Source organism: Halobacteriovorax marinus SJ (genome assembly GCF_000210915.2).
GTDB classification, from domain to species: domain Bacteria; phylum Bdellovibrionota; class Bacteriovoracia; order Bacteriovoracales; family Bacteriovoracaceae; genus Halobacteriovorax; species Halobacteriovorax marinus.
Genome location: NC_016620.1, coordinates 1,321,498 through 2,244,243 on the forward strand (window position 1 = coordinate 1,321,498; position 922,746 = coordinate 2,244,243).

General features: G+C 37.3%; 813 protein-coding genes, 3 tRNA genes, 3 rRNA genes, 1 pseudogene and 1 riboswitch (2 of these 821 cut by a window edge). Of the genes and pseudogenes, 381 read left to right on the forward strand and 439 right to left on the reverse strand.

The window, feature by feature from the left end; translation table 11 throughout:
* On the forward strand, positions 1–1,650 hold the 3' portion of the coding sequence (locus tag BMS_RS06470) for an ABC transporter permease (RefSeq protein ID WP_014244004.1). 855 nt of this gene lie to the left of the window's left edge; only the last 1,650 of its 2,505 coding nucleotides appear in the window; its start codon lies off the left edge, out of view; it ends in the stop codon at positions 1,648–1,650.
* On the opposite strand, the gene BMS_RS06475 is transcribed toward BMS_RS06470, so the two are convergent.
* From BMS_RS06475 to BMS_RS06485, 3 genes are all read right to left on the reverse strand, one after another.
* Positions 1,647–2,510 carry a vWA domain-containing protein gene (locus tag BMS_RS06475; RefSeq protein ID WP_014244005.1) on the reverse strand — a complete coding sequence of 288 codons (864 nt, stop codon included), beginning with the start codon at positions 2,508–2,510 and terminating at the stop codon, positions 1,647–1,649. The two genes, BMS_RS06470 and BMS_RS06475, sit on opposite strands and share 4 nt — an antisense overlap.
* Complete coding sequence (locus BMS_RS16845) at positions 2,510–3,256, reverse strand: MotA/TolQ/ExbB proton channel family protein (protein WP_014244006.1); 747 nt, start codon at positions 3,254–3,256, stop codon at positions 2,510–2,512. Before BMS_RS16845 ends, BMS_RS06475 begins: the two co-directional genes overlap by 1 nt.
* A 66-nt stretch (positions 3,257–3,322) precedes the next feature.
* The gene (locus BMS_RS06485) at positions 3,323–6,397 is read right to left on the reverse strand and encodes a DEAD/DEAH box helicase (protein WP_162137846.1); all 3,075 of its coding nucleotides are present in this window, start codon (positions 6,395–6,397) and stop codon (positions 3,323–3,325) included.
* Positions 6,398–6,533: 136 nt separating this feature from the next.
* On the opposite strand from BMS_RS06485, the gene BMS_RS06490 reads away from it, so the two are divergent.
* From BMS_RS06490 to BMS_RS06500, 3 genes are read left to right on the forward strand one after another with little or no spacing between them, the layout of a single operon-like run.
* Positions 6,534–6,926 (forward strand): acyl-CoA thioesterase, encoded by a 393-nt coding sequence (locus tag BMS_RS06490; RefSeq protein ID WP_014244008.1) that lies wholly within the window; start codon positions 6,534–6,536, stop codon positions 6,924–6,926.
* Positions 6,923–7,633, forward strand: coding sequence for an ABC transporter ATP-binding protein (locus BMS_RS06495; RefSeq protein ID WP_014244009.1), 711 nt, complete (start codon positions 6,923–6,925; stop codon positions 7,631–7,633). The genes BMS_RS06490 and BMS_RS06495 overlap by 4 nt, the downstream gene beginning before the upstream one ends.
* Positions 7,630–8,439, forward strand: a complete 810-nt coding sequence (locus tag BMS_RS06500; protein WP_014244010.1) for a hypothetical protein — start codon at positions 7,630–7,632, stop codon at positions 8,437–8,439. Before BMS_RS06495 ends, BMS_RS06500 begins: the two co-directional genes overlap by 4 nt.
* A gap of 1 nt (position 8,440) precedes the next feature.
* Here the strand turns inward: BMS_RS06500 and BMS_RS06505 are convergent, their stop codons facing one another.
* Together BMS_RS06505 and BMS_RS06510 are read right to left on the reverse strand one after the other, a co-directional pair.
* Entirely contained in the window at positions 8,441–8,812 is a 372-nt protein-coding gene (locus BMS_RS06505; RefSeq protein WP_044557362.1) for a hypothetical protein, read from the reverse strand.
* Between the two features lie 125 nt (positions 8,813–8,937).
* On the reverse strand, positions 8,938–9,987 hold the full coding sequence (locus BMS_RS06510) for a DUF2914 domain-containing protein (RefSeq protein WP_014244012.1): 1,050 nt from the start codon (positions 9,985–9,987) through the stop codon (positions 8,938–8,940).
* Positions 9,988–10,059: 72 nt separating this feature from the next.
* On the opposite strand from BMS_RS06510, the gene BMS_RS06515 reads away from it, so the two are divergent.
* The gene (locus BMS_RS06515) at positions 10,060–11,418 is read left to right on the forward strand and encodes a response regulator (protein ID WP_014244013.1); all 1,359 of its coding nucleotides are present in this window, start codon (positions 10,060–10,062) and stop codon (positions 11,416–11,418) included.
* Here BMS_RS06515 and BMS_RS06520 read toward each other — a convergent pair.
* On the reverse strand, positions 11,415–12,146 hold the full coding sequence (locus BMS_RS06520; protein ID WP_014244014.1) for a MipA/OmpV family protein: 732 nt from the start codon (positions 12,144–12,146) through the stop codon (positions 11,415–11,417). The two genes, BMS_RS06515 and BMS_RS06520, sit on opposite strands and share 4 nt — an antisense overlap.
* Positions 12,147–12,247: 101 nt before the next feature.
* Between BMS_RS06520 and BMS_RS06525 the strand changes: the two genes are divergently transcribed.
* On the forward strand, positions 12,248–12,931 hold the full coding sequence (locus BMS_RS06525) for a glycerophosphodiester phosphodiesterase (RefSeq protein ID WP_052590602.1): 684 nt from the start codon (positions 12,248–12,250) through the stop codon (positions 12,929–12,931).
* On the opposite strand, the gene BMS_RS17600 is transcribed toward BMS_RS06525, so the two are convergent.
* Both BMS_RS17600 and BMS_RS06530 read right to left on the reverse strand, forming a co-directional pair.
* Positions 12,921–13,067 carry a hypothetical protein gene (locus tag BMS_RS17600; RefSeq protein WP_157868252.1) on the reverse strand — a complete coding sequence of 49 codons (147 nt, stop codon included), beginning with the start codon at positions 13,065–13,067 and terminating at the stop codon, positions 12,921–12,923. The two genes, BMS_RS06525 and BMS_RS17600, sit on opposite strands and share 11 nt — an antisense overlap.
* Before the next feature lie 72 nt (positions 13,068–13,139).
* Positions 13,140–14,393, reverse strand: a complete 1,254-nt coding sequence (locus BMS_RS06530) for a sensor histidine kinase (protein WP_014244016.1) — start codon at positions 14,391–14,393, stop codon at positions 13,140–13,142.
* A 66-nt stretch (positions 14,394–14,459) separates the two neighbouring features.
* On the opposite strand from BMS_RS06530, the gene BMS_RS06535 reads away from it, so the two are divergent.
* From BMS_RS06535 to BMS_RS06555, 5 genes are read left to right on the forward strand one after another with little or no spacing between them, the layout of a single operon-like run.
* A complete protein-coding gene (locus BMS_RS06535; RefSeq protein WP_014244017.1) occupies positions 14,460–15,734 on the forward strand; it encodes an acetyl-CoA C-acetyltransferase in 1,275 nt (424 codons plus the stop codon).
* 1 nt (position 15,735) lies between these two features.
* Positions 15,736–16,668 (forward strand): CBS domain-containing protein, encoded by a 933-nt coding sequence (locus BMS_RS06540; RefSeq protein ID WP_014244018.1) that lies wholly within the window; start codon positions 15,736–15,738, stop codon positions 16,666–16,668.
* A 21-nt stretch (positions 16,669–16,689) separates the two neighbouring features.
* Positions 16,690–17,238, forward strand: coding sequence for a hypothetical protein (locus BMS_RS06545; protein WP_014244019.1), 549 nt, complete (start codon positions 16,690–16,692; stop codon positions 17,236–17,238).
* A gap of 50 nt (positions 17,239–17,288) precedes the next feature.
* Positions 17,289–19,202 carry a DNA helicase RecQ gene (recQ, locus tag BMS_RS06550; RefSeq protein ID WP_014244020.1) on the forward strand — a complete coding sequence of 638 codons (1,914 nt, stop codon included), beginning with the start codon at positions 17,289–17,291 and terminating at the stop codon, positions 19,200–19,202.
* 5 nt (positions 19,203–19,207) lie between these two features.
* On the forward strand, positions 19,208–19,807 hold the full coding sequence (locus BMS_RS06555; protein WP_014244021.1) for a hypothetical protein: 600 nt from the start codon (positions 19,208–19,210) through the stop codon (positions 19,805–19,807).
* Here BMS_RS06555 and BMS_RS06560 read toward each other — a convergent pair.
* Together BMS_RS06560 and BMS_RS17605 are read right to left on the reverse strand one after the other, a co-directional pair.
* The gene (locus tag BMS_RS06560; RefSeq protein ID WP_014244022.1) at positions 19,800–20,516 is read right to left on the reverse strand and encodes an NAD-dependent deacylase; all 717 of its coding nucleotides are present in this window, start codon (positions 20,514–20,516) and stop codon (positions 19,800–19,802) included. The genes BMS_RS06555 and BMS_RS06560 overlap by 8 nt on opposite strands.
* Positions 20,517–20,849: 333 nt before the next feature.
* Entirely contained in the window at positions 20,850–20,990 is a 141-nt protein-coding gene (locus BMS_RS17605; RefSeq protein ID WP_014244024.1) for a hypothetical protein, read from the reverse strand.
* A gap of 220 nt (positions 20,991–21,210) precedes the next feature.
* On the opposite strand from BMS_RS17605, the gene BMS_RS06570 reads away from it, so the two are divergent.
* A complete protein-coding gene (locus tag BMS_RS06570; protein WP_044557363.1) occupies positions 21,211–22,383 on the forward strand; it encodes a DnaA/Hda family protein in 1,173 nt (390 codons plus the stop codon).
* Between the two features lie 40 nt (positions 22,384–22,423).
* On the opposite strand, the gene BMS_RS06575 is transcribed toward BMS_RS06570, so the two are convergent.
* From BMS_RS06575 to BMS_RS06625, 11 genes are all read right to left on the reverse strand, one after another.
* Complete coding sequence (locus BMS_RS06575) at positions 22,424–24,298, reverse strand: FHA domain-containing protein (protein WP_014244026.1); 1,875 nt, start codon at positions 24,296–24,298, stop codon at positions 22,424–22,426.
* Entirely contained in the window at positions 24,279–25,163 is an 885-nt protein-coding gene (locus BMS_RS06580; protein WP_014244027.1) for a tetratricopeptide repeat protein, read from the reverse strand. The genes BMS_RS06575 and BMS_RS06580 overlap by 20 nt, the downstream gene beginning before the upstream one ends.
* Positions 25,163–28,027 carry a tetratricopeptide repeat protein gene (locus BMS_RS06585; RefSeq protein WP_044557364.1) on the reverse strand — a complete coding sequence of 955 codons (2,865 nt, stop codon included), beginning with the start codon at positions 28,025–28,027 and terminating at the stop codon, positions 25,163–25,165. The genes BMS_RS06580 and BMS_RS06585 overlap by 1 nt, the downstream gene beginning before the upstream one ends.
* Positions 28,028–28,031: 4 nt before the next feature.
* Complete coding sequence (locus BMS_RS06590) at positions 28,032–28,559, reverse strand: biopolymer transporter ExbD (RefSeq protein ID WP_014244029.1); 528 nt, start codon at positions 28,557–28,559, stop codon at positions 28,032–28,034.
* Between the two features lie 9 nt (positions 28,560–28,568).
* Entirely contained in the window at positions 28,569–29,081 is a 513-nt protein-coding gene (locus BMS_RS06595; RefSeq protein ID WP_014244030.1) for an ExbD/TolR family protein, read from the reverse strand.
* A gap of 22 nt (positions 29,082–29,103) precedes the next feature.
* Positions 29,104–29,805 (reverse strand): MotA/TolQ/ExbB proton channel family protein, encoded by a 702-nt coding sequence (locus BMS_RS06600; protein ID WP_014244031.1) that lies wholly within the window; start codon positions 29,803–29,805, stop codon positions 29,104–29,106.
* Between the two features lie 10 nt (positions 29,806–29,815).
* Entirely contained in the window at positions 29,816–30,055 is a 240-nt protein-coding gene (locus tag BMS_RS06605; RefSeq protein WP_014244032.1) for a hypothetical protein, read from the reverse strand.
* A 2-nt stretch (positions 30,056–30,057) separates the two neighbouring features.
* Positions 30,058–31,494 carry a tetratricopeptide repeat protein gene (locus BMS_RS06610; RefSeq protein ID WP_014244033.1) on the reverse strand — a complete coding sequence of 479 codons (1,437 nt, stop codon included), beginning with the start codon at positions 31,492–31,494 and terminating at the stop codon, positions 30,058–30,060.
* A gap of 9 nt (positions 31,495–31,503) precedes the next feature.
* Positions 31,504–32,229 (reverse strand): outer membrane beta-barrel domain-containing protein, encoded by a 726-nt coding sequence (locus BMS_RS06615; protein ID WP_014244034.1) that lies wholly within the window; start codon positions 32,227–32,229, stop codon positions 31,504–31,506.
* Entirely contained in the window at positions 32,229–33,479 is a 1,251-nt protein-coding gene (locus tag BMS_RS17730) for a vWA domain-containing protein (protein WP_044557365.1), read from the reverse strand. The genes BMS_RS06615 and BMS_RS17730 overlap by 1 nt, the downstream gene beginning before the upstream one ends.
* Positions 33,480–33,810: 331 nt before the next feature.
* A complete protein-coding gene (locus tag BMS_RS06625) occupies positions 33,811–34,449 on the reverse strand; it encodes an alpha/beta hydrolase (protein WP_044557366.1) in 639 nt (212 codons plus the stop codon).
* A gap of 44 nt (positions 34,450–34,493) precedes the next feature.
* On the opposite strand from BMS_RS06625, the gene BMS_RS06630 reads away from it, so the two are divergent.
* Complete coding sequence (locus BMS_RS06630) at positions 34,494–34,748, forward strand: hypothetical protein (RefSeq protein ID WP_044557367.1); 255 nt, start codon at positions 34,494–34,496, stop codon at positions 34,746–34,748.
* On the opposite strand, the gene BMS_RS06635 is transcribed toward BMS_RS06630, so the two are convergent.
* Together BMS_RS06635 and BMS_RS06640 are read right to left on the reverse strand one after the other, a co-directional pair.
* A complete protein-coding gene (locus tag BMS_RS06635; protein WP_014244038.1) occupies positions 34,723–35,412 on the reverse strand; it encodes a diacylglycerol/polyprenol kinase family protein in 690 nt (229 codons plus the stop codon). The two genes, BMS_RS06630 and BMS_RS06635, sit on opposite strands and share 26 nt — an antisense overlap.
* A 55-nt stretch (positions 35,413–35,467) precedes the next feature.
* Complete coding sequence (locus tag BMS_RS06640; RefSeq protein WP_014244039.1) at positions 35,468–37,210, reverse strand: cation:proton antiporter domain-containing protein; 1,743 nt, start codon at positions 37,208–37,210, stop codon at positions 35,468–35,470.
* Between the two features lie 200 nt (positions 37,211–37,410).
* Here BMS_RS06640 and BMS_RS06645 point away from each other — a divergent pair, with 200 nt between their 5' ends.
* Both BMS_RS06645 and BMS_RS06650 read left to right on the forward strand, forming a co-directional pair.
* The gene (locus BMS_RS06645; protein WP_014244040.1) at positions 37,411–37,878 is read left to right on the forward strand and encodes a hypothetical protein; all 468 of its coding nucleotides are present in this window, start codon (positions 37,411–37,413) and stop codon (positions 37,876–37,878) included.
* 121 nt (positions 37,879–37,999) lie between these two features.
* A complete protein-coding gene (locus tag BMS_RS06650) occupies positions 38,000–38,641 on the forward strand; it encodes a hypothetical protein (protein WP_014244041.1) in 642 nt (213 codons plus the stop codon).
* Here the strand turns inward: BMS_RS06650 and BMS_RS06655 are convergent, their stop codons facing one another.
* From BMS_RS06655 to BMS_RS06715, 13 genes are all read right to left on the reverse strand, one after another.
* Complete coding sequence (locus BMS_RS06655) at positions 38,642–39,256, reverse strand: NAD(P)H-binding protein (protein ID WP_014244042.1); 615 nt, start codon at positions 39,254–39,256, stop codon at positions 38,642–38,644. It lies immediately after the preceding gene.
* Complete coding sequence (locus BMS_RS16850; RefSeq protein WP_014244043.1) at positions 39,253–39,675, reverse strand: thioredoxin family protein; 423 nt, start codon at positions 39,673–39,675, stop codon at positions 39,253–39,255. The genes BMS_RS06655 and BMS_RS16850 overlap by 4 nt, the downstream gene beginning before the upstream one ends.
* A 2-nt stretch (positions 39,676–39,677) precedes the next feature.
* On the reverse strand, positions 39,678–40,676 hold the full coding sequence (locus tag BMS_RS06665; protein ID WP_044557957.1) for a potassium channel beta subunit family protein: 999 nt from the start codon (positions 40,674–40,676) through the stop codon (positions 39,678–39,680).
* 176 nt (positions 40,677–40,852) lie between these two features.
* Positions 40,853–41,557 (reverse strand): sulfite exporter TauE/SafE family protein, encoded by a 705-nt coding sequence (locus BMS_RS06670; protein ID WP_014244045.1) that lies wholly within the window; start codon positions 41,555–41,557, stop codon positions 40,853–40,855.
* A complete protein-coding gene (ccoG, locus tag BMS_RS06675; protein ID WP_014244046.1) occupies positions 41,538–42,941 on the reverse strand; it encodes a cytochrome c oxidase accessory protein CcoG in 1,404 nt (467 codons plus the stop codon). Before ccoG ends, BMS_RS06670 begins: the two co-directional genes overlap by 20 nt.
* 9 nt (positions 42,942–42,950) lie before the next feature.
* Positions 42,951–43,556, reverse strand: coding sequence for a cbb3-type cytochrome c oxidase N-terminal domain-containing protein (locus tag BMS_RS06680; RefSeq protein ID WP_014244047.1), 606 nt, complete (start codon positions 43,554–43,556; stop codon positions 42,951–42,953).
* A complete protein-coding gene (locus BMS_RS06685) occupies positions 43,543–43,722 on the reverse strand; it encodes a cbb3-type cytochrome c oxidase subunit 3 (protein ID WP_044557369.1) in 180 nt (59 codons plus the stop codon). Before BMS_RS06685 ends, BMS_RS06680 begins: the two co-directional genes overlap by 14 nt.
* A complete protein-coding gene (gene ccoN / locus BMS_RS06690) occupies positions 43,715–45,883 on the reverse strand; it encodes a cytochrome-c oxidase, cbb3-type subunit I (protein WP_014244048.1) in 2,169 nt (722 codons plus the stop codon). Before ccoN ends, BMS_RS06685 begins: the two co-directional genes overlap by 8 nt.
* Positions 45,880–46,065, reverse strand: a complete 186-nt coding sequence (gene ccoS, locus BMS_RS06695; protein WP_014244049.1) for a cbb3-type cytochrome oxidase assembly protein CcoS — start codon at positions 46,063–46,065, stop codon at positions 45,880–45,882. Before ccoS ends, ccoN begins: the two co-directional genes overlap by 4 nt.
* Entirely contained in the window at positions 46,062–48,452 is a 2,391-nt protein-coding gene (locus BMS_RS06700) for a heavy metal translocating P-type ATPase (protein WP_014244050.1), read from the reverse strand. The genes ccoS and BMS_RS06700 overlap by 4 nt, the downstream gene beginning before the upstream one ends.
* A 4-nt stretch (positions 48,453–48,456) precedes the next feature.
* Positions 48,457–48,906, reverse strand: coding sequence for a universal stress protein (locus BMS_RS06705; RefSeq protein ID WP_014244051.1), 450 nt, complete (start codon positions 48,904–48,906; stop codon positions 48,457–48,459).
* 79 nt (positions 48,907–48,985) lie between these two features.
* Positions 48,986–49,375: a cyclic nucleotide-binding domain-containing protein gene (locus BMS_RS06710; protein WP_014244052.1), complete on the reverse strand. Its 390-nt coding sequence runs from the start codon at positions 49,373–49,375 to the stop codon at positions 48,986–48,988.
* A 62-nt stretch (positions 49,376–49,437) separates the two neighbouring features.
* Complete coding sequence (locus tag BMS_RS06715) at positions 49,438–50,145, reverse strand: Crp/Fnr family transcriptional regulator (protein ID WP_014244053.1); 708 nt, start codon at positions 50,143–50,145, stop codon at positions 49,438–49,440.
* Between the two features lie 217 nt (positions 50,146–50,362).
* On the opposite strand from BMS_RS06715, the gene BMS_RS06720 reads away from it, so the two are divergent.
* The 5 genes from BMS_RS06720 to BMS_RS16855 all read left to right on the forward strand — a co-directional run bounded on the left by BMS_RS06720 (position 50,363) and on the right by BMS_RS16855 (position 60,569).
* Entirely contained in the window at positions 50,363–51,586 is a 1,224-nt protein-coding gene (locus tag BMS_RS06720) for a molybdopterin molybdotransferase MoeA (protein ID WP_014244054.1), read from the forward strand.
* Positions 51,587–51,664: 78 nt separating this feature from the next.
* Positions 51,665–53,371 carry a DUF6178 family protein gene (locus tag BMS_RS06725; RefSeq protein WP_014244055.1) on the forward strand — a complete coding sequence of 569 codons (1,707 nt, stop codon included), beginning with the start codon at positions 51,665–51,667 and terminating at the stop codon, positions 53,369–53,371.
* Between the two features lie 248 nt (positions 53,372–53,619).
* Positions 53,620–54,510 (forward strand): hypothetical protein, encoded by an 891-nt coding sequence (locus tag BMS_RS06730; RefSeq protein ID WP_014244056.1) that lies wholly within the window; start codon positions 53,620–53,622, stop codon positions 54,508–54,510.
* A gap of 150 nt (positions 54,511–54,660) precedes the next feature.
* Positions 54,661–57,744, forward strand: coding sequence for a hypothetical protein (locus BMS_RS06735; RefSeq protein WP_014244057.1), 3,084 nt, complete (start codon positions 54,661–54,663; stop codon positions 57,742–57,744).
* Positions 57,744–60,569, forward strand: a complete 2,826-nt coding sequence (locus tag BMS_RS16855; protein ID WP_052590605.1) for a S8 family peptidase — start codon at positions 57,744–57,746, stop codon at positions 60,567–60,569. Before BMS_RS06735 ends, BMS_RS16855 begins: the two co-directional genes overlap by 1 nt.
* On the opposite strand, the gene BMS_RS06745 is transcribed toward BMS_RS16855, so the two are convergent.
* The gene (locus BMS_RS06745) at positions 60,549–60,917 is read right to left on the reverse strand and encodes a hypothetical protein (protein WP_014244059.1); all 369 of its coding nucleotides are present in this window, start codon (positions 60,915–60,917) and stop codon (positions 60,549–60,551) included. The two genes, BMS_RS16855 and BMS_RS06745, sit on opposite strands and share 21 nt — an antisense overlap.
* Positions 60,917–61,414, reverse strand: a complete 498-nt coding sequence (locus tag BMS_RS06750) for a hypothetical protein (protein WP_014244060.1) — start codon at positions 61,412–61,414, stop codon at positions 60,917–60,919. The genes BMS_RS06745 and BMS_RS06750 overlap by 1 nt, the downstream gene beginning before the upstream one ends.
* Positions 61,415–61,522: 108 nt before the next feature.
* Here BMS_RS06750 and BMS_RS06755 point away from each other — a divergent pair, with 108 nt between their 5' ends.
* Positions 61,523–62,209 (forward strand): hypothetical protein, encoded by a 687-nt coding sequence (locus tag BMS_RS06755; RefSeq protein ID WP_014244061.1) that lies wholly within the window; start codon positions 61,523–61,525, stop codon positions 62,207–62,209.
* A 2-nt stretch (positions 62,210–62,211) separates the two neighbouring features.
* Positions 62,212–63,243: a CpaF family protein gene (locus BMS_RS06760; RefSeq protein WP_014244062.1), complete on the forward strand. Its 1,032-nt coding sequence runs from the start codon at positions 62,212–62,214 to the stop codon at positions 63,241–63,243.
* Between the two features lies 1 nt (position 63,244).
* On the opposite strand, the gene BMS_RS06765 is transcribed toward BMS_RS06760, so the two are convergent.
* The 5 genes from BMS_RS06765 to BMS_RS06780 form a co-directional block, all read right to left on the reverse strand.
* Positions 63,245–64,015: a Nif3-like dinuclear metal center hexameric protein gene (locus BMS_RS06765; protein WP_014244063.1), complete on the reverse strand. Its 771-nt coding sequence runs from the start codon at positions 64,013–64,015 to the stop codon at positions 63,245–63,247.
* Positions 64,016–64,056: 41 nt separating this feature from the next.
* On the reverse strand, positions 64,057–65,370 hold the full coding sequence (locus BMS_RS06770) for a tetratricopeptide repeat protein (protein ID WP_014244064.1): 1,314 nt from the start codon (positions 65,368–65,370) through the stop codon (positions 64,057–64,059).
* Between the two features lie 63 nt (positions 65,371–65,433).
* Positions 65,434–65,568, reverse strand: coding sequence for a hypothetical protein (locus BMS_RS17910; protein WP_014244065.1), 135 nt, complete (start codon positions 65,566–65,568; stop codon positions 65,434–65,436).
* Positions 65,569–65,710: 142 nt separating this feature from the next.
* Positions 65,711–66,652, reverse strand: coding sequence for a hypothetical protein (locus BMS_RS06775; protein WP_014244066.1), 942 nt, complete (start codon positions 66,650–66,652; stop codon positions 65,711–65,713).
* Positions 66,653–66,742: 90 nt separating this feature from the next.
* A complete protein-coding gene (locus BMS_RS06780; protein ID WP_157868253.1) occupies positions 66,743–68,800 on the reverse strand; it encodes a hypothetical protein in 2,058 nt (685 codons plus the stop codon).
* 257 nt (positions 68,801–69,057) lie between these two features.
* Here BMS_RS06780 and BMS_RS06785 point away from each other — a divergent pair, with 257 nt between their 5' ends.
* Positions 69,058–69,465, forward strand: coding sequence for an acyl-CoA thioesterase (locus tag BMS_RS06785; protein WP_014244069.1), 408 nt, complete (start codon positions 69,058–69,060; stop codon positions 69,463–69,465).
* A 98-nt stretch (positions 69,466–69,563) separates the two neighbouring features.
* Positions 69,564–69,839 (forward strand): hypothetical protein, encoded by a 276-nt coding sequence (locus BMS_RS06790; protein ID WP_014244070.1) that lies wholly within the window; start codon positions 69,564–69,566, stop codon positions 69,837–69,839.
* Here BMS_RS06790 and BMS_RS06795 read toward each other — a convergent pair.
* Together BMS_RS06795 and BMS_RS06800 are read right to left on the reverse strand one after the other, a co-directional pair.
* On the reverse strand, positions 69,836–70,660 hold the full coding sequence (locus BMS_RS06795) for a hypothetical protein (RefSeq protein WP_044557370.1): 825 nt from the start codon (positions 70,658–70,660) through the stop codon (positions 69,836–69,838). The genes BMS_RS06790 and BMS_RS06795 overlap by 4 nt on opposite strands.
* On the reverse strand, positions 70,626–74,222 hold the full coding sequence (locus tag BMS_RS06800; protein WP_014244072.1) for a coiled-coil domain-containing protein: 3,597 nt from the start codon (positions 74,220–74,222) through the stop codon (positions 70,626–70,628). Before BMS_RS06800 ends, BMS_RS06795 begins: the two co-directional genes overlap by 35 nt.
* A 228-nt stretch (positions 74,223–74,450) precedes the next feature.
* Here BMS_RS06800 and BMS_RS06805 point away from each other — a divergent pair, with 228 nt between their 5' ends.
* The 8 genes from BMS_RS06805 (at position 74,451) to BMS_RS06840 (ending at position 83,744) form a co-directional block, all read left to right on the forward strand.
* Positions 74,451–75,116, forward strand: a complete 666-nt coding sequence (locus tag BMS_RS06805) for a class I SAM-dependent methyltransferase (protein ID WP_014244073.1) — start codon at positions 74,451–74,453, stop codon at positions 75,114–75,116.
* 2 nt (positions 75,117–75,118) lie between these two features.
* Positions 75,119–75,961, forward strand: a complete 843-nt coding sequence (locus BMS_RS06810; RefSeq protein WP_044557371.1) for a mechanosensitive ion channel family protein — start codon at positions 75,119–75,121, stop codon at positions 75,959–75,961.
* Positions 75,962–79,081 carry an efflux RND transporter permease subunit gene (locus BMS_RS06815; protein WP_014244075.1) on the forward strand — a complete coding sequence of 1,040 codons (3,120 nt, stop codon included), beginning with the start codon at positions 75,962–75,964 and terminating at the stop codon, positions 79,079–79,081.
* Positions 79,078–80,241, forward strand: coding sequence for a hypothetical protein (locus BMS_RS06820; protein ID WP_014244076.1), 1,164 nt, complete (start codon positions 79,078–79,080; stop codon positions 80,239–80,241). The genes BMS_RS06815 and BMS_RS06820 overlap by 4 nt, the downstream gene beginning before the upstream one ends.
* Before the next feature lie 113 nt (positions 80,242–80,354).
* Positions 80,355–81,770 (forward strand): phytoene desaturase family protein, encoded by a 1,416-nt coding sequence (locus BMS_RS06825; RefSeq protein WP_014244077.1) that lies wholly within the window; start codon positions 80,355–80,357, stop codon positions 81,768–81,770.
* 7 nt (positions 81,771–81,777) lie between these two features.
* Entirely contained in the window at positions 81,778–82,524 is a 747-nt protein-coding gene (locus BMS_RS06830; RefSeq protein WP_014244078.1) for an SDR family oxidoreductase, read from the forward strand.
* On the forward strand, positions 82,524–82,946 hold the full coding sequence (locus BMS_RS06835; protein WP_014244079.1) for a 3-hydroxyacyl-ACP dehydratase FabZ family protein: 423 nt from the start codon (positions 82,524–82,526) through the stop codon (positions 82,944–82,946). The genes BMS_RS06830 and BMS_RS06835 overlap by 1 nt, the downstream gene beginning before the upstream one ends.
* 3 nt (positions 82,947–82,949) lie before the next feature.
* Positions 82,950–83,744: an enoyl-ACP reductase FabI gene (locus tag BMS_RS06840; protein WP_014244080.1), complete on the forward strand. Its 795-nt coding sequence runs from the start codon at positions 82,950–82,952 to the stop codon at positions 83,742–83,744.
* 34 nt (positions 83,745–83,778) lie between these two features.
* Here the strand turns inward: BMS_RS06840 and BMS_RS06845 are convergent, their stop codons facing one another.
* Entirely contained in the window at positions 83,779–84,510 is a 732-nt protein-coding gene (locus tag BMS_RS06845; protein WP_014244081.1) for a glutathione peroxidase, read from the reverse strand.
* 314 nt (positions 84,511–84,824) lie between these two features.
* Between BMS_RS06845 and BMS_RS06850 the strand changes: the two genes are divergently transcribed.
* Complete coding sequence (locus BMS_RS06850; RefSeq protein WP_014244082.1) at positions 84,825–86,945, forward strand: hypothetical protein; 2,121 nt, start codon at positions 84,825–84,827, stop codon at positions 86,943–86,945.
* 62 nt (positions 86,946–87,007) lie between these two features.
* Positions 87,008–88,501, forward strand: a complete 1,494-nt coding sequence (locus BMS_RS06855) for an HD-GYP domain-containing protein (RefSeq protein ID WP_014244083.1) — start codon at positions 87,008–87,010, stop codon at positions 88,499–88,501.
* On the opposite strand, the gene BMS_RS06860 is transcribed toward BMS_RS06855, so the two are convergent.
* The 9 genes from BMS_RS06860 to BMS_RS06900 form a co-directional block, all read right to left on the reverse strand.
* A complete protein-coding gene (locus BMS_RS06860) occupies positions 88,491–89,468 on the reverse strand; it encodes an NAD-dependent epimerase/dehydratase family protein (protein WP_014244084.1) in 978 nt (325 codons plus the stop codon). The two genes, BMS_RS06855 and BMS_RS06860, sit on opposite strands and share 11 nt — an antisense overlap.
* Positions 89,465–91,093, reverse strand: coding sequence for a fatty acid CoA ligase family protein (locus BMS_RS06865; protein WP_014244085.1), 1,629 nt, complete (start codon positions 91,091–91,093; stop codon positions 89,465–89,467). Before BMS_RS06865 ends, BMS_RS06860 begins: the two co-directional genes overlap by 4 nt.
* A complete protein-coding gene (locus tag BMS_RS06870; RefSeq protein WP_197536763.1) occupies positions 91,093–91,971 on the reverse strand; it encodes an alpha/beta fold hydrolase in 879 nt (292 codons plus the stop codon). Before BMS_RS06870 ends, BMS_RS06865 begins: the two co-directional genes overlap by 1 nt.
* Positions 91,968–92,999, reverse strand: a complete 1,032-nt coding sequence (locus BMS_RS06875; protein ID WP_014244087.1) for a 3-oxoacyl-ACP synthase III — start codon at positions 92,997–92,999, stop codon at positions 91,968–91,970. The genes BMS_RS06870 and BMS_RS06875 overlap by 4 nt, the downstream gene beginning before the upstream one ends.
* A 13-nt stretch (positions 93,000–93,012) precedes the next feature.
* Positions 93,013–94,392 carry a phytoene desaturase family protein gene (locus tag BMS_RS06880; protein WP_014244088.1) on the reverse strand — a complete coding sequence of 460 codons (1,380 nt, stop codon included), beginning with the start codon at positions 94,390–94,392 and terminating at the stop codon, positions 93,013–93,015.
* A 44-nt stretch (positions 94,393–94,436) separates the two neighbouring features.
* Complete coding sequence (locus tag BMS_RS06885; RefSeq protein ID WP_014244089.1) at positions 94,437–94,691, reverse strand: acyl carrier protein; 255 nt, start codon at positions 94,689–94,691, stop codon at positions 94,437–94,439.
* Positions 94,692–94,701: 10 nt separating this feature from the next.
* The gene (locus BMS_RS06890) at positions 94,702–95,931 is read right to left on the reverse strand and encodes a beta-ketoacyl-[acyl-carrier-protein] synthase family protein (RefSeq protein ID WP_014244090.1); all 1,230 of its coding nucleotides are present in this window, start codon (positions 95,929–95,931) and stop codon (positions 94,702–94,704) included.
* Positions 95,928–96,590, reverse strand: coding sequence for a GbsR/MarR family transcriptional regulator (locus tag BMS_RS06895; RefSeq protein ID WP_014244091.1), 663 nt, complete (start codon positions 96,588–96,590; stop codon positions 95,928–95,930). Before BMS_RS06895 ends, BMS_RS06890 begins: the two co-directional genes overlap by 4 nt.
* A gap of 148 nt (positions 96,591–96,738) precedes the next feature.
* On the reverse strand, positions 96,739–97,164 hold the full coding sequence (locus tag BMS_RS06900) for a hypothetical protein (protein ID WP_014244092.1): 426 nt from the start codon (positions 97,162–97,164) through the stop codon (positions 96,739–96,741).
* A gap of 131 nt (positions 97,165–97,295) precedes the next feature.
* On the opposite strand from BMS_RS06900, the gene BMS_RS06905 reads away from it, so the two are divergent.
* The 3 genes from BMS_RS06905 to BMS_RS06915 all read left to right on the forward strand — a co-directional run bounded on the left by BMS_RS06905 (position 97,296) and on the right by BMS_RS06915 (position 99,844).
* Entirely contained in the window at positions 97,296–98,363 is a 1,068-nt protein-coding gene (locus BMS_RS06905) for a porin family protein (protein ID WP_157868254.1), read from the forward strand.
* Between the two features lie 88 nt (positions 98,364–98,451).
* Positions 98,452–99,114 carry a hypothetical protein gene (locus BMS_RS06910; protein ID WP_014244094.1) on the forward strand — a complete coding sequence of 221 codons (663 nt, stop codon included), beginning with the start codon at positions 98,452–98,454 and terminating at the stop codon, positions 99,112–99,114.
* A gap of 19 nt (positions 99,115–99,133) precedes the next feature.
* Complete coding sequence (locus tag BMS_RS06915; protein ID WP_052590607.1) at positions 99,134–99,844, forward strand: sensor histidine kinase; 711 nt, start codon at positions 99,134–99,136, stop codon at positions 99,842–99,844.
* Here BMS_RS06915 and paaZ read toward each other — a convergent pair.
* The 3 genes from paaZ to BMS_RS06930 all read right to left on the reverse strand — a co-directional run bounded on the left by paaZ (position 99,841) and on the right by BMS_RS06930 (position 103,901).
* Positions 99,841–101,880, reverse strand: coding sequence for a phenylacetic acid degradation bifunctional protein PaaZ (paaZ, locus tag BMS_RS06920; protein WP_014244095.1), 2,040 nt, complete (start codon positions 101,878–101,880; stop codon positions 99,841–99,843). The two genes, BMS_RS06915 and paaZ, sit on opposite strands and share 4 nt — an antisense overlap.
* A 125-nt stretch (positions 101,881–102,005) precedes the next feature.
* Entirely contained in the window at positions 102,006–102,908 is a 903-nt protein-coding gene (locus tag BMS_RS06925; protein WP_014244096.1) for a ParB/RepB/Spo0J family partition protein, read from the reverse strand.
* Between the two features lie 159 nt (positions 102,909–103,067).
* Positions 103,068–103,901, reverse strand: coding sequence for a DUF4423 domain-containing protein (locus BMS_RS06930; protein ID WP_014244097.1), 834 nt, complete (start codon positions 103,899–103,901; stop codon positions 103,068–103,070).
* 178 nt (positions 103,902–104,079) lie between these two features.
* On the opposite strand from BMS_RS06930, the gene BMS_RS06935 reads away from it, so the two are divergent.
* Positions 104,080–104,496, forward strand: coding sequence for a hypothetical protein (locus BMS_RS06935; protein WP_014244098.1), 417 nt, complete (start codon positions 104,080–104,082; stop codon positions 104,494–104,496).
* 58 nt (positions 104,497–104,554) lie between these two features.
* Here BMS_RS06935 and BMS_RS06940 read toward each other — a convergent pair whose 3' ends face one another.
* Together BMS_RS06940 and BMS_RS06945 are read right to left on the reverse strand one after the other, a co-directional pair.
* Positions 104,555–105,067 (reverse strand): DOMON domain-containing protein, encoded by a 513-nt coding sequence (locus BMS_RS06940; RefSeq protein WP_014244099.1) that lies wholly within the window; start codon positions 105,065–105,067, stop codon positions 104,555–104,557.
* On the reverse strand, positions 105,064–105,810 hold the full coding sequence (locus BMS_RS06945; protein ID WP_014244100.1) for a slipin family protein: 747 nt from the start codon (positions 105,808–105,810) through the stop codon (positions 105,064–105,066). The genes BMS_RS06940 and BMS_RS06945 overlap by 4 nt, the downstream gene beginning before the upstream one ends.
* A 319-nt stretch (positions 105,811–106,129) precedes the next feature.
* Here BMS_RS06945 and BMS_RS06950 point away from each other — a divergent pair, with 319 nt between their 5' ends.
* Positions 106,130–106,522 carry a nucleoside triphosphate pyrophosphohydrolase family protein gene (locus BMS_RS06950; RefSeq protein ID WP_052590608.1) on the forward strand — a complete coding sequence of 131 codons (393 nt, stop codon included), beginning with the start codon at positions 106,130–106,132 and terminating at the stop codon, positions 106,520–106,522.
* Between the two features lie 30 nt (positions 106,523–106,552).
* Here BMS_RS06950 and BMS_RS17610 read toward each other — a convergent pair whose 3' ends face one another.
* A complete protein-coding gene (locus BMS_RS17610) occupies positions 106,553–106,702 on the reverse strand; it encodes a hypothetical protein (protein ID WP_157765706.1) in 150 nt (49 codons plus the stop codon).
* 102 nt (positions 106,703–106,804) lie between these two features.
* Here BMS_RS17610 and BMS_RS06955 point away from each other — a divergent pair, with 102 nt between their 5' ends.
* Positions 106,805–108,037 carry a hypothetical protein gene (locus tag BMS_RS06955; RefSeq protein ID WP_014244102.1) on the forward strand — a complete coding sequence of 411 codons (1,233 nt, stop codon included), beginning with the start codon at positions 106,805–106,807 and terminating at the stop codon, positions 108,035–108,037.
* Here the strand turns inward: BMS_RS06955 and BMS_RS06960 are convergent.
* Positions 108,026–109,330, reverse strand: coding sequence for an NfeD family protein (locus BMS_RS06960; RefSeq protein ID WP_044557377.1), 1,305 nt, complete (start codon positions 109,328–109,330; stop codon positions 108,026–108,028). The genes BMS_RS06955 and BMS_RS06960 overlap by 12 nt on opposite strands.
* Before the next feature lie 32 nt (positions 109,331–109,362).
* Here BMS_RS06960 and BMS_RS06965 point away from each other — a divergent pair, with 32 nt between their 5' ends.
* Positions 109,363–110,673 (forward strand): amidohydrolase family protein, encoded by a 1,311-nt coding sequence (locus BMS_RS06965; RefSeq protein ID WP_157868255.1) that lies wholly within the window; start codon positions 109,363–109,365, stop codon positions 110,671–110,673.
* Positions 110,674–111,010: 337 nt separating this feature from the next.
* Positions 111,011–111,334: a helix-turn-helix domain-containing protein gene (locus BMS_RS06970; RefSeq protein ID WP_014244105.1), complete on the forward strand. Its 324-nt coding sequence runs from the start codon at positions 111,011–111,013 to the stop codon at positions 111,332–111,334.
* Positions 111,335–111,390: 56 nt separating this feature from the next.
* Here BMS_RS06970 and BMS_RS06975 read toward each other — a convergent pair whose 3' ends face one another.
* Both BMS_RS06975 and BMS_RS06980 read right to left on the reverse strand, forming a co-directional pair.
* Positions 111,391–112,632 (reverse strand): hypothetical protein, encoded by a 1,242-nt coding sequence (locus tag BMS_RS06975; RefSeq protein WP_014244106.1) that lies wholly within the window; start codon positions 112,630–112,632, stop codon positions 111,391–111,393.
* 170 nt (positions 112,633–112,802) lie between these two features.
* On the reverse strand, positions 112,803–113,360 hold the full coding sequence (locus tag BMS_RS06980) for a hypothetical protein (RefSeq protein ID WP_014244107.1): 558 nt from the start codon (positions 113,358–113,360) through the stop codon (positions 112,803–112,805).
* 178 nt (positions 113,361–113,538) lie between these two features.
* Between BMS_RS06980 and BMS_RS06985 the strand changes: the two genes are divergently transcribed.
* The gene (locus BMS_RS06985) at positions 113,539–114,525 is read left to right on the forward strand and encodes a malate dehydrogenase (protein ID WP_014244108.1); all 987 of its coding nucleotides are present in this window, start codon (positions 113,539–113,541) and stop codon (positions 114,523–114,525) included.
* 36 nt (positions 114,526–114,561) lie between these two features.
* Here the strand turns inward: BMS_RS06985 and BMS_RS17615 are convergent, their stop codons facing one another.
* The 3 genes from BMS_RS17615 to BMS_RS06995 all read right to left on the reverse strand — a co-directional run bounded on the left by BMS_RS17615 (position 114,562) and on the right by BMS_RS06995 (position 116,425).
* Complete coding sequence (locus BMS_RS17615) at positions 114,562–114,717, reverse strand: hypothetical protein (RefSeq protein WP_157765707.1); 156 nt, start codon at positions 114,715–114,717, stop codon at positions 114,562–114,564.
* An 88-nt stretch (positions 114,718–114,805) separates the two neighbouring features.
* Positions 114,806–115,267, reverse strand: coding sequence for a Crp/Fnr family transcriptional regulator (locus BMS_RS06990; RefSeq protein ID WP_044557378.1), 462 nt, complete (start codon positions 115,265–115,267; stop codon positions 114,806–114,808).
* Between the two features lie 24 nt (positions 115,268–115,291).
* Entirely contained in the window at positions 115,292–116,425 is a 1,134-nt protein-coding gene (locus BMS_RS06995; protein ID WP_014244110.1) for a hypothetical protein, read from the reverse strand.
* Positions 116,426–116,539: 114 nt separating this feature from the next.
* On the opposite strand from BMS_RS06995, the gene BMS_RS07000 reads away from it, so the two are divergent.
* The 3 genes from BMS_RS07000 (at position 116,540) to BMS_RS07010 (ending at position 122,146) form a co-directional block, all read left to right on the forward strand.
* Entirely contained in the window at positions 116,540–117,748 is a 1,209-nt protein-coding gene (locus BMS_RS07000; RefSeq protein ID WP_014244111.1) for a peptidase U32 family protein, read from the forward strand.
* Complete coding sequence (locus tag BMS_RS07005; RefSeq protein ID WP_014244112.1) at positions 117,745–118,926, forward strand: U32 family peptidase; 1,182 nt, start codon at positions 117,745–117,747, stop codon at positions 118,924–118,926. The genes BMS_RS07000 and BMS_RS07005 overlap by 4 nt, the downstream gene beginning before the upstream one ends.
* Positions 118,927–119,155: 229 nt before the next feature.
* Positions 119,156–122,146 carry a coiled-coil domain-containing protein gene (locus tag BMS_RS07010; protein WP_014244113.1) on the forward strand — a complete coding sequence of 997 codons (2,991 nt, stop codon included), beginning with the start codon at positions 119,156–119,158 and terminating at the stop codon, positions 122,144–122,146.
* A gap of 7 nt (positions 122,147–122,153) precedes the next feature.
* On the opposite strand, the gene BMS_RS07015 is transcribed toward BMS_RS07010, so the two are convergent.
* Positions 122,154–123,278: an RNA methyltransferase gene (locus tag BMS_RS07015; protein ID WP_014244114.1), complete on the reverse strand. Its 1,125-nt coding sequence runs from the start codon at positions 123,276–123,278 to the stop codon at positions 122,154–122,156.
* A 44-nt stretch (positions 123,279–123,322) separates the two neighbouring features.
* Between BMS_RS07015 and BMS_RS07020 the strand changes: the two genes are divergently transcribed.
* From BMS_RS07020 to BMS_RS07050, 7 genes are read left to right on the forward strand one after another with little or no spacing between them, the layout of a single operon-like run.
* Positions 123,323–124,255, forward strand: a complete 933-nt coding sequence (locus tag BMS_RS07020; RefSeq protein WP_014244115.1) for a phosphatase PAP2 family protein — start codon at positions 123,323–123,325, stop codon at positions 124,253–124,255.
* Positions 124,252–124,944 (forward strand): SAM-dependent methyltransferase, encoded by a 693-nt coding sequence (locus BMS_RS07025; RefSeq protein WP_014244116.1) that lies wholly within the window; start codon positions 124,252–124,254, stop codon positions 124,942–124,944. Before BMS_RS07020 ends, BMS_RS07025 begins: the two co-directional genes overlap by 4 nt.
* A 57-nt stretch (positions 124,945–125,001) precedes the next feature.
* Positions 125,002–126,000 (forward strand): beta/alpha barrel domain-containing protein, encoded by a 999-nt coding sequence (locus BMS_RS07030; RefSeq protein ID WP_044557971.1) that lies wholly within the window; start codon positions 125,002–125,004, stop codon positions 125,998–126,000.
* Positions 126,001–126,011: 11 nt separating this feature from the next.
* Complete coding sequence (locus BMS_RS07035; protein ID WP_014244118.1) at positions 126,012–127,334, forward strand: hydroxymethylglutaryl-CoA reductase, degradative; 1,323 nt, start codon at positions 126,012–126,014, stop codon at positions 127,332–127,334.
* Entirely contained in the window at positions 127,331–128,365 is a 1,035-nt protein-coding gene (locus tag BMS_RS07040; RefSeq protein ID WP_014244119.1) for a GYDIA family GHMP kinase, read from the forward strand. Before BMS_RS07035 ends, BMS_RS07040 begins: the two co-directional genes overlap by 4 nt.
* The gene (locus BMS_RS07045) at positions 128,349–129,437 is read left to right on the forward strand and encodes a diphosphomevalonate/mevalonate 3,5-bisphosphate decarboxylase family protein (RefSeq protein WP_014244120.1); all 1,089 of its coding nucleotides are present in this window, start codon (positions 128,349–128,351) and stop codon (positions 129,435–129,437) included. Before BMS_RS07040 ends, BMS_RS07045 begins: the two co-directional genes overlap by 17 nt.
* On the forward strand, positions 129,438–130,340 hold the full coding sequence (locus BMS_RS07050; RefSeq protein WP_014244121.1) for a mevalonate kinase family protein: 903 nt from the start codon (positions 129,438–129,440) through the stop codon (positions 130,338–130,340). It begins immediately after the preceding gene.
* A 1-nt stretch (position 130,341) separates the two neighbouring features.
* Here BMS_RS07050 and BMS_RS07055 read toward each other — a convergent pair whose 3' ends face one another.
* The 3 genes from BMS_RS07055 to BMS_RS07065 all read right to left on the reverse strand — a co-directional run bounded on the left by BMS_RS07055 (position 130,342) and on the right by BMS_RS07065 (position 133,597).
* Positions 130,342–131,175, reverse strand: coding sequence for an enoyl-CoA hydratase/isomerase family protein (locus tag BMS_RS07055; protein ID WP_014244122.1), 834 nt, complete (start codon positions 131,173–131,175; stop codon positions 130,342–130,344).
* A gap of 149 nt (positions 131,176–131,324) precedes the next feature.
* On the reverse strand, positions 131,325–131,753 hold the full coding sequence (locus tag BMS_RS07060) for a FecR domain-containing protein (protein ID WP_014244123.1): 429 nt from the start codon (positions 131,751–131,753) through the stop codon (positions 131,325–131,327).
* Between the two features lie 137 nt (positions 131,754–131,890).
* Positions 131,891–133,597 carry an AAA-type ATPase lid domain-containing protein gene (locus BMS_RS07065; protein WP_014244124.1) on the reverse strand — a complete coding sequence of 569 codons (1,707 nt, stop codon included), beginning with the start codon at positions 133,595–133,597 and terminating at the stop codon, positions 131,891–131,893.
* Between the two features lie 89 nt (positions 133,598–133,686).
* On the opposite strand from BMS_RS07065, the gene BMS_RS07070 reads away from it, so the two are divergent.
* Together BMS_RS07070 and BMS_RS07075 are read left to right on the forward strand one after the other, a co-directional pair.
* Positions 133,687–135,552 carry an AAA-type ATPase lid domain-containing protein gene (locus BMS_RS07070; RefSeq protein ID WP_014244125.1) on the forward strand — a complete coding sequence of 622 codons (1,866 nt, stop codon included), beginning with the start codon at positions 133,687–133,689 and terminating at the stop codon, positions 135,550–135,552.
* A gap of 164 nt (positions 135,553–135,716) precedes the next feature.
* Positions 135,717–137,471 (forward strand): hypothetical protein, encoded by a 1,755-nt coding sequence (locus BMS_RS07075; protein ID WP_014244126.1) that lies wholly within the window; start codon positions 135,717–135,719, stop codon positions 137,469–137,471.
* 38 nt (positions 137,472–137,509) lie between these two features.
* Here BMS_RS07075 and trxB read toward each other — a convergent pair whose 3' ends face one another.
* Positions 137,510–138,436 carry a thioredoxin-disulfide reductase gene (gene trxB, locus BMS_RS07080; protein ID WP_014244127.1) on the reverse strand — a complete coding sequence of 309 codons (927 nt, stop codon included), beginning with the start codon at positions 138,434–138,436 and terminating at the stop codon, positions 137,510–137,512.
* Positions 138,436–138,621 (reverse strand): hypothetical protein, encoded by a 186-nt coding sequence (locus BMS_RS07085; protein WP_044557380.1) that lies wholly within the window; start codon positions 138,619–138,621, stop codon positions 138,436–138,438. Before BMS_RS07085 ends, trxB begins: the two co-directional genes overlap by 1 nt.
* A gap of 182 nt (positions 138,622–138,803) precedes the next feature.
* Between BMS_RS07085 and BMS_RS07090 the strand changes: the two genes are divergently transcribed.
* Together BMS_RS07090 and BMS_RS07095 are read left to right on the forward strand one after the other, a co-directional pair.
* Entirely contained in the window at positions 138,804–140,369 is a 1,566-nt protein-coding gene (locus BMS_RS07090; protein ID WP_044557381.1) for a hypothetical protein, read from the forward strand.
* Positions 140,370–140,376: 7 nt separating this feature from the next.
* Complete coding sequence (locus BMS_RS07095; RefSeq protein WP_014244129.1) at positions 140,377–141,435, forward strand: hypothetical protein; 1,059 nt, start codon at positions 140,377–140,379, stop codon at positions 141,433–141,435.
* On the opposite strand, the gene BMS_RS07100 is transcribed toward BMS_RS07095, so the two are convergent.
* The 4 genes from BMS_RS07100 to BMS_RS16860 form a co-directional block, all read right to left on the reverse strand.
* Entirely contained in the window at positions 141,432–142,835 is a 1,404-nt protein-coding gene (locus BMS_RS07100; RefSeq protein ID WP_014244130.1) for a glycerol-3-phosphate dehydrogenase/oxidase, read from the reverse strand. The genes BMS_RS07095 and BMS_RS07100 overlap by 4 nt on opposite strands.
* Positions 142,814–144,412 carry a YbjQ family protein gene (locus BMS_RS07105; protein ID WP_014244131.1) on the reverse strand — a complete coding sequence of 533 codons (1,599 nt, stop codon included), beginning with the start codon at positions 144,410–144,412 and terminating at the stop codon, positions 142,814–142,816. Before BMS_RS07105 ends, BMS_RS07100 begins: the two co-directional genes overlap by 22 nt.
* Before the next feature lie 104 nt (positions 144,413–144,516).
* On the reverse strand, positions 144,517–147,072 hold the full coding sequence (gene secA / locus BMS_RS07110) for a preprotein translocase subunit SecA (protein WP_014244132.1): 2,556 nt from the start codon (positions 147,070–147,072) through the stop codon (positions 144,517–144,519).
* 21 nt (positions 147,073–147,093) lie between these two features.
* Complete coding sequence (locus tag BMS_RS16860; RefSeq protein ID WP_014244133.1) at positions 147,094–148,188, reverse strand: M23 family metallopeptidase; 1,095 nt, start codon at positions 148,186–148,188, stop codon at positions 147,094–147,096.
* Positions 148,189–148,401: 213 nt separating this feature from the next.
* On the opposite strand from BMS_RS16860, the gene BMS_RS07120 reads away from it, so the two are divergent.
* A complete protein-coding gene (locus BMS_RS07120; protein WP_014244134.1) occupies positions 148,402–148,797 on the forward strand; it encodes a hypothetical protein in 396 nt (131 codons plus the stop codon).
* Positions 148,798–148,839: 42 nt separating this feature from the next.
* Here the strand turns inward: BMS_RS07120 and BMS_RS07125 are convergent, their stop codons facing one another.
* A complete protein-coding gene (locus BMS_RS07125; protein WP_014244135.1) occupies positions 148,840–149,268 on the reverse strand; it encodes a hypothetical protein in 429 nt (142 codons plus the stop codon).
* A gap of 188 nt (positions 149,269–149,456) precedes the next feature.
* Between BMS_RS07125 and BMS_RS07130 the strand changes: the two genes are divergently transcribed.
* The gene (locus BMS_RS07130) at positions 149,457–150,206 is read left to right on the forward strand and encodes a hypothetical protein (RefSeq protein WP_044557382.1); all 750 of its coding nucleotides are present in this window, start codon (positions 149,457–149,459) and stop codon (positions 150,204–150,206) included.
* On the opposite strand, the gene BMS_RS07135 is transcribed toward BMS_RS07130, so the two are convergent.
* From BMS_RS07135 to BMS_RS07145, 3 genes are all read right to left on the reverse strand, one after another.
* The gene (locus tag BMS_RS07135) at positions 150,203–151,501 is read right to left on the reverse strand and encodes a dicarboxylate/amino acid:cation symporter (RefSeq protein WP_014244137.1); all 1,299 of its coding nucleotides are present in this window, start codon (positions 151,499–151,501) and stop codon (positions 150,203–150,205) included. The two genes, BMS_RS07130 and BMS_RS07135, sit on opposite strands and share 4 nt — an antisense overlap.
* Before the next feature lie 95 nt (positions 151,502–151,596).
* Positions 151,597–153,906 carry a fatty acid cis/trans isomerase gene (locus tag BMS_RS07140; RefSeq protein ID WP_014244138.1) on the reverse strand — a complete coding sequence of 770 codons (2,310 nt, stop codon included), beginning with the start codon at positions 153,904–153,906 and terminating at the stop codon, positions 151,597–151,599.
* A 39-nt stretch (positions 153,907–153,945) separates the two neighbouring features.
* Positions 153,946–154,689 (reverse strand): Stp1/IreP family PP2C-type Ser/Thr phosphatase, encoded by a 744-nt coding sequence (locus tag BMS_RS07145; RefSeq protein WP_014244139.1) that lies wholly within the window; start codon positions 154,687–154,689, stop codon positions 153,946–153,948.
* A 224-nt stretch (positions 154,690–154,913) separates the two neighbouring features.
* Between BMS_RS07145 and BMS_RS07150 the strand changes: the two genes are divergently transcribed.
* The 4 genes from BMS_RS07150 (at position 154,914) to BMS_RS07165 (ending at position 161,577) form a co-directional block, all read left to right on the forward strand.
* Positions 154,914–156,977: a PrkA family serine protein kinase gene (locus BMS_RS07150; protein ID WP_044557383.1), complete on the forward strand. Its 2,064-nt coding sequence runs from the start codon at positions 154,914–154,916 to the stop codon at positions 156,975–156,977.
* Positions 156,978–157,031: 54 nt separating this feature from the next.
* Positions 157,032–158,150, forward strand: a complete 1,119-nt coding sequence (locus BMS_RS07155; protein ID WP_014244141.1) for a DUF444 family protein — start codon at positions 157,032–157,034, stop codon at positions 158,148–158,150.
* Complete coding sequence (locus BMS_RS07160; RefSeq protein ID WP_014244142.1) at positions 158,150–159,664, forward strand: SpoVR family protein; 1,515 nt, start codon at positions 158,150–158,152, stop codon at positions 159,662–159,664. The genes BMS_RS07155 and BMS_RS07160 overlap by 1 nt, the downstream gene beginning before the upstream one ends.
* Positions 159,665–159,735: 71 nt before the next feature.
* The gene (locus BMS_RS07165) at positions 159,736–161,577 is read left to right on the forward strand and encodes a FecR family protein (protein WP_014244143.1); all 1,842 of its coding nucleotides are present in this window, start codon (positions 159,736–159,738) and stop codon (positions 161,575–161,577) included.
* Here BMS_RS07165 and BMS_RS07170 read toward each other — a convergent pair.
* Entirely contained in the window at positions 161,574–162,992 is a 1,419-nt protein-coding gene (locus BMS_RS07170; protein ID WP_014244144.1) for a tetratricopeptide repeat protein, read from the reverse strand. The genes BMS_RS07165 and BMS_RS07170 overlap by 4 nt on opposite strands.
* A gap of 61 nt (positions 162,993–163,053) precedes the next feature.
* Here BMS_RS07170 and BMS_RS07175 point away from each other — a divergent pair, with 61 nt between their 5' ends.
* The 7 genes from BMS_RS07175 to BMS_RS07205 all read left to right on the forward strand — a co-directional run bounded on the left by BMS_RS07175 (position 163,054) and on the right by BMS_RS07205 (position 170,120).
* A complete protein-coding gene (locus BMS_RS07175; RefSeq protein WP_014244145.1) occupies positions 163,054–164,745 on the forward strand; it encodes a hypothetical protein in 1,692 nt (563 codons plus the stop codon).
* Between the two features lie 36 nt (positions 164,746–164,781).
* Positions 164,782–165,810, forward strand: a complete 1,029-nt coding sequence (locus tag BMS_RS07180; RefSeq protein ID WP_052590610.1) for an RNA polymerase factor sigma-32 — start codon at positions 164,782–164,784, stop codon at positions 165,808–165,810.
* Between the two features lie 80 nt (positions 165,811–165,890).
* Positions 165,891–166,169, forward strand: coding sequence for a 30S ribosomal protein S15 (gene rpsO / locus BMS_RS07185; RefSeq protein WP_014244147.1), 279 nt, complete (start codon positions 165,891–165,893; stop codon positions 166,167–166,169).
* A gap of 214 nt (positions 166,170–166,383) precedes the next feature.
* Positions 166,384–168,513 (forward strand): polyribonucleotide nucleotidyltransferase, encoded by a 2,130-nt coding sequence (gene pnp, locus BMS_RS07190; protein WP_014244148.1) that lies wholly within the window; start codon positions 166,384–166,386, stop codon positions 168,511–168,513.
* Positions 168,514–168,576: 63 nt separating this feature from the next.
* Positions 168,577–169,041, forward strand: a complete 465-nt coding sequence (gene dut / locus BMS_RS07195; RefSeq protein WP_014244149.1) for a dUTP diphosphatase — start codon at positions 168,577–168,579, stop codon at positions 169,039–169,041.
* 15 nt (positions 169,042–169,056) lie between these two features.
* On the forward strand, positions 169,057–169,341 hold the full coding sequence (locus BMS_RS07200; RefSeq protein WP_014244150.1) for a polyhydroxyalkanoic acid system family protein: 285 nt from the start codon (positions 169,057–169,059) through the stop codon (positions 169,339–169,341).
* Positions 169,342–169,349: 8 nt separating this feature from the next.
* Positions 169,350–170,120, forward strand: a complete 771-nt coding sequence (locus BMS_RS07205) for a 2Fe-2S iron-sulfur cluster-binding protein (RefSeq protein WP_014244151.1) — start codon at positions 169,350–169,352, stop codon at positions 170,118–170,120.
* Here the strand turns inward: BMS_RS07205 and BMS_RS07210 are convergent.
* A complete protein-coding gene (locus BMS_RS07210) occupies positions 170,101–171,108 on the reverse strand; it encodes an SGNH/GDSL hydrolase family protein (protein ID WP_014244152.1) in 1,008 nt (335 codons plus the stop codon). The two genes, BMS_RS07205 and BMS_RS07210, sit on opposite strands and share 20 nt — an antisense overlap.
* A gap of 242 nt (positions 171,109–171,350) precedes the next feature.
* On the opposite strand from BMS_RS07210, the gene BMS_RS07215 reads away from it, so the two are divergent.
* Positions 171,351–171,435, forward strand: a tRNA-Leu gene (locus BMS_RS07215).
* A gap of 208 nt (positions 171,436–171,643) precedes the next feature.
* Positions 171,644–172,270, forward strand: a complete 627-nt coding sequence (locus tag BMS_RS07220) for a hypothetical protein (RefSeq protein WP_014244153.1) — start codon at positions 171,644–171,646, stop codon at positions 172,268–172,270.
* 105 nt (positions 172,271–172,375) lie between these two features.
* On the opposite strand, the gene BMS_RS07225 is transcribed toward BMS_RS07220, so the two are convergent.
* Positions 172,376–172,897, reverse strand: coding sequence for a hypothetical protein (locus BMS_RS07225; protein WP_014244154.1), 522 nt, complete (start codon positions 172,895–172,897; stop codon positions 172,376–172,378).
* A 247-nt stretch (positions 172,898–173,144) separates the two neighbouring features.
* Between BMS_RS07225 and BMS_RS07230 the strand changes: the two genes are divergently transcribed.
* The 5 genes from BMS_RS07230 to ahpF all read left to right on the forward strand — a co-directional run bounded on the left by BMS_RS07230 (position 173,145) and on the right by ahpF (position 180,244).
* Positions 173,145–173,924, forward strand: a complete 780-nt coding sequence (locus BMS_RS07230; RefSeq protein ID WP_044557384.1) for a trypsin-like serine peptidase — start codon at positions 173,145–173,147, stop codon at positions 173,922–173,924.
* Between the two features lie 75 nt (positions 173,925–173,999).
* Positions 174,000–174,587, forward strand: coding sequence for a FecR family protein (locus BMS_RS07235; protein ID WP_014244156.1), 588 nt, complete (start codon positions 174,000–174,002; stop codon positions 174,585–174,587).
* 121 nt (positions 174,588–174,708) lie between these two features.
* On the forward strand, positions 174,709–177,978 hold the full coding sequence (locus BMS_RS16865) for a PAS domain-containing protein (protein WP_014244157.1): 3,270 nt from the start codon (positions 174,709–174,711) through the stop codon (positions 177,976–177,978).
* 88 nt (positions 177,979–178,066) lie between these two features.
* Positions 178,067–178,633, forward strand: a complete 567-nt coding sequence (ahpC, locus tag BMS_RS07245) for an alkyl hydroperoxide reductase subunit C (protein WP_014244158.1) — start codon at positions 178,067–178,069, stop codon at positions 178,631–178,633.
* A gap of 66 nt (positions 178,634–178,699) precedes the next feature.
* Positions 178,700–180,244, forward strand: coding sequence for an alkyl hydroperoxide reductase subunit F (ahpF, locus tag BMS_RS07250; RefSeq protein WP_014244159.1), 1,545 nt, complete (start codon positions 178,700–178,702; stop codon positions 180,242–180,244).
* Here the strand turns inward: ahpF and BMS_RS07255 are convergent.
* Together BMS_RS07255 and BMS_RS07260 are read right to left on the reverse strand one after the other, a co-directional pair.
* On the reverse strand, positions 180,241–181,284 hold the full coding sequence (locus BMS_RS07255; protein WP_014244160.1) for a hypothetical protein: 1,044 nt from the start codon (positions 181,282–181,284) through the stop codon (positions 180,241–180,243). The genes ahpF and BMS_RS07255 overlap by 4 nt on opposite strands.
* Positions 181,284–181,616 (reverse strand): hypothetical protein, encoded by a 333-nt coding sequence (locus tag BMS_RS07260; RefSeq protein ID WP_014244161.1) that lies wholly within the window; start codon positions 181,614–181,616, stop codon positions 181,284–181,286. The genes BMS_RS07255 and BMS_RS07260 overlap by 1 nt, the downstream gene beginning before the upstream one ends.
* Positions 181,617–181,930: 314 nt before the next feature.
* On the opposite strand from BMS_RS07260, the gene BMS_RS07265 reads away from it, so the two are divergent.
* Both BMS_RS07265 and BMS_RS07270 read left to right on the forward strand, forming a co-directional pair.
* Positions 181,931–182,146 (forward strand): hypothetical protein, encoded by a 216-nt coding sequence (locus BMS_RS07265; protein ID WP_014244162.1) that lies wholly within the window; start codon positions 181,931–181,933, stop codon positions 182,144–182,146.
* A gap of 110 nt (positions 182,147–182,256) precedes the next feature.
* The gene (locus tag BMS_RS07270) at positions 182,257–183,501 is read left to right on the forward strand and encodes a flagellar hook protein FlgE (protein WP_014244163.1); all 1,245 of its coding nucleotides are present in this window, start codon (positions 182,257–182,259) and stop codon (positions 183,499–183,501) included.
* Here the strand turns inward: BMS_RS07270 and BMS_RS07275 are convergent.
* Positions 183,494–184,084, reverse strand: a complete 591-nt coding sequence (locus BMS_RS07275) for a helix-turn-helix domain-containing protein (protein WP_044557385.1) — start codon at positions 184,082–184,084, stop codon at positions 183,494–183,496. The two genes, BMS_RS07270 and BMS_RS07275, sit on opposite strands and share 8 nt — an antisense overlap.
* Positions 184,085–184,216: 132 nt before the next feature.
* Here BMS_RS07275 and BMS_RS07280 point away from each other — a divergent pair, with 132 nt between their 5' ends.
* Both BMS_RS07280 and hemB read left to right on the forward strand, forming a co-directional pair.
* Complete coding sequence (locus BMS_RS07280; protein ID WP_044557386.1) at positions 184,217–184,651, forward strand: SufE family protein; 435 nt, start codon at positions 184,217–184,219, stop codon at positions 184,649–184,651.
* Between the two features lie 2 nt (positions 184,652–184,653).
* Entirely contained in the window at positions 184,654–185,637 is a 984-nt protein-coding gene (gene hemB / locus BMS_RS07285) for a porphobilinogen synthase (protein ID WP_014244166.1), read from the forward strand.
* Positions 185,638–185,647: 10 nt separating this feature from the next.
* On the opposite strand, the gene BMS_RS16870 is transcribed toward hemB, so the two are convergent.
* The gene (locus BMS_RS16870) at positions 185,648–186,592 is read right to left on the reverse strand and encodes a trypsin-like serine peptidase (protein WP_014244167.1); all 945 of its coding nucleotides are present in this window, start codon (positions 186,590–186,592) and stop codon (positions 185,648–185,650) included.
* Between the two features lie 132 nt (positions 186,593–186,724).
* Between BMS_RS16870 and BMS_RS07295 the strand changes: the two genes are divergently transcribed.
* The 4 genes from BMS_RS07295 to BMS_RS07310 all read left to right on the forward strand — a co-directional run bounded on the left by BMS_RS07295 (position 186,725) and on the right by BMS_RS07310 (position 190,249).
* A complete protein-coding gene (locus BMS_RS07295) occupies positions 186,725–187,441 on the forward strand; it encodes an MBL fold metallo-hydrolase (RefSeq protein WP_044557387.1) in 717 nt (238 codons plus the stop codon).
* Complete coding sequence (locus BMS_RS07300; protein WP_014244169.1) at positions 187,441–187,965, forward strand: hypothetical protein; 525 nt, start codon at positions 187,441–187,443, stop codon at positions 187,963–187,965. The genes BMS_RS07295 and BMS_RS07300 overlap by 1 nt, the downstream gene beginning before the upstream one ends.
* Before the next feature lie 378 nt (positions 187,966–188,343).
* The gene (locus BMS_RS07305; protein WP_014244170.1) at positions 188,344–189,768 is read left to right on the forward strand and encodes a hypothetical protein; all 1,425 of its coding nucleotides are present in this window, start codon (positions 188,344–188,346) and stop codon (positions 189,766–189,768) included.
* 76 nt (positions 189,769–189,844) lie between these two features.
* Positions 189,845–190,249: a response regulator gene (locus BMS_RS07310; RefSeq protein ID WP_014244171.1), complete on the forward strand. Its 405-nt coding sequence runs from the start codon at positions 189,845–189,847 to the stop codon at positions 190,247–190,249.
* Here BMS_RS07310 and BMS_RS07315 read toward each other — a convergent pair.
* Positions 190,241–191,953 (reverse strand): mechanosensitive ion channel family protein, encoded by a 1,713-nt coding sequence (locus BMS_RS07315; RefSeq protein ID WP_014244172.1) that lies wholly within the window; start codon positions 191,951–191,953, stop codon positions 190,241–190,243. The two genes, BMS_RS07310 and BMS_RS07315, sit on opposite strands and share 9 nt — an antisense overlap.
* Before the next feature lie 140 nt (positions 191,954–192,093).
* On the opposite strand from BMS_RS07315, the gene BMS_RS07320 reads away from it, so the two are divergent.
* On the forward strand, positions 192,094–194,469 hold the full coding sequence (locus BMS_RS07320) for an ATP-dependent Clp protease ATP-binding subunit (RefSeq protein WP_014244173.1): 2,376 nt from the start codon (positions 192,094–192,096) through the stop codon (positions 194,467–194,469).
* A 55-nt stretch (positions 194,470–194,524) separates the two neighbouring features.
* Positions 194,525–194,875 (forward strand): Crp/Fnr family transcriptional regulator, encoded by a 351-nt coding sequence (locus BMS_RS07325; RefSeq protein WP_014244174.1) that lies wholly within the window; start codon positions 194,525–194,527, stop codon positions 194,873–194,875.
* Here the strand turns inward: BMS_RS07325 and BMS_RS07330 are convergent.
* Both BMS_RS07330 and BMS_RS07335 read right to left on the reverse strand, forming a co-directional pair.
* On the reverse strand, positions 194,872–195,447 hold the full coding sequence (locus tag BMS_RS07330) for a leucine-rich repeat domain-containing protein (RefSeq protein WP_014244175.1): 576 nt from the start codon (positions 195,445–195,447) through the stop codon (positions 194,872–194,874). The two genes, BMS_RS07325 and BMS_RS07330, sit on opposite strands and share 4 nt — an antisense overlap.
* Positions 195,447–198,791, reverse strand: a complete 3,345-nt coding sequence (locus tag BMS_RS07335) for a hypothetical protein (RefSeq protein WP_044557388.1) — start codon at positions 198,789–198,791, stop codon at positions 195,447–195,449. Before BMS_RS07335 ends, BMS_RS07330 begins: the two co-directional genes overlap by 1 nt.
* Positions 198,792–199,073: 282 nt before the next feature.
* Between BMS_RS07335 and BMS_RS07340 the strand changes: the two genes are divergently transcribed.
* Entirely contained in the window at positions 199,074–199,472 is a 399-nt protein-coding gene (locus BMS_RS07340; RefSeq protein ID WP_096909339.1) for a hypothetical protein, read from the forward strand.
* 9 nt (positions 199,473–199,481) lie between these two features.
* Here BMS_RS07340 and panD read toward each other — a convergent pair whose 3' ends face one another.
* The 3 genes from panD to pgsA form a co-directional block, all read right to left on the reverse strand.
* Positions 199,482–199,823 carry an aspartate 1-decarboxylase gene (gene panD, locus BMS_RS07345; protein ID WP_014244178.1) on the reverse strand — a complete coding sequence of 114 codons (342 nt, stop codon included), beginning with the start codon at positions 199,821–199,823 and terminating at the stop codon, positions 199,482–199,484.
* Positions 199,824–199,961: 138 nt separating this feature from the next.
* Positions 199,962–201,158, reverse strand: a complete 1,197-nt coding sequence (serB, locus tag BMS_RS07350) for a phosphoserine phosphatase SerB (RefSeq protein ID WP_014244179.1) — start codon at positions 201,156–201,158, stop codon at positions 199,962–199,964.
* Positions 201,158–201,841 carry a CDP-diacylglycerol--glycerol-3-phosphate 3-phosphatidyltransferase gene (pgsA, locus tag BMS_RS07355; protein WP_052590612.1) on the reverse strand — a complete coding sequence of 228 codons (684 nt, stop codon included), beginning with the start codon at positions 201,839–201,841 and terminating at the stop codon, positions 201,158–201,160. Before pgsA ends, serB begins: the two co-directional genes overlap by 1 nt.
* A gap of 177 nt (positions 201,842–202,018) precedes the next feature.
* Between pgsA and BMS_RS07360 the strand changes: the two genes are divergently transcribed.
* The 10 genes from BMS_RS07360 to BMS_RS07405 all read left to right on the forward strand — a co-directional run bounded on the left by BMS_RS07360 (position 202,019) and on the right by BMS_RS07405 (position 210,171).
* Entirely contained in the window at positions 202,019–202,741 is a 723-nt protein-coding gene (locus BMS_RS07360; RefSeq protein WP_044557390.1) for a PilZ domain-containing protein, read from the forward strand.
* Between the two features lie 154 nt (positions 202,742–202,895).
* Entirely contained in the window at positions 202,896–203,849 is a 954-nt protein-coding gene (gene glpX, locus BMS_RS07365; protein ID WP_014244182.1) for a class II fructose-bisphosphatase, read from the forward strand.
* A 13-nt stretch (positions 203,850–203,862) separates the two neighbouring features.
* Positions 203,863–204,288 (forward strand): type II toxin-antitoxin system RatA family toxin, encoded by a 426-nt coding sequence (locus BMS_RS07370; protein WP_014244183.1) that lies wholly within the window; start codon positions 203,863–203,865, stop codon positions 204,286–204,288.
* A gap of 8 nt (positions 204,289–204,296) precedes the next feature.
* A complete protein-coding gene (locus BMS_RS07375; protein ID WP_014244184.1) occupies positions 204,297–204,623 on the forward strand; it encodes a hypothetical protein in 327 nt (108 codons plus the stop codon).
* A gap of 3 nt (positions 204,624–204,626) precedes the next feature.
* Positions 204,627–205,340, forward strand: a complete 714-nt coding sequence (locus BMS_RS07380; protein ID WP_014244185.1) for a YggS family pyridoxal phosphate-dependent enzyme — start codon at positions 204,627–204,629, stop codon at positions 205,338–205,340.
* A gap of 221 nt (positions 205,341–205,561) precedes the next feature.
* Complete coding sequence (locus BMS_RS07385) at positions 205,562–206,509, forward strand: isopenicillin N synthase family dioxygenase (protein WP_044557391.1); 948 nt, start codon at positions 205,562–205,564, stop codon at positions 206,507–206,509.
* Between the two features lie 137 nt (positions 206,510–206,646).
* Entirely contained in the window at positions 206,647–207,651 is a 1,005-nt protein-coding gene (locus BMS_RS07390; protein ID WP_014244187.1) for a diiron oxygenase, read from the forward strand.
* The gene (locus BMS_RS07395) at positions 207,639–208,481 is read left to right on the forward strand and encodes an alpha/beta fold hydrolase (RefSeq protein WP_014244188.1); all 843 of its coding nucleotides are present in this window, start codon (positions 207,639–207,641) and stop codon (positions 208,479–208,481) included. The genes BMS_RS07390 and BMS_RS07395 overlap by 13 nt, the downstream gene beginning before the upstream one ends.
* Positions 208,474–209,361, forward strand: coding sequence for a fatty acid desaturase family protein (locus tag BMS_RS07400; RefSeq protein WP_014244189.1), 888 nt, complete (start codon positions 208,474–208,476; stop codon positions 209,359–209,361). The genes BMS_RS07395 and BMS_RS07400 overlap by 8 nt, the downstream gene beginning before the upstream one ends.
* Before the next feature lie 3 nt (positions 209,362–209,364).
* A complete protein-coding gene (locus BMS_RS07405; RefSeq protein ID WP_014244190.1) occupies positions 209,365–210,171 on the forward strand; it encodes a fatty acid desaturase in 807 nt (268 codons plus the stop codon).
* Here the strand turns inward: BMS_RS07405 and BMS_RS07410 are convergent.
* Positions 210,124–211,026, reverse strand: a complete 903-nt coding sequence (locus BMS_RS07410) for a hypothetical protein (RefSeq protein ID WP_014244191.1) — start codon at positions 211,024–211,026, stop codon at positions 210,124–210,126. The two genes, BMS_RS07405 and BMS_RS07410, sit on opposite strands and share 48 nt — an antisense overlap.
* Positions 211,027–211,279: 253 nt before the next feature.
* Between BMS_RS07410 and BMS_RS07415 the strand changes: the two genes are divergently transcribed.
* The 3 genes from BMS_RS07415 to BMS_RS07425 all read left to right on the forward strand — a co-directional run bounded on the left by BMS_RS07415 (position 211,280) and on the right by BMS_RS07425 (position 217,932).
* Positions 211,280–216,715: an Ig-like domain-containing protein gene (locus tag BMS_RS07415; protein WP_014244192.1), complete on the forward strand. Its 5,436-nt coding sequence runs from the start codon at positions 211,280–211,282 to the stop codon at positions 216,713–216,715.
* A gap of 94 nt (positions 216,716–216,809) precedes the next feature.
* Positions 216,810–217,682: a ParA family protein gene (locus BMS_RS16875; protein WP_052590614.1), complete on the forward strand. Its 873-nt coding sequence runs from the start codon at positions 216,810–216,812 to the stop codon at positions 217,680–217,682.
* Positions 217,675–217,932, forward strand: coding sequence for a hypothetical protein (locus BMS_RS07425; RefSeq protein ID WP_014244194.1), 258 nt, complete (start codon positions 217,675–217,677; stop codon positions 217,930–217,932). Before BMS_RS16875 ends, BMS_RS07425 begins: the two co-directional genes overlap by 8 nt.
* On the opposite strand, the gene BMS_RS07430 is transcribed toward BMS_RS07425, so the two are convergent.
* Positions 217,933–219,612, reverse strand: a complete 1,680-nt coding sequence (locus tag BMS_RS07430) for a lipoprotein N-acyltransferase Lnb domain-containing protein (protein WP_014244195.1) — start codon at positions 219,610–219,612, stop codon at positions 217,933–217,935. It lies immediately after the preceding gene.
* A 156-nt stretch (positions 219,613–219,768) separates the two neighbouring features.
* On the opposite strand from BMS_RS07430, the gene BMS_RS07435 reads away from it, so the two are divergent.
* The gene (locus tag BMS_RS07435; protein WP_014244196.1) at positions 219,769–220,716 is read left to right on the forward strand and encodes a hypothetical protein; all 948 of its coding nucleotides are present in this window, start codon (positions 219,769–219,771) and stop codon (positions 220,714–220,716) included.
* Here BMS_RS07435 and BMS_RS07440 read toward each other — a convergent pair.
* Positions 220,708–221,862 carry a polysaccharide deacetylase family protein gene (locus BMS_RS07440; protein ID WP_044557392.1) on the reverse strand — a complete coding sequence of 385 codons (1,155 nt, stop codon included), beginning with the start codon at positions 221,860–221,862 and terminating at the stop codon, positions 220,708–220,710. The two genes, BMS_RS07435 and BMS_RS07440, sit on opposite strands and share 9 nt — an antisense overlap.
* Positions 221,831–222,877: a glycoside hydrolase family 113 gene (locus BMS_RS07445; protein WP_014244198.1), complete on the reverse strand. Its 1,047-nt coding sequence runs from the start codon at positions 222,875–222,877 to the stop codon at positions 221,831–221,833. Before BMS_RS07445 ends, BMS_RS07440 begins: the two co-directional genes overlap by 32 nt.
* Before the next feature lie 54 nt (positions 222,878–222,931).
* Here BMS_RS07445 and BMS_RS16880 point away from each other — a divergent pair, with 54 nt between their 5' ends.
* From BMS_RS16880 to BMS_RS07460, 3 genes are read left to right on the forward strand one after another with little or no spacing between them, the layout of a single operon-like run.
* On the forward strand, positions 222,932–223,837 hold the full coding sequence (locus BMS_RS16880; protein WP_052590615.1) for a response regulator: 906 nt from the start codon (positions 222,932–222,934) through the stop codon (positions 223,835–223,837).
* Positions 223,837–225,138: a glycosyltransferase family 2 protein gene (locus BMS_RS07455; RefSeq protein ID WP_014244200.1), complete on the forward strand. Its 1,302-nt coding sequence runs from the start codon at positions 223,837–223,839 to the stop codon at positions 225,136–225,138. Before BMS_RS16880 ends, BMS_RS07455 begins: the two co-directional genes overlap by 1 nt.
* Positions 225,139–227,118 (forward strand): hypothetical protein, encoded by a 1,980-nt coding sequence (locus BMS_RS07460; protein WP_014244201.1) that lies wholly within the window; start codon positions 225,139–225,141, stop codon positions 227,116–227,118.
* Here BMS_RS07460 and BMS_RS07465 read toward each other — a convergent pair.
* On the reverse strand, positions 227,103–227,405 hold the full coding sequence (locus tag BMS_RS07465; RefSeq protein WP_014244202.1) for a hypothetical protein: 303 nt from the start codon (positions 227,403–227,405) through the stop codon (positions 227,103–227,105). The two genes, BMS_RS07460 and BMS_RS07465, sit on opposite strands and share 16 nt — an antisense overlap.
* A 75-nt stretch (positions 227,406–227,480) precedes the next feature.
* On the opposite strand from BMS_RS07465, the gene queA reads away from it, so the two are divergent.
* From queA to BMS_RS07500, 7 genes are all read left to right on the forward strand, one after another.
* Complete coding sequence (queA, locus tag BMS_RS07470) at positions 227,481–228,527, forward strand: tRNA preQ1(34) S-adenosylmethionine ribosyltransferase-isomerase QueA (protein WP_014244203.1); 1,047 nt, start codon at positions 227,481–227,483, stop codon at positions 228,525–228,527.
* A complete protein-coding gene (tgt, locus tag BMS_RS07475; protein WP_014244204.1) occupies positions 228,524–229,642 on the forward strand; it encodes a tRNA guanosine(34) transglycosylase Tgt in 1,119 nt (372 codons plus the stop codon). The genes queA and tgt (BMS_RS07475) overlap by 4 nt, the downstream gene beginning before the upstream one ends.
* A gap of 27 nt (positions 229,643–229,669) precedes the next feature.
* Positions 229,670–230,017: a preprotein translocase subunit YajC gene (gene yajC / locus BMS_RS07480; RefSeq protein WP_014244205.1), complete on the forward strand. Its 348-nt coding sequence runs from the start codon at positions 229,670–229,672 to the stop codon at positions 230,015–230,017.
* A 9-nt stretch (positions 230,018–230,026) separates the two neighbouring features.
* Entirely contained in the window at positions 230,027–230,293 is a 267-nt protein-coding gene (locus BMS_RS17915) for a twin-arginine translocase TatA/TatE family subunit (protein ID WP_014244206.1), read from the forward strand.
* Between the two features lie 138 nt (positions 230,294–230,431).
* Positions 230,432–232,144 (forward strand): protein translocase subunit SecD, encoded by a 1,713-nt coding sequence (gene secD, locus BMS_RS07490; protein WP_014244207.1) that lies wholly within the window; start codon positions 230,432–230,434, stop codon positions 232,142–232,144.
* A gap of 14 nt (positions 232,145–232,158) precedes the next feature.
* Positions 232,159–233,082: a protein translocase subunit SecF gene (secF, locus tag BMS_RS07495; protein ID WP_014244208.1), complete on the forward strand. Its 924-nt coding sequence runs from the start codon at positions 232,159–232,161 to the stop codon at positions 233,080–233,082.
* A gap of 55 nt (positions 233,083–233,137) precedes the next feature.
* Positions 233,138–233,734 carry a hypothetical protein gene (locus BMS_RS07500; RefSeq protein ID WP_014244209.1) on the forward strand — a complete coding sequence of 199 codons (597 nt, stop codon included), beginning with the start codon at positions 233,138–233,140 and terminating at the stop codon, positions 233,732–233,734.
* Here the strand turns inward: BMS_RS07500 and BMS_RS07505 are convergent.
* Positions 233,731–235,362, reverse strand: coding sequence for a hypothetical protein (locus BMS_RS07505; protein WP_044557393.1), 1,632 nt, complete (start codon positions 235,360–235,362; stop codon positions 233,731–233,733). The two genes, BMS_RS07500 and BMS_RS07505, sit on opposite strands and share 4 nt — an antisense overlap.
* A gap of 323 nt (positions 235,363–235,685) precedes the next feature.
* Between BMS_RS07505 and BMS_RS07510 the strand changes: the two genes are divergently transcribed.
* The gene (locus tag BMS_RS07510) at positions 235,686–235,991 is read left to right on the forward strand and encodes an HU family DNA-binding protein (RefSeq protein WP_044557394.1); all 306 of its coding nucleotides are present in this window, start codon (positions 235,686–235,688) and stop codon (positions 235,989–235,991) included.
* Between the two features lie 99 nt (positions 235,992–236,090).
* Positions 236,091–236,168 (forward strand) — tRNA-Cys (locus BMS_RS07515).
* A gap of 167 nt (positions 236,169–236,335) precedes the next feature.
* Here BMS_RS07515 and BMS_RS07520 read toward each other — a convergent pair.
* A complete protein-coding gene (locus BMS_RS07520) occupies positions 236,336–236,680 on the reverse strand; it encodes a hypothetical protein (protein ID WP_014244212.1) in 345 nt (114 codons plus the stop codon).
* Between the two features lie 162 nt (positions 236,681–236,842).
* On the opposite strand from BMS_RS07520, the gene BMS_RS07525 reads away from it, so the two are divergent.
* Positions 236,843–237,823, forward strand: a complete 981-nt coding sequence (locus BMS_RS07525; protein WP_014244213.1) for a M48 family metalloprotease — start codon at positions 236,843–236,845, stop codon at positions 237,821–237,823.
* Here BMS_RS07525 and BMS_RS07530 read toward each other — a convergent pair.
* The 3 genes from BMS_RS07530 to BMS_RS07540 all read right to left on the reverse strand — a co-directional run bounded on the left by BMS_RS07530 (position 237,820) and on the right by BMS_RS07540 (position 241,054).
* Positions 237,820–238,680 (reverse strand): hypothetical protein, encoded by an 861-nt coding sequence (locus tag BMS_RS07530; protein WP_014244214.1) that lies wholly within the window; start codon positions 238,678–238,680, stop codon positions 237,820–237,822. The genes BMS_RS07525 and BMS_RS07530 overlap by 4 nt on opposite strands.
* A 9-nt stretch (positions 238,681–238,689) precedes the next feature.
* A complete protein-coding gene (locus BMS_RS07535; protein WP_014244215.1) occupies positions 238,690–239,499 on the reverse strand; it encodes a tRNA threonylcarbamoyladenosine dehydratase in 810 nt (269 codons plus the stop codon).
* Positions 239,500–239,656: 157 nt separating this feature from the next.
* Entirely contained in the window at positions 239,657–241,054 is a 1,398-nt protein-coding gene (locus BMS_RS07540; RefSeq protein WP_014244216.1) for a sensor histidine kinase, read from the reverse strand.
* A 111-nt stretch (positions 241,055–241,165) separates the two neighbouring features.
* Between BMS_RS07540 and BMS_RS07545 the strand changes: the two genes are divergently transcribed.
* Positions 241,166–241,597: a YcgN family cysteine cluster protein gene (locus BMS_RS07545; RefSeq protein WP_014244217.1), complete on the forward strand. Its 432-nt coding sequence runs from the start codon at positions 241,166–241,168 to the stop codon at positions 241,595–241,597.
* 64 nt (positions 241,598–241,661) lie between these two features.
* Positions 241,662–242,360: a penicillin-insensitive murein endopeptidase gene (locus BMS_RS07550; RefSeq protein ID WP_014244218.1), complete on the forward strand. Its 699-nt coding sequence runs from the start codon at positions 241,662–241,664 to the stop codon at positions 242,358–242,360.
* Here the strand turns inward: BMS_RS07550 and BMS_RS07555 are convergent.
* The 6 genes from BMS_RS07555 to BMS_RS07580 all read right to left on the reverse strand — a co-directional run bounded on the left by BMS_RS07555 (position 242,352) and on the right by BMS_RS07580 (position 247,452).
* Complete coding sequence (locus BMS_RS07555) at positions 242,352–243,101, reverse strand: N-acetylmuramoyl-L-alanine amidase family protein (protein ID WP_083885961.1); 750 nt, start codon at positions 243,099–243,101, stop codon at positions 242,352–242,354. The two genes, BMS_RS07550 and BMS_RS07555, sit on opposite strands and share 9 nt — an antisense overlap.
* Before the next feature lie 48 nt (positions 243,102–243,149).
* Positions 243,150–243,914, reverse strand: a complete 765-nt coding sequence (locus BMS_RS07560; protein WP_014244219.1) for an SH3 domain-containing protein — start codon at positions 243,912–243,914, stop codon at positions 243,150–243,152.
* A 55-nt stretch (positions 243,915–243,969) separates the two neighbouring features.
* Positions 243,970–244,971 (reverse strand): succinylglutamate desuccinylase, encoded by a 1,002-nt coding sequence (gene astE, locus BMS_RS07565; RefSeq protein WP_014244220.1) that lies wholly within the window; start codon positions 244,969–244,971, stop codon positions 243,970–243,972.
* Positions 244,968–245,915: an MBL fold metallo-hydrolase gene (locus BMS_RS07570; RefSeq protein ID WP_157868256.1), complete on the reverse strand. Its 948-nt coding sequence runs from the start codon at positions 245,913–245,915 to the stop codon at positions 244,968–244,970. The genes astE and BMS_RS07570 overlap by 4 nt, the downstream gene beginning before the upstream one ends.
* 113 nt (positions 245,916–246,028) lie before the next feature.
* A complete protein-coding gene (locus tag BMS_RS07575) occupies positions 246,029–246,529 on the reverse strand; it encodes an HNH endonuclease (protein WP_052590619.1) in 501 nt (166 codons plus the stop codon).
* Between the two features lie 116 nt (positions 246,530–246,645).
* On the reverse strand, positions 246,646–247,452 hold the full coding sequence (locus tag BMS_RS07580; protein WP_044557395.1) for a serine aminopeptidase domain-containing protein: 807 nt from the start codon (positions 247,450–247,452) through the stop codon (positions 246,646–246,648).
* Positions 247,453–247,537: 85 nt separating this feature from the next.
* Here BMS_RS07580 and BMS_RS16885 point away from each other — a divergent pair, with 85 nt between their 5' ends.
* The 17 genes from BMS_RS16885 to purM all read left to right on the forward strand — a co-directional run bounded on the left by BMS_RS16885 (position 247,538) and on the right by purM (position 265,831).
* Positions 247,538–248,095 (forward strand): hypothetical protein, encoded by a 558-nt coding sequence (locus tag BMS_RS16885; RefSeq protein WP_014244224.1) that lies wholly within the window; start codon positions 247,538–247,540, stop codon positions 248,093–248,095.
* Positions 248,096–248,148: 53 nt separating this feature from the next.
* Positions 248,149–248,652, forward strand: a complete 504-nt coding sequence (locus tag BMS_RS07590; RefSeq protein ID WP_044557396.1) for a hypothetical protein — start codon at positions 248,149–248,151, stop codon at positions 248,650–248,652.
* A 169-nt stretch (positions 248,653–248,821) separates the two neighbouring features.
* Entirely contained in the window at positions 248,822–249,298 is a 477-nt protein-coding gene (locus BMS_RS07595) for a hypothetical protein (RefSeq protein ID WP_014244225.1), read from the forward strand.
* A 76-nt stretch (positions 249,299–249,374) separates the two neighbouring features.
* Entirely contained in the window at positions 249,375–249,632 is a 258-nt protein-coding gene (locus BMS_RS07600) for a hypothetical protein (protein WP_044557397.1), read from the forward strand.
* A 135-nt stretch (positions 249,633–249,767) separates the two neighbouring features.
* On the forward strand, positions 249,768–250,238 hold the full coding sequence (locus BMS_RS07605) for a hypothetical protein (RefSeq protein WP_044557398.1): 471 nt from the start codon (positions 249,768–249,770) through the stop codon (positions 250,236–250,238).
* Between the two features lie 80 nt (positions 250,239–250,318).
* On the forward strand, positions 250,319–251,023 hold the full coding sequence (locus BMS_RS07610) for a fimbria/pilus periplasmic chaperone (protein WP_014244227.1): 705 nt from the start codon (positions 250,319–250,321) through the stop codon (positions 251,021–251,023).
* A complete protein-coding gene (locus tag BMS_RS07615) occupies positions 251,016–253,406 on the forward strand; it encodes a fimbria/pilus outer membrane usher protein (RefSeq protein WP_044557399.1) in 2,391 nt (796 codons plus the stop codon). The genes BMS_RS07610 and BMS_RS07615 overlap by 8 nt, the downstream gene beginning before the upstream one ends.
* Positions 253,403–254,299 carry a spore coat protein U domain-containing protein gene (locus BMS_RS07620; RefSeq protein ID WP_014244229.1) on the forward strand — a complete coding sequence of 299 codons (897 nt, stop codon included), beginning with the start codon at positions 253,403–253,405 and terminating at the stop codon, positions 254,297–254,299. Before BMS_RS07615 ends, BMS_RS07620 begins: the two co-directional genes overlap by 4 nt.
* Before the next feature lie 138 nt (positions 254,300–254,437).
* A complete protein-coding gene (gene purF / locus BMS_RS07625) occupies positions 254,438–255,907 on the forward strand; it encodes an amidophosphoribosyltransferase (RefSeq protein WP_044557400.1) in 1,470 nt (489 codons plus the stop codon).
* Between the two features lie 10 nt (positions 255,908–255,917).
* Positions 255,918–256,640 carry an AIR carboxylase family protein gene (locus BMS_RS17365; RefSeq protein WP_014244231.1) on the forward strand — a complete coding sequence of 241 codons (723 nt, stop codon included), beginning with the start codon at positions 255,918–255,920 and terminating at the stop codon, positions 256,638–256,640.
* A 1-nt stretch (position 256,641) separates the two neighbouring features.
* On the forward strand, positions 256,642–257,736 hold the full coding sequence (locus BMS_RS07635) for a phosphoribosylaminoimidazolesuccinocarboxamide synthase (RefSeq protein ID WP_014244232.1): 1,095 nt from the start codon (positions 256,642–256,644) through the stop codon (positions 257,734–257,736).
* Position 257,737: 1 nt separating this feature from the next.
* A complete protein-coding gene (gene purD / locus BMS_RS07640; RefSeq protein WP_014244233.1) occupies positions 257,738–259,009 on the forward strand; it encodes a phosphoribosylamine--glycine ligase in 1,272 nt (423 codons plus the stop codon).
* Positions 258,996–259,652: a phosphoribosylglycinamide formyltransferase gene (gene purN, locus BMS_RS07645; protein WP_052590621.1), complete on the forward strand. Its 657-nt coding sequence runs from the start codon at positions 258,996–258,998 to the stop codon at positions 259,650–259,652. Before purD ends, purN begins: the two co-directional genes overlap by 14 nt.
* The gene (locus BMS_RS07650) at positions 259,612–262,563 is read left to right on the forward strand and encodes an AIR synthase-related protein (RefSeq protein WP_014244234.1); all 2,952 of its coding nucleotides are present in this window, start codon (positions 259,612–259,614) and stop codon (positions 262,561–262,563) included. The genes purN and BMS_RS07650 overlap by 41 nt, the downstream gene beginning before the upstream one ends.
* On the forward strand, positions 262,553–263,308 hold the full coding sequence (locus BMS_RS07655) for a phosphoribosylformylglycinamidine synthase subunit PurQ (protein ID WP_014244235.1): 756 nt from the start codon (positions 262,553–262,555) through the stop codon (positions 263,306–263,308). The genes BMS_RS07650 and BMS_RS07655 overlap by 11 nt, the downstream gene beginning before the upstream one ends.
* Positions 263,298–264,851, forward strand: coding sequence for a bifunctional phosphoribosylaminoimidazolecarboxamide formyltransferase/IMP cyclohydrolase (purH, locus tag BMS_RS07660; protein WP_014244236.1), 1,554 nt, complete (start codon positions 263,298–263,300; stop codon positions 264,849–264,851). The genes BMS_RS07655 and purH overlap by 11 nt, the downstream gene beginning before the upstream one ends.
* 8 nt (positions 264,852–264,859) lie before the next feature.
* Positions 264,860–265,831: a phosphoribosylformylglycinamidine cyclo-ligase gene (gene purM, locus BMS_RS07665; RefSeq protein ID WP_044557401.1), complete on the forward strand. Its 972-nt coding sequence runs from the start codon at positions 264,860–264,862 to the stop codon at positions 265,829–265,831.
* Here the strand turns inward: purM and BMS_RS07670 are convergent.
* The gene (locus BMS_RS07670; RefSeq protein WP_044557402.1) at positions 265,828–266,748 is read right to left on the reverse strand and encodes a class I SAM-dependent methyltransferase; all 921 of its coding nucleotides are present in this window, start codon (positions 266,746–266,748) and stop codon (positions 265,828–265,830) included. The genes purM and BMS_RS07670 overlap by 4 nt on opposite strands.
* 46 nt (positions 266,749–266,794) lie before the next feature.
* Here BMS_RS07670 and BMS_RS07675 point away from each other — a divergent pair, with 46 nt between their 5' ends.
* On the forward strand, positions 266,795–269,293 hold the full coding sequence (locus BMS_RS07675) for a hypothetical protein (RefSeq protein WP_014244239.1): 2,499 nt from the start codon (positions 266,795–266,797) through the stop codon (positions 269,291–269,293).
* Here BMS_RS07675 and BMS_RS07680 read toward each other — a convergent pair.
* Complete coding sequence (locus tag BMS_RS07680) at positions 269,250–271,574, reverse strand: ATP-binding protein (RefSeq protein WP_014244240.1); 2,325 nt, start codon at positions 271,572–271,574, stop codon at positions 269,250–269,252. The genes BMS_RS07675 and BMS_RS07680 overlap by 44 nt on opposite strands.
* A 64-nt stretch (positions 271,575–271,638) precedes the next feature.
* Positions 271,639–272,769 (reverse strand): hypothetical protein, encoded by a 1,131-nt coding sequence (locus BMS_RS07685; RefSeq protein WP_014244241.1) that lies wholly within the window; start codon positions 272,767–272,769, stop codon positions 271,639–271,641.
* A gap of 218 nt (positions 272,770–272,987) precedes the next feature.
* On the opposite strand from BMS_RS07685, the gene BMS_RS07690 reads away from it, so the two are divergent.
* The 3 genes from BMS_RS07690 (at position 272,988) to BMS_RS07700 (ending at position 278,199) form a co-directional block, all read left to right on the forward strand.
* Positions 272,988–273,962: a hypothetical protein gene (locus tag BMS_RS07690; RefSeq protein WP_014244242.1), complete on the forward strand. Its 975-nt coding sequence runs from the start codon at positions 272,988–272,990 to the stop codon at positions 273,960–273,962.
* Positions 273,963–273,985: 23 nt separating this feature from the next.
* Positions 273,986–277,000 (forward strand): hypothetical protein, encoded by a 3,015-nt coding sequence (locus BMS_RS07695; RefSeq protein ID WP_014244243.1) that lies wholly within the window; start codon positions 273,986–273,988, stop codon positions 276,998–277,000.
* A gap of 110 nt (positions 277,001–277,110) precedes the next feature.
* The gene (locus BMS_RS07700) at positions 277,111–278,199 is read left to right on the forward strand and encodes a C1 family peptidase (protein WP_014244244.1); all 1,089 of its coding nucleotides are present in this window, start codon (positions 277,111–277,113) and stop codon (positions 278,197–278,199) included.
* A 1-nt stretch (position 278,200) separates the two neighbouring features.
* On the opposite strand, the gene arfB is transcribed toward BMS_RS07700, so the two are convergent.
* The 6 genes from arfB to BMS_RS07725 all read right to left on the reverse strand — a co-directional run bounded on the left by arfB (position 278,201) and on the right by BMS_RS07725 (position 292,585).
* A complete protein-coding gene (gene arfB, locus BMS_RS07705; RefSeq protein WP_052590624.1) occupies positions 278,201–278,596 on the reverse strand; it encodes an alternative ribosome rescue aminoacyl-tRNA hydrolase ArfB in 396 nt (131 codons plus the stop codon).
* Between the two features lie 3 nt (positions 278,597–278,599).
* Positions 278,600–288,676, reverse strand: a complete 10,077-nt coding sequence (locus BMS_RS07710) for a tandem-95 repeat protein (protein WP_014244246.1) — start codon at positions 288,674–288,676, stop codon at positions 278,600–278,602.
* Positions 288,677–288,842: 166 nt separating this feature from the next.
* Entirely contained in the window at positions 288,843–290,459 is a 1,617-nt protein-coding gene (locus tag BMS_RS07715; RefSeq protein ID WP_014244247.1) for a peptide chain release factor 3, read from the reverse strand.
* 62 nt (positions 290,460–290,521) lie between these two features.
* Entirely contained in the window at positions 290,522–290,671 is a 150-nt protein-coding gene (locus tag BMS_RS17985; protein ID WP_014244248.1) for a DUF5989 family protein, read from the reverse strand.
* Positions 290,668–291,942 (reverse strand): SGNH/GDSL hydrolase family protein, encoded by a 1,275-nt coding sequence (locus BMS_RS07720; RefSeq protein ID WP_014244249.1) that lies wholly within the window; start codon positions 291,940–291,942, stop codon positions 290,668–290,670. Before BMS_RS07720 ends, BMS_RS17985 begins: the two co-directional genes overlap by 4 nt.
* A 70-nt stretch (positions 291,943–292,012) precedes the next feature.
* Positions 292,013–292,585, reverse strand: coding sequence for a L,D-transpeptidase family protein (locus BMS_RS07725; RefSeq protein ID WP_014244250.1), 573 nt, complete (start codon positions 292,583–292,585; stop codon positions 292,013–292,015).
* A gap of 176 nt (positions 292,586–292,761) precedes the next feature.
* On the opposite strand from BMS_RS07725, the gene BMS_RS07730 reads away from it, so the two are divergent.
* Positions 292,762–293,109, forward strand: a complete 348-nt coding sequence (locus tag BMS_RS07730; RefSeq protein WP_014244251.1) for a 4a-hydroxytetrahydrobiopterin dehydratase — start codon at positions 292,762–292,764, stop codon at positions 293,107–293,109.
* The gene (locus tag BMS_RS07735) at positions 293,110–293,685 is read left to right on the forward strand and encodes an Hsp20/alpha crystallin family protein (protein WP_014244252.1); all 576 of its coding nucleotides are present in this window, start codon (positions 293,110–293,112) and stop codon (positions 293,683–293,685) included.
* On the opposite strand, the gene BMS_RS07740 is transcribed toward BMS_RS07735, so the two are convergent.
* Positions 293,682–294,245, reverse strand: coding sequence for a helix-turn-helix domain-containing protein (locus BMS_RS07740; protein WP_044557404.1), 564 nt, complete (start codon positions 294,243–294,245; stop codon positions 293,682–293,684). The genes BMS_RS07735 and BMS_RS07740 overlap by 4 nt on opposite strands.
* A gap of 164 nt (positions 294,246–294,409) precedes the next feature.
* On the opposite strand from BMS_RS07740, the gene BMS_RS07745 reads away from it, so the two are divergent.
* From BMS_RS07745 to BMS_RS07755, 3 genes are read left to right on the forward strand one after another with little or no spacing between them, the layout of a single operon-like run.
* Positions 294,410–294,982 (forward strand): superoxide dismutase, encoded by a 573-nt coding sequence (locus BMS_RS07745; protein WP_014244254.1) that lies wholly within the window; start codon positions 294,410–294,412, stop codon positions 294,980–294,982.
* A gap of 51 nt (positions 294,983–295,033) precedes the next feature.
* Entirely contained in the window at positions 295,034–295,765 is a 732-nt protein-coding gene (locus tag BMS_RS07750; protein ID WP_044557405.1) for a hypothetical protein, read from the forward strand.
* Positions 295,766–295,815: 50 nt separating this feature from the next.
* Positions 295,816–296,190, forward strand: coding sequence for a hypothetical protein (locus tag BMS_RS07755; RefSeq protein ID WP_157868257.1), 375 nt, complete (start codon positions 295,816–295,818; stop codon positions 296,188–296,190).
* On the opposite strand, the gene BMS_RS07760 is transcribed toward BMS_RS07755, so the two are convergent.
* On the reverse strand, positions 296,187–297,842 hold the full coding sequence (locus BMS_RS07760) for a Na/Pi cotransporter family protein (protein ID WP_014244257.1): 1,656 nt from the start codon (positions 297,840–297,842) through the stop codon (positions 296,187–296,189). The genes BMS_RS07755 and BMS_RS07760 overlap by 4 nt on opposite strands.
* Before the next feature lie 95 nt (positions 297,843–297,937).
* Positions 297,938–298,378: a MarR family winged helix-turn-helix transcriptional regulator gene (locus BMS_RS07765; protein ID WP_014244258.1), complete on the reverse strand. Its 441-nt coding sequence runs from the start codon at positions 298,376–298,378 to the stop codon at positions 297,938–297,940.
* A gap of 84 nt (positions 298,379–298,462) precedes the next feature.
* Here BMS_RS07765 and BMS_RS07770 point away from each other — a divergent pair, with 84 nt between their 5' ends.
* From BMS_RS07770 to BMS_RS07780, 3 genes are all read left to right on the forward strand, one after another.
* A complete protein-coding gene (locus BMS_RS07770; RefSeq protein WP_014244259.1) occupies positions 298,463–299,011 on the forward strand; it encodes a glutathione peroxidase in 549 nt (182 codons plus the stop codon).
* Positions 299,012–299,129: 118 nt separating this feature from the next.
* Positions 299,130–299,522 (forward strand): cupredoxin domain-containing protein, encoded by a 393-nt coding sequence (locus BMS_RS07775; RefSeq protein ID WP_014244260.1) that lies wholly within the window; start codon positions 299,130–299,132, stop codon positions 299,520–299,522.
* A 34-nt stretch (positions 299,523–299,556) separates the two neighbouring features.
* Positions 299,557–300,690 (forward strand): CpaF family protein, encoded by a 1,134-nt coding sequence (locus tag BMS_RS07780; protein WP_014244261.1) that lies wholly within the window; start codon positions 299,557–299,559, stop codon positions 300,688–300,690.
* Here BMS_RS07780 and BMS_RS07785 read toward each other — a convergent pair.
* The 3 genes from BMS_RS07785 to BMS_RS07795 all read right to left on the reverse strand — a co-directional run bounded on the left by BMS_RS07785 (position 300,687) and on the right by BMS_RS07795 (position 303,573).
* On the reverse strand, positions 300,687–300,935 hold the full coding sequence (locus tag BMS_RS07785; protein ID WP_044557407.1) for a hypothetical protein: 249 nt from the start codon (positions 300,933–300,935) through the stop codon (positions 300,687–300,689). The two genes, BMS_RS07780 and BMS_RS07785, sit on opposite strands and share 4 nt — an antisense overlap.
* Positions 300,936–301,006: 71 nt before the next feature.
* Positions 301,007–302,515 (reverse strand): hypothetical protein, encoded by a 1,509-nt coding sequence (locus BMS_RS07790; RefSeq protein ID WP_014244262.1) that lies wholly within the window; start codon positions 302,513–302,515, stop codon positions 301,007–301,009.
* A 23-nt stretch (positions 302,516–302,538) separates the two neighbouring features.
* Positions 302,539–303,573, reverse strand: a complete 1,035-nt coding sequence (locus tag BMS_RS07795) for a hypothetical protein (RefSeq protein WP_044557408.1) — start codon at positions 303,571–303,573, stop codon at positions 302,539–302,541.
* 214 nt (positions 303,574–303,787) lie between these two features.
* On the opposite strand from BMS_RS07795, the gene BMS_RS07800 reads away from it, so the two are divergent.
* Positions 303,788–305,164 (forward strand): COMM domain-containing protein, encoded by a 1,377-nt coding sequence (locus BMS_RS07800; protein ID WP_044557409.1) that lies wholly within the window; start codon positions 303,788–303,790, stop codon positions 305,162–305,164.
* On the opposite strand, the gene BMS_RS07805 is transcribed toward BMS_RS07800, so the two are convergent.
* On the reverse strand, positions 305,148–305,837 hold the full coding sequence (locus tag BMS_RS07805) for a hypothetical protein (RefSeq protein ID WP_014244265.1): 690 nt from the start codon (positions 305,835–305,837) through the stop codon (positions 305,148–305,150). The two genes, BMS_RS07800 and BMS_RS07805, sit on opposite strands and share 17 nt — an antisense overlap.
* Positions 305,834–306,277 (reverse strand): acyl-CoA thioesterase, encoded by a 444-nt coding sequence (locus BMS_RS07810; RefSeq protein WP_014244266.1) that lies wholly within the window; start codon positions 306,275–306,277, stop codon positions 305,834–305,836. Before BMS_RS07810 ends, BMS_RS07805 begins: the two co-directional genes overlap by 4 nt.
* Before the next feature lie 48 nt (positions 306,278–306,325).
* On the opposite strand from BMS_RS07810, the gene murI reads away from it, so the two are divergent.
* The 5 genes from murI to BMS_RS07835 all read left to right on the forward strand — a co-directional run bounded on the left by murI (position 306,326) and on the right by BMS_RS07835 (position 311,872).
* Positions 306,326–307,096, forward strand: coding sequence for a glutamate racemase (gene murI, locus BMS_RS07815; protein WP_014244267.1), 771 nt, complete (start codon positions 306,326–306,328; stop codon positions 307,094–307,096).
* Positions 307,097–307,158: 62 nt separating this feature from the next.
* A complete protein-coding gene (gene eno, locus BMS_RS07820) occupies positions 307,159–308,439 on the forward strand; it encodes a phosphopyruvate hydratase (protein ID WP_014244268.1) in 1,281 nt (426 codons plus the stop codon).
* A 38-nt stretch (positions 308,440–308,477) separates the two neighbouring features.
* Positions 308,478–309,773 carry an ATP-binding protein gene (locus BMS_RS07825; RefSeq protein ID WP_014244269.1) on the forward strand — a complete coding sequence of 432 codons (1,296 nt, stop codon included), beginning with the start codon at positions 308,478–308,480 and terminating at the stop codon, positions 309,771–309,773.
* 65 nt (positions 309,774–309,838) lie between these two features.
* Entirely contained in the window at positions 309,839–311,014 is a 1,176-nt protein-coding gene (locus tag BMS_RS07830; protein WP_014244270.1) for a hypothetical protein, read from the forward strand.
* An 87-nt stretch (positions 311,015–311,101) separates the two neighbouring features.
* Positions 311,102–311,872 carry a hypothetical protein gene (locus BMS_RS07835; RefSeq protein WP_014244271.1) on the forward strand — a complete coding sequence of 257 codons (771 nt, stop codon included), beginning with the start codon at positions 311,102–311,104 and terminating at the stop codon, positions 311,870–311,872.
* A 60-nt stretch (positions 311,873–311,932) separates the two neighbouring features.
* Here the strand turns inward: BMS_RS07835 and BMS_RS07840 are convergent, their stop codons facing one another.
* Genes BMS_RS07840 through lexA form a run of 4 tightly spaced genes read right to left on the reverse strand, consistent with a single transcriptional unit; the run spans position 311,933 to position 316,142 of the window.
* On the reverse strand, positions 311,933–312,268 hold the full coding sequence (locus BMS_RS07840; protein ID WP_044557410.1) for a hypothetical protein: 336 nt from the start codon (positions 312,266–312,268) through the stop codon (positions 311,933–311,935).
* A 52-nt stretch (positions 312,269–312,320) separates the two neighbouring features.
* Positions 312,321–314,408, reverse strand: a complete 2,088-nt coding sequence (locus tag BMS_RS07845) for an alpha/beta fold hydrolase (protein ID WP_014244272.1) — start codon at positions 314,406–314,408, stop codon at positions 312,321–312,323.
* 1 nt (position 314,409) lies between these two features.
* A complete protein-coding gene (gene dinB / locus BMS_RS07850) occupies positions 314,410–315,516 on the reverse strand; it encodes a DNA polymerase IV (protein WP_014244273.1) in 1,107 nt (368 codons plus the stop codon).
* Between the two features lie 2 nt (positions 315,517–315,518).
* Positions 315,519–316,142, reverse strand: a complete 624-nt coding sequence (gene lexA, locus BMS_RS07855) for a transcriptional repressor LexA (RefSeq protein WP_014244274.1) — start codon at positions 316,140–316,142, stop codon at positions 315,519–315,521.
* A 59-nt stretch (positions 316,143–316,201) separates the two neighbouring features.
* Here lexA and BMS_RS07860 point away from each other — a divergent pair, with 59 nt between their 5' ends.
* Positions 316,202–317,044: a mechanosensitive ion channel domain-containing protein gene (locus BMS_RS07860; protein WP_044557411.1), complete on the forward strand. Its 843-nt coding sequence runs from the start codon at positions 316,202–316,204 to the stop codon at positions 317,042–317,044.
* Between the two features lie 134 nt (positions 317,045–317,178).
* Complete coding sequence (locus BMS_RS07865; RefSeq protein ID WP_014244276.1) at positions 317,179–317,916, forward strand: hypothetical protein; 738 nt, start codon at positions 317,179–317,181, stop codon at positions 317,914–317,916.
* A 38-nt stretch (positions 317,917–317,954) separates the two neighbouring features.
* Here BMS_RS07865 and BMS_RS07870 read toward each other — a convergent pair whose 3' ends face one another.
* From BMS_RS07870 to ubiE, 10 genes are all read right to left on the reverse strand, one after another.
* Positions 317,955–318,647, reverse strand: coding sequence for an SDR family oxidoreductase (locus BMS_RS07870; protein WP_014244277.1), 693 nt, complete (start codon positions 318,645–318,647; stop codon positions 317,955–317,957).
* Between the two features lie 41 nt (positions 318,648–318,688).
* Positions 318,689–319,561, reverse strand: coding sequence for an extracellular catalytic domain type 1 short-chain-length polyhydroxyalkanoate depolymerase (locus tag BMS_RS07875; RefSeq protein ID WP_157868258.1), 873 nt, complete (start codon positions 319,559–319,561; stop codon positions 318,689–318,691).
* 53 nt (positions 319,562–319,614) lie between these two features.
* On the reverse strand, positions 319,615–320,784 hold the full coding sequence (locus BMS_RS07880) for a hypothetical protein (RefSeq protein WP_014244279.1): 1,170 nt from the start codon (positions 320,782–320,784) through the stop codon (positions 319,615–319,617).
* A gap of 124 nt (positions 320,785–320,908) precedes the next feature.
* Entirely contained in the window at positions 320,909–321,061 is a 153-nt protein-coding gene (locus BMS_RS17620) for a hypothetical protein (RefSeq protein WP_157765719.1), read from the reverse strand.
* A 255-nt stretch (positions 321,062–321,316) separates the two neighbouring features.
* Positions 321,317–321,565 carry a hypothetical protein gene (locus tag BMS_RS07885; protein WP_014244280.1) on the reverse strand — a complete coding sequence of 83 codons (249 nt, stop codon included), beginning with the start codon at positions 321,563–321,565 and terminating at the stop codon, positions 321,317–321,319.
* Between the two features lie 42 nt (positions 321,566–321,607).
* Positions 321,608–322,450 (reverse strand): enolase C-terminal domain-like protein, encoded by an 843-nt coding sequence (locus BMS_RS07890; protein ID WP_014244281.1) that lies wholly within the window; start codon positions 322,448–322,450, stop codon positions 321,608–321,610.
* Positions 322,447–323,328, reverse strand: a complete 882-nt coding sequence (locus tag BMS_RS07895; RefSeq protein ID WP_014244282.1) for a 1,4-dihydroxy-2-naphthoate polyprenyltransferase — start codon at positions 323,326–323,328, stop codon at positions 322,447–322,449. The genes BMS_RS07890 and BMS_RS07895 overlap by 4 nt, the downstream gene beginning before the upstream one ends.
* On the reverse strand, positions 323,325–325,040 hold the full coding sequence (gene menD / locus BMS_RS07900; RefSeq protein WP_157868259.1) for a 2-succinyl-5-enolpyruvyl-6-hydroxy-3-cyclohexene-1-carboxylic-acid synthase: 1,716 nt from the start codon (positions 325,038–325,040) through the stop codon (positions 323,325–323,327). The genes BMS_RS07895 and menD overlap by 4 nt, the downstream gene beginning before the upstream one ends.
* Positions 325,041–325,053: 13 nt before the next feature.
* Positions 325,054–326,400: an isochorismate synthase gene (locus tag BMS_RS07905; RefSeq protein WP_014244284.1), complete on the reverse strand. Its 1,347-nt coding sequence runs from the start codon at positions 326,398–326,400 to the stop codon at positions 325,054–325,056.
* Entirely contained in the window at positions 326,401–327,114 is a 714-nt protein-coding gene (gene ubiE, locus BMS_RS07910) for a bifunctional demethylmenaquinone methyltransferase/2-methoxy-6-polyprenyl-1,4-benzoquinol methylase UbiE (protein ID WP_044557413.1), read from the reverse strand.
* Between the two features lie 180 nt (positions 327,115–327,294).
* On the opposite strand from ubiE, the gene BMS_RS07915 reads away from it, so the two are divergent.
* On the forward strand, positions 327,295–328,272 hold the full coding sequence (locus BMS_RS07915) for a polyprenyl synthetase family protein (protein WP_014244286.1): 978 nt from the start codon (positions 327,295–327,297) through the stop codon (positions 328,270–328,272).
* 4 nt (positions 328,273–328,276) lie between these two features.
* Here BMS_RS07915 and BMS_RS07920 read toward each other — a convergent pair whose 3' ends face one another.
* From BMS_RS07920 to BMS_RS07935, 4 genes are all read right to left on the reverse strand, one after another.
* Positions 328,277–328,756 (reverse strand): hypothetical protein, encoded by a 480-nt coding sequence (locus BMS_RS07920; protein WP_044557414.1) that lies wholly within the window; start codon positions 328,754–328,756, stop codon positions 328,277–328,279.
* Positions 328,726–330,048: an aminopeptidase P N-terminal domain-containing protein gene (locus BMS_RS07925; RefSeq protein WP_014244287.1), complete on the reverse strand. Its 1,323-nt coding sequence runs from the start codon at positions 330,046–330,048 to the stop codon at positions 328,726–328,728. Before BMS_RS07925 ends, BMS_RS07920 begins: the two co-directional genes overlap by 31 nt.
* 117 nt (positions 330,049–330,165) lie before the next feature.
* On the reverse strand, positions 330,166–330,702 hold the full coding sequence (locus tag BMS_RS07930; RefSeq protein WP_014244288.1) for an inorganic diphosphatase: 537 nt from the start codon (positions 330,700–330,702) through the stop codon (positions 330,166–330,168).
* A gap of 150 nt (positions 330,703–330,852) precedes the next feature.
* Positions 330,853–331,473, reverse strand: a complete 621-nt coding sequence (locus BMS_RS07935; protein ID WP_014244289.1) for a hypothetical protein — start codon at positions 331,471–331,473, stop codon at positions 330,853–330,855.
* A 369-nt stretch (positions 331,474–331,842) separates the two neighbouring features.
* Here BMS_RS07935 and BMS_RS07940 point away from each other — a divergent pair, with 369 nt between their 5' ends.
* On the forward strand, positions 331,843–333,801 hold the full coding sequence (locus tag BMS_RS07940) for a BCCT family transporter (protein WP_014244290.1): 1,959 nt from the start codon (positions 331,843–331,845) through the stop codon (positions 333,799–333,801).
* 32 nt (positions 333,802–333,833) lie between these two features.
* On the opposite strand, the gene lysS is transcribed toward BMS_RS07940, so the two are convergent.
* Complete coding sequence (lysS, locus tag BMS_RS07945) at positions 333,834–335,417, reverse strand: lysine--tRNA ligase (RefSeq protein ID WP_014244291.1); 1,584 nt, start codon at positions 335,415–335,417, stop codon at positions 333,834–333,836.
* A gap of 197 nt (positions 335,418–335,614) precedes the next feature.
* On the opposite strand from lysS, the gene BMS_RS07950 reads away from it, so the two are divergent.
* Positions 335,615–335,833 carry a hypothetical protein gene (locus tag BMS_RS07950; RefSeq protein WP_157868260.1) on the forward strand — a complete coding sequence of 73 codons (219 nt, stop codon included), beginning with the start codon at positions 335,615–335,617 and terminating at the stop codon, positions 335,831–335,833.
* On the opposite strand, the gene BMS_RS07955 is transcribed toward BMS_RS07950, so the two are convergent.
* Entirely contained in the window at positions 335,817–338,351 is a 2,535-nt protein-coding gene (locus BMS_RS07955; RefSeq protein ID WP_014244294.1) for a hypothetical protein, read from the reverse strand. The two genes, BMS_RS07950 and BMS_RS07955, sit on opposite strands and share 17 nt — an antisense overlap.
* Before the next feature lie 139 nt (positions 338,352–338,490).
* Between BMS_RS07955 and BMS_RS16890 the strand changes: the two genes are divergently transcribed.
* Both BMS_RS16890 and BMS_RS07965 read left to right on the forward strand, forming a co-directional pair.
* On the forward strand, positions 338,491–341,799 hold the full coding sequence (locus tag BMS_RS16890) for a DUF3011 domain-containing protein (RefSeq protein WP_014244295.1): 3,309 nt from the start codon (positions 338,491–338,493) through the stop codon (positions 341,797–341,799).
* Positions 341,800–341,866: 67 nt separating this feature from the next.
* On the forward strand, positions 341,867–343,018 hold the full coding sequence (locus tag BMS_RS07965) for a methionine aminotransferase (RefSeq protein WP_014244296.1): 1,152 nt from the start codon (positions 341,867–341,869) through the stop codon (positions 343,016–343,018).
* Here BMS_RS07965 and BMS_RS07970 read toward each other — a convergent pair.
* The 6 genes from BMS_RS07970 to BMS_RS07995 form a co-directional block, all read right to left on the reverse strand.
* On the reverse strand, positions 343,015–343,734 hold the full coding sequence (locus BMS_RS07970; RefSeq protein ID WP_014244297.1) for an ABC transporter ATP-binding protein: 720 nt from the start codon (positions 343,732–343,734) through the stop codon (positions 343,015–343,017). The genes BMS_RS07965 and BMS_RS07970 overlap by 4 nt on opposite strands.
* Positions 343,735–343,744: 10 nt before the next feature.
* The gene (locus BMS_RS07975) at positions 343,745–344,518 is read right to left on the reverse strand and encodes an ABC transporter ATP-binding protein (protein ID WP_014244298.1); all 774 of its coding nucleotides are present in this window, start codon (positions 344,516–344,518) and stop codon (positions 343,745–343,747) included.
* The gene (locus BMS_RS07980) at positions 344,515–345,396 is read right to left on the reverse strand and encodes a branched-chain amino acid ABC transporter permease (protein ID WP_014244299.1); all 882 of its coding nucleotides are present in this window, start codon (positions 345,394–345,396) and stop codon (positions 344,515–344,517) included. The genes BMS_RS07975 and BMS_RS07980 overlap by 4 nt, the downstream gene beginning before the upstream one ends.
* Entirely contained in the window at positions 345,396–346,295 is a 900-nt protein-coding gene (locus tag BMS_RS07985; protein WP_014244300.1) for a branched-chain amino acid ABC transporter permease, read from the reverse strand. Before BMS_RS07985 ends, BMS_RS07980 begins: the two co-directional genes overlap by 1 nt.
* A 62-nt stretch (positions 346,296–346,357) precedes the next feature.
* A complete protein-coding gene (locus BMS_RS07990) occupies positions 346,358–347,494 on the reverse strand; it encodes an ABC transporter substrate-binding protein (protein ID WP_197536764.1) in 1,137 nt (378 codons plus the stop codon).
* 101 nt (positions 347,495–347,595) lie between these two features.
* On the reverse strand, positions 347,596–348,768 hold the full coding sequence (locus BMS_RS07995) for an exo-beta-N-acetylmuramidase NamZ family protein (protein ID WP_014244302.1): 1,173 nt from the start codon (positions 348,766–348,768) through the stop codon (positions 347,596–347,598).
* 159 nt (positions 348,769–348,927) lie between these two features.
* Between BMS_RS07995 and BMS_RS08000 the strand changes: the two genes are divergently transcribed.
* Both BMS_RS08000 and BMS_RS08005 read left to right on the forward strand, forming a co-directional pair.
* Positions 348,928–349,722, forward strand: a complete 795-nt coding sequence (locus BMS_RS08000) for a thymidylate synthase (protein WP_044557417.1) — start codon at positions 348,928–348,930, stop codon at positions 349,720–349,722.
* Positions 349,722–350,213 (forward strand): dihydrofolate reductase, encoded by a 492-nt coding sequence (locus tag BMS_RS08005; RefSeq protein ID WP_044557418.1) that lies wholly within the window; start codon positions 349,722–349,724, stop codon positions 350,211–350,213. Before BMS_RS08000 ends, BMS_RS08005 begins: the two co-directional genes overlap by 1 nt.
* On the opposite strand, the gene BMS_RS08010 is transcribed toward BMS_RS08005, so the two are convergent.
* The gene (locus BMS_RS08010) at positions 350,203–350,778 is read right to left on the reverse strand and encodes a Maf family protein (protein WP_014244305.1); all 576 of its coding nucleotides are present in this window, start codon (positions 350,776–350,778) and stop codon (positions 350,203–350,205) included. The genes BMS_RS08005 and BMS_RS08010 overlap by 11 nt on opposite strands.
* Before the next feature lie 67 nt (positions 350,779–350,845).
* On the opposite strand from BMS_RS08010, the gene BMS_RS08015 reads away from it, so the two are divergent.
* The gene (locus BMS_RS08015; protein ID WP_157765721.1) at positions 350,846–351,013 is read left to right on the forward strand and encodes a hypothetical protein; all 168 of its coding nucleotides are present in this window, start codon (positions 350,846–350,848) and stop codon (positions 351,011–351,013) included.
* A gap of 4 nt (positions 351,014–351,017) precedes the next feature.
* On the opposite strand, the gene BMS_RS08020 is transcribed toward BMS_RS08015, so the two are convergent.
* Positions 351,018–351,467 carry a hypothetical protein gene (locus BMS_RS08020; protein ID WP_044557420.1) on the reverse strand — a complete coding sequence of 150 codons (450 nt, stop codon included), beginning with the start codon at positions 351,465–351,467 and terminating at the stop codon, positions 351,018–351,020.
* Positions 351,468–351,584: 117 nt separating this feature from the next.
* Between BMS_RS08020 and BMS_RS08025 the strand changes: the two genes are divergently transcribed.
* Positions 351,585–352,172, forward strand: coding sequence for a FecR family protein (locus BMS_RS08025; protein WP_014244307.1), 588 nt, complete (start codon positions 351,585–351,587; stop codon positions 352,170–352,172).
* An 11-nt stretch (positions 352,173–352,183) separates the two neighbouring features.
* Here the strand turns inward: BMS_RS08025 and BMS_RS08030 are convergent, their stop codons facing one another.
* The 6 genes from BMS_RS08030 to BMS_RS08055 all read right to left on the reverse strand — a co-directional run bounded on the left by BMS_RS08030 (position 352,184) and on the right by BMS_RS08055 (position 359,077).
* The gene (locus BMS_RS08030; protein ID WP_014244308.1) at positions 352,184–352,501 is read right to left on the reverse strand and encodes a hypothetical protein; all 318 of its coding nucleotides are present in this window, start codon (positions 352,499–352,501) and stop codon (positions 352,184–352,186) included.
* On the reverse strand, positions 352,482–352,805 hold the full coding sequence (locus tag BMS_RS08035) for a type II toxin-antitoxin system RelE/ParE family toxin (protein WP_014244309.1): 324 nt from the start codon (positions 352,803–352,805) through the stop codon (positions 352,482–352,484). The genes BMS_RS08030 and BMS_RS08035 overlap by 20 nt, the downstream gene beginning before the upstream one ends.
* 454 nt (positions 352,806–353,259) lie before the next feature.
* Positions 353,260–355,617, reverse strand: a complete 2,358-nt coding sequence (locus tag BMS_RS08040) for a ribonucleoside-diphosphate reductase subunit alpha (protein ID WP_014244310.1) — start codon at positions 355,615–355,617, stop codon at positions 353,260–353,262.
* Between the two features lie 2 nt (positions 355,618–355,619).
* Positions 355,620–356,588 (reverse strand): ribonucleotide-diphosphate reductase subunit beta, encoded by a 969-nt coding sequence (locus BMS_RS08045; RefSeq protein ID WP_014244311.1) that lies wholly within the window; start codon positions 356,586–356,588, stop codon positions 355,620–355,622.
* A gap of 510 nt (positions 356,589–357,098) precedes the next feature.
* Positions 357,099–358,067 (reverse strand): CNNM domain-containing protein, encoded by a 969-nt coding sequence (locus BMS_RS08050; protein WP_014244312.1) that lies wholly within the window; start codon positions 358,065–358,067, stop codon positions 357,099–357,101.
* 56 nt (positions 358,068–358,123) lie between these two features.
* Positions 358,124–359,077: a tyrosine-type recombinase/integrase gene (locus BMS_RS08055; RefSeq protein ID WP_014244313.1), complete on the reverse strand. Its 954-nt coding sequence runs from the start codon at positions 359,075–359,077 to the stop codon at positions 358,124–358,126.
* Positions 359,078–359,223: 146 nt separating this feature from the next.
* On the opposite strand from BMS_RS08055, the gene BMS_RS08060 reads away from it, so the two are divergent.
* On the forward strand, positions 359,224–359,763 hold the full coding sequence (locus BMS_RS08060; RefSeq protein ID WP_014244314.1) for a hypothetical protein: 540 nt from the start codon (positions 359,224–359,226) through the stop codon (positions 359,761–359,763).
* 1 nt (position 359,764) lies between these two features.
* On the opposite strand, the gene BMS_RS08065 is transcribed toward BMS_RS08060, so the two are convergent.
* The 5 genes from BMS_RS08065 to BMS_RS08085 all read right to left on the reverse strand — a co-directional run bounded on the left by BMS_RS08065 (position 359,765) and on the right by BMS_RS08085 (position 366,127).
* Positions 359,765–361,981, reverse strand: coding sequence for a penicillin acylase family protein (locus tag BMS_RS08065; RefSeq protein WP_014244315.1), 2,217 nt, complete (start codon positions 361,979–361,981; stop codon positions 359,765–359,767).
* 26 nt (positions 361,982–362,007) lie between these two features.
* Positions 362,008–362,724, reverse strand: a complete 717-nt coding sequence (locus BMS_RS08070; protein WP_083885966.1) for a 1-acylglycerol-3-phosphate O-acyltransferase — start codon at positions 362,722–362,724, stop codon at positions 362,008–362,010.
* Between the two features lie 65 nt (positions 362,725–362,789).
* A complete protein-coding gene (locus tag BMS_RS08075; protein WP_044557422.1) occupies positions 362,790–364,661 on the reverse strand; it encodes a hypothetical protein in 1,872 nt (623 codons plus the stop codon).
* A 118-nt stretch (positions 364,662–364,779) separates the two neighbouring features.
* Entirely contained in the window at positions 364,780–365,733 is a 954-nt protein-coding gene (locus tag BMS_RS08080; RefSeq protein WP_044557423.1) for a tyrosine-type recombinase/integrase, read from the reverse strand.
* A gap of 133 nt (positions 365,734–365,866) precedes the next feature.
* Entirely contained in the window at positions 365,867–366,127 is a 261-nt protein-coding gene (locus BMS_RS08085; protein WP_014244319.1) for a hypothetical protein, read from the reverse strand.
* Positions 366,128–366,393: 266 nt separating this feature from the next.
* Here BMS_RS08085 and BMS_RS08090 point away from each other — a divergent pair, with 266 nt between their 5' ends.
* Entirely contained in the window at positions 366,394–367,737 is a 1,344-nt protein-coding gene (locus tag BMS_RS08090; RefSeq protein ID WP_014244320.1) for a KamA family radical SAM protein, read from the forward strand.
* A 29-nt stretch (positions 367,738–367,766) separates the two neighbouring features.
* Here the strand turns inward: BMS_RS08090 and BMS_RS08095 are convergent, their stop codons facing one another.
* The 6 genes from BMS_RS08095 to BMS_RS08120 form a co-directional block, all read right to left on the reverse strand.
* On the reverse strand, positions 367,767–368,780 hold the full coding sequence (locus BMS_RS08095; RefSeq protein WP_014244321.1) for a hypothetical protein: 1,014 nt from the start codon (positions 368,778–368,780) through the stop codon (positions 367,767–367,769).
* Positions 368,777–369,523: a hypothetical protein gene (locus tag BMS_RS08100; protein ID WP_014244322.1), complete on the reverse strand. Its 747-nt coding sequence runs from the start codon at positions 369,521–369,523 to the stop codon at positions 368,777–368,779. Before BMS_RS08100 ends, BMS_RS08095 begins: the two co-directional genes overlap by 4 nt.
* Entirely contained in the window at positions 369,511–370,500 is a 990-nt protein-coding gene (locus BMS_RS08105; protein WP_014244323.1) for a type IV pilus modification PilV family protein, read from the reverse strand. The genes BMS_RS08100 and BMS_RS08105 overlap by 13 nt, the downstream gene beginning before the upstream one ends.
* Positions 370,501–370,539: 39 nt before the next feature.
* Positions 370,540–371,877 carry a TldD/PmbA family protein gene (locus BMS_RS08110; RefSeq protein WP_014244324.1) on the reverse strand — a complete coding sequence of 446 codons (1,338 nt, stop codon included), beginning with the start codon at positions 371,875–371,877 and terminating at the stop codon, positions 370,540–370,542.
* A complete protein-coding gene (locus BMS_RS08115) occupies positions 371,877–373,265 on the reverse strand; it encodes a TldD/PmbA family protein (RefSeq protein ID WP_014244325.1) in 1,389 nt (462 codons plus the stop codon). The genes BMS_RS08110 and BMS_RS08115 overlap by 1 nt, the downstream gene beginning before the upstream one ends.
* Positions 373,266–373,340: 75 nt before the next feature.
* Positions 373,341–374,639: a cyclic nucleotide-gated ion channel gene (locus tag BMS_RS08120; protein WP_014244326.1), complete on the reverse strand. Its 1,299-nt coding sequence runs from the start codon at positions 374,637–374,639 to the stop codon at positions 373,341–373,343.
* A 180-nt stretch (positions 374,640–374,819) separates the two neighbouring features.
* On the opposite strand from BMS_RS08120, the gene htpX reads away from it, so the two are divergent.
* Complete coding sequence (gene htpX, locus BMS_RS08125; protein WP_014244327.1) at positions 374,820–375,710, forward strand: protease HtpX; 891 nt, start codon at positions 374,820–374,822, stop codon at positions 375,708–375,710.
* Between the two features lie 13 nt (positions 375,711–375,723).
* Here htpX and BMS_RS08130 read toward each other — a convergent pair whose 3' ends face one another.
* Positions 375,724–376,485, reverse strand: coding sequence for a DNA-methyltransferase (locus tag BMS_RS08130; RefSeq protein ID WP_044557424.1), 762 nt, complete (start codon positions 376,483–376,485; stop codon positions 375,724–375,726).
* Between the two features lie 175 nt (positions 376,486–376,660).
* Between BMS_RS08130 and BMS_RS08135 the strand changes: the two genes are divergently transcribed.
* A complete protein-coding gene (locus tag BMS_RS08135; RefSeq protein WP_044557425.1) occupies positions 376,661–377,350 on the forward strand; it encodes a substrate-binding periplasmic protein in 690 nt (229 codons plus the stop codon).
* Here BMS_RS08135 and BMS_RS08140 read toward each other — a convergent pair.
* Genes BMS_RS08140 through mnmD form a run of 3 tightly spaced genes read right to left on the reverse strand, consistent with a single transcriptional unit; the run spans position 377,347 to position 380,528 of the window.
* Positions 377,347–378,294: an NAD(P)H-dependent flavin oxidoreductase gene (locus tag BMS_RS08140; protein WP_014244330.1), complete on the reverse strand. Its 948-nt coding sequence runs from the start codon at positions 378,292–378,294 to the stop codon at positions 377,347–377,349. The two genes, BMS_RS08135 and BMS_RS08140, sit on opposite strands and share 4 nt — an antisense overlap.
* Entirely contained in the window at positions 378,291–379,649 is a 1,359-nt protein-coding gene (locus BMS_RS08145; RefSeq protein ID WP_014244331.1) for an HD domain-containing phosphohydrolase, read from the reverse strand. Before BMS_RS08145 ends, BMS_RS08140 begins: the two co-directional genes overlap by 4 nt.
* 51 nt (positions 379,650–379,700) lie before the next feature.
* The gene (gene mnmD / locus BMS_RS17490; RefSeq protein WP_083885968.1) at positions 379,701–380,528 is read right to left on the reverse strand and encodes a tRNA (5-methylaminomethyl-2-thiouridine)(34)-methyltransferase MnmD; all 828 of its coding nucleotides are present in this window, start codon (positions 380,526–380,528) and stop codon (positions 379,701–379,703) included.
* A gap of 48 nt (positions 380,529–380,576) precedes the next feature.
* Here mnmD and BMS_RS08155 point away from each other — a divergent pair, with 48 nt between their 5' ends.
* Positions 380,577–381,290 (forward strand): hypothetical protein, encoded by a 714-nt coding sequence (locus tag BMS_RS08155; protein ID WP_014244333.1) that lies wholly within the window; start codon positions 380,577–380,579, stop codon positions 381,288–381,290.
* A 70-nt stretch (positions 381,291–381,360) separates the two neighbouring features.
* Positions 381,361–381,969 carry a hypothetical protein gene (locus tag BMS_RS08160; RefSeq protein ID WP_014244334.1) on the forward strand — a complete coding sequence of 203 codons (609 nt, stop codon included), beginning with the start codon at positions 381,361–381,363 and terminating at the stop codon, positions 381,967–381,969.
* A 58-nt stretch (positions 381,970–382,027) separates the two neighbouring features.
* Here BMS_RS08160 and BMS_RS08165 read toward each other — a convergent pair whose 3' ends face one another.
* The 3 genes from BMS_RS08165 to BMS_RS08175 form a co-directional block, all read right to left on the reverse strand.
* Complete coding sequence (locus tag BMS_RS08165; RefSeq protein ID WP_014244335.1) at positions 382,028–383,785, reverse strand: acyl-CoA dehydrogenase family protein; 1,758 nt, start codon at positions 383,783–383,785, stop codon at positions 382,028–382,030.
* A gap of 106 nt (positions 383,786–383,891) precedes the next feature.
* Entirely contained in the window at positions 383,892–385,847 is a 1,956-nt protein-coding gene (locus tag BMS_RS08170) for a hypothetical protein (RefSeq protein WP_014244336.1), read from the reverse strand.
* Positions 385,848–385,972: 125 nt separating this feature from the next.
* Entirely contained in the window at positions 385,973–387,205 is a 1,233-nt protein-coding gene (locus BMS_RS08175; RefSeq protein WP_014244337.1) for a hypothetical protein, read from the reverse strand.
* 161 nt (positions 387,206–387,366) lie between these two features.
* Between BMS_RS08175 and BMS_RS08180 the strand changes: the two genes are divergently transcribed.
* Positions 387,367–389,379 (forward strand): hypothetical protein, encoded by a 2,013-nt coding sequence (locus BMS_RS08180; RefSeq protein WP_014244338.1) that lies wholly within the window; start codon positions 387,367–387,369, stop codon positions 389,377–389,379.
* Between the two features lie 26 nt (positions 389,380–389,405).
* On the opposite strand, the gene BMS_RS08185 is transcribed toward BMS_RS08180, so the two are convergent.
* The gene (locus BMS_RS08185; RefSeq protein WP_014244339.1) at positions 389,406–389,786 is read right to left on the reverse strand and encodes a DoxX family protein; all 381 of its coding nucleotides are present in this window, start codon (positions 389,784–389,786) and stop codon (positions 389,406–389,408) included.
* A gap of 76 nt (positions 389,787–389,862) precedes the next feature.
* Here BMS_RS08185 and BMS_RS08190 point away from each other — a divergent pair, with 76 nt between their 5' ends.
* A complete protein-coding gene (locus BMS_RS08190; RefSeq protein WP_014244340.1) occupies positions 389,863–390,513 on the forward strand; it encodes a tRNA-uridine aminocarboxypropyltransferase in 651 nt (216 codons plus the stop codon).
* A 20-nt stretch (positions 390,514–390,533) separates the two neighbouring features.
* Here the strand turns inward: BMS_RS08190 and BMS_RS17920 are convergent, their stop codons facing one another.
* Together BMS_RS17920 and BMS_RS08195 are read right to left on the reverse strand one after the other, a co-directional pair.
* Positions 390,534–390,662: a hypothetical protein gene (locus BMS_RS17920; protein ID WP_267890239.1), complete on the reverse strand. Its 129-nt coding sequence runs from the start codon at positions 390,660–390,662 to the stop codon at positions 390,534–390,536.
* A 44-nt stretch (positions 390,663–390,706) separates the two neighbouring features.
* On the reverse strand, positions 390,707–391,009 hold the full coding sequence (locus tag BMS_RS08195) for a hypothetical protein (protein ID WP_014244341.1): 303 nt from the start codon (positions 391,007–391,009) through the stop codon (positions 390,707–390,709).
* Between the two features lie 121 nt (positions 391,010–391,130).
* Here BMS_RS08195 and BMS_RS08200 point away from each other — a divergent pair, with 121 nt between their 5' ends.
* Complete coding sequence (locus tag BMS_RS08200; protein ID WP_014244342.1) at positions 391,131–392,231, forward strand: hypothetical protein; 1,101 nt, start codon at positions 391,131–391,133, stop codon at positions 392,229–392,231.
* A 96-nt stretch (positions 392,232–392,327) separates the two neighbouring features.
* On the forward strand, positions 392,328–393,287 hold the full coding sequence (locus BMS_RS08205; protein ID WP_014244343.1) for a hypothetical protein: 960 nt from the start codon (positions 392,328–392,330) through the stop codon (positions 393,285–393,287).
* Between the two features lie 54 nt (positions 393,288–393,341).
* On the opposite strand, the gene BMS_RS08210 is transcribed toward BMS_RS08205, so the two are convergent.
* A complete protein-coding gene (locus BMS_RS08210) occupies positions 393,342–393,869 on the reverse strand; it encodes a hypothetical protein (RefSeq protein WP_014244344.1) in 528 nt (175 codons plus the stop codon).
* A 249-nt stretch (positions 393,870–394,118) separates the two neighbouring features.
* A complete protein-coding gene (locus BMS_RS08215; RefSeq protein WP_014244345.1) occupies positions 394,119–395,570 on the reverse strand; it encodes a hypothetical protein in 1,452 nt (483 codons plus the stop codon).
* A 233-nt stretch (positions 395,571–395,803) separates the two neighbouring features.
* Here BMS_RS08215 and BMS_RS08220 point away from each other — a divergent pair, with 233 nt between their 5' ends.
* From BMS_RS08220 to BMS_RS08235, 4 genes are all read left to right on the forward strand, one after another.
* The gene (locus BMS_RS08220) at positions 395,804–396,685 is read left to right on the forward strand and encodes a Hint domain-containing protein (protein ID WP_044557427.1); all 882 of its coding nucleotides are present in this window, start codon (positions 395,804–395,806) and stop codon (positions 396,683–396,685) included.
* 63 nt (positions 396,686–396,748) lie between these two features.
* Positions 396,749–398,608 (forward strand): S8 family serine peptidase, encoded by a 1,860-nt coding sequence (locus tag BMS_RS08225; protein WP_044557428.1) that lies wholly within the window; start codon positions 396,749–396,751, stop codon positions 398,606–398,608.
* Positions 398,609–398,621: 13 nt separating this feature from the next.
* Positions 398,622–399,266, forward strand: a complete 645-nt coding sequence (locus BMS_RS08230) for a hypothetical protein (protein ID WP_014244348.1) — start codon at positions 398,622–398,624, stop codon at positions 399,264–399,266.
* Between the two features lies 1 nt (position 399,267).
* Positions 399,268–402,111, forward strand: a complete 2,844-nt coding sequence (locus BMS_RS08235) for a kelch repeat-containing protein (protein WP_014244349.1) — start codon at positions 399,268–399,270, stop codon at positions 402,109–402,111.
* Positions 402,112–402,194: 83 nt separating this feature from the next.
* On the opposite strand, the gene asd is transcribed toward BMS_RS08235, so the two are convergent.
* The gene (asd, locus tag BMS_RS08240) at positions 402,195–403,310 is read right to left on the reverse strand and encodes an aspartate-semialdehyde dehydrogenase (RefSeq protein ID WP_014244350.1); all 1,116 of its coding nucleotides are present in this window, start codon (positions 403,308–403,310) and stop codon (positions 402,195–402,197) included.
* Positions 403,311–403,419: 109 nt separating this feature from the next.
* Positions 403,420–403,590, forward strand: a riboswitch (Lysine riboswitch).
* A 71-nt stretch (positions 403,591–403,661) separates the two neighbouring features.
* Between asd and lysC the strand changes: the two genes are divergently transcribed.
* From lysC to BMS_RS08275, 6 genes are read left to right on the forward strand one after another with little or no spacing between them, the layout of a single operon-like run.
* Positions 403,662–405,017, forward strand: coding sequence for a lysine-sensitive aspartokinase 3 (gene lysC, locus BMS_RS08250; protein WP_014244351.1), 1,356 nt, complete (start codon positions 403,662–403,664; stop codon positions 405,015–405,017).
* A gap of 2 nt (positions 405,018–405,019) precedes the next feature.
* Complete coding sequence (locus tag BMS_RS08255) at positions 405,020–405,691, forward strand: 4-hydroxy-tetrahydrodipicolinate reductase (protein ID WP_014244352.1); 672 nt, start codon at positions 405,020–405,022, stop codon at positions 405,689–405,691.
* A gap of 13 nt (positions 405,692–405,704) precedes the next feature.
* Positions 405,705–406,583, forward strand: coding sequence for a 4-hydroxy-tetrahydrodipicolinate synthase (gene dapA / locus BMS_RS08260; RefSeq protein ID WP_014244353.1), 879 nt, complete (start codon positions 405,705–405,707; stop codon positions 406,581–406,583).
* Between the two features lie 10 nt (positions 406,584–406,593).
* Entirely contained in the window at positions 406,594–407,358 is a 765-nt protein-coding gene (locus tag BMS_RS08265) for a 2,3,4,5-tetrahydropyridine-2,6-dicarboxylate N-succinyltransferase (RefSeq protein WP_044558003.1), read from the forward strand.
* 16 nt (positions 407,359–407,374) lie between these two features.
* The gene (locus tag BMS_RS08270; protein WP_044557431.1) at positions 407,375–408,580 is read left to right on the forward strand and encodes a PLP-dependent decarboxylase; all 1,206 of its coding nucleotides are present in this window, start codon (positions 407,375–407,377) and stop codon (positions 408,578–408,580) included.
* Positions 408,580–409,707, forward strand: a complete 1,128-nt coding sequence (locus tag BMS_RS08275) for a succinylglutamate desuccinylase/aspartoacylase family protein (protein WP_014244356.1) — start codon at positions 408,580–408,582, stop codon at positions 409,705–409,707. The genes BMS_RS08270 and BMS_RS08275 overlap by 1 nt, the downstream gene beginning before the upstream one ends.
* Here BMS_RS08275 and BMS_RS08280 read toward each other — a convergent pair.
* The 12 genes from BMS_RS08280 to BMS_RS08335 all read right to left on the reverse strand — a co-directional run bounded on the left by BMS_RS08280 (position 409,704) and on the right by BMS_RS08335 (position 426,296).
* Complete coding sequence (locus tag BMS_RS08280; RefSeq protein WP_014244357.1) at positions 409,704–410,285, reverse strand: hypothetical protein; 582 nt, start codon at positions 410,283–410,285, stop codon at positions 409,704–409,706. The two genes, BMS_RS08275 and BMS_RS08280, sit on opposite strands and share 4 nt — an antisense overlap.
* A gap of 2 nt (positions 410,286–410,287) precedes the next feature.
* Positions 410,288–411,076, reverse strand: coding sequence for a helix-turn-helix domain-containing protein (locus tag BMS_RS08285; protein WP_014244358.1), 789 nt, complete (start codon positions 411,074–411,076; stop codon positions 410,288–410,290).
* 138 nt (positions 411,077–411,214) lie between these two features.
* The gene (locus BMS_RS08290; RefSeq protein WP_044557432.1) at positions 411,215–411,730 is read right to left on the reverse strand and encodes a hypothetical protein; all 516 of its coding nucleotides are present in this window, start codon (positions 411,728–411,730) and stop codon (positions 411,215–411,217) included.
* A 187-nt stretch (positions 411,731–411,917) separates the two neighbouring features.
* Positions 411,918–412,286: a hypothetical protein gene (locus tag BMS_RS08295; RefSeq protein ID WP_014244360.1), complete on the reverse strand. Its 369-nt coding sequence runs from the start codon at positions 412,284–412,286 to the stop codon at positions 411,918–411,920.
* Positions 412,287–412,365: 79 nt separating this feature from the next.
* Positions 412,366–413,469, reverse strand: coding sequence for a DUF3419 family protein (locus tag BMS_RS08300; protein WP_014244361.1), 1,104 nt, complete (start codon positions 413,467–413,469; stop codon positions 412,366–412,368).
* Positions 413,462–415,507, reverse strand: coding sequence for a hypothetical protein (locus tag BMS_RS16900; RefSeq protein ID WP_014244362.1), 2,046 nt, complete (start codon positions 415,505–415,507; stop codon positions 413,462–413,464). Before BMS_RS16900 ends, BMS_RS08300 begins: the two co-directional genes overlap by 8 nt.
* Entirely contained in the window at positions 415,504–416,541 is a 1,038-nt protein-coding gene (locus BMS_RS08310) for an SDR family oxidoreductase (RefSeq protein ID WP_014244363.1), read from the reverse strand. Before BMS_RS08310 ends, BMS_RS16900 begins: the two co-directional genes overlap by 4 nt.
* Positions 416,538–417,509: a diacylglycerol/lipid kinase family protein gene (locus BMS_RS08315; RefSeq protein ID WP_014244364.1), complete on the reverse strand. Its 972-nt coding sequence runs from the start codon at positions 417,507–417,509 to the stop codon at positions 416,538–416,540. Before BMS_RS08315 ends, BMS_RS08310 begins: the two co-directional genes overlap by 4 nt.
* A 219-nt stretch (positions 417,510–417,728) precedes the next feature.
* On the reverse strand, positions 417,729–418,715 hold the full coding sequence (locus BMS_RS08320; RefSeq protein ID WP_157868261.1) for a hypothetical protein: 987 nt from the start codon (positions 418,713–418,715) through the stop codon (positions 417,729–417,731).
* 110 nt (positions 418,716–418,825) lie between these two features.
* A complete protein-coding gene (locus BMS_RS08325) occupies positions 418,826–419,833 on the reverse strand; it encodes a hypothetical protein (protein ID WP_014244366.1) in 1,008 nt (335 codons plus the stop codon).
* Position 419,834: 1 nt separating this feature from the next.
* Positions 419,835–424,214 carry a PKD domain-containing protein gene (locus BMS_RS08330; RefSeq protein WP_014244367.1) on the reverse strand — a complete coding sequence of 1,460 codons (4,380 nt, stop codon included), beginning with the start codon at positions 424,212–424,214 and terminating at the stop codon, positions 419,835–419,837.
* 72 nt (positions 424,215–424,286) lie between these two features.
* Positions 424,287–426,296: a PKD domain-containing protein gene (locus tag BMS_RS08335; RefSeq protein ID WP_014244368.1), complete on the reverse strand. Its 2,010-nt coding sequence runs from the start codon at positions 426,294–426,296 to the stop codon at positions 424,287–424,289.
* Positions 426,297–426,655: 359 nt separating this feature from the next.
* On the opposite strand from BMS_RS08335, the gene BMS_RS08340 reads away from it, so the two are divergent.
* Positions 426,656–427,312: a class I SAM-dependent methyltransferase gene (locus tag BMS_RS08340; RefSeq protein WP_014244369.1), complete on the forward strand. Its 657-nt coding sequence runs from the start codon at positions 426,656–426,658 to the stop codon at positions 427,310–427,312.
* On the opposite strand, the gene BMS_RS08345 is transcribed toward BMS_RS08340, so the two are convergent.
* From BMS_RS08345 to BMS_RS08360, 4 genes are all read right to left on the reverse strand, one after another.
* Positions 427,297–430,407 (reverse strand): efflux RND transporter permease subunit, encoded by a 3,111-nt coding sequence (locus BMS_RS08345; RefSeq protein WP_014244370.1) that lies wholly within the window; start codon positions 430,405–430,407, stop codon positions 427,297–427,299. The two genes, BMS_RS08340 and BMS_RS08345, sit on opposite strands and share 16 nt — an antisense overlap.
* A gap of 7 nt (positions 430,408–430,414) precedes the next feature.
* On the reverse strand, positions 430,415–431,788 hold the full coding sequence (locus BMS_RS08350) for an efflux RND transporter periplasmic adaptor subunit (protein ID WP_197536765.1): 1,374 nt from the start codon (positions 431,786–431,788) through the stop codon (positions 430,415–430,417).
* Positions 431,781–432,980 carry a TolC family protein gene (locus BMS_RS08355; RefSeq protein ID WP_014244372.1) on the reverse strand — a complete coding sequence of 400 codons (1,200 nt, stop codon included), beginning with the start codon at positions 432,978–432,980 and terminating at the stop codon, positions 431,781–431,783. Before BMS_RS08355 ends, BMS_RS08350 begins: the two co-directional genes overlap by 8 nt.
* 165 nt (positions 432,981–433,145) lie before the next feature.
* Complete coding sequence (locus BMS_RS08360; protein WP_014244373.1) at positions 433,146–434,486, reverse strand: S8 family serine peptidase; 1,341 nt, start codon at positions 434,484–434,486, stop codon at positions 433,146–433,148.
* A gap of 130 nt (positions 434,487–434,616) precedes the next feature.
* On the opposite strand from BMS_RS08360, the gene BMS_RS08365 reads away from it, so the two are divergent.
* The 4 genes from BMS_RS08365 to BMS_RS08380 all read left to right on the forward strand — a co-directional run bounded on the left by BMS_RS08365 (position 434,617) and on the right by BMS_RS08380 (position 437,857).
* A complete protein-coding gene (locus BMS_RS08365; RefSeq protein ID WP_014244374.1) occupies positions 434,617–435,564 on the forward strand; it encodes a 2-hydroxyacid dehydrogenase in 948 nt (315 codons plus the stop codon).
* Positions 435,565–435,691: 127 nt separating this feature from the next.
* Positions 435,692–436,375, forward strand: coding sequence for a response regulator transcription factor (locus BMS_RS08370; RefSeq protein ID WP_014244375.1), 684 nt, complete (start codon positions 435,692–435,694; stop codon positions 436,373–436,375).
* An 85-nt stretch (positions 436,376–436,460) separates the two neighbouring features.
* The gene (locus BMS_RS08375) at positions 436,461–437,117 is read left to right on the forward strand and encodes a response regulator (protein WP_014244376.1); all 657 of its coding nucleotides are present in this window, start codon (positions 436,461–436,463) and stop codon (positions 437,115–437,117) included.
* A 107-nt stretch (positions 437,118–437,224) separates the two neighbouring features.
* Positions 437,225–437,857, forward strand: a complete 633-nt coding sequence (locus tag BMS_RS08380) for a hypothetical protein (protein ID WP_014244377.1) — start codon at positions 437,225–437,227, stop codon at positions 437,855–437,857.
* A gap of 28 nt (positions 437,858–437,885) precedes the next feature.
* Here the strand turns inward: BMS_RS08380 and BMS_RS08385 are convergent, their stop codons facing one another.
* Positions 437,886–439,400 carry a S8 family peptidase gene (locus BMS_RS08385; RefSeq protein ID WP_157868262.1) on the reverse strand — a complete coding sequence of 505 codons (1,515 nt, stop codon included), beginning with the start codon at positions 439,398–439,400 and terminating at the stop codon, positions 437,886–437,888.
* Positions 439,401–439,662: 262 nt separating this feature from the next.
* On the opposite strand from BMS_RS08385, the gene BMS_RS08390 reads away from it, so the two are divergent.
* Both BMS_RS08390 and BMS_RS08395 read left to right on the forward strand, forming a co-directional pair.
* Positions 439,663–441,012, forward strand: coding sequence for an SLC5/6 family protein (locus BMS_RS08390; RefSeq protein WP_014244379.1), 1,350 nt, complete (start codon positions 439,663–439,665; stop codon positions 441,010–441,012).
* A 3-nt stretch (positions 441,013–441,015) separates the two neighbouring features.
* Entirely contained in the window at positions 441,016–441,849 is an 834-nt protein-coding gene (locus tag BMS_RS08395) for a metallophosphoesterase family protein (protein ID WP_014244380.1), read from the forward strand.
* 53 nt (positions 441,850–441,902) lie between these two features.
* Here the strand turns inward: BMS_RS08395 and BMS_RS08400 are convergent, their stop codons facing one another.
* The 6 genes from BMS_RS08400 to tilS all read right to left on the reverse strand — a co-directional run bounded on the left by BMS_RS08400 (position 441,903) and on the right by tilS (position 448,766).
* Entirely contained in the window at positions 441,903–442,778 is an 876-nt protein-coding gene (locus tag BMS_RS08400) for a trypsin-like serine peptidase (RefSeq protein ID WP_014244381.1), read from the reverse strand.
* Between the two features lie 88 nt (positions 442,779–442,866).
* Positions 442,867–443,286 carry a hypothetical protein gene (locus BMS_RS08405; protein WP_014244382.1) on the reverse strand — a complete coding sequence of 140 codons (420 nt, stop codon included), beginning with the start codon at positions 443,284–443,286 and terminating at the stop codon, positions 442,867–442,869.
* Between the two features lie 104 nt (positions 443,287–443,390).
* Complete coding sequence (locus BMS_RS08410; RefSeq protein ID WP_014244383.1) at positions 443,391–444,434, reverse strand: trypsin-like serine peptidase; 1,044 nt, start codon at positions 444,432–444,434, stop codon at positions 443,391–443,393.
* Positions 444,435–444,534: 100 nt separating this feature from the next.
* Positions 444,535–445,428, reverse strand: coding sequence for a dihydropteroate synthase (locus tag BMS_RS08415; RefSeq protein WP_014244384.1), 894 nt, complete (start codon positions 445,426–445,428; stop codon positions 444,535–444,537).
* A complete protein-coding gene (gene ftsH / locus BMS_RS08420) occupies positions 445,376–447,313 on the reverse strand; it encodes an ATP-dependent zinc metalloprotease FtsH (RefSeq protein WP_014244385.1) in 1,938 nt (645 codons plus the stop codon). Before ftsH ends, BMS_RS08415 begins: the two co-directional genes overlap by 53 nt.
* Before the next feature lie 160 nt (positions 447,314–447,473).
* The gene (gene tilS, locus BMS_RS08425) at positions 447,474–448,766 is read right to left on the reverse strand and encodes a tRNA lysidine(34) synthetase TilS (protein ID WP_014244386.1); all 1,293 of its coding nucleotides are present in this window, start codon (positions 448,764–448,766) and stop codon (positions 447,474–447,476) included.
* A 99-nt stretch (positions 448,767–448,865) separates the two neighbouring features.
* On the opposite strand from tilS, the gene BMS_RS08430 reads away from it, so the two are divergent.
* From BMS_RS08430 to BMS_RS08450, 5 genes are all read left to right on the forward strand, one after another.
* Positions 448,866–448,942, forward strand: a tRNA-Met gene (locus tag BMS_RS08430).
* A gap of 587 nt (positions 448,943–449,529) precedes the next feature.
* Positions 449,530–449,865 carry a hypothetical protein gene (locus BMS_RS08435; protein WP_014244388.1) on the forward strand — a complete coding sequence of 112 codons (336 nt, stop codon included), beginning with the start codon at positions 449,530–449,532 and terminating at the stop codon, positions 449,863–449,865.
* Positions 449,862–450,308: an HVO_A0114 family putative DNA-binding protein gene (locus BMS_RS08440; RefSeq protein WP_014244389.1), complete on the forward strand. Its 447-nt coding sequence runs from the start codon at positions 449,862–449,864 to the stop codon at positions 450,306–450,308. The genes BMS_RS08435 and BMS_RS08440 overlap by 4 nt, the downstream gene beginning before the upstream one ends.
* A 164-nt stretch (positions 450,309–450,472) precedes the next feature.
* On the forward strand, positions 450,473–450,760 hold the full coding sequence (locus BMS_RS08445) for a hypothetical protein (protein WP_044557437.1): 288 nt from the start codon (positions 450,473–450,475) through the stop codon (positions 450,758–450,760).
* 166 nt (positions 450,761–450,926) lie between these two features.
* Positions 450,927–451,388 (forward strand): hypothetical protein, encoded by a 462-nt coding sequence (locus tag BMS_RS08450; protein ID WP_157868263.1) that lies wholly within the window; start codon positions 450,927–450,929, stop codon positions 451,386–451,388.
* On the opposite strand, the gene BMS_RS08455 is transcribed toward BMS_RS08450, so the two are convergent.
* Both BMS_RS08455 and BMS_RS08460 read right to left on the reverse strand, forming a co-directional pair.
* Positions 451,385–452,287 (reverse strand): NAD(P)-dependent oxidoreductase, encoded by a 903-nt coding sequence (locus BMS_RS08455; RefSeq protein ID WP_014244393.1) that lies wholly within the window; start codon positions 452,285–452,287, stop codon positions 451,385–451,387. The two genes, BMS_RS08450 and BMS_RS08455, sit on opposite strands and share 4 nt — an antisense overlap.
* A gap of 9 nt (positions 452,288–452,296) precedes the next feature.
* Positions 452,297–452,692 carry a hypothetical protein gene (locus BMS_RS08460; RefSeq protein WP_014244394.1) on the reverse strand — a complete coding sequence of 132 codons (396 nt, stop codon included), beginning with the start codon at positions 452,690–452,692 and terminating at the stop codon, positions 452,297–452,299.
* Between the two features lie 158 nt (positions 452,693–452,850).
* Between BMS_RS08460 and BMS_RS08465 the strand changes: the two genes are divergently transcribed.
* Genes BMS_RS08465 through BMS_RS08475 form a run of 3 tightly spaced genes read left to right on the forward strand, consistent with a single transcriptional unit; the run spans position 452,851 to position 454,434 of the window.
* Complete coding sequence (locus BMS_RS08465; RefSeq protein WP_014244395.1) at positions 452,851–453,657, forward strand: L,D-transpeptidase family protein; 807 nt, start codon at positions 452,851–452,853, stop codon at positions 453,655–453,657.
* A gap of 14 nt (positions 453,658–453,671) precedes the next feature.
* Positions 453,672–454,079, forward strand: coding sequence for a hypothetical protein (locus tag BMS_RS08470; RefSeq protein WP_014244396.1), 408 nt, complete (start codon positions 453,672–453,674; stop codon positions 454,077–454,079).
* A gap of 1 nt (position 454,080) precedes the next feature.
* Positions 454,081–454,434, forward strand: coding sequence for an ASCH domain-containing protein (locus tag BMS_RS08475; RefSeq protein WP_014244397.1), 354 nt, complete (start codon positions 454,081–454,083; stop codon positions 454,432–454,434).
* Between the two features lie 4 nt (positions 454,435–454,438).
* Here BMS_RS08475 and BMS_RS08480 read toward each other — a convergent pair whose 3' ends face one another.
* Entirely contained in the window at positions 454,439–455,485 is a 1,047-nt protein-coding gene (locus BMS_RS08480) for an NAD(P)-dependent alcohol dehydrogenase (RefSeq protein ID WP_014244398.1), read from the reverse strand.
* Positions 455,486–455,692: 207 nt separating this feature from the next.
* Here BMS_RS08480 and BMS_RS17735 point away from each other — a divergent pair, with 207 nt between their 5' ends.
* Positions 455,693–456,031 (forward strand): XRE family transcriptional regulator, encoded by a 339-nt coding sequence (locus BMS_RS17735; RefSeq protein WP_014244399.1) that lies wholly within the window; start codon positions 455,693–455,695, stop codon positions 456,029–456,031.
* Between the two features lies 1 nt (position 456,032).
* Here the strand turns inward: BMS_RS17735 and BMS_RS08490 are convergent, their stop codons facing one another.
* Positions 456,033–456,764 (reverse strand): SOS response-associated peptidase family protein, encoded by a 732-nt coding sequence (locus tag BMS_RS08490; RefSeq protein WP_052590625.1) that lies wholly within the window; start codon positions 456,762–456,764, stop codon positions 456,033–456,035.
* An 84-nt stretch (positions 456,765–456,848) separates the two neighbouring features.
* On the opposite strand from BMS_RS08490, the gene BMS_RS08495 reads away from it, so the two are divergent.
* The gene (locus BMS_RS08495; RefSeq protein ID WP_014244401.1) at positions 456,849–457,280 is read left to right on the forward strand and encodes a LexA family protein; all 432 of its coding nucleotides are present in this window, start codon (positions 456,849–456,851) and stop codon (positions 457,278–457,280) included.
* Positions 457,277–458,545 carry a Y-family DNA polymerase gene (locus BMS_RS08500; protein WP_014244402.1) on the forward strand — a complete coding sequence of 423 codons (1,269 nt, stop codon included), beginning with the start codon at positions 457,277–457,279 and terminating at the stop codon, positions 458,543–458,545. Before BMS_RS08495 ends, BMS_RS08500 begins: the two co-directional genes overlap by 4 nt.
* Positions 458,546–458,551: 6 nt before the next feature.
* Here the strand turns inward: BMS_RS08500 and BMS_RS17925 are convergent, their stop codons facing one another.
* Both BMS_RS17925 and BMS_RS08505 read right to left on the reverse strand, forming a co-directional pair.
* The gene (locus BMS_RS17925) at positions 458,552–458,683 is read right to left on the reverse strand and encodes a hypothetical protein (protein ID WP_269448205.1); all 132 of its coding nucleotides are present in this window, start codon (positions 458,681–458,683) and stop codon (positions 458,552–458,554) included.
* A 17-nt stretch (positions 458,684–458,700) separates the two neighbouring features.
* The gene (locus BMS_RS08505) at positions 458,701–459,480 is read right to left on the reverse strand and encodes a hypothetical protein (protein ID WP_044557440.1); all 780 of its coding nucleotides are present in this window, start codon (positions 459,478–459,480) and stop codon (positions 458,701–458,703) included.
* 106 nt (positions 459,481–459,586) lie between these two features.
* On the opposite strand from BMS_RS08505, the gene BMS_RS08510 reads away from it, so the two are divergent.
* The 6 genes from BMS_RS08510 to BMS_RS08535 are packed head-to-tail and all read left to right on the forward strand — an operon-like array spanning position 459,587 to position 464,980.
* Positions 459,587–460,783, forward strand: coding sequence for a hypothetical protein (locus BMS_RS08510; protein WP_014244404.1), 1,197 nt, complete (start codon positions 459,587–459,589; stop codon positions 460,781–460,783).
* Positions 460,773–461,066 (forward strand): 2Fe-2S iron-sulfur cluster-binding protein, encoded by a 294-nt coding sequence (locus tag BMS_RS08515; RefSeq protein WP_014244405.1) that lies wholly within the window; start codon positions 460,773–460,775, stop codon positions 461,064–461,066. The genes BMS_RS08510 and BMS_RS08515 overlap by 11 nt, the downstream gene beginning before the upstream one ends.
* A 9-nt stretch (positions 461,067–461,075) precedes the next feature.
* Positions 461,076–462,113, forward strand: coding sequence for an aromatic ring-hydroxylating dioxygenase subunit alpha (locus BMS_RS08520; RefSeq protein ID WP_014244406.1), 1,038 nt, complete (start codon positions 461,076–461,078; stop codon positions 462,111–462,113).
* Positions 462,104–462,865 carry a sterol desaturase family protein gene (locus tag BMS_RS08525; RefSeq protein WP_014244407.1) on the forward strand — a complete coding sequence of 254 codons (762 nt, stop codon included), beginning with the start codon at positions 462,104–462,106 and terminating at the stop codon, positions 462,863–462,865. The genes BMS_RS08520 and BMS_RS08525 overlap by 10 nt, the downstream gene beginning before the upstream one ends.
* Entirely contained in the window at positions 462,862–463,497 is a 636-nt protein-coding gene (locus BMS_RS08530; protein ID WP_044557441.1) for an acyltransferase, read from the forward strand. Before BMS_RS08525 ends, BMS_RS08530 begins: the two co-directional genes overlap by 4 nt.
* Positions 463,490–464,980, forward strand: a complete 1,491-nt coding sequence (locus BMS_RS08535; protein WP_014244409.1) for a GH3 family domain-containing protein — start codon at positions 463,490–463,492, stop codon at positions 464,978–464,980. Before BMS_RS08530 ends, BMS_RS08535 begins: the two co-directional genes overlap by 8 nt.
* On the opposite strand, the gene BMS_RS08540 is transcribed toward BMS_RS08535, so the two are convergent.
* Genes BMS_RS08540 through BMS_RS08555 form a run of 4 tightly spaced genes read right to left on the reverse strand, consistent with a single transcriptional unit; the run spans position 464,957 to position 468,894 of the window.
* Positions 464,957–466,024: an aromatic ring-hydroxylating oxygenase subunit alpha gene (locus BMS_RS08540; protein WP_014244410.1), complete on the reverse strand. Its 1,068-nt coding sequence runs from the start codon at positions 466,022–466,024 to the stop codon at positions 464,957–464,959. The genes BMS_RS08535 and BMS_RS08540 overlap by 24 nt on opposite strands.
* 53 nt (positions 466,025–466,077) lie before the next feature.
* A complete protein-coding gene (locus tag BMS_RS08545; RefSeq protein WP_014244411.1) occupies positions 466,078–466,989 on the reverse strand; it encodes a ferritin-like domain-containing protein in 912 nt (303 codons plus the stop codon).
* Positions 466,990–466,991: 2 nt separating this feature from the next.
* Positions 466,992–467,795 carry a hypothetical protein gene (locus tag BMS_RS08550; protein ID WP_014244412.1) on the reverse strand — a complete coding sequence of 268 codons (804 nt, stop codon included), beginning with the start codon at positions 467,793–467,795 and terminating at the stop codon, positions 466,992–466,994.
* Positions 467,785–468,894 (reverse strand): aromatic ring-hydroxylating dioxygenase subunit alpha, encoded by a 1,110-nt coding sequence (locus BMS_RS08555; RefSeq protein WP_014244413.1) that lies wholly within the window; start codon positions 468,892–468,894, stop codon positions 467,785–467,787. Before BMS_RS08555 ends, BMS_RS08550 begins: the two co-directional genes overlap by 11 nt.
* Before the next feature lie 356 nt (positions 468,895–469,250).
* Here BMS_RS08555 and BMS_RS08560 point away from each other — a divergent pair, with 356 nt between their 5' ends.
* Genes BMS_RS08560 through BMS_RS17370 form a run of 3 tightly spaced genes read left to right on the forward strand, consistent with a single transcriptional unit; the run spans position 469,251 to position 473,434 of the window.
* Entirely contained in the window at positions 469,251–470,396 is a 1,146-nt protein-coding gene (locus BMS_RS08560) for a hypothetical protein (protein ID WP_014244414.1), read from the forward strand.
* On the forward strand, positions 470,383–473,163 hold the full coding sequence (locus tag BMS_RS08565; protein WP_014244415.1) for a hypothetical protein: 2,781 nt from the start codon (positions 470,383–470,385) through the stop codon (positions 473,161–473,163). Before BMS_RS08560 ends, BMS_RS08565 begins: the two co-directional genes overlap by 14 nt.
* Positions 473,164–473,212: 49 nt before the next feature.
* Positions 473,213–473,434 (forward strand): Kazal-type serine protease inhibitor domain-containing protein, encoded by a 222-nt coding sequence (locus BMS_RS17370; protein WP_014244416.1) that lies wholly within the window; start codon positions 473,213–473,215, stop codon positions 473,432–473,434.
* A gap of 1 nt (position 473,435) precedes the next feature.
* On the opposite strand, the gene BMS_RS08570 is transcribed toward BMS_RS17370, so the two are convergent.
* A complete protein-coding gene (locus tag BMS_RS08570; protein WP_014244417.1) occupies positions 473,436–474,449 on the reverse strand; it encodes an FAD-dependent oxidoreductase in 1,014 nt (337 codons plus the stop codon).
* Positions 474,450–474,569: 120 nt separating this feature from the next.
* Here BMS_RS08570 and BMS_RS08575 point away from each other — a divergent pair, with 120 nt between their 5' ends.
* The 4 genes from BMS_RS08575 (at position 474,570) to BMS_RS08590 (ending at position 481,633) form a co-directional block, all read left to right on the forward strand.
* The gene (locus BMS_RS08575; protein WP_014244418.1) at positions 474,570–476,879 is read left to right on the forward strand and encodes a Tex family protein; all 2,310 of its coding nucleotides are present in this window, start codon (positions 474,570–474,572) and stop codon (positions 476,877–476,879) included.
* 110 nt (positions 476,880–476,989) lie between these two features.
* A complete protein-coding gene (locus BMS_RS08580; RefSeq protein WP_044557442.1) occupies positions 476,990–478,948 on the forward strand; it encodes a hypothetical protein in 1,959 nt (652 codons plus the stop codon).
* A 25-nt stretch (positions 478,949–478,973) separates the two neighbouring features.
* Positions 478,974–481,046 carry a hypothetical protein gene (locus BMS_RS08585; protein WP_014244420.1) on the forward strand — a complete coding sequence of 691 codons (2,073 nt, stop codon included), beginning with the start codon at positions 478,974–478,976 and terminating at the stop codon, positions 481,044–481,046.
* 83 nt (positions 481,047–481,129) lie between these two features.
* The gene (locus BMS_RS08590) at positions 481,130–481,633 is read left to right on the forward strand and encodes a hypothetical protein (protein ID WP_014244421.1); all 504 of its coding nucleotides are present in this window, start codon (positions 481,130–481,132) and stop codon (positions 481,631–481,633) included.
* Here BMS_RS08590 and BMS_RS08595 read toward each other — a convergent pair.
* The 8 genes from BMS_RS08595 to BMS_RS08635 form a co-directional block, all read right to left on the reverse strand.
* Positions 481,630–482,229, reverse strand: a complete 600-nt coding sequence (locus tag BMS_RS08595; protein ID WP_014244422.1) for a hypothetical protein — start codon at positions 482,227–482,229, stop codon at positions 481,630–481,632. The genes BMS_RS08590 and BMS_RS08595 overlap by 4 nt on opposite strands.
* Before the next feature lie 128 nt (positions 482,230–482,357).
* Positions 482,358–483,464: an ABC transporter permease gene (locus BMS_RS08600; RefSeq protein ID WP_096909532.1), complete on the reverse strand. Its 1,107-nt coding sequence runs from the start codon at positions 483,462–483,464 to the stop codon at positions 482,358–482,360.
* A 66-nt stretch (positions 483,465–483,530) separates the two neighbouring features.
* Positions 483,531–485,651, reverse strand: coding sequence for a 3-hydroxyacyl-CoA dehydrogenase NAD-binding domain-containing protein (locus BMS_RS08605; RefSeq protein ID WP_014244424.1), 2,121 nt, complete (start codon positions 485,649–485,651; stop codon positions 483,531–483,533).
* A gap of 9 nt (positions 485,652–485,660) precedes the next feature.
* Complete coding sequence (locus BMS_RS08610) at positions 485,661–486,956, reverse strand: thiolase family protein (protein ID WP_014244425.1); 1,296 nt, start codon at positions 486,954–486,956, stop codon at positions 485,661–485,663.
* Positions 486,957–487,136: 180 nt separating this feature from the next.
* Positions 487,137–488,201 carry a hypothetical protein gene (locus BMS_RS08620; RefSeq protein ID WP_014244426.1) on the reverse strand — a complete coding sequence of 355 codons (1,065 nt, stop codon included), beginning with the start codon at positions 488,199–488,201 and terminating at the stop codon, positions 487,137–487,139.
* Between the two features lie 184 nt (positions 488,202–488,385).
* A complete protein-coding gene (locus tag BMS_RS08625) occupies positions 488,386–488,601 on the reverse strand; it encodes a Flp family type IVb pilin (protein WP_014244427.1) in 216 nt (71 codons plus the stop codon).
* 50 nt (positions 488,602–488,651) lie between these two features.
* On the reverse strand, positions 488,652–490,037 hold the full coding sequence (locus BMS_RS08630) for a hypothetical protein (protein WP_014244428.1): 1,386 nt from the start codon (positions 490,035–490,037) through the stop codon (positions 488,652–488,654).
* Complete coding sequence (locus BMS_RS08635) at positions 490,031–491,323, reverse strand: 3-deoxy-D-manno-octulosonic acid transferase (RefSeq protein ID WP_014244429.1); 1,293 nt, start codon at positions 491,321–491,323, stop codon at positions 490,031–490,033. The genes BMS_RS08630 and BMS_RS08635 overlap by 7 nt, the downstream gene beginning before the upstream one ends.
* Before the next feature lie 212 nt (positions 491,324–491,535).
* Between BMS_RS08635 and BMS_RS08640 the strand changes: the two genes are divergently transcribed.
* From BMS_RS08640 to BMS_RS08670, 7 genes are all read left to right on the forward strand, one after another.
* The gene (locus BMS_RS08640) at positions 491,536–492,390 is read left to right on the forward strand and encodes a hypothetical protein (protein ID WP_014244430.1); all 855 of its coding nucleotides are present in this window, start codon (positions 491,536–491,538) and stop codon (positions 492,388–492,390) included.
* 155 nt (positions 492,391–492,545) lie between these two features.
* Positions 492,546–493,757: a hypothetical protein gene (locus BMS_RS08645; RefSeq protein ID WP_014244431.1), complete on the forward strand. Its 1,212-nt coding sequence runs from the start codon at positions 492,546–492,548 to the stop codon at positions 493,755–493,757.
* A gap of 57 nt (positions 493,758–493,814) precedes the next feature.
* Entirely contained in the window at positions 493,815–494,504 is a 690-nt protein-coding gene (gene tmk / locus BMS_RS08650; protein ID WP_014244432.1) for a dTMP kinase, read from the forward strand.
* The gene (locus BMS_RS08655; protein WP_014244433.1) at positions 494,494–495,309 is read left to right on the forward strand and encodes a DNA polymerase-related protein; all 816 of its coding nucleotides are present in this window, start codon (positions 494,494–494,496) and stop codon (positions 495,307–495,309) included. Before tmk ends, BMS_RS08655 begins: the two co-directional genes overlap by 11 nt.
* Positions 495,310–495,382: 73 nt before the next feature.
* The gene (locus BMS_RS16905; RefSeq protein WP_014244434.1) at positions 495,383–496,741 is read left to right on the forward strand and encodes a PSP1 domain-containing protein; all 1,359 of its coding nucleotides are present in this window, start codon (positions 495,383–495,385) and stop codon (positions 496,739–496,741) included.
* A 5-nt stretch (positions 496,742–496,746) separates the two neighbouring features.
* A complete protein-coding gene (locus BMS_RS08665; RefSeq protein ID WP_014244435.1) occupies positions 496,747–497,949 on the forward strand; it encodes a metallophosphoesterase family protein in 1,203 nt (400 codons plus the stop codon).
* Entirely contained in the window at positions 497,939–501,175 is a 3,237-nt protein-coding gene (locus BMS_RS08670) for an AAA family ATPase (protein WP_014244436.1), read from the forward strand. Before BMS_RS08665 ends, BMS_RS08670 begins: the two co-directional genes overlap by 11 nt.
* 28 nt (positions 501,176–501,203) lie before the next feature.
* Here the strand turns inward: BMS_RS08670 and asnS are convergent, their stop codons facing one another.
* Positions 501,204–502,601: an asparagine--tRNA ligase gene (gene asnS / locus BMS_RS08675; protein WP_044557446.1), complete on the reverse strand. Its 1,398-nt coding sequence runs from the start codon at positions 502,599–502,601 to the stop codon at positions 501,204–501,206.
* 16 nt (positions 502,602–502,617) lie between these two features.
* Positions 502,618–503,610 (reverse strand): adenosine kinase, encoded by a 993-nt coding sequence (locus BMS_RS08680; protein WP_014244438.1) that lies wholly within the window; start codon positions 503,608–503,610, stop codon positions 502,618–502,620.
* Between the two features lie 188 nt (positions 503,611–503,798).
* On the opposite strand from BMS_RS08680, the gene BMS_RS16910 reads away from it, so the two are divergent.
* Positions 503,799–504,500, forward strand: a complete 702-nt coding sequence (locus tag BMS_RS16910) for a hypothetical protein (protein WP_052590628.1) — start codon at positions 503,799–503,801, stop codon at positions 504,498–504,500.
* A 47-nt stretch (positions 504,501–504,547) separates the two neighbouring features.
* Complete coding sequence (locus tag BMS_RS16915) at positions 504,548–505,516, forward strand: YceI family protein (RefSeq protein WP_014244440.1); 969 nt, start codon at positions 504,548–504,550, stop codon at positions 505,514–505,516.
* Here the strand turns inward: BMS_RS16915 and yaaA are convergent.
* Positions 505,513–506,274, reverse strand: coding sequence for a peroxide stress protein YaaA (yaaA, locus tag BMS_RS08695; RefSeq protein WP_014244441.1), 762 nt, complete (start codon positions 506,272–506,274; stop codon positions 505,513–505,515). The two genes, BMS_RS16915 and yaaA, sit on opposite strands and share 4 nt — an antisense overlap.
* Before the next feature lie 181 nt (positions 506,275–506,455).
* Here yaaA and BMS_RS08700 point away from each other — a divergent pair, with 181 nt between their 5' ends.
* A complete protein-coding gene (locus BMS_RS08700; RefSeq protein ID WP_044557447.1) occupies positions 506,456–507,211 on the forward strand; it encodes a PilZ domain-containing protein in 756 nt (251 codons plus the stop codon).
* 14 nt (positions 507,212–507,225) lie between these two features.
* Here BMS_RS08700 and BMS_RS08705 read toward each other — a convergent pair whose 3' ends face one another.
* On the reverse strand, positions 507,226–507,948 hold the full coding sequence (locus BMS_RS08705; RefSeq protein ID WP_014244443.1) for a class I SAM-dependent methyltransferase: 723 nt from the start codon (positions 507,946–507,948) through the stop codon (positions 507,226–507,228).
* A gap of 97 nt (positions 507,949–508,045) precedes the next feature.
* Here BMS_RS08705 and gcvPB point away from each other — a divergent pair, with 97 nt between their 5' ends.
* Together gcvPB and BMS_RS08715 are read left to right on the forward strand one after the other, a co-directional pair.
* On the forward strand, positions 508,046–511,063 hold the full coding sequence (gene gcvPB, locus BMS_RS08710; RefSeq protein WP_014244444.1) for an aminomethyl-transferring glycine dehydrogenase subunit GcvPB: 3,018 nt from the start codon (positions 508,046–508,048) through the stop codon (positions 511,061–511,063).
* Positions 511,064–511,105: 42 nt separating this feature from the next.
* Positions 511,106–511,753, forward strand: a complete 648-nt coding sequence (locus tag BMS_RS08715; RefSeq protein ID WP_014244445.1) for a tRNA (adenine(22)-N(1))-methyltransferase TrmK — start codon at positions 511,106–511,108, stop codon at positions 511,751–511,753.
* On the opposite strand, the gene BMS_RS08720 is transcribed toward BMS_RS08715, so the two are convergent.
* Positions 511,748–513,442 (reverse strand): bifunctional metallophosphatase/5'-nucleotidase, encoded by a 1,695-nt coding sequence (locus tag BMS_RS08720; protein ID WP_014244446.1) that lies wholly within the window; start codon positions 513,440–513,442, stop codon positions 511,748–511,750. The two genes, BMS_RS08715 and BMS_RS08720, sit on opposite strands and share 6 nt — an antisense overlap.
* A 103-nt stretch (positions 513,443–513,545) precedes the next feature.
* Complete coding sequence (locus tag BMS_RS08725; RefSeq protein ID WP_014244447.1) at positions 513,546–513,857, reverse strand: NIF3 1; 312 nt, start codon at positions 513,855–513,857, stop codon at positions 513,546–513,548.
* Between the two features lie 151 nt (positions 513,858–514,008).
* Between BMS_RS08725 and BMS_RS08730 the strand changes: the two genes are divergently transcribed.
* Positions 514,009–514,887, forward strand: coding sequence for a M48 family metalloprotease (locus BMS_RS08730; protein WP_052590630.1), 879 nt, complete (start codon positions 514,009–514,011; stop codon positions 514,885–514,887).
* A gap of 80 nt (positions 514,888–514,967) precedes the next feature.
* Here BMS_RS08730 and BMS_RS08735 read toward each other — a convergent pair whose 3' ends face one another.
* From BMS_RS08735 to rnhA, 5 genes are all read right to left on the reverse strand, one after another.
* Complete coding sequence (locus BMS_RS08735; RefSeq protein ID WP_014244449.1) at positions 514,968–515,702, reverse strand: hypothetical protein; 735 nt, start codon at positions 515,700–515,702, stop codon at positions 514,968–514,970.
* A 132-nt stretch (positions 515,703–515,834) separates the two neighbouring features.
* The gene (locus BMS_RS08740; RefSeq protein ID WP_014244450.1) at positions 515,835–517,229 is read right to left on the reverse strand and encodes a L,D-transpeptidase family protein; all 1,395 of its coding nucleotides are present in this window, start codon (positions 517,227–517,229) and stop codon (positions 515,835–515,837) included.
* A gap of 147 nt (positions 517,230–517,376) precedes the next feature.
* On the reverse strand, positions 517,377–518,117 hold the full coding sequence (locus BMS_RS08745) for an FKBP-type peptidyl-prolyl cis-trans isomerase (protein WP_014244451.1): 741 nt from the start codon (positions 518,115–518,117) through the stop codon (positions 517,377–517,379).
* Positions 518,118–518,200: 83 nt separating this feature from the next.
* Positions 518,201–518,980 carry a 5'-nucleotidase, lipoprotein e(P4) family gene (locus BMS_RS08750; RefSeq protein ID WP_014244452.1) on the reverse strand — a complete coding sequence of 260 codons (780 nt, stop codon included), beginning with the start codon at positions 518,978–518,980 and terminating at the stop codon, positions 518,201–518,203.
* Positions 518,981–518,989: 9 nt separating this feature from the next.
* Positions 518,990–519,631: a ribonuclease HI gene (gene rnhA / locus BMS_RS08755; protein WP_014244453.1), complete on the reverse strand. Its 642-nt coding sequence runs from the start codon at positions 519,629–519,631 to the stop codon at positions 518,990–518,992.
* Between the two features lie 186 nt (positions 519,632–519,817).
* Between rnhA and BMS_RS08760 the strand changes: the two genes are divergently transcribed.
* The 4 genes from BMS_RS08760 (at position 519,818) to BMS_RS08775 (ending at position 526,117) form a co-directional block, all read left to right on the forward strand.
* Positions 519,818–520,489 (forward strand): DUF2817 domain-containing protein, encoded by a 672-nt coding sequence (locus tag BMS_RS08760; RefSeq protein WP_014244454.1) that lies wholly within the window; start codon positions 519,818–519,820, stop codon positions 520,487–520,489.
* A gap of 113 nt (positions 520,490–520,602) precedes the next feature.
* Complete coding sequence (locus BMS_RS08765; RefSeq protein ID WP_044557448.1) at positions 520,603–521,454, forward strand: hypothetical protein; 852 nt, start codon at positions 520,603–520,605, stop codon at positions 521,452–521,454.
* Positions 521,455–521,472: 18 nt separating this feature from the next.
* The gene (locus BMS_RS08770) at positions 521,473–525,504 is read left to right on the forward strand and encodes a zinc-dependent metalloprotease (RefSeq protein WP_014244456.1); all 4,032 of its coding nucleotides are present in this window, start codon (positions 521,473–521,475) and stop codon (positions 525,502–525,504) included.
* Positions 525,505–525,742: 238 nt separating this feature from the next.
* Complete coding sequence (locus BMS_RS08775; RefSeq protein WP_052590632.1) at positions 525,743–526,117, forward strand: TraR/DksA family transcriptional regulator; 375 nt, start codon at positions 525,743–525,745, stop codon at positions 526,115–526,117.
* 82 nt (positions 526,118–526,199) lie between these two features.
* Here BMS_RS08775 and BMS_RS17740 read toward each other — a convergent pair whose 3' ends face one another.
* The 9 genes from BMS_RS17740 to BMS_RS08820 all read right to left on the reverse strand — a co-directional run bounded on the left by BMS_RS17740 (position 526,200) and on the right by BMS_RS08820 (position 535,679).
* Positions 526,200–527,036: a ferredoxin gene (locus BMS_RS17740; RefSeq protein ID WP_014244458.1), complete on the reverse strand. Its 837-nt coding sequence runs from the start codon at positions 527,034–527,036 to the stop codon at positions 526,200–526,202.
* A 126-nt stretch (positions 527,037–527,162) separates the two neighbouring features.
* On the reverse strand, positions 527,163–528,107 hold the full coding sequence (locus BMS_RS08785) for a tRNA pseudouridine synthase B (RefSeq protein WP_014244459.1): 945 nt from the start codon (positions 528,105–528,107) through the stop codon (positions 527,163–527,165).
* Positions 528,104–528,466 carry a 30S ribosome-binding factor RbfA gene (gene rbfA / locus BMS_RS08790; RefSeq protein ID WP_014244460.1) on the reverse strand — a complete coding sequence of 121 codons (363 nt, stop codon included), beginning with the start codon at positions 528,464–528,466 and terminating at the stop codon, positions 528,104–528,106. The genes BMS_RS08785 and rbfA overlap by 4 nt, the downstream gene beginning before the upstream one ends.
* A gap of 2 nt (positions 528,467–528,468) precedes the next feature.
* A complete protein-coding gene (gene infB, locus BMS_RS08795) occupies positions 528,469–531,246 on the reverse strand; it encodes a translation initiation factor IF-2 (protein ID WP_157868264.1) in 2,778 nt (925 codons plus the stop codon).
* A 33-nt stretch (positions 531,247–531,279) separates the two neighbouring features.
* Positions 531,280–532,683: a transcription termination factor NusA gene (gene nusA / locus BMS_RS08800; RefSeq protein ID WP_014244462.1), complete on the reverse strand. Its 1,404-nt coding sequence runs from the start codon at positions 532,681–532,683 to the stop codon at positions 531,280–531,282.
* A gap of 30 nt (positions 532,684–532,713) precedes the next feature.
* On the reverse strand, positions 532,714–533,232 hold the full coding sequence (locus tag BMS_RS08805) for a ribosome maturation factor RimP (RefSeq protein ID WP_014244463.1): 519 nt from the start codon (positions 533,230–533,232) through the stop codon (positions 532,714–532,716).
* A 178-nt stretch (positions 533,233–533,410) separates the two neighbouring features.
* Complete coding sequence (locus BMS_RS16920) at positions 533,411–533,854, reverse strand: GNAT family N-acetyltransferase (RefSeq protein WP_014244464.1); 444 nt, start codon at positions 533,852–533,854, stop codon at positions 533,411–533,413.
* Positions 533,851–534,396 carry a hypothetical protein gene (locus BMS_RS08815; RefSeq protein ID WP_014244465.1) on the reverse strand — a complete coding sequence of 182 codons (546 nt, stop codon included), beginning with the start codon at positions 534,394–534,396 and terminating at the stop codon, positions 533,851–533,853. Before BMS_RS08815 ends, BMS_RS16920 begins: the two co-directional genes overlap by 4 nt.
* Positions 534,397–534,404: 8 nt before the next feature.
* A complete protein-coding gene (locus BMS_RS08820; RefSeq protein ID WP_044557449.1) occupies positions 534,405–535,679 on the reverse strand; it encodes a winged helix-turn-helix domain-containing protein in 1,275 nt (424 codons plus the stop codon).
* Between the two features lie 227 nt (positions 535,680–535,906).
* Between BMS_RS08820 and thrS the strand changes: the two genes are divergently transcribed.
* The 12 genes from thrS to BMS_RS08880 all read left to right on the forward strand — a co-directional run bounded on the left by thrS (position 535,907) and on the right by BMS_RS08880 (position 548,971).
* Positions 535,907–537,661, forward strand: a complete 1,755-nt coding sequence (gene thrS / locus BMS_RS08825) for a threonine--tRNA ligase (protein ID WP_014244467.1) — start codon at positions 535,907–535,909, stop codon at positions 537,659–537,661.
* On the forward strand, positions 537,661–538,650 hold the full coding sequence (locus BMS_RS08830; protein WP_014244468.1) for a D-alanine--D-alanine ligase: 990 nt from the start codon (positions 537,661–537,663) through the stop codon (positions 538,648–538,650). The genes thrS and BMS_RS08830 overlap by 1 nt, the downstream gene beginning before the upstream one ends.
* A gap of 22 nt (positions 538,651–538,672) precedes the next feature.
* Positions 538,673–541,726, forward strand: a complete 3,054-nt coding sequence (locus BMS_RS08835; RefSeq protein ID WP_014244469.1) for an aminotransferase class III-fold pyridoxal phosphate-dependent enzyme — start codon at positions 538,673–538,675, stop codon at positions 541,724–541,726.
* A 3-nt stretch (positions 541,727–541,729) separates the two neighbouring features.
* The gene (locus BMS_RS08840; RefSeq protein WP_014244470.1) at positions 541,730–542,836 is read left to right on the forward strand and encodes a C45 family autoproteolytic acyltransferase/hydolase; all 1,107 of its coding nucleotides are present in this window, start codon (positions 541,730–541,732) and stop codon (positions 542,834–542,836) included.
* A gap of 6 nt (positions 542,837–542,842) precedes the next feature.
* Positions 542,843–544,033 (forward strand): aminotransferase class III-fold pyridoxal phosphate-dependent enzyme, encoded by a 1,191-nt coding sequence (locus BMS_RS08845; RefSeq protein ID WP_014244471.1) that lies wholly within the window; start codon positions 542,843–542,845, stop codon positions 544,031–544,033.
* Positions 544,026–544,721: a CoA transferase subunit A gene (locus BMS_RS08850; protein WP_014244472.1), complete on the forward strand. Its 696-nt coding sequence runs from the start codon at positions 544,026–544,028 to the stop codon at positions 544,719–544,721. Before BMS_RS08845 ends, BMS_RS08850 begins: the two co-directional genes overlap by 8 nt.
* A complete protein-coding gene (locus BMS_RS08855; RefSeq protein WP_014244473.1) occupies positions 544,718–545,335 on the forward strand; it encodes a 3-oxoacid CoA-transferase subunit B in 618 nt (205 codons plus the stop codon). Before BMS_RS08850 ends, BMS_RS08855 begins: the two co-directional genes overlap by 4 nt.
* Positions 545,336–545,571: 236 nt before the next feature.
* Complete coding sequence (locus BMS_RS08860; protein WP_014244474.1) at positions 545,572–545,937, forward strand: hypothetical protein; 366 nt, start codon at positions 545,572–545,574, stop codon at positions 545,935–545,937.
* Entirely contained in the window at positions 545,930–547,183 is a 1,254-nt protein-coding gene (locus BMS_RS08865; protein ID WP_044557450.1) for a hypothetical protein, read from the forward strand. Before BMS_RS08860 ends, BMS_RS08865 begins: the two co-directional genes overlap by 8 nt.
* Complete coding sequence (locus BMS_RS08870) at positions 547,171–547,419, forward strand: 2Fe-2S iron-sulfur cluster-binding protein (RefSeq protein WP_014244476.1); 249 nt, start codon at positions 547,171–547,173, stop codon at positions 547,417–547,419. Before BMS_RS08865 ends, BMS_RS08870 begins: the two co-directional genes overlap by 13 nt.
* Positions 547,420–547,574: 155 nt before the next feature.
* A complete protein-coding gene (locus BMS_RS08875) occupies positions 547,575–548,369 on the forward strand; it encodes an exonuclease/endonuclease/phosphatase family protein (protein WP_044557451.1) in 795 nt (264 codons plus the stop codon).
* A gap of 8 nt (positions 548,370–548,377) precedes the next feature.
* Positions 548,378–548,971: an exonuclease domain-containing protein gene (locus BMS_RS08880; protein ID WP_014244478.1), complete on the forward strand. Its 594-nt coding sequence runs from the start codon at positions 548,378–548,380 to the stop codon at positions 548,969–548,971.
* A gap of 2 nt (positions 548,972–548,973) precedes the next feature.
* Here the strand turns inward: BMS_RS08880 and BMS_RS08885 are convergent, their stop codons facing one another.
* The 7 genes from BMS_RS08885 to accD are packed head-to-tail and all read right to left on the reverse strand — an operon-like array spanning position 548,974 to position 556,164.
* The gene (locus BMS_RS08885; RefSeq protein WP_014244479.1) at positions 548,974–549,627 is read right to left on the reverse strand and encodes a LysM peptidoglycan-binding domain-containing M23 family metallopeptidase; all 654 of its coding nucleotides are present in this window, start codon (positions 549,625–549,627) and stop codon (positions 548,974–548,976) included.
* A gap of 32 nt (positions 549,628–549,659) precedes the next feature.
* Positions 549,660–550,439: a 5'/3'-nucleotidase SurE gene (gene surE / locus BMS_RS08890; RefSeq protein WP_014244480.1), complete on the reverse strand. Its 780-nt coding sequence runs from the start codon at positions 550,437–550,439 to the stop codon at positions 549,660–549,662.
* 56 nt (positions 550,440–550,495) lie between these two features.
* Entirely contained in the window at positions 550,496–551,161 is a 666-nt protein-coding gene (locus BMS_RS08895) for a hypothetical protein (RefSeq protein WP_044557452.1), read from the reverse strand.
* A 9-nt stretch (positions 551,162–551,170) separates the two neighbouring features.
* Complete coding sequence (locus BMS_RS08900; RefSeq protein ID WP_014244482.1) at positions 551,171–551,743, reverse strand: aminodeoxychorismate/anthranilate synthase component II; 573 nt, start codon at positions 551,741–551,743, stop codon at positions 551,171–551,173.
* A 2-nt stretch (positions 551,744–551,745) separates the two neighbouring features.
* The gene (locus BMS_RS08905; RefSeq protein WP_162137848.1) at positions 551,746–554,196 is read right to left on the reverse strand and encodes an LPS-assembly protein LptD; all 2,451 of its coding nucleotides are present in this window, start codon (positions 554,194–554,196) and stop codon (positions 551,746–551,748) included.
* Complete coding sequence (locus tag BMS_RS16925) at positions 554,093–555,313, reverse strand: folylpolyglutamate synthase/dihydrofolate synthase family protein (protein ID WP_014244484.1); 1,221 nt, start codon at positions 555,311–555,313, stop codon at positions 554,093–554,095. Before BMS_RS16925 ends, BMS_RS08905 begins: the two co-directional genes overlap by 104 nt.
* Before the next feature lie 2 nt (positions 555,314–555,315).
* Positions 555,316–556,164: an acetyl-CoA carboxylase, carboxyltransferase subunit beta gene (gene accD / locus BMS_RS08915; RefSeq protein ID WP_014244485.1), complete on the reverse strand. Its 849-nt coding sequence runs from the start codon at positions 556,162–556,164 to the stop codon at positions 555,316–555,318.
* A gap of 240 nt (positions 556,165–556,404) precedes the next feature.
* Between accD and BMS_RS08920 the strand changes: the two genes are divergently transcribed.
* Entirely contained in the window at positions 556,405–558,777 is a 2,373-nt protein-coding gene (locus BMS_RS08920) for a hypothetical protein (RefSeq protein ID WP_157868265.1), read from the forward strand.
* Here the strand turns inward: BMS_RS08920 and BMS_RS08925 are convergent.
* The 3 genes from BMS_RS08925 to rsmI all read right to left on the reverse strand — a co-directional run bounded on the left by BMS_RS08925 (position 558,774) and on the right by rsmI (position 561,620).
* On the reverse strand, positions 558,774–559,538 hold the full coding sequence (locus BMS_RS08925) for an MBL fold metallo-hydrolase (protein ID WP_014244487.1): 765 nt from the start codon (positions 559,536–559,538) through the stop codon (positions 558,774–558,776). The genes BMS_RS08920 and BMS_RS08925 overlap by 4 nt on opposite strands.
* Before the next feature lie 32 nt (positions 559,539–559,570).
* Positions 559,571–560,734: an HD domain-containing phosphohydrolase gene (locus tag BMS_RS08930; protein ID WP_014244488.1), complete on the reverse strand. Its 1,164-nt coding sequence runs from the start codon at positions 560,732–560,734 to the stop codon at positions 559,571–559,573.
* 67 nt (positions 560,735–560,801) lie between these two features.
* Positions 560,802–561,620 (reverse strand): 16S rRNA (cytidine(1402)-2'-O)-methyltransferase, encoded by an 819-nt coding sequence (gene rsmI, locus BMS_RS08935; RefSeq protein WP_014244489.1) that lies wholly within the window; start codon positions 561,618–561,620, stop codon positions 560,802–560,804.
* Positions 561,621–561,731: 111 nt separating this feature from the next.
* Here rsmI and BMS_RS08940 point away from each other — a divergent pair, with 111 nt between their 5' ends.
* A complete protein-coding gene (locus tag BMS_RS08940) occupies positions 561,732–562,118 on the forward strand; it encodes an STAS domain-containing protein (RefSeq protein ID WP_014244490.1) in 387 nt (128 codons plus the stop codon).
* On the opposite strand, the gene BMS_RS08945 is transcribed toward BMS_RS08940, so the two are convergent.
* From BMS_RS08945 to rimM, 7 genes are all read right to left on the reverse strand, one after another.
* Positions 562,109–562,639: a hypothetical protein gene (locus tag BMS_RS08945; protein WP_044557453.1), complete on the reverse strand. Its 531-nt coding sequence runs from the start codon at positions 562,637–562,639 to the stop codon at positions 562,109–562,111. The two genes, BMS_RS08940 and BMS_RS08945, sit on opposite strands and share 10 nt — an antisense overlap.
* Positions 562,640–562,677: 38 nt before the next feature.
* Positions 562,678–562,968 carry a hypothetical protein gene (locus tag BMS_RS08950; protein WP_014244492.1) on the reverse strand — a complete coding sequence of 97 codons (291 nt, stop codon included), beginning with the start codon at positions 562,966–562,968 and terminating at the stop codon, positions 562,678–562,680.
* Positions 562,940–563,623, reverse strand: coding sequence for a ribonuclease HII (locus BMS_RS08955; protein ID WP_014244493.1), 684 nt, complete (start codon positions 563,621–563,623; stop codon positions 562,940–562,942). Before BMS_RS08955 ends, BMS_RS08950 begins: the two co-directional genes overlap by 29 nt.
* 340 nt (positions 563,624–563,963) lie before the next feature.
* Positions 563,964–564,326, reverse strand: coding sequence for a 50S ribosomal protein L19 (rplS, locus tag BMS_RS08960; protein WP_014244494.1), 363 nt, complete (start codon positions 564,324–564,326; stop codon positions 563,964–563,966).
* A 210-nt stretch (positions 564,327–564,536) separates the two neighbouring features.
* A complete protein-coding gene (locus BMS_RS08965; RefSeq protein WP_014244495.1) occupies positions 564,537–565,100 on the reverse strand; it encodes an RNA methyltransferase in 564 nt (187 codons plus the stop codon).
* A complete protein-coding gene (gene trmD / locus BMS_RS08970) occupies positions 565,100–565,849 on the reverse strand; it encodes a tRNA (guanosine(37)-N1)-methyltransferase TrmD (protein WP_014244496.1) in 750 nt (249 codons plus the stop codon). The genes BMS_RS08965 and trmD overlap by 1 nt, the downstream gene beginning before the upstream one ends.
* Positions 565,849–566,391: a ribosome maturation factor RimM gene (gene rimM / locus BMS_RS08975; protein WP_014244497.1), complete on the reverse strand. Its 543-nt coding sequence runs from the start codon at positions 566,389–566,391 to the stop codon at positions 565,849–565,851. Before rimM ends, trmD begins: the two co-directional genes overlap by 1 nt.
* A 120-nt stretch (positions 566,392–566,511) precedes the next feature.
* On the opposite strand from rimM, the gene BMS_RS08980 reads away from it, so the two are divergent.
* Positions 566,512–566,901: a VOC family protein gene (locus tag BMS_RS08980; protein WP_014244498.1), complete on the forward strand. Its 390-nt coding sequence runs from the start codon at positions 566,512–566,514 to the stop codon at positions 566,899–566,901.
* Between the two features lie 125 nt (positions 566,902–567,026).
* Here the strand turns inward: BMS_RS08980 and rrf are convergent.
* The 10 genes from rrf to BMS_RS16930 form a co-directional block, all read right to left on the reverse strand.
* Positions 567,027–567,143 (reverse strand): 5S ribosomal RNA (gene rrf, locus BMS_RS08985).
* 134 nt (positions 567,144–567,277) lie between these two features.
* Positions 567,278–570,205: ribosomal RNA gene (locus BMS_RS08990) — 23S ribosomal RNA — on the reverse strand.
* A 247-nt stretch (positions 570,206–570,452) separates the two neighbouring features.
* A 16S ribosomal RNA gene (locus tag BMS_RS08995) occupies positions 570,453–572,009 on the reverse strand.
* Together the 16S, 23S and 5S rRNA genes form the textbook arrangement of a ribosomal RNA operon.
* Positions 572,010–572,506: 497 nt before the next feature.
* A complete protein-coding gene (gene pheT, locus BMS_RS09000; RefSeq protein ID WP_014244499.1) occupies positions 572,507–574,930 on the reverse strand; it encodes a phenylalanine--tRNA ligase subunit beta in 2,424 nt (807 codons plus the stop codon).
* 17 nt (positions 574,931–574,947) lie between these two features.
* Positions 574,948–576,012, reverse strand: a complete 1,065-nt coding sequence (gene pheS, locus BMS_RS09005; protein WP_014244500.1) for a phenylalanine--tRNA ligase subunit alpha — start codon at positions 576,010–576,012, stop codon at positions 574,948–574,950.
* 401 nt (positions 576,013–576,413) lie between these two features.
* Positions 576,414–576,932: a DUF4416 family protein gene (locus BMS_RS09010; protein WP_014244501.1), complete on the reverse strand. Its 519-nt coding sequence runs from the start codon at positions 576,930–576,932 to the stop codon at positions 576,414–576,416.
* On the reverse strand, positions 576,925–577,944 hold the full coding sequence (locus BMS_RS09015) for a bifunctional heptose 7-phosphate kinase/heptose 1-phosphate adenyltransferase (RefSeq protein WP_014244502.1): 1,020 nt from the start codon (positions 577,942–577,944) through the stop codon (positions 576,925–576,927). The genes BMS_RS09010 and BMS_RS09015 overlap by 8 nt, the downstream gene beginning before the upstream one ends.
* Complete coding sequence (locus BMS_RS09020) at positions 577,941–579,038, reverse strand: glycosyltransferase family 9 protein (RefSeq protein ID WP_014244503.1); 1,098 nt, start codon at positions 579,036–579,038, stop codon at positions 577,941–577,943. Before BMS_RS09020 ends, BMS_RS09015 begins: the two co-directional genes overlap by 4 nt.
* Positions 579,035–579,727: a (d)CMP kinase gene (cmk, locus tag BMS_RS09025; protein WP_014244504.1), complete on the reverse strand. Its 693-nt coding sequence runs from the start codon at positions 579,725–579,727 to the stop codon at positions 579,035–579,037. Before cmk ends, BMS_RS09020 begins: the two co-directional genes overlap by 4 nt.
* A gap of 85 nt (positions 579,728–579,812) precedes the next feature.
* Positions 579,813–580,787, reverse strand: a complete 975-nt coding sequence (locus BMS_RS16930; RefSeq protein WP_083885971.1) for a lytic transglycosylase domain-containing protein — start codon at positions 580,785–580,787, stop codon at positions 579,813–579,815.
* 170 nt (positions 580,788–580,957) lie between these two features.
* Between BMS_RS16930 and BMS_RS16935 the strand changes: the two genes are divergently transcribed.
* The 5 genes from BMS_RS16935 (at position 580,958) to BMS_RS09055 (ending at position 587,001) form a co-directional block, all read left to right on the forward strand.
* Positions 580,958–583,036 carry a thioredoxin domain-containing protein gene (locus tag BMS_RS16935; RefSeq protein ID WP_052590635.1) on the forward strand — a complete coding sequence of 693 codons (2,079 nt, stop codon included), beginning with the start codon at positions 580,958–580,960 and terminating at the stop codon, positions 583,034–583,036.
* Positions 583,026–583,949: a CoA transferase gene (locus BMS_RS09040; RefSeq protein ID WP_044557456.1), complete on the forward strand. Its 924-nt coding sequence runs from the start codon at positions 583,026–583,028 to the stop codon at positions 583,947–583,949. The genes BMS_RS16935 and BMS_RS09040 overlap by 11 nt, the downstream gene beginning before the upstream one ends.
* Positions 583,950–584,000: 51 nt before the next feature.
* The gene (locus tag BMS_RS09045) at positions 584,001–584,555 is read left to right on the forward strand and encodes a hypothetical protein (protein ID WP_044557457.1); all 555 of its coding nucleotides are present in this window, start codon (positions 584,001–584,003) and stop codon (positions 584,553–584,555) included.
* A 217-nt stretch (positions 584,556–584,772) separates the two neighbouring features.
* Positions 584,773–585,267 (forward strand): FKBP-type peptidyl-prolyl cis-trans isomerase, encoded by a 495-nt coding sequence (locus BMS_RS09050; protein ID WP_014244509.1) that lies wholly within the window; start codon positions 584,773–584,775, stop codon positions 585,265–585,267.
* A 102-nt stretch (positions 585,268–585,369) separates the two neighbouring features.
* The gene (locus BMS_RS09055) at positions 585,370–587,001 is read left to right on the forward strand and encodes an alkaline phosphatase (protein ID WP_014244510.1); all 1,632 of its coding nucleotides are present in this window, start codon (positions 585,370–585,372) and stop codon (positions 586,999–587,001) included.
* 6 nt (positions 587,002–587,007) lie between these two features.
* On the opposite strand, the gene BMS_RS16940 is transcribed toward BMS_RS09055, so the two are convergent.
* The 4 genes from BMS_RS16940 to BMS_RS09075 form a co-directional block, all read right to left on the reverse strand.
* Positions 587,008–588,324, reverse strand: a complete 1,317-nt coding sequence (locus BMS_RS16940; RefSeq protein ID WP_052590637.1) for a M23 family metallopeptidase — start codon at positions 588,322–588,324, stop codon at positions 587,008–587,010.
* Positions 588,325–588,400: 76 nt separating this feature from the next.
* On the reverse strand, positions 588,401–589,549 hold the full coding sequence (gene mnmA / locus BMS_RS09065; protein ID WP_014244512.1) for a tRNA 2-thiouridine(34) synthase MnmA: 1,149 nt from the start codon (positions 589,547–589,549) through the stop codon (positions 588,401–588,403).
* Between the two features lie 45 nt (positions 589,550–589,594).
* Positions 589,595–590,728, reverse strand: coding sequence for a M28 family metallopeptidase (locus tag BMS_RS09070; protein ID WP_014244513.1), 1,134 nt, complete (start codon positions 590,726–590,728; stop codon positions 589,595–589,597).
* Between the two features lie 2 nt (positions 590,729–590,730).
* Positions 590,731–591,960, reverse strand: coding sequence for an MnmA/TRMU family protein (locus BMS_RS09075; protein WP_044557458.1), 1,230 nt, complete (start codon positions 591,958–591,960; stop codon positions 590,731–590,733).
* Between the two features lie 158 nt (positions 591,961–592,118).
* Here BMS_RS09075 and BMS_RS09080 point away from each other — a divergent pair, with 158 nt between their 5' ends.
* From BMS_RS09080 to BMS_RS09095, 4 genes are all read left to right on the forward strand, one after another.
* The gene (locus tag BMS_RS09080) at positions 592,119–592,775 is read left to right on the forward strand and encodes a hypothetical protein (RefSeq protein ID WP_157868266.1); all 657 of its coding nucleotides are present in this window, start codon (positions 592,119–592,121) and stop codon (positions 592,773–592,775) included.
* Positions 592,776–592,862: 87 nt separating this feature from the next.
* A complete protein-coding gene (locus tag BMS_RS09085) occupies positions 592,863–594,014 on the forward strand; it encodes a DNA cytosine methyltransferase (RefSeq protein ID WP_014244516.1) in 1,152 nt (383 codons plus the stop codon).
* Positions 593,998–595,020 carry a Ppx/GppA phosphatase family protein gene (locus BMS_RS09090; RefSeq protein ID WP_014244517.1) on the forward strand — a complete coding sequence of 341 codons (1,023 nt, stop codon included), beginning with the start codon at positions 593,998–594,000 and terminating at the stop codon, positions 595,018–595,020. Before BMS_RS09085 ends, BMS_RS09090 begins: the two co-directional genes overlap by 17 nt.
* On the forward strand, positions 595,014–595,913 hold the full coding sequence (locus BMS_RS09095) for an alpha/beta fold hydrolase (RefSeq protein WP_014244518.1): 900 nt from the start codon (positions 595,014–595,016) through the stop codon (positions 595,911–595,913). Before BMS_RS09090 ends, BMS_RS09095 begins: the two co-directional genes overlap by 7 nt.
* A gap of 5 nt (positions 595,914–595,918) precedes the next feature.
* On the opposite strand, the gene BMS_RS09100 is transcribed toward BMS_RS09095, so the two are convergent.
* From BMS_RS09100 to BMS_RS09110, 3 genes are read right to left on the reverse strand one after another with little or no spacing between them, the layout of a single operon-like run.
* Positions 595,919–597,709: an ABC transporter ATP-binding protein gene (locus BMS_RS09100; protein ID WP_014244519.1), complete on the reverse strand. Its 1,791-nt coding sequence runs from the start codon at positions 597,707–597,709 to the stop codon at positions 595,919–595,921.
* Entirely contained in the window at positions 597,702–599,408 is a 1,707-nt protein-coding gene (locus BMS_RS09105) for an ABC transporter ATP-binding protein (protein WP_014244520.1), read from the reverse strand. Before BMS_RS09105 ends, BMS_RS09100 begins: the two co-directional genes overlap by 8 nt.
* A gap of 39 nt (positions 599,409–599,447) precedes the next feature.
* Positions 599,448–600,464: a lipoate--protein ligase gene (locus tag BMS_RS09110; protein WP_014244521.1), complete on the reverse strand. Its 1,017-nt coding sequence runs from the start codon at positions 600,462–600,464 to the stop codon at positions 599,448–599,450.
* Positions 600,465–600,564: 100 nt separating this feature from the next.
* On the opposite strand from BMS_RS09110, the gene BMS_RS09115 reads away from it, so the two are divergent.
* Complete coding sequence (locus tag BMS_RS09115; RefSeq protein ID WP_014244522.1) at positions 600,565–601,563, forward strand: pectin acetylesterase-family hydrolase; 999 nt, start codon at positions 600,565–600,567, stop codon at positions 601,561–601,563.
* A 20-nt stretch (positions 601,564–601,583) separates the two neighbouring features.
* On the opposite strand, the gene BMS_RS09120 is transcribed toward BMS_RS09115, so the two are convergent.
* Positions 601,584–602,534: a hypothetical protein gene (locus BMS_RS09120; RefSeq protein WP_014244523.1), complete on the reverse strand. Its 951-nt coding sequence runs from the start codon at positions 602,532–602,534 to the stop codon at positions 601,584–601,586.
* 244 nt (positions 602,535–602,778) lie between these two features.
* Between BMS_RS09120 and BMS_RS09125 the strand changes: the two genes are divergently transcribed.
* A complete protein-coding gene (locus BMS_RS09125; RefSeq protein WP_044557461.1) occupies positions 602,779–603,366 on the forward strand; it encodes a hypothetical protein in 588 nt (195 codons plus the stop codon).
* Between the two features lie 173 nt (positions 603,367–603,539).
* Here the strand turns inward: BMS_RS09125 and BMS_RS09130 are convergent, their stop codons facing one another.
* From BMS_RS09130 to BMS_RS09165, 8 genes are all read right to left on the reverse strand, one after another.
* Positions 603,540–603,887, reverse strand: coding sequence for a hypothetical protein (locus BMS_RS09130; RefSeq protein WP_044557462.1), 348 nt, complete (start codon positions 603,885–603,887; stop codon positions 603,540–603,542).
* Between the two features lie 674 nt (positions 603,888–604,561).
* Positions 604,562–605,515, reverse strand: coding sequence for a biosynthetic peptidoglycan transglycosylase (locus BMS_RS16945; protein WP_014244527.1), 954 nt, complete (start codon positions 605,513–605,515; stop codon positions 604,562–604,564).
* An 8-nt stretch (positions 605,516–605,523) separates the two neighbouring features.
* Positions 605,524–607,131 (reverse strand): GMC family oxidoreductase, encoded by a 1,608-nt coding sequence (locus BMS_RS09140; RefSeq protein WP_014244528.1) that lies wholly within the window; start codon positions 607,129–607,131, stop codon positions 605,524–605,526.
* Positions 607,132–607,288: 157 nt separating this feature from the next.
* Positions 607,289–609,367 (reverse strand): hypothetical protein, encoded by a 2,079-nt coding sequence (locus BMS_RS09145; protein WP_014244529.1) that lies wholly within the window; start codon positions 609,365–609,367, stop codon positions 607,289–607,291.
* 132 nt (positions 609,368–609,499) lie between these two features.
* Positions 609,500–610,459, reverse strand: a complete 960-nt coding sequence (locus BMS_RS09150) for a hypothetical protein (protein ID WP_014244530.1) — start codon at positions 610,457–610,459, stop codon at positions 609,500–609,502.
* A 102-nt stretch (positions 610,460–610,561) separates the two neighbouring features.
* The gene (locus BMS_RS09155) at positions 610,562–610,906 is read right to left on the reverse strand and encodes a hypothetical protein (RefSeq protein WP_014244531.1); all 345 of its coding nucleotides are present in this window, start codon (positions 610,904–610,906) and stop codon (positions 610,562–610,564) included.
* Positions 610,907–610,954: 48 nt separating this feature from the next.
* Complete coding sequence (locus BMS_RS16950; RefSeq protein ID WP_052590640.1) at positions 610,955–611,830, reverse strand: D-glycero-alpha-D-manno-heptose-1,7-bisphosphate 7-phosphatase; 876 nt, start codon at positions 611,828–611,830, stop codon at positions 610,955–610,957.
* On the reverse strand, positions 611,830–612,837 hold the full coding sequence (locus BMS_RS09165; RefSeq protein WP_014244533.1) for a hypothetical protein: 1,008 nt from the start codon (positions 612,835–612,837) through the stop codon (positions 611,830–611,832). Before BMS_RS09165 ends, BMS_RS16950 begins: the two co-directional genes overlap by 1 nt.
* A gap of 107 nt (positions 612,838–612,944) precedes the next feature.
* On the opposite strand from BMS_RS09165, the gene BMS_RS09170 reads away from it, so the two are divergent.
* The 4 genes from BMS_RS09170 to BMS_RS09185 all read left to right on the forward strand — a co-directional run bounded on the left by BMS_RS09170 (position 612,945) and on the right by BMS_RS09185 (position 622,360).
* Positions 612,945–613,895 (forward strand): aspartate carbamoyltransferase catalytic subunit, encoded by a 951-nt coding sequence (locus BMS_RS09170; RefSeq protein WP_014244534.1) that lies wholly within the window; start codon positions 612,945–612,947, stop codon positions 613,893–613,895.
* Positions 613,896–613,969: 74 nt separating this feature from the next.
* Positions 613,970–618,382 (forward strand): carbamoyl-phosphate synthase large subunit, encoded by a 4,413-nt coding sequence (gene carB, locus BMS_RS09175; protein WP_014244535.1) that lies wholly within the window; start codon positions 613,970–613,972, stop codon positions 618,380–618,382.
* On the forward strand, positions 618,382–619,080 hold the full coding sequence (pyrF, locus tag BMS_RS09180) for an orotidine-5'-phosphate decarboxylase (protein ID WP_014244536.1): 699 nt from the start codon (positions 618,382–618,384) through the stop codon (positions 619,078–619,080). The genes carB and pyrF overlap by 1 nt, the downstream gene beginning before the upstream one ends.
* Before the next feature lie 127 nt (positions 619,081–619,207).
* Positions 619,208–622,360 carry a hypothetical protein gene (locus BMS_RS09185; protein WP_014244537.1) on the forward strand — a complete coding sequence of 1,051 codons (3,153 nt, stop codon included), beginning with the start codon at positions 619,208–619,210 and terminating at the stop codon, positions 622,358–622,360.
* Here BMS_RS09185 and BMS_RS09190 read toward each other — a convergent pair.
* On the reverse strand, positions 622,357–623,655 hold the full coding sequence (locus BMS_RS09190; RefSeq protein ID WP_014244538.1) for an inosine/guanosine kinase: 1,299 nt from the start codon (positions 623,653–623,655) through the stop codon (positions 622,357–622,359). The genes BMS_RS09185 and BMS_RS09190 overlap by 4 nt on opposite strands.
* Before the next feature lie 144 nt (positions 623,656–623,799).
* Between BMS_RS09190 and BMS_RS09195 the strand changes: the two genes are divergently transcribed.
* Complete coding sequence (locus tag BMS_RS09195; protein WP_157868267.1) at positions 623,800–624,672, forward strand: hypothetical protein; 873 nt, start codon at positions 623,800–623,802, stop codon at positions 624,670–624,672.
* Here BMS_RS09195 and BMS_RS09200 read toward each other — a convergent pair.
* Positions 624,669–625,955 (reverse strand): hypothetical protein, encoded by a 1,287-nt coding sequence (locus BMS_RS09200; RefSeq protein WP_014244540.1) that lies wholly within the window; start codon positions 625,953–625,955, stop codon positions 624,669–624,671. The two genes, BMS_RS09195 and BMS_RS09200, sit on opposite strands and share 4 nt — an antisense overlap.
* Before the next feature lie 106 nt (positions 625,956–626,061).
* On the opposite strand from BMS_RS09200, the gene BMS_RS09205 reads away from it, so the two are divergent.
* Positions 626,062–626,742 (forward strand): hypothetical protein, encoded by a 681-nt coding sequence (locus tag BMS_RS09205; RefSeq protein WP_014244541.1) that lies wholly within the window; start codon positions 626,062–626,064, stop codon positions 626,740–626,742.
* On the opposite strand, the gene BMS_RS09210 is transcribed toward BMS_RS09205, so the two are convergent.
* A complete protein-coding gene (locus BMS_RS09210; RefSeq protein ID WP_014244542.1) occupies positions 626,739–627,620 on the reverse strand; it encodes a hypothetical protein in 882 nt (293 codons plus the stop codon). The two genes, BMS_RS09205 and BMS_RS09210, sit on opposite strands and share 4 nt — an antisense overlap.
* A 7-nt stretch (positions 627,621–627,627) precedes the next feature.
* Entirely contained in the window at positions 627,628–628,572 is a 945-nt protein-coding gene (locus BMS_RS09215; RefSeq protein WP_014244543.1) for a hypothetical protein, read from the reverse strand.
* Positions 628,573–628,824: 252 nt separating this feature from the next.
* On the opposite strand from BMS_RS09215, the gene BMS_RS09220 reads away from it, so the two are divergent.
* The 3 genes from BMS_RS09220 (at position 628,825) to BMS_RS09230 (ending at position 630,578) form a co-directional block, all read left to right on the forward strand.
* Entirely contained in the window at positions 628,825–629,130 is a 306-nt protein-coding gene (locus BMS_RS09220) for a hypothetical protein (RefSeq protein WP_014244544.1), read from the forward strand.
* Positions 629,108–629,407 (forward strand): hypothetical protein, encoded by a 300-nt coding sequence (locus tag BMS_RS09225; protein WP_014244545.1) that lies wholly within the window; start codon positions 629,108–629,110, stop codon positions 629,405–629,407. Before BMS_RS09220 ends, BMS_RS09225 begins: the two co-directional genes overlap by 23 nt.
* Before the next feature lie 106 nt (positions 629,408–629,513).
* On the forward strand, positions 629,514–630,578 hold the full coding sequence (locus BMS_RS09230) for an Hsp20/alpha crystallin family protein (RefSeq protein ID WP_014244546.1): 1,065 nt from the start codon (positions 629,514–629,516) through the stop codon (positions 630,576–630,578).
* Here the strand turns inward: BMS_RS09230 and BMS_RS17385 are convergent.
* A complete protein-coding gene (locus tag BMS_RS17385) occupies positions 630,575–631,297 on the reverse strand; it encodes an MgtC/SapB family protein (protein WP_083886019.1) in 723 nt (240 codons plus the stop codon). The genes BMS_RS09230 and BMS_RS17385 overlap by 4 nt on opposite strands.
* A 64-nt stretch (positions 631,298–631,361) precedes the next feature.
* On the opposite strand from BMS_RS17385, the gene BMS_RS09240 reads away from it, so the two are divergent.
* A complete protein-coding gene (locus BMS_RS09240; protein ID WP_014244548.1) occupies positions 631,362–632,468 on the forward strand; it encodes a phosphatase domain-containing protein in 1,107 nt (368 codons plus the stop codon).
* Here BMS_RS09240 and BMS_RS09245 read toward each other — a convergent pair.
* Positions 632,440–632,661, reverse strand: a complete 222-nt coding sequence (locus BMS_RS09245) for a hypothetical protein (RefSeq protein ID WP_014244549.1) — start codon at positions 632,659–632,661, stop codon at positions 632,440–632,442. The two genes, BMS_RS09240 and BMS_RS09245, sit on opposite strands and share 29 nt — an antisense overlap.
* 21 nt (positions 632,662–632,682) lie before the next feature.
* On the opposite strand from BMS_RS09245, the gene BMS_RS09250 reads away from it, so the two are divergent.
* Positions 632,683–634,299: a C45 family peptidase gene (locus BMS_RS09250; RefSeq protein ID WP_014244550.1), complete on the forward strand. Its 1,617-nt coding sequence runs from the start codon at positions 632,683–632,685 to the stop codon at positions 634,297–634,299.
* On the opposite strand, the gene BMS_RS09255 is transcribed toward BMS_RS09250, so the two are convergent.
* From BMS_RS09255 to BMS_RS09270, 4 genes are all read right to left on the reverse strand, one after another.
* Positions 634,296–634,730 carry a hypothetical protein gene (locus tag BMS_RS09255; protein ID WP_014244551.1) on the reverse strand — a complete coding sequence of 145 codons (435 nt, stop codon included), beginning with the start codon at positions 634,728–634,730 and terminating at the stop codon, positions 634,296–634,298. The two genes, BMS_RS09250 and BMS_RS09255, sit on opposite strands and share 4 nt — an antisense overlap.
* 13 nt (positions 634,731–634,743) lie before the next feature.
* Positions 634,744–635,298, reverse strand: a complete 555-nt coding sequence (locus BMS_RS09260; protein WP_014244552.1) for a hypothetical protein — start codon at positions 635,296–635,298, stop codon at positions 634,744–634,746.
* Positions 635,299–635,308: 10 nt separating this feature from the next.
* Positions 635,309–635,521 (reverse strand): hypothetical protein, encoded by a 213-nt coding sequence (locus BMS_RS09265; protein WP_014244553.1) that lies wholly within the window; start codon positions 635,519–635,521, stop codon positions 635,309–635,311.
* A 71-nt stretch (positions 635,522–635,592) separates the two neighbouring features.
* Positions 635,593–637,191: a C25 family cysteine peptidase gene (locus BMS_RS09270; protein WP_044557464.1), complete on the reverse strand. Its 1,599-nt coding sequence runs from the start codon at positions 637,189–637,191 to the stop codon at positions 635,593–635,595.
* Positions 637,192–637,483: 292 nt separating this feature from the next.
* On the opposite strand from BMS_RS09270, the gene BMS_RS09275 reads away from it, so the two are divergent.
* From BMS_RS09275 to phnE, 3 genes are read left to right on the forward strand one after another with little or no spacing between them, the layout of a single operon-like run.
* A complete protein-coding gene (locus BMS_RS09275) occupies positions 637,484–638,395 on the forward strand; it encodes a phosphate/phosphite/phosphonate ABC transporter substrate-binding protein (RefSeq protein WP_157765742.1) in 912 nt (303 codons plus the stop codon).
* Between the two features lie 17 nt (positions 638,396–638,412).
* Complete coding sequence (gene phnC / locus BMS_RS09280; RefSeq protein ID WP_014244556.1) at positions 638,413–639,171, forward strand: phosphonate ABC transporter ATP-binding protein; 759 nt, start codon at positions 638,413–638,415, stop codon at positions 639,169–639,171.
* A gap of 14 nt (positions 639,172–639,185) precedes the next feature.
* Positions 639,186–640,262: a phosphonate ABC transporter, permease protein PhnE gene (gene phnE, locus BMS_RS09285; protein ID WP_014244557.1), complete on the forward strand. Its 1,077-nt coding sequence runs from the start codon at positions 639,186–639,188 to the stop codon at positions 640,260–640,262.
* Between the two features lie 50 nt (positions 640,263–640,312).
* On the opposite strand, the gene BMS_RS09290 is transcribed toward phnE, so the two are convergent.
* Positions 640,313–641,020 carry a transporter substrate-binding domain-containing protein gene (locus tag BMS_RS09290; RefSeq protein WP_014244558.1) on the reverse strand — a complete coding sequence of 236 codons (708 nt, stop codon included), beginning with the start codon at positions 641,018–641,020 and terminating at the stop codon, positions 640,313–640,315.
* A gap of 259 nt (positions 641,021–641,279) precedes the next feature.
* Here BMS_RS09290 and BMS_RS09295 point away from each other — a divergent pair, with 259 nt between their 5' ends.
* Positions 641,280–641,630, forward strand: coding sequence for a hypothetical protein (locus tag BMS_RS09295; protein ID WP_014244559.1), 351 nt, complete (start codon positions 641,280–641,282; stop codon positions 641,628–641,630).
* Between the two features lie 67 nt (positions 641,631–641,697).
* Here the strand turns inward: BMS_RS09295 and BMS_RS09300 are convergent, their stop codons facing one another.
* Together BMS_RS09300 and BMS_RS09305 are read right to left on the reverse strand one after the other, a co-directional pair.
* Complete coding sequence (locus BMS_RS09300; protein ID WP_044557465.1) at positions 641,698–644,910, reverse strand: efflux RND transporter permease subunit; 3,213 nt, start codon at positions 644,908–644,910, stop codon at positions 641,698–641,700.
* A 77-nt stretch (positions 644,911–644,987) separates the two neighbouring features.
* The gene (locus BMS_RS09305) at positions 644,988–646,547 is read right to left on the reverse strand and encodes an NAD(P)/FAD-dependent oxidoreductase (RefSeq protein ID WP_044557466.1); all 1,560 of its coding nucleotides are present in this window, start codon (positions 646,545–646,547) and stop codon (positions 644,988–644,990) included.
* A gap of 82 nt (positions 646,548–646,629) precedes the next feature.
* Between BMS_RS09305 and BMS_RS09310 the strand changes: the two genes are divergently transcribed.
* The 5 genes from BMS_RS09310 (at position 646,630) to BMS_RS09330 (ending at position 657,686) form a co-directional block, all read left to right on the forward strand.
* Positions 646,630–647,880 (forward strand): nicotinamide-nucleotide amidohydrolase family protein, encoded by a 1,251-nt coding sequence (locus tag BMS_RS09310; RefSeq protein ID WP_014244562.1) that lies wholly within the window; start codon positions 646,630–646,632, stop codon positions 647,878–647,880.
* 91 nt (positions 647,881–647,971) lie between these two features.
* The gene (locus tag BMS_RS09315) at positions 647,972–648,907 is read left to right on the forward strand and encodes a hypothetical protein (RefSeq protein ID WP_014244563.1); all 936 of its coding nucleotides are present in this window, start codon (positions 647,972–647,974) and stop codon (positions 648,905–648,907) included.
* A 159-nt stretch (positions 648,908–649,066) separates the two neighbouring features.
* Positions 649,067–651,802, forward strand: a complete 2,736-nt coding sequence (locus BMS_RS09320; protein ID WP_014244564.1) for an FG-GAP repeat protein — start codon at positions 649,067–649,069, stop codon at positions 651,800–651,802.
* Positions 651,803–651,814: 12 nt separating this feature from the next.
* Positions 651,815–652,642: a DUF547 domain-containing protein gene (locus tag BMS_RS09325; protein WP_014244565.1), complete on the forward strand. Its 828-nt coding sequence runs from the start codon at positions 651,815–651,817 to the stop codon at positions 652,640–652,642.
* A 199-nt stretch (positions 652,643–652,841) separates the two neighbouring features.
* The gene (locus tag BMS_RS09330; protein ID WP_014244566.1) at positions 652,842–657,686 is read left to right on the forward strand and encodes a hypothetical protein; all 4,845 of its coding nucleotides are present in this window, start codon (positions 652,842–652,844) and stop codon (positions 657,684–657,686) included.
* Here the strand turns inward: BMS_RS09330 and uppP are convergent, their stop codons facing one another.
* Together uppP and BMS_RS09340 are read right to left on the reverse strand one after the other, a co-directional pair.
* Positions 657,687–658,493 (reverse strand): undecaprenyl-diphosphatase UppP, encoded by an 807-nt coding sequence (uppP, locus tag BMS_RS09335; RefSeq protein ID WP_014244567.1) that lies wholly within the window; start codon positions 658,491–658,493, stop codon positions 657,687–657,689.
* Positions 658,494–660,134, reverse strand: a complete 1,641-nt coding sequence (locus tag BMS_RS09340; RefSeq protein ID WP_044557467.1) for a hypothetical protein — start codon at positions 660,132–660,134, stop codon at positions 658,494–658,496.
* A gap of 335 nt (positions 660,135–660,469) precedes the next feature.
* On the opposite strand from BMS_RS09340, the gene BMS_RS09345 reads away from it, so the two are divergent.
* Genes BMS_RS09345 through BMS_RS09355 form a run of 3 tightly spaced genes read left to right on the forward strand, consistent with a single transcriptional unit; the run spans position 660,470 to position 666,819 of the window.
* Complete coding sequence (locus tag BMS_RS09345; protein ID WP_014244570.1) at positions 660,470–663,817, forward strand: hypothetical protein; 3,348 nt, start codon at positions 660,470–660,472, stop codon at positions 663,815–663,817.
* An 18-nt stretch (positions 663,818–663,835) separates the two neighbouring features.
* On the forward strand, positions 663,836–666,238 hold the full coding sequence (locus tag BMS_RS09350; RefSeq protein ID WP_014244571.1) for a gluzincin family metallopeptidase: 2,403 nt from the start codon (positions 663,836–663,838) through the stop codon (positions 666,236–666,238).
* On the forward strand, positions 666,238–666,819 hold the full coding sequence (locus BMS_RS09355; protein WP_014244572.1) for a hypothetical protein: 582 nt from the start codon (positions 666,238–666,240) through the stop codon (positions 666,817–666,819). The genes BMS_RS09350 and BMS_RS09355 overlap by 1 nt, the downstream gene beginning before the upstream one ends.
* Positions 666,820–666,841: 22 nt before the next feature.
* Here the strand turns inward: BMS_RS09355 and BMS_RS09360 are convergent, their stop codons facing one another.
* Entirely contained in the window at positions 666,842–667,450 is a 609-nt protein-coding gene (locus BMS_RS09360; protein ID WP_014244573.1) for an outer membrane beta-barrel protein, read from the reverse strand.
* Positions 667,451–667,611: 161 nt separating this feature from the next.
* Between BMS_RS09360 and BMS_RS09365 the strand changes: the two genes are divergently transcribed.
* Positions 667,612–668,082, forward strand: coding sequence for a hypothetical protein (locus BMS_RS09365; RefSeq protein ID WP_014244574.1), 471 nt, complete (start codon positions 667,612–667,614; stop codon positions 668,080–668,082).
* Positions 668,083–668,144: 62 nt separating this feature from the next.
* Complete coding sequence (locus tag BMS_RS09370) at positions 668,145–668,906, forward strand: substrate-binding periplasmic protein (RefSeq protein WP_014244575.1); 762 nt, start codon at positions 668,145–668,147, stop codon at positions 668,904–668,906.
* A gap of 17 nt (positions 668,907–668,923) precedes the next feature.
* On the opposite strand, the gene BMS_RS09375 is transcribed toward BMS_RS09370, so the two are convergent.
* Positions 668,924–669,997: a S8 family serine peptidase gene (locus BMS_RS09375; RefSeq protein WP_044557468.1), complete on the reverse strand. Its 1,074-nt coding sequence runs from the start codon at positions 669,995–669,997 to the stop codon at positions 668,924–668,926.
* A 151-nt stretch (positions 669,998–670,148) separates the two neighbouring features.
* On the opposite strand from BMS_RS09375, the gene BMS_RS09380 reads away from it, so the two are divergent.
* Positions 670,149–670,916 carry a hypothetical protein gene (locus tag BMS_RS09380; RefSeq protein WP_044557469.1) on the forward strand — a complete coding sequence of 256 codons (768 nt, stop codon included), beginning with the start codon at positions 670,149–670,151 and terminating at the stop codon, positions 670,914–670,916.
* A gap of 42 nt (positions 670,917–670,958) precedes the next feature.
* On the opposite strand, the gene BMS_RS09385 is transcribed toward BMS_RS09380, so the two are convergent.
* The 3 genes and pseudogenes from BMS_RS09385 to BMS_RS17990 all read right to left on the reverse strand — a co-directional run bounded on the left by BMS_RS09385 (position 670,959) and on the right by BMS_RS17990 (position 673,819).
* Positions 670,959–671,618, reverse strand: a complete 660-nt coding sequence (locus tag BMS_RS09385; protein WP_014244578.1) for a CoA transferase subunit B — start codon at positions 671,616–671,618, stop codon at positions 670,959–670,961.
* Between the two features lie 12 nt (positions 671,619–671,630).
* A complete protein-coding gene (locus BMS_RS09390; protein ID WP_014244579.1) occupies positions 671,631–672,335 on the reverse strand; it encodes a CoA transferase subunit A in 705 nt (234 codons plus the stop codon).
* 11 nt (positions 672,336–672,346) lie between these two features.
* Positions 672,347–673,819 (reverse strand): annotated as a pseudogene (locus BMS_RS17990) (FumA C-terminus/TtdB family hydratase beta subunit).
* Between the two features lie 420 nt (positions 673,820–674,239).
* On the opposite strand from BMS_RS17990, the gene BMS_RS09405 reads away from it, so the two are divergent.
* The gene (locus BMS_RS09405; protein WP_014244580.1) at positions 674,240–676,291 is read left to right on the forward strand and encodes an ATP-dependent helicase; all 2,052 of its coding nucleotides are present in this window, start codon (positions 674,240–674,242) and stop codon (positions 676,289–676,291) included.
* Here BMS_RS09405 and BMS_RS09410 read toward each other — a convergent pair.
* The 12 genes from BMS_RS09410 to BMS_RS09465 form a co-directional block, all read right to left on the reverse strand.
* Positions 676,288–677,463: a signal-transduction sensor protein gene (locus tag BMS_RS09410; protein WP_014244581.1), complete on the reverse strand. Its 1,176-nt coding sequence runs from the start codon at positions 677,461–677,463 to the stop codon at positions 676,288–676,290. The two genes, BMS_RS09405 and BMS_RS09410, sit on opposite strands and share 4 nt — an antisense overlap.
* 159 nt (positions 677,464–677,622) lie before the next feature.
* Positions 677,623–677,940 (reverse strand): hypothetical protein, encoded by a 318-nt coding sequence (locus BMS_RS09415; RefSeq protein WP_014244582.1) that lies wholly within the window; start codon positions 677,938–677,940, stop codon positions 677,623–677,625.
* Positions 677,937–678,296, reverse strand: coding sequence for a hypothetical protein (locus tag BMS_RS09420; RefSeq protein WP_014244583.1), 360 nt, complete (start codon positions 678,294–678,296; stop codon positions 677,937–677,939). Before BMS_RS09420 ends, BMS_RS09415 begins: the two co-directional genes overlap by 4 nt.
* A gap of 54 nt (positions 678,297–678,350) precedes the next feature.
* Positions 678,351–679,160, reverse strand: coding sequence for an enoyl-CoA hydratase-related protein (locus BMS_RS09425; protein ID WP_014244584.1), 810 nt, complete (start codon positions 679,158–679,160; stop codon positions 678,351–678,353).
* A 1-nt stretch (position 679,161) separates the two neighbouring features.
* A complete protein-coding gene (locus BMS_RS09430) occupies positions 679,162–680,082 on the reverse strand; it encodes a hydroxymethylglutaryl-CoA lyase (protein ID WP_014244585.1) in 921 nt (306 codons plus the stop codon).
* 9 nt (positions 680,083–680,091) lie between these two features.
* Entirely contained in the window at positions 680,092–680,562 is a 471-nt protein-coding gene (locus BMS_RS16955) for a biotin/lipoyl-containing protein (RefSeq protein ID WP_052590641.1), read from the reverse strand.
* Positions 680,559–682,052 (reverse strand): acetyl-CoA carboxylase biotin carboxylase subunit, encoded by a 1,494-nt coding sequence (locus BMS_RS09440; protein ID WP_044557471.1) that lies wholly within the window; start codon positions 682,050–682,052, stop codon positions 680,559–680,561. The genes BMS_RS16955 and BMS_RS09440 overlap by 4 nt, the downstream gene beginning before the upstream one ends.
* Entirely contained in the window at positions 682,052–682,849 is a 798-nt protein-coding gene (locus BMS_RS09445) for an enoyl-CoA hydratase-related protein (RefSeq protein ID WP_014244586.1), read from the reverse strand. The genes BMS_RS09440 and BMS_RS09445 overlap by 1 nt, the downstream gene beginning before the upstream one ends.
* Positions 682,850–682,859: 10 nt before the next feature.
* Positions 682,860–684,482 carry a carboxyl transferase domain-containing protein gene (locus BMS_RS09450; protein WP_014244587.1) on the reverse strand — a complete coding sequence of 541 codons (1,623 nt, stop codon included), beginning with the start codon at positions 684,480–684,482 and terminating at the stop codon, positions 682,860–682,862.
* A 115-nt stretch (positions 684,483–684,597) separates the two neighbouring features.
* Positions 684,598–685,629, reverse strand: coding sequence for a hypothetical protein (locus BMS_RS09455; protein ID WP_014244588.1), 1,032 nt, complete (start codon positions 685,627–685,629; stop codon positions 684,598–684,600).
* A gap of 40 nt (positions 685,630–685,669) precedes the next feature.
* A complete protein-coding gene (locus tag BMS_RS09460; RefSeq protein WP_014244589.1) occupies positions 685,670–686,989 on the reverse strand; it encodes an MBL fold metallo-hydrolase in 1,320 nt (439 codons plus the stop codon).
* Positions 686,990–686,992: 3 nt separating this feature from the next.
* Positions 686,993–690,418 carry a thiamine pyrophosphate-dependent enzyme gene (locus BMS_RS09465; protein WP_014244590.1) on the reverse strand — a complete coding sequence of 1,142 codons (3,426 nt, stop codon included), beginning with the start codon at positions 690,416–690,418 and terminating at the stop codon, positions 686,993–686,995.
* 234 nt (positions 690,419–690,652) lie between these two features.
* Here BMS_RS09465 and hppD point away from each other — a divergent pair, with 234 nt between their 5' ends.
* From hppD to BMS_RS09510, 9 genes are all read left to right on the forward strand, one after another.
* Positions 690,653–691,744, forward strand: a complete 1,092-nt coding sequence (gene hppD, locus BMS_RS09470; RefSeq protein WP_014244591.1) for a 4-hydroxyphenylpyruvate dioxygenase — start codon at positions 690,653–690,655, stop codon at positions 691,742–691,744.
* Positions 691,744–692,523, forward strand: coding sequence for an enoyl-CoA hydratase-related protein (locus tag BMS_RS09475; protein ID WP_014244592.1), 780 nt, complete (start codon positions 691,744–691,746; stop codon positions 692,521–692,523). The genes hppD and BMS_RS09475 overlap by 1 nt, the downstream gene beginning before the upstream one ends.
* Positions 692,524–693,312 carry an enoyl-CoA hydratase-related protein gene (locus tag BMS_RS09480; RefSeq protein WP_014244593.1) on the forward strand — a complete coding sequence of 263 codons (789 nt, stop codon included), beginning with the start codon at positions 692,524–692,526 and terminating at the stop codon, positions 693,310–693,312. It begins immediately after the preceding gene.
* 9 nt (positions 693,313–693,321) lie between these two features.
* Entirely contained in the window at positions 693,322–694,143 is an 822-nt protein-coding gene (locus tag BMS_RS09485) for a Phenylacetic acid catabolic protein (RefSeq protein ID WP_014244594.1), read from the forward strand.
* A 4-nt stretch (positions 694,144–694,147) separates the two neighbouring features.
* A complete protein-coding gene (locus BMS_RS09490; protein ID WP_044557473.1) occupies positions 694,148–695,011 on the forward strand; it encodes a 3-hydroxyacyl-CoA dehydrogenase family protein in 864 nt (287 codons plus the stop codon).
* Positions 694,998–695,678: a 3-hydroxyacyl-CoA dehydrogenase family protein gene (locus tag BMS_RS16960; protein ID WP_052590643.1), complete on the forward strand. Its 681-nt coding sequence runs from the start codon at positions 694,998–695,000 to the stop codon at positions 695,676–695,678. The genes BMS_RS09490 and BMS_RS16960 overlap by 14 nt, the downstream gene beginning before the upstream one ends.
* A gap of 9 nt (positions 695,679–695,687) precedes the next feature.
* The gene (locus BMS_RS09500) at positions 695,688–696,887 is read left to right on the forward strand and encodes a thiolase family protein (RefSeq protein WP_014244595.1); all 1,200 of its coding nucleotides are present in this window, start codon (positions 695,688–695,690) and stop codon (positions 696,885–696,887) included.
* A gap of 16 nt (positions 696,888–696,903) precedes the next feature.
* A complete protein-coding gene (locus tag BMS_RS09505; RefSeq protein ID WP_014244596.1) occupies positions 696,904–698,166 on the forward strand; it encodes an NAD(P)/FAD-dependent oxidoreductase in 1,263 nt (420 codons plus the stop codon).
* A 258-nt stretch (positions 698,167–698,424) separates the two neighbouring features.
* Complete coding sequence (locus BMS_RS09510; RefSeq protein ID WP_014244597.1) at positions 698,425–699,678, forward strand: hypothetical protein; 1,254 nt, start codon at positions 698,425–698,427, stop codon at positions 699,676–699,678.
* A 48-nt stretch (positions 699,679–699,726) separates the two neighbouring features.
* Here the strand turns inward: BMS_RS09510 and BMS_RS09515 are convergent, their stop codons facing one another.
* The 3 genes from BMS_RS09515 to BMS_RS09525 are packed head-to-tail and all read right to left on the reverse strand — an operon-like array spanning position 699,727 to position 701,969.
* Positions 699,727–700,173 carry a Spy/CpxP family protein refolding chaperone gene (locus BMS_RS09515; RefSeq protein WP_014244598.1) on the reverse strand — a complete coding sequence of 149 codons (447 nt, stop codon included), beginning with the start codon at positions 700,171–700,173 and terminating at the stop codon, positions 699,727–699,729.
* Positions 700,174–700,191: 18 nt separating this feature from the next.
* Positions 700,192–701,301 (reverse strand): outer membrane protein assembly factor BamB family protein, encoded by a 1,110-nt coding sequence (locus BMS_RS09520; RefSeq protein ID WP_014244599.1) that lies wholly within the window; start codon positions 701,299–701,301, stop codon positions 700,192–700,194.
* Entirely contained in the window at positions 701,301–701,969 is a 669-nt protein-coding gene (locus BMS_RS09525; RefSeq protein WP_014244600.1) for a YfgM family protein, read from the reverse strand. The genes BMS_RS09520 and BMS_RS09525 overlap by 1 nt, the downstream gene beginning before the upstream one ends.
* Before the next feature lie 167 nt (positions 701,970–702,136).
* Between BMS_RS09525 and BMS_RS09530 the strand changes: the two genes are divergently transcribed.
* Positions 702,137–702,634 (forward strand): hypothetical protein, encoded by a 498-nt coding sequence (locus tag BMS_RS09530; RefSeq protein ID WP_044557474.1) that lies wholly within the window; start codon positions 702,137–702,139, stop codon positions 702,632–702,634.
* A 7-nt stretch (positions 702,635–702,641) separates the two neighbouring features.
* A complete protein-coding gene (locus tag BMS_RS09535; RefSeq protein WP_014244602.1) occupies positions 702,642–703,409 on the forward strand; it encodes a hypothetical protein in 768 nt (255 codons plus the stop codon).
* A gap of 3 nt (positions 703,410–703,412) precedes the next feature.
* On the opposite strand, the gene BMS_RS09540 is transcribed toward BMS_RS09535, so the two are convergent.
* The 5 genes from BMS_RS09540 to BMS_RS09560 all read right to left on the reverse strand — a co-directional run bounded on the left by BMS_RS09540 (position 703,413) and on the right by BMS_RS09560 (position 708,894).
* Positions 703,413–704,264: a phosphatase domain-containing protein gene (locus BMS_RS09540; protein WP_014244603.1), complete on the reverse strand. Its 852-nt coding sequence runs from the start codon at positions 704,262–704,264 to the stop codon at positions 703,413–703,415.
* A 12-nt stretch (positions 704,265–704,276) separates the two neighbouring features.
* Entirely contained in the window at positions 704,277–706,118 is a 1,842-nt protein-coding gene (locus tag BMS_RS16965; protein WP_014244604.1) for a ribosome biogenesis GTPase Der, read from the reverse strand.
* Positions 706,119–706,127: 9 nt separating this feature from the next.
* Entirely contained in the window at positions 706,128–707,108 is a 981-nt protein-coding gene (era, locus tag BMS_RS09550) for a GTPase Era (RefSeq protein ID WP_044557475.1), read from the reverse strand.
* Positions 707,098–707,910 carry a ribonuclease III gene (rnc, locus tag BMS_RS09555; RefSeq protein ID WP_157868268.1) on the reverse strand — a complete coding sequence of 271 codons (813 nt, stop codon included), beginning with the start codon at positions 707,908–707,910 and terminating at the stop codon, positions 707,098–707,100. Before rnc ends, era begins: the two co-directional genes overlap by 11 nt.
* Before the next feature lie 252 nt (positions 707,911–708,162).
* Positions 708,163–708,894: a hypothetical protein gene (locus BMS_RS09560; protein ID WP_044557476.1), complete on the reverse strand. Its 732-nt coding sequence runs from the start codon at positions 708,892–708,894 to the stop codon at positions 708,163–708,165.
* Between the two features lie 143 nt (positions 708,895–709,037).
* Between BMS_RS09560 and BMS_RS09565 the strand changes: the two genes are divergently transcribed.
* Positions 709,038–710,018, forward strand: coding sequence for a tyrosine-type recombinase/integrase (locus tag BMS_RS09565; protein ID WP_014244608.1), 981 nt, complete (start codon positions 709,038–709,040; stop codon positions 710,016–710,018).
* On the opposite strand, the gene BMS_RS09570 is transcribed toward BMS_RS09565, so the two are convergent.
* Entirely contained in the window at positions 710,008–710,850 is an 843-nt protein-coding gene (locus BMS_RS09570; RefSeq protein WP_044557478.1) for a hypothetical protein, read from the reverse strand. The genes BMS_RS09565 and BMS_RS09570 overlap by 11 nt on opposite strands.
* 126 nt (positions 710,851–710,976) lie before the next feature.
* On the opposite strand from BMS_RS09570, the gene fsa reads away from it, so the two are divergent.
* Together fsa and BMS_RS09580 are read left to right on the forward strand one after the other, a co-directional pair.
* A complete protein-coding gene (gene fsa / locus BMS_RS09575) occupies positions 710,977–711,621 on the forward strand; it encodes a fructose-6-phosphate aldolase (RefSeq protein ID WP_014244610.1) in 645 nt (214 codons plus the stop codon).
* A 145-nt stretch (positions 711,622–711,766) separates the two neighbouring features.
* Complete coding sequence (locus tag BMS_RS09580; protein ID WP_014244611.1) at positions 711,767–712,600, forward strand: matrixin family metalloprotease; 834 nt, start codon at positions 711,767–711,769, stop codon at positions 712,598–712,600.
* Here BMS_RS09580 and BMS_RS09585 read toward each other — a convergent pair.
* A complete protein-coding gene (locus BMS_RS09585) occupies positions 712,578–712,826 on the reverse strand; it encodes a hypothetical protein (RefSeq protein ID WP_014244612.1) in 249 nt (82 codons plus the stop codon). The genes BMS_RS09580 and BMS_RS09585 overlap by 23 nt on opposite strands.
* Positions 712,826–713,407 (reverse strand): RNA polymerase sigma factor, encoded by a 582-nt coding sequence (locus tag BMS_RS16970; protein ID WP_014244613.1) that lies wholly within the window; start codon positions 713,405–713,407, stop codon positions 712,826–712,828. Before BMS_RS16970 ends, BMS_RS09585 begins: the two co-directional genes overlap by 1 nt.
* 85 nt (positions 713,408–713,492) lie before the next feature.
* Here BMS_RS16970 and BMS_RS09595 point away from each other — a divergent pair, with 85 nt between their 5' ends.
* From BMS_RS09595 to BMS_RS09605, 3 genes are all read left to right on the forward strand, one after another.
* Entirely contained in the window at positions 713,493–714,218 is a 726-nt protein-coding gene (locus tag BMS_RS09595) for a DUF547 domain-containing protein (protein ID WP_014244614.1), read from the forward strand.
* Positions 714,209–715,144 (forward strand): radical SAM protein, encoded by a 936-nt coding sequence (locus tag BMS_RS09600; protein ID WP_014244615.1) that lies wholly within the window; start codon positions 714,209–714,211, stop codon positions 715,142–715,144. Before BMS_RS09595 ends, BMS_RS09600 begins: the two co-directional genes overlap by 10 nt.
* 87 nt (positions 715,145–715,231) lie before the next feature.
* Positions 715,232–715,993: a trypsin-like serine peptidase gene (locus BMS_RS09605; protein WP_014244616.1), complete on the forward strand. Its 762-nt coding sequence runs from the start codon at positions 715,232–715,234 to the stop codon at positions 715,991–715,993.
* A gap of 89 nt (positions 715,994–716,082) precedes the next feature.
* Here BMS_RS09605 and BMS_RS09610 read toward each other — a convergent pair whose 3' ends face one another.
* The 12 genes from BMS_RS09610 to BMS_RS09665 form a co-directional block, all read right to left on the reverse strand.
* Positions 716,083–716,814, reverse strand: a complete 732-nt coding sequence (locus tag BMS_RS09610; protein WP_014244617.1) for a hypothetical protein — start codon at positions 716,812–716,814, stop codon at positions 716,083–716,085.
* 93 nt (positions 716,815–716,907) lie between these two features.
* Positions 716,908–717,903 carry a hypothetical protein gene (locus BMS_RS09615; protein WP_157868269.1) on the reverse strand — a complete coding sequence of 332 codons (996 nt, stop codon included), beginning with the start codon at positions 717,901–717,903 and terminating at the stop codon, positions 716,908–716,910.
* Positions 717,904–718,257: 354 nt separating this feature from the next.
* Positions 718,258–718,605 (reverse strand): 50S ribosomal protein L20, encoded by a 348-nt coding sequence (rplT, locus tag BMS_RS09620; protein WP_014244619.1) that lies wholly within the window; start codon positions 718,603–718,605, stop codon positions 718,258–718,260.
* Positions 718,606–718,693: 88 nt separating this feature from the next.
* Entirely contained in the window at positions 718,694–718,891 is a 198-nt protein-coding gene (gene rpmI / locus BMS_RS09625; RefSeq protein ID WP_014244620.1) for a 50S ribosomal protein L35, read from the reverse strand.
* Positions 718,892–719,084: 193 nt separating this feature from the next.
* Entirely contained in the window at positions 719,085–719,681 is a 597-nt protein-coding gene (infC, locus tag BMS_RS17390; RefSeq protein WP_014244621.1) for a translation initiation factor IF-3, read from the reverse strand.
* 111 nt (positions 719,682–719,792) lie between these two features.
* Complete coding sequence (locus BMS_RS09635) at positions 719,793–720,230, reverse strand: hypothetical protein (protein WP_014244622.1); 438 nt, start codon at positions 720,228–720,230, stop codon at positions 719,793–719,795.
* Positions 720,231–720,232: 2 nt separating this feature from the next.
* Positions 720,233–722,026: a 1-acyl-sn-glycerol-3-phosphate acyltransferase gene (locus BMS_RS09640; RefSeq protein ID WP_014244623.1), complete on the reverse strand. Its 1,794-nt coding sequence runs from the start codon at positions 722,024–722,026 to the stop codon at positions 720,233–720,235.
* A 12-nt stretch (positions 722,027–722,038) separates the two neighbouring features.
* Positions 722,039–723,100, reverse strand: a complete 1,062-nt coding sequence (gene guaB / locus BMS_RS09645) for an IMP dehydrogenase (RefSeq protein ID WP_044557482.1) — start codon at positions 723,098–723,100, stop codon at positions 722,039–722,041.
* 94 nt (positions 723,101–723,194) lie between these two features.
* Positions 723,195–723,737 carry a hypothetical protein gene (locus BMS_RS09650; protein ID WP_044557483.1) on the reverse strand — a complete coding sequence of 181 codons (543 nt, stop codon included), beginning with the start codon at positions 723,735–723,737 and terminating at the stop codon, positions 723,195–723,197.
* Positions 723,737–724,084 carry a winged helix-turn-helix domain-containing protein gene (locus tag BMS_RS09655; protein ID WP_014244626.1) on the reverse strand — a complete coding sequence of 116 codons (348 nt, stop codon included), beginning with the start codon at positions 724,082–724,084 and terminating at the stop codon, positions 723,737–723,739. Before BMS_RS09655 ends, BMS_RS09650 begins: the two co-directional genes overlap by 1 nt.
* 117 nt (positions 724,085–724,201) lie before the next feature.
* Positions 724,202–725,785, reverse strand: a complete 1,584-nt coding sequence (locus BMS_RS09660) for a Na/Pi symporter (RefSeq protein WP_014244627.1) — start codon at positions 725,783–725,785, stop codon at positions 724,202–724,204.
* Between the two features lie 2 nt (positions 725,786–725,787).
* A complete protein-coding gene (locus BMS_RS09665) occupies positions 725,788–726,135 on the reverse strand; it encodes a hypothetical protein (RefSeq protein ID WP_014244628.1) in 348 nt (115 codons plus the stop codon).
* A 149-nt stretch (positions 726,136–726,284) separates the two neighbouring features.
* On the opposite strand from BMS_RS09665, the gene BMS_RS09670 reads away from it, so the two are divergent.
* The 9 genes from BMS_RS09670 (at position 726,285) to BMS_RS09710 (ending at position 735,628) form a co-directional block, all read left to right on the forward strand.
* Positions 726,285–727,208 (forward strand): Rossmann-fold NAD(P)-binding domain-containing protein, encoded by a 924-nt coding sequence (locus tag BMS_RS09670; protein ID WP_014244629.1) that lies wholly within the window; start codon positions 726,285–726,287, stop codon positions 727,206–727,208.
* Complete coding sequence (hemC, locus tag BMS_RS16980; protein WP_014244630.1) at positions 727,201–728,739, forward strand: hydroxymethylbilane synthase; 1,539 nt, start codon at positions 727,201–727,203, stop codon at positions 728,737–728,739. The genes BMS_RS09670 and hemC overlap by 8 nt, the downstream gene beginning before the upstream one ends.
* On the forward strand, positions 728,739–730,007 hold the full coding sequence (locus BMS_RS09680; protein ID WP_014244631.1) for a glutamate-1-semialdehyde 2,1-aminomutase: 1,269 nt from the start codon (positions 728,739–728,741) through the stop codon (positions 730,005–730,007). The genes hemC and BMS_RS09680 overlap by 1 nt, the downstream gene beginning before the upstream one ends.
* Positions 730,008–730,901, forward strand: a complete 894-nt coding sequence (locus BMS_RS09685) for a sensor histidine kinase (protein WP_014244632.1) — start codon at positions 730,008–730,010, stop codon at positions 730,899–730,901. It begins immediately after the preceding gene.
* Complete coding sequence (locus tag BMS_RS09690) at positions 730,898–731,608, forward strand: response regulator transcription factor (protein ID WP_014244633.1); 711 nt, start codon at positions 730,898–730,900, stop codon at positions 731,606–731,608. The genes BMS_RS09685 and BMS_RS09690 overlap by 4 nt, the downstream gene beginning before the upstream one ends.
* 9 nt (positions 731,609–731,617) lie before the next feature.
* Positions 731,618–732,655 (forward strand): uroporphyrinogen decarboxylase family protein, encoded by a 1,038-nt coding sequence (locus tag BMS_RS09695; RefSeq protein ID WP_014244634.1) that lies wholly within the window; start codon positions 731,618–731,620, stop codon positions 732,653–732,655.
* Entirely contained in the window at positions 732,655–733,947 is a 1,293-nt protein-coding gene (locus tag BMS_RS09700; RefSeq protein WP_014244635.1) for a coproporphyrinogen-III oxidase family protein, read from the forward strand. Before BMS_RS09695 ends, BMS_RS09700 begins: the two co-directional genes overlap by 1 nt.
* A gap of 196 nt (positions 733,948–734,143) precedes the next feature.
* On the forward strand, positions 734,144–734,638 hold the full coding sequence (locus tag BMS_RS09705) for a hypothetical protein (protein WP_014244636.1): 495 nt from the start codon (positions 734,144–734,146) through the stop codon (positions 734,636–734,638).
* A gap of 495 nt (positions 734,639–735,133) precedes the next feature.
* Positions 735,134–735,628: a hypothetical protein gene (locus BMS_RS09710; protein ID WP_014244637.1), complete on the forward strand. Its 495-nt coding sequence runs from the start codon at positions 735,134–735,136 to the stop codon at positions 735,626–735,628.
* A gap of 54 nt (positions 735,629–735,682) precedes the next feature.
* Here the strand turns inward: BMS_RS09710 and BMS_RS09715 are convergent, their stop codons facing one another.
* The 3 genes from BMS_RS09715 to BMS_RS09725 are packed head-to-tail and all read right to left on the reverse strand — an operon-like array spanning position 735,683 to position 737,540.
* Positions 735,683–736,417, reverse strand: a complete 735-nt coding sequence (locus BMS_RS09715) for a hypothetical protein (protein ID WP_014244638.1) — start codon at positions 736,415–736,417, stop codon at positions 735,683–735,685.
* The gene (locus BMS_RS09720; protein ID WP_044557485.1) at positions 736,417–737,193 is read right to left on the reverse strand and encodes a hypothetical protein; all 777 of its coding nucleotides are present in this window, start codon (positions 737,191–737,193) and stop codon (positions 736,417–736,419) included. Before BMS_RS09720 ends, BMS_RS09715 begins: the two co-directional genes overlap by 1 nt.
* A gap of 5 nt (positions 737,194–737,198) precedes the next feature.
* A complete protein-coding gene (locus BMS_RS09725; RefSeq protein ID WP_044557486.1) occupies positions 737,199–737,540 on the reverse strand; it encodes a hypothetical protein in 342 nt (113 codons plus the stop codon).
* A gap of 143 nt (positions 737,541–737,683) precedes the next feature.
* Between BMS_RS09725 and BMS_RS09730 the strand changes: the two genes are divergently transcribed.
* The gene (locus BMS_RS09730; RefSeq protein ID WP_014244641.1) at positions 737,684–737,959 is read left to right on the forward strand and encodes a DUF4286 family protein; all 276 of its coding nucleotides are present in this window, start codon (positions 737,684–737,686) and stop codon (positions 737,957–737,959) included.
* 22 nt (positions 737,960–737,981) lie between these two features.
* Here the strand turns inward: BMS_RS09730 and BMS_RS09735 are convergent, their stop codons facing one another.
* The 6 genes from BMS_RS09735 to BMS_RS09760 form a co-directional block, all read right to left on the reverse strand.
* Positions 737,982–738,389, reverse strand: a complete 408-nt coding sequence (locus BMS_RS09735; RefSeq protein WP_014244642.1) for a hypothetical protein — start codon at positions 738,387–738,389, stop codon at positions 737,982–737,984.
* A gap of 60 nt (positions 738,390–738,449) precedes the next feature.
* Positions 738,450–739,991 (reverse strand): hypothetical protein, encoded by a 1,542-nt coding sequence (locus BMS_RS09740; RefSeq protein WP_014244643.1) that lies wholly within the window; start codon positions 739,989–739,991, stop codon positions 738,450–738,452.
* Positions 739,992–739,993: 2 nt separating this feature from the next.
* On the reverse strand, positions 739,994–740,920 hold the full coding sequence (locus tag BMS_RS09745; RefSeq protein WP_014244644.1) for a YihY/virulence factor BrkB family protein: 927 nt from the start codon (positions 740,918–740,920) through the stop codon (positions 739,994–739,996).
* A gap of 84 nt (positions 740,921–741,004) precedes the next feature.
* Positions 741,005–741,772, reverse strand: a complete 768-nt coding sequence (locus BMS_RS09750) for an enoyl-ACP reductase FabI (RefSeq protein WP_014244645.1) — start codon at positions 741,770–741,772, stop codon at positions 741,005–741,007.
* 104 nt (positions 741,773–741,876) lie between these two features.
* Complete coding sequence (locus BMS_RS09755) at positions 741,877–742,593, reverse strand: response regulator transcription factor (RefSeq protein ID WP_014244646.1); 717 nt, start codon at positions 742,591–742,593, stop codon at positions 741,877–741,879.
* Positions 742,590–743,435, reverse strand: coding sequence for a sensor histidine kinase (locus BMS_RS09760; protein ID WP_162137849.1), 846 nt, complete (start codon positions 743,433–743,435; stop codon positions 742,590–742,592). Before BMS_RS09760 ends, BMS_RS09755 begins: the two co-directional genes overlap by 4 nt.
* A 190-nt stretch (positions 743,436–743,625) precedes the next feature.
* Between BMS_RS09760 and deoC the strand changes: the two genes are divergently transcribed.
* Positions 743,626–744,288, forward strand: coding sequence for a deoxyribose-phosphate aldolase (gene deoC / locus BMS_RS09765; protein ID WP_014244648.1), 663 nt, complete (start codon positions 743,626–743,628; stop codon positions 744,286–744,288).
* 6 nt (positions 744,289–744,294) lie between these two features.
* On the opposite strand, the gene BMS_RS09770 is transcribed toward deoC, so the two are convergent.
* From BMS_RS09770 to BMS_RS09780, 3 genes are all read right to left on the reverse strand, one after another.
* Complete coding sequence (locus BMS_RS09770; RefSeq protein ID WP_044558054.1) at positions 744,295–744,738, reverse strand: PaaI family thioesterase; 444 nt, start codon at positions 744,736–744,738, stop codon at positions 744,295–744,297.
* A gap of 74 nt (positions 744,739–744,812) precedes the next feature.
* On the reverse strand, positions 744,813–745,607 hold the full coding sequence (gene proC, locus BMS_RS16985) for a pyrroline-5-carboxylate reductase (protein WP_014244650.1): 795 nt from the start codon (positions 745,605–745,607) through the stop codon (positions 744,813–744,815).
* Positions 745,604–749,767: a proline dehydrogenase family protein gene (locus BMS_RS09780; RefSeq protein ID WP_014244651.1), complete on the reverse strand. Its 4,164-nt coding sequence runs from the start codon at positions 749,765–749,767 to the stop codon at positions 745,604–745,606. The genes proC and BMS_RS09780 overlap by 4 nt, the downstream gene beginning before the upstream one ends.
* 174 nt (positions 749,768–749,941) lie before the next feature.
* On the opposite strand from BMS_RS09780, the gene BMS_RS09785 reads away from it, so the two are divergent.
* Together BMS_RS09785 and BMS_RS09790 are read left to right on the forward strand one after the other, a co-directional pair.
* Positions 749,942–750,307: a response regulator gene (locus BMS_RS09785; RefSeq protein ID WP_014244652.1), complete on the forward strand. Its 366-nt coding sequence runs from the start codon at positions 749,942–749,944 to the stop codon at positions 750,305–750,307.
* Positions 750,308–750,344: 37 nt separating this feature from the next.
* Positions 750,345–751,490 (forward strand): hypothetical protein, encoded by a 1,146-nt coding sequence (locus BMS_RS09790; RefSeq protein WP_014244653.1) that lies wholly within the window; start codon positions 750,345–750,347, stop codon positions 751,488–751,490.
* Here the strand turns inward: BMS_RS09790 and BMS_RS09795 are convergent, their stop codons facing one another.
* The gene (locus tag BMS_RS09795) at positions 751,491–751,919 is read right to left on the reverse strand and encodes a hypothetical protein (RefSeq protein WP_014244654.1); all 429 of its coding nucleotides are present in this window, start codon (positions 751,917–751,919) and stop codon (positions 751,491–751,493) included.
* Between the two features lie 74 nt (positions 751,920–751,993).
* Between BMS_RS09795 and BMS_RS09800 the strand changes: the two genes are divergently transcribed.
* Together BMS_RS09800 and BMS_RS09805 are read left to right on the forward strand one after the other, a co-directional pair.
* Positions 751,994–754,036 (forward strand): TonB-dependent receptor plug domain-containing protein, encoded by a 2,043-nt coding sequence (locus BMS_RS09800; RefSeq protein WP_014244655.1) that lies wholly within the window; start codon positions 751,994–751,996, stop codon positions 754,034–754,036.
* A complete protein-coding gene (locus BMS_RS09805) occupies positions 754,037–755,209 on the forward strand; it encodes an HmuY family protein (protein ID WP_014244656.1) in 1,173 nt (390 codons plus the stop codon). It begins immediately after the preceding gene.
* Between the two features lie 50 nt (positions 755,210–755,259).
* On the opposite strand, the gene BMS_RS17745 is transcribed toward BMS_RS09805, so the two are convergent.
* The 4 genes from BMS_RS17745 to BMS_RS09825 form a co-directional block, all read right to left on the reverse strand.
* Positions 755,260–755,487, reverse strand: a complete 228-nt coding sequence (locus BMS_RS17745; protein WP_197536777.1) for an SWIB/MDM2 domain-containing protein — start codon at positions 755,485–755,487, stop codon at positions 755,260–755,262.
* A gap of 603 nt (positions 755,488–756,090) precedes the next feature.
* Positions 756,091–756,534 (reverse strand): N-acetyltransferase, encoded by a 444-nt coding sequence (locus BMS_RS09815; RefSeq protein WP_014244658.1) that lies wholly within the window; start codon positions 756,532–756,534, stop codon positions 756,091–756,093.
* 69 nt (positions 756,535–756,603) lie between these two features.
* Positions 756,604–756,909: a c-type cytochrome gene (locus tag BMS_RS09820; protein ID WP_014244659.1), complete on the reverse strand. Its 306-nt coding sequence runs from the start codon at positions 756,907–756,909 to the stop codon at positions 756,604–756,606.
* 62 nt (positions 756,910–756,971) lie between these two features.
* Positions 756,972–757,640: a hypothetical protein gene (locus BMS_RS09825; protein WP_014244660.1), complete on the reverse strand. Its 669-nt coding sequence runs from the start codon at positions 757,638–757,640 to the stop codon at positions 756,972–756,974.
* Between the two features lie 64 nt (positions 757,641–757,704).
* On the opposite strand from BMS_RS09825, the gene BMS_RS09830 reads away from it, so the two are divergent.
* The gene (locus BMS_RS09830) at positions 757,705–758,319 is read left to right on the forward strand and encodes a thiamin pyrophosphokinase (RefSeq protein ID WP_014244661.1); all 615 of its coding nucleotides are present in this window, start codon (positions 757,705–757,707) and stop codon (positions 758,317–758,319) included.
* Here BMS_RS09830 and BMS_RS09835 read toward each other — a convergent pair.
* Positions 758,297–760,669 (reverse strand): penicillin acylase family protein, encoded by a 2,373-nt coding sequence (locus BMS_RS09835; protein WP_014244662.1) that lies wholly within the window; start codon positions 760,667–760,669, stop codon positions 758,297–758,299. The two genes, BMS_RS09830 and BMS_RS09835, sit on opposite strands and share 23 nt — an antisense overlap.
* Before the next feature lie 61 nt (positions 760,670–760,730).
* Between BMS_RS09835 and BMS_RS09840 the strand changes: the two genes are divergently transcribed.
* From BMS_RS09840 to BMS_RS09855, 4 genes are all read left to right on the forward strand, one after another.
* Complete coding sequence (locus tag BMS_RS09840) at positions 760,731–761,405, forward strand: heparan-alpha-glucosaminide N-acetyltransferase (RefSeq protein WP_014244663.1); 675 nt, start codon at positions 760,731–760,733, stop codon at positions 761,403–761,405.
* 144 nt (positions 761,406–761,549) lie between these two features.
* The gene (locus BMS_RS09845) at positions 761,550–763,190 is read left to right on the forward strand and encodes a cytochrome c biogenesis protein ResB (RefSeq protein WP_044557489.1); all 1,641 of its coding nucleotides are present in this window, start codon (positions 761,550–761,552) and stop codon (positions 763,188–763,190) included.
* Between the two features lie 20 nt (positions 763,191–763,210).
* Positions 763,211–764,758, forward strand: a complete 1,548-nt coding sequence (locus tag BMS_RS16990; RefSeq protein ID WP_014244665.1) for a cytochrome c biogenesis protein — start codon at positions 763,211–763,213, stop codon at positions 764,756–764,758.
* Positions 764,751–766,373 carry an ABC-F family ATP-binding cassette domain-containing protein gene (locus BMS_RS09855; protein WP_014244666.1) on the forward strand — a complete coding sequence of 541 codons (1,623 nt, stop codon included), beginning with the start codon at positions 764,751–764,753 and terminating at the stop codon, positions 766,371–766,373. Before BMS_RS16990 ends, BMS_RS09855 begins: the two co-directional genes overlap by 8 nt.
* Here BMS_RS09855 and BMS_RS09860 read toward each other — a convergent pair.
* A complete protein-coding gene (locus BMS_RS09860) occupies positions 766,370–767,611 on the reverse strand; it encodes an aldo/keto reductase (protein ID WP_044557490.1) in 1,242 nt (413 codons plus the stop codon). The two genes, BMS_RS09855 and BMS_RS09860, sit on opposite strands and share 4 nt — an antisense overlap.
* 72 nt (positions 767,612–767,683) lie before the next feature.
* Here BMS_RS09860 and BMS_RS09865 point away from each other — a divergent pair, with 72 nt between their 5' ends.
* Entirely contained in the window at positions 767,684–768,445 is a 762-nt protein-coding gene (locus tag BMS_RS09865) for a glycerophosphodiester phosphodiesterase (protein WP_044557491.1), read from the forward strand.
* Between the two features lie 30 nt (positions 768,446–768,475).
* Here the strand turns inward: BMS_RS09865 and BMS_RS09870 are convergent, their stop codons facing one another.
* From BMS_RS09870 to fusA, 13 genes are all read right to left on the reverse strand, one after another.
* A complete protein-coding gene (locus BMS_RS09870) occupies positions 768,476–769,687 on the reverse strand; it encodes a hypothetical protein (protein WP_014244669.1) in 1,212 nt (403 codons plus the stop codon).
* 99 nt (positions 769,688–769,786) lie between these two features.
* Positions 769,787–770,053 (reverse strand): YqaA family protein, encoded by a 267-nt coding sequence (locus BMS_RS17500; RefSeq protein WP_014244670.1) that lies wholly within the window; start codon positions 770,051–770,053, stop codon positions 769,787–769,789.
* Positions 770,054–770,199: 146 nt separating this feature from the next.
* Complete coding sequence (locus tag BMS_RS09880; RefSeq protein ID WP_014244671.1) at positions 770,200–770,949, reverse strand: DUF3050 domain-containing protein; 750 nt, start codon at positions 770,947–770,949, stop codon at positions 770,200–770,202.
* Between the two features lie 43 nt (positions 770,950–770,992).
* A complete protein-coding gene (locus BMS_RS09885) occupies positions 770,993–772,903 on the reverse strand; it encodes a hypothetical protein (protein ID WP_014244672.1) in 1,911 nt (636 codons plus the stop codon).
* Positions 772,904–773,011: 108 nt separating this feature from the next.
* A complete protein-coding gene (locus tag BMS_RS09890) occupies positions 773,012–773,434 on the reverse strand; it encodes a helix-turn-helix domain-containing protein (protein ID WP_014244673.1) in 423 nt (140 codons plus the stop codon).
* Positions 773,435–773,506: 72 nt separating this feature from the next.
* The gene (locus BMS_RS17000; protein ID WP_014244674.1) at positions 773,507–774,043 is read right to left on the reverse strand and encodes a GNAT family N-acetyltransferase; all 537 of its coding nucleotides are present in this window, start codon (positions 774,041–774,043) and stop codon (positions 773,507–773,509) included.
* Between the two features lie 23 nt (positions 774,044–774,066).
* Positions 774,067–775,257: a tRNA nucleotidyltransferase/poly(A) polymerase family protein gene (locus BMS_RS09900; protein ID WP_014244675.1), complete on the reverse strand. Its 1,191-nt coding sequence runs from the start codon at positions 775,255–775,257 to the stop codon at positions 774,067–774,069.
* A 13-nt stretch (positions 775,258–775,270) separates the two neighbouring features.
* A complete protein-coding gene (locus BMS_RS09905; protein WP_014244676.1) occupies positions 775,271–776,173 on the reverse strand; it encodes a LysR family transcriptional regulator in 903 nt (300 codons plus the stop codon).
* Positions 776,174–776,291: 118 nt separating this feature from the next.
* Entirely contained in the window at positions 776,292–777,161 is an 870-nt protein-coding gene (locus BMS_RS09910; protein WP_014244677.1) for a trypsin-like serine peptidase, read from the reverse strand.
* Between the two features lie 104 nt (positions 777,162–777,265).
* Positions 777,266–777,877 carry a hypothetical protein gene (locus BMS_RS09915; RefSeq protein ID WP_014244678.1) on the reverse strand — a complete coding sequence of 204 codons (612 nt, stop codon included), beginning with the start codon at positions 777,875–777,877 and terminating at the stop codon, positions 777,266–777,268.
* Positions 777,878–777,885: 8 nt separating this feature from the next.
* Positions 777,886–780,354, reverse strand: a complete 2,469-nt coding sequence (locus BMS_RS09920) for a hypothetical protein (RefSeq protein WP_157868270.1) — start codon at positions 780,352–780,354, stop codon at positions 777,886–777,888.
* A gap of 73 nt (positions 780,355–780,427) precedes the next feature.
* Positions 780,428–781,282, reverse strand: a complete 855-nt coding sequence (locus BMS_RS17005) for a trypsin-like serine peptidase (protein WP_014244680.1) — start codon at positions 781,280–781,282, stop codon at positions 780,428–780,430.
* Between the two features lie 246 nt (positions 781,283–781,528).
* A complete protein-coding gene (gene fusA / locus BMS_RS09930) occupies positions 781,529–783,691 on the reverse strand; it encodes an elongation factor G (RefSeq protein ID WP_014244681.1) in 2,163 nt (720 codons plus the stop codon).
* Positions 783,692–783,914: 223 nt separating this feature from the next.
* On the opposite strand from fusA, the gene BMS_RS09935 reads away from it, so the two are divergent.
* The 3 genes from BMS_RS09935 to BMS_RS09945 all read left to right on the forward strand — a co-directional run bounded on the left by BMS_RS09935 (position 783,915) and on the right by BMS_RS09945 (position 788,435).
* Positions 783,915–784,535, forward strand: a complete 621-nt coding sequence (locus tag BMS_RS09935; RefSeq protein ID WP_014244682.1) for a hypothetical protein — start codon at positions 783,915–783,917, stop codon at positions 784,533–784,535.
* A 74-nt stretch (positions 784,536–784,609) separates the two neighbouring features.
* On the forward strand, positions 784,610–785,308 hold the full coding sequence (locus tag BMS_RS09940) for a substrate-binding periplasmic protein (protein WP_014244683.1): 699 nt from the start codon (positions 784,610–784,612) through the stop codon (positions 785,306–785,308).
* 178 nt (positions 785,309–785,486) lie between these two features.
* Complete coding sequence (locus BMS_RS09945) at positions 785,487–788,435, forward strand: hypothetical protein (protein WP_014244684.1); 2,949 nt, start codon at positions 785,487–785,489, stop codon at positions 788,433–788,435.
* Positions 788,436–788,493: 58 nt separating this feature from the next.
* Here BMS_RS09945 and BMS_RS09950 read toward each other — a convergent pair whose 3' ends face one another.
* Positions 788,494–789,789, reverse strand: a complete 1,296-nt coding sequence (locus tag BMS_RS09950) for a S8 family peptidase (protein ID WP_014244685.1) — start codon at positions 789,787–789,789, stop codon at positions 788,494–788,496.
* Positions 789,790–789,984: 195 nt separating this feature from the next.
* Between BMS_RS09950 and BMS_RS09955 the strand changes: the two genes are divergently transcribed.
* The gene (locus BMS_RS09955) at positions 789,985–790,734 is read left to right on the forward strand and encodes a substrate-binding periplasmic protein (RefSeq protein ID WP_014244686.1); all 750 of its coding nucleotides are present in this window, start codon (positions 789,985–789,987) and stop codon (positions 790,732–790,734) included.
* On the opposite strand, the gene BMS_RS09960 is transcribed toward BMS_RS09955, so the two are convergent.
* Both BMS_RS09960 and BMS_RS09965 read right to left on the reverse strand, forming a co-directional pair.
* Entirely contained in the window at positions 790,731–791,666 is a 936-nt protein-coding gene (locus BMS_RS09960) for a hypothetical protein (RefSeq protein WP_014244687.1), read from the reverse strand. The genes BMS_RS09955 and BMS_RS09960 overlap by 4 nt on opposite strands.
* A gap of 106 nt (positions 791,667–791,772) precedes the next feature.
* Positions 791,773–792,927, reverse strand: coding sequence for a hypothetical protein (locus BMS_RS09965; RefSeq protein WP_014244688.1), 1,155 nt, complete (start codon positions 792,925–792,927; stop codon positions 791,773–791,775).
* Between the two features lie 120 nt (positions 792,928–793,047).
* On the opposite strand from BMS_RS09965, the gene BMS_RS09970 reads away from it, so the two are divergent.
* From BMS_RS09970 to BMS_RS17630, 5 genes are all read left to right on the forward strand, one after another.
* Positions 793,048–793,689: a MarC family protein gene (locus BMS_RS09970; RefSeq protein WP_014244689.1), complete on the forward strand. Its 642-nt coding sequence runs from the start codon at positions 793,048–793,050 to the stop codon at positions 793,687–793,689.
* 105 nt (positions 793,690–793,794) lie between these two features.
* Positions 793,795–795,123: a D-alanyl-D-alanine carboxypeptidase gene (locus BMS_RS09975; protein ID WP_014244690.1), complete on the forward strand. Its 1,329-nt coding sequence runs from the start codon at positions 793,795–793,797 to the stop codon at positions 795,121–795,123.
* Positions 795,124–795,132: 9 nt separating this feature from the next.
* Positions 795,133–796,023: an ankyrin repeat domain-containing protein gene (locus tag BMS_RS09980; protein ID WP_014244691.1), complete on the forward strand. Its 891-nt coding sequence runs from the start codon at positions 795,133–795,135 to the stop codon at positions 796,021–796,023.
* Between the two features lie 343 nt (positions 796,024–796,366).
* Positions 796,367–796,597 carry a hypothetical protein gene (locus BMS_RS09985; protein WP_014244692.1) on the forward strand — a complete coding sequence of 77 codons (231 nt, stop codon included), beginning with the start codon at positions 796,367–796,369 and terminating at the stop codon, positions 796,595–796,597.
* Between the two features lie 79 nt (positions 796,598–796,676).
* Positions 796,677–796,829, forward strand: coding sequence for a hypothetical protein (locus BMS_RS17630; RefSeq protein WP_157765749.1), 153 nt, complete (start codon positions 796,677–796,679; stop codon positions 796,827–796,829).
* Here the strand turns inward: BMS_RS17630 and BMS_RS09990 are convergent.
* The 7 genes from BMS_RS09990 to BMS_RS10020 all read right to left on the reverse strand — a co-directional run bounded on the left by BMS_RS09990 (position 796,819) and on the right by BMS_RS10020 (position 805,668).
* Positions 796,819–797,301, reverse strand: coding sequence for a hypothetical protein (locus tag BMS_RS09990; RefSeq protein ID WP_014244693.1), 483 nt, complete (start codon positions 797,299–797,301; stop codon positions 796,819–796,821). The two genes, BMS_RS17630 and BMS_RS09990, sit on opposite strands and share 11 nt — an antisense overlap.
* Before the next feature lie 161 nt (positions 797,302–797,462).
* A complete protein-coding gene (locus BMS_RS09995) occupies positions 797,463–798,338 on the reverse strand; it encodes a MipA/OmpV family protein (protein WP_014244694.1) in 876 nt (291 codons plus the stop codon).
* Positions 798,338–799,489 (reverse strand): hypothetical protein, encoded by a 1,152-nt coding sequence (locus tag BMS_RS10000; protein WP_044557493.1) that lies wholly within the window; start codon positions 799,487–799,489, stop codon positions 798,338–798,340. Before BMS_RS10000 ends, BMS_RS09995 begins: the two co-directional genes overlap by 1 nt.
* A 12-nt stretch (positions 799,490–799,501) precedes the next feature.
* A complete protein-coding gene (locus BMS_RS10005) occupies positions 799,502–802,591 on the reverse strand; it encodes an efflux RND transporter permease subunit (RefSeq protein WP_014244696.1) in 3,090 nt (1,029 codons plus the stop codon).
* 2 nt (positions 802,592–802,593) lie between these two features.
* The gene (locus tag BMS_RS10010; RefSeq protein ID WP_044557494.1) at positions 802,594–804,069 is read right to left on the reverse strand and encodes a TolC family protein; all 1,476 of its coding nucleotides are present in this window, start codon (positions 804,067–804,069) and stop codon (positions 802,594–802,596) included.
* Between the two features lie 11 nt (positions 804,070–804,080).
* Positions 804,081–804,710, reverse strand: coding sequence for a TetR/AcrR family transcriptional regulator (locus BMS_RS17010; protein WP_014244698.1), 630 nt, complete (start codon positions 804,708–804,710; stop codon positions 804,081–804,083).
* Positions 804,703–805,668, reverse strand: a complete 966-nt coding sequence (locus BMS_RS10020) for an MBL fold metallo-hydrolase (protein WP_014244699.1) — start codon at positions 805,666–805,668, stop codon at positions 804,703–804,705. Before BMS_RS10020 ends, BMS_RS17010 begins: the two co-directional genes overlap by 8 nt.
* A gap of 377 nt (positions 805,669–806,045) precedes the next feature.
* On the opposite strand from BMS_RS10020, the gene BMS_RS10025 reads away from it, so the two are divergent.
* Positions 806,046–807,089 carry a hypothetical protein gene (locus tag BMS_RS10025; protein ID WP_014244700.1) on the forward strand — a complete coding sequence of 348 codons (1,044 nt, stop codon included), beginning with the start codon at positions 806,046–806,048 and terminating at the stop codon, positions 807,087–807,089.
* A 6-nt stretch (positions 807,090–807,095) separates the two neighbouring features.
* Here the strand turns inward: BMS_RS10025 and BMS_RS10030 are convergent, their stop codons facing one another.
* Positions 807,096–807,791, reverse strand: coding sequence for a hypothetical protein (locus BMS_RS10030; RefSeq protein WP_044557495.1), 696 nt, complete (start codon positions 807,789–807,791; stop codon positions 807,096–807,098).
* Positions 807,792–807,994: 203 nt separating this feature from the next.
* On the opposite strand from BMS_RS10030, the gene BMS_RS10035 reads away from it, so the two are divergent.
* Complete coding sequence (locus BMS_RS10035; protein ID WP_014244702.1) at positions 807,995–809,029, forward strand: hypothetical protein; 1,035 nt, start codon at positions 807,995–807,997, stop codon at positions 809,027–809,029.
* 64 nt (positions 809,030–809,093) lie between these two features.
* On the opposite strand, the gene BMS_RS10040 is transcribed toward BMS_RS10035, so the two are convergent.
* From BMS_RS10040 to cdaA, 9 genes are all read right to left on the reverse strand, one after another.
* Positions 809,094–809,372 (reverse strand): HU family DNA-binding protein, encoded by a 279-nt coding sequence (locus BMS_RS10040; RefSeq protein ID WP_014244703.1) that lies wholly within the window; start codon positions 809,370–809,372, stop codon positions 809,094–809,096.
* A gap of 178 nt (positions 809,373–809,550) precedes the next feature.
* Complete coding sequence (locus BMS_RS10045) at positions 809,551–810,717, reverse strand: cysteine desulfurase family protein (RefSeq protein ID WP_014244704.1); 1,167 nt, start codon at positions 810,715–810,717, stop codon at positions 809,551–809,553.
* On the reverse strand, positions 810,698–811,237 hold the full coding sequence (locus BMS_RS10050; RefSeq protein ID WP_014244705.1) for an Rrf2 family transcriptional regulator: 540 nt from the start codon (positions 811,235–811,237) through the stop codon (positions 810,698–810,700). Before BMS_RS10050 ends, BMS_RS10045 begins: the two co-directional genes overlap by 20 nt.
* Positions 811,238–811,645: 408 nt before the next feature.
* Complete coding sequence (tsaE, locus tag BMS_RS10055; RefSeq protein ID WP_014244706.1) at positions 811,646–812,101, reverse strand: tRNA (adenosine(37)-N6)-threonylcarbamoyltransferase complex ATPase subunit type 1 TsaE; 456 nt, start codon at positions 812,099–812,101, stop codon at positions 811,646–811,648.
* A 7-nt stretch (positions 812,102–812,108) separates the two neighbouring features.
* The gene (locus tag BMS_RS10060; protein ID WP_014244707.1) at positions 812,109–813,704 is read right to left on the reverse strand and encodes a bifunctional ADP-dependent NAD(P)H-hydrate dehydratase/NAD(P)H-hydrate epimerase; all 1,596 of its coding nucleotides are present in this window, start codon (positions 813,702–813,704) and stop codon (positions 812,109–812,111) included.
* Positions 813,705–813,707: 3 nt separating this feature from the next.
* Entirely contained in the window at positions 813,708–814,472 is a 765-nt protein-coding gene (locus BMS_RS10065; RefSeq protein WP_014244708.1) for a pyridoxine 5'-phosphate synthase, read from the reverse strand.
* A 9-nt stretch (positions 814,473–814,481) separates the two neighbouring features.
* Positions 814,482–815,846 carry a phosphoglucosamine mutase gene (gene glmM, locus BMS_RS10070; protein ID WP_014244709.1) on the reverse strand — a complete coding sequence of 455 codons (1,365 nt, stop codon included), beginning with the start codon at positions 815,844–815,846 and terminating at the stop codon, positions 814,482–814,484.
* A gap of 59 nt (positions 815,847–815,905) precedes the next feature.
* Positions 815,906–816,832, reverse strand: coding sequence for a CdaR family protein (locus tag BMS_RS10075; RefSeq protein ID WP_014244710.1), 927 nt, complete (start codon positions 816,830–816,832; stop codon positions 815,906–815,908).
* A 1-nt stretch (position 816,833) separates the two neighbouring features.
* Positions 816,834–817,640, reverse strand: coding sequence for a diadenylate cyclase CdaA (gene cdaA, locus BMS_RS10080; protein WP_014244711.1), 807 nt, complete (start codon positions 817,638–817,640; stop codon positions 816,834–816,836).
* 91 nt (positions 817,641–817,731) lie between these two features.
* Here cdaA and BMS_RS17400 point away from each other — a divergent pair, with 91 nt between their 5' ends.
* The gene (locus tag BMS_RS17400; RefSeq protein WP_075053421.1) at positions 817,732–818,151 is read left to right on the forward strand and encodes a secondary thiamine-phosphate synthase enzyme YjbQ; all 420 of its coding nucleotides are present in this window, start codon (positions 817,732–817,734) and stop codon (positions 818,149–818,151) included.
* On the opposite strand, the gene BMS_RS10090 is transcribed toward BMS_RS17400, so the two are convergent.
* On the reverse strand, positions 818,148–820,088 hold the full coding sequence (locus BMS_RS10090) for a sigma-54-dependent Fis family transcriptional regulator (protein ID WP_014244713.1): 1,941 nt from the start codon (positions 820,086–820,088) through the stop codon (positions 818,148–818,150). The two genes, BMS_RS17400 and BMS_RS10090, sit on opposite strands and share 4 nt — an antisense overlap.
* A 247-nt stretch (positions 820,089–820,335) precedes the next feature.
* Between BMS_RS10090 and BMS_RS10095 the strand changes: the two genes are divergently transcribed.
* From BMS_RS10095 to BMS_RS10110, 4 genes are all read left to right on the forward strand, one after another.
* Positions 820,336–821,274, forward strand: a complete 939-nt coding sequence (locus BMS_RS10095; protein ID WP_014244714.1) for an adenosylmethionine decarboxylase — start codon at positions 820,336–820,338, stop codon at positions 821,272–821,274.
* 3 nt (positions 821,275–821,277) lie between these two features.
* The gene (gene speE, locus BMS_RS10100; RefSeq protein WP_014244715.1) at positions 821,278–822,138 is read left to right on the forward strand and encodes a polyamine aminopropyltransferase; all 861 of its coding nucleotides are present in this window, start codon (positions 821,278–821,280) and stop codon (positions 822,136–822,138) included.
* Entirely contained in the window at positions 822,131–822,601 is a 471-nt protein-coding gene (locus tag BMS_RS10105) for an EVE domain-containing protein (RefSeq protein ID WP_014244716.1), read from the forward strand. The genes speE and BMS_RS10105 overlap by 8 nt, the downstream gene beginning before the upstream one ends.
* A 124-nt stretch (positions 822,602–822,725) precedes the next feature.
* Complete coding sequence (locus tag BMS_RS10110) at positions 822,726–824,441, forward strand: ATP-binding protein (protein ID WP_014244717.1); 1,716 nt, start codon at positions 822,726–822,728, stop codon at positions 824,439–824,441.
* A gap of 1 nt (position 824,442) precedes the next feature.
* Here the strand turns inward: BMS_RS10110 and speA are convergent, their stop codons facing one another.
* The 3 genes from speA to BMS_RS17015 form a co-directional block, all read right to left on the reverse strand.
* Positions 824,443–826,350 (reverse strand): biosynthetic arginine decarboxylase, encoded by a 1,908-nt coding sequence (gene speA / locus BMS_RS10115; protein WP_014244718.1) that lies wholly within the window; start codon positions 826,348–826,350, stop codon positions 824,443–824,445.
* A gap of 2 nt (positions 826,351–826,352) precedes the next feature.
* Positions 826,353–827,267: an agmatinase gene (speB, locus tag BMS_RS10120; protein WP_197536767.1), complete on the reverse strand. Its 915-nt coding sequence runs from the start codon at positions 827,265–827,267 to the stop codon at positions 826,353–826,355.
* A 130-nt stretch (positions 827,268–827,397) separates the two neighbouring features.
* On the reverse strand, positions 827,398–828,498 hold the full coding sequence (locus BMS_RS17015) for a M14 family zinc carboxypeptidase (RefSeq protein WP_157765752.1): 1,101 nt from the start codon (positions 828,496–828,498) through the stop codon (positions 827,398–827,400).
* A gap of 114 nt (positions 828,499–828,612) precedes the next feature.
* Here BMS_RS17015 and BMS_RS10130 point away from each other — a divergent pair, with 114 nt between their 5' ends.
* Positions 828,613–829,494: an ATP-grasp domain-containing protein gene (locus tag BMS_RS10130; protein WP_014244721.1), complete on the forward strand. Its 882-nt coding sequence runs from the start codon at positions 828,613–828,615 to the stop codon at positions 829,492–829,494.
* Here BMS_RS10130 and BMS_RS10135 read toward each other — a convergent pair.
* Positions 829,491–830,999 carry a phospholipase D-like domain-containing protein gene (locus tag BMS_RS10135; protein WP_014244722.1) on the reverse strand — a complete coding sequence of 503 codons (1,509 nt, stop codon included), beginning with the start codon at positions 830,997–830,999 and terminating at the stop codon, positions 829,491–829,493. The genes BMS_RS10130 and BMS_RS10135 overlap by 4 nt on opposite strands.
* A 203-nt stretch (positions 831,000–831,202) precedes the next feature.
* Here BMS_RS10135 and BMS_RS10140 point away from each other — a divergent pair, with 203 nt between their 5' ends.
* Positions 831,203–831,391: a (2Fe-2S)-binding protein gene (locus tag BMS_RS10140; RefSeq protein WP_014244723.1), complete on the forward strand. Its 189-nt coding sequence runs from the start codon at positions 831,203–831,205 to the stop codon at positions 831,389–831,391.
* Positions 831,392–831,466: 75 nt separating this feature from the next.
* Positions 831,467–831,937 carry a bacterioferritin gene (gene bfr, locus BMS_RS10145; protein WP_014244724.1) on the forward strand — a complete coding sequence of 157 codons (471 nt, stop codon included), beginning with the start codon at positions 831,467–831,469 and terminating at the stop codon, positions 831,935–831,937.
* Positions 831,938–831,992: 55 nt separating this feature from the next.
* On the opposite strand, the gene BMS_RS10150 is transcribed toward bfr, so the two are convergent.
* Complete coding sequence (locus BMS_RS10150) at positions 831,993–832,400, reverse strand: hypothetical protein (protein WP_014244725.1); 408 nt, start codon at positions 832,398–832,400, stop codon at positions 831,993–831,995.
* A gap of 123 nt (positions 832,401–832,523) precedes the next feature.
* The gene (hemH, locus tag BMS_RS17505) at positions 832,524–834,977 is read right to left on the reverse strand and encodes a ferrochelatase (protein ID WP_014244726.1); all 2,454 of its coding nucleotides are present in this window, start codon (positions 834,975–834,977) and stop codon (positions 832,524–832,526) included.
* Positions 834,978–835,045: 68 nt separating this feature from the next.
* On the opposite strand from hemH, the gene queF reads away from it, so the two are divergent.
* Positions 835,046–835,591 carry a preQ(1) synthase gene (queF, locus tag BMS_RS17930; RefSeq protein ID WP_014244727.1) on the forward strand — a complete coding sequence of 182 codons (546 nt, stop codon included), beginning with the start codon at positions 835,046–835,048 and terminating at the stop codon, positions 835,589–835,591.
* A 15-nt stretch (positions 835,592–835,606) separates the two neighbouring features.
* The gene (tatA, locus tag BMS_RS10165) at positions 835,607–835,789 is read left to right on the forward strand and encodes a twin-arginine translocase TatA/TatE family subunit (RefSeq protein ID WP_014244728.1); all 183 of its coding nucleotides are present in this window, start codon (positions 835,607–835,609) and stop codon (positions 835,787–835,789) included.
* 1 nt (position 835,790) lies between these two features.
* Here the strand turns inward: tatA and BMS_RS10170 are convergent, their stop codons facing one another.
* The 6 genes from BMS_RS10170 to BMS_RS10195 all read right to left on the reverse strand — a co-directional run bounded on the left by BMS_RS10170 (position 835,791) and on the right by BMS_RS10195 (position 839,633).
* On the reverse strand, positions 835,791–837,296 hold the full coding sequence (locus BMS_RS10170; protein WP_014244729.1) for a hypothetical protein: 1,506 nt from the start codon (positions 837,294–837,296) through the stop codon (positions 835,791–835,793).
* A complete protein-coding gene (locus BMS_RS10175) occupies positions 837,280–837,672 on the reverse strand; it encodes a response regulator (protein WP_014244730.1) in 393 nt (130 codons plus the stop codon). The genes BMS_RS10170 and BMS_RS10175 overlap by 17 nt, the downstream gene beginning before the upstream one ends.
* A 95-nt stretch (positions 837,673–837,767) precedes the next feature.
* Positions 837,768–838,007: a KH domain-containing protein gene (locus BMS_RS10180; RefSeq protein WP_014244731.1), complete on the reverse strand. Its 240-nt coding sequence runs from the start codon at positions 838,005–838,007 to the stop codon at positions 837,768–837,770.
* A gap of 109 nt (positions 838,008–838,116) precedes the next feature.
* On the reverse strand, positions 838,117–838,365 hold the full coding sequence (gene rpsP, locus BMS_RS10185; RefSeq protein ID WP_014244732.1) for a 30S ribosomal protein S16: 249 nt from the start codon (positions 838,363–838,365) through the stop codon (positions 838,117–838,119).
* A 97-nt stretch (positions 838,366–838,462) separates the two neighbouring features.
* Positions 838,463–838,867 (reverse strand): hypothetical protein, encoded by a 405-nt coding sequence (locus BMS_RS10190; RefSeq protein ID WP_014244733.1) that lies wholly within the window; start codon positions 838,865–838,867, stop codon positions 838,463–838,465.
* A gap of 112 nt (positions 838,868–838,979) precedes the next feature.
* Positions 838,980–839,633 carry an NADAR family protein gene (locus BMS_RS10195; RefSeq protein WP_157765753.1) on the reverse strand — a complete coding sequence of 218 codons (654 nt, stop codon included), beginning with the start codon at positions 839,631–839,633 and terminating at the stop codon, positions 838,980–838,982.
* A 188-nt stretch (positions 839,634–839,821) separates the two neighbouring features.
* Here BMS_RS10195 and BMS_RS10200 point away from each other — a divergent pair, with 188 nt between their 5' ends.
* The 4 genes from BMS_RS10200 to BMS_RS10215 all read left to right on the forward strand — a co-directional run bounded on the left by BMS_RS10200 (position 839,822) and on the right by BMS_RS10215 (position 851,495).
* Positions 839,822–841,357: a hypothetical protein gene (locus BMS_RS10200; RefSeq protein ID WP_044557498.1), complete on the forward strand. Its 1,536-nt coding sequence runs from the start codon at positions 839,822–839,824 to the stop codon at positions 841,355–841,357.
* Positions 841,358–841,472: 115 nt separating this feature from the next.
* Positions 841,473–841,943, forward strand: coding sequence for a hypothetical protein (locus BMS_RS10205; RefSeq protein WP_014244736.1), 471 nt, complete (start codon positions 841,473–841,475; stop codon positions 841,941–841,943).
* 205 nt (positions 841,944–842,148) lie between these two features.
* Positions 842,149–847,905 (forward strand): tail fiber domain-containing protein, encoded by a 5,757-nt coding sequence (locus BMS_RS10210; RefSeq protein WP_044557499.1) that lies wholly within the window; start codon positions 842,149–842,151, stop codon positions 847,903–847,905.
* A gap of 11 nt (positions 847,906–847,916) precedes the next feature.
* On the forward strand, positions 847,917–851,495 hold the full coding sequence (locus BMS_RS10215; RefSeq protein ID WP_014244738.1) for a fibrinogen-like YCDxxxxGGGW domain-containing protein: 3,579 nt from the start codon (positions 847,917–847,919) through the stop codon (positions 851,493–851,495).
* A 15-nt stretch (positions 851,496–851,510) separates the two neighbouring features.
* On the opposite strand, the gene ffh is transcribed toward BMS_RS10215, so the two are convergent.
* Entirely contained in the window at positions 851,511–852,950 is a 1,440-nt protein-coding gene (gene ffh / locus BMS_RS10220) for a signal recognition particle protein (RefSeq protein WP_014244739.1), read from the reverse strand.
* A 15-nt stretch (positions 852,951–852,965) separates the two neighbouring features.
* Positions 852,966–853,637 carry an HAD family hydrolase gene (locus tag BMS_RS10225; RefSeq protein ID WP_014244740.1) on the reverse strand — a complete coding sequence of 224 codons (672 nt, stop codon included), beginning with the start codon at positions 853,635–853,637 and terminating at the stop codon, positions 852,966–852,968.
* A gap of 54 nt (positions 853,638–853,691) precedes the next feature.
* Between BMS_RS10225 and BMS_RS10230 the strand changes: the two genes are divergently transcribed.
* The gene (locus BMS_RS10230) at positions 853,692–854,783 is read left to right on the forward strand and encodes a tRNA dihydrouridine synthase (protein ID WP_014244741.1); all 1,092 of its coding nucleotides are present in this window, start codon (positions 853,692–853,694) and stop codon (positions 854,781–854,783) included.
* Here the strand turns inward: BMS_RS10230 and BMS_RS10235 are convergent, their stop codons facing one another.
* Complete coding sequence (locus BMS_RS10235) at positions 854,784–855,149, reverse strand: c-type cytochrome (protein ID WP_014244742.1); 366 nt, start codon at positions 855,147–855,149, stop codon at positions 854,784–854,786.
* Between the two features lie 378 nt (positions 855,150–855,527).
* On the opposite strand from BMS_RS10235, the gene BMS_RS10240 reads away from it, so the two are divergent.
* The 7 genes from BMS_RS10240 to BMS_RS10270 all read left to right on the forward strand — a co-directional run bounded on the left by BMS_RS10240 (position 855,528) and on the right by BMS_RS10270 (position 867,690).
* Positions 855,528–857,657, forward strand: a complete 2,130-nt coding sequence (locus tag BMS_RS10240) for a hypothetical protein (RefSeq protein WP_157868272.1) — start codon at positions 855,528–855,530, stop codon at positions 857,655–857,657.
* 261 nt (positions 857,658–857,918) lie between these two features.
* Positions 857,919–863,015 carry a hypothetical protein gene (locus BMS_RS10245; protein ID WP_014244744.1) on the forward strand — a complete coding sequence of 1,699 codons (5,097 nt, stop codon included), beginning with the start codon at positions 857,919–857,921 and terminating at the stop codon, positions 863,013–863,015.
* A gap of 48 nt (positions 863,016–863,063) precedes the next feature.
* Positions 863,064–863,783: a hypothetical protein gene (locus tag BMS_RS10250; RefSeq protein ID WP_014244745.1), complete on the forward strand. Its 720-nt coding sequence runs from the start codon at positions 863,064–863,066 to the stop codon at positions 863,781–863,783.
* Complete coding sequence (locus BMS_RS10255; protein ID WP_052590653.1) at positions 863,783–864,760, forward strand: endonuclease/exonuclease/phosphatase family protein; 978 nt, start codon at positions 863,783–863,785, stop codon at positions 864,758–864,760. Before BMS_RS10250 ends, BMS_RS10255 begins: the two co-directional genes overlap by 1 nt.
* 60 nt (positions 864,761–864,820) lie before the next feature.
* Entirely contained in the window at positions 864,821–866,185 is a 1,365-nt protein-coding gene (locus BMS_RS10260; RefSeq protein WP_044557500.1) for a S8 family serine peptidase, read from the forward strand.
* 116 nt (positions 866,186–866,301) lie between these two features.
* A complete protein-coding gene (locus tag BMS_RS10265) occupies positions 866,302–867,216 on the forward strand; it encodes a hypothetical protein (protein ID WP_014244748.1) in 915 nt (304 codons plus the stop codon).
* A gap of 57 nt (positions 867,217–867,273) precedes the next feature.
* Positions 867,274–867,690 carry a DUF523 domain-containing protein gene (locus tag BMS_RS10270; protein ID WP_044557501.1) on the forward strand — a complete coding sequence of 139 codons (417 nt, stop codon included), beginning with the start codon at positions 867,274–867,276 and terminating at the stop codon, positions 867,688–867,690.
* Here the strand turns inward: BMS_RS10270 and BMS_RS10275 are convergent.
* Together BMS_RS10275 and BMS_RS10280 are read right to left on the reverse strand one after the other, a co-directional pair.
* Positions 867,687–869,144, reverse strand: coding sequence for a sensor histidine kinase (locus BMS_RS10275; protein ID WP_014244750.1), 1,458 nt, complete (start codon positions 869,142–869,144; stop codon positions 867,687–867,689). The genes BMS_RS10270 and BMS_RS10275 overlap by 4 nt on opposite strands.
* 118 nt (positions 869,145–869,262) lie before the next feature.
* On the reverse strand, positions 869,263–870,096 hold the full coding sequence (locus BMS_RS10280) for a flagellin N-terminal helical domain-containing protein (RefSeq protein ID WP_014244751.1): 834 nt from the start codon (positions 870,094–870,096) through the stop codon (positions 869,263–869,265).
* A gap of 275 nt (positions 870,097–870,371) precedes the next feature.
* Between BMS_RS10280 and BMS_RS10285 the strand changes: the two genes are divergently transcribed.
* The 5 genes from BMS_RS10285 to BMS_RS10305 are packed head-to-tail and all read left to right on the forward strand — an operon-like array spanning position 870,372 to position 875,560.
* On the forward strand, positions 870,372–873,083 hold the full coding sequence (locus BMS_RS10285) for a hypothetical protein (protein ID WP_014244752.1): 2,712 nt from the start codon (positions 870,372–870,374) through the stop codon (positions 873,081–873,083).
* A 3-nt stretch (positions 873,084–873,086) separates the two neighbouring features.
* The gene (locus BMS_RS10290; protein WP_014244753.1) at positions 873,087–874,124 is read left to right on the forward strand and encodes an HD-GYP domain-containing protein; all 1,038 of its coding nucleotides are present in this window, start codon (positions 873,087–873,089) and stop codon (positions 874,122–874,124) included.
* Between the two features lie 8 nt (positions 874,125–874,132).
* The gene (locus BMS_RS10295; RefSeq protein WP_014244754.1) at positions 874,133–874,525 is read left to right on the forward strand and encodes a response regulator; all 393 of its coding nucleotides are present in this window, start codon (positions 874,133–874,135) and stop codon (positions 874,523–874,525) included.
* 13 nt (positions 874,526–874,538) lie between these two features.
* Positions 874,539–875,042 carry an Hpt domain-containing protein gene (locus tag BMS_RS10300; protein ID WP_014244755.1) on the forward strand — a complete coding sequence of 168 codons (504 nt, stop codon included), beginning with the start codon at positions 874,539–874,541 and terminating at the stop codon, positions 875,040–875,042.
* Between the two features lie 11 nt (positions 875,043–875,053).
* Positions 875,054–875,560: a chemotaxis protein CheX gene (locus BMS_RS10305; protein WP_014244756.1), complete on the forward strand. Its 507-nt coding sequence runs from the start codon at positions 875,054–875,056 to the stop codon at positions 875,558–875,560.
* Here BMS_RS10305 and BMS_RS10310 read toward each other — a convergent pair whose 3' ends face one another.
* Together BMS_RS10310 and BMS_RS10315 are read right to left on the reverse strand one after the other, a co-directional pair.
* Positions 875,561–876,694: a metallophosphoesterase gene (locus BMS_RS10310; protein WP_014244757.1), complete on the reverse strand. Its 1,134-nt coding sequence runs from the start codon at positions 876,692–876,694 to the stop codon at positions 875,561–875,563.
* Positions 876,672–877,031: a hypothetical protein gene (locus BMS_RS10315; protein WP_014244758.1), complete on the reverse strand. Its 360-nt coding sequence runs from the start codon at positions 877,029–877,031 to the stop codon at positions 876,672–876,674. Before BMS_RS10315 ends, BMS_RS10310 begins: the two co-directional genes overlap by 23 nt.
* Positions 877,032–877,131: 100 nt before the next feature.
* Between BMS_RS10315 and BMS_RS10320 the strand changes: the two genes are divergently transcribed.
* Complete coding sequence (locus tag BMS_RS10320) at positions 877,132–877,653, forward strand: hypothetical protein (protein WP_014244759.1); 522 nt, start codon at positions 877,132–877,134, stop codon at positions 877,651–877,653.
* Here the strand turns inward: BMS_RS10320 and BMS_RS10325 are convergent.
* From BMS_RS10325 to uvrB, 7 genes are all read right to left on the reverse strand, one after another.
* Positions 877,610–878,176: a hypothetical protein gene (locus BMS_RS10325; protein WP_044557503.1), complete on the reverse strand. Its 567-nt coding sequence runs from the start codon at positions 878,174–878,176 to the stop codon at positions 877,610–877,612. The two genes, BMS_RS10320 and BMS_RS10325, sit on opposite strands and share 44 nt — an antisense overlap.
* A complete protein-coding gene (locus tag BMS_RS10330) occupies positions 878,176–880,941 on the reverse strand; it encodes a hypothetical protein (protein ID WP_014244761.1) in 2,766 nt (921 codons plus the stop codon). Before BMS_RS10330 ends, BMS_RS10325 begins: the two co-directional genes overlap by 1 nt.
* Positions 880,942–881,082: 141 nt before the next feature.
* Positions 881,083–881,604 (reverse strand): hypothetical protein, encoded by a 522-nt coding sequence (locus BMS_RS10335; protein WP_044557504.1) that lies wholly within the window; start codon positions 881,602–881,604, stop codon positions 881,083–881,085.
* Between the two features lie 29 nt (positions 881,605–881,633).
* Entirely contained in the window at positions 881,634–883,055 is a 1,422-nt protein-coding gene (locus BMS_RS10340; RefSeq protein ID WP_044557505.1) for a hypothetical protein, read from the reverse strand.
* 1 nt (position 883,056) lies between these two features.
* A complete protein-coding gene (locus BMS_RS10345) occupies positions 883,057–884,613 on the reverse strand; it encodes a hypothetical protein (protein WP_044557506.1) in 1,557 nt (518 codons plus the stop codon).
* Positions 884,614–884,688: 75 nt separating this feature from the next.
* The gene (locus BMS_RS10350) at positions 884,689–885,594 is read right to left on the reverse strand and encodes a hypothetical protein (RefSeq protein ID WP_014244765.1); all 906 of its coding nucleotides are present in this window, start codon (positions 885,592–885,594) and stop codon (positions 884,689–884,691) included.
* Between the two features lie 442 nt (positions 885,595–886,036).
* Positions 886,037–888,046 (reverse strand): excinuclease ABC subunit UvrB, encoded by a 2,010-nt coding sequence (gene uvrB / locus BMS_RS10355; protein ID WP_014244766.1) that lies wholly within the window; start codon positions 888,044–888,046, stop codon positions 886,037–886,039.
* 28 nt (positions 888,047–888,074) lie between these two features.
* On the opposite strand from uvrB, the gene lysA reads away from it, so the two are divergent.
* Entirely contained in the window at positions 888,075–889,304 is a 1,230-nt protein-coding gene (lysA, locus tag BMS_RS10360; protein ID WP_014244767.1) for a diaminopimelate decarboxylase, read from the forward strand.
* 25 nt (positions 889,305–889,329) lie between these two features.
* Here the strand turns inward: lysA and BMS_RS10365 are convergent, their stop codons facing one another.
* From BMS_RS10365 to sucC, 4 genes are all read right to left on the reverse strand, one after another.
* Positions 889,330–889,803: a CarD family transcriptional regulator gene (locus BMS_RS10365; protein ID WP_044557507.1), complete on the reverse strand. Its 474-nt coding sequence runs from the start codon at positions 889,801–889,803 to the stop codon at positions 889,330–889,332.
* Between the two features lie 334 nt (positions 889,804–890,137).
* Positions 890,138–890,560, reverse strand: coding sequence for a nucleoside-diphosphate kinase (gene ndk, locus BMS_RS10370; protein ID WP_014244769.1), 423 nt, complete (start codon positions 890,558–890,560; stop codon positions 890,138–890,140).
* A 21-nt stretch (positions 890,561–890,581) separates the two neighbouring features.
* On the reverse strand, positions 890,582–891,457 hold the full coding sequence (sucD, locus tag BMS_RS10375; RefSeq protein ID WP_014244770.1) for a succinate--CoA ligase subunit alpha: 876 nt from the start codon (positions 891,455–891,457) through the stop codon (positions 890,582–890,584).
* The gene (gene sucC / locus BMS_RS10380) at positions 891,457–892,629 is read right to left on the reverse strand and encodes an ADP-forming succinate--CoA ligase subunit beta (RefSeq protein WP_014244771.1); all 1,173 of its coding nucleotides are present in this window, start codon (positions 892,627–892,629) and stop codon (positions 891,457–891,459) included. Before sucC ends, sucD begins: the two co-directional genes overlap by 1 nt.
* Before the next feature lie 156 nt (positions 892,630–892,785).
* Here sucC and BMS_RS10385 point away from each other — a divergent pair, with 156 nt between their 5' ends.
* A complete protein-coding gene (locus tag BMS_RS10385) occupies positions 892,786–893,670 on the forward strand; it encodes an MBL fold metallo-hydrolase (protein WP_044557508.1) in 885 nt (294 codons plus the stop codon).
* Between the two features lies 1 nt (position 893,671).
* On the opposite strand, the gene BMS_RS17025 is transcribed toward BMS_RS10385, so the two are convergent.
* On the reverse strand, positions 893,672–895,411 hold the full coding sequence (locus BMS_RS17025; RefSeq protein ID WP_014244773.1) for a DUF4339 domain-containing protein: 1,740 nt from the start codon (positions 895,409–895,411) through the stop codon (positions 893,672–893,674).
* 101 nt (positions 895,412–895,512) lie between these two features.
* Here BMS_RS17025 and BMS_RS10395 point away from each other — a divergent pair, with 101 nt between their 5' ends.
* The 3 genes from BMS_RS10395 to BMS_RS10405 are packed head-to-tail and all read left to right on the forward strand — an operon-like array spanning position 895,513 to position 898,386.
* Complete coding sequence (locus BMS_RS10395) at positions 895,513–897,135, forward strand: protein-glutamine glutaminase family protein (protein ID WP_157868273.1); 1,623 nt, start codon at positions 895,513–895,515, stop codon at positions 897,133–897,135.
* Complete coding sequence (locus tag BMS_RS10400) at positions 897,132–897,407, forward strand: hypothetical protein (protein WP_157868274.1); 276 nt, start codon at positions 897,132–897,134, stop codon at positions 897,405–897,407. The genes BMS_RS10395 and BMS_RS10400 overlap by 4 nt, the downstream gene beginning before the upstream one ends.
* A 52-nt stretch (positions 897,408–897,459) precedes the next feature.
* On the forward strand, positions 897,460–898,386 hold the full coding sequence (locus BMS_RS10405) for an arginase family protein (RefSeq protein ID WP_014244775.1): 927 nt from the start codon (positions 897,460–897,462) through the stop codon (positions 898,384–898,386).
* A gap of 230 nt (positions 898,387–898,616) precedes the next feature.
* On the opposite strand, the gene BMS_RS10410 is transcribed toward BMS_RS10405, so the two are convergent.
* A complete protein-coding gene (locus BMS_RS10410) occupies positions 898,617–898,859 on the reverse strand; it encodes a hypothetical protein (protein ID WP_014244776.1) in 243 nt (80 codons plus the stop codon).
* 33 nt (positions 898,860–898,892) lie between these two features.
* A complete protein-coding gene (locus tag BMS_RS10415) occupies positions 898,893–902,087 on the reverse strand; it encodes a hypothetical protein (RefSeq protein WP_044557511.1) in 3,195 nt (1,064 codons plus the stop codon).
* A gap of 344 nt (positions 902,088–902,431) precedes the next feature.
* Between BMS_RS10415 and BMS_RS10420 the strand changes: the two genes are divergently transcribed.
* The 7 genes from BMS_RS10420 (at position 902,432) to BMS_RS10450 (ending at position 908,243) form a co-directional block, all read left to right on the forward strand.
* Positions 902,432–903,106 (forward strand): succinate dehydrogenase cytochrome b subunit, encoded by a 675-nt coding sequence (locus tag BMS_RS10420; protein ID WP_014244778.1) that lies wholly within the window; start codon positions 902,432–902,434, stop codon positions 903,104–903,106.
* A 1-nt stretch (position 903,107) separates the two neighbouring features.
* Entirely contained in the window at positions 903,108–905,039 is a 1,932-nt protein-coding gene (locus BMS_RS10425; protein ID WP_014244779.1) for a fumarate reductase/succinate dehydrogenase flavoprotein subunit, read from the forward strand.
* A gap of 21 nt (positions 905,040–905,060) precedes the next feature.
* Positions 905,061–905,828, forward strand: coding sequence for a succinate dehydrogenase/fumarate reductase iron-sulfur subunit (locus BMS_RS10430; RefSeq protein WP_014244780.1), 768 nt, complete (start codon positions 905,061–905,063; stop codon positions 905,826–905,828).
* A 46-nt stretch (positions 905,829–905,874) separates the two neighbouring features.
* Positions 905,875–906,966 (forward strand): DUF2786 domain-containing protein, encoded by a 1,092-nt coding sequence (locus tag BMS_RS10435; RefSeq protein ID WP_014244781.1) that lies wholly within the window; start codon positions 905,875–905,877, stop codon positions 906,964–906,966.
* Between the two features lie 3 nt (positions 906,967–906,969).
* Positions 906,970–907,410 (forward strand): PaaI family thioesterase, encoded by a 441-nt coding sequence (locus tag BMS_RS10440; RefSeq protein ID WP_014244782.1) that lies wholly within the window; start codon positions 906,970–906,972, stop codon positions 907,408–907,410.
* Positions 907,401–907,805: a DUF423 domain-containing protein gene (locus tag BMS_RS10445; protein WP_014244783.1), complete on the forward strand. Its 405-nt coding sequence runs from the start codon at positions 907,401–907,403 to the stop codon at positions 907,803–907,805. The genes BMS_RS10440 and BMS_RS10445 overlap by 10 nt, the downstream gene beginning before the upstream one ends.
* A 69-nt stretch (positions 907,806–907,874) precedes the next feature.
* Complete coding sequence (locus tag BMS_RS10450; protein WP_157868275.1) at positions 907,875–908,243, forward strand: restriction endonuclease; 369 nt, start codon at positions 907,875–907,877, stop codon at positions 908,241–908,243.
* On the opposite strand, the gene BMS_RS10455 is transcribed toward BMS_RS10450, so the two are convergent.
* Positions 908,240–908,941 carry a 7-carboxy-7-deazaguanine synthase QueE gene (locus BMS_RS10455; RefSeq protein ID WP_014244785.1) on the reverse strand — a complete coding sequence of 234 codons (702 nt, stop codon included), beginning with the start codon at positions 908,939–908,941 and terminating at the stop codon, positions 908,240–908,242. The genes BMS_RS10450 and BMS_RS10455 overlap by 4 nt on opposite strands.
* A gap of 141 nt (positions 908,942–909,082) precedes the next feature.
* On the opposite strand from BMS_RS10455, the gene BMS_RS10460 reads away from it, so the two are divergent.
* Positions 909,083–909,550, forward strand: a complete 468-nt coding sequence (locus BMS_RS10460) for a DUF2452 domain-containing protein (protein ID WP_044557512.1) — start codon at positions 909,083–909,085, stop codon at positions 909,548–909,550.
* On the opposite strand, the gene BMS_RS10465 is transcribed toward BMS_RS10460, so the two are convergent.
* Both BMS_RS10465 and BMS_RS10470 read right to left on the reverse strand, forming a co-directional pair.
* Entirely contained in the window at positions 909,547–909,960 is a 414-nt protein-coding gene (locus BMS_RS10465; RefSeq protein WP_014244787.1) for a hypothetical protein, read from the reverse strand. The genes BMS_RS10460 and BMS_RS10465 overlap by 4 nt on opposite strands.
* Complete coding sequence (locus BMS_RS10470; RefSeq protein WP_044557513.1) at positions 909,950–911,347, reverse strand: C1 family peptidase; 1,398 nt, start codon at positions 911,345–911,347, stop codon at positions 909,950–909,952. Before BMS_RS10470 ends, BMS_RS10465 begins: the two co-directional genes overlap by 11 nt.
* A 170-nt stretch (positions 911,348–911,517) precedes the next feature.
* Between BMS_RS10470 and BMS_RS10475 the strand changes: the two genes are divergently transcribed.
* From BMS_RS10475 to BMS_RS10485, 3 genes are all read left to right on the forward strand, one after another.
* On the forward strand, positions 911,518–912,051 hold the full coding sequence (locus BMS_RS10475; RefSeq protein WP_014244789.1) for a hypothetical protein: 534 nt from the start codon (positions 911,518–911,520) through the stop codon (positions 912,049–912,051).
* Positions 912,048–912,404 carry a hypothetical protein gene (locus BMS_RS10480; RefSeq protein WP_044557514.1) on the forward strand — a complete coding sequence of 119 codons (357 nt, stop codon included), beginning with the start codon at positions 912,048–912,050 and terminating at the stop codon, positions 912,402–912,404. Before BMS_RS10475 ends, BMS_RS10480 begins: the two co-directional genes overlap by 4 nt.
* A gap of 201 nt (positions 912,405–912,605) precedes the next feature.
* On the forward strand, positions 912,606–913,037 hold the full coding sequence (locus BMS_RS10485; RefSeq protein WP_014244791.1) for a TraR/DksA family transcriptional regulator: 432 nt from the start codon (positions 912,606–912,608) through the stop codon (positions 913,035–913,037).
* A gap of 4 nt (positions 913,038–913,041) precedes the next feature.
* Here BMS_RS10485 and BMS_RS10490 read toward each other — a convergent pair whose 3' ends face one another.
* Entirely contained in the window at positions 913,042–913,704 is a 663-nt protein-coding gene (locus BMS_RS10490; RefSeq protein WP_044557515.1) for a hypothetical protein, read from the reverse strand.
* A 110-nt stretch (positions 913,705–913,814) separates the two neighbouring features.
* Between BMS_RS10490 and BMS_RS10495 the strand changes: the two genes are divergently transcribed.
* Entirely contained in the window at positions 913,815–914,219 is a 405-nt protein-coding gene (locus BMS_RS10495; RefSeq protein WP_014244793.1) for a globin family protein, read from the forward strand.
* Here the strand turns inward: BMS_RS10495 and BMS_RS10500 are convergent.
* The 3 genes from BMS_RS10500 to BMS_RS10510 all read right to left on the reverse strand — a co-directional run bounded on the left by BMS_RS10500 (position 914,211) and on the right by BMS_RS10510 (position 917,375).
* Positions 914,211–914,600, reverse strand: a complete 390-nt coding sequence (locus BMS_RS10500) for a hypothetical protein (protein ID WP_044557516.1) — start codon at positions 914,598–914,600, stop codon at positions 914,211–914,213. The two genes, BMS_RS10495 and BMS_RS10500, sit on opposite strands and share 9 nt — an antisense overlap.
* Before the next feature lie 43 nt (positions 914,601–914,643).
* The gene (locus tag BMS_RS10505) at positions 914,644–915,924 is read right to left on the reverse strand and encodes a DEAD/DEAH box helicase (RefSeq protein WP_044557517.1); all 1,281 of its coding nucleotides are present in this window, start codon (positions 915,922–915,924) and stop codon (positions 914,644–914,646) included.
* A 164-nt stretch (positions 915,925–916,088) separates the two neighbouring features.
* Entirely contained in the window at positions 916,089–917,375 is a 1,287-nt protein-coding gene (locus BMS_RS10510) for a hypothetical protein (protein WP_014244796.1), read from the reverse strand.
* Between the two features lie 183 nt (positions 917,376–917,558).
* Between BMS_RS10510 and BMS_RS10515 the strand changes: the two genes are divergently transcribed.
* From BMS_RS10515 to BMS_RS10525, 3 genes are all read left to right on the forward strand, one after another.
* Positions 917,559–919,799 carry an FHA domain-containing protein gene (locus BMS_RS10515; protein WP_014244797.1) on the forward strand — a complete coding sequence of 747 codons (2,241 nt, stop codon included), beginning with the start codon at positions 917,559–917,561 and terminating at the stop codon, positions 919,797–919,799.
* Positions 919,800–919,897: 98 nt separating this feature from the next.
* Complete coding sequence (gene tgt / locus BMS_RS10520) at positions 919,898–921,040, forward strand: tRNA guanosine(34) transglycosylase Tgt (RefSeq protein ID WP_014244798.1); 1,143 nt, start codon at positions 919,898–919,900, stop codon at positions 921,038–921,040.
* 7 nt (positions 921,041–921,047) lie between these two features.
* Positions 921,048–922,013: a hypothetical protein gene (locus BMS_RS10525; protein WP_014244799.1), complete on the forward strand. Its 966-nt coding sequence runs from the start codon at positions 921,048–921,050 to the stop codon at positions 922,011–922,013.
* A gap of 1 nt (position 922,014) precedes the next feature.
* Here the strand turns inward: BMS_RS10525 and BMS_RS10530 are convergent, their stop codons facing one another.
* Positions 922,015–922,746, reverse strand: the 3' portion of a protein-coding gene (locus BMS_RS10530) for a hypothetical protein (protein WP_014244800.1). It continues 417 nt past the right edge of the window; 732 of the gene's 1,149 nt are visible here — the last part of the coding sequence; its start codon lies off the right edge, out of view; the stop codon is at positions 922,015–922,017.

Consider the following 922,746-nt stretch of genomic DNA (forward strand, 5'->3'; position numbering starts at 1 on the left):
CTAAAGAAGAGTACTGTTTTCTTTGTTCTTATTGGACAACTCTTTGTTCTGAGTTTAATTAGCTCCCTAATCGCTATTTCATTTGGTCCTGTGATTCTTCCTCTTATTATTAAATTATTTAATGAGCAGTTGGGATATAATTTACAGCTTACTTATACATTTGCCTCTATTCTTATCCCTCTAATAGTGGGGATCTTAAGTCCTATGCTCATTGGAGTGGCCTTAATACTTCCTTACCTCAATATTGATTTCAAATTCTTATTCTCTTTCGATGACGAGGGTGAAGGTCAGGGGAGTCGTTGGTATATTTATCTTCCTTGGATAATCTTCTTCTATATTATCTCTATTGTTATAGGGCACTCTGTAATTATTGGAAGTATATTCGCCTCTTTTCTCTTTCTATCACTAGGGCTTCTATTTTTAATTGGGAATTTTATTTTAAAGAGACTCAGAGGACTCTCACAAAGAGGAAGTCTCTCAAGAAAACTGGCATGGGGATTTTTAACTCGATATAGAGTTTCTTCACTATTTATAATTGCGAGTTTAATGATCTCTACCACAATGATTACACTCATCCCAACTCTTAGAAACGTACTTCTAACTGAATTAGAAGGGCCTCTCAGAGGAGATGGGCCGGCACTTTTTCTCTTTGACATTCAGCCAGAGCAAGTTGAGAACTTGAATTCTTTCTTTGTCGCAAATGAAGAGAGTGAAGTTCTTGTTATGGCACCTATGATTCGCTCTCGACTCTCAAAGATTAAGGGGGAGAGAATTCAGTCATCAGTTGAAGAGTCAATGACAAGAGAGCAAGAGCGCGCTATTCGCATGAGAAATCGTGGAGTTAATCTGAGTTATAGAGAAGGTCTTGATATTTCAGAAACCCTTACCGCAGGTAGGCTCACAGAGGGAGTCTATGACTTAGAGAAGAGCGAGTTTGCTGAGATCACTCTAGAGCATAGATATGCAAGTAGGCTAGGTGTCGATATTGGCGATACCTTAGAGTTTGAGATATTTGGAATTCCTTTGGCCACTAAAATTGTGGGACTAAGAGAAGTTAAGTGGACTTCTTTTAGACCGAATTTCTTTATTCAATTTCAAAAAGGAGTGCTTGAGGACGCCCCTAAGACTTTTGTCTCCGCAGTGAAAGTTAACAAAGATAGTGTGGGTGATATTTCTCAAAAGTTATTTGAAAAATTTCCAAATGTATCAGTGGTCGATATTACGAGGGCCATTGATAGAGTCACCAATATAATGGAAAGTATGGTTTTGATTTTAACTTCAATGACTTTACTTGTCTTTATTGTTGGATTGCTAGTGCTCTATTCATTAATTAGCCATCAGCTCATTATTAGGCTTAAGGATTTAAACTTACTTAAGATCTTAGGTCTCAATGATAGAATGATTTTAAAAGTTGTCTTACTTGAAACTTCAATTATCGCATTAAGCTCTTCGATTATAGGGAGCCTTCTCTGTGTTATTTTAGGTGCAATTGTTTCTAAAGTTGCTTTTAAGTCTAGCTTTGTATTTAGCTTACCAATTGCAATTATGCCAATTATAGGTGTGAGCTTTATCAGTTTAGTGATTACTTACCTCGCTACCAGATCAATGCTTAAGAGAAATGCTGCTGAAGTATTTGGTGAAGTGAATTAGAATCCGTAGAAAAAACCACCAGACTGCTTTGCTAACTCTTTTAAAAAGACTGATGCCGGTGTGGTGGATTGTAGAGAGAAGGCCGCACCAACTCCAATTGTATTGATTTGGATATTCTTAAAATTATCTTTCTTAACTTCTGAAAGTATATCTTTTATATCGTCATATTCACTTGAGTTCATCTTGGTTGGGGCTCCATCTGAGAGTAAAACCACATCTGTTAAGTCTGGATACTTTGTTAGGGCATATTTTAGAGCACTACGTGTGGGAGTTGCTCCTTTGGGGTTTAATCTATTTAGGAATCTGTAGACATCTTTCTTCTGGCGCTCTCCTAGTTTCTGAGTATAGCTCCATAGAGAGTAATACCTTGCCCCACGTTTGCCTGGAAAGTGTATGACATCTATTTGATAATCGCTTGGCATAGAGGTGATGAGCATTTTTAGGCCCGCCTTAACTTGCCCCATCTTATCTAAGGTTTTCATTGAACCTGATACATCGATTAAGAATACAATATTCTTTCCTTTAAATTTAAATCCTACATCTACGTCAAGTATACCTTTTGTCTGAACAGCTTCGGTGACAACTTCCTTCTTTACTGGAGGAGTTTCTATTGGCGTTTGCGCCTTTATCGGTATCTTGACCTCATTCTTTTTAAGCTCTGCCTTTAAGGCGTTCACTTGAGCTTGAAGAGCAGCATTCTTTTCTTTTAACTTTTTCTCCACTGTGATTGGCTCTTTCTTTTTTACTTCTTGTCCACCTTTAGGGACAGCAACAAAGAGGATGATCACCGCACCTAGTGCGCCAGAAAGTAGATCAAGAAAGGATATATTAAATGCGTTAACTTCTCTTCTTGAAGACATTATTCAATCTCAATTCTATTAATTAAATTCTCAATGACATAATCTTTAATCTTTGCGTGTAGAAGATCGTTCTCTCTTAGAAGGGCATGGTAGTACCACATGATAATAATACTTAGTAAGAGACTCACAAGTGTTGTGTCGAAGGCAACACCTAGGGTTGCCGTGATGACTTCCATATCCCCACTATTTGCGATCATGAGTGCTTGTGAGATTCCTAGTACAGTTCCCACAAACCCGATTGATGGGATAACCCAAGTTAGATAACGTATATTAGATTGATCTGATTCAGAAAGTTCTTTATTGATATCAGTTTGGATACTAATGATCTCTATCATTTCTGGAATTGATTTTGTTGCTCTAAATTTTAAACATGCCTTAATAATCATCTTGTAGAGTAAGCTATTCTTTTTCTTATTGAGTGAGGATACTTTTAAGTGCAGTTCACTTATTTCAGAGGGAATGATTAGGTGTTTTTCTTCAGTAGGGAGAATTTTACTCTTAAAGGCCTTATTTTCACCTAGAATTATTTTAAGTTGATGCTTGATTTCGAAGAAGGCCCAGAAAAAAGCAGTAAAGGTAAGGCATTGAATATATCCACCACCTAAGAAGTCTCCTCCAAATAATATGAAGAAGCGTCTAAGTATTCCTTCACTAACAAAGTGAAAGCCAATTGCCATGATAAAAGTAATACTGATTGAAATAATTGCGGCCTTAAAGAAGTCTGCTAACTTTTCATTTATCTTCATAAATTCCTTACTGTCGTGAATATAGTATTATTTTAATCTAGAAAGTTTGTCGGACAAAGGGGGAAATTATGAGAATAGAAAGACAAGGTCACTTGAGTCTATATCTTTCAGTACCGTGGAGTCTCCAAAGAAGAGGTTGTCTACCAGCTTCTTCTTTCTCTTTTGCATTTCTATTATCTTTTCTTCAACAGTGCCTTCACTTAGAAGTTTAATGGCGTAGACTTCGCTCTTTTGCCCAATTCTGTGAATTCTATCGATGGCCTGTCCCTCTACAGCTGGATTCCACCATGGATCTAGAAGGAAGCAATACTTTGCTTGTGTGAGATTGAGTCCAAAGCCACCAGCTTTTAGAGATATTAGAAAAGCAGTTTTGTCGGGAACTTCTTTAAATTCATCAATAACTTCTTCTCTATTTCTGGTTTGCCCATCTAGGTAGGAGAATTCAATTCCCTCTGCTTTTAATCTATTTTGAACAATTTTTAAGAATTGAGTAAATTGACTAAATACGAGGGCCTTTTCACCGGACTTAGCAATGACTTTAAGTTTTTCAACAAGTATTTCTAATTTGGCACTTTCACTATCTAGGTATAAAGGATTAATAAGTCCTGGGTGACATGCGGCCTGTCTCAGTCGAAGCAATGCCTCTAATATGTGAACCTTACTCTTCTTGATACCGACCTTTTGTACTTTATCCATCAACTTCGAGCGATAGTGTTCTTTTAATTCATTATAAATTTCATTCTGTTCAGGGGATAACTCTACTGCCAGTACAGATTCGTTCTTTGGAGGAAGATCTTTCAATACATCAACCTTCATTCTTCTCAAGATGAGGGGTCGTAGCCCTTTGAGTATATTCTCAACAACACTCTCGTTACCATCAGTAAGATTTTCTTTGGATATCTTTTGTTGATTGAAGACTTTTGGTGAGAGAAATCTAAATAGCGTAAATAATTCACTAAGATTATTCTCTATAGGGGTTCCCGTAACAATGAACTTACTTCTAGATTGGAGAAGTAAAACACTTTTTGAGATGAGAGAGTTTTCATTCTTTATATGTTGGGCCTCATCTAAAATAATGGTGTCGAAATAGACTTCCTTTAAAGTTTCATAATCATTACGAGTGATGCCATAAGTGCAAAAGAGAATATCAAAGTCTTCCTCAAGAATATCAACACGATCTTTTCTCGCACCTTCATAGACTCTTGTCTTTAAGTGCGGACAAAACTTCTTCGCCTCTTTCTTCCAATTATGTATTAAAGACTTTGGAACAATAATAAGATGCTTCGTTCTCTTTTTCTCTTTTAAAATAGCGAGGTGACAGAGAATCTGAACAGTCTTTCCTAATCCCATTTCGTCCGCTAGACAGCCTCCAAGAGAGAGCTCATCTATAAAGTTAAGCCACTTTACACCTTCGTACTGATAATCTCTTAGCTTCCCATTAAAAGTTTTAGGAATACTTAACTCAGGGGCTTCTTTAGCATTTTTGAGTTTTTGGAGTAATTGGCTATAGCTAGGCGGCCTAGTCTTTAATTGTTTTTCTTCGAAAAGCAGATCTAGATAGAGTAGGTGATCTGCCGCCATAATGACTTTTTCATCTTTCATATAACTCATATACTCAAGTCTTAGATGTTTTCGAAGCCACTCTACAGGAGCTAGTCCTAGCTCTCCATTCTTTAGAGGAATGAGTGCTTGTGAGTCTTTGGCCATTGCTAAAATCTTTGGTGTATGAAAACTTTCACCTTCATACTCAAGGTTTGATTTCACTTCAAACCAATCATCGTCACTCTCTATAGAAATTCCCATACTCTTTGGTACAGAAACTCTCTTGTTCTTGGCAAAGACCTCTATTTCATTATTTATTAATAGTGATATCTTCTCATTGAAGTCATCTACTTTGATTTCAATCTTTCTACTAAAGTCCTTCGTCTCTAGGTTTAAGTCTAGTGTTTGTGCTAAGAAGTTTAGTAGTTCTAATTCTTTATTACTATCCTTTACTCGTAGAACTCTTTGATCGTCTTGCGTGAGCGGAATAGGGCTTAGGGGAGAGTGCCAATCATTTTCATAGGTACTAATAATTTGCGCCCAAATGACTGTTCCAATTGGACCACTTGAAATATCTAAGTTCATCCTAATAATAGGCGAGACTAAGACCTTGTCTATTTTCACGCTCTTTGGAATTTCTACTACAGCTAGACTAGGGTACTTTTTTATAAAGTTCTTTAACTCTTTCTTTGGAACTTCATCTTTTTTAAAGCTTGTCTTCTCATTTAGAAATTGTTCAAAGAGTGGCCTAAGCCCTCTATAGTCAACTCTATATATTGATCGATCCAAGAGGGCCAATTCAATATTTCTTATGCAATAAACTTCACTGATCTCAATGACTCTATCACCTAATTTGAAGAAGGGTGTGAATTTCCACTCATCACTATCTTCTAATTTTCCATGTGCAACTAGAGTTTCTCTTTCTTGATAGGTGATTACTTCATTCTTAGAATTTACTAGTCCACACTGAGAAATAAGAGGTAAGAGGAATGGAATACTTTCACTTGGAATTTCAAAGAATGTATTCTTACTTTTGATATTTCTTCTCTGCCAATAAGATTTAGATTGAACACTGGACATTCGTCTAAAAATTTCGACTAGGCCTCTATCTCTTTCGCTTAGAGATTTAATTAACTTGTCGTTGAGGTGAATGAGTTTCTTATCTATTTGTAAATCTACTCTAAGAGCATTGTCTTGCATTGGATAGTTTTCAAATATTTTAAAGCTCAATTCTTTTTCATGTGTTTCTTCAATATTGAATTTGGCCTCGTACTCCTTCTTTTGTTGCTCAAATGCATTTTCTAGCTTGAGTAGTGCATTGGATTTTGGGGAGGAGTCAACAGGTGGCGCTGGTGTCGGAGTAATGAAGTCAACTTTTTCAAGAGATTGTACTGCATCTGGAAATTGCTCGGAGTCAGCACTTTTTATTATGGCCCAGAGGTGAGAGCAACTTGCGCTAAATTGAAACTCTCTACAGTCGCACTTGGCCTTGATCGCCTTATATGATTTTAACTGAATCCACTCTAATTCAATATTATGAATTGTATCAGTTAGAGTGTATGCTTTTAATTCATTGGAACTTGAGTGGAAAATGCGCACCAATTTTTTACTGAGAAGTGATTCTCCAGATTTTTTTTGATTATTGTTAAAGTAATAGGCACATTTATTAGAAAAATCCACAAGATTTGATACCATATATATTAGAAACTGTCTCAATATTAAAGATGAGGATTATATGTCAAATGATACACCTATGGGAGAGCTCTCCCTCAGAACCCTGGCCATGCCAGCAGATACAAACCCAAATGGAGATATTTTCGGTGGTTGGTTAATGTCGCAAATGGATATCGCTGGAAGTATTTACGCAATGAGACATTGTGGAGGGAGAGTCGTTACAGTTGCTGTTGACTCTATGGTTTTTCATTCCCCTGTCCATGTTGGTGACATTGTTTGCTGTTATTCAGAATTAATTAAGAAGGGGAATACCTCCCTAAGAATTAAGATCGAAGTTTTTGTAGTAAAGCGTTACAAGAATGAAAGAGTAAAAGTGACTGAGGGTCAATTTACTTATGTGAGAATCGACAAGTCAGGTAAGCCTACACCTGTGGACGGAGCAGCAGAGAAATGATTTCAGCTAAGAATATAACAAAGAAATATGGCAAGCATGTAGCACTTAATAATGTAAGTCTTGAAGTCTCTAAAGGAGAAGTCTTTGCGCTGCTTGGGCCTAACGGAGCAGGTAAGACAACTTTTGTGAAGTCGCTTTTGGGACTCGTTTCACTCTCAGGTGGTGAGCTCTCTTTATTTGATAAATCGGTTAGTGATTCTTCAAGTCGTGTTGGTGTCTCTTACCTTCCAGAGAAGTTTTCTTTTCACAATTACTATAGTGTTTATGATTGTGTGAAGTTCTTTGGTCAAATGCATGGATTAAAGGGAGATGATCTTCACCAGAAAGTCCAAAGCGCTATTAGTAGAGTGGGGATTAGTGATATTTCAGATAGTAAGTTAAATAAAATATCCAAAGGGCAGCTTCAAAGAACTGGAATAGCAACGCTCTTAGTGTCGGATAGTAAGTTAATTATTTTGGATGAACCTTTTTCAGGTTTAGACCCACTTGGAATAAAAGACCTTAAAGATATTATTGCGAGTTTAGCCAAAGAAGAAGATAAAGCTATTTTCATAAACTCTCATATCCTTTCTGAAATGGAGAAGATATGTGACTCAATGGCAGTGTTGAATAAGGGAGAAATTCTAGTTCAAGGTAAGATTGAAGAGATTCTTGCTGGAGAAGAATTAGAAGAATACTTTTATAAGTTAATTAAGGATGTAAAATGAATTTCCAGATAATAAGAACGCTGACGGAAAATACAATAAATAAGGAGTTCAGAAGTAAGGCCATTACTTTTATCTTCATCTTTACATTTATTGTGATTACTTTAATCAAAATTCTCTTAGACTTTATTAATACAAATTTTAATATAAGTGGTGGATCTATCGGTGGAGAGGGTTTCTTCATCATTTTTCTTGGGCTCTCAAGTATCTCCTCAATAACGTCTATTCTCTTAGGACTTAATTGTGTGAGCTCTGATTTTGCGTCATCATCTATTTCTCAAATCTTGTCCTTTCCAATTAGAAGGGTGGAGTATCTAATATCTAGAATTCTTGGAGCTTGGATTATTTCCTTAGTTCTCTTCATCATATCTATTATTTACTCTATTGTTCTCTTCTCTCTTTACACACCTGGTACGCTTGAGTTTGGAGGATTATTTGTCGCAATAATTTCTATGAGTGCAAATATGCTTACACTGGCCACACTAGCGGCATTATCCTCTTTATATATGCCAAAAATGTACGCATTTATTTTTCTCTTTATATTTAGAGTATTCTTATCCTCCGTAAATACGAGCTTTATGAGTTCTGGTGGACAAGAGCTATTTGCTAATCTCTCTATTTTTAAAGTGATTAGACTCATCTTCTATTTCTTCTTTCCTAGAGTTCAAATTATGGACTCGTATGCGAAATCGTTCTTGGGTGGAAGTGATATAGGAGTTAACTTTTTTACCTTCTACGCCCACTACGGTGTAACTTATATTCTTCTCTTTGCGCTTTTGGCGTTTATATTTTCAAGGAGAGATATATAGATTATCTGGTAAGGATAAACTCTAATTGATTGTCGCCCTTAGAGGTCGTAAGAGCAGTGAAGGTAATCGTCTTGATATGCTTTTTAACTAAGGGCCATTTCTCATTATCTCCGGCCTTTAGTTTTTTGACATCTAATTTAATAAAAGTCCCGTCTGAAAGCTCTATATAAACTTCCTTCACTTCTATATTTGCTGTCTTCTTTATGCGTACTTGATTAATGGATTTTGCCCTAATTGAAAAACTCTTAGTAATTGGAATATTGGCCTGTTCAAGCTTTGCTTGAATGTGGAAATTTTCTTTTATGGCCGCCTGGGCGCTAGTGATTAGCACGAAGAGCGAGAGAAAGAAGAAAGGTAAAAAACTTTTTGGCACTATTAACTCAATTTAAAATAAGGTTCAGTAAATAAAAGCAAATAGTATGCCATTTTAAAGAATGTGAATTTAGCTAGTAGACGCGTTGCGCGTTGGTGCATGTTGAGACTGTGGACTTTTTGGCCCTATTCTTCTGTGATAATATTCCACTCTCTTTCTTGGATTTTAGAAGGGGAGATTGAGAATTCCACTCTTGCGACCTCTCTCTTATCAGAGCTCATGACTCTCGCTCTCCATAGACCATCTGAGTAGTTCTTCTTATAAGTAAAAGCTCTGTATCCCCAGAGATTTCCCCCTTTAATAGAGAGGGGTATTTTATCACTAATCTTCCAAGTCTTATCCCACTTCTCCCACTGAATATATAAATTCTCTTTAAATCCTTTAGGAGCAAAGATTCTAGCAAAGACGAAAACCTTATCGCCTTCTTTGTATTTAAATGAGTGTCCCTCGAGCCCAAAGTAGTCGAGAAAAGACTTCTCCTTATAGAGTTTATAAACACCTTCGCTCTTTTCTATATTGTGGTAGACACCTATCTTCTTCACACTAAGAGGAACAGGCGGGATCAAATTTGTTATATATCCCATTAAAAGAATAAAACTCATGGCCACGGCAATGATCTTTGACTCTAGAACGGCTTGGTGTTTTAGCCTTGTGAGAATGATAGGTAGAGTAATGGCCGAGAGAACGAGAGTAATCAAAAAAATGGTGACACCCATGAGCCCAACTATCACTGGAATATAAATAATAAAGAAAGCGCTCAGGCAAAATTGTAAGAGAATAAGTTTTATTACTGGCCCTGTTGATTGCAACTTAGGGGATTCGTTGGCCATGAGTAGGGCAAGAATAAGAAGGATGAAAAGACCAGATACGGATAGCGAGCTACTTTTAAAAAAGAATATTGCGAAACCACTAAGTAAACTACCCGCAAAGAAGTGGAAGATATCCTTTTGGTAGAGAGCGAATTTATTGAGCCATTGGTAGTCATACTTTCTTTCTAGGTGAAGAAAACTGGTGATTAGGAGAATGATGTAGATCGTATGACCAAAGAAATTGGCCAACTCATCGACTTGTCCTAGGGTGAAAATATCAAAGAGAAAACCGCCCGAGAAGAAAATAGCTACGAGGAGGTTGGGGTATTTTTGATGGATTTCTTTGCTCTTAGTGATAAAATTCATAAATCTTATTGTATTATAATAATTTAGGTAAAATGAATATTTCTAGGTAAAGAAATATACTATAATAGCAATATGTTAAAATTACTACTTATTGAGTCAGACGAAAGGGTATTATCCCTGCTAGGAAATGCGTTAAGCACTGACTTTGATGCCAAAATTTTAAGTACATTTATGGCCTTTGATGCGAAGGAGCTAATTGCTCACGAAAGGCCAGACCTTATTATTGTACGCAATCAATATAAAGTTGATGATGAGAAAGTCGAAATGGCAAATATCATCATGAATCATCTCTATGATATTCACTCTAAAATCCCTGTCGTTGTTCTTGGGGATTTTGAATTTCCTTCTGGAAATTTCGAAGTTCTGCCAGATCGCTTTAGAATAGAAGAGCTAAAAAGACTTATCATTAAGTTACTAAAAATAACTCCTGAGCAGCTTCGTCAGCTGAAGCTTCCTGATTATGTTCCATTGGCCATTCAAAACTTCTATTTGATGGAGTCAACTTCTTGTGACATTTACATAAAGCTAGAGACTAAGACTCAAGAGAAATTTATTAAGAGAATTAATAAAGGCGATACAATCGATAAGGCTGCTGTACAAAAGTATGAAGATAATAATGTTCAAAACTTCTACATTAAGAAAGATGATCACAATCAACTCTTAAACCAACTCTTACAGCAATCACTTGAGAAAATTGTAAAGAGTGCTAAGAGTGGCAAAGGTGTTCATGAGATTAATTCCGATACTTACAGCATTAGTCAGAATTTAATAGATGCTGTGGGTGTAACTGAGCACACGGTACGCCTTTCAAATTTGGCGATTGCTGTTATGGCCAAATCTATAGAGGGACATAGTGAAGTCTCTTCTTTAATTAAAGATATATTAGAAAATAAAGGAAGCTATGCTTATAAGAGAAATTATCTTATCTGCGCCGTCTGTAGGGAGATTGCCCCTTTAATGGAGTGGGGAGTTGGGGATCAGCTCAACCTGCAACTAGAAAAACTAACCTTTGTTAGCTTCTTCCATGATATCTACTTAAAGAGTGAATCCCACCTCAAAGTTTTCTCCAATGATGAAGTTAAGAATCTTGATCTCGAGGCTGGGGACCTTGTTCTCAACCACGCCAATATGGCCTCAAATCTAGTCCAGTCCTTTCCTAAGACACCTGTTGGAGCAGATATTCTCATTAAGCAACATCATGGAACGACTACAGGAGTAGGATTCGTTGAGAATTACTCTGCTAGTATTTCACCAATGGCAATAGCTTTTATCGTCGTTGAAAAGTATGTTTCTTATATTTTAAACTACAGCTCTAATGACCTAGAGGATCTGATTAATAGAAAAGCAATCTTTCACTCTCTCTATGAAGAGTTTAAGCTTCCAAGCTATAAGAAGATTGTCGATATCTTAAATAAGCTCTCTATCACTTAGTCAAATTTATAGGTAATACCAGAAATCGCAGTTAGATACCAATCTCTAGCGACAGTAGGAGAATCTTTAATTTTACTACCTAAGAATGTTGCCTTAACAGAGTTAAACCAACTTACATTCTTTGATATAAGCCAAATTGGACTAATGGCCACACTATTTGTTCCACTCGACTTTGGTGCGTAGTAGGGTCTATCACTTGTGACTTCATTGGCGCGAACCCCGTAGTAGTAATTGGTAAATTCTTTGTCATAAAAAGTATGAGAGAATGTATAATTTAAAATTACTTTACCAAGGAAGAGACGACCATTGTAGGAGATATCCATTATCTCGCCGTGAGATCTTCCTTGAACATCTCTAGAGTAAGAGAGTTTAAACATCAGTATATTTGCCCCAACTTCTGCAAACCATGAGTCTTTTCTCCACTCCATTCCTGGTCCGTAGTACCTTTCTCCATCTCTTCCAATACCTATATAGGGAGAGATGAATGTCGTTCCTGGTAACTTCACTTTTACATTTGGTCCAGAAATACTAACTGGTCCAATTGAGAGCTGGGCCATTGGGATTGGTGTAACAATCGAATTCTTATCTGCTTTATCGTACTGATTATCATCCCTGATATTTTGCTTGTAAATAACGCCTCCACCTAGGGAGAAGGAGTAGCCCTTGCCTTCGTTTGAGTATATTGTGTTAGAGGTAAGGAGTAGGATGAGGATTGTTAAAATTTTCATTTTATTATTATCTGATTATTTTAATTGAACTGCAAGGGGCATGGTTTCCCTTTTGAATAATTCTTATGTAGTATAAGGAAAAATTACTTAAGGAGATGAACTTGTATACTGATACATTAATGCTTGGCCATAGAGGAGCGAAGGGTGAAAGGCCTGAAAATACAATAGACGGTATAACTTACGCTCTTAATTTAGGTCTTAAGGCCATTGAAATAGACATTCATCTAAGTGCTGATAATAGATTAGTTGTTATTCACGATGATACTGTCGATAGAACAACTAACGCAAGTGGAGCCGTCGCTAAGATGGATAGTGAGCAACTTCGCGCTTTAGATGCTGGAAACGGTGAGAAAATTCCTTTTTTAGAGGAAGTAGTCGATTTATTAGATCAGTATTCTTTCACTCTCTTTATCGAAGTGAAGTCAAGTGGATGTGAGAAGTTACTTGTTAAGCTTATTCAAGAGAGAGAGATTCATCATAAAGTGATTGTAAAATCTTTTAACCATAGAATCGTTAAGAAAGTTAAAGAGATTGATGCTAAAATAAGGACGGCGTGTCTTGTCTATGGCCTGCCTGTAAATGCTGTGAATATGATTGAGAATGCACGAGCTGATGGTATTTCTATTTCTGTGGCAACTGTTGATCAAGCATTGGTTGAGCTTTGCCACCACCATAATTATAAAGTAACAGTTTGGAACGTGAATAAGAAAGAGGACCTAAGTGCCTACACTCAAATGGGCGTTGACTACATTGGAACAGACTTTCCTTCTAAAGTTACTCTATAGAGGGATCTAGCTGAAAGATCCCTATTTCATCGTTATCAACTAAGAGGTTTAGTTCTTCATCTCGATTGTCTAAGTAGAGCAATAGGTCAGTGACCCTTTCAACGATACACAAATATAAATCAATAAATAAACTCATATTCATCTCCTTCCTTTAGTTATACCTAAGTATTTTTTGGAATGAATTAGAGCTTTATTTGAATTTAATTATTTAGTGCTCCTTTAACGGGAGAGTGATGCTAAAGGTCGTAAATTCTGTATCAGAAAGAAGCTTCAATTCACCACCAAGAGTCGAGAGGTTATTCTTACTAATACTTAAACCTAGTCCGGTTCTATTATCTTTATCAGAGTAGAAGGGGTTGAATATTTTCTCTCTCTTATCTTCATCAATGAGCTTTCCGCTATTGCTTATTTTGATTTCAAGCAATTCATCTACAGTATTAATAAAGATCTTTATCCACTTTGTTTCTTCAATTAATACCGCATCATAGGCATTGTTGATTATATTTAAGAGAACGTGGCCAAGCTGGATGGGGATTCTATACTTATCTAAATTCTTAACATTATTAATTAGCTGAAACTGGATATTTGAATACTTCATTTTTGTTTCACATAGAGTTAATACATTTTCAAAAATATATTCAAAATTTTCTTTGTTACTTTTCTCTTGGTTCACTTGATTCTTAGAGAGGTTTTTCATGGATTTAACAATCTTATTAATTCTTTCGGCCATGGCCGAGATCTTCTCAATAGAGTCAAGAACCTCTTTATTTTCTGAGTTCAAAGCTTTTATCTTCTTTGATTTTACTTTTATAACAGCTAGAGGATTATTAATTTCATGGGCAATACCGGCCGCAAGCTCTCCAAGTTCTGTATTTCTAGCTGAGCTTAAAATACTTAATCTCTGTTCTTCTAGTTTTACTCTCATTTTCTTTCGCTGATCTTCGTGAAATAAGCAGAAGACAGTACATATAAAAGTCACAGATATATACACGAGTACTCTTGAGTAATCCTGTAGAGGAGTCGCTGGAAGATTTAAGTCATGAACTAAAGAGAACTGAGATGTGAATACGATAAATATAACGGAGCATATTCCTATGATAATGGTCTTACTTCTTGGTAGGAGAAAAGAGGAGATGATGGGAACAACTGGATACCAGGCCATGGTTGGAGAGGTTAGTCCCCCTGTCATACTTGCTCTAGCGTAAATGAAGATAAAAGCAAAAAGTAGAGTATAGAAAAGTGATGTTTCGTAGAATCTAGTTTTTTTTACATAAATTAATTGGCAAATTAAAACTATAGTTGTGCAAATAATGATATAATTTGATTTGTCGAAATGTGTAGAAAATATCAACTCAGATAGAAACCTTAAGAGAAGAACAACAGAAGCCGTACTAAGCCCTAAGATTGTTGCTCTACGCTTCCAAGCATATTCTCGAATACTGTCTATTGATTTTTCTTGCATAGATTATTATCGGAATTTATTTAGAATTTATTAAAAAAATATAATTGAGTATTATGAGAGGTTAAAATGTCAGAGATTAAAAAGGTATGTATTATTGATGGAACTAGAATTCCATTTTGTAGATCAGGATCTAAGTATATGGGGATGTCTAATAAAGAACTGATGAGCACTGCGCTTAAAGGACTTGTTAGTAAACTTAACTTAGAGGGAAAGGCCGTTGGTGAGCTTTCTCTCGGAGCTGTTTCTAAGCATGCTGCTGACTTCTCTCTAGCAAGAGAGTGCGCAATTGAGAGTGGTCTCTCTTTTGCGACTCCAACTTTTGATGTTCAAATGGCATGTGGTACATCGCTTGAAGCGGCTATTCTTGTAGGGAATAAGATTGCATTAGGTCATATAGACTGTGCAATTGCCGGAGGTGTAGATACTAATAGTGATGTTCCAATTGAGTTTTCAAAAAAGTTTTCAGACAGACTATTGAGATTGAATGGAGCAAAGACCCTAGGTCAGAAGCTATCTGTTTTAAAGGGATTTTCTCCTAAAGAGTTACTACCAAAGCTTCCAGCGGTGAAAGAGGCGAGAACAGGTAAGTCTATGGGGGAGAGTTGTGAGGATATGGCGAAAACTTGGAATATCTCTCGCTTTGAGCAAGACCAACTAGCGCTTGAGTCACACCAAAAAGCTGAAGCAGCTTATCAGCAAGGTTTCTTTGATGATCTTATTACATCGTGTGCAGGGGTGAAGAAAGATAATATTGTGAGAGGAGATACGTCTCTCGATAAGTTGAATAAACTTAGAACAGCTTTTGATAAGAGTAGTAAAGGCACACTTACAGCTGGAAATAGTTCTCCACTTTCTGATGGAGCCTCTTGTGTTTTTCTTTGTAGTGAAGAATATGCAATGAAAAATAAATTAGATGTTATGGCCTACCTTACATATTCGCAGTCTGCAGCTGTTGATTATATTAATGAGGAAGGACTTTTGATGGCGCCGGCCTATGCCGTTCCAAAGATGTTGGAAAGAGCAGATTTAACATTACAAGATTTTGATTTCTATGAGATTCACGAAGCATTTTCAGCGCAAGTTCTATGTACTTTAAAAGCGTGGGAAGACGAGAATTTTTGTAAAGAAAAGCTCGGTCTAGAAAAAGCTCTTGGTAGTATTGATAGAAGTAAGCTTAATGTTAAAGGTGGAAGCGTTGCCCTCGGTCATCCATTCGCTGCGACAGGAACAAGAATAGTTACTTCGCTGGCCAAGATGTTAAATGAAAAAGGTAGTGGTAGAGGATTAATCTCTATTTGTACTGCTGGTGGAATGGGTGTTACAGCTATATTAGAAAAATAGTATGCTAGATAAGAACGATGAACATTATCGAGTTATTCATGCAGAGGAGTTTTCAGCTTCTCTGCAAGAATTTCAATTTCCTGAGCTAGAACTTCTCCCTAAATCAACCTCTGTTATTGAAGCTATTTCTATCGTAAGAAAATCTAGAGTAAGTGTAATTGCTGTAGGAGAAAAAGATGTTGAGGGAATTGTTACAGAGGATGATTTCTTAAAGCTCCCTTACAGTGACCCATCTAGTATTGAAGGGATTCAACTTGAAAGTATAATGAAAAAATCTCCCTCTATTCTCGAAGATAGTGCAACTATCTTAGATGCAATCATCCATATGGGCGAAAAAGATTTAAAGCATCTTCTGATTAGAAGTGGGGGAAAAATAAAAGTCGTTCTATTAAAGGATCTTTTGAGTTTCACAAAATCTAGATTCAAAAATGATTTAGAGAACTTTGATGAGAAAGTGAAGTGGTCTAAAGATGGAGTCTATCTTCAGATGAGAACTCACTTTGATGAATTGAGCAATGATGAACCTGAGCTAACAGCTCATGTGTTTGAGACACCACTTCGAAAAGTAATGTTTAATGAATCCATCTATTGCGATGTTTCTGATAATTTAAGTGATGCACTCACACTGATGAGAAATGGAGCGACATCTACCTTAGTCGTAATGGAATATGAAACCGAGTTAAAGGGAGTTATAACGGCAAGGGACTTTCTTAATAAGGCATATTTGGATTTAGACTTTCAAAGTGTAAAAGTTAGTGAAATTATGACTCCAGCACCCCATAAATTACTTGAGCAAGACGTTTTGGCCGTGGCAATAAAGAACATGGCTAAATTTAACTACAGAAATGTGATAATATGTAATCAGGTAGGTTATCCAATTTCTACAGTGTCTATACTTGAGATCTTGAGATTTATTTGCTCTAAAATTAGTTAGTCCTTATAACGAATGGGCCATATGAATATCGATCAAGTTTTTTTTCATTTAACATATGCCTTTCTACTTGTCAGTGCTCTTGCTAAGCTTCCTCCTTTTGCCAGATTCATGCAGGTTTTAGTCGTTCTCTCGCTGGGATCATTTCTAACTATGACTGATAAATCTGAAATTGTTTGGCAAGTTTGGTCCAGTTCAATTGTCTTATTTCATCTCTTCTTTTGGAAAAACTACAAAAGTAATAAAAGTAAGTACGAAGACTTAGAAATAGAGATTTGGAACGAATTCTTTGTAGATACTGATGATGAAGACTTTCAGCTATTGCTCGATTGCTCTGAGTGGAAGAAATTTAGCTTCAGTGCAACTATAACTCTAGATAAGGATTACTTTATTCTCACAACTGGCGAAGATGAGCACACTTGGCTTAGTGCCAGTGTAGGGACAACTCACTCAGTTCAAAGAGATGATTTAAAATTATTTGTAGACAGAGAAGAGCTCAGAGAAGCAAATGCACTACTAGAGACAGCAATCTTACATATCCTTACAATGCCTTCTCAGAAATTGGCTTCATAAATCCAATCAATTGCTAGATCATCAATAATTATACGTGTTAAGATGTATGAATGGAGCAAGACCATCTTTTTGAAAATTTAAGCTTCTCCTTCTTCGATGCTGATGACTACAAAGAGAGCGCGAGGGAAGTGTTGCGCACAGTGTTTGGACATCACGACTTTAGAGACCAACAAGAGAAAATTGTTACTGAGGTTCTAGAGGGAAGAGATGCCCTGGTACTCATGCCTACTGGCGGTGGGAAATCTCTGTGCTATCAAATTCCTGCAATCGTAAGAAAGGGAGTGGGGATTGTCATATCACCTCTTATCTCTCTAATGGAAGATCAAGTTTCTACTTTAAATGAAATGGGTGTTGAGGCCTATTACTTAAATAGCTCCTTATCTAGAGAGGAGTCCAATGAGATTGAAGCTAAGCTCAGGCAAGGACAGGTTGAACTTCTCTATCTTGCTCCAGAGAGATTACTACAGCCCTATACTCTAAATATGCTCTCATCAATTGATGTTTCAGTCATTGCCATTGATGAGGCCCACTGTGTATCTCGCTGGGGTCCTGACTTTAGGCCAGAGTATATGAACCTAAATATATTAAGCAATAAATTTCCAAATGTTCCGAGAATTGCTCTGACTGCAACTGCGGATATGGAGTCGCGAAAGATTATTGCTAATGAACTCTCTTTAAAGAATGCAAGAGTCTTCTTGAGCAGTTTTGATCGTCCAAATATATCTTATGAAATAGAGCTTAAAAATGAAGACCCTGAAACACAATTATTAAACTTCTTGGAAAGATTCGATATTGATGACTCGGGAATTATTTATTGTCTTTCTCGAAAGAAAGTTGAGCAAACTGCGGCCTTCTTAGTTGAGAATGGCTTTATTGCTTATCCTTATCACGCAGGAATGTCTTCTACAAAGAGAAAGAAAGTTCAGCAACACTTCCTTCAGGGAGAGGGTGTGATTGTTGTTGCAACAATTGCATTTGGTATGGGCATCGATAAGCCAGATGTCCGATTTGTTGGTCATATGGATATGCCAAAAAGTATAGAGTCTTACTATCAGGAGACGGGGCGTGCAGCTAGAGATGGCCTTGCTGCTCAGGCATGGATGCTATATTCCAGAAGAGATAGTGCGGTACTTAAGCATTTAATTCGAAAAGGAACAAGAGACAGAACGCAAAGAAAGGTTGAAGAACATCATATTGAACTTATGCTCGGACTTTGTGAAACAACAAGGTGTAGGAGAGAAGTTATTCTGAGTTTTCTAGATGAAGATTCTCCTGAGTACTGTGGAAATTGTGACGTTTGCCAAGGCTCTTTGGAGGGGCGTGAATTACAAGATGTCACAGATGAAATACTGCTCTATTTGACGGCCATTTATAAGTTAAATCAGAAAATGAGTTATGAGACAGTTATTTCTTTTTTAACAGGAGACGAATCCTTTCGTTTTCATGAATATACCAGCTTGCCTCTTTACGCTCAGGGGCAGGGGATAGATAGTTCAAAGTGGAGAGAGATTCACAGAGTTGCTCTTACCTGTGGACTCATTCAAGTTAAATTTGCTGAGGGAGCCCGAATTGCTCTAACAGAAAAGAGTCTTAAGGTCTTAGATGGTAAAGACAGAATCTATATGCGCTTAGATACTTCTAGGAAAATGCCAACGCTTACTAAGAAAAGAGCACCAAAGAAGAAAAAGCAAGTAAGAAAGAGAAGCCCCAAGGTTGTAAGCTATCCAAGGGAAGAGAATTATCAATTAGATGGTGAACAGAGATCTCTCTTTAATAAACTTCGAGCACTAAGAAGTTCAATTGCTAGTAAGAGAAAGATTCCTGCTTATAAAGTCTTTCACGATACGACGCTAATTGAAATTGTAAAATATCGCCCACAAACACAAGCAGAGTTTTCAAAAATTCACGGCGTAGGAAAAGCAAAATTAAAAAAATATAGTAAGAAATTTATGGACCTAATTTAAGTAACGTGACAAAGAAAAGCCTCAAAATCATCCTATTCATTTTTGTAGTTATTATAAATTGTTCTTGTTCAGTTTTTAATGCTGGGACTGTTCATTTAAAGTATTCAGATATTGATGCTGGTCTTGAGGGCAATAAATATGAGCTAAAGAAGAAGTTGGGGAATATCTCTGCATCGGTTAGGCAATTGGAACATCCAAGCTTTTATAGGAGGTGGGACTATCTTGTTAAACTCTCTCCAAGTATTCACTTTGACCGATTCAACTTCCAGGCCGGGGCGGCGACTATTTCACCTAATACAGTTCGTCCTGCCACTGAGCTTAAGTATAGAAGACTTTCTGCACTAGGAAATGTCAAAGTCGAGTTCTTTACTCCTATAGGACAATTTGTCTTCACTGCTGGCTTTGGTGGCGGAATCTATAGTATGGAGGATAATCACGACCTGAAAACAATTAGAACACGAGAGGTTCGTAAGTTTGATTTGGCCTATAATGCCTTTCTAACTGAAAGAGTATTTCTAATGATGGGCCCAAGGTATTATAAGACTGCCTTTGAACAATATACTTTTATCTTTCGAATAGGATATTACTGGGGTGATGTTAACTAAGAAGTCTTTCAACGAGGCGTGGAACTTCTTTGGTGGCCTCGCCTGTGATTTGAATATCAAAGAGTCTAGCCTGCTTGGTTGGTTGTAGGTTTTGCTCGATTGTCATTGCGCCCAACTCTTTTACATAATTAATAAATGAGGCCGCAGGATAAACTTCACCCGATGTCCCAATTGAGAGAAAGAGGTCACATTTGCTGAGTTCAAGTTCTATCTCATCAAGCATGAGAGGAGTTTCCCCAAACCAAACTATATGTGGTCGTAAATTACCGGCCTCTCTACAGCAGGAACAAATACTGCTCTCATTAATATTCGTCTTAATAGTAAAAACTTTTTGCGATTTCTGACAGCGAGCCTTTAAAAGCTCTCCATGCATGTGGATTATATTGTGTGATCCAGAGCGCTCGTGGAGGTCATCAACGTTTTGAGTAATGATAGTGACATTGCCCTTAAACTTACTCTCTAATTGGGCAAGGGCGTGATGAGCAGCATTGGGAGATACTTCTGAGGATTGAAGTTGAGCTTTTCTAGCATTATAGAAATCGTAGACTAGTTTTGGATTATTTCTAAAACCTTGGATTGAAGCTACTTCCATAATATCGTGGTTTTCCCATAGGCCATTGCAGTCTCTAAAGGTTTTAATCCCTGACTCTGCTGAAATTCCGGCCCCTGTTAGGATAACAATATTTTTGAAATTATTAGGAATAATCATTGTATAATAATAACAAAGATACTGTTACTTATCGAGAGCTAATGGAAGAGATTGAAAAGAATCTAGAAGTGGAGAAAATGAAGAAGCTTATTAAGTATAGGCATTCGACTCAATTTAGGTTTATTTCATTTATCTTCTCTCTGTTACTGTCTATCCATATACAAATATTCTTAAAGAAACACTCACTTGTAGACTTCTCCACATTAGTTCATTGGAGTAGTGCGCTCTTGTGTGCATTTTTCATTTACTTAGTGACTTTCAAAGTGAGAATGAAGCTCAATATCCGCGGGCTCATTATGCTCTGTCTCACGATTGTCTTGCTCTCTATTTCACTTATCGCAATGTTTGAAAGCCTGATAGATTTATAGAAGCAACACTGCTAGGAGTAAGTGTACCTAGCTTTGAATTTCTAAGTGCTTTATTTGTAGTACAAGAAGTAAGTGTTAGAAGTAAAATGAGTCCTATTGCTTTCATGGCGTCCTCCTGGGCATCTTGCCCTCTTTTCCCAATTTAATTGCTAATAATATGCCAATTGTCCCTCAGAAATATCAACGATTTAGATGAAGCAATATGTCACTAGGGCATAACGCACCATTTGAAAATCATTTTGAAAAACTCATTGACGATAGCTTATAAGTGATTAGAATCATAAACCTTAGAAATACAGACCTATTGGAATAGAAGACTTTTGTTTATGCAGAATAAGAAGGGTAGCCCTAGGGCCACAGCAATCAATAAGAAATTAGTCAGAAATAGAGCGCAAGATGAATCTCAGCTCGACTTGCTGTCGTATATTTCTAATCAGAATATTGCAGTGTCGAGACCTTCAAATATTACATGTATTAGTAGTGCGAAGAGACCAAAGGCCATTACTAGAAATCGTAAATTCTCACTTCCAATTAATGTGGATAGGAATAAAGTCTTTAAGAACTTCATCTGTGGAGAGTCAAACTCAAGGGCCTATAAAGTCATGGAGTCTACTCTTAATTCTAAGAATATTGATTACCAAATCATCTATATATGTTCTTTGAGTGGATTGGGAAAGAGTCACTTACTCTACGCAACCGCCAACGCTCTCTTTGAAAAAACAGCTAAAAAGATTTGTTACTTTCACGGAAAAGAATTTATTTATAATTTCGATGCTCAAGTCGAGAATTTAGATTCTATTGCTGCAGTATTTGTCGATGACTTAGATGAAATTACTTATGATATTGATTTACAAGACCGCTTTTCACGTAATTTTGATTTGCTTAAAAGAAGTGGAGTTCAAATTTTCTTAGCGGGCTCAATTCTTCCAAAGCATATGAAGATGGCCAATGCTAAGTATGCCAATAGAGTAGGTGGTGCTCTCGTTGAGAAGATTAATAAAATTGATAGAGATTTGGCGTCTAAGATTTTAGATAATCTCTCAACAATTCATAATTACCAACTGAGTCCAGATGTGAGTGACTTGCTCGTAGATTGCTTTCACTATCATGTCTATGGGCTTGAGAGTGCTCTTTTAAAGCTCAAGAGTTATAGTGAAACTTTTAGTAGTAACGTCGATATCAAAATTGCACTAAAAGAGCTCAAGATTCTTGGACCTGTCTTAGATAAGAATATAAATTCAAAGAAGATTATCTGCAGAGTATGTGAATTCTACAAAGTAGATGTCGAGGATTTATTTTCTAAGAATAGAAAGAAAGAAGTTTCTTTTGCTAGACATGTTTGTATGTACATTTTAAAAGATAGAAATGGTCTATCTCTTTCTCGAATCGCAAGACTCTTCAATAGAGATCATACATCTGTTCTTTATGGTGTGAATAAGGTTATGGCCGAGATTCAAAATAATAAGAAATTTAGAAAAGATATTCACGAGTTGGTTTAATAGAAAGGCCTCAATCCGTGAGGCCATTATGTATTTAATCTTAAATTTTTGATTTTTCAGATAAGAAGTTAAGTGGTTGCTTAACGTCTACTACACCGCCACCCTTAGGCTTAGGGAATTGAATAAGTTTAAGAACACCTGTCATACAATTAGTTCCTTTATTAGAAAATTGTGAACCCTTTGTTTTAATTCTTACTCTTTGAGCTTTACCTGCTGAGTTGATTCTAAAGTGTAGATCCATTACACCTTTAGCGTGCTCGTTTCTATACTCAAGCTCTTGCTGGTAACAGTGCTTAAATTGTGGCAAGTACTCTCTTAGAATCTTTCTAAGTAATTCTGGGTCCATTGAACCAAGAACAACTGCTTTTTGATCTGTATAAGTCGTATCAATTCCAGATTTACTTGCAAGACCTTTAGATCCTGATGATGTGTCAAAACTTCCTCTGAAATCCTGACCAAGACCACTTGTGGCATTGTTATTTGCTGCCTTTATATCAGATGTTGTTGCACTCTTAGCAGAACTTCCTATCGCATTAGCATTTGAGTTTGAGTTCTTAACCACTTTTGCAGATTTTGAACCGGTACTTCCAAAGAATGAGGCCATTGATTTATTCATTTTGAATTTAAAGGACTTCATCTGTCTCTTACTTTTTACATTCTGAGACTTTGCCGCAGCTTTTGCCTGTTTTTGTGCTGGCTTAGGAGTTTGCTTTGGAACAGGTTTCTTTTGGGTATCCTGTTTCTTTGCAAATTGAGGTTTCTTATCATTTTGTTTCTCTTTCTTAACTCCTGTATCAACTTCAGTCTTGCTCACTTCACTTGAAGTTTTAGAGTTATTCTTTTCAGGAGCTTTTACTGCTGGTCTATAGATGACTGCTACTTTTTTCTCCTCCTCTTGTGTCGGAATATCTATAAAGAGAAGTAGAAGCATCAAACTCATAACAACAGAGAAGACCTTTGCTGTCTGTTTTTGAAAATCTCTGTCTCTTCCAAAGAATGGAGTACTTCTTAAGTGAGGAGGAGCATCAGCGATCTTAATAAGGACTTGTGTTGTCCCCTTTGTATAAGAGATTATTTCGTCATTCTTTAGGCTATAATTATTTGAAACTTCTTCATTTGTAAGAAGTGAAGTGCAATTATGTCCATCAATTTCTTTTATTTTAATATTGCTGTCACTTATGCTTAGAAATGGAATATTCTCTTCGCTATCAAAACTTGGTAGCTGAAAAGTATCTTTCTTTCTGTCGTGTGCAGAGACTCTGATGTCTCCATTCTTAAGTGGGAAGTAATCAATTGAAAGAGCAACTCCCATAGATAGAACAGTTATTTGAACTGCCTTAGCATCGTTCTTTCTTGCTATAGGAAGAAACTCTTTAGTTTCATTTACCTCTACATAATTCTTTGGATCAATATTTTCTACTAGATTTAATTCGTTTGCGTGAGAGTAATTCTCTTCGTCGAATTTGATGTCACAATATTCTCCATCAATAATTACAAGGCCAGGAACTGGAGGTAAAACCGGGGTAGGATGTCTATCCTCCAGCTCCTGGATTGTATGAATATCCATATCCTCATCTTCAATGACAGTATCATTCCTTTGAAGTTCATCAATTACTTCATCTAGATTAAAAATCTCATTTGCGAATTGAATATTATCTCCAGGATATAAGATTCCTGAGTCTACTCTTTCTGAGTTGATATATGTTCCGTTATTACTTTCAAGATCGATAATTTTAGCACCACCATCTTGGTTAATTATAAGAATGGCATGATAGGCCGAAATACTACTATCTTTAATTTGAATATCACATTTCTCACTTGAGCCAACTAAGAGCTTTTTCTTGGTCAATGTGAACTCAAGATTATGTCCCGTTAACTTTAGTCGGCTGTAGTCTTTAGTTTTTGACAGCAACACGATTTACCCCTTTTTTATTATTTGCATCCTTGCTGTCTTTTTCTTCCTTAATTCTTTCTAATTCAATATCAATTTTCTTATTTAATTCTCTTGAAGCTGTAGCGATTTCATCAATAATTGTCGCTCTTTGTTTTCCGATAATTTCTTTTGCTTCTGCGTAGTTTCCAAGCTCATAATAAAGGAGGGCGACATATAATGAGATATCTTCTCTAGTTAATTGCTTAGAATTAAATTTTCCCGCCCAGTAATTTGCTCTTTTATAGTCTTTACTAGCAATTTCGATGGTCATCATGGAAAGTATTAGGTCAACATCACCTTGATTCTTTCTTACTAGAGGAGTGATAAGAGACCTTGCTTTTTCTAAGTGATTAAACTTGATATAAAGCTGCGCCAAGTTATACTTTGGTACATTAGATGTAGGAGCTAATTTAATAGACTTTTCTAAAAGTGGAAAAGCATCATCAAAGTTTCTGGCCTTCATTGCTACTAGAGCTTTATTATTCAAAATAGCGGCTTGAGTGTATTTAGACCCAGAAAGGGCGTAATCATAGTAGAAGTTGGCCTTTAAGTGACTTCCATATAATTGATAGCAAATACCAATATAGAGCCAGTACTTTTCGTTAGTCTTATACTCACCAAGCTTATCTTGAAATGATTTAAGAGACGTCGAAAAGCTCCCACGATAGCAATTTGAGAGTTCTTTTTTTAAGAAGTCATTCTCATTTACCTGGGTAAGCCTTGTATGTCCAAATCTCATGAATGATTCATTTGAGAATGCATCATCGTTATTATCTAACTTACTCACAATCTTATGAGATCCACAACTTGCTAATAGTAGTAGAGATATTACTGTAAGTATCTTCATTACTTCATACCTTGGTTATCTAATGAAATAACTAATTGGGATGCTGGATATCTCATTAATACTTCAGTTCTTATATTTCTTTCATTTAAGAAATTATAATTGTCATAAGAGAGAATATTATTCGCTTTAATTGTATTCTTAGTCTGCTCTTTATAAGAGTCGACCTCTTTTTTGATCTTATGGTAGAGAGGGGCCATTCCTCCAATAAACATTTTTATTTCTTCAGAGTTAAATCCCTTTGGTCTATAGGCCTTAATGCTTACTAGGAATTCTTCATACTTCTTAGAGATAAAATAGCTAACTTTAGGAGTCATGATTTGATGTTTGAAGTCTTGAATCTTAGAGCCTTGTTGAACTATTCTTTTTATTAGTGCGAAATTTGACTCAATCTCTTTGTTAAATATATCCCCATTAAATTCAATATTACTGAATTTAAATTCTACTTTCTCGTACTGTAGAATATATGAGTTGTATGACATGATTTGATAAACTTTATTTGATTGATTACTTTTTAAAATATTAATCATCTCATTAGCATTCTTGTATTCGTTCTTTGCGCTATATTGCCAGTATCTATTTTCGGCAAGAGTGTTGATAAGATCTTTCTTGATGAAGTTAGGATAGAGTGCTGTATAAAATTTTAACTTCTTTAAATCGCCCTCTGTGGCGAAGTCTCTAGCGTATCTCTCAATATCAGTCTTTATAATATCGAGATTAATTGAGCACTTTGTAGATAGTTTATTAAGTATTTTAACTGCTTTATAATTATTCTCAATAATTGAATAATTTAAGGCCTTCTTAAAAATACTATTCTTTGATTTAAACTCTTTAGAACAATACTTATTTAAAGATGTATAACTTAGAGATAGTGCTTTTTTAAATTCCTGTGCTTGAGCATACTCAGTTATAACTCTGTCAATTGTTGTGATCTCTTTGAAGATCTCTTGTTGAGTGTCAATTGATAAACTATACTTTAGCCACTTCCAAGATGTTGCAATATCATTTTGTTTTAAGGCAAGTAGTGAAAGTCTAAAAGACGTCTGTATTTTAATCTTAAGAGGGTACTTTTCATTTTCAAGTATTGTTAAGTAACTTTGCTTAGCTTTTGCATAATCACCTGATGCAATTGTTTTATCAATTTCATTAAAGAGGAGACCAGCTAAAATTACGACTGCTTTTTTAATATAGACTTTCTCAAAAGATAGAAAACCTTTATTGAATTCTCCTATCCAGTGAGAGATTTCTTGAACATCTTTCATTTTTACATAATGATCAAAGACCTTAGCAAACATTCCTTTCTGTGATTTTATATCCTGTGGGAAGTGGAAGTTGTAGGCCTTTACAACATTAATTGCTTGCTTTAACTTCTTCTTTTTAAAGTAGATTGTGAAGAGCTTGGGATAGATTAGCTGACTTTTCTTATCTTTAGGCCATAGACTTACATGGTTACTGTAAACATAAGTTTTATACTTATAGTTAGATTGACCAGTCTCTTCTAACTTCGTTAATGTGGCCAAGAGAGAGTTTATGACTTTCTTTGAGAAAGCGTCATCCCATTTTTCTTTCTTTTCCTTTTTCACTAATTCTAAGACTGTAGAGTACTTCTTATAGGCCCTTTCAAATAGTCTCACTGAGTATAGTGTCTCGGCCTGGAAGAAGAGGTATTCATTCTTCTTGGTAGAATCTATATTGATCAGAATTTCAAAGTAGGTGAGGATATTATTTAATTTCCTCTCATTAAGTGCACCAGCTGTGAATTGTTCTCTTTTTGAGAGTCTAATTTGTAAATAACCTACGTATGATTTAATTGATGAAATTGAAACTTCTAGTTCTTCATCTTTTAAATGTTTAAGATCATATATTTTTGAAAGCTCTTTTGCTGAGCTTAAATGCATTTCTTCTTGCTTAAATGTTCTATAGAACTCTAGGTTATAATTATAATAAATAATTTGTTCGCTAAATTGCTTTCTTTCTTTTGCTTGGGCGAGTCCTTTTACTAGAATATCATTTACTTCTTCAAACTTCTTTGTCGTCTGAGCTCTAGTGGCCATTTTTGTAATATATTCTGCTGGTTCTTCAACATTTTCTAGGTAGAACTTTACCCCTTCATTTATTTTATCATTCTGAATATAGAATATACTAATGGCGTCTAAGACCTGAGATTCAACAGTTACGTAACGTGGACTCTTACTTATTTGATAGGCCTTAAGAATATGCTCAAGACCTAGGGCCAATCTCTTAACTTTCAATAAACACCAAGCAAGATTATAGTGATGCTTTGCATACCACTCGTCACCTTCATTCTTAATTACATCAATATAGTACTTGATGGCCCTGCTATACTTTTTGTCGTTATAATATAGTTCTGCTAGGGCCGTTTTAATACTGTGTACAATAGGGGATGCGTGAGGAGCTACTCTAAGGGATTTCTTTAAGTAGTACTCTGTTTTTTTACCCTTGTTGAAATCTCTCTCATTGAGAGCAAGTGTATAATAGATTGCTCCATTACTTCTATAGTTAGGCCATCTCTTTGTAATATAGAGACCAAGTTTCTCTACCTTCTTATTTAATAATGCTGATTGCTTGAAGAAATGTCTTTTCTTAAGCTTTGGGTTTCTATTCTTTAAAAACCTATTATTCTCTTCTTCTTTTATTATTTTTAAATTCTCAGAGTATAGCTCAAGTAGTCTATATTCTAGATTTGGTCCTCTTTTTCTTATCTTCTTAATTGTTTTGATTTCACCATGAATCATCTTCACCAGGCGATTTCTCTTGTTCTTTTCAAAAGAGAGAGCTTTCTTCTCAGCACTATAAGTGTTTAAAGATATTAAAGTTATGAATATGAAGTAACTAATAAATTTCATTATATTAATTCTCACTCTTTACAATAAATTTAAACTTTGGAAATCCTGCTGTTGCACTTGCATGCATTACTTTTTGCATATCTGCGTATGAGAGAGATTGATCTAGTACAATATTAATTTGTTTATTTGATCTCTCTTTACTCTTGATTAGATCTTTATCAACTGATGAGAGATTTCTACTTTTAAACTCTTTAAGCTCCTTATCTCCCTTCTCTTTTAATTCTTTTAGCTTCTTCGATAGAAAAGCTATATTAGAGTTAGACTTTGGAATTTTTCCTACCTGCTTATTGTCAATAAAGATCTCTCTACTCTTATTAACTTGTATTGTTACAGATTGGTTACCGTGTAGGGTAGAGATTGAATCTGGTAGTTCTAAATTATCAGTTAAGTCCAATTTTAGATCAGATGGGTTATAACTCTTTAATAGAAATACTAGAAGTATAACTAAGATATCTAGTAGAGATGTAATATCTATATCTAGATCTTTTTTACTCTTCTTTATAACTGAACGTCTCTTATTTCTAAGTGCCATAAAATCACCTTATATAACAGTTTCAAAAATAATTTGATCAAATAAAGTCTTTGTTCTTACAAGTTTTCCCTTCTTCGATTTAGCTGAAAGCTCTGGGAATTCACTTCCTACACCAGTTACTGAATCCATGATTTTTACAATTTGTTTGTAATTTACACTCTTTGAAGGGCTAATAATGATAGATCTCTCTTCAATATTCTTTAATTTAATATCAATTAAGATCTTTTTAAGTTTGGAGAGATCGAATTCTTCACCTAATTTTGTAATTTTTGACTTAGTTGTTCCTTCAACACCAGTCTTTATTTCTATTTCGTTATTCGATATCTTCAGAGTTAAATTGAGTGGCTTTTCATCACTTTTCTGAGTATCAATTGTTGCAATTGCAGGTGCATCACTTCCAATCTCATAGATCTCTACAAATTGAGCACTCATCAGTAAAAAGAAGATGAATATAAATACTGCATCTAGTATCGGAATTAAATTCAATTTAGGAATTTCTTTCTTTTCTCTTCTTGTTCTCATTTTCTACCCCTAAAAAATATCTCTATGCTGCTTCGCTAGTGCTCTTTGGCAATGGAGGCATTTTTCTTTTCTTTGTTCCTAGAAGGTCCACAAGCTTAAGTGAGTATTCTTCAATTTCAGCTATGATCTTTTCACTCTTATTAGAGAGAATATTATGAATAACCATAATACTGATAGCAGAAATAAGCCCAAATGCTGTCGTGTTCATCGCTTTCGAAATACCAAGAGCTAGTAGCTTTGCTTTTGATGATGGGTCAGCATTGGCAACGGCTGCAAATGATTCAATTAGACCGTAGATTGTTCCAAGTAGACCGATTAGAGTAGAAACGTTAGCAACAAGCCCTAAATAACTCATACGCTTATCTACTTTTGGTGTAACCTCTAGTATCGTTGAATCTACGGCGTCTTGGATTTGGTCTTTTTCTTGATTGGCCCTTTTAAGACCTGACTTTAATACCATTGGTAAAATGGCCTTAGAGTTAGAACAGCTCTGTATGGCCTTCTCTACGTCATTATTTAGAACATGTTTTTTAATCATATTCATTAGTGAGTTACCGTCGATATCATAACTGAAGAGTGACTTAATTCTCTCTAGCGCTATTGCGATACCAAATGTCCAAGTTGCAAGAATAATCCACATGAATATCCCACCTTCATCCATGAAAATAGCTAATGTTTGTAAGAATGATTGATCCGTCACAGTCTGTGCTACTTGATTATCCATTTTCTACCCCTTATCTTAAATTTCTTATGTCTTTTATTGATTCTTCATTAAAGTCGAATTTTTCATAGAGCGCTCGCTCAAATACTTTTCTATCTCTTTCTTTAACCGATAAATCACCTGGGGCAAGGAGTTGACCTTTAACCTCTAGATTTCCTAAGTCAAAGCTTTCGTATTTCTTATATTCGACAATGACATTCTTATCATTTGCATATGTACTAAAGCTTAATAGCAAGATTATTAAAACTCTCATCTCTACCTCTTACTTACTTTCTTCTTAACGTTTACAGTCGTGCAATTAGACTTTAGACCGTATGAGTAATCTCCTAGTTCATCGGCCCAGAACGAACCTTCAAAATTCCAGAAATCATCATCTATAGTCATTTTTACGTTATCTAAGCTCCCACGACTTCTATTTGAGATAAGCTCTTTATTGCTATATAAGAGACTTCTTTTCTTAGACATAATTTCTAATTTGATATTAAACATTTCATAACTATATTTATGAATATCGTTAATAAATGTGAACATCTCTTTTTTTACGTAATGATTTAAGTGTTGAGTACGCCAATTAATAGATCTCTCAACTTGCTTAATTAAATACTTTGTAAATTGATTTTGCTTTCTCTTATTTAAGTATTTCAGCTCATTCTTAGCTTTCTTAAAGCTCACTAAGTCGACACTAAACTTAACTTTCTTTCTGATTTGAGTTACAAGATTTCTAATATATGGGTTTAGCTCTTGCGTTTCCTTAAGTGAGCTAAATACTAGATTGATGAAGTAGGTATGTGAGTCTTTATTTGGTAAGACTATCTTCTTTAACTCATCACTTCTAGACTTAAATACTTTATAGTATTGATCAATAGTAGCTAAACTGTCATTGTAAAGACATAATCTATAGTAGTTTAACGCATTAAGAACCTCTGACTCTGGAAAGAAATAACTTGAGAGTAGAGGTGATCTATAAGTAACGACTAGACCAAGTGATCTATTAAAGTCTTCTAGGTAATAATTTGCCCAAGCCTTCTCAATTAATGTGTATGGCCATCTATAAGATGTTTTTGGTATCTCATTATAAGTTTGTATGGCCTTAGCATATTGCTTTTGCTTGTAGTAAAGTCTTGCAATATGCATTGTGCATGATTCACTTAATACAGTGAAGTATCTCTTTAATTTCTCTTTATCTGATTTTTTCTTATAGTCATTTGCGACTTTAATACATTTCTCAAATCTATCTTTAGATCTTGAGATATCACCAAGAATTTCTCTTGCTGTACCAGCTGTATATAAGGCCTCTGGTGCAAAACGGTTATTTAGAGGGATTCTCTCTGCTACAATAACTGCATTCTTATAATTCTTTTGTCTAAACATTTTCAATGCATAGATTAATTGTAGCGTTGGTGAATCGTGCTTTATAAGGTCTTTATTTGATAGACCGGCAAGAGAATTTGATCCCGATTTTAAAATTAAAATCTCAAGCTTTTCTTCAAAATCCTTATCTAGTTTCTCTGACTCTATAATGTGTTCTGCAGCGAACGCAAGTGAAGAGAAGTAGTACTTAGACTTAAATAATTCATTAAATATTTTTAGGTTCTTACCTTTCTCATTCGAAAAGAATGTTTTCTCTGCTACACCAAAATGGGCGTTAGCTGAAAAAGTAAATAAAAGAACCATTGATAGTAGTAATTTCATTTTATTTCCTTAAAAGCTAAAGCCTACTGATAAAATAGCATCTGTTGTTCCTCTCATCTTAGAAGATGATGGAACAGAATTGATAACTGGACCTGGTGCCTTATACATCGTTCTTTGAAGATCTATTCCGATAAACCAATTCTTAGAAGCGTGTACTCTAAGTCCTGTCTTGGCAACAGCACCTGTGTAGGACTCACTTGTAAATGTTGAAGATAGGTTAGGGTCTGATACAGTATCCTTATTTGACTCTGTATCTATTTTAGCTACACCTAATCCGAAGCTCCAATCAAAGTAGATAATTTTATTGAATGTATTAATCTTTCCATAGAATGGAGACCATACACCCATAATCCCGTAAGAAGATGTTAGTCTTCTAATGAATGGAACACTTTGATTAATTCTTTGAAGGTTCTCATAAGCTTCATTATTTTTATTTGAGTAGCTATTGTAGAAACCTTCGATGGCCCACTCTTCATTTAGGTAGTAACCTGTTCTAAAGTTAATACCTGATGTATCTTGGTATTCTCCACTTAAGTTTGAAAGATATCCAAGTTGGGCATAGATAGTATTTTTCTTCTTATATAATTTATTTTGTAGAACATAAACTTTCTTGTCAGGATCTAACCAGAGAAATTTATAGAGATCACTTTCATCTGCTTGGACCTTGAAAGATGACGCTCCGATTGTGAGCGCCATCATTGTATATGTTAATTTTCTACCCCTAGATAATTTCATTAATTAAACTCCTGTGTTTCAACAGCATAGCTAATCTCAATATTTGAACCTTCGTTTGGAACTTTATCTTGTTCAAACTTGATCGATCTAGACTGATTGTCATAGGTATAACCTGAACTTACTTTCGAACCATTAACACTTACTTCTACCTTGTCTTCATATGGTTTATTAGAGAGTGCAAAACTATCGATTAAGTTTACAATTTTTCCACCCATCTCTCTTAAAACTTGGTAGAAGTCATTCTTAATATGAGATGTCACACCACCAGTTTTATCACTTACCTCAAGGTATCTATGTCCAATGGTCTCCCAGCTATTTCCAGTCTTCTTTGTATTAACAATTGAATACAACTTGATTAGACCCGATGACTTTTTAAGTTCTTTAAAGAAGTCTACATAAGACTGTGCTGTTGAGGATGATTGATCTTCTTCATCAGATACGTAGACAACAACAAGATAAGCTTCATTTCTCATCCAATTCTCTAGGTATCTATTTACAAATGATTTAGACGTTCTAAGTCCTTGCTCTCTACCTGACCCTCTTGTCCCCACTTTAATACAGCTTGCAAAGTCTTTTACAAATTTGCTTTCATTTGAAGTAGCAGCATTAGAGTCAAGAATTCTAAAATCACATACAGATCGACCATCTTTACTACTTGTTCCATCTGTAGTTGTAATCGCCATTTTAAAGTCGATTTTCTTTTCTAAGAATTCATGTATGAAGACATCAAAGTTATAGGCCAGAGCTTTTTGCTCATCACCCATTGAACCTGAGTCATCCACAACCCAAAGAATGTCTACTTTACCTTCTTTAGCCTCAGTCTGAGTAAACTTCTCAACCACATTCTTTAAAGTAATACCTGGTTCAGTAGGCTCAGTTGGTTCTGTCGGATCAGTTGGTTCCGTCACTACTGGGTCCGTTGGATCAGTAGGATTTGTCGGATCAGTTGGTTCTGTTACGACTGGGTCAGTTGGATCCGTAGGATTAGTAGGATCTGTTGGCTCTGTTACAACAGGGTCTGTAGGATCTGTTGGAGTCGTAGGGTCAGTAGGTTCCGTTACTACTGGAACTTCTGGCTCACTAGGATTTGGAACTGGGATCTCAATTTCTGTTGGGAGATCATTATCAGCTACACCTGCTCCATTTAAAAACTTCTTTTCATAGAACTCTTGTTCATTACAAGAAGTCAGATTAATTAAAAGAGTTAAGAGTAAAAAGGTATCTCGTATCCTTGATGTTTTTAAAACCATTACCGTCTCCATAACGGTCGCGAGACTTATCTCTATTTGTAGAAATAAATGTGTCTTGCATATCCGGTTTTTCTGAGATTTTGTGGCGGCTTACATACTTTGATAACGAACGTACAACAAACAAAATCGGAGAAGTTCTTATTCCTTTTCTTACTTGTTAGATTAGCAAATTGAAAAATAGAGTAAATTTTTGAAAATATAATTTTGGACTTTTTTCTTTTTTTTAAGACACTTAGCTTGGAAAAAAGTGCTAAAAATGTGAAATTTTATTGATAATCTTTTTATCAAAAAATCGCCACGTATTTGTGTGGTAGTTTTATAAGTTGTTAATTTATAATAATTTTAGAGCTTCATTTACCATATCTGCATCTAACTCATGTGCAGAGTTTTCTAAGCAAATATAGGAACTTTGCAATTTCGTCCTCTTTTTTAGCTCTTCAAAGTGTTCTCTAGAATTATCTATTTCAACAATTTGATCCTTTTTCCCATGAATAGAGTAGATATTGTAAGGAAGTTCATCAGGGAGAAATTGCCATTTATAAGTACAACCAATACCTATAATAGATTCCACTTGATTTAACTCTAGTGCTGCAAATGGGCTTAAGTAGCCACCCTGAGAATATCCTATAATGGTCTTGGAAGTATTTGCATAGCCTAGAGACGAGACTAACTCTTTAAGTAGGTTAGAGGGAAAGCTATAGTCTATATCATACTTTCCTGTGTGACGATCGAAGAAGTACCAGGCGTATCTCTTTTCAATATAATCTCTTCTAATTTTTGGAATGGGGAAAGGTCCATTGGGAATTAGTATATCGAAGTCCTCGGGGATTAAGTTATGAAAATACTGTTTCATATACTCTGCACTTTGAGCAAAGCCATGGAGTAGAATGAGAAGTTTCTTGCCCTTTCTCTTGTCTAGTTGGTAATTAATAGGAAAGGGTAAATTTATTTTCAATGCATGTGTTTTCATGGGACAATAGTAATTCATCAGTAATCAGAAGAGTAGGAATAAATTTGAAGCTAGAAGAAAAAATTCTGGAAACATTATCATTCTTTAACCCAATGACATTGGAACAAATCTACTTAGATTTTGATGAAGACTTCTTGCTCGAAAATTCAAACTATACTTATGAAGATTTAATTTCTGCTTTAGCTCGTTTAGAGAAGTGCGGAAAACTCAAGTCTAGTGGAAAAGAAAAGAGTAAGACTTGGATTCGTGTCTATCCAAAGAAAGGATTACTTTCTAGATTGTTGGGATACCTAAAATAGCAGCAAATAACCATGTCATAAGACCAGTTGCAATTGGAATGGTTAAGTTATCATCAATTCTTACTGGAATCAGCTCTAGTCCAGTCATTACACTTGCAACGATAAATCCAAGTGCAGAGATGATTATTATATCATTTTGATAGAGACCACTAAATACAGTGATCAGAATGAGAAAAGTTGAAATGAAAAAAGCGAGAGAACCCTCAAGACTTTTTCGTTGCATGATCTTTCTCTTTCCAAAGCGAATTCCTACAATAGCAGACATAGGATCAGCTATGGCCAATGTAAAAATGGCACAGAGAGCGACCACTTTTGGAAAACTTAAAAGTGTGAGTAGGAGACCCATGACAAAGGGCATACCAGCAGACTCTTTAAGTTGCTCTTCTGCTCTTAGAAGATACTTATTAACAATTTTAAATGTCGCTGCATACTCTGGATAATTAATTCTTATTTGCTCAACAATATAGACGATACATGCAGCTGTTCCAAGAATTGAAACTGCGAGTTGGTGACTAAGAAAACTATAGTAAATGACACCTGCAGCTGTTCCCATAGACATGTGAAAAAATCTTCTTGGAAACTGAAGATCGTGTCTTGTTGAGGTTGGCGTAGACTCATTTAATTTCTTATCTTCTGTTGAAGATTCACTAGTTTCTTTACTCACATTTATTCCTTTAATAAGTTATCGGAATAAGTAGTAAATCTTTTAGAGATTTTGCTTACTCGACTATCGTCTGAGTCTTCTGGTCAGAGATAGCTTGCATTATATCTTTTCTATTAATTGAGCCCAGCAATTCTCCACTTGTTTGATGAACAACTGGAATAGTATGGTATTGGTGGCCTTCAAAGAATTGAACAACTTCTTCCAAAGAAGAAGAGCTATGAATTGTAGGAAAAGTAATAGTAATGGCCGTCGCAGTGATGAATGAGTTTTCATCCTCTTGTGATAACTCCATGAGTTGAGTTAAATCGATAACACCTAGGAATTTTGATTTTTCATCTACAACTGGATAGTAGGGAAAGCTATGTTGATAAACAAATTTTTGAACATTGAGAATACTTGTTTTCTCTTTTACGGAAATTATATCCGTTTTAATAAAGTGCTTAATTTCTCTTTTTAAATCTTCATTGACTTCTTTTTTTATATTGAGGTTCTCTTGTAAGTTATCCATGAGCTGGCCAACACTTACAGAAGTTTTCTTCATGTAATTCTTCTCATCTCCCTTCGCGCCCTTAACTTCACCAGACTGGAAGAGACTATACTTCAAGCATAGAGGGCCAAGTATTTCAAAAACAAATATGGAACTCATAATAATTGTAACGAGGAGATTAGAACTCGGTGTATCTATGGGCATGATCTTACTGACAATTGCTAGGGCAATACCAGCATGAGAGAGAGTTGAGAGTCCAAAGTATTTTGACTTAGGAGCAAATGAGTCAATCATCTTCCCCGTAAGAATAGATCCAAAGTAGAAGGCAAATGTTCGGCTAAGTACATAGACAATTGCCATCATGAGAACTGCAGGGGTGAATTCTCGCAAATTAATATGAGCTCCCGCCAAGATAAAGAAGATTGCATAGATAGAGAGCCCCATTTCATTAATCCCTTTATGAATCTCTTTACCGGATGTTGTAGAGTTTACGACAGTAAAGCCAATCACTGTCGAAATAATGAGTGGATCTGTTTTTAAGAAGTGCGAGAGAGTTTGCCCAAAGAGAATAGTTGAACCAACGAGCATTAAAAACTCAGATGACTTCTTCTCCTTTTGTTCCCAGTAGGAGAGGAAGAATCCTAGGATAAAGCCTAAGACTACTGATCCTACTAATGACCATACAAGAAGGCCTAGTTGCATGAGAGGAGTAACTCCTTCTTTTGCAGGCCAGATATTTAGTATCTTTAAAATCACTTCTATGATTTGTGTTCCTACAAGCGCAACCACCGTGGCCAAGGCGAGGTAGGTTAGAATAGATCTTTGGAGAGGTCCATTGGCGTTGTATTCTTTCATCACGAGTAGAGTTGTCGGAGGAGCACACTCTAAAGCTACAAAGGAGAGAAAAGCCGCCACAATGACAGCGAGTTTATAGTCTCCAGTAATTTGCGAGTAGGCCAAGAAAGTTAGAGTAAAGACGATGAGTAAATTAAAAAGTCCCGCGAGACCGACTTCTTTAAAATTCTTCCATCCAATCTTCTGTAAGAGGTCTCTGTCGAAATCTCCTCCAATATTGAAGAGGATAAGTCCCATGGCAATATCTGAGAGAAAGTGAAAGCTATGTGCGATATGGGAATTCATTAGGTTTAGTCCAGTTGGACCAAGAAGAATACCGGTGAAGATAAAGGCCGTAACTTTTGGCACGTTGAGTTTTTTGGAAAACTTTCCAAGGATAAGCGCCGCAATGAGGGCCAGGCCAAGAATTGGAATTTTATTTTCAACTATGGCCGCTGCTGCTTCTGTTGTTTGCATAATTACCCACCCGCAATTTTAATCTCTTCAATTATATAAGTTTAGGCCATTTACAGCAAATTTGCTCTTAAGAATCAATGTAATTTAAGTGATTTACCAAATTGTCTGGCCTAATTTAATCTCTAAATAAAATCTAGAGTTCTATTTACCATGGGTTTTTAATTGCTTAGAATATAAGCTCAACTTACTTTTGAGGATATATGAAGAAGAAAATATTTTTTACGCTGGCCCTTATTGTCTTAATTCTTGGCGCTACTAGTTGGGGTCTTTTAAATTATAATTATTCAAAGGGTTATCGTTCTGGAACATTAGTTAAGATAACAACTAAGGGAATGTTCTATAAAACATATGAGGGGACTTTGGACTTAGGCTCAGGGGATCAACTTACGTGGGACTTCTCAATTCATGATCAAGAGTTGGGTAAGCAGTTAGAGAAGAACGCAGGACGTATGGTACGCTTAGAGTATAGGGAGCTCCTCTATAAGGTTTTCTACTCAACTAAGTATGATGTCACTTCATGGGCCGTTGTAAGAGAGGCCGGTACGGAGAATTTCTGTCGCTTAGTTAATATTATGAGAAAGAGCCGCATTGTAGTTGAGAAAGTGAAGTCTCTTATGTCTACATATGATGCCTCTCTCTTAGAGCAAGTGAGAAAGTGTCAGAATTAGATGGCACTATTTCTGAGCTATTGCCAATGATAGCAGTCAGATTCACCTTAATTTCACCCCTAATTATTTAACTTGTTCTCCTTCTCTCTTTTGCCATAATGGCAAGAGGTGGGGGGAATCTATGCGTGAAAATTCAGTGAATAAATTCTATACAGGTCATATTAATAAGTACTTTGGTTTTATTCCTGAGTTTAGAACTAGTGATTTTGATAGTATCTTAGAGAAGTCCATCTCTCATAAATGGAAATTCATTCACCCGAGCTATCTAAGTTCAAAAGAAGCTCTAGTTCTTGGAATTAAGATGATGAATGGTCGCGGTGAAAATAACTTTGGCCATGAGCAGGCCCACGATATGTTTGATCTGGCCTTAAATAAATTTAAAGATAGTGGCGAAGGTCATAAGCTCTATAGTCTCGCGATGGGAATTTACTACTTTCAAAATGCTCTAAGTATTAATGAAAGAAATAAGCAAGTGAAGATTATTCGTCTTGCTAAGCACTTCATTGATGAGGCCATAGCAGAGAATGAGGAGTGTTTACTAACAAGGCTTCACTTAGTTTTAGTTCATGTAGCATTGGACAATATGAATATGGCAGTTAAAGAGTTGGTCAAGCTAGGTAGGGAGTTAAAAGATAGAAATATCTATAACGTCTTATTTCATATATACGAAAAAATGGGGCATTCAAATATTGCTCTCTTTTACAATCTTAAAGCTTCAAAAACTAAGGACAGGGTTGAGTTAAGACAATCGCTCGCGGCTTAGTTACTTTTCAATATACTCAATGGGACTTTTCGTCTTCCCTTCAAGACTGAGTTCAATCATGGACTCAGCAACTTCACTGGCCCAGATAGGGGCCTTTTCTTTTAAGATTTTCTTAAGCGTTTTGTGAAAGGGTTCTACAAGGAGGGTAGATACTTTTTCAAGCGCTCTAAATTCGTCTCTCTTACCTAAGAGAAGAGAGGGTCTAACGATGATAATTCTTATCTCTCCCTCTAGTGAGTTCTCCATCTCGCCCTTAACTCTATTATAGAAAAAACGTGAGTTATGATCTGCACCAAGGGCACTAATAACACAGAAGAACTTCCCGCCACTTTTCTTTGCGTAGTCAAAGCATTTTAAAATATAGTGATAATCGACTTCTCTAAATGCTTCTTTAGAACCCGCCTTTTTAATAGTGCATCCAAGGCAGCAGTAGACACCATCGTATTCTTGAAGGGAGAATTCTTCAAAACGTCTATAGTCTATTTCTCTTGTAACAAAGTTTTTCGATTTAATATTAGGTGTTCTGACCGCAATGTGAACTTCGTGTTGAGTACTTAGTTTTTCAACTAGAGATTGTCCAACGAGGCCTGTTCCACCAAAGACGAGAAACTTCATAGAAAGATTAATAAGAGAGCGAAGAGAATAATTCCAACAACGAGTAGAGGAATGAAGAGATCTCTCTTCTTTTCCACGGCAAATGAGCCGTGCTCTCTTAGATGAGGATCATTTATATTTTCGATTGTATATTGCAAATCTTTAAAGGGAGTCAGACCTGTGAATTGAATGATAACTTCTCTATTTTCACAGAAAAACATAGTGGGAACAGAGCGAATCCCAAAGTGGGCAGCTAGTTCGGGGGATTCGTTAGTGTCAATTTCATAGACTGGAAAGTCAGGGTTTTCGCTAGCGAGTTTCTCTAGAACAGGTTTCATCGCGTGACATGGGCCACAGGTAGTTGATCCAAACTTTAAAAGGTAGGGACCAACGCTAGTGTCGACAATTGTATTAAAGTTTTCGCTATCGATTTTTTTCATATCTAGTGCTTCTTCCAGTCAATATGAGGTTCTGGTCTATTATTAGTGATAACTTCAATGGACTCCATCAGCTCATCGTCTAGGAGATGAATAAAGTCTAAGGCCTTTAGATTATCTTCTAATTGCTCTAGTCTAGAGGCTCCAAGTATGACTGAGCTCACATTTTGATTCTTAAGACACCAAGCTAGAGAGAGGTGAGTAAGTGTTAAACCTTTTTTAATGGCCAACTCGTGAAGCTCATTGGCAATTTTTAACTTCACTTTACCTTCTGGAGTGTCATACATCTCTTTAAGCCATGAGAATTTTTCTAAAGAGAGTCTAGAACCCTCTGGTATTCCTTGACCATATTTTCCTGTTAGGATTCCTGAGCTCAGAGGTGACCAAGTGGTTGTTCCCATTCCATATTTCTCATAAAGAGGAGAGTACTCACGTTCAACCCTTTCTCTATGGAGAAGATTGTACTGAGGTTGTTCAACTGTTGGAGGAGTAAGGTGGTATCTCTCTGCTAGAGTGTAGGCCTCAGTTATTTGTTCTGAAGACCACTCACTTGTTCCCCAATAAAGAATTTTTCCTTGTTGGATAAGTGTATCCATCGCTCTTAGAGTTTCAATAATTGGCGTGTCTACGTCAGGTCTATGACAGTAGTAGAGATCTAGGTAATCAAGTTTAAATCTCTTGAGAGCATTATTACAGCCTTCAATCACATGCTTTCTATTAAGTCCTTTTTGAGTTGGCTTATCTCCACCCCAAAAAACTTTTGAAGAAACTAGGTAGCTATCTCTACTCCAATTTAACTTCTTAAGAGCATCGCCCATAATTTCCTCGGAGAGGCCGTCGGCATAAACCTCTGCATTATCAAAGAAGTTGATTCCTTGATCATAGGCATAGGACATCATCTCAATTGCTCCATTGAGGTTGACTTGATTTTTAAAGGTAACCCACGATCCTAGGGAAAAACTACTTAGAAAAAGACCTGAGTTTCCAAGTCTTCGATACGTCATTTCTGTCATAAAAACTCACTTGTGAGCTTAAATTCTACTGCTAATTTACTTATATGAGAAGTAGAGTGTTAAACCTGCGCTTAACAAAGGAAGAACTGCCAGAAAGAACCAGAAAAATATATCAAACATACGTTGCTCAAAGCTCAATTTCTTTTTTTGAGTCATATTGATATCCTTTAATGGCAGTGTGCGCCATTAACATAGTAGAAGTTCCAGAGTCTATAAGTGACTGTACTGGCCCCTAGACAGATTAAGAGAAGTCCACTGGCCTTAGGAGCAAAATTTTGCATGGGCGTAAAGACTTTCATCATAAGTGTAGGAGCAAAGACCATCGCTGGGAGAGTTCCAAGCCAAAAGCCTATGACTCCTAAAAAACCTACAAGGGGAGATTGAAAAGTCATCAAAGTGATGAGCACTCCGTAGAGAAATCCACATGGAAGCATTAGAGATAGCGATCCAATGGAAAAGCCTCTAAGAGATTTTGGAAATTCATTTGAGTTGAATTTGCTAAAGAGTCCTTGATAGATTCCAGTGACGGCCCTTGGGAGTTTCATCTCAAACTTTCGTCCTCGAATACTCTGAGCGCCCCAGAAGACAAAGAGAAGTCCTAAGAAAACTCCACCAATCAGAGGGATATATCTAGTGACACCTGATTGCTGTATGAGGCTTGAAGTTAACATAGCTATAAAGGCCAAAATCAAGTAGCTAAATAATCTTCCAAATTGATAGGAGATATTGCTCTTTGCTCCTTTTCCTACACTGAGGACTAGTCCTCCGCACATTCCGATACAGTGAAGACTTCCCGTTAAACCAATCATAAACGCAAGCATTGGCGCAAAAACTGGTAGGGCTGATTGTATTTTACTCAATTGGTCCAACAAGTTGTACCTCCACTTCTTTTATTAATTTCTTATTCTTAGGATTAATAAAGTTTAATTTAATTTTCTTAGATCCATGCTCAAGAAGCGTTGGCGAAAATCTAAAGAATATATTTGTTTGGTTAATTCTCTCTTTTAGTACCACTGGGTTTCTTGGAACAATGAGTTTTATTTTTTTATTTTCTACAGCGAGAAGAACTTTATCTAAACTATTTCCTTCATAGGATAAATTCACTTTAAAGTGATTCGCCACCACCTTACTCTCTCCTGAGCCGATGATACTAAATGGTGTTTTACTTCCTCTTAAAAGAACAATATCTAATTCCTTAGTTCCTTGGATTTGTAGAAAGAAACCAAGGAAGAGTAGAATTACAGTAGAGAGGTAGAAGATATTTCTGATAGAGAATGTCTTCGCCTTTTTTCCTTTTAAGCCTTGTTCAGTTTCAAAACGAATGAGTCCAGTGGGCTTGTTAATTTTTAACATAACCTCATCACAAGCATCGATACAATTAGTACAGGCGATACACTCTAGTTGAGTTCCTCTTCTTATATCAATACCAGTAGGGCAGGCCTTTACACACGCGTAACAATCTACACAGTCAGCGTGCTCATCTTTCTTTTGACCTTTCTGTCTTCTTGGTTCCCCTCGGTTATAATCATAGGCCACAACCATTGAGTTCTCATCCATCATAACAGATTGAAATCTACCGTATGGGCATGCAATGAGACAGAATTGTTCTTTAAACCAAGCAAAGTCAAAGAGGATAATTCCCACAGCACTCCAAGTGGCACCAAAGAGAGCAATATTATCAAAAGGAGATTTTAGAGTGATTCCTACTAAATCTCTTACTCCTACAAAGTAGCCAATAAAAGAGTGCGCAATATGCATAGATGCAATGATAAAGAGCGTCCACTTAATAAACTTCTTAATAAACTTTTCTAAATCCAGCGCAGATTCATCAAGCTTCTTGCGCTTTCTTGCATTTCCTTCAACGAGGATTTCAATTTTATTAAAAATAGCGTCGATGAAGACTGTTTGCGGACAGGCCCAACCACACCAAACTCTTCCCCATATACTTGTGACAAAGCCAATTAAAAAGACGAAGCCAAGGAAGACAAAGATGAGTAGAGGTGCATCGTGACCCAAGAGTGTCATCCCAAAGAACGTAAACTCTCTTCTAGAAATATCTAAGAGTATAGACTGTTTTCCTCCAATATTAATCCATGGAAGAAAGAGGTAGAGAAAGATTAGGAAGTAGTAGACGAAAGTTCTTCTCGTTCTCCACTTCCCTTTGACATCTTCTGGATAAAGATAGACTCTGTGTCCATCTTCATCAGTTGTTGCCAATCTCTCTTCATGTAGTTCGAATGGATTCTTTGTGGCCATTTTCTTTTCCTAGATCTCTTCTACCTTTTCACCTTGGGCCTCTTTCGCTTTAGGCGGAGTTGTACCCTTAAGTTCCATGATGTGAGCAATGGCCGCATAGATCTCTTCTTTACTTAGGATTTCGCCCCATGCTGGCATACCTTTTTCTTCAAAACCATCTCTAATGAATGGAAAGAGCTCTTCTGGTGATCTATTCTTTAAATGAATCCAATAACCATCTGTTAGGTTTGGTCCAATATCACCACCACCTCCAGCGGCGTGGCAACTAAAGCAATTCGTCTCATAGACTTCGTCGCCCATTTTCTTAGAATCATTCTTCTCTAGCCACTCATTATAGTGAGCGATATCAAAGTTTGAAACATCGGCTGCGGCAATGGCCTTAAGTTCATTTATTTTAACCATATTTCTAGCCAGCTCTTCTGAGGAAGTTGGACCTCCCGCGAAGTGGTAGAACATAACGTAAGCGACACTAAAGACAATGGATGCCGCCCAACACTTCATCCACCAACTTGGTAGAGGGTAGTTGAGCTCTTGAATTCCATCGTAGTCGTGGTCAAGTAGAAGGTCTCTTTCGCCTTCAAGGATATGGAGTTCTTCTTTATTATTTTCTTTCATTTCTTACTCCTTCCTCAAGAGCTAGGTTCTGGGCCTTTTTGTAATATCCATTTGATCCTTTTCTGTTGATCCAAAAAAGCATAGATATAAAGAGGGCCACAAAAGTAATAGTTACTAAAGTTTGTAAAAGAGAGTAGTCAAAGTTCATCATTGTTTCTTTAATCATTTTGATTCTCCTCTTTTGCTTTAGCTTCCTCTTGCATCTTTAAACTCTTTGCCCCATCAACACCAAGTCGCTGAAGGTAGGCAATGAGAGGAATAATTTCTTTAGATTGCATATTCATATCGACGCCATCAGCACTTAGACCTTTAGTGATCTCAAATGCTTGTTTACTAGCACTATCAATAGAAGAGGCAATTTCTTCATCGCTATATGGGACTCCGAGAGATTGCATAACTCTTAATTTCTTCGGGAGTGACTTTAAGTCATACTTCTTTTTAAAGAGCCAAGGGTAAACTGGCATAATAGACTTTGGAGTAACTTCTCTTGGGTCTAGCATATGGCGGTAGTGCCACATATCATTGTATTTACCGCCAACTCTTGCGATATCTGGTCCAATTCTTCTAGAACCCCATTGGAAAGGTCTGTCATATACAGACTCTGAAGCCCTAGAGGCAGCACCGTAGCGCAAGATTTCATCGGCCATAGGACGAACATGTTGAGAGTGACAAGTGTAACAACCTTCTTTGATAAAGATATCTCGTCCAACGATCTCTAGTGGAGAGTAAGGTTTAATATTGGCATCTTTCTCAACGAACTTATCACTAATAAGAGATGGAACAATCTCAACTACTCCGCCTACAAGTACAGCGAGGAAAGTAAGAATTGAAAAGAGAGTAGTGAGCCCCTCTAGCTTTCTATGTCCCGATTCTCCTGGCTCAGTGTGAGAGTGGTCAATTGCTGGTGCCATATACTCGTGTTCTTGAACCCCATCAGAACTCTTTGCTGTCTTCCAAAGGTTGTAAATCATAAGAATGAAACCTACGAGAACGAGTACTCCACCAATTCCTCTTACCCAGTACATTGGAACAATTCTAACTACTGTTTCAATGAAGTTTGGATATACTAGTTTTCCTGTCTCATCAATTGCACTCCACATAAGAGATTGTGTGATACCTGCTGTCCACATGGCCATCATATAAAGAAGAAGTCCAATAGTGGCCAACCAAAACTGAGTGTTGGCAAGCTTAACAGAGTAGAGCTTAGTATTATACATTTTTGGAACTAAGTAGTAGAGGATCCCTGCAATCATCATGTAGTTCCAACCAATTGTTCCTGAATGAACGTGGCCAACAATCCAATCTGTATAGTGGGCCATTGCACTTACTGATTTTATCGCTAGTAGTGGACCTTCAAAAGTCGCCATACCATAGAATGTTACTGATGTAGCAAGGAACTTTAAAACTGGATCTGTTCTAACTTTATCCCATGCTCCTCTTAGAGTGAGAAGACCATTGATCATACCACCCCAACTAGGCATCCATAGCATAATTGAGAAGACCATCCCTGTAGTTTGAACCCAATCAGGTACAGCAGTATTTAGAAGGTGGTGAGGTCCTGCCCAGATATAAATAAAGACGAGAGACCAGAAGTGGATAATAGAGAGTCTATAAGAGTAGACAGGTCTATTTGCCGCTTTAGGGATAAAGTAATACATGAGCCCTAGAAAAGGTGTTGTTAAAAAGAAAGCAACAGCATTGTGTCCGTACCACCACTGTACTAGCGCATCTTGTACCCCCGCATAGACAGGATAAGACTTCATTAAGTCGACTGGTAGTGAAATGGCATTTACTACGTGAAGTAGGGCAACTGTGATGATTGTTGCAATATAGAACCAAATAGAAACATAGATATGCTTCTCTCTTCTTCTAGCTAATGTTCCAAAGAAGTTGATGGCAAATATAATCCATACTACTGCAATGGCAATATCAATAGGCCATTCAAGTTCTGCATATTCTTTTGCTTGTGAAAGCCCAAGAGGTAGCGAAATAGCAGCAGCAACAATAATTAATTGCCATCCCCAAAAGTGTACTCTACCCAGAAAATCACTAAAGAGTCTTGCTTTAACTAATCTCTGTGTTGAGTAGTAGATTCCTGCAAACATTGCATTACCTACGAATGCAAAGATTGCTGCATTAGTGTGTAGTGGGCGCAGTCTACCAAAAGTTGTCCACTCCATCCCTAAGTTAACCTTCCAACTTGCAAGCTGGAAAGCGACTGTAACCCCAAGTGCAAGAGCTATGAAACCCCAAATGATAGTTGCATAGACAAAGAGCTTGGGGAGATCTTCATCATACTTGAATTTCTCCATTTTCACTTCACTCATTCTTTTCTTCCTTTTCTTTCAGTTATATTTTTATTTCTAATTAAATCGTCATCTAAAACTATTCTTGCTGCGGGAGTATCAAGGTCATCAAATTGTCCTTTCTTCGTTGCCCATATAAATGCACCTACAAAGAAAACTCCAAGTAGTAGGGCGAGTGGTACAAGTAGGTAGAGAATATTCACGACTTCTTTACTCCTCTTATCTTTACGATTGTTGCAATAAGCACACTCAAAGAGCTGACAGGCATTAAGACTGCTGCTCCCAGTGGAGTAATAAGCCCCAACAATGAGAGTGTGACTCCAATAGCATTGTATATAAGTGATATTAATAGATTTAGCTTAATAGAAGTATTGGTTAACTTTGCTAGTTTTATGAGAAATATCATACTTTTAAGAGGTGCTTTTGTTAGGTAGATATCGCTGGCCCTAAGACCTATATCCATGGCGCCAGAAACAGCAATAGAGACGGTCGCCTTCTTCATGGCTATTGCATCATTGGCTCCATCTCCCACCATAATACTCTCATTAAAGTTCTCAATAAATTCAGACTTTGTCTCAGGTGTTTGGTTTGCGACTTGATTACCCAGAGGAATACTTAAAAATGTTCCAACTTGAGAAACGGCCCTTTCATTATCTCCAGAGAGAATATAAGAGTTAAATTTTTGTTCCCCTAGGAACTCTATTAATTCATTTGCATGAGACTTAATTTGATCACTTAGATAGAATGTTCCAATAATTTCATTATTTCTTACTAAGTCGACGGCACTAAAAGATTCACATTTTTTAGGACTTTTAATAATTTGAAAAAAATCTCCCTTATATTTTCCGCTAACTCCTTTAGATGGGAGTTCTTGAATATCATCAATATGAATTTGACTCTTATCCCTTGTCCAGCTCTGAAGTGCTCTGGCGATAGGATGATTGGAGACTTCTTCTAAGTTATAGATGACTTTTTCAAATAACCTTAACTGTTCTTCGTTGTCGACTTTGGCGACACTGAAGTTTCCATCAGTGAGAGTTCCTGTCTTGTCAAAGAAGATATTCTTAATACGAGCAATGTCTTCGATGCTGGAATCATTTTTAATAATGATGCCATTTTCAGTGGCCCTATTCATTGAACTTGCTATGGCAAGGGGAGCCGCTAGTCCAAGTGCACATGGACATGAGACAATAATAAGGGCTAGAGTCCTTTCTATAGCTGTATTTAAGTCGTAGAAGTAGGCGAAGTATAGAAATGAACCAAGTGAGAGTGTAAAGACAGTAGCTATAAAGTAGCGACTGATTTTATCAGTGATTGATTGTATTCTCTGCTTAGACTTTGAGTCGGTCTCAACCTTTTGAATAATATCTCCTAGCACACTATCCTTAAAAGTTTTTTCAACTCGAATCTTTACCTCTTCTCCCAAATTTACTGCACCAGCAAATACTGTTTCATTTTCTAAAACTTTTTGAGGCCTACTCTCTCCTGTGATTAAAGAATTATTAATATAGGCCAAAGAGTCTAGGAGCACACCATCAGCAGGTATAGTCTTAGTCTTATCAATAAGAACAATATCTCCTCGTTCAAGATATTTTGTATGGATAACTTCGTATTCATTACTTACTTTATTTAATCTCTTTATTGATGTTTGCTCAAAGAGTGCTGAAAGTCCATTTGAGTTCAATCCTTTTTGAATTGATTTCTGCACCAATAGTCTTGAAGATAAAAGGAGAAAGACTAGAACACTCAATGAGTCGAAGTAGTAGTGAGTACTTCCTATTATCAAATTGTAGAGGCCAAAGAGAGAACCAAGGATAATTGCAAAAGATATGGGGATATCAATATTGAGACTCTTAGTTCTTATTGCAGAAATTGAACTCTTATAAAATGGTGTCGCACTATAAAAGATAACTGGAAGGGAGAGAAAGAAACTTACCCAGCCAAAGAGTGAAGAGAATTCAACTCCTGCTCCAGCGTATATAGCGATAGAGTAGAGCATGATATTGGCACTACAAGCGCCGGCCACACCTATCTTTATTAACTTTGTATGTTCTTCTGATTTTTGTAAGTTTTGAGCCTCAGTTTCATTCTTGATTGCGTGAGGTCTATAGCCAAAATTAAAAATCTGATTCGCAAGTAATTCTAGATCACAATTATCAACTAGCGTGAGCTCCATAATAGAGCTACTCATATTAATTCGACTGGATAGAATTTCTTTATTAATAGAAGGAATTTTCTCTAAAAGCCAGATACAGGCCAAGCAGTGTACACCTTCAATATATAACTTTAAATGCTTAAGATTATCCCTCGTGCTTAAGAACTCTTCTCTAAAGCGCGATTCATTCATATAGCTAAAGTCTTCTCTATTTCTATTTTCAGGAGTTAGATTCTCAGATATACCGAGCTCCTCTCGAACTCGGTAGTAGTCTAGAAGACCCCCTGATTCAAGGGCGAGATGAACCGTATGACAACCATGACAGCAAAAAACTTTTTCGTTCTCATAAATTGCATCAATAACAATTTCATTACAGTGATGACAACTTAGAGTTGAGTTCTTATTCATGGCCTTTGATTCTTCTTGCCCTTTCATAACATCAACTTTCTTTTGGTCTTAATATATGAACATCGCAAGGTGAGTACTTAACGAGATGCTCTGTAAAAGAACTAGAGAAAAGTCCTTCTATTCCATGCTTTTGCTTTGAGGCCACGACAACTAAGTCCGCACTTACGTCTGAGAGATACTCAGTAATTTTCTGCTTTGGACTATAGGCAAAGTAACATTCAACTTGGGATTTAGAGAGTTGATTAGGTGTACAAATAGACTCTGCAATTGTTTGCATGACATTCTTAGATGCTTCCTCAATTTCAGGGTATTTCTCCTCTGACGGAAAAATATAGGGAGAGAAGTCCGAAGTGTAGACATGGATTTCAAAGATGTGAACAAAGTGAAGAGTGGCATTTTCAAGTGCCGACTTTCCTTTCAGGGCCTTTAGAAGCTCTATGTTTTCATCCTCTAAAGAACAGCAAATGACGACGTTTTTCATAATTCCTCCAAGATCAATTTTAAGTAGTTCTTAAATGATCCGTAAAAAATATTGTTTAGTCTAGTTTAAAATCGATAAGTTAGGTGAAATTTGGGGTTGTATCTACATTTAAAAGGTTTTGGACAAATTCCTTAAGCGGTGTTTGTCCACTCTCTTTCAAAATCCCCAAAATGGTGCTTCTATCAATAAAGCAAACCTCTGTACCTGGAAGAATTTGAGCGTCTACGCTTATAGGCGAGTTCGTCATAAGCTCTTTTAATCCTATGACACTACCTCTAGTAAAAGTTCCTACAACCTTACCATTCTTTGTAAAGTGCACGAGCCCATTTAGAAGAAGATAGGCCACTATAGGTGTTTGTCCTGAATAAAAGAGATTCGATGGACTTGAATACTTGAGTGGACGTGCGATATCTAAAATCGTCTTAATTAAAGTCTCTGGAATTTTAAGTTTTTGATTACTATCATTCATGACTTAACTCTAGTTTAAAACTCTTTTAAAAAACATGTTCTGGGTCATGTTTTTATCTACTTTTAGTAGGGTAGGTTGGCCCACTCTGAAAGCTTTTCTTCGTCCTTAATAATGATGTGCTTACCATCTTGTTCAATAAGGTTTTCGTCTTTAAATTCAGAGATAAACCTGATTAATGTTTCATTGGCCGTACCAATCATTGTCGCCATCTCTTCTCTTGTAAGTTTAAGATTGAGTTTTATTCTACCGTCGCTAATAGCTTCTCCGTGTGACTTCGAAAGCACAATAAGGAGTTCTGCCAATCTCTCTCTCACATTCTTTTGATGAAATGAGCTGAGCTTAGTTTCGGCCTTACCCATATCGACTGAGAGCTTATTGATAATATTTAAAGAGACAGAAGGCTTTTCATTTATCATTTTTAAAATAAAGCTCTTGTCTATGAAGCAAACTTCAGAATCTTCAATCGCCGTTGCTGTCGCTGTATAGTGCTCTTCAGTAAATAGCGAGCGGTGTCCGATAATATCTCCACCGTGACAAATTCTTACGATTGATTCTTTTCCATCTGCACCAACCTTTGTGACTTTAATATTACCCTTTGAAATACAGAAGATACCAAATGGGTGATTTCCTTGTACAAAGAGGGTTTGTCCCTTTTTGTACTTATTAATCACTTTATGTTGGTCGACATCTTCAAGATCAAACCCATGGAGCTCACAGAAGATTCCACTTGAGTTTGAAGGGCAATTTTCACACTTTATAGGTGCTTTCATTTCTTATTCCTCATTAAAATTAGAGATACCTTTAATCTAACATAGATTAGTTTATTAAATATGATCTAAGTCAGATTATTGATTTATTATTCTAATATTTATTGCAATTTGTACACGCAATTTCAGTTAGATAGGTCATTTGTCTTAGACCATAGCCTTTGCCTTGGCATAAAACTTGAGTAAGATGTGCAAAAAATAGATACTCGGAGTTATAAAAATGCTTAGTGCAAGCGAAGCACATAATGAAGTTCTAGCGGCTGATATTGATAAAGAAATCTATAAGGTAATTACTAGAGAAACGACCTCTTCAAGAGGATATGTCTTGGCCCAAGATATTGTGGCCACTCGCAGTCATCCTCCATTTAATAGAGTGATGATGGATGGCATCGCAATCTCATTTGATGGTGTTTCTTTAAGAGAGTTCAAAAAACAGGGGATTGCTCGAGCTGGAGAAGAGTGTAAAAGTCTTCTAAGCAGTGATCACTGTATAGAAGTGATGACGGGAGCACCTCTTCCTATGGGATGTGATTGTGTTATTCCTTATGAGGAGATCATTGAAAATGAAAAGAGTTTTCTTTTAAGCGAAAGTTCTCATCCAAAGAGGAATCAATTCATTCATCCTCTTGGAGTTGACTATCAAAGAGATGACAAGCTTATCTCAAAGGGAACTCTTATTAACTCTGGCGCCCTCTCTATTATTTATTCTCAAGGACTCTCTAGTGTAGAGGTCTATCAGCTTGAGAGTGTTGCTATTATTAGTACTGGGGATGAACTGGTAGATCTAGGTGAGAAAGTTCTAGATCATCAAATCTATCGCTCAAACTCCTACGTTATAAAAAATGAAATAGAATCTTTCTTTACTGGGGCGAAAGTATCACTCTATCACTTCAATGATGATAAAGAGGAAATTCTAGAGGGCCTAGCTTCTATAGTTCAAAAGTATAAAGTGATTATTATCTCTGGGGGAGTGTCCAAGGGGAAGTTTGACTTTATCCCTCAGTGCTTAGAAGAGCTTGGAATAAAGAAAGCTTTTCATAAAGTTAGGCAAAGACCTGGAAAGCCACTCTTTTTTGGAAAAGGAGCTAGAGGGCAAGTCGTCTTCGGTCTCCCTGGTAATCCCGTTTCTTCTTTTGTGAATACGAGAAGACATATAATTCCTCTTTTACAAAAGTCTTTTTTGAATTCTGAAGTCACTACAGTCGATGTATTTTCTGATCGAGAGTTAGAATTGGGTTCTGATTTCACTTTCTTTATCCCCGCAAAGATAAGCTTCCTGGAGGGGAGAGTTGTGGCCTCTCCAAGACTTGGGCATAACTCAGGTGATTTTTCTAAGTTAACTGAAACTGATGGCTTCTTTGAAGTGCCAGCTCCTTTGGGAAGAATCGAGATGAATAAACAATATCAATTCTATCCTTGGGGTGGAGGCATTGGGCCTGTTTAACAAGATTAGAGGCCTGTTCATGGCCATGGGGCGTATAATTTGCTATATAACGCCTTTATTTTAAATGTCGGAGCATTAATGAGTAAGAGTGGATCTAACTTAATTACAAATATACTAAAAGAGGCGCAAGCCTACTCCTCAATGGACATCATTGAGTCTTATATTGAAAAAGGGGAAGACCTCTCAAATCTTCCTGTACAACCACTCTATACGGCGATTAAGTCCCTATCTACGGATCTTGTCGCTTCATCACTTTCAAAGTTTAGCCCTAAGCAAAGGCAAGTCTTTTTGGACCTAGATCTTTGGAAGAAAGATGATCTCGATCCAAACTCATTCTCATATTGGATTGATGTTTACTCTAAATGCAATGATGACAAGATAAAGAGCGAGTTTTTAAATAGTACTGAGTTTGCTCTCTTCTTAAAGGGAAGAATGAGTATTTGGACTTTTGATTCTGAAGATCCTCAGTATCCAGATCACGATTTTTACTTTCTTACAGAAGATAATCTCCTCCTCTTTGAATTTGAAGAGGACTATCCCTATATAGGAGAAGTTAAGCAATTCGTTGCAGACCTCTATACCGAGCATGGAGTTGAAGGAGCCTATCAGTATATCTTTAAAATTGTTTCTGAAGGCTTCTTAAATATGCAAGAGGAAGAGTACCGCTTTAAGAAGCACCGTTTAAATGATTTTGGTTTTGTGGATTACTACGATGCTCTTGAATTATGTAATCCTTTTCCAAGCCTCTCTCATATTAACTTCTTTATCTCAAAGAAAGAGGCCCACACGCCAAATATTGACCGCGAAGCTCAGAATCAGTGCCTAGATAATAACGCACTCATTGCTTTTAAAGATAGAGTTGATGAGCTGAGTGAAGAACTTTCCAAAGTTAACTCTCAGGAGAGACTGAGCTACCTACAATTTAATTTTACGAGACTTATTAATTCTAGCCTGACAGTGGAAGATGCTCTTAAAGATGGAGCGCTGGCCATGACTCGAATCGGGAAGAAGACTCTCGCCTATATGAAGCTAGGTTTTAGTTATATTTTAGAAAATACTAAAGATAATTCTCAAAATATCTTCGCCGATGAAGGTGTCTTTTCGGCCTTTGACTTTGTTGAGATTTATAATATTGGTCACTCGCTCATTCTTTTTGAACAAAAGAGAATTAAGAAGGCCATGGCCCAAAATGGCTTTAATGCAGAGAATGACACTTTTTTAGGAGAAGTGATTGGCACAATCTTAGACGAGTCTTTTAATGAGCCAGTTCAATTTATTAGCAACAAGATTGATAATACTAAGAACACAGTAGATAGCTTTGAGGAGCTTCTTAATCTTCAAAATGATATTTCACTCATCGGTGGAATACTTCCATTTGCGAGAGGGTTCTTTACAACATTTAAAGAATTAGAAGAGTCTAATAAGCTAATGGATGAGTATTACTTAAATTTCACTGTGGCCGATATTGATTTTGAAGCACTGCTTTTAAGTACATTTGTAAATTTCTCAAATGGAGTTAAGCTCGATGGGGACTCTGGAAAAATAGGTTTACTGGTTAGCGAACTTAAGAAGTTCTCTTTAGAGACTATGTCTAATCAAGGGACTTTAGAGAGCAAAATCAAAGAGTTTACTCAATCTTTTGGTTTAAGTAGTGTTCACAAAGTTGAAGACTATCTCCAAACACTTGTTCAATTCCACCTTAGTGGATATGATATAACACATCTCACTGAAGAAGAATTTCGCCACGTCGGTGGTCCTCTTCTTCTCAATATAGGGAGCAATTAGCACCCTTTTTCATGCGCTGCGAGGTGCTTAATGACATTATACTTAAGTGAAAGTGTCAGTTAAGCACCAGAATCACTTCTTATTTTTGGCACGCTAAATGCAATAACAATTTTTAAATGAAAATATTTCAATGATTGAATTAGTTTTTGTGCAAGTCGTAAAAAATTAGATATGACTTGGATCTTATATTTTGTTTAGTACGACTCTGACCATTTCGGAGTATTCACATAGAAGTAGAGGGAGAAAAAATGAAGCGTACACTTTTAGAATCGACAAAGAAATCCTTATTAGCATTAACTGCTTTAACTGTACTTGCTAGCTGTGGTGGCGGCGGAGGCGGTGGTGGTGGAGGTGGAAGCACTTCTACTTACGGGGCAAAGAATAGTCCTTATATCTCTGCTAATGGTTTTGTAAACGCTCTTAATGATGTTGATGGTTACTCTGATAATGAGCTTGTTAAAGATGAGTGGGATACAGTTAGATCTGACTGGGATGGAGAAGATTGGTTCGTCATCTATGATGCTGAATACGGAGAGTACGTAGCTGTTTCTTTACAATATATCAGAACGATTACTTATTATGATTACTATTCTTCAAACTACAACTTAGCTGATGAGTTTAGAGATATCCAAGATGATCATGACTTTTACAACGGTCTAATTGGTGATGGTTACGGTGATGATTATGAGATCGTTGATTATGAATACACTGATACTTGGGGAGAAGACTACTACCGTGGATTCGACTCTGGTTACCTATACGAAGATGGTGAAGAGACTACAGATGTTTCTTTAATGGCAGCTGAAAAAGAGAATAAAGAATTCTTCAAAAAAGCAGCTGATGTATCTTTTGCTTACTCAATTGATATGAAGACTTCACTTTCACTTGTTACGCTTGGAAGTAAAGTTGAGAAAATGATTGATAGAGCAAGTGGTGAGAAATTAACTCAAGAAGATGAGCTAGCTCTTGCAAATGATATCGAAAAAGTAACTGGTGCTAGCTTTGCTGCCTTCAATGAAGCTGCAAATAACCCAGAAGTAAAAGAAGTTCTTATCGAAGATATCGCTAAGAAAATCGGAACGACTGCTGATAATCTAGAGAATAGATTACTTCCAGAAGTTTTCGGAATTGATCTTTAATTAAAAGAAAAATATTGAACAGGGCCAATCGGCCCTGTTTTTTTAGCCACTTAGAATTATACACATCCACTAAATTTTACATACTATCTGGGGTCTAGTGACTCACTGTGTTACTGTGTGTAAATACTTTTTTTCTAGGAATTAATTTAGATGTATAAGCTGTTGAAAATACTTATTTTATCTTCATTTCTCTGTCACTTTGCGGGAGCAGCTGTCGAGAGAATACCACTAGATAGTTCTAGAATCCCAAGTAATGACCTTGTTCATCCAGAGTTAGGTGTCTTAGATGCTGAGCAAGCATGGCAGTTACAAAATGATGAAATTAACCCTTTAGATTTATCTAAACTAGATCCTCAGGCAAGTGCTGTTTGGAAGAATAAAGAAGATCTCTCACTGGATACGAGTTCTGATTATTTCCCAGTAACTACTAATGGCCTTATATACTTAGGAGTCATTGCCTCACAATCTGGCACTCTTAGATTTAGTGTTCTAGATGAAGGAACTGGAAATGTTCTCACTATAGTTATTGATAAGAACCTTCATACATTCTTTCTTAGAAGAAATTTACTTAGAAAGCTTGGTTACAATATTGGGCCTATGAAGTATGAGAAGAAAATCAATGTACGATTTAATTCTACCGAGGAAAAAGATCACTTCTTAGAGAGAGTCATTCCAGAGAATACTTTTGGAGCTCCTTCTAGGTGGTTAGTTGGTGATAGTGAATTTTCAATTGATCTTCAGGATGCGATGGTTATGCTTCCTGCTTATAATGAACATTACAATGTCGCTTTTGGAGTTCCGCCAAAGTCCCTGAAGTCGAGAACTCTGAGATCCCTTATCATTCCATATGCACTTTTAAACTTAGATGAAAGTGTTAATGTCTTAAGTTGGAAGGCCGCAAGAATTGAAGAAGAGTCAGTTGAGTTAGAGCATTTCACACTAGCAGATATGAATCCAACAATTGATGATGCAAAGTGGATGTTAAATAAAATTAAATTCATGACTAGAAGAGACTTTGAAGAAATTGTCTACGCTTCTCATTATCCAAAAGAAGTAGCAATGCTACTCGTTGAGAAGTTAATCTCTAGAAGAAATAGTTTAATGCGAGTATTTGCCATCGATATTGATGATATTACTTTTAATTCAAAAATTTCTAGTGGAGAGATTTTAAAAGAAGGTCGCTTACTTCAAGAGCGTTTTGAGGGATATGGATCAAGGTTTGCTTATGGTGATCCTGATTCTCCATTTAAGGAATTTAAGTATTCTCTATTAAGTAAACTTCAATCAGATGTTCTTGAGAACTTAGTCGGAAGGGCAAATAGAGAATTACAAGTTTTCGATATTAATGATGCTAGACTTGATTATTATAAAGAAGAATTTCAAAACGGCCTCGACCACTTTGTAGAGACAGGTGAATTCCTAGAGCAAGAGGTAGGAGCATGGGTTTCTCCAATTGTTAATGGGAGTTTAATCCTCTCAAGAGATGTTGTGGTAGGAAACCATCAAGGGAGTGATGACCTCGTTCAGACGGCCGATACATTTGGATACGGTGTCTCTCTAGGAGCTAATGTTGGTTTTGAAGGTCTTCCTGTAGGCTATTCAGCACTAATGAAAGGTGAAGTGAATTATGTCAAAACATATACTCACTTAAAGCCTGTTCAGTCACTAAAAGCTTCTTTAAAAGAACCTTATAAGAATATGGTGGTAACTCTATTTAAGAAAGACGTTCTTAGAGAGTTAGAGAATTTATCAAATATTGAAAACCTAAGTGACGAAGAAATTAGAGAAGAGAAGACAAAGGCCATAATTGATGACCTAAGTAAGAAGCTAGGTGTAGGCGAATCATTGGTAATCTCTGATCGATTAACACCAAGTTTTATGGCAAGAGGCGGATATTCTTGGGCCAATACTAAAATTTCATTAACCTTAAGTTCGAAGTCTGTTCTCGTTAAGAGAATTCATATCTACCGCTCTAGTGCTGATCTTATTCAAGTCTATATTGATAAGGGAGAGCTTGGAGAGCTTGGTTTTGTTCTAGGTCTTGATAATTATATTCCGATTACGAGAATCGACTTTAGTAGAGCAAAAGGGAAATATAAAGTAGAGCTTTATAATGTAAATATTGATTCTGATATCACTACTAATCCTGATCTCTATAAGGGAGCTTCCGCTCTTCATCAACTTATTCAAGATGGTGATAAAGAGTTATTAGAAAATTACCAATCTCCTTATAAGCTAGAAAATAATTTTAGAGATACTAGTACTAAGTACTCTTTCCTAAACTGGCGTCTTAAGAAGCTAAAGAAGAGAGGAAAGATCGAAATAACTACACCAGAGAACTATGAGACTCAATTTTATAAGTACACTCATGAAAAACAAGTTGGTGCAAATAACTGGGCCTTTGGTAGAGATATTGTAAATTACTATCTTAATCAGATTACAGAGTTTATTACACTTAGAAATGAACCATGGAAGAACCCGGCCAGAACATTCACAGGTGTGAGTTCTACACAGAGCTTTAGATTTGAGTCTCGTTTTCAAGATCAAGCAAGTGGAAGAAATAAGTATGCTGATTCATTTCTTGCAATGGAAGTTAGAAAAGAAGGCTGGAAAATCAAAGAGAAGAAATTAAAGAAAGTTATCAGAGAACTCAATGAGCAGTTCGGTGCAGATATCTTCTCTGACGATGATGCTAACGACGCTACAACACTTAAGCTCTACTCTATATTTGTTAATTTAAATATCTATGAAAAAGGTGTGTGGAATTTACTGAATTTTGACGAAGATAAAATTAAAGAGATGGCCAGAAGATATAGAAGACTTAATTATGACAGACGTCACTGTTCGGCCACTAGACTTAATGGGGCGCCGATAGCTAAGAAGATTAAGTGTGGAAATTTTCAAGTTTTCATTGATAAGAGAGATAAGTGTGAGTCTAAATTCAATAGTAATAAAGACAGTGCTGTATCATGCTTAGTCGATTTAGCGATTCTCTATGAGAGCTACTTAGAGTTTAAGCATTTTAAAGAAATTCTAGGTAAAGACAATATCTTTATCTATGGAAAGATCACTGGATTTAGAGAAGAGAGTGATATTTTAACTAAGCCAATCGATGGTAACTCACAAGGTAAGATCACTGGAAAGTATTGGAACGGTCCAGTTGAGGAAGTTAGAACAAAAATGAAAATGCAGGCAAATGAATTCAATGGCTCGTGGCTAAGGGAGAGTATCTAATGAAATCTCTTTTAATTTTACCATTACTTATTTTCTCTTCACTTGCCCATGGAAATGACCCTCTAAGTAGTATGCAGTGGGGAATAAAGAATATTGGTCAACCTATCTTTAGAGCAACGGGGGAGCTGACACGAGAGCTCGTTCGAGGAAAGCCAGGGGTCGATATTGCTATCCCATCTGACTTTGTTCAAAGTAAGAGAAAGGTTATAGTTGCAGTCATTGATTCAGGTGTAGATATTAACCACCCTGATCTAAAGGATAATATTTGGTTCAACCCTAAGTGTGAAGGGATGAGCGATGAAGATATTGCCAAGACTGATTGCTATGGTTGGAATTTCTTAGACGGAAACCCTGATGTTAGTGATGATATCGGTCACGGAACACATGTGGCGGGGATTATCGGTGCCGTTAAAGACAATGGTATCGGAATTAAAGGAGTCGCCGCCGATAATGTAAGTATTATGCCACTTAAGATACTCAACTCTAAAGTTAGTACATTTGTTTATGATAAGAAGGTTATTACTAATATTATAGCAGATGCTATTGCTTATGCTGTTAGCAATGGAGCTGAAGTTATTAATTTAAGTTTAGGTTGGCCTGCTCTTATCCATACTAAGAAAATTAGATACGCTATTGAAACGGCCATTAAGAGAAATGTTGCCGTTATTGTGGCCGCGGGAAATAACAATAAGAAACTTCCTGTTTATCCATGTGCAAATGATGAAGTTATTTGTGTTGGCGCTATGGATAATGTGGGAGAGGTTCCAGAGTTTTCAAACTTTGGTGGGAAAGTTGATATTATCGCTCCAGGAGAGAGTATTATTTCTACTTACCCTAGAGGTCTTGAGTCTAGAACTCTTAGAATTTCAGGCTATGAAATTAAGAAGGGATCCTCTCAAGCAGCACCATTCCTTGCAGGTATTGTTGCACTTTTAAAATCAAAGAATCAAAGTATGAGCTTTGATGAGATTAAGTATAGATTGTATAAAAGTGCTGAGAGAGACTTTTCGCTTAAAGATGTAAAGTACGGAAAAGTGAATGTTGAAAAAGCTCTTAGTCTAAAAACAGAAAAAGGTTTTCCTCTTTTTAAATTCAAAGGTCTGACAGAAGTTGGAATTAATGAAGATGGTAGTGTAAAGTTCTCCCTTCCGTATAGAGCGCTTTTGAAAGATATTTCACAATTAGACTTTAAGGTAGAACTTGAAGATAAAATAAACGGTAAAATACTTTACTCAAAGAAATTTGAAGTTTCGAATGTCTCTAGTGAGAAAGATCAAGCTGTTGTTATTGATACTGTTATTTCTAATTTCTCTACTTCATCTCACTTAGGACTTAAAGTTTATTACGAGGACAAGGTTAGCGCTCACGAGATAGCTCTCGTTAGAAATATGCTAGATATAGCTGAGAAAGTAAGTGTAAAACTACCTTTTAGAGACAGTGAAGTTCTTTTAAGCAATAATGGTCGACTTTCTTCTTCTCTTAGAAAGGTCGTCTCAAATAAGTTTAAGGGCCAAAGTTTAGATTACTACGTTAGAAGAAGTGCTAGTGCTGGAAAAACAAAGATTGATCTATCTAGGGTAACACTTTCAGATGTAGAGAGAATTCAATTTGAGATTGATGAAGTTGGGAAGATTGTTAGTATTGTAAAGAATGACTTTAATAATGATGGTGTTGAAGACTTTATGATTTACTCTCTCTCAAAAGAAGAGAAGCACCTTGTTCTTAGCTTTGTTACAAAAGAGGGGAGACCTCTCTATGGAAACCTATATCAATGGTACTTTGAAATATCTACTTTTGAAGGTCTTCCTTTTTTCAATGGTGACATTAAATTTGATTTCATTAATTACGATTTTTCTACATTTGGAAAAGTTAAGATACCAGTCTTTATGAAAGATTGGTCTATGCCTGAAGCGGATAATACTCTCGATCCTCTCGATAGAATTGATGAGAATTATATCTCTAAGAAGCCTTATTTATTATTACCAAAGATTAAAGCAAATAATGTTGAATTAGAGATTAGAACACTGGCCTCTGTTAAGTTCTTGGAAGAGGTTAGAAAGAAGTACTCTCTTCCTATTCGTGATGGAGTTCTATTTGATCAAATCGTTGAGCAAGATGAGTTCTCTTCTACTTTAACTGGCCTACTTATTTCTGGTAGAGAATTTAATAAGAGATACTTTCAAATTGAGTATGAGTCTGTTGATTCATATCAAATTACAGAAGTGGATTTCTATGGGTTAAGTCTAGAGTCTAATCGTACTCTCGTAACACGTAGAAATGAAAGTATTGCCAATGCCTCATTTGCGCTTAATACCAGAGAGGAGTTAAGGGCGATCTTTTGGGATTTTGAAGGGAATAAGAGAATTCAAAACTTCAGTACTGGAAGTTGGGGAGATATTATAATTGATATCTTCGATTACTCAAACCGTGATGGGCGTGATTTAATCTTATTAGAGTCTAGATACTTTATTCATGCCATTACTGGTGATGGTAAGTCGTCTAAACTTCCAATTAATAGAGAAAGTAGTTTTCCTGGGGTGAGCTTTTCAGAAACCTTTAAAAAGGTAAATGTAGAAACAAAGTCATCAAATGCCCGAGGTATCCTAGTGGACTCCACACTCATTTATGGAGATAGAATTTACTCCATGGTTCAAGATGGAGATGTCTTTTCTTCTCCAATATATGCGAGCTTTTCTTTACCAAAGAATTGTAAGTACTTGGACGTCGCAGAGTTTGAAGGAGTAGGTCATATCGTTGTTGCTTGTCATGATAGATTTCTAAGATCTACAATTGAGTTGATCCCACTAAAAGAGAGCGTTAAATAGCTTTTCAAGATGCTTATTAAGTGGGCTATACTCACTCATTTGAAACTCTACTAGATCTTTCTTGATTTGTTTTCTTTGAATATCTTGCTTTTTAAGTATGTGAGAAGTTTGATTAAAATTTTTATAGTTATTAATTTTTGTACCAAAGAATTTAGATAGCTTTTCAAGTCGATGAGCTTCATCTTCCAAGAAATTATAGAGTAGGTAGGAGTCGTTCAGTTTTTCGGCTTCTCTTTGTTTCTTCTCAACTTCGAGCTTCTCATGTTCATCAATGACTAAGTCCATGATTTCTTCAAAGCCTTTTATTTCATCTAATTTCTCTTTTGATATTAGCTTTTTCTTAACCATTAATCCCTCTGCTTCTCTTGTAAGGCGAAGGCCACTTCTTCATAGAAGTTGAGCTCTTTAGTTTGCTTGTAGAGATTTCTCTGATCATTGGCCGAGTCTCTAATGACTTTTTGGTTATCGTAGAGAGGCATATTGAGTACTTTCTCACAAAGAACTCCAACTTTGCTAAGTAAAAGTAGCTCTTTATTCTTTAATCGCTTTGACTTCTTAAAGTAATGTGATGGTAATTCATCTACTGAGCTAAATACACTTATAGTTGTTCCTCTAACAGGAGTTTCACTTACAATATAGAATGGGTATGGGAAGAGTGGATTCTTATGTAAGTCTTTTAGTGCTTGTTCGATATTTGTAATCGCACTTTCTTTTTCTTCATCTGTAATATTGTAAAGACTTGTGTACATGGGAAGAGAGCCTATTCTAGACTCTTTAAATTTCTCTTTTAAATATTCTAGAGAGAAATTATCAAGTACGAGTTCTTCATAAATTGGAATACGCATAAAAACCTCAACTTATTATAGCATTTTTTTAAAGGGGAAACATAGTCGTCACTTGTTGCCCAAATTTTAAAGAGTTAGAATAGAATAAAAGTATCTAAGAGGTAGAGATTGGATTTTCATTTTGCAAATTTACCAGATGACTTTACTCATCTTTTAAAGGTGAATATGCAAAGTTCTGGTAAGCATTTTTCTGATTTACAAAGTTATATTGTAGAGCGCAAGGGTCTCTATCTTCTCTTTAGACAAATTTTCAAAGATATTGATAATAGTGGCAACGTTGAAAAGGTTCTAAAGTCCGCAGGCTGGCACGGCATTAGAGATCGTCTATGCTGTCTGTATATAGAGAATTTAATAAATGGTGAATATCCCAGCTCTGTTCAAACTGGAAATTGCTACGGAATTCTTGGCTTTGAAGATATTTTAAAACCATACTCTATTGGGGGGTACTCTAGGGCCTTCTTACTGGGCTTTTACTTGAAAATGTCTTCTATTGAGCAAAATCTCTTAGGCAAGTCTACAGGAGCCATTAATTTTAATATTCATGAGGTGGTAGAGATTCTCTCTATATCCAGTGCTAGGACTGTTAAGATTGATTTACTTGTTATTTTAATTAAGCACTTAATTGACTTTTTTGGAAAGGATCAACTCAAAGAACATATAGGGCAAGGGTTAAAATACAAAGACCTTTATGAGCGTTTGAATCTCGAACAAAAGAGTCTAATGGTAAATAACTTTCTATCTTATGGAAGTTCAATAAACGAAAAAGAAATATTTATTATGGAGCATATAGGTTAGCGATGAGTAGTGAAAATTCAGTTTGGAAATTAATTAACGACCTCAACACGAAGAAAGGTATTACTGAAATAGTTATTAATGGACCAAAGTCTGTTTTTGTAGAAAGAGGCGGTCAATTTATACAATTAAATATTTCACTTACAAAACAAGATATCTATAAATTCATTGAAGAGGTCGCTGACTATAATAAGAAAGTGTGTAATCAAGAGAAACCAATTTTAGATGGTAATCTTCCAGATGGTTCGAGAATAAATATTATTATTGAACCCTTTGTAAGTGGCTTTCCTTCAATTTCGATTCGTAAATATATTAGAACAATAGTTGATTTTGATAGCTCTCCAGGAATCTTTAGCATTCCTCCTAATTGGGTAGAGTTTTTAAAGGCCGCTGTCTCGGCCCGAATGAATATTATTATCTCTGGTGGTACGGGAGTTGGTAAAACAACTTTCATGAATTTACTTCTAAAGGAAGTTAGTCCTGCTGAGAGAGTGATCACAATAGAGGATACTTTAGAGCTTAATCTCACTAACCCAAACCTTGTTCGCTTAGAGGCGGGGAGTAAAGTGGAGGCCAGTGATATTTCGGTACGTGATCTTGTTAAGAATACTCTTAGAATGAGACCTGATAGAATTATTCTTGGTGAGATTAGAGGGGGAGAGCTCTTTGATTTATTACAGGCCATGAATACTGGTCACGATGGAAGTATGACATCTCTCCATGCTAATTCAGCAGCAGAATGTATTAATCGTATGGAGACACTATTTTTAATGGCGGGATATGATGTTCCCTACCATGTTGTAAGAAGACAGATGAGTACTGCGGTAGATTTTATCTTTCAACTTTCTAGAGATAGAGAGGGTAACAGAGTGTTAAAAACCATTCAGGAAATTACTGGAATGGAAGGAAGTAATATTCTCTCGCAAACAATCGCTACTCACGAAGATGGAAAGCTCGTAGCTACAGGCATCACTCCAAAGAATATGGAAAAGCTCCACCATATGGGAGCTCTTCCTCTAGACTTTATCAATAAGTAAATTAGGCGGGATTTTGGCTCTCAATGAAGAAGCACTCTAGGCCAAATTCTCGCTCGACTTCTTTCATAAGAAGCTGAACTCCGAATTGTTCTGTGGCGTTGTGACCTCCTGCAAACATTGTTACACCGCCTTCAGCGCTTTCATGCCAGTCGTGTTCACTCATCTCTCCTGTAAGGTAAGCATCTAAACCTAGGCGCATGGCACCTGCCCACTCACTATTTGCCCCGCCAGTAATGATGGCCAGAGTTCTTATCTCTTCCTGTTCCTGTGGGATAGAGAAGATGACTTTATGATTGAGAATGCTTTCTAACTCTTTAGCTAGTTCCTCTCTCTTATATTTCTTTGGGAGTTTTCCCCTAAGTCCTGTAGGTGAGCCTTTATAGTCTCCAAATGGTGTTACGTCTGTCATCTTTAGAAGTTTTGCAATTCCAGCAGCGTTACCAACTTCAAGATGGGCATCGAGAGGAAGGTGATAACCAAAGAGGTTAATCTCATTTCTTACGAGAGGGAAAACTCTCTTTGCAAATGGTCCCTTTAGGGCACGTGTGCCGTGAAATTTCCAAAAAAGTCCGTGGTGAACTATCAATGCATTGGCTCCATTTTTTGCGGCTTCATTAATTGAGTGTCTCGTTGCCGAAACAGCGAAGGCCACTTTAGAGACTTCATCCACACCTTCGACTTGTAAACCGTTTGGTCCATAGTCTTGGTACTCATAAATATTAAGGAGGTTATTTAGAAATTTTTCGAGATCTTTTCTTTTTACAACTGACATAATTGGCCTTTTTAAAGTTCATTATGTCAGTCATTATAGCATTAATTTACTGGAGAGTCGTCAGTTTCTGAATTTTCAACTTCTTCACTGATATCCCAATTCACTTTAAACTCTTCTTTGTTTGAGCTTGTGTGAATTGACTTCTTCAGTCTTTCAACCGTTGCATGAAGTTCTTCGTGATATGGTGCTAGTGTCAACGCTTTAGAAAATTCCTCTAAGGCCTTAGGAAGATTCTTTACCGTCATATAGGCGCGTCCAGCATTGATATAAGGATATTCTCTATTTTGGTAGTTAATAGATTTCTTGGCCATTTCAAACCACTTCAAACTTTCTTCTACCTGTCCTTCACTTAATAAATAAGTTCCAAGGTCATTATATGGAGGCCCATAGTCAGCATCAGTTTGAATGGCCTTAAGACAGAAAGTCTTGGCCTTATCTAGGCGACCATCTAGAGAGTGAACCCAACCGATAAGAGTAAGAACTTCTGCTGTCTCTTTATAGTTTAAGGCCCTTGTAAATTTCTCAAGTGCTTCAGCGAAATTCTTTTCAAAAACTGCCTCATGACCTTCATGTAGGAGCTTGTCGTACTTCTTATCTCTTTGCCACTCTAAACTTCCAATTGAACCAAGTCCGGCTCCTTGAAAGCGAATGATATTTTCTTTATCTAATTTAAAGAGAGGAATAATTTTATCTTCTTCTCCCTCATCGTCATGATCACTATCTTCATCGATATCATCATAGTCATCTTCAAGACTTAATTCATCATCCTGAGCACCACCGTCAATAATGGAGAATCCACTTTGGTGCAGGCGAGGAGTAGAGTCGACAAGTTCTTCACTCTCTTCTTTAAGAGTGTTGTTCATCTCATCTTCCATATCCATTAAGTATTTTGGAGAAGTCACTACCGCCTCAATGAGGTTTACTCTTGGAAGCTGAATACTAATATCTGTAAAGTCTGAAAGTAGGTGATGCCACTCATGAGCATATTCATAAAGGAGGTTAATGAAGTTAACCGTTGTATCAAGAGTTTTTTCGCTATTTAATTCTAGACGAATCATTCTCTCTAGAAGATCAGTAGTATCTTTACACTTATACTTTAATTCTCTTAATGTAATATTTCTGACGTTCTCATTGATGAAGTCTTTAGAGAAAACATGTACCTCTAAAAGCTCAACGATATCGAAATTCATTTTCTGAGTTAGTTCTTTAGACTCTGGGAGCTGAGCAATTTTTGAAAGATCGGAGATCGCGTGGATGAGCCTCTCGTAATATGACCAGGCACAATGCAATTCACTAGTTAATAAATTTCTAATATTTTCTTCCATCAAAATGAGCGTTCCTTTATTCTCTTTCAAGTGTCATTCCTTTGACCAATCTATACGTTAAGAGTTGACATTGGCAACCCAAGTCATCAATGTTTAGCTAAATTTAATAAGCCAGTCGCCCATTGTAAGTGCCCAATATGTGAATAATTTCAATGAAATTACTCCCAGCGGCAGTTTCCAATTCATTGTTTTTGCTTTTGCTCTAATTCTGTAGTTCTTCTGTCTCATTGTTTTACTCCTTTAAACAATGGGTCTTAGAAGAATATTATACAAAAGGTATGCCAAGAGGCTGAGGGGTAAGTAGTTGTATTCACTATGCCTATTTGGCACCATGAAAAAAAGAAGGGCCCAAATAGGACCCTAAAATGATTTAATCTTGATGTGATTTTAAGGCCTGGTGACCTTCGTAATTTATAATTTGAATTGGGAGATCCTTATACTTTTCTCCAGCCTCGTTCAAGGCTTCTGAGTCAATTGGGCACCCAATTGCAAAGCCTCTCTCTTCATCGTATTGGGCCATACGCTCTTTTACTTTTTCCACCATGCTCTCAGTTCTAAACCATGAGCAGTTGATTCCTTCATCCCATGCACTATCAATATAGTCACTGAAGTCGATATCTCTTACTTTATGCCACTTCTCTTTTTCACAGACAATATATGGCTCTACCTCTTCTTGAGTGAGAACATCTGGGTTTTTCCCAAGCATTGTATTCCAAAATCGCATTCCATTGAAATTTGCGACCATGTCAGCGTAGCTCATCACACCTGTCATTGTGGCGCCAAGAATTCCCGTCTCGGCCCTGTAGCCAATATCCATCGCGTCTTCAAGACTTCCATTTTTAAGGTAGTATTTCTTAAAGTAATTATAGCCAGAGCCCATGAAGTGCTCGAACTTATCTGTTCCTATATGTACTCCTGCAACTTTCATTATCTGTCCTGCTGGGTCACTAATTTTTGCAAAAAGCCCAGGGACAATGGCCTGAAACCATTTAAATTCTTGGTAAATAGAGTCACTTGTTCTTGTCGTAACTTTATCTAATTCATCAGTTTTCACAACCCACTTAGAGAATTCTGAAGTGTATTGATTTCTAAACTTCTTTCTAAGGGCCTTATATAATTTCTTTTCAGAGCACGAATGATTCTTCTTATTTAGCTTAGCTAAAGCGTCTTTCATCATGAGGTTGGCCTTGGCATTGATTGGTGCAAGAGAGTCCTCAAGTGACTTCGTTCTATTGTTAAACGGATCAATTTCTGATGAGTAGGCATTAGATAGTGTTGCCAAGGCAACGAGTAAAACGACACTTTTCTTCATGGTTTATAATCCTGTGATAATTTTCTTTTATTTATATCACAGGATTAATGTTGCATTGCGTTCTGTGTATTAATTACAATGGGTGTAGGATTATTTCTTAGTGTACTCCTGAAGGCGATTATCCTTATTAACGGCAGAGTATCTCTTTGAAATCATTTGGAAAATTGAGCCATTCTTAGACCCTACATCCGAAGCTACTCCTCTGAAGTTAAGAACACCATTCTTATTGCCATTCTTCTTTCCAAAGAGCTTAGAGAATGGATTTTCGGCCTTTGACTTACTGGCCACTCTTCTCTTTGATCCCGAGCTAAAGCTAAGCCCACCACCTGAAGAGTATTTTAACTTCTTTGAAGAACCAACATATGGCTTATTGGCTCCCTGTCCACCTGTTCTAGCAGATCCATTGGCCGGAGCTGAAGCTCCACCTGAGGCTCCGCCGCCACCGCCACCTCCGCCGGCACCGATTCCATTAGAACCTGTTGCCGCAACAGAAGCTGCCGCCACTGGGTCGTCGGCCAATCCGCTTCCTTTTCCAACTGGATCAATTGGGGCTCCAATTCCACCAACACTACTTCCTCTATCTGTGCTGTCGCCAGCACCATCGGTATTTCTCACGGCTGTATCGTCTGTTGGAAGAGTTGAGTCAGAAGTCGCAAATTGCATACCACTAACGCTTATCCCATCGTTATGATAACCAACACCTCTTTCATATTGAGCGCTAACACAATTTTCTGAATTAGGGTTTACCTGACATTCAGTTACTGCGACATCTTCGCCAGTATAGGCGAGAGATTCTGGCTCGTGATCTTCAACTAATTTAATAGCATCACCAACTCTTCCGGCCTGCTTATCTAAAATCTCAGCAGTCCCTAGCATTGTCGCAATATTCATACCGGCATCAATAAGTGCTTGTTGAATAACTCCCTTCGCTTCTGAGTTTTGAATGAGGGCGTGGGATGCAGTTTGTGTATTTCCAACGTGCGTTCTACATGCTCCATCTATATTTCCTTTAATTAAATTACTTATGTCGTTACTTTCATCCGAAAGAAGAGCAAGCTTTTTAGACCATTGGCCATAGTAATCGCTAAAACTATTTAGTTGGTTCTCTATTTGGAGTCTCTCTATTTTAGCATTACACTCTTTTGTAAGTTCTTCGAGCTCTGGAATTTTCTCCATTGCTGCCCAAAGAGCACCAACAGCAGCAGTTTCTGTCGCTGCTCTTGTTCTAGCCATCTCTGCTTTAGTTTGAATATCTTCTTTTTGAGCTTTAAGACCAGCGGTAGCATCTGTCTGAGCATTCTTGGCCATATCAGTTTGGATATCCATAGACTTATCCATGTATTGGAAGCCTTGTGCAGTCTCTACGGCCTTTCTTCCAATGAAGACAGCATCGTAGAAAGTAGTAGCTTCTTTACAAGCTTTATAATCTTGAGTTTCGTAGCCATAGCTTGAACATTTTAATTTTCCATCAAATGACTTGGCAGACTGAGTTTTATTATAATCACTATAGTCCATTCCTCTTGCTTGCACACCATTAGAGACAACAGAGTAGAGGGCTGAGCATCTTGCGACCTCACTTACAATGTCTGCCATTTTTGTTCTAAGCCTTGCTCTTGCTGTCATAACTTGCTTAAGAAGAGGTTCAAGCTCTTCTTCATTCATTTTAGGAATTTGAGCAATGCTCGATCCTTCCTTTAGGACATGGCATGAAGTATTGGAACTCTCTCTTTGAGGACACTGATTTTGATCTACTAAATTAAGGTCTAGGTCACTTTCTTTAAGGAGATAATATTCAGCTCTTGCAGCACCTGGCACTACTACAGTGACGTAACCAGGTTGTATTGATCCACTATTAAAGTCTATAAGTGTATCTAGACTTTGATCTTTAATTAAGTTTTTCAAACTAGGGGCATTGTCTTTTACGATATTATTAAAATCAATGGCAGCTTCTTTCGCAGATCTAAGTGCATACTCATTAAAGTCAGGAGCACTCGCTTTCCAGCCTCCACTCATTTCCTGACAAGTGGTAATCTCCGGACCATAGAGCTCTCCCTTAACAGCTGCTGGGGCATCATCTACCTGAGGAAGAGGCAGAATATCTGCATGTACCTGAGATTGGCATAAGGCAGATACTAGAAGAGAAGCCATGATTAATTTTAAATGTTTCGATTTTGATTTTTTCATAAGTTTTAACCAGTTAAGTTTATACTCTATGTATATTATACGAAACTTGTCGGTTATTTCTGAGGATATCTTGAGTGGAAATGGGTGTTAAGGGGGAATTTATTAGACAAATACCTGAAATAATTTACAAAACTTCTAAATTAGATCAAGATGAAATTCATAATGAATCAATAGCGAATGGCATAGAAAGTTGCCATTATTGAAGAACAAGGACTAAATCGATGATTTCTTTTGAGTACCCATTAACAATCTTAGAAAAGCACCTGGATACTTTTGGACACGTAAATAATGCGGTCTATCTCTCTCTATATGAAGAGGCGAGATGGGACTTTATTACTAAAGGTGGCTTTGGTCTTAGAGAGATTCAAGAGAAGAAGGTTGGCCCTGTTGTTTTGGAACTCAATATTAAATTTTCTGCAGAGTTAAAAAATCGTGAGGATATAGTGATTCATTCTAAAGTTTTAGGAATGAAGAACTCTCTAGTAATGGAGATGGAACAGTCCATGATTAAGAGTGATGGGACAGTGGCCTCTACGATGATTATTGCTTTTGGACTCTTTGATTTAAATAGAAGAAAACTTATCCCACCAACTGATGATTGGAAAAAGGCCATTGGAGATGAGAGTTAAGAAAATTAACTTTAGTTAAATAAATTTTAATTTACTTAACCACAACTTCACTTGAGAAAAAGAGGTCAAAACCGTTAAATAATGTAAAGGAATACATTATGGCGGAAATGAATCAAAATTTTTCAATACAAGAAGAGCAGATTTATACTAAATGGACTGAGCAGGCTGAAGCTTTCCTTGCTGCCAATGAAGCGCTAGAGAGAAAAGAGCTGGCCGAGATTGAAAGAAGCCGAAAGTTTAAGTTGGGTGCTAATATTCTCTTTACTGCTGTTATGATATTTTCAATTATTCAGATATTTTTTGGAATCGTTTTAATTCTCATTCAATTTCCTGAGATGAGCTGGTTAAAGAATTTACTTATTAGCTATTTTTAAAAACTTAAAACTTCCACTTTTTCATTATCATTAAAAATTTCAATTTTCTTTTTCACTTTATCTAAGCAAGTTGCAAGGGGTTCTCTCTTTTTCAACTCTTGATAGCAATGATGAATGGCCTTAGCACTAGCAATGGCACAGGCGCGGCTCGTTCCTTTAAAAGAATCATTAGCGCCACCTCCTTCAAAGAAGAATTTCATTTGAGTAGGGTTAATGAGAGTGTAGTCAGGTCTTGCCGGGAGGTCACTATCTTTAGGAGTATAGCTGCCAATAGTAAAGACATTTGGAAGCTTAAACTGACTCTGTGGCCAGAGAATGGACTTGTACTGAATGCCTCTACCTAATGTTGCTCCAGCGACTACAATAGGGATCGATATTTTAATATTTTCTAATTGTGGAGTTGATTTTATTCCAGCTGCAATAATGAAGAGGTGGTAATCATTCTGCTTGGAGAATGCACGACTCCAATATACTTCATTTTGTTTGGCATATTTATCAAAAATAATAAATGGGGTAATTTCAATTTCATGACCAGAAGGAAGCTCTTTTAGAAATCTCTCTAAAACCCAATTACCATGTAATCTTCTATTCTTATTTTTAAGTTTCTTACAATCAAAGTGATTACTCTTCGTGAGGTCAATGCTTTCTTTGAAAGTGATATTCTTTGAGTAGGAGAGTTTGTCTGGGCAAAAGCCTGTGTCTAAAACTGCAATCTTAAGGGGAGAGGCGATTAGTGGGAGTGAAAAAAAGAGAAGGAGGGATAAAATCCCTCCTCTAAGGTAAACCTTATTCTCTCTCTTCGGCCATTTCAAATGGCGCATGAATTCCCTTATTATTTGAAACTTGCTTGTAAAGTTTTTTGTCATACTTCTTAAGTGCCTTGTAACTCTTATCAACTTCTTTTAATGCCGCTGAGATAAAGAGTGCTCCAAACATTCTATTTTGAATCGCAAACTTTACTCTGTCTTCGATTGGATCGTAGAACTTAAGCGCGTTTCTCATAGTATAATAGAAGTCGTGAGCAAAGAGAAATAGTGAAACATTGCTATCTCTAGTTTTTCCGTCAACTAAGTCTCCAAGTCTATTATGGAAGAGTGACTTGTCATCTTTTAAAAGATTAGCAATATCTTTATCTCTACCTAATCCACTACCACTTAGGTCGTAGTGCTTGTTGATTCTCATCGTCTCATCAATACCTCTGATAATACCCATTTGCATTAATTGCTTATTGGCCGTTGATGAAGCAAAGAATGAGCTCTTGTTTACATTTGACTCAATCTTCTTAAGAATTTGGTCATTTGAAAGCTTCATTAACTCTGCAAGAGCAAGGTACTTCTTATAAGATCTGATATCTGAAGCAAGTACTGGTACTGCTGTCTTTAATCCAGATGCTCTTAGTGGATTTGCAAAAATCATCTTAGTATTTGTATCAACTCCTGCAACATTAAAGTTAAAGCTCTCAGCATCTTTGAAAGTTGAGATTGATTTAACTCCACCAAATCCATTCTGTAATTCATCAATTAAAACAACTGAAGTATTTGCAGATTTCTTTAGCATCCCATCGATATCTTTAATTGCACCTTTCTCTAATAGAAGAAGAGTCTTTCCTTTTACTCCATTAGCAAGTGGAGTTTTATTTAAACTTCTTAAACTTGTATCTAGAACACTTGCACCCTGTAGTCCGCCCATTGTTGCAAGAAGGTCTACAAGATCATTTGCAGCGTAATCAGAGTTTGCGACTACAACTGGCTTTCCAGCTTTCTCTACGTAAGGAGCCTTGGCCATTGTCGTAAGGGCCCTGTCGAGAACACCTAAAGTCACTCCATTCTTAGATACTTTTACATTAAATGTAATTGGCGTGTAGATATCTGCTTCGTCAGAAACGTTTACTACTGAATCATTTAATTGAGTTGAACGATCTAACTTAGTTAGAGAATTAAACCCTTTTGTGATGACTTTAGATCTCGCGTTTGAAGAGATATCTAGCTTCAATTCACCTTGGTAACTTCTCTTTGAGTTATTTGAAAGCTTAACTGATAGAGAGTTATTCTTTCCAATAATGATTGTACCATTTGTCGACAATGAACTAAGTGCAAGAGGGTAGTTAACTCTATTTGATTTTCTATCTCCAGAGTTAAGTTTTCCCTGTGCAAGGTTAGCGTAGTGACGACCTTGGATGTCAGCTTGTGCATTTAAAGGTAGGTATACATTTACGACCTTTGTATCTGTCTTTCCAAGAGAAGCATTAACAGTAGACTTAGAAGCACCCTTAACTTTTGTTATCGATTTTGCTGGGATAGAAGCAATTGTTGATTTTGCTCCATTTTCCATAACTACGACAACATTCTTTGCTTCTGTATCTCCAAAGTTCTGGATAACAACATCGTGGTAAGTTGTCTCTCCTGGTTGGAAGATACCGTCTTTTGCTGCAACACCATTTATACCTCCATCAGTGATTGATGAAGAAACAAATTTAAGAACTGGATTTTCAGAATAAATCTTTGAAACACTTTCAAATTTCTTCTTTCTAAAAATTTCAGTTTGTTCTGCTATATTAGTATTGAAAGTATTGGTTTCAACTCTACGGTACTCTGTCGCTCTGATGCTCTCATACTCAGATTCATAAACATTACTTTCGACTCTTGCATAAGTACTTTGATACTCTGGAGCAGAAGTGTTTGGTGAAATACTGAATTGAGTTCTAAAGCGGTTATACGCATTATCATAGTGAACACCGTAATCTCTATTGTAAGCATCTGACTGACCTTGCTCATAACCAGCTTGTCTATCAGTAGGGTAGGCTCTATTGTAATGAACATCATAGTTGTTATTATAGCTAGCCGTATAAGTGTCATTATAGATTCTTGGGATGACAGTTTCATATGTTGAACGAAGTCTTGCTCTATACCTCTTCTTATAACCATCTTTAAAAGCTTGCTCTACAATCTTTCTAGCGAAACCACCTTGTGGATTAAAGTTTCTACCTTGGTGCTCGCTTGGGAAAGCTGGGATCACTCTAGCGAATGAGCCTGCAAAAGAACCATTTACTTCTTTTGAATCTAATTTTCTTGTCTCAAATTTCTTGATCGCTTCATTTTTACCATTTTCAGTACCGATTTGATCACCTGTTCTGATTGCTCTCTGCATACCAGCGGCAGATCCTTGATTGGCGCCAACTACTGCAGCGTCAGACGCTTGTGCTCTATTGGCCCCATCAACCTGAGCAGTCTTTGTAGCAGCATCTACATTTCCTGCATAAGTCCCTTCAATCGTACCTGCAGCTGTTCCTTCTTGTTCGGCCCTCGCCGCTCCGTCGTGTTGACCTTCTTGATATCCGATATCTCTTTGACGCTCGCGTCCTGCTCTTGTACCTTCGTTGATTCCGTCATTCTCACCATCTCTTGATCCATAGTGAGTTCCAAGTCTATTAGAAAGATAGCGACCGTCAGACTCACCGTCTAGCGATCCTTCATTGGCTCCCTTCTTATTGGCGTCAAGTACTCTTGCGATAAGTCTTTCTCTAAATTTCTCCTTATCTAGTTGAGCAATATTTAGAGCATTACTTAAATTCTTAGTTTCATTTTGTAGTTTCGTTAACTCGGTCTGTGCTACTTTTAACTTTTGAGTTAAATCTTTTAGTGATGCTTTACTTTGAACTAGTTTTTGATTCTTTGTCGCTATTTCAGTTCCTAGTTTATCAACCTGTGCTTTTTGCTCAGCGATCTTCTTTTTAAGTTGATTAACTTTCTTCTTCTCTTGCTTTGCATTTTCGCTAAGATTCTCTAACTGCTTCTGTGCTTTAGCAACTGATTGTGTGTAAACTTCTACATCTTGCTTAAGCTCAGCAACTTTCTTCTTACACGCTGGAGTAGGCTCTGCCTCACAGGCCTCTGATTGTTTTTCAAGCCTCTGTTGTTTCTTCGTTAGCGTTTGCTCTAGCTCTTTAACTTCTTTTGTTTTCTTATTTACTTTATTATCTGCTTGAGCTTGAAGGCTTTCGGCCTTTGGAAGCTCCTGCTCATTCTTAGTGATTTCTTTTTTGAGATTACCTTGTTCAGTGATGGCCTTGGAGATTTGATTGCCAAGCTTTGTCACTTCTTGATTGGCCTCTTGCTTCTTTGTTTTTAAATTATTTACATTCTGCTTCTTAGCTTTCTCTCTTTGTTGTGCTTGATTGAGAGCTGTTGTTGCAACTTCTACTCTGCGAATTCTTTGACTAAGGTCTTCATCTTGATTCAGTCTAAAGTTTAGATTACCAATATATCCACGGGCCCAGTTGGGGTTATTATCTGCTAAGATTTTTGGTGAAATTGATAATAAGAGTGCAAGTGTGATTGATGTTGCGATCTTAGACTTGTTTCCTGGCCCCATTAGCTGTTTCATTTTGAGATGTCTCCTTAAATTGTGGTGTCACGCTGGTCGCATTAAAAGTACGCAGTAGCAGTTAGACACCGTTTTAGTTGCATTCTGTCCCTAAAAAGATGTCCATTTCTTCTTTAGATGGGTGATGTAAATAGTAATAGCAACCACTATGCCACTTTTGGGTACGCAATAAAAGTAGTTGTTGTGCAGCGTGTAAAAACAACTCGGTATAATCTGTTATAATTTCTTATGAGTTTTTATGATCACCAGTATAATAATGTATTATCAAATAGTTATGAGTATTCTCCCAATAATTCACTCTTAGATCTTATTCAGCTTTTCAAGGGACAGTATCCAAGTTTTGTCCCAAAAAAGGCCCTTGAGGTGGGTTGTGGAGCTGGGCTTCATCTTGTTAACACTTTTGAAGGCCTCCAGCTTGACGGTCTCGATATTAGTGAAGGTGCTATAAATTATGTCTCCAAGGAAAATAAAGGGCAGTTTTATTGTTGTGACTTTCTTAACTTTGAAAGTGAGCGTAAGTGGGATCTTATTTTAGATGGACACCTCCTTCATTGTTTAATAGGTGCAAGCTCTTTTGATAGTTACTTTAGTAAGGTGAGTGAACTGCTTAGCGATAAAGGTTATTTGCTTCTAGAGGTTATGTGCAATACTAGGAATATGGACTTTGATGAGGGGTTTTATTTTGATGAGAGGAGTTCTGTGCTTAGTGATAGCACTAAAGAAATTCGTACAATCCTAACAGCTTTTGAAATAGAGCAATTAATTCAGCGAAATGGCCTTAAAATTGTTTACTTAAGAGTTGATGAAACGATAAAATTTATACCAAATTCAATTCGAAATGAAAGTCGTCCAAGTGATCCAGATAGAATGAGGGTTATTTGTCTAAAGGAATAGAAATGACGTGGTTGCAAACAACATTTAAGTATCTCTCTATGCCGCTTTTTGAGATTAGCGGAAATAAAATTTCTCTCATATCAATTTTTCTCGCCGTCGGGGTTTTCTTTCTAACAACGACTCTCGCAAAGATGAGTGAGCGCTTCATTGAGCGAATACTCATTGATAAGCAGATAGACTCAGGAGTTAGAGGCTCAATCGTTAGAATTTCAAGATACGTTGTCCTCTTTGTGGGAATTCTCATCACATTAGATACAGTAGGGATTTCACTCTCTTCGCTAGCTGCTTTAGGGGCTGTCTTAATGGTGGGGATTGGTTTTGGCCTCCAAAATATTACTCAGAACTTTATCTCTGGAATAATTATTCTCTTTGAGAGACCTGTAAAGGTAGGTGACTTTGTTCACGTTAAAGATATTTCAGGTAGAGTTGTAGAAATTGGTGCGAGATCAACTCTTATTCACACGAGAGACGATGTGGCGATTATTGTTCCCAATAGCCAATTTATTTCAGAGCAGGTCATCAATCAAAGTTTCACTGGTGAGAATATGAGAATGACGGTTGATGTGGGTGTTTCCTACGGCTCTGATACTGCGAAGGTTAAGAGTGTACTTTTAGAAGTTGCCAGTGAAACAGCTGGAATCTTAACAGACCCTGCACCAAAGGTGTTCTTTGAAAACTTTGGTGACTCATCACTAGACTTTAGTCTTGCCGTCTGGATTAATGATATTTGGGATAATCGAGAAACCCTTTCTAATGTTCGTCTAGAAATTGATAGACGTTTTAGAGAAGAGGGGATTTCGATACCATTTCCACAAAGAGATATTCACATTATAAAAGAAGCATAAATGAAATCAATTATTACGTACTTTACTAAGAATCACCTTGTCTCCAACATCCTCTTCGTTGGAGTCTTTCTCATGGCCATCTTTGCTTGGAATCAAATAGGTAAAGAGGAGATGCCAGAGTTTGAGAGTAATTGGATGAGGGTCTCAGCTTCTTATCCTGGTGCAGCCGCTGAAGATGTCGAACTCTTCGTGACTAAGCCCATTGAAGACGAACTTAAGGAAGTAACGGGAATAGAAGAAATTTATACGACTTCTTCAACAGGCTCATCTTCTTTTAGAATCGTCATAGATGAGGATTCAGCAAATTATAGTGAAGTTGTTCAAAATATTAAGGACGCAACTCTAAGAGCAAGTCTTCCAAGAGAAGTTGATACTCCGACATTTAGACAATTTAAGTCTACAGAAAAGGCCATAATTGATGTTGGGTTCTACCTAGAAGGTGAAAGGGCCCTCGACTATGCAGCGAGAAAGAAGTTGCAAAGTATGGTTCTAAACTTTGAAAATCAAATTAAATCTTTAGGTGTTGTTAGTGGCATTGATAAGAAAGGATACGACGATCCTGAGCTACATATATTAATTGATCCAGATAAGCTTAATGAAAACGATTTATCTATAGATAGATTGGTAAGCATCATAAGAAATAACCATATAAGAGTTCCTCTCGGAACTTTAGAGGATAAGGATCAATCTAAAGTTACAGCTATTCATGAGTTAGAGGATAAGGAAAGTTTAGACTCACTCTTTGTTGTGGGAAATTATGGTGGGAAAGGTGTTCGCCTAGGAGAGATTGCCCACGTTGAGCCTCAATTCAAGAAATCAACAACCATCAGAAAGCTGCAAGGACATGAGGGAATTGTCATTAATGTAAAAAAGAAATTCTCTACAGATATCCTAACCGCTCAAGAAAATGTGGTGAAATTTGTTGAAGAGTTTAAGAAGACTCACTCTGAGAGTGGGCTAAGAGTCGTGCTTATGGATGATGAATCCTATGATGTTAAGAATAGACTCTCTATTGTGGCGTCTAATGGAATTATCGGATTTATTCTTATCTTTCTTGTTCTCTTTGTTTTCTTAGACTTTAAATCTGGTCTATGGGTTGGGATGGGAATTCCATTCACTCTGGCCTTTGCGATTATAAGTATGACTCTTGTAGGTTATACAATTAATAATATGACTCTTGCTGCCGTGATTATCGTAATGGGAATCGTCGTTGATGATGCAATTGTTGTTGCTGAAAATATCTCTAGGAAGAGATATCTGGGAGAGAGCCCCATTGATGCAGCTGTGAATGGTACACATCAAATTATTACTCCTGTTTTTGGAAGTATTCTAACAACATGTGTGGCCTTTGTTCCTCTTCTTTTCTTTGAAGGTTTCTTTGGTAAATTCGTTGAGTATATTCCTTTTGTTATTATATCAATGTTAGTGGCCTCTCTTTTGGAGTCTACGACTATCCTTCCATCGCACTTATTAGAGAGAAAATCTTTCTTTTCAAGATTTAAATTCTTAAGTTTTAATTCAAGTTGGTTCTTTAAGTATGAAGAAAAGTTCTCTGTGCTACTTGAGAAGTGTCTAAGGTGGAGAGCCGCAGTTCTTTTAGTCGCTGTGCTCCTTTCAGGTATATCAGGATATTTATTTAAAACGAAAATGAAGTTTGTGATGTTTCCTAGAGAAGAAGGAAAAGAAGTTCATATAAAAGTTATCGGTCCTAAGGGGGCAAATAGGTTTGAGATGTCTAAGCTGATCGAGCCTTTAGAGGAGATGATTCTTAGGGATAAGAAAGATGGTGTGGTTGCTGTTCAATCAACTATTGGGGAGAGTAGAAGAGGCTCTGGTGTTCTTGAAAATCAAGCGAGTGTTAATGTAGAGCTTGTTAATAAAGATGACAGGGAATTGGGTCTAAATGATTTTATTGAGCGTTGGGAGAAAGAATCTCAAGAAATAAAGGGGCTCACTAAGATTAACTTCTTAAAGTCTCGCTGGGGAAGAAGTAGTGGCTCTGCACTAGAGATTCAAGTGCAGGAAAATAATGATAAGAATCGCGATGAAGTCACAAAACTTATCGAAAAATATATGCTTGAAGACGAATCTCTAAAAGATGTAGAGATCGAGAAACCTCTAAATAGAAGAGAGTATAATTTTAAAATCAATCAAGAAAGACTTGTAAGGTTTAACCTCTCACCTGAAAATATCACAACTTCTCTAAGGTCTTTTGTTGAAGGCGCAATCCTCTACACCATTAGTAAAGGAGATGAAGATGTGGAAGTCCGTCTTACGGTGGATGATAAGAATAAATTTGATCTAAGTAATCTACGTGAGTTAAAAATTGAAAATAATTCAGGTGGTTTCATCACTTTGGATAAAGTTGTCTCTATTGAAGAGTATATGAAGCCTGCTAATATTCAACGTAAAGATTACAAGAGAACGACAATTGTCTATGGGAATATCAAAGATGGTGTTGCCATTACTCCAGTTGAAGTGGCCGAGAAGTACGAAGCTAAAGTTTTTCCTAAAATTATCAAGGACTATCCTAGTTCAGTCATTACCTTTATTGGTGAAGTTAAAGATACTCGAGAGTCAGGCGGGGACTTTGTTATCTCACTTATAATGGTTATTGGTGTGATTTATATTATTCTCGTTATTATGTTTAACTCTCTCGGTGCACCATTGTTGATTATGGCAATTGTTCCCTTTGGACTTTCTGGCGTCGTCTACGCACTCTTAGCACATGGTATGTATGTCTATGGCTTCTTTGCTGCTGTTGGGGCCCTTGGTATGATTGGTGTCGTCGTAAATGATGCCATTATAATGATTTCTAAATTAGAAGAAGATATCTCAACTATGGAAGAAAACTCTCTGGCTAAAATCGCTTCGGTTTCTTCTACGAGACTTAGACCAATTGTTGTTACGACTCTTACGACGGTAGCGGGGGTCTTACCAACGGCCTATGGAATCGCTGGCTATGATTCTATGTTGGCCGAGATGATGCTCAGTATGGGGTGGGGTCTATTGCTTGCCACGATTGTTACACTCTTTTTAATCCCGTGTCTTTACTCTTATTTCTTTAGTGTAAGACTATTTATTTTGAAGAAAACTCATATTCACTTGGAGGACGAATGAAACTTTTAAAGTTACTACTCACTTTTCTTGTTACTATCAACAGTTATGCCATTAATGTTGAGCTTGTGGCCAGAGCTGATGAATATGGTTCATTTAATCTTCCAGAAACTAGCTTTATTAGTAATTCAACGATCCAAAATAGCTCCAGTGGCGCAATTTCGTTTAATTTTGCCACTCTTTATAATGAGGAAGTGAGAATGGGGCTTTGGATTCAAAATGTCCTTCACCCTAATGGGAAAACACTCTATCTGGCACAAAGTGGAAACTATATAAGCGATCCTTCTCTTAACGATAGAGGGGATATTACTTTTGTTGTTTATAATGAATTCGATTTTATAGGACTTTTTCTCTATGACTTTAAATCAGATTCGTTAACTAAAGTCATGGCACCAGATTCTTCTACTCTTATTTCAATTGCTAACCCTAGAATCAATAATAATCAAGATATTCTCTTTCGCGCTGGTTATAAGAGTGGTGAAAAAGCTGTTGTGATCTATAAGAGTGGTGAGTTACAAACAATTGTCTCTGATAAGAATTCAGAAATATCTTATCTCTTCAATGCTAGTTTTATAGATGGTGACAATATTGCTCTGAAGGTAAGAGAAGGCTCTTCTCTCTCTGATTCTTCTCCCGACTCGCTACGTGTTTATAAGGGAGAGAATAGTTTTGAAAGAGTTAACTACGATAATGATTATAGTGAAGAGTCCACTTTTAGTGACTTTAATAATTCTCTTGGTTCTCACTTTTCTTCAAAGTACATGGCCTTCATTGCTAAGATGAAGAGCGGTAAAAGAGTTCTAGTTAGACAGCTTGGCAATCGCTATGAAATCATTGCAACTGAGGGAGAAGGTGGTATTAAAACACTTGAATACTTTGCACCTGCCATCAACTCAAAGGGATTCATCGCCTTTAGGGCCATCAACTCTACAAATAAGAGAGGAATCTTCTTCTATGATGGCTTTGTTATTAGAGAAGTTCTCTCCGAAGGAAACTTAGTGCAAACAGATGCCTCAACTGCTGTGATCCACGCTGCCAAAGGACCATGCTTTGGAGGGGGACTCTCTTTGAATTCGGCCAATGAGATAGTCATTCAAGCGAGAATTTATACGAAGTATAAAGAAAAGGCCCTTGGAACTGCAGTTCTCAAAATTAGTCTCTAAAATTAAGGGTGTGCAGGGTGTTAATAGACCCTAAACCCCCTACAAATCATAGTTTTTATGTAGGAAACTTGGTAAAGTATTGACCCTATAATAGATATATTTAGGGTTATAAAATGTTACTCAAAAAGAAAGATAAAATTACAAAAGATTATGATGTTATTGTTATCGGCTCTGGCCTAGCGGGAATGACTGCAGCAAATAAGTTAGCACAGAATGGCCGCAGTGTTCTTCTATTAGAATCTCATAATAAGCTAGGGGGATTTGCTACTTGGTTTAAGAGACAATCTGGTGATCATATCTTTGATGTCTCTCTACACGGTTTTCCTGTAGGCATGATTAAGACTTGTAAGAAGTATTGGTCTAGAGAGATTGCAAATCAAATTGTTCAAGTTAAGAGTGTTAAATTTTCTAATCCCCAATTTGATATAGAGACAGACTTCACTAAAGAGCACTATATTGAAGTTCTCACTACTAAGTTTAATCTTGAACGCGATAATGTAATCTCTTTCTTTGATCATCTAGCGGCCATGAATTTCTACGACGATAGTGGAATGACTAATGGAGAGCTATTTGAAAAATTCTTCCCAAAGAGAAATGATGTTCACCGCTTCTTAATGGAGCCAATTGTCTACGCTAATGGATCAACTCTTGAAGATCCTGCGATTACTTATGGAATCGTTTTCTCTAACTTCATGAGTAAGGGCGTTTATATTTTCAAAGGTGGAACAGATAAGCTTATCTCTATGATGAAAGAAGAGCTTATTAAGAATGGCGTCGATATTAAGTTACATTCAAAGGTCGAAGAGATTGTCGTTGAGGATAAGAAAGTTCAGGGCGTAATGCTTGGTGGAGAACTTATTAAGAGTAAGTCTGTGCTTTCAAACTCAAACCTTTTAAGCACTGTTTTTAAATTGGCCGGTGCCGATAATTTTGATCCTGAATATATAGAGAAGGCCAAAGAAGTTAGACTTAATACTTCTAGTTGCCAAGTCTTTATGGGAATTAAAAAGGGTGAAACTATCCCTGATATAGGTGAGTTGGTATTTTACTCAGACGATCAAGATTTTAATACTGATCTCATTCTCTCTCCAAAAGTAGGTAGTCAAACATTCTCAGTATACTATCCAGAGATGAGAGAAGATAGAGAAGGTCGTTACGCCGTTGTTTCTTCAAGTAATGCGCGCTATGAAGACTGGAGTGAATTATCAAAAGAAGAGTATCTAGAGAAGAAGAAGTTCACTATTGAAAGGGCCCTAGTTACTTTAGAGAAAATCATTCCTGGTGTGCGAGATAAAATAGATTACATAGATTGTTCAACACCTCTTACAGTTGAGAAATATACTCACCATAGAAAAGGTGCGAGCTTTGGAACGAAGTTTGAGGGCTTACCCATTAGTATGGAAATGCACAAGCAAGTCGACGGTCTCTTCCATTCTGGTTCTGTTGGAATAATCATGTCTGGATGGCTTGGAGCTGCAAATTACGGTGTAATTCAGTCTCACGAAGTAGAAACATATTTATCAAAGTAGGTAATAGATGATGAATTTTAATTTTAATGAAAAAATTGTAGTTGTGACAGGCGGAACTCGTGGAATTGGAAAAGGTGTGACAACAGCATTCTTAGAAAATGGTGCTAAAGTTATCGCGACCTATACTTCTAATGATGAAGCTGCGAATGCGTTTAAAGACTCTTTAGGTGAGTTAGCCAAGAATATAGATTTAAGAAAGTTTGATGTCTCTCTTGAGAGTGATGTGACTGATTTTTATAATTACTTAGAGAGTGAATATGAGAGAGTTGATATTTTAGTCAATAACTCTGGAATTAGAAAAGACCATGTCTTAGCTTTAATGCCAAGCGAGGATTGGGATAAGGTTCTAGATGTAAATCTTAAGGGAACTTTTCTTATGACTAAAATGGCCATTCCTCTAATGATGAGAAATCGTTTTGGACGAGTTATTAATATGAGCTCTGTTGGTGGAGCACTTGGGCTTTCTGGTCAGGCGAATTATGCAGCCTCTAAAGCGGGTCAAGTGGCCTTATCAAAGTCTTTATCTAAGGAAGTTGGTAAGAAGGGTATTACTATTAATAATATATGCCCTGGTTTTATTGAAACAGAACTTATTTCTGACTTACCTGCTGAGCAAGTTAAAGAGTATAAGAAACAAGTTCCACTTAAACGTTTTGGTAAGGTTGAAGAAGTTGCAAGTGCTGTTCTGTTTTTAGCTAGTGAGCACGCAGCTTATATCACAGGAACATCTCTTGAAATAACTGGCGGTCTTTAATGTCTAAGTTTAGTGCTGAAGTCCTTGAACTACTACCACAAAAACCTCCATTTCTATTCGTAGATAAAGTTATTGAAAGGGGAGAGGGTGTCATTACAACTTCTCTGACATTAACTGGTGAGGAAGATTTCTTTATGGGACATTTTCCAGGAAATCCAATTATGCCTGGTGTTTTACTGCAAGAAGCTTCTTTTCAATCGGGTGCTCTTTTAATGGCCTCTCTGTCTGGAAAAGGACTAGGAGTTGTCACTAAGGTGAGTAATGCAAAGTTCAAAAACTTTGTGAAGCCTGGTGATGAATTAATTATGCAAGTGAGTCTTGTTGATCAAGTGTCCAATGCTTACTATATGAAGGCCAAGAGTACAGTGAATGGTAAAGTGGTTATGGCCATTGAGTTTAGTTGTGCACTAATTGAGGAATAGAAAATGGATTTTGGTTTTAAAAATAAAAACTTTGTAATATCAGGTGTGGCAAATCGTAAGAGTGTTGCCTACTTTGTTGCTAAAAGCCTAAGTGAGTCCGGAGCAAACCTTATTCTAACTGTCCAATCAGAGGATCATTTAACTAAGGTTCAAAAACTTATCCCAGAGGCACTCACTTATATTGTTGATGTTGAAAATAGTGATGATATTTCAAATTTTGGAAAAGAGATTTCAAAATTAGGTCGAAAGATTGATGGCTTTCTTCACTCTATCGCCTTTGCCAATTACTCAGAAGGTATTAAGCCTTTTCATGAAACGAAATTAGAAGATTATTTACAGGCAACTAATATTTCTTCATTCTCCTTAGTTGCCTTATCTAATACTCTGAGACCTTCTTTTAGTGAAGATGCTTCAATTGTGACTGTATCTATCTCTGATACAAGGGCCACTAGTTATGGATATATGGGTCCTATTAAGGCCTCTCTCGATGCCACAGTGGCGTACTTAGCAAAATCTCTAAGTGCTGAGTCAAGAATTCGATGTAATGCTGTTTGTGCGGGACCTTTGAAAACTTCTGCTTCAGCTGGAATTCCAGGCTATATCAATAATTACCTCTTTGCTCAAAGTCTTACTTTAAGAAAAGAGAATTTAAAGACAGCAGAAGTCGCGAATACTATTTCATTCTTATTGAGTTCTCTTTCAAGTGGAATTAATGCAACTGGTATTAAGGTTGATGCAGGTATGAGTTGTAATCATTTTGATGCTGATGTTGTAAATACAGTAGCAAATAATTTATAAAGAAAGCCTCGCCCGTAGTGGGCGAGTTCTCTTTCTATGAAAAATACTTTTCTAAATCATCACTTCCACCAATTCTCTTTCCATCTACAAATACTTGAGGAACCTTTCCTTGCCCTGTAAGTGCAGCTAAAGAAACACTGGTCGCATCTCTTCCAAGAATCACTTCTTCAAAGTCTAGCTCCTTGCTTCTTAATAACTCTTTCGCTTTTGTACAAAAAGGACATCCCGGTTTCGTGATAACTGTGATGGCCTTTGGAAGCTCTGCTTTATCATTAATGAAGGCAAGCATTGTATCAGCATCACTGACTTCAAATGGGTCACCTGGCTTATCTGGTTCAATGAACATTTTCTCAATAACTCCATTATTTACAAGCATTGAGTAGCGCCAAGATCTCTTACCAAATCCTAAATCTGACTTATCTACTAATAGACCCATCTTCTCAGTAAATTCACCATTACCATCCGCTAGTAGAGTTACCTTATCTGCTTCTTGACTTTCTCCCCAAGATTTCATCACGAAGGCATCATTAACAGAGAGACAAACAATTTCGTCGACACCTTCTTTTGCAAAAGTCTTTGCTAGTTGATTATAGCGAGGAAGGTGAGTGGAAGAGCATGTTGGTGTAAAGGCACCTGGTAGTGAAAACAAGATGACTTTCTTATTCTTGAATAAATCATCTGATGCAATACTTTGTAGTCCTTTTTCATTTATTATTTTAAAGTCCGCACTTGGAATTCTTTGTCCTTCTCTATTTTCAAAACTCATTTACGCCTCCTATTCTTTGCGTTTCATTCTGATATATAGTTTATAAAAAATGGCGATATAGTTAAAATCGAAATAATCTAAAGAGCGATAGATATTCTCAATCTTGTAAGTGTTTGATTCTTTGTTTGTTATTTTAACAAAGAATTAGCTAAATAGGTTAAAAATGGGGAATTTCTCATATTGCTTAACCTATATATTAAGTCAACAATTGAGCTGTCCGAAAAGTCTATGATAGAATTCACGAATCGCTGATTGTTATACTGCACGTTTGATCACTAATCATCAGTCCCACGAATTCTGTAATAGGTAGTGAGATGAAATTAGTGCAGTATGTTCTTATTAGTGTCATCCTATATCTTTCCACAAAGGTATTGGCACAAGAAGAGAGCTTCGAACATTTTAAAATCGTAGACAAAGAGAAGCTTCATTCTCTCTATGGTGATGTGTTTGTAGGCCTCAAAAGTTCTGACATCGAATTAAAAGATGATAATGCTCTCTACCGAAGTATTCTTAATGAGTACTCTAATACCTATGAGAGTATTGGACAGAGGCAAGCAGCAAATGTCCTAAACGATAGAAATATCTCTGTCTTTGGAGGACTTAATAATATTGGAATTAAGTATTCAAAAGACTTCTTAGATTTCTCTATTATTGCTGGAAGGACTGTGGCCCCTGATTTATTTAGTGATGATAAGTGGATCGTTACAGATGAGTTCACTATTGATATCAACGCCTCAAAACTGCTTTCAAATTTAAAGGATCAAGGAGTAGTTGACTTCAGTGAAAAGCAATATGCAGCTTTTGCTGGAGTGAGCTTTAAGAGAACGTTTAGATCTGTTCACTTTGCTGATAGTTATGCAAGTGGACTTACAATGCACTTTGATAAGCTTTTCTTATCCTTTCAAAAATTTACTAATAAAGAGTATTTAAATTTATCGGAGTATGAATTTCTTCAAAAAGAAGATTTCATCTCCCTTAAGGCCGGAGCAATTGCTGGGGCACCTATTTATGGACCTATCGTTGGTAGTGCAGGTGTCCTTGCTAGTTATGAGTCCCTATCTCGTGTTGATATACAAGCGGTTCATGACAATGAAAAGACAAGTGCTCATGAAAAATTAAGAATCAGTATGGAAAAGACTAAGTCGGCCAGTGTAGGTATCTCGGCAAGCATTGGTCTTGAGTTTTTAAAGCTTCTTAGGATGACTCTTCTTAAGTATGACTTTACATATGAATTAGAAGATTCAAAGAAAACGTATCTAAGCTTCTATGAACAAGACTATGAAAGACTTAAGAAAGATAGCTATTATGCTGCTCAAGTTGATAGAATCTTAAGGTTTAGAAAGTCTGATCTCTATGTCTTAAAAGATAATATTGTGAGTCTTGAGCAGAGAAAAACTGAGAAAAAGGAATCAAAGTATAGTCTTCTCTTTTGGGGAGGACAAAAAGAAGCAAGTACTCAGCAGATTGAAATCGTCAAAGAGGGAAGCGTTCATAGATTTTTTAAACACTACTTTGAAAAAATCAAATATAAGCAGAATATCTTCTCTCGCCTCGTTTCTGTATTAGTTAAGTCCCTACTTAAACTTGATACTGTAATCAATAAAGATAGTAGTGATTCTAAGAAGGTTATTGTTGAGTATTCCGCTGATGAAAATTTAATTGAATCTAAAGGTGATGTTGATATGAAGACTGAGGAGAAAGTCTCTATCGGTTTCTCTCATAACTTCTTCACATCTTCAACTCAGGGTAGAACAAAGAAGAGTCAAAAGAAGGTTGCGCTAGAGATACTTAATAATTACTCAGGTGTTGATCCCCTCGCGATAAAATTATTTGAGAGAGATCAAATCGTTGGTCCAGTTAAAATAAATGGTGATTATAAAATCAATCGTGACGGGCTTAATTATCTACTTAGCTTCAAACAAAGTGATTTGAAGAATCGTTACTACTCTATGTGTGGAGCAAAATCTAAGGGGATTTTTAAGTGGTTTAGAAATCTCTTTAATAATTGCCTCCATAAGATGAATAATTCATCAAAGAAATTCTATACCGAGTGGGCCCTTAATGATTTCACTGGAGATTTATACACTTATTGTAAGAATAAAACGAAGAAGTATAGCTTCTTTAAGCGCTCTAGAAAGAGAAGAAAGTGCATGGAAGAGTATTCATATAGGAATAACCCAAGTGATCTGGCACAAGTTCCTCTTTGGAGACTTAAAGATATCATTCAAACAATTTATTTAGAGCATAAGAATAAGACACAAATTCTCTCATTCTTTGGACATAATAATGTATTTTACTATGGCAATTTTCAGGCCAAAACCTCTACAGGTAGTCCTTTTGTAAGCTATTTTAATGAGGGGAGATTTGATGGTCTTGGAGTTGTTGATAATTTTCGTAGAGAAAATAACTTAAGAAGTCCTGCATCTTTAGAATAAATTAATAATTGTCAGCTAAAATTGGCCATATAAATACCGTAGAGAAGTTCATAGGGTATTAAATGGCCGTAAGTTCAAAAGTTATATTAATTAGTAAGAAGTCTACATTTTCAGATCTTGTGACATTTTCATTGCAAAGTAATTACAACTTTGAAGTCACTCTTCTTTCTGAACAGGAAGAGTTTCAATCTGCAATAGACTCAAAAAATCAATACGCTCTAGTCGTGTGCGATGGCTCAATTCCACTTGGAGAAAGTGAAGATATATTCATCTCTTTTTGCGATCATAGATTAAATATTCCATACTTTGTTATCGGGAATCAGGAATATATAAGCACCTTTAAAGGAAGAGGCCCTGAAGTTTTTAATAGAGATGATTGCCTAAATGAAATGAATGACTCTCTTAAGAAGTATTTTGTAGAAAATCCGCTTGTTTCACCCAAGGATTATTGTCCAATAGATTTTTCAATTCTCACTGCTTTTGAGGGACTAAGTTGTGATGTCTATATTAAGTTGATTACTGGTAGACATCTGAAGATCTTTAGAGAGAGTGATTTGATTGTTGAAGAAGATGTGAAGAAATACGAGTCAAAAGGAGTGGATACTCTCTATCTCAAAAGAAGAACTGCTCACTGGATTCTAAAGCAGGTAAATTTAAACTTTAAAAAAGTTCTAACAGCGATAGAGAGTGGTGAGAAGGTTGAGATTAATGAACAAACTAATTCGAGCAATAGTTTCGCTGATCTTGTAAATGAAATAAAACAAGAGAAGAATAGTGAAAAAGAGCAAGAAGAAGCTGAAGAAGACTCAAGTGATAAGAAAGAGCAGAGCTTTGCAGACCTTCTTGCGGAAATAAAGAATGAAAAGGCCGCAAAGAAAGAGAAGAAGATACAAGAAAGTGTAGATGGCACTTTTAAGTTATCAGATGAGTTCAAAAAAGACATTGATAAGAAAGTTCATAAGGCCATTAAGGTTATGACTAAGGCCAATAACTTAAAGAAATTCTTCCAAAAACTAAGTGTTGATAGAAATCCTGATCAATACGTTAAGATTCATATTAATCTTCTTTGTAAAATCACTTGTGCGATTGCAGATATAATGGAGTGGAATCACGAATCTACTTTAGAGAAGTTAATTTATGTGAGTTATATGCACGATATAACCATGGTAGAGATGCCACATGTTGCCCGTATAGAAAATATGGAAGCCTTTGAGAAGATAAAAGACACTTTGAGTGAGACTGAGCAGAAGATGTATCTTAATCACCCACAAATTATTGCTGATATGGTGCTAGAGACTGATGATTACCCTGTAGATGCTGAAAAAATTATTCTTCAACATCACGAGCTTCCTGGTCAGAACGGATTTCCACACAAGATTCAAACTACACGAATACTTCCTCTTTCGTGTTTATTTATTATTGCTCATGACTTGGTCGACTATATAATTGAAAATCCTGAATGGACTCTTGAGGAGTATATTCCTATTTGCAAAGAGAAGTTCTCTGGGCCAGGGTTTACAAAAATTATTCGTAAACTACCGGAGCTTAAGGCGTAATTCTTTTAAGTGATTCTTCAATACCAATGTCTGGGTGATAATTAAAATCATTCACAGCTTTATCGTGCTTGAAATAGTGACTTTTCCCAAGTTGTAGAGCAACAAACCTTGTCATTGGTGGATGAATATTCCAGATCTTAAAGAGGCGCAGAATCTTCTCAATGATAGTTCCAATAAAGTAGGCCTTCTTAACTGAGATGGACTTTGTCACTTTCGATTGTCCGTTGACCTCTAAGATTTTATTAATAAAGTCCCAGAGATTGACGGGTCTTTCCTGTGCTATAAAGTAGGCGCTTCCTGCTACAGGAGAGTCTACACTTAGTTTTTCAAAGGCCTGTATATGAGCTTTGGCGGCATTCTCTACATAAATAATATCTACGAGATTTTCACCATCACCAATTCGCTTGAGCTTCTTCTTCTTTTGCGCTTCAACCAGTCTTGGAATGATATTCTTATCTCTTGGACCAAAGATGAGGTGCGGTCTTAGGGCGCAAGTGAGAAATTCTTTTGAGTTTTGTTCTAAAACAAATTGCTCTGCAAGCATTTTAGACTTTGCATAGAGGCTAAGCGAATCATCAGGGTAGGGAAGTGATTCATCACCATTTATTATATCTCCCTCTCCAAAAACTACACTAGGTGTAGAAGTATAAATGAATTTCTTAATAGATTTCTTTTTGGCAGCATGGACTAGGTTCTTCGTTCCTACCGTATTTGTCTGGTAAAAATCATCCCATTTTCCCCACATCGCTACTTTTCCTGCAACATGGAAGATCGCTTCAATCCCATCGAGTGCAGCCTCAATTGATTCAGGGTCATTGAGATTTCCAGTTCGAGTCGTAACTTCAATTTGATCTAGGTCAGCATGGTGGGTTCTTGAAAAATTATAAACTTCATGGCCAAGACTCTTTAAATCTCTCGCTATATAGAAACCTAGAAATCCACCTGCACCAGTAACTAGAATTTTCATTGTAGCTCACCTCTGCTTGCCATATCTCTTAATTTTAATCGATCAATTTTGATATTATGTCTCACATCAACAGGGAAGTTGTCATGAAACCAAATGGTTTTAATTTCTTTTGTATGATCATAGGCCTGCCCCATCTTTAGAAGCTCTTCTTTTAGGGCACTGCTTTTCTTTGACTTGTCTCTTAATTGCACAACGAGTTGAGGCTCTTCGTATCCACCTTTAACGATTCCAACCAGAGCACTCTTTTCTACATTCTCATGTCTATTAAATATCGCCTCACATTGAATCGAGCTCATTAGGCCTTTCTCGCTTTGAACTCGGTGAGTCTTTCTTCCGCAAAACCATAATTGGCCATCATCATCTAAGTATCCAATATCCCCAATACGATGCCACAAACTCTCTCCATCATAAATTTTTGCCTCAAGGGTTTTCTCTGGCATTTCAAAATACCTCTTAGTTACTGTTTCACCCTTAACAATAATTTCTCCAATTGCGCCTCTTTGGAGCTCTTTCATATCATCGATAGTTGGAATTATTTCATCTGTGATTTCTATGATCTTTATTTCCACTTCATCAATCGGAGCACCAACGCAAGTTCCAAGTCCTTGTAGCGATTTTTGAGCAGTATTCTCTAAAAGATACTTACCTGAAATATTTGCTACTGGAAGAGATTCAGTTGCTCCATAAGGAGTATAGGTAGTTCCGCCGGTTAGTACCTTGCTAAAATCGGCATGAATCTCTTTACTCACAGGAGCGCCAAACATAACCATATATTTAACGCTTGGAAGAGTTAAATTATTTTGGACACAGTACTTAGCAACTTTATCCCATATTGCCGGGGAGCCTGCTACGAATGTGGCCTTATTATCTATAATATTTTGTATGAGTTTTTTCGGGTCTGCTTTGGCCGGCTTAGATGGATCCATATCTGGTATACAGCTTGTCATCCCCATGGCGATGGTAAAGAGAGCAAAGAGTGGAAACCCTGGTATATCAGTATCTGCAGGTGTTAGAGAGAATATCTTTTGTAGCAACTCTGTTTGCTTAGAGAAAATTCTATGAGTATATTCCACTCCCTTAGGGATGCCCGTTCCTCCCGAGGTGAAGAGAATGGCCGCAAGCTCATTTTCATCTATATCCGATTGGACTGGGGCACTTGGATAACTCTTTAGCTCTTTTAAAGACTTTAGTCCTGGCCAAGTAAGTGAACCTGTCGTGATAAAGACTTCAACCGATTTAAAAGCATCTCTTTTAAATAATCTAAGAAAGTGAACAATAGGAACTGCTATCAGGGCCTTAGGCTTCACTTGCTTAATTGATCTTAAAAGATTTTCCTTTCCCATCCCTGGATCTATGAAGACGGGAACAATACCAAGAGAGAAGAGTGCAAATGTAACTGCTGGGAAGTCTAGACCAGGTCTAATAAAGACTATGGCCTTATCTCCTTTCATGAGACCTTGGGCCTTTAGGCCATTAGCTATTGATCTAGATCTATCAAGAAGATCTTTAAAGCTAAGGGATTCGTAGTGATATTCACCATTACTCTTTCTACCTTTGGGTGCTCTAATTGCATCTTTAGTAGGGTGTTCTTTAGCTCTTTGTTCCAGCAGTTGTGCAATATTCATTAAGATTCTCTTAGAAAATTAAATATATCTTTATTGATCTCTTCTTTGGCATCCTCTAAGACGTAGTGTCCAGCTCCGCTAAAGACTTTTGTCTCTGCTTTTGGGTAGATCTCAGTCCATCTCTTAAAGAATTGCATATTAAAACAAAAGTCCTTCTCTCCCCAGAGAATTAATTTAGGACACTCTAGAGTGCTTAAATTATTTTCAATATTTTTTAGCGTACTCCAACTTGGGTGTTGGTCATCCATTGGGATATCTCTAACAAATCTTGCAGTCGCAATTCTATTTTCATAATTATTGTAAGGTAGAAGATAACCTTCTTTAACGACTTGGCTTAGACCTTTGCTGGTGGCCATAAATGTCGCAGGCCATGCAAAGGCATTAAACTTTCTAACCATCCACTCCCCAAAGATTGGGTTCTTACATAGATTAATTGTCTTTGGAATTAAGTTCGAGGTAAAGGCCGCGGTATTTAGGATTACGGCCTTCTTTAGATTCTTAGGCCTTCTTGTACCAAGTCCCATTCCAATGGCTCCGCCCCAGTCATGAACAATGAGATTAAAGTCTTCAATTTTTAACTCATCAATAAGAGATTCAAGATTATCTATATGGTTCTTTAGGGTGTAATCATAGTCTTGTGGCTTATCTGAAAGGCCACAACCAATATGATCAGGAACAATAACTCGAAAATTTTCTTTTAGTGTTTTAACTATATCTCTGTAATAAAATGACCATGTCGGATTTCCGTGGGCCATAATAACTACAGGGCCTTCTCCTTCATCTAAGTAGGAAAGGGTGTGCCCTGAGGATAATTTTAATTTCTTTGGCTCAAATGGATATTCTTCCCTCAATGAAGCGGGGATACTTATAGCTCTCACCACTGTACTCCTAACATTATGGAAGTAAGTCCACTTCCTATTCCAAGGAGGGCAACTTTCTCGCCCTTCTTTATCTTTTGTTTTTCACTTAATTTTGCAAGAGTAATAGGAAGTGCGGAGGAGCCAGTATTTCCTAGAGTCTCATAAGTTGTAAAAGTTTTATGATCTTGTAGCTCCATGGCCTTCATGGTTAAAGTTTCATGGGCGGTTCCAACTTGATGACCTACAACCCAATCTATATCTTTATTCTCTAGAGAGAGTTCTTGCTTAGTCTTAGTCCAATTCTTCTTGGCAAGTTCTAATCCGTGCTTAAGCAATTCTTCTGAGTCTGTTTCCATCATCAGGGAAGTTGTATCTCCATCGCCCTGACAAAGTATATTTGCACTAGAGTCTGTACAGACAGCACCACCAAGAATTCTTGGAGCATCTGGCGCGAGAGAGCTATCACATAGGAGATAGGCCACTGCTGCAGAACCAATCGTTAGATTTGCTATATATTTTTTTATACTCTTTCTTGTTAGCGTTTCATCATTATTGAGATGCTCGATTGTTTGAGTCAAGAGTGGTCCACCATTTTCGCCAGAGACAATGAGAGCATACTTTATTTGACCAAGTTCAATCATATTAGAGGCCATGGCCATGGCATTGACAACACCAAGGCATGCATTAGAGAGATCATAAATCATTGCGTCTTCATTTAACTCTAGATTGTGATGTACAACCGATGCTGTAGATGGTTCTAGAAAGTCACGGCATACACTTGCGTGAATAAGAAGACCAATTTCATTTCTATTAATACCAGATTTTTCAAGTACTCTTTCTGCTGCTCTTGTTGAGAGTTCACTTGGTCTCATTCCATTGGCCCAAAGACCTCTGGACTTTATTCCTGTCATTAACTCTAATCGTCCAGCAGGCAGATTGAGCCTCTTATAAACTGGAGCAAGCTTTGTTTCTATATCGTCTGATGTAAGAAACTCATCAGGTTCTAAGTAATCAAAGCTATGTATTGCGACTTTTGTATATTTCATTCTTAGTTCCTATTTAGTCCATTAATCCGTAGAGATTTGCCATTGATATTCCTGATAGCATTGAACCTACAATTCCTAGGAAGCCTTGATCTGTCCCACAAATATAGAGTCCCTCTACCTCAGTAGAGCCATCTCTTGTCTTATCTGTTGATCCATAGACCGTACCTCCAAAGTGGCCAGTATATTTCTTTATTGTTGTAGGGGAGAAGATATCTTTAAAAACTATTTCTTCATTCCACGCAGGCATAATTTTTTTAGTAAGCTGGCAGGCACTTTGAAAGACTTTTTCTTTTTCTTCTTTATACTGTGGTCGCTCAAGCTCATTCCACAATTTGAAGTTGGCCATATTTGTAATTCGAACCCAACCCTCATCAAAGTCATCGTGACCAAAATTATTAGGGAGACAAATCACTGCCGACTTATCGTCAAAGAGCTCACTTGGCTCTCGGTAAAGATACTTTGGTCTATCGTTATAAAAGATAATTGTACTGTCGAGGTTAAGCTCTCTTGGCTTTTTATCTAAGACAAGAATACTCTCACAGAAAGTCATCTTTCCTGTTGCAGGAGTTGTTCTTGGATTCATTCCCTCTACTACTGAAAGTGTTTCAGGATATCCCATACTGGAGATGATTTTATCACATAGAAGCTCTTCACCACTTTTTAATGTGAGGCCTACCACTTTACCATCTCTTGTGTTAATTCTTTGAACTTCACTTCTAAAGCGAACAATTTGCCCAAGATCTTCTAGCTTTTTGAGTAGAATATTAATAATAGTTCTTACTCCACCTTCTGGTCTTGAGAAGCCTTCCATGTAAATACTTTTAAACATGATGACAAATTGAGAGAAGTCCATGTCATTTTCCCAAGCTGATCCATAGATGAGTAGGGGACAGAAAATCATTTCTAATAATTCTTCATTGGTTATATATTTTCTAACAACTTCTTTGGCCAAGATATGTTCATTATCTAGTGCCGTCTCGCTGAAGTCATTTATATGTTCTAATAATTTATTAAAACCATCTACTTGAGATGGAAAGTACTCGGCGATCTCTTCAATAAAGTCATTGAGATCGTTGGTAAAGCGCAGAGTTGTTTCTGGGAAGATAATCTTTGAATGTCTCTGGGGTGAGAGCTTTAAGTCTTCATAAGGTATTCGTAATTGTTTAAGAAGTTTTGAAAGAGGCTTTCTTCGCTCACCTTTTTCAATATAATTGGTAAGAGCGTGCAGCCCAACGTCGAAGTCTCTTCTGGCCCTCTTGTAATAGCTATTGAGTCCACCTGAGATGACATGCTTTTCAAGAAGTAGAACTTTCTTATCAAACATGGCGAGTCTTATGGCCGCGGCCATGCCACTCATTCCTGCGCCAATAATGATGACGTCGTATTTTTCCATAGATAAAACCTTAAAAGGGCCACGCTAATGTGGCCCAGTTATTCTTATGCTAGTGCAACAAACTTTGGAGTTAGGTACTCAACACAGCTATTCATACTTGCTAGCTGAGGATAATCTTCCTGAGGTACTTCGATCTTATGTCTCTTCTTTAATTCCATTACGATATCAAGGAAGTCCATTGAATCTAAATCTAGTTGATCTCTAAGCGCAACGGCATCATCAATAGTTGTTACATCATCATCTAGAGCAACGTCAGCGATAATATTTAATACATGTTCTCTTACTTGTTCTCTTTCCATTGTAGTCCTCCTAATGGATATATTTTTTTACGATTAATGAAGAGTTAATTCCCAGCATGCCAAATGAATTATTTAAAATATAATTCACTTCCTTTTGAACTTTCTCGCCATTAACGAGATTTTTCAAATTACATTTTGGATCTATATTTTCAATTTTCTTACATGGGTGGATAAAGCCATCCTTAAAACTAGGAAGATTACCAGCTAGCTCAAGTGCCCCGGCAGCTCCCATAGCGTGGCCAATAAATCCTTTGGCGCAATTTACATAAGTATTGTCACTATAACCAAAGACTTGGCTTACAGCTTCACACTCTTGGATATCACCCATCTTTGTTCCCGTTGCATGAAGACTAACGATATCAATATCACTGACTTCAAGTCCGGCCTTTTCAATGGCCCTATTCATACATTGAATTTGTCTCTGTGTATTTGGAAGAACAAAATCACTAGCGTCACTATTAGAGTGGAAGCCAACGATTTCAGCGATGATCTCTGCCCCTCTTGCTTTAGCATCTTCTAGTCTTTCTAGTGTATAAATAGCTCCACCTTCTGAGATGACAATTCCATTTCTATCGACATCTAAAGGTCTTGTAGCTAGAGTAGGGTCTTCATGTTCCCCTAGGGCCCCTTGTGCTGCAAAGGCTGCAAAGATACCAAAGGTTTGAGGAGATTCACTCACACCACCTGCTAGGGCAATATCAACTTCCTCTAATTGAAGCATTTGTGCTGCCTGAATAACTCCTAAGTTTCCAGCCGCGCAAGCCGCACCAATAGTATAGTGAGGTCCAGTAATATTTAAATTAAGTGTCACTTCACCTGCAGGGTTGTTGGCAACTGTTCTAGGGTTGTGATGATGAGACCAGAACTCTGTATTTAAATCATTTTGGTAGAGGTCATGGATTTCATTCTCAGTTTCAACGTTACCGTGTTCTGTAATACCAAGATAGACACCAACTCTATCCTTATCAATATTTTCCCAGTCTAACTTGGCATCGACGATGGCCTCATTAGCACAATAGATGGAGATGGCACCGACTCTAGTTCCGCGCTTTCTTGTTTTCTTTGACTGATACTTAGCTTCATCAAAGTCACAAAGTCCTGCGGCCCTAATTCCCATATGGCGAATTTCTGTGTGAGTAATTCCAGACTTACCCTCTAATAGAGCATTTCTAAATTCATTGATATTATTTCCATTTGGAGCAGTAAGGCCTACACCAGTGATGACAATTCTATGTTTCATTTTGTCACTTCTCCCGATAGTCTTTCCAGACCACCTTTTAATTTATTTGTTAAACTCTTTTTGACTTGATCAGTAAGATTGGCCATAGGTACAACTCCCGAGGAGAGTAGGCTAAGGGTCTTAGGTAATTGCTTTACAATTTGAGGGTACTCTTCTGGCAGTTTACTCTTTGTAAGCTCTACAACGAAACTCATAACACTCTCGGCGATCTCACAAGTTGAGATGATAGACTTGAGCCTCTTGGCCCTTGGATCATTGTCTGAGGAGATTTCGTTAGATATTTTTTCTAGGCGAAGGGCCATATGCTTAAACTCTTGGATCGTTTCTTGTTCTCTCTTTCTAAAGACACTTGAGACAATTTGTAAGCTATCTTCTTTTACTGAGTGGACTTTAACTCTTCTTTCAAACTCTTCTTTCTTAACATCTCTAGATATGACGGCCCCATAGTGAGTAAGGACTTTAAGAGCATTGGAGACTGCTGGTTGTGAAAGTGAGAGGGTCGTTTCAATCTCTGAACTCATTAAAGGTCTCGGTGAGAGGACTAGGAGTCCATAAACTGAGCCCTCAATTCTTTTAAAGCCAATCTGATTGAGAAAGTTTTCAAAAACTGGTAGCTCTTTTAAGAGAGCTTCTTCTACAATTTCTTGATCATTCATCACTTAAGTTCCCGTAAATTTTAATTTATTACAAATATGTAATATATAAAATTTTTAAAATATTAGACTAGAGTGATGCTGACACTACGTCAACGAGAACCGTTAAAAATAGTTTCTTTTTAATGTTAGCAAAGCGTTGAATTAGAGTGGCTTAATCAAGTTCTATTATTACGAGAGACTTTGAGTTTAGTTTCGGTCTACTTGGAAGCACTGCAACTGAATCAGGATTTTCTTCTACAAATTTTAGGATGTCTTGAACTTTTTGAATTTGCTTTGGTGGATGGGCCCTACCTGAGAAGAGCTTCCTTCGCCAGTAGGATAGAAATTGATTGGTATCCATCTCTACAATATTCATTAGAAAAGTATCGAAGGCCTTATCCTCAATGGGTAAGTGAATTGGCTGAATTCTAGAGCCATTACTCCAAAATAATTTACTACCGAGATAGATATCTTTCACAGTTTCTCTATCAATACTCTTAATTTCTGAATTCTTCTTACTCACAACGAGATAGTCTTTGGCCACTAGGCCTTGGCAGGAGAAGAGAGTAAAAAATGTAAGTATTAATTTAACCTTCATTTAGTAGTAAATCCAACTATAATTATTTGTATAACTTTATGATAGCAGTTAATATTGTTTAGTACACAACTATTTAGGTTTATATGAGAAATATAATTTTTATTTTTAGTTTTTTATTGTCCTCACACTCTATGGCGCAATTTGATTTTAATCGAATTAACTTGAATGGCTTTGGAACTTTTTCTTTTTCTAGAAGTACTAGTGACAAAGAGTACGTCGCCTATGCTGGTCGAGTAAAGAATAAGAATAACTTTGTTGCTGGTAGTAGGGCAGGTTTAACTTTAAATAAGCGCTTCGATGATCACTGGGATTTCACTCTTCAGTTTTTGGCCAAGCCAGATAGAGATGGAGAGCTCTCTCCTCAAGTTGATTTATTTCAGCTCACTTGGACTCCATACTCTATGTTATCAATTAGAACAGGGCGAGTAAGAATGCCGCTTTGGATGATCTCAGAGTATTACGAAGTAGGTGCCTTAATACCTTGGATTAGACCACCAGATGAAGTGTATGCAAGCTTACCTCTCGAAGAATTAAATGGTGCTAGTGTTAATTATAAGATGGAGAAGGGCGCTATTCTTGCTGAGTTTGATCTCTATGGTGGTGCAGGGAATATGAACACAGATGGCGCATCCTCAATTCGTGGTGAATTAAATAATGCAATTGGTGCTAGCTTCTCACTAGGGCATGATCTTCTTTCTCTTAGAGTTTCATACTTACAAGGTACCTATACTGCTGATGTCTACACGGATGCCATTTCTGCCAGTTCTACACCTGGTACTTCTATTGTCACTAATACAAGAAGCTCCCTTGATTTAGGACATACTTACTTTCTCTCATTAGGGCTAAAGAGTGAGATCGAGAATCTCTTAATTATGAGTGAGTACGCCAAGTGGAAGTCATCCGCTAGTATTCTAAGGGAGAACCAAGCTTACTATATTCTTGCTGGTTATTACTTCTTAGAAAAGAAACTACTAATGAACTTTACTTATTCCGCTCTTACTAAATTAGACTCTCAGATTAATTTCTATAGCGGAAGACAGAAGTCGAAAACTATTGGTGCTAATTACCATGTTAATTCCAATATTGTTCTTAAGCTTCAGGATAAGATCATCTCTCCTGAAGGAGTGACTTTCTTTGAGAGTGACCCAGGCAGAAGTGATATTCATATCTACGAATTTGCTGTGGATTTTGTCTTTTAAAATCAATAAGTTAATAATTTTTCCACATTTCTACTAAATAATATATGTGATATTTCCGACAAGATGAGTAGGTTAATGTGGGAATTTTATGAACCAAAGAGAATTATTGCCAAAGAATTTAATTATCTTCGCAGTACTCATTAGTATGGTGTACTTAGTTGGTGTGCTCTTTTTAACTTTAAAGCTCTCCTCTCATTTTAAATCTATCAATGATACACACTTACCCCTTCTAGAGATGAATGCAATTAATATTCGAATAGGAGATTCTCTAACAAGTCGAACCAAGGGGCTAATACAAGATTATAATTCAAAAGATTACGAAGAGTACTTAATCGATAAGGATTCTCTTAAATTTAATTTCATAAATTATAAGCAGACATTAAAGAACACCCGTCTCAATTTCTCATCTAAGGATGCATTTAACAGAGACACGCTCTTTGATATGGAAGAGAAAATAATTGAATTAGCTAAGGATTCAAAGAAGAAAGAGGCCTTAGCAATTTTCAATTCTAAGAACTACCGAGAAGAGCAGACGCGCTTTACTACTTCTATTCAGATTATTGCTGAAAAACTAAGTGGACAGCGAGATTTCTTTTTCAAAGAGCAGGTTCGCATTATTCAAATGGGGATTATCTTTTCAATTATTACATTTGTTATTATAGCTCTAGCGTGGAGTCGAGTGTATTTGGCCTATAGAAGAAATTCTAAAGAAAGAAGTAGAGCCCTTAATGAATTGAATCTAGAGAGTTAAATCTTCTCATAATGCAAAGATGGCCTCTCTTGGTGAAATGGCCGCCGGACTTGCCCATGAAATTAACAATCCTCTCACTATTATCCAGGGATTTTCTGAACGTCTTCTAAAGATGTCTGAGCGAGAGGAATTAGATGCTCCTAGGATAGAGAGATATTCAGAGAAGATTTATAATACGACAAAGAGAATTAATACAATGATTCAGGGGCTGAAAGTCTTCTCTAAAAATAATAAAGAAGTTGATTTAAAACTTTCAAAAGTCTCAGATATTATCGAAGACACCCTAAGTTTTTGTAGAGAGAAATTAAAATCAAGTGGAATTGATTTACATATTATTTGTGATGAAAAAGAAGAGGTCTATATTATGGCCAGACCTGTAGAAATTTCGCAAGTCATTCTCAATTTACTTAATAATGCTTTTGACGAGCTACAGGGAAGTGATGAGCTCATTCACTGTTGGATTAAAATTGAAACTAAGCAAGACGAACACTTTGTCTATATAAGTGTTGAAGATAGTGGTCTAGGAATTAGTGATGAGCTAAAAGAGAAGATCTTTGATCCCTTCTTTACGACCAAAGAAGGGAGTCATGGAACTGGGCTCGGCCTTAGTATCTCAAGTACCATAGTAAAGAAACATGGTGGCCAATTCTATTTGGATAATAGTGTGACCACCGAATTTATTATAAAGCTTCCTCGACCTAAGAGTGATGAGCTAAAGGCAGCAGCTTAATTCTTCTTTGCAACGAGAGTAAGAATTGTCGCTAGGGCAACGACTTCATCAGTTTCATCGCTAACTTCTACTTGCCACTTTACAACACCTCTAGGCTCTTCACCTTCACGGGCCTCTTGATCAATTTTTTCCTTACACGTAAGCTTTACACTAATTGTGGCCCCAGCGTAGACAGGCTTGATAAATCTCAACTCATCAAGGCCATAATTTGCGAGTACAGGCCCCTTTCCTGGATCAACAAAGAGTCCAGCAGCCGCCGAGATAATAAAGTATCCGTGGGCCACGCGTTTTTCAAAAATAGTTCCCTCTAGTGAGGTTGTGTCTGTGTGGGCATAGAAATGATCCCAACTAACATTGGCAAAATTTACTATATCTGTTTCAGTAATTGTTCTCTTATGAGTTTGATGAGTATCTCCAATGCGAAGCTCCTCAAAGTACTTTCTAAATGGGTGAGTGCCTGGATCTAATTGCTCACTACCTGGTTGATAGACATTGGTAAGGGCAGTAAGTGTTGTTGGATGACCTTGGATTGCAGTTCTTTGCATATAGTGATGAACACCTCGAATTCCGCCCATCTCTTCTCCTCCTCCGGCCCTTCCCGGTCCACCGTGAACGAGTTGTGGCATTGGAGAGCCGTGACCTGTAGATTCTTTTGCACAGTCTCTATTTAAGACGAGCATTCTACCGTGGCTTGAAGCTGTCTCTAGAACAATTTCAGTTGCAAACTCATTGTCGTGAGTGACGACTGAACTCACTAATGAACCACCGCCCATGTGAGCAAACTCAATTGCTTCTTCAGTTGAATTATAAGGAATAATTGTGCTCACTGGTCCAAAGGCTTCAGTTGAGTGAACAGCGCTAGCTTTCATTGGGTCTTGGCATAGAAGAAGTGTTGGAGATACGAATGCTCCCTTATCAGCATCAGCACCTAAGATTTCCTTTGGTAGACTTCCACCATAAATGAGTTCGCACTCATTTCTAAGCTCACTAATCTTTGCTAGAACTTCTTCTCTTTGGTCTAAACTCGCAAGAGGACCCATGCGAACATCTTTATTTCTAGGGTCACCAATTGTAACTTTTTCTAGTCTTGCACTAAGAGCTTTGCTCACTTCCTCGACGCTTTCACTAGGAATAATAATTCTTCTTATGGCCGTACACTTTTGACCGGCCTTAATAGTCATCTCTTTTGAAACTTCTTTAACGAAGAGATCAAATTCCGGTGTTCCTGGTTTTGCATCAGGACCAAGGATTGATGCATTTAGGGAGTCGGCCTCTAGGTTAAATGGAATATTATGATTTAAAATATTTTCATGAGACTTAAGCATTCTTCCAGTGTGTGCTGAGCCCGTGAAGGTAATAACATCAGAGGAAGTCGCATGGTCTAAAATACCTGATGCGCTACCCATAACAAGTTGTAGTGATCCTTCAGGGAGAAGCTTTGAGTCAATAATTTCTCTAAAGACAACTTCTGTTAAATAACTCGTTGCTGTTGCTGGCTTAACAATGGCAGGCATACCCGCCAAAATATTTACAGCTATTTTTTCTAGCATTCCCCATACTGGAAAATTAAACGCATTAATATGAACGGCACAGCCTCTCTTTGGTGTCCAAATATGGTGACCAAGAAATGTTCCATTCTTACTGAGGTGCTCAGGGGCACCGTCAACTAGAAACTTCTCATTTGGAAGCTCTCTTCTTCCTTTTGATGAATAGACGAAGAGGTTTCCAATCCCACCTTCAATATCAATCCAGCTATCAATCTTTGTAGCTCCTGTTTGATAAGAGATAGTATAGAACCTCTCTTTGTGCTCTAGGAGGTGAAGAGCGAGTGCTTTAAGGGCGCGTGCTCTTTCGTGAAAAGTCATATTTCGAAGATTCTTATTTCCAATTCTTCGACCAAAGTCGAGCATTTCTCCAAAGTCTAAACCTTTAGAGCAAACACTTCCTATGAGATTTCCATTTGAGGCGTCGAGTAGATTTGTTCCCTCTGTTTTTCCTTCGCTCCATTGTCCAAGAGCATAACTTTGTAACTTCATATTGATCCTTATTTGACTTATATTTTATGCAGTAAGTGTATAGGAGAGTGGGGTGGTGTGACTAGAAAGAATGCGTCATTAAAGGTGCTCTTTAGACATGCTTAAGAGCACCAAATTAAGTTATATTAGTTATAGAATTCCATTAATTCATCAATTGATGACTTAAGTGAAGCAAGCTCTTTGAGAGCATCTTCTCTCTCTGGGCCATCTACAAATCTATTTTCAGTAATAACTTTAACTAGAGATCTATTTAGTCTCTTTGTTGTATTCTTTATGGCCTTGAAGTCAGTTGTAAGTGGGTCTTTGGCCAAGACTTTTTCAATTGCTTCTTTCGCCCCAACATTTTGTACTTCTTTCACTAGGTCTTTAACAACATTAGAGGCCTTCTCTCTAATATATGGAAGAATTTCTTCTTGAATATCTTGTGGAAGCTTAATTAATTCATTGGCCTGTGTCGCGCCAAGCTCTCCATTAAGTCTAGCACTTTTAACACTGTGAGAAGAGTCTCTATCTCTAAGGATCGCTGCCTTTATGGCCCTTTCACTTAAGCCTGTTTTCTCTGCCGTATCTTTTACAAAAGTTCTTATTTCTGCCTGCTCAGTTTGGGCCATCATCTCTTCATTAAGCTCTTCTTCTACAACTTTCTTCTTTGATGGTCTGGCCAGATCCTTAATCGTGATTTCTTCTACTGACTCGGGGTTTAGTTTTTCATAAATCTCTTTTCCTCTTCTGAGGCAATTTTCAAATTCTAAATCAGTTAAGTTCTTTCTAACCAAGTTCTCATCAATTGAGATGAGCTCTTCTTTTAGGTCTCCTTCATCAACTTTAATGATTGGTACTTCTTCTCTTCCCATTTGCTTAAGGGCCGAGTAGCGTCTTCCACCAGCGATAAGTTTATTTTCTTGGTTAATGATTAGTGGACTAATGAGGCCAATATTTTCGATACTCTCAATAAGTGTATCTACGTTTGTATTTGTTCTGAGATATTTATTTTGTACGATGATGTCAGTGATGGGCATCATTTCCATAAGTGTGTCTCCATTTTTGTGTCATTGTGTGTGGCGAATATTTGAGCAGAAGGAGAGTGTTTTGGCGAGTCAAAAAAGATTTTTCTTTCTAACACCTAAGCTACTAAATGAAATTTCGTGAGGATAGTTTTAGAAAACAGTATCTTGGCGCAAGGCGTACTAATCGGAGTCCGTTAGGGGGAAGAATTGGATATTGAGCTGATACACTTCGTCGGCAGGGTTTTGCTCAATTTCTTCTGAGAACTTCATTTGAAATTCTCTAATTAATTCTTTTGCCTTGGGTAAGTCTTCCCTTAAAACAGAAAGGGTAGAGGCATGGAGCGCTCTCTTATTCTTATCGATATTAATCGCCTCGTAGGAATTTTCCATTAGACCCTTGTGGTAGGCCTTCGCTGCATCCATAGTGACTTCTTTAGTAGGGTGAATTGCACCCACTGCAACGAGAGTTTTCTTTCCTCCTATTTCACTTTCTTCTAGGAAGTTATTTTTTAGGAGAGCAGATAAGAGTTTATTGGCCTCATCTTTCTTTATTAAATTATTTGTTCTCTTCTCTACCCATTCTCCATCTGGTGTGAAGTCCTTAAGTTGAGAGAGCTCTTTTATACAATGGGCCTTCCAGTTAAAGAAGAGATCAACTTGTTCTGTATTCTCTTCGCGCAGAGATTTTAAATCTTCATTTTGCTCTAGTAGTAGAATCGTTAAACTTGGATCATTCTTACTACTCTTGGCGATCTTAACCAGTTCTTCAAAGTAGTAAGACTCTTTTGAATTGAAGTTAAAGTAGTTAATGAGGGAGGCTTGAATTTTCTTTCCCGCATGCCTCTGTCCATTGATAATCATGGTGATAGAGGAGATGCTATTTAGACCAAGCTTTGAAGCCCATAATCCAAATGACCATGAAGGATTTACACGCTTTTTCATATCGTTAAAATCCCGTAAAAATTCACGGTAATCACTATATTCGAATATATTAAGTTTCTTCTCTTTTTCCATAATTCTAGAAACTTATCGTTACTTTACTAATAGGACTTAAATTTATTTCGCATCTTTTGCGAATAATTCACAAAATTTGCGCAGGAAAACTTGACACGATTACTCAGAGGTAATTGTAAAAGGAAATCAATCATTCTAGAAAGCCCTACAACAAATTAAAAAATTTGGAGATTGTTTTATGAAGAAATTCTTATCAGCACTTTGCTTACTTACTATATTCTCTGTAATGGCAGACACTCAAGTTGTTTACCGTTATTTGAATAATGAGTTAGCAGGAAAGTTTGATAATAGAATGGAGAGAATTATCAGTAAGACAATCGTCAATAGATGTTTTGGCGGAGAAGTGGAGCTGCTTGATCAAAAGATGGATATCCTTATGACGGATTCTATGACAAGTATTATTCCAGTTCCTGAGAACTCTAAAACTTCTTTTGATACTAGAATCTCAATTATTTTTGAGTTCAGAAATTTTGATGCTGTTAGCGAGGAAGAGGCCTTTGAGACAGTTGAAGTATTTATTGAAACAAGTTCTAATCCAAATTTTAAAGAATTAATGAAAGTTGATATCTCTTCTTCTACTGGGTTGTGCCAGTAGAAAGATGTGTAGTGTGTGGGTGTCAGGTAACAAGCTTCGGCTTGTTACCTGACTTTTTTTATAGTGCTACAAATAAGTTTTGATCATGAAAATTTGGTCCATTTTGAGAATGCTCTATGGCCCAATAACTTAAGTCATTTTCTTTTATTACCGCCGTTAAATTCATTCTTAGGTCCTTTGAAAAATCAAAGTTCTCAATCAGCGACAATTTATTAATTTCCACTTCTAAAAGATAAGTTGTGCTCTCTCTTTTCTCAGATATATTTAAAATTTCGCATTCACTTTCTTTTAAAGGTGAGCGGTACTGATCAAAGTAGAAGCAATTCCACTGCCCGCATGGGGAGAAATTGAATTCATAGTAGTGTCCCGCGCAGTCTCTTAAGAAGAACTCAAAACAAGTTCTCTCCCATAATCCAATCTCTCTATTTGAGGAAACTCTTGTAGGTAAGCTCGTATTGGAGTTTAACTTTTCTAGTTTAAATTGTAGTAGAATGGAATCATCACTTAGGCTTGCACTCGCCAGAAGTTCTAGCGAGTGAGCTTTATCAAATGGTTTTAAATTGTAAATCATCTCTTAGATATATTATTTAAGAAGTCTATTGGTAGAGGGAAGAATGTTGTTGATTTTCCATCTCCTGAAGAGATTTCTTTCATAGTATCTAGGTATCTAAGAATGATTGCATCTTTTTCACTTCCTAGTATAGCAGCAGCTTCGGCCAACTTCTTAGAAGCCTGTAGCTCTCCATCAGCAGAAATAACTTTCGCTCTCTTATCTCTCTCTGCTTCTGCTTGCTTGGCCATGGCCCTTTGCATTTCTATTGGAAGGTCGATGGCCTTTACTTCTACCGCAGAAACTTTAATTCCCCATGGCTCTGTTTGGTCATCTAGAATTGTTTGAAGCTTTTGATTGATATCTTCTCTTTGTGAGAGAATTTCATCTAATTCAAATTGTCCAATAACTGATCTAAGTGTAGTCTGAGAGATTTGAGCAGTTGCTTGTAAGCTGTCTTCAACTGCGATAATTGCTTTCTCTGGATTATTTACTCTAAAGTAGACAACACCATTTACTTTTAAAGTTACGTTATCTTTTGAGATAATATCTTGTGAAGGAATATCCATAGTCACAGTTCTTAGATCAACTCTTCTCATCTTTTCAAGACCAGGAATTAAAATGATAAGTCCAGGTCCTCGTACACCTGAAAAACGTCCAAGTCTAAAGATAACAGCTCTCTCATATTCGTTGAGAATTTTGACTGTATTAAAGACTAGAATCAGTAGAATAACGATAAAGGGTACAAAGGGCATGATATTCATAATTTCTCCAAATTTATAAAATTTGGATCATTTTACCCTGATAAAAATAAGGACTTCAAGAAGATCAGGTACTCGTTGCGTTGCGACTTAAATAAAAACCAATTTGACCTAAACTTTACAATATTGTGACAACTCTATGTTTCGTGAATGTAATTATACTTATGAAGGACACTTAGACGCCACTAAGTTAAAAAATTCTAATTCCCTTCCCCAAATCCCACCTAAATTTTCCCCCCATCTGAGTGTCCTGACCCATTCTGGGTATTGACGTTCTCCTTGTGGATTGAGAAATTATTTCTACACACAATCAGGAGCAATAATGAACACACAAGAGTATGTAAAGCTAGCAATTAAAACGGAGTCAACTGACTTTGAATCTATGAATACAAGACTGCAAGACGATGGACTAAAGAGATTGCTTCATGCAGGGATCGGACTTTCTACGGAAGCCGGCGAATTCTTAGATGCATTAAAGAAACATATTTTCTATGGCAAAGAACTTGATCGTGTCAATTTAGCAGAGGAGATGGGGGATTTATTTTGGTATCTCGCTATTGTTGCTGATGAGCTCGGTGTAAATATGGATGATGTCATGGAGAGAAATATAGAGAAATTAAAGGCCAGGTATGGGGAGAAATTCTCAGAAGAGAAGGCCGAGAATAGAGATCTAAAAAATGAGAGATCAATTCTTGAAAAACAAACAATGAATTAAAGTAATAAGGCCTCAAGTACGAGGCCTTTTTTATAGGTTGATCTTTCTTAGTAGACCATTTGCCCACATAGAAAACTCGTTTCTAAGCCAGCTAATATCTTCAAACTTTACAACACCGTGCTGATTGAGGGCGAGTAGTAGAGTGAATACGTTGGATAATTTCTTTCTTGGTAGTGTCATATAAATCCTTTTATCTATTTTTAATAGATATGGGCGGGATTATCAAGTTCCCTTAGGCCTAATTTTTTTAAAAGATATTTTAATTAAACCGATAAGATCACTATGATAGTGAGTCTCTATAAATATATAGTATTTTTCTTATGCCTAGTCTTAATTCCATTAAGAGCTAGTGCGATAGATATTAAGATTAGTGAAGACTTGCGAGAAGCCTATGATATGTATAGAGAGATCAAGAAGGCCGGTGGATTTGAATTAGTCGAAGTTCCTAAGGAGAGTGTAAGAGAGACCGCTCTATGTGTCTCTTGTCATAAGCTATCTGGTCTAACAAAAGAAGTGAATAAGGTACTCTTAGCACTTGCTGAAAACGAAGATAAATTAGATCCTTCCAAGAGAACAGTAGAGGAAGTAGAGGGGCTTAGCGCTCTCTACCACTACACTTTATCTGAAGGAGATTTCTTTAAAGAGAGTGTTTGTGAGAGATTCGATGATTCTCATAATAGAGAATTCGATGAGAATATTGACTTTAGTAGGGCCCATATTCTCGCTTCTAATGAAATTCCCATCGCAAACTTAAACTCCTTTCATCTTCGCGATGGTAAGAAGAGAACTTTCTTCTATAAGGCCAAGGGCGAAGAAGATCTCTATATCAGAATTGATGTTCACGACCAAGAAAAGGCAAGAATCACTTATTACAAATTAAATACTGTTGCTGCCTCTGGTTCTAATGGCGCAGGAAGTAGTGTCGCCCAGGAGCCTGCTCGTAAGAAAAAGAAAAGGGAGAGCTGGAGTCTATGGACAGGTAGTAGTGAGGATGATGAACCACAAACTGAAAGTGAGTCTCATATAAGTTATGGCGCAGGAGTTTCTATTGAACACAAAGATCACTTGCCGCGCAAGCTGACTCTTATAAAGGGAAATTCATTTACAACTCTAGGGAGTGCTCTTGGAGTAAAGACAAGTACAGAGCTTAGTACCAAAGAGCAAGTCGCCTCAATTAGTTTGAGCTCCAGTAAGGGTGATGACTACGCTAAGTTAGAATTAGATAAGGATGTTTTAGAATTACAAGTCCCTACTAAAGTAGATATTCTTGATAGTGGGCTTAAGCTTGAGACAGTCTTTTCTATGAACTCAAACGAGGAGCAAGAAGTTTCTTTTAGTCTCGCGGGAGAGCGCAGGGCCAGCACAAGTCTTATTCTTCGCCGAGATGAGAGAGGAAACTCAGGCACTCTGGCAAGGACTCAGAGATTTGGAGAGTCACAGTCTTTAAGTGTTCAATTCACTGGCGGTGACTCTAGGTCTAATGAAGCGTGGATTCGCTATGAATTAGCCTTTTAGAGAAAGCTCCGTCTGCTCAAGAACTTCTACACTCTCACCAATATCGTATTTCTTAGAACTTTCTAAATTCCAAACTTCTCCATGTATTTTTACTTGGTACTTAAAGTTTGATCCGTCTTCGGACTCTGAGAGAATGGCCAGAATTGTCGCCTCTTCACCAACCTGATTATTAAATTTCGTTTGACCAATATTCTTATGGTCTTTAACTAAGTAATAGCCTACAAGAAGAAGAAAGAAGCTAATGGCACCGGCCGCTGAATAGATAAGAGTTTGACTAACAACAATGTAGCTATCATCTGTGCGCAGTAAAAAGAGCGATCCCGTAATAAAGCTTCCTAGACCTGCAAGTGAGAGTATTCCATAACTCGTGATATAGATTTCAATGATAAATAAAACAAAGGCCAGAATAATAAGTCCCATGGCCCCAAAGTTTAATGGGAGCACTTGAAAGCCAATGGCCGCAAGTAGTAGGGCAAAGGCACCGAGAGATCCAGCAATAAATCCTCCCGGAGCTTGAAACTCTAAATAAATTAATGCCGCACCAATGAGAAAGAGAATATAGGCAGTATTTGGGTTGGCAAAAATATTGAGAAGCTTTTGACCAAGATCCATTTCATAGCTTGTGAAGTTAATATTCTTTGAAACAATTTTCCTATCTTCTCCTAGGATATGGATAACTCTCTGGTCGAGTACTTTACTTAGTTGGGATTTCTTATTTAAAATTTCATCGATTAATTTCTTTTCTTTCGCAACGTTTGCCTCGAAGCTTGAAGCCTTCTCAATCATATCTCCAAAGAGTGTTGCATTTCTTCCTCTCGTTTGGGCCAAACTCTGCACTAGGGCCTTTAAGTCATTAACAGACTTAGATCTAAGATCTGATTGTTCGATATTGCCCGACATCTGAATGGGAGTAGCGGCACCAATATTGGTTCCGTCTGACATGAGGAGAACGTGGGCAGCACTGGAGATGATAGCTCCTGCACTCGTGGCGCTCGCTCCCTCTGGTGAGACCCAAATAATAACTGGTTTATCGCTATTGCCAATGAGTGTGAGAATTTCCTTCGTTGTGGAAACAAGACCACCAGGAGTATTCATTTTAATAAGTATGGCGTCACTTTTTTGTTTAGTGGCCCGATTAAAACCTTGTTCAATGTAGTTAAAAGTTGCAGGAGTGATAGGAGAGTTAATACTTAGTTCTAGAACTTCTTCAATATGTATATCACTGGCCTTCGCATCTTTAAAAAAAGTGAGTAGAGATATTGTTAAGATTAGAAGTATTTGATAGGTTTTCATACTTTTTATCCTCAATTTCTATGGAGTTACACTTGCAACCATTATTTAAAATAATATTATGTCATATTTTAAACCCTAAATCAGATAAGTCATGCGATTTCGTCAAAAATGCGGCCTTAGTCTTAAAAAGATCTAAAGATGGCTATAAAGTTGTTGAATATGGAAGGGAAAAAGATATTCTTCCACAATATGCTAGTAAGAAATCTATTGAAGTTATGGACACGCTTGGAAAAGTTGTGATGCCTTCTTTCTTTGATACTCACTTTCACTGGGTTCAGGATGATGTGAGATTAATGCCTAAGAAGAATCTTCTTCAATGGCTTATTAATTACACGTGGCCTTATGAAGCTAAGTTTAAAGATAAATCTTATTCAAAATCAAAAGCTCAGAAATTTTCCGAGGAGCTAGCTTCAGTTGGAACTCTTGGAGGAGCTTGTTATGCCTCTATTCACGCGCACACTGTTGATGATGCTCTTAAGTACTTCGTTGGTGATTTTGTTGTTGGAAATGTTTTAATGACAATGGAGTCTCCTGACTATCTTACACAAACTAAGAAGCAGGCCATCTCTCTTGTAAAAAAACAAACTAAGAAGTTTAAGGAGAAGTATGCAGTAACTCCGAGGTTTGCTCCTACAACTCACCCTGATGTTATGGAGCAAGCAAGTAAGCTGGCCAGAGAGAATAAATCATTTATTCAAACTCACTTAAGTGAAACAGAAAATGAAATTGATTACGTGATGGGACTCTATAAGAATATTGAAGGATATGAAAAAGTCGCAACTTATACAGATATCTATAAGAAAGCAAAAGTCTTAGGTCCAAAGACTATTATGGGTCACGGAATTTACTTATCAAAAGATGAGATGAAAACACTCTCTAAGACAAGAACTTCTATTGCTCATTGCCCGACTTCAAATGCGCCTGTTAAGCAATTGGGTCTAGGTTCTGGATTATTTAATTTTAAATTTGCTGAAAAGCACGGAGTTGATTGGTCTCTAGCTAGTGATATAGGTGGTGGTCCTTTTGTTTCTATGTTTGATGTTATGCAGTCTTTTGTTGCTCAAAATAGAGCGGCGAAGGTGAGTGGGGCAACTTATACAAAGGCGCTTTTCCGCGCCACTGTAGCGGGTGCTAGGGCCCTTAAAATGGAAAAGAAAGCTGGTAGCTTTGAAGCTGGTAAGTTTGGTAATTTCATTGTCGTAAACACTCCTAAAGATCTCACTGGTGGAGCAGAGAAAGTCCTAGAGAGAATTGTCTCTAGCCAAAGAAAGTCTAGAAAGAAATATGATGCCATGGTTGAGCAAACTTTCTACCGTGGTGAGTGCATTTTCCAGCGAGACTAATCCCTTTTTGGGCCCTGCGGGGCACGGGTCCCATGATTTTTATTTAAATCAGAGCTTCATATTGAGGATTTATATAGTTTAGTTTCTTAACTAGTTGATAATTTGTGGTTAATTTTTAAGAAAATCTTAACTTAAGTGGAATTTGTTTCCTAATTATCAAGAAAATTTAAGGTTGAAATATAAAAATTATTCACCTCTATTGAGTCTAAGTGTTTGATATAAATGAAAAGTTAAAAAATCTTGATAAATATAACCAAAAGTTATTTGGAATTAACCATGATTATTTGGTATTTTATTTATAAATAAATGTGATGATTTAAACACAGGAGAAAACATCATGCGCTGCTTTACAAATATTGCAAAATTAATCAGAACTAAGAGAATCAACCATCCAAAAGGTTACTCTCAATCAGAACTATCTCATCTTCTAGGATATAAGAATGGTCAGTTTATCTCTAACGTTGAGAGAGCTCTATGTAATATTCCTTTAAAGATGCTTAAGAAAGTTTCTGAAGTTTTAGATATTAATGCTGACGAACTTAAGGAAGCTATCCTTAAAGATCACGACCAAACTCTTGATAACTACCTAAAGCTTGAAGGTGCTTCTGAAATGATGCCAAATACTGTTAAGAAAGCTTCTGTAGTATCTGCACAAATTTAATTTCATTTTAATTAGATTAGAAAAATAAAGGCCGCATTCTCTGCGGCCTTATTTATTTATAGATCTTTATTCTTATAGACTTTTATATTGAATCTCTTATTCTTCTCTAGCTTTTGTGGGATAGAGTGAATGAGGTTCGCTGGCATGTCTAACTTAACAGTCACATCAACTTCTAGTTTTACACCTTTTCCTAGGAAGCCTCTGAGTTGATCAAAACCAAAGCGCTCTAGTTCGATACTCAGCTCTTTGTCAGAAACTGTGAAGTCTTCAAACTTAAATTCTCTGTTAAAGTGAATATCATTATTAGACTCTTTTCTTACTTTGATTTGAATACGCGCTTTCTTTAAAGGGTTAGTCTTATCAAGCTTAAGTTTAAAGTCTCCGGCCTTATTCATCCAAAGAGATTTCTGTGTTGCTTGCATAGGCTTTAAAAGCTTTTTAAGATTTCCAAAATTAATCTTAACTGTTTCTCTTGTTTGCTTTTCGCTATCGTTATCTAAGACTACTTCACTTGCTTTGTGCATTAGTTGCATGTAAGTCGTTTCAGTTCTTAGGTTGTTATAGTTAATAACTAAGTTTCCACTTGAGTTAAGAGAGAGGTTGATCTCCGCTTTACCTAGTTGATCTTTGTCAGTGAATTCAAAAGATACAGTATGAGAGAATTTCTTATCAACTTGATAAGGAACTTGAACTGGTTTCTTACAAGCGTAACTTACTGTTCTATATCTTGTAACGTCTCTACAGATATATTCTTGGTATGGAACTGAGTTACATTCATTTCTCGCTGGTACCCAGTCACAAACTCTTCTGTTTACATTGCTACATTCTCTATCAGTGTAAGGAACATTTCTACAAACTTGAGGACCGCTTACGTCGCGACATCTCTGTCTTCCTGGAACGTTAGTACATCTCTCAACACCGTTTCTCGTTCTACACACTCTTCTTGCTGGCTCATTCACACACTCTCTACGAGTTCTACCTGGCTTACATTCTCTACGTGTTCTTCTTACGTCGCGGCACTGGCGATCAGTTTCAGTTCTACAAACATTTCTTCCTGGTACCCAGTGACATTCATTTCTATAGCGAGTCTCATATCCACATTGCGTGTCTTGGTAGGGCTCTTGTCTAGTACAAGTACTATCGACATACTCAGTTCTATAAAGAGTAATTGCCTTAACTTCTTCTAAAGTAACTTCTTCAGTTGGTTGTAGATCATAGTCTACAGTGGCGCTCTCTGTGGCAAGAGCGTTGAAATTTAGGGTCAACATTAGCCCTAGAAAACATAGAATGTGTTTCATTTTTCTCTCCTATTTTAATAATAGAGTAATTAGAGCAAGAATTATGCCAGTAATTCCAAGGGTTTGCGATGCGTCTAGTGGTTGAAATTATTTTTACGAGGATTTGGCACTTTGGACCTAGGGATATTTTGTCACTAACTAAGTAGTGGCAAAATACCCGTCAGTTTTTCTTAGAGACCTTTGTATTGCTTATAGTCATCAATTGAGCCAACACTCTCTTCGGTATCTTCAGAGTATTGTGTCTTGGCCTCTTTTTGAAGTTGCAAAAAGTGAGGATCGTCAAAGTCACCTTGGTGAGAGACATGTTCAGCAATAGGTTCAATCTCGTGATTTACAGAGTAGATATGATCTTCTTTAAGAGAGTTGAAGTGCTTTTGGAAAATATCTAGTTTATCCCCAGAAAGACCGCGCTCAAACTCTCTTAGTTTAGCAATCGTATTATAGTAGATTCTCTCAAGTTTGGCCTTCTGCTTTGGATCCGCTCTATGGTAGAGGGCAAAGTATTTCTTGCGGGCCACAAGGTGTTGTTCTAGGAGATTATTATACTTAAGGGTAATTTGATCTTCTAGAGAGAGCTTAGGCCCTCTTCTATTATTGTAGCGTTTCTTGCGATTATTATTATTGCTTGGTTTATTGGAAGCTTGTTGCGCGTTTGGATTCTTCTTCTTAGGTCTACCGCGATATCTTCTGTTTCGGTTAGACTTTGGCTTTGCTTGGTTTTCGGACATTGATTCCTCATAGATTCTTCATCATAGATCAATTATTATTAGATCTTCAAAGCTTTGATTTTATAGAGTGCTGTGGTGTTAGTCAATTGATGGAGTTGATAACACATTGAGACTTTGAAAAGCGTTGAAAAATGATTACAAATATTAAGACTTAACATGAGTTTATAAGGAGATATATATGACAACTAAGCGCGTTAGAGTAGCGGTAACTGGTGCAGCTGGACAAATTGGATATGCCATTCTTTTTAGAATTGCTTCTGGTCAAATGTTTGGGACAGATACTGAAGTTGAATTAAGTTTATTAGAACTTCCTGTTGCCCTTGGTGCACTTGAAGGTGTGAAGATGGAATTGGATGATTGTGCATTCCCACTTCTAAAAAATATTAAGTGTACAGATAAGATGGAAGAAGCTTTTGATGGAGCTAACTGGATTTTAGCAATTGGTGCAGTTCCAAGAAAAGATGGAATGGAAAGAGCTGACCTTCTAAAAGTTAATGGCGGAATCTTTGGACCATTAGGTAAGGCGATGGCATCACACGGAGCTTCGGACTGTAAATTATTTGTTGTAGGAAATCCATGTAACACAAATTGCTTAATCGCAATGGAGAGCTCAGGACTTCCAAAAGAGAGATTCTTTGCAATGACTGCGCTTGATGAAAATAGAGCGAAGACTCAACTTGCAATGAAAGCAGGTGTTGATGTTACTGAAGTAACAAATATGACAATTTGGGGAAATCACTCTGCAACTCAATATCCTGACTTCTACAATGCTAAGATTGGTGGAAAGAGCGCCGCTGAAGTCATCACTGATACTGAGTGGCTAAGTGGAGAGTTTATCTCAGTTGTTCAAAAAAGAGGTGCAGCTATCATTAAAGCAAGAGGAGCTAGTTCTGCTGCTTCTGCTGCTAATGCCTGTGTTCAGGGTGTATACAACCTGACTCACGACACTCCTGCTGGAGAAACATTCTCAATGTGTCTTGCTTCAAAAGGTGAGTACGGTGTAGATGAAGGGTTGATCTTCTCTTACCCTTGTAGAGTTGAAGGTGGAATTTTAAAAGTTGTTGAAGGTGTTGAGCACAATGCTTTTGGACAAGAGAAATTCCAAACGACACTTGAAGAACTTAGAAGTGAAAAAGCTTCAGTTAAAGAAATGGGATTAATTTAATTTCAATATGAGGGCCTAATTTAGGCCCTCTCTATTTTAGATGGCGTTAGTACGTTGCATCTGATGATCTAGTCTTCGAATCTCTTTTTCTATTCTCTCAAATTCTCCCTTAGAACTCGGCGTTCTAGAAGTCGTTGTACAAGAAGTTAAAAAAATACAGATCAAAGCTATTGGGATAAATATTTTCTTCATAGTTGAGCTCCTTAGTCAATTATACGGCTAAAAGAGTCAACTACTTAAATATATTTCTATGTTTTAAATGATTCTAGAGACTTAGAATTTACTCTAAATGATTCTCTTCTTTGAATTTAACTAGGGCCTGGTAGTACTCTCTCTGCTCTTCCATAGAGAGTGAGGCCATGGTCTTTACATTCTTTTTGCGAATACCTTTTTGGGCCAAGAGCGCATCGGCACTTCTTAATCGCTTAGTAATATTCTTAGCGATTGTAATAAGCCATGGTGGGAATTGCTTATCAACTTCTTCAACGGGAACCTTTATAAGTGTTGTATCTTCTAAACATATGGCGCAAGCGCTTCTATTAGTCTTGTCAAAGAAGCTTAACTCCCCAAGGTATTCACCGCTCTCTAAATGGGCAAGTGGAGTAACCTGAGTTCCTTTATGGACAAAAATAAGAATCTTTCCCGAGTGAATAATGAAGAGGTCGTGATCGACTTGTCCTTCAGCACAAACGATGTCACCTTTCTTTAAATTTAATGTAAGCGGTCCTGATATCTCACTCATTTTACTTCCCAAGGTTATGAAACTCTAGATTTTAAGAATTGTCTTAATCGCCAATATGATTTCTTTTTGTAACTTCTCATAATAAATTGTCTGCGGGTAGTGCTCATCTACAAAAGTAATATTTCTTCCAAGACCACTTTCAACAATATTTGCAAAATCAATTAGCTTGATACCATTCTTCTTAGCATTATTTTGAATCAACTTGTTGAAGACGGCATTAGATCTCCAGTTTCCACAATCAAAAGTTGCTGCCATCTGAAAATTCTTCTTGGCCTCTTTTAGAATTCCCTGATTAAGTTGAGCTCTTGCCATTAGATAGTAAGTCTGAGCATTCCCAATAGATTTAGAGAGTAACTTCTTTGATCTGGCACTTGCTTCTTTTGACCTTCCTGACTCAATTAATTTCTTTATATCACTCTGCTCATCTAGAATTGTACTTGAGACAGCGTTATCACACACAATTCTTGGCGGGATTTCTAAATTCACAGGAGGGGTAATGTAGATAAATGTAGAGCCTTTCTCTCTGGCCAAAGATGCTAGCTCTTCAAGTTCGATCATATAGTAATTGTAAATAAGCTCTGCTCTTGTTTGAGAAACTTTAGCACCAGAGGCCTTCGCAAAGGGCTTTATAGTGTGGTCGAGATAGAAGTACTTTGTCGGTTTCTTATAAATGATCTTACTCACCTGAGGTACAGTCATAAGCAGAGAAGAAAAGCGATCGTCTTTGAAAATTTTCATATTATAATCGTAGACATCTTTATCTGCCGTGATGACTCTATTTTCAAAGAACTCTTCACTTCCTCCAACGTAAATTACAATTGGAGGTAATTTCTTTAGAACTCTTAGCTTTTTAATTGTTCTGTGCAGACCTTCATTAGCAGCTGACCAATTATAGATATTTAATTTATTTCTAAGATTCTTAGAAAGAGTTTCATTCACGGCGGGAATATATTTTTCTAAATATTCACCCATGCGATCACCCACAATGAGTATATCGCTACTTCGAATTTCTTTAAGATCAGCACTCTTATATTGAGCTCCATCCACGATATAGGGGAAGGGATAGATCGTCGTTGGTTTATTCTGAATGCGAATGATAAATAGGGCGCCAACGGCAATAGAGGCGACTGTGAATAAAATAAATAGTTTTTTAATCATTATGTACTTTTAAACAGTTATATAAGTAAAAATTTCTCTGTTTCCTTTATTGTATATAAAAATTCTGCTACATAAAAGCTCTGATATATTAGGAAAATTGTAATAGGCAAAATTATGCATAGCGTCCCAGAGCTGCTGTCGCCGGCAGGAAGTTTAGAAAAGTTAAAAGTGGCCATCCTCTATGGTGCCAACGCCGTTTATTTGGGCGGACAGAAGTTTGGACTAAGAACTGCGGCGGATAACTTCACTAGCGCAGAACTAGAAGAGGGTGTTGAGTTTGCACACTCAAGAGATGCTAAAGTCTATGTGGTTCTAAATAGTTTTCTTCACGATTCAGACTTAAATGAATTACCAGAGTTTCTAACTTTACTAGACACTCTTAAAGTTGATGCAGTTATAGTTTCTGATCTTGGTGTTATTGAAACAATTAAGAAGTACTCTAATATTGAAATTCACCTCTCGACGCAAGCGAGTTGTTTAAATACTGAAGCCGCACTTCTTTGGAAAGAGATGGGTGTGAAGAGAGTTGTTCTTGGAAGAGAGATCTCTTTACAAGAGGCAAAGAAAATCAAAGAAATCTCTGGGCTTGAAATTGAAATGTTTATTCATGGTTCAATGTGCATGGCCTACTCTGGAAATTGTGTTATTTCAAACTATACGCAGGGAAGAGATAGTAATCGAGGTGGTTGCGCTCATAGCTGTCGTTTTGAATATTCTCTTGATTTTAAAAATATAGATAAGGCAACAGATGAACAAGTTAAGGCCTACTTTATGTCTTCTAAAGACTTAGAGGGGATTAGGGCCCTTCCTGAGTTTATTGAAGCGGGTATTGATTCTCTAAAAGTTGAGGGACGAATGAAGAGTCATCACTACGCAGGGACAATAAGCAAAGTCTATTCCGATGCCCTTAACCATTATAGAGACAATGGTGACTTGGTCTCAAAGGAAGTTCTCCACTGGGAGAGTGAACTTAGAAAAATTACCCATAGAGATTATACTCTCGGATCTTTGAGAGAACCGGCCGGTGCAGACTCTATCTATACGGAAAGAGAGCACGAGTCTTCTGACTATGTTGTGGCAGGAATTGTTCTAGAGGTTGTTAAAGATAAGCACTTACTTGTTGAAGTGAGATCAGCATTCTACCCTGGAGATACATTAGAACTAGTGCCTTTTAATGGTCCATGCGTAGAGTTTAAGGCAGATATGATGGTTGAGACTGATGGTGAAGATTGTCAGAAAAGTAGACCAGGCATACTTCTAAAAATTCCTTATGTGAAAGAGGCCATGCAGTGGAATCTTATTAGAGCGAAGGTGCTACAATGAGAGTTTGTACATATGTTGACCACATAGATGAAGCAATCCTTGCAAAAGAAGTTAGAGTAGATGAAGTTATCCTTGGAAATATGCTCTTTTCTCGCTTTGGTAAGATTTCTCCAAAGAGATATTATGACTTCTGTGTTGAAGTGAAGAAGCTTGGCCTTCGAATTGTTTTTGATTGGGATATTCTCATGACAGAGACAACTTTTGATAAGAGAGTGGAAGAGCTCTCTCATATTGAATGGGATATTATCGATGCTATTAGAGTTCAAGATCCTGGAGCGCTCAATTGGGTAAAAAAGAATCTTCCGAATAAACCAATTCAACTAATAACTGAGACTGGTAATCATAATTTAATTGGTCTTAAGAAGTGGAGAGAATCAGCAGGTGAGATGTTGGAGAGAATGGTTCTCTCAATTGAGCTACCTAAAGATAAGCTTTCTAGCTATATTAAAGAACTCGGTGTTCCTGTAGAGATCTTAGTGGCTGGAAGAATCCTTCTCTTTTATACTCCGAGAAATTTAATCTCTCCCTATATTCTAGATCACGATGACGATAAGACTAAGGCCACAATGGAGAGCTCTTACGAGTTAGAGGGCTCTAGTGAGGAGAGTCCACACAAAGGCTTTCCTCTCTTAGAGAATATACATGGAACATTTATGTTCAATACTAAGGATCAATTTCTCTTAGACCATTGCCACGAACTAAGTGAAATGAATCTTTCGGTTGCTCGTGTAGACTTTAGGCATATTGAAGATAAGAGCTTTTTAGCTAAGGCGGTTAATGCGATTAGATTGCCACTGGCCAATTCAAATGCACCTCTAAAAGATATCTATCCCCTTCCTATTATAAGAGGATTCTTTCACGTTAATAAATCAGACGTTCTCTTTAAGAAATTAAAGAATCAAAGAACACTTAGAAATGATGAGAATTACCTTGGTGATGTACTAGATGTAAAAAAGAAGAAGCACCTTGGGATTATGATTAAGTCTAAGAATCTCACTTTAAACTTAGGTGATGAGCTACTTCTTAAAACTCCAGATGGTAAGGAAAAGACGCTGAAAGTGAGTGATATGAGAAACTCTAGTGGTGAAGATATTGATTCTGTGGAAATAAATAATATTGCCTTTATAAATCATATTTCTGGAATTAGTGTAAAGACCCGCGTTTATCGCCAAAAATAAATTGCACTTCACAAATGGCGCAGACTCTTTTTTATTCTATAGTGCTTATTTAGTAATGATAGAGCACTCCTTCTAAGTCTTCGAAAGTTTATTCATGTTTAAATATCATTAGTTGTATTTAACTTTCGTTAACTTTTTTTAACTACAATTTAACCTGGGTACAGACCTAAAATCGTTAAAGAGAAACATTAAATCTGACGATTTAAGTAATGTAACTTTTGGAGAGATTGTGTACAACCGCGCTGCTAAATTTATTTTAATTACTCTACTGAGTTTTCAGGCCATGGCCCTACCGGGTATGAGTAATGTGGTTTATGACTTTTCTGTCAATAGTGGACTCTTTTCTAGCGCTGCTATTAAGTGCCAAGATAGCTCTACTAAATCTAATACAGGACTTGATCAAATCGCAGAATTTATGAACCAAATGAACTGTAATAAGATTACGGATCCTACAGGTTTTTGTAATTGTGTTAATTCTGTATCAAATAAAGGAATTGCCATCTCTGATGAAGAGGCCGAACACATTAGAACTGTTATCGATAGTGTAGCGACTAAGAAAGTGATGGAATCTCTTGCAAATGAAGTAGATAAGATTGAAGGATATAAAGATGTCGTATCTATTATGTCTTCAGAGTATAAGTCGGCACCAAGATGTTTTGATGCAAGACCTGGTGACACTCTCTTTGGAAGATTTAGTACAAAGCAAAGAAGAGGAATACCTCTTGATCAAAAAGATCAACTCTTAAAAACTATTTTTAATAAGATTCATAAAGATGTAGCAGATCATCCTCTTGTTCCACTAGAAGATGTTCTTTCTGATGCAACTCATGTGAAGTATGAAGCATTAAGACACAATATTAAAAGAACTGGTGATGGTTTAATGCAAAGTAGTGCTACATACGACATAAATAACTTAGACTGGAATCTTTTCAATGATAGTCCCGTTTCAAGGCTTCTTAAGAGAAATCCTGAATTGCCAATCCAATTGGGACATTTTAGAAAAGTTCAAGCTGAGAGATTTTTATCTCCTACTTCAGTCCTTCCTTTTTCTCCTGGAGCAAATCAGTCAATCGCAACAGATGAAGAGAGAAGAAGAGATGAGTTATTTAGAAGAGCTCAATTTAATCATTCTGATGGTACAGCTGAAGATCTTGTGAATTCTGCTGTAGAAAATGCATGTTCTGATATTAGAAGAGAGATAAATAAGCTTGTTGAGAGTCTTGATATTGAAAAGAATGTAAGAAGTATTAAAGCCGCTCTTTTTAACCCTACAACTGAAAGAGAAATGGCGTCATTTAGAATTATTGAAGATGCCTTTGCAAAGAAGTTAAGTGGTTCAAGTACTGATGACAAGAAAAGAGTCCAAGAGTTTATCTTTAATATGGATATTCTTTATTGTAGAGATTTAAAGATTTCGCAGGATATTGCTAAGAATGAAGAAAGTATGAGTGAGGTAGAAAAACTCAGAACGGAACTCCAAAGAAGAGCAACAGAGGCGGAAGTTGCTAGACAAGAAAAAAGTGAAGTCTTTAGCAAACTAGAAGAAGAAAGAAAGAGATTAAGAGATTATATGGACGCTTCTGATAAAAGTAAGCAGAAGATCGCTCTTTACCAAGAAATGGTTAATGGTAAGTATTTAATAGAAGTTAATGGAGTTCTACAATTTGATTTGAAAAATATTGAATTCTTAGAAAGAGTTAGGGCCGCCGATAAGGATTTCTTTGCTATCATAAGAGAGTATAAGAGAGCAATGCGTCCATTCCCTATAACAAAGGAAAAGCTCTTAGATAAAATTGATGTTGAATTTGATTCTATTGGAAGATTCAATAATGCTATAGCTGAAGTTCGTGAAAACCTTCAGAGTCTAGACACTCAATACCTAGAGTCGCAGACCAAGTTAGCACTCATTGAAGATGCTCACTCAAAGCTTTATTCTCGACTAGAGAAAAAGGTTGGTAGTGGTAATGCTATTAGTATCGTAGCAAGTGCTGATAAAGAAGTTAATAGAACTTTTGGTGTGAAGTCTGGTGTGGACTATGTTGTTGATAATGAAATCAGACAAGGGCGTGATGTCTTTGCTGAAATTGAAAAGAGTAAGAAAGTAATTGCCGATTATAATAGTGAAGAATTTGAAGTAAAGTCAAGGCCAACTCAGTTTGAAGATGTAGCCTCAGTAGAGGAGCAGGTTGTCGCTTCTACAAGCACGGATACTGAAAGTGTTACTTCTCCAGAAGAGAGCTCTAATACTTTTTCTAACAATACAAGTCCATTCGATAGAAAGCCTGCCTCACTTGATCCAACAAGTATGAATACAAACACTATGGCACAGAGGGATTCATTAAAGGCAAGTGATAGTAGAGAAAATACTACTAATCAGGGTAGCAATAGACAGAGAGAGCTAGAAGAAAAGTTAAAAGAACTTGAAGCTCTAGCATTTAGCAATAATAACTCTGCTACTTCTAAAGAAGAAAAGAGTGAAAGCGCTATTGATAAGCAAATTGAAGAACTCAAAGAAAAAATAAATATTGAAAAAATCAGATCAGAAAAACTTAAGGTCGCTAATGAGATAAAGGGACTTAAAGAGAAAAAGAATCAATTGACATCTGCACCAGCAGTAAGCGCTCCTGTCGCTCAAGTTAGAGATTTCTCTTCATCAACAGCTAGAGCTGTAGGAAGAAGACCTGCTACGGCGCAAAGAAGCTCCTCTGTTAGTTCGAACTCTAGTGCAGCAAGCTCAGGTGGAAATTTTTCAAGTGGAAGCTTATCTTCTACATCGAGTTCTTCTTCAAGTGCTGCCGCTTCAACAGCAGGACCTAGCTCTTCACGTGAGAGTGTAAGTAGTGAAGGTAGTAATTTTGAAAAGAGTAAGACTCTTTCTCTAAGAGGTGTGGCAAGTTCATCAAGTAGTTCAAATGAGTCTGCTTTAGAGATCGCTACTTTTACAGGAGATACTAATACTGTTGATGCTAGGTTAGTAAAAGTTGATTTTAATTTAAACGGCGATGTTACTTCGAAGGAAAAGCTCTTAGAATCCTTATTCATTGATGGGGAAGAAGAAATTATTGTAGAGACTCCTGAAGGCGAGAAAATCATTGTTAAAAATAACACAAGAAAACCTGCTAGTATTAAGAAAGAAGAGAATAAGAGTGAGGAAAACACTAAAAAGATGAGGCATCAAAACCTGATTGATCTTTTAAAAATAGGACAGATTGATCAGTAGATGGGTATTATCTTAAATCAAGAATAGTAAAAACAACTTCAATCCCACCATTGGAGAGGAATGTCTTCTCCATTACCTTTACATCTTTTAATTTATGAAAGGCCCAGCTTGGGAAGATGAGACCTACGAAGTCTAGATCGATACTTTCTTTAGCGTGAGTAATGATTTGTTGAACAAATTCATCTAGCTCGTGCTTAAGTTTAATTCTCTTTCCATATGGAGGGTTGATTATGGCAACTTTTGATTTTGCGCTTTGAATATTAAAGTAGTCACATTGTTCTATGAGGGCCTTATCTCCAATATTTTTTAAATTATCTCTGATGGCGGCAATGGCCTTAGGAGATAGATCATAACACTCAACACGGCTAAAGAGCTCGCTTCCAATTTTCACTCTCTTCATTAGTGGGAGTTTTATGAAGTAGGGGGCGTATTGATAGTCAAAGTCTCTAGAATCGTTGTAGCTGTAAAAATTCAGGGCCTCAAGAGAGAATGTCCCTGTTCCCGACATTGGGTCTAGGAGAGTTTCTCCTTTAGATGAGTATTTTGAGAGCCTATAGATTAGAGCTGCCGCCAAACTTTCTCTAAGTGGCGCAAGGTCGGTATTTAATTTATAACCCCTCTTATCCATGCGATCTCCTGTAAGACTCAATTCAATTCTTACTTGGTCATCGTAAATATCAATATGAATTTTATTTCTAAGGGTCTTGTTCTTTGGGGCCGACTTGAGCGGATGCTTTTTAAAGGCTTCCTCAATAGCACTCGTAGCACTTTCCTCGATACCTCTTGTGTGAATGAGTTTTGACTTTTTCGTAGAGACCTTTATAAGAGGGAAGTCTCCTCTAAGAAACTTGTGCCACTCAATTTTTGAAATCTTATTAAAGAGCTTTGGTCTATCCTTGGCCTTAAATTCTGCGATAATCAAATAGGCATTGGAAGGAATTTTTAAGTAGGGAATAAGTGGACAGATATTGGATACTTTTGCTTCTAGAAATATCTTTCCCTTTTTAATCTCAGCTTCAGGTACGTCACTATTTAAGATGAGCTTCCACTTTTCACAAAACTCTTGGTGAGCAGTTTCTTCAAGTCCGGGGGATACCGTAAGGCTAAATTTCATATCTCTTTCTTCTGACATTGTGATATTATAGAGCTTAGAAACCTACAAAGCTAGCAGAGAAGATGTTTGAGTACAAATTACAAGAGAGTTGGCAAAACTATAGATATGATTTTGGTTTAGGTCGAAATTGTCTCTTTGTGAGCTTCTTTAATTTATTTATTTTCCTCTACAGCCTAATTTACTTAGGTTCATTTCGTTTACTCTTATTGCTTCCCTTTGTTCTCTCTATGAGCTTGGCGCTCTTTAATAAGAGTATTAAAGAGCTTAGTTTAACTAAGACATTTATTCTTAATATTCTCTTTTTAGCTTTTATTATTCCCTTTAATTATTCACTTACTGGAATCGTAGATAGTGATGCTCATGCTCTTATTCGCTATGACGAATTCTTTGCACGAGTGGATGTCATTCTCTTAGGTGCTACTTCAAGTGCGAATCTCTTTTATGAGACTTTTGGTAAGGCATTCTACAGTAAAGCACTATATTCTTGGCTCCAACTCTCTTATCTCTCTTTCTATATTTTTCCCTTTTACCTTGGGATTGTTTACTATTTAAAGCTAGAGAATCGAAATAAATTTCTCATTGGAAGACTTCTGAGCTCTATTACTATTTTCTTTAGTATTAACTACTTTCTCTACCTAGTGGTTCCCGTTACAGGGCCTCAGTACTTTATGCCCTCTGAATTTCAATTTGATTTACCCCTCTATGATTTTGCTGCTTATATAAATTCTTCTATAAGGGCCGGACAGCCTACTTACATTGATTGCTTTCCTAGTGGTCATATGGGAGTTTCGCTCTTATGTACTCTGTGGTTTGCTAGAATGAAGTCTCGCCACTTCTTTGTTTCTTTATTTCTAACAGTAAGTATAGGTGTTGCAACGATTGCTCTTCGCTACCATTATTTATTAGACTTGATTTCTGCTGTTCCCCTAGTATTATTCTGCTATAAAGTCTCAACTCAAGTGATCCCCGTTCCCGTTTTTAGGAGAAGAAGATGAGTGGCCAACTATTTTTAATTCCAACGCCTATTGATGAAGAGAGCCCACTGGAGAAGTGCGCACTCGATATGCTCCTAAAGGCCTGTGAAAAACCGGATGAAAATATCTTCATCATTGAAGACCTTAAGCCGGGAAGAAGGCGTTGGCTGCGCTTTGGTCTTCCTAGAGAGAGGGTTGAGAGCTTTACACTATTTAATGAACATACTCGAAGAGATGAGCTACCAAAAATTATGAGCGCTCTTAAAAGTGGAAAGAATGCCTATATTATGAGCGATGGTGGCCTTCCCGCTTTCTGTGATCCTGGGGTAGAGCTGGTTAGAAGTTGTCATCAAGAGAATATTAGAGTGAGTGCAAGCCCCTTTGCTAACTCTATCTCCCTCGCCTTGGCCCTGAGTGGATTAGATCACAATAAATTTAGCTTCGGCGGCTTTCTTCCCATTAAGGACCCTGAGAGAAGTGAAGAGCTAAAGTTACTCACTCAAAGAAGGGAAACTCTTATTCTAATGGACACGCCCTATAGAATGAAGAAGTTGCTCGAAGAAGTTCAATCTCTAAGACTTGGTAGAGTTTGTTTTCTGGCCATGGACCTCAATTGTCCAAGCGAGGAGCTTCTCTATGGCAAAATCGAGAAGATTATCTCTAAGATATCTGATTTTAAGCGTGAATTTATTTTAATATTAGGGGCTTAAAGCCCTGTAGGTCTTCTTTTTCTTAGACGGTTCTTAGGCTTTGTGCTACCAAAGCCTATGGGAAATTTATCAGATAGAAAGTATGCACATATTCAGTTGGCCGATGATGCTCAATTAGAAGCTGGTCATATAAATAAATTATTCGATTACGAACCTCTCTTTAGCTCACATCCAAGTACTATTGACCTCTCAACAAGTTTCCTAGGTAAGACTCTTGGGGCACCATTGTGGATTTCAAGTATGACTGGGGGAACGGGTGAGGCGAGAATTATCAATCAAAATTTGGCCACTGTAGCGGCAGAGTTTGGGCTTGGTATGGCGCTTGGTTCATGTAGGCCAATTTTAAAGAGTGATAATGACTTTGAAGACTTCAATCTGCGTCCAATACTGGGTGCTGAGCTGCCTTTTTGGGCAAATTTAGGAATTGCTCAAATCGAAGAGTTAATTGAAAACAACGAGTTGGAGAGCATTAAAGAGATGCTCTCAAAGCTCTCAGCAGACGGTCTGATTATTCATATCAACCCTCTCCAAGAGTGGTATCAGCCAGAGGGAGATGCTTTTGCGCGCGCTCCAATTGAGACAATTAAAGATGTTATAGCGGCGCAGATTCCTGTGATGGTTAAGGAAGTGGGGCAAGGAATGGGACCTCGCTCTTTGAAGGCACTATTAGAATTACCTATTAAAGGTCTCGAATTAGCGGCTTTTGGGGGAACTAACTTCTCTAAGTTAGAGAAATTACGAGAGAATGAAGCTCTTTCACACAAACATTCTGAGCTAATGTTTGTTGGACATACTGCACTAGAAATGATAGATCAGATAAACCTTTTACGTAATGAACTCGGCGATAAATGTCTTTGCAAAGATATTATCATCTCTGGGGGAATATCAGACACTCTCTACGGGCACTGGCTTAGCGAGAGATGTACTCTAAATAATGTTGTTGGTAGGGCCAAGAGTTACTTGGATCACGCCACAGACATCGAAGAGTTAAGAGCGTATGTCAGAGGTCAAATTGAAACACTTAAGATGGCCAAGGCCTTTTTAAGAGCTAGATAAGGGGTTGTATCTTGAATATTATCAGTGGATTTTCAAAGCTCACTAAGCTTGAAAAGATAAACTACCTAGTAGAAAACTTCCTGGAAGGAAGCCGTTTCTCAAAAGAAAAAATTAAAAGCTTCTGGCATGATAATGCTCTCGAACAAAAAGTCTTCGACGACTTTTCTGAAAATACAATAACTAACTTCTATGCACCATATGGTGTTGTTCCAAATTTCTTACTCAATGGAAAAATCCACTGTATTCCAATGGTGATTGAAGAGTCATCTGTTGTTGCAGCAAGTGCTAAGGCCGCAAAGTTTTGGCTGGACCGTGGTGGCTTTAAGGCCAGTGTGGTTTCAACTATTAAAGTTGGTCAAGTTCACTTTATTTGGAAAGGTGAGAGTGCGCAGTTGTATTCATTCTTTAATGAAGTTAAGAGCGAGCTCATTGAGAGTGTATCTCCACTCGTTCAAAATATGAAGAAGCGTGGTGGTGGACTGCTTTCACTTGAGCTTAAAGATTGCACTGACCTTGAAGAGGGTTACTATCAATTTCACGGTGAGTTTGAAACATGTGATGCCATGGGCGCTAACTTTATTAATAGTGTTCTCGAAGCTATTGGAAAGAAGTGGCAGGAGTTCATCTCTCTCAATAATTCTTTTGAACAAGAGCAGAGAGATGTCCAAATTGTTATGTGTATCCTCTCTAACTACACACCTAAGTGTTTAGTTAAAGCTTGGGTTGAGTGCGATATTAATGAACTTAATGACTCTGGTCTAGGAATGGAGCCAAGTGAGTTTGCAAATAAATTTGCTCGCGCAGTAAGAATTGCTCAAAAAGATGTGGGACGTGCAGTCACTCACAATAAAGGAATCTTCAACGGAATTGATGCCGTTGTTTTAGCTACAGGAAATGACTTTAGGGCCATTGAAGCCTGCGGTCATGCTTATGCTGCCAGAGATGGTCAGTATAGAAGTCTAAGTAATTGTAGTATTGAAAATGGAAAGTTTAAATTTGAAATAGAAATACCTCTCGCTCTAGGGACAGTTGGTGGCCTAACGTCACTTCACCCAATGTCTAAAATATCACTAGATATGCTAGGCAACCCAAATGCTAGAGAGTTAATGATGATTACAGCGGCTCTAGGTCTTGCGCAAAACTTTGGCGCAGTGAGATCTTTAGTTACTACTGGGATTCAAAAAGGACATATGAAGATGCACTTGATGAATATCCTCAATCATCTTGAGGCCAACGATCAAGAGCGCGAACTCGCTAGAAAAGAGTTTGAAACACAAGTGATCTCTTTTAATAGTGTGAGAGACTTTATTGCGGGATTAAGGAATTATCAGTGATTATAGAAAATAGAGAACCAGAGTTTATTAGAGAAATTAAGTCTAATAAGACATTAGTTCAAAAAAATAACGATCATATCTTCTATGGTCATGGAAAACTTCTACTAACTGGAGAGTACTTTGTTTTAGATGGAGCAAAGTCTTTGGCGTTACCAACAACTGTAGGTCAGTCACTCTCTGTTAAATATTCTCCTTCTTTTTCTCCTAAGCTCTATTGGAAGAGTTTTGATGTGGCCGGAAATCTGTGGTTTGAGACAATCTATGAATTTTGGAGATTTGAAATTACGAAAGAGAATCCTTCGCCTGAAGAGTTAGTTCTTCAAAAAGTTCTAAGACAGGCCCGCAAACAAAATCCTCACTTTCTAAGAGATGATATTGATGTTCATGTTGAAACTCACCTTGGTTTCCCGATTGAGTGGGGGCTAGGTTCTAGTTCAACTCTCGTGCATAATATGGCCCAGTGGGCGTATATTAGTCCATTTGAGCTTCAATTTGAGACTTATGGTGGTTCTGGATACGATGTGGCCTGCGCTCAGTCAGAAGGTCCAATCTTCTACTCTAAAAATACTAATGGGCCAAAGTGGTCACCAACTATATTCGATCCTAAGTTTTCTGATAACCTCTACTTTGTATATAGAGGAAAGAAGCAAGACTCTAGAAAGGCCATAGAATATTACAATAGTCTAAGACCAATTGATCCAGGCATTATTCTAAGTATCTCAGATATTACTAATGAAATCTCTAAGACAAATTCACTTAAAGAGTTTGAGTTCCTTATTGGAGCACACGAGAAAATAATTGGTAAAACTCTTGATCTACGCCCAGTAAAAGATGAACTCTTTTCAAACTTCTGGGGAGAAGTGAAGTCTCTTGGAGCATGGGGTGGAGACTTTGTTCTGGTGACAAGTGATAGATCGTCTACAGAGACTAAGAAGTACTTTAACGATAAAGGATATGATGTATTCATTCCTTATAATGATTTAATTTTAAAGACAGAGAAGAAAGACCTAACGAATGAATACCTACATTAGAAATTATAGTAAGAATGAGTTAATTGAAGATACTGGTAGAATTTCGTGGACATCACCATCTAATATTGCCCTTATAAAGTACTGGGGAAAGTATGGTCACCAGCTTCCTTGCAATACATCTATCAGCTTTACTTTAAATGAGTCTAAAACAACGATGGACTTCTCTTGGAGTTCAAAAGACACTCCAAGTGATGAGATCGTTTTAGATTTCTATTTTGAAAATAAGAAAAACCAATTATTCGAAGATAAGATTAGGGCCTTTCTAGAAAAGAATAGAGAACTCTTTCCTATGCTTAAATTTTTAAATTTAGAAATAGAGTCGACGAATTCCTTTCCTCATTCGGCCGGAATAGCTTCTAGTGCTTCGAGTATGTCAGCACTTGCTCTAGGTCTTTGTTCTATTGAGAATCAGGCATTTGATCTCGATATATGTGAAGCAGATTTAATTCAAAAGGCAACTTATGTTGCAAGACTTGCTTCTGGTAGTGCTTCAAGGTCTGTATTTCCAGAGGTTGCTAGTTGGGGAGAAAACACTCTAACATCAATTAAATCCAGTGATGAGCTAGCTGCTCCTGTAGAAGGAGTTCACGAAGTTTTTAAAACTTATAGAGACTCTATCGTCATTGTCGATGGTGGTGAGAAAGCGGTGAGTTCTAGAGCTGGCCATGCTCTTATGGAGGCGCATCCTTATCGTGAGGAGCGTTTTAAAAGGGCCAATGAATTAGTCGAAACTCTCTACAATATTTTGAAGAGTGGCGATACGAAGTCTTTTTGCGACCTCGTTGAAACAGAGGCCCTTGAGTTACATGGGCTTATGATGAACTCTAATCCAAGCTTCATTCTTATGAAGCCGAATACTTTAGCAGTAATTGAAAAGATTAGAGAATTTAGAAAAGAGAGTGGACTTGATCTTTGTTTCACTCTTGATGCTGGACCAAATGTTCATATTCTCTATCCACAAAGTATAGAAGAAGAAGTTCAGAAATTTCTTTCAAGCGAAATTAAACCGTTGGCCCAAAATGGATTGATCATTCATGATAGAGTTGGGCAAGGGCCTGAAAGGTTTCTATAAATGCGCTCTTTCTATTCTAAAGTTCTACTCTTTGGTGAGTATTCAATAATTAGAAATTCAATGGGACTTGCTGTTCCTTATCAACTATTTGAAGGAAAGTTAACTTTCCCAAGAGAGAAGAAAGACCGTTTTGATAGTGAGCTTAAGGCCTTCTGCCAGTACTTGAAGAATCTGGATACGAGAGGTGAGCTACTCTGTTCATTTGATCTTTCAAGTTTTGAATTTGATATAGGTCAAGGGCTTTACTTTGACTCATCTATCCCTCAGGGTTATGGAGTGGGTAGCTCTGGAGCTGTGGTCGCTGCAATTTTTGAAAACTACGCACTCTGTGAAGCAGATCAAAGAGATAACCTAGATTATCTTAAAAATGTTTTCTCACAGATGGAGTCTCATTTTCATGGCTCAAGTAGTGGCTTTGATCCTCTAATCAGCTTTCTAGATAGCCCAATTCTCATCTCTGAATCTAGGGAGTATCAGAAAGTCGATATTGAGAAAAACTCTGGAGACGGAGCAATTTTTCTCTTAAATACTGGTCGTCCAAGAAGAACGGAGCCTCTGGTAAATCTCTTTCTAGAAAAGTGTAAGGCCGCTTCTTTTGAGAACCTCTGTGACAATGTTCTTGCACCTATCACTAATAATTGTATCGAGGCCTTTATTACAAATGATAAAGAGAGTCTATTTGAGTTCTTTAGAGAGTTATCAGATTTTCAATTTAGACACTTTGGTCCGATGATTCCAAACCTCTATAGTGACTTATGGAAGACGGGTCTTAAGCATGAAAATTTCTATTTGAAGCTATGTGGTGCCGGTGGTGGTGGCTTCTTACTTGGGATGACCATGAATTTAAAAGAGGCGATGAAAGAGCTTGGCCCTTATGAAATTCGCCCCCTTTATAGATTCTAATTTAACTATTGCTACTCATTTGTTCTGCACGCTCTCTCTTAAGTCTTGAAGAGAGTTCTCTAGCACTTGTCGTTTGTGCTGCTTCACCATGTTTTGCAATCTCTTTCCAGTCTCCTGTACACATACCTGCAATACTAAATCTCTTTTCCCATTCAAGTCCGTGATCAAGGTTTTTTAGAATAGGCTCAAGTAGACTTCTCTTTGTTTGAATTCTCGCAACATCTGGTTGTGAGCAAATAGTTTTTAAGTACGATGGAATTGGATTAGTTTCTGTATAGTTCTCGCTAATGATGTGATGTCTAAGGAGTTCTTGTGAGTTAAGTGTTTTAGAGAGGAGGAGCCACTGTCTTGCACTAGCGTTATTTAAAACCGCACTAGTGAAGTTGACTGCGCCACATGAGGGAACAATTCCCTTTTGAAGATGATTGAACTTTACTTTTACGTCTTCATTCGCAAATCTAATATCAGCTCCCATGGCAAGCTCCACACCAAGTCCCTCACATCCCTTTCCTAGGTCTGCAATAATTGTCTGTGGTAGAAAGTACATGCTATAGATGAGTTTTTGTAGTTTCTCAAAATTCTTCTGTCTCTTCTCTTCACTCCATGTTGCAAATTCCTCATCATCGAGTCCTTTACAAAAATAATCTCCACTTCCACTTAAGTGAATGGACTTGATCTCTAGGTGTGTTGAGATCCAGCTAAAGAGAGTTTCGAGTTCGAAAATCATCTCTGTGTTAATGGCATTTTGAACTTCAGGACGATTTAATTTGATGCTGATACTTCGCGTTTCTTTGCTAAGATCAACACTGAGTGTGTTGTAGCTAAAAAGTGACATTTATACCTTCCTTGGTCTTGCTGGAATCTATCCTTGATTCCATGAATAAATTTTTTCAAAAAAGGCCAAACTCTGTCAAAAAAAAATAGGGAATAGGACCATAAATCTATGGATATTTAGTGATTTCTAGTACTTGCTTGTTGTTCTTGCTAGCTCGATTCTAGGAGAGATTGAAGGTCTTCATATAATTCCCGATCTTGAATGTCGGACTTTGAAGGTGATATTTGTGTTTTCTCAATGGCCTTCTTTCTAAGTTTTAAGATTTTAAGATCGTCGTTAAGAGCAGTGACGAGCTTTTTATTTTTATAATATTGTATTTCAAAGTTTGAACCGTGGTAGGCGCTAGGGTTATCTCTGATATTAACAATGACGCCCACTTTCTTCTTCTCATAAGCAGGGTCTCTATAAAGGCGAAGATGTCCTCTAATAAGACTTAAGAGACGTACTCCATCAGAGTTAGACTTTCTCAAAATAACCTGTGTATTTGGTGCGAGGATGACGGTACCAATAACTTCATCATTGAAATCAATGACTGCACTTCCATCTCTTGCTGTTGTAATAACCTCGTTGATGGCCACAGGGGTTTGTGTGGTGACTTTTCTAATATCATTTCTTACTTTGGAGTATTTTAATGTGTGACCTTGTAGAGGGGAGACATAGATCTCTGCGTTTGTGATATTAACTAGTGTTAGAAAGAGAAGTGATAGAGCTACTTTTACGATACCTTCTTCTCTCTTGTTTCAGACTTTATCATCTTCATGATCTTGTCTGGGTGTATACTTGTATCAGCACTGAAGATTAATCTCTCTTCTATATTTTTGAAACCATGTATTTCTTCTTTTTCAATATCTATCACTTCACAGTCATGACTCGTGAGCATAAATGTCTTCTTAATGACTTTCTCAAGTTCAGTGATATTACCCGGCCAATAATGTGAGATGATATATTGCATACTTTCAGGGCTTAATTCTCTTGGAGCAAGACCTCTCTTTACGCACTCAATTCTAATAAAGTAATTGGCAATAGTAAGTATATCATCTCTTCTATTTCTAAGAGGAGTGAGGTGGAATCTAGATTGTGTGAGCTTCTTATAGAGTTGCTTGTGAAAGAGGCCACTTTTAATTTCATAAATTAGATCTTTGCAACTAGTCGTTATAAACTTACAGTCTTGAAATTGAATCCAATTATATAGTCTAGACTGATCACTTGAAGATAAAGAATCGATATTCTTAAAAATTAGTGTTTGTTCGCTAGAGAAATTACTTGTAGAAGATAATATCTTTTCTAGGTGAGCAGGGTCTTTGCAATTAAAAATATCTTTCTCACTATTATTTGATAAGTACTTCGCAAAGAATTCCTTACCAAGCCCTTTCTCTCCAACAATGAAGACATTGGTCTTACCATATTTTAATTTCTTTAAAGTTGTTCGGATTGCAGATGATTTCTGTGTTGAACCAAAGTAGATAAATGAATCTTTTAACTCAGGGTTTAAGTGAGCAATGCTCGTTGACTTAGATTTTACTATATAGTTCAAGAATCGCTTTGCAATTACAAGCGAGAGGAAGTGTCCCATATTCTCATCTATAATAGAGAATTGACCGCCCTTTTTGTTATTAAATTGTAGGACACCAATACACTTTCTTTCTTTATTTAATAGCGGTAGGCATAGGGTATTGTTAAGAGTGAATTTATCTTCATCTCTCTCTTTTGGCTCTTTTAAAAAAGTATTGATACATCTAGAAGTCGTAAAGCACTTACCAAGTTCTCCCTTATTAAAGGAGTTGTCTTTTATATGGGTGCAGTTGGAGCTGTGATAGATGTTTTCTAGTTTATCTTTTTCTAAATTAATTTTCCAAACTCTAACCTCCTCGCAGTGAAGTAGGTGAGCACATTCATCTAGTAGAGATGAAATATCAGAGCGACTAAATTCTTTATAGAGAACATTTAATAGACCAAATAACTCTACTCCATCATCAACATTAATTTCTCTAACGGAGAGTGAGGACTTAATGAGAAAGTCCTTAAGCTTCTTGCCTGAGAAGCCAGCAATATAATCAGTGATGAAATACTTTAATTCCGATTCTTCTGATTGGTTAATTAATTCGACACCGTAATTATATGTTTGTTCCTCAGAATTTTCTTGAAAGCTTCGAATGATAAAGCCTTCAACTTCAAGGTCCCATTTATTGAAAATCTTCTTTGTGAAGATCTCTATTTTTACTTTTGTTCCAATAGGTATATGAATATTTGATTTGAAAGAGAGACTAAAGAGATTGAAGTCAATGAGTCTCGTATCTTGTCCAAGTGTTTGTCTATTTCCATTTTGATGTAGCAGAGAGATTCTAAGGAAAATCTTATCATTTTGCTCTGAACGTACTCTGAATGATCTGTAGAATTTGAAATTTTTTAATCCATTACCCATAAGTATTTTATCGGTTTTTATCTAATAGAGTTTAAGAAAAAAGAATATTTTGCCGATAATATTAAAGATTAGTAGGGGAATAGAAATCTATGAATAATATTGTAAAACTTAAGTCATATCGCTCGTTTAGGATACCTGTTTCGGATAGTGATAAGATAAGTATGCAAATTTTAAAGTATAATTCTAAGACAGTAGATTACCCTAGCTCAGCTTGGAAGCTCTCAAATGTCAGTCTATCTGGGGTTGCTTTTGAATCTAGTTTGAAATTTGAACCAGATGGAGTCTTGGAGTTAGAGTTCAAGTTTAAAGGTCATACTTTTCACGTATGCTCTAAAGTAGCGAGATCTATTCCAAATTATAATGTTTTTGGAGAGGTCGAGAGCTTTATCTATGGTGTTGAGTTCTTCACTGAGGATCAAGACAATGGAAAGGAATTTATCTCTTCTTATATCTCAAGCTTTAGTACTAGAAGACTGAAGAAGCATCTCATTAATCTCTTAATCAATGAGAGTCGAATTAATACTTTCTCAGATGGACAGAAGCTCTCTCTTTCCTTGTCGTTATTCCTTGATATGAAGCAGTTTAAAGGGATAGGAGATTTTCTAAGGGTTGTTTTTAAAGAATGTTGTCGCTTCTCTCACTCTGATATTGGAAATATTTATTTGTTAAATATGAAAAAAGATTCTCTATATCTCTACGATATGGAGAAAGAAGAATTTCATAGGTATTCAGGATTAGAGAATCAGGTTTTGGCCAATGATATTCTAGATCAAAAATCTTTTAAGATTATTCGATCAAATGGAAAATTAAATTTAGAAAACTTCCCCTCAACGCCAATGAGTGAAGATGGAGTTGAATTCTCTAGTGCACTATATTTTCCTTTATTGGACTCTCAAGGTAAGTGTTGTGGGTTCTTTGAATTTATTAATTTTGATAAGAATAAGAGTTTTAGCGAGAGAGATCTCTCAGCAATTGAACTCTTTAGTAATGTATTTACTCTATGTTTTGGCGATCTTGATAAGACTGAGTTTGTTTCTCACTTAGAAGATAATATTGGATACGTAGATAATGCAAAGTTAATTGGAAGAAGTAAGGGCATTGATGTTGTTGATGAGTTCATACATGGACAAGGTGCTCATGTAGAGAATGTTCTTATTCAGGGTAGTAACGGAGTAGGAAAGATTCATATTGGAAAGAGCATTCATCATAGAAGCGCTACTAGTAATATGCCTATAGGAACTCTACTTTGTGAAACAATTGTTGATAGAGCTGACCTAGAGCTCCAACTCATAGGCGATGAAGAGCATGTTGGAAAGCTTGAGCTTTATTCTGGAGGTTCTCTAATTATTCATGAACCCTCAGCTCTGAGTAAGTCTTGCCAAGACTTCCTATTTGAAACTCTCTCTAAGAGATCTGATGTTAGATTAATTACAACAACAACGAAGTCTTTAATTGATAAGTGCGATAATAATCTATTTAGTAGGGACTTATATGAATTTCTCTCTAGAAACTTTATATCAGTTCCCGACTTATCTGAGAGAAAAGAGGATATTGGGCCTCTAGTGAATCACTTTCTAGATCTACTATGCTCTCAGTACGGTCTTCCTTCTAAACGTGTGTCCAATTATGTCATGAGAACTTTTGAGTCTTATTCATGGCCTGGAAATATTGAAGAGTTGAAGGTGACGATAGAGAGACTTATTAATTACTATCCTTACTTAAGATACTTAGATGAATTGCCTGAGAAAGAGTTTCCAATCATTGGAGAATATCCAAGGCAAAGTGGTATTGTAAAAGAGGTTATGCTAGATGCCACTCATGAGTTAGATCTTACAGCTGTCAAAGAGGGGATCATTACTAATTATTGCAAGGCCCATGGTTTAACGCGAGAAGAGTATGACAATCTCTATGCTAAAGAAGAGGAAATTACAGAGAATCAACAACTTGCTTCTTAAGGTGCCACAAGTTGTTGACGGCAATTTTTCTAGAAAATTCTAATAGATAATCTTTAACATACCGAAAAGACGATAAATATAGTTTTGAATCAATTATTTAGCTTTATTGAGACTCAATTAAGAGACAATAGAAGAGAATAATTGCGCTTAAAAGTGAGTAAGTTATGAAAACTAAAAAGGTGATTTTAACAATTTTTGGACTAGGTATCTTCTTGATGTCTAACTCCCTTGTTCTGGCAAATGAATGTTCTGATGGTCTTATTTGGAATGAAACAATTAAAGACTGTCTAAATGCCGAGGACGATAATCGTGTTAATGAAAAACAGCGAATGTGTGACTCAAAAGCAGAGGGAGCTGCCAAAGATGAATGTAATCAAATGGTTCAAAGTTTTGATAAAGACCCTGCCAATTATGTTTCAACAACGAAAGTAGATACTTCAAAGAAGGAAAAATCCCTAAAGAAAATAAGTACTGCAAAGTCTGCTGTGAGTGCAGGGATTGCTGCTTATAAATTATTTGAAGCTTACAATGCAGCAAAGAGTGCAAAAGATGTTTTCAGTAATATGTGCATGTCGGGAATGCTCTCAATTGCTACAGGTGTAATGTCATTTATGAATGACAAGAATATGGATAAGCAAGTTAAGCAAACTCTAAAGCAGGCCAAAGATAAATTAAAAAGATTATTAGATGAGAATAAGAGAACTAAAGGGACTAGTTACGAAATGCAGATAAAGCTCATGCAGGCCTATAAAGAAATGCTAGATGCTGGTGCCCAGGCTGCCGGTATTCGTGAAGATGGTTATAAGCAAGAAGTTACTATGTATTCTATCTCTCTAGGTATTGCAGCAATTGAAATTGCAATTTATTCAATACCTCCAGTTGCTGCAGCTGCGGCCGACAAGATCAAGTGTGCTTCTTGGGTAGCGGGTAGTGCGGCCATTTCACTTGTTCTTGGAAACCAAATGAAGAAAGCAGCTTCAAATGCTAAGAGTAAGTATGAATCTGAGTCAGAGAAGTTAGGAAAGATTTTGAAAAAGTATATGGATTTCTTTAATAAGAAACATATCGATCAAATGTCTCTAGCGACGAAGATGGCGGTAAATGGTAGTGCTGGAGCTCCTATAAATGCAAAGAACAATAATGAAGCTACAAATTTTAATAATAAGAATTTAACTGAAGCTGAAAAGAATATGTGTGAGGCCGCTCCATCAACTGAATGTTGTAATGACTCTGGAAAGAAGTGTCCAACATTCAATGTATCAATATCTAATCCAACGATTGCTGGTGTTATGGAAAAAGCAGGTATTGATGGAATTTTGGATCGAGGAGATCAGAGACTCAAAAGTGGAATTGGGACAGATGATGGAACTAGTAAGGCGCTAGATAGAGACTTAAAGAGATCTAGGGCCTTTAAGCAGAGAATTTTAAAGCAACTTGCTGACCAAGGGAAGTTAACGAGTGCTCAGGCTGAATTATTTGATGAAAAGAAACAAATGAAGGCCTTTCTTAAAAAGCAATTTGGTAATGAGAACGTGAGACTTGGTTCATCATTCAATGACAATATGGCACTTCCTGACTCAGATAGAATTTCTAAGCTTATAGGTGAAGGTGATATTCCAAAAGAGCTCAAAGAAGAGAAGAAGAAATCTTCATCTTCATTTAACTCTCTGGCAGCTCTTTCAAAAATAAATAATTCTCTTGGAGATTTAGACCTTGAAGATGAAGATGATGCCTCAAGCTCATCTCTTAATGGTTCAGATGATCTGGCCATGAATGCAGGTCTAGATGCTGATGAGGAATATGTCTATGATAGAGAGCAAATCGTAGAGAAGCCTGAAGTTTCAATTTTTCAGGTAATAAGTAATAGGTATAATGTTTTAAGAATAAATAAGCGCTTTGGACAAAGAGCTAGTAAGTGATAAAAAAAGAGCTGGAAATTCCAGCTCTTTTTATTTGTTTAATTTTCTTCTAAGAATCTTTCGGCTCTAATTGCGGCCTGACATCCACTTCCTGCAGCACTAATGGCCTGTCTGTAGTAGCTATCTTGTACATCACCACAAGCAAATACACCTTCAACATTAGTATCTGGATGCGCTCCCTTTGTAATAATGAAGCCATGATCGTCGAGATCAATCTGTCCATTTAAGAAGCCTGTATTTGGAGAGTGTCCAATTCCCATAAAGAGACCGTTAGTTGGACGCTCAGTAACTTCACCTGTCTTTAGGTTTTCAACTTTGATTGATGTCACACCTGTTTGGTCAGCAATAATTTCTGTAACAGCGCTATCCCATACAAATTCGATCTTCTCATTGTTGAAGGCCCTTTCTTGCATTGGCTTAGATGCTCTTAGAGAATCTCTTCTGTGAACAACATAAACTTTCTTTGCAAATTTTGTTAGGAAAGTGGCCTCTTCCATTGCTGTATCACCACCACCAACAATGTGAACGATTTGATCTCTATAGAAGAATCCGTCACAAGTTGCACAGGCACTGACTCCTTTTCCGATTAACTCTTTTTCATTTGGCAGACCAAGGTACTTTGCACTTGCACCAGTTGAAATAATAAGAGATTCGGCCATTAATTCAGTACCATTTTCACACGTGAGCTTAAATGGTCTCTTTGAAAGATCAACTGCCGTTACGTGAGTTTGTAGATATTCTGTACCAAATCTCTGAGTTTGTTTTTTCATATTGGCCATTAGTTCTGGCCCCATAATTCCCTCTGGAAAACCTGGGAAATTATCTACGTCAGTTGTAGTCGTTAATTGACCACCAGGCTCATGCCCTTCAATGACGAGTGGATTTAAATTTGCTCTAGAAGCATAGAGAGCGGCCGTATATCCCGCAGGACCTGAGCCTACAATGACAACTTTTCTTGTTTCCATTAATTATTTTCCTCGATTTCTTTTTTGATATGTTCTGGACGATCGTCTTTTTCAGGGTTGAGTTCGTAGTAACCCGCTACAGATATTAATTCGTCTGGGTGTTTCGCCTTCTTTGTCGTCTTATAAGTTTCACCTGTAAGAGTACATTCATAGCGAAAGATTTCTTTTTTCTTTGATCTGGCCACGTGGTCCTTCCTTATTTTTCTGTATTTCCAAAAAGTTATAAGGCAAATAGAGCTATTTTTCAAGTTTGACGCAGGTGGACTTTAACGAATAAGGCTAAAATTGCCAAAATTTGAGAAAAATACTCACTACATGTTAAAATATTTAGGTATTTAATCTTTAAAGGGAATTGGAGATCACATCAATGACGCTTAGGTCTTTATTTATAAAGCTCATTCTTTCAAGTCTGATTTGTTCTAATATATTTGCTCAATCATTTAACGAAGCTCAAATTTCTTTGGCCAGCTCTACTGGAAAAAGTGCAGTCATTAAACTTGGAAGATTGCAGGGGCTCAAAGAAGGGATGAGAGCGACTTTTCTAGTTCAAAGCGGAAGTCTCGGATACCCAAAGCTTGAGAAGGTAGCACAGGGAGAGTTAGTTAGGGCCCTGGATACACAGTCTTATTGGTACTTTAAAAAAGTTTATAACCCGGCTCGAATTCGCGCTAATCAAAAGCTTGTTTTCATGGCAATGGAAACAGAGCTCAAAGGTGTTAGAGACTTTAAAGTCCTTAGTCGTAAAAGAGTTTTCCCAAAGAATAAGAAAAATAAAGACATTGATTTTGAAAATGAAACAGGCGTTCCTCCTGAGTTAGTTGTAGAGGGAGAGAAGTATGTTAAGTCAAAAGAGTTGATCGATAATAAAATGACTTTTGGTCACGACATAGAAATTCAACAATTCGATTTATGGGCAAAGAGAAACGGGCTCACTAAAGTTGATGACTTTTTGCGAGAATTTGAACGCAAGTACGTGGATGCTAACTTCAAAGAAAAAAGCAGCTATGACGATGAAGTTGAAAAAATTAAGAATAATATTTATCACGCTCAAATCGATGGGTTTATTTCTAAAATCAATAGTCAAAAATATGGACTTAGAGGTCTCTACCGAGATCAAAAGAGAGATCAAGATAATAAAACGCTTAAGGATAGAAACGATATCTTAAATGTCTACGAAGAATCACGTGAAGAGCTTAAGAGAAAGAGAATTCTTGGAGTTGAAAATAGTAAGAAAGTTGTTCGTGATGGTGCTCTTTGGTCAGCAGACTTTGATGATGAGGGCCTTAGAAATTACATGTTAAAGAGCGGTATTGAAGAAGAAGAGATTAGACAATACAGAAATCTTACTCAAAAAACAGGTAATGAAATTACTTTTAGAATCAGCTCTGCCGTTAGTAATCACTCTACACAAGAAGACGACAATCATAGAAATAAAGGTTACTCAGTGGCCGTCGGTTACGAGTATCACCTTATGAGAACTTCTCCTAGTTTACTTAGATTCTCGTTAGAAGTTTATGCTCAGAGATCAATTGAGAATATTGATATTGGTGGAATTAATGGACGCTTTTCAATGGGCTCTTTTGGCGGTCAGTTAATGTACTACTTCTATAATAACCCGGCCATCTTAAATCAGTGGGCATGGTTTGTAGGTGTAGGTGCGAGACGAGGAAATGCAGATGTCACATCTGTAGAGCTTTCGAATCCTTATGAATATCAAGTAGTGGGACTCCCAACTTGGAGTATTGGAACAAAGTATAGATTTAAAACAGGGGATTCATTTGAGGATGATATACCTGTTGGTGCAGGTATAAACTTACGTCTATCGGGAGAGAGAATGAGTCTCTCATCTGTCTCAACGAATTTAGATAATGTTAATACTGATATTTTATTGAATGATATTAAGCTTACAGTTGGGTTAAGTGTTTATTTTTGAGGTTTAAATGAGATTTTTGGCAATTTTTACTTTATTTATTCTTTCTATCAATTCCATTGCGCTTGAAATTGATGAGAAGTTAACGATCCGTATTTTAGGTCTCTCTGATACTAAGAAAACACTTCTTACAAATAGAGGTATTGAAGACGGTTTGGTTGTTGGAGATCACGCTAAGTTCTTTTTAACAACAGGGGTGATTGCTAGAGCGGTTGTAATAAAAGCTTCTCCTGGAAGATCTATTTGGTCAGTGTATAGAATTATTGACTCTGATAAAATTACTAAAGACAAAGTTGTAAATATTAAAATTGCCTCACCTGTTAAGCTTACTGAAGATCCTACTCGGGCCATTAAGTCTGATGATATGAGTGGAACGATTCCTGTTATGGCCAGAGGTAAGACCTCAGAGCCAATCCCTGAAGTTAGTGAAGAGGATAGGTCTGACTTAGACTCTATGATGGATGAGCAAGCTCCAGTGATCGTTGGAAGCTCTTCTGGAAGTAAGACTTTAGAAGTCTTTGGAGTATTATCTTTAAATTCTCTTTCTGGTTCGTATGAACAAGGAGATAATTCGGGAGACTCTTCAGTTGGAAATATTGATTTCTCAGTTGGTTTTGAAAAGTACTTTTCAACTAAGGGTTCATTCTTAGAAAATATCTCTATCTTTGCTCTAATATCTAAGAGAACTTCAAAGTCTGGACTTGAAGTTAGTACTTCTAGTGATTGGACTGAGTATGGAATTGGAGCCAATTGGCATTTCTATAATTCTCCATTTGTTAATAATAAACTTATTGGTTATGCCACACTTGCTGGCGGTGTTGGAAGTGCTACTACAGAGACTGAAGTTTCTTCAACATCAACAGCCTCAGCAGACCCTCTCAGTGGTTCAAGTAATTTTATGCTTCTTGGAGTTGGTGGAAAGTACTATCTTAGAAACGGTTTTGGTGCGAGAGTGACTCTTGATTACTTTAGATCAGGATCTACATTTGAATTCGATGATAGTGATGAAAACTTAACACTAAGTCTGTCTGGAATTCGCTTTAGAGTAGGGATGTCTTACCGTTTCTAGAGAGTGTGTTTCGTAAAGTATTCAGTGAGGACTTTATCGAAGTCTTCACTGTGAATCCTTCTCTTCTCTAAATCATCATAAGTTCTAGGAAGTTCATCTTTAATAATTTTTTCAATAATTTCTCTCGTCAATTCTGGCTTGTGAAAGAAGTTGTATTGACACTTTTTAGAAAGAGGCACCTTTGTCTTGTCTGGATTATACGAGATATTTTGAGCTTTAATAATTTCTCTTGTGATATCCTGGGCCATAGTTCTAAAGGTCGTATATTTTCCTCCGACAATGACATAGAGTTTAGAAAGAGGAGTGAAGACTTTATGCTCTCTAGCAGTTTTTCCTCTATTTTGAGCATCATCCTCCATGACAAGAGGCCTAATGCCCGCAAAGCTTTCAGTGATATTATCTCTTCCTATTTTAGCGCCTGGGAAGAATTCATTTAAATTAGTTAATAAGTAATCAATTTCATTTTCAGAAGGAGTGACATCAAAGAAGTCATCTTTGACTTCTTCTTCTGTTGTTCCTATTAAGACACGATCGTGGTGTGGAATAACAAAAATGACTCTTCCATCACTTGGAGTAAGAACAACTGGATGCTCTAGGGGAAAGTCAGTTCTTCTTACCCATATATGACTTCCTTTTGAGGGAAGGAGTTTATCACTCCACTGAACTTGCGGTAAGTTCTCTTTCATAAATCTATCTGTAAAAGGACCTGTGGCAATGACGAGATTCTCACATGTGACAGTGCGCTCTTGATCCGTAAGTTCATCTCTAAGAGTTAATTTATAGTGTCCGTTATTATCCTTAGAGATATCGGATGCACTAGTATAGTTGAGAGCACAGGCATTCTCTTTATTAATCGCATCCATGATAACTTCAAGAGTTAATTTACCATCATCGACAATTGCATCTGAGTAGATACCCGATCCACTGAGGTTGTGCTCTTTAATATGTATAATTTCTTTTAATGTCTTCTCTTTGTCAGCGAAGCCTCTAGTCGCATTTTGAAAGTTAGAGAGAAAGTCATAGAGATAAATTCCTAAGCGCACCATCCATAAAGGTCTTAGGGAGTCTTTGTAGACGGGTAGGTAGAAGTGCTTTTCTTTACAAATATGTGGAGCCAATTTAAGCCATAGATTCTTTTCACTTAGTGCCTCGTGTACTAGGGCGAAATCGAAGTTCTCGAGATAGCGAATTCCTCCGTGAAGCATTTTAGAGCTACTATTTGAGGTTTGGCTGGCAAAGTCCTTCTTTTCAACAAGGAGACTATCGACTCCATGTAGAGCAAGATCTCTAAGAATTCCAGCACCGACAATACCACCGCCAATGACAATTGTATTAAAGTGACTTTTTTCTAGTTCTAATAGAGGTGAGGTACTATGTATTAATTGTTGTCGATGACCCATACAGCACTTCCTGAGCAGCTTATTTTATACTTTGAACCATCGCCTAGGGGAGTTATCTGATAATTAATTCCCACAATGGCATTTGCATTCTTCTTCATACACTGAGGTCTAAGTTTTTCACTTAGATCGTTATATATGGCCGATTGGGAGACTTTAAGTTCAATTTCCTCTTGTAGTTCTTCATCTTGGTCTTGGTCAACGTGACCCTTTGCCTGACGTTCGTGGAAGTCAGTTAAATTTTGATCACTCGTAAGCTCGTCTTCGTCGACTATTGTAAAGTCAGAGACAATACCAAGGTATTCTATAATTTTATAATTTTCTAATGTAGGTGTTGTAGAAATAATAATTGACTCAATATCAACTGAGGACTTATCAATTCTCATTGTCTCATTCTTATTTTGATTTACTCTAGACTTTGAAACGAGACCCACACTATCGGCTTCATAGGACTTCGATGGATGGAGTTCATCTGAAAGACCCATCTGAATATCAAGGTCAAAACGTCTAAATTTATGAGTGAGATAGATAGCCGCATACTCAGAGATTTGAGAGATGAGTAAACTACCTCCCTCTAAAGACTGTTGCATGGCCACTTCCGTATCTGGGCCCACTAATTCATGTTCTCTAAGAATAATGAGAATATCTTCAGCGTCTTCTTCATATTTTACATTTCTAAGAATTACGCTAAAGGGAGGATTTCCACCCTGAGCAATTTTTCCGTAAGTTATATTCTTAGCAAATGATTTTACGTCTTCAAATTTTTCAGATCTATCGCTGTAACTACTTTGTGGAGTGGCCACAGGAGTAATCTCTGTGAGTGTACTCGTAGCGCTCTGTTCTGGAGTCTCTTCTGCTTGGAAGTCAGAGTTGCTATCGTTATCATCTTCGAAACTATCATTGAATTGATCGTATTCTTCTTGTTCTTCTTCTTCTTGTTCTTCTTCTACTTGTTCTTGCTCGCTATCTTCGGAGAAGTTATTGTCTCCAAATTGATAGTCTTCGGATTCATCATCTGCATCACTTTCTTCATCGTCACTTTGAAAGTCTCCACTATCAAAGGATTGAAAATCGTCTTCTTCGTTCTCGTCTTCATCTTCACTATCTTCATCTTGAGTAGAAAACTCGTCTGAAGAGTCTCCAAATTGATAGTCATCATCACTATCAAAGGAAGACTCATCCTCATCTTGCATTTGGAAATCAGAGAAGTCATCAGACTCTTCTGAGTCAACAGAAAAGTCTGGAGTATCATCTTCGCTATCGCCATCATCTGACGTACTATCGAAGCTATAATCTTCATCTGAGCTTGAGTCTTGGAATTCATCTGAATTATCTGAGAAATCTACTTGAGAATCATCGTCGGATTGAAAGTCATCTTCTGTTTCCGCGCTAAATGAGTCCATCTCATTTTCTTCATCGTCTTCAAGATCATCAAGTCCTGGAAGGTGTTCTGTAGAAGGAGGTTCGTCCTCTGAATTAAGAGCGGCATCAACTTCGGGATCGTCTTGGTGGAGGAACTCTGAGAGGTCCTCAATTCTTGTCATATCTGATTTTTCACCGATTTCGTCTTCGTCACTCATTATAATACCTGAAGTAATAGTTGATAATAATATTATAACAGAAGATTACTTTTAGTGAGCAAGAAAAAAAAAGGCCCTACCGAAGTAGGGCCCCTCACAAAGTGTTAAGCACCGTGACAGTGTTTGAATTTCTTTCCTGAGCCACAAGGACAAGGATCGTTTCGACCTACCTTCTGGCTTCTTCTAGCAACTGGCTCGCTTTTAGCCTGCTCTTGTTGCTCTGCTTGGGCCTGAGCTCTCTTGGCCGCTTCTAGTTGTTGCTCCAGCATCTCTTGTTGACGTTTCTTAATCTCTTCGATTTCTTCTGGAGTATAGAGTTTAACTCTAAAAATATTTTCTACAACTGCTTTCTTTACTTCCACTCGCATATTTTCAAAGAGGTTGAACGATTCTCTCTTGTATTCTGTGAGTGGGTTCTTTTGAGCATAAGCTCTCAAGTTGATTCCCTCTTTTACTCCATCCATTGAAAGGAGGTGATCCTTCCAGTGCTGGTCGAAGATTGTGAGTAGAATCTCTCTCGTGGCAAGTCTAACTTGATCATCGTCATATTGACTGAAGTTCTTTGCTAAGAGCTCTTTTGCAATTGTCTCAAAGTACTTCTCAATTGAGCCATCGTGCTTCTTGTAGCATTCATCAACATTGACTTCATAGTCAGTGTTAAAAGTATTTTGAAAACCTTTAACCATATCTTCCCATGGCCAAGTATCAATTTGTACTTTTCTCTCTGGTCTATAAGTCGCTACCAGCATGTCAGCGACATCCTCAATCATGTCATTAATAAAGCCAACGTTATCATTGTCAGAGAGAATATCTTTTCTAATTCTATAGATGACACGTCTTTGCTCATTCATCACGTTATCGTATTCAAGAAGATGCTTTCTAATTTCAAAGTTGTGAGTTTCAACTTTCTTCTGCGCCTTTGCAATAGCATTGGAGATCATCTTGTGTTCAATTGGCTCATCTTCTTCCATACCTAATGTATTCATGAAACCTTTGATCTTATCTGAACCAAAGATTCTCATTAAATCATCTTCAAGAGAGAGGAAGAATTTAGATTTACCTGGGTCACCTTGACGACCTGAACGCCCTCTAAGCTGGTTATCAATTCTTCTCGACTCGTGTCTTTCGGTACCGAGAATAAAGAGTCCACCTAATTCCTTAGTCTCAGGTGTAAGTTTGATATCCGTACCACGACCCGCCATATTGGTTGCAATTGTAATCGCTCCCTTAGTCCCTGCGTTTTTAATGATCTCAGCTTCTTTTCCGTGTTGTTTTGCATTTAAAACGTTGTGAGGAATATTAGCTTTAGTCAGGGCCTCTCCCAATTCAATAGAGCTATCGATAGAGATAGTACCTACGAGAACTGGTTGTCCTTTGGCGTGAAGATCTTTTATTAATTGAACAATGGCCTTCGTTTTGGCCGCTGCTGATTTATAAATAACATCCGCTTCATCAATTCTTGCAATTGGTAAATTTGTTGGGATAACTACAACGTCTAGGTTATAGATCTTTGCAAATTCTTCTGCCTCTGTATCCGCCGTACCTGTCATACCTGCAAGAGTAGAGTAGAGACGGAAATAATTTTGAAATGTAATTGAAGCGAGAGTCTGGTTTTCAGATTTGATCTCGACGCCTTCTTTAGCCTCTACGGATTGGTGAAGTCCATCAGACCATCTTGATCCCTCTTTCAGTCTACCTGTAAATTCGTCAACAATAATAACTTGTCCATCTTTTACAACGTAGTCCACATCCACTTTGAAGAGGTTGTGGGCCTTAAGGGCCTGGTTGAGATGGTGAAGCATCTCAGAGTGCTCAACATCATAGAGATTTTCAATCTTGAGCATCTTTTGAACTTCGTTGACACCGTCTTCAGTGAAAATTGCAGTTCTAGATTTTTCTTCAATAGTGAAGTGCTTCTCAATCTTAAGTTTGGGAATAACTTCATTGGCCACGTGATAGAGATCAGTTCTTCCTTCACTTGGTCCAGAAATAAGAAGGGGAGTTCTCGCCTCATCAATAAGAATCGAGTCAACCTCATCCACAATACAATAGTGATGACCTCTTTGAACGTAGTCCTCAAGGTCAAACTTCATATTATCTCTTAGATAATCAAAAGCGAATTCATTATTCGTTCCATAAGTAATATCTGAATTATAGGCGGCCTTTCTATCTTCGTCGTCCATATCTGCGATTATGCAACCGACGCTTAGACCAAGCCAATTAAAGAGAACACCCATTTCCTCAGCATCTCTTGAGGCGAGGTAGTCGTTGACCGTGATAATATGTGCACCCTTTCCTTCAAGAGCTATGAGATAAAGTGGAAAAGTAGAACAAAGAGTTTTACCTTCACCGGTCTTCATCTCGGCAATCGTATTCTTAGTTAGAACAACACCACCCATGATCTGTACATCATAGTGCCTCATTCCTAGAACTCTTACAGAGGCTTCTCTTACAGTCGCAAAAACTTCTGGGATAAGTTGCTCTCTCGTCGCTCCATTCTTAATCATTTCTCTAAACTTTGGAGTTTGCGCCTTGAGCTCTTCATCGCTCATTGACTTCATTTTCTCTTCAAGTTCGTTAATCTTTTGAACATAAGGTCTAAGAGCTTTTAAATCTCTTGAGTTCTTTGTCCCAAAAATAGTTTTTATAGGGTTGAACATTGGTATATTTCTCCTCTTGGATTAATCTAAAATATAGTAAAATGGGTCAACGGGAGTACCGTTCACTCGTATTTCATAGTGAAGGTGTGGACCAGTTGAGTGACCAGTGTTACCCACCTTCGCAATGATTTGTCCTCGCTTAATTAGTTGACCTTTTTTAGCAATCACTTGAGAGTTATGCGCATAAACAGATTCAAGTCCATAGCCATGATCAATCTGTACAAAGTATCCGAAACCGGCCTTCTTGCCAGAGAAGGTAATTCTTCCATCAGCAGAAGCTAAAATGGGAGTACCAATTGGAGCACCAATATCTAGTCCTTCGTGCATCTTTAGCCTATTAGAGGTTGGAGAGATTCTTGGCCCATAGTAAGAAGTGATCCAACCCTTCGTAGGAAGAAGTGTTGGAGTCGAGCGCATAAAGCTCTCTCTGTCCAATAAGTATTGATCTAGGTCGTGTATATTTACTTCGAGATCTTTTACATAATCTTTTAGTAAATTAAATTTATAATCGAAATCAGCAAAATTTTCAGCTAGGGAAAAACTTTGCTTAGTGAGATCAGACCATTCTTTAGTAAATGCGTAGCCAGTTTGCAGTCCAAAGTTGGTTGCAATTTTCTGCTCGTAGAGATTCTTTAACTCGACAAATTTCTCTGAATTCTGTCCATCTTTTAGCTTATCTCTAATCGTTCCTTTCTCTTGAAAAAATGTTTGAGAATTATCTTCTTTAACTTCGTGCTCATGACTATGATCTTCCATAACCTCTGAGTTAGAGTTTGGTCTAATGGCCGGTCTCGTGAGATCAACCTTTTCGAAACCAGAGATGACTCTGAGTTTCTTCTCAAATGTTTCAATTCTTTCGATATCCTCAGTAAGAGTATTTATTTTCATTTGAAAGAGCTGAATTTGTTCTTTGAGTTGTCTATTTTCAAGTGTTAGGTGTTTATTTTGGTGAACCTGTCTAAGGATTTTCCAGTAATCGTAAGAAAGGATTCCAAGAACGAAGATACCCAACACGAAGAGGAAAACTAGAGCGTGGAAAGCGAGCCTAGGTATGCGAAAAGACTTAACGCCTTTTTCCCTCTCGGGCACAACCATGACTGTAAAATATCTATCCAAGAACTACTCCATGTAATTGGTAAAATATAAATTAATGATCAATTCTAAAACTCCAAAGGCTGTATGGCAAATAAGTGTTTAATATTTGATTAAAAAAAATAAGACAAAGATGCGCTGTGTCTTTGGGCATTTATTTGATTCGTGTCAAATATTGCAATCATGCTTTTAATTTCATCTCTTTTCCTTTATTAAGGACACACAAAAGGAGAGTTTATGAAAGTATTGCTAGTTTTAATTGGACTAACATTTTCTATGCAGGTAAGTGCGAAGCATATCTTAGATAGATGTCGTGATGCGGCACTTGCAACAGGATATGTTTACGAGAATATTCTCAGTGCTACTGTTGATACGAAGAAGATGGATAAAGAAGATCAAGAGATCTTTTGGACTCTCTTAACTGATGACGTTTTCACAATTGTAAAGCATTACCCAAAGAGCTATGAGCTTGGAAATTACTTTCCAGCTAATTCACATTTAAAATTTACTTTTAAACTTCTTAGAGAGCGTGACTATTCTACGGATGCGAGACTTGAAGATAAGCAAAGAAATTTGATTCATTATATGTCTGAAGTTTCTGGCGTAAAGATCGACTGCGCATACGCTCTTTAAAAAAAAATCGAGTGGGAGTTTCCCACCCGACTTTGGTCTTAATTATCTATTACAAGTACCAGGGTATGTTCTTAGGTGTCTTGAAGTTGTGTTTGTAAATACGGCCGCAGAGTAAGAAGGGAAGTTTACACTTACAGTTGTAACTAGCTCTTCTCTACAGTAGCGATCTCTACCTTTCTCGTTGTCTTCAGAGATATTAGTCTTTCTTACTTTCTGAGTTTTTGTAGCGTCTGCATAGATAGTTTCTCCAGCGAATACACCTCTAAGTTCTGCAATTTCACCTTTACAGTTACTTCTTGAAGTACTTTTGTTTTTTAAGTAACCGTTTGCTGCGTTACCTAGTGTTTCAAGACCACTAACTTTAACTTTCATGTTTCCAAAGATAGTGCATTTTGCAGCGTCTAATGAAACTTCATAAGCTGAAGCTGAAAAAGAAAGTGCAAGTAAAAGTCCTAATGTTAATGTTTTCATTCTAATCTCCTTTTTGATTTATCTGATAAAATGAATCTACAACTTGTTATTTACTTTGAATTTAAAATTTATACTAATGGTCCTACTTTGTTCGCCACATTTTAAAAGTGATGAATTTGCCAACGAGTTTTTGAAGGGTTAAATAATAAGTTCATTTTTAGTGGGGACAAAGTGACCCGGAGGGATAGTTGAAAGAAGGATATGTTGACGTTTTAGCTCAAACCGTTGAGTGCTTTTTAAGCACTCATTCAAAGTACAGTCTAAATCGCTTGGCCAATAATTGTAGTGTTAGTGAGACAACTCTTAGAAGAATTGTTGCCAGGTCAATTAAATCCATGCCTAAAGTGACAACAACTCTCTCCCTTCTCTCCGAAATTCATGGGGTGCAAAGCTTACAGGAATTACTGCCAAAGATAGATATTAAACTTAGAAAGTACCTAGAGGAAGAATTAGACTTAAAGGTTATGACTGACGAGCAAAAGGAATTTAGATCTTCTTTACATGAAAAAGTTAAAGATCCAGTTTTCTTTCATGTTTTAGCTCTGGCGGGAACAAGTTGCGGTGTTAGAGAAGAGGTGGTTGAAGATCTTTTTGGGTTAGAGGGAATAAAAATACTTCTAAACTTATTTCAAGAAGATTATGTCCAAATGGAGAAGGGGCACTTTCATGCCTCAGAGAAGGGGATCGCTTTTCATCGCTCAATTATAAAACCAATAATCAATACGTCAGTTGAGTTTTTAGAAACAAAGGGGTCTTCTATAAAGACAAAGAATTTCTACTATCATTGGTCAGAATCATTGAATGAGAGTGGAATTGAGAAGCTGATTACTTTACAGAGAAATTTTTATAAAGAACTTAAGGACGCGCTGGCTGATCCCAAAAATCATGGAGATCAGCACTATTTCTTTTTTGGAGCAATAGATAGCTATAAATGCTAAGTGAGTTGAATATTTCTTCGCTCCATTGTCTTTTGTACAACGAGAGCTCCAATAATATCTCCTTCAACATTGACTGCTGTTCTGAAAGTATCTAATGGCTTTTCAATTACTAGTAGAATTCCAATGGCCTCAAGGGGGATACCTGCGGCCAGTAAGACCATTTGCATCCCAGACATTGAACCACTAGGCATTCCAGGTGCTCCAATACTTGAGATCATACTCATAAAGAAAATGGCAAAAATAGTAAAAGTTGTCAGCTCTACTCCATAGAGATGGGCCAAGAAAATCGCGGCAATACCTTCAAAGAGTGCCGTTCCATCCATATTCATTGTTGCACCAAGAGGGAAGACAAAACCACTGACGGCTTTTGAGACGCCTAGCTCTTCTTCACAGGTCTTCATTGTTACTGGAAGTGTTGCTGATGATGAGCTTGTTCCTAGTGCAATGAAGAGTGGGTTTGCAATTTTTCTAAAGAGAGTGATTGGGCCAATTCCACCAAATATTTTAGCGATAATTGGAAGGACGATCGCTCCATGGACAAGTGTCGCTCCAAAGACAACCGCTGCGAAGGCAAAGAGTTGCGTGAAGAGATCACCTGTGACTTTGAGTTTGAAATCAAAGACGATGGCAAAAATACCAATAGGACTTAACGTGATAAACCAACCTAAAATTGTTGTAAGTATTCTATTGATATCCTCGATTAAGAGAAAGAGCTGACTATCTGTTCTAAGCGAAGTGACCATGGCCAGCCCAATGAGAAGAGCGGCACAAACGAGACCGAGAATATTATTGGTCACAAGTGATTCGAGTGGATTCGTGAGCGATGTTTTTAGAATTTTATGAACAACTGTAATGATTGAATTATCTTTAGCATCAATCATCTTCTTTGGTTTCTTTGTATGGTAGTCTCCTCCGATACTTTGAGACTTTTGAACGTTGACTCTAACAGATGAGTTCTTCCAAGGGTGAATAAAGAAGACGACAGTTAGTCCAATAAGTATAGCGATAAGGGTTGTAGATACGTAGTAAGTAACAGCAATCCCTCCAAGCTTCTTTAATTTCCAAGCTTCTTTTATTCCAGCAAGTCCTCCTAGTAGTGAGAAGAAAATAAGCGGGGCCACTAACATTTTTAGAGACTGAATAAAGACGTCTTTAATTAGAAGGATTAACTTATAAAATTCTGGAGTATTTTCTGATGTGACCCATGTTGGATCGGCGAAAATGGCCGCAGACATATAGCCAAAGACACCAAAGATGGCGACCCAGACGGCCAAGTTTAATTTGATTTTTTTCACTTGTCTTCCTTAACAAATTTTTTGAATAACTCTAGTATACTCTAATTGAGATTAGAGCGCCATTGACTAATTTTCTGTCTAGGTACTAGTGCTATTTATGGATTATATCTATTTAGATCCAAAATTCCGGCACGGTAGTACTCAGTCTCCAAGTATTTCTCTTTTATCCAATCACTATAATGCCAAAAGTTCGGATTCGTTCTCCTTACACCATACTTTGCGATGAACTTAGTATATTCAAGAGGAGTCGTTATATTGGCCATATCTTCCATGAAGTGGTGAATCTTATCTCTTTCAAGTTCTATGAAGAGGTTAGGATATGATCCTTCCACTCCTTTTATGAGTGTGAGGGTATCATTTTCCTGATCAAGGGAGTCTCTTGTTCTGGCATCATTTAAAAAGAAACTTACGTACTTATATTCCTTATTATGAGTGATGGTATAGAGCTCATCTTCAACTTTTAAAAGTATAATTTCTGGAAAGTAGCTTAGAAACTTTCCTTTCAGATTGTCGAGCTTGGCCAGAGAGGGATTAAGCTTTTGCACTGTAGGCGCAATGGCCCTCTTCACTCTTTTTTGAAAGTAATTATGAAGCTCTTCAAATTTATCTTCTTTCTCAAGTCCGGTAACAAAGTTTGTATTGAGCCATTGACTAGGATTTTCTACAAAGAACTTTAAGTGATTTCTATTTCCACCATACCATTTCTTGTGCAATACTTTTCTATCTTCAGAAGGGAGAAAAGAGAGAAAGAGGTTCTCTCCTTCCATTCTTAAGAAGTCCATATAGAGTCTTGTCTTTAGTTGGTGAGCAACATTGCCATAGACATTAAAGCCAGCAACTAAGAGGTAGTGAATTCGCTCGAGGATTGGGTAGTCAATGACCCAAGCTGTCTCTGGAGTTTTTCCGTGAAGTCCCTCTCTAACAGAAGCACTGTCAAGGTGTCTAAAGATAGTGAGAGCAGCATTTCTATTGTGATTATCACCATCCCAGATGATCTTACTCGCTTCACTTATATGAGACTTCTTCGCATCCTTAAAGTGTTGACTTCGGGCCTCTAGGAATTTCTTTTGCTTCTTCCAAAACTCAGACCATATACTTAAAAACTCTATATCACTTTCTTCTGAGGCCGGTAGCTCCAATAGGTTTTTACTCTTGTTGATAAATTCATCGTTATTAGTGTCGATAGGAGAGTTGGGATCAGCGAAGTAAACCCAGAATCTATCTTCTATAACATTGAGTGCAATTTGCCCTCTACACACAGGTCCCTTGATGAAGCCTTCAATAAAGAATCTGGCATCGTCTAAGAGAAAGCTATACTTTGATTTAACTGGAATTTCTTTAAATACAATAAATGGATTAGAGGCCACTTCTGGGGCATACGAAGGAAATTCTGTGACTTTGAATTTCTTATCGTAGAAAAGCTCTTCATAGCGCTTTAGCTTCTTATAGTTTAGCTTATATAAATTGTGTGATTTCGCTACAATGCTCGGCTTATACAGTTTAAAGCGGTAGTAGAATTTAGTTTTAGGGTCATCATATGGTCTTAGCGCATCTATCTCATCAGGTTCACCATCTCTATTTGTAGCTCTTACAAGACGATAAAAAACTCTCTCTGGTGCTGTATCAAAGTGAATATGAGCAAGGAAAATATGCTCGTAGATATAGCGAGCAATAAGTTTCGATTTTAAGTCATTTTTATTAAAGAGATTTTCAAAGATCGCGATTAATTTCTTGGTCGCTTTTGACTCTACCTTTTTATCATGTCCTTTTGATCCTTGTGCTACCCAATGTGCGAGAGTTGAAAATTCACTCTTTGTTAAGTTTGGTAGAGCAAAGGGCATTCCCATATAGCTATGATCTTCAACAAAGTCTTCGAATTCATCGACTTGAACGCAGTACTGTTCTCTGTTTAAAGATGTATCGATTTGTGAAGAGATGAGTCCGGCCCTTGGTTGAGGAAACATTTCTTTTAATTGAAGAAATTTATAAATAAGCGAGTTGTCTAGGTTGGCATGTGGATCTGTAGAATCGTCACTTACTACGGGATGAAAGCCTTTTTTTCTCCAGGCCTGTGTTGACTTCGCATCAATATTTAGACGCGATGGTTTCATCGAAAGAATTCTTGAACCATCGTAAACTCTTTGTGGATTGGCCCCTCTTTGAATACCATCAATACTAGTGAGCTTTAACTGGCAAGGAGCATCGTAACAGCCGTGGCAGACGACACATCGATTATCTAAAATAGGTCGTACTTTTTTTTGATAGTCAATATGAGCTTCAGGCAGTGTTGCCATTGTATCAGCGTGAATGACTTCATTATTAGTAACAACAAATTGTTCCTTATTAGAAAGTGAACAAGATGCTAGAAGTAAAAGTGTACTTAAGATAGTGAGGATTTTTTTCATGCTGAAATTATAGGTTAAAATTTCAGCATGTAAAATAATTTACTGAGCGACTACGACAATTACAGAAATATTATCATTACCGCCGTTGGCATTGGCCTGGGCAACGAGTGTTGTTACCGTTTGTTGTACAGTTTCAGGAGTGGCCTTAGCTGGATCAGGAATATACTTATTAATTATGTAAACAATATCGGCATCGGAAACTTTTCCGTGTAGTCCGTCAGAGCAACTTAGAAAAATATCTCCCTTACTTACTTTATAAGAGAAAATATCTACTTCAACATCTGCTTCAAAACCTACTGTTCTAACCAGAACGTTTTTTTGTGGGTCATTAGCCGCTTGTTCTCTGTTATAGATTCCAAGATTTAATTTTTCTTGAACTAGTGAGTGATCTTTAGTGAGTTGAAATAATTTATTTCTATTCACTAGATAGGCCCTAGAGTCTCCGACATTTGAAATGTAGAGAGTGTCACCTTTAAAGTAAAAGCCAACAACTGTTGTACCCATACCTTGTAAGAGTTGGTCTTGATCTGATTTTTTCTTTATTTCATTATTTGCATAGACTACAGATTGGGAGAGAGCTTGTTTAGGGTCTTTGCCCATATTCTCTAGTAAGTGAGCTGGGATGAGATTAACTGCCATTTGTGAAGCAATATCTCCACCATTGTGTCCGCCCATTCCGTCGGCGACGACAAAAATATTTTTATCGGGATTTAAATAAATAGAGTCCTGATTTGTTTTCCTCTTTTGTCCAATGTCTGTTAATCCCGAAGAGATGAGACCCATTTTTCTTGCTCCTTAAAAAATATATTCTAAAATTTTCATTGATCCCATTATTTTTGTCAAATAAGAAGATTCTTCAATTTGTAGGTACTTGAGTAGTAGTGTCAGTTTAACACTGTGTAATTTTAGCCGAATTTTTTAATATTCTTCTTTCATTTAGAGCAAGTATAACGATATAATATTAATAAGAAATGGCCCCTTAATTTTTCTACGGATGGGAGTTGAATATGGCCCAAATTAATATCGCAAATTTCATGAAAGACAATTACAGAGTTGAAGACTTTACTCATTTAAATTGGAGTGGAGGATTTCAGGACTATGTAAATCTCGTTACCGAAGATCCTAAGATTGCTAGAAATGCATTCCAACGTGTTTATGACATGATTATGTCTTATGGAACTTCAAATTACACTGAGTATAAGAAAGATATCGTTAGATATCACTTCTTCGACGATCCTAATAATAATGGTAAAGATGCTGTTTTTGGGATTGATGTTCATTTAATGAAGTTAGTGAATTTCTTTAAAGCCGCTTCTTCAGGTTATGGTACAGAGAAAAGGGTTCTCTTACTTCATGGTCCTGTTGGTTCAGCTAAGTCTTCAATTTCAAGAAATTTAAAAAAGGGTATTGAACACTATTCTAAAACTGATGATGGAAGAATGTTTACTTTCGAGTGGTATGACGAAGATGAGTCAGATATCCTTGGTGGACAAAAAACATTTGCATCACCAATGCATGAAGAGCCACTGAAGCTTCTTCCATTGGATGTGAGAAAAGAATTTCTTGCTGAAATTAATAAGGGAAGAAAGGACGGAGATATTAAAGTAACAGTAAAGGGTGAAGTTAACCCAGCTGATAGATTTATTCTCAATGCTTATCTTCAAAAATATGATGGTGATTGGACGAAGGTTATTGATAATCACGTAAGAATAAAGAGATTGATTCTTTCAGAGAAAGATAGAATTGGAATTGGAACTTTCCAACCAAAAGATGAGAAGAACCAAGATTCAACTGAGTTAACTGGTGATATCAATTATAGAAAAATTGCTCAGTACGGATCTGACTCTGATCCAAGGGCCTTTAACTTTGATGGTGAATTTAATATCTCAAATAGAGGGATTGTTGAATTTATCGAGATGTTAAAGCTTGACGTTGCTTTCTTGTACGATCTCTTAGGTGCTTCACAAGAGCACTCAATTAAGCCAAAGAAATTTGCTCAAACAGATATCGACGAAGTTATTCTAGGTCATACAAATGAGCCTGAATTTAGAAAGCTTCAAAATAATGAATTCATGGAAGCCCTAAGGGATAGAACAGTTAAGATTGACGTTCCTTATATTACAAGACTTAGTAATGAAGTTAAAATCTATGAAAGAGATTTTAATGCAGAAAAGATTCCTCATGTACATATCGCGCCTCACACTTTAGAGATGGCCGCTATGTGGGCAGTTCTAACAAGATTAGAAGAACCAAAGAAAGCTGATCTTGCAAAAATTCAAAAGTTAAAACTATACAATGGTAAGACATTGCCTGGTTATAACGAAGAGAATGTGAAAGAGCTTAGAAAAGAAGCTGTAAGAGAAGGTCTTGAAGGAATCTCTCCAAGATATATTCAAGATAAGCTTTCAAATGCGCTTGTTAAGTACGGTCATACTGGTTCACTAAATCCATTCATGGTCTTTAATGAATTAGAGTCTGGTCTTAAGCACCACGGACTTATCAATAGTGCTGACCAGCTAGATCATTATAAAGAGATGTTAGCAGTAACGAGACAAGAGTATGAAGACATTGTAAAGAATGATGTTCAAAAAGCAATTTGTCTTGATGAGAGTGCAATTGAAACTCTATGTGCTAATTATATTGACAACGTTAAGGCCTATACTCAAAAAGAAAAAGTTAGAAATAAGTATACTAATAAGCTTGAAGACTCTGATGAGAGATTCATGAGAAGTATCGAAGAGAAGATTGATATTGCTGAGTCGAGAAAGGATGACTTTAGACGTGAGATCATGAACTACATCGGTGCTCTAGCAATTGAAGGTAAGACTTTTGATTTTAAAATGAATGAAAGACTTCATAGAGCTCTTGAGCTTAAATTATTTGAAGATCAAAAAGACTCAATTAAGCTATCAAGTATCGTATCTAAGGTTGTGGATAAAGAGACTCAAGAGAAAATTGAGGTTATTAAATCTCGTCTTATCAAGAGTTATGGTTACTGTGAAATTTCAGCTACTGATGCTCTAAACTATGTTGCAAGTATTTTTGCAAAGGGCGACTCGGCTAAGTCATAGCACAATGGCGAGCACTAGATTCAGTGCTCGCTCTTACTCCCCAAAGGAGACCTAATGGATCATCCAGTCAAAAGAGATCATGCACGGTTTAGAAAAATTATTAAAGGCCGTATTCGTGACAATTTAAAGAAATATGTATCGGGTGGAGAGATGCCTATCCCAAAAGGGAAGGGTGTCTTCAAAGTTCCTATGCCACAAATCGAGACTCCAAGATTTAAGTTTGGGGATAAGCAACAAGGTGGGACTGGTCAAGGTGATGGACAACCAGGTGATCCGGTAGATGGTCAACAAGGTGAAGATGGGCAACCAGGTCAAGGTGAAGCCGGAGATAATGAAGGTAATAAAGAGCTTGAGGTTGAACTAAGTGTTGAGGAATTAGCATCAATCCTTGGTGAGGAGTTAGAGCTTCCAAATATTGAACCCAAGGGAAAGAAGAGTTTAGAGTCAACAACTAATAAATACTCTTCGATTGGAACAGTTGGGCCTGATTCTTTAAAGCACTATAAGAGATCTTATAGAGAGGCCTTAAAGAGACAAGTTGCTACGGGAACTTATGATAGTAAGAACCCAGTTATTATTCCAATTAAAAGTGATATGCGCTTTAGAAGTTCCAATACAACTGTAGAGTATGAAAATTCAGCTGTTGTTATTTATATGATGGACGTCTCAGGCTCTATGGGTGATGAACAAAAAGAGATAGTGAGAACGGAGAGTTTTTGGATTAATCTTTGGTTAAAGTCTCAGTACAAAGATATTGAGATTCGCTATATCATTCACGACGCTACAGCTAAGGAAGTTGAAGAAGAAGTTTTCTTTAAGACTAGAGAAAGTGGTGGAACGCTTATTTCTTCAGCTCTTAAATTATGTAGAGAAATTATTCAAACTGATTACAACTCTAGTGAGTGGAATATTTATCCATTCCATTTCTCAGACGGTGATAATTGGTCAACAGATGATACGAAGCTATGTCTTGATATTTTAGATAAAGATATTCTGCCAAATTCCAATGTCTTTTGTTACGGTCAAGTAGAGAGTCGCTATGGTTCGGGACAATTCTATAAGGATCTGCACGCTAAATACGGTACAGATAACGAGGGAGTCATTCTTTCAAAGATAAAGAATAAAGATGCTATTTTAGATTCCATAAAAGAGTTCTTAGGAAAGGGTAAATAATGAATAGATCAAAACCTATTCAAGGTGAATTATTAAGACTAAAAGAAGAAATCGAGCAATATGCAATTGACTATGGTCTCACTTATTATCCAGTTGTTTTTGAAGTTTGTAATTACGACACAATTTGTATTTTAGCTGCTCAGGGTGGTTTCCCGTCTCGTTACCCACACTGGCGATTTGGTATGGAGTACGATCAACTCTCGAAAGGTAATATCTATGGCTTTCAGAAAATTTATGAATTGGTGATTAATACAGATCCTTGCTATGCCTACTTATTAAGTTCAAATAGAATAGTCGATCAAAAACTCGTTATGGCCCATGTCTATGGTCACGCTGACTTCTTTAAGAATAATGCTTGGTTTAGAACAACTGATAAGAGAATGATGGATGTGATGGCCAATCATGGTACTAAGATTAGAAAGTACATGAATAAGTATGGCCAAGATAGAGTTGAGGCATTTATTGATGCTGTTAACTCGCTTGAGAATCTCTTAGATGTAAATGTTCTCTTTGAAACTGCAGAAGTGGTAAGAAAGAGAGAGGAGCTAGAGAGAACTGCCCAGGAAGAAGAGTTAAGAGAAGATGACGATGACGTAAGATCAAAAGTTCTTAGATCATATATGAAGTCTAAAGAAAAGGGCGAATACTCTGCTGAGGAAGTCGTTGTTCCAAACGATAAGTATGACTTTAAAAAGATCGATGAGAACGTTAAAGGAACTCGCGATATAATGAAGTTTCTTATGCAGAATGCTCCGATTGAAGAGTGGCAATCAGATATCATTGGTTGTCTGCGTGAAGAAGCCTATTACTTCCTACCACAGAGAATGACAAAGATTATGAATGAGGGCTGGGCCAGTTATTGGCACTCCAAAATCATGACTAATAACGCTCTAAAGTCTTCTGAGATTATTGACTTTGCCGATGTTCACTCTGGTGTAATGGCAATGAGTCCTCAGAGTATTAATCCGTATAAAATTGGTATTGAGCTATTTAGAGATATCGAGCACCGCTGGGATACGGGTAAGTTTGGAAAAGAGTATCTTGAGTGTACTGATATGAATAAGAAAGAGTCGTGGGATATGAAGTTAGGGCTTGGAAGAGAGAAAATCTTTGAAGTTAGAAAAAGTCACAACGATATAACTTTCTTAGATGAATACTTTACCGAGGAATTCTGTCAGAGACAGCAAATCTTTACTTATAAATTCAATCCTAGAACTGGTCGTAATGAAATTGAAACGAGAGACTTTAAGGCCATCAAGGCGAAGCTCTTACAACAATTAACGAATTTTGGTCAGCCGTTAATAGAGATTGAATCGAGTAATTATAATAATAGGGGAGAGATGTTACTTCGCCATGTTCACCAAGGTGTTGATCTCGACTTAAGTTTCGCTGCAGATACGATGAAGAATATTTTTATGATTTGGAAGAGACCTGTTAATATTGCGACTGTTACTGAAGAAAAAGAATATATCTATGTCTATGACGGTGAGAGTTTCAAGCCAGTTAAAAATTAATCTTTGTTGACGATAATCTATGTTTAGAGGAAAATAGTTTTAAATTAACTTTTTCCTCGGAACATCTAATTATGCACAAAATTATTTTTTGTATCTTATTTCTATCTTTAAATTTCAAAACTCTTGCTAAGGTTAATATTGCCTCTGTTTCAAAAATTCGAGGCAATGTAAGTGTTCTTTCTCCAGGTGATCACAAGGCCCACAGATTAAAGTTAAATGATCAACTAGCTGAAGATGCTTCAGTTGTGACCTATAAGAATTCATTTGTGCGAATTGTTTTTAAAGATGGTTCATCTGCGTCTCTTGGGCCAATGAGTAAGCTGATCGTAACTAAAATGGACGAAAAAGGGGAGGGCATTATAACTCTCTTAAAAGGTCAGTTGCGATCAAAAGTAAGTAGGTCTACTGAAAATAAAAAGAAGCATAAATTCTTAGTTCGAACAAAGAGTGCAGCCCTCGGTGTAAGAGGTACAGAATTTCAGACTATTTATAATCCCTCTAATAATATAACGAATCTTCTAACTTATGAGGGAGAGGTCGCTATTAGTAAAGGTGAGCATAGAGTTCTAGCAGGGAGAAGTTATGAAGAGAGAGCGTCAGCACTTTCATCTAATAAACTTAGTCGCAGTCAAAAGCATAGATTAAAGAATAAGCTAACTAATGTCGTTGAGAACTCTTTAAACTCAGAGAAGGCAGTTGTAGTTAAGGGTGGGCAGTTTTCAAGCTCTATTGGTGGTGTTAAGTCGGCAACCCTTCCTGTAAATATCTCTCCAACTCAGCTCAATATTCTCTATGCCAATGCCGATCTTGTTGAGAATCAAAGTGCAAGTGACGCGGTAGCTATTGTAGATGATTCTAAGCCAAGTACTTTAAAGATTGTACAACAGGATGCACCTAAAGAAGGACTCTACGATAAGAGCTCTTCTAAATATGCTCAAAAATCTGGGGGCTTTATTGATATTAAGTCTGGACTCTATATTCCTCCTGCTAAGGATTCAGAATTCTCTCACACAAAGAAGACATATATCGCAAAGAATGTTGGAGGTATCGATCCAGTGACTGGTCAATATATTGCTCCAAAGGGTCTTGCTCTTGATGCTGAGAGAGGTTTTGTCTCTAAAGATAGTGGTTCTGACGAACAGAGAAAGAGATCCCTTGCTCAAGCAAAGGCATTGAATGATGTTATTGAAAAAGATGTTGTCATTAAGAATCATGAATATGAAAAACCAGTTAGAGTTTATTCACAGCTAGAGCTCTTTACTAAAGACTCTATCTCTGTGCAGTTAAGTTCTATCTCAAATAAGATTGAGCACTCAAATAGCAATACAACTGCCAATAAAGTTTTTGAAGAGAGTGGAAAGGGGTTAAGCGTTGGATGGAATCATTCTTCAAGCGGTAAGTGGCAGCCAGTTACTAATTTTCACTTTAAAAATATTCGCTTCTCTTCAACTGAGTTGACTCCTTTTTCACAGGGGAGTTCAAATCTATTTGGAGTTGATATAGGGATGAGAAGATACCTTTCGGAGAGGTTTAATTTTAGCGCTCTATTAAGATTACATCAAAACTTCTATACAGCAGCTTCAGAGGCCCTTGTCTACAGACTACAGAAGTCTACTTTCACTAATCTTGAGATCGGTGGACAATTCTTTATTATCAAGTCAAAGCGCTATGATATAGATATTTCGCTGGCCTATGCATTTGCTCCAAGTAAGACAGCAAGAGATGTAGAAATTGAAAGCTCTTCTATGCTCTCTATTGGTGGAGGGTTTAGATATTGGGCCAATGACTTTCTTTGGTTAAAGCTAAATGCTCTAAGCCAAAGTACAAGTTATGATATTAAGTCTTCACACTATACAGCTACAGATGACAACTCAATGTTTAATCTTGGGTTAGAGATTGGGTTTGTTCTTTAGTTTTCTTCACCGGGAGTAATTCGAACGAGCTCACTATCGAGCTCTTCGATATCTCTTTGATCTATTGTTGGTATCTCCTGAATAGGAGTAACTTCCTGAGCACTCTTTAAGTTTTCTATGAAGTTATTTTGAGTGACTTGCACTTCTTCGTCTCTATCAATTGTTTGACCAAGGTTTTCCCACATTATAGATTGCATAAGTGTCCAGCATGCTATGGCGTCCATTGCCCTACATGCGATATTGGAGTATTCAATCATTTGCTTTTGATTCTTGATTCTCATGGCGTTGTAGTACATCATTTGGTTTAGCTCAAAGGGAAGCTTTTCTTTATACTGAATATTTAGAATATCGAGATATTTCTGTGTCTCTAAGAATTTATCTTGTCTCATTTTAAAGAGAGTTTTTAGAGTTGTTTTCTTTCTCTCTGGAAGGTTCTTTTTTATGAGTCTGTCTAATAACTTATTTCCTTCCTCCCATTGTCCGAGAATCCAGACTAAGGGAAGAGATCTCTCTATAGCGTTTAGAGAGTTTTTCTTTTTTTGAAGTGCTAATTTATAGTGTCCAAAAGCTAATTCGTATTTCTTCCTCGCAAGGTTGTAATTACCTTTCATATTCTCAGAGTTAGGAGTTTCAATATCTTCAATGAAGCTCATTGCCTTTTCTTCATCACCGCTTCTAAAGTAGAGGAGTCCAATAAGCTCTCTCGTTCTCTTAGACATGTAATAACTCTCTGGCATTGATTTAATAAGGTTTAATACAAGATATTCTTTATTTAAGTAAATTCCAGTCTTAATCCAAATTCTAAAAAAATCTTGATTTTGTAAAACGTATTGAGTATCGGCAAATGAGCTGCCTTTGAATGTTTCTTCTCTATCGAATTTTAAATTGAAGAGGGTGTCGAGCCAATAGTGATCAGTTTGTGAGTATCTAAGAGTCACTCGATCACAACCATCGAACTCGCGGTAGAGACCTTCGTTCTTATTTAAGGCCATCATATTTATAATTTTTAATATACATGTTTTAGTATAGTGTTTGTTTTCATTTAGGTTCACTGAGTTGAGCGCCTCAAGTGAGGATTCATACTCGTCATTGATGAAGTGAATGATAGCGAGATATCTTGCTTTTATGTAAGTAATGGTTCTATTTTTACTATCTAGCCTATCTAAGTAGTACTTCGCTGCCTCGACATCGCCGCCAATAATTAATTGTTTTACTTTTCTTAGAGTTGATAGATCTGCTTTTCTCGATTTGATGAGATTTCTTCTATTGAGTTCATCTACTTCAATATCGTCGAGTAGACCCCAGTCGGTATCTAATTCTTTGAGCTTAGACATATCTACAATTGCCGGAGTACTTTGGGCAAGTACTTTGAGGTTGTGGGCAAATAGAATACTCAGGATTATTAATATTTTCATATACTTAATTTTTCGGAGTATTTACCGATATCTTTATAAAGATTTCCAAAATAGGTGTTTTATGATCAGGGAATGGATCATTTTTCTTATATTCACTTTAAACTTCAGCGCTAGTGCTCTTGTGCCATTAGAAAGTATTCTTCTAGGAGACTTTGAAGAAAAGTACTCTAAGGAGTCTGCTGATCCCTTTGATTATTTATTTTTACAAAAAGTTGAGTTGCCTGGAAAGATGTCTGAGAAAAGAGATCTTACGATATATAGAGGTTACTATGAAGAGGCGATAAATCTTCAAAAGTCGTGTCGAGAAGACTATCAATTGGCCTATCCGACACCTTGGCAAGAAGATCAGGTGAAGAGAAGTCTCTTCGCTACTCTTCAATATATTGGTTTAGATATCACGATAAGGGCCATTCCAAAGTACGCTAAATATTTCGAGTTTTCTAGAGATGAGTATACTAACTTAGTTGACGGACTTGTAGGGAATTACTGTTCTAAGAATTTGAGCTTGATTAGTTTAAAGCAACTTAAGAGAAATCTCTTTAGTAAATTTGATAATGAAAATAATTTTAAACTTCCTGATATCTCTGAGAACTCTCTGTTTCCTAAGAGTGTAGCAACTCTTGCAACTCAAGATGATATTAAAGAGCGAGAGTTTTCTAAAACCCTTGAACTCTTTAAGACTTTTTGCAGTTGGGGTGGAGATATAGATAATTTAAGACTGATGGTACCACTTATTAAAAGTCCAATAATCTATGCGCAGCTAATAAGGCAATTAACAAATGAAAAGTTGGAGTGGAATAAGAACTCTCGAAATGTTTTTAAGATTAAGAACTCAAGTACTGTTCAAGTTCTTTGTGAGGGGCTAATTTGTAGAAAGACTGATGCTAATGAATTCTATAAGAAGTTTCCAACTTCTGTTGGGCATAAGTCCTACGATGATGATCTCTCAAGACTATATTGTAAGGAAGTCAGAGATTACGAATATAAAATTGCAGGGCAGGCACCTAAGATAGCAAAGAAAATTAAGACAATGTCCTTTGATGAAGAGAACCTTCTCATTTCGCAGTTCATAGCCTTGCAGACTGGAATGCCCGCTCTCTTTATACGTGCAAATAACTACTCTAGAGGAAAGGAATTTCTAAGGGCCAGTGTTGATAAGTCATGGGATCAGTGGGCCATGAATCAGATCGATAAATTTAAAGGCGAGGTCTATTACGAAGAGCCTCTAAGTGTTGAACTCGTAGATCGCGCTCTCTATTACAGAAATTTCTTACCTGATTTTAAAGTACACTTTGATGTGAACCTTGGTGAATTAGATAGGACAAATCAAATTGTTGGAAAACTTTCGACAAAGTTTAACCTTAATTTTTCAAGAAAATTTATTCGCTGGGCAAGAAATGAATGGATTAATTTAGATCCAAGAGATCAAAAGAGAAAAGATGAGCTCTTCCATAAAATGAAGCTTCGAATTGAACCAGTCGTTGAGAATATTAGATCAAAATTTCCTTATCCTCCTTGGGATGGAAGATTAGATATTATTATTAGAGATGAAATCTTAGAACAAATCTCAAAGTATCGTGGCAATCACTTTGATCAAGATGAAGCGGGTATGATCAATATCCCTGTCTATATCAATTTTGCACCTTACGCCTTAAAGTATCTGCGCTATGAATATAATGTTGAGCAGAATCAAAAGAAATCTAAGCGCGATGAGAAATTGTTTAAGTTAAATAGTATGGAAGTTAAAAAGTAGTTATGTTAGAGTTTGCCAAACTTTAATGGTCGAAATATGTCAGAAAATAAAAAAGATAAAAAGCACAGCGATACAGTTGTTGAGGTACTAAGTACTGAAGATCTTCTTTCAGAAAATGAGAGTAAGACGCTTGCAGATATTGAGATCTCCTTAAAAAAATCTAATGAAGATGCCCAAGACCTTCTTCCCGCACTAACGAGTTCTAAAGATCTCGTTAAGTATGATAGTAAAATTGGTGATCCTCTTACGGCATATCTTAGAGAGATATCCAAGTATGAGCTTCTAACTATTGAAGAGGAGAGAGAGCTGACTCAGAAGTTAGTTGAGACAGGTGATATCGAAGTTGCTAAGAAATTAGTGGCCGCCAACTTAAGGTTAGTCGTTAAAATTGCCATGGAGTATAGAAGTTCATTTCAAAATGTTATGGACCTTATTCAAGAAGGAAATATTGGTCTCATGAAGGCCGTCTCAAAATATGATCCAGATAAAGGCGCTAAGCTTTCGTACTATGCGAGCTGGTGGATAAAGTCCTATATCTTAAAGTATATTCTCGATAATTTTCGCTTGGTTAAGATTGGAACAACTAATGAGCAGAAGAAACTCTTCTATAATCTCATGAAAGAGAAAGATCGCTTGGCCAAGCAGGGGATAGAACCAGATCATAAATTGCTCTCTGAGAACCTTGGGGTTTCTGAAAAGGCAGTTGCACTTATGGATGGGCGAATGTCTAGCTCGGGTGGAGAACTAAGTTTAGAGACACCACTTGGACATGACTCTGGCTCGGGTGTACTTTCGGATATTCTTGTAGATCAGGATGAGAGTGATATTTCTGAAAAAATTGCAGATGCTCAAGGGCTTGAGATTCTCCAAGAAAATCTTAGAGACTTTGTTTCAGGACTTAAAGAGAGAGATAGAGATATCTTTAAAAAACGGTTACTTAGCGAAGTTCCTCCCTCCCTTCAAAATATTGCAGATGAATACGGTGTGTCACGAGAGAGAATACGCCAGATCGAAGAGCGACTCCTAAAGAATTTAAAGGTTTACATGTCTGAGTTTATTAGATAAAGTGCGCCCATAAGTTTATATCCTCTTACTCGGTTGCAATAATAACATTGCTACTTGGTTTTAGGTGATTTGGAGATTTTATGCTTACAACTGAACAAAAGAAAAACATTGTTGCTGAATTCGGAGCTGAATTTGGTAAAGGTGAGAAAGACTCTGGAAATGCTGCTGTACAAGTTGCACTTCTTACTCACAACATCAACGGTCTTAAAGAACACTTTAACAAGCACATCCATGACTACCACTCAAACCGTGGTCTTCTAAAGATGATTGGTCAAAGAAAGGCCCTTTTAAAGTACGTTCAGAAGAAGAACGCTGATCAGTACCAGAGCTTAATTAAGAAGCTTGGTCTAAGAAAGTAATTAAAAAAGGGGAACTATTTGTTCCCCTTTTCTTTTTTTGGGCCTAAAATATAGAAAACCCTGGATGGAAATAAAGCGCAAGGAAATTAGAGGATATTTGAAGTATTGGCGCTAACTTAAGAATCATTATTTGAAATATCTTTTAAATTCCCTCTTTATTGAAATCCTTAACATTTATAACTTATTGGCAAACGCTAATAGGTAAGGAGAAAATATGTTAAACGATAAGAAAGTTTATTCGTTGAACTATGGTGGCAAAGAAGTCACTGTTGAAACGGGTCGTCTTGCTAAACAAGCTGACGGTTCAGTTCTAGTATCATGTAATGGAACTCAAGTTCTTGTTACAGTTTGTTCTGCTCACGAAGTAAAAGATGGGCAAGATTTCTTCCCACTACTTGTTGAGTACACTGAGAAGTTTTACTCTGCAGGTAAGTTTGTAGGTGGATTCTTAAAGAGAGAAGGTCGTCCTTCAACTTCTGAAACATTAAACGCAAGACTAATTGATAGACCTCTTAGACCTCTATTCCCAGAAGGGTATATGTTTGACACTGTTGTTTCATGTAACGTTCTTTCATACTCTGATGAAGGTGATGCTGAAGTTCTAGCAGGTTTAGGTGCTTCTGCTGCATTAACTATTTCTGATATTCCATTCAATGGTCCAATCGGTACATGTAAAGTTGGTAGAGTAGATGGAAAGCTTGTTCTTAACCCATCTCACTCTCAGTGGGCAGAGTCTGATCTTGAGATCGCTGTAGCTGCTTCCGCTGATGCCATTCTTATGGTTGAAGGTGAAGCGAAGGTCGTTCCTGAGAAAGAAGTTCTTGAAGCGATTTACTTTGGTCACGACAATATCAAAGAATACGTTAAGCTCATGGAGCAAATGAGAAGTGAAATTGGTAGACCAAAGAGAGAGTTTGTCTCAGCGGCAGCTAATGAAACAATGATGAGTAAAATGAGAAGTGACTTCGCTAGTGGAGCGAGAAACTGTATTTCTATCGATGATAAAATGGATAGACAAAGAGCTGTTAAGGCACTTGAGAAAGAAGTTAAGAATGCAATGAGCGAAGCGCCTGAGGCCTTCGGACTTACTGCTGATGATAGCTTTGGAAAAGAAGCATACAAAGGTGTAGATGAGCTTCTCTATGAAATGATGAGAGGAGATATTCTAAACGAAGAAAAGCGTATTGCTGGAAGAGGAATGACTGAAGTTAGAGAGATCGAAACTGAAGCAAACCTACTTGAGCACGTACACGGTTCTTCACTTTTCACTAGAGGTGAAACTCAGGTTATGGCCGCTGTAACAATCGGTGGTAAGCACGGTGAGAAGATGGAAGATTCTATCAGAGGAACTGAGTTCCAAAAATTCTACTTACACTATAATTTCCCTCCATTCTCTGTTGGTGAGGCGAGAGGTGTAAGAGGTGTAGGACGTCGTGAACTTGGTCACGGTAACCTTGCTGAAAGAGCTGTTAAGGCAGTTATGCCATCTGAAGAAGAATTTGCTTATACAACAAGAGTCGTATGTGAAGTTATGGAGTCTAATGGTTCTTCTTCAATGGGATCTGTTTGTTCTGCTTCAATGGCACTAATGGATGCTGGTGTTCCTATTTCTAATCCAGTTGCAGGTATTGCGATGGGGCTAATTACTGACGGTGAGAGATTTAAAGTTCTAACTGATATCCTTGGTGACGAAGATCACCTTGGTGATATGGACTTTAAAGTTGCAGGTACAGTTGACGGTATCACTGCAATTCAAATGGATATTAAGATTACAGGTCTTACTCGTGAGATCGTTGAAAAATCTATTGAGCAAGCTAGAGAAGGTAGACTTCATATTCTAGGTGAGATGGCGAAGACAATCTCAACTAAGAGAGCTGAGTTCAAAGATGGTGTACCAAGAATTGTTACTGTTCAAATCCCAGTTGATAAGATCGGTGCTCTTATTGGTCCAGGTGGTAAGAATATTAAGAAACTTCAAGAAGACTTTGATGTTACTGTGGAAATTACAGAAGAAGGACTTGTTAAAGTTCTTGGAACTGACACTGATATCCTCAATAACTGTGTAGCTTCAATCGATCTTCAAATCAATGGTCCAGAAGTAGGATCTATTTACGAAGCTGTTGTTGTTACAATCAAAGAGTACGGTGCATTCGTAGATATTATCCCTGGTGTTTCTGGTCTTGTTCACGTTTCTGAGCTTTCTGATGAAAGAGTTAAAGACGTAAGCGAGTACCTAAGTGAAGGTGATAAGGTTTCAGTAAAAGTTGTTGAAGTTGATAGAATGGGAAGACTCAAGCTATCTGCCAAAGCTGTGAAGCCAGTAGAGAAGAAAGCTGATAAATAAGAATAAATTATTTATGCATAACTAGGGGACGTAACTTACGTCCCCTTTTTATTGGAGAGAGATATGGTTCAGAAAATTGAGCTTAAAGTTAAGAAGCTAGAACACTTTGATAGCGAGCTTCCCCTTCCTAGCTATGAGACAGCGGGTGCTGCAGGCGCAGATCTAAGGGCATCAATGCCAAATAAAGAGACTTTAGTGATTCCTGCCGGTAAGAGGGTTCTTGTCCCAACTGGGCTTAGCTACGAGATTCCAGAAGGTTATGAAGTTCAAGTTCGTCCTAGATCGGGAATGAGTCTTAAGACAAATTTATTGATTGTAAACAGTCCAGGGACGATTGACTGTGACTACCGTGGAGAGATAAAGATAATCATTGGAAATTTCGGTGATGATGAGGCCCATATTGAGCATGGGGATAGAATTGCTCAGATGGTGATTGCTCCGGTAACTCAAGCTACAATAGTAGAAACAACATCTTTATCAGAAACTGAAAGGGGCCAAGGCGGGTTTGGCTCAACAGGTAAGAAATAATTCAGGGAGTGAAAAATGGATTTGTCTGTTAATTATAATAAGGCTACAAGTAAGAGCGAAGCTTATGAGCTTGCGAAAGCACAGATCACGCCAGAGTATGTAGATAAGTTTAATGTAAAAGCTGATATCTCATATAATGAAGCTGCTCATTCGATGGAAGCTACGGGAAAAGGATTTACTCTTTCTCTGAAGTTTGAAGATGATAGGTGTGATGTCTCATTGAAGCTTTCAATGTTATTAAAACCTCTTAAGAAGAAAATCTTAGGAACAATTGAAAAGAAGTTAGAAAAAAACGTTTAGAGGATATTATGTACACTGCGACGCTAATGCCATCAGGTGAGAAAATTGTAATTAATGAGAAGAAGTCTCTCCTAGAGAATCTTAAAGATAATGGGCATTATATTAAGTCGTCTTGTGGTGGACACGCTACTTGTACAGATTGCATAGTTAAGATTGTTACAGGGGAAGATAATGTAAATCCACCTGAGTTTAATGAACTGCAATTAATGGGAAATGTCTTTCATATTACAAAAGAGAGACTTTCTTGCCAGACATTTGTAACAGGTGACATCACTGTTGATATTTCTGCTCACGATAAGGCAGAGGATGAAAGAAGGCTTAAGAATAAGACTGCGGCCTTCTCTAATGCTAAGAAGAATGGTCCTCGTGTTAGAAAGAGAGAGGAAGTTGAAGAAATTCTAAAAGAGCGTCAAGATCGTTATGAGCAAAAGCAAGAAGACGGTCAAAAATGGTATAAGCACTGGGAGAAAGACTCAGAGCAGAGATCAAAGAGATATGGCGGTGGAAAGAGACCTCGCGAATTTAGAACTGATCACATTGACCACGAAAGAGACGCTAAAGAGAGAGAGCAAAAGAAACTTGAAAGAGAAAGAAGAGAGAAGCTAGCAAAAGTATCTCCAAGGTCTTTCAACGATTCTCTAAAAGATAAGTCTAATAAAGAAAACTTCTCTTCTAGACCAGCTAAAAAATCTAAAGAAGAAATCGCTGAGATGACTTCAACAGAGAGACCGCTTAAGTCTAATCCAGATAGAAAGAGCTTTAGAAAGAAGAAAGATTAAGACTCTTTATTTTATCGGCTAAAAAGTCAGTATAGACTTCATTTAAAAGAGCATTGGGATGTCCATCACTTGGAATCTGATAATGCTCTTTATTTTTCTCACTATCTTCGATAGTACCATTGTGCCAAAAGACAATATTATAATATTTCAATTTATCGATGAGATAGCTTCTATCTTCATTTCGCTTTAGGGCCATAAACGGGGCCATTTCTGTGACAAAGAATTTCCCCTCAGGAAATTGCTCAAGAAAGAGTGACTTTAAATAATTTATCTTACTAGCAAAGTTTTCAATTTCTTTTCTTCTATTATAAATCTCAAAGACTGAGGAGAGTTTATCGTGAAGAAAGTCTAATTTATACTTTTTAAAAAATTGAACTCTTTGGTACTTATCTTCTTCTGAGAGGGGATGTGAAAGCTTCCATTGACCACTTTTATAAGTATAAACTGGTCTATGTGCTGGAGCCCATCTTAGATAACTTGATGAGAGAGACTCACGGTTGAGGTGATCATTGAAAATTGTTAGAATCAGAATCGGCCTCTTTGTTTTAACTTTCTTTTGGAAGTTAAAATGCTCCCATAGAAAAATCTGCTCAGTAATTGATGTTCCTGGTAAACCAAAGTTCAAGACTTGGTGATCTTTAAATTTCTTTGAGATTTTAAAAGAAAATATTTCTTCTAAATTTAGTCCATGGCCGTAGGTAAAAGAACCTCCTGCAAAAATGATAGAGGCCTTTCTCTTTAAAATATCATTGCTAGAAATTTTTCTAAAACCATATTCATCGTGCTCATAAGAGACTTCCTTTGTTTCACCACCATGGATAGTGAAACTCTGTTTAAGGGTCTTTATTGTTGAGTTTGAATGTCTATATTTTTGATGTTCTTTAAAATGATCTAACTCTCTAGGAGGCTGTTGAATCGTTTCTTGGGCAGAATTGGCCAAGCTAATAGTAGAAATTAAGAAAAAAGTCAGTAGTCTAAAGAAGCTCATTACTTTCCAATGGAGTACATAAAGGGCGACTCCGTTGAGGGGTCAGAGAGTAGAGCGATTATCCCTAGAATAAGGAGTAGGCTAAATAAAAATATAAGGGCCTTTTTCATATAATAAGGTTAGCGTCATCGAATCATGGTGTAAATAGCTGTTTTAACGCACTTTTTTTGCTATTTTTTTATCTTTGCCAATTGCCAAACCAACTCTTTTCACTTATCTTTATTACCTCACCAACAATAAATGCCCGGGTGGTGAAATTGGTAGACACGCACGCTTGAGGGGCGTGTGGCGCAAGCCGTGCTGGTTCAAGTCCAGTCCCGGGCACCATTTAAAACTTCACTCAAAATTCACTCGATAGCTTCTTCTACTTCTATAGAAAAGTAACAGGTATCTCTTGTCTCAATAAGGATTTGGGGAGAGGTAAAGCATAAACTTTGCAATTATTTCATAGTGATTAGCTCGTTCTTGCGCTGCGTTATTTCTCATGTTAGTTACTCTTTGCAATTTAAATACATAATTAAACAAGGGATAATCTATGAAATTAGCACTTTTGACTTTTGCACTATTTACGTTAGGTTCACAAGCATTTGCTTGTATTGATATTAATGATAACAAGATTTGCAGAGGTGATACTGTGTACCCTGATTCATGGGATCATTCTCGTGGTGGTGTAGTAAAAGCTATAAACCCTCACACTCAAAAGATGACAGTAAAGTCTAATAATACTGGTGACACTTTTCGCTTTAGAGCAAATGAGGTTTCTCTTGCATTAGGTTGTCTTGAGAATGTTTGTGTAGGTGACAAAATTTACCCTGATTCATGGGATCACTCTCGTGGTGGTGTAGTAAAAGCTATAAATCCTCACACTAAAAAGATGACAGTAAAATCTAATAACACTGGTGACACTTTTCGTTTTTTTGAAGAGGAAGTCTCTATTGGTAGAGGGTGTATAGAGGGGATATGTGTAGAAGATACCGTTCTTCCTGACTCTTGGAATCATACTCGTGGAGGTGTAGTAAAAGCTGTTAATCCTTATACAAAAAAAATAACAGTTAAATCTAATAACACTGGTAACACTTTTCGTTTTACTGCATATGTTCTTGCTGTCTTAGATGAATGTCTTGATTATGATAACTCTCAAAGATATAACTACGAATTTTAAAAAATAATTTACTGTATATTACGATGTCCTGACTAATTGTAATAGTTAGGACAAATATAAAATGCCACCTCTACGGGTGGCTTTTTATATTGAAATAGTTTTGAATTAAAACTCTACTTCATCTAAGTCAATTGCACTATCACATCTATTTGGATCATTTATATCAAAGATAGGTCTTGAAGGACTTGGAGCAGGCTTGCAAATATTATTGCTACATTCACCGTTTACGAAACCTGAAAAACATCTTAAGGCACAACTCTTTTGGCCTTGAGCATCCTGACCAGTTGAAATAATAAAGCACTTTGTTACTCTTTGCTTTGCGCAGAAGCTATCATCTTTACAGCTTTCTCCAATTGGCTTTGAACAAAATAGTTTAGTGGCAGGGTTATGTACTTTACATTGACCTTGAGTCGAATCACAGCACGAACTTGAGCATTCTGAGTCCTGAGTACAGCTCTCTCCCTCTGATAATCCAAATTTATTACACTCTAGAACTGCCTTAGAAATACTGAGCATATTAATTTTTAAGGCCTCATTTTCAGCACATTCAAAAGTGGATCTATCTAATCCATTTGCATGAGAGGAGTAGAAGCTTAATAAGAAGATAAACGACATCATTAATTTCATGATTATTCTCCATTAGATACTTTAGTAATGTATTTATTTTTATCTTAAATAGCTTTTATTAATAGCCGGTAAAATTACGCTTCTCTAGCAGTGTCGTCTGGTATCTAGATCGAAATTCAGTTACTTATAGGGCCAAATTTACACTTTTGAGCGCTCATTTACTTTAAGTAAATTGACTAAAAATCATACATACTGAGTAAGGCTTACAAGCGAATTGTTTATTTTTACGAGTGTGGTTAAATGGGGCATGTTTTTATCAAAAAATTGGCCAAATATACTCGCTATTTTACTGGTTCTCATTACACTTGAGCCCACACAGGCAAGTGCTAAGAGAAGCTGTATGCCCAGTGCTAGAGAGCTTTCCTATAGACCAGAGATTGGACGTATAAGAGATAATCTAAATAATCAAGATTCATCATGTACTGTATTTATGATTTCTAATTCCTGTGCTGTGAGCGCTGGACACTGCAAAGAGCACTTTCAATTTGCTGAATTTAATATTCCAGCTTCCTTTGGAGAAGAAATCTCAAACTCTGCACCTGAGGATATTTTCGAAGTCGATAAAGCGAGCATTCAGTCTCATTATGGAGACTTTGGGAATGATTATGCAGTCTTTAAGCTTAAGCCAAATAAGGTGACGGGTGAGCTTGCCGGTCAAAAATATGGTTACCTTAGCACTTCGTTTATCATCCCTAAGATTACTTCCAAAATTCACATCATCGGTTATGGGCTCTCTTTTCAAGATGAGTTCTCATACTTGTCTCAAAAAAAATCTGAGGGTGAAGTTATTGGAACGAATTATAGGCGAGGGCTACCGTTTATCCCAAACCTTAGCTCTGTAAGTTATGATGCAACTACTTCAGGCGGAGACTCTGGTTCTCCTATTATTTTAGAGAGTACTGGGGAAGTCATTGGTATACATACTCGAGGTATGTGCTTCAATGGTGGGCGCCACAACGGTGGAACCTTGTTTAAGGATCATAAGAGACTTAGTAAGGCCATTGATAGCTGTCTTAATTCTAAATAATTCACTTATATATTTGCAGTTTGAGGGATCTCTTAATAGAATTTATTTTATCTATTTATTTCTAGAGAGGATAAAGTGAAATTTCTAATTACATTCTTCATATTACTAGCTTCTACTTTTGCGCAGGACTTTACGATTCAAAGATATAAAGGCGAGGTCTTCGTAAATAGTACTCTTGTAAGTTCTGCAAACGAAAAGACTATAGAAATAAAAATAGGTGACACTTTAGTTGCTAAAGGTAAGAAGTCCTTTCTTCAAGTAAAGTCTAATAAAGGAAGTACATTCCTGGTTCGAGATGGGGAATTAGTATTACAGAAATTTAATTCAAAGCTAACAGTGGTTAAACTTCTTAAGGGGAAGTTCTTTCATTTTCTTGATACGAAGAAAAATAAGAGAAGCTTTATTGTAAAGACTGAAACTGCTTCTCTTGGAATTCGCGGAACAAAGTATATGGTTGAGGCCAGTGATGAGAAAACTTATCTCTGTGTTTGTGAAGGGAAGGTTGCAATTAAGAGTAATCAGACTAAAAAGCTCTACCTTACTAACGCTGGTGAAGATATCGATATTCTCTCAACTATGGCCGACTTTAAGGTTAAGAAAGCCTCTCTAACAATGATTGATATGACCGCGAAAGAATTCTCAGATATGGGGCATCCCTTATAAGATTCTACCTTTGGTTAGCTGATTGATTTTCTCAAATACTTTCTCATAACTTTTTAATTTTAAAGTAAAATTCTTTATTAACTTGTCGATAAGAACCTAAAGAAAACATTAAGAGGAAGAAGTGAAGAAGGCTCCAATTCCAGAAAATGACAAATTAAGAATAGATGCTCTAAAGCGTTTTCAGATTTTAGATACGGAAGCTGAAAAAGAGTTTGATGATATCGTCATGATAGCGGCAAATCTATGCCAAACTAAGATAGCACTCATAAGTTTAATTGATTTAGAGAGACAGTGGTTTAAAGCAAATTATGGACTAGCAGCAAAGGAAACTCCAAGGGATGTTTCTTATTGTGGTCACGCTATTATGTCAGACGAGCCTCTTATTGTAGAGGATGCAAGTTTAGATGAAAGATTTTGTGATAATCCTCTCTTAACTGGAGAGCCCCATGTTCGCTTCTATGTAGGAATACCTCTTGTAACTGAAGATGGTTTTAGGCTTGGTACTTTATGTGTCATAGATCATGAGCCAAAGAAAATAACTGAAGAACAACTAACCGCCCTTAAGGCCCTTGCCCGAAATGTTATGGCGCTCCTAATCCAAAGAGTGAAAAATCTTGAGCTAGTTAAGACAAAAGAACAACTGCAAGAAGTTGAAAGAATGGCTTCCGCTGGTGGTTGGGAATTATATATTGAAACTAATGAAGTTAAGTGGACAGATGAAGTTTATAGAATTTATGGAATTGAACTAGGGACGCCAACGAGTAAGATTGATGGCCTTAAAAATTATACGACTGAATCAAGGGAGAAATTAGAAGTTCTTCTAAGTAAGTGTATAGAAGATAGATTGCCCTTCGATGGAACTTTTGAATTTGTAGATAATAATGGTGAGAAGAAATGGGTTCGCTCTGTAGGAAGGGCCGTCGTGGAGAGTGATCGCGTGGTTAAACTCGTAGGGACCTTTCAAGACGTCACTCAGTACATAAATAATGAAGTTAAACTAGTTGAAGTTAATAAGTACCTAGACCTAAGTTTGGATAGTGCCAACTTAGGAATATGGGATTGGAATTTAGAGACAAACTCTGTGTTATATGACTCTCGTTGGGCAAGAATGTTGGGTTATGAATTGAATGAAATTGAACCTTCTATAGAGTCTTGGGAGTCTAGAGTTCATCCAGAGGACCTTGAGGCTGCACAAAATGATATACGTAGGTATTTAGAGGGTAAGACTGAAAAATATAGAAATATTCACCGGATGAGAAATAAGCAAGGTGAATGGGTATATATACTAGATCAAGGAGTTGTCTCTCTTCGTGATGAAAGTGGAAGGCCTCTACGCTTTACAGGAACACATTCAGATATAACATCTCTAAAAAAGAAAGAAGTTATAGAGACAGCTATTGAAGATTTAAGAGAGAGATATATTACATTTAATGATGATCATCAAAGCTTCTATGAGTATTGCTTAAAAACTCTTCTCGAAGCTTGTGACTGTTCTAAGGGGATTTTAGGTTATTATCCTATCAGTGCAGCTGATGAGCGATATGTTTATAGTGTGGGACTCTCGGACTTTACTTCTAATCAAGAAATGATGGAAGAGATGCTAGGGAAGATCATTGCACATGGAGATCACTATCTAAGTGATTACTCTACAGAAAATGAGATATTGATCCCAGGTGCAGAGGACTTTATTGCTTTTACGATTCATAGAGATGAGCTTAGATCACTCTATATATTAATAGCTTCAGATGAGAAGAAGTTCGATCTAGATTACTACGAATATCTCTATCCTCTTATCCAGGCAATTACAGAGATGATCGCCTATTTGAAATTAGAAGAATATAAGAATGATAAAGATTATGAAAGGAAAATCATTTTAGAAAGTACTGGAGTTGCTCTTTGGTCATATTACCCTGTAGAGAGAAGATTAGAGCTTGATGATAGTATGTATAATCTTTGGGGTTACTCCAAAGGTGACTATGAGAATGATATTGTAGCATGGGAGAGTACCATGCATCCTGAGGATAAAGATAAGGCCTTGCAGGAATTTATAGAGATGATCAAATATAAGGATCATTATGAAACGAGCTTTAGAATTATTACAAAATCAGGAACTCTTAAGTTTATTAAAGCAAAAGCTGATGTTGTAAGAGATATGAATGGCAAAGCCATTAAAGTCTTAGGAGTCAATTGGGACTCTACTAATGATGTCATAATTCAAAAAGAATTAGTAATAGCAAAAGAAATGGCCGAGGCATCTGAAGAAGCAAAGTCGGAATTCCTTGCCAATATGTCTCACGAAATTAGAACTCCTATGAATGGTATTCTAGGAATGATTTCTCTTTTATCAGAGTCAGACTTAACCAAAGAACAAATGGATATGCTTGAGACGATTCAATCATCAGGTGATATTCTTATGACAATCTTAAATGATATTTTAGATATTAGTAAGCTGGATGCTGGTAAGTATGAGCTTGATATCAGAGATTTTGATATTAGAAATTGTATAGAGAATACAACTTTTCTCTTTTCTACTCTAGCTTCAGAAAAAGGGATAAACCTTACAAGTACAATCAGCTCTGTTGTGCCGCTCTTTTTAAAAGGTGATGTGACAAGAATAAGACAAATCCTTGTAAATTTTCTCTCTAATGCAATAAAGTTCACTGAACGTGGGGAAGTGAAGATAGAGGTTGGCGCTATCAAAAAGAGCGACAGAGATGTCTCTCTTGTTATTAGTGTTATTGACACAGGAATAGGTATCCATAGTGATGCACAGGAAAATATTTTTGAGGCGTTCTCTCAAGCCGATTCTTCTACGACGAGAGTTTATGGTGGAACTGGTCTAGGGCTCTCTATTTGTTCTAAACTCATTGAGATCATGGACGGAGAAGTGAAGCTTGAAAGTGAACCGGGGAAGGGGACTAATATAACTTTTTCACTTCCTTTAGAAATAGGTGTTGAAAGTGATGATATAAGAGTTGAAGATGAACTCTTAAAGAATCAAGATGATGATAAGTTCTCTGAGCTAAATCCTCATACTATTCTTTTAGTCGAAGATAATAAGGTTAATCAAAAGATTGCTTCTGCACTACTAGCAAAACTTGGCTATTTGTGTGACATTGCTGAGAATGGTCAGGAAGGTGTAGAGATGGCCTGCTCAAAAGACTATAGTATCGTCTTCATGGATATGCAGATGCCGGTAATGGATGGATTAAAGGCCACGGAGGAGATTATAAAGTCTCTAGGTGATAAGGCTCCGCCAATTGTTGCGATGACTGCCAATGTTTTGGACGATGATAGAATCAAGTGCTTTGAAGTAGGGATGGTCGATTATATCTCTAAGCCTGTAAAAAAAGAGGATATCAAAAAAGTCCTAATTTCACGATATAGATAAAATCTATCGCCTTATTGTTTTTAAGTATTAGAGATGATGAGCGTATAGTGCTAAATTACTCCTATCGATAAACCTTAAAGGAGTATATATGCAGACTTTAATTAATTCAAAAATTCAAGAATTTAGTGTTCAAGCTTACCACAACGATGACTTTAAAACAGTTACTAATAAAGACTTAGAAGGTAAGTGGTCAATTCTATTTTTCTACCCAGCTGACTTTACATTTGTTTGTCCAACTGAGCTTGGAGATATGGCAGATAAGTATGCTGAGTTCCAAAAAATGGGTGTAGAAGTTTACTCAGTTTCTACTGATACTCATTTTACTCACAAAGCGTGGCACGACACTTCTGATACAATTAAGAAAATCAACTACCCAATGCTAGCTGACCCTACAGGTCTTCTAACAAGAGCATTTGGTGTTCATATTGAAGAGGAAGGTCTAGCTTATAGAGGAACGTTCCTAATTAACCCTGCTGGTGAGATTAAACTTGCTGAAGTTAATGATAATGGAATCGGAAGAAACGCTGATGAGTTAATGAGAAAAGTTCAAGCTGCTCAGTTTATTGCTGAGCACCCTGATGAAGTTTGTCCTGCTAAGTGGAAGCAAGGTGGAGAAACTCTAAAACCAGGTCTAGATCTTGTAGGTAAAATCTAGAGATCAAAATTACTTAGGGCCACAAAAGTGGCCCTTTTTTAAGCATTTAATAATGAGGATAATACTATGTTGGATTCACAGATATTAGATCAGCTAAAAGGCGTCTATCAAAATTTAGAAAATCAGATTGAGCTCGTTTATAACAATAGCGAACATGCTAAACAGGCAGAGCTTGTTGAGATGCTAAACTCTCTAGCGCAGACCTCTGATAAAATATCTGTAAGTGCAAGTAGTGAGAGCGCAAATGCTCCATCATTCTCTATAAAGTATAACGGAGAGTTTAATGGTGTTTCATTTGTAGGTATTCCAGGTGGACATGAATTTACTTCACTTGTTTTAGCTATTTTAAATTCAGATTTAAAAGGTAAGCTTCCAGATGAAGGAATCATTCGAAGAATTAAGAGTATTAAGGGTGATGTGAAGCTTAGAACTTATATTTCTCTCTCTTGTGAGAATTGCCCCGAAGTGGTTCAATCGCTCAATCTTATTTCAATTTTAAATTCAAATATTTCTCATGAAATGGTTGATGGTGAATTTGAACAAGAAGAGATTGAAAGACTTAAGATTCAGGGGGTTCCTAGTGTTATGGTAGGGGACGAGCTCTTTAGTTCTGGTAAGACAAACCTTGCGGCCCTTTTAACAAAATTAGAAGAGAAATTTGGTTCAGTTGATTTAAGCGATGAAGATAGAGAGCTTGGAACTTTTGATGTTGTAGTCGTTGGAGCAGGGCCTGCGGGTGCTTCGGCCGCCATTTACTCTGCCCGTAAAGGTCTTAAGACAGTTGTCATTGCAGAGAAAGTTGGAGGACAGGTAAGTGATACTAAAGGTATCGAAAACCTAATCTCTGTGCCATATACAGAAGGCCCAGAGTTATCTTCTAAACTCCTTGGACACATGAATGAATACGATATAAGCATTCTTGAACATAGACTTGTCAAAAAAGTTGAAAACTCTAGCTTAAAAGAGCTGACTTTAAGTAGTGGCGAAACGTTAAAGACAAAATCTCTCATTATTGCAACTGGTGCTAAGTGGAGAGAACTTGGGATTGAGGGTGAAAAAGAATATACCGGTAGAGGAGTGGCCTATTGTCCTCACTGTGATGGCCCATACTATAAAGGAAAGGATGTTGCCGTAATTGGAGGAGGAAACTCTGGAGTGGAAGCGGCGATTGATCTCGCAGGTATAGTTAAGTCTGTAACGCTCTATGAATTTCTTACTGAGCTAAAGGCCGACGAGGTTCTAGTGAAGAAATTGGAGTCACTAGACAATGTAAATATAATAAAGAATGCGAGAACATCAAAGGTCATTGGTGACGGAGATAAAGTTGTTGCTCTTGAGTATGAGAACCGTGAAGATGGAAGTTTACACGAGCAAAAGCTTGATGGTGTCTTTGTTCAGATTGGGTTGAGTCCAAATAGTTCATTCATAAAAGATGTTGTGAATACAAATAAGTTTGGTGAAATTGAAATCGATACAAAGTGTAGAACAAATATTGCTGGAATCTATGCTGCCGGCGATGTGACAACAGTTCCTTATAAGCAGATAATCATTTCAATGGGCGAAGGGGCGAAGGCAGCTCTGGCCGCCTTTGAAGATAATATGACTTCTTAAAAAGAATTTAATAAGAAATCTAAGTCGTCTAAGAAGAGAATCTCTTTTCTTAGGCGCAAATATGTTATGTAGAATAAGTCCGGCGATGAAGCTGAAAAGTTTCTATATCTAAAGAGAGAATTTTCTCTTCCATCTTTTAAATAAGCAGCGATCGCTTGAAAAGTCCTAGAGCTGAAGGCATGCTCTTCTACATTTGAATGTGCGATGGCCATTAATTCCTGCATAGACTGTTTTCCTCTTCTAAAATCATAACTTTGAAGAGTGTCATTAAGCTTTATTAGTGTCGGTGATAGATAATAGACCACACCCATTTGCTTAGCACTTGGATGCATTACAATTGTATCTTCATCACGAATAATATGTCTTCCCATATAACGAGTATAGAGGCCTCTAAGTATACTTCTCTTTAGAGCAATATTTCTAAATTCAAATCTCTTGGTAAGAATAAGTGCAGCAAGATTTTCTGCAAATGACTCTGCCATATGAATATGGTGACCATCTGTAGCAAAGCTATCAGGTATATACTTTTCATCTAGGCAGTGTGAAAGTTCATGATAGAGAGAGAAAAGTTTTAATTCTTTAAGTGTAAGTAGCTCAGTTACTCGCTCCACTGTGTCCTTAGGATAGGGATTGAGTGAGTCATGAATTCCTAGAATTCTCTCTACTTCTTCACTATGATTTGTCTTCGCTCCAGAGGGAAAGACGGCACAGAACTTATAGTCTTTTGAGCGCTTTTCTTTAAAAGGAAGTGCACTGGCCGAGTTGTTTAAAACAGTGTGATAGTCGAGAATACTTTCTGCTTCAAAGTGATCTATCGTAATATTGAAAGTCTCTTTCATATAAAGAGTAATACTCTTTATATTTTGATTCTTATCTTCAACTAAAAGACTTCTAATCTTATCTTTATTAAAAATAATAATTGGATATTTTTGATATTGATTGAATTCAGTATTGAGTTTTTCAATTTCACTTGTCGTATCAAAGGCAAGTGTAGTACTCGATAGAGCAATTAGAATGAGAAGAGCTTTAATATATCTCATTATCTATTGACCTTCTTTGGAAGAAAGTCTTCTATCTCATCGATTAGGTATTTCATTCTTTGGGTTGTATCTTCTAGCTTCTTTAGTTGTTGATGAATCAGTAAAATTCTCTCCAGTTGTCCGAGCTTTTTTTGTACTGGAGCAGACTCTTCGATTAATTCATCTTCATCATAGATTTCATCTTGAGATGGAATATGTGCAAACTCATTTAAGAGCGCCTCGAGTGGGTCGTTATTTATTAATTCTTGTTCACTTGATGTCTCAACAGGAAAATTTTTAGCCGCAGGGAACATAACCAGATTGTCTGCTGAGTTTTGAATGCTTTCTTTCATTTCACTTCCAATTTTAATTCAATTTATATCTTTGCTAATTTAGTGCCAAAAAAATCCATGTAAAAACAGTGATTTACGTAAGAGTTATTCATTTGCATTGTCTAAAGTTTTGAGATTGTTTGAATTTTAGTCATTGCGAGATCACTCTTTTTTCCATTCTAGAGGAAATGGAAAAACGGATAAAGATAAGTGAATTAATTACAAAAGCTAGTGCATAAATATTGGACACTTACTGAGGCGGAACTTTCTTCCCTGTGGTTTTTGAACTTGGCGCTTGAGAAGATTAGAGAGCGTGTAAAGCGCAGGAGTAAAAGATGAGTGATAAACCAGCATGTCTTAAATGCGTCCATTACAAAGCTTCTTGGGACCCCAAGAACCCGCGTGCTTGCAAGCTCTATGGTTTTAGCTCTAAATTTCTTCCGTCTCAAGTTGTAAAAAGAGAGACCGGAACTGAGTGTCAGGGCTTTAAAATGAAGGATCACTTCAAGAAGTCTAAACCTCTAGATTTAAATGATGAATCTCTTTGGTAGCTATCAGTAAATACATTCCTTGACTCGTTTAGTTAAACATTTTTACCAGCTACTTTTTACCTTGAATTCTTAGTAAAATTATTTAGAACTCCTCACCAAGGATTACCCTAATGAGCTTATTTCAAAATTTAAATATTACAGCAAATACTTCCAAGCAACTTGGTCGAAAGCTAGAGATGGTTGGCGACAATATTAACAATGCTGGAACGAATGGTTTCAAAGGAAGTCGTGCAGAGTTTTCTGAAATGCTCAACACTGCTTCAATGGGTGCTGACGGAGGAGATCAAGTTGGTGCGGGTGCAATTATAGATGCTTCAAAGAGAGATCTCTCGCAAGGGACTTTAGCGCATTCAAATTCTGCTACAGATCTCGCTATTGATGGTACAGGTCTCTTTGCTGTAAATACTCCTTTTGGGCAGGCCTATACAAGAGATGGTTCATTTCGTTTTGATAAGGACGGCTACTTAGTGACAAGTGATGGGCATAAAGTACTTGGGTATAACGGTGAAGAAGGACAGGAGTCTAATACTGTTTCGCCTCTTCAACTTTCAAATGGAAGTATGAACGCCAGTGCAACTTCTAATGTGTCTATGACTATGAACTTAGACGCCAGGGAAGATATAAAAGTTTTTGATATTCAAAACCCTAGAGAGACAAGTAGCTTTGAGAGATCAATTACGGTTCTTGATTCTAAAGGAGAACAACAATCCTTAACAATGTACTTTACTAAAACGGCTCAAGGAGTTTGGTCATACAATGCTGTAGGTAAAGGTGAGGATTTAGACCCTGCTGTTGAGGGAGATGTTTTACTGGGAACAGGTACTGCGAGCTTTGATAATAAAGGTGTTCTCGTAAATGATTCTGGTCTTAGTGCTAATGTAACGTTTAAAGAAAATGATGAACAGGCCATAAATTTTTCTCTTACAGATAAGGGAGTTGCGACAACTCAATTTGGAACAGACACAAGCGTTAGCTCTAATACAAGAAATGGTAATGAAGCCGGTTCAGTGGTTGGTCTAGGTTTTGATAAAGGCGGATCACTTACTCTGCGCTATGATAATGGAAAGAGTGTTCAATTAGGAAAGATTGCTGTTGCAAAGTTTACTAATGAGCAAGGTTTAAGAAGAGTAGGACAGAATCTCTTTGTGGGTAATCAAACTTCTGGGCAAGTATCTCTAGGAAAGAGTGGTGAGCAGGGGCGCGGAGATATTCGTACAAACGCTATAGAACAATCAAATGTAGATATCACTAATAATTTTGTAGATATGATGAAGACGCAAAAAAGTTTTTCAGCAAACTCAGAGGCCATGAGTGCAATTGATGGCCTCCTTAAAAATGTGATTGCTCTTAGATAGAATGACTCGTAAGTCTTTGTTCGAGTTTAGGCTTCTCCCCCTTTAGATCTAATTCCGAGTCAGGAGTGAGCGTACTCGTAAGGGCGGAGAGTCTAGTCAAAATATCATCTGGGATATCTTGTGGATAGAATCTCTTCATCAAGTCCATAACAAATTGCGAGTTAATCAAATTACTATAATCTATGAAAAAGAGATCACTTACTTTCTGTGATCTAATAAATGATTCAAACTCAGCTTTGCCAAATTTTTCACAAATAATTTTAATGATAGGAGCAATTTCTCGCACACTAGTATTCGCTTCATTGAGATATTTCTTTGGGAGCTTAAAAGGGTTGCCAGTTGTTTGTAGTCTAGGCCTACCCTTTCTCTCAATAACACCGCTCCAAACAGAGTCGGCCGGGATATCCAGTAATTTACTTAGTAAAAACCAGTGTTTAGCCGAAACAGAGCATTGATACGATTCAATTTTAGATAGCGTTCCTTGAGTGATTCCCGTTTTCTTTGAGACTTCAGATTGTGTAAGTCCACTCTTTTTACGGGCGCTAAGAATTATTCTTGATAGTCCATATTCATCTACTTTCATAAGCTCTCTAATGTTGTATAGTACTTTTGTCCTATGAGTATAATAGAACAATTTCACATATGTACAATGCTATTTAGACATTTTTGTGAAATTTTGTTAAAAATCTTACATTTATTTACACCGAGGAATGATATGAGTGCCATTGGCGATAGAGTAGACTCACTAGTTGAGCAATTTGAGAAATTTTCAAATTGGGAAGATAAGTATAAGGCCATTATTGGTCTTGGAAAGGAATTAGAGGCCTTACCAGAGGAATATAGATTAGAAGAGAATAAGGTAAAGGGCTGTCAAAGCCAAGTTTGGCTCTACGGTGAACTTAAAGATGGTAAGGTTTATTTTCACGCAGATAGTGACGCTGCTATTGTTAAAGGAATTATTGCCCTTCTTCTAAAGGTTTACTCTAACGCTACACCTGATGAGATTCTTGTGACGAAGCCAGACTTCTTAGAGACAATTGGTCTTCGCCAGCATCTTTCTATGAGTAGAGCTAATGGACTTAGTTCAATGGTAAAGCAAATCTCTGTTTACGCACTAGCGTTTAAAACAAAACTTAGCATGGGACTATAAAGATGATGACCTATAGACCTAGAAGAAATAGAAATTCAAAATCTATTAGAAACCTTATCCGTGAAAATGCTCTAACGAGTAATGACCTCATTGCTCCACTCTTTGTTATAGAAGGGGAGAATCAGTCTGTGGCCATTGACTCTATGCCTGGTCAATATAGATTGAGTATTGATTTACTAGTTAAGGAAGTTGAAGAACTTTGGGAATTAGGTGTTCCATGTGTATCACTCTTTCCTGCTTTAGATGATTCTAAAAAAGATAAGTACGCAACAGAGTCTTATAATGACGATGGACTTTTTCAAAGGGCCATTAGGGCGGTAAAGAAAGCTTGTCCAGAAATACTCGTGATGAGTGATGTGGCCATGGACCCGTATTCTAGTGATGGTCATGATGGAGTTGTCTCCGATGATGGAGAAATTTTAAACGATGAGACACTAGAAATTTTGGCAAAGATGTCCCTCTCTCAGGCCAAGGCCGGAAGTGATATTATTGGCCCTTCTGATATGATGGATGGAAGAATTGGTTATATTAGAGACGCACTTGATGAAGCAGGATTCACTAATACAATTATTATGTCTTACACTGCTAAGTATGCCTCTGCATTCTATGGCCCATTTAGAGACGCTCTAGATTCAGCGCCTAAATCGGGAGATAAGAAGACTTATCAAATGGACTTTGCCAATAAGAGAGAGGCCATAAGAGAAACAATTTTAGATGAGCAAGAGGGAGCAGATATTCTCATGGTAAAGCCAGGGATTAGTTACCTCGATATTATTAGCGATATGAGATCTAATACAACTCTTCCTATTGCTGCTTATAACGTTAGTGGAGAATACGCCATGGTAAAGGCGGCAGATGAAAAGGGTTGGATTGACGGTGAAGCTGTAATGATGGAGATGTTAACTTCATTCAAAAGAGCGGGCTGTGATATGATCCTTACTTATTTTGCGAAAGAAGCTGCGACTCTTCTGAGAGCGAATAGATAGTCCTTTGGGACTATCTATTATGTCTTTCATATGACTTTTGAATTTCCTGCTCTAAATTATCAACTTTTAAAATTCTAAAAACTTTCTCATCAGACTCTTTAGATTTATTCTTATAGTGAATTGACCTTAGACAATCTTCACCTGTGTAATAAAAGTCTTTCTTACCCTGAATAAGAATTCCTTCAACATCTCCAGTCTCCTCATTAAAAACTGGTGAGCCACTATTTCCAATATAGGTATCAGTATTAGTGACAAAGTAATTCTTTCTCTTTTTGAGAGACGTTATAGGATGAATTAAATCCGCAAATTTAAAGCCACTGACTTTTGCACCGTCAGCAATTTTTAAAGGAAGACCAACCGGATGTCCAATGACGATTAGAGGAGTGTTACGCTTCACTTTTCCATCTCGTCTAAGCTTAAGAGGCTCTCGGTTTGTGACTTCTCTATCTAATTGAATAAGAGCATAGTCCTTAACATTCACTGTATTAGTATTAAGTTTTCTATCGATAAGCTTTTTACACGAATAGGCATTGTCTTTATTAATTGCTTGTGTTCCTTTCGTATAGTCAAAGATCCAAGTATTTTGCTTACATTGAGTCTCATCGTTAATACAGTGACCCGCTGTAAGAAGAAGATCCGGCCCTACTAAAAAGGCAGTACAAGTTGGAAGAGGAATTTGATCACTAAAGCGCTCTTCTTTGCACACATTATAGTAGAGCTGCATAGAGAGTTTCTTAAAGTTTAAAACTTCTGAATTGTCTTGGGATTGAGTTAACTTCTTATTCCATACCATACCAGCTACGGAGCTGGCCGCTGAGCTAAATCTTTGATCAGAGAATTCCTCACTCTCAACACGATTATCGATTCCGTATACGACCTTAGGTGCATCTGCAAATGAAGAAGAAATAGTGATGTAAATAAATAATATTACTGAAAAACAGCGCTTAAATGTCATTGATCCTCCGAAGCCAGAATTGTAGATGAAGTCAAAATTCCAAACAATGCTATGTGTAATGTTTTCTTCGAGAGAACTTATTGACTAAGAGCTAAGTCTTGATTTTTACTTATACATTCACGGAGTTTGCAAATGATATTTTCAAAGAAAATTACAGTACGTCCATTATTTGAAAAAGAGTCCTCAACTTACACTTATCTTATTTACGATAACGAGACTTTGGACGCGATCATCATTGACCCTGTAAAGGAAACATTGCAAAGAGATGTGAACCTCATAACTGAGTTAGGCCTAAAGCTGCAGTGGATTTTAGAAACTCATATTCACGCAGACCATATAACTAGTGCCTTTGATCTTCACACTAAATTTGGAGCAACAATTGGGTTAAGTAATCACGCCATTGTTGATTGTGTTCAAGCAAAGTGCTTGAATGACGGTGAAGAAATTCAAGTGAGCAACGATCTAGCTTTTAAGTTCATTGAAACTCCAGGTCATACTAATTGTTCAGCTTGTATTCTTATTGATAACTTTCTCTTTAGTGGGGATACACTTTTAATTAGAGGGTGTGGCAGAACTGATTTTCAACAAGGCTCTAATGAATCCCTCTTTAAAAGTGTAAGAGAAAAGCTCTTTACTTTAGGTGATGAGACAATAGTTCTACCGGGTCATAATTATAAGGGAGAGTTCTTTTCAACTATAGGTGAGGAGAAGAGTTTCAACCCTAGACTAAAGATGGATAATAGTTTTGAGCAATTCGCAGAAATTATGGATAACCTCAAGCTTGCTGCGCCAAAGAAGATTGATATCGCACTAGCTGGTAATAAGTACTGTGGAAGGGAGCAAGTCTAATGAAATTACTTCTTCCTCTTCTATTGCTCATGCTTGGTCAAAATCTATGGGCCAAAGAATATATAATCAAAGATAAGAAAACTTCTTTAAAGGTTAATGTTAAAACTCCAAATGAGTTTGAAGCCAAAGAAAAATTTCTAAATACTCCACTTTTGATTTGGAGTAAGGAGCTTAAGCACCATGGACCAAGTGTTGCTCTCTTTCCTTTAAATAAACTTCCTAAGCATGCTCTTTCTAAGGGCGCGCAAAAGAGTAACTTTGACTCCTTTCAAAAAAACAATAGAGAGAATCTTGGAACTCTTAAGGCGAGTGAGCTAAACTTCTCAGCTCCAAAGTTGGAAAAGGATAGAGTTATCTACTCTTATAATTATATTCTACCTGGAAATATAAAAGTCTACGCTCTAGATATTTTAAAAGAATGTAAGAGTGGTGGGCTCAAGATTAAAAGCGTTATTAGAAGTAAGGACCATAAGAAGTACGGATCCATAATCAATGAATTGATTAATGGTATTAGTTGTAAATAGACTTTTTCAGTCTACTTTCTGGCCTTAACTTTTACAGGGACGCGACTTTTTTCTAGGTCTCTTTGTCTCTTTAGTTCAATGGCCATGGCCGATCCAAAAATAATTCCTGCGATAATAACGATTTCCATGGGGCCTCCTCTTAGTTCGCTATTCTATTATAGCGTATATTCAAACTTTTCGACAGCTGGCCTCGATTTGTTAACGAAATAGATTAAAAATGAAAGTATTTGAAAGTTTTTGCCAATAAAATATGGCGAATTTCACCTTTTTTGGCCCTAGGGTAGAATTTATTTTTATTGATTTCTTTCTCTTTGCACCTTTTGAGATTTAAAAAATATTGCTATTATTGATAAATATCTAATTTTTCAAAGGCAAAGAATGAGTTTTAATCTTCCTCTAAATCCTGAGCAGAAGGCCCTGGAGATCAATTTAAACGATAAAATTTATGGAACTATTGCAGAGATTGGTGCAGGTCAAGAAGTCGCAAGATACTTCTTTAGGGCCGGTGGTGCTGCTGGAACCATTGCAAAGACGATCTCTGCCTATGACATGATTGTCTCGGATACGATTTATGGAAAGGAAAAGAGTGGGCGCTATGTCTGCGAAGATAGATTACATAAAATGCTTGATCGCGAATATGATCAGCTAGAAGCCAGACTTAGAGAGACGAGAGGAAAGGATACGCAATTCTTTGCTTTTGCTGACACTGTCGCTGCGAAGAGCTTTAAGAGTACTGGTGATGGTCATGGTTGGCTTGGTGTTAAGTTTCAGCACAAGAAGGGAGCCAAACCAAGTGAATGTATTATTCACGTAAGACTTAAAGATAAAGAGAATCTTCAACAACAAGAGGTCTTAGGAATCATTGGTGTTAACCTTATTTACGCTTGTTTTAATCATGCCTGCGATTCTATTTCTTTTGCGAACTCTCTTGAGGAGAGATTAACTAGTGAGCGAATTGAAATTGATATGATTAGAGTTTGTGGTGACGCTTTTAAGAATGTGGACAATAGAGTCCTCTCTCTTGAATTTGTTAAGAGAAATTTCTGTAAGGCCATAATGTTTGATTCAGATGGATCTGCTGTACAAGCAACAGATGCTCTCTATAAGAAGAACGTTCTCGTCTGTCGTGGGAGCTTTAGACCGCCTACTTATGTGAATATGGATATGCTCGATACAGGGCTTAGAAAATTTGAAACTGACCTTGAAGCTGAAGAGCAGAAAAATATTATGGTACTTCCTGAGATCAGTATGTCTAAGCTTAAAGAAAGAGGTGAGGTGGATAACGCTGACTTCCTCGCACGAGTAGATATTCTTGCGGCCCTAGGACACAAAGTTCTCATCACGAGTTTTGAAAACTTCTTTGAGTTAAATACATATCTTGAAACATATTCCAGAAAGAATGTTTCATTTGTTCTAGGTGTATATAATCTTGAAGAGATTTTTGATCTTCAAAAATATGAGAGTTACTCTTTTGGCCCACTGGCCGGAATAGGCGCGCTCTTTGGTAAGAAAACTAAGCTCTATGTCTATCCTGGGCATGACGAAGAGAACCCAGCTGAGATGATTACAATTGAAAAAATTAAAGTTGATAAGAAATTAACTTTCTTATTAATGTATCTTATGGAAAATGGGCTTCTCGTTGATATCGAAGACTACAACGAAAATTACAGTACGATTTGGTCAAGAACCGTACTTAGTATGATTCAAGATGGAGTTGACGGTTGGGAAGAGATGGTTCCTCCTCTTGTCTCTAAGACTGTGAAGAAGAAGTGTCTCTTTGGCGCAACTAAGTGTGATATTTAAATCTTGAAGAGATCTTAAGTTAGGCCTGTGAATTTTATTTCCGAATAATTACTAAAATAATTGATGGGAATAATTTATGGAAAAGAATCAGCTCGATTGTCTTATTATTGATGATGACCCAGGTATCTGTAGGGTTCTAAAATCTTATTGTGAAAATCTAGGTGTCTTTAGGCATATCATCATTGCTGGTGATGGAGTGCTTGGCTGTAATAAATTAAGAAATCAAAAATTTGGACTTATTCTTCTCGATGTCAATATGCCAAAGAAGAGTGGTCTCGATGTCATTAATGAGCTTGGTACAGATCAGCTCAACCGAATAGAAGATGTAATTATAGTCTCGGGTGAGTTAGATAAAGATAAAATCACATCTATCCTTGGTAGTGGTGTTAAGAACTTCATTATTAAGCCCTTTAAAGAAGAGCAATTTCAAGAGAAAGTTCTTCCAATTATTAAGAAGAACTTCTCAAAGAATTCAAAGTGAAATTTCATCACTTGTGATTTTTCCACTCCTATGGTGTTTTGTGCTAATAGGAGTCTCAGTTATTCCCTTTGCCAATTCCTTACCATAGACTAGCGCCTCAAAGTCACAATTCTCCTTGGCCTTCTGTTCTTCATTAAAGAGATGAAGAGTCTGTGTTGGGAAGGCGAAGTCAATTCCAAGCTCTCTACCAAGTCTTAGAATATCAATGAGTAATCTATGTCTCTCTTGAAGCTCCGCACTCCAATCTGGTACACGCCAAAAGAGATAGACTAGAATCTCTAGACTAGAATCACCCATTCCGTTGAAGTAGACGTGAAAGTAATCCTTCCTAGTCCACTTGTGAGAGAGAATAATTTGTCTAATTCCCTCACAGAAAGCTTCAATTTTTTCAACTGGAGTATCGTATTGAGCACCCAATTTCGTTGTATATCTTCTGTAGGTTCTCTTTCCTAAATTATCTACAGTCGCATTTGTAAGTGATCCGTTTGGGAGGGTGATAATTGAGTCATAAAAAGTTTTAATTCGCGTAGATCTAAGTCCAACTTCAATAACGGTTCCCTCAGTCTTTGAATCAACAACGATCCAATCTCCAATACTAAAAGGTCTATCAATTAGAACTGTGAGCGAGCCAAAGAGGTTAGAGATCGTATCCTTTGCTGCTAGAGCAAAAGCAATACCACCGATCCCTAGACCGGCCAAGATATTCTTCATATCTAGAGTTAGTGAGTCCCCAATAAAGATGATTCCAAAACAATACACAAGAAACTTGGCAGATTTTCTAATGAGCGGAATGAGCACATCATCAAATTTATTCTCTGACTCCAACGCCTTCTTTTCTAGGTACTGACAAATGACATCAATGATCTGTGTAATAGTAAAGACACTTGCAATTGTGAAAGCAATATAGCCAATTCGAAGTAATGGTCCAAGTATCGTGTCCGGAAGCTCTAGAAACTCTAGTCCAAATATCCAGAAAATGGAAAAGAAGAAAAATCCCTGTGGAGAGAAGAAGCCCTCTCTCTTTTGTGTAAAGTGTATATTTTGGCTTTCAAAGATTGACTTGATTCTTGCTATGATTATAAGTCGAATAAGCTTCTCTAAGATATGCCCAAAGAAGACTAAGGCAAAGAGGGCGATCCACTGGCCATTGAGAATAAGAAATGATCTCTGAGAAGTCCAACTTGGAAAGAATGATTTAAACTTCTCCTTCCATGACTTGAGTTCAATAACACCCTTGGCGACATTATTTGAGCGTACACTCTTTTCAAAGTCTTCGATACTAGAGAGAGTCTGAGGTGTGAATCTCCACATCTTATCACTATCTCTTGCAATAGATATCTCTAGGAATATTTCATTTCCATGATCAATAATTCTCTCTTTCTTGTAGATCCAAAGATTTGAATCTTTCATTTTATCTGGAATCTTCGCTATATTTATATACTCCAGACGGTCTAATGTATTGATCAGTCTCTTGGCCGCTAACTTAGCTGTCGAAACTCTAGAGGTCTGATCTAGCTGACTTGTGTTTAGGGCCTTTATGGCCAGATTAAGACCTTCTTGATCACCTTTTTTAAAACCTTTCATAGTTTTTAAAAAGTAATTCATCGTAGATCTTGGTGACTCTAAAGTTGGTGCAGGATAGTTAGAGGCAAGCAAGTTAAATTGAGTAAAAAGACAGAGTATAAGAATAATTTTTTTCAACATTTATAAACCTTAAGCATTAGAATTTATCTTATTTTAAGGGGGAAAAAGGGCATTGAAAACAAAAAATCTAGGGCCACCCTTGACGAATCTCATATCGATATCATCTTTATTAGGAGAAATAATGGAACGAAGGAGTTTCTATGAATAAATTTGATTCGATTATTACAGGCTCTCTAGATATCGCTCAGTCTGAGGCCTTAAAGAGAAAGAACTCAACTTTGAGTGCAGTTCACTTATTGTGGGGACTTCTCACAAACCCTCAAACATTTTCTAAAAAGGCCCTGGCGGCTCATAAGAAAGAAGTTTTAAAGCTCTTAGAGGCCCTTCCTACGGTTTCTAATGCAATTTCTGTAGAGCAATTAAGACCAGACGCGAGTCTGAGTGAGTGGCTAACATTTGCTTCTAGCGATGTCGTGCAAAGAGGTGGCGAAAGTGTAGGAGAGAGAGACTTGTTAAAGTACTTACCAAAGATTTTTCCACAACTAGATATTGATTATAACGAATTTGCAAATGAAGAAAGTGAAAGCGAAGTCCCGAGTTTTTTAATAAATTTAAATGAACTAGCTGAGCAGGGGAAGCTCGATCCCGTTATAGGGAGAACAAAAGAAATTCGCGCAGTGATGGAGATTCTTGGTAGAAGATCCAAGAACAACCCTATTCTTGTGGGTCCTGCCGGTGTGGGAAAGACCGCCATTGTTGAGGGACTGGCCGAGTCTATTGTTAAAGGAAATGTTCCCGATGTCCTTGAAGGAAAGACTGTTTACTCCCTAGAGATGGGCTCTCTTATGGCCGGAACAAAGTTTAGAGGTGAATTTGAAGAGAGGCTTCAAGGACTTATAAAGTTTTTAAAAGAAAAAGCGGGAGAGTGTATTCTCTTTATCGACGAGATTCATCAATTAGTTGGTGCAGGTAAGACTGACGGTGCAATGGATGCTGCCAATCTTCTTAAGCCGGCACTTGCTAGAGGTGAACTCAATTGTATTGGTGCGACTACTGATGAAGAGTATCAGAAGTATATTTTAGGTGACTCAGCACTGGATAGAAGATTCAGATCAGTCCCAGTCTTAGAACCTAGTACAGAAGATGCTGTAGAGATACTTATGGGAGTAAGAGATAAGCTAGAGGCCCATCATGGAATAAAAATTTCTGATGAGGCAGTATATAACTCTGTCTTTCTCTCTGATCAATATATTAAAGATAAGAATCTTCCAGACAAGGCGATAGACTTAATAGATGAGTCAGCATCTGCACTCAAGTTATCAGCTGAGGCGATGCCATCTAAGCTTGTAGATTTGGAATCACTAATTCGCTCTAAAAAGATTTATTCAAAGATAGAAAAGAATAGTGCTAAAGAAAAAGAACTAGAGAGAGAAATTGCTGAATTAGAAAAAGATTTTAGTGAGCAAAAAAATCTATGGGAAAAAGAAGTTTTCTCTATGAAGCAAGTCTCCACATTAAAAAGTGATTTGGAGAGGTATAAATTTGAACTTGAGCAGGCCGAAAGAAAACAAGATTATGAGAAGGCCTCTGAATTAAAGTATTCACTTATTCCAGAGACAGAAGCAGAGCTAGAAAAGTGCGCTCATGAATGGGTATTAGGGGCAAAGGATATTGCCAACGTAATCTCCAGACAAAAAGGGATTCCTGTTGAGAAGATTCTAAAGTCTAAGCAAGAAAATATCTTAAAAATAGAAGATTATCTAAGATCAAAAGTCTATGGACAAGAAGAGGCCCTACACGAAATAAGCGAAACACTCATCGCTTCCCATGCTGGACTTAGTGATCCGAGTAGACCTCTTGGCTCATTTCTCTTTGTGGGCCCATCTGGTGTAGGGAAAACTGAAACAGCTAAGTCAGTCTGTGAATACCTTTTTAACGGGCCAGATAATCTTATACGTTTAGATATGTCTGAGTTCTCAGAAAAGCATTCTATCGCAAAACTCATTGGCTCGCCTCCTGGTTATATTGGACACGATGAAGGTGGTGTTTTAACTGAAGCAGTGAGAAAGAAGCCTTATTCGGTTATTCTCTTTGATGAAATCGAAAAAGCTCATCACGACTTCTCTGATATCTTACTTCAGATTCTAGATGATGGAAGGCTAACTGATAGCAAGGGAAGAACAGTTGATTTTAAAAATACAATTATAATGTTAACGACAAACTCAAAGAATCTTGAACTGGATTTCAAGCCTGAAGTTTTAGGACGTATTGATGCTAGACTCAACTTTAACGAATTAAGTGAAGATGTTATGCATGAACTTGTCTCTAAGCAAGTCAGACTATTGAACGATAGATTAACTGAGAAGGAACTAACAGTTGAGCTTGGCGATCAGCTTATCGATCATATTTCTAAACTAGGCTATGATCCTCGCTATGGTGCTCGACCACTTCAGTCTGTCTTTAATCGAATTGTAGTTCGACCTCTCTCTAAACAGATACTTAAGGGCGAGCTTGGAAGAGATAGAATTGTTCTAAATTGGTCAGATGCTTCTGGAGGAGAGCTCACTTTCAACTAATCTTTACAGGCAGACAGAATTTGCTAAAATAAATAAAAAACAAATGAGGTGAATTTTGTCTGCTGATATTATCGAATTAAAAGCTGGTGAATATTTAATTAGAGAGGGAGAGGAGAGTGCTCAAATGTACTATCTTCAAAGTGGCTCTCTAGCCGTTTACAAAGTCCGTGGTGGAGCAGAGAATCAGATTGGCACAATCTATTCTGGTGAGCTTGTTGGCGAGATGTCTTTCTTAGATAAGGAACCTAGGAGTGCTTCAGTAAGGGCCATCAGTGAGGTAAAACTCTTAGTTATTCCTGTTGATAAATTCGAGAAGTATTTTAATGAACAACCATCTTGGTATAAAGCGCTTATCAATACGCTTCTAGAGCGACTAAGAAAAGCGAATGCTAGAATTAGAGTTTAATTAAACCAAATCTTATAATTTAAAAAGAGCTCATTCTTTGTCTCTTCGCTAAAGAGATTATTTTCTAATGAAAGGTGGTTGAGTTTTTTTAGCTGGGCCAACTCTCTTGGAATTGACGTTAGCTTATTCTTATCTAGATTTATTCTTTTCAAATTCTTAAGTTCACCTATGCCATTTTCAATATTATTGATCTCGTTGCCACTAGCAAATAACTCGCTAAGTTTCTTCAGATCATATGTCCAATTTGGAAGTGAAGTCATTTTATTATTACTAAGATCAAGAAGTTCTAAATTTTCAAAGTGAATACTCTTACAATCTAATGATGCAATTTTGGAATTCTTAATCTTGAGAATTTTTAAGTGAGGCATTTTATAAATAAACCCTGGAAGCTGTACAAGTTCAGGGATATTTATAGAGAGAGTTTCTAAGTGAAGTGCTGACTCTAAGAAATCGGGAAGCTCTGCCATAGAGCCTCCTATAATTTCTAGTCCTGAGTACTTTGAGAGATCACTAATTTCATCTAGAGGAAAACGATTTTGATTCTTTCTCAACTTAATGAGTTTTACTGCCATTAGAATTCCTCTTTCTTCTTTTTCTTTAACAGTACTGGCATGGCACTCATCTTATATCTCTCAGATAAAATCTTAAAGATACTAGTCTTTGTATTGAGATTAATTCCATCAGTGTCTCTATAGATCTGTCCATCTGCACCAACATAGGTCTGTGAGCTTCCCATTGTTGATCCAGTGCTACTTCCACCATTAGAGTTTCTTCTTCTATCTCTCATCTTATTTAACTCTGATAAGTCAATGTCAGCTTCAGAAACTTCATCACCATCAAGTCCAGAAAGATCTAGATCATTAACATTGAAGGCATCTTTCTTCTTACTTGCTTTGGCCTTTCCTGAATTTGCTAACACTCCTTTTTGTTCACCAGAACTTGCGCTTGCAGAGCTAACACTTTTTGAATCTGCTGAGTCACCATCTTTTGTTTCTTTGTCGTTAATGGCCTTATCGTTAGCATTTCTTGCAAACCTGGATGATCTAGAGTTTAAAGAATCAGAATCTAGACTATCACCAGGGGAAGAATCTGAAGACGAGTTCTTTTTCTTTGTGATTTTTGCACCGTTTTGAGAATTGCCACTCTTTGTTCCATTTTTTCCACTGACTTCTTTTGGAATATTAATTTTAAAGCCACTTAGCTTTTTATTAATGCTTGATAGGGCCTCTGAGTTATCACCCATTTTTCCAAAAGATGTCTTTCCTTTAGATGGATCTCCCTTTGCAAAGAAGTTTGCTCCATCGATGAGAAATTGCGAATTACTTGAGAGGTCTCCCGCCTCAAAAGAACCAAAATTTGGCATATTGAAACTGGTACAAGTATTAGCTGATTTACAAGCACAAGACTCGTCAATAGAAATCTCTCCATCGCCCGATCCAGACATACACACATTTGGATTTCTCTTAATCTCCATCGCTGCATCTGAGATACCTGTGCTCACGTCCATAGCTATACGGGCCTGCTTAAGTAATTCTGCATATTGATTATTAATGGCCTGAATACTTGCTAGACCCATGCTATTCATTTCAATATTCTTAGTTAGCATATCAACGACTGATTTTAAGTACGCGGCTCTAGTTTCAGGTAGAGGGAAACCAGTTTGCTCGATGAGCTTTCCATAGACTTCTGGAGAATTCTTTTGCATATATTCTCTAAATCCTAGCATCATCGGTTGATTAGGGTAGAGATGTTCAATAGTAACAGGGTTCTTTCTAAGGTCTACTTTTAAAGAAGCATTATAAGTTTGAAGTCTCCATGCTCCTACTTTCATATTTAGATATTGAGCAAAACTTCCCGACTGGTCGTGAAGTCCAATACCACTTTCTAAATTTACAGCAAATGCTTGTGGAAACATAACTCCTGTTAATTTATCACCAATATTTTCAGATTGATCTTTCAAGTAAAGTCCAACGCGCTTTAAAAGTCCTAGCATTTCAACTTTCTTAGGGATCCTTTCGTCATAGGCAAGTGAACTCTTGGCCCCTTGTAGATTTCTAATCCACTCGATAGTCTGTGCAATCTTAGTTTCTGACTCTAGGGCTTCGTGAGTAACCTGTGCCGTCACTTGTTGCATAATTCTCGATTTAGGGTAGATAAGTGGAATTGTCGAAGGTCTATTGAGCATTTCAAAGTTTGCGTCTTCACCTGGATAATTACACATCATATGTGTATGAATTCTTGCTTCCTGTAATTCTTTCTTCCACTTCGCAATATCTTGATTCGCCTTTGCTAAGTCCTTTCTATACATGGCAAGAAGGGCGATGGCCGCTGCAAGTGCTCCGGCCCTACAACCACAACAGCCAGGACATGTACTATTGATTGCGACTAAGATAGCGATAATAGCAATATAAATTGTAATTGAGTTTTGTGCTTTCTTCTTTTCGGCAATGGCCTTATCAAGCTGGGCCTGTGCTGCTGCCACTAGGGTAGACTTTGTAGAGACTTCCATTAAGGCCGCTGCATGAGCCGCCATAAAGAGTTTGAGAGCGTCTTGTTGAGAGCTTACCTTTGTCTCTGTGAACTCAGCAAGCTTTCTATAAAGTGCCGCCATTCTCTCGATTGAAGCGTATTGTTCATCTTCATCGTCAGAGGCCACGTTATCATTTTCAAAGAGACCATCTCTTCCGTCATCTGTTTTACAATTTGCTGTGGCATTTTCAACTTTTAAGTTTTGAAATTGAGGATATCTCTTCTGATCGCTTGGTAGTTTTTGGTCGGCAGCAATCTCTTCTATAGACACACACTTTAAAATACATTCCTTGGCCACCTTAGTGTATTCACTCGTCGTATTTAAATGGTTGGCAATATAGGTTGCAGTCGCGGCCTTAAAAAGAGGGTAGGACTTAGACTTCACTCTTGAGAAGTCGACACACTTTAAATTAGTCATACCGGCCGAGGCCATTGAAAGAATCTCTAAGTTAGAAATTGTATTTCTACCTTTTTGAGTTGATTCATCAGGAGATGCCTTTGCTCTTTCAAAAATAAGAAAGTCAGCGTTGTGTGATGACTCTCTTTGAACTTCAGCAATTCTCTCTTCTGCAATTCTAAGATTCTCTGCGGCCATATCTTCTTGACTTTGAATCTTTGAAATTAAATCTCTATATTGTTTCTCTTGAATGCCTGCTTGAACCCTAGCAACTCCAACGGCTTTATCAGCATCTTTAACAGAGTTCTTACCATCCGTTAGCGCATTCTTTCTAATCTCTGCTTTGAGTCTATACTTTCTTGTTTGTAATTGTTGTAAAACAGCGTTCTCTTTAAAGTGTTGAGCGCGCAACATACTAAGCTTTGCACGGTCACTAGAGTTTAGAAATGAGTCATCATATCTGTTTTGAAGACTTCTAATTTGATCTTGAATTCTATCTACGACAGCTTGTTGTGCTGCAATCTTTCCATCAATTTCACTTCTCTCTTTTTCAAGAGCATTCTGCTTATCAATATTATTGGATTGTCCTGGCTCTTGAAGACCGATCCCACCTGTCGCTGTATTAAGGGCTTCACTACCACTATTTAATGATCCTTCTTTGGCATCAATTCCGGTGAAGCTTTGATCGAGCTCACTAAAGCCTTGTTGAGTAAGGCTATTTCTATACTCTCTTTGGGCCTCTCTATTATCCTCAGCTCCTTGATAACCAGTTTCACACTTTGAAAGATTTCCATTAGTGAGGTTCGTGGCATCATTTCTTTGATGAGCATCGTAGTTGGCCTTGGCCTGTGACTCTTGTTGTGAATCAACAGTGGCACTAGAGACGTTTGACTGTGCGTAGATACTTCCAATGTCGTAGAAGAATAAACTCCAGCACATAAGCATAGTGAGTAGGTCTTTGATGAGTATAAATTTATTTGCCTTTTTCATAAGCATTTCCAGAAATAGTGTTTATATAGACTATTTTACGAATTTTCCTAAATATATCCAATGGGAAATATCGGATAATTGGGAACTTAGGAGATTATTCTATATGATTTTGGTCATTTATCACCTGAAAATACATTTAGTGCCCTCCTAGCATTGGTAAAAATGCGAGCCTCTATTAATTGGCAGCACTTTCTAGGGGTTCTCACCATTAATTATATTATTTTTGTTTTTTTCAATATGGATATAAACTATGAGAAGTTGATTCTTAATTTTGGAGTATTTATGAAAGTTATTTTCGTTCTTTTGTTTTCATTTACGGCCTATGGTGTTGACTGTGGGAATGAGATTGAAAAGCTCTGTGCAGGTGCTAAGAGTGACTTTGCAAAATGTGTAAAAGAAAATGTTTCTAAACTGCCAGCTCAGTGTCGCTCAGAGGTATCGAGCTTTAGTAATATGGCCAATGATCTTGGTTCAAATTGTATGGGCGATTTAATGAAGTTCTGTCCTATTGATATGAATGAGATGCAGAATAATTTAGAAACTGCTTCATTGAAACAAGCTGAGTGTTTGAAAAAGAATAAGAGTAAATTCTCTGCTAAATGTAATGAGCTATTGAATAAGCTATCTAAGGCATTAGGTGGAGATATTGATGGTGGTTCGAACGCTAAGAAAATTCGCTAATCTCAATTTTTAGAGATAGCGAATAAATTTATTCTCTTTGTCGACTAGGATACACTTTGGTTCAATTGGCTTTTCACTGAATTGAAAACCGATGATGATTACTTCTTCACCTTTTTTAATAAGGTGTGCTGCTGCACCGTTGATGCAGATTTCACCACTGCCACGACTTCCTTCAATCACATATGTTTCTAGACGAGCACCAGATGTGTTAGAGACAATGAGGACTTTCTGGCCAGGCCAAAGGTCAATTTTATCCAATAGATCAGGGTCGATAGTGACACTACCAACATAAGAAATATCGGCTTCAGTAATGATGGCCTTATGAATTTTAGACTGCAGCAATTCGCGCATTTCATCTCCAAAAATAAATTTCAAAAGAAATCCAAGTGAGTTTTAATACTTTTGGTCCAATCTTCCAAGAATTTTCTAAGAAATAGTGAAAAAATTCAAGGCCTTTTCTAATTTAAGGCCTTGAAATTATTTATAGCTTTAAAGTAATTCACTTGAGTCAGTGATGCCCAAAAAGTAGAGAATACTTGTCATTGGACCGTGGCTCATATGCTGTTCAGCTTCTTTTTTTACTACCTCTTTGGCGTGAAAGGCAATTCCAAGACCTGCTGTGGCCAGCATTGGGAGATCATTAGCACCGTCACCAATGGCAACTACCTGCTCAAGAGATATGCTCTCTTGTTGAGCGATGAGCTTAACTAAGAGGGCCTTTTGTTCGGCATTTATAATCGTACCAACAACATTTCCAGTTAATTTACCATTTACGATTTCTAGCTCATTTGCAAAAGCATAATCGAGTCCTAGCTTTTCTTTAAGAGCGTTGGCAAAGAATGTAAATCCACCTGAGATAACCGCAACCTTATAACCAAGAGTCTTGATAGTGTGGATAAAATCTTCAACCCCTGGAGTCAGTGGAAGAGAGTCTAGAATATCTTTCATCTTTGAAGCCTCTAGACCTTTTAGCTTAGAGACTCTCTTAATTAGACTCTCATCAAAATCAATTTCACCATTCATGGCCTCTTCAGTGATTTTTCTAATTTCATCACCTACACCGCAAGCATCGGCCAACTCGTCGATGACCTCAGTTTGAATAAGAGTAGAGTCCATATCAAAAACAATTAAGCGCTTACTTCTTCTAAAAATATCGTCTTTTAAAAATGCCACATCTACTTGGTGACCATTAGATGTTTTTAGAAGTTCGGCCTTGACCTCCTGCCAATTCATTCCTATTGGAACTTGAGTTGAGATCTCTAGAGACTTAAACTCATTTGGTGAGACCTTATCGATTCTCTTTATATTGATTCCATGTTTAGAAAGTATTGTTGAGATATCACAGACAAAGGCCGCGCTCAGAGGTTCAACACTAACGCAATTTAAAATAAACTTTTCCGTTTTCTGTGACTTTGCCTTAGGCTCCACCACTTTATAGTCTAGTGTTAAGTTGAGGTTATTGGCAGCAAAGAGTAGGTCTTTGAGTACGTGATCTTGTTCTGTATTTTCATTTGCGATATTAATCACAAAGCTTAGAGAGAGAAGTCCGTGAGTTACTGACTGACCCATATCTAAGAGTGAGTTATTTGTTTTTTTAATAATACTCATTAACTCTGAGGTGATCCCTGGATGATCGGGGCCAGAGACTTTGATGAGAACATCTTTTCCGTTCAATTCTTTTGGCATTACTTTGTTTCTCCTGGCGCTGGAAATGCTTCGGCTTGCTCACCCTTTGATTTTTCTTTAATTCTTTGGGCCTTGGCTTCATTTCGAGCGCTCTTTAATTTCTTCATAGTATTAAATGAATAAAAACAAGCTGAGTAAAGTGATAAAAGTGCGGCAATATAGATAAATGCTGTACCTAGTGCCGGAAAAGGTATTCCAAAAGGATGGTCAAATGCAAAGAGCATAGGAATGGATACCATCTGTAGTGCAGTTTTCCACTTACCAGAATTATCGACTGGAACTTTAAATCCTTTTTCCATGGCCAGTAGCCTGAGTGCTGTAATGTATATTTCTCTAAGCACTAGAATAATAACTAAGAGAGCGGGGATTCTTCCAAGCGCTTGTAGGAGAATAAGTGAGCTCACTACGAGAAATTTGTCAGCGATTGGATCTAGAAAAGAACCAAAGACTGTGACAATACCTCTTTTTCTAGCAATATAGCCGTCAAAGAAATCCGTGATGGATGCCGCAACAAAAGTCCACGCAGCCAAATATCCCAAGTGATAGTGATAGGGCTCAAATGTTTTGAAGTCCGAAAGAATCAGTAGTATCGATGTGACGATAATGGGAATTAAAAGCACGCGGAATATAGTCAAGCGGTTTGGTAGGTTATCTATATCCCATTCATTATTATGTGAAGTCATTAGCGACATCCTTAATCTTTATGTTTCTTTGATTATGCTACGGCAAGAGGAATAATAAAACCCGAAAACCTATTTTTTTTGAATCATTTCCCTTAATTAGAGCTAGGGGTGATGTTTTCCACCTTATATAAAAACTTAGTGCGCGGTAAAATTGAGCAAGAATATGAAGGAGACGTCATGGAACGACATTTAAACCTAATAAAGACTGATTTTGAACAAACTGAGAAGAGAATATTTCCCAGGTTTCCATTTAATTACCTCACTTTCAAAAACTCGGGAAGCGATGCGCTGGTTTTTGAAATTAAAGATATTTCTTTTACAGGTATGCAATTATGCCTAAAAGACGGCGGACACTCATTTACAAATGATTCTGATATTTCTGGAACACTTCACTGGCAAAAAGCTTCTCTAGACGCAACTGGTACAGTTAAGTGGGTAAGTGGAAAGAGAATTGGGGTTGAGTTCTCCCATAGCGATGAGTTCGAGGCCAAGGTAAAGAACTTTCTCTCTATTGAGAATATGATAGATAGCCTAAGACCAATTCATGAATTTTCCGCAGGAATTGAAGTTCCTGCAAACTTAAAATTTTGGCTCAGAGCCGACGGTCCATTTGAAGTCTTTGTATGGAGACACAATGACGGTGAACTTTCTCGCTTTCAATTTCTCATGATGGAGAGATTTGTTGAGTGGGAAGATGGTGTTGGTGTTAAAACTGGTCGCATTATTAGTAAGAGAGACCTAGACACACCTCTATTAACTGAGGATGAACTTGTCTTTAGCGTAGATGAGGGTGTAAACACTGACGCGATTTCATTTGCTCAAGATATTTTAGAAAATATTGGACCTGAGTTTCTTCCAGAAGAGGCCAAGGAATTTTTAAAATTAAAATTGAATTCTTAAAATATAGGCCTTCTTCGGAAGGCTTTTTTCGCATAGCTCCCACTAAAATGATCATTTTCTTTTCGCAATTGCTTTTCAGTTAATATCATTGCCCCTATAATTCTAATAATATCTATTATTTAAACTAATATTTTTATTAGAGGAGCTCATAGTAATGAATAGAAACTTGGCACTTGAATTTGTAAGAGTAACAGAAATGGCCGCAATCGCTTCAGCGAGATGGATGGGTCGTGGTGATGAGAAGGCCGCCGATCAAGCAGCCGTCGATGCTATGAGACAGATGTTGGACTCTGTAGAGTGTCAAGCGACAGTTGTTATTGGTGAAGGTGAAAGAGATGAAGCTCCTATGCTCTATATCGGTGAAAAAGTTGGTTCTGGAAATGGACCCGAGCTTGAGATTGCACTGGATCCTCTAGAGGGAACAACAGTATGTGCTCACGGTGGTTATAACTCAATTTCTGTGATGGCCATTGCTGAAAAAGGAAACCTTCTTCACGCACCAGATACTTATATGAAGAAAATTGCAGTTGGTCGCGAAGGTAAGGGCGTTGTTGATATCAATGAATCAGCAACTGAAAACTTAAAGCGTCTTGCAGAGGCAAAGAAATGTCGCCTACAAGATTTAACAGCAGTTATTCTTGATAGAGAGAGACACTATGATCTCATTGAAGAAGTGAGAACAACAGGTGCTCGTATTCAGCTTATCGGAGACGGTGACGTTGCCGCTTCTATTGCTTGTTGTAATCCAAATTCAGGAAATGATATTCTCTTTGGAACTGGTGGAGCTCCTGAGGGTGTTATTTCTGCTGCCGCTCTTAGATGTATGGGCGGAGACTTCCAAGGAATTTTACAACCGAGAAATGAAGAAGAAATTTCTAGGGCCAAGGCCATGGGAATTGATGATATAAATAAAGTATTCTCAATTGAAGAATTAGCAAGTGGACATGTTATGTTCTGTGCTACTGGTGTGACTACTGGAAACTTCCTAGATGGTGTACAATTTACTCCATGGGGAGCAAGAACTCATTCTATCGTAATGAGAAGTAAGTCGGGAACAATTAGACATATCTCGGCAGAGCACCACTTTGATACAAAACCACGCTATTAATAAAGGATGATCAATGGCAAGTGTAAGTAGAACTGAAACTTTTGATGTAGAAATTGAAAAACTCTATGACGTTATTGTTGACTATAATTCATACCCTGAATTTGTCGATGGTGTAAGTAGCATCAATGTTCTAGAACAAAGCGAAGATAATGCAAGAGTTGAGTACGGCCTTAACTTAATAAAGAAATTTAAATATACTCTTAGTCTTTCTCATAAGAGACCTACGTCTGTTTCTTGGGAATTTGAGAGTGGTGACCTTTTCAAAAAGAATAATGGTTCTTGGGAGCTAGTTGATCTTGGAAACGGTCAAACAGAAGTGACATACTCTTTAGATGTTGATGTAAAAGGTTTTGTTCCAAAGTCTATAATAAGCAAACTTACTGATAGCTCTCTTCCGGCCATGATGAAATCATACCGTGAACGTGCAGCAGCTAGATAGGGGTTAGTATGACGAATAAGAATGAGAAAGAATCTCCCCTTGGAGATGTGATTAAGAAAGTCGTCTCCATAGGTGTGGGCGCGGCTTTTATGACTGAAGATACTGTGAAAAATCTCTTGGGGGACCTGCCTCTTCCTAAGGATATTGTCTCTGGTCTTGTTCAAAATGCAAAATCAGCTAAAGAAGATTTCTCAAATTCTGTTCGTGAAGAAATTGCTCAACATCTCAGTAAAGTAGATCCAAAGAAATTAGTTTCAGAAGTCCTCGATGGTTATGATATCGAAGTTAATGCCAAATTCTCTTTTAAGAAAAAGGTCAAAGAAGATAACGAGTAGGACATGACTAGAGAAGAGCTCTTAGAAAAGCGCTTTAAAGAATTTAATTCTAAGTTACAAGAGAAGACGAATAAAACTCAATTCATTGCAGTTACAAAGTATAGTCCGGTTGATGATATCTTCATATCCTATGACCTTGGTCATAGGGACTTTGGTGAAAATAGAGTTCTAGACCTCCAGGAAAAGGCCTTAGAGTTTGAAAAGAAAGGCCTCGATGATGTTCATTGGCACTTTATTGGTCACCTCCAATCTAATAAGATTAATCGTCTACTGAAAATTCCAAATTTAAAATATATTCATTCAATTGATTCACTCTCTCTCTTAGAGCAAATACTTGCTAAAGAGGATCAATACCGTGGAGAGAGATTAGGTCTCTTTCTACAAGTCAATACATCTGCTGAAGAACAAAAGCAGGGCTTTAGTACCTACGATAGTTTGGCCGGAGCAGTTAATCACTTTCTTGATGAACACGGAAAGCGAATCTATCTCAAAGGCCTTATGACAATGGGGAAAATTCGAACCTCTGATATTGAAGGAGAGGCGAGAGAGTGCTTTAAAAAACTTCACCGCTTTAAAGAGCGCCTTGCCGATGATTTTGGAATGACTGATCTCTGTCTTTCAATGGGAATGAGTGGTGATTATGAAGTTGCCATTGAAGAGGGAAGTGATTTTATTCGCGTAGGCTCGGCCCTATATAAGAGTGAGGACCATTCTTGATTCGCTACTTTGAAGTGTGCCTTTGACATATCCATTGAATAGATAATTCTATCCTCTGTATCTAAAAATTGAAACTGTCTCTTCTAAGTTCTTAGAATTATTGATTTCTTTTCCCTGTAATATCTAACTACTTGGTTTTATGGGTTTGACATGGGTAGCTATCTCTAGTTAAAACCTAGGAATAAAATTACTTTAACAAAGCTGCCCATTTGGAGGAAGACATGAATGCAACAACTGAGAGAAAGGTTCCAGAGTTAAGTTTACTAAGTTATGTGAATGGAACAAATGCTGATCAAGTGAAATTTGTGGACGATATCATGTACGGACTCAAAGACTATGGTTTCATCGTTTTAAAAGATCACACTGTAGATCAAAAGAAAGTTGATATGGCCTATGAATACCTCAGTGAATTCTATGCACTTCCATTAAGTGTTAAAGAGAAGTATGCAGGCAATAATGGTGGTCAACGCGGGTATACTCCTTTCAAAGTTGAGCACGCAAAGAATAATGATAATCCAGACTTAAAAGAATTTTGGCACGTGGGAAGAGAGCTAGCTGCTACTTCTCAATATAAAGGAGTTTATCCTGAGAATGTTTGGCCAACAGAGGTTCCTGAGTTTAAAGAAACATTTCTTCAACTCTATAACTCTATGGATACGACTTCAGGGATCCTTCTTGAGGCCATTGGTAGGGGTTTAGATGTTCCTTCTAGTTTCTTTGCTGAAATGATTAATGATGGAAACTCTATTCTTAGGGCCATTCACTACCCACCAACAAAAGGTGAAGACACGAAGAATTCAATCAGAGCAGCTGCTCACGAAGATATAAATCTTATCACTATGCTAGTGGGTGCAACTGAATCTGGTCTTGAGCTTCTTGACCACGATGGTACATGGCTAGCTGTTGATTCTAAGCCTGGAGAAATTGTAGTTGATACTGGTGATATGATGAGTAGACTTACAAATGATGTGCTTCCGGCCACTACTCATAGAGTTGTAAATCCGACAAATGACGGTTCTAGAAGATTCTCGATGCCATTCTTTGTTCATCCTCATTCTAAGGCGAATCTATCTTGTCTACCAAGTTGTGTCGGTGAGGGAGCTAAGTATGAAGATATAACTGCTGGAGATTTTCTGGTTCAAAGACTTAAGGAAATTGGTCTCTACTAATTCCTATAGAATTCCAAGCGCTTATGGGCGCTTGGAGTTGTCAAAATCTTATACACCCCTCTATAACTAATTCCTATCTACTGTAATAAAATTCATTTGCTTCTAATATTAAGAGAAATAAATATTAGAGGTATATTGTGAAGATCGACATCTACGATGAGCAAAGACTTGCTCGTCAGCTTGAAATTCAAAAGAAGAAGTCATGGGATATCGAAAAAGATATCAACTGGGACCAAGGAATTGATTTAAGCAAATCTTTTCTTCCTCTAAGTAATATTGATTCGCTCTTTACTGGAGCAAGTAAGCCTCAGCTAAGGGCCATTTCACAGCTCATGGGACTCATTGTTGCTTCAACGATTTCTCAGTTAGAGGACGTTGCCTATAGATTAAAGGTTCCTGTATGGGAGAGTTTTCTAAGAAAGCATCCTGTGAACCCTGAACTCTACCAACTTGGTGAGCAATTCTTTGAAGAGGAAAAGAAGCACTCAAGGGCCTTTAACCAATATATTGACCTCTTTGCTAAAGAAGTAAATATTGATCCTATAGACTTAAAGAGAATTCTTCCACGCGCTCACAATACGAGCATTGAAAAAATATATACATTAAATTCTAAAATCGGTGGTATGGCCATGTGGTGGTTAATTGCTGCTGTAGAAGAAGAGTCTATACTCTTTTATCATCTTTTAAACGAGGTTAAAGATCATGTTGATCCTCTCTATTACAATTTACATCGTTGCCATTTTGAGGAAGAAGTAAGACATAAGAGTTATGCTCATATGATGCTTGAAGTTTATAATGAATTTTCAAGTACTCCTAGTTCATATGTCTTTAAGAAAGTAGACTTCATTTTGGCCGAAGTTCTAAATATGACGTGGACATTTTCTCAGCTTCTCAAGGTTAAAGAGTTTAAGAAATTTCGTCATCACCATGAATTCTTCAATACACTTGAGAGTAGTCTCGATTTATTAAAAGGGAAGTCTCAGTTAGATATCTTAGGCGCTCTCTTTACATCTACTCCATATATTACACATACGATTCATCTCTCTGAGCATGGACATATTAATGCTCTTTTAAATAGATATAGTACAACTCGCTTACCTATGCCTAAGTCAAAACTAGGGGAGATTAAGTGTACTGTGTAGACTCTAGATTTAGAAATGGACTCGAGATTTTCTTTATAAATGAAGTCAAAGACTTTGATAGAGATATTATCGTTATGCTTCACGGCTTTCCTGACGATGCATTTAGTTTTGAAGGGCAAATAGAGTCTCTTAAAGAGCGCTTTAATATCATAGCTCCCTTTATGCACGGAGTTCTAAATGATTCTGAGTTGAATAAGAATAGGATTTGCCCAAGAGAGTTGATTCACGACATTCTTCATCTCTTAAAAGAAGTTAATCCAAACGGTGAAAAGAGAGTTTATCTAATGGGTCATGACTTAGGCTGTTTTCTCAGTACGGCCATTGCTCAAATCTCTTCTCATCAAATCAAGGGGATCGTACATATTAATGGACTAGGTCTGCAACAATTCTATAGTCGTAAATATAATCTCAATCAATGGATTAAGTCATATTATGTTCTGCTTACTCAAGTAAATATTTTTCGCTTCTTTGTTACAAAAGTTTTTCCTGATTTCTTTTTAAATTTAATTTATAAACTCTCATATATTGAAAAAGATCATGATCTCTATCAAAGAGATAGAAGAGTCTTCAATTCTATTTATATTTATAAATATCTCTTTAGAAAGACCTTTTCTCTTATCGGTGCTCCGACGATGAAAGTGTCTGTTCCAACTTTATTTCTCTGGGGGAATCGAGATAACTTCTTAGAGATTCCAAGTTTAGTTGAAGTCGAAAAATTCTATGATAAAGCGCAAGTGAGAGTTCTTCCAGGTGGTCACTGGGTACACCTAAGCGCTCAGGATAAAGTTAATAGGATACTAGAGAATTGGTCGGGGTTTTGTCATGAATAAGTTTCTAAACGATAAATTCTATCTACTAAGATATTCAATTATTCATTGTCTTATCTTCTTTCTATTGTCTTTCGTACTCTTTAATTTCAGAGAAATTGATTTAGATCTAAGTTGGAGACCGATACATATACTTTATATTCTCACTGGGCTATCTCTATGTGGATTGCCTGCAGGTCTTTTACACAATTGTGCTCATCGCAATGTAGGTCCTAGATGGTTTAATGATTTAGTAGGAGAGTTCTTAGGTAGTGTAATGCTGTACGGATATAGAGGATTTTCTCTTGGACACATGTTTCATCATAAGTATCCGGATAATCCTAAGTATGATCCACATCCACCTCGTGGCTATAGCTTCCTACGCTTTGTTGTCTCTCCAATTGAGGCAACTCTAATTATAATTGAGCGCGCTTTCTACGAGCAATTTGGCGACAATACAAAGAATAGATCATTAATTAAATATTCTAGATTTTTCTTTAATTTATCGATTGTATTAAAACTAGTGTTCTGGTTTCTCTTTCTTGGTGCTAGTGCCTTTATTTACTTCTATATGGTCTTATATATGGCAAATATCTTTGTTTTTGCCCATATTAACTATGCTACCCATATTGAAAATGAAGACGGTAGTTCAGAAATTATAAATTTAGATAATAACCTCTACTATAAAGTGGTTAATAAGATATCTCTGGGTGGTTACTATCATAAGAATCATCACTTGAGACCGAGGATCTTTAACCCTTCTAAAGTCGTTATTAAAAAAGAGGTGCCGCTTATTTCATATACACCAGAATATGACTTAAGAACTCCAAAGCGTGGAAAATTATTTTCTCTCAGTTGGATTAATGGATTAGAAGAATTAACTCAGAAATTAAAATTGGATTAAAAGATGAATAAGTATCGCAAGGATCGAAATTACTTTTTAAGTTACTTCAATATTAATATTGTGGTCTTCTTAACTTTGAACTTATTGCTTCTCTTTGCAAAGAAGAGTTTCTTCGATTTTAATTTCTCACTCGAGTTATTACTTCTCATTCCAGTAGGATGTGTCTTTGGCCTTGTGGTTGCCACAGCTTTTCACAATGCTAGTCATGGCAATATTAAACCAAAAACTCTCAATACTATTGTCGGAGAGTTCTGTGGCGCTTTCGCACTAGATGGTATGAGAAACTTTAGAGTGGGCCATATGCTACATCATATCCATGCTGACGATGAAGAGAATGATCCTCATCCTCCCCATGGTCTAAGTTTTCTAGAGTTTATTAAGACTTCTAAAGATAGAACTATTCAAGTGCTTATCAGAGAGTATTATAAGCATCATGGGCAAACTCGTGAATCAGAGAGAAATATTGAATTGCAGCTATTGTCTTATAAAATAGGATTCTTGTTAAAAGTTACTTTTTGGTTTCTCTTATTTGGACCCGCTCTCTTCTTACTCTTTTATATTCCTGCTTTTGCCAGTTATTTCTTTGGATTTGCACATCTAAATTATATTTCTCACGGGATGAATGAAGACGGTGAGTCTGAAGTTTTAAATCATGATGGTGGGATATTTTATTCTGTAATGAATTTTCTAACAAGTGGTGGTTACTACCATAAGAACCATCATAAATATCCAAAGCTCTACAATCCTTCGAGGTTGGATAAATTAGAATCTCACTCCAATAGCAAATTTAGAGTTTACAATCCCAGTTGATTGCTCATCTCCAGTTGTAAAAGTTTCTTTGGCAACGATATTTTCAATTTGTAGCTCTGCTATAAATGAATATGATGATTTCTCAGGAGAGGTCTCATAACCTAATCTAAAGTAGGGAAGCAGTGTTGCTGAGCCAGTCTTAGTGCTGTCAGCGACCTCAGTTGAAGACTTTCCAATTCCTGCACCAAGTCCAGCATAAATATGACTTCTAGAATCTCTTAACTGATTGAAGTGGTATGTGATATCGGCAATAAGAAAGTTTCTAGTAGAAGGGATTGATCTATCGGGATTCGTTCCCTTTGCTGTATCGCTATCAAATCTTACACCACCACCAATTTCTAAGTGACGATTCATTCTCTTTGAATATGTTGCTTCAAAGTGTAGAGTTGTTCTTGAGTCCAGCGATTCCGCAGCAACTTCTGATGTTGACTGAGATAGAGAGACTCCCCATGAAGCCCTAAGAGAGATATAATTTCCAACGATATTTCTTAGATAACTCTCTTCTTGCTTTTGTTCTACCTCTCTTAACTTGGTTAGAGCGACTTCACTCCATATTCTTTCCAGAGAAGAAGTGTAAGTGACAACTTCTTCAGGGTTAAAAGGGACAGTGGCCTCTTTATCGAGCAGTGTCCAGAGTGAGTAAAAACGAGTTACTTCAGTTGCTCTAGCAGTAAATGAAATATCAGTTGTTGAGAAAAGGGATATCTGACCTTTAGAAATACCAAAGTCTCTCCCTTTTCTAATTACAAATGTCTTCTTGGAGTTTGAAATTGATTGGATAATAACTAAGTTATCACTCGCTTGTACAAATACAGGCGCAATTAGAAGAGAAAGTATAATTATCAATTTATTCATTATATTTATTTTAAGCCCCTAAATTAATTTGATCAAATAGGTAATGGATACCACTGCCATATTTATTTGGCATAATATTAGCAAAAACTGGTGTGTTTTTATCGGTTAATTCCTCCTATGTAACTAATATTAAAGAGATGTAGTTAGATAATTTAATTTAGGCCTTTAACTCCTTCAAAATTAGAATTAGCTAAGATTTTCTTAAAGATTGACCTCGAAGTTTCGATAAGTTGAGTAGAGTAATGGGAATAATATGAGGAATATTTGGTTTAAAAATTTATTAGCACTTCTAGTGATGGGACTAGTAGCTTCTTGTGTAGGTGAGAAGAAGGGGCAGAACCCTAAGTGTGCTACTGGTACAGCTTTTAATAAATTAAGCCAGACTTGTGTTGCCTTTGGTAAGGTTCCAACATCTACACTTAATACTGTTACTCTTACTGAGGATCAGGCACCAAAAACTTTCACTCTTCAATATACTGATGATAATAATGACGAAGCAGTCATGTGTGAAGTTTTTGATAATGAATCTGATATTGAAATCAGATCGCCGCTATTTTCATCTGTAACTCCAGATGTAATTGCAATTATGAATCAATTAAATCTCTGTGCTACAGGAATTGATCCTGTCACATATGCTGCTCAAAGTGCAACGGCACTAGCGCTGTATTCATCTGCACAAAATGCAAGAGATGGAATCTTATCAACAGACACAACAGTTGGTATGTTAGCTGCACTTGATACTTTCAATACAAACGTTAGGAACTTGGCCAATTACTGTGTGGCCATTTCTAATATTCCAATTGTTGTCTTCTACGGTCAGTCTGCTAATAACTCTATGGATGAGCTTCTAGTGAAGAGGTCTTGGGTTGAGAGAAGATGTTACTGTGTAGGCGGTGAGTGTAGTGCTGAAGTATCTGCTCTAAAAGATAAGTTTGGTTCTTACGGAATTTCATATAATATTTCAGATACACCTGATGGAACTTCTGTTACTAAGCAAGTAACTATTGAAGTTGAAAGTGTTAATGATCGTCCAATTGCTCAAGATGACCACTTTACAGGTACAGAGAGTGTAACAACAAGTACTTTGCCAATCGCATTTACTATTCCAATCGGTAGAGATGTTGAAAGTGATGGTTCATTCTCTCTTACTTATAGTATCGTTCAAGCTCCTCTTAATGGAATAATTACAAGTTGTGCTCTGGCCAATGATGGTTCTTCAGCAAATGATAGAACTTGTTTCTATATACCAAGTGATCCAGATGCTAATGTGGCCAGTCCACTAACTGATAAATTTGCATCTCTCTCTATTCCAAGTACGAATGCTTTAAACAATATTGTCTTTACAGCGAATGCCGCTGGAAGTGTAGGAGAGGGAATCTCAGTTATTATGGAGAGTGCAACTCTTTTAAATACTGCGAATAATGTTGAAATTGAAGTTGATCCAGTCGGTAAGGTTATTACAATCTATATTGATGACGATGTCACTCAAATTGACTCGGTTATCTCTGCCGTGAATTCACATTATATTTCTTCTTCTTTAATAACTGCCTCTAAAACAGGTGGTGCAAATGATGTGCTCTCAACAATGAGCTCTGCCGCTTCTTTAAGTGGTAGTTCAACTCCTTTTGATAGTTTCACTTATAGAGTGAGTGATGGTGAAAGCACGAGTGAGTCTGTGGGGACAATTTCTGTCGATGTTGAATCGGCCGACGATCCACCTATTGCTCAGACAACTCCATCTGCATCTCTAATTTTTACTGAAGATACTCCGCAGACAGTGAGGCTGACAATTGCAGACTCTGAAAATGATACAGCAACTAGTTGTACTGTAACACCTGCAAATGCAAACCTATTGATAAGTAACGCATGTACTTGTCCAGTGGGGCAGATGTATTGTGATGTTGAGTTTACTCCTGCTGAAGATTTTAGTGGAGCTGCTCTATTTACATGGAGTATCTCAAATAATGGTGTAGCTGGAGTTCAGTCTACTCCAAATAAAATTGAAACAATTACTGTTAACTCTGTAAATGATGCTCCATTCGCTAAGAATATTGCAATTGATCTAGGAACCGAATCAAATACAGCATTTCCTACTACATATACATTTAATCTCTCTGATGCTGGAGACGCTCTTGGTGTAGATATTGATGGAAATCCTCTGAGCTATGAATTGACGAGTGCTCTTGGTGGAGCAACTTTAACGGGCTGTATCTCTGGAACAATTCTTCTCCCTGGAGCAAATTGTCAATATACTCCAGTAGATGGAAATGTGAATGGAGTCTCTTCAAAAGCAAGTGTCACTTATGTTGTCGGAGCGGGAAGTATTCTTTTTGAATCTGTAGCCGATGGTCAAAATATGAATAGTACTCAAGTTATTATTCAAGATTCTCCTTTATCAGATGTTTTAGGAACATTTGTAAAGGTAAGTAGTACTTCTCCAACAAATGTCGATGTGAATATCTATATTGATCTAGGAACATCAACTCTTGCTGATATCCAAGCTGCTATTGCCGCAGACCCATATGCTAGTGAACTCATTACTACGCCGACAGTTATTTCAGCTGCTACAATTGCAACTGCAGGTTCTGTTACTCTTACAGGTGCAGCAAATGCAGTTGATATTTTAGAATTTACTGCAACAGACCCAAGTGGTGCGGTTGCTTACGGATCAATTCATCTAAACCTTTTGACACAAGATGATTCTCCTGTCGTTTGCCCTTTCTCTGATTTTGTAGATGCTCCAGAGTGTGGTTTAGCCGGATGTTTAGGAACTGCAACACCTATTGGAAATGTAACACCAAAAAGTATTGGTGTTCTTTATTACGATAAAGGAGCAGCGGTCTGTTATAGAAGTAATGGTATCTCATCAGCAAATGATTGGGAGATCGTTACTGACTATACTAGTATAATTGAAAAGAAAATTGTTAATCAAAACGGTTCTTTTGAAATTGATAATATTAGAATTGATGAGGGTGGTGCTGATACTGTTGAAGATGCAGATACTATCTCTATTACAAATATTACAATTGCTGATGGAGGTCTAGGTCTTATTCCACGAAAGGCCTCTAATATCCAAGTATTCTATGACAATAACCCTGTGACTATTACTCCCGCTGTTCCAGGAGTAGGTGTTCCAATGACTGGTACTCTCGGTGATGGCGGTGCAAGCTCAGATGATCTTGCTGTTAAAGTTAAAATTATTCCAAGTGATGGTGTAACGGGAACTGCTGTTGTAACGATCACTTTTTCAGATGGTACAAATAATGTTGATCTCGCGATTCCTGTTGAGATCACAGATGTGGCCGTTCAGCATAAGGGCTGGGCCAATATCATAGCAATGGGTCCTAAAGTAGATAAGAATGGTAACGTTAAAGACTCTAGCTATGTTTGTAACTTTAGTGAAACCAAGTGTAACGATGGAGAGTCTTGCTCTGGAGTAAGTGTTCCATCAGGTAGTGTCGTTGCTGACGAAGTGAATGCTATTTACTATGAACAACCTTCAGTAAGTAAGCCAGAAGGGCAGTGTTACTATGCAACGGCTACAGGAAGCTCAAATTGGGTTGCCTTTAATTCATATTGTAATATGACAGCGAGTTTCTATGACTCTGCTTGTACTAATGCGACTTGTATGGATAGTGCGCCTCCGGCCAACGAGCCTGAGAATCTAAATACATTCTTTACTGATCTTCAATATGACAGCGTTAATAATATAGCGCAGACGACTTGTTATAGATCAATTGGTAGAGCTCTACCTAGTGGGGCTGCTCTAACTCCTGCTCAAATTGCCAACTCATGGCAAGAATATAAAGGAACAGGATCAGTTGAATTAAGATGGAATACAATGCTTCTAACGGGGAGTGGAACAATTAGTGGTTTCAATGTCTTTAGAAGATTACCTCTTGAAGACTTTGATTATAAGAGACCAATTAATAAGAATTTGATCTCTGCCTTTACTAACGAATATATCGACAATTCGGCCAACTCTAACTTTGGTCCAATTCCAAATACAGTTTACTTCTATGAAGTCGTTCCTGTTGTATCAACTGGAACGCCTGCTCAGAATGTTCAGATTAGATCTTCAGATTTTGAAAAAATTGTTTTAAGAGTTCTAGTTCCGGGACAAAATAAAGTTCTAGTGCCAAGAGATATCGTTAATATTACTCAATGTGATAAGCTATTAGACTCATCAGGTTCTGGAAGTAACTATGAGTATGATTCAAGCTTAAAGACATTTACATGTCCTTATGAAGGTCCAGGTGATACTGGGGCAGCAACAGGATCAACTATTTATGACTTTGGTAGAGACTTAATCGTCGATAGATTTGAGGCAGGTTGCCCTTATACAAAGAGTAATGAGAGCATTGAATCTTGTCCTACAGGTTTATCAAATGTTGCAACAAGTGGAAGTTGTATTGGGACTGTTGATCCTACTGTTGCTGATGGTGGGGGACCAATCTCTTTTACTACTCCTGCTGATCAAGTTTACTACAATAGAGATAGTGGAAAGTGCTTCCAATATGATGGAGCAACATGGAATGAGTTTAATACTCTCTCTCCAGCAAGACTTGCAACATTAGCAGATCGCTATGAAAATGCAGAACTTCCACCAATAGTCTATACCACTCAAGGTTCAGCAAATAACTTCTGTGCAGAGACTCAAACTGAGGCAACTTTGGGGGTTTGTGTTGTGGGAGGTACTTTTTCAATTGATGGAGCAACTGGAAGATGTAGTGATTCTACAGGTGGTGCTTACGAGAATTATAATAATATCTCAGGAAGATTACCATCTAGAAAAGAGCAGGTGGCCTACTCAGATTGGGATTTAACAAAGATATCTGACTCTGTAGCAAGCACGAGAGAAGGTGGGCTTTCACTTAATTCAAATTCAAAGTGTAATACAAGCTCGGCCAACGGTCTTGAATCATTTTATACAGATTCTGTGACGCCAATTTCTAATACACTTTATACTTTACCTGGAACACTCTCAAGTTCAATTCGCTCACTGATGACTGGTTCAGAACAAACAGCACTTTGCTCGTCTAAGTACGGAGTTCAAGATTCTATTGGAAATGTGAATGAGTGGTCGAGTGATAGAATGTTCTGTGATTCATTTATGTGTAGTGGTCTAGCTTCTACTGTTGTTCCTGGTGGAGCTGCAGACCCTGACTATATAGGAAATGGAGATGATGATTTCTTCCCAGCTGATGGAAGTAATGCAAACTTTATTCGCTATGTCTTCAATGGAGATACAGGACCATGTATAGATAGTAATTCAGATGGTACGTGTGATGGTTACCTTTCTTCTTGGATTTTTGATCAGAAGTCAAATGGAGCTTCACGTTTCTTTACTCCAATGGGATTACCTGCGGTCACAACTTATATAGCTGATCATGGTGGAGACTTTGTCTCTAACTTCTTTGAACAGATTGGTATCTCAAGTGGTATCACTTCTACAAAGCTTCATGATGATACAATTGTTGTAAATCAAGAGCGACTTGATCAAACTAATAATCCAACCAATGTAAACGGTCTGGCCGGTATGACAACAGGTGGAAGTTACCTCACTAGTAATGGAGCGGGAACTTATCACTTGGAATTAATTGCAGTTGATGACCCAGCGTATAATAATAGGGTAGATCTAGGTTTTAGATGTGTATTCCCTGTTGATAATACTCAATATATTGAATAAATAGCGCTGGTGCCCATATCTTTTCCCGCTTTTGTTTCTAGTAATGAAAACTAACTTAATGTAGAATTTCTCTGTATTAGACTTGGAGGAATTCATGGGAATCTTTTTTAATAAGAATAAAGAAAAAAGACCTACTGGAAAAGGCAAGGTAATTAGTTTTCTAAACCAAAAAGGTGGTGTTGGAAAAACTACTATGGCCTTTAATACTGCTCACGCCCTATCTATGAACGGTGCAAAAGTTCTTTGCATAGATATGGACCCACAGGCGAACTTAAGCTATCTGTTTGGTATTGAGAATTCTACTGAAGATGGACGCTCAATCTTTCAATTATTAATCAATAGTATTAGAGAATTATCGCCTCTACATAGAGCGGCCCTTTGGACTGACTGTATTTGTAAGGAAGGTAAAATTGATATCCTACCTGCTGGACAAGATCTATCAGGATTTGAACTTACTGTGGCCGGTATCTCAGGACCAAGACAATTGATTCTTAAGAAGTTTATTGAGATGAATGCTCTTAAGACTGTTTATGATTATATTGTCATTGATGGACCACCAACTCTTGGACTTCTCGTTGTTAATATTCTCTGTGCTAGTGATGGCGCTCTTGTGCCATTTAGACCAGATGAGTTTTCATATAAGGGCCTAACACACTTTTATAAAGTCTTAGAAGATATCAATGATATGGAAATTTCTAATACTCCTGATGTTCTAGCTCATATTCCCAACCTGATGGATAGTCGCAGGAAGCAAGAGAGCGAAGATTTAGATATGATTGCAGAGCACTTAGGTGAGGACGCTGTTGTAGTTGAGCCATTTATGAATAAGGCCCAATTAGTGAAGGGCCAATCTCAGAAGAAATCTGTCTTTGAGTTCAACTCTAAAGAGTTTCTTCCTCTTCAGAATCAATTCTCTGAAATTGCAAAAATTATTACTGATTGGAAAGAGCAGGGTCAATATGAGTAAGTCAAAGAATCCTTTATACCATGTTTCAAATGATGGTAAAGACGTTGAAAGTGTAAGTGGGGTCGTAGAGCTAATGATTAAGAAATTAGGTCTAGATCCTATGGTTGAGTTCTTAGTGAGTCTACTAGAGATGATGCAAGAACAAGTCAAGAGCTATGCTATGTTTGTCGCGATTAAAGAACTCATTGATGAATTACTAGAGAAGATATTTAAAGTCATGGAGAAGGTGACTCCTCTTTTAAACTTTTAATTATTCTCCAAAATCGCTCTCTAAATATTTCAGTGCCTTTAGATGATTGAGAACCTCTGGCCTACTTTTAAGGCCAGAGTAAATGAAGGTGTTATTTCCAGTTCTATCTATAAGTTTTTTTACTTTCTTTATTTCTTTCTTATTCCAATACTTCTTAAGTAAGTTCTTTACTTCACTTCCACACTCTTTATTCGTGCAAAGAGTATAGAGTTTATTCTCACTTAACTTAATATTGTAAATCTGATTATAATCTGGGGCTTCTAAGCCTGTAATCTCTCTTCTAACCATCTCTATATAAGAAGCTGGAAGCTTACTAGCGTATAGGTCATAGAAGAGAAATTTATCTTCGTTGGATATATACTTTGAAATGATACTCCACTGATGTTCAGGGAAGCGGTAGTCTAAGAACTCCTTTGCTGAAAAGCCAAGTATTCTTGCAATTTTATTTCTTAATTTCTGGGCCCCATCTATGACAAATGATGGATAGGGAACAAGTAGTGAGCGACTCATCCACTTGTGTAACTTCACAGGGACCCTGCCCTGTATTCCTCTCGTTCTCTTATGAGGAAAGTTTGATTTCTTTAGAAACTTTATAACTGCTCCGGCGCAATTATTTGAAAAGAAAGTATACTTGCCTAGACCTTCAGAAGCAGCACTCTTCACTCTAAGATTCTTTACCAGTAAGGAGATTTCTACTTTTTTGAGAATATCTAGCTTTTCTAGATGCTCTTTTGTAAGAGCGTAGAAACCTGATTCCTGCAAGTTTCTATCGACAATTCTAAAGAGCTTAATCTCGCTGTGACCAAAGTGTGATATAGCTTCTTTAGTTGCGACATTAATATCGTGATTCATTATGCTTAAAATGCTTTCATTTTTCTTTATCTTCCACAGTTCTCCAAAGAGATTTAAAAATACTTCATCTTCTTTCAAATAAAGCTCGTCATAACTTCTTTGGTAGGCCTGTAAGTAGAGTGCTTTATCTCTTTGAGTATCATCAAGATAGGGAAGATCCCCTTTTTGAACAATTCCAAAAGATCTAGTCATATCAATTTGGTTTTCAGTGTCAAAGAACTTAAGTTCAAAGATCTCAAAACCATCTTCCCCAAAGAGTTCCCTTCCTTTTAGCTGTGCTTCTTTTCTGGCATTACTTAAAGATTCTAGATAAATTTCTTTTCTAGAGGAGAGTAGCTCTTCCCACCAAAGATCTAGAGTCACTATAAGGGAGTCTATCATTTCACTACTTGCTGGAATAATATAGCGCTCAAGTGGACGAGATTGATCTTTCACATATTGCTTTACAAAGAGTCTTAGAGATTTTACTTCAGGGTAGACACCATATTTTCCAACAACCCCTGCTAGATTGCTTGCCTTGGGTCCATCTACGTCTGCAACAAAGCTAATCGTTATATCATTTCCGGGGTCGTTATCGTTATCTACAAATCTAAAGAGTGAGTGACCAAATTTTGATTCAACTCTCTCGTCACTTGCCTCTGCGCTAATAAGCTCGAGCCCAATTATTTCATTTCTTTTAACTCTATTCTTTAGTCGTTTTATATACTTCTTTGAATTAGTGTAGAGTTCACTTTTTTGAAGATGCCATTGTAGAAATTCAACTGAGTCCAGCTCTTGAGCTTGAATATTAAAGAGAAGACAGAGAAGAATAAGAGTTTTTACAATCATAGAGAGTTCTTATCAATTACTCTTAACCTTGCAAATGTAATATGAGTAATTTACACGGTATAAGGTATCTATAATCAGGTATTTAGAGTCAAAAATGCTCCCTTTACCATTTGTTAAAATAAAGTATAGTTAAAATAAATATATTTAAGGACTCCTATGTTGAAATTAATCTTTTCACTTTTCTTTCTCTTCTCACTCTCGGCCGAAGAGCTATCTCAAGTTCAAGCTGAACATAGCTTCTCAAATACATCTGATGGATTGAAACTTAAAGAGTATGATTTAGAATATCGAACTCATCGCCGAGATCTTTTTTGGCTTTACGAAGATGAAGCGTCGAAGGCACATGATTTCTTTTTAAGAGTTAAGAAAGTTGATGGAGAGCATCTTGGAGAGATAGATGGTACAAGATTTATTTTAGGCTATGGACGAAAGTGGAATGAATCCCATAATTCAGAAATTAGTTTTGGAATGCACACTCTATCGTATAAGAATAACTCTTCAAAAACTCCCTATTTTAATTTTCTTCAGCAGTATAGAGCAAAGCTCTATACATTAGAATATTCAATGACTCATGATTTCTATTATCTAATTGGAGGAGTTCCTGGCCCTTATGAAGAAAAACTCAAGAGTTTAAAGAATTCAATTCGCCTTGTCGCAACACCGCGAGACTTTCTAAGAGTACCAGTTGAAATAGAATATACTAAAATCAGTGGAGATAATTCTAGAAATAGACAGTCGGCATCTATATTATTTGGAGATTCATATCCTATTTGGATTTGGTTAGGGTATAGGATAGAGCGACTAAGTTTTGATCGACTAGATTCTGGCTATTGGTCTCCAGATAAGTTTTTGGCCCATGGTCCACATTTAGAGTGGGCGCAAACATTCTTTTCAAATTACACATTTAAGTTAAGTTATCTTTATAACTTTATTAAAGAAAATGATTTTGCTTCAGGGAATTCCTACTACTTATCTTCAACTTTTGAATATGGAAATAGAAACTCTCTTCTTCTTGGATTTAATGTCTATCGAAATAAGTCGATGCAAGAGTCTAGTGAGTGGTGGAGCGAAGGCGGAAGAGTCTATTTAAAGTATTCATTTTAAATATTTCTTCCACACTTCATCTATACTCATTATATCTATATTAGACTCTTTAATGATCTTGAGTAGCTCTTTAAAGTTTTCAGTAGAGTAGTCGATTTCGTCTTTCGGTTGATCTTTAATATGATGAAACATAAGTATTAGCCACTGCTTACTTTTCTTCGTCTTATCAATAATCTCTTTAAGTTCTTCTGGTGTTGTTGTATTGAGAACATTAAATGCCCTTAGCTTGTGATAGTCGCCAGGAGGAATAGTTTCGATACCTCCAGAAGCCAATCTCGCAGTAGCAAAGCTCTTTCTAACGATATCTTCAACATTTTTATTAATTTTCCCAAGAGGGTAGGCCAGGTGAAAGTCGTCTTTCTTGTATTCATTTCTTTTAAAATATTTTTCAAGTCTCTCTATTTCTTCACTAAGCTGTTTAGAGGAAAAGAATGTGAAGGGAATTTCGTGATGAGATTCTACTTGCCAATATTTCTTTGAGAGCATTTTTAACTCACTCTCTTTTAAGAAATCTTTTGTATTAAGAGAATCAGGCATAATATATGTTGTAATAGGAAACTTATAATTGCTGAGTTCTCTGTCTGCTAAGAGGTTATCCTTTGCTCCATCGTCAAAGGTAATTGTTAAGATGCCACGGTCAATTTTCTTTGTCTTTTTCAAAGGCCACAGAGTAAGTCTCGTATTGGTTGTTTTTGCGGAGAAGTATATAGTCATATAGTTAAGCGACTTAGCACCCTTTCCTTTCTCTTTTAAATTTGCTCCTGAAATACTAAGTCTTGTAGGATTAGAAGACTGGAGGAGGTTGAATTCATAATCAGTAAAAAGAGGGATAACATAATATAGGTAGTTTTCTGAGACTTTAGACTCAGAAAATCTTATTTCGATTCCATTGACAGCTCTTAAGTCATCTACCATCAAATCTAAAACGATATTATCGTGATCAATTTTAAAGTCGTGTGAAGAGATGTCTACAGATAGGAAACTTGGATTTTTCTCGTCTTTAGAAAAGAGGTGAATATTATTCTTGTCGACTTGAAGATTGGCTGAGCCCCAAAGCGCTTCAACTTTATCCCTATTAAAGCTGGAATAAGTGTTTAAATTAAATAGTAGGGAACTAATAATTATTAAAAAAACTTTGGACTTCATACCAGGCCTTTCTCTTCCATAAATTGTAATCGGTTTCATTTGGGTTATATGTATTCATTTCATATTTATTCGCTGCAAGCTTTCTCCAAAGATAGATTCCTCGCACCGTTTTATCACTTTTTAGTGCTAGTAGAGTATATCTATAGGCCATTGCCTGTCTAAGTTCTGGCCCAGGTGTCATATTTCTCCACTCATAGGGCTCGAGCGTTCCTTTCTTTGAACCTGGATAACCAATTTCATTGATAATAAGTGGTTTTTTAAACTTCTTTGCGTGTTGGATATACTTTTTAAGCATTCTCTCTTGATAAGTATAGATTTCCTTTTTCTTAATTGTATTTGGAATTGGAAAATACATATCGAGTCCAAGTTCATCTACATATTTCCAAATTGGAGTTTCAAAGAATTCATTTACATTGTTTACGGCTTCCCAATTCGCCCCATAAGAGACTCTACCTTTGAACTTCTCTCTTACTTTAGAAATAATTTCTCTCCAATATAGTTCATAACTAGAATTGCTTAGTTGGCAATACTCAGCTCCGATAATAAAGTTCTCAACTTTATATTCTTCTAGAAGCTCTGCAAATACGCTCAGTTGATTTTGAATATTTTCAAAAGCGAGCTCTTTATCCTCTGGGTCCCAGTAACATCTCCACTTCTTATTCTCAACGTCAATATAGTGGCGAAGAGAGACTCTAAATCCTCTTTGCTTGGCCATTTCTATGGCCATTTTAATTGAATTTAATGAGGGCGTATAATTTGAACTACAGTCAACATTACTGGAGTAAAGAGTTTTTGTCTGGCACGAATAGAGAAAACTAGCTGTATTTAAATTTAAAAGTTTCAGCTCTTCTAGATAGGTCTCTATATTACCTCTAGTATAGCTATATCTTCCATAGCCAGTAAAAACTAAAGAACTCAAGTTCTCTTCTTTTTCAATGCGCTTATAAGAAATCTTATGAGCACAAGAGTAGAGAGAAATAATAACGAAAATAATACCCACAGATTTAGTAAACATTTTTATACTATACTATAATTACAATAAAAATCCTTTCAAAAAATGGAGTTCATTTTGTCTTCAACCGAGCTAAACGAACAAGTAGCTTTAAAAAAGAAAGTTGTTGTTATTGATGATGAAGCAGTGACACGTAAGTTAGTAGAGAAAGCGCTTAGCGAGCGTTTTGAAGTCTATATTGTTGATAATATATTTGAATCGATTCGAGTATGTGAACTACATATGCCAGATGTGATTCTGTTAGACTTACTTATGCCAAGTGTAGACGGTTTTGAGATTTTAAACCTCTTAAAGCACCATGCAATACTTTGCGATATACCAGTAATTTGTATGAGTTCTACTGAAGCGAGGGAAGATAGAATTCGAATAAGAGAACTAGGTGCCATTGGGTTTATTAAAAAGCCTGTAAGTATAAAAACCTTGGCCAGTGATATTGATCAATCTCTAGATTCAGTTACAAATATAATAACTTCGAAGAAGAATAATATAGAGTTTATCATTGGCTTTAACGTTCAAGAAAAAGATAAATTCATTTTAAAGAAAATTCAAAGAATTCCTGAAGGTGAAACTGTCGTCTTTCTCTCATGGAGTAAGGGAGAGTACTTTTACGAAAGTAATGAGAGTTTGAAGAAATATATTGATGACGAAAGACTTATATTCTTAGAAATTAAGCCAACACTCATTACAAAATTTCCTTACCTTCAAGACTTAACTCCTCTTTTAGAAGATGTACTCTCATTCTTAGGTGAAAAAAGTCGAGAAACTCACCTTGTTTTTGATGAGCCTAGTGTTCTTTTAAATTTTCAAAATACAGAGAAAACGACCTCTCAGGCATTGAAATTTGCTCAGTCCTTAATTTCAAATTTTAAGAAGATTTCGTATATCGATATTCGTCCAAAGAAAGAGGATGAGCAGAGCTTTCTTAATAAAATAGGTAAGATTTTAGTAGGTAATAGAGGGTAATGAAAAAAAGTTTTACTAGTGCTATTACAATTGTAACCATTACTATAATTTGTAGTTTATTAGTTATTATTTTCTATTTAAATATTCCCGATAATTGGCAATTTGATAACCCTTATGCAAATTTTGTTGCAAAGCTAATGCTCTATTATCTTCTATTTATTTTTGTGAGAACATTTCTCTTACTTATTCTCTCGTTTCTAGAGGTTATCTTCTATAAGAAGAGTCGAGATATAGTAAAGTATCCTCTGGTTACACTTATTATCCCTGCTTACAATGAAGAGAAGGTACTTAAAAAGGCAATTGAATCTGTCTTAGAGATTGATTATCCAAACCTTGAAGTTTTAGTTGTTGATGATGGTTCTACTGACGATACATTCTTTGTTGCAAAGGAAATGGAGAAGCACTCCCAGGTAAGAGTTATTCATCAGTCAAATGCAGGTAAGTCTAAGGCCCTCAATTACGGGATTTCGGAGGCCCTAGGGGATTACTTCGTTTGTATGGACGCAGATAGTGTGCTTAGTAAGAATTTACTGATTGAAGCAATTCCATATTTTGAAAGAGACGAGAACCTAGCAGCTGTTGCTGGTGCTGTTCAAGTTGGAAATGCTAAAAACCTTCTAACAATTTTCCAAAAACTAGAATATATTATTGGGCTTAATTTTCATAAGAAAGCGCAATCTTTTTTAAATATGGTTACCATCGTTCCTGGTCCAATTGGAGTTTTTGATCGAAGCAAAGTATATGCTATTGGTGGCTATAGCTCTGATACATTTGCTGAAGATAGTGACTTAAGTATGCGCCTTTTAATGGAAGGATATAATATTAAGTATTGTGATAAGATTACCGCGACTACCGAGGCTCCCGATGAGATTAATGCCCTCATTACTCAGCGCTATAGATGGTCCAGAGGAATGGTTCAGGCCATCTTTAAGGGGATGAATCTCTTGTGGGATAATTTCTCTGTAAGGGGAGCTCTAGTTATCACCTATATGTTCTTTGAAACTATTCTTATTCCATTAATTAATTTCTCTTTTATTATGCTGACTTTGGAGTTTGCACTTCTCTATAATATTGTCGATTTAATGGGGCCCTACTTTGTAGGTTTAACACTCTTGGATGTCGCTCTTTGCTTTTATAGTATTATTATGGAGAGGCAGGTTTTCTCTTTACTCATTTTAAGTTTTCTTAATCGATTGACCTATGGTCTCCTCTTGGAAGTTATTAGGTTCTTTTCAATATTTGATGAATTATTAAAAATCCCAATGAAATGGGGTGTGCTTGAAAGAAAAGGAATGAATTAGATGAATTTAAAAAATATTTTTAATATTCTTTTATTATCAATTTCACTTACAACTATTATTGTAACTCTTGTTACGTACATAATATTTAAACTTAGGCTTGGAGCTTCGAAAAAGAGTTTTTTAAAGAACCCTCTAGAGGGAGCATTTTTTAGAAGGTTCTCTCCTCTTATTCAAGCTGATTATCTAGAAAAGAAAGCACTACAAGAACAAAGTGAAGGTAAGGGAGTTTCATTTAAGGTTAAGTTCGTTTCATTGTCATTCTTTCTATTTGCTGTCATATCAGGACTCATCTTATTTGAAGATTATTTCAAGTATAGAGAACAACTTGCTCAAAGAGTGACTAGTGCTAGTAAACTTAGAGAGCTAGTGAAGCGAGGGCATTTAAAAACTTATGACTACGTTCCAAGAGAGGAGAAAGTTGTCCTAAGAAAACGCCCTTCTACTAATACTCAAAGACAGATAGATTATTTCCAGAAAAGTTTAGGCGAAAAAAAGTTTTGTCTAATCTCTACTTATAGAGCGAAGAATTACGATTCATCATATCATCTAAATGCCATTAAGCAGTGGAGAGAGTTCTTTAAGAGAAATAAACTTAGTTATAGAGTCTATTCACGTGTAAATACACCTCTTGGGTGCATATCTATTTATCCTCATATTCAATCTTTAAGTAATTCACAAAGAGAAGAGTTGCTTAAGAGTCAAAATCCTATACTCATTACTGGTGGGCTTGGACGATTAGATGGACTTGGGGGTGAGAGTAAGGATAATATTTTAGCTCAGCTATTAAGTACTACAATTCTCGCAGATGAAAGCAGAAACCCAACACTCATAGCTTCTGAGAAGGAGTACTTATGGGATATTGAGGGAGGAAGTTTTGTAGAGTGGCTACCTTTGGATAAGAGGTATTCTCATATTGGTGAAGATGGTGGCAGTTTGTTAACTTCTTCTTATAATGGAGAAGTTTTTTCTAGAGAATCCCATAGCTTTAGAAGGGAGTGGAAATCTAAGAATAGAGTATGGAGCTCACTTGATCCAATTAATGACTTTCATTCTGATATTGTTTTTTTGACAATATTTTCAAAACTAGTTCAGACACCAATTGCTAAAATAAAAACATTTCCTTTTGAGCAAAGAGCTGTTTCCTTCGTTTATAGACAGCTATCTACTACTGACCAATTAGATGAGGTGAAGAAGAGTCTTAAAGCATTTAATGGGAGTTGGACGCTATTCACTAGAGATGACCGCTATCCTGCAGCGGAGATACACTCTGAAGATCACACTGGCTATGAAGTAGGAATGCTTATTTTAGAAGATGATATTCTTGATGAAGTTGATACAAGGCTTACTTTTAATAGAGTCGAGGAGATGCGCTTATTCTTGGAAGAGTTGAGTTTCTCTGCTGTTGGTGGAATGGCCACTCATAATGATTATTTTTCAAATACTTTATTAGTTGTAAGTGATCAAAATAGATTGTCTTATATATATGGTAAGAATAAGTTTATTTCATATTCTCCTTTTTATCTTGAAAATCTTAGTTATTCACTTATTCCTCGAATGTTTAAAACAGTAGGAAAACTTCTTCAAGATAAGTCTATTTCTAACGAGAGTGAGATGGTGAATACACTTCAAAAGAATATTGACCATGCTCAGGACTTAGGAGTGGCCGCCATTGTTGATTTCTCCTCTACTGATATTGAAAACCTACTCTTTTCTAAATCTTTGAAGAAGTTAATTACTCAAAATAATATTAAGGCCTTAAAGTTAATGGATCTCATTAAGTATAGAAATGAGCAAGAGAACTTAAAAGTAGCTATCAATTCTAGTGTAGAGGAAATCACCATCACTAATACACTTAGCAAATCTGTTAAAGATATTGTGCTTCTTCTAGAAATTGGTGGAAAGAGAGAGAAAGTCTTTATTAAAGAGATTGCTGCTGGAGCAGACCTTAAATTAGATAAGGGAACTTATCTAGAGCGATAACGAATTGTCTGTCTTGTAGAGTTCTCGTCATTAAAAAGTTCTTCGAGTTCTTTATCCTCATCTTGGTCTTGGAGCTCATTTTTCTGTAGTGCGCTACTAGTAAGGTCGATAGAATCCTCAATAATTTCTTTTTTCTTTTTGACCTGGGGCTTTTGCTCTAGGTTCCAATCTTCAAGGTTTACAGAGTTTGAGAGCTCCTTGAGCTGCTCTAACTCATCTGAAAGTGAGAATTGAGCATAAATATTTACACTTAATAAGAAAATTAGGATTGTTCTCTTGCCTAGCATTGATTCCTCAGATAAAACTCAAACTCGGTTAAATACTTATATTTATTATGACAAAAGTGAAGGACTCTCGCAACTATGAGTAGCGCAGATTTAACATTGAGCAATTACGACTTCGATCTTCCAAAAGAGTTGGTGGCCAGCAGACCTATTGCTGGAAGACATAACTCTAAACTACTGGTTTATAAAGTGAAGTCTGGAGAGATTATTCACGAGCACTTCTATAATCTTGCCAATTACCTTCCGGAGGACTCTTTACTAGTTCTCAATCAAAGTAAAGTCTTCCCTTGTAGACTCATTGGGAAAAAGCCTACGGGCGGAAAGTGTGAGGTCTTCTTGCTCGAGAGTTACCCAAATTCAAATGGAGAGTATAAGTCTCTCATTAAAACCAGCTCGAAGAAGAGTGTTGGGGATGAGTTCTTTTTTGAAGATGAACTTGTCGCAAAAATTGAAAGAATTGATGAAGGTAATTTCTATATTAGTTTTAATAGGGAGAACCTCGCAGAGTACCTAAATGAATATGCTAAAATTCCCATTCCTCCTTATATTAGAAATGGTGAAAGTGATGAGTTAGATAAGTCAGATTATCAAACTGTATTCGCTAAAAATATTGGTAGTGTAGCTGCTCCTACGGCCGGTCTTCATTTTACTGAAGATGTTTTTAAGAGTCTTCAAGAGAAAAATATTGAGAGGGCCTATGTCACTTTACACGTAGGGCTTGGAACATTTGCTCCAGTTAAAACAGATAATCTACAAGATCATAAAATGCATTCAGAGAATTATTTTATAGATACAGAGAATAAAGAGAAAATTCTCTCTAAAAAAGAGATCTTCGCTGTGGGAACGACATCTCTTAGAGTTTTAGAGAGTTCTCACAACGGAGAGAACTTCGATATAGAGGCCAACGAGATAAAGGAGACTGATATCTTTCTTCATCCAGGAGTAGATGTCCACTCTATAAATGGTCTCATTACGAATTTTCATTTGCCAAAGTCTACGCTTCTTATGCTCGTTAGCTCTCTGATTGGCAGAGAGAAGACCTTAGAGCTATATAAAGAGGCCATTGCAAATGAGTACCGCTTCTTCTCCTATGGAGATTCAATGCTAATTTTGAGGGACCAATGACGACGATGTATAAGAATGTAGCTTACGATGGAAAGGCCCGCGCTGGGGTTGTCACTACTGCTCACGGAGAGATTGAAACTCCTATCTTTATGCCAGTAGGAACAAGGGCATCTGTAAAGTGTATGTGGCAACATGAATTAGAAGAAGTTGGGGCCCAGATTATCCTTGGCAATACTTATCATCTCTACTTAAGACCAGGACATGAACTGATTGAAAAAGTTGGAGGCGGTCTACATGGTTTTATGAATTGGAAAAAACCTATCCTCACAGATAGTGGGGGATATCAAGTTTTCTCTCTCTCTTCGATGAATAAATTGAGTGAAGAGGGGGTTCGCTTTCAGTCTCATATTGATGGCTCATACCATATGATCTCTCCTGAAAAATCTATGGAAATTCAACGCGCACTTGGTAGTGATATCGTTATGAATTTTGATGAGTGTCCAGCGCTTCCTGCAACAAAGGAAAGGCTTAGAGAGAGTATGGAACTCACTCTAAGATGGGCCAAGAGATGCCGTGACTACGAGCTTAAAGAACACCAAAACCTCTTTGGTATCATTCAGGGTGGCCTACACTTCGACTTAAGAACAGAGTGTATGGAGAGACTTACTGAGATGAACTTTGAAGGTTACGCTCTAGGAGGGCTTAGCGTAGGGGAGAAGAATGAGGAAATGGTAGAGTTTTGCTCTGACTTTGTTCACACAATGCCTAAGGATAAACCTCGCTACCTAATGGGTGTTGGGAAGCCTTTAGATATTTTAACTGGAATTAAGAACGGTTTAGATATGTTTGACTGCGTACTGCCTACTCGAAATGCGCGCAATGGACAATTTCTCACTCACCATGGACCTCTCAATATAAAGAAGGAAAGGTTTAAAGAAGATACATTGCCACCTGATCCAGATTGTTCATGTAAGGTCTGTAGCAATTATTCCAGATCGTATATTAGACATCTCTATAATACTGGTGAATATTTAGCTGGTCAGCTTATAAGTTATCATAATTTGCACTTCTTTTTAGATATGACAAAGCAGGCGAGGGCCCATATTATAGCGGGAACGTTTGACGAATATTATAAGACATTTTATAACAATTACACTTCAAATCAATGGACATAGATAGTCCAAGGCAATAAGGATACACGCATGTTAGATTTTTTAATGACTCCAGTTATGGCACAAGAAGCGGCTGCAGCAGCAGGTCAACCAAATGCACTCAGCTCATTTCTTCCAATGATTGCTGTTTTCGCAATTTTCTACTTCCTAATGATTAGACCTCAAGCTAAGAAGGCGAAAGAAGAGCAAGCAATGCTAAGTCAGCTTGGAAAAGGTGAAGAGATTTTCACAAAGTCTGGACTCTTTGGAACAATTACTGGGATTACTGATAAAGTTATCACACTAGAAATTGCTGAAGGAACTAAAGTTAAAGTTCTTAGAAGCCATATTGGTGGTAAAGCTGATTCTATCTTCAAGAAAACAGAAGAGAAGAAGTAAGAGGGTGCTATGTTTGGAATCGGTGGAGCTGAATTACTAATAATTTTTGTTTTTGCACTTCTCTTTATAGGTCCAAAGAAGTTACCTGAGCTTGCAAGAGGCTTAGGTAAAGGGATTAGAGAGTTTCAAAAGGCAAAAGATGATCTTCTTGATCAAGTAAATGCTCCTGCCGAGACTAAAGATAACACTCAGAACTTGGCATCATCTGACGCGCCAAGTGAAACCATCACTACGTCTGAGGACAATAAAAAATCTTCAGACGATTCTAACGCTTAGCCACCAATTCAATTATTTTGGTGGTTTGCCACTTCAATCATTGCTTTTTTACAAAGTTATCCTCTATACTTTTAAGTGTTTAAAATCGTATGCTTAATATAGGCGTTCTCGCCTACCAAATCCTATGAGGAGTATTGAATGAAAAGAAGCTGGTGGTATCGCTTTATTTTCCTAATTATTGTCACTATTACGTCTGTGGTAATCATTTTACCGACGGCTTTAGACTTTCAAGAGGAGAGTAATTACCCTGTAAAATCAAAAATTAATCTAGGCCTCGACCTTCAAGGTGGTCTTTATATGATTCTTGGAATCGATTTCAAGAAAGTATATAAAGATGAAGTTAAGGGTTATACTAGAAAGGTAGAATCACTTCTTGCCGACAATGGTATTTCTTCAACTCCAGGGGATCTAAATCTTGCGGATGAGATGGACCCTATGCAAACTCTTGTTCTAGCAAGTCCTGCTGATATGGAAACAGCTAAGGCCAAAATTCACGAGTTCTATCAAGGTTATATTAGAATTACTGGTGATACGGGAGCTAATCTTCAACTTGCCCTTACAAAGGTTTTAAAAACTCAGATTGAAGAGCAGTCAGTTTCAAAGTCTATCGAAGTTATTAGAAATAGAATTGATGAGTTTGGTGTAACAGAGCCGGAAATTATCTCACAGGGTAATGATAGAATTATCATTCAACTTCCTGGTGTAAAAGATATTGAGAGAGCGAAGGACTTAATTGGTAAAACAGCTAAGCTTACTTTTAATCTTGTTAATAATGAAGTTAGTCCTGTTACGATTCAAGATTGGATCACTAAGGCCGAGGCTTCTGGAATTACTTTTAAAAAAGGTGATAGATTTTCAAGCTACCTCAATCAGCTCAATGAGTACCTAAAGAATGAAAAACTTCTTCCTGCTGGTTGGATTTTAGCTTTTGAAAAGACTGTAAATAAACTTACAAACGAACTTGAATCTAAAATTCCATACCTTGTAGAAGAAAACTCTGCCCTGACTGGTGAAGCTCTTCAAGATGCAAGAGTTCAGATTGATCAGCAGAAGAATGAGCCATATGTTTCACTTGAATTTAAGTCTTCAGGGGCGAAGTTATTTGAAACAATTACTGGTGAAAATATTGGTAGACAGCTAGCAATTATTCTCGATGGGAATGTTTATAGTGCTCCAAATATTCAAACTAGAATTGGTGGGGGAAGAGCACAGATTACAATTGGTTCTGGTGGATTCAATAAAGTAATGAAAGAGGCGAGAGACCTTGCCCTTGTTCTTAGAGCTGGTGCTCTACCTGTTCAACTAGACTTCTTAGAGCAAAGAACAGTTGGTCCTTCACTTGGACACGATTCAATTGATAAGGCCCGTTTTGCCTCAATGGTTGCTTGTATTCTAGTCTTTGGATTTATCCTTGTTTACTATAGAGTTAGTGGTGCTATTGCAATTGTAACTCTCGCTCTAAACGTAATTATTGTTATTGCTTGTCTTGTAGGACTTGAAGCGACACTCACTCTGCCGGGAATTGCTGGTATTGCTCTTACTATTGGTATGGCGGTTGATGCTAATATCATTATCTATGAGAGAATCCGTGAAGAAGTTAGAAAAGGTGTTAGCAACTACAAAGCAGTTGAAAGCGGTTTTGAGTCTGCATTTTGGACAATTATCGATGCTAACATTACGACGGCTCTTGCTGGTTTCTGTCTCCTAAACTTTGGTACAGGTCCTATTAGAGGTTTTGCCGTGACACTACTCATTGGTATCTTTGCAACAGTCTATACTGCGTACTTCGCTGGAAAATTATTATTTGAATTCTACATGGACAAAGTTCAGGGAGAAGACCTAAGTATTTAGGTTGGGGGAATATTATGTTTGAAATTATAAGTAACAATACAAAGATTAATTTCGTAAATAAGTTTTCAATTACTACAGTAATCTCTTTACTCTTAGTTTCTGTTTCCCTCTTTGGAATCATTACTAAGATGAATTACGGTGTTGACTTTAGAGGTGGTGCCGAGATTCAACTTAAGTTTAAAGAGTCAATTAACCTTGATGGATTAAGAAAAGAATTGGCCGATGCTGGATTTAAGGGAATTGCTGCTCAGACAATTGGTGAGCGCTCACAAAATGAATTCTTAGTTAAGGTTCAAGGTGATGAGACAAATCTAAATCAGATCACTGAGAAGGTTTCTGAAACACTTCTAGCTTCTTACGCTTCTAAAGGTGTTGAAGTTCGTAAGGTTGATATCGTTGGTCCAAAGGCCGGTGCTCAGCTTCGAATCTCAGGGTTCCAAGCAATGCTCTGGGCCCTTATTGCCATTATGATTTATATTGGTCTTAGATTTGACTTTAAATACTCACCAGGTGCAATCGTTGCTCTTTTCCATGACGTAACAATTATCTTAGGTGTATTTGCATTCTTCAATGTTGAATTTACTCTGCAAACTGTTGCTGCTCTTTTAGCGGTTATTGGTTACTCAGTAAACGATACGGTTATTGTTTACGATAGAGTAAGAGAGCACGAAGAGAAGAATTCAGCTCTAGATCTTGCTTCACATATTAACAACGCTGTTAATGAAACACTTTCTAGAACAATAATGACATCACTTACAACGCTATTTGTATCTGTTGTTATGTACTTCTTTGGTGGATTGGCCATTAGAGACTTCTTCCTAGCTATTTCTCTAGGTGTTCTCATTGGTACATATTCTTCTATTTTCGTAGCAGCTCCTGTTACTCTCTTCTTTGATAGAGTTAAGGGTTCTCAGGAGAAGAATACTGCTAACGCTTAATTTCTTTAAATATTTAAAATTAACTCTCTTGACCCTAATTCTCTTAGGGTCAAGTATGAGCTTTGCTCAAGATGGCTACACTGATGATAGTGACGATAATCTTGAAGAGTCTCTGCACGATTTTAGAGAGCAGAATCAAAAGCTAGTAGAGCAGATTCAGAAAACTCACGGCGGTGCTGCAGGCGGGAGTAAGGGGAATTTAAATATTAAGCCTGAAATGGATGTAAAGAAGCTTAGGCCAATCGTTAAACAGCTCAATAGCGTTTACTCTAGAATGAGCTATGAATCTTCAAGAGCGCAAATTCAAGAGAATATTTCCAAGTCTCCAGCAAAGGGAATGGCGAAGGCCTTCCCTAAAACAGTGGATTTCATCACTCATCTGCTTAGAGATAATCAAGCTCTTCTCTCTCTACTTGATATGTTCAAAGACAAACAGAAACTGCTCTATTTCTTACTTGCAAATATTTTTACGATTATCTTAGGCTTTGTTCTAGCAAGAAGGGCCTCCAAAGAGGGAAGTTTATTTTCAAGACTCTTTAAGTGGATGTTTAGAAAATGCTTTATCTATGGACTAAGAATTTTTATCCTAATATTTTTCTTTGGCAGCGAACTCGCTCCAACATTCAATATTGTAAAAGAAGTTTTTCTTTAATCTAGGGCCGGCATACAACCAAATCTCTTATCTGGAGGAGATACAGTTGTTGGAATACCTGTTTGATCTTGTCCCACGTTTAATTCGGTAGGTCTTCTAATAGTGTAAATCTTTTGAGTAGATTTTCTGATATATGGATTATTAACATCAGCAGGCCAATAGAAGTGAATAGTCTTTTGTGTGGCCGTAATTTCATCCGGGACATAGTGCTGATTATTTTCATAATAGAACCAAATTTTCTTTAAAAGATTCTCTCTTACAATCATAATATCTGTTGGGGCAAGTACTGGCTCGTTATCGGCATTTGAGAGAAGCTCGGCCTCTTTCACTGCCATGTACATACCTTCAGTACTAACTCCAATGACTTCTTTTAAGATATTAAAGAGTTTATCATCACTATTGTAATTTGTTTGATTTGGACAGAATGCTCTTCCACTTACTGGATCAATCCAAGGAACCATATAGTAACCAAGGTTCGGTGTACTCCCGTCTATATTGGGCATATTAGGCCAAGTGAGAAGACCAAAGATATTTATGGTCTTATTAATCCCATAGTCATCTAAGAGTCTCTTTTGAATCGTTTCGTTAATATCTGATCTGGAGTCAGAGTTTTGATCTGCAAAGCGTACATCAGATAGGTCCCAAAGGGCCATGTGCTGAGGAATTAACTCAAGTCTATCATAGAGTGGAGAATCATCATTTCCATATCTATTCACATCGTGGCAAAAGAGGAATGGATCTCCAGGAGGAAGTGATGGAGGATTATTATTACTAGCAAAGTAGTAGTGAAGTCTCGCAGCGTTCTCGTAGAGATTTCCTGCATCAACCTGAGTTCCCGCTCTAGTTAAACATGTGTATTGAGAGATCGGCATAATCTTTAGAGGAGCTTCATCGTTATCGTCCCCAGTGCTATACTCAATTCTTCTGATTTGAAAAGACTTACTCTTTGCTTCTGAACCAGAGCCCTTTTCCTTAAGTGTTGCAACGTATGTCTTATTAAGTGCTAGTGAAGAGATATTCACCTTAAAACTATTTGCACCTGAAGCAATTTCAACCGAGAGATCAGTTGTTCCATTTCCATCATAAACTTCTAGAAAACATGCTGGCCCTGTTAGACCATCACTAATCTCAGCATTACACCAGCGATCAAGTGTTCCAAGTTCTTCGTTGAGCTCAATATTTGGACCAAGAGTTGTATTTACAAAGAGAGTAGGTGTCTCAACACTTTGAGACGAACAGAATGATTCACAATTATTAATGATATCTGGCACGCCACTCTTACATGCACAAAAGTCTTTTGTGATAAAGACTTCATCAGTTGGTCTCGTTATCTTGTCATCTAGACAAACACCGGTAGAGTTTTGAGATATCTCTATATTCTGTTCTGTTTCTTCAGCGAGGGCTTCGGCGAGTTCTGTTTCACTCGCTAGGAAAGTTCCTTCAGGACATTCAGTTACACATGTGTCACCGCTTGAGAGAAGAAAGAGATCTTCTTCACAACCTAGAGCTCCAGTGCCTTGATTACTTGATTTAATAACAGGTTTACCCTTGCGCCCATCACCAGATACGCAGGAAGTTAATCCGGCCATGCTTATGAGTAAAAGTGTAATTCCAATTATTCTATTCAAGTTTTTTCCTTTTTATCTCTTAACATATCGACATTTAAGTCTTTTACTTGAATTCTTTCCTATTATTTTAAGTCTTTAATAGTCTTTTTTCTTAGCTATTCTTTAAAAGATGTGATTTCATATAGTTATGTGTTTTTTTAGAGTCTTGAACTCAATGAAACCTACACAGATTGTGGGCAACTTAAAGTGAGAATAGGACGAAAAAACAGTGAATTAGGATTTTATAAAAAAATGATTTAAGCTATTTAGGAATTTGTTAAATGTGCCGATAGGTTAGTTAATCATACAATAATGTAAGTTGAATGTTTCTAAAGGAGAGACGTATGACTAAAGCAGATCTTATTGCTGCGATTGAAAAGCAGGCCAACCTTACTCATAAGCAAGCAGAGTCAATTATCAATATTTGCTTCGATTCAATGATTAAGTCTTTATACAATGACGAGAGAATTGAAATCAGAGGGTTTGGATCATTTGCCAATAGAAATTATAAGGCCTACGAGGGAAGAAACCCTAAGACTGGTAAAGTTGTTAAAGTTCCACCTAAGAAGGTTCCTTTCTTTAAAGTTGGTAAAGAACTTAGAGAAATGGTTGACGCTGGAAAAGATAAGTACGTAATTAGAGAAGCATAGTATGCTTTGTCTAAGCGAGCGCAGAACTTGTTGAAATAACGCAAGTTCTGTGTTGACTTTTTCATCGACTTCAATCATTATAAGGACTTCTAAATAAGAGGTCAGATGCCAGAGTGGTCGAATGGCGCAGTTTGCAAAACTGTTGTATCATCGGTTCAAATCCGATTCTGACCTCCATTTTTTACTCAATCCCTTACATTCCAATAAAACACGCAAACACACAAACACACAATGATGAGAGACTATTCTCTGAGCAAGTTAAAACTAAGAAGTTTAAAAAAAGAATTTAGTGCGGCACTTATGAAGTTTAGACTGGGCAACCAGAGAAAGTTGCCCAAGATTTTTTAGAATTTAATTTTATAATTTTTAATTTTAACTTTATCGTTCTTTAACTTTGCTTTGATAACTAAAGTAAAGTCTTGATCTGCTGTACATTCATACTTTAACTTCATCCAGATGAATTGAGAGGCTTTAGTTTTAAGAGGAGTACATACAGCTTCGTTTGTATACTCAACTTTCTCTACTAGATCCATGACCTCTGTACTAGTTGTTAATTCTTGATATGTTTGATCGAAGATCTCTTGCGCTCTTTCAAAATCTGAAAAGTCTGGGAAGTCAAAACCTGGATAGTTAAATGCCATGGCGTTCCCTGTAAATATGAACATAAGTCCAACTAAGATATTTTTCATATGTGTCTCCTTTTTTTATTGCTTTATATTCAACGAGTTATCTTTTCACAAGAGAAGGGGTATTTTTTATATTTCTTAGTTGTAATAAAGTTTTCACAAAAAAATATTTTGTGAAATTGGATATTTTTCTAAGATTGGCTATAATTTATTAACGAGGTCAAAATGGATAAAAGTATTGAGAATCAACTACATAGAGATTTACAACAAGTTAATTCTACGGATAGTGGAAGAAGGGCATTTTTAATTGCGCTTCCGATGTTGTTAGCTTCTTGCGCTAGTGGAAGTAAGCATCGTATGCGCGAAGGTGATAATACTGGTCAAGAGACTTCACTAAGTTTCAATGATGAAAGAGCAATGACCAAAGAGTATTTACCGCAAATGGAAAAAGAGTATCCAATGCTTAAAAATACATACGCTCAAGACTATATCCGTGAGCTAGGAAATAAAATTACTAGCTCTAGCTCTCTTGAAGGTAGGCCATATAATTATCACTTTAGAGTTGTCGAAGCGAAAATGGTTAATGCCTTTGCTCTTCCTGCAGGAGAGGTCTTTGTGACTGCTCCATTAATTAAAATGGCAAGTAGTGAAGCAGAGCTTGCAGGAGTTATAGGCCATGAGATAGGCCATATCAAGGCAAGGCATACCGCTGAGAGAATTGAAACTCAAAATAGAGATAAGACTAAGAATCTTCTCTTTGGAATCGGTGGAGCGATCCTAGGAGGAGCAGCAGGTTATGGGCTAGGTAAGGCGCTCTGTAAGAAAAATGATAGAGAGTGTATACAGAGGATTGCTCTCTATGGTGGGGCTGCCGGTGCTGGAGGAGCTCTTCTAATTCAAAAGTTTGCTTTTATGGCCAACTCTAGAGAAGATGAAATGGAAGCCGATAGAATTGGTTTTAATACATCTCTAGCTGCTGGCTATGATCCAAATCATATTGGGAAATTCTATGAGAAACTCCTTCAGATGGAGAAGCAATACCAAAAGAGCTCTAACCCGATAACAAAGACATTTGCAGATGCACTAAGCACTCACCCTCCTAGTGAGCAAAGAGTGCAACAAATGCGTGAGATGAGCCAGAACGTCTCAGGTAGGAGAGGAATCATTAATACTAAGAGTTTTAATAAAGTTAAAAGCCTAGTTTAGGCAGCCTTCTTAGTTTTAAGTTCTCTCTCTCTTCTTTCTTCACTCTCAACAGAGAGTTTCTTTGAAGCCTTATTAAGTTTGTAACTTAGAATTCTTAAAAGAATCTTTTGATAGAGATAGGTTCTAAGTGTAATTCTTCCGACTTGGATAATATCTTCGCTATCATCGTAATTAATCCATACCTGACAGAAAGACTGATAGAGATAGTTTGTGGCCCTACTCAATTTATAAAAATTTGTACTAAAGCCCATTTCTTTAGAATTTGATGTCATGGTAAAACGCCTATCATCTATTTCTATATCTGCATCTGATGGAAAGTATTTATCCATATATTCCATTTTTAGTATGTGCAAGATATCTCTATAATGAGGTGGAGAGACTTTTGTATTCATTTTTGGAGATGGCCATACCTTAGATATTTGATTAGAGAAAACCTCTATGATTGAAGGTGTTGATGAGATATTTGTAACATAGACATTTCCATATTCTTCGTAGGCCATTGAGAAATTATTAAGTCCTGTAAATGCCATGAAGTCAGCACCTGGGTTTTTATTCATCATGATGAGCCCTGCATGAAGGATCACTCCCTTTTTTGATGAAATAATTGGACTTATTAAAAAACCAAATACTCTTTGGTTTTGATAGAGCAAAGTTAATATACACTTACTGAGATGTTCTCTCTTTTGTTCAAGTGTTAGTTCTTCGTTTAGAAATAAATTATCTACTTTCTTTGCTGCAGAATTATTTACACTAACTAAATCTTTATGAATTTTGGTAAGCTCTAAATCATTCATACTCTTACCTGGATTAATATAGTGACATGAGCTTATATTATTAAATTTAAATTCCCTTTTCATAAGCCCCCCTTACGCGGCCTTTTTTATCTTATTAATGGCGCCTTGAGTAAGCTGCATTTCATATTGATCAAAGAAGATACCTCTATAGTCAGTATGTGACTTGTTACAGGCGAGTTTAAAAACCTCATTGGCCATCAATACTCCACTTAGCCATACGACAGGAGCGAATGAGGGACGTTTTTCTCTCTTATAAACAATATCCTTAACGAGTTTTCTATCTATAATTTCATAGGGACTAAAGTGAGAAAATGTATAATCAACTTCAATATCGACAGCTTCATTGCAAATCTCAGGTGTGAGTTCTTCGAGTGGAATACCTTTAGTTGGAAGGTCTAAGAAATCTTCCCAGTGAGGAGAGTCTGGTGTCATCACGAAAACACTTGCATATGGAGTTAGCCATGCATCGACGATTGTAATATCTTTTCTTCTAGCAGTTCTCTCCAATATAAGTGAGTTGTACATTTCATCCATACCATTAACAACATAGTTAACTCCCTCTAAGAGTTCATTAATATTCTCTAGAGTAACTTTCTCAGTGAAGACTCTTATTTTTAAATTTGGGTTAATTTTTAAAAACTCTTCTTTAAGAACTTCTACTTTAAATTTACCAATAGTGTTTTTGTTGGAATGTATTTGTCGATTAAAATTAGTTTCTTCATAACGGTCGTGATCTATGAGTGTTAATTCTCCAGTACCCATACGAACTAGAACCTCAGCACATACTCCTCCCATTCCACCACTTCCTGCAATAAGCACATGGGTTGCATGTAGGTTTCTTTGATCTTCTTCAGTTATTAAACCAATATTTCTTGAAAACATAGTAATCTCCTTTGGAGATTTATCTTACGTCTTTTATTTTTATAATTTGCAGAAGATTTTATTTGTTATGAAAATATCTGTGTTTTGAATGACTTATTTTTGATAGGTAAAGATATAACTTCATATATTCTCAAGAGAAATTGAAAGAAATTATTGGCTAGTGAAGAGTAACTGAATGATTATCTGTAGGGAAAGTAATTTTAAATTCAGTGCCATGATTAACTTTATCGTCAGTATACTGTATGGAGTTGACATCTAATTGACCCTGCATTTGTTTAGTAAAAAAAGTTACCTGAGTGAGTCCTACTCCTAAACCCACTTCTCCGTTCGTCCCTTCTTGGCTTTCGCTAAGCTCTCTTTCAAAGAAGTTATTAATACTCGTAGGATTCATTCCTGTTCCACTATCTTTGATAGAGAAATGTATGAGTTCGTTTTGCTTAGAAATATTTATTGAGATAAGACTTCCTTCAAAGCTGAACTTGATGGCATTTGAAATTAGATTTGAAACAATTGAATTTGTGAATGTTGTTTTATTTCCTTTTATAAGAAAATATCTAGATTCGTCTTTCGTTATTTCTAATTGAATATTCTTTTCTCTGAGCACCTCTTCAAAATGTACTCTTGCCTCAATTGTGGCATCGTAAACATCAAAGTTATCCTCGCAGAGGATTGTTTTTGCGAGATGGAATTTCTTAAGATCTGAGATGACACCATTCATATTGGAAACGGCCCTATTTAAGATATCACTATCTTTAGTCGTAAATGATTCAATGTTATCTTTTAATTTCTCAGCCTTAAATTGTATAATGGCCATAGGGTTATTTAGATCATGCATGATTGCTCTAATAAGTGTTTCATTGAGTTTATTAGATTCATCAAGATTCTTATTTAATAATTCGAGCTCTTGGTTAAGTAATATTTGCTCATGTCTTCTATCTTCAATTTCACTTAGAAGTTTTGTTGTATTTGTAATTGAATTAACAAGTCTTCCTATGAAGGAGATAGGGTTCCAGACCTTAATACTATTTTTAAAGTAGAGATTAATAACTGGATTGACCTTATTAAAGTCGATGACACTATGAGCTGGTTTGAGACCTATGATTTGTGTAAATCCTTCAAACGCACTGGCGTAGGCCTTAATAAAGTTATCAAAACAGCGCTCACCATTATTTAATTTAACAGTGATTTGAATATGACCTTTTCTTATTTTTTGATAGTGAAATTTTAAGTTCTTATAGAATAATTTTCCAACAAAATTACAAAAGAACCAATAGATGGTTTCAGCACTTACTGTTGCAGCAACAATCTTTGCTAAAGGTGAGAGCTCTTTATTATCAACGCCAGTACTCTTTAAGCTCTGAAGGGCCTTTTCTTCACCTACAATTTGAAAGGTATTATTAGTTATAACTTGAAAGTTATCCCATGTAATCTTACCTTTGGGATTAACTATCTCCTCATAAGTTAGATCTGTACCGCCAATTAATATCTTTGGATCTAAGTTATGTTGTTTGAATGTATCAATATAGGCCACTAGTGTAGCGTTTGAAACTTCCATTAGGTTATTTATACTAAATAGAGTTAACTATAAGAAGAGTTTTGTAGAAAATATAGGATAATAATTACAATAATCTTCCATCTTTTCAGTTATTTATATAATTATGCCCGAATGTTTTGGAAAGAAAAGTCTTTAATTCAATTATCTGCTTCTGAGTGGGAATCCCTATGTGACGGATGTGGGAAATGTTGTCTGGTTAAACTAGAAGACCCAGACACCTTCGAGGTAGCTTATACGGCGTGCTCATGTAGTCTCTTGGATATCGAAAAGGTTCAGTGTCAAAAGTACGAGAATCGTTTTGAAGCCGTTCCAGAGTGCTTAAAAATTACTCCTGAAAATATTGAAAAGTTAGACTATCTACCTTCAAGCTGTGCTTACCGATTAGTGGCAAAAGGTGAGGATCTACCTGAGTGGCATCACTTAATCAGTGGTGAACTTGGTTTAGTGCATAGTCTTGGTAAGTCTGTAGCAGATTGGTGTGTTCCAATTGATCAGGTCGATGAAGATGATCTTGTCGATATGATCATTGAAATCGAAGATTAGAGAAATGATTTGATAAAGTCTCTTCAATGAATTTATAATTTTATAAATTTAGTTGAGGTAGAAAATGAAAATCATCATATCAATTGCTTTCTTATTATTAAGTCACAATCTATTGGCGTCTGAGGCCATTGGCTTTTATTCTAATGGTACCTTAGTGAATGCTGCCTCTATCGATGATTACTCTGGTCACTACGAAAAACTTTTTAGAAGTAGAAAGAGACTCTACGCAACAGACTATCTCTTCAATTTTCTCTTTGATTTTAGTGAAGAGTTTATTGCCGATCACCCTGACACTGAGAAATTTCAATTAGGTGATATCTCAGCTTTGAATGGTGGTAAAATCTCTAGACATGCCTCACATCAAAATGGTCTTGATATAGATATCGTATATCTACGAGTTAATAAAAGAGGTCAGGATGTAGATTACCCTGAATGGAAGGAATACTTTGTTAAAAACGGAGTAGTCACTAAGAATTTTGATCTCACTAAGAATTGGGAACTCTTTAAATTAATTGTTTCTAAGGGAGATGTGGGTCGAATCTTTGTTGACAAGGCCGTTAAGAAGGCCTTTTGCAACGAATATTCTAGCTCTAGGAATAGGTTAGATTTAGAGACTTTGAGACGTCTTCGTCCAGCAAAATATCACTTAACTCATTTTCACTTAAGACTAAAGTGCCACTCCAGCTTTAAGCGCTGTCAAAAACAAGCTGATCCTGCAAATAATAGTGGATGTAACGAGCTTTTAATTGAGAGTTTAGAGTAGAGGAGGAGACTTCTTTTTTTGGAAGTACTTCTCGATACCACTAGCAACTGCGTTGGCATAATCACTTTGAAATCTCTTAGTGATCATCTTTTTTAGCTCTCTAGGATTTGTCATAAAACCAACTTCAAGAAGAATAGAGGGTCTTTTACTTAGGGCCATAACGTAGAAGATGGCCGGCTTTACGCCTCTATCTGTTATTTTATACTTCTTGGAGATCTTGGTGCTAATTTCATGGTGAACTAGCTTTGCCATTTTTCTGGAACTAGGTGCGGTGCGATCGATAACTAAGTCGGCCAAAATTTTATTGATTATGACTTGCTCACCTTTTGTATTCTTATTCTCAACTTCCTCTACTTTCTTTACAGCTGCGTTATCGTGATTGTCTAAATAGAAAGTTTCAAGTCCATGGGAGGATTTTGAGGTCGATGCATTTATGTGAATAGAGATAAAGATATCGGCCTTGATTTTATCGGCAAGTTCAGCTCTCTCTTCTAGGGTCACAGTTCTATCGAGACTTCTTGTAAGATAAGTCGAATAATTCTTTGAAAGTCTTTTATGGATAATTTTAGCAATTGATAGGGCAATATCTTTTTCGCAAATAACTTTAAGTGTCTTCTTGATCCAGATCTTACCCCTAGCGCCGCAATCCTCTCCTCCGTGGCCAGGATCTATAAGAATTGATTGGGCCATGGAGGAAGTCGTAAAAAGAATAGTAAATAGCGCTATTAAATAAAACTTCATCAGCTATATTTTAGATTAATTATTTATTTCATGCAAACTTGATTCTCTTTATTTCAATTTCTTCAAGTTCTCGTACCATGCCCAACCTGTTATTGTTGTATCCTTAATTAAGTCACGATACTCAACTTTGAGCCAACCACCTTTCTTTTCAATTTCTATTAGAGATTGGTTTGGAGCAATCGTCTGTACGACATTACTCTTTGGTGAGTTTGAATCCCTAAGATTTACAAATTTTAAAGTAACATATTTTTGGATGAGCTTAATTTTTTGAATAGGCTTAACTTCTGCTACAGGAGCCTTTGGAAGTGGCTTCACTTCTCTTGAAGGAGTCAGGAAGTTTCCAAGTAAGAGGCCAAAGATTGTACATATACCCATGACGACATAGAGATAATTTCTCTTTTCCTTAAGAGAGTCGAATAAATTCTTTGATATCTCATTGTTAATATCTTGGTCGAGCTTATTCATTTCTTCAAAATGAGTGAGCTCATCTAATTTACTCTGAATTGTTGAGAGTTGCCCCGGAAGCTCTTTTAACTCTTCTAGTGTCTTAGTAAGCTCTTCATTTTTTTCACGTTCTATTCTTAAGAATTCATTATTAATCATCATATCACTAGGGTAGAACTCCGTAGTGACTTGCTGGATTTGAGTCTTAGTCTCTTGTAGTGGCCTTCCGATATTATTTGATAATAGACTCTCAAGTCCTTTAGAAGGTTTATCAAAAGAATTGCTTTTTATTATTGAGGAGAAGGACTTTCCTCCAAGTGGTTTTTCATCAATGGTCTCTTTAACCATATCTTCAATAGTGTCTTTCATAACTTCCCTGTTAAGTAAGATTAAATGTGTGTGAAAATATATTAACCACTTAGAATTACAATGGCAATCTTTTTGGTCCGATAATTAGCCCGGCCCTTTCTCCTATTTTTACACCTGCGTTTGGAAAAATTATTCTCTGCTCACTACCTAGTGCGGTGATTCTCTCTTGCTTATCACTAGAGATGAGTTCCTCATCTTTAAAGAGGTGGAAGTTGGGAGTCTCTTCTGAAAAAGAGAAAGTGAAGCTATCGTCGTGCTTAATAATCTCTTTTTCAATTTGAAAAGCTTGTAGCTTTTTAATTTCTCTTGGAGGTGAGTAATCACCACTTAAAATAAGCCTTAAAGAGTTTTCAATTTCTTTGAAATCCTCTCTGTTATTCTCACCAAAGGGTCTTACTTTTCCAAGCTCTAATGTAAATGATGTTGCTCCATAGAGAGAGCTCGTATGGTAAGAAAAAGTTGTCGCTTTATCTGTATTGAAAATAATTGCATCAATATTTGAATCGTCTAAAAAGTAGAGCTGTTCTTTATCCAGAGAGGTTGATGGGTTGTGGGGATAGATCGCAAATGTTGGAAGCGCCGATTCCTTTATCGCTGTGTGAAGATCATAGTGAATTTTCTCACTTTCTTTTTCAAAGAACTCATCTACGGATTGTCTAATTATTCTTGCTCTCAAAAGATCATAGCTCTCTTCTCTTTGTGATAAATCTCTTGCAAAGAGTCTGTTTAGGTTTTCATGGCAAAACCTCTTGCCTATATTCATGGCCCTAGGGTTACCAAAGATAATGAGAGTATGGTGTATGGCAATTAGGCTCTCATCACAGAGGGAACTGATTAAGTCGTTTATGATTTCTATAGGAGCTGTTTCATTTCCGTGTATGGCGCAGCTATAGATAATTTGCTTGCCACTTTTAAGTGCTGGAAGAAATTCTAGCACACCTGTATTGTGGACGATTAATTCTCCATTACTGAGCTTCTTCCACACGAAAGGTCTTTCATTATATTCTTCATGACTACGAGTCCAATCTAAGAAGTCTTGGTTTTCTTTTTTTATCATTCTATTATCCTGAATTTTTGTCCAAACTTAGGCGCAATGAACTCACTCTTCTTTATTTTAAATTCATTTAGTGCAGCATCTAGTTCTTCAAGGGGAGTGTTGACCCCTTCGTTAGTTAGTTTAAAAGTTCCAAAGTGCATACCTATTGTCAACTTAGATTGAAGATCAATATGCGCCAAAACACTATCTCTTGGATTCATATGTTGCTCTTTCATAAACCATCTAGGCTCATATGCACCAATAGGGAGAAGGGATATATCCATTTGTCCATATCTCTCTCTTTGCTTTTTAAAGTGTTCAGAGTAACCCGTATCGCTGGCAAAGTAGATTTTCTTCTTTGCTTCTATGATAAAAGAGCCCCAAAGTGTTTCATTTCTATCAAATAGCCCGCGAGCAGACCAATGTTGGCAAGGAACAAAAGTAAAATTGATCCCGGCTTTATTATAAGATTCGTGCCAGTCCAAGGGGATCGTTTTCTCTATGCCATGTTCTTTTAAAAGAAGCTCTACTCCAAGGCCAACGATAAAATTTGGACTATGGGATTTGTTAATTTTTATCAAGGTGTCTATATCAAGGTGATCATAGTGGTCATGACCAATGAGGACAATATCTATTGGGGGAAGCTGTGAGAGTTTTAAGGGAGTTTGTCTCACTCTCTTTGGTCCAATAAAACTGATAGGAGAGGCCCTATCGCTCCATATAGGATCTGTTAGAATATTTAAACCCATTGTTTGTATGAGAAAAGTTGAGTGGTTAATGAAAACAAGATTGATTCCATTATAAACTCTTTGTTTATCAATCTCTATTGGTGTCACTTCTATTTCATTTGGCCAGGGGGTATCATCGCTAGTGAATTTCCACTTTAATAATTCAAAGAATGATTTATTGATAATTTTATTTTCATAGCTGAAAGTAGATCCATTGAAGTTCGGACTTGCTTTCATTTTAGGGGTGATATCTCTGGTGCACGAGCAAAGTAAAAGGGTTAAAAGTAATAATCTCAAATTGCCTCCAATTTGGAAATTTTACTTTTAGTTTTGGGTTTCGTCTAACTTCTTTAGTTAGGCAACCACATAAACCATTCGCTTGGATCATTCTCTTTGATTCGCAGACACATTGTTGCAGACCAACCTGGCTTTTTGGGAGGTTTCATTAATTGAAATCCTGACTCCTTAAGTGTTTTGGCTCCTTTCTTTGAATTACATTTTTTACAGCATGTGACAATATTCTTCCAAGTTGTCTTTCCACCTTTGCTAACTGGAATAACGTGATCAAAAGTCAGCTCTTTAAAAGCGAAGCTCTTTGTACAGTATTGGCAGGTATAATCATCTCGGAGGTAAACATTTAATCTGGTGAATTTGACTTGTCTTTGGGTATTGTGGCGATTGTAGAGGCGTAGAATTTTGGGGAGGCTAAAGCTTTGTGAGGTGGATCGTATTTTCTTGTCATCGTACTCGGTGACAACTTCAGCCCGACCGGTGAGCAAGAGAATCATGGCCTTCTGCCAGTTAATGATTCGCACCGGGAAAAAGGTACTATCTAAGAGCAAGGTTCGCATGGTTAACACTCCTTTGGAGATCCTATACTCTTAAATTTTAACATAAATTTAATTGAAGCTACAAAAGAGGAAAAATAATATCTTCTGACATTCTAAGTCCCTAAAATAGCTTTCAATCAGAGCTGCTGACTTAAAATAAGAGTGAGTTTATTCCATGCCTTCTGACCTAAAGTCGCACTATCAATGGCCAAATGGTAGATTTTCTTCTCGTTCTTTGAAGGGGAAGATATCAATTCTTCCATCTGGCAATTGCTCCAAGATTTACACAAATCGCGGGTAGAGAAATAGTCGATAAGCTCGTCTCTCTTATCCATTGTTATTACTTTCTTTATATTGTCATTAAACTTAAGTTCCTGAGTTATTTCCCACATCCCTTTATAGGCCAAGAGACCTGTTGAATCCTTTGCTCGGTACTCAACAAAGTTTCCACTTGGGATTTCAAAAGTGAGCCCCATTTTAAAGAGCGCTGTTATGAACATGGTGTACCAACGGGTTTTAAAGGCCGGAGCAATATAGCTAACTGACTTAAAGGGAGCATTGAATTTTTCAATTGCGTGTTGAATGACTAGAGCGCCTAGTGAGAAGCCAAGTCCATACATAGGGATATCAAGCTGCTTTGAATTTACATAGGCCTGGCAAAGGGGAGAGTAGAAATCTTTGATCCATCTCTGCTTTGTCACCTGATCCCAATTTGTATTTTCTGTGTGCCCTGTGAGTCGAACATATATTGGAGCGATTTTTTTGGCCTTATAGAAGTTGCCAAGAGACTCCATTTTCTCGGGGTTGAGATTGAGTCCATGAACGATGAGAATGATACCCTTGATATCGTCTTCAAAAGTAATCTGTTGTTTGAAGTTATTGCAGCTTAACGCGAAGCTGCTAAAACTTGTTAGCATTAGGGATATAAATAAAACTATCTTCATTTTACAATCTTACCATTTCTATCATTGTTTGTACTTTATAAAAAATCCATCTAACATATTACTAAATTCTAATAAGGAGATAAACATGAAGTCAATTTTGAGCACGGTAGCTCTCTTACTTCTTAGCCTTCCTGTGCTAGCACATACTGGTCTTAAGGAAGGAGAGAGATTTGAAAATCACAGAATCCAAGGACAAATTAGAATCTCATGTCATGAGCGAGGACAAAGTGACTTTGCCTATGTGAATTGTAGAGATAGTTATCTAACGCCTTCTATTCGTTCTAAGTTTACTTTTGACTCTGGTGTTAACGCCGATAAAGTAAAGCTAACTTACACGAATTCTGATGGTAAAACGAAAACGAAATCTTCAAGAGTTAAAGGTAATGAGAGTAGAGAGAATTTCAACCTTTGGATTTGGACTCTAACGCAAAGACCTCTTCTAAAATCTGGTGAGAACACAATTGATTATAAGCTTACAAATAATGGTTCAGAAGTTGAGTCGGGAAGCTTTGACGTATTGGTTGAAACTCTTCCGGTTAGAACTTGTGGTTATAGATCATATACATCATCTAGACTAAGTGATTGTCGTAATGCTTCAATGGTATGTGCACAATACTTCAGACAGATGAACGATTGTTTATAATTCATATTTACCACCTTCTACGGAAGGTGGTCCTTTCTTCAGTGGCTACTAACGTGAAAAAAATCATTTTAATTACATTACTTTTATTCTCTAACCTCCTATTTGCCGAGACTCTCTTTCACGATATTGAGCGTGGAAGACTTCATAAAGGTGGAGAGATTAAGATTGAAGTTTTGGAAATGAATGATAAGAAATTCACCACTCGATTATCTTATAAAATTAAAAAGAAAGTCTATGTCCCCATAGGCGATAGTAAGCTTAGGGGAGATGTCGTACAGTCTTTACCAGCAATGTTCTCAAGTTTAGAAGGTTATCTGGATCTAGAGAAAATGGGCTCTTTAAAAGTTGAGAAGGCCACTGTTAAGTTTATTAAGCGAGAGAGTATTGGTGAATACTATGACTCTATAAAGATCCAAATCACTCCCGATAATAAGAAGTGGTCTGGCTATCTCTGGTACCATCCAAGTGTTCCTGGAAGTGGTTGGTTTAAATGTGAACTTACTTTACTGGGGATTCCTGTCTTAGGTGATTATTCACTTAAGAGTTTTATTCGATAAATTGCATCGTATTTCGTCACTTTTCTTATACATTGTTTAAAGTTTATACATTTTTTTTAGACTTATTTATGTAGGTTATTGTCTCTACGTTAAAGTTTTTGGCATGCTAATTGTATATAGAAATATAGCTTTATAAATAATGTTTTATTTAACTTAGAGGAGAAAAAACATGAAAAGACTATTAATTGCTTCTGCTGCTATGGCGATTATTTCAACACCAATTCTTGCTGCCCCTCAAGGGACTCTTTTACTGCAAGGACAAGTTAATCAAGTTCTAAACCTTGTGGTAACACCGGAAACTGGTGTAAACACATCTCTTGATTTAGTAAATGGTGAGTCTGATACTAAAGTTGCTACGGTAACAGAGGAAACCAACTCAAATACTGGTTATAAAATTCTAATTAGAACGGCCAATGGTGGTCTACTTAAAAACGGTTCGCTTGATCAAGTATCATACTCTATGAGCTATGACGGATCTCCTGTGACTCTTTCTACAACAGATACAGAAGTTAAGAATGTCTCAACAGGTGGTGTTTATGATCACGATAGTGATGTAGAAGTTTCTCTTACTGGAAGTGGTTCAGCTGCGGCACTAACTCAAGGCACTTATTCTGATACAGTGACTTTTACAATTCAAGTTAACTAATTGATATTAAGACAATCTTGAGTTCTTTGCTCAAGATTGTCCTGTTTTGACCGATAATACTCTTAAGGAGTTTATTGTGTCGAAATTTCTAATTGCCTTATCTCTATCTATTTTTACATTTACGGCATATGCTGGAACTTCTGGAAGCCTTCAGCTCTCATCTAGAATAGGTGTGAATATTGATTACCGCTTAGATGAAAATAATAATATAAGAATTATTTCAAATGCGCCCTTTAAGCAAAACTTAAGGCCCTATAATTTAAAATCTAAGACCATAAAGAATACTGATAAAAGTCATGCTTATCTAAAAGTTCTCGAGATTGCTGCTAACTAGTAGCTAATTGCCACTATTTTACTAATATCGACACCAAAACTATGCCCATAGTGCCAATTTGACTAAAAAATTCCCCCCTAAATTTTGGCACCTTCCTTGTATATACTAAAGGTAACTTATTCATATGGGGGAAGTATGAGAAAATTATTTTTAGGGACGATTTTATCAATTACAACAATTTCAAGTTTTGCAGCTCCTCAGGGAACGCTCTTGCTTCAGGGAACAATTAATCAGGTGCTCTCACTAACAGTCTCTCCTGAGTCTGGAGTGAACACAAGTCTAGATTTAACATCAACTCAAACTGATTTAAAGGTTGCTGAAGTTGGTGAGCAGACAAACTCAAATACTGGTTATAAAATTTTAATAAGAACTGCAAATGGTGGTTCACTTAAGAACGGCTCTTTTGATGAAGTTTCATATTCAATGAAATATGATGGATCTCCAGTGACGCTTTCAACGAGTGATACAGAAGTTAAGAATGAATCTACTGGTGGAGTTTACGACCATTCAAGTGATGTAGAGATATCTTACACTGGTCAGCCAGCCGCTAGTCTAACTCAAGGTACTTACTCTGATACAGTAACCTTTACTATTCAAGTCAACTAATACTCTAGGATTTCTAAAGGCTCTATAATAGGGCCTTTAAATCTATTGAGTCTTTTAGATTAGCAAGCTATCATTATTAAGTGAAAAATCTATTTATAATTACTCTATTTTTAATCTCTACTCATTCTATGGCCTTTAAATTAATGCCTATGAGTATTTCTATTAACTCTAGTCAGAAAGATAAAACTGCTCTTTTTACAGTTTTCAATGACTCTGATGAGCCTATTGCAATTCAATTGGATATGCGAAAGAGACTTATGAAGCCTGATGGCTCTGAAGAACATCCAGAAGTTGATGACTTTCTTGTCTACCCAGATCAACTTGTTCTTGGTGCCAAGAAGAGGAGAGTTATTAAAGTGAGATGGCTTAAGGGGGAAGTTAAAGATATTGAGAGGTCATACCGCTTGATAGCAGAACAACTCCCAATTGATGTTTCTAAAAAGAAAGATAAGAAGACTGATATAAAAATTCTTCTTCGCTATGTAGCGGCTCTTTATGTTGCACCTAAGACTAGTAGTGCAAAGTTAAGAGTGATAAGTGCTAAAACGACTAAGGATTTAAATCGTATAATTTTTCATGTTGAAAATTCGGGCAATAAGCATCATGTGCTCTTGTCTCCTAAGGTAAATATTATCCAAGAGGGGAAGACTTTTTCTTTAACTAATTTAGAGGGAATAAGGGGAGAGAATATTTTGGCAAAGACGAAGCGCTATTTCTCTTTTATTCCTCCAAAAGGTGTAAATATTCAAAAACCTTATCAAGTAGAACTTCTTATTGATGAATAAGTCATTAATTCTCTCGCTATTTCTATTAACTTCTAATGTCCGCGCTCAAAGTGAAGCGGAGATATTTTCTAAAGTCTTTAAGACAAAAACGAGATGGGTTCCAACTGCTATTTACTTCCAGGGAAGTGAGATTGGTGAAGTGCCTGTTAAGTATACTAATAATATTCCAAGTGATGTATTAAATATTTCTTCTCTTCTATCATCAATTGTTCGAGATGATGTGATATTAAAAGATGAACAAATGAGCTTTAAGGAGCTATCCGCTTTAGGTGTTTCGCTCTCTTTAAATGAAGAGAAATTTTATATTGAAGCCTTTATTGATCCAAAGAAAATTAGAGAGAAGGTTACAAATTTTAATTTAGAGTACCGTCCTAAGTGGGTTAATAAAATTACTCGTCCAAGTGATTTCTCTTTTTATACAAATCTCTATTACTACAACCCTTACAAGCACAATAGTAATAGAAATGATGGAAATGAATTAGATATTCAACCCAACTTCAATTTTAAAGGTCTAGTTATTGAATCATCTCATACTTATAAAGACGATGAACTACATAGAAGAAGCACTCGAGCGCTCTATGATTTTCAAACTAGAGCAACAAGGCTCTCTCTTGGTGATAGTACAACTCCTAGTACTGATTATCTTTCTGGAATAGGCTTTCTAGGAGCTAGTTATGGGAAGGACTTCTCTCTTAGGCCATATGATATTACTGTTCCTAGAGGTAAGGCAGAGTTTGAATTAACAGAAGCCTCTACTGTGAGAGTTTTTGTAAATGGAACTCTAATAAATATTTTAAAGCTTCAGGCAGGAACCCATAAGCTCGAGGATCTTCCTCTTATTCAAGGCTTAAATCAAATTAAATTAGTTATAGAGTCCGAACTTGGAAGGGTTGATGAGATTCTTATTCCTGCGGCTTTTAGTCAGGACTTATTAAAGGTAGGTCTAAGTGATTTCTATTACGGAGTTGGTAAGAAAAGTGAAATAGTAAATCTAGATAGAGAATACGCAGATGATGATTATATTTACACTGCTTTCTATCGCCGTGGAATAAGTGATAAATTTACACTTGGAGGTTTTTTCCAAGCTGATACAAAGGCTAGACTACTTGGTTCTGACCAAGTGTTCTCTACGAAATTTGGTCAATTTAAAACCCAAGTTGCCGCACTTGATTCAAATTTAGATACTGGCTACTCGGCAAAGGCTGAATATTTCTTCTTGGATCAGAGAACTGTCGGAACGGCCGCATCAGGTCATCTCTTTGGGTTTGAGCACAGAAATAAGAACTTCAAATTAATTGATCAACTGAACCCTCTAGGCTTTGATCGAAATATCTTAAGTTATGCTTTTAATAAGAATATCTATGGTTACTCCTATCGTATTGGAGGTCAATATGAGAGTAATGAATTAAATCGCGATACTTGGGCCCTTACTGGTAGTTTAGGTAAGACTTTCAAGAGAAGACTAAATGTAAACACTGTTTCAACATATAGAACATTAGTTAATGGAGATGATAATTTTGAAGTCTCTATTTACTTTAGTTGGTTTCTCCCTGAAAAGGGACATAATTTCTATGGAAGTTATAATTCTCTAAGTAAGACAACTCAGGCATCTCTTCAGAAAATTAAAACGTCTAGTAGTGATAAGTTAACTTATCAATTAACTGGGAGAAATTCATCTCTAGAAAAGTCTCTTGAGTTTGATAGTCGCTATGATCACGAGCGATTTGAAGTCGGTGTTAGACACTCTCAATTAGACAGTACTGCTAGAGATGAAGGTTGGAATTCTTATGAAGGAAGTGTGAAGTTTGCAACGGCCTTTGCTTATCTCGATGGAAAGTACACTGTAGGTAGACCTATTACAAATTCATTTGCCATCCTCACTCGAGATAAGCATTTAGAGGATGAACAGATTCTAATAAGTAGTAATGGAGATAATATTGCCAAGGGTGATTTATTTAATAATATTCTAATCTCTAAAATTCAGCCTTACCGCTACTATAAAGTTACTGCTGATAGTGCACTATTAAGTGATGGTCTTTCAATCGAAGAAAGTGACTTTGCTCTTATGCCTACATATAAATCTGGCTCTTTGATCTCTCTTCAGTCAAAAGGAGCGATGTCTGTCTTTGGAACTATCTTCTTACCAGATAGAACAAGAGTTGCCCTCGCAACTTTTGATGTTCTAGACGCTAAGGGGAGAGTTGTCTACGGCAGCTTTACTAATAGAAAGGGGAGAATTCTAGTAGAAGGCCTAGAAGAAGGTGAGTATCAAGTCTTACTTAGACATCAAGATGAGAATTACGTTTCTCGCTTTACTCTTCCAAAAGATAAAGTTGGATTTGTAGATATTGGAAATCTTAATTTAACCAAGGTTAAGAAATGAAGTTTTTAGCAATCATTCTTTTTTTTATCACACTAAATACTTATGCTGATTATTGCCCTATCTATATTTCTACAGGCAATGTGGACTTTGTTCAGTCTAGTAGTGATCAGAGTGTTGCTATTGATCTTCATATCTACCGTTTTAGCTCATCAAATCAATGTAGGCAATACGATTTAGGTGTAACAACTGGGTCGGCGAATAGCTACTCTAGAAAACTTTATAATGGTGCCCATTCTCTAAATTATAATATTTATAAAAGTGAATACACTTCAACTCCTCTTAGAAGTATAAACGATGCGAGAAATAATTCAGAAAGAATACGATTTAGGATGGACTCTTGGTATACAAGAATAACTCTATATGTACGCTTACCAGCACCTGGATCAGGTCTTCAGAATGGACTCTATACTGATACTACTCAGATTCAGGTCTATCCCAGAGGAAATAATACTGGTGGAGGATATACAAACCTTACAACTAATCTAAATATTCAATCTAATATCAATCTCTCTCTTGTTGCAAGAGGAGGGCAGTATGATGAAAATCAAACGGCCTATACTTTAGACTTTGGATCAATGAGTGCGGGGAAACTTAGAAGTTTTGATCTAATAGTAAAATCTAATACTGGGTATAGAATAAACGTTTCTAGTGAGTATGATGGAGCTCTCGCCCATAATCAAAATAATTCATACAAGGTCGGTTATAACTTTGGAGTGAATGGATCTAATATGAGTTTAGTAGGTTCCAAAAATTCCCCTAGGCAAATTTATTCTTCAAATGGTGCGAGTACTAATGGCCAAGTAATCGAGATCGATATCTCTCTTTTGAGTGTTAATGGTAAACTCTCTGGAAACTATTCTGACTATATCTACTTTACTGCTATTAGCAATTAGTCATTAGTAAGTAGTTTAAATTGTTATTAAGATATTAGGTTTTCCTAATAAGTTGTATAAGAAAAACTTTATTTTTTTGTTGCCACTTTATTGCCACTCTGTAAAACTCTCTTCATAACTTGAATGGAGAAAGTAAGAATGTGTGGTGTAACAGCTATATTACACAGCAAAACTTCCTCGAACGAATCGCTCAACGCTGATGCTACTTATGATGTTTATCGCTCCCTGCTCAAGTTACAACATCGAGGTCAAGATGCTGCCGGAATTGTTGCTTACAATTCTAGCGAAAAGAGATTTCACTCTCATCGCTCAATAGGGCTTGTGAATGATATCTTCAATGAATCAAATATTGCTCTGATGAAAGGCGACATGGCCATAGGTCACACTCGCTACGCTACGACTGGTTCTGATTCTTTAAATGATATTCAGCCACTTCTAACAGGATACCCCCTAGGACTTGCACTCGCTCACAATGGAAATATTGTAAATTATCATGACCTAGCTAGAGAAATAAATTCAAAGAGCTCGGCACAGCTTCTTACGAATAACGATATAGAGCTCTTTCAAAATATTTGGTGTCAGAGTTTTTCAGTTTGCAAGGATAATTCTCTCGCTGCATTGATTGATGGATCTAGAAGAATATTTAATGATCTAAAGGGCGCTTATGCATTAGTTGGTATTCTAGGAGAGCGAGGAATTTTTGGTCTCAGAGATCCGTATGGAATACGTCCTCTATGTCTTGGTATGAGGGAGTCAGATGGAAGAAAGAGCTGGATTCTTTGCTCTGAAACTAGCTCTCTTATTCAGCTAGGTTTTGACTATATAAGAGATATCTCTCCTGGAGAGTTGATATTTATAGATAGAGATGGAGAGATTTTCTCACGAGTTCTTGTAGATCAAAAAAGACCGTCGACATGTATGTTTGAGTGGGTTTATTTCTCAGCAGCTGAATCTTCAATTGAAAATAGAGATGTTTATTCCGTAAGGCTTGCTCTAGGAACACTTTTAGCAAATCAAATTAAAAGCAAGTATGGAAATATATTAAATCACTTTGATATTGTTTGCCCCGTCCCCGATACCAGTCGTACAGCGGCCATTGCTTTGGCGGAAACTCTAAATCTTCCTTACAGAGAAGGGCTTATTAAGAACCGTTATTCGCAAAGAAGTTTTATATTAAGTAGTGATCAGCAAAGGCAAAGAGCAATAGAGAATAAACTCACTCCCATTATTAGTGAGATAAAGGATAAGAATATTCTTCTTGTCGATGACAGTATTGTTCGAGGTACCACTAGTAGACGAATAATTTCTTTATTAAAAATGTATGGGGCAAAGAGCGTTACAATGGCAATTACTTGCCCTCCTATAAAGTATGGGTGTTTCTATGGAGTGGACTTTCCCGACACTTCATCATTAATTGCTTCAAATAAAATTATATCTGAAATTGAATTAGAAGTTGGAGCAAAGGCCATTGAGTATTTAACAATTGATAACTTGGAAGAGAGTATTTCTCATAAAGGAATTTGTGATGCTTGCTTGAGCGGACAATATCCTACGGATATTTCTGCAAGTGAAGAGTTTTCTAAAAGAAGAAGTGAATTAAGAATATAGGAGATAAGAAATGAAGAGAGCATTAGTTTTATTTGGTAGTGTGAGTGATCAATATATCTATGATGATATTATAAGTGAGCTTAAAAAAGAGTATCTTGTGGATTTTCAAGTTATTTCGGCCCACAGAAATCCTGAGGACTTAAAAGATAGACTAGATAGAGATGATTTTGATTTCATTATTGCTGGAGCGGGCCTAGCTGCTCATCTTCCAGGAGTTTGTGCTTCTTTAACTAAGAGACCTGTCTTTGGTGTCTATGTTCCAGCAAACTTTAGTGGCCTTGACTCTCTTTTATCTATTCTTCAAATGCCTTTTGGTGTTCCTGTTGCAACACTTAATCCTAATAATATAGATATCGTCGCAAAAGTATTAAAAGCGATCGATAGTAGGGATAAAAAATCTATCAATATTGTAGTAGGTAAAGAAGTTAGAGAATACGAATCGACTCAGAGTGAATTAAAGAGGTTGAGTCAGTTTGGTGAAGAGAATGGAGTTTCTCTAAATATTAATGAGAACTTTAGTGATGTTGAGTTCAATATAGTTCTTGCCCATCATGACTTTAAAAAAGAGATGAGAGAGGATGCATTCTATATTCCTCTACTTAATGCTTCTGAAAAAAAGTCACCTAGTTATGGCCTTAAAATTCTAGAAAGAGTTGATAATGGTGCCATTTGGTTTGGTGTCAACAACTCAAGAAATGCACTCAAATTTTATTTAAACTTAAGAGGAGAATAGTATGAATCTAATTAAGGAAGGGTCTGTTAAAGATATTTATCACTTTGAAAATGACTTATTGTTTAAGTTCTCTGATCGTTACTCTGTTTTTGACTGGGGGGAGATGCCAGATCTAATCCCTGATAAAGGAGAATCTCTATTAGAATTTTCTTATAATACGTTTAAATTTCTTGAAAATAGTGAGAATTGGAAAAATTGGAAACCTAAAGACATCGCGGTCGAAGGAAATTATTACCTCTGTAAAACTTTAAAAGATTTTCGAGAAAGAGGTGTAAAGACACACCTTCTAGATAAAGTTTTAATGGATGGAAAAAACTATTTAAAAGTAAAGAAAGTTCATGTGCCAAATATCGAGTTCAAAGATAAGTCCTGGGACTATCGTGAGTTTACAAAGAAGCCCAGACCTATAAATACAATAATTCCATTAGAGGTAATTTTCCGCTTTGGTGTACCTAAGGGAAGTTCGCTCTTGGGTAGGGTTAGCGATGATACATATCTTGAAGAATTAGGTTTAAGTACTAGGCCTAAAGAGGGTGATACGTTCAAGTCTCCTGTAATTGAATTTTCTACAAAACTAGAAGATAGAGACCAATATATTGACGGGGCGAGGGCCATGGATATTTCCGGTCTAAGTTTAGTTGAGTTTGAGAAATTAAAATCTATTACGCTTCTTCTCTCTTTAAGGCTTAGAGATTACTTTCAAGACTTAGGAATTGATATGTGGGATGGAAAGTTTGAGTTTGCATTTGCTGACTATGATGAAGAGGGAAAGAGAGAGATTCAGTTAATCGATTCTATTGGACCTGATGAGTTACGTTTAATAAAGGACGGGGTTCAACTCTCTAAAGAAGTTCTAAGGTCTTTGTACCTACAAACTCCATGGCATGAAAATGTAATGAAGTCTAAGAGCACAGCTAAGAGAGAGAATCGAATTGATTGGAAGGAAATTTGTATCAATGAACTCAAGAGCACTCCCTCTAAATTAGAAAGAGAAAAAATAGAAACAATTTCTAAGATGTATAAAGGACTAAGTCTTGCGACAAGTAAAAAGAGGGAATTACTTGATCAATGTATTCCCCTAATTAAGGAGTTCTAAAATGAAAATTGCTATCCTAGGTAGTGGTGCAAGGGAGCATGCCTTAGCCTGGAGAATACTCAGTGATCTCTCTGAAGGATATGTAACAGTTATTCCTGGTAATGATGGAATGAGTCTCAATGAGAGAATTCGTTGCGTGAGTTGGGATGGTGAAATAGAGTCTCTTTTAGAATCATTAAAAAATCTAGAAATTGAATTCGTAATTATTGGACCTGAAGATTTACTCTCAAGGGGCGTCGCAGATAGTATAAGAGCCATCGGTATTGATGTACTTGGTCCTTCTAAAGTTGCTTCAATGATTGAATCCTCTAAAGAATTTTCTAAGGAATTTATGCACGAATATAATATTCCTACTGCTAATTTCCATATCATCAAAGACTACTTTAAGGGAATAGAACTTATCGATAGTTGGAAAGAGTCTTCAGCTCCAGTTGTAAAGGCCTCTGGCCTAGCTAAGGGTAAGGGGGTCTTTGTTTGTGAGAGTAGAGATGAGGCAAAAGAGTCGCTCTATAATCTTATGAGAAATGATCACTACTTCCTAAGAGATAATACCATTTTAATTGAAGAGAGGCTTATCGGTAGAGAGGTATCAGCATTTGCTCTCTTTGATGGAAAGTCTTACAAAACCATCGGCAACTGCTTTGATTATAAGAGAAGAGATGAAGGTGATCTCGGCCCAAATACTGGTGGTATGGGTGCTATTTGTTCCGACTCTCTTATCAGCGAAGAAATACAGCTAGAGATTAATGAAAAAGTCTTTGATCGTTTTTTAGAGGGAATGAAGAAGAGAGGGATTGAGTATAAAGGAGTCCTCTTTGCTGGGATCATTCTCACTGACCAGGGCGTAAAGGTGATTGAGTTTAATGCGAGATTTGGAGATCCTGAGACACAAGCACTTATGCCATGTTTAAAAGGAAATCTATTAGAAAACCTCCATCTTTGCAGCAGAGGTGAGATGAACTCAACAAGCGATCTTGTAATAGAGGGGAGCTGTGTTCACACAGTTGTTGCAAGTGGGGGATATCCTTTTACAGAAGGTGAGAAAGCTCAATTTAATTGCCAAATACCAATATGTAATCTTCTTGGTCGTAATTCTATTTTCTATGCAGGAGTTAAATTTGAAGACTTCTCTCTAGTAAATACGGGAGGTCGCGTACTTGGTATCTCTTCTTTTGGCGATGACTTAGAGACAGCTAGATCTGAAGCCTATTTATCAATTCCTCTTGTCACATTCAAGGGGTCACAGTGGAGAGAAGATATTGGACTCAGTTAGAAATATTGCCATATTTGCTTCGGGAAGAGGGACTAATGCTCTTAATATAGTCAACTTTGTTGAACAGAATTGTTCAGGGCTAAGAGTTGTTTGTTTAATTTGCGACCTTGAAGATGCTCCCGTTTTGAATCTCTTAAGAGGGAGAGGTGTAGATTTGAGAGTTATTTCTTCAAAAGGTCTTTCTAAAGAAGAACATGAACAAAGAATTTGGAGTGTACTAGATTCTTTTGATATTGATTGGATTCTCCTTGCTGGTTATATGAGGATTTTATCGAAAGAATTCATCGCTAAGGGGATTCCAATTGTAAATATACACCCTTCTCTTCTACCTCTTTATCCCGGCTTGCACTCTTATAAGAAATCTTTTGAAAATAGAGATGAGTTCTCTGGTGCGACTATACATCTTGTGGATGAGGGAGTGGATACAGGGGCAATAATCTTACAAAAGAAGTTTCCAAGACTCAGAAGCGATTCCTTTGATCAATTCAGAAGAAGGGGGCTAGAGAATGAGTACGAGCTCTATAGACTCTTTTTATATTTTCTTAATAAGAGTGACTCAAAAGTATATTCACTAATAAATTACTTTACAGGAGAAAAAAGAGATGAACAGCTATCAAGTGGTGGCCTATCCAAAGGACTTTAGCTCATTTATAAACGTGGAAGTCAGTTATGATTGCTCAGCGATTAGCTCTTATGAGATAAATTCAAAGAGTGTTATTGATAAGGACATAATCAATAGAATTCTAGTCGATCAAGTTTTAGAAAGTGATATGCTTGATTATACAATGTATGAATTTACTCATATGTTAAAAGTAGATTTTAAAAGTGGCGTTACTGATAATACAGCTATTTCTACTATAGATGCCTTTAAACTTTTTGATATAGAAGTTGTATCTCTTCATTATTCTAAGATCTATTTTTTTAATACTTCACTAAGTAAAGACGATATTCTGGAAAAGGCAATGCAGGTCTTGTTTAATCCTCTTGTTCATGACTACCAAATTTTGACAAAGATCGAACTTTTAGAAGTAGGTATAAGAGAACGTATTGAGCTCACTCACAATCAGCTTGGTAAAGTTTCAGTCATAGATCTCGATATCTCAGATAATTTGCTCCATGAATTAAATACTAAGAGATGTCTGGCCCTTAGCTTAAAAGAACTTAAGGTTATTAGAGATTACTATATTGAAAATGAAAGTAAGAGAAAGAAGATAGGACTGCCTTCTTTTCCAACAGATGTAGAATTAGAGTGTATAGCACAAACATGGAGTGAGCACTGTAAGCATAAAATATTTAATGCAAGAATAAATTTTACTAATCGAAAAGAAGATAAAACTGAAGTTATTGATTCCATTTTTAGTAGCTTTATTAAAAAGGCCACTAAAGAAATTAAAGAGGAAAATAAGCTTGATTGGCTAATATCTGTTTTTCATGACAACGCAGGAATTATTCGCTTCGATGAAAAATTAGATATCTGCTTTAAAGTTGAGACTCACAATAGTCCATCAGCACTAGATCCCTATGGAGGGGCCTTAACTGGAATCCTTGGTGTTAATAGAGATATACTTGGTTGTGGTCTAGGTGCTAAGCCAATCGCAAATACAAATGTCTTCTGCTTAGGTGCTCCTGGTTTATTTAACCGATTATCTCCTGATAAAGTACCTCGCTCTCTTATTAGTCCTGAAAATATTTTGGCCGGAGTTCACAAAGGTGTTGAAGATGGAGGCAATAAGAGTGGTATTCCAACTATAAATGGAGCAATGAGTTTTCATGATAGTTATTGTGGAAAACCCCTTATCTTCGTAGGAAGTGTTGGAGTAATGCCTCAGCGAATAGGTAATAGAGATAGTTCTATAAAAGAAATTTCTGCGGGGGATTTGATCTATGTCGGTGGGGGTCGTGTAGGTAAGGATGGAATTCATGGTGCTACGTTTAGTTCCATAGACTTAAATGATTCTTCTCCATTAAATGCTGTTCAAATTGGGAACCCAATTATTCAAAAGAGATTAAGTGACTTCTTACTTGAGGCAAGAGATCTAGGACTTATCAAGGCCATTACAGATAATGGTGCTGGTGGAATGAGTTCTTCAATAGGCGAGATGGCGCAGCTCTCTAATGGTGCAGATCTCTTTCTGGATAAGGCAGCACTTAAATATAGCGGTCTTGATCCCTGGGAAATATTAATATCTGAGTCTCAAGAGCGAATGAGCTTTGCGATTGAGAAAGAGAATTCCACAAAGTTTGAAGAGTTAGCACTTAGGCGTGGTGTTGAAGTTTCTCATGTTGGGGAATTTACTAACTCTGGAAGTTTTAAGATTTTCTACCACGACGAATGTGTTGGTCATATTGACTTAGACTTTCTTCATGAAGGTGTTCCTAAGATGGAGCTCTCTGCTATCTGGGATGAAGCATATGTAGACTACAATCCATTTAATAGAAGAAAGGATCTTTTATCATCATCCGATTCCCTAGAGAATATTCTCAAAAGGGTTATGTCACATGGAGATATTGCTTCTAAAGAGAGATGGATACGTAAGTATGATCATGAAGTCGGTGGAAATAGTGCTCTTAGGCCTCTAGAGTCTATTGATAACACTAGTGTCAATCACTGTGGAATAATTTCGCTTGAGAGACTTGGTGGAAGAGCTGGAAATGGATTGGGCCTAGGAGTTGGAATGGCCCAAAGAGTAGGAAAGTATGATCCATATCTCATGGCCCAGCTAAGTGTAGATGAAGCGGTTCGCAATATAATTTGCCACGGTGTAAATCCAATGAAGATCGCTCTCTTGGATAATTTCTGTTGGCCCAACCCTGTTGATGATTCAAATGATTTAGATAGACAAAGGAAAATGGGAGCCCTCGTTCTTGCCTCTAAAGGTCTCTATGATATTTCTAAAATCTACTCTACTCCTCTAATTTCTGGAAAAGATAGTATGAAGAACGATTACTTTGGAAAGAGTCGAGATGGTAGTGATCTGAGTATTAGTGTTCTACCGACTCTCTTAGTATCTTCTATTGGACAGATTGAATTGGATAATATTACAGATTCTCATATACCTAGAGAAGGGCTCGATATTTTTGTAATTGGTAGTCAAAAGGGAGGTTTACTTGGTTCTATTCTTGAAGAACTTTATCAAATTGATTCTTCACTTCCACACTGTGACCCAGTTGAGAACCGTAGAACTTTCCAAGTGGTACATCAATTAATTACAGAAGGTATCTTATCTCACTGTGGGGATATATCTCAAGGAGGCCTTCTATGTGCATTAAGTGAGCAATTATTTCTAAGCCGCTCAGGAATAGATATTGAGCCTGAATTAAGTTTAGAAGAACTCTTTAATGAATCTGCTGGTCGATTTCTTATTTCTGTTGAACCAAAGCATAGAGACAAATTAAATGGAATTATAAACGATGATTCACTTCTTTACTTAGGTCGAAGTAATAAGAGCTTTAAAATTCAATGTAATCAACAGTATCTAGATTTAACAAATATCTATAAATCTTGGAGTGAAGGAGTTCTTCTCTTTAACAAGGAATTACAATATGGAAATTAAAGTTTTAGTCCTTTGTGGTGATGGTCTCAATTGTGAAAATGAGACGGCTTATGCTTTCACAAAGTATGGGGCACAGAGTGATATAGTTCATATTAATGATTTATTACTACGTCCTTCTTCTCTACTTGAATACGATATCTTTGTTATTCCAGGTGGCTTTAGTTTTGGAGATGAGATTTCAGCTGCCAGGATATTATCTTTGAAGTTATTAAAAGGTCTTCGAAGAGAATTAGAGAAGTTTATAGAGCTTTCTAAACCAATTCTTGGAATTTGTAATGGTGCTCAGGCCCTAATGGAAATGGGTCTACTTCCTTTTGGTGATTTTTCTAAGAGGGGTGTTATTACAGATAATATTCCAAGAGGCTTTATGGATAAGTGGGTATCACTAGAACTTAAACAGTCTATTTGTAAGTGGATATCAGATGATGACATTGGTGTTACTTCTATGCCAATACGGCATGGGCAAGGACGTTTTGTCTTTGATGAGAGCGTTGAATTAGATTCCTTAATTGAAGGTAAGCAAATTGTTTACTCATATTGTGAGAATCCAAACTCGAGTACTTTAGATATAGCAGCTCTCTGCGATCCAAAAGGACTAATTCTTGGATTGATGCCACATCCAGAAGCGTCTATCGACACAGATCTTCTACCTATAGGAATTTTAAATCATTCAAGTTCAAATATTTTTAAAACTATTATTTCTTATATGGAAAATATAAAGAATGGAGTTAGTAATGGAAAGTAATTGGCCAGTCAAAAGGGCCCTTGTCAGTGTTTCTGATAAAGAGGGAATTGTTGAATTATGTAAGTTTCTAGATAAAAGCGGAGTTGAAATTATTTCGACTGGTGGAACTAGAGATATATTGACGAAGAACGGGATAGAGTCCCTCGATATTACTTCTGTCACAGGTAGCCCTGAAGCCTTCAATGGAAGAATGAAAACATTAAGTTTCAATATTTCTAGTGCTCTTCTGTTCAGGCGCGATTGTCCTCGTGACCTATCAATGGCCAAGGAGCTTGATATTGAAGCTATTGATTTAGTTATTTGTAATCTCTATCCTTTTTTAGAAACAGTTCAAAGAACAAGTGATCTTGATTCTATCGTCGAAAATATTGATATTGGTGGTCCAACTATGCTTAGGGCCGCTGCAAAAAATTATAAGTGGGTTACAACTATTTGCTCTCCAGATGATTATGATTCTCTAATTGAAAATTTAACATCTAATGAAGGAACAATAGATTCTACTTTTAGAAAGAATATGGCAGCAAAGGCCTTTCAACATACTAGTAGATATGAAATAGCAGTCTCTGAACATATGGGGAAACTATTAACAGATAGATTGCCCTCGGAGCTCTACTTTAGTGGTGAGAGTATGAATCTGCGCTATGGTGAAAATGCTCATCAAAGTGCTCGTTTTCTTGGTGATAAATCACGGTGGGAAACACTACAAGGAAAGGAGCTAAGTTATAATAATATTCTTGATGCAGATGCCGCTTATAAGTGCTGTTTAGAATTAACTTATGAATTAAAAAATAAGTATAGCTGTACAATTATTAAGCACTCTAATCCATGTGGAGTAGCAAGTAGTGAAGATGGATTAGATGCAATAACTAGGGCATGGAATGGTGATAAGATTAGTGCTTTTGGCAGCATTCTCTGCATAAATGATCTCTTCACTTTGGAAATGGCGAATTTCTTAAGCGATAAATTTGTTGAAGTTATTATTGCAAAAGACTTCTCGGCCCAAGCATTAGAATTACTTTCTAAGAAGAAAAATATAAGAGTTCTCAAAAGAGATTTTAACGAAGAACTCTCTAGGGACCACTCAGTTAGAGATGTTTTAGGTGGACTACTCATTCAAAAAAGGGACTGTGAATATTCAAATACCATCTCTAAAGTAAGTGGTGATCAAGAAATAGATCGAGATCTCTTTATCTTTGGTCAAATAACGGCCAAGTACTTAATGAGCAATGCTATATCACTTGTTCAAAGTGATAAGGGAGCTTTGGAACTTGTTGGTGCGGGAATGGGTAACCCTAACCGCTTTGTAAGTATCTCACAAGCGGTTACTAAAGCTAAAGAGAATGGAGTAAGTGATTTTTCTAAATGCCTTCTTACATCAGATGCTTTCTTTCCTTTTAAAGATAGTATCGAATTTATTTCTCAGACCGGTCTAAGAAATATTGTTCAGCCCGGAGGAAGTATAAGAGATGAAGAAGTTATTAGTGCTTCCAAAAAAGCAAATATTAATATGTACTTTACTGGTATGAGACATTTTAGACATTGAGGTTTTTTATGCAACTAAGTTATGAAGACTCTGGAGTAAGTATTGCTCGTGGAGAAGAATTTGTTTCAAAGATAAAGAAGAAGGTTCAATCAACTTACTCTCATCATGTACACGCAGGGGTAGGTGGTTTTGCGTGTCTTTATAAAATATCAGATGATAGATTCTTAAGTGCGGGGACTGATGGTGTAGGTACTAAGGTATTACTTGCGCAGAAATTTGATGATCATTCTTCTATTGGAATTGATTTAGTAGCAATGTGTGTGAATGATATTCTATGTACTGGAGCATTGCCCATGTTCTTCATGGATTATATTGCTTGTTCTTCTTTAGATATAGAAAGATCTAGTTCTATTATCGATGGGATCGTTGAGGGGTGTCTTCAGTCTGGTTGTGTACTAATTGGCGGGGAAACTGCTGAGATGCCCGGTCTATATAAAAGTAATGAATATGATCTGGCAGGTTTTGCTGTGGGTGAAGTCCAGGCGAATAATCTTCTAGATGGAAGTAAGGTTAGAGAGGGAGATTACATCGTTTCAATTCCATCAAGTGGTGCTCATAGTAATGGCTTTAGTCTTCTTAGAAAAATATTTAAAAATGACGAGCAGAGGCTTAAATCACTACTAAAACCTACGAGAATCTATATCAATGATTTAAAAGATATTCTCTCAAATACAGAACTCAGTGGTCTTGCTCACATAACAGGAGGAGGAATTCATAATATCTCTCGTATAAATTCAAATTTCTCTTACCAAATAGACTCTTGGCCAGATATTAATGGTTCTAGTTATCAAGAACACTGCGGAGATATTTTTTCTGCCCTTAGTTCTAATGGGAGTATCTCTAGGGAAGAGCAATTCTCTACTTTCAATATGGGGGTTGGAATGGTGGCCATTTCTAAAGAACCTGAGCAACTCCTATCCATCCCGGGATCTATGGTTATAGGAAGAGTTATTAGTGGAAGTGGTAGAGTGATCTTTTAATCAAGAGCTCTAATTTCAAAGCAGACATGAATCTTTCGATCTTTAAAGTCCTCTGGGATTGTCTGATTTGTGATATCTTTTATTTTGTATTTTTCAAATAGACTGGGATTCATTTTAAAGTCTCTTTTATTATTTGAAAAAATTAATAATCCATTATCATTCAATCTCTGCATTGATTTCTCAATAAGCTCATTGTGGTCTTTTTGAATGTCTAGAGTCTTTTCTGTTCTCTTAGAATTACTAAATGTTGGAGGGTCTAAAAAGATGACATCGTATTTATTTTGGTCTTTTGTTAAGAAGTCAAAAACACTCTCTCTAATAAAATCATGCTTAGAAAGATCAAGGTTATTTGCCTTGAAATTATCTTTGCTCCATTCTAAGTAGGTATTAGATAGATCAACATTTACTGTCTCTGCTCCCTCTAGGGCCGCATGGACAGAGACCATACTAGTATAACAAAAGAGATTTAGTAGTTTCTTATCCTTTGCTAGGGAGGCCATTCTTAGTCTCATTGGCCTATGGTCTAAGAAGAGACCCGTATCTAAGTAGTCAGTCAGATTTATAAGAGATATGGCAGAACCCTCTCTTGCTTCAAATCTATTCTTAGTAGAATCAAGCTTTTCATATTTCTGATTCTTGGTTTGTATTGCTCTCTTTTTTATAATTAATTCATCTTCAGTTATATTAAAGATTTCGCATAATCCTTGAATTACTTGATGGTGATTGTCGGCCATGTGGGCGTCAATTTTATCGATTCTTCTATCATAGATAAGTACTTTATCTTTATAAATATCTATAAGATAAGGGTAGTCAGGTATTTCTTTATCATAGAGCCTATAGCAATCAATATTATTTCTCTTGGCCCATTTTCTCTTATGCTTATAATTCTTGATCAATTTATTTTTTATTTCACTCATAATATTTTCTTATTTAGTAATACTTCTATTTACCGATACTTAGATAATGATATTTTCTCTTAAATATACAATTATTCTACTGCTCTTTGTCTCCCTTGCCAATGCTATGGCAGAGGATGCTACTGAGTCTACAAATATTCTTTGTCAGGAGCAAATAGGAAATTTTACTTCGAGCATTGCCGCGCAATTAGGTGATGATATTTCACAGATCGCTCCTAGTTCTTGCTTGAATTCATTGAGTTTTTCAGAGCGCTGCAAGTGTTTAAGTGATCTAGAGTATAAACTTGATAAAGAAGAGCAGCGAGAATTAGCAAAGAAGTTACACCGTCAATATCTTGGATACCATTTAAAAGAGAAAATGAATGATATTAATGAAAAGTACTTTTATTATAAGAAGCTCTATTCAATCTTTGAGTTAGAATTACCAACTTGTAAAATTAACCGAGAAGATCGTTTTAGATTAAGTGAGATTATGCCGGATAATCATAGACGTGAAAATCTTAGGGATGTCCCAGGCAATATATTTAAATCGAGTAGGTCATTTTCTCAGAACTTTCGTGGTCTTAATAATTCTAAAGTGATTTTTAATTCAGAATTAAGAGAAGATTCATTAATAGCTTTTCTGTCTAAGGTTCTAGTACTAAGCATAGAAGATGGTGTTATTGATACAGGTAATGTTGAAGAGGCTTATGAAGAAAATATTGATGAATTTATTTATACCTATACATCTATTAAGAAAGTCAATGAAGAGAGACTTAGAGAAGACGTTTTCCAATTATTTAATTTATTAGGTATGGCCCTTAGAGAAGCAGATATTGAAGCTGAAGAGATGCCTACTGATTATGATCAATTAAAGGAATTGGTGAAGACCACATTTAATTCTTTCTTAACCGCTGGATTTGATAATTACGAACAATCTTGTTTATCTTTACAGGAGGATGTTAAGGATACAATTAAGTATATCGATGCTCCCGTATTCCACCTTAAGAATATTCTTTTTGATAGCCTCAGTGGATCGTTAATCAGTGATGAATATCTAGAGGGGAACGGGAGGAATAGACCTCGAATTAACTTTCTTCTCTGTGAAGGCTTTAAGAAGTATATCCCAGAGGTCTTTGAAGATTATGATCAAGCATTTGAAAGGTTTTATAGTTTAAGAAGTGATTTTGAAATTAGTTATGATGGTGAGACTTTAAAGATCTTTCCAGAGAGTGTTCCACAAGAAATGGAAAGAGCTCTTGTTAAGTCTCTTGTTCAAGAGAGGGCAGCTGTAGAGAGTTTTATTTCGGAAGTGAAGCGAATCGAGCTCAATTTTATTGATATGGAAGATCCGTTAGATACTTCAACACCGACATCGGCTGTATATGATAATATGGATAATCCAACAATGGTTAGAATTAATAGAGAACCTATTAATGGAGAAAAGCCTACAAAGCTTCAGACTGCAAGGACAAAGATCCTTGATACTGTTACTAATATTGTCAATAGAGTAGATACACCAAGAAAAGTAGTATCTATTAAGGAATTAGGGACAAAGGCATCAGACAAAAGCTCTAAGAGTACATCGGATAAAAAGAAAGATATTAAAGAAGTAATAGAAAATGTTGAAGAGAATAAATATAAACTTGATTTAGCAAAGTCTCCCAATCTCTATAATTACTTTTCAAATTCTGGGATTACTTCTCTAAGTAATTTTTATAAGTTTGATTATAAAGATCCCTATTCTATTTCATCCGCTGTCAAAGTTGCCTCAACTAGAAATATTCCAATTGGAAGAACTTCAAGTCCAAGGGGAGCTAAGGTCAAAAAGCTTAAGAGAGATTCCAATAAGAGAATTCCAGACTCTATCAAAAAGTATAACGATTTAAATGATATTGATTACTCATACCTTGACGGCACTAAGAAAAGAAAGAGAAGTAATTACTCTATTTCTGAATTTGCTAAATATAGACCTCGAGTTAATAGTGAGGGGAAAGTGACTCAAGGGTCTTTTGCTGAAAATAAAACTAATGAATTTAATGTGATTGCTCCCAAAGAAGAAGAGAAGAAGAGCTTGGCCAATCAAAGTGGAAAAATCTCTAAAAGTGATGCTAGTAATGTAGCTCCTACATCGAGTTCTGGAACATCTGCTACATCGATTAATCCGACTGGTGTTATGGCGACTTCTGATAGCTCTAGAGAGGATTCTCCTTCTGAACGCCTGTCGAATGAAGTTTCTAGCGTAGAGACTACGTCTAATCCTAAGGAGAAGATTAATGCATATATTTCGAAGAATTTTCTTATGGAAAGAGAGTTTAAGGAAATTGAAGATCACAAATTAAATGACTATAAGACTAGTGATAATCTTGTCTATGTCTTCATTGAAAGGGAAGTGAAGCATATAAAGATTAAATACTTGCAAACGTATAGAATAGACTACGTCGATGGCAAGTACTATAAGAATTTATTATCAACTGAAAGTTTATACAGGGTTGAAATGACTCCAAGTAAAATTAGAGTCATTAATGATTTCTTTGATCTAAAAAGAAAAGGTGTGATTCTATAAGACTTATGCAATCCTCTTTTAGAAATCTAGCACTCAATGTTCGCACATTAATATCACTATCAAATTCCCAATTAGTCATAAGATAATCATCAAACTTTCTTCCTGACTCCTTGATTATTTCAAGTACCTCTAGTCCATTCAACTTTCCTCCCTGAAGATTTAAATTATAGTCACATAGTAGAAGAGAGTTCGAGTGCTTATCAATATTTTTGAGTAGCTCTTCGCCACTAGTGTAAGAGTGAAGTGAATAGTTTAAATCTGAGAAGTTCTCTTTTATTGCGATTTCGAAAGTTGTCTTCAAATTTAAATTTGTTAAAAGGTCATCATTGCAAGTAATAATATCAATTCTTTGATCTGATGAGTAAGTTTTAGGGACTTCATCAGTCTTATTTTCTATTTCTTTGTTTAGATCTGAGTCTAATTCAAAGAAAAAAGATGTTGAGTTATTTTCTTTGTTGGAATCAACCCAAATATTATTTCCGTGAAGTTGTATTGTTTTCTTACAGCTTGCTAAACCTAGCCCTGTTCCATTAGGTTTTCCTTTTGAGTAGAAATTATTGAATATCTTTTCTCTATTTTCTTTTTCAATATAGGATCCAATATTTGTAATTTCAAACCTAGTCTTCTTTCCTATGTCAGAAATATGAATGAAGATCTTTGAAGTACTCTCAATTTCTAGTGCATTTTGTATGATATTTGCGATGACTCTAATTATTCTTGGAGCGTTACAGTTTAAGCTGCTCTTTGAATCATTTTCTATACTGATTTCAACACTCTTATTTTCAATCGCTATTAGGTCTATGGCCTCTTCAATAATTTGTTGAGAACTATGTGTGCTTAATTCAATGGCACCTTCCTTAGAGAAATCAAGTAAGCTCGAGAGCATCATTTCAGAATGAGATATATTAGCGTTAATTTGTTTTGAAATCTTCTTTAAAAGCTCAGGGCTTTTTTGATAAGTTTCAATATTTTCTAAAATAGAAGAGATTTGAGAAAGAGGCTTTCTAAGATCGTGGGCCATAGACTTTGCTGTAAAACTAATGGCCTTATCTTGAGCAGAGGCTATTAGCTGCTCTCTTTGCTTTTCTATGGTCTTTTCATTAAGTCTAAACTCTAAGATGCTATTAATTGCTAAGAAAATAAGTACAAAGAAATCGTAGTAATAAAGTTTAGTGAAATCTTGGAGAGTTACAATGATGAGAGAAAAAATGAGAAGAGTGAATAGTATCGTCATTATATAAGTGAGATAGACACCTTTCTTTTGTCCAGAGATTGATTTTCTAAGTTTACTTCCAACGATGTAAAGGGAAATGAGAACAGGGAATATAAGAAAGAATGAATTTACAATTTTAAATGAGTGACCTTCTGGATTAGGCATTAATTGAATAATTGTGACAATAAAGAAAAAGAGACCATGAAGGATGTAGATATTTCTTATAGTGTTCTTAGTATGTATTTTAGCAATATCTGCAAATACACAGATAAATACAAGCGACCAAGAAAGTCTTAAAAGTATGAAGTAGTAATAGACATAACTATGATCAATAAATTCGAGTGATAAGTAACTGGTTAAAAAGATACTTAGGCTTGAAAAGAGGGCTAAAATTCCTTTTTTCCAATAGAGCTCTTCTTTTTTAGAGAGAAATTGAAAGAGAAGAAAAATAATAACAAAGGTAAAGCTAAGCATTATATAGAGTAGAGGAGTTGTAACCTTCTCTCTCTCTGTATGAAAGAAAATATTTGTAAGCGCGCTTGATTCACCAAGGAAAATAAGAGTGTTAAAAAGGTAGAGGTTCTTGTCCGCTCCCTTGGTAACGAAAATATACTCTAATGTCTTATCTTTCGCTGTTAGCTTTAAAGGGGATTTTATGAATTCTTTGACTCCTGCTCCGCCTCTAAAGTCCCCGAGATGTCCATCTTTGGACCAAATGGCGACCTCTTCAACATCGAGATAGCTAAAGAGTATGGCAAGGGGTCTTTCTATAAGATTAATTTCAGGTAAGAGCTGGATAGATAATTTAAATATATTCTCTCTGTCTTTTGGAATAAAGTCTTTTTCTATCTTCTTCCACTTAGAATTAAGAAGTTGTGAATGGCAATCTTCGCTGCAACTCTTTACTTCTTCATGAACCTCAAATTGATAGGTATAGCTTGGAAGAAGAATGATTTTCTCTCTCTCGCTTTGAGTAAGTGTTGCGTTCAAACTTGAGACTGTTAAATAAATGCTAAGCCCGACTACTGCTAAAATCACAATAGATGAGATGAGTCTAATTTTCTTCATAATTTATTATAGTTGGGACTATGGGAATGAAAAAGAGGGGAAGAATTCCCCTCGAAGAATTCTATTATAGTGGGTAGATTTGGTAGGCGTGATTAATCAATTGCTCGGCCCACTCATACTCTCTTAAAATCACTGGAGCATTTAAGTTTGTCTCTTCTCCTGAGTTCGTTAAGTCGTAGTCATAGAGAGGCATATCAGGGTCTGAGTAAATAGAGTCTCTAACATAGAAAACACCTTTAGAGCTACACCCTCCATTTGCTTGGTAAGAGTCTTCAACTTGCTTACCTCTTCTTCTGAAATTCTTTGCTTTTCTTAAAAGCTTCTTCTTCTGCGCCTGAGTTTGAGCAAGATTAGCTTCTTCTACGATCTCATCAGCACGCTTATTCATTCTCTCGTCATAAGTTCCAACAAATGGGCAACCCTCTGTGCTTGCATGATCGTTAAATCCTACAATCATAGTTGCATGCCAAAAACCAACGTGATTATAAATAGCAAGTACTGGGGCATTTCTCTTTTTTATCATTCGCTTGATTTTAGAAACAATATCTTTAGGCGCTGTTGTAACATTCCATCTATTTTCTGCAGGATCTTTAAAGATGATCTCTCTTTCAAATTTTGGAAGTTTTACCATAGGAGCATCTAGGTTCTTATATAAACTAATCCAACTAAATGGAACTCCATAATAGGCACCATCTTCATTTTCTAGTGCAGGAACTCTTTTTCCATTAACTTTCTTGTACCAACCTTTAGTGTATCTATAATCTTCATTTCTATAGATTTTACCTCTCTTATTAAGAGCGTAAATCATATCTGTTGGCCAATAATTTAAATCATTATCGAGTCCTTCTTTAGAGAGGTTCATAAAGTATCTCTCTGAAAGGTCTCTATCCTCTGATGAAGTGAGTTGTGGATTCATTTTAGCATGCCACCATTCAACAATTCCTGTGCTACTCATAAAGAGACAGCTACCTGCATTTTCTTGATCTGGTGAAGCTGTTACAAATGGAAGCAGGTCATTATATCCACCCTTAAAAGAGTTGTGATCAGGGGCAATGGCCTTAGAGTATACAGGTCTTGTTCCCTCTGCTTCAGTATTTGGGTACTTTGCGCCAATGATAAAACGTGAGTTTGGCTTGGCCCAAGTTGTGTTTAGAGTAGTAAGTGATAGTGCTAGCAATATAAATAGTTTAGACAATTTCTCTCTCCTTGAAGTGGAGCAAAATCTTAAAATTGATATTTTTATATGTCCCGTTGCTTTGCGTTGTATACGAATTGATAGCTCGTAATTTCATGTACTTATGCAAAAAATAAAAAATAATACTATAGTTAACTACTCAGGTAACCGTTAAGACAGTTGAGTATTCATTTATTCAATTAATTATTTGGTAGTGAGAGACCAAAGAAGGGGTTTTAATGAAGAAATGGAATAGGAGTCTTCCTAAGATATTAGGTGTTGTAGCGCTTAGTTGTTCTCTGCAATTTAGTGCATCAGCTTCGAGTATCAAGTTAATTGATATTCTTGCTAACGAGTCAGGACTAGGACAATACTTATCCAAGTTTGGTATTCGTGGCTCAAGTGCTACACAGGTTAAGAGTTATGTGAATAATTCTATTGCTTCGCTCTATAAGTTTGGAAGTGCAAAGCCAAGTGCTGCAACTTTAAGAAGACATGTGGCGAATCTTCCGACAACATCCAGTAAAGATAAGAGATATAAAGACGCTCTTTTAAAATTATTGGCCAAGCCTGAAAGTGAGCTTACTGAAGCCGATATTGTAAACTCTATTAATTCTCTAATTTATCTCGCCAATAGACATGGAAAAAATAGTGCCGCAGTTTTAGCGTGTACAGCATGTGTAAGTGAATCATTAAGCGCTAAGGGTTTTAAATTTACTTTAGAGACAATGAATAACTCAAAATCTAAGGAAGTACTTACTAAAATTCTTCCATCTAACCCTAGAAGTCTTACCAATTATATTAATACAAAGTTAGCAAAGCATAAGATCGGTGATCTTTCAAAGTCTGGAAAGTTAGTTGCTTCTGAAGAGGAAAAGGCCCTCGGACTTTTTCTAGGTTTAAAGGAAGTGGGTTCTAAAGACCAGAGAGATCTAATCCGCGCGATAGAGAGTGTTTCTACAAACTCAGCAGGGAAGATCAATATCGTTGATACTGCTAATCCTCATAAACTTTGGAAACTTTTTAGTGAAGATATTTCTGAAAGTGAAATGGAAGGGTGGACAAAGCTCTTAGATGAAGTTGCTGCAAACTCTAAAGGTGTGGATAAGAAGAGAGATGTATTCTTTGAAATTCTAGAGAAGAGGGCAAAAGATAGCCCTGAACTTCAAGATAGAGTTCAAATTTTAAAGAATAAGAATTGTTTTTTTCAATAAGAAATTTTTTAAAGGATATATAAATGAGTAACAAAAAGAAGAATCATTCGTGGAAACAATTGCCAGCATATATGGCAATGTTATCTCTTCTCTACAATTGTTCGAGTGTAAGTACAGGGCCTAGGTATCTTGCTGATGATAGTGGAGGCCCTAAATCGGCGTACGATGTGTGGGGATTATTGCAGCAAGGTGCAACCCAATATACGGCCAATGCTGTTCAAGTTGGTGGTGAAAATATTGATGGCTTTAATGCTGGAATTACCTTTGGTGCTGAGAAGGAAGCATCATCAGGTCTGATCACTAGGATTATGGGGCCAAATGGAGAGGACTTTAAGAGATATATTTCTAGTCTACCTGATGAGAAAAGAAAGGAGTTTATCTCTGACTTCTTAGATAATTATATTAAAAATGCTAATGGCTATAGAACATACCGCACTGAAGAAGGTGTGAAAGTCGATCTTGCAAGTGATGTTAAAGATGTTGATGGAAATGCGAAGGTTATTGATCTTGAACAACTCAAAGGCATCGATTACAAGAATGCAAGCTTAGAAGTCTTAGATGAGAAGTTTGCAAAATTTATAGATATGACTGAAGACAGGCCAATGTCTTTCATTAAACCATCAGTAAAGATGAAACTCTTTAAGGCCCAAATGCCTGGTCTTTCAGGAACAAATTTTCCAAAGAATTATAGATCATATATTACGAACTTTGGCCTAGCTCAAAAATATATTGAAGACGCCCACGGCCACTACGGTGGTGTTGGTGGTGGTTGGGAGCTAGGCTTCACTCCACAAAATAGTTATGCTGAATTTGAAGAAATGGTCGCGTGGTTTAGAAAGTCTCTAAAGAACGCAGGACAAATTTTTCAATCTCCTGGTCACCAGAGAATGGTATTTAAGGCCCACGCCGATTTGCCTGAGGCAAAATTAGCAGAACTCTACCGTGGGATTCAGGCCCTTATTGTCATTGACGGAATTAAAGGTGGAACTGGAATTGAGAAGGCCAATTACAAAGGCGTTCAAACAGATAATGGTCTTGCGAGTCTTAGAACTTCAAGAGGCGTGATTCGTCTAGAAGGAGCCAGGTGGAAAGAGGGAACTCACGGCGTAGAATTTAGAGCAGGTACTAAAGATCTAAAGCTTGCAAGATTCTACCAAACAGTCCTCGCTTCAAGAGTTTCGGCCAATGACTTTAGTGGGCTAAGCGATATTGGAGATTGGTCTCTATGGGATGGAAATGTGCCTTCGGCGCAAACTCTATCAGAGAGACATGGTATTACTACTGATGTCGCACAGAAGGCCTTAGATAATATCAGGGCCGGTAGCTTGAAGTATGAATTTACACTTCCTCTTTGGGATTGGACAGATGCTAATAATCCAATTGTTAAGGCCAATAAGAGAGCGATTATTAATTCTCTTTCAAAGGACTTCTTTGAACAAGTGGCTGCACTTAATCCAGAAAGTGCTAGTATAGAGAATGAAGTGAGAGGTCTTTTAAGATCTTGGACAAAAATGACTCGTCTATCTGATGAGTTTAGAAGATATTTACAGCCTAGAAGAGGTCTAGATACAGCAGCAGATCTTCTCCAATTTAATTTGCCAGAAGATGGAAGAAGATTCGTGCAAGATATCGTTGATGTAAATAATATTGATCTTGGTATCGAATATTCGGGTAAGATGCCGATGATGGTAAATGCTGAATTTACTCCGGATAAGCTACCAGATAATAAGAAAGCGTGGATCCAGACATTTGGTGATCTCTCTGAAGATGAGAGAGAGGCGATTATTAAAAATGTTGCTGAAGACCTACACCGCTCTCTAGGTGGAGATGGTGTTGCCACTAAAGTTGAAGGTGGTGGAGGCCATGGTCACGGTCTAGAATTATCTTATGAAATTCGCGATCCAAAAAATAGAAAGTGGATTGTCGAGTGGGATGGTATTGGTAGAACTTACACTCCAAATGGAGATGTGATTGATGGTTCAGCTAGAGGTGGTTCAATTGAATTAGTGACACCGAAGTTCACACCTGAGATTGACGATATTTCTGCAGTCTATGATTCTTTTAGTAAGAATAATATTCTGCCTAATCTTCTCTCTGGTGGTGGCCACATCAATATTGACTTAGCTGCATTTGATGGAAAACCTAAGGAATTAGCAAGATTTCTAACGATCTTTCATGAGAATAGATCAATTATGTCTCTTATGTTTCAACACGTAAATCGTGTTAAAACTTCTGAGCCTATAGCTATTTCTGATACCCTAAGGAATCAATTAAAAGATTTCAATGGTAGCGAAGATGATTTAAAGAAACTTCTTTATAATGAAGAGTACTTTAATACTCGCTATGGAAGAAAGTCTAGATATTTACAGTTAGATATGTCGGCTTACTTTCAAGATGTGATTCCTGAAGAGTTCTTAACGGACGACTTTGATATCTCTAATCCTACTGTGCCTTGGAGAAGACAATTTAGAGTTGATCCACGAATTAGAAAGGCCGAGTTTAGAATGTTTAACGCTCCAAGAGATGCCGCTGAATCTGCACTTCAGATTAGACTTGTAAGAGCGATGTTATCTAAGGCGTTAAATGAAACTGATTCTCTATCTGGTAAAGTACAGAATGTTGGTCACGTTGATTATCTAAAGAATCCAGCTAAGGCCTATGAAGACTTAGAAAAACTTTGTGCTCAGCTCGGTCTAGAGGTTGATGACTTCAAGCCAGCTGTTGCTGAAGGTTTATCTGAGACTGACTTGGCCACAAGATCAATTTTCTTTGAGCCATTTGAGCAGAAGATGAGAGTTCACCCTAAGCAAGTTGGTTGGGGAGACGCTGTGGCACCTAGAGAGACGGCCATTGCCTCTGAGGGAAGAGTATGGGAGCCTGGAGCAGCTGATGAGTTAAATACTATGACTCACGAGTTTAGAGTCCAAGCTGCTGAAGAAGGTGAGCGTAGAAGGGCCAATATCAGTCCTGATCGCCATGTACCAGGGCAGTTTAAGCGTACTGATAGCTGTGTTGATGCCATTGGTCCACTACTATAATTAAAATGAGTTTATATCCTAATGAAGGCCCCGTTCTGGGGCCTTTTTTATTTGAGTTTGACAGAGTGTTATAATGATATAAGAATTTCCTCCTCTAAAAAGGAAATTCTATGTACGCAATCTTCTTATCACTTTTAATAAGTTTCAGTGTTTTCACATATGCCGATGATATTGGTTATGAATCTCCTTATATTTATGATTCTCCAGCGCTCAATGATCTCGCCTATGCAAAGTATTTGGCGCCCAAGTCCAATACTCAAGATCTCATTGCACTACAGACCTCAGTTAAATCACAAAAGTCTCGTGGCACATGTACAATGTTTACGGCCATGGGCCTATTGGAGCATATTTTAATTAGAGATCATTCCTATCCAAGAGATATAGATTTCTCCGAGGAATGGATGGAATATATTATTATGAGTTCTAAGACAACTGAGGGCTCGTCTATTTCTAAGAATTTAAAAGCAGTACATAAGTATGGAGTTGTTTATGAGAGCACGCTTCCTTATATAGGTAAGAGGTGGCGAGAGCTTAGTGATTCACCTCTAGCAATGAGTAGGTGTGGAGAGTTTAGTGGTACTCGTTTACAGAGCTGTCTTCTTGGTCATAGAGATCCCTATTTACTTAGAATGTCAGATGAGCAGGTATTAAGTCTTGGGGACGCAGAATTTGTGACTATTCGAGATGAGGCAACGGCCCTTAAGGAAGAGATTGTTTCAAAAATTCTCCCTCTAAAGAAATCTTACAAGATAAAGAAACTCTCTAAGGTAAAAGAGTTATTACAAAAGAACCAATCAGTTATTATGGGTATAAAGCTCTTCTATGGTTCTTGGAATCATAGCAAGACGGATAAATTAAATATCCAAACTCGAAATAAGAAGAAGTGGTATGAAGGGATTGTGACTTACCCCGAAGTTGGAAGTTTTGATAGAAGAATCTCTATGGAAAAGGGTGGAGGTCATAGTCTTATTCTAGTTGGCTATGACGATGAAAAAGTCATTCATTCAAAAATGAAGATGGAAGATGGAACTTGGAGAGAGTTTACTTATAAAGGCGTTTACTACTTTAAAAATTCATGGGGTGTTCGCGGAAGTGGTAGAGATTTCACTTTGGATGGAGAGTCTTTCCCCGGATATGGGATGATTTCTCAAAAGTATGCCCATGAATTTGGATCATTTTACGCAATACCAAGTAAGTAAATTAAAATTTCTCTTGGCGCATTTTCTTGATATGTCCTTTGAGTTTCTTATTTTTTATTCTCTTTTCTTTTGAAGATCTCGTTGGTTTAGTTCCTATTCTCTTTTTTTCAAACTCTTTTGCTTTTTTGCACATCTTTAAAAGTTTTCTCATGCACTCTTCTTTATTTAATTTTTGAGTTCGATGTTCTTTGGAAGAAATTGTAATACTTCCATCTTCTTTAATCATAGATGGAAATTTCAATTTGAAGTTTTCTTTCTGGCGATAAGTGAGAAGCTTTGTATTGTAGATATTCCAGACGAGGGTGGCCTTAGTATTTAATTTATTAACATTTTGGCCACCTTTGCCAGAAGCTTTTGAGAAGCTATATTGAATTTCTTTACTGAGCTCTTCCAACATCAATTAAGGTAAGAAGTACTCAGCGATTCCATAGAGCCCGTTCTGCTCAAATGGGAAGATGATAGAGTTATTAGTAGGGTTATAATCCATTTTCAGTCCTCTACAACTGAGGTTTGAAATTGGCCAACTCATTACATTTAAGTCTGTATTCGTTGTTATATTATGCTTATAGATCTTTCCTCCATAACAGTAGTAGAGCATATCTGTACCAGACTCATTAATCCACAGTGCAGAATCATCAATATTTCTTGCTGTTTGAGCAAGCTTAACAGCATTTCCACCAGGTGTAATAGACCAGATATGGCGCTCAATTCTATAGCGACCAGCTAGAATCCATCTTCCATTGGCAGCGTCCCACCAAGCATTTGATCCCCAAGAGTCGTAGTAAGGCATCTTACAAGTAGCCGCAGGACTTCCTGAACTACAAATTCCAGAGTATCCACCTGTATAGGTCTCTGTTCCATTTGTTCCCGCTACGTGAGACTGAGTAAAGTTATTTGTGGAATCATAGGCCTTAAGGGCAAAGTCTTGCCAGTGCAGATCTGGAGAGTAATATCTCATTCTCATTGTTAAGACTTTTCCATCTCCGTATCCAATTGGAAGAGCGTGAGATTGATTTCCTGATGTTGATCCGTGAATACTTAGACCTGCTACGTCATCTCCGTCCCAGAAGTTAGTAGATCCACTACCAATAATTCTCTCCCAGAGATTATTTGATCTATTTAATCGAACAATATCACCGTTATAACCTCTTCTAACCATAATATCACCTGTGGCCTTATCAACTACCCAGTATGACCCGTTATAGAACGGTTGTAGTTTGGGATCAGTCGTGAAGTTCTGATGACCGTAGTTCCCATTACCTGCTAAAATATTGATATTTCCTTCTATAGTGAACTCTTTAAAGTAATACGATCTTGGATCTGCTGTAATAATTTTTCCGTTATCAAGTCTAGCGACAGTATCAATATATGAGAATCTCGCGTTAAGAGCATTTACATTATCCCCATAGGCAGGGTGTTGCCCAAAGAGAGTGACCACTTTTCCATTAGAGTCAACGGTTCTAATCTGACCTGCATCAGTAAAATATATCTTACCTGTCGCAGTAACAAAGATATCTTGGATGTCCATATTACAAGAAGTAGCATTCGTTCCATCGGCACAATTTCCTCTTGTACCTGAACCTAGAACTTTAGTATAAGTTCCATCCCAATTATTTCTCATAACATAATTTCTATCAATAATCTGGTATGAGTTTCCATCCATACCTGTCACTTTAAAGTAGCGATAATATCTATAGCTATCACTGTAGAGGTCATTTCTCGCTACAAATGTTTCTGGGTCTAAGAATGCTCTAGTGTAGCGGTCATTATAGTCGTTACAAGTTCCATAACTATCTTCGTGATAAGTTTGAATATCTACACCTGTAAGGGCAGATGTCGTAGGGTTGTAGGCGAGACCAAAGTGAGAAATTCTACACTCAAGAATATTTTGTGACGCATTTAGGCCATCCCCAGTTCCTGTCACGTATTTAGAAGTAACTTGTCCTGTGGCCGCTTTATAAATTCTAAGTCTATAGCTTGCTGCATTCCAATTTTTAATTCCATAGTCAGACATAAAGTAGATATCTCCATTAGGAGCAGCAAAGAATGGCATATTTCTAGAAGACCATGAATTTGAAGAATGGGTATAGATACTTAAATCTAGTGGATTTGTAACTGTATCCCCAGTATCAGATCCTCCACCAATGATAGTTTCAATAGTAGGAGTCGCTTGGTTGAGGTCAACTCTTCTAATTCTATTTGTATCTAAAATAAGTAGTCTATTTTGAAAGTCTAGAGCGATCTTCGTCGCAAAACGAAGTGTTGCATTGGTAGCAGCACCACCGTCTCCAGTACTTGTACCCGTTTGTTTGATAAAGATTTTTTGCTTACCATCTTCAGGATCTACAACAAGAATACCTCTCTTATAGTCAGCAAAGTAAATTGTTCCATTCTCTGTTACAACAAGTGTGCCTGGATCAGATTCAGCTCCATTTTTTCTAGTAAAGAACATTGCTGAAATTGCAGAACCACCAAGACCTGATTCAGTATTACCTGCAATAATTTTAATAGTGTCAGAGTTTAGTGGGTTAGAAATTGACTGTGCACTTAGAGCGGTATCATCAGTAACCTTAACTCTTACTTTATATGAGTCATTAAGAGGCGATCCACCAGTCCACTTAAAGCAACCTTCGTCCGCCTCAAGAGTATAGCCTGTACATCCATAATTAGTTCCCGCATCTAAAGACTCAGCACCTGAGATGAGAGTAAAGTCGATCTCATTCGGTGTATAGTAGATCTGTACAGCACCTGATGGAAGTGCAGAGTTATCTGTTATTTTATAACGGATATAGACGTCAGAGCCTGCTGGAACTGCTGACTGTGCTCTCGTTGGTGGATTTGGTGTATTTGGTGCATTGGCAGCAATAACATCTGCTACTGCTGGCGGCACACCCGGATCGTAGACTCTTGTTATCTTATCTTGAGTATCAGTACCAATTCCAGAATTAGAAAGAGTTGAAATATTAGTCGCCTCATCTTTAACCCAAGCATAGACAGGAATCGATACATTAGTATTCCATCCTAAGAGGTGATAGTAATTACCACTTAAATTTAAATTCTGAGAAACAGCTAGACCAATAGATGGGTCGTTAACTGCTATCCAACAATTATCATCAACAAGAGGAGCTGTCGTATCATTACTCTTAATACAAATATGAGAAATACCAACATTGGCGTTCTGACTCGTTGCCGTCATACTCATCGGTATATTCGGGTTCTTTGTCGGATTAGGAGCCGTTGATGAGAGAGCACTTATTGTTGGAGCATCTGTTTCTCTATGCCACGTCCCAACTACTGTCGTTGTATTATTAACAGCATTTGTTTGCCCAAAATTATAAACTCTCTCAGCGTCAGTAGTCTCACTTGTTGTGACCCAACTCCACGTTCCAGAGGCACAAGAAGTTGTTGTTGTCTCTGCTCCTGTTATATTGATCGTCAGTCCTGCTTCACAGGCGCCTTCAAAAGTAACACTGTCACCATTTGTTTTAAATGTATTGCTGGCAATAGAGAGAGCTGGACCAGTCGTATCTCTTGTCCATGCGATATTAATTACAGAAGTATTTCCTGCTGGGTCACTTTGTGTAAGAGTAAAGTTTCTTAGACCGTCACTTGAGTATGTAGGAGTTGTCCAATTCCAGTTAGTAGATGAACAACCAATTGTACCTGATGCATCACCTGAGATAACAATAGAGTTCGTCCCCTCACATGTACCACTAAATGTTAGACTGTCGTGGTTTGTTGTCTCTGTAATTGTATCGCCTGCATTAGCAGTATATGGACTTGTCGCTGTAAACGGAGGTGGAGTCGCATCTCTATCCCAAGAGAGAGAAAGTGATGTCGATGTATTTCCTGCACCGTCAGTTTGTACTAGAGAATAAGAATAGCTTCCATCTACTGTCTTAGGAGATGGTGTCCAACTCCACGAACCTGATGAACAAGGGAATGACGTTGTCTCATCACCAGTGACTGAAATTGTATAAGTTCCTTCACAAGTACCACTCCATTGATTAGGAGTATTATTCTTAGTAAAATCAGGTGAAGTACCACCTGTCTTAGTAAGAGTAGGTGCAACTTCGTCTCTAATAAGAGTTCTTGTTACTTGAGTAATATTACCTGCAGTATCTGTTTGAGATACATTAATAACTTTATTGCCGTCTCCGTTAGAGAAGTTAACAAGCTGTGAGAATGTTCCTGAAGAACAGGCTATATCAAAACTTGTTTGGAGATCACCACTGAAGTTAACATTAATACCGTCTTCACATGTACCATCTATTGTTGCTGATGATGTGTGGTAACTTCCGTTTGCAGGGCTTGTAATAGCAACACTTGGAGCAGTAGAGTCAACTTCAAAATCAACGGAAGAGACACTTCTTGAGTTACCAGCTAAATCTGTGAAATCAACTTTGAATTTAGCATTTGTGATATCTAAGCTTGGAGTGGTCCAAGAGTAATTAAATGGAGCGCTAGAGAGTGGACCATTTGAGGAGGCCACTGTTCCTAGTGTCGACCAAGTTGATCCGTTGTAGAACGAAATAGTGTAGTTAAGTGAAGTACTAGAGTTTAGCTCAGTCGTTGTCCAATTCAGTGTATTGCTCGCGCCACCTTTAAGAGCGACTGGGTCTGTCGTTGCAATAGATGGAAGGACTGTATCATATGTTACGTCAATATCATTTGATGTAAGAGAAACATTCCCGTAAACATCTTTTGACCAAGCTTTAATTGTATGAACGCCTTGATTCGTATTTGCTAGTGTGTAGGCCATACTCGCAGCGCTTGTATTACAACTTTGCCAGTTTGCATCTCCACTGGCCGGTCTAGTACCTTCATTAAAGAGAAAGTCTGGTGTATCTGTACAACTTGTTGCTGTGAATGTATTTGCTGTTGAATTTGTATAGAGTGCGGAAGCAAGATTAAGAGCAGGTGCCGCAGGTGGTGTCTTATCACTGACATTAATAGTAACTGTTTGTGTTGATGCAGCATCGATAGTGCCGTCGTTAGCTATGAATGTGAAGCTATCTGTACCGTTGAAGTTGGCGTTAGCATTGTAATCACAAGTTAGATCACTTGAGTATGCACCAGTGGCTATACAATTTGATAATGTTCCATTTGATGGAGAAGTGATGATTTTATAGCCTAAAGAGTCTCCGTCTATATCAGTTGCATTTGAGAGTGTGAGCGATAAAGTCACATTGTCATCTGTACTAAAGACTTGATCACTTGCCATGACTGGTCTGTCGTTTACAGAATTTACTGTTATAGATACCGTTGTATTTGCCACACTATCAAGGGCCGAGTCATTAACTTTATAAGTGAATGAATCTGCACCATTGTAATTCGCATTTGGTGTATAAGTACATGATCTATCTGTACAGCTTAAGAGTCCATTACTAGGATTTGCGACAATAATATATGTTAGAGCGTCACCGTCTACATCTGTACCTGCATTAAGCGTAAATCCATGAGCAGTATCTTCATTTGTTGCAATAGACTGATCATTCGCTTTAACTGGAGCGTCGTTTACTGGTGCCACCGTGATTGTCACTGTGCTTATAGTTGAGTCATATTGACCATCATTTACTTTATATGTGAATGAATCACTTCCATTGAAGTTTAAATTAGGAGTGTATGTACATGAGCGAGATGTACCTTCTGTACAGTTTAATATTCCATCAGTAGTACTGGAAACGATAATATAATTTAATGTGTCACCTTCTAAGTCACTACCTGCATTAAGATTAAAATTTAGAACTGTATCTTCATTCGTTGTCTCTGCTTGAGTTGCAGCTAAAGTAGGAGCATCATTAACAGCATTGATCGTAATAGTTACAGTATTTACCGTCGAGTCTAGGGCACCGTCATTTACCTTATATGTAAACGAGTCACTTCCATTATAATCTGCATTAGGAGTGTAAGAGCAATCTCTAGCAGTACCTCCAGAGCATGTTAGGGTACCATTAGACGTAGATGAAACTATAATATAGCTTAGTGTATCGCCATCTATGTCACTACCTATGTCTAAATTAAAGTTAAGGGTCGTATCTTCATTTGTTGTTTCACTCTGTGTCGCAGCAAGAGTAGGAGCATCGTTAACAGCATTAATTGTGATACTTACAGTTGATGTCGTCGCCGATTCAAGAGCACCATCATAGGCCTTATAAGAAAATGAATCAGATCCATTAAAGTTAGAATTAGGTGTGTAATCACATATAATATCACCATTCCAGCTTACATTATCAATACAATTTGTAAGAACACCATTAGTTGGTTGTGTTGTAATTTTATAAGTAAGTGAGCCTATCGCAGTTTCTTGATCGGTTGCTCCGTTAAGAGTTACAGAGTAGAGTGTATCTTCATTCGTTGTGAAACTCTGGTCCGCTAGCATTACTGGTGCATCATTTACAGCGTTTATTGTAATAGTTACCGTTGAAGTCGTTGAGTCAAGTTCTCCATCATTCACTTTGTAAGTAAAAGTTCTTGTACCATTTTGATTTGGTGCCGGTGTATACGTACAGGCAGTACTCGTTCCCCCTGTACAACTAAGTGTTCCATCAGATGGGTTTGAGACAATAATATAAGAAAGAGGTGAAGACTCTACATCAGATCCAGCTGTTAAATTGAAGTTAAGCGCTGTATCTTCATTTGTTGAAACACTTGAAGTCGCTGCAAGTGTTGGAGCATCGTTGACAGCATTTATAGTAAAGCTAATTGTTTGATCGCTTGAGGAGTCAGTTACTCCATCATTGGCCCTATATGTAAAGGAGTCTGATCCATTGAAGTTTGAGTTAGGTGTATAAGTACATGTTAGATCAGTAGAGTATGTTGCTGTAATACAATTGCTTAGTGTTCCATTTGTTGGAGGAGTGATTAGCTTATAGCTAATAGTTTGTGATGGAATATCAATATCGGTCGCATCATTTATTGTGAAATTAAGGGCCGTATCTTCATTAGTTGTAAAACTCTGTGCATTGGCAACGACTGGTGGATCGTTTTCTGCACTGATATTTATTGTCACTGTCGCAGTAGGAGAGTCAGCACTACCATCATTTACTTTGTAAGTGAAAGTCTCTGTACCATTATCATTGTTATCTGGAGTATAAGTACAAGCTCTAGATGTTCCTTCAACACAATTTAGTGTTCCCGCCACTGGGTTGGAGATAATGATATAATTCAATGTATCACCATCAACATCACTACCTGCGTTTAAGCTGAAATTTAATACATTATCTTCTTGTGTCGAGACCGTTTGAGTCGCAGTAAGTGTAGGCGCATCGTTAATCGGATTAATAGTGATATTGACACTCACTGTATTAGAGTCAGCAGTTGAATCATTTGCCTTATAAGTGAATGAATCACTTCCATTGAAGTTCGCTCCAGGGTTATAAGTACAAGTTCTTCCTTCTGCTCCTCCACAACTTAAGACACCATTTGTCGTTGTAGAGACTACACTATAGCTTAAAGTATCTAGATCAATATCTGTCGCAGCGTTAAGAGTGAAGTTTAGAGTTGTATCCTCATTCACTGATTCAACTTGACCAGACGCTAGTACAGGAGCATCGTTAATTGCAGCAATATTTATTGTAACTGTAGCATCTGATACTGAATTTGTTTCACTATCATATGCTCTATAAGTAAATGAGTCACTACCATTGAAATTAGCATTTGGCGTATAGACACAATCTCTATCTGCAATCCAATTTGTTGTGTCTATACATCCACTTAGTGCACCATTTGTTGGTGGTGTAATGACCTTATAGCTAAGAGTTTGGGCCGGAATATCAACGTCTGTAGCCGCATTAAATGTGAAGTTTACGGCAGTATCTTCATTAGTATTGAATGATTCATTACTTCCTATAACTGGAGCATCATTTACAGAATTTATAGTTAATGTAACAGTTGTTAGTGTAGAGTTTGAACTTCCATCATTTACTCTATATGTGAATGAGTCACTTCCATAGTAATTCGAACTAGGTGTGAAATCACAATTTAAATCTGTATCATTTTGTAAACAATTAGCGAGAACACCGTTGCTAGGGGCCGATACTATTGAGTAGGTAATTGGGTCACTATCAATATCAGAACCGGCCGTAACATTAAAGTTAAGCAAGTTATCTTCATTAGTTGAATGAGAACTATTGGCCGCAGCAGTAGGAGAGTTATTAATAGAATTAAAGTTTAGATTTGTCGAGACAACATCACTGCCACAACTCCAACTTAGAGTTGAAGATTTAGCACCTTTTGTATTTGGTTTAGGTCTTACTTCAATCGTACAATTACTAGAAACCGCGAGATCATTTACACCACAATTATCACTTATTAATTCGAATTCAGTTGCATTAGCACCGCTCAATGTTGCATTAGTACACTGATCAGCACTGGCCTGACCACTATTTGTAACTGTAAATGTATGAGACGTACCGTTAGATAAATTCAATGTATCACTATAGTTGTGACTTGAAGGAGATATTGCTAATACTGGCTTATTAACACTAATATCTCCACTCTCAAGAATAGTTTGATTTGAAAGAGAATCTTCAAAAGTAACTCTAAATCTTGCATTATTTACAAGAATATTTGGGAGCGCGTAATCCATATCAAAAGTTTGATTATTTATCGCACCACTAACAGAGTTAACACTGCCAATATTTGACCAACTCGAACCATCAAAGAAGTCTACTATGAAATTTTGAGTGCCGTCATTATTCTTTTCTGTAACATCCCATTTTATATTGATTGTTCTGTCAGCCCTGTAATTTGTTGCTAATGAATTAAACGCCATTGTAGGAGAGGTTCTATCAACTTCTAAAGTAAGGATACTAGCAGAACTAATTTTTCCATTGATATCTCTTGCCCAGATATTTAAGTCGACATCACCATCTGTAGTTTTTTGAATAGTGTAGTTTAGAACCTGAGTATTTTCAGATGTACAAGAGATGTTAAAATCACCATCAGCAGGATAGTTATTGTCTTCTGTGATGGCCAAGTTTTCAAAAGTCTCACAATTTGCATAGATTGACGGAGAAGTTTCAACTCCCGTATTTATATCTAGTGCGATATTTAATGTATTAGTAGGATTTGTATTTGCAGTATTAAGTGCAAAGCTAGGTGCTGTAACACTAAATAAGTCTTCTACTGGGATTGTATATTCGAGTTGGTGATAAGGATTTGAAGTATTGATATTTAAGTCACCATCGTTCTTCTTACCAACTTTCAAAACAATATTATACTCATCAATTGAATTTGCACTTGGAGTAAATGTCCATGAAGCAGTATTGGCCACTAGTGCTCCGTTTAGGTGCCACTCATAAGCCGTTGTGTAGTCACTGCTCCAGTGTTTCGTATTTATAGTAAAAGTATAATTTGATTTTTCTTTTATGCTCTCTTGTACGTCAATAGAGAGAACTTCAGGGGCAGCATTTAATAAATGTTCAGGACCATTGCCTTCAAATGATTCTTGAAATTTTGCTTTTAGGGCCAAGCTATCTTTAAGCTTTGTATATACTTGCTCCTCAGTATAGTCGGGTGCTGTATTAAGCTCTAATTCTATTGTCGCTGCATGCAGTAGATTAGAATCAATTTTTTCAATATCAATTTCAATACTTGTTCTAAGAATGGTCGAGATAAGTGTTGTTGCTGGTCCAAGGTTTTGCTCATCTTTAAAGCTTGTTACAATACGTTGGTAATTTGTAGGACAACCTGAAGTTCTAAGAATATATCTCGTCGGAACTTCAACTTCGAGATTTAATGCAAAGGGATCAAAGCTAAATTCTGTATCTGCTTTTAGATCTTCTTGGTTAATTGGGTTATCCGCTATTACTGTCATTGTATTAACATCAAATAATTCAATCTTTGGATTCACACAGGCTGCTGCATAAGCAGTATTAATGAGGTTATTCCTTTGATGATGAGTAATAGAGCCAAGTAGTGCTGGAATTCTACCCTTGATAATTGTTGGAGTTGATTTACTTCCACTTGTGGCCGCTGCTTTCTTAACTGATGTAGTTGGTGCAGCTTCTTTATTTGTTGAAGAATCACTTGTATTACTTATTCCAAATACCTTAGTTGCTTTCTTTCTCTTTTTCTCACTTCCCTCAACTAAACTAAATGAGTCATCAGGCATGTAAATAGCACCTGAGTCGTTTTCAATAATACTTTCAATTTTATTAGCTGTTGCAAGGGCCTTGTTTAGAGATGGTTTCTTTTTACTAGATTTCTTCTTTGATTTTAATAATGGAGTAGGAGTTGCACTTTCTTTCTCTGAACGGCTTGAAGAGCTGATAGTCTTTTTAAATTTATTTGTAGTTGTGTCTTTTACAGAAGCTGTTGATCTCTTAATGAGTTTGTAATTCTTCTTAAATTTTCTAACGACTTCTTTTTCTTCTCTATTACTTTTTGATGTTAACTCATTCTTAATAACGACAGAGCTAGCTATAATTATAGCGAGTGAAGCAAAGGAAATAATAATCTTACTTTTTAACACTTAGGAGTCTCTCCGATAATTTACTACTTTATTTTAAAGTTAGCTCACCCAACTATTAACTTTGGGTTTAAAATTAGTAACTTATCGGTTTGATAATCAAGAAACTTAAAAAAAATTGCCAATATTAGGACACAATATTGGCAATAGGTAACGTGTTTTCAATAGGTTAGTGAGACTTCTTAAAGTCAGAGGTTGTGAAGAACTCAACTTCCTCATTTTTCTCCATAACAAGCTTTAGGTCCCACTCACTTCTAACAGCAAAGCAAGGTCTAGCTTTATTGTCATAAACAATATTGATGGAATTTTTTTCAATGAATTTATCTTTTTGAATATCATTCTTAAACTTTAGCCAGCGAACACCTACGAAGCCATAGCCTTCATATTCCCCACGTACGCCATATTCATCTTCGAGACGATGCTTTACAACCTCAAACTGGAGTACTCCGACGGCCCCAAGTATTTTCTCTGGGCTAGTATGTCTTCTAAATAATTGAACAGTACCTTCTTCAGATAATTGTTGAAGTCCTTTATCGAGTTGTTTCGCTTTCATTGGATCTTTTAAAAGTACTTTTCTAAAAATCTCTGGTGCGAAGCTAGGTATACCTGTGAATTCAATTTTTTCACCGTTCGTGAAGGTGTCGCCTATTTGAAATTTTCCAGTATCGTGAAGTCCGATAATATCACCTGGGTAGGCCTTCTCTGTAATCTCTCTATCTTGAGCTTGAAAAATTAGTGGGGAAGCAATTTTAATATCTTTTCCCGTTCTTACGTGATGAATTTTAGTATTTCTCTCAAATACACCTGAGCAAACTCTCATAAAGGCCACACGGTCTCTATGTTTCTTATCCATATTTGCTTGTATCTTAAAGATGAAGCCAGAGAATTTCTTCTCATTAGGTAGAACTTCTCTAAGGTCTGAGTTTTCATCGAAGGGAGAGAGGCGAACTTCTCGTGGAGCCGGTCCTGGTCCATGAGTGGAGATCATATCTAGTGTTTCTTTTACTCCAAAATTATGAAGGGCAGTCCCAAAGAAGACTGGAGTCATGATTCCTGCTAAGAATTCTTCTTCAATAAATTCAGGCATCATTTCTTGAATCATTTCTAGATCTTCTTCAAGCTTCTCTGCTAACTCTGTACCGATATAGTCTAGAACTTCTGCAGAATGTAGGTCACTAGCATCAAGTACCTTCTCACTTTCCGGGTCATTGCCTTCGTCAAAACTTCTAATAGTCTTTGTCTTAATATCGTAGACTCCCTTGAAGTCTACACCACTTCCTACTGGCCATGTCATAGGGACACATTGAATTGAGCAAATCTTTTCAACATTATCTATCAGCTCAAATGGGTCCATAGCATCGCGATCAAATTTATTCATAAAAGTGACGATAGGTGTGTCTCTTATCCTACAAACTTCCATGAGCTTCTTTGTTTGTTCCTCTACACCTTTGGCGGAGTCAATCATCATAAGAACGGATTCAACTGCAGTGAGAGTTCTATAAGTATCCTCTGAAAAGTCCTTGTGTCCTGGAGTATCAAGTAAGTGCATGGCGCGCTGATTATATGGAAAAGACATTACAGATGATGTAATCGAGATCCCTCTCTCCTTTTCCATTTCCATCCAATCGGACTTCGCGTAATTGCCTTGCTTAGATTTTACCATCCCTGCTTCACGAACCACTCGTCCAAACCACAGAAGTTTTTCGGTCATGGTCGTCTTTCCAGCATCGGGGTGAGAGATAATTGCAAAAGTGCATCTTGGGTTTTCATTCACAGGGAGTGTCATTATTATTCCTTTATAATTTTCATTATTTATAGCTTAAATAATGACACTCGTAAATTGAAAACCTAAAAGAGAGCGTAGATGAAGGGGGTAACTGCTGGATTTCCGGCCAAAACAATTACTGTTGCTAGGAGAATGAAAAGAGTTAGTATCGGAACAAGCCAGAGCTTCTTTCTTTTCTTTAAAAATTTAAAATATTCTTTTAAAAAAATCACTCTAGATACCCTTTATTAAGAAGCGCTCTTGCTACTTCCATGGCAATGACTCTATGTCCTTTGGTTGTTAGATGCCCAAAGTCTCCTGCAAAATTATCTGTAAATAGTGTATCATAAGAATGCTCTTCTAGTTTTTCTTGAAAATTTCTTTGATTAGATATGAAGAGGTTTGGCTCGATATCTGAGTCTTCAAAGTAATTCTTTATTTGAGAAATTGGCAAGTTAGGATATTGAATTGCAATAAATGGAATCTCGCTCTTTTCTAGAATTTGTCCAATTTTTCTATAATTATTCATTGTGAATTCATCACTCTTTTTAATTTGTTTATATTCTAGTTTAAAGTGGGATAAGAGCTTTTTCCAAATTTCTTTCTTATTTTCAATTTTACTTTTAGCGTAACACTCATAGAGTCTTCTAAGAGTGAAATATGTGAGAACTTTTTTATTTTTATCTACAAACTTTGATGCCATAAAGCACCTGTCATATTGTTTTGTTTGATTCAAGTAATAGAGGTACTGATCAAGTGCTATGTTGATATTAGAGGCTCTGATTAAAGATTCTTCTAGCAATTTAAGAGGAATCGTTGCTTCACTTGCCGAGTGCATTTTATGTCGATTATATTTTTGGGCCATATAGGCCAATTGAATTGCTTGATCTCTTGGTTCTGTAATTCTATCTTCAACAGAGTTGATATATTGATTAACATCTTTTTCTTCTAAATCTCGAAGAGAGTCGGATAGTAAATTCTTAGGATGATCATGAAAGAGACAGAGTAGGTGATTTTCTCTATCTAAGTAGTGGACCTGATAGTCCATTAAAAATGGATCGATAACTTTTAAGACTTCGCTGAATAATTTAAATACTCTTAGTCTTTTCATTGAATCAATGAAACTTTTTCTATTTGGATTTATATTATATGGGGATAAATCATTTATACCCATAAGAGTAATTACGATATCTGGATCATATTTTGCTAAATTATATTTGAGTGATTTTTTCAATGCAAAAGTATTTGTCCCGGCCTTTGCCTTGTTAATAACGGAAACCTCTTTATCTTTATTGTTTAAGATTTCTTGAAGTTGAGTCGGCCATGAAGTGTGTCCTAGGTAATTTACAGAAGTTGATTCTCCAAGGACGAGTATCTTTGTCTTGCTCGGATTAAAGTCTGATTCTTGATAGAGGTCTAGAGATTTTGCAACTAGGAATAAGCTTGCTTCTGTCACACAGATAAGTAGAATAAATGTCGTTGCCCAGAATAGTATTTTCTTCAAACCAAAGTACCCTTAAGTATAAAATTTATTAGCAACAAATTAATTATAAGGGCACTCGTTTCTTTGTCAATTATGGGTAGATATTAATGGGTGTATCTTTATCTACTAATTCAAAAATTTCATCCATCTCTTCGTCTGTTACAGCGACACAACCATTTGTCCAATCAAAGAATGGGTAGAAATAATCTCGTGCCCATCTTTCAACTGTATCAGCTTCTATTCCAAGTTTTGCTGCGTAATCGCGTACTGTCTTATTAACTCTGTATGGATTTCCATGAATTAGAATCATTCCTCCAATTTCATCTTCGGGAATCCCTCTGATTTTAGCATTGTGCTTATCTTTCCAATTTGGATAATTTATTAGTAGTGATTTTGGAAAATTTGTTCTCTGTCTCTTCTTACTTATTTTATAAAAACCAACAGGTGTTTGATTATCACCTTCTCTTCTTTTTTCGTGGGCCCTAAAGAGGGGATTGTTATAGGCTATGGAGAGTTTAATATTATAGACTTTATATATTTCATTACCACTCCAGAGCTGCATTTCTCTCTTGTCTTTAAGTACAACAATTTGGGTGATCTTGTCCTTTGCAAAGCCACTAAAAGATAAGATCAGAAGTGTGATAAGTGTGCAGACTTTTTTCATAATTCCTCTAAGCCGATGGTCAAATTTTCTTAATCAGTTAAATATACTATGTATTTTCTTAGTTAGATTTATGCCTTGCTATTTTTACACCACTGTCAAATATCTAGACAGTTTTCGCCCCTTAAATATGATGAATTCTTCAATATTTAAGTGTTTACTTATGCTATAATTTTCTCATGGAAAATCTAAACGAAAAGAAATGTATTCCGTGTTCAGGTGATATTCCTCCTCTTGATATTGTTTTAAAGAGAAAGTTAAAAACACAAATCGATGGCGAATGGGAATTCACCCACAATGAAACAAGGCTTTATAGAAGTACAAAGTTTAAAGACTTTGCAACTCCTTTGGCCCTCGCTGCCGCTATAGGTGCCCTTGCCGAAGAGCAGTGGCATCACCCTGAGCTGACTATTGGCTTTGGTCATATTGACATTGAAATCTGGACACATAAAATAGATGATCTAGTAGAGAGTGATTTTATTTTCGCTGCTAAGGTAGATCAAATAATTTCCAAGGTTTTAAGTTAAGTGAAGGTTCTAGTTTTACTTTTTTTTATTTTTCCAACTCTTGCCCAAATGCCTCAAGACTTTAGAGATATACTCTCTGGTAGTGCCCTTGAACAATATGAAAAGATGATGCAGCAAATGCAAAAGGATATGGAGGCCTTAGATCAAATTCAACTTGAAGAGTATAATCAATTTTTTAATAAGAACCTTCTACTCCAATTACAAATGTTTGGAGGGCAGCGTAGTGCCTATAGTTGGAGTGAAAGTGAAAGTGAGCGTATTTTAAAATTTAGTGGACGCTTGGATGAAGAGGCACCCACAAAAATTGAAATTAAAGACGGAAATTTTGAAATCAAAGGTACTTTCATTAAAGAAACTAATACCAATGGACATAAGAATATCAGCAAGACTCTCGTAGAGTTAAAGGTTTCTCTACCTAGAGATATAGATGCTTCCAGAGTTCGCTATGAAAATAAAGAGAATCTCTTCACTGTCATTTTTCCTAAAATTGGAAAAGCTGATGCTAGTACTAGTCCAAAGAAGCCTAAGCCTCTAAGGTCACCTCTAAAAAAGAATAGTTCCGACTTAACCATCTAGCTTGGTACAACGATACTCATATAACTTGACTCACTCGCTAGAGGATTCTCGTAGGAGTGATGAACATCACCTGGAAAAGCAAGGACGTCATTTTGTAGAAGGTGAAATTTCTCTCCATTCATTCTTATAACTATCTCTCCCTTTATCACTGTCATATACTCTCTCGTACCAGCAAGGTGAGGGGTTCCTCTAAAAGTTTGTCCTGGATCTAATTTCACTCGGTCTATATCTAGTCCTTTAATTTTCTCGGGTAATAGCTTTGTTATGCTAGCACCACCTTTAATTTCTAGTGGCAGTTCATTTTCTTTTAAAAGTATAGTCTCTGGCCTAGGTGCCGAGACAAGAAGGTCGATACTTACGTTTAAGGCCTTGGCCAATTTTATAATATTTGAAAGGGATGGGTTTCCTTCTCCACTTTCTATATTGGTCAATGTTGTTCTAGGAATGCCAGAGACTTCTGAGAGTTGTTTTTGAGTATAATTTCTCTTGGCCCTTAGGAATTTAATATTGTGCGAAATATAAGAGTTAAAAGCATTGATATCTAGTTCGTTCTGAGACATTCTCACCCCCTATGTCTATATCTTGACATTTTATCTCCACTAAAATTGCTATTAAATGGGCTTAATGTCAATATATGGACATTATTATGTTATTTACTTGGAATATGAGAGAGCTTAGGTCTATAGTTATTTAACTGATTAATTTATTAAGAAAGGAGTCTTTTATGGCACACGAATTACCAAAACTGCCTTGGGCAGACAATGCACTTGAACCACACATTAGTGCTGAAACAATTAGCTTTCACTATGGTAAACACCACAATGCTTACTTAACAAAATTAAATGCTGCTATTCCAGGTACTGAATATGAGTCGATGACTCTTGAAGAAACAATTATGAAGTCTGAAGGTGGACTTTTTAATAATGCTGCTCAAGTTTGGAATCACTCTTTCTACTGGAATTGTCTTGCTCCAAACGCTGGTGGTGCTGCTACTGGTGCAGTTGCTGAGAAGATTAATGCAAAGTGGGGATCTTTTGAAAAATTCCAAGAGGACTTTACAAATGCAGCTGCAACTAACTTTGGTTCTGGTTGGACTTGGCTTGTAGAAGAAGGTGGAGAGTTAGAAATCTTCAACACTGCAAATGCTGATACTCCAATGAAGCATGGTAAGAAGGCCCTAATGACAATTGATGTTTGGGAGCACGCTTACTATGTTGATTATAGAAATGCACGTCCTAACTATATTGAAGCTTTCTGGAAGCTTGTAAATTGGGATTTTGTTAACTCAAATCTTTAATTTCTATTCTAGGCCCACTAAGTAGTGGGCCTCTTTCTTTCTAGGACATTTATGAAATCAACATTTTTTAGAAAACCACTTGAGTTCGCACTTGAGATTGAAGGTGAGAATTGGAAGCAAGGTGATCCAGTTAATGGAAGTATTTCAATTTCCAATCACTCCAACGAAGAAGTTGATTTCTCTAAATTCTCTATTTACTTGTGTAATGGAGATCTTAAGAAGATCCAAAAAGGTGACGTGAAAGGATTAGTTGTTGTTGATGAAGTTGTACTAGAGGGAAGTGATACAAGTTTTTCATTCAAGCTAGATGAGAATTCTCCTATAAGTGAAAAATCTAGTGGACCATATCTAGTCTGTGCCAAGAAAGATCAACTCTTAGAGGGAGATCTAATGGCCCTTCGAGTAGGTCCTTCTAAAATTATAAGTGAGATTCTAGAGGTCCTTGAGAATTTCATGCGCTTTAAAGTGAAGAGTTTAAAATCAAAGAAGAACTCTTTGGAAGCTCAGATTATACTTCCTAGTACAAAAGAATATAGCTCTATCGCTAATTTTAAGCTCTCCTTTGCAACAAGTGGTAGTGATATTGAATTGAATTATTTATTTAAAGTTAAGAAAGTTTCCTTTGATGGGGGAGTTGCTCAAACCAAAGATGAAACTAAGAAGTTTAAAACACTTTTAACTAGTAAAGAGTATCTTATTTATGGAGATTCTCTCAATCAAGATGCTATTACTTCAACTGTTCAAAAAACTTTGGATGAAGTTAAGCTCAAGCCCATTATTTGATGTTTAAAATTATTGCTTCAATCTATTCTTTCTTTCTACTATTTTACTTGATGTCTTATCAATTTTATTCGACTACCCAGAGAGAGGCACTTCTTTCGTTTCTCATTCTTGCAGCAGTCATCGTTATTATGGTTGCTCCTTCTTTTAGTGCAAAAGATCGTAGAGAGAAAATGAAGGATGTGAAAGAGAGAGAGTGGAAAGAGGGTGAGTATCACAACGATTTCACCAGAGTTGGCTCAGCAGAGGACTACACTCCTGTTAAACCCATCGATTTAGCTGGCGATGCTGCCCTACATGCAAGAGAGCAATTGGACGAGGACTTGAAGAGGCTTTTTCCCCCTGAAGATCTAATAGATGATCAGGGAGAAGATATTGATAGTCAGAAAATTAACGATTCAAAAAAGATCACTAAAGACGAAGACTAACTATAAGCATGGGCCACATTCTGTGTATGGCTTCTAATTTTTCTAAGGGCCACAATCATATCTGAGTATGTAAGAGCGCCAAGAGCATCGAATTCACCTTTTGAAATTCTCTCCAAGTGTTTCGCCCTAATACTTTCTGCCGTAAGCCTTAGTTGTTCTGATTTTCTCATTACAACACTGAGATCTAACTCTGCCTCGCTAGCACCTTTGATAGTATCTTCATAGAAGGTCTTCACTTCTTTGTAGTACTTGATGAACTCTTCTCTAACTTCGCCTTTTAGCATTTTCTTAATAGGTGTTCTCTCACTATAGCTAACTAATTTCTCTATATAGTCTGCAATACTTTCAAGCTCATCCACTTCTTTAAGAATTCCTCTAGCGTGAATAGATTCCTTTTCACTTAGTGGGCTCTCCATTAATTTCACTGTATAGATAGTGACTTCTTTTTGAATATTATCAGTAATGGACTCGTAGTCCTTGGCCTTAATAATGAGATCAGAATATGACTTCTTTGTATCACCTAGAAATAATTCATCTGCCAGGGCATAGAGTCTTCCCATAATATCTTTTAATTTATTCATCTCTAAATCTGCTTGGGCCAAGGCCGTCGCTGCAACCATTGTACTTGGATCTGAGAGCATGACTAGATGATGCTGTTCTTTTTGACCATTGTCTGGTGTGATCTTTGTAACAACTCTAGCGAGTATTCCTAAGAGAGGAATAAAAATAATTGTAGCTGTGACATTAAAGATTGTATGTCCTGTAGCAATGTGAACAGCAATATTTTCAAATTCTCCAGCGGCATTTCTTAGATTGGCCTCGCCCGGAACAACCCAGTCGATGAAGTTTACATAGATAGGAAAGAAGCTAAAGACGATAAGTACACCAAGAGCATTGAAAATTGCGTGGGCCCTTGCCGATCTCTTTGCCGTGACGTTAGCTCCAACACTTGCAAGTAGTGCTGTAATTGTCGTACCGATATTTTCTCCAAGAACGAGTGCTGCCGCTGTGTGAAATTCAATGACACCACTTGTGGCCATGGCCATAGTAATACCTAGCATGGCCGAAGAGGATTGAATCACTACTGTAAGAATACAACCTACAATAATACAGGCAAAATAAGAGCTGTAATTTTGTGCAGAAAAGTAGCTAATCATATCCAGAAATTCTGGCATTGTTCTAAGAGGTTTAAAGGCGGCAGACATTATGTCTAGTCCAAAGAAAATCATCCCAACACTAAAGAGGATTCTCCCTATTTGTCTCGCTTTATTAGTTTTTCCAAAGAGTAGGGGAAAGATTCCTAGTCCTATGAGAAGGAGACCATACTTTCCAATCTTAATAGAGATGATCCAACCCGTGATTGTTGTCCCGACATTGGCCCCTAAGATCACGCCTATGGCCTGGGTCAAGTTCATAAGGCCTGCGTTTACAAAGCCTACCACCATAACAGTTGTCACCGATGAACTTTGAACAAGGATAGTGACTAGTGTTCCAACAATGACTGCTGAAATTCTATTCTTTGTAATTGTATTAATCGCAGTTTTAACGACATCTCCGGCCACTGACTGTAGGCCTTCGGACATATTCTTCATGCCGTAAAAGAAAATACCAAGTCCACCAAGGACGGTGTAGATGATTTTAAATGCTTCCAATTTTCCACCTAGATAATTTGTATTGTTAGGCTAAGATTAGGGTTTTGTTAGGGTTTTGTCACGGTTGGAGTGAGAGATACTGAAAATAATATAAGTTATTCGCTCTTTGCTAAGTCGCAATTCATCTTATCTAAGAGTTCAATGAGCTTGAGACCGTTCTCATAGTCTAGGGACTCTAAGCAAGACCACATTTTCTGTGGGACAGAGAGTGCCTTATCCTTTAGGGAGAGCCCTTTCTCGCTTAGATTGATGATGCGCTTTCTCTTATCTTCTTTATCTTTATGAATCTTTATAATTTTCTTCTTCTCTAATTTAGTGAGCATTAGGCTAAGGGAGCCAGCATCGATACCGGTCATCTCTATAAGTTCCTGAATAGGGATAGAGTCCTTTTCCCACAAGGCCATGAGCACGACGTATTGGGGGTAAGTTAGATCAAGCTCTGCCAACATTGGTCGGTAAACCCGTGTCATGGCATTGGAGGCCATATAGAGTCTATGGCAAATTTGATTCTTAAGCTTGAGGTTATCGTAATTCATAGCTTTATTATACTTTGTATACAAATTAGTTGCAAGGGGTGGAGTTTTGAAATATAATTTGTATGCAAACTAAATGGAGGGCATATGAGCAATTTACTAGATATTAAATTTAAGAATAATAAGAATGAAGAAGTCAGCATTAAAGACTTTGATGCTAAGGCGTATCTCATCGTTAACGTGGCTTCAAAGTGCGGCCTAACACCACAGTATGAAGGTCTTCAATCTCTTTACTCAGAGTATAAAGACAAAGGTCTAGAAATTTTGGCCTTCCCTGCCAATGAATTCCTTGGGCAGGAGCCAGGAAGTGATGAAGAAATCCAAAGCTTTTGTTCTCTAACTTATAATGTAACATTTCCTGTTAACTCAAAAATTATTGTTAAAGGTGAGGGACAGCACGAACTTTATAAGGAATTAACTAATGCTAAAGTTGATTATACAAAGAATGAAGATGGAAAGTTTGAAACGCTTCTCACAGAGAAAGGCCTAATTACAGGTGGAGAAGAAGATATTAAGTGGAACTTTGAGAAATTCCTTGTCTCTAAGGACGGCGAAGTTGTTTCTAGATTCTTCCCAGATGTAGAGGCCAGTGATGTGAGGCTAAAAGAGGCCCTAGAAAATTTAATAAATTCGTAAAGTTATAAAATAACCAACGCATAAGCTAAAGTATTTAACCTACTCCACCGATAACTAATCAAAGGAGTAGGTTATTAAAAATCTAGCAATTTTACTTACATTCTTAGCTTCCTTAAATGTGTACTCTCTAGAAGAGACATATTTACAAGGCGAAAAATTCAATAATCCAAAGAGATTACAATCTGTAATTGTGACTCATGAAGGATTTTATCCCAATGTTATTCATCTCTTTAGTGGTGAGACTTTGAACTTATTCGTCACGTCTACGACCAATAAACCTAGTTGTCTTACCATTCCCAATAAGAGTGTTTTCCTTTCAGCAAATAAGGGCCAAGTGTCTGAAAGCACTATTGTTTTCTCCACACCAGGGGTCTATGAAATTAATTGTCCCGTGGGGGGAATTAAAGGAAAAATTGTTGTTCAAGAGCACCCATTAGTGCGCCGTGAGCGTATCCGCAGAGAGATCGCCTCTGAAAAAAGAGTAAAGATTTGGCGCCCAAGAGACGAATAGTAGGTGTAGAATAGACTTTTAACAAAGGGTTAGAATGTCATCAGTTTTTAGTGATGCTATATCATCGTTTCTTGCACCAATTGTAGACCTCCTCGAAGACGAAGGTGTTTCTGAGGTTATGATTAATGGTCCAAGCGAAATCTTTGTTGAAAAGAAAGGTCTAGTCTTTAAAGTTCCAAATACATTTCATAGTGAAGATGCACTGATTTCGGCCATGAGAGCAATTGCTCAGTCTGTGGGGAGAGTCTTTGACGACGATAACCCACGTCTAGATGCAAGACTTCCTGATGGTTCAAGAATTCACGCTGTTCTTCCTCCTATGTCAAAGAATGGAACGACTGTTGCCATTAGAAAATTCTCTAAAGAAAAGTTAACGATTAATGACCTTATTAAATTTGGATCTCTCTCAAAAGATGCTGCGAGATTTTTAGATATTTGTATTTATCTTGGTAAGAACTTAATTGTCTCTGGCGGAACTGGTTCTGGTAAGACGACTATGCTCAATGTTCTTGGATCTAGAATCCCTAAGACTCAGCGATTAATTATTATTGAAGATGCGGCCGAGCTTCAAGTTAAGGCGGAACACGTAGTAAACTTTGAAACAAGAAAGGCTGATCCGACTAAGGGGACAACTGAGGTTACGATTAGAGATCTCGTGATCAGCTCCATGAGACTTAGGCCGGATAGAATTATAGTTGGGGAAGTTAGGGGTGATGAGGCCCTAGATCTGATTCAGGTTATGAATACCGGTCACGATGGTTCAATGGGAACAGTGCACGCAAATAATCCTGAAGATGCCTGTACCAGACTTGAGACTCTCTGCTTAATGGGTGATACAAAAATACCACCTGATGCTGTTAGAAAAATGGTAGGCTCAGCGATGCAAATTGTTGTTCAATGTAGCCGTTACCATGATGGGGGACGTAGAACGTCTCATATTTCTGAAATTCTTGGTATCGATGAACATGGTAATTATATAAGTCGTGATATCTTTCGCTGGGTTCAGACGGGAAAAGATCCTGAGACTGGAAAGTATATTGGAGAAATGGTTCCTTGTAATTATGTACCAAGTTTCTTCGAAGATATCGTTGTCAATAAATTACCATTTCCAAAGAGTAATTTCATTGCTCCGGATTGGCTCAATAAGTTGAAGAAGGATGCCGCTTAGATATCGACTTCGATACCTTCGTCATTAATTTCAAAAACAAAGAAGTCTTTTTCTAATTCAATGGTCTTTTCTACGATTTCTCTCATATCTTCATGATCGAGTTCAGGATCAAGGTCATAATCGTTAGAGAAACAAGTCACAGTGGTGACGGCCATCTTATAATCATCAGGAGATTTAAAGTTCTTAACTTCAAACTTTAATAAATAAGATTGGGAGAATTTATCAATATCTACATCAACTTTCATATTTGTAATTATAGTTAAATTTCTTAAAGAGAAAACAAAAAAAGAGTAAAAAACTTACTCTTTTTCTAGGCCTATCTTCTAAAGTCTTTACCAAATATGAGATCAATTTTCTCTTCTGGTGTTAAGAAATCATGTTCACCAGTTCTAATTGTCATATACTCTGTATTGAATAGAAGTTGATCTTGTACATAACTCTTAAATTCCTTTTGCATCCATTCGTGCTTAAGTAGATTTCTTAGAGCATCATTTGTCTTAAAATCAGTGTACTCAGCAAATTCTACTCTTACTGGTAAAGTACTTTCAAAGGCCTGCTTTCTTATTTGAAACTTAATTGAAAAAACAGAGAGCTCAACCAAAGCTTTTTCAACTTCATTTAAGTTTTCATAATTAAGAGCACTCATTAGGTGTGTCTCAAGGGCTTCGCTTAATACTTCTTTAGAATCAGAGCTAGCAATAATTTGATTTTTAAATTTAATCGTTTCTTCTCTTAGAGAGTCATTAATCCCTTTTGCCATCTCACTAATTGATTTTTCTAACGATGACTCTTTAGACTTAGCAGCTAATTTAGCAATGAGTGCACTCATATAGCTTGCAAAGTTAGACTTATCTTTGATGTAGATCTCAGTATACTTCTTTGCTAAGTCATTGAGCTGCTCAGTAGTTAAATTCTTCTTAAGAATCTCCTCACTCTTTTTGTGATAGCTCGTTGCTCTTTCCCAATTCTTCTCAGTGATATTATGAAGTATTTCATCAGCTCTATTTTGCAGTGGGAAGTCTTTCTTGATATTTCTAACTGGAGAGCTATCGATTTGTGTATTGCTAATTTCTTTAACAACAATTTTCCAGTCACTATTTTGATTTAAAAGTGTGTAAAGTGCTTGGTGTGTTAATTTCTTATTTTCAATATTCTTGGCCACCTGAGCTCTTAAGTCTTTGTAACGGTCATTTAGAGCTAAGTAGTCAGTGTGATAGTATTTTTGATTTCTAAGAGCAATATAAGCTTCATAATTCTTTACTTCTTTTAAAAATAGCTCAGTTTTAATACGAGCCTTTTGGTCTTCGTACCAACGCCAATAGACATCAGTTGCTGACTCACCACTTTGGTGAGGGTAGGCCTGAGAGATAAGGAATTCTCCAAATTGTTCTCTCGATTTTACGATTCCAATTCCTGTGTCAAGAAGATGTCTTAGAACTTTTGTCTCATTATCTTGAATAGCTTTGTAGAAAGTGTCTTCTGTAACTTTAAAGGCGACACGCTTACTACCATGTTTTCTTTGATGGTCTTTTTGCATCATATGCGCATAGATGAGCTGACCAGCAGACTTATTAAAATTCTTTTTAGCAATTTCACTCTTTAGCTTTTGATACTCAGAGTAGTTCTTATTTGCTCTTTTAAAGAGAATCGTTTTTAGAGAATCGCTAATTTGTGTATGCTCAATAAATTGATCTACGTCATAATTTGTGATGACTTCATTTCCAACACTTGTTACTTTCCACGCAATGAGCTCTTTCTCTCTTGCACTAGTAAAAGGTGAGGCTAGAATTCCTGTTAAGCATATGAGTGTGGCGATTCTCTTCATAATTCTTCTCTCTTAATTAATTATTATTCTGCTCCAAAGAGGTAGTTTTCATTTTCACTATAGCCAGTATTTCCAAAACGGTATGTGAAAGTGATTCCAAAACTTAAGTCGCTATCTCTTTGATCTACGTAATTTGTATATCTAACCTCAGCCCCAACAGAGAGGTTTCTTGTTAGCTCTGTCTTGACACCAGCTCCAATTTGGTGAAGCTCTTCTTCAACATAATTATATTCAACAACCACAGCAGTTGATTCAGCAATTTGGTATTGACCACCAACAGTGATGGCAAAATCTGAGTTTGGATATTCTGGGTTATTTGAAAAGAGAACACCTTCTACCCAACCGACAAGACTTCCGTCTTCTGATTCCCCGATAAGGCCAATACTTGTTCTCTTTTCCGTTCCTGAATTTAAATGGTCATTACCCTGTCTTGAATGTGATGCCGTTAGGAGCCACTGCTCTGTAAGCATCTTACTCATTCTAATAGACATTCCATCTATCTTTCCAATTTCCATATCTCCAGCTTCTGATTCAAAAGCCGAAATTTCTACTTGATCAAATAGTCCTAGAAGACCTTCTGTCAGATCTACAGTTAAACCATAGACCTCATCAATCTCTTGTAACTCTACAAGTGGGTTACTTCTAAACATTGGCATGGCTTGAACATTTTGACCAAATGGAATAGGTTGCTTACCTACAATGATTGCAATAGGAGTTCCACCAACTTCTCTAATTTCAATATACGCTTCTGAAACAAATGCTCCTAAATCGAAATCTTCGTTTAATTGAACATCGTTATTTTGAAACATTTCTTCGAGCTTACCAGTAAGTACAAGACGAACTTTCTCTCTCCACTCAGTGGCCAGTGAAACGTAAGAACCTTCTAAATTAATTCCTGTCCCGTTAGCTCTAGCATCCACTAGGTTTGTGTTTACCTCTGCATCGTACTCAATAGTAAAGTCATCACCTAAGTAAATAGGTTCTACTTCCTGTGCACTAGAGGCCATCGAAAATGTCATAGTACTTAGTAGGAGTGGGATCATTAATTTCTTTTTCACGTAAGGCTCCATTGCTGAAATCTGTTTTCAATTCATTTTTATTTAGATCGATTGTATAGGAATGTGTTGTGCGCCGCATTGTGGTGTGTACAATTTACACTGCCTATCTATCTTTATGACACTATTTAAGTCGTTGAATTTATGTGAGCAACTAAAGACAATTAAAGATTTCTTGCCTTTTAGCCGATCAATTAGCTCGGGTAAGGTGAGATTAATGAAGAAATTGTCATTTATGTTTTTTTTATTTACATCAACAAATCTCCTAGCTTCGGATATTACTTTCCGTGTTGATGATAAGAAATATGAGCTAAAAGCTAGGGGCGCTAGTGGTCAGGGACTCTTTAAAGACGGAAAGTTTATTAAGTTCTTCCCTGTGAACTCCAGGCAGAATCTAGAGAGTATGCTCGAAGATTTAGATGAATTGGGAATTCCCAAAGAGCATAAAACGACTCTATCAAAGAATTTTAATGATTCTCTAAAGCCCGCCAGTGACGAAGAGCTCATTGCTACCTCTATTGCATTATCTAAAGTTGCAAGTGAGGCCCTTAGCGAGCCTGAAGTTGAATGTAACGAAGAGAATGGCCAAGTCACAAATATTATCCCAAAACCAAAGCATGAAGAAACAATTTATTGTGAGTGTGAAATGCCAGAAGGGGTTAGTGCGTCTATTGGCTCACAGAAAGTTCCATCTTTTGAAGGAGAGTATTGGGATGATTACTCACTTCTTGGAGAAATAAAATCCAGCTCTCTTACTATAAATACTACCAATGACAATCACCTGCATGGGGTTTATGGAGCATTAGGAGGTGGTGGAGATGGGAATGATAGGGGAAGAACCTTTGGCCTAAATATTGACTATAAGTTAGTTGGCGATGAGGGAGAGTTTAGAACAAGTTTTGAATCTGTAATCTTTACGGAATTAAATGAAGCAGAGGAAAATAGGTTTTATATAAATGATGAGGGAGAGTTTCTACAAAACCTTATCGAGAGAAACCGCTTAGACTTAAGTTTAAGAAAGAAGTACGACGTAGATAAGTATTACATTGCAGGTATTGAGTTAGAACAGATAACAGATGATGGAAATATATCAGGACCCATTCAACAGGCCTGGCATAAATTGTCTGCCACTCGAAATATTCAATATGATAATCAAGATTTCAGAGGCAATGAAGTGAACTTAACTCTCTATGGTGGTTTAGGAAGAGAGTGGGTAAGTGATCTTGGAAATTGGAAGTGTACATCACGCCTTGAAGGTACTCTCGGTCATAATATTTTAGATACGAGTGATGCCTATGCGAAGGTACGTGGAGAGGTTGAATTAAATAGTAACGAATTATTCGGTGGAACTAAAGAGAATCCTTTTGTATTAGTTTCTCTCTGGGCCAGTGGAAGTTTAGAAACTAAGAGTGCTCCTGAAAAACAAGCGGGGATTAAGATGTCCTTTCCTGTTGAAGTTGGGAAATGGGAAGTTAAACCTCATGTCGGTTTTTCCATCAAAGATGAGAAAGAAGATCGCTACTTCACACAAAAGCAATCAACTAAGCTTGAGCCGGAGTCACATATTGGAATTACTTTTAGTCGAAAATTCTAAATTCACTTTTCTTAAAAACTTCAAATATGAGTTTGATAAATTCATCTAGAATGAGTGGGCGATTATTATAGAATTCTCCACTATAGCTTGGCTCTTTTGAATGACCTCGCTCAAAGTTCTTGTCATCATAAACACTGAGATAGATTTTTCCATTCTCTAGAAATGTTAGTGAATAATCTAGGTTATAACACTGAAGGCGAATATTATAATCTTGATGACCAGGCCTTACACCCATAAATATTTTTGCATTTATACTGAGATGCTCTTCAGAGCTAGCTTTTTTTAGAGACTCTTTAAGGACATGATTTGTAACCTTGAGCCACTCTTCGCCTTTTCTCTCCCCGTCATCTGGATTTTGAATATTGGGAAAGAGGTGGATGAGCTCTTTTGCTCTTTCAAAAGAAGTGAGTATCTTCTCTTGAATTTGTTGCTCAATAAGATCTTTAAGCTTTTGATCACTTTTAAAGCTCTTTGTTTTCTTGTCTCTACTGGTTAGAATTGTTTTATTTTGACTATAGTTAAGTCCTATTTGAGATTCATCACTAAAGAGCCAGACCGTTTTTAATTCTTTGTGATCGAGATCGACACTAAAGTATATTGGCTGTTCACAGTCTACTTGTTCTTCAAACTTCTTTAAAAATTTATTGCCAAGGCCTAGGAGTTTACTAATCACAACTCTCTCTCCTTAATCTCTTTTAAATAGTCTAGAAAACTAGAGCTAGCACTTGTAATGGACTGAGTTTGATAGTCAAAAAATAAAAGTGCCGTTTTAACTCTTGCTATCTCTGCTCCACTTTCTGTGTTGGAAATAGAGTAGTAGAGTGAAAAGGATTTCGAATTAAATTCTCCAAGAGAGAGATCAATTTGAATGGAGTCTCCAACATATCCCTGTGACTTATACATGATCATGGCATCTGCTTGAATAAGGGCCTTTCCGTCTATATCGAGCTCAGTGTGATTATTTTCTCTCAACCACCTCACTCTGGCCTCATGACATAGTGTTAAGACTTTATCGTTGGCGAGGTGGTTACCATAATTCATATGTTCTACGTGCAGCTCTAATGACCACGAAAAAAATGTTCTACCTTGAATTTTAAATTTTACTCTATCCACACTATCACCTTATTGATCAATGGCATGATTCTAGGCTATATTAAGTAAATGGGCCAAAGAAAAGCATTATCTATAGGTATTTTTGATTCAGGTATTGGAGGATTTTCAATCTTAAAGAAAATTCATGAACTAGCGCCTGAGTTAGAGGTCTATTATATTGCTGATCAGGGCTTTGCTCCCTATGGAAATAAATCTAGAAAAGAGGTGATCGATCGCTGTCACTACCTTTGCCATGAACTCATGAAATTTGATTTAGATTTAATTGTCGTTGCCTGTAATACGGCAACAGGTGTGGCCATTGATGAGCTTAGAAATACTTTTACCATTCCGTTTGTAGGGGTAGAGCCATTTGTAAATGCATTGTCTAAGCACACTTGGAAAGAGAGTGATAGGGCCTGTGTTATTACCACTGAATTAATGTCCAAGAGTGAGCGCTTTCAAAAACTTGTTAATAGACTTGACCCAGATAAGCGACTCTTCTACAAAGTCACTCCAGGACTTGCTACAATAGTTGAAGACTTCTTTATTAATAAGAATGAAGAAGAACTCAATCTAAAACTTAAGGAAGAGCTATCATTTGTGGGGGAGAGTTCTTACTCTCATCTTATTCTTGGTTGCACACACTATCCCCTGATTGCTAAGTATATTGAAGCAACTACAGGAGCAAGTGTTCTCTCTCCATGTCTCTATGTGGCCAATAGAGTTCTCTCCCTTTTAGATTTAAGTTCAGGTGAGAATTCTGAGACATTCCAATTTGCAAGCACCGCTAAGGAAGATGTCCTACGCTTTGTGTCCAAAGATTTTTCCAATTTGCCCTAGTAATTGCTACCGTGGCCTTGTAAAATTCTATTCATTATTTTCTTAATCACTATGGGGGAACCATGTCAAAGATAACAAATATATTTGCGAGACAAATTTTAGACTCTAGAGGAAATCCTACTGTTGAAGTAGATGTCTTTACTGAAGCTGGGAATATGGGAAGAGCTGCCGTTCCAAGTGGTGCTTCTACTGGTTCACGTGAAGCCTTAGAGCTAAGAGATGGAGATAAGTCGTACTATGTTGGTAAGTCGGTAAGAAAGGCCGTTGCCAATATCAATGAATTAATTAAAGACGTTGTTCTTGGTATGGACTCATGTGCTCAAAGAGAAATAGATCTGGCCATGCTTGAATTAGATGGTACAGAGAATAAATCTAAACTAGGTGCCAACGCTATTTTAGCTGTTTCTATGGCAGCTTGTAGGGCAGGTGCTCTAGATAGTGGAAAGCCGCTTTACCTTTATATGAGTGAAACACTAAATATTCCTAATCCAGTCGGGAAGATGAGACTACCTGCTCCTCTTATGAATATTATTAACGGTGGTGAGCACGCATCAAATAACTTAGATATTCAAGAATTCATGATTGTGCCTCATTTAAAGTCTTCATTTTCAGAAAATTTCAGAGCTGGTGTCGAGATCTTTCACGCACTAAAGACTGTCCTTAGCAAACAAAATTACTCAACTAATGTGGGAGACGAAGGTGGCTTTGCACCAAATCTTGGCTCACACGAAGAGGCCATTGATTGCATTATTTCGGCCATCAAAAATGCGGGCTATAAACCAGGTGAAGAAATCTCTATCTCACTGGATTCTGCAGCTAGTGAATTCTATAAAGACGGTGTCTATAAGATGCAAGGAAAGAGCTTTACAAGTGAAGAAATGGTCAAATATTACTCAGATTTATGTGAAAAGTATCCGATCTACTCTATAGAAGATGGTTTGGATGAGTCTGACTATAATGGTTGGATAAAATTAAATGAGGCCCTAGCTGAGAAGATTCTCTTAATTGGTGACGATCTCTTTGTGACTAATAAGAAAATTCTTGCAGAGGGAATTGAGAAGAAATGGGCCAACTCTATTTTAGTTAAAGTCAATCAAATAGGATCTTTAACTGAAACATTTGAGGCCATTGATCTCGCATTTAAAAATAATTACCAAGCCGTAATTTCTCACCGCTCTGGTGAAACGGGAGACGCTTTTATTGCTGATCTCGCAGTTGCTTGTGGATCAGGTCATATTAAGACTGGTTCAGCTTCAAGATCAGATCGTATTGAGAAGTATAACCAACTTCTAAGAATTGAAGAGGCTCTTGGAGAGGCGGCCATTTACGAACCAGTAAAGTAGGCCATAACCGACAGGGGCCATAAATAAGGGTCCCTGTAATGGTATATGCAAAGAAGAATTTTAAGCAAACTCATACATTGGTCAATCTCTATTTGAGCCAATCTTTCTTCTTAAGTTTTGCACTCTTTTACGCATTAAATTTCTTACCATCTGCGGGTACGCTCGAGTTCTTCTCTTCAACTCTTCTCATTGCTCACTATCAATTCTATATTTATGCCAAAGGAAATTTAGAGAGCCTAAGTTATAGATGGGAAGTTCCAACTTTCTTCGTTTTTCAAATTTTTTCTTTTATTGGACTTAGCTTTTCACTGCAAGCATCAGCTCCTTTATTCTTAGCGATACTTCCATGCTTAGCAGGAATGTATTACTTCCTCTATCAAGATGGAAGGACACCTGCTAGAGCTGAGCGCAAGAGTTGGACTCTTATTGCAATTGGCCTGAGTTCATTCTTTATTTTCCAAGGGGTGAGAGAGTCAAACTTCTTAAATTTTCAAGACGGCGTGGTGCTAACTATTTTTAGTCTCTGGTGCCTTGGCACTGTTTACTTTGGTAGTGAATTCTTTTTAAGACAAAAGAAGAATCTCTTCCAAAGACTAAGAGCTGGCAAGCATAGTTTTGAGCAAGAGTTTAGTAATAAAGAGAGATACTTCTTTCACGATATTATTAATCACACTCATGGACTAGGTCTTTTTCTCTCAACAAAGATCGCCGAGAATAAGGGATTAGGCCCTCTTGATACAACAAGAGTTGCAGATGAAATTAAACTCTTTCAAACTCTAATTAGAGACCACTTTGGTTATGCTCACAAAGACCTAGGCGGCGAAGGAGAGTTTGTAAATTTTGAATTCGCGAAAATGGGTCTCTTTAATTTGATAGAGAATTTCCTCTCGAGCGAAGAGATAGACTGTCACCTTATTTTTAAAGGTGATATCGCTTCTGATTTCTCTTATCAAGAAAGTAAGAAGGCAGTGGTTCACTACCCAACCTTTCACAGAGTGATGAATAACCTAATAAAGAATATCTCAGAAGAGGGATCAAAGTTAATTGAATTCACTTTTGATTACTGCCCTGAAGGACTTTATATAAACGTAAAAAATAAAATTCTCTCTCTTAAAGAGAGCGATTTTCAACTGGAACAAGAATTGGAAGATATCATTCTTGAAAGTAACGTTAGAAAATTGGGAGAGAGAAGATCCGGTCTTGGACTTGAGAGTATTCAGAGCCTAGTTACTGATATCGATGGAAGCTTCAACTTTAAAGTTGAAGGAGAGTATTGGGTAAGTGAAGTTTTCTTACCTAGACCAAGCGAAAAACATCATAAAACTGCCGCATAATTAGCACTTTATTTATAGGCCGACTAAAGTTATTCTATTATAAAAAGAATAACTAGCGAGCTTTTATGAAATGGATTTCATCGGCGATAGTCTTAATCCTATGGCAAAATACCTTTGCTGCAAATGGACTAATTAACGGCACGGATGCAGAAGTCATCAATAAAAAGAGTTATCAACTTGAATTAGAGGCCAGAAGCTGGAGTTCCTCTACAAGAGTCGATGCTGATGGTGAGGAAGTTGAGTTTGGTGAAGATGAGGGGTTCTCAAAATTAGAGGCCGATCTACTTTTTAGATATGGTTTTAGTGAGCAATTAGAACTTCGTGGTGGGGCCCTATTTAGACAAGTTAAATCAACGGATCTCGAGGCCACAAAGTCTGGTGCAGAAAGTGTGCGCATAGGTGCAAAGTATGCTTTTAAACCTCTAGGTAATTGGCAATATGCCGTAGACCTTCAATATAGTGCAACTCTCTACGAAAATACTGACTATACAAATACTTCGGAGATTCCTGAGGGTGAGATGATCTTAGGAGATGCTGGGAACTCCTATCATGTCATGGGTATTCTCTCTTATAAGTCTCGCACAGGTAACTCCCTCAATGGCTCATTTGCCTACGTTGGCGCTCCCAATAGTTTAAGTTCAGAACTCTTCTATGATGTTAACGCTAAATTAGCTTGGAAGAGCTTTGCTCTCTTTGCAGGTCTAGAGGGCGTGAAGTCACTTAAGAATGATCCATATACTGATGAGCCAGAGAATAAACCACCACAAGGTCTAGGGGAGTCCTACCTGTATAATTCGGTAAATAGATCTTATACAAAACCTTATGTAGGCGCTTATAAGTCATTTGGTCGAGTTAGAGTTGGTATTAGAGGGGCACAAGTCATAAGCGGTATTTCCACTGATAAAGGGACAGAGGTTGCACTTAATCTAGCATGGAACTCTAGAGGCGAGACACGCTCTGATAGAAAGTTATCAAAGTTTAAAGAGTATGATCTCGAGGCCTCTGTTATAAAGGTTTCACCGAGAGGGAAGTTTTTAAAGATAGATAAGGGAATTTCTCAAGATGTTGAGAAAGGTCAGCTCTTTGATATTTATAAGACAGATTATTTTGGCGGTAATGATCTTGTGGCCCAAGGGCGAGTTTATGAATTAGGTGCTGATTGGGCAATAATTAAGCTAGCGAAAAAATTTAAGAAAATGACAATAAAGTCAGGATTTACAGCTAGAGGGCTTTCAAATTAAAAAGGGAAAATTTTTTCTTTTTTGTAATTTCAATACTCTAGGTTAAGATATTATTAGACTAACTAAATTTTCTAAAGGGAAGAACCCATGACGTTTTGGAAGAAATTATTTTATTCGACTTTGGCACTTGGCCTATTGGCCACCAATGTTCAGGCCAAGAGATTTACCAATCAATACTCTCAATTTGAGTTACCTCCAGGTTGGGGTTGTGCTCTAGAGGGAACGGAGTGGGTTTGCCAATCTGAAAATAAAGATAGAAAGAAAGAGGCCATCATTATTTTGGCCGCAAAGATTAGAGGAAATCAAGATTCTCTCGAGCAATACCAAGCTTATTTAAAGGGAACGAAGACCTTTACTCTTCCAGGTGGAAAGACTCAGGTCTCTGAGCCAGTTTACTCTAAGAAGAAGTCTGTTAATTCTCAGCAATGGATTGACTCACTTCACTTAGCATCAGAAGTTCCAGGTTTTTATACAAGATATATGGCAACTGTTAAGGCCGACTTAGGTGTAGCAGTAACTTTCTCTGTTGGAAAAGATCACTATAATTCATATAAGCCAGTCTTTGATAAAATTATCGAAACACTTAGAGTGTTTAGACAGAAGAAAGATTCAGGTGAGTGGACTGCTAAGACTAAGTCTGGTTCAGCACTAGATAATGCTGATGGACTTATTGATGATGGTGGTATGACAGGTGATATTTCTGCGAGACGTGCTCAAAAATCTAAATCAGGTTCTGGTGGTGCAACTGATTATCTCATCTATATTGTTATCGCTGCCGCTGCTGGATTTGTTTTAATGAAACTTAAGAGCGGTAAAAAAGGTAAGAAGAAGAAAAAGAAGAAATCAAAGAAATCATAATTCATCATAGGCGCTAGAGTCCTTCTCTAGTGCCTACATTTTATCAAAATCAATTTTCCATTAGATAATATTTAATTTCTTGCTAAGAGAATGATTAGCGGCAATTTCGTTATTGTCTTCGCTAGTAATCTCTCGTAATTGATCTTCTCTAGAGAGGGCAACTTTCTTCCACTCCAATTCTCTCTGTGTACCCTTGATGCGCTCAGGATTATAATTAGGTCTATCTGAAACGTATGGAGAATTAGAATCCCTATTTGGAGGCGAGGCAATTTTCTCTGTGAGGTTTTCAAGTTTATGGAGGCTATAGCTCACAGACTCAAGACCTTCTACGATATCGTTGCTTCGTCCGTTGCTGGTATCAAAAGTTTTAATAGAGTTGAGTCTATTTATTTTCATAGTTAACTCATCGGTTACCCGATGAAAATACTTTAGTATTTGTGGGGATTTTCTAAGATTCCAAGAATTTACAGATTGTATTTGCAAACTCTTCCGGGCGCTCGAAATGCGTGTTGTGAGAGCAATCGGAGATTTTTTCAAAGTTTAGGCCATACCTTGTTTTTAATTCCATAGAGGCCGCTAGATACTTATGATCTCTTTCACCACAAATTGTGAGGGCATTTAAATCTTTTCTTCTTTGTAAAAAGGGTCTGTAGTCAGGCTGAATCCCAACACTAAAACTCTTAAGTGCCTCTGACCAGAGCTTCCAATCATATTGAGATCGCTTATTTATAAAGTGTTCAAAGTCTTGGTGCTCTTTTATTTTTCCAAAGAGCGGATTTTCATACCAGTAAATGAGAAATTCTCTGAGATCACTTTGATTTGAAATTCTACTAAATAATTTCAAATCACTTTGATAGCGCTTCTCTCTCTCGTCCTCATCAACAATTCCTGCTGAAGCACTTTCTAAAATGAGTGATTCAACTTCTAGTCCTCGCATCACAAGCCCTAGAGCAAGACGACCTCCCTGCGAGTAACCAAGTAAGTGAAATGGTTTGGCCAAGAGTTGTGCAAGCTCGGCGAAGTCCATTTGTAATTTTTCTAAACTTAGAGAAGTGAGATTTCTATTCTCCCCGTGCCCAGGTAGATCTAGAGCAATAGTAAAGAATTTAACTCTTAGTAATTCTTGTATCTTATTCCAATCTTCCTTTTCTCCCATAAAGCCGTGCAGAAGAATAATCCATGGTCTTCTAGGATCACCACTAAAAGTTAGTGGAAAAAGCTCTCTCGCTCTTTCAATACTTACCAGTAGTGGTGCAACTTCTTTTAAAATTGATTTCTTAAGCTTAATACCCGTAAAGGCATAATCAGGAACTTTAAAATAATAGCGCGGTCTTTTAAAGGGTGGAAGATTAGAGCTGGCCAATTGCTTAATCTCTGCTTGATCTTGTTTCCCCGTATAGAATAGCGTGGACATCATTCCTAACTTCTCATCTTCTACGGGAATAACAAAGGCATCACTAATACCAGATTCAATGAGAGTAGACTCAACTTCTAAGGGGTTGATATTTTCACCGCCACTGATAAAGACATCATCAATTCTACCTTTGATATAGAAAAGATCTTCTTGAGTATAGGCCATATCATTGGTGACGATCACTCCGTCTCTAAAAATAGGAGAGGTGCTATCAGATTTAATTATTAGAGCAGAGCGCGAGTCTAGAGAAATATCAACGTTCTCAAGAGGCATTCCGATAGAGCGCAAAACACTTGCTTTAGAAGTTACTTTCGTGGCCATAACCATTGCGCACGTTTCACTCATGCCATAAGTCGATGAGGCCTTGAACTTATATTGCTCGATTTTGCTAAGAGTTTCATGTGAGGTCTTCGCCCCACCAATAATAAAAGTGCACTCTCTATAGAATTCATGTTGCTCTTTATTGTCTAGTATTCTCTCTAACTGGAGAGGAACAACAGACATGAAACTTGGGCATTGGGGAAAGTCCTCTGGAGAAATCTTTCCTGGATTATGTAGTGAGAGCTTTGCTCCTTCGGTAATTGATCTTATAAAAATCATTAAGCCTCCCACATGATAGAGAGGAAGCGTTATAGGAAGGTAGCATTGATCATTTACATTAAAATGCTTACAAAATTTCTTAGAAGCACTGAAGAGATTTTCAAAACTAAGGGGAATTGGTTTTGGCCTTGCAGTACTACCTGAAGTCAGTATATAGCAGGCAATAGTTTTATCTTTTAAAAGCTCGTTTGTTTTTAAATCTTTTGAAATGAGAGCTTCGTATTCTTTAATGAATTCTGCAGATGTCTCTGGTGCGTGAAAAATGAGCACTCTACCTGCTAACCAATATGCGAGAATATTAATTAGATCTTCTCTTGTATTATTAGGTGTGAGTGAGACTAAGGAGTTCTTCGTTTCTTTACAAGTTTCTTCAAAAGACTCATTAATATTTTGTGCTTTATCTTTTGCTAATTGAAAGAACTCTTTGTAAGTAAGAGTTTCATCTTCAAAAGAAGATAAGAGAAAATCATTCTCTTTTGAAAATAATTCTTCTAGAAATTTTATTGGCCCTATTATGTTCATATTAAATAAGCTTCAATTGTTTTGGGCCAATGGGGCCGTGCTCTAGGCGTATTCCTATTCCTATCAATCTTACTGGCCTTTGTCCTCTTTGATAAGCAATCTTTGCTAGCTCGTCTAAGTGGAGAGTGAAATCTTTTGTGAATTGATGATCCTTCCATAATTCGAGATAGAAGTCCTCTTCTTTTTTCTTTTCTACAGTGACTGTTTGAAAATCGAGAAACTTTATCTTAACAAAGGCCTTGGCCACTTTCTTATCGTGTCCATACTTAACTTGGTATCTTCTAATTCTCTCCAATAACTCACTTCGAAGTTCGGAGATATAAGTTAAACACTTGTTAATATCTTCTATATCCTTATTGAAGGTATGCTCAACAGATATAGATTTTCTATCGTGAGTGGAGATGACTTCACGCTGATCTATTCCGCGGCACTTTAAATAAAGAGAAGCACCCATTTTCCCAAAGATACTCTCAAGTCTCTCTCTCTTCCAGGTCCTTACTTTTTCACATGTACTTAGGCCATAGTCATAGAGCTTCTGAGCACTAACTTTTCCTATTCCAGGAATGAGTCTTACGTCCAGTGGTTTAACAAATTCATCGACCTCATCTGGAGTGATTACAAAGAGACCGGCCGGTTTCTTCCAGTCACTAGCAATTTTGGCGAGAAACTTATTGGGCGCCACACCTGCTGATGCTGTAAGTTTAGTTTGTTCAAGAATTTGTTTTTGAATCTCTTTAGCGATAAGTGTAGCGCTTCCTCCAAAGAGTTCACAGTCTGTAACATCTAAAAAGGCTTCATCTAAACTTAGAGGCTCAATTCTATCTGTAAACTTTTTGAAGATTGTATGAATGATAGAAGAAGCTTCTTTGTACTTTGAGAAATTAGGAGGAATGATTTTTAAGTGTGGACACTTTCTGATGGCCATTGATGATGGCATAGCGGCCTTCACTCCAAACTCTCTTGCTTTATAATTACTCGTGCATAAAACACTTCTAGAGTTTGGAGGGCCCCCAATTGCTATGGGGATATTTCTCAGGGAGGGATCATCTCTCATCTCAACAGCTGCGTAGAAGCAGTCCATATCAATATGGATAATTTTCCTCTCCATTGCTACTCGTATGACCTCATTAGACCTACGAGGATTCCTGCAATAGAGAATTCGCTCTGAGTAGGATCTACTTGAATAGGTTTCATTGTGCTATTGGCAGGAATGAGTTCAATAGTATTCTTTAATGGTGAGTACCTCTTAACTGTTGCCTCTCCGTCAACAATAGCGATAATTGTTTGTCCTTTACTGGCAGTTTGTTGGTGGCGGCACACGATAATATCTCCATCTAAGATACCATCTTCAATCATTGAGTCTCCCTTTACATTGAGAGCATAATAGCGCTTAGAATCCCTAATCATATGAGTGGGAATAGCTATCGTATTGTCTGGGTTTTCGATGGCCTCAATGGGAATACCTGCAGCGACATCACCAAGTAGGGGGATCTCAATCGTATTTTCATCTACGCTTTGGGCCTTTGTCTCTTTGGGCCTAAGTCCTCTTCTCGCGTTCCAATTTGAATCAATATGGCCTGCATCTTTTAGATATTTAAGGTATCTTTGTACAGAACCAAAAGATTTAAGGCCAAAGGCCTCTTTGATTTCTTTTTGGGTAGGAGCAACTTCGTGCTTATCCCAGTAGCTAGTTATGAAATCGAGAACTTCTTTTTGTTTCTTTGTTATACTCATACGTATATTTTGAGCGTAAGTTTTGCGTAAGTCAAGCGCTTATTTTTAAATGGACTGAAATGGATTTAAAAAATTTAATTTTCGATAATTTATACTTTAATAAAATATTTCTAAGTGTTGCTGCTCTCATCATCATTATTGTCTTTAGACTCTCTATTGCGAGGGCCTTAAATAACGCAACTAATATGAAGATTGAAAGACGTAGAAAGTGGTTCGTAAACTTGAATTCTTTCGTCTCTTTTCTCATCGTACTAACTATTTTTATTCTTTGGACAGACGAGCTTAAGACCTTGGCCTTCTCTCTTGCCGCTATCTTAGTATCTCTAATTATTGCCTCGAAAGAATTTATTCTAAACTTCTTTGGTGGTGTATTTAAATTAACTCAAAAGAGTTTTCATATTGGTGATCGAATTGAAATTAATGGCATTCGAGGTGACGTCATCGATCGCTCTCTCTTTTCTACAAAAGTTTTAGAGATTGGTCCTGGTCACGAAACACATCAATTGACAGGAAGAAGTATTGTTATTCCAAATGCTATTTTTCTAACCAATTGTGTGATTAATGAGTCGCATTTAAAGAACTATGTCCTTCATACATTCAAGATTCCTGTTAAAGGAGATACTGATTGGGAAGCAAGTGAGAAGTTGCTAATTGAGATTTGTGAAAATCACTGTAAGGACTACTTTGAAAGGGCCCAGAAGCACTTTGACAGAATACAAAAAACATCACATCTAGAAATTCCTATTCTAAAGCCTAGAGTTCATATAAATGTGGTTTCTCCAGGGCAATTAGACCTAATCGTTAGGTTTACCGCACCGGCCAGTCTCAAGGGAAGAATTGAGCAGAGGATTCTGAAAGACTATTTAAGAATAGTTTCACAAGAAACAGCTGCAGATCAATAAAAACAGTATATTACTGATTAATTTATTAGTATTACTAATACTTGCTATTAGCTGTAAGTTTTTATTAGATTGACTTAATCTCCTCTTTACTTGTATAAAGTCGTAACAATTTCACTCATAGAGAGGAGAGACTCGTGAAAAAACTATTAGGCGCCACCTTAATTACTTTATTTGCATTTTCTAGTAGTGCAGCTATGCACTCTCTACCATTCACTCAAACAGATTTAGAGTACGTAGATGAGTCAAAAACATATGATGTCGACTATCATACAATTTCAGAGATCACTGTTGAAGAAGTTGAAATTGGTGATGAATTAGTTTGGGCCCCTCAATATAAGGGATTCGATAAGAACCTTGGTGAAATCATCATGGTTGTTGATAAGTTAATCGCACTAGGAAAAAAGATTTGGACAATTGTTGAAGCTGGAAAGCCAGTTGTTACAGTAGATATGGGAAAGCCAATCAGTGTTCTTCCTAAGACTGATAGTGGTCAATTAGCTGCATTCTATGACATGGACTCATGGAGTATGCCAATGGCCAGAACTTATAAAGTTAGCTTCAAAAATGGTTTTGGATCTAGTGTAATCGGTTTTGATTATACAGTGAACTTCCAATGGGGTGGTAGATACGAAAATAAAGGCGCATACCTCACAGGTCTAAACGTACAAGCAAGTAATGTAAGCGTTAGTTGGGGATTCAACTTTGATGCTAGCTCTGAGCTCGTATCAATTGTTAATCACGGATCTAGAGACAATCCAGTTGCAGGCGCAGCAGTAAGAGTTAAATACACTGCCAAGAGTGTTCTAAGAGAGATTAAAACTTCTGAATCATTCCACGTAACAGGAAATGGTCAAATTCAAAAACTCTACTAATAAAATTCGGGTACGTTTTAAAACGTACCCAACTTTTTCTACCAATGAATTAAGCTTCCATCGATATCCCAATACTTCATATTATTTTCTTTATTCATTTTAGACATTGAATCGAATAATCTTTGACTCGACTCCGTGGGAGTTAGATCACCTTGATTTGATGTCATCTTAGTTTGAACAAAGCCTGGGTGAAAGAGTCCAAGGGTAATACCTCTTTGGCCAATGGCCTTTGAGAGGCTCATTGTACCCATATTAAGAGCGCATTTACTCATTCTATAACCATAGTACCCACCAAATCCATTATCAGAGATAGATCCCATTTTAGATGTGATCATCGCTACTTTTGAATCTTTTATTAAATAGGGAAGAAGCGTAGATGTTACTCGAAGTGGAGCGATCGTATTGACTTCAAACTGCTTTCTCATATTATCAAAAGAAGTCTCATCAAATGGGACTTCCTCATTTAAAAAGAGTCCAGCATTATTAATAAGGAGATCTATTTTGAAGTTATCCTTCTCTTTTGCGATACCTGTAAAGAAGTTCTCTATTCTTTGGTAGGCTTCGTTAGTAGTGAGGTCAACTCCTTCTAAGATTTGAATATTAAGTTCTTTGAGTTCAGTAGAGGCCTTTCTAACAATAGCAATAACACTATCTTTATTCTCTATATGTCTCTTGGTGAGCTCAAGCCCAATTCCGCTGCTGGCACCTGTAATGACAATAGTTTTTTGCATAAAATACTCCTTACTTTTTATTTTAAAGAGTATTTTACATTTTAAAGCTTAAAGAAATCTAGGATTAATTTGGTCGCGGATGGACCTTTCTCTTGATTATATGGGAATTCTTCATTTCCCCCTGACCATTCATGCCCTAGAGAATTAATAAGAATAGATTTAACTTCCACATTCTTCTCATTATTTTTCCAAGAATGCTCAGAATAAGAGTACCCATCTTCTCTTAGAACTTCTCTTGTACTCTGAGTGAGTTCAATTGAAGAGAGTTTGTTATAGATAATAAATTGTTCACTAATATCATCTAGATTTAGAGGGGCAACAACTTCATCTTCGCTACCTTGAATGATGAGAGAAGAAATTCCTCCGTTATATTGTGAACTACAAATTCTTCCCTTAAGGGCTGTTAAATATGGTGTTGAATCCATACCATTTTTTAAGACGTACTTTGCAAGTAGTGGATTAACTGTCGACGCGTAGGGAACACCTGAGTGACTCGCGCCCGCTTGAAATCTTTCAGGGTAGCAATTTAGAAGTATATTGCTCATCCCGCCACCAGAGCTCATACCCATGACATAGAAGTTCTTTTTATCGAGACTATATCTCTTTGTGGCGTCATCCATCGCTTTGATAATAGAGTAGGGCTCTCCTGCTCTTAGTTGATTTAAAGCGAGAAACCAATTCCAGCAATTATATGGATTAGAAGTTCTCTTTTGCTCTGGGAGTAGAAGATTAAAACCTCTCTCTCTAGCTGATTTAATAAGGTGAGAGCCGAGTGCAAAACTCTCTGCGTCTTGTTTGCAACCATGAATTGCGACAAGAGTCTTCGCTTTGTGAGCACCTTTAGGTGCAGCAAAGAATTTATAAGTTCTTGAACCATAGATGGTAGAAACTTTATGAGTACTTAATTGGGCCAAGGAGCTTGACCCAAAAAGAATACAAAAGAATATAAGGGAGAGTTTGCTAGTCATTAGAACCAGAAATTTACACCTGAACCAAGGGCCCAAGCATCTCTAAATCCTGCGTAACCGTGAGCGTAACCTAAGTGTGAAAGAGCTTTCCACTCATACTTTCTCTCGTAGAGAGCACCAACTTTAAAGTTTACTCTCTTTGCCATTTTCCAAATAACACCGAAGTCTACTTTGTAGTTATTAGTATGCGCATTTTGACCACGGTTGAAGTTTTGTTGACCAACACCATTTGGAATATTGTTCTTATTAAATTCTTGTGAGTTTACAAGAGCAAATTCTGTATTAAGTTGTAGTGTTGTAATTTCTGTTAGCTCATAGAGAACTTGTAATTGTCCAAGTTGTTCGTACTGATGCTCAATTGCATATCTATCATTTGGATGGTTACTTACATACGCGAAAGTATATTCAAAAATAAATTCCCAAGCACCAGTTTTATACTTACCTGAAATATCTGTTGCCCAGTTAAGATTGTAGTCAAGGTCTCTATCTTTAATTAAACCACCGATTGCAAATTCAACTCCTCTCTTAGGATAGAAGTAAATCTTATTAGCAATTCCAATATCTTTTCTCGTATCAATTTCTTTTTCTGTTTCGTAGATAATCTCACCACGTCCAGGATTTGAGCTGTTGTCTGTTTCGTAACCAACTGGGTTTGATGTGTCGTAATCTTCTTTTGGTTGTCTAGAGTCGGCGTAGACATTAAAAGTATTTCTAAATCCTTTTCTGTAACCACCGTAGCTAATTTCACCAACAATTTTTCTATCTTGATCTCTGAAGCTGTGCTTTGTTCCTAGAAGTGATCCACCATCGATATAGTGTGACTCTAAAACACCGAAGGCCATTTGATGAATTCTCACTTTTCCTTTTCCTATTCCAAAGCGCCAATTCCTCATCGGTCTCCACGTAAGCATTGCTTCTTCATAGAGATTATTTGGTTCATCTAACTGTCCGTCTAAGTCTAGCTTTATCTTTGCACCAAAGTCTTCATGGTTAAAATAGAACTTTAAATCAATAGTTCCAATTCCCATTTTCATTGTAGGGTCTCTATCTTCAACAGACTCATAAGAAAGTGTGTTAAGGGCAATAAATCCTTTTACCTCAGTGTCTAGGGCATAGGTTTTTGTGGCTAAAAATAAGGTAATAAAAAAGGAAATGAATAGGAATTTCACGAAAGCTCCAGCTATAAATTAATACTGGTGCATTGATTAACATACTAGAAATCTAAGTTAAAGTGAGAATATTGTTAGGGAAAACTTAACGCGCGGCAAGTGGAAATATTACAGAATGTAGAGACTAAATGTCTCTACATCTCTCAATTGTTTCAAAATAAGTATGCTCACTAGTGTAAAAGTTATCAGAACACTTATCGTTAGCAATTTCTCTTTTTGTAGCAGAGCTACAGGCCGCAATTGTAAGTGCAAATGCGAGCAGTAATAATTTTTTCATAATCTTCTCCAATTTCTTAGCTTATCGACAGCTTCTGCGATTTAGCTTAAGATAAAAGCTTGTAACATGATAGATTTCAGATACTTAGGGTAGGTGAATTATCCGGTTACAAAAGTTGCCCGACTTATGCATCCCTAAGATGCAGTTCTATTATATCTTAAATTCGTGTGGACCACTAGGGAAGAAGATTTTGTCTATCTAGTAATAGAGAGGACTTAACAAAAGAAAGGCCGCATACTTAGCGGCCTTAGTGGATTACATTTTCCCTTTCGGGCTTCTGTGAATCTTACATGTATTGAGGTCACATTCCTCAGCACTCATTTTTGCATGATCTTGATTGTGCTTATGCTTCTTACCTTTTTTCATATGACATTTCTTTGAGTCACATTTCTTTTTGTCCATCTTGCATTGCTTATCTCCTTTAGCGCAACAAGACTTGTCTTTTGTAGTGTGTGCACATGAAACGAAAAATAGTGCAACTGAAAGTAATAATAACTTCTTCATTATTTTCTCCTTAAATCCGTTTGAAATTATTCTAGCAAAGAATCAAATAATATTAAAAGGTGAAATATTGAGCCTATCTAAATTAAAGTACTCTAATGTATCAAGTCCTGGAACTTGGTCGCCTTCGGCCGCAAGCATCTTTAATATTTTCATGTTGTTGGGAGGCTCAAAGGCGCTTGAAATAACGACTTCTTGGTTTTCTAGGGCCAATTCTTTAAGAGTATTTCTTAGAGAAAGATTCCAAGTTGGTTTGACAATAATGTACTTTGCAAAATGAAAATCTCTTCTGTGCCCAATATTTTCGTCAAGGGCGAACTCTAGTTCATGAGATCTTTTTATTAATTGCCACTCAGTTGCATTTACTAGTGGTTCTTCTATATATTGCACTCTATCTAGTTTTAAGTCTTCTAGGTATGCATTGAGTTGCTCTACTGTGAAAGACATATTTCCATCTAGTCGAATCTGAGTAGACTCATTTAAATTTTCTAAAAAAATCTTTAGCCACTTTCTTTCAAGATCTAAATCACCCCTTCCAATTTTTACTTTGTAGATAGTATTCACTTGGCAAGTGTTTGCTGATTCTTTTGGGTCATTACTTAAATCTATATAGAGAAGTTTATTACTCTTTATTTCAATATCTTCTACACCGGTAAAGAAATCAAAACACTCCTTAGCAAAGAGTGCACTAGGAGTTTTAAACTCTGCATTTTTAAAGTCTAGATATGACTCTTTAAGAGTTTCTTGGTGAAGACCTGGAAGTGGAGCGAGATCGACTTTTATAATACCGTTATCTATTTCAATCCACTCTCGTTCATGAATGATTTCATTACCAATTTTAATTTCTCTTCTTAGAGGGCAGCTTCCCTTTCTATATGTGTAATTCACAGTAGCGCTCCAAGACTAAAAACTGCGCAGTAAAGAAAGAGATACTTTCCAGTGTTGGCCAGAGCGAGGTTAAGCTTGCTATCAATAGGCGCTTTAGCAATTTGCTTCCACGTTAAAAAGAAAGGGTAACAAGTTATTGTCGCTAAAATAGACCATGAAAGATTTAACTTTAAGTAGGCATAGTAAGGAATGAACGTTGATAGAAGTACAAGTGAGAGTGTAAAGGCGCGAGCAAATTTCTCTCCTACTAAAGTTGCAATAGTTACTTTTTGAGTTTTTGAATCACTCTCAATATCTCTTAAATTATTCACACTCATGATAGCGGCAGAGATTAGCCCAGGGCCTAGACCTAGTATAATAATATCTAAGTTGAACTCTTTATATTGGAGATAGTAAGTTCCCCAAACAGCTACTGGACCAAAGAAGATAAGAGCAAAGAGCTCTCCTAGAGCGTAATGACTAAAGGGAAAGGGGCCACCAGTATAGCCATAGGCCGCTAGGATACAGAGAATCCCCATGATGATAATTGTACTACCACCGATATACATAAGATAAATACTCACAACTACTGCAAAGAGAAAACAGAGAATAAATCCTCTCTTTACAACTGGTGCAGGTATAAGTCCTGCTTGTGTCACCCTCGTAGGTCCAAGTCTCTTTTCACTATCAATACCTCTTACGGCATCATAGTAGTCATTAACAAGGTTCGTTCCAATTTGCATGGATACAGCTGCTAGTAATGTTAGGATGAAAATTAGAGGTGAGAAATTTTCGCCCATTTCATAGGCCAGGGCGCTACCTAAGATAACTGGACCACAGGCCGCTGGTAGTGTCTTAGGCCTAGATGCTTGTATCCAGGCACTGAGTTTATTATTCATAATTTAACCGTTTTTAATTTATTATAGACTTCAATATTTTCTTCGTTGGAGACAATCGCTTCGATTAGGATTGTATTCTTCTTTTTCTGAGCATTTTGAAATGCTTCTTCAAAAGAAGATGTTGAAGTTACTTTTATATAGTCTATGGAAAATTGTTCTGCTGCACTCTCAAAAGTAAGATCGTGTGGAGTTGTGAGGTAGGGCAATAAGGCCTCTTCCTTTGCAATTGGAAGTAGAGTGAAGATTCCTCCTCCGCTATTATTAACTAAGACGATACACATTGGTGTTTTAGAATCTTTAATAAGCTGTAGCGAGTTTAAGTCATGTAGAAAACTTACATCACCAATGACTAGAGTCATATACTTATTCATACTCTCGGCTGCACCTAGAGCACTGGCCATTAGTCCTTCTATCCCGCTAACACCGCGGTTAGTGAATATATCAATATCCTTAGTGCTCTCCATTGATAAGTAGTTATCAAAACTTCGAACTACCGTACTATTTGCAATATATAGAGACTGCTTGTCTTCTATCTGATCAATTATTTTCTTAGAGATAACAGGGTAGCTTAGAGGCGACTCTTCAATTAATTGACATTTCTTTTGTGTGAACTCACTCCAATTGATTCTAATTGGATTCTCACTTGGTTGAATATGTTCACACATCTCAAGACAGAATTGATCTACTTCGCAGATCATTCTGTAGTCTGTGTTCTGAGAAGGGTCTTCTTTTTCTTCACTCCAGTTAACACTAATAAGTTCAATGTCAGCAAACTCTTCTAAAAATCTATAGTAGTGTTTACTTGTTGTTCGACCACCGAGGTGAATGATTGCCGAAGGTTTAACTCTGCTCATTTGTTCATAGACTTCGCTATGATCAAAAGTTGGAATGATATTATCTCTTATTGAGTAATTATATTTTAGTGAAGAAGATATATCTAAGAATACTGGCCAATTTAACTTTTGGATAAAGGCCTTGATAATTTCCTTATCGAGCGAACAAGGAAGGGAGCCAACAACAAGTAGGCCTTTTGGATTATCCTTGATAATCTTTGCAATGCTCTCTTTGGCCAATGGACTAAGCCCTTGGGTTGGAGGAAAGTACTTTGTTTGAAAAGATTTCTTAAATCCACTCTTAGCTCTTTCTACATAGTCTTCATCAATATGAACCTCTGTCATATCAATTGGCTCTCTAAGAGGTATATTTAAATGTACTGGCCCTTTGATAGGGTAGCGTGATCTGAAAATAAGATGGTCTACAGTGTTTCTTATAACCTGTGGACAAATTTCTGTTGTTGGGGCCCCTAAGCAATTGTCTGCTAATATATGGTGCCCATAAAAGTGAACCTGATTAATTGTTTGATTGGCATCACTTGTGGCAAGCTCAATTGGTCTGTCGGCAGAGAGAACAATTAGAGGAGTTGCTGATTTCTTAGCTTCGATAATTGCAGGTGTATAATTTGCTAGTGCCGTTCCAGAAGTACAAATAAGTGCTGATGTTTTACCTGTGGCCTTAGCATTTCCAAGTGCTCTATAGGACTGTGCTCTTTCATCTACTCCTAGGAATAGTGAAACCTCATCTCTTCTTTGTAGTAGAGATTGAACCAATGGGGCATTTCTCATGCCCGGTGAAATATAGTAATGGGTAACATCAGACTTGATTAACTCATCAATAATTATTGAAGACCAAAGTGTTGAGAGGTTATTGGCCAAAATCATTTTATACCTAGAGTGTGATCTCGAAGTTCTTCATTTTATTTTGAGTTTCTACCCACTCACTTTCAGCTTCGCTGCCAGTGACTAGACCACAACCTCCAAATAAATGTAACTTCGTCTCTTCTGTAAGAGCACTGCGAATTGCAACTGCAAATTCACATGACTCTGCAGAGATATAGCCCATTGGACCTGCGTAGAGTCCTCTATCAAAAGGCTCTGCCTGCTCAATGCACTTCTTTGCCATCTCCCACGGTCTTCCGCCTACGGCCGGCGTAGGGTGGAATGTATTAAGAAGAACTGCAAAGTTACTTCTCTCTGGAAGAGTTGCATTAATATGAGTGTGCAAATGCTGAATAAATTTTAACTTGAGTATAGACTCTTTATTTTCAACTCGAACATCTGCACCAAGATTTGAAAGTTTTTCTTGGATTTCTCTAGTGACGATTCTGTGCTCATTCAACTCTTTCGCTGAGCTCATAAGCTCACTTTGAAACTTTAAATCGGCTTCAAAGTCATTTGATCTAGGTCTAGTACCAGCAAGACAGTCGAGAGAGATCTCTCTATTGTTTAACTTAAAGAGCTTCTCTGGTGTGAAGCTCATAAAGACTTTCCCATCGCCTGGATCGAGATACATGAGGTAGCTATCATTAGCATTTTTCATATTCTTCTCAAAGATGGCCATTGGGTCAGCTAGTCTATCAAATTCTACAATTTCTTTTCTAGCAATAACCACTTTCTCTAAAGGTGTTGTAGAAAGTGTATTTAAGCAGTAATCAACCATATTAGACCACTGATCTTTAGAAGGGTAAGTGGCCACTTCTCTAGGCTTTGTCACTGTAAATTCATGTCTAATGAAGTTTAAGTAAGCTTCGAGTTCAAAGAGAGCATTCGATCTCTTGTCTTCTGTTGAAATTGACTTCTTATTAAAAACAACCTTTAGAACAGTTGATTCAGGTGTTGTTTCAAAAATAATCTTTGGCAGTGTGAAGTGACATTCGTCAAAACCTGACCATGCATCATCGCGCTTTGTGTTTGAGTCAAATCGCTGTGCTCCAAGGAATACGAGGTCGTTGTCAGACTCGATAAGGCCTAAGAGTTTATTATAATCATATTTCTTTGTGTAAGTAATATGAGAGCCAATACCTAGGATCTCTTTTGAATTATCTTTACTCTTGAAATAATTTAAAGGCCTATGAATAACGTGACCAAGAAGGTTTGATAATTTTGTCTTTTCGATTTTAAATTTATAAGTAACAAAACGCTTCTTATCTTTTGATAGATTATCAAAGTCAACTTGCTTCCAATGCTCTGAAAGCTGTCTTATTACTGAATGTTTCAACTCTAATAGATTAATCATTTATTTCTTATCACCGATATAAAGGTTTGAGATTCCAAATGTTAGCTCTGTGAAGTTTGCATTTGAAAATCCTGCTTCTTTCATCCAATTAGTAAAACTTTCACCATAAGGAAAGTCTTCAACTGTTTCGTTAAGATATGTATAAGCATCTTTATGCTTTGAAAGTAAGTTTCCAACAAATGGAAGAAGGTGTCTGAAGTAGAACATGTAGACGGCCCTAACAAGAAAATTCTTTGGTAGGCCAAATTCCATAATCATCACTCTGCCACCTGGCTTTAAAACGCGAAAGATCTCTCTTAGGGATTTTTGTGGGTCTGGGAAGTTTCTAATACCAAAGCTGATTGTTACAACGTCCATTGTTTCATCAGCGGCAGGAATATTACATCCATCGCCAATATGAAGTGCAATCTTATTTTCTTTACCAGCTTTCTTAACCTTCTTCTTACCAAATTCAACCATTCCTTTTGATAGGTCGATCCCAGTAACTTTAGAAATATTCTTTGATTTTACGAGTACGAGAGGAACATCAGCTGTTCCCGTTGCAAGGTCAAGGGCCTGCATATTTTCTCTTTTAGGTAGATTCTTTAAGAGCTTACTTCTCCAGTAGATATCGATACCACAGGAGAGTAACTTATTTAAAAGATCATAAGTTCCTGCAATCTCATCAAATATTTTCCAAGATTCTTTTTTACGGCCTTGAAGCGCTGTCGTCATAGGTTCCTCTTTTAGGTATTCTAGGCCCAAAGATATAACTTTTTGTGCCTAATGTTGCAAGTGTTGTCTAAAAAAAGAAGTAATGATTTCATGTAAGTTTAGCAACTGTGTTATTTCTCATTTACATTGAGCGCTGGGCCTGTTAAAAGAGTGTGTTATTAAATCACTTTTAATTATAGTATGTTACAAGACTTTCTATCTACAATTCCCCTGAAGACCCTAAAGCATGTCAAAGATATGGATCTCAATATATCTTCGAATAACTGCTCAAAGGCCGTAAATGAGCTCCTTCAAAATAGTGTGCTCGTTGGTGGGAAGAGACTTCGTCCGTTGCTCACTTATTTAGTGGGTCATCTCTATGGTGTAGATTTTAAAACTCTTGATCCATACGCAAAATCTATCGAATTAGTCCACGCTGCAAGTTTGTCACATGATGATGTCATTGATAATGCGACAACAAGACGTGGAGTTGCCTCTATCAATATACAAGCTTCAAATAAGAAGGCCGTGCTTGCAGGAGATTACCTTCTCTCTGATGTTATTGTGAATCTCACTAATGCTGGAAACCTCGAATTAGTAGGGGAGATGGCTAAGGTTATTCAAGACCTTGCCATTGGAGAATGGATTCAGGCCGACGCTATTGAGACAAGAGATTATACGAGTGAGCTAATTGAAGAAATTGCTATCAAGAAAACAGCATCTGTGATGAGTTGGTGTTGTTATGCTCCAGCTATTTTAGCCGGGCTCTCTCGCTCTACAATTGAGAAGTCTAAGCAAATGGGAATTGATCTAGGCATTGCCTTTCAATTAATGGATGACACTCTAGACTTTTCTTCAGAGTCTCAGAAAGATGCAAATCTTGATCTAGATAATGAATTGGTAAATTCAGTAATTTTTCAGTGGCTAAGTATGCATCCAGTAGAGTTTGAAAAATATAGAAATGGAGAGTCTCTCTCTAAGCTCTATAATGGTGAGAAAATTGAAAAGGCAGTTGAAGTTGTTCGTGAAGCTGCTAATAAGCATATTGAAAGTGCGAGAAATCTCTTAGAAGAAATCCAAAAAGATCTTTGCACGAATGAAAAAGAGATGAAGGCCTTTAATAAGAATAAAAAGCCTATTCTCTATATCTTTGACTACTTAACTCAACGTCGTCATTAATCAATTACTTTTTTAGAATACAGTGGGGAAGAGCTCTCGTGGCGTCTCTTATGGCCCTTTTACATCTTTCTTTGCCAGATGGAGTGTGTCTTGGAAAGCTTCTTTGTTTTGAGTCCTCAAATATAATAGGATCACTCTTTCTGGCCCGGTCTAGTTCTGATTGATACATTTTTATCTCAGCGCTACAGTCCTTGAATAGCTTTGAACCGCTTCTAAGCCATGTGAACTCTAGGTGGTAATCACCGTTGATGATCTTTCTACTTTCACCAAGTGTACTCACTTGGTAATTTTTTTCTTTAAGATATTCGAGTAGTAATTCTTTATAGTCGAGATCTTCATCGCCTTCAAAATTATCCCATAACTTTAAGCGACAAGTTTCATGTTCTCTCTTGTAGAAGATATGCTTTGATTTTGCACTTACCTTGATTGGTAAGATAAGTGCAAGCGCGAGAATTAAAGAAATTGTTTGTAGTCTTCTTGGCATGCGGCCTCCACTTCTTTAATTTCTTTTGGAATCATCGCTGTGAGATTTTCATAGAAGCTATCTGTAATAAGAATGTCGTCTTCAATCCTTACTGCCAATCCTCTAAAGTGCTCTGGAATCTCTAAATTATCTCTTTGAAAGTAAAGTCCAGGCTCTACAGTGAAACACATTCCTTTTTCAAATTTAATAGGATTGAAGTCCTTATCTAAATATGGATTTTGATCGTGAACATCGAGTCCGATCCAATGGGAAGTTCCATGTGGATAGAATTCTCTAAATAAATTCTTCTCTATGATTTCATCAACACTTTGCTTGAAAATACCCAGTTCTCTAAGTCCTAGAGAGAGCTCTTTGACTGATTCCATATGAACTTCTTCCAATGTGTGGCCTGGGCTACACTTTGAGAAGCTTGCTTTCATTGCACGAAGAACAACTTCATAGATTTCACTTTGAATAGTTGTGAATTTTCCGTTGATAGGAAAAGTTCTAGTGACATCACTTGCATATGTTCCAAATTCACTTCCAGCGTCAATTAATAAAGTCTCACCGTCTCTTAAAGGAGCATTATTTTCGATATAATGAAGAATCGTTCCATTCTCACCACCGGCGACAATTGAACCATAGGCTTCACCACTTGCTCCATTTTTCTTAAAGACATAATTCATGAGGTTATGAATATCTGCTTCACTGTGCTCAGTACTTGCCATGGCCATGGCCGCACGATGGGCTTTAGCTGTTGCCTTGGCAGCACTTTTCATAAGTAGTAATTCATTTTGATCTTTAATGAGTCTTTGTTTTTCAATTATAGGGTTAAGGTGTCTAAAGGCACTTGGTGTTGGTATCTTTAATCGTCCTCTTGGATCTAGACCCATTGCCATCTTTCGTACTTTATTAAAGAGTTTAAGATTTTGATCTAAGTCAATAAATACTTCACTATGACCTTTCATTAACTCAGGAAGAATTTTATCAAATTCATCTAGAGTGTAGACTTCGTCCATTTCAAAAATCTCTTTTGATTTCTCGACCCCAAGTCTTCTTCCGGCCCAGATTTCTTGCATACGATCTTTGGCCCTAACAAAGAGGTGATCTTTCTTTTTTCCATGTGGAGTAAGAACGAGGATTGATTCAGGTTCATTACTTCCAGTGAGATACTTAAAGTTTGAATTTTGTCTAAAATCAAATTCAGTATCGTGAGATCTAGTCTTATATTTAGCGGCAGGAAGAATGGCGATTCCATCTTTTAGTTTAGAGATGGTTTGTATTCTTCTACTCTTGTAATTTGTTTCTTCCATAATTAACTCCTAACTAAAAAGGTATCATATCCTCGGAGGTATATTCAATATTTTGAGTGAGATTTAATGCTTTGTTTGACATAAAAAAGGCCCTCAACGAGGGCCCTTAGGAAATATTTATTTTAGATTTTTTTCTTCTTTATTGTAGAGCTCAATCGCATTGTTAAGCACTTCAATTGCGTGATCCTTATCTGTGAACTCATTAACTTCTACAGATTTTTTCTCTAAGGCCTTATATGTCTCAAAGAAGTTCTTAATTTCTTTAAGAGTGTGCTCTGGAATATCTTTAATTGAGTTAAATCCGTTGAATTGTGGATCGTCAGCGTGAACTGCGATAAGTTTATCATCAATTTCTCCACCATCAATCATATGCATATTTCCAATAACCTTAACTTTCATAAGGCACATTGGAACAACCTTCGCTTGTCCTAATACGAGAACGTCGAGAGGATCTTTATCATCACAATATGTTCTTGGGATAAATCCGTAATTTGCTGGATAGTGAACCGCACTAGAGAGGATTCTATCAACTTTAATAAGACCTGTTGTCTTATCTAATTCATACTTTGTCTTCTCTCCACGAGGAACTTCAATAATCGCGTTTACAATTGCTGAACCTTCAAGTCCAAGCTCTACATCATGCCATGGATTCATTATATCTACCTTTTTTTAAAATTTTGGGCATTTTAGACTTAAATTTATAGAGAGTAAATTTCTAGAAGGGCAATTGGGCGATTTTTTACATGACTATGCACAAAAAAGGCCCTCAAAGAGGGCCTATATGGTTTAAAAATAAGGTTTTACTTATCTTTGAGTACAGTATTGGTTTCTCACAACTGTATTTTGACACTTTCTCATGGCCTTAGAACAAGCTTGGGCCTTAACTCCTGAACCTTGTCTACCAGTTGCCTGTGCAGTGAAAGAATCTCTTACTCTACCTTGTCCACCTCTTTTATCAACAGTACATGATCTAGTTACTTGTTGTCTTCCTGGGTTAGTAGGTGATGAGTATCCTCTTACACATCTTGCTCTTAGAGCATTTCCGTTTCTATTTCTTCTTACAAGGTCTCTCATACAAGCATCTTCAGCTGCTCTACAGCTTTGTCTGCTGAATGTATCGATGATTCTTCCATTTTGTCTTTGAAGATCAAATGAACATTGCTGATTTCCTTGTCCTGGGTTTCTACCTTCTAGTGAACAAGTAAGGTTAGCGAATCTATCCCACCTTCTTCTCTCTCTCATTTCCTGCCTACAGTCTTGCATTGCATCGTTACAAGCTCTCTGCTGGTAGTAGTCAAATTTTACAAATCTTTGGATAGTATATGAGCTATATCTATCGTGTTGTTCAAGTTTCGCCGTACATACTTCTGCGCTTACGCTAGATACAGTCAATAAAGTTACAAGTGCCATAAAGATTTTTTTCATTCTGCTTTCTCCCTCTTGGTTGTTTCGTACTTATGTTTTCTCTGATGGGAGATAGAGTGGCAACGCTTGCCTGTAAATAATCGCTATTTTTTGTCAAATGTAATACTTTTTTCTGAAATGTAAGAAAACACATTTTTTGTGAAAATATGTTTTCTTGTAAATTGTTGTAATTATTGCTGGTGTCAAAGTGCGCATAGGGTCAACCCGAACCATTCTCTAAAATCTTACTTTTATAGGAAGTCTTATAGATTTTATTGACGCGTTCGGTTAATCCTAATTAACAAAAATATAGGCCGGATAATTTAAGATAATACGCTTTAATAGACGAAGGTAAAACATATCTAAATAATGAATTTAATTGAGGTTTAAATGAGTAATCAACAAGATTCAACGATGAATCGGCCGGTTTTTCTATCGTCCGCTATCTTTATCGCCATGATCACACTCTTTGGCGCCATCTGGCCAAAGGAAGTGGAGCAATTCTTTAAGGCCATTCAAGGCTGGCTTATTACAAATACGAGTTGGATATATATCCTATCTGTTGGGATCATTCTCTTCGCTTCTCTGTGGCTTATGCTCAGTAGAATGGGTGATATCAAGCTAGGTCCAGATCACTCAGAGCCGGAGTATACTAATCTGTCATGGTTTGCCATGCTCTTTAGTGCAGGGATGGGAATTGGACTTCTCTTCTTTGGTGTGGCCGAGCCGATGATGCATTTTACCTCGCCGCCAATAGGTGAGCCAAATAGTATTGAAGCGGCTAGAGAGGCCATGAAGATTACTTTCTTTCACTGGGGATTACATGCTTGGGCCATCTACTCAACTCTAGCAGTTATCTTGGCCTACTTTTGTTATAGAAAAGAATTACCACTTCTTCCAAGATCGGCATTCTATCCAATTATTGGAGATAAGATTCACGGAAGAATTGGCGATATGGTCGATGTCTTTGCCATTATAGGTACTATGTTTGGTGTCGCCACTTCACTAGGCTATGGGGTCACGCAAGTCAATGCAGGTCTCAATTATCTCTTTGGTGTTCCTCAAACTCCTGCTATTCAAGTTGCTCTGATTGCTGGGATAACTCTCTTAGCGACCATTTCAGTTGTTTTAGGACTAGATGGTGGTATTAAGAAATTATCAAATTTAAATCTATTCTTGGCCCTCTTACTTTTAGTAGCGGTTATTGTTCTTGGTGACACTGTATTTCTTTTAAAGTCTTATATTCAAAATACGGGTGCGTATCTCTCAGATATTATCTATAAAACATTTAATCTCTATGCTTATGAGAAAAAAGAGTCATGGATTGGTGGATGGACTCTTCTCTATTGGGGGTGGTGGATTTCATGGTCTCCATTTGTAGGAATTTTCATTGCTAGAATTTCAAAGGGAAGAACCATCAGAGAATTTATGGCCGGAGTGGTGTTTGTTCCTGCTGCATTTACTTTCTTGTGGATGTCAGTATTTGGAAACTCTGCCATTTCTTTGGCCCTACAAGGCAAGGCAGATAAATTAATTGAAATGGTTAATACAAATGTTCCTGTGGCGCTTTTTCAATTCTTTGAATACTTACCTGGAACAACTTTTCTCTCAGGGCTTGGAGTCCTTCTTGTCATGACTTTCTTTATTAGTTCATCTGATTCAGGTTCTCTTGTTATTGATACTCTTGCCTCAGGTGGTGAGCAAGAGCCGCCAGTTTGGCAAAGAATTTTCTGGGCAGTTATGGAAGGTGTTGTGGCCTCTATTCTTCTTCTTGCTGGTGGTCTTGGTGCACTTCAGACAATGACTATTGCTTCTGCCTTTCCAATGATTTTTATGATCCTCATTGCTCTGTTGGCCTTTATTAAGTCACTACGAGCTGATTATCTATTGATGACTTCAGTGCAAAATCATACGACAACAATTCAATATACTCAGGCCTCAATGACGTGGAAGGAGAGACTTGGTACTCTGGTAGATCATCCAACTCACGATCAGGCGCTCAAATTTGTTAAAGAGGTAGGTTTTCCGGCCATTGATGAATTGGCCCAGGAATTATCTAAGAAGGATCAGATTGTTGAGATCTCTAAAACTGATCAAAGTATTGATTTGACCATTAAAAATCTCAATGTTGAAGACTTCCAATATTCAATTAGGCTGCGTGAATTTATTGTTCCAGAGTATGTGGATGAATCGCAAAAGTCTTATTGGAGGGCCGAGGTCTTTCTCTTCTCTGGTGGACAGCACTACGATATTTATGGCTATTCAAAAGAGCAAATAATCGCTGATGCTATAACTCAATATGAGAAGCACTTTCACTTTCTTCATGTTTATAACTCTGAAGAAGTCTAATATAAAAAGGGGAGTCATGACTCCCCTTATTCTTATTTAAATAATTTTAAAACTCTTTCTTTACCAATAGTTCGAATAAAGCCAGCAAGTTTTGGACCTTTCTCTTTAGAGATAAGTCTATCGTACATAACTGGGAATACATCATTTGGCTGAACTTCAACGGCGTGAATGATTTCATACATTTTTTCGTGAAGTTCTTTGTCTGTTTGAATACTATCCCATTCACTATCAAGGAATGTTGAGAACTTATTTAGGAACTCAAGTTGCTTCTCTTCACATTGAGAGTCCGTAGGATTTGTATTGATTTTGAATTTAAACTCTTCTGGAGCGTAGTTCTCTAACCAGTGAAGTGCACAAGTACTTCTCTCGTTAAAGCGTCTCTCATCTCTTTCGTTTTTAATTTCACTAGCGTAGTAGCTCTTGGCCTTTTCAATATTTCCATCATTAATTTGTAGAACATTACAAAGGTGTCTAAACGATGGTTGGAAAGGCATCTCTTTTGGAATTTCACCAATGCTTGAGAGTTCATAAACTCTCTTTGCCATATTTACTTTCTTCTCATTTCCTTGTTCAACTCCAAAGGCAAGTCTCTCTTGTCTATCAAAGTCTTCATAGGTCTTAAGAACATCTAGATCAAAACTAACTGCAAAGTCTACGTTTGATTTATAACTCGCAAAAATCCATCTCACCATCTCTGGCTCGTATACTTTAAGTACGTCGTTAACAGTGATGAGGTTTCCTTTAGAAGATGACATCTTTCCGCCAGCACCTTTAATAGATACGAAGTCATATTGTAGGTAGACTGGAGCTTCACCGCCGTAGAGTTTAACAATGTCTTTGGCCGTCGTGTAAGATCCGCCTTGAGATGAGTGGTCTTTTCCACCTGGCTCAAAGTCTACTCCTTCATATACCCAGCGCATAGGCCAATCAACACGCCATGGAAGCTTAACTTTATCAGTTGTTTCAAGATCAATTTCACCTGTGTAGTCATGAACTTTGTGCTTATAAGTAATTTTATTCTTTCCATCCCAGTCGATGATCTCAGTTTCGTCTGTGAGATACTTCTCGCAGTAAACTGAAATTGGATAGTACTCATCTCCATATGGAGTTGAGCGGTACTCATTTAAAATTCCCGCAATATCTTTTTTCATTTCAAGAGCTTTTCTAATTTGCTCTTTATAATCACCGGCCCTATATTTCTTGGCCTGATAAATTGGTTGTACTTCAACGCCAACTTTATCTAATTGCGCCTCAAAATTTTGCTCGTGGTGAGCAGCATAGGATTCGGCCTCTTCAAATGGATCTGGAGTATCGACAATTGGTCTAAAAAGATACTCTTTGAGCTCTTCTTGTTTTGGAAGGTTGAGTGGAACCTTTCTAAATGTATCATAGTCATCCCAGCTAAAGATAAAGCGAACTTTCTTTCCTCTATCTCTTAGGGCCCTTGCCACGAAGTCTACCGTAATAACTTCTCGGAAATTTCCAAAGTGCACGACTCCAGATGGTGTGATCCCACTGGCCACAGTATATTCTTCTTTATCGCCTCTTTGTCTGATAATTCTATCTGCCGTGAAATCGGCCCAGTGAATTAATTTCTTTTGATTATCATCACTCATTGCGTAATTTTCCTTTTTTCTTTATTCCATACATTGACAATGGGAGAAAGGTTACCATCTTAGCTTCAAGGCGAAAAGATACTAATTACTGTTATTTAGATACTTTTTTGTAAAAAATTGCGCTTCGTTGACGAATGTGCTCAAAGCCTGTTTTAATGGCAGAGCATCAGAGGATGATTATGGTAATACAATTCTTATTGAAATTAATATTCTTCTACTTTCTCTTCACTCTTGTGAGATCACTTCTTCGTTCTTACTTGCAGGGGAAAATGGCCAGTAGCTACAATGGTGCGGGCACTTCTTCGCAGGGTCATGCCAATAGAAGCTACGAAGATCAAAACTCTCATCAAAGAAGAACGGCTTCAAATTCGGATACATTTGAAGCCGAGTACAAGGTTGTTAAAGAAGAAAATTAGTTGGCAATTGGGCCACTAATCTTGCAACAGGCGTGATCCTCTCGTGGGAGATGAGATCTAGAATGAGCTCGTTTCCTCTGACTCTTAGAAACCACTGCTCTATACCAATCTCAGGTAAGTGATGATTTAAAATCTCCCCGCTGTCTCTGTGAAATAGTGCAAAAGTCTCCACTTCACTCATTGGATTATCACTATAGTAAGAACTTAGATCAAAAGTATTAATTCCAATTAATTTATAAATTCCTTTCACTTTATCTGTTGCCCAAGGACGAAAACGGCTTTTAAAAACGGTCTTATTAGAATTTTCTCTCAATTTATTTAAATCAATATTTCCAAGGGAGAGATTAAAGTCTCTGTCTCCAGAGAGCTTAAGATGCATTTTATCACCACTTTTAGAAATTTTTAAATTCTTAAAACTATAAGCATTTTTAAAATCAAATTTTACTCTCACTTTATCATTCTTTAAGAGTTTTAAATCAAATTCAGTGGTTTGCTGAAGACTAGTCTCTCTATTTTGACCAGTGTAGACACCATCGACTTCAAACATAGATAGGTGAACTTGATACTTTAAGAGGTCTTCATAGTGAAAGAAGTTAATAGGTGTAAAAGAGCATGTTTTCTTCTTCCAATATTCCAAACTATTAGTGTCATAGAGTGGTTTTGGCGGATAGAAGTGCTTTGGAGGATCTTGTTTGAGATCTTCATCGTTACATGGAGTCTTAACATAGACGAGGGGAGTTTTAATTTTATTGTAACCCGACTTCATTCGAGTCTCGACTGGGAATTGATCGTAGTGAATTCTTCCCATTTCGTATTTAAACTCTACGTCTACAAAATCAGTTCTATTCTCAGTTAGGTCTTTTTCTATATTTTCGATAGAGCAATTCTTTGTTCCCTTAGAGAAATCATTGATTGCGTACCATCTATAGCCTTTTTCAAAGTACTTTGACCAAAGTGAGACGGCCTTATTCTTTAGACCAGGAGAGTAGTTTTGATCATTGTATAGGGCCTCGTAGAATTTAGAAGTTCTGCTCTCTACGCCAAGATCGAAGAAGCTACCCTCTGAATCTGTCATGTCTTTATAGATCTTATCCATAACAGTAATTGGAAGTTGGAAGTATGTTTTCATTATACCCGGCCATTCAAATTCTATATTACCAGGACCTCTACAATTATTAGTGATAATGATTTCCTTAAGCGGGTACTTATGAAATTTTCTCTCATAGAGAATGAGCTCATCTGAAATAGGGAGAGAATCTGATCTTGAAAAGACAAAAGACTTTCTCTCGTATTCATTTAAGTGTTTCATAACTCTATCTGAACAACTCGAGAGTTTGTTCTTATAATTCTTCCAGTAAATATTTTTAAATTGAAATGGGCCTACTTCAAATTGAGCTGGATCTTTTTCATTAAAAAAGTAGAAGAAGTATTGTCCGTTGCTTTTGTGGAGAGCAACTCTTGAGATGATAGACATATCTAAATACTTATTTGGTTTAAAAGCATCGCGGTCGTCTGCATCTTTTGAAGTATCAATTGGTATATTTAATAACTCTTCTCCCTTTCTTAAGTTTGATGAGAAGATTCGTCTCACTCTAGAGCTATCATCGTTTGAGAGTTGATCTTTTAGAAGTGATGTTAGTAAATTGAACTTTTCATTTCTGCTCTTTGACTTCATCGACTCTAGTTTTGCATTTGAGTAGATGAGAAGCTTTGCCAAATGAATATCTTTAAAGAATTTCTTATGCTTCTTTATAGTTGAAAGTGAGATGCGATCACTTAAGTAATCATCGATTAATATTTGTTGGATGCTCTCTCTAAGGGGAGCTAAACTCTTAGGCCAAAGACTTGGAGAGTGAGTGATATCTCTAGGGGAGATGACCTTTCTTAGGCGTGGTAGATTCTCCTCCATTCTCTTGCAGCTAATAGTATTCTTTATAAAAGCACTATTTAAGCTTTGAATGATTCTTGTGAGAAGTGAGTACTTATCATTGTATTCAATATAGTAATTTGCACTAGTAATGGCCCTAATATTCTTTGGAAGTCTCCACGTTCTATGAATAGGAAGTCTTGGATCAATTGTCTCTACAGATATGCTTGGAAACTTCTCTCCATTTTTGGTAGTGATAAGTATAGGAGAGAATTCTAATTTAGAGAGATTCTCTTCAGTTAGGTATCTCAACTTATATGTATGGGATTTTAATCCTAGCGAGCTTCTAAGTTTATCCAAGTTGATTTTATAGCTGCCTTCTCCCTCATTCCAACTCCAGGTTTTATCATTATATTGATAAATGGTGTCCTCATCTTGAGATGAGAAGTTTTTAAAATATCCAGCGCTTGAGACAGAAATAACCTGGTTCTTTAAAAAGGAATTTACTACACCGTTTTTTACTTGAGTATTTTCACAAATAAAGTGGATATTTCCATAACTACTACTTATTGAGTTTGCTAGGATTAGAGTGAAGAGTAAGGGCCTAATGCCCACAAATTTAGACATGAAGTTTCTGTTAATTATTTTCATTTAATCAATATAACCTATTGTTAATATAGGTAGAATAAGGAAAAATATGTCTATAGCTTGTATCCATTTCCAACAAATTTAATCTAATGTTAAAATTTAGCTATATTTTAATACTTTATCTCCTTATTAGGTGGTTTTTATGAAAAAGCAATTTCTTATAATCATTCTATCTCTCCTTTGTTTTGGTAGTTATGGACAGACGAATCCAATTCAAACTAAGCCTGATGGAAAAATTGATCCTCTGGATAATTACATCGACCCTGCAACACAGATCGATTATAAAACTCAACTCGAGAAGTTAAACGGTGATCAAAAACAAGTTCTCATTGAAAGATGTATCATGTTCACTATTCAAAATGAGATGGGTCAGTCAGGTGAAGATTCGATGAGTCCATCTGAGATTGAGTCTTATGAAAACTTAATTGAAACAAAGTGTAAGTGTATTCAAGATGGTCATACTTGGAAGAAAGAGTCCAATGTAAAAGGGCAGTGTGATAATGGAACACCTGCTGAGAAAGACCTACTCCTCTATACAATGGATCAATGTGTTGACCGTCTTAAATTATCTGATCAAAGCTGTAAGAATTCTATGACAGATAGCTGTTTAGCTGACTTTAGATATCAATGTTATCAATATATGACTCAACCTCATGAGTTTTCAGAGAAGTCGAATCCAATCTTAAATAGATGTGATTATGATGATCAAACTAAGAATATTAAATTAGAGTGTCGCTCTTATTGTTATATTAGAAATGAGTGTGATGTTACTCAAGAAGAATTTAAAAATAGAAAGATTGGAAATGTTTATCTATTAAAGAAGAAGTCTAGATCATCATGTGTAAAGGGAAGTACTTACGGTATTAATGATGATAATACGATTTGGGTGACAAACTCATGTCACGGGGACTTCGCCATCCAATATAAAGATCCAAAGTGTGGGTTTAGACCTACATGTACACCTAAGCCACATATCACGGACTATATTCCAGAAGGTGGAACTCAGACACTTAAAATGGTTTGTGATGGTGAAGAAAACGAAACTGGTGGAAAGCACTTTTGTAAAGTCACTCCTTTTAAAAGAGATAAGGCCGGAAAACTTACTAATGAGCCAGATCCAATGAAGGAAGTTACTTATGTTCGCGATCTAAAATTAGTTAAGAAAATTGGTCCTGCTAAGTGTAACCCTGGCGGAAATGGTAGTGCCATTGACTATGGGCCAAGAAATAAAGGCCTTGATGGGGGATGGGGAATTGAGACACAGAATATGTGTAATGCTCAATTTGAAGTTACTGTAAAGTGGCAGAGAAAGCTTTGTACTCTCGCCGGACAAAAGGCAGAAACTAAAGATACATGTTGTAATGGTCTTTACTGGGATCCAAAGGATAAGACTTGTAATGTACCTGCCTACGAACCACCTGCTCTCTCAGATGAGACAATGATCGCAAATCAAGCGGCTAGTATTAGAGGTGGAGCTGAATGTAATCCAAAAGTATCTGATGATGTAAATCAAGTTGTAGATAAGTACTTCTTAGAACTTGGTAATTATGAAAACCTCTTTAGCTTAATTGATAAGAAGAGTGATGCTGTAAGTTCTATTGAAGTTAAGACTGCTGATAGTGAAGAGGAGAGTTCAAACTCAAATTCACCTGAGCCAAGAGAGTCTACATATGACTTAACTAAACAACTTCATGATGCTGTTGTCAGATATAGAACTTCCTTTAAAGAAGCTTTTGATCAATTTAAAACTGCTGAGGATTATACAGCTGAGCAGTATAAGGCCTATATTGCTTATCTAATGAAAGTTGATAAGAAAGAAAATACTCCTGAAGATGATAAGTCTGTTGAAAAGAATATGTTCTTAGGACTTGATGTTCAGTCAGCTGCCTTTAAAAACCAGAGATTAACGAAGGCGTACCAAAGGGCCTATATCACTTCTTTAAAAGAGATGACTGGTGAGTATAATTTAGATCTTTCTAAAGCTGCCCACGCTGGACAAAACGCTGTTTGGTATTGTGCCCATAATGAGAATTGTTCTGAAAATAATTGGCTAGTAAGAGATCTTAATAAAGACGAAGTTATCGACTTCTTACACGATCCTTCATATGCCTATAAGGCCCTTACAATCAGAGGGAAAATGCTTCCTAAACTCGCAAAGGTTAATAAGCTCTTAGTTGACTCTAAGACATATTTAAAGTTTGAGAGTAATCCTATTGGTGACAAGGAAGAGAGAGGACTTGATAAATTAGACGTTTATTCAAAGTACTTTAATTATAGAACGAGTGAAGAAAATATTAATCCAGTGGCCAAAGGTGCAACTCTCGCTGGAACTGATAAAGAGCAAGAGTACTATATGACTCTCGATCTCTTTAGAAAGTATTCTCACGAAGTTCCACTAAGATCGAATAGTTTAATTACAAATGGGGATTACCTGAAAAAATCTAAAGAAGGTGATCTCTCTGCAGGAATACCTCAGTACTGTGCCAAACAAGATGAGTACGAAGTTCGTGTTCCAATTGGAAAGGCGGTAGAGCCTCTAAGAATGTTACAGATTACAGGTGTTATTAATGCATACTACGACTTAATCTCTGCTGTTTATGAGAAGAACGAAGGTTGTCTTGTTGATGTTGATGCCAACCACGATAAGAATGTTGCAGACTTAGATGTTAATCTTGGACTAGAGTCTCGCTTAATCGGTGGTGCGCAGGTTGATACTAAAGGAAAAGGTGAGAGCTCTAATTTCATTAAGAATGTAAGTGGTTCTCTTCTTGGAGTTATGAATAGTAAGTATGGTTCTGCTTCTTCTGGATCATTTATGGATAATCTCTTTGGAAATAGAGTTTCATCCGGTGGAAGTTTAGATGATTCTACTAGTGGAAGTAATTTCAATGCCATTAAAAAGCAAGAGGCCGATAGAGTTTCTAAATTAATTGATAAGAGAATTAAGTATAAGAAAGATAATGCGCTGGCCGATTATCAGAAATCATTAGATGCTGCCTTTGGTGAACAACTAAAGAGTAAGGCCAATACTTTTGCTTCGCTCTCTCCAGGCCTTGGTGGAGCAAGTGGATTAAATACTGGTTCTTCTAATAGTAATGCTCTTGGAAGCTCTTCTAGGGACTCTAGTGAAGAGGGTGATAAGAAGGTTTCACCTAATTCTGGAATTAACTGGGGAAGTGGTTCAGGCTCAGGAAGCGGAAGTTACTCAGGTTACGGTAGCTCATCAAATAATGGTAATTCAAATTCTTCATCTGGATCAGGTTATGGTTCTGGTGGAAGTGCAGGTAGTGGCTATGGAACTACTTCTGCTAACGCTACTAATGAAATTCTCGACAATATTAATGACGAGAAATTTGAGCCAAATGATGGAGATAGTCTATTTGATAGGGTGACTAAGCGCTATATCAAGTCGGCCTACCCAGTACTCTTAGAGAAAAAGAAAAAAGAATAATTAATTGGCCCTCTTCGTGAGGGCCTTTTCTTTGGTCATTCAGTTAAATCTTTCCTATAATTTATCTATGTTTAATTTCTCTTCAAAGCTTCCCAATGTGGGACAAACAATTTTTACTACTATTTCGGCCAAGGCCACTGCATGTGGTGCTCTTAATCTAGGTCAAGGTTTTCCTGACTTTGATGGTGACGAATTTCTAAAACAGAGAGTGACTCACTATATAGAAGAGGGCTTTAACCAATATGCTCCTATGACTGGTGTTCAAAGCCTTAGAGAGTCAATTTCTACTTACTTTAATAAGAAATACTCTCTTAAGATTAATCCCGATACTGAAGTTACTGTAACATCTGGAGCTACAGAAGCTCTTACGGCAAGTATCTTGGCCTTTGTAAAAGAAGGTGATGAAGTCATTATCTTTGATCCTTCCTACGATAGTTACGCTCCAAGTATTGAGTTGGCAGGTGGTGTGGCCATTCGTCTTAATCTAGTAGGTGAGAATTTTTCGATTCCCTTTAAAAAATTAGAAGAATCTCTTAGTGATAAGACGAGGATGATAATTATAAATAGTCCTCACAACCCTACGGGAAGCTCTCTAGGCGAAGCCGATTGGAAGAGAATAGCAACACTCATCGCTGAGAGAAATATTCTCATTCTAAGTGATGAGGTCTATGAGGGAATTTACTTCAATGAAGGGAATCACTTTAATCCAAGAAAGTTAGAGGCAATCAGAGATAGTCTTATTAGTGTTTATAGTTTCGGAAAGTCCTGTCATATGACAGGATGGAAAGTGGGCTACTTTATTGCTAGTGAAAACTTAAGTTATGAAGTGAGAAAACTACACCAATATATAACTTTTTCTACATTCACTCCTGCTCAAATGGCCTTGGCGGATTATCTTGGTGAGAAGATGGACAATTTCCTAGAGCTTGGAGAGTTCTATAAGAAGAAGTGCAACTTCTTAGTTGAAGGGCTTAAAGAGTCTCGCTTTAAAGTTCTTAAACCTTCAAGTACTTACTTCTGCCTCTTAGACTATAGTGAAATTTCAAGCCTTAGTGATGTAGATTTCTGTATGAAATTAATTGAAGAGCACTCTATTGCGGCCATTCCTATATCTGTATTCTATGAGAATGCGCCTAAAGATCAAAGGATCATTCGACTATGCTTTGCTAAAAATCAAGAGACCCTAGAGAGGGCCCTTGAGATTTTAAATACAATTTAATGACCTAGGTAGGCCTTTTGGATTTCTTCATTTGTGATTAATTCACTGGCCGGACCTTCCATAAAGATTTCACCCGTGGCCAGAACATATCCTCTATGAGCAATTTTTAGTGAGGCGTAAGCATTTTGCTCTACTAAGAGAATGGTCATACCATGCTTATTTAAATCAACAATTGCATCGAATATCGCCTGAACAAGAATGGGCGCAATTCCAAGTGATGGCTCATCTAGGAGTAGAAGCTCTGGAGCTGACATATAGGCCCTGGCGATTGCAAGCATTTGTTGCTCTCCACCTGAGAGAGTTCCTGCAAGCTGTGTTGATCTCTCTTTTAATTTTGGAAAGAGGTTGTACATATACTCATAGTCAGACTTTACTTTATCAGTGTCCTTTCTAAGATAAGCACCCATCTCAAGGTTTTCTTTAACCGTAAGATCTGGAAAGACCATTCGACCTTCTGGAGAGTGTGCAACACCCATACCTACAATTTTATTGGCCTTGGTTCCATCTATTCTCTGTCCTTTGTAGAGGATCTCTCCACTACTAGGCTTTAGAAGTCCTGAAATGGTGTGAAGACTTGTAGTCTTACCCGCACCATTTGAACCTAGAATAGTTACGATTTCACCTTTATTAACTTTTAGATCTATTCCATGAATAGCGTGAATGGCACCATAGTGCACATGCATATTCTTTACTTCTAATAATACTTCTTCACTCATACTTTCTTCCTTAGGCCTGCTCTGTTCCTAGATAGGCCTCGATAACCTTAGGGTCATTTTGAATTTCTTTTGGACCACCTTTTGCGATAAGCTCTCCGTGATCAACAACATAGATCTGCTCACATACATCCATTACTAAACGCATATCGTGCTCAATGAGAAGTATCGCAATTTGAAATTTATCGCGCACCCATCGTATAAGTTCTGTCAGATCTTTTGTTTCATTTGGATTCATTCCCGCAGCAGGTTCATCTAATAAGAGAACATCTGGCTTTGTGGCAAGGGCCCTCGCAATCTCAAGTCTGCGCTGCTCTCCGTAGGGGAGATTCTTAGCCAAGTGATCCATCTTATTTTCTAGACCAAAGATTTTTAAAAATTCGATGGCCTCATTCTTTAGGCGTTCTTCTTCTGCGTGAAACTTCTTAGTTCTAAAAATACTAGAGAGAAGCCCGTAGTCCACGCGAAAGTGACCTGCGAGACGAATATTATCTAGTACTGTCAGATCTTTAAATAATCTAATATTTTGAAATGTTCGTGCGATACCTTGTTGAGTAATAAACGCCGGTCGAAGACCTGAAATATTCTTACCTCCAAGGAGAACTTTCCCCTCTGTCGGTTCATAAATTCCAGTGATCATATTAAAGATTGTTGTCTTACCCGCTCCATTTGGCCCAATCACTCCTACGAGGTCATTTTTTCCAATAGAGAGGTTAAAATTATCAACCGCAGTCAGACCACCAAAGCGCATTGTTATGGATTGAGTTTCTAAGATTGCTTCGCTCATTTAGCACCTCTTAATTTTTTGAAAAATAAAATTGGATTAAATTCATGCTTACCAAATATTCCACCTGGGCGCAGAAGCATTAGTGTAATGAGAAGAACAGAGTAAATAACCATTCTCCACTCACTTATAGTCTCTCCCATAAGTCTTAAAACTTCTGGAAGAAGTGTAAGGATAATGGCCCCAACAATTGATCCCGTAATAGATCCAAGACCACCAAGAATGACCATCAGTAAAATAATAACGGACATCATAAAGGTGAATCCATTTGGATGGAGAAATTGTGTGTAGTGAGCGTAGAGTGCTCCGGCCAGACCCGCAAATCCTGCTCCAATCACAAAGGCCATTGTCTTATACTTGAAAGTATAAATTCCCATTGAGTCGGCCGCGATTTCATCTTCTCTAATACTGATGATGGCCCTTCCATGAGTTCCTCTCATAATATTTGTAATGATAAGTACGGTGATGATAACAAAGAGATAAACCCAGTAGAAATTTGATATCTTTGGAATACCACTAAAGCCTCTCGGTCCACCAATGGCGTCAGTATTCATAATGACAATTCTAATAATTTCACCAAAGCCTAGAGTTGCAATGGCCAAGTAATCGCCTCTTAGTCTAAGACATGGGACACCGATGATGAGTCCCGCTATGGCCGCGACAATGAAGCCAATAATACAACCTGCTATAAGTGTAAGCGACGGCGGTAGTCCTAGGTTTGAAAAAACTGTAAATGAAGCCGCTGTATAAGCTCCCACTGCCCAAAAACCAGCGTGACCTAAACTAAATTGTCCGCATATACCATTAATGAGATTAAGTGAAACTGAGAGAATAATATTAACTCCACAGAGGATACTTAAGTGGATAATTAAATCTAACATTAAACTTTCTCCTTTCTATTCTTTCCAAGAATTCCGGCAGGCTTAACTAGGAGGATTAGAATTAAGATTAAAAAGGCGATTCCATCTCTATAAGTGGACTCCCAAAAACCTACTACTAAGTTCTCGGCCACTCCAAGAGTAAGACCTCCAATAACGGCACCAGGAATGATTCCAATACCTCCAAGAACTGCAGCGATAAAAGCCTTTAGTCCCGGTATTAGTCCCATCATTGGCTCAACTGTACTGTAGTACATTCCAACTAGAACTCCCGCAGCACCGGCCATGGCCGCACCAACAAAGAAAGTGAATGAGATTATTTTATTTGTATCAATACCCATTAACTCTGCAGCGTCGTGATTATAACTAGTCGCCTTCATGGCCTTACCAATTCTTGTTTTATTAACGAGCCACCAAAGAAAGATCATTAGGATAAAAGTTGAAACAAGAATAATGACCTGAATATTTGAAATCATTAATTCTCCAACAAACCAAGTATGTTGCTTAATGGCCGTAGGAAAGGCCTTGGCGTCAGCGCCTATAACTAATTGTCCTGTATACTGAAAAAAGAGAGAGGTTCCCAGTGCTGTAATTAGGGCCGGGATTCTTCCCGCTGATCGGATCGGTCGATAGACAATCCTCTCAATGATGACTGCGATGACTCCAGCACCTACCATTGCAATTGGAAAGGCCAGTGTTAGAGGAACACCAGCGGCAATAGTATAGAAACCAATAAAACCACCAATCATATAGAACTCGCCATGGGCGAAGTTGATTAACTTTATAATTCCATAAACCATAGTGTAGCCCAGGGCAATTAGGGCATAGATGCTACCTTGGGTGAGTCCATTTAATAGGTACTGACCAAGGTCCCAGAAAAAATACATTGTATCTTCACTCATTATTTAACCTTCATAAAATAAAAGGCCCAATCATTGGGCCCTTAGATAATTTAAAAATGTAATTAAGGATTTACCTTCGTGTTGAAAACGTTTCCACTAGGAGTCGTCTCAAGAACAACAGCACTCTTACTTGCGTTTCTATTGCCATCGATTGTGATTGCACCAGTTACTCCAACAAAACCTTTTGTCGCCAAAATAGCCGCTTGAATATCTGATCTCTTTGTTGATTTTGCATTTGAAATGGCATTGGCCATTACTAGGATTCCGTCATAACCAAGGGCCGCCATTACTCCTGGCTTTTGTCCGTAAGCAGCTTCATATTCCTTAACGAAGGCCTGAACTCTTGGATCTTTATCATCAGGCGCAAAGTGTGAACTGATATAATTTCCACTTACTGCTGCTCCAGCTAGCTTTTGAAGAGTAGGTGAGTCCCAACCGTCTCCACCTAGGAAAGGCATATTTAATCCCATCTGACGAGCTTGCTTAAGGATAAGTCCAACTTCAGTATAGTAACCAGGAAGAAAGATTGCATCTGGCTTTGTTCTTTTAATTTTTCTAAGAAGTGATCTAAAGTCAGTATCTTTTTGAATATAAGCAAAGTCTTCGTCAGAAACGAGCTTTCCACCTAATTCCTTAAATTTCTTTTTGAATACTTTAGAGAGACCCTTAGAGTAGTCAGATGAATTATCAATGATAATGGCCATCTTTCTCTTCTTTAAATTCTCATATGCAAACTTTGCCATAACCACACCTTGAAAGGCATCAGTAAAACAAGTTCTAGAGATGTAATCACCAGTCATTGTAACTTTTTCGTTAGTCGAAGCTGGTGTAAGTAGAGGAACTTTATTTGTTTGAGCAATAGGTGCTCCGGCAAGAGTATTTGATGAGGCCACTGAACCAATGATAGCATCAACTTGATCTGAATTAATAAGCTTAGTAACAGCGTTAGCAGATTCCTGAGGCTCACTCTTATTGTCTTCAACTGTTAAGTTGATTGAGACCTTACCTTCTTGATTAATTTTCTTTAGGGCCAGTTTAATTCCATTTACTGACTCTTGTCCGTATGTAGCAACAGGTCCTGTCATTGGAAAAACAGCTCCAATCTTTACTTCACGTTTTGCGGCGATACTAACAGGTGCTAGCGATAAGGCCAAAGCTCCAATGGTAAATAACTTAGTTAAATGCGATTTTTTGATCACTTTTATCTCTCCCTGATATGTGTGTATGAATTTTATTGTCATAAAAGTATAGCAAAGCACTCTAATATGTAAAGGTCTAATCAGGGGGGTTCGGTTAATATTTAGTAAATAAGTGCATCATTTCGCATGCTTTGATATGCGTCATATCCCTTAACTTCTAGCGCCAATAGCTCATTTAAGTCACCATTTCGCTCGATCCAGTGACGAACTTCGCTCGTTCCATTGATCAGGTCGATGGCCATTTTGTCGTACTCGTACTCATAGGCCGCGTCCTGCCACTGAAATTCATTTCCGAGAAAGTTTTTGAATTCGCGGCATAGAAGTTGTGAAATTCTCCAAGGTCTGAAGTCTTTCTGTTTTAGAGGATGGATATGGACTCCTCCACAAGTGAGTCCCGCGTGCTTTTGAAACATCGGATGGAAAGTTACTGGGCGTAGGACAAAACTCCCATCGTTTTCTATTTTCTCATTGAGGTAGTCTACAAACTTAAAGGGCTCTATGGACGGATGTCCTATGACTTCTAGGCTTCTAGTCGTACCACGACCTTCTGAGAGCTTCGTCCCTTCAAAGAGAACAGTTCCAACAAAAGTGAGTGCACCAATAGAAGTTGGAAGATTTGGTGAGGGGTTTACCCAAGGAAGCCCCGTTTCCTCCCACATCATATCTCTTTTCCAACCTGTCATTTTAACTACATCATAATCAACGTCGATATTGAAATTCTTCTTAGCAAAGTATCCCACTTCGCCCATAGTCATGGCATGCCTCTGTGGCATGGGATATCTTCCAACAAAGGACTTAAACTCATCTTCTAAGATTGTTCCCTCTATGATTTCTCCGCCTACAGGATTTGGGCGATCAAGGACTACAACCTTTACTCCAAGAGTCGCACACTTTTCCATGGCGAGAGTTAGAGTCGATATATATGTGTAGACTCTAGTTCCCACGTCTTGAAGATCAACGACTAGTGTATCAACACCCTCAAGCATTTTCGTGGTAGGCACTCTGGTTTCGCCGTAGAGGCTATGAACTGGAATATTAAAATAAGGATGAATAAAGTCCTCGGTCTCAATCATATTATCTTGAACGTCAGTAACAAAGCCGTGCTGAGGACCAAAGATTTTGATAAGTCTTTTCCCAACCAAGTCTTGAAGGATCTTTACACTATGCTTGAAGTTTCGATCTACTGAAGCACTATGACAAAGTAGGGCGATATTGCCTTTTAATTTATTTAGATGCGTCTCGCTAGAGAGCAGTTCAATTCCATTTGTAACCATTTAATCTCCGATATTTATATCTAAAAATGGTAACGAAAAGAGAGACTTTTTAAAAGGAGTTTTTACCTCAATGTGTCTAAAAAAATTGCTTAAATCTCGTGGCCAAGTGGTCTCTAATCCTAGAAAATATAATCACACACACAAGGCAAGGGAGAGCAAATGAAACAATATTTAGATCTGATGAAGCATGTTTTAGATAATGGGGTCGAGAAATCTGACCGTACAGGAACGGGAACAATTTCATGTTTTGGTTATCAAGCGCGCTATGATCTAAGTGAGGGCTTTCCTCTAGTGACAACTAAGAAGTGTCACCTGCGCTCAATTATTCACGAGCTTCTTTGGTTCTTAAAGGGCGATACGAATATAAATTACCTAAAAGAAAATAAGGTGACGATTTGGGATGAGTGGGCAGATGAAGATGGAAATCTTGGTCCAGTTTACGGGGCCCAGTGGAGAAAGTGGCAACGTCCAGACGGAAGCCATGTCGATCAGATTTCAAATTTAGTTGAACAAATAAAGAATAACCCAGACTCAAGAAGATTAATCGTTTCAGCGTGGAACCCAGGTGTTATCGATCAGATGGCCCTACCACCATGTCACGCTTTCTTTCAGTTCTTTGTGGCCAATGACAAGCTCTCTTGTCAGCTCTACCAAAGATCTGCTGATATTTTCTTAGGAGTACCTTTTAATATTGCCAGCTATGCTCTTCTTACGATGATGATGGCACAGGTTACTGGTCTTGAGGCAGGAGAGTTTATTCACACTCTTGGTGATGCTCACCTTTATTCAAATCACTTAGATCAGGCGAAGCTTCAACTAAGCCGCGATCCTCGCCCTCTTCCTCAGATGAAGATTAATCCAGAAGTAAAAAATATTTTTGAATTTAATTTCTCTGACTTTGAACTTGTTGGTTACGATCCACACCCACATATTAAAGCACCGGTAGCTGTTTAGTGATTAGCTATTTTATTGTTGCTGGTATGGGAAGAAATAGAGAGCTGGGTCTTTCTAATAAATTACTGTGGCATCTTCCAGAAGATTTAAAGAATTTTAAAAGACTGACAATTGGAAAGTCTATGATTATGGGGCGCAAAACTTTTGAGTCTATCGGGCGCCCTCTCCCTAAGAGAGAGACGATTATTCTCACAAGAGATAAGAATTACTCTTATGAAGGGTGTAAAGTCTTTCACTCTATGGAGGAGATAGAAGATTATCTAATCTCAAAAGGTGAGACTGATGCTGCTGTTGTTGGTGGGGGAGAGATTTATAAGCTCTATCTTCCAAAGTGCTCTAAGATGTATTTAAGTTATGTAGACTTTGCGGGACAAGCAGATACATTCTTTCCAGAATTTGATGAAAGCGAGTGGGTAAGAAGTGAGGAGATTTCTCACGAAGCCTATGAGAATTTCTTGGCCTGGGAATTTGTGGAACTCTCTAGAAAATAGAGAGTCCATTCTTCATCAAGACGCTAGCACTACTCATTAGTGGCAGCCCGATAATGGCAGTGTAATCTTCACATTCAATACTCTCAAAAAGTGCAATACCACTACGCTCTAGCATATATGAACCACAACAACTTAGAGGGCCCTCTTTTTTTATATAACTCTCTATTTGATCGCTCTTTAAACTTCTCATCTTCATCTTCGCCACAATAGTAATGGTCTCACAGAAATTTGCACTCATATAAGTTGTCGCTGTGATGAGTTGGTGAGTCTTACCACTTAGTCTCTGTAATTGCTGGGTGGCCTTTTGTTCAGTCCCAGGTTTTCCTAGAATCTCTCCCTCAATACTTAAGACTTGATCCCCGCCTATGACAAAGGCATTTGGGCGTTTATCAAGTACAGACCTGGCCTTTTCGTATGAGAGTTTCTGGGCCAATTGATGAGGTTCTGTGATGGAGTCTTTGAAGCTATCTTCATCGATTCCTGGAGGGAGGGACTCGAAGTCGCTAACAATTCTCTGTAATTGCTCTCTTCTATAAGGAGATGTGGAGGCGAGTATGATTTCCATAGCTTATAATCCTAACTTGAGTAAATCTTATGGTTATTCATGTTATAATAAACTATTGGAGGGGATTATGGCAGAGGAAACTTTAGAAGTCCTTATTACGGCCGTATGGTTTTTAATTCCAATAGTCTTTACCATTGGGCTGATTAAGCAGTCTCTAGGTGAGCAAGATGTCCACCCTGAGAATTACGAAAATACAGAATTGGAGCAACCCGATGATCATGATCGGGCCGCTTAGGATTTTATCTACAGCGCTCTAATCTCTTAGTTGCTTGGAATGACCAATTCACTTTCCAGTTGCGCCCAAGTGTCTTAACTCTATAGCCACCGATGAGAATCGTTTCACCAGGTGAGACAATTGTCTTACCACCACGTAGGTACGTGTTGATGGTATTTGTTGAGTGCTTTAAAGAAGCGATTAAACAATATGGTGTTGTTGAGATATTAGTAATTCTCTGAGTAACTGCAACGATTGTGTTCTTATAAGTTAAAGACTTTTCTTCTACTTTAATACTTTGAGATCTTGCTGTTCCCATTGTGATATATTCTTGCCATGGACCAAAGTCAGTATCTTCTTCATATAGCCAAGGAGAAACGTCGATTTCTGCTTGTTCAAATTCCTGCCAAGAGGCCTTAACTTCAAATGCCATAAGCATAATGGCAATCGTGCCTAAGTAAATTAAAATTCTCATGTCTATCTCTCTCTTTTGTTGTGTGTTCTATAATTGTTTCTCTTGCAAAACTATCCGTCAATGATTGTTTATTTTTTTATTTAGAGCTATGATTTACTTATTTAACTTGGAGATTTTATGAAGTTTTTAACTCTTTGCGCATTTCTATTATTTGCTCTACCAGCTATGGCCCTTCCTACCGCCAAGATTACAAAGCTAAGGGGAGAAGTGCTCTTTAATGGCGTAGCGCTTAAAAAGGGAAGCGAGATAACAAAGAGTGGTGTTTTAAAAACAAAGGGCAGAAGCTTTGTAAAACTTGAAATTTCAAAGTGGAATAACTCTATCGTTCTTGGTCCCAATGGTGAGATGAACTTAGATCTCTCAAAGAAAGAAGTTTCTAAGAGCTATAATTTTATTAAAGGAAGAATGCGCTGGCTCACAGGTAAGGGAAAGAAGTCTTCAGGTGTTATCCACACAAAGCAGGCCAGTGTCGGTGTTAGAGGAACTGATTACTTATTAATTGCAAACTCTCTACTAGGTGAAACTGAAATTATTGTCTTTGATGGGAGAGTACAATTTCAAAACGCTAGTGATCTTAAAGACTCTAAAGTTTTAAAGAAGAATCAATGGGGTGGTCTTGGTGGACGCTATGGAGCTTCTATTGGTAAGGTACTTGACCTTCCACCCAATGTGATTAATGCATTTTCAAAACAGTTGAATTGGTAAGTTTTAGAGATCTAGGATGCTTTACTTTTGTAGTCCGAGCTCTCTATTGTAAGTTTTACTTGAAGATCAAAGACCTTCTTTGTGATCTTTATTAACTTATCGCTGCTCCACCTTTGTCTCTTAGAAATAAAGTCTGAAGTTTGAGATATTGATTGGCCTGAGAGTTTAGCAAATTTTGTTAAACTCATGGCCTTGATAACCTCACTGATGGCATCTTCAAGTGATAACTCTTCCTCATTTACTAGATTTAAAAGATACTCTCTTGCGTATTCCTTATCATTGAATTTCTCTGATAGGACTTCGTTATAACTACCGTGTCTGTTCGCCATATTCTCTCCAGTATTTCTTTGCTTTTTCGATGTCTTTGGGTTGAGTTTTCTTATCTCCTCCTACCAATAGTAGAATGATCTCTTCTTTGGTCTGTGCAAAGTAAACTCGTATGCCTGGACCATGGGGTATTTTTATTTCTGAGACACCATCTTTTAAATATTTTATAGATTTTCTAGCACTTCCTGCCGCAACTCTTTGAATAAAGCGATCTACAATAACCTGAGTTTTAATGTCTAGTGAGTTAATCCAATTAATAAATGGGCTTCTTCCATTCTTAGTAACAAAGTACTGTATATCTCGCATCTCTGTACTCCTATAAACTACATGGAAATATGTAGTTTGTCAATATCGCTATTGTATGTGATGTTGACACTTGTTCATAAGAGCTTATGTACAGATAGAGATGTGTTGATTAAAGCATTGCTTTAAGAGTATGACTGACTATTTCTTTATTGAACTTCTAGTTTAAGAGAGTATGAATTAAAAAGGCCCAGCTATTTCTAACTGGGCCCTTCACTTGTAACATATTTCTACCAGCTCGCAACTGGTTGAAAGGTTTTGGTAGAGCAATCCATCGCTTTGTCTCTAGAAAAACCTCCACCTCCTAGGGGTGGAACTAGGCTCTTATGTCCTGAACCTAGTTTCTTTGGATCAATGATCCTTTGCCTATGCACTGCTGTCACTGACGTGACACAGATGCATAACGGTCCAAGTCCGTTAGGACTTGGCGGGCGCTTCGGGTACTACGACCCTCCGCCTATGACCCGCACATAACGCAGTCGTCAGGGTTTTCGATAGAACAAACCATCGCTGCCTGTGCGTCTTCCTTATTAACTTTTGGTGTATCATTCTTAACAGTGAACTGAACTGCATTAACAGCTGCTCTCGCTCTTAAGTAGTACATACCTGTCTTAAGTCCGGCCTTCCAAGCATAGAAGTGCATTGAACTTAATTTTCCAAAGTTTGGCTCTTGCATGTGGATATTAAGTGACTGACCTTGATCGATATAAGGTGCACGACCTGCTGACATATTGATCACTGTCTTTTGACTAATTTCCCATACAGTTTTGTAGAGACCTTTTAACTCTTCTGGAATTCTCTCAATTGCTTGAATTGATCCGTTGTTTGCAATGATTTCATTTCTCATTTTATCATCCCATAGTCCCGCTCTGATAAGATCGTTTACTAGGAATTTATTAACAACTGCAAATTCACCTGAAAGAACACGTCTTACATAGATATTTGATGTAATCGGCTCAAAACATTCGTTATTTCCAAGAATTTGAGAAGTTGATGCCGTAGGCATTGGAGCAACGAGAAGTGAGTTTCTTACTCCGTGCTCAGCAACTTCTTTTCTTAGTGCACTCCAATCCCAGTTCTTCGCTGATGGAGTTACTCCCCACATATCAAATTGGAATTGACCTTGTGACATTGGAGAACCTTCGTAAGTTTCGTAAGCTCCATCTTTCATTGCAAGATCTTTTGATGCACTAAGGGCCGCAAAGTAAATTGTCTCGAAGATTTGATTGTTAAGCTCTAGGGCCTCTGGACTTTCGAAGTCGTATCTCATCTTAAAGAATGTATCGGCCAGACCTTGAACACCAAGTCCAATAGGTCTATGTCTCATATTAGAATTCTTCGCTTCAGGTACTGGGTAGTAGTTGATGTCGATAATTCTATTTAAGTTAAGTGTTGCTCTATAAACAACATCATATAATTTCTTATGATCATAAGTCTTAGTAGCTTCATCAACAAACATATTTAATGCAATAGAGGCTAGGTTACATACGGCAACTTCATCAGGAGCAGTATATTCCATAATCTCTGTACAAAGGTTTGATGACTTAATTGTTCCAAGATTCTTTTGATTCGACTTCTCGTTGATAGAATCTTTGTAGAGCATATATGGTGAACCAGTTTCAATCTGTGATTCAAGAACTGCAAACCAAAGGTCTTGTGCTCTAACAACTTTCTTGGCCTTTCCTTCTGACTCATACTTAGTGTATAGAGCTTCGAATTCAGCACCGTAAGTCTCGGCCATACCTGGACACTCGTGTGGGCAGAATAGTGACCACATTCCATCGGCTTCAACTCTCTTCATGAAGAGGTCAGAAATCCATAGTGCGTAGAAGAGATCTCTCGCTCTATTCTCATCTTTACCTGTATTCTTCTTCATTTCTAGGAAATCGAAAATGTCCGCGTGCCATGGCTCAAGATAAATTGCGAAAGCACCTTTTCTCTTACCACCACCTTGGTCTACGTATCTAGCTGTATCGTTGAATACTTTAAGCATTGGTACGATACCATTTGATGTTCCATTTGTTCCCTTGATGAAAGAACCCTTCGCTCTAATATTGTGAATAGAGAGTCCGATTCCACCAGCTGATTGAGAGATAAGTGCACTTTGCTTTAAAGTGTCGTAGATCCCTTCAATACTGTCATCTTTCATTGTTAAAAGAAAACAACTTGAAAGCTGAGGCTTAGACGTTCCCGAGTTAAAGAGAGTAGGCGAAGCGTGTGTGAAATATTTCTCACTCATGAGATTATAAGTTTCAATGGCCGCTTTCATGTCATTCATGTGAATTCCAACAGAAACTCTCATAAGCATTTGACCAGGTCTCTCGGTAATCTTTCCATCCATCTTTAAAAGGTATGATCTCTCAAGAGTCTTAAATCCGAAGTAATCGTAGTTAAAGTCTCTCTTATCATCGACGGCCGTATCTAGCATTTCTGCATTTTCCATAACAACTTCGTAAAGTTCTTTAGAAATAAGTGGCGCCATCTCACCTGTTGCTGGATTTACGTAGTTGTACATTTCTTTGATATTTTCAGAGAAACAACCACGAGTTTCTTTATGTAAATTTGAAACAGCAATTCTACCAGCTAGCTTTGAGTAGTCTGGGTGCTGAGTTGAAAGATAAGCAGCTGTTTCACCGGCCAACTTATCTAGTTCTGGAGTTGAAATTCCGTCAAAAATACCTTCGATAACTTTACTTGTAATAAGTGAAGGATCGATGAATTCTTTATCTAGATCAAAAGCTAAGCTCTCAATTCTCTCCGTGATTTTATCGAATTTAATCGGCTCTCTCTCGCCACTTCTTGTGATGACATACATTTCTAAAACTCCGCGTCTAATGTGAATGTGTTTTGAGCTCTGTCTCCTAGAACCCCTGGTTTTTGATATTCTGATACTCTCTTTTCGAAGAAGTTTGTCTTACCTTCTAGAGAGATTAGCTCCATCCAATCAAATGGATTTTCTGTATTGTAGGCCTTTTCACAACCTAGTCTATTGAGCCAGTAGTCCGCTACGAATTCAATATAGCGTGACATCATATCCGCGTTCATTCCAATAAGTGATACAGGAATGGCTTCAGTAATAAATTCTTTTTCAATTGAAACGGCCTCAGTAATAATTTGAGTAATCGTCTCTTTGTTTAATTGTTCTTCTGGAGTAAGAAGCTCGTGAATATGACAAGCGAATTCACAGTGAAGTCCTTCGTCACGACTAATAAATTCATTAGAAGTACAAAGACCTGGCATTAAGCCTCTTTTCTTTAACCAGTAAATTGAACAGAATGATCCTGAGAAGAAAATCCCTTCAATAGCAGCAAAGGCAATAAGTCTCTCTGCAAATGATCTCTTAGATTGCATCCATTTCATGGCCCAATCAGCTTTCTTCTCAACAAATGGGAAGTGAGTCACTGCGTGGAAGAGTTCATCCTTTTCCTTTGGATCTTTTACATATGTATCAATCAGAAGAGAGTAAGTTTCTGAGTGGATATTTTCCATTGCGATTTGGAATCCATAGAAACATCTAGCTTCTGGAATTTGAACGTCGTTATAAAAACGAAGTGCAAGGTTTTCATTAACAATTCCATCACTAGCAGCAAAGAACGCTAGAATGTGCTTGATGAAATGTTGTTCGTCTTTGTTTAGCTTTTCCCAGTCAGTAATGTCTGAAGCGAAATCTAGTTCGTCAGCTGTCCAGAATACGGCCATGTGATTTTTGTACATCTCAAAAATTGAGTGGTACTTGAGTGGAAAGAGTACGAAACGATCGTCGTTTGGTGCGAGAATTGGATCCACAATGCCTCCTTAATTGTGTGTGCGTTTGTTACAAGTTTCTTATATGGGCCAAAATTCTTCAGTCCCTATATATTGTGTTTCTCATTTTTATATGGGCAAAAACTGAGCGTAAAAATCCGTTATTTCGACAAAGTCAAAATCTCTTACTATTCTCGAATATGCCATTATCAAAGGGTAGTGTGTGTCTTTGATTTTTGGATATTGTGTTTTATGTCCCTATTAAAAGAGTAGCAATTCTTACCAAATTTTCAAGCTGTATTTTACAAATTATTGTGGTTTTTGATGAATTTTTTTAAAAAAACCACTAGACGAAACCGTTTTATCAATGGGAGACGAGGGGTTGGGCCTTTGTCAAACCCCCTGCAGCAACGTACTTTTTTTTCTAAAACATTCTTACACCTCACTTTGGAGCGCTGCATTTGTGCAAAATTCGGCAATTTTTATCAAATCGGGCACAATATATAGTGTCTTGGTTTATGGGTTGGCGGATATATTGTGATTAGGTACCGCTTAATCGTCTGTTTCGTCTCGAATATCAAGGCCTAGGATTTCTTCAATGATATCTTCGAGGGTTACGATGCCCTTGAGTTCCCCGCTCTCACAGTGAACACTGGCCATATGCTCTTTTCTTTGAATAAGTTTTTGAAAGACTTTTCTAATCTTAGTGTCTTGGGCCACTTGTAGCATTGGTTTAACCAGATCACCCAGGGGTGTTTCTGGGTCGAGGATAATGGCCTCTAGAACTTCTGAGCGAAGGACGTAGCCACGTATATCGTATTGGTAATCTCCAGTAATAGGAATTCTTGAGTATTTATGATTTTGGCAAAGGGCCGGGATATCTTTTGTTTTTGTTGTTATAGGGAGAGTAAAAATATTCTCCGGCCTAAGGGTAATATGAGAGATAGACTTTCTTGGAAATGAGAGCATACTTTTAAAAGCCTCGTACTCCTCTGGAAAGATCGCTCCATCGCGCATTCCAATCTCGGCCACTGCGTGAATTTCATCACGAGAAAGTTTATCGTCTTCACCGCTCTTAAGTGCCTTGGAGATCACTTCACTTAGCCACACTAGAGGAAAGCTAACGAAGATAAAGAGTGGGAGTATAAAGGCCACTGGGGCCATTAACTTCTTCCAATGTCTGGCGCCAATAGATTTAGGAATGATCTCTGAAAGAATGAGAATGGCAAAGGTGAGAATCACAGAAAAGAGTGTGAGGTAGGTCTCGCCAAAGAGAAGCTGAACTTGTGCTCCAGCTCCGGTTGCTCCAATAGTGTGGGCAAAGGTATTGAGACTAAGTATTGCCGCCAAGGGGCGTTCTATATTTTCAAGTAGTGGTTTGAGTTTCTTGTAAAGTTTTGGATCTGAATTCTCAATTGAACCAAGGTAGCTAGGAGTAACTGAAAGAACTACCGCCTCAAGTACTGAACATAGAAAAGAGATGAAAATTGAGATGAAGATAAAAAATATTAAAAGTGTCATGTATTAAGTATAGCAAATTGAAAGAAGAGTTGCTCGAATATCTGACTTTGTTTGGCCTAATATTTGAGCTTGAAAATGGGGCTATCACTTAGTCTTTTTCGCCTCTTATCGTACTCTTGGGTCGTTTTAACTGAGGAGTGATTGACTTCTCTTGCTACAGAGTAAATATCGACACCATTTTCAAGGAGTTCTCCAATGAAAGTCGCCCTACATGAGTGGGGAGTGACTTTGAAATTGAGGCCAATTTTCTTGGCATAGTAATCAATAATTTCGTTGATCGTTCGCGGGTTAAGAGGCTTATTTAAATTCTGTGGATTAGTGGGATTGTGGGATGGTTGAAAGAGCCAGTCCTCTTGGCCCAGCTCACGACCTTGTCTTTGCATCTCCACTAGGTAGAGGTCTAGCAATTCAACAGCGTCGGGGTGCAAAACCTTTTGTCCAATCTTTCCACCTTTTCCAATAAATTCTAGAACTCTGTACTCATTGATTTCTCTATAGTCTTTGAATTTGAGGTTTAATATTTCGCTCTTTCTCAGTCCCGTTGTAAAGAACATCATAAGAAGGGCCCGGTGAAGAATTCCCGCAGGAGTGTCTCCAGGAATGGCCTCTAAGAGCTCGCGCACCTGTGTACCACTAAGAGCATTAGTAGGGGTTTTAACGTCTCTGCGTGGACGCTTAATTGAAGTGACAGGATTAAATTCAAGAATACTTCTCTCTACTAGAAAGTCACTATAGCTAGAGAGGGCCGCTAATTTTCTGGCCACCGTCTTAGGAGCGCAAGGGGAGCCATCTCGTCCACCAGCTTCTTGTAAGAAGTTTCTATACTTGATGATATGGTCTCTCTCTAAATCGCCATAAGAGGAGATATTAAACTGCTCATGGGCCCAAGAGAAGAAGTGGCGAATATCAATCTCATAACTTCTTCTAGTATGAAGTGAGTTGAAGTTATCAAAGAACTCTTGGTAAATTGTAAATGGATGAGCGCTAGACTCAAGTTTTCTTTCTCCCATATATTAATTATCGGCCAAAGGTGCATAAACATATAGTTCTCCCCTAATTTTCCAGTAGTTTCTGAGATTCCTTGGGCAAATAATTCTAAAACTAATCAATAGAAATCAAATAATAAGAAAGTTCTTTAGATTTCCGAAAAATAGATATGGATCTAATAAGACGCAAAAAATCTATTCTAAATTTTAAACAACTCAAAGAGATAGGGCTTAGAAGCTCACTCATTAATTGTGATGGACCTTTTCTTATTCAAAAATCAAAGAATGGAAAGCAGATCTTAAAGTCTTCAGATCCTTTTGAAAGAAATCTCTTTAAAAAAAGTCAGGGGATTTTTGGCTTTAGAGAGAATGTCATACTTAGAGTAAAGACAACTCAGGGAACAAGTATAGAGTCCAATATTTTAAAAGGTGAGTTTGACTCTTTTAAAAATATGGAGCTGCTTGAAAGAGAGATAAGATCGCTTGATTTTAAAGTGAGAAAGAATTCATTTGATATTGCTTACTTTGAAATTATTCATACTCATCCTACGGGATGTTATCTACAAAGAGATGACGAGTACGAGGTTATTTCTCTCGGCGGACTTAGTGAAGCTGACTATATGGCCGCAAATTATTTAAGTGAAAAATACGGTTACCACTTTAAGTTAAAGGCCATTTGTCCAGGTGAGATAACTTATTGTTCAGCCTAATTTATTCCCTTTCAAGAGACTCAACTTTATATCTAAAGTTTAACCAATCCTCAACTTCACTCGTATAGAGTTTTGAAAATCTACGATCACTTACACCACCTGCAAGCACTGTATGGGATTCTCTAGTGGATAGATCTGTAACAAATCTCATAGATGGACAAAAAGTTGAAACCCTTCCATGGGACTCATAGAGTGCTCCTTGTACGATTGTGGCCCTAGAGCCTTCAATACTAATTGGGCCGTAATCAAAACCAAGAATTGAAGGAAGTTTTCCATCGAAGAGAATATTATTCATTTTCACTCTTCGAAGCTCTCCCCAACTAGGAATATCTTTTCTTGAATATTTCTTCTGTGTCTTTGCTAGAGCATTTCTAAAGCAATCCATCTTTGAGCGCTCTTTAAACCACAGAGGATTTTCCGTAATGATGATTTGATCAAAGAAGTGATAGAAGTCTACTAGGATTGAAGATCTATTTGCTATAAATTTCCAAGCATCAGTAGGATAGAAATCTTTTGTGAACACTTCTTCTAAAAGATTAAAGTAGAAGTCCTCAAAGAGTGTGGCACCCCTTGAGTTTCGATCATAGCAAAGATCCCATTGATCTAATTCTTTACTGACTTTATCTGAGCTAAGCAGTGCTCTTAGCTCCTCCATAAAGTAGTGGCCCTGAATTGAATAGAGGTCCGATTGCATATTCTTTAGTGCTTCTAGAGAAAATTTCTCTTTCTCACTAAGCAGATGATTTATTCGATCTACTCGGTAAGGACCCATGGGAAGATTGATTGTTAGAGGTGAGGACTCGTTTGCAAAATCGCAAAGGTCATTATTAGCAGTGGCCAAGAATCCTTTCTCTGGGTTTATTACGCTTAGGAGGTCTTGAGTTTCTAGTAAGTCTTGCCAGTGGTTAAGTGGATCACTGGCCCTTAGGGGATAGAGTCCGCTAGAATTTCTCTTGGGGGCCATACCAGATTGTTGATAGGCGATATTGCCCAAGCTATCTCCAAGTAGCCAATTACATGAAATTGAAATCTTACTAAGAGCTTCTTTCATTGTATAAACGTCATCACACTCTATCATTTCATAGAGAGCAATAGCAGATCCCTTTGCTCCTAGGTGGTGTGCACTCCATGCTCTTGTTAGATAGTAACCATCTTCAAGCTCTTCGCTAAATGGATTACTTTCTAAAATACCACAATCATTTTCATAAATTTTAAATTTAAAGTCAGAGGATTTCTTTCGTAGAATAACTTCTTCTCTAATCGACTGTTCGCAGTACTCACCATCTCTAAGGCATCTCTCACCAGTAATTTCTTCAATGAAGTAATCCACCATATCCATAAATCCATAGGTGAATCCAAAACTAACTTTATCTGATCGTCCCATAATAATTCCTGGCAGACCGGGCATCGAGACACCTTGTATGTTTCTCTCTCCAATATGGACAACTTGCTCATACCAAATGGCCGGCAATCGATTAACTTCAAGGTGAGGATCATTACAGGCGATAACACTGCCTGTTTCAGATTTAGAGGGAGCGACAATCCAATTATTGGAGGCCATCATCTTAGGTAGAAATTGATTGAATTTTATTTCATCAGGGATGAGACCTTCAAAGTATTTTAATTTCTTTAGGTCTTTTACGATATCTTCAGTTAACCCATCTAGATGGGGAGTGAAAAGTGATTTGAATTTCTCAATTTCAACTCCCTCTCTAAGAGATTGAATAATAAATTTTTCCGCGTCACCTTGAGTTTGTGCAAGACCGATAAAAGACATTATCTTTATCACCATTAATGAGTCTTGAATGCTCCAAGGGTCTAGGTGAACGTTTAAGAATTTAAACTCCCAGCTCTTACCTCTTTTTTCTAAGTGGTAATTAACTCCATCTGCATAGGCCTGAAAGTAGTCTAATACCTCTTTTGGGAGCTGGTTCATATCCTCGTGAGTAGCGCCATAGAAATTCATCTGTCGCATGAAGATATCAATTTTTAAACTCTCATCATCATCTTTTAAGAGTTCACATATACGTCCGCGACCAATTATTCGAAGGAGAAAGAGCTGCATGAAGCGATCTTCACAGTGGCATAGTGCCTGTGCAAAAGCGCTAGAGTTCTTATCTTTTGCTGTAACTTCAGTGATGCCACTTTTGCGTCGTTTGATTTGAATTTGGTGATTCTTATAGGTGATACTTTGGGGCTTATTAGAGATTTTAATCAAAAGAATTCTCCCTGTTCCCCAAGTTCTTAAGCTAATTCACTATCGAGTTGGGCCACTTTATTTTTAACTAATTGATACGTAGTCTCACATAATTGTCCAACATCGCGCTTTGTAAGTCCCTTAGTTGGAATTGGATCGAGAACTTCAATAATCACTTTACCAGCTTTCCACTTACTAAAGTCTAGGCCAGTGTTGTAAGTGCTGATGCAAATTGGAGTAATTGGGATCTGAGCATTAATGGCCGTAAAGAAAGCACCTTTTTTAAAGGGGAGAACTCCACGTCCGTGGCTTCTCGTTCCCTCTGGCATCATCCATATAGAGGTGTTTCTCTCTCGAATGGCCTCGCCTACTTGATCCATTGTTCCGTGGGCCCTGCGCTTATTCTTTCTATCAATGAGTACATTTCCACTTAGCCAGTAGAATTGTCCAAAGAGAGGGATCCAGCGCAAGCTCTTCTTACCTAGAGAGACTGTTCTATCTGGTAGAATTTCGCAGGCAAGAAAGACATCAATATTATGTTGATGGTTAGAGATGAATAGACCGGGACGGTTCTCCTCCATGATCTGAGTATTTCTTTTGATGACTTCGATTCCAAGGATCTTTGTTCCAAGTCTAACCATGCGAGACATAATATAAACATTATTGGGATTAAAAGGTCTTAGGGCACTAACAATCGTTCCTACAATGCCTACGCATGCCAGAAGAATAGTTGCTAGAATGAATCGAAGTATTTTTAAAATCATAAGCTCTCAAGTTGTAGGAAATAGGTTACTTGAGAGCATCTTAGAAGTCTAGTCAGACATGTACTTTACTCGTCAAAAAGTCTCTTAAAGCCTGACTTGTAATATCTATTTGAGAGAACTTGAAAAATAGAGACATCTTTATTTGTGACAACGTCAGCGTTCTTAGTCTTATATTTCTTATTCATATACTCTGGGTATTGCTCTACATTGCTTGAACTTCCACCTAAATTTAGGGCAAAGTTTTGCTTCTTATTATTCTTTTTCGCTGCACCCTTTCCACCTGTAAGTTTTAATTTCTTAACTTCACTTTGAGCCGACTTTTCATTAAATTTCTCTGACATCTCTTCTTGAATCTTATTTAACTCTCTGTCAAAGTTATCTGCAGAGCCAGGGTTGGCCGCTAATTGTCTAGTAATTCCCGATAAGAGATTTTTTTGAACTGCTGCTAAATCTTCCGGTGTTCCTGGGCGAACTCCTTTCTTATCTTCAAAAGGAATTTGTCTGAGAATTTGATCTCTAACTTTCCCACCTAGAGCTTGTGTTTGCTCTGGAGTCATATCAAATCCCGTCGCAGAAGTTAGCCCACTTGAGATATTATTTAAATCAGTCTCAAGCTGCTTAACATCTATTACTTGTCCAAGTCCTGCTAGTTGAACAGTCGAGAAATTAGTCTTCTTACAAGCATTATTTCCCTGTGTATCTTTAAACTTTCTACACTGACAGCTTGGATCAAATTTTCCGTTAAGAGTAAGACATCCAACTTTTGTCGTATCACTACCACTCTTTCTTGTTTTATCAGAACTTGCGGCAAAGAGGTTTCTATCATTCTTCGCCCATAAGGCCTTACAAGAATCAGAGTTTGTTCTATTGGCCTTCTTCTCTCCGTTTTCATAGCAGTAGCACATAAGATTATTCTTATCATCGTGTCCATTTGGACAATACTTCTCCATTGATGTGACAAATTGATCGCGGGCAACTTCTGATCTCTTGGCAAGTAAGTCCGCTTTCTCTCCCTGTTCTTGGAGTTTCTTGGCCTTAATAAGGTTCCAAGTTACATTTGTTAGAGCAAGCGTTGCAACACCAGGAGGAGTTCCAAGAAACTTCATAATACTTTTACTAGAAGAAGAGATGTAACTTCCAGCTACTGAGAGACCTCCTAACATCATCTGCTTATACTTTGCAATTGGGGTAAGGCCTTCTGTATTAGTTTCACTCTGTGCCGGGTTATCATTTGCTGGAGTTTCATCAGCATATTCTCCTGAAGCTGTTGTACAAGTTTTTATTGCAGAAGGACCAATCGATTCATAAGCAGCGTAGGCGGCAGTTGCAGTATAACAAGCGGCTATGAGTTTATTGAGTTTTTGCTTTTTATCGTAGTACTTAGATAGAGATTTTAGTTGTTTAATTTGCGAGTCGTAGGCGAGAACTTGGGCATCGTAATTTTCCTTATCTGCTGCTTTGTCTTCAAATTCTTTCAGATTATCTTTTGTCTCTTTCTTGGCCTCATTCATAATGTAGAGAGTTTTTAAGATGGAAAGACCCCCACATGTGGCCCCCATTTTTATGGAAAGACATGGGCTAGATTTATCATCTTCTACAAAGTTAATATTAGTAATTGAAATTCCTGTTGTAATAGTATCAATTAAGAGAGCATCCCAGTTTGTATCTTCTAGCTCCGCGTCTCCACTAACTTTTTTAACCAGGTTGAACATACAACGGTCACGATCTTCTTTTTTCTCATGAAGAGTACAATTTCTATATTCTTCTAGACCTTCTTTGGATCTCTTTGTCGTCATGCAGCGGTTTAGCTTACTATCCCACCTCTTAGAGCTATCTTTACTACAGGCCTCTCTCTGTGTATCAAACTCATCCGCAAAGGAGAGATCGACCATGAGTAGGCAAGCAATTGCGAATATGGACTGTAGTATAAGTTTCATAATTAAATCCTTATAATCTAGATTATACGAAAGTTGGGCCAAGCTCTTAAGAACTTTATTAAATATATGTTATCTATCTGTAATCACATGATCAAGAGGTGTAAATACTGCCAATACTTCATTGCACTTGATGCTCAAGATAGAGGGTGTTGGTATCAATATAAGTTTGGGTCACTTTAGCATCTGAGTGATTGAGGTAATCTCTTACAAAGAGAAGGTCTTTAGTTCTTTTGTAGAGATTGGTGGCGCAGGCCTTTCTAAAACTATGAGGGCCAATATTAGCTGAACAATTGGATCTTAAGAGTAATTTCTTAATAAGTGAGTACATAGATCTCGTACTTATTGCTCTATTGGATTTATTAACAAAAATATATTCACTCTTTGCACTTTGCTCCATAAATTGGATATTCTTAAAGATCTCATCAAAGTTTTGTATCTTTAATTCGTGTCTATAGCCGCCTTTTCTTCTAAGTGTAATTGTCTTTCTGGTGGCCTGAAAATCATTATATCTAAGCCCACTCAATTCGCTAAGTCTTAAACCTCCCCAGTAGAGAAGTTGCAAAATAACTCGCTCTCTAGTTCTATAGGTCGACTCAATAAGTGTGCGCCACTGATCGTAGGGCAAGATTGGAGTGTGCTCAATATCGATATCTTTTACTTTAATAGAGTGGATTTTCTCTTTTACTGGATTAATGGAAAAGAGCTTTGAATGATCTTCATGATTCTGTTTTAAAAACTCGTAGAAATTTTTAAGAGTACTTAAGTGCCTTTTGGCAGAATTATTTCCAAGAGGTTTTTGCACGAGCTTCTTTCTTCTAGACTTAAGAAACCAAAATAGTCGTCTAAAGAGGTGAGCTCTTTGATTTACTTCGCCTCCATTTAAGAGGAATTCCTTATATCGACCGATAGTATCATTGTTTTTCTGACTAATGGGGCCTCGAAATTGGTTCTCATACCAAGTGAGATATTTCTCTAAGTCACTGCGATAATTTTTAATAGTGTGAGGGGATTTATTTTGTCTCTGACAATTATCTAAGAACTCTTGCAACCATCCCTGATTTTTCTTATTCAATGTTATGCGCTCCTTGCGTAACAATAAATTTCTACGAAGTAACTTCGTATAATTTATATTATATGAAATTATTTGAATGTAAATAGCTGAATATACGAAAAATCGATTCTAAGCGTTTGGGGTATACCTAGACCTAGATAATTTGAAACTTTAATTCTCTTAAAAACTCTGTGCCATATGGAGTGTAGCTAAATATTAGAAACAGAAATGAAACAACAAAACTTAATAGCATAAAACCAATCACACATTTTCCAAAGAGAGAGATATTCTTTGAAAGATATCCTCCATAGAGGTCTGAGTTTTCGCTTGGAGATGAGTCGGCGAGTGAGCCTAAGCCTCTTTGGTCTGAAACTTCCATATACTGTAAATTCTTAGCTGCGTTATCGTCTGACATTTATTCTCCTAATTTTTTATCGTCATAAAAGGAGAGGCACTTTAATTGGATATACTTGAATAATTACTTCAGGTTTGTATGCCTATTCAAACAAATCTTACCTCTGAGATGTAAGTATTTTAGTGAAATCAATTTAAAACATACTGGAGTAGTTTTTAGGCTTTTTTGACGGATGTAAGAATAAAGTTGCCCTTTTTTAGGTGTTTACACCCATGTTAAGATAAAGATAATCAAAATTGATAAGAAAATTAATAAAGGAAGTTTAGATGTCTGAAGTTGATCACTCCAAGATTAGAGAGTTGGAGCACCGTAATTTTAGAAATGATGATTTTTGGAAAGAGATCCCAGCGTGGGCCGATGTTTCTAGGGGAGAGTTTGCTGACCATAAGTGGCAGTTAAAGAACTCAATCAGAAAAGTTGAGCAAGTAGAGAAGGTTCTAGGGTCTAAAATCTCTAAGGAACATATGGATGATATTAAGGCCGGTCAAAAGATTACTCCAATGAATATCAGAATTACTCCTTATATCTTTGCCCTAATTGATTGGAGGGACCCACTTAGTTGTCCACTTAGAAAGCAATTCCTTCCAATGGGAAGTCAGTTCTTAGAGGATCATCCTTACTATCAATCTGATTCACTAGGTGAAGATGTTGATTCACCTGTGCCAATGCTTACGCATAGATATCCTGATAAGGTTCTTTTTCTTCCAACAACAATCTGTCCTGTTTACTGTTCTTATTGTACGCGCTCTAGGATTATTGGTGGCTCAACTGAGTCTATTGAGAAAGAGACTTATGGTGCCAATCAAAAGAAATGGGATGATGTCTTTGAATATTTAAGTAATCATCCAAAAGTTGAGGACGTGGTTGTTTCTGGTGGTGATGCATTCATGCTTACGCCAAAACAGATTCGCTACATTGGTGAGAACCTACTTAGAATTCCACATATTAGAAGAATACGTCTCGCTACTAAAGGTGTCGCAATTTTTCCTCAAAAAGTTTTAACTGATGATGATTGGTTTGAAGCAGTCCAAGATATTCATAAGCTAGGACGCTCATTTGGAAAACAAGTTGTTATCCATACTCACTTCTCATGCGCTAAAGAAATTACGAAATGGTCTCAAATGGCCATGGATAGACTTTTTCAAGCGGGGATTGTGGTAAGAAACCAAGCAGTTCTTCAAGAGGGAGTTAATAACCATGTAGATGAAATGGTTCTTTTAACAAGACAGGTAGGTTATTTAAATATTCAACCATACTATGTGTATATGCACGATATGGTTCCTGGATGTGAACACTTTAGAACGACTCTTAAAGAAGCCGAAGAGCTTGAAAAAGCGGTTAGGGGAACAACTGCTGGATTTAATACTCCAACATTTGTTTGTGACCTTCCTGGTGGTGGTGGAAAGCGCCATGTGGCCTCGTATGAGTACTACGATGAAGAAAATGGGATCTCAGTTTGGAAGGCCCCTCATGTAAAGCCAGGTGAGTTATTCACTTACTTTGATCCAATTCATAAATTATCAGCTGAAGCTCAAGCGAGATGGAAAGATCCGCAGAAGAGACAAGAGATGATTGATGCAGCTATTGCAGTGGTAAAAAATCAAGAATAAAAAAGTGAGGCCCTTTTAGAGGGCCTTTTTTATTGGTAGCAAGTCGCTTCACAAGACCCGAAATTAGACTTGGAACTCTCGTGGGTTAGTCTCCACTTTCCATCTTCCAACCTTTCAAGAGAGCACGTACCAGTGTCGTAATTCTTATAAGTAATTGAGCAGTATTTAAATGGCCTAGGTGTTGTGGCTAGCTTAATTGGGAGTGTCGCCCTTAGGGCATACGTTCTTTCTTGAAATGCAATGGGCTCATTTAATTCGCGCCAAATATAATTTCTCTCACTGCAAACTTCTAGCTTATCGCTATTTGGGTTATACCTAATGGCACCGACAATTTCCTTTAAACATGAAGAGTCTAGATCACCAACTCTAAAGCTCCCTCCAATATTAATAGAAGCACTATTTTTCTGTGTTTTAATAGAGAGATTTCTTTGATTAATGTAGTGACCCTTGGTATCGGGAGTTCTATTCCATGGAGAGGTTTTCTTTGAAATATCCTTACCAAGACCAATACCTCTATTAGAGTAGCAAGTTTGAATTTTCTCAGCATTATCAATGGAAGCAAATATCTTAACTCTTCTCTTTAAGAGGTGTGTACGATTATTTCTAAGGTCTTTAAATTCAACTTCTAAATGCAAGAACGTTGTTCCAAAATCAATCGATGATTCTTGGTCATCACTTTGGAGATAGAGATTGGAAAGAGTTAAGGTCCAAAACTCTGATCTCTTTATAATACTTCCCTTTGAGAATATTTCAAAAGAGTAAATTTCTCCAAATTCATCTTCAATAACTTGATTTATACTTGTCGCACTCATATCTCGACGTGCATTCTTTGAAGTGAAAGTTTCTTTACATGCATTAGGGTCAGAGAGAATATTTCTAATTTCATCAACAAAGTAGATCATCTCAAATTGTTCTGTAGTTTTAGCAGATAAATTATTTTGCATCTGCAGTAGTCGAATTATTGATGCACTAACTACACTAAAAATAGCAATGGAGATCAGTGCTTGAATAATGATAGAGCCTTTATTATTTAGAAGCTTCATCGATGGACTCTCTTCCACGTAAGGTCTCTCTTACATTGCTCAAATTGTTTGCGTACACTACTAAATTGTATGGCCCCAATATTTTCCTGAGAACAAGATGTATCGCTTGGAGTAAGCTGAAGATTTCCTCCAATATTTAGGCTCGTCTTCATTTCACTTGTATTAACCCCAATAAAAGGAGAGGAGAGCCTTGTACCAAAACTTTCTTGTACTTGAATTGTTTCACCCTTTGGGAGACCCCCAAAAGCACATTCTTCAATTCTACCTTCACGCTCTCTTATATAGAGTTTAATACTTCTACTTACCTTGGCAGCACTTTGGCTCTCTATATCTTTTTGAAGCTCTATAATAAGATTAATCATTCCAAGCTCTGCGATATCTTCGTCGAAATTATTATAGATGCTCGTAGAGTATTTTAAGATCTTTGTCTTACTTGCACCTATGGTTGTATGAAGGGCAAATTGTTCGATAAGTTCATCACCTTTATAAAATTTCATCGAAGTAATTTGACCATTATTTGTTTGGATCTTAGATAGAGTTGCATTGCAATTCTTTGCAGAGGAGAGTTGTCTCTTCAAGTCACCTAGAAAGACTTCTATTTCTGCCTCTGCCGTCAAGTCGTTTAAAGAGTCGGCCTGCTTTTTAATTGTATGCATAACTAAGAAGACGACTAGGCCTAAGAAGAAAACTCCCACCATGAGGTTTAGGCCCGAAAATCCTTTTTGATTATTTACTTGAAACATAAGAATGTACAACTCCCTATGTCCGTCTTGGCCACATTTAATTCCCACGCAGCTGGTGTTTTAAGACTTGCTCCGCTTCCTCTTAGTCTGCATTGAGTGTGGGGAACATCTGTGGCCTTTCCCAGTGCACAGACTCGGTATAGCCCCAAAGGTCGACTCTCAGTTTTAGAAGGGCTTACCTCAACTTTAGTGAAGACTGACCAGTCTATACTATCTGCTCCCCAAGTTAGCCATTTCTCACCATTACAAAGAAGTAGATTCTCAATACTCTTGTCGTAGCGAATCCTACCTGCCATATCTTGATTACATTCATTTTGCTCTTGATCTTCTGAGAAGCTTAGGGCGTTTGCTATATCGAGGGCGATATCTTTTTTAGCAGGAGTATTAATTCCTAGATTGTTTTCAATCTTTAGAGAATTATCCACTTCGGCCAAAAGTGAGTCACTGGCACTTTCTCCTAAGGGGAGGGCATTACAATTTTGAATCTTAGAGGACCTAGTACTATAAATCACAGGGATAGTCTTCGTTACAAAGCGGCTTCCATAAGAGTTTTCGCCCTTATCAAACCTTATAGCTAAGTCAAAAGTAGGCTCGGCGCTCTCACGTCGATTTCCAACGTAAGAAATGATTCTTAGATTCTCAACACCATAGAGATCTTGGTCCATAGAGTAGCGCTTATAAATTTCTCTATAGAGATTGATATCGGCTTTAGAGGTTTTCTTTCTTATGAAGCGAGTCTTTCCACTAGTGACTTCTTCAAGTGTCTTTCCCGCAAATGTAGCTTCACAATTGTTTACATCTTGAAGAGCACGCCAGATCTCTTCATGAATATAGGCCATTTCATACTTTTGATTAATACTCTTGGCCATCTTCTCTTGATTGGCCATCATCTTGATACCAACAAGTGCAGCAGCACCTAGAAGACCTGATGAAATAAGTACTTGGACTAAAGAAAAACCCCTATCATTTATATTCATAATTATATGATAGGGGGGATTGAAACCTTAAGCAATAGATTATTCGCCGGCCACACTTAGTGATGAGAATCTAATCAATGGAGAGAAGAAAGTCGCACTCGTATTACTCTGAACATTGTGACCAATATTAGAAATTTCTTTGATTACTTGATAGAAATTACCAGAGACAGTCACACCTTTAATTGGCCTAACTCTCTGTCCATTTTCTACTAAGTAACCACTAGCTGCGAATGAAAAATCACCAGAGATAGCATCAGATCCTGAGTACATTCCCTGCTCAGAGATGATTTCAAAGTAAGTACCTTTATCAAAGCTTGAATCATCAGACTCTACCGGTTTGATAAGCTTATTTGTTCCACCAACTCCTAGAGAGGACTTTGGGGATCTCGTTGCATTGAAAGTATTCTCGTGTCCGAGCTTCTTTGAAGTATATGAGTTGTGGTAGAAATTTTTCAAAACACCATTTTCAATTAATGTTGTATCACTTGTTGTATTTCCTTCTCCGTCAAAGAGAGAGTAAGCAAAACCTCTTTCAAGAAGTGGAGCGTCCGTAATCGTTAAGAAGTCACTGGCCACAGACTCATTTAATTTATTCTTCCACGGATTCATATCATTGATTGCTGATTTCGCAGAAAAGAGAGTAGAGAATACATTTAGAAATTGAGCTAATTTATCAGTTGAAAAGACGATGTCATAATGACCTGTCTTAAGCGCCGTCCCCTCAATTAGTCCATTGGCGTGCTCGTAAGAAATATTAATGCAGTCATCTGGACTAAGATCAGCTAACTTTCTACTAAGCGACTGATGAACGTACATACTCTGCTTATTATCTCTTTCAAGTAGAGCCGCTGTATAACAAGCGTAGGCCTTACTCTTTTCAATACACTTTGTTCCTAAGTGATTGAGATAGAGTCTTTGATCAATATATTCACCTACGCCATTATATGGAGGTGTTTTAAGATTCTTATCTTTGGCCATTAAGTCTCTTTCAATTCTTAGGGCCATATCAATAAGCTCTTCTGGACGAGCGCGATCACTATCGTATTTAAAGTCTCGTGTACCATCCATGATTTCTTTTCTTTGAACTTCTATTTTCTCTAGCTCTTCTTCTTTAGAAAACTTCGCGTTGTCTAGGGCCTGCTTTACGAGAACTTCTATTGTTTCATCGTCTGTAGCCTCACAATAAGAGCTTCCAATTTTATTATCCTTGATAACTCTAAGTCCTAAGACCTGAGAGCCAGAAACTTCATATGATGAAATCTCTCCACCCTCTGCTTTGACTCCGATACTCTCACCAGCATCTACAACGATGTCAGCTTGTTCAGCACCATTTTTAAGAGCAATATCAATTATTTTTTCTAAGGTTTGCATCTCCATTACGCTTTTCCTCCCACTAGGATTTCATCTACTTTTAAAGCAGCTTGTCCCACAGTTGTTGGAACGGCTCCCGAGACAGAGCCACACATTCCTGCAGCGAGCTCAAAGTTATTACCAACCATACTGATCTTCTTAAGAACATCCGGACCTGTACCTATAAGTGTGGCACCTTTTAGAGGTCTATCAATTTTTCCATTCTTTATGAGATAACTCTCTTGAGCAGAGAAATTGAATTCACCTGTTCCAGGTTTAACTGAACCTCCGCCCATTTTCTTGCAGTAAACACCGTTGTCGATAGTCGCGATAATATCGTCAAGTGAGTGTTCACCAGCTTCGATATAAGTATTTCTCATTCTTGAAGCAGGAGCATATTTATAGCTCTGTCTTCTTCCTGAGCCAGTTCTCTCATAACCTGTCTTCATGGCGCCAACTTTATCTACGAGAAAGCTCGTTAGTTTTCCGTCTTTAATAAGTTGTGTCTTTTGAGTTTCCATACCTTCGTCGTCAATATTAATTGATCCCCAGTAGTTTTCCATTGTCCCATCGTCAACTGCACTAACTGCAGTGTGAGCAATCTCCTCCTGCATCTTGTCCCAGAAGACGGAGGCTTTCTTTTGTACTGATGTTGTCTCAAGTAGGTGACCGCAGGCTTCATGGAAGATCACTCCACCAAAACCGTTATCAATAACGACAGGCATTTTCCCCGCAGGACATTCGTCGGCCTTAAGCTTAATCATTGCTTGCTTAGCAACTAATTCACCCATCTGATTTGGATTAATTCTATCGACTAACTCCCAACCACAGAGAGCACCAGGCGCTTCATAACCTGTACTTTGCTCACTACCATCAGTGGCAACGGCATTGGCCATAAGGCGCGTGTAATTTCTGGTATCTCCAATATGAAGACCCTCTGAATTGAAAATTTCAATATCTTGAAGTCTTTGAAGAACACCACAAGTGACTTGAGAAATCTTATCAGATTGACTTCTTGCTGCAGCATCGATTTTAAGTAAGTACTGAATCTTCTCTTCCATGCTAATAGGGTCATTTCTAAGACCTTTCTGAGCTTGGTGATGATCAACAGTTTTAATGAAATTGAGAGCTGTCGAAGTGGCAATAGGATCTCTTCTATCTTGAGCCGCTAGGGCCTTTGTAATTCTTAATAACTCTTCTTTGTCAGCTTTATTAGTGTATCCATAGAGAACTTTTGTTCCATAAATAAGACGAACACCAATTCCAAAATCTATGCCTGATTTAATTTCATGCACTTTAGAGCTTAGAACACTGAGGTTAACTGAATTGTGTTTTTCAACAAAGATTTCTGCAAAGTCAGCGCCTTGGGAAATAGCGTAGGCGATAACTTCATTAGCAATTTGTGGATTTAACATTTTAACTCCTTTTAAACGCTATCATTATAGCGGCTATTTAGAGTTTTTGTTAGTCAATATGTGTTAGAGTTGTGATTATGCTGCTTTGCGCCTGTCACTTGAGCGACGAGTAGTCACTTTCTGCATGCTCTCTAGCAGGTCTGGGTGCTTGATGATTATCTTTGTGAAATCTTCTTTATTGAGTATGTAGAGGTCACAGTAGTTCTGGGCCCTTACGTCTGCATTTCTAGTAGTCTCACGCATAAGGGCTGCTTCTCCAAAAATCTGCCCTTCGTGCAAAGTCGCTACAACAGTGCCGTCACTAAAAATAACGTCCACTGTTCCATGTCCAATCATAAACATTTCATTACCTGTCTCACCAATACGAATAATATTTTGTCCAGGTGAATAAGACTTTTGTTCAAGTGCCCTCGCAACATCTTTTAGACACGAGTGCGAACAATTTTTAAAAACTGGTACAGTTCTAATGAGCCTCATATTCATATATGTTTGCAATTCATGTTGAAGAGCAAGAGGAAGGTCTGCAATAATTGTTGTATCATTTTCTGTGAGTCTCTTATTCAAGAGATGATTATAATATCCAAAAACTTGAGTCTGCAATCTCTCAGGAATATTGTAGTACTTCATAAAAGTAGCGACATCACCAAGTCTCTCTTTTGATTTTTCTTTGTATCTATCAGCTGTCGTAAATAGGCGAGTGACATTGGCAATAACGAAACCATAAACACCAACACCTAAGACCATTATTGGCATTGTGTAGAGTCGTCCAATTGTTGTTGTTGGAGTGATGTCACCGTAACCAATAGTTGTTAGAGTTGTCACTGCCCAGTAGAGAGATTTTATATAGTGAGCTGTAATATCTCTCTCTAGAGTTGGATGAATCATTGACCATCCACAGGCAATCCAGTGAATAACCATTATAGAAACACAAAAGAGCATGCTTACACGCAGGGCCTTAGGCACTAGAGCGAGGTTACTCATTAAAGCATAGAGTCTAGCGACTCTCACAAGTCTTAGTAGCCTTAGAAGTCCAAAGAATTGGTAGCCATGAAGATCGAAGCCATAGCTAATAACGTCGTAGGGAATAGAGGCCATAATATCGATTGTTATGAGTGACCACCAAAGTGTTCCATTACTCTTTGGTTTTTGACCATGCCTATGAATTTTAAAATAGCGCTCTCTAAATTGATAAATGACATCAGTGATAAAAATCGTTGATATAATAGAGTCAGACCACAATTGCCACGTTTGTATATTCGTCTTATAAGTAAAGCTAAATGGAGCTTCTAATGCCGTAAGAAAAACGGCAATAAAAATAAGTCCGTTCCAAACGAGCTCATTAATACTTAATTTAGATTTGTGGATATGGATCATTTTTATCTTATATATAGAGGTTATTCTACCTAAGCTCTATCGGTACTTAGCTGCTTTTCTTTAAGCATTTCTTGTTTTTATTCACTGAATTGTAAACTTATCGCAAACTCGTACCGCCTTTTCTTGACAACGGTTATTAAAGGCCCAAAATAGAGCTATAAACTTTAAGAGAGGAAATTTATGTTACGAATTGGTTTATTTATTCTTACGAATTTATTAGTCATATTTATGGTTAATATTGTTCTAAGTATTTTCAATGTTCAGCCATACCTTCAGGGGACCGGTCTAAATTACCAGTCACTATTAATCTTCTGTTTAATCTGGGGATCGGTTGGTTCATTAATCTCATTGATGATGTCTAAATTCATGGCAAAGATGGCCATGGGGGTGAAGATAGTTGACGAGAATAGTCAGTATGGTGAGTTAGTAAGAACTGTTCACAGACTTGCTAAGAAAGCTAATATTTCAAAAATGCCTGAAGTAGGTATCTATGATAGCCCAGAGGTTAATGCCTTCGCTACAGGTCCAAGTCGAAATAATGCTCTCGTGGCCGTTTCTACAGGTCTACTTCGCAATATGAATCAAGACGAAGTTGAAGGTGTTCTAGGACATGAAGTTGCTCACATTGCCAATGGAGATATGATTACAATGTCTCTAGTACAAGGGATTGTGAACGCATTTGTTATGTTCTTCTCAAGAGTTGTGGCCTTTGCAATTGATAATGCCATGAGAGATGAAGAAGGTCGTGGTGGCCTTGGTATGTTTGCACGTATCGGTGTGACAATCGTCTTAGATATTATCTTTGGTATCGCTGCCGCTCCGATTGTTGCTTGGTTTTCAAGATGGAGAGAATTTAGAGCTGATGCCGGTGGTGCACAATTAGCAGGAAAGCAAAAAATGATTGCCGCCCTTCAAGGACTGCAAAGAACATTAGAAATTGCGGACGCTGAAGATAGTGATAAGGCCTTTGCTAGTATGAAAATTTCTAGTAAGTCGAGCCTTGCATTTCTCTTTAGATCTCACCCTCCACTTGACGTAAGAATTAAGGCCTTACAACAAGGGAATTACTAAAATAAAACTGGGGCTAGCTCTTTGCTAGCTCCGCTATTCTTCTCTGGGATATATCTGCCCAGTGCTCTCTAAGCTCAATACCTGAAATCTTTCTCCCTAGCTGAATACAAGCGGCCGGAGTTGATCCACTCCCTGTGAAGGGATCTAGGACTCTGTCCCCTGGACGAGTAAAGTTTCTAATCAACGGCTCAAGAGATGAGAAAGGTTTATGATTAGGATGATTATCCCATTTTGTGGCCTCTCCTTCTTCGTCGTACTTAGTTATAATTGACCACTGAAGTGGAAGGTCAGAGTTTGAGAGCTCTTTCTTTGGGATTTTTGAAAAAACAAGAGCAACCTCATAGAGTCTTACGTTGGTCTCATTACCACTATTGGTTTCCTTAGCTAGTTTTCCCCAGAGAAACTCACCATAGAAGTGCTCATATCCTAGTTCTAGAGCGACATCTTTAATAGGTTTTATTCCTAAGTAATTTGTCCAAATAACTAAAGTACCATCCTCACTGATATGCTTAACAGCTTCTGAAAGCCAGTTGCGAGTAAAGTACTTATAGGCCTTAGTGTTTTCATAGCGAGTCACGGCTTCGTGGTTAATCTTAGCTTTCTTAGGGTCTCTGAGCGCGCCAGTCTTCTTATTTCTTCGAACTAAGAGGCAGTAGGGTGGGTCTGCGTAGAGCATCTGCGCCTTCTCTCCCTGCATGATAGATTCATAATTTGACCCAATAGTTGAGTCACCATTAATGTGGCGGTGTGGACCGACTTCTAGAAGTTTTGTCATAGAGCACCTTTTATCGGCCAAGAGCTTAAAAGTCTCTACCTGGTGGAATTTTTACTTATATAACTGCCTAAAACCACGATAGAATAATCGCTATCTTTAGAGAATTAGGATATATGTACTAGGCAGAATTTATTTATAAACTTGAGAGAGTAGAATTGGTGTTATTATCTTTATTATGAAGCTCTTTGCTCTATTATTACTTTTTTCAATGCCGCTCGCTAAGTCCAATGAGCTGCGCTTTGCCTATGGAGATCATAACTCTCCTCCCTATATTATTGTAGATAGGAATAAAGAAGCTACCGGTGGGCTACTCTTAGATTTGGCCAAATTTATCTCTAAAGAGCTTGGATTAAAATACACAATGGTTCACACTCCAAGAATAAGATTAGAGGAGCTTCTTAAAAAAGGCGCAGTTGATATTTATTGCAATTCAAATAAGTCTTGGGTGTCTAATCCTGATGAGTTCTATTGGAGCGAAGGGATTTTTGATGATGCCAATCTCTTATACACTCTCACAAAAGAGCATTCTCGCATTGAAAGTACTGAAGAGATCGTTAGTAAAATAGGAACCATTAAGGGCTTTTCTTATCACCCCGAAATTGAAAAACTAATAGATCGAGTTGGAAGACATGATCTAAAAAGTCATGAGAAATTATTGAGATTTTTACAATTGGGAAGAGTTGAAATTATTGTAAGTTCAGAGAGAGTTTTAAAATACTATTTCAAAAGCCTTAATACTCCATTCTACTCAGTCTCTCGTTTTAGAGATGAGTTTAGTTATGCTTGTATTATTTCTAAAAAAGCAAAAGTTAATATTAACTTACTACTTGCCTCACTTAAGAAGTTTAAGAGTAAAGAGAATTAAAACTTTTCAAGAGTAGTGCGGTACTCATTTAAAAGTCTGTCCACTAATTGCGCTACACTTGGTATATCGTCAATGAGTGCACTCACTTGTCCAATTTCAAGTTCACCCTCAACCATATCACCCTCAAGCATTCCATCTCTGGCCCTACCTGTTCCTAGTAGTTGAATAAAGGCCTCTTTGGAAGCGCAGCTCTTTTCTAGTTGCAGTACTTTTTCATAGAATGGATTCTTCAATAACCGCACAGGTACAAGTTCTTTCATCGAAAGAGAAGTATCTCCAGACTTAGCCGCCATGATAGCGTTTTTAAAATTTATATGAGCAGAGGACTCCTGTGTACAAGCGAAGCGAGATCCAATTTGCACAGCGTCTGCACCCAGAGCGAGTGTCGCTAGTATTGATTGACCACTGGAGATGCCTCCAGCTGCAATTATGGGAATATCTACCGCCTTTACCACTTGTGGGATTAGACTCATCGTCGTGATCTCATCTCTTCCATTGTGTCCACCGGCTTCAAAGCCCTCTGCTACAACGGCGTCCACTCCCGCCTGTTGACACTTAAGTGCAAGCTCTGGGGAGCTTGTGACGTGGACAACAATGCAGCCCTTTTCTTTTAAATATTGAGTGTACTTCTTAGGACTTCCGGCACTAGTGAAGAAAATCTTTATACCATTTTTAAGAGCGATCTCAATATGTTCATTAGCATACTTATAAAGTAGAGGAATATTGACTGCTAGGGAATTATTAGTGAGACTCTGCGCCTTCTTGATTTGTTGATCGAGAAGGTCTGGTCTCATACTGCCAGCTCCAATTATTCCAAGACATCCAGCATTGGCACTGGCCGCTGCTAGCTTTGCACCTGAGCAATAGACCATGCCTGCTTGTATAATAGGGTACTGAATCGAGAAGAGCTCTGTTATTCTACTATTTTTAAATGGGGTACTCATTTCTTAACTGCTTTACTTCTTAAAGTTGATTCAAGGGCCTTGATTACTCTCACCATATCTTTTGATGAATATGTCTTATAGAGCTCATCTACGATAGGATGGGGCTTGCCGCCTTTTTCTTTAAAGTCTAATAATTCTCTTACGAATTCACAAGCAACTATAAATATCTTTGACTCAAGTGGAAGCTTATCAATTGTTCCGGTAGAGAAACCTTTACCGTTTGTTGTTCCATGATGATTTTTAATAATTGTATCTACATCGATGGGCGCTTCAGGATGCTTTCTAATAAGAAGGGCACCGTCTAGGGCGTGATTGAAGACAAGGTCCCAATCCTCTTCATTTAGATTTGCTTTTTCAAGCGTCTCAAAACTAGCGATCTTTGCTAAGTCTTCATTATCCACAAAAGTAATATCTTTAAAGAAGCTAGCATAGGCGAGTCTAAGAGTAATCAACTCTTGGTCTATTCCTAAATTCTTTGCAATCTCATTGGCAACGATCGAGGTCATATGTCCATGCTGATAGAGATAGCCACTCTTTGAATTAATAACTTTATGTAGCACGTTATTAACTTCAGGAGAGTTTTTGGATGCAGAAATCATACTCTTTACAATGCTATCAGTTAGCTGAATTGTAGCACTATTAAAGCCGAGGTTTTTAATTTCTTTGAGTGCAATATCATAACTCTGAGCTATGACTTCAATCTTTTGATCTATATTCTTAAAATTATCTTCATCTAGTTTTTGACAAAGGTGATCAGAAACATAATTTGTAAAATTATTTTGAAACTCTTTAGGAATATAGAAGAAATTGAGGCCTTGTTCGATATACTTATCAACTAGAGATCTAGAGTAATTATCTCCTGCATGAATCCTCTTTATGAATTGATATTCTGTGGCAGATTTCTTAATACGAATAAAGACATCACAACAAGACGAATCTAGTGGAAGGAAATAGCGTATTTCAATAGGAATAAACTCTGGTAACACTCTCTTTTCAAGAGACTCAACACTCACTCCTAGAACTTGAGCAGCCGTGGCTATAATTTTTTCCCAATCTTTTTCCTCGGGAATAACAATGAGCTTTTCTTCATCAACATGATTAAAGGCTCCATTAACTATCATAGAAATTTCAGAATCATTCTCTTTTAAGTATTCAAAGAGAACTTGCGCTGTTTTCTCATCACCAACTTCATTTTGAGTGATGATAAGATCGACATTGGGTAAAATATTGATGAGATCAATGGCCTCGGAAGCACTTGAGCGTGGAATAACCTCGCTCCCTACATAGGTTTTTAAATTTATGGCCAGAAGATCCCTTAAATTTTCATTTTCTTCAATGAGAATTACTTGAGACACGATTTCTCCTAGATAATATATCTAAGATTATTTTACTCGTGATTAAAATATTTATCTATAAGAAAAGATTAATTTATCTTCAAGACATAGGTCTGGAGAGCGTAAGATATTGTCTCTAAATTGCTCTTTCATTGGAAGATCACTTCTGGCAATAGTAGTTGATCTTTTTTCTCCGTAACCTTCGCGTCTAAAGACATTCCAATTGGCTTCCATGAGAGCTTTTCGTACGCCCATTGCAGCAGAGTAAGTGCTAAGTATACACCTTTCATCAGAGTGCTCTTTGAGTTCAGTGAACCACTCCTTAGTCCAGAGGCTAGGGTTTTTCTTAGGAGAAAAAGCATCTTGGTAGATGGCCATAAGTGGCGCAGTGGCAAGGTCGTGCATTGCCTTTGAAAACTTCTCTCTAATATCACCAATGATAATTGTAAGTGTAAAATGATCAAGCTTACTTTGATAGTAGATCTCTCCATCAATTAGAACTTTTTCTAGAGATTGAATAAGTGGATGTTTTTGATTTTGAATAGTCCATTTTACTAACTCTTCATCTAGCTCACAGCTTATAAAAGAAATTTGTGCTGGCTGTTTATGACGGCTAAGTTCAAAAGTTCTTAGAGCTCCTAAACCTACACCATAGCCAACTTCAAAAATAGTGAAGGGACTATCTATTTTAAGTCTCTCTAGGACTTCGCAGCCTTGAATATAATTATAATCTGTCTCAGAAATCGCACCGGCACTGGAGTGACACTTCTCATCGAAGTACTCACTATAGAGCGTAACGCTTTGATCAGCGGTAGTGACGCTAGAATATGACCCTAATTGACCTGTGAATATAACGTTATTTCCGCTACTTATGGTGCTAACCTCTTTAAATATTAAAATTTCTCAATTTTTATAAACTCTGACTATAAATATCCGATAAGTTCTAAGATGAATACCTTGAATAAAATAAATTTCTTATCACTATCGCTTTTACTTACTTTAAGTAGTTGCGGAAGTCATCATGGTAAGAAAGAGCGCTCAATTGCCAGTATTGGAGAAGAGTTCAGCCAAGAGATGAGTGTGCTAGATAGTAACTCTCAAACAATTGCTCTGAGGATCTGTAATGCTCTTCGTTCTAAGAGAAGCTATTGGCACTCAAGTGTAAAAAATAAAAAGGCAACTTTTCAGCTTTCTTCAAACTCTTGTAGCAATGAAAAATTTGATAAAGAGCTAGAGACGACTGTATCTTCTTTAAGACTATCCGATCCAATTGTCTTTGATTCTCTGAGCACAGATTACTACTATAAAGAAGTTGTCACTGATGTGCACGGACCACTAAAGCAAGTTTGTCCTGCTATTTTGGGTGGTGATGCGCCCCTGGCCTTCTATATGGATTCAAATGGGCAGGACCGAATCTATACACAATTCTCTAGAATTGATTCAAGTAGTGACAGATTGATACTGAAATACGCAGAGCTCAATTCTGACGATCAGCAAGAGGTGAGTGGTTATAAATCCTATAAAAGTGTTGCTTACGATATTGTAACTACTAGTAAAGATTCAACTTTTCTTGGATCTGTCTCTGTTATTAGTGAAGTTGAGGCCTGTGAAGAGAGTGGTCGCCAAGAAGAATTCTCGCAAATTCTAAAATCAATTCTTTAATTTACTTACACGCGCTTTACGATAGATTCCTCCTCTGTAATATTCATTAATATTACTAAAGGGAGAGAACATGAAAAAAATCTTAATCATTGCAGGCCTATTACTGACTTCAACTGTTTTTGCAAATTCTAGGGGAGAATATGTCGGAAATATTCTTAGACTAGCATCAAGGATTCAAAATATTGCTCAGGATACTGATCTATCTAATCAAGAGCTTCGTGATGTTCAAAGAGACCTAAGTGATATTGTAAAGAAACTTAATGGTAGAGGTAGCTCTAATAATTGTCTCGAATTTGCTATTGAAGTTTACGAGACAACTTACTCTAGTGCTTCGGCCCTTCGTTACGCAAGAGAAGCATGTAAGAGAATCACTGATATTGAATTAGTTCAATTTGTTTATGAGATCTACGTACAAAGCTACACTCCAAAGTACTCATTTGAGCGCGCCATCGATAAGACAGAAAACCAAAACTTCAGAGGTAAGAGTGAACTCTTAGAGCTCGTTTACAGTGCTTATATCAAGTCTTATACACCAACTTACTCTATTGAAAGATCACTTGATAAAGTTGCAGAAATGCCTAGAAATTCTTTTTCTTGTGTAGAGATCTCTTATAGAACTTACTTAGGTTCATACACTCCAACTTATTCAATAGAGCGTGCTCTAGATGATTGTAAGTAGAAAGTAAAAACGAGAAATTCTTAAATAAAAAAAGGGAGGCTTAGACCTCCCTTTTATTTTATCGAATTGACCAATCTGTGTAGATGGCCTCAAGACGAGGAAGGATGAGTTTTTGATATCTAAAGAATAAATCTTTTCTGCTCTCATCTTTATTGGCGTGTTCACAGAGAACTCTCGCCGTCTCCATGTAGCTTAGCGCCTGACAAAGCGTTTCAGCATGCTCCATTAGCTCTGAGATATTCTCATCGCTGGCCCAAGATTTAGGATTAAATAGTTCTCCAATATCTGGTCTTAAGCACTTCACTAAGAGTTTAACCATATTCTTTTTGAACTTATAGTGAGTAGAGCTAAAGGCCTTCTCTTGAGTACTAGATCCATTTAAAAGCTCTTTGCTTGGATGTTTAAATAGTACATTGCTAAAGAATCTCTTCGGATCTTTCATCGCGTACTTCATAATATCTTTAAGCGCCATGAGGGCCTGAATCTGAGAGGTCCCTTCATAGAGCAGAGGTCCAAAACTATCTCTGTGGTATCTCTCAACTGGATACTCTTCCATGAAGCCATAACCACCTAGGACTTGAATTGCCCTTTGTGAGAGAAGTGTAGCTTGCTCACAAGCATAGTATTTAACGAGTGGAGTTCTCTTTCTTGTCCATAGAGAAGATTCTTTTAGTAGTTCTTCCTCTTCCTTGCTTAGGTCTCCTGACTTCTGCTTCTTTAAGTCTAGTCTTTGGAAAATATCGTAGTGAGAAATTGTATCTACTAGAAGGGCCCTAAGAGCATCTCTCTCAGTAGTAAAGTCCTCTAGGTTTCTCTTCATTAGTGGAAGCTCTGTTAGAGGCTTTCCAAATTGCTCACGCTCACTGGCGTAGCTTATAGCGTATCCAATAGAGCCCTCAATTGTACCTAGGGCCTGCATTCCAACGGCAATGCGAGCTTCGTTCATTAAGTGGAGCATATACTTAAATCCCTTGCCAGCTTCTCCTACAAGTGTGGCCACAGAATTCTCGTAAACAACCTCGGTTGTGAATGAGCCATGCATTCCCATCTTTTCTTCGTTTTTAGCAATGCTATAGTTGAGTCCTTCTTTCTCAGGGATATTCTGCTCGCATAGGAACATTGAAATTCCTGCCAGACCTTCTTTATCTCCCTTGATTCTCGCTAGAACAAAACCTAGACCGCCACCACCATTAGTGATGAATATTTTAGAACCATTTAAGAGGTATTTTCCGTCTTCAGTAGGTGTCGCACTTGTCTTAATCATCCCAAGGTCTGACCCACAACCAGGCTCAGTCAAACACATTGAACCTGAGATCTCGCCACGAGCAATCATTGGAACTAAGCGCTGGGCCGTCTCTTCATCACAGAATCTATGGATCATCTCACCAATAGAAGTGAAGAACGCCATTTGAGTAGAACTGGCCAGACATGCTCTAGAGAGTTGAGCTAAGAGCATTAAAGTAATTGTAGATGGAGCTCCTAGACCGCCTAATTCGGCAGGAAAGGGGAGACCTATGGCATCTAATTCGATGGCCTCTTTGTAGAGTGCGCTTAAGGCTTCTCCAGGAATCGTTCTGCCATCAACAACAGTACCGGCTCCCTCTTTATCAAGTTGCGCTGCCCTTTGTGCAACAGCATTACCTGTCCACTCTCCAGTATTTTGTAAAATTTCTTCGAAAAAACTAATGACTTCTTCTTTTGAATTGAAACCATCTTCTGTAGGGAAGCTTTTGTAGTACAGAGGAATAATCTTGTCCCAATCAATCCCGTTTCTAAAGAGCCATTGCCAGTCGTTTTCATCGCTGTAGTAATTCATATTGTAATCCTTCTATTACGGGGTAAAAGAAAAATTTTACTCTAAAATCTTAAAGTTTCAAGTTATACAAGTCTGGAAAGTATGGCGCTTGGTTTAGAGACTAAACTTAGTTCCCTGATTCTTCATCGTAGTTAAGAATAACGTTATTTATCTTATCTACGCCAAGAACAGCACCCTCAGTATTGCCGGCCCTTTTAGAACCGCTGGAGAGATCAACTTGATTGGCCTCAAGTGATTTTTGAATATTTTCATTTTGATTAATATAAGTATTGGCGAACTCTGGATTGGCCTGAAGGTTATCTTCACTAAAGGCACTATTTTCAACTTCTCGAGAGATAGAAGCAGTGTTTCTTCTTGCATTTTCTTGATCTTCACCAACTTCAAGGAAACCAGCGACAATATTATTGAAATGAATTAGTTGAGCATATTGTTCAGTTTTAGAAGAGAGCTCTTTGTGAATCTTCTCTAATTTTTTAATATCTTTGCTTCCAGCGCTAGTGTCAATCACTCCATTATTAGTCGAGGCAGTCTCTTCCATTCTCTTATTCATACTCTCAATGAGTGCTTCTTTTTCATTTTCGTATCGTGCAATTATCTGCGCTTTTAATTTCTTAATGTCTGTATTGGCTTCAATGGTTTGACCAATTTGATCTTCAGTGTAGCCTTGATCTTTTAAGAAGGATTCTACACCTTTAGTATCATCGCTCTCTTTATCAATTAGATTGGCCTTCTCACTTAGACCTCTAAGTCTTAGGGCATATTCTGATTTAATGCGATCAACTTCTTCACGATTTGTATTTAAGTACTTCTTACAAGACTCCTGGGCATTGGGTGCGAGAATATACTCACCAGTATCAGGATCTTTAGCTATACAGCTCTCAAGTTCCGCCAAGTCTTCATTTACACCTTCAGAGAATTTAGAGTCGTTTACAAACTCATTAGAAGTTACAGCAGTGATTTCATCTAATTTATCATCAGTGCTGACATTCTTAATAAGGTTTTGGTTAGGGTTTAATTTCTCTCCAGTTGCAGCTACGGCGAGTCCTCCTGTCTTAGCGATTTCCTGATAGCCTTGATCAATTTTCTCTACCGCCTTTAGATTTTGTCTGGCCACTTTGAGATAATTGGTAAGCTCACACGCTCTTCCCTTAGAGTAGTTATAGTCTTTCTTTGTTTCCTCACACTTTTTCTTCTTATCCGTATCACTTATGCTTGAACAATCTTCTTTGTAACCAAAAACAGACTTAGCAGTAATTTTATCGTAATCACCGGTCTCTTTATTCTTAGTTGTTTTCGTTCCGCCATGACAAACATATTGTGCATTGATAAAGCAGCTCTGCCAGCTCTCTGACTGTATTTGCGCTCCAGACTTTTCTCCGTTGCCCTTGTCGCCAAGTTTTTTGATATTTTCTTTTCTCTGGCTCTCTCTCTTTGATTGAGTATTTGAGAGTAGGGGAAATGCATTCTCACCAGTTCCCATCATTTTTGCTTCAATACAAAAAGAACTAATGGCGGTTAGGATATTATTTGTTAATTGATTTTGATAGATACTATTAAAGCGTGAGTGATCAATCACTTTGAAAGTGCCGTCACTATTTTTCATAGACTCACCCTCACCAAAAATCTTTTCTTTCATACTCTTGTAGTAATACTCTTCTAATTTTTTCTGAGCATTAGAAATTTTCTTATTGGTAGGGAGAACGTTTACAGATTCATATTTAGTATTTTTCTTATCGTCTAATTCACTTAGAGAAGAAGTTATCTTTTCTTTAATTCCTTCTTGGTCTTTGACTCCTGTAATTCCATTTGCATTGTCGCCCTCCCAGATACACTTAGATACATCTAGGTTTGGATCAACATTTGCTTTGACTTGATTACATTTCTCATAGATCTGGCCGACCTCTGGAATTTCTAAGAGCTTTTCTAATTGATCTCGTTGATCATTGACTTGATCATAGTTCTGATACTCCACGGCCTCTTGCTCATTTGCCAATAGAGGTGTGCCTAGACCACAGAAGCCTAGAATTAATGCAGAAATAAGAAAGCTCTTTCTTGTACTCATATGAATATTATCGCCTATTTAGGCCATAAACTTGAGTAAATTAGGTTAAAATAAGGAAAGGGTCATATAATCAATAGATTAGACCCTTCCTCTCTTTTTATTTAAAGGCCCTAAGGTGCCAATATTTAGTACCAGACCTTGCAAGACGTTCTTACACCAGGCACTCCCCATCTCGCGGCGAGAGAGTCATTTGGATGTGAAGATAGAGCACCCGACTGTACTCTCTCCCAGATCTCGGCCAGATTATATGTCTTTAGACCTTCCACTTTGATTGGGCAATACTCAGTTACGAGATCTCTATCCACGTAAGTAGGGTTCACAATACTTTCAACCAGCATTGCGAGATGATTATCTGAAACTTTACTACCAACTTTCTTCCAATTGTAAACGAGAGCTTCAAAAGAGGCCTTAAGGGCTTTATCTCTTGCTGGAGTTGAGTAGATATCGTAGTCAGTGTAATTCATGCACTTTCCATTTCTAGAAAGATTGTAGGCAACACCTTGATTAACGTAATCAATACGGGCCACAGCCTCAGCACAAGCGTTATCTAAGACTCTTTTAATAATTGAATTAGGAGTTTCGTTCTCAGTCTTTAATAAGTCTTTTACGTAAGAGAAGAATTCATTGCTTCCAAGCTCTCTGGCCAGCGAGTACTGCTCTTCACTATAAGAAAAGTGTGAAGCGAGTGTTGTATTTGAGTTAGCAAGAGTGCTCGGCCATTTAAATCTTCTAAAGCCCCAGACAGTTTGTGGAAGATTTACTAATTCTTTTCCCTTTCTATAATTCATAGGAAGGTTATCTTTTTTAATCGCTTGAGTTGAATAGATTAAATCAAAGCTTCCCGTCGATTGAATATTTTTAATTGTATAAGCATGACGAATGACCTTACCAAATCTTCCCTTAATTTTATAAGTGTAGAGAGTCGCCGGTCTAATACTTTTTAGGGCCACTGGGTATGTATCTAATCTTGAAAGATTCTCTGTCCCAACACTTTCACCAAGATAATCTAAGAAGGCGACAACTCTCTTGTGAGAGTCTCTATATTTATCAAAGGCATTTGTTGCATTAGTAAGGGTCTGACTAGCTCTTCCTCCAGATGGATTACTAATGGCAAAAGGAAGTGAGTTTTCAAAACTAAAAATTGCTCTCATAGCATAGGCCGCATCCGCGCAATCAGCTCTTAGACCATAATATTTTGAATTCTTATCTACAAAGATTCTGGCGTGAACAGCTTGGCTCGTCATCCATTTCGAATACTCACTTTCATATTGAGGTGTCCAGCTATTGTCAGCATGCCAAACAGCAGAGAAAGCGGTTAGAGAAAATAGAAATGAGATGAGAATTTTACTTACGTTCATGAATACTCCTAGCTTGAGGAGGGAAATGTAGATAAACTTTCTTGTTTCGTCATTGCGCGAGGCTTCCACTACTTTATCTAAGTAACCGATATTTAATACTTTTTTGACAATAAACTAACTAAAAGTGTCAAGCTTTCCGTAAAGTAGAGCAGGAGAGAGATGTGAAATTTATTAAGATATTAATTATAGCTCTATTGAGCTTGTCGTTAGCGGCCCAAGAAGGTAGCGATTACTCTGTTTGTGAAGATCAGGCGATAAGTTTTTATCAAGATGTTCTCGCTAAAGATGAGAGCAATATTTTGGGAAAACAATTTGAGCTTACGACGCTTAAGCTTGCCCGAATGACCATCTCACATAGTAGGCCATCTCTTGAAGATGCTATCTCTAAACTCTCCAAGTCTATTGATAAAGATGATCCAAAATTAAAGCACGTTCAACAAATGTATAAACAATATGGCTACGAAAAAGATTTAGACTCTCTCATGCAAGCCATGGAGTCTGCTAGTTACTGGAATAAAGACACAAGATTTTATAATGATGATGTGAGTGCATTTATATTGCTAGCAAAGGAAACAAATCCCGAGGCGGGTCTCGATGAAAGAGATGCGGCGATTACATGGTTCATGAGTTATGTAGGAGATAAGGCAAGTGATAAATTTGGTGCAACTAGTGCCACCAGAAACTTAACGAATCTCTCCTCAAGGCTTTCTAGATTTACTGGAGCATATAAAGAAAATAGATCTCTAACTGATAGTGAGATTAAGAGTAAAATTGATGAACTTGAATCAGATATTTCAGTAACAATGAAAGCTCTCCATAGAGAGCTCGTAATAGAACTTGGAGCTGAGTGTTTCAATGGTGCACTCTTTGGAGGGGCCTGTGCCTACACAGATGATCTGAGTAATCTACTTTACTCTCAGGCATTAATGGATCTCTCAGATGATCTTAAGAAGAATAGAGTTCAAGGATTAGAAGAAGAAGTCTTCCAAAGTGCTAATAAGTATCAGCTAAAGCTCATGGCACTACCATCTAGTTCTGAGTATCTTAGAGAGAAACCTCTAAGTTTAATTCCACCTAAAATTGATTACTCTTCTGTTGCGGATATTCGTATCCATGATGAGTATTGGATTAACCGCGAAGACATAACAAAATTAGAAGATAATCTTAATCTTCTCTCTGATAAGGAAAAGATCAAGGCCTTTGAGCAACATGCCCAGAGTGGCGTTTTCTTCATTTTAAATAAAGAGGATCAAACTCTTGAGAAGTATGATGCCAACGGCGATTTATTAAGCTCGCAGAAGATGGATTTAGAAGGACTCTTAAGTGATGAAAAGCAACTTGGCGGCGCAGGAAATTACTTTATTCACAGTATAAAAAATGGAGTTCTTTATCTTCAGGATGATCGAGGTAATGTTAGGCCCTATCATGGAGTGGACGTATCTAATGTCGCTCCCGGAGCAAGCTTCTATATCTTGCCACAAGACAGAGATCACCACTTCAAAATCAAAGGTGGAAAGTTACATTTTACGACTAAGGGAAGAAAGAGCGATTATCTGCCTTATAACTTCTCTAAGAGAGACACTAGTATAAAAGAGATAAGATCAGTTATTACTAATAAAGACTATCAAACAAAGACGGCCGTACAATTTATGGGTGAAATTGATTCAAGAAAATCCGAGATCACTAAACTCTATAATTTAACTGATCACGAATATAATGAATTATCTAAACTAGCATTTGGAATTCTTGGCAATGAGTCCCAATTTGGAGAGTCCTCTCGCTATCATGTTAAAGAGGCCCTACCATGGTTAGTCGCTATCGCTAAAGGAAACGGAACAAATACTTCCATGAACTCTAGAGGGCCTACTCAGATAAAGAAAGTGCCGCCTAAGATTGCAAAGAAGTATGGCGTGACCAAAGAGAATTTAACTGATCCTAAGAAGGCCGCTGTTGCAACTATGGGCTTCTTGGCCCAGGCGCTCGACGAGCTAAAAGCAAAAGAGAGATTTCATCCTGATATAAATGCCGACAATAGGTTTGATTATATTCACTATATCTATATGGGAAAATCTAGAGAAATTACCAAGGCCACTGCTACGCCAATGAAGAATATTTATTTTAAACAGATCTTGAATTTTAATAAAGGACTAGAAGTCTACGAGAAAATAGAATAGGGGAGAAAGTCTCCCCTAAGAGGGTGTTACGCTTTTTTGATGAAGCGGTCGATAGAGAAATCTCCTCCACCTGTACAGATCAATGCTCCGTAAATTCCCATATACATAAATGCTAATTCTTTAGACTTAAATGGATCAGCCCCGTGAACAATAAAGAAGGCCACGGCCATAGTTATAAATAGAGGGATTGATACCCAACGAGTAAGAAGTCCTAAGACAAGAAAAGCTGCACAGAATACTTCACTAAAGACTGCTAGAGATAGACTTACTTGAGAGCCAAGTCCAATGACATCGGGAAATTTCGCAGAAAGAGTTGAAAAATTTGTAAGTTTTCCCCAACCATGACCCATAAGCATAGTTAGACCTGCAAAAATTCTTAGAATTAATAAACCTAAATTTAGTTTCATACCGATTCCTTTTTTCGATTAACACAAAGTTATTTAATATGGTAATAGACATTTGAACTTTTACAAGTAGTTATTTATGTCTTCTAGATTTGCCAATAGAAATAAGAGGTGTCCCAATTGCAAGATTCATCCAAATCTTTGCTTTTGCTCCCTATTGGTTAAAGAGCAAAATAGAACGCCTATTCGTATTGTTATGCACAAAGCAGAGAGGACTTTGACAACCAATACGGCCTACTTCTGTGAGAAGATGCTTGCCGATTGCCAGATACACATTAGAGGTCTGCAGGAAAAGCCTCTTGATATAGAGGGGAGTTTTAATCAAGAAGATTACACTCCACTATACCTCTTCCCCGATGAAGATTCTAAAGAATTGACAACGGAATTTCTAAATGAACTTGAGAGACCACCTCTTCTTATCGTTCCCGATGGCTCATGGGCACAGGCCAAGAAGTTTAAACGAAGAGAGAGCTCTCTAAAAAATCTCATCTCTGTTAAATTACCCACTATTAATGAATCTATTTATAGACTTCGAACTTCACCCGCCCCTGGTGCCGTTTGTACTTATGAAGCCATTGCAATGGCCCTTGGAATCTGTGATGGCAGAGCAATTGAAAATAATATGTTAGAAGTTTTTAAAGTGATTACTGACCGAATGTATTATTCGAGAAAGGGGATTGTGAACTTAGACCAATTGAGTGAGATCTTAAAAAAAGAAGGGGTCAACTAAAACCCCTTCCTTGTTATCCATTAATGATGATCAACCCAAGCTGTGGCCAGCATTCCCACTAGAGTAATAATACTGAATAAGACAATAATATAAATACCTGCACGTGAAGTTGATTCAGGTTTAACTTCCTTTTTATCATTTGTTTCCATTGATAATCTCCAAATAGAATTAATAAGATTTTAAATTTTAAAAATTAACTTATTAATTTTGGAGGACTGCGAGGAAGAATACTCGGAGAGAAATAGGACTTAAAGGTGACAATATTACTTAAGTAATATTGATTAAACTTAACAAAGAGTAGAGGCTCAGCAAAACCTTGAGCTAGGTACTCAATTAGCGGAGCTTTAGTCTTTAGGCCATCCCTATCACTGTGGACTTGGGTAATTGCCTCAACTTGATCGACGTAAATGGCCGATTGGGAATGAGACGTCTCTTCAATACTTGTTATTGTAAATAGAGAGAAGAGAATAAATTGGGCGACTAAAAACCACTTCATAAGTAGATTATAGATCAATTATATTTAAAAAGATTCTTAAAAAAGAGTAAATTAGTTAATTATCTTCATATCTTCTATTAGTTAGCCGATAAGTCCTAAGTAAATTCAATAAGTAGGTCTAATGTTTAAAAATCTCTCATTCATTTTATTAGTGCTTCTATTTTCTTGCACCCATACTTCAAATTCAACGCGCAAGATTGCTTCAGAAGGAGATTTAAGAGACTGTAGAGATGTAGTTCAGGGCTTCATTCGAGGAAACCCTATTAAGAGTGGCCCAATTTTAACTGGTGCAAACTCCATGGGAATGAAGATTCCAGATTTTGAGAACTTTAGAAGCTCAATGCTAAATAAGAGACCATCTATTGAAAACTTTACTAAGAAATATAAAGAGCAGAATCAAAATCGTCTGCCTTCAAATCTAGAAGTTATAAATTTCTACGAGCAGGCCAGTGCTGATCTCGTGGCACATATCAGAAGTGCTAAGGGAATCAATGAGAGGCTAGATCTCTATCTTGAACTAAGCGCTGCCGAAATAGAGCTCTCTCCAAGTAAGTTAGAGAAGATTCGCGAATTCAAAACTCTAGCAGAATTTAGAGATGATCTTGCTAAAGAATATGACCCTAGAAATTCAGATTCAAAGCAATTTCTTGAGGCCTTGGGCTGGACTAATTACAAAGGACATCTTGGAGAGTTAGATGTTTTACTTAGGCTTGAAAATTTACAGGCCCAAGGTGTTTATCTAACAGAGCGTGAATTATTAGACCCTCTTGCTCAGGAGGTAAATACTATTCTCTCAAATGCCTTCACAACTAAAATGGCCCTCGTAAATGAGAATAATGTAGCAACATATATTGAGAAGTATCCTAATATCTTTAAAAACGTTGAAGGCCTCACTCCTGAGCAAGCAATCGCCAAGGCCAAGAACTTTCTTGAAACAAAGGAATTTGATCTCGTTATCAAGAAGAATAATAAATTCTCATTCGTTGAAGTTAAAAACTATAAAGAACCTATTTCGACCAGAGAGGCAAGGGTTGGCGCTGGACATAAGAAGACTATCCTCGATCAACAATTAGAAACTCTGGAGATCATTCAATTTCTAGGACTTGAGGATAGCTTTTATCCTACGGTTGCATTCTTAAGAGGTGTTACGCCTGAAGCTAGAGAAGTCTTTGAAAGTAGGGGTGTTTCTGTACTTGCAGAAGTCATCGATCCGCGTAGGTAAGTGTCTAACTATTAGGCACGCCTGTATTTTTTTCCAAAATTCCCTATGAATTCATAAATCACTGTATCGTGGATCAAATTTATACACGGGAATTTTATGAACTTAAAAGCATTAGGGCTATTAATCTTAATGGCCGCACCTACTTTCGTTTCTGCAAAGTCGGCCAATATCTGGTCATCTATACCTTTTATTAGGGGTGCAGATCTCTGTCAGTATCAACAAGCATACTCGCAAACGAGAAGTGAATATATGCACGATATGACCTCTATGGCGAGTGAACTCATGCAAGCTGGCGCTAAAGGGAAGGAAGCACTTGATATGCTCTTGGCATTCGATGCCCTCTACGACAAGAATCTACGCCTGGCCATGCAATATAAGTATATGGATGTGACACTTGAAAATACTCTCAAGTCATACTTAGATTCTTATTACACAAGCTACCCTGTAAGAGATAGAAAAGTTCGCTTTAGACATATGAATGATATTAGATCAGTAATTAGAGCGATTAATAATAATCAACGTATTGGCAATATGCCTGCAGATTCATATGAATTAGTAGATTACATCGCCTATGGTTCATACTCTCTGGCACCAAATTGTAATGGAAATATTCAAGTTACAATCACGCTTGTAGGAAGCGATGGATTTACAAAGAATTTTGCAGGTCTTGGAAAGCCGTCTGTCGTTATGTCACAGATCGCTTCTAGAATCTTCGAAGAGTTTGAAAGAACTAAGTTTCCAACAACTTTAAACTTTAACGGAAGAACAATCACGCTTCTTGGCTCACCAAATGGTAGTGTAGGTGAGACATTTAATCCAAACGATGCTGCAAGAACATGTCGTTATATGGGTGGACGCCTGCCAAATTCAAATGAGCTAGAAATGATCTCGGCCTACGGTGACTGGAACGGTGGTATCGGAATTGGTAGATCTGTATGGGCAATTTCAAGTGGCTCTGAAGCTCTTGTTTATCATCCAGGTTTAAGAAATCCTTCACCAGTTAGAAGAATGAGTGAAGTTAATACGAGAAAGTTTAAGTACTATTGTATTAAATAGGTGGGAGCATGTTCAAGAATCATGCTCCAATCTAATAGAATTAAAGAGAATAGATTAATTGGCCCTAAGCTCACAGATGAAGCTATGACTAGCTCCCCATGTACCAATAAGCATAAGAGTGTCCGCATCCCCTGTACTCTTGAACCAATATCGCATAATAGGAAGTTCTCCTGGATTTAGGTCAATATAGGCGAATTTTGATGTGACAGTGAGCCTCTTTTCCTTACTATAAATATCAGTGAAGTCTGCACGTGCCCGTTCAATATCCCAGTTCTTATATGGATTCTTTTTAGCAAAGAAAGAGAATTTACCGCCCATATGAGTATCTTTTCCATTTCTATCTATAAGTATAACGCCGTGATGATTGACTTCATTGCTGTAGATAGGTGAGGAATGAAAGCAGTCCCCACTAAAAACTTGAGACTCTACAATATTAAATTGATCTAGCTCCTTATAAAAATCCCACATGACCATCTGTGGATTTGAGCAGCTATCTGCATAACAGAAGTTTCCATGATCAGGTATTTCAGCCTTGGCTGATAATATCGTAATAAATAGAATGATAGACCCAATGACTTTCATAAATTCTCCATAGTTTTAAAAAAATATAGAGAGATTGTGTCAAAGACATAGTAAAAGAACAAATGATTCAAGCAAATCTGTGAATACTTTTTTTGACCATTTATTTTAAGAAAATCATGAAGTATAACAGAGGGGATATCCCAAATATTTATTAGATTTATATTTAACCCCATATAATTACCATTATATGGGGTAGGTATTGGGGGAGATATAATACCCCTATTTCTAGTAATTTAGCTCAATTCAGCACTATCGTCTAGCCGGTATATTTAGTACTGTTGTTGATCCAGATGAATTCCTCTGCATAAAGTTTCGTTCTAGATAAATTGGATTCTCCGGCCCAAGTGGATTACGTGGTCCATTATTTCCAAGCGGATTTAAAATCTCTGGATAAATTCTTCTTCGTCTTAAAATTTCTTTGAGTTTATCCTCATCAAAATTAAGCTCTATATTACCTTGGTAAAATAATTGGTGTGTCCAATCCACAGATTCTAAAATCTTTCTACCTAGTTCAGATCTTTGTAAAATTTCACTGTGTAGTACACTGTCACTTTTTACAAGTTTTGCTAGAGTTTCATAGTTCTTAATATCTATATTATTTTGAACCACAGAATATTCTAGAATTTGAATATTTCGCGTAATATTTGAAAACTCATCTTTTGTTTCTTGACCATAGAATCCGGCCTTGGTCATTTCAATACATTTTTCTCCAGCGGATTTCATAAAACTTCTATTTTCAATACTTGTTAAACTTTGGCAGCGCTTGGTCGCGGATGATCTTTGATTATCTAATATTGAATGAAATATACCACTATGTGTTTCTCTGCGATTATTTAAATCTCTACATGTACTTAATTCATAGAACTCATAATCAATCTCAGTATTTAAGCAATGATCTACCCAGAAATCTTCAATGAGATTGTCGACTAAAATGTTTTGCTCAGTTATAGCATTCATTTTTAAATCAATATCTTTACTTAGATCTGAATTCTTAAGTTCTGCCTGTGCATATTGAAGTTCGTAACCCCAGTCCTCAGAGTCTTTAAATTGTTCAGCATCGAGAAGTTCATAATCAATTGCATCTCTATTCCAAACACGCTTATAAACATTATTAACAATACTATTTTCAACAATGGTCTTTAATTGTTCATCTATTTCAAATAACGGATAAATAAAGAGTGTCGATTCGCTAGGGCTTGTGAAGCTATTTAGAATTAAGGCCTCTTTCTCACTATCTAATTCTAAACTTCTTCTAAAGAGAGATTTATTCTTATAGGCGTTTGCTACAAAGATAGCTTTCTGGCATGGTAGTCCCTGGTATGAATTTGGCAATGTAAAGGCCCTGAAATTTTTTAAAATTCTTTCAGGCTCAAGCATTTGATCAGAGTATTTTTCAATTGCTGATTTTTCAATCACCGTTAATTCATCACCTATTCGCGTTGATAACTCTCCATATAAATTAAAGTCACAAACTCTAGACTCTTTGAAAGAAACCACTGGCGGGGCTCCTTTATAGGTAATACTCCCCTTTGATCTAAAATCCAGTGTCATCTCTGTATTCTTTGATTCAAAATTAGCGTCCATAACTCTCACGTTAAATTTGTGAGAGATAAGACTTTCATCTTGCTCTTTAACTTCAATTTCCGTAGCAGATAAATTACTCGCTATAAGTAGTGGTAAAAGTAGTTTTATCGTATTCACATTATTCTCCTTAAAAAATCTTCATTTTAAAAAGCAAGTCCAGTGCCAAGAATCCCTCTTTGGAAATCAGTAGTTTAAAAGTTTTTGTGCGTTTCACATCTGGAACGTATTTCAGATATGGAACAGACTCAAAATGTAATTTCGATACTTTAGGCAAGAAAGAAATTGGCACAGAACACGCAATAACCAGCACCACAAGTGAGAATTTTATTAAACCAATCCAAGGGATATTTATGACAACTAAGAAATTACTTACGAGTGCACTTCTCTTACTAAGTGTAAACTCCATGGCCGCAGGTGGCTTTGCTGAAGCGAGATGCTCAAGCTGGGGAGATAATTTAAACCAACCACAAGCTTCGCAGAGATGGAAGTGGGCCATGAAGTGTGATGTGGCCAATAGTAGATTGCTGTGGACATATAGAGAGTATACAGCACCAGATGGTTCAAAAAGACCTGCATACCCTATTTATGGTGTTCTTCATGAAGACTTTAGAAAAGACCCTACTAACCCTCTACGTTGGTTTCCACCTAAGAGCGAGTCAGCAGATTGTTATATTCCAGAAAATTACGAGATTGTAGGATTCTGTGCTGGTGGTTGCTACACAGCTGACCAGATGATTTTAGTTAATAATAGAGAGTTTTCAATCAAAGATATGCAAGACACAAATATGAAAAGTGTTATGACTCTCGATGAAGACTCAGCACTTGGTTCAATTAAGACTAAGAACGGAAAGGTATTTTCTTATATGAAGTCTATTGTTTCAGGAACTCATCCAGTCATAAGACTTGAGACAGAAAGTGGAAAGAAGCTTGAAGTGACTTTAGAGCACCCTCTTATTGATAATCATGGATCTTATATTAGCGCGCAGGACTTAAAAGTAGGTTCAATGATTCTCAATGAATTTGGTGAAGGCGAGAGAGTAACAAGTGTTGAAAAGACTGAAATCGAAGGAAAGGTCTACAACCTTAGAACTGATGGATCAAAAGAGTCGGACAGAATCATTGTTGCTGGTGGACTTTTAAATGGTGATCTCACTATCCAACAAAGAAAGGCCAATAAGGCAAACCAAGTTCTCCTAAGAAAGAAAATGATTCGTGGAGAATTAATTAAATAAGCTTAAGACTTAACCCAAGGCCCTTTATTGGGCCTTACCTTAATTTTAAACGCTGGATTAACTATGAATAAGAAAATTACACAACTCCTCTCAATTGCTCTTATAAGTATGAGCTGTAATAAGGCGCCGGCAACAGAGGCACCTACGACGAATAATAGCGGTAATAGAAGCATTCAAAAGCTAAGTTGTACGACACCTTCTATAGCAAATAACTTTGATATCGACTCTTGCGCCATAGACGCCTGTGAAATTGCAGGTGGAGAGTATACGCAGAATGGTTGTGAGTGCCAAAGTGGAGAGACTTTCATAATGGAAGAGGAACCTAAGTGTGTTTCTTATACAAAGTCAGTTGGTGTAAATAGAAGAGAAAAAGAAGAGCATGAGTATATTAACTATTCAAGCTTTACTGAAGACGATTTATATTCAATTGATATATATAATTATGATGTAGAAAATGAAGTGGAGGATTTATTCCTTCCAAATTTTGTTGCACCAAATTTTCTTACTCTAAGATATCTTAATCCAGCTAAGACAATAGCAAAGAAATTTGTAGATAATGCCAGAAAGAATCCTAATATCTTCATTAGAAAGACTTTTGGAGATATCTCCCCTATTGAATCTATTCGCTTTAATGAATACTCTGAGCTCTCTTTTGAAGCACCTTTCTATGACTATATTTCTCATGTTATGGATACTGATTTTGAGGCCAGTGAGCGCTATTATTTCTCTGAAAAAGGATGTCTTGAGCATTGCAAGAAGTCCATGAGCTTTGACTTTGATCAAATCATTGCCAAGAGAACGAGAGAATACTTTAAGGGGATCCTTGCTTTTGACTATATCGAAATTAGAAATCGTGAGGAGTTCATTCTCTCTGCTAAGGTAGATCTACTTGCTAGAACTATTCTTACTCTCAATAAGGGCAATGCTGATTCCCTTAAAGTAAAATACACATTATTCCCGTTCTCAATGCAGACAAGTGGTGAGTCGCTAGAGAGCATTATAGATGAAAATGAAGACCTTCAAGTAAAGAAGGTTAAAAGATATAACTGGGGTAACGTCATTCTCTGTGACAATGGTGTTCTTCCTAATGACAAGAATCTAAGTAGAGATATAAACTTAGAGAGAGGGCCAAATGATAACTCTCTCTACGGTTGGCTTGACCAGGTTAGAGATCAGTCAGATTTCTACAATGGAGCTATTAATATTGATCAACTTGCTTCTGGTGTGAAAGGAGCCTCTGAGCACGGAAGATCTGTTGTAAACTATATGAAAATGGTCAACGTTGCCTCAATCAGTCTAAATAGTTGCTTAGGTGACTTTGATAATTGGGTCAATAATACTTTTGAACATGACTATAAAGTTGTTAATTACTCATACTCTGATTACCTAGATAATAAGGCATGCCTATCTAATCACCATTGGAATAAGGTAAAGAAACACCCAAAGGCCAAGAGAATGTTATGGGTCTTTGCTGCTGGTAATGAGAAGTCTTACCTTACTCCTGAGACAGCAACTCTATGCCCTCAAAATATTGTAACAAGAGATACCAACGCTCTTATAGTTGGAGCATCTCCAGAATTTGGTGGTGTCACAAATAGAGGAAAGACATTTGTTGATCTCTTTGCTGACGCTCCATCAACATCGACTGCTACGGCCATCGTGAGTTCTCTAGCTGCAAATCTGTTGAAGCTCTATCCATCACTAAGTGTATCTGATGTAAAAAGAGCCCTACTAGCATCAGTTGAAGATACTGGTCTTAGCTCTAGAACTGGTGGAGTACTAGATAAAGATCTTGCCTACAAAGCTGCAAAAGAAATTAATAAGAATAGAAATATTAACAATCTAGATCTTCTTAGAGAAGTTCACTGTAACGGTAGAAGATACTTCTGCAAGGTGGATGAGTCATGGGAAGAGAGATTTTAAAACGAGGTTTACTATGAATAAAAGAGATCAAATTATTTTCTCTGTTGTCTGCTTGGCCATTGCCTTTCTAACACTTAGAAGTGATGGGAGTAAGAATGATGAAAGAAAATTAGACACGAATAAGAATGAAGTAAAGTCACTTGAGAAGACTTCTAAAGGCAAGAAAAGGTCCCACTTCAAAGTGATCGAAGAAAAAGTTGCAAAGAAGAATGATGTGCTTATCTCGCATTCAAAGCTTAGATCTAAAGCAATCTTGAATAAGAAAGAGAATGAGTTATTAGATCAATACTTCACAGATCACAAGAATATTCGCGTGGCCTTTCTAACTCTTTCATCTCAAAAGTTTGATGATTTGGATAAGGCAATTGATAGAAGGATTAATGCCACAAATTTTTTAATGGATGGGCTTAGTAGATCACATATGGACAGAAGTGAGATCATCAAGGCAACAGAGATGTTTCTTTTAAGTGAGAACGAAGAGCTGACAGAGAATCTAGATATTAGAAGGGCGATTATTGGAGACAAGGTAGATCTCTATAATGCTCTAGTTAATTATGCTCCAGAACAAGTAGAAATTTTTAAGAGAAATTATATGAGCGAAAGGCTCAAGAAAGTTATTCAATATGTAGAAATGAATAAACAAAGAAATAGAGGTTAGTATGAAGAAATTAATTTATGTTTTAGCATTAGGTCTTCTGACTACTCCTGTTCTAGGAAAAGAGTATGTTATCACGTCCAGTGATAAACTCTCTGATTCTCTGGGTGCAGGTTATAACTCAGAAGAGGAAGCATTTGTTGGAAAGTGTGTCACTGGAGACGTTGTCTATGTTGGTAAGCAAGAATCAAATCTTGATTTCTCACAGACAATTAGTCAAAGACAGCTCTCTAAAGAGCTTGGCATATCAGCTGGCGGTAGGGCCCGTATGGGAGCAATCACCCATTCAGCTTCGGCGAATTTTCTAAAGAATTCTAAGAGTAATTCATTTTCTATATCATCGATATATTCAGGGAATTATTCTTTTAGACAGAGAAAATTAAATAACCCTAGACTAAATGACATTGGAGTTAAGCTCTCCAATAATCCAATGAGATTTCAAAATACTTGTGGGGATAATTTTTCACATAAACAAAGTATTGGTGCAAAAATTTTCTTTAGTATTAGGCTAGACTTTACAAGTAAATTGGCGAAACAAACCTTTGAGGCCAATTATAGCATGAGTGGGCCAATGGCGTCTGCAAGTGCAAGCTTAAGACAGGCAAAGAACTCTTTCTCTAAAGATACGAAGGTTACAATCACTGCTCTTCAAGTCGGTGGAGATATTTCAAAAATCTCAGATATTTTCTACTCTGCTGATGGGAACGGATCTAAAGACTTTGTAAGTTGTAGTTTTGGAGATCTGGCCAAGTGTGAGAACGTTCTATCTAATGCTATTAAGTATGCAACAGATACTGAAGTGGGATTCCCATCTCAGATTAAGCCAGACACTGATATGAATTCAGCAATAGGTCCAGCCGTTTTAAAAACTTATGCTTATTCCTATGAAATGATGGGAGAGTATATTAACTTCTCACCTGCTCTAACTAGAGCAATCAAAGCAACGAGAAAAAATTTAAATAATCTCTTTGAAGATATTTTTGCCCAACATAATTTAGTTGAGACACTTATTAATAGTGGAACAATCAGATTAAGTCCTAGGCAATATGGTAAGTTTACACAAATGCAGTCAAATATCTTTACTCAAATGTATTCTTTAGCTGAGGGAATTGAGGACTGCTACCAAAAGCCTCTTGAGTGTAGTGAGATTTGGCTTGAATTTGAACCAACTAATGATGAAGGGGTTAAGCTCTACGCCGAAGAAGAATTTGAAGTTGAAAAAGAGACCTTTGCCCAGTGGTGTGACTTTGGTTATACACCATTTGCTACCGAGGGAACTTTGAATAGTGTAAATGCTCTTGTGAGTAGGGCCAAAGAAATTGACCCTGATCTCTTTGCTCCTCCAGGTGCAGGTATGGATGTTGATCTATGCTATATTGCTGGAAGTATTTTAGAGAAACAGAGAAGTCTTAGCGTAACTGAAAGCAATTTATCAGACCTAAGGCTAATAGCGACTCTAAAGAATTTAACTGAGTTAGATCTTGGAGATAATGAGATTGAAGATATCTCACCTTTGAGCTCTCTAGTAAATTTAACAAAGTTAAATCTAAGAGAGAATAGAATTTATAATCTTCAAGCTTTAACAAGCTTGCTAAATCTTACGTCACTAGAGTTATCGGATAATGAGATTGAAGATGCCTCACCTCTTTCAAGACTTGGTAATATTACTTATCTAGATCTAAGAAATAATGGTGTTGATATTGCTTGTCCATTTCCAGAAGAGGGAATTTGTTTAATAGCAGATTATAGATATAACAATGAATTTGTACCACTAACGAGAAATCACACAAACCTTCCTTCAAGATTAGGTCATCGTGTTTCTAAGCTAAGTAATGGAGATTTAATTGTAAGTGGTGATCTGTCTATGACAAATAATTCGGGGGCCATTGGTGCGCTTTCAAATTATCAGACAGAGTTCTTTCACAGCGGATCGATTGCAGTAAAGAGATCTTTTCACACATCAACAACTCTTGATAGTGACGAGGTTCTTCTAACTGGTGGTTGGCACGCCAATACAAGTGCAGAGCTCTACAACGGTAGAACAAAGAGTAGCAAGGCAATAGGAAATATGAATTTTCCTAGAGTTGAGCACGTAGCAACTAAATTAGATAATGGAGACGTTCTTATCACTGGTGGTTGGAAAGGTCGCAATCAATTTTGGACAGGGAGAGACTCACAGGCAACTGCTGAACTCTTTGATGCTACTACAAGAAAATTTGTAAATATCGGCTCAATGCGTGTTCCAAGAGCAGGTCATACTATGACAAAGCTAAATGATGGTCGTGTTCTTATCGTAGGAGGCTTCAAAGTTGATCATGAGAGTAACGGTCAAGGAATAGCTAGTGCCGAGATTTTTGATCCAAAATTCAATAGATTTACAAAGCTCACTTCGAGGCTTCGTTTTGGAAGAGGTCATCACACAGCAACTAAGTTGAAAGATGGACGAGTTCTAATTGTTGGTGGATTTTCTAAAGAGAATAAAGCAACTAATAGAATTGAGATTTTTAATCCAAAGAATAACTCTTTTCACTTAGTAGAAGAGACAATGAATGAGCAAAGGGCCTACCATCAAGCTGTACTTCTTCCAGATGGTAAAGTCTTTATCGTTGGTGGTGAAGTTGAGCACTTTGCGAGAAGAAATCCTCAAGATGAGTGTAAGACATGTTCAAAGACAGCGGAGATCTATGACCCTTACGCAGGTATTTCAACTCAGACATCGGCGCAAATGAATGTTCCAAGGTCACAATTTAGTGCGACTCTTACAAATGATAATAGAATAATTATTATTGGCGGTAAGGGTAATGATGCTAGATTTAGTGCATCTATGTTTGAATTCTCTGAATTCTAATTCTTTCAGTAGGCCAAGTTATTACATTGCTTGGCCTTCTCTCCATACTTGCTCTGACAATTAGCACTATCTATAACCGTCTTCTACAGAGACGAGTCAACGAGAATCCCAAGCATTCTTCTCACAGGCTCAGCTGCACCCCAAAGGAGTTGGTCGCCACAAGTAAAGGCATTGAGATATTGTTCTCCAAGATTCATTTTTCTAAGTCTTCCTACTGGAATATCGAGGGTTCCACTTACAGCGGCCGGTGTGAGACCACTTCTCGTTTCCTCTGGCGTATTGCCTATGACCTTAACCCAATCGTTATGAGAGCTAATCATTTGTGTAATCTCATCCATTGGAATATTTCTCTTCAATTTAATTGTAAAGGCCTGAGAGTGACATCTCATAGTTCCTATACGCACACAAGTTCCATCAATTGGAATGATATTTTCACTACGACCAAGAATTTTATTGGTTTCAGCTACACCTTTCCACTCTTCACGAGTCTGTCCTGCTTCAACGGCAGAGTCTATCCATGGGATTAGGTTACCAGCAAGAGGAGCTCCAAAGCAGCTAATGTCCAAAGACCCATCTCTAAGCGTATTTGTCACGAGTTGATCAACTTTCATTATGTCTTTAGAGAGTGATTCATCCATTTGAGTGAAATTTGTTCCCACGACCTTCATTTGAGTGAGAAGCTCTTTCATATGCCTAGCTCCACCACCAGATGCCGCTTGATAAGTCATTGAAGTAAGCCATTCAATCTCATCGCTCTCAAATAATCCGCCAAGGGCCATCATCATTAGGGATACTGTACAATTTCCTCCAACAAAGTCTTTAATACCGTCATTTAGCGCCCTATCGATAACTGATCTATTTACCGGATCAAGAACAATAACACTATCGCTATTCATTCTAAGTGTACTTGCAGCATCTATCCAATAGCCATTCCAATTCTTTGATTTTAGCTTTGGGTGAACCTCTTTGGTATAATCTCCACCCTGACAAGTCACAATTATATCCATTTCTAAAAGCTCATCAATATTGAGGGCATCCTTTAAGAGTTCACTGCTAGAGTAATTAGGGGCCTTCTCTCCTACTTGAGAGGTAGAAAAAAAGATCGACTCTATTTTCTTAAAGTCTCCTAGCTCATTCATTCTATCCATAAGAACTGAACCAACCATTCCTCTCCAACCTACAAAACCAACTTTCTTCATACTTGCCACCTTTTAAAGACAATATTGATAAAACAAACACTAATATTGATAGTTTTTTATCTTTTTGTAAATCTTAGTTGAATATTTGATGATAATTGGTTAGCATTTTTAGAAATGAAGAGGCGCATCTCTTAGGTAATTTACTGGAAGATTTTTGGATCTAGCGAAAGTAAGTGATGGAAGATTTGCCGAAATAGGGCCTTGCCAAAGAAAGGTGCTATTGGTTGCTAGGGCTGAATCCCTAGGACTGTCACAGGCAATGTGGAGTACTTCTAGAATCACTTCTAAATTATTTCCCTTTGCCATTAGATTAAATAATATAAATAGATATTAAGTATCCTGGGAGAAAGTATGTCGAAGTTGATCGTTGCTAAATTTGGTGGAAGTTCTATGGCCGATGCCGTGGCCATGAAGAGATCTGCTAATGTAGCGCTTGAGCATAGAGCAAATCTAATTACTGTTTCGGCCACATTTGGAACAACTAATAACCTTATTAAACTCTCTAAACTTGCTCTTGAATCGAGCTGGGACGACTGTGAATCTCTCATTGGTGAAATCGTAGAAAAGCACCATTCGATTGCAAAGGATCTGGGGCTTGAAGACTTGAGCGAGTTAAACAAACTCTTAGAAGAGGCTCGCACAATTGCAAAAGGAGTAAACCTCTTAAGGGATTGTTCGGCAAAGGCCTTTGACACAATCCAATCACTTGGAGAGAGAATGTCATCACTTCTCTTTTCCAAAGCACTCTCAGATACTTGGAACGCAGTAGAAACTAAGACTGTAGAGAACTTTGATGTTAGAAAAGTGCTTAGAACTGATGATCAATTTGGAAAGGCGCAACCTCTGGTAAAAGAGATTAGAAATCTTTGTAACGAGCACCTTAAATTATGTAAGAGCAACGATGTTGTCTACGTTACTCAAGGATTCATTGGACAAAGTGAAGACGGTCATACGACAACATTGGGTCGCGGTGGAAGTGATTATAGTGCCGCCCTTTTGGCCGAGGGAATTGGTGCAGACATTTTACAAATTTGGACTGATGTAGCGGGAATTGCCACAACTGATCCTCGCATTGTTCCAAGTGCAAAACTTATGAGTGAAATTACGTTTTCAGAGGCGGCCGAGCTTGCAACTTTTGGTGCAAAGATTCTACATCCAACGACTCTTACTCCAGCACTTAGAGAGGATATCTCTGTCTACGTTGGCTCAAGCTATGAACCCCACGCTCTAGGAACTTGGATCAAGAAAGAATGCGATGAAGCTCCTCTAATTAGAGCGATGGCCTTAAAGAAAGACCAGAGTCTACTTACGCTCAGTACACCGAAAATGCTCCACTCTCATGGCTTTCTCTATGAAATATTTAAAATATTCAATCAATATAAAGTGAGTGTTGATAGTATTACGACTTCAGAGATTTCTGTCTCTTTAACAGTTGAGGATTCTACTCTACTTAACAAGAAGTTAATTGCTGAATTAGAGACTCTCGCAACGGTAAAAATTGAAGAAAAACTTTGCTTAGTGTCTCTAATAGGTAACAATATTAATCACACTGCAGGACTGGCCACAAGGATATTTAATTCTCTCGGAGATATTAATGTGAGGATGATTTGTTTAGGAGCTTCCAAACACAACTTCTGCTTTCTAGTTGACGAGAAAAGGGCCAATGAAGCTGTAGTGAAACTACACGAACACTTTATTGGAGAATAAGTTTGAAATACGCAATTATTGGCAATGGCAAAACTGGTTCATATGTTTCAAAAATTCTTAGTGAAAGACAGTGCTCGTTTGAAATTTTCAATTCCACAAATAAACCGACACGAGAGAACTTAAGAGATTTTGACGTGGCCATCTGTTTTATAGATGGAGAGGTTTTTAAATCGTTAATTCCAGAACTTCTTGAAAGTGATATAGATATTGTCACAGGAGCAACAGGACTGGATTGGAGCGATGACATCAGAAATGCTGTTATAGAGAAAAAGAGAAAGTGGATCAAAGCATCTAATTTTTCTATCGGAATGAATCTTGTTCACAAAATGATTAGCGAGAGTTTTTCTAAGGCCCAAGATCTTTTTGAAAATTACACAATGAATATCCACGAAGTTCATCACACAAAGAAATTAGATGCGCCAAGTGGAACAGCTCTCAAGTGGCAAGAGTGGTCAAAGCAAGAGATGCCAATCACCTCAGAGAGAATTGGGGATGTGGTTGGAGATCATATCATTGAGCTTAAAACTGACAATGAAATTATCACGCTGAGACATCAGGCGACAGATAGAAGTATCTTTGCAAGTGGCGCTATAAAGGCATGCGAATACTTCAGTGAACTCTCTGTGGGCCTCTATGACTTCGAAGATTTAACACTTTCAAAATTATTAAAATAAATAGGATAGAGAAATGAATTTAAACGACTATAAATTATGGACTGCCGTTATCACACCAATGAAAGAAGATGGATCGGTGAACTACGATGATTTAACTAACGTTCTTAGAGATCAAGAGGCTGCGAAGAATGGAATTCTTATTTTAGGAAGTACAGGTGAAGCCCTTAACCTAGACGAAGATGAAAAAGTAAAAATTCTAGAGCATACATTATCTCTCAATTTGACATCTCCAATTATGGTTGGTGTTGGCGGTATTAATTTAACTGATACTGTTAAGTGGATAGACTACCTAGAAACTCTACCTGTTCACTGTTACCTTCTAGTGACTCCGCTCTACGCAAAACCTGGAACAGTAGGACAGTACGAATGGTTTAAAACTCTTTTAGACGATAGTTCTAGACCGTGTATGCTTTATAATGTTCCTGGTAGAACTGGAGTAAAAATGTCATTTGAGGCCATTGAGCTTTTAAAAGATCATAAGAATTTCTGGGCGATTAAAGAAGCAAGTGGATCCACTGAAGATTTCTCTAAGTATGTTAAGGCCGCTCCAGGGGCGATGGTTTACAGTGGTGACGATGCGATGTTACCTGACTACACTCCTCTAGGGGCCAAGGGACTTGTTTCTGTTGCTTCAAATGTTTGGGCAAAACAAACTCATAATTACGTTCAAAAAGCTCTATCTAATGAGTTAAACGAAAATGAAAAAACACTTTGGAGAGATTGTTCTAACTCTCTATTTATGGCCTCAAATCCTATTCCTGTTAAAAGATTGATGGAAATTGATGGGCAAATAACAAATGCAACACTAAGAGCTCCTCTTACTCACAAAGAGATCGAGGACGACTCACAACTAAGATTAGCACACTCTAAAATTAATGAATGGAATTCATAAAGGAAGAAATATGTCAGAATTAAATTGGAAAGAAGTATTAGATTTATTAGAAAAAGGTGAAATTAGATCAGCTGAAAAGAAAGACGGAAAATGGGTTGCCAATGTTGCCGTTAAAGAAGCCATCCTCGCCTCTTTTAAAGCTGGAACTCTCACTGAGTTTTCACATGAGCACTTCCATGGATTTGTAGACAAACATAACTTGCCACCACAGAAATTTACGCCAGAACAAGGGGTACGTATGGTTCCAGGAGGAACATCAGTAAGACGTGGTTCTTATATCGCTAAAGGCGTTATTCTCATGCCACCTGCATATGTAAATGTTGGTGCTTACGTGGATGAAGGAACAATGATTGATTCACATGCGCTTGTTGGCTCTTGTGCTCAAATTGGAAAAAATGTTCACCTCTCTGCAGGTGTTCAAATTGGTGGTGTCCTTGAGCCAGTTGGGCTTGCACCAGTAATAATCGAAGATAATGCTTTCATCGGTGCCGGTGCCGTTATCGTTGAAGGAATTCAAGTGCTAAAAGGTGCAGTAATTGCTCCTGGTGTTATCCTCTCTAAAGGTGTTCCAGTTTATGATTGCGTAAACGAGAGAATGCTAGAAAAAGGTGAACCTATTCCTGAGAATGCAATTGTTGTTCCTGGGACTAGACCTGTGAATTCAAAACTAGCATGGGCCAAGGATATGGGACTCAATATGAATTGTGCTCTTATTGTAAAATTCAGAGATGAGAAAAGTGATGCTTCACTGGAGCTAGAACAATTTTTAAGATAATTAATTGGAGTCTTCTTTGAAGTTAAAGAGCGAATATAAAGAACAGTTAAAGCGAGTTATCAAGAGACTAGATTCTTCATTCTACTTCTATGACTTAGACGGTCTCAAAGACCATTTAAGTTATATGAGAGATACTCGCGATGATTCCATTAAACTTTGGTATGCCTGTAAGGCCAATCCAATGTCTGCGATTCTAAAGATCTTTAGAAACTTAGACTTTGGACTTGATGTAGCATCTCAAGGGGAATTAGAACAAGTTCTTAGCGCTGGAATTCTTCCAGAAGACATCCTCTCTACTGGACCTAGTAAGTCTAGAAAATACCTTCGCTCGATGATTATCAACGAAGTCAATGTCGTCGTTCTTGAAAGTCTTAATCAGGCCTATTGGCTTGATGAGATTGCAAGAGAATTAGGAGCGAGACCAAAAGTTCTGCTACGAGTTCAGCTAGACTGGGATGAAGGAAAGTCAGTTCTTGGTGGAGATGAGATCACTCCTTTTGGTCTAGATGAAAAAGAGTGGTTAAAACTTGATAAGTCAAAATGCCAAAACTTAGACTTTAAAGGTTTCCATGTTTTCCAATGGGGAAATCTTCTAGAGCTTTCAAGACTAGAAAGAATTTGGAGAGGAACTATCGTCTCACTTCAAGATCTATCTAAAAAGATGGATATTGATATGGAAGTCATTGACCTAGGCGGAGGTCTTGGCATTCCTTACGCAGCTAATGAAACTCCCCTAGATTTTAAAGATGTAAATTCTCTACTTGTGAAATTAAGAGATGAGTATAAGTTACAAACGATCTGGATGGAATTAGGTCGCTACTGCACAGGCCCTTATGGTCACTACTTGAGCCAAGTTATAGATAAGAAGGTTGTTCGTGGCAGAGATATTCTTGTGCTCGACGGTGGAATTAATCATATTGCGAGACCGGCCCTCACTGATCAAGCTTTTCCCTGTGAGATGTTCAGAGAAAGTGACGCAAAAACTAAAGAGTTCACAGTACATGGGCCTCTGTGTACAGCACTAGATAAATTGGGAACATTTCAATTGCCAGAAGATATTGATGAGGGAGATTGGTTAGTTTTCTCTCAAGCTGGCGCGTATGGCTTCACTGAAGCGATGCCATTTTTTCTATGTCACAATCTTCCTGCAGAAGTCATTCTCTATAATGGAGATCTAATGACCCCAAGAACAATTAAATCATCATCGGATTGGTTAATTTAATGACAAATAAAATTAGTAAGAGAAAGATTGCACTTAGTGAATTACCAAGCGGAGAAAAGCTCTCTTTAAAAGTGATTGAAGTTGATGGAAGTTTTGAAGGTCCTCACTGCTATATTCAGGCATCTGTTCACGGTGCTGAACACCAAGGCAATGCTGTAATTTACCGACTTCTAGAGTACCTAGAAAATAATCCAATTATTGGTAAGATCACTATTCTTCCAATGGCAAATCCGCAGGCCATTAATACTAAGATTGGAACTTATACATTTGGAAGATTCAATCCCAATACTGGCGACAATTGGAATAGACTGTATTTTGATTTCACTAAAAGCTCTACTGAAGTCGTCGAATTTGCAAAATCTCACTTGCAGAGTGATGAAAAAGATATTTGCAAGGAATATAAGAAGCTACTTAAAGAACTTATTCTTTCACAAAAAGCAAAACATATTGAGTATGGCCCAAATACAAATGGTCTAGTTAATTTAACTCTCCAGGAGTTGGCCACAGACTCTGACTACGTTCTAGACTTACATACTGGACCTAAGGCCACACGTTATCTCTATGTACCTGAGTACCTCGAGCAGAGATCTGATGATCTTCATTTTCCTTTTAGACTAATCATTCCTAATGAATTTGGTAGTGCTATGGACGAGGCAACATTCATGCCTTGGGTTAATCTACAGAGTACATTTAAAGAGCTTGGTAGAGATTTTCATATCCCTTTTGAGTCTTATACAGTTGAATTAGGAAGTGAAGAGATCATTGATTTAGAGGAAGCCAGTCATGACCTACTCTATATATTAAATTACCTACATCACCGTGGAATAATAGAAGAGGCACCAGAACTTCCAAGAGAGAGCGAAAAGCTCAAATGTAAACTAAGTGATTATAAGACATACTACGCTCCAAGAGGGGCCCTCTATCACTACAATATTTCGCCTGGGTCGAAATTTAAGAAAGGTGATATTTTGGCAACGGGGATAAATTTTGAAAATCTCTTCAGAGATGAACCTGTTAAGTTCGAAGTGAAAGCACTAGCTGATGGGATTCTTATTAATCACTACCCAAGTAGCTCTGTTCCTAGTGGCGCAGAACTACTTCAAGTAATGCAAGAGTATTACTCTTAGTGACAGGCCTCAATTTCATAGAGTTCAGTATTTAGATCTTGGTAAATATCTCTTGGATTATTACGTCCAACTGTCCTTACATATTCTTTAACTGTAATTTCTCTTTGAGTTTCCTGTCTTATGGTAACCGGGATTTCTCTACATCTCTTTCCATTATTAGCGCAGACTGTTTTCTTCGACTTATAATTAAGTGGATATCTTCTAAAGTCATGACCGACTAATTTATTAGTCCAGCCATCGCGAACACCATCTTTATAATCTTTAACAGAGCCTACGTAGACATTCTTATACACAGGATACTTCTTCTTACTTCTAAGTTCGTCACCATCTATACAAGTATCAAATGCTGAAGCTGGACGACCAATAAAGACAGTATCACCCGCAATTCTATGCTCGTTAGATCCACTAACAACTTCTCTAACCAGTCCCCAATTTCCATCTAACATAGCATTTTCAATTTGCTCGGAAATCTTCCCTGTTGAACTTCCACCGGCCAATCCACCGATCCCTGAAGCAGCTTCAACATTCATGATTAAGATCATCGTTATCAATATTGTTATATTTCTAAATAAGCTCATATCTATTTCTCACTCATTGTATCTGTTACCATAAAAGTAAAGGCCCTAATCTCACCTTTTGCTCCCGCCTCATTGGAGAGACGTACTTTTTCTCTAAATGCACGCTCATCTATCTTTAACCATTCATCATAGGTCTTCTCATCCAGTCCATCAGCATAGAAGCCAATTAAATTTTCTCCACCAACTTGAGTATTAAGTGGTTTAGAGAATTTTTGAGTTAAGTTCAACCCAACTCTCTTTAATGTACTCGCACTAAGATTAGGAGAAAGACTCCCTTGAATATATAGGCCTTCATTATTGAGTTTTAGAGCTCTCATTTCACACATCTTCTCAAGAGTTTCCATACCGTGTAGTCCGTAGCGGTATTGAACGAGCTCGCGACTAAGAGGACTCGTTACTGCTAGAAAGTAGATTTCACAGAAAACTCTATCGTGAATAATTTCGCTTTCAATATCATCACTATAATTAACTCCATCCTCTATAATTGTTGGATTATGTTTTCTAATTTCTTTTTCAACAATTTGTGGGCAAACCTCTAGGATATAAGCATCGTTAGTACTATCAAAAATAACTCTATAGATCTTAAGAAGTGTTTGATAAGTTGGTCGATTTTCTAAATTGATTAGACGGCTTAGAGTTCTCTCGCTGATATTCATTTTCTGCGCAAGTAAACGCTGCCCGATCTTCGGGTTCGCGTAGTCCTCTAGCTTCTTTAAAAGATCCTTTGCAACTTGATCTTTTAAGGCCTCAAGAGAGTGAGCAGATGATAAATTCTCAGCCTCTATTTTCATAAATCTCCAATTTCAACCTATATAACATAGCTCATAGGCCTTAGGTCATTCCATGAAAGATATACATGAATAAAAAACGAAAACGGCCACCTAAGTGACCGATTTCTTTTATAGATTTGAACTCTTAATAACTAAATCTTAGTTACAAGCAGGTACTGTAAACGATTTAGTGAATGCTTTCTTATAAACTTTTCTCTCTGTTCCTCTTCTGCTACTTCCGTAAGTCGCAATTAGTTTATTTACAGTTAAAGTATTTTCGATCTTTTGGTTAACTGTATATGGAACTCTTCTACATCTCTTTCCGTTATTTGCACAAACTTCTCTATAGCTTGTGTATGTAAGTGGGTAAGAAAATTTCTTATAACCAACAATTACATCTGCCCAACCATCATTGTCACCGTCATTGTGGTCTCTTCCTCTCCCTACATATTGTCTTTCATAAACTGGAGACTCTTTAAGAGCTACAAATTTATCTCCATCAACACATACATCAAATACAGTTGTTGGCTTTCCAACAAATACAGTTAGATTAGAAAGAGTGTACTTATCTGAAGCAGATACAGTAGATCTAATTGTTTCCCAGCTATCAGTTGAGCTAAGAGCAAATGAGTTAACAGAAATAAGTGCAAGTGTTGCAGCGATAATCTTTTTCATTAAATACCTCCAAAGTATTGTCATTAAGTAATTTCTTTAATGAGTGGAATCTATTTAAATCAAAAGAGAATGTATATTTTGGAAGGGAAAATAAATCAATTACTCTGACATTGTCCGAAAGAGAGGGATTTTTTGTGACAGCAACTATTCCATGTCGCTTATAGATATTTAATTTTAAATACTTGCACTATTCGATATCGCAATGAAACCTGAAGTCTCTATTAAAGTCTGTAATGGCCGACAGACCTTCAATAAGAACATTATCCTCATTATCAAGAATAAAGCTTATAGGAGAGCGTTCCACATTGCTTAAATAGAATGTCACACCATTGGGAATTGACTCAACTTTTCTAAGTTCATTTAGATTAAAGATATCTCTACCTATAGTTTTAAAGGAGTGATGAATATTATCAACCTGTGACAATTCAATTTCTATATCTGCATTCTCAGCAAAGCAATAGATTCTCTCAATGCCATAGTCAGTGTAAAGGCCTTGCGCCAAAGTCTTAGGAATTCCCATAAAAATAATAGTTAAGAAAATTAAAAGAACTTTCATCTTCTCCTCCCCTAATAATCTTCTATAGAATAGGAGAAGAGAGTTGATAAAAGCATGATGAAATATGAAATTTCCTTAATTATTCGCCGACGTACTCAAAGATCTGGACGATATACATTTGTACCTTTTCTGTAGCAAGTAGTTCGCTATACTTAGGCGTGATATCTACAAACCCCTTAAGATTACTTTCAGGAACTCTTAAGTAGCTTCTAAGAACGACGATCGCTCCTTTCTTTAGAGATGGCCTTAGTTCTTGCATATAGTCTCTCTCAAGATCTCCACCAAAATAACTTGGAACATCACTAAGACTCAGAAAGTCTAAACTTCCACTAGGTACAGACTGAGCTGCGGAAACGAGATCAGAGTTTACATAGTTTACATTTACTCCATTACTTAAACCCTCTTTCATGCGATCAAAACACTCCTTCTTGGCCTCAATAGTATTGGCGTCCTCATGAGAGAGTTTTCCAAAGAAGCATAGATTGAGAAAGAAGCTCTCTCTTGCTAGTGAGTGTGTAAAGAGACTTTCAAAGGCGTCGAAGTAATAACTAAAGTGAGAACCTGGCTGATTCTTCTTTATAAAGTCTCCCTTGTAAAGAAGCGCATTAAAGACACTCTTATTCCCTAGAATAAAGAGGAGCGTCTTCCACTTTCGCATAGAGAATTTATTATTATAATAATGGATTTGATCTGAGAGGTTATGAAACTTAAAGATCTGATCAAATTCTTTTCCAAAAAACTTTTGAACGACTTTGGCAAAGACTGCAAAAGTTCTCTCCCACTTCCCCATATAAAGAATTGATTCCCACTGCATCTCTCCAAAGACTTTTAGAAAATAGTCTTTACACTCAAACGAGAGATCTAGGCCCTTAAAAATTTCTCTTCTCTTAATTGCATAGTCATAAGCAGCGTATGGAGGGAAACCCCAAAAAGCGAGATAGTCATTAAAGTTAAGGGATTCAATCGTCACCTTTCTAAGCTCTGTGATAAATAATTGGGGTCTAGAAACATCCACGCAATAGAGATTTGATACATCTTTACTTATGAGAGGCACAACTCTAGAGCCTGACCCAGCAATAGTTAAGATATTCTTAGGTTTGATCTTCTTTACAAGCTCATACTCAAGAGTCGTATCTTCATTACCTAAAGTATAATTGAGATCTGAAAAATATTTCTTAACCATCTTGATTCCTCTTCTTAAGTGCATGCTCTTTACAGAGTTTAAATTCATCGTTACTAATAAAGCCATTGTGACCCATGATTGCCGAGAGTTTTACTCCGTGTTCTTTGGCCATTCTATCAATTTCTAAGACTTTTTCATAACTAATATTTCGACCAAGGGTAAAGCTCTCAATCTTTCCATCCATTGCCAGAAGAGCAGTCTCAGCTAAACATGCATAAACAATATTTCCCTCGAGTCCTAGATCGACTTTGGATTTTACGTGCCCGGGTAACTGAACCTCACCACTAGCTATAACCATAACATCAGGCCTTGAGGCAGCGTCTTCTTCGCTTATATCAAAAGGTCTTGAGACATCACAAATTACTGCTCCAGGCTTGACTTGCTTAATGTCTAAAATCTTCTTTCCCCTAGCAGATGTTGTCGTAATGATAAGATCACACTCTTTTATTACCTTATTGGGAGAAGTACTAATACTTACTTTACAATTAGGAGCAATGGCCTCGATCTCTTCTTTTAACTCTAAAAGCTTATAGGCCCTTGGAGCAACTAATACGAGTTCTTTCCATCTAGTTGCCAAGACTTTAGCACTGACGGCACCAATAGCACCGGTAGCACCTATCACCATCACTTTTCCCTGCCATGTAGATGACTTCTTTTTTACGAGTCCAATCTTATCAACAGCAAATTTTGCGGCCCACAGTGTTGAGCAAGCAGAGAGAGAGTTCCCAGTAGTAACAGGAATAGGAGACCTTTGCTCTACACTTATTCCAGCGTCCCCTACAATCTTAGTAAACGCTCCAAGTCCAATTATATTGGCACCATTCTTCTTAGCATCTTTACAAATATCAACTAGCTTCTTATAAACTTTTTCTGGATTTTGCTCCATTAGCATCTTGGGAGTATCTGAGACAGTGTAAATCAGCCCCTCGACTTCCTTACCGTTACCATCAGAGATAATTCCACTAATTTTCCCATAGAAGAAACCAGGTGTATAAGTTAGGGCCTTCTCTAGTATTCCACCCAACTGTTTCTTCGCTGGTTTTAATTTTTTTAAAAGTGGATGCTTAAATAAGTAGTCCTTACTAAGGGGATGAATAATGAAAGCAAATTTATCTGTACTTTGAATACTCTTTGAGTCTTCACTCAATTGGTGGTGCTCTACTTTTAAATCAAGTTCACTTATCCACCAAAGGATATCATCAGCACTAAGACTATCGGGCTGAAGTGCCTGCATTAGGGCCTCTAGAACTGAGAAATTCACGTAGCGTCCCTTAACCACTTTTGGCATACAGCTAATACAATCTTTAACTCCCGCTTTAATGAGTCTCTCTTTCATCAACGTGCCCATGAAATCGAGAACGACGGTTTTTCCCTTCAGGTGATCTTTGTCAATAATCTGAATTGTTCCCTCATTGCCAACAAAAATCTCCCCCTTAAAGAACTCTTTTAAGCCTTTATAGATCTTTTGATCTTCAAGTCTAAATGTGGCCACAGTAGATTCTTTAAATTTCATCTTACTCATAACTGGAAAGAGTGTTCTAAGAAATTTCTCTAGACCATTATTAGAGTGCAGATTATAAGGCATACGTAGAAAGAAGTATGGATCGGCCAGGCAGAGATTCCCACCCAACTCTTCAATAATATCAACTAAATTCTTTTGGAGAGCACCGGTATACATACTTACACTCTTATTTTCTAGAGTCGATTTATTGGTTAGATAATACTGTCTAAATGCCCATGGGATATAGATATTCTTTAGTAATTGTCCATCAACTAGAGGTGTAACCTTGGCCAGTGATTTTAATTTTTGAGAAGAAGGATGTTCTATAACTCCAGACTTCGTTTGAATTCTTGGAGGAACACCACTGAGGCAAATCACATCACAGATCCCGTCGTACTTTTCAATAAGAGTTCTCGCTAGAGAGTAATTAAATCCAATTGCATATTGAGTAAGCCTTACTTTTTCACCACGAAACTCGACGATTTCATCATAGTTTTTATTCTCTTGTGCAAAGGCAATTGAGATCACTTGCTTCATTTAGATCCCCCAAATACAGTCTTTGCTTTTTTAAATATTATGTCTTTGTAACTCTCAAAACCACTTTGTTCATTAAGCCCTAGATACTCCATAGAGTTTTTGACCGAATACTCAACAGGAGTCACCATATAGTGGATAATCTCTTTTGGCAGACCAAGAAGAGAGAAGCTCTTTTCAATCAGAAGATGATTCTTAATTGACTTCACTCTCGTCTTAATTGAAAACTCTCTTAGGCTACTATCAATCAACTCTAAAGTGTTGGGACAAATATGTTCAACTAAATTAAAGCAAAGAGTCTTGTCTTCTTCATCTAGAAGAATCCCATTTCTAATCATTCTTGCAACATTATCAACGCTGATAATAGGAAGAGTTGAGGACTCGTCTATTGGCATTGGCAGAAACGGAAGTTTTTCAATTATCGGAGAAAGGCTCTTAACATTGGCGAGTGTTTTCCAAAAGTAATAGGGGCCATCCACTTTTTCAAAGTTCCCAGTTATTGAATTCCCAATGATAATACCGGGACGATATATTCTAACCTTTGCTTCACCCTTCCAGGTTCTCACCAAACGCTCGGCCTCCCATTTACTCTTAGAGTAATCGTTAGAGAAACTCTGCCCAAGAGAGAAATCGTCTTCTTTAAACTTGCCTGTACTATTGCCACTAATAGCGACTGTACTTACATAGTGAAAAGATTTGAGGTTCTTGCATAAACTAGCAAAGAAGAGCATATTCATAGTTCCAAGAATATTCTGTAGAAAGCAAGTCTCATAGTCACCTTCTAGGTCGTAGAAAGCACCCATATGAAGTATAGAATCAACTTGCTCTAAAAGCTCCCCATACTCACCTTCAATTAAATCCGGATGTGTTAAATCACCGACAACAAAAGAGATATTTGAGTAATCTGCGAAGTATTTCTTTGCACGAACTAAACTCTTCTTTCTCACTAAGAGATAGAGATGGTCACAATCCTCTGCGAGAATAGGAATTATTTCTTTACCCAGAAAGCCACTGGCCCCGGTGATAAAGAGCTTCATGATAGGTTGACCTCGTTACTAAGACTTACGAGAGACTTTTCGTCATCTTGTGTGTAAACCTTTAATAAACGAGGACATAGTTGGATATTCCAGATATGTGGGTTCTGACTTTTTAGTATTTCTCCGTCACCAAAGAAAGGTAACTCTTCACTAGGATTAAGATTCTCCACTTCTATCTGATCAGTTTCAAATGTAATGATATTTGGATCAGAATATGGATATTCACCTATTCCCATTTTATAACAGCATTGGATAAATTCTCTATGCGTTCTATGTTTAAGAATAGTCACATTAAATTTTCCATCATCGTGACTTGTGTCTGGGGCAATATTAAAAGTACCCGCCAAATGTGATTGGTTATTAACCATCAAAAGAGGTGTTTCAACTACACCAGTAAATTCTTTTGAAGTGACTTTTAATTTATAAGTAGGAAACTTCAGCGACGTTAGTTCGTTAAGGATAAAGAATGAATAAACAGACTTTCCACCAATTTTCATGAATTTCTTAAATGTCGGAAAGTTCTTTCTTATTTCATTTATATTTTGAGCAACTTTAGCGCCCATTCCGATTCCACCATTGGTGGCCATGTAATTATCATTAACTTTAATCAAGTCGATATACTTATATTCATTATTTCTTATAAAATGTGTGACTTTCTTAACTGACTGCTTATGTCCTAATTCACGGGCCAGATCATTTGCCGTTCCTCCAGGCATAACAAGAAGACCAATATCACTACCGGCCAACGATTGAATAAGAGTATTCACCGTTCCGTCCCCACCTACTGATACAATGGCGTCACAACGATTCTCTATATCAAAATCTAAATTTGTTTTAAGTTCTTTAAGATCTTTTGGAGTTCTATAGGTAATAGTGCTTCGAAAGAGCGACTTATCAATTTGCTCCTTCCAATGCCCAAAGCGCGTGTGGCTTGCCCTTTGATTGAGATAAACACTAATATTTTGCATCGAATACCTTTCCAAAAGTGATTTTCTACTATTATAGACTTAACAAGACTTTATTGGGCCTAGATTGGATATTTTTCATAGGGTGTATAGTTTCTAGACGATTTTTCTCATTTCAAGCAGAAATACCGAAGTCCTTGAAATTCCATATACATATTTGATCCATACAATGTTACGAAACAAAGTGTGTATTAATAGATCTATAACTATCAACCCTTCTAGTTACTTTGTTTTTTGCAATCTATAATTATCTCCAAAAGATATATAACATTTTTTCAAAAGACCCCTGTAGGAAATATTTAGTCTTACTGATTCTCTTACAGACGTAACAAGATTTGCTCTAAACACTTGATTATTCTTCTCTTTGGATTCTGCACTTTCAAAGCTATAATGAATGGGTGGCATTATATCCAAGGCAAACAACTTATTTACTCCAGACAATAACTTACCCTCTTCAAGCTTACCCATTTTCCCAATTCTATTACTATAGGTATCTAGATTACACACTTTCTTAATACATTCTAGACTCTTCTTAAGTGTACAATCTTTCAAAGATTGATACATTTCAGAGATGACTGGATGCTTACTTAAGAACCTATCACGAAGTACCTCTCCAGGCGGAGTATAGTAAAACTTCGAAACATCAGAAGGTCTAAAGTAAAAATCTCTTTTTAGGGGAATGTCCACTATCTTATCTAAAGAAAACTCCTTCGTAAATTTAGAAATCTTTGCTACACCATTCTTAAACTCGTCGGCGTAAATATATTGTACAAAACCTCCCTTAATATCTCCTGCATGAACATTAAGATATGGAACCTCTGCTTCTTTACCATCACTCCAAGGTCCCGGAAAAGATCGGTAATAACATCCTTTACAATGTCTAAAGTATTTATCAGAAGTATAGACAACTTCCCCACCTAACTTTATTGAATATTTATCAATCGTTGCAATGGGCTCCCCTTTAAGCTCGGGGTTATCATAGAATTTAATACTTTTTGGCTGAACAATAAGCTTTAGAATCTCTTCATTAGGACCCAGTTCAAGTTCATCATACTGCTCAAAGAAGAAAGTATATCTCGCTGGGTGAACTCGATCTCTAAGAACAACTCCCTCTCCTCCATCAAACCCAACATCAACTTGAGCAAAAGAAGAGATAGAAAAGAACAATAGAAAAACTAGCGTAAATACACTTTTAAATAAAGGCGTCATGGTAATACTCACAAATGAACTAAATTATATAAAATGAAAATATACTAAATCAGTATAGCTGATTAGTGAGCTGGAATGGCTTTATTAAGAAAACTAAGGGTAAAAATGAACTATCTCCATAATTCATCATCAAATGACCATGGTGCGAAATACGAAATGTAAAAACAAGACTCATCCTTCCTACTTACTTCAAGGTTAGCACCAGCACTCATCTTCAAACTCAGAGATACACTATGAATTCTATTTTTCTTAAAATATATATACACTTCCAGATTCTTTGAATCTGCCTTAAATAAATTTAAAACTCTCTCCTCTTCCTTATTTAGAAAATCTTGAAAAGATGTATAATTCACACCTTCAGGTATAGCAGAGGATACCTCCTCTCGATTCTTTGTTGTTGGAAAACGCTCATTTAGAAGTTTTCTATTTGCCTCTAGATCATTTTCTCTTCTTCTCTTATCAGAAATACATCTACTCATTTCCTTAAGTATTAGTTCACTATTTTTCTGCTTAATTATCTTCTTCAACCTATCCATATAAGAAACAATACTCTCATCTTTTAAAATAAATTTCTCAAAAACCTCTTTAGCTGATGGTCTAATTACAGCAAGCCTCTTACCTTTATAAATAACTTCGGACTCAACGCTATCTGTAATCGCCTTAACTTCTCCAGGAAGTCTAAAGTAATAAGTATCTTCACCTTTAACTAAAGAAGATTTAAAGCCGTAGATATCTCCTTTATTCTCTGAGAAATATATCTTTAACTTTCCACTTGTCATTCTTCCTTTGTGAATATTGTAATCACAGAAGTGACTTTTACCGTATCGGTGAAAATTCATACTATACGGGTCGATATCTTTCTCTTTTAAATGCTCCTTACTTAGCTTGCAAACTGTATCATTTCCAAGCTTTAGATCTCGACTTGAAAAGGAGCCAACAGGCTTCCCTTTTAGATCTCTATTATTAAAAAGAGAGATTCGTCCCTCAAAGCCCCAAATAAAAGAAAGCGAAGGTCCTAACCTATCTTTTATAATAAAATGTCGTACAATTTCGCCAGGGTCTCGATTATCTCCGTGGCTGCTAAAACTAAATAATAATGTTATCAAAAAATATTTCATACTATAAGTTCTCCAAACACGCAGGAATTGATACTGATTGCAAACCAGACCTATTCCCCTCAGGGTCTACAACATAATAATACATTATAGAACTATTTTTAACAGCTCCATAGGTGACTCTTTTTCTATTTGATAAAGTTCCCGTGATTTCTTGTTCAGGAGCATCCTGATGGGAGCCTACACTAGGTAACTGCCCTAGAGCTTCATAGAGAACTTTTCCATCACTACTTGCTCTCAAGTGCCCTACCCTTCGACTATCAACATCTGAAAATTCACACACTAACCTAGTCCAAACATTTCCTTCATAGACACTACCTCCTGAGACACAATCACTAAAGCAACTACCACTTGGAGGTAGTCCCCTAATGAAAGACTCAATATATTTGACAGTGCTATTTCCAAAGACGTCGGTAATCGTAACTTGAAAATTGAATCTTCCAGGGTACTTAGAAGTAAATTGAGTTCTTATCCCTGAAACTTCATGCTCTTCCACTCTACCATCAACCACTTCTGACCACTGCCAAAGTACGTTATCTATACCACGACCAGGTGTACTCTCAAAACCTTCGACATAAATATTCTCGGCATTAAGAGTATATTCGTTAGTAGAAAGCTCTCCAAGCACAGTAAACCTCTCCTCAGGATTGAGTATTAACTCTTTGGAAGAGCAAGTGTTTTTTGAATCAATATTTTCTATCGCTAGAATTTTAAGTTTATCTATTGACAATCCCTCTTCAACTTCTACTCGGTACTCAGCACCAATCCTCTCTAAAATAACAGGACTATTTTCTCTATTAATATCGACATACTCATCTTCAACATAAGGCTCTGAATCTAAAGGAAACCTTCCATCTCGATGGAAATAAACTTCCACCTTTTCTACATCTAAATTCAGTATATTATAAACTAGATATCTTTTCCCATTTCTCTCTACTGCTTCATTTGGCCCCTCATTTACTACCTCATCAAGATTAGGAGTTTTTGATAAGAAATCACTAGAGGGACTCCAGTAGTCAGAAGTTACGACTTTAGGATTTATATAATCTCTAAATGATAAATGAAGATGATCAGAATGTCCTCTCCATTGATATAAAACATCTCTAAAAAGTTCGCCTTTACTAGTACATAAGTGACGAGAATGAGCGAGAAATGGTGTTCTCAAGTCACTACTATTAGATTTACTAAAAAAAGTAACTAACCTACTTTTGTTAAAATCAAATTCATTATCAAAAAAAACCCCTAGCTGACTAACCTCTCCAAAATCAAATCGATTCACAATCTTAAATAAGTCGATAGCCGACTCTTTAGAGAGAATTAAGTCAGAATAACCATAGCTAAATTCTCCATTTTGAGGTCTATTGCCGTCTTCATTGGCCAGAACTAAATCAAAATGCAGACCTTGTTTGTGTCCAGAATGACCAAAGAAATAACCACCATTTATATTGCTTATTTCTCCAAAAAGGACATTACTACTTTCAAGTTTAGAAACCAACCTCTCTATATTTTCTCTAAAATACTGACTACCATAATGAAACCTCTCACCAAATCCCGCTCCAGTATAAGTACCTTCCGCGCTTCTCCATTTTAGAACATTAAAAAAAGAGGTTATAAGACTCTTTGACTCCCCTAATGTTCTCACTCGTCTAATAGGACCTGAACAACAATAACTTTTTAAATTATAAAAAGCATTATTTTCATCAATCCCTGTTGAAGCAATAGATAAGTAAACCTTATCACCTAGGAAGATTCCCGAAGGCACTCTAAAGTACGCTTTATCAAAATAAGTCATAAAAGGCTCAATATCATAACTATTGGAAATAGAATCGGCACTTGATATTCTTAACTTAATTTTTGGGATGATATTTAATGGGTAAGAATTGTACTTTAGAATCAAAGGATTGTACTTAACCGTCGCCCCCGATTTATCAACGTACTCTAGCTCATGTTGTTCAGGAAATGTCCCAAGACTTATGCCCTGCAACTTATCCCCTGAAAGCTCGTAAATTTCAACGTTAGATAGTCTTGACCTTAGATATAGAGTTTCATATATATAACCTAAACTCAAATTGCTATTATTAGCTAACACATTTTCTATAAAAAGAGATTTAAAGAATGAGAAATCTTCAATACTTTTTCTCTCAAATTTCTTTATAAAAATTTGAATACTTAAAATTTCATTTGGATCTCCTTCAAAGTGGAGTTGCATTTGATTCTTTGTTTCCCTTAACTCACTAACTGACCATGCATTAAATTTTCGAACAACACCACTTTCCTCTCTCACAACAAACACTAGAAAGTCATTCCCTTCTAAGCTTTGATCCAACTCAAAAGGAACGACCCCTCCATACATTTGAGAAGGAATCTTAACCTTTGTCTCTAAAAATAGCTCTCCTATACTATCAGAAGTCAAAGACGTACTATTTAAATGTGTATCTAAAGAACCTTTAATTATGTGCCAATCCACAAGCTCCTTTACTCTATTCGTATCGGGATTCAAAGATAAATTTAAATTTTCTCTATAAATTAAAGGAGGTGTAAATATTTCTCCCGAATTTAGATAAGAAAATGCAAAAAGATTTCCTATCTCTCCTCTCAGAATTAAGGTCTTATTAGAAGGAATATTTTCTAGTAGGACTTCACCATTTTCAAAACTCTTAACAAAAGAAACGCCATCCAGCACTTCAACTAGAACCTCTCCTCGATCAATTGTATCTCCATTGAGGTTACGAGCTAGGACCTTTCTGCTCAATCCACCAGCCCATATATCAAAAGAGTAGACAACTTCTCGACCAAGATCATCAATCCCCTCAACTTCTAGAACATTCAAACCGTCATTCCATGGCCCATCAATTGAAATCGCACCAGAGTTACGGTCATAGATAAAATTATCTATATAATTATCATTCTTCTTTATACCTATTATAGGTTCATCTTTTGTATTTACACCAAATGACCTTTCAGCAACCTTTAAAAAGACTTTCTCGTTCAAAGAGAAGAAACGAAATTCTTCTTCATCAAAAAGAAGTAGCTTTAATTTTGAAGGCTCAGAGGGAAGATTTGGTATATAAATTCGCTCAGTCTTCTCGATTTTTTCGCCTAGAGATGTTTTAACTGACAGCTTAACATCAAGCTCTCCCGCATCCATATTTTCATGTAAGATAACATTCCCGTAATAAGTTTTATCTTCAATTGTCCATTTAAACTCTTCAATAGTTCCGCTATCAACATCGGTAAAGTTACCATCACATTTTAAAACTTTATCTTCCAAATTTGGATTACAGAACATCATTATTTTTGTTGGGAGGGGCTGTTTCGGAGAGAACTCTTTCGAGTAGCTAGAAAAAGAGTTATTATCATCTCCTACAACAAGTCTAACAACAGAGCTTCCCAATTTATTTTGCTTATATATTAAGTCCTGATTGCTAGAAACCTCTACCTCATCAACTAACCATAAATAATTAACAATCTGTCCATCCTCATCATAAGAAGTAGAAGAACAATTAATTTCGAGTGTGTTGTTACTATTACATTCAAAACTAGAAACTGGGCCTATATTATTTACGACACTCACCATTGACTTCTGAATAGAAGTATTTCCATCCAAATCGGTAACCACTAGAGAAACCTCATACTCTCCACCTGAAATATTAGACTCTTCTAAATTTAAGGTGTTATAAATCGTATCATTCAGACGCCATTTAAATATAAGTTCATCAGAGTCCTCATCATTTGATTCATTCACACATTTTATTTTTTCAATTAAGTTATTACTGCATGAGAAACTAGCAACAGGTGCAATACTTTCAAGCACATTGACAAAAATAAACTTCTCACTTGTTAAGCCTTCATTATCTGTGACACGAACTATAATTTGTTTGAAGCCACCAGAATTTAACGTTGTAGAAAAATATGTTTCTTGACCTGATATACTTCCTTCATCCCAGATGAATTCTGTATTTACAATATAACCATCAACATCATAGGAAAATGATTCGCAGGATAGATCATTAAAACTATAACTTAGGCAATTAGCCTCCACTACAGGCATTTGATTTATAAACTCTAATGAATGACTTGACTCACCGGTTGCACCGTCATTATCTTCAACGATTAAATTAATTTCGTAAACGCCATTTTGAACATAACTGTGATAGATACTTTGTGGATTATCAACCTCAATTGAATTTCCATCGCCAAAGCTAATCATATACCTGATGATCTCACCATCAATATCTCTTGAGTTGGAAATATTACACTTAACTTCTCTTAAAGCACCTGTTTCATTACAATTCAATTCAGCTATAGGGGGCATATTTTCACCACCAAGGGCTATATTAGTACTTGTACTAGAAGTTGCACTCTCTCCTCTATTTGTTCTCACGGTAAATGAGATATTATACTCACCATCTTGTGAATACTCGTGTCTTCTATCTGTCCAAAGATAGCGCTCTCCTTAATCCATATTAAAGATTTCAGCTTCTCCGTCGCCCCAACTTATCTCCAATTCTGTTATTTCATCTTCTTTATCTACTGCTATAATTTCACACTCCACCCATCTCTCATCTTGATTCCAACAATCAATAGAAGAAATGACTGGTGGTCCAGGTTCACTTACTACAACCTTCATTGTTAACTTAGATATTAAACCGTTACTATCAACGACCGTTAAGGAAGGTAGATACACTCCTGGAGTATAAAAATGAATATGTTCTTTATCTGAACCACTATAGCTCGTTCCATCACCATGATCCCAAACTGTTGATACAATTTCACTTGTTGGTGAAACAGAGAAGTTACTAGAGAAAGTTACGTGTGGTGCGAACTCTTCAACATCAGCTTTAAAGTCTGCAATAGGTGGCATTGAAGGGACATCGCTATCTGTAACAACAACTGTCTTAATTGCTTCTTTCTGTATCCATTCGTCATCACCAATTTCTTTATTCACGAGCAGAGTAACTTCATACTCACCGACATTACTGTAAGTATGAAAGAAGCTTGTTAAACTCTCGGCATCAACTTCTGATGTCGTTCCATCTCCCCAATCGATTTCGACTTCTTCAATACCATCGTAGGGCTCAAAAGATTTTCTAAAATCAAGAAATGCCTTTTTAGGTGCCACTTGATAAATATCAAAATCAACTACAGGGAGGACCTGTCTCATCACCTCTTCTGGCCCAACAGTTACAATTCTTGAAAATATATATTTTACATTATTAATATCTACTAACTCTAGAGTTACTTTATGATTGCCTTCACTAAGTCCCGCAACCTCTGTACTTGTAAGATGATAAAACTCTGATACGTTCACTTCAGTGCTATCATTGATAATATACTTCATAGAAATAACATCTTCTATTGGAAGTCCCTGATGATAAACTAAACTTAGTTCACCATCCTCTACTTCATAATGAAAGAAGGCCTCCATATCTGAATCTAGTGAATTATTAACAGTAATTTTCTTAACTGCTGAATCTATATAACCACTAGCATCTCTAACAAGGAGTTGAACTTTATAGATCCCTTCACTATCAAAGCTCTTTTTAAATATTGGGTTACTTCCACTTTGAGAGACTTCTCCATTCACAATAAATTCATAATTTTCAATACCAATATTGTCACTGGACCTATTAGCGTTAAAAGTGACCTCTTCTAAAACTGAGACTTCTCTACTTGAAACTCTGAGCTTTGCACTAGGTCTATCTGAAGAGAAGCAATTACCACTCATGCTTTCATTTTGAACAAGTGTATTCAACTTACACTCTGGAGCTTCAAGAGAAATTTGTGCTGAATTGATTTGAACATTTTTTGAAACGACTACTTTTCTCTCGGATTCAATCTCTAGAGATGGTGTTGTAACGACAGTATCTCTCCAAATTGAAGCAAACTCATTTATAGACTTCATATAGATATCACTACTAACCTCGTAGTTAGAAGAGTGTCCAAGAGTAGCTCTATATTCACCAAAGAGCTCAAGGCTATCTGCTTTTATAGTGGAATGATGTCTGATATGGACTCTGGCCTCTGGAGTGGCCCCTAAGCTTTGTAAGACCAATTTCCTAACTTCAACATCAGCATTATTTCTTATAACGACTCGCTTAGTTGAATGTAAGGCAACTTCATTAGCTCTAAGAGTAAAGTAAGGATTAAAATAAACACCCTCTTTAGCATTAACACATAAATTTCCAGTTGATGTGAAGCTTCTATTCTTTGCAAACCTCACTTTACATGGGCTAAAGATATTTAAGTCAGTATCTAAATTGATATCAAAATCAATAATAAGATTCTTTGCGACACCAGAGACGCTATTGTAATCGACTAAGTAGTTATTAAGCTCCGTTAAACTCTTAACTCTCTTATTCTTATTACAAGTAATCCCCTCTAGGCCACTTGGTAACTGGCACTCTAGAGCATAACTAGAGTTAATAAAAAACAATGCGATAAATAGAAGACGTCCAACATTCATAGATCATTCCTAAGTTTTAGCAGCGCAATTGTTTCTAAAAGAATTAAATTTAAAACTAAGTATCGCCTTCTTTTACTCAGATATTTAAAAGAATATTTAATTAAAACTTAAATTTTAAAGATATGGGGGTGTTAGTAAAATGATCATCAAGATTTCTAAAGGAATGAGTTTTGAACTTTAAGTTACTGAATTTAAGAAAAGAAATCACCAACATCACCATTAACAAAGGATTTCAGAGGGTGGCAATAATTTGTGGAATAAAAATCTTCTTTAAAGAAATCTTAAGAAACAACTGAACAAATGGGGACATGCTGCTAATCATTTGATACAAATATAGGGTCAACTTAAAGGGAAAAATTATGGAAAGAGAATTTTGGGAAAATGCTTGGGATGAAAATAATATTGGATTTCATATGAGTGAAACAAATCAATTCTTAAAATATACATTTGATGAAGGTATTGTGTGCGACATTAAAACAGCGCTTATCCCTCTTTGTGGAAAGAGCCTAGATCTACTCTATCTAAGGGAGATGGGAATTGAGGTCTTTGGTGTTGAGATAGCGACAAAAGCTGTAGAGCAATTCTTCGAAGAAAATTCTCTTGATTTTGAAATAGAAGAAAAAGGCAATTACAAGATCTACAAAACAAGTGGTATCACAATCTTTTGTGGCGACTTTTTCTCTCTAAAGAGAGATGATCTTCCTAAAATTGATTTTATCTATGATAGAGCTTCTAACGTCGCCCTCCCTCCACAGATGAGAGAGAGCTACTATGATCAAATACGAAATTTAAGTTCCGACAATACTCAGATGCTTCTTCTAACAGCACATTCCGAGGAGGAAGATCAATTTGGTCCTCCCTTTAGTATCAGTAAAGAAGAAATTGAGATGGCCTATAAAGAGAAAGCGAAGGAATTTAAACTCCTTCACGAGCAGAAGAAGAAAGTCACAAGCAAGAGACTCATTAAGGCCGGACTCAAATCAAGGATAATGGTTGCCCACTACCTTAAGTTTTGAATTCTTCTTTGCTCGAAGTATGAAAAAACCACTGGAACAATAAAGAGAGTTATAAACTCTACTAGCATCCCCCCAAGAGTGGGGATTGCCATGGGCTTCATCACTTCACTACCAGTACTTGTAGACCACATGATAGGAAGCAGAGCGATTACAGTAGTGGTTGTTGTCATCACTAAGGGTCTAATTCTTCTGGTACCTGCATGAACGATACACTCCTTCAACTCACTCCAATTCGATGGGCAATTCTTTTTAATTGCCTCTTGGAGATAAGTCATCATGACAACTCCGTCATCGACAGCGATTCCAAAGAGAGCAATAAAGCCAACCCATACGGCGACAGAGGAGTTAAAACCTCCAACCCATAGGAGTATTAGCCCTCCAGCGAAGGCCACAGGGACAGCACTAAAGACGATAGCAGCATTTCTTAAATTCTTGATTCCAAGATAGATAAGGAAAATATTTATAAGAAGAGCAAATGGAATTAATATGAGAAGTCTATTATTTGATCTCACTTGATTTTCATACTGACCGGCCCACACAATGGAATAACCATGAGGAAGTTCTATATTCTTAGAGACTAATTCCTTGGCCTCTTCTACAAAACCAATAAGGTCTCTGCCCTGTACATTTAGAAGAACAAGGGACCTGAGCATACCATTTTCAGACTGAATCATCGCAGGCCCTGTAACGATATTGATCTTGGCCAACTCAGAAAGTGGAACATGCTGTCCAAGAGGACTAGGAACTAGAACCTTCTTGAGTTCATCAATACGATCTCTAAGCTCTTTCTTATAACGTACACGAATAGGATAGCGTTCACGCCCTTCAAAGAATTGCCCAATACTCATTCCCCCAACAGCTGTCTGTAGGATCTTATTAATAGTTCCAGTATTTATACCATAGCGAGAAGCGGCCACCCGATCAATATCGAATTCAATATAAGGTTTACCCGAAATCTTCTCCGCGTAAATTCCATAGCTCCCCTCAACCTTCTCTATCTCTTTTCCTATCTTCGCAGCAAGAGACTCAAGTACTTTTAAATCATCACCAAATATTTTAATTCCTATTTGAGTCTTAATACCAGTGGAAATCATAGCGATACGATTTTCAATGGGAAAGAGCCATGCATTAACCAAACCAGGGACTTGAAGTTTTGAGTCAAGTTCATTCATGATGTCATAAATTGAAACACCACTTGGCCATTCTTCCTTAGGTTTTAATTTAACAATAGTCTCAAACATCGCCACTGGTGCAGGATCAATTGCAGTACTCGCCCGCCCAAGTTTTCCAATAGCATCACTGACTAGTGGATGCTTAATCAGCTCCCTATCCGTATAGGCCAATAACTCTCTGGCCTTAGTCATACTAACGTCAGGTGTTGTCACAGGCATGTAGAGAATCTCTCCTTCATTGAGTGAAGGCATAAATTCCTTTCCAATTTGAGTATAGGAATATCCTCCTACTAATAAGAGAACGAGCGGCAGAATCAAAAACTTAAGTCTATTAGATAGCGTCCAATTTAAAATAGGCTTATAAGTCCTAACAATAAAGGAGCTAACAATATTTTTCTTAATTTCTTTAAGCTCCCCTTTTAAAAAGAAAGCACTAAGAGCAGGGACGAGAATAATTGCCACAACAACAGAGCCAAACATTGCAAGTGTCTTCGCCCATGCCAAAGGACCAAATAGCTTTCCTTCACTTCCACTTAGAGCAAAGACAGGCAAGAAGGTAACGATAGTTGTTAATACGGCCGTTAGAATAGCAGGGCCAACTTCTCTAGCAGACTTTACAATAATTTCAACTCGCTCAGCTTGGGATATATTACCTTTTCTTTGGGCCAGTGAAGAATAGATATTCTCAGTCATTATAATACCCATATCCACCATTGAACCAATGGCGATGACTAATCCCGATAGACTCATAACGTTTGAGTCGATACCTAGGACTTTCATGAGAATAAAACTAATACCTACGCCAAAAGGAAGAGTGAGAGTGACCAGAATTGAAGATTTAAAATGTAGAAGAAAAATTAAAATTACAATAATTGTTATAATGATCTCTTGAGCAAGAGCACTATAGACGGTTCCAATGGTGCGCTCAATAACTTCAGTTCGATCATAGAATGGTACAAGTCTAACTCCTCTAGGGAGACCCTGTTCAACGATAGCAATTTTCTTTTTTACATTGTCGATTACTTCCTTAGGGTTTTCACCAAAGCGCATCGTGACCACTCCCCCAACAGCTTCGCTTCCATTCTTATCGAGTGCTCCTCTTCTAAAAGAGGGCCCAGTCTGAACGCTAGCGAGATCACTTACTCTTATAGGAGTTTTATTTCTTACGGACACAACGACGTTTTCAATATCGCCAATGGATTTAAAAAATCCTTTACCTCTAACTATAAACTCCCTGTCTCCATCTTCAATGACCTCAGCACCAACGTCGATATTACTTTCCTGTATGGCCTTAATAAGCGCAGAAAAATGAATATCGAAGGCCATTAATTTATTGGGATCAACGTCTATTTGATACTCTTTTACAAAGCCACCAATACTTGCGACTTCACTTACACCGCTCACACTTTGTAGTGAGTACTTAACAAAGAAATCCTGTAACGAGCGAAGTTCAACCAAAGACTTTGGATGGGGGTTATCGGGTGTATTCTCTAAAGTATACCAAAAGACTTGTCCTAGACCTGTAGCATCTGGACCCATCTTAGGAGTTACTCCAGGAGGAAGCTCTTTTGTTGCTATTGATATTTTAGAGAGTACTCGTGAGCGACTCCAATAGAAGTCAACATCATCTTTAAAAATAATATAGACAATAGAAAAGCCAAAAGCTGAAGTGGCCCTAATACTTTTTACGCCAGGAAGCCCTTGCATAATAACACTCAGAGGGTAAGTAACTTGCTCTTCAATATCCTTTGGAGAGCGTCCCGCCCACTCTGTAAAAACGATTTGCTGATTTTCACCTATATCAGGAATAGCATCAATACGCGCTGTCTTTAATGAAAATACAGACAAGAGGGCCACAAAACAAAAGAGAATAACTACTATAGCTCTCTTTCTAATCGAAAATTCAATAAGGTTTTGAATCATAACTTACCTAGTGATTATGTCCTTCCATTGCTGGAGAACTTTCCATGTCTTCATAGCCACCAAAGAGCTGCGCCTGTGCATCTAGAAGAAAATTCCCTTCTATAACAACTTGATCACCTTCTTTAAGTCCAGTGACTACTTCTACATAACCGTCAGACTCAAACCCAGTTTGAATTGATAGCGCCCTAAAGTCTTTATCAGAAACTTTGAGCCAAACAACTTTTCTCTTACCTGTATCGATGATGGCCGAGCGTGGTACGACTAGAGGGAGTCCATCAAATTTAATTTCAAGTACAGCGTTAGCAATCATTCCAGGGCGAAGTTTGCCCGATTCATTCTTTATTGTCGCCCTAACTTTAAGGGTGCGAGACTGTGAATCAAGAACAGGGTTAATGAAATCAATGACACCATTTATCTTCACACCAGGAAGAGCACTAAACTCTAGCTCTACCCGTTGACCTAATTGGACAAGCGAGGAATCTTGTTCATAGACATCCATCTCCACCCAAACATCAGAGAGATCTGAGAGTTCGAAGAAATTCTGTCCCTCCTTAAAATAGGCACCAACAAAGGCGTTCTTCTTTCTAACAACACCCGTTGTATTGGAATAGATAATAATATTCTTTGGAATAGTTTTGTCTTTATACCACTTCTCTATCTGTTTGCTCCTAATTCCTAGGAGCCTAAGCTTTTCTTTGGATTGCTCAAGCATCTCTTTAAATTCACGCTTCTTTGTCTTAGAAAAACTCTCTCTTGCAACAAGGTACTCTTCTCCTGCAGTAATGAGCTTAGGGCTATAGATTTCAACAACGGGATCCCCAACGCGTATAAAACTACCACTTGATTTAACATAGACCTTCTCTACACGACCACCGATTCTAGCGGGAATATTACTCTCCTTTTCCTCAGATTGAAGTACAGACCCAAGTAAGCGAATCCTCTTTGTCATTCGCATTGAAGTTACGGGAAAGTAGTCTGGTTTAAAGTGAGAGAGTTGTGAGCTTCGAAGTTTTACCTTCGCTACAATTTTAGAAGCTTCAAAAAGTGAATCGTTAATCATCATCGTTCCATCAATGGGGCACTCTTCTTTCACTTCACTTGTGACTTCAGGATAATCTTTACATCTATAGATAACTTTAGGAGTATTGGACACTTGATCTTTACTCTCGATACTGTCATCAACTTCTACTTTAGTTAAATTCATATGACATATAGGACACTTTCCTGGAGCATCCTCTTTTACACTAGGGTGCATGGAACAAGTATAATAAGTCTTTACACTCCCTGACTTAGAGTCTGAATCATGAACGTGATTCGAGTGCCCGGACTTGTCGCAACCAAAGCTTAGAAATAGTAGAATTATAATTAGGTATCTATTCACTGAGTTTTTCCCCACGTTTATATTTGAGTTGAACCTTTATGCTATCTCGCTTAGAGAGGAGGTCAGATTTAAGCATCAAGAGTTCTTGTAATTTTAGTTCCGATTGTAGTAGTTCAACATAACTAGAGTTTCCTAGTCCATATGATTTAGATGTTATGGCCCTAGAGTCTTTGGCAAAGTTAATAGTCTTAGAACTTAAAATCTCTAGATCTTTTTTTATTTTCTTATACTCAATCTCTAACTGATCACTGTCTCGTCTCTTTGAATCTTGATAATTTCTATACTCAAAAAGTGCAGACTGATGTAAGGATGATTGCTCTCTCTTGTAAGCGTACATCTTAGATGAAATAGGAATAGAGAAGCTAATCGCTCCTGAAACAAAGTCTCCCTTTCCATCAATATTGGAGCGTTTAGTATGACCAACAGAAATGGTAACATCTGGGATAAAGTTCTTTCTTGAAGCTGATAGAGCAAGCTTCTGCGCACTGAGTTTTTCTTTTAGGGCGAGGGCCTTATAGTCGAAGTCAACTTCAGAAGTTGTCTTTAGAATTTTCCACGGTATTGTCTGTGCATCGATTTCCCCATTTCCTTCTCCTAGTAGATATTCAAGGGATTTAGTTAACTTTAAGAGATCGTAATCGACTTTACTTAATTTCATCTCCACTTCTGATTTTCTAATCTGGATTTCAAGTAGGGCCTGCCCTGAAACTTTACCATTCACATATAATTTCTTAGTGACTTTAATAATTTTATTTAGCCAGTCGAAATTCTCTTTTAGTATTTCTCTCTCTTCTTTTAACTTCCTCTCTAAGATAACTATATTCCACAGAGAAACCTTTAACTCTCTAAAAGCGTCTAGAGCACTATATTCTAGGGCCTTTGCCTTGGCCCTTATTGAGTCCCCCATATTGGAATACTTCGTAGTGAGGGCAATCTTCTGACTAATAGAAGTTTCGATACCAGACATTGGAGACTGATCCCTTTTTAAACTATCTTCAGGAAGATTCTTTGCTGCTATTTTAAGCACGGGATCTCCCCATGAATTTTGACCATCTCCCTTGGCATAGCTCGATTTTGAGAGTGATAGCATTGACTTAACACTTTGATGCTCACTTAGCATCTCTAGCGCCTCATTAAAGGAAGTGCCATAGGCGTTGAGGGTAAAGAGTAGAATTAAAGCGTATTTATACATAGTTAGAGTCTCATATTTGCGTTCTTCTTTGTATTCAATGTATTCAATGTATTCAATGCATACATCAATCTCTACGATGAGAACTCACAAATTGTGACAAAACTAGTAATTTTAATGGAATTAGAGAAAAAAAGGGAGGATACTCTCCTCCCCATAGAATTTATTTTAGAATTTAAACATTGATGGAAGTGGGATAACAAATCCGCTTCCCATTAATGGAAGAGACTTTGCCTCACCTTCAACAACAACATCTGCTACTTGTTCTCTAGCAGCTGAAATTGAATCTTCAACGCTTCTTGTTCCCGAAAGGATACCTGCCTGAACAGCTCTTCCAGGGTTTACAAGACCACCTGTTAAAACTTTATCAGTAAGGTAGTTCTTATAGTCAACTGTTCCCATAATAATTTTCTTAATATCAACAGGAGAAAGAGATGGGTTAGCATCTTTTACTCTCGCTGCAATATTTGCAACAAATGGAGCAGCTTGAGAAGTTCCAGAAACCTTTACGTACTCATCACCTGGAGCAGCTGAAAGAATTCCTACACCCGGAGCGGCTACATCAACCATTTCCTTACCGTAATTTGAAAAAGGAGCGATGGCCATTCTTCCCATAGTTGCTGCAACAGAGATTACGTTGTCAGCTTGGATATTTGTTGGAGAAGTTGGGAATTTATCATTATCTAATCCATCATTACCTGCGGCGAAAACAAAGAGAGTATTTGGTGCAACTTCTACAAGTCTTGCATTCTCTCTAACTGCTGCATTTAAAAATACTAAACTCAATTCATGATTAAGCTCTGGAGTTGGATCTTTTCTAAAAAGCGTCTTATAAAGCATAGCTGTAATTTGCTGAGCTTGTGGGTAACCAGTACCAAAAGAACCGTTGGCAACATCAGCCTTATGTCCGTCAACATAGTAACCAATCTCTTCCATCATGGTTGCTTGTTGCTTGGCCAAAAGTTCTAGACCTTTCTTAAACATCTTAAGAGCAAATCCATCTTTCTTAGAAATCTTGTCTTGACCCGGTAGCTTTACTTCCGTTGGAATTAATTTAACGGCCATGATTTTTGCGTTATTGGCCTTCTTTGCAGCGATACCAGCAACGTGTGTTCCGTGCATGAAGTTACCATAAATAGAGATTCTCTTGATGAATGCCTCATCCTTTAAGATTTCTCTGGCCCATTCAATTTCTTCTTGAGTAGCCGTTTGTCTCATCATCTTTTCTTGAACGATGAAGAACTTTCTTACGTCTTCGTTAAGAGTTCCAAGATACTTATAGTCAATAACTTGGTTATTGCTCTCAGCAAAGTTCCATCCATAGATATCATCTTGGTATCCATTGCGGTCTTCGTCTCTATTATTATCTGGAATTTCTACAGAGTTGATCCATGCTTTAGGAGCAATATCTTTGTGTTTCATATCTGTACCAGAATCAATAATGGCTACAGTAGAAGCTAGTGTGCTAGCTGAGAATAATAGTCCAAGTCCTAGGGCCATCTTTTTCATGGGTACCTCCTTGTTGGGACTTAAATGTTTAGTCTTTAAAAAATAAATTTATGTAGTTAATATTATGGAAAATTAATAGGTTTGAGTCTTTTGAAAAAACCTTTCATTTACTGTCATATAGGGTGAAAACATGCGAATTTTTATTACAAAGCCAATAATTGAGTCAGGAATAGAGATTCTACGCAGTGCGGGTCACGAAGTGAACGTCCACCAAGGTGAAAAAGGTATCACCAAAGAAGAACTATACAGCGCTGCAAAAGAGTCCGATGCTCTAATCACTATGCTAAGCGATAAAATAGATGAAGAATTCTTAGAGAAAAACTCGCACTTACTTGTCATCGCCAACTATGCTGTAGGGTTTAATAATATAGATATTGAAGCGGCCAAGAGGCTTGCAATCCCCGTGGCCAATACTCCCGATGTTCTCACCCATGCAACGGCAGAATTGGCCTTTGCACTCTTGCTCTCAAGTGCAAGAAGAATCACTGAGGCCCACAACTCCATTGCTTCCAATAATTGGAAGGGATGGGAGCCGATGGGATTTCTAGGACAAAGTCTGGCCAATAAGACTTTGGGAATTTTTGGTGCCGGCAGAATCGGACAAAGTTTCGCCAAAATGTGCCAAGGGGCATTTGATATGGAAGTGCTCTATACTTCTCGAACTGAAAAGAATGACTTTCCTGCAAAGAGAGTAAGCTTTGATGAGCTTGTAGAAAAGAGTGATATTATCAGCGTTCACTGTGACCTTAATGCTACAACAATGGGAAAGTTCAATAGAGATATTTTCAAGAAAATGAAGTCCAGCTCGATATTTATCAATACGGCCCGCGGTGAAATACACAACGAAGTTGATCTTCACTGGGCCCTTACTCATGGTGAAGTTTGGGGAGCTGGTCTTGATGTCACAAACCCAGAACCTATGAGCGCAGACTCTCCCCTTTTGAAACTTCCAAATGTGACGATAACTCCACATATCGGATCCGCCACACTTAAGGCCAGATCTGAGATGAGTGATTTAGTGGCAACAAATATCCTCAAAGGCCTAATAAAAGAGAAATTATTGACCCCAGTCTATTAATATGCCATGGTTAAATACACGAATTTCTGGATAGTTATAGGTTCTTCAAATCTTTAGAAAATCTATAGGTTGAAATACTTCATTCAGGAATAAAATATATTTAATATCAATAAATAGTGAGGCAATTATGATGAAATCTAAAATACTAGTCGTTGATGACAGTGAAGACATCAGAATCCTAGTGCAAAAAGTTTTAGGTGATAAGTATATTTTAGAGATGGCCCAAAATAGTGAAGAGGCCCTAACTAAGGCCATAGAGTTTAGTCCAGACCTCATTCTACTAGATATCATGATGCCCGATACAAGTGGCTATGAGATTTGCTCACAAATAAAATCAAGAGACGAGATGAAGAATACTCCTATTATTTTTCTCTCATCTAAAACCGGAAGTAATAGTCGTGTAACAGGCTATAAACTAGGTGCAATTCAATATATAGAGAAACCTTTTGAGACTGAAGAGTTAAAAGAAGTTGTTAACTCCGTTCTTAGAAATGTCTCTAGAACTGATCAAAATGAAATTCAAAACTATGAAGACATCACTCTCAACATCCCCTCTCAAGAGGTGGTCGTCATTGGAGAGCGCGTACACTTTACAAGTAGTGAATTCAAAATCATTCACTTACTTTTAAAGAATACTAATCGTGTTCTTAGTAGAGAGAAGATATTAAATCATATAGCTCCCGGAAATTTTTCGGCCAATGATCGCATGATAGATACCTATATCTCAGCTCTACGAAGAAAAATTAAGAAATCGAATTTTCAAATTAAGTCCGTCTACGGCGAGGGTTACAAGATTATTGCCTCAGCATAAATGATGAATAGAAATTAATTTTTGCTTCATATTTTTGCTAGGGAGTTACGCTTAAATAGTATTAATGCTTCGAAAGGGAGTTGATATGCTTGGTAAGAACGTTGTAATAGTAGATGACTGCAAAGATTATACAGAACTTATAGCGAAGAAATTAAAGCGCGAAGGCTTTTCAATAAAGTCTTTCACCGCTCCCGATAAAGCATTTGACTACATCATTAAAAATGGACAAGAAGTTGATCTCATTATTCTAGATTTAATGATGCCTAAATTAAATGGTCTCGAGTTTCTCGCGACTCTAAGTGAGAGACAAGTTAAAACGAGACCCCAATATAAAGTTTGCGTCCTTAGCGATAAGCACGATCTCCTAGAAATAGAAACTGCATTTAAACTTGGTGCGAGTGAATATTTTCTAAAGTCAGAACCACTAGAGATTTTAGTGGAGAAAATATATGAGTTCATGGAAGTTTCATCTCACCCAACACCAGATCAGAAAAAAGAATTTATCTCTCTTTTAGAGATCACAAATATTATTCACGATTTTCAATTAGTAAATTTTGACGAAAATAATGTCACTCTCTATTCGCGCGAAGAATTACCTATACATTCAACGATTCAGATAAATAGTGAGAAGCTTAAAAAGTTCAAGCAGACCACCATGCCAATCAATTGCATAGTAGATAATTGTGAAATTCTAGACGAGAGAATTCTCATTACTTGCCAATACCTAGACCAAGCTGCCTAAGTATCCGTTTTCTTATCCTGAAAAAATCACATAGTCCTATACGGCCCTTTTCTATTTGTGAAAAATTTCATAAGATCATCAAAAGTTTTTATTCATAGGAGAAAGCGATGAAACACTTGATGTTACTTATGACTCTAATCGGGTTCGTATCTTGTAATGACCTTGACGGTACATTTACAGCAAAACAAGACCTCGTCTTTAAAACAAAGAAGAGCATTATCTCTAGCAAATATGTGAGCGTAAAAGTTCCAGCAGGAAATTATAAAGCAGAATTTGATTTTACAAGCTTTGATAATTTAAAAATCGATCTGTCAGGAATTGATAAGAAAATCAAAATTAAACTTCCAGATGATTTAGACATCAATGATAGAAACGATGAGTTCTACATTCAAGGTGCTGACGTAAGACAGAAGTATGACTTTGAAGGAAGAATTCACACTGATTACTCAAGATCAGAAACAAGAAGAGAAACTGAGTCTTGTTCATACACAAGATATGAAACTAGATGTAGACAAGTTTGTCACGTTAACAATAGAGGACGTCAAATTTGTAGATCTGAATGTTCTCAATTTCCTGTGACTCACTATGGATATAGAAGAATTGAGTACTACTACTCAACTAGAGTTACAAATATGTCTTTAAACGTTCTTGAGCCATCGACATCAGAAAATGTTGGTAGCTTCACAGGAAGAGACTCAAGCACAAATAGAGTTGTGACTTGGGAAACTCCTTGTAGATAATTTGATCCATCCATGGCCTAAGTCTCTCTTAGGCCACTATTTTCTTCTTAAGTAATGATATAGATATTAGAGCAAAGGCAATAACCATAAAGAGTGAGCCACCTGCTGAGTTATTCTTTGACTCGTCTTTATAGATAACGCTTCCACAAAGTCCTCCAGAGTCCCCTGAAGTACTCATAGTCGGCGATTGCGAAATAGGAGCTGTCCCCGCTCTAGTCTCTTCCGTATCTCTAAAAGTAGAGTCTGGTGATTCAACTTGGGCCAACTCAATCGCTCTCCACGCTAGAGCAATTCCACTACCACACTCTCCATCTTCACATCCACTTGACCAAGGAAAACTCTTTGCGGCCTCTTTTACTAGGGCCATTAATTGATCTGGATAAAGTCCAGGGTTAACTCCTTTCATGAGTGAAACAATTCCTGCGACGTGAGGTGCCGACATACTCGTTCCACTTTGATAGACATAGCTCTCGCTACTAGGAGTAGTGCTTCCTGTATTTCCTAAACTCAATACACTTGAACCATTTCCACCTCCAGGTGCCGATACATCAACAACCTTTCCGTAATTAGAGAAATAACTCTTGTATCCATTCTGAGTACTAGAGCCAACCACAAGAACTCCCTGACAATTTGCAGGTGTAAAATCAGTTGTATCTAAATTGGCGCTGCTATTTCCGGCAGCAACGACAACCACTGCTCCCTTAGACTTCGCTTGATTAATCGCATCTTGCATATAAGCACTACAAGGACCACTTCCCCCAAGGGAGAGATTAATCACTGAGGCAGGATTTTGATTTGTAGGCGTACCAGCAACTGAAACACCGGCCGCCCATTTAACTGCATCGGCGATATCAGTCGTATAACCGCCACACTTTCCAAGGGCCCTTACAGGAAGTATTTTTGCATTCCAATTAACTCCAGCAATTCCTTTAGAATTATTAGAAGAGGCAGCGATAATTCCCGCCACATGAGTTCCATGCCAAGTAGAGTTTCGACTCTGACCTTGGTAACAACTATCCCCAAAGGAGATCCAATCTCCTGGATCACTTGGATCGTTATCACGACCATTTCCATCATTTGCAAAACTTAGGTCACTCACCATATCGTAACCTGGAAGCAACTTAGAATTTAAATCACTATGACTAACCACTCCCGTATCAATAACGGCAACCACAGTGCTAGAACTTCCCTTAGTGATATCCCATGCCTCTTGGGCCTCGATACCACCATCACTTCTCCCTAGCGACCATTGCTCAGAAAAGCGCGAGTCACTAGAGTTTGCCTCAGCATGAATCTGCTGTGTTGTAAGAAGAGCATCAACCTCTACGGACTCGACCATAGAGGAGTTCTTGAGCGCTTCATACTCTTTTTGCATCTCTTCTTTAGAGGCGAATTTCTTTTTTACGAATTCAGATTTTGATTTAAATTGGCTAGTTTCAATAACAGGTCTGTACTTGATAATAAGTCTATTCTTAGCGCTAGCTGAAGTGGTAAGAACCAACACTGCTGCGCCAAGAATCAACTTGGCTTTTGAGTCTCTCACAATCATCTTCCTTGATGAAATTTATCTCTTTCTCTAGACCCCCATCCTAGGAGTCTACATATATATAAGCATATTCTGTGCCACTTTTTACCACCCAATTTCAAGGCCATACATTTAAGAAAACGTCCCTGGTGTCAAAGTAGATGGTGGTTTTTTGACGCACATACCCGACTAAATTGATTGATGCACTCACTAAACTTTCTTGTTGCTGGCCATGAGAAATCCATTAAACTTATAAGTAACTATTTAAAAAGGATTTTAAATGAATTGGACTATACTTCTTGGTTTTTCAGCACTTATGTTTGCCATCTCACCAGCACTCAAACCAGGTAATCAATTAGCACAATTCTTCGGCGCAAAAAGAGAAGATGGATCAGAGATAGGACTAAAGACATTAACTTCCTCTCTTCTTATATCGTGGATCTTTGCAAAATCAATCTACAATACCGCGGCCCTTGGTTCTTCGTTTTCCATGGTTGGCGGCATCGCTTATGCTACCTATTGGCTCTCTTTCATTGTGGCCGGCTTTACTATTTATAGACTAAAAAAAGCTGGCTTTAGAAGTATCCATGAATTTTTAAATACAAAGTATGGGCAAGGGGCCACTTGGCTTTTCTCTTTTATTTTAGTCTTTAGGCTTTGGAATGAGATTTGGTCTAACACAATGGTAGTTGGACAATTCTTTGGAAGTAATGGCTCCTCTTCATTTATTATGGCCACTTGGGCCACAACGGGACTAGTGCTTCTCTATTCATTAAAGTCAGGACTAAGAAGTAGTATTCTTACAGATGTTATTCAAATGGGACTAACAACTTTTCTCCTCTTACTTCTACTGGGATTCATACTTCCAAAGACGGATATGACTATGGCCATGGCCAATAATAATTGGTCTCTAAGCGGTGGTGTAGATTTAATCTTAGTGGCAATGATACAAATTTGGAGTTACCCCTTCCACGACCCTGTCATGACAGATAGAGGATTTATCACTGAAGAAAGTAAAATGCTTAAGGGCTTCATTCTCTCCGGAGTCCTTGGTTTTATTTTTATTTTCATCTTTAGCTTCATAGGTATTTATTTTAAAACGGCGAACCTTGAGGGCAATGTCATTATAGAGACGGCCAAAAGTTTTGGAGTAATCGTAGTAATCATTATGAATGTAATCATGCTAAGTAGTGCAAGCTCTACCATTGATTCAACTTTCACCTCTATTGGTAAACTCATCTCAATTGATCTCTTTTCCAATATAAAAATGGATAAAATTCTTCTGGCCCGCATCTCCATGATCACTTTGGCGATTCTTGGAAATATAATGATTCACGCGGGACCTTCAATTCTTAGTGCGACAACTGTTAGTGGAACTATGGTAGTAGGTCTTGCCCCAATCTTTATATTTTCTAATTGGAGCAGACCCCACAAAGCATCCTACTACGCTAGTATTCTCACTGGGCTTGTCTTTGGAGTTCTTCTTGCCACGAAATCTATTGGAGGTACGATAGGGACTGGTAAGTATGGATCACTTCTCTATACAAATATTTGGGCCACTCTCATCTCTTTTGCTCTCTTTGTTCTTCTGGCCTTTATTTTCCCAAAGAGAAAAAGTGAAAAGAGCTAGAGTATGAAATTAGAGAGAAGAGATTCTAAGAAACTTATATTCTTTGGTGGAGCCTATAGTAATCTTGAAGCCACTATAGAGTTAAAAAACATTCTAGACTCGAAGAGAATCTCACCTAAAGATATTTTCTGCACTGGTGATATCTTAGCTTATTGTGCTGATCCTAATGAGACGATCGAAGTATTCAAAGAGTGGGGCATTAACTCTATCTATGGAAATGTTGAAGAACAACTTGTAGGTGATCAGGAAAATTGCGGGTGTAATTTCAAAGAGGGCACAGAGTGCGATATCCTCTCAAGAAATTGGTACGAGTATATTAGAAGTAATGTTACAGAAGAATCCATGAACTATCTAAGAACTCTGCCTGCGAGCTTTAGTATTAAATTTGGAGACCACTCACTTCGCATCATCCACGGAGGAGTAAACGATATATCTAAATTCTTTTTTAAAGAAACTTCGATAGAGATCTTTGAGAAAGAGGTTGCTCCACTTGCAGATGAGCAAATCGTTATCGCAGGCCATAGCGGTATCCCATTTCTAAAAGAGCTAAAGAACCACTACTGGATTAATGCTGGAGTAATAGGTATGCCAGCAAATGATGGAACAACTAGAGCGTGGTATCTAGAACTCACCCTAGAGGATGGACTTTGGGCTTCTTTGCACTCATTTAGCTATAACTCTAAGAGCACATCAGAGAAAATGAATAAGAAGAATCTTCCAAGTGAGTATGCGAGTACTCTCAAAAGTGGGATTTGGCCCAATCAAGACATTATACCAATCGCTCAGCGTGATAATCAGGGTATTGCACTAAAAGAAGAAAAGAGAAAAATAAAATAAAAAAAGCCTATCCGAAGATAGGCTTAAATTTATAAGTGTTAAGAAACTATTTCTTATTGGAAGAATTCGATTGAAGTTGTTCTTGTAACATCTTCTCCTCTACAACCGTCCATTGAACAGTACTCAGGAGCTTTACAGCTACGTCCATCTGGACCAGTTCTGTAAGTGTAGTCGTTGTGACCTCTAACTAGGATCCCTTCAACTTCACCAGTTCTTGCATTAAATACTGCTGAACCAGAGTTTCCACCAAAAGTGTCAAGGTTTGTAGCAAAGTACTTAGAAGGACCATTGTCTCTTACGTAAGCGTCACCAGCAACTTTAGTTGGAAGTCCTGAAGGGTGACCGATAACAAGAATTTCTTCTCCGTCATTTACTTTACCAGTTGTTCTGAAAGAAAGAGCATCTCTATCAGTTACAACTCTATCAAGCTCAACTACAGCGTAGTCATTGCTATCAAATCTATTTAATTGTCTATCAACAAGTGTCTTACAAGAGTAAACGCTTGAAGTTGCAACGTTGTGCTCAGTTTGACCAGCTTCAGAAACAGCGTAATCAAATACAAACTTAATTCCTTCACAAGCTGATTGGTTAGAAATACAGTGACCTGCTGTAACCATATATTGCTTACCTTCGTGGTTTACTAGGAAACCTGAACAGAAAGCTGCTGTTAATTGTCCGTCAAATTTTTCGTCAGAACAAACGTTTAAATTACCACCGCTAAGCTTTGACTCTCCGCTTCTCATATCTTGAACATTGTAAGACTTAACAAGTGCTGCTGTTGCCTTAGCAAGTTTTAAGTGAGTTGGGTTAGTTACTTCAAAGATATCTAATCTATTGTCATCACCATAGACTACTTTGTCTACCGATGCATTTGCGCAAAGCGCAGATAATGCAAGTGCTGCTGTCGCTGCGATCATCCTTAATTTCATAAAACCTTCCTTTTATAAATTGCCATTCAATTGGGTGAAAGCATTAAACCGAGTGAAAGACTCAATGTACACTAACAACTTCTTACATCTATTTTACAAAAGGATTGACAACGGGCGTCTTGTTCTCGCGATAAGAGAACTTCCATCGTCTACCATCAGTGTCTGACAGGAAGAAATAGTGGAGATGACCGACGTTGTGGATCTTTACTTCTTCAAGAACTTTTCCCTCATCAGTGACAAAAGTTATGCGGTAGCGGTATTTGATAAACTCAATTTTTTGAATAAGCCCTTGCAACTCTTCAAAAGAATCGGTGAAAAAATCAATAACCATAGAGCTCTTTGGGGACATGTCAGGGTCTTCAATAATGACGAGAGAGAACTCTTCACTAGTAAGTCTTACGGCCTCTCCACTAAATGAAATTTCCATATCTAATAGCTCGCTAAGAAATGAAGCTAGCGTTTTATTATCTTTTGAATGGAGCGCAATTTGTCCGATTCTTAAACTCATAACTATATTTTAAAAGAATTTAGACTGCTAGGAAAGTGGTATTGGAAAAGAAAGTAAGAAATAAAAAACGCTCTCTAAGATTAACCTAAAGAGCGCATATTGAATTAATCAACTAAGAAATCATACTCATCGTAGTCATCATACCAGTGATCAGGATCTGTCCACGGTGTATAGTTACGATAGTCAGTACTATCATTTGTGCTAGGAGTGTAAGTCGGTCCTGGCTTATCTGTTAGAAGTTCAATATTAGTGATTCTTGTAACGTCCTCACCTCTACATTCACCTTCTTCACATTCCATGACAACTCTACAACCACCATTTACATCGTCGCGTGATTCGTAAGCATAATCCGTTTCACCACGAACAAGAATACCTTCAACTAATCCAGTTCTAACGTTGATTACGGCCGAACCAGAGTTTCCACCGAAAGTATCTAAGTTTGCTTCAAAGAAGAAGTCGTGATCATTCTTTCTAATACTTCCCTTATCATCAATTATTGTTGGAAGTCCTGAAGGGTGCCCAATAACAACCATCTCATCATTAGCATCAACTTTTCCATCAACTCTAAACTCTAAAGGAGTCACACCTTCAACCTTACGATCAAGCTTTAAAACCGCGTAGTCATTCTCAGAGCTGTACTCTAGAACTTGATCAACAACCTCTACACAATTATAAACATTCTTGGCCGCTACAAATGCGCGATCATTATATTTGTCGGAGATAGTATCTGACGTAAAACCAAAGACCCATGAACTTCCTTCACAACTCTGCTTAGTTTCAACACAATGTCCTGCTGTTACAAGATATTGCTGTCCATTTTTTTCCACTAAGAAACCACTACAATTAGCAGGGTTTAGAAGTTCAGAAAATGTTTCCCCCTCACATAATCCATACTCCTCACCTAGTGGCGACTTATCGTAGATAGTCGCTGTATCAGGATAGAGGTCTCCCTCTTTTGGCATTCTGATATCAGACTTTGATATCATCGCCGCAGTGGCCTGTGACCAGCTTCTAAACTCTGCATTCGCAGACTCTTGGGCCAAGACACGGTTATCATCCCCATAAACAACTTTATCTATAAAAGCACTGGCATTAAACGCCGACAACATTAGCAAAGCAGATATTACTGCCTTTGATGAACAGGTCATATATTCTCCTATTTTTTGAATAGAGAGGTTCTACGGTACGCGTCAGAATTGCGCAAGGCGTTTTTTAAATACAATAATTAATATAGTGAAAACAGGGGAATTATTTCATTAATTGAGCGAAGTGAAAGATTTGTGGGTCATGTAACCTAATTAGGACTTCCGCCTCTGTAATATCTCTCATCCAATTTTTAAGGACTTGCCCATGGAGTAATTCACTAAAGAAGAATTGCTCACTTCGATCCTTTGAGTTAGAAAGCCCTCTAAGAAACGATTTTCTAGAAATCCCTAAGAGCCACTTCTGTGATAAATCAGTATAATTTTTAATACTCTCTAGTAACCTTAAATTCTGATCTGCTGTTTTAGAAAAACCAAAACAAGGGTCAAAGGCCACACGCTCTAGTAAACCACGTTTAGAGAACTCATCCCTAGCAGTGAGAAAGTAATTTCTAAGATCTAGCTCATCACTAAGGTAGTCCATATGAGATGAAGCTTGAGATCTTGTTGAAACTAAGGAATGTGAATAAATATAGTCAAAACTATAGTCGTTAAAAAGATTGAATAGCTCTGGATCGAGGGCACCAGATACGTCATTGAAAATAATTTTATTTCTAAGATTAGATTTAGCAACAAGGGCTGCAAACTCTCTAAAGACTTCTATCTTATAAGTGTCTAGAGATAGAACTTCATCTTCTTTGAAAGAGTTATTTCTTACTAAATCAAAGAGAATTTCTAGGCGCGAAAGTTCTTCTTCCAGAGAAATTGCATCGTTAAAAGGTGCTGTAGACTCGGCCCCAAAGTCAAAGACCTTGCAACCATACTCTCTAAATTTATCTAATTGCTTTTGAACATCTAGATGATCGTTAAAGCGACCACCATCTGAAAAAGAATTGGGAGTGAGGTTAATCACTCCCATCATTTGAAAATTTGAATATTGATCTAAATTAGACTGGAACAGCTCCGCCGTCCTTAGAAGACTCTTCGTTTGTGTCTTCATCTAATTTTACTTCTTCAGTCTTTGGAGCTTCTTCATCACTACTTGGCGTTGGCTTCTTCTTATCTGAGATAAGTGGAACACCAATATCTTTACCAGCAATAAGGGCCTCTACTTGTTTAAGATCAAGAGTTTCCCAAAGAATAAGCCCTTCAGATAGACGATCAAGTGCATCTCTATTTTCGTTAAGAATTTTAAGAGCTAACTTATAATTATCGTCGATAATTCTGTGGATCTCAGCATCGATTTCATTAGATGTCTCATCAGAGTAACCAATTGAATCTGAGCTTGGTCCACCAAATGGTGAAGCACCTGGCTTAGAGAAATTTCTAGGTCCTAATTTATCTGACATCCCCCAAGAACAAACCATGCTATGAGCAAGTTGAGTTGCTCTTTCAATATCGTTTGAAGCACCATTAGTAATCTCATTGAAAGCAATTTCTTCAGCACAACGACCACCCATTAAAAAGGCGATGAGGTTTTCAGATTTTGATCTCGTTAGATTGTGCATATCTTCACTTGGAAGAGTTTGAGTAACACCTAAAGCTCCGCCTCTTGGCATGATTGATACTTTATGAATTGGATCAGTATGAGGAAGATTAATTCCAACTAAAGTGTGACCTGCTTCATGATAAGCAGTAACACGCTTTTCCTTATCAGAGATAACCATAGACTTTCTCTCTGGCCCCATAAGAACTTTATCTTTTGCAGACTCAAAGTCACCCATTTCAAGTTTCTTCTTCCCTAGACGTGCAGCAGTTAGCGCGGCCTCATTAACTAGGTTCGCAAGATCAGCACCAGTAAATCCTGGAGTCCCTTTAGCGATAACTTCTAAATCTACTTCTTCATTTAAAGGAGTTTTTCTTGCGTGAACCTTTAAGATTCCAAGACGTCCTCTTACATCTGGAGGTCCAACCATAACTCTTCTATCGAAACGACCTGGACGCAGTAGCGCTGGATCAAGAACATCAAGTCTATTGGTTGCGGCCATGATGATAACACCTTCATTTGACTCAAACCCATCCATCTCTACAAGAAGTTGGTTAAGTGTCTGCTCACGCTCATCGTGACCACCGCCCATACCGTGTCCACGGTGGCGTCCAACGGCATCAATTTCATCAATAAAGATAATACAAGGAGCTTGCTTCTTTCCTTGCTCAAATAGGTCTCTCACTCTTGAAGCACCAACACCTACAAACATCTCAACAAAGTCAGAACCTGAAATTGAGAAGAATGGAACATCGGCTTCACCAGCAACGGCCCTTGCAAGAAGAGTTTTACCAGTACCTGGAGGACCAACGAGTAAACAACCCTTAGGGATTTTTCCACCTAGGCCTGTATACTTCTTTGGATCTTTTAAAAAGTCTACCACTTCAAAGAGCTCTTCTTTTGCTTCTTGAACACCACTAACATCGTCGAAAGTAACTTTCTTATCTTGTGAGCTAAGAAGTTTTGCTTTTGACTTACCAAAGCTCATGGCCTTTCCACCACCTGCTTGTAGCTGCTTTAAGAAGAACCAGAAAAGAACAAAGAGAATGAGCATTGGAGCCCATTGAATGAGAAGTGTTGTAAATAAGCTTCCCGATTGCTCTTTCTTATATTTAAGATTCACTCCATTATCTAGGAGGAATTTCTTTGTGTACTCGTCAGTCTTAGCTGTCACAGTGAAGTGAGAACCGTTTTCATAGCTGTCTTTATATTTACCTTTAATTGTGAGGTCACCTAGGAAAGTCACATCATCAACAAATTTCCCTTGAACTTGAGTCAAGAAAGTTGAGTAATCTACAATTTTCTCTTTATTAAGTGATTGGTTCGTGGCTTGCCAAATTAAGACCATGGCCAAGAAAAGAAAAATCCAAAGTGTCCAAGTTTTCTGTTGTTGTTTCATTATCTTCCTTAAAAGTTTTAAAATATTCTCTTCTTCTGAGATTCTTTATTTAAAGTTATGTATTTTAGTTATCTATTTACAATCATTCAAGTCATACAACTTTAAATAATTACAATTAGTGTAACAAAATAAAGCTCATGGCACATAGCAATTTAGAAAATTAAAGGTAAAATTTTAGGTTTTTGTGCGAAATATCAAGGATTTTACTCAGACTTTGAAACCATATCCCATGATCCAAACAATATTGTGTGCTTAAAGGTAAAAGCGGATGGGCCTTTTTAAGAGATTTTAGCGTCTTTTCATTAGCTACCGGTCCAAAGGCCAAGAATGGCCAAAAAGAGTCTGTTGCATAAAAGATCTTATTTCTTAAGCCACCATCAGGAATCTGCGTAGCTTTGTTATTATTCTTTAACTTATTTAATAATTCGAGATCATATTCTTTGTAGAATTTGAGCCCTTCTTCTCCCAGTAGAAAGAGACAGCCCTTAGAGCTATACCCCCTAACACCGCCAGAAAATATAAGAGGCCCTGACTTACCATTCTTACCAAGAGCGAGAAATTTATCTACTTGATCGTGTAAGCTTCCCCTACTATTTTTAGAGAGAGAGTAAATTGCTTTTAAAATCTCGGAGCGATCAACTTCAAAAGATGATTTAAAGTCTGTATTAATAAAACAGACTCCTCTTCCCTTCCAAGACTTCTTTAAAATTTTCTTCGAACTCTTCTTAGGTTTAAAAACGCTTAGCCCTAAAGTCTTGGCCAGAGAATTCGAGCGATTCACATAGTGCTTTAAATACTTTGGGTAGCGATCAGCTATGGAAGTAGTAATATTTTTTCTTATATAATTTCGATCAAAGCGCACATTATCGTTGCTATGATCTTCATACCAAGTAAGCTCTAACTTCTTAGCAAGGGTTTTAATTTGATCTTTAGTTAAGCACATAAAAGGTCTGATAAAAGATCCATTGCAAACGGGAATTCCTAGAGAAGTACTTGGTGTAGCACTTCTAAAACTTTGCATTAAACTCCACTCATATGAGTCATCAATATGCTGACCCAGGGCCATGAATGAATGAGGTGCCAATTCATTCTTAAATTCAGCATAGCGAAGCTCGCGCGCCTTCATTTCAAAATTTGTGGACAATAGATCGAGCGACACTTTTGATACCTTAAGTGGTACCTTTAATTCACGACAAAGCTCACGACAGAAATCTTCTTCTCGAATATTCTCCCTTCGAGTTCCGTGATTAATATGATGAGCACTAATTCGAGGTCCATTGAAGTTTTGCTCAATCCACTTAAGGCAATAGAGCAATGTCACAGAGTCCACTCCCCCTGAGAGCGCGACACAAATTGACTCCCCCTCAAGGTGGCCAGTGCTATTCATAAATTTATAGAGGTGGGAAAAGACACTTCGGCAATATCTCTCACGCACTGAATCTAGTGATTTCATATTTATAACTTATAGAAAAAAGGGAGAATTTTCTACAATTATCTGTTGACGGTGCTAAATTGCTCCATTAGTATGGCTCTCACTTCAAGATGAAATTGTGGCCAGGTAGCTCAGTTGGTGAGAGCGCCGGATTCATAACCCGGAGGTCGGCAGTTCAAATCTGCCTCTGGCTACCATTCATTTTGACTTCCTCCACTAAGAAAATCAGACTCAACCCTTAAAACTAACCCTATAAATACTAAAAACATAGCGATAAAGTGCCCAGATAAACGGATAGCTCAAGCATATGGTCACGATTTTCCAATCTAGAAAAATAAATTCTCTCATACTTACAAAATAATCAAAGAAGTAAGATAGAATTAAAACAAGTATTGCAATAGCAGGCAGAACAAAGGCAGCTTTTAAATCTGTCTTCAAGTTTGAAATAGCATTTTGCTGATGCTCTATATGTTTTTTTATAGTTAATATTTTAATAAAAATAACCCCCTGCTAATGCCATAACCGTATCTAATTTGAAATAAAGTTAACATTTACAACCTAGAGTTTGCTTTAAAGTTTACTAATTTGCTAGTGCTGCAATGTCTATATAACTTATGAGAATAAACTTAAGCAGTATTTATGAGCAATTTGTACTAATTAGACTTTCAACATTGAATTAAATATTTTGCTTCTATTTTCATAATCACCTGAAATTACTTTAAAAAGCTGCATATATACGAATAAGGTATATACAACTTGCGTACACATCCTCAAAAGGTTTATAATGAGAATTGGAAGAAGCCCAAAGTTACCCATTAATAGGAACTGGATAGCAACTGGCAAAGATGGAGAGACCTACCTTATAGATGTCTCCATTAAACAGACAGATGATAAAAATAAATATCCTCCAATCGGTGTAAAGTCAGTTTTTAGGGTACTTCAAATTGATAGCAATGGTGAGCAAAAGCTTGTGATTTTAATTGATAATCATAAACCTTTTGGCTTTCATGAGCATGACAAGCTCCCAGAAGTGCATGACTCAAGAGAAGAAATTCATACAGATGACTGGCAAGGAGCCTGGACTATCTTTGAGGAACGAATAAAGGAGTTACTCACATGAGTTTAGAAGTGTTAAACATTAACTTTCAAAATAAAGATGAATTCTTAAATGAAATAAACGGAGCTCTTTTCCATGGAAAAGAAGTTAAATTTCATAAAAAGGAACTGTCTTTTGACTCAATTGAAACTTTCAAAAGGGTAATGAGTCAAAATAAGTTACAAATACTGATGGCCATATCTCGCTTAAAGCCAGAGTCCGTCTACCAACTGGAAAAGAGTCTTCTCAATAGGAAATATCCTCACATTCTTAAGGATTGCAGGCAGCTTGAAAGCTTAGGCTTTATTAGATTGGTGGAAAGTAAAGGTTCAAAGAGACAACTTCGACCAGAACTGACATTTGCTTATGATATCATCAAAGTTAACTCTAAGAATCCTGAGCTCATAGAGATTTTCAACATATCTCTAAGGTCAAATCGTGTGCTCCTTGAGGCAAATGCCGGTTAATTAATAATGGAGATCTTTGAATAGCTCCTAGTACTTCTATAAATTTGGTCAAGCTGAACACTGTCAATAAATTCTACACCTCTAAAATTATTTCATTTAACCACCGCTATCTTAAGACTTATGTGAAAATAAAGACATAAACCCTAGATCTCACTGGAGCAGATATGAAGAAACTATTTCTAGCCGGATTATTACTTATTAGTTTTACTTCCGCGGCCAACACAATCTCAACTTTCTACTCCCCGGTAGTTGGAGTAAATTCTGCTAAGAAAGGAATCAAACTCTACCCAGAGCGTGCGATCGAGAATATGGAAGAGAGCTGTAGGGCCCTAAACGGAGAAATAGTTAGATATCAATGTGCTACCGAATCCAAAGAGAGCTTCAAAGTAGTTGCATGCTCTGGCATTTGTAAAATACATGCAGAGGATGAAGTAAATATCTTAATCCAATAACTAAGTACTAAGAATAAATATTCATATATCTTTACGGAGAATTTCAATGAAGACTTTTTTAGCATTTTTAATTCTAATAACCTCTTTTAGCTCAAGCGCCTATGAGCCCTCATATAGTCAGCGTCGTACTATGGCCAATTACTATAACTATAGTGAGTATAACAAGATGGCCAAGTTGCTAAAGGAAGGATACGACCCGAATGATATTATAGAGTCACCACTAGTACCTATGTCAGAAGAGTTTAGATATATTCATGGAATGTCATCTTCGAAAGTCGACTATGATATTGAAGAAGAAGTACTGGAAGTTCTAAACCTTCTTATCGAAAAAGGTGCGTATCTTGAAGCCTCCACTAAGAGTGGTGAGTTTCCAGTCTATCTTGCTTCGACTGGTAAGAAGTTGAAGATCTTACATAAAGCAGGTGCTGATATTTTTAGAAAGTTTATCGATAAAGAAGGAGTAGTCCTTCGTGCTAGAGAATACGTACGATCAGCAGAGGGACTAGATTATATGTATGAGCAGGGCTTGAAGCCTGACTGTGATTACATTCATAAGAAGTTTAGCGAAATAGAAAATAAGTGGTACAAGCACCACTACGGAGTTGGATACAAAGAGCGTTGTCGCTAATTTTGTAAGAAGACTTCTTCTACTTGCCTTAAGGTGTCGAGGTATCTCATGCGCTCGGCCCCTATGGCAAAACCACCACAATGAGGCGTCATCACAACTCTCTCATTCTGGATTGGAAAACGGCTCGGCATTGCCTCATCACTCTCTCTATCAGGATAATTAAACCAAACATCTGAACCATAACCCAAGAGGCTTTTCTCTTTAAGGGAATTAAAGAGATCTTCTTCGTTAACGATTGATCCTCTTGCAATATTGATTAAAATCTTATCTCTCATGAGGTCTAAAATACTTTTATCAATCACTCCCCTAGTCTCATCAGTTAGAGGCACACAAATAAAAATAATATCAGAACTCTCCACTAACTCAGTTAGTGAGCTAGTATTTATAACGTTCTCTTTCGTACTTCTTGAAAGTGCGCGTACCTCACAATTAAATGGAGCAACTAAATTTGCAATACACTTTCCAATCTCTCCATAGCCAAATATTCCGACTCTCTTATTAAACATCGAGTCCCATGAAGTACGATCATCAAAGTTTCTTCGAGACCACCTTCCCTCTCTAAGCTTTTGATCATATTCAACAATTCGTCCAAGCAGGGATAATCCGAGAGAGAGCGCTCTCTCAGCGACAAACTTAGCGTGGATACTAGTAGAGTGAATATTTATTCCCCTCTCATTTATAAAGTTTTCATCAAAACCATTGCGCCCAGTAAAAGGGATAAATATATCTTCTAGTTTAGCGCACTTTTCTACGACATCATTCTTAAGAGAGCCAACAATTAGAGAGTTCATCTCAGTAATTCGCTCATCTTCCACTCCATCAAGTTTGATAGCATCAAAAGAAAAGCTTCCCTCTCTATATAAATTCATTATTTTTTCTGAAAAAATTCCAACTTTCATTACTAGGACCTACTTAAAAAACTTCATAAAAAGAGAAACACCAATTCCCCACGCTCCATTTAAGATCAATGCAAAGGGAATCATAATTAAAGAAACTTCCACTCCCTTTAGAGGGAAGACAATGAGAAGGGCCACTGCACTTGGGCCAATAGCGCCAAAGATCAAACTTCTAAACCAGTGCTTTGCACCAGTATGACTAGAAATCAAACGCCAAATAATAATCCCCCACAAGCCACCAAAGAAAGAGAGAGAAATAATACTTGGTACACCAAGAGGTGGCACTGCTGTCATATTAAATGGAGCTCTAGGAACAAGACCTGCCAAATAAAAAAGTCCAAAGAGACCTTGATGAAAAACTAATGTGGATAAGAAACCTGCTGCAAATGCTTTTATATAAGTCAACATATAGATAAACCCCTTCTTCAGACTAATTTACTTCTTATAAGACTTAAGATCAATTCTTGTATAATTTTCATACCTAGTGCTGTCTAAGATTATTCTCTTAGCAATTGGTGATCCCCTTGCTACTTAGTCATTAAACATTTAACAAATAGGATTTATTAATGGCCCATCGTTTTACTCTTGCAACTTATGCAGTGGTTTTATTCGCCCTTTCAGACTCTTCTTTAGCACTCTTTTCAAATTATAGATTTGGTCTCACTCCAAAATGGATCAGACAATGTGAAAAGGCCCAGAAAAAAGAGGTCGATCACCTACTTGGCGATTTAAACGGATGTAACTCTAAAGGCTATATGGGCTACAAAGACGATCTGTCTTATTACTCAGTAATGGATGAAGACGGAACATATACATTCAATGGTATTAGGAGCGTTCACGTTGTTGTTACGGATGTAAAGCTAGATAGAAAAGCTCCTGACTACGGTTCTTGTACATCTAAAATGTGCTATAGGGCCTATGTTTATATAAATGGTGATGAGAATACTGGTAACCATATCGCAACTTGGGTCACGAGCCCAGGTAGACCATGGTACGATGGTTCAGGCGGAAACTACACACCTGAGTCTCTCTATGTTTATCAAAATAATCCAATGGAAAATCAAAATGAGAATGGATACTTCCACCTCCAACAAGATGGAGAGATGGGACTTGGTGGAGATGTAACTGATCGTATTCCAGGCTACTTTGTTATGGATCACTATAGAAATACAGAGAATGAAGATATGCCTTGGGCCACTTTCTATCACTTGGGAATTGCTTTTCACTCTTCAAAGTATGTGAGTGGAAGCATTGACTCTCACGGCTGTACACGCCTTAAGCATATAGAAGCAAAGAAGATGAATTTCTTAGCAAGACACGTAAAGAGAAACTTCACTGTTGAAACACGCTATACTGATAGAAGTCGTTTCTAGCTTGGAGAAGAAAATTGAAAGAGCCAAATATATCTATAGAGCTACGTGAATTAATGCAAAAGTATGAGGATCAATATCCTCATGGAATGATTTGCACAGGAGTACATGCTCCGACAACTCCCCACAAAACTGTCCATACAACTTTTGGAGGTTTTAATTCCCGTGACGTTCTTGAAAGCTCACTTGCCAATCCCCAGGCCATAGATAATTTTCTAGAATTGATAAAAGTATTTTCTAATAAAGAAATCATTCAAGTCATGAATAAACTTATTCTTGAAGACAGAGTGCCTAAATCACTTATTCAAAGTGAAACGCTAGATAGCCTCATTATGCACGATCTTCTACAGGTAGAAGAAGAGGAAGTCCTCATTACAGGTAAAGGGCGAATCTTCATGCTAAGTATCTTCTCCATTGTGAGTTAAAATGAAGAAGTACCCTGCGATCTCTATCGTCTCACCTAATGGAGAAAATATTGCCAGAGGAATCAAGACTATTGAAGTTAGATCATGGAAACCAACAATTGATCTAAATACTGATCTCGTCATTGTTGAGAATGAAATCTTTCTTCGAGGTCTTGGTCAAACAGATCCAAATGCAAGGGCTGTCGCCATCGTAAAGATTAGGAATATTAGAGAATTTACTGAAGACGATATTCAAGCGGCCTGTGCCTCATATTGGCAAGAGGGATATTACTCTTGGGAGCTCTATGATATCCGCCCCCTTAGCACTAAACCAAAGGTTATGGCCAAGAGAGGGATATACGAGGTCTCAATCTAAATTCTTAGAGATTAAGTGAATTCATATCAATAACATAACGGTGTGCTGGATTACTCTTTTGTAAACTCTCCCACGCCTTATTAATTTCCAAAGCAGTGATGGTCTCAACTTCAGGAAGGATTCCATGTTCTGCACAGAAGTCCAAGACTTCTTGAGTTTCTTTAACTCCTCCAATAAGAGAGCCTGAAATTCTTCTTCTTCCAAAGATCAGAGGTAGAGTCTGAGGCTCTTCCATTGCACCAATTTGCCCAACAACAACTAGAGAGCCATCAATATCTAAAAGAGGTGTATAGATATTGAAGTCATGCTTTACAGGAACTGTATCTAAAATAAAATCAAAGCTATTTGAGGCCTTCTCCATTGCAGAGGCATCTGTTGAGACAAGTATTCCTTTTGCTCCAATTGCCTTTGCACTCTCAAGCTTATCCTTTGACCTTGTGATTACTGTTACCTCAGCACCCATGGCCACTGCAAGCTTTACTCCCATGTGTCCAAGTCCACCAAGACCAATAACTCCCACTCTTGTTCCCTTAGTCACATTCCACTTCTTTAGTGGCGAGTACGTTGTAATTCCTGCACATAGAATTGGAGCGGCCTTAGAGATATCTAACTGCTTTGGAACGTTTACAACAAACTCTTCTCTTACAACGATATGCTTGGAGTAACCACCTTGAGTGATGCTTCCATCGACTCTATCCTTTGAACCGTAGGTCGCAGTAAAGCCATTACTACAGAATTGCTCTTCATGGCCCTTACACTGCTTACACTCTTGGCAACTATCTACCATACAGCCAACACCAACGTGATCACCAACTTTAAAAGTCTTCACATCAGCGCCAACTCCAACAACTTTTCCTATAATTTCATGCCCAGGAATGAGCGGATAAGGCTGCTCTCCCCAGTCACCATTTATTGTGTGTAAGTCAGAATGACAAATTCCACTAAATAGGATTTCAATACTGACATCATTTGAGCGCAGCTCTCTTCTTTCAAAATGGTATGGAACTAACTCTTCACTCACTCCGTGAGCAGCGTAGCCGATTGTCTTCATGCTATCTCCTTTCTTTTAATTTCTTATTTCCCTCACTATACACCCTCCACAAAATATTGCAGGGTTTTCTTATTCTTGTCTGGCCTTGCCATTCAACTTTTACGTCCATTCTTTAAATTTTCACTCGACTCAAAATTATCTATTCCCTTACTTTAGTAAGTTGCCATATTTGGCAACAGATGATATAATGACCGATGAAAGACTCTTATGTTGGCGTTATCAATGCATATAGAAGGAGTTAAGATGGTCATCCCTAAAGAGAAAGAATTAAAAAGTATTTCTAAGAAACTCACTCGCACCCAAGGGACATTGATGCTCCCAAATAACCCTACTCCACTTGAAAAATTTAGATGGGATATTTGCCAGATGTTTTTGAAGTACAAAATCGAGCACAACTTAACTCAAAAAGAATTGGCCGAAAGGATTGGCATAGATAAAGCGAAGATGAGTAAGATTTTAAGACATAGGATAGATGAGTTTTCAACAGATAGACTGATTAAACTTTTCTTTATAGTTGAACCAAACTTAACTTTAGAGGTTTGCTAATCTAACCTGCCCACTCGTATTCATAATGTGGGCGGTGTGCTTTTCCAAGAATTTGATAAATCTCTTCTCTTGATTTTCTCTCTGGGCTTAGCCAAGCATCTATCATATTCTCTTCAAGAAATATTGGACAACGGTCGTGTCCCATTTGCTCTATTTCTTTAGGGGGATCATCTGTGATAAGGGCAAAAGAATGAAAGAAAATATTCTTATCTTCACTCTGCCAAAAATCGTAGAGGCAAGGTGCCCACATGATTTCATAATCCTCTGGCGAGAAGTTGATTAATCTCTTATCTCCTTTATCACTTACCCACTCAAAGAATTTGATAAAGGGAAAGAGTCCGTGACTTCTCATGAAAAGTCCTTCCCAAGTTTTCCTCTTCTCTAGGGAGTCAACTCTTGCATTGAAGACATTGTACTTAGAAGGAATCTCCTCCTTACTGTGTGCTGGTCGAACACGGTAGCGCATGGGTCTAATCACTCGTTTATTATTTTCTAAAACGATCACCGGTGCAAATACTCCAGGATAAACTCTTCCATCGTCTTCAGGTGTTTTAAATAACTCTCCCTTGGGCACTCTCTTTAATCCCATCACTTTTTTGAACTCATCTGGCCCTAGAGCGTTTGCATACTCTCTCATATTCTTTAATTGATGGAAGGCGGCCACATCGATTTGGGAGTGAAATCTTGCAGCAAGATTCTTTATATTTTTATCAATTTGAACGCTAAAGCACATCTTTAAGTCTCCGAATTCATAGGAATTAATTACCTAACGCGTCACAGAGTTACGCATAACTTACGCACGTGTATAATAGAGCTTGTGAATATTATCCAAGTTTTTAAACCTAAATTCAATGAACAGCAAAAAGGCCTCCCCCTTTACTGTGGAGAGCTCTCCTGTGGCCTCTTTGGAATTAGTGACGACTTTGTCGAGAGCTATCTCTCCTTGGATGAGCTCTTTATGCGCAACCGAGAGTCAACTTTCTTTGTGCGCGCAAGCGGGGACTCCATGCTTCCTGAGATAAAGAATGGAGATATTCTCATAGTGGATCGATCCTATAAGGTTTTGGATCAATCCATTGTCGCCGTTTTTCACAATGGCAATCCACTATGTAAGAAGTTTTTGCAAAGAGAGAATCATATTCTCCTTCGATCACTTAATAAGAAGTACTCAGATATCCAAATTTGTGATGATGACGAGCTTCAGGTTTTTGGAGTTGTGATCGGAGTGGCAAGGGACTTTAGAAAATGAAAGAGCTCTCCTTTGCTCTTATCGATTGCAATTCTTTCTACTGCTCCTGCGAGCGCATCTTTCGCCCGGAGCTAGAGGGTAGGCCAGTGATTGTTCTCTCCAATAATGATGGTTGTGCCATTGCCAGAACTCCTGAAGCCAAGGCACTTGGAATAAAAATGGGAGACCCCTTTTTTAAAATAAAGAAGTTCTGCGAAGAAAATGAAGTTAGTGTATTTTCTTCCAATTTTGCTCTCTATACAAATATCTCCTCCAGAGTGATGAATACGATCATCAAAGAGTGCGCCAAGGTTCAAGTCTATTCTGTAGATGAAGCCTTTGCCGACTTTTCAGGAATAGAGAATAAGAGGGAGTTTGGCCTTCACTTAAAGACAATCATTAAAGAGAATATTGGTATTCCAGTTGGAGTAGGCATTGGCCCAACTAAGGTTCTGGCAAAGCTTGCTAATCATATTGCAAAGAAGTCTACTAAAGCAGGGGGCGTTGTAGATTTAAGTGAGCAGAAGTGGCAAGATGTCGCTCTCAAGATGACTCCTATTGAAGATGTTTGGGGCATTGGACGGGCCAGTGCAAGCAAACTCTCCTCTCTAGGAATACGCAGTGCCTATGATTTTAAAGTCTTCAAGGATGAAAAACTAATTAAGCGTGTCTTTACCAAGGTAGGACTTCAGATAAAGCATGAGTTGATGGGTATTCCATGCTTTGACTTTGAAATGGATATTGCAGCTAAAAAAGAGATTATGTGCTCTCGAACTTTTGGCAATAATTTGCAAACACTCAAAGATCTAAAAGAGTCTATGGCAAATTATATTAGTAGTGCAGCTCAAAAAATGAGAGGACAAAATTCCATGTGCACAGAGCTCTCTATCTTTGCGCGAACAAATCCCCACACTAACGCCCCTCAATTCTATCTCTATCAACGAGCCAAACTTGTAAATCCAACGAGTGATACGAGAAAGCTTATTGCCGAGGCCTTTGAACTCTTAGAGAGAAGCTTTAAAGAGGGTTATCAGTACCGAAAAGCAGGAGTAAAACTATCTAATTTTCACTCTAGCGATGAACTTCAAATTGATCTCTTCTCTCCCGCAGACTCTCTACTAGATATTAAACTCATGAATACTATTGATCATATCAATTCACTAGAGGGAGATGGAGCAATTAAGCTTGGGGCCTGTGGTATTAGCGATAGAGCGTGGCGAATGAATCGAGAGTATAAGTCTCCTCGCTACACAACTTCATGGGATGAGCTTCCTAAATTTATGTAGGAGAGCCTATTGCTCTTCTGTCGTAATATCTACAGCAGGTGAAGGGCGGTACTTATAATAGGCACTAATGCCAAAGAGGATGATTGTTATTCCCACTAAGAATTTAAGAATTAATTTTAGAGTTTCATTAGTGTCCATAACAACCTTTAATCAACTTATAAAACAGAAAGAAATGCGTTCATACTAGTATGACAGCTCATCTCTTTTCTAGAAAGATTATATTCAAAATTATACTTCTCTCTTTCAAATCTAACTGCCCATAGGAAATTTTCTCTCTTCTCTAAAGACTTCTCTAAAATATCTTTTATAAAATATAACTTTCTTCTATCGTATTGCCATTGTTCTTGTGAGAGAGGCACATATTGGTCACTAAAGTTAGTTATATCAGTGAAGCTTTCAAAGTGCTTATAAGTCTCACCCATCCAGAGAAGATTCTTCCTATAGCTTTCGCTCAAAAGAAAGCGCTGATCATCATCTATGAGAAGCGTATTAGATACATCTTGAGTAACCAAGCGAATATCTTTCTTAAACCTCTTAGAAAAAGATAGCCCTTCATCAGAGGAGACTTTAGTGAGGTCCTCATAGCTCAAAACCCTATAGGCCAAGTCAAAAGCATTACCGTGTCGGGTCTTAATTTTCTTTAAGAGCTCACTATTTCTGGAAAACTTTCCGCCGCTAAAGAAGCTCACTCTTATGCCTTGCTTACTAAAGAGAAAATCTAGAAGCTCTACCGCACCATCTCCAAGACGATAGATCTCATCTCCCACATGAATATAATTAGAATCATCTCCAACCACTGCATCCACTTGCTTAACAAGAGTCCAATCTAAATCAAAGATTATATCAATCTGAGAATTCACGCTGGAAGGAGCTCTTAGAGATAGAGAACAACTATAGAGAAGAGCAATAAATAGTATAGAAGTAAATCTAAGCATCAATATATTTTCGGTAATTTAGTCTATATCTTGAGATCAATTATCCGACAAAAACAATAAAGTTTTCTTAAAAAAGAGACGATAAGAGTAAAAAGGAAACATTTAAATGAGAAAGAAGCTCTATCAAAGAGAACACAATACCTTGGCCGAGGATAAACTCACGGTCAAAAAACTTGAGTTCAATCATAGAAAGAATAAAGAACAGGATCACACTGAGCTACTAGATAGTAGCGCAAAGAGTTTTAATTATCAGGACTGCAAAGGTGAGTACTGGAACCCAGAGAAATTCTCTCTACTCTATGGCACTCCCCTGTGGGATCAGGCCAGTGCAAATGAGAGGGTTCTTCTCAATCAAATATACTGGGTGGCCTATTACGCGCAAATTATTTCAGCAGAAATAGCAACAATCTTCTTTAATCAAACTGCGGCAGCAGGACTCTTTGGACTCGAAGACTTTAGACTTGTTTGTGAAACCTTAGATTTTGAATCTATGCAGGAGAGGGCCCATATCGATGCCTTCAAAGTTATAGGAGAACAATTTGAAGAGGAAGTCTTTGGAGAGAGAATATTTACTTATCCAATGAGGCCATATTTCTATGAAACAATGATTTTTCAAAAGACAAATATGATCAAGAAATTTTGGAAATCAATTCAGCTTAGAAGTTATTCCCTACTCTCTTCAGGTAATGCCTTTATAGGCTGCCAATACTTAACAGTAAGAGGACTTAGAACACTTAATGGTAAAATTGTTCAACACCAATTGAGTAAATACTATACAGACCATGAAGACAAAGAGAATGCACCAATTCCCTCTAAGGTGAGTTACTATCACTTTATGGATGAATCCTATCATTTCAATAGTTCAAATATAATTGGTAGCGATATCATTAAGAATTTAAAAAAGCCTACCGCCTTTGAGAGTTTCATTGCCAATCTAGGAATCAAAGGAACTCTTAAAGACCACTCAAACTTTAATATTAGTGTGAATGGGATTTTTTGGTATGAACCAGCAATTTTTGAAACTCTTTTAAAACTACTTACTACAAAAGTCTTTGGTATGAGTGAGAAAGATGCCATTCATATTCTTAAGGAGTGCTTCACTAAAGAGAACCAAGGAATTGTAGAAGCTTTTGAGACCCATCAAACGGCACTTGAGAGTTATAGAAATTACCTCTCCAATATAGAGTATGTTTCAAAGTCTAATAAGAATGGAGGCGCCATGAATAAGACCTCTATTGAGAATTACCTAACTGAAAATAGAAGGCAATTCTTTGAATTTGAGAGGAAGAAAAATGTCGCTTAATAAAGTAGAGATCGATGGACAGGCAAACTCTGTCGAAGTAGAGGACGGCAAGCACTTGAGTGAAGTACTTGATGCTACCAACTCACCTATCCTCTTTGGTTGTAGAACGGGAATTTGTGGGACTTGTCTAATTCAAGTGCAAGAGGGAATGGAAAATACTTCTGCTCCCTGTGAAGATGAGCGAGAGTTCTTAGAGATTGTGGCCGAAGGTGACTCGACAATGAGACTTGCCTGCAAAGTAAAAACAAGCGGCAATATAAAAATCAAATATATTGGAAAGTAGGATTATAGTTTGGAAAGTGAGAAGAAAATTAACTTTAAGAATTTTTGGTATATCGCCTGCGAATCAAAAGAGCTTGGAAAAAATCAAGTACTAGCTAGAACAATTCTAGATGAATGGATAGCTCTTTTTAGAGGAGATGACGGCGCACCAGTGGCGCTGCAAGACCGCTGTATCCATAGAAATAGTCAGCTCTCAAAGGGCTGGGTAAAAGATGGACAACTACAATGTAGTTATCATGGTTGGACATTTGATAAAGTTGGTAAATTAACAGGAATCCCATCTGAGGGTCCCAATCAAAAAAAAGTAGGATCTCGCTGTGCTAAGTCCTATGAGTGTATAGAGCAAGATGGATTTATATTCATCCGATTAGAGAAGAATGAAAACCTCGACATTCCACCCCACAGAATGCCTCACTATGGAGAGAAAGGCTGGCAGACGGTCAGACTTTTCAATGTCTTTAAAAATAGCGTTATTAACTGCGCAGAAAATTACATTGATGTCCCTCACACGGTATTTGTTCACGACAAAATATTTAGAGACGCACTAGATGAAAAGGTCACAACAAAAGTGCAAAGAAAAGACGGTGCAGTTCATATTGAATATATTGGAGAAACGGATAATCTAGGTTGGTTCTCTTGGTTTTTAAATCCTAAGAAAGAGCCAATTACTCACATAGATCACTACTACATGCCAAATATAACTTCAGTACAATACATCTTTGGAAAGAAAGAATTTTGGATCACAAGCCAATGTATTCCAATTAATGATGAATTAACTTGGGTATGGACAGATTTAACTTATAAGTTTGGCCCTATTGGAGTTTTAGCAAAGCCTATTGTCGCCTTTCAAGGGCAGAAAGTAATAGAACAAGATATCGTGGCCCTTGATAATCAAATGGAAGTCATCAAGAAATATGGAGAGAACTTCTCAAACGCTACAGCAGATATTATCCATGTCTTTATTGAGTCCATTTACAATGCCATAAAAGAGGGAAAAGACCCTAGAGAGTTGGCGGAAAAGAATAATGAGGTTACCTTTTGGATATAAAGTGGTGGATTGAGCTCAGCATTTTTTCTTCATTAGTCCTCTTCACCGCTTATGATAGTGAGAGAAGGGAGAGATTGTTAAAGAAGAAATTCGATGACTGGTTTTGCGATCTAATCAATTTAACAATCCAAGGAACCATTGTTCCCTTAATTCAAGTATACTTTATCGTTAAAGTACTAAAGCTCACACTTCCAAACTTTGAAAGCACATGGCAAATAGGTATCACTGGTGCCATATTCTTAAATTTAATAATTGTAGACTATGTCTATTATCTCACTCACAAAGCTCTACACAAAGATCGCTGGTGGGGCCTCCATCTACTCCACCACTCAGTTACTGACTTTGATATCTTTGCTAGTGCTAGAAATACAATTTGGACTACGTTTATATTTCCTTATGTATGGCTAAATTCAATATTCTACTTCTTTATTGATAATAAGAAAGCTTATCTTGTGTGTGCATCAATTACAGCGATGCTAGATCTGTGGAGGCATTCTAAGTTAGCTCCAAAAATAAAGGGGCCTATCTTTAATTTCCTCTCGCTAATTCTTATTACTCCCCATGAACATAGTTGGCATCACTCTAAAGGAGTCTCAAAGAAGAACTTTGGCGCGAACCTATGTATTTGGGATAAGCTTCACGGAACCTATCACAATAATCCACGCTTTCCTAAAGAGATGGGTTATCCAATAAAATCGGACTTAAAAACTAAGCTTCTAAATCCTTTTAAGCTAAAGAGAGAAAATTCATGACTATGTGGAGTAGAATATTCGCACTCTTTCCCCTCTGTCATATGGCCATTATCTTGGGCTCTATTTATTACTTTGTCCTATGCCCAAGCTTCTTTGCCCCAGCACTGGTTTTTAGTGCTATCTACTTATTCCCTCTTCTATGCTTTAGAGTTCTTAATTTCATCACTCCAATAGAAGAAGGTGTAAGTGATATATTAAATGATCGCTTTTCGCCGTGGTGGGCCTCACACCAGATTCAGACACTCTTTATTGCAGTGCCTTCACTAGAGGCCATTCTAAAAATAATACCTGGGGCCTTTTCACTTTGGCTCCGAATGTGGGGCTCAAAAGTAGGAAGAGGTATCTACTGGACACCCGGTTCGTGTCACTACGATAGAAACCTACTTGAAATTGAAGATGGTGTCATTTTTGGGGAGAGATCCACAACTGTTTGCCATGTCATCACTCCTAAAGATGGAAAAGGACTCCTTAGAATTAAGAAAATTAAAATTGGAAAGAGGGCCTTTATTGGAGCAGGCAGTGTCCTAAGTCCAGGAGTTGAAGTTGATGAAGCAGTCATGATTAGAGCGGGAAGTGAGATCTATCCAATGAGAAGAGTGACTAAAGACGGGGAAGTTAAAATTAATGATTAGATCTTTTCTAAGTTCACTCTTTCAATATCTCTATATATTACTCTTTAGTAGTAAGTACGAAAATTTTCTTAAGTCATTAAAAAATCCAAAAGAAACACAATTAAATACTCTAGAAGATATTCTTGAAATTTATAATCACTCTCCTATTTCTAAAGACTGTAAAGTTAAAACTCTAGAAGAGTTTAAAGCTCTTCCCATTAGAGATTATAACGAAATGGAAAGTGAGATTAAAAATAATCTTCTCTACCCAAGGCCATTTACAAAGTTTGAAAAGACTTCAGGTAGTTCAGGCAAGAATAAAATGATTCCCTATCCTGAGTCACTACTTAGAAGTTTTAGAAATTTATTTATCATATGGTCAATTGATATACTTAAGAATATAAAATTTAAGACTCTGGTGTTCTACTTCTCCATCTCTCCGCAGTTTAAAGAAAGTCCAGACGATGGGGCCATGAGTACAGATAGAGAGTATCTTGGAGCATTTCTAAGTACAATTGGTCACTCCTTCTTTATAGAAATTCCAAATCTAGAGAGAGTTAAAGACTCTTTAGAATTTAAAATGTTACTCTCCCTCCATCTCATATCAAATAGAAAACTAGAGATTATCTCTATATGGTCTCCAAGTTTTATGACAGAACTATGGTCATTTATTCTAGAGAATCAAGATGAGATCTCTCGCGCACTATCTAAAGGTAAGTACGAATCGTGGAGCTTTACTCCTATACAATTAAAAGAATTCTCTCCTAAAAGTTGCTTTCCAAGTCTTAAGTTTATTTCTACATGGGGAAGTCAAAATGCAATCTATCACTATGATAAATTGAAGACCATATTTAAAGATATTACCATTCAAAAGAAGGGCCTATTAGCGACAGAGGCCCCTATTACAATCCCAATTTTTGAAGCAAAGGGATTTACTCCCCTATTAAATGAAGTATTCATGGAGTTTAGAACAAAGGAAGGTCATGTCTTTAACCTTTGGGAGATTGAAAAAGGAGAAGTCTATGAAATCATCATCTCTCAAAAGGGTGGTCTTTACAGATACTGCTTGAAAGATCTCGTCATAGTCACTCACTTCTATAAGAAAACTCCCTGCATAGACTTTTATGGACGAAGAGATGCCCTAAGTGATCTTGTAGGTGAGAAACTTCATGAGCTAGATATAAGAGATGCCTTTAAAGGAACAAGCGCACAATTTGCAATCCCAGATCAAAGAGATTCTCGCTATATAATAATCAGCGAAGAAATACTCACACAAACGGAGTTACAAAGAATAGAAAAGAGGCTTAGAGAGAATTACCACTATAATAACGCTAGAGAACTAGATCAGCTAAAACCTCTAAAAAGTATTTCTATTCAAAACGGTGAGAAGAAACTAAGTGAGTATATGGAAAATATAAGAGGGATAAAAAAAGGTGATCAAAAGCTTGGACAACTCCTCTACCGTGAGAGCGACGGAAAGTTACTCGCCGCTCTTAGTTTGTGACCATATAGAATCTTCTAATTTATTTAAATAACCAATATATTTAACAACTGGTGCATCCAGCTTTAAAAAAGAAGTAGAATTGAATCTAATATTCTCATAGACCATACCATCTTCTCCCTGAAGCATTTTAAAAAACCTCTTTGTCATAAAGAGTTTTAAGAAATTAGAAAAGGGAGCAAATAGCCCAGTGGATCTCTTATTTACAAATATAGGTCTAACCAATATTCTCCCTTCCTCTATTAAAGAGTATGCGAAGATCATTTTAAGCTCAGGCAAAGTAAAGCGGTTAAAGAGCTTCGCTCCCTTGAGCATCGTAAGCGCGGCCAAACAGCCATCTGCGTATTTCATAGAATAAGAATACTCTTCTCCAAGTAAGAACTTCCCCATTCTCTCCTGTAGAGTTGCAGTAGGGAATTTTCCACTTAATGTGAACTCAATATGATTGCTCTTAGTCTCATCGATATCAATATCCATATCGATACTTATATTGTGAACTGTTCTAAGGTGTTGTGGGTCAATTCCATTGATCATAGTAATATGATAGTGACAACTTCTCTCGTAGGTCTTATCAAAGCTATAGATGAGATCACAATTTTCTAAGCCTGGTATATCTAGGACTTCTTCATCTGTTTGTGATTCAGGCCAAACCCAGATATGGCCATATTTCTCTCTTGTAGCATAGCTATTAAATTTTAAATTCTTTGGTGGATCTTCACCGCACGGGATGTGCACACACTTGGCCTCTTTATCGAATTGCCAGTGGTGGAAGAAGCATTGTAGTTTTTCATCTACAACTTTTCCAATTGCTAAATCAACACCCATATGTGGACAAAATCCATCTGTGCATGCAACACCATCTTTGGTTCTCCAAAGAACTAATTTTTGTCCATTTAAGTCTATGCTTAGAACTTTATCTTTACCAAGGTCTTTAGACCGGCATGCGATATACCAACCCTTAGTAACGACATTCCAATTATTAAAAATTCTATGCTTTCTCATGGGTTGAGTTCTTGTGTTGAACTCACTTGTTAATTTCTTAGTCATAATTAATTTTAACTCTAAGTGAATACCTAGAGTAAGAGGAAAAATTGACTCTTCTAGGCAATTGATAGCATTTGATCAATATCAAAGCTCTTAAGCTTACCAGAACTCTCCATTTCTCCTAAGAGTGTATGAGCACCTGATTTCTTCATTAGTGCAGATAATTGATCAAGCTTTCTTTGTGTTGTCTCCATGGCATTCATTTGAGAGAGAATATCTCTCTTATTAGATCTAGAAAGAGAATCAACTGATGAAATTAGTCTTGAGTAAACACTCAGTGGACCACACTGAACCATAGAGAAGAAAGTTTCTAGAGATACTCTCACATACTCTAGGTCTTCACGTGATAATTCACTTTCATTAAAAAGAATTAATCCACTTCCGTGATGAGAAGCTTCATCAGCAAGAATCGATGAGAGATCTTCCTTTAATGAATCATTTAGACAACTCTTTGCCATAGTATTGTAGTGATCCATCCCCCATCCTTCTAGGAGAACTTGAATCATAAAAACCAGAGACTTCTTAGGTGCAGTCTCAATCATTTGCGCCAAGAGCTGCAGGAATGGATTACACTCAGGCGTTAGATTTGTATTATTGATATATTTTGAGACAAGCTGAAAGTGCCTCGCCTCATCTCCAGTAAAAGTTCCATAGAGAAGTCTCTCTTCTAAGTTCTCACTTAAAAGAGTCATCTTAGCTCCATAGGCAATACCGGACTTTTCAATATGATATGCTTCTTCTACTCGGTCACTAGAGTTTTGAGTAAGTAAGAGACTTTGCTCTTCGATTGATAAATTTTTAAATACTTCTACATTTTGTAAGTCAAAGGCCTCTTCGTCCCAGAATACACCAGTAGTAAGAAACTCGCCTCTTTGCTTATAGCGAGTTTTCAATATCCTCTTCAAAGATTCATTACTTCTTTGGTGAAGATTATTCATATAAACTGATACATCTAGACTCTTGCTCATGATTAATCCCGACTAATATTAGAGACACCAAATAGAGAGAGGAGTCTTTGTTTATATGATATAGATATTTTCTTATAACTCTTTTTTATAATCTTTAGTTGATATTTAAGTGGCATTGAAAGAGTCATCACGGCCAGACAACATAACTCGTCACCCTTTTGCCAATTTGGATTAACTCTATCAAAGAAATCAACTCTTTTATTAGAAGATTTTAATTTTTCTGTAATTGGAGCAACTCCAAATTTTAAGGCATCTTTAGAACAGCCCTCAAACTTTATGAGACCACTAGCTCTATCAAAGTACTCTGGGTACATAATAGTTGAAAAACCATTAAGAATCTCTTGTTGATACTCTGGAGTTTTCACCTCATGTCTAGGCCAGTGTTCATCGAAGTTATTGGCCATAAGTAAATAAGTCTTAAATCCCTTGGAGATCAAGTACCAATAGAGAGGAGAGAAAGGTCTCTTTAATTTCTCTATGAAGAGATACTTTAAAAAGGCAACACCCAGTGTTCCTTGCCCCCAATATTCTTTTTCAATAATAGTATCACCACTAAAAACACCGCGGTGAATTTTACCTCCCAGGGAGACATAAGTTAAATTTACGATAGTAGAGAAACCTCTAATCTTGTTCTCTTTCTTATCCATTAAAAGAAAGACACTATCTTTTGAATTTAAGTCTAGACAGAATGTATTAAAACAAGAGTTTTCATAGTATTTAGAGAATACCTCAAACATACTCTCGCGTTGCTCTGGAGTGATCTCACTTACGTGAACTGTCTTAGAATATAACTTATTACCCTTCATGACTCATCTCCATAACTTCTTTAGAGCTATTAACTTTCTTAGACGCAACCAGAGGACCGTTGTGTAAATCAATCATATCTTCTACGTCATTATCAATTTTCTTAGCATAACCCCAATCACAGGTTTGTTGCTTTTCTGCGTGTTGAATAAATTTTATTATTGCGTGGTCTTCATTTAATGGGTGCTTGAAATCAAATTTTATCGTTTTAAAAACTTCCGTATCTCCAGCAGCAAAGTAATTACCTACAACTTTAGTAGCTGCCAAAAGAACTTTATTTACAAGCTTACCAATAAGACCTTTTCTCTTTTTAGTTATGAGTACTGTCTGTCCCTCGGCCTTTCCTTGTTCATTACTTCGAATAGCAAACATTATATGAAAGTGGAGAAAATCTGGTCCAATTGTGACCGTTCCAGTAGAAGCGTTAAAATAGCACATAGAATAAGTAAGTGCTCCAGCATAGAATCTTCCAATAAAGCGTGTGAAGATATTAGTGTCAGGAACTTTGGTCTCATTATTAAATTGAATCGTATTTGAGTTAATCACTCTTGGTCTTAGAAATAATTTAACTGGAAGATTGTGAACACTATAAAAGTGATGAGCATCAATTGCATTGATCATCATTACATTTGGATGACACTCTTTTACAAATGGTGTTCCGAGAGTTGAGTCAACTTCTTGATCTTCTAACTCAGGGACAAAAGGTAGCTTCCTCTTGGCCTGCTCCCCAGTCCAAATCCAAATAAGTCCGTAGCGCTCTTCAACTGGATAAGTTGCTTGCTTTACTTTAAGACCTAGCTTTTCCCTACAAGGGATATCGTTTAAATTTCCTTCACTATCGAATTTCCAATGGTGAAAGAAGCATCTAACTTCATTACCTTCTACTTTTCCTTCGGCCAAATGAGCGCCCATATGTGGACAATGGGCCTTAAGAGCTCGAACGATACCATCTTCTCCGCGGTACACGGCCAAGTCCTCACCCATAAGCTTAAGATGCTTAATCTTTCCCTTCTTGAGCTCCTTTGAGCGCAGTCCCCAGTACCATCCTTCGATGATGGCATGAGTATTATTAAAGATCTTCGTCTTAGATAGATTGGACATTATTCTTACCCTTTTAAAATTATATAAGTGAATTAATAAGCAGAAATCGTGCCAAGAATTAGTATTTAGAATTAACTAGTTAGAGAAAAATGGGAGTTGAATAATTAGACAGTGTTTAAAGCTTAAACAATTTACATGGATAGGAGAAAATCGTTCAAAGTTTAAACACTAGCAAAAGAGTAGACAGTATAGGGCCTTGTCAATTCTTTAATTACAGACACTTAACCAGCACAACAGAAGAAATAAGTTGGAATGGATATTGCTACATATATATGTATATAAAATAAATACAGCATATTGCAGAGCATGACGCGATATGTTAGAAAATCTTATAAAAGATATTAGAGCAGGTTAATATGATCAATTTTTCGAAAACATTTCTCACGATGACTGGAGCCTTGGCCCTAGCAACAATGCCTGCATTTGCGCAGCAAGCGGAGAAAAGTATTCAATCAGATAAAGACCTACATAAGAATACATCTATAAAGATAAGCTTTGGTCTTGGTGGCGTGAAGGCCGACAGTAGTCTTAATAAAGCTTCTGTTATGGGAGTTAATATTGGTGCAGATGCAGAACATAAATTAAGTGAGAACTTAAATGTAAAAATCTCTGGTGGAATGAATGTTCAAACAGGATCAAGCACAACTGCTAGAGAAAATAATATCTATAAGCCAGGAAATAGTAATTATCTAAAGGAAGCTAAGATTAGCTACACACCTTTTAATATCATTGATCTTGAAGCTGGTGTTATCAATCAAAGCAATCTTGATGCTCCCCTACTAGTAAGCTCTAAAGGTTTCATTGCTGCTAAAGAGGGACTTAACTATAAAATACTTGATACAAAGATTAGCCTCTTTGCAATGCAATCAATTCCAAATAATAGAAACCTTTCTCAAAGAATTGATGTAGAAGAAGATGGAGATCCAAGATTCTTCACTGAGACATTAAAGATAGATCAAATCCTCTATATTGGAGAACTAAGCCTATCAGCAACTCACTTTGCTTATAGTGATATTTCAAATGCTGTTGCCTATGAATCAATCCTACTAGGTAACTCTGGTTCACCTATTAACAAAGGTAATGGTGTTTTAAATAGCGAATATCAAGGTTGGCACTTAGGAGCAAACTATCAAGTTTCTTTAAATAAGAATCTTGTTCTAAAGACAAAGTTTAACCACTTAAGCAATACAGCAATTAAAGAAAATAACACAGGTCATATTGCGGCACTAGGACTTAGCTACACTAGCGGAGCACATAATTACTACGGTGAATTAGCTAATTTTAAAATTGAATCAGACGCTTCAATTGCCTATTACAACTCATCAAAATATGGGCTAGCAAATAAGAAGGGAAACAAAGTTTTATTGGGATACGCAAATTCAGAGTCAAACTTAAATGTTACTGCTGAGGCGATCCAAAATAAAGAAATAAACGAAAATATTTATCAATCAGACGAAACAATATTCATTTTAAGCTTAAGGAAACTCTATGATCTTTTCTAAGAGAATCTATTCTCTAATTCTTGTCGCAACTCTAACTGCGAGTTGTTCTTTCGGGGTTAAAGACAAGAAAGAAAATTCAAACACTAACGCTCTACAATTGAGTTCGTTCTCTAAAGTGAGTTCTCAGAATCTTATCTCTGCAAGCAGTGGTATTAACCAAGCAGCAGAAGATGTACGATTCACACTAAGGGCCTGCTTAAAAGATCCTACTGGAGTTAGAAACTTAAATGCGAAGACAGTAACAATTAGTGGAATTGGTGGATCTCTTCAGACTGATGCGAGCGGTTGTGTAACGTGGTCAGAAGTTAAGAAGATTGATTATTCTAAAGTAGTGAACTGTAAAGAAGAGACAAGAACACTATCAATTCCTGAAGAGGGAACAAGTGTTGTATTAAAGTATGCAATCGACCCTACAGAGAATACGTTTACAGATTTAACAAAAGTTGGAGCTAAGGGATGTCAAAATGAGAATAACTCTGCTCTAACTAAGAACGATATGGAATCAAAGCTTATTCTTGATGAAGTTAAGCTTGCTATTAAAGCGAATTCAACGATTCATAAGAGAAGTGATACAAAGTATCAAGAGTACCAAATGGAATTCTCTTCATGTCTCTACGCGAGAAGAACTGAAGCAGCAATTAAGAATAGAAATATTGAAGTAACGTTCTACGTTCCAGAAATTGAAGAAACGAATAAAATTAATGTAGAAACGAATCATAAGGGATGTTTTAAGTATAGAACAAATACAAAGTATGAGCAGCATAACTACTCACATTGGATGAACGCGAAATTTACTGCAAAGGTATTAGAAGGTCCATTAGCTGAGGAAGAAGTTGAAACGGGACTACTCTTAAACCCATGGGATAACGATCTTGTTGACCAGCGTTTTGGTAAAGCACAAGAGAACCCATTAAAAGAGACAAGTAGATTTCAAATTAATGGTGTGATGTATATCTTAATTGGTAATAATGTTAATAACTTTAGTGTAAATGAGCACTTAAACTTAACTGTATCAAAGACCTATCAAATTGTTCTTAACCCAAGAATTGATAGAGGACATAGATTTAACACTCCAAGATTTGCTGATGTTGAGGGTGGACGATTTAAGTTAAAGTTTATGATTCTTGCACCTAATAATGCTGAGATGGAAATTGATAAGAATAACTTTGAAAACTTCACATATATCACTGGTGCAGAGAAAGAAGTTGAAGTTGTAAATGGAACAATTAACACGCTTATTGATCTTCCAATTAAAGTATCAGATATGCCGAGAATGGCACTTAGAACAGTATCTGTTTTTAAATTAGAGCCAATTGATAAGGAAATTGGACTTAGACAAAGAGTTGTTACAGGTTTCTTTAAGGCGAAGATTCCTTGGATTAAGACAAATGTTATGAGTAACGACGCACTTAATGAGAGCTCAACTGACTCTCCGTCTACGAGATATACTCCAGAGGCCCACCAGACAACTACTGGTAAGGTAAATAACTCAATCCTAGAAGGTGAAGTTAGCGCGAGTGATTTCTTTGATGTTGAGAATCTAACTGATGTAGAAAAGAATGAAACTGATATTCAAGCAAAGCAATTTAAGAATTATATTGAATATCTCTTTGATAACTTAAACCTCTTCACTGAAGAGAGAGCTTTTACAAGTAAATTTAAGCAGAGTTCAAAAGACATTTATATAGCTCAAAAGCAAGCGACTACTGAGAAGTTTAAAATGCTAAGTATTTCTGAAGCACAAGAGCTCTTGAAAACTAAGAAGCTTGAAAATAGATTGATCTATATTGCTAAAGAATTTAAGAAGACAGGTAAGTTCAATCTACTAAGCAGTGGAAAGACAAGCGAAGAGATCAATGCTTTTAAGAAGAGTCTATGTACACTTGCACTAGGCGAGAAAAACTCTGTTCAACCAGCATTTCTTGGAGGAACAAAGCCTTCTGTACATATGAATAGCTGTATGAAAGATCCACAAGCTTATATGAACTTAGAAGTTAAGAGACACGTTGATACTGTAGAAAAAGTTAATCCAAAGTATTCAAACGGATTTAACTTCTCAGTAGGATCTAGATTTTCAATTTATGAAGGTCAAAGTACTTCTGAATACACAAGTATTAGATCGGGTATCGATGCTGCCGTAAAGATTCCATTTGGTGAATTCTTTGGACTTGGTATTAGATTATTTGATATCTCCAAGGGAGTAAATTACTCAACAAATGAAAATCAATCATTTGGTGATGATGTATCAGAGAGTAAGTCCATTGGAGTAGAGAAATTTGCAGTAGACGTAACAGCAAAGTACAACCACTGTTTATTAATTTCTCCAAAGACGTATACGACCACTTCATACTCTAACTATTCATATAGATATGGTGGAAGCTATGGTGGAGTAAAGAATACGACTTTTGACGGAAATACTTACTATATGTGCTCTAGGCCATACGAAGATACTCTTGAAGAGAGCTGGTACTACCTACAGTCATTTACTTCGGGAACAAGTTACTTTAGAGACTCGTTTGGGCCAACAGAGATCAAGTTGATCAAAGTTATCAGAGGGTACAAGAACTACTTAAAGTTTAGAGATGCACTTAGAGATGAAACAAAGCAATACCTCTATGTTGACTCTACAGGAATTGAAACTCCTGACAATAAAGTCTATGACAACTGGAAACATCTTATCAATGAAGATGAAGGACAGACAAAGGGTGATGTAGTTAATCTCGTCATAGATAATACAGAAGGTTCACTACCTGGAACAATTGAATAAAATTAAACATAATGCCTCTAAGTTTGTTATACTTACTTAGAGGTTTTTTATGAAAGTACTTAAATATATCGCTCCCCTATTTATCCTAATTTCTTGCTCAAGCAATAATATCCAAGAAGAAAAAGTCCTAAAGAAAGATAAAGAGGAAATCAATTCATGTATCTGCATGGAGATCTATAGTCCAGTCTGCGGCCGAGACGGTAAGACCTATTCTAATTCGTGCGTGGCCATGTGCCATAAGGTCTCTTATAAAAATGGTGCTTGCAGATAGCTTAGAGTTCAAAGTCTCTAATAAATTGATTCGCCATATAGAATGAGAAGGTAAAACCATTTTTATAGACGCCGTGAAAGGAGTAAATGCCACTGCTAATCTCTCCAAGAAACGGCATTCTCTTTCTACCTTTGTGCCTAAGCCCTTTTCTTATCTCTCCACTCATAAGTTTAGGAATATCATCAATAAACTTTGAAAAATACTGATACAATTCATCTAGAGGCATAAACTCAGTGGCGCTCAAATCATTCTTTAGCGTCGTTCCACCGATGAGGACTTCTTTTGAAAAGGAGCGGTACACTAAATTATAGTGCCCCTTAGTTAAGACAAAACACTCTTTTCCAAGATCAAGATTAGTAAAACTCACATAATCTCCTGGCACTTTCTTAGAGTAGCTCAAGTGCGCGTGCTCAATTGAAGGAAGAAAATGATTTGAGTAAGCTCCCATTGCCAGGATTACTTTCTTAGCGGAAATCTTCTTACCACTGGCCAGATGAATGACTCTTGAATCATCTATGTGAACGAGGGTGTCTTGAATCTTATTTAAATTTAGAGATGAATTTAGCTCCTCTAAATATTTTAAAAGAGATGTATTATCTACAACAAAACATTCGTCCTTATGAGCAAGAAACTCTCTCTCTAAAAGTTGGTGCTTTCTAGGTAAATCATAGCGCTTATTAAATTGATCGCTATTAGTGTCGTCTTCGAAAATATGATACTGAGAAGCACTATGAAAATAATCACTTAATTCTAAGCGAGCAAGCTGTGCTGTATAATCATAGGAGTCATAGATCAGATCACCCAAAGGACTGACCCCTTTACTCACTCCAGATAAGCTTACGACACTAGTAGTATTTTCTGAGCACGGAGATAGAAGTTTATCGTTGAAAACATGGGCGATTTTTAAAGTGTCAAGATTAAATCGAGGCGATTTTCTTATTTCAAATAAGATAGATTGAGCACAAATTCCGTTACCCACAATAATTAGATCATAATTTTCAATATCTTCTATCATTTCTTAGCTTTACCATTGTCAAATGAGGGTGGTCTATTTATCGTATATTGCTATTAAATTACAGTAAATAACACACGGTTTCAAGATGAGACTGACACATACTTTAAGGAGACCAATAAAATGGCAATTGATTCACAAGCAGTTGTATACGCCTCTACCAACACAGAAATAACTGCAAAACAAGTTATCGCTGTTCTCACAATGCTCATTGATGAAGAATGTACTATTCCCTTCATCACTCGATATAGAAAAGAGGCCACTGGTGGACTTGATGAAGTACAAATTAGAGATATTCAATCATCTTATGAAGAGTACCTAGAAAGAGAAAAGAGAAGACAATTCATTCTTGATACGATTAAAAAACAAGAGCAACTCACACCTGAGTTAGAGAAGAAGATCTTAGCTGCGCAAACACTTAATCAGCTAGAAGATATCTACGCTCCTTATAAAGTTAAGAAAAAGACCAAGGGAATGATCGCAACAGAAGCTGGTCTGGCCCCATTTGCTGATCTTATTCTCTCAACTAAAGGCTCTATGCAAGACCTAGCAAAGGAAGCCGTTAAATTTATAAACCCAGATAAGAAAGTGCAAAACTTTGATGATGCCGTAAAAGGTGCCTGTGATATCATCATTGAAAAATTTGCTCACGATACTGAAATCAAAGAACAATTAAGAGCAGACTACTGGAAAGAGGCCATCTTAAAATCTACGAAGAGAGATAAGGCCGAAGCAGTAAAAGATTTTGAAAAGTATAAAGACTACTTTGAATTTGAACAAAGAGTTTCAGAACTTAAAGACCCAAAAGCGTCACATAGATTCCTCGCAATGAGAAGAGGAATGACTCAGAAAGTTTTAAAAGTAGAAGTTAGCTTTCCTGAAGAGGTGGCCACAGGTCTCATCAAGAAGAAGTATTTTGACGATGAAGCCCTAACACTTGTTAATGTTCTCATGGACTGTTCAAAGAAAGCATTTAATAACTATATCCACGGCTCTCTAGATCTAGAGATGAAAACAGATTTAAAGAAATTATCTGATGAATCTGCCATTAATGTATTTGGTGTAAACCTTAAGAACCTTCTACTACAACCTTACCTTGGGGCCAAGGCAGTTCTTGGAATGGACCCTGGAGTTAGAACAGGTGTTAAGCTTGCAGTAGTAGATAATACAGGAAAATTCCTAGTTGATACTGTTGTTTATCCACACCCACCTAAGAATCATGTTGTAGAATCGGCAAAGATTATTGAAGCAATTATTGATCAATTTGGAATTGAATATATTGCAATTGGAAACGGAACTTATGGTAGAGAGACACTCGCCATAGTAGAGAAGCATGTTGAACAAGTTAAAGAAGGAAAAGTTAAGGCAACAATGATTTCAGAAGCTGGTGCCTCAATTTATTCTGCTTCAGAAATTGCTAGAAAAGAATTTCCTGACAAAGACCCTACAGTAAGAGGGGCCATCTCAATTGCAAGAAGATTTCAAGATCCGCTTGCAGAACTAGTGAAGATTGACCCTAAATCAATTGGTGTTGGTCAATATCAACACGATGTAAACCAAACAAGACTTAAGAAGTCACTTGATGGTGTTGTTGAGAGTTGTGTGAACTTTGTTGGTGTTGATATCAATACTGCATCGGCTCCACTTCTATCATTTATCTCTGGAATCGGACCTAGTGTTGCTAAGAATGTTGTAAAATATAGAGAAGAGAACCAAGGTTTCTCAAATAGAGAAGAGTTATTAAAAGTATCTCGCTTCTCAAATAAAGTTTTTCAACAAGCCGCAGGATTTCTTAGAGTTTACGGTGGGGAGAATCCACTAGACTCAACGTTTATCCACCCAGAGAGCTATGAGGCCATAAAGAATTGGTGTGATGGTAATGGGCTAGCAGTTAATGACCTCATTCAAAATAACGAACAAATTCTAAAAATGGAAAAAGATAGCAGCTTTAGAGATCAAGTGGGTGAATATACTCATAACGATATTATCAAGTCTCTAAGAGCGCCATCACAGGATCCGAGAACGGAATTTAAGACGACTGAGTTTAGAAAAGATATCTCTAAGATCGGAGATCTAAAAGTTGATGAATGGTATCCTGGAATTGTAACTAATATCACTCAATTTGGTGCCTTCGTTGACATCGGAATCAAAGAGAATGGTCTACTTCACGTTTCTCAGATAGCTGATAAATTCGTAGAGAATGCTCTAGATGAATTAAAAGTTGGCCAAGAGTTAAAAGTTAGAGTGAAGGATGTTGATTTAGATAGAGGAAGAATTTCTCTTTCTTGTAAGCAAGATGATGGGAATGCGGAGTTTAAGTCTAATTACGAATCAACTCCAAGAAGAGGTGCTAAGCCAAAGTCGGCACCAAAGTCTGATGCACCACTAAAGAATAATGCCTTCGCAGGATTAAAGAACTTTAAATTTAAATAGTGATTACAAAGGGGAGTTTAGCTCCCCTTTTTTTATTGATTAATACCTTAAAGCTCATTAACATTTAGTAAATGAAGAAATCCTATAATTTATTATCAATAATATTACCCGTGGCCCTTGGCCTAATTTTCTTCTTTCCACTTTACTTCCAAGGGAAACTCTTTCAAGAGATCACTCCCCTACAAATTGATTATTCACAAAAAGATTATTTCTTTAATAGCTTTAGCTGGATCTATTCTTTAAACCTCTTGGGTGAGCCTCTTCTTGCAAATCCTAATAATGGAATCGTCTCTCTACAGTCTCTAAGCTATTTATTCTTATCACCGCATTTGGCCTATAAGATAAATTTTCTCATTGGCCTAATTATCTTCTACTACTTCTCACTTAAAACAATAAGAGAGGATAGTGAAAAGTCTCATTATATAGATTATTTCTTGGCCCTACTCTTTCTAAGTGCGCCGCTCTTTCTCTCTACAACTCAAAGGATGAGCTTTTGGCCTTTAGTTTGGAGTGCTCCCTACTTCTTTACAATTAAAAGGGCCATTAAAAGAGATTCAACAATCTATTATATTCTTAGTGGTCTAATTCTCTCTCGAACATTTTCTCTGGGAGAGCCATTTCTCTTTTTATTTCTCTTCCTACTTCCCTATCTCTACTTATGGAAAATACCTCAGAGAAAGGCCTTCTATACCGTAGGAGTATTTATCGTTGGGATACTTCCTTTCTTAATCTATTATCAAGAATTACTACCTCTTACAGCGAGATACTACTCACAACCAGAAAGTATTGCCCTAAAGTACAGTTTGCAGATGAGAGATATTTTCTCAATTTTAACCAATAAACTCCTATCTTTTGAAAGAGCTGATAGATGGTTTGAAGAGATTTCTCTAGGGCTATTTAGCTCTATTTCATTCTTCTATCTATTAACTAAGCATAAGAAGAAAGTGAGCATATCTCTAATTTGCTTAATTATAATTGTCTTTATTATGAGTATGGGAGCAAACTCTTCAATCTCTAAGTTTATCTTATTAGAATTTCCAGTCTTTTCTCAATTACGCTACCCAGAGAAGTTTACGATTTATATCTTCTTGATTCTATCATCATTAATATTATGGACTCCTTTAAAAGGAGTGCATCTAAAGTTTTTAAAGACCATTATAGCAATAGCTATAGTCGAGAATTTAGTGCTTTCCCCTAATTTTAAATATATTGATCAAGACTTAATCATCAAAAAAACTTATCTTGGCCAATTTCAAAATATCCATACAAGATTTAAAATCTGCAATGGCCCAACTAGAGCTTCTGGATCAAGAGAGAGCATAAACCTCAGGGCCTTTGGAATTGCGACTTTAAATACAACTTCTAATATATCCTCCACTGCTTTAAAGATGGTTGATTGTAATGCTATCGTGGACACAAAAAATGCTAGAAGACTAGGTGTATCGCATATCCTCTACCGAAATATTACAGAAGTTGAAGAAAGAAATTTAATAAAGAATGGTTGGGAACTTGTCCAAAGAGAGGGAGAACTTTCAATCTTTAAATTATTTAATTCCTCACCGAGTATCTCTTACTTTACAAGTGAATTTACAGACACTCCCCTCATCCAACACAGAGGAAGAGAGTATAAGAAAAATGAAAGCCTAAACTGGAGTATCCCCCATATCTCAAATCAATTTTCACTTTTAAATACAAGGCTTAAGCTTCATAGAAATAATATAGAAAAACCCAGTTGTAGAGAAGAGCAAAGCTCACAACTTCTTATCTCCTACGGTGCTCAAAAGATCGAAACAAGAATTTCATCTCTATGTGGAGGTCTACTTCAAATCCCTTGGTACTTCACTACAGGTTGGAGAGCATACGTAAATAATGAGGAAGTCCCAATTTTAAGAATTAACGATATAACCATGGGTCTTATGCTCCCTCGTGGTGATCATAGAATAGAGATGCTCTACACCCCTAGAAAGTGGCCATTTTTATTCTCATATTTTCTGATTGGCCTATTAATTCTCTCTCCTATCCTACTGAAATTAAAGGATTCACATTTAATCAAAAAGGATAAAGTATAATTATTCATTAACCGAAGAGTTACTTATGAATAATCGAAAACTATCTAGAATTTTTAGCTTTTTATTACTGACCTTGGCCCTTAGCTCATGTGGGCCAAAGAAGTCTGCACCAACGACACAGGCAAAGGTCTTTCTGGGCGCGCTTACAGGTTTTTCTAATCCTGTAATGCTCTATGGTGGAAGTATTGAAGCGAATCATACTTTTGCTAAGAAAATTATGCCAACTGAAAATGATATAGTTCTCGATCTTAAACAAGGCGCATGGAAATTCTATGCTCTTTACTGGGATGGTGCTCAACCCTTTGAGGGAAATCTCTCTTGCTTTGCGACTGAGACGATAATTGAGGGAGAGAATATGGATGTGAATATCACACTCTCTCAAACAGGTTGTAATGATCCGGCCCTTTTTCCAGCATCACTTTCACCACAACAATCTTTTATCTTCAACGGCTGCTCAACTCTATCTGATGTCGTAGACGAAAACTCACTCTGTGATCTAATGTCTAAAGGTCATGGAGAATCTTATCGAATAATTTTTCCACAGTGGTCACCAAGCCCACTTGAGCTAGTAAAGGATAGTGCCACGGCCGCTATCACTTCAAATTGCTTTAATAAAGGTGCAATTAGTAATATAAAAATGCCTATTGGAAGTAGTGAAACTTTCTTTCACCCACTTGTCGTCTCTTATGAAAACTCTAATTGCTTAGGAGAATTTAAAGAAACAAGAGCTCTTCATACTTTCTCTAAGGCAGTAAACCTAGATACAAAAGAATTTAATAATGGATCAAATAATTTCTTATTCTTTATTGATAGAGGCCCAGAATCTTTAAAAGTCATTCACACTGCAATTGGTAATAGTTGTGATGAGAAATTTGATATGAAAACAATTGGTACCAAGACTGTCTTCTTTGGTCCTGATACAAATTACGGTTCAATGCCCTATGTTCTTGATGAAGTAAATGAAGTCGTTACAGAACTAGCGACAGGAAATGAAAATACATACTATGTTATGAAGTATGGAAATCAAGTTCTCTTTAACTCAGATGATGGGACAAATGGAAGTGAGTTATGGATTACTGATGGAACAATACCTGGAACGTATATGTTAAAGGATATTGATTCAGGTGCCACAGCTTCAACCCCCTCTAGATTTAAACTCTTCAATGGATTCGTCTACTTTGTCGCCAATACTGCTGGCGCAGGAATGGAGTTGTGGAAAACAGATGGGACAAACACAGGGACAATTATGGTGCATGATCTCTATGCTGGAGCATACTCAGGTCTTGGGTCCGTTTCAGAATTTGTTCTCTATAATAATGAGCTTTACTTCGCAGGTGATGATGGAGCAACAGGAACAGAGCTATATAAAGTTGATACTAGTGATACTGTCTCTCTAGTACAAGATATTTACACTGGGGCGACAGGATCACAGGTCTCTAATCTTGCAAATTTTAATGGGAAACTCTTCTTTCTTGCTGATGACGGAGTTAATGGTACAGAGCTCCACTCATGGGATGGTTCAACACTAACAATGCATACAAGTTTCACTAGTCCTACCCCATTTAGTGGAGGCTTTACAACGGCAGCAGGAAAGATCGTCTTCTCTGCTAATGCTGGAGATAGTGTTTATGGACAAGAGCTCTACGAGCACGACGGCGTGAGTGCCAGTGCTACTTTACTGCACGATATTTTTACTGGAACAGACTCTAGTTCCCCAACCTTTTACAAGAAGCTTCCAAATGGGGGTATTATTTTAAAAGCAAATAATGGCTCTAATAATCAACTCTACTACTTAGCGCCAGACCTAACTTTAAATCAAATATACCCTGGACAAGAGGTCTCAAACCTAGAGGATATGATTACTTATGACGGGAAGACTTATATGATTCTATCCTTTAACTCAGCAGAAAGTAAGCTCTATAAATTTGATCCTCTAAGTATTAATCTTATAGAGAGACAAGGCATCTGTCCTAGTGGATGTATGTCATGGCCTGCTGGCAAATTTGGAGTATCTGCCAGAGGTAAACTATACATTAAGAAAGTCTACTACAGCAGTCCTGATTACTTTTATAATATTTTCAGAATGGGACCATTATAATTATTTATAACACCCATACACTTTATTAATTTTATTTATTAATTTACTTTTTCTAAATTAGTCTCACCAACAAGGAGAGGCTAATGAAAACAATGAAAAAAGTAATTACCATTTTAACACTAACAATGACTCCACTCTTAGCGGGAGATTTCCCAAAAGAGCAGAAGAGAGTTATCAAAGAAGAGACTCATCAAACTCAGATTCAATTAGACACAGAGAATGTTAGATGCTCAGCGCTTGGCTACGGGGCATCTGAACTTAAAATAAGTGTTCCATCACTTGAGTGGTACGCAATCTTTGATCACTCAAATAGAGATGGGAGAGGGCCATGTGTAACTGCAGGCAGAGGCTTTTGCGATATCTTTGGTGGCATGGATGAAGAAGTATCTGAAGTACTTATAAGCGAAGAAAAGCCAACAGAAGATATATCTGTAACTGTTACACTGACAGAAGTTCTACATGAGACAAATGAGAAATGTTTTAGAAGCTTAGAAGAGAGTGTTGAAACGAATGTAAGAGGTATTCCCTTCACTCACCTAAGAATTAAAGACATAGGTGAGCTTCCAAAGGAAAAGTGTAAGTTCTAATCGACTCTATTAAAGTAACGATAGGCCCTAACTTCTAAATCTTGTATACAGAATTTTACATCATTAGAGTTTGGGTCTATTTCACTACAAGAATTTCTATAAATGTCATCATTTTCATAATTTTCAAACACAATCGCCATATCACATGACTTATTTTCTTCATCGCAATTGATAAACTCATAAGTTAAGTAAACTTGCGCCGGAGCATAGTCATAGTATAAGTCTGTACACTCTCCTACTTTCTCATAGAAGTCCCATACTAGACCACCATATCTTCTACCTGTATCCACCATATCTTCATACTTAGAAACACCCTCTATCGTACAAGTTACAGTAGATCTCTGCTCTCCTACAACATCCCATCCATCTTCGTTATGAGTATAACTAATGTAATCAAAGTTTAGAGCGCAAGTTTTTGTCTCGCTATCACAGTTGATTTCATTAAAGGAGTAATCGTAATCTCCCTCACACCATGTATCACCACAGATATTATCGATTTGAGTAAGAACTTCATTCTTCTGTGAAGAAGTGAGAAATTCAGCTGCGTGGATATTCATTGTAAGTGTGAGAAGCACAAAGGCGATAAGCGATTTCATTAGTATTCCTAGTTAAGATTTCCCCACTTATAGAAAGAAATGAGACATTCGTAAATAACATAGGTAACATGTTCACCATCTAATTTTTAGATTTATAACATTTAGGCAAGTGTAGAATCAGATACTTACTATCCAATAGAGCGCACGTAATCGAGATAAGTGCTCTCATCCTTTTTGAATTGAAAGAAGGCCAAGGCACTAAAGGCTATTGAAATTACATAAGGAACAAAGAATGAGATAAGCATTCCCTTGAGCGTAATATAGACAGGGATTTGGCGATCAACGAAGACATCAGGCATGATATTTGGAGCATAGATCTTTATGAGCCATAGGAAAATGAGAGCAAATCCCAGACCCGAGACTATACTTGAGAGGGTGGTTAAATTTAAAAATATTTTCATGGCAATTTCTAATTTATTCTTAGAGCTTCCAAGAATCCAAAAAGAGACAAGATCCCCCTTAACTTTTCCAAGGAAAATCATCAAACCAGAAGTGATACAAAGAGAAACCAATAAAGTCATACCCGAAAAGAGAAAGAGCATGACTCGATTCTCTAGCCTAAGGGCCCAAACTAAATTCTTAAACTTATCTGCCCACGTTACTAGACGAACCTTATCTCCGTACTCACTTTCTAACCATGACTTAAGCTCTGTGAAGTCGTGGTCTTTATAGAGTCTGATTCTATTGATGGCCCTCTTTCTAATTAAGTTCTGAACTACGGGAAGTCTCACCCACACATTGAACATATCACTTTCGGGAACATCAGTGCGAACAAAGCTACTGGCATCAACTTGTATAAGTCTAGGAATATCGTCCATCAAACTATCCACATGAGAGGGAGAGATAAGAGAGAACTCATCTCCTTCCATAAGAGAGACTTTATAGGCGAGGTCATGACCAACAATAGCGCCTTGTTCTAAATCTTTCTTATCTAAGAAGCTAGGAGTAAATTTAGAAGTATCAACTCCTCGCAAAACAACTGGCGTTATATAGTTGAGTTGTCTAAGAAGTAATTCAATTTCATATTCAACACTAGGATTAAATTGCTTATTTACGAGTTCGTCATAGAGCTTTGCAGACTCTTCTCTACTGAGATCAGTGATCTCAATAACAGCACTTCCATCTACAGTCTTGGATCTCGTTGTTAACTTATTTTGCAATCCGCCCATAGTACTTTGCAGAACAAGCAGAGCGAAGCTAGAAATGAAGAGGCCAACGATTGCTAGAAATAACAATCGTTGGCGCGTCTTGGCCTTAAATATATAAGTGATAAAATAGCGGCAGAAGTTTAATATCATTTATTAAACGTCGTAGAACTTCTTCTTCTGTGCTGCTAAATCTTTTAAGAAATCACAAGGAGTGTATCTGTCTTTATCAACAGACTCAGCTCTATCTTCCATCGCTTTAATAAGTCTCTCTAAACCTTCAGAGTCAGCGTAGCGAAGAAGTCCTCCTCTAAATGGAGGAAATCCAATTCCAAAGATAAGACCAAGATCTACTTGAGCAGCACTTTCGACAATACCGTCGGCCAGCACTGTAGCAGCTTCGTTGATCATTGGAAGGAAGATTCTCATCTGAATTTCTGTCTCATCCATCTTTTTCTTAGTCTTAGGTAGCATGGCCTGAACTTCTTCATTTGGCCCTTCTACCTTTCCTCTCTTGTCGTAGATATAGAAACCTTTTCCATTCTTCTTACCTAAGAAGTTCTTCTCTACAAGTTTAGAAGAGAACGGAGAAGACTTAACTCTATCACCTAGACCATCATGGATAATCTTTGCAACTTTCTCCCCTACGTCTATTCCTACTTCGTCTAATAGACGACAAGGACCCATAGGCATACCGAAGTTAAGACAAGCGTCGTCTATATCTTTCATAGGAACACCTTCTTCTAGAAGGAAACCTGCCTCATTCATAAATGGCATTAAGATTCTATTTACAAGAAAACCTGGTCCATCTTTTACGATAACTGGTGTCTTCTTAACTTTCATACACCAATTATAGAGGGCCTCAAGTGTTTCCGGAGCAACTTTATCATGAGTGATAATCTCTACAAGAGGCATCATATGAACAGGATTAAAGAAGTGGAGACCTGCAAAACGCTCAGGATTCTCTAGGGCCGTACTCATCTCCTGAACAGAAAGTGAAGATGTATTAGAAGTGATTACACAATCCTTTCTCACCTTAGTTTCTACTTCAGAGAAAACACTCTTTTTAATATTCATATTTTCAACAATGGCCTCGATAACAAGATCAACTCTTTCAAAACCATCGTAACCAACTTGACCTTGAATCGAGCGCTGCTTGCGTTCAAATTCATCGCGAGTCATTCTCTTTCTCTTCACTGCTCCCATGAAGTTTGAAGAAGATTGTTTATATCCAAGCTCTAGAGCTTCAGGAGTTAAATCTTTCATGAGTGGGGCCATTCCATTATTGGCCATAAGCCATGCAATTCCACCACCCATCGTTCCAGCTCCAAGGGCCGCGCCCTTTTTTAAGCGTGGAAGATTTCCAGAGCTCTCAGGTCCAGAGTATTTCTTAGCTGTTTCAGTCATAAAGAAGATATGCTGTAAATTCTTAGATTGCTCACTTACACAAAGCTCTCCAAAGGCCTGAGACTCAGCTGCAAGGTAGCTAGATCTTCCCTTCATAATTCCAGCTTCCATCACATCTAAAATCTTAAGAGGTGCTTGGTAGAATCCCTTTGTCTTCTTTAGAACACTCTCCCTAGCTTTTTGAAAAATAATTTTCTTAGCAAAGAAGTTATCAGATGCAATATGTTCAAGGGATTCCTTTAATCCACCCTTCTTCTCGTCTCCACCAAAGTGAAAAGACGCCATCTTTTTAATTCTCTCTTTTGGATAAACACCTGCCACAAGACCTAGTCGCTTGGCCTTTTTAGCCTTTAACATTTTCCCAGTTAAAATAACGTCCAATGCCTTTGGAAGACCTATCTTTCTTGGGAGTCTATAAGTTCCACCAAAACCAGGAATAAGTCCTAATTTAACTTCTGGAAGACCAAGCATTGTTCCCTTGTCATCAGAGGCAACAATGGCCTTACATGAAAGAGATAACTCAAGTCCACCACCAAGACATACACCGTGAACTGCTGCAATCGTAGGAACTTTAAGGTCTTCAATTTTATTAAAAATTGTTTGACCAGCTTCAGCACCAGATGCACCATCACTTTCCGTCTTCATTGATGAAATGAGGTTAATGTCAGCTCCGGCCAAGAAACATCTATCTTTATGTGACCAGAAGACAACACCTTTAATATCTTTATTCTTATGTAGCTCATCTAGACGATCAGATAACTCTTGCAATGTCTCCTCATCTAGAGTTGTCATTGACTTAGTACAATTATATCCAAAGCCTAAGTAAGCAATACTTTCTTCTATTTCAAAACTAATTCTCTTTGATTCCATAATCTATTCCTACTTAATTAAATTTTCAATGATACAAGCACCACCTTGCCCACCACCAATACATAGTGAGGCAACACCATACTTCGCTTTTCTTCTCTTAAGCTCATGCATAAGAGTTACGATCAATCTTGATCCTGTTGATCCAACTGGATGTCCAAGAGCGATAGCACCACCATTTACATTAAGTTTATCACTTGGAATTTCACCAAGAGCTTCGTCTAAACCAAATCTCTTCGCAAGCTCACCCTCTTTACTCGCTTGAGTAACAGCAAGTAGCTGAGCAGCGAATGCTTCATTTATTTCAAAGAGGTCCATATCTTTAACACCAAGACCTGTTCTCTTGAAAACACCGTCCATTGCCAGTAGTGGCCCCATTCCCATTCTCTCAGGCTCAAGTCCATGGAAGTGAAAATCAACTAACTTAGCAATTGGTTTTAAATCATATTTTTCAACAGCTTCTTCACTTGCAAAAATAAGTGCTGATCCACCGTCTGTTATTGGACAAGAGTTACCAACTGTAACTGTTCCAGATCTCTTTTCAAAGTATGGCTTCATTTTACCAAGCCCCTCTACTGTAGAGTTTGCACGAGGCCCAACATCTTTAAAGAGAAGCTTCGCTAACTTCTCACCGTAGAGAATCGGAAGAATTTCATCATCAAACTTTCCTTCCTCTGAAGCCTTAGTGGCCTTTAGGTGAGATTCATTTGCGTAGGCATCTTGCTCGTCTCTAGTGATTCCAAATTCTCTAGCTAAAACCTCAGCAGTTTGTCCCATATTTAAACCACAGAAAGGATCAGTTAAACCTTGTTCGATAGCAATAATTGGAGAGAGAAATGGAGGTCTAAAGCTACTTACGGCCTTTAGCTTATCAGAGACAGTTCTCGCTTTCATAACGTTTACAAAGAGATCAGTCATCTCTTTACTATAGATCAATGGCATTTGAGACATAGACTCAACACCACCAGCAATAATGATATCACTTCTTCCACTGGCAATTTTCATGAAGGCCTGTGAAACAGCTTCCATACCAGAGGCACAATTTCTATGAACAGAGTAGGCCGATGTCTTCTTATCCAATCCTGCTTCCAGAGCGATCACTCTTGAAATATTTGGATACTTAGCCGGTGTTCCAGTATTTCCGAAGATGACTTCATCCACTTCATCATAAGGAATGGATGTTTTATCAATCATATTTCTAACTAAGTACGCTCCCAAAAAAGGCGCATCCACATCTTTTAAATCTGTGCCTGCCTTCGCATGTGGTGAGCGTTTGCCATCAATTATATAAACTGGTTTCATGGCCATTTTTACTCCTCTAATTTTAAGTATTAAGAATTATAGGGAAAATTGTAGAGTAAAAATGAATAAAGGGAAAGAAGTATTGGGCCTGTTTAACGCAAAAAAAGGGGAAGAGGCGCCACACCACTTCCCCCTTCTAAGAGAAGAAAACTTAACTTTTCCCGACCCATTTAGGCCGGTATAAAATTAGAATTTAATTAAGATACCTGCATTTAGACTCATGTTATTTGCTTTCTCGATAGCAGTTCCAACATTTTCAAGTCTAACTTGATCAGGGTTTCTATTTGATGAAGCACTCGCAGTATTGAATGAGTCACCAAATCCTTTCTGATATTTGAATTCTAAGTTCGCACCAATTGTATCAGTGAAATGAATCTCAGAACCCGCTAATACAGAACCTGCAACATATGATGACGAGAAGTCTTCGTTACCAAGAGTTACATTATTGTAGTAGTATTGCTGGTTATTTTCATAAGCAAGACTATGTCTATTATATCCAACTCCTAAACCAAGGTATGGTCTAATAGTGCTCTCAACACTCATGAAGAATTTTGAATTAACTTCTAGACCTAATCTAGAGTAATTCATCTCTCTACCTTGACCGTAAGTATTGTAATAACCTGAGTTATAATACGGGTTATATACATTTGAGTTATAGTAATTTACCCCAGAGTACTGGTTTGCAACATCAGTGATACCCATTTTAGTATAACCAACAGAAAGACCAACACTTATTCTTGAAGTAATTTGATTTTCAACTGTTAAATTAATATTGGCACTAGACTCTAATTCAAGTCCATCTTCACCACTAATTGTCATAAGTCCGGCAGAAGGAATCACTTTATTCTTCTTTTCCTCTTTCTTAACAACTGGTGCTGGAGCTGGTGCAACAACTTTCTTTACTGGAGCTGCTTGAGCTGTACCTACGCTATCAATGGCCATGGCCTGTGCGTTGAATGCCTTTTGTAATTTCTTAGCAAGCTTTTGCTCTTCTTGAAGACGCATATCTTCAATCTTCTTAGAGACCATTTGCTCGTTACGCTCTTCTAACTTCTTTCTTAGCTTTGCCATTCTATCAGCAGCAGTCTCCTGCTTTGGAGTATTGAAGCTTCCATCAATGTCAATTTGCTCAGAACTAAGTACAGACTCAGCGTCGTTTAAAAGTGGGTCACCTTGTGCCATGATGGCCTGTGAGGATAGTCCCATTAACATCAGCATTAATAATGCTTTGTTTGCGTGGCGTGTTTTCATAATTTTCTCCTTAAGATTTTAGCGCTTAAAAAAGCACTAAATTATTCCTTAAAATAATGCATGTAGTCATATTGTTACACTTATACCAAATGGAGAGAAAATAGAAAGGCAATTGCGCACTGCGTGAAATCTTTACACGATGACACATCAAGGTGGAGATAAGTAGCTGAAACTACAGAATATTTTAACGTCTTATAGTGAAATAGCGCAGGTCTTCAATATTGAAACTACGCTGAAATGAGCAAACAATAGCAGTGGAATTGGGAGCACAATTTCTGGCATCACCTAAAATCGATGACTTAACTGTCTGTAAGACAGAACCCATAATTGTCACCATCACCGCAATAAGCATGACGTACTCAACAGATGTCTGTCCTCTTTGTCCCTTTAGAAACTTCATATCTTTATTATAGCAAAGTTTATAAATTCCCTCTTGGGGTAATTTTAACCTTAGAGAAATTGCTGGGCTTCCTTAATATCAACCAAGGTTGAAAAGAGACCTAGGTGGGAGTCTTTATAAGGGCCAAAATAATAGACATTATTCAATCTCTTTTTAAAGAGTGGATTAGACGTATCATAAATTCGAACTCGCTTAGGCATTTGAATTCCACTTCGAATTCTTCCGCCAACACCTTCGGCAACAAAGACTTCATGTCCAAATTCGAACTCTCCACTTTCCTTAAAAGACTTTATATTAGGAATTAAATCTCTAAGATCTTCTCGCAACCACTTTTCGAGCTCACCTTTAAAGAAGGAGATCTTCTGCCCCTTCTTCTTGAGAACATAGTGCTCAACTTGGCAAAAATGACCATACTTCTCTAAAACAATGAGAGCATAATTAGTCCCTATTCTAGAATTCTTGGCCATAATATAAACGCCATCTGAGAGATTGGTTTTCTCATCTAAAGAGATTCTTGTAGTGACATTCTTATAGCATTTATTATCTGGAAAAACTTTTAGGGGAAGCTGCTCTGGAATTCCTCCAAGTAGAGAAACTCTTTGAGGGTGAATAATTCCTTCAAAACTAGCGAGTTCAATACTCCACGGGCTTTCTTTATAGAACTTCCACTCTCTAACATGAGTTCTCTTAAGCTGACCACCACGCTCTTCGAAAATACCTTTAAGCTCCTCGTTGATCTTATCCTCTTTAAGTTTATAAAAAGGAGAGAGCATAGAGTGAAAGAGATGGAATAATTCAATCTCACTAGACTTAAGGGCCATTCGCGATTGAAAAAATCCCTTTGCACTATAGAGGAATGTCTTATACTCCCAGTACTTACTCTCACTTTTAAAAATGTTATTTACATTTTCTTTAAAGAGTAAGAAGAGCTCCTTAACAAGAACTGGACAGTGATTAAGAAATGTCTCTAGAGAGATACTTTGCAAGCTACTAAAGCGACACGTATTCTGCCCTACTCTTTGACAGAAACTTATAAACTCATTATTAAGCTGATCTCTAAAATCATCACTACACTCAATGGCAACACGTCCATCTAGTCTAGTGAAAAAGAGAGGTAACTTTCTCGTTAATTCTAATAGATTCTCATAGGGAGAATTTCCAAGTTGAATCATTTCATCATCAACATGAAAGAAAAGCGGTGATGGACTTAAATAACGATCCAAATTGATAAAAGGTGAAACTCTACTATCTTCACCCCATGTCTTTAAAAAAGCTCTCTCCAATTCACACACCTGTCTGCCAAAGAGAGGTCCATATTTTAGTCTCTCGTCATCGAGCATAAGAACTTTTCTATTCTTAGATAATAAATCAAAACTAAGAAGATAAGAGAGATAATTGTGACCTAAAAGGGCCATATCTATATTTTTTTCTAACATCTAAATAAATCCATTAATTGTTGAAAGCCCTCTTCATATTGAGCAACAACTTTTCTACGCTTCGCAGTTTCATATTCTCTATTATATTCACTTATTGAGCTAGTTATTTTTGAGAGATCCTCTACAACGATAACTTCCGAAGGAGAAATCTCTTTAGTAAAATCAAATTCAGTAGATCTAAAAATCTTTGGTCCACAATAAATACGCGCACCACAGAGAAAAGGCTCTAGCACCGAGTGAATACTTCTTCCATGACCACCACCTACAAGAACGTGTCCAAAGTAGCAGTAGCTCTCAAGAAGAACGCCCGGAGTTTTATTAATGTAGATATAGCCGTTTTCTAAAGTTGTATTCTCATCGATCACTTGTGAGCTAAGAGTTGGTGCAAGTTTTTCTATAGTAGATAAAATCTCTGCAATCGCCGAAGAACTCAGGGAGTGCGGAGCAATGACTAGTGTTAACTCTCCACTTAATATTTTCTCTTGAAGACTACTGGAGCGCAGAATATCAAGATCAACCGGCCACGCTGAGCCAATAATGAAATTGCTCTGTACGTCTTTTGCCTGGAGCTGTGAAAAAAAGTTGGAGATATCACGACTGGATTCAATAGTAGTTTTTGAATTAGAAATACGTTTAGAGATTTGCAATAGCCTCATCTCAAAAGTTCTTAGATGAACCTTCGATTTTAGTCTTAATTCATTAAAGTTTTTAAGCTCTATCTCTGAGGCCGCAATAATATAGTCAAAGCAATTATAAAGTGCTCTATAGAAAATTCTATTAAGGCCACTTAACTTCTTTCCCTTTAAGGATGCCGACAATAGCGTAAACCTTACATCTGAGCGCGCCCCATAGAGCATGAGTTCGCTAAAGAAATCATAGCGGCACATGAAGAAACTCTTGGCCGTAACCCAGCTCGAAAAGTTACGTCTATAAATTGTCATAAGTGGTAGCGGGAGAATATTTAATCTCTCATACCTCTTCGCAAGCTCAGTACACTTTCTATCAACTGATGGAGATGTGTAGACCAATTCAATATACAAACCCTGCTCTAGAAAGTGAGTTATTAGAGGCATGGCCTGTTCTAGCTCGCCTTCACTAGAAACATGAAAGCAATGAGACGCACTAATTCCCCTATCTTTATATGTAATAATTTTTTTTGACAGTTCAAAGGCCTTACGATTCTTAATTGGACCAACAAAGAGGGCCAATAGCTCAAAGAAAGGAGCAATAAGCCACTGAAATAACAGAGCAAATCTTTGAAAACTTAGATAAGTGTTTAACATCATATAAAAATTTTCTCAAAATGGTGTCAAACTGTCATTATATAAGTTTCACCGTATCTAAAAGTTGTCTAATCTTGTCAGAATATAACTTTTTCTTACATTTCGCGGTAAGAAACACATACCTGACAAAAATCTATTGTAAATCCAATAAAAAATTGGGACAAATGACCATTGCTAAAATTGAATAAGATTAAATTTAGGAAGGAGAGAATTCAATGAAACTTACGAAAATGCTTGCTGTGATGGCAATCTTTTCAGTGATGAGCACAGGAGCTGAGGAAACTACAGCTGCGAGCGCAACTGCTGCAACAACTACAACTTCAACAAGTTCAATTAAAAAACTTTACAACAAAGTTAAAGAATCACCATTTTCAATGGCCTACCTAAATGACTCTTTTTCTTCATTCAATATTGATGGTGTTAAAACTTACCACTACCTCTATGCTCACTATGGTCTAACATCGACTGATAAGATCTCTCTTGTTCCTACATTTACAACTGACTTAATCAGTAGAAATAAAGTAACTAGAGAAAGAGCGAATAATACAAGACTTCACTCTACTCAATTAAGATATACTAAGAGTAGTATCTTAAATGAAAAAGATCACGGTGTTAGCCTTTACGCACAAGTAAGATACTACCACTACTCAAAGTCAAACCAAGAAAGTGGAAGTGATGGTTACGGTAGAGCAATCATTAGTGCTTCAAAGGGATTTGGAAAATTTAGACTCTCTCTAACTTCTGATAACGTTGTTTACAATAGAAATGCTAACAAAGCATCTATGACACACTTTAATATGCTAGGTGTTGGAACAAGCTACTCACTAACTGATAGCTTCTCTGTATCAACAGCTACAAACTGGTACAAGTATAACTACAATAATACAGACAGTTTCAAAGAGTTCGCTCTTCTAGGTCTTTATACTGAATACTCATTTGGAAATGGGTTATCAGTAGGTCCATACTTTGAAGCAGAAATGCTTACTGCACAAGATGGTAGAGATGGATTCACAGAAGAATGGGTAAAGAATGGTTCAGTTGGAGCAACTCTTTACTATAGCTGGTTCTAATTTAAATTCTCAAATTCAACACTTATATTAGGCGATCATTTTGATCGCCTTTTTTGTGGAAAAATATTCCGATTTAAAGCAGACTAGTTCACTTGAATTAAGAATCTCCTAAGAGATACCGATTAAATTAATGGGTAATTTTAAAGGGATTTATCATGTCGAATACGCAATTTAAGGAAATGACCGTCAATATTGAAGAACTGATTCTCACAGAAGAACAGGTCTCCTCTGGACAATATCCCCTCAATGAAATTTACGATATAAGATTTGGTGATGAAAGCGTTGGCCCAATCTGGCAACAAGATATCAAAGAATACTTACAAAACTCTGGTCACTTTGAGCAGGGAACAGAGATAAAGTCATACGATAAAGATGAATGGGTTCATATTTTCGAACATCCATTCTTTCAAAGAAGAAAACCTCAATTAGTTTCAACAGGTGTATTAGACACTGAAGATATCCACTACCATCTCTTAATTGATGGACAAAAACACGGTCCTTATACTTCATTTGAAGTCACAACAATGCTTAAGGCCAATGAAATTCTAGTGACAGATGAAGTTTCAATTGATGATGGTGCAAGTTGGGGCCATCTCTATGAAATTGAAGATTTTGACAGAAGAGCACTGAAGTCAAATGAAGAGCTTCCACACCTACCAACTGATGATGTCTTTGTTAAATCAGGACAGAACTCTAGTTCAAAATTACAAAATAGTAACGACGAAAAAACGAACCTCATAGCAGGGCTCGCTTATATTGGTAACCTAAGATCAGGTAAGGCCAAAGAAGCTCAGGCCAAGGCCATGACTGATGAATACGAAGAAGAGACACAAGCTCTAGAGCCTGTGAATTATCAAGACTATTTATGGAAGGGTCTCTTTGCCATTTCAATCATTGGCCTCATTACTGTATTTGCAACTTGGATGAATAGACCTACTGAAAATACGAGAACACCGGCCAGTGCAAAGCAAGCTACGCCAAAGAAGATTGAGCCTATTAAGCTTAAGCCTATTCAACAAACGAATACACCTCCAAGTAGTTCGAATACAGAGTCTCCAAGAATTGAAAGCGAGTCTCGAGTAAATAGTAGACCTACTTCATTTAGAAGAAGTAAGGCGTTTAGACAGGCCGCAAGCGAGAAAAAGAAACTCACAGAAGATGCAAGATACCCTGAAGAGAACGATGACTTTTATTATGATGACAATACTGAGCCTGTTCAACTTGACCCAATAAGAAGAACTCTTAGTAAAGAAACAATCGATCCGGAATTTAATGAAGACGAGTATGTTGATGAAGTTGAGGGTGATCTTGACGCTAGGGAGAATTTCCAAGGCGAAGAGGTCTTTGACGAAGAAGTCGAGTACTAGTTCAAAAAATCAATAATTTCTGTGACTTCTAGAGTATTTATATGTTAAAAATACTCTATGACACTAAAAAATAGAGAAATTTTAAATAATTTTAGAACACCTGCTTTCCCTGGATCTTTCTTCTTAAGCTTTGAAGGAATTGAAGGTGCTGGAAAATCAACTCAAATTATTTCTGCAAAAGAATATTTAGAATCACAAGGCTTTAGAGTTCTTATTCTACGTGAACCAGGTGGGACACCATTTGGTGAAAAGCTAAGACAGGCCATTCTAAATTCTAAGTCAGAATTAGAGCCAATTTCTGAAGCCTATCTCTTTGCTTCTTCTAGAGCTCAATTGCTAACAGAAGTAACGCTAAAAGAGTTAAATACACCGGGTACAGTTGTCATTTACGATCGCTACTTAGACTCATCTATTGCCTATCAAGGGATTGCTAGAGGACTAGGCGTTGACAATATTTTAAATATTCACAATGTATTTCCACTTAATCTCATTCCTCACAAAACTTTCTACTTGAAAATTTCAACAGAAACTTCCTTTGGTAGACAGAGAGTGAGAAATGCTCCTAAAGATTACTTTGAAAGTAGAGGAAAAGACTTCTACGACAACCTAGTTCAGGGTTACGAGCTAAGTTGTGAATTATTTCCTGAGAGAATTAGTGTTATTGATGGAAATAGATCATTAGATGATGTTTTTGCCGACATTAAAGAAGAACTAAATCACCTAATCTTTAAAAGAGATGAACAATAGTAAGATACTAGATAAACTCATAGATCTCTGGGCCAAGGATAAGTTGGCCCACTTTTACATTGTTCAACCTTCACCAACTCAGGAAAATCCAAGAGAATTCACTAGGAAGTGGATTCAAAACTTCTTAGCGCAAACAATTGCAAGTGAAAAAGAAACTTCTCTTGAGAACGCGAAGTCTAAATTGGAATTGGGACTTAGTGATATATTACAGATCTCTAAAGAAGATGAATTTGAAAACTATAGTGTTTCAGATGAGCAATTTAGTGAATTTAATAAATTTCAAAATTATCGTCCTCTAGAATTGAAGCAGAGATTTATCACGATAGATGACGCTCATAGTATTACGACTATACTCAGTAATAAATTACTTAAAACTCTAGAAGAACCTGCTGCAAATACAACGATTTTTCTTTTAGATCCCTTTAGAAAGAATATTCTCCCAACCATTTCATCAAGGGCCATCTACTTACGTCTTCCATCGGCGCAGAGCGCTCAAAGTATAGCGAGTTCTAAGAACCTCTCAGAATTTCTAGGAGGGCTTGAGTTGAAAGAAGATATAATTGAGGCGGTCAAACTAATAGAGAGAGATAGATCAAATATAATGCCCCTCTTTGATACGCTCAAGGGTAAGAAGTCTCTCGAACTAGAATTTGTTGAGGGCCTTACACAATACGTTAATCAAAGAGAATTCGACTACTCTACACTGCATCGCTTCTCTCAAGCACTTAAGTGGTATGAGAAGGCCCAAGTCTTTAATAATTACTCTCCAGAGAAGCTCTCAGGCCTAATGCTGTCCATAATTTAGCCGCTTTGTACCTAGACAAATCACTGAAAATTCAAGACTATACTTATTTAAAATAAATAGACGGATTTTATCAATGCAAGAAAATGCAAACTCAAATATAGAGGAAGAGACAAAAGATGCTCCTTCCACAGTCAATAACGAAACTGAAAACTCTCCACAAGAAGATGGGAAATTTACTGAAGGTGAATTAATAACTTTAGTGCGAGTACGCTTTCCTGGAAATGCTAAATCATTTCCTTTTCTTATCGGTAAGAGAAAGTTCATGTACGGCCAAAAAGTTATGGCCATGAGTGACCGAGGGATGACACTTGGTTATATCAATTCTCTTCCCTACGAAGTTCCCTTCAAAAAAGATATGCTGCCTCTAAAGAGTATTAGTAAGGTGGCCACTGATGAAGATGTAAGTGAGCAGAGAAGTTATTATTTAAAAGAGAAAGAAGCTGAGAATTTCTGTAAAGAGCTCATTGAAAAGCATAAATTAGATATGAACCTAACACACGTTGAGTTCATCCAATTTGGTAAGAAAGCAGTATTCTACTTCAATGCCCCCGCTAGAGTAGACTTTAGAAATCTAGTAAAAGATCTTGTCGCGCAATTAAAGATGCGTATTGAATTAAGGCAAATTTCAGTTCGCGATAGGGCCGCGGCCATTGGGGCCATCGGCGTTTGTGGACTTCAGACGTGTTGTTCAAGCTTCTTAAAGAATTATGGCAATGTCAGTATTAAAATGGCCAAGAACCAGAATTTAGCGCTTATTCCAAGTAAGATTAACGGAATCTGTGGTCAGATTAAGTGCTGTATTAAGTATGAGGACGATGTCTACTCACAAAAGAGAGGGCTACTGCCTAAAGAAGGAATTTTCTTAAAGGCAAAGAACGGAGATATTGGTCGAGTGCAAAAGCTCCATCTCATTGTTGAGCAATTTGATATGATCACAGACAAGGGTCAGATAAGAAGATACTCAGTTAATCAATTCTTAAGAGATGATTCTAAACCACCAAAGGATTGGAAATTTCCAAATGATCTACGCCACATAGTTAATGAGACTAGTACAGTTATTGGCCTCACAGATGAAGAGCAGAGAAAGTCGGAAGAGTTCTTAAAGAAATATAGTGAAGAAAATCCTGATAGCGTTATGGAAGTCTATTTAGATGACGATAATGACGATAGCGATAATGATCTCAACGAACTTGACTCTCTAGAGGGTGAAATTCAAGTAAAGACTGAAAAAAAGAATACGCGCTCTAATGATCGCAGATCTAACTCTGGCGCTAAGAAGAATAACCAAAGAGGTAAGTCTTCTAATAGAAATACTGGTAACCGAGCACCTCAAAATAAAGAAAGCACTACTGAAGGCCAGAAAAAGTCTAACCCTAATAAGAAGAGATATAGACCTAAGAAAAAGAAAAATCCAAATAAGAAACCTGAATAAATCTTATGAAGATACTTCATACAAGTGATTGGCACCTAGGAAAGAAACTCTATAAAGTGAGCAGATTAAAAGAACAAGCTCGCTTTCTAGAGTGGCTAATCGACTATATTTGCGACAATGAAATTGATATTCTTCTTATAAGCGGGGATATCTTCGATGTCCCTACTCCGCCCAATGAAGCACTTAAACTCTACTTCACTTTCCTAAAGAAACTTAATGAGAGAAAAGAAATACCAATTTTCATTATTGGCGGAAATCACGATAGTTCAAACTTCATTGAAGCCCCTTCTCCTTTTCTAGAATTGAATAATATATATGTAGTGGGGAGTTTGGAAAAACTTCTTAGTGAAGACTACTCTCACTATATACACAATTTAGAAATAAAAGGTGAGAAGCTAAGTATAAGCTTACTTCCCTACTTTAGAACTCACGAGTTATTTAACCTAGCAAAAGCGTGGAATATAAATATTGAAGAAGGTCTCTTGCCAGTTATTGAAGAGTTGATGAAGAGATTCTTAGATAGAGCTAGCGGACAAAAGATCCTTATGTCACACCACCTCTTTGGTAGCTACGAAGAAGCAGGCTCAGAGCAAGGTCTCAATCTCTCTGGAATTGATTCCATACCAACAAATACACTACAAGGCTTTGACTATGTGGCCTTAGGACATATCCACAAGGCCCAAACAGTGAGAAAGAGTCAACCTATAGTTCATTATAGTGGCTCCCCACTGGCCTTTCGCTTTAGTGAAACCTCTACAAAAGAAGTTTCTATTATTTCCATAGAAAATGATGAACTAAGCTTCGAGAGAACTCCCATCAAAGAATTTGATAAATTGCTTCGAGTAAATTGCCAAAAAGAGGAAGTTGAAGAGTTTAAAAATCAGATAATTTCAAGCTGGGGTAATAGAGATGACCTTGAAGTTTTCCTAGAGCTTCGTATTAAGTGTGATACCCCTATTACATCTATGGCCGAGACTCTTAGAGAAGAATTTAGAGAGAATAAAATTCACTTGCTCTCCTTTGCTGCCATTGTTGGAAAAGTAGAAGATGAAAGTGAGAGCAAGATACTTGAAAAGAGCTTACGCACAGAAGAGCTCTTTGAATTATTCTATAAGAAGAAATATCCAGAATCCAATGAAATACCAAAGCCTCTTTTAGAAGACTTTAATGAACTTTTAGAAAGTATTAGAGAGAGTTATGAGGCTTAAGAGTATAGAAATAGAAAATATAACGAGTCTAAAAGGTAAGCACTATATAGACTTTGAAGATATTCTAAAAGAAGGAGAGCTCTTCGCTATCACTGGCCCTACAGGCTCAGGAAAGAGTTCCATACTAACAGCAATTAGTCTCGCACTCTACGGAAAGAATTATAAGAAGAGCTTAGATAGTAAGGACTTTGTCACATTAAATATGCCCTCTTCAAAGGTATCTCTTAACTTTGAGACAAAGGGTGAGAATTACTGTGCTTCATGGTCTATTAAAGTTCTAAAGAAAAATGGCGATCCTATAAAGAAGCCAACGACTCAGAGAATTGTGACAAAAGACGGAGTTGCAATCGAGCAAAGTGCTGAAGAGATTATCGGCCTTAGCTTCGATCAATTCATAAGAAGTGTTATTCTTAATCAAGGACAATTTTCAAAATTTCTGACTTCAAACTTTTCTGAAAGAAGAAAGATACTAGAGCGTCTCTATTCTGAGAATGAACTCTCTGATATCAATAAGAAACTCAGAGAAAAACTCTCCTATCAAAAACAAGAGATTGAAAAGCTTAGTATAAAACTAGAGTCATCCCTACCTTATACAGAAGCTGAAATTCTTGAAGCAAAGTCTCAACTTCCTGAATTAGAGAAGTCTAAAGGCGTTGTAGAAGAAAATTATAAAAAGATCCAAGAGTTCGAAAAACAATTAAGAGACATTCTAGAATTTAGTTCAAAGAGAATTCAATTTCTAAAAAAGTCTAAGGATATCGACCTTAATATTACAGACGTTAACAAGAATTTAAATAATGTCCTTGATAATCTTAAAAGTGCCACATCCACATACGATGCCTTCAAGCTTGAATATAATATTAGAGGAAAGAAGTTAAAAGAAGCTCTAACTCTGAGTGCAAAACTAAATAATACTCGAGAAAAAATTGCGACACTTAAGTCAAATAAAGAGAAATTAGAAGAAAAGTTTAAAAAGATAGAAATAGAAATCTCTACTAAGAGTAAAGAACAGAATGAGCTCACTAAGGAAAGAGAAGAAATCGATAAGAAAATAACCTATAAAGATATAGAGTCTATCGACAAGGTAGCTGATCTTTTAAATGATCTATCTAATACTCTTCAAAAAATAGACTACGAGAGAGAATCCCATAAGGCGCTTGAAGAAGAACTTAAGGCCATAACAAAGAATGGAGAAGAACTCGCAAAACAAAAGAACACTCAAGAAAGTAATCTTAAAGAGATCTTTAAAACCCTAGATTTTGAAAGCTTCTACGCAGAAAAATCCAAATATCTAGATACTAGATTAAGTGAATTAGAAAAACAGAAATTGCTTCTACAGCAAGATGAACAGAAGAAAATTGAGCTCCAAAAGAAACTTAAATCAATAAATATTGAAAAAGTAGAAGAGCAAATTAGTGAGGTAGAGAAGAAGCTCTACAATATTGAAAAAGAACTCACACTAGCAATCATAAAAGAGAAACAATATAAGAAGAACGAGGCCCTACTCATCTTAGTCAATGAATCAATTGATGATAGTACTTGTAAGCTCTGTCATGGAAAAGTTGAAGTTGATCTCTTAGAAAGTATCAAAAAAGATATTATTAAAGAATTAAAGAATAATGAAGGTCTCATCAGTACTGACAATATCAGAGAATTAGTCGCAAATGAAAATCAGAAATTAACAGTTTTGAAGTATGAGCTTGAAAACCTCACCAAACAAAGAAGTGAAAATCTTGAATTACTCAAGCCTCTAGAGGAAAGAGTAAAGGGACTTGAAAGTACCACAAATGAGATTCAAGACATAACAAAAGAAAAAGAAGTTCTATCTAAATCCTATGAGAGCGCGAGGTCATTGGCCAAGAGTCTGATTATAACTGAGAATGAGATAAAATCACTACGTTTAAGCTACACTAAGACGAAGAGTAATATTGATGCCATTGAGTCAAAGATTAAAGCTCTAGATAAAGAGAGTGCAGATCATTTAAAACAACTCTCAAAACTTGCCCACAGTGAAATTCAAATTGATGCCATTAATGAATTAAAGCAACAAATAAAGGCAATAAATGAATTAAACCAAATAGAGCAAAAATATAAATATAATCAATCTCACCTAGATTCTTTAAATGAGCAGACTCTCGAATTAAATAAGGATAAGAAATCGACACTTTCAGACTTAGACACTTTAAAAGAAGATGAAGTTGAACAAGAAAAAACACTTCTAGATCTCACTAACGGTGAAGATATTAATAGTGCACTAAAAGAGCTAGAAAGTAAGAGAGAAGAGCTTGAAGAAAATATTCAAAATATTAATAAAGAGAAGTCAACACTTGAAACAGAGTACACACGACTACTCACTTCAAAAGATTCCTTAAAAGATCAAATTACAGCACTAGAAAACTCCACTATCTCTGCCTACGGAAACCTTGCTAACACTAATTTAAAAACAACTGAGTTAGTGTCAAAGAATAAAGAGACAGAAATTTATATTAGTAAAGTAAAGAACCTCAAAACTTATATTGATGATGAGGCCAGCGTTCAAGGCCTTAAAGATGCGAGAGAGAAATTACTTCTCCCAGAATTAGAGTACTTTAGAGATACGTTAAATGAGATCCTCACTCAAGTTACTAAGTCTAAAGAGAAGATCTCTCTCTATGAATCGAAGGTGAAAGAACAAAAAGAAGATAAGAAGCTATATAAGGAATATAGAGCAAGCTTTGATAGGTTAAATAACTTAACAGAAGTTCTTGGTAAGAATAAAGATGAGTTTAGAAATTTTGTTCTTGGTTTTATTGAAAATCAATTAATACAAAATACAAATCTTGAACTATCAAAGATATGTGATGGTCGATATGGGCTAACTCAAAGAGAGAGCACTCATGGTCATGACTTCTTTATTTTGGATAAGTGGAATGGTGCTCTAGAGAGAAAGGTCTCCACCTTATCAGGAGGTGAAACATTTCTCGTCTCTTTGGCCATGGCCCTAAGCTTAGCAGAGATGACCAGAGGACAAGTTGATATTGATTGTTTCTTTATTGACGAAGGTTTTGGGAGTTTAGACTCTGATAGTATCGAAGATGCATTTAGTGCTCTAATGTCTGTTCGATCTCGTGGAAAACAAATAGGTGTCATTTCCCACATTGGGGAATTAACTTCAAGGATACCTGCTAATATTAATTTAAATAAATCGCCAGAGGGGCGATCAAAGATAGAATATATCTTCAACTAGCCTAAGCTAGTTGAAGAATTGTTTTTTCTTAGAAATCGCAATTTCCTGGATTACGAGGAAATGGAATCACGTCTCTGATATTCGACATACCAGTAATATACATGATGGCCCTTTCAAAGCCGAGACCAAATCCTGCGTGAGGAACTGATCCATACTTTCTAAGGTCTAGGTACCACCAGTATCCTTCTTTATCCATATCGTCCTTATCCATTTTGGCAACGATCTTGTCATAGTCCTCTTCTCTTTGAGAGCCACCAATAATCTCACCTACACCTGGAACAAGAACATCCATAGCACGTACTGTTTTTCCGTCTGGGTTTTGCTTCATATAGAAGGCCTTACAGTCGGCCGGGTAATCCGTAACAATCACAGGACCTTTAAAGTGCTTTTCAGCAAGAAATCTCTCATGCTCAGTCTGAAGCTCGTTACCCCAAGTCGTTGGGAATTCAAAGCTCTCACCACTTGCATTTAAGATATCGATGGCCTCAGTATAAGTGATTTTTGTAAATGGAGTATCTCTTACAAGCTTTAACATTTCTAAATGAGACTCATCTAGGTTTCCACCATGACGATTAACTAGGAAGTTCATTTCATCTTCACAATTCTTTAGAACTTCAGAAATCATATATTGAATATAATCACCTGCTAACTTTGCAACATCATCAAGATCGGCAAAGGCAACTTCAGGTTCAATCATCCAGAACTCAGATAAGTGTCTTGGAGTATTTGAGTTCTCTGCTCTAAATGTAGGTCCAAAAGTATAGATAGCACCTAAACCAGAAGCGAAACACTCACCTTCAAGTTGTCCCGTTACACATAGAGAAGTTTCTTTTCCAAAGTAGTCCTTTGTAAAGTCAACTTCTCCAGCATCATTTAGTGGAGGGTTTTTAGCATCAAGTCCAGAAACTCTGAACATCTCGCCAGCTCCCTCTCCATCAACAGATGTGATAATAGGAGAATTGAGATAGTAGAAGCCTTGATTAGAGAAAAAGCGGTGAGTTGCTTGTGCAAGCTCATGTCTAATTCTAAAAACGGCTCCAAATGTATTTGTACGTACTCTTAAGTGAGCTTGCTCTCTTAAAAACTCCAAAGAAGTTGCCTTCTTTTGAAGTGGGTATGTTTCATCTGAACGACCAATAATCTCAACTGACTTGGCCTGCATTTCAACTTTCTGTCCACGACCACCAGATGGTACGAGGGTACCAGTAATAGCAACTGAAGATCCAATGAGAAGAGATGAAACTTCTTCATAATTTTCAATTGTAGCATCGATAATAATTTGAAGGTCTCCCTGACAACTTCCATCGTTAATCATCATAAAAGAGAACTTCTTCGACTTACGAATACTTTTGATCCACCCTTTTACAACGGCGTCGCAATCTACAATTTCATCTTTAAATATTTTCTTTAGTAAAAATCTTTCCACGTTCTGCTCCAACAAATTAAAGAAGACTCTCTTTAACTGTTAATACTTGTTCTTTTGTTAATCTTGCTCCGAATTGAGTTACTAATTCACTTGAGCTATGACATGCCAACTTGGCAGCTTCATTATATTCCATTCCATTAGTGATTCCGTAAAGGAAAGCTCCAGCGAAGAGATCTCCAGCACCATTAGTATCTTTTGCTACGACCTTCTTTGTCTCAATGGCCATCTCTCTTTCACCATCATAAATAATGGCACCCTTATCACCCATTGTTACAGCAAAAGATTTTGCAACAGACTTAAGTAGATTTACAGCAGTGTCAATATTGTCAGAGTCAGTAAAACTCATGGCCTCAGCTTCATTACAGAAGAGAAGATCTACTTTCTTATCACCAATAATTTCTTTAAATCCATCCTTAAAGAAACCTACGATTCCTGGATCAGAAAAAGTAAGAGCAACTTTAACATCGTTTGCATGAGCAATTTCACGTGCCTTAATTGCAGCGGCTTTCCCAGTAGGTGAAGTTACCAAGTAACCTTCAATATAAAGGTATTCAGAATTAATTAACTCTTCTTCTACTAATTCGTTTGTAGAAAAAGTTTCAGTAATACCTAAGAAAGAATTCATTGTTCTATCAGCATCAGGAGTGATGAAAACCATACACTTACCAGAGACACCCTCTTCTCTAGATTCACCCATATTAGTTGTAACACCATTTCCAACAAGATCTTTGTAGTAGAACTCTCCGGTCTCATCATTGGCAACTTTACATGAGTAAAAGGCCTTACCACCTAATTGGCTTACAGCAATAATTGTATTGGCAGCTGATCCACCACAGCTTCTATCGTGAGAAACACCTTCTAGATTATTCAAGAGCTCTGTTTGTCTCTCTTGATCAACTAATGTCATTAAGCCTTTTTCAACTTTCATCTTTTCTAAAAAAGATGGCTCAACTTCAAACTCCATATCAACTAGAGCATTTCCAATTCCATAGACATGATATTTCTTCATTAATGACTTCCCTTTTTTTAAAATTTTGCAAATTCTACCTTAAATACTGTGCATTTGTCATGATTTTTTGTTTTAGAATCAAGGACTTAAAATATATGGCCAACACATTTACAAATAGTTACAATTTATAGCTAGGAACGTTAATTTTATGGATTAAAATAAAGAATAATCTACACAAAGGAATGAATATGACGATTCAAGACTTTCTCAAAAAGAAACAAGAGAAGTTGGCCCAGAAGACGAAATCTAAGAAGAAAGATTTTCGTGAAAAATGCGAAGATATACTTGAGCAAATAAAGACATATAACGAAGAAAAGCATAATGAGCTTCTAAAAACATTTAAGGACAGATACGACAAGGTCAATATTCAGAAGAAAAAGATTCTTGGTTTCTATGGTCAACTCGTAAATGAATTAAAAGCTTTGAGAGAACAAGCTGGAGAGAGCTTACTTCAAACACCTGTTGTTAAAAGGGCCCAATCCAAAATAAAAGATGTAAAAAAACAAAAAGAAAATATTGAGAAGAAAGTTGATAAAGTCGTCAAATCAACGAAGAGAAAAGTTACAGACGCCGTTAAGAAAGTTGAGAAAGCTGCAGATGAAGCGGTTGCGAAAAAGACGGCTACTAAAAAGACTGCAGCCAAAAAGAAAGTTACTAAAAAGAAAGCTGCTGCAACTTCTTCTACTGAGAAGAAGACTGCTGCCAAGAAGAAAGTGACGAAGAAGAAAACTGTTGCTAAAAAAACGACAGCCAAAAAGGCGACAGCTAAAAAGAAAGTTGCTAAAAAAACTGTCGCGAAAAAGACAGTGGCCAAAAAGACGCCCGCTAAAAAAACTGTCGCAAAAAAGACAGTGGCCAAGAAGAAAGTTACTAAAAAAGCATCAAAATAAGATCAACACTTATGGCCTAGTCATCATTTCTAGGCCATATAGTAGTTATGAAAAAAATAATCTCAATACTACTACTTTTATCTTCACTCTCTATTAGCGCATCAAATTGGAGGGTCAACTGGCAACACTCTAAAGTAGGCTTCCAAATTACCTATATGGGTCTATCTAAAGTTGATGGAGCTTTTACAAAATTTGACGGTGCATTTGATTTCGATCATCAATCAAAGAAATTAGAAAATGTAGAATTTCATATTCAGACTAAGAGTATCGATACTAATAATACGAAGAGAGATAATCACATAAAGAATCAAGATTTCTTCTACGTGAATAAGTATCCAAAAATCACATTTACTTCAAAGAAGACGGAATACACAAATGGTGTTCCAACAAAACTCATCGGAGAAATGCAATTATTAAATACTAAGAAAGATGTTGAATTCAAAGTCGACTACAAAGGTATGACGAATGATCCGTGGGACAAAGAGAAGAAGACTGTTTTCTTTTTGGCCAGTACGCAAATTAATAGAAAGGACTTCGGACTTACTTGGAATAAAGAATTAGATAATGGAGGCCTTCTTCTTGGAGAAATCGTAGATATTCAAGTTACGATCGAAGCCTTCGAAGAAGGAGTGAGACCGGCCTTCTCTAGATTTTTTCTCCCTACAGAAGATATCAAAGAAGAAATTGAAAATAAGCTAGCAAAAGTCACTAAAGAAAGTGATGCAAGTGGAGATGAGTATCAAGCTCCTGCTAAGAAAGAAGTAATTGATAGACCACCACTTCCAAGCAATTTAGATATGGTACTCAATATTCTCTTTGGATTTGTAGGCTTTGTAGTTCTTATTGGCGGAGGAATTAAACTTCAAATAGTGCTGACAAACTTTCTTGAAAAGAAGAACTTCAGTGAGAAGTGGACCTTTCTCATTCCTAATATTGTTGTAATGTTACTTATTATGTACTTTGCAACACTACTCGCTCCATTTATGGGCTATGGACCGCATCCTTGGGGAAATTAATCCCTAAGGAAGACCAGTTCATTTTCAGTAGATGAGCTTTCGTCAAAGTAGTAGCCATCAGTATTGAACTTCTTGAGCTTAGCAACTGAATTAATCTTATTCTCTACTATATAGCGTGCCATCATCCCACGGGCCTTCTTGGCATAGAAGCTAATAATCTTATACTCTCCATTCTTACTATCCTTAAAGATTGGAGTAATCACTCTTCCCTCAATAGACTTAAAGTCAATTGCTCCGGAGTATTCATTAGAGGCACAGTTTACAAGAATCTTCTTATCACATAGAAGTGCGTTCATCTCTTTAGTAAGGTCTTCTTTCCAATACTCATAGAGGTTCTTATTTCCAGCGATAGAGAATTTCGTTCCCATCTCTAAACGGTAAGGTTGAATCAATTCTAATGGAGCTAATACTCCATAGAGACCTGAGAGTATTCTCATATGATCTTGAGCGTATTGCATTGATTTCTCTGAAAGCGTACTCGCATCAAAACCAACGTAAGTATCTCCCATGAATGAGTAGATGGCCTGTTTAGCATTCTTAGGAGTAAATGGAGTTTTAAAAGACTGGTAACGTTCCATATTGAGCTTTGTGAGAGACTCTGAGAGCTTCATCATTTTTGAAATCTCACTGGCGCTACACTTTCTGAGCTCTTGAATAAGCTTTCTAGATTTATCTAGAAATTTAGGTTGCTCATATTGATCAATTGGTGGCCTAGAATCAAAATCTAACTTCTTAGCTGGTGAAACGATGACTAACACAGAAATACTCCAAATTTTAAATTATGAATCTATCTTACAAGCTCCCCTGCCAATTGGCCATGGCATCGAGTGAGTAAATAGCTGATATCTAGCTGTACATTTTGGCATCATATTTGATTTTTTAAAAATTTTAAAAATCTATATACTGACAGTATAGATTATTATTTTGAGGGTAGAGATAATGAAATATAGGCCGCTTCCATTTGTGATTTTGGGGATTTTACACCTTGTTGAACCGCTCTTAAAGCTTGCATACTTTAAAGCGACAACTCATTTTCCCATCATGAATATTATAGAGAATATAACTCATCTCAATTCGCCGAGAGCGGTCTTTGAGTTTTGGTTTCTCTTTCCCATCGGAGGGCTTGCGCTTCTAGGTGTTAAGAAATGGAGTTACCCAATATTTGTAAGTGTTCAACTCTATTCCATTTATAGGCATCTTAATTACGAGCCCTTTACTTGGCCTTATGCCACCTCAACTCCTCAGTGGCCAAGCCTTGTTCTACTCGCATGCAATATTGCTATTATTATCTACTTTCTCTTACCAGAAATACGTAAGCCATTCTTTAACAAGGAAGACCGTTGGTGGGAGCATAGAGAGCGTTATACAATTAGAATTCCATGCTCTTACACTCTTAGTAGCGGCAATACACTTAAAGATGCAGAGATTCTCAATATCTCTCACTCAGGGGCTTTTGTTACGCTGCCTGAGAGTGAAAATATCTGTCAGGAAAAGCTTATAATTAATATTACTTTTTTAAACGACAATATCTGTCTAGGGGCCAAAGTTATTTCCGCCCACGAGTTTGATTCAGAAAAGGGATTTGGAATTGCATTTGAATATGAAAATATTTGGGAAAAGCTCTATATGACAAAGATAATGAAGATGATTGCAAGGGCCGCCAAAAAGCACCACAAGCAGCAATTGGCAGCGTAATCCCTAAATGAATATTAGAAAATATAGAGATCGTAGCGAGCGCTCTTTCCTTTATACTGAGCAGATGGTTTTGCCCTTAGAGTAGGAGACTTTACTCCCCTCTTAACAACAAATCTCTTAACTCCACTTTGCTTGGCCCACTGATAGACTTCTTCTTCATCCAGATCCTTTCCCACTAATTCTCTAAAGACTTGCATCTCTTTTCTGGGTAGAGCACTCTTTTTCTTACCCTCTTCTGGATACATGGGATCGTAGTAGATAGCGCTAGGAGTAGCAGTATTTAAGAGTTCACAGTGCTGCTTGGCCTCCCCCGGATAGATTGTAAGAGAAGATGAATTAAAGTTCATGGCCGCCGAGAGCAAGAGCGCCGCGACTGAGGGGTTCCTCTCAAATCCAGTTACCTTAGCGCCAAACTTAAGAAGTAAGATCGCATCTTTACCACTTCCACAAGTGATATCCCATATATGGGAGTCTGCACTGGGCTTAATCCCTAGGGCCTTGGCCAAAGGTTCCTTATTTAAATGATAATTCTTATTAAAATGTGATGCCCACAATTGATTGAAATCAAAGGCAATTTCACCACGCTCACTAGAGCTATAGAAGAGCTTTCCTCCGCGGTAAATAAGCCCAGTCAGAGGTGGATCTCCCTCTACTCGCTCCACGTTATAAAATTTCTCTAAATTACTCTTCAGACCCTGATCTAGCTCAGAGTCACTGTAGATTTTAAGTGTCATCATATTGGCAATTATATCAGTTAATTTAAGTAGATAAAGTCATTTATTACATGATATTAATGAAGCTAAATGACAATTAAATAAGCAGAGGATATTTCCAATGAGTCGTATCGATAACTTACCATATAATCCCAATGAACTAGAGCGTGAATTAGCTCCTTACTACATCTGTGCTTCTAAAAATGAAATTCAAGAAATGATGGACACTATTGGAGTAAAAGAACTTAAAGACCTCTACTCACATATTCCAAAAGAAGTCCTCATGGCAGAAGGGCCAAAAGAATTGGGAGAGAGACTAGAGTATGAACAACTTGTTGCTCATGTTGAAGACTTAGCAAAGAAAAATAATCTAAAGACATCATTCTTAGGTGATGGACTACAACAATATAAAGTTCCAAGCGTAGTTCCATTTGTATGTGACATTAGAGGACTAACGACTGCTTATACTCCTTACCAACCAGAGCGTTCTCAAGGAACACTTTGGACATTGTGGATGTACTCAAGCACTCTCTCTATGCTCACAGGATTTGAAGCAATTAATGCCTCTTTCTATGAGAGATCAACTTGTCTCTTTGAAGCGTGTAACACGGCTACAAGAATTAAAAGAAAAACAAATAAAGTTATTATCTCAGAAGGTATCTATCCAGGAGACCTTGAGGTTCTAAGAACGCACGCAAAGGAAACTTCCTTAGAACTTATCACGCTACCAATTGATGAAGAAACAGGCCTTACTGATATTGATGCTGCAAAAAGCTTAATTGAAAAAGAAAAAGATTCTCTAGCTGCATTCGCATTTTGCCAAGTAAACAACTTAGGACTTGTTGAAGATGTAAATGCACTTACAGATCTTTGTACAGAAGCAAATATTCAATCGATTGCAATTATTGATCCTATGCTACTCGCAACAGAGGGTCTACTTGCTCCTAGTCTCTATGGATCAAATGACCAAGGTGCAGATATGATTGTTGGCGAGGGTCAACACCTTGCTATAGGTCCTAATTGGGGAGGCCCAGGGTTGGGTATTTTTGGAATTCGTTACAATGATAAGAATAAAACGGCAATTCGCTCAACTGCTGGTCGTTATATTGGAAAAGGTAAAGATGGTAGTGGAAAGACTTGTTTATCTATAGTTCTATCAACTCGCGAGCAACATATCAGAAGAGAGAAGGCCACAAGTAATATCTGTTCTAACCAATCTTTCTTGGCCTCAGCTGCAGGAGCGGGAATTCTAGCACGCGGTGAAGAGGGAATGACAGAGTCAATGATGGCCGGTAGAGAGCTTGCAAATCAAATCTTTGTCGAATTATCTAAGTACCAAGAGTTAAGTGCGACTTATCCACACTCTCCTTTCTTTAATGAAATCATCTTTACCTTCAATGGTGATCTCGATGTTCTAATGCAAAGAGCGAGTAAAGCGGGAATTCATCTTGGAGTAAAAGTAGACGAGAGAATTAAAAAGAACAATCAATTAAAGATGAGCTTCTCAGACCTTCAAAATGATGACGACTTAGAAAAGTTAATCAACTTCTTAGACGATCACCTAACTGCACAAGAAAGTGAAGAAGAACTCTACACACCAGAAATTCCGAGTGCCCTTTTAAGAGAGGGAGAAGTTGGACTTCCAAACTTCACTGAAGAAGAAATTAAAAACTTCTATATTCAACTTGGAGAGATGAATGTCTCCCCTGATGATAATATCTACCCGTTAGGGTCATGTACTATGAAGTACAATCCTTATATCAACGACTACGCTGCAAACCTACAAGGCTTTACAGACACTCACCCTCAAGCACCAATGGTTGATACTCAGGCCAACCTTGAAATTCTCTTTGAAACACAAGAGATGTTTAAATCAATAACTGGTCTACCAGGAGTAGTGACTCAACCAGTAGCGGGAGCCCAGGGTGAACTAGTTGGATTAAAATTATTCCAGGCCTATCACCGTGATAGAGGAAATGCGCAGAAGAAGAATATTATTCTTATCCCAAGAAGTGCTCATGGAACAAACCCGGCCACTGCAACGATGGCAGGTTTTGAAACGAAGAAAGTAGATGGAGTTCAATACGGGATTATCACTATTGAAGCTGATGCCAATGCTGAAATTGATTTTGAACAACTTAAAAGTGTTGTAGCTGAATATGGGGAAAGAATCGCTGGTATCATGGTTACCAATCCAAATACTGCAGGTATCTTTGAGACAAGATTCAAAGAGATGGCAGACCTCATTCACTCAGTAGATGGACTTGTCTACATGGACGGTGCCAATATGAATGCCATTGCCGGTTGGGTTGATCTCGGGGCCATGGGAGTGGATGCCGTACATAATAATCTTCACAAGACATGGACCATTCCTCACGGAGGCGGTGGACCAGGTGATGCCATTGTTGGTGTTAGTGAGAGACTACTCGACTATATTCCAGGCCTACAAGTTAAGAAAGAAAACGATCAATTTGTTGCTTTTAAAACACCTAAGTCAATTGGGAGTTTTCATCGCCATCACGGAAACTTTGCTCACAAAGTTAGATGTTATACTTACCTAAAGGCACTTGGCAGCGAAGGTGTTAAGCAAATGTCTGCTATTGCAGTACTTGCGGCCAAGTATCTCTATCATCAACTTAAAGATACTTACCCTACACTACCAGCAAGATCAGAAAACTCTCCAAGAATGCATGAGTTTATTCTCACTCTAACTGATGACGAGTTCTCAAAAATTGCAGCAGCTGGAACACCAAAGTCTGCGGCCATTGCAAAAATAGGAAAGCTCTTCTTAGACTTCGGACTTCATGCTCCAACAGTGGCATTTCCAGAAGTTTACGGCCTTATGGTAGAGCCTACCGAGTCTTTCACTAAGAAAGAACTCGACGATTTCATAAGCGTCGTTAAAGAAATTAAACTTATTATCAACGAACATCCTCAGGTTCTTCAAACAACTCCGCACTTTACTCCGATAAAGAAAGTTGATGAAGTTAGTGCAAATAAGAACCTCGATCTCTTTGAGAGAATTACAAGTTTTCCAAATCTTCCAAAGAATGTGATCGATCCAGGTGAATTAAGTGCAATGATGCCAAGTGATGTGACTAAGAAAATTCTTGTTGCTCACGAAGCTTCGTCTAATTAAATTTCTAAGCGCTCTCTTTTTTTTAGAGGGCGCTCTATTTTCATGTCCAATACAAAGAGAATCCCCTACCTCATTAATTTAATAGATAAAGAATACTCTTATATTTGGGATCTATGCTGTGACCACGGAAATATAGGGATAGGCCTTGGTCAGAAATTCCCAAGTACAAAAATTATTTTCAATGACATTATTCCAAGTATTACGAATGCTCTGAGAGAAAAATTAGAGAGTCTACCTAATCTTAATTCCAAGCGATTTAAAATCATCACCGCTTCCGCCAAGAAACTAAAAATTGATAAAGATAATAGTCTAGTTATTATAGCTGGTGTGGGTGGAAGACAGGCAAGAGAATTTCTAGAAGAAATCCTAAGAAGCGAAAGTCAAAACTTTGATCTTCTCCTGTGTACTCACTATCAACAAGAGGAGCTTAGAGAATTCCTTATTCAAAAAAACTTTGGACTCCTAAGAAGTGAGTTAATCTTTGATAAGTTAAGACCCTATGAAGTGCTCTACGTCTCTAGAGAGGTAGAAAATGACATCCCCTCTTTTTCAACAGAATTATTAAATAGAGATGATGTAGCAGCTAGAGAATATTTTACGAAGAAGTATCGATACTTAGAGAAGAAGAGAAATAAATCTGAAAATGAATTAAAGGCCCAGGAAGAAATCAAGGGCCTCTTAAAATTATAAGTCGATGGCCCTATATGGGATGAGAACCTTTTCTTTCTTTCTAGGAACTTTTAATACTGAAGTTCTATAGAAGTCATCACCAATTCCATAACTATAATCGATAATACCGACCTCTTGAACCTTTTTAGAGATCGCCTCCCACATAGTCATATCAGTTTTAGAAATTCTTCTAAGTAAGTAGCGAACAGAGCCAGTCATACCTAATCCACCAACGACGATTCCTTCTGGCATTGAAACACGGTACTGTCTATGTGGAAGAATAGGCTCACCGTGAACGCGAATATTTACAACATCAAAATCTCTATCAATGCCTAGAAATTGCCCTATAAGACCTAGAGGATTACTCTCATCATCGGCCTCACTTCTAGGAATAACAGAAGTATTGATATCAATAATTTCATTTCTATCGTCAATGAGATCAAATGTTACACCAGAGAATGTTACAGGGAATTGTCCTTTTAGAATAAGTCTAATAAGAGACTTTAAAATAACACCGTGGATATCAACTTTATAAATCGCCCAACCATATTTATCATCTAAATCAAATACCCTTGGGTATGAGTTAAAAACCATCTCTCTCGTGACCTTACCTACTGGTAAGCTCGCTCCACCAAACATTGGAGAATGAAATGAAATATCAGCATCAACAGCATCCTTGACTGCATCTGAAATGAGTCTTGTCCATGGAGTGAGAATGCTCTCACTATTTCTAAGCTTTATTCGCGTATATCCAAGTATCTCCGCTAGATAATCTTCCCCATACTCACTATTTAGCATTTCACGAGAGTCTGAAACAAATTGATCAACAGAGGCATCTCTAGTTTCACCTGAGTAAATTGGAATTAACTTATAATCTAAAATCTTTAATGGCTTACCTTTAATAAGTTCAAGTTTCATTTGTCCTAGGAAGCGAACATGGGCACCAGTTTGAACAATAGGTCTGAAGTTTCCATTCGCATTTCTTACCATTAGCGGTTGCATAATGGCAGTATGAGAATGTCCCCCAATGAGTAGGTCAATATCAGATGATTTCTTAATGATTTTTCTATCACCTGAAAGCCCAACATGACTAAGGGCTATGACAAAGTCATTACCTTTTTTCTTCATTTGAGTAGAGAGCTTATCTCCAACTTTAGCAGGAGCATCTATATCTCCTCCAGTAAAGCGCCACTTATAAGCAATCTCATTGGTAGTTAATCCCATAACTCCAATTGTTACACCATCTACATTAAAAGAAGTGTATGGCCTTATATGCTTCTTTATAGAAGTAAAAAGAGGGTTGACCGCTTTAAAATTAGCACCCAAATAATGGAATGTTGGCGGCTGCTCTTCGAGCATTTGATTTAATTCAGAACCACCCATGAGCCAATCGTGATTACCAACAGCAATAGCATCGTAACCCATACGCTCCATCATTCTAAAGCCTCTGCGTCCCCTATCGGCCATATAATAGAGGTTACCATCGAGGAAATCTCCAGCATCAAAGCGCAACGTGCTCACACCTTCACGAGCGGCCAAGGCCTCGAGTTCGTCCATCTTGGCCTTAAGAGCAGCGTAGCTACCTCTAGTAGGGTCTATAATTGTATGGTCATAATATGAATGTAAATCATTAGTATGGAGAATTTGCACCACGGCCGCAAAGCTATTGATTTGAAGAAAAGAGATTGCAAAAAGCAGTATTGATTTCAATGAACACCCCTGTAATTAAAGGCCCATACAATCACTTTCTTAATGAAATGACAATTTGATCAGTATTTATTTCACTAGAGTTTATTGAGTCCATTACAAAGGGCTAGCAATCATCTAGAGAGTAGACTTCATAGGCCGGAATTTCATAAGGGTGAGCCTCTATCATTTCTGACAATGCGCCCTGTATCAAATTATTTTCACAAACTAACTCAAGCTTAACTTCCTCTACCTTTTCTAGTTCGCCAACTTTTCCGATAAAGGCCTGAGAGCCTTTAAGGGGGCGGAATTGGCCCATTCCTACTGTTTCAAAACAACATTTATCGTAGTTTCCAATTCGACCAGCACCGGCCTTAAAGAGGGCTTCTTTTACTTGTTCAATATGGGATTTAGGAACAAAGACAATGATTTTTTTCACAATTTCCCTCGTTTTGATGCAGATTACTAACAGTTTCTTACATTCATCATAAATAGTTTGAAAAAATTTTACAAAGCATAACCGAAACCTAACAATAACATAACAAAGTAGAAAAAGTGCTTAAAAACATGTTTTCATGGAGGAACATAAAATGAGAAAAGGAATTCTAGCGACCCTAGTTGCTATGTTAGTTTTCGGTGGTCAAGCTCTAGCTTGTGATCAACACGGACAAGGTGGAATCGTTGAAGAAAATACTCTTAACATTCCAGTAGGTGCAAAATCTGTAAACTCAATGGATGAAGCTACATTCAACGAAACAATCGACAAAGTAGAAGAAATCTATGCTCCAATCGTTGCTGAGAGAGGAAAGAGGCTTCAAATTGAAAGAAAGTGGGAAGACGGAACAGTAAACGCATATGCTCAACAAATGGGTAATACGTGGAAAGTTTCTATGTTTGGTGGTTTAGCTAGACATGCTGCTATCACTCCTGATGGATTTGCAACTGTTGTATGTCACGAATTAGGTCACCACATTGGTGGACAACCTAAGAAGAAGTCATGGTTTGGTTCTTCACGGGCATCAAACGAAGGTCAAGCAGATTACTTTGCAACTTCTAAGTGTTTAAGAAAGTACATGGAAAATGATGACAATGCAGCAATCATTGCTGAAATGGATATCCCAGCATTCGTAGTAGAAAAGTGTGAAGCACAATTTACTACTGAAAAAGATGTTTTAATGTGTAAGAGAGGGGCAATGGCCGGTCTTTCACTAGCTGGTTTATTTAAGGATCTAAGAAACCTTACAACTCCACTTAAGTTTGATACTCCAGACACAAGAGTTGTTTCTTCAACTGATCACAATCACCCACAACCACAATGTCGTCTAGACACTTATTGGAATGGTTCTCTTTGTGAAATCGATGCTTACACTGACGTAAGTGACAGAGACTACAAAGTTGGAACTTGTGCTAGAGCTGATGGTTATGAATCAGGTGTAAGACCACTATGTTGGTTTAAGCCAGGAAACTAATCCAAAATTAAAAACGCGTGTAAATATAAGAGGGCCCCACAAGGGCCCTTTTTTATTTTAAGTGCAGCCAGAAGCTTTATTCAAAACCTCTCTATTCGAATAATATTTGGATCTAAAGAAGCGATGAACGCATCAATTTTTCCACTATATTCACTCTGTACCCCTACGATAAAATCACCCTCGTTAAATTGAAGACTATAACTCTTTCTCTTTAGCGCATCTCTAAAATTCGTATCGATATCAATAATGAGACAATGATGGATATCCTCTAATTTAAGTTGAGTGTAATACCCTTTTCTTCCATTAAAGAATAATCTTTGATTGGTTATATAGAGTACTCCATAGTCATGATGAGAGAAGTCCTGCCCAACACGTCCAATAAGCGCTCCTTCAATAAATTCATCTTCAAATATTATTGGCGGCCTATCCATAATCCAGGTTAAGCACTCTTTATCAAACATAAGAAGCGCTCTATTATCAAAGACTCTCACTCTCTTCTTTAAGAATTCATTCACACGACGTCTATCTATAATCCTCTCTTTTGTATGTAAGTAAAATAACTCGCTCTCATCCTCACTTTCCAAGAGATTAAAAGCAATATGTCCATCAGCAAGACATAAATCTAATATAGACTTATCTCCGATCTCTCTAAACCTTATATCTTTTAGACTCTCATAAGGAGTTCTATGAATGAGTTGATCTCCATTGTAAAAAGACATTCTCTTTTCTTCGGCAACTAGCTCACCGGGCATTCCTTCATAGATGGCCTTTACATGAAAGCTATCGTGTACAGGTAATAAGGTTGCTAATGACATGGGGAACCTCCATTAAGAGTATTTTAAAAGAGAAATTCCAGTAAATGTTTTATGAAGATGAAGAAATTTTAATAATTAGAATAAAAAAGGCCCCATGATGGGGCCTCTATATTTAAGAAACTAACTGCAATTTTATCCGTGAACCCACCATCTATAGAGTCTGTCACCAAGACTTACGTCTCTCTTGTGATCATCAATACAATCTTCGTAGGCCTTTTCTTTCTTCTTATTCATTTTCTTAACGGCCTTTTGGTATTTCTTCTTGGCCTTCTTAAGTTTTTTCTCACGCTGTCTTTGTGAGTCATCTAAGTCATACTCAGGAGCATAGTCTTCCCACTTAACTGCATAAGAAGGGTTGTCGTATGATCTTGCTTTACACTTAGCTCTAATTCCTTCCCACTTATCTTCTACTAGCTCAGCAGTACTGTAGTTAAAGATTTGGTGGTAGTTATCGCCGCTTCTATCATAGAGTTCTTCAACAGGAGCACTCTCTTTCCAGTTATTGTGAACAAGTACTAAGTTATCACGGTCAAGAGTGAAGTTAGGGTTCGCTCTAGAACCAGTATTTGCAACTCTTTTATAAGGCTTATTTCTCTTTGGAAATGGATGCTCTTCTGAGTTATTAGCAGTGTACTTTACTGTGATAGGTAATTGCTTAGTTGGACCAGCAGCTACTAAGTAATACATTGACCATAAGTCAGGTGTTTGCATTCTCATACAACCGTGACTATCGAATGCTCTGATGAACTCATTCTTATCTGGGAATGGTTGTGCATGGAAACCAATACCTGTGTAGTCTTCAGCAGCATCAGAACCTTTTAAAATTCTAATAAAAGGAAGATTTGCAAAGTATCTTGGCATTTTTCTATTTCTAATGGCTTTAGATTTATCTAAGTAACCATTCTTAAATCTTGGAGTAAGTAGTGAGATCTCATCGTTTAAAACGGCTTCATCGAATGATCCTACACCAAGAGGGAAAACCATTGTCATATCACTATTCTTATCTTTAACAACAACTTTTCTAGACTTTAAACCAACGTCAAATACAAGCTTTGTACTAGAGAGAGCTGTAAATTTCTCAGGAGTCACGATGAACTCCTTAACGTCAGTTGAGTTATACTCTACACTGATTTTCTTAAAAGCGATTGTGTCTTCATTGTATTTAATGAGAGCGGTAAGCTTGAGCTGAACTCTATTACCGTTCCACTTAGGAAGTTCATTAAAGAAAAGATTTAGAACTTCATCTACTTTTCCTTTATCACCAAAGTATTGATCTTGATCCTTTAGAAGTTCTTTACTTACGTGAGCAAGTCCTGGAACAAATGAAGGTAAATGTTTTACAACATCTTCTACTCTAACACCGACAACTTTATTTTCGGCCTGAGCAGGTAGGTTAATTTCTTTCCAATTCGACGTACGACCGAAGAAAGATGCGTTAGCAGATGGAATTAATTGTGTGTGCGACGGCGCACTTAAAAACGTAGCAAGTACAAATGCTGTACCTGCAAGCTTTGCAGTCAGTTTCATATTTCCCCCTATGTGTGTTTCTTGGGGGCAATAAACAATTCTTGGTGCATATAGTCAACAAATCTTGACACACAATGTAAAACTTACTTAGATAAAAAAAGGGGACCTATAAAGTCCCCTTCAATATTGATAAATCTTTATGAGAGATTATTTCTTGGCAGGCTTAGCGTGACCGTGATCATGTCCATCACCAGCAGAGTGAGCCTCTGGAGCTGGATTAACTTCGAAAAGCTCAACTTCAAATATTAAAGTTGCTCCACCAGGAATCTTTGGAGGTGCACCGTGATCTCCATAAGCAAGCTCAGAAGGAATTACTAATTTGATCTTTCCACCTGGAGCGATTAATTGTAGACCTTCTGTCCACCCTTTAATAACTCTATTCAGTGGGAAAGTTACTTCCTTACCTCTATCAACAGAAGAGTCAAAAACTGTCCCATCAATAAGAGTACCATGGTAGTGAACTTTTACTTTATCAGTAGCAACTGGCTTCTTACCTTCACCCGCTTTAATAACTTTATAAGCAAGTCCAGAATCAGTCTTTGTACCACCGTCTTTAGATACGAAATTCGCTAGGAACTTCTCACCTTCAACTTTTACACTCTTTGAATTTTCTTGGATTCTTCTTTGAAATTCTTCACGCATCTTACCTTGGTAAGTTGCAAGCTCAACCTGAGACTCTTTACCTTTGGCAGCGTCTCTTAGACCAGCGGCCATTGAGTCAATCTCTGCATCACTTAGCTTAAGGTCTTTCATTCTCTGTCCAGACATAAAACCAACTGCGTAGAAGATCTTGTCTTGCTCAGATCCACCCTTAACATCTTTTTGCTTGTTACAACCAGTTAAAATAGCTGTTGCTGCAAGCATACCTACAATTAGGCCCTTCTTCATAATTACATCCTTTGTAATATTTATTTATTCCATTAAAATACTATTTTTATAAAGTTTACTCTCGAGTTTCAAATTTTTCAAGTTTAGTTATGCGGGTAAAGATGCCCCTGTCTAAGTTTTCTCTTTCTCTCATCAGACTCTGAGAAATTGTAATTATACATCGCTGCTTCCCAGTCACCGTACATAGGATTTGGTAGAACAATAAATTTCTTACCAAAATCGTTGCGCATTTTATCTACTAAAATATTGCGATCATTCGTTCCCTTATTGTGAAAGACTTCCGAGAAGTCGGCCAGTGTATCACCAGCCAGAATGACAATCTCATGTTTTCTTAAAATATTTTGTCTTCTCTCTTCTTTATTTCCTGTTGTCGTTCTTAGAAAAATATTTTGTCTTTTAACTGGGAAACCAAGATTTAATAAATTCTTATAAGTGGCATCTAGTCCTTTAATTTTTCTATTAGAGATATAGATTACTTCAACACCTTTCTTATGGGCGTAATTTAAAAAATCAATTGAACCTGGAATGGCCTTCGCCTCAGCTAACTTAATCCACTCGTCCCAATACTTTCTCTCAAAATTTCTATTTTTTAAGATATTCATGGCCTGATATGGACTATTATCTAGAACGGTCTCATCTATATCCACTACTACAGCGGGCTTCTTGCGACCCTTGTGAGTAAGAAGTGCGCGGTCTAGGTATAGTCTCGCTGAATTAAACGCCTGATAGCTAAGCGCTCTAAACTCAGCTGCATTTTGAACCCACAAAGTTGCAGCTTCAGTGTACTCGGCCCTATTTTGTCGTCCCATAGACCCACAAGAAGTTAGGCTTAAAATAAAAAACGTTATCAATAAAACTTTCATCTTTACTCCTTAAAACCCACTGTCATCCAGTGCTTCATTGGCCAATTGATCACACAATTCATTTTGTGGATGGCCTGCATGCCCTTTAACCCAGAGGTACTGAATATTCTCAAAGCAACTTGCTATTGTATCTAGCTCTTTCCATAAATCAACATTTTCAGGAGTTTTCTTATCAGCCTTCTTCCAACCGCGAGACTTCCATCCTGAAACCCAAGATTTCATTCCATCCACAACGTATTTAGAATCACTATAAAGGAATACTTTGGATTCAGATAAATTAATTCCATGGTGCTTTAAAGACTTCATGGCCTCAAGAGCTCCTATCATCTCCATTCGATTATTAGTCGTATTAGTCTCAACGCCAGAACCTTTAAAGAGGACGGCTCCCGAAGAGTCCTGACCAACCATCCCCCACGCTCCTGGCCCGGGGTTTCCGCGGCAAGCTCCGTCAGAAAAAATGGCAAAGCTCTTGTCATTCTTAATTTCCTTAGGAAGAGGTAACTCTCCACCAACACTATTACTTATTTGTTCTTCTTCATCATCCCAGTGAGCAATTTGAGACTTTAAATAATCAATGGACTCTATGGCCTTGTGATCATCTGGGAACTTTGTCTTTAATTTATCAAAGAATGAGAGTGTTTTTTTCTTCAAAATATATCCTATAAATAGATTGTATTACTTTCTGGTCAAATATTTTACCTTCTTTAGCTCCACTGGGGAAAGCATTAATAAGAGTTACTCATGGCACGTAGCAAAAGAGATAAATCTTTAATTTTAAATTTTGAGCAGACATGCTAAAAAGGTCTCTTCAAATATTTTGAGATTTAAGGAAAGGTTATGAACTTTATCGATTTAAAACCTGGCACATCTGTGGAAGGTGAAAATATTGAAGCCTTTAAAACTGAGGGAAAGGCCAAGAAGTATGTCTACTTAATGGCGGGGACTCATGGTGATGAGGTAGAAGGCGTCTATGTAGTAAAGCAACTCTTTGAGTGGCTAAAGGCCCAAGTTGATATCGAACTCAATATGGTAGTCATACCAGTCCTTAATCCAGATGGGTATAGAAACGCTACAAGAGTAAACGCCAACGGTGTAGATCTCAATAGAAATTATGATAGTGGAACTTGGTCTAGTGAGGCTCGTGAAGAGAAGTACTATCCAGGAACAGAACCTCTCAGTGAGCCAGAGAATAAATTTCTCATTGGATTATTTGAAAAATTTCCGCCAAAGGTAATTCTAAGCTTTCACTCATGGAAACCTATGATTAATTACAATGGTGATTGTAAAGAGATTGCTGAATTTCTAAGCCAGTATAATGGCTATGTCACATGTGATGATATTGAAGGACACCCTACTCCAGGCTCACTTGGAGACCTAGGGCCTAAGAAGTATAGTAGCCCAGTACTCACTTTTGAATGTCCCGTACTAAATGATGAACTTAACCTAAAGCAAATCTGGCAAGAGAATGAAGCCGGTCTTAAGGCCTTATTCCAAAGCGACCTTCTCTAAATAAATTCCCGCTACACCGAGAGAGCATCTCGGTGTAGACAATCTGACACCGAAATTCATGGCACCTTTGTTGCAGTATTATACTCAAGTATTACTTAGCAAAGGAAGTGTTAATGAAGAGATATACCTCTACATTATTGATTTTACTTATGACATCGCCCGCAGCACTGGCAGCTTCAGTGTCGGCAACGAGTACATCTGTAAAAAAATTAGACAACAGTGCCGGATTGTCCCTGGATAATGTGGGAATTTCTCTATCCAATACTTTCGCAACGGATATAAAGACACCAAACGCGGCCAACAAGAGTATGGTTAATACGACTGCATTAACAATTAGTTATAAATTAGACAGCACTACTAAGCTAACTCTCTCTACTATTTACGATAAAGACCTAGAGAATGACCGTGAAGGCTTAATTAGAGATCCAAAAATTGGACTCTCAAAGAGCTTTGGAAAGTTAAATAAGTATCTCTCAGCAGCTGCTTCAACATCTGCAAAGATTCCACTAAGTAAATCGTCAAGAATTACTACGAGCTTACAGACTGGACTTAGTTTAGCGGGCTCTCTTACATATGATGCCTCTGAGCACATTCTTAGAGACCTATCGATTACTTATGCACCAGCTGCAATTGTAAATTTTCACAAGTATAGAGTGACAACAGCGGGTAGTTCAAATACTCAGTACACACTCTCAAATACACTTGCACTTAACTATGGATTGACTGACATCGTCTCTCTGTCGGCAAGTGGAACATATTATAGAAACTTTGATTATACAGGTCACACAAAAGACTTCTTTGGAATTGAGCAAACAGCATCGTTTGTTCTACCACAGAACTTCTCACTAAGTGTAGGACACGCTACTGGTGGATCGGCACTCGCCGTAAACGGTAGAGAATCAAACGTTAGTTTATTTGACAGAAATTTATCATCATATTTTTTAAATATTGGCTTTAGCTACTAAGAAGATCTAGGAGAAAACATGAAGAACAAAAACTATCTATTAACTTCTCTCATCCTTGCTGGACTTGTTGCAAGTTGTGCAAAGGAAAGAGAATTAGATACTGTTTACAAGGCGCCAGAAATCATGAGCAAGTCTGCCATCAATACAGATGCAGAATTCCTCTATGTACCAACATCTCAGGGAGTTCCTAGATTTACTAAGGCAATGGCCCCATTCGTTCAAGGTAACGAGAAGATCATCAAGTTTAAACTTGAAGAGGAAGGGATTGTTGCTTATGAAATGGAAAAGAATGAATCATTCGCCGACAATACTCTAAACAATAGACCTATTCTTACTATACCTGTTACGTATAAGTCTTATCGTTGTGCTGAAAATGCTGACAAAGAATGTACGAATAGAGAAGAAGAAAACACTGAACTAGAGTGGTTTCAAAAAGACCAAATCATTCCTGACTTTGAGAAAGTAAAAGTTCTTGAAGCTGATAGTGTTGGTCTTCCAGAAAATAACGATACTTGTTTCTCTCTCCAAGGAACAAAGCTCGTAGATTACGAAGTAACAAATACAGATCTTCATTTTGAAATTGAGAAAACATATAAGTTCTCAAATACACCATCATGTATCAACGAATTATGGTATAGCTCAGGAAGTGAGTACGATAAGTTTCTTGAAGGCCTAGACGATAACGGAGCATTTAACACGAGAGTGTTCTTCTCATTTGCTAAGCTTGATACAATTGCTTCTAAGAACTATAAGTCAATTGACTATCCTGTTGAAGAGCACAGCACTTTTGGTTTCTTTAAAACTAAAGAAAGAAAGAAGAATGCTTTTGGACAAACAGAGAGATTCTACAAATTAAATAGATGGAATCCAAAGAAGCAAGTTGTTGACTACTACTTAAGTAACGAGTTCAAGAAGAAAGAAAACAAGTATCTAAAAGATGCAACAATCTATGCGTTCGATAGAATGAATAGAATTCTTGAAGATAATAAAGTTAATCTTAGACTTAAACTACATATGCCTGCAGACAAAAGTCCAGGTAATCTAAGAAATACAATGGTTGTTCTTATTGAAGACATCGCCTCTACTCTACTTGGGTACGGTCCAACAGTTGCCAACCCTAGAACAGGTGAGATTGTAAAAGGTCACGTAAATATGTACAAGGGCTCACTTGAGTCAATTGCTCCAAGTGCCTACGACTCGATTGTATTCCTAGAGAAACAATTAAAGAAAGAAGCTATGAATAACGCTGCGATTGCACAGTCTTTAGTAGCACCGACAAAAAAAGCGACTGCAAATAAAATGCTTCAGAAGTTTGCAAAGAATAAACTTTCTCCAGAGAAACTTTCTCCAGAGAAACTTGCTGAGACTATTAAGTTAGTTCTAAGCAGTGGAGCAAAAGAAGATGCACACGGACATGATCACGGTCACAACCATGGACACGTTCAAGGAATCTCTCACTCAAACGTATCTGCAGCTGCAGCTGGTTTGAAAGATTTCAAAGCATCAATTGATAAGAGATTAAGCGCTGACTACCAAGCACTTGTACTAGGTAAAATTAATGGTGAATTAAATGAGTTCACTAGAGAGATGAAGAATAATCTCGAAATAAAAGAACTTCTTCACAAGAACAGTGTTTATACAACTGATATGGTTAACTTCCAGGCGCTAGGAAAGATTTCAGTTGATGAGATCAACACTGTTGCTGGAATTAGAGACCAAAGAGGAAACCTAAAGGACTGGATTCAATTAGAAGAATCTCAACAGAGAAAACTTATTAAGATTCTAGCACGTCATGCTTATATCCCAACTCTTGTTCACGAAATTGGACATAACTTAGGATTAAGACATAACTTTAGAGGTTCTCTAGATGCAGCAAACTTCTATAATGAAGAAGAGAGAGCGAAGCTTGGAATTACTAGTGGTTCAGTATTCTCTTCAATTATGGATTACTCTTACTCAAGCTTAAATGAGCTATCAACTTTTGGTAAGTATGATATTGCTGCTCTTAAATTTGGTTACAATAGAGAAGTTGAAGTACTAGACAAGCCAGGTGGAAAAGTTAGAAATATCTCTCTTGAAAGACAAGGTGTTGATGGGCAATCAACTGTTGAGATCAGTGTAAATAGTGTTGAGAACAGAGTTCAATATAAGTTCTGTACTGATGAAGACGTTAATATGTACGCTGACTGTAATAGATTTGACGAAGGTTCAAATGAACTTGAAATGACAAAGCACTACGCTGCTAAGTACAAAGAGTACTACCAATGGCGTAACATGAAGAATAGATCTAAGAACTTCAATGATAGAATTGGAACTTGGAGATATTACTTAGGTACATACTATACTCTACTTGATTTAAGACAAGCTCATGAGACATGGCAATTCTACAAGAGTTACCTTGCAGGATTTAATCTTGATCATTTAATGACTAATAAGTGTGGTCCACAAGACCAGATTGATCCAGCATTTTGTAATACAATCTCAGAAGTTGTAGATGCTAATGATGTTGCAACAACAACACTCATTGAAATTCTAAAGACTCCTGATTTAACTTGTGACCTTAACTACTTCTTAGTTGATAATACAACAGAAGAGAGTGTATTCTCACACAGAGTGGCCACTAAATTATCAGAAGCAACACAATATAAGTCATACCCACTTGCCAATGGTAAAGGTGAATATAGAGCAACAAGTTGTTTTGATAGAAATGCTTTTGGAGACATCGTTAATAATAGAGAATCTATTATGGAAGTGGTTGAAGCATGTAATGCTCAACTAGGTGAAGAAGTTTGTTCAGATGACAAATTAGGTTTACGTGTTGCTATTGTTGGACAGGTTGGAAAACTTCACAACGATGTTGATGCCGCTGATAGAGACGGTGAAAGACTTGAAACTGATGATATCGAAATTAGAGGAAACTGGATGGACAAAGTATTGGCCATGGAAATTCTAACTAATAGAGATAGATTAACATCTGCGGGAGAAAGTATTCACGCATCTTTTACAGATATGCCTAAGTACAAAGATGAAATTAAGAATATCATCGATCACTTAGCACTTAATAAAACACTTAAAGACCCGTTAATGGCAGAAGATGAAAATGGTGTTAAGTATCATATGCCATTTGATACTGACTTACACGCAAAGACAAAAGTGCCAACTATTAAGAGGTTCTTACAGCAATTTATCCCGTTCCCTGACTCAAAGGAATTCGATATTGCTCCAGTGCTTCTAAAGACTGCTGCTATTAACTCTTACGAAAGTGAGCACGATGCAGAGACGATTAGCCAATATGTTGCTAGATCAGAGTTCTTTGACTCGATTGTTGTAAGAAGAAATAATATTGCTTCATCAAGCATTGGATTTGGACCTGCAGTTGTAATGACAGCAAATGTACACAACTTCCAATACGGAGCAACAGCGAGAAATAAATTAGCACAAGAGAGTATTGCGAGAATCAATGGTCTTACTACAGCTAGAAAAGATCAGATTGAAGCGGTTATGAGAGACCTCTCTAAACCAGTAGCAACAGAAGAGACTCCAGCAGCTGAAGAAGTACCAGCGGCTGAAGCTCAAGAAGTAGCAACTGCCGAAGAAGGACAGGAAGAGACTACAGAAGAAGAAGTAGCCGAAGAAGTTGTAAGTGAAAAAGCTGCTGAAGAAGCTGCTCAGGAAATCATCGAGATTTCGGCAGAAGTTAGAAATAATGTAGCTGCTATCGCTGCAATTAAGAGACACATGGCAATTTTCAACAAGCCAATTAACGAGTTTGTTGCCATCATATCTGCAAATGACGGAACTCCTCAAGGTCAAGCTGACACACAGGCCAAGGTTGCAGCGTTTAGAGAAAGAGTTGGAGCAGAGACTTTCAATACTGTTAACCAAGTCTTGGCAATGTTTAACCAGTACGCATCTTTAGATGTTAGATACGCTCAACTTGCAACAGTTGATCTCTATGACCTAGACTTCGTTCTTTCAAGTGAAGAGCAGAGAAAAGAGATTTTAGAGAAAGAAGTTGATCTAATCTGGAGTCTACCAATCGTAGAATAGTAAAAAATAAGAGAGCACTTAGGTCTAACCTAAGTGCTCATTTTTATGTAAAGCGCCCAATATATCTTACAGAAATCCACCAGCAAAACATTCCCTAAATAAAAAGAAAAGAGCACCTAAATCCCTGAAACTAATGAACTTAGACTTTTATTCATAATTCTTCTAACAAGTAGTGTTAATATGTCTCATCTTAAGCCGTAGAGGTTCTAAGAATAAGTACCCCATCGCTGGAGTAGATATGAAGAACGAATACTATGATGAGACATTTTTGGAAACACAGAAGAATACTCTTCTACAAATGAAGATGAATATTCTAAACCATATGAAGACTCATGCAATTGATGAAATTGCGCCAGATAGAGATCAAATCGTAGAAGACGTCGATCAGTCTCAAATTCTTATGGCACAGTCACTTAGTATGGGATTAAGAGATAGAGAGCTTTCAAGACTTAGGCAAATTGAAGAGGCCTTAGCAAAATTTGAAGATGGTAGCTATGGACTCTGTGAAGAGACTGGTGAGCCAATTGGAAAGAAGAGACTGGAGAAGATCCCTTGGGTAAAACTCTCCATTGATGCTCAAGAAGAGATTGAAAGAACTCTTAGGGCAGCCTAGCTGCTTTTAACACTTATATTTACGCATAAAAAAAGCCCCTTTTATAAGGGGCTTTTTCTTTATTTAAATGATCTTAATCAAATTAAGCTTTAGTGAACTTGATAACTTCAACTGGACAGGCCTCAGCAGCTTCCTCAACCAGAACACCATTATCAAGAGGAGCTCCAGGACGGATGATACAGCTATCATCAGTAACTTCGAAAACCTCTGGGTAAATCGCTTCACAAGCATCACATACAATACAACCTGGCTCAATCCAAACTTTGCTAACGGCAAAGTTCTCAACAGGAGCAGCATCGGCTGCTGAACCAGCGAATGCACCAGCAAACTCAGGGTTAGAAGCAATCTTAAGTGCTTTATTTGAAGCTGGAAGAGGTTCAGCAATAAAGCTTCTCTTCGGTGTATGATAAAGTGGCTTAGCATAGTTAAGAGCATTATCTTCGTTGAACTTCTCTACGTCACCTGTAGCGGCATCGTATAGAGACTTAAATCTCTTTGCCTTGAACATAAAATGGTGAACAAGTGCATCTTTACTGGCCGTAAGCTCAACCTCAACAGAAGCAGCATCGTTATTACAAGCTCCTAGAAGCTCTTCTAAGTTCTTTCCAAAATCGAGGTCTCTAGCAAATGTAGAACTTGCAGCATCGAATGTTCTCGTAACATCAACCTGAGTTGGATTACTGAATGGGTTATAAAGTCTTAAACGAATAGAATCAAATTTAGCAGGCTCTCTAGAGCTATTCCACTTAAGTGAAAAAGCAAATCCATTAGAATCTTTAGCAGTTTTTAAAATAGTAAACTTAGGTCTCGCAAATAAGAAATGAAATGCTCCAGATAATAAACTAAAGACACCCACTGTAATTACTAGACCAACACCAGCTAAAAGCGCAACTCCCATTGCAATGAAGGTTGTATTCACCTAACACTCCCTGTATTAAGAAATTGAGATATCTGATATCCCAAAGTTGTATTTTAATTTCTAATTATTATAACTCTAATATAAACATTTTGAAGGACTTAGCCAACCTGTTTTAAGTGGCTTAAGCTAGTTTTTTTCTAGCGGTGTTATACCAAGTCCAACTTTTGTTCTCAATAAATTGTCTTCAACCATCCCTAGACCAAGTAATTCGCCTTCAAATAAGCACCAGTAAAGCCCCTCATCTGCTTCCTTAGGCAGGGGAAGGCCGTTAAAGAACTTATGCCCTTCGTCACTTGATAGCTCGATAGGTGAAAACTCTAGGCAGCGATCAACCCTCTGAGCGTATTTTGAAAGCTCATATTCCTCACCTCTTGTAGGCCAATTTTCTTGAGTAATAGAGTTCGATATATGAGCAGGCCCAATGGACTCTCTAACTAAAGACTTGAGAGCACCGTGAGTTCCTAGCTTCTTAGCGATATCCTCAAATAAAACTCTTATATAAGTTCCAGAACTGGCCGTGACTCGAATTGTGAGCGAAAGTTCATCAAGCTTAACTAGCTCAAGCGAGTGAATAAATCGCTGGACTGGAGGCTTCTCAATAATAACACCCTCTCTGGCCCACTCATAAAGGGCCTTTCCCTTATGTTTGGTCGCGGAGAATGCAGGAGGACTTTGTAAGTAATCGCCCTTAAGGTCATCTAGAATACGAGCAAGGTCATCTTCAGCAAATGGACTAACCTCAGAGTGTTTCAGCTCACTCTCCTCTACTGTTAAATCTCCAGTAGGGCTCTCCACACCTAGTATACCTGTAGCAAGATAGGTTTTAGGGTATTGATCGTGAATATAATCATTGAACCTAGGAGCATTTCCTATGGCCACAAGAAGAACCCCTTCAGCAAAGGGGTCTAATGTACCAAAGTGGCCAATTTTTCCAAAGCCCTTTGGAAGATGATACTTGAAGTGCCTAATGACATCAGTAGATGTCATCCCTTCTGGTTTATAGACATTAAAAACTAAAGGGCCAAAACCTGGCCCTCCATTCTTAGACTTTCTCTGTGAGCGTGAACTCATGAAATGCCCTTTCCCTTCTTTGCTTCATCATCTAGGAGATCTTCAATTTTCTTTTCTTCATCGTATTGAGAATCATAGACAAAAGTTATCGTAGGAACATGTCTCATTTTTAAAAGTTTTGATAAATGAGTTCTAAGCTTTCCAGTAATTGCCAAGATAGCCTTCTTTGAGTCCCCTCTTCTAGAGGCGTCGAAAGTATCCCAGTAAAGCTTAGAATTAGATAGATCATCTGAGAGTTCAACCCTAGTTATACTAACGAAAGTTAAACTAGGGTCAGAAACAGATGTTCTTATAAATGCATTAGCTGCATTGAGTATTTTTTCAGAAAGAATATTCTTCTTACCAGAACTTGCGCCCAAGCTTAATCCCTTGCTTCCATTGAAGCTTCTTCCGCTTCAAGTGCTGCTAATTCAGCTGCTTCAGCCGCAAGCTTTTCTTCTTTGGCCACATCGTCTAAAGTTCTCTTCTTCTCAACTAACATATAAGCTTCGAATTGATCGTTAACTTTAATGTCAGTATATCCCTCAAGACCGATACCACACTCAAATCCATTTTTAACTTCTTTAACATCATCCTTAAATCTCTTAAGAGAAGACATTTTTCCGTCAAACATAATCTTCCCATTTCTAAGAAGACGGATATTACAACCAACTTTAATTTTACCATCAATAACTGAAGATCCAGCGATCGTTCCAATTTTTGGAACAACAAATGTATCTTTAACTTCTGCTCTACCGATGAATTCTTCAACAGTATCAGGATCAAGCATCCCTTCGATAGCAAGAGTTACATCATTGATAAGCTCATAGATGATTGAATATGTTTTAATATCGATTGATTTCTCTTCAGCTAATCTTCTCGCAGTTGTATTAGGTCTCATATTGAATCCTAAAATAAACGCTCCAGAAGAGTCAGCTAAGTTAACATCGTTATCATTGATAGCACCTACACCACCAGCAATAACTCTAACTTCAACTTCTGAGTTAGAAAGAGCAAGAACAGCTTGCTTAATCGCTTCAAAAGAACCTTGAACATCAGATCTAACGATAAGATTAAGTTCTTTAGTCTCTTTTCCGTCATCAGCGGCCATAGCAAAGAAGTCTTCAAGTGAAACTTTTGCTTTAGGAGTTTCTTCAAGTTTCTTTCTCTCAGCAACTCTATTGGCAACAATTTTCTTGGCTTCTCTTTCATTCTTTACAACATCTACAGATGCACCTGGAGATGGAGCTTCATCGAGACCTAGAATCTGAACAGGTGTCGAAGGACCCGCCTTAGATAATTGCTTACCAAGGTGATCTGTTAAGCTTCTCGCTCTACCAAAAGTTTCTCCTACTACTAGTGAGTCACCTTTCTTAAGAGTTCCAGATTGTACAAGAATTGTCGCTACTGGACCTCTTCCGTGTTCGATCTTAGATTCAATAACAACACCTTCTACATTACCTTTGTCACTAGCTCTAAGCTCTAACATTTCAGTCTGTAGGGCAATTGATTCTAGAAGATCATCAACACCGTCACCTTTAAGAGCAGAGATAGGAACAAATTGTGTATCCCCACCCCATTCTTCAGGAGTGATTCCAATATCGGCTAACTCTGATTTAATTCTATCAGGGTTAATACCTTCTTTATCCATTTTGTTAACAGCTACGATAATTGGAACACCAGCATTATTACAATACTTAACAGACTCTCTCGTCTGAGGCATTACACCATCATCTGCAGCAACAACAAGAACAACAAGGTCAGTTACATCAGCACCACGCTGTCTCATAGAAGCAAAAGCCGCGTGACCAGGAGTATCTAAGAATGTCAGCGTACTCTTACCGGCCTTAACTGAATAAGCACCAATATGCTGAGTGATCCCTCCGGCTTCTTCATTAACAACCTTTGCGTTTCTGATATGATCAAGAAGAGTTGTCTTACCATGATCAACGTGACCCATAATCGCAATGATTGGGTTTCTCAGTGGAAGCTTAGACTTATCTTCATCACTTAATTGTTCTTTACCAATAACTTTATCTTCATCAAAAGCAACGTTCTCAGCTCTATAATCATAGAGAGCTGCGATCTCATTTGCTAATTGAATACCAATGTAGTCTCCAGACTTGATAAGTAAGTTAATATCTAAACACTTATCAATCATATCTTTTAATTTAACTTTTAATTTCTTCGCTAACTGATCGGAAGTAGCACCGTCGTGTAGCTTTACTACTCTCTTTGATTCCTTAACTTCCGTAATCTCAGTATCTTTAGTTGGACCTGAGTAAGTCTTCTTTCTCTTAACCGTAGAGTAAACAGGACGACCTATAGTTCCGCCAAGAGCGTAACTCTTTAGTTCTGTATCTGCTCTTTCTTGAGTAAGGGCCTGAGACTTGTTAACGTTCTTCTTACCAGACATCATCGATGCAAGCGCACCCATTCTACCTTTAGAGACTTTCTTATCATCACTTGATTCTGAAGATCCTTCCTCTCCCTTTTTCTCAGGTGGAATATAGACTGGTGTGAACCTATGAGGTGCATCTGCGGCTTCTTGCTTAGCTTTTTCAGCGGCCTCTTTCTTGGCCTTAGCTTCAGCTTTTTCCTTCTCGATTTCCTCTTTAGTTTTTACGTGTTCAGTAGAAACAACTCTCAGTCCAAAGCCACTATCAGATTTCTCTTCAGGCTTCTTCTCTTCAACCTCAGGCGCAGAAGCTGCAACTTCCTCAACAGGAGTTTCAACTTTCTCTTCAACTTTTGGTTCTGGTGTTTCTTCTTTAACCTCAACTACTGCAGGCTTAACTTCCTTTGGTTCGGAGTCCCCTGAGCTCTTCTTGCGAATAACGCTCTTTCTTCGAACGACAGTCTTTTTCTTAGTTTCAGTTTCCTCAGAAGCAGGTTCTTCACTACTATCTGCTTTCGCAGCTGCTGCTTTTTTAACAACTTTCTTCTTAGTAGTTTTCTTTTTAACAACCTTCTTCTTAGTCTTAGAGCTAGAGGCTTTCTTCTCTTCTTCAGCAGAATTATATTCGGCCATAACTTGCTTTACTTCTTCATCAGAAAGAACAGTCATATGGTTACGAACAGAAAAGCCTTTATTCTTCAGTTCTTCAACTAAATCTAAAGCACCTTTATTCAATTCTTTCGCCAATTCAAATATTTTCATAGGCATTATGTGGACTCCCTATCCAAATTCTTCTTACTTAAGTTTAAATGCTGCTAACTCTTCACGGAGTCTTCTTTCAGCATCAGAGAACTTATCTTGTGATTCATCATCAGATTGTTCTTTATTAATAATTCCATGATACGCAGGAACTGCAGAAGCTGAAACCAGCTCTTCTTCCTCGTCAGCTTGAAGCTGAATATTACCAGCGTCGATAGCAGCGATAGTATCATTGATAATTCCAGTTGCTTGTTCAGCATCTACTTCAAGTAGCTCTGCTAACTCAGTGGCATCTGCCGCAGCAATATCACCAATCGCCTGAATACCATTTTGAACCATAACCTGGGCCAATGTATCAGTGATTGAAGAAATTTGAACAAGGTTCGCAACAGACTTCTGAATTCTTTCCTGAAGCTTAGTTTTAGATATGATATTAATCTTATATCCACTTAACATAGCTGCCAGTCTAACGTTTTGACCTCTTCTACCAATAGCGAGTGAAAGCTGATCTTCTTCAACAACAACATCCATCGTATGGTCTTCGTGATCAATTTGAATATTAGTGATCTCAGATGGTGCAAGTGCAGCTCTAGCAAATGTATCTACATCATCGGCCCACTTAACAATATCAATTTTCTCACCCTGTAACTCATTAACAACGTTTTGAACTCTAGAACCCTTCATACCAACACAAGCACCAACTGGGTCAATATCTTTATCAACTGAAGTCACAGCAATCTTAGCTCTTTGACCAGGCTCTCTAGCTGCTGACTTAATTTCAATTGTTCCATCTTGAATTTCTGGAACTTCAAGTTCAAATAATTTAACAAGAAAGAGCGGAGATGTTCTTGATAAACGGATCTCAGGTCCTCTATTCGTCATAACAACTTCAGTTAAGAAGGCCTGAATTCTATCACCAGGCTTGAAGTTCTCACCAGGGATAACTTCTCTTCTAGAAAGAACTGCATCGGCCTTACCAAGGTCAACTACAATATTCCCTCTCTCGTATCTTCTAGCGATACCCGTAACAAGCTCACCTTCTTTATGCTTAAATTCAGCAAAGAGAATCTCTCTTTCAGCGTCTCTAACTTTTTGGAAGATAATTTGACGAGCAGTTTGAACATCAACTCTAGAGAAGTTAGGGTTTTCAATCTTGATACCAATCTGATCACCAATCTCAACTTCTTCATCTAGTTCTTTTGCATCAGCAAGCGTGATCTCAACAATTGGATCTCTTACTTCATCTACAACGTTCTTATATTGGTAGATTTCAATATCATCATCACCATCATTATATCTAGTTTCGTACTCACCTTGAATTCCGTACTTTTTTCTAGCAGTTACTAAGAAAGCTTGTTCTACCGCTTTTACAACGATATCTTTTTCAATCCCTCTTTCTTTACCGAGAGTTTCAATTACCCTACCTAGTTCAGAAAACATTTTTTACCTTCCTTTGAGTTGGCCCTAAACCTATTCGAGATTAAGCTCGGGCTCTAAATTTGCTTTTTTTATATCTTCGTATTTTAAAGTTAATTCATAATCATGGCTTAAAACCGTAATTGTTTCTTCAGTCACTTTTAAAAGCTTCCCAAGAATCTTTCTCTCTCCCTGTAGGGACTTTGGAATCCCAGGGAATAGATCTTGAGTAAGACGAGCACGAATCGTAAATTGAATATCCTCTTCAAGTGACATTTCAAAATGTTCGATCTTGCTTAAGTGCCTAAACATCCCTGGAGAAGATACTTCGAGAGTGAGTTCACTAGGCATCCACTCTTCTTCCTCTATATAGGGAGTTAACGCCCTATCGAGCTTAGAACATTCTTCAAGAACAGCAGTCTTAGTCTCAGGATTCATAATAAAGACTCGCAAAGTATGCGAACCTTTCAAGTAGTCTAGATCGTAAATCTCTAAACCTAATTCTTCACAAAGTCTTGAACATAGCTCGTAGAACTTCTTTTCAACGCCTGTGCTTTCAGCTTTTAAAACCATTTAACCTACTAAATATAGCTACTTAAATTTGTAGCAATAAAAAAGGGAAGATTAAATCTTCCCTAGTTTCAATAAAAAATTAGAAACCATAGATTAGCAATCGAGATCATTTTCAATATCAATTGTAATCTAAATACTTAATATCAAGTTTCAAAACATTTGGCAAATATTGAAAATCTTATAAGTATATTTCCATTATATGGGCATCTGCACCATTTGAATAGAACTTTTTGTGCAAATGAATTTTCTTGAAGCCACACCTCTCATAAAGGGCTATCGCCGGCGCATTGAGAGTCTCAACTTCCAATATTGATCGCTCAAATCCCTGAACCCTAAACTGCACAAACGCAGAGCGCAATAACTCTTTTCCAAGGCCCTTTCCCCTATCACTCTGTGAAACAGTTATTTTTAATAGATGGGCGAGCTTCTCTAGTGGACTCATTAAAAACAAACAAAAACAAGTTACATCTACATTATAAAAGACAATATACTCATCAACGAGTTGGGCCTGCTCCCAACTCTTCTCACTCCAAGGAAAGGGGAATTGTGCACGGTCAAGAGCCTTGAGGTTCTCAAGTGTCTTGTGGTCAACTTCGCTAAGTTTTTGTCCCTTAATAATCATAGGAAGTAAATTTGAGAGGAAAGTCTTCGATTTACACCTGAATAGAAGATACGAATCTTCTCAAGGAGGTGAGCATCGAGGGCCACAGGAGTTCTTTGTCTGAGAAACCTATCCCTTAAAAGAAATTCACTGCGGATAAAGAGCTTTAAAACAGTACTTAGCTCACCAGACTTATTGCACTTCTTAAGCCCAATAGCATCTAGTTCACTTTCAGTAACTTCTACATTTATTGATGCCGAGTACATTAGAACCTTATTCAGTAGAAGTAGTTTTTGCAGTTGCTCTTGTCTTCTAGTTAGAACTTTATAGTCACCAACAAAAGGAGAAATACTTTCATAATCTTTCTTAGATAATTCGATACTTCTAACCAAGTAACTCTTCTCTCCTATACAGCGAAAAACTTCCAGCGGGCGCAAGAACTTATTAACATCACTGAGATAGAAGATCTGCTCTTCAATTTTAAAAATTGCTGTGTCAGAAATATTTTGGGCCAACGAAATTGGCCCAAAGATTGTCATAAGAAATATTATAATAAACTTCATGAAGTCTATTATACAGGAGAACTCAACTCAACGTTAGCAATAGTTTTATCGTCAACGTTTTTAGTCTCCATGTGGAATCTAATTTTTGCACTTGGATTGAAAGTATAACCGTCTTTTCCACGGATGATATACTTGCGCTTCTCCCCTTTAGCAGCTTTTGGCTCAATTAGCTTTCTTAGTCTAGAAACACTTGTATAAATAAGTTTGTCATGGATAAGTGGATTATATTCATCTTTCCATATTGACTTTGCAAGCTGTTCCTTATCAAAGTACTCACCTGGGTTCTTAGCAAGTAAGAAGAGTATCTCAAGAAGAACAAATCTATGCTTAAAGTCAATTGAACCAAGTGATCTCTCTTTAATCTTTCTATTATTTCTATCGAGATATAGATCTACACTTGAATCATTAACTTCTTCGATTTCACTTTTAAGAAGATTAGATAATCTTTTGAATACATTCGGATCGATCGATTCACTTGCAAGATTGAAGTACTCAAGCGCTCTATCGAAGTCACCCATATTCTTATAAACATTTCCTTTTCCAAGGAGAATATAACCAAATAAGTTCCAACACTTCTTAGTCTGAAGAGTTTCGTTGGCCAACTTAAAGAATTTTAGAGAGTTTTCAAAATCTTCGACCTCTAAATAAACCTTGGCCGAGAAGAGATACATCGCTCCACTCAAGTAATCTTTCTTAATAATAGCAAGAAGTTGATTAAGTTGGCTTAGATAATCAAGCGCACCTTTATAGTCTTTTCTATTATAGCAATTATTTGAAAGAGCTAAGAGAGTTTTAGCAAGGATATCAGGTTCATTTTCTTCTTTAGATTTCTTGTATGCGAATTGAAAGTTGTCATAGGCTTCTTGAAACTTTCCACTATAATTTTTTACGATCCCAACATTGTAGAAGTACTCAGCATTTAAACTGCCAAGAACTTTAGTAAGATCGTCTACTAGCTCTTCAGCGTGAGCAATATAGGCAGTGGCCTTTTCGTCGTCTAGCTTCTCAGAAGAGATTCTAATTAAGAAACCAAGAATTTTAAAAATGGAAAAGATATCTCTCGGTCTCTCTGCGCACTTTAGAGACTTTAAAAAGTTTTCTTCAGCGGCATCTAAATCAGATTTATCGTAATGTAGTTTACCTAGCTGATAAAATGATCTACCAATCTCCCTCTTAGAAAGAGAGTCATCTGTCGGTATAAATTGGTCATTGAACTCGTAGAATGCGATGGATGTATCGGCTTCTTGTTGCCTTGAATTCATCTCTAAGTTCTCGTTCATCATAGTTTATTCCCCGAAAATGGTTATCACCTTGGTAAATTGCGCAGCCTATTCAAGCACTTAAGAAGTGAGCTTGCAAGTTCATATCACGCTATAGCGCCATAAGTCAAAAAAGACTCGAAAAACATGTAATTTTTCTAGCTCTAACTCATTGATTAATGGAATTGTCGTTGGTAAAGTGTGAAATTATTATAAAACACTATTTTGAAGTAATTTCGGAGCTTTAACTCATGGCCAAATTTGACCTCGATACTATTAGACACTCAACTGCACACCTTATGGCCCAGGCCATCTCTAGAGTGTTCCCAGATACCCATATTCAATTTGGTATTGGACCAGTGATCGAGCACGGATTCTACTATGATGTGGACATGGATCACCGTCTAGTAGATGAGGACCTTGAGAAAATTGAAGCAGAAATGCAGAATCTTATTAAAGAGAATCTCTCTATTGAGAGAAAGGTCATGTCCAGAACAGAGGCCCTAGACTTTTTTAAGGACAAAAATGACGAATTAAAACAAGACCTCATCAATAGTTTTGAAGATGATGCTGAAATTTCTTGTTACCAACAAGGTGAGTTTATTGACCTTTGCCGTGGTCCACACGTTGAGAGCACTGGTCAACTACCAAAGTTCTTTAAGCTTTTAAATATTGCTGGAGCCTATTGGCGCGGAGATGAGAATAATAAAATGCTTCAAAGAGTATATGCCGCGTGCTTTAACGATAAGAAGCAATTAAAGGCGCACTTAAACTTTTTAGAAGAGGCAAAGAAAAGAGATCATAGAAAACTTGGTAAAGACTTAGAGCTCTTTCACTTCAACTCTGTTGCTCCAGCTTCACCATTTTTCATGCCAAAGGGAGCGTTTGTCTACAATAGACTTATTGAGTTCATGAGAGAAATCTACAGAAAGTATGATTATCAAGAAGTCATCACTCCACAGATCCTCGACTCCGATCTCTGGCACACAAGTGGACACTACGAACACTACAAAGAAAATATGTACTTCTCTAGAATTGATGAAAGAGAATATGCCGTTAAACCAATGAATTGTCCGTGCCATATGCTCATGTTCAAACACTATAAGTACTCTTATAGAGATTTACCTATGAGATATGCTGACTTTGGAAGGTTACACCGCTATGAAAAGGCCGGTGCCGTAACTGGTTTAACGAGAGTGAGAACTTTCTGCCAAGATGATGCCCATATCTTTATCGACATGGACGGAATTCAAGATGAGATCACAAAGCTTATGGAGATGTTCTTCATCTGTTACGAGCACTTTGGATTTACTGGTATAAAAGTTAATCTCTCTACAAGACCAGAGAAGAAGTCTGGTGACGATGCCACTTGGGATAAGGCCGAAAACGCACTAGAAGAAGCACTTAAAAAGAGTGGTCATGAATACTTTATTAAAGAAGGCGACGGAGCATTCTACGGGCCAAAGATTGACGTAGAAATTGCTGACGCCCTTGGAAGATATTATCAGCTTGGAACGATACAATTAGACTTTCAACTTCCTGAGAGATTTGGCCTAAGCTATACAAATGCGCAAGGAAATGACGAGAGACCTGTTGTTATTCACAGGGCCCTTCTCGGATCACTAGAGAGATTCTTTGGTGTCTATCTTGAACACGTTGCTGGCGTATTCCCATTCTGGCTCGCTCCAGAACAGGCCGTAATCGTGCCAGTAAATAATGAATTCCACCTAGACTTTGCAAATAAACTTCAAAGTGAATTATTTGCTATGGGTCTTAGAGTAAAAGTAGACGATAGAAATGAATCGATGGGCTATAAGACGAGACAAATTCAAAAGTCTAAGGCGCCATTCATGATCGTTATTGGCGACAGAGAGATGGAAAATAATAGCGTCTCTTTGAGAAAGCACGGCGAAAAGAAAACTGAATCATTAACGATTGAAGAATTGAAGAAGCTCTTCAGTGAACTTGATGCAGAATTTATACCTGCAAAATTGAGACAAAGTTAATGAAGAATATTCTGCTCTTATGCGGAGGCGGCGGTAGTGAACACGAAGTCTCACTACGCTCTGCCAATTATATCTACGACGAATTAGAGAAAGTTAATCTCTACAATGTCTTTAAAGTTGAAATCAAGGCCAATGGCGACCGAGTCGATCATCATGGCCAATTGTGCGAACTTAGAAAAGCGGGTGAACTCTATTACCCAAGTAGTGATCAAACCCATAAATTAGACTTTGCCATTCCTTGTATTCACGGTCCTCCGGGAGAGAATGGAGTCATTCAATCAATATTTGAATTAATGGGTCTTCCCTATTTGGGTTGCTCTCCAGAGCCTAGCCAAACGTGCTTTAATAAAGTGAGCACTAAATTGTGGCTCGATGCTCTGAAGGTTCCCAATACCCCCTATATTTATCTAAGCGATGAATCGAGAGAAAGTATTTCTGCTGCAGAAGAATTCTTCAACGCAAATAAAGACGTTTATATTAAAGCTGCAAGTCAGGGCTCCTCTGTTGGCTGTTACCATGTAACTAGTCTTGAGGATTTAGAGAGTACAATTCTCTCTGCCTTTAAGTTCTCTGAGTATGTTTTAATCGAAAGAACTCTAAAGGCCAGAGAACTCGAAGTAAGTGCTTTCGAATATAATAATGAAGTCGTCATAACGGCCCCTGGTGAAATTATTTGCCCAGATGGTTTTTACGACTACGATCAAAAATACTCAAATGACAGCGCTACTAAAACAGAGGTTAATGCCAAAGGTCTATCAGCAGAGCAAATCAATGATATTAAATCCTATTCGCTCAAGGCTTTCAAAGGTCTAAAGCTTAGACACTTATCGCGCATAGACTTCTTTCTTACAGAAGAGGGCAAAGTATATCTTAACGAGATCAATACTTTCCCAGGTATGACATCAATCTCTATGTTTCCAAAAATGATGGAAAATCATGGAGTAAAATTCTCAGAATATCTAAGAAAAATTATAGAGGAATCCACATAAGACTTAAAAAAGGCGGATTAAAATGAAGCTTCCAATTATTGGTAAAGAAACAGAAGAACACTCTAAGGCAAGACTTGCCAACTCCTACGCAAATAACCTCATTCCACCAGAAAAGAAAAATTACTTAACTGATCTAAAGAAATCAACTGGACCATTTCTAGCGATAACTGATCATAACGATGAAACTAAATATCTAATGGACGCGGCTTCGCAAATTGCGACACTAGGCCTTGGCTTCTCCCCCTCTGTTTTCTTTGGAGCTGCCCACTACCTATCTAGCTGGACAAATGATTCAAATTCAAAAGAGTTCCACTCCATAAGAAAGGCCTTAACTGAAACTCTTAAGAGAAAAACGAATTGGCCAAAACTAGATTTAACAATTTGTAACTCAGGTGCTGAGGCTAACGAAATTGCCCTTGGATACTGTTATAAAAAAAGGGTGAATAAGAACGCCAATAAAGTTCTCGCCTTTGAGGGAAGTTTTCATGGCAGAATGATGATCACACTCTCTAGTACGTGGAACAAAGTAAAGCGTGAACCCTTTGAATGGCCAGGTCATGAAACAATCTACTGCACATTTCCTGAGTTAGAAACTGACCTAATTCACCAAAGTGCACCTAAGGACTGGAGAAGCTTTTGGGCCAGCAGCTGTGCGCTCGAACTTGAAATCCCTAAAGATTGGAATAAAGATTCACAGATTGAAAAAGAAATTAACTCTCTCTTAGAAGTTAGAGAAAAAATAAAGACAAAAGAAATCTTCGCTATTCTCATTGAGCCAATGCAATGTGAGGGTGGTGACCGCTACAGTAGTGGGCGTTTTAACGAAGCCCTCATTCTCATGGCAAGATCCTTTGGTATTCCTGTTATCTTTGATGAAGTTCAAACAGGCTTTCACCTTGGAAAAGAATTCTTTTGGCATAAAGAATTTAACTTAAGAGATGACCAAGACAAAGAACTCTATCCCGACTATGTAGTTTGCGCCAAGAAAGCTCAAGTTGGATTAGTTCTCTCACATAACGAAGAAACTAAAAAAGAAGAGCTACAAGTATCTTCTGTCATTAGAGGCTATCTTCATGCTGTAGCACTAGATCAGTCACAAGATCTCATACACAACCTTGAAAAGTCAGCTCGAGTTCTCTTAGATGATTTATGTAAAAAGTTTGAAGGAAAGATCACTAGACCTAGAGTCAATGGAATGGCCTTTGCTTTTGAGCTTCCTAGTGCAGAGATAACGACAGAGTTTATCAATAGAAGATTTGATCACGGCCTTCTCTACTATCCAGCAGGGGCCAAGACACTTCGCTTTAGACTTAATACAAGTTTCACAAAGGGAGATATTGAGTTTCTCTTTGAAAGACTTGATCAAATGGCCGGTGAGATCTTAAATAACGAAGGTCCAAAGCCTATTAAAGAAATTGAAACTAGAGATAGAAATCTCGCGTCGATTTATGAATGGCAGGAACTTCTCCTACTCACAAAATTGAAAGTCTTAACTGGAGAGAAACTTGACAATGAAATGTTTCAAGAAAAAATCTACTCACTCTTTGAAAAGTCTACTGGTCATAAAATCATTAGAATAGACAAAGAGAACTTTTCAAAATGGAAGGATAAGATCCATCAAATGCAGTTGGATATCTATGAGCCTACGAGACAAACTGAAATTGAAAAGTTTGAATACTGTGCTACTAGCGAAAAAGGTCAGGCAGTAGGTATCATTCAAGGTGATAAGTTACTGGCCATGAGCTTTAGCTCTCCCCTTTCTCTCAATCCGTTTGAAAGAGGCGTGAGAAATGATCCTGACTTTAACAACCCAAATGCTCTCTACATGGTCGACTCCACAGTAGGTAAAGAGCTACAAGGAAAGGGTGTTGGAAGATTTGTAAAGTATGCCCTGAGCGCTTTTGCACTAAACGATGGAATAGAGCTTATTAACGGAAGAAATAGAGATCGAATGGCAGCAAGTATGCTAAGTATTAACTTATCTCTTGGAGCGCATGAGATCATGTATATGCGAGAGGACTACCCTGACTTTGAGAAGTATCGAAATGTTCTCTATTACACAAGTGCAACGAAGTTTAAAACTGATCAACTTAGTTTGAGTGATGCTATTAACTCTCCTCTTTCAAATTTAGACTTAACAGCAGAGAACTTAAGTGAACAATTACCATACTTAGTTAACAAGGTCTGTCTCTCAAATTTTGTCTCTCCGAGATTCTTAGATCACCTAGACTCTATTAAAAAATATCTTCCAGAGAGTTTACAGCACCTCTATACGACTTCAGGCCAATCTGAGTGTGTTGATAAGCTAGCAAAGAGTATCTGGTACAATCAAGAAGAGAAAACAAATCACATGATTACCTTTAAGGGACACTACTTTGGTAGCGGCTCTTTTCTTTCCAGATCACTTAGTAATAGTGAAGATAAATTCTTTGATGTCACTCATCTCGACCATCCTAATGCTTCAAACGAACAAAATGTTCTGCAAGATTTAGAGAGAGTGTTAAAAGAAAAGAAGACTATGGCCATTTGGCTTGAGCCTATTGGGTCTCAAACAATGGAGAGAATAGAGCGTGAAACATTAACCAAGATAATTGGATTAGCTTCCAAGTATGGAACAAAAGTTATCTTTAATGAAACTGCTGCAAGTTTTTACCGCTATGATAAAGAGAACTTCCTTTGTTCCAATATAGAGGGGATTACTCCTGATGCGGCCATGTGTTTTCTAGGTGGACAGTCGGGACTTTGCTACATGAAAGAAGAGAACTTTCTGGCCAAACCTCTTATGCTCATTAGTACGTGGGATGGTGATGAATTTGCACTTTCAAACTTCCACCAAGCACTAGAAATTGTTCACTCTGATTTTGAGAAATTTACCGAAATTCGTCTAGAGTTTACAAATAAATTATTAGAGGCCCTTTCAAATTTTGAGATCACAGAAATGGAACTTGAAAATGGATGCGGTCACTTTAAAGGAAATATTTCACTCTCTCTTGCAAGATACTTCAAGAAAGTTGGAGATCGCTATTTAGTGATTCCAAGCTTTAGTGCCATGAGAGAATTCCTAGGCAAGGAGTAATGAATGCAAGACTGTAACTTCCCTATCATTCGCTACGAAGAAGGAAAGAGTAATTTTGAGTGGGGAATTCAACACGCAGAAGAACATAGAACTGCAATCAGAGAGCTTGTTGAGATTCGTAGAGAATTGATGTTAAAGAGAAATCCATCTCTAGCAGGAGAATTACTCCCTCTTGCTAGCGCTCAGTTTGAAAGTACTTTAAAGTATTGCCCCAATAGCGCGAACGAAATAGAAGGTATTGCTAAAGGCAGTGGCCTCTCTCTAACCGATATCGTAATACTCAATAACTATACTGACTTTAGAGATATTTCTCTCGTAGATCAAGGGTGCTCAACAGTACAAATTCAAAATAGCCATTCTATACTCAGTGGACAAACGTGGGATATGCACGCAAGTGCAAAGAATTATCTCTGTCTCATTGATGTCCCAGCAACAGAGGAAAATAGTGCATCTCTTATACTCTCAGTAGTTGGTTGTGTCGGGCTTATGGGAATAAATACCCAGAGCTGTCTTATCGGAGTGAATAATATAAATACAAATAAGGCCGCAGTAGGACTTATATGGCCGGCACTTGTTCGCCAGAGCTTAGAGTCTGTGAATATATCACAGATGAGAGATACACTCTTAAATGCACCTGTAACCTCGGGCCACAACTACCTTATCTCAACACCAAAGGGTGCCGAGCACTGGGAAATTACGCCTACTCACAAAGACTTAATCCATGCCCACGGTGATGGGGAAGAAGGTTACTCTTTTCATACCAATCACTGCCTAGGTGAGAATGTATCAAAATTAGAAAGTAAGGAATTTGTTAGTGCTACAACCCACGCTCGCTACGAAATACTAGAGCAAAGTGTGAAAAATACCCACTCCATGCAAGAGTTAAAGCAATTGCTACAGAGTCATGAGGGTATGCCTAAGTCCATTTGTTCTCATTACGACAACGGAAATAGTAAGGACCCTTCACAGACTTGTGGTGGTGGTATTGCAAATTTAATAAGCGGTGAGATCAACTTCTGGAGAGGTTGCCCCGAATATGATCCAAGCTATAAAGAATATAGCTATAAACTAGATAGTGAAAATAAATCATTCTCACTTCTAAAGAATTGAGGCCATATGAGCGATCATCCATTTTACTTCACTTGGACGGCCCAATTGAAGGCCCTAAGAATTGAGATTGAAAAATCTAGAGACTGCTATTATTTAACTACAGAGGGTAGAAAACTCTATGATCTCTCTTCAACGAGTTATCAAGCGGCCTTTGGGCATAGCTTTAGTCCCATAAAAAAGGCCATTCAATCACAACTCAACTCACTACCTATCTCATCTCCTAAGGGCGTATTTGAATTAAAGCAAAGGGCCACCCAGAAATTAATTGAATACCTCAATATTCCTGGGAAAATTTTCTACACTGTCTCGGGAGCTGAGAGTATAGAAAATGCCCTAAAGATGGCGAGACAAATCTCAGGTAAGGAAATTATTCTTGCGAGAAAGAATTCATACCACGGTGCAAGTCTCGGGGCCTTGAGTGTTACAGGAGATTGGCGAACAAAAGATCATAAATCACTATCAAAGTGGACAAAGAGAATTCCTGACCCACAAGTTGATCCAAACGCAGAGAAGCTTGCACAATTAATAGAAAAAATTGGAGCGCAAAAAATCGCCGCCATTTGTCTGGAAACGTTCATTGGAGGCAATGGAGTTATCTCGGCCCCGCTATCGTGGTGGAGAGGACTCGCTAAGCTTAAAAAGAAATATGGCTTCTTTATAATTTTAGATGAAGTGGTGTGCGGCTTTGGAAGAACTGGAAAACCATTTGGGTTTCATCACTTACCTATTAAGCCGGATTTTATCTGTATGGCAAAAATCATAACAGGTGGATATATTCCCTTCGGTGCCGTTTGGACATCTAAGGAAATTGCTAGTTACTATAAGTCTAATACACTCTCCTGTGGTTTAACTAATTACGCGCACCCTCTCGGGCTTAGTGCAATGGAAAGTGTTATTGACTCTTTAAAAACAACTCAACTTAAAGAACAGATTAAAGAGCTTTCTCATGGTCTAGAGACTTATAAAGAAAAGTTTGAATTGATAGGAGTCGTTAATGAGGTCAGAGTCATTGGTACCCTCATGGCAATAGATCTTAAAAAGAATATTCCTTTTCAAAGATTTATTGATGAAGATATCCTGGTTGCCCTTGTTGGACAGAGAATAATCATTGCTCCTCCATTTACAATGAGGCCAAGCATTTTAAAGAAATTATTAAAAAGAATCGAAGGACTCCTAAAGGAAGATAGTCATGAGTAAAGTATATCTAAACGCCGATGATGCTTGTAAGGATATTCACAGTGGTGCACGCATTATGAGTGGCGGTTTTGGTCTCTGTGGTATTGCAGAGAATTGTATTGATGCGCTCACTAAATTAGATATCAAAGATTTAACTCTAATATCTAATAATATTGGAAATTCAGGCAGAGGACTTGTAAAGATCTTAATCCAAAATAAGATCACAAAAGCATATTGCTCATATGTTGGTGGAAACCCCGATCTAGAAAAACAAATGCTCGCAGGAACTGTAGAAGTTGAACTTGTCCCTCAAGGTACCTTTAGTGAAAGGATTAGGGCGGCAGGGCTAGGCATTCGAGCCTTTTATACTCCAACTGGTTATGGAACTTTAGTAGCAGAAGGTAAAGAAACCAAAGAATTTGATAGACCATGTATTTTAGAGACTGCGCTACATGCTGACTTTGCCATTATAAAAGCTCAAAAAGGTGATAAGTACGGAAACCTGTGGTTTAAAGAGACTGCAAGGAACTTCTCCCCTCTTATGGCCATGGCAGCAAAGACAACAATAGTTGAAGTAGAAGAGTTAGTTGAATTAGGAGATATTCCCGCAGAAGATATCCACTTACCAGGTATTTTTGTACAGAGAATCTTTCAAGGAAGAGATTATAAGAATGATATCGAATTTTTAAAAACTGAGGACGAACAATGAGCTGGACAAAAGAAGAAATGGCCAAAGAAGTTATAGGACTTTTTAAACAAGGCTCATCTGTAAATTTAGGAATAGGTCTTCCTACTCTTATTGCGGAACAAATACCTGAAAGCTTAGATATTATGATCCATTCAGAAAATGGAGTCCTAGGAGTAAAGGGGAGGCCTAAGAAGAATGAAGTCTCACCTACACTTATTAATGCTGGAAAAGAAACTATTTCTATAAATAAATCTGCAAGCTTCTTTGATAGTTCAATGAGTTTTGGAATGATTCGCGGTGGCCACATAGACTATTGTGTACTTGGTGGAATGGAAGTCGATGCAAGAAAATCTCTTGCAAATTGGATGATTCCGGGAAAGAAAGTCACTGGTATGGGCGGAGCGATGGATTTAGTCAATGGATCAAAGTGTGTCATTATTATGATGACTCATTTTAATAAAGACGGCGAGACTAAGTTAGTAGAAGAGTGTTCACTGCCACTAACAGGATTAGAAGTAGTAGATATCGTAGTTACTGACCACGGAATATTTAAACCAAATGGTAAGAAGTTTGAAATTATTAAATTGGCCGATGGTGTTTTAAAAGAAGATTTGAAAGCAGAGATTTATTCATAAGAAATAAAAAAGGGGGCCCCTGCAAAGTGCCCCCTTCTTTCGGCTTCCTGCCTCTTACGTAATTGACTTCCTGTCATTTACAAATAAAGTATAACCTGTTTTTGAAAAAAAATAAGAAAAAACTTTTCTAGGCAATTCTTTCCAAAGAGTTTCAATAAAGAGCTAACTATATTGACAAAAATAGATTTGAGACTATTCTATAAATAAGAAATAAAGTTTAAATAAGTAGTGTCACTATGGGCCCAATACAAAAGTTATATCATTCAATTAGAGAGTTTCTCTTTCCGGGTCACTACAAAATACAATCATTTACATTCTATGTCCCTTCTCCTCCGACTAGAAAGGTCGGTTACCGTGAGAAAGAATTTGATAAGATCTTCTACTCTTTTATTAATCGTGGATTTCAAATAATAGACATAAAGACTCAGTCTAATGCAAACTCTACCCAATCCGGTATGTGGATAATTATTATTGCAAAGTCTCTTAGAAAGTCCTCAGCAGCACTTAACTTCGAAGATGCAGAGTTATCTGAACACTCACTTGAGCCGATTCCAGAAATGGACCAAGAAGTTATTGATGGACTTTACCATATCAATGATTAAGAAAGTTACTCTCCTATCTATTCTGCTTTCTCTTCTCACAAGTTGTGGAGTTTTTATCAAGCTTGATCAACCTGACGAAGAGATTGTTTTTAAGAAAGATCTCACCAAGTTAATTTGTCCTATAAAGAAAGACGAACTTATATTAACTACTGCCTCAAGTGCTAACCAAGGACTATTTAAAGATAGGTTAGAGATCGCTGCTAAGAAGCATAACTTAAAGGCAATCGACATATTTGTCATGTGGGCCATTATTCAAATCTATATAAGGCCCAATAAAGTCTCTCCAGGTTCTTCACTGCAATTTGTAGATACTGATAAGACGAGTCCTTTTTATATAAATTATAATTTAAAAATAAATAAAGACCCTAACCTTCTATTTAACTCTCTAAAGGATCTCTTAAAGAGATACCGCTCCAAGAGATCATTACAATATTTATCTCGTATCGTAGATGACATACTTCCCTACCAAACTTCTGTCGATCATGAACTCTCTTTATTTCTCTCTGAAAATAGAGCACCTCTTTCAAAGAATAGCTCACTTGAGAAATTTTATTTTAAAGGTGATCAAGTACTTCGAACAGGTGAGGGCCTAAGAACTTTTAAAATTTGGCCTTTAGTTAGCCAAGCAGCCTATAAGAAAAACTCTGCAAATACACATCTCTTCTCGTATCAAATTGATAAAGACAAAGTGGCCAATTGTAATTTTGATATGAGAATCTATCAGAATGCGGTCTACCTCATTAATCAAACAGAAGGCGTGAACTCACATCCGTTTTCAATCTCATATAAAGGGAGTACTTTCCTAGGAATAAGTGCTCAAGTTCCAGATATCCAAAAAAACTACCACAACTCCTATTCATTTACTCCAAGTGAACTAGGAGAACAGAATGCCGTTTGCTTTATAAAGACGAAAAACTCAAATTTCTCTCTCATCTCAACAAAGGGAAGAGATAGCGGACAGCATCTCTTTAATATGATTGAATACAACTTGGCCCATGCCTCATCTGTAGATGAAGTTCTGACAATATTAGAATTTCCAAGATATCTTTTCCTATTAAATCCTGAGAGGATGATTTACGAGTCAGATAGATCTAGTGAAGCGCAGACCCAAACATTTTTAAACACCAGCTTTCCTATCTATCATAAATCAAATCTAGGAAATGTTTGGATTCACTATCAAAAACATAATCAGAAGACCTTACTTATAGATGATAGAATTCCAAGCTATAGATCATGCTTACTGTAGTTATCTATGGAGAGGCCTCCAAGAAGGTCATTAAAGAAATATCACTTCATGAAGACGATCTTTCCAAAACAATTCTAGAACTCTTGCAAGATCACAAAATTCCAATCGCCAGCTCCTGTATGGGCGAAGGCGTCTGTAAGAAATGTGTAATCAACGATAATATTCTCAGTTGTTTTAAGCTTGTAAAAGATATTACAAAGTGGGAATCGCCAATTATAAGAATAAGCTACCTCTAAAGCCCTAAAACATGTCCTAAAAAATTATAATTTAACCTTGGCATAGTGTGTGACAAGTTATTACAATATTTAAATACAAGGATGTATTCATTTATTACTTATTAAGAATTCTATTTCTGAGCTTTATTCTCGTGGATTTTGCGGGAGCAATGACTATGACAAGTTTCAATATTCGAAACTTAGAAGTGAATTCTCCTTACTCAACTGACCCAATCGTATTAAAGAAAATTCTCTCAAAGAATATTTCTGACCTCAATGGCTTTCAAGAAATTGTGGATACTGGCTTTTTCAAAAACTTCATTCACTCTAATTTTAAAGACCATGACGTTATCACATCTAAATGCGGTGGTTATGGTAATCAAAAGCTAAGTTTTGTTTATAACAAGAAAAAGTTTCAACATATAAGAACTGAAGAAGATCTCGCTATTACGGGTAAGAATAGTTGTAACTCTGGTGTTCGACCTCTTTTAAAGATTAACCTTAAAGACTTTACAAGTAAGAAAATTTTTTGGGTCTACCTAGTACATCTAAAAGCAGGCTCCAACTCAAAGGATATTCAATTTAGAGACACTCAATTAAAGTATCTTAAGTCTCAACTCTCCCCAAAGAACGCCTACGTCATTATGGGCGACTTCAATACAACACAATACTTCCACAGTGAAGGAAACTACTTTCATAAATTTATAAGAGACGCTAAACTTATTGCGTCCTCTAGTGAAATTGATTGCAGTAGCTACTGGTGGGGAGGTATTAACGATGGCCTCTATTACCCTAGTCTCTTAGATCATATTTTAGTGACTAAAGAGTTAGTAGGTAATTTTAATAGAATAGATTTTACAAATACCGAGCACTGCGCGCAGAATACCTGTCAAATAGCCTCACTTCAGGAATTGGGACAGAGTTATAATAGTGTTAGTGACCATTGCCCCATCAGGGCAGAACTTAGATAGGAATAAATATGAAGTACCTCTCATTTGATATTGAAGCAACTGGACTAGCAGAAGATGATTTAATTATTGAGTTTGGAATGGTTCCATTTTGCGCCGAAACGGGAGAGATTGCTCACGAACTTCAAAGGAATTGGTATATAAAGTGCCCCAGTTTTGAAGAGCTTAAACCAAAGCTGGATCAGTGGGTAATCGATCATAATGAAGAATTAATATCTAAGGCCCATGCACAGGGAGAAGAGCTCTCAAAATTTAAAGAGATACTAACTGAGTATCTTGAGAGTGAAGAAGTTATCAATTACTTTGGAAAGAGTGATAAGGATAAAATTATTCTCTTTGGTAAATCGATGAATGCAATTGATCTACCTTTTTTAAATAGAGACTTGGGGTGGGATTTTATGAGAAAGCATTTTCACCATCAAGTACTAGACCTATCAAGCGTTGTTATTGGACTTTGTGATATGAAGCTACTTCCTAATGAATGTCAAAGCGGCTCAGGTCTAATGAAGTATTTCAAAATGGGTGATGTGGCCCACACTGCACTTGAAGATGCAGTGAATACGGCCAAGCTCTATCTTATGATCATGGATTCAATTAAAAGGTAAGCCTACTTACTCTTGTAACTTACAAAGTTCTTTGGATTCAATGCCTTTGAGTTACGTCTAATCTCAAAGTGAAGGTGAGGCCCAGTTGATCTCCCTGTACTACCTACAAGAGCAATAACCTGTCCTTTATGAACTTTCTGTCCCTTAGCTGTGTAATTCTTAGATGCATGAGCATAGACAGAGAAAATTCCATTCTTATGAGCAACGACAGTAATATTTCCATATCCACCCATTTCTTTACCTGAATAGACAACAACTCCTGAATCAATACTCACAATATGTGCACCATTTCTAGCTGGAATATCGATTCCATCATGATGTCTTCCCCAGCGTCTGCCAAAACCAGAACTAATTCTAGAGCTTGAAGGAACTGGCCAAATATAGCGCCCACTTGCCATATACTGAACAGTACTTGCAGGCATACGCATATTCTTTGCACCGATAAGACCACGCTCAAGTGGAACGAAGAACCAGTCGCCCACTTTGAGCGACTTCTTATTATTGGCCTCTTCTAAGACCCACTTATCAACTTTAAATTCTTTGGCGAGCTTAGTGTATGAATCTCCCTTTCTTATCTGAACATATTGTCCACTCCCAAGGTGAGAGCAAGAAAAGCAAAACATTACTAGTGCCAATAATATGACTTTTAAATTCAAAACATTCTCCTAAAAAGCTAGGAGAGGGTTCTCTATTTTAAAGAATCTAAGAACTCACTCCACTTTTTAGGCTCTTCGGAACTTTGTGAGAGTAAATTTAGGCATGTGAAGGAAATTTTTTCCTCATCTATAACCGAGCAATCTGATCCAGCGTCATTATTATGACCATTATACTTACCACCAATCCAAAAATATTCTCTATTTCTAAAATCAGTTCTCATATCAATATTCTCAGAGTACCTTCTAAAGCCTAGGTGAGCTAGCTCAACGCCCTTAACCTCACTCTCTAGTACTTCTGGTACATTTATATTCAAAAGTGTCATAGGCTCGATTAATTTGTGTACATTGGCCTGAACTAACTTCTTAATAAAGTTTGCGGCGGTATAAAAATATTTATCATCTGGTTTCTTGGTAGATGCGAAATCCATTGCGGAGCTTACCGCAATACTTGGTATATTGTGAAATGTGGCCTCTCTAGCAGCAGCAACAGTACCTGAGTAATAGATATCTTGACCAAGGTTAGCTCCCCTATTAATTCCAGAGATAAATAGGTCTACGCTTTCTTTATTAGCAATGTGACCAAAGCCCATAAGTGCGCAATCTGCAGGATAACCACTACATCCATAGATATTTTCTTTAATTTTTACAACTCTAAGTGGGTGATCAAGAGTTAGAGTATGTCCTGTAGTCGATCTCTCTTCTAAAGGGGCCACCATAGTTACGTTGGCAATCTCACTAAGAACTTCGAAAAGAATATTTATACCTGGTGCATAAACTCCATCATCATTACTTATAACTATATTTAAACTCATAGAATCTCCTTACTTTAGAGCAATATTGCTAAATATATACAAAAAGTAAAGTAGACCTAGAGATCAATATTTCTAAGATATTCTATATGGCCAGAAACCTTGGAGAGGTCAACATTTCGGTAACAGATCTCTACCTTATCACTTATATTCAGTGATATATCTGTGAAGTCAAAGTGCTCTGAAATGGATGCAAAGAGATTGCTATCCCAATCTAGCTGGAGGATGAGCTTAAAATTTTCATCTTTTAAACAATTGATATAGAGCGAGTGAAAATTATTGCAGAAGTTAAGTAAAACTCCATCTTCATGAAGCTTTAATAAATCACTAAATTTAAAGATTATGCCTCTTAAATATTTTGCATTAGGAATTTTATCAATAAAAGGTGATTCGAAATTATAGTGCCAAAGAAAAGGTGTTTCAAACTTGTCGTAGAATTGATCTGAGTTCATATCTGAGAACTCTAAGTAAGTATTAGCACTACCACGAGAAAGCTTTAAATCATCAAGTATCTTTGAGATGACAAAGTCTGCTTCATTTTCAAAATGAAGATAGATTTTCTCTTGGATTTGTAGCTCTTGTTGGAGTTGCATAAAGATATGCTGCTGTAAAAAATTAAAACTCTTTGCCCTAAAATCAAAACTTAATTGATCTACGCCAACTTCTTTTAATCTTTGAATTGTTCTCTTGTCGTATATGCCTGCGACAATAACTGAGCTTTTCATCAAGTATTATTATACAAGAATTTGAGAAAATAATTCTTGCTGGCAAGATGTTCCAATAGACTCGCAGTGAAATTGGTAAGTCACTATATTCTTTGAAATACTGGCCAAGATTTCTCCTTCACTCCCAAGAATTTCTAAGTCAAAGTTATAATCTATATCTCTTGGTCTAACTGCCCAAGAATTATAGAGCTGAACTTCTAGTTCTCTAGATCTTAGTTCTTTAACTAGAGCACTTGAGTCAGGAAAGAATATACTCTGAGATTGCCCGTGAATTGGTGTCTCCAATCTAGAAATACTTCTGCCAAGTTCGTGTTGTATTAATTGATGGCCAAGGCAAATACCTATTAATTTAATTTTTTCACTTAGAGAGTCTAAAATCAATTTAGAGACCACAAAAGAAAAATCAACATAATCTTCTATATGCCCTGGTCCTGGACCAAGAACAATATGCGAGAAGTACTCCCCCATATCAATTTGAAACTCCCTAAAATGAAGGATTTCAACCTCTATATTCATAGATTTTAAGGTAGAGAAAATATTAAATGTGAAACTATCCTCGAAATCTAAAATCAATACTCTCAAGACTACTCTCCTCCAGATAGAGAATAGAACTTATTTTCGTTGAAATTAATATAGAAGTTAAACGCGATAGAGTGTTCAATCTCAGTAGTCTTATAAGAAACATCTGCCTTCCAACAATTATTAAGAGGTGAATAAAGAAGTTGGTAATAAGATTCAGTAAAACCTTTATCATCTAAATCATACCTTTGAATTGTTTTTAAATTAAAGAGGTCATTTAGCTTTAAACTAGCAGTTAAATCAGCTGTCTTATTAATTGGAGTTGTAAATGAATCATACCTAAAGGTAAGGCCGTAATTAAATCGACTAAGCTTATGAGCAATAGAGAAATTTAAGATATGCTCATTATTTTGATGATAGAAGTATTCAGAGAGAGAGAATGAAAAATTGCTAAGAGAGAAGCCCGTCCCAACATAGAGTCTTGTAAGCTTATCTACTGTATTATCTGTATTAGCATTTAGATCAATCCCCTGAGAGACATCAAAATAAGCAACTTTACTATAGCTAAAGTTATCTCTTAAATACTTACCATCTCTAAATACATTGACCTCTTTAGGATACTTTTTAATAAGAGAGTTGGACCACTGAAGCTCTAGTGTATTTGAAACAGGTAGAGATGTTCTTGATGATACGTGAGAGAGCTCAAACTCTTTTTCTCTAACTGAGTCGATAGAGTCAAATTGCCCATCACCACTTTTAATTTGGTTAGCAAACTTCTGACTTCCCTTTTGTTTTTGATCAGCTAGGTAATAGTGCTTAAGTTTATAGACTTGGGAGTATCTATAACTATTTCTCGAGATCTTATATTGATCTTCAGTAAAAGATTCATTTATCTTTGGAACACTCCCTACATGTCCCTCAAATTTGATATCTTCTTCCTTTGTTTCAATATCTAAGCCTTTAGACTTCTCTAGATCTATTCTCTCAAGAGGAATACTCTCGTCATAGGAGAGACCAAAAATCTTACTAATTTCAAAAGAAGCTTCATTCTCATAAACAAAACCACTCTTTGAAAATTTCTTATCCCCTTGCTCATGTGAGAACCAATAATCCTGTCTATCCATTGAAACCGATGATTTAAAGTTCACTGGTCCAAGATAACCTAAGTCCCACAATAATTTTGGCCTAAGGTTTAGTCTTGTGGCATTTCTAATATACTGTCCTTCATTAAAGTGATTTTGCTTGAAGACCACACCTTCAGACTTCCACTGAAAACTCAAACTCTTACCGCCAAAGAAATCCCCCTGCCACAGGTAGAAAGGTATAGAGTTAAAGTGAACCCTCGGTAGTGTTTGAACATAATCGTGATCAAACCCCTTCGGATTCTCAAATAAGAGATTTCTCTTAAACTCTACTTCGGCACCAATATCGAAGAGAGAATTATAAATATTTAGATAAGATTCTAGCCCTAAATCAGAGCTTCGAAGACGTTTATCATAGTAGCTCTCTAAATCTCTTACTTGATCAAGATCGCTCATACCACTAAAGTAAGTATGAAAATTTACGGTATTGTCTAAGAAAGAATGAAATTCAAAGTCCCCACCAAGTCTTTGATTGTGGGTTCCACTCACTTCATAGTCATCTTTTCCAGGGGTCCAAATTCTATCATTTACTCCTATTGTATTGAGCTCTAACCATGTCTCTCCACGAATGGCCTGCCTAAATTGTAGCTCACCACTTAGACCTCTTCGCCCCCTTACCATAGGAGTAAAAGTAAGATCATTGTGATCACTTATGGCCCAGAAATAGGGAAGGCCGAAGTGAACACTTTCTTTAGAATCAATTTTGATCTTAGGAAAGAGTAAACCACTTTCACGGTCTTTTTTAATCGGCAATACAATGTAGGGAACATACATTACAACGACACCATTTACTTTGATATAGGCGTGTTTAATTCTAATATATTCATTCTTTGTGATTTGAACTTCTTTTCCCAATATACTCCATGACTCAGGACAGTCACGACAAGTAGTATACTCGGCCTCTCGACCAATGAAGACATTTTCAGAAATCTTAGCGAGATACTTTCCAACGACAGTATAATTAGAGTTTATAATTTTACCGTTATACACACCTAGATAGGATGAGTTGAAATTGTATTCCATCTTAGAGCCAAAGACAGTCATATCACTACTAATATAGCGAACATTTCCTAGAACTTCGGCGTCTCCAGTTTTAAAGGAAATAGATGCTTTTTCACCGTAGATAGAGTTTCTCTCATGGTTAATGATAACATTACCAACTGCCTCAAACTCATTATTCTTAGAACGTCTATAGGCCTTATCAGATAGAACTTGAACTTTATTGCCGAAAGAGAAATTTACTCGTTTATCATCAGCAAGAGCTTTAATACTAAAAAAGATTAAAGCGAGTATTAAGATATTTTTGAACTTCACCAATGAAGTAGTATGAACCAGTGACAATCCATTGCCCTTTTTTAGAATTAATAACTTCATCCAAATAGCTCTTCCAGTCTCCACAAATCTCGTAGTCATCACTCATTGGAATCGACTGCAGATCAAGGGCCTTAAGATGATCAAAACTCGTAAAATTGATAGACTCCCATAAGCAAGGAGAAGACTTAAATATCTCAATACTTGTTTCTACATCTTCAATCTTTCTCTTTGAAAATGCACAAAGAAGATGGGACTTTTCGCTTTGTTTTTTACTTAGAAAGAAATCTCTCATCTTTCTAATTCCATCAATATTATGAGCACCTATAAAGATAAACTTAATATCCTTAATTGTCACTTCTTCTTGTCTACCTTTTGTCACAGTGCAACTAAACTCCGACGCTTTTGAAATAAGCTCTTCACGACTAAGAACTCCCTCTTGCAGATAAGTTGTAAAGTAGAGAGCAAGTAGCTTATTGCGAAGAAAGTAGTCATCATCCTCTAAGAGTACTCCACTCTCAAAGAGATCAATAAAGTGATGGCCTTTTAAAATCTCACCTTGACGCTTTCTTAGAAAGCTTTGCGAAAGAGCAGAAAAATGAGGAGCAGGGGCGCGACATACACCGAGTTTCTCTTGTAAAATTCCCGTTAAAGAGCTTCCAAGAAATTCTTCGTGATCTTTAGAGATAGAAGTTAGTAGGGTGTAATCGGCATCTAAGAAGTTAACTGCATCAAGTCTTCCACCTAGTCCAACCTCTAAGATAATATAGTCTAACTCTCTCTTTGTTGCGATAGAGCAAAAACAGTAAAAGAGAAACTCGTAGTAACTTAATTTAAAATCTTTACTATAAACACGCTCAAAGACTTCTTTTAGGTTATCGTGATCAATATTTTGATCATTAAATTTAAACCTTTCAGTCACACTTAAGACGTGGGGGGAAGTCCATAACCCAGTCTTAAATCCTTGACTCACTAAAATATCATTAATGTAGTGAGACGTTTGTCCCTTACCATTGGTTCCAGCTATTGTGATAATTTTAGTTTTTGAATGAGAGATCTCTTCTCTAAAAGAATTGAAGTACTGTTGAACTTCAGAATGATTTGGATTGAAGAACTCTGCCCCAAAGTAGCTTTGGAGCAGTTTATCTAAATAATCATCTTTAAATTTATGGTAGGCCATTCCTACTTTTCAAATAACTCAACAAAGTAGCTAAGTTCTTCTTTAAGCTGGTGACGATGAACAATTCTATCAACAAAACCATGCTCTAATAGGAATTCAGATCTTTGAAAACCTTGTGGAAGAGTTTGACGGATAGATTGCTCGATAACTCTTGGCCCTGCGAAACCGATTAGAGCTTTAGGCTCGGCAATATTTATATCTCCAAGCATTGCATATGAAGCGGCAACACCACCTGTAGTAGGATCAGTTAAAATAGAGATAAATGGAATACCTGCATTTTTAAGCTTCTGTCTTGCTGCTGATGTTTTGGCCATTTGCATGAGAGAGAGAATACCTTCTTGCATTCTTGCTCCACCAGATGAGCACAGAACAATTGCTGGAATTTTCTTTTCTAGAGCTATGTCCATAACGTGAGCAACTTTCTCACCTGTAACAACGCCCATAGATCCACCCATGTACTGAAAATTCATTACACAAAGAGCGACATCTTTCTTATTTATCTTACCAACACCACAAAGAGTTCCATCATAAAGACCAGTCTTTTCGTAGGCCTCACTTAGTCTTGTTTTATAAGATTTCTTATCTACAAACTCTAAAGGATCAGAAGAAGTCATATCCTCAAGATGATACTCAAAAGTCCCCTCATCAATGATAAGGTTAATTCTCTCATGAGCACTTAATCTAAAGTGATGATCACAATAAGGACAAACCTGATAAACTTCATCTAGCTTATCACTTTGAATAATTTCCGAACAATTTGTACACTTCTTCCAAAGTCCAGAAGGAGTATTTGTTGAAACTTTCTTTGCACTTTTCAATTTAGGGTTTTGAACCGTATCAAACCAACCCATATGGAATCTCCGTATTTATTACTATTTATGTATTGCCATGATGATATTGCAATTCTCTTTAGACAAGGTTTTTTTTAGACGCCTAGCGGAAATGCCATATATTTTTGGCTACTTAGTGAGAAAACTCAATAAAAAACTAAAACAGCTAAGGGGTTGAAAGTATGAGAATATTATATCTGAGTTTTTAACTAAACTATTTCTCATATTAGCCGATGAGGTATGAGAGGTAGAATAAAAAAAATGAGAAGAGAATTAAGAATAAATTTAAATTTTGTAAAACTATTGAGTTTTAGCTTAATGCTGCCTCTCTTTATACTCGTCTCAAATAATGCACTCGCAATGACTAAAGAGCAGTGTAGTCTAGAATACAAGAGCAATTTGAATCAACTTATAAATCAAGACGATGGAGCTGCAAGGGAATTAGCCGAAAAAGTTCTTGGCAGTAGTTTTCAAAAATTGGCCTATGCCAATCACCTCTTTGCAAATGGTAGTGAAGAGCAATTAAAAGAATTTGAAGATAAAATAGACAAGTATATTAGAAATAATAATCACTCACCTGCCATGGATGCATCAAAGGTAATGGAGCAGTTAACAGAGTTTAGCTCATCATTTAGAGATGCACGAGAAATGAAGGAATCATCTAGGGCCGCAGTAAGAAATGCGACAAAAGAAAAGTTAGAGGCCCTTATTGTCTTTTCAAGAAGCTTGGATGATAAGAAATTTCACATTGCAGACTATGAAAAAGAAGCTCTTAATAAGTTTAACTTCAGATCTCAAAGTAAGAAAGTTGATGGCTGGAATCTCTTTGTAGGAGATGTGGCCAGAAATTTCTACCAAAGAAGGTTTCATGATAGAGATGGAACTAGAGATGATGTTGATAGAAATTTCTCTGCCAAGAAAGTTTCGACTTATGATAGCGATGTTAGAAGTGCAATCAAGAAGCTAAAAGAAGAAATTATAGAAATGGCGAAGGATATGTCACAAGATTGCCATCAATTTCTAAGAGAGAATGCCTCTAACACTGGAATGTGTAGTCTATCCTCCCCCTTTGATCCTCCAACTCAAGGCCTAATTCTAAGTACTGAAAATATACTAAGTAGAATCAACTCTCCAGAAGCCACAAATATTAATAGACCTATTTCTGTTCACTATGCTGGGGCACAATTTAGTGTGGAAAGTTGTAAAGTAAGCCCAAGTGAAGGATTCCCGGGCAAGTATAAAATTGAAATGGCCATGGACTTTCAATATATTCCAGGTGCTGATAATCAAGACTGGAGTATGAACCTTTTTGACGGATCACAAGGTCACGATCACGTCATTAGAAATGATGGTGAAAACTTTGAAGATGGCTCTAATAAAACGCTTAAGAGATTTACAGATAGAGTCACATACGATGGTGTCAGTTTTCCAAATGACGACCCCCACTCTCAGCTTCAATTTCATTTCACCAATAGTGCTGGTGAACAAATTAAAATGCTCTCTATTGATGACAATTACTCCAATAGAGACTTAAATGGCAATGGATCTAAATACTTCATTGACTGTAATCCTAGACCTAAACCTGAACCTGAAGAGCCATTAGAACCTGTACATCCAACGGATCCTCTTATCATCTACGCTTTTTCAGCAAGTAGCGATAAGAATATTGTCACACTAAAATTACAAAAAGATGAGGAGCAAGCAAACTTTGAATCTGATGAGCTTAAAGCTTCCAAAGTAAACTGGACTCTACCTGAAGGCCTTACATGTATAGATAATCCTGAAGATCTACATAAGTTAATTTGTGCTCTAGATAAAGAGGTTACTGAAGAAATCGAAGTTAAATTTGAACTAGTAGATCATCAAATTGATACTAATAAAGCCTCACCTCCAGAAGCCTCATCAATTATACTTAAGCCAGAGGTACCTGCTGGGCCAACAATCAAAGTAGAAATAACTGAAGATATACCAAATGTCTCGGCCAAACTAAGAGCTGTCGTTACAGGAGCTCCAGAAGGATCTAAAGTAAAGTGGAAGTATAAAATTACGAACCTAGATAACTCTGTAGAAGAAAAAGAAGAAGAACAACCTATTGATTACGAACTTACTACAAATCTCTTTAACAAAGTCGAGTATACTGTTACCGTAGCTGATCAAAGTGACAACGGTGTGATGGAAAATAAAGTAGGAGTAAGAATTAGTAAAGATGGACAAAATAAACTTGAAGACAAAGAAGTAAAATTAAAGGCCAGTGTGGATGAAAAGTATAAAGACCTTCCTGGTAATTATAAATGGAAATGTGATGATAAAGAATGTGGTCAAGGTCCAAAGCTTGAACTAGAGCGTACAGAGGAAAAGCAAACTATTTCTGTTACTTTTGAAGTACCTGACAAAGTAAAAACAACAAATTCCTACACTGTAAGTCCTCTCAAAGAAGAAAGAGAAAAGAGTGATAACGACGAAGACGAATGTGAGGAAGAAGACGAAGACAGTGATCCGTTTAGCTCTCGTCGCTCTAAAGGCTGTACTCCAAAGGAAGAAGCTAAAACTTTTGCACCAAAGTATATGCCACCAATGCAGCAGCCACTAATACTGCCGCCTTCTACGCCATATATTACACCTGGCTTTAATTAGAAAACATAACTGGTATCATCGGAACCTAGAACAGATATTCTATCGCTTCCGATCATATCAATTTCTTTAAAGAGCTGATCCTGGAAGTTAGGCTTTAAATGTCCGAGAAAAATAGGAACGTCTGCAGGCATTTTCTTCATCTCTTCAACCATAGTACTTGGAGTATGGTGCTTTGAATCCAGTGCTACTTGCATCATATTATTTGGAAAACTCACCTCAGTGAATATCGCTTTTAAATTCTTCTTAGTTTTTGCCACTTCCCAGATTCTATCCGTAGGCCCTGTATCTTGAGTAAAAACAATGCATGAACCATTTTTTTCAATAATAAAACCATGCCCGGGACCATCGTGATTAACAGGAACAGGTGTAACTTTATAATCACCAATCTCAACTTCTTTCTCAGGCTCTAATTCATTGAAATGAAGAGTTGGATTCTTTGCACTTGGTAGCTTTGTAAAATCTGGCCAGATCTTATCATTCAGCAAGTGAGTCATTATTGTCTCTTTAACTTGTTTAACTGTATGGATTTCAAAAGGTCTTCCCTTTTGACCAAAGCAATTATCGGCCAAGAAAGCTAAGTCAGATATGTGATCTAAATGAGAGTGGGAAATAAGAATATTATCTATTAGAACTTGCTCGGGGATTTGAATACCACTGGCCACAGAGCCTGCATCTATTAATAATTTACCATCAATGAGGTAACTTGTTGCTCTAAAACCTGGTGACACTCCACCGTGTCCACCGATAATACGTACTAACATTTTTCTTCCTTAAAAAATTATCTAAATATATTTTAGCTTGCTTTCTTCTTAGAATCCAGTCTATTTGGAGAATACATTTTTGTAGTCTCAAACCACGCGGCAAAAGCATCAACCACCACTTCACTAAATTGTGTGCCTCTATGATCTAATATTTCTTTATAGGCAACCATTGGAGGTAAACCCTTGCGATATGGTCTAGTACTTATCATGGCATCAAATGTATCTGCCACCGAGATAATCATAGCTATAACTGGAATTTCATCACCCTTTAGTCCATACGGATAGCCAAGACCATCCGGCCTTTCATGGTGAAAGCGCATTCCATCAACTACAGCGCTGAGACTATCGACATTTTTTAGAATCTCATAACCAAGCCTAGGATGATCTCTCATTATTTTAAACTCTTCATCCGTTAAAGGAGCTCTCTTTTTTAAGATAGCGTCTTCGATACCTATTTTTCCGATATCGTGAAGAACAGCAGAGAGTTTTAAATCATTCATCTCTTCCCATGTTAGGTTAAGTTTTGCACCAATCTTCATTGCAAAATGGGCAACTCTCTTAGTATGGCCACCAGTATAAGTATCTTTCTTTGTAATTGTATCTGCTAGCGCCTCTACAACTTGAATAAATTGCGTATGCAACTCTTCATAGAGAAATGCATTTTGAATAACTGGTGTTAGCTGAGCCGCTACAGATTCACCAAATTGTATATCCTGCTCATTGAAATTCTTATTTAGTGAATTTGTAGCTTGAATGACACCAAGTAGTTCTCCATTTAGAACCAGTGGCAGCACAAGCATTGTTTTTGGTCGCAGTTTTTTAATAGGGGCCACTTCTCTAGCAAACCTAATATCACTAACCCCTCTATCAACTTTTAAAGTTGCTCCAAGATAAGCGCTACTTCCAACAAATGAGTTTTCATTGATCTCTAAGACGTGCTTGTGACCACTTTGATCAATCATTGAAAGGGAGTGACTCTCCTTTTCTTTGAGATAGATACATACATGCTCGCACTCAAGAAGTTTCTTAGTATGGCCTTTAGCCTTTTTGATAATATCTTTTAGTGAAAGGGAGCCAGATATAACTCTAGAAAACTTAAGCATTGATTCAAAACGATTCAATCGATGTGACTTCTCTAACTCATCGAGACCGTCATTAATTTCTCTTGCAATAAAGTTCTGTCTTTTCTCTTTCATAATTCATCCAATAAATTCATAAACACATAGAATTTATCGACTTATTAAGAAAAAACTTTACTCTAGGCTAGTCCCTGCTGAGCTTTTGATAAATATCCTTAGAGTTTTCATCAAGTATTTCGGCCAATAATTTTGAGAGATTCTTCTTATTTTGTTTCTTATCTAAGTAATCGAGTGCTAAGGCCTCTAGTTTCTTTGACTTGAGAGATTTTGCGCTCGCCTCATGGTGAATTAATAGAACAATTTCACCAACACTCTTAATTTCGATCGACTCAAAGTCCTTGGCCTTAAATCTATAAATAGTTTCAAATTTCTTCGTAAGCTCACGAGCTACTGCTATATCTGAATCAGGCAGTACTTGTTCTAGAACTTTTAGCGTCTTCATCAATCGGTGTGGGCTTTCAAAGAATATAAAAGTTCCACTTTGAGATAATAATGAAGTAAAAAACTCTCTTTTCTTTGAATCATCTCTTGGAGTAAAGCCATAAAAGGTAAAAGGCTGAGGTGGTAGTCCACTAAGCTCAAGGGCCGTTGTCACAGCACTTACACCTGGAGCAGTTTCTATTTCAATACCTGCATCAATACAGGCCCTAACCAGAGGAAATGCAGGGTCCGAAATTACTGGACTTCCAGCATCGGATACTAAGACATAACTATGCCCGCTCTTCATTTTAGTCACGTAGTAATCAACTTTATCTTTTGAGTGATCATGAAAAGAGTCGACATTTTTCTGACTTCCATCAACACCAAGTAGATCAAAGATCTTTCTAAGATTTCTCGTATCTTCGGCCAAGAACAGCCTCTCATTCTTTAATGTCTCAAGTGCCCTTGGAGTCATATCTGATAGATTTCCAATTGGTAGAGTTACCAGCTTTAAAGTGGACAAAGTCTATCTCCCTTTTCTGCGGTGCAGTGAAATTTATACCGGCTTATCCCAGTATCGGCGAAGTGCTAGAATAGATTAGTTCTTGTAAAGATTCAACGAGGAGTCATATATATGAGTTTAAAAGCACAAGTACGCACAGATTCTCTTGGCAATATTACTGTTCACATGGAAGGTGGTCTGGACTATGACAATAGCCTACCATTTAGAAGAGAGCTACAATCTCTAATCAAAGACAATCCCCTATCTACTGTAACACTTGATATGAATGGATTAGATTTCGTTGGCTCTTCAGGAATTGGTGTATTTGTTGAAACTTTGAAAATTCTTAATGATAAAAAGAGTCAAATTCAACTCTCTAACGTTAAGACAGAATTTTTAAAAGTATTTAAATTATTTGAGTACGATGCAATGGAGGCCATGATCATGGACTTCGAAAACGACGACACCGAAGATCTCAATACGAGATACGGCAATCGTCGCAAAACTTTTCAAAATTGAAAGTTTAATAAATTCATATAGAACATTGGGCCTGTGGGCCCTTTTTTATTTTCTAGCCTTTCAATAGATTTCATATCTAACCCAAAGTCAGCACTATATTCTTTCATACTGCTTACACGATTATAGAAACTCCATGAGTCACCATCAGAACCACCACCATTGCTATTTGGCGCGGCTTCATTATAAGGAGTATTTCCATCTTCAGGATAGTAATTATTATTTGCAGGTGCAGCTGGTGCATTATAGCGGCTCTTTCTCATCGAGTGAGAAATCACAACATAACTTCCAAAAATGATTCCGCCATAAAGACCTAAAGAAGCACCTTGTGCTACAGCCCTACCGCTAGTTCCAAAAGCCAGTGATGCTGCTCCAAGAAGTGCTCCACCAACAGTCCCATAAAGGGCCATTGAACCAAGGGCTTTCGCTCTAGCATCCATTGCATATGTATTCTTAGGTAGAAGACAAAGAGTTAACGCCATTGTAAGAATAAGTATTGAAGATTTAATTTTTAGTAATTTCATACATATAGAATAACGGTGCTTTTGAACTCTTGTCAATTTTACTTGTGAATAAAAGTAAATTTAGCACTCAGGTTCAAACACATTCCCAAAAAGTCCGTAGACGCTCTGAGTCTTTTTATTTGTTTGTGAGTAATCCACGAGCTATTCTTCACTTCTGCAACTTCAAGTAACTCACCTCTAACTCGAGCCAAGTCCACCTGCCCCATAGATCTTTCTCGAAGTACTTTAGCAGATATTAGAACCGCACGTGATGAGCGATGGAAACCCCTGCTAATTTCCCTTTCAAGCTGATCACCTTTTCTATAATTGTTGGCAGAATTCTTTAACACCTTTAAAGCTCTTTCTATGAATTGGAGTCACACCAAGTTTGGAGATAGCATCTTTATGAAATTTAGTTGGATATCCTGCATGCTTTTCAAGTCCATAGCCAGGATACTTCTTTCCCATCTCAATCATTAGATTATCTCTATATTCTTTTGCAATTATGGAGGCGAGACCAATGAGTGCCGACTTAGAGTCTCCTTTAATCACAAACTCTTCGCTTACATTTTCAAGACCAAGATCAATATACTTATTTCCATCAATAAGTAATTTTGTTCTCTCGCCAGAGAAACAATCTATGAATGCATCCCCCATAGCCTTTAAAGATGCACGTAGAATATTTAATTGATCGATGGACTCATTTGAAATCTCTCGCACACTAAAGCTTATTTTTAAATTCTTATTCAATGTAAGAGAATTTTTTGATGCTAATTCATATTTTTCAATTCCAAGTGACTTTAAGATTTTCTTTCGCTTGGTCGCACTTATTTTCTTTGAATCCGTAATCCCGTGTGACAGGAGGAAGTCTACATTTTCAACAGTCAAAGAATCTCTATCTACCAGAACACAACAACCTACGACTGGACCGGCCAAAGGCCCTCTTCCTACTTCATCGCAACCCGCTAAAAAATCAAAATCACCAATTTCTTCTAAATCAAACATCTACTCTTCTCTTTCTCTAATTACTTCACGCTAGGGCGCATCTCAATAATGTGATTTGGCCCAACACATCTGCCCGATCTCGGTCGCATACTGCTCCCTCGTCAGGGTTGTTCGGCGTTAAATAGCATGTGCTACAAAGCCTCCACCCGATCTCGTGCATCCTGCACTCGCCTGGGTTGTTCGGCGTTAAATAGCTTCACACTTCAAACGCTACACCCGATCTCGCGCTTCCTGCGCTCGCCTGGGTTGTTCGGCGTCATATGCCGTCATGGCATATGACGCCTCCAAAAAACAAAAGGCCACTCTATGAGTGGCCTCTGTTAAAACATTTTTTAAAGAATTACTTTCTATCGTAATCAATGGCAATTCTTGCAGACTTACCAGATCTTTCTCTAAGATAGTACAGTTTACTTCTTCTTGATTTACCACGTTGAACAACTTCAATCTTTTCAACGTTTGGTGAATGGAATGGGAAAACTCTCTCAACACCCATACCAGAAGAAATTTTTCTTACTCTGAAATGTCCGTTAAGGTCGTTTCTACTCTTGATTCCAATACAAACACCTTGGAAAACCTGAATACGTGACTTTTGACCTTCTGTAATTCTTGCATGTACAGCTAGCGTGTCACCTGTTCTAAACTCAGGAAAAGTTTCTACGTTCTTTGATAAGTGATCTTTTTCAACAATATCAACTAAATTCATGGGTCTACTCCCTAAAATCATTTGAACTTTCTAGAGGACTGACGATATGTCATTCTTGGACAAGTTCTATTTTTAAACTCATAGGCTCAATTTATTAGACTCTCTATGGCCCAATAAACGTAGATAGCATTCAGTTCGAAGTTGCAAAATTACCAGAAATAACCTTGCTCGTCAATTAGCATTTAATACCAATCATCAAATAGTTACAATTTATTTCTGCGTATATCTATCTAAATAGATCGCCACAGCACTTCTTACAGATAGGTGATTGTAACCACTTTCATCTGCTCCTAGAATAGGGTCCAACATGAAGTCAGACTTCTCTAGGACACTTTGGTGAAGGCCCCAACCTGTTCCAAATAAAAGCAAACATGGCCTATCATTTGATCCCATCAAATCTTTTAAATCATTCGTTGTACCATGAAAGCTCTCAAAATTTGCACCTGTTACGGCGAGTAGCGGCTTCTTTCCTTCTTTCTCTTCTATACTTGCTAGTGCATCCTCAACAGAGTCCACTAGAGTTGCTATTGAAAGTGCATTCTGTCTATCAGGATTATAGACTCCATTCTTATCATCTTCCCAGTGACCAAGAATTTTCTTAACGAGATCGTGCTGGGCCTTAAGAGGAGTTACAATGAAGTACTTCTTCACCCCAAATGTCTTACAGCTTCTGGCAATATCGTGAATATCTAAATTTGTTACCGATGTTGTTACTGTATCCCCTCTCTTATTCTTAATTGGATGATGAACTAGGGCCAAGTATAAATTCTGCACTATTTATTTTCCTTTTTTATTAAATTTGGTCTCCATAACTTTGTCATTTCAACCTTCTTATCATGTTTCCATTTCTCAATTTTCTTATGATCACCACTAGATAAAACTGCGGGGACTTCCATGCCATCAAAGACAGCTGGTCTGGTATACTGTGGGTGCTCCAATAGATCTTGCTCAAAACTATCTTCCAAAGCACTCTCACTATTTCCAAGTGCACCTTCGCTAAATCTCATCGCAGAGTCAATGATTGCCATGACAGCAATTTCACCACCTGAGAGAACGTAATCTCCAATGCAATAGACTTCATCAATATACTTCTCTATAAAACGCTCATCAATTCCTTCATAGCGTCCACATATAAAAACTAAGTCCTTTGCAGAATCACTTGCGAAGTAATTTTTTGCAAAGCTCTTACACGTTTCATTACTCCAAACTTTCCCCCTTGGGGCCGTAAAAACTATTGATAGCTCTTCCTTAAAGTTCTCTTCGCTGTAATTTCCCTTCTTGATTACGCCTTCAACAAGAGCATTCTTTAAAATATCTGCTCTCATAACCATTCCAGGTCCGCCTCCATAGGGTGCGGAGTCGACGCCTTTAAAACCTCTTTCACTATAGTCGGGGATATAGACTGTTTCTAAATCTATCTTATCCCCTCTAAGACCTTGAAAGACTTGTCCAACGACACCGACTTCTTTTAGAGGTGTAAAGAAGTTGGGAAACATTGTAATGATCCATATTTTCTTTGCCACTATTTTCGGCCCTCAATATAGTCAGGGATCTTCATTGTTATATAATTTTCTTCAATATTAATCGTCGGGAAGAACTCTTCAATAAAAGGTAATTCAAGAACTCTCTTACCTGACCCTTTTACGACGAGAACAACTTGGGCAGTATTATCATAGAAGTCACTCACCTTACCGTATGGCTCCATACTTTCTTCTTCAAGAACATCTAAGCCTACAAGGTCGGACAAGTAGAACTCATCCTCATCTAAACTAGGAAAATCATCTCTACTTACAGAAATATTGAAAGGAATCAAATCTTCAACTTTGTTTCTATCAGTGACTTCTTCTAGGTAAGTGATAACCTTATTCCCAAAGGCGATCGACTTTATAGTAAAGAATTCGCCCTCTGGACTTAGCGAGCTTCCTCTATCTCTTGGAGTAAGCAGAATTTTTGACTTCTTACCAAGTACACTATCTTCTACATTACTTAAATTAAAGGTAAAGCCACCTTTAATACCATGTGGTTTAACACAGAAACCTAACTCTACATATTGCTCTTTATCCATAAAGCTCTTTTTAGAATAGAAACTCCATAGGGTCAATCTCTATACCAATATAGATACAATCTATTCTTCTTCTCGTCTTTCTTAGTCCAAAATAGGCTTAACATTAACAAGGACAAAGGTATGTTAGAAATAAATGCAATAGATCACATAAATATGAATGTTTTAAATTTCGAAGAAAGTGAAAAATTTTATAAGAAATTATTTGGAATGAAGGTTCTAGAAAGTGGACAAAGTGCCAAGAGTGGAAATGATTTCAAAGTAATTGGGATTCCTAATAAGATTGCTCTCTGCTTATATGAGACAGATGAAGTTAACTTTGAGACTGCCCCAATTGCACACTTTGGAATCAATATTGATAATTACTCTGAAATAGAGAATATACTTAAAGAATTAAATGTAGATGCACTCTATGGTGGGGAGATTCTATGGAAGAGTTCTTCGTCTATATATATCAAGGATCCATCAGGACATGAGATTGAATTAACAAAGAATTTTGCAGGAGGTTTATAATGTATGGATTTTTAGGATACTTTTATAAGACTAATCAGAAATAGAGCTTTAGGCCTACAAGAGCTGGGCTCCATTCAAAAAAGGCAAAAAAAAAGCTCATCCGAAGATGAGCTTTTTTAAAATAATGGGTGCATCGTGCTAGCCTCACACCAAGTCCCCCTGGCACTACTTTCGCCGCTGACGAGCTTGACTTCTGAGTTCGGGATGGGATCAGGTATTTCCTCGTCGCTATCGACACACCCAAATCGAATTTTCAATTTAGATGAACTCTTATAATACTCACAGCTGCCAGAGTCAATACAACCATGAAAATTTAATCAATCAATCTTTGGCATTCACAAAACAAAACCAAATAGAAGTGAACCTAAAATAAAATAGATAAAAGCAAAACGACAAATTAGTATTGGTCAGCTCAATGCATTACTGCACTTACACCCCCAACCTATCAAGCTCGTGGTCTACAAGCTGTCTAATAGAAATCTTATCTTGAAATGGGCTTCCCACTTAGATGCTTTCAGCGGTTATCCTTTCCGAACTTAGCTACCCGGCGGTACATCTGGCGACATAACCGGTACACCATAGGTTCGTCCAACCCGGTCCTCTCGTACTAAGGTCAGATTTTCTCAAATTTCTTACGCCCACGGAGGATAGAGACCGAACTGTCTCACGACGTTCTGAACCCAGCTCGCGTACCGCTTTAATAGACGAACAGTCTAACCCTTGGGACCTGCTCCAGCCCCAGGATGCGATGAGCCGACATCGAGGTGCCAAACCTCCCCGTCGATGTGAACTCTTGGGGGAGATCAGCCTGTTATCCCCGGAGTACCTTTTATCCGTTGAGCGATGGCCCTTCCACTCGGAACCACCGGATCACTAACACCGTCTTTCGACCCTGCTCCACGTGTTTGTGTTGCAGTCAAGCTCGCTTATGCGTTTACACTCTACAGCCGGTTTCCATTCGGCTTGAGCGAACCTTTGTGCGCCTCCGTTACTCTTTAGGAGGCGACCGCCCCAGTCAAACTGCCCACCAGACATTGTCCCCCGACCCGATCAGGATCGTAGGTTAGGATTTCAATTAACAAAGGGTGGTATTTCAAGGATGTCTACTCCTACACCGGAATGCAGGGATCAAAAACTCCCACCTATCCTACGCAATGTTAATCAAAACCCAATGTCAAGCTACAGTAAAGGTTCACGGGGTCTTTTCGTCCTTCCGCGGGTTGCGCGTATCTTCACGCGCACTCCAATTTCGCTGGGCCTCTAGTTGAGACAGTGGGGAAGTCGTTACGCCATTCGTGCAGGTCGGAACTTACCCGACTAGGAATTTCGCTACCTTAGGACCGTTATAGTTACGGCCGCCGTTTACTGGGGCTTCAATTCGAAGCTTCGCCCGAAAGCTAACCTCTCCTCTTAACCTTCCAGCACCGGGCAGGCGTCAGTCCATATACATCCTCTTGCGAGTTTGCATAGACCTATGTTTTTGATAAACAGTCGCTACCCCCTCTTCACTGCGACCTCGTTCAGCTTCACCAGCAAGTGATGTCACCAAGCAAGGCGTGCCTTCTCCCGAAGTTACGGCACCAATTTGCAGAGTTCCTTAACTAGAGTTCTCCCAAGCGCCTGAGAATTCTCTTCTCATCTACCTGTGTCGGTTTACGGTACGGATTGATAATTATCTTCATGCGAAGCTTTTCTGGGAAGCATAGGATCACAAACTTCGGGCTAGGCCCTCGTCATCAAGTCTCAGAGTTAACAAGATCCCGGATTTGCCTAAGATCTCCTCCTACACTCTTAAACCAACATCCAACAGTTGGCTCTGCTACCTTTCTCCGTCACTCCTTCATGTCAAGCGACAATTACCAAGTACGGGAATATTAACCCGTTACCCATCGATTACGCCTTTCGGCCTCACCTTAGGATCCGACTAACCCTGGACGGAGTCACCTGGTCCAGGAACCCTTAGATTTTCGGCGGAAATGATTCTCACATTTCTTATCGCTACTCATGCCGCCATCAGCTCTTGTGATGCCTCCAACGCTCCTTGCCGGTACGCCTTCATCAGTAAACACAATGCTCTCCTACCAATTATAAATAATTCCGAAGTTTCGGTACGTATCTTTAGCCCCGTTACATTTTCGGCGCAGAATCACTAGTCCAGTGAGCTATTACGCTTTCTTTAAAGGATGGCTGCTTCTAAGCCAACCTCCTGGATGTCAAAGTAATTCCACAACCTTTCCCACTTAGACACGATTTAGGGACCTTAACTGTCGGTCTGGGCTCTTTCCCTTTCGACTATGGACCTTAGCATCCATAGTCTCACTGCTTGACTGTACTTAACGGTATTCTGAGTTTGATATGGTTTGGTAAGCTGGTAAGCCCCCTAGCCAATTCAGTGCTTTACCCCCGTCAGTAATCATCAAACGCTGCACCTAAATGCATTTCGGAGAGAACCAGCTATCACGGAATTTGATTGGCCTTTCACCCCTTACCACAAGTCATCCCAACAGTTTTCAACCTATATGGGTTCGGTCCTCCACGAAGTATTACCTCCGCTTCAACCTGCTCATGGCAAGCTCATCCCGTTTCGGGTCTACGACATGCAACTAATCGCCCTATTCAGACTCGGTTTCCCTACGGCTACACCTGCGACGGCTTAACCTTGCTACACACCGTAACTCGGCGGCTCATAATGCAAAAGGTACGTGATCAGGCTTTACAATAACCCTTTCACCGATTGTAAGCATATGGTTTCAAGTTCTATTTCACTCCCCTTATCGGGGTTCTTTTCATCTTTCCCTCACGGTACTGGTTCACTATCGGTCAGCAAGGAGTATTTAGCCTTGGAAGGTGGTCCTCCCAGATTCAGACAGAATTTCTCGTGTTCCGTCCTACTCAGGATACCTCTCGGTCAATCAAATTTTCGGATACGAGACTTTCACTCTCTTTGGTCGTGCTTCCCAACACGTTCTCCTAATCTTCATGAATCCTAAATGAGGTCCTACAACCCCGGGCAGTAAACTGGCCGGTTTGGGCTTTTCTGCGTTCGCTCGCCGCTACTAGCAGAATCTCTATTGATTTATGTTCCTACAGGTACTTAGATGTTTCAGTTCCCTGCGTTCGCTCTAATACAGCTACTTTACTCACTGTATAGTCACTAGCATTTCTGCTAGCGGGGTTACCCCATTCGGAAATCTAAGAGTCAAAGCGTACTTGATCACTCGTCTTAGCATATCGTTACCTAGTAAACGTCCTTCATCGCCTCTTGCTGCCAAGATATCCACCATATGCCCTTAGTAGCTTTTATCTATCTAAAGTTTTTACACAAGTTTTTGTTTCTTGGTTTGAATTTTATTTTTATTTTAGGTTCTCGTCTTCTATCTGATTCTGTTATGTGAATGTTAAAGATCAAATGCTGTTACTTTTTAAAATACTCTTATAAAGAGTATTTTGAAAAATAACAACTAATATGAAGTTATTATAAGATGAAAAAAGATCCCAAAGCATAAGCGCTTTGACCGGTATAGAGTATCAATGATACTCGTATTCCTTTAAAAGGAGGTGATCCAGCCGCAGGTTCCCCTACGGCTACCTTGTTACGACTTCACCCCAGTCATCGGTCCGACCGTAGGCGCTCCCCTCTGCAAGCAGTTAGGGCCACGACTTCAGGTAAGACCAACTCCCGTGGTGTGACGGGCGGTGTGTACAAGGCCCGGGAACGTATTCACCGGAGCGTGCTGATCTCCGATTACTAGCGATTCCAACTTCATGGAGTCGAGTTGCAGACTCCAATCCGGACTGAGATACACTTTTTGAGATTTGCTCACTGTTGCCAGGTCGCTTCCCTTTGTATGTACCATTGTATTACGTGTGTAGCCCTAGACATAAGGGCCATGAGGACTTGACGTCATCCCCACCTTCCTCCCGGTTAGCCCGGGCAGTCTCCCTAGAGTGCCCAACTTAATGCTGGCAACTAAGGATAGGGGTTGCGCTCGTTGCGAGACTTAACCCAACATCTCACGACACGAGCTGACGACAGCCATGCAGCGCCTGTCACTGAATTCTCCGAAGAGCACTCCAATGTTTCCATTAGATTCTCAGGATTTCAAGCCTAGGTAAGGTTCTGCGCGTTGCTTCGAATTAAACCACATAATCCACCGCTTGTGCGGGCCCCCGTCAATTCCTTTGAGTTTTAGTCTTGCGACCGTACTCCCCAGGCGGTGCACTTAATGCGTTAGCTACGACACTGAAGGGGTCAAACCTCCAATATCTAGTGCACATCGTTTACGGCGTGGACTACCAGGGTATCTAATCCTGTTTGCTACCCACGCTTTCGCGCCTCAGCGTCAATACTCGTCCAGGAAGGCGCCTTCGCCTCTGGTGTTCCTTCGCATCTCTACGGATTTTACCCCTACATGCGAAATTCCCCTTCCCCCTCCGAGATTCTAGATTATCAGTTTCAGACGCAGTTTCGAGGTTGAGCCCCGAGATTTCACATCTGACTTAACAATCCGCCTGCGCGCGCTTTACGCCCAATAAATCCGAACAACGCTTGCACCCTTCGTATTACCGCGGCTGCTGGCACGAAGTTAGCCGGTGCTTCCTTTGAAGGTACCTTCAAATGTAAGGCCTATTGGACCCTACACCATTATTCCCTTCTGACAGAGCTTTACAACCCGAAGGCCTTCCTCACTCACTCGGCATTGCTGCGTCAGGGTTTCCCCCATTGCGCAATATTCCCCACTGCTGCCTCCCGTAGGAGTCTGGACCGTGTCTCAGTTCCAGTGTGACTGATCATCCTCTCAGACCAGCTAAGCATCGTAGTCATGGTAGGCCATTACCCCACCATCAAACTAATGCTACGCAGGCTCATCATTTGGTAAATGCTTCCAAGGAGAGGCATTCTTTCTACTGCTACTTTCAAAATTGCAGTACGTATGCGGTATTAGCCAGAATTTCTCCTGGTTATCCCCCGCCAAATGGTAGATCACCTACGCGTTACTCACCCGTGCGCCACTCTACTCACACCCGAAGGTGCTTTCTCGTACGACTTGCATGTGTTAGGCATGCCGACAGCGTTCGTTCTGAGCCAGGATCAAACTCTCCAAGCAAATATGAACTGTTGTCTTCATTATAAAAATTGAATTAATATACAGTGCTCTAAATCTTCCAAATTAAATTTGGCTCTTGGCTTTTGGAATTCAACATAAACAACATCAACTTTTTACAGCATCCAAGATTTAGTTACGCCAAGTCTTTAAGTTTGCACTTATACTTATTTGGGATCTTCTCATCTTGATATTTGGCCGAAGCCTCATATCTTTAACTATTATTCGAATTTTAAAGAGCTTCCAAAAAAGCGAAAGAAACCTTGTAAAGCGACGTTCGCTTTGTTTGTCAGTTTGTTTCGTTTCGGGAACAGGACGGATACTACGCATCTGAAACAAAAAGGTCAACACTTTTTTAAACTTTATTTCATTTTTTTTTAATTTTTTTTTCGAGGAAATAAAAAGTATTTCAAGAACTTAGCTTTTTTAAGGAGGTTTAATAGTTACTATTAGCTAGGGATTAAAAAAGGCCCCGATTGGGGCCCTATGAGAACGAATTATTAAGACTTTAGAGGAAAACCAGCTTTTTGAAGCTCATTTACGATTTTTTGAGAAGACTGTGTAATAAATTCACCGTCTAGGGTTTTCTCCTCATCCATAAAGACAGAACGAAGAGTTATGGCCTTCTCTTTAGTATCCATAGTGAAGATATCTACTACTTTAGTAGACTGAAGCTCTTTAATTTTGATCTTCTTTAAAGAAGAAAGCACTTCACTTACAGGAGTATGCTCCCCTGTAACTACAGTGCAGTCAAAAGTAGAACTAGGAAACTTAGAAAGAGGTCTATACTTAACTTTGTCTTTTAAAGGACGTGATTCCACTTGTGAGAGGTCTACAACAGCAATACTAAGATGACCTTTAATCTTATACTGCTTAAGTATAAGAGGGTGGATACTTGTAATAACACCTTTCATCTTCCCCATAATACGAATATTATAAAATTCAAAAGGGTGAACTCCTACCCACTCTTCACTAATTAATTCATTTTTAAATTTAGGATGTCTCTCACTTAAATCAAAAGGAATATTAGATGCATTTAAAAGTCTTGATGTTCCATTAACAAGATCCATAAAAGGCGTAGACTCTTTAGAGTACATTGCAATGATAAGTTCACTTTTCTCTGCTGCAAAGTTTGCTTTGTCTAAGTGATATGTTCTTCCAATTTCAAAGAAAGAAAAATCATCGTAGTTCTTCACGTTAGTAGCAGCGATAGCAAGAGCATTAGGAACAATTGAATCACGCATAATAGAATGGTCTTTTGAAATAGAGTTTAAAAGATTTAAACCAGATTGCGTAGGCCATGAACATTTACTTAAAAGCTTCTCTCCTATGAGTGGATATGAATTCACTTCAAATGAATTCATATTATAAACTAAGAAGTCTCTAAGTTTTCTATGTAGTGCTTGAGCACTAGTGAGACGAACAGGTTCGATTGTAAGCTTAGGTGAAATAGGATCGATATTATCGTAACCAATTATTCTTCCGATCTCCTCAATTAAATCTGCTTCACAGTCTATGTCTTTAGTGGATCTATAACTAGGGATTGTAACAGAGAGATCATCACCGTTAGCAGTTACTTTAAAATCGAGAGCATTGAAGATTGAGAGTATTCTCTCGTTACTGACTTCAAGCCCAAGAACTTTATTAATCTTTTTAAATGAAGTTTGTAGCTCTAGTATTTCAATAGCGCTTAGATCATCACCATCGTATTCTAATTTACCAACAACCTTTGCCTCTGGACAAAGTTCTAAGATAAGATCAAGCGTTCTTAGCATTGTTCTTTCACAGAGTTTAGAATCGAGAGTTTTTTCGTAGCGCTGAGATGAATCAGTACGAAGACCTAATCGTGTAGAAGTAGACCTAACCATTGAAGCATGCCAGTTAGCAACTTCGATAAAGACTTTCGTCGTCGCATCCGTAACACCACTACTTAGTCCACCCATTAAACCACCAATAACCAGAGGTCCATCAGCATCACAAATAACAGTGTCACTTTCAATGAGGTTTCTCTTCTCTTCATCAAGAGTAGTAAACTCAGCAGTCGTTCCTAGTTTCTTAATGATGATTTGATTGTCTTTAATTTGATCGCGGTCAAAGATATGAAGAGGCATTCCCAACTCAAGCATTACATAGTTAGAAATATCAACAATATTATTAATAGGTCTTAGTCCAACACTAATAAGTCTCTTCTTCATCCAATTTGGAGACTCTTCAACTTTTACATTATCAACACTCAATCCAAAGTATGCCTTACAAGCACTTTCTCCTTCCAACTTAGGAGTGATAGGAGATGGTCCACTTGCAAACTTTGCTCTTAAGTCATTGGCCCAAGAATCGTTATAAGGATTTTTAAGTTCCTGTTCAAAGATGGCACCAAACTCTCTAGCTAGGCCATAGTGTCCCCAGAGATCTGGTCTATGAGTCAGAGATTTATTATCTACATCTAGAATAACGTCTTTAGTTTCATTGTAGTAGTCGATCATATTTTGACCGATAGGAGCATCACTTGGAAGTTCAATAATACCTGCAGAGTCCTGTGCAAAACCAAGTTCTTCTTCAGAACAGAGCATTCCTTCTGAAAGGACGCCTCTAATTTTCTTAGGCTCAAGAACAAGTCCGTTAGGTAGGCTCACTCCAAGAGGAGCATAAGCAGTTTTAAGACCAACCTTTACATTGGACGCTCCACAAACAACGCGCTTATTTTCTTTATCACCAAAATTAAAAGTTACTAAGTTTAACTTATCGGCCTCAGGGTGTTTTTCAATTTCTAAAATCTCAGCAACTCTAATCTTTTCTAAGTGCTCACCAACAACTAGGACTTCTTCAACTTCAGCAGTCCCAAGAGTAAACTTAACACCTAAGTCCTTTGGTGACATTTCTGGAATTGAGACAAAATCTTTAATCCAATCTGTACTAATTAACATATATCTATTTCCTTAAATTAAAATGTTTTGAATTGAGTGTTAAATCTAAGATCACCACTTTGTAGGTGGCGAATATCATCGATTCCATATTTCATCATCACTAGACGATCTAATCCTAGTCCAAAGGCAAAGCCATTATACTTTTCAGAATCAATTCCACCGGCTTTTAAAACATTAGGATGAACCATTCCACAAGGAAGAAGCTCTACCCAACCAACCTGCTTACAAACAGAGCAGCCATTTCCACTACAAATAAGACATTTTATATCTAACTCAAAGCCAGGCTCAACAAATGGGAAGAATCCAGGACGTAGACGAACCTCTACATCTTTTTTGAAAATTTCCTTTAGGATTGTTTTCATAAAGTAGATGAGGTGACTAACGGAAATATCTTCACCTACCATCATCCCTTCTAGTTGATTGAAAACCATCTCGTGAGAAGCATCCGTTCTCTCACATCTAAATACTGTACCAGGTGCGATAAATTTAAAAGGAGGCTTTCGTGAGCGCATCCCTCTAACTTGAATAGTAGAAGTATGAGTTCTTAGTAAGAACTTCTTCTCATCAGACTGTGCATTTGGATCGTGGAACCAGAATGTATCTTGCATATCTCTGGCCGGATGATCTGAAGGAATATTTAATGCCTCAAAGTTATGGAATTCATCTTCGATATGTGGTCCATCTAGAATATCAAAGCCCATCGAAAGAAATATATCTTCAATCTCTCTTTGAATTAATGTCCTTGGGTGAAAACCACCGCCTAGAGAACTTCCCTCTTTCACATCATCAGTAAGAGAGATGTCGATTCGGCTTGAAGCGAGCTTTTCATTGATCTCTTGCGCTTCGATGGCCGTGAGCTTCGCTGCGACCATATCAGTAATATTATTCTTTATATCATTGGCCTTAGGACCGATGGCCTTTCTCTGTTCAGGAGTTGCATCCTTGAGAGATTTTAATACCTCTGAAATCAGCCCTTTCTTTCCAATGAACTCAGATTTTAAATTTAAAATATCTGCTTGGTTAGTAAGGCCACCTACTTTCTGCTCAAATTGAGCAAAAATTTCTTCTAACTTTTCAATCATATTCTATTTTCCCTTAAATTCTAGCTAGGCCAGAACATTGATTTTAAACGTCGCATTTTGTCATAGGAAGTTGAAATGATCAAGACGATGCGGGTAAAAGGGAGATGGGGAAATTGTGCGGGGGTTAACTCCCCCGCGAGACTAACGGTTTTAAAAGGTCCAAAGACCTTAATGAAAATGGCCAAAAAGTAGGACTTGATATTGTTCAGAGAAAGAGAACAAAGAATAAGTCTAGGCTAAAATCCGTGGCCATCAAATTTGAATGTTAAAAATAACTAATTCAAAAGACTAATCTCTAAGAGACCTCCTTAAAAAGTCACAATAGATTGATCGACGGATCAAGAGCTACAAGATCATTCTAACACAGAACAGCATGAACAAGATGAAGAAAATATGAGAATTTAGTGACTAAGAAATTGACGGGCCCATGTAAAGAAATCGATCACTTCAGGGTGGGAATAGTCTGGGTATGTCCAAGGAGTTGTCTGAAATTGACCATTCTTCATAATAAGTGTCAAATCTGCAAACACTCCCTGTCCAAGATAGGGTCTATGAGAATAATTCTTACCCGTGGCCAAAACAAGATTCTCTAAAGTCAAAAGACCCATGTCTAAATTGATCTCTCTCTTGCCAGCATAGAGAAAACCCTTCTCAAATTGATCCGCCCAAACTTTAGCCTCAACTAAGTCATCTCTTTGAACAGGTTTATGAAATGCGATGAAGACACGACTAAGAAGTTCACTTTCTCCCATTTCCTTTGAGTAATACTCTCTCATAGGAAAGTAGGAGTGATGAAATGTGACATAAGGGCCAAACTTTAACTCTAGTGTTTTAAGAATTTCTTTTTCACTATGAATATCGTGGCGAAAAAGTACGCTGGCAATGATGAGCCCAGGAGTGGGCCCAGTTAAATTACTCATTAAAATTCTTTGAAATATTATCGTAGAACTTTTCAAGCTCCTCTAGATTAACAGTTGCAGTCCCCTTCTTGGCCACAACGACACCCGAACCACAATTACCTAACCAACATGCGTCTCTTAGAGATGATCCGGCCAAGAGAGAAGAGCTCAGTAGAGAGATCGCCGTATCTCCGGCACCAGAAACGTCAAAGACCTCATTGGCCACTGTAGGAATAATATCAACTTTAGACTCTCCTCTTGAGAAGATTGCCATCCCCTCTCCACCGAGAGTAATCACGACTTGCTCGATATCTAGAGTTTCCGATAAGATCTTCGCCATCTCTAAAACATCAGTCGTATTATGACCAAGCATAGAAACCATTAACTCAGCTTCAATGCGATTAGGCTTTAAAAGATCTACACCTTTATAGAATTCTGGAGGTGTTGTCCTTGAAGGATCGACAAAGACTTTCTTATTATGTTTTCTAGCAAGAGAGACGACTTCCGAGATTGTCTCCCTGGACAAAGTCCCTTTGCCATAGTCTTCTATAATAATTCCACTATGAGTTGGAATAAATTCTTTAATTCTCTCAATCAATCTCTCTTGGGTTGCAGCCGAGAGACCTGATTTATCTTCATAGTCAACGCGACAAATCTGCTGACTAGAAGTTGTGACACGCTCTTTGAAGATTGTTGGTCTCTCACTACAGCGAACGACTCCCCAAATAGAGAGATCACTTTCCTCAAGTAAGCTCTCTAATTTTGAGGCCTGCATATCCTCTCCAACAACACCGCAGATAGTAGAGCTGACGCCAAGAGTGGAGAGATTATTAGAAATATTTGTAGCAAGCCCTAGAGTCGTCCACTCCTTGGTCACTTCTAAAACAGGGACAGGGGCCTCTGGTGAAATTCTCTTCACTTCACCAAAAGTATATTTATCTAGACCGATATCTCCAATAACTAGGATTGGCCCAACGTCTGAAAATTTATTTATAATATTCTTAAAATTATCTTTGCTAATTATAGAGCTCACTTATTCTCCAAATTTAATAAATTAATTAATTCATTCATTATATCTTGAACTTCAATTTTAGACATACACTCATAATATGGACAAGTATTTCCGGCACACTTGAATCTCTCACCACAAACAACATCTGGTACAACTAAGCGAAGAGACTCTTCGTCTCTATTAAATGGTGACCAGCGAAGCGTGCTTTGAACTTTTATGGGCGAGTAAATTGCGACCGTTTTTACACCAAGAGTATTTGCAATATGTGTAGTTCCTGTACTTGGACCAATGAAGGCCTTGGCGCTTGAGAGAATATTCATATAGTCTCGAAGACCTTTAAGTGCTCCGTCGAAGTAAAAGACGCGGCTTTTAAGATGATCACACTTATCAATATGATCTCTTAGTCCTACAAGGTATTGTTGATCACTAGGAGTGTGGGAAATAATCCAGTTAAATTGCTCCGGAAATCTTCTCTCCATTTTATCAATGAGTCGTCCATAGTTTCTAGATGACCAATTGAGGGTGTGACCAGTCATACCGGGATGAATGAAGATACTTGGAAGTTGTGGATTAAGTCCCTCAGCTTCAATAAGCTCACTGAACTCTTTAAGAGAGCTCTCTCTTTGCTCATCGTCTATAGAAATCTTTGGAGAGAATTCTAGAACCTCATCATTTTCATAGCTAATCCCAAGCCCCTTTAGGAGGTTGAGATTGTATTCACTCTCATGCATCGTTACCAGCGAGCGCTTCTGCCTTACTCCGGAGTTTAAAAAAAGAAAGCTCGGCCACTTGGAAACAAGTCCGCCTCTTTTATCAATTCCCTTAAGCCACATATAGAAGGAGACTAATTGATCACCTCCAACAAAGAGGTAAATGTCTGGAGTGAATTCATTTAAAATATTCTTTAAGCACTTGAGCTTCTTTAGAGGCCCGTCCTTTTTCTGATAGGTGAAGACACCATCGACATAAGGGTGATTATCAAATAGTGGCCTTGAAATGGGTGAAATTAGAAACCTAATATCGGCCGTAGGAAACTTCTCTCTAAGTAGTGCCGCCATTGGCACTGTTAAAATTGTATCACCGAGTGCATCTGTTCTATTGATTAAGATTTTCACAGAGTGATGCCAATCCCCTTGGCCCTGTCTTCGACTGAACTTTTTAATGAATTGAGAACATCTAATAATTCCATATCACTAGTGTCTACTAAGTCTGCGTCTTCGGCCATTTTGAGTGGAGCAACTTCGCGGTTCATATCACTCTCATCACGCTTTTTAACATCCATCATGATTTGCTCAAGTGAGAGATCAGAGTCACCGGCTTCGTTTAATTGATTTAATCTTCTCTTAGAGCGAACTTCAACTGAAGCAGTTACAAAGAATTTACAAAAAGCATTTGGAAAAACAACTGTTCCAATATCTCTTCCCTCCATAACACAGACCACTCTACTGGCGAGCTCCCTCTGATAATTGAGCAAGAACTCTCTTACTTGAGGAATTTGAGATATGATTGAGGCGAGTTTTGAAACATTGTGCTCGCGAATTTTCTTAGTGAGATTCTCACCGTCAATTCCAATGAGAAAGTCCTGAGACTTTCCATACTCAAGATTAATCTCAGAGAGAAAGTCATCCATTTCACTTCCTGCTCTAAGAGGTATATTTCTTTGATCACAACTATATGCTAGAGCACGGAACATGGCCCCAGTATCGATATATAAAACATTTAATGATTCAGCTAACTTTTTAGCAATAGTTGACTTCCCGCTACCAGAAGGTCCATCTATAGCAATGACTTTTGATAAAGACATTTTTTCTCACTTCCTTGAAATTAAGACATAACGGGAAGTAAATTTACCACTTTAGACAGAGCAAAACTAGACGCTATGTGAGATTTTAGAGGGATTTCTGAGATTGACCCGCTGAATTAAGAGCAATACGGTAGTCTAAGCTTGGCATTTCGAGAAATTCCAGAAAGTTATCAATCTCTGCGATTTGACTATATGTGTAACCAGAAATTGGATTTCTAACTACTAAAGTGCTGCGTAGAGCGAGGTAGCTTCGAGAAATATTGTGAGTAAAATTCTTAGAGATTAATTTATAATGTCTTCTAACTTTATCTAAATAAAGGTTTCTAACTCCGACGGGCTGATTATTTCTAAGTCTTCTATAAACACCACCTGGCCCCATATTATAAGCGACAGTGGCAAGGCGATAATTACCTTTGAACATTTTTAATAATCTCTTTAAATAAAAGACACCCATTTCAATATTGAGGTCGGGGTCTTGAATGCTCTTATAGATGACTTTCTCTTTAATAGGCATATTGAGAAGCTTGCTGAGAAAAACTCCTGTGGCCGGCATGATTTGCATTAAACCTGTCGCAGAAACAGAGCTCTTGGCCTTTAAATTAAAGTGGCTTTCAGTCCACATTATACTTAGGGCCCAAAATGGATCGACTTGATACTTCTCGCAAAGCTCAAGCGTTCTCGTCAAGTAGCGAGCGAGACGCTTTCTTAGGCGCGGGCTCTTCACTGAATCGAGAATAAGTCTTCTGCTCTCTTTCTTTGAAAGATATTGCAGATCAACAACTGAGGCCTTACCAAAGGTTCTCTTAACTTTTGGGAATTGATAATATGTTTTCTCATCTAAGAAATAAGTAGATTCACCTTTACTCTCATTTGAAAGAACAGGATGCAAGCGACTGTCGAGCGTTGCTTCCTTAGAGAAAATAAGTCCTAAAATAATGAAGATCGCCAAAGTATTTGCATAACGAACAAATGAGCGAGCTCGACTTGAAGTGACAAGTCTTCTGAATAGGAGAAACGTTTCCTCCATAAATGAATATTCTTTTAGGCCGTTTTTAAACATACGAGGGGCTTTTACCCTCTTAAAATTTGATCTGTCTAGCCCAGTACATAGAATTTACTCAGTATTGATGGGGCTAAACGCGCCAAGCTAACCAATTTTCGAGATTTTAGGTGGTTTTGCGTGCAATTATCCTTTAAAATATTGGCAATTCAAAAATGGAGAAATTCACAATGACGCAAGACACTACATACAATAGACTCTCTTTAGAGAAATCTGCCTACCTACTTCAACACAAAGATAATCTCATTCACTGGTATAGCTATGGCCCAGAGGCGATCCAAAAGGCCAAGGATGAGAATAAGCCGATCTTTCTATCTGTAGGCTACTCAACATGTCACTGGTGTCATGTCATGTCTCACGAGTCTTTTGACGATCAAGAGACTGCTGACTTTATGAATGAAAACTTCATTAATATAAAAGTAGATAAAGAAGAACTTCCCGATATTGATAATTACTATCAACAGGCCTGTCACCTCTTTACACAGAGTGGAGGATGGCCTCTATCAGCATTTCTTCTCCCTGATATGAGACCTTTCTTTGTTGGGACATACTTTCCAAAGAAAGCAGTTGAGGGGCAGACTACTTTTAAAGATCTCACAGCAGAACTACTAAGGGCCTTCAAAGAAGAGAAAGAGCAAGTAGAAACTAATGCTACAAATGTTACTGAGGCCATAGCCAAGGGATTAATCCCAAAAGATAAGGTTGAATACCAAGGTCACTTCCCACCTCCGGCCGCTATTATGGATGCCGTTAAGCAATTTGCAGACGAAGAAAATGGTGGTTATGGAAAGGCCCCAAAATTCCCACAATTCTCATTCTATGAGTGGGCCATTGAGCAAATGCTTGAAGGGATGATTCAAAAAGATCAAGGTGAGCATATAATTAAGTCAATTGAGAAAATGCTTATGGGCGGAATTTATGATCATGCCCGCGGTGGAATTCACCGCTACGCTACAGACGAGTCTTGGCTTGTTCCTCACTTTGAAAAAATGATTTACGATCAAGCAGGTCTCTTAAGACTATTGGCCAAGGCAAGTGTTCTCTATCCTTCTCCAATAATTTTCGATGGACTGATTCAAACACTGGACTATCTTGAAGCAGAGATGCTGGGAGATAATGCTCACTTTCTCACAGCTCAAGATGCCGATGCAGAAGGGGTTGAGGGGCTCTATCATACTTTCTCATTAGAAGAGTTTGAAGATGCGCTAAAGAATTACGAAGACGAGAGTGAATCTTTAATTGAAAATAGTGAAACGATTAAGAAGTGGTTTGGCATTACAAAAGAAGGAAGCTTCGACAAAGGACTCAATGTTATTTCTCTAAATTATGATCTGCGCTCAGAGTTCTTTACTCAAGATGGATGGAATACTATTAGAAAAGTTAAGAAGGCCCTACAGAATGAGAGAAAGAATCGAATTCCTCCTATGACAGATAATAAGGGTGTTGCCAGCTGGAACTTTATGATGGTTACGGCCCTTGTAGATGTTATGCAATATTGCCAAATTGATATCATTAGACAAAAGGCTTCGGCCCTCTTTAACACGGCCCTAGAAGGTCTTTATAAGAACTTCCTAGTCTCTAAAGACGACGCCGGTATGAAGATTAAGCACTCAACAACAAGAGAGCAGAGCCTTCCTTACCTAGAAGACTATGTAAACTTTGCGGAGACACAACTTCGCGTCTACGAAATTACTGGTAATCCTGTTTTCAAAGGAAACTTTGCAGACACGCTTGAATTTATTCATAAAGAATTTATTCACGAAGGTGAAGTCTTAACCAGATCAAAGTCTAGTAGTGACTTTGAACTCTACCCTAACCAAGCCGTCAACTCTATGGACCAATCATATAAGTCTAGCGCCTCTACTCTTATTCAAATCACAAGAAGAGCTGCAATTCTCTTTGGAGATAGAGAGTACTTAGATAGAGTGAAAGATATTCAAGAAGACTTTATTCACGAATCATTGAAAAATCCACTCAGTAGTGCCGAGGCCCTTAGAGCTCTAAGTTACCCTGATAGTGCTTACAGAGTTGTTAAACTTCCGACAAAGTGGCTTGAGAATCCACAGTATATTAACTTCATGCCATACTTTCTAAGCCGCTTCGTCTTAGACTACATTCCTGGAGATGAAGATAAGTGGGAGATCTGTAACCTCAGCGAATGTGAGATTACTGGTAATGGTTTAGAAGAGTTTATCGAAACTCTAAGACCAACTGCTCAAGCTGAAGATGAGGGTGATAGTGCAGAGTAGGCCACTTGAAAATATCACAATTCTCGACTTCGGTCATCGCTTGCCCGCTCCACTAGCGGGCCAGATTCTTTGCTCACTTGGTGCAAAAGTTATTAAAGTTGAAGACCAAGTATTTAAAGATCCTTTTTGCGCGGGCGCATTTGCAGACTTCGACCCCTCTTTTAAACAGTGGTACGAACAATTAAATAAGAATAAGGAAATCCTAAGGCTCGATTTCAAAGGGCCTAATATAAGAGAAGAGATTCTAGAGCTTTTAAATAGTGCCGACGCTCTAATTAATGGACTTCCACTTAAAATTCAAGAGGGCTTAGGTATTGATGAGGCCTCTCTAAGAAAATTAGATAGGCCAATAGCGGCGATTGATCTAAAGGCCTCTAAGAATTCTAAAAGCTCAATGCACGACCTCAATGCTTTGGCCATTAGTGGCGTGCTCGCCCTACACGTTCAAGATAGAAGTGAAGATATTGTCTCCCCTCCGTTTCTCCCATTTGCGGGAATAAATTTTGGACATAAAGTCGCCACTGATCTCTTGGCCTTACTACTTAAGGTAAGAAGCGAGAACGCAACTCAATGTGGCGTTACTTATCTTCTAGAGAGTACCCAAGAAGTCTACAATATCTTTTGGCCTAAAGAGCTGCGCTCAAAGAGAAAGAAGTTTCTTCACAATGGTCGCTACCCTTGTTACTCACTTTATAGAACTAAGGACGATCAATACGTTGCTCTAGCTGCAGTGGAAGAAAAGTTTTGGCTAGAGTTCTGTGAAGTCTTCAAGTTGAATATTGCAAAAGAAGAGCGCTTTAGATTTGAAGATGACCGTGTCTTTAATGAGCTCAGCACTTGTTTCAAGAGCTATGATGCAACTCAACTCTCCAAGATTGCCGAGCGTCACGACTTTTGTCTATCTTTAATTTAACTTGCCAATCATGGCCCTTTTCACTAATCTTCGGCCATGGGATTAATGTATATGTTTCCAGTTTCTGAAGAAGAAGCTGATAGAGTCAAAGTTAAAGATCAATCAATTACTATCAAGTCTTACGGACTACCTATGATTTTCTGGGGCTATCTACTGGCCATTCTAGTTGTTATAGGCGCTATGTACTTGGCCGTTTCGGGACCAATTGATAAGTTAATCGCTACAGGTGATCAAATCAATGTGGTACTTGCCTATGCAGTTCTAGCGACTATTTATGGCCTTCCATTGACATTGCTCGCACTCTATTTCTATGAGAAATCAATCACGAAGAAATTAGACCAAATTACTATTACTCATAAAGTTTTTTGGATTCCCGTGATGAAGAAAACTATTGAATTAAAAGACGCAAACTCTATAGAGTTAAACCACTTTATGGACTCTCCAAATGTTGCCAAGATGCGTGCTCAACCTGAGCTTAGAGGATTTGAAAATAAGGGCTACTACGAGTTATTTGCCACTGATAAGCACGATAAGAAAATCTTTATTGACCGCCACTCGCGCAAGGCCGATATCTTAAAGATTAGAGACCTTTTAAAGAAATACTAGAAACTCCGGTAACTTCTTATCACCTTAGTCAGGCAGAGACATGGGCGAAGCTACCAGAGTTTTTACTTCAAGTACCTGAGATTATTCTACAAATAGAGAAAATTTAAAAATAAATTTAACCTTAAGCTTTGCCTTGGACAGACTTAAGAAATACCGAAACACATTCGCTTTTGCCTATGAACTTTGTTATAAATAAAAAATAACAAAGAAGGTAAATATGAAAGTACAAAATGATCACGTAATTGAAATTAATTACACACTTAAATCAGACTCAGGAGAGACAATTGATACTTCTGATACAGGGGGACCACTTTTCTATCTACACGGAAGACAAAATATTATTCCAGGACTAGAGAGTGCTCTTACAGGTAAAGAAGTAAACGACAAAGTTTCAGTAAGAATTGAACCAAAAGATGCTTACGGTGAAAGAGTTGATCAACTTATTCAAAAAATTGAGAAAGCTCAATTTCCAAACTTTGATGATATGAAAGTAGGACAACAACTTCAGGTTCAAACTGAAGACGGTCATCCACTAATTGTAACGATTATTGAAAAGAGTGATGATGGACTTACTCTTGACGGTAACCACCCACTTGCGGGAATGAACCTTAACTTTGATGTAGAAATCAAAAGTGTAAGAGTTGCCACAGAGAACGAGCTCTCACATGGACATGTTCATGGTGACGGTTCAAGCTGCGAACATAATCACTAAGAAAATACGTGCCCTCAGCTCATCTGGGGGCAATTTCCAACTTTCCCTAGAATATTTAAAATCATAAGGTAGAATGAGAAAAAAACATTCTAGGAAATCACTATGTCAAAAAATCTCTTTACTCTTCTGTGTCTAACACTCTTACTCTCTTGTAATAAACAAAATAAAGACGTTTCAAAAGGCGACTACTACCAAAGAAATGGGAAAGTAAAGAATGTCATTTTTGTAATTGGAGATGGTATGGGGCCACAGCAATTATCTATGCTACAGCTCTTTGCCAAACATGCTAAGAAAGACTACTTTGACAATAGAGTTACCAATTTAGAAAAACTTATGGCCCAAGGAAATCTGGCCTCAGTTATGACAAATCCAGGTAAGCACTTAGTAGTGGACTCCTCTTGCTCGGCCACTCAATACTCTACCGGTGAATACTCACTTCCAGAGGTTGTTGGACTTGATTATAACGGAGAGAGCTCAAAGACAATCTTAGAGTTAGCTAAAGAAAAGGGACTAAGAACAGGTCTAGTTTCCGATACAAGACTCACCCATGCGACTCCCGCCTCTTATGCTGCTCATAATATTTCTAGAAATGATGAAAACGCCATTGCTAAAGAGATGATTGAAACAGGTGCAGACGTTATGCTCTCTGGGGGCCTAAGATACTTTATCCCAAAGAATGCTCAGGAAGATGTTGAACTCAGAAATCTTGTTCCAAAGCATATTTCTCTCAAATCAAAACGTGTTGATAATCTCAACCTTTTAGAAGTGGCCAGCAATAAGAATTATCAACTTGTTTTTGATAAGTCTTCGCTCTTAAAAAGTGAGAGAGGAAAGCTTCTAGGCCTCTTTGAAAATTCCTCTATGCCAGACGGTATCTGGAACACCACTAATAAAGATAAGGCCGATAGAGTTATCCCTACTCTTAGTGAAATGGCGAAAGTTGCCCTTAAGAATCTAGAAGGTTCTAAAGAAGGCTTCTTCCTAATGATTGAACCTGGACAGATTGATTGGGCAGGTCATAGAAATGATACAGGACTCCTCTTACATGAAATGTTACGCGCAGATGATCTCTTTGGTGTACTCAACGAGTGGATGAAAGGTAGAGAGGACACTCTTCTTGTCGTGACAGCAGATCATGAGACAGGAGGATTTGGTTTTAGTTATAGTGGTTACAATGTTCTAACTCCGCTAAAAGTTAGTGGAGAGAAATTTAATGGCAATGACTACAGGGCCAATTATAATTATGGAGACTTTGATACACTAGACACACTCTACCTACAGTCTAAGTCGACTATGGAGTTAATGCTTGAGGTGAGCAAGTGGAAAGAAGAGAAGAGAACAACTGAGAATCTAAAAAAATTCTTCTCCTCTCATATGAAGTATGAATTCTCAGATGAAGACATTGCTATGTTGATGAAAAGCTCTAAGAATCAATTCTATAGACCTGATCACAAGAATCTAAAACTAAAAGAAGTTCCTCATATTGAAGACTTTGCGGCCTTCTACACTTATGGAAATATCGTAAGATCAAATATATTTGCTAGAGTACTTGCTCATAAGCAAAGTGCTGTATGGGCAACAGGCTCACACACATCGACACCAGTAACAATGATCACTGTTGGTCCTAAGAGTTTAACAAGTGAATTTGGAGGGCTTCTTCACTCAACGCAAGTTGGAAGAAAGACTATTGAGGCCCTCGGACTTAAGAAGGAATATAAGACGAAGATTAAATAATTCGTCTTATAATTCTGTTATAAAATTTGTTAATTTTGCTAATTTATCCTCTCGTTCAGGGAGGATATTGAGATCATTTATTCTAGCAACTAAGTACTTAGACTGCTTGCTCATTTCTAAGTCGGCCAATGTCCCACGAATCATAGCAATTTGAAAGGTAAGTTTACTAAACTTCTCACCACTGAGTTTTGGTGTGGCAATCATACGCTTATTAAGAGGATCCATCCAACGTCCGTTGGGTCTTTTAAATCCAAAGTGTAAATGGGCACCAGTAACTCTACCCGTTGCACCGACTCGTCCAATAACCTGATGTGAGCGAACCCATTGTCCAACTTTCACTCCTCTCTTTGAGAGGTGATAATAGTATGAAGTAGAGCCGTCTTTATGACGAATCCCGACTTTATTTCCGGCATATTTATTATAACTAGAAATGACAACCTTACCTGCTGCTACAGCATGAACTTTCTCACCAACTCTGCCTCGTAGATCGACCCCTCTGTGCATGGCCCTTCTTCCCGTCACAGGATGAGTTCTCCACCCATAACTTGAACGAATATGAAGTCTAGAAAGAGGATAGCGCAGTCCAGAGTTAATTAAGGCCTGTCCATTTTCAGTGTAGTGAGCAGTATAAGTTGAACCCTTTTCTTGATCTTCATAGAAGAAGGCCTCGTGTTTTCCGGCCCTCTTTCCTTCGTAAGAAGTGAAGAGAACTTTTGTACCAACAACTCTTTGTTCAAATATCTGTTCGCTTAAAAGAACTTTATAGCGATCTCCTTTTCGGGCATTCATTCTAAAGTTCACCTTACAAAGTAGAACATTTACCACTTCATTAACTACTGAGCGATCCAGTCCCTCTGCAATCAAATCTCCCTCAAGAGTTGAATCAGGTCTAAGTTCTCCTTCAAGCGTTCTAGGTCTCCAGAAAGTCTCTAAAGTTTCTAGTGAGTATTCCCACTTATCCTGCTTCTTATCATAAGTTACGGTGTGAGTTTCTACAGGATTTTGAGAAAAAGAGAATTTTATCAATTCTTCATTTTTAAAAGTCGCCTCTAATTTATCTCCAACTTTTATTTTAGAAAACTCTACTTCATCTCTAAGTTGATTGATCAACTTAAGCGCCCAAACATTTTCAATAGAAATAGATTTAAGGGCCTGAAAGAGACCTTGACCACTTTTAACTTCACCTTTTTTAATAGTGATAGAGTCATTAGCTGGTCTAAGTGGAGAGATAGAAGAATTTGTTGTACCGATAGGTCTTTGTGGGCTTTGATCACAACTGACTAGGCCACTAGATACCAATAGGATAATAAGTAATTTTAGCATATTAGAATATAGCATAACAAAATTATCGGAAATTTAAAGAATAACTTGATAGACAAAGTACACTTTAGAAGAAAATTTATTGACCTTGTTCGTAGTGGGACTTGCCGGCCCTAGAGATCATCGCCCCGCCTAAGCAGACTGCGTGTCCTTGCACTTGCGTATAGAAGACAATTGACTGTCTAAGGGCAACAGCTCTTTGCGCCTGATCAAATTGAACGTGTAGTTCTCCATCTTCAATTTTTGTGATGGTACAATCTTGATCTTCTTGGCGATAGCGAATTTTGGCCTTACACTTAAGAGGTAACTCTCCCTTAAATTCACCACTAACCCAAGAAATTTCATCTGCCCATAATTCATCAAAAAAGAGCGCTGGATGATCCTCTCCTCTTTCAACGATGACTACATTTCTCTTTGTATCTTTACCAACAACAAACCAAGGAGCACCCGGACCACCTAGTCCAAGCCCTTTTCTTTGTCCGATGGTATAGTATGCACTACCTGAGTGCTCACCAACTTCTTCACCGCTTAAAGTTTCAAATTTTCCAGGCTTTATTTGAATATAATTTGAAAGAAAATTCTTAAAGTTTCTCTCTCCAATAAAACAGATTCCAGTGGAGTCTTTCTTGTGCTTTGTAGAGAGATCAAATTTCTCTGCCAGCTTTCTCACTTCAGTCTTTGGAAGATGACCGATAGGAAAGTGAACGTGTTCTAGTTTTTCTTTCTTCATGGTGTAGAGAAAGTAAGTCTGATCTTTTCCAGGATCATTGCCTTTCACTAAGTGATTCTCACCATCAATTAGGATATTTTGACAGTAGTGACCAGTGGCCAAGTAATCGGCCCCAAGCTCCAACGCCTTATTTAAGAAGACTTTGAACTTGATTTCTCTATTGCATAGAATATCTGGATTTGGAGTAAATCCAGCTTCGTACTCATCAAGAAAGTGTTGAAATACATTATCTCTATATTCTTTTACGAAATCGACAGAGTAATAAGGAATATCTAACTTTTCACAAACTGAGATAACATCAGCGTATTCTTTAGAGGACTGGCAAACACCATTTTCATCTTGTTCCTCCCAGTTCTTCATGAACATACCAATCACATTATAGCCTTGTTCCTTAAGAACAGCGGCGCAAACAGAGGAGTCAACTCCCCCGGACATCCCAACAATAACGGTTGTCTCTTCGTTTGATTTCTTTTGATTTGGTATTTTTGCTGTACTCATGGCCAATATCTATCAGGAATTACACCTATCGAAAAGAGTGTATGATTAAATTATATCATAAGTCCAAGCAATGATACTGGCGCTTATAAAGCGAAATGCGTTGTCTAAGCTCCTAAAATTCAAGGTCTCAACAAAATCGTTTGAAGTATGATTCTTGGGATTAGGGTCTTCTTCCCAGTTTTGAGTAAAAGTCACGGCCGCAAGTCCCTCTTCCCAAAAGCTAACGTGATCACTGCGATTAAAACCGTTTGGATCTAATTCAAATCGCATTCCCGACAAAGACTTATCGCCTGCTTTAATAAGTTTATTGGCAAGTTTTAGATCAAGTCCATGGAGAGGGTCGCTCTCCTTTCTAGTATAGACTTTAAAATTATTAGATCTATTGCCCTTATCATTTCTCTTAGTATCGTGACCAAGCATGAGAAGATTAACAAAGCCTGCGAATTTATCACTCTTTAAATCTTCTTTATACTTTTTCACATAGGCACGCGCTCCTAAGAAAGCAAATTCTTGATAGTCAAAGAAAACAACTCTAACTGTTTTTGGAGTATTGATCTCAGTAAGGATTTCAATAAGTGAAAGCAGAGACGCTACACCTGAAGCGTTATTATCAGCACCTGGCTGTGGGGCTTCAAAGTTGATCACTAAGTTTTCTTTGTCATAACTAATCGTATCGTAGTGAGCTCCTAGGATAATAACCTCATTGGGAGAGATGGAGCCTTTCTTCTCCCAGATAATATTCTTACCCTTCACAGTGCGAAGTTTTTCTAGGTGAGAAGTCATTGAATTAGTAAAGTTATTCCACTTCTTATAAATAGGAGACGTGCTTGGGTAATTACTGGCGACTTCTTTTTGAAAGTCTTCGCGGTAAACTGACTTTGCGTATTCTATATCTGGTGTAAATTCGTCAACCACAACATTCGCTTTGGGATCAATTTGCTTTAATCTATCAACAAGCCAAACTGAGGCCTTAGCATGAGATTTTGTTCCAACCATTCGCGATGGTCTACAACAGGCGACAAAGTCGCGAAGGTGCTTAATTAATTTATCGTCTTTATACTTTCGTATTACAGATTTAATAGAGCCTATATTCTTGATATTTTTTTCGTAGTCACGAAGAACAAAGTGATCGGCGCCTAAAATACTAAATTGTAAAAAAAATAAAAATAAATACTTCATAATTAAAACTCTAAATGGATTTTCTTCTTCTTTGGTTCATCTTCATCAAACTCATCATCCTCGGCCCTAGTCTTAGGATAAGTTCTATACTCTTCATCATCAAAGTAGCCTGAGCTTCTCACAACACCTGAGCCAATAACTGTTGCCCCAATGGCCCTACGATTATAAAAAACAAGATATCCACCACGAGGACAGACTCCCTCTTGCTCATCTTCAAACTCAACAACAACGGCGCGATTATTTTTAAAGTAGAGTTTACAAGGAAGTTTCGCACCTGAAGACTTTGTTTGAACAAAGCACTGCAATGGCTTAGAGAGATCCATTGCTGGATCGTGAGAAAAACGCATAAGTCTGCAATGGGTATAGTGGTATCTTTCGATATTATCTACAATGACATCTTGTTGACGTGGATTAATTCTAATAACACTTAAAGTCTTGTCTACAGCAAAACCTTTCTTGCCAACAATCCCCTCTTGATTGAGGTGATAGAGGTGAACCCCATCGTGCTCACAAATAGTAGTGCCGTCGCGGTAGCTAAGTATTCTCCCTTCTTTTCTAAGAGTAGGTGCACTAAAGCGCTCAACGACTTCTATAAAGTCTGTTCGAAACAGAGACTTCTTTCTGCGCTTTTTATTTTCAATATCATCTTTAGCAAAAGTTATCCCAAGTAAATTTGCTATCTTTAAAATTTCATTTTGCTTTATTTCTGCCAAAGGAAAGATCAACTTTGATAATTCATCTTGAGAGAGTCGACTTAGTCCATAAGTCTCATCATTAGCAACATCTGCAGGAACAAGAAGACTATAAACACCACTTTTTTGATTTTTAAAAACCTTCGCTTTATGTCCGGTTGCAATACCCGTAGCTCCAACAACTTTGGCCTTTTCAATTAGAGTTTCTATGAGAATCTTATTCCAAGCGATTACTGGCTCAAATTGTTCTGCCGCCAACCTTGTCGATACAACAGGCTCCAATACTCTTGAATAGAAAAGGGAGTTGATATTTGTACCGTAGAAGGGAATTTCAAGTTGATTACAAATCTTTTTAATATTTTCTAGGGACTTTGGAGTCCAGACAGAGAGACTCTTATAGGAGTATTCGTGAAAAACAACGCCCAATCCAACCACATTGAGCCCTTGTTTCTTAAGTAAATAGGCTGCAACAGTGGATTCAACTCCCCCATCCATACCAACGAGAATTGTTTGTTGCTTTGCTTGATTACCTTGAAGCATTTTCATTCTTCCAATGGGTTATACGAGTAAAAAAGTCACCCAAAATAAGCTTTATAACTAATGATAATTATAGCAAATATTGGATCATTTTAAAGACTAGCAAATATCTCCGGCCCCATTTGGTAAAGATTATGCCCATAAAGACCGATAAAAAAGCGATGATATCAAGAAAAGCACCCAATTTTAGCGCAGGCGAAACTCTTCTCTTCGAAGTAAAGAACCAGCACCACAATCAAAGTCAACTCAAAGACTTTATCCACTTTATTAAATATTGTGGAAGACGAGGTGCCATTCGCTTTAAGCATATTGAAGAGAGTGCAGAACTTCTTGGTAATCTCACTCTTAAGGAAAATCTTCTACTCGATCTAGGACAGAGAAACCATACTGAACTAAAGTTGTGTGATTTACTGGAAAAAGAAAAGAGGCCAAAGCTTGCTCAATTGGCCAAAGAGATAAGAAATGAAAACTCCTACCCATCACAGGCATCACTTGAGGATAAGAAACTCATTTCACTCATCAAGGTGCTACTTGATAAGAGTGAGTATCTCTTTCTCGAAAAGCCGGAGAAGAATCTCTCTTCAAAGCTTCAAGATCTCTTCTTCGAAGCCCTTATGGCGAGTAAAGAAAAGTACAATCAAACAATTTTTATCACTAGTGAGCACCGAAACTTGTGGCAGAAATATATCGATAAAATTGTCACTAAGTCCCCAAGTGGTCATTTTAAGCTAGACGACACACTGCAAAGTTTTGAATCTTCAAATATTACCCCTCTCAAGATAAGCGCGGATAAGTTTAATTCTAAAAAAGCCGCATAAATCACTTTCATTAATTGACAGATTTACCACGCTAATTCGATAATATATTGTAATTATAAGACTAACCCACACTACTTAAGAGTTAAGATGACAAAGAATGTTTTAAACTTTATCGATATCTTTGCTGGTGCAGGAGGACTTTCTTGTGGCCTCGAGCTAGCAGGAATGAAGTGTGTTCTAGGCATTGACGCCAACAAACACGCTATGGAAACCTTCGCCCGCAATCACAAGCATGCACAAACCTACTGCGGCGACATTACAAAGCTAACAAAGAAAGAATTACTTAAGAAGCTTGATGGCAACCATGTTCACGTTGTTGTTGGAGGGCCTCCGTGCCAAGGTTTCTCCACTGTTGGACTGGGTAACCCAGACGATATGAGAAATACTCTCTTTCTTGAGTTTTGTCGCATTGTTAAGACGACTATGCCCTACTTTGTTGTAATAGAGAATGTTACTGGGCTACTCGCAAAGAAGAACGAGAAGACACTACAAAATATTTTTAAGAAATTTAGATCTCTTGGTTATGAGATGGACGTACAAGTTATGTCTTCACAAAACTACGGCGTTCCTGAAAAGAGAAGACGAACAATCCTCATTGGTTCAAGAGTCAATTGTGATATCGTCTTTCCAAAGCATACTCACGATACTGTTATGGCCAAGACATTTAGACCTCCAATGACAGTTGGTGATGCCCTTGAAAATCTTGAGACAAAGAAAGGTAAGCTCTACAACCACGACCTAGAGCAAGCGATGATTAAATCTAAAATAGATCTAAAGAGATTAAAGAGAATTCCTGAAGGCAAAGGTATTCGCTATCAAGCAGATGAAAAGAAGTACCTTACTCCATCTCTAAAGCTTGGTGTTGATTGGGAGAATCTCAGAGAGAATCGCTTTAGACAAACAAAGTATCAAAGGTTGGACAGATCACTTCCAAGTCCAACCATTATGACACATAGACATAGCTACTATCACCCTGTAGAGCATAGATATTTGACTCAAAGAGAAGCTGCCGCTCTTCAAAGTTTTCCAAATGACTTTGAATTTATGGGGCCACTCTCTGCGCAGTGGAGACAGATTGGCAATGCAGTTCCTCCGCTTATGGCCAAGGCCATCGGAAAGTCTTTAAAGAGTATGTATAAGTCATACTTACAAAATCAAGACACTAAGACATCTCAAAAGAGCAATCATAGAGATAAAATCAGAAACGTAAGGGAGAAGGCTTTTGTCTATAAAAAGTAAACATATCTATTTAATCCTCTCATTCGTTATTTTAGGACTTAGCTCAAGTTGTAGCTCGGTTGTTAAGAAGGAGAGCTGTCTCGTCAAGAGGGCCGCATTTGATATCGGCTCTGGCTCAACAAAAATGACACTGGCTAAAGTTAATAAATGTGAGAATAAAATAGTAGAAGTTTTCTTTGAAGACCAATCAGCCGTGGCCTATAAGCAATCGCTCTACGATAACGGAAATAAATTTAGTGATAAAGTTATCAGAGAAGGTATCTCAGAACTCAAAGAGCTAAAAGAGACTGCTGTCGAATTAGGTGTCACAGAGTTTAGTGCTCTCGCGACACAGGCTTTTAGAGAGGCCAGCAATGGTGCAGATACTTTAGAGAAAATCTCTAAGCAATCTGGAATAAATATTAGAGTGATCAATCAAGAGCTAGAAGCTAAGTTTGGTTACCTAGGTGCAAAGATTAAACACCCATTTACGGACGATGAAGATATTCTCATTTGGGATATTGGAGGCGGAAGTATGCAGATGACTTTTGTAGAAGATGGAAAGTACTTTCACTACTTGGGAAATCTTGCCAGCGTCTCTTTTAAGGAAACTGTTCTTAAGTCTCTCTTTAAAAATAAGAAGAGAACTTCTCCAAATCCTCTTGGGAAACTCAATGCAAAGAAGGCCACTGCTCTAGCAAAATTCTTCGCTAAGGCCAATGTTCCTTCCAATGTAAAAGAGTACTTAAAGAAAGCGAGAGTCTTTGGTATTGGAGGCGTCCACTATCACTCTTTAAGAAACCAGGCCCTAAAAAAGGGTCATATCTATAATCAAACTCAACTAAGAGTAGCACTCAATAAGAGAGCAAGACTAAGTGATAGATCTATTGGAGGGAAGTATGCTTCAACTGACGTTACCAATATTGCTCTTGTTCTAGGATATATGAGTGCACTACAAATTAGAAAAGTAGAGACATTGAATGTGAATATGTCCCATGGACTATTCCTAGATAATGAATCATGGTAAGAGCTCTTCTCACCCTTCTCATCTTCACACTCGCTTCCTGTGCTAACTCGGTAGAGATCAGAGAGAAGTGGACTAAGAAAGAAGATGGAAGTCGATTTGTTGAAATAGAGGGAACGTCTGTTCACTACCGCGATTTTGGAGAGGGACAAGCAATAGTTCTGCTACACGGTATTTGCGATAGTCTTCACTCGTGGAGACACTTTAAAAAGCCTATACTAGAAGCTGGCTATAGATATATTGCTCTAGATGTTCCAGGCTTTGGCCTTACTCACGGGAAGGAAATCCCCTACGATCAAGAGAATTATACTCTCTTCTTAAACAAACTCTTTAAGAAATTAAATATTGAATCTCCCATTATTATTGGAAATAGTCTTGGTGGATATATCGCCTGGAATTATGCCATTAATTATCCAAGAGAAACAAAGAAGATCGTCTTACTCTCTCCGGCAGGCTATCCCCTTTCACCTCCACTAGTGGTCAGAATTTCAGAGAATGGCTTCCTTCAATGGATAGCAAAGAATCTCTCCACAAGAATGAGTTCTGACTTTATTGCTAGAGGTGTGTTCTACGATAGAGATAAAATGGAAGAAGAAGATCTTGAGAGATTCTACGAGTTATTTAATCTAGAAGGTAATTTTGAGAAATATATGCGAGTCTTTAAGAGCATAATGAAGCTACAAAATGCTGTGCCAGATCTAACCAGATTAGAAACACCTACCCTCTTAATTTGGGGAGAGAATGATAACTGGATCCCTTTTAAGCAGACAAATCATTGGAAAAGAGATGTGGATCATTTAGAGTTTTTTCCTCTAAAAGAAACAGGGCATACTCCTCAATTAGAGAGACCAAAGAAGACCATTCAAATCATTTTAAATTCACTTAAAAAAGAATAGGCCAGCTAGAGTTCACTGGCCTTTTGTAATTTAGCGAAGTGCCCATCACTTTGAAGAAGCTCACGAGGTGTGCCACTCTCCACAAGTCGCCCCTTTTCAAAGACAAGTAAGCGATCACAACTCATCACTGTATCTAATCTATGGGCAATAATGAGACATGTCTTATTTTCCATTATGGCCTCAATAGCACTGTGAATAATCTTTTCGTAATTAGGATCAATATTGGCAGTCGCCTCATCTAAAATGAGAATTCTTGGATCTCCTAGCAGAACCCTAGTTAAACTAAGTAACTGCTTTTCACCAATACTTAAGTTTTCACCACCATCTAAAATTTCAGAGTCTAAGTCCAGTGCCCCCTCAAGCATAACTTGATAGAATCCCGTTTTCTTACAACAATAAAGAATTTGCTCATCGCTAGACTCTTTACCGGCCAAGAGATTCTCTCTTAGAGAAGCGTTGAAAATGATAGGATCTTGAGAAACGAAGCCAATTGAAGATCTAAGAAATTTTCTCTCATACTCTCTAATTGAGAGATTATCGATCAGGATATCTCCTTTTTGAAAATCGTAAAGGCGAGCAAGAAGACTAACTGTTGTGGTTTTCCCACATCCAGTTGAGCCAACGAGTCCAATTTTCTCCCCTTCGCTAATAGAGAAATTTATATCTTTTAGTACCCAATTATCATTGTCATAGGCCATCCAAGTATTTTTAAATTCAATTTTCCCTTGAATAACAGAATCGTTAAGAGCACCGTCCTCACCAAGAATACGGTCTTCATTCTCATGCCCAAAGAAGCTATGAACTCTCTCACTACTAGTAAAGGCCTGTTGAATGACGTGAATCTCTCTAGCGAGCATCATAATAGGAGAGAAGAATTTCTCACAGTAACGAATAAAGGCCACAAAGATTCCCACACTCATAGTTCCCGCAATCACTGCCTGTCCACCGAAGAAGACGAGTCCAATTAAAGGGAGCGTACAAAAGAAAGCTGTGAGAGGCCTAGTCCATGAGTAGAGAAAGTTTGCATTCAATTGGGCCTGTCTATGGTCGTTAACAGTCGCATCGAAATTTTGATGTGACCAATTCTCTAAACCATATGACCTAATAACATCAATTCCACTTAAGTACTCGTTGAGCTTTGAGTTGAGAGCACTTGATAGTTTTGACATTCTTCTATTTACTACGCGAACTTTATTCTTAGTTAAATAAACAAGAAGAACTGCAGGCAACATTGAGGCAACTAAAATGAGACCTAATCTTAAATTAGTTATACACATGGCCGTACCAGAGATGATGGCCATAAAGCCGGCATTTACAAATCTCCCAATAGTTGAAGTAAAGAACTCCTCTACTCCTTCCACATCGTGAGTCATTCTAGTAATCACTCTACCTTGTGGTTGTTTGTCATAGAAGCCTAGTGGTAGTTTTTGAATATGGGCAAAGAGCTTTCTTCTAATATCTAAAATTGTTTCAGATGAGTTGATAACAAGTATTCTTCTACCAAACCATTGAAGAGCAAGGGCCATGACTTCGCATAGAATGATAACTCCGGCCCACAAATAAGAGCGGTCAAAGTCCTTTGGAAGAAGTCCATCTTCTACGAGGTATCCCATTGCACGAGACGAGTAGATGGCCACTAGTGAACTTATGAGCATCAAAATAAGAGCGAAGATAAACTTCCCCTTTCTCGCTTGCCCCTGTCTTACAAGAAATTTAAATGATCGAAGATCGCTAAGAGCGTTCTTTCTTAGATTCCCATCATCTTGTTCATCTCTTTCTAAGAATTGATTACTCATGAATAACCTCCGCTTTATCAGAGAGATTGAGAACTTTATTACAATACTTCAGAGTTGAACTCCTATGGGCAACCCAAATAAGAGTCGTATCGCTAAGCTCGCGGTCTAAATTATTTAATATTAGATCCTCTGTCACAGTATCTACAGCACTGAGACAATCATCTAAGAAGAGAAGCTTTGGTCTACGAGACAGAGCTCTTGCCAGAGTTAATCTCTGACGTTGACCACCAGAGAGATTTATTCCCCACTCTCCTAAAGGAGTATTTAATTTATCAGGAAAATCTAGAACATCTTTATCTAGGCCAGCTAATTCAAGATAGTACCAGACATCATCATCACTAAGTTCCCTATCCATTTCGATATTCTTCTTAATAGTGTCGGCAAAGAGAAAAGGTTTTTGTTGAACAAAGCTCATAAACTCTCTTAGCTGACCATGTTCATAATTATTATAATCCTTGCCTTGAAAAAATAGCCTTCCCTCATAATTTCTCTCTAGACCACTAAGGATTTTTAAAAGAGTACTCTTACCTGTACCAATATCTCCAGTTATACCTAGACGTTCCCCAGGAAGAAGATTCAAATTGAAGTTCTCAATAAGAGGGGTCTTCTTATCAGAATCATAATAGCGAAAGCTCAAGTTTTTAGCGCTTAGAACGTACTGTGAATCAGAAATTCTATCGCCTTTTTTAAAGAGAAATTCTTCTTTCTTATTCTTGTAAATCTTATTAAGACGATCAAGACTAGTTGTCCCTCTCTTCCAGTCAGAGATAATGAAACCCATCTCCATTAAAGGGTCTTGCAAGAGAAAAATAAGTCCTTGCATAGAGACAAAGTCTCCGATTGTCATCTGCTGATCAATTACAAGTCCTACTCCAACAACAAAGAGAACTCCGTAACTAATAATCGAGGCTCCACCCATCATTGGAATATAATTCAGCGAAGTGAAGAGTGCGAGAAGTCTTGAGTTTTTAAACTTTGTCGCACTCTCAATTAATTTACCTTCCCAATAATTTCCAGTCTGAGTCAGGCGCTGAAGACGTATCGTACTAATGACTTGAGTAGAGAGATCATTAAAATCCCCAAGGGCCTTCTGTGAATCTTTATAGCGTTGGACTTCCTTACTAGAGAGTTTTTTCACAAAGTATGGAAGAATCGAAAGAGAGAGAACTGAAATAAGTGTCATCTTAAGGTTAATCATTCCCATTGTAACCAGAGTAAGTATCCCTAGAAAAATAACATCAACTAATCCCACAAGAGTGAAACCAAAGATAAAGCGAGAAGAATTCACATCACTATTAGACGCATTCATCAAATTACCTTTAGAAAAATCTGTTACTAAGTCTTTCTTATTAAAGAAGCGAGCATTTTCCCAAATTCTCTTTCTGAGCATGGCACTGGCCATATGAGTTTGTCGCGCAAGCGTAACTCTCCAGCCCATACGTCCAAGAGTAATAAGAACACGACATGCAAACATACAAATAAAGAAGAAGTAGAATGTCTCTATTTTAGAGGCCTTGCTAAAGAAGTGTGGGTAACTTACACCACTAAAGAAGTCGATGATCCAACCAATAATTCTTGTGGTAAGAACCTGGCAAATATTAGTAAGTAAAACCATCAGCGTACCTACAAAGTACACTGATTTATTATTTAAAAGATAGGACTTCCATATATTTAATGAAGAAGATTGAGAATTATTCATTAGAAAATACTATATGTACTTCCTCTATAAGAAAAGATGTTAGTGCACTTCTTTTGCTAGCCAACAAGAAAATTCATCGAGCTCTGTCGCAATCATTGGAAGCTCTTTCTTTGTCTGAGAAAATGCCTCTTCAATCCCTTCTGGAGAATACTTCTTTCCTATTAAATCTCTAGTAATATATTCAATCATCTCAGGATGAAGGGAGTCAGAAAAAATCTTGCAGTCAGTGATTAAACCTTTGTGCGAATCGATATGGGCCTCTATTCCACCCCATGCGAATCTCTCTTCAAGGAAGTGGTTAAACTTTGGTGTTTCTCCAAATCTCCAGTCCCAATCTTTTAACTTTTGATAGTAGTTATCTAAGTGAGTCACAGTTTTTAGAAATTGGTGATCAAGAATCTCTACCTCGCACTCTGCTTGATAGTGCTTTTTAAATTCTTCAATTATCGCACTACAAAGAGAATCGTGATTAATACTTGCATTACAATTTACTAGATTTGTAACTCGAGCGCGAACAGACTTAATCCCCTTGCTCTCAAGTTTCTTCTTAGAAGGATTGAGATAATTTCCTAGCTTACTTAAGTCAGCGTCAATGAGAAGAGTGCCATGATGAAAAGCCCTGTCTTTAGTTTCTTTAAAGGCCGAGCCCGATACTTTCTTATCTCCATCATCAGACTTTACGAGAATATCATTTCTTCCTGAGGCAAAGGCCTTAACATCAAACTTTTTAAGGGCATTAGAAATAATAGAATTATTAACGCTCTTATCATAGTTCTTCTTAGAACTTAAGAAGGTGAAGTTTGTATTTCCTAAATCGTGAAAGACAGCGCCGCCACCACTTTGTCTGCGGGCCAGCTTAATTCCATCTGCTTCCATCTTCTCAGTATTACACTCTGTCCAAGGGTTTTGATAGCGACCTATAACGACAGTATTGTCATTACGCCATAGAAAGAGAACATGCGTCTCAGGGTCCATATCTCTAAATATCCAATCCTCAGTAGCAAGATTGAACCACGGATCAAAAGTGTCAGATAATAAAACTCTAATTTTTGTCATTCGAGGCTCCTTTTCTAAAAAAACCTTTCATATAACGCGTATCACCTAGGGCATAGCAACGAGCGAAAGTATCATAAATAAAAAAACAAAGGTAACTATAATGAAAGTATTAGCTCTCGTCATTCTATTTCTCCAAACAAGTACCTTCGCAAGAGACTGGGTCAAAATTAAAATCCCTGGTGCTAAATGTGGTGATAGTTTAGATTACTTTGTTTTCTACAATCCTAAGAACTCTAAGAAACTCTTCGCTGAATTTATGGGTGGAGGAGCGTGTTGGAGTTTATCAACTTGTTTTGGACCAAACCTAAGAACTTGGATGCACCCTATTCCTGAAATCCCGGCCTTCTCTGTGTTGACTTCAGATAATGGTGAGTTGACTCCCTTTAATAAACACTCAGCACTCTACTTTCCATATTGCACGGGAGATGTTCACGCTGGAGATCATGCCATTGATTACCGCTTCAATATTAGGGCCCATCACAGAGGCTATAGCAATATTCAAAAATCACTGAAGTATTTAAAAGAAAATGAGATCATTCAATTCAAAGATTTAGATGAAGTTATTCTCTTTGGTGCAAGCGCTGGGGCCATAGGCTCTTTACTGCATACAAAAACAATCACTCCATATTTAGGAACTAAGACAAAGAAATACCTCATTTCGGACTCACCAGGTTTACACTTTGGACAAAATTTCTGGGATAAATTTACAAGAGAGATGATTCATGACTTCGATAGAAATTTCTCCAAGGTAGATCTTAATATTGATTTTTCAGATGGAATGATTGCCAGTGAAATTGAGCATGTTTGTCACTATCTCTCAGACTGGAAAGTCGGAATCTTGCAAGGAAGCCAGGACTTAGTCATGTCTAAAGTCTTTGGAAATATTAGTCCACAATTACATAGAGAATATGTCTATTCCGATGCTGGTATTTTTGAGACGTCTAAGAAGAATTCAAATTGCGCGGCCTTTACTCCCGACACAAAGATGCATACTTTCCTACTTATAGAGAAGAGTGCCAGGATTCAGGCCGGAGGAATTGATGCGCTCGAATTTGTAAAAAGAATATATTCTGGTCAAACTAGTCGCAGCTTTAAGTAGAACCTAAAGCTGCACTATCTCTATTGATCGATCGAAATTTTAACATTCACAAGTTTCGCTCTAATTCTCATCACTAGTGATGGTATAGCAGCTCCATCTTTCTTTCTGCCCGGAAGAGTGTATAAAGTCCTCAAGTAGAATTTCATATTATTAAATACAGTAGAAGTATCAACTTTGATATAGATTCCCTTTGTCTTAATTTCTAAGGGAATAATCTTTGTATTATCAATATAATTTTCAACGTCATATTTAATATCTTTATGAAGTTGATTTAAAGGTGGAAGCATTGAATCTGAAACAAGAGGAATCGTAATCTTCTCTGTTAAGAATCTCTTAAGAGCTTTAATCTCAAGTTTAGAATCCACATCATCAAAAATAATCTCGGCCTTATCTTTTATTCTAGCGTATTTAATTTCTTGAACCATTCCCTCTTCACTAACTTCATTAATTGGAATGAGAACACCTTCCTTCTTATTAAATGCAAAGATTTCTACTGCATACTTTCCACTATTCTTTCCGAATTTAAGTTTCTTGATCTGGGCCACGGTCTCATAAATTGTCTCATCTAACTTCTCTCCAGAGATTTTCTCAAAGGCAACTAAGAGATTGGAAATATCTTCATTGGTCAAAATATAATCACCTACCTCAGAAAGATATCTAAGAATATACATTGTAAAGGTAAGTCCATCCCCAACAGGGAACTCTTCACTCATTGCCTCTTTAACTAAGAATATTTGCTTGGCCACTTTCTCATAATCTTCTAGCCCAAGACCATGGAGAACTTGTCCCGAAGATGACTCACTCTGAGGCCTACGACTCTCAGATTGCACAGTATTCTTTGTAAGGGATTCACTCTTTGCAGCACTTACTTGTAAGTCTTTAATAATTGGCTTCTCACTCTTTGAACAAGAGATAGAGCCTAATGAAAAAAAGCAAATTAAAGAGAATTGAATCAATTTTCTTGGTGTCACACTTCCTCCGAATGTATAAATAGCATTCTTTTAGAAGCAAGAATCAGGCCAGTATAAGCCTTCGAAATTATATGAATAAAGAGTCGAATAATTTGACACTGACTACTAAAATGACACCACTTTTAGACGCCACAATAATTGTGATTAAACACGCGTGTTAAACTAAATTAATTTCATACTAGGCCTTAACATTCTCCAATATATGTTATATCGTTTTGTGAATAACAAATATTGGAGAACTAAAGTGAAATTTCTTACTATTCTATTTGCTACACTATTATCGTTTAACACATTTGCTTATAAGCCCACTCTTTCTCAAAGAATGGAAATGGCCGACTTACTAAGAAATAGCAAGTATAGCGAAATGATCAAGCTATTTGATGCCGGTTATGATCCAAATGATATCGTCTACTCAAACATTAACGATGAGGATATGGAAGTTAGATACATTCACATAATTACTTCGTCTGCTGTTGATAATGATATTAAAAAGGATGTGCAAGAAACGCTAAAGGCTTTAATTAGAAACGGCGCTTGGATAGAAGCCACAACAGGAACTGGCAGATTTCCCGTGTACCAGGCATCAACTTTCGAGAAACTTAAAATCCTTCACGAAGCCGGAGCAGATATCTTTAGAGAATATATTAGAAACGATGGATATATTCAGCCTGCTAGAGATTTCGTCAGAACTGCGAAAGGGTTAGATTATATGTATTCACTAGGAATGGAGACTGATTGCGACTATGTGCAAGTAAACTTCCCTGACATTGAGGACAAGTGGTATATGCACCATCACGGAATGGGCTATCAAGAATATTGTTTTCCTTGGTAAAAAACAATACCTTTGAGGACTCTGTGGCAAACCTCTTTAAAAAATTGCCACATATAAAAGCCACTGCTAAACTTATTTTTAAATATAAAAGACTCATTGACTAAGTATTCAATATTCATCATTCCTTTAAGAGAATAAGTAATCAATTCTATTAAATACAATTCAAAAACTCTTTAAAGAAATTTCAAACTTAATAATCCAATTATTTTTGTTATAAACTTTAAACTATGGCGTAAAGCACTTATTAAAGAACTGATAAAATCACATATCCTATAGTTAAAAATAAATACTATAGCTACATGTTGAACTAAACATTCAGAATAGTCACTGCGAATGGTCTTACGATAACTCTCTTTGATTAAACAACACATAATAGCATCTGAAGAAGATATTACTCCGTCGTCTAACGTCTTATTAGACTTCAATCGAGAATGACAAATTCTCTCAGAGAATAACTCTTCAACTTGTTCACTTAAGCTATTTAATAAGTCATTTGGTTTCATACTAATTTTATCACTCACAGAACCTCCTATTTATTGTATGTGAAGATGTTACAAATCTAAAAGCAAACTAGGGGCCAAGTTAATGAGCACATAAATTACTGATAATTCATCCTGAGCAAAGTCCAGAATATAAACTCTGCATGTAAAAAGTAAGCTTGCCCAATATAAAAACAACGCTCTACGAAATTACAAGTTTGGCATGGAGAATGTTGTTATATAGTAACACTAGATAAGAACCTGGTGCCTTGAACCTCCGTATACCCATCCCTCAACCTATCAGCTGACAACTAAGGCCTTTCTCCGATTTGCAGATAAGAACTAATACCCATAGATACCATTACATTTTATTAAATTGATAATCCCTTAGTGAACCTTCTTATTGTTATACGTGAGAAGATTAGCAATATCTAAACTCAAGCGTCATTGAAACTAATGATCTTTAAAGCACAAATTTCTGTATCACAATCAACAGACTTCTTTACTAAGAAAGATGAAGCACTGATAAGCTACCACTGAATAGTAAAGCATACTTACACTACTTGATAGAAATGAAATGATTAGGAGTCATCAACCATCATATACTACAATCAATTTTAACAAACTAAATAAATAGAAGCATTCAACAAAACCTTGAGACCTCATATTACAAAGCGAACAACATTAGAAACAACATCCATTTTGTAAAATTCAAACTACTCTAGAGAAAATTCTTCTTTAAGCTTTAGATCATCTTCGTTGATAGCATCAGGGTCATACTTAACTTCTTCGGCCACACTTAGATCAGGATCATATTTATAGCGATTCTCCCAATCCCGACCGTCCGTTAACTTCTTAACTCTCTGACGGTTTCCGATGCCACTTAAATTTCTTCTTTGGCGACTTTTAGCTCTCCCTTTTTCAAAATTTAATTTTTGCTTTTTTAGATACTCGGCCTTCTCTTTAGAGATAACTTTTGCAAGTGCCATTTTATCTAAAATATTATTAACTGTTTCATCAGCAAACTCAGTTAATTTCTTCTCTTTGAAAGATTGAGCATAGCGAACTGGAGATGGAAGGAGCATCGCCAAGAAGGCCCCCTCTTTTGCAGTTAAACTCTTTGGAGATTTATTAAAGTAATGCTTGGCCGCATCCTTGATTCCATAAATACCATCTCCGTATTGAATAACATTTAAATAAAGCTCTAATATTTTTTCTTTGGAAACCTTATTCTCTAGATACATTGTTGCACCCAACTCTTTTAGCTTTCTCTGTAGAGACCTATCATTAGAAAAGAAGAGATTCTTTGTGAGTTGTTGGGATATTGTACTTGCTCCTCTTAACTTTTCGCCCTTAATACCATCGAGTGCCGCTTCTTTAATCTGAGAAACATCAACACCAACATGTCTAAAGAAATCCCAATCCTCACTCAGCATAATAGCGGAGGTTGCATTGGGTGAGATCGACTTTAATGGACTCCAACCCTTAGGTCTCTTATCTACGATCGTATACTGAACTCCTAATTCATCACTATACGTTGTCTTCACAAATCCTTTTTGAAGTTTATTAATCTCTCCAAACGGGATACTTATTCCTATATAGCCAGCACTAAGACTTATTAATAAGAGAATGAGTGCAATGATAATTTTAGTTTTCTTATGCTTCTTCATATTTATTCCTAGTGAGTAAAGTTAATAGTTTTTTCTTCCATGCCATCTTTAACGGGAAACTTGGAAGTGAATCTCTCAGCTAATGCGGCAATAGTTAGAGATGGGTTTACGGCCAGGTTGCCTGGAATAATACTAGCATCACATACATAGAGACCTTTATACCCGTGAACTTGATTATGACTATTAATAACTGAGTCTTTTGCACTTTCTCCCATAATCGCGCCTCCAAGAATATGTGCAGTCGTTATACTGCCTAGACCAGCTTCAACACTACAGTTTAGAGCAATACCATCTAGTTTATCAGAGGCGATCTCTGCTGATTTTTGAGCGATAGGAATAGAGCTTTTAAGAGGTTCGCCATCAAACTCTCCCTGAATTGATTTTGTAAAAAAGGAGAAAGGACTTCTTCCTAGTTTAAAATTCATCTTGCTATCAATAGATTGCATAACTAAGAGAATAATAGATCTGCTGGCCCAATCCCTAGAGAACTGAGCTTTAATAAAGCGAAATGAGTTCCTAAATAAACTCAAGATCATAAGTATCGGTCTAAGAATTCGACCTCCCTCAGGAGTCAGGGGAGTTGTAAGTAATTTCATAAAATCGCTTCCTCGAGGGTAGCGAACGCCTTCAATCTTTGTAAATTCATCAGGGTTAATTTGTGCCCCAATGGCGAGACCTTTAGAGAGATCGTACTTACTATTAAAAGAGCTCGCCCCTACTAAACTCTCACCATTTGTTCTTATATTAAATCCTAGTGTATGAGAAATATCTGGAAGAGTTCTATATACCTCTTTATTCTTTAGAAGAAGATCCATTGTTCCCATAACACCAGCACTTAGAATAATATTCTTGGCCTTGAAGCTTCTTCTTCTCTTAAAAGTATAACTACCAGGTCTACAGGTTTCTATTTTGTAGGAGTCATCGACTTTGATTATTCTTGTTACTTTAGTTTGAGCAAAGACTCGACATCCCCACTTACGGGCAAAGTAGAGATAGTTTTTAACTAGAGTATTCTTCGCCCCTACTCGACAGCCGATCATACAGCCACCGCACTTAGTACAGGAGGTACGACTTGGCCCATCCCCAGCAAAGTAAGGATCTTCCATTTGTTCACCTAATTGATCAGAGCAGAGAACACCAACTCTTGCAGGCTTAAAAGTTGATTGGCAATTTAGTGTCGTTGCAACTTCTTTTAAAATTCTATCATTATCCTCTATATAAGGATTCTCTATTACACCCAACATCTTTTCTGCCATATCATAGTGAGGGGCAAGAGAGCTGGCGAAACTAGTAGGATTTGGCCAAGGAAGATTTGAGAGAACATCGTCCTTAGGTCTTAGAAGAGTATTCGCGTAGACAAGACTTCCACCGCCAACACCTACGCCATGGAGAACCATTAAATTTTTTAAGATTTTTATTCCTTGAATACCAAAGCACTTTAGGAGAGGGGCCCAAAGAAATTTTCGAATATTCCAATTGGTCTTTGGAAAATCGCTATCTGAATACTCTCGACCTTTCTCAAGAATAGCAACGCTATAGCCTTTCTGAGAGAGCCTACACGCACTCACCGAGCCACCGAACCCGCTACCTATTATGAGAAAATCATATTCATCCATATCCTACCCCAATTGGACCTATTGTAATATAGTGTAACAGGGAGGAAAGTGAGAGTCTAACAATCTGAATATCTATTAAAGTTGACCACATATCAAGGCAGTCCACCCAGAGAGAGAGGCAAAAAAAATGGCCGCTAAAAGCGACCATGAATATATCTTATTTTTCGTAATTAGCTCTTAGGTCGCATCGATATTGACCATAGAGGCTTTGTAAAAGACCGTTGTGGTCTCTGGTCATTTGAATATCTAACATACTCTCACCTAATGTGTAATTGTAATCGTCTTTTAGTAAGTCTATAGCTGCTGCAACACTAAGAGTCTTACCTTGCCACTCCACTGTTACCTTCTCGTTAGAACCCTCTAATTGATTCTTCTTTTGAAGCTTTAATGCAGAGATGATTCTTCTAGCAAAAATTGCACTTTGAGAGTTATTAAAAATCTTATCTCTATCATTACTCACATAAGAGCCTGTTTCACCGAATATATCTTTATTGGTGGCCAAGAAATCATATCCCATCTCGGCCCATTTTTGAGCATACTTCCAAGTGGCCCTAAGATTCTTCGCTGAAACACATGCCTTATCAACCTGATCAGAAGTGAGATCATCAATATTCTTAATATGATAATATCCACCACGCTCGTCTAAATTAGAGCTTGCAAACTTCTTGAAATCTTTAATAAAGAGCTTATTAACTTTGGCACTCTTCTTTCTCATATGATCCACAAAGTCTTTTCCATAATCACCATAGATGTAGTTAATTACTTTATCGTGTGCCTCTAGGATGCGAAGATCAGCACCATCTGCTCCATTCTCACTTGTAAATTCTTTCTTTCCAGTTATAGAGAGAAGTTTAGATTTAAGCTGATTAAGCTCTAAAAGTAGTGCATCTATTTGTGAATTTGTTTTAACACCATTACCACTCTTACTTAAAGTGTCTAGCTTAGAGAAAGTGAGATCTTCTCTTCCTTCAATATTGATGATTACATCTGCTAATTCCTTAGAGGCATCACTTCTTTGAGAGTCTATTTCATTTAATAGTCTTTTAAAGTGATACTTTAGATTCTTTGTATATAGATTAAAAGCAGAGTCACTTAAGTTCTCTAACTCTACGACTTTATCTAAGTGCGAAATTTCGTCAATAGACTCTAGTAAATCCCTTAGAGATCTATTTTGTCTCGATACTCTTTGTCCATTAGTTGGATTAATAAAGTCTGAAACATAGCTATTAATAAGATTATAATTAAAAGTTAATTTATCTAAGATAATATCTCTTTGAGCACTTACAGGAACTTCAGATGATGAGTTAAGCGGTTCAAGAATATCTAATATAGGAATGAAGAACTTTAGTCTCTCTTTTCCAATTGCATCGACGTGTGATTTTCTGATGGATTCAAGTTGAGCATTAATTGTGCTCGTACTTGTTTTAATATCAACTTGAAGTTTCTTTAGAATTACAATGAGTTCTTCAATTTTCGCTAAATCTTTATAGTGAGCATCAGTTGAAATATCCAGAATACCGGCTTCTTGCATCTTAATTCTAACATCGTAGAACGAGCAATTTAACTTTATAAAAGTTAATCTATCTTCATCCTTTTTGAAGTCAAAACGCCCTTCAAAGAGGTTATTAATAAATTTTAATATTGAGCTAACAACGAGTCCACCATATGCGACGGAAACACCAGCAGGAGATGGTGAATAGAGTCCAAATTGTGAGAAATTTTGAATGACATTGGCAGAGTTCTCTAGAAAGCTAGAATCATCTAGATGAGAACACTTATTCTTATTAAATAAAGTATTAAGCCCATTAACTAATGAGGCCATCTGCTCACCGCTTATTCCTGTATTGGCCAAACCATCTGTTTCAGGAACTGTAATTGGATCTTCTCCCCTAGCCTCTCTGGACTGATTAATAGAGTCTTGAATTTCTCTCGCCCCAGTTAAGACTTGATCGAGAGTCCCCTGACTTCCATCGAGACAATCGTCTTTAAAGATAGCTTCAATATTTTTAATACTATTTAAAATAACATCACTTCTAGATGAATTTAGAGGACAGAAAACGGGTCTCGTCTTAAGAGTTAGGTTTCTCTCTTTCAGTTCTTCTATTTTTTTAACAATACTTGGATCCACCTTCGCCTTATCAAGTGCGTTTATACTTGTCGATAGATCGCTAGAACCCATTACTTGTGAGGGTGTTAATGATAGTAAGAGAAATAAAGAGACGATACTTCGATTCACGGATACTCCAATTCATTTAATTAAATACAATGAAGTTAGAGCAAAAAATATACCATTTATATATATTGTGATTACAAATAATTATACCAATAATCTTGTAATATGATTTAACACTGTCTAATTTTTAGTCAGCTACTTATTCTTTGAGTAGAAGTATCTCTCTTTTGATTTCGGTATTTCTTTTCGTATGATGACTTCTTCATTTTGCATAAGTGTTATAGACGAAATGTCTAAATTCTTTGAGAGTAGAGATATAAGCTCTTCTCTATCCATATTACTTTCACGAAGCCTACCGAGGCAGCAGTGCCCTAGTCTTAAGCTACTATCCTCTAGCTCGATTCCTTTACTTAAAGCATAGGGTGTAATTGTATCTAGAAGATATTCCCGATCAGTTTCAAAGAAATTTATATTAAACGAACCTGTCAATCTAGAAAGAGGTCTAATATCATCTTCAATAATCACCTCATCCCTTTCGAGTAAAACCTCTAACCAAGTCTTTCCAATCTGATCGTAGTGAAGAGTAAGATCTCCAAATTGTCCATCTAAACTAAAGAGATGGTTCCAATCGTCCTGAATTTCGATCCCCTTGGCCTCGAAGAATCTACTCGTCACATAGGCCGAAGTAATTTCTTCATCCACTTCATTAACATCAACTGCACTTTGCCACGACTCCAGTTCATGAATATAGTCATTCAGACCACAAATTGCTGAGTGAATTGTCGTATTAGAATCGATCCAAAATTGTGATTTAGAAAACTCATCCCCCATCAGAGTAGAAAAGTGGTGATGAACTTCATGGAGGAGTTCCTGGGTAATCTCCCCTTCGTAGCGATCCTCAATAAAGTAGCGACCATCTTCATTTATCGTATCAATACATTCATTGAGCAAATTGCCTACGAAGTCCTGATCCCTAGGTCCTTGTAGAAAACCTACGTAGCGAGAATTGAGGGAAATTTCTTCACTTAAACAGGAGTGAAATAACTTCAACCAAAAGAAACTTACCGCGTGATCGAGTATATCCCATTCTAATGTAAGTGACTTATCTCTTCCCCACTCAATGGAGAGCCTGCAATCCGAAAATTTATCCTTCATAGATTAATTGTAACCTAAATAAGATTCTTTTTCATTAACTTTACAAAAATGAGAATAGAGCTATGTAGAGCTTCAAGATAAACTAAGCTTTAGAGTAAATTCCTACTTTAAGTATTTTTGATAAAGATGACCTAAAGCGAGAGTTCCTTCCATACAACCTTCATAGAGAACTCTTAACTTCTTAGATTGATCTTCTAACTCTTCATCTGCATGGTCAATTTTCTTAAATTGAGCTTGTAGAGGAAGACAAGACTTCTTTAAAACATTATAGGAAATATACTCATTTAGAGGAAGGCCTTGAGGATCGATTTGATCGACAAAGAACTGACTTAATTCAATATGATTCTTAGCTGCAAGTGTGGCCATACGTTCTTTATAGCTTAACTCTCTCGAACGGGCCGCCATAGATATAAAAAATGCGAATACTAGAACAAACGCTATCTTCATTTATTACTCCATTAATAAACAATTCTTAGATTAATACTGAGCACTAAGTTATGAAAAATCAAGCAAATTATTCAAGTAATTAGAAATTTTTTGACATAGTTCTTGACGGCTTTGACAAAGATCATTCGCAGGTGTGATTTCATAATCACCTTGCAAGAGAAGAGTTTTCAATCCCAAGAGATTAATTCTATCACTCTGCTTATCACCAATCATAAGACTCCCCTCAACTTTACACATTAATTGAGAAAGGGCCTTAAGATGCATACCTGGATTGGGTTTTCTAAGAAGAGAATCAAACTTCCACATCTCTTCTCCCTTGTCCTTGTGGAAGGGACAAATTTCGATATGATCAATCCTTGCACCATTTTCTTGATAGAAGTTCTTTAAATGCTTGTGAAAACTATCCACATCACTAACTTTATACATTCCTCTTGCTATCCCTGCTTGATTAGTAACAATGGCAACAGGAATCCCTAGAACGTTGGCCTCTTTTACAACTTCTAAAATATCTGGATAAATAATTTCATCACTGTACTTATAGACATAGCCACTATCGATATTAATGATTCCATCTCTATCTAAGAGCAGGGCCACTTTTGCAGATGTCATTTTCTTGGGATAATTTACCAAGGGAAGACTTCGACATGTAGATGTTTCTTTTAAAGTGTAGCTTAATCCACTATCTATAAAGCGATCTCTAGGATACTCCCCATCTGTGTACTCATCCAAGAAGACAAAGTTAGTATTCTCTTTAAGACCGAATTTAAAAATATAGTCCCAATCTACAAAAGGATAATCACTGATAGAGAGAGTATTAGCACCACTTTTGTGGACTTCTGTTATTTTAGCAAACTCTGAAAGTTCACTTAGTATAAGCTCACGATCTAACTCAGTATTCTTTATATAGATATTTAACTCACGCATTATCTTTCCTTAATTGAGCAATTGATTTTAAAGGCGGCACTGGTAAATTTATTCATTGGCTTTACTCTAATTTGTAAGCGTAGAGTGTCTAATAGAATTTCAAATGAACTAATTCCTTCTTTTAGAGGAGCAATTTGTACTTCTTTTGAAATTAAGTCTTTAGAATTGACGATATGAACTCCACCTAATTGATATTTCTCTTTTTGGATTTCTTTGTGAAAACACGACACTTGCATAATATCACTATTTCCAATTCCAATGAGTGGAAGAAGCGACTTTAGAAAAAGCTCTCTATTTTCTTCATAGAGACTTACAAGACATGAATAAATCTCTCCTACACAGTCATAGTAGGTTTGAACGACTATTTCATTCAATTCTTTTGGAAGTTGGCCCGGCAATTCACTAAAGCCTGCCTCTGTCCAACGATGATCAAAGCGTCCAAAGTACTCTAGAGAGGCACGCTCATGTAGATCTCTTGCCATTTCCTGAAATCTTCTCTCAACTCCCTCATTAATTAAGTCTTGAAAGTAAGTATTTCTAGAAAACTCTTTAAAATATTGAGAAATAAAACTCTTAACACCCGCACTCTTTGTATTGACGAAAGCATTGGACTTACACAATTTAAGTGAAATTGGAATAAAGCTCTCTTCGACTTGGATGAGAATATCAGCTTCGTCCCAAGTCTTATCGTGAGACCCTCCTGCACTCTTACCAATGACTAAAACCTTGGTGACACCATCTGGTACTTGCTCGACAATTTTTGAAGCGACCTGTTGGGATAGAATAGGCAGAGATTTGATAAGTGAGGGCTCATGAACTCTAAGCCAGTGATCATACTCTGTTAATTGACGTCTGATCTCACCACCAAAAGAGCGAATAAAATCCCCTTCAATAGCGAAGTGCCTGGCCAGACTTTGAGCAACTAAATACTCAAAGAGATTACCTTTAAATTCATTAATAAGGGCCTCTTTTTGGGCCTTAGTGTCAATGGGTTGATATTCGCGCATATTTTTTTCAACTTATCGGAAAAAGAAGTTTTCAATTTCATTATAGTCTACTAAACTTAACAACGAATTATCAAATTCCAAAAGAAACTTGGAAAGGAAGCGCATAAATGGAGAACTTCCCCTCTGTTTTAGAGTCAATTAAAGACTTGAATAAGCGGCAAATTGATGGAGTCCTTAACTTGGCCCATAAATTAAAAAACCGCTCAGACACCCGTTTCTCTTTTCCAAATAAAACACCAATCATTGCCACCTCTTTTCTCGAAAATTCAACTAGAACAAAACACTCCTTTGAAATAGCTATTTCAAAGCTTGGTTGTACTTATATTGATTTTGATGCTGAAACTTCGTCTCTAAAAAAAGGTGAGACCCTTAAGCAGACACTCCTTACTCTAAATGATCAAGGAGTAGATTTATGTGTGATCAGAACATCGGTTTCTAATCAGCTCAGTGAATTTAAAGAACAGCCCCCTATTAAGATCATAAACGGTGGAGATGGGACTAACGAGCACCCGACACAGGCCCTTTTAGATGTATTCACCTTAATAGAGAATAATATATCATTAGAAGGAAAGGTCTTCTGCATTGCTGGTGACAATATTCACTCTCGTGTAGGACATTCCCTTATTGAACTACTCCCACAATTTGGGGCGAAGGTTTTATTATTTGGTCCCAAAGAATATTTACCAAATATCACCACAGATAAAAATATCACTATCACTCACTCTAGAGATGAAGTTTTAGAGAAAGCGGACATCTTATACCTCTTAAGAATTCAAACAGAGAGGCATGGGAATTTAAAGAGTATAGAAAATTATAGCGAACAGTATGGCTTTACGCTTAAAATGATAGAAGCACTAAATAAGAAACTTCCAGTCCTCCATCCCGGCCCTGCCAATATAGGTGTTGAGATCTGTGAAGAGTTAATTAATTCAAAATACTACTTAGGTCATGAACAAGTGAGAAATTCAATCTACTTAAGAATGGCCCTAGTTCAATCTATGTTACAAAACGGAGCAAAGAACATTGGGTTCGAAGAAAATACATTTTTTAAATTCTAAATCCCACTTCTCTGATTTCATTATAAATTTCATATACAGCATTGTTTTCTTTAAAATAAGGGAGAGACTTACTCATGTCTAATAACTTTGAATTTAACACATCACTTGAACAATCTACTGTCTACCTCCATTTTGACGATGGCATGAGATTTAAGGCCACTGTAAATAGGCCTAGCGATGACCCTGAGTTGGCAATAGGAATCTGGGGAGAAGCTGCGTTCACTACAGGTATGAGTGGATATCAAGAGACAGTTACCGATCCATCTTTCTTAGGTCAGCATATTATCTTTTCAAATTCCCATATCGGAAATTATGAATACGATGAAAGGGTCTCGCAGTCAGATAAAATTCATGGGACTTCGATTATTGCAAGAAATATCTCTCCCAACCAATTATTCTTAAATACTGATATACCACTCGTCTCAAATCTAGATACTAGAAAGCTCGTAAAGTACTTAGTTAATAAAAAAGGTGCGCACAAGTCGGTACTTACAACGAGAGAAGACTCTCCAAGTGCTAGTGAATTTCAAAATGCAGAGCTCACTTGTAATAAATTGGAATTAGTCTCAAGAGAGAAGAAAGAAGTCCTCATTGAAGGAGATAGACCAATCGTCGTTATAGACTACGGTATAAAGAGTGCTATTTTAAATAATTTAAAAAATTTAAAAAGACCACTGATTGTCGTTCCTCACTCAGTAAGTGCCAAAGAAGTAAAGTCACTCGATCCTTCACTTATTTTCCTCTCCAATGGGCCGGGAGACCCGAGAGAATATCACAGAGAGATAGAAGTTGTTAAAGAACTACTTGTCATGGATATTCCAATGAGAGGTATTTGCTTAGGACACCAGCTCATCTCACTTGCCCTTGGTAGTGAAATCATTAAACTTCCCTTTGGACAGAGAGGTGTCAATCATCCATGTTTTGATAAAGTAAGTGGAGAAATTCTCATTACAAGTCAAAACCACGGCTATAGTGTTGAAGAGAAAAGCTTTGAAAAATTGGCCACGAATAATATTACAAAAAGAGATTTCTTTATCCAACATATCTCCCTATTTGATTTATCTGTAGAGGGTATCTCCACAACTGATCACATAGTAAAGAGTGTACAATTTCATCCTGAATCAAATCCTGGACCTAGCGACGCCCATATCTTCTTCACTGAAATTGAAAACTTTTTAAATAGTAAAAATCTAGAAATTATTTCTAAAGAAGACCTTCACCCAATGATCAATGTTCACAAAGGTGTGAAGAAAGAAGTTCCATATAAGAAGATTTTACTCATTGGTTCTGGGCCCATTAAAATAGGACAGGCCAGTGAGTTTGACTACTCTGGTACTCAAGCATGTAAAGCACTCAAAGAAGAAGGAATTGATGTCGTTCTTTTAAACTCAAACCCTGCTACAATAATGACTGATCCTGACATGGCCTATAGAACTTATATTGAGCCAATTACCAAGGACACAATTAAGAAGATTATTCAAAAAGAGAATGTAGATGCTGTACTCTCGACCATGGGAGGCCAGACAGCACTAAATATTTGTATAGAACTAGAAGAAGAAAATTACTTGGCGAGTAATGGTGTGGCCCTTTTAGGTGCAAATGTCGATACCATCAATAGAACAGAAGATAGAGCGCTCTTTGCTCTAGAGTTAGATAAACTTGGATACCAAACAGGAAAGAGATTTAGGGCACACTCAAAAGAAGAGGCCATAGAACTAGCGAGTACAAGTGTGGGCTACCCTCTCATTATCAGAAGGGACTTTGCTCTCGGTGGAAAAGGCGCTGCACTTGTTCACAATCTAGATGATTTAAACGAAGTTTTTACTAGTGATTTAAAATTTCCTATTACAATGGAGAAGTCCCTACTAGGTTGGAAAGAGTTAGAGCTAGAGGTGATGGTTGATAAGGATAGAAATGGAGTCATTATCTGCTCCATTGAAAATATTGACCCATGTGGGATTCATACTGGAGACTCCATTACAGTTGCACCTGCTCAAACTATAAGTGATAGATGCTATCAACAGCTAAGAACAATGTCTTTAACCATTGCCAAACATATGGGAGTAGTTGCAGGAGGGGCCAATGTTCAATTTGCAATCAACCCTATGGATGAAGATGATATTGTCGTTATTGAGATGAACCCAAGAGTCTCTAGATCTTCGGCCCTTGCTTCTAAGGCAACTGGCTACCCTATCGCTAAAATCTCTGCTCTACTCGCTATCGGATACACCCTTAGAGAAATATTAAACGATATTACCAAGGCGTCACCTGTGGCCTTTGAGCCAACTCTAGATTATGTTGCGATAAAAATACCAATCTTTCCTTTTTCAAAATTTCCATCCTCTTCACAAGAGCTTGGACCACAAATGAGATCTGTTGGAGAAGTTTTGGCCCTTGGAAGTTCATTTAATGAAGCCTTCTTAAAGGCCCTTCGCTCATTAGAGCTGGGACTTGAAATCCCTTCTCTTTCACAACTTAAAACGGCACCAGTAACTTTAAATAGAGAATATATCGAGCAGAGACTTAAGAACCCACTTCAGCTCTCACTGCTAAGTGCTCTCGAAGGACTTAGACAAGAGATGAGCGTAGATGAAGTTTACGAGCAATCAAAAATTTCTAAATGGTTTATTGAGCAGGTCATGCAAATCTATATTGCTGAACAGAAGCTTAAATTGGATAAAGAACTCTTAAACGATAAGGAACAATTACTAAGCTATAAGCGCTTAGGTTTCTCAGATAAATATCTCGCACTTCTTACTGATTGCGGACAAAGAGATATTTTAAAAAGAAGATTTGATCACAGTATTTTCCCTGTCTATAAAGCTGTCGATACTTGTTCTGGCGAATTTAATGCGAGAACTCCTTACTTCTACTCTACTTACTGGGAAGAGAACGAGGCCACACAACTTTCTAAAAGCAATGAATCAGAGTCAGTAGTGATACTTGGATCGGGACCAAATAGAATTGGGCAAGGGATAGAGTTTGACTACTCTTGTGTTAAGTCATGTCAGCAACTCAAGACCGATGGACTTAGCTCTATTATGATCAACTCCAACCCAGAAACAGTCAGTACCGATTATGATAGTTCTGATAGACTCTACCTAAGTCCTCTCTACTCAGAAGATCTCTTCGATATCTTGCTCAATGAGAATCCGTATGGAGTCATCACTTCATTCTCGGGTCAGACGGGTATTAATATTCGATCTTATATCGAAGATAGCTTTAGAAAAGAATTCAAGACTTTCAACTTTCTAGGTGCAGATCTAAACACTCTAAACTTAACCGAAGATAGAAAATTATTCAGTATGGTTTCAAAGAAAGTCTCCCTTTCTCATACGAAGTCGATGGAAGTACAAGGGTATAAGAATTTAATCAATGCTCTTACTGAAATAGGTCTTCCAGTAATTATTAGACCTAGCTTTGTGATTGGCGGAGAGAGTATGTACATCTTCCACTCCCATGACGATATAGAAAACCTACCGCGACCACTTCTAGACCAACTAAAGAATAGCTCTACTATTTTTCAAGTTGAGACTTATTTAGAAGAGGCCATTGAATATGACGTGGACTTAATTCGAGATAACCAAGGAAATTGTGTCTTCACAGTTTGTGAGCACATTGAATATGCAGGAGTTCACTCTGGAGACTCAGGAATGATTTCTCCACCAGTAAGGTTAAGCAAAGAGCTTCATGAACAAATGCGAGAGATTTCAGAAAGTCTTGCAAAAGAACTCAATATTATTGGACCTATTAATTTTCAATATGCCGTAAAAGATAATTCTATTTACTGTATTGAGGCCAATCCAAGAGGCTCTAGAACTCTACCTTTCTTAAGTAAAGCAGTGAATTTCTCTCTCCCTCAAATTGCAACCAGAGCAATGCTTGGAAAGAGTATCACACCATGGCACCGAACAGATAGTGACCACTACTGCGTAAAGCAATCTACTTTTCCATTTGACCGCTTTATACAGGACAATATTATTCTTGGACCAAAGATGAGATCTACTGGGGAAACACTAGGAATAGATAAGAGTAAAGATCATGCAATATTAAAATCATATCTTGGAAATTATCCCAATATTAATCGTCCAGGTAAGATCCTCATGTCCTTAGCGGATCACAGTAAGGCAGCTGTGCTTCCCTACTTAAAAATGCTGCAAGAGAAGGGATATACTTTCTGCGCAACTGGAGGAACATGTAGATTCATCAAGAACCAAGGTATTGAGTGTGAACAAGTTGCAAAAATTGATGAAGAAGAAAATCGTTCATTGATTGATGTATTAAAAGAAGAAGATATTGTTATGGTCTTTAATACTCCACTAGATAAAGGGGAATCTAAATCAGATGGAGAGCATATTAGAAACTCCGCAATTACTTATGCCATTCCTTGCTTTACGAGAGTAGAAAATATTGTTGCCGTGATCGAATCAATTACAGGAAGCGAATTAGAATCTCTCCAACCGATTAGTCTTCAGGAGATTCACTAATGAGTATTCTTGATAGAGTTTACGTTGCATTAGATAACTTAGAAAAAGAAGAAGTCTATACATTTCTAGACAGTAGTAATGGGCGAATCAAGGCCGTAAAGATAGGGCTAGAACTCTATAATAAATACGGTAGAGAGATTGTTGAGAGTATTGCAACAAAGTATAAAGTCGATATCTTCTTAGATTTAAAATTACACGATATTCCCAATACAGTTGCAGGCGCAATTGCATCTCTTGAAGGTTTACCAATAAGCTTTCTCACAATTCATCTAAGTGGTGGATTGAAAATGATTGACTCGTCATCAAAGGCAAGAGACAAATACCTTCCCAACTGTAAAATCCTTGGAGTTAGTCTATTAACTTCACTAGATGAAAATGATATCGAAGAGATATGGGGAATATCTGATCAAAAGAATCTCTTCTCTACATTATTTCTTCTCGCTAAGAAAGGTGGCGCTGATGGGATTGTTTGTTCTGCAAATGAACTCGAAATCCTTCACGCTTTAGACCTTGGACTAGAGAGTATGTGTCCAGGTATCAGATTTGAAGATGAGATTGCTCACGGAAACTTAAGTGACCAAAAGAGAGTTCTCACCCCTTCTGACGCCACTGAAGCTGGAGCTGACTACTTAGTAATGGGGAGGTCCCTTACTAAGGCCAAAAACCTAGCGAAGCGACTGGAAGAACTATCATCATAGAAAAGTGCCTACTTTAATTGGTAGTGAGTTTATTAATATTCTCCTGATTTAAGTAGCTTAAGTAAAAAGCTAACTAAAAAGCTTCTATTCACCGATACTTTATAGTGAAGACTATTAAGGAATCGCAATGAAAGCTTTTTTTACAACATTTTTACTTCTCATTAATTCTGGAGTTTATGCAGATCTTGTAAGCGAAGAACTGAGTGCGAAGAATGGTATTAACTGTCTAAAGCAACAATATGGAATATTTGACTCCAAGAATTTAGAGAATATTAGTAATAAAGTTAACTGTAACCAAGAAGTCTCAATTACTAATGAAAATAAAATTGTTAACTTAGACTGTCCAAGTAATCCGATATTTCAAAACTTCCTAAAGAATGAGTCATCTACGTATAAGAAGAATAACTGTCTAAGAATAGACAGAAATAAATCTCCATCAATATTTGAAAATATAAATTGTGATTGTGTCACTGAGTCGCTTAAAAATGATTACAAAGATAAGTATGATCAAAAAAGAAGAGAATTTAAAGATCAACTTCAAGCAAAGTTACAAGATAATATTGGGAAGAGATTAAAAAAGAAAATAGAATACATAAAAAACAGTCAAATACTTCTAGCTAGAGGTCACTCTAATAGAGGCTGTTTTAATAGCCCAATGTTTGCAAAACACTTGCGAAGAATGAATGAAAGTGACAATTGCCGAGCAGGAAGTGAAGAAGCAATTAAGAGAATGGGCGCTTTCTTTGGAGATGAATTTAATATTGCTGATACTAAGAATTTACCTGAGGCCATCAATTCACTTATAGATGGTATTAATAACCACTCTTCACTTGGTAGTGGAATGAATTATTCTGCCAATTCATGCTTTGCGGACCCAGCACAAATGGAGAGAAAATATATTAATATGAAGTATGATGCTAAGCTTGTAGGATTAAAGTCTACATTCTCAGACTTCATCAAAAATAATAGCTTAAACTCCCCTTACTTAAATCAGAATTTTAATAATTACGTAAAAGAGAAAGGCATTGACCTTCATCCTCATATTCGTTCCCTATCTAAAAATCATTTAAGAGACTTACTTATAGAAATCGATAATGACAAGAGAGATAAAGAGCTAACACTCAATGACCTTTTCAAAGGTGCAAACGGTCACAAGTGGTTAAAGAATCTTGGGATGGCCAGTAGAGGAGAATGTGTATCTATAGCAAACCAGATAAGTGACCTCATATGCGAAGATGCCGGCCTGGCCTATGACGACCCTACCCTCGTAGAAGAGTTCTTACAAAATGATGAAGAATATAAGAATAAGAACTTGTTAAACCTTAAGAGTCTCTACTGTGAAAATAAAGACCTACATTCTGTTGATCCAGAAGGAAAGTTACTAATTTATCAAAATAAATTAAATACAAATAGAGCCTTCATTATTGGAAACTTTCAAACGAAGCAGATGACTTCTATGATTACAAATATCTTCAATAATAAACCTGAAGATGCTCTCAAAGATATGCAAGAAGCGGTAGATCAAGGAACTGCTCACATACCTAGGGACTCACATGGCCTTAACTCTCAGAAGATGAAGAGAATTAATGGAATAATGAACTTTATGTTTGTGGCAAACTCAGACTTACTTAGAAATGAAAATAGATCTAAGCGACAAGGTGAAGAAGTTGATAGAGAGAGAAGACGCAAGTCATTTTCAACTTTCTTTGAAGGGATTGCTAAAGCGAGAAGATCACTACTCGACAAGCAAGAAAGAGATATTAGAAATATTGCAAAAGAAGTCTACGATATAAAGAAACCGAGTCAGGATCTTAATCAATTTACAGAAAGATTTGTAAATAATTACAAAGACAGACGCTATACCAAAAAGATTACAGATAAGCTTGAAAGCTTCTCTCCAGATAGAGACGATGAAATTAAATCATTAGAGTGTCAAAGTAACTTCTCAAATATCTACTGTTCCATTAAAGGAAACCTTGGTCCACAAGTTAAGGAAAGTTGTTTGGATCAAATTGGATCACAATCAGTTGTAGAGATGATCAATGGAGCAAGCCCAGATCATAAGTTTCAAAATTTTTGTAATGCCCAGTCTCTTATCCAAAGAGATACTGTTGCTGGTTTACTAACGTATATTAAAGATCAAATTAGTAAGAAGCCAGACCTATGTCTTGAGATGACAAATAACGACTATAGAGATCAATATGCTTCTCTAAATAGAGATTCTACAATAGGTAGTGCGTACTTTGAGTCCTATACTGGAGAGGTTACTTCCCTATTTGATGGCTTCACTGATAGTAAGAATTTTGTTGAAATCGATGATGTAAATGACGATTCAGCTATAAGTGTAGATCCTAGTGAAAATGCGAATATTGTAGAAAGAGCTCCAGCGAGTAGTCCGCAAGAGATCCCAAGTAGTAGTAGTGGTGGACTATTTTCAAATTTTAATTTCTTTAAAGATAATAAAAATGAAAGTAAGAAAGACTCATCTATAAAGGATGATGCAATAATATCTGAAGAAGATTTAAAGAATAAATCTAATCAAGAACTAATGGATTATATCTCTAAATTAGAGGATATTATTAAAAATAAGGAAAATACTGTTGCTGATATTGAGGCAAAAGACGAAAATTCTACCAGTATAAATCCAGAATTAGAAAAGCTTCGAAAAGAATTAGAAGAGCTAAAAGCAAAGTCGTCTCTTGTTAAGAAAAAAATTGAAGAAAATAACCAGCAAGTCGACACACCTAAAAGTATTGCTAGACCTAAGATCTCCAATACTCCATTTCAAGGTCTAGGAAAGCCATCTGCAAGTACTTCTTCAGAGAGAAAGAGTAGTGCTCAGCAAATTGAGGAAGTGCCAAGAAGTGAGAGTGATATCTCCACTCCACAACAAAGTACAAATACTCCAAGTTCTTCAACTGGAAACTCTATTAGTCTTTCCCTTAACGAGCAATTTGATGAAATTCTCAGTAGACCAAATAGCGATGGAGAAGTTGAAATATTCTTTAATGATCAGAAATTTACAATTGAAGTTAAAGAGAATGATAACGGTGAAATGGTTTGTAAATTTGCGGATGAAGAGCTCAATAGCGAAAATGCTGAGGAGTTAGATGAAATCTGTAAGAAGTACGTAGAATCTCTTACAAGACATAATGATGCTAAAAAACTGACAGCAGAAAAGAAGGATAAAAAAAGAGAGATCGCAACGGAGGCCCCTAAAGAGCAGAAGCGATCTCAAAAATTCAAAGTAGAGGATCTAAATAAAGTTTTAAATAATTAAAGATCCCAATAACTCTCTTCTAAGGACTGCTCTTTTGTTGGTAGTCCTTGATAGAGTCTTGGAGAATTCTGCTTCAAGACTTCATAACTTACCCTATTAGCATACTTACAAACCTGATGAATTGACGAATAAGTTAGAAACTCAGTCTCATGCTTAGGAGAATTAGGGATTAATTCTTTATGATAACTATTTGCAGATATATCATGTAATACTGCCGCAAGAGCAGCATCACCGGCACCATTGGTATTCTTAATTTCACCAGGGCCACCCATATATGGATTAATATGTGTATAAATCTTTATTGGCTTTATACAACTAGCTTTCTTCATGGCCCTTGAGTATTCATACTTATTATACTCAGAAATTGACTTACTATGAATAAGGTCTTTAGTCTCTCTGGCCATAGACTCATCAACATGACCACAAATATAGAGTCCTCTCTTTCCTACAGTCAATAAAGTCATATCAACGTAATCTAAACTCTTTTCACCAGCAAGGAGAGGGTCAGTTTCTAGAAATAACTCTTTTGCCTCTTGCTCATTCATGGCCACAATAGTTACATAATTCTTTAAAATATCCAGGAAGAACTCTCTCTTCTCAGCAACAAGACTTGAAGTTCCTAGAGAAAGGATTACGGGCACATTAGATTTTTTGGCCACTTCAATGGCCTTCATCGTTGATTTAAATAATGGAGAGCTCTCATCTCTTAAGAGATAAGTAGAAATCAGTAGAGAACTTGCTCCACTGATAACATTTTCAGGAATGAATTCACTATCTAGCTCATTCATTATCCCCTTACCTATAGCAAAACTTCTCTCATGATCAGGAGTGAGAAAACACATGGCCCTTGCCATCTTTCCCTCTTTAGGCTGAAGATATGAGAAATCAACTTTAGAACTGGTTGTACAAATATATTTAAAGGCATAGTCACCGACGTGAATATTCTTGCAGATAGTTCCAAGTGCTATGGATTTATCATCAGATAAAATCGAGTAATTATGTAAAGTATTTCCGATGGCACCACCAGCATACTCTCCAATAATTCTATCTTCATTTACGAGCGTTTGGTAAATCTCTTCCACCAATTTATCATCTAAGACACAAGACTCACCCTTAGGAATAGAATATTTCTGAAGAAACTCATCATCAACTTCAACTTCTATATCAACAAGAAGCTGATCAATTCCAACAAGGTAAATATTCTCCTTTCTAGAAAAATCAGTATCAAAAGAAACCCTCCCTGTATCGGCAACAGGAAAGTAGTGCTTGGTTTTTCTCTTACCAGGAAATCTCATATAAGCCTCAATTTTTTACGTATTATTAATAATTTATACTGAAAATACGTTTGTGAGAAGAAGGTGTAGTCATATTTTCATAAAGCAATTGTTTCCCCATTCAAACAATTGAAATCAGGGGACTTTCAGAATATAATTTTAGTAATGAAAATATTTTTAACAACGATCCTTTTTCTTACCTCCTCTATAGTGCCAATCATGGCCGCTCAAATAGCCATTGTTACAGTACCAAAAGCAGTTGTTTACTCGGATCAAAAACTCACAACCCCTATTGGCTATATTGCTTATGGCAAGAAGATCAAAGTAGGAGAAGTAGAGAAAAAAGATGGAACGATTCTTCCAGTAGTAGTTTCTGGCCGTATAGCCTACATACAAATTAAAGACCTCGCCCTTCAAAATGGAACTGACGGACTGGGTATAAATACTCCTAAAATTACTGAGCACGATGTTGAGCTCAGTTTTCAAACTGATCAAGATAAGCTCTCTGAGAATAATTTCTTCTCCGCTTCGATTGGACAAGCTTCGGCCGGAGAATCTTGGGAGAGCTATTCTGGAGAATTTGGAGAAGAGACAAGTACTTTTAGTGTCATCACACTTCAAATGGAGCATAGAAACCCTGCGAAAGATACTTCATGGGGATTTGGTCTTACATACTTCTCTTCTTCAACTGAATCTATTGCCGCAAAGTCATTGGCCATTGAAGCAAATCTCTATTACTCACTCTTTAACTTTAGATATATGACTCTCTCCGCTTTTGGTGGATTGCTCTTTTCAGGTGACTTTCAAGTCGTTCAAAATGAAGGTGAACAGAAGGCCAACGGTGTTCTCTATGGTTATAGCTTTGGTGGAATGGCGAGAATCCTTCCCTACTCAAAGTTTGGACTCTTTGCTGGTCTCTCTATTCGTAAAATTAAAGTTGCTGATCTAGAACCTCTTGAAACAAGTTCAGGAGCTGAGATTGGTATTGATAGCCTATCGGGACTAAATCTCTTCGCTGGTATTTCTTATAAGTTTTAATCTTTAAAGAGAATCGTTTTATCTTCTACAGTATCTTCTGCCTCTTTGGCCTTTTTTAGAAAGAACTCGACTTTCTTGTCTTCACTTTCAAACTCGCCTTCTACGTCACTTGTCTGAGTATTTGTGATTTTCTCATCTTGCTTCTTTTCTTCCTCAAGAGTCTTTCGCTTGAGTTTTTCGGCCTCACTCTCTTTGAGATTATCTTTTAAGATTGAGAAATTCGTTCCAAACTTCTTAAATGAATAACGATAGAGTGGCGCCAGATACTCATAGGAATTATTTCCTCTCTCAAGAAATTGAATCATCTCTTTCATAAACTCTTTCTTATCAGTGACATGACTCCAACCAGAGTAGAGATAGATCATTCCCTCTTGGGACACTCTCTTATAGTAAGGTAGGGCCTTATAGCGAGCATATATCTCAATGGCCGAAGCTTCATCATTGGCCTTGTACTCGAGGGCATTCATAATTCTCTTTCTTATAGAATCACCAATCACATTTTCAAATCTAGATCTAAGAAGTAATTTATGAATAAAGCCATCGCGGTAGACATAGATAAGCTCACTTCTAAAGAGCTCTTCTAAACCTAAATCTACTTTAGCCTCATCAACTAAGTGAATAACTCCAAAGCTCTTATTGGTATAGTAAGATAAATTTCTAGCATTCTTTGGGAAGAACTCAGATCGCATTTGCAAAATATAGAGGTTATAGACTAGCTCTTGATAAGAGATATTCCACAATTTCTTCCAATACTCTTTATCTTTGAAGTTACCTTTAGGAAGATCTAAATCTTTTGTAAAAAGATCCTTCCAAAGAACTTTATCTTCAATTTTTAAAAGATAATTTTTAAAAAATGGGAGTTCAAATATTTTATGGTGTTCAACTCTTCTATCGAACTTAAACGATTCTAAAACTTTAAAGCTAGATACCTCTGTACCACCTCTAGTCTTAAACTTAGCTCCAAGAATGGGCCTATCTCTTCGGTATTCTATAAGAGGTATCATCACAAACATTGGATGGCGAACAGGCAGAGGAATTTCAAATTCAGAAAAGTGAAAGACTTCCCACAGATCTGTGGCCTCAGAAGAAACTGACTTCATAGGATCAATATTATAATAACTACCTTTGTGAATAATATCTGAGGTTTTCTCTACGGAGAAGAACTTCGATTCCATACCAGAGTATAAGGCCCTGTTATAGAAGTGATATGGTGCAAATGCGCCTAAGAAAGAAGCACTAGCAAGAGTTACTAAAATAAGGAAGAAGAGAATTATTGCCTTCATAAACCTCTTTTCGGCAACTTATACTCAAACTGAAGAAAAATACTAAAATTTCTTATATAATATTCGATAAGATAGGAGAGATTAGATTTTATCTTAGGATTAGATTATGAAAAAATGTTCACTACTTTTACTTTTATCCCTTTTCATTGCTTCTTGTGATGCTCCAAGGGACAGGCGTACAGCTTATTCTTCAAACTCCTATGATCAATCTCAAGGCTACTACAACCTTCCAAACTCAAATGGAACAGTTACCACAGGTGGATCAGATAGTTCTTCTGATGACTCATCAGATGACTCTGACGATGCAAGTGATTCAACAATACCGACAGAGATCCAACACTGTAGCTGGTCAAGTGATGGTGTGAATGGTTTTGCAGAATCTAGCTCTCACCTTGGACAATATACTCTATGTCAAAGTACTAATAAGAAAGACGTATGGATTCAGGTAAAGACACCAATTACAGACTCACAAGTTTGTATTATTCCTACACATAACTCAGGAAGTGCATCTGTTTATATTGGTGAGCCAAGATGCTTAATGATTTCTGATTCAAAGAAAATCTATAAAGTAACTCTTTATACAAATAGAACTGGATATACTAACTTCTCTATTACAGGGGCCATGGTAATGAAAGACAAGGCGTACTTCTACCCTTCACCTTTCTATCAATATGTACTTTCACCAGATGCCTATATCTACTGTTCACAATTTCTTGATCAGTACAAAGACTCTTCTTACTGTAATGCTTTTAAAAGTGTAGGACAGTACGTTTACAAGGTATTTTAATTCTTAAGAGCACCTGAAACTTGCTCGCCTTGGTGATAACTCTTATACAACTCTCCATCAACAGTTGGAAAATTGAGGATAGGAATAATTAATTCCTGTCCCTCTTCGCTGGCAGAGTCAATTCTCATACAAAGAACAAAGTAATAGAATGAAATCCCTTCTTTATCAAAGGCCTTAATATAAGTGTAGATCGTATCTCCGGCCTTATCTTTATTCTTAAAGATCTCATCAGGAGAATCCATAGTGGATTCAATATAATCATTATAAAGTTCATAATTTTCGACTGGAATATCTGCTGGTGAATGAATCGAGATATGATTGGCCAAAATTTCAGACTTCTTTTGCTCAATCCCTACTATTTCATCATTGCTAATATCGAGGCCTTCGGCAGACTCACCTTCACTAAAGTGCTCCTCGACATCTATTTCCGTACCAATTCTAAATTCTTCCATTAAGAACTTACTCTCAGTTATAGTTGAGAGTAGGACATAACCAGGGTATGTATCAAAAATTGTACAGAGAATAATTACGTAGAAAGGTCTCTCTTCTTTGATTGCCACTTTCTTAATAAAGCAGAAAGTCTCCTCTTTAATTCCATTCTCATGACACCAGATCTCATCGGGAGCTGTCATGGATTTTTCCATAATAGTTACATCAGAAAGAAACTCAAGACAGTCTTCCTCTTCGACGGCGTACTTCTTTCTAAGTTTCTTCTCAATTTCTTCGTAGAAATTTGTAATGGGAGAGAAGTACTTCTCTATACATTTCTCACTACAATAAGACCTTGTAGAGCCGGCCTCAACAAAGAGAAGATCTTCTAAATTATCTACAGACTTTTTACATTCATAGCAGAAATAAAAGTCTTTTTTAAAATTCATATAATCCTTAGATTGATAGCTTTAAGCCAGCAAATAACGAATTCCCATAAGCACCAGGAATATTCCAAAGTCTTGCGCTCACTAGAGAGTTAGTATTGTGTGCCCTTCTCGTTCTAAATACTCCACCCATCTCAAGAGCAACACTTGGAGATAGGCCAAGAATAAGAGTTGGCTTAATATATGAGAACTTAGACTCTTCTTCAATTTTATTCACTCTATCTGTATCCTCGGCACTTGCAATATTAACCATTCCACCTTCAAGGGAGAAGCTAATATCATTGGAAACCATCCATCCAAAAGATGTCTTTAAAATACCAATATTACCAATCGCACTCTCAGACTCTGCATCAGGTGTTCCCGTTAGGTGATACTCATAACCAAGTGCCAATGCAAAATTATAGAATCGCTTTGAAGTTTCTATACCAACAACTTTATCAGTTCTTGTACTAGCGACGCCACCACTACCTTTTAAGTACGCTCCACCAAAAATATCGACAGTGGCCATCTCTTGAGCTTTACCAAAGCGCAGCCAATTAAACCCAAGAATAAACTTGAGTCTTCCTTTCTCATTTTCAAGAGACTCATCTACTCCGTCACTATTTCTAAGCTCAGAAGTTGCGGCCCAATAGGCGAAGTCCATATAGAGATTATATTGTGTTTGAAAGTGGCCGGAGAGACTTAGCTTTTGAAAGCTTCCAGATCCTTGATCAAGATTTAGAGATTGATGATCATAGAGGGCCATTAATTCGAAATTACCACCAAATAAAGAAGCTCCGCTCTTTGCTCCTGCTTGCGTAGGAGCGTTTCTCTTAATAATTGGTGCCGCTGCCGCTCTTGCTGGAGCAGGACGAGTCGCCGGAGTCCCTGAACCTTCAGTTTCTGAGTAATCAACTAATGCATGAGAATTAAGAGATAGGCCAAGGGCCAATACTGGGGCTAAATATTTGATCATTTTAATCTTCCTTGAATATTAAAAACAGAGCTCTTCATAAGCTCAAATACATTCTCTACTATTTTACACATAAAAGACTTTGCCTTTCAACTATATGTGGAAAAACTAAGCGATTGTAAGATTTTTTTGAGGAATTAATCCCTCTAAGGTGCTGAATATATGAAAAAAGAGTGGAAAAGCAAAACTTACCCTCTAAAGCTTGGAAGTTAATTTCTATAAGATTTAAGTGAGATTGTTAAACAGGAGAAAAGCTTGAACAATTTGGCACAAAGAAAGAACCCATCCATGAACTCACTTATAGAAATGGCCACACGTGGTCACTACCCTATTTTAGAAAGTGCTTGGATTAACACCCACCAAGATCAAGCTAAGAAGTTAACAGAAGCAGAAAAGAAGAGAGCACAGAAAATCTTAAAAAGAGTTTCTGAGCATAGATCTCTTGAAAGACAGAAGACGGTTATCTTTTCAATGAACGATCAAGAGAGAAACCTCTTTATAAGTGCATTTTTAAATTTAGTAGAAGGGAGAATTTTAGATGAGAACCCTACTCTTCATTAAGATTTTATTTCTATCATTTGTCTTTAGTAACTATGCAAATGCTGAGTATAGAGTTTACCAATATTACGTAAAATCAAAACTTAGAATGCCAATTGATCAAAATGGTTATCTTGTCACTTCGACACTCGATCCTGTTAGCTATATTAGTTACAACGGTGGCGCCAATGCCCTAAAAGTTGACCTACTTCGCTCATGGGTTTGCGTCGGACACACTGGAGAACATAAAGAATTATGTAAAGGTCCAGAAGAAAACTCAGGAGTTTTTGCTCAGAAATGAAGCTTAATAACGAAATACAATATTCAAAGAATAGATTAGAGCAATTAGCAGACTCCCAGAGAAATCTAATCTCCTCTCGTGAAAAGAAATTAATAAGCTTGGCGATATGTATGAGCTTAGAAAAGAGGACGAGCGCTATAACGGCGAAGTTGAGATACTAGATATTCGCGATAGAAACCAAAATGAAATAGCAGAACAACTCAATTTAAAAGAAGAGAGACTTAATAATATTAAGACAAGCTTCGATACTTCTAAGAAGAAACTTGATCTAGAAAGAGAGATTCTAGCGAATTCACACCAAGAAAAAATAGAAGACCTCAACGCAGTCTACGACAATAAGTACAAAACTAGCTTTGAAAATGCCAATCAAGTTGCAGAGGAAATAGACGATCAAACTCACGATATCATCAGACGTATGGAAGATGAGACTACAGAGAGAATTGCGCAATCAACTTTTGAAAATAAGATTAGGGCCGATGAGAAAAGCTTAGAGAATACAAGAAAGTTGGCCAATCAAGAGCGAGTTCATAAAACTCAACAACGTGCAGCGGTCAAAAATTACGATAGACGAAGTGCTGAGCTAGTTATGGAACATGAAAATCAATTGATGAACCAGAATTACCAGCAATTATCTCAAAGAAAAGAGCTCGAAAATATTCATAACAAAGAGATTGAATTTAAAAGCGAGCAACATAAGAATATCTTACTACAAGAAGATAAGAGCTTTAGGCAAAAGTATGAGGCCATCACTAAAGAACATCAAAGTGTTCTTGATAGAATTAAGCAGAAGTTTTCAAATCAAATTAATTCTATAGTTAATAGTCAAATGAGATCAAAGACAAGTGTTGAAAATAGAGGTGATGACGACTTCTATAAGATCACTTCCCTTGAGCCTGAGATTACTTCTCTAGAGAAGTCCTATCAAATATCTTTAAAAGTTCCAGAGCATGAAAAAGAAAATGTTCGCCTCACCGCTCAGGGACGAGACTTAACACTATCTCTTACAAGAAAATTCTCTGACACAGTTGAATCTGAGGATGGAAGCTCCAACCAATCAAGCCGTAGCGAAGTCTTCACCAAGAAGCTCTCAACAACAGACTTAATGAACTCAAGAGAGATTACGCAAAATTACAAAGAGGGTGTTCTCACCTTTAATATTGCAAAACTCTAGTCGTCACTTCCTGCATCGTAATCAGTGATATAGAAATTAACTTTCTCAACCTTTAGAATGGCCTTTAATTCTTTACTTAAAAACTTCATTCTCGAAGGGTGAATTGAGATAAAGGCATGAAGAATCCTCTCATCTGTCTCAACATTTACAACTTCTTCACTTAATTGATTAATGTCGTTAACCTCATGGAGGATAAGTTGTTTAACCTGTTGCTTAACGCGACCATGAGAGAGGATCTCAATATGATAAGGCTTATTATCTTTTTCGAGCATAATAAGGTTATAAAATGGATTTAATAATTTTAAGATAATTAAAATCGTTAAGGTAAAGAGAATTGCCACAAAAGGGTAGCCGGCCCCAATTGTTAGACCAATAGCAGCAACAACCCAAATTGTTGCAGCCGTCGTAAGTCCAATAACATGACCTCTACTTTGAATAATGGCCCCTGCACCAAGAAAACCGATACCACTTACGATTTGCGCTGGAATTCTAGAGATATCAGTCGTAGCGCTCTCAGTCACAAGAATAAGAGAGATGGCCGTATAAAGACATGCCCCAAGACAGATCAAGATATTTGTCTTAATCCCAGCAGACTTCATCTTACGCTCACGGTCAAGTCCTACTAGTCCACCAAGAAATAATGCCGTTAAAATCTGTATTCCCATCCCTATGTAGAAATTCACAGGACCAATGAGTTCAATATATATTTCGTTTGGCATTTGCATCTTTAAACCTTTCTTTTAGAATACTAGCAAGAGTTTATTATTACTGAGAAGATCTATTATGAAAAGACCAAACCTCGTACATTTTTTGGCCATTAAAACTGATGATTATATTTCAGTGAAAGCGTCTTGCACGATGAAAGAATGGAAAGGGCCTACGGCAGTAGTTGACCTTGGAGCATTTACGCCAAAGTTCCCAATCCAAGACTTCCGTCTACTGCGCTCTTCGCAGTTTAGAATTAAGCTCATCGGACTTGATGAAAATCAAAAACAAGTTTTTAAAAAGACTTATGACTCTGATCATTTTGGAAATTTTAATTTTAAGATTCCATTAAATGAAGAAAGAAAGAAAATTGCTGTCTTCCAGGCCTATGAAATAAAGAAGAATAAAGGCCTACAGATTCACCTTGGCAGTTATCTACCAATTACGATTCAAGGTGAGAAGAAATTGATTATTTGCGACTTTGACAAAACTCTAGTCGATACAAAGTACTCAAGCACCAAAGAAGTTTATAATTCACTTACTAAACCTCTTTCTGCCTTTCCAACTGTGACCAATAGTCTCAATCTCTTTACTGACTATATTGGAAAAGGATTTCATCCCTTTATACTTTCGGCCTCTCCGCACTTCTATGAAGATTCCATGAGAGATTGGCTCTATCAGAATAAGGTATTTACTGCGGGAATTTTTCTAAAAGATTACCGAAGAATTTTTTCAATCCTAGAAGGTGAGCTTACGCCAAAAGATCTAAAAATTCAGGGCCTCTATAAGCTCAATCATCTCCTAGATATTCTCATGATGACAGGTATCCCCGACGAGCTCGTTCTTATGGGTGATAATTTTGAATCAGATCCAATTATCTATCTCACGCTATATAAAGTTCTCAACAAAGAAATTGAGCCTTGGAAATTATGGAGTGCTCTTAAGAAAGATCCGGCCTTTCAATTTAATAGAAAACAAAACTCACAAGTTCTTAGTAAGTTCTATCAACTTGGATCTATGATTTCAGCAAAAGAAAAGAAATGTCAGGTGAAGATTTACATTAGAAAGAGGGCCAATGAAAAAGAGATTTCAATTAACCCTGTTTTAAAATTAGATAATAAAGTTATTGAGTTATACGAAGGCAATACGGCACTACTTATGCCAGCAGAAGCCCCGGCGCAGTAAAGACAATATAGCCAATAGAAAAGTATAGACCTGTTCTATGAAAACCTTTTCCATTACTCATCTTAGAAGTTATAGGAAGGTTTTCAAACTTAAAGCCAACGACTTCTAAATAAAGTCTCACGACCGCTAATGTGAGAAAAACAATTTGTATAGTTTGATTGCTTGGATCGTTAAAAACAGTTAAAATATCCATTTAATCCTCCTTAGGTCGTAGATGGAAGCAATTAAGCTCACTAAACTAATCGGTAACTCTGAAGAAAGCTTTTATCAGCTCGGTTTAAAAGATCGTGATGGGCACACTTTTCTGCTAAATCACATGCAAAGTGTTCTCTCCCTAGGGATTCCAAAAATTGACAAGATCCTTCGGGAAATTGCAGGTAATTTCTTTGACTCTCAACAAGAGAAGAACTCTCTCTATGAAGCTTGGCTTAGTAATTATGCTAATGGATTGGGAATTAGCACTAGGGAGTTAGTATTTACTCTCCTATTACCTGAGTTAAGTTCTTGCCTAAGTAAGTGGGTCCCATCACTAAGCAGTGCAATGCTTGGTTGCTCTAGCTTTTTTTTCTGGGACGATAAAGATCAATCACCCGTTCACGGTCGTATCTTAGACTTTCCGTTGGTAAGTAGTTTTGATAAGTATGAGAGAACAATTCTCTATCAATTTGAGAACCTTCCAAAGGTTTACTCATTTGGAAGTACAGGCTTTCCCTTTGCTAGTATTACTTCGATGAATGAATTCGGAGTCACGCTAGCTCTACATCAAAAGTTTACCGACGTACTTAATATCCATGGGCGGTCAGTCTTTGATATAGGCAATGAATTAATCTTCAATGTGAAAACAATGGAAGATGCTCTTGAAATACTAGAGCAGGCCCAGTCCATAACTACTTGGTGTTTTAATATGACTTTTCCCGACGGAAGATGGCTAAGTGCAGATCTGATGGGAGATAAATTACACTATGAAACAGGAGTCATTGAAAAGGGAAGTATTACCTACTTTAACAATGATCTCTTAGACTCAAATTTAAAGACAAGTGACTACCACCCCTATGCTATTGCTCCTCACAATCAAATGAGAAAAAATTCTGGGGAATCAAAAATTAAGAAGCTAGAAAAAAAGAAATCTCTAAGCTCATTTGATGTCTTAAAGGCCATGGGAACTCCAAATAAGGAAGCCTTTGCCCTTGGAGATAAGTGGTGTTTAGATACTCTCACGCCTTCCTCAGTGCAAGTTCTCGCTCTGTGTCCACAAAGAGCGAAGGCCCTCTCAATTGCAGGAGAGGCCCCAAAAGTCTTTGTAGGCGCATACGAGGAACATTTAGATATTTGGGAAGACCCGCAAATAAAACTTATAAAGAAAAAGATCAATAATAATGCGAGTGAATATAAAGAAGGTTTGAGTGAGTATATGCTTGCTCAAGTTGCTTTTGATCACAAAGACTTTACCTTGGCCTATCACCATATACAGATGGCCCATGATCTTTTGGCCCAAACAAAGTGGGAAGTCATTAGCGAGTTCTACTTTCTAGTTTTTCAGTTTATGAAAGAGAAACACAAAAAGGTTCGCGCAACTCTCCTAGACCAATTTCAAGTTCTCTTGCCTGACTTACCTGAAGTGCTACAAGATCATGCATGGCTATTTATTGCTCGTCTGGAGAGAATTCTACATAAGAGTACGCGAGTAAGTGAAAAGGATATTAAGCATCCTGCACTAAAGAAAGTCTTAGAGCTTGAGAGTAAAATCCCTACTCTTATTCTACATCCAACGATTACCCTACTCATGGCACCACGACTAGATCTCGTTGATATAATCTATCCACTCTCTTAATTCTTAACAGGCGAATCAACTCTCTTGAGCTGTCCATCAATTTCTTTTAGAGAATCTTCTAGGAGTTTAATTCGTTTATTTGTGTTTTCCTGGTACTCAACAAATTTGTCGATGAGTTTTTCGACTTTTTCTTGGTCCACAAATTCGATATCCCGCTTAAGTTGCGCCAACTCTTCACTCCTAAGGGAATTTAAATCATTTTGAATTTTCTTTTGATTTTCTTGAATTTCTTTAATGATCTTAGTGGCACTATCACGACCCTTTAGGTCTTTAATGGTTTTCTCGAGACTCTTTAAATTCTGGTCTACTTTTACGATATGAGACTCAATCGAATTAATACGCTCCAGCTTATTATAGCCAGCGTTTTCTTTTACTTGAAACTCTTGTCCAAAAGAGAGTTGTACCACTAAAAAGAGAATAATAAATTTCAAAATACATCCACTGCTAAAGTTCTAACTCAAAAGGAAGTTCTATTCCACGGGAGAAGAGTTCCTCTGTTTCAATATCATCATAACAATCAACTTTTTCCAAGACAAATCGCCCACTCTCTAGAAATGTCTCACCAGCAAATTCAATATTTTTAAAAGATATCACCTCATAGGTATTACCATCCACATGACGGGCACTGAATTGGCTCGTAAGCTTGATGACTTTATCGGGAGAAAAGCGGTAGCGAACATAGGACTTAAAATCATTCTTTAAAAGACCTCTATTATTTGAATTCGAGCCATCTTCAAAGTAAATATCTTGGTAATGATAATTTGAGTCTCCCTTATACAGAACAGCTGTATGAACAACATACTCCTCCTCATCCACAGAGATAAAGAAGAGAGGATTCTCTGACAAATTAATGACCGAATAATTTCTATAACTATTTTCAAGATAGGTATTATTATACGCGACTGTTTGATAACAACCTGCGATCTCTCTCCACTCTAGGGCATGTGCTTGCATCCCAAACATAGTGAGAATAAAACTTAAAGTGCAGACCCGAAACATACTCTAACTCCTAGGTAAGAATATTTAATTTCTTCTTCTGAGACTCCAAGGAATTTTCTAGATAAATATGATCCTCTTCACTCTCGAGAAGATGGTCTTTTTGAAGGTTCTCCTTAGCTGTATTTAACTCGCTGGCACTGGCACTAAGCTCAATGGGCTCGTCGTCAGGAAAACTAACGGGGGGATGATCTAATGGGAATAGAATCTTCACATTTAAGGCCATATATCATTATACTCCCCCAACTCTTAATGAATTGAGAGAGAATGTGAAAATTCTTTAATAATAAGGACTTACTAGATATTACTTAAATTAAGAAGCGGATCACCCTGTAAGTGATACCAAATAAGGTTTTCGAGCGCAGCTTCTCTATCATCAATATTTTCAAGAAGATAGGTCTGACCTTCAAAAATAACGTCAATCAGGCGCCTCATATTATTTTCACTTACCGCCTTATTAATTCCGATGGCCATAATTGCAGGAGGGTCCCAACTAATATCGACACTGCCGCCGTAGTAGGCCACGGCGCCAGAGTTCTGGCCATATCCTCGAATAAACATCTCCCCCATTCTACCTTCATTGCTATAGCGCCCATTTTGGCAAGCAACATCTATAACCACTGGCTTGACCTGCTCGCTACCAACTCCCTCTAAATCAGAGACGAGAAACTCTCTCCCATAGACAGATGGCCACTCAAAACCTGTTCCATGCCCAATATAATTTAGCCATATACTTCCCTCTTCGAGTTGAGAGACAATATTATCTGCACTGCCACTACTCTGTCCTTGGAAAAACTCATGGGACTTCCAAGAGAATTTTTCTTTGAGAGGGCGATGCATTTCACGAACGTATTCAACATCATCGGGGGCACTCCCCTCATCTGAAGCGATAGCAATCATTGAGCTCGAACCTGTCTTACTTGCCCATGACTTATTTTCAAATTCAATTGTCTTATTGATTACAGACTCGAGTTCTTCAGTTGAAGAGACAGAGAGTCTTGCGTAGAGAACATCTGGAATCACGTCTTCTTCACCGTCCATTGTGTAGTAGAAAATATCTGTAGGAGTTCTCGAATCAAATTGAGTCGCAGTGTAGTGAGTAGGAAACTCTTCCTCATGGCCTATGATCAATGCATAAGAAAATTTCTCACTTTTATAAAGATTGTGAATATATTCTTTTACTAGTGCACTATCGTGACCAATATCTTCTAGTGCATGTAATCTGACTTTAAAGCCTTCGCTCTCTCTTAATTCTACTAATCGAGCTAGTGACTGTTGATACTTTCTCTTTGAAAAAATATGATAATTCTTATCACTTGCTTTTAGAGAAAAAGTTTTAAGCTCACTCTTTGAGGTTATTGAAACTTCCCCCTTAAGTACCACTCTTGTTCCCTGAGCATGATTATAGGCAAAGGGATAGATTGATATTCGAGTAATCTCTTTGCCTTTAAAGACACCTAGAGATTCTTTAAAGACGTGAACTAGTTCACTCTTATTGTAGGATTCATCGTTATAGTCAGCTGAAAACTTCCACGGAACAACTTCACAGCGACAAGGCATTTTCTGCGCTGGAGTTGGAATGAGGTTATCAATAACCTCAACCTTCAATGCACTTAACTCAACTTTAAAATCTTTGGGTGATCCTTCAAAGAGAATTGACTTAAAAGGAAGCGAGGCCTCTCCTACGCTCTTTGAATTGAACCAATTTTCTAAATTAATCTCTTTAAAAGAATATGGTCTCTCCAACTTAGACTCAGTTATCACCAGATCAGATTTTTTGAAATTCCAATTTAAACTTGTAGTACGGGCTGACTTTCTTACCTGGGTCAACTCAACTTGTGCCAAGGTAGGCAGTGCAAAGAGTAGTAGCACTGTCGTCCACATAGACTTCGTCATATTTCTTCCTTTGATAAGGGTATAAATACAACTCGGATGAATGAAAGTTCCCCCTAAGCCAGGTGCCCCAGTGAGCACAAAAAAGGCAGAATCTTCCAAAGTTTTTCACAAGTTCTATGACGCAAGGCAATCTATAAGGTTAAAATTAAAGAAAATATTACAGATTCTTAAATTTCTGAGGATTTTTAGGAAATCCTAACTGACATTATCAAATATTCCATGATAAATAGGCCTAACAACAAAATTATAACTTATTGAATTGTTTTATATTTATAAATCTAGGAGACAACACATGTTTACAATGAAGAATTCAACACTTCTTCTTGCGCTTCTTACGACGTTATTCGTGGGATGTGTAAAGGAAGACAAGCTTGGTTCGGCCAACAACCCGGTTAAGCTCTACTTTACACCTTCAGTTGACGCCGACACTATTGCGTCTAACTCTCAAGAATTTATTCAATTCTTAGAAAAAGAAACTGGTCTTTTCTTTAAGACAGGTATTCCAACAAATTACATCGCAGTAGTTGAAGCTTTCGGTTCAAAGAGAGCTGACATTGGTGTTATGAATTCATTTGGTTACATCCTAGCACACCAAAAATACGGAGCAACTGCAAAGCTAAGAGTTCTTCGTTATGGACACGACTACTACCAAGGTCAAATTATTGCTCACGTTGATAGTGGAATCACTTCTGCAAAAGACTTACAAGGTAAGAAGTTTGCTTTCACTGATCCATCATCAACTTCTGGATATATGTTCCCACTTAAAATTATTAAGGATAACAACGTAGAGCTTTCAAATACAACATTTGGAATTAAGCACGACAACGTTGTAACTATGGTTTACCAAAAGCAAGTTGATGCTGGTGCGACTTACTACTCTGCTCCTTCTGAAGATGGAACAATTAGAGACGCAAGATCAAGAGTAAAAACTCAATTCCCAGATGTTGAAGACAAAGTAAAAATTGTAACAATTACTGAGAAAATCCCAAATGACCCATTTGTTTTTAGAAAAGACTTAGACCCAGCGATTACGACAAAGTTCATCTCTGCTGTTAAGAAATTCTTAGGAACAGAAGCAGGACAAAAGATCTTCAAGAACATTTATAGTGTTGAAGGTTTAGTAGATACAACTGATGCTGATTACGATGGACTTAGAGCTATGATTAAGTCTGTTGGAATTGATATTGAATCAAAACTTAAATAATAAACGGAAGACACGAAATGCTTAATGTTAAAGATTTGCATAAGAAATACCCAAATGGAACACACGCTCTTAAGGGTGTTTCATTTGATGTAACACCAGGTGAGTTCTTAGTAGTAATTGGACTTTCTGGGTCAGGAAAATCAACTCTCCTTAGATGTCTAAATAGACTTCATGAGCCAAGTCACGGATCAATCTCTTTTGAAGGAAGTGATATTACTCACATCAAAGGTCAGCCTTTAAGAAACCTAAGATCAAATATTGGGATGATTTTTCAACACTTCAACCTAATTCCAAGAAAGACAGTTATGACAAATGTTCTCTCTGGTACACTTTCTAGAACGGGAGTTTTTAAATCTATCTTCGGTATCTTCTCTGAAGAAGACAGAGAAAAGGCCAAGAGATTTATCAAAATCGTAGGTCTTGAAGGAAAAGAAAATCAAAGAGCAGACAATCTTTCTGGTGGTCAACAGCAGAGGGTTGCAATTGCTAGAGCACTAATGCAAAACCCAAAAGTTCTTCTTGCCGATGAGCCTGTAGCGTCACTTGACCCTGCAACTTCACACTCGGTTATGCAATACCTTAAAAAAGTTAATGAAGAACTAGGTGTAACAGTTATCTGTAACCTCCACTTCTTATCACTTGTTAGACAGTACGCTTCAAGAGTTATTGCGCTAAAAGGTGGAAAGTTAATATATGAGGGTCAACCTTTAGATATTGACGAGAACTGGTTTAAAACAATCTACGGTGAAGAAGCTGTAGAAGTGACAATTGACTAAGTAGAGGGAAAGATATGTCGACGTTAACACAAGAAATTATCCCAGGTGAAAATAAAGGCCAAGGCCTAAAGAAAGTGAAGAAAGTAGCAAAAGCATATGCTATTGACCTCTTCCTTTGGTCTTATTTAATTCTAGCTTCATGGAAAATTGTCTATGAGAAAATTGTTATTGGCGCTAGATATGCTGAGTTCACTTGGAACCAACCACTAATAGCTATTGGTTTAGGAGCCGTTGTTGCTCTTGGACTATTTTTTACAAGAATTTCAATTGGGAAAGCTGTTTCAGGACTTTATGAATCAAGACCAGAGAAAACAGTTCTTTCAGAGCCATTTACAATCTTAGGATATGTTCTACTTGTAATTACATTTATTTCTGGGATCTTTATCTCACAAGTAAGTATTACTGAGTTCTTATCTCAAAGTGGTCTTCACGGTGCGAGAAGAATCTTTACAGCTCTTTTCAATCCTAACTTTGCTATTATTGAAGATGCTCTATTTGCAGCAATCGAGACTATTTATATGGCCTTTATTGCAACAATCGTAGCACTTCCAATAGCATTCTTATTGGCATTCTTTGCTGCAAGAAACCTTATGAACGGATCTAAACTTACTATGGCAATCTATAGTATTGTAAGATTCTTCTTAAACGTTTCAAGATCAATTGAGCCACTTGTATGGGCGATCATCTTCTCTGTTTGGGTTGGAATCGGGCCATTTGCAGGTATGTTAGCGCTTTGCTTACACTCAATTTCATCTCTATCTAAGCTTTACTCAGAGCAGATTGAGAATATCTCTAACGGACCAATCGAAGCAATGACAGCGACAGGTGCACACCCAATTCAAGTTATCTGGTTTGGTGTTGTTCCTCAGATTGTTCTTCCTTACCTTTCTTTTACAATCTATCGTTGGGATATCAACGTTAGAATGGCAACAGTAATTGGTCTCGTAGGAGGCGGTGGTATTGGTACAATGCTTATGCAATACCAAGGTCTAGCAAAATGGAACGAAGTAGGACTACTCGTTATCATTATCGCGGCCATCGTTTGGATTATGGATTACCTTTCTTCTAAAATTAGAGAGGCGATTAAATAATCAAATTCTAAAATTTTAATAAGAGAAGGCCCTAGTAATTAGGGCCTTTTTTATTTCTTAATAAGAGATCTATAAGACTTAGATTGAATAACCTTCTTTAACTGCTCATTGAAATCTTTCAAATCAATTTTATCTTTCTTCTTAAATGCAAAGCCAACATCCATTGCTTTCTTTGCCTCTAAAATAGATTTAATTTCAATCTTGAATTTTGAGGCTATAAAGTGTGCGACTTTCTTTGGCATAATTGCAGCGGCTACCACACCGCTGGCCAATGCCTTCATACACTTCTCCTTAGTTTCCATATAAACCATACGAATAGGAATCTTAGAGAGGTTTACAATTTCATATTCTAAATTGGAATCTTTATCCCCACATACTACTCGCGCGCCCAAGTGTTTTAATTTCTCTATTTTGCTATTGGCGAGAACGATGAGGGCAGACTTTCGAGTGTATAGAGTGTCGGAGAATTTGAAAATTTTTAATCTACTTGGCGTCTTCTCCATCCCAATTAAACAATCAATACCACTTGTATGATAGAGCTCAGAAACTAAATTATCCCACTTATCTGATGAGAGAGTAATTTTATGAGGACCAATTTCATTGAATATTTGAACAAGTTCCACATCAAGGCCTTTCATTTCTCTCTTCTCTAGGTATTGAAAGGGAGCATAACCCTCTGCCATCGAACATTTGAACTCTTTAGTAAGAGCTGGAGTAGAAAGGATAAGAAGGAATAGGGCCAAGATGTTGAAATGCATAAGCTAAGTCTAAACTAAAAGAGATTAGCTTCCAAGTTAGTGTCACTCTTGCCGCCAACGCAGTGTCCCAATGACACCAGTTCAATTTGATACTGAACTCCGGACGTAATATTAATGACTTATGTTGTTTCATAGTAAATGAAATTTGGCATGGCACTTGTAATATAAATAACAAACAGATCAAAGGAGTTGGTCGATAATAGCGGAAAAGGAAGTTCGCGAAGGAAATCCCAAAGACTGGGGGCCTAAGGAGCACGCTATGGAAGTTTTAAAAGCTATATTATTTACGACAGTAGTTATCTTTGCTGCAACTGAAATGTCACACGCTAAGATTGAAAAGATCTCAGTAAAGAGAGTCAGCCCAATTACTAAGGCCGCTGGTTTCCAAACGTTTCACGGAAAAATCCTAAGAGCAGGTGATCTAGAAAACTCTGCACATAGAATTGTAAATGCTGCTGAAGTTATTAAAAAAGATTTTATAGAGATGAAAGATGGAGAAATCTTTTATCCAGAAGAAATAGAGTATGTATTTCAGGTAAAAGGTCCTGGTCATACTTCAAAAGCTCCAAAAGAAGATGAGAGAGCACCACAAGATAACGATTCAAATTAATCTTCAACCTAATCCTTGAAGTAAATTGCCAAAGAAGGCCGAAGTTAATTCTTCGGCCTTTTTTTTTTTAATGTAATTGATTTGAGTTATTCTCGCTTTCTTGATTAGCGACAAGAGGAATACTTTCTTCATTAGCTACAATAGAAACACTATCCACTTCTTCCATTGAGTTTTCAAAGTAACTTCTTAGGAAAGGAAGTTTAGCTAGAAGTCTCCATGAGTCTCTCTGAATCTCTAAGAGAGAAGGCAGAGCAAAGAGAGTTAAACAAGTTGCAAATAATAATCCCCACCCCATAGAAAGAGCTAAAGGCCTTGTAAAGCCACTATCTCCACCTATTCCATAGGCCATAGGAAAGACACCACCTAAGGTTGTAATTGAAGTAAGAATGATGGCCCTAAAACGACTGACAGCACCACTTAGAATATCTTCACGAGTTAGAAACCAGAGTTTAGATTTCTTTGAGTTTATAGTCGTCACCATAATCAATGAGTCATTAACAACAACACCGGCCATTCCCATAACACCTACCATTCCCATAACGTCGATAGGTAGAGAGTGGAAATAAAATGCCCAAACAATACCAATGAGACCAAAAGGAATTGCAGTTGCAATTATGAGAGGTTGAACAAAGGATTTCAAGATCAGAGCGAGAACAAAGAGAATGAGGAAAATACATGTAATCAACATAGATGACATTGCTTTAGAGTTTTTGGCTTCTTGAAGGTCGGCATCTTCTAGAGCAAAGCTAAGTCCTGGAACACTACTTTTAATTTCAGGAAATTTCTCTTTTACATGATCAGCAATCTTCTCTTTCTTTAAAACTTTCTCGTCATAGGTTAAATCAAAATTCAAGGCCCTCTTTCCATCTTCATGATGAATCTCTTTAAGAGAAGTCACCTTCTTCCACTCTCCAATGTTCTTGAGTTTAATAATCTGACCGTTTCCAATATTAATAGAGAGATTTCCTAATTCATTGAAAGATAATTTCTTTCCGTCATTAATATAACCATAGATATTAACGACCTCTCCGTCATGACGATATTCTTTGATATGAGACTTTCTAATAAACCCTTGAACCTTAGAACTTAAATCAATTGGGTCTATACCATAGCTATAGAGAACTTCTTTATTTGGTATGAACATCCAAGTTGTAGCAACAAGTCCAGGGTCAATATAAACTTCTTTAATTCCTTCGATTGTAGAGAAAACCTTCTTCACTTCATCAATAACAAATTGATCTCTGAGCTTTCCTTCAATGAAAGTTGAGAGTTTAAATGTGTTTTCTTTCTTATCGTCATATCCTTCTTTGGCAGATTTAACACTTAAGACCTCAAAATCATCTGTTTTAAGGGCGGGTAACTTCTGCTCAAGTAACTTAATAATCTCTTCTTTTGATTCGAGAGCGAGATCATCAGTTTGAGAAAACCTTATATTAATTCCACCATAGCGGTAACCTATTTGCTCAACACCATTATACCAATTGCGTCCAATCTGAGTTGTGACATAAGCATACTTATCTTTATCAATTGTTTTTATTAAATCAAATATCGGGAGAAGCTTAGACCTTGTCTCTTCAAGTGCATCAGATTTCTTTAAAATAAAATCTACTTTTACTCTTTCACTACCAATTCTTAAATTAAACTTGAAAGGAACTTTTTCTTTTGTAATAACGAATGTTCCAATAAGAGAGCCTACCAGTAGTGTCAAAACAATATATCTCCACTTAAGTGCGATAGATAAAGAAGCTTCATATAATCTTGTCAGTTTATTAAAGATTGAGAACTTCTTCTCTTTAACAGGAGTTTTTACAAAGTGAGCAAGGTGATTTGGTAGAATGAAAAAGCACTCTAGTAAACTCATAGTAAGAGCTGCAATAACAACCCAAGGAATGGCCACTAGAACATCCCCTACCCCTGACTTTGAGAAGAGAATAGGTGCAAAGGCTATAATTGTCGTGAGAACAGTGCCAAAGATAGGCATCATAGTCTCCATTGAAGACTCAATGGCGGCATCTCTAGGAGTCATTCCCTTTTCAAGTTTCTGCATATAGAGCTCAGAAACAATAATAGCATCATCAACAAGAATACCAACAATCAGAAGCATACCTACGACTGAAATTAAATCAATATTTATATCTAAGAGTCTAAGCACAGTGAAGGTTGCCAAGTAAGAAAGAGGTAATCCAAAGCTTGTCATCAGAGAGCTTTTAATTCCAAAGAAGATAAAGAGAATAAATACAACGAGAATACCACCCATGATACCGTTAGAATTTAGAACCTTTAATTGTTTTTCAATGAAAGACGGTCCGTCTCCAGTTAATAATATAGATAACCCTTTAGGAGCAGACTCATTGATATTAACAAGCATTTTTTCTAAGTCTTCTTTCATTGTAATAATATCAGAGTCGATATCTTTAAAGAGAACTAAAACAGCTGCAGGCGCACCATTAGTGAAGCTCACAGTCTCTTTCTCAGCAATCTTATATTCTACACTTGCGATATCTTTAACTCTTAAAACTTTACCACTTGCATTTGCATTAACAATTGTCTCTTCAATGTCTTTGATACCATCTACGTCATTATCAATCTCAACACTAACCTCATTACCGTTCTTAGTTATTGTCCCTAGTGGTAAGAAAGCAAAGCGGCGCACTATATTTTGAGTCAACTCATTGATATGAATTTGATATCTGGCCAATTTTTCTTGATCAAATTGAATATAAATCTGAGGCTTCGATGTCCAATTTCTAACCTCAACCACACCGTTAATTTTTCCAAGTTGCTTTTGAATATCACTCAGCCATTTTTGATGACGAGAGTTATGCTCATCGAAATTTAAAACTGAGAGAGTCGTAAACCAAAAGCTTGAAACTTTATTGTTAATAACAGATAGATTTTCAGTTTCATTTGGAAGATCTCTTTCTAGGTTTAGAATAATGGAATTGACTCGCTCGTAGAGGTCATCAATATCATCTTCCTCCATAGAGTCCTTAAGTCTCATATTAATAGACATAGAACTTGGAGATGATGTTGAAACCATCTTATCAACTCCTGAGAGTGATTTGATAGCGTCTTCTATTGGTGAAGTGAGGTATTGTTCAACCTGATAAGGAGTCGCCCCTGGAAGTGTTGCCGAGATGGTAATTCGCTTGTCTTTCCATTGGGGTATCAAGTCTCTTTGCATAGAGAAGAAGGAGATTAATCCGACAACAATCATACTCAAACTTAAAGTGTTCACAATGAAACTATTATCGACAAAGTAGCTTACTATCTTCTTCATTAGGACTCCCATTATTAATGGTCTAAACTATCAATGAGAGATATTGATAGACAAGCTAAAGGAGAGAATTTACACACTTATTTATCGGTATAATCTTTTTCGCTAAAAATCATACTCATGGCGATACGGACTCCATCTACAGCGGCAGAAGTGATTCCACCAGCATGTCCAGCACCCTCACCACATGGGTAAAGACCAGTGTGAGAAACCGACTCTAGAGTATGCTTATCCCTTAGAATTGTTACAGGAGCAGATGTTCTAGTCTCAGGTGCGAGTAAGAGAGCGTTCTTTGAAACAAATCCACTCATTCTTCTATCAAATTGAATGAGAGCATCTCTAAGGTGTGATGAGACGAACTCAGGAAGAATCGTGTTGAGTTGTGCCTCCACAATACCAGACGGAGTCGATGTTTTAGGCAGTGCAGTTTTACCAATATTTCCATCTAAGAAATCTCTCAACGTCTGAGCGGGAAGCTCCTTACCTGTAGCTAGCTCACAAGACTTCTCATAGGCCTTCTTTTCAATCTTTCGTTGAAAGTCTAGACCATTTAAAACTTTATCAGTGGTAAAGTCTTCTCCGCCTTTAACTGACACAACAAGAGCAGAGTTCGACCATCTTGAGTTCCTAGCATAATTACTCATTCCATTAACAACTATTCCGTCTGCATCTGTTCCCGAAGAGAGAACATATCCCCCGGGACACATACAGAAGCTATATGTTCCTTTATGAGTGGCCTTATTTTCGTAACTAAGCCTATATCTAGCGGCACCAAGGTAACTACCAGCAAAGTCCCCATATTGAATGCGATCAATCAACTCTCGTGGGTGCTCAATTCGAACACCAACAGAGAAGTCCTTAGCGGCCATTGAAACATCATGGTCCTCTAAGTGCTTATACATCTCTTTAGCAGAGTGTCCCGTTGCTAGAACGACTCTATCAGAATAGAGAGATCTTCCGTCACTAAGCTTAACCCCTTTAACAGACTGATCTTCGTAGAGAAGCTCATCTACTCTCGTATTATAATAAATCTCACATCCACTCTCTATTAGAGAGTCACTGATTTTATTGATGAGCATTCTAATTTTATTTGAACCTAAGTGAGGATTTGAAATATAGGCCGTTTCCTCAGGAGCACCAAAGTCTACGAGCCTATTCATCACATATTGAACATAGGGAGACTTCACTCTTGTTATAAGCTTTCCGTCACTAAAGAGTCCGGCACCACCCTCTCCGTAACAAACGTTATTCTCAGTATTGAATTCACCATAGCGCCAATATCTTGCAATATGCTTCATTCGCTTATGGGCCCTCTCACCTCTCTCAATGAGAATAGAAGGAATTCCGTATTCGGCCAGGCGAAGAGCACAGAAAAGTCCACCAGGACCAGCTCCAATGATAATGGGCTTATTTTTAAATTCACCTAAATCTTTAAAGACTTCTTTCACACCAGAGAATTTCTCACCAGCGCGAATAACTTCTATATGATAATTATAGCGAGGACGCTTTCCTCTATTTGATCCTCTCGCATCTAATGCCTTAGATAAAATACGATAATCCACCATTTTTGGATGGCGCTTATTTAAATAATTTTCCACGTCCTCTTCAAAATCGAGAACAAATTGTATTTTTTTAGACATAACTTCTCTTATCATTATCTTTGCTAACTGTCGGGCAGAGGGTATAATTTATAGTATAAATATACGAATTTAGGAAATTTTTATGAAATGTGCACTACTCATTATTGGCGATGAACTCCTGGCCGGAAGAACCAGAGATCTCAATGGGCATTGGCTATCTACATACCTACCAAGTATTGGAGTAGAGCTTTGTCAGGTAAAAACTATTAGTGATGACGAGAGCGCTATAACCTCTTCCCTTGATGAGCTGTATAAGAGAGTGGATATTGTTATTACAAGTGGAGGCCTTGGCCCAACAAAAGATGATATCACCAAGAATGTTTTGGCAAAGTACTTTGCTAAAGATTTAACCTTCAACGATTTCTCAGTAAAATTTATAGAAAATCTTTATTCTAAATTTGATAGAGAATGGAATACTCAGAAAAACTCATACCACTTCTTTCCAGAAGGCTTCACTCTTGTAGATAACTTAAATGGCTATGCACCTGGACTAAGTTACTTTGAAGATCAGAAATTACTCTTAAGTGCACCAGGGGTTCCGAGAGAGTTTTCATCCATGGTTTCGAACTCACTAAAAGAGTTAATCTCAAAACACTTTAAAAGAGATGACCTTAAGAGCTTTGAATATTTCTCTATAAGAACCAAAGGTGTTCCAGAGGAAGTCATCTTTAGAGATCTCTGCCCAGGACTTTGGGAGAAACTAAGTGCGATTGCGAAACTAAGCTCTCTACCTCACCTCTTAGGGATTGATCTCGTTCTCTATTTTAATAGTGATCAAAGAGAAGAAGTCATTCAGGCCGCGACTAAAGTCATTTCGGATTCACCGCTAAAAGACTTTGTATGGCAATATGGGAATCTAGAGCTTGAAGAGTTGATAGTAAAAGAAGCGATAGAAAAAAATCTAACTCTAGGGTTTGCGGAATCGTGCACAGGGGGCCTCAGCTCTTCTAAAATTACTGATGTCGCAGGAGCATCGAAAGTCTACTACGGCTCCATTGTCAGTTACGCAAATTCAGTCAAAGAAAATATTCTTGGAGTAAATCCAAATACTCTCTCTAAGTATGGAGCTGTCAGTGCACAATGTGCTAAAGAGATGGCCGTTGGGGCTCAAAAGTCACTTGGATGTGATATCGCAATTTCTTATACTGGGATCGCAGGTCCAGGTGGTGGCAGTAAAGAAAAGCCTGTTGGAACAGTTGGAATTGGTTGGTCGTGTGCTCTTGAGCAAGACTCAGAAATTATTTACCACAAGGGCTCGCGCACCGATTTGAAAAATAAATTTTCTAGAAGTGGGCTCTTTAAATTGCTTGAGTTAATACGCCAGTATAAATAATTACTACTGACACCAATCTTAAAATAGACAATATAACTAGGGAGATTTTTCTCTTTAAGATATTTTTTTATAAATAATATAATATTATTCCATGAAGAAAATTTCTCTAATCACATTACTAATTTTAAGTTGTAATCTTTTCGCTCAAGTTAATAAATCTATTTCTGGCCATATCTTTATAAAAAAAGAAATGAGCCTAGAGACTGCGCTTCAGTATCACGTTGGAGTTCCAAAAGTCTTATTAGAGAATAAAGACTTCATAAATAAGATATACGAGAAAAATCCATCCTTGATAAAAGGTAAGAAAATAAAAAAAGGTACCAAAATATTTATTGAAATCCCCTTTAAAACAGAGCTCTCTCCAATAAAAAAGGAAATAAAAGAAGTCACTGATTCAAAAAGCCAGTTGATTTTTGCCTATAGATATACAATTGCTTCTTATAAGGACGAAATCGGTAGTATAAGTGCAGAAGGAAATCAGTATTACCCTCTCTCCATAGAGTCCGAGTTTGCGTATCAACTAAACCGGAATTATAAACTAATAACAAGAGCAAGCTTTTCAAAAGCTGAAGAGCTTAAAACCTCTCTCTCCTCGCATGGAATTTCTCTATCTTCTGAGTATGAAGTCAATACAAAATTAAGTTTTAATAAGTTTGATATCCCTCTAGTTCCATATATTCAGCTTGAGTATGAAAGGCTCTCTACTCTTAATACAGATCAGATCGTTCAAGGTGAAGCTGTAAGACATAGAGACCATGGTCTAGTATTTGCGTCCATCGGTCTTTCCAGATCGTTTGTCCTACTTAATCAAAGGCTAAACTTTGAAACTGGCATATCACAAAGTGTTTTCAGTAGCTCAAAAGATCGGGGTAAAGATCTTTCTGGACAAAAGTTCAATCTAAGAATTACAAAGCCAGTATTGGATAGAGTTTCTATACACTTCTTATTCAATTACTATTTTCTTAATGGCCCTTCCGATATCTCCATAGCCCGTTACGGCCTTGGTGCAAGCTATAGAATATTCTAATATCCAATTCCAGCTTAATGTGACTTACAGAGTCTAATAAATTTAAGTAAAAAGTTATATTCAAGCTTAAAAAAATATAAAATATTCCGATTATATTATTAGTCAATTAAACTGAAAAAAGAGGATGCCACTATTAATCAAATTATAAAGTTATCATGTATGCTTCTTACAGTTTATTTAACATCTTGTACGGAATCAAGGGTTGAATTCAAAGGACTAAATAATAAGGTATCTGGTGCACAGACAAATCGAGCGCCCTCTCTTTCTGATATTTCAAATAAAATAGTAACAAGTGGTTACCCTATTACGCAAATTGATGCAAATGACGATGGAGATGACCTAGATATAGATAACGATATTATAACTTATACTTGTTACTACGACACTGTTGTTGACTCTTCCGTTACAAATACAACTCTTTGTACAACTCTCGCAGGTATTTCCTTTAATATTAATAATGGAAAATTAAATTGGACTCCAAACTTTAAACAACTCGGTGTCTATGAATTTATGATTACTGGATCAGATGGAACTCTAAGAAATAGTCAACTTTTTACTATAACGGTAGAAGGGGAAACGATATTTACAGCATCAGATGCAGAGACAGGAGATCAATTCGGCAATAACATTAGTATCTCAGGAAGCAATATATTAATTAGCGCTTCGATGGATGATGATAGTGGAACTAATGCAGGAGCGGTGTATCTGCTTCGAATCGATCCAGCAACTGGAAATTATATTGAAAATAAAATCACTGCTTCAGATGGAGCAGCAAATGATAACTTTGGTAGTGGACTTAGTATCTCAGGAGAAAATATTCTTGTGGGAGCATATCGAGATGATGATACTGCAAGTAACTCAGGTTCTGCCTACCTTTATCGACCAGACCCTTCGACTGGTAATTATATTGAAACAAAAATTACTGCCAGTGACGCTGCCGGAGGAGAATACTTTGGAACAAGAGTTAGCATTTCAGGGCTAAATTTAGTAATTGGTTCACCTGATGCCACAGGTAATGCAGCAACTTCTGGTGCTGCCTATTTCTATCGCCCAGATCCTGCTACCGGTAATTATGTTGAAACAAAGATTGTGGCCAGTGATGGAGCAACAAATGATAAGTTTGGAACAAGTGTAAGTATATCTGGTGACAGTTTATTGATAGGTTCATATAATGCCACAGGTAATGTAGCAACTTCTGGTGCTGCCTATCTCTATCGCCCAGATCCTGCTACCGGTAATTATGTTGAAACAAAGATTGTGGCCAGTGATGGAGCTGCTAGTGATGGATTTGGTAGAGTAGTAAATATCTCTGGAGATAGGTTAATCGTGTGCTCACCTTTCGATGATGACGTCGCAAGTAATACGGGCTCAGCTTATAGCTACAGAGTTAACCCAAGTACAAACGTTCTTGTTGAAACTAAACTCACTGCATCTGATGCTGCAGAAAATGACTTTTATTGTATTAATGCAAGTAACTCAGGAGATCGTATTCTCATAGGCTCGTACCGACATGACGGCGAATTTACAGACTCTGGAGCAGCCTATTTCTATCAAATTAGCCCAACAACAGGGAACTATGTTGAAGCAAAAATAACACCTTCTGATGGTGCTCTAAATGACTACTTTGGCATTAGCATAAGTATCTCAGGGGATAACTCAATAATTGGATCTAGTAGATATAATTCATTTCAAGGTAAAGCGTATCTCTATGAACACTCTACAACGAACAATGAAGAGATAATTTCAGGTTCAGATACTGCTACTGAGGATAGGTATGGAGGTAGTGTAAGTATTTCAGGAGATAGCATATTAATAGGTGCTAGAAATGATGATGACAACGGAAATAACTCTGGTTCAGCATACCTCTACCGCATTGACCCCGCCACAGGGAATTATGTAGAAACTAAAATTATCGCATCGGATGGCACCTCTAACGATAGTTTCGGATATAGCGTTAGCATCTCCGACAACAACTTGATCATTGGTAGTAATGGAGATGATGATAATGGTTCTAATTCTGGTTCAGCCTACCTCTATCGAATCAACCCTGTCACAGGAAACTATGTTGAAACAAAAATTACTGCATCTGATGGCGCCTCAAGTGATAATTTCGGCGTTAGTGTAAGTATCTCAGGAAATAATATTTTAATTGGTGCATCTTACGATGATGACGGGGCCATGAACTCTGGGTCAGCTTACTTATATAGAATAAATCCTACGACAGGAAGCTTAGTTGAAACAAAAATTACGGCCTCCGATGGAGCCCTAAATGATTACTTTGGCGATAGTGTAAGCATTTCAGGCAATAATCTTTTAATCGGAGCAGCGTACGACGACGATAAAGGTTCAAGTTCAGGCTCTGTCTATCTCTATCGTATAGACCCAGCGACTGGTAATTATAGTGAAACAAAAATAACTGCATCTGATGGCGCTGCTAATGATTACTTTGGTAAAAGCGTTAGTATATTTGGAAGCAACCTATTAATTGGAGCAGCAATGGATGACGATAATGGTTCTGAGTCAGGCTCAGTTTATCTATACCGTCAAGACCCAACGACTGGTAATTATAGCGAAACAAAAATTACTGCATCTGATGGAACTGCAAACGACCAATTTGGAAGTAGCGTTAGCATTTCAGGAACTGACATTTTAGTTGGTTCCTATCTTAGAGACGACAATGGTAGTGATTCAGGCTCAGCCTATCTCTATCGTTTAGATCCCGCAACAAATAACTATGTGGAAACTAAAATCAGTGCCTCTGATGGAGCGGCCAATGATCATTTTAGTAAGAGTTTGAGTATTTCTGGAACAAATATTATAGTTGGGTCAGATCAAAAAAGTACTAATGGAGCAGACTCAGGAGCGGCTTACCTTTATCCAGTGCTTGACCTTTAGGATTACAAAACGATGAGTTCAATAAAAATATATATCACACTATTCACTCTTGCCATTATATCCTCTTGCAACAGGGAACCTGATAAAGAAAAAGTTTTATCCCCTCAGAAAGGACAAGCTGATATAGCTTCCTTAAAAAAGAAAATAGTATTTGAGCCTAAGAAAGGAGATATATCCCCTAAGGGATATAATTGGGTTCATTTTGATCTTGCATCCTATTACTCTGGAGCACTTTATGAGCACGGTCTTAAAGGACGCTATAGAGAGTCTGTACTGATAAAAAAAAGAGAGAAACTCTTTTCCTACTTGAAGGAGAATGCAAATGTACAAGAAACAGATTTTAAAAATTGGAACCAAAAACATCAAACCTCTTTTCTTATAAATACCTACCATGCAAGCTTACTAAAGTTAATGATTAAAAGAGAGTTTAAAAACTTAGACAATACTCTATATGATGAAGAAGGCTCTATTCTCATATTTGATAACAAGTATAGCATTCAAGAATATATCCAAAATATTTTTCTAAATTATGTCAAAGACCCTAATGTTGCTTTTACACTAAAGTGCTTTGAAAAAAATTGCCCTGAGTTTAGAAATACAATTTATAATTACAAAAATGTAGAAACATTAGTTAAACAATCTGCGATTAGATACTTCATAGATAAAGACAAGGAAATTATCGCAAATGGAAAGGTTAAACTCCCCTATCTGCAAAAGCTTTTCTCTCCGATTCTTCCCAAGGACCAAAAAAGTTTTAAAATCTATATAGAAGATTTAACTAAACCAATCACTAAGAATGCTAGACTTAAACTAAACAAAGAAACTTCAATCTCTAAGTAATCGCCTCATTTAAGTGCCTATGTAGTCATATCTGCGTGCCTGTAACCTATTGAAAAACTGTATAAACTTTAATCTCTGAGATACACGACTCTTTTGCTTTAGAATAAAGGAGAAACTTACCTATCTAGGTAGAAATAAGGAGATGACTCTTTAGATAAGCTTAATTATTCCGATAGGTAAATGGTAGGAATTTGTAGAGATGAAACAAAATGGATTTTGGACATTATTAAAAGTGATGATTATAGCGAGTTTACTCGCTCTAGGGTCCAGTTGTGTAGAATCTGGAAGTGGAAATAAGCGCAAGGGTTCATCTAACTCGACATCAGAGGGCGGAGAATCAAGTACTCCAACAACTCCAGACTTCTCAAGTACAAGTAACTTCTTTCAAGAGGGTGCTACACAATCAGAGACAGGTATAACTCTTCCTGTAAACTTCACTGATCGCTTCTATCTTCGTGGAGCTCAAATAGATTTCTATATTAAGAATGGAAATACAACTTCTACAAAGTGTTTAGTATTCTCTTACACGGATAATACAAACGTTTTTCTAGTTACCACTGCAACACCACAGTACTTCTACAATTTCTCTACTAATACACAAGAGTACTACTTTCTCATCACGCCAGGAGATGACAGTAAGAACAGAACTTTCTGCCAAACTCCTGGAGTACAAAGCTCTCTTTCATCAATAGATGCAAGTAAGAGCATTGTCTATGATCTAAAAAATGTATGCCCTACCTGTTCAGCAGGTCTCTTCCAAAGTGTTGGAACAACTCTTCTCTCAGATGCTGGAAATATTGTTAACGATGTTGAAGTGTCATCGCTTAAGCTGACATTTTCAAATACTAATAGTAACCCTGGTGATCCAAATATTACTTGTACGAGTTCTAGTGCTTGTGCAGTACAGGGATTTGACTGTTGTGTTGAAGGGCAATGTGTAAATGATAAATCGATTAAGCCTAGTGTAGACACTAGTGACGCTGATTACTTAGCGGCCCTTGCTGCTGTTAATTTAGATCCAAGTTCATATAGTAGCTACCCACAATACTTCTATATGTGTCCAATTGTTATTACACCTGAACCAGATGTACCGCCAATTACTGATCCAGCAAATACAGCTCAAGAGCGCTTAGAACTTCTCTATGAACTTTATAAATGTACTACTCCGCAAGAAGGTGAAGTCTCTTATTGTACACTTACAATTGATGATATTTCTTCTAAGTCTCCTACTGTTTTTACAGGGGACGACGATAGAAACTTTAATAGTGATTACTACGGAACAGTAGGACTACCAAATCATTCAATTCATGAAATTACTTACGCTGGCCAAGACTACTTTAAAGATGGTGCCTATGTTAGACCAGGAATCACAATAGGACCTGGTGGAAATCTTTCAGGGAATGATACATTCACTGACCCACAACAAGTGAACTTTGCAGTAACGCCAGCGGCGGCCAACGATATTTTAAAAGTTTCTTATAAAATTGACGGTAGTTGTACAAGAGTTGGTAGTACATTGGCTAAGTGTGAAAAACACTATGTACAAGGACAGAATTTAGGTAAGGCCTCAGATCACTTCCCTGCATCTCAGACCTTCTTCCTACCTTATTATGCAGATGGAACAAGAACAATCTCAGTGACTGTTGACGATGCCATAGTTCAAAACGGAACAGATTGGGTTGCAACAATCTCAAGTCCATCTTTTGTTGAGTTTCAATCTAGTTTCCAAATTTTTGATACTCAAAAAATCAAATTAACTTACTACGTGGATCTTGATGCCTTTCCTGTATTAAATAGTAAATTAGTGGCACTTGAGCAAATTGGTGAGATGTGTGAATGTCCAGATCTAAGTTGTTCACTTAAGCCTGTTTTACAAAATGGTACAAATCTTATTCAAGACTTTATCTGTTCTTACCCACAGCCTGATACTCCTGAGCCACCTCTTCAACAAACTGTTGTCTTAAGTTCAAAAACAGTTCCTGTTAGATTCTTCGATCAAGACGGTGGAGTTGAGCATCAGAATGTTACAACAGAAACTCCTGAGCAAGAGGGCCTTGTTTTTGAGTATACTAATGGTGACTTAACAAAACCAAATAACGTAGATAACTATATTGGCTTCAATGAGATCTATGGAAGTATTAGTGGAAAAGTTGGAGCAGCAAAAGAGGCAAAAGAAGTTATCGTCAAAAAAGGAAAGACTTACGATATTTTTGTTAACACAGGAACTTTCTCTAGTTGTTACTACTGTGGAACAGACTACTTTAGTAATTTAGCAAAAATATTCCCAAGTAACTTTATCTTTAAAGGTGGTGGCTACTCCCCTGATCCATTTGCTACTAATGCTGAATCTTCTGAGATGAGGGCCCACGACTTAAAATTTGGAAGGGCATGTTTTGTTCCAGCGACAATGATTCCTTTCTCTCACGTTCCTAAAGCAGATAGACAATCACAACGTAGTGATAGAATGGCCACTCAACACTTCTATTTTGCCAATGGTTATCAAAGAGATTGGTATGGATTTGACTATGGTTCTGTTATTGGATCGTTTGACGGTGTAACGTGGTTCTCTGTAGGAAACCAAAGAAGAATCAAGGCCACAACCAATAGACTGTACCTTGCTCTTAACGCTTACTACGGAGATGTAACACTAGAGAGTAGCTATAGTGTAGATGTGAGTGATGCTTCTACCACTCCAAGCTCTGGTTCATTTATTCAAAATGATTACGAGAGTGACGGTGCTGAATGTCAGAAGTTTCATGCTTGTAATACAGATGCTGACTGTGCTTCGCAGTTAGGTTTTGAGTATGCTTGTGCCAATGTCAACTCAATGCAAACGCCATGGCCCGTGTTTGATCAAAATGGAAAAGAAATACCTGGACAGCAAAACTTCCTAAGAATGATTGCTCTTAGTGGAACAACAAATGGTCCGAGTAAGAGATGTGTTTATAGAGGAAGAGGAGCTGCTTGTCAGGAGAATTATAATAGTATTGCAAATGCTTCTGATACATTTAATAAAACAGATAACTCTCGCCTATTCTCATGTTCTGCGAATACTTATTGCCAAGCATTCACTGATCCAGAGAAAAAAGAAAAATTTAATACTAGAATTTCTAGATATGCAAAGTCTGCAAAGAGTCTTATTGCTTCAGAAGTTCTAAATCCAGAAGAAGATGATACATTTGGGCTCTCGACTAAAATACTTGGTCGTCCGCTACATTACAATGGAACAGAGGTTATTACTGACCAAGTTCTCACAAATATTGAGCAAGTTAATGTTGAAGGACTTTGTATTCCTGGAAAGAATGTAGATGCACAAATTGTTGAGAATCAAAACGGTACCGTTCCAGATATTATCCATCTAGGAGATAAGGTTAATGGTATAGGAATGACTTCTTCCTCTATCAATTTGGCGCAACCTAATTACTTGAGTTCATGCCCAGTAATGGATCAAAGTGGAAATTATATTCAACATACTACATACTCTCAACTCTCCAATACTGATGCAACCATTGCAGCACTTGCGGGAAGTCAAAATGTTTCGACCAATTCATTGGCCACATTCAATGCCATTGCAGAGCTTGCAAAAGACTTCGATCTAGAATTTATAAATTCAAAATCATTACAACAAAATAGATGTCTAAGAGCACCTGGAGCAAGTTGTAGTAATAATTTTGAGTGTGCGGCCAATAAGTATATTACTGATAAGACTTTATCTATTTCAAATGGCTCTGACGTTGGGGTATTAGATGATGAACTCACATTTTGGAAGAGTACTCTAGTTTGCTCTCAGGAAACTCCAAAAACAGATCCTGATTACGATCCAAAGAATAATAGATGTTGTCGTTTAATAGGAAATAAAATTACAATTTCAAGTGAGGTTTATAACGACCCTACTTCACCAAATACAAGTGCAACACCGGGTGTAGATATCCCTATTAATGACAATAGAAGATATACGGCCATTGCTCCAGCTATTGATGATATGGCCCTCAATCCAACTAATTACCCACAACTTCTTGTTGCTGAGGCAGATGGAAATAATAGGCCATCATCAGCTCTAAAGAGACAATTTAATACATTAAATGAAGTTGCCCAAAGAACTTGTTGTAGTGCGAACTGGGTTCGTAACTTTGACTCTTCAAATGGCGGTGGTGGACACAACTGGGCACCAAGTAAGATGCAGAATATTGATAAAACAAATCTTCGCTGCCTAAACTGGGCACCAGGAGCACAGAGTGGATTTACATGTGCATCTACTGATGAGCCAGATGATCCAAATTGTAATATGAGATCTATCTCTAGTTCTGAGGCAAATATTTACTTAGAGTGGTTTGCAAAGTTTGAGCTCCTAGGTGTAGGTCAGATCGCTATTGAAGATAGTACTACTCCTTCACTTAGATGTTCAGTAAACCCATCAAACTCTAGTACAGATGGATCAGCGGTCACTATACCTGGTTTTGTTAATAACCTTACGACTACTGAATACGACGGAGATAAATTAGCAGGAAATGATTTAAATAACTTCCAAGGAAAGAAGAAAGTCTTCTCTGAAAATGAGTTTACATGTTGCCAACCTCTTGGAACAGAGATGCCAGACGGTTCAGACCCAAGTTATTGTTGTTCAGGAAATATCAATCCTGACACTAATAAGTGTGCTCTTAAGAACTATACTAACCTATCAGTTTACTTTAATAAGTATATCTCTTCTGAAGCCAATGGACTTGCTGATAATTTAATTGATGAAGATACTGGCTATATTAAGAGTGCTTCAACAGTTCAACAATTGGCCTGTCAAAAAGATGCTTGTGCCTCTGGGTTCGTAGGATATGGGATTGCTCATACAGACTTAAAGGTTCCAGGACATGAGGCAAGTGATAAGCAAGTGAAGAGATTCATTGATGGAAATGATCTAAGTAATGACTTCAATGGAAAGGCAAAAATTTTCAATGAAGGTCTTAGATGGAATAACCAAGTTTACTGTATTCCAGAAGAGTTAGCTCAAAGTAGTGGTGACGTTCTTCAAATCTTTAACTGCGCTCAGTAATTACAAAATGAGAATCACTAATAGTGCAATAATAAATCTATAAATTGCAAATGGCAGTAATCCAATTTTCTTTATGAATTTTAGAAAGTAGTGAATTGTTAGAAGTCCAACCACAAAGCTAACAAAGACTCCCATAAAGCAGCTCATGAGATTAAAAGCTTCATTTCCTTTCACAATCTCTGGATACTTTAAGAGTGCTCCTCCAATGATAAGAGGAAGAGAGAGTAGAAATGAAAATCTAGAAGCTTCATTTCTTGATATAGAGAGAAATCTAGCAGTTGTCAGCGTAATCCCAGATCTAGAGACTCCAGGAAATAGAGCGAAAGATTGAAAGATCCCAATAAGAAGTGCACTTTTCCAACTCTCCTTTTTGAGTAACTCACCCTCTTCTCTCTCTTTAAACTTAACATCACTTATCCACATCAATGCACCAAAGAAAACTAGATTAAAGGCAATGAAGCTATTATCTCTTCCATAGTTCTCAGCAAAATCTTTCAAGCAAAGAGCAATTACACCAGTTGAAAAAGTTGCAATAATCATATGTAGGGAACTTCTCTTATCACTAGTCATTGGGGACTTAAAGTCCAGTAAGAGAAAAGCATTCTTAATTAATTTATAAATATCACGGTGAAAGTAGCACATTATGGCCAGAGCAGTTCCCAAGTGCATTGCCAAGTCAAAGCTAACACCAGGATCTTTAATAGTGAGAATACTAGGTAGAAGAGCGAGATGACCACTGCTAGAAACGGGGAGAAACTCCGTTAAACCTTGTATGATCCCATATATTGATGCTTCAACTATTCCCATTTATTTAACCTCAAAGAATTCTTTATTTTTAGTCGTAAGAGCATCTTTTAAATTCCCCATCAGCCTTGAGAACTTTTGACTAAAAATATCCTTCTCTTTTATTTTTACTCTCGCATAATTATTTAAAAGAATTAAGCGATTAGAACTTGCTATGAGAGAATTAATGAGAGTAGTATCTCCCCTTTTCATTGCATCTCCACCTAAGTCAAAGAAATATGAAAATGTTAGTTTCTCTAAGTTTTCTCTTTCATTTGACTCTATCTTTAAATCACTAAAGTGATCTAAGATAGTAAAAGCGCTAAACTTCTCTTCTTCAATACTTTCTTCAAATACAGAACTATAGTCGAAAAACCATTTACTCGCACCCAGAAATCTTTTCTTAAAGTCCTCTCGAGCAAGTGCATCTTTTACTGAAGTTCCCCATTCCAAAGTAATGACACTGCTATTCAATGTTTCTATCGGAATATAGGATTCTTTGTAGTTCTTGGTCGAGTCATCTATGCTCTCAAAACTCTGTTTAAAGCGCAGAAAGTTATAATTACCAAGAGTCACCATATCGACTGTCGGTGCGACTGTTGAATCCACTAGAGAAAGTAAGAGGTTTCTCACTTTTATTTTTGATGAAATAAATGGTCCGCCACTGAGGACGTTGGAGAGCAATGTCTGAAAAGATATCTCAAAAGATGATTGTATTAACTTCTTCATCTCCTCACGAGCGATAGGATTTAATAATTTATTATCTCCATAAGAGGAGTCATACTTTTTAATAGCGTAGTATTGAACTCCCCTATTAATCACCTTATCAAGTTCTGGATAGAAAATATGAAATAAAGGATCGTACTTGCTTGCGATCTGTATGACTTTGTATAGAGAGAACCTTCTCTTTAGTCTCATATCCCCTTGAACTTCTCTTTCAAGGTCATGGATAACCAAGTAAGGTCTAATTCTCTTCTTATTCTTTTCTCTAGTTATTTCAAAAGAAGGAATGAAAACAAGATTACTATCTTTAATGGCACTGAACGAGCTCATTTTAAAGCTCTCACTTGGGTAGTGCTTAAATTTTGAGAAATCAGTTCTATTGTCAATTTTCTCTAGCTTTACTTTTGAAAAGGCGATCTCTACGCCGTCTACAAATGTCATATTTTGAAGTAGCGGAGAACCAATAGCGATAAGTAGAACACCTATAAAAATAATAGGTGCAATCAGTTTGGATAAGATATTGCTCTTATATATAAGAGGAGCAGCGGAGAGAGTTTCTTTTATAGTCTTCTTTGACTTTAGAAGAATGAATGGATCAGTTAAACTTAGCGGAAAGATTAACTCTAAAAAACTTCTAAGTCCCCCACCAATTCTTGACCAAATAAATCCTTCTTTATTTTTAAGACCAAAGATGAGTTGAGAGAATGATCTTCCAAAGATGATACTGGTATAGAATCTCCAAGAAGTTGTGAGTAGATAAATTAAGCAGATATTTGACCAGATATTTGAATTCGTTTCAGAGAAAGAGAGATCCACAAAGCGCTGTATGATTTCCTCTCGTACACTAATGAAGACATCAAAAGATAGTAGATAGTTAAAGAATACAATTGCTATAAGAAAGTCTGTAAGCCATGCAATCAAGCGAATTATTAAAATATTCATATTATCAGGTAGTTGGCCCAAAAACTCTTAAATAAGATAAGTGCCTATAATTTCATTGATCAGAAGAAATAGCACAAATTCTTGGCAAATAGGCCCTCAATATATGCCCTTTAGCAAAAACTATACTAGGGCCGAAGTTATTAAAATTATTAACTATATTTTACAGCAAATGGTCATAAAGCCAAGAATTTTACTCTAATGTATAGAGTTCTTTGCCACAGGGCAACATCAGCTTAAAATAGTAACTATAAACTTAAATATTTCACTCAAACTCCCGATAAGACAGTGAAATATATGCGAAGAAATGAGCAGTTTTAGATTTTAAGGAAGTAAAGATGAAAACTCCAAAGAACCAAAAGAGAAATAAAGTGCAACTTCTTAGGAAGTTCAGTGCAACAGCATCGATCTGTGCACTTATTTATTCTCCAATGACTCTATCTTCTCAAGATCCGACATGGGTTGATAGAAGCGTTCAGATTATGGATACGGCCCTGCAGACAATGCAGCAGTCTATGCAACAATCTATGATGAGTAGTCAGCTCGCTGCTCAGATGAGTTCACTTCAGCCGCAAGTTATCCCTGCAAAGTACTTCCCTCACTGTAAATTATCTCAGGCGAGATCTGCTTTTCCAGAGGATATCTGTTCAGCCGAAATCTCTGATCCAAACGGTCTCACTCAGGCCATGCAATATAAGAATCTAGCAAGAACTTATACAAGTATGTACGAGCAACTTCTTTCACCAGCACAAAATAGTGCCTACCCTGTTGGTTTACAATGTTTAGAAGATGCTAAAAAAGGAATGGTGACAAGCTTACAAGATAGATTAAATTCTCTTGAAGCTCTTATGAGTAAGATTGAAAAAGAGTCTCAATTCTTTAGAGACGAGAATAAGAAGTTATTAACTGATTTAGAAGATGCTCAGCAAGAACTCTTTGGTGGTGGAACAGCTGACGTAGACTCTAAGACAAGAGATTACTCAAGTTACTTCTCACCTGCTTGTCAAAATATTATAGGAACAAAGAATTTAGCGAATGCTTCGAAGGTTGGACTCAATGGTCTAAGAGTTGGGCTTATTGCTACAAATAAAGATGCTGCAAACTTTGTGACAAATAAGTCGCAGATTGAAAATGATGTTAATTCTCAAATTCAAAAAATCAAAAATCAGATTGAGTCTCAAGGGATTGATCAGTGGAGAAAAGATGTCGCGGCCGGAGAGCAATCAATAAATGGTGCTGATCTAGCGAGAATGGGTGTCGCAACACCTATGATTGGAGTCATTAGTACAGAAATCTCAAGAATGAATAATAAGGTAGAAAGTATTAAGTCGGAGCTAGCTAAAATTGTTCCTGGTTATGAAATACCTACTATGGATAAGAACTTTAGAGTAGATTTTGCAAACTTCACAAGAGATGCCGACACTTACTTTAAGAAGCAATATATCAATGAATGTGTAACGATGGCAGATAAAGGTGTAGCAATTACTCCTGAGCAAATCCTAAGATCTCTAAGAGCTGGTGGAAATGGTGATAGAAGTGTTGCACTTAGAAATTACAAGAATGCACTTCAAAATATTTTAGATTCTGATGCCTTTATTGAAGATAAGCTTGCACAAATCCAAGCTCTAGACCAAAGATATGGTAGTTCAGATATTTCTATTCAATATAAGAATAGTGGTTCTCAAACAGTGACTACAACGCCATATGGTTTATTTAGAGAAACAGTTAGCGCTTGTGAGCAAAAGTATTCACAAGACGATACATTCTCTACAGGAAACTCAGGACAAGTATCTCAGAAGAAGAAAATTTCAAGAGCTAAGCAGTACTTGAATGATCTTAAAGAAATTGAGTCAACATTTGCTGCGACAATTGGTAACCAGATTTATGATTCTGTTATTAATTGTTCTGGAAGAACAGAAAAGACAAATACTTGTTCAGCTGAGGGTATCTTTGATCAAGGAAGTGACGCTTTTTGTGTAAAGCATGCGACGACTTGTTCAGCGAGAGTTCAATCTTGTTTTGCAGAGACAACTGCCCTAGTAGAAACGAAGAAGTCTCAAATGAAGTCTCTTCAAGCGACTTATAATAAGAATGTTACAGCACTAGTTGCCAGACAAGAGGCTTATCTTGCACAAGTTAAGCAACAAGTTCTAGCTGACGCTGATTATTTAAAGAAGTACTTTCCGGGAGCAAACTTCAACTTCCCTGAGAGTCTCTTCATCAAAATGCCTGAAAATCAAAAGAGTGAGTTTGGAGTTGACCTCCTCGGTGGTGGATCTCTAGATTTCCTTGCAAACCTTCCAGAACAAATTGGAAAACTTAAAGAAACTCTAAAAAATCAATCTAGTGATATTAATGATGTAATTGATAACTATATTAATGACCAAAAAACAGCAATGGATACACAAAAGACAAAGTGGAGTACACTCGCTTCAAATTGTTCTAGCGCTGAAAATAACTATAGAAGTTTTGTTAATAGTCAAAATATGAATATGCAACAAGAGCAAGCAACAAAGATGGGAGAAGTTGGTGAATTCTGTAATAAATATGAACAACTAGGTAACCTAAATCCTGCAGCTGGTTGTGATGACTCTGACTACTCCCCTAAGGCCCTTTATGAAACTATGGGAGGCGTTGCCAATTACTTATCTAATGAGACTGAGTACGCTGTTGCTGAGTATAGAAAAATCTGTGCTCGTGCCAATAATGAAAGAGAAAGAGGAACTGAAGATGATGAAGATACACCTAGTAACCCTTCTGTTCTAGCACAGGTTTGTGATGAGAATAATAACGTTATTGAAAATGTAGTTGATGATCTTACTAAACAAGCTATGGCCGCTCTTCCTTCTGATCTAGAGCAACATAAGAGAAAAATAGAAAAGTATATTGAGTCAGGAGATGATAAAGATCTTCCTAAAGCAGTTAAAAGTAGCGACTTCTATAAAAGAGTTGCAAGACCTCTAGCGAAGACAATTTCTAATAAGGATTTTCAAAAAGAAGACTATTACAAAACAGAGATTGAAAAAGCGATTAACGGTACGTCTAAGTTTGACGAAAATGAAATTAAAACAATGGCCGCAGGAATAAGTAATGTTACTTGTACAATAGCTCTTAAAGAGGGCGAAACTGAGTTAAGTGAAGAAGATAAGAAGAAGCAAGAGAGTTGTGAAAAAATAAAAAGTACTGTTAGTACAGACCCATTAAAAGCAATTCAAGATGCTATTTCAGGCTTAACAGATACTCAGCTACAAGCTGCAAAACTAAAGGGACGTGAACTAAGTGACTTTGATCCTACAGGTAAGGCCAAGGGAAAAGTTGCAAGTCAAATAGACTCAATCCTAAGAAGACTAGAAGATTCATCTGATAATTTCTGTGCTGCTCATAAGAACGATGCCATTCTTGCAGCAGTTAATGACTGTAAAGATGATAGCAAGTCTTCATGCTTTAGAGAGAAATTAAATTACCATATGCAAAGTAAACAAGACTCTACCAAGTCTGCAGATAGAGCGATTGCAAGTGTAACGAACAATTCTCTTGATGCTGAATGGAACAAAATTGGAGAATTATCTTCAAACTCACAATGTCAAGCAGCCGATAGTAGTCAAAGATCAGCAGAGGGTCTCTTTCAACAGATGCAGGCCATTGGTGGTGCTGACTATAGCGGTCAATTGGGATTTGGCAAGTAGAACGTAATTGGAAAATACATGGATGAAATAAAGAGAAACGGACGATTCAATTTAAAAGCAAGTAAGCAGACAATTTTCATGTCTGCTCTTGTAGTTTATACACTTTGCTTAACGTCATGTGTACCAAGTCAAAGCGGTGGCGGAAAAAGATCTTCTAGCGGAGGCGTTTCCAATACTTCAGCTTCAGTAAATATAGGGTTTGGAAGAGTGTTACATGACAACCCTATTATACTTTCAGGAAATCCAGCACTAGATCATACAATAAATCTAAATACTCTTTTGAAATCACAACAAGACGAAGTTATTAACGGACAATACTTACAAAAGTCTTGTATTGATGACCCTCAATGTTTTGAAGTAAAGAAAGATAATATATCTCCACTCTATCAATCAACAAATCAGAAGTGGGCTTTTGATGCAAGCACAGTAGAGTTTGATCAAGTTCAAATGTTTACACATATGAATTGGATGATCTCAAAATATAATACAGACTTAGTTACCGCCTACTCTTCCTATTACGGACCAGGAGCAAGTGGCCTATCCACATCAATTCCAATGAGCCTCTTCAATAGCGGTGCCACTTGGGAGAGCTCTCCGCTCAGAGGATATGCTCTCTGTGATGATCTGCCTAATAACGCATTCTTTAGTCCATCGACCTATTCGATATGTTTAGGCTTTGATAGTATTTATGAAAATGTAAAATTTGTACAAGATCCATCAGTTCTCTATCACGAGCTTGGCCATGCACTTGTTCACAATGCTATGAATTTTAGATCAAGAGCAAGTGGGACAGTTGCCATTGATTCTAACCTTGGTTACTTCGCCTACGACGAAGGAAAGGCAATAAATGAAGGTCTAGCTGACTTCTTTAGCTATTATATGAATGGTCGCTCTCATATTGGAGAATGGGCCATGGGAAGATTCTTAAACCTTAGTCGTCCAATGAGTGAAAGTGACCCTATTCACGCGGCCGGTGTAAGTGAAAGCTCAGAGGGAAGACTCTCCTACCCAACATACCTAGGATACGATCCAAATAATCCAGAAGATAATTCTGAAGAAATTCACTATGCGGGACAAATAATTTCTCACTTCTTAGTGGCCTTCACTAAAGACCTTCAAAGTGCATGCTCGTTTAATAATGACTATGCTAGAACATTTACTTTCAGATTATTAATCGAAACTTTAGCCTACCTAGGAGACTTCTCCTCTTATGGAATTGAAGGTGCTGGTAGTTATGGAGTGAATCACACTCCAGAAAATGCGAAAGAATGGTTACAGAAAAATAAGCCCGTCACTTACAGACGTTTTGCTCAAGTATTTTCTAGATTCGTAAAAGGCTCTGTTGCAACAGACTCAAGTCTATGTAACTTCAATTCGTATAATATCCAAAGACTAGAACAATTATTAGATGACTATGGTCTCCTACTCTTTAAAAACTATGATGTAAATGGCAGTAGATCTCTTGCTGAATCATTACAGAAAGTTGAAGAGTTAAATAGACAGAAGACAGTTCTCATCAAAAAGAATCAGGTTATTGTAGACAATAGAACAGGAAAATCTACAGCTTTTATTTTTGATAGCTACTCAGATATGAATGCAGCGGCCAAGAGTTTAACCAATGGGTTTATTGACGGCTCTTTGAGTAATACTATTTTTGAAAATGGTAACTTAAAGTACAACAATGGCAATGGACAAATCTCTCCAGGAGAGCTCGTTGGCGTACTTCTAAACCTATACAATAATTCTAATAGCACAATGGCCGGAGTTAGAATTCTCGCTAATGATTGGGATCATATGCAAGATGGAAAGCCATGTAATAATCTAAGCGATAACTTCCCTAGTACAAGTCAGGGTGGAGTTACTCCTACTACTCATCCAGGCTGTGCTGATGAAGCACTAGATAATGGTGTTGGCGTTCTTGATACACAAACTGTAGAACCAGTATGTTTTTTCCAAGATACTCAAGACGATGCGGCCGTATGGGTTAGCCAGGAAACCTATATGAATTCAAAAGCAATTGAGGCCACAGAGTGCTTAGGTGGTTCGTCATCGACGAAAGACTGCTTAATTAGAGCTCCAAAGGGTGCTGACGTTGCATGGTATTCTAGAATTGATGCTAAAAAGACATGGGCAGAATCTCTTGTCGATAGCAATGGAGAGAATGAGTTTAAAGCTAGTAATATCTTCTTTCTTGAAGTGAGTCCTTCTATTCCTCCAGGAACAACAGTTAATTGTAGATTAAGAGTGACATTTACTAATTGTGAAGACTGCCACAACTATTCAAGTGAAGATACAGGTAATACTTATTCTCCTAATGTCCATACTCCTTTTGAACAAAATGGAGATGAATATAAAGACTATAAGTACTCTGGCGCTGATCCATTTAAAGTTATTAACTTTCAATTTACGGTAATAGATTAATGAAATTATTTAAAATAATACTATTTATCTCTATTTTTTCGATACCAGTATACCTAGTCGTCATCAACTTAAATAAGAATGAAGACAAGAACTGGCAAACATATTATAAGTCTGAGACAGGGCTAAATGTTTATAAAACCACTGAGCGTGAAAAGAAGAAAGTTAAGATTTCAAATAAGAAAGAAGATCAAAATATTCTTAGAGCTCCTGCTTCAATTCCAAGACCAATTGATAAGAAAACTAAGCGTGAAATTCTTGGTAAGATAAATGATAGAACGACTTACACAAATTCTCCTAACCCAGATTGGAAGAAACTCTATGCTAACGACCTATTGAATAAACTAGGTGAAGATAGCAAAGTCTTTATCAAAAAAAATAGTGGAATAATTAGAGTTATTGCCAATAAAGCAACTTACATTGAGCAAGTACAAGTAACTATTCAAAGTGACCCTAACTTACCTGCCAACAGCTTTGAAGCACAAGTTGATGCCCAGACTGGAAAACAATTGACTGTGTGGAATAGAACAAATTTTGAAAATAAGAAGAATAGCTTTTCGATAAAAATGAAACTAGACCCTTAATAGAGGGCCTAGTTCATAATCTTTATAAATCAAGTGGAAGAGATACACCAAAAACAACTTCATTTGAACTGAAGTCAGTAGATGTCTCTGTACCAAGACTAACATCTTTGTACTTATCTAATTCAATCATTCTAAATTCTAAATTTAAACTAACAAAAGGAAGACCTGTAAAGCCAACACCAAGTGTAGTAGTGTTTCCACTGAGTTCGTCATTCGCAGCACCAATCCAAGCACCATTCTTATCAAACTCCCACTTAGTATTGAAAGTATATCCAACATAGGCCCTTAAAAGAATTGGAAGCTCATAACCTAAGAATGCACCAATTTCTGTACCAGAGTAGTCTTGATCGACTCCACTGTTTGTCCACGTTCCACCACCTGTATGCTTGTCGTAGCTTAGTGAACCAGACGTCTTTCTATACTCTAAACCACCCATAAAGCCAAAAGCCGTATAGCCTAATCTTGCACCAAATTGTGGCCCAGTATTTTTTGCATCAGCAGTTAAAGATCCAGTTGTGTACTCTGAACTTCCAATTCCATATCCAATGAATGGCTCAACAAGAATTCCAGCAAAGGAATTCGATGAAAGAACTAGAAATGTAAAAAGGGAAATAATTTTGATATTTTTCATATATCCTCCATAATTTACTTATTGGTCCTAACCTTGGACCCTTTGTAATTAGTATGACAAAAACACGCGCGTACTGGTGATTTTTGTAATTTCTTCAAATAGTGAACAAACTCTAACCATTATAGTATAACTCTTTCAAATAATCTCAGAAAGGAAATAATATGAAGTACTTAGTGACACTATTGATCTTATTTAGTGCCAATACAAAGGCCACAAGATTTGAAATTATTGACTCCTGTAAGAGTACTCCTATTTTTAGTACTGTAGTTACAGATAGTTATCAAAGTATTGGCGAATTAAGTCTCAATGTTCTGGGCCAGAACAATATTCCAAACCTTGCGAGTGATTACGGTATTTCACAAATTTATAACTCTCCTATTGGCCTTGATGCCATGGAAGTTCTTAGCGACACTATGATGAGATCTCATGGTTGGTGTTATTCAGTAGACGGAATGCTTCCTGAAGTTCTTATGAATGAGTACACTTTAACAGGCAAAGAGAAGGTCATCACATGGTTTATGGGCTACTCTACATATATTGGAAACCCAATGACTGGTGAAGCGGTTTGGGAAGGTCAATGTATTCCAAGTTACTCATTAGAGGCTGCACCATTTCCAGATCTATGTAACTAAATTTTGATTGCAAGTACCACTTATGGTTATTAAGATAGTATAAAACCATAAGTGAGAATTTAATGATAAAAAAATTGTTTTCAATTTTTGCTATACTTCTATCTTTCAGTATTAGTGCAAATCAGATAGACCTCTCCTCCTTTAATTATCCACCATTTCTACAACCAGACAATCAAGGCTTTGTAGATAAATTAATAAAGGGGTTTAGTAAGCACTCATCTCTAGACATAAAAGTCGTAAAGTTTCCCGCAAAACGTTCTATTAATTCATATAAGAATGGAACAAGTTTCTATCACTTAGGTGCTGACGATAACTTCTCTAAAGAAACATTGAATAATACCTATAAGATCACACTCTTTGACTTAAATGTTCGCTTATTATTTTTAAAGAAGAATGAAAATCATCTCCATAAAGATCTAGAGAAGTTACAAAATATAAAGATTGGAATTTTAAGAGGTTCATTAAAAGAGGAAGAGTTTGCTAAAAAGCACGGGTTTGAGATAACATCTTATATAGACTCAGAAAATGCGTTTAATTTACTTCTAAGAGGTAGAATAGACTTTATCATTTTCTCGCCGCTATTTAATTCAGTAAAGGATATTGTAGATAAGAAGAATTTTGATAAATTAGCCTACCACAGAAAGCTAGTACACCACGCTGAAGCGGCAATTTTCATAAATAAAACCTCTCCTAACGCAAAAGAGGTTTATAAAACTTTAAATAAGAAAATGACTCAATTTTTAAAAAGTAAGGATTATCAAAAACTACTTCACGAGACATTTCAATCAGATACTCCTGAAGAAATCACAAAGTACACACTATAGTTACAGCAGACTAGGTACTACTTTTTATACTTAGTAGAAAACTTAGAAGGTGAATAAATACACTTTGAAATAGTGTTTCTCTTTCCAACTATAGAGTCTGAGCACGACGATCTAATATCTTCTTTTAGACGATTACTCATTACAAGGTCAACACCTGTTGCACTTAGTATACCTAACGATAGAGCAACAATAGGTGTAGATAATGAACTACCTTTAACACTCTTAAAGCCTGAATTATTACCACCCTGATCGCATGTCCATATTGATTGATACTTATAATCCCCACATCTTCCTTCCCACACGAAAATATCAGTTCCGTAATAGGCCAAGTCTACATTCTTTCCGTAACCACTTTCAATAACGCCGTTAAAGTTTACATTCGCGACTGATAAGACATTCTCTAGATTACCAGGGATAGAAGGATCCAATACATGATCTCTAGCAGCTTCATTAGATACAGAGCCAACAACAACCGCTCCGCTATTCTTCGCTCTATCTATTGCTGACTGTATATAGGCCATAGACTTATTAGCATCACCATCAATAAATCTAAATGAGTATCTATTAAACTTAGAAACTCCCTGACTAATTGAAATAATTTTTGCGCCTCTTGCGATTGCGTAGTCAATAGAATCAGCTAACTTCTTAAATCTAAATTCATCAAATCTTCCATCAGATGTGTAGATATTGATGGGAATAATACTTACGAAACGAGAGAGATTATAATTAGAGATAATTGCATCCATTATAGAGACAATTCCATTCTCATGTCCTGTCATAACTGGAGTGAGCAGTCTCCCATTTCTCATATCTGAATCAAATCCAAAGATATCGTCTATATATCCATTTCCGTCATCATCAATTCCATTCCCCTCAATTTCTTCGGGGTTAGTCTTAATACTCTCAAACTCTTCAGGGTGAACATAATCTCCGATTACTGCGATCTTAACTTCTCGTTTGATATCCAAGCGAGAAACATACTCAAAGTCTTTCATTATCTTTGGATTATTCTCAATAAGTAGATCGACATTATTACCTGATGCTTGTGCAAAATTAGTAAATAATAATGAGAGAAGAGCTATAAACAGCATCGACATTCCTTAGGTTAATTGAATAGATTCTGAGATATTTTAGCGGCCATACCAGCTAAGTAGTGGGATCTTGAAATCTTTACACAATGCGTCATTTTCATAACTTTTTGAGCTATTGTATGCCGAAAAAGCAACTATAAAAGGAGACCCTGTGAAGAAAAGCTTAGCTATCTTATTGATATTACAAAGTATAAATATAAGTGCAGGGGTTCAACGAGATATTGTATTTGAACATAAAATTAAGAACTCTGACTGTAAGAAGAATGACAGTTGTACCCTTAAAAACTTTCATCTACAGGTTACAGACTATATTGTTTCTAGAGGTGTGGAGAGATCCTATGGAACAAAGGCAATAATCTCATATCAAACGGATCAAGTTAAACACTTAGAAGACTACGCTGTTGTCCAATTCATTAGAGGTTGTGTCTACAACGAAATGATAGATGAGAATGGTAAAGTTACTAAGTACAGTGGAACATCGAGACAATTCTTTGGGTCAATAGAGAAGTTTAACCATCCTAATTGGGTTATTGACTCTATAGATAAAGATCCTATTTATAATAGTTCTGATGTATCAAGTAGTCGACACGATTACTATAGATGGAACTCTAACCCGAATTCATATGGCGAAGATGGAGAAGAGTACTTACTTAGAGAGTCCCCTACTTTTCCTAAGGTTTATGTATCAGACTTACCTTCCACATCTTTTTATTCTGACGGTTCTGCCAAAAGTACAAACTTAGAATTTAATGTATGTATTTATAAGACCAGTGATGTTCCGAGAGAGACAACACCAGAGGATATTAACTTTGCAGAGCCGATTCATTGCATGAAGTGGAAGACATCAAATGTATTTAATTTTAAAACTAAGAAGTATGAAAAGAATGTTCCAATAGAAAAGTCTTGTAGTGGTTTATAGATAGTAAAATGCGAAGGCAGATGGCCTTCGCAATTTTTGAAATTAATTAAACGTCATCTCTGGAACATCACCACTTATAACAAGTTCAGCTTCTGTTTTCTCAACGATCTCTTCTACTGAAACACCCGGAGCTCTTTCAAGTAAGTGAAACTTACCATCAATCAGCTCAAGTACAGCTAGATCAGAAACGATTTTCTTTACACACTGAACACCTGTAAGTGGTAAAGAGCACTCTTTTAAAATTTTAGAAACACCATGCTTATTTGCGTGAGTCATAGCAACAATAATATTCTCTGCTCCAGCAACGAGGTCCATAGCTCCCCCCATTCCCTTTACTAATTTACCAGGAATCATCCATGAAGCTATATTTCCTTTTTGATCAACTTCAAATGCACCTAGTACAGTAAGATCTACGTGACCACCTCTAATCATGGCAAAGCTCTCGGCCGAATCAAAGAAAGATGCTCCCTTAGCGCAAGTTACAGTTTGCTTACCGGCATTAATGAGATCGGCATCTACATTTTCTTCAGTAGGAAATTCTCCCATCCCAAGGAGTCCATTTTCAGACTGAAGCATTATTTCAATATCTTTTGGTACGTAATTAGCGACAAGTGTCGGGATACCAATCCCTAAATTAACGTAAAATCCATCTTTAAGTTCTCTTGCAATTCTTTGTGCAATTTGTTCTTTACTTAAGGCCATAGTTCCACCTTTCTAATTTTGTTTAACTGTTCTTTGCTCAATTCTCTTTTCAAACTCCCCTTTAATTACGCGATTAACGTAAATTCCAGGAACTTGAATTTCATTAGGATCGAGTTCACCTGCTTCTACAATCTCCTCCACTTCTGCGACTGTGATCTTGCCAGCAGTTGCAATCATAGAGTTGAAGTTACGAGCTGTTTTTCTAAAAATTAAATTCCCTTGAGTATCAGCTTTCCAGGCCTTCACTAGTGCAAAGTCTGCTTTTGGATAAGCTTCTTCCAGGACATACATTCTACCATTAAACTCTTTAGTCTCTTTTCCTTCAGCAACCTGAGTACCATATCCTGTAGCCGTATAGAATCCTGGAATACCTGCACCTGTTGCACGGATTTTTTCAGCAAGAGTTCCCTGTGGAGTTAAGATAACTTCCATTTGACCACTCAAGAAGAGTTCTTCAAATAATTTATTTTCACCAACATAAGAGCCAATCATCGTTTTAATCTGTCTCTTCTCTAAGAGCTTTCCAAGACCAAAACCGTCCACACCTGCATTATTAGAAATACAAGTAAGACCTGTTACTCCAGCTTCGGCAACTTTATCAATCAATCCCTCTGGGATTCCACAAAGACCAAAACCACCAACCATCAGGAGTTGATCATTTGCAAGACCTGCTAGGGCCTCTTCATAAGTTTTTACAACTTTATTTAAACCTTTCATTACAACCTCTCCTATAGAAATTCTTTTAACTTCGCGGCACTACTCTCCTCTACCTTTGCATGGAGAGAACCACCGTGAGAGTCCATAGTTACAACAACAGGAAAATCCTTTACTGTTAATTCCCAGATTGCCTCTGGTGAACCAAGATCTTGCCAAAAAACATCATCTACTGATTCAATTTTTTCGGCCAGAACTTGTGCAGCACCACCAATCGCATGGAAGTAAACACAACCGTAATCCATACAACCTTGTAGAGTCTTAGGTCCCATTCCACCTTTACCAATAACGCCAAGAATGCCATGATCGCGCATCACTTCCCATTGGTAAGGTTCCTCTCTGATAGATGTCGTTGGACCTGCGGCCTTGACTTCATATTTGCCAGTCTTCTTATCTTGAATAATAACTGGACCACAGTGATAAATAATTTGATTATTAAGATCAACCGGAGGCTTCACACCTTCATGCAAGCGCTTATGTACAGCATCTCTTCCGGTGAACATTTTTCCTGAAATGAGAACCATATCGCCTACACGAAGTTCTCTAATTTGTTCCTTATTAAATGGAAAATCAATTCTCTTCATAGCAACCTCTTAGTATAACCAACGCTTAATTTTATTCGACTTATCAAGAAGGACACCCTGTCTTCTATAGGCCCAACACATATAAGAAATTGAAACAAAGAAACTTGCTGGAAGTCTATTCAATGCTCCGACTTTACAGCCTAGAAGTGTTGTCTTTCCACCAAATCCCATTGGACCAATTCCAAGTTTATTAGCAGTCTCTACAATATCTTTCTCTAATGCTGCTAGCTCTGCAATAGGATTAGTATCGTCGAGTTTTCTAAGGAGTTGCTCTTTAGAGAATACATAACCTGCTCCTCTATCTCCTCCAATTGTCACCCCAAGAACACCTGGTCCACAACCTTTTCCTTGGGCCTTAACAATTGCATCAAGAATAACTTTTCTAACACCGTCTAAGTCTCTTCCCGCTTCAAGTGCTGTATTTGGAAGAGAGTATTGAGCACCTACGTTTTCGCAACCACCACCCTTAAGCATTAGCTTAACTTCAATAGTACTCTTAGAGTGCTCATGAAAGTGAATATCTGGATGTCCAGGACCAATATTCATTGTATCGTTCTTACCAGTTAGTGAATCAACAGAATTTTGTCTTAGGTAACCAATTTCAGTTGCCTTTACAACGGCCTTCTTAACTACTCTAGTAAACTTAATTTGATTAAATCCAGCTGGGTGAGAAACGTAGAAGAGAATTGTTCCAGTATCCTGACAAAGAGGCTGAGACTTTCTCTTAGCAAGTTCAATATTGGCCTTAATAATTCCCATTGCATATTCAGCTGTCGTATTTTTCTCTTCTCTAGCAAGAGCTTCAAGAACAACTTTTTGTATGTCTGCAGGAATTTCAGCAGATGTTGATCTTATCAATTCAAGAATAGAATCAAAGAGTAATTTATCTGTATTGATGGCCACGACTTTCTTTGTGACTTTCTTCGTAGTTTTCTTAGCTATTTTCTTTTTAGCCGTCTTCTTCGCAACTTTCTTAGTTGTCTTTTTCGCGACTTTTTTGGCTGCCTTTTTCGCAACTTTCTTCGCAACTTTTTTGGCTGCCTTTTTCGCAACTTTCTTCGCAACTTTTTTGGTTGCCTTTTTCGCCACTTTCTTTGCTGTCTTCTTCGCTACTTTTTTCTTAACGACCTTCTTCTTCGTTTTAGTAGCTTTCGCTATTTTCCTTGCCATAGATAAGACTCCTCTTCCCTATAATTTATTGAGTTATGTTTAAAAATTAATGAAATCAGTTTGCCAAAGTATAACAATGGCCTCTTTTATTGCCTAGTTATATTCTCAATTTGTCATTGGCGATGGTTCCCATTTTAAGCTATTGTATAGCCTATGATTTCATTGAGTGGACTAAATGCTGCACAGAGACAAGCAGCAGAAACGATTGATGGGCCTCTTCTAATATTGGCCGGTGCAGGTAGTGGTAAAACTAGAACCATTACCTACCGTATTGCCCATATGGTGGACAATCTCGCTCTTCCACAAAAGTCCATTCTCGCTGTTAGTTTCACTAATAAAGCGGCCAAAGAAATGCGTGAAAGAATCATAGGCCTGCTGGGTAAGAAAAAGGCAAGAGGCCTTACCATGGCTACATTTCACTCTCTGGGAGTGAAGATTTTGAAAAAAGAAATTTCAAAATTAGGCTATCACAAGAATTTTTCAATTTACGATTCTGCTGATCAATCGGCCATTATGCGCGAGGCCCTAAAGAGTTTTAAGGCCGGTAAGCAATTTGATCAAAAGATCATTATGGCAAAAATTGGTAAATTAAAGAATCAGGGAATTGGACCAGATGACTATGCTGATAGTGAGTACTTTGATGACGAAGATCCTTATGATCACGCAACTCATTACGTCTATGACTATTACCAAGACAAATTGAAGTTTTACAATGCCATTGATTTTGATGACATTCTCTTTTTAACGGTAAAGCTATTTACAGATTTTCCAGAAGTGGCCAAGCAATACTCTGAGCAGTTTCGCTATATCATGATCGATGAATACCAAGATACTAATAATCTTCAATTTGATCTTATCACTGGACTGACTTCTACTCATAATAACCTCTGTGTTGTGGGTGATGACGATCAAGCGATCTACTCATTTAGAGGTGCAGACATTACAAATATCCTAAGCTTTGAAAGAATGTTCCCAGGAGCAAAGGTTGTTAAACTAGAAGAAAATTATAGATCTGTTAGCTCAATTTTAGAGCTTGCCAATAAAGTGATTAAAGAAAATATAAACCGAAGAGATAAGACACTTTGGTCACAGAGAAAGAGCTCACACACACCTCTTCTTTGGTCTATGGCCAATACAGAACATGAGGCAGAAGTTATTTCTGATGAGATCTCTAAACATCAATCCAATGGAGGGCACCTTGGTGACATTGCTGTTCTCTACAGATCAAATACACAGGCCCAACCTTTTGAAGAAGTTTTTAGAATGAATCAAATCCCCTACACAATTATAGGTGGACAGAAATTCTATGAAAAAAAAGAAGTTAAGGATTTGATGGCCTACTTAACAGTAATCCTAAATCCAAAAGACCAACTTCAACTAAGAAGAATTCTCAATATCCCTAACCGTGGGATTGGATCAAGAACTCTTGAGAAGTATTTGGAAAAGTCTGAGCAAGAAGATATCTCACTCTACGAAGCTCTCTACCGCTATCCAGACTTAGACCCAAATAGAGAAAAACATATTAGAGACTTCACGGGAATCATTACAAAGTTCAAAGAGGTCTTTGATCTTCAATCTCTGCCAGAGGCGATAAGTAAATTAGTTGAAGATATTGGATTCTACGAATTTATTGATAAGTCTTACGACAGTGCCAAACAAGTAGAGAGAAGACGCAATGATGTAAATTTCTTTATAGAGTCAGCGGAGAGATTTGTTAAATATAACGGAGCCCACGCGACTCTAAAGAACTTTGTAGAAAAACTACTCCTCCAAGATAACCAAGATACAGAAGAAGATGAGGACGACGACATTAGAAAGAACGAAGTCACTATGATGACTTTCCATTCATCTAAGGGTCTTGAATTTGATACGGTCTATATGGTTGGCGTAGAAGAAGAAAGCTTACCGCATAAGAATACCATTAAAAATGGAGAGGATATTTCTGAAGAAAGACGCCTCTGCTATGTGGGAATTACACGTGCTCAACAAAAGCTCATAATGACCTACTGTAAAGAGAGAAAGCTCTACGGGAAAGATACTCCTCGCTTCATTAGTCGCTTTATCAACGAACTAGATAAAGATGGTTTCTGTGTCCATCAAGATAGAACAACCTTCGGGCATATGACTGAAGAAGAGGCCGACGACTACAAGAAAGGATTCTTTGCCAACCTCATCGATGGACTAGATGATGATTCGATGTTTTAATTTAACATCTTATCAATGTGACTAAAATATTTATCTAATTCTTTAAACTTCAAGCTTATAGAGTTTACAAAATCATCAATATTACCAATTCCAGATTCTATATTACTATCAGATTGACCTAATTTCCCATACTCTATTCGGGAATTCATCTTTATCACCTTCATAACAAGTGAACTATTTTGCAACTTCTCAAATATATTGTTAAATTTTCGAGTTATGGCCTTCATATCTCGAAGGCTCTCTCGACTTTCTAATTGTCCGCTTTGTGACAACATATTGAGTAAATCAATATACTCTTTATTATTAGACTCTTCTTTGAAATAATCAGACATTTCATTCTGAAGAGAATATGTAGAAATCTTAAATCTAACTTTATCAAGAGATGCATTAAATTTTTTGTTAATACCAATAAAGGATTGTAAAATCTTTTGTATATCTTTGCTCCAAGTCGAAAAGCTTTCCACAATCACACGAAGCGGAGATGCTTCAGCACCGTAGTGTTCAAGCATGGCAAGTAACGATATTGAGACATATTTAATAGTACTAAAGTCTTTAGAAAGACCTTCAACAAGACTATTAATATCTTTTGAAATTTCTTTTAAACTACAGAACTTATTAATGTGCCTAAGAAATTCTCTATGTTGTTCATAGTTTGGATCTTTATTATTAATAATAATTTCAGATCTGCTTTTTAATTCGTCTACTATAGATTGAATCATAAAGTCAGAGTAAGAACTATAACCTAACGCCTTTATAGACTTAATTAGAGTACCAGATATCCCACCTACTTCCTGCTCAACTTTACTGCACTTATCATATAACTCTGATATTTTTTTTAACGAACTAGAGGTAGGCTTAACTCTTATTGATAAATGACCATCTTCAAGCGGTATGACCAATGCAAAAACCCAGTAGTACTTATTATTCTTTGTTTTATTTTTAACATAAGAACATACTGGTTTATGACTTTCTAAATAACTCCATAATATTTTGAAAACTTCCTTCGGCATTGACGGATGTCTAACAATATTATGAGGACGACTTTGCATATCTTCCAAATTGAACTCACAAATTCTTGTAAAAACCTCATTACCAAATTGTATATTTCCGTTAAGGTCTGTTTTTGAAAAAAATATTTCATTAATCAGTAAACTGGCCTCTATATTACTCACAAAAACTCCTTATATTTTATGAATAATACTTATTGAAACAACAAAATAAATATATTTTAAAATGATTTATATCTGGTTTAACATGTTGAGAAAAATCATAAAAAAATGGCCATCCTTGGCCATTTCGCTAAAAGCTAAAAGCTCCCTTCCTTGGGATCTTTAATTTTCTGTATAATTAATTGTAATAGTCTTCATCTCAACGAAGGGTAAAATACTTATCAGAGAGTCAATAGGTCCGCTCTTAAAAGTATAATTTACATTTTTTACTTTCTTGCAATCAATCTCTTTATTTCTAAAAATAGATTGCAACTCTCTTGAGTTATCATCTCCGAATGAGATGATAGTAGTTTCAAAACTTTTATAATCATCAACGTGAGGAATAACCATCCCTGTAGCGTAGCACCCCTTAGGATTGAGAGTTAATGAATGTGAGCAACTCGCAAAAAGAAGAAGACTAAAAATTAAAAGAGCTTTCATTCTTTTACCCCGTAGCCTTTAATCTCATAGCGAACAGGCTTATAAAGACCAAGTGTTACATATGTCCAAAAGACATCCATGAACTCTTGATATTCTCGAATTTCAATTCGCGCCGCTGAAATAAGTCCATCATTTTGGAGTTCATTATCTACATCTACAGTATGCTGTGGTGGTACGAGTCCCCAAAGGTAGAATCTTCGCACGCCACTATGAGACGCCTTTCTTGAGTGGTGTTTCTTAGGTGCAAAATATGTTGGGATATTTTCACTAGAAGTATATTTAATTTGAGAACATGAACTTAAAAAAAGAATGAGCGAAAAGAAAAAAAGTTTTAAAGTTCCGTACATAGATTCCAAAGAAGTAGATTATAATCTATTGTTTATTTAAAAAACTTCTCTGTCAACTTAAGCCTACTTACCAGTGAACTTCGCTTCTCTCTTTTCTTTAAATGCACTAATCCCTTCAAAGTGATCAGCGGTTCTTTGAGATATTCCCTGCATGGTACTTAATAATTCTAATTGATCATTAAGTGAAGATGTCCTACCTGACTTAAGGGCCATCTTTGTTAGAGAAAGAGCAATAGGTGCATTACTAGCGATCTTATTTGCTAAACTAAGAGTAAAATCTAGCAAAGTATCGTGAGAGACTTGATAATTAGACAATCCCATCTCTTTGACTTGTTCTCCACTGTAGATATCTCCAGTTAAAAACATCTCCATGGCCTTAGTGTAGCCAATGACTCTTTGTAAGAAGAAAGTTCCTCCGTCACCAGGAACTAGAGATAGTTTAGAAAATGTCTCAGCAAACTTCGCTCTCTCACTACTTACTCTTAGATCACACATCATAGCAAGATCGCAACCAGCACCAATGGCAGCGCCACCAACCATTGCAATAATAGGAGTTTTTAAACTCTCAATGGCCCTAGGGATCCTTTGAATTCCTCTATTATATCTGCGTCTAAGTTCATTAGACTCACCTGCAAACATTCCACTCTTACTTTCCATGGCCTTTATATCACCACCGGCGCAGAAGAATTTCCCTGCCCCTGTAAGAATAATACAGCGAATTTCATCATCTTCGTCGGCATGAGCTAAGACTGTCTCAATAGAGTCAATCATTGAGTCAGTGATGGCGTTTGCCATAGATTCATTATCAAGAGTTAGAATTAAAACACTCTCTCTCTTCTCAACGAGTAAATCAGAAAATTCTTTATTGTACATATTATTTTCCAGACGCAAGATAAGCTGTTAAATATTTTGAAGAGCTTTCTTTACCAAGTGCTTCGAGAATATATTTCGAGGCGTGGGCCATTTTTTCTAAATCAACACCTGTTGAAACACCCATGCTCTCTAACATATATACCACATCCTCAGTGGCGACATTCCCAGTGGCCCCTTTGGCATATGGACAACCACCAAGACCAGCAGCAGAGCTATCAAAATTTGTTGCTCCCATCTCAAGTGAAGCTAAAATATTGGCAAGCGCTAGCCCGCGAGTATCATGAAAATGCATTGCCAGCTCATTGGCACTATGAGTTTTAAAAACTCTGGATAGAATATTTTTCACTTGAAGAGGATTGGCAACACCAATTGTATCTCCAAGTGAAATTTCGTAGCAGCCCATATCTTTTAGAGCAGAAAGTATGTCCATTAATGAATCGACAGATGTCTCTCCTTCATAAGGACAACCAAAAACAGTAGAGATATAACCACGAATTTTAATTCCATTGTCAGTGGCCAGTTTTGCAACAGGCCTAAACCTCTCCAGAGACTCTTCAATAGTGGCATTAATATTTCTTTGATTGAATGTATTAGAAGTAGCGGTAAAGATGGCAACTTCTTTTACTCCATTATCAATGGCAAGTTCCATCCCCTTTGTATTAGGAACAAGACATGGGAGATTTAACTTATTGTAATAGTCTCTCTCTTTAATAGTCTTAAAGAGCTCTTTAGCGTCACCCATTTGTGGAATCTTATCGGCGCGAACAAAACTCGTCACCTCTATGGTTTCAAGACCTGTAAGAGCGAGACGATCTATAAACTCAACCTTAGTAGATAAATCTAGAACTTTAGCTTCGTTTTGGAGTCCGTCACGGGGACCAACTTCAATTATTCTCGCACTCTTTGGTAAAGTATTAAACATCAGGATTTCCTAGCTATCAAGATCCACTAAATCAACACCGCCGCCACATTGCTGACCTTCACTAAAGTGAATAGCACTAATAACACCGTCACTATTGGCCTTAATTGTATGCTCCATCTTCATGGCCTCCATTACAATGAGAGAATCACCCTCTTTAACAGAGTCACCAACGCTAACAAGAACTTTTAGAATCTTCCCAGGCATTGGTGATTGCATATGACCAGAGCCTGAGCTTCCATTTTTGGAGCGACTTCTTTGAACAGATTCAATCTGTATTTCTCTACCATTAGCGATAAAGAACTTAGAATAATTTGAAACTTTCGAATTAACTTCTCCAGAGACATAAGAAGAGAACTCTCCAGTGCGCTTCGTATTTAAAGAATATTTCTTTCCAGCATAAATGAATTCGGCCTGTCCATCTCTATTCTTTAGAAGCTCTATTTCAACTTTTTGTGAGTTTATAATAAGTTCTTTTTTCATATATTTCTAAATCCTTGTAATGTATTCCAAGATTGTCCATTTAGATTTTCGTCTTTAATTGCTGACGAGTTTAAAAATGTTGCAATAGCAGCAGCGATTTCATCATCCGTCGGCTCTTTAGGAGCAAGAAGCTCGCTATATGTTTCAATAAAGTGAGTAAATGTGTCACCCTCTCTAAATGGTTCAGTAGCAACAATTCTCTTTAAGTAGTCGCGATTTGTTTTAACACCAAGAAAAGTCACTTCATCTAATGAGTGAAGAGTCTTACTAATGGCACTATCTCTATCCACTCCCCAACAAATAAGCTTGGCCAGCATCGGATCAAAGTCGATCGTCACTTCATTACCATCGACGTAACCACTATCAAGACGAACGTCATTAAGAGTCGGTGACCCCACATGGCCAATCTTTCCAATAGCTGGCATAAAGTTATTATCTGGATCTTCAGAGTAAATTCGAACTTCAATAGCGTGACCAGTTTGAGAAATTTCCTCTTGCTTCATTGGTAGAGAAAGCCCTGCCGCAACAAGAATTTGCAGTCTTACTAAATCACTCTTTGTCACCATCTCTGTAATAGGATGCTCAACCTGAAGTCTTGTATTCATCTCTAGGAAATAGAAATTACCATCGGCGTCCATAATGAACTCAACAGTACCAGCGCCCTTATAGTTAATCCCAGAAGAAATTGCTACCGCAGTTTCACAAATAGACTTTCTTAAAGTTTCATCTAAAGCAGTACTTGGAGTCTCTTCGACAACTTTCTGATGTCTTCTTTGAATAGAGCACTCTCTTTCAAAGAAGTGAAGATGATTACCATGAGTATCACTCATAACTTGAACTTCAATATGTCTTGGGTTTTGAATAAATTTTTCAATGAGTACAATATCGTCACCAAAGGCATTCAAGGCCTCTCTCTTCGCTGAAGCGAGAGATTCAGAAAATTCGTCTTCCTTCCATACGACACGCATTCCCTTTCCACCACCACCGGCAGAGGCCTTAACGAGAACAGGAAACCCGATTTCAATGGCCGCATTCTTAAGCGTTGCCTCACTCTGATCTTCTCCGTGGTAACCAGGAATGAGAGGAATATTTATTTTTTCCATTTCTATTTTAGAAGTCTTCTTATCGCCCATTATCTCCATACTCTCAGGAGTAGGACCGATGAAGATAAGACCTGCATCTGTAACTTTCTTTGCAAAAGTTGCATTCTCAGAAAGAAATCCATAACCAGGATGGATCGCCTTAGCTCCACTAACCTTGGCAATTTCAATTATTTTCTCGTGGTTGAGGTAAGTCTCGCTCAGAGCTCCCATGCCAAGAGAAAAACTCTCATCACTTAAATATGAATGTGGATAAGTCTTTTCAGATTCTGTGTAAATAGTAACTGACTTAATACCCATCTCTCTACAAGTCTTCATTACTCTAAGAGCAATTTCACCTCGATTGGCGATAAGAATCTTATCAATCTTCTTCGTAATTTCTGAAATCATTATTTTTCCTTCTTCCAATTAGGTCTTCTCTTCTCAAGCAGAGCATTCATTCCCTCTTGCCCTTCAGCACTCACACGTCTCTTGGCAATTGTTTCACAAGTATACTTAGACTTTTGCTCATAACTAGCACTTGAGAGTTCACAAACGTTTCTTATCAATTCCTTCGCCACTCTCTGCGCTCCGGGAGCGGGCTTAAGAAATTTCTTAACTAACTCCTCACAGTCATTGTGAAAATGTCTATCTAAACTAACTTGATGAACGAGTCCTAATTCCATAGCTCTCTTAGCATCAAAACGCTCTCCAGTAAGAAAAGTCGCTCTTGCATTTGACTCTCCCATCTTGGCAATAACAAATGGTGAAATCACAGCTGGAACTAAACCAAGCATCACCTCAGTCAATCCAAAGAGTGCAGACTCACTCGCAAGGACATAATCGCATACGGCGACTAGGCCAACACCACCACCTAGGGCAGCTCCGTTAACTTTGCCAATCACAGGCTTAGAACAAGTATTAATAATATGAAAGAGATCAGAAAGGGCCTGACTGTCTTTGATATTTTCTTCTTCAGAGTAATTGATCATCGACTTCATCCAATTGAGATCAGCTCCTGCACAGAAAGACTTCCCCGCACCAGTAAGCACTACAACTTGAACTGAGTCGTCAGTTGAGATCTCTTTGAACTTTTGACTAAGGAGCTCAATCAACTCGTCGTTAAAAGCGTTGTGGATCTCTCCTCTATTGAGAGTTAGCGTCGCAACTCCTCTTTCATCACATTCGTATAGGTACAATTCGCTCACTACTCGCTCCCTACATTCTAAAGACGCCAAATTTACTTTCGGCAATCGGAGTATTTAGAGAAGAGCTAATGGCCAGACCAAGAATATCTCTTGTGTGGGCAGGATCAATAATCCCATCATCCCATAGCCTCGCTGTAGAATAGTATGCACTTCCCTCTTTTTCATATTTATCTAAGATTGGTTTTTCAAACTCAGCAACTTCAGATGCGCTCATAGGAGACTTCCCACGCGCTCTAAGAGCATCTTGTCTAACAGTTGAGAGAACACCTGCGGCCTGCTCTCCACCCATGACCGATATCCTTGCGTTTGGCCACATCCATAAGAACCTAGGTTGGTAGGCCCTTCCACACATTCCATAATTTCCGGCCCCAAAAGAGCCACCGATAATAACTGTAAACTTTGGAACTTCTACAGTTGATACGGCCGTCACCATCTTTGCACCATGCTTGGCGATACCTTCACTTTCATACTTCTTACCAACCATAAAGCCAGTGATATTTTGTAGGAAAACGAGAGGAATTTTTCTCTGTCCACAAAGTTCGATAAAGTGTGCACCTTTTTGAGCACTCTCCGAAAAGAGAATACCGTTATTGGCAACGATTCCTACTTTATGACCGTGAATGCGAGCAAAGCCAGTTACAAGAGTTGTTCCATACTTCTCTTTAAATTCATGAAATTCAGAAGAGTCTACAATTCTAGCAATCACCTCTCTAATATCAAAAGGCTTCTTAGTATCGTGAGGAAGAAGTCCATAGATTTCTTCCATATTATATTTAGGTGCTTCATAGGCTTCGATCTTCTTTTGACCTGCTAGCTCACCTAGTGAAGTATAATTTAAATTCTCTACAATATTTCGAGTGATGATAAGTGCTTCTTCTTCATCTTCTGCGTAGTGATCGGCAACACCAGATTCATGGGTGTGAACATACGCTCCCCCAAGATCTTCGGCGCTAACTTCTTCTCCAGTGGCGGCCTTAACAAGTGGTGGCCCTCCGAGGAAAATCGTACCATTGCCTTTTACGATAACAGACTCATCGGCCATTGCTGGAACATAGGCTCCACCAGCAGTACAAGAACCGAGAACAACAGCAATTTGCGGTATTCCCTTTGATGACATTTGGGCCTGATTATAAAAGATTCTTCCAAAGTGATCTCTATCTGGAAAAACTTCATCTTGCATTGGCAGGAAAGCTCCACCTGAGTCCACTAAGTAGATACACGGAAGTCTATTTTCAAGAGCAATCTCCTGAGCTCTCAAATGCTTTTTCACTGTCATCGGAAAGTATGTTCCACCTTTAACAGTGGCGTCGTTGGCGACAAACATACACTCTACACCGTGAACACGTCCGATCCCACAAACAACACCAGCACTTGGAACATCAGTTTCATACATTCCATTGGCCGCAAGAGACGATAATTCAACAAAGGCAGATCCCTCGTCTAAAATACGCTCAATTCTCTCACGAGGAAGAAGCTTTCCTCTTTCGTGATGACGGCTCACATATTTTTCACCTCCGCCTAATTTCACGCGATCGATGAGCTCTCTAAATTCACCGCGAAGCTTAAGGTGGTATTCTCTATTTTCTTTGAAGTCGACACTATTAACGTCAATTTGGGAGTTAAGTACATCCATCTTTGAATCCTAATTTATGATAAAAAAGTCTTATCATTTTAATAAGATATATAGGATTGTGACAAGGCGATGAGGGTCAATGACCCTGAGCGCATTAGGCGATTATCCCAAAATTCTATAAATTTAATAGATTTTGACAGTAATTGGCACTGGTTGCGATAAATTGACGATCAAATTTCACCCTATTCTTCACTGAATATTGCACAAGGCCAAAGAGATATTTAGAGTAAACATCTACCCATGGAGACTCGGCCTTAACTGTGTATGGGTTAAATTTCTTCTTTAATTTTGCCGCCGGCAAGTAGTATTTAGAAAGGGCTTCAATAAGTGGAACTTCAAACCATAGATCTTTTGCTAAATCTTTATCTTTAATCTTAGAGCAATTCTCTAAGAAGACTTTTGAGAAGTTTTCTTTATTGGTCTTACCTTGGCTAATGATGAGAGAGTGAATAAGCATTTGTGTTAAGAATTCCTCATCAATTAATTTTGCGTGCTTAATAGGGTTCATTCTTAGAATGACTCTTCCCGCTTGAAAATCGATAGAAGGCCTATCTGTCTGCGGCCACCACACAAGCTTAATTCGTCCTCCAACAATTCTATTGGTTGGAAGATCAAAGAAGCGATCTAGCTTCTTTATATTATTTGTAACTTTAGATTTCTTTAAAATACTTTCTAAGCGCTTTGCCTCTTGAGCAAGGAGACTACTCTCCCTAACAATAGTTGATATATTCTTCTTAAAGTGCTTATAAATCTTTACGAGGGTTTTAATATCTTCAACTTCAATTAATTTCTTCTTCTTTAAAGTAAGCAGGGAGCGATCGAGAGTTTTATAGCTTGCAAAAGTTCTAGATAGAATATCGGCAGAGAGAGAGACTTCGGAAAAAATACTCCCTTGTGCCTTTGGATAGGCCTTGTGATACTTCTCTCTTAAGGCCTTATAAATCTCTAGCATTTCCTTATCGGCACTAGAGAGAGAGAACTTCTCTTCATAGTACGTTCTATATTCTTTGGGTGTGCCTTCTCTCCACTGGGAGATTCCATCCACTAATTGAAAGACATCAAATGATTCTGAGTAATCAACAAAGTTTCCGCGGGCATTGATTGAAAAAGAACAAAGAAGTAAGAGCGAAAGAAATAGAGTCTTCAAGATTAACCATCCATAGTTTAAGTCATTTCTTCTATTATACCTAAAGTTTAAGTTTTTTTAAATGTGCCTCTATTGTTTTCATCGCATATTTATGGAGTCTAACGTCTAGCCCCTCATAGACTATCTCTAGAATTTCTTGATTCGTTTTACCTAAACTCTTAAGCTCTGCAATTTCTTTCTCGCGCATTTGTCTATGAGCGAGAGTTTTACTCAACTTATGCACTCCACCTATGGCAATCCCGTGAGAAGGGATGATAAATTTTGGGTCTAAATCAATCACTCTATTCAAAGAGTCGTAGTACTTTGCCATGTCCCCTTCTGGAGCTCCTATGACAACCGTTCCAACTGTCTGAATGAGATCTCCAACTAAGAACCAATTTAGAGTCTTAGGGGCAAGGGCAAGTTGTCCCTCATCATGACCAGGAACTTCGTAAATATAAACCTCACTTCCACAAGACTGTGTAAGAAGGTCACCCTCTTTATAAATTTTAATCTCTACATCTTTGAAATAATCTTCACCATGCTTATTGCGTATTCTCTCTAAAGTATCTCTACTTAGTCCAATAGTGACATTGAAATGCGTCGCTATCTCTGTGGCAAACTCGTGGTGATCCGGGTGATGGTGAGTGATAAAGAGCTCATCTACGCTGAACTTTGAGAGATGATTAATTAATTTAGCTAACTCTTCTCTATCTCTAGGAGAGGGATCAATGAGCACACTATGTTCATCGCCAATCAGAAAGCAATTAGTTCTATTGGCAGGAGGAAAGGTATGAGAGAGAGGGAGAAATTGTTTAACTCCATATATACTCTCAATCATCGGCACTTCTTTTGCTGGATTATGATCTAGAGATAGATCCAGTACTTCAGAGAAATTAATATCTCTTGCGAGATTTTGAAAAAGCTTCACTGTTGGAGGAACTGCTAAAATCTCGGCCCTTTTATAGCTATTTAATATATCTAAGGCCTTTGTCCATGAAGAACACTTGGCCTCGCCGGCATCGACTTCAAACTCAACCTCTTCACTTAATTCTATGCGAATAAAATGAGTTTTAAAGCGGTAAGGGTTGAACTCTGGAGTAATCGCAACTCCAACCTCTTTTATAGAGAGAATCTTCTCTAAGCTTTTCTCTAAATCAAAGTTAAGCTCCTCAACAATTTCTCTTCTTAGAGCGAAGTAGAGCTCCTTTGAAAGAGCGTTAAAGAGCTCCGGTATAATACTTGAATTTTCTCGGTCTTCTTTATCTACTTTCCCACCTGGAAAAGCAGTGTATCCAGGGAAGGCCTTTAAATAATTCTGCCTCTGAATTGAGAAAACCTTATCTTCAAAAGTAAAAATTACACTTACAGAATCACGCATAACTTACACTGTTTCCAGTTTTTCACTGGCCTTCTTATAGCGGATTTCTCTATACCCTTTTATATTTTCAAGCTTCTTTAGATATGTGTAATTTAACTCATCAGCTTTAACCTTATTCATAAGAGATTTTCTAATATCTAAATTAATCTCTCTTTCTCGCTTATGCCAAGCAGGAAGAAGGAGTCTAAGAATACGAAGATGCCTCATCGTCTTTAGCATCCACGGTTTAGGGCTAATATCAAATTCTATTTTCTTACCTAAGACATCAAAGCCTGGTCGATTAATGAAGACCTTCTTAAACTTTCTACCGAGAGTTGAATAAGACTTTCGATCAATTTCTCTTTGCATAGGACTCATCATAAGATGAGCAACATAGACTTCATCTTTAACCCAATAGGTTCTGGCCAAAGTTCTAAGGGCCATTTCATGGAGATCTTCTGAAACATTTTCTTTAATTAGAAGAGCATCTTGAAGAAATTGTGCAACTTCGTGCCCACGATTAAAGATATAGAGATCGTGCAGATAATTAGCTAAGTAACTCTCTTTGATCTGAGGGAATATTTTCACCAAGCGCTTGAAGTTATTATTAAAGATTTCAATAAATGTATCTTTATTTTGCCATGGAAGAAATGATTCTTTGATACTCATTTCATAGAGAGCGAATTGATTATACTTTGATGTTGTTTTCTTAAAGTATTGATCTCTAACTGATTGATCACCGTTTAAGAAAACTTTTCTTCCCAGATTAAATGCGAGCCAATTCGTTTCGTACTCACCTTTTTTAATTGCACTCTTAAAGGCCTCTTGCATATTTTCTAAAGTAAAAGGAAGCCTTCCACTTTGAAATGCAATCCCAAGAATCATGGCCGAAGCATAAACACTCTTTCCAAGAATATCATTACAGAGCTCTTTCATAGATGCCAAGTATACTCTATCAGCGAGTTGCTCACGAAGTTTAGAGCGAAGTTGCTCCTCTGTAAGTGTCGCCGAAATCTCTCCATTATCGAGGAGAATAGAGAGAGGAATTTGAAATTTCTTATCGATAAGTGCGAGTCCCTCACTTCCTAAGAAGTGTAATTGTCCACTTGCATCTAATAAGTCTGGTGAAACCAGAAGGTCGGCACTATGAAGAGGAGTTACAGCTCCTTTTGAAAGTCCCTTCTTATATATTGAGAGGTGACCTGTCACATTTCCATTTCTTTGTGCCAGTCCCTTTTGATCCATAAACTTGAAGTCTAGATCGTCTCTTCCATTCATCGTTTTAGCTGCGTGAGAGAGTACTCTAGAAATAGTCGTAACACCTGAGCCACCGACTCCAGTAACAACCATTCTCCAATCTGCGCCGGAAGCAATATCTTCGAAGCTCTTCGTTACCTTTGGTAACTCAATATCCTCTGCACTTAAATTAATTGAAGTAGAGTTCTTATACTTCGTTGGGTGATAATCCAACACTTCAACTAATTCGAAACTAGGGCAGGCCTTTATTTTTGTACAATAACTATCGGCCACACATATCTGAGGATCAATAGAAACTTTAGTTCCATAAGCATCGTGAATTTGAGTCAGTCCAGGGCAGCCAGTATTTTCAACGCAGGCCCTACAGTCTTCACAAACAGATGTATTAATTTGATAGAATGATTTCTTCTCTACAGTCTCACCTTTTGCAGTAGACTTTCTTTCAATAGACTTCATTCTACCGTGATAAGTTAGACCACACTCTTTATTAGAGACAATGACCTTCACTCCTTTTTTATGAACATAATCGAGGAGTAAGTTCTTATAAAAATAGCGATCACTAGGATTTACTTCTATTGCATCACTAACGCCAAGACCTCTAACGACAGAGAGCATACTCTGTCTTGGTCTCTTTACACCTTCAACAGAAATTCCCGACGCGGGTGTCATCTGGTGACCAGTCATAGCAGTATTATCATTATCTAAAAGGATATAAGTAATATCGTGTCCAATCTGGAGTGAATTAGAGATATCAGTTAAACCTGAGTGAAAGAACGTTGAGTCCCCCATCAAAACAACTGATGGATTATCTGCGAATATATCAACTCCGGCCCCAAGTGCACCACCTTGCCCCATGGCCGAGAGATTGTGCATTTCTTTAAAAGGAGGAAGAAAGGAAAGTGAGTAACACCCGACATCTCCATGGGAGAGAAGATTTAGTCCCTCCTGATCTTTAAGGACACTTCTAAGATCCTTTAGTAGAGATAGAGTTTCTCTATGGGGACAGCCAGGACAAAATGTTGGAAGCCTTCTAGGTAGAGAGATTCCAAGATCTACACCACTAAGTTTTAAATCACTACAAAGGTTCAATTCAAGCATAGAGAGAAGCTCTTTTGTCTTATCTCTTACGATTTCAAAACTAAGTCCACCATGAGCAGGAAAACCTTCGCTCTCTTTAAATTTCTTACCAAATATTTCTAACTTAATTCCATGCTCTACACAGAATGATTTAATCTCATTTTCTAAGAATCCTCTCTTCTCTTCGACGATAACAAGCTTATCCAGTTCCTTGAGATACGGGAGAAGTTGTGCTGTATTAAGAGGATAAGAACAAGCTACTTTATAGAGACTGAAATGGTCTATAAGACTTCCCTCTTCCAGAACTTGCTTAAGTGTTTCATATATAACCCCAGTAGAGATAAATCCTACTTTAGATTCTTTCTTTCCAATAATTTGATCAAGGGAGAGCTCTGCTAAAACTTTTTCTACTTTAGGAAATCTCTCTTTAATCATAGAGACATCGGCAAGGAGAGAATTGGGTGGAACCATAACATTTTTTGAGAGATCAAATGTCGATGGGTCAAGAGTAACAATATCCTTATCCACCTCTTTAGGCTCACTTACTTCAACTCTTCCACCACCTTCTGCCATATAAGTCGTAAGCAGAAGTCCTTGATAGACAGAAGTTCTCTTAGAAATCTCTAGAGCAATCTTCATCCAATCTTTTAGTTCTTGTGGCGTAGAAGGCTCAAGAAAAGGAATATGTAGGTGCTTATAAAGGTAGCGTGAATCAGCTGGTGTAGATGTTGACATCGACCAAGGATCGTCCCCGACAACAATAACAACACCAGGGTAAATCTCTTCCCCTGTCTTGGGATCAATAGTCGTTGCCCCCGGATTAGCAAAATTTCCAACAGAAAGTGCATCAGATGCGACATGTAGACCCATAGACTTCATGGCCACTAAACAATCTTTTCCAGCCTGCTTACAACCTGAGGCCATGGCCGCAGCGTTAGCTTCAGAGTTAGCAATAGAGACTCGAATACCACGATTATGGAATTCGTCTTTTCTCTTGTAGAGAATATTAAAATAATCGGCCAAGGGAGAACCTGGGTAGCCAGTATAAAGATTGAAACCAGCTTCAAGGCCACCCTGCACAATGAGCTCATTGCCGTTTAATATTTCTATAGACATATAACATCCTAATCAAATCAATTTTTTTTGAGCATAGTATAAGGATATTAAGAAGGATTTGTCACTTTCTGTGTATTAGCATATGTGTCATTAACTGATATAAGTCATTAAAATAAGAAGTTTTCACAAGGATGTCGAAAAGTGCGTCATTTCACCTATACGCACCTTGAAACTCCATTATTTCTATACCAAAATAGGCCCTAAAAAATAACTGATAAAAAGAAGGGGCGCAAAGTGTCTAATAACAATCATTCAAAAATTAATGATAAGAACCCACTCGGAATCTTGGCCATCGATCACTTAGAATTTACTTGTGGAACTATTGAGACTCCAACCAAAGATTTATTTTATAAATTTGGTTTTTCTAAGACTTATGAGAATGAGGAGTTAAATGCCCAACTATTCTCACAAGGACAAGTTCGCTTTCTTCTCATATCTGACAATAATCCAACTTCACATAGTACTCAATACTTCAAGGATCATGGAGAAGGTGTTTCAAAAATCTCTTTTCTTGTAGAAGACTGCGCTCACGCTATTAAAACAGCAGTGGCCAGAGGTGCTGAGATGATTAGTGACGCCAAAACAGTAGAGTGCGACGAAGGTGTTTTCATCACAGCAACAATCAAAGGCTTTGGAGATGTTGTAAACGAATTCATTCAAAGACCAAACTCACACTTTAGACCTGGATTTAAGAAAATTGAAACCGATCCTAAGGCAAACCCACTAGCACATAGAGTTGCTAGAATTGATCACCTAACAAATAATGTTCCAAAGGGTGAAATGGAGAAGTGGGTACAATTCTATAAAGATATTTATGGAATGGTAGAGACAAGATACTTCGATATAAAAGGTGCTAAGACAGGTCTGAACTCAAAAGTTGTTCAATTAGAAAATAACGCTGTCATTATCCCTATCAATGAGCCAGAAGTTGAGAACGGAAAATCACAAATTCAAGAATTCCTAGACCTACACAAAGGCTCAGGCGTTCAACATATTGCTCTAACTTGTGGGAAAATTTTAAGTACAGTTCCAGAGTTAATAAAGAGAGATATCTCTTTTCTAGATATTCCAAGCTCATACTATGAAATGATTCCAGAGAGAGGAATTAAAGTTGAAGAAGATTTAAAAGATCTTGAAGATGCTAAGCTTCTCGTTGATGGTGATGCTGAGGGATACCTCATTCAAAACTTTACTCAGACTTACGTTGGTCCGCTATTTTTTGAATTTATTCAAAGAAAAAATAATGATGGCTTTGGTGAAGGTAACTTTCAGGCCCTCTTTGACGCTATTGAAAGAGATCAAGTAGCGAGAGGTTACTTAGACTAATGAGCGAATTACTAACGACACATCCATATAATAATGATCTAAGGGTTGCTCTTCTACAACTTAATCGCCCCAAAGTTCTCAATGCTCTCACGACAGATCTTCTTCAAGAGATCGTTGATGAGCTAAGAAGGCTAGACGATCTTCCAGAAGTAAGATGTATTATTCTCACAGGTAATGATAAGGCCTTTGCGGCGGGCGCAGACATTCTAAAGATGTCTCAGTCCAACCCTATCGAACAACTAACAGATAAGAGGATGAGGCTTTGGAAAGAGTTTGCTATGATTTCTAAACCAATTATTGCAGCAGTTAATGGCTTCGCTCTTGGTGGTGGTCATGAGCTTGCCATGGCCTGTGATTTTGTTATTGCAGGAGATAGCGCTAAATTTGGACAACCAGAAATTAATATAGGGACAACTCCAGGGGCAGGCGGGACTCAGAGATTAACTCGTGCTCTAGGTAAGAGTAAAGCGATGATGCTTGCTCTAACTGGTGAAATGCTCAGTGCTATGGACGCCTATGAGTGCAACCTCATTGCTAGAGTTGTTCCGGCCAAAACTCTATTACAAGAATGCTTTGAAGTGGCCAAGAAAATAGCTGACAAGTCACCTATAGCTGTAAAATTAACAAAAGATTCCATCAATAAATCACAGGAGCTCTCCCTTAGTGACGGGCTTGAGTATGAGAGAAGAAATTTCTATTTAAGTTTTGCCTCTGCTGATCAAAAAGAAGGAATGAGTGCTTTTTTAGAAAAGAGAGCACCAGAGTATAAAGGAAATTAAATGAGTGAATATACTTATATTAATTATGCCACTGAAGAGATGAGCGCAATTATTACAATAAACAGAGAAGAAGTTTATAATGCACTCAATGCTGACGCTAAATTAGAAATTGTTAAAGCTATTAGAGCGGCAAATAGAGACGAAAATATTAGATCAATCATCCTTACTGCTGCAGGAAAAGCCTTTTGCACAGGACAAGACTTAAATGATCGAAACGTACAGGCCGGTGAGAAAGCAGTCGATCTAGGTAATACTCTAGAAACTGAGTGGAACCCTCTCGTTATGGCAATTAGAGAATCTAAGAAAATTGTTATCGGTGCAATTAATGGCGTATGTGCAGGCGCAGGGCTTTCAGTGGCCTTGGCATGTGACTATATAATTGCCTCACCTGGTGTGAAGTTTATCTCAGGATTTTCTAAACTTGGACTTGCTCCAGATGCGGGCAGCTCATTTACATTTACAAGAGCACTAGGAGAAAAGAGAACACTAGATTTCTTTCTCTTTAATAACCCTCTTCTATCTGAAGAGCTGGCAAGTGCAGGCTTGATCAACAATGTCTCAACAACACTCTTAGAGAGCGCAAAAGAAGTGGCCCAAAATATTAATGCCATGGCACCAAATTGTGTTGAGCTTATTAAGAAGAATATTCAATTTGCAGCAGAGAGAACATTTAAAGAAAGTATTAATAACGAAATATATGCTCAGAGATTTCTCGGAAATTCACAAGACTACAAAGAAGGTCTTAGTGCATTTTTTGAAAAGAGAGCACCAAACTTTAAAGGAAACTAGGAAAGGATTATGGCAACAGCAAGAGAGTACACTCCAGAGCAAAAAGCTCTTTTTGAAGAAATCAAAAATGGTAGAACTTTTGACAAGGGCGAAGAGTTACCAGAATTTTATAGAAAGCACCTAACGAATCTACTATGGATGCAAGGTGACTCTGAGTATTCAGGGGCCATGGGTTATATGCCTTGGATTGAAAAAGCACCTACTCTACGTGAGAAAGTTATTGTTGCTCAAATCGTTAAAGATGAAATGAGACACGCTTCAGTTATTTACAAAATCCTTGAAGACCTTGGTCACGATACAATAAAGCACGTTGAGAACACTGAACTTGAATATAAACTAGAAGAAGATGAAATCAATATTGGTTTCAAGAGATTAAAAGACGACTATAGAGTTAATATCTTCTATTACAATATTAACCATTGGACAGACTTTATTCTCTTTAACTTCTTAATGGACAGGGCAGCTGGTCACCAATTAGAAGATACGCTTCAATCAAGCTACCTTCCTTGGAAAAAAGGTATTGAAGGAATTTATAAAGAAGAAGTAATGCACTTAACTCACGGTGATAAGTGGGTGAAGATCTTGGCCCAAGAAGCAGATGATAAGAAATTTCTTCAAGAGCGTCTAAACCTCTGGTGGCCAAGAGTGATGAACGTCTTTGGTTCAACGAGAGGAGCTGCCAACGATCTCTACGTAAACCTTGGTCTTAAAGCAAGAACTAACGGTGAAGTAAGAGATGCCTTTGTTAAAGAAATTCAAGTTCTATGTGATGAAGTAGGACTCGTAATCCCTGAGTACAAAGAAGAAGATCAACCTAAGAGAGATTCATAATTTTATGAAATTAGATTCAATTCTTGTTATTGGAGCAGGCACAATGGGGCGAGGAATCGCCCAGTGGTTTGCTCAACAAGGAGTGAGTGTACAGCTCCTAGATAATAATGATGATATAGCCAAAGAGGCCATTCAATCAGTACAGGCCTCTTGGAAGAAATTAGAGGCCAAGGGCAAGTTTCAAGCTAGCGAAATTCAAAAGTTCAAAGAAAATCTCTCTGCCTCAACATGGGAAGAGATAAGGCCCGACACTGACCTAGTCATTGAGGCCATCATTGAAGATGCTAAAATTAAAACCTCAGTATTTACGAAATTAGATAGTATTTGTAATGAAGACACTATTTTCGCATCTAATACTAGCTCTATTCCAATTTCAAGTCTGGCCAAGGAATTGCCAGCAAAGAGAAGAGAGAACTTCCTAGGTCTTCACTTCTTCAACCCAGCTCCTATTATGAAATTAGTAGAAGTCATTAAGGGACATTGGAGTAAGCCTGAGATGATTACCTTCTTTGAAGAGTGGTTCACTGAAAAAAAGAAAGAAGTCGCAATTTGTAGTGACTCTCCTGGCTTCATCGTCAATAGAGTTGCAAGAAACTACTATGGGGAATCCCTTCGCATTGTTTCCAATTACGATGTCGCAAAAATGCAAGAAGTAGATAAGGTACTTAAGAAATGTGGTGGTTTTAGAATGGGGCCATTTGAATTAATGGATCTTATAGGAATCGATATAAACTATAGTGTTACTGAGTCAGTATGGAAGAGTTTCTACCATGAGCCTCGCTTCGCTCCACACCAACTACAAAAGAAAATGGTTGATAGTGGACGACTAGGTAAAAAGACAAAGGGTGGTTTCTATGACTACGAATAAGAAGTTTCTCGTTCTCGCCACGAAGAACCATCCTTTTTATCAAAAACTAAAAGAGAGTGACGTGATCTTCTACGATCTAGAATCACACGCTCCTTTTGAAGAGAAGTGGTCACACTATATGGAGTGCGACCTTGTACTCGACTTCACAGTGATAGAGCCTGAAAAGAAATTTGAATTATTAAAACACTTAAATATTCAATTTGATTTTCCAATAGTAAGTGATTTAAGCACATATTGGGGAGAATTATTTCTGGAGAAAATCTCAGGGCTTCGCGGGGCCATTTCACTGAATTTTCCCTCCCCTACGAATTGCTATGAATACTACGCTATAGACGAGAGAACAAATTCAGGCCTAACAGATTTCTTTGAACTTATTGGTTGTGAAGGACTACGAGTGGCCTGCCCGGGTGTTGGCTTCACTTATCCTCGAGTTATCTCTATGATTATCAACGAAGCCTATTTCTCACTTGAAGATCAATTAGCAAGGCCAAAAGACATAGACACAGCAATGAAGTTTGGAGTGAATTACCCTATGGGTCCATTTGAATGGGCGCAGAAAATTGGGCACAAGAATATTTTAAGGTTATTAGAAGAGCTCTATAAAGTAACTGGTGATCCACGCTATCGCCCAAGTCAAAAGTTACGACTAGAGGCCAACTTAATTTAAGGAAATACTATGAAGAAATCATATATTGTTTATGCCAAGAGAACACCTATTGGAAAGCTTGGAGGCGCTCTTTCTCATGTAAGAGTTGACGATATGCTGGCCCATCTTTTTAAAGATATTAAAGAATGGGCAACTTTTGACCTAGAAGAAGTTGACGACGTTATCGCAGGCTGTGCTAATCAGGCCGGTGAAGATAATAGAAATCTTGCCCGTATGGCCTCTACATTAGCAGAGTTTCCATTTGAAGTACCTGCGACAACTATTAATAGACTTTGTGGTTCTTCACTAGACGCAGCCATGGATGCTGTGGGAAGAATCAGCGCAGGCTTTGGAGACTGCTTTGTTATAGGTGGTGCAGAAAGTATGACTAGAGCACCTCTTGTTATCTCTAAAGGCTCTACTCCCTTTGGAAGAGACTCAAAAATGTATGATACAACTTTTGGATGGCGTTTTCCTAACCCAAGAATGAAAGAGCTTTTTCCGCTCCTTGGTATGGGAGAGACAGCTGAGGTCGTAGCTGAGCAATATAGTATATCTAGAGAAGACCAGGATAAATTTGCACTAGCTTCACACCAAAAGGCTCACGCAGCTTGGGAAGAAGGAAGGTTTAACGATGAAGTGCTTCCTATAGAAGTTAAGCTTAGAAAGAGTTCTCATACTGTTTCACGTGACGAAGGTCCTAGACCTGATACGAACCTAGAAGTACTTGGAAAACTTAGAACAGTTTTCAAAGACGGTGGTTCTGTCACGGCCGGTAACGCTAGCCAAATGAATGATGGTGCAAGTGCTGTAGTTATTGTATCTGAAGATTTTTTAAAGAAACATAACTTAACTCCTCTAGCAGAAGTCACTGGGGCGGCAGTTAGAGGCGTACACCCTAATGTGATGGGACTAGGTCCAATTGAAGCAGTAAAAAAACTATGTAAGGACTTTGATAAGAAAGTTGAAGACTTTGACGTCTTTGAATTAAATGAAGCCTTTGCAGCTCAATCACTTGCTTGTATTAGAGAGCTTGGAATTGATGAAGAAAAGGTCAATTTAAATGGTGGAGCGATCTCCCTAGGTCACCCACTTGGATGTTCAGGGGCGAGGATTCTGACCACCTTAGTACATATTATGAATAAGAGAGAGGACCTTAAAGAAGGACTCGCTACAATGTGTATAGGAGTAGGACAAGGAATTGCCCTTTCAGTTAAAAAACCTGAGTAAGAACTGAGATAGAGAAGTGAAGAAGAAATTTTCGACAATTATCATAGGAGCTGGTTTTGGTGGTCTCAATGCGGCCATAAAACTGGGAAAGAAGAACCAAGAAGTCCTCCTAATAGATAAGACCAATCATCATCTCTTCCAACCCCTTCTCTATCAAGTTGCTACAGCAGGACTCTCCCCAGCCGATATTGCCACTCCAGTAAGAGAGATTTTAAAGAAGTATCCATCAATCACAATTATAATGGATGAGGTCTTAGATATTTCTAAAGAAGAAAAGAAGCTCTCCCTAAAGTCACTTCACACACTAGAGTTTGATAATCTTATAGTGGCCACAGGAGCCAGGCACTCATACTTTGGAAATGACCAATGGGAGCAATATGCTCCAGGCCTAAAGAGCTTAGACGATGCTCTAAGAATTCGTGAAAATGTCCTCAAGAGTTTTGAGAAAAGTGAGCTAGAGAGTGATCAACAAAGAATTGAAGCTCTCACTACTTTTGTTATTATTGGTGCAGGACCTACAGGTGTTGAAATGGCCGGCGCGATCGCAGAGATTGCCACAAAGACACTGGCGAAGAACTTTAGCAATATAGACCCAAAAACATCTAAGATATATTTAATAGAAGGTGGAGACCGCGTACTAAGTACATTCCACCCTACACTCTCAGAGAAATCAAAGAAAGATCTAGAGTCTCTTGGAGTTATTGTTAAGCTCAACTCATTTGTAAAAGATATTAATGAAAATGGAGTTCTTGTAGGTGAAGATTTCATACCTACAAAGAATATTGTTTGGGCGGCAGGAAATAAGGCCAACCCAATATTGAACTCTCTAGATATTGAGCTAGATAGAATGCAAAGGGCCATTGTCCAAAATGATTGTAGTATCAAAGGACATCCCGATATCTATGTCATTGGAGATGCGGCTTGCTTTCAAGACGGAGAGAGAACACTACCAGGTCTTGCCCCTGTTGCGGCCCAACAGGGAAAGTACGTAGCAACTATCATTTCAAAGAGACTTCCTAAGGGAAAGAGAAACCCTTTCCACTATATGGATAAAGGTTCAATGGCAACGATTGGAAAAAGTAAGGCCATTCTAGAATTTGGAAAAATTAGAATCACTGGGTTTATTGCTTGGTGTGCTTGGTGCCTTGTTCACTTACTCTTTCTAGTTCTTTTTAGAAATAGAGTCTTTATCTTCTTTGACTGGGTCTATAGTTACCTCACAGAACAAAGAGGTGCGAGACTCATAAAGAATGGTCCTTCCAATAGAAATATTGACTAAATGGCTATCTAAAATAAATATATAGCCCATGTGCTTATCATATAAATATTAGATAAGTAGTTAAAGTTATGTGCTTATTAAATTTCATTATCAATTTAACTATTTCTCTAAGGTGTTGGGCCTATTGCATATATCTCATAGAGGAGTATTCTAAAAATGAGATGAATTTAGCGATTCCGACAACTGAATAAATTCTCCTGTCCCAATAGCTCTTTTCACCTTTTTACTAAATGAAAAAAAGTAACTAAGGAGAAAGAAATGAAAAATCTAGTTATTGCACAAATCCTTTCAGCACTACTGCTCGCCTCTTGTGGGGGATCATCAGGTGGTCCTGCTCCTGTCTCTCTTCCCAACTCGGTAGATAATTCAAGTGCCGAAAACTCTAATCAACTTTCTATTGATGATGGAGTCATAGCTCCCGTTAAAATTGTTGATAAAATCCCTAGCCTAGCACCAGTAGTAGCTGTAGCGGTACCTTCTATTCTTTACGAGAATATTGCACCAATCCCTCTTAGTGAGAGAAAAGAAAGCTCAAGAAAACTCAGCCAAGTGGGCCAACAAGTTAAGGCTCCAGTTTCTGCTGATCAAAAAATTGTTGATAAAGAGAAATTTTCAAATAAAGGACAAGGACAAGCTGTCGTTAGTAATTACCCTGTTCCCGTCCCAAATCCTTCACTAATTCCAGTACTACCCAATAGTGGGCAACAAGTACAAGTGATCGCTCCCCCAGTTCTCTACTCTGACATTGCCCCTTTAATTGTGGCGGATAAAAAAGAGGATAAGAAAGAACTTTCAATTGATGATGATCAAAAAGTCTCTGCTGCATTAGTTGATAAAGACGATGTTGATTTACTTGCCAATAAAAAGGACGATGATAGATACGATTATCCTGCACCTGCTCTAATTCAAGTTAACGTTCCAGATCCTATTGTTGATCAAGATGCTATTATTCAAAATAGTGATAATGTTAAAGCAATTGGAGTTGATCTCTATGAACTAGAGATTGCAAAATCTTACGATATTGCTGATGAAAAAGTTGCAAACTTTGTTATTCCAAACGTCTACTCAGATATTGAAATACAAGAAGTACAACTACTGGTAGTTCCAAACGGTGTTCCTGATGGTTATAGAATAGAATCAAATCTCTATAGTAAAATTCAACTCTCATACATCAACTCAGCAGGTAATCCACAAAGAATTTGTCTTATCCCAAACGCCCACTACTTTGATGAAGAAGTTGTAGGAGGAGTAGAGATTGTGGTTTCAGATAATGACTTTGAAGCCGTTTCATTTGAAGGAGTGAGCGATTGTAATAATATTCCTTACAATCACAACTTAGTTGAGCTTGGAGACTATATTGACTTAGATCAATCTGTTAGACAATCAAGTGTAGTCCTCTCTGTGGCCCAACAACCAAAATTCATTGTCTCCAATGACTTCATCAGAAATGATTCTCGCTTAGCAAGTAAAGTCGGAATCCGAGCGAAGATCATTTTAAAAGCGATTAAATAAATCGCTTACAAAAAGGCCTCTCAAAATGAGAGGCCTTTCTTTTTTAAATTAAAACTTATGCATTATTTCAAACCAAGGATCATCGTAGACATGAACTGCGTCTACACCTAGAATTTTCTTTCCTTGGCGATACTGCTTCATAGAGAGTTCGTACCTCTGAATAATCAGTTTCTTAATCTTCAAAGAAGTAATATCAAATTTTCGTTGGTCAAACTTCTTTGCTACAAGAGTCTTAAGCAGAACGGCCCTATATTCTCTAATTTGATCTTCTAAATTCAAGGCCTCTTTTCTATTAGCATTGTAAATAGCGATGAATTGATCCTTCTGCTTCTTAGTTAATTTCGAATTCTCTAAAATCTGGCGACCTTTATCCATAAGCTCTTTTTCATTATGAATAGGTCCAACTGACTTACGGTCCTGGGCAATTGACTTCTTTGTAGATGTCGCACAACCAGTAAGAGCAAGAGATGTTAAAATGATAAAAAGGAACTTCATATTTTACTCCTAATTAAATTATTCAAAAACGTAGAGTCTATTTCTAGAACTAAAAGCAGCTAAGTACTTATCTGCGAGTTCTAGTTCACCATGAACTCCACTATAGGCATGACCAAGTTCAAATTGATCTTTAACCTTAAAATTTACTTCGTCGAGCATAAGAATCTTTCCACCAACAGAACTCACTACAAGTCCTCCTTTCCATGGAACGATACTACTTACAGGAACCTTAGATACGCTTATGAGCTCTTTCTCTACTAAGTCCTTATCTAGAACCGCAATATCTCCAAAGATAGTTGGAACAAGGAGCTGGGCATTGTAGACAATTGGCGCGCGAGAAACTTTATAAGACAGCCTTCTTTGCACTTGTCCTGAGTCAGGATCTAAGATAACGAGATCACCGTTAATAGAACCAGAGAGAATACTATTTTTAAAGAGTACTGGACTTGAGTCAACATCAACAAATTTATTTCCTGTAGAGAGTCTTCTCTCCCAAAGAATAACACCCTCTTCTAAACTAAAAGCAGCAATTTGACCGTCTGCAAATCCAACATAAATCTTGTCTTTATAGATGAGTGGTTTTGATGCTCTTTGAATAGTCGTTAAATAAGGGACTGATCTCTTATAAGACCAAAGGATTTTTCCCGTGTTCACGTCGAGACAGAAAATTTTGTGATTACGTGTATGAAAGACAAGTCTATCTTTATAGATTACACCTTGAGTTTCAATTGCTGCATCTAAATCAACAATATACTCGGCCTTTCCAGTAAGAGAGTGTCTCGCAAAAACTCTTCCCTTAGCGTTTCCATAAATAACCCAATCTTTATAGATAACTGGTTTAGAATGGTAAGCACCGTCGTCGTACTTAGACCAAATCTCTTTCCCATTATCTAATTGGTAAGCTTTCATATAGCCTTGGTTATGACCAATATAGAGAATTCCATCATGAATAAGTGGAGAATTTAGAGCAATTGGAAGATTGCCTGTCTCGTGAAGAGGGTCTTGGTTTTTATTCCAAATAACTCTAAAAGCAGTTCTCTTCTCTTTAACTCCCTCAATATTTAATTTCTTAATTGTTGAGCAAGAAGCGAAAGAAAAGAGTAATGTAAATAATAGTAATGAGCGCACTAAGACTCCATTTGAGCAATGTAGAGCTTCGCTAACTTAACAAACTCAGCTTGGCTCATATTATCAATTACGTATTGAAAGTTAGTCTTTGCTTTTTCCTTGTCACCTTTCTTTAAATAAAGTCTTCCAAGGTCAAGGTAAGTCTTAGACTCCATAACTTTAATATTGGCCTTAACAATCACTTCTAAATCTGCGATTGCATTATCAACTTGGTTAAGGTCTTCGTGGTTTACCGCCATTCTAGAGTAAACAAAGTACTTAATATAAGATTGCGATTGATCCTTAACTGTAGCAAGTACTTTTAAAGAATTCTCTAAATCACCTTGCGAAGTTAGAACATCACTACTTGCAAGTGCAAGAGGAGTAAGACCGACAAATCCACTCATAGACTTTGCCATTTCAAGGTAAGCAGCCGTATAGTCCGCTCCAGTCATAGTTTTCTTAGTTAAGTTCTCTAGGTTCTTATTTTTGAACTCAAAAACAACAGAGCTAAGCTCATCGTTTTTGCTACCTTTATACATTGAGTAACCACCCCAAGCGAAAACGCCTAAAATAATCAGAGCAACAAATCCGATAACAGAAGTCTTATTCTTAGCAATAAATGATCCAAGCTCTGTTTCTTGTAATGCTTCATCTACAGGGTTATGAGGTGTTGTTGTTGTGGCCATAATTACATCCTTATCTTATATGGTCATTCACAATGCATAGCATTGATCCTTATTAACTTAATCTAATTTTGAAATTTTAGAATCCTAAGCCTAAGTTGTCAAAAATAGAAAGATTGGTTTATGATAAATAATAAGAAAATTATAATTATTTTGTGCAAGGAAGCATGATGAAGTATTTAAATATCTTTAAATTAGTCATTATAACAACTCTCCTCTCTCTATCACTGAGCAGTAAGGCCTTAGAACGTACTGGACGACTAGGGATTGGGATGTCCAATCAATTTCGAACAGATCTACCTGCAATATCTTTTAAAATACAGAAGTCAAAGTCGACTGCAATTGGAGCTCTTGCCGCAGTAGATACTGATGAGAACGAAGGTGGTTGGGGAGCTGGTTTTAAGCTCTATCGAAATATCTTTGAAGAGCCGCAACTCAACTTCTACGGTGCCGTTCTAGCAGCAATGATAAATGAGAAGCAAGGAAGTGGCAGATCGCAATCTGGTTTTCAATTTGACCTTACTATGGGGAGTGAATTTAGCTTCTCAGGTCTATCCAGTCTTGGATTTAGTTTTGAGTTTGGAGTATCATTAAATAAGATAGATGATTTTAGGGTCCAAACAGTTGGCGACTCTTTCATCGTCGCGGCAGCTCACTTTTATCTATAAGGAATAAATGCTTTTTAAAAATATACAAAAGATTCTCTTAGTTTTTATCATTACAACAAATATCTTTGGACAGGCCGGAGTGAATGACGGCTTTAGTATCGAAGAGGAAGACCTCAATATTGGCGGAGATATTTTCTCCGACTTCAATGAAGATATTGAAAGTAATCAAGTAATGGAAGATGAGAGATTTTACCGCTATGGACGATTCTTCACCTTCTCTTTCTCTCTTGGTCTCACGACTTTTACTGGAAATCGAGGAGTTGTCTACGAGAACGAGCATCCAAGTTACGGACTCCAATTAAGTATCTTTAAAGACTTTCAAACGGCCATTTCAATTGGAATTGGTTTTTCAAGACATAATATGTACTTTGACCAAACTAACCTAGAGGGCTTCAATGGTGAGGCTCCAAGCTTTGTCCAAGTAAGCCAGCTAAGAGTGTACACTGGATATAAGTACTATATCGACACATCAAATCTTGGAACAGCAATCACCTACTCCAACCCTTATATAACGGGAAGACTAGAGTATTGGTATACGACCAATAAATTCATCGACAATGAAAACATCCCAAATAGAAATGGTGGTGGACTTGGTGTAGGTCTTGGTGGAGGACTAGAGTTCCCTATCAAGCTCAAAGAGTCGTACCTAGGAATTGAATTCCTTTACCACAATGTAAATTTCTTTGATAAGAACACTGGCGCATATAGGCCAGTGATTGAAGACTTAAGTGGTGATGCTTTCACCACTATGATGTCATATATTTGGAATTGGTAGAGATTATCTACAGGCCTTCTTCAGTTTATCTTCAATAGATGAAACAAGTTTTTCAATATCTTTTGAAAGATGAACACTTGGCCTCTCGTAATTTGCCATAAATGGTCTACAATCACTCCACTCTGGTACAACTTGCTCATAGAGATCTTCATCACGTGAAGTTATGTAGCGATGAACTTTTGAAACAATATTCTTTAATTGCTTTTCAGAGATTAGCCCTTTTGCATAGAACTCAAGTGCAAGATCACTTCCAGTAAAGTATGCCACTTGCCCAGGAGCAAGATCTACACCTTTCTTCTCATCGTCATCTTTGTGACTAGGATTATAAACTTGATGAATATAAGTGGTAATCTTCTTATTTGGAAAAGCTTCACTTACAGCTTTATAAGCACCTACGTCATGCTGTCCATTATCTCCAATGAGAATAATTTCATCATAAGACTCGGCCTTAACAATCTCACTTACAGTACTTGTTTTAAACTCTAAAGTGTCTCTTCCAGTCTCTTTACCAATAACTGCAACTTGAGGAAATCCTGATCTAGAGATAAACTCACGACCAAACATTTGAATTCTTCCCGACGCCGCAGTTACATAGATAAGAGATCTATTTAAAGAGTGATTATGTCCTCTAAACTTCTTACAATAATCTCTCTTTTCCTGAGTTTCTTCCTCATTACAAAGAAAGTCATTATAGAGTTCTGGTAATCCGATGAAAGGATTCGTTGAACGAAGTCCACCAGTGAAATAGCCCAATACATTCGTTCGCTTCAATGTATCGTCTATATCTGAAATAACTAGCGTCTTAGCACTTACGCTTAAGTTAATTAAAAATAAAAAACTCAATAATACTTTCATCGTCTCTCCAGCTTAATCGTTTAACATCATTGCCATCTTAGACTTCTTCATCCTCTTTGCCAAATCGTTACCTGTTCTAAAGATAAGGTGAACAGGAGTGTTATAGAGTTTAAACCCTGAACGTATTGAATTTACGAGGTAACGTCTATAGTGCTCAGGAATCCCTTGAGACTTATTCGTAAACATCAGAAAAGTCGGAGGTCCCGATTTAATCATAGATGTATACTTAACCTTAAACCTCTTAGCACCCTGGCTTTTTGCAATAACAGGATTTCTCTCAACGAGATCAAAAACAAAGCGGTTCAGCTCACCTGTAGGAATATTTCTACTTCTAACAAGTATAGTTTTCTTTAAGGCCTCTTTAAGTTTCTTCATTCCCTTATTATGCTTGGCGGAAATTGTAATAATATCGCAGAAATCAAGCCATGGAATATCTCTTCTTAAATTGTTTAGCCATTCTCTCTTAGCTGCTTCATCAGGAAGCTGCTCTCTCATGAGGTCCATTTTATTAAGGGCCACAATTACGGACTTACCTTTTTCAAGTGAGATATCAATTAGACGTCTATCTTGGTGACCAATACCATTAGTGGCATCAATCATTACGATTACAACATCTGATTCTGTAATACTTCTTAAAGAGCGGTAAACTGATTGTGATTCAATGAAACCATTTACAGTTTTCTGTCTTCTAATCCCTGCCGTATCGATAATATGGATTGATCTCCAATGATTATCATCTTCTTTCTTCTCTACGGTCTCAGAACTCTCAGTACTTAGTGTGATCTCTTCTTCAGAGCTTTCTTCACTTTCTTCATTGAAGACTTGATCATAATTCTTATCAAAAGATTCACTTCTTTGTTGATCAAGCTCTTCTGTTACTAGAGTTGTAAGTTCATAATCAACCTCAAAGTGCTCCATTCCAACATTCTTATCCGAATCTTCTTCAATGGCATAAGAGTCAACCATCTGCTGATAAACATCGGCATTATTTCTTCTAAACTCTTCATACTGCTTAAAGAGTAGCCCGTCATTTGATGAGAAACCTTGATCTTCTTCTAAGATTTTTGCTTCTTTACCAAAGTAGAGATCAAAGAATCCTTCAATAGGATCGACTGTTGTCCCAGCAATATCACTAACGAGAGCTCTCTGCGCCCCAACAAGTAAGTTTAGTAATGTAGACTTACCAGCATTTGGTGCTCCAATAAGAGCAATCTTAGAAACAACTTCCTCACGTGGAGTAACACCTTTTGAAATTTCAGGCATTGACTTAAGCGCTCCATTTGAGAACTCGCTCGCCAATCTTTGTATCTTTTCACGAAGAAAAGTTACACCACGACCGTGAGTAGCACTCGTTGTAAAGAGCTCATCCGAATCAATTCCAAGAGAATAGAAGTCAATCTCTTCTCCGGCTTGCTTGTCAGAATCATACTTATTGGCAACAACAAGAAAAGGCTTCTTCGTTGTTCTAATATAATCAGCAATTGTATTGTCAAAAGGAAGTGCTCCTTCTCTAACATCTACAACAAAGAGTACAAGATCAGATTCACCGATGGCCATGCGAGCATGGTCAGTCATAATATTGAAGAATTTATTTGCATTCTCTTCTTCACTATTTCTTCCTCTCTCATCAATTCTCTCAGGATAAAAACCTCCTGTATCAACGAGAATGATGTCGGCAGCATCTACATCTTGAAGATCTTCAATTGTAGTAATTCCATAGTGTCTATCTCTAGTAACACCTGGTTGATCGTGGGTAATTGCTTTGTGTTGTTTTTGCATTAATCGGTTAAAGAGAGAACTCTTACCCACATTAGGTCTCCCGATTAATGAAACTACCATTGATCTATTTTTCATAATTATTTCCTATCTACTACGCCACACTCTATTTGAATTCTTTGCTCTTGGTAACCCAAGCTCTTCAAGAATATTATTATTCTTAAACCACTTAGGAGACACTTTTACGTGAAGGTTTAAGTGAACCTGTCCACCTACCATCGCTTCAATTTTCTTTCTTGAGCGCGTTCCAATTTCCTTAATCATTCCACCTTTTGAACCAACAACAATGGCCCTTTGAGAAGGACGATTAACTAGGATTGATGCTGAGATATGAGACTTAACTTTTGTCTCAGTCTCACCACGTTTTGGTTTCATATCTTTATATTCATCAATCACTACAGCGAGTTCATATGGCAATTCAGCATTTAATAATTCAAATGCCTGCTCTCTGATATATTCAGTTGCAAAGAATCTTTCATTCTTATTTGAAACAGATCCATCACCATAGTAGTGAGGCCCCGGAGCCGCTTCGTCAACCAGTAGACCTGTAAGGTTGTGCATATTAGTTCCATCTTTTGTAGAAATAACAATTCCCTTCTCGATCTCAGGCATTAGCTCTTGCATCTTATCCATAACAAGTGACAAAGGAAGCTCTTTATAGTTCTCTACGCGATCACATTTAGTGAATAGAACCCAAGTCTTAGCAAACTTGTCACTTTCCATATTCTCTTTAAAGTCTTCAAGTTGACCGAGAACAGGTCTAGTTAAGTCTACAAGTAAAAGATTTAAATCAGCTCCATCAACACCTTCTCTCGCTTGCTCATTTAATCTCTTATTTAACTCTTGGTTAGTCTTGTGTAGACCCGGAGTATCTACTAAAACAATCTCTGTTCTATCAACAGTGAATACACAGTGAATTTTATTTCTTGTTGTCTGTGCTTTATTTGTAACAACAGATAAGTCCATTCCTAGTAAGTAATTTACTAGTGAACTCTTACCAACATTTGGTGCACCAAGAACGGCGACCATAATAGATTTATTGTCTGGGTGTTGATGTTCAATTAACATTTGCGCTCCTTTTTGCGTATTCTTCAATTTTTATAATTATATTTTTTGCTAATTTCTGTTCACCTTTCTTCTTAGAAGAGAACTCTCCCTTTTCTAAGAATTTATCTAAAACACTTGCCTCTACTTCAAAATTTCCATTTGAAAGCTCTTTAGCCGAGTACTTTGGCAATGTTTTAAAAAGAGACATCGTCATCTCTTGTAAGCGACTCTTTGAATCGAATTCTTGCAGTCTCTTTTCATCTAAATAGATTTGACCGCTTAATTTTTCATAATTTTCAATAATAGAAATAAAACTCTTCTTAGAAACTTCAAGTGATGAGTCTTTATAAATAGCTCCGAGTACTGCTTCGAATACATCACTGAGTATAGAGCTCTTTAAGTTTCCTTGTGCCTTAAGTTCACCCTTTCCAACCAACACAGCTCTTTCTATCTCAAGAGAGCTTGCCAACTCTTTTAAGCTCACTTCATTCACTAAGGAAGCTCTTAATTTTGACAATTTTCCTTCTACCATAGCGGGAAATTTTTCTTGTAAGAGATCAGTAATGATTAAATCGAGAACACTATCTCCTAAGAACTCTAGTCGCTCATAAGATTTCTTTGAATCACCAAAACATTCGTGACCAAAAGACGAATGAGTAAGCGCTTCGTAAAGAAGGGCCATATTTTTAAATTTGTGGGAGATATTTCTCTGAAGGTTAAGAATGATTTCCTGATCCTTTAATACTGTATCTAATTGTGAAAAATCAGAGATACTCTCTCCAAAATTTTCATGCATAAAAACAGAAGACAAAGTCTTGTTCATATTAAAGGTCATCGATTACTCACTCTTATTCAAATTTTGCTAATAAATAGCAAATAAGCTCTTTGATTTCAATAGTTTTGAAAATATTAGCTTATATGCTTGTAAAAAATGGGTGCATTGAAATTTTTATAAAGCCTGTTAGTTTTCTAGCACCAATAAAAAGACTCGACCCCAATGCTTTTAAACACTTAGGTCGAGCCATTTTCACATATAAATCTTATTTAAGACGTGTGTGGATGTCAGGACAAGATTCTATAGCTTAGATGCATCAGCAACACACTGAGCTTGGTAGTAAGTATTTGTAGAAGTGCTTCTACAAGCTGCAATTACGTCAGCAGGAACTTTTCCCTTACCAGCAGATGCGACACAAGTTCCAGCGTATGTAGAGTTTTTGATCTTTACACACTCTTGTACTTGACGTGCATTTGTTCCAAACTCACCAGCATCGTCTACACACTGTGCTGCATAGTAAGTATTAGATAAAGTTGCACAAGCCTCAATTACTTTTGCTCTAACTTTATATTTCTTAGCGCTATTTACACAGTATGAAGAGTAAGTTGAGTTACTAATTCCACTACAGGCCCTAATTGAAGCAGCTAAGTCAAAACGAGGAGCTCTTGGATTAAGTTGATCTTGAAGATCTTGGATTTGATTTTTTAAGTCTTGGATTTTATCGTTCTTTCTATCGATAGTATTTTCAAGTCTAGTGATAGTAGAGTTAGCTAGAGATAGATCTTCTCTTAGTCTTCTAACTTCACCATTGTTTTGACCATTTCTAAGCTCTCTTTGACATTGGTTCAATTGACTTTCAGTCGTAGATAATAAGCTCTTAAGTGTTGCATTTTCACTCTTTAGATTTCTAACGTTTTCACGACAATTCTTTAGTCTTGAATTTGCGTTGATATTAACATCAATATCAAAATCTCTTGCCTGAGCGCCAAGAGCAACAGTGGCTAGTGCCATTCCTAGAATAACCTTTTTCATTCTAAACTCCTCTCTAGTGTTATGAGGACGCAAGATAACACCATGCAACATAAAAATAAATATACTTTGAAATTTATACATGACCCTTATTGGACAATGAAAGAAGCAAAGAGATAGAATAATAGTCTAAAGAGGAAAATCCCATGCAAAAGAATAGATCATTTAATGAATTAAACCTTAATGAATTACAGAATAACTTCTTTTCCAAACTTAAGGCCATGGGAAGAAGTCAAAATACATTAAAGAATTATAAAACTGATCTAGATTGCTTTAATCAATATCTAATAAAGAATGAAGGTGAAACTGACATCACACATTTTGGAATGCCCGAAGTTCAGCACTACGGACAATATCTCGAAAAGAAATATAGCTCAGATAACTCTAGAAGAAGACGAGTTCAGGCCCTTAGAATTTTCTTTGACTATCTTGTTGAAGAAAATCTCTTTGAGAGTAATCCTGTAAGAAAGCTACCTACATCTCCAAAGTTCTTAGATATTCCAAGGCCTACTCCTTTTATAGATGTAAAGACTCTCTGGGTTTCTCTTCTAGAAGAGGCCACTTCAAATAATGAGATGAATGCTCTCATTGCTCGTAGAAACCAAATTGTTATGTTACTTATTTACGGTGCAGGATTGAAAGTTTCTGATTTAAGTAAACTTAAAACAAGTAATATATTTTTAGAAAGTGAAACTCCAAGAGTTCTCATCTCTCACCCAAAGAGAGATCCATATACAATTGCACTGCCGAAAATATTCACACAAGTTTTTGAAGAATATATTTTAAAGCTAAGTGATATGAAGATTAAATCTTCTATTAATTTTGATGAACTTCTATTTAACGCAAACCCTTATCGCATCCTCTCGGGGTCACTTAGTCCTAGAGGTTTAGAAGTCATCTTCGAAGAGTATAGAAAGAAACTTCAAATTACTCTCACTCCTAAATCCCTCAGACAAGCTTGTATCTTTAAATGGCTTCACCAAGAACACGACGAGACAAGTATCAAAGAGTGGATGGGAGTTGCTCCTACATATAGCCTTAAGCTCTACAAAGAACATATGAATAATTATATTTATAATGAGAATTTCTTGGGCGAGCTCTATAAGAACTATCTCTCTAAAGCCTAGGCTTAGCTTTCCCTGGTCTTTTACCAACCGGAATTCCAAGATCATGGTCTAGGTGCCAGCGATCAATAGTTAATTCGTCTTTATCAATACGATAGAAATCAAGATCTTCGTCTATATTGTCGAGACGCTGGATAAGTTCTTTTTGAAGAACAATTTGATCCTTCTTATTAAGCTGTAATTCTTCTAAGGCCCTTTGCTTCTTCTTTCTTATGCGCATTATCTCTCTATCAAACTCTGCTGCAACTTTAACCTTCTGCTGGTTATAAGACCAAATGAAGTGGTTAACACCATTGAGCTGCTTAAAGAAACTTCTCTTTCTTTTAAGGAGAACTCCTCTATAAATTGAGGCCTCTCTCACTCTCTCAGCAAGACGAAACGACTTCACCACTAAGACAGTTCCTCTTCTAAAGTATTCATTCTTTCCCCAACAAGGAATTAAATCTTTAACAAAGACAACAAAGTACTTATCCTCAACTGATCTCACATAGGCTTCACACTTTTCACGCTCTTTCATACTGGCTATATTGAAGAGTATTTCATCACCTGCTCGAAAGAATTTAATATTTCTATTCTCTGAGGAGATCTTAATAATATTTGAGGTCTTGTCCCTATCAGTTACTCTGGCAGAGAAGGACGAGTAATCGAAATCCTTGTCGTAGAAAGAATCCTCATCCTCAAGCTGCTCCAACTTTGTAATATCTTGTTGTAGTTCCTGGGCAAGTTCTTTTGAGAATTTTGAATAATCCACAGCATCCTCACCACTTTTTACCTGAGCATTCTTTGCTAAACTAATGGGGCCTAAGAGGGCTATGATTAGAATCAAATATTTCATACTCCTATTATGACCCATAATCCCAGAAAAATCTCTAGGGAAGAGATATCCGACTTATCTATTTACTATGAAGACTCAGACGGTTAAGCTATGGTCATAAATTTCTGACAAATTAAGGAGAATATAATGGAAATTTTTCTAGACACTGGAATGGTTGATGAGATTCGTGAAGCTGCAAAATGGGGTGTTATTGACGGTGTAACAACTAACCCAAGCTTAATTGCCAAAACGGGTAGAAGCCAGGCCGACGTCATTAAGGAAATTTGTGAAATTGTTGATGGTCCAATCTCTGCAGAAGTTATAGCTACAGACGCGCAAGGAATGATCAAAGAAGGTCAAGAACTTGCTAAGATTCACGACAATGTTGTTATTAAACTTCCTTTAACTGAAGAAGGTATCACAGCTTGTAAGTGGTTCTCTGACAATGGAATTAAAACAAATGTAACACTTTGTTTCTCAGTTAATCAGGCCTTTCTAGCAGCAAAGAATGGTGCAACTTATATCTCTCCATTCATTGGAAGATTAGACGATATCGGACACGATGGAATGCAATTAATTGATGAAATCAGAACAGTCTATGACAACTATGGATTTACAACAAAAATTCTTGCGGCTTCAATCAGACATTGTACTCACGTTAGAGACGCTATGATGGTTGGTGCTGATGTTGGAACAATGCCAATTAATGTCGTCAAAGCAATGTTTAAGCACCCTCTTACTGACAAAGGGCTTTCTCAATTCTTGGCCGATCACGCTAAAGCAAACGCCTAATATCCCACAATAACCGACAATAGGCCTCCAGAACTGGAGGCTTTTTTGTCAGGAATTTCCTAAATTACCTTATCCTATAGACCGAGAAGTATTTATTAACCCCACCTGAAATTGGGGACTTACTAGGCTATAGGAAAATAACTTCATGAGGGCAATTCTTCTAATTACATTTCTACTTACTCTCGCTTCCTGCAATGGTTCAGGAGGGGGAAAAACTCAAGCCCTGGGCGGAAGATCACCAGGCAGTGCAGATGACGATCTCCCGATTCGTTGGGCAGACTCAGCTCTTCCCCTGAGTATTCAGATATCAGGTGACTTCTCATTTGCTCCTGCTGATATAGACGGGGCCGGTAGAAACCCGATTGAACAAATGCAAAAGGAATGGGACGACGCTGTTACAGGAAAAGTCCTCTTCAACTACCCTGCGCCAGCTGCCGCATCTAAAGGCAATGACGCCTTATCAACTTATAAAGATAGTGTCTTGGGTGTCTATATTTCTGACGACTGGTTTTCTAATATTTCAAGTAGCGCTCTTGCCATTACTCAGTTCTACGCCTACAAGATGACGGGAAGCAGAGGAGAATATTACCAACTCTCCCACGCAGATATTATTGTTAATGAAAGAGATTATGACTTTAGCTACGATCCAAACTCTAATACTGACTATGATATGAGTACAGTAATTCTTCACGAGCTCGGTCACCTACTGGGTCTAGACCACCAAAGCGATGGTGCCGTTGCTGCAGTCATGCAACCTTACTTGAGTATATGGGAATCAAACCGAGCGCTCTTTAGTGATGATGCAAGTAGGATTAGTGACAACTATACTGACTCTGCTCTTAGCGCTGGTAGCGCTAGTTATCTCCCTAGCGGAATTCCAGATGGCACGGAACTTCACGGTGTCATAGAGTTAATGGCAAGTGGAGAATGTAAGCACTATCACAATGGAAAGCTAGTTAAGAGTCACTTTTCTTTTTAAGTGAATCAAAGGCCCTTTTCTCGAGGGCCACAATATCTTCTTCGCAGGCCTTTCGATCTTTTACAATAGTTTTAAATTTAACACTCACTTCCTCAATACTCTTTGAGTAATTGCGACACTTACTACAAATGAAGAGGTGTAAATTATAATTAAGCTTCTCAAAGCTATTAAGCTCATCTTTGAAACAAGTTAATTTTGAAATTTCTTGGCACGTATATAACTTCACTATTTAGCACCCTTTCTCTCTATACACTCTTTTAACCGAGTCTTTGAGCGATATAGAAGCTGTCTTAGATTAGTGCTTGAAATCTCCAAAGTGTGACAAATTTCTTCACTACTAAGCTCTTTAACTACCTTCAAATAGAAAACTGACTTCTGTATTAATGGAAGCTTATCCATACACTCTTCAATAATACTTAAGCCTTGAGTATTTACGAGGGCCTCGTGAGGGTCGCTCGGCCACTCACTTTGCCAGTGACCATTATCCACAAAGCGAGCCTCCATAACTTCTTCAATGGGGTCGTACTTCTCGTACTTTAAAATCTGCCGCTTGTACTCACTCACCTTATTGTAGAATATTCCAAAGAGAAAAGTTCTAATATGACTTCGCCCCTCAAATTTATGAACGACTTCAAAGAATGTCAGCCAAGTACTATGTGCAATATCCTGTGATTTTTCGCGCCCAAAACCCATCCCCAGAGCTGCATTTAACAAATGTCCTGAGTAGGCAGAGATAAGGATCTCCATGGCGCTTTGGTCCCCTCTTTTAAGAGAGTTAATAAAGTTAGGATCAGAGAAGTTTTGCAAGAGAATTCCTTAATATTTTTCATTATTCTAAAGGAAAGTATAATATAATTCTAGTTATACTATTTATTTATAATCAGGGGCATAAATGAAATTATTCATTCTCTTACTTCTAAGCACTATCCAAGTTGCAAATGCATTTGATCACTCTCACGTTCTTTGGCAAAAAGTTTTAGATGAGAATTTGCATATTAAAAATAAGCAGGCCCTATTAGACTACAAGAATATAAAAGAGAAACCCTTATCTCTCAATCAATACCTTCTCCAACTCTCCTCACTTAAAAAAGAAGAATTTGATAATTTTACAAGAGATCAAAAACTAGCTCTTCTCATTAATGCCTATAATGCACACACTGTGAAGTTGATCATCGATCACTATCCGGTGAAGAGTATCAAAGATATTGGTTCACTTTTTACAAGTGCATTTAAAGAAGACTTCTTTTTCTTTCTCGGTCACAAGAGAAATCTAGATTGGATCGAACATGAAGTGATTAGAAAGAAGTATAAAGAACCAAGAATTCACTTCGCTCTCGTCTGCGCAAGTATAAGCTGTCCTAACCTTCAGAAGAAGGCCTTCACAGCAAATAACCTAGAAAAGCTATTTGAGTCCTCAGCACATTTCTTTATTAACAATGCAACAAAGAATGACTACAAAGATGGAACTCTCTATCTCTCAAAAATCTTCAAGTGGTATAGGTTAGACTTTAAAGGTCTTAGAGCTTTTATAAAAAAATATTCAAAGCATAAAGAGATTACAGATAAAACACCAATCCAGTGGCTCAATTACAACTGGGAGCTAAATGAATGGAAGTAAGTAAATATGCTAAGTGGGAAAATCGCTACACCACAGCTAAGAATGAAGAGCGAGGTAGCGTACCATTCACTTCACTAAAAACTCTCTGGTTTAATAGTGGAACCCTATGTAACCTTGCATGCGATAATTGCTATATTGAATCGAGTCCAAAGAATGATCGCCTCGCCTACCTCACTCTAGCTGATGTGAAGAAATATATTGATGAAGTCAAAGAGAACTCTTGGCAATTAGAGAGCATCGGAATTACTGGTGGAGAACCTTTTCTAAATCCACATATCATAGAAATACTCGAAGAGTGTTTATCTCTTGGAGTTCCAGTTCTAGTTCTTACAAATGCTCATAAAGTATTGAAGAGATGGGAGAAGAAATTACTAGCTCTTAAAGAACAATACTCTGATCTCCTTCGCTTAAGAGTTTCCCTCGATCACTATACAAAAGAAATCCATGAAGGAGAGCGAGGAGAAGGAACCTTCGCTCCTACTATGAAGTCCTTAGAGTGGCTCTATCTGAATGAATTTCATATTAGTATCGCTGGAAGATCTCTCTTTAAAGAGAGTCAGGAAGTAGCAAAGCAGGGTTATGGGAATCTACTTAAAAAGCATAAAATAGATATTGAAATCTCCCCAGATACACTTGTTATTTTCCCAGAGATGAAGGCCACAGAAGATGTTCCAGAGATCACAGTAGATTGCTGGAATATATTGAATGTCTCCCCTACAGACCAAATGTGCTCAACACAGAGAATGATCGTAAAAAGAAAAGGAGAGGCTTCTCCTAAAGTTCTCGCCTGTACACTCATTGCATATAACAAGGAATTTGAATTGGGCGAAACTCTCCTTGAGTCATTTAAAGATATTCACCTCAATCATCCATTTTGTGCAAAATTCTGCGTATTAGGTGGAGCAAGTTGCTCAAGTACTAATTAAATTTCCTTGAAAAGAGAGAATTTGTAAGTATACGCTCTGTTAGGATTCTTATAAGATTTTATTAATTAAATATTTCAAGGAGGAAGTATGTTAGTAAAATCTGCAGCGGCAGTTGCTTTATTCAGTCTAATTTCAATTTCATCAAATGCATCAGATAAGTCTATTTGCGGAAGAACCGACGATAGAGTTCCTTCTACAGATGCTAAGGTTGCTAGAGCACTAGACTCTAGAACTGGAACTGGTGGATGTACTGTAACAATGATTGGCCGTACATGTGCTATTTCAGCAGGACACTGTAAGTCAGTTTTAAAAATTGCAGAATTTAATACTCCAATGTCAGATAGCAGAGGAAGAATTCAACATCCAGGTGTTGAAGATGTATATGAAATTGACCAAGAGTCAATTGTTTATAGAAATGGTGGAGTTGGAAACGACTACGCTGTTATGAAAGTACTTCCTAACAATGTTACAGGTGCCTATGCAGGAGATATCCAAGGTCACTATAATGTAACTTTTGATAGACCAGTAAAAGGTGACGTAATCAGAATTACTGGATACGGACTTGATTACAATGATGACGAGAGAAATCTTGCTCAACAAACTCACACTGGTGAAATCATGAGTACATCTTCTCGTTCAGGAAGCGCTACTATGACTCACGTTGCAGACACTATGGGTGGAAACTCAGGTTCTTCAATCCTTAAAGAGTCTACAAGTGAAATCGTGGCCATCCACACTCACGGTGGTTGTTCTTCAAGAGGTGGATCAAACTCATCTACACTTATTGCTGATCACCAAATCTTAAAAGATGCAATTACAGCTTGTCTTGCGACAGAGCCACAAGACTAAAATAAAATTGGCCGCACGACTCTAGTGCGGCCTCTAATATTTTCACCTACAAAGTTCAAAGTAATTAACAAAGAGTTTTTACCAATACCTTATCTTGATAAGAATTCATCAAATAAATCTCTATTAATTTTCCCATATTTATCCTCGTAGCTTTTTATATAGTTAGCAATTTCATATTTCTTCATATTTCCCAAGTCTCTCTTTAAATACTCTAACGCTATTCTTCTAGAACCATCATCACTGAAACCACAAAATCTATTTGTATTTAATCGATGATGTAATGATTGCAGTCCTCCTAACTCAAAACTCCACATGTGAAAATGATCAAGAAATATTCTAGAAATATTACTTCTAAGAGCTGTATTCCTCGTTACTTCTCGAACTAAACCATCAATTGCATACAACTCTTTTGTTTTTCCGTCGTAGTCTCCAGTTGAAGAAGAATAATCTGACATACAGTCAATATTTATATTTCTCTCATGCCAATATTTTTTTTTATATTCCTCTGACGAAGAGTATATTAAAGTAGACTGTACAAGCACAGCTGCATTATAAATCATAATCAATTCGCTCTCATTTAGATCTTTGAACTCATTGTTAATATAGATCTCCACATCATCACGTATTCCATTCTTATTTTCATCTGGCCCTTTTAACGACCACATGACTTCGAACCAATTGGGAAATGGTGGCTCCATTTTTCCCATAAAAACTTTTGGCTCATATGTTATCCACATCCTTGTGTAGTAGATAAAGTCTCTACATCGGTAAAGAGTGACCAAAAGAATGAATATAGAAAAAGTAATTAGAGTTTTCTTCAATTTAAATTCCAGTTAAATATGCTTCATTAAAATTATAAACGAAGTTGACTCGAAATTTTAAAGATCAAGAAAAATTAAGGACAAAGCGGACTATCACCATACTTCATCATCAACAGTCCAAGGGGAAAGAGATGTAAGGTATGTACAAGAATCGCCCTTCCTACTTATTACAAGACTTGGACCTGCACTCATCTGCAAGCGGAGATATACACTACGAATTCTGTTTCTCTTAAACTCTAACCCCACTTCAAGGTTCTTTGAATCTGCCTTGAATAAATTTAAAACTCTTTCCTCTTCTTTATTTAGATAATCTTGAAATGATGTATAATTCACACCATCAGGTATAGCGGAGGATATCTCCTCTCGATTCTTTGTTGTTGGAAATCCTTCATTTATAAACTTTCTATTTTCCTCTAAATGTTTTTCTCTTCTTCTTTTATCAGAAATACATCTACTCATTTCCTTAAGTATTAGTTCACCATTTTTCTGTTTGATTATTTTCTTCAACCTATCCATATAAGAAACAATACTCTCATCTTTTAAAACAAATTTCTCAAAAACCTCTTTAGCTGATGGCCTAATTACAGCAAGCCTCTTACCTTTATAAATAACTTCGGACTCAACGCTATCTGTAATCGCCTTAACTTCCCCTGGAAGTCTAAAGTAATAAGTATCTTCACCTTTAACTAGAGAAGATCTAAAGCCGTAGACATCTCCTTTATTCTCAGTGAAATAAATTCTTAATTGTCCACTTGTTAACTTTCCTTTGTGAATATTGTAATCACAGAAAAGACTTTTACCATCTCGGTGGAAATCCATACTATATGGAGCTATTTTCACTTCCTTTAGATGCTCTGCTCTTAACTTGCAAACCGTATCATTTGCAAGCTTTAGGTCTCGACTTGAAAACGATCCTACAGGCTTCCCTTTAAGCTCTCTATTAGTAAAAAGAGAGATTCTTCCCTCAAAGGCTCTAACAAATGAGAGGTAAGCCTCTATCCGATTCTTTCTAGTATAAAGCCATACCACATCAGGAGACTCTCCATATGAGTTAAAGATAAAAAGCATTGTAATCAAAAGATATTTCATACTAGAAGTTCTCCAGTCATTCATTGACTTCACTATGTTTTAGTTTTTCTACATTAACTAAGACTATCACGTTTAAAACTAGTCTAAACTTTTAATAGAGACTTTAAGGTTAAGATTTCTAAAGGAATAAAGATCGACGTCTTCAGTTCTTATGACAGATTTGCTTGCACGCAAATCAGAGGATTATTCGGCGTTAAATAGCATGTGCTACAAAACCTCCTCCCGATCTCGCGCTTCCTGCGCTCGCCTGGGGTTTTCAGCATCATTTTTCCATCCTGGAAAATGATGCTTCAACAAAAAGCCCCGCTTAAAAGCGGGGCTTGATATGCTTACAATTATTTTTTGATTTTTAAATTACTTCTTAGATTGCTCGTAGATTGCTTTGAATGACTCGAAGTCAGTCGCTGCGATTTCAGCAAGCATTTTTCTATTTAACTCAGAACCGTTCTTCTTAAGGTTACCCATGAATTTAGAGTATGAACCATCAAGTTGTTTTGCAGCTGCAGAAATTCTTGTGATCCACAATCTTCTCATATCTCTCTTAAGTAACTTTCTTCCGATATAAGAGTAATGTAATGCTCTCTTAACAGTGTCAGCTGTTAATTTGTACTTAGTTCTTCTTGAAAAGTGAAAACCTTTTGCAAGCTTAGCGATTTTGTTTCTTCTTCTTCTGGCCTTAAAGCCTCTTCTAACTCTAGACATAAAATCTCCTTAACGAATACTTGGGGGCCTATATTGCGCTTCTTACTCTCTTTGGAATCCCAAGCCTCAGTTTTTTATTATTCTTTAATTATGCGTATGGAAGCATGGCCTTAACACGACCTAGATCTGCTTGATCTACGTAGTCTGTCTTACCTGCTCTTTTCTTACAGTCGTGAGCTTTTTTCTCAAGAATGTGTCTTAAGTTTGCTCTCTTTCTTTTAAATTTACCATTACCAACAGCTTTAAATCTCTTAGCAGCTGCTCTTCTGGTTTTCATCTTAGGCATCGCTAAATCTCCTCTGATTTCACCTACGATCTGATGATCGTGTCAAAACTAAATAATTGAAGCAGCATTTTATAACAATTTAGAATGAATTTGTAAAAGGAAATATTATATTTATTGAAAGAAAAATAAGGACTTAACGCAATGTTAAGTCCTTAATATAGTATTTTAAATCTATAAATGACTGAAATTAGGTTTAAGACTCTGCGGCTTCTTCAGTTGATTTTGTTGCAGCAGATTTCTGTAGAGCTTTCTTCGTTGGAGCAACGATAGTAATAATACGATTTCCCATCATCTTAGGCTCAGATTCAACTTGAGAACCCATCTCTTCAACAGTTGCAAGGATATCCTTGAACTTTGAAAGACCTAGATCTTTATAGGCCATTTCACGTCCACGAAATTGCATAACCATTTTAATTTTATCACCCTGACCTAAGAATTTCTCCGCTCTCTTAAGCTTTGTTTCTAAATCATGGGCCTCAATATTTGGTCTAAATTGAATTTCTTTTAAAGAAACCTGAGCCTGCTTTTTCTTAGCTTCGTTGGCCTTCTTTTGTTGGTCGTATTTGAATTTCCCGTAATCAATAACTTTAACAACAGGAGGTTTGGCCGTTGGAGAAACTTCAACAAGGTCTAGACCTAGATCAGATGCAATATCTCTGGCCTTATCTAAACTGACGACACCATAAGCAGTTCCGTCATCACCAATTAATCTACATTCGCTGATTCTTATTTGATCATTAATTCGAGGACCTAAATTCTTTCCTCTACCACCGCGATGCTTGTCTTTAATAAATCACCTCCAAGTGAATTTGATATTATCGCATAAGCCTATGAAATATCATGCTACCGCAAATAATTAAAGCTTAATTTTCTTTAATTTTGGCCTATTTTAGAAAAATAATCAACTTTTCCAAAATTCCATTCTTACCAATTCGCCAGAATTTGCAGAAAATGACATTCTCCAATTCTCGCTATACCCATCTCTTAAGATAATCTCTCTAGCAAAGCGTAAAAGCTCAGAAGCTTCCATTGGCCCTTGGTAGGTGTAGCGAAAAACTTCTCTAGCTCGCTGATCCATACTATAGAGGTCAAAATCCTCTAAGAGCTCTTCATCACAAAAGCCAACAACTTCATGCCCAACAAAGCAAACGCCATCAGCACTAAGAGAGCTTTCATTAAAGTAGACGAATCCATTTACCGTAGCTTTAGTGAGCCGCGGTGCCCTTTCAATAAAAGAGTCAATCTCCTTCCAAAGCCCTACAAGGTCTCCACCTTCAAGGGGAGACTTCTTATAAAGAAAGCGGCTATTGCCAACACTTATAGAACTCACTTCACTCATGACTATCCTTGTGAGCGAAGATTGAACTTTCTAAGTTCAAGAAGAAGATTTTCAAAATTGGCAATATTCTCTTCTAGTAATTTTAAATTCGTGACACTGAAAGAGCCTTCTTTATTTTCGATCATCTGCTCGTGGAGAAAATACTTAATAGAAGATTTCATCAATGGCTCAGAGTTAGATTCAGGAAATTTAACAATGACGGCCAACTCCTTTTCTTCTTTGTGTATTTCTTTAAACTTCTTATTGTAATCAGACATCTTAAATCCACTCTCACCAGCAGAGTCATTTAACGCCTTAAGAGTACAGGCACTAGTGTAATAGGCCTCAATAATATAATTGAATGATCTAGAGAAAACACCGAGGCTTGAAGCAATTGTATAGAGTTCTTTATGTGAAAGCTCTAAGCATTCCTCTAGAGAACTTATATCTCTACCAATAATATAAGAGAGAAGTATAAAAGACTTCTCCATAAAATCTTTAATCGTAGGAAGATAGAATTCGTGCTTAAGTAATCTTCTATGTCCTAGGAATAATTTCTTTAGATCACTAACTGTTTCAATTTTTCCACTAAAGAGATTTATCCATGCATAATTAATTACCCATGGAATTAAGAAGTGGTGAAGAATTGTATTCTTAAAATAGAGAAGCTCTTGTCTATGTTCTTCTTTGATCGCATAGAAAGTATGGCTTCTAGAACTCTTGCCTATAACATCTATTTTCTTATTTCCAATCATTATATCCAGAGCACGACCAAGGCTATCTTCTAACTTTGACTCTTGCATGGAATCTGTATAAGGAATTCTATAAGTGTCACAGAAGCTAATTATCTGACGACCTTTAGCAAGAATATCAGTCCAATCCAAAGCACCTGCAGGCTCGTCCAAGAGAATCAGACCAAGTAGTGCAGAAGGAGTCACACTCATATTTGCACCAACAGTTCTAAAGCACTCAAACGCTAAGTTCTGAACCTCTTCTTTAAGAGATTGATCACACTTCTTTTGTGCAATAACAGGCTCCCCTAATTTGATATGAACAGATCCAAATTGATAACTAAAGAGTTTAAAAAGACTAAGTAATTGTCCCGTACTCTCTTTAGTCTTCTTTGCACCACCAAGTTCTTTGGCCAGAGACTTTTGCTCTGGAACATACTCGTGAACAATACTCACTGGAACAAAAGCTAAATCTTTCTTCTGATCTTCAGGCAAGTGGCTGTGAGCTTCTAAGAGCATTTGGTAGAGGCCATACTTTGGAGAAAGTAATTTCCCCGTTCTTGACCTTCCCCCCTCGAAGAAGAACTCAATTGGCTTTTGATTCATTAATAAATAATAAAGATAGGCCTCAAGAGTAATCTTATAGAGAATATCACTCGCAAAAGAGCGCCTAATAAAGAAGCAACCAGATTTTCTAAAGAGTTTTCCGATAGGAAAAATATTAAGGTTATTCCCACCAGCAACGTAGAGAGGAAAACCATATTTTTTAAAGACCATATAATTTATGGCCACATAGTCTGCGTGAGACTGATGATTCGGTACCATCACTACAGACTTTTCTTTAACGAGCTTATTAAAATCTACACCGTTCTCTGAGAAGTTTACCCCGTCATAGAGTTTGGGAAGAGTTGAATCCAGTAATTTTTGAAAAGACTTTATATATGTCTTAGAAAATTCGGCCCTAATTTCGTGAAGAATCTTAATGGCCTTTTCTCTTTCTTCTTTAGGATTATCTCTGGATTCGATTCTCTCTTTCAACTTTGGATAAGAGAGAACGATCTTTTCTTGACTATTAAATAGACTCATTCAAAATTCCTATTAATTCTTTCCGTGTGGCCTAGATTCAACCATTCCAGAAGTACTCATCTCCATGAAGAGACCTACTTCTTTCATATCAGCAATATTATCTACACCTAGGTAAGTCATTCCCGATCTAAGTCCACCTGTAAGCTCAGAGATAACTTCCTCAACTGGCCCTTTACATGGCACCATTGTGTCGACACCCTCTGCGGCCATTCCCTTAGGTAGTTCTCCTCTCCAAGATACCTGAGCAGCTTTAGATGCCATTCCACGGTATTCTTTCATTCCACCCTTAAGCTCACCCGGAGTCTCAAGAGTTCCAGAAAGAAGTGAACCGGCCATAATTGTCTGAGCTCCAGCACAAAGGGCCTTTACGATATCTCCTGATGTTTTGATTCCACCATCGGCAATAACAGGAACATCATGCTTAATGGCCTCTTCAACACACATAGCGATAGCAGAGAGTTGAGGAACCCCATGCCCAGTAATGATTCTAGTTGTACACATTGAACCTGGACCAATTCCAACCTTAACGGCATCGGCACCAAGATCAATCATTCTCTTAACACCTTCACCAGTAGCAACGTTTCCAGCAATGACATCAATATGAGGCCATGTTTTCTTAACGTACTCAAGTGTTTCAAGCATCATGACAGAGTCACCGTGTGCGATATCAATCGTTAAAATATCAACACCGATATCTGCAAGTAACTTCGCTCTTAACTTTCCCTCTTCCTTTACACCGATAGATGCAGCAACAGGTCCGCTTAAATTATTATCTTTAATATATTTTTGAATTTTCTTAACGTCTTCAACTTGCTCTTCTGGAGACATAAAACGGTGTAGGATTCCAAGTCCACCTAGCTTGGCCATGGCACACGCCATTTCTACGCCTGTCACTGTATCCATATTTGCAGAAATAACTGGTGTCTCGATTTCAAAATTCTTTGTGGCCTTTGACCTTAGAGAAGGTATTCTTCTTGAAGCAATCTCTGAATGTCTAGGAACTAATAAGACATCATCAAAAGTTAGACCTTTACCACGCTTTAAAATTTGCTGTGCATTGAACACGAGTTCCATGTTTCTCTCCCAAAATTGTTAAAATGATGCCTATAAAATACCTTGATAATTTTGGATGCACAACCATGATGCAACGAGCATTACTTAAGACGGCCTACTTTAATTTCTCGAGTTGATTTATAAATTCTTTAAAGACATCAACTCGCCCCTCTCCCTCACACCAACGACGTAGAGCAGATTTATTGAACTTTTGTGCCTTTGCTACAAGAATTGCTTGATCGAAACACTCTCTTGCCTTGAAATAAATATAGCTAGAAAGCCTGTCCTTAATACAGTCTGTCGGTGACAATATTTTAATTCTAGAACCGTGAACTTCTCTTTCAATTTCTTTGATACTACTATCCTCTCCAATAGAGAGAGGACCTGGAGGGAACTCTATAAAGAGATGTTTGCAATCTGGGTGGATATAATTCTTTCCCTTTTTAAGGAAGCCAATTTTCTTCATTACTTCGGGCAATCTATCCTTTGATAAATTTTGAATGATAAAATCTAGATCTCCAGACTCGTAAGCACCTTCAGTATAAATAGAGACAACAGCACCACCAACCAAAACAGCCTCAAAACCATGAATGGCCAAATGCTTTCCTACATATAGCCAAAGCTCTTCCTCGCTACAATTCTTAAAATCAATACGCATCACTTTTTACGTCCAATAACAGGTTTCCCTACCCTTCGTGGCCTTCTTCTTACCTCAAACATTTCTTCTTTTTCTCTCAAAGGAATAGAGTCATATACTGCTTTAACCATCTCCATAAAAGGTTTAACAATGGCACCATTTCTTAGATTAAATTGGTAAACCCGAGTACGTCCTTGAAGTTTAGAAATTATAAGCCCTGCATTTTCAAATCTCTCAAATTGCTTTTGAACTGCACTAAGAGAGATCTTCATATCCTTGGCCACAGCTGAAGGATAAGTTTCCCCGTAGTGAAATAAATGTAAGAATATTTTCTGTGCGGTTTTTGAACCTAAAATCAAATCTAGCATATTTTAATTATACTTCAGAACCTTGACAACATCAACCTCTATAAGAGGTTATATAACCTCGAAAAGAGGTCAACTCCTGCCACCACTGGGCTAATAATAACAAACACTTAGACAGTTTCACTGTGAGAGACGAGCGAGGTAGAGCCCATAACAGTGAGAGCGGACTTTTCTAAGAGAAATAATCATATCTGAATAAAGAAGAGATGGGTTTTCGTTGCCGTGACGAAGATTCTCACACTCCTCTTTCAGCTCGTTAGAAATATCTCGTATCTCTAAAGGATCACTCTTAACTCCCGCACCTAAATTCTCGCAACAAATTTCATAGAAAGACCTCACTTTAGAAAGTAGTTCAACAATTCTCTCTAAGTGAACCTCTTCAAGACCTTCTTCAATTACGATCTTTGTTTTATTTGTCACAAAGTTATTGAGGTAATCTGCTATGGCCTCAAACTCTTTTGCCACGAAGAGAATAGATAGAGACTCTTTGGCCTGTGATGAATTGAGAGTGTTTTCCATAAGTGATCTAATAAAGACTTCCATCTCCTTACTAATACGATCAGTAATATCTTCATATTTTTTGATCTTAGCAAGTTGTCTAGGACTTCCCTCTGTATCACTTATATAGATAGCAATTTGATCAAACATTCGATCGACAATACTCTTTAATTTATACATTTCCTTGTGACCTTGCCACAGTGCTGTCGCAGGAATGAGTTCATCAGATCTACCAAACGCAATTAATCTCTGAGGGATCTTAATCTCTGGTGTTGGAATCATTTTAAAGACAATCTCTCTTATAAACTTAAAGAAAACGAGCGATACAATAATATTAAAAGCATTCAGCACTGTATAAAAGAATGGAAGAACAAAGTTAAGTCCAATATAAGACTGAACAAGTGCCAAGCTACTAGAAAAGAATGTAAGATAAATGAGAGCACTTGGAATTGAGAGAGAATTTAAAATAATATTAAAGAGAGCTGAGCGCTGACCTTCAATATTTCCCTTCTTCGAATTTAGGTACAACTTAATACACGGCCCTAGCGAAGCTCCCGCCATGACAGCACAAGAGAGTTCCACAGAGATATTGTGAGTATAGAAAAAGGCCATGAAGAGACCTATTAAAAGAACCGTACTATTTAGAAAGTATGATACTAAAACGCCAAGAATAATTGCGATAAGTAGAGAGAGAAATTCGTGACCTTCTACCAAAGAGGTTGGAATTCTCAGGGTATCTGAATTAAAGAAGTTAATACAGAGATCTAATCCTAAGTAGAGAAAACCTACTCCTAGAACAACTCTAGAAAATAATTTTACGGCCAATACTCTAATAAAGAAGTGGCCCACGGCACCTATGAAAAGAAATAAGTAAGACCAATGAGAGAGATCAAAAGTGAAGAGCCACGGAAAGATCGAAGCTCCTAAGTTAACTCCCATAATAAAGAGCGCCGAGATACTAAATTTAACAATTCCCGAATTAACCAGACCAAGAATCATATTGGTGCAAGAGTAAACACTTAGCACACTTGCCCCGCTCAAGAGTCCCATTAAAAATGAATTGCGAGATCGAATAACTGTCTTTGCATTTAATCCACGCAGGACTTCACCAAAGAGCGATTGCATGGAGAGCACTAGAAAGTTTATAGAGAAAATAAAGAGGGCAACACCGCCTAAGAGCGGCCAGATACGTTCGATGGGAATCATAATTAGCTAGTAGTCATCTTCGCAAAGAAAATTGGAATGATGATATAGAGAATTGTGTCTCGAACAAGATAGAATAAGAAGAAGTAAATGAAGGCCTTTGGCCCTTTATTCCACAATTTTTCAATTCCAAGATATTGAACTTTCTTGCTCATTGAAATCATAAATGGAGTTTTCCCCCAATGCTTCACGAAGAAACTAAGGGCACCATCAACGCGCTTGTCGAATCTAATAAAGGCATTTATAACAAATTGCGGAGTCATTCTAAGAAGAAATGCTTTCATCACTTCTCCCCAACGCTCCCAAAATGGTCTACTATCTTTATTTTCAATTGTATCTACGGCCTTATTCATGGGGATTTATTATCAAAAAATGTTTGCTATGTGAAACAATTTGAAAAAAAACAGTATTCTACATTTTTGTGACAATATTCCTTAACTATACAGATATATTGATCTAAGTAATTAAAAAGACACATCACAGCAAATCAAAGACGGATATTATGATTACTGGACTTAAAGTTATAAACCTCCCAGCAGGAACAAAAGTTGCGCCTCCAAAGAATGGAGAGCTCTTTATATTGGAAACTTGCCAAAGAACATTGGTCTTAGGCTATAACTTCGTACCATTTCACCATATTGACTGCACTGGCCTAGACATGGAGACTTTTGTTTCAGACAAGGCCTATAGCTACCTTCTAGAAACCATTTGTGGTTTAAAGAGTAAACTCCTTGGTGAGAATGAAATCACGTCTCAATTTAAGAAATCCTATACAAAGTATTTAGAGTACGGTGTCAGAAACTCTCAAATCATGTCCATCCTCGAAAAATTATTTATGGATGCCAAAAAGATTAGAACATCTTACTTGAGAGAAATCGGGCAACAAACTTACGCTGGAATTGCTAGAAAGCTTCTTAGAACTATTTCAGACGAAGGAGATGTTCTCATTCTTGGATCTGGGCAATTGGCTGAAGACTCAATTAAGTTACTGGCAAGAAAGTACCGCCTCTTTTTGAGTGCGAGAAACTCTCTAAAGGCCTTGGCCCTAAAAGAGAAGTATAGTGATTACAATATACAAATCGTTGAATGGGATGATCAAAAGTCTTGGTCAACATTTTCAAATATCATTAATACCATTGGTACGAATAGATACTTTATCAATCATGATTTCTTTTTGAATTGGGCAATTAATCAAAAGAGGTTATTCATTGATTTAGGCTCTCCTTGTATGTTAAATACGCCTTTTAGCACTACAGAAAGTGTCTACAGACTTGAAGATATCTTTGAGTTTGGAAAAGTACTTAATGAAAGTAAACAGCAGAAAGTTCAAAGCGCCCAAGCAGCAATAGAAACTCTTGTACAAAAAAGAATTAATTCCTTTGCTCTCAGCCTACCTTTCGGCTGGGAGGAAGTTCAGTTTGTCTAAGAAAATTTACAAAATCGGTACCCGCGGAAGTTTATTAGCCGTCACACAGTGTACTCAAGTAAAAGAAGAGCTTGAGAAATTAACTGGCGATCAATTTGAATTAGAAATCATTAAGACTCAAGGGGATCTCATAACTGACAAACCTCTATGGCAACTTGATGGTAAAGACTTCTTCACCAAAGAATTAGATGAAGCGCTCCTTACAAATAAAGTTGATATGGTTGTTCACTCTTATAAAGATCTAGGAAGTGAGAGACCGCAAGGAATTAAGCTCGCGGCCATTACCAAGAGACACTTCGCTCACGATATTCTCTTTATTAAGAATGAAACAATTAAAAACCTTTCAAATAAGAAAGAGTTTATTGTTGGAACAAGCTCCCCTAGAAGAATTGTAAATATAGAAGCTCAGTTATCAGAGTACTTACCTACGGATAATATTAAAGTCGAAACTAAAATGTTACGCGGTAATGTGAATACAAGAATAGGTAAATTAGTTGATGGTCAATATGATGCCATTGTCTTAGCTCTACCAGGTATTGAGCGTCTCGCTCATAGTGAGAAATCTTTAGAAGAGCTTAAAGTCCTTTTAAAAGATCTCAACTATATGATTCTACCCCAGAGTACATTTCCAAGCGCTGCCTCCCAAGGGGCACTTGCTATCGAATGTAACGAAGAAAACACAGAACTTTATCAAAAGTTACAACTTATCGAAGACAAAGTTACCGTTAGCGAAGTTTCTAGAGAGAGACAAGCATTCAACGGTTACGGTGGAGGTTGTCACCTAGCAGTGGGTGTGAACGTTAAAAGAGTCGGAGATAATTATATTCACTCGCACCGAGGAAAGAATGAGGATAAGTCGATCTCAGAACTAAGACTAGAAAGTGTGAGCGAGACTTTTAAAGGCGATAAGACAAATGCTTTCATTGGTCTGCCTCTAGAGAAAGTAAATGGAGAGAGTCACTATATTTACGATGAGTTCATAAATAAAGAACAGAGCTCCCCTATTTCTTTAAATGAGAAAGCAGACTTCTTTGCAACTAGTAATTACTGTATCAATCAACTTGAAAATAGTAGAGATTCAATAAATAACCTATGGGCCGCTGGAACTAAGACAATGAAGCAACTTGCCAAGAAAGGCTTCTGGGTAAATGGGACGAGCGATTCACTAGGACATGACGAATTAGAAATTCTAAGACAATCAAAATGTATTCAAGTGATGAATCCTAAGATGTCTCTAAATATTTTAACTCATAGAGATTCTGTATCTGATATTGGAAAAGTGATTGGATGCTACGAGCGCATTGAAACTCCTATGAGCGATGAGTACCGTAGAAAGCTAGAACAAAGTGAAGTCTTCTTCTGGACTAGCTTTAACCAATACCAGAGGTTCTGTGCACAAGTTCCATCTATAAAAGATAAGTTTCATTGCACAGGCTTAGGAAAAACAAAGCAAAAATTTGATGAGAATAATATAGCGGCCAAAGCATTTATAGGGATAGAAGACTTTAAAGCTTGGCTTAAGGAAGAGTAATGACGACACAGAACGAATTATTTGAAAAATCTAAAGACTTAGTACCTGGTGGAGTACATTCACCAGTGAGAAGTTTTAAAGGCCTCCATACAACACCAAGATTTATTAAAAAGGCCCACGGTGCATTTATAGAAGATGTTGATGGCAAGGACTATATCGATTTCTGTATGAGCTTTGGACCACTCGTTCTAGGACATAAAGACAGTGATGTTGAGAAGTCTCTAGTAGACGCTCTCTCTAGGGGTTGGAGTTACGGTACATGTGAACCCTACTCTCTGGATCTAGCGAGCTTTCTACTTTCAAAGATTGACTTCGTTGATCAAATTCGTTTTGTAAATTCTGGGACAGAAGCAGTAATGACGGCCCTTAGACTTGCAAGAGGAGCAACGAAGAAAGATAAGATCATTAAATTCAATGGCTGCTATCACGGTCACACTGATAGTATGCTTATTAAAGCAGGATCAGGTCTAGCTGGAACAAGTGAAGCCTCAAGCGCTGGAGTTCCGGAGGGAATCTCTAAAGATACTCTTATTCTAGAACTAGGAAATACTGAAGAAGTGATTCAATGCTTTAAAGATCACCCAGGGGAAATTGCAGCGATTATTATTGAGCCTCTACCAGCGAATAATGGTCTGCTAATTCAAGAGAAATCATTCCTAGAATTTCTAAGAAAAATCACTAAAGATAATGACGCTCTTTTAATCTTTGATGAAGTCATCTCTGGTTTTAGAGTTGCCTTTGGTGGGATGGCCGAGTTAACGGGAATAACTCCTGATATCGTGACTTACGGAAAAATTATTGGCGGTGGTCTTCCAGTAGGCGCCATTGCTGCAAAGAAAGAGATCATGGATAACCTGGCTCCAGTTGGTAGTGTATATCAGGCGGGAACTTTAAGTGCCAATCCTCTCGCGATGGTTGGTGGACTTGAGACATTAAAGAAAATGACTCCTAAGGCCTATGAAGAGATTAATGCTAATACTACAAAAATTATTAATGTCTTTAACAAGTGGTTAAAAGAATATAATGACGGAGAATTCTCTCATTACTCTTTGACGTCACATAGCTCACTCTTTTGGATTGTTGCTGCCGAGGGAGTCAATTGTATGGATAAAATTCCAGCAGATATTACAGAGAAATTTAACCCACTCTTTGAAACACTCCTAGAGAAGGGTATCTACCTCTCACCTAATGCCTACGAAGTTGGTTTTGTTAGTCTCGCCCATAATGATGAAGTTATTGGCGAATTAGAGAAGAGGCTTTGGAATTAATTGAAAAAAAATAGAAGCCTCATCATATTAACCACTCTACTTATAGGGACGACTTTGGCCTTGGCCATGTGGTGGACTTATTTACTCTATGTCTTTGGAGATAAATTAGATCAACTAACTGAGAGTATGCCCAATATAGGTTTAGGTGGTAATATTATACGAATGCTCAAATGGGAGGCCTCAACATTTATTGTTCTTATTCTCCTCCTCACGATAAGCTTTCTCGTAATCTTCTTTAAAGATCACAGAAAGACCAAAGCTTTACAAAACTTCTTTGCCAGTCTAACTCATGAGCTAAAGACTCCTCTGGCCAGCATTAGGTTACAGTCTGAAGTCATTACCGATGTGGCCGAGAGCTTAAAAAGTGAACAACTCACTAAGCTTACGAATCGACTGATTGAGGACACGGCCAACTTAGAAACACAGATGGATAAAATCCTACAGCTCTCAAGATTAGAAAGAGGAGGAACCCTCAATCTTGTCCCTGTAAATTTATCAACCGTCCTAAATAAAGTGATAAAGAACTACCGAGATCAATTTGAGATCACACTAAATAACTCATTAGATTTTGAAATACTCGGTGATGAACTCGCTATTGAACTCATCTTCAAAAACTTACTTGAAAACACAAAGAACCATACCAACTCTAAAACTATTGATATCCAAATGACAGAGAGTGAAGAAAATATCACTCTAAACTATAAGGACTATGGAAAGTTTAATGGAGATAGATCTAGACTTGGAAATATCTTCTACAAGTACGACAGTAAAAAAGGAAGTGGTATTGGACTCTACCTCATAAAGAAATTCATGCTCCTTATGGAAGGATTATTGATTTTAGGTGGTGATGAGTCCCTAGAAATTTCACTTAAATTTAAGAGAGTTCACTCATGATAAATGGTAAGATTCTAATAGTAGAAGATGAGAAAAATCTTGGTATTACGCTGCAAGAATATTTGAGTGGACTAGGTCACAACTGTAGACTCGCCACAGATGTTAAAAGCGCAAAAGAAATCTTTAGTGACTTCTCCCCTAAAATCATACTCATGGACATAGGACTTCCCGATGGGAATGGTCTAGATCTAGCAAGAGAGTTTCGTGCGAGTAGAAAAGACTTTGTTCTTCTCTTTCTCTCTGCCCAGAACGATCCAGAAACGAGAGTTGAAGGACTAGAGATAGGAGCAGAGGACTACATTACAAAACCTTTCGCCCTAAAAGAATTGGTTCTAAGACTAAATAGAATCCTAGAGCATCAAGAAAGCCTAGTGAGCTTTGCAGACGAAATTCAGGTTGGAGATCTCAAAATTTGGTTTAAGAAGTTTGAGATTGAAAATGCACTTGGTGAAACAATACCGATGTCACAGAAAGAGTGCTCTATTTTAGAATTACTTATGGCCAATGAATCAAAGGCAACAACAAGAGAAGAAATAATAGAAAAAATATGGGGAGAAGATAAGTTCCCTTCAAATAGAACAGTTGATAATTATATTGTTTCGCTAAGAAAGTGGTGTGAGACATCAAAGCAAAATGCAATTGAAATAAAAAGTATTAGAGGAATTGGCTATAAATTAATATGCAATTCTAAAGTTATAGAACGATAAGAGGAAGAAATGGGTTTATTTAACGACAGAACACAAAGAGACGGAAAAACAGGTGTACCTGTATGGTTCATGAGACAAGCTGGGAGATACCACTCTCATTACCAAAACATAAAGAAGAATTCAGACTTTATGACTATGTGTAAAACTCCCGCATTAGCGAACGAAATCACTCATGGCCCAATCGATGATTTTAAATTTGATGCAGCAATTCTCTTCTCAGACCTATTATTCCCTCTAGAGCAAATGGGAATGGGCCTCGTTTATAATCCAGGACCAATCCTTGATAAGAGAATCAACACATTGGATGATTTAAAACAACTGGAGCTAAAAGCTAGTGCTAGAGAGTTTTATAACTTTCAAAAAGAAGCATGTACCCTACTGAGAAGCTCACTTGATAAGAGTAAAACTCTACTCGGATTTGTAGGTGCACCTTTTACACTTTACTCCTATGCAGTGGAAGGAAGTCATGCAGGTAACTTAACGAGCTCAAAACTAGGTCTCTATGACGGACGTTTTCATGGATTCTTAGAAAAACTTATTCCGGAATTAGTTGAGAATATGTGTATCCAAGCAGAGGGTGGAGCTGATGCCATGTGCCTCTTTGATACAGCAGTGGGAGAACTACACTTCAATGATTTTAAGAAATATATAATTCCTGCACTAAAGTCTGTAACAAAGGCCTTTAGAGAAAGACATCCTGATAAGAAAGTCATCTATTACTCCAAACTGACTCATATGGAGTATCTAAGAGAGATTCAGGACGACAATATTGATGTTCTAGGAATTGATTGGAGAATGAATCTATCAAATGCTCTAAGTGAACTTGGAAATGATTACTATATTCAAGGAAATTTCGACCCAAGTTGGTTACATCTTCCTTGGGAACATGTGGAGTCTAATCTTAATGAAATGTGGCAGGGCCTACAAGATAAGAACCTACCACTTGATAAGTGGATCTGTGGTCTGGGTCATGGAGTTCTACAACACACACCTGAGAGTAATGTTAGAAATGCGGTAGAGTATATCCACAATAACTTTCTTTATTAATGTCCAAAGAACTTAAAGATTTACTACTTAATTTACACACCAGAGGAAGGAGGTATAGTTACTATCCCTCTCTTCCTGACTGGAATGGAGATTATGATAAAGTAGAAATCATTAAGTCTCTAAGCTTAAAAAAAATAAATCTCTATATACACATTCCCTTTTGTGCATCACTCTGCACCTTCTGTGGCTGTAATATAAAAGTCACAAGAAGTAGTGATCAGTTTCAAAGCTATATAGAAAAAATTCTTGAAGAGTGGAAACTCTATAAAGAAGAGTATCCACAAATTGAATTGGCATCTATTTATCTGGGAGGAGGAACACCAACTTATCTGACTCTAGATAATATCAAGTATCTTATCGACAATATTCTAGAGGGAACAAAGTGTGATCAAACTTTTTTTGGAACAATAGAGACTGATCCGCGCCTTCTTCAAGTTGAGAAGTTAAAATATTTGAGTAGTGTGGGCTTTAATGCACTTAGCATTGGTGTTCAAGACACAAATACAGAGACATTAGCGAATGTGAATAGACACCAGAGTTTTGATCAAGTTAGAGCACTTGTAAATTGTGCAAGAGAGAATGGTTTTTCAGAGATTAACTTAGACCTTATCTACGGTCTTCCCTTTCAAACACTCAAGAGTTTTGAAAAGTCATTAAACGATGTTCTAACTTTGAAACCGGAGCGTATCGCTAATTACCCTTTAGCTAAAGTACCTTGGCAAATGGACTTACAGAATGCTCTTGGAATATATCGCCCACTAGGAACTGAGGATATGTATGACCTTTATATTCATAGTGACGAGATTCTAAAAAGTAATGGCCACAGACTTCTGGGAATGGGTCACTATAGTAATCAAGAAAAGCATTATAATAGAAATATAACGGGCTATACTAGCGCTCTCAATGCTCCACTTATAGCACTAGGAACTTCATCAATTTCAAATACAGATCAATATCTTTTTCAAAATGATAAAATTCTAGAGAAGTATCATCAGTATCCAAATAGAATAGTCACTTCTCACAAAAAGAAAAAAAATGAAGTTATACTAGAGTCCATCTTTCAAGACATCAATTGTAATGGGACTTTTTCACTCTTAGATCTTCACAATCACCACACTGTAAATAGTAATGAACAAAAGAGTGAAACCCTAATAAGACATATGAATATGCTCATTGAATATAAGATTCTCGAGCACAAGAACGACGTTTATAAGATTACTGAACTAGGAAAACATTTCAATAAAACTATATGTCAGAGCATTGAAAAGGCCCACTCTTCGCCGCAAAATTAAACTCGGCGAACTCCACTATCTTAACTCATGACTTTTTCATCTCCTCTCCTCGCCACCTAAATCCACTGGCGAAGTTATAAATCTATAGGCCATTTTTCGATTGAAAGATCATCTCCTCACCCATAAAACAGCCTCACAAAAACAAGAAGACATTTTTACAAACAATAACAACGTTATCTTTACAGGAGATTAAAAAATGAAAAAATTATCAATGCTAGTACTTTCACTTCTTTCACTTTCTTCATTTGGTTACACTTATGTTGGAATGAATGTTCCTACAATGCTAATGGAAAACGGATTTGAATTTGAAAGCGTAAAAGTAACAAACATCTGTCAATTAGAAGACGGAAGCTTCAAGACAATTAAAAAAGCTACTAACAAGTGTGTTAAGTACTCTAGAAACTTCAGAAACGCATTTGAGTACAGAGAAGCTCAAAACGGTTGTTTAAGAACTGGAAGCCTACACCTTTTCGCAGCTGAGTCTAAGCCAACTTCATGGTGTGCTGAGTTTGGTAGAGATCACGATGGTGAGTACGGATGTATCAGAATTGGACGTGGATCAGAAGTTAGACCACTTACTTACACTGTTCAAAAAGTTAGATACAATACTAGAGGTGGACTTAACAATGAAACAAGAGTTATCGAAGAAGTTCTTGAGTCTTACACTCACACAATCCCAGCTTGTAACTAATTCTTAAGAATACTTACAATCATATAATAGGGCCGCAATTATTGCGGCCTTTTTTATTTATCATAATTTCATCTTCATTAATTCATTTTTTTAGTTTGCCAATTAATACTGCAAAACAACTCTTAAAAAAATTGTAATTCATTTACTTACTCATTCTTTCGAAAGCTTAAACAGAGCGTCTCTACAAAGTTACAAAAGAAAATAAGAATAAATTGTAATGACATTCTCTTCTTACTTTTAGAAAAAAATAAATTCAGAAGATAAATATAAAAAAACCTCTAAGCTTCGCCGCAAATATTTTACGGCGAATAAGAAATATGTAAGTAAGCAGTAATATCACATTAGTATTCGCCGCTTAGTTTTACTGGCGAAGTTATAATTTTGTAGCTCATTTTTAGATTGAAAGATCGTCTCCTCACTCATAAAACATGCTCACAAAAACAAGAAGACATTTTTATAAACAATAACAACGTTATCTTTACAGGAGATTAAAAAATGAAAAAATTATCAATGCTAGTACTTTCACTTCTTTCACTTTCTTCATTTGGTTACACTTATGTTGGAATGGATGTTCCTACAATGCTAATGAAAAACGGATTTGAATTTGAAAGCGTAAAAGTAACAAACATCTGTCAATTAGAAGACGGAAGCTTCAAGACAATTAAAAAAGCTACTAACAAGTGTGTTAAGTACTCTAGAAACTTCAGAAACGCATTTGAGTACAGAGAAGCTCAAAACGGTTGTTTAAGAACTGGAAGCCTACACCTTTTCGCAGCTGAGTCTAAGCCAACTTCATGGTGTGCTGAGTTTGGTAGAGATCACGATGGTGAGTACGGATGTATCAGAATTGGACGTGGATCAGAAGTTAGACCACTTACTTACACTGTTCAAAAAGTTAGATACAACACTAGAGGTGGACTTAACAATGAAACAAGAGTTATCGAAGAAGTTCTTGAGTCTTACACTCACACAATCCCAGCTTGTAACTAATTCGTAAGAACACTTACAATCATATAATCGGGCCGCAATTATTGCGGCCTTTTTTTATTTTAGAGAATCAATTGCAGAGAGAACAAAGAGAGGAATATCACCACGACTTTGTTCATCATTAAGAATAGAAATTATCTCTTTCAGAGCATTTTTTTGAACTTTATGGATCTTTTTAGCAGCATCACGATTAACAGATTCAGAAAGATTATAAAATAGATTTGGCACCTCAGTGTTCCCTTCAACTTTAATGAAGTCACTTACCGCCTTAAAGTTTCTCACAAAGTATTCATTTGAAACTTTAAATGTATTTAAATTAGAAGATATATTATCTCCGTCAACCTTAACTAAGTCATCACGCTTTAAATTTTCAAGAGCGCTAAGCCCCATCTGCCCAAAGAGTCTCTGAACTTCAGAAATAGTCGTACCACAGCTATTAGATGCCAGTTTAAAGACAAGATAGCTCGTCTGATCCGATACACTTTCATCTATAACTTTAATATCTATCTTCGATGAACCAGATGATAATAAGAACTCATTACTTAGGTATTCACTTAAACTTCCCTCACCTAAAGCCTCTCTAATCTCATAGAGATCAGTTGTCTTATAGATGTGGGAAAGTACCTTAAGTATGGTCTCATTCTTAGGAAGTCGCTTAAGTTCAGCTTTCTTAATTCTACGCAAGCTCGTCTCTGGCACTTTCATATTTTGCGCCAGAGAATTGAGACTTAAGTAAGACTTGCTCTCAAGATAAGTATTAAGAATGTGAGATAGTTCTTTATTCTCTTCCATTACTTCTTTGGTATAGTTACGTAAATACGGCTCTTGGACACTTTCTTATTTTCATAAAGAATCTTAGAGATAAAACTCTCCATCCCAAGAATGCGCTCTAACACACCTTGCTCAGGCCTAAATCTGCTAATATCACTAGCACTCATATTCATATTAATTCGAACACGACCGGCACCACCGCCACCACTTTGCTCTCCTCCAATAACCTTTCCAGATAGATCGGACCAAGAATTAAAATCTGAGATCTCATAATCTCTAGAAATTTTACTAAAGTCAGAAACTAGGCTAACTCTATCTTTTTCAGCGTTATATCTTAAGAAGCGAGACATATTCTCCCACTTCTTCCAATTTTCAAGAGCTGTATCGTTTACACCGTAGTTCTTTAAATTACCGTAGAAAATTGTCTCCACAGAGTTTGCTTCTTTTATGACTTCACTTTCTGGTGACAAACTTAAAAGAAGATTTATCTGACATTTACTGATTTCATAATTTTCAAACTTTTGAGAGTGCCTATTATAGAAGTTATGTATACGAGGTATGAAGTCGTTCTTTACGAACTCAGTTCCATTTTCAAACTTAAGAATAGTCTTAGCATGTACAGGAACAATATTACTCAAATCTCGCGAGTTCTTTTCTCTAATATAGCCATTATCAAAGCAGAGTTTATCAACAGAGACTTGACCGTTAGGTAACTCAATAATTGGTAAATAAGCAAAACTTGAAGCACTGGTAATAGTTAGTGCGAAAGTGAAAGCTATAGAAAAGAAGCGATTCATAAAACCTACTTTGTACACTCAAGGATATATGTTTTTCTGGCAGATACAGAAGATAGTCTCATTCTTCCATTTGAATCAAAATCACCCTTAAATAAGTTTCCATTTGTATAATCTGGTCCAAGAGTGATCATTGCAATGATAGAGTCATCATGTTGAGTAACTGAATAATAAGCTTCATCTATATCTAAAGTGAGCTTAACTAATCCTGGTATATTCTGATGAACTAGAGATTCTTTTGTAACCTTAACTTCAGTGCCGATTAATTCTCTTCTCTCTCCCGTGCACTCAATGGCAAATGAAGAAATAGAAGTGAGGAGTAAAAGAGAGGTAAGTCCCAGTAATTTCATATATTTTCCTTGTTTATTTGATGACTCAACATACCAAAAAACTGAAAAATTCGTAAGTAAGAACAGCAAAACAAGAACATTTTACAGCTTTACTAGCAATTAGTGCCACTCTATCATATAATAATTCAAGACAGGAGGTCTTCATGATTGAATACGAAGTCACAATAGATATTACTGATACAGACATGGAAGCTTATAAACTATGGCTAGAAGAATACTGCCAACAAGTCTTAGAACTTGAAGGCTTCATAGATATAAGGCCATCAATTACCAAGGTTCTAGAGAGATATTATGCTTGTATCCGATATATCGTAAAAGATAAGAAAGTCTTACAAGAGTTTATTAAGAATAAAGAAAAGAACTTTTCTAAAGTGGAGAAATCTATAAAGAAGAGAATCCTAGAAGAGGGAGACGTTTAGTCTCCCCTATATCAAAGCTAGATTATTGATTATCTAACTCAAACTTAATTCTTCTAAAATTATCATTAGCACAAGATATGAAGCTGTATGAAAGCTCGTTCTGGTTGTAGTTTCCACAGTGTGGTAAATAAATTGAGCGGTTCAGCTCTCTGGCCAATCTGCTAAAGTTATTATTGATACAACTTACAAAAGAATAGCTCACAGTGTTTCCAAAGTTAGAGCAATAAGAAATATAGATTGGTGTATCAAAATCTCTTCCAAGTGAATTAAAATTTGTATTCACACAGCTAGAGAAAGCATAGCTAACGGCTTGATTGCCATAAGAATAATTTGAACAGTAACTAACATAAGACTTTTCACTAGACTCACTTGCTACTGCTGCTTGAGAGAGACCAAAAATAAGTAAAGTCGCTAAAAATAAACTCTTCATATAAACTCCTAAAAAAATTATAGTTATATGAGAGCAAATTCCCTAACAAAAGTCAAAAAATCATAAGTAGCTATAGTGAATTTGGTTTCCTATCTCAATATTTTTACCAATTAGAAAGGAAGTTAGGAATACAACCCTATGCAACTGTGCATCACTAAGGGAGAAGCGGTATTGAATATCTCTAAGGAAGTCCTCTTCCAAGACCTCTACTTGATGATCTAAAAAAGAAACTTTAAGAATCTCGCAAATAAGAATCTCACCATAGGCACCATCAGTTTTACCATGCACAAAATTCTCAATTCTAGAGCTTAGACCCAAAGAAACCTCCTCTAGTCCATCTTGACCTAGAATGTGAAAGGCAAGATCAATAAATAGTGAAACTTTTGATCTTTCGTCCAAAGTGCATTTTGAAAAACCGAGAGCTTTGGCCACTTGCTCCTCTACTTGATCATTCACTTTAGTCGCCAAGAGTTTTCTAGAAGTTCTCCACTGGGCAAAGAGCTCCCAAGAATTATCAGGAAGTATCGAGAGCATTTTTTCAAAGTAAACTATATTCTCTTCAAAGAGAGAGAAATGAGATGAGATAACCTCAAAAAGAATGAGTGCATTGTCTCTAGAAAGTGTATGACTCTTAGCTAGAGACATAGAAATACTTTCTAACCAAAATATTTCGTTCTTATGGAGGACTCTATCTCTAAGAGAGACTTCAAGACCAAGAATATAGCAAAGAGCTTTTTCATCTTCCTCCATAGAGGCCACCAATTTATCAATATTCCAAGTCATAAGACTTGAGAGTAGATGATTATCTAGTCCTCTCAGTTGTTCTTTAAACCACTTCCCTTCTCGCTTATCAACATTACTATCACTACCAATAATTTGGAGAAGTACTGCACCTATTTTATGAATGGAGAGCTGTGAGTGATGAGAGTTCGTTGAGAGTTTTCCCTCTAAATAGTGAAAGAAATAATTCATATCACTTAAATTTGTTTCTAAGTTTAATCTTGATTTCAAGTTATAAAGAAAATCTAACTCTAAAGAGTCGAGAATATCTCCCGAGAGATGGGCCATCTTAACCCCACAAAGAAAGACGTGCTCTTTCTCTATATGATCTAGATCTTTCAGTTCAAAGTGTAGATCAAATTCCTCTACGACACACTCTCTAATGATTTGTGTATCACTAGATTCGATGTCCATACAATCAGCTAGCCACTGAATAAACTTAACTCTCGTTAGAATGAATTTCTTATCGACAAGACAAAGTAGAGAGAGACAATGATAGAGCTTAAGTTTTTGCTCATAATCATTATGGTTGATCTGATCAATGATACTCTCTATTGAGAAATAATGTGAAGACAGAGAAAACTCACGGCTTGGCAAAACAGTCTTTGTATCTAGAAAGCGATTATCTCTTGAGACCCAATACTTAAAAGTATCATAGTCAATCCCCTTACCAACTTTGCTCCACTTCTTTGTATCCTCAGACGAAAATTCATAGAACTCACTTAGCCAAATAAGAAATCTTTCACGAATATTTTTTTCCATGTGAAAGTGGTCCATGGCCAAGTCTATAAGAGTAAAAATTGCTTTGCGCTCAATTTCCATAATTACCTTTTCTTCTTCTTTTTGAATTTAGCTTTAATATTAGGTGGAATGATTTTCTCTTTACCAGCATAAGCAACACTGGCGCCATAGTAGAAACAACTCATCAAGAAATAGATCCAAATAAGGGCGATCATAAAATTTGTGAACTGCCCATAATCGGCCACAAGATCATCTTTGAAGTACTTTACATAGATCCAATAAGTACTGCGACCAATCAGAAAGCATAAGACAAATGTTGCCCCACCTCTAAAGGCATCTTTAGTAGCAACTTTAATTGATGGGCAATACTTATAAAATAGACTAAAGAATAAGAGAGAGAGGATCGAGCTGATGAAACTATTATCAAAGAGAATAACAAAACCTCTCCCCCAACTAAAACTTTGAAGGATCTCTTGAACTGGTCCTTTATGTCCAACACAGACCAATAAAACCATATAAATAGTTATTCCAATTCCTGTAAAGAACGAACGAAGATCGTCCTCTAAGAGACCTCCGTCAGGATCAACTTTGGATAGAATATTAATTCCAAAAACGATGGAAGTCGAAATTCCCATTGATGCAAAAATAAGAAAGGCCACTTTAAGAAAATCTAAGCCACTGTCGTGAAGCTGAGAATTTACAACGCTCTCAATTCCGTTATAAATCCAAGAGTCGACTTTAGGAAAAGACTCTAACACAACTCTCATTACATAATCTCTCGCCCCAGCATTGTCTGCGATAATGAGACCAACCATATTTATAAATAGTAAAAGAGCGGGTGCAAAACTTAGAAGAGTAAAGAATGTTGAAGCGCCAGCTATGACCTCTCCTTTTCGTCTTTTAAAGAGTACAAGGCCCTGAACTAACCTAAGGAGAACAGACTTTGTTAAGTCATAACTTTTCTTCTCTAATTTGAGCGAATAATCGCTTAGAGACTTTGCTTTTGCCATGCTTAACTATCGGAAATTTAAGGAGAAAACTTTAGGAACTCGGCCACTATAAAAATGGCCGAGAAATTTTATTTAATTATTTATTTAGGCACCCATTATATTGAGTCCACTATCGACGTAGAGGATCTCACCAGTCACACCATTACCTAGAGAACTAGATAAGAAGACAGCTGCTCCGCCTACATCTTCAGTTGTAACATTTCTTCTTAGTGGAGCTTTTTCCTCAACATCTTTTAAGAATCCTTTTAGACCAGGAACACCACTCGCGGCAAGAGTTCTGATTGGCCCAGCAGAAATTGAATTAACTCTAATTCCTTCTGGTCCTAGATCATCTGCCAGGTAGCGAACACTAGATTCAAGGGCCGCTTTTGCAACACCCATAACATTATATCCGTTTAGAACTTTTACTGATCCATGGTAAGTTAGGGCAACAACAGACGCTCCTTCATTCATAATTCCTCTTAGACTATTACAAAGTCCAATTAGAGAGAATGCTGAAATATCACAGGCCATTTTAAAACCTTCTCTAGAAGTGTCAGAGAATCTCTTCTTAAGATCTTCTTTGTCAGCAAAGGCAAGAGAGTGGATAAGGATATCAAATTTTCCCCACTCTTTTTCTACAGTCTCTTTTAACTGATCATAGTGAGCGTCAACTGTCACATCTAACTCAGTAAGAAAGTCTGCACCAATTTCTGTAGCTAGAGGTTCAACTCTTTTCTTGAGTGCATCGTTTAGATAAGTCATTCCAATATCTGCACCTTGTGCTTTAAGGGCCCTAGCAATTCCCCACGCAATTGATCTTTCATTGGCCACACCAAGAATGAGGGCCTTCTTTCCTTGTAGTAAATTCATATCTATTCCTTTGATTAATTAAATTTATTTTCAGGCGCTCAAGTTTACTAGGCCAAAATCACTCGCGCAACGACTAAAATAGTCGCTTTGCACAACTAAAAGTTCTACGGTGAAAAGACATAGCCAACTGACCTAAGTGACTTAAATATAACGGGATTTTTTGGATCTTTTTCAAAGTACTTTCTAAAGCGCACGATGAAGTTATCAACAGTTCGAGTAGATGTCTCACCATCATAACCCCACGCCTTCTCAAGAAGCTCTTTCCTTGAAAGTGGTATTTCTTGGTGAGCAATGAAGACTTGAAGTAGTTTAACCTCTTGCTCTGTGAGCTGTATCACTTTTGTCCCTACATTTGCTTGGAGTTTGATGAAATCAATATCTATATTAGAAAAACTAAAACTCTCAGCACAGAAATAATCTTCTTGCTCGTTGTCTTCTTTGTCAGGATTTGACCAATTTGAACGCAGTAGTAAACGCTCTACTCTTAGAAGTAATTCCTCTAAGTCAAAGGGCTTAGCGAGGTAGTCGTCGACTCCTTTTGATAAGGCCTTCACTTTATCACCTGTACCGTCTTTAGCAGAGAGGATGAGAATAGGGATCTTTTGATCTTCCTTTCTGATCTCTTCTAAAACGCTAATTCCATCAAGGCCAGGCATCATAATGTCCAAGAGAATAAGATCTGGTGACCACTCTCTCCACTTCTGTAAGGCGAGAATTCCATTGTCTGCATGCTCTACTGTATAATTTTGCAAAGTGAGGTTAAGTTTTAGTCCCTCTGCTAAGTGTTTTTCATCTTCAACAATTAAAACTTTCTTGCTCATGATTCAATTTCTCTCGGTAAAATAATCGTAAATGTGGAACCTTGTCCCTCACCTCTACTTTCAACTTCTATAGATCCTTTTTGTAACTTTAAGATCTGACTTGAAAGATAGAGACCAAGACCACTTCCCTTTGTCGACTTACCAACTTGATAGAATTTCTTAAAAACATTTCGCTGTTCACTCTTCTTAATACCCATTCCATTGTCAATAAAACTAATACTCATTTTCTTTCCAAGTGAATTGAATTCGATATTAAGTTGAGGGCGATTGGAATCATTATAGCGAATAGCATTTGTAATAATATTCATAAATACCATCTCCATGAGAGCGGTATCAATGAAAGAGAAATACTCTACGTGGTCGATCTTCTTAATATTTATTTCAATACTCTCAAATAAGTGAGGATTCTTTTCTAGGAATTCACTTGCAAGCTCAAAGAGCTCAACCCTTGAGTTATTCATATTGAAACTGCGATCTTCAATTTTTCCAAGATTAAGGATTTGGCCAACATTATCGGCCAGGCGATCGGCATCTCTAATCATAAAGTCGATATACTTTAATTGATCCTCTCTTGAGAGTTCATGTTTTTTAAACGTATCTAAAAAGAGTCTAATAGAGGCCACAGGAGTTTTAAGCTCATGAGTGAAGCCATTGATGAAGTTTTGCTGCATTCTATAGAGTTGAATAATCTTCTGATAATAAACAAAGATGATAATTGTTCCCGCTAAAATAATGGCAACAAGAATTGAAGTAATTAAAATCGTCACCCATGTATCAGTGGCCAAGAACTGCGAGGCATCGACTTTATTCTTCTCAACAAAGAGTCTTACACTATCACTCACCTGCAGATAAGATCTAATATAGAGAAAAAGCGACGTTATCAGTGCAACTAAAGAGAAGGTAAAAATAAATATGGGGTGAAAGTACCACTTAAAAGACTTCATAGGCATAGCTTACAAAGCACAACACATTAAGACAATTGCAAGTTTTTTGAATCTAAAGTAACGTATTAATCTTAGTAAGGAGAATCACTTGAAAGAGCTAAATAGATATATTGATCACACACTACTTAAACCTGATGCCACCAAGCAGCAAATAGAGACCCTCTGCCAAGAGGCTAGAGACTATAACTTTGCAACTGTTTGTCTAAATCCATGTTGGATCTCATTGGCCCACGAATTACTCAGAGGAAGTGATACTGGCGTATGTACAGTGATCGGTTTTCCCCTTGGGGCCATGCAATCTGCGACAAAAGCATTTGAAGCGAAACAGGCCATAGAGTCTGGCGCAAGTGAAATTGATATGGTTCTAAGTATTGGTGCCCTTAAAGACGGAGATGATGATTACGTCCTAGAAGATATTGCGGGAGTTGTTAGAGCATGCGGTAAAATTCCAGTAAAAGTCATATTTGAAACTTGCCTCTTAAACAGTGAAGAAATTAAGAGGGCATGCCAATTAAGTGAAAAGGCCGGTGCAAAATTTGTAAAAACTTCTACTGGCTTCTCTACTTCTGGTGCAACTATTGAAGATGTTAAGTTAATGAGAAGTTCTGTTAGTGAATTAGTACAAGTAAAAGCATCTGGTGGTGTACGCGATATGGAGAGCGCAAAGGCCATGATAGAAGCAGGGGCCACAAGACTTGGAACAAGCTCCGGAACAAAGATTATGCAGGGAGAGAAAGGAAGTGGCTACTAGCCGCTTCTACTTTCTCTTTAACGATAGCAGAAGAGAGAACTCTGCTACGATTTCATCGCCTAATTTGTCAGGACATTTTGCAATTATTTTAACAGGCATATGATGTCTTTCATCACTTGCAATAACTTTATCTACAAACGCGCTTATTTCTTCACCTTGCTCACAGATAAAGTGTGTATCGCCTTCAGCTCTCTTATGAAACTTAGCTTCAAATTCCTTAAATGCAAGAGAGACACGCTTACCAGATTTTTCAATCTGCTTCATGGCCGCTAATCCACCGGCACAGTCTGCACCAGCTGCGAGAACTCCAAAGTACATTGAGTTTAAATGATTCTTAGTTCTTCTTGAAAGAGGGATCTTTACCACACAAACTTTGTCAGTCATCTCAATAACTGAAGGCCTAATCCAAAAGAGAAGAGGAATCTTCATAAGACCAAAAATTCTAATCATGGCCGTATCACGGTATTGGGCAGGAATTCTATTTAAAATATTCTGAGTAAGTGCGCTCATATTAAACCTTTCTTTTATTTAGATAATTCTACAGCTCTATTATAGGCCGCATCGATGGCCATATCCACTATTTTCTCAAGCCCCTCACCTTTAAAAACTTCAAGTGCTTCATAAGTCACACCATTTTTACTAGTAACTTTAATTCTAAGCTCTTCACTAGAGTCACTACTCTCTAATTGAAGTTTACTACTTCCATAGAAAGTCCATTTAATCATCTCTGTGGCAATATCTCTAGCAATGCCCATACTCACCATCTTCTCTGTCAAAATTCTTGAGAATTCGAAAATATAAGCGGGGCCAGATCCACTAAACCCAGTAATTAAATCAATTTCTTCCTCTTTTTCAAAAGTAAATACTTTTGAGAACCCACTAAAAATATCATTAAGAAAATGCCGCTCTTCACTCCCTACTTCATCAGTAAAGTAGAAGGCGTTAACTCCAGCTCCTACAAGTGATGGAGTGTTAGGCATAACTCTTAAGACTTTTGATACTCCTAGACTCTTAGAGATTGTCTCTGTAGTTGTTCCAGCAAGAATAGAGATTATAGTAGCGCTAGGCTTTAACTTACCTTTGATACTCTTTGCGAGTTCTTCAAATTGTTGCGGCTTACATGAAAGCATATAGAAGTCACATTCAGGAATCTTAGAAAGATCAGCAACATGAGTTCCACTAACAACTTTTGCCAGTTCTATGGCCCTGGTGTTTGAAGGAGTGTAGAGAAAGTACTCCAGCTCCTTAGAACTCTTATTCATACCCTCGACTATTGCCTGGGCCATATTTCCACAACCGAAACTTAAAAGTGATTTCATAAGACAACATCCATTGGAGCGCCATGTCTCATTGTATTAACTGCAAATGATCTGATATTTACGTATTGTCTACAGATTCTCTTAAAGTCATTAATATCTGACATATCATATTTAGAAATAATATTTCTCATGTGTTTATGATCTTTATAATTCTCATAACTCCATTTTGAAATCTCTGCGACGTCCTCAATTGTTCCATCGATTAAGATATGCTTTAAGTCTGTCTCACCTAGAGACTTCTTTAGGAGTTCTTCACTTACAAAGTAGACGTCGAAATTCTCTTTAGAAATTCCGTACTCTACGAGAATATCTCTAAATCCCATCCACCAGTCATAGGCTTCATTGTTTCTACAATTCACAGTGATCCCTGCACCTGAAACCAACGCAAGAATAACTTCAAAGACAATCTCAAAATCGGGCTGCGTTCTAAAAGCCGCCACAAGAGCCTTATGTGATCCTTGAGTATAATCACAATAACTCAACTGCCCAGGGATTCTTCTATTCCAATGTTCACGGTTAAGAAAACTTTCATAATTTACATTTAGCCACTTATGAAAAGTACTTAGAGTTTGTTTCTCCTCTGCTCTAATCCCACTAAAGAGATGTTCAAAGTGTCTGATGACATGAGAGACGACCTTGTCCATTCTCTGAACACGCCCTTCACCACTGAGTCCACTTGGTCTTGAACTCTCGAAAGTATATTCACTTCCGGACTCTTTCTTTGATTTACAGCTCGTAAACTCTCTTACAGGATTTCGGTGTAGGTAACTTAAATATGATCTACTTCCGGCATTAGGTCCTGTACCAGACATCTTAAACCCACCAAATGGTTCAATGGCAACACGAGCACCGGTGATACTTCTATTTACATAGATATTTCCCGACTCCATTCTGGCAGTAAGATAATCTATATCATCTTGGGATTGGCTAAATACTCCGCCAGTAAGAGCGTAGTCTGTACCGTTATAAATACGAAGTGCTTGATCTAGATGATTGAAACCAATGATATGAACGACTGGACCAAAGAGCTCTCTCATTGCATAACTCTCAGGGTTTAGTGCTCTAGAAATTGGCAGCTCAATAAGAGATGGCCCTACACAGTAGCCAGGTAGCTCTTCGCTACTTCTATTGACATGAACCTTTCCACCAAATTCATTGGCCTCTTTCTGAGCTTCATTTACTTGAGCAATTAATCTCTGCTTATCTTCTTGAGTAATCACAGGATTAACTGTAGTTCTAAAACTATAAGCTTCTCCAACTTCAATATCTAAACAGGCTTCCTTGAGTCTTTCGATTAGACGATCCTTAACTGCATTATCAACTAAGACTCTCGAAGCAGCGGAGCACTTTTGTCCAGCATGTCCAAAAGAAGAATAAAGAATCCCTGCAACAGTTTCATCAAGCTCAGCATTGGCCGTAACGATGACAGCATTCTTTCCACCCATCTCAGTAATGACACGAACAGGATATGATGCCTTAGTTAATTTATTTTCATATATTCTAGAGTGGGCCTTACTTGCGATAAGCGTTCCCACATTCTTAGATCCAGTGAAGACAATTGTTGAAACTCTTTCATGAGTAACTAGAGCATCTCCTACAATTTCGCCAAGACCTGGTAAGTGGATAAGAACATCTTTTGGCACACCAGCTTGATGGAGAATATCGACAAGCTCTTGAGAGATCAGAGGAGTTTGCTCTGCTGACTTTAAGATAACGGTATTACCTACAACCAGAGAACTTACAACCATCCCACACGGAATTGCCAGAGGGAAGTTCCAAGGAGAGATCACAGCACTTACACCGCGCGATTCAACTCTATCATTTAAAGATTGAATTCTAGCCTCTTCACGAGCGTAGAAGTTTAAGAAGTCTACGGCTTCATCCACGTCTGCCAAAGCTTCATTAATGGCCTTTCCTGCTTCATAGACGATGAGCGCCGACAATTCATTTCTTCTTGCTAGCATTAAGTTTGCGGCCCTAAGTAAAGTAGACGCCCTAATGGCCCAGTCAGCGTTCGCCCATGCTCCAGAGTTATAAGATTCATCACAAACTTCAACAGCTCTTTTGGCATCACTTGCATCGGCAAAAATTATATCTCCCACCTTAATATCAGGATTAGAAGAAGAGAGAATTGTTTGCTTAACTCCCTCTTTTAGAAAATCATTGGCGTAATGCTTTCCAAGGTTTCCTTTAAACTTTTCTAACTCGTCTTCTGTCCACTTTCTCTCACTGTCGAGATAAGTTCTAACTGGTGTTATATTTGTGAAATCACCAAGTAAGTGAGTTTGAGTTTTATCTCTTTCTAAGTGACCGTCTCCAATCTTCTGCTTGTGAATTTCCTTAGGAGTAACTAAAGAGATATTCTTCTTATGAGATCTCATAATGGTAAGAACTCCAACCTGTGAAGAGTTCTCCATAATTCTTCTCACTAAATAGGCCATCCCAACAATGAGTGCTCCAATTGGAACATAATTTCTAACCACCCAACCCATTTTCGCCATCGCTGTTGATAGCGCCTCATAAGTCATGTGAAGACATTGGTGCTCAATTATTGGTAAGTCTTTATACTTATTTTCTCTTAGGGCCTCAGCAAAGGCGTGATCAGAGAAGTTATGCGAGGCCAAGCATAGCTGAACGTGAGGATTGAAATCAAAAATCTTTATGATGATTTGTCTAAAATGTAGATCTGTTTCTTCTTTATTTAAAAACTCAGGCGCATCAAATGAATGGGCGTCGGCCTCAACTGTTTCAGCGTCCCAATAAGCACCCTTCACGAGTCGAATTGGCATGATGATTCCACGCTCTTTAGCCAGTTCAACAATTTCTAATAAATGTTTATAAGCATCTCTTAAGTATGCCTGGAGAACAATTCCTGTGGCCTTATAGTCTTTGAGTTCTTCAGTTTCTAAAAGAACTTTTCTATACACCTTGAAAACGATGTCTCTATAGTCGTAGTGTTCAGCATCGATATTTATGAAGACATCTTCTTCCTTAGCGATAAGAAGAATCTTCTTTAGTCTTGGTGCCACATGCTCATAAGTGTAATCAAAAGCGTATGGTTTAAAATCAGAGCAAAGAGCAGAGACCTTAATTGAAACATGGGCCCTATTAATTCCCGCTGCATTTAACTCCCCTTTCTTAACATGAAGAGAGTATCCCTTGATTAGTTTTATAACTTCATCACAGTAGTGATCAGCTTCTTTTTCCGACACTACAAGTTCACCAAGTTGATCTAACGTAACATCTCTTCCCGTGCTAGCAAGAGTACTTAGTGCTTGTTCAGCTGTCTCAATTGTCTCACCAGCGATAAACCTCTTGGCCATAAAACGAACTTTAAAGCGAACGCTAAAAGCAAGAAGTCCAGGAGGGCAGATCTTACAGATATAATAAGCAATATTCACCCATACATATAAACTCTTAGGTAGAGCTTTATTTTGGCCTTTTAGTCCAAGCCTCTTGGCCTTCAATGAATCACTTAATAATCTTCTAAGTGCCTCTAAGAGGATTCTCTTTACTTCCCTTCCCTTGAGATCATGATCTAGTGAAGGCAAGATAGCTAAGAACTTTAAGAGGTGTATTCTCAAGAGAGCAAATTGAGCTGTTAATCCAAGTCCATAATCAGAAACGCGCTCAAATAAACTCGGCGTATATTTATTAAGGTGAATAAGAAGCTCATCAATGATGGTAGATGACTTCTGTTCAATCTCATCCATTTCTGTGTCTTCTAATAAATCAGTTAGTTGATATTTCTTTGTTGTTAATTGGAATATAGAAGGAAACTCTCTAGATGAGAGAGAAGCGGCCATCTCTGTATGAGACTTAAATGCTTCCACTTCATTCTGTTCACAGATTCTCTCCATCTCAGGAATGATAAAGAATTCATAACTAAGCATAGGTGAGTAAATTCTAATTTCCTTCACATCGTAGAAGAAGCCAACAAGATAAGGAGCACTCTTTAAAATTATCTGCTGTCTAAAGTCACCAAATCTTAACTTAGTAAAAGGGGCCAGTTCTTCTTTAACTGCACTATCTAATTGAGAATCAACAACTAAAGATTTTTCAAAATCACAATTAAAGATAACCTTCCAGTCATCAAGGGCAAAAGTTAAGAGATTAGGAATGAGAAATTCCTTAAAATTAAGCTTCTTTTCAGAATTCATTTTTCACCTATTATTTAAAAATTTTAACCTCTTACCTTTACCGTATTTGGCTAAACTAGACTAGCTCTGTCTTGAGAAAAAACACGTGTGCGCCCCGCGCAACAGAAGTCTAAAAATTTACCTATTTTCATCCAGATAGATTTGCATTAAAATATTAAACACTGGATATTTAATATGACTAAGAAAATACTTTTAATAGACGATGAAGAAAGTTTACTAGATTTACTAGGTGACTTTGTTGAAGATATGGGACATGAGGTTGAGCTTCATACAAACCCTATTTCTGCCCTAGAGATTTACAATAATGGTAGTGATAACTTTAAGATGATTATCACTGACCATACAATGCCTGAGCTCTCTGGTCTTTCGCTCATAAGTAAAGTTCGTGAAAGTGATAAGAATATTCCTTGTATTCTCACTAGCGGTACGGCATTTGATGAAATAGAGTCCCTTGTACAGAGTGACCCGAACTTCTTCTATCTTAAAAAGCCATATAAGAAAGCAAACCTAAAAGAGCTCCTGGATCAAATCTATAGCTAAAATTGACTCTGCTTACACAAGTGTTTTACAATGAGATATGATCAAGTTTTTCTCAATCATTTTCTCATTTATCGCTCTAAATCTTCATCCTGTATACGCAGCGCTCTACTCTATTGAAGATCTTGAACAGTTACAGATAAGTAAGAATTATACTGAGTTTCTAAACCACGCTCACGATATTCGTCCCTCTAGTAGAGACAAGCGTTGGAGAGAGATGGTTCAAACCATGGCGGTAGGACAATTAGACTTTCTACTAGAGAAGAGAATCTTCAATCAAAAGTCCTTTAAGCTCATTGAGAAAATTGCCTTATGGCCGATACTCTTAGAAGATGAGTTTTTTCAGATTAAAAGAAATCGCTTCGCAGAGTTTTACCTAGAGAATTGCTTCTCTAAGCGCGGGCGCACAGACAGCTGCAAGAATGAATTGCTCAACTTTTGGAATGCCAGTAATCAAAACCCAGATCTTGCCATGTCACTAGTCAATATTCTTAAATCCTTTACTAAGGAAAAGGATTTCTGGGGCTTCTATCAGAAAGTAACTAAGAGTAGTTCTGCTGAATTCTACTGTCCAAAGATTGCGGTACGAAAATCAATCTTAGATCACCTGAGAGTGAATTTGAGCCAAGTTGAAGATCCAAAGTACGTAAAGAAGTTTATAGACGATAACCTCGGATCCACATGTTGGCAGAGTGTCCTAAAGGACTTAAAGGGAATGCTCTTTGACAAGAGCTTTACTCTTAGAAGTTTTGCCTACAAGGCCTTAAATAGCAAAGAAGCTCTTACTCAAGTCGAGCAAGATTCCTACTTGGCCTTCTATATCTTAACGAACCCTATTAAAGGCGACACATTCAATGTTGCTTGGTCATTGATTGAAAAGGTTGGTGATGACTATTCTAGAAGAATGAAAGTCTTTAAGGTTCTTAAAAATATCGATCCCCTACCTGGAGATATTTTTAGTAATTATAATAAAGAAAAGAAAGAGGCGATCATAAACCTCTTTGCCAATAACTTCCCTGAGTATATTGATCACTATGCTAGAACTTGTGTGAATTTTCTAAAAGGAATTGGGGACTTCCCAAGGGGGAATCCAACTCTCTACTGTAGTGAACTTTATAGCTCTTCCAAGTCTAAGAGATGGATTCGTCAACCTCTACAAATACAATACTCTTCAATTAAGAAGTAATTAATTACAGTATTGCTCGTCGCTAAATTGAATTTCGTAAACATTGTCTTCTGTAGAAGGTACATCTTCTAGATCAAAAACTTTATGTCCCCAATCAAAGAGGTAGAGCTTAAGGTCTACTTTATCTGTAACATTAATTCCAATGGCCCTCATCGTTTCAGTAAAGTGCTCAGCAATTCTACACTTATAGTTCTTACCGTATAAGGCCTTTGCTTGCTTGATAATATCTTTGTAATCAACACCTTCAACCTCAATTAGAAAGTGTGTCTTATCTTCATCAAAGAACTCTGGATTTTTGACTTGTATATAGTCACCTCTAACAGGCATCCAACCAAATTTAATATAAGTAAATGGAGTGGACTCTACTTCAACACTAGAAAAAGCAGGTGCAATAGAGAGAGTCATTAAAAGAGCTAGTAAAATCTTCATGTTATACTTCCTTTGATATTAGTTATTTTTTCATATCAATTTACGTTTTACCATTTAGATGATAATAGTTTCATATGTCAAACAAATGTTCAAATAGTTTATATCTATATAAAAAACTACACGCTATGGCCCTTCTCATGTGTGCCAGCTCGCTATTTGCTAGTGAGACTATTGAAGCGCCATTAAAGCAAGAAAATCCCGATAACACAGTCTTTATTTATGGAGGACTTAATACCAAGTCCGGATTAATAGATTCTGCCGTGAAAACAGAAGTTTTAAGCTCTGAGGAAATAGAAGACTCTCACTATCAAAACCTTTCAGAAGCGGTTTCTGATATTGCCGGTGTTTCTGAAATCTCTGTCGATCGTCGTGGAGGAGCTAAGACGGCACTCATCCAAGGCTTTGGAGAAAATAGTGTCCTCGTCATGATTGATGGTACACCCGTCTCACAAAATTCTTCATTTGGATTTGATCTCACACAAATATCTACAGAGAATATTGAGAAGATCGAAGTTATCAAGGGAGGGGCATCGGCCCTCTACGGAAGTCAGGCCATTGGTGGTGTCATAAATATAGTTACTAAGAAGCCAATCAATAAGCGAAAGACTTTTATAGACCTAAGCTCTTCAATGTCTGCTGATTCAAGTGATGCTAGACAAGTAAATGCAAAGGGCCTCTACAGCAATAGACTTGGTGGCGTTGGTCACAAGCTCACTCTCTCCTACCGCAATCAGAACGACTATGATTTAAATGAAAATACTTACGCTAAAGACGGTCCAAAATTCTCTAAGTTCAATGGCTCTCTCTATCTAGATAAGAAAATTCAAAATAATACTCTCTCACTTGGTTATCTCTACTTCAATGACTATGTGAAATCCACATCTTCAAAACCATATGGTTCCAGTACATTTGGAGAGGTAGACAATGAGACAAAGACGCAAACTCACAATATAAAACTTCAAAATATCTATAAGTCAGGTAGTGCCTCTGTTAAAACTTATATCAACGCAGAGTTTATAGAAGATGACTTAAATTTAAACGATAACCCAAAGACTTACTTCAAAGAAACTCACAAACTCACTAAGTACGACTCTTATAGGGCCGAAGTTGTCTATGACGATACTATCTTTGATAATCATGCCATTACAACAGGTCTCCTCTATAAAGAAGATAGAGTTAATCAAGACACAATTACTCAGCAAACTGAAGATATTATTGTTGAGCATAGTGATATCGACCATAAGAAAGTTTGGTCACTTCAAGGCTATGTCCAAGACAATTACTTTAAAGAAAATTATGAAATCTCACCTGGCCTTAGACTTCAATACGATAGCAACTTTGGATATAACTTCGCTCCAAAAGTTAGCTTTAGCTTATTTAATGAGTTAAATGACTCTATTGAATCTAAAACCTGGCTCACGATTGGTACTGGACATAGATCACCATCAATAAAAGAGAGATACTTCACAATGGATCACTCTTCTGTGGCCAATTATATAGTCCAAGGAAATGAAAATTTAAGGCCAGAGAAATCCGTTAGTGTTCAGCTTGGAAATAAATTAGATATCAGCAGAGCGCACTCCATCCATGGAAATATATTCTACAATAGGATCTCAGATTTAATTGAAACTACTGAGTTACCAAGTAGTAATAGCACCAAAATATTCTCTTATGAGAACTTTGATAAAGTAGAGTCCTCTGGCATTGAGCTTGGATCTACATTAAAGGCCAATAGCTGGAATACACTTTCACTAAATTACTCATACACGGAAACCATAAATAAACAAACGGGACTTCAATTGGCGGGAAGACCTCTTTATACTTGGAAAGCAAAGCATAGCATTTCTCCAACAGAGAATATTCAAGTTATAAATTCCCTACGCTATATCGGAAGAAAGTACACGAACGAAGAAAATACAAAAGTATCTAAAGGCTATTCCTCTTTAGATACAAAAATTAATTACGCTTACAATAAGAGTATCAATCTATACTTTGGTATTAACAACTTACTCAACACGGTAAAAGATCCTGCCAGCGATACTGTTATTGCAGTAAATGATGATAGACCATCACTTGGGCGACTCTTTTACACTGGCATACAATTAAAGGATTTCTAAGTGAAGATAATATTTCTATGCCTCTTATTTCTTACGCTATCGTGCTCAAAAGTTGAACCCTTAACGGCACCTGTAAAAGAGCAGAGCTACACAGACTTTATAACTAATAAGTCACAATATATAACAGACCAATCAAGTGATATTTTTGAAGAAACTCCTTGGTATATCTACGATGAGAATAACCACATTATCTGGCCAACGTTCTCAGTCTACGCTCTTAGAACTAATTCGAAATATTATAAAGTTCAAATCCTTGATTACTATGATAGCAGTGCGAACCCTGGAAATTATACTCTTCGAATCGCCGCTGAAAATGAAAGTGAAAAGATTTATTCTTTCAATGCCGCAGGTTGTGGCAATGTCTATACCAATAGAGATTATGAAAGTTGTATGAATAATCCACTCACCAATATTTATAAGTATCTCAATATTGAAACTGGTGAAACTTATGACTATACAAGTGAGCAGGCTTTAGAGAGTAAGCAGTGGGATCTCGCCTTTAACGGAACGAGCATAAGAATTAATGCTGGAAAGTATGGAAAAAAAGGTGCCAGAATTGGAAGCCTCTTTATTTATACTGACTTCTTTCCTGGTGGTGTCGTCGATTACCAAAGAATTGCAGAGGTCTCATTCTCAGATAGGGGCTCACGCTTTTTCAATTTAGATATGGACCTTAGAAATATCCCCTACGCTCTTCCGCCAGGAGTGGATAGAGTCATAAATGAGCCTGACTGGTTTTCAAGCGACGAGGTAGATCCAGATCTTTTTAAGGCGAAGAATGACAATTGGTGGCTTATAAGATCAAGTAGTGCTGACAGCTATTTTAAATTTAACGTTGCTGATATAAATGAAGTTAAAGATAGTGACGGCAATATTGAAACGACAATAACTATAGAGAGCTACTACCAAGCCCCTGGAGAAAGTGAGTTCTCCCCATCTCTTCGCAGTTGGCAACTTGAATCCTTCTCTTCAGCTAAGCGATTAGTGCGCTTATGTTTGGACTTAGATCAGCAAGCTCTCGTTCATTGTTCAAAAGATAAGGCCAAGGTTGATTTAACTTTTATGGCCTTAAACCGAGAGCCAAGACAGTGGAAAATTCAGACTGCTAGTGGGGCCATAGGTCCACTCTCTCTCGAAGATATCTCCAGCAGAAGTACTGGAAAATTAGAATAAAAAAAGCCTATCCGAGGATAGGCCTTCTTATAAACTTGAATTTTATTGAATTAGCTTAAGTGCTTTCCAAGAATCCCAGCAAGTTCGAACATAGTAACTTCTTTCTTACCAAATACTTTCTTTAATAGATCGTCAGCAAGAATATTTCTCTTGTTCTTTGGGTTTTGAAGATTATTCTTTTTGATATAATCCCACATTTTCTTTACAGCTTCAGTTCTAGGAACTGCTTTATCACCAATTACAGCCGCTAGGTCAGCAGATGGAGTCATGGCCTTCATAAATGCTGCATTTGGCTTTCTCTTAGTTTTTTTCTTAGCCGCTTTCTTAGCTACTTTTTTAGTCGCTTTCTTAGCTACTTTTTTAGTTGCTTTCTTAGCTACTTTCTTAGTTGCTTTCTTAGCTACTTTCTTAGTCGCTTTCTTTGCTACTTTTTTCTTAGTTGCTTTTTTAGCTACTTTCTTCTTAGTTGCTTTTTTAGCTACTTTCTTCTTAGTTGCTTTCTTAGCTACTTTCTTCTTAGTCGCTTTCTTAGCAACTTTCTTCTTTGTTGCTTTCTTTGCTACTTTCTTCTTAGTTGCTTTCTTTGCTACTTTCTTAGTCGCTTTCTTCGCTACTTTTTTCTTAGTTGCTTTCTTCGCTACTTTTTTCTTAGTTGCTTTCTTAGCTACTTTCTTAGTCGCTTTTTTAGCTACTTTCTTAGTTGCTTTCTTAGCTGTTTTCTTCTTTGCCATGACATCCTCCAGAATACAAAATGACATTTTTCCAAACTAAATTTAACTTATCTATTAGTCTAATCGAAAGAATACAAAAACACTTGAGTTTTTTTCACTTTTTAATGAATTTTTTTTAAGAAAAAAAAAGGCCCACATAGGGGCCAAAAGCTATTTCAGATTTTTTATCCACTCTACAACCTGCCCATTTTCTCCTAGGCGCTTGTCGGTTTTGTGGTAACCGTGACTTTCATTGAGTGAATACATTCTGAAGTTATCAATCGAGCAGTAATGAATAATCTTATTTACTTTGTGCTCTTTAGCCTCAGTTTCAAAGAAGTCTTTTATCTTATGAGAGAATCCACTTCCTTGGTGAGAGATTTTAATCGAAGTATTCTTCGAATATAGGGTATTTTCTTTGATTTTATAAAATAAAGCGGCAATGATTTCACCGTTATTCTCTACACCATAGAGATTCCAGCCATCCTTAACTTCTTTTTGGATCTCATCGAGGTTCCAGTTAAATCCTGGAGAATCAGAGAAGGCATCTAAGTTATAATCATAGATCATTTTAATATCTTTAGAGGTATTGGCCTTTACGAAATCTAGACTCATAGCAATCCTTTGCTCTTTTGAAAGAAATAGAGGTTATTAATAACCTCTATTATAACTGAAAATGGAAAATTACTTTAGTGTACTAATATATGCCGCAAGATCTTCTATATCAGTATTAGACAAATTCTTGATGAATGGAAGCATCGTTGGATTCTTTCTCTCAACTCCGGCCTTGAATTGCTGAACAGAGCTAATAATATACCAATCGTGTTGTCCAGCAATACGAGGAGCTTTCATGGCCTCATTACCTTCACCATTAGCACCATGACACTGAATACATGTTTTATATAGAGTTTGACCTCTGGCCGCGTCCGCAGCAAGACTTTGAGCTGAAATTAAAGATGATAGGGCAAACACTGCCAATAATGTTTTCATTGCACTCCCAAATATAGACTTTGAATTAAGTTGTAATACATTGAATATTAACGATTCTAGAGCTACTCGGCAACCAAATTTATCTTTTCGCATTGAATAACGCTTCGAACTAATTCCTCTAGAGTTCCAAGAAGCTCTTTATTCAATGTATTTGGGGCCAATTTCATATTATTTATCCCAGATTTAAATCCGATAACGAGCTCTGTCTCACTTAAGTGAATACACTCTACTTCAATATTCTTCTCGCTTAGATACCCCAATGTATTCACTCTTAAAGTGAAAAAGTCGGAGATAGCATTGATCTTGTCTACGTAACTAGCTTCTGGTCCAATTTGCCACATTTCAAGACCGTCAGATAGCTCAACAGAAAAAATATGTCCCATCAATTTTGCACAAAATAGCTCTATAAATTCACTTGGAAACTCAGATCCTTCCATAGATGAGACGTGGTTTTGATCCCTAAGAAAGCTCTCAACTTCTCTCGCAGACAAAGACTCTACTCTCTGCATTTGAGAGTTTTCAAGAAGCGCACACAGAGCATAGCTTACGCTGTCAATGGCGGTATTGTGACAGGGTCTATGGTTAAGCTTCTTAACTCTACCTCGTTCGACAACAACACTAAAATCAACACTATGAGACTTTGCAGTTGCAAAAAAGCAAGCTTTGTCATCGTTCATTTTATACTTGTCAGACTTTGAAAACTCTAAGACTCTCCTAGAATATTGACCCAAGAAAATACCCCTTATTTAAGTTAACCCACTTAAATTAAAATAAAATGGACTATATAATAAGAGTATGACGAAGACAAATAGACTCCCTCAGAGCTTTACCAATGCCCAAGAGATAAATCTCATTGGTCCCCTCGATATCCAAGAGAATATTAAGTCCTCTGAGCTTCCCACGCTAATTGTAGACGGTGGAATGAATCATGGGCTGAACTTTCCAAATTCAATAAGTATTGGAGATGGAGATAGCTCAAAGTTAAGCCTTGATATTGAACTAAGCGCAGAGAAGGATCAAAGTGATTTGGCATGTGCTCTAGAGCTAATCCTAAACCAAGTAGAGAGTTGTAAGAAAGTTAATCTATACGGCTTTTTGGGACAGAGAAAAGATCACGAGCTGATTGTTATAGGCGAGGCCTATGAGTTTGTAAGAAAGTCCTCTGCTCTACTTATATTTGATAAGAGTTTAAAAATTATTCCACCCAAGCCATATACTTTTGAGATTAATGGACTCTTTAGCATCATGTCTCTTCAAGAGTGCTTATTTAGTATTCAAGGAAGTGCTAAGTACCAAGTATGGCCTGCAAAGAAACTTGGAGTTCTATCGAGCCTAGGTCTTAGTAACGAGGGAAGTGGAGAAGTCACTATCACAAGCGACGCCCCACTTATTCTTTATAGTGAGGAGTGATTTCCAACCTAGTGGCCGCACTCCTTTCAATAAGCTCTTTAGAGAGAAGTTGTAGTCGATACTTACCACTTAGAAATCTCTCTCTTTGGTTTTGAAAAAATGGACTTAAGTAGTGCGCTGAAATACCAAGCGGAAGAATCCCATAAGACTTACCAGGCTCAGAAAAGTCAATAATTCTTCTCGTACTCGGCCCACTCTTAACTTGAAAGCCGTCCTTACACCCAACTTGTCTAAAGTTATTCACATTATTATAGCCGCCCATAACAGGGTAAGGTCCTAGGTTTAAAATTTTATTGAGTGGAAAGCTCTTCCCCAGTGGATGAGCGAACTCTAAAGTATGTAATCTCCCCCATGTCCACTTAGAAATATCGTCACCATATTCATTCTTAAGAATAGCGACCGCATCTTTAAAACTCTTAATCAGAATATCTTTTCGTGTCTCAATTTTGTCAGTTGTTTTAGAATAGTCCCACCATTTTGCATTTTCTCGCTTTAACATTCTTTGCATGGCGTACCAACTGGCCGAAAGACCGCAGTACTTTAGAGCATCGTCCCTTTCTAATTCATCAAATAAATTGAACTTCAATTGAAAGAGAGTCTGATGATAGAGCGAAGCTCCAACACGATTTGGAAAGGTTTGCATATCCCAGTTTTTTAGCTCGTCTAAAGCGCTCATCTCCAGTGGAGAAAAGTTAGCGGTATCAATTTCCTCAATGAGTTGTTCTCTGACCCACTCAACTTCGCTATTGAGAACACTTGTTTGCAAGAGCATCGTCTCTTCTACAGACCACTTATCTTTGGCCATCAGACGAGAGAGAATAGTTATGAATCGATCCCTTGGCTGCCACATCCCTCTAAATCTCTCATCCGCTGTAAGAGGACGGTTATTTGCTGAGGCAATAACACCACTTTCAGGGTTTATATTGTGAGGCATTTGCGAAAACTCATAGTAACCCTTGTAAGCATCTTCTTTTGAGCTTCCATCCATGACAACACGACTATCAGAGAGCTCACTCCTAATTGGATAACGACCAAGATTAAGTCTAGCTATATTATCATCAGCATCAGCGTAAATAATATTCAAGCCAGGAGAGCCCACCACCGAGACTCCTCTTTGAAAATCTTCAAAGCTTTGAGCTCGTCCCATCTGGTAGAAGCCTTGAATAGGATGATTATCAGGAAGATAATATGTCCACTTTAAAGCAATACCTTTATCTTCAATAATTTCATCTAGAAGAGGTCCATTGCGAGTTACACGAACAGGTAATTGAAAGTCATCCCCTCCCCTTACCTTAATTACTTCAAGCCTTCTCTCTATAGGTAATTCTCTTCCATCAAAAATAGTCTCATTACCAGAGGCCGAGAATTTCTCTTTATAAAAGTCCATATCATCTAGATAGGAAATAGTTATCCCCCACGCTTTCTTAAAGTCATGACCCATGACTGCAAAGGGAATATTTGGGAGGAAGTGCCCATAAATTTCGTAGGGATTACTAGGATCTTCAATTTTTAAATGGGCCTCAAACCATATCCCCGGAAGAGAGAAGCCAATATGGGGATCAGAGGCAAGCATCGCTCTTCCACTGCGAGTCTTCTTTGAACTTAAGGCCCAAGCATTGGAACCTTCAAAGCCACCAAAAGAGTTATTCAAATCATTGAACGCCTGAAAAATACTCTTTAATTCTCCATGAATCTTAGCGGTCATTATAGAGTGACGAGTGGGTTCTACTTGTAAATCATTCCACAATTTCTCATCTAAATCTCTTTGTAACTTATCCATTAAAAGATCGTGGCGCATAAACGCTGCAAATGAATAGGCCATATAGCCAACGACTGCATATGAGTCGTAGAGGTCGAACTTTCTAGGCGTAATTCCCCCTAGAACGAATTCAATAGGAAGTTTCTCATGTTCAATAAAGTAATTAACCCCTTCAAAGAATGACTCCATTTTAGTCTTTATTTCTGTAGGCAAAGGGCGCTCTTTAAGAGACTTTCTAAAGTGCTCAACGAGCCCAAGAGTTCTAAAAGTCTTATCTATTTCCAACCCTTTTTTACCGATAATTTCACTTAAAGTTCCAGATCCTACACGTCTGAGCATCTCCATTTGTAACAATCGCTCACTGGCCATGACATAGCCTAATACACGATAGGCATCTCTATCATTTTTAGCGCTGATGTGTGGAATCCCCTCACTGTCTCTAATAACCTGTACTTTTTCTTGCAGAATAGGCATTTCCAAAACACCATCTCCATAGGGGATCACTCTGATGAGTAAGTAGTAGAGACACCCAAGAACAAGTGCACCAATAAGAGGTATAACGTAGATAATTTTACCGAGGCATGACTTCATATATTCTTCTTTATTTTTTCATTTGCTTTAAATTCTAAGGAATATCTCGTAGAATTTAAGGATGAGTAAACGATTTCCATTAATTGACCAAATAAGAGGTCTAGCGATTATTTTAATGATCATATTTCATTTTTTTTATGACTTAAAGATATTTGGCCATAATAATATTAATTTTAATAGAGATTTTTTTTGGTTTGAATTACCGCGCTTAATTGTCTTTCTCTTTCTCATAGCAATGGGACTCTCTCTCCCATTAGTGCACTCTCCAAAAATTAATTGGAAGAAATTTTGGCCACGCTGGATAAAGATAGCTCTCGGGGCCCTAGTCATTACGGTCTACACTTACTTTACATTTAAAAACTCGTGGGTCTACTTTGGAACTCTACATTGTATTGCTCTTGCTTCCATCGTCTCTCTTCCCTTCATTCGCATTCCTAAAATTGCAGGGGCCATAGGAGTCTGCCTACTCGTTCTAAAATTATTCTTTGGAATTTCCATCCCATGGTTTGAACTCTCTCACGCAAGTATGGACTATATCCCACTCTTCCCATGGATTGGATGTATCTTCCTTGGCTTCGCCCTTTGGAGCTTCAACTTTCACCAATTAAATCCATTTAATTTTAAATTCATGCGCCCATTAGAAAAGATGGGACAACACTCACTGCTTATTTATATGATCCATCAGCCCATTCTCTACGGACTTGTTTATAGTTACACCTATTTAACGCAAAGCTAGAATAGCTTTCAACTTTAAACCTCTCCCATAAAACTAGTTTGCCTACAAAACTTTTGTCGAGCCGTTTGAAATTGCTAGACCCCTCTGTTCGTGATAGTAAGGGTGAATAAAAATAATAGGTTAATTCATACTAGAAGGTTAGAGATGTCTTTTGATTTTCAAAAGAAATTAGAAAAAACTGAGCGCTTCCTCGGAGGCCTTAAATTTGCGGTTATTGTTATTATCTTATTTTCAATTTTTATGATCGTGGGCACCTTCTTTGAAAGTTATTACGGTACAGACTTTGTTAATAGAACCATCTACAAACGCTTTCCATTTATGGCCGTTCAATTTGGGATCTTTGTCAGTGTCTTCTTCGCAATGCTACTAAGGCTGCCACCAAAGAAGAGACTCTACGGCTTCTATGCCATCCACACAGGCCTCATTATGATTGGCTGTGGATCATTTATTACTTGGTTCTCAGGAATTGATGGTACGATTTTACTTGAGCCGAATACTCCTGCTAGAAAAGTTATTCTTACAGATGATATTTTGAGAATAATCTATCACGACGATGGGAAGACCGTGACCAGAAAGCTTCCTTATATCGCTTTTAAAACAAATATTGATGATAAATATGAGAATGTCACATTAGAGGACTACTACCCTTTTGCTGAGAAAGAACTCTTTTGGAGATCGGGTAATAATCCATATTCACTCAATGCAAGTATTCACTCATCTTCCTATATATTGTCTAATCCCAATGTATCACAGGAATTTACCCTCTCACTCCACCCAGAGGCCATTGAATTTGAAGCATCAACAGGTCTAGGGCCACTTAATGTAACGTATCTTCCAAAGAACTTGGCCAACTGCTTTGCTGAAAATAACCCAAGTGGATATATTGTTTGGGATAGCAAAGAGAGTACGTGTTTTACTCCTGAGAGTAGAAAGGTAGAGATTAGAGAGACTAGTGAAAAGAATAAATTCTTTGTTATCAAAGAAGATACTAAAATCTATTCATTCTTCCCTGACTTCAACCCATGGCCAGTAGATGAGAAGCTTGAAGTCATCAAAGACTCTCACCTAAGAGTATTCAGTAAAAAGCTATTTGAAGAAAAGCCTAACCTCTTTCTCTTTGGTAGAAAAGCCGCTTTCTTTGAAGATGAGAAATGGCAACTTAGAAGTCTAGAAAAGAAGTCTGATATTGTTGAACTTCCTTGGATGGGACTAGAGCTTATTCTAAAGAAACACGACGAGACTAAATTCCCAAGCTATAGACCTGTGGCCACAATGCCAATTCAAAAAAATGGTAGCCTTATAAAAGGTCAAACTAAGGCCCTAAAGATTAAGGTCTTAGGTAAAGAATATTGGGTATTAGACGACAGGCCAGTAACTCTTAGAATCAATGGAAAGAAAGTCTCATTTGTTCTAGATAAGGAAATTCTCACTCTCCCATTTGAATTTATTCTTACAAAATTTAAAATGGAAAAAGATCCTGGAACAAATAAGCCGGCCAGTTACGAGTCATTTGTTAAATTATTTACAGACAAAGGTCCGAGTGACCATCATATTTTCATGAATAACCCTCTTAAGCATGCTGGTTTTACATTTTACCAAGCAAGTTATTCTCAAGACCCTGAGACAGGTGTCTATAGTTCAACATTGAGTGTGAATGTTGATCAGGGAAGATTTCTTAAGTACCTAGGTTCGCTATTTCTAGTCTTAGGGGCCATGGCACATTACTTCTTAAATAAGAGAAAGCTTAAGAAGACAGAGAGTTCAGACATTTTAAACCTAGAGTAAATCTAGACGGAGAATACATAATGAAGGCGATACTAAGTCTACTTACTATTTTAATTTCACTTAATTCATTTGCAATTGAGCAGCACTTCTGTGACCAATCTTTAGAGTCATTGCCAATTAGGCAAGATGGTCGTGTAAAACCACTTAAAGTCCACGCTAGCGAGATGCTTAAATACCTAACTGGTAAAACAAAGTATGAAGGACTCTCTTCAACAATTACTTTTTGTCTCGTCTCTTTAAAGGGAATGGGAATTCCAACAGAAGTAGATTTAAAGACTAATATTGAACACGTTGATTTAATAAAAACTTTAGAGCTTAAAGATGGTGAGCATAGAGTTAGCTTCGAAAAGCTAGAAGAAGAAATGGCCATTATCAGAAGCGAGTGGCAAAAAGCAAAAGAGCACAGTAGCTATAAGAAGTCGCTCTCTTCAGTTTTAAATAAAATCAATCTCTATAAAGACATTAAAACTGCCAATAATTGGTTAGTTCCTCTAGTGAATTCAAAAGATGATGTTGCTTGGCTCCCAGTTGGAGCGTACCTAACAGAGGAGAAAGTTCTAGCTGCTAAAGAAACTAGTGACAGACCATTTTTAAAAGTTCTTAAAGACTCCGAAGAACAATATGAAAAAATTGTCGATAAAGATTTTCTTATTGAGTTAACTTACGTCAATATGCAATTGCCAGTGGTCGCCCTTATTTTAACTTTCTGTGGCCTGATCACGATGACACTATTTAGAAAGTTTCATATTGCCCTAGTTTTCGCTGTTCTTACTGTTGTAGTTCAAACAGCGATATTGGCCTTTAGAGTTCATATCTCAGGAAGGGCCCCTATTACTAATATGTATGAAACAGTTCTCTTCTCTGGTTACGGTGCCCTTATTCTAGCGCTAGTAATTGGACACTTTAAGAAAGAGAAGATCTACGTCTTCGTAGGTCTTGCTTATAATGTGTGTACACTCTTAATGCTAAACTTTGCAGGAGGAATGCTCTCGAGTTCAATTTCACCACTCGTTCCTGTACTGAGAGATAATTTTTGGCTCTCAACACACGTAACAACAATTATCCTCTCATATGGAGCACTTGCACTTAGTTGGGTTCTCTCAAATACAGTTCTTATTCGTAAGAAGTTCTTCTTCATGAGTCCTGCCGATGAGAGATACTATAGTGAACTTGTCTATACTTGCTTAAAGTATGGAACGATTATGTTGGCCGCAGGTATTATCCTCGGTGGTGTTTGGGCAGATTATTCTTGGGGAAGATTTTGGGGATGGGACCCGAAAGAAACTTGGTCTCTTATTGTTCTTTGTCTCTATATGGCAATTCTCCATGGAAAGTATACGAACTGGATTCCACATAATAGATTCTTCCTATTAGTGGCCGCTGCATTTATGAGTGTTATGATGGCATGGTTTGGCGTGAATTACATTCTCGCAACAGGTCTACACTCTTATGGTTTCAGTGAAGGTGGAGCTATTTTCTTAGGTTCATTCTTTGCAGTACAGACATTGGTTCTTCTACTGACATTTTCAAATTTCAATATCAAAAAGGAAGACGGACCAAATGCTTAATATTGCCAATATTAGTAAAAATCAGGGAGGGGAAACTCTCTACTCTAAAGTGAACTTCCAAATTAATCCGGGAGAGAAAGTTGGTCTCGTTGGACCAAATGGTGCAGGTAAGTCTACCCTCTTTAGAATGATCATTGGAGAAGATCGCCCAGATGAAGGTCAGATCTCAATTCCAGATAAGCTTAGAATTTCATACTTCTCCCAAAGTGTTGGAGAGATGAAGGGACGCACGGCCCTAGAAGAAGTTGTCGAAGGTGATGAAAGCATCGCTAAGATGAAGGTCAAATTAAGAGAGTTTGAAGAGAAGCTCTGTGATCCAGACTTAGATCCAGACGAGATGAATAAGATCCTCGATCGAATGGGTGAAGTTCAAACAGACTTTGAAAAAGTCGGTGGATATGATCTTGAAACAAGAGCTGAGGAAATTCTCTCAGGTCTAGGTGTACATCCAGAAGATCATCACAAGAAGGTTGAAGACTTTAGTGGTGGTTGGAAAATGAGAATCGCACTGGCAAAAGTTCTGGTGACTAACCCTGATCTCATTATCATGGATGAGCCTACCAATTACCTAGATATGGAAACAATTCTTTGGCTAGAAGAATGGCTTAAGAATTATAAAGGCTCTGTCTTTATGACAACTCACGATAGAGACTTTATGAATAATGTTGTTAAAAAGATTGTTGAAATTAATCACAAGAGAGTGACAACATATACAGGAAATTATGATTTCTACGTACGTGAAAGTGCAATTAGACTAGAGCAACTCAAATCAGAGCATAAGAGACAACAAGATATGCTCGCTAAAGAAGAAGAGTTTATCGCAAAATTTAAAGCACGTGCCTCTCACGCAGCTCAAGTACAGTCTAGAGTTAAAAAACTAGAAAAAATAGATCGAATCGAACTTCCACCAGAGGAAGAGAATATCAGCTTTGATTTCCCTAAACCTCCTAGAGGAAGTGATGATGTAGTTATCATTAAAGAATTAGCAAAGAACTGGAATAACTCTAAAGGAGAAGAGATTAATGTCTTCAGTGGTCTAACCACAACGATTAATCGTCTTCAAAAAATTGCCGTTGTCGGAGTTAACGGTGCTGGTAAGTCTACTCTATTAAAATGTATTTGCGATCAAACAAAACCATCAAGTGGCGAAGTGAAGCTAGGACCAAGTATTAATCTTGGATATTTTAGTCAATTCTCACTCGATGTTCTAAAGGCCGAGAATAGTGTTTTAGAGGAAGTTCAATCAAATTTACCTCAAGCAAGTGATGGCTACCTAAGAAACTTATTAGCTGCCTTCCTCTTTAGAGGTGATGATGTTCACAAGAAAATTAAATATCTCTCAGGTGGAGAGAAGAGTCGACTTGTACTAGCAGTTATCTTCTCTACTAATAATAATCTTCTCGTCCTAGATGAGCCTACCAACCACTTAGATATTGCTTCAAGAGAAGTTCTCATGAGTGCACTAAAGAAGTTTGAAGGTACAGTTATCTTTGTTTCTCACGATAGACACTTTCTCCATGAGTTAACAGACGAAGTTTTAGAAGTTGATAAGGGTGGGATTACAAAGTATCCAGGAAATTATCAATACTACCTAGACAAGAAAGCATCTCTTTAAAAGAGATGCTCTAATTGTTCAACATAGCGAGTATCTTTCATTCCTACTAAGACATAGTCAATCTGGTAAGAGAGATACTTCTCTATTAGCCTAACCTGTAATGGAGCCTCACCATCTTCGATTAGACCTGCACTAATGGCCTGAGACTCAAAGTCCTTTGCCATCTCGTTCATATTATTTCTCGCGTAATTGAGAGAGACATCGTAGAGGTCATAGAATGGGCCACTCTCTTTTGCCGAGAGGTCTCCTCCCCATACTCTAGCAACAAATGGAAAGAAATGAGAGAAATAAACTTGGTCTACCCCATCAGGTGTTCTGGTATTATTCCAAAGATCATTGAATTGCTTAATCAGTGGAAGATTATATATCGACTCATCAGGCTCTTCCTCTTTAAACTTCTTTTCAAGGATCATCATAGCATTCACGAAGACTTTCTGTGCTACAGACTCTTCGATAAGTGGATGAGTTTTATCGTAAGTAGCTAGCCTTACTAAAGACTCTCCCTTAAAGGCATTCAAAGGTCTATTGACCATAACTTTTAAATCAAATCCCTTTGCCTTATTTAATAAACTCAGGCCATCATACCAAGCTTCTAGCGCATCAATTTCGATCATATTAAAAGGAAATTGAATATGTGTGAAATGATGACTAGAGCTCACTTTCTGAGCACACTCCATCACTCTTTCAATATGAGTTATTTTTGGATCTTCAGGAGAGAGAATAAAATTATTTGAACTTATGCCGTAAGATCCAATTAGTCCTTCACTAACGAGGGCCTCTAGTTCAAAGAAGGCCTTCTCTATTCTCTTATAGTAATCATCTTGATTTGCACCTTCTTCGTAGAAGTAATACTCAGGATTGTGTAAGAGGTAGACATCAATTTTCTCAACCTCTAGACGAGAGAGACTTAATTGAACTTGGTTCCGAATAAAATCTGGGTGAATCGAGTGCCAAAGACCATCGTTAACTTTTACTAAATCTTCGCTGGCCTGCCCAATACTATTGAGTTCTTCAACGACTTTAATATTTTCACCCTGAATATAACCTACTTTAGAAACAATAATTGGTTTATGATCTGCTTTTTTCAATACCTGAGCAATTAACTTCTCACTCTCGCCACCAGTATAATTTGATGAAGTATCAATTAGAGAACAACCTTTATTCACCGCCGATAAGAGCGCATCAAAGTGATCCGTTGAGTGATGAGTCACTCTATAAGCACCAAAACCTACTGGCATATATTTCCTCCGATTATGAAATTATCAATAAAAAATTCTTCAACTTCCGATATACTATTATAGGGAGAAAGAATGAAGATTTTTGTATTATTGATTTTAGCATCAATTAGTTCAACATTAAATGCTAAACCTTATTGTATTTCGCACAGAGGCGTCACTGAGAACTCTATAGAGAACTCAATGAGTTCAATTCAAAATGCAATAGATGTCGGTAGCGATGGTGTTGAGTTTGATATTCACCACACTAAAGACGGACACGCTATCCTCATGCATGACGAAGACCTAGTGCGAGTTGCGAAGTCCAGAGACGGGAGAAAGTGCCCAGTCACTAGTTTAGTAAAAGATCTAAGACTTAGAGAAATTCAAAATAATTGTGTCTTAAAGAATGGTGAAGAAATAGCTACTCTTAAGGAAGCTCTTCAATATCTAGAAACAAGGGATCTCTATACCTTCTTAGAATTAAAAGATTCACCAAATACAAGAAGTATCCAATTAATAGAAGAATATAATCGACAAAAACCTGAACTGCTAAGAGTGATCTCTTTTGAATCCAAGGCGCTTAGGGTGCTTAAGAAACTGAGAAAAATTTCAGATTTTTGGAGAGATGTAGAACTTATGAGAGTTTATAAATTTCTTCCTTTTTCATTTTCAGACTACGGTGTAGATATCTATTACAAGACTCGCTTCATGGCCTGGCTACCTCGCCTCTTTGGTAAAGAACTTGGTGTTTGGACAGTAGATGAAGATAAGGATCTTAGAAGAGTGATAAAGAGAAAAATTAAGTTTATTACGACAAATAGAGTTGAAAGATGTATGGAGTTAAAAGAGAACTAAGCGCTAATAGCGCCTAGTTCTTCTCTATATTTATTCAAGGATTAATGTTCTATCAAATGGATTTAAGTATTGCTTCTTAAGTTCTAACATCATCTCTCTATCTTCTTGAACTTCAAAGTGAGCAAAGAGAGCACCTTCAGTTATTTTCTGATCTTCATAGAATGACTTCATATAACTTGCAGCGATATTCTTAATAAAGTCAGGAAGTGGTAAGAAACTTACACCAAGTCCCGCTAATTGAAGAATCATTCTCTTTCTTCTTACTTTATGTGGCTCTGACTTGATATAAGCTACTGCTGGCTTAGCGTTAAACATAGAATCATTATTCATTAAGTTAACGATTTGATCTTGTCCATCAGCTACAACTTCTTGGAAAGCAAAATTAATTCTTTCATCAATTGAAGAGTATCTCATTCTATTGGCCCTTAACTTTGATGTAGCCGCTCTAAAGCTTGTATAGAATTTATTTGTTCCGTAAGAATGCCAATTAGCTGCTGCTGCATCAGACTCCCACTTCGCATACCAAGGAATTTGAGACTCATAAATTGAAGAGAAAATCTCATCCGCTTCAGCTTTTGTAAAACCTAACTCACCTTCAGGAAATAGCTCTAAGTAGTGAAGTAGCATATTCTGGTGATAGAGTCTTCTCTCTCTTACCATTCTTTCAACTTCAACTAGAACGTAGCTGGCAGTGTTAAGGATAGGAATTGAACTCAATCTCTTCTTTGCAAAATTCAAGGCCCAAGTTACAACTTGATAAGTCACATGTCTCTTGTAAAAGAATCTACTATTATTTGGCTTAGCTATAATAGATGGATCAATATAAGAAATAGCATCAGATAATTTCTTTTCGTATGCTGAAATAACATTTTTAAATTCAGGTGAACTGAAAACAGCATCAACATCAATTTGCTCTAGAGCTCTCATTGATCTAACGACGTAGGCAATATTCTCAGAGTTAGCATCACCCTTCTCCATTGCATCTGGAGCTATTAGCTCTTCAATTTCTAAATCGTAATCACCTTTTTGCTTCATTAAGGCCTGTTCATACTTTAAATTTTCTTTAATTTGCTCTAGATAAGGCGCTATAGAAAACGAAATGTTTAGACCTGGTTCTTTAACTGAAACAACTCTTCCTTGATCATCTCTTGTTATTTTAAATCTCTTCTCAAATGTTGCTGATGCAAAAACTTGAGATGAAAATAATAAGAGAGCTAAAAGACATGAAATCTTTTTCATCATTAATCCTCCTGATAAAATGAATTTATTCTAGTTTAAGGCCAAGTGCTCTTGGATTCTAGAATTAGATTTCTATGTAAGAAAAGAAAAGATTCTCCGAGTTTAAAGATCGACTATATAGAGAATAAAAATATAGCGCAAAAATTTTCCAAACCCCATGAATAGACTAAAAGTAAGAATGGAAGATCTCATAAAGCCATAGTACACGGCGAGAGGATCACCTATAATAGGAAGCCAACAAAAGAAAGATGGCCAAAGACCAAATCTATCAAGTTTCAACTTATGCGCTTCAATAGACGACTTTTCAATTTTAAAGTAGCGAGTTAACCAGGACCATTTACCGAGCCTACCTAAAAAGTAGCAGCTCATCCCACCTAGAAAATTTCCCAGTGTCGCCACAAGGATGAAGAGATAAGTTTCTTGTTCACTTCTATTTTGAAGTAAGAAACCAAGGTGGACTTCTGAACTAATGGGAAGAATAGTTGCAGCTAGAAAACTAGAGAAGAATAGAGATATTAACTTAAGGCTAATGAGTCCTCATTTGTGAGCTTCTTTAGAACGCCGTCCCATAGTTTAACTCTTAGCTCTAAAGACTTCTTACCTACTTCGTAGGCCTGAGCTAATTTCTCTTCATCTCCAGCACATAATTCATCTAGACACTTCTTTGCCAAGATAGAGTGCTCATCGCCATCTAATTCAATATGTCTCTCTATGTAATAGATTAACTTAGGACAATGAAGTGATTGTTTTTTTAGAAATGAAAGAAGACCATCAAACATATCTGGAATAAGCTTCTCTCTTCCATAGAAGAAGGCCGCAGCTACTTTATGGGTTTCATCTCCTAGGGCAAGACCAAGGTTGAATGATACGAAATTCTTAATCTCATCAGCTAGTGGAGATAAATCAAAATCAATAAGAAAAGAGTCTATTTGCTCAGTTGAGCACCCTACTTCGCGCATGGCCTCAAGATAAAGTGTAAAGTGGTCACAGGCCTTACCTTGTAAGTCCACATCACTCTCTTCTCCTAGGACAATTTCATTGATCATTCTAACTATTTCTTTTGAATAGGGAGATGGACGCCAAGGAAGCTCTACGCAAGTAATTTCTCTTTGGAGAGACTTAAGTAAAGACATGAAGTCCCAAACAGCAAAGACATGAAAGCTCATAAATATTCTAAGAGCATCTAAATCATTGATTTCTTGATAAACACGATGTGTCTCAAGACTTTTATGAAGTGAGTCAATTTCTTCTAGCAGTTTATCCATGAGTCTAGATATCAAAAAAATCAGATTAGGTATATGGAAAAGCTTAGTCGTCCTTTAACTTTCTAGAAAAACCAATCGATGAATTATCTTTAGGGCGGGCCTCTTCATCTCTATCGTTATTTATTTCTTCTAGAGTTTCTTCAACAGACTTCTCTTCCTTGGACTTCTTCTCTTCTAAAATTGAATTATTGAGATTCTTAAACTCTTGCAGCTCTTTATCTCTCTTTTCGTTTAGATCGGCGAAGAAAGTATCATTCACATATTTTCTAATTCCTTTTTTATCAATCTCATCAACAGAGTGAATAAAGGCCTTATAGATAAAATCTTGTCCGTCTTTTTGAAAATAATTTCCATCAGTAGGAACAATTGTTACTGAACACTTAAGGGGCACATCAAAGCGATAAGTTGAAGGAGATAATTGTCTTTCAGATTTAAAAGTAATTTCTGTTTCAGAAATTGTTAATACCTCTATATCATGAGTAAGAGAGAGAAAGCTCATGTCATCATTCTTATTCACATAGTAGCGCTTCTCTTCAAAATCAGCTTTAGTAATACGTCCATACTTCTTAGGATCTTTCTTTCTAAGGGATGCAATTTTGGCCTCAACCTTAGCGTTATACTTATCTACTTGTTTACGCTCAAAGATCTCGGCCATTTTTAAAATATAGTCGAGATCCATTTTACCTTTATGACTTATAATAAGTGGATACTCGTAGGTATCTTGTAGAGACTTTGAAGTAAAATTCAAACAATTAAAAACAATAATAAAAGGAGTGTAATTCTCAGTGTCCTTTACTCTCTTAACAAGTCTTCCCAAGTGATTGAGAGAATTTGTCTCTCGCTCTTTAAGCTCTTCTTCTAGTGCTTCTTTTTCAACGAGAGTGAGGTTTGGATTATTAAACTTATCAAGAAAAGTTTTAGAAATAAGATTCATTCCAATGAGGTGAGGAAATACTTTTCTTAAGCTCTCTACATCTTCGGTTAAAACCGTTTGCAATCTAATTGTATATGGGAATTGATCTAGAGAGGTCTTCACACTATCTAAGAAATTCATCTCTCCATCAAAAATAAGAATTTTAGTTTTCTTAGGGTTAGAAAAAGTTATTTTATCATTAACCCACGCTAGATGCTTCTTCTTGCACACTCTTACTTCATTCGCGTGCTCTTCTTGTTTAATCTTAAGATTATTTTGAAGCTCTGTTAAACGATTCTCTTTTGCCTTTGGATCTTCTAAAGCGTTAGCCGTCTCAAGGTCGGCTTCCGATATGGATGGCTCGCTTACAAATTGAATACCAAGTTCATAAGAGTAATCAAAATCATAATAGAGATCACTATCACTCACACTATTAACAATGAACTGCTTAGAGGGAATAGTCTCTTTAGGAAATGATGTAGACAATTCTAAAACATCACCTTTAGATTGATGAAAGTTCCCCTCTGCACGAATATACTCAGGGGTAATATAACCAACTCTGAAGTCATTAATCAATGAAGCAGATACAGGTGCTTTAAACTTCCCTTTTGCAAAGGTTGGTTTTGCAACTTGCTTTTCAAATGCTACGTACATCGGGTGATAGACAACATCATGAATTTCTCCACACTTTACGTGGGTAAAATCAACTCCTGAAGCCGAACATTCTCTCAAATACTTCTTAGACTCTACTAACCCAACAATGGGAACATGATCTAAAGTAGACAAACGCTTGAGTTGTCTAGAGAGCTTTAAGAAGGACTTAGTATTTACTGAGAAATCTATATAGATAATTTTAGGATTAAGCTTAAGAATATCTACCAGAAGTGAAAGATAAGAGGACTCATCTTCTGTAAAGCTAATGACAAAGGAAAAGTTCAAAGATTCATATCTCTGCTTAAATCTCTGCTCTAAAGACTGGAAATATCCTTTATCATTTCCGCAATAGACAATAATATTTGAACTTTTATTTATTTCCGCCATCTTACCTCTTCAATAAAATTATACGAGGTAAAGCAATTCTGTACAAGAATAATGCCTTTAACAAAATATACTTTGTGTTTTCAACGAATTACAGACCTAAAGAAAACCTTAAATTTCAAAGTCATCATAGGTCTGACCAAAATGTTCGTCAAAGTCCTTAGTAAAGTACTTGCGAACGAAGTATTGACCTGAGCGAATGGTAGAAATGAAATTGTAATCTTCCAGACTTCTAAGCGATTGGTAGATATCTTCTAAATTAATACCTAAATGCTTTGCCATTTCTGTGTGACTCATTAATTGAGAAATACCATGCTCTTTATAAAGGTTTGGTCTACACCAAACTCTTCTATATAAGTACATGAGAACCATAATCTCAACTCTAGTTAATTTGAAATGAGTAAGTATTTGATCAAAGAAAATATCAGGGATCTTTGAAATTGTAGGATTGGCATTGTGAGAGTCACTAAGCTTAGCACTCTCATCGGCGCTCTTAGATCTGTGATCAGCTAATATAGAATGTAAATCAACCATAGATATATCCTCTATTAAACCATACCTATAGTTATTGTCACATAGATTTAAATTTGAGGCTACACTATTTATTTAGGCAATAATTTCCCGTCCCATGAGTAGAAGTTCATGTTTTTTAAAGGGCCTAGAGACTTCGTGTTCAAATCCCAAGGCCCTATAGAAACCAAGATTATTCGCATCTGTAGAAGTAATTAAGTGTACACCATCTACTCCAGAGTTATTTAACTCGCTTAAGTAGTGCTCCACTAGTTTTCTACCAATGCCTTTACCTTGATGGTTGGGGCTACAATTAATGTGAAAGTGTGCAGGGAACCTTTCAAAACAATCTTCAAATGTTTCAGGTCCAGGAATGATAAACTTCGACAAGGCCTCTTTAGAGTTCAAATGACCAGAGAGATAGCCAGCGACTCTCTTATCTATTAAACAAAGAAAGAATTCTCTTGAGCTATACTCTAAATAGTCACCACACCACTTTTGAAAGAAAGACTCTCTATGATCACTATCTTTAAATGTCTTTATTGAACTGCAAGCGAAGAAGATCTCTTTTATTTGATTTAAATACTCTTTTTGAATGTCATTGCTTAAGCTTGCGTATGAGACAATTTCCATATTCTAATCTTAGCAAGAAAAAACTATTTTTTAAGGAGATGACAATAAATTCCTAGCATTGAAATTTCACTTCTTTTTATTGTAGGTAAGATTTCTCTGTAAAGGTCACTCTCCACAAAATCTTCAAAGAGAAAAGTCTTTAGTGAAGAACTTAGGTAGAACTCAATTAGCTCTGGTGAAATTCGGTTCACTCCCTTCTTAAGCCTTGCTAGTTTTAAAAATAAAGATCTAGCGCAAAACTGATCAAAGCTATCGTTTGCTATATCTTTTTCAAGTTTCGAAAGTTCGACGAGGTAGAATTCTCTTAGATTTAAAATATCATTTACTGTGGTTTTCTTAATATTAAAATTTGTAGCAAGCTGTTGTACTTCTTGGTCTGCTATTTCTCTTTGAGTTGAAAAATAAAGGACAAGATCAACTAGATGATAGCATTCTTTAAAAGCTTTAAAGTTAAACTTACTAAACTCCTCTGCCCAACTCGGTAATTTAAGAGCGAATTTTCTTCTAGAGAAATCCATTTCATAAGCAAGATTCTCTAAACCAATCTTTCTTCCCTCTTGAACAAAGTAATGAAGAGATAATTTATTCAAGTTAAAGTAAACCAAGTCATCTTTTATTCTTCTGCTTAAAGTAAGATTATGAGCAACTTTAAATCTCAATGTTCTAAGAAGCCTTACTGGATCTTTAAAGAAATCATCTGTAATAAAATCTAATTCTCTCTTTTGCGCGGCCTCTACTCCACCATATGGATCGATGAGAGAGAACTCCTCAGTAAACTCGACTCCAATTGCATTTAGAGTAAAGTCCCTTCGAGCAAAAGATTCTTCGTAAGTGAAGTTACTAGAGAATTCTGCACGAAAGTCAGAGTGCCCATAATCACCTATATTAGGTTCATAGACTTCTTTTCGAGGACTTGAGATTTCAAACTCAATTCCTTTAAATGTCACACGGTATATATTAAATTTTAAACTCTCTACCGCTACACCAAGTGGTTTCATCTCTTTAAAGAGATCTTTTAAAATACTTGGCCAAATTGCATCATCGACAAATTTCTGAGATCTGATTTCAAAATCTAAGTCATCAGAAAGTTTTGAATAGAGTATAAAATCTCTAACGGCACCGCCAATTAAAGTTAATTTAAATCCGCGATCATTTAATAATTTATTAAATTCTAATACTGGAGCAGGCAATGCATTTTTTAATTCAACTAGCATTGGAGTTCACAACTTAGTTTAGAGGGTTCTCGCTATTTGTTAACATAGCAAGAGTCGACTGAATTCTAAGTAGCTCCTCACTTCCCTTATGATAGACAATATAAAACTTACCATTAGAGACTTCGAACTTCTCACCAAGCGTGTTTAATTTATCTTTAAAGAATGAACGATTTAGAACATGCTTTGGAACAACTGCAAGTCCCATCCCCTGCTGAACAGCTTGGAGCATATTCCCATGTGAATTTATGATATAGCGTACGTTGAACTTCTTCGGGAACTTCCCAAAGATATCTTTACACCACTTTTGTAGTAGGTGATCTTCTTGTTCAAAAAGAATAGTAGGAAGTGTCGAGATATCTTCCAAAGTAATATTTTCTGGATCAATATCAAAGTCACAATCTTTTGGATAAACCACTGTTGACATCTCTTCACTTAATAACGTCTTCTCACCTACTGATGGAAGAGATTCTTCAGGAAGAATTAGGAAGTCTAATTGATAACTTTCAAAGGCCCTTACTAAGTCTTCTTGAAAGCCTAGAGTAATCTGCACAGTCAAATCATCCCACTTCTTTGCATACTCTAACATCTCGTGAGCGAGCCAAGACTTACCAACACCTGTTAGTGTTCCAATTCTCACTTTACCAGACATACTTTCTTTATCGTTTTGAATTTCCTCTAATGTGTCCCCAAGATTTCCAAGAAAACTAGAGGCCAAAGAAAAGAGTTTCTCACCCTCAGGAGTTAGAACAACTTTCTTTCCAGATCTTTTAAAGAGCTTAACTTCTATTTTATTCTCTAAATTTTTGATACTTTGTGAAATTGCAGATTGAGTAACATTTAAATCTTCCGCCGCTTTTGAGAAACTCTTAGCTCTTGCCACAGCAACTAATGTTTGCAATTGAGATGTCTCAATCATAGTAATTCCTTTATCATAGGTTAGAAAAGATTAGGTATAACTTATATCAACAATTAGTTCAAGAGAAATTCTTTAATATGAAAAAAAAACGGCCCAAAGAACTGGGCCGCTAGATTATTTACAATTTACCTTTTTCGAATAATTCCTGCAACGCTTTTAAGCGAGTAATTTTATAGACAATCTCATTGTGTCCTTGACCAAAATTACTACCTACACAATAGCCTGAGGTATCAAAGTCCTGGGCACCTTGAACTAGAATTCCTTCTACTTCACCTGTTTTTTCATTAAAGACTGGTGAGCCAGAATTTCCACCGTATGTATCTAAGTTGGTCTTAAATGTTTTTCCAAACGATCCCTTAACTGTCGCATTATCTGCAACCTTAAGTGGTAGCCCCATTGGATGACCAATGACAAAGACATCTGCTCCATTCTTTACTTTACCTTTTGTTCTAAACTTAAGTGGAGCGCGACCCTTTACTTTTCTATCCAATTTAATGATAGCGTAATCAGTTGTTCCAATAATAGGAAGACTCACTTCATCTCTAGCGATGATTTCTTTACAGCCGTATACATCCTGATCCTTAATTAATTCATCATCTACAGTGAAATTAAATACCCACTTATTATAAGTACAGTCGCTAACCTCTCGCACACAATGACCGGCGGTAACAAGAGTATCTTCTCCAACGAGGAAACCAGTACAGCTCATAAGTGTTGGTTGATTTACAAATCTCTCACCTGGACACGCATTTATACGCTCACCAAGAGATAGACTAGAGTATGTTGAATATCCATTATATCTTGAAGGAGATAGGTCGTAGAAATTAACCATACCAGCGACAGATTGAGAAAGCTTATGAACAGCTCTACTTGAGTGCTCTTTAATCTCTTTTCTATCATCTTTTCCATAAATGACCTTAGGTGTACTGATGGCCATTGCATTGCTGGCCATAAGTAATACGCAGAGGGCCTTAGTCACTACTTTCATATAAACCTCATTTTAAGTGTCTCAACACGGTGCAACATACCACTAAAAACGAGGATTCTGTGAAACTTAGTAAAAATTACTCTTAGCTAAGTATCTATAATTACTTACTCTAAATTATATTTTGTCCCAAAGAAGAGAAAACTCCCTCCCCTTGAGCTCGTAACTCCTCTACCACTTTGATCTTTAAAGCTAGCATTAATAAAACCTTTATTACTAGCACTAAGCTTAACCAATCTAACTTTGATGGCCTCACTATCTCCCTTAAGCGGTCGATCAGAGAAATCTATGGTGATTGAATCATCACGAAACTCAGAACTAGAATACATACAACTAAATCCAATTTGTCCCGACAAAGGATTTTGATGGGCCACTGTTTTCTTACATGAGCGGTAGCGCTCTTTAAATTTAATTGTAACTTTATCAGGAGAATCTTTTGTTCTAATAATAGTAAACTCTCCATCGTCTTTCCCTTTTAAAAAGAGAGTTCTATCCATTTTAACTTCTTCTCTATCAAGTTTAACGGCTTTAGAAAGTTCCACCTCAGAAATACAATCATGGCAATCGTAATTAATACTTGAATTAGGACCACTCTTAGCTTCCTTTAGGATATCAACTTTTTGAACAGTCTCTTTAAGTGATTCGTAATTCTCTTCATCTTTGCCCGCATAGCTTAAGCTCTGACAAAGGAGAAAGAATAGGATTAACTTAACTTTCATAATATCTCCTACATTGATTTTAACTCTTCTATTAATTCATTATATTTTTCTTTACTCATTGCAATGGTCTCACCGGCTTGATCTACAATAACAATGGTGGACATTGTAGCAACTGCACCAGCAGCTGGATAAACGGCTCCAACAACTGTAGGGGTTAAGACTAACCAACCAAACTCTGTCACAGCAAAAGTATTCCACTGCTCCTTACTGAAACCACCTGTCGCATCCGAAAGACCACCTTCTAAAGCACGAATGGTACTATGCTTGGGAGGTCCATATTTTTCACTGAGATCTTTTGCTAATTTCTTTATCGTTATTTTATCAAATGTCTTACTCACACCTTTTGGCATAGAGAGAACACCTGCTTCATCTAGAGCGACTCTTGCGTCGTGTGTACAAGCTTTCGAGAAACCACCCTTCTTAGCAACATTGTGAATGGTCTCTAATTGAGCAGGAGTAATATCAATTAAGTAGTGAGATCCTGGAACATAATTGTCCAAACTCTCAAAGCTATCTGCTTTCTTATTACTTGCTAGAGTTCTTCCATTCACTCTTCTTGGAAAGAGCCAAGAAGGTCCGTCAAATGAGAAGGCCTTCATAACTTTCTCACCATTCTCTTCAACCTCTTTAAAGTAGCGAAGAGTAATATGACCTCGTCCCGAATTGAATTCAACAACGACACTCTTTCCTCTAAGTTCTGAGGGAACCATATCTGATAACTTATAAACTGAATTATTATTGGCAAATATCTCAACTCCTACACATAGCTCTTTATGACTAGCAAGAATTTTAGGATCAAGACATTTTCTATGTATTCCTTCAATGGTGCTTGAATGCTCAAGTGAGAAGTCCTTACATTTTTTTGAACTTCTATTTTTGATACAACTCTTAAAGAGCGCACTACTTAAAACCTCTTCCTCTGCACTCGTGGCCTTAAATGAAGACTTTGGTATATATGGATTATTTATTGCCCTTGCAATTGGTCCACTTAAAGCTGGAAGAAATGGAAGTGCATCTAGTCCACTAAGAAGCGACGCCGTTACACAGGCCTTCATATTTCTCTTTTTTAAGTAGTGAGGAGAATCATTTAATGACTTACTTGGGCAACTAAAGTTTTGATCGCTTTCACTTACTTGTTCAAGTTTATTTAACTCTTCGTTACAGGTCTCTATTGAATTATCAATACTATTAACAAAGTAAGCACTATCTGCACCTATAGCAGCTGCTCTAGATGTCAGTGCGATTCTCCCTAACTGTCCTGCTCTTACCGCAAGAGCTGCACCACCGGTCACTACTGTTAAACCAATATTTAAACTCGTTTGAGCCGCAAAGGAATTGAAGTCATTTTTCAAATTACGACTTCGATCTAAACACTCTGGAAGTTGATATAACTCCTCTCTCGCCAATTGCCTCATTCTCGATTGTGGCCCAGCACTTAACTCTTCTCTATTGAATTGGTAGGGAGTACTTTGATAAGGAATTTCTCTAAACTTTTCCTCAAACTCATCACAATTGCCACTGTCTCCATAGAGAATACAATTACCAATTGAGATATTGCTCTTTATCTTCTCTCTCAATGCTCTCTTATTACTAATGAGCTGTTCTTTTAGATGACTTCTAAAAGTCGACGCAGACGTCTCTTCTCCATCTAAGATATTTTCTATATGCTGTGATAATTTATCCCCTTGTAGGAGAGGATACTCACCCTTTAAGAAATGGACACTGGCCTTTAATTCATTCACTTTCTTCGTTCTTAATGCAACAGCGCCACGACCACGATATTTTGACCTCACTTCTTTTATTTTTTTAGAAATTGCAATAATTGGCGCAATAGCATCTTCATAGAGATGCTCTGATAACTCACCCAACCCCATTTGAGGCTTACAAGCTTTCTTTTTAAGCTCTTCACATAGATAAGAATTCTTAGGTAAATTATATTCAGCACATGGAAGATCTAGGTCTAAGTTTCTTCCAAGTATGGAATTAATTTGAATCATTTCATTAGAGAGTTTCTGAGTGTTGTCACCGATCTTATGTAGATAGTTATAGCTCATGGCCACTGCAACTTTCTTTTGAGACTCGACTTGTTCATGATTTTTATAATTAGTATCAAAGCACATTGAGAGTGATTTTTGAAAATAATCCTCTTTAAGCCCTAAGTCTCGAGCAGATCTATTTGCAAGAGAGCGCTCGAGCTCTGCTGACGAAATTGAATTAATTGAAGGAACTGTTTTCTTACAACTTTGCCAAGGAGAATCACTGAGCATCCAAAAAAAGAGTCCAGTCTCACTATCATGCTCAAATTGCTTGGCCATATAAGGACAACTTCTCTCTTCTAGAACTCGTTGACCGCACTGTACTCGAAATGGCTTATTTAAAGAATTTAGAGAGCTCTCAACTAAACCTATGAGACTAGTATCCTCCATAGACCAAGTAGGACTAGCAAATAGAAAAAATAATAGAAATAATCTCTTCACTCTCTTCATAATAATACATGAGCGTATCGGTCAATTATACTATATGCTTTAGTGAAATTGTGATTTCGGGGGTTTACTTAAGGTATTCTAGGTTGAAAACGCTCTCGCCCATGCAGTCAGCATTACTTCTGACTCTTTCGCACCTATTGGCCACAAAGCATCCTCTCGATAGATCTTTTACATAATCTAGGGAGCCACGAACTAGAATTCCAACGACTTCTCTACTCTTTGTTAAAAGTACTGGAGAGCCAGAGTTTCCAGCAAAAGTGTCTAGATTTGTTTTAAAGCTCTCACCACTAATCTCTTCAACTCTACCATTCATTGCAAATTTTAGAGGAAGATTAGAAGGATGTCCGATAGTGAAAAGCTTCTCACCCTTCTTTAAAGACTTCTTAGAAATTCTTAAAGGAGTGACTCCAACTACAGAGCGATCAAGTTCAATGAGTGCATAATCTCTCTTTCCAGAAGATCTCTTTATAACTCTCTTGCAAGAGTAGACGCTATCTCTATGGATTTTACCTTCTCGCATCTTTGATTCACTTAGGCCAAAGCTCCACAAATAATTCGAGCATGCTTTCTTACCAGTGATACAGTGTCCAGCAGTCAAGAGCCTATTGCTTGATACAAGAAAGCCCGAACAAGTAGAAAGAGTTTGTTGAGAATGAAAGGCTTCATCAGAGCATAGGTACCCATTTCTAAATTGATTTCCCATCATCTCTTCACCCAGAGTTTTAGTAGAGAAATAGTAGCTTGTTCCTTGAAGACTAAGTTTTGACTTAGCGATCATTGCACCTGTGGCATCGCCCAGCCTCTTGTACTCCAAAGAGACCTCGCTATATTCGAGTCTATCATCCTCACCGTAGATGGCCTTCACAGAGGCATGTGAATATGAGGATAAAACTAGTGCAATAAGAAGAATAAATTTCATGTGCCATTACTAGCACCCTAGGTAAATACTTTGAATGAGCTTTGAAAAAATGACAAAAAAAAAGCCTATCCGAAGATAGGCTTATTTTTTTAAAATTTGCTTCCTTGCTCACACGACAGGCGCTAACGCTTCTGTCATGTGCCAAGGTGCGAGCGCGCAATCCACACTCACAATGCAACACTATCGTGATTGCAATGTGCTATGGCAAACTCAGCGTCATAGTCCTATCAGGACTATGACCGCAGGTTAGTCATCATTCGCAAGTTTTTCAGCTCTCTCTTTCATAACATCAGATTGGATGTTTGAAGGACAGTCATGGTATCTTGAGAATTCCATTGTATATGTTGCTTTACCAGCAGACATTGATCTTAGGTCATTTGAGTAACCGAACATCTCAGAAAGAGGTACTTCAGCATTGATGATAACTTCTCCACCTGGATCAGTTTCAGAACCTTGGATCATCCCTCTTCTAGAAGAAAGGTCACCAATAACACCACCCTGATACTCATCTGGAGTTGTTACTTCAACTTTCATAATTGGCTCCATAAGAACTGGTTGAGCAGCGTTGATCGCTTTTCTCATCGCCTGTCTTGAAGCAATTCTAAAGGCCATATCAGATGAATCAACATCGTGATACTTACCGTCTTGTAGGAAGATTTCACAGTCAATAACTGGGAACGCTGCAAGAGGACCTTTATCCATAACGTCTTGGAAACCTTTTTCACAAGCACCAATGAATTCGTTAGGAATTGAACCACCTTTAATTTCGTTGTTGAATCTAAATACTTGGTCTTCTTTCTCTTTTCTATCAGCTGCAAGTGGCTTAAGTACACCAACAACTTGACCGAATTGACCAGAACCACCAGTTTGCTTCTTGTGAGTATAATCAAAAGGAGCTTCAACTCTAATAGTTTCTCTATAGTTAACCTGTGGAGCACCAACAGTAACTTCAGCACCGAATTCACGCTTAAGTCTCTCTACGTAGATCTCAAGGTGAAGCTCACCCATACCAGCAATTCTTGTTTCACCTGATTCTTCGTCAGTGAAAACGTGGAAAGTTGGATCTTCTTTAAGGAATTTCGCAAGACCTTTAGACATCTTCGCTTGCTCGTTCTTATCTTTACAAGAAATTGAAAGCTCGATAACTGGAATTGGAACGTGGATACCTTCAAGAGAAAGCCCTACTGAATCAGAGTCACCTACGAACGTATCACCTGAAGCACAGTCGATACCAACGATAGCAATGATATCACCAGCGTGTGCTGAATCAATATTCTCTCTATCGTTAGAGTTCATTCTAACCATTCTACCAATTCTAACTTTCTTACCAGTTCTTGAATTGAATACTGTCTCACCTTTATTAAGTGTTCCTCTATAGATTCTTGTATAAGTTAACTGTCCAAATTGCTCGTCAGTAATCTTAAACGCCATAGCCAGAAGCTCTTCTGCTGGATCTGGAGAAATCTCAACAGTCTCATCAGAAGATGTCTTAGCAGTTGGCTTAGCACAAGTAAGTGGAGAAGGAAGGTATCTAGTAACAGCTTCAAGAAGAACTTGAACACCTTTATTTTTGAATGCAGAACCCATGTAAACAGGTGTAAGAGCTAGTGACTGAACACCAATCTTAATACACTTGTGAAGTTCTTCTTCAGTTGGCTCGTTACCTTCAAGGTATTTTTCCATAACTTCGTCGTCATACTCAGCAACGGCGTCAATCATAGTTCCTCTAAGCTCTTCAACTTGATCTGCAAGATCCGCTGGACACTCTTCTTCTCTGATATTCTCACCGTTGTCACCGTCGAAGTAGTAAGCCTTCTTAGTGATGAGATCAACAACACCGCAGAAACCGTCTTCTGCACCAATTGGATGTTGCATAAGAACTGCGTTGTGATTTAGTTTTTCAATAAGAGCATCTCTACCGTTAAAAGCATTGGCCCCCATTCTGTCCATCTTGTTTAAGAAAGCAAGTCTTGGAACATTATATCTTTTCATCTGTCTATCAACAGTAATTGACTGAGACTGAACACCAGAAACAGAACAAAGAACTAGGATAGCACCATCAAGAACTCTTAGTGATCTTTCAACTTCAACTGTAAAGTCAACGTGACCCGGAGTATCGATAATATTAATCTTAGTATCTTTTTCGATACCGTCAGCAAAAGTTGTTCCCTTACCAGAGATACCTTTCCAAAATACAGTCGTCGCTGCAGATGTAATTGTAATCCCTTTTTCCTTTTCTAGTTCCATGTGGTCCATCTTCGCACCGTCACCACCACCACGAACATCTTCGATTTTGTGGATCATGTCACAGTAAAAAAGGATACGTTCAGTAAGAGTTGTCTTACCAGAGTCAATGTGTGCCGAAATACCGATATTTCTCGTTTTCGCCATCAATTTGTTGTTGATCATGTCTTCTCCAATTGAGGTTATATTAGACTTATTTATATTAATAAAATGTATATTTTCAAAGTGGCATCTTAGAGAAATTAAGGGCATGAGTCAATCGGCAAGTTGAATCAAAACCAGAAAATTATTGCACTTTGTCCCCGATTTCGTTGACAATATGTTACATAGTCCTTAATTAAGGCAACATATTAATTTAAAAATTCAAAAAGACGGACCTAATTTTTTTATGAAAGGCGACATCAGCAAAGAAGATCTCTACGAATCTGTAAAAACCCTCGTTGAATGCGAAATCCCCCACATACACCTAAACCAACATAAATTATTCACTCTATTTAGCATTGCGTTCCAATATATACTCTTTCAATCGACTAAAAATCCAGGAGCTTACATCCTGAGAATCGAAGATAGTCAGCTGGCCGACAAATTGGCAAAGAAGTCCAAGGACCCTTCTACTAGAAAGTTCCTTCAATCACTTCTAGTTCCTAGAAAGTTGAAGTATGGAAAATCAATGTTCTTTCTAGACTTCTTTCACATTGGTTCATGGAATCTAACAAAGGATATTAAGTCAGAAAAACTAAAAGGTGCCATCATAGTTAAGAATACTTCTTCAAAACCTATGGAATTTATAGATACCGAAGAGGGAGAAGAAGATATTATGGCAAATCTTCCAAAAGATTACTTTCTTACGACTCTTCAAGAGAATATGCCCAAAACCATTACAATCGCTTTTGAGCAAGAATTTGAAAATGTTGAGTCACTCTCATTTCCCTTTATCAAGAAATCAAAACCTCAATCAATTTCAGGGGTAACGATTGGTAAAGATATTGATTGGGATACCTTCGATTAAAGTATAATTTTTTTTACCTTTACTAAATAATTTATGGCCATAGTATTGTAAGAAATGCTGATACAGAGCTATTAATGACTAAGATTTTTACCATATTCTTTTTAACTCTCCTATGCCACAGTCCCGTGGCCAAGATCTATCATTTTGTTGGAGCAAACTTCCCTGGAATACTTACTCAAAATGAGAGTGGTAAATTTCACGGCAGCGCAGTTGAGATCATTGAAAAAGCTTCGAAGAAACTTCGCTTTGATTACAAAATCTCTATCGTCCCTTGGATTAGGGCCATAAGAATGGTTGAAAATAAGAAAGCAGATGTATTGATTGGGCCCTATAAGACTTCTAAGCGCGAAGAGACCATGATATTCACAGAGAATTACTTTTATAAAGATAGTATTATCCTTGTTACTTTGGCGAAGAATAAATTCAAGTGGAACGGAGACCTATCCTCCATCAAAGAGAAGAAAGTTGGAGTAGTAAGAGGCTGGGCCCTTGGAAAGAAGTTTGAAAAGGAATCGGATAATTTAGATATAACATACTCAGAATCCACGACGAATTTAGTTAGAATGCTTAAACGTGGACGTCTCGATCTTGCAATTGTTCACAATCGCAGTTTTCTAGACGATCTTAACTCTCATACTGTTAATAGAGAGGATTATAGAATTCTCACTCCCCCCCTTTCTAGTCAAAAAGGCTACTTTGCCTTCTCTAAAGAAGAGAAACTAAAGTCATTTATTCAGAAATTTAACTCTGAAATTCCTCTTCCTAAGGACTAAGATCCATTCCTTAATTTTTCCTCAATTTCAAAAACTGACCATTAAAAGAGCCAAGTATCCCCATTACACTTACACAAAAACAGTGCCTTAGATATTTTTTTATTCTTTTCATAAATAAAGAATATTCTATAAATACCGATGAACTTACTGGTCTATATGGTTAATAAGGAAATCACCCATGAAGAAAATATTATTTCTAGCACTACTCTTAACGTTAGCTTCTTGCTCTAAGAAAGGAGCGGGAACGCCTGCAAAATTAAGGCTTTTATCTTCTGCAATGACAGCAGGACTCACCACTGCAGGTGGAGCAATCATAACTGGAAAGAGTTCTACCGGTGAAGCATTTCAAATGGGATTACAACTAGGGAGTGAAGCGACTGATATAGAGTTAACTCCAGGAAGTTGGGAATTTGCGGCCATCACTTGGGAAAATGAAAGTGGAAATGGACCAATGACAGGAACGAATAGATGTGCCCTCACAACTGCAAGCATTGAAGGAGAAGAAGTTGTTGTAGACCTGAACCTCTCTCCTGCTACATGCAGTAATAGCTTCTTTACAAAACCAATAAATGTATCAGGTGATCAATTTAATCCACTTGTCCTACATGCCTGCTCTAGCCTCAGCCATGTAAATTCTTTTTCCTCACAATGTGGTCCCGCTCAATTTATGGGAGGAAATAATTTAAGTTATAGAGTTGTCTTTCAAGGAAGAAATCTTTCTACAGGTAGTGATTTATCGAGCCTAGCTTCAGGATGTATTAACGCTCTTGGTGATCTAACATCGAGTTTCTTCTACACGAGCTATAAGCTTCCAATTAATGATGATGGAAATTTTCCATTTGTTATTTTAGCCTACGAAGACCTTAACTGCGAAGCTGATGATCTTGAGGCCACTTACCTCTTTCAAGGTTCAAAACATCTTCCTACAATTGAGCAGGCAGATTCCCTAACTTACGAAGAAGCTGGAGAGACTCACTTCTTCTTTGCAGATAATTATATTGGACATGGTGGTAATACATTTGCCAATAGTGGAATGCTCCCTCCTTATCAAATCCTAACTGATAGATATGATGACCCTACAGAAGGAGGAGGTCCTGGAGATGCGTACGATAATACGAGAGAGATTTTTACTAATATTTTAGGAACAACAAATTTGACAAGCCCATGGACTCTAGGAAGAAGAGCAAGTGCTCCTAGTGGCATCTTTGATGGAAATACAACAATCATTGACATAAAAACAATTAACCCAACTAGTGTTTACAATGGAACTCAAATTGACTTCTCGTACGGCGGATCTACTTGTGCGACAAGTTCTTCTCACACAACTGCTCCACTAAGTATAACAATTAACTACTGTGATAATATTGACGCTGTTCCAACAATTACAACAACAGACGACATCGTTACTGAGCTAAATACTGCTCTAACAAATGCAGGGATAGTTTCAGATTTTGTTGTGACTAATATTACTCCTGGTGCCAATATTGCCTCTCCAATTGCAAGTAGTGTGATAGTTGACAATGGCTATGAGCCAGAATCACCTTGGAGAAGAAATACAGGACTCTACGGAGAGATCGCTGGAGCCTATCATGGTCACTTAGGAGCCATTCTTCATAGAGCAGGTTTTTTAACTTGTAGTGAAATTCCAACTTCTGGCTCACTTAATTATGACCTAGGTGAAGGTGATATTATTACTTTTCAATTCTCAACGGGAAAAATTCCAATGGCAGAGTGGATGAACTCAAGTGGAACTTATCCGGTAAAGACTATCTTTGAAAAGAGAGTCGCTTTTGTTGAAGAAGGCGTCATGAGAGAATTCTATGAATTCAATTGCTCAGGAAATATTCTCGCGGGATTTTATAGATCTAATTACATCGATGGCGGAGAAGATCATAGAGTCGAAGTCTACTGGGATGCTCAGGACAATGATAACCTTATCTTTGAATCAATAGTCTATGACAAGAGAAATGAGCCTGGAAATAATTACGAAAGAAAAGAGTGGAACCTCTTAAAGAATGAAAATACCTCTCCTATTGTTGAGCTTTGGAGTGCTAGAAATTATAACGATATTACAAACTCAAATAATCAAGGTGATGTCTACTCTGCAAAGATCCAGTCTGGCTTCATTTATACATCAGCAAAGCATTATACTTCAGCACAACTTACAGTGGAGCCAATCGATTTTGTCACTGATATTGATGTGAATACAAAATACGGTCTTGATGGAACAAACGCAGGAGCCACAGGACATCAAATCAATCCACCCTATGACCCGTCAACACTGGCCATTAATAAATTACAATTTCCTAAAATCATGAGTGCTATTCCTGGAAACTTAGCACCTATGAGTTTAAATGACCCTAGACTATTTACTGGCTTTGGACCTAACGTAACTTACCAGGCCTATCAAAGAACTATGGACTTCTTTGACTATTGGAAGAACTTAGACTTTGGTAGTAATCAAGGTTGTATCTTTGATGGAACAGGTCTTAATGAAATCTTCCTAGAGCCAAGTTACTATATTTTTACAGGTTCTGAAAATTTAGCATATTCTCACTTAGGTCTTTCTATGATCTCTGATATCTCACTCTACTCTGATGCAGATGGATGTACAGGGATTACATGGGATACAAATTTTAATATGATTACTATTGATCCAGCTAGTATAAGTGATATTGCAGGGGGAGCTCCTATATCCAATACTGAGCTACAACCTGGAACAACTTTTGACTTCGCTCTTTCAGGAAATATTTCTGGAACAAATTATCCGAGTTGGGCCAATACTTTAGTTGCAACTAATGAAGATTTAACTGTTGTTAATAATGGTGGGATGAGGCTTGTGGGAGACCAGACTTATACACCTACTATGATCGACGGTGGATCAGTCCCAACAGTTACTGCTGGTCAAACTGCTGACTTCTTTATAAACGTTATTAACGCCTACCCTGGGACAACAGTTACAACGGGCACGACTGGTACAACCCCACCTGCATGTATGCTTCATGCAGCTTCTGGACAAATTACCTGTACTCCTGATGGGTCTCAGGCAGCTTCTGATGTATATACCATTACGATTGATAATACTGATCTTGGATATTCAGACACTGTTACAATTACAATTCCATAGAGTCTTTAATTAAATTTAAAAGAAGAGAGAGGCACACTTAAGAGTGTGCCTTTTTGATTTACTTAAGTGCTGTGGCCAAGTCAATGATTCCACCGGCCGCTGTTTTAGCAGAAAAGCTTCTACTCTTACTCACAGTATTCATAATAATAGTTTTAAGCTGAAGTGGAGAAAGCCCTGGATTTCTAGAAAGGATTTCAGCAGCAACGCCCGCAGTATTTGGAGAGGCCATTGAAGTTCCCGACATAGACGAATATCTATTTCCTGGCACTGTTGAATAGATCGAAGACCCCGGCGCTACAACATCTACACTCTTTAATCCGTAGTTAGAAAAATATGACATACCTAATTTAGAATTCGATGCTACGACAAGTAGATTTTCAGAATCAAATGAAGCTGGATACGTGAGTTTCTTATCAATATCCTGGGAACTATTTCCAGCAGCAGCAACAACTAAGACACCATATTCTTTTCCAATATAGTCAATTGTCTCTTTTACTAGCATTCCACCTTCGTTGTGAGACTTTCCAAATGAGCAATTTATAATCTTTGCTCCATTTTTAGCGGCATAGAGAAAGGCCTCTGCAACATCTACGTCTGTTTCATCTGAATAATTAGGGACTGTTCTAATTCCCATAATCTCAACATTAGATGCCACACCAGCAATTCCAATTCCATTATTTTGCTTGGCCGCAATTGTTCCAGAAACGTGAGTTCCATGACTATGACCATCCATTATATCCATTGTCGCATTCCCATCGCTATCTCTAACCAAAGTGTTAATTCCATGAATATCGTCGATATAACCATTTCCATCATCATCAATTCCATTACCTGGAATCTCCCCAGAGTTTGTCCACATGACATCTCTTAAGTCTTCATGATTATAGTCAACTCCTGTATCCACTACAGCGACGATTACTTTCTCCGTTGTTGAAGGATCAAAGTTGTCATAAGCGGCGAAAATATTCATTCCTTTTTTATTTGAAGGTCTAAAGCCCCAAAGCTTACTAACTTTTGGATCATTAAAGTACTCTGCATTTTTAAGTGCTCCGTGAGCAACTTTATGTGGATTGATGGCCTTTGGCATGGCCTCTCTCTTTGCGTAGAAATCTTTATTTACAGAGAGAATTGCACTTGAGTTTCTTAGTTCTTTTTCAAGATCAGAGATATTATGACTTCTAAGAACATAATTATTTTCAAAAAGATGCATTGAAGATTTAATTAATTCACTGCTTGGCAATTCATGGCCCTTATTTAATTTAACAATAAGTCTTCCCTGATGATAATCGGGAGTATTAGCAAATGAAGTTGCACTTAAAAATAGAGCGGCACTTAAGATAGATTTAGAGATCAAAACAATTCCTTTGTTTAAGATTGAATAGAATAATTGTAGAAATTTAAATTTTAAATGACATCATACAAATTCTGTCATCTCTATAATTAGACTATAATTAAAGTTAAACCCGACTATTATTGACAGCTATAAACCTATTTCAAAATATAAGAGACATAAGTACAATATCTTTATTAAATATATTAGGAGATTTCTTTGAGAGCTCAAATTGCTTTTATTTTTCTTATCTTACTCTCTTCAAACTTAATGGCCAAAACTATTAGAATTGGAGGTTTAAAACATATCCCACCTTATTTTAATAAAATTGATGACACAGGAATAGAGCTTGATATCTTAAAGGCTGCTTTTACTAAAATTGGATATGATTACACCCTCACAGTCTTTTCAAATGACAAGAGGGCCACTCAACTACTCAGAGATGATCATATAGACGCTATTGTGAGCAATACTCCCGATACCGTTTTTTCTAATGAGAAAACTCTTTATACATCAGATAATATTATAGACTTTGTAGACTGTGCCATCACTCTTAGTAGTGCAGACTTCCAGGTCACAAACTTTAAAGATCTCGCAAGTAAATCAGTTTGGGCCTTTACTGGAGCTAGTAAGGCCTTAGGTAAAGAGTTTTATAAAATGTCACAGGACAACCCACTCTACAATGAAAGCGGAGATCAGCTAACTCAGCCCCGCGCACTTATGAAAAAGAGAATTGATGTAGCGATTTCTGATATAAATATTTTCTTACTTCGTGCAAAACAGGATAATTATAAATTTTCTGATTTTAAAGTTTTCACTATTGCACCACTCACTCCGAGATCACTTCGTTTTAAGAGCAAGCAATTGAGAGATGACTTTAATAAAGGACTTAAAGTCATCCAAAAAAATGGGACCTATCAAGAGATTCTTAATAAGTATAAGAACCTCTATAGGCCTAGTTGTAATTAAAGAGCAATATAGAGCTCTCCTAAATTTTCCTTAACAAGATCGATAACTTCGTTTTGTGAATTTCTTATTGGAGTAGATCTATACCAAGAGGCTTTTCTCTCGTTATTTAAAGTCATCTCCTCAGTCTGTCTCTCTTCCCAAACACCTGCCGCAGACTTCCAGTAATGAGAACCATTCACAATTCTTGAATAACCGCCATCGGCATCACGCTCTTGAAAGTACGGTGAGTTCTGGCCTGTCGCCACAACTGTTTGACAGCCAGACATCTTTGCAAAAGAGTCTGCAAAGTATGTTGAAACATTACAAGCATAGAATTGAGCTATACAACTAGAGCAGAATTTAATCTTTCCCTTCTTAATTTCTTTAATAAGATCATCTTTAAAAGTTCTTGAACCCGTCTTAGCAATTTTCTCAGGTCCATGTTCATAATCAACATAGATACCATTGAATCCAGACTTTCCAGAAAGTCCATGACCCTCTCCAGTTCTGCCCTCACTTCTCCAACCATGTGAAGTAGAAGTGATCTTTGGAATACAACCATTGTCTTTAGTGTAATCTTTTAGGGCCTTAATAAATTTCTTTCCATTCTTCCATGAGACCAATGAATTAAAATTATTCTTGGATAATATTAAGTCAAAGGCAGGTTCGTCTTCATTAGATTTTTTAACAAGACCAAGTCCTTTATTATTTCCAGTATAAAGAGTCATTCCATCTCTTTCGAGCGCCTCAATCCCCATTGTCTCCATGAAATGATTTCGATACTCCACGCCCTCGGATAACTCTCCTACCTTTAGTGGTAGTCCCTCACCGTGAGAACTTGAAAATACTTTTGTCATATACTTAGCAATGAAGTCATCAATTACACTAGCGGAAGTTGACGACACTGAAAGAGAAGACAATAAAAGTGTAGTGATTAAAACTTTGGAATTCATAAAACCTCCATCACATTTTTAAAGATAGAGGTTTATATTATTTATTTACATGCTACGCAATGCAGCATGTAAATAATATTAGATGGTAAACATTTGAAATTAAAGGTTAGTCACTATTCACACAACTAATTAATTTATTTAAATTAGATCCTGTTGAGTTCATCAATGGCCCAAAGTGATTGTAGGCATAACCGGAATAAATCCAAGGAGACACACAACGGTCTTGCTTTGCCCTTCCACTATTAAGTGGATGAGTTGCACTGGATTTAGAAGAATTCGTTTGGATAGAGAAAGTTTGAACAACTTTATTTACTCCACAAAATGCATTCATGGTTTGTAAGCTCGAGCCAAAAACTTCAATTAACTCTCTCTTAGAAGCTGACGTCGAAACGCTACAACTTGGATAGAGATCATTCCACGATTTTAGACATGGATTTATATTTCCTCTACCGTTAGGGGTGAATTGAAAGAGCCCAATATTTAATTTAGACGCCTCATCTTGGTAAGGGTCTTCATAGAATTTAACCCCAGCGGGCTTTCTATAATTATCATGTTCATACTTAGCGGCAACTCTCCTACTACTACTTGTCTCAGACGAAGTCAGAGACTCCGTATACGCTAAACAAGAGAAGAACTTAGTCCAAGTCTTTACTAATTTCATTCTCGACTCTTCACTTCCCTCTAGCATTTCTTCACGCAAGAGATTCACCTTTGACTCAAAGGCATTGAGTTTAGCAATGACAGCGCTTGAAGGAACTCGATTTGATTTCTTCAACGTCTTTACTAGAGACGATCTAGTGGAATGACATAGAGGTCTCTGGGCAAGTCCTGAGAGAAAGTAATCATTTTCATTTCTAGGAATAGAATAATAAGGAGCAAGAGCTGACAAGTGAGTTCGCGTATCTTCAAGTTGAGACTCTACAAAGTAAGCAATTCTCTCACTAAAATTATCGTAACTTTCTAAGTTAACTTCGCAGTAATCGCTATGTTTTTCAAAGAGGTCTTCCCTATCTTTTCTTAGCGCTTGATAGCTTCCAAAGTACTGGTCTACATCAGTACCAATTTGTGAAGCGACCTCTACAAAATCAGTTGGCACAGGCCTTGGATCAGGAGAGGGATCAGGTCTAGGAGTCTGGGCCGGTGGCTCAGACGGAGTTTGTACCGGCGGTTCTGGCTCCTTGGATCTAGATCTAAAAAGCCCCATGCCCATGGCCGATTCACATAGCAGAATAAAACTGAGTAAAGTAATCCCTTTTTTCACACTACCTCCGAAATAAATTCTTCACCTTGTGAAACTATTCGGATGCGCCTATAAGAGAGTTAGAAGAAGATTTTAAATAAGCTTAAAGAGAAAATAATTCTCCTAAGAAATAGGTCAAGTATGTACCAAGCATTTGAAGATACATTGAAATTCTCCATTACACTGATTTCTATTTTAAATCCCATAGGAATTATTCCCATCTTTCTAAATTTAACTAAGGCCAATAGTGAGTCTCAAATAATTAAGATAGCCCACTCTTGCTCTTTAGCCGTCGTCATAACTATCTTGGTAAGTTTAGTAGCGGGACAATATGTTCTTGAGTTCTTTGGAATTAGTATTGCTTCATTTACAATCGGTGGTGGAATACTCCTCTCTTCCATGGCCTTTAGTATGATCCAGGCCACTTCTTCCAATGCCAAAATCAACGACGACGAAATTGAGCAAATGCAAGACCTAAGAGAACTTGGAATTGTACCCCTAGCAATACCTCTACTCTCTGGACCAGGAGCAATTTCAACATCCATCATTCATGCTAAGGCCTTTGCAACTCCTCTTCACTGGGTGGGAGCAATTCTAGCTGTTATTCTCATTGGTATACTCGTAAGAAATGTCCTCGCCTACTCAAAGAGAATTGGTGAGAGACTGGGAACTATTGGACAGAACGTGATGACCAGAATCATGGGTATTATCCTACTCGCCATTTCAATTGAGATGATTGTTGGCGGAGTAAAAGAGATTATTCCTATCCTAAAAGGTGCCTAAGTAACTAATTTCTATGAATTAGATCATCGGTAATTTTTATAACGCATATTGTCATATGCTTTTATTTAGGCCATAAGTGCAGAGCTTTAACGAAAGGATCTGCATATGATGAAACGTATTCTTCTATCTAGCTCTGTGCTCTTAGCACTAAGTACACCGGCGATGGCCAACTTAAAGAGTGACTGGGAAAAGATATTAAATAACTACAATATGTCACCTCAGTATCATTCATTTTGCTATAGCAATGAAGCTGGACAGGCCCAGGGATCTAATCCTCATATGAAAGTAAGACTTGCGTCTGTTTCAAAGTTAATTACCAGCTACTGGGCAAGTGAATCACTTGGAGCTGATTATCAATATAAAAGCGAATTCTACCTAGATGGAAAACACCTACATATTGCTGGTGATAAAGACCCTATCTACTCAAAGAGAAAGCTCTTCTTTCTCTTATCTCAGCTCAATAACCTTGGGATACATGAATTAGATAAAATTACTTTTGATAGCAACCTCATTGTCTTCTCTAAAGCAGAAGAGTACACAGGTGATATTCTACGTATGACTAGCGCTAGAACAGCGGCAAACCTAAAGGACTTCTTTCACACTCCAGATTGGAATAAGTTGAAAGTGGCCTATAGAGATTTTATTAAATCTACGCCCAAAGAAGTTATCGATCACCTTCAAATTAGAGAAGAATTAGATGATTTAGATTTAAGTGTGAAGTCAGTGCAAGTTGTAAAAGAGAACCCGCTTAAAGATGTCTCCGAGGCAAAGAAGATGATTCACCTCTCACCAGAGATCATTAAGTACTTAAAGGCCATGAATATTCAATCAAATAACTTCATTGCTGACCAGGTCTTTAACAAGCTAGGTGGAGAGAGTGAGTTTGATAAATTTATCGCTCCAAAATTAAAAGAGTGGTTACCAAATCTCGATATTGATAGGGAGAACTTTTCAGCTAACGAGCTTAGTATAAAGCTCTACTCTGGTTCAGGACTGCCTGAGTATAAGAGCTCTCAGAGACTAGATAATTATGCAACTTGCTCAATCATTGTAAAAATCATTGAAGAGTTAGATAAGTCGCTCGATCTCGCCGGAAAGTCACTACAGCAAATGGTGGCGGTATCGGGAAGTGATATTGATAAGTCAGGGCCAACAAAGTCAACTATTAGAGCAAGGTTTCTCTCTCCTAAAGTTAAGAACTCGTTGGTCGTAAAAACAGGAACACTCTTTCACACTTCTACTCTAGCGGGGAAAGTCAGCACACAACAAGGTAGTAAGTACTTTGGTGTCTTCCACCAATTGAGAGGATGGAAGGGACATGCAAAGGCAAGCCAAGATGAGATCGTAAAAAAGATCGTTGACTCCTATGGTGGAGCTGAAAAGCTTGAGTATCAAAAAGAATTCTTCTTTCCTGCCCACGAGGTTTTGAGATAGAATATATGAATGAATATAAAGCACTTTAAAATTATTTTCATAGTGGCAACGCTCTGGTTAGTTGTTGTCACTATTAAGTTTACCTTCTTTCCAAAAACAGAACACAATCACCAACATCATTCACACGAAAATCCTCATCACGCTCCCCACACCCATGAAGAGCAGGTGGATCAAGTTGTCCAAGAAGTGAGCGAATCCACAAGCTTTGAGAGTCTTCCCTTTTCATTTCAAGTTGATCAATTAATTCAACGTGGAGACTTTGAAAACTTTAAGCGAATTCTATCGGCCAAAGAGAATGTAAAAGAAACAATAGACGCTATCTCTAGTGAAGATGGGAGAACTCTTCTCACTAGAGCGAGCTTTGGCGCTCCTCTGCCCTATATCAAGTACCTAGTTGATGAGATGGGAGCAGATGTAAATAAGGCCGACAAAGAAGAGATTACGCCTCTCATGGAAGCAGCTGCTAGTGAGAATATTGAAGTTCTAAGCTACCTACTTGAAAGAGGGGCTAAAACTGGGGCAAAGAATAAGCTAGGTGCTGACGCCTTAACAATTGCACTCTCCTCTGGTGATGCGGCCATGGCGAGACTTCTTCTTAAAAATGGAGCCGATCCCAATCACAAGTGGAATAAACATGGAGTCACCCATCTAATGAATGCTGCTAGAAATGGACACTTAGACGCCCTAAAAGTCCTTCTAAGCTTTAAGGCCAATATCAATACCCAAGACCTTGAAGGCAATACGGCACTTCACTACGCCGCTTCTGAGGGCTTTAAGAGTATTGTGAGTGAGCTTCTAAGAGAAAATGCGACTAAAACCATTAAGAACCAGCAGGGGAACTCTCCCTTAGAGCTTGCGCGGCAAAATAACTTCAAAGAGATCGAGGACCTTCTAAAATAAAAAGGAGGGCCTTGATCAGAATTAAAATTGTAATTGTAAGGTAGGATTTTTGTAGTTTGTGATAAGGCCAATTCTGACCATTATTATGAGGTTGGCTAAGGTAGGATTTAAGCAATTACGAGTTTGCTGATCAAGGCCATCGGTACCAACCAGTTACATTTATATATAGCAAGGCGTGTGCCAACTTTTATCAAACTAATATCTACTACTTAGATGGTGTCACTATGGTTCACGGGACAAAAGAGTTCCGAAATGGAACCGGTCAAAACGAAACCGGCCTAAAGCACTCGGAAATATTTTCAAGGCAGATGCGCACTGCATCATTGTGTGATAATAATCTTATATGCTTAAAGACTTTATAAAGATTCAAATTATTGCCCTACTCATCTTAGTAATGAATGCCGTTGCAACACAAGATTTTAAATTGATTGGAAAAGATGAATCCCATCGACAAGGGCCAATCCACAAAGTCACAAAGAAAAAAGAAGCTCCAAAGAAGGAGTCGACAACTCTTGCGGCTGCCCATTCTCCAAAAGAAATTCTTCTCGATGCCTTGAAGAAATCTCTTAATTAAATCTTAAAGATTCTAATAGAAATGTAACGATACTTTTTTTTAGATTTGAATATACTTCTTAGTAATTTAAGGAGTTCACATGAAAATTTTAAAACGTATTCTTTCTTTTCTTTTTTCAAAAAATAAATCTTACGAAGAAGTTAATGACTATATAGAATTAGAGATGAGAAAAGTCTCAAATCTCGAAGAGAAAAACTTTACTGAAAAGTTATTAAAGAGAGTTAATTCTTAGTTAGATCTTTAATGATACTTGCGGCCTTGTCCTCTTTTGTAAGAGTATGAACACACTCGATTGTCTTCCACTTATTTTTACAACTAAAGGCCGTAGTCTTCATGGGTTCACCTTCTTGAAAGGGACCGTCAGTATAATCAACTTGATTTAAATTTATATTCTCAACGCTAAAACTATTTTTCTTTCTGACAGTATAAGGAACTTCATTCACATCATAGCTCACAACACCAGAATTGAACTTAGGACTGATAAAGACGAAACGACCATCCTTTCTCATCAAGACATGATCTTCCTTTGGACCTGTGGCGAATTTCTTCTTACCGTGGAACCAAACCTGTTTATTTAAAGTATAGACACCCCAGATCTTCTTAGACCTCTTATAGGTTGTTTTAATATGAATACTATCCGCTTGTTTAGCATCAAGACTGATTCCCACTAATAGGGAAAAGGAAATTAAAAATATTTTCTTCACGCATACACCTCGCCCACCTAATTAAGAGCAAGATTGAGTCCAGAAAGTCAATGTATTATTAGACACTTAAGCCACTCTCTCCTGTTCAAACTTTAGACATCCGACACAGGTCTGATCAGAAATACGCTATTTAAATTAGAGAAGTAAAAGTTTTATAAAAGTTAAATCCTATCATCTTCCATAGAATCTGAATGATACAACAGCCACCTAATACCTATAAAACCAGTAAAAGTATGCTTCTGCTTAAAAAGCGGACTGCTTTCATTTCTAGAGTTTTGGTAGTTTTGATATCCTGCTTGAATAAATACCCCTAACCGCTTCCAGTCTCCAATGTAGCTTACAGCGGACTGTGTTCCCAAATAACCTCCAGCAGATTCGTACTCTGGCCTGTCTTGATTAGAGAACTCCCTTGATACATCAAAGAAAAACTTATGGTACTCCTTTGAAGCAAAATTAACATTCATCAATAGTTTCAATGAACCAAATGTACTTGGTAAACGAATATGAAGATCAAAACCAGGAGAAAATACTATTCCTCTATAATGAATACTAGAGAAATCTGTTGATAGAGCTCCCCTTATAGGAAATAACAAACGAGCTTTAAGCTCTCCTGCTTGATGTGCTTTTAGATAAAACTGGGGTCCTATCTCTCCTAAAATATCCAAGTCGGGCATACCTGCTCTAGTAGTATTTTCACTTGATGAAACAGGTAAGTTTCCAGCGCCGGTAAACTCTATTCCAAAACTAGGACTAGAAAGAACCCTCGCACGAACGCCATCTTCTTCATCAACTCTAAAAACTCTTCCTCTATAACGAAAAGTAGGAAGTATTAAACTTACAGTTTGACTTTGATCAGAGGCTGGATAATGAGGCATAAGAGCAGAACCCACCCCAACACCCAATTCAAATAAAGGCTTTTCATCGTTAAGATTCCGCCCTTCTACTCCTTGAGGAGAATTTAAAATTATGAAAAATAAAACCCCACATAAGATAAATCTTAAAGAGTTTTGAAGATTTCTCTTAAGTTTCAATATCATTAAAAAATTACTTTAAAAAAGAAACGTGCATATAAACTTGAGTCAAATGTTCCCTCTCCACGATCTTTATTAAAGAGACCATCACCAAGATATAAAGACCGATCAAACGAGCTCCCAGTCTGAAATTCAATTAGTGAACCTTTTAGAATGGGCTGTCTTATACCTAACTCAAAAAATTTCTCTTCAAATGTCAATCGGTCATCTTCATTTGTTCTTTCACTGTACATATACCTCTGCTGCTTCATACCTGAAGCAATAAAAAACTGTCTTCTGTTGACGACGCCATAAGAAGACTCGGCCCTTAAGTTTGCACCAAAAAGAGAAAAAGAGAATGCCCACGGATTAACAGGGGTCCATTGTAAAGAAAGAACAGGGAATCCAAAGATTCCAGTAAAAGTAGAAGTTCTAGTGATATAGAAAAAGCCAGGAATAGGAATAAAGTTACCCAACTGACCGTTGTTAGACATAAGTAGCATTAGAACCCAACGATTCCCTCCCTCAGTAGGAAAAGAATAATTGGCCCTTAAACTAATATTTTGAGTTTCGGGACTAAAGTTATCCCCCTCATAACCAAATGATGAACTAAGCCCAAACATTTTCTTTCCATCAAGCCTTCTAGAATAATGAATTCCTACTTCTGAGCGATACCAATCACGATCAATGACTGTTCCAGACCCTAAGGATACAGGGCTCTCTAAATTTAAATTCCCTCCCTTAAGGCTGAACGCTAATGAATTCTTATCTTTTTTATAAACAGGTAAAGAAATACTCATATTACTTTCTAAAGACCTAGGAGTCTTTGAAGTGTCGTCACCTTCTTGTATAAATCTCCCTTCATACGATAGAAGAGGAAGCTGTATGCTTGGCCCTGCAATACCACCAATTGACGAAGCTGCTCCTCCTTGTCTCGGTCTTGTTTGACGGCGCGCCTGAGAGAACCTCATAACTTCCTGCTTGCAACTCTGAGATAATTTATCAATATTCACTTTTAAACAGTTTACTATTTGCCTAAAGTCTTTTGACTCTCCAGAATCAGAACAGAAGCTATGTATCTGAGATTTGCATGACTTTATACTGTGAATATCTTCTTTATCTTTTGCATATACATCTCTAAATAATATAAAAAGTAGAGATAAAAAAATATACTTCATATAAACCCTTGGTTATTTTTTATTTAAAATAGTAAAGAAAGAAAGCAATGCAGGTAATGTTGTTATTGTTAACAAAGTTGCAACGAAAAGACCCCAACCGAGAACGAGTGCTATAGGCTGTACAAACGCATCAACTCCACCAACACCATATATTGTAGGAAACAAACCTAGGAGCGTTGAAATAGTTGTCATAATTATAGGTCTAATTCGATTGACAGAGGCTAAAACAATGGCCTTATCAAGAACTTCGCCAGATCTAATATTATCTTGAATGAATTTTAAATAAATGATCGACACATTTACAACAACTCCACTCAAACCGACGAGCCCAATAATTCCCATTAAAGATAAGGATTTTCCATGTAAAACCAATGCCCATACGACACCACTTACCCCCATAGGTAGAGCAGTAAGAACTAAGAATGGATAAATTACGGAATCAAAAGTTAAACTTATTGCAATATAAATCAATAAGATTGCAATTGCGTAAAGTTTTAGCGTGTCAATTAATGCACTAGCGCGATCTTTCTCTCCACCACCGATTATTATTTTCAGATTAGGGTACTTCTCTCTTAATTCTTCTAAGTAAGGAGCCAACTCCTGATTCACTTTCTTTCCAGAAGTGACTCTCTCATCCACCTCTCCAAAAAGCGTTAATGTACGAATTCCATTTAGTCTCTGAATAGAAGAAGGTCCTAGCTCTTCATATATTTTTACAAAGTTTCTAATTGGAACAGCTTGATTGTTTGAGTTTCTTACAGTCAAGTTAAGAATACTCTCAATCTCTTCACTTTTAACTAGATTCTTGTTCTTAAGATTAGAACCCTTTTCAAGCCCTACTAAGATATCTATTTTTTCACTATTTTTTAATATCTCACTTGAAACAAGGCCAGTTGAAGCAGCGAAAATTGTTCGTGAGATTTTAGATGGGTCGACACCCTGGGAAATCGTAAACTCATTGTCAATTCTAAACCTGTACTGAATTGAGTCCCCTGCAAAGTCAGTTTCTATAGAATAAGTTCCACTAATCGATTGAAGTTTCTCTTTAATTTTCTTTATTATAGATATGCCAAAATCAAAATCCCTAGTCGCGATTTGTACTTGCACAGGTTTTCCAACAGGAGGACCTGGCAAATCGAGAGTGATAGTTGTTTTAACATTGAACTCACTTGAAAAATTCTCAACTTCTTTAGAAATTCTTTTAAGAACTTCTTTTTCTTTATGTATGAAACTAGGATCACTTGTAAAACTAATATTAATCATAGCGAGGTGTGTTCCGTTTTGGCGACTTCCCCCACTCCCTCCCGTGGTTACTTGACCTAAGTCTGAATAAATATTGTCAAATGTTCCATCAGAGATATTTATTAATCTTCTAGATAAATTCTTAACTCGATCAGAAGTTGCACTTAATGGTGTGTTTTTATCTAATTCAAGACGTACGCTAAGTCCCTCTAAACCCTCGGATGGGACTAGAGAGAATTGATCAAATATTTTTTGGCCTTGAAAGAGTGAAATAATAAAAAATAAAACTAGAGAACCCACAACAAAAGCTCTTTTACGTATACTCCATAAAACATACTTCTCATACAAAGATTCAACTTTCTGCATGATTCCTTTTTTACTCTTATTCTCCTGAGGCTTCATTAGCTCTTCACTATGTACAGGAATAACAAAGAATGCCTCTAAAACAGAAACAAAGAGGAGTGCTATAACAGTTATAGGAATAACCCTTAAAAACTGACCTATAACATCTCCCATAAAGGCAATAGGCAAAAAAGCAAAAACAGTTGTAGCAACAGATGACATCACTGGGGCAGCGACTTCTCTAGTTCCCTCTATTGCTGCTCGTGCAGGCGGCAGACCCTGTTCAATTTTCGAATAAATATTCTCACATACTACAATTGCATCATCAACAAGCATACCTAAAACGATAATAACTCCAACTACAACTAATGAATTTAATGTAAACCCAAGAAGGAAAAGTATCAAAACTCCACCAAGAATTGAAACAGGAATTCCCAAAGAAGTAATCAGCGCAGAACGCCAGTCCAAGAAAATAATAAGAATCACTAAAACTAGAAGAAGTCCGACAATAGCATTTCCTGTAACAATTTTTAACTTCGTTCGAATATTAATTGATTCATCTTTATATAATTTTAAATTAAGCCCGGAGGGAAGACTCTTTTTATATGAAGTAAGTTCTTTCTTTACACTATCAACGGTTCGAATTGCATCAGCACTAGGTGATTTTGTTACAGTAAATAATACGGCAACTTGATCTTCAAAGAGATTACCTGTTTGATTCTCTTCTAAATCATAAATAATATCAGCAACATCTTTTAACCTTATTTTTTTGCCTGAGTCATTACTCTGAACAATAAAATCTCCCACCTTCTCTAAACTATTTAAGTCTTCACCAATAGTCATACTAGCGACAAGCTCACTATTTTCGAATATGCCTCCAGGTTTTTGTTTTGACCAATTTGAAAGTTTTGTAAAGATTTCATCAATAGTTAAGTCAAACTTTGTAAGTTTAACTCTCTTTAATAAAACCTTTAATTGTAAGTTCGTTATTCCGGTATAACTTACATTTGTAACACCATCTTGCTGCTGTAAAAAATCTTTTAACTTCTCTGCTTGAAACTTTAAGTCGAAAGGTTTTGCATCTCCATAAAGAGCAAGGTTTAGCACCGGCATACTTTCAGCTTTTAACTCTGTAACAATAGGGTCATCTACCTCAACAGGGAGCCCATCGACTTCAGAAACCTTTCTTCTTACCTCATTAATTACTTCGTTTGGATCGGGGTAGTTTTCATCAACGATGACTGATATAGAACCTGCTCCCATATATGAAACAGAACGATACTCTTCGATACCGTCAACCTCTGCAAGTTTATCCTCAATAGGATCAATCACTAGCCCTTCAATATCTACAGGAGATGCCCCGGGGTAAGCCGCGGTAATATTAACTCTATTGAAATTAACATTGGGTCTCGTCTCTCTTTGTAAAAGGAAGAAAGAGCTAATACCTAATACAACTGTTACAATTGTTGCATAATGAACGAAGAGTTTATGGGACTGTAAAAAAGATAAAATTTTCATACTTATACCCCTTCTACATTTTTACTAACAATATAATTATCAAAAAAATTGTGATAATCTAAGAATTCAACAACCCTCAGCAGTAGACTTATTCTATGTGTTGAAATTTTCTTCTGATCTTCTATTAAACCCTTACTAAATTCAGACAGATCATTAAAATCAAGCCGTCCATTATTAAAGTCTTTTTTCGCTTCTTTATAAACGTCTTCAGAAAGACTAATTGTATTTAAATATTCGTCATAAATTTTAAAGTCTTTCTCAAGAATATCTTTCAATGTTTCATAACGTTTTAAAGCACGATTTCGTGCTAGCGTCTCTCTCTTATTTATTGCAGCGACTTTGTACTTTGTTGCAATAGCAGTCGCATTAATTGCACGATTTTTGATAGGAAGTTCAAGTTTTAGTGCTGCTGTAATATAAATCGATTGATCTTCTAGCAAATTTGAATAGACCTTACTATAGCTCTCATTAACACCGACACTGCCTGCTCGAATCTCTAAATCTAGGTTTGGTTTATTCTTCTCCATCAATTCCTGATAATCATACTGGGTCGCCTCAGATTCTAATGCCAATAGCTTCATTTCACTTGTCAGTATTTTATCTTGCTGCTTAAAAGTTTTATTTTTTCTAAAAGAGTCTTTAAGAGTTTTAAATAATTGATCCGCCTTAACTACACTAATTTCTTGTATATTAATATTATATGTAGCTAGAAATGAATTCTCTAACTCAATAACTCTTTTTAAAATATTGCTAACGCTAACAGTACAAGTACTATTTTCTTTCATTCCCAAGAGGTATTCTCTCCTCGAAATTGATCTTTTTTTATATTTACTATTTAATTTACGAACTTGTTGTCCAACTTCAGAGCATATCTTCTTTTGAAAGTTAAGCTCCTCCTGGGCTTCTAGTAATTGAGCATACTCAGTTAAGGCTGTCACTAAAGTCAACTTTTGCTGATCTTCAGCTTTATAAGATATATAACGATTCTGAGCTTCATTTTTCTTTCGAAAATAATCATATTCATGCCCTAACAAAGTTTGAAACAAACTAGTCTTAAACTTAAATTCGACTGTAGGTGAAATATAAGAGTACTCTGGCGGAGAAAAAGAGTTTGGGTAGTCAGTAGAGCTATCCAAAACTCCCGCAGATAATTCGGTTTCAAATCCATATTCCCAAATCTTTGATACTCCTAAAGTAGTTTTAAAAGCGGATTGCCTAAGTGAAGAGACCGGAGAAAGAGGAGGAGTGTCTCTGCGTTCAAAACTTGTCTCAACAAAGCCTTTAGTTTCAAATAAAGTCAAATTACTTTCTATTATATGCTCATTAGACTTCTTATCATCTTCATAGGCCTGAATTGATAATGACTTCTCTCTTACTTTACTTAAAAGATTATCTACAATTCCATTTTCTGCTGCTTCTAACTGAGGATTACAATTAAAAGCTACCAATAAAAGAAAAAAAATTAATAACTTTATCATCCTACTCACCTTTATTTAAGTCTTATTCCTCTAAGGATCATTGATACTAATTGTGAGATATCTGAATCTGTTAACACTTCTGCCTCATAAGGGGCTAAGTCATCAAGATTATCTTGTTGAATGCGCTCCATTGCTGCAACCATAACGATAGGGCCTTTCATCGCTGAGTTACAAAATAATTCAATTTGTCGCACTGGTGTTTTTTCATCAATATATCCGTCCTTCTGACATTCGATAATTAATTGCCTAAGAACCTCAAGCTGATCATTAGATTTCTTCAAAACCATTTCAGATACATCTGGATCTTGATTTAAAATATCTTTAAATAAAGAGAGTACTAGCTTTCTTTGATCTCTAAATGTTTTTGCCATGAAGAATAAAAACTTCTGAAATTTTTCAATTGAGGTATCTGTATCAGAAAAAGTAAAGCCTACAGCACCCTGAGCATCTTCCCTAATTGATCTTAATACCTGCTGAATAAAGTTTGCTTTTGTTTTAAAGTGATAACTGAACATTCCAAGGTTAACTCCTGCTTCATCAGCTACCCTTTGTATACTCATCCCACTAACACCTAGCTCTGGAAGTAGTTTCTTACCTGCTTCGATTAATAGCTTGTCTTGATTTCTAGATGGTCTAGTCATTTATTAAATCTCCGTATATTCTTGTTTCACCTTCATGTAATGTGACAAAATCATCTGACGATACATTCTCTCTAATCAAAGCCTTCTCTAAGTCTTTTAAAGGCTCATCAATCCCCTCAGAAGAAAGCTGAAAAGTTCCATAATGCATTCCTATACTCAGCTTTGCTTCTAAGTCCTTATGGGCAATTACAGCCTCTAAAGGATTCATATGTATCGACTTCATAAACCAACGAGGGTTATATGCACCGATCCCCAGTAGAGCTATTTCTGGAGCTCCAAGTCGTTCCCTTGTTTCCTTAAAATACTTTGAATAGCCAGCATCACCACCAAAATAAATACTTCGACTTTTATTTTTAATATAGAAACTCCCCCAAAGGCTTTTATCTCTATCAAATACTCCTCGAGCAGATCCGTGCTGAGTAGGTGTAAAGGTAATTTGAATATCCTCAGAAATCCTTACCTCTTCCCACCAGTCAAGTTCATGGACGTCTTTTATTCCAATTGACTCGATCAACGACTTATCACCGAGCGGCACAATCACTTTAAATGGAGAAAGATCATTTAAAGTTTTTAGAGTTTTTACATCTAAATGATCATAGTGATTGTGACTAATGATAACTAAATCAATCTTAGGTAAGTCTTCAATTTTTACCCCTGGCTCTCTAACCCTGTTTGGGCCAATCCAACTAAATGGACTCGCCCTTTTCGACCAAATTGGATCAGTAAGAATATTAAAGCCTCTAAATTGAATGAGAAAAGTTGCATGATTAACAAAAGTAATACTAACTTCATTTGGGCCAAGACTCTCATTAATTCGAGGTGTTCCTCTATTTTCATTATTCTCTGGCCAAGCTTCTCTTCCCTCTCGTATTAAACTTAAAGCATCCATGAAGCTCGGTTTTGACTTTCCCTTCAATGTAGGATTAAAAAATTTCTTTCCATCATAATGATCTGACACTTTATACTCCTTGGTTTGAGCACAAGCGGTGATTGGTAGTAAAAATAAAGAAACAAATATTACTCTAAGAAAAATGCTCACTACTTACTCCAAATCTACGACTTTACTTCACTTAATAAATATTATTCACAAGTAAAGAGAACACTCCCATTACTAGTTGTGCTTATAATTATAAACACAACTAATTATAAACACAACTAAAAACTAACTCACTACATCAAAAGTTATCCGCCCTCACACAAGCTATTGAAAATATTAGCTTTTCACTTACCTTCTAATAACTATAGGTGTCTACGGTTAGAAGTTATATTCAAAGGGGTCTCATCAGCAACACTCTGCAAAATGCAAGATACAGATTAAGACCATAGACTTTAAGTATGAAATATTTCTTCTTAATTACACTTCTTTGCTCCCTACAAAGTGCTCACGCTAAGCGCGAAATTATAAAAATCTCTAACCTCAATATCACGACTCAGAAAAAAGATGGTGCTACTACAGGACAACTATCGGCCACAGAGCTTGATGTGGACTTTGGAGGAAATAAGTTTAAGGCAAGAGATGGTGGCAAGATCCTCAATGGAAGTGTCGAGATTAAAGATAATAAATTTAAGGCAAAGGTCTCCTTTGTTACCTATGATACAGAGTTGGCACCGGATAATCCTCTCGTAACCCTAGATCAACTCTTTGTAGAAAACGCTCAGATCAACTTTGATAAAGAAGAGATGTTCTTTACAACAAAGTCCATTAAGACTGGAACGAGGGAAACTAGCGTTTCGGCCATTGCACTCCAAGGAAGTTGTGACCCAAAGGGAGACGCCTCTACAGATATTGATATTGTGTGTTTGAATCACGGAGATTTAGAGGCCCAACAGGCACAGCTTAAAAGCCCTACCACAAATATTCTAACCCATAACTTTCGAGCTTTTATCTCTCCAGATACAATTGCTCTAGACTCAAATAAACTCATCTTTTCTTCCAATAATGACCAAACGGGAGTTGAGAGACTCAAGGCCAATTGTAATAACGGTATTAAGAAGAGATTTAGTATTGATGATTTCATTGCAGGTTGTATTGAGCAGTCTCATATTTTCTTAGACGAATTTTCTGAAGTGAAGAAGATCTCTAAAGTTCAATTACCCAATAAGGCACTGGTTGATTTAGAAGATATAAAGTACTTAAAGTTTGATATTAATAATGGAAACTTTGACCTGCGCTCTAAGATAAAAATCTTCTTTCGACTCAATCTAAAAGTCCTAGGAACAATTGAGCACTTAGTTGAGGAGCATATTATCAAATTAAATATTGATAAGGCCTCTATTGCAGGAATTCCGGCCAAGACTTTGACCTTGATGATTTTAAAATTATTTATGGAAGAGGATTCTATAAGAATTGAGGGCGATACAATCTATATCGCCCTATAGTTTAGATTAAAGAGCGTTTTCAAAGTCTACTAGGATATCTCTAGCAACTTCTTTCTCTTTTTCAGTAAATTGGTCGTTATCAATAATATCGCTTACAGATAAATAAATTCCTTCATAGCGAGTTGCTCTAAGTGCAACCTTATTAAAGAAGTTCACCTTAGGATTTTGATTATAGGCCCTAGTAAATGCCAGTACAGATAGGTCTAAGTTAAAAGCAATATTATCTCTAGATGTTCTATAGAGATCTAATCCTCTACTCATTGGAGGGTTTAACTCATTCCAAAATCTCTGCGCCGTAAGCATAATTAATTGCTCAACTTCTACAACCCTAACTCTTGGATACTTATCTAATTGATAGCGCTTGTGCATAACCATGCTGGCCATTCCTTGAACCATGATCCAAGAAAGGTATTCATTTGAAGCACTGTGAAGGTCTGGGTGAATAACAAGAAGATTTTCAAGTCTCTTAAACGCCTTATCATGTGGACAAGGATATTGATTAATATTTCCAGTTGGACAACCAATAACGTAATTAAAGAAAGGATAGAATTTATTCACTGCCCTCTCAACTTCTTGTCCAATTTTTTGCTGAAGAATATAATTATTCATTGTAATTGTGAGCTTATGTCTAGGGTTTGGATTTCTGGCCGAAATATTGAAACTAGTAAGCGTAAGAAGAGTTATCATCAATAGTGTTTTCATTGATATATCCTTTAAAAGTGTGAAATGTGTAGGCAAATATCTATAAAGATTCACACATCTAGTCAACGCTTTTCATTGAAACATAGCTTTAAAGCAGAACAAATTCGGAAATGTTTCAAAAATGGAACACCTAAGTCACTGTTATCTCATTTTTAAAATTGGTCTCATCCTTGCTTTATTTAAGTCATTAATTAGGAGTCAATATGAAGATCAAAACTTATTTACTGACGCTAATCCTCCTGTGCTCAAATTCATGGGCCAAGAGAGAAACAATTATTGCAAAGAATTTGGATATTTCATCTAGTAAGAGTGGAGATAAAGTCACTGGCGAGATTTCTGCTAACTTCTTGGATGTGGACTATGAAGAACATAACTTCAAGGCCTATGATGATGATATGGCCATGAGTGGAACTTTTGAAATCGAGAAGCAAAATTTAAAAACGAAGGTCTCATTCATTGAGTTCTCCACAAAATTAGAGGAGGATAATCCTCTTGCACAGCTAGATCGTCTAGAACTTGTAGATACTGAGCTTAAATTTAATAGAGAGAGCATGCTCTTTAACTCTCCCTCTCTGCTACTACAGTCTAGAGGAGATTCTGTTACAGCACTCAACCTTAGAGGAGAATGTGACCCATTGGGTGACTCAACCACAGATGTAGATATTGTTTGCCTTAAGAATGGAAAATTGAATTCAAGTGATGTTCATATTCAAAATCCATCTATTAATTTAAGAATGAAGAATTTAAATACAACGATCACTCCAAGCGATATCTCTTTAAAGACTAACCAAGCTGAATTTAGATCAAATGGTGAAGTTACAATCGTAAAAGATTTCAAACTTAGATGTAAAAACCTTATCAAGAGAAGATTTAAAGAAGACGAAGTCGTTGCAGGTTGTTTAAAAAGTTCAAATATTGATCTGGACAGATTTGATGAGAGAAAAGTTAAATCTATTGAAAAGGGAATAGTAGATCTTGAAGATATCAGAAATTTAAGAATTGAGATCAGAGATAGCTCTTTGGTTTTAAAATCTAAAATCAAGATCCTTTTTAAAATTAGTCTTAGAGTTTATGGAAAGATCCACTACATACCAGAGCAGAAATTAATTAGATTAGATATAACGAAAGCGCGCTTTGCAGGTATACCGGCCAAGAAATTAACCATGATGATAATGAAATTATTTATTGAAGAGGACTCTATTCGAATTGATGACGATACAATTTTTATTAAAGTATAAAAAAGGTAAAAAAAAGGGCCAATTAAATGGCCCTCCATATTCTAAAGTTTGGTAAAAACCAAAATTAGAACATATCTTTCCAAGCTTTACCTGGCTTGAACTTTGGAAGATTCTTAGCTTTGATTTTAATCTTCTCACCAGTCGCTGGGTTAACACCTGCTCTAGCAGCTCTTCTTACTTTAGAGAAAGAACCAAAACCGATTAGAGAAACATCTTCACCTTTCTTAACAGTTTTCTTGATTGTATCAATAGTAGTGTTAAGGAAAAGCTCAGCGTCTTTCTTAGTCATGTGGTTAAGTTCTTTGTTCTTAAGAATTGTTTCTAATAGTTCTTTTTTGTTCATAAATGCCTCCATACATTGGGTTGATAAATATAATGGTGACGGATTTATTTTAACTTGGCAATACCTTTAACACCTTTATTTAAAGGTTTTTTTATTTTTTTTTACTCTAACACCCCTACAGCAAAGGCCTAAGAAAATGTCAATATTGAAATAGCAATTATAGTGGTCTTTTAGACGATTATAAGAATCTTTTTAGAACAGTAATTATTTTTTCAGAATACTCTTTACTTTCTTCCAAACTTAGATCATAGGCAAAGGAAAACCTAAGTGCAGACTTAGCATCTTCTTCGTTTACTCCCATCGCCTGTAGTACACGACTTGGAAGAACTGCTCCAGAAGAACAAGCAGAACCAGAACTCACATCCATTCTAGCTAAGTCAAAGGCAGTAATAAGAATATCAGCTTTCTTTCCAGGTATAACGAGATAGATTGTATTTGCATTTCGAGACTTCGCATTCTTAGAAACAATAAACGCCTTAGAGTCTAAGACTTTTTCAATCTCACTTTCGATAAAAGTTTTTGCTTCATTTAGCTTAGAAAAATTCTCTCTCTCGCATAACTCTTCTAATGCCAACTTCAGAGAGTAGATACCATTTGTATTCTCAGTTCCTGAGCGCATTCCCTCTTGTTGTCCTCCTCCACGAATTAGAGAACAGAAAGGAAAATCTTCTTTAACAAAAGAGAAACCTATTCCTTTCATAGCACCAAACTTATGTCCTGAAAAAGTATAGGCATCAGCAATTAAATTAAGCTTCTTCCACTCTTCAATTTTTCCAATTGATTGAACGGCGTCCACATGAATATAACAATTAGTTTCTTTTTTAATTCTCGAGAGGTCTTCTAAATTCCAAACCACTCCATTTTCATTATTCACCCAAGTAAAATTTAATAGAGTTGGAGCACTAGATTTATTAATTAAAGAGATCACCTCTTCAATGTCATACTCACCATTAGCATCAACTCCAAACCTAGAAACTTCATGGCCATAGAGTTCAAGCTCGTCTTTTAAATTAAAAACACAACTATGATCAACGTGAGAATGAATGAAGTGAACTTTCTTATTTGCAGCAAATGACTTTTGAGCAAAACCTTTAACTAAAGAGTTCACCCCCTCAGAAGCTCCTGAGTGAAAGAATATTCTAAAAGTTGAATCTAGTGAAAAGAGTTTTTCAAGATACTTCTTAGTTTCATTGATAAAGCGTTTTGATTTCTTTCCAGAACTGTGAATTGAAGAAGGGTTTGCAAAAAGCAAATCCCCGTTAGGGAACCAGTCTTTGACTGAATCCGCTAACGGGGACGTTGCATTATAATCGAAATAATATCTGTTATTGATTAATCTCGCCAATTGGATTCCTGATTGCGGAAGTCATTCCAATTGTATTTTCAAGTGAAGATGTATTTGTTACTTCAGCTTGATTATTAGTTTCTTCCGTCTTAGTTTCAATTTCAATCTCATTAGATTTACGCATTAAATCACCAAGAGATGTCGTTGACAAGTAATCTCTCATGATCACGCCTAGATTTTGAAAATAGTTCTTAGACAGGTGAAATTCTACTGTAGAAGCTTGCTCAGCCTCTGTACCAAGAATATCCTTAGCTGGGTTGATATTTTCACCCACACACTCAAGAATATCCTTAACAGTGATTTGGTCCATGCTTCTAGCAAGTACATAACCACCACCTGGTCCTCTTACAGACTTAACAGCTTGCCCATTTCTAAGCTTTCTGAAAAGTTGCTCTAAGTAGTGAAGTGAAATGTTTTGTCTTTGAGAAATTTCTTGAAGTCTAACAGGGTTCCCGTTTGAGTGGGTAGTTAGGTCAAGCATTGCTCTTACTGCGTAACGTCCTTTAGAAGTGAGTCTCATTGGTCTTCCTCCATAAATCCAATTAAAAGCTTAATAGCTCGGTGTAGTTGCATAATACAAGTTCTGTGTCTTTACTTGCGTGTTGCTCTCTTGTTGGGTTCGCTTCCAGTGCTACCCAAAAAATTGATTCAATCCAAATCAATCTTCGCTAAATAGTATGACAAGTTCAGGTGTCCAAAGTCAACTTGATTTCGGTGTATTTACTAAGCTTTTTTTCTTTATTTTTAAAATTAAGAAATACTTGAGTTTTCTTTTTCAAATTGCCCAATAAATCTAGAGAGTTAGACTGTTTTTCTCAAGAACTTAATAATTTCTTAAGATTAAAAGTCAGACTTTATTGGAAATAAACCGTGTTTTTAGCTCGGAAATATTTTCCACTAGAAGCCTCAAGTACTTAAAAAATATTGATTAAAAATGCTTAAAAAGTTGGATTTTTCTTGAAGAAATATTGTCTGAATTAGAAAGTTGTGAATTTATTTCAAACTTTAACTCGAATATCTCCCATTGTTCATCTAGGTTTCGAGAGATCTCTTTTAAAAAAGGCGCGCCCCATTCAATTAAAAAGTAGTCTTTATCTTCTAAGTACAGACCTAGCTCGAGGTGAATAACCTCCTCGCTATCTTTTAAACGATAGAAATCAGCGTGAGCGCAATTTCCATTTTCATTAATGACGGAGTAAGTTGGCGAGCAGACCTCATCCCCTTCATCACTATCAATAAATGACTTAGTAAAAGTTGTCTTCCCTGCACCCACAGCTCCAGTAAGAATAATGGCACTTTCAAGGGGAATGATACTTTTAATCTCTTCAGAAAGACTTTCTAAGTTCTCTTCAAAAATACCATCCCACTCTTTAATTAATTCCACTCTGGCCTCAGTAAATATCGTCTTCGTTCAACTCTTGAAAAGCGTCGCTTAAGTGCTCAATGATTGAAGTTGCTGTCATGGCCCTAACACCGTATTTCTTGGCCGCTATTTTACCTGCCACAGTGTGAGCTCCAACTCCAAGACATATTGCTTGATAGAGCATTGTCTTATCCATGAAGATTCCACTTTGATTTCGGTCTAATGGATTTTGAGCGAGCAGCCCCCCTAAAATTCCGGCGAGAACATCACCTGAACCACCAGTGGCCATCCCATCATTTGGATAATAATTGATAAAGACATTACCATTTGGAAAGCCAAGAAAAGAACATGGTCCCTTCATAATAAAACAAGAATTTGTTCTATCAACGACTTCCTTTAAGTAATCAATAGGTCTTTGTAGAACTTCATCAACGCTGGCTCCAGTGAATTTTGCAAACTCACCCATATGAGGAGTGAAGATTGTTGGATACTTTCTCGTATGGAGAAGTTCTGAATCTTTACTTAAATCAAGAACCTTAATAGCGTCTGCATCGACAACAACTGGTCCAGCAAATTGGCTTAAGAGTTCGATGACAATATCTCTAGATGTTTCATTCACACCTAGTCCAGGACCAATTACAACAGCGTCGTAGCGGTCCAATTCATTTATAATACTTTCCTTATCTTTAGCACTTGAAGGAATCAGACCAGTCATCACCTCTGGAAGAGATCTTCCAGTAAGCTCATAGTAACTCTCTTTCCAAGTAGCAGCAGTCACAAGACCTGTTCCCACTTTTAGCGCACCATTAGAGGCCATTATACAGGCTCCTGTAAGCCCTGGAGAACCACCTACTACAAGAGTGTGACCAAAAGTATTCTTGTGAGCAAATTTATTTCTAGCTCCAAAAGTGTGACCAATAACATCTGAAGTTAAGAGAGCTTTATCTCCTCCAGAGATTAAGGCCTTTGGAAAACCAACGTCTAACGTTAGAACTTGTCCTGAGTGGCGGGCACCCTCATCAATATAATGACCTGTTTTTGGTAGTCCGATAGCGAGAGTAAAGTCAGCAGAGATGGCCACAGAACTCTTCGCTCCAATATTTGCCGTAATTCCCGAAGGAATATCAACAGCGATAGTAATACTCTTAGAGTTATTTACACAGTTGAATAATTCAAAGAGGTACTGAGAAAGAGGTAATTTAAATCCCGTTCCAAGAACTGCATCAATAACTACATAGCTATCTTGAGTCTCTTCAAAATAACTTTGAACCTGATTGATATTTTTTACTTCGTTAATACGTACACCGTAAGATTTAGCGAGGTGAACTTGTTTTTGTTGCTCTTCACTAGATTGATCGTCGTCAGGAAAGAGAATAAAAGCTCTCACACGATGACCACGGTTAACTAAATTTCTAGATATGGCCAAACCGTCGGCAGCGTTATTTCCTCTACCTACAAGTAGAACGATTTCCCCAACATAGTCTAATTCTTCTAAGATTGAATCTTCAATAAAGTCAGCACCTCTAGTACCAACATTTTCAATAATAAGAGACTCAGTAAAACCATATTCTTCGATGGCTACCTTCTCAATTTCTTTCATCTCATTAATATCAACAACTCTCATAATCTAATCCTTTAGAGTGTAGGGATATTCACTCATTGATGTAACCATATCTTTGACAACCTTTGAAAGTCCATCAAATACGGCCTGGCAAATAATCCAATGCCCGATATTATATTCTTCAAATAAATTATTTTCTAATAATGGCAATAAGCTTTGAGAAGTAAGTCCATGACCTGCATGACATCCAATTTTCTTGCTTACAAGGAAAATCTTAGCATCTTTGTACTGAGCTAAGAATTTCTCATAGTCTTCATCATTTAGATGCGCTCTAGCGTAGTCACCCGTATGAATTTCAACTGCGTCGATTGGCATTTCACTAGCAAGAGTCAATGTCTCTAAATCGGCCTCGAGAAAGAGAGAAATTTTAACTCCCTCTATTTTTGACTTTAAATACTTACATGTAGAGAGAACTTTGTCGTAGTTAGACTTAGTCTTTAGATCAAGCCCTCCCTCAGTAGTCTTTTCTTCGCGCTTTTCAGGAACGAGGCAGATCCAAGATGGTGCTGTAGCAACGGCTATCTCGACGATCTCATCATTACACCCCATTTCAAGGTTGAGAGGCTTTCCAAATTTCTTAGTCACTAAATGTACTGCTTCAACATCAGTGTCTTGAATATGTCTTCTATCTTCGCGCAGATGAATAGTGATCTGATCAGCCCCATCTCTTAGCACAGTGCTGGCAGCATCGACGATACTTGGATAGTTCTCGCCACGCGCCTGTCTCAAAGTTGCAACGTGATCAATATTAACACCTAATCTTGCTTTCATTATAGCTCCCTAGCTACCAATTTCTTTTGAAAGAGTTTTTACTAAATTCTCACAAATTGTATGCACATCTTCCAGCTTCTCTCCCTCGACCATCACTCTGGCCAAAGGCTCTGTTCCCGAGTAGCGAACAAGAACTCTCCCCTTGTCGCCAAGTTTCTTTTCAGCTGCTTTTAATTCTTTTTGAAAGACAGGAATTTCCTTAAAAGGAACCTTTTCCTTAACTACTTTATTCATAAGTAATTGAGGGTAGAGACTTACCTCTCTCACTAAATCTCTAATCGACTTATCATAGAACTTCATTGCCTCAATGGCCTTTAGGGCCGCAAGGCAACCATCACCAGTTGTTGCGTACTCACCAAAGATAACGTGTCCAGAAGGCTCGCCTCCTAGAATGCACTTGTGATCGCGCATATACTCTACAATATAGCGGTCTCCTACTTTAGTGCGGTGAAATTTTAATCCTAGAGATTTAATATAATTTTCTAGTCCTAAATTAGACATAACAGTTCCAACGACCGTGTCACCTTTTTTTAACTTTCCAGTATCCAGTAGAAATTTAGCGAAGAGACCAATCAGAGCATCACCGTTAACGACTTCTCCCTCATGATCAATCACAGTCAATCTATCAGCATCACCATCAAGGCAGATACCAATATCGGCACGATATTTCTTTACGTGATCACAAGCTAGTTCTGGATGAAGTGAGCCACAATTGGAATTAATATTTTGTCCGTTGGGATTAACCCCAAGTGAAATCACTTCAGCACCAAGTTCGTCAAACATCATTGGAGCAACTTTATAACCTGCTCCATTGGCGCAATCTAGAACCACGCGCATATTATCTAGCTTACAGCTATTATCTAGAGTTGATTTTACATTAACTAAGTAGCGCCCAAAGACTTCTTTAAGCCTTTTTGCATTTCCTAATTCACCACCAATTTTAACAGGCATTAATTGAAGATTTAAAACTAACTCTTCAAGTTCTAGCTCTACTTCATCAGGAAGTTTATTACCTACAGAATCAAAGATTTTAATTCCGTTATCAGAGTAAGCATTGTGAGAAGCACTGATCATAACACCAGCATCAGCACGCATAGACTCAGTTACAAAGGCAACACCTGGAGTTGGTAATGGTCCAGTGAGGATAACTTCTCCACCCTGTGAACAAACACCGGCCGCGAAGGCCTGCTCGAACATATAACAACTTAATCTAGTATCTTTACCCACGATGATAAGTGGTTTCTTTCTCTTAGTGTGGCCTTGAAAATAATGAGTCACTGCTCTTCCAAGGGCGGTAGCAATTTCTGGTGTCATTGGATAGATATTGGCCTTTCCACGAATTCCATCTGTCCCAAAAAGTTTTCTCTCTGACATACTTTCCTCTTAATTCAACACTCTGGTGTGATTAAATATATTTTGGAGATAAATCCATATTATCGATTGCTTACATTAATAGATTGGGGGTTGATTTGCAAAAGATGAATGCCTTCAGGCAGCTTTGCACGCAACTTAACACTATGCACCCCTCGCTCATCTGGCACATCGGCAATGACCTGCACACTTGATGCTGTGAGACGTACGCCCTCAGGAGCGAGAACATCTAGAGAGACAAAGCGTGTCTTAGAGGAAATTCGATTAGAACTAGATAGAAATCTAATCTTTACTTTCTTTAGAGTTAAGTTCGCTTTTCTTGGCTTAACGACATAGGCAAAATCCAATGGAGTGACTCGCTTGGATTCAATACGTGGATCAATATCACTGAGAGAAATTTTCAACTCTCCACTTCCCTCGAGTGTCGTCAAATCTATGGGGGCCGTTGTTACACGAGAGATTTTTCTCATGACCTCTATGGGCCCGGAGATAAGAACTTCAGATGGTTCGATCTTTGTCTCCATTAATTTTAAATCACTAGGTAAGGCCCCAACCAGATTCACTTTAACAGGAACATTTTTTCGAATTTCCTTCTGTAATTCAACTTTGAATTTATCCGGTTTTACATCTATGACCTGTATACCAAATGGAACGGGAATATCCTCTGGAGAGAGAAAGATATTGAAGCCACCCTTTTTTTGATAAGGATAATTTTGAAGCTTTAAATATACACTCTCTTCTCGCTCAACCATCGTTCTAATAAAGGCCCTAGAACCTTTTATTTTAACACTTAATTTCTCTGGCGTTAGATTAGAAACACTAAGGCCTTTGGGTGAAACTAAGTGAAGAGTCATATTATGTGTAACCTCTTGAGGTTCAGAGTTTAGAACGTAGAACCAAATAACAACTGCAAAAAGAGCACTTACAACTTTTAAGAGGTGTCTTGAATATTCGTGATTCTTTTTTAAAACCTTTTGCCAGCCTTTCATTCTAGTCCTTCAACTTTATAGGTTTTAACTTCTCATCCAACTTCTCATTGGACCAAACGTGCTTGAGGTATTGACGCAATTGATTTTCATTTCCACAAGAATAGAATGTTCCATCAATACAGAGATTAATTCTTCCTGTCTCTTCACTCACTGTCACAACTATGGCATCAGAGATTTCAGATATCCCTAGTGCTGCTCTATGACGAGTCCCAAGGTGGCGATCAATTTCAATATTATTTGAAAGCGGAAGAAAACATCCCGCCGCTGCAATCTTTCCATCTTGAATTAAAATGGCACCGTCGTGAAGTGGAGATGATGGTTGAAAGAGTGAATAGATTAAGTCGGAGTGTATCTCTGCACCTAATCTTGTCCCAGTTCCAACTATATTTTCAAGTCCATGCCTTCTTTCAAAAACAATGAGGGCACCAATCTGCTCTCGACTTAAAACACCTGCCGCCTCTACGACTTCTTCAATTTCTAGATACTCAGATTTATTATTGAAGATTCCAAAAACTTTTCTTCCTGTCCCCACATTGGCAAGGGCCGAACGCAATTGATCTTGAAAGAGAATAATAAAAATAATCACAAAGTAATCAAAGAAGTGAGTAAGAATCCAATTCAGTGAATAAAGCTTATAATAAAGGGATACACCATAGAGTCCAAGAACGAGAACCAGACCAAGCATAACTTGTAGGGCCCGTGTCCCCTGCACGATTCTTAGAATTTGATAAAGAATAATAGATACTATTGCAATATCCATTACATCTTTAATACCAATCTGTTGGTAGAGAATTTCAATAATTCCCAAAGGGGCTCCAATTTTAAATTACTATAATCAACTATCGACATTTTGCGACTAAATATTGAGAATATTGTGATAAATTAACTAAAGGAAGGCAATTGAATTATTCAACAATCAAGTTAAACACTCGTGGGAGAGATTCTACAATATCACTGATGAAGTCCAAAAAGAGCTTTTAAAGCTCAATTCTAAGAATGAAAGCGGCATCGCTTATCTCTTTATCACTCATACAAGCTGTGGACTAACAATTAATGAATCCTACGACCCGAGTGCTAGAGAGGACCTTGAGAGTTTCCTAGATCATATTGCTCCTAGAAATCTTCCTTTTATAAAGCACACAGACGAAGGTGAAGATGACTCTCCCTCTCACATGAAAACAATGCTCGTAAATCAAAGTATGTCATTTATTGTTGATAGAGGGGAACTTATTCTTGGAACTTGGCAAGGGATCTATCTCTGTGAATTTAGAGATAGTCCCAAGCAAAGAAATATTTTGATAAAATTTGTGGCCGATTAAGCTGCTTTCTTTTCTTCTGTAACTGTCTCCTCTTGAATTCCCTCAAGGACGTTACTAGATTGAAGAAGTTTCTTTCTTAAGGCCTCTCTAGAGATTCCCATCTCTTTTGCGGCCTTAGACTTATTGCCATTATTTCTCTTAATTTCGGCCATGATCATCTCTCTTTCAATGAGGGCCACTCTATCTTTAAGAGGAAGTTTATAATCAGCAACATGAGGTACATTGCCAAACATTCTTCTCTTACTACCTGTATCTAGTAATGGAGAAGCATTATTTTCTAGGGCAACCTCTGTAATAATATGGGCCTTTGGATTGTAAAGTACTGCGCGCTCAACACACTTCTTAACTTCAGCAACGTTTCCAGGCCAATCGTAGTCTTTTAATTTATCAAGGGCCTTCGGAGAGAAGTTCTTAAGCAGAAGACCTTGTTTCTTACACTCTACTTTTAAGAAGAAATCTACGAGTAAATCAACGTCTTCGATTCTTCTTCTAAGAGGTTCCATATAAATATATGCACTCGATAGATACTCATAAAGATCTCTATCAAACTCTCCCTTATCGACTAGCTCTGCGAGATCCTTCGTAGAAGTGGCGATCACGCGGGCATCGATAGACATAAATGTCCCAGGAATTTTTCTCTCGTTAAATACACTCATTAACTTTCTCTGCTCTTTAATAGAGAGAGAACAAATATCGTGAAGAACAACTGTTCCACCCTTTACTTTGGCAAAGACATTCTTATCCTCTGCTCCCCAGAGTTCTTCATAGAGATTATCTCTAATAGGCTCTTCACAGCGAATCATTTCAAATCCCTTTAGTCCTCTACATCCTTCGTGGTGAAGAATTTTAGCAAAGAGAGTTTTCCCCACACCTTTTTCACCATGAACAAGCAGAGGTGAATCTAGATCTTTTGTTTTTATGATGGCACTTCTAAGAGAGGCCACATGAGGCGTCTTACCAATGAGAGCATGCTTTCTATCAAACGGAGTCGAAAATCTTCTGATCTGACTAGACTCAGACATTGGATTATAGTTATGAAATACTGAAGAGAAAACAAGTGCGAGAACTTTCATCGTCTTCTCATCTTCAACAGTAAATCTGTCTTCATTTCTCTTATTGAGAATTTGAATAACACCTATAATTTTATCTTCACGGTTATGGATTGGATGACAAATGATTGACTTTGTCTCATAACCAAACTGTAAATCGAATTGATCGTTGAATCGGCTCTTATCATCTTGAATATCAATATTAAGAGCAACACCAGTAGTAAAAACTGATCCAGCAATTCCTAATCTATAATCAAATTTTAATTTATCTTTATCTACACCGAGTGCTCCAACCGCCTCAAGTTCATTACTCTCAGGATTGATCAAAAAGATTGATGCTCTCTGCGCATTTAGAATACGGATAACTTCTTCTAGCATTGTATCTAAGAAGCCTTCTTTGTCTCCAAAGAAAGTAATATCTTTAAATAGTGATAGTAGTAGAGAGAACATTTCAAAACCATCACTGGCCTTAGTGTACTTCTCTTTAAGAGCTGAATCGATGAGGCACTCTTTTAATCTATCTGTAGAAAAGCTCATTACATATTGCTGTAAGAACTTACTCAGTTCGCGGTCCGCCTCTAGCTCAATTCCATAAATAATATGTTCATCTTCGATTGAATCTGAAAAGGCCCTAACTACAGTTCCTGTAATATCCAAATGATGACGCTTGAATTGCATTGAAATTGTAAGCTCGTCACCTACACTAATTCTCTGCCTGGTAGAAAAACCAAGACCCGTCACACTAATGTCGATAAGTTTGGCGTCATCGATATACTTTCTCTTACCTAACTCATCTTCTTCCTCAACCAGGAATCTTAAATCATCAGCGTCCTCTACCGGAATTCTAAATGATTGGTAGAATTTAAACTCTGAAAAGCTAGCAAGCATAATATCTCCTAATGGATGTCTAATCCTCTTGGATTACGTGAATTATCTCTAACTATTTCGGAAAATAGAGGAAAATACTTAAGCAATATGCCTAAAAATTGTGGCAATATTCGTAATTTCAATAAATTAGCATAGATAAATGCTCTTTTTTACTCTATTCGGGAAAATAGAGTTACGAAAATATCTAAAAAATGATATTTAGGGCCTTATATATATATTTGATTTTTTTACATTTAAGGAGTGGGCCTTGTTCTTTGAAGGATCTGAAAAGAAGGCAGAAGTTATTGTTAATCTCGAGGGAAAATCTCTTCGTGAAATCGATCAAGACTTCTGGTCTAAGTTAGTTGCAAAGTGTGAAGCGACTATTTTATCTAAAATTTCTAATGAAAAATGTGACGCCTATTTATTAAGTGAATCTAGTCTCTTTGTTTTTGACGATAGATTTACGATTCTCACTTGCGGTCAAACTATTTTAATAAACTCAATTCTCTACTTCTTAGAAAATCACGATAGAGATTCTATTGCACAAATAATTTTCCAAAGAAAGAATGAGTACTTCTCTCACCTTCAAAAAACTCACTTCCTTGATGACGTTAAGAAGATCCAGGAATTCTTTGAAGGGAGTTCACTTCGCTTTGGACATATGGACGCTCATCACAACTACCTCTTTCACCTTGATAAAGAGTATAAACCACAAAGTGATGATAAGACCTATGAGCTACTTGTCTACCATATTGCAAGTGACGTAAGTAAAAACCTTACAAGTGGTAAGTTAAATGCAACTGAGATAAGAGAATTATTGAAACTCGATCAGATTATACCTGGTTTTGAAATCGATGACTTCGTCTTCCAACCTTTCGGTTATAGCTTAAATGCTATCAATAAGGATGGTGAGTACTTAACTATTCATGTGACTCCGCAGGAAGAGTCAAGTTATGTAAGTTTTGAGTCTTCAATTAATCTTGTAGAGAAGGCGCCAATTATCCTTGAAACTCTGCGCCCACACGCTTTTGATTTAATGACTTTTAATCCACAAGGATATGAGAATAGCTTTGAATCAATTCCTGCAATTTATCAAAACCAAACATTAGTAAGAGAAAGTATTAGCTGTGGCTATAATGTAGAATTCGCACATTTTTCTAAGAATGAGCGCGAAGTCTTTGCCGCATATAAAATGGAGATATAAGAAATGAAATCTAGTCTATGGATCGAAGAATTTCAAAGCGATCACTCATCATATAAATTTGAAATTGAAAAAACTCTCTTTTCGGGACAAAGTGAATTCCAAGCTGTCGACGTTGTTCAAACGAAGGGACATGGAAAAATGCTCTTAAATGATGGACTTATCATGGTCACAGAAAGAGATGAATTCGCTTACCACGATATGATCGCTCACGTACCTCTCTTCGTTCACCCTAATCCAAAGAACGTACTCGTTATTGGCGGTGGTGATGGCGGAACAGCTAGAGAAGTCATCAGACATCCAGGCGTTGAAAAGTGTACAATGGTAGAAATAGATAAAATGGTTGTGGACGCTTGTATTGAGTTTATTCCACAAACGTCTAAAGACCTTACTGGTGATAGAGTCAATCTTATCATTGGAGATGGTGTTAAATTTGTAAAAGAAACGAAAGAGAAATTTGACGTTATATTAGTAGATTCAACAGATCCAATTGGTCCGGCGACTCCTCTCTTTGGAACTGAGTTCTACGAAGATCTAAAGAATTGTTTAAGTGACGATGGAATCGTTGTTTCTCAGGGCGAGTCTCCTTGGTATCAAACTGATATTCAAAAGGGACTCATTAAGATACTAGACGGTGTTTTTAATGACGTATTCCTCTATACTTTTTCAAACCTCACTTACCCTGGTTCACTTTGGTCATTTACTTTTGCTACAAAGAAGTACCATCCAGTGAAAGATTTTAATCCTAATAGAGTTACAGAGTCTGGATTAGATTTTGACTACTATAATAAAGGGATTCATAGTGCGGCCTTTGCTCTACCTAGCTTCATCAGAAAGAATCTAGAAGGACTCATCAAGAATGACTAAGAAGTATTGGCTCATGAAAACTGAGCCCGATACATTCTCGATTGACGACTTAAAGTCTAGGCCAAATAAAACTGAAAGTTGGGATGGTGTGAGAAATTATCAGGCCAGAAACTTCATGCGCGACGAGATGAAAAAGGGAGATTTAATTCTTATCTATCATTCAAGTTGCAAGATTCCAGGAATTGCTGGAATAGCAGAGGTCGCCAAAGAGTCTCACCCTGATCACACCTGCTTTGATAAAACATCTAAATATTATGATCCAAAATCTAGCGAGGAAAACCCTCGCTGGTTCATGGTATCAGTTAAGTTTAAAAAGAAATTTAAAAACTTTCTTCCACTCAATGAGCTCAAAGAGCAAAAGAAATTAAAAGATATGCTCCTTCTTCAAAAAGGAAGCAGGCTCTCTATTCAGCCTGTGACTAAGAAAGAATATGACTTCATAACTCAAGAACTCGCAAAATAATATTTACATAGAACTAAAATCTTTAGATGTTCTTTAGTTCTCCAATATAAATAGGCCTAGACAGAATAATAGGCCTTTTTTTTATTCTATCTATAAGCTCAAGAAATCTTTATAATAAGTAGGCATGGAAACAAAGAAGAAGCTCCAATATATTTACATTCTCACACTTACACTTGTTATTGGGACTCTAATCTTCTTTGCACGCTATCTATTCTATTCTCAATTTGAAAACCTCGAATATAAGAAGATAAGTATTAATAACGATCTCGTTCGAAATGAAATTCTAAAAAACCTTGGTGAGATCAATTTCAAAAATAAAGAATGGTCCAGTAGACAAACAATCTATGAGCTCATGGAGAAGAAAGACTATAGAACTCTTGAGAAGAACCTCAACCTCTCTGCACTAAGAAATTTAAATATCGATTTAATTCTCTATGGTGACGAAAGAGAATATATCAATGGATATAATCTAAGTTATGATCACGATTTCTCTTCAATAGGACTACAGCAAGTACCTACTGAACTAATTAAGAAAATCAACTATGATGAGTATTTAAAAAAGAACGAAGAAATTTTAGAAATCTATGACCTAAAAGATTTTGGAGTCTGGCTTATCTCTGAGATACCTATTACAAAGAGATACCAAGTCAATTCAGTTGGAAAATTACTAATGGCAAAGAAAATAGATGCCAGCTACTTTAGACGCCTTAGTCAAAACCTTGCAGTTAAAGTCTATTTCAAAGGTGTTGAGAATGAGAAGGCCGACAGTACCTACCAACTAGATAATTTCTTAGTGAGCGACAATTCACTTGAGCTCGCAAATAATAAATTCTTTGTCTACTCCATCTTTCATACTCCAGAAATACTTATCGCAGGAAAGAGAAGTTTCTCTCTCTTTCTAGTTACTTCGTCTCTAATGATCATTATTATTCTAGGACTTACTTACTACGTCTTAAATAGAAGTCTCTTTAATCCAATTCTAAACTTACAAAGAGAAGTTTCTAAACTCGACTTAGATAAATTAAAAGAAATAAAACAACTTAGTCACGACAAAGAAATAAGTGAATTAACTCAGACAATCAACTCACTGATTAAGAGAGTAAAGGAAGATTACGAGCTTCTAGTACAAAAAGGTAAGCTCGAGTCCCTTGGTCTAATGGCAGGGGGAATTGCCCATGAAATTAATAATCCCCTAACTATACTCAAGACAAACTCTTCTATTATGCTTAGACACTTAAAAGAGAGTAATGACCTAGCTAATCAAAATATAACCACTAAAGTTGAAAAGAATTTAAAAACAATTGATCGAATCGCTGATATTATAAGTGGGTTGCAGAGAATTTCTCGTCACTCTTCAGAGGACGAACTTATCACTGTTGAAGCAAAGAATATTATTAGAAATATCGAAAACCTTCATACAAGTATTGTAGAAGATAGAAATATTGTAGTTGAGTACATCATCTCAGAACATAGTCTCAAGTTTAAAGGTCTCGAGCAACAAATCACACAGATTCTTATCAACCTCATAATGAATTCAACTCACGCCATTAAAGATATGGATGAAAGATGGATCAGAGTGGAATTACTTAGAAGAGATCATCTTGTCATCTATAGAGTGATTGACTCAGGACATGGAATTGATAGTGAAATAAAAGATAAAGTTATGGAGCCATTCTTTACAACTAAAGAGATAGGCAGAGGTACTGGCCTAGGTCTAAGTATCTGTAAGAAAATTGCACATTATCACGGTGGAGATCTCAAGTGTCTTGAGGGCGAAGCCAATACAACCTTTGAGCTCTCAATTCCAATTCTAACAGAGAGCTCAACGAGTGCAGCTTAGTTTAAGATTCTAAGTAAGTATAACTTCTAAGACAGTCTTCATAGAAATCAACTAACTTCACACCTCTTCTTGGTTGAATCTTTCCTCTTGCAACTTCTCTATCCACAACCTTCTTTAAAGAGTAGGCCATATACTGTGGATTGTACTGCATTGTTGAGAGGACTTTCGCACAAGACTGTCCCTTTATAACTTCTTCAATATAGAAACCACTTTCATCTTCTTCATCTTTAAAGACGTGAACTTCATTGAGTCTTCCAAAGAGATTGTGCATATCCCCCATCACGTCTTGGTAAGCTCCAGTTAAAAAGATTCCTAAGTAATAATCCTCTTCACCTAATTCATGGACCGGAAAAGTCGTACGATGGCCAGTTTCATCAATAAACTTATCAATCTTACCGTCACTATCACATGTGATATCAGCAATTGAGCAATTCACCGTCGGCTTCTCATGCAGTCTAGTAATCGGAACAACAGGGAGAACTTGCCCAATGGCCCAGCTATCCGCGGCCGATTGAAAGACAGAGAAGTTACATAGATACTTTGCAGAGGTATCATCAACTAAGGACTGCAGCTCCTCTGGAACTTTATCTGAGTCAATAAGCTTTGAAGTAATATAATTTAAAACTCTTGTATAAATTGTTTCAATCTTTGCTCTTTCCTCTAGAGAAAGAATCCCTAGCTTAAAAGCATTGAGAGCACTTTCTTTTAATTGAATAACATCATTATAAGTTTCTTGTAGTCTCTCATTATTGTGAAGATCTTCTTCTAGCTCTCGCATATTGCTAACAAAGATATGCTCTCCCGTAACTTTCTTCGTATTAAAATCTGAAGTAGCGTCAATCTTACCAATTACATTTGTTACAACACATGAATGGTGAGCTGTTACTGCACGACCAGACTCAGTTACAATATTTGGGTGAGTCACGCCTTCTAAGTCACAAATTTGTTTTAAACTATAGATCACATCAGCAACGTATTCACTTAGAGAGTAATTCGTAGATGAATCATTAATCGTTCTCGTTCCATCATAATCAACACCGAGACCACCACCAATATCAAAGTACTCAAGAGGAACACCGGCCTGAACAAGCTTAGCGTAAATTCTTCCGCCCTCACTGATCGCCTCTTTAAAAGATCTGATCTCAGGAATCTGTGAACCTATATGAAAGTGAAAGAGCTTAATGCAATCACCAAGACCGTTTGCCCTAAAGAGCTCAACAGCTTGAAGCATTTCTGAAACAGAGAGACCAAATTTGGCCCTCTCACCAGAGGAGCCAGACCATCTTCCACAGCCTGGAACACTCATCTTTCCACGAAGACCAATAAGTGGCTCTACACCAACTTCTTTACTGAGGCGAATAATCTTCTTTATCTCTGAAAATTTCTCAATCACGATGATAATCTTTCTTCCCACTTCTCTTCCAAGAAGAGCAAGCTTCATATAATCATCATCTTTATATCCATTTAAAATAGTCAGGGCCTTTTTACTGTCGTTCATAGCAAGTACTGCTAGTAACTCAGGCTTACTTCCTGCCTCAAGGCCGTAATCATACTTAAGACCAGCGTCGATAATCTCTTCAACGACCTCACGCATTTGATTCACTTTAATTGGGTAAACACCGTAGTAGCGACCTTCATAATCATATTCTTCAATCGTTTCTCTAAAGACTTTATTAATGAGTCTAACTCTTGAGCGAAGAATATCGTGGAAGCGAATAACTGCAGGAAATTTTACTCCCTGCTCTTTCATCTCTTTGATGACTGAGGCAATATCAAACTCTCCAGACTTCTTAGACTCTGTTCTAACAGTTAAATTACCAAGAGAATTTACAGAGAAGTAACCTTCACCCCATTGATTAATCTTATATAATTTCTTTGAATCATTTATAGTCCACTTACTCATGGTCATTCCTAATTTAGTGCAATTAATAATTCTCGTACAACCTTGGCCGCAAAGACATCACTATTTCCTGTCGGATCAATAACGGGAGATAATTCCACCACATCACAACCAACAAAATTCTTATTCATCAAGATCTTAACAAAGGATATGAATGAATGGAAATCTTCTCCACCCGGCTCCGGTGTTCCCGTACCAGGAAAGAAGCTAGGGTCAAAGTAATCGAGATCAAAAGTTAAATAGATTGGTCTATCGTTAGCAATAGAGCTTACCGCTTCTAAAAAATCAGCACGAGAAGTTTTAATTGTTCCATGCTCGTGCATCCAATTAAATTCATCTTTAGTACCAGAGCGAATTCCATACTGAATCAATTCATGTCCATCTTTAAAATGGTCAAGTGCTCTTCTAATAATAGAGGCATGAGAGTAATGATGTCCCAAGTAGCCGTCTCGAAGGTCTGCGTGAGCATCGAGGTGAATGACCACCAGATCATCATATTGATCTAAGTACGTTTTTAGAGGAGCGAAACTAATTGAATGCTCTCCACCAAGAGTGAGAGTTTTGATTCCACTCTCTTTTAGATCTACATCACTGAAGATCTCTAAGAACTCATCTGTTGCCTGCTTCCAATTAGCGTCGGCATCATCACTCGTTCCCACATTTAAATTTCCAAGGTCGTAGAACTTACGAATTTCATCGGTACCACTTTTTAAGTAGGGAGAATAATCTTCGATTCCATCACTGATGATTCTAAGAGCATCGGGTCCGTCTTTTGTTCCCTTTCTAAAACATGCCGTTCCATCAAAACCAAAACCAATCAAATGGGTAGCATTTGCATGAAGCTTATCAGTCCAATGAGAGTTCAAATAAACTTCTTCAGGTCTTTGCAACTTAGGTAGAGAATCTTTAATAATTTCAGTGCTCAAGCGGCGAACTCCTCTCGTCATTTTAAATGTATTGTCTTAATTTCTTTGATTAATTCACCTTGTAACTTACGTCAAGGGAAATAGCCGAAGTCGTTAAAAATACAGATAATTCTTACGAATAGGTTAAAATCTAATTTGTTGAGACATCATCTTCATCTGGAAGAGTCGCCACCTCAACTTCCTTCTTCATGTCGTGAAGAATCGCCGAGTGAATGGCATCTTTAAATGTGGCCCAATACTTCTTGTGCTTTCTATTATCTGATGTAGGAAGCTCCAACGTATAGGTAGGAATATTTCTCTCATTTCCAGCATAATTTCCAAGACTACCTGGAAAGAAAGGATAGTTTTTTATCTTATATCCATTGGCCATTTTACTCATCTGTATGAGGAGCTCTTGGGCATTGGGAACAACAATCTGTGCGCCATCGTGATTGTGGGAGTGAAACTCTGGTCCATCATAGTCGAGAATTGAAAGTGGAGCATGAACCGTAATAATCTTTGATGGGTTATATCTTTTGATAAGGTTAACTTGAAAAATGGTCTCTTGTTCACTAAGAGGTCTCTCACCTGGGTAGCGGCGCTTGTCACTTCTATATCTTGTCTTCCATAGTCTTAGTGCGTCCCTATTCCAGTCCTTAGTAGGAAAGTTTCTATTTACATCAACACCCCTAGCGTTTGTTCTCGTAGGACGTCTCTTAAAGAAAGAGTCTGGTGTTACAATTGGGGCCACAACAACAAGCTTATCTTCTAATTCTTCATGGCCTGGTAAGTGACCGTTTACGACTTTTTCTAAGTGGTGAATAATATCGAAGCAGAATTTAATTGGCGTAATCTCATCACCGTGAACTCCACAAAGAATGAGAGTCATATCTTTAGGGTTAGATGACTTTTGAAGTTCTTCACTTCCATAGACTGTCCAAATCAAAGGATCACCTAAGTGGGACTTTCTCACATTATTCCACTTAATATTCATGCAGCGGCTATAACCCCAGCCCCAGTGACGAAATTTCTTCTCTATTTTCTTACAGTAATTTGAAACCACTTGGTTTTGAGGAAGCTTCTTATCCCAAAGAGGCTTCTTTACAACTTTCTGGACTTTTACAGGTTCAGCAACAGGAGCCTCTTTAGCTTCAGTAGTGCTGATCTTCTTAGACTGTGCACTCGTATTTGAGTCATCTTTATCAAGAGTCATAAAGTCTGTAATACTGGAACATCCGTATAGTAAACTCAATAATATTAGACTGATATAAACTCTTGTCATTTTCTACTCGATTCTTGTGTTAAAATATATCCGTATTATAACCTTTTAATAACACTAAAAACACCCTTTTTGAGGGACTTAACTATGAAAATACTCGTAATTTCTAAGAATAGTCAACTCTACTCCAGCGCTAGATTGCTGGCAGAAGCCCAATCATTGGGCCTTGAGTCGAAACACCAAGATATTTACCAATCAAGTCACTGGAGAGAGAATGAGCGCAGTTCTTCCACTGTGGTCTTTAATCGCTACTCAGGAATTCTCTTCGACGACTACGATCTACAACTGTGCCAATCTTGGAAGAATAAGGGCTCACTTATTTTAAACCCAATTGAAGAGTTGCAAATTTTTCGAGACAAACTTTCCTCCCATATCTTCTTAAATAATCTCGAACTTAGTTGCATTCCCACTAGGGCCATTAGAGGAGCGCTCTCTCGTGAGGAGATCGAAGAGGTCATAGACTTTAACGATATCCCGGGCCAGTGCCCAAATGAATATATTATTAAACCCACTAGAAGTAATAAAGGCCTAGGCATGAGTTTATGCCGTGGTATAGACTCTCTCTACACTCAACTAGAGAGCTACTACCACTTTGGTGACCAGCGATTTATTATTCAGCCTAGGATGAGAGGTATTAGAGAGTACCGCCTCTTTTTCATTGAAGATCAAATTATTGGGGCCTTTGAAAAACACGCTAAGAGACAGGATGAATTCAGACTCAATGCCCAGCGCAGTGAGTGCTTTGCAATAGAGCCCGAAAATTTAAGTGAAGAACTTATCAGTTTCTTTCAAACAATCAGACGAAATACTCACCTCTTCTACGGTGGTATTGATATTCTTGAAACCGAGAATCAATTCTTTATTTTAGAAGTTAATCCGTGTCCAGGCTTTGAGACATTGGAAGAAGTTTGTAAGGTGAATGTTGCAAAAGAGCTCATCTCTAGAGTCCACCAGAGTATGGTTAACTAGAGCATGAAATCAAAGAGATTTGATGGTCCTTTGAGAAGATAGTAGAGAACTTTCTTTCCAAAGCCTACTCTGTGAAAGAGTCTCTCATCAATTGAATCAGGATCCTCTTCAAGATCTTTCTTAGTAATGAGAATTGAATCTCTCTCTCTTTGCTCAATATCAAAGCGAAGAGAATCAGCAAGAGGTCTATTTCCATCACAGAAGAAGGCCAATTCAGCGGAGAAGTTATAACTTCTTGGATCAAAGTTAAATGAGCCAATCATAATAGAGCTGTAGTCAAAAACTACTGACTTGGCATGTGTTCCCCAGCGCGAATACTGAACTTCATGATTAATGGTTTGATAATCAGTCTGAGTATCTCCACCGTAGAGGAAAATATCCATCCCAGTATCTAACCACTCGTTGGCAATAGAATTAAAAGCCGCGGAAACATAAATAGCATCAGTACTGTAGAGATAATTTGTAAGTAGAGTTGTCTTAACTCCCCTTTTAAGTGCATTCTTTAGAGTTGTCTCTGTTTCATCATTAACAATAAAGTATGGACTCTCAATTTGAAGAGAACTCTTAGATTCGTTAATTCTCTTATAAATTTCTTTCTTTAATATTCTCTTAGTCTTACCTGTATCGTGTGAAAGTGGTCTATCAGAAACAAAGCTTGCATTAGTACACTCACCATAGAATTGCCCGTGAGCATGTAAGATAGAGAGGTTTCTAATTTTCTCTCTCAGATCAACTCTCTCATTATCTAGAGAAACAAAGCTCTTGGCGAAGTCCTCTTTCTTAGTCCACGCTCTTAAATCACTCTTATACTTTGCGCGTCCTCTTGCCGTGCGAGAATTTCTTCTATATTGAATGTCGTTCTTCTCTGGCATCTTCTTTCTCTTAACCGCCACAGACTCTTTTGATGTCCAGATACTTTCAAAACTAAGCTCTACGGCATCGACTAAGTCACCTTCAATCCATACATCGCGATCAACAAAGTTATACTCCGGACTTAAGTCAAAGTACTCATCACCAATATTTCTTCCACCAATGATTGTTTCTTTACTATCGATCGTGAGGGACTTCTTGTGATTTCTCCACTGAGCTTCAACAACTCTAAAGAGTGGAGTTGGGTTGTAGTATCTAACTTCAATCCCCTCTTTTCTAAGCTCGTGAGCGATGAACTCAGTATAGTCCTTTGCCCCAACGAAGTTATCAATGAGAAGTCTTATTTTTACGCCCTTTCTCGCTTTTTTAATAAGTGCGTGAGTGAGCATCTGACCTGAGTCATCGGCCCTCCAGATGAAGGTTTCTAGATCAATAGTCTTAGTAGCCTTTTCAATTAGCTCTAATCTCTTTTCAAGAGCGCTATATCCGTCATTTAGAATGAGAACTTTTTGGGGATTTTCAGATCTAACATCAAAGTCACTGTCACTTCTATCTAAACCCCCATTGCTTGCATGGGAGAATTGAAGCCCTAGAACTAGGAAAAAGAATGTTATTAGAAGTGGCGATCTAAACATAATAGGTATTTATAACGGCCACATGCGCGCCGCACAACTCACAATGAAAAGCTTACATAGTAGAAGCAATGCAAAATCAGCTATTTATTCAACGCTCAAAATAAAGTTTGACCAGGCAAACTTTTACATAGTATTATTAACAAGTGTTAAGCTAATTAAAGTTATGTCCGATTAGCTAACAGGAATTTAACTGGTAGAAAACTATGTACATCTGCATCTGCAAAGGCATTACAGAAGAACAGCTCGAACAAGCGATCAAGCCTGACGCAAAGCCAACTGACGTTTTAAAGGACCTTGGAGTTGGTGATAGCTGTGGAATTTGTCTAATCGATGCAATCGAGAAGATGACATTAGCAAAATCAGTGGCCCATCAAGAAAAGAAAAAGAAATAACTTCATTGCTCCTCTAGCACCCATTCTCTATAATAATTCTAATTATTAAATCAATAAATTTTGAAAGGATCTTTTATGAAAGGTGATAAAGAAATTATCGAGGCCTTAAATAACGTTTTGGCCAATGAACTCACGGCCATTAACCAATACTTTCTCCACGCCAGAATGCTAGATGACTGGGGACTTGAGAAGCTTGGTAAGCTTGAGTACGACGCTTCTATTGATGAGATGAAGCACGCAGATGAGATTATTAAGCGTATTCTCTTCTTAGAGGGGCTTCCTAACCTTCAAAAGCTTAATAGACTTAAAATTGGTCAAAATATCGAAGAGCTTATCGCTGCCGACCTAGAGGTTGAGTACAAGGCCGTTCCTGAACTAAGAGAGTATATTTCTCTTTGTGAAAAGAAGCAGGACTATATAACAAGAGATATCTTAAAGAGAATCTTAGATAGCGAAGAAGAGCATATCGATTGGCTAGAAACTCAGCAGAGCTTAATTAAGCAAGTTGGAATCCAGAATTTTATTCAATCACAAATTTCTGAATAATTGCGAAAAAGTAGATGTGCTAGATCCCTAACACATCTACTTCTCTTCTTTAGAACTAGTACTCTAGTTCAAATGTAGTGTGGAGCACTTCTGTTTTCGCATCAATAAATGAACCATTAACATCAAAGAAAATTGAAGTAATAGAAGTTTTCTTCTTTCCAATTCTAATTGCGTTGGCCGGAAATTGGTCGTTTTCAGACGTGTATAAGTAAATATAATTAGTATTAATACTTTCAAGAGCATGAGTTTGAAGCTCTCCATCCTCTAAGAAAGTTGTGAAAACTTTCACCGTTTCTGCGTTTGGATGGGCATTAAACTTGTAAGTTTCTAGGCTACATCCACCACCATGACCAGGAATAATACATGAGAATTGAATGTTAACATCTGCCGTAATCTGTTGATTTGACATTGAAAAAGCAGAAATTGAACTTAAAAATAAAAAGATTGCGATTAGATTTTTCATCTAGAACTCCAAGTGTTAATTTTCACAAAAACTTGGATCTCTTCATAGCTTATCCTACAAACTGTGTAAAGTAAGAGCTGCTAAATAAAAACCATTAACAGCTCTGAGATTATATAGAAAAAACTAGATGGCCTCGTTTGGCTTCTTCAACATTGAAATGAGAATTATTGGAATAATTAAAAAAGCCGAACCAAGAAAGTATGGTGAGCTTGATCCAAACTTCCAATAAATGATTGAAGCAATGATCGGACCGATAACCCTAGATAGTGCTCCAAGAGATCTGAAAATCCCAATACTGTGCCCCTGCTCTGCTGCTGGAGTATAGAGAGAAACCAGAGAAGTTAAACAAGGGATGGCCATACTCGAACCTACGGCCAAAAAGAAAAGTCCTACGTAGAGCAAGAAGCTTGATGTTGAAAGTCCAATCGAAATAAGCCCAGGAATAAGACAAATAAGTCCCATGAGCGCGACTTTCTTCTCCCCTATTTGACCGGCCTTTCTTCTGACAAAGCCACCTTGAACCATTGCTATAATAAAGCCGATAAAAATGAACATATAGGCATTATCCATAGAAGAGTAATTCATTCTCTCTACAGCTAGGAAAGTTAGAGTAAACTCCATTCCACTAAAGGCCATTAAAAATAAGAAGTGACCAAAGTTTGTAAGGTTAACTCCCTCATAAGGAAGTGGTTTAAAGAGTTGTAGTGGATTAAATGTTCTCTCGCTAGAGTGAGCATTTCCTCTTTTCTCTTCCGGTAAAGACTCCTTGAAGTTTCTATAGAGGAAGAAGAGATTAAATGCACTTAAAATAAATGCGATCCCAGCGGCCATTGAGAAAGGATTCACACCATAGGCTGCAAGCTCAGGAAAGCTCTTCGTTAAATCGATCAAAGACATAATCCCACCCATAGCAGGACCTATGATGAATCCAAGGGCAAAGGCAATTCCAATAGTCGCCATTCCCTTTGATCTATTTCCTTTAGACGTAACATCGGCAACGACGGCAGTAGCAGTAGAAATATTTCCCCCCATGATTCCTCCAATAAACCTCGCGATGATTAGAGTTGTAAATGAACCAGAGAAGAACCACAGGACATAACTAAGGGCCAGACCAAAAACTGAAACAAGTAACACTGGCTTTCTACCAATGCGATCAGAGATTCTTCCCCAAACTGGAGCGGCAATAAATTGAAGGAAAGAATAGAGCGCTCCAAGGGCCCCTCCAAAGAGAACAATAGAAGAGAGTTTACCGGCACCACCTGTCGCAGTGAGGGTTTCAATTCCATTGAAGATGAGATTTAAAAAGAAGTTATCCCCATCAACACTTATGTAGTGTTTTGCAAGAGCAGGAAAGAGAGGGAAGATAATTGAAAATCCTACTAAGTCTAAGAATAGTGTTAAGAAAACGATCTTTAGTGAACTCTTTGCATTTGCTGATAAGGGTTCTGATTTCATTGAAGGTTTTTCCATCTGCTTGTAATCCTCTTTTTGCATATAATAAAAATCTTGGGCCTTAGTTTCTCCACTGCCCTCACATTGATTTTCAACAAAGTGTGAAAAGTCCTCACACCACTTCTTGTCGTCATTTAAACACTCTATAAATTGAATTTCTCCACCTAGCTCTTTTGCTTCTTCAGCAAGCTCAGTGGCAATTTCATCAGTTGTCTCTAAACAATCGGCGACGAAACTAGGACAGTAGACAGCAATATTCTTCGCCCCTTCGTCTATCAGCTCCTCCATCACATCTTCTGTGTACGGAGTAAGCCACTCCTCAGAACCAAAGCGAGATTGAAAAGTGATAACAATATCTCTTGCATCAATATTTTTCACTCTACTCTTAATGAGAAAGTACGTTTCAAAACAATGCTTATAGTAAATATCATTCTTATAAAGAACTCTTCTCTTTGGAATGCCATGAAAAGAGATAATGAGCTTATCGCTCTTCTTTCCATCTCTCTCAAAGCGCTCTAGGAAATTATCAATTTGTACAACTGAGTTATCAATAAAGGCCTTACTTCTATGGAAGTTAGTTAGAAATTTAAAAGGAGGTATTTGCACCCTCGTCTTTAAAACACTGAAGAAGCCGTCCATTCCTGAGGCCACTGTACTCTCGGAGTACTGAGGAAACATTGGAATGATAAGAAGCTCAGTTGCCGCAGTCTCAGGGGAGCTAGAAACTTCTCTCTCCCATCTATCCCACACTTCATCTACTCTAGGAGATGAAAGAAGAAAGGCATACTCAACTTCAACCTTATCGCTCTTAAGAAATGAAGAGACTTTGTCACTAAAGCTCTTTGTATTATCAATGAGCGGAAAGCTCTCTCCATTCCAGATTCTTGAATAGAGCTTGGCCGATCTCGCCGGTCTAAATGGAATTACAAAGAGGTTTAAGATAATTTTCCAAAGAGTTGGATTTATATCTACAACTCGTGGGTCTCCAAGAAACTCTTTTAAAAACGTTCTTACATCACTCACTTTCGGTGACTTGGGAGAGCCTAATTGGACAAAGACAACTTTTGTTTTTCGGTGTCCAAGTGAATCATAGACACCTAAGAAATTTTCATTTTGATCTGTCATATTTTCACATCTTTTTGACTATTTAGAGCGCATAATGTACCTGATTTATATAATAAGGGGAAGAGCTGATGGCAAAAGTTAAGACAAAGAAGAAGAAGACTGGAACAGGTGCAAAGGGACGCAACGCAAAAGAACTTGCGAGCTTCACACTTGGAGAGGCCGAGACTAAGTACTCTATGACATACTCTCCCGAAGTCCTAGAGGCCTTTGATAATAAGAATCCTAATAGTGATGCATGGACTACTTTCCTATGTACAGAGTTCACAAGCCTCTGCCCGAAGACGTCTCAGCCAGACTTTGCCAGAATTTATATAAATTATATTGCGGATAAGAAGATGGTAGAGAGTAAATCTCTTAAATTATACCTCTTTAGCTTCCGTAACCACGGTGACTTTCACGAAGATTGCATACAGAAAATCTGTGATGACCTAGCGAAACTCATGAAACCGAAGTATATTGAAGTTATAGGAGAATTTACTCCTAGAGGTGGTATAGCTATTTATCCATACTCTAGTTATTCAAATAGTAAGGCCCTCTACAAAAGTATTAAGGCCAAGAGATTTGCAGAGTATTCTCCAGGTAAGTACACAATGGATATGTCTAAGATCTATTAGACTAAGGATGAAAATATGGGATTTGGAATTGGTGAGAGTTTAGTCGTTCTAGCAATTGTTGTTCTACTCTTCGGAGGTAAGAAGCTACCACAACTTGGAAGTTCACTAGGAAAGGCCATTCAGAACTTTAAAAAAGGTCTTGGAGAAGAAGACGAACAAAGCACTGATAAAGACGACGACAAGAAAAGCTTAAAATAATTTAAATAAGGCCCTCTAAAGTTTTAAGAACAAGAGGGTCATCTTTACTTGCTCCTTCCATAGCTTCAAATAATTTTTCACATATCTGCTCGTAACTTCTTTCAATATTTCTCTCACGCAAAAGTATATCCACATAGCGGATCGTTCGATCAATCAACTTATTATTACTTGGCCTAACCCATGTCATGATATTACTTTCATAACGACCAAGTCTTCCCATAACGAGAGTTGAGTGAGTATTTAATAAGATTTTTGTAATAATATGAACGCTTAAAAGATCAAATCCAGAGAAGTCAATTTCACACTCCCTAGAGTCGAGAGCAATATTTAATTTTTCTTCATTCAATTCTAGAGAAAAGATGTATTGCTCACCTTTGCAATAACTTCTTCTTTTATTAATCAATTCACTCGATATATCGAATCGGTATAGGCGATCAACAGCGGCCAGTCCCTTTATTTCATCCCACTCTAGCGTCCTAGGATCTCTTGAGAGTAAACTCTTCCAAGCATCTTCAATACGACTCTCTCCTAAAAGTGAGAGATAACATAGAGAGTGATGGGAAATCGCTGAACTAGAATTTTCTTCAAAAGGCAGTAAACTAAATGTTGGTGATCTTTCAGTCGTGTCTGTAAGAACACTAATTCCTAACTTTGAATCACAATTATAGATGATTCCTCCACCCTCTTTATATATCTCAGACTCCCTCTCTATAAAGGGAGTGAGTAGCGACGAAGAAAGCTCTTCAAACTTCTTCATTAAATTTAGAGGCCAATCCTTATTGTAGTTAAATAGGGCCATGCCAGTGACCAGCATTTGTATCGTACTTGCCTGCATTCGCGTGCTGCCGGCCAAGACCATTTCTCCGGTAGTGAGATTAAGCTTCTTAATGGACTTATTTTCAATCACTCTTCTTGAGCGCTCCACTGTCTCACAAAGAATATCGTCTGGATTGCAGTAAAGAAAATATGGGTTTCTCTTTGAGGTTCTTTGGGCCGTCTCTGCTGCACCTATAACAAAGGGTGTTTCACCTCCCTCAGTTATAGCAACGAGAAGATCGTTATCGCTAAAACCAAGATCAAGTAATTGTCTCTCACCGTACTCTGGGTGATCTTCAAAATTTTCTATCGAATGAATTAGCGCCACATCCCCACCGGCCATAAAAGAGATAACCCTTCCCTTTTCATTGCCTGACTGATTCCATATGGTCTCTAGAGCGAGTGATAATCTTCCTGTCGCCCCACAGCCACACAGAAAAATTCTTCCTCCACATTCTAGAGTTTCTTGAACATCTCTTTGAAAGAGCTCTATCTCACTTTGTTTTTCTAAAACTGTAGAAAATAGAGATAGATCTATCTCCTTTATGGCCTTTAAGGCCCTCTCTAAGTCACTATTGGCCCATTCAGAGAGACCAATTGTCTTAGGATGAGACTTCTCTGTAGTTAAGCGCCCAAGCTTAAAGCTCTCAGCTATTTTTAAAAAATCATTTGATTTACTTTGATACGACATAGTCTCTTTCTTCTATAGAATTTATTACTGTTTGAAGTATCTCATCAAGACCAAAGGGTTTCGAGATGAGAGCAGTTGCCCCCTTCTCTTTTACTTGCTCATCTGTTAGAAAAATATCCCCAGAAAATAGAAAAAAGAGTGGTGACTTTTCGGCCATGCTTCTCACTTCTCTCAAAAGTTCCAGCCCACTTAGTCCCGGCATACCTGAGTCGGAGATAATGATATCAATACTCTCACTCTTAAAGATTTCAAGAGCTCGAAGTCCATCGTTTGAACCATAGACCTTAAAACCTTTCATTTGAAAAGCTTCCAAGCAAAGTTCTAATAAATCTTCGTCATCCTCAGCAATGAGAATACTATAGTCACTAAAATTCATAGAGATATGATAGGAGAAAAAAAAGAATTAAGAAAGTTTAGAAAAAAAAACCTCACTGAAAGTGAGGTTTAAAGATTGCGTCTTTTAGTTTTAGTCTATTCGATAATTTCTAGAACAGATCTCTTCTTAAGCTTTGTTGATGCAGCATTAAGAATTGTTCTAAGGGCTCTGGCCGTACGACCTTGCTTACCGATAACTTTACCTAAATCTGTCTTATCAACTTTAAGTTCGATAACTGTAGTTTGTTCTCCTACAATCTCGTTTACTTCTACCGCATCTGGCATGTCGACTAGTGATTTAGAAACGTAATGGATTAGATCTTTCAATTCGCTCATTTAGTACTCTCGCTTTCTACAGGTATCCACTAGGAATACCTTTTCCATTAACATTGTTTCGCCAAAGGCGACCCTCTTTCTAACGAAAGCTAAAAAGAGGAGAAAAAACTTAACCTAATTGGATCTTGTTTTTCTTTAAAAGAGTTCTAACTGTATCTGACATAGTAGCTCCACTCTTAACTAGAGCAGCAATTCTTTCAGCTTTTACGTCGATAAGTTGTGAACCTTCGATATGTGGATTGTATTGACCTAATCTTTCAAGGAACTTTCCGTCTCTTGGATTTCTTGAGTCTGTGGCAACAATAGTGTAAATAGGCATATGAACTCTACCACCGCGTTGCATTCTGATTGTTAGCATGTATTAACTCCTACAATAACTCTTTATTACACTTGTAAATAGGCTATATTAATTAATTCATGACCCGTTAGATGTCAATGTTTTAAGTAATTAATTCTTATAAGTCACCGCATTTAATACGATTAAATAATGAGCTGAATTCATTAGAGATACTCTGAAGAATTCTTGGCTTAACCTCAGTCTGGTTTCCTGTAAGCACTGAGAGAACCTTAATTTCCTTTCTAAGAGTCTTATATCTCTTCTTATAAGCCTGAACACAATTCTTATTTCTTGGACTCTCTACGGCCATACAAATCGCTCTAACGGTTGATACCTTAGTTGAGATTTCAGCAACTTGGGCAGAGAATTGGAACTTATCGCTATAACCTTGGTTAAAGTCAAGTGAAGCGCTCACAAGATCTTCAAAGGCATTATTATAGACATCTCTACACTCAGCATCTGAAAGTGCATAAGCTGAATTTAGACAAAGTAGTGACATTAAGATTAGTAGACCCTTTTTCATAGTAACTCCTAAATTAAAAATTTAGGTGAATTTATCAATAAATTAAAAATCAAACAATGCATCGCGTCATTTTTACATATAAAAAAGGGAGTCTCTACTGACCTCCAAACTTTTACTGAGCTTGCTCTCTAAATTCTTTTCGAAGCTCCATCCAAATCTTATTGTAGAACCACGCAGGAGGAGCATCTCCCATAATATGATCAGGAAGAAGTTTCAGATCTCCAGTGGAGAGAAGAATCTCCATCACCTTTGGATTCTGAATGGCCTTTGTTCTCAGAGCATCTTTAATCAGACGGTAATGAACACCTTTAGATACTGTCCAAAACTTGATTTTCTTTCCTTGGAAAGTCACCCAGTCAATTCCCATCTCTCTCATATTTGCATTGGCATAACCGCCGGCCTTCTTGGCCAGAAAGCCTGTCATCAATTCAACTTCGGCCCTTGAATATGGCCACTCTATTCCCTCGAAAGTCGCTCTCATGTCATCTTGCGACTCAGGATACTTTAGCGACTGCCAGAAACCTTCAACTGACTTGTACAGAGTTCCTTTGTAAACAAAGTCTGTGGCCGCAAAATTTGAAAGAATTCCAAGTTCATTACGCTTTGAAAGAATGACTTCTCCCTCTTTAGCGTCCTGTGGAAGAACTTCCCAGCCTGGAGCTGTTTGACGATCTACCTCTTGCCACCAATGGGCAGGGTAATCAGCGTTGGCCGCAAATGTTAATGTCGAAAATAAAAAAAGGATGTGTAGTGCGAGATTTTTCATAACGGTATTAAATAAGTTGGATCGGACTATGTCATGACCCAAAGCAAAGTCTCCTAAGGCATGAAAAGTAGTCAATTTGAAGTTTTCAAGATCCAGTTAGAAAATATAAATAGCTGAAATTTCGTAAACAAAATCTAACACTAGAAAATCATTTAAACTAAAAAAGACAAATATCCGAGAAGATTACTATGTTTAACGAGTTTAGAAATTATCTCATAAAGACTGCGGCCCTAATGGGAGCTGCTGCTTCGCTCGTCTACTTCGTACCGAGGGTCAGTGAGAAGTTTGAGGAACCAAAAAAAGAGAAGTCTTCCAAAGAAATAGCCCTCACTGATAGCGATGGCCTAAGTAAATATGATCGCAGGGCGAGAAGACCTGCCTCAGTTTCTCTTGATCTTAATGAAGAAGAAAGCGCGATACTCATAGAAGAAGACTCTAATAAAGAAATTGAAGAAGACTTTAGGGCCGACGAAGATCCCGCCTTAAAGGCACTTGTCAACGCAAACTTTAATAATGCAAGTGAAGACGAGACGTCTACTCCTAGTAGCACTCAAGATGCAGTAATCAACTATGGAGACACTTCTCCTTCTGGGGGCGCCAGCGAAGCAAATGGTCCAAGAGTCAGTAGACGTGAACCATCCCAAGAAAGTCAAAGTAGCTCTAGCAATGATAGTAGCGAACAAAGTGACTTTAAGTCTGTCGCTGACTTAGATAGTGCGGATTCTAGTGACGACAATCTCTATGGCATTTCAAATTGTACGACAAATTGTAACTCTAGTGATGTGAGCGATAACTCAAGTAGCGCAGACTCTAGTGGTTCACAAGTGGGTGGAAGCTCTGATACAACTGATTCAAGTAGTGATGTTGCTCCTACAGTAACTGCAGATATTGGGTCGGGAAACTTTTCATCCAATCCAAATGTAACTCTAAGCTCTGCTCAATCTGGAGATATTTATTATTGTGTTGCCAATGGTAGCTGTTGTGATCCAAATCCTAGTGCAGGGGGAACTCTTTATAGCTCTACCTTAAATATTGGTAGTGGTGATGGAAATTACTGCTTAAGCTATGTAGGGATTAGCCCTAGTGGAATTCTAGGAGAGAGCGCAAATCAAACTTACCTCGTAGATCAAACTCTCCCCGATATGGATTCAATTGTAGATATTCAATATCTTCAAACAACACAGCAGTCGAGCATCGCCATTGACTCTGATAATTTTGGAGAAAGTGGATATGATTATGGACTCTATGGCCTAAGTTCAGATCCTTCTGCGCTCAACTGTAAGCAAGTTGAAGAGAACTTTCTTCACGGAACTTATGGTGTAGACTTTGATGGAAACTCTACTCCGGACCTATTCGATCTAAGTTCAATTTTCACAACGATTACAACTCCACTAAGACCAGATATTATGCAATATGGTAGTGCTGGAAATTTCTTTGTCTCTATTCTCTCAAATAGAAACCCTACTGATGAGGCCAAAAGAACTTGTGTAACCCATAGAGTGATTCTACAAGACTTTGACTACTTTGCCTTTGCACCTACGACGACTTCTGCTCCTGCTGTAAATGGGTCGGGACATATGGAAGTCAGTGGAAGCTTTAATAGTTTTGGAATCTTCAGAGAGCCTGCGGCCATTGGGGACAATTCTATCACCAGTGGAAGCTCAAAGTATGAACTCGACTCAAGCAATATTCTTGAATCTTCAAAAGAAGAAATTATTTACTAATTCCCCCCTACACTGTCTAAATATAATTGTTACAGTCCTTTGATTAATTTATTTTTAATAAAAATCTTTATTGCTATAGCTATTTATTCGAATCAAAAATGAAGGATAGAAATAGATGAAGATGAAATTAATAGCGATCTTGGCCCTCCTTACAACTTCAATTCACATTAGTGCCGCTGTTGGATTTGATGATGTTAAAGAGATGTTTGTAAAAGGAAGCCCTCTTACTAAGAAAGAAATTCTTGATGACGCCAGCAATAGAGTTTGGAATGGTCGATGCTTTCAACCACAGGCAGTGAATGAAAAGTTGGGAAGTATTCTTTTTCTTAGAAAAGCAAGTAAGAGAAATTCATATGAACTCTTAACAGTCATCTCAAATTATATAGACTATCTTGATAGCATGAGTGAGTTTCAAATTATGGATACTCATGGGGATTCTTTTACTAAGGCCGTTATCAAAAAAGATTTCTATACTCCTCACGCAAATGGACAAAGAACTATTTATAGATATTCCAATCAATATATTATTTCTAAATCTCAAAACTTTAACGGAGCAATGAGGTACTGCCTCTTCTTTGAAAGATAAGAATTCCAAAGTATTAAAGATAGAAGAAAGGGTAATTGCCAAGTTTTATACTCAGGTTCTATTATCCTTTCTATATTTTACCTAAAGGTTCCCTCCCTAAACTATCGAATTAATTCACCCACAAGTTTTCTTAATAAAATTAACCATCTACCGAATAGAATAGTATGAAAGACCTACTACTTTCAGCTACTTTGTGGAACGTTTGATGAATAATATGCTGCTAAAAATTTTCTTACTTTTTCTAAGCACAAGTATAACTTTTGCTTCTGAGAAAATTTCTTACTCAGGAAGGCTCACTAGCGCTAACGGTGCACCTATTTCTGGGCCAGTAAGTATTACCTTAGACATTGTAACTTCTACACCTACAACTCTATGTTCAATCACTGACACTTCTGTTCCACTCTCCAATGGGGTTTTCCATTTAGAAGTAGACTACGGAACAACTTGTGATAGCTCTAGATCGTTGAAACAAATTATTTCAGATGCTGTAAATGCGTCAGAAGAATTATTTATAAGAGTGACGGATAATACTCATACAAAAGTTTATCCGGCCCAGGCCATCACATCCACACCTCTAGCGACTTTTGCCCTAGAAGCGGCTTCTGTTAGAGAGGGATCAATTGTTAATACAGACTTAAAAGGTGTTGCGGCCAATTGTGCTAATAATGAAGTTATTGCTGGAGATGGTTCTGGTAACTTTAAATGTATTTCAGCAAGTACTGGTTCAGTAACTTCTATTACAGCAGGAACTGGGCTTACAGGTGGAACGATCACTTCGTCAGGAACAATAGCTGTTGACGTAGGAGCCGGTGCTGGAAATATTCCACAACTTGATGGTTCAGGAAAACTTGTAACTTCTGTTGAAACTGACCCTAATGTACTGGCCTTTGCCAAAAGCTCACTTCCAACTTGTAATGCGGGAGAAGTTCTAAAATCTGATGGTACTAATTTTTCATGTGTAACAGATGATGTTGGAACAGACTCAGATACGACTTACACAGCGGGAACAGGGATTGATCTCACAGCAGGTCAATTCTCAATTGATGCCAGTGCATGTCCAGCTGGACAGAGAATGATTTTTGGAGCTCCAGGTTTTGGATGTGAAGATGCCGATGCTATTTCTCTTCAAGGTAATGATGTTGATAATGCAGCTCCAAACGACAACGATGTTTTGACATGGAATAATGCCACATCTAAATGGGAACCGAGAGCAACAGCTGCGACAGTTACAAACTTAGACGATCTCTCTGATGCTGCAACAACAACGGATAACTTATTCCTTGGTCATAGTAATACAATGGGAACTTCAAATACAGGAGTTGGTATTACTTCACTCGACGCTTTAACTACAGGTAACTTTAATACGTCTATTGGTGATGGCTCACTTACTGCTAATCAAAGTGGATCAAATAATGTGGCCATTGGTTACAACGCTGGTGCCAGCAATATTTCAGGAAGTGGAAATGTCTTCATAGGAAATGCCGCTGGAGAAAATGAAACAGGATCAAATAAGCTCTATATTGATAATTCAAATACTGCGACTCCACTTATCCAAGGTGACTTCTCTACTGATATCGTTACGATAAATGGAAAGTTAAAAATTGTTGATGGTACTGAGGGTGCTACAAAAGTTCTTACGTCCTCCGCGGATGGAACAGCAAGTTGGACTTCTCTCTCTGGTGCCGGAAGTGTGACAAGTGTTGATGTAACTGCTCCTCTGGTAAAAGGTGGTACAGCATCAGATGTCGATCTCTCAATTCCTGCGGCGACAACAACTGCTGACGGTTACTTAAGTTCAACGGACTGGAATATTTTTAATATGAAGCAGGACGCTCTACCTAGTGGTGGAACGACTGGACAATACCTTCGAGGCGATTTAACTCTTTCAACTTTTGTAGATGATGTTCTAGCTAGTGTCCTAACAGGATATAGTGCAGGTGCAAATACTCCCCTAGCTGCAACAGATAATGTTGTAGGAGCTTTCTCTAAAGTGCAGGGACAAATAAATGCCAATCAAACTTCAATCTCAACTAACGCATCTGATATCGCTACTAATACAACAGATATTGCTTCAAAAGTTGACAAGACTACAACTGTTAACGGAGTCGCCCTCTCTTCAAATATTGTACTAGACACTGACGATGTTGCCGAAGGTTCTACAAATCTTTACTTCCAAGACTCTCGCGCAAAAGCAGCGGCAGTAATTAATGCAACAACAGGAAGTGAAACAGATAGGGCCCCTTCAGTACAAGCAATAAAGAATTATATTACAGCAAATACTGGAACTGGTGACTTCATGGCCGATGGCTCAGTTCCAATGACATCTCAGCTTAAACTGGCCGATGGAACATCTTTTGCGCCGGCACTTTCATTTAACAACGATCCAAATACAGGTCTCTTTTCATCTGGTGCTGACGCTATTGGATTTGCGACTGGAAGTATAGAAAAGATGACACTCGCTTCAAACGGAAATTTAGGTATTGGAACACCTTCTCCGTCTTCAGGTCTTAACCTACACGAAAAGAATAGAATTCAAATAACAAATTCAACAACAGGTAATGCAAACTTCTTAGATGGTATTTCAATTGCCCTACTTAGCAGTAAGGATATGGAAATTAGAGCTTCAGAGTCAGGTGCAAAGATTGATATGATTGCTGATGACTTTATTAAATTTAATACGAGTGGCTCTAACGAGAGAATGAGAATTATTCAAAATGGTAATGTTGGGATTGGTGTCACTGATCCAGATGCAAAGCTAGAAGTTGCAGGACAAGTTAAAATCACAGGCGGAACACCAGGCGTTGGTAAAGTACTAACTTCAGATGCAGATGGTCTCGCCTCTTGGACAACTCCAACTTCTGGAACAGTTAGCTCAGTTTCGGCGACAGCTCCTCTATCTGTTACAAACCCTACGACAACTCCTTCACTCTCTATCTCTCAAGCGAATACATCTACTAATGGTTACCTTAGTTCAACTGATTGGAATACATTTAATAATAAACAGAGTGCTCTTCCAACAGGAGGAACAACTTCACAGTACCTAAGAGGAGATTACACTCTTTCAACTTTTGTCGATGATGTGCTAGCAAGCGTACTTACGGGTTACACTGTAGGCGCAGATACACCTCTTGCGGCAACAGACTCAGTTCTCGGGGCATTTTCAAAAGTTCAGGGACAGATCAATGATAACAATACTGATATCAGCACCAATGCAACAAATATTGGAACGAATACGACAAATATAAGTAATAATGCCAGTGCAATTTCAACTAACACTGGAAATATCTCAAGCAATGCAACAGATATAGCAACTAATGCTTCAAATATAGCAAGTAATGATACAGATATCGCTCAGAATGCCAGTGATATTGCAGCAATAAATGAATCGCAGTGGACAACAACAGGTTCAGACATTTATTACAACACTGGAAATATTGGGATGGGTACCCCTACTCCTAGAACAAAACTTCATCTATTTGGATCAGCAGGAGCAGCGGCATCAGACTTTTTAACTATTGAAGGCGCAGGTAATGCTGGAGTAGGAAGAGGAGTTGGAGTTTTAATGAAAGTTCCAGCAGGCAGTGGAACAACTGTAGATGGTGCCCGAATCGTAGCGACTCAAAGATCAGGAACTTCAACAGATATTGCTTTTGAACTAGGTACAACTGGAACACTAAGTGAAAGGATGAGATTTACTCATACTGGAAAAGTAGGTGTTGGAGTTAGTAACCCTATTTCATCTTTAGACTTAAATAATGAAGGCAAGATAAAATACAACAATTTTAAATTAAATGGACAATCGCAAACTGAAGATAGTCAAGGTGCAAGCTATATTATACTCCATCAAGCATACGATGGTGCATTAATGAGTGACCATAGAGTAGAAGGTAGAATTACGGCAAGAAGAGGAAATACAACATCGTCAAATAAGTCGATTAATTGTCTAATTTCGTCTTCTACCGCTTATAACACAGATCAAGCGACCCTCTCTTGTTTAAGAGAAAATGTTAGATTAGTTTATGTTGATGTAGCTTCCGTGAAGTATATTGCACTTAAGCTCTTGAATACCTCTACAAGATATGACTTTAGATTTGATGGATATGCATCTGTGCCTAATGGCGAAGAGTTTTTAAAACTACTATATGATCAACAAGTATCTAATGAAACCGCTTTTACCTCTAAAGCAAGTAATATTATAGATGGTAAGTTACTTGTATCTGAAAATATAATTGGAGAAAAGAATATTGCGATCTCCACAGGTAGTAGCATTAAGTTAAAGGGTGAATCAGACAGTACTCATAGAATCTACCATCAAACTGCAACTGATAGTGATGTCATAGAGATTTCTGCAAACTTTAAGATTGACGACTACAATTCTGGAACGCCTCAGACAAGGTTCAGAATATTAGCAGGATCAGGTAATGTTGGTATTGGATTAGGAGAAACCGCTCCTACAGAAAGACTAGAGGTTTCAGGAAATGTGAAGGCCACTGCTTTCTACGGTGATGGTTCCGGCTTAACAGGAATTACTGCTGATAGTTCAAGTAATAATGTAAACGCAATTATTAATGCTGATGCCGACTCAAACTCAAGTGGTGAGATCCTTCTACAAACTGCTGGAACAACAAGAGCAAGTATTTCTAATACGGGAGATATGACTCTAGGAAGTGCTGTTAATTCAGGTACAGGAGTAACGAGCTTTAGTGTTGGCTCTGCTACTGAGCCAAGTGTAATCTCTCTAGGTGAAGATGCTAGCAATAACTCCGCCATCACATGGAATAATACAAGTAACTATGTCTCTATTGGTACTACTAATGCCAGTACGGCTTACAATGAAACTCTCGTAGTTAGAAATGGTAAAGTCGGAATCGGGACAAACAACCCTGTTGATAAGCTCACAGTTAAAGGTGATACATCATCTCTAAGACTCGAATCTACAACTGCAAATATAAATAACTCAAGTAGTATCGTCTTTGCTGAAAATGCCACTGATGATCACTTCATACTTAGATATGACGGTTCAGACTCTGTTGAAGGAAGTGGTGCTCTAACCTTTAGTGGAATGAGCTCCGGAGATATTTTATCTCTTAATAGAGGTGGTAAAGTTGGAATTGGAACAACTGCACCGTCAGTTAAATTTCAAGTTCAAACTGAGAGTTTAGGTACAGGTTGGAAAGCTGTGAACGACAATTTTGCCTTCCTCTCACAAGATGCGTGGCAAACACTCGTCTCTACATCAGCGGACACTTGGGGTTCTTCGATTATGCTCAAACAAGTTGATCATGCGACAAAAGCATACGAAAATAGTTGGGCCATCTCAAGACAGACAAACTCTAATGGGACTGGTGACGGATCTCTAAGATTTACTTACGGTACAGATGTCTCACCTACTGAGAATCCGGCCATGGTAACTTTTGAAACTAATGGACGTGTCGGTATTGGAACAGTTGATCCAAGCGAGCAACTAGAAGTTAATGGTAATGTAAAGGCCGCGTCTTATCTCTATACATCAGATAAGAGATTTAAAAAGAATATAACTCTAGTTGAAGCGCCACTTGCTAAAGTTGATGCCCTTAGAGGTGTTCTCTTTGATTGGAGAAATGATGAGTACAATGATTTAAACCTTCCTGAAGGAAGAGATTACGGTTTCATCGCTCAAGAAGTTGAAGAAGTTGCACCAGAGTTAGTACACACAGATGACTTTGGTTATAAGTCTGTTAAGTACGCCAATATCACATCTATCTTAGTGGAGGCAGTTAAGTCGCTCAAAGACAAATTCAATAAGTACTTTGAAGATAATGATAAGGAAGTAAAAGAATTAGGAAGAAAGGTTGCCTCACTAGAAGAGGAGAATAAAGAATTAAAGAAGAAGTCTCTTGAAAATGAAAGAAGAATTGAAGAGATGGAGAAGAACTTAAAAGAAATATTAAAGACAATGAATTCTAATAATAAGAATAACTAAGAGAGAATGAAATGAGATATAGCTTAGCTCTATTCATGACTCTCTTAAGCCTTGAAACCTTTGCAATTAATACAGTTGCAACAGGCTTTCAACTTGCTCCTGACAATTTAAAAACAATAGTCGCGCACGGTATCTGTAAAAAGGTTTGGAATACTGGAAGTGAAAGCCACTTTGTTGCAACCAACTCAAGCCCTGAGTGGCTTAACTTTATCGCCAATCACCCAAGTGATCTCACGGTTAGATCCTGCCAAGCAAACTGCTCTAACCTTCAGGCCATGGGAATAACAACTTCTGGTGTCTATAATTTAGATATAGATGAATCAGGACCAATTCCCGCACTTGATATGTACTGTGATATGACAAACGATGGCGGTGGATGGACGCGAGTCTTTAAGCACAATACAGTTGGAGGCTACTTTACAGACCTAGACGACGCTAAGTTAAAAAATCAAGCGACACCAACTGCAGACCTCTACTCTATCTTACAATACATAGAAAACCTTAAAAGCTCCCATGGGCTTACCTTTAAGTATAGGGATACAACTAACTCTCTTCAAAATATCTGGTTTCAAAGAAGTAACCCACTCTACGACACTAGTGTCATGGGTTATAGACCCATTGAAATTGCCTACTCAAGTAACTACTGGGGAGGACTTGAAAATGGAAATAGAGATAGTTCAGGACGAAAGAATGCAGACAAGTCTCTCTTTGACGGCTCGGTTGAACACCCTAATTGGTGGTATAGTGTTGGAGCAACAACTGATCACAATGGAAATATTCCAAGCTTTAATAATTTAAGTACAGATGAAGTAGAACTCTGGGTTCATACGGCGGGCTTAAAACCCATGAGTTGTTCTCACATTGTTCAGATGGGAGATCATAAAGGAGATGGAATCTACACGATCTATCCAGATCAAATCAATGCCACAAATGTCTACTGTGATATGAGTACTCTTGGTGGTGGCTGGACTCTCTTCTATGCTAACGCTGCAGCGAGTACGATACCGGTGAAGAAATCATGGAATGAGTTTAGAGATGAAAAGTATGGTTTAGATGTTTCGACACTTGGCTACTCTTCTCCTAGTACAGTAGGAATGTTAGATGTCACAAGATTTACAACTGCGACTCAGGTCATGGCAAAAGATATTGGTAATTGGGCCGCCACAGATTACTCAGTTATTAGTTTTCATGAGAATCAGTCGCTACAAGATATGGTGACTCTTAAAATCGTGAACGAAAATGGCAATTGCTACAATATGCCAGGTGGCCAATCTTTTCATTTTCAAAATAGTAATACTGCTGACTACTACTTTGATAAAGTGAACGGTTGGTCTACAGGAAAAGTTAGTTTTGGTTGGATGGATTGCTTTACTGGCTCTGATGCTCAAACACCTGAGCCAGATGTACAGAACCACCCTAGGCACTTCATGTACAATACAAATAGTGCTGCCGATGGGACTCGAGTTAGAGGTATCGGAGGCTTTAATAGTGGTGATGCTAACGCTGTTGCAAGATTTTTCATAAAAGATAAATTAGATCGTCCTCAAAGTTGTATGGATATTCTTCTTAGTGGTGAATCAAAAGGAAGTGGAACTTATACAATCTACCCAAGAGGAAGTGCCATCAGTGTTGAATGTGATATGACAACTCATGGTGGTGGATGGACAAAAGTTTGGCACGGATATCCTACAGAGGCCTACGCAAACTCAACTGCCAATGAAGTATACTCACGCTCTAATAAAATTCCTTTTAATCAAATGATGATGAAAGGTGAAAATACAGGGGAAACAGTCGTCGATCAGACAACGGAAACCGCCTATCTTGACGACACGATTGTTGCCTACTACCAAAGTGTTATCTCTCAAGCAGACGCGGCTTTTCCCACAGTGAGCTTTCATGACTTTGAAGGGAATCAAGATGTAAAGTTAGTGGCCGGAAATTTTATGAGAGGCTATGGAAATAATTGGAGATACTTCTGGACATGTATTAATGTAAGTTCATCAACAAGAATATTTACTGGCGGAAGCTATGCTCCTGGTTGTCAAACAAGACCAAGTTTTAATACAGCTTCAATTTCAACCTGTACTGGATCAAATAGTGACTACTGTGAAGATGCCTTTACCAGTACAGAGATAGACACAGGACTTGGATTAACTCTTAAACAATATCAAGAAACTTCCACATGGGTTAGATCTCTTCCAAGTATGACTTCTTGTAGAGATATTCTCGATCACAATTATTCTCACGGTAGTGATGTGTATCAGATTGATCCAGATGGACCTAATGGAGAAAACCCTCCATTTAAAACTTATTGTAATATGACAACAGACGGTGGAGGTTGGACACTGACGTGGTCAAATACAAGAGAGGGAACAAATAAACCTGTGACTGGTATCTCCTACTCTGATGCTGTTAACACTCTACCAAGATGTTCAAAGCCAGCTGCAGCAAATGCTCTGGATTCATCAGGTGATTGCTCATACTTATCTCTTCCAACAATGCCTTATAGTGATTCAAAATACGTTAATTACTTCCTTGGACTTAAGCATTGGAATAATATTGCTAAGGACGATGACTTCGAGCTCCTTTATGAATGGGAATATGACTACGATATTGGCACAACTAATTCTTATAAGGCGAGTATTAATAAATTTGAGGCCTCAGATAATTACAGGCTTACAATGACTAACTACCAAACTCTAGTTGGAGGATTTGACTCGGCCCATGGAAGTACCCATAACGGAATGCAATTTACAACCATGGACGCGGATAACGATAACCACGGCGATAATTGTGGAACGCTCTATTCCAACACTCCTTTTTGGTATAATGCCTGCTGGTCTGGAAATATAAATGGTGGTGGTGAAAATAGCGATAACGATACACTTCATCACAACGGAGCCTACTATAGTGGTTCAGTAAGAGCATGGGCAACCACTAGTGATGGTGTGGGAGCTGGCAATGGATGGTTCTTTATAAGAGAGAGAAAGAGTAAACGCTTTCCAAGAAATTGTAAGGACATCCTAGATAATGATCCTAATGCGCCGTCAGGAGTTTATAGTGTAGACTTCTCCCCTGGAACACCAGCGAGTAGAATGACAGTTTACTGTGATATGGAAAATGACGGTGGTGGATGGACACTTATTTTTAGTCATAATGTAAGTGGAGGTTTTTGGACAGATGCCACTGAAGCGAGCTTTAAGAATAATAATGTACCATCTCCAGACCTAGAGAAATACTCTCTTATGACACAAATAAAGTACCTTAGATCTTCTGGTAAATTTACATTTAAAATGGAGTGGCCAGGCAACGCCCATAAGAATATCTGGTCTCAAACAAGTGATCCAAGTGTTGATCAGCCTATTGCTGGATATCAGGCGATTAGTGTAAGTTCAACTGGAGCATCTTGGGGAGGACTAGAGAGAAATTGTACAGCAGGATGTACTTCTTCCTTTGCTGACGGTTCAGTGGGAACAAGTACTTGGTGGTATGCTATTGGTTCTTACGCCGACTATAGCCCTGGTGGTATGCCAGGGCCGAATGATGGAACAGGAGATGTTACTCAACACGTTCTCCTGTGGATAAAGTAATTCGCGAGACTTATTTTAAGAGAAGAATCCTCCTCCCCACTTTCCACCTTTCTTACGAGGCTTCTTTTGCTTTTGGCCAGGCATTCCCGGAAGTCCAGGCATTCCACCACCAGGCATACCTGGCATCCCCGGCATTCCACCGCCTTTCATCATTTGCATCATTCCACCCATCATCTTTTCCATTTGGCGAAACTTTGCGAAGAAGTCCTTAACTTGTGCTTCAGTTGTCCCCGAACCACCTGCAATTCTCTTCATACGAGACTCTTTCACTATTTTATAGTCTTGTCTCTCTTTCTTAGTCATAGAATTAATTATCACACGCATGCGCTTCATTTCATCTTCCGCTGGAGAGAGGTCACCAACTTGTCTTAGCATTCCCCCCATTCCTGGAATCATTTTTAAGATAGAAGACATTGAGCCAAGGTTTTTCATCATGTCCATCTGCTTCATGAAATCATCAACAGTGAACTTTCCCTTTTCAAGGTTCTTCATCATATCTTCAGCATCGCGCTCATCTATAGCGTCTTGCGCTTTCTCAACTAGAGATACGACATCACCCATATCTAAAATTCTACCGGCAAGTCTATCTGGATGAAAGAGTTCAAGATCCTTCATCTTTTCACCAGTTGAAATATATTTGATTGGAACGCCTGTTACATGACGAATAGAAAGGGCCGCACCACCTCTGGCATCAGAGTCCATCTTCGAGAGCACAACACCTGTAAGATTAACTGTCTCATGGAAACTCTTGGCCACATTTACAGCTTCCTGTCCTGTCATAGCGTCGGCGACCATTAGAACTTCAGGATCAAACTTAGCGAGAGAGTCCCTCACCTCTTTAATCTGCCCCATTAGCTCAACATCAACGTGTAGACGTCCGGCCGTATCTATAATGACCACATCATACTTATTTTCTTTCGCAAAATTCATCGCGCTCTCTGCAATGAGCTTTGGATGAGTAGAGAGATCAGAGTCAAACCAATCCATATCCATACTCTTAGCAAGCGTGATCAGCTGATCCTTTGCTGCCGGTCTAAATGTATCGACCGGAACTAAGAGGACTTTCTTATTTTTCTTCTTCTTTAAGTGTAAAGATAATTTACCAGAGAAAGTTGTCTTACCTTGACCGTTAAGACCAACAACAAGAATAGGAACAATCCCCTCTCTTTCAAGATTGACCTCTTCGTTAGCAGAACCCATGATAGAGGCCAGTTCATCATTTACAATTTTAATAAATTGTTCCTCAGGATTTACACCCGAGATAACTTTCTCTCCAAGGGCCTTCTCTTTAACGGCACCAATAAATTGCTTAACAACTTTAAAATTAACATCGGCTTCTAAAAGAGCTGTACGCACTTGCTTGAGGGCATCTTCAATATTGCTCTCAGAGATCTTTCCCTTACCTTGTAGGTTTTTAAAAGCATCTGCAAATTTCTCACTTAAATTATCAAACATTTCTTCCTCTATTTTTTATGACTTTATTTCTCTTTCAATTATTTCAAAACAATCAGCAGGCTTCTTCGCTTTAAAGTCTGCACCCACTTCATCTAAACTTTCTTCATTCACATGACTACACCAAAGCGCCGCAATGGATTTAACTCTATACTCTCTGGCCCCTTGAAGGTCAGTGAGGCTATCGCCAATGACAAAGACTTTCTTTTTATCATATTCACTGAGCATCTCTTCAAGACCCTTAGGGTGAGGCTTTGGAATAGTGTCATCCAAGCATCTGAACTCATAGAAGTACTTAGCGGCATCAAGTGATCTAAGTATGGCCAAGGTACTCATTCTGTCTCTTGCCGTCCACACGTAGAGTCTATAGCCAGCAGCACTAAGTTTTACGAGAAGCTCCTTGATTCCATCAAAGAGAATATATTTAAGCTGATCTTGGTTTGAGATCTCAATCCAACGATTTAAAATAGTCTCTCGAATCGTCTCATCGCTAATATCTAGACCAAAACGCTTTCCCAGCTCAAACATATCGGCAGTATACTTCTCAAGTACCTCATCCCTTGGGACATCACGCTTGAGAACTTCGCCCATAAGTTGCTGAATTCCTTTTATGATCCCCTCTTGGCTTGAAATCAATGTGCCATCGCAATCAAAAACGATATGTCCCTTAATTTCATTAGTGGTGGTCATAAAAAAACTCCATTACTGCTTTGCGAATCAGTGAGATTTTGCTAAAAACTCGCCATGAATATTACACAAGTTACACCATTTTCAAAAGGTCTGCAGGAAAAAATTGATCTTCTCTCTAAAAGAAGGGAATCCATCAAACTAGGCAGTGTGTCATTTGACTCTCCTCTTCTGTTAGCACCTATGTCCAATATTTGCGCCTTTCCATTTAGACTTCTTATGGAGGAACTGGGCTGTGGTGGAACTGTTAGTGAGCTTATTTCATGTCACGGAATTAATTATGGTAATGAAAAGACCATAAGAATGCTAAGCATTCACCCTGACGAAAAGAATATTGGCATCCAGCTCTTTGGTGAGGACGCAGAGAGTATGGCCAAGGCCGCAAAGGTGGCCCTAGAGAGTCGTCCAAAATTTATCGACATTAATATGGGGTGCCCCGTAAGAAAAGTTGTCAGCAAAGGAAGTGGCTCTGCTTTAATGAAAGATACAAGTAAGCTTGGAAACTTTTTTGGGACTATTAAGAAGGCCATCGACGTTCCGCTTACAATAAAAATAAGAACTGGTTGGGACGATGACTCTATCAATGCCAATGAAATAATTCATATCGCCAAAGAAGAAGGCGTAGAGTTTGTGGCCATCCACGGTAGAACAAGAACTCAGCAATATAAGGGTAAGGCCAATTGGGAGCTTCTAGAAGAGCTCGCAAGCACTAGTCCCCTACCAATTATTGGAAATGGTGATCTTCATAGCGCAAGCCTCGTTAAAAAGAGAATGAGAAATTCTAAGTGTGATGCATTCATGCTTGCCCGTGGGCCTCTAAGAGATCCGTTTATTTTTTTAGAGAGCTATATTGAAGAGGGTGAGAATATTAACTTTACTCCAAGCGATTACTGGGAAATTACCAATAGGCTCTTTGAATACAATCAAATGTATACTGATAGAGAGAGAACTCTTCTCGTTATGATGAGAAAACATATGGTCTGGTTTGCGGCGGGACTTAGCAATGCAGCCAACTTTAGAAATATGATTTTTAAATGTCCAGATCTTGGCGAATCAATGAATATTGCAAAGGATTACTTTCTCTCGCTTGATACAGCTTGTAAGCAGATAAACCCCGACGAAGCATTTATGACATCGGGGCATGGATAATTACTTCTTTTGTAGCATCCCAACAAATCTAGTCTTTGAAAGAGAGTTTACGTATGCAGCAATATCTTTGATTTCTGCTGGCTTTAATTTCTTAACTTTTGCCATCATCATCGAAGTATTCTTTGTCTTTCTCTTCTTTCCTTGAATCGCAGTTACTTGCTCAACAATGTAAGCCGCATCTAAACCAGCAATTTGTGGTCCTTTAAGTAGAGCGATTTTTCCATTCTTCGCCTTTCCCATACCATCAGCGTTGTGGCAAAGAGCACAGTTAACCTTTTTAAATAACTTCTTTCCTTTAGCAATGTCCCCAGCAAATGAGTTCACCGATAGTAGAAGAAGTGATGCCATTAATAATGATTTCATCATAGATATCTCCTTATCTTTCTTATTAATTCTTATCAGTTTTCAAGATTACTTAAATCGAACCTAGCAAAATGCGCACAGAATTTGAATTTAAATTCAAAATTTGCAACGATTTGCTGCGGCTAAAATATAAAAATCTTATTTTAATTTATTTCTAAATACATACAATGAAATTGAAGATTTTATCTATGATATTCATCAGTTTAGTTAAATTCTCCCTAAAATGACCCAATTTGTGGGCATTAAAAAAAAGTATTTATTTATATAAGTAGTAGTAATCACAGACACCATACCCGACCTTTCCACTTAAGTTTTTAAATTCTTTACCGATAAGAGATAATAGAGAAGAACGATTTAAGGAATGAACTTAAAATGAAAAGAATGAAGTCAAATAAATTAATTTTAATTGCAGTGGCCCTAGGCTACTTCTCGACTTCTTCTATTGCAGAGGAAAATCCTCGCTGTGTCGCCTCCAAGAGCGCCCTTAAATCTCTCGAAGACAAAATCTTTGATCAGCCAAGAATTAAAGATGGTGAAACTCTTCGCCAACTCGAAATAAAAAACGCTGAGCTAGAAGCTGAAATGGCCATCTTAAATTCATTTAAGAGTATTCATAAACAGAGAGAAGAGTTTTTAAAAAAGCTAAACCCTACTCACCCAGAGTCTATTTACTCTGATAGATCTAGCGTAAAGAGTGCAGTTCAGGGAGTGCAAACTCAAATCATTAGTAATTATATTCTCACATCAATTACTTCTAGTATTTCTGCAATTCTTGAAAATGAGAATTTTCTACGCACCTCTGACACAGCTATTACTTCAAGTCCAGAGTGGATTGCTGCTGGTGATAGTCAGTATGAAAAATTTAAAATTCTAGCAGACGGAAACCCTTACGATTTTATTAAGAATAGATGTAAAGAACTCGGAAGAGGCTCTAGTCCTAGTGATCCTTGTCGAAACTTTTCAGAGATTGAAGATAAGGCACTTATCACTCTCTTTAAGCAAACGAATCAAGATATGGTTAGTGATGTTACTGATAACTTCTTTAAGGCCTTTGAGACTGCTCGAGGAAATAAGGCCAATCTTGATAAAGAACTTAGAGAGATACAACATGATCATATTACAAAACATATCGACATTAATAGTCTAACGAAAGAGAGAACTATTCTCATAGGCTCTCTCTTAGATAAACAAGAAAAAACTGGTTTCTTTGATAGTGACAATCTATCTGAATTCTTCAAAGTCGACTCTATTGATCCTAGAAGAGATCAATTTATTGATAACCCTCTCAAAGCCGCTACTACAGGGGCTAGAAGTAATCACTCTATTGAAGAAATAAAAAAGCTTGAAGATAATTTTGAAGCAGCTAAAGAGTGTTTTGCAAAGTCAGCTTTTGGTATTATGAGCAATTGCCCAAAAGAAAGTGGTACAATTAATAATTTCTTTAATGGAATGAATGCTCTTGGATTCAACCAAATTGAAGGTGTTGCTGGGGAATATGACTCGAAGCTCTTTGATAACGACGCAGTAAAGAACTTTTCTTCAGATAAATTAGTGAAGGACATAGCGAAAAAAGAGATGAATGAACTCAAGCTTCTTGGAGTTACGCCAGAGCAGATGGATAACAAGAAATTCGCTGTTATGTCTAAGATTTGTCCGGAGCTACAGGTAACATCTGATCCACAATTTCCACAGACTCTTTGGAGTTGTCTCGACAAATTTAAAGATGGCGAAGAACAAAACCAATTTTATAATAATGAAAAAAATAGAATTACTAAACTATTAGAGGATAATAAAACTAAACTAGACCAAGCTCATCAATTCGTAAAAGATACTTATGGTGACATTGTTAAGTATTCTGCGGATATTGCGAGAGACTCTTGCGGGCAAGCGATTAAGACTTGTGGTGGTTCAAATTTAAAGCTTACAGCTCTAACGATTGGAACAGATGAATTTTTAACAAACTTAAATAAAGTTGAATGGGAACTCTCTGGTAAGAAAGAAACTGAAGAGATTTTAGAAAGTACAAATAAGCAGTGCTCCCCTTTTATTCAAAGAGCTAGGCAAGCGAGAGCGGCCGCTTCACAAGGACAGGCAGCGCAAACTCCTTCAACAAATGAGATACTTGATATTTGTAAGTACGCAAGTAATGATTTGAAAACTCTTCAAGCGAATACAGTCACAGAAGAGCAAAAGAAATTTAGAAGAAGCTATCACTCGAAGTATAATAGAGCGACAGGAAAGATGGAGCATATTAAGAAGACTGGTATAGGAACAATGATTGCGAAGTCAGCCGGAAACTCTCTAGTTAATACTGGGCTTCCACTCTATATTCAAAATATGGGATTTAAGAATTCACTTGCCTACAAGACAGATATGGCCATCTATCAGAAAAACTATATGTATATGCTCAACAATCCACAATTTTGGAGTACGAGTATGTTCACAGGCTATGGTGTTTCAAGTCCTCTAAATGGTTACGCAAGCTCTAGCTACTATAGCTTTGGCAACTAAAGCTATACAATTAGACAACTAAAATAGGCGCTTATTTTCCCCCTTTTTTAACCTATTGCATGCACTTATCCTTAGGGCACAATTTCTTCAATACTTTCAGTAACCTATAGCACCAAATAACAGAGTAAAATAATCCACCTATAGGTCCTTAATGCCCTTAAAATAGAGAAAAGACAATTTTTCCTAGGGTGCATATATTAAGTCTTTTTTTAAATAAAGCTCATAAATACCCGAATAGATATTGAGGAGTAGAGCTTCAAAATGAATTTAAAACGCGTATTTAACATTCTTATTCTCTTATTTGCTGTCACATTAGTTTCGTGTGTTGATGCAGGCAGTGGTGGAAAGAGAAAAGCAAGCTCATCTAGTCAAGGTGCGACCACTGATGATGTGGACGATTCAAATAGTAGTGAAACTCTTGATGCTTACTGGTACTTCGATGGGCAAAAAATCGAAGGAACAATTACCATCAATCAGAATATTCAGACTGTAGGTTACCTTAGAGGAAAGACAATTCATAACTTCTTAAATACAGACACTAATGCTTCTAAGAAATATTGTCTTGTAGGAAGCTTCCAAGATAATGCACTTCCAAAAAATACATTGAATGTAAGAGCAGTTCCAATTGTTATTACAAACTTTTCAACTAAGAGTATTGAAAGACTATTTAGAATAGACTTCATCGACGAAGCCGTTAACTCAAGTCAATGTGCAGGTGCTGTTAGCGTTCTTGATACTAACGGGGAAATAGATTCAACAAGAGTCCCTGCTCCGGCCTTTAGTCCTGAAAATGTTTGTCCGACTTGTGTGACTTCTTTTACGACTAGTAATATTTCACTCTACGAATATGCCTCACTATCGATTAACGATGGAACAAAAGTTGATCCATCTCTAAGTGGACTGGCCACAACTAACCTAAGAATTAATCCAGCAAATAATACAACCGATCCAATTAATACTTGTAGTAATACAGAATGTGCTGCCAAGGGATTTGACTGCTGCCTTGAAGGCCAATGTGTCAACGATAGTGCAATTAAGCCAAATGTTAATCAATCAAGTGCAGAGTTTTTACAGGCAAAGGCCGAAGTAGATGCCGACCCACTCAATTTCTTAAAGTGGCCAAATATCTATTTTATCTGTCCAAATATTGTAAGACCAAATCCACAAGATCCTGTGATTACAGATCCAGATCAAGATGCAGACGAAAGATTTCAAGCACTCTTAAAGCAGTACAACTGTTTAGAGGGTGTAGCAAATGAAGAAGGTCCTGACTACACAGCTTGTGAGCCATCTTTTGATGAAGCCGCATACGATGTTATTAAAAATGATGTTTGGGATAAGTGTGGTTGTGAAGCAGTTGGAGATGAAGAGAGAGAGCAAAAGTGTCCAGACTTTGGACTCAAGGCCATCCTAAACGATAGCGATGAAATTATCGAGATTGTTTGTAAGGTACCTGCTCCACCAAGTGACCCTACTCCTATTCAGTATATTAATGAACCTGTTTCAGTTAGAAGTGTTCCACATAGATTCTTTGATACTACAGGAAAGTTATGGGATGACATTACTGAGATTAAAGACGCTACGACTATTCAAGAAGGTCAGGCTTTCTCTTATACAGACACTTCTAGTAAGACTGACCCTACTCCAACACAATTTAGTATGAACGCCATCCTAGGGCCAATGAATGTACAACTTACAGGTGCGATGCCAGCAAAGCAATTAGATGTTGAATTTGATCAAGTCTACGTCATCTCAGTAAATAGTGGTTACTATACGCCTTGTCCACAATGTGCTGATGACTCTTGGTTTTCGACTTTTAAGTCTCACCCACCTTCGTACAATGGAACAGGACTGCAGGCAGTTGGTCATACGACTTCGAGAGATAGTTATGGCAATAACACTAATGCGGGTAACTATGAAGATACTATTTTTGGAAGAGCATGTTGGTTACCACCAACAATGATTCCACTATCACACAATACAAATACGAATTTAAAAACTCAGAGAATGAATCGTCTCATTACTCAGTCGGCTCTCTATGTTAATGGGTACCAAAGAGATTGGTATGGATTTAATAAGGGAGCTCTCATTGGTTCTTTCAATGGTATTAATTGGTTTGCGATAGGAAAAGGAAGAAGAGTGACTTCTACATCAACGAAGCTCTATCTCGCTATCAATGGTGCCTACGCTGACCTCGCTGATAAGACAGACATACTAGTTAATGTAGTTACTGATCAAGGTGGTGGAACCGCCTCTGACTACGACTTTGACCCTAATCTATCTCTAGACGATACGAGACAGAATCAAGGAGCTTCTTGTCAGGAAGCACACCAATGTCAAACAGATACAGATTGCGTAACGAGCTTAGGTTGGGAATACGTTTGTGCTGATGTTAATCAACATAAGTCAAAGTGGCCTCAATTTGATCTCAACGGAAACGAGAAGCCTGGTTTAGAAAATGAGTCTCTCTCATTTAGTGAAATTATTTTTGGAACTCAACCTACAAGTGCTTCAAGTAAGAGATGTGTTTATAGAGGTTCTGGTTCAGTATGCTCTACTTCTAGAACAGATCTTGGAACTGCATCGAAGCTCTTTCAATGTGCTCCTAACTTCTATTGTGCAAAAATGGATGAAGCAGAGTTCAACGCAGAAGTAGTTCGATCGCCAAATATTATTTCTAATATCCTCTTTGGACAAGAGGCCGATGTTCTAGGTAGACCGATGTACTACCTAGGAGGAAACGGAACTCAATCCCTGGAGTCAAACCTAGAAGTTAACGCTGATGGCACTTTAAAATTTAATTTAAGTGAATCACCACAATCTATTGTTCTTCAACAGATTAAACATAATATGGCCTCTTACTTCGGTGGCAATGAATCAGACGTAAGATTAAATGATATTGGTGTATGTAGACCAGGTAAAGATATTACACAGCCTACTCAAGAGCAGATGCAACAGAGTAAAGATAATCTAGGAAGAACGGATTATATTAATCAAATTTCTTCTTGTGACTCAAGTGCCACGAATGGAACGTTGAGGGCCAGAGCATGTCCAGTTATCGACAGCACTACTGGAGACTATGTTGACTCTCCACAAATTGAAGATATTAACGAGCAAAATATGTGTGGTGCTGAGTCTGTTTCCTTTATAAATGGAAACCAGCAATCAGTATTCTTTGAGATTGAAGCACTTGATATAGGCTCTCTCCCATCTCTAGTTGACCCTAGAATTGTTCAAAATGCGTGTCTAAGAAAAGCGGGCGCTGTATGTCAGACAGACTTAGACTGTGGACCTGGAAAGCTGCACTCTGAGACAGCACTCTTCTATGATCAAACTCACTTTGGTAATACAGAGGCCGAACATAAATTTTGGCAAGAGGGACTTATCTGTGCTCAGGCCCAGAAGAAACCAAATTTCAATAGTGATAACTTTGATAGTTATGACATGTCTTTAAATAGATGTTGTCGTGAAACAGGTGCCACTATAACAATGTTTACTGAAGGACCGACATCACTAGTTCCTAGTAATGTCTCTAGTAATAACCCAGGGGCTGAACTTACTGTTACTCGCTACCCTCAAAATGGACCATCTGCTGCTGGTAGATATTCAAGATACTCAATTGTAACTGCACAAGATAATAATAATGCAGCACTGACAAGTGCAATTATCACAGACACTGCCCTTCACCAAGCTCCAATTGTTGCGACATCTACAGCCCCTAAGGCCTATCAGTGGAAAACAATTAACGACACTGCACAGAGAACATGTTGTGGACGTGGTTGGGTAAGAAAGTTTGCCGATGGAACAAATGATTGGTCAAACTCTTCTAGACTTAATATTAATCCAAATGAGTTTAATTGTTTAAATACGCAATCAAAGCTTCAATTTACTAACGACCCTGAAGCTGATCTCTTAGTGAATAGCGAAAACTACTACGGAGACTTCGCAAAATTATGTCAATCCCCTGCTGATAATGGTGGTTGTATTCAAAAACCAATCATCAAGTCAAATGAGTTTGAAGTTATTGGACCGACTGATATTGCTGGTGGAAACTTACTGCTCTCAACATTACCTGATGAAAACCCAACTAGTGGGACACTATTACAAGTTAATGGGCTTAGCTCTGATATCCCTTATATGCCTACTCCACTTAGACATGTTGAAAACCTCTCTAGTGAAGGGCCATATAACTACTTCCACAATAGTGATTTTCACTTGGCAATCAGAGTCATTATTCCAACATATATCTCTGTGCTAGACGATACTGCTCTTGGATTCATTCAAGATGTTAGAGCAGTAAGAGTTAAGGATGGTTCTTCGACAACGACTCTATCACTTACACCGAAGGCTCCTATTACTTGTGATGCTGCCGCTCAAGCAGAGAATACATACTGCCTAAGAACTGTTAATGGAAAAGTTGTTATGGATGTTAGAATTTCACCAGAACAAAGTGGTGGTCCAGACGATGCGACAGACGATAATAACTTTGACTACGCAGGGCTAGAAATAGTTTTCACAAACCAGAATACTCAGGTGGCCACAAGCAATCCTATGACTTCAGGAAATGATCTCTACTATCTAACTAGACTCGGAAGATTAGAGCTTCTTGGAATTCCTCAGATTGTCTATGAACCACTCTACTGTAATTCAGATAGAAGCCAATTAGTTGGTGGCATTTATAATCAAACAAATAGAACTGACTTTGATGCCAACTCATTTAACTATAACGCTAGTAATGACAATGGTAGAGATATTGCCAATATCTACGACTCCTCTACTAACGATAGTGAAGCAAACCCAAATAGTAGAGTCGTTAATGCTGATGGAATTATCCAGACTCAAGTATGGTCAGATAATGAATTTAAGTGCTGTTTAAACTTAGGTGAAGAGACTGAAGATGCAGGACTATGTTGTTCTGGCTATGCTCCAGACCCAGGAAATGACGCCTCTTCTGATACAAAGAGAACTTGTAAACTTCCTTCGGGAACAAATTTAAATGTCTACTTCAATAAATTTGTTTCAGGTGATGGAATGGGAGAAGATCAGCCAGGTGGTGGACTTGAGGATTCTGACTTTGTTCCAGAGACTGGTGAAATTAAATTAAACTCTACGGCCTATGGAAAGATTCGCTCTCTTGGTACTGCTTACTGCGACTCTGGTGAGACTAGAGGTGGGGCAGCATTTGGTTACTTCTACGCTGAGCCAAATACAGGGAACTACTTCCAAAATGGATCTCTAGAAGATAGTAAGATGTGGTCAATCACAGATTCTAACCTCGACTATGACGACGCAAACGATAATGGATTTGTGAGGTTTCTAGAGGGTTATAGATGGAATCACCATACATATTGTAAATAATTAATTTTACAGTAGACTCTCCCCTAAATCAGAGGCTAAAATTACTATATGTTTAAGATTCTATTTATCTTTCTTTTTTCAGTATTTGCCGAAGAAGTAAAATTTCTTCCCTACATGGCAGAGCACGAAAATCTAGGGTGTCCTTCTAACTCTCAATGCTCTAAGAAAATAGGCCTCATCCGACACCAATGGATAAATATTGCGAAATCAAATTCTCCCAATAAACTTAAGCGAATGAATAATTTTATCAACTCCTATGGAGCTCTCATTCCAGTTTGGGGGCGAGAGAGTTCACAGGCCAATAAAGAGCTTATCCTCTGGGACTCATCTTGTAAGAATCACAATAATGAGAAGCTTGAGTCCATGAAGTTAATAGAAGTCTATTCTAAGAATATTAACTCTCTAAAAGATCAAAAAGATATTTTCATTCCCAATGCCCTAAGACTTAATAAGAAAAAACCAACGACGAGAAAAGTGATCAGAGGTGATGCTCCTGTTCTCATCGATGGTGATGATTTTCTCTATATTAAAGAGTCTGAAGGCTTCTACTATGGACTTAGATTAAAATCGAATGGAGAGATACGAGTAGAAGAAACTCCCAAAGTAACCAATTATCCAAGTGAGATAAAGTGTAGTGATGAGCACACGAAGGCCCTACTCTCTATGAGCCCAGTAAAGAATCTCTATCAAGGAAGTTATTGTAAAATTATTTGGAATAGAAAGAGCAAAAGCTATGAGACATTGGCCTTTGGATGGAGTTGCGACTAATGAGTGACTTTTCAATCTGCTCTTTCAATGTTGAAAATCTCTTCCTTCCTCCCTATAGCGATGAAGCGAGCTACACTCTCTATAAGTACGAGAAGTCTAAGGATAAGGTTGAGAGATTGGCCAAGGCCATTCTAGATATTGATAGCGATATTTACTTTCTCTGCGAGGTTGGCGGTGAGGATTCTCTCAAAAACTTTGTTTCAGAGTATTTAAATGACAACTACCACTACTCTTTAATACCTGGAAATTCAGAGAGAGGTATTGAGCTTGCTTACCTTGTAAAAAAGGGAAGCCCTTTTAGCTTTAAACATTTCACTCACAAAAGACGTCCCCTTAACTTCAACTACCCTCACGAAGAAAAAGAAAATAAATACCAAATGAGTATGGGAAAGAAGAGAGTATACAAATCTCACCTTCCCTCTAGAGATATAGCTGAACTTAGAATCTTTAAAGACGACGAGACTAAACCTTTCTTAATCCTATTGGGAGTTCATTTAAAGAGCCAACTCGATAAAGATGGAATTGATTTTGGTGGCAAGCTTAGAAGAGCTGCAGAATTCAAGCAATTAATTGAGACATATAATGTCTTAAATAAGCGCTACCACAATAAGGTGCCAATCCTACTCTTAGGTGATTTTAACGGGAAGGCCTGCAAGGAAGAAACTGATATCGAATTTAAAACTCTCTATGAAACGACTGATTTAGAAGATGTTCTAGAAGTTATAGAGGAACCTAAAGAAGCCAGAATCAGCATTCATATTTTTGATAAACAGGGTGTCGATCAAGGCCACCAACTAGACTATATCTTCATCCCAAAATCTCTCCACTCTCAAATTAATGCTAAACTTAGTGGATTGTATAACTACAAAAATGAAGAGGGAGCTCCCTACCCAAGGCCCACCTCACTCTATGAAAGATACCAGCTCCCCTCGGATCACTTTCCAATTGTCTGCACAATCAAGAATTTCCCTAACTAATTACAACAACTTAACTCTTTGCAAAATGACGAAAGCATTTGGCCTTGTCATAGTGCTCCAATGAATTTGAAATTGACTACACTCCTACTACTTTGTTGCTTCAACATTAACGCGGCAGTTATCGCAATCTTAGATAACGGCGTCGACCACTCTCACTATAAATTAAAGAATAATATCTATAAGAACTATGTCGAAGTTCAAAATAATAGAGATGACGATAGAAATGGCTACGTAGATGACGTGATGGGATGGAATTTCATAGCTATGAATAATGTCGTTTTTGACTTTGAAAGAGAGATTTATCTAACTCATGATATTGAAAGATACTATCACCTCCGTGCCAAGGACTCACTTGGAACTATCACTGAAGTTGAAGATAGAGAGTATAGCATCCTTAAAAAAGATAAAGAGCTAAAAGAGAGAAGAAGTGAATTTACCTCTTGGATGCATGGAACTCATATAGCAGGAATCGCTGCTAATACTAGTGAGCTCCCAGAAGAACTTGAAGAGGACGACATCCTACTTCTGCCAATCGTTTACCTAGGCGACGCGACTTCAGGGCCAGCTCTAGCTCCAGAGTTTAAACCTACTGCCAGTAGAAATCTAAGAACTCAAAGAAGACATCTTAACTCCTACTGGAAAGAGTTCATGGCGTGGCAAGTGAATAAATTCAAACTTGGCGCCCGCTACGCTGCCTCAAAAGCACAGGTTGCCAACGGATCTTTTGGACAAAGCTTTGGCGGAATACAAGATCGCATGAAGTCTTATTACAAAGAACAAATAGGACAAGAATTAAGTGAAGAAGATTCCTTTAAAGCAGCACAAGACTTTATGGTAGAACTTATGGTGCAGACAGAGAAAGTTTTAAAGAAGTTTCCAAATACACTCTTTGTCTTCTCTGCTGGAAATAAGAAGAATGATTCTGATATCTATATTCACTTTCCAAGTGCGGCCAGACTTCCAAATGTTCTCTCTGTGGGAGCTTCATTCGAATATAATGAAATGGCCTATTTCTCAAATTTTGGAAAAGAAACCGTAGACCTCTTCGCTCCAGGTCTGGCCATCCACAGTACGATACCAAGGCAAGGTCATCTAAGAATCAATGGAACAAGTCAGGCATCACCTTTTGTTGCCAATACCGCTGCTAAGGCCATTGCTTTGGCCAAGAAGTTAAATATTAAAATCTCTATTAAAGATATAAGGAAAATCATCCTTCTCACTGTAAATAAGAAAGATGAATTAAGAGAAAAATCAGTGGCTGGTGGAATTATTCATCCAGCTAGAGTCTATAAAACGATCCGCCTACTCAGGCGCTACAGCCTGAGTAGATCAATCAACTATGCCAATTCATGGATCCCTGACATGGCCATAACTCATGAAAAGTCCGATCACAAAGGGCTATTCATCGAACTTCCTACGCCTTAATAAGGAAATATATTCGCTCAAAACCAAGAGAGGAATTTGAATTTAAATTATTTAAATTCCTCCGCAATCTCCCGATAAGTAAGTTAGGAATATCTTAGATTAAGGAGCGATCTTCCATGGTTAACAAAAATAACTTAACGACAATTCTATTCTTGGGAACATTTTCTCTAGTTATGAGCTCTTGCTCATCAGGCTACTCCTATAAGAAACCTGAGTCATTCGAAGAGAAAATTAGCCGCTATGAAGCGAGAAGTTTAAATACAAACCTAGTTCCTGAAGTTCAGGTAAGTAAGAGCTTTAAACATACTTCTAGAAAGTCTAGAGGACCTGCTTCAGTCACTACATCTAGTAGTGAGGATAAAGGCTATAACCAATATAATAATAAGAGACTGTACTTCCTTACACTCTACTCTCAGTACCAACAGATCAAGCCGCTGGCGTCTAATGAGAGTGTGGCCATCGAGCTTAACCACTGTCCTAGCTTTCATACAAGCTTTCTAAGCTACAATGAGTCTAGTCCAAAGAGTACGAGTGCTAGAGACTATAAGATGCCATTTAAGTCAATGGAGAGCTTAAGAGATGCTGACAATATGACTCGTTATCCAGAGTTCTTTCTCCCAGTCTCTAGATCTTCAACTCGTCCAAGAGTTATAGATATCGCAATAAAAGATAACTTAAGTGCCTCAAAGACTAAAGAACTAGTAAAGAGTGCAATCAATATTCACGTAGCAAAGACTTATAGTGAGTTGACTGAATTATGTGAGACAGGCTCAAGCTCAAATTACTATATTTATGAAAATCTCATGACTCATATTAAGACAAGAGACAAGATCTCTGCTGACCAAATTGGCCTTAAAACGCTTTTTAAAACGACTCTCTTTTCCAATATGGCCCTCACAACGTCTATTAAGAGAAATCAAAGGCAGAAATCTAGAGGAATCGCTTCTGTAGGCGGCCAATACGGGCTCGATCAGGAAGTTATTAAAAGGCTCGAGGTTCCATGGGTTGAGAGCTACTTACAAAGTAAATAATTCATCATTCAAGGCCCTTATAGGGCCTTTCTAGTATCCTATGCTATAATCCCAGACATGAGTAAGAAAGTAGTCGTAAGCGCTTGCCTAGCGGGTTTAAACTGCCGTTATGATGGGGACAATAAAAAGCGCGATGAAATAGTAGAAATGATTAAGCGCGGAGAAGCGATTCCCGTCTGCCCTGAGCAATTGGGAGGCCTTAGCACGCCAAGGGATCCTGCTGAATCAGTCGACTCAAAGGTACTTACTATTAATGGAAAAGACGTCACATTCGAATATAATAAGGGAGCGAAAGAGGCCCTCTCTCTAGCACAAATCTTTGGTGCCAGTGAGGCTCTACTCAAGAGCCGCTCCCCTATGTGTGGCGCGGGCGAAGTCTATGATGGAAGTTTTAAGGGCAAGCTTAGAAATGGTGATGGAATCTTCACTAAACTCTTAAAGGAAGCTGGAATAAAAGTAGATCCAATCGATTAAAGGTCCAGAGGAAATTCAAGGGTAATCTTAGTATTCTCGCTATTATTATCGATAAATAATCTTCCCTTATGCTCTTTAGCTGTGGAGGAAGAGATACTAAGTCCAAGACCGGTTCCTTCCCCAATATCTTTGGTGGTAAAGAATGGCTCAAACATCTTCTCCTGAACTTCTCCAGCAATGCCTGTCCCACAGTCAATAACAGAGAAAGATATCAACTCATCACTTTTAATAACGAGAAGTTTTATCCAAGGTTTCTCCATATTTTTTACTTCATCTCGAGCATTATTTAATAGATTAATAATAACTTGAGAGACCTTCACCTCTTGGCACTTAATCTTAGTTGAGAAATCAAAGCCTATAAATTCTGTAGAAAGTTCAATCCCTTTTTCATTTAGAGACATCTGGCAAAGGTCTAGAACTCGCTCTATCATATCGTAGATAACAACATCTTTAAATTGATCAGTCGATGTATCCCTAGAGAGTCTTTTGAGCGACGTAATAGTCTTTGTCATTCTATCAACGGTTCGATTGATCATACTTGCAAAGTGCTTTATACGGTCTCTATCCAGTTCATCTGCTCTTAATAAATGAAGAATTTTCTTTCCACTAAAAGAGAGAACAGTTAGAGGATTATTAATTTCGTGAGCAATATTAGCGGCCATCTCCCCTAAGCTTGCAAGCCTAGCTGAATTAATTGAGGCCGCTTTTTGGAGCTGAATCTCTTTTTCTTGACGAAGAAATTTATCATTAGTTTCTAGGTTTGCTCGCTCTACTCTCTCAAGCATAAGGTTGATTGAATCAGCAACGTAATCAAGCTCATCTATAGACTTAGTATTCTTGGCCAGAGAAATTCTCTCTATTTTAAGAGAATTAAAATCTGAGAACTGTAAAAAGCGAACAATATAATCAAGATGTTTAGTAATGAAGATTCTAAACAGATAGAGCATCACAAAAATAACCATAAAGGTTTTTACTAATTGTGCTAAGAAGAAAGTAGTGAGCCTTGAAATCAAATTTTCAGTAATATGATCCCTAGTGGCCCAAATAACTAACTCACCAAGCTTGTGGGTATAATTACTTTCGTTCAAATCTAACTTAAATCTTGTTTCAAACTTCTCTAATGTCTTAAATTCATGATCAGTATTTTGATAATATACTTGTCCATCCTCATCATAAATAGCAACACCAATCAAATCTCTTAGTTTTAAAATAGCATCCATCTGCACTTGAATTTGCATATCATCTAAATTCCAGAGGGACCTAGACAGAGAAGAAGTATTGGAGCTTCCAATATGCTTAATTGTCTGTGATAGATAAGTAATATCCCTCTGGTACTCTATATAGTACTGGAGCCCAGTCGTGATCAAAGTTATAAAAGAAGACGCAAAGAGAATAGCGAGCATCAACTTCTTTCTTAGGGAGGTAAATTTCTTAGTTTCAATCTCTTTGAACATTAACTATCTTGATTAATTTAACAATGGATTTATTTTACCTTAAGAAGCTTGTATATGATAATAAAAAAAGGCCCCGTATTCACGGGGCCACTTGCAGGTATAATTTTCTTAAATTTAATTAACCGATAAGTTTAAGAGCTGCTTGTCCTTGAGAGTTAGACTGAGCAAGAACTGAAGTACCAGCATTAGTAAGAATATTAAGTTTAGTATTCTTAGCTGTTTCAGCCGCAAAGTCTGTATCTCTAATACGAGAGTTAGCTGCACTTAAGTTTTCACTACTGATCTGTAAGTTATTGATCGTAAAACTTAGTCTGTTTTGCTTCGCACCTAACTCTGCTCTTTGTCCAGATACCATCTGAATCGCATTATCAAGAGACTCAAGTCCTGACTGAGCATCTTCTTTAGAAGAAACGCTTAATCCCTCTACTCCCATATTAGAAATTGAAGAGTTAAGAACTTGTGTATCAAATGAAATTCTATCCTGGAATTCATCATTGTTAATACCGATTTGGAAGTCATACTTCTCTCCCGCACCGTTTAGAAGCTTCTTCCCGTTAAATTCTGTAACTTGAGAAATACGCTCCATTTCTTGCTTTAAATTTTGATATTCTAAATCTGTAAACTTTCTCTCAGAATCACCTACTGTGTCTGATGCAGATTGAACAGAAAGCTCTCTCATTCTAACAAGGATATTTCCAATTTCTGATAAACCACCTTCAGCAGTTTGAATCATTGAAATACCATCGTTAGCATTTCTTTCAGCTTGATTTGTAGATCTTAACTGAGCTTTCATTTTTTCAGAAATAGCTAAACCTGCCGCATCATCTGCTGATCTTACGATTCTAGTACCAGAAGATAACTTGTTTAAAGTTTTTGCTTGTTCTGTGTTGTTTGCTCCCAAAGTTCTTTGAGCAGCTAGTGATGTTGTGTTAGTTGCAATACGCAAACCCATATGATTCCTCCTTGTTAGTCCGTCTTCTTCTAAGACTTGATCACCGTACCGTGAGGATCAATAAGCATACTGCTATAGATATAATGTGAATTGAAACAGTCATTGTGACCTTTGTTTCATAAAACTATTCGGTGGATCGTAAATATACTTAACACTATTTTTTACTTTTTTTAAAAAATAATACCCGACAAAAACACTCTCAAGCTTTTAAAATTATTAACTATAAAGGTGGTAAATCCTTTTAACTTTCCCTCTAAAATGACGATAAATTCTCTATGAGTACAAAGCCACTTATATTCATATATCCCCTATCTGATACGATGAAAAAACTCAAAGAAGCAGTTGAGGAAATTTCTGAGTCGGAAGGAGTTGAAATCTACGAGGTCGATGACCTTACTGAGGTGGCGCAATTAGTTCCTACAATTGGACAATCTCTTTCAATATATGGGGCACCTAAAAAGTGTGCCATGGCCCTTAAGCAGCTTCGTAAAGTAAATGCGAAGCTGAATTCAAAGGTTCTTCTACTTAGTGAAAAAGGAATTCCTAGAAAGACATTAGATAAATTCTCAAAGATTGGATTAACTGAATTTATTCAAGAACCAGTCGCTGCCAAAACTCTACTCTACAAAGTAAAGCTACAACTTAAGTCTATTGTAAATGATGAATTTGGAGATGAGGATGAAGATGAAGTCGGTGTTAAAAAGAAAGGTGACGAACAAGTAGAAGATGAAGAGTCTCTATTTAAATCAAAGTCAAAGAGTGGTCAAAGTGAAGATGACGAAGAAGGATTAAATTATCTCACAAAGAAAAAGAAGAAATCAAATTTTGAGATAGAAGAAGCTCCAGAGAAGAAAAGGAAGAATAACTATCATGAAGAAGAGATTGATTCTCATTGGCAAGGTAAACTTACCAAAGAAGAACTCTCATTAGATGACGTTGAAGAGCCAAAAAAAGAAGAGAAAGACGAAAATATAATAGATAATTACCTCAGAGGTAATACAGAGAAGAAAGAAGAGACGTTAGAAGAAGAGGAAAAAGAAAGAAGAAACTATAAAGATGAAATCCTTGATGAAAACCTTGCTAGCAACGCTACAAGAGAAAAAATGGAGGATGATTATGGTATTCACAAAAAGAAGAAAGAAGTTAGCCTAGACATAGAAGAAAATAATAATAGATCTAAAGAAGACTTTGGTAATAGTGATACTCACTACCGAGGAACAATTACTAAAACTGAAGAAGAAATAGAAGAAGAGGAAGAAAAGAAAAAGAAGGGTCTATCCGTCCTTGAGATAGAAGATAATAAAGAAGATATCTACTTAGACGAGGATGAAGAATACGAAACAAGAAAAAAGAAGGAAAGTTTAAGTATTCTAGATATTGAAGATGAAGGAATTACTCAAGAAAAAGAAGAAGAGCAAGCTGAGGGCAAAGATTATAGTGAAAAGAAAGAAAAGCTCTTAGAAGAAGATTCTCATAAGAAGGGTGATAGTAGTGTCGAACATTTAGATAGTGAAGATGAATCAGGAGAAGGATCTACTGATAAGATTGACATGTATTTAAGAGGTGGGGCTGCAAAGAAAGAAGAGGAAGAAAGCGAAGAAGATGAGGACCTCTATAAGAGAGAAACTCCCCTCTCTTTAGATGAAGAAGATCGAAGTGACGATAACAATTCAGAGGACGAAGATGAAGAAGGTAATCAAAAAGATAAAGACTTCCATTTAGATATAGAAGACACTCAGTCTAAAGATAAAGATATTGAAGAAGAACGAGAAAAATATGAAGAAGATGATGATCACTATGAGCGTCGAAAAGACACTAAATTAGATTTAATTGATAGTGACTATAAGAAAGATGATGAAAGTGAAGAAGAAAACGATAAAAATTATAGATCAACAAAAGCATCTTTAGTCGAAGAAGAAGACGAAGATGACAAAGAAAAGAGAAAGAAAGAGGCTGAGCTAGAGTTTGAAAAAAACAAGTCGCATGATTCAAAGGTTGACGATCTTACAAAGAAAAAGCTTCAAGCTGATAGCAAGGTAGATAAAATTCAAACTCACTACAGTAGTGAAGCAAGTGTTAGTCATATTGATGATGACTGGCACTTTTCCAAAACAAAGAAAAACGAACAAGTTGAAGAAGAAAGAAAGAATGATGACTCATTAGAGATGAGTTATGGTGAGAAGCTCGATTTAGGGGAGCAGACTATTGATTACCGCAAACTAAAAGATGAGTTTGGTGGCATTACAATTGATCGCTCAGGAAATAAAGAGAAAAAGCAAGGCCCTAAATACTACGGTGACGGAACAGGAAAGAAAAAGAAAACACCTAGCTATTATAGAGATGATATTGAGAATGAAAGTGAACAGCTAGAAGAACAAGATGAGAACCAAGAAGAGTTAGAAGGAGAAGAGATCTTTGAACCTAACTCAAAAGGACTTGAAAATATAGTAAGAGTCTTAAGTTTTTATGACAAAACAGAGAAAGCTGATGAAGAATGCTATCGCTTCATTTCAAAAGTTATACAAGAAAAGTTTGCAGGAGAAGTTGCCCTCTTCTATTACGATGAACGTAAATCGAGAGTCACTGAAGCGACCAATTCTCTAAACCTTTTAAATGATCTTGAACTAGAAGTTAAACGCCCTCTTTGGGATAAGCTCTTCTCTAAAAACTATAGAGATTGGAAAGAGATGAAGCTTCCAACTTGGAGTGATCCTACCTTTCAAGATAAGAATATACACTTTATATACCCCTACTATGAGGGAGCAAGCCTTATGGGATTTAGCGTTTCTTGGTTCAGTAAAGAATTTAATGAAGAAAGGTGTGGCGAGCTAGAGGTTACTCTAGAATCTTTACGTGGTTTTGTAATTGCTAAATTTAGAGAAGGTAAAAATAGTGGAGAATATAACGGGAAGGCAGCGAAAGAGGAAGTAAAGGAAAACCCAATCAAATCTTTCTTTGGAAAATTCTTTGGAAAGAAGGCATCGTAAATTATGAGTAAAGTTAGAGATTATTTCTTTATAGATATAGAACATTTAGGAGATAAAAAATTATTTCCTTATCATTTATTTGTTTACAACCCAAATAGTGATTCGACGAGCCCTTTCTTAAAGGCCAATACTCCCCTAGTAAAAGATAAGTTAGACTTTCTTGAGTTTATATTAAGTAAAGGCGGTAGGCTCGCAGTCGATAAGAGACAAAAGAATACATTTTTAACAACTCACTCTTATAAAGAAGATGATATTGAAGATCTACAAGAAAAGGTTCATCATCTTGAAGAAGAAAGAGAGAGAAAAATCAAGGAACTAGAGAAGCAGACTCAGATTCTTGGAGAAGTAAAATTTAAAGAAGAACTTCTAGGTGCAATTGAAGACAATGACTTTTCAGCACTTATAGAGAGAGTAAGGCTAGAAACAGACACATTTAGCGTGCGCGTATCTCATACAGTAAGTCTCGCCAGTTATTTATGTGGAATACTACTAAGAGAGGATAACTTTATTAATAGAATTGTTGCAGTATCATACTATTTAGCCAAGAACTGTGACATGAAGGATGAAGAAACTCTGGGAGATTTAATTTGCGCAGCCTTCTTCTCTCACCTTGGTATTACTCAGTTAGATTATAAGCTAGGGAGTAAGCCACATTTAGAATATAATAAAGCAGAACTAAAAGAGTATAAGAAGCACCCTAACCTCTCTCATCACCTCTTAACAAAGAGTGGTGTTGAATTGAGCGACAGATGTATGAATATAATATTTCAACATCATGAACGAAATGATGGTTCGGGATACCCAATGTATAAGAAAGGTGAACATATTGACCAACTTTCCTTAATACTTGGTGCCGTTTCACATATTTTTGAATATTCACAGGGAAAGGTCACTGGAACAACAACAGATCTTAAGACTGTGATAAGAAATTTAAAAAATAAGACTTTCACTGCTGGACTCGAGTTCGAGTTTGGAGATAAAATATATGAAAGTTTAACAACAATTATAAATACAGAATCAAATAGCGATAACGCAGCTTAGGAGAAAAAATGGCACTAAAGAGTGATATGAAAATTCTTGTTATTGACGACATGGCAACGATGAGAAAAATTATCAAGAATATGCTTCAACAAATTGGTTTTAAGAATATTACTGAAGCCGATGATGGAGCCACAGCATGGCCAATGATCCAAGAGGCAATGAATAGTCCTGCCCCTTATGAGTTTATTGTTTCCGATTGGAATATGCCGCAAATGAGTGGTCTAGACCTACTAAAGAAAGTAAGGGAGACAGAAGAGCTTAAGAAATTACCTTTTCTCATGATTACAGCAGAAGCTGAGCAAGGAAATGTAGTGATTGCAGTTAAGGCCGGAGTAAGTAATTTCATCGTAAAGCCTTTCTCAGCGTCGGTACTAAAAGAGAAAATAGAAAAAATCTTTTAATTAGGAAATATCTATGAGCTTATTAAATGATCCTTCAATGAAAGAAGTTGTTGATGAATTTTGTGATGAATCAGCGAAACTCTTTGATGAACTAGAAGAGATTCTAGAAGAATTTGAAGACGATCCTTCACAAACAGAAAAGCTCGAACAATTTGGACAAATCATAGATAGAGTTATGGGTTCAGCTAAGACTATAGGAGCTGATGAAATAGCAACATTCTGTGAACTAGGAAAAGTTATAGGTTATAAATCAAGTCAAGTCTCAGATGAAGCCTTACTTGAAGTAGTTTGTGCCATAATGTTTGACTCTCTTGAACTGCTTAAGAAAATGATTAAGCAGATAAAAGAAGGAAACACGTCGAGTCTTGAGCAAACAAGCTCAAAGGCATTCATCACTAGACTTAAGTGGCTTAAAGAAAAATTTAACGATATAGAGCGCTCTTCTTGTGCTGCTGATCCAGATGGCAATCTCTCTCAAACATCAATTGATGACCTGATGAGTAGCCTTGGATTATAATTGGAGTAATAATGACTAATCAAAGTAATTTTTTAACATTCTCAAAGCCGTTTATAGATGCAGCAAAGAATGTTTTTGAAACCATGGTCTTTACAAAGCTAGACCCTCAAAAACCAATGGTAAAAACGGATAGTGTCTCCAAAGGAGATATCTCAGCAGTTCTTGGGCTAAACGGTGAAGTGGAAGTAGATGGCGAACAAAAGCCTTATAGGGCAATGCTTGTTATCTCTTGGCCATATGATACATACTTTAAGGTAGCTAGTGCTATGCTTATGGATACTTTCACTGAATATAACGATGAGATTGCGGATGTTGGTGGAGAAATTTGTAATATGATAATGGGTAACGCTAAAAGAGATTTAGCGACTCAAGGTTATACATCTAATATGGCGATTCCTTCAATGATAGAGGGCTCTAATCATCAAATCAAGTACCCTGCAGGAACGACTGTAATTTTAATACCAATCAAGTCGGCCCATGGTGATATGTATATCGAACTCTGTTACTCACAGGCCTAATTAAGAAAATTCTTCAAAGGGGAGCTCTGTCCTCCCCTTCCAATTATTCAAATTAATATCATAAGTTTCTTTTTCTCTATCTAAAATATCAACTTGGGCAAATGAGAGTTGCTCTCCTGACTGGTTCTTTCCAAAGTCTAAATTATACATTCTAGTCCAAGTACCAGTATTAATGAAAATACCACCATCTGTGAACGACCTGAAACTAGGGTCATGAGTATGACCTACAATTAAGCATTTTACTTCTGGTCTCTCTTTAAAGAAGTCCATAGTCATAGTTTCATAATCTTTGAATAATTCGAGTTCATTCATACAATGCTTATACATCTTTTTTAAACTTCTCTCTTGTTTAAAAAGATAGATAGATCGAACCATTATAAAGTAATAACTAGTGGCAAAGAGAAATCTAAGAGTAAAGAAAGTGTCATAGATTAAACCATTAATAATGAATTTTCGAATCGGCCTAACTGCATTTACATGATCACGTTCTTCTTTAAATTTATTGATCACTCTGGTCACATAGTAAGATCCCCAAGGAGGAAGAAAATACTTCTCACCACTCTCTGATTCAACAATAGACTTCACAGGATGAAAGTGGTGCGCCAGTTCATATTCATGACCGTGTTTTAAGACAACACCTGGAGTAGGAATATACTCTCCGTTATTATTCAATTGAATCTCTACACGCTCTTTATTCTTATCTTCAAAGAGTTCATAAAACCTATTTCTAAGAGACTCAAAGACAAACTCAGCATCATGGTTTCCAATAATATAAACTAATTTATTATTCTTATGAGAAACAAAGTTATTAAGGGCATCAATAACTTCCCTGTGGGCCTTTATAATCATTTCGAATTTACTAAGAGCGGCCTTTTCACTCCAAAACTCATCATCAAAGTAATTTACAAATGGTACGGCAAGAAGATCAAAGAGGTCCCCATTAATAATTAATTCAACTTCCCTATTTAGATAATCGCCAGAGGAATAATAATCTAGAAAATCGACAAGCTCTTCATCAAAGTGAAAATCTTCAAGGTAGTTTCTTCTTCCATTGACTACAACTCCTGCACCAAGATGAATATCAGAAATGACAAGAATAGTTTTTTCGATTTTATTCTTTCGAAGGAATCTCATAGGCCTTTCTACCGAAATCTAACACCACTTTTTGAAAAGATGGAGAGAGAGGAATAAAGTAATACTTTGAATTTTTATAAAACTCTAGTTCAACTGACTTATACTTACCAGGCTTTATTGTAACCATCTCTTTCAATACACCTTTATCAGTCACAACCTCCCCGATTAATTTAACGAGAGTTTTATTTTCGATTATGACACTTACTTTATTAGTGCGCTTTACTGGAGAGAGAACTTTAAATTTATTCGTATAGGCCGTCACAATAAAAGCTTCTGACTTTTCAAAAGAAAATGAATATAAACTAATTAAGAATAGGAAAAGGCCCAATAACTTCATAGCCTATAGTGTATCAAGTTATTGATATTATTTGGAACGGAATTATTTACCCTTTCGAACTAGAAGATAACTTATAAGTCGACTATGCCGAAAAGATAGTATGAATAACTTCTTTGAAAAACTTAGATTCAAGAATAAAAAAGGCCATTTACTGGAAAAACCAGAACATAAGTGGATTGCTGAAAATAGAGATATAGCTGACGTTTTTAGTGAGTTATCTAATATAGGCTCAAAGTACAAAAACTTAAGTGAACTCTTAGAGACCACAGTATTCATCAATAGCTCAGGTCAATATGCCTGTGCTATTAAGGCCGATGTAAATATTATTATCATTTACCCAGAATTATGCTTTTTAATGAGAAATAGGCGTAAGGAGCAGGCCCTAGCTATACTTCTTCACGAGCTCGCTCACCTCATCCTAGAACATCAAAAGAATGGGGTTGAGAATGATAAGGCCCAAGTTGAGGCAGACCTTTTCTCTGCACAACTTGGATATGGTGAGGAATTACTTTTATTTCTATTAGATCAAGTGCAGACATCCCAGGTCGAAATGAGAGTATCTGCCTTAAGAAGATTTCTTAATATAAAGGAGAGAGCTTCTGTCCAGAGTCTTCAAAATTAACAATAACGTCACTTGAAAACTCCATTTCATAAGTCCCGCTCTCACAGAAAACAAATCTTACGTCAGTAACTTTCTTCGTAACTCTAGATTTTTCAAAAACGACAATTGGATATCTTGTTCCATCGGTACAAAGACTTCTGAAATTTCTTCTAAGAGTTGGCGAATTAAAAGAATCAACATGATTGTAAATACTACGAGAAGAGAATGATACAAATCTTCTAGATCTGATGAGGTCCCTTACACTAGAAGAGTTAGCCTCTACACCTGTATTTGTATAGGCCTTTCCCATATAATTGAAGATATATGTAAGATGAATTGAAGTCCCAATACAATTATGACAAGTCTCTTCTGGAACTTTACACTGTTCAAACTTTCCGCAAATATCGAAACAAAGGTAATCACCTTCACTACAGTAGAAGTTCAATTCCTTTTCATAAGAGTCATTCCAACCATTTTCAACAACTGCAGCATTGATATTAAATGCAAAGAGAAGAGATAAAAAGAGAGACACAAAAAACTTCATTATTTCCCCCTCCTCATATTTTGACACTTCTTAGGTACAGTGTACTTCCCTACTCTACATGAGTAGTTATTTGAATGAGTTGCGTTTGAATATGTTCTTACCGAAACTAGATTTTCACAACTCGACATTTTAACAAGTGCTCCACTACTACCTGCAAAAGTAATTCTCTCAATACTCCCATGGAGTTCTTCAGTTAACTTTTCAGAGATATTTTCTTCACAGCTATTCTCAAGACATCTTTCCCCTTTAATAAGAGAGCGAACACACTTCTTAGGAATTTCTCCAAATCTTCTATATGTCTCAGAAACAAAGTTTGGATTCGTTTCCCATGAACGAGGAATATTGTGAGGATCTTTCAATCCCTTATAAAGTCTGTAGATTGCTCTAAAGAGAAAGAACGAAGGTCCGACTTCACTAGAGAGATGAGTCAAAGAACTTGCAACACTTTCAAAGTTTAATCTACAGCTAATACACTCCGAATGGGAACGAGTTGCGTTGTCATCCATATCTGAAGCAGTACGTACGTTAAGATTACTATCTTCACTTTGATTACAAGCACCAACACTTACTCCACTAAATCTATAGTTATCGTATGGACTATTTGCTCGTCCCGAGACTGAAACCATACAAGGCACCCCAAGAAGAGGCCCAAAGTCGGCAGCAAGAGAAGCTGTAATCTTCTCTTTGTCATATCTTGTGTCATATGAAATACGACCATCTTTTACTAATTGGTTAAATGATGTCACTTTACCAGGTTGTAAGTCCAATCGTCCGTATATAACTCCAGGAGTTGCCACAGAGAGCGCTGCTTGAGACATATCAGTAAAGAGATTAAAGAGTACCGACTTCGTTTTAAACCAAGGATCGTATACTTTACACGCTGTACGTTCTGCATATGGATTAAAGAGTGCCGGAGTTTTAATCTCTTGCTCTAAGTTCCAAAATGTAGAAGCGTATTGAGTTACTGAATATAAATCAATAATAGACTTTAAGATTTTTCTAGAACAGTCACTTGAATTTGCACAAATAACATCTGAGATAGACTTAGATGATTCATAATTCTTCCAAGAGATTAAAGGCTTATTTCCCTCTAAGTATCTTTCTACTTTGTCGTGGTAAGTAGACTCAAATTTATTTTCATAAACCTTTTGAATATACCAAGGAGAGAACCCTGTTTTATCTAGTGTGAAACTATCATTCCAAATTCCCTTTTGATTAAGGGCCGCACAACCAGACATAACCTTGTCAGCAATTGCTGTATAGAAGTTAAATAACTCCTTAGTCTTATTCTCAGAGATATCGCTTGCAAGTCCATCAACTAAAGTTGTGTCTCTCAAAATTTCAAGCTTCCCCTTTAGGAAACTAAATTCATCATGGTCAGCAAAATTAAACTCAGCACATAGATAATAGAGATCATTCTTAAGTTCATCATTTGTTGAATTTGAATTCTTTATTAATGCTGAAAATCTATCTTCAAGAAGATTGGCCATTTTCTGTGCTGAAATATTCGCCTTTGTAATATTAAGAGTTGAAATGGCGTGAATAAGCTTCTTCTTCATCAGAGCTCTAGTGCCTGCAAAGTTCTCTCTAAAGTTTGCTAACCAAGCTTCAGCATTAGCAAAGCCACCAAGATCAAGTTCATCAACATTTACTGACGTAAATGGATCTTGTAATAAGTCATCTTGTGGCCCTTCTGGGACTGAAGATAATATATCTAACTCTAGAGCATTTTCTCTAAAATCTTCTTTTGCAAACTCTCTCATCGCTTGAGTCGCAAGGTAATCACCATTACACTTAGGTAAACTAATTGACTTACATCCATTTGGTACAATGAGAACAGAGTCCTCAATAGCAACACCTTTGAATACATTTGCAAAAGGATAAGCGATTTCTTTCATTTGAGGCGCATTACGATAGGCCCATGAAAAATATAATTTTAAGGAATTCCAGTAATCAAAACCTTTATCTTCCCATCTCTTTTCTTTTAATTTAGGTATCTCAAGCTGATAAGCTGCAACTTGTAGATTTGATTGTGACTTAAAATCGTCACAAGAAGCTAAATACTCTTTAGAGTTTAATGCAGCCTTTGCAATCGACTCTAGTGCTCCTTTATTTGGCTTAGTCCCATATAAGTGAGCCTGTAGTGGTGAGAACTTCTTAAGATAATTACACTTAAGCCCAACTTGTCTCTCTTTGTCCTCAAAGTTTTTCTCTAAAATATAACTATCTTTAGAGTGAAAGTTATCTACAGTATAAAACTTTACAACTTTCCCAGCTGGAGTCGTATTAAGAGAAGTGATTTTCCATATTTTCTCAATATATGAATCTAGACCATCACAGTATTCATCATTGCGACAACCGGCCATTACATTTCTATAATTTCCAGGAATATGTAAATCATCTCTTGAGAGGTCCGCCGGTAAAAGAGGAAGCTCTCTATTCATGATTTTTTCATGGATTAATTCGATTAACTTAACAACAGACAGTCTAAAGACTTCGATACCATACTTTGTCAGCTTATCTGTATCCTCTCCTCTAAGCTTAGCAAGTCTATAGACAGCTTTGGCCACATCAGTATTTGTTACGAGGAGAAATGAAGTGTCTGTAGGCTCTTTAGAATCAAGAGCACAACGAGCACGATTGGAAAACCTCATATTATTGAGGTCAAGATTTATACTATCAGAGTCTACTGACATCCAATCAGCAGCACCTACGCTTAAAATATTGAATGTTAAGCACAGTATTAGTGCATAAATCTTTTTCATATTTCCAATCTCCAAATTCAGGCTAAAATAGCAGAATTTGAGTTATTTTTTTTGTTTTTTGAAAATTATTCTTATTTATTTAGTAATGAAATCAAGAAATTAAGGTATTCTTAAGCTTGCCTAAGAACACCTCAATATTATCTATTGCATTGTACAGCCATTTGCCTTATTCATAATTGTTGTATAGAACATAATCATAGCTTCATCTGCAGGAGTGAAACCTCTTCTTGTTCCACCTTCTTCAGTCATTAATCCATACATATATCTATTGATTGCATAGTAAACTGATCTTGGAGTTCTAATTCTTTGAGTACATTGTCCTCTAGAATACTTTACTGTGAATCCCCAGAATTCCTGACTTCCATCAGTGGCATAACCTGAACCACCAGTGTAAATAGTTGTTCCAGAACCATTATTTTGCTCACCTTCACCAACAGTGAAAGAAACTTCAAAACCACCATAATTATTTGTTACTGCGTGAAGAGTACATACTCCAGAATCACAGGCCATCTCTGCATCTTCATCAATAGCAAGAAGAATACTATCATCAGAAAATCTTTCAAATTCAAACTCTCTCTCTCCACCTGCGAAGAGGTCATCAACATTTGTAGCAAAAGTCATTGAAGACACAAGTAATGCCATCATTAAAACTAATTTTTTCATAATTACCTCCGAAGTAATTGTCGTATCATTTAATTATTTTCTTTTATTATTAAAGTTCCATTTCCGCCGATCACAAAGTCATGATCATGGTGATAACCATCTGTTGCAAATTTCAACATACAAGCAACAGGATCTGCCATTGTTAATCCAGTTGTCTCTTCACAATTGCGTGTACTTGTAAATCTAGAATCATCCTCGTGATTCACACTATAAGATGAGTTAGAGTTTCCATGAGATGAATCTTGATGATCAAGTACAAATTGTTCATAAGCAAGATTTGATTCAAATAAGACTTGGCAAACAAGAAGACCAGGATCGTGGCTACCATTGCCGTTCCCATTTCCATTACCACGTCTTCTTCCATGGCTATTTGTCATACCATTAGTGTTTCCAGGTACAGAAGCAATTGGATGACAGAGTTTTACACCTTGATCTAATGGAGTCTCTTGATCCTCTGTAAGAACCACTTCAAGAGAAGTTGATACTTCTATCGCTTTAGTCTCCCAAGGCCTAAAAGAATTACTATTCTCCTTAAAGTAATGTCTTACTCTACAAAAACTAACTCCATCAACAGTTCCTACCTGAGGAAGTATTTCACTCATTTGACTTGGAAAAAGAAGCCACGATTCATCAAAGAGATTAAACTTTTGATTTTTATCGTCAGTACACTCAACATCAGTTCGAGTTAATATATCAGCAGTTTCAACATAACTTTGCCCAAACAACTGCTTATTTCTATAGCTGTACTTAGGAGTGATCTCAAACTCGCCAGCATAATCCTCATTTGTATTTTTCCAACATAAGTCAACAAAGTACTCAGTACCATAAAGCTCTGAACCAAGCTCAAAAGACAATGAATTATTTCTTAATACGTAATTAGAAGGATCATGAGTAGCAACAACAAAACCCTCACTATCTATTTGCCCAGAATTTTCTGAATAAGTAGATGTTCTCGCCTGTAGAGTTCCGCCCCAGAAGCTATCATTTTCAATCTCATTAAGTTGATCAACGTTAGAAAAACTTCTCCCATTGTACTTCATGAAATCAACAACATTAGGACCATCAGTTTCTCCGGAACAAACACAGTCACAAGATTGTCCTGATTCACAAGCACTCGGATTACAAGAAAGTGATGGATTAGATCTTTGGTAACAAACTCTTGATGCTGGCTTAATATGCTTAACACCAGCGTTACAAGCATAGACTACGCCGTCATTTAAACTCTGAGATGTTGAACCACAAGCACCTACACTATCGTGAGAGTGATTTTTTAAATGTCCGTGAACAGCAGCAAAGTCTACACAGATATTTGTGAAATGAGGATTATGCTCACTTCCTGCGTGACAAATTGTAATCTTCTCAAGCTTATTATCACCACAAATATTTCCAGCACTCACCTGAGTTGAAATTACTGTAGTAATGAATAGAACAATTAAGGATAATAGCTTCATCTTATCTCTCACACTTTATAGTTGGATAAGCTTCTAAAGTTCTATTTGAGTAATCATCACCATAGAAAGACTTCTTAGAAAAAGTGAGGTCTTCCATAGTAAACTTTCTGTCTTCTTCTTTAACACTAAAGTTAACAGTGTATTCTAAGAACTTAAAACCGTTCTCTACACATGTTCCTCTTCCGTCACAAATATTTTCATAAATTGGTGGCCAGTACTTATTATTTAAGTACGACTGTAGAGTTCTAAGCGATCTATCAACACCATCTAGAGAACCATCAAAGTCGAGCTGCCCAATAATATCGATCATTGGCATTAAGTCACCATTAACAATTGGTTGAATAAGAGGAATGAAACCAATTCTTCCCCTTGATGAAAGTCCGCCTAAATTATTATTTCGAAGAAAGATTCTTCTAGTCACATCACCATCAAAGTATTTAAAATCAAAGTTTGGCTCTCTAAACTCAATTCTTACTCTATATTTCACTCCATTTTCAAAGACACCTTTCTCAACCTGTCTTCCTCCACCATAGAGAATACCTTGCCACTGACCCGGAGCGATTGCCCCGTCAAACCAACTTGTTAGGAACTCCCACTTCCCATTTTCTAAAACTTCTAAAGTATGCTCTGCTACGATAGGAAGCGCGTAATCACAAGGAGATGAACATAGTCCGCCTGAGCATTTTCTTTCACAACGAGTGTCTACTACAGTTGGAAATTTAAACTCTAAGAGTCTTCCTCTTGATCTAATTTCTGGCTTAGCAAGATGAATTTCCTTCACTCTAAATTCAGATGGAAATACTGGTCTTAAAACACCAAAATCGTCAGCAGGCTTAACAACTTCTGCGATAGGGTTTACTGAAATTCTAAGCTCAGACCCACCAATAGCAACGAGGTCTGAGTTATTTCCTGTAGAAGAATCTGAAGTATATATATTTAGAATTCCATTAAAGTCTTTAGCAGTAACTCCTAATTCCTTTAATCCTTCTACTGTCTTACACTTTTGATTTACACCTAATTCAACAGAGATATTGCTATTGAAACCTGGCTTGAAGTAACAAAAGCGACCAGTAAAGTCAGCTGCGTTTTCAGAAATTCTTGTAATCTCACAACCGACTTGATCCTCTGGAATCTGTAGTCCAGTAGGTCCAAGCTCAGTAACTTTAACAACAATACACTTATTTAAGAACTCTCTCTTTAGTGCGATCTCTTCACCTTGATCAGCTGCAGAGATTGGATCAGATAAATCAGAGTTAATAATAGAGCACTGACGTCTAATTCCATTTTCTGAAAGTGAGTATGTTTTATTCTTATTATTTAAAACTAAGTCCTCTACTCCAAGAGCGAGCATAATAAATCTTCTCTTAGCGGCAGTGAGTTTACAATTTGTTATTGAAGAGTAAGCTGCAGAACTTAAAATTTTCTCAGACGTATAAAATATTTCCTGCTCATATTCAGAAGAAATAGCAATATTCATTTGCTCAGGAGCAAAGGCTTCACACGCAAGAACATTACCTGTAGCAACTAGCATAAATAATGTAATTAATAGCTTTTTCATTTCTTCTCCAAATATCAGCATGAGATATTTATATTTTAAAAAAGTGCTGGGACAGGCCCAGCACCTATAAACTAATTAAAGAGTAGGCTCTTCAATTGATGTTTTAGTACAAACTTTAGCAGCTTGAGTTTTCCATGGTCTAAATTGCTCTTTACCACTTAGGTTAGTAGCTTCTGAGAATGTGTATCTAACACGACAGAAAGTTGGAGCTTTTTTACCATGTCCAGTAATGTTTTCACTACCTGTAGCAACTGCAGTGCTGTAACCAAGGCTAGCGTTAGAGATTAACTCATCAGCATAGTTACCACTGAATACGTTTGAACCTGGAACATAGTTAAGTGGGTTTGGAGCGTTAGCAACTTGGTAGTCACAAACGATTTCAGAGTCAACTGTAAGACCAGCAACTGCTGCGTAACTAGCGTATCCACCAGTTAAGTCTTGAATTGTAGCTTCAGCTTTAGCAACCCAGTTAGTATTGATACCAGCTGTTGCGTAATCAATTTGTGGTCCTCTGAAACATACGTCTAGGTAGTACTCAGCACCAAAAAGCTCTGAACCAAGGTTGAAGTTAAGAGAAGTAAGTTGCTTGTCAAAGTAGTTACCAGAAACTTTTCCGTTTGCATCAACAAGGTTTGAAAATAAGAAGTTCTTATTTTGGTTAGCTGCAAAAGAAGCTTTTGTAGAAGATGGGTAAGTTTCGTTGTGATCAGACCAGTTAGCATAAGTAACTTCAGTGAAGTCCATTAAGTAACTACCGTCAGTACCAGAACAAACACAGTCACATGACTGACCAGTTTCACATGCATTTGGGTTACATGAGTTAGTTGGGTTTGTTCTTTCGTAACAAACTACATCGTTAGCTTTCTTGTGCTTAATACCTGCATTACATGGGTAAATTGATGACCCAGAAGAGAATACAGTAAAGTCAAAACTAACTTCGATTGCCGAAGCAGAAAAAGTTGCAGCAAATAGTGCTACCATTAAAAGTGCTTTTTAAACTACGTTCATTTGAACCTCCTAAAGTTGTTAAAAATTGCGTTTTATATAAATCAAAAAAGATTTTTTAAGATCTCTCTGTGTTTAATAAATCACTTATTTAATCACTTAGCTCTTCGCTAAATAAAAAACAAAAATACATGTCCTAATACGCACGCTTTTTAACATTTTTATTACAATTTGAATTTAATTATTTTGATGAGCGAGATCATCTAAGACATAGCTTTAGAGAAACTAAAAATATAAAGTATTGATTACACATAGTGCTAAACTTAACCTTAAGAAAACAAGGACTATTTATTTTTCTAAATTATTCAATAGGATCCAAGCCATAACTAAAGACTAACTCAAGTCTACTTAAAGGAAACATTAATTTTCCAAATCCCCCATAAACAAGGGGCTAAATCATAAATTATTTACAGGAAAGTTAAAGGAGTAAACGAATTTCCTTCAAGGATTTGATCTCATCACGCAGCTTTGCAGCAAATTCAAAGTCTAATTCTCTAGAGGCCATCTTCATTTTACTCGTCAATTCTTCAATTTGCTTATCTAGAGATTTTGCATCTAACTCACCAGAGAGCTTTGACTTTGGCCCTTTAGCGACCTTATTTCCCTTTGCCCCACGAAGAGTTTCAATGACCCCACCGCTGACCTTCTTAGAAATAGTGACAGGGGTAATTCCATTTTCTTGATTATACTCTTCTTGAATTGCTCTTCTTCTCTTTGTTTCAAAGATGGCCTTTTCCATACTCTTAGTATTTTTGTAGGCATAGAGTATGGCCTTTCCTTCAGCGTTTCTTGCGGCCCTACCAATAGTTTGTATAAGAGAGCGCTCCGATCTTAAAAAGCCTTCTTTATCTGCATCTAAAATTGCAACGAGAGAAACCTCAGGAATATCTAATCCTTCACGAAGTAAGTTTATTCCAACGAGAACATCAAATTCACCTAAACGTAGATCTCGAATAATCTCCATTCTCTCTAGTGTATCTATATCAGAATGAAGATACTTAACTTTAATTCCAGCGCCCTTATAGTAATGAGTTAATTCCTCGGCTAACTTCTTAGTCAAAGTTGTAATTAAAACTCTTTGAGACTTCTTAATTATTTTTCGAACTTCTACTAAGAGATCATCCACCTGAGAGCTAGCATCTCTAATTTCTATAGTTGGATCAAGTAGACCTGTCGGGCGAATCACTTGCTCTGTATACTCTCCACTTGTCTTAGTTAGTTCATAGTCCCCAGGAGTTGCTGAAACATAGAGAACCTGATCAAGCTTACTTTCAAACTCAGGAAAATTAAGAGGACGATTATCTAGAGCAGAAGGAAGTCTAAAACCAAAGTCAACAAGGTTTTGCTTTCTCGCCCTATCTCCCCTATACATTCCTCCAACTTGTGAAACTGTAATGTGAGATTCATCAATAATCATAAGAAAATTATTTTTAAAGAAATCAATTAAAGTTGGAGGAGGATCACCTTCTTTACTCCCAGTCAGATGCCTTGAATAATTTTCAATTCCAGAGCAAAAGCCCATCTCTTCCATCATTTCTAAATCTAATAAAGTTCTTTGCTCAAGCCTCTGCCTTTCAACTAGTTTTTCCTGCGCCCCTAGTTCTTGTAACCTCTCTCGTAGCTCTAACTTTATTGTGCTTATGGCATTCTCTAATTTCTTCTCACTAACTACGTAGTGAGACTTTGGATAGATTGTTATCTTATTTAAATTTTGAAGTACTTTTCCCCTTAGAGGATCGACAATTGAAATAGACTCTATCGTATCGTCAAAGAACTCAATGCGAATAACATCTGATTCTTCAGACGCAGGAAAGACTTCAACAAGATCTCCTCGTACTCTAAAACAACCTCTAGAGAAGTCGATGTCGTTTCGTTGAAATTGAATAGAGACAAGATCTTTTAAAAGTTCATCTCTATCCATTTCATCATCAACAAAGAGATTAATCTTCTGAGACTCATATTCATCTGGAGAACCAATACCGTATATACAACTCACACTGGCAACAACAATAACATCATCTCGCTCCAATAGGTTCTTAGTAGCACTATGTCGCAATTTATCGATTTCATCATTAACACTCGCATCTTTTTCAATGAAAGTATCAGTTCCAGGAACATAGGCTTCTGGCTGATAGTAATCGTAGTAAGAGACGAAGTATTCGACTGCATTATTAGGGAAAAACTCTCTAAACTCTGCATATAGCTGAGCTGCTAGTGTTTTATTGTGAGCGAGGATAAGAGTTTTCTTTCCAAGGTTTTGAATCACGTGGGCCATGGTAAATGTCTTACCAGAACCAGTCACTCCAAGAAGTGTTTGTTCCTTTTCTCCAGCACTAAATTTGTTAGTTAAATTCTTTATGGCCTCAGGCTGATCACCACATGGATTAAATTCAGATTGAATATTAAATACTGATTTTTTCTCTTTCATCGCTTTCTAATTGAGTTAAAATATTAAAATGAAAATTACAAATCACCCATCACTTTCGTATAAGAGGAATGAGCTCTTTATAAATGATTACAATCTTCATTCTATAACTAAAGACCTCAAAACTCCATTTTATCTCTATTCTCTCGAGGCCTTACAGAGAAATTTTGAAAATTTTAAGACCGAAGCTCAGAGTAATGGACTTAAAAACCCTCTTATTTGCTATGCCCTTAAAGCTAATTCTAATATACGGCTGCTAAAGACACTTAAGAGTCTTGGTGCAGGAGCAGATATTGTCTCCGGTGGAGAATTAAAGCAAGCGCTCAAGGCGAAGATTCCCGCTCAGAAAATAGTTTTTTCGGGAGTAGGAAAAAATGAGAGTGAAATTGAGCTTGCCCTCACATGTCATCCAGAGGGAATTTATTCATTTAATGTAGAGAGTATAGAAGAGTTGGAGATGATCTCCAGTATTGCTCAAAGATTAAATAAAACAGCGCGAGTGGCCTTAAGGCTAAATCCACAAGTAAATGTCAAAACTCATAAACATATCTCCACGGGAGGAAAGAGTCATAAGTTTGGAATTCTTAAAAGAGATATAGAGCAGGCCCTTTTAAAGAAGAAACTTTGGAAGAGTGTCTCACTGGTTGGACTCTCCATGCATATTGGCTCCCAACTCACCTGCTTAAAGGCAACGAGAAAGGCCCTTATAGAGCTCTGTAGGCTTTGTAATTCCTGTAATCAACTTGAGTTCATAGATGTTGGTGGTGGTCTTGGAGTTCCTTACAATGAAGACCATCCTCTTAGTACTCTTTCAGAGTATATGGAGCTTATTGCAAAGATTACCCAACGAGAGCTTAAAGAAGAGCTACGAATTGTTTTTGAGCCTGGTAGATATATTGCTGCAAACTGCGGGGTGCTTATTACAGAAGTGATTAGGTCAAAGAGCTCTGAAGAAAATAAATTTATAATTGTAGACGGTGGAATGAATGACTTTGTGAGATCCTCTCTCTACGGAGCTTATCACCATGTTCTTCCTCTAAAGAAAAGGCCATCAAAACTTAGTACATGTCATGTGGTTGGCCCAATTTGTGAAACCGCAGATTCATTTGCAAGTAATCGTGAGTTACCACTTCTAAAAGCGAAAGATAGAATTTGTATAGCTGATGTTGGGGCCTATGGAAGTAGCATGGGCTCTACTTATAATATGAGAGAAAAAACGAGAGAGTATATTATAGATTTAAAAGGTGAAGTACGGAGGTAACTGATCAGAGTTTTCCCTGATCAGCTTAATTAAAGTAATCGTCAATCGTTGTGCTAATTTCTTTTGTGTCGTTTCCATTTGAGAGAGAAATTTCTTGCGCAAGTAAATCTCTACACTGCTCTAGCATTTTCTTCTCACCAAAACTTAAGTTCTTCTTCGCTCTTAAAAGAAAGAGTGCTCTAAGAACGTCAGCAATCTCTAGCAGAGATCCTGTCTTAATCTTTGTCATATACTCTCTATAGCGTCTATTCCAAGTCGAGTTATCAACTTCAACATCGTGATCTTGGAGAAGCTCATAGACTTCATTAATCTCTTCGTTACCAACTAACTCTCTAATACCATTTTCTGAATTAGTAGGAACCATAACTGTCATACCATTGGCTATGATCTTGATGATGTAAAATGATAACTTATCACCACCAACTTCCTTTTCTTCGATATCGCAAACCTGTCCTACTCCGTGTCCGGGACATACTGCATAATCGCCAATATTAAACATAGTAACCTCCGTAAATATACTCTCTTCATTTATATCTCGACGCAGTGCTTTTAACAATTGACCTTGAAATAATTACAGGTGGTGTGGACTTTATAGACAGGAAATTATAAATGCCGTTCTTTTAAATTTCGGGCACTTATACTAAAAAGGACCCTACTCAGAGGGCCCTTACTCAAATAAACTTAAATTTATTTAGAGACTAGAATCTAGCTAAGTGCCCTACAGCGCCGTCAAAATGCTTTGCATTTTGCCGCGGGGGCTCGTTCTTGTCGAAGACCAAGCGAGGAGACTTTCAAGGAAAGTCACCACAGCGTAGGCATTTCTTCGACTCAGACTAGAATCTAGCTAAAACTTCGTTTTTATCGAAGAAATAGTTAATCTCTCTATCAGCAGATGCTTGAGAGTCTGATCCGTGAACAGCGTTCTCACCGATTGACTTAGCATAAAGCTTTCTAAGAGTACCTTCCGCAGCTTCAGCTGGGTTAGTTGCTCCCATAATCTCTCTATTCTTATCTACTGCACCTTCACCTTCAAGTGCCATAATCATAACTGGCGCTGAAGTCATGAAAGATACTAGCTCACCAAAGAAAGGTCTCTCTTTGTGCTCAATGTAGAATCCTTCTGCTTTTTCTTTTGAAAGGTGAACAAGCTTTGCAGCAGCAATTCTTAGTCCTTCGCTTTCAAACTTAGCGATGATATTTCCAATATTGTTATCAAGTACAGCATTTGGCTTAATAATACTTAGTGTTCTTTCCATTATATTTCTCCTTAAAGTAAATTATTTCTTACCTAAAACTTCTTCCATTTTGTGACCAAGCTCAGCAGGTGATCTAGCAATAGTTACACCACATTCTTCTAGAATTCTGAACTTCGCTTCTGCTGTATCATCTCCACCAGAAATGATTGCACCAGCGTGACCCATTCTCTTCCCTGCAGGAGCAGAAGCACCAGCAATAAATGAAACAACAGGCTTAGTCATATTCTTTTGAATCCATCTACCAGCATCAGTTTCAGCATTACCACCGATCTCACCGATCATAATAACTGCTTCTGTATCAGGATCTTTTTCAAATAACTCAAGTACGTCGATGAAGTTAGTTCCGTTAACTGGGTCTCCACCAATACCTACACAAGTAGATTGACCAATATCTCTTTGAGTTAATTGGAAAACCGCTTCGTAAGTTAGAGTTCCCGAACGAGAAACAACACCTACTTTACCTGGCATGTGAATGTGACCTGGCATGATACCAATCTTACACTCACCCGGAGTGATAAGACCTGGACAGTTAGGACCAATCAATCTTGTATTTGAATCTTTTAGAGCGGCCTTAACTTTAACCATATCAACAATTGGAATCCCTTCAGTGATCGCAATCACGAGTGGCATACCTGCATCGATACACTCTAAAATTGAATCTGCAGCAAATGGAGGTGGTACCATAATCATGGCAGCGTTCGCCTCAGTCTTATCTACAGCTTCTTTAACAGTATTAAATACTGGGAAACCTTCATGAACAGTTCCACCTTTACCTGGAGTTACACCACCAACAAAGTTTGTACCATAGTCTCTAGACTGTAGAGAGTGGAAAGTACCTTGTTTACCAGTGAAACCAACAGTTATTAATTTTGTATCTCTATTAATTAGAATGGCCATTACGCATCCCCTTTTGTTGCTTCAACAACTTTAGCAGCAGCATCTGCAAGGTCGTCAGCAGCAATAATAGTTAAATCGGATTCGTTAAGAATTTTCTTCCCAAGAGCAACGTTTGTTCCCTCAAGTCTTACAACTAGAGGAACTGTTACACCAAGAGACTTAGCAGCAGCAACAACACCTTCGGCGATGATGTCACACTTCATAATTCCACCAAAGATATTTACTAGGATGGCCTTAACGTTTGAGTCTGAAAGAATAATTGAGAATGCTTTCTCAACTGTCTCTTTAGTAGCTCCACCACCAACGTCTAAGAAGTTAGCTGGCTCACCACCGTGAAGCTTAATAATATCCATAGTACCCATCGCAAGACCGGCACCATTTACGAGACAACCAATATTTCCATCAAGTGAAATATAAGAAAGACCATACTTAGCTGCGTCTAGCTCTTCAGCCGACTCTTCTGTTGGATCTCTCATTTCTTCAATTTCAGGATGTCTAAAGAGAGCGTTGTCATCAAAGTTTAATTTTGCATCTAGTGCAATAATTTCACCTTGCTTAGTTTTAACTAAAGGGTTGATCTCTGCAATAGTACAATCAGTGTCTACGTAGAGATCGTAAAGACCTTTAAAGAATTTCGTTGCTTCTTTAACAAGATCCTTATCTTTAATACCGATACCGTAAGCAAGCTTTCTTCCAATAAATGGAGTGAAGCCAGCAGCTGGATCAACGGCTACCTTTATGATTTTCTCAGGAGTTTCTTCTGCAACTTTTTCAATTTCAACACCACCTTCACTAGATGCCATGAAAGTGATCTTTCCTGTTGCTCTATCTAATACGATACCTGCGTAGTACTCGTGCTCAATCTCACAACCTTCTTCAACTAAAAGAGTAAGAACTTTCTTACCTTCTGGTCCTGTTTGATGAGTAACTAGTGTTTTACCTAAAATGTCGTCAGCGTGTGCTTTAACTTCATCTAAGTTCTTTGCAAGTTTTACTCCGCCAGCTTTACCTCTACCACCAGCATGGATCTGAGCTTTAACAACCCAAACATTTCCACCAAGCTTCTTGGCTCCTTCAACGGCTTCGTCGACGGACTTAGCTACCTGACCACCAAGAACTTTAATACCAAATTTCTTCATTAGTTCTTTGGCCTGGTACTCATGTACATTCATGAATCTCTCCTAAGTTTTGTTTTAAAAATTGTTTCCCATAATAGTGGCAACTCGTGCATGATACTAGGTGCTATGCTTCATAACAGATTGATTTTTGACGCTTTTATGTCCAAAATCAGTATAAATTAATTGTTTCCCATAAAAAAGGTTGAATCCATGCAGTGCAAAAGAGAGTATTTCTGTTTAGAACCGGCAAAATTTCGTCTAGATGGCGGGGCCATGTACGGCATTATTCCTCGTCCCCTTTGGAATAAGGTCCATCCAAGTGACGAAGAAAATAGAATTGATCTGGCCCTAAGACTTATCCTTATAAAGGATGGAGATAAAGTTATCCTTATAGATACTGGTATCGGAGATCATAACCCAGATAAATTTAATCAGCGCTTTGACGTTAGATCTAAGAAGAAGCCCTTAGCTCTTGCTCTAGCCGAAATCGAACTCACTCCCGATGATGTGACCGATTTAATTCTTAGCCACCTTCACTTTGATCATATTGGCGGTATTGGCGAGTTGGTTGATGAGAAAATGCAACCAGTCTTTAAAAAAGCAAGATGCCATATTCATAGAGATCACTATGAATATGCTCACGCTCCAACAGATAGAGATGCGGGCTCATTTCACACGAAGAATTTTGACCCCATAGTTAAATGGTATGAGGAGCAAGGTCTTATGCAGTGGCATCAGGGAGAAGAGGGAGAGATTTTAGAGCTCTCATCTGGCGCTCTAAACTTTAAATGCTCCCATGGTCACACTCCATTTCTCATGCACCCCTACGACGAGAACTTTATCTATCTAGCAGATCTTATTCCAACTTCTAATCACGTTCATATCCCTTGGGTCATGGGCTACGATATTAGCCCAGGAGTCACGACTAAGGATAAGAAAGAATTTCTTAAATTTATCTATGAGAGAAATTTAACAATGATCTATGAGCACGATCCAAAGTTTTGGGGAGGAAAGCTTCAAGAAGAGAATGGACAATATAGTTGTCAGAAGAATTTTGATCAAATCGACTCGATGGCCTATAAATTAGAATTCTAATTTACTTATAACTATTAAGCTCTTTCTCTAGCTCACTTAACTTTGTCTTAGAGGTTTCTTGTAAAAAGAGAGAGCGCTTAATAAATAATTTCATTAAACGATTTCTATTATTCTTTCTAAGGCGCTTTATCTTCTTTGTCATAGTCACCATATCAGAGGCCATCTCACCTATTCTCTTACCTTGCTCTAATAGCTCACTATACTTATTGAAAATTTCAGGATTGGAAATTTCATACTCTTTAGAAAGTTTATGTGTCTCTAATATAAGACCCTGTAAAACAGGCCCTACATTCTTACTGTATAGAATTTCAAAAGACTCTATTTCCTTTCCTCTTCTAATAGACGTAAGAACATCTTCATAGATTTTATAAATCTTTGAAGAGAGAGTTGAGAAGGTCTTATATCCTTCTATTAAATGCTTAAGAGGTTTAGCCTTAAGACTTCTCGTTTGATCTTTAAACTCGACGAGCTCTTTTTCAAAGTCCTCTAATGTCCCAGGATAAATTAAGCTCTTCCCCCTATACCTTAATTGTTCAGAGGGTTTAAAGAAGTTAAACTCAAATTTAGAGTAAAGGTATTTATAGGCCCTATGCTCCACACCTACCGGAATGGCCAAGAGCTGAACGTAATACTCTCCAGAAGCGAAACGACTTCCTTTTACAATTTTAATCTTAGAAAATTTTGCCACTCCCCCTACAAGAGATGCCTGGGCAGACGCAACTACTTGCTCTTCAGAAACAACTCGCTTTTGAACAGAAGTTAAAGTCAGATAAATCTTAGCATTATGCTTAATATTAGTGGCCAACATTAAATCTTTTGAATTCTTAGACATAAAGATTTCTGCAAAGACATTTTCTTTAAAAGGCTTTTTTCTAATCTCTTCAACTTTATCTATAACAAGTGGTGAGAAGTCATCTAAATTAATTGATGATCTTGTACTCTGATAGATAAGGAACATAGATAGAATAAAAATTGTAAAACAAGCGACACATGCGGCGATGAATTTATAATTTGGTGCCACTTTACTGGTTTGCTCATCTATCTGGGCCCAAACATCTTCTTCATCCTCAACTTCGTCAACTTCTTCAAGGTCACCAATCTCTTCATCTTCAATCTGCCGCTCACTCTCAACAACTTCTTGAACTTCAACTAAAGTTTCAGAAGAGACCTCTTCAATGGCCTCAGCGACAAATTCTTCGACAGGCTCACTAGCCTCCTCATCCACTGGAAGAGAGGGCATTTCATCTAGGTCTTCTTCAATATATTCTGGATGCTCTGGAGCTTCAGGAAGATCAGGTAGCGCAGGGATTGAAGGGAGCTCTTCTTCAGTAGTTTCGTCGACAGTTTCTACTATCTCTACTTCTACGATCTCTTCTGCTGGAGCAAATGGAACTTCCGGTAAATCTGGAAGCTCAGCTGATTCTAACGAGGCCTCTTTCTCGAATACCTCTGGCGCTTCCAAGTCAGGTTCGTCAAGGACTTCAAGATCTTCAAGGACTTCTGGGACAGCAGGAATATCGGAAAGGTCTGGAATCTCAGGAAAAGACGAATCTTCTAGCACTTCTTCAGTCTTAGGAAGAAATTGTTCAAATTCACCAAGAGGGCGCCAGTCTTCCTCCCCCTCTTTCCATAGGGGAACTTCTTCATCAATTCGACCATTTTGCAACATTTGCAATATTTCATCTGTTGTAAATGGACCTAGGTGATGGTCGGACTGAAAGATAAACCACGTCTTTTCCATATCTTACTATGTTAGCTTTCTATCTGGAATTGCTCAAGCGATAAGTAAGATAATTGGTCGAAATTGTTAAGAATTTTTATAGTCTAACCCGATAAGTGAGTGTGATCAAAATACTCTTACTCCTATTTATATCGTCGCTCTCAACACTCGCTTACGAAGTTAGTATCGAGGGAGAGGGAAGCTTGAAGAATTGCTCAGCTTCTCCTGATGAAAACTTTATTTATTGCAAGAATAATAAGGGAGAAGACTTCCTTCTAAAGGGTGATGGTTGGGAATATAGCGCCTTTAAAAGAGACACTAGCGGAGGCTATCACAAGGTAGATGTCTACTCTATTTACAAAGACTCTCAAACTCTCTTCGCAGCAAGGCTTGATATGGATAGCTTTTTAGAAGAAAGGGAAAGACCAAAGTATTTAGGACCACTCCATCAATATATTAATAACGACCGCTATATCTACTCTGACTTTTTAAAAGAAGATCTTAAAATTCTCTATAGCTTTGATAATGAAGAACTTAAAAAATTCTATCAAGACTCAAAGGCTGAAATTGAAGCGAGAAGAGATGCTCTTGAAAATAGCTTTACCGCCAATCAATTTAAAGCTTCCATGAGTGATGGCAAAGAACTTAATTGTAAGCGCGACAATAACCAGTGCCCCCTTCTCCAGTGCGGTGAAGATGCCGAAGGGAATCAAAGAGTTATCTTTAAAAATAATAGCGCGACATTTATCTATCTTGAGTCCTTTAGTTTTAAAAATGGTCAATTCTCAGTTCCTAATGAAGAAGTAATTTCTCTTAGTGATATTGATGGTAGAGAACTTATTAAATTTAATGAAGCTGAAGATAAAGTCTTCTCCGATCAAATGACTGTTCCATCTAGCTTTAGACACAATCCTAGACTCTTTAATGCCTTTAAAGCTCCTGGACAAGCAAGCTTTATCAGCTCACAAATCTCAATGTGTTCAGATGAACTAAAGAACTCAATCCAAAATCTCATCGAGAAAGTTCAAGAAGATTTAAATAATGAAGTTATGCTTCAATATATTGCTCTCTCTAAAGGCATTCTAGAAAGTAACTTCGTCAATAAAGATTCTATTGCGGGAATTACTTGTCACCACCAAGGTGCCTTCTACACTCCAGAAGCCTATCAACGAGCACAAGAACTCCAAGCAATAGATGGAGATATTATAACTCCAGAACAAGCAATGGATCTCTTCAAAAGGGCAAGGGCCAGAGAGGACATCGCTTGGAATTATACTTTTGATGGTTGCTACGCCAGAGCGCACCTGATGGCAAAGATGTTTGAAGATGAGGGAGTAAGAGTAGATAAGGCCTGGCTTAGAGGCTCACTTCAAATTCCAGGAGAGGCCAAGGGGATGACTTGGGGCTATCATGTTGCACCGATGGTCTACGTTCGAGGAGCTAATGGCGAAGTTAAACAAATGATCATAGACCCATCGGTCTCAAGTGCACCTATCTCTCCAAGTGAGTGGGCAGAAACGATGGGAGTAGAGTTTGAGCAAACAGAGAAGGTTTCCTACCCAACTCCATCCAATACATCTTTTTATAATAAAACAAGTTTCAGCGTCACCAATACAACTCCATACTGGCCAGAATACAATGAGCGCCTAAGCGAAGAAGAGAAAATGGATATGGCCAAAAGCAGAATGATCGAATTTGGTGCAGCTCCTTCACAGAGCGAAGAATGGGAGAGCTGGCAAGAATGAAAATGGTGTTCATCTTATTTACTTTACTCATTTGCAAGCAGAGCTTCTCTCAAGAGAGAGTTGAAAAGGTTCATGTAAACTCTCTAAGAAAAAGTTCTGGCAAAGGACCCAAAAAGCTACTTCTACTCTTTCAAGAAAAAGCCGCCATCTACAAGGCCGAGCCAAAGTATTTCAAATGTTTCAACTACTCTATACAAAGTAAGTCTCCAATACTTATTAAGTATAATATGAGTAACTTAGAAATTTTAGGCTGCAAGACAAGGAAGAAGTAATCCTGCATTTTTTAATTTTGCCTTGTTCACTTAAATCGAATAGGATGCGCCCATGAAAGAAGATATGAAAGGAATAACAGAACAACTCTCCAGAAGAGGCGCAAGTAAACTCAAAATTAAAGAATATATGAGTGAAGAAGCTCAATCATATAAGAACCTCTTTATTCTCAGTGAATCTGATCTCGGAGTCATCAGAAATGGTGGAAGACGAGGAAGTGCATATGGCCCTTCGGCCATCATAAATACTCTAAAAAAAATGTCTACTCATCGAGATCCAATGTGTGCACAGTTCTCACTAAGAACGATGGGCTCTTGTTCGGATTTTTCACAGCAGCAAGAACAAGATATACAAAAGTTAAGCACGGATCTTAAAACAGCAAATCTTGAACAAACTAAGTTTTGGCACCTAGGTGCTGGCCACGACCATGTTTACCCATATCTTAAATGGATATCGCAAAGCTCTAAGAAAATTCTTATTATCAATATAGATGCTCACCTAGATACCAGAGTTGACGAACTTCCCCACTCAGGAACTCCTTTTAGGCAATTTGCAAATGACTTTGATGGTGATTTAGAAATACTTCAACTAGGTATTCACGACTTTGCCAATGAGCTTAGTAACTATAATGAGTTAAAGAGCGCTAAGATGACCATCCTAAGTATGGCCCAAATTAAAAATGAAAGTGCGAATTTTAGTAATATCTCTGGGTTACTAGATAAGTATATTCAGTCTCCAGAGGAGTATAAAGTCGTCCTCAGTCTAGATTGTGACGCAATTTGCGCAGAGCAAATGGAGGCCGTAAGTGCTGTTAATCATCACGGACTAGATATTGATACAGTGAGAGAAATCTTCTCTTGGTACTTTTCACTTGCCCAAAAAGAAAAATATTGTGGGATTTATGAATACAATCCTATCTATGACAATCTATCCAATAAGGGAGCAAGAGTCTTAAGCTCGCTGATTCAACCATTTCTCTGATAATTAAAAAAAGACAAAAAAAAACCCATGAAGGAATTCATGGGTCTTTTTTGAGAGACATTTTTGGAGATATGAAAAAATCCTTTCTTCGTAACTCCTACACACACACAATATATATAGCAAGAGGCGTGCCAACTTTTCACTTACAAGAAGATTCTATAAAGTACTGAAAACACAATGCAAGAACGAGGTGCGCAAGACAATAATCTGACAAGTATTAACTTTATGGGTCAGTTAATTGACTCCCCTCTAAGAAATTTTCCAAGATAATAAGAGGCATCTTCCAATGCGTCATGAGCCGTTTCACGGCCAAAGATTGATTTAACATGTCGCCAAATTTTTCGAGTTTCTACTTGAACGATATCAATTTCGGCCATAAAGCCGTCATCAATTTTATTGACGGAAATTCTCCCCTCTCTAAAATCGTCTGTTTCTATCTCAACAAAGAACTCTTTTGGAAAATCGTTATTCAACTCAACCTCGCAGCTAAAATATGAGCTTAACTTCTACTCTTTCTTAACTCCATTATCAATAATTTGATTAAATTCTTGTAGTGAGAACCTCTTTCTCTCGTTTTGCTCAGAAGGCGCTGGTTCTGATGCTGGGGCCCTCTTTTTTGAGAGCACCTTTTCAATGACAGCAGCTGAAGTCTTATCTTTTTCGATAACCTTTATCTCACCTGTTGTTTCATCTTTTTCTAGAATAACTTCTGTTCCACCTTGAGTTATGACCTGTGCACCAAATTCAGTATAGAGTTTAGATAGCTCACTTTGATTTGCAGCGCTAATCTCTGAGAAGTTTTGGTATGAAACGATACTTGGTCCAGTATTACTTCTTATTTGTGAGTCTTCTATCTGAGTTGCACTAAGAAGGGCTCCAGAGGATGATGCCGACGAAGCTCCTGTTGATGAAACAGAGCCTGAAAAGCTTCCTCCATCACTAGGAGCACTTGCTCCACTATAAGTAGAGCTGCTACTCTGTGAAGTGCTCACTGGAGCTGATGCAGAAGCGGACTCTTGTCTAGAGGAGCTTGCAGAATTAGTTGTACTATTAGAGTTTGTACTTCTTGCTGAAGTAGGAGATGTATCTGCGGACTTCTTCCCTCTAGAGGCGAAGATATTTTTATTCATTGGGCCCTCAACAGCTGCAGTTGTCGCTGCCGAAGTATTGCTCGCGGCAGCCCTTTCATTCTGGGCCTTAATATTTTCATTTTTCTTCTTTAATTCTAATTCAGATTTTGCAAGTTCAAGCTTCATTTTCTCTAGCTCAACTTTCATTTTTGTAAGCTCAAGACTATCATCTTTTTCGCCCTTTTTACTCTCTTTAGAAAAGCTACTTCCACTGATACTTGTTTCAGAAGCTAAAGAAGATGCCGCTTTTATTGGTGCAGCACTATTAGACTCCTGCACTCTTTGCTCTAGCTCTCTTATTCTATTTTCCATGATTTCTTCTCTAGAGAGTTCTCTTTGTTCTTCTTGGTTTTTAGCGAACTGACTACGATTACTAAAGAAGCTATTTCCCATTGAGAAATTCATTGAAGAACTCCCCTGAGTCTGTCCCCTCATTGCAGTATTTGTCGGGTTACTTTCAGTATTAGAAGTATTAGTCACACTAGCAGGAGAGCGAGAGTCTGAGGACCCATCTTGAGAACTAAAGCTCTCTCCATTCGCGTCAAATGAATCGGCAGCGCTTACACTCGCTTCACTTCGCTCACTTGAAGTACCATCATCCTGAGTCGGTACATTTCCACTACCAGCAGCAACTTGCCCCGACACATCCTCCAATGTATTTTCATCGACTATTATCGCCCTAGGAGGGACATCTTCTGGTGCCTCTTCCTGAGTTGGACCTAAGTTTCTATCTAAGATTGAAGTTGATCCTTGGGAAGGTGAAGTACCCATATTCTTATAGAGTTGATCTATATCAATATTAATTCCATTATAGGTTGAGCTACCGTAACTATAACCGTCACTTAAAGAGTAGTTACTACCATTGGAACCAAAGTAATTATTTCCATAACTCTGAGGGTTCCCATAACGCCTTAAAGCGCCCTTACCTAAAGAGAATCCACCACTCTCTTTATCTTTTTTATAATTATTGGCCAAATCCAAAATAGACTCGTCCTCATCTGTTAACTCAGTTGATGGCATAATTAAACGCAAATATTCATTATGATTTCCAGTAACAAGCGTATCAGATATATTAAAAGAAACGCCGGAGTCAAAATCTGGTGTATTCAATGTGCCATCATTTATATCTAATTTTGTTTCAGTAAATAATTTCTTACCTGGAGAAACCAACTTCTCATGGACATCAACGCGACCTATTCCCCATCTTTTTAAACCTGATTGAAAAACTCTAGGCTCTGATTTATCCTGGGCGACACAATAGAGTTGATCAAACTTAAACTTATTATCACTATAGTGGTTTTCACGGATTTTCTTAGCAATATCAGCATTAAAATCAAAGCTAAGGGCCTGCTCTTCATTGGACATTGCTGCACAAGAAGTTTTCATAACATCTATTATTTCTTGGCACTTCTTATTGAGCTTATCGTTTTGTGACTTCTCTAAGAAACTTTCAATCGAGGTCGCAATTGTTCCCGCAGTAACAGTATTTTTATCGAAAACACCTACTGGGAATTGTTTCATAAAGAAGTTTAAGTAATCATCAACCTTGCGCTTAATTTCTGTGCTATTAGCATAATAGTATTGTTTTCTTGGGAACCCCTCAATATCTTGTAATAGATAATAATTCTCCATCATCATGACAAAGGCCGCGTTCTGTCTCTTTGTAATCATGGCCTGGTTGGGAACACTGTCCATATTGAAATTTGTACCACTCCATTTATTTTTAATTCTTAAAGCAATGTCTGCGACAAGTTCTTTATATTGATAATCACCAATCGTTTTATACTTCGTAAAGTTATCAGGATTTCTATTATTAATTTCTTGAACTTTAAAAACATCTGCGTTGGCCTGCTTAGAGAACTCATTATTTAGCCAATGAGTAGGAAAGTAGAGAAAGTCTTCGCCAGCCGTTCTTCTACGTCTCGCCTCGGGTGCTTGAGGCATAGTATCTAAATCCATTCCCGCACAATTATCACAATCTTTAATAGCTAGTGAGAGCGATTTCTTTAGCTCAACTAAATCAGACTCTTTACAAAAAGGCTCTAGAGTTCGATGAAGGTCCTTAGTATCGTCACAAGACTGTCTAGAGAGAGTATTTTCAAATCTTGAGTGCGAAGGCAAACCTGGACGGTTAGCCATTTCCCTATTCTTCTCTTCTCTATATTCTTTTAGAGCTTTAAAACTATTGAGGGCAATATTTTTTTTACTCTCGGCCTTAAGCCTCTCTTCAAATTCTTTAAGTTCATTATCAGAAAGTTTTTCTTCGTATGTTGTCTCACCCACACAACCACAAAATCTCTCTTCATCTTCATATTGATCACAGAAATTGTAGAGACCCACTTCCATAAGTTTTTTCAGTCTATCATCTACAACACCCTTTCTCTCACCTTCACATATTCTCTGGGCCATAAGCCTTCTGGCCTGGGCAGAATCTTTAACATGGTCAAGCGAGTCAGCGTCTCCATTTTCATTTGAAAGTCTTGGATCAGCAGAACCTTCGCCAGGCAAGGCCCAAGAACTTTGGGCAACGATGATAAATAAAAATGTGATTAGGGTGCGTACACTTTTCATATCCATCCTATTCGGTCAGTTAATCAAAAAAATTTAGCGAGACCTCATCCTAATTATACGTCCCTTAATAAACTTAAAATGAATATTCATGGTAACTTAACGCAGTTCGTATTAAATTTAATAACTTGAGTTATGTCATAAATAAAAACAAGTTAGACTGCTAAGCCTTAATAAATTGGCAAAATTTGAATAAGTTTTATTGCTGAGCCTAGATTTTTTTGGCCAATGGCCATTAGCACCAAAAGAAATCACTTAATTTATCGTAATCACAGGAGTATAATCCAAGCAAATTCTAAAAACTGAAAGAAAGAACTATTCACTTAAATTAAAGGGGTAAGATTCCTATGGCTTCATCAATGCTAAAGTATGCGACATCTTCTGTCGTAAAAAAACAAGTCATGGGCATTACTGGTCTACTCTTGTGCGGCTTCCTTGTCTCACACCTTGCCGGTAACTGCTTAATGTACTTAGGACCTGAAGCGTTTAATACATACGCTCACACACTCATCACCAATCCATTCATCTATGTGGCAGAAGCAATTCTTGCAACGATCTTCTTAACTCACATTGGATTGGCCGCAAAATTAACTTTTGAAAATAATAAAGCAAGACCACAGAAGTACTATGTAAAGCAAAAGACGGGAAGAGGAGCGACATTTGCTTCTTCAACTATGCCTTATACAGGTCTTATCATTCTTATCTTTCTTATCCTTCACCTAATCCAATTTAAATTTGGACCAGTTTATACAATTACTCATGGTGGTGTTGAAATGAGAGATATCTACAAGACTGTTGTAGATTACTTTCAAAGTCCACTTGCAGTTATCTGGTACATCTTCTGTATGATTGCACTTGGTATTCACGTAAGTCACGGATTTTGGTCAGCATTTCAATCAATCGGATTCTGGCATCCAAAATACACTTGCCTCTTAAAGTGCCTTTCAAAAATCTTTGCAGTTGTCGTTACTATTGGTTACTCGGCACTACCAATCTTCTGCTACCTACAGGGAGGAAATTAAGATGACTGATATCAAGAAACTCGACGGTAAAGTTCCAAAGGGAAAACTTCAAGAGAAATGGGATCAACACCGCTTCAATATGAAGCTTGTAAACCCTGCTAATAAGAGAAAGTATAAAGTTATAGTTGTTGGTACAGGCCTTGCCGGTGCTTCTGCAGCTGCGACACTTTCAGAACTAGGTTACGAAGTAAGTACTTTCTGTATTCAAGATTCGCCTAGAAGAGCGCACTCTATTGCTGCTCAAGGTGGTGTGAACGCGGCTAAGAATTATCCAAATGACGGCGACTCAATCTGGCGTCTCTTCTACGATACAATTAAAGGTGGAGACTACAGAGCGAGAGAGGCCAATGTTTATAGACTAGCTCAAGTGGCCAATAATATTATTGACCAATGTGCTGCTCAAGGTGTTCCTTTTGCACGTGAGTACGGTGGTACTCTTTCAAATAGATCTTTCGGTGGAGCGCAGGTTTCTAGAACTTTCTATGCTAGAGGACAAACCGGACAACAACTTCTTCTTGGTGCCTACTCTGCTCTAATGAAGGAAGTTGGAAAAGGAAAAGTAAAGTCTTATACAAGAAGAGAGATGGTTGAACTTGTTATTGTTAACGGTAAGGCCAGAGGAATTATCACTAGAAATGTTATCACTGGTGAGTATGAGAAGTTCTCAGCAGACGCTGTTCTTCTTTGTACTGGTGGTTATGGAAATACATACTTCCTATCTTCAAATGCAATGGCATCAAATGGTTCAGCTGCTTGGAAAGCTTATAAGAAAGGTGCAATGTTCGCGAACCCTTGTTACACACAAATTCACCCTACTTGTATTCCACAACACGGAGACTTCCAATCTAAGCTAACACTCATGTCAGAGTCCCTTAGAAATGATGGTAGAGTTTGGGTTCCAAAAGATAAGAACGAAACAAGAAAGCCAAATGATATTCCAGAGGAAGAGAGAGATTACTACCTAGAAGAGAAGTATCCTTCATTTGGTAACCTCGTCCCTAGAGACGTTGCCGCTAGAAATGCTAAGCAACAAGCGGATATGGGTAAAGGTGTTGGTTCAACGAAAGTTGCCGTCTACCTAGACTTTGCCGACGCCATAAAAAGAGAAGGTATCGACACTATTAAGGCCCGTTATGGGAACCTCTTTGATATGTATGAGAGAATTACTGACGAGAACCCTTATGAAGTGCCAATGAGAATCTTCCCAGCTGTTCACTATACAATGGGTGGACTATGGGTTGACTACAATCTTATGACGACAGTTCCAGGATGTTTTGCCCTTGGTGAAGCAAACTTCTCTGATCACGGAGCCAATAGACTTGGAGCTTCAGCTCTTATGCAAGGTCTTGCCGATGGTTACTTTGTTATTCCTTATACTCTAGGAAATTACCTAGCAAGTGAAGGGCTTATTAATGAGAAAGTAGATGACTCTGCTCCAGAATTTGATGAAGCAATGAAAATATCAAAAGAGAGATTTGATAAATTACTTGCTATCAATGGGACAAAGTCTGTAGATACTTTCCACAAAGAGCTTGGTGTTGTTATGTGGGATCACGTAGGTATGGCAAGAACAGCTGAAGGGCTTAAGACTGCCATATCTAAGATTCAAGCGATTAGGGCTGACTTCTGGAAAAATGTTAAAGTTACAGGTTCTGCTGACGGAATTAATATTGAGCTTGAAAAGGCCAATAGAGTTGCCGACTTCCTAGAGCTTGGTGAACTGATGGCAAGAGATGCTCTTACGAGAGAAGAGTCTTGTGGTGGTCACTTTAGAGAAGAGTACCAAACAGATGAAAACGAAGCTAAGAGAATTGATGATAAGTATTGTCACGTAGCTGCTTGGGAATTCACTGGTGATGACAAAGAGCCAATTAGAAATATTGAAGAGCTAGAATTTGAAAATGTAGCTCTAACACAGAGATCGTACAAGTAGTGCCAAAGGTAGGAGTTTAATATGAGTTCAGATAATTTATTGACTTTAAATCTAAAAATTTGGCGTCAAAAGAATAATAAAGATAAAGGTGAAATTGTAGACTATACAATTGAAGGTGTATCTCCAGACGCATCTTTTCTAGAAATGCTAGATATCCTTAATGAGAAATTAATTGCAGAGGGAACAGATCCAGTTGCATTCGACCACGATTGTAGAGAGGGAATCTGTGGAATGTGCTCTCTAATGATTAATGGTCAGGCCCACGGGCCAGAAGCAGAGACGACAACTTGTCAGCTTCACATGAGAAAATTCAAGAATGGTGAGACAATTGTTGTTGAACCATTTAGAGCAAGGGCCTTCCCTGTTCTAAAAGACCTTATGATTGATAGAACTGCTTTTGATGACATTATTGCTTCAGGTGGTTTTGTTAATGTAAATACAGGTAACGCTCAAGATGCTAACGCTATTCTAGTTCCAAAGGAAAATGCTGAATTAGCTATGGATGCAGCGGCTTGTATTGGTTGTGGTGCATGTGTAGCTTCTTGTAAGAATGCTTCAGCGATGCTCTTCGTATCTGCTAAAGTTTCTCAACTTTCACTTCTTCCACAAGGTCAACTTGAAGCGGAAGAGAGAGTTAAGAATATGGTCACTAAAATGGATGAACTCGGTTTTGGTAACTGTACTAACGAAGCTGAATGTGAAGCCTCTTGTCCTAAGGGAATCTCTATTAGCAATATCGCTAGAATGAATAGAGACTTTCTCTCAGCTGCTGTTAAGGCAAAAAATTAATAAACTTTTAATTGGCCCTCTCTATAGAGGGCCTTTATAAATCCCTATGCAAGTCTACTCAAATGCGACAAAGACATTCTTAAGTATCTGCAGGAATCAAGCTTCTAAGATACTTAAAGATGAAATGGGAATCAATTATGCTCGCTCCAGAGTCAAATGGAAGAATTACTCCATACCCCTAAACTTTGTCGTTTTTGAACACGAAACCACACTAGGTTTCTTTAATCACCACCTTTACCAGATTGGACTTAATAAGCGCCTTCTGCTCTTAAATGATGAGACCATACTCTCTAATATTATTAGACATGAACTCGCTCACTTTGAAGCCTATCTAAGATATGAGAACGCAATAAAAGACCACGGTGCAGAGTATAGAGAGCTCTGCAAGTCTCATGGATGGAACGAAGATGTCTACAGTGCCAAACTAAAACTTGAGCATACTCTTCCCCATTTCCAACAAGAGAATAAATCTCATTCAAAATTAGTAAATAGAGTTCAAAAACTCTTAAGCCTAGCTAATTCTGATAATGTTAATGAATCTCAATTGGCAACGGCAAAAGCAAATGAGTTATTACTTAAATATAATCTAACCCAAGAAGATCTCTCACCTGAAGAGGAAGAAACATATCTACTCAAAGTCCTTGAGGGAACTAAGGTCAACGCAAAGGCCAAGGCCATTTACGAAATTCTTACTACTTTTAATATTCAACCCGTCTTTAGTCACGCAAAGGGACACTATTATTTAGAAGTCATTGGGGCGAGAGTTAATGTTGAACTCGCCCACTACGTTTGTGATTTTCTTATCTTTGAACTAGATAGACTTTGGGCCCTATCGCAGAGAGAGAACCCATCCCTTAAAGGACTTGCGGCGAAGAATTCATTCTTTAGAGGTATTGCTAAAGGATATAAAGAGAAAATTAAAGTCATACAAAGAGATAGCTTTACGACAAAAGAGCTTGTTATTTTAAAAGATGATCTTGACCTTAGAGTTAAGAATGTCTACTCCAAACTCTCTTACTCCAGCTCAAGTAGGGTAAAAGAAAACTCTAAAGCACTAGGGCTTGGTAGAGAAGTTGGTAAGAATCTAAAAATAAAGAAATCCATTTCAAATACTCAATCTATTAAATTATTAAGGTAGACTATGACTCCACAAGAGCTAGAAGTTATTTTTAGAAAAATCTCAAACTTTGATAAACTTCTCGGTTTGAATTTTACGATGGATAATGAGGGAAGAATCACCTACTCCCTTGAAGTTGCCAAGGAACATCTTAGCAGTCCAAAGACTTGTCACGGTGGAGTTCTAGCAGCAATGATGGACTGTGTGCTAGGTTTGAGTGTCCTTGCCCACTCCGTTACTTTAGACAAATTATGCTCTACTGTAGAATTTAAAACAAATTTTATCACACCTGCGAATCTAGGTGATACACTAATTGGAGTGGCCGAATTAGATTATGTTGGAAACTCGCTTGTTGTTTGCAATGGAACTATTACGTGTAAAGAGTCACAAAGAGTTGTGGCCAAAGGGATGGGGACTTTCAATCTCTACCCTCTTTCTAAAAAGGAGCTTGAAAAATGGAGCTAAAGAGAACGAATCATAAAATCATTGCAGGTGCTCTCTTGATGGGACTCGCCGTTGCTCTTGGAGCGATGGGTGCTCATGCACTTGAGAAGATCTTAACTCCTAAGAACTTAGCGACATTTAAAACTGGTGTTCACTATCAAATGCTTCATGCGTTTGGACTTATTTTCCTTGGCATTTTAGATAAGCTCTATAGAGATAAATTTAAAATTGAGACTGCTCTCTTTACTCTTGGGATTATACTCTTCTCTTTTAATTGCTATATTTACTCTCTTACTAATATTAAGGTTTTTGCGATGCTCATCCCAATTGGAGGAGTCACTTTCATTATGGGTTGGTTATCACTTGGTCTTAGGTTTTTTAAGATCTCCCGCAATTACGAAGACTTAAGTAATTAATTTACCCTTAAGAAATCCTCAAGTAATTCCGATAAGGAATAAGCAATGAATTTTACCTTGGGGATTAAGGTGTCTACAAAGAAGCAAATTGATAAATATATCACAACATGTACAACGACTTTTAAAATGTTTGATCACGATGTGATTATTTCAAAGAATAAAGCAAACCTATGGCACTTCAGCGCTAAGAGAAACGATAAAAAGTATCTCGTCTACTGTGCCCCCAACCTATCAAAAGTAAAATCGATAATTAAAATTGCACTTAAGAAAGTTCCTGCTGATTCAAAATTGGTTGTTATCTGTAATACTTTTACCAATGAAGAAAAGCAATTGGCAGAAGAGTCTAACTACGCTCTAGTAGATATTCACACTTTACAAAAATACGGAACGGAAATGATTGAAGCTAAGAGTAATGATGAGACGAGCTTAGCGGCCTAAACTTGTTTCTCATCTGGTCCATAGAGCCACTTATGCTGTTGTCCGATAACTCTAAAAATTGAGCCACCCTCTTCGTTCCATTTAATAACATTTCTAAATCTCTCTAGAGGAAATTCTTCATTCAAGTTATATGACGGTGTTAAGCACCACGGAAAAGATAAACTCTCATTCATTGATAAGAGTTCGTTGTAAATATCTAAAGTGGCCTCAAAGTCCTCTCTAGTTTCAACAACAGCTTTAATTTGAAATTTATTTGGATAATTTTGAATTAACTTATTTAGGTTCTGAACTCTTGTCTTCACACCAGTTGATGGAGTTTTAAAGTCAAAACTAATAAAATCTATTTTATTAAAGATCTCATCGACAACTCTTGTACCGGCCGCTTCGATATTTATAAAATACCCTCTCTCTTTTAGTGTCGAAACTAAGAGAGAAACTTGTTCTGTATGAGAAGGGTGAAGAGGGTCACCACCAGTAATAGAGACGCGCTTAATTCTCTCACCGCCAGCATCTTCAATAGCACCTAGTACTTCATCTAGAGTCCAATTTCGCCCTGTAAAGTCCCATGTATCTTTAGAGTCACAATTGAGACAACCAATTGCACATCCCTGAAAGCGCACAAAGATCTGTGGTGTTCCAATATGAACTCCCTCGCCTTCAGTCGCTGGATAAATAGAATTTATTAAAAACGATTTCAAATGCTTAACCTTCCTCTAGCCCTCACTTATACCATAGAATCAGCACTTAAAAGGTCAGAGTCTGTAGTCTTTACACAGCTTTTTTAACACTAGCAAGGCTCTTGCTGATAAAAGTCTAAACTTTTGATATATTTAGAAGCTATGAAGGATAATAAAGATAAATTAGGCAGAGAAATTGATATTAATTCTATTGATAGAAATAGACTAAAGCTCAATGCAAGTGATCTTCCAGGTCTAGTCGCCTATGCAACGAACGCCAGTAGCGCGCTCATAAATCCAGAAGACGAAGGCAAAATAAAGAGTAAGGCCCTAAGGGCCATGCATCAGCAGACAGCAAAGCAAATGGATCAATTGATGGAGCAGATGCAACCTTTAATTGAGCAGGCAGCAAAGCTAAAGAAGAGAGTTGAAGTTAGTGAGCTTATTTACGGCGCCCATATCTCTTTTGAACCAATGATTGGTGAGACCTACCACCTTTATCAAAAAGAAAATGAAGAGCATCTACTCTCCATTATTGGCCCCGATGAATGGGGATCAAATATGCCTTATAAATCTTGGGTAGCCAGTGTTGAACTACTGGCCGATCACACTTGGGAAGTCCTAGACTAATCTAGGATATAACTCTTCCAAACTTCTAAGATGATGGCGTTGGAGACAAATGTCTTTTTATCGACAATACATCTAGCATCATCAAGCCAATACTTTTCACCGTTAAATTTATACTTAATGATTTGAGGGGAACCTTTTAATTCTCTACAGGCCTTAAAACCTGGTGAACCCATTGTTCCAGCATACTTTCTAAAATCTAAAGGTCTTTTGAAGGGCTCTTTTAAGAAGTTGCACTTAAGCTTAGAGCAATTAGTAGAATAGATACTTCCCTCAGAGTCTTTGCAGATTTTTACATTCTTTATAACTTCTTTTTGGTGCTCGGTATATTTTATCTGTCCATCTTTGCAGACTTCCTCTGCAAAACTAGATGAGATAAGAATTAAGGAAAGAAAAAATAACTTATTTAACATAGCTCACTCCGTGCATCGACTCTCTTAAGTACTCTTCTGGCATCCAGTGATTCCCTCCACCACTTCTGGTTCTGGAATCATAAGAAGAAGCCCTCGTATTTCCCCAACTATTTCTAATTAAGTATTCGCAAGAGCCTGTTTGCTCATTGAACTTTCTTGCAACAATAATACTCGCATGGCGAGAATCATTATCATGATCTAGCAGGTTACTTAAAGTAGAGGCCTTATAATTGACTCCTATAATATCTCCCCCCTCTAATTTCTTATTAATCGTCTCAACCATTGTACTAGAGGATGTAAGCAAGCTATCTTCTTCAAATTTTAAATTGAGATTATTTGCGATTCTTTTCTTACAACTCTTGGCCACTGAATTATCAATTAAATCATTGGCCGATGATGATTCTTCTAGGACTTTCACAAAGTCTCCAACAGAGAGAGTTGGAAAGAGAACGTTAAACTCACCCTCTAGGCGGTTACACTCTAAATCTCTTTCAAAAGATTCAACAGCATTACGGTATTGTAGTCCCGTAAGTTGATTTCGCCCAAAAACGAGACCTGCTTCAGTGGTTCTATTTCTAAAGTTCTCATAGAGCTTTTCCATTCTTTGATACTCTTTCATTAGATTTGAATCAGTAGAAAAGCTGTAATCATCACTTGGTAGCTGGGACTCAAGACATAGCCCCTTCTCTAGAGCTTCATTGGCGGCACTGGAAGTAAAGCCTCCCTCCATACTCGTCTCATTAAATCCAAAAATATCTTTAAAAGAACCATTATTATAATTATTAGCAATATCTATAGCGGAAACTTTCTTACCAAGCTTATGACTAATGAGATCAGCCGCTGCAAAAGCGTAACACCAACCAATTGAATCTTGGTTTCTTGGTCTATCAATGATTTTTCCATTTCTCACTTCTACCAAAGGAGGTTTTCTATTATCAATTTCCGTACATTCAAACTTCTTACTAATTGAGTTTGCTCTACCTAAAGAAATTAACCTATTGAGTTCCTTAGAAGCAATTGGACTTTCTACTCCAAGCTCTTTTCTCACTCTCTCAATTTCATCTCTCTCCCAAATAGGAGCTCTAAACTCACTCACGCGCTTGGCCTCGCTCTCCATAAGTTCTAGATGATTTTCAAGTCCCCTCTTTTTAAGAGGTATAAAGCTCTTTTCCAGCTCATCGCTTAACTCTTGCTTACAAAAGTGGCGAGCAGTCTTTCTTAAACTTTCAATTTCATGGCTAACATCTCTTCTCTTCGAAGCACTTTCTATATCTTCAAACTTTCCTTTTAAGTAATCACCATACTTGCGACACTCATTAAAAGGAAAAGCTCCAAGAACAGAGCTAGAGAATAAAAAAATGGTTACACTACTTATTAAATATTTCAATCTTCTCTCCACTACCATCAATTATACTTCACTCATTTAATTATATTGAGATAGAAATTTTATCCCTTTGCTAAAGTACTTAAATTACAGGGCTTCAAGAACAGTGATTTGTTTATCGACTGCCTAGTTTATGAGTTTTAAGGCCAAGTAATTCATGTTACTTTTAAGCAATGGATATAAATAAAGAATTTGAACAAGTTATAGAGAAACTCAAAAAAAATGAAAGACCGCTTCTTAAGTATAGTGAAGATGAATTTCACGCTATCAATGAAGAGTGGTCAAAACTCCTAGAGACTAAAAACTACAAAGATCTGCACAAGATCTTTTGTATTCTAGATAATACTCAAAATTACTCCAATATCTTTAGTGAAAATATTTTTAAAACTTTCTCGATTAAAGATGATGAAATTCTCATCTACAATTTAAGTGCTGCCAGTAAACACATCATTGCTTATCACCAGAAAAAGGGAGAGCGCACCCCCTTTGAGTTATTAAATATTTTTAAAGAGCTTCTCCATCATCAAAGCCCAGAGGTTTTAGAGTGGACACTACGAACAGTTGAACAACTTGGAAGCCAAGCAATTTTTCTAAAAGATGATATAATTAAAGCGAAGCCTGGAATAATGAGCTTATTCGATAAGCACAAGAAGGCCTCGAAGCAGATTATAGAAATGTTAGAAAAGAGATGGAGTCCGCGCAAATGAGTTCAAGTCAATCAGATGCCAATGCAGCCTATGAAAGATTAATGTCTGTAACCAACGCCGTTGGTAAAAAGCATTTTATTGATGACCCTACGGCCTATCAAGTACAAATAAGACCTGATAAGAGTGTGAGCCCTGGAAAGTTTTTAAATGACCCACTTATTCCCGGTGGCTATAAAGCTCACCCCACAACTATCAGGGCCATGAAAAAAGATATCTTTGCTGCCGGCAGTGAGCTTTTTGAAGACCTCGAGTTCATTATAAATTGTGACAGTTGTAAGGCCGAGCTAGACCTCCAATTCTGGCATTTCTGCCCTTTTTGCGAAGCCCAATTTCCAAAGTCTTGCGTCAAGTAGCTAAAACCTCGTTCACTTGTCAACTTTTGTAAGATTATTAGATTTTACGAGTGCGGCTAGTCATCAGTAGATTACTTCTAAATAAAATTAAGATCAGCAAATGTAAGAATTTGAGATATGAGATCCCTTTTAATCGAGTATTTCTTAGGATACAACTGATCAACAACACACACACACTTATTTACACAGGAGAGGAAACTCATGAAACGTGAAAACAGTTACCTCAGCGACAAGCAAATCGAAAAACTAAAAGATACGCTTCTCGCAGAAAAAGAAAGAATCTACAACAAATCTCAAAACAGCGAGAACTATTGTTTAGATAAGAACGAACTCAGTGATCCGGTTGATGAAGCTTCAGTAAATGTACAAACCTCACAAGAAATCAGATTTAGAAATCGCGATATCTTTTATCTAAAGAAAATTAATAAGGCCCTCACAAAAATTGAAGAGGGAACTTATGGTTTATGCCAAGAATGTGACGATGAAATTAATTTTGAAAGATTAATGGCAAGAACGACTGCTGAACTTTGCATTGGATGTAAGGAAGAAGCCGAGTTCTCTGAGAAGAATAACTTCATTCAGAGAAAGTCTAAGTCACTTGGAAAAACTCTTTCTGAGCTTTCTTCGAAGTAAGAACTTATTCGCGGCCTAGCACATCTAGGTCGCTCCATTCTCCAATTGGATGGTAGAAGTAAGATCTCTCTGCGTACTTAACAGGCGCAAGGGCATTGAATTTCTGTGCCAGCTCTTCTTCTCTCCCAAAGTCACTTTCATTCAAATTTATTTGAACCATACCGTCAGTAATGACTTCGTAGCTTTTAAATTCTATATTATGTGATCTTTGTTCGAGCTCTTCAATAAACTTATCTTTATCAACACCTTCGCTACCTAGTGATAATAAGATCACACCAGCTTTATAACCATCGCACTTGGTTTGAGAGTCAGTTAATCCCACTGATTGAACTATAAAATTATCTTTTTCAACCTTGAGCCAGACACAATAGCGTAGAGCTCCCTCTTTTGCATTCATCACTAGACTTAGTCCATGACCACTACAGAAGGCCATGGCCTTTAAATTTTCCTGAAAGCTTGTAGGAAGTCCTAATTCGTGAATTTTTCCAAGAGTAATATCGTTGAGTTCAACACTAATTCCCTGAGAAAAAGAGGCCATTTTCACATGATCACTACTCTCTTGTATCCAGCAACTACCTTGATTAAGAGACTTCACTTCAATTGTCTGTGCAAAAGTGAAATCTATACAAAATAGTGCTAGTATTGTTAAAAGAAGTTTAGTCTTCATTTTTCTCACTCCGATATTTACTGTATATAATTTATCGGAAATAAAACGGACTACTTTACACTGTTTTAAAGTTAATAAGTATTTCGAATGATACTAATAAGATATAGAACATGACCGACAAAAACGCTCAACTAATTCATGAGATAACTTATTCATTCTACGAAGTGGCCACTAAGGACTTTCTCATTGGTTATCAATTTAGGAAGATCCAAGAGTTTAAAAGTTCTGACCCACTCTCTCCCCCTATTGAAGCATTTAAGAATCATCTTCCAAGGATAGAAAAATTTTGGAGGGTTCAACTTATAGGAGAGAGACTCACTAAAGAAGATCAGAGATTTGATTTAATTAATATCCATAAATCTCTTAACCCTAACAAAGGAGAAGTCCTTAGGTGGGTAAAGTTATTTAATGAGACACTAGATCAATACGAAGATGATTCCAATAGAGACTTTATTAAACTATGGAGAAAGAAGGTAAGCGAGTTTGAAAAGAGATTTTTAACTTTTCTATTTTAAGAGATTGGGGTTACTGGCCTTAAAGACATCTTTAACAAAATCTTCTAAAACAGGCTCGCCACTGACATCATCAAAGAACCAATTTCTAGCGTAGTATTGATTATAAGTCTTCGCTGCTTGCCTTGCTTGCTTTTCGCTTTCAAATTCAATTGCAATTAACTCAACAAGTCTGACCTTAATTCTCTTACCACTACCTTTTATACATCCATCCACATGGTAATTCTCACAGAGAATTCTTCTAGCGGGATCTTTAATAATAACTAACTCAATATTAGGCTCTTTAGCCTGGGCCATTTTCCACATTTGACTAGCGGAGTAGCGCTCTTCTTTAGAGCACGATAAGAGAGTGAGAAATAGAATTGGAAAAATTAGTTTTGCCATACATTGATTATATACCAAGATGGCAAAACTTAGAAATGAGTTATTACTTACTTTTTTTATAGCGAGGAGAATTCTTTCTCCCTACCTGTGGTCTCTTCTTAGTGACTTTTTTAACTGGCACCTTAGCCGCACTCGCTCTTGTCGCCTTCTTCTTTGTTAAGTCTCTCTGCATCTTCGTGTTAATCGTTGTTAACTTAAGAAGTGATTGCTCTTTAATCGACTTATTGATTCTAGCAATTAAATTGAGATCTCTCGAAGTTACGAAGTTATATACACTTCCCTTTCTGCCACCTCTACCAACACGACCACTTCTGTGAATATAGAATACCGCTTCAAAAGGTAGATCATAATTGAGAACCCAATTGAGCGAAGGGATATCAATCCCACGGGCAGCGATATCCGTGCAAACCATGATTCCGCCCTTATCGCGAAACTTCTTCATAGAAGCATTTCTCTCTTTCGCTTCCATCTCTCCATTTAGAACAAAGAATCTCTTACTTGGATAACTCTTCTTTAAATATTCATAAACTTCAGTAGTCGTCTCTTTTCTATTACAGAAAATCATTCCGCTACCATTTGCTTGCTTGTCTATAAATAGCTCAAGCATTTTATTCTTTTCTTTTTGTCCGAGGTCTATATTAAAAGTTTCGATCTCTTGCTTAATTGCATGTCCACCAACTTCTAATTCTTTAAAGTCTACTTTCTTAAAGACCTCTTCTTTAAAGCGGTCAAAGTCATTTGGCATTGTCGCTGAAATAAGTCCAACAGAGCATCCATCCCACTCGCAGAAGCCCCACATTTTTTGGATATCTTTAAAGAAGCCCATATCTAAGAGAGTATCGGCTTCATCGAGAATAAGATATTTTACATCTAGAAGGTTTAGCTCTTTCTTCTCTACCATTTGAACAAGACGTCCAGGACCAGTAACAAGAATGTCTATAGACGATGAGCTCAGCTCCTTACTCTTTTGTCCCTTCTCTCCACCAAGTAATTGTCTTACTCTAAGTTTTGCGAAATGCGAGATCCCCTTAAAAACTTGAAAGACCTGAGAAGTTAGCTCCTTAGTCGGGAGGATAACGAGAGCTCTTGGTGAGCCTACCTGAACTTGTACATTATTGCTCTCATCTTCTTTTAAACACTCCACAAGAGGAAGCGCGTAAGAGAGAGTCTTACCAGTTCCAGTCTTTCCTAGTAGCGAAAGAGACTCTCTCTTTAAGAGAAGAGGTATCCCTTTTTGCTGAACAGGAGTTGGGGCACTAAAGCCCTGGTCTTGGATATATTTTAATAAATCACTATTGGATAACAAATCTTCAAACTTTGCCATTAACTTTCCTTCAACTAAATATAAGTATTGGATATCTAACAAACTGCGAGCTTAAAGTCATCACCTTTAAATTAATTACACAGAAAAAAATATTAATGAAATTAAGAGGTTAAGAGAAAGATCTTCTAATGGCCCTCTTTAGAAGAGGGCCGTGTATAGAATTATTAGAAGAATAATCTAAAATTAGCAGAATAGTAGTTAGATACTTTGATGTCATCGACACTATCTTTAACTGCAAACTTCCCTTGAAGGTCAAGTTGTAGAAGCCAAAGCTTGGCCGCAGCACCAAGAGTGAAGTGCTCTTTATCTAGCTGAGTTCTAAAAGTAAGGGCAATTCTCTCTTCCCAAGTATGCATTCCCCAGTCAGCACCTAAGTAAAGTCCATCACCTAGATTATAACCACTTCTCATATGCGTACCTGCAAAAGGAGAAAGCTTAAAGAAACTTAATTTATAATCAGCTTGTCCATGTAATCTAATAAGAGCGCTATTTCCAAATGAAGGTGTCCCTTCATCTTCTGAAGAAATTTCCGCTAGCTTCAGCTCTTCAACTGCTGCAAAAGCAGAGTAATTTGAATTCTTATATCCAAATCTATAGTCAATGGCCGCATTGATTAAAGTATTCTCAGCAGTATCAATATTACCACCTCCCCCTAGGAGAAGAACACCATCAACACTCTTCTTAATATCTAATCTACCTAAACCGTAGAGACCAAATGTTCCAAAGAAGTGCTCACCTTTTGTATAGTCAAACCATAGTCCCGCTTTTGCTTCAACTTTTGCATAAACATCTACACTTGGTGTCGTTGTCGTCGTAGTTGCAATTGATGACTCGTATGGAATTTTATCAACATTATATGTTTCTTTTACATAATCAGCTTGAGCTTGAGTAATAGAACCATTGCTAACACACTCTACAAGTAAGTCTTTTCCATCATCAGCTGGTCCTAGAGCATTTAAACAAGTCTTTAGCTGACTTCTAACGTCTGCTGGAATTTGATCTAGATTATCAATGATAGTTTCAATTGAGCTTTGAGTTTTTCTTGGAGTTAAAATAGCAAGAACTCCACCACCAAATCTAAAGTTTGGTTCGAAATTTACTCCAAAAGCATTGAATGAAAAAATTGGAATTCCAAAATCAATCTTTGCTCTTAGAACTTGTTCTTTATCATAATATTTTTCTAAAATTTGATTGGCCTGATCAAGGTCATTAGAAACATCACCAGAATCAATATCACCGATTTTATCTGCGTCGTCTTTAAGGTCCATAGCATCAGCTGTCATGGCCCCATTGATATTTAAATAGAAATCATGACCGTATGGTCTAAGCATTTCTTGAGTTTTAAATCTGTCATCAATTAACTTTGCTCTATCTACAATATCGTACCCTAGAGTATTAACAGTCATTAATCCTAAGCATCCTGCTAGGACAGTTTTCTTCCATGAAATCATTTTTCAAGCTCCCTTGTGTTGTAAGAATTTACTTTATTATCAAGACAATAAACTATTAATTCTACAGGGAAAATTTGTTTACAACTTTTTGATAAAAAACATCTAAATAGAAAGAGAATAGCTTGAAAAAAAAGCGAGATACTAGGACAATATTAAAGATAATAAAAAATAAGGTAAAAGAATTTGAGCAAAGACATCAACTATGAATTGGATATACGTTTCCCCGATCAGTCTCCACACAGAGTGAGTGTCGTTGATAAGTTATCCATTGGAAGCTCTGAAAAGAGTGATCTCTGCGTAGAAGATTATAATCTCTCTCCCCTTCACCTTAGCTTTAGAACTCATAACGGTGTCCTTTCAATTCACAACCTTGGGGGTAAGAATAAAACCTTACTAGGTGCTCAAGAGTTGATCCATGGAAAGATGTATATTCTTAATATTGGCGATGAGCTCAAACTTGGAGACATTGAAATATTTATTCGAGAAGGAGACCTCCAAGAGGAAACTCCCGAAGAGTTAAAGAATTTATTTGAAGATAAGACTGATCCAGTAATAGAGACAGAGCCTCAAGATTTAAACGAGTTTATTCCAGAAGAGACAGAGTCAGAGGACATGGAGTTATCTGAACTAGATGAAGAAGAAATTCTTGAAGAAGAGAGTGAAGAGGAATTATCCCCTCTGCAATTTCAAAGTATTGATGAACTCTCCCATGATGAGGAAGATGAATACGACGATGAAGATTATGAAGATGATGGAAAAGAAAAAACGCTCGTTGAAAAGTTAACAGGTATTTTTAAATTCAAACAGAAAGACCTAAGAAAAGAGATTGTGGCCAAGAATAAATCGAATTCTAAAGCGCCTACTGCACCAGGTTTCTTCACTAGGTTCTTCTCTTTCATTATTTTACTTTCATTAAGTTTTACAATTGTTGATCAGGTTTTTCCAATCTTTGAAGTGGAGCAATTACTCTCTAAGTATGTAAGTGACCTCCAAAAGATGATTAAGCCAATTCCTTACTCAAATTATTTAACGAGTGAAATCATCTATATTCTTGCGACCTATATAGCTGTAGAGATCTTAACGACCTTGCTCTTTGGTCTGAATATCGCTTATCTTCTCATGGGAGTTCGAAGTGACAGTGGACTCATTGCAAGTCGCGCGAAAGGGGTACTTCGATCGATTCTCTCGTTGATGACCTCTCCATTTTTAATTTTTGATCTACCATGTATTGTAAAAAAGAGAACCCTTAAAGAACTCTTAACAGCATCAAGGCTTCATACTCCATCAAGATTAAAGCAGAGTTTTGGATTTATCATCCTCTTTCCTCTCTTAACACTTCTGCCAATATACGCTCCACTCATTCCACAATTTGAGCGATTTCAAGAGAGAGAAATCCTAATTCAAAATGAAACTAGATTCTCAAAGAAAGAGGAGTTTACAAAGAGGAAATGGTCTAGCTTAGGTATGGGCTTAAACTTTGAAGCTAAGGTATCTAATAATTCCCTCTTCTTTCCAGTGATTAAGTTAAAGAAGAATCAGGCCCATGTTAGTCTAAAGCTATCTTCAAAGAAAGATGTATCGTCCTGGGGTCAATTAACTCCAATGGAAGAGTTATCTATGCTTTCTGAGATTAAGAAATTTACGAAACTCAATCCAATTTTAGGAATACACTATCCGGACTTAAAAAAAGATTTAAGTAAAGAAGAACTCTCTAGTCTCTCTGTCTCAGGATTTGAGCAATTATATCAATTGATTAAAAAGTCACTTAACCTAGACCCACTTAAGCTCCAGGAAATCTTCATTTCCCACGGACCTTTTCTTCAAGATATATTAGGTATTAATCAATTAATTTTAAGCTCTCTTAGCGTGAGTGATAACTCTAGTATTGGCGTATTTAAAAATAAAGACAAAATCATTATCTCCCACACTAATAGAGGCCCAAAGCTTATAAGAGTTAAGTCACTCATCATTTTCAAAGATACAAATGCTAGAACTTATCTTTTCAGTACCACTAAGAAGGCCTTTAGATATAGTTCAAAAATCGCTGAGCATTTTCTTCAAAATGCATTTCAATATGAACCTTTTGAAAATGAATCTCCCCTTTCATGGGATAGAACGATCGAATCACTCTCTGCTATTTCTAAGTCCAAAAAAGATCTTAGCGAAGAAGAGCTGGCCAAGAATTATGAATTCTATTTCGAATTTACGAGAAACTTCCTAAGCTCACTAGCTGAGAATGAGAAAATTGATCGCAAAGAGGCCATTGCAGATTTTTCTAAAGAAATTCAAGGCACAATTGATTATATTGACGGGATTCTAGAATTTAGCGAGCTGAATAAGCTCTCTGAGCTAGGACAGTCATTAAAGAGACTACAAGAAAACCTAGAGAGCGATAACCTAGGCTTCTTCTCTCTAAATCAGTAGCGATACTATGGAAATCATTCACGTTTTGATGAATTAAGTGGCATTTCCCCCAAAATTCTGACATAAAACCTAAAATTACAATTTTAGGAGTTAAATCAATGTCCAGAATCCAGGACCAAGTCAAAGAATATTTCAGTTTTGAACTTACCCACGTAGATAAGAACTCAAAGGCCAGGGCCGGAGTTATTAGAACACCAAATGGCGATATCCCAACACCAGTCTTCATGCCTGTCGGGACCCATGGTGCGGTAAAGGCCTTACAACCAAGCGTTCTTGAAGACATGGACACTAAGATCATTCTCTCCAATACATATCACCTTCACCTAAGCCCTGGTTCAGACCTTATTAAAAAGGCTGGTGGGCTTCACAAGTGGATGAATTGGCCAAGACCAATTTTAACTGACTCTGGTGGGTTTCAAGTATTCTCACTTCAAAAGAAGGCCATTAAAGAAGAAGGTGCTGAATTTAGAGACCAAAAAGGAAAATCTATACTTCTCTCTCCAGAGACAAGTATTGAAATTCAACAAAACCTTGGTTCAGATATAATGATGGCCTTCGACGAGTGTATCCCATACCCAGCATCGAAGAAATATACTAAAGACTCTATTGATAGAACTCATAGATGGTTAGATAGATGTATCAGCTCTTGGACTAATCCAAAGCAAGCACTATTTGGAATCATCCAAGGATCTACTTATGACGAATATAGATCAGAGTGTGCCGAGGAACTTATTAAAAGAGATCTACCTGGTTACGCTATTGGTGGTGTTTCTGTAGGTGAAGGGCCTGAGCTAATGGAGAAGATTGTCACTTACACTGCTCCATTAATGCCAGTTGATAAGCCTAGATATGTTATGGGTGTTGGTAATCCAGAAGACTTATTAATGATCTGGGAGAATGGAATTGATATGAGTGACTGTATCATTCCGACTAAGTTCGCTCGTGGGGGAACTCTATTTACGAATCGTGGAAAAATTAGAATTAAACATAAGAATTATAGAAGAGACTTCTACCCTATCGATCCAAATTGTGACTGCTATACTTGTAAGAACTTCACGAGATCGTATGTGAAGCACCTCTTTGACTCAAATGAAATTCTGGGAGCAATCCTAGCGACTGCTCACAATATTGCTTTCTACAAATCTCTAGCAGAGAGGGCCAGAGAGGCCATTCTTGAAAATAGATTCACTGAATTTAAAAAAGAATTTCTAGAGAATTATAATAGCTCTAAAAATAACTAAGGTATTTATGAAAAGTATTATCCTCCTCTTTCTCTTCTCTTTCTCTAGCTTTGGTGCAATCACAGAGAAAGAGTTTAATGAAGTTCCAAATAGAATACTTCACCTAATGAAAGAGGAGATCAGTGCCTCTGGTCTTGAAATTTCACTAAACCTTAATTGGTCTAGCGAAACTAAGAATGCTGGAGCAAATAGAAGAGGATACACTGGACTCATCTCGCTCTATGGCGGCTATGCAAGACTAACAGAAGTAACTCCTCAAAGTTTCGCACTAACCACTTGCCATGAATTAGCTCATCTTATTGCTGAGGGAATTAGAGTCATGCCAACTCTAAAGTATGCAAGTGAATCAGAGTCTGACTACTTTGCAACGAAGATATGCCTAAGAAAGTATCTAAGAGAGTATCCTACAGACAAAACTCCTACACAGTGGCAAAAGTCTATGTGCGAAGAAAGTTCAAGTTCTGAAACGACTCTATGTCACGATCTTCTAATCACCGCACGTGAGTCTCTAGCTGTAGACAATGCCCTGACAAAGAATGATCACTGGGATGACTACACTAAACTTGATCAAACAATTTCAGAGAGAACTCTCTACAACGGATACGCTAGTGTTGGATGCCGCTATACTAGTTACGTAGCAGGAGCACTAGGATTAGCTAGACCAAGCTGCTGGCACCATAAGAGCAGCCCTCTATCAATTGATGAATACCTTATTTCTTATGAGTACCCAGAGGCCATGTTTGTTGGTGAAATAAAGAACTTAGTAAGAACAAATTTTGGATGTCATTTCCAACTAAGTAGTATTGATTTCTTTAGACAAAGTATCCTCTCCCCTCTTTCCATGGGAGATGTTTCAGGTAAGAAGATTTATTCTTATAGTGACTGTAAATTAGACTCAAGCTCTAGTGCTTCCGGAACACTTAGTCTTTTCAAAGGTGAGATCTACTTAAATTTAGAAGCAAGGGATAAGTAATTTAATTACATCCCTTCTCTTTATCACAGTGCTCTTTTAAGTTTTCAATCTGAACGAGAGCATCTGGGTTTTCATTGAAAGCAACTTCTGTACCTCCAAGATTTCCCCATCCCCAAGCACTATAACTAATACTTCCATCTCTATTGATATCCATCTTATCGCTACAATTTTTAGCGTCCGATAGACTTCTACGAGATCTATTATTATCTCTTATACAAAGAGATGCAGACCCATCAGGGTTTTGAATATAGTGAGAGACTAGTACCGCATGCGTATACATGGCACTTCCTCTTTTTGTAAATACAATCTGCGGTTGTTGATTTTGATCAATCTTATTCTTTACCGCTTCAAAGAACTCAAGCGAGTCAGTTCTATTCATAGCACCAGACTTAAGGGCTATACTAAGACCTGAAGTACTCATCGCTCTCTTTCCCCACTCATGGGCAACTTTATCTGCAATATATTCTTCTAGTCCTGGAATTGAAGACAGTTGCATTAAATTCTCTATACCTGGAATCTTAGTAGGCTTATTATCAATAACATCATCTACAAGCTCTTTATAGTAATCCATTGCTTTATACTGCTCTTCTTCACTTGCTGCAAAGAGATCGTACTTAGGCTTAGCATCTTTATCAAAGAAAGCAAGACGATTGAATTTACTAGTTACCGAGGCGTGTCCCCAGCAAAAACCTTGTGTGGCTTCAATAGAACCACCGCCTCCACCATTTATAAA

Excerpts from the sequence above, each read along its gene's own strand:
- BMS_RS08530 (WP_044557441.1), top strand. The coding sequence starts at position 462,862 with ATGACTATGTGGAGTAGAATATTCGCACTCTTTCCCCTCTGTCATATG.
- BMS_RS07915 (WP_014244286.1), top strand. The coding sequence starts at position 327,295 with ATGTTACAAGACTTTCTATCTACAATTCCCCTGAAGACCCTAAAGCAT.
- BMS_RS06685 (WP_044557369.1), bottom strand. The coding sequence starts at position 43,722 with ATGATTAAAGAAACAATGATGAACTTTGACTACTCTCTTTTACAAACT.
- BMS_RS08865 (WP_044557450.1), top strand. The coding sequence starts at position 545,930 with ATGATTAAGAAAGTTACTCTCCTATCTATTCTGCTTTCTCTTCTCACA.
- BMS_RS08310 (WP_014244363.1), bottom strand. The coding sequence starts at position 416,541 with ATGAAGCTCTTTATCACCGGGGCCAGTGGCTTTCTGGGTAAAGAAATA.
- rplS (WP_014244494.1), bottom strand. The coding sequence starts at position 564,326 with ATGAATTTAGTTGATATTGTTGAAAAAGATCACTTATCAAAGAACGTA.
- BMS_RS09580 (WP_014244611.1), top strand. The coding sequence starts at position 711,767 with ATGAGGGCAATTCTTCTAATTACATTTCTACTTACTCTCGCTTCCTGC.
- BMS_RS06650 (WP_014244041.1), top strand. The coding sequence starts at position 38,000 with ATGCGTGAAAATTCAGTGAATAAATTCTATACAGGTCATATTAATAAG.
- BMS_RS10465 (WP_014244787.1), bottom strand. The coding sequence starts at position 909,960 with ATGTTAAATAAGTTATTTTTTCTTTCCTTAATTCTTATCTCATCTAGT.
- BMS_RS09535 (WP_014244602.1), top strand. The coding sequence starts at position 702,642 with ATGCTTTTTAAAAATATACAAAAGATTCTCTTAGTTTTTATCATTACA.
- BMS_RS07570 (WP_157868256.1), bottom strand. The coding sequence starts at position 245,915 with ATGAAAGCAAGTCCGAACTTCAATGGATCTACTTTCAGCTATGAAAAT.
- BMS_RS06585 (WP_044557364.1), bottom strand. The coding sequence starts at position 28,027 with ATGAAATTTATTAGTTACTTCATATTCATAACTTTAATATCTTTAAAC.
- BMS_RS07860 (WP_044557411.1), top strand. The coding sequence starts at position 316,202 with ATGGATTTAAAAAATTTAATTTTCGATAATTTATACTTTAATAAAATA.
- BMS_RS09565 (WP_014244608.1), top strand. The coding sequence starts at position 709,038 with ATGCAAAAGAATAGATCATTTAATGAATTAAACCTTAATGAATTACAG.
- BMS_RS10210 (WP_044557499.1), top strand. The coding sequence starts at position 842,149 with ATGAATAATATGCTGCTAAAAATTTTCTTACTTTTTCTAAGCACAAGT.
- BMS_RS07310 (WP_014244171.1), top strand. The coding sequence starts at position 189,845 with ATGGAAAAGAATCAGCTCGATTGTCTTATTATTGATGATGACCCAGGT.
- BMS_RS07425 (WP_014244194.1), top strand. The coding sequence starts at position 217,675 with ATGAGTAAGTCAAAGAATCCTTTATACCATGTTTCAAATGATGGTAAA.
- BMS_RS10365 (WP_044557507.1), bottom strand. The coding sequence starts at position 889,803 with ATGTTTAATATTGGCGATTATGCAGTATGTCCCGGACACGGAGTAGGA.
- BMS_RS09870 (WP_014244669.1), bottom strand. The coding sequence starts at position 769,687 with ATGATGAAAAAGATTTCATGTCTTTTAGCTCTCTTATTATTTTCATCT.
- BMS_RS08050 (WP_014244312.1), bottom strand. The coding sequence starts at position 358,067 with ATGACACTTTTAATATTTTTTATCTTCATCTCAATTTTCATCTCTTTT.
- BMS_RS17385 (WP_083886019.1), bottom strand. The coding sequence starts at position 631,297 with ATGCCAAACGAAATATATATTGAACTCATTGGTCCTGTGAATTTCTAC.
- BMS_RS08500 (WP_014244402.1), top strand. The coding sequence starts at position 457,277 with ATGAAAGAGCTCTCCTTTGCTCTTATCGATTGCAATTCTTTCTACTGC.
- BMS_RS17025 (WP_014244773.1), bottom strand. The coding sequence starts at position 895,411 with ATGGAAAAGACGTGGTTTATCTTTCAGTCCGACCATCACCTAGGTCCA.
- BMS_RS10475 (WP_014244789.1), top strand. The coding sequence starts at position 911,518 with ATGGATATAAATAAAGAATTTGAACAAGTTATAGAGAAACTCAAAAAA.
- ccoN (WP_014244048.1), bottom strand. The coding sequence starts at position 45,883 with ATGAGTGAAGTGAAAATGGAGAAATTCAAGTATGATGAAGATCTCCCC.
- bfr (WP_014244724.1), top strand. The coding sequence starts at position 831,467 with ATGAAAGGTGATAAAGAAATTATCGAGGCCTTAAATAACGTTTTGGCC.
- BMS_RS08765 (WP_044557448.1), top strand. The coding sequence starts at position 520,603 with ATGAAGAGATATACCTCTACATTATTGATTTTACTTATGACATCGCCC.
- uvrB (WP_014244766.1), bottom strand. The coding sequence starts at position 888,046 with ATGAAAGAGAAAAAATCAGTATTTAATATTCAATCTGAATTTAATCCA.
- BMS_RS09650 (WP_044557483.1), bottom strand. The coding sequence starts at position 723,737 with ATGCGTATTGATTTTAAGAATTGTAGCGAGGAAGAGCTTTGGCTATAT.
- BMS_RS09985 (WP_014244692.1), top strand. The coding sequence starts at position 796,367 with ATGCTTAAAGACTTTATAAAGATTCAAATTATTGCCCTACTCATCTTA.
- BMS_RS06530 (WP_014244016.1), bottom strand. The coding sequence starts at position 14,393 with ATGCAAGAAAAATCAATAGACAGTATTCGAGAATATGCTTGGAAGCGT.
- BMS_RS08325 (WP_014244366.1), bottom strand. The coding sequence starts at position 419,833 with ATGAAATATTTTTTGATAACATTATTATTTAGTTTTAGCAGCCACGGA.
- BMS_RS09830 (WP_014244661.1), top strand. The coding sequence starts at position 757,705 with ATGACGAAGACAAATAGACTCCCTCAGAGCTTTACCAATGCCCAAGAG.
- BMS_RS07835 (WP_014244271.1), top strand. The coding sequence starts at position 311,102 with ATGACGTTTTGGAAGAAATTATTTTATTCGACTTTGGCACTTGGCCTA.
- pyrF (WP_014244536.1), top strand. The coding sequence starts at position 618,382 with ATGAGTATTCTTGATAGAGTTTACGTTGCATTAGATAACTTAGAAAAA.
- BMS_RS10040 (WP_014244703.1), bottom strand. The coding sequence starts at position 809,372 with ATGAACAAAAAAGAACTATTAGAAACAATTCTTAAGAACAAAGAACTT.
- BMS_RS06515 (WP_014244013.1), top strand. The coding sequence starts at position 10,060 with ATGTTAAAATTACTACTTATTGAGTCAGACGAAAGGGTATTATCCCTG.
- BMS_RS09970 (WP_014244689.1), top strand. The coding sequence starts at position 793,048 with ATGTACCAAGCATTTGAAGATACATTGAAATTCTCCATTACACTGATT.
- secD (WP_014244207.1), top strand. The coding sequence starts at position 230,432 with ATGAAAAGAAGCTGGTGGTATCGCTTTATTTTCCTAATTATTGTCACT.
- BMS_RS08465 (WP_014244395.1), top strand. The coding sequence starts at position 452,851 with ATGGCCCATCGTTTTACTCTTGCAACTTATGCAGTGGTTTTATTCGCC.
- BMS_RS07175 (WP_014244145.1), top strand. The coding sequence starts at position 163,054 with ATGATCAGGGAATGGATCATTTTTCTTATATTCACTTTAAACTTCAGC.
- BMS_RS09330 (WP_014244566.1), top strand. The coding sequence starts at position 652,842 with ATGAAACAAAATGGATTTTGGACATTATTAAAAGTGATGATTATAGCG.
- BMS_RS09290 (WP_014244558.1), bottom strand. The coding sequence starts at position 641,020 with ATGCATTTCAACATCTTGGCCCTATTCCTTCTTATCCTTTCTACTCCA.
- BMS_RS06710 (WP_014244052.1), bottom strand. The coding sequence starts at position 49,375 with ATGAATGATAGTAATCAAAAACTTAAAATTCCAGAGACTTTAATTAAG.
- BMS_RS07695 (WP_014244243.1), top strand. The coding sequence starts at position 273,986 with ATGAGTAACAAAAAGAAGAATCATTCGTGGAAACAATTGCCAGCATAT.
- ubiE (WP_044557413.1), bottom strand. The coding sequence starts at position 327,114 with ATGACGACAGCGCTTCAAGGCCGTAAAAAAGAATCTTGGAAAATATTT.
- BMS_RS17630 (WP_157765749.1), top strand. The coding sequence starts at position 796,677 with ATGAAAATTTTAAAACGTATTCTTTCTTTTCTTTTTTCAAAAAATAAA.
- BMS_RS09475 (WP_014244592.1), top strand. The coding sequence starts at position 691,744 with ATGAGCGAATTACTAACGACACATCCATATAATAATGATCTAAGGGTT.
- BMS_RS07925 (WP_014244287.1), bottom strand. The coding sequence starts at position 330,048 with ATGGAAGAAACAAATTACAAGAGTAGAAGAATACAAACCATCTCTAAA.
- BMS_RS09300 (WP_044557465.1), bottom strand. The coding sequence starts at position 644,910 with ATGAAGAAGATAGTAAGCTACTTTGTCGATAATAGTTTCATTGTGAAC.
- BMS_RS08290 (WP_044557432.1), bottom strand. The coding sequence starts at position 411,730 with ATGAAAAAGATTATCGCTGCAACACTTGCACTTATTTCTGTTAACTCA.
- BMS_RS17925 (WP_269448205.1), bottom strand. The coding sequence starts at position 458,683 with ATGGACACTAATGAAACTCTAAAATTAATTCTTAAATTCTTAGTGGGA.
- BMS_RS10110 (WP_014244717.1), top strand. The coding sequence starts at position 822,726 with ATGGAAACAAAGAAGAAGCTCCAATATATTTACATTCTCACACTTACA.
- BMS_RS06720 (WP_014244054.1), top strand. The coding sequence starts at position 50,363 with ATGCTTAGTGCAAGCGAAGCACATAATGAAGTTCTAGCGGCTGATATT.
- BMS_RS09720 (WP_044557485.1), bottom strand. The coding sequence starts at position 737,193 with ATGAATCGCTTCTTTTCTATAGCTTTCACTTTCGCACTAACTATTACC.
- BMS_RS08595 (WP_014244422.1), bottom strand. The coding sequence starts at position 482,229 with ATGAAATCGCTTATCGCCTTTGTGCTTCTCACACTTACAATGAATATC.
- BMS_RS09715 (WP_014244638.1), bottom strand. The coding sequence starts at position 736,417 with ATGGAAGAGAATAAAGAACTATCTCACATTCTTAATACTTATCTTGAG.
- lexA (WP_014244274.1), bottom strand. The coding sequence starts at position 316,142 with ATGAGTATAACAAAGAAACAAAAAGAAGTTCTCGATTTCATAACTAGC.
- BMS_RS07145 (WP_014244139.1), bottom strand. The coding sequence starts at position 154,689 with ATGGGTCTCATCTCTTCGGGATTAACAGACATTGGACAAAAGAGGAAA.
- phnC (WP_014244556.1), top strand. The coding sequence starts at position 638,413 with ATGCTTAATGTTAAAGATTTGCATAAGAAATACCCAAATGGAACACAC.
- BMS_RS10350 (WP_014244765.1), bottom strand. The coding sequence starts at position 885,594 with ATGGTAGCACTATTTGCTGCAACTTTTTCTGCTTCGGCAATCGAAGTT.
- BMS_RS08030 (WP_014244308.1), bottom strand. The coding sequence starts at position 352,501 with ATGGCGAACAGACACGGTAGTTATAACGAAGTCCTATCAGAGAAATTC.
- BMS_RS07520 (WP_014244212.1), bottom strand. The coding sequence starts at position 236,680 with ATGAAAAATATCTTAGTTGGACTTATGTTCATATTTACAGGGAACGCC.
- BMS_RS09460 (WP_014244589.1), bottom strand. The coding sequence starts at position 686,989 with ATGCGTGATTCTGTAAGTGTAATTTTTACTTTTGAAGATAAGGTTTTC.
- BMS_RS16960 (WP_052590643.1), top strand. The coding sequence starts at position 694,998 with ATGACTACGAATAAGAAGTTTCTCGTTCTCGCCACGAAGAACCATCCT.
- BMS_RS08165 (WP_014244335.1), bottom strand. The coding sequence starts at position 383,785 with ATGAATTACTACAGCGATGAAAACGACTGGCAATGGCTCTTTAGAAAC.
- BMS_RS07980 (WP_014244299.1), bottom strand. The coding sequence starts at position 345,396 with ATGTTAGATTTAATTATCCACTTAAGTATCCTCTGTGGAGTTAATATT.
- BMS_RS09270 (WP_044557464.1), bottom strand. The coding sequence starts at position 637,191 with ATGACGAAGTCTATGTGGACGACAGTGCTACTACTCTTTGCACTGCCT.
- BMS_RS08760 (WP_014244454.1), top strand. The coding sequence starts at position 519,818 with ATGAACTTTATCGATTTAAAACCTGGCACATCTGTGGAAGGTGAAAAT.
- BMS_RS09900 (WP_014244675.1), bottom strand. The coding sequence starts at position 775,257 with ATGCTAGTTGAATTAAAAAATGCATTGCCTGCTCCAGTATTAGAATTT.
- BMS_RS08185 (WP_014244339.1), bottom strand. The coding sequence starts at position 389,786 with ATGAAACTAAATTTAGGTTTATTAATTCTAAGAATTTTTGCAGGTCTA.
- BMS_RS10310 (WP_014244757.1), bottom strand. The coding sequence starts at position 876,694 with ATGAGATTCCTTCGAAAGAATAAAATCGAAAAAACTATTCTTGTCATT.
- BMS_RS07440 (WP_044557392.1), bottom strand. The coding sequence starts at position 221,862 with ATGAAGTCCAAAGTTTTTTTAATAATTATTAGTTCCCTACTATTTAAT.
- BMS_RS07375 (WP_014244184.1), top strand. The coding sequence starts at position 204,297 with ATGACGAATAAGAATGAGAAAGAATCTCCCCTTGGAGATGTGATTAAG.
- BMS_RS07525 (WP_014244213.1), top strand. The coding sequence starts at position 236,843 with ATGGATAAAAGTATTGAGAATCAACTACATAGAGATTTACAACAAGTT.
- pgsA (WP_052590612.1), bottom strand. The coding sequence starts at position 201,841 with ATGACTTCACATAATAATGAATGGGATATAGATAACCTACCAAACCGC.
- fusA (WP_014244681.1), bottom strand. The coding sequence starts at position 783,691 with ATGATCAACAACAAATTGATGGCGAAAACGAGAAATATCGGTATTTCG.
- BMS_RS09365 (WP_014244574.1), top strand. The coding sequence starts at position 667,612 with ATGAAGTACTTAGTGACACTATTGATCTTATTTAGTGCCAATACAAAG.
- BMS_RS10445 (WP_014244783.1), top strand. The coding sequence starts at position 907,401 with ATGGAGCTAAAGAGAACGAATCATAAAATCATTGCAGGTGCTCTCTTG.
- BMS_RS06845 (WP_014244081.1), bottom strand. The coding sequence starts at position 84,510 with ATGAGTTTTGAAAATAGAGAAGGACAAAGAATTCCAAGTGCGGACTTT.
- BMS_RS08410 (WP_014244383.1), bottom strand. The coding sequence starts at position 444,434 with ATGACCTGTTCATCAAAGGCAGTAATATCTGCTTTGCTAATGTTGTCG.
- BMS_RS10320 (WP_014244759.1), top strand. The coding sequence starts at position 877,132 with ATGAATAACTTCTTTGAAAAACTTAGATTCAAGAATAAAAAAGGCCAT.
- BMS_RS16900 (WP_014244362.1), bottom strand. The coding sequence starts at position 415,507 with ATGAAGCAAGTGATCTCAATTGCCTTTGCACAAGAGAATAAAAACTAT.
- BMS_RS09845 (WP_044557489.1), top strand. The coding sequence starts at position 761,550 with ATGTCTTTTGATTTTCAAAAGAAATTAGAAAAAACTGAGCGCTTCCTC.
- BMS_RS10025 (WP_014244700.1), top strand. The coding sequence starts at position 806,046 with ATGAAATATTTCTTCTTAATTACACTTCTTTGCTCCCTACAAAGTGCT.
- BMS_RS09935 (WP_014244682.1), top strand. The coding sequence starts at position 783,915 with ATGAAAGGCGACATCAGCAAAGAAGATCTCTACGAATCTGTAAAAACC.
- cmk (WP_014244504.1), bottom strand. The coding sequence starts at position 579,727 with ATGTCTTTATCAAAAGTCATTGCTATAGATGGACCTTCTGGTAGCGGG.
- BMS_RS08830 (WP_014244468.1), top strand. The coding sequence starts at position 537,661 with ATGAAGAATATTCTGCTCTTATGCGGAGGCGGCGGTAGTGAACACGAA.
- BMS_RS08895 (WP_044557452.1), bottom strand. The coding sequence starts at position 551,161 with ATGAAAAGCTCAGTTATTGTCGCAGGCATATACGACAAGAGAACAATT.
- BMS_RS10245 (WP_014244744.1), top strand. The coding sequence starts at position 857,919 with ATGAATTTAAAACGCGTATTTAACATTCTTATTCTCTTATTTGCTGTC.
- BMS_RS07155 (WP_014244141.1), top strand. The coding sequence starts at position 157,032 with ATGGATCATCCAGTCAAAAGAGATCATGCACGGTTTAGAAAAATTATT.
- BMS_RS08635 (WP_014244429.1), bottom strand. The coding sequence starts at position 491,323 with ATGATGTTAAACACTTATCTAAGTTTTCAAAGATTTGCTCTGTTATTT.
- BMS_RS07405 (WP_014244190.1), top strand. The coding sequence starts at position 209,365 with ATGAATAAGTATCGCAAGGATCGAAATTACTTTTTAAGTTACTTCAAT.
- BMS_RS09960 (WP_014244687.1), bottom strand. The coding sequence starts at position 791,666 with ATGAATTCCAAAGTTTTAATCACTACACTTTTATTGTCTTCTCTTTCA.
- BMS_RS08940 (WP_014244490.1), top strand. The coding sequence starts at position 561,732 with ATGAGTTTAAAAGCACAAGTACGCACAGATTCTCTTGGCAATATTACT.
- BMS_RS09890 (WP_014244673.1), bottom strand. The coding sequence starts at position 773,434 with ATGGTTGATTTACATTCTATATTAGCTGATCACAGATCTAAGAGCGCC.
- BMS_RS07790 (WP_014244262.1), bottom strand. The coding sequence starts at position 302,515 with ATGAAGAGAATCGCCACACTCATATGCTTAACAGGAATTCTAGCCTCA.
- BMS_RS08265 (WP_044558003.1), top strand. The coding sequence starts at position 406,594 with ATGTCAGAATTAAATTGGAAAGAAGTATTAGATTTATTAGAAAAAGGT.
- BMS_RS07300 (WP_014244169.1), top strand. The coding sequence starts at position 187,441 with ATGAAATTACTTCTTCCTCTTCTATTGCTCATGCTTGGTCAAAATCTA.
- hemH (WP_014244726.1), bottom strand. The coding sequence starts at position 834,977 with ATGACAGATCAAAATGAAAATTTCTTAGGTGTCTATGATTCACTTGGA.
- BMS_RS10525 (WP_014244799.1), top strand. The coding sequence starts at position 921,048 with ATGAAAAGTATTATCCTCCTCTTTCTCTTCTCTTTCTCTAGCTTTGGT.
- BMS_RS10435 (WP_014244781.1), top strand. The coding sequence starts at position 905,875 with ATGCAAGTCTACTCAAATGCGACAAAGACATTCTTAAGTATCTGCAGG.
- BMS_RS10255 (WP_052590653.1), top strand. The coding sequence starts at position 863,783 with ATGAGTGACTTTTCAATCTGCTCTTTCAATGTTGAAAATCTCTTCCTT.
- BMS_RS06825 (WP_014244077.1), top strand. The coding sequence starts at position 80,355 with ATGTTACTCAAAAAGAAAGATAAAATTACAAAAGATTATGATGTTATT.
- BMS_RS10330 (WP_014244761.1), bottom strand. The coding sequence starts at position 880,941 with ATGAAAAAGATTTATGCACTAATACTGTGCTTAACATTCAATATTTTA.
- BMS_RS07985 (WP_014244300.1), bottom strand. The coding sequence starts at position 346,295 with ATGAGTGAAGATACAATGTATTTTTTCTGGGACCTTGGTCAGTACCTA.
- BMS_RS07830 (WP_014244270.1), top strand. The coding sequence starts at position 309,839 with ATGAAATGGATTTCATCGGCGATAGTCTTAATCCTATGGCAAAATACC.
- BMS_RS08085 (WP_014244319.1), bottom strand. The coding sequence starts at position 366,127 with ATGTCAGACGATAACGCAGCTAAGAATTTACAGTATATGGAAGTTTCA.
- BMS_RS07605 (WP_044557398.1), top strand. The coding sequence starts at position 249,768 with ATGAGAAAATTATTTTTAGGGACGATTTTATCAATTACAACAATTTCA.
- BMS_RS06815 (WP_014244075.1), top strand. The coding sequence starts at position 75,962 with ATGAAATCAATTATTACGTACTTTACTAAGAATCACCTTGTCTCCAAC.
- proC (WP_014244650.1), bottom strand. The coding sequence starts at position 745,607 with ATGAAATCACTTTTAAGTTTCGGTTGTGGAAATATGGCCCAGGCAATA.
- BMS_RS09880 (WP_014244671.1), bottom strand. The coding sequence starts at position 770,949 with ATGGATAAACTGCTAGAAGAAATTGACTCACTTCATAAAAGTCTTGAG.
- BMS_RS06765 (WP_014244063.1), bottom strand. The coding sequence starts at position 64,015 with ATGTCAGTTGTAAAAAGAAAAGATCTCGAAAAATTTCTAAATAACCTC.
- tmk (WP_014244432.1), top strand. The coding sequence starts at position 493,815 with ATGACACTAAAAAATAGAGAAATTTTAAATAATTTTAGAACACCTGCT.
- BMS_RS08375 (WP_014244376.1), top strand. The coding sequence starts at position 436,461 with ATGCTTGGTAAGAACGTTGTAATAGTAGATGACTGCAAAGATTATACA.
- BMS_RS08360 (WP_014244373.1), bottom strand. The coding sequence starts at position 434,486 with ATGAAAAAGATGGCCCTAGGACTTGGACTATTATTCTCAGCTAGCACA.
- BMS_RS08705 (WP_014244443.1), bottom strand. The coding sequence starts at position 507,948 with ATGATGACACTTAAAATCTACAGTGACTCTGAGCTAGATCAGGGTCTG.
- BMS_RS07315 (WP_014244172.1), bottom strand. The coding sequence starts at position 191,953 with ATGTTGAAAAAAATTATTCTTATACTCTGTCTTTTTACTCAATTTAAC.
- BMS_RS06780 (WP_157868253.1), bottom strand. The coding sequence starts at position 68,800 with ATGGCTTCTCTTCTAGTATCTGCCTTATGCCAATCTCAGGTACATGCA.
- BMS_RS06700 (WP_014244050.1), bottom strand. The coding sequence starts at position 48,452 with ATGAAAGGGCAAGAAGAATCAAAGGCCATGAATAAGAACTCAACTCTA.
- BMS_RS07725 (WP_014244250.1), bottom strand. The coding sequence starts at position 292,585 with ATGAAAAAAGTCTGCACACTTATCACACTTCTGATCTTATCTTTTAGT.
- BMS_RS09695 (WP_014244634.1), top strand. The coding sequence starts at position 731,618 with ATGGGTTTATTTAACGACAGAACACAAAGAGACGGAAAAACAGGTGTA.
- BMS_RS09045 (WP_044557457.1), top strand. The coding sequence starts at position 584,001 with ATGTTTCCAGTTTCTGAAGAAGAAGCTGATAGAGTCAAAGTTAAAGAT.
- BMS_RS06595 (WP_014244030.1), bottom strand. The coding sequence starts at position 29,081 with ATGAGAACAAGAAGAGAAAAGAAAGAAATTCCTAAATTGAATTTAATT.
- BMS_RS07200 (WP_014244150.1), top strand. The coding sequence starts at position 169,057 with ATGGATTTGTCTGTTAATTATAATAAGGCTACAAGTAAGAGCGAAGCT.
- BMS_RS17730 (WP_044557365.1), bottom strand. The coding sequence starts at position 33,479 with ATGGTTTTAAAAACATCAAGGATACGAGATACCTTTTTACTCTTAACT.
- BMS_RS08540 (WP_014244410.1), bottom strand. The coding sequence starts at position 466,024 with ATGACTAAGAAATTAACAAGTGAGTTCAACACAAGAACTCAACCCATG.
- BMS_RS08930 (WP_014244488.1), bottom strand. The coding sequence starts at position 560,734 with ATGAAAGAGAAAAGACAGAACTTTATTGCAAGAGAAATTAATGACGGT.
- BMS_RS08575 (WP_014244418.1), top strand. The coding sequence starts at position 474,570 with ATGGCAATTGATTCACAAGCAGTTGTATACGCCTCTACCAACACAGAA.
- purF (WP_044557400.1), top strand. The coding sequence starts at position 254,438 with ATGTGTGGTGTAACAGCTATATTACACAGCAAAACTTCCTCGAACGAA.
- ahpC (WP_014244158.1), top strand. The coding sequence starts at position 178,067 with ATGCAGACTTTAATTAATTCAAAAATTCAAGAATTTAGTGTTCAAGCT.
- BMS_RS10105 (WP_014244716.1), top strand. The coding sequence starts at position 822,131 with ATGACTAAGAAGTATTGGCTCATGAAAACTGAGCCCGATACATTCTCG.
- BMS_RS08905 (WP_162137848.1), bottom strand. The coding sequence starts at position 554,196 with ATGAAGTTATTAATTCTAAAAAAGGGCAATGGATTGTCACTGGTTCAT.
- BMS_RS08860 (WP_014244474.1), top strand. The coding sequence starts at position 545,572 with ATGGGCCCAATACAAAAGTTATATCATTCAATTAGAGAGTTTCTCTTT.
- BMS_RS07400 (WP_014244189.1), top strand. The coding sequence starts at position 208,474 with ATGAATAAGTTTCTAAACGATAAATTCTATCTACTAAGATATTCAATT.
- BMS_RS08075 (WP_044557422.1), bottom strand. The coding sequence starts at position 364,661 with ATGAAACTTATACTACAGTCCATATTCGCAATTGCTTGCCTACTCATG.
- BMS_RS17500 (WP_014244670.1), bottom strand. The coding sequence starts at position 770,053 with ATGAGCTGCTACTTTTTAGGTAGGCTCGGTAAATGGTCCTGGTTAACT.
- BMS_RS09865 (WP_044557491.1), top strand. The coding sequence starts at position 767,684 with ATGAAGATTTTTGTATTATTGATTTTAGCATCAATTAGTTCAACATTA.
- BMS_RS07330 (WP_014244175.1), bottom strand. The coding sequence starts at position 195,447 with ATGGCAGTAAAACTCATTAAGTTGAGAAAGAATCAAAATCGTTTTCCT.
- BMS_RS16990 (WP_014244665.1), top strand. The coding sequence starts at position 763,211 with ATGAAGGCGATACTAAGTCTACTTACTATTTTAATTTCACTTAATTCA.
- BMS_RS08740 (WP_014244450.1), bottom strand. The coding sequence starts at position 517,229 with ATGAAACTGACTGCAAAGCTTGCAGGTACAGCATTTGTACTTGCTACG.
- BMS_RS09320 (WP_014244564.1), top strand. The coding sequence starts at position 649,067 with ATGCTTCTTACAGTTTATTTAACATCTTGTACGGAATCAAGGGTTGAA.
- lysC (WP_014244351.1), top strand. The coding sequence starts at position 403,662 with ATGTCGAAGTTGATCGTTGCTAAATTTGGTGGAAGTTCTATGGCCGAT.
- BMS_RS10225 (WP_014244740.1), bottom strand. The coding sequence starts at position 853,637 with ATGACCACCACTAATGAAATTAAGGGACATATCGTTTTTGATTGCGAT.
- BMS_RS09115 (WP_014244522.1), top strand. The coding sequence starts at position 600,565 with ATGAAAGTATTAGCTCTCGTCATTCTATTTCTCCAAACAAGTACCTTC.
- BMS_RS06865 (WP_014244085.1), bottom strand. The coding sequence starts at position 91,093 with ATGAATATTGCACAACTGCTGGAACAAAGAGCTAAAGAACACCCTACT.
- BMS_RS10415 (WP_044557511.1), bottom strand. The coding sequence starts at position 902,087 with ATGAAAAGTGTACGCACCCTAATCACATTTTTATTTATCATCGTTGCC.
- BMS_RS06910 (WP_014244094.1), top strand. The coding sequence starts at position 98,452 with ATGAACCAAAGAGAATTATTGCCAAAGAATTTAATTATCTTCGCAGTA.
- serB (WP_014244179.1), bottom strand. The coding sequence starts at position 201,158 with ATGCCAAAAGAATTGAACGGAAAAGATGTTCTCATCAAAGTCTCTGGC.
- BMS_RS10325 (WP_044557503.1), bottom strand. The coding sequence starts at position 878,176 with ATGAAGTTTTTTGTGTCTCTCTTTTTATCTCTTCTCTTTGCATTTAAT.
- BMS_RS10030 (WP_044557495.1), bottom strand. The coding sequence starts at position 807,791 with ATGAAAACACTATTGATGATAACTCTTCTTACGCTTACTAGTTTCAAT.
- BMS_RS08565 (WP_014244415.1), top strand. The coding sequence starts at position 470,383 with ATGATCTTTTCTAAGAGAATCTATTCTCTAATTCTTGTCGCAACTCTA.
- BMS_RS10315 (WP_014244758.1), bottom strand. The coding sequence starts at position 877,031 with ATGAAGTTATTGGGCCTTTTCCTATTCTTAATTAGTTTATATTCATTT.
- ftsH (WP_014244385.1), bottom strand. The coding sequence starts at position 447,313 with ATGAAACAACAACAGAAAACTTGGACACTTTGGATTTTTCTTTTCTTG.
- BMS_RS07845 (WP_014244272.1), bottom strand. The coding sequence starts at position 314,408 with ATGAACATAATAGGGCCAATAAAATTTCTAGAAGAATTATTTTCAAAA.
- ccoG (WP_014244046.1), bottom strand. The coding sequence starts at position 42,941 with ATGGCCACAAAGAATCCATTCGAACTACATGAAGAGAGATTGGCAACA.
- BMS_RS10175 (WP_014244730.1), bottom strand. The coding sequence starts at position 837,672 with ATGAATTTTAGTGACTATAGTATTCTCATTGCTGAGGATGACGAAGAT.
- BMS_RS10420 (WP_014244778.1), top strand. The coding sequence starts at position 902,432 with ATGGCTTCATCAATGCTAAAGTATGCGACATCTTCTGTCGTAAAAAAA.
- BMS_RS09655 (WP_014244626.1), bottom strand. The coding sequence starts at position 724,084 with ATGCTAGATTTGATTTTAGGTTCAAAAACCGCACAGAAAATATTCTTA.
- BMS_RS08025 (WP_014244307.1), top strand. The coding sequence starts at position 351,585 with ATGAAGTTTTTAACTCTTTGCGCATTTCTATTATTTGCTCTACCAGCT.
- BMS_RS17005 (WP_014244680.1), bottom strand. The coding sequence starts at position 781,282 with ATGAAATTTATTCTTCTTATTGCACTAGTTTTATCCTCATATTCACAT.
- BMS_RS09780 (WP_014244651.1), bottom strand. The coding sequence starts at position 749,767 with ATGAATTCTGAAAAGAAGCTTAATTTTAAGGAATTTCTCATTCCTAAT.
- BMS_RS16935 (WP_052590635.1), top strand. The coding sequence starts at position 580,958 with ATGACGCAAGACACTACATACAATAGACTCTCTTTAGAGAAATCTGCC.
- BMS_RS08680 (WP_014244438.1), bottom strand. The coding sequence starts at position 503,610 with ATGAAGAAATATCATGTCTATGGAATTGGAAATGCTCTAGTTGATATG.
- BMS_RS10135 (WP_014244722.1), bottom strand. The coding sequence starts at position 830,999 with ATGTTTAGATCGCCACTTCTAATAACATTCTTTTTCCTAGTTCTAGGG.
- BMS_RS07750 (WP_044557405.1), top strand. The coding sequence starts at position 295,034 with ATGAAATCAACATTTTTTAGAAAACCACTTGAGTTCGCACTTGAGATT.
- BMS_RS17370 (WP_014244416.1), top strand. The coding sequence starts at position 473,213 with ATGAAAGTACTTAAATATATCGCTCCCCTATTTATCCTAATTTCTTGC.
- BMS_RS09375 (WP_044557468.1), bottom strand. The coding sequence starts at position 669,997 with ATGCTGTTTATAGCTCTTCTCTCATTATTATTTACTAATTTTGCACAA.
- BMS_RS07415 (WP_014244192.1), top strand. The coding sequence starts at position 211,280 with ATGAGGAATATTTGGTTTAAAAATTTATTAGCACTTCTAGTGATGGGA.
- BMS_RS08190 (WP_014244340.1), top strand. The coding sequence starts at position 389,863 with ATGTCTTCTAGATTTGCCAATAGAAATAAGAGGTGTCCCAATTGCAAG.
- BMS_RS10430 (WP_014244780.1), top strand. The coding sequence starts at position 905,061 with ATGAGTTCAGATAATTTATTGACTTTAAATCTAAAAATTTGGCGTCAA.
- BMS_RS09635 (WP_014244622.1), bottom strand. The coding sequence starts at position 720,230 with ATGAGTGAAGTGAGTTCTATAAGTGTTGGCAATAGCCGCTTTCTTTAT.
- rpsO (WP_014244147.1), top strand. The coding sequence starts at position 165,891 with ATGCTTACAACTGAACAAAAGAAAAACATTGTTGCTGAATTCGGAGCT.
- nusA (WP_014244462.1), bottom strand. The coding sequence starts at position 532,683 with ATGTTTTCTGAACTAGGTAGGGTAATTGAAACTCTCGGTAAAGAAAGA.
- BMS_RS06990 (WP_044557378.1), bottom strand. The coding sequence starts at position 115,267 with ATGAGTGAGATATCAGGACCGCTTACATTAAATTTAAAGAAAGGTGAC.
- BMS_RS07220 (WP_014244153.1), top strand. The coding sequence starts at position 171,644 with ATGAAATTAGCACTTTTGACTTTTGCACTATTTACGTTAGGTTCACAA.
- BMS_RS08220 (WP_044557427.1), top strand. The coding sequence starts at position 395,804 with ATGACAACTAAGAAATTACTTACGAGTGCACTTCTCTTACTAAGTGTA.
- BMS_RS07030 (WP_044557971.1), top strand. The coding sequence starts at position 125,002 with ATGGGAAATTTATCAGATAGAAAGTATGCACATATTCAGTTGGCCGAT.
- BMS_RS10500 (WP_044557516.1), bottom strand. The coding sequence starts at position 914,600 with ATGGCAAAACTAATTTTTCCAATTCTATTTCTCACTCTCTTATCGTGC.
- BMS_RS08550 (WP_014244412.1), bottom strand. The coding sequence starts at position 467,795 with ATGAAGGGTAATAAGTTATATTCTAAGACAGTTCACGTAAGTGAGATC.
- BMS_RS09390 (WP_014244579.1), bottom strand. The coding sequence starts at position 672,335 with ATGAAAGGTTTAAATAAAGTTGTAAAAACTTATGAAGAGGCCCTAGCA.
- BMS_RS06890 (WP_014244090.1), bottom strand. The coding sequence starts at position 95,931 with ATGAAACATAGAATTGTCATCACTGGTGTAGGCCTTACTGCTCCAAAT.
- BMS_RS07095 (WP_014244129.1), top strand. The coding sequence starts at position 140,377 with ATGAGATTTTTGGCAATTTTTACTTTATTTATTCTTTCTATCAATTCC.
- BMS_RS08230 (WP_014244348.1), top strand. The coding sequence starts at position 398,622 with ATGAATAAAAGAGATCAAATTATTTTCTCTGTTGTCTGCTTGGCCATT.
- BMS_RS09595 (WP_014244614.1), top strand. The coding sequence starts at position 713,493 with ATGAAATTATTCATTCTCTTACTTCTAAGCACTATCCAAGTTGCAAAT.
- BMS_RS16930 (WP_083885971.1), bottom strand. The coding sequence starts at position 580,787 with ATGTTTAAAAACGGCCTAAAAGAATATTCATTTATGGAGGAAACGTTT.
- BMS_RS07205 (WP_014244151.1), top strand. The coding sequence starts at position 169,350 with ATGTACACTGCGACGCTAATGCCATCAGGTGAGAAAATTGTAATTAAT.
- BMS_RS08200 (WP_014244342.1), top strand. The coding sequence starts at position 391,131 with ATGTTTAAAAATCTCTCATTCATTTTATTAGTGCTTCTATTTTCTTGC.
- BMS_RS09840 (WP_014244663.1), top strand. The coding sequence starts at position 760,731 with ATGAGTAAACGATTTCCATTAATTGACCAAATAAGAGGTCTAGCGATT.
- BMS_RS09785 (WP_014244652.1), top strand. The coding sequence starts at position 749,942 with ATGACTAAGAAAATACTTTTAATAGACGATGAAGAAAGTTTACTAGAT.
- BMS_RS16950 (WP_052590640.1), bottom strand. The coding sequence starts at position 611,830 with ATGCGTGAGTTAAATATCTATATAAAGAATACTGAGTTAGATCGTGAG.
- BMS_RS10005 (WP_014244696.1), bottom strand. The coding sequence starts at position 802,591 with ATGAAAATTTTATCTTTTTTACAGTCCCATAAACTCTTCGTTCATTAT.
- BMS_RS07955 (WP_014244294.1), bottom strand. The coding sequence starts at position 338,351 with ATGAAAATAATTAACAGAAACTTCATGTCTAAATTTGTGGGCATTAGG.
- BMS_RS09450 (WP_014244587.1), bottom strand. The coding sequence starts at position 684,482 with ATGGATGTACTTAACTCCCAAATTGACGTTAATAGTGTCGACTTCAAA.
- BMS_RS08205 (WP_014244343.1), top strand. The coding sequence starts at position 392,328 with ATGAACTTAAAAGCATTAGGGCTATTAATCTTAATGGCCGCACCTACT.
- secF (WP_014244208.1), top strand. The coding sequence starts at position 232,159 with ATGTTTGAAATTATAAGTAACAATACAAAGATTAATTTCGTAAATAAG.
- BMS_RS09350 (WP_014244571.1), top strand. The coding sequence starts at position 663,836 with ATGGATGAAATAAAGAGAAACGGACGATTCAATTTAAAAGCAAGTAAG.
- BMS_RS10050 (WP_014244705.1), bottom strand. The coding sequence starts at position 811,237 with ATGAGACTCACTTCTAAAGGACGTTACGCAGTAAGAGCAATGCTTGAC.
- hemB (WP_014244166.1), top strand. The coding sequence starts at position 184,654 with ATGATGACCTATAGACCTAGAAGAAATAGAAATTCAAAATCTATTAGA.
- BMS_RS09710 (WP_014244637.1), top strand. The coding sequence starts at position 735,134 with ATGAAAAAATTATCAATGCTAGTACTTTCACTTCTTTCACTTTCTTCA.
- BMS_RS07975 (WP_014244298.1), bottom strand. The coding sequence starts at position 344,518 with ATGAGCGAAGCAATCTTAGAAACTCAATCCATAACAATGCGCTTTGGT.
- BMS_RS08625 (WP_014244427.1), bottom strand. The coding sequence starts at position 488,601 with ATGAAGTTTCTAAAGGGACAAAGAGGACAGACATCTGTTGAGTACGTC.
- BMS_RS07380 (WP_014244185.1), top strand. The coding sequence starts at position 204,627 with ATGACTAGAGAAGAGCTCTTAGAAAAGCGCTTTAAAGAATTTAATTCT.
- BMS_RS07320 (WP_014244173.1), top strand. The coding sequence starts at position 192,094 with ATGAATAAATTTGATTCGATTATTACAGGCTCTCTAGATATCGCTCAG.
- BMS_RS08850 (WP_014244472.1), top strand. The coding sequence starts at position 544,026 with ATGAGTAAAGTATATCTAAACGCCGATGATGCTTGTAAGGATATTCAC.
- BMS_RS09225 (WP_014244545.1), top strand. The coding sequence starts at position 629,108 with ATGAGAACCCTACTCTTCATTAAGATTTTATTTCTATCATTTGTCTTT.
- BMS_RS08110 (WP_014244324.1), bottom strand. The coding sequence starts at position 371,877 with ATGGAGATGCAAACCTTAGAAAAAATAATTGATATTGCTCTTAAAAAT.
- BMS_RS16940 (WP_052590637.1), bottom strand. The coding sequence starts at position 588,324 with ATGCTAAAATTACTTATTATCCTATTGGTATCTAGTGGCCTAGTCAGT.
- BMS_RS09415 (WP_014244582.1), bottom strand. The coding sequence starts at position 677,940 with ATGAAAGCTCTTTTAATTTTTAGTCTTCTTCTTTTTGCGAGTTGCTCA.
- BMS_RS09530 (WP_044557474.1), top strand. The coding sequence starts at position 702,137 with ATGAAGTATTTAAATATCTTTAAATTAGTCATTATAACAACTCTCCTC.
- BMS_RS09605 (WP_014244616.1), top strand. The coding sequence starts at position 715,232 with ATGTTAGTAAAATCTGCAGCGGCAGTTGCTTTATTCAGTCTAATTTCA.
- BMS_RS07385 (WP_044557391.1), top strand. The coding sequence starts at position 205,562 with ATGAATGCAACAACTGAGAGAAAGGTTCCAGAGTTAAGTTTACTAAGT.
- BMS_RS09540 (WP_014244603.1), bottom strand. The coding sequence starts at position 704,264 with ATGAAAGTATTATTGAGTTTTTTATTTTTAATTAACTTAAGCGTAAGT.
- BMS_RS09995 (WP_014244694.1), bottom strand. The coding sequence starts at position 798,338 with ATGATATTGAAACTTAAGAGAAATCTTCAAAACTCTTTAAGATTTATC.
- BMS_RS06800 (WP_014244072.1), bottom strand. The coding sequence starts at position 74,222 with ATGAAACAGCTAATGGGGCCAGGAAACAAGTCTAAGATCGCAACATCA.
- era (WP_044557475.1), bottom strand. The coding sequence starts at position 707,108 with ATGTTAATTGAACATCAACACCCAGACAATAAATCTATTATGGTCGCC.
- infB (WP_157868264.1), bottom strand. The coding sequence starts at position 531,246 with ATGAAAATATTTGAATTGGCGAAAGAATTGAATAAAGGTGCTTTAGAT.
- BMS_RS09485 (WP_014244594.1), top strand. The coding sequence starts at position 693,322 with ATGGCAACAGCAAGAGAGTACACTCCAGAGCAAAAAGCTCTTTTTGAA.
- BMS_RS07800 (WP_044557409.1), top strand. The coding sequence starts at position 303,788 with ATGAAGAAATTGTCATTTATGTTTTTTTTATTTACATCAACAAATCTC.
- BMS_RS16875 (WP_052590614.1), top strand. The coding sequence starts at position 216,810 with ATGGGAATCTTTTTTAATAAGAATAAAGAAAAAAGACCTACTGGAAAA.
- guaB (WP_044557482.1), bottom strand. The coding sequence starts at position 723,100 with ATGGAACTCGTGTTCAATGCACAGCAAATTTTAAAGCGTGGTAAAGGT.
- BMS_RS06705 (WP_014244051.1), bottom strand. The coding sequence starts at position 48,906 with ATGAAAAACGTCGTCATTTGCTGTTCTTTAGAGGATGAAAACATAGAG.
- BMS_RS09570 (WP_044557478.1), bottom strand. The coding sequence starts at position 710,850 with ATGAAATATTTGATTCTAATCATAGCCCTCTTAGGCCCCATTAGTTTA.
- BMS_RS06810 (WP_044557371.1), top strand. The coding sequence starts at position 75,119 with ATGACGTGGTTGCAAACAACATTTAAGTATCTCTCTATGCCGCTTTTT.
- BMS_RS07550 (WP_014244218.1), top strand. The coding sequence starts at position 241,662 with ATGAAAATCATCATATCAATTGCTTTCTTATTATTAAGTCACAATCTA.
- BMS_RS08170 (WP_014244336.1), bottom strand. The coding sequence starts at position 385,847 with ATGAGTACAAGAAAGAGCTTTCTTATTTCTGCATTAATTCTAGGCTTC.
- BMS_RS08925 (WP_014244487.1), bottom strand. The coding sequence starts at position 559,538 with ATGTTAGTACGTATTATCGGTGGACACGGTGGAGTGTCACCAGGTTTT.
- BMS_RS09740 (WP_014244643.1), bottom strand. The coding sequence starts at position 739,991 with ATGGAAATTGAGCGCAAAGCAATTTTTACTCTTATAGACTTGGCCATG.
- BMS_RS09940 (WP_014244683.1), top strand. The coding sequence starts at position 784,610 with ATGACTAAGATTTTTACCATATTCTTTTTAACTCTCCTATGCCACAGT.
- pnp (WP_014244148.1), top strand. The coding sequence starts at position 166,384 with ATGTTAAACGATAAGAAAGTTTATTCGTTGAACTATGGTGGCAAAGAA.
- BMS_RS08160 (WP_014244334.1), top strand. The coding sequence starts at position 381,361 with ATGAAAAAAATCTTAATCATTGCAGGCCTATTACTGACTTCAACTGTT.
- rpsP (WP_014244732.1), bottom strand. The coding sequence starts at position 838,365 with ATGCTAACAATCAGAATGCAACGCGGTGGTAGAGTTCATATGCCTATT.
- BMS_RS06570 (WP_044557363.1), top strand. The coding sequence starts at position 21,211 with ATGCAGAATAAGAAGGGTAGCCCTAGGGCCACAGCAATCAATAAGAAA.
- BMS_RS17000 (WP_014244674.1), bottom strand. The coding sequence starts at position 774,043 with ATGGAAATTGTCTCATACGCAAGCTTAAGCAATGACATTCAAAAAGAG.
- BMS_RS08040 (WP_014244310.1), bottom strand. The coding sequence starts at position 355,617 with ATGTATGTCATCACAAGAAGTGGCGAGAGAGAGCCGATTAAATTCGAT.
- BMS_RS10400 (WP_157868274.1), top strand. The coding sequence starts at position 897,132 with ATGAAAATGGTGTTCATCTTATTTACTTTACTCATTTGCAAGCAGAGC.
- BMS_RS09200 (WP_014244540.1), bottom strand. The coding sequence starts at position 625,955 with ATGAAGGCAATAATTCTCTTCTTCCTTATTTTAGTAACTCTTGCTAGT.
- BMS_RS08285 (WP_014244358.1), bottom strand. The coding sequence starts at position 411,076 with ATGAAAATAGAGGCTGAGAATTTATCATCTGCTCACTCTCTTGAGGCC.
- rimM (WP_014244497.1), bottom strand. The coding sequence starts at position 566,391 with ATGGATAAAGAGCAATATGTAGAGTTAGGTTTCTGTGTTAAACCACAT.
- BMS_RS06975 (WP_014244106.1), bottom strand. The coding sequence starts at position 112,632 with ATGAAACACATTCTATGTTTTCTAGGGCTAATGTTGACCCTAAATTTC.
- dapA (WP_014244353.1), top strand. The coding sequence starts at position 405,705 with ATGAATTTAAACGACTATAAATTATGGACTGCCGTTATCACACCAATG.
- BMS_RS10190 (WP_014244733.1), bottom strand. The coding sequence starts at position 838,867 with ATGAAAAAGGGTCTACTAATCTTAATGTCACTACTTTGTCTAAATTCA.
- BMS_RS06830 (WP_014244078.1), top strand. The coding sequence starts at position 81,778 with ATGATGAATTTTAATTTTAATGAAAAAATTGTAGTTGTGACAGGCGGA.
- BMS_RS07740 (WP_044557404.1), bottom strand. The coding sequence starts at position 294,245 with ATGTCTCAGAACGAACTAGATATCAATGCTTTTAACTCTTATATTTCG.
- BMS_RS06970 (WP_014244105.1), top strand. The coding sequence starts at position 111,011 with ATGCGCTGCTTTACAAATATTGCAAAATTAATCAGAACTAAGAGAATC.
- BMS_RS08770 (WP_014244456.1), top strand. The coding sequence starts at position 521,473 with ATGAAGAACAAAAACTATCTATTAACTTCTCTCATCCTTGCTGGACTT.
- BMS_RS10060 (WP_014244707.1), bottom strand. The coding sequence starts at position 813,704 with ATGAGAGTTGTTGATATTAATGAGATGAAAGAAATTGAGAAGGTAGCC.
- BMS_RS06875 (WP_014244087.1), bottom strand. The coding sequence starts at position 92,999 with ATGAAATATACAAAAGTCGCAATACATAGCTTTGATTACTTAGAACCT.
- tgt (WP_014244798.1), top strand. The coding sequence starts at position 919,898 with ATGTCCAGAATCCAGGACCAAGTCAAAGAATATTTCAGTTTTGAACTT.
- BMS_RS08345 (WP_014244370.1), bottom strand. The coding sequence starts at position 430,407 with ATGATTCAAAACCTTATTGAATTTTCGATTAGAAAGAGAGCTATAGTA.
- BMS_RS07340 (WP_096909339.1), top strand. The coding sequence starts at position 199,074 with ATGAAAGTTATTTTCGTTCTTTTGTTTTCATTTACGGCCTATGGTGTT.
- BMS_RS09310 (WP_014244562.1), top strand. The coding sequence starts at position 646,630 with ATGAAATGTGCACTACTCATTATTGGCGATGAACTCCTGGCCGGAAGA.
- BMS_RS09735 (WP_014244642.1), bottom strand. The coding sequence starts at position 738,389 with ATGAAGAGTTTATTTTTAGCGACTTTACTTATTTTTGGTCTCTCTCAA.
- BMS_RS07930 (WP_014244288.1), bottom strand. The coding sequence starts at position 330,702 with ATGAATCCATGGCATGATGTAGAGCTTGGACTTGAAGGTTCAGCAATT.
- BMS_RS16890 (WP_014244295.1), top strand. The coding sequence starts at position 338,491 with ATGAAAAAGCAATTTCTTATAATCATTCTATCTCTCCTTTGTTTTGGT.
- BMS_RS07780 (WP_014244261.1), top strand. The coding sequence starts at position 299,557 with ATGTCATCAGTTTTTAGTGATGCTATATCATCGTTTCTTGCACCAATT.
- BMS_RS07065 (WP_014244124.1), bottom strand. The coding sequence starts at position 133,597 with ATGGGTAATGGATTAAAAAATTTCAAATTCTACAGATCATTCAGAGTA.
- BMS_RS07015 (WP_014244114.1), bottom strand. The coding sequence starts at position 123,278 with ATGTCAGAAGAAAGAGATATGAAATTTAGCCTTACGGTATCCCCCGGA.
- BMS_RS09860 (WP_044557490.1), bottom strand. The coding sequence starts at position 767,611 with ATGCCAGTAGGTTTTGGTGCTTATAGAGTGACTCATCACTCAACGGAT.
- BMS_RS07765 (WP_014244258.1), bottom strand. The coding sequence starts at position 298,378 with ATGAATTACGATAACCTCAAGCTTAAGAATCAAATTTGCCATAGACTC.
- BMS_RS06985 (WP_014244108.1), top strand. The coding sequence starts at position 113,539 with ATGACAACTAAGCGCGTTAGAGTAGCGGTAACTGGTGCAGCTGGACAA.
- BMS_RS07295 (WP_044557387.1), top strand. The coding sequence starts at position 186,725 with ATGATATTTTCAAAGAAAATTACAGTACGTCCATTATTTGAAAAAGAG.
- BMS_RS06545 (WP_014244019.1), top strand. The coding sequence starts at position 16,690 with ATGAATATCGATCAAGTTTTTTTTCATTTAACATATGCCTTTCTACTT.
- BMS_RS09770 (WP_044558054.1), bottom strand. The coding sequence starts at position 744,738 with ATGATTAGAATTTTTGGTCTTATGAAGATTCCTCTTCTCTTTTGGATT.
- eno (WP_014244268.1), top strand. The coding sequence starts at position 307,159 with ATGTCAAAGATAACAAATATATTTGCGAGACAAATTTTAGACTCTAGA.
- BMS_RS10385 (WP_044557508.1), top strand. The coding sequence starts at position 892,786 with ATGCAGTGCAAAAGAGAGTATTTCTGTTTAGAACCGGCAAAATTTCGT.
- BMS_RS17600 (WP_157868252.1), bottom strand. The coding sequence starts at position 13,067 with ATGAGTTTATTTATTGATTTATATTTGTGTATCGTTGAAAGGGTCACT.
- thrS (WP_014244467.1), top strand. The coding sequence starts at position 535,907 with ATGGCCAAATTTGACCTCGATACTATTAGACACTCAACTGCACACCTT.
- BMS_RS09660 (WP_014244627.1), bottom strand. The coding sequence starts at position 725,785 with ATGATTCCCATCGAACGTATCTGGCCGCTCTTAGGCGGTGTTGCCCTC.
- BMS_RS10240 (WP_157868272.1), top strand. The coding sequence starts at position 855,528 with ATGAAGTCAAATAAATTAATTTTAATTGCAGTGGCCCTAGGCTACTTC.
- BMS_RS07545 (WP_014244217.1), top strand. The coding sequence starts at position 241,166 with ATGTTTTGGAAAGAAAAGTCTTTAATTCAATTATCTGCTTCTGAGTGG.
- BMS_RS07360 (WP_044557390.1), top strand. The coding sequence starts at position 202,019 with ATGGAACGACATTTAAACCTAATAAAGACTGATTTTGAACAAACTGAG.
- BMS_RS08365 (WP_014244374.1), top strand. The coding sequence starts at position 434,617 with ATGCGAATTTTTATTACAAAGCCAATAATTGAGTCAGGAATAGAGATT.
- BMS_RS06995 (WP_014244110.1), bottom strand. The coding sequence starts at position 116,425 with ATGATTAAAAAACTATTTATTTTATTCACAGTCGCCTCTATTGCCGTT.
- BMS_RS06655 (WP_014244042.1), bottom strand. The coding sequence starts at position 39,256 with ATGAAGTTTCTCGTCTTTGGTGGAACAGGCCTCGTTGGACAATCTCTA.
- BMS_RS16855 (WP_052590605.1), top strand. The coding sequence starts at position 57,744 with ATGAAATCTCTTTTAATTTTACCATTACTTATTTTCTCTTCACTTGCC.
- BMS_RS09080 (WP_157868266.1), top strand. The coding sequence starts at position 592,119 with ATGATATCAAGAAAAGCACCCAATTTTAGCGCAGGCGAAACTCTTCTC.
- BMS_RS09010 (WP_014244501.1), bottom strand. The coding sequence starts at position 576,932 with ATGAGTAATTTAACTGGGCCCACTCCTGGGCTCATCATTGCCAGCGTA.
- BMS_RS06560 (WP_014244022.1), bottom strand. The coding sequence starts at position 20,516 with ATGATTATTCCTAATAATTTCAAAAATATTGTTATCCTAACAGGGGCC.
- BMS_RS10230 (WP_014244741.1), top strand. The coding sequence starts at position 853,692 with ATGAATATTACACAAGTTACACCATTTTCAAAAGGTCTGCAGGAAAAA.
- BMS_RS07670 (WP_044557402.1), bottom strand. The coding sequence starts at position 266,748 with ATGAGTGAAATAAAAAATAAATTGATCAAGAATTATAAGCATAAGAGA.
- BMS_RS16915 (WP_014244440.1), top strand. The coding sequence starts at position 504,548 with ATGAAAAAAATAATCTCAATACTACTACTTTTATCTTCACTCTCTATT.
- BMS_RS09665 (WP_014244628.1), bottom strand. The coding sequence starts at position 726,135 with ATGAATAAGGCCGTAGATACAATTGAAAATAAAGATAGTAGACCATTT.
- BMS_RS07755 (WP_157868257.1), top strand. The coding sequence starts at position 295,816 with ATGTCTTATCAATTTTATTCGACTACCCAGAGAGAGGCACTTCTTTCG.
- BMS_RS07455 (WP_014244200.1), top strand. The coding sequence starts at position 223,837 with ATGAAAAAAAGTTTTACTAGTGCTATTACAATTGTAACCATTACTATA.
- BMS_RS09640 (WP_014244623.1), bottom strand. The coding sequence starts at position 722,026 with ATGAGTCTATTTAATAGTCAAGAAAAGATCGTTCTCTCTTATCCAAAG.
- BMS_RS07125 (WP_014244135.1), bottom strand. The coding sequence starts at position 149,268 with ATGAAAACATTAACATTAGGACTTTTACTTGCACTTTCTTTTTCAGCT.
- BMS_RS07055 (WP_014244122.1), bottom strand. The coding sequence starts at position 131,175 with ATGTCACTTTTTAGCTACAACACACTCAGTGTTGATCTTAGCAAAGAA.
- BMS_RS08400 (WP_014244381.1), bottom strand. The coding sequence starts at position 442,778 with ATGAAATTAAGGATGATCGCAGCGACAGCAGCACTTGCATTATCTGCG.
- BMS_RS09250 (WP_014244550.1), top strand. The coding sequence starts at position 632,683 with ATGGAAGCAATTAAGCTCACTAAACTAATCGGTAACTCTGAAGAAAGC.
- BMS_RS07530 (WP_014244214.1), bottom strand. The coding sequence starts at position 238,680 with ATGAAAAGGGAATTTAAATTTAATAATATAAGCTCATGTCACTATATT.
- BMS_RS09855 (WP_014244666.1), top strand. The coding sequence starts at position 764,751 with ATGCTTAATATTGCCAATATTAGTAAAAATCAGGGAGGGGAAACTCTC.
- BMS_RS06980 (WP_014244107.1), bottom strand. The coding sequence starts at position 113,360 with ATGTCCGAAAACCAAGCAAAGCCAAAGTCTAACCGAAACAGAAGATAT.
- BMS_RS08140 (WP_014244330.1), bottom strand. The coding sequence starts at position 378,294 with ATGAGTACCCCATTTAAAAATAGTAGAATAACAGAGCTCTTCTCGATT.
- BMS_RS06940 (WP_014244099.1), bottom strand. The coding sequence starts at position 105,067 with ATGATTTACAATTTAAAACCATTTGATAAAGCTCACTCGCTAGAACTT.
- BMS_RS09910 (WP_014244677.1), bottom strand. The coding sequence starts at position 777,161 with ATGAAAGTAGTGACTAAGGCCCTCTGCGTATTACTTATGGCCAGCAAT.
- BMS_RS06615 (WP_014244034.1), bottom strand. The coding sequence starts at position 32,229 with ATGAAATTATCTAGGGGTAGAAAATTAACATATACAATGATGGCGCTC.
- BMS_RS17010 (WP_014244698.1), bottom strand. The coding sequence starts at position 804,710 with ATGACTAGACCATCTAGAAATCAAGACAAGCTATTAATCGAAGCAGGT.
- BMS_RS09155 (WP_014244531.1), bottom strand. The coding sequence starts at position 610,906 with ATGAAGATAGCGTTTGTTCTAGTATTCGCATTTTTTATATCTATGGCG.
- BMS_RS09615 (WP_157868269.1), bottom strand. The coding sequence starts at position 717,903 with ATGAAATATCTTTTGATTACAATGCTTTTTATCTTTAACTCATATGGA.
- BMS_RS09730 (WP_014244641.1), top strand. The coding sequence starts at position 737,684 with ATGATTGAATACGAAGTCACAATAGATATTACTGATACAGACATGGAA.
- BMS_RS09790 (WP_014244653.1), top strand. The coding sequence starts at position 750,345 with ATGATCAAGTTTTTCTCAATCATTTTCTCATTTATCGCTCTAAATCTT.
- BMS_RS08655 (WP_014244433.1), top strand. The coding sequence starts at position 494,494 with ATGAACAATAGTAAGATACTAGATAAACTCATAGATCTCTGGGCCAAG.
- BMS_RS09305 (WP_044557466.1), bottom strand. The coding sequence starts at position 646,547 with ATGTCTAAAAAAATACAATTTGTTCTCGATTTTGAAGAGGACGTGGAA.
- astE (WP_014244220.1), bottom strand. The coding sequence starts at position 244,971 with ATGATAAAAAAAGAAAACCAAGACTTCTTAGATTGGACTCGTAGTCAT.
- BMS_RS09385 (WP_014244578.1), bottom strand. The coding sequence starts at position 671,618 with ATGGCCTTAAGTAAAGAACAAATTGCACAAAGAATTGCAAGAGAACTT.
- BMS_RS07005 (WP_014244112.1), top strand. The coding sequence starts at position 117,745 with ATGAGAGTTTGTACATATGTTGACCACATAGATGAAGCAATCCTTGCA.
- BMS_RS09325 (WP_014244565.1), top strand. The coding sequence starts at position 651,815 with ATGAGTTCAATAAAAATATATATCACACTATTCACTCTTGCCATTATA.
- BMS_RS17920 (WP_267890239.1), bottom strand. The coding sequence starts at position 390,662 with ATGGAAACAAATGATAAAAAGGAAGTTAAACCTGAATCAACTTCACGT.
- BMS_RS07595 (WP_014244225.1), top strand. The coding sequence starts at position 248,822 with ATGAAAAGACTATTAATTGCTTCTGCTGCTATGGCGATTATTTCAACA.
- BMS_RS10200 (WP_044557498.1), top strand. The coding sequence starts at position 839,822 with ATGTTTAACGAGTTTAGAAATTATCTCATAAAGACTGCGGCCCTAATG.
- BMS_RS08235 (WP_014244349.1), top strand. The coding sequence starts at position 399,268 with ATGAAGAAATTAATTTATGTTTTAGCATTAGGTCTTCTGACTACTCCT.
- BMS_RS08590 (WP_014244421.1), top strand. The coding sequence starts at position 481,130 with ATGAAAACAATGAAAAAAGTAATTACCATTTTAACACTAACAATGACT.
- BMS_RS07165 (WP_014244143.1), top strand. The coding sequence starts at position 159,736 with ATGCACAAAATTATTTTTTGTATCTTATTTCTATCTTTAAATTTCAAA.
- BMS_RS07840 (WP_044557410.1), bottom strand. The coding sequence starts at position 312,268 with ATGAAAATAAATAGACTCAACTCTATTAAAACTTTTGATACCAGCAAC.
- BMS_RS09885 (WP_014244672.1), bottom strand. The coding sequence starts at position 772,903 with ATGGCGGAAATAAATAAAAGTTCAAATATTATTGTCTATTGCGGAAAT.
- BMS_RS09210 (WP_014244542.1), bottom strand. The coding sequence starts at position 627,620 with ATGAATTTTAAAAAAGACTTTTATTTCTGCTATGAATGTAAAAAGTCT.
- BMS_RS07935 (WP_014244289.1), bottom strand. The coding sequence starts at position 331,473 with ATGAAAAAAATCTTTATGGCACTTGTAACTTTATTGACTGTATCTAGC.
- BMS_RS08015 (WP_157765721.1), top strand. The coding sequence starts at position 350,846 with ATGGCAGAGGAAACTTTAGAAGTCCTTATTACGGCCGTATGGTTTTTA.
- BMS_RS07540 (WP_014244216.1), bottom strand. The coding sequence starts at position 241,054 with ATGGAAGTTTCAAACGCTACACTAGTGGCCTATATTGATACATTCAAA.
- BMS_RS08105 (WP_014244323.1), bottom strand. The coding sequence starts at position 370,500 with ATGAATATAAATGATAGGGGTTTTTCTTTAGTCCAAGTACTTATTTCA.
- BMS_RS07635 (WP_014244232.1), top strand. The coding sequence starts at position 256,642 with ATGAATCTAATTAAGGAAGGGTCTGTTAAAGATATTTATCACTTTGAA.
- trxB (WP_014244127.1), bottom strand. The coding sequence starts at position 138,436 with ATGGAAACAAGAAAAGTTGTCATTGTAGGCTCAGGTCCTGCGGGATAT.
- BMS_RS06930 (WP_014244097.1), bottom strand. The coding sequence starts at position 103,901 with ATGGAAAAAGAGAAGAAACTTAATATATTCGAATATAGTGATTACCGT.
- BMS_RS07170 (WP_014244144.1), bottom strand. The coding sequence starts at position 162,992 with ATGAAAATATTAATAATCCTGAGTATTCTATTTGCCCACAACCTCAAA.
- BMS_RS08845 (WP_014244471.1), top strand. The coding sequence starts at position 542,843 with ATGAGCGATCATCCATTTTACTTCACTTGGACGGCCCAATTGAAGGCC.
- BMS_RS09700 (WP_014244635.1), top strand. The coding sequence starts at position 732,655 with ATGTCCAAAGAACTTAAAGATTTACTACTTAATTTACACACCAGAGGA.
- BMS_RS09915 (WP_014244678.1), bottom strand. The coding sequence starts at position 777,877 with ATGAAAGTTAAGTTAATCCTATTCTTTCTCCTTTGTCAGAGCTTAAGC.
- purD (WP_014244233.1), top strand. The coding sequence starts at position 257,738 with ATGAAAATTGCTATCCTAGGTAGTGGTGCAAGGGAGCATGCCTTAGCC.
- BMS_RS10265 (WP_014244748.1), top strand. The coding sequence starts at position 866,302 with ATGGTTAACAAAAATAACTTAACGACAATTCTATTCTTGGGAACATTT.
- BMS_RS09075 (WP_044557458.1), bottom strand. The coding sequence starts at position 591,960 with ATGCTTCAAGGTAATCAAGCAAAGCAACAAACAATTCTCGTTGGTATG.
- BMS_RS06790 (WP_014244070.1), top strand. The coding sequence starts at position 69,564 with ATGGCGGAAATGAATCAAAATTTTTCAATACAAGAAGAGCAGATTTAT.
- BMS_RS06725 (WP_014244055.1), top strand. The coding sequence starts at position 51,665 with ATGAGTAAGAGTGGATCTAACTTAATTACAAATATACTAAAAGAGGCG.
- BMS_RS07675 (WP_014244239.1), top strand. The coding sequence starts at position 266,795 with ATGATATTTTCTCTTAAATATACAATTATTCTACTGCTCTTTGTCTCC.
- BMS_RS08315 (WP_014244364.1), bottom strand. The coding sequence starts at position 417,509 with ATGCAAAATATTAGTGTTTATCTCAATCAAAGGGCAAGCCACACGCGC.
- BMS_RS09820 (WP_014244659.1), bottom strand. The coding sequence starts at position 756,909 with ATGAAAACATTATTGGCAGTGTTTGCCCTATCATCTTTAATTTCAGCT.
- BMS_RS09070 (WP_014244513.1), bottom strand. The coding sequence starts at position 590,728 with ATGAAGTATTTATTTTTATTTTTTTTACAATTTAGTATTTTAGGCGCC.
- BMS_RS10130 (WP_014244721.1), top strand. The coding sequence starts at position 828,613 with ATGAAAATACTCGTAATTTCTAAGAATAGTCAACTCTACTCCAGCGCT.
- BMS_RS06540 (WP_014244018.1), top strand. The coding sequence starts at position 15,736 with ATGCTAGATAAGAACGATGAACATTATCGAGTTATTCATGCAGAGGAG.
- recQ (WP_014244020.1), top strand. The coding sequence starts at position 17,289 with ATGGAGCAAGACCATCTTTTTGAAAATTTAAGCTTCTCCTTCTTCGAT.
- BMS_RS17735 (WP_014244399.1), top strand. The coding sequence starts at position 455,693 with ATGTTGGCGTTATCAATGCATATAGAAGGAGTTAAGATGGTCATCCCT.
- BMS_RS08100 (WP_014244322.1), bottom strand. The coding sequence starts at position 369,523 with ATGTTTCAAGTAAATAATCAAAAAGGATTTTCGGGCCTAAACCTCATG.
- BMS_RS08880 (WP_014244478.1), top strand. The coding sequence starts at position 548,378 with ATGAAGTACCTCTCATTTGATATTGAAGCAACTGGACTAGCAGAAGAT.
- BMS_RS08640 (WP_014244430.1), top strand. The coding sequence starts at position 491,536 with ATGAAACTTACGAAAATGCTTGCTGTGATGGCAATCTTTTCAGTGATG.
- BMS_RS07050 (WP_014244121.1), top strand. The coding sequence starts at position 129,438 with ATGCGCTCTTTCTATTCTAAAGTTCTACTCTTTGGTGAGTATTCAATA.
- BMS_RS07885 (WP_014244280.1), bottom strand. The coding sequence starts at position 321,565 with ATGAAGAAGTTATTATTACTTTCAGTTGCACTATTTTTCGTTTCATGT.
- BMS_RS08405 (WP_014244382.1), bottom strand. The coding sequence starts at position 443,286 with ATGAGTTTAAGAATCGGACAAATTGCGCTCCATTCAAAAGATAATAAA.
- BMS_RS08390 (WP_014244379.1), top strand. The coding sequence starts at position 439,663 with ATGAATTGGACTATACTTCTTGGTTTTTCAGCACTTATGTTTGCCATC.
- accD (WP_014244485.1), bottom strand. The coding sequence starts at position 556,164 with ATGGGTTGGTTTGATACGGTTCAAAACCCTAAATTGAAAAGTGCAAAG.
- BMS_RS10340 (WP_044557505.1), bottom strand. The coding sequence starts at position 883,055 with ATGAAGCTATTATCCTTAATTGTTCTATTCATTACTACAGTAATTTCA.
- lysS (WP_014244291.1), bottom strand. The coding sequence starts at position 335,417 with ATGAGTGATGATAATCAAAAGAAATTAATTCACTGGGCCGATTTCACG.
- speE (WP_014244715.1), top strand. The coding sequence starts at position 821,278 with ATGAAATCTAGTCTATGGATCGAAGAATTTCAAAGCGATCACTCATCA.
- BMS_RS10275 (WP_014244750.1), bottom strand. The coding sequence starts at position 869,144 with ATGTTCAAAGAGATTGAAACTAAGAAATTTACCTCCCTAAGAAAGAAG.
- BMS_RS08120 (WP_014244326.1), bottom strand. The coding sequence starts at position 374,639 with ATGATCCATATCCACAAATCTAAATTAAGTATTAATGAGCTCGTTTGG.
- BMS_RS06775 (WP_014244066.1), bottom strand. The coding sequence starts at position 66,652 with ATGAAGAAAAGTGTCGTTTTACTCGTTGCCTTGGCAACACTATCTAAT.
- BMS_RS09405 (WP_014244580.1), top strand. The coding sequence starts at position 674,240 with ATGATTTCATTGAGTGGACTAAATGCTGCACAGAGACAAGCAGCAGAA.
- panD (WP_014244178.1), bottom strand. The coding sequence starts at position 199,823 with ATGCGCGAATTGCTGCAGTCTAAAATTCATAAGGCCATCATTACTGAA.
- BMS_RS09430 (WP_014244585.1), bottom strand. The coding sequence starts at position 680,082 with ATGTTTAATACTTTACCAAAGAGTGCGAGAATAATTGAAGTTGGTCCC.
- BMS_RS06905 (WP_157868254.1), top strand. The coding sequence starts at position 97,296 with ATGGCGCAATTTGATTTTAATCGAATTAACTTGAATGGCTTTGGAACT.
- BMS_RS09600 (WP_014244615.1), top strand. The coding sequence starts at position 714,209 with ATGGAAGTAAGTAAATATGCTAAGTGGGAAAATCGCTACACCACAGCT.
- BMS_RS07920 (WP_044557414.1), bottom strand. The coding sequence starts at position 328,756 with ATGCCAAGAAGACTACAAACAATTTCTTTAATTCTCGCGCTTGCACTT.
- BMS_RS09800 (WP_014244655.1), top strand. The coding sequence starts at position 751,994 with ATGTCAAACAAATGTTCAAATAGTTTATATCTATATAAAAAACTACAC.
- BMS_RS07445 (WP_014244198.1), bottom strand. The coding sequence starts at position 222,877 with ATGTTTACTAAATCTGTGGGTATTATTTTCGTTATTATTTCTCTCTAC.
- BMS_RS16925 (WP_014244484.1), bottom strand. The coding sequence starts at position 555,313 with ATGGCCTACCATAAATTTAAAGATGATTATTTAGATAAACTGCTCCAA.
- BMS_RS08840 (WP_014244470.1), top strand. The coding sequence starts at position 541,730 with ATGCAAGACTGTAACTTCCCTATCATTCGCTACGAAGAAGGAAAGAGT.
- BMS_RS07465 (WP_014244202.1), bottom strand. The coding sequence starts at position 227,405 with ATGCTAGGCAAGAGAACAATCCTAATTTTCTTATTAAGTGTAAATATT.
- ahpF (WP_014244159.1), top strand. The coding sequence starts at position 178,700 with ATGTTGGATTCACAGATATTAGATCAGCTAAAAGGCGTCTATCAAAAT.
- BMS_RS16905 (WP_014244434.1), top strand. The coding sequence starts at position 495,383 with ATGCAAGAAAATGCAAACTCAAATATAGAGGAAGAGACAAAAGATGCT.
- BMS_RS06605 (WP_014244032.1), bottom strand. The coding sequence starts at position 30,055 with ATGAGAGTTTTAATAATCTTGCTATTAAGCTTTAGTACATATGCAAAT.
- BMS_RS17610 (WP_157765706.1), bottom strand. The coding sequence starts at position 106,702 with ATGACACTACCAAGAAAGAAATTATCCAACGTATTCACTCTACTACTC.
- BMS_RS06795 (WP_044557370.1), bottom strand. The coding sequence starts at position 70,660 with ATGCGCCATTTGAAATGGCCGAAGAGAGAGAATAAGGTTTACCTTAGA.
- BMS_RS09745 (WP_014244644.1), bottom strand. The coding sequence starts at position 740,920 with ATGGCAAAAGCAAAGTCTCTAAGCGATTATTCGCTCAAATTAGAGAAG.
- BMS_RS17615 (WP_157765707.1), bottom strand. The coding sequence starts at position 114,717 with ATGAAGAAAATATTTATCCCAATAGCTTTGATCTGTATTTTTTTAACT.
- BMS_RS09185 (WP_014244537.1), top strand. The coding sequence starts at position 619,208 with ATGAAAGCTTTTTTTACAACATTTTTACTTCTCATTAATTCTGGAGTT.
- BMS_RS08980 (WP_014244498.1), top strand. The coding sequence starts at position 566,512 with ATGTTAGAAATAAATGCAATAGATCACATAAATATGAATGTTTTAAAT.
- BMS_RS08945 (WP_044557453.1), bottom strand. The coding sequence starts at position 562,639 with ATGAAATTACTAAAAATTAAATCTTCAATACTTATTCTTACAATGGCG.
- BMS_RS09560 (WP_044557476.1), bottom strand. The coding sequence starts at position 708,894 with ATGAAAAAGGTTATTCTAGGAATGGCACTAGCCACTGTTGCTCTTGGC.
- BMS_RS08450 (WP_157868263.1), top strand. The coding sequence starts at position 450,927 with ATGGCCAAGTTGCTAAAGGAAGGATACGACCCGAATGATATTATAGAG.
- rnc (WP_157868268.1), bottom strand. The coding sequence starts at position 707,910 with ATGAACAAGACTTTGTCTTCTGTTTTTATGCATGAAAATTTTGGAGAG.
- BMS_RS09490 (WP_044557473.1), top strand. The coding sequence starts at position 694,148 with ATGAAATTAGATTCAATTCTTGTTATTGGAGCAGGCACAATGGGGCGA.
- BMS_RS06665 (WP_044557957.1), bottom strand. The coding sequence starts at position 40,676 with ATGACGTATCGAAGACTTGGAAACTCAGGTCTTTTTCTAAGTAGTTTT.
- BMS_RS10010 (WP_044557494.1), bottom strand. The coding sequence starts at position 804,069 with ATGATAAAGTTATTAATTTTTTTTCTTTTATTGGTAGCTTTTAATTGT.
- BMS_RS07905 (WP_014244284.1), bottom strand. The coding sequence starts at position 326,400 with ATGATTAATCTATTAGAGTTGAAACATTCAGTAATAAGACAGCTTTCA.
- BMS_RS07500 (WP_014244209.1), top strand. The coding sequence starts at position 233,138 with ATGAGCTTTGCTCAAGATGGCTACACTGATGATAGTGACGATAATCTT.
- BMS_RS08785 (WP_014244459.1), bottom strand. The coding sequence starts at position 528,107 with ATGAGTTCACGCTCACAGAGAAAGTCTAAGAATGGAGGGCCAGGTTTT.
- BMS_RS08490 (WP_052590625.1), bottom strand. The coding sequence starts at position 456,764 with ATGTGCTTTAGCGTTCAAATTGATAAAAATATAAAGAATCTTGCTGCA.
- BMS_RS10345 (WP_044557506.1), bottom strand. The coding sequence starts at position 884,613 with ATGAAAAAGCTATTAATTACATTATTTATGCTAGTTGCTACAGGTAAT.
- BMS_RS16920 (WP_014244464.1), bottom strand. The coding sequence starts at position 533,854 with ATGATTATTAAGGGACAAAAACTTAGCGAAGTTGACCACAAGACACTT.
- BMS_RS07150 (WP_044557383.1), top strand. The coding sequence starts at position 154,914 with ATGGCCCAAATTAATATCGCAAATTTCATGAAAGACAATTACAGAGTT.
- BMS_RS08275 (WP_014244356.1), top strand. The coding sequence starts at position 408,580 with ATGACAAATAAAATTAGTAAGAGAAAGATTGCACTTAGTGAATTACCA.
- BMS_RS08095 (WP_014244321.1), bottom strand. The coding sequence starts at position 368,780 with ATGAAGCTTCTAAATAATAAAGGCTCTATCATTATTCAAGCACTGATC.
- BMS_RS08455 (WP_014244393.1), bottom strand. The coding sequence starts at position 452,287 with ATGAAAGTTGGAATTTTTTCAGAAAAAATAATGAATTTATATAGAGAG.
- BMS_RS09340 (WP_044557467.1), bottom strand. The coding sequence starts at position 660,134 with ATGAATATTTTAATAATTCGCTTGATTGCATGGCTTACAGACTTTCTT.
- ndk (WP_014244769.1), bottom strand. The coding sequence starts at position 890,560 with ATGGAAAGAACACTAAGTATTATTAAGCCAAATGCTGTACTTGATAAC.
- BMS_RS06860 (WP_014244084.1), bottom strand. The coding sequence starts at position 89,468 with ATGAAAATTCTAGTTACTGGTGCAGGTGGATTTCTAGGTTTCTATATA.
- BMS_RS09170 (WP_014244534.1), top strand. The coding sequence starts at position 612,945 with ATGGAGAACTTCCCCTCTGTTTTAGAGTCAATTAAAGACTTGAATAAG.
- BMS_RS09670 (WP_014244629.1), top strand. The coding sequence starts at position 726,285 with ATGATTACTGGACTTAAAGTTATAAACCTCCCAGCAGGAACAAAAGTT.
- BMS_RS09110 (WP_014244521.1), bottom strand. The coding sequence starts at position 600,464 with ATGACAAAAATTAGAGTTTTATTATCTGACACTTTTGATCCGTGGTTC.
- BMS_RS08820 (WP_044557449.1), bottom strand. The coding sequence starts at position 535,679 with ATGATGAACGAGAACTTAGAGATGAATTCAAGGCAACAAGAAGCCGAT.
- BMS_RS08000 (WP_044557417.1), top strand. The coding sequence starts at position 348,928 with ATGAAACAATATTTAGATCTGATGAAGCATGTTTTAGATAATGGGGTC.
- BMS_RS08735 (WP_014244449.1), bottom strand. The coding sequence starts at position 515,702 with ATGTCATTAGCAACCTTATTACCTGTACACGATAGCTTTCATGTAAAG.
- BMS_RS07335 (WP_044557388.1), bottom strand. The coding sequence starts at position 198,791 with ATGAAAAAGGCAAATAAATTTATACTCATCAAAGACCTACTCACTATG.
- BMS_RS07280 (WP_044557386.1), top strand. The coding sequence starts at position 184,217 with ATGAGTGCCATTGGCGATAGAGTAGACTCACTAGTTGAGCAATTTGAG.
- BMS_RS08395 (WP_014244380.1), top strand. The coding sequence starts at position 441,016 with ATGAAATTAGAGAGAAGAGATTCTAAGAAACTTATATTCTTTGGTGGA.
- BMS_RS10305 (WP_014244756.1), top strand. The coding sequence starts at position 875,054 with ATGACTAATCAAAGTAATTTTTTAACATTCTCAAAGCCGTTTATAGAT.
- BMS_RS09680 (WP_014244631.1), top strand. The coding sequence starts at position 728,739 with ATGACGACACAGAACGAATTATTTGAAAAATCTAAAGACTTAGTACCT.
- queF (WP_014244727.1), top strand. The coding sequence starts at position 835,046 with ATGGCAAAAGTTAAGACAAAGAAGAAGAAGACTGGAACAGGTGCAAAG.
- BMS_RS07210 (WP_014244152.1), bottom strand. The coding sequence starts at position 171,108 with ATGAGCTTCTTTAGACTACTGACTTTTTTCTTAATTTCTACTATTAGC.
- BMS_RS10285 (WP_014244752.1), top strand. The coding sequence starts at position 870,372 with ATGAGTACAAAGCCACTTATATTCATATATCCCCTATCTGATACGATG.
- BMS_RS08835 (WP_014244469.1), top strand. The coding sequence starts at position 538,673 with ATGAAGCTTCCAATTATTGGTAAAGAAACAGAAGAACACTCTAAGGCA.
- BMS_RS16945 (WP_014244527.1), bottom strand. The coding sequence starts at position 605,515 with ATGAAGAAGCATAAGAAAACTAAAATTATCATTGCACTCATTCTCTTA.
- BMS_RS08415 (WP_014244384.1), bottom strand. The coding sequence starts at position 445,428 with ATGAAGACACAAACGAAGAGTCTTCTAAGGACGGCGGAGCTGTTCCAG.
- BMS_RS07045 (WP_014244120.1), top strand. The coding sequence starts at position 128,349 with ATGAATACCTACATTAGAAATTATAGTAAGAATGAGTTAATTGAAGAT.
- BMS_RS17910 (WP_014244065.1), bottom strand. The coding sequence starts at position 65,568 with ATGAGACAGAAGAACTACAGAATTAGAGCAAAAGCAAAAACAATGAAT.
- BMS_RS16965 (WP_014244604.1), bottom strand. The coding sequence starts at position 706,118 with ATGAAAAATAGATCAATGGTAGTTTCATTAATCGGGAGACCTAATGTG.
- BMS_RS08535 (WP_014244409.1), top strand. The coding sequence starts at position 463,490 with ATGATTAGATCTTTTCTAAGTTCACTCTTTCAATATCTCTATATATTA.
- BMS_RS10425 (WP_014244779.1), top strand. The coding sequence starts at position 903,108 with ATGACTGATATCAAGAAACTCGACGGTAAAGTTCCAAAGGGAAAACTT.
- tilS (WP_014244386.1), bottom strand. The coding sequence starts at position 448,766 with ATGAAATCACTAGATTCAGTGCGTGAGAGATATTGCCGAAGTGTCTTT.
- BMS_RS06510 (WP_014244012.1), bottom strand. The coding sequence starts at position 9,987 with ATGAATTTTATCACTAAGAGCAAAGAAATCCATCAAAAATACCCCAAC.
- BMS_RS10505 (WP_044557517.1), bottom strand. The coding sequence starts at position 915,924 with ATGGCAAAGTTTGAAGATTTGTTATCCAATAGTGATTTATTAAAATAT.
- BMS_RS06820 (WP_014244076.1), top strand. The coding sequence starts at position 79,078 with ATGAAACTTTTAAAGTTACTACTCACTTTTCTTGTTACTATCAACAGT.
- BMS_RS07100 (WP_014244130.1), bottom strand. The coding sequence starts at position 142,835 with ATGGGTCATCGACAACAATTAATACATAGTACCTCACCTCTATTAGAA.
- BMS_RS09425 (WP_014244584.1), bottom strand. The coding sequence starts at position 679,160 with ATGTACAATAAAGAATTTTCTGATTTACTCGTTGAGAAGAGAGAGAGT.
- BMS_RS09440 (WP_044557471.1), bottom strand. The coding sequence starts at position 682,052 with ATGATTTCAGAAATTACGAAGAAGATTGATAAGATTCTTATCGCCAAT.
- BMS_RS09095 (WP_014244518.1), top strand. The coding sequence starts at position 595,014 with ATGGTAAGAGCTCTTCTCACCCTTCTCATCTTCACACTCGCTTCCTGT.
- BMS_RS07410 (WP_014244191.1), bottom strand. The coding sequence starts at position 211,026 with ATGAATAAATTGATAATTATACTTTCTCTTCTAATTGCGCCTGTATTT.
- BMS_RS09795 (WP_014244654.1), bottom strand. The coding sequence starts at position 751,919 with ATGAAGATTTTACTAGCTCTTTTAATGACTCTCTCTATTGCACCTGCT.
- BMS_RS07650 (WP_014244234.1), top strand. The coding sequence starts at position 259,612 with ATGAACAGCTATCAAGTGGTGGCCTATCCAAAGGACTTTAGCTCATTT.
- BMS_RS08445 (WP_044557437.1), top strand. The coding sequence starts at position 450,473 with ATGAAGAAACTATTTCTAGCCGGATTATTACTTATTAGTTTTACTTCC.
- phnE (WP_014244557.1), top strand. The coding sequence starts at position 639,186 with ATGTCGACGTTAACACAAGAAATTATCCCAGGTGAAAATAAAGGCCAA.
- BMS_RS09355 (WP_014244572.1), top strand. The coding sequence starts at position 666,238 with ATGAAATTATTTAAAATAATACTATTTATCTCTATTTTTTCGATACCA.
- purH (WP_014244236.1), top strand. The coding sequence starts at position 263,298 with ATGGAAAGTAATTGGCCAGTCAAAAGGGCCCTTGTCAGTGTTTCTGAT.
- BMS_RS07715 (WP_014244247.1), bottom strand. The coding sequence starts at position 290,459 with ATGACACTCCCTGTGAATGAAAACCCAAGATGCACTTTTGCAATTATC.
- BMS_RS07870 (WP_014244277.1), bottom strand. The coding sequence starts at position 318,647 with ATGCAAAAAACTATTGTCATTACAGGTGCCAGCAGCGGAATTGGGCTT.
- BMS_RS09195 (WP_157868267.1), top strand. The coding sequence starts at position 623,800 with ATGAAAATATTTTTAACAACGATCCTTTTTCTTACCTCCTCTATAGTG.
- BMS_RS08875 (WP_044557451.1), top strand. The coding sequence starts at position 547,575 with ATGACAAGTTTCAATATTCGAAACTTAGAAGTGAATTCTCCTTACTCA.
- BMS_RS08920 (WP_157868265.1), top strand. The coding sequence starts at position 556,405 with ATGAGAAGAGAATTAAGAATAAATTTAAATTTTGTAAAACTATTGAGT.
- ffh (WP_014244739.1), bottom strand. The coding sequence starts at position 852,950 with ATGTTTGATAATTTAAGTGAGAAATTTGCAGATGCTTTTAAAAACCTA.
- BMS_RS16885 (WP_014244224.1), top strand. The coding sequence starts at position 247,538 with ATGAAGTCAATTTTGAGCACGGTAGCTCTCTTACTTCTTAGCCTTCCT.
- BMS_RS07555 (WP_083885961.1), bottom strand. The coding sequence starts at position 243,101 with ATGAAGTTTTATTTAATAGCGCTATTTACTATTCTTTTTACGACTTCC.
- BMS_RS08605 (WP_014244424.1), bottom strand. The coding sequence starts at position 485,651 with ATGGAATCAAAGAGAATTAGTTTTGAAATAGAAGAAAGTATTGCTTAC.
- BMS_RS09480 (WP_014244593.1), top strand. The coding sequence starts at position 692,524 with ATGAGTGAATATACTTATATTAATTATGCCACTGAAGAGATGAGCGCA.
- BMS_RS08855 (WP_014244473.1), top strand. The coding sequence starts at position 544,718 with ATGAGCTGGACAAAAGAAGAAATGGCCAAAGAAGTTATAGGACTTTTT.
- BMS_RS08070 (WP_083885966.1), bottom strand. The coding sequence starts at position 362,724 with ATGATTTTAAAAATACTTCGATTCATTCTAGCAACTATTCTTCTGGCA.
- BMS_RS08475 (WP_014244397.1), top strand. The coding sequence starts at position 454,081 with ATGAAGAAGTACCCTGCGATCTCTATCGTCTCACCTAATGGAGAAAAT.
- BMS_RS08010 (WP_014244305.1), bottom strand. The coding sequence starts at position 350,778 with ATGGAAATCATACTCGCCTCCACATCTCCTTATAGAAGAGAGCAATTA.
- BMS_RS08460 (WP_014244394.1), bottom strand. The coding sequence starts at position 452,692 with ATGTTGACTTATATAAAAGCATTTGCAGCAGGTTTCTTATCCACATTA.
- BMS_RS10270 (WP_044557501.1), top strand. The coding sequence starts at position 867,274 with ATGAGTAAGAAAGTAGTCGTAAGCGCTTGCCTAGCGGGTTTAAACTGC.
- BMS_RS07430 (WP_014244195.1), bottom strand. The coding sequence starts at position 219,612 with ATGATTGTAAAAACTCTTATTCTTCTCTGTCTTCTCTTTAATATTCAA.
- BMS_RS16910 (WP_052590628.1), top strand. The coding sequence starts at position 503,799 with ATGACGATTCAAGACTTTCTCAAAAAGAAACAAGAGAAGTTGGCCCAG.
- BMS_RS06955 (WP_014244102.1), top strand. The coding sequence starts at position 106,805 with ATGATAGTGAGTCTCTATAAATATATAGTATTTTTCTTATGCCTAGTC.
- yajC (WP_014244205.1), top strand. The coding sequence starts at position 229,670 with ATGTTAGATTTTTTAATGACTCCAGTTATGGCACAAGAAGCGGCTGCA.
- BMS_RS09150 (WP_014244530.1), bottom strand. The coding sequence starts at position 610,459 with ATGAAGGATAAATTTTCGGATTGCAGGCTCTCCATTGAGTGGGGAAGA.
- BMS_RS09215 (WP_014244543.1), bottom strand. The coding sequence starts at position 628,572 with ATGATCAAATATTTAGCCCCAGTATTGGCCCTTGGCCTATCTCTTAAT.
- BMS_RS06885 (WP_014244089.1), bottom strand. The coding sequence starts at position 94,691 with ATGGAAAGAGAACAAGTAAGAGAACATGTATTAAATATTATCGCTGAC.
- BMS_RS08730 (WP_052590630.1), top strand. The coding sequence starts at position 514,009 with ATGAGAAAAGGAATTCTAGCGACCCTAGTTGCTATGTTAGTTTTCGGT.
- BMS_RS07655 (WP_014244235.1), top strand. The coding sequence starts at position 262,553 with ATGGAAATTAAAGTTTTAGTCCTTTGTGGTGATGGTCTCAATTGTGAA.
- tatA (WP_014244728.1), top strand. The coding sequence starts at position 835,607 with ATGGGATTTGGAATTGGTGAGAGTTTAGTCGTTCTAGCAATTGTTGTT.
- dut (WP_014244149.1), top strand. The coding sequence starts at position 168,577 with ATGGTTCAGAAAATTGAGCTTAAAGTTAAGAAGCTAGAACACTTTGAT.
- BMS_RS17915 (WP_014244206.1), top strand. The coding sequence starts at position 230,027 with ATGTTTGGAATCGGTGGAGCTGAATTACTAATAATTTTTGTTTTTGCA.
- BMS_RS10090 (WP_014244713.1), bottom strand. The coding sequence starts at position 820,088 with ATGCTTGCTAGCTTTTCAGAGTTTAAATTCTACCAATCATTTAGAATT.
- BMS_RS10280 (WP_014244751.1), bottom strand. The coding sequence starts at position 870,096 with ATGGGTTTGCGTATTGCAACTAACACAACATCACTAGCTGCTCAAAGA.
- BMS_RS09510 (WP_014244597.1), top strand. The coding sequence starts at position 698,425 with ATGAAAAATCTAGTTATTGCACAAATCCTTTCAGCACTACTGCTCGCC.
- BMS_RS07535 (WP_014244215.1), bottom strand. The coding sequence starts at position 239,499 with ATGTTTTCAAGAAATATTGGTTTAATAACTGAAGAAGATCAAAGAAAC.
- BMS_RS07615 (WP_044557399.1), top strand. The coding sequence starts at position 251,016 with ATGAATAAGTCATTAATTCTCTCGCTATTTCTATTAACTTCTAATGTC.
- BMS_RS08020 (WP_044557420.1), bottom strand. The coding sequence starts at position 351,467 with ATGAGAATTTTAATTTACTTAGGCACGATTGCCATTATGCTTATGGCA.
- BMS_RS06590 (WP_014244029.1), bottom strand. The coding sequence starts at position 28,559 with ATGGCACTTAGAAATAAGAGACGTTCAGTTATAAAGAAGAGTAAAAAA.
- gcvPB (WP_014244444.1), top strand. The coding sequence starts at position 508,046 with ATGAGTCGTATCGATAACTTACCATATAATCCCAATGAACTAGAGCGT.
- BMS_RS06520 (WP_014244014.1), bottom strand. The coding sequence starts at position 12,146 with ATGAAAATTTTAACAATCCTCATCCTACTCCTTACCTCTAACACAATA.
- BMS_RS08555 (WP_014244413.1), bottom strand. The coding sequence starts at position 468,894 with ATGTCCAATCTATCTAAGACGAAGATCTTTAATAATACTCATGCCATC.
- BMS_RS09245 (WP_014244549.1), bottom strand. The coding sequence starts at position 632,661 with ATGGATATTTTAACTGTTTTTAACGATCCAAGCAATCAAACTATACAA.
- BMS_RS07000 (WP_014244111.1), top strand. The coding sequence starts at position 116,540 with ATGCATAGCGTCCCAGAGCTGCTGTCGCCGGCAGGAAGTTTAGAAAAG.
- BMS_RS07105 (WP_014244131.1), bottom strand. The coding sequence starts at position 144,412 with ATGAGTGACGAAGACGAAATCGGTGAAAAATCAGATATGACAAGAATT.
- BMS_RS09205 (WP_014244541.1), top strand. The coding sequence starts at position 626,062 with ATGAAAAAATGTTCACTACTTTTACTTTTATCCCTTTTCATTGCTTCT.
- BMS_RS09725 (WP_044557486.1), bottom strand. The coding sequence starts at position 737,540 with ATGAAATTACTGGGACTTACCTCTCTTTTACTCCTCACTTCTATTTCT.
- BMS_RS07090 (WP_044557381.1), top strand. The coding sequence starts at position 138,804 with ATGACGCTTAGGTCTTTATTTATAAAGCTCATTCTTTCAAGTCTGATT.
- BMS_RS06715 (WP_014244053.1), bottom strand. The coding sequence starts at position 50,145 with ATGAAAGCACCTATAAAGTGTGAAAATTGCCCTTCAAACTCAAGTGGA.
- fsa (WP_014244610.1), top strand. The coding sequence starts at position 710,977 with ATGGAAATTTTTCTAGACACTGGAATGGTTGATGAGATTCGTGAAGCT.
- BMS_RS07510 (WP_044557394.1), top strand. The coding sequence starts at position 235,686 with ATGACTAAAGCAGATCTTATTGCTGCGATTGAAAAGCAGGCCAACCTT.
- BMS_RS10170 (WP_014244729.1), bottom strand. The coding sequence starts at position 837,296 with ATGTCGTATCAAAGTAAATCAAATGATTTTTTAAAAATAGCTGAGAGC.
- BMS_RS10140 (WP_014244723.1), top strand. The coding sequence starts at position 831,203 with ATGTACATCTGCATCTGCAAAGGCATTACAGAAGAACAGCTCGAACAA.
- BMS_RS10260 (WP_044557500.1), top strand. The coding sequence starts at position 864,821 with ATGAATTTGAAATTGACTACACTCCTACTACTTTGTTGCTTCAACATT.
- secA (WP_014244132.1), bottom strand. The coding sequence starts at position 147,072 with ATGTTCAACCCTATAAAAACTATTTTTGGGACAAAGAACTCAAGAGAT.
- BMS_RS08320 (WP_157868261.1), bottom strand. The coding sequence starts at position 418,715 with ATGACGCCTTTATTTAAAAGTGTATTTACGCTAGTTTTTCTATTGTTC.
- glpX (WP_014244182.1), top strand. The coding sequence starts at position 202,896 with ATGAATAGAAACTTGGCACTTGAATTTGTAAGAGTAACAGAAATGGCC.
- BMS_RS08130 (WP_044557424.1), bottom strand. The coding sequence starts at position 376,485 with ATGACAAAACTTCTAGAAGTCGGTCCACACCGCCACATTAATGGTGAC.
- BMS_RS08570 (WP_014244417.1), bottom strand. The coding sequence starts at position 474,449 with ATGATAGAAGATATTGAAAATTATGATCTAATTATTGTGGGTAACGGA.
- BMS_RS08870 (WP_014244476.1), top strand. The coding sequence starts at position 547,171 with ATGCTTACTGTAGTTATCTATGGAGAGGCCTCCAAGAAGGTCATTAAA.
- glmM (WP_014244709.1), bottom strand. The coding sequence starts at position 815,846 with ATGTCAGAGAGAAAACTTTTTGGGACAGATGGAATTCGTGGAAAGGCC.
- BMS_RS09105 (WP_014244520.1), bottom strand. The coding sequence starts at position 599,408 with ATGAATAATTCTCAATCTTCTTCATTAAATATATGGAAGTCCTATCTT.
- BMS_RS08155 (WP_014244333.1), top strand. The coding sequence starts at position 380,577 with ATGAATACCTTGAATAAAATAAATTTCTTATCACTATCGCTTTTACTT.
- BMS_RS06960 (WP_044557377.1), bottom strand. The coding sequence starts at position 109,330 with ATGAAAACCTATCAAATACTTCTAATCTTAACAATATCTCTACTCACT.
- BMS_RS08480 (WP_014244398.1), bottom strand. The coding sequence starts at position 455,485 with ATGAAGACAATCGGCTACGCTGCTCACGGAGTGAGTGAAGAGTTAGTT.
- BMS_RS08195 (WP_014244341.1), bottom strand. The coding sequence starts at position 391,009 with ATGAAGTGGTTTTTAGTCGCCCAATTTATTCTCTTCTCTCTATTTACA.
- BMS_RS07575 (WP_052590619.1), bottom strand. The coding sequence starts at position 246,529 with ATGCGAACCTTGCTCTTAGATAGTACCTTTTTCCCGGTGCGAATCATT.
- BMS_RS09980 (WP_014244691.1), top strand. The coding sequence starts at position 795,133 with ATGAATATAAAGCACTTTAAAATTATTTTCATAGTGGCAACGCTCTGG.
- BMS_RS08630 (WP_014244428.1), bottom strand. The coding sequence starts at position 490,037 with ATGTTAGAAAAAAATATAGATATGGCCCTTTTAGGTCACAATTATCTC.
- BMS_RS08060 (WP_014244314.1), top strand. The coding sequence starts at position 359,224 with ATGGATCTAATAAGACGCAAAAAATCTATTCTAAATTTTAAACAACTC.
- tgt (WP_014244204.1), top strand. The coding sequence starts at position 228,524 with ATGACGACGATGTATAAGAATGTAGCTTACGATGGAAAGGCCCGCGCT.
- BMS_RS08440 (WP_014244389.1), top strand. The coding sequence starts at position 449,862 with ATGAGTTTAGAAGTGTTAAACATTAACTTTCAAAATAAAGATGAATTC.
- BMS_RS09260 (WP_014244552.1), bottom strand. The coding sequence starts at position 635,298 with ATGTTTCGGGTCTGCACTTTAAGTTTTATTCTCACTATGTTTGGGATG.
- BMS_RS09265 (WP_014244553.1), bottom strand. The coding sequence starts at position 635,521 with ATGGCCTTAAATGTGAAGATTCTATTCCCATTAGATCATCCCCCCGTT.
- BMS_RS07270 (WP_014244163.1), top strand. The coding sequence starts at position 182,257 with ATGAGCTTATTTCAAAATTTAAATATTACAGCAAATACTTCCAAGCAA.
- BMS_RS08715 (WP_014244445.1), top strand. The coding sequence starts at position 511,106 with ATGTCCAATACAAAGAGAATCCCCTACCTCATTAATTTAATAGATAAA.
- BMS_RS07680 (WP_014244240.1), bottom strand. The coding sequence starts at position 271,574 with ATGAAGAAAATTAGACTCATCTCATCTATTGTGATTTTAGCAGTAGTC.
- BMS_RS07140 (WP_014244138.1), bottom strand. The coding sequence starts at position 153,906 with ATGAAAAAAATCCTCACTATCTTAAGTACACTTTTACTTCTAGCATCT.
- BMS_RS06855 (WP_014244083.1), top strand. The coding sequence starts at position 87,008 with ATGGCCGTAAGTTCAAAAGTTATATTAATTAGTAAGAAGTCTACATTT.
- BMS_RS07025 (WP_014244116.1), top strand. The coding sequence starts at position 124,252 with ATGAGTGGCCAACTATTTTTAATTCCAACGCCTATTGATGAAGAGAGC.
- BMS_RS08750 (WP_014244452.1), bottom strand. The coding sequence starts at position 518,980 with ATGAAAGTTTTATTGATAACGTTTTTTATTTTAAGCCTAACTTCTTGT.
- BMS_RS10205 (WP_014244736.1), top strand. The coding sequence starts at position 841,473 with ATGAAGATGAAATTAATAGCGATCTTGGCCCTCCTTACAACTTCAATT.
- BMS_RS10075 (WP_014244710.1), bottom strand. The coding sequence starts at position 816,832 with ATGAAAGGCTGGCAAAAGGTTTTAAAAAAGAATCACGAATATTCAAGA.
- BMS_RS09815 (WP_014244658.1), bottom strand. The coding sequence starts at position 756,534 with ATGAGTCTAGATTTCGTAAAGGCCAATACCTCTAAAGATATTAAAATG.
- BMS_RS06680 (WP_014244047.1), bottom strand. The coding sequence starts at position 43,556 with ATGAAAGAAAATAATAAAGAAGAACTCCATATCCTTGAAGGCGAAAGA.
- BMS_RS08435 (WP_014244388.1), top strand. The coding sequence starts at position 449,530 with ATGAGAATTGGAAGAAGCCCAAAGTTACCCATTAATAGGAACTGGATA.
- BMS_RS06610 (WP_014244033.1), bottom strand. The coding sequence starts at position 31,494 with ATGAAATTACTACTATCAATGGTTCTTTTATTTACTTTTTCAGCTAAC.
- BMS_RS09525 (WP_014244600.1), bottom strand. The coding sequence starts at position 701,969 with ATGGCCACAACAACAACACCTCATAACCCTGTAGATGAAGCATTACAA.
- BMS_RS10490 (WP_044557515.1), bottom strand. The coding sequence starts at position 913,704 with ATGAAGACTAAACTTCTTTTAACAATACTAGCACTATTTTGTATAGAT.
- BMS_RS06915 (WP_052590607.1), top strand. The coding sequence starts at position 99,134 with ATGGCCTCTCTTGGTGAAATGGCCGCCGGACTTGCCCATGAAATTAAC.
- BMS_RS10180 (WP_014244731.1), bottom strand. The coding sequence starts at position 838,007 with ATGAGCGAATTGAAAGATCTAATCCATTACGTTTCTAAATCACTAGTC.
- BMS_RS09975 (WP_014244690.1), top strand. The coding sequence starts at position 793,795 with ATGATGAAACGTATTCTTCTATCTAGCTCTGTGCTCTTAGCACTAAGT.
- BMS_RS09230 (WP_014244546.1), top strand. The coding sequence starts at position 629,514 with ATGTATGAGCTTAGAAAAGAGGACGAGCGCTATAACGGCGAAGTTGAG.
- BMS_RS09165 (WP_014244533.1), bottom strand. The coding sequence starts at position 612,837 with ATGCGCGAATATCAACCCATTGACACTAAGGCCCAAAAAGAGGCCCTT.
- BMS_RS17745 (WP_197536777.1), bottom strand. The coding sequence starts at position 755,487 with ATGAAGGCCATGACTCCATCTGCTGACCTAGCGGCTGTAATTGGTGAT.
- BMS_RS06600 (WP_014244031.1), bottom strand. The coding sequence starts at position 29,805 with ATGGATAATCAAGTAGCACAGACTGTGACGGATCAATCATTCTTACAA.
- BMS_RS07745 (WP_014244254.1), top strand. The coding sequence starts at position 294,410 with ATGGCACACGAATTACCAAAACTGCCTTGGGCAGACAATGCACTTGAA.
- BMS_RS07770 (WP_014244259.1), top strand. The coding sequence starts at position 298,463 with ATGAGCAATTTACTAGATATTAAATTTAAGAATAATAAGAATGAAGAA.
- BMS_RS10290 (WP_014244753.1), top strand. The coding sequence starts at position 873,087 with ATGAGTAAAGTTAGAGATTATTTCTTTATAGATATAGAACATTTAGGA.
- BMS_RS06500 (WP_014244010.1), top strand. The coding sequence starts at position 7,630 with ATGAATTTCCAGATAATAAGAACGCTGACGGAAAATACAATAAATAAG.
- BMS_RS07580 (WP_044557395.1), bottom strand. The coding sequence starts at position 247,452 with ATGAAGATAGTTTTATTTATATCCCTAATGCTAACAAGTTTTAGCAGC.
- BMS_RS09905 (WP_014244676.1), bottom strand. The coding sequence starts at position 776,173 with ATGATTGAGACATCTCAATTGCAAACATTAGTTGCTGTGGCAAGAGCT.
- BMS_RS08055 (WP_014244313.1), bottom strand. The coding sequence starts at position 359,077 with ATGGGAGAAAGAAAACTTGAGTCTAGCGCTCATCCATTTACAATTTAC.
- BMS_RS10295 (WP_014244754.1), top strand. The coding sequence starts at position 874,133 with ATGGCACTAAAGAGTGATATGAAAATTCTTGTTATTGACGACATGGCA.
- BMS_RS07560 (WP_014244219.1), bottom strand. The coding sequence starts at position 243,914 with ATGAAAGACACTATTGAAGATATGGTTAAAGAGACCATTGATGAAAAA.
- BMS_RS09140 (WP_014244528.1), bottom strand. The coding sequence starts at position 607,131 with ATGGATGAATATGATTTTCTCATAATAGGTAGCGGGTTCGGTGGCTCG.
- BMS_RS06625 (WP_044557366.1), bottom strand. The coding sequence starts at position 34,449 with ATGAAAACACATGCATTGAAAATAAATTTACCCTTTCCTATTAATTAC.
- rpmI (WP_014244620.1), bottom strand. The coding sequence starts at position 718,891 with ATGCCTAAGATGAAAACCAGAAGAGCAGCTGCTAAGAGATTTAAAGCT.
- BMS_RS09515 (WP_014244598.1), bottom strand. The coding sequence starts at position 700,173 with ATGAAGTTCCTTTTTATCATTTTAACATCTCTTGCTCTTACTGGTTGT.
- BMS_RS16850 (WP_014244043.1), bottom strand. The coding sequence starts at position 39,675 with ATGAAAAAAATCGATAGCGAAAACTTTAATACAATTGTCGACACTAGC.
- BMS_RS09240 (WP_014244548.1), top strand. The coding sequence starts at position 631,362 with ATGAAAAGACCAAACCTCGTACATTTTTTGGCCATTAAAACTGATGAT.
- BMS_RS08560 (WP_014244414.1), top strand. The coding sequence starts at position 469,251 with ATGATCAATTTTTCGAAAACATTTCTCACGATGACTGGAGCCTTGGCC.
- BMS_RS09275 (WP_157765742.1), top strand. The coding sequence starts at position 637,484 with ATGTTTACAATGAAGAATTCAACACTTCTTCTTGCGCTTCTTACGACG.
- BMS_RS08355 (WP_014244372.1), bottom strand. The coding sequence starts at position 432,980 with ATGTATAAATACGCTTTAATTCTACTCTTTACCCTCAACGCCTATGGC.
- BMS_RS08610 (WP_014244425.1), bottom strand. The coding sequence starts at position 486,956 with ATGGCCATGAAACCAGTTTATATAATTGATGGCAAACGCTCACCACAT.
- BMS_RS06475 (WP_014244005.1), bottom strand. The coding sequence starts at position 2,510 with ATGTCTTCAAGAAGAGAAGTTAACGCATTTAATATATCCTTTCTTGAT.
- BMS_RS06935 (WP_014244098.1), top strand. The coding sequence starts at position 104,080 with ATGAAGAAATTCTTATCAGCACTTTGCTTACTTACTATATTCTCTGTA.
- BMS_RS08815 (WP_014244465.1), bottom strand. The coding sequence starts at position 534,396 with ATGAAGTTTATTATAATATTTCTTATGACAATCTTTGGGCCAATTTCG.
- BMS_RS07265 (WP_014244162.1), top strand. The coding sequence starts at position 181,931 with ATGAGTGATAAACCAGCATGTCTTAAATGCGTCCATTACAAAGCTTCT.
- rplT (WP_014244619.1), bottom strand. The coding sequence starts at position 718,605 with ATGTCTAGAGTTAGAAGAGGCTTTAAGGCCAGAAGAAGAAGAAACAAA.
- BMS_RS07460 (WP_014244201.1), top strand. The coding sequence starts at position 225,139 with ATGAATTTAAAAAATATTTTTAATATTCTTTTATTATCAATTTCACTT.
- BMS_RS17365 (WP_014244231.1), top strand. The coding sequence starts at position 255,918 with ATGAAGAGAGCATTAGTTTTATTTGGTAGTGTGAGTGATCAATATATC.
- BMS_RS08510 (WP_014244404.1), top strand. The coding sequence starts at position 459,587 with ATGAGAAAGAAGCTCTATCAAAGAGAACACAATACCTTGGCCGAGGAT.
- BMS_RS08700 (WP_044557447.1), top strand. The coding sequence starts at position 506,456 with ATGAAATATAGGCCGCTTCCATTTGTGATTTTGGGGATTTTACACCTT.
- BMS_RS10300 (WP_014244755.1), top strand. The coding sequence starts at position 874,539 with ATGAGCTTATTAAATGATCCTTCAATGAAAGAAGTTGTTGATGAATTT.
- BMS_RS06850 (WP_014244082.1), top strand. The coding sequence starts at position 84,825 with ATGAAATTAGTGCAGTATGTTCTTATTAGTGTCATCCTATATCTTTCC.
- murI (WP_014244267.1), top strand. The coding sequence starts at position 306,326 with ATGGGCCAAAGAAAAGCATTATCTATAGGTATTTTTGATTCAGGTATT.
- BMS_RS08805 (WP_014244463.1), bottom strand. The coding sequence starts at position 533,232 with ATGGTTTTAAAAGCTGAAAGCACAGGCGTTGAAAAGAAGTTCTACGAG.
- BMS_RS09050 (WP_014244509.1), top strand. The coding sequence starts at position 584,773 with ATGAAAGTACAAAATGATCACGTAATTGAAATTAATTACACACTTAAA.
- uppP (WP_014244567.1), bottom strand. The coding sequence starts at position 658,493 with ATGGGAATAGTTGAAGCATCAATATATGGGATCATACAAGGTTTAACG.
- BMS_RS08515 (WP_014244405.1), top strand. The coding sequence starts at position 460,773 with ATGTCGCTTAATAAAGTAGAGATCGATGGACAGGCAAACTCTGTCGAA.
- BMS_RS08585 (WP_014244420.1), top strand. The coding sequence starts at position 478,974 with ATGAATAATCGAAAACTATCTAGAATTTTTAGCTTTTTATTACTGACC.
- BMS_RS07225 (WP_014244154.1), bottom strand. The coding sequence starts at position 172,897 with ATGAAATTAATGATGTCGTTTATCTTCTTATTAAGCTTCTACTCCTCT.
- BMS_RS08090 (WP_014244320.1), top strand. The coding sequence starts at position 366,394 with ATGTCTGAAGTTGATCACTCCAAGATTAGAGAGTTGGAGCACCGTAAT.
- BMS_RS07255 (WP_014244160.1), bottom strand. The coding sequence starts at position 181,284 with ATGAGATATATTAAAGCTCTTCTCATTCTAATTGCTCTATCGAGTACT.
- BMS_RS06750 (WP_014244060.1), bottom strand. The coding sequence starts at position 61,414 with ATGCGTATTCCAATTTATGAAGAACTCGTACTTGATAATTTCTCTCTA.
- BMS_RS08335 (WP_014244368.1), bottom strand. The coding sequence starts at position 426,296 with ATGAATGTTGGACGTCTTCTATTTATCGCATTGTTTTTTATTAACTCT.
- BMS_RS06950 (WP_052590608.1), top strand. The coding sequence starts at position 106,130 with ATGAACACACAAGAGTATGTAAAGCTAGCAATTAAAACGGAGTCAACT.
- BMS_RS07260 (WP_014244161.1), bottom strand. The coding sequence starts at position 181,616 with ATGAAAGAAAGCATTCAAAACTCAGCAGACAATCTGGTTATGTTCCCT.
- BMS_RS06840 (WP_014244080.1), top strand. The coding sequence starts at position 82,950 with ATGGATTTTGGTTTTAAAAATAAAAACTTTGTAATATCAGGTGTGGCA.
- BMS_RS06835 (WP_014244079.1), top strand. The coding sequence starts at position 82,524 with ATGTCTAAGTTTAGTGCTGAAGTCCTTGAACTACTACCACAAAAACCT.
- BMS_RS08380 (WP_014244377.1), top strand. The coding sequence starts at position 437,225 with ATGAAACACTTGATGTTACTTATGACTCTAATCGGGTTCGTATCTTGT.
- BMS_RS06730 (WP_014244056.1), top strand. The coding sequence starts at position 53,620 with ATGAAGCGTACACTTTTAGAATCGACAAAGAAATCCTTATTAGCATTA.
- BMS_RS07180 (WP_052590610.1), top strand. The coding sequence starts at position 164,782 with ATGTCAGAAAATAAAAAAGATAAAAAGCACAGCGATACAGTTGTTGAG.
- BMS_RS07020 (WP_014244115.1), top strand. The coding sequence starts at position 123,323 with ATGTTTGAGTACAAATTACAAGAGAGTTGGCAAAACTATAGATATGAT.
- BMS_RS09750 (WP_014244645.1), bottom strand. The coding sequence starts at position 741,772 with ATGAATTTACTACAAGGAAAGAAGGCCCTCATTCTTGGTGTGGCCAAT.
- BMS_RS08370 (WP_014244375.1), top strand. The coding sequence starts at position 435,692 with ATGATGAAATCTAAAATACTAGTCGTTGATGACAGTGAAGACATCAGA.
- BMS_RS07305 (WP_014244170.1), top strand. The coding sequence starts at position 188,344 with ATGAGTTTTAATCTTCCTCTAAATCCTGAGCAGAAGGCCCTGGAGATC.
- BMS_RS09295 (WP_014244559.1), top strand. The coding sequence starts at position 641,280 with ATGGAAGTTTTAAAAGCTATATTATTTACGACAGTAGTTATCTTTGCT.
- BMS_RS10480 (WP_044557514.1), top strand. The coding sequence starts at position 912,048 with ATGAGTTCAAGTCAATCAGATGCCAATGCAGCCTATGAAAGATTAATG.
- BMS_RS07075 (WP_014244126.1), top strand. The coding sequence starts at position 135,717 with ATGAAAACTAAAAAGGTGATTTTAACAATTTTTGGACTAGGTATCTTC.
- BMS_RS10335 (WP_044557504.1), bottom strand. The coding sequence starts at position 881,604 with ATGAAAAAATTAGTTTTAATGATGGCATTACTTGTGTCTTCAATGACT.
- BMS_RS08620 (WP_014244426.1), bottom strand. The coding sequence starts at position 488,201 with ATGAAAACACGCCACGCAAACAAAGCATTATTAATGCTGATGTTAATG.
- BMS_RS07825 (WP_014244269.1), top strand. The coding sequence starts at position 308,478 with ATGGTATATGCAAAGAAGAATTTTAAGCAAACTCATACATTGGTCAAT.
- BMS_RS10035 (WP_014244702.1), top strand. The coding sequence starts at position 807,995 with ATGAAGATCAAAACTTATTTACTGACGCTAATCCTCCTGTGCTCAAAT.
- BMS_RS06735 (WP_014244057.1), top strand. The coding sequence starts at position 54,661 with ATGTATAAGCTGTTGAAAATACTTATTTTATCTTCATTTCTCTGTCAC.
- BMS_RS07370 (WP_014244183.1), top strand. The coding sequence starts at position 203,863 with ATGGCAAGTGTAAGTAGAACTGAAACTTTTGATGTAGAAATTGAAAAA.
- BMS_RS08775 (WP_052590632.1), top strand. The coding sequence starts at position 525,743 with ATGAAGAACGAATACTATGATGAGACATTTTTGGAAACACAGAAGAAT.
- BMS_RS07700 (WP_014244244.1), top strand. The coding sequence starts at position 277,111 with ATGTACGCAATCTTCTTATCACTTTTAATAAGTTTCAGTGTTTTCACA.
- BMS_RS16955 (WP_052590641.1), bottom strand. The coding sequence starts at position 680,562 with ATGAAAAAAGAACTTATTATAAACTCACAAAAAGTTGAAATAGAGCTT.
- BMS_RS10150 (WP_014244725.1), bottom strand. The coding sequence starts at position 832,400 with ATGAAAAATCTAATCGCAATCTTTTTATTTTTAAGTTCAATTTCTGCT.
- BMS_RS06490 (WP_014244008.1), top strand. The coding sequence starts at position 6,534 with ATGTCAAATGATACACCTATGGGAGAGCTCTCCCTCAGAACCCTGGCC.
- carB (WP_014244535.1), top strand. The coding sequence starts at position 613,970 with ATGTCTAATAACTTTGAATTTAACACATCACTTGAACAATCTACTGTC.
- BMS_RS09370 (WP_014244575.1), top strand. The coding sequence starts at position 668,145 with ATGATAAAAAAATTGTTTTCAATTTTTGCTATACTTCTATCTTTCAGT.
- BMS_RS08955 (WP_014244493.1), bottom strand. The coding sequence starts at position 563,623 with ATGTTTGATTTAGAAGAAATTGGTGATTTTGATTTTTTAGCGGGTTGC.
- BMS_RS09345 (WP_014244570.1), top strand. The coding sequence starts at position 660,470 with ATGAAAACTCCAAAGAACCAAAAGAGAAATAAAGTGCAACTTCTTAGG.
- BMS_RS08340 (WP_014244369.1), top strand. The coding sequence starts at position 426,656 with ATGGAAAGAGAATTTTGGGAAAATGCTTGGGATGAAAATAATATTGGA.
- BMS_RS06645 (WP_014244040.1), top strand. The coding sequence starts at position 37,411 with ATGAAGAAGAAAATATTTTTTACGCTGGCCCTTATTGTCTTAATTCTT.
- BMS_RS09315 (WP_014244563.1), top strand. The coding sequence starts at position 647,972 with ATGAAGAAAATTTCTCTAATCACATTACTAATTTTAAGTTGTAATCTT.
- BMS_RS06925 (WP_014244096.1), bottom strand. The coding sequence starts at position 102,908 with ATGGAAATGATGCCCATCACTGACATCATCGTACAAAATAAATATCTC.
- BMS_RS06535 (WP_014244017.1), top strand. The coding sequence starts at position 14,460 with ATGTCAGAGATTAAAAAGGTATGTATTATTGATGGAACTAGAATTCCA.
- BMS_RS06785 (WP_014244069.1), top strand. The coding sequence starts at position 69,058 with ATGATTTCTTTTGAGTACCCATTAACAATCTTAGAAAAGCACCTGGAT.
- BMS_RS07895 (WP_014244282.1), bottom strand. The coding sequence starts at position 323,328 with ATGAATAATAAACTCAGTGCCTGGATACAAGCATCTAGGCCTAAGACA.
- BMS_RS07785 (WP_044557407.1), bottom strand. The coding sequence starts at position 300,935 with ATGAAAGTTGATGTAGATATTGATAAATTCTCCCAATCTTATTTATTA.
- queA (WP_014244203.1), top strand. The coding sequence starts at position 227,481 with ATGAGTAGCGCAGATTTAACATTGAGCAATTACGACTTCGATCTTCCA.
- BMS_RS09465 (WP_014244590.1), bottom strand. The coding sequence starts at position 690,418 with ATGTCTATAGAAATATTAAACGGCAATGAGCTCATTGTGCAGGGTGGC.
- BMS_RS10195 (WP_157765753.1), bottom strand. The coding sequence starts at position 839,633 with ATGAAAAATCTCGCACTACACATCCTTTTTTTATTTTCGACATTAACA.
- BMS_RS06745 (WP_014244059.1), bottom strand. The coding sequence starts at position 60,917 with ATGGTTAAGAAAAAGCTAATATCAAAAGAGAAATTAGATGAAATAAAA.
- BMS_RS10250 (WP_014244745.1), top strand. The coding sequence starts at position 863,064 with ATGTTTAAGATTCTATTTATCTTTCTTTTTTCAGTATTTGCCGAAGAA.
- BMS_RS06945 (WP_014244100.1), bottom strand. The coding sequence starts at position 105,810 with ATGAATATCATGCCCTTTGTACCCTTTATCGTTATTCTACTGATTCTA.
- BMS_RS06495 (WP_014244009.1), top strand. The coding sequence starts at position 6,923 with ATGATTTCAGCTAAGAATATAACAAAGAAATATGGCAAGCATGTAGCA.
- asd (WP_014244350.1), bottom strand. The coding sequence starts at position 403,310 with ATGAAGAAAGTTGGTTTTGTAGGTTGGAGAGGAATGGTTGGTTCAGTT.
- pheS (WP_014244500.1), bottom strand. The coding sequence starts at position 576,012 with ATGATTGAAAAGTTAGAAGAAATTTTTGCTCAATTTGAGCAGAAAGTA.
- BMS_RS08645 (WP_014244431.1), top strand. The coding sequence starts at position 492,546 with ATGTCGAATACGCAATTTAAGGAAATGACCGTCAATATTGAAGAACTG.
- BMS_RS07435 (WP_014244196.1), top strand. The coding sequence starts at position 219,769 with ATGTTGAAATTAATCTTTTCACTTTTCTTTCTCTTCTCACTCTCGGCC.
- BMS_RS16845 (WP_014244006.1), bottom strand. The coding sequence starts at position 3,256 with ATGAAGATAAATGAAAAGTTAGCAGACTTCTTTAAGGCCGCAATTATT.
- BMS_RS07275 (WP_044557385.1), bottom strand. The coding sequence starts at position 184,084 with ATGAAAGTAGATGAATATGGACTATCAAGAATAATTCTTAGCGCCCGT.
- BMS_RS09705 (WP_014244636.1), top strand. The coding sequence starts at position 734,144 with ATGAAAAAATTATCAATGCTAGTACTTTCACTTCTTTCACTTTCTTCA.
- lysA (WP_014244767.1), top strand. The coding sequence starts at position 888,075 with ATGAAAATTACAAATCACCCATCACTTTCGTATAAGAGGAATGAGCTC.
- BMS_RS07995 (WP_014244302.1), bottom strand. The coding sequence starts at position 348,768 with ATGGTTACAAATGGAATTGAACTGCTCTCTAGCGAGACGCATCTAAAT.
- BMS_RS16870 (WP_014244167.1), bottom strand. The coding sequence starts at position 186,592 with ATGACATTTAAGCGCTGTTTTTCAGTAATATTATTTATTTACATCACT.
- BMS_RS10215 (WP_014244738.1), top strand. The coding sequence starts at position 847,917 with ATGAGATATAGCTTAGCTCTATTCATGACTCTCTTAAGCCTTGAAACC.
- BMS_RS06640 (WP_014244039.1), bottom strand. The coding sequence starts at position 37,210 with ATGCAAACAACAGAAGCAGCAGCGGCCATAGTTGAAAATAAAATTCCA.
- BMS_RS10000 (WP_044557493.1), bottom strand. The coding sequence starts at position 799,489 with ATGAAGTATATTTTTTTATCTCTACTTTTTATATTATTTAGAGATGTA.
- BMS_RS09690 (WP_014244633.1), top strand. The coding sequence starts at position 730,898 with ATGATAAATGGTAAGATTCTAATAGTAGAAGATGAGAAAAATCTTGGT.
- purM (WP_044557401.1), top strand. The coding sequence starts at position 264,860 with ATGCAACTAAGTTATGAAGACTCTGGAGTAAGTATTGCTCGTGGAGAA.
- BMS_RS09945 (WP_014244684.1), top strand. The coding sequence starts at position 785,487 with ATGAAGAAAATATTATTTCTAGCACTACTCTTAACGTTAGCTTCTTGC.
- BMS_RS08745 (WP_014244451.1), bottom strand. The coding sequence starts at position 518,117 with ATGAAGAAGGGCCTAATTGTAGGTATGCTTGCAGCAACAGCTATTTTA.
- htpX (WP_014244327.1), top strand. The coding sequence starts at position 374,820 with ATGTTACGAATTGGTTTATTTATTCTTACGAATTTATTAGTCATATTT.
- BMS_RS09085 (WP_014244516.1), top strand. The coding sequence starts at position 592,863 with ATGACAAAGAATGTTTTAAACTTTATCGATATCTTTGCTGGTGCAGGA.
- BMS_RS07690 (WP_014244242.1), top strand. The coding sequence starts at position 272,988 with ATGAAGAAATGGAATAGGAGTCTTCCTAAGATATTAGGTGTTGTAGCG.
- BMS_RS08670 (WP_014244436.1), top strand. The coding sequence starts at position 497,939 with ATGAGGCTTAAGAGTATAGAAATAGAAAATATAACGAGTCTAAAAGGT.
- BMS_RS09835 (WP_014244662.1), bottom strand. The coding sequence starts at position 760,669 with ATGAAGTCATGCCTCGGTAAAATTATCTACGTTATACCTCTTATTGGT.
- mnmA (WP_014244512.1), bottom strand. The coding sequence starts at position 589,549 with ATGAGTACAGCAAAAATACCAAATCAAAAGAAATCAAACGAAGAGACA.
- BMS_RS07940 (WP_014244290.1), top strand. The coding sequence starts at position 331,843 with ATGAGTAATCAACAAGATTCAACGATGAATCGGCCGGTTTTTCTATCG.
- BMS_RS08035 (WP_014244309.1), bottom strand. The coding sequence starts at position 352,805 with ATGCGAGATATACAGTACTTTGTTACTAAGAATGGAAGAAGCCCATTT.
- BMS_RS06880 (WP_014244088.1), bottom strand. The coding sequence starts at position 94,392 with ATGGAAAAATACGACGTCATCATTATTGGCGCAGGAATGAGTGGCATG.
- BMS_RS07620 (WP_014244229.1), top strand. The coding sequence starts at position 253,403 with ATGAAGTTTTTAGCAATCATTCTTTTTTTTATCACACTAAATACTTAT.
- BMS_RS10495 (WP_014244793.1), top strand. The coding sequence starts at position 913,815 with ATGACCGACAAAAACGCTCAACTAATTCATGAGATAACTTATTCATTC.
- BMS_RS08295 (WP_014244360.1), bottom strand. The coding sequence starts at position 412,286 with ATGAAAGTTCTTTTAATTTTCTTAACTATTATTTTTATGGGAATTCCT.
- BMS_RS06760 (WP_014244062.1), top strand. The coding sequence starts at position 62,212 with ATGAGTAGTGAAAATTCAGTTTGGAAATTAATTAACGACCTCAACACG.
- sucD (WP_014244770.1), bottom strand. The coding sequence starts at position 891,457 with ATGGCCATTCTAATTAATAGAGATACAAAATTAATAACTGTTGGTTTC.
- BMS_RS08135 (WP_044557425.1), top strand. The coding sequence starts at position 376,661 with ATGAAGCTCTTTGCTCTATTATTACTTTTTTCAATGCCGCTCGCTAAG.
- BMS_RS10510 (WP_014244796.1), bottom strand. The coding sequence starts at position 917,375 with ATGATTTCATGGAAGAAAACTGTCCTAGCAGGATGCTTAGGATTAATG.
- BMS_RS09500 (WP_014244595.1), top strand. The coding sequence starts at position 695,688 with ATGAAGAAATCATATATTGTTTATGCCAAGAGAACACCTATTGGAAAG.
- BMS_RS17605 (WP_014244024.1), bottom strand. The coding sequence starts at position 20,990 with ATGAAAGCAATAGGACTCATTTTACTTCTAACACTTACTTCTTGTACT.
- BMS_RS07965 (WP_014244296.1), top strand. The coding sequence starts at position 341,867 with ATGTTTAATTTCTCTTCAAAGCTTCCCAATGTGGGACAAACAATTTTT.
- BMS_RS06580 (WP_014244027.1), bottom strand. The coding sequence starts at position 25,163 with ATGAAGATACTTACAGTAATATCTCTACTACTATTAGCAAGTTGTGGA.
- BMS_RS08210 (WP_014244344.1), bottom strand. The coding sequence starts at position 393,869 with ATGAAAGTCATTGGGTCTATCATTCTATTTATTACGATATTATCAGCC.
- BMS_RS07230 (WP_044557384.1), top strand. The coding sequence starts at position 173,145 with ATGTTTTTATCAAAAAATTGGCCAAATATACTCGCTATTTTACTGGTT.
- BMS_RS08280 (WP_014244357.1), bottom strand. The coding sequence starts at position 410,285 with ATGAGCTTATTTAGAAATATAACAATATTGATAACGATGATCTTAATC.
- BMS_RS10235 (WP_014244742.1), bottom strand. The coding sequence starts at position 855,149 with ATGATGAAATCATTATTAATGGCATCACTTCTTCTACTATCGGTGAAC.
- pheT (WP_014244499.1), bottom strand. The coding sequence starts at position 574,930 with ATGTTAATTAGTACAGATTGGATTAAAGATTTTGTCTCAATTCCAGAA.
- BMS_RS09360 (WP_014244573.1), bottom strand. The coding sequence starts at position 667,450 with ATGAAAAATATCAAAATTATTTCCCTTTTTACATTTCTAGTTCTTTCA.
- BMS_RS10460 (WP_044557512.1), top strand. The coding sequence starts at position 909,083 with ATGAAGGATAATAAAGATAAATTAGGCAGAGAAATTGATATTAATTCT.
- BMS_RS10485 (WP_014244791.1), top strand. The coding sequence starts at position 912,606 with ATGAAACGTGAAAACAGTTACCTCAGCGACAAGCAAATCGAAAAACTA.
- BMS_RS09100 (WP_014244519.1), bottom strand. The coding sequence starts at position 597,709 with ATGAGTAATCAATTCTTAGAAAGAGATGAACAAGATGATGGGAATCTA.
- dinB (WP_014244273.1), bottom strand. The coding sequence starts at position 315,516 with ATGGAGAGGAAAATTATCCATATTGATATGGACTGCTTCTACGCAGCT.
- BMS_RS09190 (WP_014244538.1), bottom strand. The coding sequence starts at position 623,655 with ATGAGATTTCCTGGTAAGAGAAAAACCAAGCACTACTTTCCTGTTGCC.
- BMS_RS07730 (WP_014244251.1), top strand. The coding sequence starts at position 292,762 with ATGGAAAATCTAAACGAAAAGAAATGTATTCCGTGTTCAGGTGATATT.
- BMS_RS08175 (WP_014244337.1), bottom strand. The coding sequence starts at position 387,205 with ATGAACGTAAGTAAAATTCTCATCTCATTTCTATTTTCTCTAACCGCT.
- BMS_RS09755 (WP_014244646.1), bottom strand. The coding sequence starts at position 742,593 with ATGAGCAAGAAAGTTTTAATTGTTGAAGATGAAAAACACTTAGCAGAG.
- BMS_RS06900 (WP_014244092.1), bottom strand. The coding sequence starts at position 97,164 with ATGAAGGTTAAATTAATACTTACATTTTTTACTCTCTTCTCCTGCCAA.
- BMS_RS08545 (WP_014244411.1), bottom strand. The coding sequence starts at position 466,989 with ATGAGCAAGAGTCTAGATGTATCAGTTTATATGAATAATCTTCACCAA.
- arfB (WP_052590624.1), bottom strand. The coding sequence starts at position 278,596 with ATGTTGGAAGAGCTCAGTAAAGAAATTCAATATAGCTTCTCAAAAGCT.
- surE (WP_014244480.1), bottom strand. The coding sequence starts at position 550,439 with ATGAGTTTAAATATAGTTATAAGTAATGATGATGGAGTTTATGCACCA.
- BMS_RS17620 (WP_157765719.1), bottom strand. The coding sequence starts at position 321,061 with ATGAAAAAATTATTACTGCTCGCATTTGCACTTACAATTGCGGCCTGT.
- BMS_RS07070 (WP_014244125.1), top strand. The coding sequence starts at position 133,687 with ATGAATAATATTGTAAAACTTAAGTCATATCGCTCGTTTAGGATACCT.
- BMS_RS09055 (WP_014244510.1), top strand. The coding sequence starts at position 585,370 with ATGTCAAAAAATCTCTTTACTCTTCTGTGTCTAACACTCTTACTCTCT.
- BMS_RS10440 (WP_014244782.1), top strand. The coding sequence starts at position 906,970 with ATGACTCCACAAGAGCTAGAAGTTATTTTTAGAAAAATCTCAAACTTT.
- BMS_RS10065 (WP_014244708.1), bottom strand. The coding sequence starts at position 814,472 with ATGAAAGCAAGATTAGGTGTTAATATTGATCACGTTGCAACTTTGAGA.
- speA (WP_014244718.1), bottom strand. The coding sequence starts at position 826,350 with ATGACCATGAGTAAGTGGACTATAAATGATTCAAAGAAATTATATAAG.
- paaZ (WP_014244095.1), bottom strand. The coding sequence starts at position 101,880 with ATGAAGTTACAAAGTTATGCTCTTGGACAATGGAGCGAAGGAAAAACA.
- BMS_RS08505 (WP_044557440.1), bottom strand. The coding sequence starts at position 459,480 with ATGCTTAGATTTACTTCTATACTATTTATTGCTCTTCTCTATAGTTGT.
- BMS_RS10405 (WP_014244775.1), top strand. The coding sequence starts at position 897,460 with ATGAAAGAAGATATGAAAGGAATAACAGAACAACTCTCCAGAAGAGGC.
- BMS_RS08225 (WP_044557428.1), top strand. The coding sequence starts at position 396,749 with ATGAATAAGAAAATTACACAACTCCTCTCAATTGCTCTTATAAGTATG.
- BMS_RS08115 (WP_014244325.1), bottom strand. The coding sequence starts at position 373,265 with ATGTTAAATCCACAAATTGCTAATGAAGTTATCGCCTACGCTATTTCC.
- BMS_RS07970 (WP_014244297.1), bottom strand. The coding sequence starts at position 343,734 with ATGAGTGAAGAAGTATTATTAGAAGTAAAGAATATGCATGTGCACTAT.
- BMS_RS07160 (WP_014244142.1), top strand. The coding sequence starts at position 158,150 with ATGAATAGATCAAAACCTATTCAAGGTGAATTATTAAGACTAAAAGAA.
- BMS_RS06805 (WP_014244073.1), top strand. The coding sequence starts at position 74,451 with ATGAGTTTTTATGATCACCAGTATAATAATGTATTATCAAATAGTTAT.
- BMS_RS08665 (WP_014244435.1), top strand. The coding sequence starts at position 496,747 with ATGAAGATACTTCATACAAGTGATTGGCACCTAGGAAAGAAACTCTAT.
- BMS_RS07120 (WP_014244134.1), top strand. The coding sequence starts at position 148,402 with ATGAAAGTATTGCTAGTTTTAATTGGACTAACATTTTCTATGCAGGTA.
- BMS_RS08300 (WP_014244361.1), bottom strand. The coding sequence starts at position 413,469 with ATGGTTAAGAAATATTTTTCAGATCTCAATTATACTTTAGGTAATGAA.
- sucC (WP_014244771.1), bottom strand. The coding sequence starts at position 892,629 with ATGAATGTACATGAGTACCAGGCCAAAGAACTAATGAAGAAATTTGGT.